Below are 922,746 nucleotides of genomic sequence, written 5' to 3'. Positions count from 1 at the left end.
GAATGCTTAACATTGGCGCACATCAATACGGGAATTTTTATTATTCAGCTAAGAAATTAGCTATATTTTGGTTTCCAAAAAATTTTCTATCGATTAGAAGAACATGTTTCTTTGCAACAAGCTTCTCCAATGGAATATTGGAGAATATCGCATAATCAATCGCGAATCTTTCAAATTTTTCCCCATGCGCCCCCAAAAAATTATAAAACAACATCAAAAATCCATAAGTCCCTTAACTGCCCCATTTCTTCTCTCGTTTATCCATTAAATGGAAATAACCGAGAAAAAACAATCACAGAATATATACCACAGAAGATAATTACACTTAAAATTGCTGTTTTATAAGCCATGTAACACCCATATTACATTACTTATTTTAACCATAGAATTATCGTATAAATCATACTGGCATCGATTTTCACTTCAAACCCTCCTGATGGTTATAATATATTCTTTTCAATATTCTGACTCCAGAATATACAATATTGAAATTATAAAATTTATATACCTTTTGTCTGGCGTTGTAGAATATCCCTGGATTTTCATATGACATAATTCGGGTTTATAAAAAAACACTACAATATGAAATCAGCCAGAAACTGAACTTTTACGATCACCATAAGAAGTGACTTTCCAGAAAAATTCATGATTGAGGTTAAGGTCATTACATTTTACAACCGGTTTTGGCGGAGAGTTTTGGGAAAAGGCCTTAAAACACATCAGGCCAGCCAGAAGTTCCCCCCTGACCGGCCTGATACTGATCAAGCTGAATTACATATGCTTAATCATTGCATCGCCAAACTCTGATGATTTCAGCAGCTTAGCGCCGTCCATCAGACGTTCGAAATCGTAAGTCACGGTTTTCGCTGCGATAGCGCCTTCCATCCCTTTGACGATCAGATCGGCGGCTTCGAACCATTCCATATGACGCAGCATCATTTCTGCCGACAGGATCACTGAACCAGGGTTCACTTTATCCTGACCAGCATACTTCGGTGCCGTACCGTGGGTAGCTTCGAACAGCGCGCACTCGTCACCAATGTTAGCACCCGGAGCAATACCGATACCGCCAACCTGTGCCGCGAGGGCATCAGAAATGTAGTCACCGTTCAGGTTCATACAGGCAATAACGTCATACTCAGCCGGACGCAGCAGGATCTGCTGCAGGAACGCATCGGCGATCACGTCTTTTACCACGATCTCTTTGCCGGTGTTCGGGTTCTTGATTTTCAGCCACGGGCCGCCATCAATCAGTTCACCACCAAACTCTTCACGAGCCAGCTGGTATCCCCAATCTTTAAACGCACCTTCGGTGAATTTCATGATGTTGCCTTTATGTACCAGCGTCACAGAGTCACGATCGTTAGTGATCGCATACTCGATGGCTGCACGAACCAGGCGCTTAGTGCCCTCTTCTGAACACGGCTTGATACCGATACCGCACTGCTCAGAGAAACGGATTTTCTTCACACCCATTTCTTCTTTCAGGAACTTAATCACTTTGTCTGCTTCCGCAGAGCCCGCTTTCCATTCGATACCCGCATAGATATCTTCAGAGTTTTCGCGGAAGATCACCATATCGGTCTCTTCCGGACGTTTTACCGGGCTTGGGGTGCCCTGATAGTAACGGACCGGACGCAGACAGATATAGAGATCGAGTTGCTGACGCAGGGCAACGTTCAGAGAACGAATACCGCCACCGACCGGGGTGGTCAGCGGGCCTTTGATGGCAACGCGATATTCTTTAATCAGATCGAGGGTTTCTTCTGGCAGCCAGACATCCGGGCCATACAGTTCGGTGGACTTCTCACCGGTATAGATCTCCATCCAGGAGATTTTTCGCTCGCCGTTATAGGCTTTCTGTACTGCGGCATCAACCACTTTGATCATCACTGGGGAAACATCAATCCCGATACCATCGCCTTCGATAAAAGGAATGATAGGGTTATTCGGAACAACCAGTTTTCCCTGATCCAGGGTGATTTTTTGACCTTCAGCCGGAACAACTACTTTGCTTTCCATTAACCTCTCCTTCGAGCGCTTTTTTTGTTAATGACTTGTAAGATGCGCGTCAATACTACTCGAATATTAACTCCGCGCCAATCACCTCGGGTTTGCGTTATAATGCGCTTATTGTCACAAACTGCAAAGACCATGCCGAAAACTCCTGTTAAAAATCACCGCGTTAAACGATTCAGCCAGAGTGCTGACGCCCGCCGTGCGCCAAAAGGCCCGCGTCGGGTGCTTGTTTTTAATAAACCTTTTGATGTCCTGCCGCAGTTTACCGATGAAGCGGGACGCGCAACGCTCAAAGATTTTGTCCCGGTAACCGATGTCTACGCCGCGGGTCGTCTTGATCGTGACAGTGAAGGACTGATGGTGCTGACCAACGATGGCGCACTCCAGGCGAAGCTGACGCAACCAGGTAAAAACACCGGAAAGATCTACTATGTTCAGGTGGAAGGCGTGCCGGAAGAGCAGCAACTACAGCCGCTGCGCACTGGGGTTAATCTGAAAGATGGCCCAACCCTGCCAGCAGGCATCGAACGGGTGACCGAACCCGCCTGGTTATGGCCGCGTAATCCGCCGATTCGTGAGCGTAAAGCGATTCCCACCAGCTGGCTGAAAGTCACTTTATACGAAGGCCGTAATCGCCAGGTGCGCCGCATGACGGCGCATATTGGCTTCCCGACGCTGCGGCTGATTCGTTTCGCCATGGGCTCTTTACAGCTGGGCGATCTGCAACCCGGTGAATGGCGCGATATCAGCGCCGACATAAGCAGCTGAAATCGATAACCACAGGTTAACTATCACGGAGAGCACCATGTTTAAACCCCATGTTACCGTCGCCTGTGTGGTGCAGGCCGAAGGACAGCTGCTGGTGGTGGAAGAGACCATTAACGGCGTCGCCACCTGGAATCAGCCTGCGGGCCATCTGGAAGCGGATGAAACCCTGATTCAGGCCGCTGAGCGCGAACTGCTGGAAGAGACCGGCATTCAGGCGTCGCCACAGTGGTTGCTGCGCATTCATCAGTGGATCGCGCCGGATAATACGCCGTTTCTGCGCGTACTGTTCGCCCTCGATTTGCCTTCATGCCTGCCAACGACGCCGCAGGATAGCGATATTGACCGCTGCTGGTGGCTGCCACCGCAACAGATTCTGCAGGCCAGTAATTTGCGTTCGCCGCTGGTAGCGGAAAGCGTACGTATCTGGCAACGCGCAGAGCGCTATCCGCTGGCGCTTTTACAGGCGTTTCAGTGGCCGTTTTGCGAGGGTGCGCCCGCCCGCGACGCGTGATAGAATACGCCGCTTGTTTTATTCCTTATTTCCTTATCGTGAGTGTGTCATGTCTGACAACAGCCAGAAAAAAGTGATCGTCGGTATGTCCGGCGGCGTCGACTCTTCCGTTTCCGCCTGGTTACTGCAACAGCAGGGCTACCAGGTAGAAGGCCTGTTTATGAAAAACTGGGAAGAAGATGACGGTGAGGAGTATTGCACCGCCGCTGAAGATCTGGCTGATGCGCAAGCGGTCTGCGATAAACTGGGCATGCGCCTGCATAAAGTCAACTTTGCCGCCGAGTACTGGGATAATGTGTTTGAACATTTTCTCGAAGAGTATAAAGCCGGTCGCACGCCAAACCCGGATATTCTGTGTAATAAAGAGATCAAATTCAAAGCCTTCCTTGAATTCGCCGCAGAAGATCTTGGCGCGGACTTTATTGCTACCGGCCACTATGTGCGCCGCCAGGATGTCGATGGTAAAAGCCGCCTGCTGCGCGGATTCGACGACAATAAAGATCAGAGCTACTTCCTCTATACCTTAAGCCATCAGCAAATTGCCCAGAGCCTGTTCCCGGTTGGCGAACTGGCGAAACCGGAAGTGCGTCGCATTGCTGAAGAGCTGGATCTGATCACCGCGAAGAAAAAAGACTCCACCGGTATCTGTTTTATCGGCGAGCGTAAATTCCGCGATTTCCTGGGCCGCTATCTGCCTGCGCAGCCCGGCGCGATTGTCACTGTCGATGGTCAGACCGTCGGCGAACATCAGGGTCTGATGTACCATACCCTCGGTCAGCGTAAAGGACTGGGTATTGGCGGCATGAAAGAGAGCAACGACGACCCATGGTATGTAGTGGACAAAGATGTCGCCAGTAACCTGCTGGTTGTCGCCCAGGGCGGCGAGCATCCGCGCCTGATGTCGGTTGGCCTGATTGCCCGTCAGCTGGACTGGGTCGACCGTGAAAATCTGCGCGAACCGCTACGCTGCGTGGTTAAAACCCGCTATCGTCAGGCGGATATTCCTTGTGTGATCACCCCGCTGGATGACGATACGATTGAAGTGCGTTTTGACCAACCGGTTGCCGCGGTTACTCCCGGTCAGTCAGCGGTCTTTTATCTGGATGATGTCTGCCTTGGTGGCGGCATCATTGAACAGCGTTTACCGCTACTGTAGGCCGGGGCGGCGTTCTCACCGCCCGTGCCGATGAATTGCACAGCATCAAATGCGCGCGACGCGTAAACAGGAGTAACCGTGGCTAAGAACTATTACGATATCACGTTAGCGATGGCTGGCATCTGTCAGTCGGCGCATCTGGTGCAACAGCTGGCGCATCAGGGGCATTGCGACAGCGAAATTCTGAAGGTTTCGCTGCAAAGTTTACTGGATTTAAATCCGTCATCCACGCTGGCGGTATATGGTAATAACGAAGCTAATCTGCGCTTTGGCCTCGAAAGCATGCTGGCGATCCTGAATACCAGCAACCGTCAGGGGCTGGGAGCCGAACTGACGCGTTACACGCTGAGCCTGATGGTGCTGGAGCGTAAGCTCAACAGCAATAAGTCGGCGCTGAATGAGCTGGCCAGCCGCATCTCCCAGCTTGATCGCCAGCTGGCGCATTATGAGCTGGAATCCGAAACGCTGATGAGCGCGATGGCGGCGATTTACGTCGATGTTATCAGCCCGCTCGGACCGCGCATTCAGGTCACCGGTTCGCCGGCAGTGTTACAGAACTCACAGATCCAGAGCAAAGTGCGCGCCACTCTGCTGGCGGGTATTCGTTCTGCGGTGCTGTGGCAGCAGGTTGGCGGTGGCCGCCTGCAGTTAATGTTTTCCCGCAATCGCCTTGCGAATGAAGCAAAAAGAATTTTAGCCAATATCACCCCGGCAGATATCCCGGCCGAATAGCGCCGGGTATTCAGCCCAATACCTTGTTAACGATCCAGGAGTTGCACTGATGGAATTATCCTCTCTGACCGCCGTCTCACCTGTCGATGGTCGTTACGGCGACAAAGTCAGCCCGCTGCGCGCTATTTTCAGCGAATACGGTTTGCTGAAGTTCCGCGTTGAGGTTGAAGTTCGCTGGTTACAGAAACTGGCCGCGACCGCAGAGATCAAGGAAGTTCCTGCATTTGACGCCGACGCAAACGCTTACCTTGACGCTATTGTCGCTAATTTCAATGAAGATGACGCCGCGCGCATTAAAACCATTGAGCGCACCACCAACCACGATGTCAAAGCGGTTGAGTATTTTCTGAAAGAGAAAGTGGAGTCAGTGCCTGCGCTGCATGCGGTTTCTGAGTTTATTCACTTCGCCTGCACCTCTGAAGATATCAATAACCTGTCGCACGCGCTGATGCTGGAAACCGCACGCCGTGATGTTATCACGCCGTACTGGCAGAAGCTGATTGCCGCCGTGAAAGATCTGGCGTTGCAATATCGCGATATTCCCCTGCTCTCCCGCACCCATGGTCAGCCTGCTACGCCTTCAACCTTAGGCAAAGAGATGGCTAATGTGGCTTACCGTATGGAACGCCAGCTGCGCCAGCTGGAGCGGGTTGAAGTGCTGGGTAAAATCAACGGCGCGGTAGGCAACTATAACGCCCATATCGCCGCCTACCCGGAAGTGGACTGGCATCAGCTGAGTGAAGCGTTTGTCACTTCACTGGGCATTACCTGGAACCCGTACACCACCCAGATTGAGCCGCACGACTATATTGCTGAGCTGTTTGACTGCATGGCGCGCTTTAACACCATCCTGATCGATTTTGATCGCGATGTGTGGGGCTACATTGCGCTGAATCACTTTAAACAGAAAACCATTGCCGGTGAGATTGGTTCTTCCACCATGCCGCATAAAGTTAACCCGATTGACTTCGAAAACTCCGAAGGCAACCTGGGGCTGGCGAATGCGGTAATGCAGCATCTGGCCAGCAAACTGCCAGTCTCCCGCTGGCAGCGCGATCTGACGGACTCCACCGTGCTGCGTAACCTTGGTGTGGGTGTCGGCTACGCGCTGATCGCCTATCAGGCCACACTAAAAGGCATCTCCAAGCTGGAAGTGAACCGCGACCGTCTGCTGGACGAGCTGGATCATAACTGGGAAGTGCTGGCTGAGCCGATTCAGACTGTGATGCGCCGTTACGGCATTGAAAAACCTTATGAGAAGCTGAAAGAGCTGACGCGCGGCAAACGCGTGGATGCGGCGGGCATGCAGACCTTTATCGACAGCCTGGCGCTGCCGGAAGAGGAGAAAACCCGCCTGAAACAGATGACACCGGCAAATTATATCGGTCGGGCTATTCAGATGGTTGATGATCTGAAATAATGTCCGGTGGGCTGGCGCAAGTCAGCCCATGTTAACCTGTTGTTTAGCTGCTTTAACCTATACTCGGCATATATTATTAGTGTTTTCATAAAGGAAAGGCTTATGCGCGTGTTGGTTGTAGAAGACAATGCCCTGCTGCGTCATCACCTGGCAGTACAGCTGCGGGATATGGGACATCAGGTTGATGCCGCTGAAGATGCCAAAGAAGCGGATTATTTTCTCAATGAACATACCCCGGATATCACACTGGTGGATTTGGGTCTGCCCGATGAAGATGGCATGACGCTGATACGCCGCTGGCGCACGCAGGAAGTGAAGCAGCCAATCCTGGTGCTGACCGCCCGTGATGGCTGGCAGGCCAAAGTGGCTGCGCTGGAAGCTGGCGCCGATGACTATGTCACCAAACCTTTTCATATTGAAGAAGTGGTTGCGCGTATGCAGGCGCTGATGCGCCGCAACAGCGGGCTCGCCTCGCAGATTATTACGCTGCCCCCCTTCCAGGTCGATCTGTCACGTCGTGAACTGACCATCAATGAGCAGCAAATTAAGCTGACCGCCTTTGAATACACCATTATTGAAACGCTTATCCGTAATAACGGTAAAGTCGTCAGCAAAGATTCGCTGATGCTGCAACTCTATCCGGATGCTGAACTGCGTGAAAGCCACACCATTGACGTGTTAATGGGGCGTCTGCGAAAGAAAATCCTCGCGGAATACCCGCAAGACGTGATCACCACTGTCCGCGGTCAGGGCTACCGCTTCGACCTCTGAGCAATGTCACTACTGCGACGCTTTATCCCTTACTCCCTGCGCGCCCGATTCCTGCTGGCAACCGCCGCGGTAGTGCTGGTTCTTTCACTCTCCTACGGCATGGTGGCAGTTGTTGGGTATGTGGTCAGTTTTGATAAAAATACCTATCGGGTGATGCGGGGTGAAAGCAATCTGTTCTTTACCCTCGCACAGTGGCAGGATGGCAAACTATCCATCGCTCAGCCGGAGCGTATGACGCTTAACTTTCCGACGCTGGTGTTTATCTATGACGAACGCGGTCGCCTGCTGTGGCAACAGCGTGATGTGCCGGAAATCAGCAATAAGATAAAGCCAGAATGGTTGCGTAAGCCTGACTTCTACGAAATCGATACCAACAGCAGCACCAGCCGCGAAGCGCTGGGCAATAACAAAGATGCGCAAAGCAAACTGCATGCCTACGACGATGACGGCAGCAGCTCCTTTACCCACTCGGTGGCTGTCAACCGCTACGATGCCACTACCAACCTGCCCGCGCTGACCATTGTTGTAGTGGATTCGATTCCGCAAGAGCTGCAGCAGTCGGATATGGTCTGGGTGTGGTTTAACTATGTGCTGCTGGTAAATCTGCTGCTGGTGATCCCCTTGCTGTGGCTGGCGGCGCACTGGAGTTTGCGACCGATTGGCGAACTGGCCAGCCAGGTGCGCGAACTGGAAACCGGCATCCGTGAAACGCTTGATCCTTATCCACCTCAGGAACTGCGCAGTCTGGTACGCAACCTCAACCTGCTGCTGGATAACGAGCGCCAGCGCTATACCCGCTACCGCACCACCCTTTCCGATCTGGCACACAGCCTGAAAACGCCCCTGTCGGTGCTGCAAAGTACTCTGCGATCGCTGCGCGGCAGCAAAACGTATTCGATTGAGCAAGCCGAGCCGCTAATGCTGGAGCAAATCAGCCGTATTTCACAGCAAATTGGCTACTATCTGCATCGCGCCAGTATGCAGGCGGATCACAATCCGCTGAAGCGCGAGCTGCATTCAGTCTCCGCGTTGCTCGACAGCCTCTGTTCGGCACTCAATAAAGTCTACCAGCGTAAAGGGGTCTCGCTGACGCTGGATCTGTCGCCGGAAATCACTTTTGTCGGCGACCCGACCGACTTTATGGAAGTGATGGGTAACGTGCTCGATAACGCCTGCAAATATTGCCTGGAATTTGTTGAGATCTCCGCCCGCCAGACTGATAACGCGCTTTACCTTATCGTTGAGGATGACGGGCCGGGCATTCCGGAAAGCAAACGCGACCTGATTTTTCTGCGCGGTCAGCGCGCCGATACCATGCGTCCCGGTCAGGGCTTAGGTTTAGCAGTAGCGCGCGATATTCTGGAACAATATGATGGCGATATTCTCACCGGCGTCAGTGAACTGGGCGGCGCACGCATGGAGGTGGTGTTCCAGCGTCAGGAAGTGGTGCACAGCGGCGAATAACGAAAGCCGCACTGCAACTTAAGATGCGAAGGTATATACTTCCAGCAAATTACCGCCTGAACTGGAACGTTATTATGGATTATCAGCTTGATCTTAACTGGCCCGATTTTATTCAACGCTACTGGCAGAAACGCCCGGTAGTGCTTAAGCGCGGCTTTAAAAATTTTGTCGATCCTATCTCTCCCGATGAACTGGCCGGTCTGGCGATGGAAAATGAAGTCGACAGCCGCTTAGTCAGCCATCAGGATGGCAAATGGCAGGTCAGCCATGGCCCGTTTGAGAGCTATGACCACCTCGGCGAGAATAACTGGTCGCTGCTGGTGCAGGCGGTGGATCACTGGCACGAACCTTCGGCAGCGCTGATGCGCCCTTTCCGCTTTCTGCCTGACTGGCGTACCGACGATCTGATGATCTCTTTCTCTGTGCCGGGCGGCGGCGTCGGTCCTCATTTCGATCAGTATGACGTGTTTATTGTGCAGGGCACCGGCCGCCGTCGCTGGCGTGTCGGCGAGAAGCAGCCACTGAAACAGCACTGCCCGCATCCGGACCTGCTACAGGTCGAGCCATTTGACGCCATTATCGATGAAGAGCTGGAACCGGGCGATATTCTCTATATTCCACCGGGTTTCCCGCATGAAGGCTACTCGCTGGAAAACGCCATTAACTATTCCGTGGGTTTCCGCGCCCCAAGCGGACGTGAACTGATCAGCGGCTTCGCGGATTATGTACTGGCGCATGAACTGGGCAGTTATCGCTTTAGCGATCCGGATGTTGCCACGCGCGATCGTCCGGCCGATATCCTGCCGCAGGAGATCGACGGCATCCGCCAGATGATGCTGGATGTGATTAATCAGCCAGAACACTTTAACCAGTGGTTTGGCGAGTTTATTTCGCAATCCCGTCATGAACTGGATGTGGCGCCGCCGGAACCGCCTTACCAGCCGGATGAGATTTACGACGCCTTGCAGCAGGGCGATACCCTGACGCGCCTCGGAGGCCTGCGCGTGCTGTGCATTGGCAATGCGGTGTTTATCAATGGCGAACCGCTGGAGAGCGCACATACGGAAGCACTGGCCGCGCTGGCCAACCAGTTAACACTCGGACTGGATGCGTTTGGCGACGCGCTGGACGATCCGTCATTCCTCGCCCAGCTGGCGGCGCTGGTAAACAGCGGCTACTGGTATTTCGGCGACGAATAAACTACCAGGGCGGCGCTAATGCCGCCCTGACTTATTTCCGCACTGCCGCCAGTTGCGCTATGCGCATAATCACCGCCACGGTCTTTTCCATATTATCCAGTGAGGCGAACTCATGTTTGCCATGATAGTTATAGCCACCGGTAAAGATATTCGGGCAAGGTAGCCCTTTAAACGACAGACTGGCGCCGTCCGTGCCGCCACGAATCGGTTTCACTTCCGGCTCAATATCACAATCACGCATCGCCTGTAGCGCCAGCTCGATAATATGCGGATGGGCTTCCACCTTCGTGCGCATATTGTAATAACTGTCTTCCAGCGTGACTTCAATCGCGCAATTCGCCGTTAAACCGCGGCTCAGACGTTTACCAATATCCTGCAGCGTTTTTTTGCGCGCGGCAAAATTATCCGCATCGAAATCGCGCACTATATAGTGCAGTTCGGCACGTTCGACGCTGCCCTTTATCTGATGCAGATGATAAAAACCTTCGTACCCGGCGGTGTGTTCCGGTGTTTCCTGCGCCGGAACTTCGTGATGAAAACGCATCGCCAGCTCCAGCGCATTGACCATCACCCCTTTGGCAGAACCCGGATGGACATTATTGCCGGTAATCCTGATGGTAGCTGAAGCGGCATTAAAATTTTCAAATTCAAATTCGCCGACACCACCACCATCAATGGTGTAAGCCCAGTCAGCGCCAAACGCCGCCACGTCGAAATGGGCGGTGCCCTTGCCAATCTCTTCATCCGGGGTAAACGCCACACAGATCTTGCCGTGCGGGATATCGCCCTGCATCAGCCGCGCCATGGCGGTCATAATTTCGGCGACACCGGCTTTATCATCCGCGCCGAGCAGCGTTTTGCCGTCGGTGGTAATCAGCGTATGACCAGTCAGCTGGTGCAGCACCGGAAACATCACCGGCGACAGGATCTCTTCACCGCTGCCCAGCGCGATATCGCCGCCGCGGTAGTTCTCCACAATCTGCGGATTAACGTTTTTCGCGGTGAAATCGGGCGAGGTATCCATATGCGCGATAAAACCGATCGCTGGCGTTGGCCACGCCACATTGGCTGGCATACTGGCCATCACGCAGCCATATTCACTCAGCGTGACATCCTGAAAACCCAGTTGCCGTAACTCGTTCTGTAGTACTTCCGCCAGCCGCCACTGGCCGTCAGTACTGGGAACCTGGCGGGCATGACTTTTTGATTGCGTATCGTAAGAAACGTAGTGTAAAAAGCGATCGAGTAATCTGTCCATCTGTCGTCCCTCTGAGTGCCTGCCGATTATTATGCTGAGCCTTGCCAGTGAAAGTATTGCGTAAAGTCATAAGCGGCTAACGTTAATATGGATTTATTAGCATAACGTTAGTCCAGATTAGCACTGCGTGGAGTGACTGCGATTCGCATCATTATTTTATTGTCAGCAATTAGCTATAACTAACCATCGCGATCAGATGGCTAAAATTGCCGCAAAAGCCACGAATCAGGCAACATTGGCTTCGCCCGCAGGCTTTACTCAGGCGGGCTGCGACTTTTTCAGGTATCATCGCACCCCCAAATTTTAAACCTGGCAGCGAAGATGATGAAAACCCACGCGCGCAAGCCACTGGTCACGCTTTCCTCGATTGGCAAAGCGTTTGACGGCAAAGAAATTATCGCCGACTTCAACCTCACCATTAATCATGGCGAGTTTATTACGCTGCTTGGTCCGTCAGGCTGCGGCAAAACCACCATTCTGCGTCTGATTGCCGGACTGGAAAACGCCGATCGCGGCGACATAGTGCTGGACAACGAAACCATCACCGACACCCCGGCGGAACACCGCCATATCAATACCGTATTTCAGAGTTATGCGCTGTTTCCGCATATGACAGTATTTGAAAACGTCGCCTTTGGTCTGCGTATGCAGAAAACGCCGGCGGCAGAGATTATCAGCCGGGTTAATGACGCGCTGGCAATGGTGCAGCTGGATCAGTTTGCCCAACGCCGCCCGCATCAGCTCTCCGGCGGCCAGCAGCAACGTGTGGCCATCGCCCGTGCGGTGGTCAACCGGCCAAAAGTGTTGCTGCTTGATGAGTCCCTGTCGGCGCTCGACTATAAGCTGCGTAAGCAGATGCAGAACGAACTGAAAGCATTGCAGCGCAAACTGGGCATCACCTTTATTTTTGTCACCCACGATCAGGAAGAGGCGCTGACCATGTCAGATCGCATCGTGGTGATGCGTGACGGACGTATTGAGCAGGACGGCACGCCGCGTGAAATCTATGAAGAGCCGCGCAACCTGTTTGTCGCCCGCTTTATTGGCGAAATTAACGTCTTTGACGCCGAGGTGATCGCCGATCTCGGTCATCAGCGCGTGCGTGCGCGCGTCGAAGGACGTGAGTGCGATATTCAGGTGCCTTTCGCGGTGCAACCCGGCGAGCGACTGCATGTGTTGTTGCGTCCGGAAGATCTGCGGGTGGAAGAGATCAATGATGACAATACCATTGACGGCCTGATTGGCTACGTGCGTGAGCGTAACTACAAAGGCATGACGCTGGAATCGACCGTCGAGCTGGAAAATGGCAAGCTGGTCACCGTCAGTGAATTTTTTAACGAAGATGATCCCGATTTCGACCACTCGCTGAATCAGAAGATGGCGGTGAACTGGGTTGAAAGCTGGGAAGTGGTGTTGAAAGATGAAAACGACGCGTAATCGCTTACAGAAAGGGGTGATTCTGACCGTAGTCAGCTGGCTGGTGCTGTTTGTCTTTCTGCCCAATCTGATGATTTTCGCCACCAGCTTTCTCACCCGTGATGACAGCAGTTTTGTGAAGCTGGTTTTTACCCTTGATAATTACAGCCGCCTCGCCGATCCGCTCTACGCCTCGGTGTTGCTGCACTCGCTGAATATGGCGCTTATCGCCACCCTCTGCTGTCTGCTGCTCGGCTACCCTTTCGCCTGGTGTCTGACCCGTCTGCCCGCACGTCTGCGCCCGCTGATGCTGTTTCTGCTGATTGTGCCATTCTGGACGAACTCGCTGATCCGCATTTACGGTCTGAAAATATTTCTCAGCACCCGCGGCTGGCTGAACGATTTTCTGTTATGGCTGGGTGTGATCGATAAACCTTTCAGCATTATGTACAGCTCGGAAGCGGTAGTGCTGGGGCTGGTCTATATTCTGCTGCCGTTTATGGTTATGCCGCTCTATTCCAGCCTGGAAAAGCTGGATAAACCGCTGCTCGAAGCGGCGCGCGATCTCGGCGCCAGCAAACTGCAGACCTTTATTCGCATTATTCTGCCGCTGACGATGCCGGGGATTGTCGCCGGTTGTCTGCTGGTGCTGCTACCGGCGATGGGGCTGTTTTTTGTCTCGGATCTGATGGGCGGCGCGAAAAACCTGCTAATCGGCAATGTGATTAAAAGTCAGTTCCTTAATATCCGCGACTGGCCGTTCGGTGCCGCCACCAGCGTGGTGCTGACGCTGATTATGGGACTGATGTTGCTGATTTACTGGCGGGCTGCACGTCTGCTGAATAATAAGGTGGTGCCAGAATGATCGCGCGCTGGTTACGCGGCGGCTTTATGGCCGTTATTTACGCCTGGTTATATATCCCGATTGGCATTCTGATTATTAACTCGTTTAATCAATCCCGCTTCGGTATCAACTGGCAGGGTTTCAGCACCCGGTGGTATAGCCTGCTGCTGAATAACGACAGTCTGATTGAAGCGGCAAAACATTCGCTGACCATGGGCGTCCTCTCCGCCACGTTCGCCACGCTGATTGGCTCGCTGACGGCGGTGGCGCTCTATCGCTACCGTTTCCGCGGTAAGCCTTTTGTCGGCGGTATGCTGTTTGTGGTGATGATGTCACCGGATATTGTAATGGCGATCTCCCTGCTGGTGCTGTTTATGCTGCTGGGCATTTCCCTCGGCTTCTGGTCGCTGCTGTTTTCCCATATCACCTTCTGCCTGCCGTTTGTGGTGATCACCGTGTTCTCGCGGCTGAAAGGCTTTGATGTGCGGATGCTGGAAGCGGCGAAAGATCTGGGTGCCAGCGAACTGACAATTCTGCGTAAAATCATTCTGCCGCTGGCGCTGCCGGCGGTGGCGGCGGGCTGGTTGCTGAGCTTTACGCTGTCGATGGATGATGTGGTGGTTTCATCATTTGTCACCGGCCCCAGCTACGAGATTTTACCGCTGAAGATCTATTCAATGGTCAAAGTGGGCGTCTCGCCAGAGGTTAATGCGCTGGCCACCATTCTGATGCTGCTGTCACTGCTGATGGTTGCCGCCAGCCAGCTGTTGCTGCGTGATAAAACCCGTCGGGTGGTTGCGCCTTGACCCCTCAGCCCGCTGGCATATAATCGCGGCGATAATAAATCGGGGCTGCGACGGCGTGCAGTCCCAACCTTTGGGAGAAATGATAATGAAAAGATGGTCACACTGGCTGATGGCCGGGGCGCTGGCGTTAGGTTTACAGAGCGCACAGGCGGACGACAGTAAAACTCTCTATTTCTACAACTGGACGGAATATGTGCCGCCCGGACTGCTGGAGCAGTTTACCAAAGAGACCGGTATCAAGGTGATCTACTCCACCTATGAATCCAACGAAAGTATGTACGCCAAGCTGAAGACCTATAAAGACGGCGCCTACGATCTGGTGGTGCCGTCAACCTACTTTGTGGCCAAAATGCGCAACGAAGGCATGATCCAGAAGATTGATAAAAGTAAGCTTAGCAACTTCCATAACCTCGATCCGCTGCTGCTGAATAAGTCTTTTGATCCCAATAACGACTATTCAATCCCCTATATCTGGGGCGCCACGGCTATCGGCCTGAACAGCGATGTGATTGATCCCAAAAGCGTTACCCGCTGGGCCGACCTGTGGAAACCGGAATATAAACAGAGCCTGCTGCTGACCGATGATGCGCGTGAAGTGTTCCAGATCGCGCTGCGTAAGCTGGGCTACTCGGGCAACAGTAAAGACCCTGAGCAGATTGAAGCCGCTTATACCGAGCTGAAAAAACTGATGCCGAATGTGCTGACTTTTAACTCGGACAACCCGGGTAATCCTTATATGGAAGGTGAAGTGAATCTCGGCATGGTATGGAATGGGTCGGCTTATGTCGCCCGGCAGGCAGGCACGCCATTGCAAATCATCTGGCCGGAAGAAGGCGGTATTTTCTGGATGGACAGCCTGTCGATCCCGGCGAATGCGAAAAACGTCGACGGCGCGCTGAAGCTGATTAACTTCCTGCTGCGCCCGGATGTGGCGGCTCAGGTCGCAGAAACCATCGGTTATCCGACGCCAAACCTGGCGGCGAAGAAGCTGCTGCCAAAAGAGGTTTCCGGCGATCCGTCACTCTATCCCGGCGATGAGGTGATTAAAAAAGGCGAATGGCAGGATGATGTCGGCGACGCCAGCATTCAGTACGAGACGCTGTTCCAGAAGTTAAAAGCAGGACGCTAATTGCAAGGGGAGCCAGCACGGCTCCCCTTTAATTTATTTATACAGCCCCAGTAAAAACGTCCGCACATACAGCGGCACCACTTCGCTGGCTAAACCGTATTTTTTCTCTTCAAACTCACTACCCACCTGGCTTGGCTCCAGATTCAGCTCAACGGTATGCGCACCCTGTAAGCGAGCTTCATGGACGAAGCCGGCCGCCGGATAGACATGGCCTGAGGTGCCAATGGCAATAAAGTAGTTCGCCTTTTCAATCGCCTGATAGATCTCTTCCATCTCCAGCGGCATCTCGCCAAACCACACCACATGCGGGCGTAACCGGTTGGGGAACTGACAGCAGTGGCAGCGATCGCCAGGATTAACATCTTCAAGCCACTCAAAAATCTGCCCGCTGCCCGGGCAGCGCACTTTCAGCAGCTCGCCGTGCATATGAATCACCCGTTCGCTACCGGCGCGTTCATGCAGGTTATCGATATTCTGCGTCACCAGCAGAAAGTTATCGCCCAGCGCCGCTTCCAGTTCCGCCAGCGCCTGATGGGCGGCATTGGGCTGGATTTCCGACTGTTGCAGCTGGCGGCGACGTGCATTGTAAAATGCCTGCACCCTCTCCGGATCGCGCGCAAAGCCTTCCGGCGTGGCGATATCTTCCACCCGATGCTCTTCCCACAAACCATCATCGGCGCGGAAAGTGCGAATCCCGGATTCAGCGGAAATACCCGCACCGGTCAGGATCACCACACGTGGCAGCGGATGGGCCAGCAGTTCCGCAGTGCGATCGCGCTCAAAAATGCGCTGGCGAAAACGTTGATGGATCTGGCGCTTAGTCTTCTTGTAGCGTGCGAGTCGCAGTCGGCGACGGGGTGTGCGCATAAAAGCTCCTTTAGTTACCTGAGGTGGAGGAAAGCGGCGCCGCGCATTCCTCCGGCATCTCCATGACGGGCTTTGGCGAAACGAGGCGTTCTGGCAACCGGTAACAGGTACTTCGCCACACGCTGTTCCAGCCCTTCATAGAGTGCATCAAAATTAGAAAGTCCTCCACCCAGCACCACCAGATGCGGATCGATCAGCGTCAGCAGATTGCCAAGGCAAACCGCTAACAGCTCGCGATAACGCTCGGTGTGGGCCAGCGCCTGCCGATCACCCTGATAATAACGGGTGATGATATCAGGCGCACTGAGAGTCTGCTGATACTGCTGCTGCCAGAGCCAGGCAAAGCCGGTTCCGGAGAGATAAGATTCAATACAGCCGCGCTTGCCGCAGCCACACTGTTGCAACGGGATATCACGCCCCAGCACTTCAAGGGCATCGACCGGCAGACGCAGATGACCAAATTCGCCGGTGATAAAATTGCGTCCGGTGACCGGTTTGCCCTCGACAATTAAGCCGCCGCCGACGCCGGTGCCGAGGATCAGGCCAAACACCACCGGATAAACCTGGAATTCATCGTCCCAGGCTTCGGAGAGGGCAAAACAGTTGGCGTCGTTATCGATACGCACTTCACGCTGCAGACGCTGCGACAGGTCGGCGCCCAGCGTTTTACCGCGCGCGGCGGGCACATTAGCGGTAAACAGCGTGCCATCATCCGGCACCGGCAACCCCGGTACACCAATACCGACACTGCCCTGCCCGCCGCTACGTTTATCGGCCTCGCGCACCAGCTGCTCCAGTACCGCCAGCAGTTGCGGATAATCATCACGCGGGGTTGGCACGCGCGTGCTCCATACCTGCCGCCGCTGCGCGTCGTACACACCGAGGGCGATTTTGCTGCCGCCCATATCGAGGCCATAGTACATGTGCTTACCCGTTTCCCTTACCTGTCGTATAAATCATCGGCACAGGCGGCGAGAACGCCGCCACTACGACAAATCCGTAGGGGAGCCGTTAACGGCTCCCGGAGTTACTGCCCGCTAAGCACGCGTGCCGGATCGATACGGCTGGCGCGCCGCGCCGGATACCAGCTTGCTACCAGGCTAAGGACAATCGCCGTCGCCAGCACCGAAATCACATCCAGCCAGTGCAATTCTGACGGCAGGAAGTCAATAAAGTAGATATCGCCGGACAGAAACTGATGACCGAGCAGGGTTTCAATGCCACGAATTAGCGGCGTCAGATTTAACGCCGCCAGCACACCGACCACCACGCCGCTAACGCTGCCAAGCAGACCCGCCATCAGTCCGTACCAGACAAAGATAGCGCGGATCAGCCCATCTTTCGCCCCGAGGGTACGCAGCACGGCAATATCACTGCTCTTGTCTTTGACCGCCATCACTAACGTTGAAACGATATTGAAACAGGCCACGCCGATCACCAGCACCATCGCCAGATACATAATCGCGCGGATCATCTGAATATCGCGATACATATAGCCGTAAGTGCCGACCCAGCTGCGGATATAGACATAGGATTGCGTTACCTGACCGGCATCGCGAACCAGCTTATTGGCGCTAAAGGGATCGTTAACTTTAATCGCAATGCCGGTGACATTATCATCCATATTCAGATACTGCTGCGCATCGGCCAGCGGCACCATCGCCAGACTGTGATCGAGCATGCCGCTAAGCTGCAGAATCCCGCTAACCTGCAGGCGCACGCGCTTTGGCTGTAACAGTTTATGCCCGGTGTCGCTGTTGGGGATCATAATCGTCAGCCAGTCGCCCTGCTGCAGATTGAGCGATTTCGCCACGCCGCTGCCGATAATCACCTGCTGCTTGCCCGGCGTAAAACTCGACCAGGCGTTGTTCTGCACAAATTTCGGCAGCGCGCTTAGCCGCGTTTCCAGCTGCGGATCAACCCCTTTCACCTGAATCGCCTGCAGTTTAGCGCCGCTTTCAATCAGGCCGGTAAAGTTAATATAGGGCGCGGCGGCGGCAATACCTGGCACCTTTTCAATACGTGGCAACATCGCCTGCCAGCCGGTCATTGGCTGATTGACCGGCTCAATCTCGCCATGAGGCACCACTGCCAGAATGCGGTTATTCAGCTCGCGTTCGAAGCCGTTCATTGCGCTCAGGCCGACAATCAGCACCGCCACACCGAGCGCGATACCGACGGTAGAGATTACCGAAATCAGCGAAACCATACCGCCACGGCGACGGCCGCGACTGAAACGTAATCCCAGTAACAGGGATAAAGAAGATGCCATTACAGCGCTCCTGCCAGCGTCAGTTCACCACTCAGCTGACCATCACGCATCTCCATCTGGCGCTTCAGGCGTTTTGCCAGATGCATATCATGGGTCACCACCAGAAACGCGGTGCCCTGGCGCACATTGAGTTCACCCAGCAGATCAAAAATGGCGTCAGCGTTGCGTGCATCAAGGTTACCGGTCGGTTCATCCGCCAGCACCAGCCGCGGATTATTAACCAGCGCACGGGCGATCGCCACGCGCTGACGCTCACCGCCGGAAAGCTCAGAGGGACGATGGGTCGCACGCTTCTCCAGCCCGACCGCCGCTAACATGGCGCGCGCTTTTTCCTGCGCTTCGGTTTTATGCACTTTGCCAATCAGCAGCGGCATCGCCACATTTTCCAGCGCGGTGAAGTCCGGCAGCAGATGGTGGAACTGATAGATAAAGCCCAGCTCGCGATTACGCAGTTCGGCTTTCGCCGATGAAGATAAACTGTTCAGCGACTTGCCGTTAAACACCACCTCACCGGAGGTCGGTGAATCCAGTCCGCCCAGCAGATGCATCAGGGTACTTTTGCCGGAGCCGGAGCTGCCGACAATCGCCATCATTTCACCCGGCTCAATGCTGAAAGAGACATTGCGCAATACATCTGTCTGCACGCTGCCTTCCTGATAGCGTTTGCACAGATCATTACACTGCAACAGGATCGAATTACTCATAGCGTAAAGCCTCAGCGGGTTGTACGGCGGCAGCGCGCCAGGAAGGATAAAGCGTCGACAGCAGCGCCACCGCCATCGCGGTAACGGCAATTGCCACCACCTGCCACGGCGAAATCGCCACCGGCAGTGCAGCGCCATCAAGGAACAGGCCAATCACTGGCATCAGATTATTGAGCTGGCTGGCCAGCAGCACGCCGAGTAAGGCGCCGAGCAGCGCACCGATAATGCCCGCGCTGGCGCCCTGCACCATAAACACCAGCATTACCTGGCGTCGCGTCAGGCCCTGGGTTTGCAGAATCGCCACTTCACCCTGCTTCTCCATAATCAGCAGGCCAAGTGAGGTGATAATATTAAATGCCGCGACCGCCACAATCAGACTCAGCAGCAGGCCCATCATATTTTTTTCCATACGTACTGCCTGGAAAAGTTCGCCTTTGCGTTCGCGCCAGTCTTTCCACACCATCCCTTGCGGCAGCGTTTGCTGGCTCAGAGTGTCAACGCTCAGCGGCTCATTCAGCCACAAGCGCCAGCCGGTGATATTGCCTGCCGGATAGCGCATCAGGCGTGACGCATCCTGCTGGTTAACCAGAATCTGGTAGCCATCGACTTCGCTGTTAGCAGCAAAAGTACCGATAACATTAAACAGGCGCTGACTCGGCACGCGTCCCATCGGGGTAAACTGGCTGGCGGAAGGCACCATCAGGCGCAGGGAGTCACCGCGCTTAACCCCCAGCTGTCCGGCCAGCTGCTCGCCGAGGATAACGTTATATTTCCCGCTTTGCAGATCGGACTGCTTCACGTTAACCAGATACGGTGACAGCGGATCCTGCTCTTGTGGCTCCACGCCGAGCATTACCCCGACCGCCACGCTGCGCGCGCTCTGCAGCACCACATCGCCGGTGGTCAGCGGCGCAACGCGGCTCACGCCCTGCAATTGCAGGCTGTCGGCGCTAATCTGCTGCGGATTAATCGATCCTTTGTCGCTGGTGACCAGCGCTTGCGGCATCAGACCAAGAATATTGTTTTCCAGCTCGCGCTCAAAACCGTTCATTACCGACAGTACGGTAACCAGCGCCAGCACCCCCAGCGTAATGCCGATAGTGGAGAGCCAGGAGACAAACCGGCCAAAGCGGTCTGAGGCGCGTCCGCGCATGTAGCGCAGACCAATAAATAGGGCAACAGGTTGATACATGTAATCCGTCTTGTGGCGCTTGCTGAGGCAAAGTGATCAAGGATGATAAAGGAGCGGCTCGCTTTATGGAACCTCTAAGCCTCTGAGTCTGCGGCAAAGGCTGTAAAGATCGTGCTGACAGAAGCCTGAATGCGTAAAAAAGCAGCAACAATACGGCCTTATCAGGCGAATGGGTCTGCCCGCAAAGCGCATAAACTATAATGACAGTATGTGGCCTGAGTATTACTGCCGTTTTAACGGCGCTGGAGTGGTACGATGTTCAAATATCCAAAAGGCAGTATCGTTAAACATAAATCCGGTGAAATCAAAGGCGAAGTGGTGAATGTGTTCGAACAGGGAGACTCACCAACCGGTTATTACGTTAAATGGGATGACGGCAATCACAGCTATCATGTTGAGCACGAGTTGTGCTGGGCCAATATCGATCGGCCAAAAATGCATTACACTCATCAATCGACCAAGTGAGCTTGCCATCCGCGCGATTCCCACCCTCTGCCGATAATCTCCGTGGCTGACGCTTGATTGATCAGAACAAAATTCCGTTCGCGATCAGGTGACCCCTGGCGCGTTCTGTGAAATCATTACGCCATATGGATAATTAAGAGAACGTCGAACCGACTATGCCAGAACAGACTCGTTATTCCCTGCCTGTGAAAGCCGGCGATCGCTCCCTGCTTGGGCAGCTGACCGGTGCGGCTTGTGCCGTTGAGTGCGCTGAAATCATTGAACGTCATCGCGGGCCGGTGATGTTAATTGCACCTGATATGCAAAATGCCCTGCGCTTGCAGGATGAGATCCAGCAGTTTACCGACCAGCCGGTCACCAGCCTTGCCGACTGGGAAACGCTGCCGTTTGACAGCTTTTCACCGCACCAGGAAATTATCTCCTCGCGCCTGTCGACCCTGTATCAGCTGCCGACACTGCAACGCGGCGTACTGATCCTGCCGGTTAACACCCTGATGCAGCGCGTCTGCCCGCACAGCTTTTTGCACGGTCACGCGCTGGTGATGCAGAAAGGTCAGCATCTGTCGCGCGATACCCTACGCAGTCAGCTGGAACAGGCCGGTTATCGCAGTGTCGACCAGGTGATGGCCCACGGCGAATACGCCACCCGCGGCGCCCTGCTCGATCTCTACCCGATGGGCAGCGAACAGCCGTACCGTATCGATTTCTTTGATGATGAAATCGACAGCCTGCGCCTGTTTGATGTCGATACTCAGCGTACGCTGGAGGAAGTGGCGGCGATCAATTTACTGCCCGCCCACGAATTCCCTACCGATAAAGGCGCCATCGAACTGTTTCGCAGCCAGTGGCGCGAACAGTTCGACGTCAAACGTGAAGCCGAGCATATTTATCAGCAGGTCAGCAAAGGTACGCTGCCTGCCGGCATCGAATACTGGCAGCCGCTGTTTTTCGATCAGCCGCTCCCGGCGCTGTTCAGCTATCTGCCGGATAATACACTGGTGGTGAATACCGGCGATCTGGAAAGCAGCGCCGACCGCTTCTGGCTGGATGTCACTTCGCGCTATGAAAACCGCCGGGTCGATCCGATGCGCCCACTACTGGCACCGGAAAAACTGTGGCTGCGTACCGACGAGCTGTTTAGCGAGCTGAAAAAGTGGCCACGCGTGCAGCTCAGCAGCGAACGACTGGCGGATAAAGCCGCCAGTACCAATCTCAACTATCAGCCACTGCCGGACCTGGCGGTACAGGCGCAGGCCAAAGCGCCGCTGGATAATCTGCGCCGCTTTCTCGAAAGCTTTAACGGTGCAGTCATCTTCTCCGTGGAGAGTGAAGGCCGCCGTGAAACCCTGCAGGAGCTGCTGGCGCGCATCAAAGTGCTGCCAAAAACCATTTCGCGCCTCGATCAGGCCAGCGAACCCGGCCATTATCTGATTGTCGGCGCCAGCGAACGCGGTTTTATTGATGGCCTGCGCCAGCGCGCGCTGATTTGCGAAAGCGATTTGCTTGGTGAGCGCGTGACCCGCCGCCGTCAGGACAGCCGCCGCACCATTAATCCGGACGTACTGATCCGCAACCTTGCCGAGCTGCATCCCGGACAACCGGTGGTGCATCTGGAGCACGGCGTCGGTCGCTATATTGGCCTGACCACGCTGGAAACCGGTGGCATCACCGCTGAATATCTGATGCTGGCCTATGCCAACGACGCAAAACTCTATGTTCCGGTCTCTTCCCTGCATCTGATTAGCCGCTATGCCGGTGGCGCCGACGAAAATGCGCCGCTGCATAAACTGGGCAGTGACGCCTGGTCACGCGCGCGGCAGAAAGCCGCGGAGAAAGTGCGCGATGTCGCGGCTGAGCTGCTGGATATCTACGCTCAGCGTGCCGCCAAAACCGGTTTTGCCTTTAAACATAACCGCGAACAGTATCAGCTGTTCTGTGAAAGCTTCCCGTTTGATACCACGCCAGACCAGGCGCAGGCGATTAATGCGGTACTCAGTGATATGTGCCAGCCGCTGGCAATGGATCGCCTGGTATGCGGTGATGTCGGCTTTGGTAAAACCGAAGTGGCGATGCGCGCCGCCTTCCTTGCGGTCGAGAACCATAAGCAGGTCGCGGTGCTGGTGCCGACCACCCTGCTGGCGCAGCAGCACTTTGATAACTTCCGTGACCGCTTTGCCAACTGGCCGGTGCGGATTGAAATGCTGTCCCGCTTCCGCACCGCGAAAGAACAGGCGCAGATCCTTGAGCAGGCCGCCGAAGGCAAGATTGATATTCTGATTGGTACCCATAAGCTGCTGCAGACCGAAATTAAATGGCGCGATTTGGGGCTGCTGATTGTCGATGAAGAGCACCGCTTTGGGGTGCGCCATAAAGAGCGCATCAAGGCGATGCGCGCCGATGTCGATATTCTGACGCTGACCGCGACGCCAATCCCGCGTACGCTGAATATGGCGATGAGCGGTATGCGCGATCTGTCGATTATTGCCACGCCTCCGGCGCGTCGCCTGGCGGTAAAAACCTTTGTGCGTCAGTATGACGACCTGGTGGTGCGCGAAGCGATTCTGCGTGAGGTACTGCGTGGTGGTCAGGTTTACTACCTGTATAACGATGTGGAAAATATCGAAAAAGCCGCGCAGCGCCTGGCGGAACTGGTTCCGGAAGCCCGCGTCGCCATCGGCCATGGCCAGATGCGCGAGCGCGAGCTGGAACGGGTGATGAATGATTTCCACCATCAGCGTTTTAATGTGCTGGTCTGTACCACCATCATTGAAACCGGTATCGATATTGCCACCGCCAATACGATTATTATTGAACGTGCTGACCACTTTGGTCTGGCGCAGCTGCACCAGCTACGTGGCCGGGTTGGTCGTTCGCATCATCAGGCTTATGCCTGGCTGCTGACGCCGCATCCAAAAGCGATGACCACCGATGCGCATAAACGTCTGGAAGCGATAGCCTCGCTGGAAGATCTCGGCGCAGGTTTTGCGCTGGCAACTCACGATCTGGAAATTCGTGGCGCCGGTGAACTGCTGGGCGAAGATCAGAGCGGACAGATGGAAACCATCGGTTTCTCACTGTATATGGAACTGCTGGAAAATGCCGTCGAGGCGCTGAAAGAGGGTCGCGAACCGTCGCTGGAGGATCTGACCAGCAATCAGACCGATATTGAATTGCGTATGCCTGCGCTGCTGCCGGATGACTTTATTCCTGACGTGAATACCCGCCTGTCGTTCTACAAGCGCATCGCCAGTGCGCAGAGTGAAGGCGAGCTGGATGAGTTAAAAGTTGAGCTGATTGATCGCTTTGGTTTGCTGCCGGATGCGGCTCGCAATCTGCTGGATATTGCCGCGCTGCGTCTGGTGGCGCAGAAACTGGGCGTACGTCGCATCGATGGCAGTGAAAAAGGCGGATTTATCGAGTTCGCCGAAAAAAACCGCGTCGATCCCGGCTGGCTGATTGGCCTGCTGCAAAAAGAGCCACAGCACTGGCGTCTGGATGGGCCAACACGTCTGAAGTTTATTCGCGATTTGGGCGACCGTAAGGTACGTATGAAGTGGGTACGCGACTTTATGGGTCAGCTGCTGGAGAATGCGGCCTGATATTTTCTCCTGCTGGAGAAAGTTTGCAGGGGAAGCAACAATGTGTTTCGCTGATTGTTGCTTCCTGCTGAAATTGACTTTCCCGCTGGCGGGCGTTAATGATCTACCTGCATCACGGGAATATATTCTCTGGCGCAGATATCACATTTAAACACTATCCTTTCAGCGGGATTCCGCATCGCCTGCCGGCGTATTTCCTCCTGTTGGGTGGCGCGATTACATTCCGGCACTTGTTAGAGTGTTGCCGGAACCATTTTCCCTGATATACGCGCCTCGTGGATAAGACGCATCCTTGCTCCAGCTTTGTCTGTTGCTGCCTGCATTTCTGCAGGACGTTCCTGTATAGCTTTGCGGCGTGCGTAAGACATTTCCTCTCCTTTAGGGTTCAAGACCGATTTCTGACGTAATTCCTTTTCCCAATCTTTTTCTGACCAATCGCCGCGCCTCATTTTAAAAGCGGCGAATAGCGTGAATAATAAAATTTGTCATATGGAAAACCCAAATTGATTTTTAACTACCCTGTTGCTATTTCTGTGCCGATAATATCTGATCTTTATTTTGTAATACTGCCATTTTTTGTAAATACCCTGTGATCCACGCTGACTTTTATCAATGCAAAAAAAAATCCGTTTGCATATCGATGCAAACGGATTTTTTTTTAATATAGATTCCTGTAACAGGATAATCTTATTACTTTTCTAATCAGGCCTGATTATTCAGCACCAGCTGACCTTTATTATCCAGCGGAATGCGCGTGCCGGGATCATTCTCCATACGGATTTTGCCCTGCTGATCGCCGATTTTATAGGTTACGTCGTAACCCAGCATTTTTTCCTGCTTATCGTAGACCGTTTTACAGCGCTGTTCGCTGGTGGTGTAGGTATCCCGCTCCTGCATGGCGCCCTGCACCTGGTTGCCGCCGTAGCCGCCTGCCAGTGCGCCAGCAACGGTCGCTACATCCTTACCGCGTCCGCCACCAAACTGGTGACCCAATACTCCACCTGCGACCGCACCCAGTACGGAACCGGTAATGCGGTTCTCATCCTGTACCGGACGGCGATGGGTCAGCGTGACATTACGACACTCCTGACGCGGATTTTTAATGGTTTCTTTAATCGGTGTTGCGGAGAGCACCTGAGCATATTGCGGGCTGCTGCTAAAGACGTTCATACCTGCAACGGCGGCTACACCTAATGCCGCTGCCACGCCAATACCTACACCCGCTAACATTGATTTATTCACAGGAAATCCTCCTGAATTGTTACCGCGCATCTATTCCCACTGCCATTTCCCTGGCAGCTTTGGCATTCCCGGCGTGCGCGACGCGCCGTGGTCATTAACCTGAAGTTTGCAGAAAGTAACCAAACGCGACAATCAGACAACCGGACGAAAGCAATAAGAAAATCCTTTTCAGAGTGTTCTTATCGGGGAGTTTGCACGACGTTTCAGAGGATAAAGTGATGGTGACCGGGTAACAAATTGCGGTTAACAGACTGAAATGGCGGGGATAACCCCGCCACTGGCGCTTAGTGCAGTTTCAGACGCGGGCGGATAACCCGGTTGATACTTCCCACCAGCATCATCAGGCCGGTTTTAAAGTAGCCATGCAACGCGATCTGGTGCATGCGATATAAGGAGATATAGACAAAGCGGGCAATGCGCCCTTCCACCATCATCGAGCCGCGCATCAGGTTGCCCATCAGGCTACCGACAGTACTGAAGCGTGACAACGAAACCAGTGAACCGTGATCTTTATAGACGTAAGGTTTCAGCGGCTGGCCTTTGATCTGCGCCAGAATATTGCCCAGCACCCGGGAGGCCATCTGGTGCGCTGACTGCGCGCGTGGCGGCACAAAACCGCCACCCGGCAATGCACAGGAAGCACAGTCGCCGATGGCGAAGATATTCTCATCGCGGGTGGTCTGTAAGTTTTCGCTCACCACCAGCTGATTAATGCGGTTGGTTTCCAGTCCACCCAGCTCTTTCATAAAATCTGGCGCTTTAATACCGGCAGCCCATACCATCAGATCGGCTTCAATAAACTCACCAGATTTGGTATTCAGCCCCTTCGCATCAGCACTGGTCACCATGGTTTGGGTTAACACCCGCACGCCCAGCTTGGTCAGTTCCTGATGCGCGGCCGCGGAGATGCGCGGCGGTAGCGCTGGCAGGATACGCTCACCGGCTTCCACCAGCGTCACGTTCAGGGCAGAGTTATCCAGCCCTTTGTAGCCATAGCTGTGTAGCTGCTTCACTGCGTTATGCAGTTCAGCGGACAGCTCGACGCCGGTGGCGCCGCCGCCGACAATAGCGATATTGACCGTTTCACGCGCGCCTTCATTCGAAGAGAATTTCAGGAACAGATTCAGCATCTCGTTATGGAAACGACGCGCCTGGCTCGGGTTGTCGAGGAAGATACAGTGATCTTTTACGCCCGGCGTACCGAAGTCATTGGAGGTGCTGCCCAGCGCCATCACCAGCGTGTCATACGCCAGTTCACGCTCGGGCACCAGCAATTCGCCCTGCGCATCACGGATTTCAGCCAGCAGCAGACGTTTGGATTCACGATCGAGGTTGGTCACCGTCCCCAGCTGGAACTGGAAATGGTGATTACGGGCATGCGCCAGATAGCTTAGCGCATCAATACCTTCATCCAGAGAACCGGTCGCCACTTCATGCAGCAACGGTTTCCATAAATGACTATGATTACGGTCAACCAGCGTAATTTCCGCTTTATTCTTACGGCCCAGTTTGTGACCCAGCTGGGTAGCCAGCTCAAGTCCTCCTGCGCCGCCACCTACGATGACAATTTTCTTTAGTGGTGTAGTCAAAAGACCCCCTCAAATGTGAACCAATCGTTAACTAAAGGTTAAAATAATATCCTTAGTAAACATAGGGTTGGCGAACTTAAATCGCTATCTGAAGGCAGGATAACATGGCGGGGTAAGCAGGTCATACCAAAATTGATCAGGGTCAATTTTAAAGCGTAAAACTCAGATTAATACGCATTTTGCAGGCGATGGCCGGCGCACTCCGGCCACGTTAAACACCGTCAGCCGAGGGTCTTAAAAGCTTTAATACGTTGTAAATGCGGGGAAATATTTTTGAACTTATGCCCCTCGACCTCATCCCAGATGATCTCATAATAATCATGCAAGGTACTGGCGCTACGCTGATTATCCAGCGCTTCATCATGACGGGAGAGAATGGTCAGACAGCGATCACGGTTCTTTTCACGGAAATTACTGACGCATTTTGTGGCGATATCCAGGTACTCTTCCGGCCGGTCGATTTTGCCGCTCATATTCTCGAAGGGGAAAAGATTAGGATTAAACATCACCTGGCGAATATCACAGAGAAAACCGATACGTTCTGCCCAGTAGCCGCCAAGGCCTACGCCACAAATCAGCGGCCGCTCATCGACGTTGAGTTGCAGCATTTTGTCAGTCTCTTTTAACAAATGCTGCATATCATGTTTCGGATGCAACGTGCTGTAACTTAACAAACGTACATCGGGATCAATAAACTGCAGCTGCAGCACCTTTTCATGATTCCCCGGACTGTTTGAATCAAAACCGTGCAGATAGATGATCATCGTTATCCTCAGCGTTGGTTACGGTAAAACCCACACTAAAGATAGAGCTTATTTAGCGGCGCTGCTTTGATCGATGACAGATTATCCACCTCAACAGCGCCGCGGCGTGATTAGCGCAGCGCGTTATGCGCCAGCCAGCGCTCATGCAACTGCGTCAGCTGGTAATTTGCACTCTTCCAGCGCTCTGACTGCAACAGCTGCTGACGGCTGAACGAACCCTGGTGATACAACTGGCTGACGCGTTCGGCTCTCACCGGCGACAGATTATCCAGTACGCTCACCGCTCCGGCGCGGTTATTACACACCAGAATCATATCGCAACCGGCATCGAGCGAAGCCTGGCCGCGCTCAGCATAGCTGCCCATAATCGCCGCCCCTTCCATCGACAGATCATCAGAGAAGATCACGCCATCAAAGCCCAGTTCAGTGCGCAATACCTGCTTCAGCCAGTGCGGCGAACCGCTGGCCGGACGCGGATCAACGTCGCTGTAGATCACATGCGCAGGCATAATCGCATCCAGCGCCCGCTCGTCAATCAGCTGGCGGAAGATCTGCATATCATGCTCGCGGATCAGCGCTTCGTCGCGTTCATCGCGCGGCGTCTCTTTGTGCGAATCCGCGCTGACGGCGCCATGTCCCGGGAAGTGCTTACCGGTGGTTTTCATACCGGCTTCATGCATCCCGGCGATAAAACGACGTGCTACCGCCAGCGCAATCGCCGGATCCTGATGGAAAGAGCGCTCGCCAATCGCCGCGCTGATATGGCCGATATCCAGCACCGGGGCAAAACTGATATCGATATCCATGGCGATCATCTCTGATGCCATCAGCCAGCCCGCCTGCTGCGCCAGTTCACCGGCGCTGGCGCTGTCATTCAGCGCGGCGAATGACTGCATTGCCGGTAAACGGGTAAATCCCTCGCGGAAGCGCTGCACGCGCCCGCCCTCCTGATCCACCGCTACCACTAAACGATTGCGCGAAGCCGCACGGATCTGGCGTACCAGCTCGCGCAACTGGGCAGGATCGTGATAGTTGCGGGTAAACAGAATCAGACCGCCCACCAGCGGATGCTGTAAAATTTCGCGCTCTTCAGCATCCAGTTCATAGCTCTGGACATCCAGCATTACCGGGCCAGGCGTGGTCAACTCCATCATAGATAGTATTCCTGTTGCAAAGCAGGCGCTCATCATAGGCGATTGTTACGTAATTTGCAGGAGGGGAAACGGGAAAAAACGTGGTTTACAGCGCCCGCCAGGCGGCGGCGGCCAGCTGCTGCAGATGATGGTCACCACTCTGCTCGGCACGCAGCTGATACCAGCTGGCCATCAGCAGGCGCAGCCAGGGCTGCCAGTGGGCAATGTGCTGCGTCAGCTTGCGGCCATCAAGCTGGTTCCGGTGCGCATAATCCGCCACCAGCTGGCCGCTGAGCGCAGCGGAGAGATCACTGGCATTAATAATGGCCGCCAGTTCTAACGCAATATCGCCGTCACCGGCATATTCCCAGTCAATCAGCCGTAGCCGATCGCTACACTGCAAAATATTGCCGGCATGGATATCCATATGCAGCGGCGCCAGACGCAACGGTTGCGGTTCACCGCGGCGCGCCAGTTGCTGCAAGGCGCGTAACCAGTGGATATTGTGCTGGCGGCACTGCTGCCAGTAACGCTGCAACAGCGGCAACATCTGTAAGCGGTAACCACTGAGGGGGTGGTGATGCAGCTGGCTGACCACCGTCACCAGTTCATCCAGATGCCGCGGGATCTGACTGGCGTCCAGCACCTCACCCGGCAGCCATTCCAGCAGCAGCCACTGCTGATGTTGCCCATACACCTGCGGCGTCAGACCACTGCTGGCGAGACGCTTTAACAGACGATATTCACGCCGACGGCTGACAAACGGGATTGGTTGCGGCGCTTCGCGGCGCGCCAGCATCGGTTGCTGGCCGACGGTCACTTTCGCGGTAAGACCAGTCAGCCCGGCTAACGGCGAAAAGCAACCGGCGGCCTGAGCCGCCGGAAACTGTCTGACAATTAGCTGTTGCAGCGCCGGATCAATGCTGTACGTCACCGTTACCCGACCAGATGATTTCGCCAGTCTGCACCAGCATCAGCTGCATTTGCAGTTCAGGGGCTTTCACATCGCCCTGCGCATTGGTGTAAACCACATACTGCGCGCCAACATAACGTGCCAGACCGATCGCTTTGCTGCGCGAGGTCAGGCTGTCTTCCGGCGACAGGCCGAGGGTCTGTCTGGCGACATTCAGCTGCTGGCTGGTCACCAGGGTGAATTTACCGTTATTCGCCAGTGCATTTTGCAGTGCGGCAGTGGCCTTGGCAGTCTGCAGATTGCCATTGGTGCTGTTCTTAATCCGATCGACTAACAGCACACTGCCCTGCGTTACGCCATCAGCCTGCAACATTTTCGCCACTAACGGCTGAACGCTGGCATCCCAGTCAATGGAGACCAGTTTTGGCGGCTGCGGAACCGGCACACCCGGTTGCGGCGTTGGTGGCGCCGGTTGCGCTGGCTGGGCCGGTTCGACCGGAGCTGGCTGCTGTGGCTGCTGCTGTTCGCGAACACAACCGCTAAGGATTAGCGCCAGTAACATCACGCCGGAAAGTTTATAGATACTGCTGGTCACAAATGTTCCCCTTAGAGATAGAGATAAAGTCGCACTTTGCTGGCGGTAAGATTGCCCAGCTGCGAAGCGATTTCGACTTTAGCATGTGCAGGCACCACCACTTTACGCGGACGTTCAAAAGGCTGAATCTCCAGGCCCTTATCGTCATACCAGTAAAAGCGATAGTTCACCTCCACCGGTTTTTCCTGCTGATTATCCAGCACGCTGGCGGCGCGTTGTTGCCCGTCGCGTTCGCCGATAGTCGGTTCATCCGTGGTGATGCCCGCGGATAACACTGAGGACTCCATGACCAGAGACTGCGAGGTATTGATCTTTGGCGGCTTGCTGTTGCAAGCGCTGAGGGCCAGCAGCACGGCAATACCGGTAAACAGAGCGCGCATAGGGGGAGTCCGCTGAGTTATCAATGAGAAAGCAGAGGCCCGAGAGGACGGCCGCCAACCAGGTGCATATGAATATGGTACACCACCTGACCGGCATGTTGATTACAATTCATGATCAAACGGTAACCGTCTTCAGCAATGCCCTCGGCTTTGGCAATCTTCGCCGCCACGGTAATCATACGCCCCAGCGCCTGCTCATGCGCTTCTGTCGTATCGTTAGTGGTGGCAATCAGCACGTTGGGAATAATCAGCACATGGGTCGGCGCCTGCGGGGCGATATCACGAAACGCGGTCACCAGCTCATCCTGATAGACAATGTCAGCCGGAATTTCGCGGCGAATGATTTTACTGAAAATAGTTTCTTCAGCCATGGTGCAGATCCTTAGCGGAGAGAGAAGTTATGGCAGTATGAGCGAGAAATTTGTTTTGTTTCAACCTTCAGGTGACTTTTCTTTTGCCAGATGGCTAGCTTTACGCCAATTCCGCCTCTGATCACCCGCTCCCGCTCACCTCGACTTACAGCAACAGCAGTGACACCACAATAAATACCATGTCATAGCTATGCGGCAAAAATTGAATACAGCAATGAAGATCAATGCCTTGTGGGACATGTAGCTGGCATTTGGGATGTTATTGGCTTTCATGCCAATAATGTTGTCCATCTGCGTAAAGCATTTGAAGAAGCGGTTGATGATTGTCTGGTCTATTGCGCAGAACGCGGCCATCAACCTCTGCGTCCCGCCAGTGGAAAAATTAGCCTGCGGATCCCGCCGGAGATTCATTCTGCCGCTGAAGTCTCAGGAAAAAGCGTTAATCAGTGGATCAGCGACGCACTGATGAAAGCCTCATACTGTTAAGTTGTCGTTTTTAAACGTCAAAAAGGGAGCTTAGGCTCCCTTTTTATCACCGGCTAAAGACTAAGAATGATTACGAATATAGTCGTCCATTTCAGTTTTCAGGTTATCAGACTTGGTGCCGAAAATAGCCTGCACGCCAGAGCCTGCAACCACTACGCCCGCAGCGCCCAGTTTCTTCAGGCCAGCCTGATCCACTTTCGCCACATCCGCCACACTGACACGCAGACGGGTAATACAGGCATCAAGGTTAGTGATGTTCTCTTTGCCACCAAAAGCGTTGACCAGGTTAGCGGCCATCTCATTTGAAGTACCGGTAGTCTGCTCAGAGATAGTCTCTTCACGGCCCGGTGTTTTCAGGTCCAGTTTGGCAATCAGCACACGGAATACGGTGTAGTAAATCAGGCCGTAAATAATACCGATGATAGGGAACAGCCAGATTTTGCTGCTGTTGCCGCTCAGAACGATAAAGTCGATCAGGCCATGTGAGAAGCTGGTGCCATCACGCATACCCAACAGGATACAGATTGGGAATGCCAGACCGGCCAGAATCGCATGGATGCCGTACAGAATCGGCGCCACGAACATAAAGGAGAATTCGATAGGCTCGGTGATACCGGTCAGGAAAGAGGTCAGCGCAGCGGAGATCATAATACCGCCCACTTTGGCGCGGTTTTCCGGCTTCGCCGAGTGCCAGATAGCGATCGCCGCAGCTGGCAGACCGTACATTTTAAACAGGAAGCCGCCAGACAGTTTACCTGCGGTTGGGTCACCCGCCATATAGCGTGGGATATCACCGTGGAATACCTGACCTGCCGCATTGGTAAACTCACCAATCTGCATCTGGAAAGGAACGTTCCAGATATGGTGCAGACCAAAGGGCACCAGCGAACGCTCAACCACACCGTAAATGCCGAAAGCGACCACCGGGTTCTGATACGCCGCCCACTGGGAGAATTCCTGAATTGCCGCACCGACCGGAGGCCAGATAAAGGAGAGCACCACACCCAGAATAATCGCCGTCATACCGGAGATAATCGGCACAAAACGTTTACCGGCAAAGAAGCCAAGGTATTCAGGCAGCTTAATACGGTAGAAGCGGTTAAACATATAGGCCGCGATGGAACCGGCGATAATCCCGCCCAGCACACCAGTATCGGCAAGATGCTTCGCTTCAATCTCTGCGGCTGGCAGATGCAGAACCAGCGGCGCGACCACCGCCATGGTTTTCACCATAATGCCATAGGCCACCACGGCAGCCAGTGCCGAAACACCGTCGTTATTGGTAAAGCCTAACGCCACGCCGATAGCAAAAATCAGCGGCATATTGGCAAACACCGATCCACCTGCCTCTGCCATAACATGGGAGACAACAGCCGGCAACCAGCTAAAGTTTGCTGAACCAACGCCCAGCAGAATACCGGCAATCGGCAGCACCGATACCGGCAACATTAGCGATTTACCGACCTTTTGCAGGTTTGCAAATGCATTCTTAAACATATTGTGAAGCTCCTGAGTATGATTGCTTTTTTACCGCGCAGTGCGCGTTGTAAAGGGGGGAGGATCCCTTTACGGGTGGAGCGTTTTAGCGCTCTCGGTATTTATTACGGAGAGTAAAATAATTCCAGCTTATTTTATTTGATGGCTATCACGTTTCCTTGAAGCTATAGCTTAAAATCTTAAAAAATGTTTAATTATTGCCAGTTTTTTAAACAAAAAAAGTGCGCGCCCCTTTCAGGGCGCAGCACTTTACGACTTTTGTTTATTAATTACGAGCTCTAAAAAAATCAGACCAGCGGCGCAGCGCCAAGGCGCGACAGGGGAATATGGAACAGGTCTGAGAAGTTTTGCGTGGTCGCCGCCGCCAGCGTTTCTGTATCGACGCCTTTCAGCACCGCCATATAATCGGCAACATCACGGGTATAAGCCGGCTGATTCTCTTTGCCACGATAAGGCACTGGCGCCAGATAAGGTGAATCGGTCTCAACCAGCATGCGGTCCAGCGGCACAAAGCGCGCCGCCTCACGCAGCGCTTCCGCATTGCGGAAAGTGACAATACCGGAAAACGAAATATAGAAGCCCATATCCAGCAGCTTGCCTGCGGTGTCGCGATCTTCAGTAAAGCAGTGCAACACGCCGCCACAGCCTTCAACCTGCTCTTCGCGCAGAATCGCCAGCGTATCTTCACGCGCATCGCGGGTATGTACAATCACCGGCTTATTCAGATCGCGTCCAACGCGGATATGTTCGCGGAAAGAGGCCTGCTGACGCGCTTTGGTTTCCGGCTGGTAGTAATAATCCAGACCGGTTTCGCCCAGAGCCACCACACGTGGGTCCGCCGCCAGCTGACGCAGTTCGGCGAAGTCATACTCTTCAGCCTGATTTAACGGATGGACGCCGCAGGAGTAAGCCACATTGTGGCGATCGCCAATCAGCTGCTGCATCGCCTTATAACCTGGCAAGGTGGTCGCGACGGCCAGCATAAATTTCACATCACGCGCGGCGGCTTTCGCCAGCACATCATCCAGATCTTTGTGCAGATTTTCGTAATCCAGGCCATCAAGATGGCAATGGGAATCAACTAAAAACATAAGGTTACATCCATCGGTTCGGGCGAGGTTACCGGCTCCCGCTTATCGGTAAAAAAATCTGTTCCCAGCTTAACAGCTGTTCAGTCAGAAGCAGCTCGCGGTTAACCGCCACCACATGGCGCAGCCGATCGCGGCAGGTCATCCAGCTGCGCAGGCTGCTGTCCAGCGCAGATGACGGCAGCTGCTGCGCGATTTGCCCGACCAGCGTTTGCTGATCGACATTGGCAATAAACTGTCCGCCGCCCTGCTGCCACTTCATGGCATCAATCAGTAAGGCACACAGCCAGCCGATACGCGCAGCGGCGTCATCATGGTTAAGCACCGGCAGCAGACTCAACAGATCCTGCTGCAATGCCGTCGCCAGTGTGCTGCACAGCTGCTGGCGCTGCGCCCACAGTTTCTCATCCAGCAACGCCAGCGCAGCGGCCGGTGCGCCACTGCTCAGGCGCAGCGCACTGGTGCAGTCATGCTGGACCGCCTGGCTCTGTTTTTGCAGCCAGCGCAGGCACTGCGCCTCGTCCGGCGGTGCAAGATGCCAGTTAAAACAGCGGCTACGCAGCGTGGCTAACAGGCGCTGCGGTTCGCGGCTGCTGAGGAAAAACCAGGTATTTTTCGGCGGCTCTTCCAGCGTTTTTAGCAAAGCATTGGCGGCAGCTTCAGTAAGCTGGGCGCTGTCCGGTAGCCAGACCACTTTCGCGCCACCCTGCTGGGCATGATGATAGAGCTTTTCTGTTACACCACGCACCGCATCAATTCCCAGCGAGCTTTTACCCTTTTCCGCTTCCAGCTTATACCAGTCCGGATGGTTGCCCGCCTGCATCAGCTGACAGCCATGGCATTCACCGCAACTTTTTATGTCGTCGCGGCGCTGACACATCAGCCAGCGACTCAGCGCCCAGACCAGCGCGTCGTCGCCCATCCCCGGCAAAGCCTGAATCAGTAACGCGTGATGACCGCGGTCAGCCTGATGCTGCCCGACAATTTGCCGGTAAGGCTGATTCAGCCACGGATACCAGTTCATTACGCCTGCCCCGCCAGCCACTGCTGCAACACCGCTTTAAGTGACAGTGTCACATCTTCGATTTTTTGTGTCGCATCGATGGTTTTAATCCGCGGATCGGCGGCGGCAAGTTCCAGATAACGCTGGCGGGTGCGGATAAAGAAGTTCAGTGACTCCTGTTCGATACGGTCCAGCTCGCCGCGCGCACGCGCACGCTGCAAACCAATTTCCGGCGTCACATCGAGGTAAAGCGTTAAATCCGGCGTAAAGTCACCCAATGCCGTAGTACGCAGCGTCTCCATCAGCTGACGATCGAGGCCGCGTCCGCCACCCTGATAAGCTTGTGACGAGAGATCGTGACGATCGCCCACCACCCACGCGCCACGCGCCAGCGCCGGTTTGATCACCGTGTCCACCAGCTGCACGCGTGCGGCATACAGCATCAGCAGTTCTGCTTTATCCGTAACTTTTTCGCCTTCAATGCCCTGCTTAATCAGGTCACGCAGTTTTTCCGCCAGTGGCGTGCCGCCAGGTTCACGGGTAAAAACCAGCTCACCGATGCCATGCTGTTGCAGCACTTCAACAATCGCATCCCGGGCGGTGGTTTTCCCCGCCCCTTCAAGGCCTTCAATAACAATGAATTTACTGTTCATTCTTTTCCTTCAGCGCCTGACGATAAACAGCAACCGCGCGGTTATGACTGGCAAGGTTGGTGGTAAAGGTATGTCCACCTTTGCCATCGGCAACAAAATAGAGATAACTGGTTTTCAGCGGATGCGCTGCGGCCTCCAGCGACGCCTTGCCCGGCATCGCAATCGGCCCTGGCGGCAATCCGCTGATGGTATAGGTATTATACGCGGTTGGCGTCTCAAGATCTTTGCGCGTCAGGCTGCCGTTATATTTTTCGCCCATGCCGTAAATGACCGTCGGGTCGGTCTGCAGACGCATCCCCAGTCGCAGCCGGTTGATAAATACCGAAGCCACTTTACTGCGCTCATCGTTTACTGCGGTCTCTTTCTCAATAATCGAGGCCATAGTCAGCAGATCGGTCGGCGTTTTATACGGCAGATCGGCCATTTTTTCCTGCCAGACACTGTCGACCAGCGTTGCCATACGCTGATGTGCCCGCTTCAGCAGCGAGATATCAGTGGTGTTGGCGGTATAGAGATAGGTATCCGGATAGAACCAGCCCTCAACGCCGTCAGCGCTGTCCAGCTTCAGCGCCTGCGCCAGGGTGGAGAACTGGTCATCAGCCAGAGTATGTCTGATATAAGGCGCGGCGCGCATCGCGGCCAGCCACTCCTGCAGCCGGGTGCCTTCGACAAAGCGAATCGGAAACTGCGCCTCTTTACCACTGGCCAGCAGCGCCAGCATCTCGCGCACCGTCATTCCCTGCGTCAGACGATAGGTGCCCGCTTTAAATTTCGCCAGATCCGGCTCCAGTTTCAGCAGCGCGCCAAACCAGACCGTTTGCGGTACGATCTTATCGCGCACCAGCTGCGCTTCCAGCGCCACCCGGCCAGTGCCGGCAGGCAGTGTAAAGATGGTTTCCTGGTCAATCGTCAAAGGTGAAGCGGCAAACTGGCGAATCTGCCAGTAACAGGTGGCGATAATCAGCGCCAGAATGACTATCGCTGCGGCGATAACTTTGCGCGTTTTTGTCATGCAATATCCATTTAATTAGCAATGTGGGCTGATCAGATCAAACAGCTGGCGGGAAGCATAACGCCACTCTTCAATCTGATAAACCGGCAAAACAGGCATCAGTGCGTTGCAAATCAGCACTTCATCGGCACGGGAGAGCACACTCATCTCCACGCTGACTTCCTGACAGTGATATCCCTTTTGTTCCAGCAAACTGATAATGCGCTGGCGCATAATGCCGTCGACCCCGGAGTGCGTCAGCAGCGGCGTAAATACCTGCTGGTCGACGCGCCAGAACAAATTGGCCGCACAGCATTCCACCAGCTTACCCGCAGTGTCAAGCACCAGCGCCTCATCTGCGCCAGTCTGCTCAAGTTGCGTACGGATTAATACCTGCTCAAGACGATTCAGGTGTTTGATGCCTGCCAGCAGCGGATTCAGCCCCAGGCGTATCGGACTAAGCGCCAGACGCGCGCCACTGTCACGCAGGCGGTGATAATGCGCCGGATAAGGCGCCAGTGAGACAATCCGCGTTGGCGACGAGCAGCCTGCTGCACTGTAACCGCGTCCGCCGCTGCCACGGCTGATGACCGCTTTCAGCACCCCGTCCCCCTGCTGCTGTGCCGCTGCCTTTATTTCAGCTTCCAGCGCCAGCCAGTCAACGCCTTCAATCAGCAGCCGGCGCGCGCCCAGCTGTAAGCGCTGCAAATGGGCAGTCAGCCAGTCAACTTCGCCGTCCCGCACCCGGGCGGTCGTAAAACAGCCGTCGCCAAACTGCACCGCACGATCACTGACCGCCAGCCGATCCTGCACCTCACCATTGATCCAAACCATGCCTTGCCCTTTTTCAATTCGCCTGCGCTGTCAGATTACCTGAGTGCCCGTCTGAAGCCAAATAGCAGCAATTTTGCTGCGCTATTATTTTTGTGCAGCGGAAAAATGTCCCACTGACTATTTGCAGTTAATTATTTTTGATTGTTATCACAAAAACTAACACTGTATTGCATCACCGCTTGTTTTAACGCTGCTCTGTGGCAGAATCCGCCAATATTATTTAGGATTGTTACTGTTCTCAGGCAAAACCTAAACCCGGCGGGCTGGCATTTTTATTAATGCAGCCCGCCGGGTTTAGGTTTTTTTTTGGTCTGAATCCGGTACCCCCCCATGCCAATAAGGAGGATTTATGCGTTATACCTGAGCATGCCAGCGGAGAACCCCTGTACAGCGGCTGAAGCAGCACACGCCATTATCAGATGATGATGACGAATTTCTGTTGCCTGAAAAAAATATAACCAAATAAAAAGTGCCACCACAGCCTGAGCTGAAATTAATAAAAATTTAACCCTTAACCAGAACAGGTTTATCTGTTAATGACAGGATGCTCATTATGACCTCATATCCTCTGAAATTAATTGCCGTACTGCTCGCGACAATATTAGCGCCGCAATATGCCACTGCAGCAAAACTCACGGTTGAACAGCGACTGGAATTGCTGGAAAAAGAGCTGGCCAGCAATAAACAGGCGTTACAACAAACCAGAGCGGAATTTGTCGCTTACAAACAGCGAACCGAACAACAGCAGGCCGCCGCCAGCAGTGCGCCGGTTTCTCCACAGCCAGCGAGCAGTCCAGTGACGCCGGACATCAGCAACAGCAGAAACCAGCCAACGCTGAAAGAGATCAGTCAGTATGTTAAGGATGATATTGGTTTTACCTATTCCGGTTATTTCCGCAGTGGCTGGGGCACCAGTAGTAACGGCTCTCCCAAATCCTATGCCATTGGTTCACTGGGTCGTTTCGGCAATGAATACAGCAGCTGGTTTGATCTCTGGCTGAAGCAGCGGGTTTACAATGAAAACGGTAAAAGCGCGCAGGCTGTGATTCAGCTGGATGGCAATGTTGGCCAGCAGTACTCCTCCGGCTGGTTTGGCGAAAATAGCGGTAATGAAAATATTCTGCAATTCTCTGATATCTATCTGACCACCAAAGGCTTCCTGCCATTTGCGCCGGAAGCAGATTTCTGGGTGGGTAAACATCATCTGCCAAACTATGAAATTCAGATGCTCGACTGGAAAGGTTATCGCCAGGACTCCGGCGCCGGTGTCGGCATTGAAAATATGCAGCTGGGTCCGGGCCTGCTGGATATGTCGCTGACGCGTGAAGATCTGGACGTTTATAATCGCGACCTGACGGCAACCACCCAAATGAATACTAATTCGATTGATATTCGTTACCGCGATATTCCGTTATGGGAAGGAGGTTCGTTAACCCTGATGGGCAAATACGCGATGGCGAACAAAACCGACACGCAGAAAGAGAATGAAGATAATAACAGTTACTACGCGTTAAAAGATGCCTGGCTGGCCTCGGCTTCACTACGTCAGGCTCTCAGCCGTAAAGGATTTAATGAGTTAACCCTGCAAGGGGCGAATAACTCCATTGCCAGTAACTTCTCCAACTATTCAGAAGCCAATCCGTCACTGGGCGTCAACGGCTATTACTACGGCGACCACACCAATGGCACCGCATTCCGCGCTTATTCGCAAGGCGAAATGTATCTGAGCGACCGCATTATTATGGCCAACGCGCTGGTTTACTCACGTGGTAGTGACGTTTACAGCTATCAGAGCGGCGCCCACAGTGACTTTGAAAGCCTGCGTACCGTGGTGCGTCCGGCATGGATATGGGACCAGTTTAATCAGACCGGTGTTGAACTTGGCTGGTTTACCCAGACCAATAAAACGCAGAATGGCACAAACCTGAAAGAGTCTGCCTGGAAATCCACCCTTTATCATGCATTTAAGGTGGATACCAGTATCCTCAACTCACGCCCGGAAATTCGGTTCTACGGCACTTATATCCATTTACTGGATAACGAGTTATCCCGCTACAGCTTTGCGGACGAGAAAAACGACCAGTTTACCGTCGGCGTACAGGCAGAGGTGTGGTGGTAATGCTTTGTCTTACTAATATGTCTGAAGGAAAAAAGTGATGAATAAGAGCGCCTTAACACTGCTGGTGACCAGTGTACTCCTGACGTCGGCGGCTGCGGTGAATGCCGCTTCGCTACCGGCAGATTTTCCGACGCTGCCGCCACAGGATCGCGCGGTAAAAGACTATGTTACCGGCGTTAATGCCGATAACAGCGTCACTTTCCGCCTGTTTGCCCCAACAGCAACAAAGGTCACGCTGTTTACCGGCGCCACGCCGGAAAGCTATATCTCGCACCCGATGAGCAGGGATGTTGCTGGCATCTGGACTTACCGCTCGGCGGTGCTGCCCCCGAACCTGTATGAGTACTTTTTTAATGTAGATGGCTTCCGTAGCATCGATACCGGCAGCGCGATCACCAAACCACAGCGGCAAGTGAATACCAGTCAGGTGCTGGTGCCAGGCAGTCTGCTGGATGTGACCGCAGTGCCGCATGGCGAGGTGCGCACCCTCACCTATCATTCGCGTGAACTGGACGGAGAACGCCAGCTGATAGTATGGACACCGCCGGGCTATGAGGCGATTAAGCAGCCACTGCCGGTGCTCTATTTCTATCACGGCTTTGGTGACAGCGGGCGCTCGGCTGTCGATCAGGGAAGGATTCCGCAGATAATGGACAATCTGCTGGCAGCAGGGAAAATCAAGCCGATGCTGGTGGTCATTCCTGATACCGAAACCGATACCGCCAGCACCACGCCGGAGCACTTTGTACCGCAGGATCGACGCAACGTGTTTTACCCGGCCAATGCGCGTGCTGCCGACCGTGAGCTTATTCACGATATTATTCCGCTAATCACTCAACGTTTTAATACGCGTAGCGATGCAGGTGGCCGTGCTCTCGCCGGTCTGTCGCAGGGAGGTTATCAGGCGCTGGTGTCGGGCTTGTCCCATCTCGACTATTTTACGGCGCTGGCCACCTTTAGTGGCGTCAGCACCACCACCGTGCCCAATGCCGACGTTGCCGCCCAGCTGGCGAAACCACAGGAAATTAATCGTCAGTTAACGAATTTCACCGTGGTGGTGGGTGAAACTGACAATATTACCGGCAAGGATATCGCCGGACTGAAACAGACGCTGGAGCAGAAAGGAATCAAATTCGACTATCAGGCTTATCCGCAGCTTGGTCATGAAATGGATGTCTGGCGTCCGGCGTATGCCAGTTTTGTGCAGAAGCTGTTCCGCTGATGCTTTACGAACTGTCCCGGTTGTAATCGCCAGGACAGTGTATCAGTAACAAACGATACGCCGGCAGCGCTGCAGATAGTCGATACTGCTGGTGGTCAGACTCTGTTTCACGTCGTGCGGTTCAGCTGGCGCTTAAACCGCTTAAAGAAAAACGGCCTCCTGTAAAGGAAGCCGTTTCAGTACGATCAATAGCCACAGAGTTACACTTTGCGGAAAATCAGGGAACCGTTGGTGCCGCCGAAACCGAAAGAGTTACACAGGGTGTATTCCAGGTTACTCACCTGACGCGCTGTATGTGGTACAAAGTCGAGATCGCAACCTTCATCCGGGTTATCCAGGTTGATGGTTGGCGGTACAACCTGGTCGCGTAAGGCAAGAATTGAGTAAATAGACTCAACGGCGCCCGCCGCACCCAACAGGTGACCGGTCATAGATTTGGTGGAGCTCACCATCACGCTACGCGACGCGGCGCCAAATACCGTTTTCACGGCCTGGGCTTCCGCTTTATCACCTGCCGGCGTTGAAGTGCCGTGGGCGTTAACATAGCCGATCTGCTCCGGAGACAGTTGCGCATCTTTTAGTGCGTTTTCCATCGCCAGCGCTGCGCCCGCACCATCTTCAGGTGGTGAGGTCATATGATAAGCATCGCTGCTCATGCCGAAACCCACCACTTCTGCATAGATTTTTGCGCCGCGCTTTTTCGCGTGTTCATACTCTTCGAGCACGACCATGCCAGCGCCATCGCCCAGCACAAAGCCATCGCGATCTTTATCCCACGGACGGCTCGCCGCCTGCGGATTATCGTTACGCGTTGATAACGCTCGTGCTGCGCCAAAGCCACCCATACCCAGCGGGGTACTGGCTTTCTCTGCGCCACCAGCGACCATCACATCAGCATCGTTGTACGCAATAATACGCGCAGCGTGACCAATGTTATGCACGCCGGAAGTACAGGCAGTGGCAATCGAAATACTTGGACCTTTCAGGCCGAACATAATTGTCAGATGACCGGCAATCATGTTAACAATGGTAGAAGGAACAAAAAACGGACTGATTTTGCGCGGGCCACCGTTAACCAGTGAGGTGTGATTCTCTTCGATCAAACCTAAACCGCCAATACCAGAACCGATTGCTGCGCCAATACGGCCAGCGTTCTCTTCTGTTACTTCCAGGCCGGAATCCTGCATGGCCTGAATGCCAGCGACAATTCCATATTGAATGAAGGCATCCATCTTGCGCTGATCTTTGCGCGAGATAAATTCTTCACAATTAAAATCCTTTACTAAGCCAGCAAAACGCGTTGCGTAGGCACTAGTATCAAAATGGTCGATCAGGCTGATGCCACTCTGACCGGCAAGGAGAGCACTCCAGGTGGACTCTACGGTATTGCCGACAGGAGACAACATGCCAAGACCGGTCACAACTACACGACGCTTAGACACGTTCGTCCTCCAGGGAGGGAAAATATTGACACTGTGTGGGACGTACAATAAAACTCAGGCGGTCAAATGACCGCCTGATGATGTTCAATTAAGCCTGATGATTATTGATATAATCAATTGCGGCCTGAACAGTCGTGATTTTCTCGGCTTCTTCATCCGGAATCTCAGTGTCGAACTCTTCTTCCAGAGCCATTACCAGCTCAACGGTATCAAGAGAATCAGCGCCCAGATCTTCTACAAAAGAGGCAGTGTTAACAACTTCTTCCTGCTTAACGCCAAGCTGCTCGCCAATGATTTTCTTAACGCGTTCTTCGATAGTGCTCATACTATTAAATTTCCTATCAAAACTCGCTTTCGCGATGGTTTTCGTAGTGTATAAAATGTTGAAAAAGATGCAACTAAATCCCGGCTGGTCAAACCACGATTTTACGCTATTTTGCGGCTTTTACCGCAAATAACGCAAATAATTTTCGTGATTATCAGACCATGTACATTCCGCCATTGACGTGCAGCGTCTCACCAGTGATGTACGCGGCCTCGTCAGAGGCTAAAAATGCAACGGCATTGGCGATTTCCTGAGCGTCACCGAGGCGACCCGCAGGCACTTCCGCCAAAATACCCGTACGCTGATCTTCACTCAGCGCACGCGTCATGTCCGTCTCTATAAAGCCCGGAGCCACAACGTTAACAGTAATGCCACGTGACGCGATTTCACGCGCCAGTGACTTGCTGAAGCCGATCAAACCCGCTTTTGCTGCAGCGTAGTTTGCCTGGCCCGCATTACCCATGGTTCCAACTACAGACCCGATGGTAATGATACGGCCCACGCGTTTTTTCATCATCGCGCGCATTACCGCCTTAGAAAGACGGAATACCGAAGTCAGATTTGTGTCCAGAATATCCTGCCACTCATCATCCTTCATACGCATCAGAAGATTATCACGCGTAATGCCAGCATTATTGACTAAAATGTCCACTTCGCCAAATTCAGCACGAATATTTTCCAACACGCTCTCAATTGAGGCCGCATCGGTGACGTTAAGGAGCATGCCCTTACCGTTATCACCCAGGTAAGTGCTGATCGCGTCAGCACCATTCTGGCTGGTCGCCGTACCTACTACTTTAGCACCGCGTGCTACCAGCGTTTCCGCGATAGCACGGCCAATGCCGCGACTTGCACCAGTTACCAGTGCGACTTTGCCTTCGAAGCTCATGTTTATCCTCGTGTTATTGTTCAATAGCCGCTGACAGTGAGGCCTGGTCATTAACCGCCGCCGCTGTCAGGGTGTCAACAATACGTTTGGTCAGTCCGGTCAATACTTTGCCCGGACCCACTTCCAGCAGCGAAGTCACGCCCTGCGCTGCCATAAATTCGACGCAACCGGTCCAGCGCACCGGGTTGTACAGCTGACGCACTAAAGCACTGCGAATCGCTTCTGGCGAGGTTTCGCATTTTACGTCAACGTTATTCACCACCGGGAAGGCGGGCGCATTAAACGTAATGTTTTCCAGCGCCAGCGCCAGTTTATCCGCAGCAGGCTTCATTAACGCACAGTGTGAAGGCACGCTTACCGGTAATGGCAGCGCACGCTTGGCGCCCGCGGCTTTACAGGCAGCACCTGCACGTTCAACAGCTTCTTTATTGCCAGCAATCACGACTTGTCCCGGCGAGTTAAAGTTCACCGGCGAAACCACCTGACCTTGCGCAGAGGCTTCACACGCCTGCTGAATAGCGGCATCGTCGAGGCCGATAATCGCCTGCATCGCGCCAGTCCCTTCCGGAACCGCTTCCTGCATCAGCTTACCACGCAGTTCGACCAGTTTGATTGCTTCCGCAAAATCCAGCACGCCTGCACAGACTAAAGCAGAGTATTCGCCCAGACTGTGACCAGCCATCATTACTGGCGCTTTACCGCCTTTTTCCTGCCATACGCGATAAATTGCGACCGAAGCGGCCAGCAGCGCTGGCTGGGTTTGCCAGGTTTTATTCAGCTCTTCGGCAGGACCCTGCTGGGTCAGCTGCCACAGGTCATAACCCAGCGCAGCGGAAGCTTCACGGAAGGTGTTCTCAACCGCTGGATTTTCCACAGCGAGGTCGGCCAGCATGCCGACAGTCTGAGAACCCTGTCCCGGGAATACCATTGCAAATTGCGTCATCATCAATTCCTGTTAATCAAAAACGAACCAGCGCCGAACCCCAGGTGAAGCCGCCACCGAAGGCTTCCAGCAGAATCAGCTGACCGCGTTGAATACGACCATCACGCACCGCTTCGTCCAGCGCCGCTGGCACGGAAGCCGCAGAGGTGTTGCCATGACGATCAAGGGTCACCACCACTTTATCCATGTCCATACCCAGTTTACGGGCAGTCGCACTGATAATGCGCAAGTTGGCCTGATGCGGCACCAGCCAGTCAAGGGCTTCACGATCCAGATTATTCGACTGCAGGGTCTCATCAACGATATGGGCCAGTTCAGTGACCGCCACTTTAAATACTTCGTTGCCCGCCATCGACAGATAAGGCACATCCTGCTGATTAGCGCGATCCTGATACGGCAGCTTTAACAGTTCGCCATAACGGCCATCAGCATGCAGATGCGTAGAGATAATGCCCTGCTCTTCGCTGGCGCCGAGAACAACCGCACCGGCGCCGTCGCCAAACAGGATAATGGTGCCGCGATCGTCAGGATCCAGCGTACGCGCCAGCGTATCTGCGCCGATCACCAGCGCATGCTTAACCGCACCATTTTTAATATATTGATCGGCCACGCTCAGCGCATAGGTAAACCCTGCGCAGGCTGCGGCGAGGTCGAATGCTGGCGCATCATTAATACCCAGCATTTGCTGAATCATACAGGCCGAACTGGGGAAAGCATGGCTTGACGATGTGGTCGCGACGATAATCAGTCCGATCTCATTTTTATCAATGCCAGCCATCTCCAGCGCGCGCTCAGCGGCGTGGAAGCCCATCGTGGCGACGGTCTCATCCGGACCGGCAATGCGGCGTTCACGAATCCCGGTGCGAGTGACAATCCACTCATCCGACGTATCCACCATTTTTTCCAGATCGGCGTTAGTCCGCACCTGTTCGGGTAAATAGCTACCCGTACCGATAATCTTCGTATACATGTACGCTCAGTCACTCTTAGGTAATACAGCCTCAAGGCGGGCGGCAATTCGCTCAGGAACTTGCCGCCGCACCGCCTGCTCTGCCTGTTGGATCGCCACAGCAAATGCGCGTTGATTCGCTGCGCCGTGGCTCTTAATTACGGTGCCCCGTAATCCTAACAGACAAGCGCCATTGTACTGGTCGGGGTTGAGGTGACCAAAGCGTTTCGCCAGACGTTTTTTAATCCAGCGTCCGAGCAATGTCATCCACCACGCCCTTTTGTTACCTTCGCCCGGTGATTGCAACAGCGAAAGGAACATTCTCACCACGCCTTCCATCGTTTTCAGCGTGACGTTGCCCACGAAACCATCGCAGACTAAGACATCCGTTTTACCGGTCAGAAGGTCATTGCCTTCAACGTAACCAATATAGTTGATATCTGGCGATGCCCGCAGAATTGCTGCAGCATCGCGAATACTGTCGAGACCTTTCGTCTCTTCCTGACCGATATTGAGCAGCGCCACGCGCGGGTTAGCGATATCGAGCACCTGCTCCGCCATCACCGCGCCCATTATGGCAAACTGCACCAGCAGAGCGCTGTCACACTCAACGTTGGCGCCAAGATCCAGCACCACCGTCCTGCCCTGCTGCTGATTCGGCAACACGGTCATCAGCGCCGGACGTTCAATCCCGTCCAGCGGCTTTAACAATAATTTTGCCAGCCCCATCAATGCGCCGGTATTACCGGCACTGATACAGGCCTGTGCCTTGCCCTCTTTCACCAGCTCCAGCGCCACGCGCATCGAACTGCCGCGACTGTTGCGGATCGCCTGAGAAGGCCTGGCATCACTGGCAATAACCGATTCTGCAGGAATGACCTGCACACGCCCCTGTAAAGCGGAATCAGCTTTGGCAAGTGATGTCGAGATTTTGTCGGGGTCACCGACCAGAAGAAGATGCAGTTGCGAATTAGAGGCCAGTGCCTGCATTGCGGCAGGCACTGTCACGCAGGGACCGAAGTCCCCGCCCATGGCATCTATCGCCAGGGTCAAACGTGTCAAAGTATCGCCTTGCGTGACCGCAAGATATTACTTAGCGATGACCTTGCGACCGCGGTAGTAACCATCCGCAGTGATGTGGTGACGCAGATGAGTTTCGCCAGAAACTTTATCTACGGAAAGAGCGGCGGTGGTCAGAGCGTCATGTGAACGACGCATGCCACGCTTGGAACGGGTTGGTTTATTCTGTTGTACGGCCATGGACCTTACTCCTATTACTTACGCTTTAAACTGGCTAATACGGCAAATGGATTTGGTTTCTCCGCCTCTTCAGGCAGTTTGCCAAACACCATGTCCGCCTCGGACACTTCACAGTGTTCAGAATCATGAACCGGAACGACAGGCAAAGCGAGGATGATTTCATCTTCGACTAATGCCAGCAGATCAATTTCGCCAAACTCGTTGACGTTGATCGGCTCGTACGCTTCCGGCAGTGCTTCAGCCTGATCGTCATTGACCACCGGACTAAAACAATACGTTACGTGGACGGCGTGAGGGAATGATTTACCACAACGCTGACACGACAGAGTGACCGCCAGCTCAGCAGTGCCATTCAGCACCGCGAGACGTTGGTTGTCGATCGCGAACGACATAGTACATTCAATATCACTGTCCACACTGACGACCGACTCGGCGACGCGCTCCACCTGTTCAGGTGTATAGACGCCCTGATAATCCAGGCGTTTTTGAGCCGTACGTACCGGGTCAAGAGTCAGGGGTAATTTTACCTTTTGCATAGGGCGCGCATATTATCTTTGTAACGACGTAGAGTCAAAGAAAAAGGCCGTTAAACAGCATCTTTCACCCATTATTCGCATCCAGTGCGGCGCATAGTTTAAAATGCCTTTATCCGATTCGCTATATATTCCGCAAAAAATTATGACTAATTTGGTTTTAGCCTCAACTTCACCCTTTCGCCAGGCGCTGTTAAATAAACTTGGCCTGCCATTTATCACCGCTGCGCCCCAGGTGGATGAGACGCCACTCGCGCAGGAAACCGCGCCACAGCTGGTCTCGCGCCTGGCGGCAGCCAAAGCGCAGGCGCTTGCGCGGCACTATCCTGATCATCTGATAATAGGCAGCGATCAGGTTTGCGTATTAAACGGACAAATAACCGGAAAACCGCATACCGTTGAAAATGCCTGTACACAATTACGCCAGGCAAGCGGCCAGTCTGTTATTTTTTATACCGGACTGGCTCTTTACGCCAGCGGTCGGGCGCAGATACAAACCCTGTGTGAAACCTTTACTGTCCATTTTCGTCACTTAAGTGACGCGGAAATTGCTGCTTATGTCGCCAGAGAGCAGCCGCTGAACTGTGCGGGCAGCTTTAAAAGCGAAGGTCTGGGGATTACTTTATTTGAGCGCTTAGAGGGGCGTGATCCCAATACATTAGTTGGATTGCCGCTGATTGCCTTGTGCGCCATGCTGCGTGAGGCGGGGATGGATCCGTTGCTGTCGCAGAGGCTGCAGAACGATTAGCACCGCGCCCGCCATTCAGACGGGAGCCGTTAACGGCTCCCCTACGGTGTTGCAGATGCCCAGGCGCTTATACATTCTCGCCGCCCAGCAGCTTATTTATTACGCTTTTTTATTACGAAGAAAAGCCAGACAGCGTTTTAAACCGTCATCAAGTGGCGCTTCCACCCGCATCACTTCACCGGTGTTGGGATGAGTAAAACGCAGCGCCGCCGCATGCAGAAACAGACGATTCAGTCCGCTTCCCGCCAGCTGGCGATCGAAATCACGATCGCCGTAGCGATCATCAAAAGCGATCGGATGGCCGCCATGCAGGGTATGTACGCGAATCTGATGGGTACGTCCGGTCACCGGGCTGGCTTTTACCAGCGTTGCCATGTCATAACGTTCTTCCACTTTAAAGCGCGTTTCTGAAGCTTTACCTTCACTACTGACGCGCACAACACGCTCGCCGCTTTGCAGAATATTTTTCAGCAACGGCGCCTGCACGACTTTCAGATGCGACGGCCACTGGCCACGCACCAGCGCCAGATAATCCTTCTGCATCCCTTTTTCACGCAGTTGTTCATGCAGCGAACGTAGCGCTGAGCGTTTTTTAGCCACCAGTAAAATACCGGAGGTATCGCGATCAAGACGGTGCACCAGCTCAAGGAAGCGAGCTTCCGGCCGCAGTGCGCGTAATCCCTCTATCACGCCGAAGCTCAGGCCGCTGCCACCATGCACTGCAGTGCCGGAAGGCTTATTCATCACCAGAATATGCTCATCCTCATACAGGATGGCATCAGCAAGAGAGGCGACTTTCGCCAGCTTCGGCGAAACCGCATCTTCATCACGCTCCGCCACGCGGACCGGCGGAATGCGCACCTCATCATTCTCTTCCAGCTTGTACTCAGGTTTAATGCGTTTTTTATTCACCCGCACCTCACCTTTACGCACAATGCGGTAAATCATGCTTTTAGGCACACCTTTTAAATGGGTGCGTAAAAAATTGTCGATACGTTGCCCCGCTTCATCAGCGGAGATGGTAATCATTTTGACGGATGGCGTATTGGTTTTCATGGTCGGCGATTCTAATTAGTGAGGGATAATAGCGCCACCTCTTTTTCTGTGCTTAACTGAAAGTCTGTCGGGTTAAGTACGCTATATGAGCGCTTTTTATACGGTTTTCTTGTAACTCCGGAAAAACACGCAATAAAGCTGGAATAAACTTCTCAAGGCGGTAAAAGTAACCTTGCTATAACAAGGTTAGCAATGGAATAATGTTAGCGTTTTTTCACGCTGTACCTTGTTAAAACAAGCAAATATCTACCCAAAGTAATTGAAGTTGCAGCAAGGCAGCAAGGGAACGAATCCCGGCGAGCTGACTCAGGTCAGTGATTCGGGTGAGTGAGCGCAGCTAACGCCGCTGCGGCTTCAAGAACGAAGGGTATAAAGGAATTTTGCCGGATAGCACACACACGCAGCAATGGCGTAAGACGTATTGTGAAATCAGGCATTTAGCGGGCTGCGGGTTGCAGCCTGGACGATAAGACGGGATTGACTCTTTCTGGTAATTCAGTAGTGGTTCCCCTCGTAAAAGCGCTGTTTTTTCCGTATGAAAAACAGGCTGCCGAGATTTTGCGCCCCTTAGCAGGCGACAACCGTGAGGTTGACGACTTTGCGAACAGACACGGGGCCATCGGTTGTTCATTGTCCAGCGTTACCATGCCCGTAGCTTTGTCACTAATGTAAGAATAATGAGTAAGTTACGATGAAAAGAATGTTGATAAACGCAACTCAACAGGAGGAGTTGCGTGTTGCCCTGGTTGATGGACAGCGACTGTACGATCTGGATATCGAAAGCCCAGGACACGAACAGAAAAAAGCCAACATCTATAAAGGAAAGATCACCCGCATTGAACCGAGTCTTGAAGCTGCATTTGTCGATTACGGTGCCGAAAGACATGGTTTCCTACCTCTGAAAGAAATCTCCCGCGAATATTTCCCTGCGAATTACAATTCTCATGGCCGTCCAAATATTAAAGACGTGCTGCGTGAAGGCCAGGAAGTAATTGTTCAGATTGATAAAGAAGAACGTGGTAACAAAGGCGCAGCCTTAACCACCTTTATCAGCCTGGCGGGCAGCTATCTGGTACTGATGCCGAATAACCCGCGTGCGGGCGGCATCTCGCGCCGTATCGAAGGCGACGACCGTACCGAGCTGAAAGAAGCGCTCTCTTCACTGGAACTGCCGGATGGCATGGGTCTGATCGTGCGCACCGCAGGCGTAGGCAAATCTGCCGAAGCCCTGCAGTGGGATCTCAGCTTCCGTATGAAACACTGGGAAGCGATTAAGAAAGCCGCCGACAGCCGCCCTGCTCCATTCCTGATCCATCAGGAAAGCAATGTTATCGTCCGTGCTTTCCGTGACTATCTGCGCCAGGACATCGGTGAAATCCTGATCGACAATCCGAAAGTGCTGGAGCTGGCGCGTCAGCATATCGCCGCCCTTGGTCGTCCGGATTTCAGCAGCAAAATTAAACTGTACACCGGTGAAATCCCGTTGTTCAGCCACTACCAGATTGAATCGCAGATTGAGTCCGCCTTCCAGCGTGAAGTGCGCCTGCCGTCAGGCGGTTCTATCGTTATCGACAGCACCGAAGCACTCACCGCTATCGATATCAACTCCGCACGCGCCACCCGCGGCGGCGACATCGAAGAGACCGCATTCAACACCAACCTGGAAGCGGCCGATGAGATCGCCCGCCAGCTGCGTCTGCGTGACCTGGGTGGCCTGATCGTTATCGACTTTATCGATATGACCCCGGTACGCCACCAGCGCGCGGTAGAAAACCGTCTGCGTGAAGCGGTACGTCAGGATCGTGCGCGCATCCAGATCAGCCATATTTCACGCTTCGGCCTGCTGGAGATGTCGCGTCAGCGCCTCAGCCCGTCACTGGGTGAGTCCAGCCATCACGTCTGCCCACGCTGTAGCGGCACCGGCACTATTCGTGATAACGAGTCGCTGTCACTCTCCATTCTGCGTCTGATTGAAGAAGAGTCGCTGAAAGAGAACACCAAAGAAGTGCATGCCATTGTTCCGGTGCAAATCGCCTCTTACCTGCTGAACGAAAAACGTGATGCAGTGAGTGCGATTGAAAAACGCCAGGGCGGTGTGCGCGCGATCATCGTGCCGAACGATCAGATGGAAACGCCGCACTACTCAGTCCTGCGTGTACGCATTGGTGAAGAGACGCAAACCCTCAGCTACCACCTGCCGAAGCTGCATGAAGCTGAAATGGCGCTGCCTTCTGAAGAAGAGCATGCCGAGCGTAAACGTCCTGAGCAACCTGCCCTTGCCGCCTTTGTCATGCCAGATGCGCCACCTGCACCGCAGGAAAGCACTGCGCCGGCCAAAGAACCGCAACCAGCGCCAGCCGTACAACATGCAGCCGCCGCCGCCGCGCCACAGCCGGGCCTGTTCAGCCGTCTGATGGGTGGTCTGAAGAAACTGTTTGCTTCTGAAGAAACCAGCAGCAGCGCCCAGCCGCAGCAGGAAGTCAGCGAGCCAGCAGTTGCGACTGAAGCGACGCCTCAGCGTAACGACCGTCGCAACAATCGCCGCAATAACAACAACCGTCGCGATCGTAGTGGCGAACGTGGTGGTGAGCGCAACAACCGCGAACGTAATAGCGAAAGCCGTGACAACCGCGACAATCGTGACAATCGTGACAATCGTGACAACCGCGATAATCGTGATTCCCGCGATAATCGCGAAAGTCGTGAAGGCCGCGAAGATAATCGTCGTAACAGACGCCCTGCCGCCGCAGTCGCAGCAGCAGAGCCGCGTGACGATCTGCAACCGGCGCAGAGTGACGAAGCCCGCGCGCAACAGCGTGACGAGCAACAGCAGCAGCGTCGCGAGCAACGTGCGGAACGCCAGCGTCGTCGTCAGGACGAGAAGCGTCAGCAACAGCAGGAAGCGAAGAGCGAGCAGCCGGTAGTTGAAGAACCCGCCGCTGTCGCCGCGATTGCGCCTGAAGCAGATAACGAAGAGAACGTGCAGGTGATGCCGCGTCGTAAGCCGCGCCAGCTGAGCCAGAAAATTCGTTTCGAATCAGCTCCGGCTGCCAGCGTTGCTGAAGAGCCAGAAGCCGCGCCAGCGCCGCTGCTGGCAGACGAGCGCGAATTCCCTGTGGTGCAGCCTGCGCCAGTGGAGACCGGTGCCGAAGAAGATGACGCAGAAAACCGTGACAGCATGCCACGTCGTTCACGTCGTTCGCCGCGCCATCTGCGTGTCAGTGGTCAGCGTCGTCGCCGTTACCGTGACGAGCGTTACCCGTCACAGTCACCGATGCCGCTTGGCTTCGCCGCGGCGTCGCCAGAAATGGCATCCGGCAAAGTGTGGATCACCTACCCGGTGGCACAGAGTGCGGACGAGCAGACCGTGGTTGATAGCGCACCAGAAGCCGTAGCTGAAGAGCAGCAGCCGCAACTGAGCGCCGCAGCTGTCGCGCTGCCTGAGAGCGATACCGTCGCCGCTGCTGCGGAAAGCATCAATGCTGAGCAGCCGGTAGCGGAAGTTGAGCCACAGCAGTTGCCAGAACCGGAAGTCACCCTGGTGGAGACTGAAGAGACCGCAGCGATTGAAGCGCCGGTAAACGAAGAACCTGCCGTGATTGCCGCCGCAGATGAAGCGGTTGCTGAACAGACTGCCGCCGCCGCTGAGCCCGCCGATGACGCCAGCAAAGCAGTAGCCGAAGCACTGGAAGCCGCTGAAGAAGCGCCAAAAGTGACTGAGGACGCGCCACAGCCGGTAGCTGAAATCATCAGTGAGATCGCCAGCGACAACGTTGCGGATGTCAGTGAAGAAGTTGCCGCCGAAGTGGAAGAAGTGACTGCCGCAGCAGACGTGGTTGCCGAAGAGCCGGCAGTGGAAACTGAAGCACCGGCTACCGCAGTCAGCGCGCCACAAGCGCCAGCTATCGCCGTCAGTGAGCCACATGCACCGGTTGCTGCACGTGATACCGCTATCGCGCCAGTAGTGGCTGCATCGGTTAACTTTAAGCATCACGCAACCGCGCCGATGACCAAAGCACCTGCGCCAGAGTGGCAGCAGGAGCCTGCACGTCACAGCGACTGGGTACGTCCGGACTACGCCTTTGAGGGTAAAGGCTCCGCAGGCGGCCATGCGGCAACGCATCAGGCCACGGCGCCGGCGACCAAGCCTTAACTTGTTGGCAGTAACAGCCCATCTCACCGATGGGCGTTACCCGTAAAAATCCCCTGCCAGCGCATGCTGTCAGGGGATTTTTTTATCTCTGCAAGTCTGCATCTCCCCGCCAGCAAAAGATCGCATCCACTGACTGACAGATTACCGGCAAAAAAAATCCCGTTAACCGCTGGTGAGCGAGTAACGGGACAAAAAAAACGTACCCGGTTTAAGCACGTTCAAATTTGGATGATCATTTACGAGTTAAGCTGGAACAGCGACATCTTGGACATACTGCTAAAGGTGGAATAAGACGCCTGCAACGCTGACTGCAGCATGGTGTAAGAGGAAATAGAGCTGGTGTAATCGGCATCCACCAGATTACTCATCTGGGTGGTATAGCTCAGATCGCGATCAGCACTCAGGTCATCCAGTTTTTCCAGCTCATCCAGCTGCGTACCGGTCTCAGAACGCACTTTAAGCACATTATTCAGTGAATTGGCTAAACCACGAGTCGCTTTACCCAGCGCCGCGGTATAAGCATCTGTGGTCGTCTCATCAGCGCCATCTTGTGGCACTTTCAACGCAGCAATCGCATCGTCCAGCATTTTGAACAGATCGGTTTCGCTGGCGCTGCCATCCGGCTCTGCTTCTGCAGTACTGGTCAGCGTTTGAAAAATTTCTTTGCCGGTATGACTGATGGTCATAGAGCGGGAAGCGTCAACCTGCTGGGTGATAGCCTGATCGCCGCCGTTGTAGACCATGGTGCCGGTGCTGTCATCAAATGGCGCAGCATCGGTCTTATAGCCGGCAAACAGATAACGTCCGTTGCCATCTGTGCTGTTCGCCAGGTTCATCAGCTGTCCACGCACACCTTCGAGCTGTGTCGCCAGCGAGGCGCGGTCATCGTCACTCAGCGTGCCGTTGCCAGCGTTAACCACCAGACTCTGCGCCGAGATAATGCTGCTGGTGACGTTTTGCAGCGTACTCTCTTCCAGCGACAGGTTCTGGGTCGCGAAGTCACGTGCCAGACCGAACTGCTTGCTTTGCGCCTGAGTTTGCGCCAGCAGCACCGCATTCGCCGAGGCGATAGGGTCATCGGACGGGTTAACCACACGTTTACCGGAGGAGAGTTGCTCCCCCGCTTTCAGCCAGGATGACTGCGCGTCAATGATCGCTTTGGTCTGCTGGCTATACATCATGCTGGTACTAATACGCATAGCGTTAAATCCTTATTTCTGATTCATTAACGGATGTTGATCAACGCGTCAAAGATAGTCGATGCCGCCTGCAGCACCTGGGCGTTCGCCAGGTAATACTGCTGGAATTGCGTCAGGTTGACATACTCTTCATCGAGGCTGACACCCGAGATCGCCTGCTGGCGGGTAGTCAGCTGCGTTACCACGCTATCCTGAGTGGTACTGGCGGTTTCCAGCGAACTGGTTTTGTTACCGACAACACTGACCATTGTGGCGTAAGCCTGGCTGTAAGTACTTTTGCCATTGACCAGAGTGCTGGTTTGCAGGTTCAGTAACTTCTGCGCATTGGTGTTATCACTTACGCCGCTACCGGCGGCCGATCCGGCGGCAATCTGTCCTTCATCGGTAATAGCGACCGACATATTGACAATTGCATCAGTGACCGGCTTAACCACAAAACTGTCTTTGGCGGCGGCGCCCGTGCTGCCAGAGATACTGACTTCCAGACCATCAAACACCAGCGTCGGATCACCGGTAGTGCTGTTGGTGCCGGTGGTGTAGCTGACCGAGGTATTATCCGATGAACGGGTCACCTTCCAGCTGGAGCCATCATAAGAGACGTTATAGTCCGTCGCCTGCACCGCACTGGAGTCGGTGATAGTGGCGGACAGACTGGCGGTGCCGCTGTTTTTACTGTTGGCGACCGTAGATGGCGAACCAACAGTAAAGAAATCGATACCGGTGTCGCCATCGGTGTCATAGCCCGCACTGTGCTGGGCGTTAAAGGAGTCCGCGAACACCAGCGCCAGCTGATTAAGCTGGTTGCGTGCAGTGGAGAGATCCTCGCGACGGAATGCCAGCGTGCCACCCAGCGAACCGGTGGTCAGCTGTTTTTCCGGGATCTCAACATTGCCTGCGGTATTATCGACATAACCCACCGTCAGCTTTGTCGGATCGCTGCTGGAAGCCATCGCCACCAGCTGCTTTGAGGTGTTGCCGCTGACCAGCTGGGTGCCATTGCCAATCGAAATATTGTAGCTACCGTCCTGTTCAGAAACGGTCACACCGATAATGTCGTTCAGCTGGCTGACTAACTGGTCGCGCTGATCCAGCAGGTTATTCGGGCTTGCGCCAGTGCCTGCAGCAGTCAGTTTGGTGATCTGCTTATTCAGGTTGGCAATCTGCGTGGAATAGGTATTGATTTGCTCAACGCTGGAAGTGATGGTGGTATTGACCCCGCTTTCCAGATTGCGCAGATATTCATCGGTGCTTTTGAACTGGCTGACCAGTCCCTGCCCCTGGCTCAGCATACTCTGGCGCGCGGAAGCGTCATCCGCACTGCTCACCACGTTTTGCACGGCAGTAAAGAAACTTTGCATCGAGGTTGACAAACTGGTCGTCGAACTGGCGAACAGATCATCAATGTTGGAAATCTGGCTGTACTGCGCACTGAGCGCGCTGCTTGAGGCGCTGGCGCCGCGCAGCTGGGTGGTGATAAAGCTATCATACTCACGATTGACGCCGACAACATTGACACCGTTACCATAGTAACTGCCGCCAACCTGGGTGCTGGCCGCCTGACTCAGCGCCAGAGTCTGACGCGTATAGCCGCTAACCGTGTAGTTACTGATATTGTTACTGGTGGTATTAAGCGCAGCCTGGGCGGCTGTTAAACCGCTCATTGCGGAGTTAATTAAGCTGGACATGTCGGTTCCTCGTTTTCCCGCACAATGTTCGGGCCGGCATTAGTGCTAACAGTTGCCGGAGAAGTGTCATCTCACCTCCGGCCTGTAATGGTTATCGGCGTTTTTAAGTGAAACTTGAGAAAAATAATCAGAACAATTTACTGAGATCGCTGCTGTAAGCCTTCACCACTTTTTCGCCCATATTCTTGAATTGCTGGATCATTCCCATCAATTTTTGTGCATACTTAGGATCGGTGGCATAACCTGCGGCCTGCAGCGCCATCGCACCCTGCTCGGGGGTACTGGCATTGGCAACCGCGGCATAACGTGGGTTATTGCTGATCAGCTTGACGTAGTCGGTTAAGGCTTCGGTATAGGAACCATACACGCGGAAACTGGCCTGCACTTTTTTCGCCACGCCATTTTCATATTCGGTAGTGGTAATCTCGGTCTTCTCACCCTGCCAGCTGCTGTTAGCTTTAATCCCGAACAGGTTATAGCTCGGCTTGCCGTCGCGGGTCATAATCTGCCGCTGGCCCCAGCCGGACTCCAGCGCCGCCTGCGCCAGAATCAGGTGATGCGGAATACCGCTTGCGGCGCTGGCCGCCTGCGCTGGTTGCGCCAGCGTGGCGAGAAAGTCGCTGCTGTCGCCGCTCAGCGTCATGCTGCCGGTTCCAGCCGCGGGCAGTTTCGGCATCGCACGGCGCACCATCTGCTCCAGCTCGATCGGCGGCAAGGTATTAATAAACTTCTTATCCAGCAGCATCGGCAGAGTACCGGCGGTCTCATCCGGCGCCACCGACGGCGCCATCTGTTTCACAATGGTATCCGCCAGTCCCAGCCCTTTATTGCCAATCTCCTGCGCAACCTGCTGATCGTACATTGAGGTAAACATACGCGTCTGTTCAGTGCTCAGCAGACCGTTCTGCGGCAGCGCCTGACGCATGCTTTTCAGCATCATCTGTACAAACATACCTTCAACCTGTTTCGCTACCTGCAGCGCTTTCCCTTTCGGGTCGCTACCGGCTTCACGTTTCAGATCGTTAAGCGACTGGCTGTCAAACGCCGCGCTGGTCAGCGATTGCGAAGAGTTAGCATTCATCAGATAATTTCCAGTTTGGCGCGTAAACAACCGGCACTCTGCATCGACTGCAGAATCGACATCAGATCCATCGGCGTTGCACCCAGTGCATTCAGCGCACGCACCACACTGTTGAGGTTGGCACTGGCGTTCACCCGCTGCAGCGCGCCGCCTTCCTGACGTAAGTCGATCTGCGTCTGTGGCGTCACCACCGTCTGACCTCCGCCCAGCGGCGTGGTCGGCTGACTGACGTTCTGCGACTGGTTGACGGTAACCGAGAGATTACCCTGCGCCACAGCACAGCTATCCAGCATCACTTCGCGGTTCATCACCACCGAACCGGTACGTGAGTTGATAATCACTTTCGCGTCCTGCAACGGCACGGAGACATCGATATTCTGAATATCGGCCAGCAGACGCACCTGCGCGCTACTGTTAGCGCTGGTACGAATCTGCACGGTGCGTGCATCCAGCGCCTGCGCCGAGCCATAACCGCTGCGGCTGTTAATCGCGTCGCTGATCCGCTGCGCCATGGAGAAATCTTCGTCGTTCAGCTGCAAATTAATCACATTCGCCGTGCCGAAGTTAGTCGAGAGTTCGCGTTCAATGGTGGCGCCACCGGTGATACGCCCCCCATTCAGCTGGTTAACCTGCACGCTGCTGCCACCTGCAGAAGCTCCGGCACCGCCGACCAGAATATTGCCCTGCGCCAGCGCATACACCTGGTTGTCGACACCTTTCAGTGGCGTCATCAGCAGCGTACCGCCACGCAGGCTTTTGGCGTTACCCATTGAGGAGACCACCACATCGATCTGCTGCCCCTGACGACCAAAGGCGGGCAGTCTGGCGGTGATCATCACCGCCGCCACATTTTTCAGCTGCATATTGGTGCCGGCCGGCACGGTAATTCCCAGCTGCGATAACATGTTGCTCAGCGACTGGGTAGTAAAAGGCGTCTGCGTCGTCTGGTCACCGGTGCCGTCAAGGCCAACCACCAGGCCGTAGCCGATCAGCGAGTTACCGCGTACGCCTTGTACGCTGGTCAGATCGCGAATGCGATCGGCGGAAGCCAGTGAACTGACGCCAAGCAGCAGACAAAATGCTGCGCGAAGAATAGATAGTTTACGCATTGTTACCTCTTACAGCGGTGCGACGTTCAGGAAGAAACGCTGCAGCCAGCCCATGTTCTGTGCTTCGTTGATATAGCCGTTGCCGACGTACTCAATGCGTGCGTCTGCCACCTGGCTGGAGACAACCGCGTTGCTACCGCTAATCGTGCGCGGGTTAACCACACCGGAGAAACGAATAAATTCGGTGCCCTGGTTAATCGCAATCTGTTTCTCACCCACCACTTTCAGGTTGCCATTCGGCAATAGCTGATTAACGGTAACGGTAATGGTGCCGGTAAAGGTGTTATTAGCGGATGCGCCGCCTTTACCAGCGAAATCATTTTTGCCCGTGCCTTCAACCGCGGTTTTATCGCCACCCAGCAGACCATTCAGTGCGCTTGGCACTGAAGTCAGGCCGACGCTGGTGCTGCCATCGCGGCTGGCATTAGCTGAAGAGCTTTTACTGGCACTGACGTTTTCCTGCAGCGTAATCGTCAGGGTATCGCCAATATTGCGCGGACGACGATCCTCGAACAGCGGCTGATAGCCGTAGTTCATCGGCATCACGCCCTGAAAAATTGAACCGTTAACCACCGGCGGCGAAGCTGGCAGCGGCTGAGCCGTTGTCGAGCCTTCCACTAAAGGGGTACGCGGAACTAAGGCACAACCGTTAAGGGTCAGGAGCAAACCTGCTACTAACCAACGTCCAGGCTTGAGATGTAATTGCTTCGCCACGGATTCACTACCTTCTAAAAGTCTGTTATGAGGGCGAGAGTAGCCCCGCCCTTACTGCAAAATCAGCGGCTTAAAGCTGCGACAGCTTCTGTAGCATCTCGTCGGAGGTGCTGACCGCTTTACTGTTGATTTCATATGCACGCTGGGTCTGGATCATGTTGACCAGCTCTTCCGCCACATTGACGTTAGAGGATTCCACATAACCCTGATACAGCAGGCCAGCGCCGTTCAGCCCCGGCGTACTGTCGGTTGGCGCACCGGATGACTGCGTTTCCTGGTACAGGTTTTCACCCATACTTTCGAGGCCCGCATCGTTGATAAAGGTGCTCAGCGTTAACTGCCCTACCTGCACTGGCGTGGTCTGTCCCTGCTGAGTGACGCTGACGGTACCGTCACGCGCCACGGTCATGCTCAGGGAGTTCGCCGGAATGGTAATCGCCGGCTGCACCGGGAAACCAGCGTTGGTCACCAGCTGACCGTTCTGGTCGGTCTGGAACGAACCGTCACGGGTATAAGCCACGGTGCCGTCTGGCATCTGTACCTGGAAGAAACCCTGGCCATTGATCGCCACGTCTTTCGACGAGTTGGTCTGCGACAGGTTACCCTGGCTGTGCAGACGCTCAGTGGCCACCGGACGCACACCAGTACCGATCTGTAAGCCAGTCGGTAAGGTGGTCTGTTCGGATGACTGGGCGCCCGGCTGACGGATGGTCTGATACATCAGATCTTCAAACACCGCACGCTGGCGTTTAAAGCCGTTGGTACTGACGTTGGCCAGGTTGTTGGCGATAACGTCCATATTGGTTTGCTGAGCGTCAAGACCGGTTTTAGCTATATATAAAGAACGAATCATATTGTTTTCCTGTGTCCTTAACTGGACATGTTAAGGATCTGGTTCGCGCGTTGTTCGTTTTCATCGACAGCCGAGATCACTTTCATCTGCATCTCAAAACGTCGCGCGTTAGCGATCATATCGACCATCGTGGCCACCGGTTTCACGTTGCTGCCTTCGAGCACGCCAGGCATCACCTTTATCGTCGGATCGGCCTGCAATACCGCACCACGTTGCTGCTGAGCACTGGCGGTCAGACGAAACATACCGTCATCACCGCGCGTCAGTTCCTTGCCTTCAGCCTTAACCAGTTTTAAACGCCCCAGCTGCACGGTGGCATTGGCAGCCTCGCCTGGATTCAGCGCGGTAATCGAACCGTCAGCAGCAATGGTCAGTTCCGAACCTTGCGGCACCGCAATCGGACCACCGTCACCCATCACCAGGTTGCCCTGCACGGTGAGCTGCCCGGTGGCATTGATCTGGATGTTACCGTTGCGGGTATAAGCTTCACTGCCATCCGCGGTCTGCACCGCCAGCCAGCCATCCTGCTGTAATCCCACGTCCAGCGGACGAGAGGTATAATCCATCGCGCCCTGAGTCATATCAGCGCCCGGAGTGGAAGCGGTGACCAGCGTACGGGTCGGCAGTGACAGTCCTTCAACCGGCACCGCGCGTAAGGCATTCAGCTGCGCACGGAAACCTGGCGTTGAGGCGTTAGCCAGGTTACTGGCGGTCACTGCCTGCTGATTGAGCGTCTGCGTGGCAGCGCCCATAGCGGTATATATCGCGTGATCCATAATCTAAACCTGCTGTCAGAGAATCTGGCGAACGTCGTCAAGCGTGGCGGTTCCCAGGGTTCCGAGATCCAGCACTGCGCTATCCGTGTTTGTGGTTACACCATTAACCAGCCCATAATTCAGTGGCTGCGCCACCAGCTGGGTGCTGCCACTGCTGGCGGCAACGGTGAAGCTGTATTTGCCGTCTGGCGCTGTCGAACCATCTTCCAGGGTGCCATCCCATGTATAGCTATGGACGCCAGCGGTCACGGCCCCCAGATCGATGGTGCGAACCACTGCGCCAGTGGAATCTTTAATGGTGACTGTGGCGGCGGTCGCGGCGCTTTCCAGCTCAACGCCAAACGGCGTGGTCACACCGCTGCCAGCCAGAATCTGCGAACCATCAACCATTACGCCCTGACCAATCAGCGACGAGGCCTGTAACGCCTGATTGCTGTTAATCTGGCCAGAGATCGAAGACAAGGTAGTGTTCAGCTTCTCAATCCCGCTTACGGTGTTGATCTGCGCCAGCTGAGTGGTCAGCTCGCTGTTTTCCATCGGGTTGGTCGGGTCCTGATTTTTTAACTGCGTCACCAGCAGCGTCAGAAAGTTACTCTGTAAGTCGCTGGCGGTGGAGCTGGCAGAACTGGTGCTGGTACTGGTGCTGGTCAGTGCTGTTGATTCGTTGACGTTAACCGATACGCTCATTATTTTTCTCCGTTATTGACCCATGGTCAGGGTTTTCATCATCATTGATTTCACGGTGTTGAGAACTTCAACGTTTGCCTGGTAGCTGCGTGATGCGGACATGGTATTAACCGTTTCACTGACCACATCGACGTTAGGCATCTTGACGTAACCCTTCTCATCGGCCATCGGATTACCTGGTTCGTAAACCAGTTTGGCGGGCGTCGGATCGTCAACCACTTGCGCGACTTTCACCCCGCCAGTCGCCGCGCCTGGCGCGGCATCAACCTGAAACACCACCTGCTTAGCGACATAGGGCTGACCATCCGGCCCGGTGACGCTGTCGGCGTTGGCCAGGTTACTGGCGCTGACGTTCATTCGCTGTGACTGTGCAGTCATCGCCGAACCGGCGATATCAAAAATATTTAAAAGTGCCATAACTTATTGCCCCTGAAGGACGCTCATCATGCCTTTAATCTGACTGCTGATAAGTGTCAGATCCGTTTGGTATTTCAGGCTGTTATCCGCAAACTGCGTACGTTCGCGATCCATATCTACCGTGTTGCCATCCATCGCTGGCTGGTCAGGAACGCGATACATCAGATCGAGATCCGGCGCCTGCGCATTGGATACAGGAATGTGGCGTGCCGACGTTAACGCCAGCGACAGCCCTGAACCCTGCGCACGACCCTGTTCCACCGCGCGTTTCAGTTCGCTGGAAAAGTCGATATCACGCGCCTGGTAACCCGGCGTGTCGGCGTTGGCGATATTGGACGCCAGGATCTCCTGACGCTGAGCCCGCAGGTTTAGCGCTTCAGTGCCAAAATTGAGTGCTGCGTCCAGTTTGTCGAGCATGCTTCCTCCGCAAAGTGAGAATTTCGAGCGGACAGGATAAGCGGGAGGGGGGAAGAACTATCGAATGAATAGCGCTAAAAACCGGCGCTATTTTCCGCATTGACTTGTGGCATTCGCGCGTAAAATCTCCGCCATACTGCTACAGGGGGAGATGACAATGCGTGGGGTAATACCTTTACTGGCGGGGCTGTTCGGCTTATTCAGCCTGCAACTACAGGCCGCTGATCTGACCGCTCAGTTAACGCAATTTTTTCAGGCGCGTGATGCCGCCCATGCGAAAGGCATGCAGGTTGTGCTCCGCACGCCGACGGCGCAATGGCCACAGTGTGAGACGCCACAGTTCTCGCTGCCGGGCAACAGCCGCCTGTGGGGCAATATCAGTGTCGCAGCTAACTGCGGTCAGGAACGCCGCTATCTGCAGGTGCAGGTACAGGTCACTGGCGATTATGTGGTGGCGGCGCGTCAGATAACCCGTGGCAGTGCAGTCAGCGCCGCAGATCTGACGATTAAACGTGGACGCCTCGATACGCTGCCTTCACGCGCGGTGGTTGATCCACTGGAAGCAACAGATGCCATCACTGTGCGTGATATTCTGCCAGGCCAGCCGATTACCCTGTCGATGGTGCGTCAGCCGTGGCGTGTAAAAGCCGGTCAGAACGTGATGGTGATTGCGCAAGGGGATGGCTTTAACGCCAGCGGCGAAGGGCGCGCAATGAATAACGCCACTGCTGCGCAGGCGGTAAGAGTACGGATGGGTAACGGTCAGATAGTCAGTGGCAAGGTGGATGCGGATGGGAATATTCTTATATCGCTATAAAGCACTAAAGCTGCCTGCTTTTCTGCCGATAGTGGAATTAAGCAATATATTACTATTTGATCATTCATCGCTCGAACTTGCAGGAGCCAGATTATGAGTATCGACAGAACCCAGCCAATGAAACCCGTTGCCACTGTCCAGCAACGTGAAAACAATGACGCTTCCGGCAGCAAAGTGCGCCAGAGCGAAACGACTGCCACTACCGCAGCCAGCACTACCGCCACTCAGGTAAAACTGAGCAGCGCACAGTCACAGCTGATGCAACCGGGCAGTCAGGACATTAATACCGCACGCGTTGAACAACTGAAAACCGCCATCCGTAACGGCGAACTGAAAATGGACAGCGGCAAAATTGCCGATGCACTGATTCAGGAAACGAAAGACTACTTACAGGGTAATTAATTGCAATGAATAGCTTACTGACCGCGCTGGATAAAATGCAGGAAGTGCTTTCGTCGCTGACGGAAGTCATGGATGCCGAGCAGCAGCAACTCTCTGCCGGTCGGATCAACAGTAACTTACTCCAGCGAATTACTGAAGATAAAAGCTCGTTGCTGAATACTGTCAACTATCTTGATGGTATGCGTAATCAGGCGGAAAAACGTCTGGGCCTGCAGGCGCCCTACCCGACTCAGCCGGATCTGGCGCGTCGTTGGGAAATGATTCAGAAACAGACCGCCAGGCTGCACAACACCAATCGCCACAGTGGCATGCTGCTCAACCTGCAAATTGAATATAATGAGCAGGCGCTCTCGGTGCTGAAACCGCAGGTCAGTCAGCCATTCTATGGCCCGGACGGACAGACTAAATCAGGCGCATTCGCCAGCCGTAAAGTCTGATATTGAGGCGGGTGGCGAAAACGCCGCCCCTGTGGTTTTGCAGGCGTAGGGGCGGCGTTCTCGCCGCCCTTTCTCATGCACAACATCAATAATCTATGCCACGGTACGACGGGCGAAATCACGCGGACGAAAGCCCATAATGCCCAGCATCAGGAAATAAGTGCCGCCGCCAACCGCACAAACCCCGGCCAGACGCAGCAGGCGATATGCCATATTGCCGACATCCCAGTCCGGCATCACCATATTCATTGCCACCAGCGCCGCCGCCATCACTATCACCGCAATAAACAGACGCAACAGGAAACTAAACCAACCCGGCAGCGGCTGGAAGATTTTCTGTTTACGTAACTGCCAGTAAAGCAGCGCCGCATTAAGACAGGCCGCCAGGCCAATCGACAGCGCCAGTCCGGCATGCTTTAGCGGACCAATAAACGCCAGGTTCATGAGCTGGGTCATAATCAGACAAACAATGGCGATTTTCACTGGCGTTTTAATATCCTGACGCGAGTAAAAACCTGGTGCCAGCACCTTCACCACAATCAAGCCCATCAGCCCGACCGAATAAGCCACCAGCGCACGCTGCGTCATGGCGGCGTCAAAAGCGGTGAATTTACCGTACTGAAACAGCGCCACCGTCAGCGGTTTGGCCAGAATGCCCAGCGCCACAGCGCTCGGCAGAGCCAGTAAGAAACAGAGGCGCAGCCCCCAGTCCATCAGACGTGAATACTCATCATGGTTGCCACTGGAAAAACTTTTCGCCAGCGACGGCAGCAGGATAGTGCCCAGCGCCACGCCTAATACTCCCGACGGAAACTCCATCAGACGGTCGGCATAATACATCCATGACACCGAACCGGAGACCAGAAACGAGGCAAAAATCGTGTTGATAATCAGCGAGATCTGGCTGACAGAAACCCCAAGGATTGCTGGCCCCATCTGACGCATCACGCGCCAGACCCCCGCATCTTTCAGATTCAGGCGCGGCATCACCAGCATGCCGATTTTCTTCAGGTGCGGCAGCTGATATCCGAGCTGCAACACCCCGCCGACCACCACCGCCCAGGCCAGTGCCAGCACCGGTGGATTAAAGTGCGGTGCGGCAAACAGCGCAAAACCGATCATACTGACATTCAGTAAGGTCGGCGCAAACGCCGGTACTGAAAAGCGGTTCCAGGTATTAAGGATCGCCCCGGCCAGTGACGCCACCGAAATCAGCAAAATATAGGGAAAGGTGATGCGCAGCAGCGAAGAGGTTAAGGCAAACTTGTCGGCGGTATCCGCAAAGCCCGGCGCAGTCACCATAATCACCCAGGGTGCGGCGATCATGCCGATAAAGGTGACAATCGCCAGTACCAGCGTCAGTAACCCGGAAACATAGGCGACAAACACCTTTGTCGCCTCTTCGCCCTGCTTACTTTTATATTCCGCCAGAATTGGCACAAATGCCTGCGAAAATGCGCCTTCGGCAAAGATGCGACGCAGCAAATTAGGCAGCTTAAAGGCGACAAAAAAGGCGTCAGTCGCCATTCCGGCGCCAAATACGCGCGCCACGATGGCATCGCGGGCAAAGCCCAGCACACGCGAAAACAGGGTCATCGAGCTGACCGCAGCCAGAGATTTCAACAAATTCATGGTTTACTGCGCTTCCTGAAATAAGAGAGTCCGTGGAGTGATCCCGGGGGGCGAGAGCACGCTCGCCGGATAAACAGCGGGTAGTCTACGGATATAGCGGGAAATAACCACAACGCTTTGTTACAACAGATTATTCCTTATCCGCGTCGCGCCACATTTTTTCCACCACACGCTGCGCCAGCAGCGCCTGCTCGCCCGAGGTTTGCGGCGCAGTCTGATTTTGCACGCAGGCGATAAAATGGTGCGCCGCGCCTTCGAATCCGCGCTGCGCCAGCGTAGTCTGCCAGCCCGGAATCGGATCCATCAGCAGCTTCCCGGCGGTTTCCTGCTGCCAGTCGCGCATATCATTAATCTGATAAACACTGCTGTCACACACCGCGATCACCGATTCACGCTGGCTACCTGCGCGCCGGTGCATACTGGTGGTCACCTGGGTCTGGCCGACAGTGAAATGGTGCTCGGCATACAGCATCTCGCCCGCCTCATTGGTTTGTAAACTGCCGTGGCGCAGACTGCCCGCACCGCCGCCCAGCCACAGCGCGGTGTCAACCACATGCAAATAGTCGTCCAGCAGCGTAAAGCGTAAATCGTGCGGGCCAACGCTGTCGCTGCGGTGCTTATCCATGCGGATCGACGCGGGATTTACCATACTGTCGCGCAGTTGCAGATAGCGAGGTGCAAAGCGCCGGTTAAACGCCACCATCAGCTTGCGTCCACGTTTATGCGCCAGTTCGACCAGTTGTTCAGCTTCACTCAGCGTGGCGGCCAGCGGTTTATCCACACAGACATCGACACCGGCGCGCAGCAGTTCACCGACGATCGCAAAGTGTGTTGCAGTGCTGCTGTGGACAAATACCGCATCACACTGTTCAGCCAGTGGTTGCAGAGCGGAAAAACAGGGCATGCGATAGCTGTCACAAATGATCTGTGCTTTTTGCTGGTTCGGCGAGAATGCCCCGGCTAATATCCAGCCGTCGGTTTTACTGACAACGGGCAGCCAGGCTTTCTGCGCAATGCCGCCTAAACCCACTACGCCAATCCGCAATGGTCTGGTCATCTCAGGCTCCTTTTTCGGCTGACAGCGTCGCAAGCTGCTGTTTCAGGCTGGCCACTTCCGCTTCCAGCAGCGTTACCCGCTGCTCCAGTTCGCTGTTGTCGCTGGCAGATGGTGCAGAATCGGCAAAATCAAGCTCATTCACTTCGCCGCTAAACAGATGCATAAAACGGCTTTCGCGTTTGCCCGGCTCACGCGCCAGCCGCACCACAAATGGACCATCTTCACGGTTTTGCAGATTTTCCAGCGCCTGCTCCACTTCAGCCATCTCGCTAAACTCATGCATACGGCCACTGCGGGTACGTAATTCGCCCGGCGTTTGCGGTCCGCGCAGCAGCAGGCTGGTCACCAGCGCCACCTCGGCGCTGCTGAGTTTCAGGTTACCGAATGCTGAATTACAAAAACGCTGCTCATATTTCACCACCCGATTACCAAAGCCGCTCAGGGTACTGAGCTGATGCTTCCGCACCAGCAGATCGAGCGACTCCTGCACGGCGCTTTCACTCAGCGACATAACCGGATCACGGTTGGATTTTTGATTACAGGCGGAGACCACGCCATTGAGCGACATCGGATACTGGTCGGGAGTCGTAACCTGCTTCTCAAGCAGGCAGCCAACAACGCGCGCCTCGACAGGTGTGAAGATAATTCCCCTAAAACCTTTTGAAAACATAGAGTTGACTCTTTGAGTTAGTGTAATTATATCTGGTATAAAATCCATTATCACGGTATGTTTTACACCATGTTTTACCAATAATCGATGTAAAAAAGCCCCGCAAAAATGCGAGGCTAACTTTACTAAGTTCTCGGCAATTAAATCTCAACCTTTCACACAAAGCGTAAATACCGACTCAGCAATATGATTTTGTACACCAGGCTAATGGTTATATTTTTTTTCGTGACCATATAAAATACACAAAAACCGTCAACAATGCCGATAAAACAAATGAAATCATTAAATTAAAATAAATCAAGAAATCATAGATTTTCTCATCGCCATTAATGCCAAAAAACTTAGCAGCAGCGTATGTAAAATCAACAGGTACAATCACAGCAACAGATTTAATTATACAAAAAAACAGCCCCGCAAAAAAAAACATCAAGATAATTATTTTTTTCATTAGTATACCTTTATTGTTCCATAAGCTTTCAGCTGGCTACCGGGAATATTTAAATTAGCACCATCTCTCAAAAGTCTGTCTTTCATAATGCTATATTGCGCAGATGAGGCAAAGGTAATACAGCCTTCCGATATCCCAAGGGGGCCAATAGGGTGTAGTCGAAAGTTGCCACGTTTTATACCTTGTAGCCAGGTGTAATCGTCAATTTTCCCATCATCGCGATACAAACCAAACCACTCAGAACGATCTGTACCATAGACACGCTTCAGAAATGACTCTTTAATTGGGCCAAGCCTGCCCCCTACTGGTCTTTCAACAATGAAATACCGACCTCTTGGGATTGGGCCAATATCTGGCACGCCCATTTTATCAGGATTATTTCTGCCCTCCTTTTGACCAGTAAAAACCCGAAAACTTCCCAGCGAGGGGCAGTCTAACTGAGCAAATTCACGCCTGGTCAGCAAAAGACGGCAAGATAAAGCACTCATAACAATATCCATATAGTTAAGGGTTTCTTATGCTAACAAAATGAACCTGCCATTCAAAGTGCCGTTATCACAAAACCTCTTTTACTGTTGTCCGCGGCGATCCGGCGTCCAATCCTGGGTGGTTAAAGCGGTTAACACATGATCCTGCCAGCGACCGTCAATTAACAGGTAATCTTTGGCATAGCCCTCTTTCTCAAAACCGAGACGCTGCAACAGGCCGCCGCTGCGGGCATTGTGCGGCATATAGTTGGCCATAATGCGATGTATCCGTTGCTGTCGCTGCATATAGCGAATCGCCGCCTGCAACGCTTCAAACATCATGCCCTGCCCCTGCCATTTTTCCCCTAACGAATAGCCAAGATAGCAGGCATGGAAAGAGCCACGCAGTACATTGCTGAAGTTAGCCACGCCACGCACTTCAGTCTCTTCCGGATCCATAATAATGAAATAGAACGCGCTGCCTTGCTTATGCATATCGGCAATCAGACCCAGCCGCGCCTGCCAGCCGGAAGGATAGCAGTGACTTTCGTCACGAACCGGCTCCCAGGGTTTTAAAAAGGCACGGTTTTGTGCGTAATAATCAGCCAGCCGCCAGGCGTCACGTTCGTGGACAAGACGTACCACTAATCTGTCGGTTGTCAGGCGCACTTTCGGTGCAGCAGAACGATAGCCAAACATCTTCTCTCCTGAATTCCATCGCCGATAAAAGAAATTGATTGAACATCAGACGACGGCGTTTCCGGGCTACAACACCGGCGCCAGCGGCCATTTCGCGCCAACCAGCATTTACTATAACCGTCATCTCCTCTCTGGGTAAAACACCACATTACAGGCCGGCGCTTTTTCTGCCTGCGGCAGTCATAAAAGCGCACTTATTGCACCATGATGATAAAAAAATATCATACGGTATTTGCTGTGAAAACCAGCAACTTAGGAGGAAAATAGACCAACTGGAAGGTTTTCCCTCTCTCTTTATGCAGGAACAAGCATGTCTCGGGTCGCGCGGGCACGATGCCTCGGTAAATATTTTCTGTTATTAGACAACATGCTGGTGGTGTTGGGTTTTTTTGTCGTCTTTCCTTTGATCTCGATCCATTTTGTCGACCAGCTGGGCTGGGCCGCACTGCTGGTGGGGATTGCCCTTGGCCTGCGACAGCTGGTGCAGCAGGGACTCGGCATTTTTGGCGGTGCTATCGCCGACCGTTTTGGCGCGAAACCGATGATTATCACCGGTATGCTGCTGCGCGCCGCCGGTTTCTCCAGTATGGCGCTGGCCCATGATCCCTGGGTGCTGTGGCTCTCGTGTTTACTCTCAGGACTGGGCGGCACGCTGTTTGATCCGCCGCGCACCGCGCTGGTGGTTAAACTGATTCGGCCGCAACAGCGTGGGCGCTTTTTCTCGCTGCTGATGATGCAGGACAGCGCTGGTGCAGTGACTGGCGCGCTGATCGGCAGCTGGCTGCTGGCATATGATTTCCGTCTGGTGTGCTGGGCTGGCGCGGCAGTATTTGTGCTGGCGGCGCTGTTTAATGCGTTGCTGCTGCCGGCATGGCGTATCTCGACGGTACGCACCCCGATGCGTGAAGGCATGGCGCGGGTGCTGAAAGATCGGCGCTTTTGTATCTATGTACTGACGCTGACCGGTTACTATGCGCTGGCGGTACAGGTGATGCTGATGCTGCCGATTGTGGTCAATCAGATCGCCGGCGCGCCGCAGGCGGTGAAATGGATGTATGCAATAGAGGCAACGCTGTCGCTTACCTTGCTTTATCCGCTGGCGCGCTGGAGCGAAAAGCACTTTCGCCTGGAGCAGCGCCTGATGGCCGGATTGCTGATAATGACCTTGAGCCTGATCCCGGTCGGGCTGGCCAGCACCCTGCAGCAGGTATTTATGCTGATCTGCACATTCTATATCGGCTCAATTATTGCCGAACCGGCGCGTGAAACCCTGAGCGCGTCACTGGCGAACGCGCGTGCCCGCGGCAGCTATATGGGCTTCAGTCGCTTAGGTCTGGCGCTGGGTGGCGCGCTGGGCTACAGCGGCGGCGGCTGGATGTTTGATATCGGCCAGGATTTAGCCATGCCAGCACTGCCATGGTTACTGCTCGGCGTCATTGGTTTCATTACACTTATTGCGCTTTGGTGGCAGTTCAACCCTCGCAGCGTAGCGCCGGTGATCCTCAGCGGCAGTTAACCGTTGGTTTGCCCTCTCCCCTAATCTGACCCATACTTCTTTAATACATTCAAAACATTGCTGGCAGCATTAGCCGCCAGCGGTGCTTAAGGAGAAAGTCCGATGAAACTGTATATCTATGAACACTGCCCATTCTGCGTCAAAGCACGCATGATTTTCGGCCTGAAAAACTTACCAATCGAACTGGTGGTGATGCTCAACGATGATGAGGAGACGCCAAAGCGACTGATTGGTCAGAAGATGGCGCCAATCCTGCAGAAAGAAGATGGCAGCTGCATGCCGGAAAGCATGGACATCGTGTACTTTATCGATAAAAAAGATCGTGAACCGCTGCTGACCGGCCAGACCAATCCCGCCATCAGCACCTGGCTGCGCCACGTTAACGAATACGTTAATAAGCTGCTGTTGCCGCGCATGGCAAAAGCGCCTTTTGCTGAATTCGCCACTCCGCAGGCACGTAGTTATTTTAAAAATAAAAAAGAGGCCAGCATCGGCAGCTTTGATGAGCTGGAACAGCACTCCGCCGGACTGATTAAAAAGGTCAGCGATGATTTGCGCCAGCTGGATAAACTGATTGTGAAGCCCAATGCAGTAAATGGTGAGCTGTCGGAAGATGACATTCATCTGTTCCCGCTGTTGCGCTCGCTGTCACTGGTCGCCGGCATTGACTACCCGACGCGGGTTGCGGAGTACCGCGACAATATGGCCAAACAGACGCAGGTTAACCTGCTCTCATCTGTCGCTATCTGATTCCCTGCCTCCACAGCTGAATCTGACCGGTTCAGCTGTTCCCCCGCACATTTCCTTGCCCATTTCTTCACGGCTTTCGGTGAACTCCTGGTGACTCTGGCGCCCGGCTGGGGCAAGCTATGCACGAGTTTGCGTGATGACAAAAACCGAGGACAGTAATGAAAAAGGTATTTCCCGGGCTGATTGCCCTGATTTTCGTCGGCCTGCTTGCCGGCTGTAATCAATTGACGCAGTACAGCATCAGTGAGCAGGAAGTCAATGACGCCCTGCAAAAGCATAATAATTATGAGAAACAGATTGGCGTCGCCGGCCTGGCGGATGCGCATATCGTGCTGACCGATCTCAGCAGCCAGATAGGCCGTGAAGAACCGAATAAAGTTACCCTTACCGGCACGGCGAAAGTCGATATCACCTCACTATTTGGCCCACAAAAAGCAGATATGAAGCTGACGATGAAAGCCCAGCCAGTATTTGACCAGCAGCAGGGCGCGATCTTCCTGAAGGATTTGCAAATTGTTGATGCCCAGGTGCAGCCGGAAAAAATGCAGTCAGTACTGAAAACCCTGACGCCGTATCTGGATCAGTCGCTGAAAAGCTATTTTGATCAGAAACCGGCTTATGTGCTGAGCAGCGACCGCAGCAAAGCTGAGTCGCTGGCGAAGAAGTTTGCCAAAGGTTTAGAGGTCAAACCCGGCGAACTGGTGATCCCGTTTACCGACTAAGCTGCCGCCCTCGTGAGAACGGGGGCTTTTTTTAATCTGGCGTCATAAAGCAAGTGCAATCGGTTGCTTTTATCCCTATCCTTAGTACCCGGCTAAAACCACCCGATAAATTCCCTTCCAAGCCGGAGCATAACTGATGACTGCACAACCCCAGCAATTACTCATTCGCCGCCCTGACGACTGGCATATCCATCTGCGTGATGATGAGATGCTACAGGCCGTGCTGCCCTTTACCAGCGCGGTGTGCGGTCGCGCGATTGTTATGCCGAATCTGGTGCCGCCGGTCACCAGCGTCACCAGCGCTATTGCCTATCGCCAGCGTATTCTGGCAGCGCTGCCAGCCGGACATGATTTCCAGCCGCTGATGACCTGCTACCTGACCGACTCGCTGGACCCTGATGAAGTAGAAAAAGGTTTCGCCGAAGGGGTATTTACCGCCGCCAAACTCTACCCGGCGCACGCCACCACCAACTCCAGCCATGGCGTCACCAATATTGCCGCTATCGCGACAGTGCTGGAACGCATGCAGAAAATCGGCATGCCATTGCTGATCCACGGCGAAGTGACTGACGCCCATATCGATATTTTTGATCGAGAAGCGCGCTTTATCGAAAACGTGATGGATCCGCTGCGTCAGCAGTTCCCGGAGCTGAAAGTGGTGTTTGAACATATCACCACCAAAGAAGCCGCCGCCTATGTCAGCGAAGGGAATAACTACCTTGGCGCCACCATTACGCCGCAGCATCTGATGTTTAACCGTAACCATATGCTGGTGGGCGGCGTCCGTCCCCATCTCTACTGCCTGCCGATTCTGAAACGCAATGTGCATCAGGATGCGCTGCGCCAGGTTATCGCCAGCGGTAACCCGCGCTTTTTCCTCGGCACCGACACCGCGCCACACAGCCGTCAGCGTAAAGAAGCCAGCTGTGGCTGCGCCGGAGTGTTTAATGCGCCAACTGCGCTGCCAGCCTACGCCACCGTATTCGAAGAGATGAATGCGCTGCAACACCTGGAAGCTTTCTGCTCAGAAAACGGTCCGCGTTTCTATGGCCTGCCGCTGAATGAAGGTAAAATTAAACTGGTGCGTAAACCTTATACCGTTAGCGAAAACATCCCGCTTGGCGACGATACGCTGGTGCCTTTCCTTGCCGGTGAAACGCTGAACTGGTCAGTCGAACTCTGATTTCACGCCGGAAAGCGTCAACTTTTCCATTTTTATGTTGCTTCCGTTAACGCATAACTGTATAAATATACAGTATACTTATCGGAGGCTCTCATGCGTGTAGAAGTCACTGTTGCAAAAACCACTACCCTTCCCGCTGGTGCGCTTGAAGCGCTGACGCAGGAACTCACTAAACGTATCGATAAGCAGTTTCCGGAATCGGACAACCGCGTATCGGTGCGCTATGCCAGCGCGAATAATCTCAGCGTGCTGGGCAGCGGAAAAGAACAAAAAGATCTCATCAGCGATATTCTGCAAGAGACATGGGAAAGCGCAGACGACTGGTTTATCACCGATTAAACGGGCGCCATTAATGGCTTCCCTGCATGTGCAGGGCGGTTATTTATGCCGCCCGTGCTGCGAACTTTATGGATGAAGGGTTTATTGCCGGGTGTCGCCATCCGGTTTTTTTATTTTCTCTCGCCCCAACGCCCGCTTTACCGCGATTTATGCCATAACCCCCTCTGCAGTCAGCATAACCCTGCAATTTTGTTCATTTAGCACGCAAAACGCGGTGAGTTGTGCTGCATCCCCGCTGAGCGGGTATAGACTGTTATCTGATGATGGCATATTCTTGCGCCTGTCATGCTTTACAGGAGGTGTTACCCATGACTGCAGAGAAACCAGAAGAGGCGATGACCTTTGGTGAGTTGCTGGCGTTGATCAGCGATCAACAGCGCCGCTTATCGGTACTGGAAAATGCCTTTTCCTATCTGTCTTTTTGTCTGGACGAAAAATCGAACCAGTTGCTGATTCATAGTTTGCGTCTGGAAGCACAAAACCAGAACCATGATGAGGGAATGCAGCAGCATTTCGACCGCCTCGCCGGGGAGCTGGAAAAGCGCAACGGACTGGTAAAAGCCCAGCCGGACGCAACAGCCTGATAAAATTCTCCCGCAATGGCGGGAGTTTTTATTTCTTGTGCTGATAAACATAATTAACCCTTCCCGCTGAATATTTTCCGACCAACACTCATTTTACTATTTGCACACTTTTCACCCCATCAATGCTAAATAAGCTGTTATAATTAACTCGCTCTATGAAAAAAAAGCCGCATTGGAACCTCGATAAATCACTTCGTTTTCGCGAGTAATAAGGGGGTTATAATGGACAGAAACAAAGATGTAATCCAAACACATCCCCTGGTTGGATGGGATATCAGCACTGTAGACAGCTATGACGCCATGATGCTGCGTCTGCATTCGCTTTCATCGGGTGAGCAACCCGCCGATGAAGCTGAAGTGGGACAGACCTATTGGTTAACCACTGATGTTGCCAGACAGTTTATTTCCATTTTAGAAGCTGGCATCGCGAAGATAGAAGCAACTGAATACCAGGATCGTGATTACAAAAAGCATTAATTTTATGCTATGTATCCTTTGAGGCACCCAATGCGGGTGCCTTTTTATTGCCGCCAGGTTTTTGCTATTCTGATGAAATCGATTACAGCTGTAAGGAGTGCCGGATAGATGGTTTACGATTTAATCGTTGTGGGCAGTGGTTCCGTAGGCGCCGCCGCAGGTTTTTATGCCACGCAGGCGGGTCTGAAGGTATTGATGATCGACGGCGCACATCCGCCACATACGCAGGGCAGCCATCATGGTGAAAGCCGCTTAATCCGCCACGCTTACGGTGAAGGGGCGCGCTATGTGCCGCTGGTGCTGCGCGCGCAAAAACTGTGGGACCAGCTGGAAACACTGAGTGGCGAACGCATTATGCAGCGTAGCGGCGTGCTGAATCTTGCCCCGATGGCCTCTGAATTTATTAATAATGTGATCGACAGCGCCCGGGAATTTTCGCTGGATATTCAGGTATTGCAGGCAGATGAAGTCCGCAAACGCTGGCCGCTGTTTACCGTACCGGACGGCTACCTCGGCGTATTTGAACCGCATTCCGGTTACCTGAAGTCTGAAGTGGCGGTTCGCAGCTGGATAGCGCTGGCGGAAAAAGCAGGATGTGCGCAGTTGTTTAACTGTGCGGTGCATAGCATTGAAAAAGAAGGCGGTTTTGATATCGTCAATACCGCTGATGGCCGTTTCCGCGGACGCAAAATGCTGATCAGCGCCGGAACCTGGGTTAAAGCGCTGTGTCCGGAACTGCCGGTAACACCGGTACGTAAAGTGTTCTCCTGGCATCAGGCCGATGGCCGTTATAGTGAAAACAATAAGTTTCCGGCCTTTACCGTTGAAATGAGCGATGGCCTGCAATACTACGGCTTTCCTGCCGATAACAATGCGCTAAAGGTGGGTAAACATCAGGGCGGACAAGCGATTGACCGTCCCGAACAGCGCCTGCCGTTTGGCAGCTGTGCGGAAGATGGTAGTGAAGTATTTAATTTTATGCGCAGTTTCCTGCCGGGCGTTGGCGTCTGCCTGCATGGCGCCGCCTGCACTTATGATAACTCGCCGGATGAAGATTTTATTATTGATACCCTGCCCGGTCAGCCCACCCGGTTAGTGATTAGCGGATTAAGTGGCCATGGATTTAAATTTGCCAGCGTTTTAGGGGAAATTGCCGCACAGTTTGCTTGTGGCAAGCCATCTGAATTCGATTTAACGCCTTTTGCCCTATCGCGTTTTAAATAATATTCCCCTCAGGCTATTTTACGGGTTTAGGCACAATAAAATTGTGGTTTAAACCCTCAGGCAGGTGATAATTCCACGGATAATATTTCCCTGACTAAACCATAAGCCGACTGTGCGCGAATTGCTGCACAAACAATAAGACGGTAATTAATTATCATTTCATCCCTCGCCCAGGTTTATTGATTAATAATGCCGCCTGCCTTCGGGCTGGCGGCATTATTACCGCTATGACTTCGTGACCGCGGCCGCTTCTTTCTCTTTCTGCCGACGACGCTTAAGTTTGTTAATCAGGCTATGCGCTTCCGCTGCCGAACCGACCGCCGGAGCAGAACCATGCAGCGGTTTACTGGCGGTTTCCCGCATAAAGAATACGGTGATCAGGCCAATCACCGCCGCGCCCATCAGATAGTAAGCCGGCATCATCAGGTTATGTGAACGCTCTACCAGCCAGGTGGTGATCAGTGGCGTGGTGCCGCCAAACAGCGAGACCGACAGGTTAAAACCAATCGCCAGTGCGCTGTAACGGATATCCGTGGCAAACAGCGCCGGCAGCGCGGAAGGCATGGTGCCGCTAAAGCAGGTATGCACCACACCCAGAATCAGCAAGCCAAGGAACACCAGCACCAGATTACCGGTACCGATCAGCATCAGACACGGGATCGCCAGCACCAGAATACCAATCGCCCCCATTGCAATCACCGGACGATGGCCGAGACGGTCATTCCAGTGGCCGGAGAACAGCGTCAGCGGCATCATCACAAACATCACCACCATAATCAGCATCAGGCCACTGAGTTCGCTCAGGCCAAGGATACCGGTCAGGTAGCTGGGCATATAGGACGTCAGCATATAGTTGGATACGTTAAACAGCAGCACCAGACCAATACACTTCAGCATCTGGCCGCGATACTTTTTCAGCATCTGCCAGATACCCATTTGCGGCTTGCTGTGCTCCAGCTGTTCCTGTTTTTCCATATGCTTCTGGAACGCGGGAGTCTCTTCCAGTTTCAGACGGATATAGAGGCCAAACAGACCCAGTGGTGCGGCAATAAAGAACGGAATACGCCAGCCCCAGTTAAGCAGATCCTCGGTCGACATCGCCGCCGTCAGGCCGGTGACCAGGCCAGCGCCAAGCAGATAGCCGCCAAGCGTACCGAACTCCAGCCAGCTGCCCATAAAACCACGCCGCTTATCAGTGGAATACTCTGCGATAAAGGTTGCCGCCCCGCCGTACTCACCGCCAGTCGAGAAGCCCTGCAACAGACGTGCCGCCAGCAGCAGCACCGGCGCCATAATGCCGATGGTGGCATAGCCGGGAATAATGCCGATACAGAAGGTGCCAATCGACATCATAATCATGGTGATCGCCAGCACTTTCTGACGGCCGATACGGTCACCGAGCGGTCCAAATACCAGTCCACCAATCGGTCGCACCAGGAAGGCGGCCGCAAAGGCGCCAAAGGTCGCCAGCAGCTGTGCAGCCGGGCTGCCACCGGGGAAGAAGACTTTACCCAGTGTCACGGCGAGAAAGCTGTACACGCCGAAATCGAACCACTCCATGGCGTTACCCAGTGCTGCGGCACCCACGGCGCGCTTCAGCATATCCTTGTCAACGATAGTGATATCGTCATAGGTAAGCTCTTTTTTGCCTTTTTTGTTCCAGAAATGCTTCTTCTGGCCATCTTTAGCTGATGAATCGTTCATATCGTTCTCTCAAAGATAACGTGACCAATTTCACAGCATCATAGCTTTCGTCGCCTGTCGCGATGAACTGGGTAAGCTAAGGGGAAGAAAGCTATAACGCAGCGGTGATATGCAGATTCTTTATGCTGAACACATAAAGTGAGTTTGATTTACATTTCTTTAATTTATACAAAATAGGGGATTTTTTCAAATTTCTGGCGTCATTCGCTGGATATTTACACAATCACAGCCAATCTACCCTCCCCCCACTGAGGGTGAAAACAGAGTGTGAAATTTACATTAAATAACACTCCGCTGACATTAACTGAATGTTCATTCAAATATTTAGAAATAAGTAATAATCAAAGAGACTGCTCATAAGGCATCTCACAGCGTAACGCTAAGCTTACTAACGGAAACCAGGACAGCAGTTTTACGATAATTCTGAACTCAACAACGGCTTGTTATTCAAATTAAATCAACAAGATTAGCTAATTTGTTCCTGCGGTAAACAAACTGTTGATTTTTGATTTCCAGTTGTTCAGTCTCGTTGCTAATTGTGAATTTTGGGAAGCTGAATCATGCCATTCAGAAATACGCCGACCCGCTTTGGCTGGCTCTCGATTACCTTGCACTGGCTGGTGGCGCTGGCCGTTTACGGCATGTTTGCGCTGGGGCTGTGGATGGTTACGCTCGGCTACTACGACAACTGGTACCACCAGGCGCCGGAACTGCATAAAAGCATCGGTATGGTGCTGTTTGCAGTGATGATTTTGCGGCTAATCTGGCGTTTTGTCTCGCCACCCCCCAAACCCCTTAGCAGCTACTCGCGTCTGGTGCGTATCAGCGCCATCGCCGCACACTTGCTGCTTTATCTGCTGCTGTTCGCCATTCTGTTTACCGGCTACCTGATCTCTACCGCCGAGGGCAAACCGATTGAGGTGTTCGGTTTGATCGCCGTGCCGGCAACCTTCGCCGGGAATGCGCAGCAGGCGGATCTGGCTGGCGATATTCATCTTTATCTGGCATGGAGCGTGGTGATTATCTCCGTACTTCATGGCCTTGCTGCACTGAAACACCACTTTATCGACCGTGATATCACATTGAAACGGATGCTGGGTCATCGCATCGATTAACCTTTGTAAATGGAGAACTACCATGTTGAAGAAGAGCATAGCAGGATTAGCGGCGGCACTGATTTTAAGTACCGGTACCGCCGTCGCGGCTGACTACAAAATTGATAAACAGGGTCAGCATGCTTTTGTCCAGTTCCGCATTCAGCATCTGGGTTACAGCTGGCTGTACGGCACCTTTAAGGACTTTGACGGCGCTTTCACTTTTGATGAAGCCAATCCGGCTGCCGATAAAGTGAATGTCACCATCAATACCAACAGCGTCGATACCAACCACGCCGAGCGTGACAAGCATCTGCGTAGCGCAGAATTCCTTAATGTGGCGAAATTCCCGCAGGCGACTTTTGTCTCTACCGGCGTGAAAAAAGAGGGCGATGAGCTGGATATTACCGGCAATCTGACGCTGAATGGTGTGACCAAACCGGTAACGCTGGAAGCGAAACTGATGGGTCAGGGTAAAGATCCATGGGGTGGCGTGCGTGCAGGTTTTGAAGCGGAAGGCAAGATTGCGTTAAAAGACTTTAATATCACTACCGACCTGGGTCCGGCTTCACAGGAAGTTCAGCTGATGATCTCCGTCGAAGGTATTCGCCAGTAATCGGCTTCTGCTAACTACGGGCGGCAAAAACGCCGCCCCTGCAGAATATCTGACACACTGTAGGGGAGCCGTTATCGGCTCCCGTTCAAACGCCCCCCCTATTCCGGTGAAGGAATTTTCAGGGTGGTGTTTAATGCGCCACGAGACTTATTAAATATCTTATTGCCGTTTTCGCGTCCGGCACGACGCGCGCGCTGCTCTTCCGGCGACAGCGCCAGCTCTTCCATACAGATCGGACTACAACAATCTTTAAACTTCTCAGCACAGCTCGGGCACTGAATAAACAGCAGATGACAGCCGTCATTTTTACAATTGACGTGCGTATCACAGGCCGCGCCGCACTGATGGCAATGCGCAATCACATCGTCGGAAATACGCTCACCCATTCGCTCATCAAAGACAAAGTTTTTACCTTTAAACCGTACCGGTAAACCCTGCTCACGCGCACGACGGGCATACTCAATAATGCCGCCTTCAATATGATAAACATTTTCAAAGCCGTTATGCCGCATCCAGGCGCTGGCTTTCTCACAACGGATCCCGCCGGTGCAGTACATGACGATTTTTTTATCTTTTTCGCTCTGCAACATATCCACCGCCATCGGCAGCTGATCGCGGAACGTATCGGCCGGAATCTCCAGCGCCTGGTCGAAATGGCCCACTTCATATTCATAGTGGTTACGCATATCGACAAACAGTGCATCGGGATCGTCAAGCATGGCGTTGACTTCCGCCGCTTTCAGATAAGCGCCAACATCACTGGCATCAAAACTGTCATCCGTAATCCCGTCCGCCACAATCCGATCGCGCACTTTCAGACGCAGCACCCAGAAGGATTTACCGTCATCGTCGAGGGCGATATTCATCCGCAGATTGTTCAGCGCCGGATCAAAGGCATACAGCATCTCTTTCATTTGCGGGTAAAGACTTTGCGGCACACTGATTTGCGCGTTAATCCCTTCCGCAGCAACGTAGACGCGGCCAAATACTTTCAGGCGGGTAAATGCCAGATAAAGCGCATCACGGAACGCTTTTGCATCGGCAATATGGAAATATTTATAAAAAGAGACTGTGGTGCGCGGTTCGCTTTCGGCCAGCATGCGCGCCTTCAGCTCTTCATTGGAAACGAGGTTATGTAACACTGGCATGGTGTACGTTCCTGTAAGCAACAGAGAGAAATTTTAGCGGCGATATCATACCTGATTCAGCGCAAATTGCTAACGCCCGGCGGACTTTGTTACCTGGCGCAACAGTGGCTATCCTTTCACCACCGCACTTCCTGACTTGACCGGCAATCACTTAGCGTGCTTACTTTCACTAACGTGAATAAGATGGAGAAACCTGATGAGTCTGCTGTTTACCCCGATGAAAATAGGCCAGTTAGCGCTGGAGAACCGCATCGTGATTGCACCGATGTGCCAGTATTCTGCTGAACAGGGCAACGCGACCGCCTGGCACCGTATCCATTTAGGTCACCTCGCGCTATCGGGCGCCGGGCTGTTGATTCTGGAAGCGGCCGCGGTCGAAGCTGCGGGGCGTATTACCGCGCAGGATTTGGGGTTGTGGGACGATGCTACCGAGCAGGCGCTGGCGGCAGTGATTGAGGATGTAAAAAAATACAGCGCGATGCCGATCGGCATTCAGCTCGGTCATGCCGGGCGTAAGGCTTCGACTGAGGTTCCATGGCGTGGCGGTCACTTTGTGCCTGCCGATCAGGGCGGCTGGCAAACCCACGCCCCCTCAGCGCTTCCATTTAACAGCAGCGATAATCCGCCTGAAGCGCTCTCGCAAAGCGGTATCGCTGCGGTGAAACAGGCTTTTATCGACAGCGCCATCCGCGCTGACCGCCTTGGACTGGATCTGATTGAGATCCACGCGGCGCATGGATATCTGTTGCATCAGTTCCTGTCACCGCTCGCTAACCAGCGCGATGACAACTATGGTGGTTCACTGGAAAACCGTATGCGCATCGTGCTGGAGATTTTCCACGAGGTTCGCCAGGTCTTACCGGCCCACAAAGCGGTGGGCGTGCGTATTTCCGCCACGGACTGGGTGGATGGCGGCTGGGATTTGCCGCAGTCGATTGCGCTGAGTAAAGCACTGGAGGCGCTGGGTTGTGACTATATCCATGTTTCCAGCGGCGGATTGTCACCACAGCAAAAAATCAGCATCGGTGCGGGCTATCAGGTACCTTTTGCGCAGGCTATTAAACAACAGGTGGCGATACCGGTGATTGCCGTCGGTCTGATTACCCAGCCAGAACAGGCCGAGGCGATATTGCAGGAGGGCCAGGCCGACGCTATCGCGCTGGCGCGCGCCATGCTCTATGATCCACGCTGGCCATGGCATGCCGCCGCGCAGCTTGGCGCCAAAGTCAGCGCGCCGCCACAATACTGGCGTTCCGAGCCGCATGAAGTTAAAGGATTGTTTAAGTCATAACCACTCTGCCTGCGATATCTTCTCGCAGGCAATTTCTCCCGCCGATCAGCCCTGTTTTTGACCACAAAGCTTACATTAATAGCCACTTATTTCAGTTGGTCGCCAATAAATGGCACAATAGGCCATAATCAACGGAATCGATGAACGTCATAATAGTGGTTCATAAAATTTAAGCTGGAAGAATATGACTCAGTTGCCACACTTTTCTCGCGAATTATTACATCCTCGTTACTGGTTAATGTGGTTCGGCGTGGGATGGCTGTATTTAATCGTCTTACTGCCCTACCCGGTGCTGTACTATCTCGGCTGCGGCCTGGGACGCTTATCGATGCGTTTTCTTAAACAACGCGTTTATGTCGCGCGCCGTAATCTGGAACTGAGTTTTCCTGCCATGCCGAACGCGGAGCGCGAAGCAATGGTCGTGCGCAACTTTGAATCCGTCGGCATGGGGTTGCTGGAGACCGGTATGGCGTGGTTCTGGCCAGACTGGCGCATTAAACGCTGGTTTGCCGTCAGCGGTCTGGAACATATCGCCCATGCGCAGCAAAAAAACAAAGGGGTGCTGTTAATCGGCATGCACTTTCTGACGCTGGAGCTGGGCGCGCGTATTTTTGGCATCCATAATCCGGGTATTGGCGTTTACCGACCTAACAACAATAAATTGATCGACTGGCTGCAAACCTGGGGACGTATGCGTTCCAATAAAGGCATGCTGGATCGCCGCGATCTGAAAGGGATGATCCGCGCACTGAAAAATGGCGATATTATCTGGTATGCGCCCGATCACGACTATGGCCCGCGCAGCAGCGTGTTTGTGCCGTTTTTCGGCGTGGATAAAGCGGCCACCACCAAAGGCAGCTATCTGCTGATCCGCAGCGGTAAACCGGCGGTGATCCCGTTTGTGCCGCGTCGTTTGCCGCACGGCAAAGGTTATGAGCTGATCATTTTACCGGACGTAACCGATATGCCACTGGAAGATGAAGCTGCCACCGCCGCACGCATGAATCAGGTAGTAGAAGAAGGGGTGCTGATGGCGCCGGAGCAATATATGTGGCTCCATCGCCGCTTTAAAACGCGCCCGGAAGGGGAAGCGCCACTTTATTAGTAGGGGAGCCGTTATCGGCTCCCACCCGCACAAATGCCGCCAGGCAAATTTGTTAACATAAAAATAACAGTTGTATCTAACCGCCTGAACGCTAATATGATTATCTTGCTAACTATTTAGCCATCCTGAGGGAAGACAGGTCTATGTCTGCGGACGAAGTACCGATTAACTGGAAGCGCAATCTGTATGTTGCCTGGCTGGGATGTTTTCTGACCGGCATGGCGTTTAGTCTGGTTATGCCCTTTCTTCCCCTGTATGTCGAGCTGCTTGGCGTCACCGACCCGCAACAACTTAATATGTGGTCGGGCCTGGTCTTCAGTATCACGTTTCTGTTTTCGGCGATTGCCTCACCTTTCTGGGGCGGGCTGGCCGATCGTAAAGGACGCAAAATCATGCTGCTGCGCTCAGCGCTTGGCATGTCGGTGGTGATGATACTGATGGGACTGGCCACTAATATCTGGCAGTTTCTGGCGCTGCGTGCGGTGCTGGGGCTGCTCGGTGGTTTTGTGCCAAACGCCAATGCGCTGATTGCCACCCAGGTGCCACGCAATAAGAGCGGCTGGGCGCTGGGCACCCTGTCGACCGGTGCGGTGAGCGGCGCGCTGATCGGGCCACTGATTGGCGGCCTGCTGGCGGATAATTTTGGCTTACGTCCGGTATTTTATATTACTGCTGGCCTGCTGTTTCTCTGCTTTATTATCACCCAGTACTGCATCCGCGAATCCTTTACCCCGGTACAGAAAAAGGATTTACTGCACCTGCGTCAGGTATTTTCCTCGCTAAAAAATCCCCGTCTGGTACTGGCGCTGTTTATCACCACCATGATTATCCAGGTCGCCACCGGCTCGATCGCGCCGATTCTGACGCTCTATGTGCGTGAACTGGCCGGACATACTCAGAATCTGGCATTTATCAGTGGACTGATTGCGTCGGTTCCCGGCGTGGCGGCACTGATAAGCGCCCCGCGGCTGGGGCAGCTGGGCGACCGTATCGGTCCGGAGCGGATTCTGATTTTTATGCTGATCGTTTCAGTGCTGATTTTAATCCCGATGTCATTTGTGCAGTCACCGTTACAGCTGGGCATATTGCGTTTTATGCTCGGCGCAGCGGACGGCGCGCTGCTCCCCGCAGTGCAAACCCTGCTGATCTATAACTCCAGCAACCAGATTGCCGGCAGGATCTTCAGTTATAACCAGTCTTTTCGTGATATCGGCAATGTCAGCGGCCCGCTGATGGGTGCAGCCGTCTCCGCCAGCTGGGGATTTCGCGCGGTATTTCTGGTTACCGCCGCGGTGGTACTGTTTAACGCAATTTACTCATGGGTGATCTGGCGTCAGCGCCGCAGACCGGGCGCGCCATAGCACACGGCGCCGGGGGCAGACCGCCCCCTGGAACTATTTCAGGATAATCACCTTGTCATAGCTGCCGCTTTCGCTGTCGATATGGGTGATAGCATCAAGGTGTTCAGCCAGTACCTGCTCAACGATTTTCTTAAAATGCTCACAACCTGTCCCCTGCTTGCGGGTAATGGTCACGGTTGACTGAGTCTCTTCAACATGGTGGTAAGCAGATTCCTTCATATAGTCCATCGTTAATACCCTCAACAATTTTGTTTAATAATAATATCATCACTTATTGTATGGGAAGATCGCTTAGGTAAAAATCCGAAAGTGCAATAGTATCAGTTGATTAAGCAGCTCATGGCTGCTGCGGGTCGCGCAGGCAGCTGATGCGTGACCGCGCCAGTACCGGGCAACGACCCGTCATAACCTGTAAGAAAAAATGACTGATAACGCACTGATCGATCAACACTAATTTTTTTACCTCGCCGCCTTTTACCTTGGCAATCTTCGACTATCCTTGTCTAAAAACAACGTTTCTCAGGTAAGGAGTGAAGTATGTCATTGTTCTCAACACTGGAAGAGGCTATCGAAAACGCGCGTGAAGTGTATCTGGCGGATAACCCGGACATCAGTGAAGACGAAGCGGCGGTAAGCCAGTTCAATCTGCAAAAGTATGTGATGCGCGATGGCGATATTATGTGGCAGGCTGAGTTTTTCACCGATGAAGGCGATAGCGGTGAATGCCTGCCGGTCAGTAGCGGCGAAGCGGCGCAGGCGATTTTTGATGGCGATTTTGATGAGATTGAATTGCGTCAGGAGTGGCAGTCAGAAAACACGCTGCATGAATGGGATGAAGGTGAATTCCAGCTGGAGCCGCCACTGGACAGCGAAGAAGGTCAGGCCGCTGCCGATGAGTGGGAAGATGATAACACTGACTCCGATAACCAGTATGGTGCTGACGAGCGTTAATTACTCGTATGGCCCATGATTGATATCCACCGGCAACAGCAGCGTATCGACCACCAGCGAAAGCGGCAGGTCGATAATCGTCAGAAAGCGCCATGGGGTGTCACGCACATCCCATTGCACGCCAGGATAGTACTGATTACCATGCCCCTGCCCTGATACTGTTCTGCTGATAATACTGCCGCAGCCGGTTAAACAGAGCATACAGCCAGCAAGCAGCAGCAGTCGGCCAGATTTAGCGATCATTTTATTCTCGTATGATAAATGGGCGCTTATTCTAATGCGCATTGAGCATCAACGTCCGGTGTGATATGCAAATTATCTGTAAATTAAGCGTAAAACAAAAAAGGCGGCATTTCTGCCGCCTTTCGCTTTATTTCACTGACTGTATCGCCAGTGGATTAAGCTGTAATTTCTGATACTGCTCAACCCAGTCATGATACTTATCGGCGTTCTGCCACAGTCTGTAGTGCAGACGCGCCAGCGTCACCGGATCGCTCAGCAAGTTCAGACGCTGATCGCGGCTGAGTTTAGCAGGCGAATCACTCAGCGCCTGCTCTACACGACGATCGCGCGCATATTCCAGAATATCGCTCTTCAGGTGACGTGATGTCGCCAGCGCGCTGGCCAGCGCATTGAACGATGGATGGAACAGTGCATGCATAAAGCCGTGCTTCAGCGCGCGTTCGCGATTCAGTTGCAGATAAGCCTCAGTGTCCAGCAGCTCTTTCGGCGGATCATACTCTTCCGGGATCAGGAACAGTCTGGCGCGTTTCGAGCCAAGTCCCAGCGTAGCGCGACTGGAGAACACCGAGACAAACGGTGACAGAATCAGTGAGAACACAATCGGCGCTAACCACCACAGGAAGTTCAGATCCAGCCAGCCCATGCCGACGGCCCACACCACACCCAGCAGCAGCTGCGAACCGTGACGGGCGAAGGCTTCGCTCCATGGCGTCGCATCATCATCACGTTGTGGTGAGTTCCATACCACTTCCCAGCCAAGGAATGCGCTGACCACAAACACGGTGTGGAACAGCATACGCACCGGTGCCAGCAGCACTGAGAACAGCATCTCCAGCAGCAGCGAGCAGAACAGGCGAATCGCACCGCCGTACGCTTTGGCCCCTTTGCAGATGATCAATATCACACTCAGCAGCTTCGGCAGGAACAGCAGGATCAGCGTGGTGGAGAACAGCGCAATCGCCAGTTCAGGACGCCACTGCGGCCAGACCGGGAACAGCTGTCGCGGCTGCAGGAAGTATTGCGGTTCCATCAGCGTATGCACTACCTGCAATGCAGTGGAGAGCGCAAGGAACATAAACCACAACGGCGCAGAGAGATAGGACATTACGCCTGTCAGGAACACCGCACGGTGAACCGGATGCATCCCTTTAACCAGGAACAGACGGAAGTTCATCAGGTTACCGTGACACCAGCGACGGTCGCGTTTCAGCTCATCCAGCAGGTTTGGCGGCAGCTCTTCATAAGAACCCGGCAGATCGTAGGCAATCCACACGCCCCAACCCGCACGACGCATCAGCGCCGCTTCAACGAAGTCATGCGACAGGATAGAACCGGCGAACGAGCCTTCGCCTGGCAGCGGCGCCAGCGCACAGTGCTCGATAAACGGCTTCACACGGATGATGGCGTTATGCCCCCAGTAGTGTGACTCACCCAGCTGCCAGAAGTGCAGACCCGCGGTAAACAGCGGCCCGTAAACCCGGGTGGCAAACTGCTGACAACGCGCATACAGCGTATCCATACCGGATGCTTTCGGCGAAGACTGGATAATACCGGCGTTAGGGTTAGCTTCCATCATGCGCACCAGACCGGTAAGACATTCACCGCTCATCACGCTGTCCGCATCCAGCACCACCATATAGCTGTACTGACTGCCCCAACGGCGACAGAAGTCATCGATGTTACCGCTTTTACGTTTCACACGGCGGCGACGGCGACGATAGAAAATCTTGCCCTCACCACCGACATCACGCACCAGCTCCATCCAGGCTTTCTGCTCCGCCATGGCGATATCCGCATCATAGCTGTCGCTCAGCACGTAAACGTCAAAGTTAGCCTGTTCACCGGTACGCACCACCGATTCCCAGGTAGCGCGCAGACCGGCAAACACCCGTTCAACGTCTTCGTTACAGATCGGCATAATCAGCGCGGTGCGATGCTCGGGATTAATCTCGATCGGTTCGTCCCGGTGACTCAGATAAGAAATACTGTACTTATCGCGGCCAATCAGCAGCTGCAGGAAGCCCATCAGCGCGGTCCAGAAACCGGCCGAGACCCAACAGAACAGAATCGCGAACAGGAACAGGATCCCGGTCTGCAATACATACGGCAGAATCTGCAGTACCGACTGCTGCCAGTTCTGGTTGATCATCTCCATCGGATCGATCAGCGCCCAGCCCTGATACGGCAGGATGGTTTTCATATACCAGGTGGCGACCACCGTCTGCGCTAAAGTTAACAGCAGCAGGATATAACGGCGAATCGAACCCACATGACGCCATTTATCCTCGGTTTTCTGCTCTTCCGCACTGGCATAGCGATGAGTGGTTTTACGGCCACGCAACGAATCCCATGCACGGGCGACCGGGTTGGTGCGCCAGGCTTCAGGAAACATCAGCGAGCGCTTAACCGGCGGCGTCGCTTTCAGCGTGGTGCGATCTAAATAATCTTTATCGAATTGTTCACCACCGGCAACAGAGTCAGGCCACGCCATTTCAATACGGGCTTTTACCGACTCCAGCGGCGCGTCATCAGGACGCGTTTCAACCGGGCCATCCCCGCCCAGTTGGTGATGAAGCTTGCTGTAAACTTCTTCATTCTCGCCCGCAGCGGGCAGAGCATGCTGAAGCGCCTCTTTCCGCTCAGCGGAAAGAGGCAGCAAGTCGATGTAATCAGCAGGGGTTACGGTAGACTTATTCATTGGCAGGCAACTGATAGCTCCAGGTTTCCGTCAGCGGCTTATCACCATTCACCAGTGCAGCACGCATTTCGGTTGGCTGTTTGTTATCTTTCACACGCAGACGCAACACTAAACGCCAGCCTTTGGTGACGGTGTTATAACGCACGCTCTGTTCGACCACTTCACCGTTTTCACCCACGCTAACCTGCGGGGTAACTGCGGAATCAGCCGGCATCTTGCTCATATCCGGGCCGACAAAGTCCACCACAAAGGCGACGGTGCCGTCCGGCTGACGCACCAGATTCGACTGTTTCACATCGCCGGTAGAACGCAGCGTGCTCTTCACATAAGCCGTTTCCGGCGAGTGCAGCTTGCTTTCGTCACGGGTAAAGTGCAGACGGTAGTTGAAATTCATCTCTTTACCCGGCTCCGGCAGCGATTCCGGGGTCCAGAAAGCGACGATATTATCGTTGGTTTCATCCGCAGTAGGAATTTCTACCAGCTCGACACGGCCTTTACCCCAGTTACCCTGGGTTTCGATCCAGCCACTTGGGCGCTGATCGTAGCGGTCATCCAGATCCTGATACTGCGCGAAGTCACGGCCACGTTGCAGCAGGCCAAAGCCTTTCGGATTCTCGACGGTAAAGGTACTGACCGCGAGGTGCTTCGGATTATTCAACGGACGCCAGATCCACTCACCGTTACCGGCGTGAATCGACAGACCGTTAGAATCATGCAGTGCCGGACGGTAATTCACCATCGGAGAAGGCTGATTCGGTCCAAACAGGAACATACTGGTCAGCGGTGCCACGCCCAGCTTGCCGACTTTGTCGCGCAGATAAATCTTCGACTGCACGTCAACCACCGACTCTTTACCCGGAGTGATGACAAAACGGTAAGCACCGGCCGCGCGTGGAGAATCCAGCAGCGCATAGATTACCAAACGCTTGTCCTGCGGTTTTGGTCGCTCAATCCAGTACTCTTTAAAGCGCGGGAACTCTTCACCGGACGGTAAGGCGGTATCGATCGCCAGACCACGGGCAGAGAGACCATAAACCTGATCGCCACCGATCACCCGGAAATAGCTGGCGCCTAAGAAGCTGCTGATTTCGTCGTTTTTATCTTTGCTGTTAAGCGGGTAAAGCACTTTAAAACCGGCATAACCGAGATTTTTTACGGTTTCCGGATCGTGCTTAACATTACCAAAATTAAAATAGTCGGGATTATATTTAATCTCACGAACGGTGGACGCGGTAACTTCGTTCAGTTTCACCGGCGTATCGAAATACATACCCTGATGGTAGAACTCAAGCTTGAACGGGGTTTTCAGCTTGCTCCAGTACGCTTTATCATGGTTAAACTGAATCTGCTGATAATCAGCAAATTTCATATCGCGCAACTGTGAAGGCAAATTGCTTTTGGGCGCTTCAAAGCCTTTTCCGGCTAAATCCTGCGCCTGTTTCGCCACATCATCGATGCTGAAAGCCCAGCTGGAGCTTGCATACAGCGAGAGCAAAACTGCCGCGCCGATTACGCGCATCTTCATCAGTTTCGGTTTATTTTTCATGTTAATTAGCACATCCCCCCCTTTCGGGTGCTTAATTCAATCCCATCAATCTTAATGGATAATTCAGGTTTCCGACAGCCTGAGCGGGATTATGTTCCCTTGTTGCTTTCCTCTAAGCGCCGATTTCTCAAGCGTTTAGACGATACGGATTCGGCTGATAGTATACTCTTTGTTGCTACAGTAAAGTAAGCCCATGCTTTAGGCTGATTCAGGGCGAATCAGAGGTGAAACTGATAAATAAATGGACATCTATGAGTATAAAAAAACCACAGCGCGAATATTTCCTCGATTCAATTCGAGCTTATCTGATGCTACTCGGTGTGCCCTTTCATCTGTCGCTGATCTATTCCAGTCAGCAATGGGCGGTCAACAGCGCCGAGCCGACCTTCTGGCTGACGACGCTCAATGACTTTATCCATGCCTTCCGCATGCAGGTGTTCTTTGTTATTTCCGGCTACTTCTCTTATATGCTCTACCTGCGCTACCAGCCGGGGCACTGGCTGAAGATGCGCGTCGAACGCGTGGCGATCCCGATGCTTACCGCCGTGCCGCTGCTGACCCTGCCGCAGTTCTTTTTGCTGAAACACTGGACCCCGGCCATCGGCGACTGGAACAGCTTTTCACTGTATGAAAAGTACAATGCGCTGGTGTGGAATCTGGTATCCCATTTATGGTTTTTGCTGGTGCTGGTGATCCTCACCACGCTCGGCATGCTGGCGTTCAAATTGCTGCGCGATCGCCACAGTGATAAAGGAACAAAAGCAGACTATTCCGAGCTAAACTGGCGCAAACTTACGCTGAGTTTTGTTGGTTTTGGTCTGATCTGGGGTTGTATTCGTCGCCTGGTATTTATTTTCCAGCCGAATCTGCTGATGGATGGCCTGTTTAATTTTGCCGTCATGCAGACGCTGTTCTATCTGCCGTTCTTTATGCTGGGCGCGCTGGCGTGGAAACATCCGGCGATTAAAGCGCTGTTTGTGAAGTTTAATCCATGGACACTGGTTGGCTCCTGCCTGGCGCTGGTCGCCTATATGCTGAATAAACGCTACAACGTCGGTGAGGGCTGGCTGTATGAGATTGAGACGCTGGTCAGCATGCTGATGGGGATCTGGATGGTGAATGTGGTGTTTTCCTTCGGCTATAAGCTGCTGAACTCACATTCACCGCGCATTACCTATCTGGTTAATGCGTCACTGTTTATCTATCTGGTGCACCATCCTTTAACGCTACTGTATGGCATCTTTATTACGCCGTTGATTAGCAATAATACCCTGGGCTTCTTTATTGGCCTGATCGCGGTCTTCGGCATCGCCTTTATACTGTATGAGATTCATCTGCGTATTCCGTTGCTGCGCTTCCTGTTCTCCGGTAAGCCGCAACGGGCGGCCAAAGCGCCGCAGGCGGCGAAATCCTGATTCACTCCGGCGAGGGATCACCCTCGCCGTTTTGATTACAACAACCACTCCACCGGCAGTCGCCATACCAGCCGCACCAGCAGCCGCTGTATAAAGCGGGTGCGTGGCTCGTGCTTATGCACCACCTCCCCCGCTTCGCCTTCGAACTCGATCCAGTTAACCCGCCCCCATTTATCGAGCCGCAGCTTCCACGCTTTATCATGCAGGCGGCTGACAAAACGCTGATGCACCGAGATCGCCAGCTGCTCGCTTTCGATCACAAATCCCATTTCAGTATTCAGCACCGCCGAACGCGGATCAAAATTAAACGAGCCAATAAACACCTTCTTATTGTCGACACTAAAGGTTTTGGCATGCAGGCTGGAGCCGGAATTCCCGGTCAGGCCGCGATCGTGCGGCGCATCACGGTTATCGTTGTGCGGTTTTAACTCATACAACTCAATGCCACGGCGTAATAACTTTTTGCGCCATTTGGCATAACCGGCATGCACCACCGAGACATCGTTAGCCGCCAGCGAATTGGTCAGAATGGCGATTCTCACCCCGCGTCGTTTTAATGCCAGTAACTGCGCCACCCCGGCGCGCGTCGGCACAAAATAGGCCGAGATTATATCGAACTGCTGCTGTGGCACGCCGATCACTTCCAGCATCCGCTGCGGCAACAGGGAGGAGGCGCGGGCGCGGCCCAGACCTTTACGCGGATCGTCACTGAGCAAACGGGTATTTGCCCAGGTTAACTTCAGGTCGCCGCTTTCCAGCTGCGCAGCGAAAGAGGAATTATCCAGCCGTTGCAGATATTGCTGCACCTGCGGACTGTCGCGCCAGGCTTCCGGCAGACGCACCGCCGAATGACGATCGTCGCCGTCCGGCTCCACCACCGACCGCAGTGACGAGACGGCGCGGCTACGCCAGTAACGCTCAAAATCCGCGCTGACCTCCGCCACCACCGGGCCGACGGCTAATACATCAAGATCGGAAAACAGCGGTTCATCACCGACCGCGAAATATTCATCGCCGATATTGCGGCCGCCGACAATCGAGGCGATACCATCAACGGTAAAACTCTTGTTATGCATGCGGCGGTTAAGGCGAGCGAAATCGGTGAGATAACCCAGCGCACGCAGGGTGCGAAACGAGAACGGATTAAACAGCCGCACCTCGATATCAGGATGGCGGTTTAACGCACTCAGGGTCTGGTCCAGCCCCATGGTGTTGTTATCATCCAGCAGCAGGCGCACCTTTACGCCGCGCTCCGCCGCATCCAGCAAGGCGCTGAACAGCAAACGGCCAGACATATCGTTTTGCCAGATATAGTACTGCACGTCGAGGGTACGTTCCGCCATCGAAATCAGCAGATAACGCGCGGCAAAAGCATCCAGTCCCTCACCCAGCGGATAGATGCCGCTCTGGTGCGGATGGCGCGCCACCCGCGGCGTAATCGCACGCGCCAGCCGGGTGGCGTGGCGCGGATCCTCCCGATCAGCATCGGCGGCAAAAGCTTCGGACATGATGATTCCTTGTCGTGAGTCGCGGCCTGTCGACCCGCATCCGGCAACAAGCATCCACAGTATTAGAGTCTTCCCGCAAAAAAAACCAAATGGCGTCAACAACTATAAAAAAACCAAAAAACGCAAAATAACACTATACAAACATGATTTATCTGGTCAAAAAAACCATAAAAAAGCATCACGCAATATAAAACCACCAAAAAATCATTTTACTAACAAACTGAAATCACTCAAATACGCAACGGCAACACTTTGTTTGCTAATGGATAACCCCTCAGTACTGGCAAATAATTCTCTCAAAATGCTCCCAGCACCGCGAAGAGATCCGCGTCAGACTGCTGGGGGGCTGGCAACCTGATAAAACCACGAAGAGGGTCAGCCAAATGTATCGTACCGATGAGGTTCTGGAAAAACTTAACAGTCAGCTTCAACGCCAGAGTAAGCCCAAAGTCACCCTGCCCGATATTATGATCCGTTCGTTGCCGGAGGTGGACGCGCTGGCTGGTGATACTCTGGCCTGGAGCGAAGAAAATTTCCTATACCAGCAGGCGCAGGAAGCCCTTAAACAGAACACCTTCAGCGAAGCACGAATTTTAAGCCACGCCAACCCGCAACTGGCGCACGCGGTTCGCCTCGCTATCCAGCAGAACGCCGAACAGCTGGGCTATGATGAACTGTTTGGCGGCCGCGCCAGTAAATATGTCAAACCAGGCGTAGTGGCCTCCATGTTTTCGCCCGCCTGCTACCTTACCGAGCTCTATCGCGAAGGGATCAATCTGCATCCAGAAAACGCGGAATACCGGCTGACTACCCGTCGCCCGGACCTGGCTGGCCTGGTGCTGTCACAGCGCAATATGGATGATGAAGTCTCAACGCTGACGCTCAGCAACCAGCTGACGCTGGATGTTATCAGTAAAAAAATCAGCAAAACGGCGGAAGAGGTACGCAAACTGCTCGCCAGCTGGCGTTTTTCCGGCGCGACGCCCTTTCATTTGCCGTTTACCACCGCCCATTACAGTCTGTTGTTGCGCGATAAAACGCTGGATCTGTCATCGCGTAATGCCGGGGTGATCAAGCCTGCAGGCGCCGAAGCTCTGTTGCGCGTTGCCGCAGGTCTCTCACCTGAGTTATACAGCATCCTGACTGAAACGCTGAGTTCGGGATCATCAGCTCAGCAGTTTAAAGATAACTTTGGCGCCATCACCATAGAGACCCTGCGTAACCCCGTGTTTCTGGCACGTTATTATCAACTCACTGAAGAGCAACTGACGACATACTATGCGGTTATGCGCCAGTATGATAATAACTTCGACCCGTTGCAGATCACCGCCCTCGCTATGCTGCAACTCAACAAGCTTATCCGCTTCAGTAAAGCTGGCGGCATGGCGGCGGCAGATATCTGGCGCGTGATTGCCAGTAACAACAATCAATTCAATATCACCGATGCGATAGTCAGCCAGTTACTGTGGATACAATACTATTGCCAGTATTACGCAATTGATGTCTCTGACGCCTGGATCCTCTCTGGCGCCGCCATCAGCAAAATCAGTGTGGGTGAACTGCCCAGTCAGTTTGACCAGCTGTTTAACCGGCCACTGCTGGACAATCAGACATTTTCAGATGACAACGCTGATGTGGTGCTGACCCCTGGCAAAATCACTGACACATTTCGCACCGGCGTGCTGAAACGCGCCTTGCAAGTCAGCGACAGTGCGCTTTATCTGTTATGGGCGCTGGTGGATGGCAAAGCCAGCCCGGCGGCATTCAAAAACACGCTGTCCAGCCTCTCCGCGTTGTACCGGGCGCGGCTGCTGGCCAGCAGCCATGGTCTCAGTATTATTGAGCTGAGCGTGCTGTTATCACTCTCCCCCAGCTGGTCAGGCCGCGCGCTGGGCAGCCTGAGCGCCGGGGATCTGGTCAGTCTGGTTAGCTTCCTTAGCCAGTACAGCCGCTGGCTACAAGCGGCCTCGCTGTCCGTCAGCGATCTGCTGTTGATGGCCACCGCCAGTAGCAACAGTACGCTGACGCCAGAGTTCAGTAATCTTATCGCTACCCTGCAAAATGGCCTTGCCGGTCAGCAATTAACCAGCGATAACGCACTGACGCTGGCCGCCCCCTATATTGCCGCCGCGATGCAACTGGATTCCGCAGAGACCGCCCACGCCATTCTGTACTGGCTAAACGGGCTGAAACCACAAAGCCTCGATGTGCTGGCGTTTCTTAATCTGCTGCTTACCAACCCACAGTCTGCCAGACTGGCGCCCTATTGCCATGTACTGGCGCAACTGGCGCTGATCGCACGTACGCTGAAACTATCCGCCAGCGAGCTGTCACTGGCAGTGACGCAGCCAACATTCTTTCAGAGCGCAGAGGTGCTGCCACATACTATCGTCACGGTATATAGCCTGGCGCGCTTTCATTACTGGCTGCAGCAGTGCCAGACCCTCGCGAGCGAAGTGCTGGGCGCCTTAAGCGGCAAAACGCTGACGCCAGTACTGCTGGCGCAGGCGCTCAACGTTGATGAACAGTGGGTAATACAGGGGCTAAACCAGGTCAGAAAAAACGCTACAACCTTTAACAGCTGGATTGAGGTGGACGAGACGCTACAGTGGTTAAATATCGCCACCAGCCTGGCTATCGCTCCGGAAGATGTCGCCCGACTGCTGGCCAGCTCCGCCCCGGTACCGGCGTATGACGACTGGAAAAAGATCGCCACAGCGTTGCAGGCCGGACTCAACAGCCAGCAAGGCGTGCAGTTACAGCATCAGCTGGATGAAAGCAGCAGCGCCGCGTTCAGCGCCTATGCTATCCAGAATAAAAACATTACCCCCAGCTGGGTGATTGACCGCAATCAACTGTATAACTACCTGTTGCTCGATAACCAGGTCTCCGCGCAGGTAAAAACCACCCCACTGGCGGCAGCGATTGCCAGTATGCAGCTGTATATCAACCGGGCACTAACCGGCCTGGAGGAGGGGGTGGTCAGCACGGTACGTTCACGTAACTTCTTCCAGTTCTGGGACAGTTACAACAAACGTTACAGCAGCTGGGCAGGGGTTTCACGGCTGGTTTACTACCCCGAAAACTACCTTGACCCCACGGTGCGCCACGGCCAGACCGCGATGATGGATGAGATGCTGCAATCCATCAGCCAGAGTCAGCTGACCAGCGATACGGTAGAAGACGCCTTTAAAACCTATATGACCCGTTTTGAACAGGTGGCGAATCTGGAGGTGGTGAGCGGTTTTCACGATAACAACAGTATTAATAGCGGCATAACTTATCTGGTGGGGAAATCCGTTAACGATGAAAATTATTACTGGCGCACACTTAATCAAAACCTGTTCGACGCAGGAAAATATCCCGCCAACGCATGGAGTGAATGGAAAGAGATCACCACCGGCATGCAGGCGAAAAATAATCTGGTGCGTCCGGTGGTATTTAATTCGCGACTCTATTCGGTCTGGCTGGAAGAAAAAGAGATCGCCGATGCCGATGACAGCAACAGCAGTAAACGTATCGCCAGCCATGAGCTGAAATATACATTTATTCGCCATGATGGCACCTGGAATATTATCACCACGGTTAAACTCTCTGATTACTTTAAAGCTGACGAGTTGACTAAAATCAATGCGATGGGCATGTACTGCTCCCGTGATGAAACCAGTGGCTCGCTGATTGTTCTTTTCTATGAGCTAAAAGCCAAAGACGAGGAGAATAAATCGACGCCCACCATTGGCTTGCTGATTAATCCCGACCATCTCACCACCCTTCTCAGCAATCCTGGCGCTTACCGGACCGCCGTGTGGCAACAGTTTGACACCACCGTACAAAAAAAGATCAATCAGCCCTATATCATAAATTACTCGGCGCCAGCCACTGTGACACTGAGTAGCGCCACCCTCGAGCCAGGCTTTCTGGCCACCCTTTCTCAAAGCCGGTTATATAACTGTAAGATCGCCCCTGCCAGCCAGGATAATAACTTAACCCTGTCATTTGACTGTGATCTCAGGGTGGTCTTCCAGAGTATGGCTGGCAGGTATGATATCGCCTGCAACATATTGAAAAACCTCGCCAATAATAATATGGGCGATAGCTTCTATATTTACGAAAATTTTGCGCTGGACAGTGGCAACAGTTCCGGCAAGCGCATTTTTCCCGTGTACCACCTGAAACAGAACAGTATGACCAGCGGCAGGATCCTGGTGTATCGCGAGGCGTCCGCATCAGGTCTGGAAGTAAAGTGGCCGGCATTAACCCCGGCTCACACTTTCACCTCAACCAGCACGGCACTTTACGTCGCGCTTAATCAGGATAAGTATCCTGATAATGATGCCCTGATGAATGCGAGTATGTATCTTAATGATAATAATAAGTCTGCCACCGTGGCATTCGGCGGCTGGAAGCTAAAAACCGGCTTTGCAGCCTCGGAAATTAAAATCCGGGCAACGGTCGGCAATACAATAAAATTTTTTGATGCAAAACAGGATATTCAGGATAAAGGGCAGACACTGCCAGCACAGCAATTTTCCGGCACTATCTATCCCTTCCGGGGAGTGAAACTGGACATTCCCCTCGCGGAGTTTGTTGATGGCAAAGCCGAGGTCAGTTTCAGACTCACCATTGAAATGAGCGAGTATCACAATGTCGCCATTGCGCTGCAATGGGGTTCACTGACGATTAGTCAGCAATTAGACCTTCCCCCTTTCCTGATTATTAAAGGCGAGAAAGGTGAGCAATATCTGCAAAATGGCCCCTGGCGCACCCGCATAAATACCCTGTTTGCCCGTCAGTTAGTGGCGAGAGCCAGTCGCGGGTTAAATGCAGTGCTCTCCATGGAGACCCAGTATTTAGCCGAACCGCAACTGGGGCCAGGCAGTTATGTCCAGGTAGATTTTGGCCGCTACAGCAGTTCGCTGCATGGCAATGGCAGCTATCAGCTTTACTATGTTGGCGGCGCAGATAACATCGGCTCCGGGCGGCCTTTACATCTTTGCGCAGCAGGCAAATTATCTGCCGATCGTAGCAACAGCCTGACTCTGTTTCTGCCGTATAACACCGCGAAAACCGGTAGTGAGAAGGATATTCTTTATCTCGGCGTAATCTATTCAGATGCCAATCTCACCAGCAGCTACACGACCATGCAGCAGTTTAAATACAATGCTGATGCCACTAAGTTTGTCGCCGACAGCGAAAATGCCAGCCGGACCAGAGGACTGACCACCCGGCTGTTTGAGACGATGGATAGCGAACCGATGGATTTTAGCGGCGCCAATGCGCTCTATTTCTGGGAAATGTTTTATTACGCGCCAATGATGGTGTTTCAGCGCCTGTTGCAGGAGCAACGTTATGATGAAGCAACGCGCTGGATAAAATTTATCTGGAGCCCCGAAGGTTACGTGGTGAATGGCCAGCCTGCCGCTTATAAGTGGAATGTACGCCCGCTGGAAGAAGACACTACCTGGAATAGCGATCCGCTGGATTCGGTTGATCCGGATGCCGTTGCGCAGGCGGATCCGATGCACTATAAAGTCGCCACCTTTATGCGCACGCTGGATCTGCTGATTGCGCGCGGCGACACGGCCTATCGCCAGCTGGAGCCAGACACGCTGCATGAAGCACAAATGTGGTATATGCAGGCGCTGGCGATTATGGGTGACGAGCCCTTCCTGGCGGAGAGTACCCGCTGGTCAAATCCGACCCTGCAAGCCGCTGCAGCGCAGACCCTGCAACTTCTTGCCCTGCAGGCAATGCTGGTGGTGCGCGCAGAGACATTACCGGCGGCCTCAGCCTCCAGTAGCAGCCTTAGTACACTGTTTTTACCGCAGCTAAATGAAAAACTGCAGCTTTACTGGCGTACGCTGGAACAGCGGCTGTTCAACCTGCGCCATCATCTCTCGATTGATGGCCAGCCGCTGTCGCTACCCCTCTACGCCACACCGCTGGAACCCGCAGCACTGCTCAGCGCGGCGGTTCACGCCGCCCAGGGAGGCGCAACCCTGCCGGCGGCGCAAATGCCGGTATACCGTTTTCCGGAAATCCTTGAACGCGCCAGAAGCCTGGTCAACCAGCTCAGCCAGTTTGGCGGCGCCCTGCTGTCGATGATTGAACGCCAGGATGCAGAAGCGCTGGCCGAGTTGCTGCAAAACCAGGGCAGCGAACTGGCCCGACAGAATATCGCCATGCAGGACAGCGCAATTGCTGAAATCGCGGCCGATCGTCAGGCGCTGCAACAGAGCCGCGCGGGTGCGCAGTCGCGCTTCGAAAGTTACACCCGGCTGTATGAGGAGGACGTCAACCGCATGGAGAAAGAGGCGATGGATCTGTTTGCTGATTCCGCCTGGTTCTCAATGAGTTCCAGCAGCACCTATACCGCAGCCGCTATCGCCGATGCCCTGCCTAATATCTTCGGTCTGGCGAATGGCGGTGGCAGCTGGGGCGCAATCCCGCGCGGCGTCGGTATCGGGCTGGAAATTACCGCCACGGTAAAACGCATTAGCGCCGAGAAAGCCAGCCAGTCCGAAACCTATCGCCGCCGCCGTGAGGAGTGGGAGATCCAGCGTAACAATGCCGAAGCGGAAGTGAAGCAGATTGATGCGCAGCTGGAAACGCTGGCAGTGCGGCGCGAAGGCGCGCTGTTACAGAAAACCTGGCTGGAAACCCAGCAGGTGCAGACCCAGGCTCAGCTGCAATTTTTGCAGAATAAGTTCAGCAACCGGGCGTTGTATAACTGGTTGCGCGGCAGGCTGGCGGCAATTTACTACCAGTTCTATGACTTATCTGTCTCCCGCTGTCTGATGGCACAGGAGAGTTATAAATGGGCATTAAATGTCAGTGATGCGGAAGCCAGCTTTATTAAACCCGGCGCATGGCAAGGCGCCTGGGCGGGGCTGCTGGCGGGTGAAACCCTGATGCTAAATCTGTTGCAGATGGAGCAGAGTTACCTGCAAAAAGAGGAGCGGGAAAAAGAGGTGGTACGCACGGTCTGCCTGACGACGCTTGATGACAAACTGGCGGATAAAATCAGGGCGCTGATTACTGCGGATAAAGAGGACAACAGCGGTAATCCGTCGATGACCAACGACAAACGGTTGCAGGTCGCGCTGAAACTGGCTGATTTGCAGATCCAGAACGATTATCCGGATGCACTGGTGGGTAAAACCCGGCGGATTAAACAAATCGGCGTCACTCTGCCCGCGCTGGTAGGCCCTTACCAGGATATTCGCGCCGTGCTCAGCTATAGCGGCGGTCGCGCCAGTATGCTGCCGCGTGGCTGTAATGCGCTGGCGGTCTCACAAGGGTTGGATGACAGCGGTCAGTTCCTGCTTAACTTTAACGACAGCCGCTGGCTGCCGTTTGAAGGGATCCCGGTCAATGACACCGGTACCTTTACCCTGAGCTTCCCTGACGCCACCAGTAAGCAGAAAGATCTGCTACTGAGCCTGAACGATATCATTCTGCATATTCGCTACACCATTATCAGCTAAACGCGTCTGTCTGCGGCCCGCAGGGAGGAGATAATGCAAACCACTGAAGCGTTACGCCTTAACCCACCCTCATTGCCCTCCGGCGGCGGAGCGATTAGCGGGTTGAAAAGCGATACCCCGGTCGCCGCTCCTGACGGCGCCGCCAGCCTGAGTATTGCCTTGCCCGTCAGCAGCGGGCGCGGTTACGCCCCGGCGCTGGCGCTTAGCTACCATAGCCAGCGCGGCAACGGTCCTTTTGGTATTGGCTGGGATCTGGATCTGCCGTCAGTACGGCGGCGCAGCGATAAAGGCGTGCCGCTGTATGATGTTAGCGATGAGTTTATCGGGCCAGATGGCGAAGTGCTGGTTGCGGTACAGACCAGCAGCGGAGAAGAGAAGCGTACCGCCAGCAGTTTACTGGAAGGTGGCGACACGCTGGGGAAATTCACCGTACGCAGTTACCGCTCGCGCAGCGAAAGCGATTTCAGTCGTCTGGAGTACTGGACGCCAGACGGTGGTTCCGGACTGGACTTCTGGGTACTGTACCTCCCGGATGGCCAGGTACACATGCTGGGACGAAACCCGCAGGCACGCATCTGGGATCCGCAGAACCATGCGCACACCGCCGCCTGGTTACTGGAATCCTCCGTCTCAGCCAGCGGCGAACAAATTTATTATCAGTATCGCGGCGAAGATAACAAAGGCTGTGACGCTGCAGAACTCAAAGCCCATCCTGATGCCGGCAGCGCCGCAGAAATCGACACCGACAGCCGAGCCTATGATGGTGCACAGCGCTATCTGGTCGCCGCTTACTACGGTAATAAAAAAGCCGCACGCAGTTTACCCGCGCTAACCACCCAAGTGCGCGAGTATGACTGGATATTTGTGGTAAAAATTGACTACGGCGTGCGGGTTACCAGCAAAGAAAGCCCCCCTTCCTGGCAACGGCCTACCTACGGCGACTGGGCATATCGCAGAGACGTATTTTCCCGTTATCAGTACGGCTTTAATCTGCGCACACGCCGCCTGGCGCGCCAGGTGCTGCTGTTTCACCGTCTTAATACGCTGAAAGGCTCCAAAAATGAAGGTGAGCCGCTGGAGCTTATTTCACGCCTGTTGCTGGATTATAATGAAAATGCCTCGTTAACCACCCTCAACTGGCTGCAGCAGATGGCTTATGAGCAAGGTACGCGGACCCTGCGCCAGTTGCCGCAGCATGAGTTCTACTGGCACTCCTTTGACACTCCCACTAATGTGAGCTGGCAACCGCAGGCGCTGGGCGGCCTGAATCCGCTGCAACCCTGGCAACTGGTGGATCTGAATGGCGAAGGCATGGCGGGGATTCTGTACCAGGACAGCGGCGGCTGGTGGTATCGCGCACCCGAGCGGCAAGCGGGTAATGTTTCTGATGCCGTCAGCTGGGGCAACGCCACGCCGGTGCCGGTTATCCCTGCAGCGCGCGCCGGTGGTACGCTCGCTGATCTCAATGGCGACGGTTATCTGGAATGGGTGATCACCGCCCCTGGCATTGCCGGTCGCTATCAGCGCACGCCTGAAAGCGGATGGCTGCACTTTACACCCTTAGCGGCGCTGCCGACGGAATACCGCCATCCGCGCGCGCAGCTGGCGGATATCCTCGGCGCCGGTCTGAGCGATATGCTGTTAATAGGACCACGCAGCGTGCGGCTCTATGCCGCACAAGGTGACGGCTGGGCGCGTGGCAAAACCGTGGTGCAGTCTGAAGATATCACCCTGCCCGTGCCCGGTGCAGATGCCCGGGCGCTGGTCGCCTTTAGTGATATGGCAGGCAGCGGACAGCAGCAACTGGTGGAAATCCGTCAAGAGGGGGTACGTTACTGGCCAAACCTGGGACACGGCCGTTTCGGCCAGCCCATCGCGATGCCTGGCTTTACCGTCAGCGATTTTAACCCTGACCAGCTCTACCTCGCGGATATTGATGGCACCGGCACCACCGACCTGATTTATCTCCGCAGCGATCAGCTGCAAATCTGGCGTAATCAGTGCGGCAACCGCTTTGCCGCCCCTTTTACTGTCCGGCTGCCAGCCGGTGTGCGCTATGACCGCACCTGTTATCTCTATCTGGCGGATCTTCAGGGGCTGGGCGTCGCCAGTCTGCTGCTAACCGTTCCCCACCCCACCCCGCGCCACTGGCTATGCAACCTGTCCACGGCCAAATCCGGGCTGTTAAGCGGTATGAATAACAATATGGGCGCGCGCCATCGCTTCTTTTACCGCAGCTCCGCGCAGTTCTGGCTGGATGAGAAAGCGGCGGCGCAGGCGACCAGCGTCCCGATTCCCTCCTGTTATCTGCCGTTTGCCGTGCACTGTCTGCAACGCGTGGAAGTGCAGGATGAAATCACCGGCAATCTGCTGGTGAGCAGCATCCGCTATCGTCACGGCGCCTGGGATCGAAAAGCGCGCGAGCTGCGCGGCTTTGGCTGGGTGGAGGTGAGTGATACCGATACCGTTGCCGCCGCAGGATCAGCCAAAGAGATCAGTATGCCTGCAGTACAGCGCAGCTGGTACGCCACCGGTTTGCCTGAGCTGGATAAACAGCTGACAAACGAGTACTGGCAGGGCGATAAGGCGGCGTTTGCCGGTTTCACGCCGCGTTTCACCGCGGATAGCGGCGACAACGAACAGGCGCTCGAAGCCGATAATCCCGGCCTATACTGGCTTCAGCGCGGGCTGAGAGGCCTGTTGCTGCGCAGTGAACTCTATGGTCATGATGGCAGCAGCCAGGCCACTGTGCCTTACAGCGTGACGGAGAATCGTCCGCAGGTACGGCTGGTGCAAAGTAAAGGCAACTATCCGGTAGTGTGGTCATCGGTTGCGGTAAGCCGCACTTATCTCTATGAACGCGTCAGCAGCGATCCACAGTGCAGTGAGCAGATTGTCTTAACCAGTGATGAGTATGGCCAGCCCCTGCGCCAGCTGACTGTCAATTATCCGCGGCGCGCACGTCCGGCGACCAGTCCGTGGCCGGATAGTTTACCGGCATCGCTGTTCGCCGACAGCTACGACGATCAGCAACAGTGGTTGCGGCTCCAGCTGCAACAGAGCAGCCAGCACCATCTCAGCAATCTGCCCAACGGCATCTGGCGGCTGGGACTGGCCGATCGCAGCCGTGGTGATATCTATACTTATGCCGCCAGTTCAGTACCCACCGGCGGGCTTACTCTGGAGCATCTGCTGAAAAGCGACAGTCTGGTGGCGCCGCAACAGCCCTCTGTCCTGACGGGGCAACAACAGATCTGGTATCTCAATGCGCAGTCACAACCCTCTACCCGCGCGCCCGCTTTTCCGCCGCGCGTCGCCTTTATTGAGAGCGCCGAACTGGATCAGGAGATGGTCAGCCAGCTGGCAGGGAGCGTGACGGAAAGCCATTTAACCCAGGCGGGCTGGCAACAGGCAGATTATTTATTTCCCCGTGACAGCGAGAAAGACAAAAAACTATGGGTCGCGCGCCAGGGTTATCTCAGTTATGCCTCAAAAGATAACTTCTGGCTGCCGGTGTCATATCAGGAGACCCAGCTGACCGGCAAGGTGACCGTCACCCGTACGGACTATGACTGCGCGATTAAACAGCTTACCGATGCCAGTGGTTTAACGATCTCCGCCGACTATAACTGGCTCTTTCTGCAGCCTTACCGAATAACGGATGCCAATAATAACCAGTACTCGGTGACCTTTGATGCGCTGGGGCGGGTGACCACCATGCGGTTTAGCGGCACCGAGAACGGCCAGCAGAGTGGTTACAGTAACGCCAGCGTAACGATCCCCGTCAGCGCCAGCGATGCCTTTGAACTGGTAAAAAAAGGTTCGCTACCGGTGGCGCAATGCGTTGCTTATATCGCCGACAGCTGGTGGTCAACCACGCGGCAGGCCGGAGCTAAAATGCCGCCGCATGTGGTGATCCTGACCACGGATCGCTATGACAGCGATCCGGCGCAGCAAATCCGTCAGCAGATAGTGTTTAACGATGGCTTTGGCCGGGTTTTGCAGGTCTCGGTTCGTCAGGAGAATGGCGCGGCATGGCAACAAAATGACGATAACTCGCTCAGCACGGACAGTCATGGCCAGCTGGTGGAGGTGAACACGACTCACCGTTGGGCCATCAGCGGACGGGCAGAATATGACAATAAAGGCCAGCTGGTGCGCCAGTATCAGCCGTTTTTCCTTGATGGCTGGAAATATGTGCGTGACGACAGCGCGCGCGAAGATCTCTACGCCGACACCCATTATTACGACCCGATTGGGCGCGAAACTGAAGTAAAAACGGCAAAAGGCTGGCTGCGCCGTCGGCTGTATACGCCATGGTTTGTGGTGAGCGAGGATGAAAATGACACCGCTGCGGAAATCGAACAGGAGACGTCGTGATGAGCAGCCCGGATTACACCCTTTACCGTGGCACGCCCGCGGTTGCCGTGCAGGACAACCGGGGGCTGATCGTGCGCGAAATAGCGTACCACCGCCATCCGGATCAATCCGGCGAGACGGACACCCGCATCACCCGCTATCAGTTCAGTGCGCGCGGTTTTCTTACGCAGAGTATCGATCCGCGTCTGTATGCCTTACAGCAGAGCAACAGCAGCGTAAAAGCCAGCTTCAGTTATCTGAGCGCCCTGAGCGGCGAAGTACTGAAAACCAGCAGTGTCGATGCCGGGGATCAGCTGGCTTTAGCGGATATCAACGATCGACCCCATCTCGCCGTCAGCGCCGGCGGTGTGGTGCGCAGCTGGCAGTACGAAGGCAATACCCTGCCCGGCCGCCTGCTGAGTATCACCGAACAACCGGCCGGTGCGGCTGCGCTGATTACCGAGCGCTTTGTCTGGGCGGGCAAAACGGATGACGAGAAAAAATATAACCTCGCCGGTAAGTGCGTACGCCACTACGACACCGCCGGTCTGGAGCAGGTCACCAGCATTGCCCTGAGCGGCACGCCGCTGTCAGTTACCCGCCAGCTGCTGCCGGATAACAAAGAGGCCGACTGGCAGGGAGCGGATGAAAGCGCATGGAAAGATCTGCTGGCGGCAGAGTCTTATACCAGCCGGAATACCACTGACGCCAGCGGCGCGCCGCTGACCAGCAACGATGCCCGCGGCAATATCCAGCGGCTGGAATATGATGTGGCGGGACGCCTGAGCGGCAGCTGGCTGAAGCTGAAAGGCGACAACGAGCAGGCTATCGTTAAATCCCTCAGCTGGTCCGCCGCCGGGCAGAAGCTGCGCGAGGAGCATGCCAACGGCGTGGTAACAACCTGGAGCTACGACCCGCAGAATCAGTGGCTGGCCGCCATCAAAACCGAGCGCCCCGCCGGACACCGCGCCGGGGCGAAGGTGCTGCAGGATCTGCACTACGCCTACGACCCGGTGGGCAATGTGCTGCAGGTAACCAACGCGGCGGAAGCCACCCGCTTCTGGCGCAACCAGAAAGTGGTGGCGGAAAACAGCTACCGCTATGACACACTGTACCAGCTGGTTACCGCCACCGGGCGCGAGATGGCTGACCGCGGCCAGCAGTCCTTTCCCCTGCCCGCGGCAAAAATTCCGCTTCCGGTTAATGATAACGCCTTTGCCGCCTGGACACGCGGCTATACCTATGACCGCGGCGGCAACCTGGCGCAGATACGCCATCATGCGCCGGCCAGCAGCAACAGCTATACCACCACCCTGACCGTCGCCAGCCGCAGCAACCGCGCGGTACTCAGCACCCTGACGGAAGATGCGGCGAAGGTGGACGCGCTGTTCAGCGCTGGCGGGCAGCAGAAGCAGCTGCAGCCGGGCCAGAGCCTCAGCTGGACGCTGCGCGATGAACTGCGCAAAGTCACCCCGGTCAGCCGCGACGGCCAGGCATCCGACAGCGAAGTGTATCGTTACGATGCCGGCAGCCTGCGGCTGGTCAAAACCACCACCCGGCTGACCGGCAACAGCAGCAACACGCGTCGGGTGGTATATCTGCCGGGGCTGGAGCTGCACACCCTGAAAAGCGGCGATACGCTGAAGGAGAATCTGCAGGTGATCACCGTCGGTGAAGCCGGCCGGGCGCAGGTGCGGGTGCTGAACTGGGAAAGCGGCCTGCCGGCCGGCATCACCGACAACCAGCTGCGCTACAGCTACGATAATCTGCTGGGCAGCAGCGAACTGGAACTGGATGGCGACGGACAGATTATCAGCCTGGAGGAGTACTACCCCTATGGCGGCACCGCAGTCTGGACCGCGCGCAGTAAGGTGGAGGCGGATTATAAAACACTCCGTTACTCCGGCAAAGAACGGGATGCCACAGGACTGTACTACTTTGGCTATCGCTATTATCAGCCGTGGGTGGGAAGGTGGTTATCTGCCGACCCGGCAAGTGCTCTGGACGGGCTAAATCTGTTCCGGATGGTGAGGAATAGTCCGGTGACCTGGTTTGATGGTGATGGATTGATTCCTGTTACGGTCAATGACGGGACTGAAAAACAAGGATATCTTTATAGCCCACTTAGATCATCCGATATGGTAACTCAAGCATTAGGGGTTAATTTAACCCGATATAATAAAGGCAAGTCGTTATATCCAGTTATCGTTACTGATACGAATGCATTGCTGGAATTCGAAAAAAACACTCTCAGCGAAATGTTTAGTTTAAATGAAAGAATCAGCGAATTACGAAAACCCATCCAAAATATAGAGTCGAAACTCAGGCAGTTTGATCTATTGACTCAGGAACGATTAATAGAGTTTGTCACCCCTAAAATATACAGCGAGACTATGCAGCAGATTGACAGATTATCCAATCAACGAAATGTTCTGAGCAAAATGAAAGTTATAAGCAACAATGCAGGAAAAGCCTTAAGAAAGCTTTTATCAGAAAAGGACAAACTTTATATCCTGGGGCATGGGTTGAGTGGTATGGATTTTCTTGGTGCTGATGAAAACCTCACGCATGGGCTGATCACATCGGAGTCTCTTGCAATGCAGTTAACTGCAGGTCACTTACCTTCTGATTTCAAAGATATACGTGTTATAGCCTGCTACAGTGCGAACGCTACTGCTCCGATCTCCTTCACTGAGGAAGAGTTACTCAGAACAACCACTGTTTTTAAAGAGAGAACGGTAGGATGGCGTAGCCTGTTTGGTCTGTTAACCACAGAAACTGCACCATTTGCGCTTTCATTAAGCAGGGCGCTCAAACGCAAAGGTTATTCACAAGTAACAGTTACCGGCTACTCTGGCGCAGGTGTCACTTTTAGTCAGCATCAATATCAAACTCGCAGAATTCAGGGTGTTGCTAATGACCAGCGTAGTTCCGATAAAACGGTGAGATTAAAATTTTAGAATTCCAGAAAAATTATTCCCAATGTCTTTAGCATTAGGTAACAATCTATTTGTTAATATAACATAAAGCAGAAGTACGAAATTATCGTTTAAGTAGCCACACTCAACAACGTTATCCCGATGGTACAACAAAAATATGCCATTACAGAACTGGCGCGCGTCAGCAAACAAAATCTGCTGCTGATTTTCGCGCACCGCCACCAGCCATCGATTGACGCTGATCCTCCCGCCCTCAGCCATACCGGCGGGAGGACATCACAAGCCTTCAGTGCAATTTCGTCTAAACTTAGCGAAGCAATCCGCTACCGGAGGAGCGTCCGATGTCCTTACCACCACAAAATTCGCCACCGCAGCGCCATCAGCCTCAGCTGTTTAGTAGCTTTTTCCAGGGCAGCTTTGCCTGCTCCACCGCCTGCCGCAGTGAAGGCAAGCGGGTCGATCTGGTCAGCAATAGCGGTCACGATATGCTGCTGGATAAAGACTATGCGGCGCTGGTCGCTCACCATCTGCTGACCGCCCGCGACGGCGCGCGCTGGTATCTGATTGAACAACAACCCGGTGTCTACGACTGGTCAACCTTTACCCCGATGCTGCATGCCGCCGAGCAGCACGATATCGAAATGATCTGGGAACTGGCGCATTTTGGCTACCCCGCGCATCTCGATATCTGGCAACCCGCTTTTATCGACAGTTTTGCCCGCTTTGCCCGGACAATGGCGGAAGTGATGCGCGATGAGGGGTTCAGTCAGCCCTTTTTTACCCCGGTCAATCAGATCTCCTTCTGGTCATGGGCCGGCGCCGATGTTGCCTGGCTTAACCCGAATGCCAGCGGACGTGGCAAAGAACTGAAAAAGCAGCTGGTGCGCGCCAGCATTGCGGCGATGGATGCAATTCGCGAAGTGCTGCCACAGGCGCGTTTTGTGCTGACCGATCCGCTGGTGCATGTTGCCGCCGCCGATAACTCCGCGGCCAGCCAGCAGGAAGCAGAGCATCAGCATCTGGCGCAATTTGAAGCCTGGGATATGCTCAGCGGCCGTCTGCATCCGGAACTGGGTGGCAATATGCGCTATCTGGATATTATCGGCGTTAACTACTATCCCGATAACCAGTGGTTTATTAATGGCGATCTGCTGCCGCCAGAACATGCGGCTTATCGTCCGCTGCATCAGCTGCTGGCGGAAGTCTGGCAACGCTATCAGCGTCCCCTGTTGCTGGCGGAAACCGGCGCCGAGGGTGAAGCGCGTACCGGCTGGCTGCACACGGTAATGGAGCAGGTCAATATTGCGCTGGAGAATGGCGTCGGAGTGGAAGGCGTATCGATCTACCCGGTGGTGGAGTATCCGGCATGGGCTGATGATCGTCGTTCACCAGGAGCGTTACTGGGTCTGCCGGATCCAAATGGCAATCGCACCGTCTACGAACCGCTGGCATTAGAGCTGCGCAGTCAGCAAATCAAAATGAGCGGCGGCGCTCAGGGACGTACCGTCTGACCCGGCTTTGCATAGCAGGATTGCGTATCGACAAGTTGTTCAGGCGGACGACGAACATCGGAAAGCCAGGTCATGGCGAACAGGAAGATCACGCTAATCAGGCAGGCAGAGAGTAAACCAATCAGGGCAATTAGCTTGTCATCTCTGTTTTCCATTATTCTGATCTCCTTGCATAACTGTAATCATGTTGCTGACAGGCCTATGTCATCCACAACGTGATCATCAGGACGAAGATTATAAGTGTAAAAGAGGTCACTGCAAGTACCACGATCGCAAACTGCGCATCATCAAGGGGTACCCGCGGCTCTTTTTCTGGCTCAGGTGGTGTAATATTTTTCATTTTTTCGTAGCAAGTAACAAGCGCATAATTTAACAAGCGACTTCAGTTGCCATAACCTTAAGTCGGGTAGATCTCTGATGCGAAGAAGCAAACAGTAAACTGCATCTTTTTTGTGCAGCTAACAAATAAGAAACATTAATATTTTTATCACGTCTGGCCACAATTTGCGGCAAATTATCGCCTGATTTTTCCGGCACACTTTAACATATCGCCATCAGAAAATAACCTGCAAATTGATTTTGCAGGATTACTGCTGCGCGATAGCGATTTGTTGGCTGAAAAGGGTGTATCAAGCGCGCTTAACTATCACGCCGCGCAGCAGATTGATGCGTCAGTCTGATATATTGCCTGAAATGATGTGATAAACGCAGGATTAGCAGGCACAAAATAGTGCGTTTAACTATTTGTGGGCCAGCTCATGCTGTAATCTGCAGCACGCATAGACTAAATCTGAAAAAATCCTGATAATAGCGCGAAAAAACAATGAACATTTTCTCTCCGCCCTCCCCGGTAACCATGGTTTAACATGCATCGATACCGCATACCTGAAGATAGCTTGCTTATTTTCGAACAGATTATTGAACACAGCACCAATGCTATTTTTCTGGTTGACGGTAATCTTCATCTCTCTTTTGCTAATCGTCATGGTGAAATCCTGTTTCATCGTCTGATCCGCAACGGACAGCTGGAAGCCGCGCTAACCGGCGACCAGCAGGTGCTGGATATCAATGATCAAAACAAGCCACGCTTTATCCGCTCGCATTGCGTGATCAGTGATGGTCCCGGTAAACCTCCGCATCATCTGTTTATTGGCACCGATATCAGTGCTGAATTGCTTGCACAACGGGAAGAGTTCCATCTGCGTCGCCGCCTGGAACAGACGCTGGAAATTACCGAAGAAGGCTTCTGGTTATGGAATATTGCTGATGGCGAAGTGTCGCATAACCATTTTTTCAGTCGCATTTTCGGCTTGCAGGATGGCGCGCTACAACATCATGAGCGCGATATCACCTGTCTGATTCATCCTGAAGATATCGGGCGTTTCTCCAGCACTTTGCAGCAGCATTTACGCGGCGAAACAGCGATGTTTAACTGTGAATATCGACTGCTCAATGCTCAGCAGCAGCAACTCTGGGTACAGAACCATGGCAAAGTGGTACGCCACGATGACAGCGGCAAACCGGTTGAGATGCTCGGTAAGGTTAAAGATATCACCGAGAAAAAACAGCGTGAGCAGGAGATGCATAATCTCGCCTGGCACGATCCGCTGACTCAACTGGATAACCGGCCACGTTTTTACGACAAGCTGGAGCAGGCGCGCCAGCAAAGTATCGACAGTGGCGAGTATCTCGCCCTGCTCTATCTCGATCTCAATCGCTTTAAAGAGGTGAATGATGCCCTCGGCCACGGCGCAGGCGACACCCTGCTAAAAGAAGTCGCGCTGCGTCTGCGCAATACGGTGCGCAGTGATGATGCGCTTGCCCGTCTGGGCGGCGATGAATTTGCCCTGCTGATTGGGAACCTGGGTACCAGTCTGCAGCAAGCGAAAACGCGGATGAGCATCCTGGTTGATCGTCTGCTGGAAAATATCAGCCGCGATATGGCGCTGGATAATACGGTGGTCAATGTCACTACCAGTATGGGTATCTACCTGTTTAATCAGGACCGCAGTCCGGTGGCCGAACTGCTGCATAAAGCAGATATGGCGCAGTATTTTTCTAAAAAGAACCAGCGCAAATGGATGTTCTGGTCACCGCAGCTGCATGAAGAACAGAGTCAGCGCGATGCCATTGAAACCGGGTTGCGCCGCGCGCTGGATAACGGTGAGTTCTATCTTGAGTACCAGCCGCAATATTCGCGCGGCGGTGAAGCCACCAGCCTGGAAGCGTTATTGCGCTGGCAGACACCGGACGGCAGGATTATCTCCCCCTCGACCTTTATTCCGATCGCCGAAAACTCGGGCCTGATCCTGAATATCAGCGAATGGGTGCTGGAACAGACCTGCGCGCAACTGCGCAACTGGCAGAATCAGCCGCAGCTCGACAAGCTGGGCGTTGCGGTGAATATCAGCCCTCGGCAGCTTAAGCGTGCTGACTTTCTGAAAACTGTCGAACGCATCGTGCTGCAAAGCGGGATTGATGCCAGTCAGCTCAGTTTTGAACTCTCTGAAAATGCGCTTACCGAAAATTTGCCGGATACCCAGCGTAAGCTCAGTGCGCTGCGTGAGATGAATATTAATATTGCCGTGGATAATTTTGGCACCGGCATGGCGTCGCTGACCGGGCTACGTAAGCTGGCAATCACCGAGGTAAAAATTGATCGCTCGTTTGTGTTACAGATGGCGCAGAACAGTGATTTTATGCTGACCATCCGCGGTATCGTGGCGATGTGCCAGGCGTTGAATATCAATATTGTTGCGGAAGGGGTGGAGAATTCACAGCAGTTCAGCACCCTGTCGGAGATGGGTTGCCACCGCTTTCAGGGCTGGCTGTTTTCACGTTCGCTGGCGCCGGAACTGCTGCATGCGGTCTTGCAGCACCGACAGCGCTAAAAAAACAGCGGAAGGTTAGCCCCCGTCCGCTGTTGTTTTGCTGCCTGAAAATATTTAGAAGTCGTAAGACATCGACACTTTCAGCGTACGTGGTTCGCCCTGGTAGATATAGGTGCCGCTGGAATCAACATTCGACCAGTAAGACTTGTTGGTGACGTTATCCACGCCAACACGCCAGACCATATCGTTGTCCTGTACCTTGGTGGTATAACGCACGCCCAGATCCAGCGTGGTGTAGCTATCCAGCTTTTTGGTGTTAGCCGCATTGGCATATTGCGCGCCGTTATGATTCACCAGCGCGGTAGCGGTCAGACCTTCAACCGGCTGAATATCATATTCTGCGCCAAGCACCATATTATAACTTGGTACACCGACCGCCGTGTTGCCATCGTTGGCGCCATTGGCGGTTTTGGTCAGCTGGGCGTCAATCCAGGTGGCGCTGCCGTTCAGACGCAGGCCCAGTACCGGTTCGCCGAACAGATTCAGCTCGATACCACGGTTACGCTGCTCGCCATCCAGTGCATAAACATTGCTGGCGTTGGTTACGGCTGAAGGCTGTTTGATTTCAAACAGCGCCAGTGAACCACCGAGGCGCTGATAATCAACTTTTACGCCAACTTCATTCTGTTTGGAATGCAGCACACCGGTGCTTTCGCCGTAGTTGGCGGTGCCGATTGGCGCAGAGGATCCAGGCTGCAATGACTCAATATGGTTAGCATACAGAGAGATATGTTCCCAGGGCTTCACCATCACACCGACTGCCGGCGTCCAGCGACTGTCTTCGAAACTCGAATCACCGATTTCAGCGCCAGTATTGTAGTCATATTCACGCGTAACCACTTTCTGATAACGCGTGCCCAGCGTCAGTTCAACTTTATCATCCAGCACACCGAGGGTATCGGTCAGCAAAATGCCCTGGGTACGGGTACGTCCACGTACACCAGGCTCATCCATATCACCGCCTGAGAAGTTAAGGGTTGGCGAGCTGATATCCGGCGTGTCATAAATATTGCTCGGCACCCCGGTTAGCGCCATATTATAGGCGGCTTTCGAGCGTGACGTGGTCGCCGAGTAACCCACATTCACTTTATGGCTGACAAACGCAGTATCGAATGCGCCGCGCAGACCAAACATGCCACTGTAAGAATCTTTGATATTGGTCACATCCATACGGCCCATGGTCGCTGAACCATCAGTGCTGGTTACCGTCGGTGAACCATACGCGCCGCTCTCATGGGAGTGCTGTAAACCCACCCCGCCATACAGGGTCCAGTCCTGGGCAACATCATATTCGCCGCGCAACATCGCGAACTGGCTTTCCAGATCGCTGTACACCCATTTCTGGCTGGTATTGTGAGTCGCTGAAGGTGAGGCCGGAATAAAATCGGCACCGCTGACATTCACGCCAATACGGCCACCATGGAAAGTCTGTTTCTGATAACCCATATCCAGTGAGGTACGCAGGTTATCCTGGCGGTAATCCAGTCCGATGGACGCGACCGTAGTACGACGTTTTTCATCATCGACCGCCGTCTCACCTTCGCGCTGCAGCAGGTTAACGCGCACGCCAAACTGATCGTCATCGCCGAAACGACGGCCAGCGTCGACGGAGGTGCCAATCTGCGAAGAGGAGGTGTAATCAATACCCACACGCGCCATAGGAAGATCACCGGCGTGTTTTGGCTCGAGGTTAATCATGCCGCCCACCGCAGTGGTCGCCGCACCGTTCATCAGCGCGTTTGCGCCTTTAAACACTTCAACGCGATCCACCATCGCGGTGGAGATCACCTGACGCGGCATAATTCCCGCCAGACCGCCAAGGGTCATATCATCGCCATCGAGCTGGAAACCACGAATACGGTAGCTTTCACCGAAGTTGCCATAGCCCTGCACGTTCTGCACGGCGGCGTCGTTACGCACCACATCCGCAATGGTTTTCGCCTGCTGATCTTCGATCAGTTTGCTGGTAAAACCAATCACGTTAAACGGCACATCCATCGCGTTTTGCTGGCCAAGCATACCCATACGGCCACCGTTCGCCACCTGACCATCAAGATAAGCGGGCACCAGCTCATCGCCACCGGCTTTAAAGCTATCTTCCGGCGCGGCCACCACGGTCATGGTCGATTCAGTTTTTTTGCTGGTGTCAGTATCGGTCGCGGCCAGTGCCGGGAAAGTCACGGAGCCGATTAAAACCGCCAGTAGTGTCGGCTTAAAACCTCTGGTGGCAAACAGTGTGCTATGCATCTGTGTATTCCTGGAAAAAAGTAGTAGTGAGAATCATTATTATTGAGATTTGCGATTATCCTTAGCGCCCTCACAATTGCAAGAAAAAATTACCGAATATGTCGCTATAATTTTCGCCGCTAGATAACTCGCTGTTTCTTAACCGCGACGCAATAACCAGATAAACCATGGCGCGCCCAAAAATGTTGCCAGCAGCCCGGCCGGGATCTGATAGGGGAAGATAATCATCCGTCCCAGCGCATCCGCCAGCAGCATTAATCCTGCCCCGGCAAGGATCGCCACCAGCAGTTGTGGCAGCGCGCGGCGGAAACCGGCCAGCCGCGCCAGATGCGGCGCCATCAGGCCGACAAAACTTAGCGGCCCGACGCACAGGGTCGCTGCGGCAATCATCGCTGACGCCAGCAGCAGAATCAGCATTCTTGAACGCTTTAGCGGCATGCCAAGGCCCTGCGCGGTAAAACTGCCGAGCGGCAAAATAGTCAGCCAGCGCGCCATTAATGGCGTCAGCAGCAATAGCGCCAGCGCCAGTGCGGCAGTCCAGAGCGCCTGACTGGCGGTCACCCGGTAGGTGGAACCGGCCAGCCAGCTGAGTACCGAGCTGATACGCGGATCGCCACTGACCAGAAACAGCGTCAGGATAGTGCCATACACCGTACTCAGCACCACGCCGGTCAGCAGCATCCGCGTCGGCGACAGGCCACCACGCTGCGCCAGCAACATAATCACCAGCATGGTCAGCGCTGCGCCGAGACAACCGGCGGGAAACTGCCAGACGGAATTATCACCCGGCACGATAAACATCAGCAGCACCATGGCGCAGGCGGCGCCAGCACTGACGCCCAGCACTTCCGGACTGGCCATCGCATTACCGGTCATCCGCTGGATCAGGGTGCCTGCCGCCGCCAGCATCGCTCCGGCCGCCAGCGCCGCCAGCACGCGCGGCCAGCGGAATTGCCACACCGCCTGACTGTCCACCCAGCTGCTGAGACCATCGCCGCTGAACAGCGCCAGCAGCACCATCAACGCCAGCAGCAGAAAAATCATGCCGGCCATCAGCGGCGTCAGCGCCCTTTCCGCACGCTGCTGATGACCACGTTCGTTGCTGCTGATCTGCTGATGCCGCAGACGCGTCAGCAGCCATAACATCAGCGGCGCGCCCGCCATCGCCGTTGCCGCGCCGGTGGGGATCTCCAGCCAGACACGCGCCAGCAATATCACCGCCTGATCGCTCAGCAACAGCAATAGCGCGCCAATCAATGCCGACAGCGCCAGCCGTGGCCCCAGCCGCCGGGCGCCAAACAGTCTGGCCATTAACGGCGCAAACAGGCCGATAAAACCGATAACCCCGGCCACGCTGACCAGCACCGCACTCAGCACTACCGCCACCATCAGACCGCTAAAACGCACCAGCGCCAGACGCATACCGAGATTGCGCACCACCCCGTCGTCGAGGCCGAGCAGATTCAGCGGGCGGATCATCACCAGCACCAGCAGCAGCGCCAGCAGCATGCGCGGCCAGAGAAAGCTGACGCTGTTCCAGTCATTCTGGTTCAGCATGCCGCTGCTCCAGATAAACAGACTCGTCAGCCGTTCATGATTGAACAGCGCCAGTAAATTTTTGACCGCACCGCAATACAGCCCGACCATCAGGCCAGCGAGGATCAGCGTCACCGGCGACATCCGTTTGCCGCTGGCCACTATCAGCACCAGCCCGCCAACCACAACCGCCCCTGCCAGCGCAGAAAGCTGCTGACCGGATTCGCCCCAGCTGGCGGCATACAGCGTCGCCAGCGTCAGACCCAGCTGCGCACCGGCGGCCACGCCAAGGGTTGAGGGTTCGGCCAGCGGATTGCGCAGGATCTGCTGGAACAACACCCCGACCACGCCCAGCCCGGCGCCCACCAGCAGCGACAGCACGGTGCGCGGCAGCATGCTGTAATGAAACAGCATCTGATTAATATCCCGTTCATCCGGCGTAAACAGCGCACCGCGCCATAACGGCAGCGCCAGTTGCTGCTGAAAATTGCTGAGGGTCAGCAGCAGCGCCAGCAGTAATAACAGCGGCAGAATCAGGATTTTCATGCTTTCTCCAGCAGCGTCTGCTCAAGCAACTGACAGAAACGCAATACCGAAAAGCTGGCGCCGTAGAACCATACCGCCTGAATCAGATGGAGTTTCTGTTCCCGGACAAAGGGGATGCTGCGCCACAGCGGTGATTGCGCAATCTGCCCTAACGGATCGTCGTCACCATGGGTCAGACCAATCGCGCGCACATTTTTGACCTGCGCCAGGGTTTCGATGCCCACAATGGTGCTGCCCCAGAAGCTGCTGGCGCCATGCCAGCCATTTTGCAGCCCGAGCCGTGACAACGCATCGGCAAACAGGCTGTTATGACCGAACACCATCACCCGGCGGCTGTCGAGAAAGGAGAAGATTAACAGTGGCTGATCGGCGAAGGCGGCCAGGCTCTGGCGGTAGTGGCTGAAACGCTCATCGATCAGTTGCAGATGTGCGTCAGCCTGCTGCTGACGATTAAGTCGTGCGCCAAGACGGATAATATCGCGGCGCATCAGTTCGATCGCCCGCGTTTTACCATCGGTAAAATCCCCGCCCCACAGCGGCGCAATTGGCGCCAGCGCTTCTGCGCTGGGGCCATAGCCATTGGATCGCAGGATCAGCGAGGGTCGCAGCCGCAGTATCATTTCGAGATTGGGTTCGGTGCGTAAGCCGACATCCAGCACGCTATCCGGCAGCGCAGGCTCCACCAGCCAGCGGCGGTAGTTGGGAATATCCGCAATCGCCAGCGGCGTCACGCCCAGCGCCATTAACAGTTCCACCGGCCGCCATTCAAGTACGATAATGCGCGACAGATCGAGATCATTTGCCCGGGTCAGTGAGGAAAATATCAGCGGAGACAGCGCCATCCACTTAAGAAACTGGCGTCGGTCCGCCGCGTTTTCAGCAATAGTCATGGAATAGAAATGATTATTATTGTGATTTGAAGGGCGCAGTATGCCGCAAGAACGCAGTGAAGCCAATGCAGACGGGAGCCGAAAACGGCTTTCCTGCCGTGTTGCAGTTACTCCAGCGTACGGGCGGCGTTATCGCCGCCCGTGCCAGCAGTTAACGCCAGCGGCGGAAAATCAGCGAGGTATTAATGCCGCCAAAAGCGAAGTTATTTGACTGGATATAGTCAGTCTCAATCTGCCGCGCTTCGCCGATAATATAATCCAGATCGCCGCAATCTTCGGCAGGCTGAGTCAGATTCAGCGTTGGCGCAAACCAGCCTTCGCGCATCATCTCAATACTCATCCAGGCTTCCAGCGCGCCACAGGCGCCGAGCGTATGACCAAAATAGCTCTTCAGCGAGGAAATCGGCGTATTGCGGCCAAAGATGGCGGCAGTCGCCAGGCTCTCGGCGACATCACCGCGATCGGTGGCGGTGCCGTGCGCACTCAGATAGCCGATATCCTGCGGGCTGAGCCCGGCGCTGCGTAGCGCCCCCTCAATACAGATTTGCATGGTCTCACGCTGCGGCTGGGTGATATGCGCCGCATCGCAGTTGGTATGGAAACCGACAATCTCCGCATAGATAGTCGCACCGCGCGCCTGCGCATGCTCCAGCTCTTCCAGCACTAAACTGCCCGCCCCTTCGCCAATCACCAGGCCATCACGCTGGCGGTCAAAAGGCGATGGCGTGGTTTTCGGCGCATCGTTGCGCTGACTGGTGGCAAACAGAGTATCAAATACCGCCGCTTCCGACGGACACAGCTCCTCTGCGCCACCGGCCACCATCACCGTCTGATAGCCGTGGCGAATCGCTTCCCAGGCATAGCCAATCGCCTGACTGCCGGAAGTGCAGGCGCTGGAGGTCGGGATCACCCGGCCACGCAGACCAAAGAACAGCCCGGCATTCACTGCGGTGGTATGTGGCATCATCTGCACATAGGTGGTGCCGGTAATATTGCTGGTATGCTTCTCGGTCAGCATGGTGGCGAATTCGCTCACCGGCCCGGTACTGCCGGTGGAGGAGCCATAGGCAATGCCGGTTTCACCGTTGGTCAGCACCGCTTCGCCGATCAGGCCCGCCTGCTCCAGCGCCAGTTCCGTGGCGCGCGTCGCCATCAGCGAAACCCGCCCCATCGAACGAATACGTTTACGCGTATAGTGTTCCGGCACGCTGAAGTTATCAACCGGCGCGCCCAGCAGGGTATGCAGGCCGTCATAGACCTGCCACTCCGGCATTTTGCGCACTGCATTCTGACCGGCGCGCAGTCCGGCGGAAACGCTTTCCCAGCTCTCGCCGAAAGCGGTGACGCCGCCCATTCCGGTTACCACTACCCGGCGGTTCACAGCATACCCCCGTTAACTGAAATCACCTGACGCGTGACGTAACCAGCGATATCCGACATCAGATAACTGGCCAGTCCGGCCACCTCTGCGGCGGCTCCCATCCGTTTCATCGGGATCATTTTCAGCGCCTCGTCAAGCGCCGTCGGCTCCATCTGAATCATGCCGGTATCGATCAGGCCGGGAGCAATGCAGTTAACAGTGATTTTGCGTTTCGCCAGCTCGATGGCCAGCGCTTTGCTGGCGCCGATAATCCCGGCTTTCGCCGCGCTGTAGTTAGCCTGGCCCCGGTTGCCCATGATGCCGGACACCGACGACAGGGTAATAATCCGTCCGCCCTGCCGCAGGCCAATCATCGGCATCACACAGGGATGGATCACGTTATAAAAGCTGTCGAGATTGGTATGGATCACGCTGTCCCAGTCATCTTCACTCAGCGCCGGGAAAGCGCCGTCGCGGGTGATACCGGCATTGCTGACCACGCCGTAATATGCGCCATGCTGCGCCATATCCTGCTCCAGCTGCGCGCGACACTGTTGGCGATCGGCGATATCAAAGCCCAGCACGCGCGCGCTGCCGCCCGCCTGCATAATGTCGGCGACGGTCTGTTCCGCGCCGGCGCGGTCACTGTGGTAATGCACAATAATGCTAAAACCGTCGCTGCCGAGCTGGCGCGCAATCGCAGCGCCAATGCCTTTACTGGCGCCGGTGACTAATACTGAACGCGTCATCAGTTGCTGTCCTGTTGCATCATTTTATTAAATTCCTCTTCATCCGGCTGATAAGTATTCAGCCTGCCGCTGGCGTAAAGCTCGCCGTTAATGGTGATCTCACCGTCAAAGCTGGCAATTTTGTCGTCGTGCATCAGCAGGGTTACGCGCACATCAAGCTGCGCCCCCGCCGGAAACTGCGGCGCACTACAGCGATAGCCGCGCCCGCCCAGCAGCATGCCGGGGCGCGGTTTGCGGTCATTGCGCTGACGTGCATGCCAGCCCGACCAGACACCAATGGTCTGGGCGATAATTTCCACGCCAAACCATGCCGGTAATGCACCCTCGGCCGTCAGAAACGGCGCCAGTACGCTGTCGGCGGTGATATGCACCTGACAGTCGGCGCTTTCATCATCCACCTGCAACACGTGTTCCAGCAATACCATCGGCGTGGCATGGGGTAAATAGTGCTCAGCGCTCAGTAACTCAGCCATGTGGCGCTCCTAAAATCAGGCAGGCGTTATTGCCGCCAAAAGCAAAAGAATTGGACAGGATGCGCGGTTTTTCCAGCTGGCCGGAGTGCGTCAGCAGCCCGCAGTCAGGCAAACTGCTATCCTGGTCGCAATCGGTGAAATCCTGGGGCGGCAGCGGCAACCGACGCGTTAACAGCAACCAGCTGATCGCCGCTTCACAGATCCCGGCAGCGCCAAGCGTATGCCCGGTCAGATGTTTGGTTGAACTGCAAGGCACCCGATTGCCAAACAGCTGATGGATCACCGCCGCTTCAATCTGATCGTTAAGCCGCGTGGCGGTGCCATGCAGATTGATATAGCCAATATCCTGCGGTTGCAGTCCGGCGCTGTTAAGCGCCATGGTGATGGCGCGTATCGCCCCTTCGCCCTGCGGATGCGGCGCTGACATATGCCAGGCATCTGACGACTCGCCCACCCCCAGCAGCGCCACTGCTTGCGCTTCGCGTGTCAGCAGCATCAGCGCCGCCCCTTCCCCAATCGAGATGCCGTCACGCTGTGCGCTAAACGGCGCGCAGCGCTCTGCGGAGAGCGATTCCAGGCTGTCGAAACCGTTGATCGGCATCCGGCTCAGGGTATCAGCGCCGCCGACAATCGCCACATCCACCACACCAGCTTCAATCAGCCGCTGACCGCTAATCAGTGCGCGCGCACTGGAAGAACAGGCGGTCGACAGGGTATAAGCCGGGCCGTTCAGTTCGAGATAAGCCGCCAGAAAGCGTGACGGATCGCCCAGCTCCTGCTGTGCATAGTGATAGTCCGCCAGCTCACCGCTGACAAAGCGATCCGCCTCATCGACACCCGCTGTGCTGGTGCCAAGGATCACCGCCACGCGGTCAGCGCCAAAACGCGCAATTGCGGCGTCCACGTCAGGACGGATCTGCGCCAGCGCGGCCAGCAGCAGGCGGTTGTTACGGCTGTTATGGCATGCCAGCGACGGCGGAACCGGCGGTAATTCGCCATCCACATGACCAATCCAGCAGCGGCGTCCGGCCAGCAGCCAGCTGTCGGCGGGGCGCATGCCCGGCGCCTCGCCGCTCACCAGATTAGCGCTAATCTCGTCAGGCGAGTTGCCCAGCGCATTAAGCATGCCAACGGCAGAGATATAGATCATGAGGCATCCAGTTGTTGAATAAGGATCTGATAACCAAACGCAAACTGCTGCACGCTGATCGGCTGTCGCTGGTTGCCGCGCTGCAGATAACGGATTTCGGTAATCAGCCTGCCATCATTATCCCGCAGCTGACGCGCATCGCCGTGATCCTGCAACGTCCAGCCCGCGGGCAGCTGCTTCTGCCAGACGGCAAGCGGCCAGTGACTGAGCATAATATCGGCCAGTACCTGACTGGCGGGCGGCATTTCCGGTAAAGCGATCGACTGCTCGCTATGTATGCCGCTGCGGTCATAACTGACACGGAACAGGCGAATGCCCAGCGATGACAGCCCGGCCAGCGTCAGCTGCTGTTGATCCGCGCTCAGCAATACCAGCAGCGACTGCTGCTTGCCCTTAAAGCTGCCGGTTAACAGCTGCTGCTGATTAAACGCCGGTGTAATGCCCGGCGGCGGCAACGTCACTTTCACCCCGGGCTTCAGCCACGCCTCGGGCCGCGTCGGATCGCTATGGCTGGCGCAACCGCTCAGCAGCAACGCCATCAGCGCTGCCCTCCACCATGATTTCATCGTCTGCTCCTTTTCGGTTGCGGTAACGCCAGCGGCGCCAGCAGAAAGGCGGTGAAAATACCGCTGCACAACACAATGCCAAAACTGCTGATCGCCTGAGTGGTGCTGAACACCAGCATGCCTAAGGTCAGCAGCGTGGTGGCCATCGCCAGCGACACCGCCAGTAACGAGGTTATCGGCGTGCCACGCGGATTACTGAAGAACAGGGTGTAATTAATCCCAATTCCCAGCACCAGAATCAGCGCCAGCAGTGAAAACAGATTCAGCGAGTGACCGCTAAACGCCAGCGCCGCCAGTCCGCCACCCAGTGACAGCACCGAGGGCAATACACTGACCAGACCACGTTTTACGCCGAGACGCAGCATATAGCTGATGGCGATCACCACCACCGCCGCCAGCAACAGCCAGCCAAGCATCACGCGATAGAAGCTGAACAGCGTATCGAAAGTGCTCTTGCGGTCAATCCACGCCACACCGGGTTGCGCCTGCGCCAGCTGCGCCAGTTTTGCGCTGTTATGCACGCCGCTGACTGGCACCAGCGCCGCGCTGCGGCCATCTGGCAGGCTGAGCCATAGCAGCCGCCAGCCTTCGCTGTTCGGGCTGTTTAGCCAGCGTTCTGGCGTCACCGGCATGGCGCGCAGATCCGGCGCAGCCAGCCCGATCCCCGCCTGGTGAAGCTTCTCAACTACCGCCGGTGCCGCACGCTGCAACAGCGCCAGATCACGTTGTTGCTGTGCCTGCGATGAAAGCGGCAGCTGACGCCAGCTATCCAGCCATTTTTGCTGCTGCGCCTGCTGCAGTTGCGGCGTCAGCGCTTCCAGTCGTTGCAGCGTCTGTTCGGCGCTGTCGCCCCAGACGATAAACCAGGTCTGATCCGCGCCCTGCCCGGTCAGCGCGGTAAGTTGTGCATCCTGTTGCAGCAGTTTCGGCGGCAGCGTCTGCAACTGCGAAATATCGTCATCCACCTTCAGCATCGCCAGGCCGCTAACGGAAATCAGCGCCACCAGCAGCGGCAATCCCACTTTCAGCCAGCGCTGACGACGCCAGGCCGCCAGCCAGCGCGCCAGCAGAATCATCGCTGGCACCGGACGCACCGGCAATCCTTTGACCAGCCACGGATACCAGCAGATCACCGTCAGACAGGAAGCGGTTAAACCACTGGCGGCAAATACCGCCAGCTGACGCAGGCCCGGAAACGGCGCCAGCAGCATAATCAGATAAGCCACCACCGCCGTCGCCAGCGCCAGCAATAACGCCGGCATCACTTTTTGCAGACTCTGCTGGGGGGTGGCTTCGGCGCCATGCACCATCCGTTCGCTAAGGTAGTAGAGCGTATAGTCAGCGGAGATACCGATAATGCTGATACTCATCACCAGCGTCATCAAATGCAGCTCACCAAAACAGAGCAGCGTCAGAGTCGTGCCAGCCAGCGCGCCAGTTGACACTGATAACGCGCATAACAGCAACGGACGCGGTGAACGAAACACCGAGAACACCAGCAGCAGCACGCCAGTGATGGTGGCGACGCCAAGCGTTGAGACATCATGCCGCGCCTGCTGGCTGGCAAAATCGCTGTACAGCACCGTACCGCGCGTCAGTATTTGCGCCTGCGGGTAGTGCTGTTTAATCTGCTGTTCCAGCTGCTGTAAACGCAGCACCACCTGGTGGCTCTGCTGCATATCAAATGAATGATTCGCCAGTTCGCCGTGGATAAAATACCACTGCCGACCCTGTTTATCGCGGGTGGTCAGCCAGCCATCACGCAGCGCCAGCTGGCTGGCGCTCTGCTGCATCGCCAGCTGCGAACCGCGTACCAGCATCAGCGAATCGTGGCTCAGCTCCTGACCGCTCACCCCGGCAAATGCGGAGTAGAGCTGGGCGAGGATCCAGTCAGCCTGCGCGCCACCACCGTCAGCCAGTCGTGCGCGGGTAGCGGGATCGATCAGACCATTACGCTGCTGCCAGGCAAACTGGCCCCACTGCTGCTGCTGAGCCGCATCCACCGGCCCTTTAACATTTTTCAGTTCCGGCAGCGCCTGCAACGCGCGCAGGAAACGGGCGGCCAGCGCCGGATCGGCCTGCTGGCCGGGGCTGATAAGCCATACCATCTGCTGATCGAGACGCTGTATAAAACCCTGCTGTAAATCGTCGGGAACCGCTCCCATCGCCTGTTTCGGCAACAGCGCTAACACGCTGCTGTTTACCGTGGCGCGTGGCAGCAACAGCGCCAGCGTCACCAGCAACAGCAGACAGACCGCCAGCCAGCCCGCGGCGGCCAGGCGCAGACGCTTAGAAAACAAAGCGCTGCTTCTCTTCATCACTCAGGGTCCGCGGCTCCAGGCGCTGATTGCTCAGGCTGATATGGGTGACATCGCCCTGTTTATCATTTAACTCAATCACATCGAGGTACGTCTTACCCTGCAGGGTAATCGTATTAAACAGCTTATCCAGCGGGCTGGTTTTCGGCGTCAGTACCATGCGCCAGCTGTCGCTGCCGAGGTCGCGGAAATCAATAGCAAAATTCTGCTCCAGCACCGCGCGGTCGGCCTCGAACAGCGCACGCAGCAGATGGTTAAACTGGAACATCTGCGGATTGCTGTCGGCGGTGACAATTTGCGGCGGCTGATTATTCATCACCTGCACCATGCGTTTGTCATCCAGCACCAGCGTCAGCGGAAACGGCTTCGCCTGATGCCACCACAGGCCCTGCTGCTGAGCAATCAACAGCTCGCCGCTCGATTTCAGTGGCTGCGCCATCCCTTTAATCGACCGCTGCTGGCTGAAATCGGCGCGCACCACCGGCTGGCTGGCAAAGCGCTGTTGCAGATCTTCCAGCGTCACCGCCTGCGCACTCAGGCAGAACAGCGCCAGCGCGGCCACTAACAGCGCTTTCATAGCGTCACTCCCAGACGTTCAAACAGCACCGCAGGCGAAACAAAGTTCATCTCCTGCGACTCAATGCCGACCGCCACCTGAATGGTGTAACCACTGGTGGTGCGTTTGCCGCTGGCGATATCAAAAATCTGATAGGCGATACGCAGACGATTTTCATACTCTTCAATAGTGGCGCGTACGCGGATGCGTTGTTCAAAAGTCAGCGTGCCACGATATTTCACATGGGTATCCACCACCGGCCAGACGTAGCCGGAGGCCTTCATTTCGCGATAGCCGTAGTTAAACTGCGCCAGCAATGCTTCGCGCGCCACCTCGAAATAGCGGAAGTAGTTGCCGTGCCACACCACGCCCATCGCGTCGACATCATGGAACGGCACCGTCAGTTCAATCTCGATGGAAAATCGTCGATCGTTATTCACGCTTACTCCTTGTTCTCCGGCTCCGCTGCGGGCAGCGTCCAGAAATCGAAAAAATTAAACCAGTCGAGCGGCGAAATCAGCGCGTGATGCGCCAGCCGTTCGGCATAGCGGTCGACGGTCTGCTGCAATGCCTGCTGGCGCGTGGCGCGCGGCAACAGCAGCGGATCGGCAAAAGATTCGCAGTAAATGCGCAGTTTGCCCTGCTGTTTCAGAGCAAACATCAGTAATACCGGGCAGCGCAGAGCGGCAGCCAGCACAAACGGCCCCTGCGGAAACGGCGCCGGTCGGCCAAGAAAATCGCTCCAGATCACCCGCCGCACGCCGCCGCGCTGGCGGTTAACCGCGGTGCGATCGCCAACAATCGCTACCCACTCACCGGCCTGCAATTTATCGTGCAGCATCATCGCGGTTTCCGGGCCGATATCGCTGACCGGAATCAGATTGACGCCAGCCTGCGGCGCCAGCTCTTCGGTAAGCTGACGGAATCGTTGCGCATTATCGGTAAATACCAGCGCATTAATCACCAGACCGCTGACCTGCTGCGCCAGTGCGCGGCAGGCTTCGATATCGCCGAGATGCGAAGCCAGAATCAGCCGTCCACCGGGCTGAGCGGCATTAATCGCTGCCTCGGCTCCCGGGGCGAAATCAATCTCCCTGCCCCAGCGCAAATCGCCGCGCCAGCTGGCGATTTTATCCAGCATCGCGTCGCCGAAACGCAAAAAATGGTGATAGCTGTTCAGCGGTCGCGGCAACGGCACCTGCTGCTGACGGGCATACTGTTTAATCCGGCTAATCCACTGCTGCGAAGCCTGGCGTTGCTGGCGTCCGCTCAGCCAGTAAACGGCAGTTACCGGCCACAACAGCAGGGTAAACAGGCCGCGACCAGCCAGGCGATAGACCGCCAGCATAATACGCATGCCCATCAGCCCCTTGCGTTCGCTGACGCCCGCCCAGTGCGTCGTCTGCCGCTTACGTCGCAGCAGCGACGGGATGCGCGGCAACATGCCGAAAAACAGCCGGGTATGCATCCATGAGATACGTAAATTGTCATGCAGTGCGTCAAAGTGCGAGATGCCATCCTGCGGATAGGTAACGCGCGTCGGCAGAAAACGGCTCGGCGTACCCGCCCAGCAGAGGCGCACCATAATCTCCGTATCGAAATCCATCCGCTGGCCGATGGCGCGCTGCCGCATCAGCGCCAGCGTTGGCGTCAGCGGATAGACGCGGAAGCCACACATGCTGTCTTTCAGCGACAGCGACAGCGTCTCAATCCAGACCCAGAAATGCGTGATGTAGCGGCCATACAGACGCGCTTTCGGCACGGAATCGTCATAGACCGGCTGCCCGGAGATCAGACAATCAGGATAATTGCGCGCTTCCGCCAGCATCTGCGGCGCATCTTCAATCTGATGCTGCCCATCGGCATCCAGCTGCAAGGCATGGCTGTAACCCTGCTGCTGCGCCGCCTGTAAACCGTGGAATACCGCCGCGCCTTTGCCGCGATTATTATCCAGCCGCAGCAGCGTGACACCGTCACAAACCAGCGCGTTAAGCTGATTTTGCGTCGCGGCATCGCTGCCGTCATCGACGATAAACACCGGCAACGCAAAGGGCGCTAACCGGGCCAGCACCGCCGCCATGGTGGCGCCATGGTTATAACAGGGGATCACCACGCAGGGTTTAAAATCGCCGCCTAACACAGGTTAATCTTCCCGCTGCTGGCCACCGATTCGCTTTCCCCCTGCTGTAGCAGATAGCGGAAACTCAGCTGATTCTTCAGCGCATTCCACGTCAGCACCAGTTTCAGTGTGCTGTCGGGCAGCACCGGCTGCTGAAATTTGATGTTCTCAATCGAAGAGAACTGTTTGCCGCTGGCCAGCAGCAGCGTGCCGTAGTGCATCACCCAGTCGAGTTGCGCGACCCCCGGCAGCAAAGGCTGCTGCGGGAAATGGCCGCGGAACCAGAACAGATCGGCATCCACACGCAGCAATAACTCGGCTTGTGCCGCTTGCTGGCTGGATGACAGTTCAACCGGCAGCATAAAACAGCTCCTGTATTTGTGGCCAGGCACGTTTGCTCTGGCTGTTATGCGGAATCACCTTAACCACCCGCCAGAAACGCGGCATCGCTACCGGTTCCAGCCAGCGCTGTAACTCCTGTTTCCACTGACGTTTTAACTGCGTCAGCTGCGCGGCATCCGGCTCCCCCGCCAGCACCAGCACCACCCCGATCGCGCTGCGGCCATGACGCGCAACCTGCAACGCCACCGCATCGGTGATTTCAGGGATCGCCAGCAGGCGTCGCTCAATATCACTGAGCGAGATGCGCTTATCTTCAATTTTCACCACCCGATCATGACGACCGCACAGCTGAAAGTTGCCGTCTGCATCGAACGCCAGCTTATCATCCAGCATCAGCCCTTCGCGCTGCGGGATCAGCGCCGAACAGGCGTGCCAGCGCTGCTGCGCATCACGGCTGAAACGCACGCCGTTAAACGGATGCCACGACGGCGCAGCGTCACGCCGCGAGCGCCAGGCCAGGACGCCGGTTTCGGTGCTGCCATAGATCTCATCAATCACCTGACCAAACCAGCTGCCTGCGCCATCGGCAGCTTCCGCAGGCAGCGCTCCGCCGGCGGAAACAATCAGTTTGCAGCTGGGTGGCGTAAGGGAAAAATCGAGGCGGCGTAAAAATGCCGGACTGCTGATAAAAGCGTAATGGCGATCAACGGGCTGCGCCGTCAGCTGTTCGCTGTACAGAACCAGCGTGCTGGCAAACGGCAGGCCAAGCGCCATCGGCAGAATAATGCGGAACGCCAGACCGTACATATGCTGATGAGTGACCGACGCCAGCAGCCAGCAGCCCTGTAAGCGTTCCCCCCACAGCGCAGCCAGCCACTGCGCTTCATGGTCGAGGCAGGCCAGCGGTTTGTGCACCTGACGCGGCTTACCGGTGGAACCGGACGTAAACAGCACCACTTCGGCATCGGCTTTGATCGCGGGCAGCGGCGGCCAGTCGCCCTGCTGCGGCGCTTCAACCTGTAATTGCGCACAGGCAACGGAGAGATCGAGATCGCTCAGCACGCCATCAAAACTCTCCGACTGCTCCTGCAACAGCGACGGACGGCAGTGACCGGGAATAATCACCGTTTTACCGGCATGCAGCGCCGCCAGCAACCCGGCGGTAAACAGATAGCTGTCTTCAAAACAGAGCGCCCAGCGCTGCTCACTGCGTCCACGCAATGCACTGCACAGCGCCTGCACCTGCTGGCGCAGCACCGACAGCGACATCGGCTGACCGCCGCAGCAGGAGACGATATAATCCGCGCGTGACGGGTTGAGCCAGTCAGCGATGGCTAAAGCGCGTTGCATACTCAGGCTTGCCTTCTTATCCGTTGACGCAGCAACCACTCGCCCGCCATCAATAATCCCATCAGCAGATAGCTGATGATTCCATTCCACAATGTCCACCAGTGCAGATTACCCGCCAGGCAGGTGGCGGTAGCCACGCTACCGTTAAAGATAAAAAACAGACACCAGATTTGCGTCACCCGGCGCGTCCAGCGAATGGCGGGCGGTGGCAGCTGTGGCTCACGAATCCGCGCCAGCCGTTCAACCATCGGCATCGCACTGAACAGCGAGCCGCCAAACAGCAGCAGCATCACCGCGCTGACCGCCACCGGATACCACAGCAACAGCTGATGGCTGCGCAGCAGATAACTGGCGAGGCATAAGGCTACCCCTGCCAGCGCCAGCAGCTGAGCAGCGCGGGAAAACGCCCCGCCGCTGCGCCGCAATCCCAGCAAGCGCAGCAGGAACAGCAGCGCCAGCAGCGGTATCAGCCAGTGCAGCTGCGGATGGGTGATCGCCAGCCAGACCAGAAACGGCCAGCCAAGGGTTATCAGCCACCACAGAATTCGCATCACGGCGGGCGCGGGTGCTTAACCTTCGCGGATCAGCTGATCAACAGCGTCTACCACATCCTGCACGGTGCGCACCGTCTTAAACGTTTCCGGCTTAATTTTGCGGCCAATACGCTTTTGCAGATGGACCACCATATCGACCGCATCAATGCTGTCCAGCTCCAGATCTTCATACAGGCGCGACTCAGGCTGAATATCATCAGCCTCCACTTCAAACAGGGAGACCAGCAGTCCGCTCACTTCCTGATAGATTTCTTGCTTATTCATAAATCACACTCGTCGGGTAGATTATCAGGCGCTCTGCGCTGTGCGCTGGGCAGCAATAAAAGCCGCCAGCGAGGCAACAGAGTAGAAATGCTGACGCATCGCTTCACTTTCGGCGGAAAGCACCACACCGTAGCGATTTTTCACCGCCAGGCCTAATTCGAGTGCATCAATTGAATCGAGGCCCAGTCCGTCACCAAATAACGGGGCATCGCTTTCGATGTCATCGCTGCTGATATCTTCAAGATTCAGCGTATCAATAATCATCTGTTTAATTTCGAGGATGAGTTGTTTCATACGTTCTTTCCACGTCACTAAGACTGTTCTGGTGTTAAAGCTTGCTGCAAATGACGTGTTAAACGACGTGCCGCCAGCGGCTGCGCGTCCTCGTCCTGCGCCATAAATTGTTGACTGTCGATCCGTGTTTTTACACTCACCGTAAACACCGGTTTTTCCGCCGGGATCTGGTACCAGCGGCTCTGCTTATCCAGCATACGTTGCGTGCAGGTAATATGCACAATGCGCAGGTCACAGCCGCAACGCACCGCGATATTGGCCGCGCCGCGTTGCAGTTGTAAGGGTTCGCCGTAGCGCGTACGCGTGCCTTCCGGGAAAATCAGCAGCGCATCACCGCGCTGTAAGCAGCGACGGCTTTCCGGCAACAGGGTAGCGGCCTGGCTGTTAATCAGATAATCAGCCGCACGGATCACGCCACGGAAAAAGATATTGTGTTGCAGCTCGGCTTTGACCAGGCAGTTAACCTCCGGCATCACCGAAGCAATCAGCACATAATCGATTAATGAAGGGTGGTTAGCGACCACCAGACAGCCGCGATCGGCACGCAGTATCTCCGCCCCTTCAATATGGTAGTCGTAGACGCCCATTGCGCGGCAAAAGCGCAGGAAGCAGCGGAAGCTGAAAGAGATGCTTTTGCGCGCCAGCTGACGGCGGCGATCGCCGTCGCGCTGCACCAGCAGCAGCAGGTTAAACCAGATCAGCGACAGCAGCAGACCACCGACGCTAAACAGCGTAAAGCTGCAGGCGGTCACCAGCAGACGCCAGAGATAGTTAAACCGTGAAGTGTGCGGCATACGCAACAGCGAGTCAGACATCATTGCGCTCCCACAGCCAGTTAATACGCCCGCCGCCAATCGTAAAGCGGCGCTGCTGCGCCTGCCAGGCGTGCAGAAATTGCAGGCTCTGCGGCCAGTGGCTTTCCGTGGCGCACGCCGCCGGTTGTGACCTGCAGCGCAGCTGTTCACCGCTGGCCAGCACCAGCGCCACCGCATAAGGGATATGCAGCGTTTCACCGCTCAGCCAGGGTTGATAAGGTTCCGGCACCGGGCCATCAAAATCGACCAGCAGCACCTGCTGATAACCGGCGGCATGCAGCGCCGTCACTTCCACCAGCCCCTGCTGGAAGGTATCCACACCCGCGGCCAGCGAGGTCGAGACCACCGGCGCAGCGGCGGCAATGGTCAGGCTGCCGACCGCCGAATTATGCACTGACATGGCGAAATCGGTGGGTGACAGACTCTGTCGGGCAGCGAGCGCGTTGAGAATACGCAGATTACGCTCCAGCTCGCCGTGACGGCTGGTAAACACAATGGCATCAATCTGCTGACGGCGCAGCAGCGCCAGACCACAATCAACCGCCGCGCGGCTGCCGCTGCTCAGACGACGCGCAGTCATCATCGGCAGCTGGCTGCATTTAGCCAGCGGCTGGTCAGCATCCAGCGCCGCCTCGCGCTGCGCCCAGCTGAGCCAGTCAGCAGCGGTCGACAAACCGGGCGCGCTGGCCTGCCAGTCGATTAGATTGTAAAGCAGATTCATAACCTGGTTCTTCTTCAGACATTACTGATTGCCGCATAGCCCAGCATGACGCCGCGCCCACCTGAATGCGATAAGATTTAACCGCATTTGCGATAATTCCCACACTCCATCGCCGCAGCAAATGCGCAGGGTTATTAGCGGTTGTCGACTGTAATACGAAAATCTTTAACGGAAATAACTTATTAACTGATGATTGTCAGGTTTAAGCCAGTAAACCTGACCATCAGGGTTATTTCAGGGCCTGCGCGGAGAGGCGAAGCTGGATGTCCTGATCGAGGTTATTTACCCAGTTATTATAATTGCGATGAATCTGGCCGCCACCGGCTTTCAGGTTCTGGCTGCTGACATAATTAATGCTGTAACTGGTCGCACTGTAATTCACGCGAATATCCGCGGAGAAATTACGCTGCGCGTAACGGCCATTAATCACGCCCGGACCCGCCGGGGTCATCAGCCATTTACGGGCCAGGCCTGCTTCGAGAATCGCAGTCTTAACCTGCTCCGGGCTGTATTGGGCGCTGGTATTGATAGTGCGTTCAACATTCTGTACTGGTGCAGTACGCGAGGCACAGCCGCTCAGCGTAGCGAGCGCTACGACGATGGCAAAAAAATGATGCTTATTCATAATTTCCCTGAGAATTATTCAACATTTATGGTCAATAAAGCGCGGGGATAATAGCATTAAATGTAAAGAAATGTGAAGCCCATTGCAGGTTCTGTTGGCGCTAAAAGAGTAAACCTCGCGCCAACAGAATCGGTTAATTGCGGTTAACTGCCGGGTTATTCGCCAGGTGTTGCACCTGCTGCCAGACGTTATCATCGACCGGAATACCGAGGCGCAAATTTTCTTCCCGCGTGGTGCGCTGGCGCTGACCGGGCCAGGTGACCGTCGACACCCCTTCCGCAGGTTCGGAACTGTTAACATAATCGCCGATGCTCTGCGTCATCCGCTCGGTAAAATCACCACCGCCCAGTTGCTCAGGATCGAACACCATAAAGATCTGGCTGGCGCCGGTGCAGCTGCCGCGTCCGACTTTGTCAATCTGCGGCGTAGCGTTACCAGCTGATAACAGCGCAGCCATCGCATCAAGCAGAATGGCAAAGCCAGACCCTTTCCAGTAACCGGTGGGTAAAATACGTTTCGACGCTTCAATCGGCCCCGGATCGCTGGTAAGGTTCCCCTGCTGATCGAAACCTCCGGCATACGGCAGCTGCTCGCCTTTCAGCCGTGTCACTTCCAGCTTGCCATATGAGTATTGCGACATCGCCATATCCAGCACCATCGGTCCTGGCTTGCCCGGCACCGCCATCACAAACGGATTGTTGCCGATACGCGCATCTTTACCGCCCCAGGCGGGCATACAGGCTTCGGTATTGGTCCAGCAGATTGCTGCCATGCCCTGCTGCGCGGCGCGCCAGCCGTAAGTTCCGCCTCGCATCCAGTGGCTGCTGTTACGCATCGCCACCAGACCTATGCCGTGCTGTTTCGCCAGCGCCATTGCGCGATCCACCGCCAGCAATCCGTTAATAATGCCAGGACCCTGCTGACCGTCCCAGATCTCCATCACCGACAACGCTTTCACCTGCTGCGCACAGGCATCGGCGTTAACCCACCCTTTTTGCAGATAATCGACAAAACGTGCCACGCGGTTCAGCCCGTGTGAGTAAATCCCGTCACAACTGGATTCGGTATGCACCTGCGCGCAGATTGCCGCCTGCTCCGCCGCCATACCGGCCTTTAGCAAGGCTTGCTCAATGGTGAATTTCATCTGCTCAAAGGCTATTCGCGTCATGTTTGATCTCCCGTTGAATGTCAGGTGTGCGTCGCATCGGGTTGATGGTGCGCATAATATCGTTATTTCCCCACAGCTGCTGATAAGGCCAGCCAGTCAGTTTCTCCGCCACCGCCTGCGCTTCCGGCGTAACTGCCGCCGCGCCGCCGCCCTGTTTACGGCGCTGGATCTCGCCAATTAACAGCGCATGATTATGACGATTGAGGCTGAATTTCAGTGAGCTGAACACGCCGATACTGAGGAAAACCACCGCGCCGACAGCAAACACCAGCGCGATGCCATGTACCGCTTCGGGAGGCTGTACCGCCGCCCCTTTTCCGGCAAAGCCATAAGCCTGCAACACCATACCGACGATAAACAACGCCACCGCCTGTACCGCCTTGCGCACAAAGGTCATCACCCCGGCAAAGATCCCTTCACGCCGTTCGCCGGTCAGCATTTCATCAACGTCAGGTATAAAGCTGTAGATATTCCAGCAGACATACTGCGTGCCAGAGCGCCCCATGCCCATAATCAGTGCCGCCAGCCACACCAGCCACAGCGCAGATGGCAGTTCAAAGGCATAGATACTAATAAACAGCGCCACACTCGCCAGCATAAAGAACTGGGCCAGTTTGTACGCCGCCCCGTTGCCAATGCGGATCGAGAGCGGGATCCATGCGGCAATACAGAAGAACTGCACCACCGACATAAAAGTCATGCCATTGGCGGCATCAACAGTGCTGTGGCCCAGCACAAAAATAATGTAATACGCCAGCACCGCGCCCAGCACATCAAGCGCCACATAGGCGCCGAGATACATGCCGACATGCTGACGGAAGGTACGCACTTTAAAGGTCGATAACAGTGAGCGGAACAGCGCCGCCATATCGCGTTTAAACGCCACCGGCTGCGGCTTGCGTTCCAGCACGATCGGCCGTTCCCAGGTCCAGAGATAGAGGCAGACAATCACAATGGCGAACAGCGTGGCAAAGATAATGCCCATATACAGGAAGGAGGCTGAAGAGTCCTCACCCAGCAGTGCAATAATCGCCCCCGGCAGCCAGGCGGCAAGGATCCCGGCGCCCATTGAGAAGAACATCCGCACACCGGTAAGCTTTGAACGCACGCGGAAATCATGGGTCATTTCCGCCGCCAGCGTTTCGTAGGGGACGATCACCAACGTATAGGCAGCATAAAACAGGATATAGGTGGCGAGGTAATAGCCGAAGCCCATATCGCTGATCCACATCACCACATAGCTGATAAACACCAGTGGGGCGCCGAGCAAAAAGAAGAAGCCGCGACGGCCAAAGCGCTGACCGAGTCGGGTACGATAGAAATTATCGGTAACGTAGCCCATCAGTGGATCGAAAAACGCATCCAGCAGACGGGCAACGGCGATGACCGCGCCCGCTTCGGCAGGGCTTAAGCCGCCGTAAGTGGTATAAAAGAACATTAACCAGAGACCGAGAACGGCAAAACTGCCGCCACCGAATACGTCCCCGCCGCCATACGCCAACATATTTTTCAGCCCGATGGGCTTTTCCTGCGCACGATTAATCATGGCAACCTCGTAGTTACGCCGCTCAATGGCGACATTTTTATGGGTACAGGAAAAAACTAGCTATCGGGTTACTACCATACAAGTTCTGCTGGCGTCTTTATCAGCAGCGATCACATTTTGAACAATATAAGAGGTGAGAAGTGTGATGCAAACGGGTTAACGATAAAGAAAAGTCTGTCTTTTGGGAGCCGTTTTCGGCTCCCGTTCAAATGGCGGGCTCATTGCAAACCTTCGGCACGAGCGGCGAGAACGCCGCCCCTACAAAACACGCACGCCCCTCCTGCCGATCATTTACTGCTGATTCCAGCCACCGCCCAGCGCGCGATAAAGATCAATCTGCGCCAGCAACAGGCTGTTTTTCAGCTGCACCACACTCAGCTGGGTACTGAACAGCGTGCGCTGCGCATCCAGCTCATCAAGATAGGAAGCATAACCATTCTGATAACGATTACGCGCAATGCGCAGCGCTTCGCTGACAATCTCCTGCTGCTTCTCCAGCTCCGTCAGCTGCTGCTGCGTACGCTGAATAGCGTCGACATCATTGTTCACTTCACTGAATGCGCTGCGCACCACTTTTTCGTAGTTATACAACGCCTGGTTGCGCTCAGCCATCGACACATCCACCTGCGCCGTCAGGGCTTCGCGGTTCAGCAGCGGCGCCAGTACACTGCCACCGACGCTCCACAAGCGGAACGGATTATCCACCAGCTGATGCAGCACCGAGCTTTGCAGCGTACCGGTGGAGGTCAGATTCAGTGATGGCAGCAGCTGAGCCTGCGACGATTGCAGTGTCTTATCGGCGGCCAGCAGCTGGCGCTGAGCCTGCACGATATCCGGCCGCCGCTGTAACAGTTCCGATGGCAATACCGTCGGCAATGGCTGCGGCTTAATCTGGTTAAAGCCCGACGCCCGCGCAATCTCCCGCGGATTCATCCCCACCAGAATACTCAGCGCATTCTCCTGCTCGCTGATTTGATGCTGCAGCTGCGGGATCTGCGCTTTCGCGGTCTGATATTCCGATGCCGCCTGCACCCACTCCAGCCGCGAGGTATAACCGGTCTCATACTGGCGCTTTGCCAGATTCAATGAGTTTTCACGCGTGGCCAGCGTCGATTCGGTGACGCGCAGCTGCTCATCCAGCGCACAGAGCGTCAGGTAACCGGAAGCGACCGAACTGGCCACCGTCAGCTCCGCCGCCGAAGCCGCCGCCTGCTGGGCCGCCAGCGAGTACTGCGCCGCACCGATGCTGCTGCTGCGTGCGCCCCAGATATCGACCTCATAGTTAGCCTGCAACACCCCCTGGAAAGTGGTGCTCTGAATCGGCTGACCAGTGACCGAAGAAAGGGTGCGCGCACGGCTGACGTTGACCCCGGCGTCCAGCGTCGGGAAATTATCCCCCTGCGTCGCGCGCAGCTGCGCCCGATATTGATCGACACGCGAGCGCGCGGTAAGAATATCCGGGTTATTACGCAGCGCCTGCTCCACCAGGCTGTTCATCTGCGGATCGCCAAAGGCGCGCCACCAGTGCGCCTCCAGCGGCGAAGCTGGCCCCACCTGATTGCGCCACTGTGGCGGAATCAACAGCGACGCTGGCGCTTTGCTTACTTCGGTTGAGCAGGCCGTCAGCGTCAGCGGGATCAGCAACGCCAGCAGCACCGGTTGCCAGCGCATTACGGCTTCTCCTTATCAGCTGCAGCGGTATCGATGGTCAGTTCCACCGACATCCCCGGCCGCAGATGCGCCGAGTTTTCACTGGTGATTTTGATACGTACCGGAATACGCTGGGCGATTTTGACAAAGTTGCCGGTGGCATTATCGGCGGCGATAGCGCTGAACTCTGAACCCGCCGCCGGTGAGATATACTCCACTTCACCGCTAAAGCGCTCACCGTCCAGCGCATCGACGCTAAAGGTTACCGGCAGGCCCGGCCTGACGCGCGCCATCTGCGTCTCTTTCATATTGGCGATCACCCACATCTGCTCCGGCACCAGCGAGGTAAGACGCGTACCGGCGGTCACATACGCGCCCTGACGTACCGAAATCTGTCCCAGCTGACCGTCGCGCGGCGCGATAATCCGGGTGTTATCCAGATCGATTTGCGCCAGTTCCAGCGCCGCCTGCGCACTGGCGACATCGGCTTCCATTGCGGCGCGATTAACGATCACCGTCTGCAGATCCTGATGCGAAACGTCAAGGGTGGCTTTCGCCTGCTGCACATCGGCATCGGTCTGGCTGTGGCTGGCGCGTGAAGCATCGCGCTCGCGCACTGACAGCGAACCGTCCGCCACCAGATTTTCCACCCGCTTCAGATCCAGAGCGCTTTTGACCGCCTGCGCTTTAGCATTGGTCAGCGCCGCCTGATTACGCGCAATCACCGCCTCGGCGCTGCGACGCTGTTGCAGATTATTCGCCAGCGCGGCTTTTTTCATCTCCAGCTGCGCCTGCGCCTGATGCACGCGCTGCTGATAGATGCGGTCATCAATGGTCATCAGCACATCGCCTTTATGCACCGGCTGGAAATCCAGCACATCCACCGCCGTGATATAGCCGCTGACCTGTGGGCTGATAAAGGTGATCTGCCCGCGTACATAGGCATTTTCGGTGCTCTGCGCGCTGCTGGTAAACGGCCATAACTGCCAGGCGTATAAAATCACCAGTACACCAACAATGGCGATACCACTGCCGACAGCAATCGACAAAATGCGCAGCTTATTATTTCTCTCACGTTCAGAGGCTTGCGCGTGTTCCTGTTGACTCATTATTTCTCCGTGCCTGAATCAGTTATGGCGGGGGTAAGTTGTGCGGCCTGCGCGTCACGCTGCGCCTGGCGCCAGTTGAGATAACGCAGACGAGTTAAGCGCCACAGCACCCACATCAGAGTGCAGAGCGCCATCGCGGCGGTCAGTAAATAGGTATCGTTATACGCCAGTACATTGGCCTGCAGGGTGGCGACCGTCTGCAACTGCACCACGCCCTCGGCATTGCGCAGGATGCCATCCCCGAGCAGACTGTTGTACAACGCGCTGTACTGGCTAAGGCGTTCGGTGACGTTGGGATCCAGCAGCGACAGCTGATCGCCCAGCAGGCTGGAGTGATATTTTTCGCGCCATGTCTGGAAAGTGCCAAGGATCGCCGAGCCAATCAAGCCGCCGAGGTTCTGGCTCATGCCAAACAGCACCACAAAGCTCACCAGGTTTTTCGGTTGCGTCACCACGCTGCCGACCCCCAGCAACATCGCTGGCGCAAGGAAGAAAGCGCTGCTAAAGCCGAGCAGAAACTGGCTGAGATACATATTGTCCGCGCGCGTCAGCGGATTGGAATTCGCATCCATCAGCGAGGCAATCATCATAATCAGCAGCGAGGTGACAATCGGCCAGCTGAGATGTCCCGGTTTGATCGTCAGCGCGCTGGCAATAATGCCGACGATCACCCCGGCGATAATTACCAGCGCCAGTCCGCGCATCTGGTCATTCTGCAGGCCGATCTGCTGGAGAAAACCGATAGCGCCTGTATTCTGCTCCGCCAGCACAATACGCATCATAATCATCACAATGCCGAGGCGCACAATCGCCCCACTCCCCAGCCAGCGGGTATTGATCAGCGGATTGGTGCGGTTATGTTCCACCAGTACCGCAGCAACGATCAGCACCAGCGCCAGCGCCAGGCAGATCCCCAGCCACGGCGTTTCCAGCCACCATTCAATCCGCCCCAGCGACAGCACGCCGCAAATCAGCGCCATACCGGGCGCCAGCAAAATAAAGGTGAGAAAATCAGTTTTCTCAAACACTTTATTGCGGTCGCCGGGCGGCAGTTTCAGCAGAAAGACGCAGCCCAGCGCAATCAGCGCCAGACCCAGCTCAAACAGATAGAGGCCGCGCCACTCATCCAGTTGCAGTAATTCGGTGGAGAACAGTCGCGCCAGCGGGATCGCCAGCTGCGAGGCGCAGATGCCGATGGTCAGCGCTTTCAGCCGATGCTTCGCCGGCCACGCCTGGATTTGATAGTAGATCCCCAGCGAACTGAGCGCGGCGCCGACCATGCCGTGCGCGGCGCGCACGATAATCGCTGAGCTGAGATCGTTGGCAAACAGATGGAAGAACGCCACCAGCACGTACAGCACCAGAAAGGCTTCGGTAAAAATGCGCAGGCCAAACTGCTGACGAAACTTCACCAGCAGTAAGTTAATGGAGATATTGCCCATCACATACACCGCCGGTAACCAGGCGATCTCATTAGAGTAAGCGCCAAAGGTGCCCTGCAGATTGGTCAGATTGGCAGTGACCAGCGCATTACTCAGTGCGCCGGTAATCGAAATCAGCAGACCAATCAGGCCAAAAGCGATGCGCTTATGCCCTGGATGCAGCGGCGTTGACGGTGAACCCGGCAGCATCGGTTTTTCATGGGGCTGCCATTCACGCACCACGTAAGGACTGTTCTTCGCCACTTCAGCTTGCTCCGGTTGCGGTTAATAGCTGCTGCAACACTCGTTCGGTGATCACCAGTTCCTGCTGGTCGATATCAGCCAGCAGCTCGCTGCGCAGGGCATCGGCCTCAATTTTCACTTTGCGAAACAGCTCCATGCCCTGATCCGTCACCAGCAGCAGGCGCTTACGCCGATCTTCCGCGGGCTGGATGCGCTGCACCAGCTGTTGCCTGACCAGCCGATCAATCAGCGGCACCACGCTGGCATCTTCGAGGCCCAGCACCTGCGCCAGCGCCTTCTGCGTCATCGGTTCCGCTTCACTGGCAATAGTGGCCACCGCCAGCCAGCTGCTCATACCGAGGCCGTTATCTTTTAACCTTCGATCGATCGCCAGCCGCCACTGATGGGCAGTAAGATGAAGCAGACGGGAGAAGTTGCGATGCTGAGAATCCAAAATGTAGAGGCCTGATGATTAGAGTTCTAACTAATTAATGGCGCTGATTATACGCAACGCCAAAAGCCACTGGGAAGAGCATATCCCCACTATTTTTGTGCAAAACGTTGCATATTTCTCTGCTTGCCTGGCAGAGTATAGCCGCTATACCCTTAAGCATCGTTTAACCGGGAGAGGAGTGACAGATGAAACAGGCAGCGCAGAGCTGGGTGCAAATCTCCCGTGACAGTGACACGCAGATTGAAGCGATACGCGCCCACTTTACCGGCCACGCCTACGATCCGCACTGGCATGACAGCTATCTGGTGGGGGTTACCGAACAGGGCGTACAGCAGTTTCACTCGCGGCGGCAGAAACATCAGAGTCGCCCGGGCAATGTATTTTTGCTGGAGCCCGGTGAACTGCACGATGGCGATGCCATTGATGACCGCGGCTTTACCTACCGCATGCTGTATATCGATCCGGCGCTGATGCAGCAACAGCTGGGCGATCTCTACAGCCATCTGCCGCAGCATTTCGAACTGAATTTCGCCGCCACGCTGACCCAGGATACACAACTGGCGCACGCCACTTTTGATGCTTATCAGGCATTGCAGGATAATGAGCCGAAAATGGTTAAAGAAGCGGCGCTGCAGGATCTGTTTGCCGCACTGACCCGTCATCATCACTGGCAGCAAGCCCGCAGCGCCTCCCCTGCCGACAGCCTGCTGGCGCAGCAGGCACGCGACTATCTGCACAGCTGCTTTACGGAAAATATTGGTCTGAGCGAGATGGCCGCCGCATTAGGCGTCGATCGTTTTCGTCTGTCGCGCGAATTTCAGGCCAGATATGGCCTGCCGCCGCACGCCTGGCTGATTCAGCTGCGCCTGACCGAGGCGCGTCGCCTGCTGGCCAGCGGCATCGCGCCGGTCGCGGTGGCGGCGCGGCTGGGCTTTGCCGATCAAAGCCACCTCGGACGCTGGTTTAAACGCGCTTATCAGTTAACCCCGGCACACTATCAGCGCCACTGCAGCACCAGCCTTTAGCGCGTTATCGGGGCAAACACCTGTACCGCATGCTGACGAACCGAGAAGTGCGCCGGGGTTTTGCCGACAATCTCACCGTCGGCATTAATATCGTGCGGACGGCGGGTGGTAATGGTTAAGGCGGTAGCGGGAAACGCCCGCACCTTACGCCATTTGCCATGGGTGCCACGTCGCAGCCAGGGCGCCAGCGCCAGCATCTCCCACCAGTGATCCAGTTCAAGGCTGTAGACATCCAGCTGACCATCATCCGGCGCGGCACTCTGCTCCACAGTCATACCACCGCCGTAATAGCGGCCATTGCCAACCGAAATCTGAATAGTTTTCACCGTTTCGCAGACGCCATCATGCTCAATCTGCACGCTGAACGGGCGGCTTTGCCGGAACAGTTTACTGGCGGCAAAGGCATAGCCCAGCACGCCCCAGCGTTTTTTAGATTCAGCGGTAAGGCTTTTCGCCAGCGCGGCGGAAAAACCAATACTGGCGACGTTGAAGAAAGGCCGGTCATTGACCATACCGACATCGACAGGACGCCGTTCACCGGCAGCAATCACTGCCGCCGCCCGCGTCAGATCTTTCGGGATATTCAGGGTGCGCGCCAGATCGTTGGCGGTGCCAAGCGGCAAAATCCCCAGCGGCAAACCGGTGGCGATTAGCGCTCCGGCCACGCTATTCAGTGAACCATCGCCCCCGCCGACAATCACGCAGTCCACCCGATCAGCGCAGGCATGTACCGCATCATGAAGCGATAATCCGGCATCGGGTTCAATAACCGCAATATCATGACGGCGCAATGCATCAATCGCCAGCGCGGCGGAATCGGCGCCATTGCGGGCATTTCGATTAATTAACAGCAATGCGCGACGCGACATAATTGGTTACCTTTGTTACAAAACCGCCATTAGACCCCGCCCGCCCGTGGCGCTCAAGCTGCCTGACAATTCATTACGTTACGATAAGTGCTTGCCAGCAAGATGGTGATGGCTACTATTGCATAATTGAATATTGTTTCCTTCAGCAGTGGAAAAATGAATCGCTATCCGATGTTCAGCCCGCAGCAATTACTGAGTTTTGTCGCCGTCTGTGAGAGCGGCAGTTTTACCCGCGCCGCCGAACGGGTATTTCTCTCACAGTCAACGGTCAGTCAGCAGGTACGCCGTCTGGAGGAGATGCTGGGCAAAGCGCTGCTGGAACGATCCTCCCATCAGGTGCAGCTGACGGAAGAAGGTGAAAAACTGCTGGGCTACGCCAGGCGCATTATTGCGCTGAATGGCGAAGCCCATGATGCGTTAACCGATATCTGGCGCGACGGCGTTGTCAGGCTGGGAATGCCGGAGGATTTTGCCGCACCCACCACCGCCCTGCTGGCGGAATTCAGCCGCAGCCATCCACAGCTGCGGCTCGATGTCTCCAGTGGCCTGAGCAATGAACTGCGCCACGCCTGGCAGCGCGAAGAGCTGGATATTATTCTGATAAAACAGGCCAGAGGCGATAAACCGAAGGCCGCACGCAGCGAGCCGCTGCTGTGGCTGGACAGCGCGGCCTGGCCCACCTTTGAACAGACCCCGGTGCCACTGGTGCTGTTTCCGCTTAATGGCTTATACCGCGATGAATTATGTCAGGCGCTGGATGCGATTGACCGCCGCTGGCGCATCAGTTACAGCAGCGCCAGCCTGGCGGCGCTGGTGGCCGCCAGTGCCGCAGGATTAGGGGTGACGCTGCTGCCCGCCAGCTGCCGCCTGCCGCAACACCGGGTACTGGGCGTGGAGCACGGATTGCCGCCAAGTGATAATTTTGAGCTGGCGCTGTTTTATCGTGATAACGCCTCTGCGGCACAGCTGGCGCTGGCGGAAAAACTGCGGCAATTCTGCCAGCTGAGTTAGCAGTGCGTTTGCCACTGCCAGCCAGTGGGAAATATCACAGCCATTCGCCGTCACTTCTTTTATGGTGAAACCTCTTCCGTTGGTCAGTTTAAAGGAAATCGATGTGCAAACCCCTCAACAACAGAGTCGCCGCAACTTTCTTACTAAAAGCGCACTGGTCACCGCTGGCAGCGCGATGCTGGCCAGTGGTATAAGCGCAGCAGCCACCACCACACCGGTTACAGCTGCATGCGCCGACAGCGCTGCCAGCGTAAAGGCGTTAAACGCCACGCATTACCGGTTGATTAATGTGCGTCTGGAGGAGGGCTTCGAACGCGAAGGCGACACGGTGATTGCCACGCGTACCGGACTGTATCACCTCGAAATTCATCACGGTAAAATCATCGCGCTGCAACCGGCGTCAACCGCCAGCAATTCCGCCCTGCCGACTTTTGACGCGCAGGGATTACTGCTGCTGCCCGCCACGCGCGATATGCATATTCATCTTGATAAGACCTTTTATGGCGGCGCCTGGCAGGCGCCGCGTCCGCGCAAAGGCAAAACCATTATGGATATGATTGCGCGTGAACAGCAGCTGATCCCGCAACTGCTGCCCACCTCGGTGGCGCGCGCCGAAGCGATTATCGCGCTGTTGCAGTCCCGCGGCACCACGGTCGCACGCAGTCACTGCAATATTGACCCGGTTAGTGGTCTGAAAAGTCTCGAACATCTGCAACTGGCGCTGGAAAAGCATCAGCAGGACTTTAGCTGTGAAATTGTCGCCTTCCCGCAGCACGGCTTGCTGCATTCAAAAGTGGATGGCCTGATGCGCGAAGCGATGCAGATGGGCGTGCAGTTTGTCGGTGGGCTGGATCCGACCAATGTCGATGGCGCAATGGAGAACTCCCTTGATGCGATGTTCCGCATTGCACTCGACAACGATAAAGGCGTTGATATTCATCTGCATGAAACCACACCGGCCGGGGTGGCGGCAATTAACTATATGATCCGGACGGTGAAAGAGAATCCGGCGCTCAAAGGCAAAGTCACCCTGAGCCACGGCTTTGCGCTGGCGACCTTAAGCGGTAATGAACTGGATACGGTGATTGCCGGTCTGGCTGAGCAGCAGTTTACGGTTGCCTCGACGGTGCCGCTGGGAAAACTGACCATGCCGTTGCCACAGCTTAGCGCGCAAGGCGTGCGGGTAGTGACCGGCACCGACAGCGTTATCGATCACTGGTCGCCGTTTGGCAGCGGCAGCATGCTGGATAAAGCCTCGCTGTATGCCCAGCTGTATGGTAATTCCGACGAATTTGGCCTGACCCGTTCGCTGGCGATTGCCACCGGCGATATCCTGCCACTGAATCATCAGGGCCAGCGGCAGTGGCCAGCCGTTGATGATCCGGCAGAAATGATGCTGGTCGAAGCCAGCTGCTCAGCGGAAGCTGTAGCACGGGTCTCACCGGTAAAAGCCACCTTCCATCAGGGAAAACTGGTATCTGGCAGCGTCAAATCCGTCTGATCTGATACAGGTCATCACCCGCAACGGGTGATGTCCTGCCCCCGCATTACTGGCCCGACCACCACTCATAACAAAGCATTAACATATCCCGTTGTTTTCAAATCATAAAAAATCGCATAATTACACGCCACACTGAACAAAAAGTGACTTGGATCACAAAAAACACATACAGCACGTTAACCGCATGATGCGTTCTTTTAGCGCATAAGCTTTTGATGTAATTAATTAGCTAACAATTAATTAATATGATTATTAAATCCATCCAACAAATAAGGACTAAGCTTATGAGCAGATTCATTTTTTCGTCACCGGGAAAATATGTTCAGGGTGCTGGCGTTCTCAGTGAACTGGGTAAATATATTCAAACCAGCGGCAAACAGGCGTTACTGATCGCCGATGATATTGTCTGGAAAATCGTTGGTGAGACGGCTGGCCGCTCACTGAAGGACGCCGCAGTGGCGTTTAACTATCAGGCGTTTAATGGCGAAGCGTCACGCAATGAAATTGTACGTCTGACCGAAGCGGCGCGCAGCCTGGGCGCCGATATGGTGGTCGGCCTCGGCGGCGGTAAAACGCTGGATACGGTTAAAGCGGTTGCCGATGAGCTAAAAGTGCCGGTGATTATCGTGCCAACTACCGCCTCTACTGATGCGCCTTGTAGCGCGCTGTCGGTGATCTACACCGATGAAGGGGTGTTTGAAAGCTATCGTTTCTACGATAAAAATCCTGATTTAGTGCTGGTTGACACCTGGGTATGCGCGCAGGCTCCGGCCCGTCTGTTTGCTTCCGGTATTGCTGATGGCCTCGCGACATATGTGGAAGCGCAGGCGGTGTTACGCACCCACAGTTTATCAATGGTCAGCGGCACTCCGACCATCGCCGGGATGGCGATTGCCCGCGCCTGCGAAGAGACACTGCTGACCTGGGGCTTTAGCGCTTATCAGGCAGTGCAGCAAAAACGCGTGACCCCTGCAGTGGAAGCGGTGGTGGAAGCCAATACCCTGTTATCGGGACTCGGCTTTGAGAATGGCGGTCTGGCAGGTGCGCATGCGATTCACAACGGCTTTACCGCCATCAGTGGCGATATTCATCATCTGACCCACGGTGAGAAAGTGACCTACGGCACCCTGACGCAAATGGTGCTGGAGCAGCGTCCGGATGAGGAAATCGAGCAATATATCCGTTTCTACCGCAGCATCGGCATGCCGACGACGCTGGCGGAAATGCATCTCGATAAAGAGCCATGGGAAAATCTGGTCAAAATCGGCGCACTGGCGAACAGTGATGGCGATACGCTGAAGAATCTCGACTCGTCTCTGAGTGCGGAACAGGTCGCCAGCGCACTGATCGGTGTTGATGCGTTCAGCAAAACTATTAAGTAAGTCGCAACCACACAATGCTGGCGCCCTCACGCCAGCATTTTTTTTGCTCAGCTATCCGCCAGTGGGGCCGGGCTGCGCGCGCTGTCCAGCGATTTTGACCAGAAGAACAGGCCAAAACCGGCCACCGCCAGAATAAAACCGACCATCCCGGTGGAAGACCAGCCGAAGCCCAGCGCCACACTCATTCCTCCCAGCCATGCACCCAGCGCATTCGCCAGATTCAGCGCCGAGTGGTTAAGCGAAGCCGCCAGCGTCTGGGCATCATCGGCCACATCCATCAGTCGGGTTTGCAACGCCGGAACCAGCGCAAAACTGCCGCCAATCGCTAATACCAGCGGCACGGCGATCCACGCAATATCAGCGAAAAAGAAGAAGGCCAGCTGCATCACCATCACCCAACCGAGCGACCAGGCGATAGTGTTCATCACCGATTTATCGGTCATCCGTGAACCAACGATATTGCCAAGGATCATGCCGACACCAAATATGCCCATCACAAAAGGCACGCCCGCCTGCGGAATACCGGTCAGCTGCGTCATAGTTGGCGCGATATAACTAAACACCGAGAACAGCCCGCCGGTGCCGACGGCTGCAATACCCAGCGCCAGCCACACCTGTTTCTTTTTCAGCGCGCCCAGTTCCGCCAGCGGATTTGACACCTGAGCCTGTTTTTGTCCCGGCATCCACAGCAGCAGCAACACAATGGTCACCAGGCCACAGACGCCAATCAGCAGATACGTGCTGCGCCAGCCCGCCAGCTGCCCCAGCCAGGTCGCCAGCGGCGAACCGAGCAGCGTCGAAATAGTCAGCCCCATCATCACCCGCCCCACCGCTTTGGCGCGCTGACCGACACCGGCCATTGAGGCGGCAACCACGGAAGCGACGCCGAAAAAGGCGCCGTGCGGCAGACCGCTGATAAAGCGCGCCACCATCAGTGAACTGAACCCCTGGCTGAATGCACTGGCCAGACTGCCAGCGGTAAACAGCGCCATCAGCAGTAACAGCAATACCTTACGGTTCAGACTGGCCGATAGTACGGCAATCACCGGTGCGCCAACCACCACACCTAAGGCATAGCTGCTGATGGTATAGCCGGCGACCGGAATGGTGATCGACAGGGTATGCGCCACATCGGGCAATACGCCCATACTGGCGAATTCACCGGTGCCGAGGCCAAATCCACCGACGGCTAATGCCAGCTCGACCCGACGCTGTTGCTTTGTTGAATGACGCGAAATTAAAGACATATCCCTTCCAGATAGATAACAACATCAGCTCTGCGTCTGATGTGGGTGAAAATGCAGGTGGTGGTGGATTTCAGACGTAAAAAAACCGCCTTGCGGCGGTTACGACATTACTACATATTGCTTTGATTTATTCTTTTAACGGCTGTCGCGATTGTCGCCATGCTTTGGTAGCCGGTCTTGCAAATCACTGCCGCTTACTGTTGTACAACACCACAGTTGCAGTGTGCCTTTAACAATGGCGCGAATCCTAACATGCAGTTTTCGCAGTTTCAAATCTTTTTGCCGCACGCTGGATTGTCATCCTGAATGGAACAATGTTACGCAAAAAGCACTGATTATCTTTTGCGCACAATCAATCATGCTGTATCTACACCAACTGAAAAACGAAGGGGCAAATATCATGACAACAGCAAATAACCGGGTCGCTATCGTTACTGGCGCATCACGCGGTATTGGCGCAGAAATCGCCCGGCGTCTGGCGACCGGTGGTTTTAACGTGGTAGTCAACTATGCCAGCAGTACGGCTGAAGCCGAAGCGGTAGTGGCAGAGCTGAAAGGCCTCGGCGTCGATGCGCTGGCGGTCAAAGGTGATATCGCGCAGGCCGATCAGGTCAGCGCACTGTTTGACGCCACGCAGCAGGCGTTTGGACGGATTGATGTGCTGGTCAACAACGCCGGGATCCTGCAGACGCTGCCACTGGTTGAGCACTCCGATGAACTCTTTGCCCGTACCTTTGCAATTAACGTGCAGGGAACCTTTAATACCCTGCGCGAAGCCGGTAAGCGTCTGAGCGCTGGCGGCCGCATTATTAACCTCTCCAGCACCACGCTGGCGCTGAATATGCCGGGTTATGCAATCTATAACGGCACCAAAGCCGCGGTTGAAGCCTTTACCCATGTGTTCGCTAAAGAGCTGCGTGGCCGCGCGATCACCGTTAATGCCGTCGCCCCCGGCCCGGTCGCCACCGACCTGTTTCTCAATGGCAAAAGTGAAGAGCAGGTGCAGACCATGGCCAATATGGCGCCACTGCAACGTCTCGGTCAGCCCGACGATATCGCTGCGGTGGTCGCCTTTCTCGCCAGTGAACAAAGCGGCTGGATTAACGGACAGGTGATCCGCGCCAATGGCGGGCTGGCTTAAGGACGCTGACCAAATTCCGCCTTCAGCGTGGTCCATTTGCGCGCCTGCTCGCTCAGGGTAAAGCCGAGGCCATGGCGGTCTGAAATCCACATGCGGCCATCGCGTAACTCCAGCTGCTCATTGAATAGCGGATTCAGCCATTCGAAATGCTCCAGCCAGGGTTCAATCGGATAGGCGGCAGCGAGATGGATATGCACTTCCATCGCAAAGTGCGGCGCCAGCTTACGACCATGGCGCGCCGCCAGATCCATAATTTTCAGGAACGGCGTAATGCCGCCAACGCGTGGCGCATCGGGTTGCACAAAATCACTGGCATTGCCGAGGATCAACTGCTCATGCTCGCGGAAGCTGGTCAGCATCTCTCCGGTGGCGATGGGGGTATCTAATGCCGCCGTCAGTGCGGCATGACCTTCGACATCATAAGCATCCAGCGGCTCCTCAATCCATACCAGATTGAACTGCTCCATTTTGCGTCCCATGCGGATAGCGGTTTCACGGTCCCACTGCTGATTGGCATCCACCATCAGCGGGAAATCATCACCCAGCGCCTGACGCACTGCCGTCAGGCGACGCAGATCTTCTGCGGTATTGGGCTGACCGACTTTAAGTTTAATGCCGCCGATACCGCTTTCGCGCGAAATCACCACATTTTTCAGTACCTGATCCAGCGGCGTATGCAGGAAACCACCGGAGGTGTTGTAACACTGTACCGCGTCGCGATGGGCACCAAATAGTTTGGCCAGCGGCAGACCGGCGCGGCGCGCTTTCATATCCCATAGCGCAATATCAAACGGCGAGATCGCCTGTACCGCCATACCGCTTCGTCCTGTTGAAGCGCCCGCCCACAGCAGCTTAGTGTAAATTTTATCAATATCATTCGGATCTTCACCCAGCAGATTATCCGCCAGCTCGCACGCATGGGCATAGATACCCTGCCCACCGGCACGTTTCGAGTAGCTGAATCCCACTCCCTCAAAACCATCACGGGTACAAATTTCGGCAAAGATAATGGCGACTTCGGTTAACGGCTTCTGCCGCCCGGTCAGCACCTTGGCATCACTGACCGGCTGCGCCAGCGGCAGAAAAGCCAGCGAGACCTGCACCCATGCGATACGATCGCCGCTGTCAGCAGCGGTGCGCGCACCCGTGGTTTTGGCATAAGTTACGGCATCTGAATTAGCGCTAAGCATTGCGGTTCTCCTGCGGTTAATGTTTGCGCTAACATTATTGAGTTAATATAATTTCTGCAGCTATAAGCATCGCTTAAAAATCCGTCAACGATCACATTTATCGCGTTCTGACAGGCATAAAGCGGCAGGCGATCACAGTTTCGGTTTCTTCAGGTATTTGCCCATAATGTTTGCGATAACATTAGCCATCCGCCATAAAACTCACCTTAAAAAGACATATAAAAATGGGTAAACATTTGCGTCAAAGCAGTGCTCGTGCGCCGACTCTCGATGATGTCGCACGTGCAGCAGGTCTCTCTGCAATGACCGTCAGTCGGGCGCTTAATACGCCGCAGCGGGTCCGTCCCGCCACGGTGACAAAAGTGCTGGCGGCGGTGACCGCTACCGGTTATATCCCTAATGCGCTGGCTGGCGGACTGGCCAGCAGTAAAAGCCGGCTGATCGCGCTGGTGGTGCCGCAAATTAACAACCCGATGTTTGTCGATACCATTCAGGCACTGAATGACGCGTTAGCGCAACGTGGTTATACCCTGCTGCTGTGTGTCACCGGATACAGCGAAACTACCGAAGCCGATAGTGTCGCCACTATCCTTGCACGCCGTCCGGATGGCATTGTGTTAACCGGGATTCACCATACCCAGGCGCTGAAGCGCGTGATTATGCAGGCGGCGGTACCGGTGGTAGAGATCTGGGATATGACGCCGACGCCGCTGGATATGCTGGTCGGTTTTTCTCATGAGAAGGCCGGTCACTGCCTTGGTAACTTTCTGGCGCAAAAAGGCTACTCCCGCCCGGCGCTGATCTGGACCGACGATCGTCGTGGCAGGCTGCGTAAACAGGGGGTGATTGAATCTTTTTATCAGCACGGGATCACCATCAGCGCGGAGATAAGCGTGCCGCTGCCCGCCTCGCTACAGCTGGGACGCGAGGCGCTGGCAGCCTTGCTGGATAACCAAACAGGCTGCGATGTGATTGTCTGCAGTTCCGACACCCTCGCGCAGGGGGCGATAATGGAAACGCAGGCGCGTCAGCTTAGCGTTCCGCAACAGCTGGCGGTCAGCGGCTTTGGCGATCTGGCGTTTGCAGCGTGGAATCAACCGGCAATCACCACTGTGCATATTGATCGTGCGGCAATAGGGCGGACAGCGGCGACGCTGCTGGCGGACCGCATTGCCGGTCTGGAGATCGCGGCACCGATTATTGATATCGGCTTTACGATGGTTGAACGTGATTCGGCTTAATAAAACAGGGAGCATGGGCAGCATGAATATATCCGTCACCATTTGTGAAAAAGATGACTGGGATAAAATGGTCGGCATTTTCACCGCCATGGAGGAGCATTACTACGGCAAAGGGATTATCGCCGAAGAGAAAATGGCGACATACCTCTCTTCTCGCGTCTTCGCCTCGGCATCTGGCGTTACCGTTATCCGCGTGCAGCAAGGCCCAACGGTGATTGGCTTTGCCTGCGTAAGCATTCTTTATCCTTCACCCAGATACTCAGGGCAGATGTTTATTAAAGAGCTGTTTATTGCTGAAACTCATCGCGGAAAAGGCATCGGGCGAAAACTGATGCAATTTATCGCCAGAATGGCGACAGAACGCGACTGTCTGACGCTCGACTGGATGTCAGAGAAAAATAATCAGGGTTCAAAGCAGTTCTATACCTCGCTGGGAGGCGAGATCCTCGACGGTATGTTCCATTTTCGTCTTTATGGTGAGGCATTAGGTAATCTGGCTAAGCAGTGAACAAAGAAGTTGGCTGCAAGCTAGTCTGATATCTGGATTTTGTCATTCAATTGAATTACATTAACTAAGTTGCATTCAACTCTACAGGTGACTTATGGCCGCTAATAGTCTGGTTCAGACACGCATCGACACCGAGGTGAAAGAAAAAGCCACGGCAGTATTGGAACGATTAGGACTTACCGTTTCTGATGCCGTACGTATTCTTCTCACTCGTGTAGCTTGTGAAGGTGGATTACCCCCCGGCTTCACCACGGATGCTGAAACTTATGATCTCTGGTTTCGCGCCAAAGTGCAGGAAGCACTAGACGATCCGCGTCCTGCACTCGCAGATGGTGAAGTAAAACAACATTTCTCGGAGCGCAAAGCCCTGCTTCGTAAACGGTGAGGCCAATGAGATTAAAATGGAGCGCGCAATCTGTCGCAGACAGAAGCGCAATAATGGACTATATCGCCAAAGATAACCCCGGCGCGGCTGCCGAACTGGATGACCGTTTCGAAGCTGCCGCTGATTTAGCCTGCCAGTACCCCGAAATTCATAAGCAGGCAGAGTTAGCGGCACAAGAGAAATCGTTGTTCATCCGCATTATATTATGGTTTATCGAATCCATCTAAAAAAATAATTATTTTACGTATACTTCATACAGCACAATGCTGGCCCTAAAATAAATTGATAAAGGCCGAAGGGGTTTCTTCTGGCCTTTTTATTTTTAAGAATAGCTGGTTGCTGTAGTTTTCAATATTTCACTGAAATCATAGATATCGTTAAGTGACGCGATTGGATGTCGAGTTTCAACTTTTTGAGGATCAAAAACCCCAATATACATTTGGCTGCGATTGAAATGTAGTCGACAAATAGGTTTTCTGTTATTGTCATCAATTAAAATACCAAAATAGCTTTTGGTATCACGATGAGAAATTCTTTCCGGGTTGATTTCTTTTCTAATTATTGACTTAACGATATGATACCCTTCAATTTCTTGCTCTGTGGTAAATACACCATCATCATCCGCTTCGCTCTTTTCAGCTTTAACAACCTCTGTACTTTCACTGATCAGTACAGGCTGAACCGTTCCACTAATTGCAGATTTAAGTCTTTCATTAACTTGATCATTTAACCATTGATTGGCCGCTTTCCTCGTCAGCGTCAGAAAAAGCTCTCTCACTTTCTGCGTGATAATACCGTCATAAACTCTTGAAGCAAAAAATTTAACAAAATCATCTTCAGGGTTACTGAACTGAGAGGAAATTACTTTCTTTATTTGACTGACATATTTAAGTTCACCAGCAGCATTGACGATCGACTCAACATCAAAAGCACTCTTAGTTAACTTGACCAGTTCTGGAACTACATGCTCATCAATATCAAGAAGGTCTAATTCAAGAAAAGGTTTCTCATCCATTTTATTTGGAGCATCAAGATCCGTGTAAAATCTATATACCTGACCATTAGTAAGAATCGATATGCGTGCACTAGTCACATGGAAGTATCTAAAAAGTTGCGAGGCGTGATTTATATTTAGCGCTTCTCCAATCTTTTTGCACTCAATAAGAATTTGTATTTCGCCATTTTTTAAAATAGCGTAGTCAATTTTCTCTCCTTTCTTCGTCCCAACATCACAAATAAATTCAGGGATAACTTCAGTGGGATCAAAAACATCATACCCTAAAATCTTATTAATAAATGGCATAACAAATGCGCTTTTCGTCGCTTCTTCGGTTTGAATAATAGCAGCTTGTTGCTTTATTTTGCTGGAAAGCGAATTCAACTCATCTAAGATATCCATAATTCACCATTAAATATTTTTTATATTATTTTCAAAGCTAAAATCAATTGTAAAAAATGATTTTTCGCCAATATGGTTATTACAATAAAATCAGAGTGTTAATCAATAATTCTTCGCCATTAACTGCTCCGCATACTCCATCAGTGCCAAAATGAAAAGTGCCAAACCTGCTATGAAAAATGCGGGTACGTCATTAGCATACACGGGCAAAAGACTGCCATGCTGTGATTCTTAACTGATACAAGACTGAAATTGGTTAGAAAACCTTAATTTATAAGACATAATATTGAATACTAATTTTACTTTGTCAATACCAGTGATTTGTTGAGTTTACAGCAAAAAACTGACATAAAAGCGTGATGACAGTACCTCTTAAATCCGGCCGAGGCGAGAAAAGAGGATGCTTCGCTTTTTGGCTGAATAAATGATCTCATTAATACCTGAAATTTTTTACTTTATCCTCCCATTACCGCGCGCAACTGTACCAGCAGCCATTGCAGCGCCGGATCGTTATCGCGGCGTTTATGCCATAGCAGCGACAGATTAAATGCCGTAAGCGTTACCGGCGTCTCAGTGCTGTTTAGCCCGTAATGGTTAATCCATCCTGCCGCTACCCCTTGTGGCACCGTCGCCAGCGCCGGAACCTGCGACAGTATTAATGGCAGCGAGGAGAAATGAGGTGTGACATAACGAACTCGGCGTTCGCGCCCCTGCAACGCCAGCTGCTCATCCAGCATACTCTGGCTGGAGCCCCGGTAAGAAACCAGCAGATGATCATGGGCGACAAACTGATCGATGCTTATCGGCGTGCTTAACCTGAGCTGACCGGGATGCCAGAGCGTGCAGAAACGCATCTGCGTAACACTCTCTCTGATCAGGCCCGCAGCGCCACTCTCGCCCACCGAAATCGCCACATCGACCTTATCCTCCTGCACCTGATCGACATCCTTAAAGGGATCGGTAGCGCTGACCTGCAAATTTACCCCCGGCGCGGCCCTGGCAATACGCGCCAGTAAATCCGGCATCAGCCAGCTCTCCAGCCAGTCACTCATGCCAAGACGAAATAAGTGACGATCCTGCACCGGAGAAAATGATGGCGCCTGGAAAAGTAGCTGTTGCATCTGCTCCATCATCGGTAACAACGATGCCACCAGCGATTCCGCGCGTGGCGTCGGCGTCATTCCTCTGGCGGTGCGCACAAACAACGGGTCATGAAACATTTCGCGCAAACGCGCCAGTGCGCCACTGACTGCGGGCTGACCAAGGTGCAATTTTTCTGCCGCGCGCGATACGCTGCCTTCGCGGTGCAACACCAGCAACACCGTCAGAAGATTGAGATCAATACGACTAAAATCATTTTCCCTGATATTGCTCATTATTTTAATCAATTTGAATGATGTGAATTGCATCAGGATACTGGCGACTCCCCAGCAATAACAACAGTTAGTGAGGATATGATGAAATTACTGATGACTTTAGTCACCACGCTGATGATTTCCGGCGCAGCCATGGCTGCAGAAGCGCAGACGCCACCTGATAAACAGGCTCCGGGATATTACCGTATGATGCTGGGCAAGCTGCGTATCACCGCTGTCTCTGACGGCACGGTGACCGTGCCACTGGAGCAGCTGCTGACGCATATATCCGCAGAAAAATTACGTCAGCGTATGGCCGACGATGCCATGACGCCGCAGGCGGAAACCTCAATCAATGCTTTTGTGATCGATAACGGACAGCAGCGTATTCTGGTTGATGCAGGCGCTGGCGATCTGTTTGGTCATAACGGCGGCCATTTGCTGGGGAATCTGGCGGCCGCAGGCTACCCGGCGGAAACCATCAATGCGGTGCTGCTGACACATATCCATGCCGACCATTCTGGCGGCGTTTCGCGTAGCGGAAAACTGGCATTCCCCAATGCACGGGTGTATGTGGAGCAAAAGGACCGGGATTTCTGGTTAAATCGCGCCAATATCAGCAAAGTCGAGGCCAGCCAGAAACATACTTTTGCCGAGTCGGAACAGACTCTGGGGCCGGTGCTCAGTGCCGGCCGCTTAGCCACGTTTAACGCGCCTGCCACGCTGCTGGCCGGGATCAAGGCCATTCCGGCCGCTGGCCATACACCAGGCAGCGTGCTGTATCGGGTCGAGAGTGACGGTCAGGTGCTGGTGCTATGGGGCGATATCATTCATGCAAAAGCGGTGCAGATGCCCGATCCGCATGTCGCAATTCATTTTGATGTTAATCAGAAGCAGGCAGTAGAGACCCGCAAAAAAGTCCTGGCGCAGGCAGCGCAACAGGGTTACTGGGTGGCGGCGGCCCATATTGCATTCCCCGGGCTGGGACAGGTGAAAAAAGAGGCCAGCGGCTACCGCTGGGTGGCAACCAATTACACCACGCAGCTGGCCCATTAAGTTTTCACCGGCTGTCTGCTTTAGCATAATCACCGGGGAATAAACGGTTATTTCCCGCTGTTTAATGAAACGCACTGCAATGTAAATGCAATGTTAATTAGCCGTGGAATATCATGATGACGCGTTATCTGTTGCGCCTTAATGTGCTAAATAACGTGAAAAAGCGCCCACTAATATAAATAAACTTTTAACATCGCTATTAAAAGCCGTTAGACTGGCTGCCATCTGTTTATTGTTATCCTGGATTACCGAATTTGGTTACCCTGTTTCGCCTGTCGCAACGTCGGATACCAGCACTGATTGCCATCCTGGCCATTCTGCTGCTGTTTATCGCCCCGGAGATTTCAAAGACTCTGGAATATCGACGTATGCCCGACATGGCAATGGGAGGGATGACCATGGATCATACCCCGATGCTCACCACGCCGCCGTCCGCACATCACGGCAGCACCGCTGATACTACGCCTGTGGTCAGCAGTGATAACAGCCTGGCCGATTATTTTGCCTGTGGCTACTGCCAGCTACTGGTGCATTTCCCGCTTTTGTTGTGGGTATTCGTTGCCTTAATCTGGCTGATATTGCTGATCTCACCGCCACCGCCATGGCATAAAATAACCTTTTATCCCCTCTCTCTTTTTCCCGGCGTTGCGCAGCCGCGCGCCCCACCCGCCTTTTCTCCTCAGGTTTAAATAACCTTATTATTTTATTATCTGTTTAATTTACGGATACAAGTCATGCCGTTTTTTAATATGTGCCCGGCACAGGATTAACTGCATGCGAAATAAATCAACGCGAAGCTTTCGTCATTATATGCAAGGAATCATCACCATGTTAAATCGAATCAAACAGCTTATCGCCGCTACAGCAATAGTTAGCGCCATGCTGGCATCACAATCCGCACTGGCGCATGCGCATCTGGCTACCGCTACACCGGCGGATAAGGCAGAAGTGAGTGAATCACCCGCAGAATTAACGCTGAAATTTACCGAAGGCATCGAACCGGCGTTCAGTGGAGTAAAAGTGCTCAGCAGCAGTGGCAAAGCGATTGCCAGCGGTAAAGCCGCTGTCGACAGCAGTGATAACACCGTGTTGCATATTCCGCTTGACGCTCAGCTGCCGTCAGGCCAGTACAAGGTAGCCTGGCATGTCCTCTCCACCGATGGTCATAAAACCAAAGGCAACTACAGTTTTACTGTCAGATAAACCCGCTGGCGGGCGACTCATCATGATATCGCCCGCACCCTGCTTTGGTCTGACAGATCATCTCAAGAAGGGCGCCCGCAGGCGCCCTTCTGTTTGCCGTAATGCGATTCAGTTAGCTTTGATGCTCAATTGCCTGCGTGACATGTTCAATCGGGATTTTACGTGGCTTATCACTGTCAGGGACTTCCTGATACAGCTCCACGGAGAGAATACCCTCAGCCAGCTTCGCAGCGGTGACTTTCACATGTTCCGGCACCGCATAACTCAGGCGGAAATCGGAACGGCTGATACCGCGATGGATCCAGCCACTTGCTTCATCAGTTGCATCGCTTTTTTCCTCGCGTTTACCGGAAATAACCAGCTGACCGCCGGATATTTCAATCTCCAGTTCACTCTCTTTCCAGCCGGGCACGCTGACGGTCAGTGCGTAACGGTCGTTATCCACGCGGCGGATATCATAGGCTGGCGTCACCGCCATCGGGGTGTCGCCGGTCAGCTGGCTGAACAGCCGGTCAATCCGGTTGAAACGGTCAGAAAAGAGGGCGTCGGCGACAGCAGGGAAAACGGAAAAGTTGTGGATTGACATAATTATAACCTCCTGAATAGTGATTTATTCAAAAGCTCATAGGGCGAACGGCCTTTTATGCCCGGATATTATCTATAGCCATCGCTGCCATTTTCAAGAGTTAACAGATTATTTTTTGCGCGAAATCAAATCAGCCATCTGCCTGCCGTTCATGTGAAGTAAGCGGAAGTCTGCACAATAAAATGTCGCAGAGCTTGACGATAAGGCGTCAAATACCCTAAAACTGAAACTGTCAGGGGAGTCTCGCCAGAGAGACTGAGAGGCTAATAGCGATTTATCGCGGTGTAGCGACCCTTCGAACCTGACCCAGTTGATACTGGCGTAGGAAGACGGAGCGTTTGCCATCCCTTTGCCAGCGCCACTGATCGCGCAGGCGTTACGCCACCGATACTCTCCCTTCTCACTGTCACGGGTCGCGAAATTTTTTTTGCGAGGCCAATATGCATAATTTTTTCCTGCTGCTGCGTCAACCGGCTAAGGCTCTGCCATGAGCCAGTGGTCAGTCATCGGCAGCGGCGTCAGCGGGCTTTGTGTCGCGACACTGTTAGCCGAACGCGGGGAGTCGCTGGAAGTCATCACCTCTGATCAACATTGCCCTGCATCACACTGGGCGGGCGGTATGCTGGCGCCCTGGTGCGAAGGCGAAAGCGCGCCAGAGCAAGTGGTGAATGAGGGCCAGCAATCTGCTGACTGGTGGCAGGCGCGCGTTAGCGGCGTCGAGCGGCAGGGAACGCTGGTGCTGGCGCCGCCGCGCGACAGCATGGAGCTGACTCGCTTTGCCAGTATGACCCGCGCCCACCAGTGGGTGACACCCGGTGATATTGAACCACGTCTGGCCGGGCGTTTTGCCCGTGGACTCTGGTTTGCCGACGAAGCCCACCTTGATCCGCGCCAGGCTCTGCAACAGTTGCGACAAAAACTGTTGCAGGCGGGCGTCAGTTTCCATAGCGGTAAACCTTCCGGCAGAGTGATCGATTGCCGGGGTATTCATGCCGCCGATACGCTGCCAGATCTGCGCGCCGTACGCGGTGAGATGATGATTTTACACAGTAACGATATTCAGTTGTCGCGCCCCATCAGGCTACTGCATCCGCGTTTTCCCTGCTATCTGGTTCCGCGTGCTGCAGGGCGATTTATGCTGGGCGCAACCATGGTGGAGAGCGATGACAGCAGCCCGGTCAGTGCGCGAGCGATGATGGAACTGCTTAGTGCGGCTTATGCCATCGATCCCGCGTTCGCCGAAGCGCGGGTCATTGAAACCGGCAGCGGTTTACGTCCGGCCTATCGCCATAACCTGCCGGAAATCCGCTATCAGAATGGCGTGTTTTATCTTAATGGCATGTACCGCCACGGCTTTTTACTGGCACCGGTGATGGCGGAAAAACTGATGCACCAACTGGCGCAGGAGACACTGTGATGAAAATTGAACTGAATGGTCAGGCGATTGTTACCGGGGCCACCACTCTGGCCGAGTTACTGCGTGACCAGCAGATGGATATCAGCTGCGTGGCCTGTGCCGTAAACGGCGATTTTGTTCCGCGCGGCCGTTACGACAGCAGCCAGATTGCAGAAGGCTGTAAGGTCGAAGTGCTGTCACCGATGCAAGGGGGTTAATATGCAATTTTATGATTTCCTGCCAGCCTCACCTTTTTTATTAGGCACCGCCGGTTACCCGTCGCCAGATATTTTACAGCAGGCGATTGCTGCTTCGGGCACGGAGATTATCACCGTCAGCTTACGGCGTGAGGGCGCCGCAGGCGGGGCTTTCCGCGAACTGTTGCAACAGCTGAATGCGCGCATATTACCCAATACCGCTGGCTGCCACACGGTGAAAGAGGCGGTGACCACCGCCCATATGGCGCGAGAACTGTTTAATACCCGCTGGATCAAACTTGAGGTCATTGGACATGCCGATACCCTGCAACCCGACCCTTTTGCGCTGGTTGAAGCGGCGCGCATTCTCTCTGATGACGGTTTCCAGGTCTTCCCTTACACCACCGAAGATCTGGTAATTGGTGAAAAATTACTGGAAGCGGGTTGTCAGCTGCTGATGCCATGGGGAGCGCCGATTGGCTCCGGCCAGGGGCTGCGCAATATCGAAGGTTTGCGCACCATGCGCGCCTGGTTTAACCATATTCCGCTGATTATCGATGCCGGTATTGGCGCGCCCAGTCAGGCGGCGCAGGCCATGGAGATGGGCTTTGACGGTATTTTGTTAAATACCGCCGTCGCCAAAGCGCGCGATCCGGTTCAAATGGCCTCCGCGTTTCAGCATGCCATCCGCGCCGGTCAGCAGGCATGGCAGGCTGGTCTGATGGAAAAACGCGATATGGCGGTGGCCTCCACGCCAGTTTTCGGCCTTGCGGAGTTCGGGCAATGACGCGCTATCAACGACAAACCATGCTGCCGGAAATGGGTTCGCAGGGGCAGCAACGGCTGGCGCAAGCGCGGGTGCTGGTGGTCGGCGCCGGTGGCCTGGCCAGCAGTTTACTGCCACTGCTGGCGGGTGCGGGGGTTGGCTATCTGCGTATCTATGATGCCGATCGGGTTGAGGTGCATAACCTGCATCGCCAGACCCTGTATGACATGAACGATATCCAGTTGCCGAAAGTGTTTTGCGCCAGCCGTGCATTACAGCAGCTGAATCCTGACTGTCAGATTGATGCGGTGCAACAGCGGCTCTCGCTGCATAACCTGGCGGAAGCACTGACAGATATCGATTTGGTGATCGACGCGGCGGATAACTTTGCGGTGACTTACCCGCTATCCGATGGCTGCCAGCCACGCGCTATCCCGCTGATCAGCGCTTCGGTACTTGGCCGGCGCGGCTATGTCGGCGGATTTTGCGCCAGCGCCCCGAGTTATCGCGCCATTTTCCCCAGCCTGCCCGCCACAGCGGCAAACTGTAATACCGCTGGGGTAATGGGACCCGCAGTCGCCACACTGGGAGCGATTCAGGCGCAGATGGCGTTAAGTGTACTGCTTAATCTTTCCCCTTCGCCGCTGGGGTGTATGGTGAATTGCGATTTTGCCCGCTGGCATTTCAGTCAGTTCCGTTTCGACGACGCGCCGGAGCCGGTCGGCCCGCAGATCCCCTTTATTGATACGCAGCGGTTAACCGCCGAAGATTGTGTTGTTGAGCTGCGCAGCCCTGAAGAAGCGCCGGTGAGTGTTGCTGAGCATGCCATCAGGCTGCTTCCTCAGCAGATAGCGGAGTGGCAGCCTCCTGCCGATCAACGCATTGTGCTGGTTTGCGCCAGCGGACTACGCGCCGCGCGCGCTGCCGCCGAGCTGGAACAGCGCGGTTATCTCAGGCTGGCGATTCTGGCGGCCGGGTAATCAGGTCCGCTGGCACCGCTGACAAGCAGCAGCAAAAGAGACTCAGGGCTGTATCATTACGGCCCTGAAATCATTGATGCCTTCCTGACCGGGGGGACCGCAGTCGCCATCGGAGTACGCCACTGAATCACACCGGGGGAGAGGCTGAGTTCAAACTGATGATGCGGGCAGGCGCGGTTAAGAATGCGCGCGGATCGCCATGCCATCAGACTCAGCTGCGGCTCTGCAATGCCTGAATTGTGCATTCCGCCGTTGACGGCAAACAGGCAGTTATTATCAGGTCCCTGCCAGTCGAGGGTAAAATCAGTATCAATGCGATAGTCGCCGTTTTCATCGGTCTGCAAACACTCCGCCAGCGGATTAAGAAATGCCGGTTTCATCGCCTGATAGCCGGTAGCGAAAATCACCACATCACACTCCAGCTGCTCTTTGCCATAATCAAGATGGTGGCGCGTGGTAAGGCGATACCCTTGTCCAAGGGTGATGATGCGGGTAACAGAGCGGCTCGGTTGCAGAGTGACCCACGGCGTTTCGCCCAGCACATCAAAGCGGTAATACAACGAGCGGTAAATGGTCAGCAGCGATTCACTGCTGATGCCGTCCGCCGTCATTTTCTGCTGATCCTGCATCTGACGTTTAACCTCGTCATTTAACGTGGCAAAGCTGGTTACGTATTCAGGTGTGAAGTACTCGTTGGCGAACGCCGCTTCATCCAGCGCATAGTAGTTATTGCGCCGCGAGATCCAGTTCAGCTGCCGGGGCTGCCCCCACTCTGCGCGCAAGATATTGAGAAACAGGTCGGCGGCGCTCTGGCTGCCGCCCACCACCACCACCCGCTTGCCGCGCAGATCCGGATTGCGCAACACCATCTCACTGGCATGAAAGCAGTTGTCGCTGCGCTCCTTGACACAGGCAGGCAGACGCGTCTGTTTGCCAATCCCGAGGCAGACATGGCGCGCCTGATAGCGGCGATTCTGGGTGAGAATGGTGAACAAGCGCTGGTGATGGTCAAAAGTGATGTGCTTTACCTGCTGACCGAACATCAGACAGTCGAGACGCTCAGCGGCCCAGCGCAGGTAATCAGCAAACTCTTCACGACTGACGCTGCGCTGTTCGGTGTGCAGAAAACGGTAGAATTTCTTACGATCCACCAGATAGCTGATAAAGCTGTAGGGACTGGTCGGTGCAACGGCGCTTACCAGATCTTTCAGAAAACTGGTCTGCATCTGGCAGTCCGGCACTCTTATCCCCGGATGCCACGAGAACTGCGGCTTTTGTTCAAGAAACAGGCAGGAGAAGTCAGAAATTTGCTGGCTTAATGCCGCGATACTGAGATTAAACGGGCCGATGCCGATGCCGATAAAATCGTAAGGCTGAGTCATTGCGTTAACTCCCGGATAGCCAGATACGGCGGGTTGGAGAGATATTGCGAATCTGACTGACGCCCATAGCGCAGCGTGAAACGGCGCTCAGTCGCGTTAGTCAGCGGGATCAGGAAGCAGAGAAGCCAGGCTGCAGGTTGTGCATCAGGAACCCGCCAGCGGCGGGTTGCAGGCAATAAGACAGTAAGAGAGCACAGTGCGGTCATATCCGTTGCCGCGCGTTCAGGCTGATAAATCATAAAGTAATCTTATCCATCCATTGATAATGATTATCGTCATGATAAAAGTCTGATTTGATTTTGCAATAATTATTACACTATTTCGTTGCATTACGTGATAGTAAATAACAAATACTGATCAATATAATTGCATAATAGTCCAAAATCACTGCTGCGGAAGCATCCCTGCCCTGCGCCGCTAACTAGCGCTGGCCGATACTGTTGAGTTTCTCCAGCGCTTCCGCCGGCAGCAGCAGCTGTGCACTGGCCAGGTTTTCCTGCAAATGTTGCGGGGATGAAGTGCCGGGGATCAGCATAATATTCGGCGCACGTTGTAACAACCATGCCAGCGCCACCTGCATCGGCGTCGCCCCCAGCGATTGTGCGACCTCACTAAGTTCAGCGGACTGCAAAGGTGAGAAACCGCCAAGTGGGAAAAACGGCACCCAGGCAATACCCTGCGCATCCAGCTGATCGATAAGCGCTTCGTCCTGCCGGTTCGCCAGGTTATAGAGATTCTGTACGCAGGCAACAGGCGTCATCTTTTGCGCATCGGTAATCTGTTTTGCCGTCACATTGCTGAGGCCAATATGACGAATCAGACCACGCTGCTGCAGCTGCACCAGCGCCTCCAGCGGCGCTTCCAGTGAACCTTCAGCTGGCTGATGGGTATTCAGCATACTGCGCAGATTCACCACCGCCAGCGTATCCAGCCCCAGATTACGCAGATTATCCTCCACCGCCCGCGTCAGATCTCCGGCGTCAGACGCTGGCAGCCAGCTCCCCTGCTGGTCACGCCGCGCGCCGATTTTAGTGACAATACACAAATCATCCGGGTAAGGATAAAGCGCCTTTTTTATCAGCTGATTAGTAATATGCGGACCATAAAAGTCGCTGGTATCAATATGACGAACGCCTGCGTCAATCGCATCGCGCAATACCCGGATGGCGCGCGCTTCGTCGGCGGGTGGCCCAAAGACACCGGGGCCGGCCAGTTGCATCGCACCGTAGCCGATACGGCCAGGCTGGTAATCGCCAAGTGGGTAGGTGAGTGTGGGCTGAGACATTCAATACCTCCTGAGTCAGTGAGCATTGATTGTATCAGTCCGATCGCTGTGCAATTATCTGGCTAAATCAGGACAAACTGTACGAGGTGGCGGACAATGAAACTCGATATCGCTCTGCTGCACGCCGTGGTGGCGGTGGCAAAAGCCGGTGGTTTTCGTCAGGCGGCGCGCGCCACCGGCAGTAACCCTTCGCGGCTCAGCGACGCAGTGCGGCGTGCCGAGCAGCAGTTAGGCATACGCCTGTTTCACCGCACGACCCGCACGGTGGTGCTGACCGAAGCTGGCAGAACCTTAATGGAGCGGCTGCTGCCAGCAATGAACGAAATAGATGCGGCGCTGGATGATATCAATCGCTATCGCGCGACGCCAGGCGGCACGCTGCGGCTGAATGTCCCGGTCAGCGCGGCACGGCTGGTTTTACCGGCCATCGTTCCTGCCTTTCTCCAGCGTTACCCGGATATTAAGCTGGAAGTGGTGGCGGAGAGTAATGTGCAGGATGTGTTCCGCGAGGGTTGTGATGCGGGTATCCGCTACGATGAGTGTCTGGAACAGGATGTCATCGCGCTACCGATTGGTCCGCGTCAGCAACGCTTTGCCGTTGCCGCCGCACCGGCCTATCTGGACCTGCATGGCCGCCCTGAGCATCCGCGTGATCTGATGCAACATCGCTGTATTCGCGGACGTTACGCCAGCGGCGTGGTGCCGGAGTGGGAATTCGAGCATGCGGGTGAAACGGTTCGCGTTCAGACCAGCGGACCGTTGCTGGTCAGTATTGGCGGCGCGATGGATCTGGCGCTGGCAACCGCCATCGCCGGTGGCGGCGTGATCTATCTGTTTGAAGAGTGGCTGCGCCCGGCCATTGACAGTGGCGAGCTGGAAGCAATCTTAACCCGCTGGTGGCCGCAGTTTTCCGGGCCATATCTCTACTACCCGGATCGCCGCCTGATCCCGTCGCCACTGCGGGCATTTATCGATTTTATCAGACAGCCATCAGCTCATCCTGAAGGTTGACGGCTGTTTATTTAGCAAGGATCTTATTTACCGCCAGCTGATGCGCGGCTTGATTGCTGGCGCCAGAAATGATCTGGATAACCGTAATTTTATCATCGCCAGCCGCCAGCAGCGTGGTCTGAACGACATGATTGCCTCCCATCACATTGGTGGCTTCAATATGATAGACATCCAGTCCTTTAACCTTCTCGGTCTTTTCGCTAATCACCTTATAGTCAGGTGAAACCTGCTTTTGTTTATCCCTGATAACCTTCATACCTTCGAGGAAATCAGCATCGCTACCACCACGCGCAATCAGCGGAACGGGCTCTTCCCCAATAATCAGTACGCGTTTGTCCTGCTTATTGACATACATTTTTCCCGGCGCGTCGCCAGGGACAGCTTGCACTTCATAGCCTGGCAAATCGAAAGCTAATTTGCCGTTCAGCAGCGAGATCTTCTGCACCGCAGGGACACTGGCGACAGGCATCGCAGTCTGCGCGGCAGCAGCCATCGTGCTGGCGCCGCATAATGCTGCAAGCAGGCTCAGCATGCCCACTGTTTTTTTAATTGCCATAATATTGGTATCTCCATTTTTAACAGCATTGCAGGCGACAACAGTGCCGGCAAGACAGGTCTGATTATGGTTTCAGGTCGTAAATACAGAGTCCCAATCCCAGTAAAAACAGGATTATTGACCAGTAAGCGATGGGAATAAAAAAGAATGAATGATTTTGCAGCGGTTGCTGCATCGACTGAGCGCCAGAAAAGCGGGATATAAACAGCTGCGTGGACGGCAGCGTCAGCCACCAGACAAATAGCGCCGATAACAGAGACGCCAGCAACATAGTGACGCCGATAGTCCAGTGATGCGCCGAATAGTAGTCAGCCTGCCAGAGAGTGTTAAACAGCCATTTGCAAAACAGGTAAGCCAGAGAGATAAATACCGCTATAAAAAAACCGAAGCCATTCCAGACGATCATCAACACTATCCTTGCATTTTATCCATACTGAGTCTTAAGCCGATCGCTAAAATACCGTTTTTTTGCCTGTGAGACCAGGCGTTAACCGACCACAGCTTTCAGTTCCGGTCTTTTGACGCATCCTGCATAACGTAGCGTCTGGCCAGCAGATAGATATTCTTCAGCCGCTCACTGGAGGCCTGCGCTCCCTGCAGCTGTAACACCAGAATGATATTACGCACCTCAAGCGCCTGACCCGTTTTAATCAGGTCAAACACCGCTTTGCCGATCACGGCACAAATTTCCTGCTGGTCTTCCCGATATCTGTCAGGCACTGCACCTCCTTTCTATGGCTATATACACAGTATAACAGCTATCAGAAATTTGGCCGTCCGGGTGCCGGCATCGCTCCACAATTCGGAACATGTTGATTTATTGCATAAGAATTCAGCTTTCCAGCTAAGCGAATAGCATTTTTTGCCAAAAAAAACCTGCGTATCAGCAGCAATATCCTGTACATGTTTTCAAAAACTGTATAACTTGGTCCCGCAGAATCATTGGGTACATATTAATCTTTCACCGCTGAGGGCAGTAATATGCATCAGGATGGATATAACACTAAGTCAGATTCAGATATCGCCCACTATTTTAATGAGGCCACGCTGCCGTCTCAGCAGGAGACGCTGGGTCAGATTGTTGTGGAGATCCTGCGTTCGGGTAAGAGTATCAATCGTAAGGCGATTTGCGCCAAATTGCTGACCCGCCTTGAGCTGTCCGCAAGTAAAGAGCAGGAAAAGCATTATCAGCAGCTGATTGGCATGTTGTTTGGACGCAGAGACTAAGTCATACGCCTGATTCAGAGAAGCTGTTATGACCAGAAGTGACGAAGAAAAATTAATCGATATTATGATGGGTGAAGCCGTCCTTGCGCTGATTAATGCAGGCGGAGCAATCAATAATGCTTCGCTGATTAAGCAACTGCAGACCATGGCGAAAATGGAGAGTGACCCGGTAAAGTACCGTGCCTGTAAGCGCGCAATTCATGAAGTGATCGGCAATATGCCAGAAAACCGTAAACGGGTAACGCGGGAGATCCGTGACACCGATAACGTGGTGCATATTTTCACCAATGAAGGGCCAGCGGATGGTTCGAGAAAACACTGAGCAGCAACGATAATTCTCTTCTATGCTTTACTCGCAAACAGGGCCAGCTATGCAGCTGCCAGAGCCATTAAGAGGATAGAACCATGCAGGAGTTGTCGACGGAATCTCAGCTTTCTCAATATCTGAATGAAGCCGGTGAGATTTATGCGTCTGAAGCGGAAGTTATCGGCGCCGTCATTAAGGAAATCGTTGCCTCCGGCAATCATGTTACCCATAAAGGTATTATTCTGAAGCTGATTGAAAAGTTAGAAACCACCGCTGATGTGGTCACCCAGGATATTTACCGCCTTGCGCTTGAGTTGATTGTCAGCCGCACGCCTGATGATCCTGATTACTGACCGTGCCTCCCTCGATGCTGACCAGACAGTTGTCTGGTCAGATAAATTTCTCGCCGGTCAGTGCAACGGTTAAAGTTTAGCCCTGTCGGTTTTTCCATACGGTCTGAATATTACAGAACTCATGCAAGCCATACACTGACAGCTCACGTCCGTAACCACTCTTCTTCACCCCACCAAAAGCCACACGCGGGTCGCTGGCGCTGTAGCCATTGATAAACACACCTCCACACTCCAGTCGGGATGCAATCTCATTAGCCAGCGCTTCATCGCCACTGTAGATCGTGGCCGACAGGCCAAAATCACTGTCGTTGGCCAGCGCCACGGCATGATCGGCGTCACGCGCCACGCTCACCGCCGCTACCGGACCAAAAAGCTCCTGGCGGAAAGCCGTCATATGCGGCTGGACGTTACCCAGAACCGTCGGCGCATAGAAGTTACCTTTGCCGGGTACTTTGTAGCCACCGCTCAGCAGCACAGCGCCTTCGGCCAGAGTCGCTTCTACCTGGGCATGCAGTTCATCACGCAGATCGAAGCGGGCCATTGGACCGACATAGTTATCTTCATCATCAGGGGTGCCGGTTTTCAGCGCCTCAACCGCCGCGACAAACTTCGCGGTGAACGCTTCGGCAATCGCTTCTTCAATAATAAAGCGTTTTGCTGCGGCGCAGACTTGCCCGCTATTCTGATAACGACCTGCGACTGCCGCTTTAACCGCCTGATCCAGATCGGCATCTTTCAGCACGATAAAGGGATCGGAACCGCCCAGTTCCAGCACCGATTTTTTCAGTGCCGCACCAGCCTGAGCACCAATGGCGGCCCCTGCCCTGACGCTACCAGTAAAGGTAACGGCCGCCACGCGGCTATCCGTAATCGCCTGGCTGACCCCGTCATTGCTGGCGTTGATCACGGTAAATACACCCTGCGGGAAACCTGCAGCAGTAACAATGCGCTGGATCAGATAAGCACTGCCCATTACATTCGGCGCATGCTTCAGCAGGTAGCTGTTACCGGCCAGCATCACCGGCACCGCGCTACGCATCACCTGCCACAGCGGAAAATTCCACGGCATCACCGCCAGCACGGTGCCTAAAGGACGAAATTCGGTGACGGCCTGATTGTCCGGAACCAGGGTGGGCTTTGTCGCCAGCATTGCCGGCCCGTGTTCGGCATACCAGTCGCAAAGGCTGGCGCTCTTCGCCACTTCACCGCGCGCCTGCTTAATCGGTTTACCCATCTCCTGGCTGATCAATTGTGCCAGTTGTTCGAGGTTTTCACGTAAAGCATTGCCAAGATCGCGCAATTTATCAGCACGTTGCGCCACCTGCAGCGCGCCCCACTGCTTGCCCGCGCTGAAACAAGCGGCAATCGCCTGGTCAACCTGCGTGCTGGTATCAAAGGGGTATTCAGCCAGTTTTTCCGCACTGGCCGGATTGAGCGAAATGGCATGAGTCAGATTGGTAATGGTCATTGTGATGTCCGTGGTTAATTAGCGTTGTGATGATTCTGAACTTGTGAGGGCCATTTAAAAAGTGAATAATTAAGCTACTACCTTTCACTAAATGAGAACGGCATGAACCTTTCCCAGCTCGAGATGTTTTCTGCAGTGGCTGAAACTGGCAGCGTTTCGGAAGCGGCACGCAGGGTGCATCGCGTACCGTCCAATGTCACCACACGCATCCGCCAGCTGGAGGCTGATCTGGGGGTGGAACTGTTTATCCGCGAAAACCAGCGGCTGCGGCTGTCACCCGCGGGCCACAGCTTGTTGCAGTACAGTAGCCAGATTCTCGCGCTGGTTGCCGAAGCCCGCCAGACGGTGACCGGACAGCAGCCACAGGGGATCTTTACCCTGGGTTCACTGGAGAGCACCGCAGCAGTACGGATCCCCGCTATTCTCGGCCAGTACCACCAGCGTTATCCGATGATACAACTGGATTTGAGCACCGGCCCGTCCGGAACCATGCTGGATGCGGTACTTGCAGGTGATCTGTCCGCGGCCTTTATTGACGGACCGGTGATGCATCCGGCAATTGAAGGGATGCCGGTTTTTATGGAGGAGATGGTAATTATTACACCCGCCGGTTCTGCGCCGGTCAGCCGTGCGCGCGATGTAAGCGGTCATAACATTTATGCCTTCCGTGAGAACTGCTCTTATCGTCGCCACTTTGAGAACTGGTTTCTGGGCGATCAGGCCACGCCAGGTAAGATTTACGAGATGGAGTCTTATCACGGCATGCTGGCCTGCGTGATCGCTGGCGCGGGCATGGCGATGCTGCCGCGCAGCATGCTGGAGAGTATGCCGGGACATGAACAGGTGATGATATGCGTTCCTGATGAGAACTGGCGCTGGCTGAATACCTGGCTAATCTGGCGACGCGGGGCCAAAACGCCACAGCTGGAGGCATTAATCAGGCTGTTGCCTGGCGCAGGGGGATAGCGGACAGTAAAGATAACGGTTTATATGCCGATTTATACACACCCGTTATCAGTCCAGGGAAAACCCCCTCCCTGGACTTTGCTGCAGATTATTTATAAATAACCGCAACGCCATAAAGCATATTTTCACCGCCTGCGGAGATAATGCGGTAAGCACTGGCGCCGCGCTCATCCGCCTTCAGCGCCAGTTTATTTTCCAGATCAGAAAGCGTGGTCTCTCCCGATGCGGAAATAGTCCCTATTTTTGTCAGTCCCTCATCAGAAGTAACTGGTCTTGCGGCAAAAGAATTTACGGTATAACTTCCTAAGATTAATAGTGGCAGGATAATTTTTATCGATCGCATATTTTTCCCTCGTTAAGTTAAACACGTCAGGCAATATTGCCGACCGGGCTACCTTAAGAGAGGAAAACTTACACCCGCCTTACCCTATGATCCGATAATAAATACAATCACCTCAGGAGTAAACCAGCACAACTTCATTGTATTTATTAACGTTTCATCTGATTTTAAGATTATAAATAAGTGCAGATCACAAATTTTAATTTTGGGAAAAAAGAAATATTTAACCCCGTTACGCTTGCGACGTAACGGGGTTAAATTGCCGTAAAAAAAACAAGAGTATTTTCAATAGCTAGCGGTTGTTACCGCCACTCTGGCCGCCTTTTTTACCTGCTTCGGAGGCTTTATCGCGATCATTTTTAAATGAACCACTATTTTGCTGACCGCCTTTTTTGCCAGCTTCTGATGCTTTCTCACGATCTTCGCTAAAGTTACCTGATCCACCACGATGTTCAGTCATAACATTTCCTCTTCGTGCTTGCTATTTTCACTAAGAATCATTTCTCAGTGGGCGTTTTGCAATAATAATTCTGGCAGCAAAGTTAATATCTGCAAGTTTTAGTATAAAATAGAGTTTACTATTACATAGCAATCACAACGTATTGATATATCAGTTTATATTAGCGCCGCCCGGTTACTGTAAATAAAATATTACACAAAACTCGCTATTTATACGTGACTTCAGCAAAACAAAACCCATGTATTTAATTAAGAGACAAGTCTCAATTTAATACTTTGGTTTATATTATCTCTGTCCATTTCGTTGCGCGAAAAGCCCCTCTGCATAACAGAGGGGGGGAGCACTAGCTTAATGTTTTCAGCTGGGCCTGCGCATTATAGAAGCGACGGTAAGCCAGATAACCGGCGATGATGGTCGACAGGCTGGCGGTTCCCAGCAGCATAAATGTCACCATAATTTGATATTTAATCGCCTTTACCGGATCAATACCGGCAAAAATCAGCCCCGACATCATGCCAGGCAGACTGACCAGCCCAACGGTTTTCGCTGCATCCACGGTTGGGATCATTGCGGCACGAATACTGTCACGGATTAGCGTGGCGGATGCCATTTTAACCGACGCGCCGAGACTCAGCATCTCCATGATTTTCTGTCGGTTATCGGCAAAGCGCTGGTTAAGATTGCTGTAGCATAACCCGACGGCAACCATTGCATTACCGGCGATCATGCCGGAAATCGGGATCACCTGCATTGGCATAAATTCGATTGAACCACTCAGCACCAGGATCGCCAGCGTCAGAGTGGTGCCAATGGTGATGGCGATAAATGAAATGATAAAGGCGTTATCAATATTGCGACTGCGCTTGCGGGCATTAAGCGATGCATTGACGCAGATAAACAGCACCATCAGAACCGTCAGCCAGCTATTGTCCAGACTGAAAATGGTCTTTAGTACATAGCCAACGATTATCAGCTGGACAACGGCGCGCGATACGCTCCAGATAATATCCTTGCCCAGACCCAGCTTCTCTTTCTGGCTGATTAACAGCGCGATAACCACCAGAATCAGCGCCAGCCCCAGCGATTCATTGGTTATATTATGCTGGTTCATCATGACTCCCGGTAGCCGGAGCCGTCAGCGTCAAAACCCGCTGCGCCTGGCTAATTTCGGCGCTGTCATGACTAATCCACACCACGGCGATCCCCTCTTCCTTCACCAGCCCGGCGATCAGCTGGTTAACCAGCTGCTTATTTTCTTCATCCAGCGCACTGGTAATCTCATCCAGCAGCAATATCTGTGGTAAAAACTGCAGGTTACGTAACAGCGCTACTCGCTGTTTTTCACCACCGGATAACTGCGACGCTTTCTTGTCCAGTATCTCCGCAGGCAGATTTACCCGCTGTAGCCAGCTTTTCAGCTCATCGCGCTCAACTTTTTTCTGGCGAATTTGCCACGGAAAAGCAAGGTTGTCATACACCGTATCGCCAAACAGTGCTGGCGTCTGGAAACAATATGAGACCTGCTGGCGATAACTTTCCGCTTTCAGCTGAGCAATCGGTGCGCCTTTAAAGCGGATTTCACCAGCGGAAGGCGTCAGCAGCGAAGCCATAATTTTCAGCAGGGTGCTTTTTCCGCTGCCGGAGGGGCCGGTCAGCAGAACAAAATCACCCGCATTCAGCGTCAGTGAAACCGGCGCCAGTAGCTGGCGCCCTTCGGTGGCAAAGCTCGCTTCCTGCACATCCAGCAGAGGAGAAACGGTCGACATAATACGTTACCTGTAAAAAATTTATCAGCAAAATCATAACGCTAAAAGGCGACTTAATGTCGCCTTTTTTGCTGGAAAAACGTAGCTGTGTAAAAAGTTCTGGTTGCCTGCTAGCGGCGATATCCAGCCCCGCGCCCCTCTGTTTCAATCATAACGCGGGCGGGTTACGGTTTTTTGCCGGCGGCAGGCCAGCAAATCAGCAGCAGGCCACTCACTATCAGCAGCACCCCGGCGAGTTTGCCCCAGCTGAAGTGCTCATTAAGCGCCGGGAACCACAGCGCCGCCGCCCATACCAGCACATAACTCAGGCTAAGCAACGGGTACGCCTTGCTGATCGCTATCCGCTGTAAAGCCAGAAACCAGCACAGCATCGACAGTCCATAGGCGGCAAGACCCGCGAGCAATCCCAGCACGGGCGCAGAGAAGGTCAGTAGCACCGGCAGGAAGGCTGCGAGATCGCTGGCTGCAGGCAGATTGACCATCGACCAGCGCAACAGCAGTTGCGCGCAACTGACCAGCAGTACGCTGCACAGCGCCAGCAGAGTCCCCATCAGGCCCAGACTCCCATTACCATCACGCCAGCCACAATCAACCCGATACCCAGCCAGTGACGACCCGAGACCGGTTCACGCCACAGCCAGCGGGCGGCCAGCACAATAAAGATAAAATTCAGGCTCAGCATCGGATAGGCCACACCCACCGGCACTTTTTGCAGCACCACCAGCCAGACCAGCATCGCACAGCCGAGCAGCAGCACGCTTAGCCCCAGCCAGAACAGCAAATGCCAGCGCCCTTTATGCACTCCGCGATGCGCGGCCTGTTTCTGGCACAGCTGACCAGCGCAGCTCAGCAGACTGGCAAAGGCAATAAACAGAATATTCATGGCTGCTGATTATACTGCAACATCACCAGTCTCCCTTGCCGGTAGCAAAAGTCGGCTTCGGGCAATCCGGCGGCAGGATCCGGCTGGTTGCGGGACAGCAACATCACCAATGAGACTTTGCCCTCGCGGCGATGACGTGTTAACCATTGTGCAAAGTCGTCACCGGCAACAAATTTGTCCCGGGCATCCGCATAACTCAGACCGTATTGCAATTCGCCCTGCTGATCGAAAAGAGTGATATCGCTGCGCTGCAATTCCCACGCCAGTCCGGAAGCAATACCCGGCGTGTTCGCCAGCACGTAGCGGCTTGATGCCATCTCATTTTTAATGCCATGCAAAAACTGCTGCGGCTGTTTGGCGTTTACTACGCTGTCAGGCATTGCTTTTCCTGCCACCAGCACCAGCACCAGCGGGCAGAACGCCGCCCACGCCCAGCGTCGCGCGGGGGCTTTCTGCGTCACCCACCCTATCAGCGCCCATAGCAGGAAAGCCATTGCAGCCAGTAGTACTTTCAGTACTTCGATATGGCTGTAGAGCGGATGAGAAGCCACTCCCCAGGGCGCCAGAAAACCGATTACCGCCGCGCTACAGGTCAGGCCGAACAGCAGATTAATCCAGCCGTTTACTTTCAGCGTCCGGCTATCGCCTGCGACCAGCTGCATCGCCTGTTTAGCCATCAGGATCGCCAGCGGGGCAAAACAAGGCAGGATATAGGTCGGCAACTTACCTTTGGCAATGCTGAAAAACAGCAGCGGCAACAGCACCCAGCTCAACAGATACAGGCCACCGCGATTCTCCTTACGCGCCTGCCAGCCAGTGCGCAATGCACCCGGCAGCAGCGCCAGCCACGGCAGACACCCCAGCGCTAATACCGGCAGATAATACCAGAACGGCGCTTTGTGCTGAGCGTTGGACTCGGCGAAGCGCTGAATATGCTCAACCCAGAAAAAGTAGTGCCAGAAATCAGGTTCGGCGCGGGCAATGGCAATGGCCCAGGGGGCACTGATGGCCACTGCACCGAGTAGCGCCAGCGGACCATAGATCAGCAGTTCGCGCAGGCGTCGCTGATGCAGCGCCCAGGGAACAATCGCCACCACCGGCACCGCCAGCGCCAGAAAGCCTTTGGTCATAAAGCCCATACCACAGGCCAGCCCGAGCAGCAGCCAGCAAAGCGCTCTTCTTGTGGTTGTCGGCGCTTCTACTGCCTGCCAGTAACTGCACATCGCCGCAACCAGCCACAGAGTGATCATCGGATCGAGCGCCGCATAGCTGCCGACGCTATATACCAGCAGTGTGGTGAGGAAAATCACGCTGGCCATCAGCGCAGTATCGCGTTCACGCCAGATGCGCAACGCCAGCCAGTAAACCAGCAGCGCCGTCAGCGTGATGGAAAACACCGAGCCGAAACGTACGGCAAAATTGGTATGACCGAATAGCATCTGGCTAAGATTGTTAATCCAGTAGCCAGCAGCTGGTTTTTCAAAATAGCGCAGATCAAAAAAGTGCGGCACCACCCAGTCGCCACTGACCAGCATCTCACGACTAATTTCCGCATAGCGGATTTCATCCGGTTGCCACAGAGGGCGAAACTCCAGTGGAATAAGGTAATACAGGGCAAACAGCACCAGCAGCAATAAGCCATTTTTCATCAATTTCATACCGGTTACTCAGATAATTGCTGGCATCCCAGCCAGCCTTCACGTCCGGGAAGCGTGCCCCGGACAATTTTTCCCGTCGGCAATGCGGACAGATCATCAGGCAGCAGCTCGCTCAGCGGGCAGAACTGGATACCTTCCCGTTCCGCCAGCCTGAGGAGTTCACTGAACTGCTGATGCATTACAATGCCTTCGACTTCGGCATGAATGGTGTAAACCGGCGTGCCGCGATCCTGTCTGATCTGTTCAAGGATAAAGCTGTTGTACTGCGATTTGCTGACGCGTGTGCCGACGACTTCATCCCAGGTGGGTAGCGTCACCGGCACCTGCACGGTTCCTGGCGCGCCATTGCGCAGAATCGGTAAAAAAGGCGTGGTGCCACGGCAGTCACTGTTGTAATGGAAACCAGCGGCTTCTTTCGCTTCCACTACACGCCCGTCGGCACGCCAGCCCGCCACCGCCGAGCAGGTCACCGGTTGTCCGATGATCGCCGCCAGCGCATCTCTGCCGCGACGGATCTGTTCTTCAAGCTTTTCCGCTGGCCAGACGCCCGCCCAGGTCTGCCAGGCGAAATGGTCCCAGGCGTGCAGCCCGACTTCATGGTGGTCAGCGGTAGCGTTAATCATTTCCGCCAGCCCCTGACCAATATCGCGTCCCGGCCACGCAGTGCCAGCCAGCAGAATGTCCCAGCCGTACAGCGACGCGGCATCTGAACGCAGCATTTTCCACAGAAATGCTGGCTTCATCAGGCGCCAGAGATGACGCCCCATATTGTCCGGCCCGACACTAAAGAAAAAAGTTGCCTGAATGCAATGCAGGCTGAGCATTTCCAGCAGGCGCGGCACGCCGTCTCGTGTCCCGCGCCAGGTATCGACATCGATACGAAGGCCGACTTTTTTCATTGTTTATGTTCCACGCCATCAACCGTCCGCAGGAAAAAATCCAGTGTGGCATCGATAGTCTTATCCATCTTTACCTCCGGCACCCAGTTCAGCAAACGACGCGCGTTACGAATGGCTGGCTTACGGTGCTCCACATCCTGATAGCCTTTACCGTAATAACTGCTGCTTTCCACCTCACGAAAGCCGGCAAACGGAGGAAACTGACTGCGCAGCGGATGGCGGTTAAAGCTTTCCAGCAGCTGTAGCGCCAGCTCTTTGATGCTGGCCTCATTTTCCGGGTTGCCAATATTGATAATCTGGCCGTCGCAGTTACTGTTTTTATTTTCAATAATACGGAACAGCGCCTCGACACCATCACTGATATCGGTAAAACAGCGTTTCTGCCTGCCACCGTCGATTAATTTTACCGGCGACCCCTCCACCAGATTAAGAATTAGCTGGGTGATCGCACGCGAGCTACCGATACGCGCCGCATTGAGGTTGTCCAGCCGTGGCCCCATCCAGTTGAACGGCCGGAACAGGGTAAAACGCAGCCCCTCTTTGTCGCCATAAGCCCAGATCACCCGGTCAAGCAGCTGCTTGGAAACCGAATAAATCCAGCGCTGTTTATTAATCGGCCCCACCACCAGGTTGGAGTGATCCTCGTCGAAATTCGCGTCGGTACACATGCCATAAACTTCAGAGGTGGACGGAAAAATGATGCGTTTTTTATACCTGACGCAATCACGAATAATTTTCAGATTCTCTTCAAAATCCAGCTCAAATACCCGCAGAGGATTGCGCGTGTACTCGATCGGCGTGGCGATGGCCACCAGCGGCAGGATAACGTCGCATTTCTTAATGTGATACTCGATCCACTCGGAGTGAATGCTGATATCCCCCTCGACAAACTGAAAGCGCGGATGACCAATAAAACGACTGATGGCATCTGAACCAATATCCAGGCCGTAAATATCGAAATTATCATCCTGCAGTAAGCGTTCAGTCAGGTGGTTGCCGATAAAGCCATTCACCCCGAGGATCAGCACACGGGTACGACGCCGGATCGCCGCTAGCGGCTGACTGCTGAGCAGCGCGCCGGTCACCAGCCCCAGGGTTTGCGCCAGCTGGGAACCCCGCATATAAACGCCGTTTTCACTCTGTCCGGTTATCACTTCCAGCGCGCCAGCGCCGCAGGCAATCAGCAGCGGACTGACCGACAATACGGTTCCTGCTTTTTGCGCAAGCTGGCCGTGATGCACTTTGCTCTTCCAGACAATAAACTTCGCCGCACCGACATAACCGAATGCCCCCGGCCATGGATCGGTCACCGCACGCACCAGATTATTAATCTGCTGCGCCGGCTGCGCCCAGTCGATACGCCCATCCTCCGCACAACGGCGTCCGACAGTTGTCGCCTGACTATCGTCCTGAGCCCGTTCGCTGGCCCGATGATGTTTGATGGCTGGCAGCGCGTTCATCAGCAGACTCTCCGCTGCGCTGATCAGCTTGCGGTGCAGGGTCAGGGCATTGTCATCCGCGGCAATGGCAACAGGTTCCTGTGCAACAATCGCACCGGCATCGGCCCGGCTCACCATCCGGTGCAGCGTCACGCCAGTTTCTGTTTCGCCATTCACCAGCACCCAGTTCAGCGGCGCACGCCCGCGGTATTTTGGCAGCAGTGAACCATGCAGATTAAAAGCGCCAACGCTGGCGCTATTCAGAATGTCGTCACACAGCAGGTTGCGGTAATAGAACGAGAAAATAACGTCCGGCGCCATGGTTTTAATGCGATCGACCCACAGCGGATGGTTAGCGTCCTCCGGCGCAAACACCGGGATCCCCAGCTCCGCCGCCACGCGCGCCACGGAGGCAAAAAAAGGGTTTTCGTTCACGGAAACGGTATGGGTGAAGATGGCTTCAATCTGGTAGTCAGCCTTAACCAGCGCATTGATACCGATGCATCCCATATCGTGGTAGGCAAAAACGACCGTTTTCATTATTGAATATCCTCTGAGGACAGGGGGACAGAAACCGAAGGTTTGACAACACGCTGGATAAAGTAACGGGGACGAGCACGTACATCGTTATAAATACGACCAATATATTCGCCCAGTAGCCCGAGGCCGACAAACTGTGCGCCGATAAAAATAAACAGCACAGCGAACAGCATAAACACGCCATCTGCGGACCATTGCGGACCAAAAAACAGGCGCAAAAAGATCAGTAATAACGAAAATGCAAACCCGGCCAGCGCAATCAGACTGCCTAAGATGCTGAGCATACGTAGCGGCGTGGTGGTCAGGCAGGTTATCAGGTCATACATCAGGTTAATCAGACGCATCAGGCTGTATTTTGAATCGCCAAACTCCCGTTCCGCATGCAACACCGGAATTTCTATTGCCCGGCGGGCAAAGGTATTGGCCAGAATCGGAATAAAGGTGCTGCGCTCATGGCAGTGCAACATCGCATCAACAATATGGCGACGGTAAGCCCGCAGCATGCAGCCATAGTCACCCATCGCCTTGCCGGTGGTGCGCTGAATAAGATGGTTTATCAGCCGCGAAGCGCGCCTGCGAAACCAGCTATCCTGACGGTTTTGCCGCACAGTGCCAACGACGTCGTAGCCCCCGGCGGCCACCGCCACCAGCCGGGGGATCTCTTCCGGGGGATTCTGCAGATCGGCATCGAGGGTAATAATCAGATCGCCGCTGATATGACTGAAACCGGCCATAATCGCCGAGTGCTGACCGTAATTACGGTTCAGCAACACCGCTACAATATGGCTGCCCGGCTGCTCTGCGGCAGCCACCAGTATATCCGCGGAGTCGTCGCTACTGCCGTCATCCACCAGCAGCAGTTCATAGTCCATGGGCAGGGTGTTGCAGACCTCAGTGGTGCGACGGATCAGTTCCGGCAGACTTTCCTGCTCGTTGAATACCGGAATGACAACCGAAATTTTTTTAATGGGCTGATCGGTAGTCATATTATTTCTCAGCAATATCGCGCAGCGCGGCAATCACGCGGCTGGCATCGTCATCAGTCATGCCAGGAAACAGCGGAATGGAGCAGATGCGTTGCGCATTCCACTCGGTTTCAGGCAGGGAGAGCGCGGGAAACCGCTCGCGGTAATATTTCTGGCTATGCGCGGCAAGGAAATGCAGGCCGGTGCCGATCTTGCGGTCGTTTAACGCCTGCATCAGTTCATCACGCGTCAGACCACAGCGCTGTGGATCAACGCGAATAATAAACAGATGCCATGCATGCTGATGATCCCACGCTGGCTGCGCCAGCGGCAGGAATGGCGTATCCCGCAGTTCCTGCAGATAGCGGTTGGCAATTTGCGCACGGCGGGCATTAAGCTGGGGAAGTTTGGCCAGTTGCACCAGCGCAATGGCGGCATTGATATCGGGCAGATTGTATTTGTAGCCCGGGCTGATCACTTCAGCCTGCGGTGCGCGCCCGAGCGTCTGACGGTCAAAGGCATCTACAGCCAGACCGTGAAATTTCAGGCTACGGATACGATTTGCCAGTTTTTCATCATCGGTCACCACCAGACCGCCTTCGGCGCAGGTCATATTTTTAATTGCATGAAAGGAGAAAATTGCCGTACCGGTGGCGCCAACGTGGCGGCCTTTATACCAGGTGCCAGCGGCGTGGGCCGCATCATCAATCACCGGAATGCCGTAGCGCTGCCCCAGCCGGTGGATCGCATCGATATCCGCCGGTGCGCCCGCATAGTGAACCGGCACAATCGCTTTTGTTCGCGGGGTGATCGCCGCTTCAATCAGCTCCGGGGTAATCATCAGCGTGTGACGATCGACATCAATCATCACCGGTTCAGCCCCTGACAGCACAATCATATTCAGCGTGGAAACCCAGGTCAGCGAAGGGGTAATCACTTCATCGCCGGCGCCAATGCCCAATGCCATCAGCGTGACATGCATCCCGGCGGTTGCAGAACTTACAGCAATCGCATGCTGATTGCCGGTTAACTGACAAAAGGCCTTTTCAAGCTGCTGATTTTTGGGACCAGTGGTGATCCAGCCGGAATTCAGCACATCGCCAACGGCAGCCAGCTCAGCTTCACCTGTTGCCGGTCGGGAAAAGGGAAGAAAGTCAGACATAGTTAAGTTTCTCTTATTAATAACCAGGTGAAAATGTAGCAGAACGTGCGATTTGCAATTTGAAAAAATCCGCCAACAGCTTGGAAATGTGCGTTCAGTCAGATTCCCGCCGTTTTTTTACTGACGAAGATCCTTAACCGAATTTCACCCCGAACCTACGCAAGTCGGAGTTAAATCACTTTAGCGCGGGACAAACCGCCATAATTCGACATTTCCCACAAAATACAGGAGATTTCTTAGCTGAAAATTAAGATGACATAAGGAAGGAAGTTGCAGTAAAGCTGAGGAGTTAAATTTAACCACCGTTTACTCAGCATTGAATAAATCGGCACAGTGGCGACGTAACGGTAACAGGAAGATTTATTTTAACGTTAAGATTAGCTTCACAATATTGTCACAAGTCCGTTCCGTGAGCCGAGATACCAGCCGGTAAGATTGATCCGGGGGCGTCAGCCCCCTTCAGCTGCGGTACACAAAGCGCAAACGTCACAGCAATTAAATGATTTTGCGCGCCTTTGTCGTATGCAATGTCATAGCAATAGTGGATAAAGCCACCAGCACCAGCACCAGGCCCAGCGGGATCATCGCTCTGAAGCCAAAGGATGAAAATAACAGGAACCCGGCGATACACCCGGTCAGAAAAGAGGCAATGGTCGTCAGATGGGTATGCAGCTGTTTTTGGTAGAAATGCCGCTCGCCAGCTTTAACAGCGCTGACAAACGAGGAGAGATATGAACCGAACGCGATTCCGGCATCAGTCAGGGTGCCGGTGACATGAGTTGAGCGCACCCGTCCGTTGGAAAGCTGAGTGGAGGTAGAGTTATGGATGCCCATCAGGAACCCGAGCAATACCAGCACTTCACCGTTATTTTTTGACGAGTAAAAGACGGTTTCAAAGAGTGAAGTCAGCGTTAATATCACGCCTTCTGCCAGAAGTATCAGACAGAAAATCGTCCTCAGATTGCGCTTCAGGCCGGTAATCACCAGCAAACGCGCGGTGGTTGAGCCGACAATAAATGCCGTGATCAGCACCGCAAGAAACAGCAGATCATGATATTCCGCGCCGGGTACTTCGGTCGAAATTTGCGAAGCGTTACCGGTCATATGCGATGGAAAAAAACCAAAGGCGCCAAAGGCCATCGCATTCAGTACTCCCGCACTGGTGGCTAAGAATAACGCCAGCGAGCGATCTTCTGTATGTGAGCGAGTTTTCTTCTTTTTTATCAGCAAATTATGCCCCTGTATTTCTGTTGCAGTAGGTGGAATGAACCGTGGCGACTGTCAGCTCCGACGATAAAAATTTTTCATAACAACGTTATATCTTAGCCAAAAATGCGACATAGATCACATTCGGGTTGAATTCTGCACACAGGTATCTAGACTCTTGCGCTTTCTTCTTTATCACCAGAGCGGATTGCCTATGTCTGATATCAACGCTGTTGCACGTAAAACCGCATGGTCACGCGTAATGACACTCGCTGTGGCCGCATTTATTTTTAACACCACTGAGTATATCCCGGTGGGGTTACTCTCAGATATTGGTAGCAGCTTCGGCATGGAGTCAGCACAGACCGGCATCATGCTGACCGTTTACGCGTGGATAGTGGCGCTGATGTCACTGCCACTGATGCTGATGACCAGCCAGGTCAATCGCCGTACCCTGCTGATCACTATTTTCGGCTTATTTATGTGCAGCCATCTGCTGTCATTTTTTGCGTGGAATTTTGACGTGTTACTGATCAGCCGCGCCGGTGTCGCGCTGGCGCACGCCCTGTTCTGGTCGATTACTGCCTCGCTGGCGATACGGCTGGCGCCAGTGGGTAACCGCGCGCGCGCACTCAGTCTGATTGCTACCGCCACCGCTCTGGCATCGGTACTGGGTCTGCCGCTGGGCAGAATCATTGGCCAGGGTTTCGGCTGGCGCGCAACGTTTCTGGTGATCGCAGCGGTAGCCTTTATTCTGCTGTGGCTGATTGTCAAAATCATCCCGAACGTTTCTTCAGAACAAGCGGGATCGATAAGAAATCTTCCGGAGCTGCTGAGCCGTCCGGCGCTGCTCGGCCTTTACGCCCTGGCCGTAGCGGTGGTGACTGCGCATTTCACCGCATTTACCTATATCGAGCCTTTTGTGCAAAAAGTTGCGGGGTTCAGCCAGAATTTTGCCACTCTGCTGTTGCTGGTTCTGGGTGTCGCCGGGATTATCGGTAGCATTATTTTCAGTAAATATGGCGAAGCCCACCTTAACGTCGTGCTGGCCAGCGCCATTGCCTTGTTATCTCTGTGCCTGCTGTTGCTGACCACTGCTGCAGTGAGTGAACTGGCGATGATTGCGCTCTGTTCGCTGTGGGGCATCGCGTTTATGATGATTGGTATGGGTATGCAGATGAAAGTCCTGACGCTGGCGCCGGATGCAACCGATGTGGCGATGGCGATGTTTTCAGGTATTTTCAATATTGGCATTGGCGCCGGCGCGCTGCTGGGTAATAAAGTCAGTGCAGAATTCTCCATGTCATCGGTAGGCTATATCGGCGCCGTTCCGGCAGTGATGGCCCTGATCTATGCGGTATGGATGTTGCGCAAAGGTAGCGGCCAGCCGGTTCAGGAAGAGCATCCACTGGTGACAGAAGTGGAATAACAGCAGATACGGCTTTGTAAGTTTAAGCGCCTGATAATGACATCAGGCGTTTTGCATTTTGTCTGCCGTACAATAACAATAGATCAACGTATCATCTGTATGGCCCAGACTGTCTGTACGTTCATTGCGCAACATAGCTTCTAGTTTAAACCCACATTTCACCGCAACAGCCTGACTGCGCTGGTTACGCCCGGCGACACGAATTTCCACTCTTTTTGCCCTGAAGAAATCGCAAGCAATATGGGTCACCATTTTGCAGGCTTGATGCATGATACCCTTCCCCATCGCTTTGGTGGCCAGCCAGTAGCCAATTTCATAGCTGGGAATACGGGCATTGCGGATAAAGAGACTGATGCATCCCAGTAATCCGCCATTATCATTGCTGATAATCAGAAATTTATACTCTTCCTGATTTTGCTGAAAATTATGAATTGCTATCCTCATATTTTCCCGCACCGATTCAGGCGAATGGATCCCGGGTGACCAGAGCAAAAATTCGTGGTGTGCGGCGTCAAAGTCATTCAGAGTCAGTCGCATTTCCTCAACCCACGCCATATCCGGCGCGATAAGTTGAAAATGCTGATGATGAAGAAAACTGGCAGGTAGTTGATTGATATCCATCGTAAAACGATCCTCTTAGCCATATCATTTACTTGCTAATAAATAGCATAACTCTATGGTCGCGGCATCGTAAAACGCTGGCACATCGTGAAGAAAAACAAAATCTCAGATTCAACTTCGCCCTTCGCGCCATTTTTTATGATGCGCTACGGGCATTTACTTTTCTTTACTCTGCCATCACCAGTCAAACAGAGCCTTCAACTTCACATCCAGACCTTTAGCCAGCACATTAATAACTAACAAAGTTGGATTACGCACTCCGCGCTCAATACCGCTGATATAGGTGCGATCAAGCCCGCACTTGTCGGCAAAAACTTCTTGTGACATGCCTGATTGTGTGCGAAGCGATCGGATGCGCTCACCAAAGCGAGCCTGAATAGTTTCTGTATTATGCATCCGGGTAACATGACTCACTGATGCTTATCAGTCCACGGACTATGAGTCACAAAAAAAGTGTGTTATTTTACGTGATGTGACTTATAGACAACAAAAAGGAAAATTTGCTGTGAAAAATAAAGAGTGGAAATCTGCTCAAATTCAAAAAGAGTTAAGAATCCGGGGAGTAACGATGTCAGAGCTTTCCAGAGCAGCAGGGCTGGCTCCCTCGACACTGAGGAACACCCTGATGCGCCCATGGCCTAAGGGGGAGCGGCTTATTGCTGATGTATTGTCAAAACATCCCTCTGATATATGGCCCAGCCGTTACCCCACGGCCTCAGGGCTATAAGTTAAATTGCAGTTTCTAAGGCCGACACCAGGATTTTTTTAAACTTATAATAACTCTCTGCTGGTCTCAGTGACGAATCTCGTCCAGCTCAGCTTCCGTCAGCCCGGTCATTTTCAGCACGGCAGAGGGCTTCAGTCCCTCTGCCAGCATCTTGAGAGCAATTTCTAATTTTGTTTCCTGACCCCCTTCCTGCGCGAGTTTTTCTGCCATCGTCATCATAAACTCCTTATGTTGGCCTGCACGCTGTCCCTGTTTAACCTGCGCGAAATCCAGCACAAGGGATTTGCCAAACAAAAGAGTAATGGCGGTGTCTGTTTTAGCCATTTTATTTCATTGCCTGATTATTATTTTGTTGATGCATTAGTGAGAAAAGGATTTGTCATCTACACTTCCCGCGCGCCTCACCGCAGAACTCTGTGATTTTAAATTTAAATGTGAGATGCCTTATTATTATTTCACTTAATTCAGGGACACTATGAACTCAACAACAACTGATTCATCTGCTTCAGATGAATCTCCATCCGCAGTTACCGTCAGGCAAAGAATTTTTTTTGTAGTGCTGGTGGCGACCATGGGGGCGCTGGCATTTGGCTATGATACGGGCATTATTTCAGGCGCCTTACCTTATATGTCCTCACCGGTGGATCAGGGTGGGCTGGGGTTAACTTCGTTTACTGAGGGTCTGGTGGCATCATCGCTGGTGTTTGGCGCCGCGCTGGGTTCGTTTCTTAGCGGATTTTTCTCCGACAAGTTTGGCCGCCGTATCACCCTGCGAAGCCTCGCCGTGCTGTTTGTGCTTGGATCACTGGGAACCGCGCTGGCACCATCCGTGCCGGTGATGGTGGCGATGCGTTTTCTGCTGGGGATAGCAGTGGGTGGCGGTTCGGCCACCGTGCCGGTATTTATCGCTGAAATCGCCGGCCCCAAACTGCGAGCGCCGCTGGTCAGCCGTAATGAGTTAATGATTGTCACCGGACAACTTGTGGCTTATGTGGCGAGTACTTTACTCAGTTACCTGCTGCACGATGAACATCTCTGGCGTTATATGCTGGCCATCGCAATGATCCCAGGCCTGCTGTTATTTATTGGCACCTTTTTTGTTCCGGCTTCGCCGCACTGGCTGGTGGCTGAAGGGCGGCTGAAAGAAGCCAAAAAAACGCTGAAATACCTGCGGGAAACCCCGCGCGAGGTGCGTAAAGAACTCGATCAGATGAAAAAACAGGCCCGAAAAGCGGAACGCGGACCGGATGTTTATACCCTGCTCAAAGAAAAGTGGGTATTGCGCCTGCTGCTGATTGGAACCGGCCTTGGTTTCGTGATTCAGTTTACCGGGGTGAACGGCTTTATGTATTACACCCCGATTATCCTGAAGACGACCGGACTCGGCACCAGCGCAGCCATTGCGGCGACCATTGGTAACGGCGTGGTTTCGGTGATCGCCACCTGTGTCGGCATCTGGGCGGTAAGTCGTTTCCCGCGACGCAAAATGTTGATGACCGGTCTGTTTTTCGTTATCGCCAGCCAGATATTGCTGGGACTGGTTCTGACCCTGATGCCTGCAGGAATGACGCAAAGTTATATGGCGCTGGCGCTGATCCTGCTCTTCCTGTTCTTTATGCAGATGTGTATCTCACCGGTCTACTGGTTGCTGATGTCGGAGCTCTTCCCGATGCAACTGCGCGGCGCACTGACCGGTACAGCAGTATCGATGCAGTGGATCTTTAATGCCCTGGTGGCGTTTAGTTTCCCGCCGCTGATGGCCTATGCCGGCAGCAAAACCTTCTTTATCTTTGCTGTCCTCAACGTGGGGTCACTCATTTTTATCGCCTTTATGCTGCCGGAAACGCGTGGTAAAAGCCTGGAGGAAATCGAGCAGCATATGCGTGAAGAATTTGGCGAAAAGACAGCCAGCACCAGCGTAAACGTAAGCTAAAAGCGGAATTTTTTGCTCTGCTCACCACGGCGGATGGCAGCAGGGCGAGCTTAAGATCAGGCACTCGCATCTGGCTAAAGCCGTGCACGGCGAAATGCGGCTGCGCCAGTCGTCACTGAAAAAACATTGCTATTGAGGGGCCGATGTCGTTGATAACCGGCCCCCACGCCCTTCCCTTACTGTCGCGCCAGCCCCGCCGCATTACGGCCAGCCAGAATGCCGAAGATAATAATATCCGCCACCGCATTGCCGCCGATACGATTCGCACCGTGAATGCCGCCAACCACTTCCCCCGCTGCCCACGCGCCTTTAATCACCTGTTTATGGCTATCCAGCACTGCGGTATCGGTGTTGATGGTGACGCCGCCCATCGTGTGATGCACCCCAGGAGCTACGCGGATAGCATAGAATGGCCCCTGATTTAGCGGATGACGCAGCGCGGTCTGACGACCAAAGTCTTCATCATTCTGCTGCCCGACAAACAGGTTATACCGTTCAAGCGTCGCCAGCAGGGCGTGATAATCCATATTCAGTTTCACCGCCAGCGCCTGTGGGGAAGAGGCGCTGACCACAAAGCCCTTGGCGATATACTCATCAGCGGCTTTATTATTCAGTCGCACCTGCTCATCAAAGATGACCCAGGCGCTTTTCTCCGGCAACGCAATAATCTCCGCCGAAACTTTGTCACGGGTTTCCATCTCGTTATAGAAACGCTTACCGGCCTGACTGACCAGAATCGCGCCGCCGCCGCGAATCGCTTCAGAGATCAGGTATGAAGTGGTTTGTTCCACCGTCGGGTGAATCTGGATTTCGCCCATATCTACGGTATCCGCGCCAATCTGTTGCAGAATCGCGATACCGCTGCCGGTGGCGCCCTTATGGTTGGTAGTGACAAAACCATCCAGTTCCGGGCGATACTTCACCACCATCTCTCGGTTGGCGCTAAAACCACCGGTCGCGACGATGACGCTTTTGGCATTCAGAATCCGGCTGTCATTATACTCATCCACCACCTTCACGCCGCTAACCGCGCCGTTCTCCGTCAGAATTTCAGCGACCGAGGTTTCCAGCAGCACTTCAATATTGCGCTGATTTATATTTCTCACCAGACCGCTAATCAGGAAACCGCCTACCGCAGAACGATCGGCCGGACGATGGGTACGGTCAATGCTCATCCCACCGGTGATGGTGATATCGTTCAGTTCAATGCCGTGCGCTGCCAGCCATTCAACCGCTTCCGGCGCCAGCTCGACAAACTCACGCAGTAACAGCGGATTGTTTTTAAATTTGCCGCCCTTCAGCGTTTCGTCATAAAACAGATCTTTGCTGTCTTTTATCCCCTTTAATTGCTGAAAACGGGTTTCTGCGGCGTTCATTCCTACCGAGGCTTTGATGGTGTTGCCACCGATGGTGGGCATCTTCTCAATAATCACCACATGGGCGCCTTCATCAAAGGCCTGGATGGCAGCAGCCAGACCGGCGCCGCCGCTGCCAACCACCACCACATCGTAATTTTGCGGGGCCTGCGGATTTCCCCCCTCCTCAATTACATGCTCTTTCGTGGAGGTCGCCAGCGCACGGGAGACCGCTTTCTTTAGCGCCTCACTCTGAGTCGTCGCACCACTAATTGCATCGACATGCGGGCTGTTAGCCACCAGAATACGTGAGCGCAGACTTTCGAAGGTGGTGGTGAAATCGACGTCCAGCGTATCATCCGGCACCAGCGTAATATCGGTGATGCGGTCAGTATCGAGGACGACGTTGATTTGCAGCTTCAGCGCCTCAGCTTCTACTTTCTCCTGATAGACTCCGGCTTTATATTTACGACCGCTGCTGCTCATATCGCGGATCATGGCGTCGACCAGCGAGAAGCGCCACAGCGGTTCCGGGATATTCAGCGCTTCGCGTTTGGTGCTGTCGATAAACAGCTCCAGATGTTCATTATTAATAATGCGGTCGGCCCAGTCCGGATACGCGATACAGGCTTTCCCCACCGCCACCAGATCAAAACCGTGCTCCAGTGCGCTCTCGGCATCGGCCTTATTCAGCACGCCACCGACACCGATTACCGGAATTTTCGCCAGCGTTGCTGAGCGCATGGCGAGAAATTTAGTGATCAGCGGTGTTGGATCGCTGGTGTCGACGATGGAAGGACGCAGCACCTGCCCCATCGAGAAATGCACATAATCCAGCCCGCGCGCGGCGAGTTTCTCCAGCAGGTACAGGGTATCGTCAAAGCGGATGCCCGGCACTTCAAGCTCTTCCGGCGAGAAGCGGTAACCGATAATAAAGTCGGGGGCGGCAAAACGCGCCGCCATTTTATGGGTGATTTCCAGCACTTCCAGCGGAAAGCGCGCGCGATTATCGCGGCTGCCGCCCCATTTGTCGTCACGCTGATTGGAGTTGGGTGAGTAGAACTGCTGAATCAGATAAGTGTTAGCGCCATGGAGTTCAACGCCATCAAATCCGGCCTTGATCGCACGGTTTACCGCATCACCAAATTTGGTGATCATTACATCGACGTCTTCAGCGCTCAGCGCCTGCGGCGTCGTCGCGCCCTCACGCGGCGCTGCCAGGGCGCTGGGAGCGACTGGGGTTCTGCCGCCAATCAGCTCTGGCTCCACCATCCTGCCACCGTGGTAAATCTGCAGAATGGCTTTCGATCCTCTGGACTTAATGGCGTTAGCAATTTTCGTCAGACCCGCGATCTTATTATCGCTGTCAATGCCGATTGCCCCCGGAAAAGCCGGGCCTTTAGGATCAATAAAACAGCATTCAACAATCACGGTGCCAATGCTGCCTGCGCGGTCGCGATAGTATTCCACCAGCTCGCTGGTAACCGTGCCGTCATAAAAACCGGTGCAGGTGGTCATCGGCGCCATTAATAGCCGATTTTTAAGTACCGCGCCGCGCGGCAGGGTTAGCGGGTTGAGTATCGGGGTGAGCGTATGCATGTTGATCAACTCCAAAATTGAAAAGTCTTTATTGCTTGCGCGGGCGCGTAAATACCATTGAGTAAAGAGGCCGGGATTATTCTACTAATACCTCGAACTTTTCACTTGCATAATGACATTATTTATTGATTGATTTTAACAAATGGTGAGTTTTATTATTGAATAAATCAAGAATCTCATAAATTGTTAATCAAGATACAACAAAAAGCAACCCTTCATTTACATGAAAAATAAATATATATTTATCATATAGTTAAAAATATTATTGGCTTTTTTAAGCAAAAAAACTACTATCATCAAAGATTAAAAAAGGCTTCAGATAAAAATCGCCTGCAGCTTTATTGTCGCTGGGTAAATACAGAAAAGTGCGCTCCTTAACAGTAAGAAAAATATTTCAGATGTTATGGTTAAACAGTCAGAGAAATAATCAAATGCGTTTCCAGAACAGCGGAGCGTCAAACATATCCTCCATCATTTACAGACAAATACTATGAAACAAATATCAACGATTAGTGAACCCGCTAAGGCCGCGACCGCCGCTGCGGGGCAAAAAAAACGCCTGATATTGCTGTTCCTGCCCGTATTGGTGGCCGTACTGTTACTGCTGGTTCCGGTGCCTGATGGACTGGAGCCCTATGCCTGGCATTTCTTCGCCATCTTTGCTGGCGTGATTATCGGGTTGATCTTCGAACCCCTGCCCGGCGCGGTGATTGGCCTGACCGGCGTGGTAGTGATTGCGCTATTCAGCCAGTGGTTACTCTTCAGTCCGGCAGAACTGGCCAACCCCAAATTTAAGGCTGCCACCGAGGCATTCAAATGGGCGGTAAGTGGATTTGGCAACTCGACAGTGTGGCTGATCTTCGGTGCCTTTATGTTTGCTGCCGGTTATGACAAAACACAGTTCGGCCGCCGTCTGGCGCTGATTCTGGTGAAATATCTTGGCCGTCGTAGCCTGACGCTGGGCTATGCCATTACCTTCGCCGATCTGTTGCTGGCTCCCTTCACACCGTCCAACACGGCGCGCAGCGGGGGCACCATCTACCCGATCATTGCCAACCTGCCGCCGCTGTATGACTCCAAACCTAACGATCCCAGCGCACGCAGAATTGGCTCTTACCTGATGTGGGTGGCGATCACCGCGGCCTGTATCACCAGTTCCATGTTTCTATCGGCGCTGGCGCCAAACCTGCTGGCGCTGGCGCTGGTTAAAAGCATCATTGGTTTTGAGATCTCCTGGGGAGCCTGGTTTCTCGCCTTCCTGCCGCTTGGTGTGCTGTTAATCCTCACCATGCCTCTGCTGGCATACTGGTTCTATCCGCCGGAAGTGAAAATTAATGACGAAGTGCCACGCTGGGCCAGTAGTGAACTTGAAAAACTGGGTAAGCTGTCGCGTCACGAAATCCTGCTGCTGCTGTTTGTCTGTTGTGCGCTGATGATGTGGATTTTTGCCACCGCATGGATCGAACCGGCAATGGCGGCTCTGCTGGTGGTGGTACTGATGCTGTGGACCGGAGTGCTGAACTGGAATGACATTACCAGTAATAAACCCGCCTGGAACACCTTCGCCTGGTTTGCGACGCTGGTAGCGCTGGCTGATGGTCTGGCGCGCGTCGGCTTTATCGCCTGGTTGGGTAAACAGGGCGGCGTACTGCTGCAGGGTTACGACCCGCAAGTTTCGGCGGTGGTGTTGATGATCGCCTTCTTCCTGTTGCACTATCTGTTTGCCAGTACCACCGCGCATACCACCGCGCTGTTGCCAGCCATGCTGACCATTGCCGCGTCCATACCGGGCATCAATATGCCGGTGTTTTGCCTGATGATGGTCACTTCACTGGGGGTGATGGGGATTATTACCCCTTACGGCACTGGTCCCAGCCCGATTTACTACGGCAGTGGCTACCTGCCGACGAAAGACTACTGGCGACTGGGCACCATCTTCGGCGCTATCTTCCTGTGCTCAATGATGCTGATTGCTTATCCATGGATGGTGATGATGTTCTGATTCCTCAGCTAATCTCCCGGCGGGCTTCCCGCCGGTGTTTTCCCTCCCCTGCACGCCAGCCGTCATAAGATCCACCTGAAAGCCGAGATTGAAAGGAAACAGCTATCAAATCTGTAGATTAATTCAGGTATGAGTTATTAAGGCAGAGGCTTATCGTTAATCGAGAAACAAATAAACGGAGCCTAAAATGAGCACGCCAACTGATACCCACAATACCTTATCTGCTGGATCATGCCCCTTTCATCAGGGTAACCAAAGCGCCGGCGGCGGCACCAGTAGTCGTGACTGGTGGCCTAATCAGCTACGCGTTGATCTGCTGAACCAGCACTCAAACCGCTCAAACCCGCTGGGCGAGGATTTCGATTACCGTAAAGAATTCAGCAAATTAGATTATTTCGCCCTCAAAGCCGATCTCAGAGCGCTGCTGACTGACTCGCAGCCATGGTGGCCCGCCGACTGGGGCAGCTATATCGGCCTCTTTATCCGCATGGCATGGCACAGTGCGGGTACCTATCGTTCAGCGGATGGTCGTGGCGGTTCCGGGCGTGGTCAGCAGCGCTTCGCGCCATTAAACTCCTGGCCGGATAACGTCAGCCTTGATAAAGCTCGCCGCCTGCTATGGCCGGTTAAACAAAAATATGGCCAACAAATATCCTGGGCCGACCTCTATATTCTGGCCGGTAATGTCGCGCTGGAAAACGCGGGTTTCCGCACCTTTGGTTTTGGTGCCGGGCGCGAGGATGTCTGGGAACCCGATATTGATGTTAACTGGGGCGACGAGAAAACCTGGCTGGAGCACCGTCATCCGGAATCTCTGGCCCAGGCGCCGATCGGCGCGACCGAGATGGGTCTGATTTACGTTAACCCTGAAGGTCCGAATCACAGTGGCGATCCGGCCTCAGCCGCTCCGGCCATTCGCGCCACATTTGGCAATATGGGGATGAATGACGAGGAAACCGTTGCGCTGATTGCCGGTGGTCATACGCTGGGCAAAACCCATGGTGCAGCAGCCGCCAGCCATGTGGGTGTTGATCCTGAAGCTGCTCCGATTGAAGCTCAGGGCCTTGGCTGGTTCAGCAGTCACGGCAGCGGTGCAGGCGTTGACGCCATTACCTCCGGCCTGGAAGTGGCCTGGTCGCAAACCCCTACGCAGTGGAGCCACTACTTCTTCGAAAACCTGTTTAAATATGAGTGGGTGCAGACACGCAGCCCTGCTGGCGCGATTCAGTTTGAAGCCACTAACGCGCCTGAAATTATTCCTGACCCGTTTGACCCGTTGAAAAAACGCAAACCGACGATGCTGGTCACCGACCTGACGCTGCGGTTCGATGCGGAATTTGAGAAAATATCGCGTCGTTTCCTCAATGACCCGCAGGCATTTAATGAAGCTTTCGCCCGCGCCTGGTTCAAACTGACTCACCGGGATATGGGACCCAAAGCGCGCTATATTGGCCCGGAAGTCCCTGCAGAAGAGTTAATCTGGCAGGATCCGCTGCCACAGCCGCTGTTTTATCCCTCAGCGGCCGATATTGATACGCTTAAAACCGAGATTGCCCATTCAGGTCTTACGGTGGGTGAACTGGTTTCCGTTGCCTGGGCCTCGGCGTCGACTTTCCGTGGCGGCGATAAGCGTGGCGGCGCCAATGGTGGCCGACTGGCTCTCGCGCCGCAACGAGGCTGGGAAGTTAACGCGATAGCTGCCCGTGCGCTGCCGGTACTGGAGGCTATTCAGCAGGCATCCGGCAAAGCTTCGCTGGCCGATATAATCGTGCTGGCTGGCGTGGTCGGTGTTGAACAGGCGGCCAGAGCAGCGGGAACAGCGATTACCGTTCCCTTTGCCGCTGGCCGTGTCGATGCGCGTCAGGACCAGACCGATATTGAGCTCTTCGAACTGCTTAAACCGGCTGCCGATGGCCTGCGCAATTATCGCGGCGTACGCAATGGCACCTCCACTGAGGCGCTGGTGATTGATAAAGCGCAACAGCTGACGCTGACGGTTCCCGAGCTGACGGTGCTGCTGGGGGGCCTGCGCGTACTTGGCGCCAATTTTGATGGCAGCCAGCATGGCGTTTTCACCGATCATGTGGGTACGCTCAGCAATGACTTTTTTGTCAATCTGCTGGATATGCGCACCGAGTGGAAAGCCGTCGATGCTTCGGCTGAACTGTTTGAGGGACGTGACCGCCTGAGCGGAGCGGTGAAATTCACCGCCACCCGCGCAGATCTGGTCTGTGGCTCCAATGCGATATTACGTTCAGTGGCGGAGGTTTACGCCAGCAGCGATGCCAGAGAGAAATTCGTTAAAGACTTTGTGGCGGCATGGACCAAAGTGATGAATCTGGACCGCTTCGATTTAGCTTAATGCGATCTCCGGGGAAGGGTTGCTCTCTTCCCCGCTTCACTGCTGCAGCAGAAGTCAGTAACCTACGCCGCGCACGCCGCCTGACACCCGCAGAGATTCTCCGGTTACCCAATGTGCATCGTCGGAGGCTAAAAATACCACAACCGGGGCAATATCCTCTGGTTCACCAAAACGCCCCAGAGGGGTGCCAGCGATAAGTTTCTCTCCCAGCTCCCCGGCAAAATTACCGTCAGTGCCTGGCGTATTGGTGTGGCCGGGCAGTACAGAGTTAACTCGGATTCCGCGTGGCCCAAGTTCTCTGGCCAATGCGAAAGTCAGCGTATCCACCGCACCTTTGGTCGCCGAATACACACTCGATGCCAGATATGGGTCGGTGCTGAGGATCGAGCTGATGTTAATGATGCTACCCTGTGGGCCAAACAGTTTTACTGCTTCACGGGTCGCCAGCAGATACCCCAGCACATTGACATTAAATTGCTGATGAAATGCTTCCTCAGTAAGCGCTTCAATCATCTGAAATATTGCGACACCCGCATTGTTTACCAGAATATCCAGCGTCCCGAAGTCTCTCCTGACCGTGTCAAACAGGCGTGTAACATCAGCGGCCTGACTCATATCGGCCTGAATGCTGGTAGCTTTTCCGCCCTGTGCGTGGATCTGCGCAACAACCGCTCCGGCGTCATCTTTGCCTGATACATAATTCACTATCACTATGGCACCCGCCGCACCTAATGCCCGGGCGATACCAGCGCCGATGCCTTTGGAGGCGCCAGTGACCAGCGCAATTTTTCCATCTAATTTCATTTTGTTACCCTTAATGGCATTGAGAATGTTTTATGCAGAATGACATGTCATCAGCAAAGCTGATTTCCCTGTTCCGCCTGCAAACAGTATCCGGGCAACAGCGTCCCGCACACGTACCCATTCTTCTCTAATCCTTGCCTGTTCTTCTCACCCTGCTTGTTTTGCCATCGGTTCAGACTTATGCTCGATGGCATGAATACTGCTATGAATGAGTTGCGCTCTCTCGTGATGCGCGCTGATAACCGCTGGACTGAAACCGGAATTCCACGCGTGACGATGGTCAGAGCCGAAGCCTGTGCGAACCAGGTTTATCAGCCAATGCTGCATCTGGTGCTACAGGGCAGAAAGACCCTGTCGATTGGCGAGCAGTTTTTTGACTATGCCGCAGCGAGTTACTTCGTGGTGCCGGTTGACGTGCCCGCAACCGGGGAGATTTATCCCGCGGGGACAGATCTGCCTTTTCTGGCTATCAGTCTGGCTCTGGATCCAGGCATGATTACCTCGTTGCTGGCTGGAGATATTGGGTTTAAACAGCGGCAAAACAGCTGTTGTTTTTCCGCCGCTGACGCGACGCCTGAACTGCTCGACGCCTGGTTGCGCATGATGAGGCTGATGGAGCGGCCAGCAGAAGTCGCAGTGCTGGCGCCGATGATTGAACGCGAAATTCTGTTCAGGGTTCTGCAGGGGCCGTCTGGCGATATGCTGCGTGAGATCGCGCGTCCGGACGGGCATTTGTCACAGATACGCCGCGCCATCTACTGGATCCGCGAGCATTACACCGAGCCCTTTCGCGTTGAGCAACTTGCGGCCATGGCAGATATGAGCGTCGCCACCTTCTATCGCCACTTCAAATCCATCACCACCATGACGCCGATTCAATACCAGAAGCAATTGCGCCTGATAAGGGCGCGCTGGTTACTGCTGTTCGAACCGAGAGATGCTGCCTCCATCGCCTTTTCGGTGGGTTATGAAAGCGCATCACAGTTCAGTCGTGAATATGCCCGTTTGTATGGTATGCCGCCGGTGCGGGATGCGGCCAGATTCAGAATGCCTGGCGAGTCGCGGGGAATACCTTAAAACGTAATGCGTGAAACACGACTCGCCTGTCAGGCCTCACTGGTCTTCAGCCTCCCTTTATCAGCGCCCCCCACCAGAACGCGCCAGACACTTTCAGAATCATCCCAATAAATACTCCAATCCGGTTAATTTATTGACATGTTGCTATGTTAAATTTTACTAATGTGTGTGGGCTATATCAATTCGCATCTCTCTCATAAAGAAAAACCGGGAATCAGGCCATGGCGACAGATATGTTTTTGAAAGTTGAGGGTATCGAGGGTGAATCGCAAAACGCGAATCATAAAAAATGGATCGATGTCTACTCGTTCAGCTGGAGTGCGCAGCAACCTGGTAATATGGCCGTTGGCGGCGGAGGCGGCGCAGGTAAAGTAAACTTCGGCGATCTCAGCGTGCAGGCGCTCATCGACAAGACCACCCCAACATTACTGCAATACTGTTCGGCCGGTAAACATCTGCCAAAAGTTCAGTTGTCGGTATGCAAAGCAGGCGGTCAGGAAGTGGAGTACACCCTTATCACCCTGGAAGATGTGCTGGTGACACATACTGATTTTATCGGGGTTAAACACGGATCCACGCTCGGTATGGAGTATTCCTTTCAGGCAGCTAAAGTATCGACGGAATACTGGGAGCAATCAGATAAGGGCAACAGAGGTGCTTCCGTACAGATGGGCTGGGATATAAAACAGAACAAAGCAAGCTAACCCTGGTACGCAGCGTATCTTAATGATGAGGACTTTATGGCATTTCCTAAATCACATGAAATCGCAGGGCTTACCACACAACCCGAATTGAATCCCAGTGTGTCAGCCTGCTTTTTACCGCAACAGGTTCTGAATGAAGCGCTGATTCTTGTCAGAACCATGTCGCCCGGCGATCTCTCCGCGCTGTCGCAAATGGAAACCAGCCAGATCGCGTTAACGCTGAATAAATACAAGGATGAAAACAACCGCAACTATGCTTCAACAGATCCTGAGCTGGGGAGAAGACGTCCGACAGGAAGAATTGAACAGATAGATAACCGCATTTCGGCCACTGTCCCCGGCACCAACTGGCGACAAGGCGTTCGTGTTCAGTATCTGGATAATATGTCGAAACTCGTAACCGGTTTCATTGGTGGATCCCTTTTCACGGGAGTCCTGGCGGGAGCGCCAGCCGGTGCAGGTAGCGTTGTTGGCAGAGGTCTGGCGCAGCTGGGCGCACTTGTTGCCTCTGGCCTGGGAACACACTATGTCACCACCCGCGCAGCTTCAGTAAATCAGATGGCGGCGCATATCAAAAAACTGGCTGAGACGTTTAATACCACCTATAACGCTTTTGGCGAGTTCCGCAATGACGTTTTTAAAAAACTGATGAATTTTAAGCCTGACTTAGAAAGCAATAACCCGGTTTCTTTTGAACAAAAAACCACCATTGAGAATGGTATTCCAGCCAACGATGCCACGCAAATTCAGCAAATATTACGCCAGTTAGCCTACAGTAATCAGATTGACCGTATTGATATTGTCGGTCAAGGAGATAACTTTATCGGCGTTTATTTCAACCAGACTCAGCTCAATCTGACACGCATCCAATATGATTATTTAACTAATTTGAAACTGCCATAACTGGCAAATTGGCTGGCGCAGGGTGTTCCATATTTTTTATCCAGGAACCAGGATGAACTCAGCGCCAGCCATTCATCAGCATCTGATAAACGTTATTGCGCCGCTACTCTGCCCGGCATGAGTAATCATGCACTGGCGGCAATCACGTCCGCTCACGCACTAATGGTGAAGAAGATTCAGCTCTTCTGCCGTCAGGCCAGTCATTTTCATAATACTCGCGGGTTCCAGACCTTCAGAAAGCATTTTACGGGCAACCTCAATGATCCCTTCCATTCGCCCTTTCTCCAGACCTTTTTCCAGACCTTCCTGCTTAAGCTTTTCTGCAGCTGTCATCATCAGTTCCTCATATTGACCCGTGCGCTGTGCCAGCGCGCGCATAAATGATTGCGGATCGGCTGTTTCCCCAACCTGCAGCATGTAATTTACGGCCGCAATCAGTTGATCCTTTGTAGTGTAATTGCCATTAATCATCGTTGCCAGTGGCTCCAGCATTAGCATCAGATCGCGCTGGCGGCTGTGTTTATGCAAATATTCCAGCAGCGCCACGCTGCGATGCGTCATGATCTCCTCGTCGGGGATCACCGTGATATCCACCAGCGGGAAATCACTGCCATAAATCCGGGCGGCCCGTTCAGGATCGTCGAAGGCCTGCAGCCAATTCATGGAATATGGGTAAGGGCTGGTCACGCCATGATAAAAAACAGCGGGAAGATTATAATACAATCAGCGCCGTTAACTTTTAACCGCTATTTTGCACGCTATATGACGAGGGAGTTAACATTTCCCCTCATTCCGAACCTGAATCTGTCAGGTCTGTGGCCCCGGCTGGGAGCTTGTTCCCTTCATCACAGACACTTCCTGACATTAAGCCAGTTGAACCTGCCGTGATGACGGTGCAATAATGAAATTTAATTTATGCTCTGAAGCGAGGAAAAGTTGCCGTTATGAAACATATTATTGAAGGTTTTTTAAACTTCCAGAAAGACATCTTCCCCCAGCAAAAAGAGCTATTTCGTAGTCTGGCTTCCAGCCAAAATCCAAAAGCCTTATTTATCTCCTGTTCAGACAGTCGCCTCGTCCCGGAACTTGTTACGCAACAGGATCCGGGTCAGCTGTTTGTTATTCGCAACGCCGGCAATATCGTGCCTTCTTTCGGTCCGGAACCAGGTGGTGTATCCGCGACCATCGAATATGCCGTTGTAGCATTAGGGGTAACCGACATTGTGATATGCGGCCACTCTAACTGTGGCGCGATGAAAGCGATTGCTTCCTGCCAGTGTCTTGACCCTATGCCCGCAGTGGCTCACTGGTTGCACTATGCTGATGCGGCTAAAGCCGTGGTTGAAAAGAAAACCTATGCCAGTGAAGACGAAAAAGTTAATGCGATGGTGCAGGAGAATGTCATTGCACAGTTAAACAATATCAAAACCCACCCTTCTGTCGCCGTCGGATTGCGGAATAATGCCCTGCGCCTGCATGGCTGGGTGTACGACATTGAAAGCGGCGGGGTTCGTGCGCTCGATAAAAATAGCAAACAGTTTGTCTCCCTGTCCGAAAACCCGGATGTCTGCTTCGAGTAAACATGAAAACAACTTATCTGCTGGTCCCGGGTTATACCAATTCGGGACCAGAACACTGGCAGTCTTACCTCGAACGGAAATACACCAATGTCACTCGCGTTGTGCAAGATGACTGGCATCACCCCTGCCGCCAGGCATGGACTGAACGTCTGAATAGTGCGATTGCCCATACCGCAGGTGATATCGTGCTGCTCGGTCATAGTTGCGGAGCGGTGACCGTCGCGCAATGGGCGGCATCCTGCAGCAGTGAAAAGGTCAAGGCCGCAGTGATGGTCGCCCCGGCCGACGTTGACGCACAGACAGCGCTGCAGGAAATCCAGCAGCAGAGGCCACTGCCTGATGGAAATATCCCGCTCGCTTCTCTGCTGATTTGCAGTGACAACGATGAGCACCTCTCATTAATAAGAGCACATAAACTGGCCTCTGTATGGGGAAGTGAAATAGAGGTAATTCCAGGCGCAGGTCATATTCATACCGCTGCAGGCTACGGTGAATGGCTGGCAGGAGAGCAGTTAATTGAAAGTTTCACCGGGAGGAGATTTATCACTAAAGCATCGGGAAATTTGCCAATATGATGTTCCGCCGCCAGCCGGGTACAATGGCGAAGCAACAGAGTGCTGATTTCAAAAAGTGTCTCGATTATGAGGCACTTATGATTTAGCTTTCAGGCAATCATCATTTCCCTATATCGACCCGCCATCTTCGTCAGATCCATCATGCGGCTTTGTACCATCAGTCATAGCCAGCAAGCGCAGATAGTCGGCTTCCACCATATCCTCCTGAAAGCCGCCAGCGCACGCCAGTGAGTACCAGACATCTCTGGTCGTATGCGCCCTCTCCATCCAAAGATGCGGATCCGGCTGCCCGGTCCTTATCTGGTCAAGACAGTCCAGTATCATATCTTCCATTAAGAAGATCAGCTCATTGTAACTGAGGTTAAAAGTCACTTTATCTGCCATCATTCACATCCTGTGTTAACGGTATATTAGCTAAAACTTCCCTCGTGAACGGCCTTATGACGGTCAGTCCCATAAATCTGCCACTCAATCCGCCGGGTATTCAGGGTGAACACCGCGGTTGCCAGCGTATTTTCATCGTCCGGATCTTCCGGGGATAGGCGATAAATGGGCAGTGCCTCATTACTCTGATCGGATAAAATGGTTTTAGCCGCTTCAGTACTTAATCGCTGATGGCTGGTCAGTAATGTTTCCAGTTTTGCCTGCCGCGAAGCAGAACTGCCTGTCACCACCTGCTGCACATCGGCCATCGCCGGATGAATAAGATGATTGGCATGGCCCATGGTGGCCTTTACCTCAACCACAGAACAGCCTGAACCGGTGGCTTCCACACTGAACAGACGGTTGTCGCCTGTTTGCCCCAGCGTATGGTGAAAAGCACCAGCGCGCGCGTGGTTCTTCAATTGCAGCACTGCTTCGTCCAGCGTACTGGCATTGAGCGCGGCACGGGCCAGTACCTGGCGAGGAAAGCCTGCCGGGCGGTGCAGCGCACGAATGTTATTCACGGTATTAACGATCCCCTTCTCATTGACGGCAAAGGTATGACCGGGTATCGAGCCAGGATAGACGAAGCTGGTAAAGCCCACGCCTTCGTCCTGCATAATGCTGACCAGTGCGCAATCATCACGCAGCTGCGGAAAGCCATCTTCGTTATGGGCGATAATTAATTCGCCTGTCACGGTGCTGCCCGCGACCGTGGTGCAACCATCCGAGGTGGAACGCAGCAAATCGCCACGGCAGTTCCAGGCAAAGACTTCGTTAACCGGGGCTTCCAGACCCAGCGCCATTCCCTCCAGCTCCTGCCAGATCAGCGGATATTGCGCGATAACCGCCGCGCGCATCGTCTGCAACTGTTCAGATGCCTGCATGGCGACCACGGTTTGCCACAAGCGGGTTTTCGTCAGCTTCTGATGCCAGGCATCGCGGCCAAACTCACCCAGACGCTGGCCGATGGCAAAAGCGGAACCATTGATTGTGATTTTTTTCATGGAGTTATTATTCACTTGTGCTCAGGAAACATGCTGTAAAAACGCTTTCAGACGCGGATTGCTGCTGGCATTGAGCAGAATATCAGGTTGGCCATCTTCAGCAATAGTGCCGCCATCAATAAAAATCAGTCGCGATGCAACGTCACGGGCAAAGCCAATCTCATGAGTAACGATCACCATCGTCATCCCTTCCTCCGCCAGCGAGCGCATCACCTTTAACACTTCATGACGCAACTCTGGATCGAGCGCCGAAGTTGGCTCATCAAACAACATCATTTTCGGCTTCACGGCCAACGCGCGGGCAATGGCAACGCGCTGCTGCTGTCCGCCAGAAAGCGCCGCAGGATAGTAATTAGCGCCTTCACGCAGGCCAACACGCTCCAGCAGCACCAGCGCCTGCTCACGCGCTGCCGCTTTGCTCTGCTTGCGTACGCGAATCGGGCCGAACATCACATTTTCCAGCGCCGTCAGGTGCGGGAACAGATGAAACTGCTGAAACACCATACCTGCTTCGCGACGGATATCGCATTCATTGGCGTGTGGATCGGTGATATGCATTCCAGCGACCAGCAGAGTGCCTGATGAAATCTCTTCCAGCTTATTAATACAGCGTAACAGCGTAGATTTTCCCGATCCCGACGGACCAATAATCACGACCACTTCGCCAGCATCAATTTTCAAATTAATATTATGCAGCACCTGGGTGGCGCCAAAATGCTTAGAAACCGCATTAAATTCAACCATGCTCATAAAATATGGATCCTTTTTTCCAGTTGCTTCAGCAGGAAGCTCAGGCACAGCGTTACCAGCAGGTAAATCAGCGCCACTGCGGTCCACACTTCCAGCGCACGGAAGTTTCCGGCGATAATTTCCTGCCCCTGACGCGTTAATTCAGCCACGCCTATCACGATAAACAGTGAGGTGTCTTTAATGCTGATGATCCATTGGTTGCCCAGTGCCGGGATCATCCGGCGTAGCGCCAGCGGCATTATGACGAACCACAGCGTACTGCGCTGGGACAAGCCCATCGCCAGGCTCGCTTCTTTAAAGCCTTTATTGATTGACAGAATGGCGCCACGGGTGATTTCTGCAATATAGGCGCCTGAGTTGATAATAATGGTAACAATTGCTGCGGTAACCGGATCAATACGAATCGGCAGCACCATGGGTAAAGCGAAGTAAATAAACATCACCTGTACCATAATTGGCGTACCACGGATAAGTTCAACGAAAATAAGCGATATCGTCTTCGTTATCTTGCCGCCAAGTGCGCGGCAGGTGCCTGCCAGCAGGCCAATGGTAAAGCCGCCCAACAAACCTGCCAGTGAGATGATTAGCGTCAGTTGCAACCCCTGTAATAATAGTGGCAGGGATTCCCATATATATTTTGTTTCGAAATTCATATATCGACCAGATTGCCTTAATTCAGGCCGGTTTTCACCGGCCTGAAGGGATTATTTAGGTTGCTTATCAAACCATTTCACATAAAGTTTGTTATAAGTACCATCGGCACGTAATGCTTTCAGCGCAGCATCGACTTTCGGCGTCCAGCTGCTGTTTTTCTGCAGGGCAAAGCCATACTGCTGTGGCAAAATGCTGTCGGTTTCACCGGTAGATTTCACTTTGCCATCTCCCGCAATTTTCACGTAGTACAGCACGTTTGGCGAATCATGTACCACAGCATCCAGATTACCCGCCTGCAGATCGAGATAGGCATTATCGATATTCGGGAACTCAATGTAGTCTGCTTTATATTTTGCTTTCATAAAGCTGGCGGCAGCAGTGCCCTGCTTCAGCCCTACTTTTTTACCGGCAAGATCGCTAAATTTGGTAATGGTGTTATCACCGTTTTTCACCGCCATTAACAGGTCAGCATTGTAATACCCATCGCTGAAATCGACCGCCTGCTTTCTGGCATCGGTGATAGTAATTCCTGCCATCGCCACATCCAGATTGCGTGATTGCAGGCCTGGAATTAAACCACCAAAATCCATCGGACGTAATTCATAGCTGACATCCATTTTCTGCGCAATGGCATCCCATAAGTCGATATCAAAACCGACATATTTATCACCTTGTTTAAATTCAAACGGTACAAATGCGGTATCAACGCCAACCACTAATTTATCCTGGGCCATAGCGACAAAACTCGCCGAACAGGCAACCAGCGCCAGTGTAACTTTTAATTTAGAAAAAAATGCAGACATAACAACCCTCAGCGTCAGTGAAATAGCAGGCAGTAGCATTCGCGCAGCACAATAAATAATTGGCCGCTATTTAAAATAAATGATATTCAGCACGAAAAATATGCGCATAGCAAAGGTGGCATCTGCCTGCGCTTATTTTTTAGCGAACTGCTTATGCAGGGATAATAAAATCCCGGGTTTCGGGTACCGGCGTCTGCGCACCGTTCATTATCATTGAAAGAAAGCTGTAATAACCATTAATACCCATCAGATCGACCACACCTTTTTCGCCCCATAGCGTAATGGCCTGTTGCCAGGTGTCGTCATTCACTTTTTTCTGCTGATGCAGCTGCTGGCAGAAGTGATAAACCACCCACTCATCATCCTGCAAATCTTCGGGCCGGCGCTGTTCATTGATTGCCTGCACCGCGCTGGCAGAGATCCCTTTTTCACGCGCGACAGAGGCGTGAATCGCCCATTCCACTGGCTGCGACCAGTGTCGGGCGGTGAGCAGAATCGCCAGTTCCGACAGACGTTGCCCCAGGGCGCTACGATAGCGCAGATATTCTCCCATACGCTGTGCATGAGCCATCAGCTCCGGGCTGCGCAGCAGTGGTTCAAAAGGCGGCAACAATGCGCCGCGTGGCCCATTAATGATCTCTTCTGCCAGCTGGCGTTGTTCATCGCTCCATTGATGTTCTGCAAGCGGCGGTAAACGGTTCATGGCTGATGCCCCGCCAGCTTACGCGTTTCGGTGTTGATCACCTGATGCAGGGTATCCACCACAAAATCGAGTTGCGGACGGGTGACGATAAACGGCGGTGCAATCAGAATATGATCGCCATATTGCCCGTCTACGGTGCCGCCCATTGGATAGACCATCAGCCCGCGTTCCATACATTGCGCTTTAATCGCGGCATGTAACTTCAGTGCGGGATCGAACGGTGTTTTGCTGGCTTTGTCCTGCACTAACTCTACGCCGGCGAACAAGCCGCGCCCTCGCGTGTCGCCCACATGTGGCAGTTCTCCCAGCACGTCATTCAGCATCTGATGCAGATACGCTCCCTGCTGCTGTACCTGCTCCAGCAGGTTATCGCGCGCAATAATTTGCTGCACCGCCAGTGCCGCCGCCGCCGCCGTAGCATGGCAGATATAGGTGTGCCCGTGCTGGAACAGGCCACTGCCCGCCTGTAACGCCGCCACGATCTTTTCGCTCGCCAGCACCGCGCCAATCGGCTGATAACCGCCGCCTAAGCCTTTGGCGATAGTAACAATATCCGGCACTACGCCATCCTGCTCAAATGCATGCAGGGTGCCGGTGCGCCCCATACCGCACATCACCTCATCCGCGATATACAGGATGCCGTATTTGTCACACAAATGGCGCACGCCCTGAAAGTACCCCGGTGTTGGCGGCGTGGCGCCAGTGGTGGCGCCGACCACGGTTTCAGCACAAAAGCCGATGATTGTCTCCGGGCCTGCCGACAGAATGGCCTCTTCCAGTTCGTTCAGCAGGCGCTGGGTATATTGCTGCTGGCTTTCATCGTCGCGGCGATCGCGATACTCATTACACGCCGATACGCGCACCACATCCATCAGCAACGGAGCAAACTGACGGCGACGCCATTCATTGCCCCCCACTGCCAGTGCGCCAAGGGTGTTGCCGTGATAACTCTGCTTGCGGGCAATAAAAGTGGTGCGCTCCGGTTGTCCAGTCTCAACAAAATACTGGCGCGCCAGTTTCAGAGCGGTTTCGACCGCTTCGGAACCACCGGAGACGAAGTAGGCATAATTCAGATCGCCAGGTGCGGTACGGGTCAGTTGCGCGGCGAGCTGTTCCACGGTTTCACTGGTAAAAAAGCTGCTATGCGCATAGGCCAGTTGATCAATCTGACGATGCATGGCTGCCAGCACCTCGGGATGACCATGCCCAAGGCAAGAGACGGCAGCTCCCCCGCAGGCATCAAGATAACGCTTACCGCTGACATCCGTGATGTAAGCTGCCTGCGCGCTCACCGCCACAACTGGCGTGGAACGAAGGCTGCGGTGAATGATCTGACTCATGCTCTTTTCCTGCTCCTGAAAACGCTAACGCGATCGATTGGGAGCATCTTGCATGATTCATTTGAATGACGTCAACGCAAATATGATTCAAATGCATTTCATTTTCTTATGATGGAAGCAAATGAATCATCTTTCATGATTTTCCAGGGATAACATATGCGCCTGAATCAATCAGATAACGCTCCGCATTCTCAATTTTGCTGACCGCTTCGCGTCCATGGCGCGCCACCAGCATCGCCATCAGACACTCCGCTAACCCCATACCGGAAACCACCGAAGGGAAAAATGAAGGGCTGTCAATCGAGAACAGCAAAGTGCAATCCGCCGTCTGCGCCAGCGGTGAAACCGGGGAATCGGTAATGGCGATAATACGTGTGCCAGCCTGAGCTGCCGCATTCAGCACATCCAGTGATTCGCGCGAATAAGGGGCGAAGCTGGTCAGCAATACGCAATCTTTGCCAGTTAACTCACGGGTAAAGACTTCAATATTACTGGCCAGGCCATCAATCAACGAAACCTGACGATTGAATAGCCGGTAGACATAAAACAGTGACCAGGCAATAGGAAAGCTGGCGCGAAAACCGCAGATATAGACGTTGTCAGCCTCATCCAGCAGTGTTACTGCCTGATGCATCGCCTGCTGATTTTCCGCCTGGGTAAACGCCAGGTTGGCCTGGTGCGCCCGAAAGACTTCTTCGTACAGCTCAGGCTGTGTCTTTTTAGCAATCAATTTTTCCGCTTTAGATACATATGTATCATTTCGCAGGCCAATATCGTCAATCATGGCGCTTTTTAATTCCCCCCAGCCGTTATAGCCAAGGCGCTGCGCCAGTCGCAGCAGCGTGGCAGGCTTAACGCCGCCTTCTGCGGCAAATGCCCGCATTGACAGTACGACCAGTTGATTGGCGTGCTGCAGTGAAAACTCAGCGGCACGCTGTAACTCTGGCGACAACAGGCTGAACTGGCTGACAATTTTTTCTCGAATATTCATATCATTTTCAGTATGTTTGGCGGCTTATATATGATGCCGATGCAGCATTCTCAGTAGCCAGATATAACCATAAAACGTGCACAGTTGCTGGAAAATAGCTAAGCGCCATTCTGCTGAGAAAAGAAAGATTCAGGCGTTCTGGTATAAGTCCCAGCGATTTCCGTACAGGTCTTCGAAAACCACCACCTTACCGTACTCTTCATCCCTGGGGTCCTCGCAAAAATGCACGCCGGCAGACTTCATGGCTTCATAATCTCGCCAGAAATCGTCAGTTTGCAGGAAGAGAAACACCCGCCCTCCGCACTGATTGCCGATAAACGTTTGTTGTGTTTCGTTTGACGCCCGTGCTAACAGAAGATTGCAGTCACTGTCCGGATTTGGCGATACTACCACCCATCTTTTCCCCGGCTGCGGGGTATCTTCAATAAGGGTGAAACCGAGTTTTTGCGTGTAATATTCAATCGCCCGGTCGTAATCATCAACAACAATAGCAACGTATCCCATACACCTTTTCTGCGTTCTCAAAATCTGCTCCGATTTCAGCTTAATTGTGCCAGTTCTCTTTTTATCATGAATTATTCGTCACTCTGAGTGATGGTAACGCGGTTTATGGAGGGCGCTGTGTATGAACTGGTAAGAATATGGGAAGCAACACTACGTACTTGTCAGGGGCAGACGATGTGTGACCTTCGCGGAACCAGTGAACGGAATAAAACCAGCCCGTTGGTAGAAGATAAAAGCTGAAGGCGGTGCATTGGTATTAAGAAAATCAAACCAAAGCGCTGAATCCTTTACCACTTCGCTTAAAAGCAGGCTGCCAGCCTGCATACGCCTCCACTGATTGCTTATATACAGATGCCTTATTCTTCCTGCACGGGCGTTAATCATAAATGGATCACGGTTCAGTCCACAGACACCCACGAGCAGACCTTCGGATAACACCCCAAGCAGTTTTTCACCCGGTTTATCAAAGCGGTTTTTATTCGTCAGCCAGTTATCCTCCAGTCTGCTTAGCATATTAAACCCGGATGCAATGCTTTCCGACTTTAATGTCTGAAATCCGGTACTGTCTGGGCGAATGTTGCCGATAGTGAATTCCATAAGCATTCCGTTGGTAGCAGTTAACCGAGTATCGATAGCATGCCTGAAACATCAAGGGGCGGGAACTCAAAATCAGCTTAACAGCTCTCTGACTCAGCTTGAGGAACAACGCAGTGAGCTAAAGACAATGCTCACCCACGATGTCTGAACTGTTCAGCGTGTATGTATACCAGCAACATTAATTCAATGTCTGTGCTTGCCAGATTTTCTCGAAACTGATCTATACAACGGGCGCTCAGCACTGCAGTCGCGCCTTTTGCATTTAAGGTACATACGACTCACTGCTGGCACCGGTGATCACAACGACGTTGCCGGTGATGTTATGACTCATTCAGTCTCTCCATATTGCTCGTCAGAGACTTTCTCCAGCCATTCAACAACACTGCCATCTTGTGCTTCCTGAATGGCAATATGCGTCATTGCGGTAGTCGCGCTGGCGCCATGCCAGTGCTTTTCATCGGCCGGGATGCAGACCACATCGCCAGCACGAATTTCGCGTGCCGGCTCCCCCCAGGTTTGTACGTAACCAAAGCCGGACGTTACAATCAGGCGCTGGCCCAGTGGGTGTGTATGCCATGCTGTGCGGGCTCCGGGTTCAAAAGTGACATGGCCAGCACTGGCTCGCGCGTTTTTATCGGCAGCAAACATGGGATCAATACGAACAGTGCCAGTGAACCACTCTTCAGGACCCACCATTGACGCTTGTGATCCGGCTTTATTGATTGTAGTCATCTTATTTCCTCAAAACTGTCTGGATAGATTGGTCCTAATCAGCAGGTGATTCAGGCCAGTCGCGCCTGTACCGAAACGCTTCTTCAGTAAATGCCGTCAGCTGCAGAGCGGACTTCCAGTATGCATCATGGATTGATTAGCATTAACCCGGCAAAACTGAATGCATATATGAGAGAATTTCATTAATGCGGGCCCGTGTCCCACTCCCTTTCGCCTGTTCCTGACCCAGTGTGATATCTAATTTTTTGAATTTCATAACAAATTCAATTCAGGATGTCTCCCTGCGCTGGTAGTTTTAAGTGAATACTGGCATGACCATTTCCGTTATCCACTGAATATCTACATAGCAGAAAGCAACTACGTGGATGCAAAGAGTAAATTGATATAATCATTAAACACATTCAGTATTCAGGCAATTATTTTATCAATATGGAGAAATGTGTTAAATGATGAGAGCATCGAACCAGATCTATTTCTCAACCTGGTACGTATTGACCTGCGTTCAGAGTTTATTGATTCAATGGCCGAGGGGCAATCAGAAGAAGATTTGGCTACCGGCGCATATGGCAGCTTTTGCGACGGGAAGGTCTTGGCGTTAATTACAAGCGGGTTCCGCTTCAGCGCCATGATGCTCCGAGCCTGACGTGGTCGATGGATTTTGTCATGAATGTCCATCGTTTAAAAAATGGACTGAATGTCTCAGAGCCTGAAGCGGACATTGACACAATATTACCTGGCTTTAATAAACTTATATACGTAGCGCTTGTGCCATGAGTAACCTCCCAGCGGTTCTCGTTGATTGCATTTACAAGAGAAAAAAGCCTTACGGCCAGTAAGTTCTCAAGAACCGGGTTTATCGTCTGACGCTGGCTGCGCCAGTGCCACGTATCGCCCACGCACGCCACCCAGTTCAAGCTTTTTCAGACAATCGGGAATTTCATCAAAGGTGATGGGCAGGACATCGGACTTGATATTTCCAGATGCCATAAGCGCCAGCACTGCTTCAGCCTCAGACTTATCACCATTAGCTGCGCCGATATAGGTTATCTCTTTCATTGTGATCTTCTGCGCCGAAATTGTCGCCATTTCCCTGGCTAGACCCACCTGCACGACGCGCCCCTGGGGCCGCACAGCGTCGATAGCTGCCGCAGTCGTGGTGCCATAACCGGCGAAGTCGACGATAACATCCAGCCCCTTATCCTCAAATTCCCGAATATCGGCGGCAACATCACGCGCACCCTGCTTGCGGGCTTCGTCCCATGCGGCTTCATTGACCTCCGCGACATAAATAATGGCACCGATCTCATGGGCAATCTGTACTGCCAGCGAACCCAGCCCACCGAAGCCGATGATCCCTACCGTCATGCCAGCAACAACATGACCCGCAGTGACCAGCCCGCGATAAGCAGTACGGGCGGCGTCCATTGCCGGTGCCGCCTGCTCAAAGGCGACCGCGTCGGGCAGGTGAACACATTGCCCGGCAACAGCCACGACTTTATCCGCAAATCCACCGTTACGTGCCGTGCCGGGCGAATCAACGGTAGCTGGTATACCAACGCGCTGCCCGACACTGAAATCCGTAACCCCGCTACCGACCGCCGAGACAATGCCTGCGATCTCATGCCCCAGCACGATTGGGATGTGCGCCAACAGGGAGGTAAGGGTGCCATCGATATAACTGACATCACTGTGGCATAAGCCAGCTGCTTTGATGTCGATTACGATCTCTCCCTGACCGGCCTCTGGATCGGGTAATTCGTTCCTTATCAGGGGTTCGTTAACCCCAACAAACTGCCATGCTTTCATCAGTGTTCCTGTTAGTTAACCAGTGAGTGCCGGACGAGATCATTAAAGTCGCCGGCCCAGACTGAGGTTGTGTTCAGTGTTCCATGACCGGTGTGACGCCGCCCGAAACCGATAAACCACCGTCGATGACTTGCGAGGTGCCCGTGGTGAACCATGACTCATCGCTCGCCAGGTACAGCACCAGATAAGCGACATCGATCGGGCGGCCCATGCGACGCAGCGGCTGTGCTGCGGCGGCCGCCTCCATCGATGCCTGATCAGGAAAAGCTTCTTCCACCATTGCAGTGCTGATAACGCCGGGATTCACCGAATTAACACGAATATTCATTGGCGCCAGCTCAATTGCCGCAGCGCGGGATACTGCGTCAACGGCACCCTTACTGGCGGTGTATGCGGTAAAACGTCCACAGGCATTGACGACCGCGAGTGAAGCGATGTTGACGATGGCACCGACCCCCGCCTCCTTCATTTGCGGGATCACTGCCTGCATGCCGGCAAACTGGCTCCATGCATTGACATCCATCGTCCGGCGCCAATGTTCATAGGTGACCAGATCATAGGGGGCCGGAGCCAGGATGCCAGCGTTGTTGACAAGAATGGTAATCGGCCCAAATGCCGTCTTGCCCTCCGCTACAACCCTCTCCCAATCCGTGGATAATGCGACATCATGCTGAAGCGCGAGTGCGGCGCCCGGACGTTCTGCGTTGATCTCCTCGACAACCTTTTTAACCGCTTCGAAATTAATATCGGTAGCAATAACGTGTGCCCCTTCACTGGCCAGCAGCCGAGCCTCGGCTTCGCCTTGCCCGCCGCCAGCGCCCGTAACCAGCGCGATCTTGCCTGATACCCTTCCCATGTTGCCCCCTCATTTATTAGTAATTTTTTAACATTAAATCAACGAGCAATTAACCTTAGCATAAAGTGGTCACTAATGACCACTTTATGCAAGGGCATGATCGCACTATCAATCAAAGATAACTTTGCGTTAAGATGTTGTGATTATGCGCCCCGACTCAAACACCAAAAAACCGCTCAGGCCTGATGCCGCCAAACGACGACAGGCAGTTCTTGCTGTCGCACGCCGTATCTACGCCGAGGAGGGCGTGGACGTCCCCATCCAGCGCATTGCCACTGCTGCAGGTGTCGGACGCGCGACTGTCCACAGAAACTTTTTTGATCGCAAGGGTTTGCTGCTGGCACTGCTTGATGAAGAAATTGATGAGTTCGACAGGGATCTGGCGGCTGTTGACTTACGACGGCAGCCGTTTGCCCTGTTTGACGCCTTTGCCAAATTGTCTTTGACCAATGCCGCTCTGTTACCGCAGTGGCAGGCGATGGACGCGCATGAGCGAGAGTTTGCAGAGGTGCGGAAAAAGTTTGTACGTATCGTCGAACGAGTATTGCCGGATGTTGTTGCTTCCGGGCTAGTTCGTACCGACTTGAGTGTGCAGGATGTCGAACTGATTGCAGGTATGTTGGGTGCCGCGCTCAGAGGTGAGAATGCAGCGGCGCGCGCGGCATTGACAGGCCGCGCACTTGATATTATTAAAACGGGCATCGGACTGCCATTAATCTGAATACCTTCATCCTGGATTATTTTTTCCAGCTTCATCTTTTCTGGGCAACTGAACGTTTTTTTCTTCTTTTTATTTCTCGGAATTGAATAAGAAAGACTCTCTGAATGATTTTATTGTCATCAAGGTCGATATAATATTCTAATTTATTAAAACCGCTTTTAATTCCTTTTGGCTTTCCTGATAAAAAACAAAACACATTGTCATTAATTATATTACTAGCCTACTCAATCCACATTGTAACTATTGAAGATGCAAGAAGTAATCCTAACAACGTATTGAAGATGTGCCATTGCCTGTTGGTTTTTAATATTCTGGCAAGTAATAACCCTGCAGCGCACCATAATGATAACGAAATCATCGCTGCAATAGCAAAAGAAGCACCAAGAAGAAAACTGAGATGAGTTGGTACATCTGATAGTGATGCAAAAGAAGCAGATGCGCCGAGGGTCATCGCCCAACCTTTAGGGTTATGCCAGACCAGCCAGATGGCTCCAATAAAGCCTACGGGTTTTGAGATATTTGCATGTAGATTCGGAGGGCCAGCAAGCGCCATCTTGCATGCGAGCCAGATCAGATACAGTGATCCCACAATTTTCATTATTAACTGAAGTACGGGAAAAGAGATGATGATGCTTCCCAAACCAACCGCAGCAACCGCTGCCATGGTTGCAAGACCGATTGCAATACCACACATGAATGGCAATGAGCGCTGAAATCCAAAATGAGCACCTGAAGCTGTTGCAACGGTGGTTGCACCACCCGGAGTAACTGTCGATACAAAAACGAATAAAATCAGCGGTGAAATTTCAATTAATGACATTCTTTCCTCCATATCCTGGAAAGAACTCTATCTTAGCAGTGTACATAATTACATCTTATATATTGCATGCTTAGCATTATGAATCATAATGCTAAGCATGAAACGAAATCTTGATATTACTTTACTGCGAACCTTTGTTGCAGTTGCGGAACATGCCAGCATGACCGTAGCAGGAAATGCTCTTCATCTTACTCAAAGTGCCATTAGCCAGCAGATTGCAAGGCTTGAGGACGTAAGCGGTGAATTGTTCATACGTGAACGTAAGGCGCTTCGTTTAACCCATATTGGAGAACGCTTTCTGATCGGGGCAAAACAAATTGTTGCTTTGAATGATGAACTTTGGGAAAAAATGTCCTGTTCGCCCTTTGAAGGCGAAGTTCGTATGGGCGCACCACTTGATTTAATTGGAGCCTGGTTACCTCCCATTTTAAAGGCTTTTTCTGATGCTCATCCGGATGCAAACGTTAAGCTGGTCTGTTTACCTTCGCCAGACTTAATAAAGGCTGTTGAAGACGGCACCTTAGAGCTGGCGATAGTTGAAGAACCCGTAGGGCAGAATAGCCATGAGTGTCTGAATGTAGAACGTCTTGTATGGGTTGGCGCGAAAGGAGGTACAGCTCACCTCAAATCACCTCTTCCATTATCAATGGTGGCGGAAACTTGTGCTTTTCGTCCTGTTGTTCTGGATGCATTAAGCAGGTCAGGAGTTAACTGGCGTACTAAGTTTGAAAGTGGAAACATCGAAGCTACTTGCGCGATGGTCAGGGCTGACCTGGCTATAACTGTCTGGCTCGAATCGACTGTACCGAACGATTTGGAGATCATATCAGGAATTAGCAATCTGCCGGATCTTCCCTTCTTTGCAATAAATTTGCATCTGGCTAAAGGAGAACCATCCAATGTTACTCACGAACTTATCAGGCACATAAAGCAGGATGTCTGCAGTAGCACCTTTAATCTGGCCACAGGAATATAGCGGTGATTACCACCGAATTCGCTACCGTAATCACGCCGAGCCTGAGACCAGTGTCAGTTTATGGAAGAAGGCATACTGATCAAGCGAAGCAAAACCAGCGTTGCGCAAATAAAGAGCTGGAGTCCTCGGCTTGAAGCCGCAGTCAAATTAGCCAGCGACCTGCCTCTTAGCAAAGGCATGAGCACTATTTACGTGATGCACCAACAATCAGGCTCGAAGTATACAAGGGATGGCTTTAACCGTCGTTGGATGAAAGCGAAGCAAGATGCAGGAACAATTCCTGGATACAGACTTTAACTTCACGTTCCATGACCTGAAAGCATTACTGGAACGATATACGGCAAGCAGACTGCCTCTGGACATAAGAATGTTGTGCAAACCGCCAGATACAATCGAAAAATCGCTGTAGTGCCGGTCGTAGGCGAACAGAAAAGAGCCTGAAGATATTATGAAAGCACCTTAAAAGCACAAAGCCACCCGCTGGGTGGCTCTGCTAAACCAACATAACACATTGATTTAGTTCTGCTTTTATATGGTGCCGGGGCGGGACTTGAACTTCATTATAATTATCTGATTTATATAATTTATTTTTGGACGACTCTCTTAAAAGCCCCCATTTTTGCCCCAAATTTTTTTGTTTTGATTAATGAAATTATCTTTTGCTGAATTGAAAGCTGATATCTGCTGTAACAGTTAAATCCAGTCTTCTATTCTCAAGCCGGAGACTCGCTCAAACTCACGGGTATTATTGGTAACAACTATCAACCCGCAGCTACGGGCATGACCAGCAATCATCTGGTCATAAGGCCCGATTGGACGCCCCTGCCTGGCTTGTTCAGCCCTGATTTGCCCGGTATGTGCAGCAGCCTGAGGGCCGTAAGTTAAGACTTCAAGTCGTGCAGTTAGCCCCTCAATGACCGCAAGATTACGTTCGGGAGCATCACTTTTCTCTGCACCATAAATCAGTTCCATCAGCGTTACCGAACTGATGCATAACTGTTGTTTGTGAAGATTAAATTTCTCACGGACGGATGCAGGTTTGTTTTTGATGGTGAAAATACAGATATTGGTATCCAGCATGTACTTTATCATCAGAACCCCTCACGTTCCTGGGGCTGGGGCTGTTCCCGATCTGACATGAAATCCGCACTGACCGTCTCGCCATCGAACCAGCTGTCCCATGACTCCTCCGCCGGTGAGATTATCCGGGTTCGGCCAACGGCAATAATTTCGACGCGCTTGACGTCATCGGGTAACGCAACAGCTTTCGGCAGACGCACCGCCTGGCTTCTGTTACTCAAAAAAACGGTTGTTTCCACAGAGACCTCCACTGGGATATACACGATGTATATCCAGTATAATTTTTCAGCGGAAATTGTCAAAGAGATAAGATTTTATTCACCAGAAAAAGAGGAGTGCCGCTCTGAGCCTACTCAATATCTGCATGCCGCAGTTTCATTGTCTGGCCACTTTCTCCCCCGATTTTCCACTAATGACAACAAAATTCTGTCGTACACCAACAACAATAAAGCGCTTAAAGCATTGCAGGGTGGACAGGCACTCACCGGTAAAAACGGCATTCTGACACCGCTCATCAAATAACTCAACGAAGCCACACTGGCCACTGAGCCAGGTTCTAATCTGCCTCAGGATGTTCAAGAATGGTTCCACAGCTAAAACAGTTAAACCACCACAGGCTGCTTTGGACTCAACACTCCGCGTGACCGCAACGGTACCCGGTCAGAATGATCAATTGCTGAACCTGAATTTAACTGGAGCTGACTGTTATCGAAAGAATTAAGTCGGTTTGATCACGGTTTTGCATTCTTCTCTGGCAGGAGCTTACGCCAACGTTGACTCACACATGCGAACCGGATATTTTGCCTGTATTGCATAAAGCAGCTTGTTACCGTTCGGCGGGCAAAACGTAAATGCAGCTACTGGGTTAATTCCCTGGCTGTGCTTATGTTTTGCCCGTTTTTGTTTTCTGGAGTTGGCGATGCTTATAAAACAGATTCTGAACAACAACGTCGTCAGCGTTTCCGATGCCAATGGGGGGGAGTACATTCTGACCGGGCGGGGACTGGGTTTTAACGCCTCGGCAGGAGATATCGTTGATGCTGATAAGGTTGAAAAGACCTTCAGGCTGAGCAGCCATACCGTCTCGGACCGCTTCAAAGTGTTGCTGAACGAAGTGCCTGTGGAAATCATTCAGCTCACGGACGACATCATTACTCAGGCACAAAATTCGCTGAGCCATCAACTAAGCGAAACACTGTACGTCTCACTAGCTGACCATCTGCATTTTGCGCTTAAACGCCACCAGGATGGCCAGGAGATCCACAATCCGCTGGAATGGGAAGTCCGGCATTTTTACCGCAAAGAATATCTGATTGGTCGTCAGGCTCTGGCGTTGATTGCTTCACGTACCGGGCAGCTTTTACCCGATGCGGAGGCGTCCAGTATCGCGCTGCATCTCGTCAATGCAGCAATGAATGCGCCAGACGGTCAGGTGATGGAAATCACCCGGTTGATTTTTCAGATACAGAACATCGTTAAATACTGGTTCACAATTTCCATTGATGACCAGAGCCTGAATTATCAGCGTTTTGTGACGCACCTGAAGTTTTTTGCCCAGCGCGTGATGACCGGGGAAATCCTCGATAATGACGATGCTGAACTGTTTGATCAGATGCCGAAGCGGTATGAGAAAACAATGAACTGCGTTCAGGCGATCGGCGATTTTGTGGCGAAAAATTACCGCCATAACATGAGTAATTCAGAGAAGTTATACCTGACGGTGCATATCGGAAACGTTATCAGTCGTCAGAACAATTCCATTTAGGCTTGTTACTGTTAAATCAGGCAAACCCCAGAGGAAGCAAGGTGTCCGGTTAATACCGGCGATTGTTTACGGGCATCTTTTGCCCAGAATCTGGAGAATCAATCAGTGGATTATCAACAAACAGCACGCCGTATTATTGAGCATCTCGGCGGTGCAACCAATATCAGTTCCGTTTTTCACTGCATTACGCGGTTGCGCTTTAGCCTGAAGGACAACAACAGAGCAGACCGAAACGCGCTTGCAGACCTCGACGGCGTGATGGGCGTTAACCTGTCTGGCGATCAGTTCCAGGTAATCATCGGAAATAAGGTGACGCAGGTATACCGGGCGATTCAGGATGAAGTGCCCGCGCTGGCCGCCGCTGAAAAACAGGAAAGTGTGGATACAACACAGAAAAAGCGCCGTAACCCTGTATCGCTGGCGTTTGAAATCATTTCAGGCATTTTTTCTCCGATCATTCCGGCTATTGCCGGTGCAGGTATTCTGAAAGGGATTCTGTCACTGTTTCTCACACTGGGATGGGTGGAAGCGACAAATCAGACCTACCAGATAATGGTCGCCATCAGTGATGCTGTTTTCTATTTTATGCCGATGGTGCTGGCCTTCAGTGCGGGCCTGAAGTTCGGGGCTAACCCGTATCTATCCGTTGCGCTGGCCGCTACGCTTTTCCATCCGACAATATCTGCCCTCTTCCGCGCCGGTGATCCGGTTTCCTTTGCTGGTCTGAGCGTTTCGCCAGTGTCATATGCCAACTCAGTCATTCCTATCGTGCTGTCGGTATGGGTGCTGAGTTACGTTGAGCGCTTCTTTAATCGCATTATTCCTGCGGCTGTCAGAACAATGTTTTCACCCCTGCTCAGCCTGATGGTTGTTGCGCCGCTGATGCTGATTGTTATTGGCCCGGCGGGTATCTCGGTAGGTAATGCGCTGTCTGGCGGGATTATCTGGCTGGTGAATAACATGGGACCGTTTGCCGGAATTATTGTCGGCGGCACACTCTCGCTAATGATCATAACCGGCATGCACTATGTGCTCGTGCCCATCATCATCAACAATATTACCCGCCTGGGTTACGATCCTATTAAGCCCATCATGTTTGCAGCCAACTTTGGTCAGGCCGGAGCTGCATTCGGTGTGTTCCTGCGCTCCCGCAGTAAAAAGACCAAATCACTCGCACTTTCCACGTCATTCAGCGCCCTGATGGGGGTAACTGAACCAGCCATGTACGGCATTAATATCCGCTTCAAGAAGCCATTCGCCGCTGCTCTGATTGGAGGGGCTGCTGGGGGATGCCTGGCTATGACGATGGGTGCCAAGGCTTATGCCTATGCACTGGCAGGGTTGTCCGGATTGCCGTCACTGGCAGGAGAAGGATTCGTCTGGGCACTGGCGAGTATGGCCCTTGCCTTTGCGGTTGCAGCCGGACTCACTGTGGTGCTGGGATTCGAGGAAAAACCTGAGCAGTCAGCACCCGAAGCATCATTGTCTTCTCAGGCAGCTACGACAGCAATGCCACTGAACAATGCTGTCGCCTTTTCAGCTAACGAAACATTACATGCTGGGGTCAGTCCTGTCAGCGCCAGCCCTTCTGAGCGGCTGTTTGCACCATGTTCAGGCCAGCTTACGCCACTTAGCGAATTAAGCGATCCGGTATTCGCTGATGAAGTTTTCGGCAAGGGAATTGCCATCGTCCCGCTGAATGGAGAACTGGTGTCGCCGGTTAACGGTCGTGTGGGTTCAGTCTTTGCTACGAATCATGCAATTACGCTGGAGAGTCATTCGGGGGCGGAGGTGTTAATCCACATCGGCATCGACACGGTCAAATTGAATGGGCGACACTTCACAAGGCTTGTCGAGGACGGTCAGGAAGTCACTATCGGGCAGCCTCTCATCAACTTTAATCTTGATGCACTCATCGCAGAAAACATTGATCCCAGCGTCATTGTCATCGTGACGAATACCGACAACTACGGCGATATCAGCCTGATTTCTAACGGGCATGTGGATACGCGCGACGAATTTTTAAAACTGGCAGCGACGGCTGCATAAGGGGAGAGTAAATGACTTTTACAAAATCGTTTCCGGAGAATTTTTTGTGGGGTGGTGCCACTGCGGCTAACCAGCTTGAAGGGGCTTTTGACGCTGACGGTAAAGGATTATCTGCGTCTGACGTGTTTATCTTTGACAGCCAGGCACCCAAAGAACGTTGGCTCGATCAGTGGGCTGGCATGACGCACGCGCAAGTAGCTGAAGCGCAGGATCCTCACAGTAAAAAATACTATCCTAAACGCCGGGGTAACGATTTCTATCATCATTATGAAGAAGACATCGCAATGTTCGCGGAGATGGGATTTAAATGCTTCCGCATGTCAATTGCATGGACGCGCATCTACCCGCGCGGAGATGAAACCAAACCTAATGAAGCGGGTCTGGCATTTTACGACCGCGTGTTTGATACGTTGCGCCGTCACAACATAGAACCCGTTGTTTCTCTTTCCCATTATGAGATGCCACTGACGCTGGTTACCGAATACGGTGGCTGGACCAACCGCCAGGTAATCGATTTCTATCTGCAGTTTGCCACAACGGTTTTCCAGCGATATCGCAGCAAGGTGAAATACTGGATGACGTTCAACGAAATCAACTGCGTCAAGCACCATCCGTACGTCAGTGTTGGCGTCATAGAAGAGAATCATCCCGACCTTGAACAAGCAAAATATCAGGGAGCGCATCACCAGTTTGTTGCCAGCGCACTGGCAACCAAAGCCTGCCACGAAACCATTCCGGGCTCGCAGGTAGGTTGCATGATCAGCTATCAGATACTTTATCCGCATACCTGCCATCCTGACGACCTCCAGGCCTGTGAAGAAGCGCAGCGAGTATCGTTATTCTTCAGTGATATTCAGGCGCGTGGAGCTTATCCGGCATGGAGCGATCGTATGTTCGCTGCTAAAGGAGTGAAGCTGATAAAAGAGCGAGGTGATGATGAAATCCTGCGCCAGTATCCGGTCGATTTCGTGTCATTCAGCTATTACATGTCTAGCACCATCAGTGCTCATCCTGAGAAGCTGGAAGGCGTTCAGGGTAATCTTATTACTGGTGGTATCCGTAATCCGCATCTGCCGGAAAGCGACTGGGGCTGGCAAATCGATCCTAAAGGGCTTCGTCTTGCGCTAAACCAGCTCTACGATCGCTATCAGAAGCCGCTGTTCGTTGCCGAAAACGGTCTGGGTGCAATGGACATCCCGGATGAGAATGGCATTGTGCAGGATGATTACCGCATCGACTATCTGCGCCTGCACATCAAACAGATGAATGAAGCCATCAGCGATGGGGTCGACCTGTTTGGTTATACCTGGTGGGGACCGATTGATATGATTAGCGCCAGTACGTCGCAGATGTCCAAGCGCTACGGCTTTATTTATGTTGATCAGGATGATGTGGGTAATGGAACGCTTAAACGTTCCCGTAAGAAGAGTTTTAGTTGGTATCAGAAAGTCATTGCTTCTAACGGACGCGACCTCAGTTAATCCAGTCTGTAACAGGGCAGCGATTTGCTGCCCTGTTACAGACCATTGACCTAATTTAAAGCGAGGCCTTTAAAGCTCTGAGTCTCTGAGTATAGTCTGGCGGGTTGTACTGAATTCAGGGGCTACAGCACCTTACCAGCCAGCCCCCCAATTGCTCCCTAAATGACGCGGATTTCAACGCATATTCAGACAGAAATTATTGCCAGATCGGCTGAGCTGGAATACCCCCCAGGGGGGTATTGCCCGGATATTGTCCCGGTCATATCGTGACAGGCTGTCATCGGCTCCAGTCTTCCAGCTTCAGGCCCGGTACGCGCGCAAACTCCCTCACATTATTTGTCACCAGAACGGCGCAGGCGGCAACGGCATGTCCGGCAATGGGCGTGTCGTTCGGGCCACCAGGCGTGCCGGCAGCGGTCAGTGCGGCTTTGATTTCTGTGGTCGCGTCCACCGCGGCCCGATCCCAGGGCAGGACGGCGTCAAGTCGGGCGCGGAACGCGTCACCCAGCTGCGCGTGACGCGGGGAGGCTTTTTTTGATCGCCCCGAAACGCATCCCGGCGCAGGTGATAGCCGACACAACGATGCGGTGGTTAAGCAGCACCGCCTGCTCCAGACGGTTCAGGACAGCTTCCGGCTGCTCACGCATGATGTAGAAGCAGATACAGGTCTCCAGCATGTACGTTTTGTTCACAGGTCAAATCTTCCTTCATCACTGACAACATCCCCGCGCTCTGCCATAAAGTCCGCGTCGGCTCTTTCCAGCTGGCTGAACGAGCGCCAGGTGGGCCGGACTGGGCGCAGGATGATGGTGTCACCTTCGCGGACGATCTCCAGCGCGCTGACACCGCTAAAGTCCAGATCGCGGGGCAGACGGATGGCGCGGTTATTGCCGTATTTGAATACAGATACGGTTCGCATGGTTTTACCTCATGTCGGGGATATCCTTACAGATATGCTAAGTATATGCAGATGCCTGGCATATTTATTTATCGGGCATATGCTGAATTTATGTGTATTTCTTTCTTTTCCGCGTGAAAGTGACCGGAAAGTGATCATCATCCGTTGACGAGGTAAGAGGTATTTCTTTGCAGCACAGTAAAGCGTTTCAAAATGGAGTGCGCTGGCTGATCCAGCGCCATACAATCACAATTGCCAGCTGGCACATAAAGGCATCCAGAGTTCCATGAAGGCCGCACGCAAAGGGCTGTTTAAATCCTGAGCTGGAAGTTTGTACAACCAGCTAATAGCTCGTCTGAGTGGGATCCTTCCCTCATGCGCTACCGGTCAGGCCCGCCGCAGAGAGCTGCCGGGCGGGCGGTGTGGGAAGAATGTGAATATAAAATATGTAAGCGGCCCGGTAAAATACTGAGTTTACCGGGCCTGCCTCCTGGTAATACAGGGGGTTTATCACCCGAAGATGACCCTTTGCGGATCCAGATATCTTCTGGGAAGATAACGGTCAAGGTTTTTGCCCTCACAGTAGTGGGTAAAATCCTCATAATTACTGACACCCATTTTGTCATAGATGCTTTGCAACCTGTTTTCGATTGTCCGGCGTGAGCGGTTCAGCATATTTGCCATTTGTCTGCACGTGATCCCCTGGAGCTTAAGAAATATAATTTCACATTCTTTCTCATTGAAATCGTTATCGGGAATAGTAAGCAATAACGAACCGGGTTTTCTGCCTCTAATGAAATCATTGGGCTTTAAAACCTCCACGTACCTGTTATGATGTATAAGCCCCACTACTTTGTTATCTTCAAATAAAGGTATTTTCTCAACGGTGAAAGGTGATATTGCCGCTTCAGGATGTATTTCCAGCATTTTTAATGACTTTTCCGGATTGTTAATAACCTGTTTGTCCTGCTCCCACCATGCATTGAGTGATTTTTCATTATCAAATATTCTGGCCTGAACTTCAGAATAGAGCTTACCTATCAGACCATCAGGGGTGTTAAACCCGACAAGCCTGGCGAGTGCCAGATTAGCGTAAATATATCGGGACTCGCAATTGACGACCGAGTAAGGTTCAGACATCCGGTCGAAACTGTTCCTCATAATATCCGGTACATTGATTTCAGGAATAATATTTTTACCGCTAATGATTGTGTGTGATTTGTTTTCCGGCGTATCCATAACGTTCCCTCATTTAACGTAGGTTATTTTGCATCATACAGTGGCTAAAATAAGTGCAGGCAGGGCCCCGGAACAGTGTATTTTTTACCCGAATCATAAGGGTGACTTAATAGAGGTATGCCAGGACTGCCTTTTAAAGCAGGAACAGGGTACTGCACTTTGGTATAGGTTAGAATAGCGCAGCGTTATTTTCTGACTGGTAAGAAATTATGCAGTGCTTTTGCTGTCTCACCCCGGGAGCGCAGCAAGTGCCCGGTGACAGATGAGGCATGCATCTTAAAGTAAAGGTAATTCAGGTGACCTGAACAAGTTGAAGAATAAAGGCAAACTCCAGTGGATATGACTGTACGGAAGAATAAAAATCCGCTTAACGAGTGGCCGTCAGCCTTCACAGGAGCCACGTTACAGGGAGGACGGGTTCCGTAACATCATTAATTACAATAATATAAGCGTGACCATCAGGACCGGGGCAATGCCCGATTAAATTTATACGCCCTGCGGGAGACTCAGATATCCACGGACTACTGTAGTCAGTGGATATAATATTGATTTTAATGAGTGTAACAAGTCTGGTGCCGGGTTCTGAGCGTTAATTGATTATACGGAATCCCTGTATAAAACGCTCGCGTAATCCCGGCACGAATCTTTACTGAAATCCGTGCGCCGTAAAAAGAAATCGATAATTCCGTCGTAGTCGATTCCTGGTTTCGAAACTTTAACCTCCGATTTTCTCCAGTCGATTCTCTTTAAAGTTTCAAGGGCTTTCACTTTTTTACCTTCCGCTGCCAGCCTGCATGACTGCGTAAGCTCTTCCGTGATTTGAAGTTCTGCCCGCATATAACCGAGAAATTTTTCATGTTCCGACGTCAGACTGCTGTCTGAAACAACAGTCTCCTGAGAAACAGGATTCTGAACCACGGGCCGGGATGTCTTATCAGATAAAGCACATCCGGAAGTTATTATTATATTGATAAAAAGACAAACTTCTTTCATTGGCGTTTCCGTATGGTAATAGTGGATTAAACGGCCGCTTGTCTGCGGTTGATTACGCCGTTACGGAATACGACATCAGTGTCGCAGGTTGGTTCTTCCGAACTGACAACCTTCATCATCATTATCACCCGCGCCGCGAAATACCATTAAATTTTATAAAAGTATTGCCGGTGTGCAATTTCGCGCCAGCCGTAAAACAGAACGCCCGGTGCAACGGATGTATTGAAACCCGGAAGTAACCATCAAAAATAATTTATGGTTTTTTGAATAAAATATTTTTACCGGCATCTTCCGCAGAGTATTATGATGAAAACCAGCCCGGCTTTAAAAAACGACGATGCTGATTAGTTCATTGATTTTTTTCTTATTGCAATGTTGCAGTACTGGGCATGTTTTTCATTCCGCCCGCTGATGCTCATTTTCAGGTAAAAATTACCTGTATTAATTGGTAATTTTTACCTATGCACCTCAGTAAATCTTGCTATTATTTATCCTGTTTTTTGGGTATCTGTTTTAGGTTGATTTTCTCTGGGTTTAAGAAGCATGCACGGGATTTATATTTTGCTGATGACGGTTCTGATCTGTTTTGCCGGTTTTCTTTCCGGCACACTCAAATCTAATGAAAAGCTGAATCGGGTCTCTGTTATGAGAGATGCCGGCTGCGCCGTGACTCTGGGCTCGGTGCTGTTTGTAGGGGCCCTGTTTGCTGACTTGCGCGTTTCAGAGTTAATCATGGCGGCCGGAATATCGTCCCTGTTCTTCCCTTTTATTATACGATTTACAAAGGTCGCTTCATGATCCCTTCTGTGACGCCGGAATAACCGGCCTGATTTAGATGAATTTTAAGCCATGACGCCAGCAACAGGGGAATAATATAACAACAAACAAAAATGAGTGACTGCATTCCGGCAATCCGGATTTTCCCGTATTTCCGAGAGTCATATTAATATTTTTTCATTTCAGTATTTGCGGAGCCTGATATCCCTGTAACTGGGCTTTTCTGAATCTGATGGCCGCAGCTCTGCGGCTCTTTTTTTAAACCGGGCCGGGAATATTTTACATGTCCGGGCAGTTAAAAATCACGGATCTGATTATAAAAGGGTGCGTGTAATGAAAGGGATTTTTTCCATAGTGCTCATGGTCTTGGTTCTGTAGTGGTCAAGTAAAACTGGCCACGGTTTTATGTGTTATCCAGTATCTTCTCTCTGACTCATCAGGCGTCAGCCCGCCATTGTACTGATGAGGCCTGAATACGTTGTAGTAACCCGTTATATATCGACTGACTTCGCGTTGTGCTGTCATTGGATCGCTGTATCCACCTTCCGGTATTTGAAAGTATATTAGAATGAGTATCCCAGCAGTTTCCTTTCCGGCTGACGCTTTGCTTTATCTGCCTTTTCCACAGCAGCTGCCGGAACTTCAGGCTTGTATATTGGCTTCCCTGATCCGAATGGAACATCACTCCGGCTGGCTTATTCCGGCTTTCCCAGGCCATTTCCAGTGCTTTGATGACCAGGCCCGTATCCGCAACCGCTGACATTACCCAGCCAACAGGTTTACGGGCAAACAGATCCATCACAACTGCCAGATAGCGCCAGTTCTGACTTGTCCAGATATAAGTGATGTCGCCGCACCAGACCTGATCAGGCTCCGTTACGGTAAACTGACGGGCCAGCGTATTTGGCAGGTTTATATGTTCCTGAGCGACTTTCCTGTATGCGTGTTTCCCCGGCTGACAACTGCTCAGCCCCAGTATTTTCATTATCCTGCTGGCCCGATAACGGCTTAATGGCAGCCCCCCGAGGGTGATGATGCCCGCGAGTGTTCTGGCTCCGGCAGAACCGTTGCTGAGGCGGTGAACACGACGAACTTCGCTATAAAGTCTGACCCGCTCCGGGTTGATGATATGCCGTTTTTTTGCCCAGTATTTGTAACTACTGCGGTGTATTTCGAACACGTCACAGAGGCGGCTAACGGTATGACTTTTCCTGAGTTTTTCAACTAGCGAGAACTGTTCAGGGAGTCTGACATCAAGAGAGCGGTAGCCTTTTTTAATATAGTATTATGTTCCTCCAGGAGACGGACTTGTTTTTCCAGCTCACGAATACGCTGCTGCTCAGCGGTGAGCGGTGAGGCTTTTGGTGTGAGGCCTTCACGCTCCTGCCGAAGTTGTTTTGCCCATGATTCGAGAGCAGATGAGCTGACAATCATTGCTTCACTTGCTGCACGGTATGTATAGCCCTGATCGACGATGAGCTGAGCGCATTCAAGTTTAAATTCCGCAGAGAAAGTCCGCTTTATTTTCGTTGTCATTCTGTCACCTGTTTAATGGTTAGGGTGAGAATATCACCTTTAATCAGGTGGCCAAATTTACTGTGCCACTACACCCCGGCTGTCGGGATAATGGGTGGTGAGACCCGCGGCTGCGGGGTTATCTGTACGGGCAAAAGAGCGGGAGATGCAGCTTTCCGGTACTTGCGTCGCGGCCGCGATATCCGACCTTCGCTCTGCCAGAGGCGCATCCATTTAAAGAGCAGATTGTCATTAATGCCGTATTCACGTGCAAGTCCGGCCACACTTCTGCCTTCTTCGCTGGCTTTCAGTGCCATTTTGACCAGTTTAAGCTTCAGTTCAGGGGAATAATGCTGACGGGAACGTCGTTCTTCAGTACTCACGGAGGTGTCCACCTGCAAAAAAATAAGTGGACGCCTAAACTACAGAGCCTGACGAAGTAAACCAGACGGTGCTGAGCTGACGCTTACCGAATAATATCACTTCAGATTACAGTTAATTACGTTAGGTATGTTTTAAAGGGGCTAAGGTAACATTCAATCTGTACGTTTTGATATAGGTGCCAGAACTCGACTACCTCTAATCGAACATCGAAGTCGTAGGCTTGTCAGTATTATCGGGAAAACCCACCCTGACAAAAGGACTGCCATGGCTGCGCTACTTTTTAATCAGTTTGCCTACATATTTAACACGAATTACCTGTTCAGCAATGTGTCTGACAAACTCTGATCGCTTAATTTCCGGATCGCTGTTTACTGTACGGTGAAGGTGCGTGTGCTACTTCCGCTCTTGGCACCAAACTACCTCAGACATTAACTACCGCCGATAAGGTGCTTACAACGGTTTGTGGCATCCCAGTTTGGCTCCACTGGCGTTTTAAATTCAGAAAATAATTTAGCCGGTTCCGTATAGACGGTTACGGTATAGTCAGATGGGATTTCTCTCACACCATAGTAAGGGTCAAGAAAATAGTGTTTTCCAGGTTGCGGGATGAATGAAACCCACCTCGATTCTATATATCCCTCTCTGTTGTACTCCTGTGTTCCGTCACCCAACGATCCTGTGGTAGTGAGTCGCTGAAAAGCCATTAGACGTCCTGGCTGAACTTTCCCTGTCAGAACTCGCCCTTCTGAGGGAAGTATATTTGAATCCAGTTCGTAACGTTCAGCTCTGTCAAAGCACGCACCTTTCTTTTCATAGATAGAGAGATAGAAAGTACCAACAAAACCTTTTGGATTTTTTATGACAACTGTAGCGGCATCCTTGCCTTCATAATCTCTGTAATCCAGGGGCAGCAAGGTAGAGCATCCTGTCAGTAAAATAACAGTGAAGAGTGCAGTAAGTCGATGATAAGTTGAATCTAAAAGCATGGGCTTTCTGTTCCAGATTGAAAATATATCGGATGATATCGGCAGAGCCAGGCACAAACTTTATAGTTGTTGTCTGATTTTGTCACTAACGGTGCGAAAGTGATCCATATCCGACGCCTGAAATCTGATCCAGGGGTTAATCTGCTCTCCTGAACAGGGAGAGCTTATGGTCACTTTTGAGACAGTTATGGAAATTAAAATCCTGCACAAGCAGGGTCTGAGCAGTCGGGCGATCGCCAGGGAACTGGGCATCTCCCGTAACACCGTAAAACGTTATCTGCGGGCGCAGTCTGAGATACCAAAATATACGCCACGTCCCGTCGTCACCTCACTTCTGGATGAATACCGGAATTACATTCGTCAGCGTATCGCTGATGCCCATCCTTATAAAATTCCTGCGACGGTTATCGCCCGCGAGATCACGGAGCAGGGCTATCGTGGCGGCATGACTATCCTGAGGGAGTTCATACGCTCACTGTCCACACCGCAGGAGCCAGAACCTGTGGTTCGCTTCGAAACAGAGCCCGGACGGCAGATGCAGGTCGACTGGGGCGCCATGCGTAACGGCAAATCACCGCTTCATGCGTTCGTTGCCGTTCTGGGGTACAGCAGAATGCTGTACATCGAGTTCACCGACAATATGAACTATGACACGCTGGAAAAGTGTCACCGTAATGCGTTCAGCCTCTTCGGTGGTGTACCGCGTGAAGTGCTGTACGACAATATGAAAACGGTGGTTCTCCAGCGTGATGCGTACCAGACCGGCCAGCACCGGTTCAATCCGTCCCTGTGGCAGTTCGGCAAAGAGATGGGCTTCTAACCCCGGCTGTGTCGTCCCTTCAGGGCACAGACAAAAGGCAAAGTGGAGCGAATGGTGCAGTACACCCGCAACAGCTTCTACATCCCGTTAATGACGCGCCTGCGTCCGATGGGGATCACCGTTGACGTTGAAACAGCAAACCGCTATAGCCTGCGATGGCTCTACGATGTGGCCAATCAACGGAAGCAGAAACCATCAAGGCTCGTCCCTGTGATCGCTGGGTGGAGGAACAGCAGTCTATGCTGGCCCTGCCGCCTGAGAAAAAACAGTATGACGTGCAGGTTGACGAAAGCCTGGTAACCTTCGACAGGCAGCCATTGCATCATCCACTGTCTGTCTATGATACGTTCTGCAGAGGAGCCGCATGATGGTCGGGCTGCAACATCAACGGCTGATGGTGCTTGCCGAACAGCTCCAGCTGGACAGTCTTATCAGCGCAGCGCCAGCCCTGTCGCAACAGGCAGTGGACCAGGAATGGAGCTATATGGACTTCCTGGAGCATCTGCTGCATGAGGAGAAACTGGCCCGTCATCAGCGTAAACAGGCGATGTATACCCGAATGGCGGCCTTCCCGGCGGTGAAAACGTTCGAAGAGTATGACTTCACCTTCGCGACAGGTGCTCCGCAGAAGCAAATCCAGTCACTGCGTTCCCTGAGCTTCATTGAACGCAACGAAAACATCGTGTTGCTGGGGCCATCCGGCGTGGGGAAAACGCATCTGGCAATAGCAATGGGCTACGAAGCGGTACGTGCGGGTATCAAGGTTCGCTTTACAACGGCGGCGGATCTGTTGCTTCAGTTGTCCACCGCGCAACGGCAGGGCCGCTATAAAACAACGCTCCACCGTGGCGTAATGGCACCGAAGCTGCTCATCATCGATGAAATAGGTTATCTGCCGTTCAGCCAGGAAGAGGCAAAGCTGTTCTTCCAGGTTATAGCCAAACGTTACGAAAAGAGCGCGATGATCCTGACATCCAACCTGCCGTTCGGACAGTGGGATCAGACGTTCGCCGGGGATGCAGCACTGACATCCGCAATGCTGGACCGAATCTTACATCACTCACACGTTGTTCAAATAAAAGGAGAGAGCTATCGACTGAAACAAAAACGAAAAGCCGGGGTTATCGCTGAAGCTAATCCTGAGTAAAACGGTGGATCAATATTAGACCGTCGGTGGAGATGTAGATGGATCACTTTTTACCCGTCGTTGACAGTTATAAAATCCCCTCAAAGCAATGCTCAAGCCTTCGCGATGCGGGAATATTCTTTATAACTCGCCGGGATGGTCGCCCACGAACAACATGGGGCCACTTCAATAACCCGCTCTCATTCAGGAAAATGATTGTGGCTGACTGTCCCGAGCCAAACTTCGGAGCTTTAGATAACTAATGGCACGTAATCGGTCGAATAAAGAAGATGTCTGGATGCCTCCGCGCGTTTATCGCGGAAGGTCTGCATTTGAATTTAAGCCAAAGAACGGTGGAGCAATCCGCCTATGTGGCTTTGAATCCAGCCAGTCGCAAGTATGGGCGGCATACGAAGCGCTGATTAACGATCGTAAGAATGAAGATGCTTTCGAAGGATTAGCAGAAAAGTTCTTTAGCTCTGCTGACTTCTTCGAATTGTCAGTTGAAACGCAAAAGGACTATCGAAAATATTCGTTAAAAGTTCTTTCTGTGTTTGGGAAAATGCACCCTGACTCAATAAAGCCAGAACACATTCGCAAATATATGGATAAACGCGGAGTGAAAAGTCGAACCCAGGCTAACAGGGAGAAGGCATTCATTTCCCGTGTGTACCGCTGGGGCTATGAAAGAGGCATGGTGAAGGGGAATCCATCGAAGGGGGTAAAGCAGTTTAAAGAAGTGGCACGCGATCGGTACGTAACAAATGCTGAGTATAATGCCCTGTTTAGTATCGCCCCGCCTATAGTGCAAATTGCGATGGAATTGGCTTACCTTTGCTGCGCCCGCCAGGCTGACGTATTGGAAATGAAAAAAAGTCAGTTCATGGAAGAAGGCATACTGATCAAGCAAAGCAAAACCAGCGTTGCGCAGATAAAGGGCTGGAGTCCTCGACTTGAAGCCGCCATCAAATTGGCCAGCGCCCTGCCTCTTAACAAAGGCACGAGTACTATTTACGTGATGCACCAACAATCAGGCTCGAAGTATACAAGGGATGGCTTTAACAGTCGTTGGATGAAAGCGAAGCAAGATGCCAAGGAACAATTCCCGGATATAGACTTTAACTTCACGTTCCATGACCTCAAAGCAAAAGGCATATCTGATCTTACTGGAACGATATACGACAAGCAGGCTATATCTGGACATAAGAATGTTGAACAAACTGCCAGATACAATCGAAAAATCGCTGTAGTTCCGGTTGTTGGGGGGCAGTAATAGCCTGAAGATATTATGAAGGGATATTATGAAAGCACCTTAAAAGCACAAAGCCACCCGCTGGGTGGCTCTGCTAAACCAACATAACACATTGATTTAGTTCTGCTTTTATATGGTGCCCGGGGCGGGACTTTAATCGTTATGCAGTAGATTGAAATAAAAAGCATTTATTTATCCATGCGACAAAAAAGCCCCCAAATTTGCCCCCACAGTAGCTGAGTTACAGTTTACCTAGTCTTCTATTTTCAGGCTGGATTCACCTTTTCCAGCAACCACCTAGCTGTCACTTGCAATAAGTGCATGAGACCTTGCCGGATAACTCCACTCTCCGACGCATACTAACAGCTGGCAACAGATGCCTTCACATGCCCCGCCATCCCATCGCTTACCCAGCACTGTATCCATCAAAACAATTAAGGCTGCTTCCAGACGAAAAATGTATTGAGCGATAGTTTCTGTTGTTTTCTGAGGAGCTCGTTATGGCTGACGCTTTTGCCTTGCGCTTCCTTTCAATAAGGCATGAATATTAACCCACTAAATTTGATGTCTATTTTTGAGTTAATTTTTCCTGTGATTCAGGATAGCGTTCACCCACGATATCTAATCTGTTCAGCGTGTTACGTATATCAGCAAGCTCATCTGTAGTTAATTCAACGTCTGTGCTTGCCAGATTCTCTTTAAGTCGTCCAATCTGTTTGGTGCCAGGAATCGGAACAATGCCATCATATTGAGCAAGCAACCAGCTCAGGGCAATTTGGGCGGGGGGGCTATTTTTTTTAACAGCCAGCAGTTTGAGGTAGTCGACCAACTGCAGATTCTGGCGGAGATTATCCGGAGAGAAGCGCGCAATCTGGCTTCTGAAATCACTGGCATCAAAGGTGGCTTTTGCGTCAAAACGTCCGGTGAGAATGGCTTTACCTAACGGGCTAAAAGGTACGAAACCAATCCCTAACTCCCTCAAAGCAGGTAAAATTTTCTCTTCAGGCTGCCGATACCACATTGAATACTCACTTTGTACTGCGGCCAGCGGTTGTACTGCATGTGCACGCCGTATGGTCTCTTCTGATGCCTCAGAAAGCCCCCAGTGAATCACTTTTCCTTCAGTAATCAAATCCCCCAGGGTTCCCGCTACGTCTTCAATCGGCACAGCAGGATCAACACGATGCTGATAGTAAAGATCGATATGATCGGTGCCAAGGCGCTGCAGAGAACCTTCGACGGCTTTACGAATTGATTCAGGACGACTTGAAAGGCCGATTGCACGACCATTTGGTCCATCCGCATCATTACCTTGCGATAAATCAAAACCAAACTTTGTCGCTATCACCACATCATCACGGAACGGGGCTAATGCTTTACCTAATAACAATTCATTGGTACAGGGCCCGTAAACTTCCGCAGTGTCAAATAAGGTCACCCCCATCTCGAATGCGAGGCGAATAACTTTGATAGCTTCATCGTCAGATATATAAGGTGGGTAGCTTTGTGTGAAACCCATACATCCAAGCCCAAGGGCTGATACCTTTAACCTGGCATTGCCTAAGTAGCGAGTATTCATCAACATGGCCCTGTAATTAATTGACAAATCAGAAAATTTTAAATAGCCAGCAACCTGCCGGATCTGAATCGAGAAATAAGCCTGAGCCATATATCAGTCAGGCTTATTAACATTAAGCCTGAGCCATATATCACTCAGGCTTATTAACATTAAGCTACATCTCCTGGCTGGTTGGCCTGAAGAGGATTTCATTAATATCTACATTTTCAGGTTGAGTGATGGCAAATTCTACCGCGCTGGCAAAAGAGGATGGCGGAATCGCATGTTCGTCATAAAATTGCCTGATTTGCCCGGCAACACCCTCTTCAGTGATGTGATGGGTAAGCTCAGTGTCTACAGCACCTGGCGAGATGATCGTGGTGCGCAGATTATAAGGTTTCACCTCAGCGCGCAGCCCTTCACTGATAACGCGAACGGCATGCTTGGTTGCACAATAGATGACTCCAGCAGGTGTCACCTTGTGGCCCGCGATGGAGGATACATTGATGATATGACCAAATTTCTGTTCTTTCATAATGGGAAGTGCGGCGGCAATCCCATACAGAGTGCCTTTGATATTGATATCAATCATATTATCCCACTCATCAACTTTCAGGCTTTCCAGCATCGACTGCTGCATCAGCCCGGCATTATTAATGAGAACATCAATGCGCCCAAAGGAATCTACTGCTGCCTTCATCAGCTTTTCAACCTGAGCTTTCTCAGTCATATCAGTTGCAAGCGCCAGCGCCTTGCCGCCCTCACGTTCAATGTCCTGAACCAGTTTCTGAAGTCGGTCAATACGACGAGCGCCCAGCACCACTATCGCGCCTTTTGCACTTAATGTACGCGCGGTGCATTCACCCAGCCCGCTGCTGGCACCAGTGATCACTACGACTTTGCCAGTGATGTTATTACTCATTCAGTATCTCCATATTGCTGGTCAGAGACTTTTTCCAGCCATTCAACAACACTGCCATCATGTGCTTCCTGAATGGCAATATGCGTCATTGCGGTAGTCGCGCTGGCGCCATGCCAGTGCTTTTCATCGGCCGGGATGCAGACCACATCGCCAGCACGAATTTCGCGTGCCGGCTCCCCCCAGGTTTGTACGTAACCAAAGCCGGACGTTACAATCAGGCGCTGACCCAGTGGGTGCGTATGCCAGGCAGTGCGGGCTCCGGGCTCAAAAGTGACATGGCCAGCGCTGGCTCGCGCGTTTTCATCGGCTGCAAACATGGGATCAATGCGAACCGTGCCGGTAAACCAGTCTTCAGGACCCACCATTGACGCTTGTGATCCGGCTTTATTGATTGTAGTCATCTCATTTCCTTAAAACTGTCTGGATAAATTTGTATTAATCAGCAGGTGACTCAGGCCAGTCAGACTTAAACGCCTGTACCGAAACGCTTCTTCAGTAAATGCTGTCAGCTGCATATTGGACTTCCAGTATGCACCATGAATTAATTAGCATTAACCCTGAAAAATTGAATGCATATATGAGTAAATTTCATCAGTGTGGATTTAATTCGCCACCCTATCCGCCTATTTCAGCCAGAAAATCTTTGCCTGGCCACCAGAGCAACAGGCACTGCCATCATCACTAGTAGCGCACTCCAGAGAAATGCCATGCCCATCTGATCCACCGGAACCACCAATCCTAATAGCGGACTGGCCAGGCCGATGGCCAGGTCGGGAAATGCTGAGTATGTCGCCATTGCCACCCCCTTGTTCGCCCCACCCAGTCGGCGTACCGCTTCAGCACCAAAGGCTGGATAAACCATCGCCCACCCGGCGCCAGTTAATCCAGCGCCTGCTGCGGCAATCCAGGGTGATGGGGCCGCCCATAGAAGTGCCTGACCGGCTGCTGTCACCAGCGAAAACCCAATGCCCACTCGTATGCCACCAGATTGATCGATTAACTGGCCGAGGAACAACCGTGCTGCGATTAACGCGGCAGCAAATGCGGTCACCGGCAACCAGCCCATTCCCCAGCCTTTTTCTGCATACAGTAATACCGAAAAGGAGAGCAACGCAGCGTAGCCGACACCATTAAAAGCCGCACCCAATCCAGGTAGCCAGACCGAGGAGAGAGCCTGTGAAAGCGTTCCCTTTTGCTTCGCAGGTTCGACGCGTTCTGGCAGAATACGTACCACGGCCATTACCGCGAGTGGCAATAGCGCGGTAGTAATCGCGATGGACTCAAAGCCTGAATGATCAAAAATAAAAGTGCCAAACGGTGCACCAACGGCGAAAGCGGCAAACATTGCGGTTCCTACCCAGGCGATAACCCGTCCTGTTTGTTTTCCTCCCGCCAGTGACAGCCCAAGCGTCATGCCACCGGTGATAATGAAGCTTTCCGCACCACCAACAATAGCTCTGCCAGCCAATACCAGAACGATGGCAACCATCGGCTGAGCGGCAAAGGGTATCGAGATCAGGTAAAATACGCCGCCAGCAATCGCCAGTAATAACCCAAGATAAATAGCCCGCCGCCCGCCAGATTGATCCGCATAACGACCGGCAATAAAGCGAGATGCCAGAGACGCGGCAAACTGCACACCCGTCACCAATCCGACGGTAAAGGTGCCAAATCCCAGCTGCTGATGAACGTAACGTGGAAGCACTGGCAGCGCGATGCCAATAATTAAAAATCCGGACAAAACAACCAGCATTAATGTCAGCAACATCCGCATAAAACTCATTGATTCGTCAGACTGAACCGACTCACTCTGCATAACCCATTTCTCTTAAAATAATAGATCGGCCCGCCAGATAGCGGGCTATCAGACTCACTGCTCAGACTGCGGCAGCGCAAAAGCAATGATGTAGTCGCCTCTGATCGGCGTGGTGCGGTTTCCTCCGGCAGTTATCACCACATACTGGCGACCATTCTGCGCGGTATAAGTCATCGGCGTAGTCTCTCCGCCGACCGGTAAACGTCCTTTCCAGAGTTCACGACCCGTTTTGATATCGATAGCGCGGATATAGTAATCCTGGGTTCCCGCCATAAAGACCAGCCCTGACGCCGTAGTGATCGGCCCACCCAGAGTGGGTAAACCTACCGGTACAGGCAAGTGCATGGCGATACCTAACGGCCCGGTATCTTCAACCGTCCCCATCGGCACGGACCAGACAATTTTTTTGGTCGCAAGATCAATGGCGGTCAGGGTTCCATAAGGGGGTTCCTGGCATGGAATACCTAATGGCGAAAGAAAGCGCGACTGCTCAACACCCCATGGAGTGCCATACTGCGGAGCACCGCCATCATGCGTGCCGTCACCACTAACGTTGGTATCATACTGCTGACGACGAACCAGACGATTCAGAACCCCCATGCGCGAATCATTAACCAATAAATACCCGATATTTTCAGCAATTGATGAAGATCCCCAGTTCATACCGCCCGCCCAGCCCGGAAAGAAGATTGAGGTCTTTTCCGAAGGGGGAGTGAACACACCGTCATAACGCGCCTGACGGAACTCAATGCGACAAACGAGCTGATCAAGCGGCGTCATGCCCCACATGCGAGATTCTTTCAACGGTTCAGTGCCAATTGAAGGCATTTCAACGGAGAAAGGTTGCGTCGGCGAAGTGCGGTCATCACTGACTCCGCCTTGTGGCACGACACGCTCTTCAACCTTAGTGACAGGGACACCGGTGCGACGGTCTAGCATGAAAATTTCACCGCGCTTAGTCGTCTGAATCAGTGCCGGTATCATGCCGCCTTTGCCGTCCGGAACATCATAAAGCGCCGGCTGCGACGGCACATCGTAATCCCAACGGTCGTGATGAACCGTCTGGAAATGCCAGCGCTCGCGACCGGTCGCGATATCAAGAGCCACAACCGAAGACGAGTATTTATCGGCTGCTGGCGATCGGTGCCCGCCCCAGAAATCTGGCGTGGCATTACCGGTAGGGAGATAGATCAAACCAAGCTGGTCATCATAAGCTGGCGTAGACCAGACATTCGGAGTGCCAGGCGTGTAGCCTTCACCCTTAGGAGGAAGCGCTGTTATCGCCGGATTGCCTAAATCCCATGCCCATACAAGGGCGCCAGAATGCACATCAAAAGCGCGAATCACGCCGGACGGCTCACCCGTTTCATGGTTATCCTGCACCAGACCACCGACCACAATCAGGTTACGTACCACTGTGGGGGCTGCGGTAGGAAAATAGAATCCCGGTTTGAAAGTCCCCATTCCTGTATGAAGGTCAACAATGCCGTGTTTACCAAAGTCTTCACAGGGCTTGCCTGTTTGCGCATCCAGCGCCACCAGCCGTGCATCGACTGTGGTAGAGATAACGCGACGGCGACAAACGACGGAAGGATCACTGACCTGGGGCGGGCTGCCGGAATCGGTTGAGGCATCATAGAAGGCAACCCCCCGACAACGCGGGAAAAAATTACCGCTGGCATGCGGATTGTAATGCCATATTTGCTGACCGGTTTCTGCATTGAGGGCAAAAATCTGGCTGGAATGCGTGCAACCATAAAGCATACCGTTGGCAAATAAGGGGGTAACGACATGCGCTTGCGGACCTTCTGGCACTTCACCTGTACGGTATGTCCATGCCACGTCCAGGTTTGCTACATTTTCCGGAGTAATCTGTTCGGCTGTAGCATAGCGGGTGCCTGCCGGCGTGCGCCCATAATGGCGCCATTCAGGACCGGAGTTCGCGCCAGATGCCTTCCCGGCGACAGGCGCTGGAGGATGCCTGTCAGCCACAAGTGTTTGCGGTTCGAAGGCTTTCCAGCCTGTCGCTATTAAGGCAATAAAAATAATACCCGCAACGCTGTAAGCGGTTTTCCTGGGAGCCAGACGCTGCCTGAAATTAAGAAAAGGAACAATTAACAGAATAAGTAATGCCAATACTGATAAAGCAAAAAGACGCGATACAAGTGGCCAGAATATCAATCCGACATCCCATATTGACCAGACAACACTGGCTGCAAGGGCGATAAGGTATAGTGCAGCACCTGTTGGACGACGCAATCCCAGCAATATTCCGGCAATGGCGATAACTAAGCCTGCTGGCGCAAAGTACCAGGATCCACCGAGACTGATAAGGTAAATACCGCCAGCCAGCATAAACAAACCAACAGCCGCCACAATAATGGCGAGAATGATGATAATTGTTTTTACTGCCCCAGGTTTATTAAACGTAACCATTATTTAATGTCCTTTTATTAATGTTACAAACAGATGTTTAGTTGAACCATTCGCCTCCAGCACGCGAAGACTCTTCTCAAAGAGCAAAAAAAAGGCTCGTTTCGAAACCGAAACGAGCCTGAGGGTATTTAACGAACGGTATAGCCACCATCAACCGGCAGCGCGTGACCAATAATGAAACTGGATGCCGGGCTGCATAACCAAAGCACCGCATCGGCAATTTCTTCAGCGCGTCCCAAACGTTTAATCGGAACCTCTTTCATCATCTCAGCCATTGCTTCAGGCTGGCTTTCCAGCATGCCTGACACCATCGGTGTTTCAATAATGCCAGGGCAGATGGCATTAACACGGATATTTTGCGGTGCGTATTCCAGACCGGCGCTCTTAGTCAGACCAACCACGCCATGTTTTGAGGCATGATAAATGCCACGCTCCGCAATACCGACTAAGCCACCGAGCGAAGAATTATTGACGATGGCGCCACTACCCTGCTTCTTCATCTGAATCAATTCATATTTCATGCAGTTCCAGATGCCACGCAGATTCACATCCATAACAAAGTCGTAATCTTCCGGCTCTGCAAGGGCTGTTTCAGCAACCGGGCTTTGTACACCAGCATTATTAAATGCAACGTCGATACGGCCAAAGGTCGCAACGGCTTGATCCACCATAGCTTTGACTTCATCAATCTTTGCCACATCACAGCGAATGCCTGACGCTTTGTATCCTGCAGCGTTTAGCTCAGCAGCGGCTACACAGACAGCTTCCTCACTGATATCGGCCATCACCACGGCAGCACCGGCCGCCGCAAACGCTTTTGCTGTTGCCAGTCCCATTCCGGAGGCAGCCCCGGTAATCAGTGCCACCTGACCATTAAATGAAAAACTCATATTGATTTCCTTTTTTTAACGCAACGATGATCAGCAACACAGCTCGCCATCAATACGCTTTAGCAATTTGAAATGAATTAAATTCTCAGCGTGCCATGATAAAAATGACGTATTACTGATTAATCAGTGTGGGTTGTAACCGGGTTTTTTATACAGACTCGCTGGTTTCGCCAGAATGTCAGGCTGATAAACATCTGCAACCCAATTTTCTTTTTGAATGTCTTCAACGGAGACGGAAATAAATTGTTCATCGATCCCAAGAGAATCAGCGAGAGTTTGTGTTAATTTGCAGGCAATCAGCGTTTTATTTTCTTCAGACTGACCAACAATTTTAACAATGATATGGGGCATAAATGACTCCCTGATTAATATCTGTACATATGGATTGAGTGATGAAGATTGCTTATAACTAAAAGCTCACACTGTTCAGGAGAAAATTATTGCTTTAACGTCAGCTTAATAAGACGGTCGGCAGACGGGCCTTCAGCTCGTGGAGAACGGTTGGTGGTAATAACGTAAATATCGTTTCCCGCCGTTATAACATCGCGCAGGCGATCACCTGAGCTAAATATTTGTCTCAGGTTCTTCTTCGTCTTATCAAACATATACAATCCTTTCGCCCCGAGTGCGGCCACTAAAAGATTGTCCCCAGCGAACGTTGCACCGGAAGGCGCCCAGGTTTGCGATCCTGAATTAAGCCAGGCTGTTTTCATGCCAGCCCGCTCTTCGTCACCCTGTATCTCTGGCCAGCCGTAATTCGAGCGGGGTGTGACAAGGTTAATCTCATCATGAGCATTTTGGCCGTGTTCTGTGATAAACAGCTCACCACGCTGATTCCATGCCAGCCCCTGAGGATTGCGATGGCCCAACGAGTAAACCAGCGATCCGGGAATGGGATTGTCTTGCGGTTGCTTACCATCAAGGGTCATGCGCAGCACTTTCCCAGCCAGGTTTTGTATATCCTGCGGTCGCTGTTCATCCTCAGTCCATCCTGTTGTTACATAGAGAAAGCCATCCGGACCGATAGCGATGCGCCCACCGTTATACAGACGATGGCCGGGAATACCAGCCAGAAGCACGCCCGTCTCCTGCCACTGTCTGCCATCAAAGTGCACCTTAATGACTTTATTGGTTAGCCCGGAATCTGAGCGGTACGTGTGATAAAGCCATGCGACACCGCTCTTAGTGAAATCCTTTGCCAGCGCCATTCCCAGCAAGCCACTGCCACCTTCATTCACCACAGGATCAGACGTTTTAACGACATAGCGCTGAAGCTCCCCCTGATGCAGCATCACAATATTACCCGCCGCTTCAGTGAGTATCAGCTGGTCTCCCGCGGCCTCGATATCCCACGGATAATTAAGGCTGTCGCTGATAATCTCCACTTTCCAGTCATCCCCACTGACTGACTGAAGACGATCCTCATCCGTTTTATCTTCCGCCACGCTCTCAGACACCGGTGCCAGCGTCGCGCAGACAGATATCGATAAAGCAATTAATAGTGCTTTCATTCAGATTCCCTATATGAATTTGCAGCCGCCTGGAGCGCTTAAAAATAAATAATGCCGTAATAAAAATAGCGCGAATCACCGATTCTGATTAGCAGAGACTTATGAATAGAGTCATGAGCAATTATCATGAATAGTTTTTTTTGGTGCCTTTAATTCATAGACACGTTTAGAAATATAGCGTTAAATCAGTGGCAACTAGTGCAGGAGTGAGAGAAATGGCCCGGGACAACCTCAATGATTTAGTAGCATTTGTTACTGTCGCCCGTGAACAAAGTTTTACGCGAGCAGCCGCGCAGCTGGGTGTATCTCAGTCTGCACTGAGTCATACCATGCGATCACTCGAAGCGAAGATGGGGGTGCGTTTGCTGACCCGAACCACACGCAGCGTCTCGCCTACCGAAATCGGAGAACAACTGCTTGTCAGCCTGGCGCCAAAGTTCGATGACATTTACAGTGAACTGGCGGCACTTCACGATCAACGAGAGCAGCCAGCAGGCACCATACGCATCTCAGCGACAGACTTTGCGATTGAAACCATTCTGTGGCCAAAGCTGTCCCCTCTGATGCGAGCTTATCCGGATATCAATATTGAGTTCGTCAATGATTACGGCCTCACCGATATTGTGGAAAAACGCTATGATGCCGGTGTTCGACTGGGTGGTCAGCTGGCAAACGGGATGATTTCGGCGAAAATCGGCCCTGATATGCGTTTTCTGGTCGTGGGTTCACCCACGTATTTTGCTGAAAATCCCCTCCCTGCATCGCCTCAGGATTTACTCAGGCATCGATGTATCAATCTGCGCCTGCCCACGCATGGCGGCTTCTATGTCTGGGAATTTGAGAAAGATGGCCGCGAAGTTACTGCCCGGGTTGAAGGGCAGATCATTTTTCACAGCATTTTTCAGATCGTGAAAGCCGCAGTCGCCGGGTTTGGTTTGGGCCATGTGCCAGAGGAACTGGCTGCGCCATATATTAAATCCGGGCAGTTAATCAGCGTAATGGAAGAATGGACGCCTTACTGGGAAGGATTACATATTTACTATCCCAATCGCCGTGGCTCTTCAAAGGCTTTCTCATTAGTGGTTGAAGCATTGCGCTATCGAAATTAGTCAGGCAGACCACACTGAATGCAAGGCCTGCCCACCGGCTAACTGTTACGCGCCTCAAAGACTTTTTTAACCACCGGCAAAGCAGAGAACACTCGCGGCCATCCGGCGTAAAATGCCAGTTGAGTCAGCATTTCTGATGCCTGGCTCTGCGTCAGGCCATTATTCATCGCCCGGTTGAGATGGTAGCCGATTTGCTCCACCTGACCACTGGCGATCAAGGCACTGACGGTCACCAGGCTGCGATCCCTGGGACTGAGATCGGGGCGTCGCCAGAGATCGCCGAATACCGCTTTCTCGGTAAAATCCACCGTCCCTGAAGAAACATGACTAAAACTACTGGCGACCTGCGTTGATCTTGCCTCTTCGACCTTTTCATCCACCGCAAGTAAAGTGACATCTGGCGGCGGCAATTGAGCCTGAGTTATGCCGTGCCGGGCAAAGACGCCACGGGTAATTTCAGCTGCTGATGTTGCATCTGGCCAGCCACTATAAAACGCAAGATGGGCAATAATTTCAGCAATCTCGCCGGGCTTCACCCCATTTTTGAGTGCAAGATTAAGATGGTAAGGCAGTTCAACGCGGTCATTGCGCGCGATAAGCGCAGCAACGGTGATAATGCTGCGATCGCGCGGGCTGAGCTGAGGCCTTTTCCATAAATCATTATTCACATACTTTTGCGTATAATTCTCAAGAGCTGGCGATGCGTCACCCAGATCGGCTAAAGAAGGCGATGCAGGAACCGATTGATTTTTTAAGGCTGGCTGAACACAGCCGCTGAGCAGTAAAGTTAACGAAATCAGTGATAAAGAATAAACTCGCATAACAATATCCTTATAGTTCACGGTTATATTGTTGATCTGAAACTTTTTCCATCCATTCCACATTCTTGCCTTCAGGCGTACCTTCCTGAATCGCTAAATGCGACATGCCGGTAGTTGCAGTGGCTCCATGCCAGTGTTTAACGCCGGGCGGGCAATGAATGATATCGCCCGCGTGGACGGTTTTTCTCTCACCACCCCATTCCTGAGTCCATCCAGAGCCTGAAGTAATCACCAATGTCTGACCGAGCGGATGCGTATGCCAGGCACTTCGTGCAGCCGGCTCAAAATTTACATGCCCAACGGTAGTCCGAACGGGAGATTGAGGCTGAGTAAAAAGCGGCTCAACACGAACGGTACCGGTAAAGTTTGCCTCAGGACCTTGTAGCCAGGGGCGACTGCCATTTTTACTGATGATCACCTTCTCTTTTGCAGCCACGGCAGAGGTAGCCTGAGAAGGGGCGGTATTGTCGGCCAGCACCGAAAAACTGGCCGTAATAGTGATTAAAAATGCCGCAGAGGTCATTCGGAACATTATTATCTCCTGATTATTAATTTTATAAAAACGCGGAGCCGCGCAATATATGCAACAACACAATTCAAACTTCAGACTTAATCGAAGTCATATCAATAACGTAACGGTATCGCACTTTCTTATCGATGACATCGCGCCATGCACGATTAATTTGCTGAACGGGAATTAAGGTAATCTGCGGACTGATATTATGTAGTGAACAAAAATCGATAACATCTTGCGTTTCCCGGATACTACCAATTAATGATCCGGCAAATGAATTTCTTGCCAGAATATTGGTAATGGGGGCCAGTTGATTAGGTTCATCCGCTTTACCTACCCCCACCAGACAAAGTGTTGCATCGCGCTTAAGCAACCCAATCAGTGGATCCATCTCATGCTTATAGGGCACCGTGTCTAAAATAAAGTCCAGGCTGCGAGCATATTTTTCCATCTGCAATTTATCGTGATTAACGATGACATCGCTGGCACCAAATTTCTTCGCATCAACAACTTTGTCCGGGGAAGTCGTCATCACGATAACTTCTGCGCCCATGGCCTTCGCCAGTTTGACCGCAATATGTCCCAGGCCACCTAATCCAACGATGCCAATTCTGCTGTTGGGGCGAACATCCCAATGTCGCAGAGGGGAATACACCGTGACGGCTGAACACATAATGGGTCCTGCGGCGGACAGCTCGACATTATCCGGGATTGAGATAACAAAGTGTTCTTTCACCACGGCAACGTTGGAATATCCGCCCTGGGTGACACCTGTTGGGTCAGCTGTAGGGCTGCCATAAGTCCAGCTGGTTCCTTTAGTGCAAAACTGTTCAAAACCGGCTGTACACTCTGAACAAATGCCGCAGGAGTCCACCATGCAGCCAACACCAACCCGATCGCCAACGCGGTAACGGCTGACGGAACCCCCCGTAGCCACCACCACGCCAGCCAGCTCATGCCCGGTAACCAGAGGAAGCGTCTGTGGCCCCCAATGACCAAGCCCGGTATGAATATCCGAATGGCATACGCCGCAATATTGAATTTCAATGGCGACATCATTCGGGCCAACCGCACGTCGCTGGAATTTAAATGCTCGCATCGGCTGATCGCTGGCGTAAACCGCATAACCAACAGCAGGAATAATGTTGTTGACCGATACAGAACCAACAATATCCTTCAACGGCGCAGGTGTACTGACCGCCGCTACAGAACGCGTCATCAGTAATGGGGCAGTGCTAACGATTGCGGCGGTCATTGCGCCTTTAATCAGATTGCGTCGCCTGGGATTAACTAATTGCTGGTCTACAGATTTTGCTGAATTTACCTCATCGGTATGATTGTTCATTTCGCTTTCTCCATAACGTAAATTGATTCAGTCATGCCATATTGGTAGTGCAAATACTTTATTAACGGGAGCTATTGAGATCGAGAGGGATAATTCTAATCGTGGCGTTTCTCGAGCCGTCACTGATCATATGGTTAAGGTAGCTGCTACCCTGATATTTAGTTTTATAGGCATTGTCGATTTGGGTATTAATATCCCCCTGCACCGGTTCAAATCTGACTTCTTTAGTGATACCAGCCGCAATAACTTTTCCCGCTTTTTCACGCAACGCAGCCTGATACCAGCTTGAACGCTGCCCGTTGTAAGCACGCACATAGAGATTGCCATCAACTTCAACACACCAGATCCACGTCGGTGTTCCATAGGTCACGCCATCTTCACGAAAGGGGGCAATATGGAGATCATCAGCTTTAATGATTTGGTTCAGTTCGTTCTGCGGCCATGAAATTGCCGTCAGGCTTGCATCACGTGCACTAAGTGTTTTAGCTGCATCTGTTGCTGCCGCATTGCTCATTGGTGAAAAAACCAATGCGTTAAGCAGAAAAATGGGAAGTGTGATAGTTTGTTTAGTAAATCGCATATTCTCTCCGTTAATAATGCCATTAGCCTTAACTTAATAATGCGCATCGTATTCATATCGAATTTAAATCAATGCTACTGAATGATAATTTAATATTTAATTCAGACAGAAATAATATGTGATGGTATAGCAGGTTAGTTAACAGCACTATGCTGAAAAACTAAATACAAACATGAGAGGATTTCATTAATCAGGCTGGAGAGGCTCTTTACGTTTAATGACATAAAAAGACAAATTATGAAATTATAATACTGCTAACTTTCTCTCAACAGACCTGTTTACCTGCTGAGTGATTACCTGACCTCATCCATAAGAAGTGTGTATCTTCTTCCCGATTAATGAAATTCACTCATATCAGCATGCAATGAATCGTTATTGTAGCGGCACAAATTAATACGTAGCGTGAAGGATAATCACAAGGTTTGAAATGGGGTCATACCATTTCCTCGAGGGAAACATGAAATCTTCATCTAATAACGACAATGCGATCTGGCAATTTATTCAGTTTGTAAACCACGCATTGAATTTCAGCCATGTTAGTAAAGCTGAACTGCGATTATTAGTATGGGCCTGGATGTATATCTTTGTTCTTTTCCTCTGTTACTATATTCTGCGTCCCATTCGTGATGAACTCGGCGTAGCTGGCGGGGTTAAAAATCTTCCCTGGCTGTTTACCGGCACTCTGCTTGCTATGCTGCTGGTCAATCCGCTCTTTGCGTATTTAGTTAAACGTTGCAGCCGTGAGCGATTTATCAAACTGACTTATCGCTTTTTTTCACTCAACTTACTCGCCTTTCTCATCGCACTAAAATTCTCATCAGCAGAACAGAATATCTGGATCGGTCGGATGTTTTTTATCTGGGTTTCGGTGTTTAACCTTTTCGTCGTCTCCGTGTTTTGGTCTTTCATCGTTGATATCTTCAATTCAGAACAGGGCAAACGGCTGTTCGGATTTTTAGCCGCTGGCGCGACGCTGGGTGGTATAGCGGGCTCATCTTTGACATCCGGCATGGTTGAAGACATTGGACAGAATGGCCTGTTGTTTATCGCCATGATATTGATTGAGTGCTCGGTTTTTGCTTCGCAGCGCCTGGCTAAAGCTCACCATCGTCAAAACGCGGCTGCCGAACAGGCGATTGATGATCAGCAGCCAATTGGCGGCGGGATTTTTACCGGTATGGCGCATACCTTTCGCTCTCCATACCTGTTCGCCATAGCACTGTTTATTTTCTTTTATTCGACGACCTCAACCATCTTATATTTCCATCAAGCCAGTATTGCCGAATCGGTTTTCAGTGATCGAAATAGCAGAACGGCCTTTTTTGCCAATATCGATTTCTGGGTCAATGTTTTTACACTTGTATTTCAGTTGCTGCTAACCGGCAGAATTCTGGGATGGTTGGGGGTTGCCTGTACGCTTTGCGCCCTGCCGTTGATTAGCGTGTTGGGATTTGCCGCATTGATTGGTTACCCCTCGATAGGGTTATTTGTCGCGGTGCAGGTAGCAAGGCGCGTCAGCAATTTTGCTCTGGCCCGTCCGGCGCGCGAGATATTGTTTACCTCAGTCACCCGGGAAGATCGTTACAAAACCAAAAATTTTATCGACACCTTTGTCTATCGCGCGGGCGATCAACTCGCCAGCTGGACCTACGCCGGGTTTGTTGCTGCGGGCTTAAGCATCAGCGGCATTGCGATTGTTGCCGTTCCTGTTAGTTGCCTGTGGTTAATACTGAGTATCTGGCTTGGGCGTAAGCACGAAAAATGGGCGACCATTACCCGTCAACAACACGGAATCATTCCCCTCTCAGTCAAAGGAGATTAATAATGCGAACTGATTTCTCTGCCGTTGTCGCTCAACTATTAGTGAATCAATCACTCAGTCGTCGTCAGATAATGATTCGACTGCTGTCATTGAGCATGCTTTCCAGCATATTTCCACTTAATGTACTGGCTGCTATAGCATCGGACGCCATAATTCCAACCCAAAACAAAAAACGTGTTTTGATCACAGGCTCTTCAGGCGGGCTGGGGTTTATGGCTGCAACTATGCTGGCCAGACAAGGCCACAAGGTGGTGGTTCACGGTCGCTCTGCGCAACGGACCCAAGAAACTTTAGAGAAAATCCCTGAAGCTGAAGCCGGTGTACATGGTGACTTTTCCAGCCTGCAACAAGTGAAGGATTTAGCCGATCAGGCGAATAAGCTTGGCCGGTTCGACGCCGTGATTCACAACGCGGCGATTGGCACGCGAGAGTCCAGGCTCATCAAGAGTGAAGATGGCTATCCCCAGGTTTTGGCCATCAATACGCTTGCACCCTATGTGTTAACGGCATTAATGCAAAAGCCTGAGCGACTTATTTATATGAGTTCCAGCATGCAGTTTGGTGTCGATGGCAACGAAGCCCTTAACGATTTGCTCTGGCAGCAGCGGGAATGGCAGGGCTATACGGCTTATAGCGAAAGTAAATTTCTGGACGCAATGCTAGCGTTTAGCATTGCCAGATTATGGCCCGGGGTATATGCAAACACAGTAGATCCTGGCTGGGTACCGACCCGAATGGGTGGTAGCGGCGCCCCCGATGATTTGCATCAGGGGCACCTGACCCAAGGCTGGCTGGCGGTCAGCGACGAACCTGCGGCAAAAGTGTCCGGGCGCCATTTCCACCATATGCAGCAGCAGAAAACTAACCCGGATACGCTTAATCTTGCACTGCAGGATCGATTCCTGATGCAATGCGAACAATTAACCAGTGTAAAACTAGCTGGCTGAAGGCGCTAGCCGGTTGGTAAACGTAGTGCATCGAGAACCAGCTGAAACGCAGGTAATGAATGGCGACGGCTGGGGTAATACAGGTGGTAGCCAGGAACCTGTGGGCTCCACTCTTCGAGCACCGTAACCAGCTGCCCGGCATCAACATAGGGTTGCACCACATCCTCAGGGGCAAATGCCAGTGCATACCCTTCGATCGCCGCGGTTAGCAGTTGCGGGGAAGTATTGAAAATCATCTGACCTGAAACCTGAACGTTAAGGCTTTTGCCTTCCCTGGCAAACTCCCAGGCATATAAACCGCCATGGGTAGCAAGCCGCAGATTTGCACAGTTATGCGCGATCAATTCATCAGGTGTTTGTGGCGCGGGATATCGCGCGAAGTAGCCCGGCGATCCAACCACTAACATGCGAAAATCAGGTGAAATACGCATGGCAATCATATCATTTGCTATTTGGCTACCATTGCGGACTCCGGCATCAAAACGTTCAGCAACAATATCGATCAACCCATATTCAATATTTATCTCAATCGTAATATCAGGATAATCGCGCAACAGCGGGGCAAGTTTTGGCCAGAGAATCGTCGTAGCAGCATGGTCATGCGCACTAATGCGCACCGTACCTGACGGCTTTTCGCGTAACTCAGTCAAGGCTGCGAGTTCGGCCTGAATTCCGGAATAATAAGGCGCCAGGTTAGATAACAGCCGTTCCCCGGCCTCCGTTGGGGCGGCTCCGCGCGTGGTGCGGGTTAACAATCGTATCCCCAGATTTTCTTCCAGCGAATTAATGCTGTGACTGACGGCAGATTGCGATATGCCTAAATGTGCCGCTGCGCGGGTAAAACTTCTCTCGCGTGCAACAACGATGAAAACCGACAATCCGTTGTAATTTATCGTGCTCATCATGAATTTACCTCATACCAGTAATCTTAGTATGACACTTCTTAGATAGCAGCGCATTGCTTAAACTCTCTTCTGATGTCCAACATTTTCAGCTCCACCTGTTGTTGCTGAAATCACCAGAGAAGTTACGCATGAGTCAAAGCTCAATCATCAATGAAGAGATGAAAGCCCCATCAAAAGCGCAATGGAGCGCGGTATTTTCACTATCGTTCAGCGTGGTATGCCTGGTTACAGCAGAATTACTGCCAGTCAGCCTTCTGACCCCGATAGCCTCTGCACTTGATGTTACCGAGGGAATGGCTGGCCAGGCCGTCACTGCAACTTCCGTTATGGGAGTGATTGCCAGTCTGTTTATGGCAGCAGCAACGCGGCGGCTTGACCGCCGACACGTGTTGCTAATATTTAGCCTGTTTTTTATCGCCTCCAACACTTTGGTTAGCTTTGCGTCAGGTTACGGCACCTTGATTGCCGGACGCATACTGCTGGGTGTATCGCTGGGGGGCTTTTGGTCAATGGCAGCTGCCGTCTCGATGCGCTTAGTACCCGTAGCAAGCATTCCGCGTGCCCTTTCCATTATCTTTGGTGGTGTTTCAATAGCCATGGCAATTGCTGCCCCGCTGGGCACCTGGCTGGGAGGCCTGATTGGCTGGCGCGGCGTATTTGCTGCGGCAGCTGTCATGGGGCTGGTCGGGCTGGCCTGGCAGTGGCGTGTGCTGCCAGCAATGAAGCCCAACAGCCAGTCAAGTTTGGCAACGCTGTTTAGTTTACTTAAAAGGCCACAAATTGGCGCAGGAATGCTTGGCATGGCACTGGTGTTCGGTGGACACTTTGCCTTCTTTACCTATTTACGTCCTTTCCTGGAGCACGTTGCTGGCTTTGACGTCAATGGTGTGTCGATGCTGCTGTTTTGTTTCGGCGTCGCCAACATAGCCGGGACCTCTTTCGCCGGGTTGATGCTAAGTCGCAGTTTGCGCTGGACCTTGGCGCTGGTGCCCTTATTAATGTCAGTACTGGCGGTTGCACTGGTGTATATCGGGCAGTCAACCCTCACGGTATCGGTATTGGTCATGCTTTGGGGGTTTCTGTTTGGCGCCGTGCCTGTCGCCTGGACGACATGGCTGACACGCGCCATTCCGGATGAGACAGAAAGCGGCGGTGGATTACAGGTTGCGGCCATTCAATTAGCCGTTACAGCAGGAGCCGGGCTCGGCGGCATTCTGTTCGACCACTCAGGCGCATATGGCGCGATCACCGGAAGCGCGATCACCCTGGTGGTCGCGGCGATATTGATACTTATCCGCATTCGCCCCCAGTCCATTAGCTAACAGTCAGTCACTGAGTGCTTAACCACCCTTAAACAATTCGTCAGGAGTATTTATGCATAACAATATCAGCGGAAAAATTATCGTTATCACCGGCGCCAGCAGTGGGCTCGGTGAAGCGACGGCCCGCCTTTTGGCCAGCCAGGGGGCCAGAATCGTACTGGCAGCACGTCGGGCAGAACGAATCAACGCGTTAGCTGAAGAGTTAGTTGAATCTGGCGCGCAGGCCATTGCCGTGACAACCGATGTCGCCAGACGGGATGATGTATCTAATCTGGTCGACATCGCGGTCAAAACCTTTGGCCAGATTGATGCGATGATCAATAACGCCGGTGTCATGCCCCTTTCTCTGGTTGAAAAGCGTCAGGTGGAAGAGTGGGAGCAGATGGTTGATATCAACATTAAAGGCGTTCTGTATGGCGTGGCCGCTGCTTTACCGCATATGCAGGCCAGAAAGAGCGGTCATTTCATTAACGTTGCATCGACGGCCGGGCATCGAGTGATGCCAACGTCCTCTGTTTACTCTGCCACCAAATATGCCGTACGCGCTTTTTCAGAGGGACTGCGGCAGGAAGTGACTCCGCATAATATCCGCGTCACCATTATCTCTCCAGGCGCATCGGCCACTGAGCTGATGAGTCATGTCAGTGACGAGGAGCTGGCAAACAATCTGAAAGCCAGTACTGAATACGCCCTGCCCGCCAGCGCTTTCGCCAATATGGTCTCCTTTGCTATCAGCCAGCCCGAAGAAGTAGATGTTAACGAAATTTTATTCAGACCGACGAGACAAGAGAAATAAGCGCTCCCGCCTTACACATTTTGACAGAGGTTTGATAATGAAAACCAGAAAACTGAGAGAGTTAAATGTTTCTGCGATTGGCCTCGGCTGTATGGGATTCAGCCACGGATACGGTCCGGCACCAGAGCGTAACGAATCCATCAGACTTATCCGTCGCGCCTTCGAAATGGGCTGCAATTTTTTTGATACCGCTGAAGGTTATGGCGCGGGTGACAATGAGTCGATTGTCGGCGAAGCACTCAAACCGTTACGGCAGAAAGTCATTGTTGCGACAAAATTGCATATCCCTGATGACAGTGATAAGTCCCTTAAGATGGTGATCAGCGAGCACCTTGAGGCATCGCTTAAGCGTCTGCACACCGACTGTATCGATTTGTATTATCAGCACCGGGTGAATAAAAATATTCCGGTTGAAGAGGTCGCGCAATGCATGGGGGAGCTGATCAGGGAGGGCAAAATCCGTGGTTGGGGCCAGTCTCAGGCAACTGAGCAGGAATTAAGACGAGCACATGCGGTAACACCTTTAACCGCGATTCAAAGTGAATACTCCATGATGGAAAGGATGTTCGAAAAAGATGTCATTCCAGCATGTGGTGAACTGAATATTGGCTTCGTCCCCTTCTCTCCTCTGGCAAGTGGTTTTCTGAGCGGCAAACATCATGCACAAAGCCAGTTTACCGGCGACGATGTACGCAAAGGTATCACCCGTTATACGAAAGAAAATATTCAGGCCAATCAGCCCCTGCTTGATTTGCTGAATCAATTTGCCGGTCAGAAACAGGCCACGGCTGCCCAGATATCCCTGGCGTGGATGCTGCATAATAACGATTTTATTGTGCCCATTCCGGGCATGCGCAGTGAAGCGCGGTTTAGCGAGAACTTTGCTTCAGCTGGAATTGAGTTATCTGAAGCTGAGTTTCAGCGTATTGAGGATGCGTTGTCTCAGGTCGAAATCCATGGCAATCGCACCGATGAAGATATTGCGAAATTGTACAAATAAACGGCTTTAGCATGCTTCAGCGCGAGAAGAGACGATGAAAGAGACAGGACAATTCTGGCAAAACGAAACTTCAGGTGTCAGCACCTTACTTCAGCGCGAGGAGGTATTATTTATTTTTGCCGACCTTCATCCAGGACTCGTGCAACAAAGCAAAACTATTTCTCCAGAATCTCTGGCCGTCAATTCAGGCAATCTGGCCAAAGTTGCTAAAATGCTCAGTCTGCCCTCACTTTTTCTGACGGTCCCACAAGGGAATGCCGGTAATGAACTTATTGATGAGCTTAGAGATTTCGCGGATCAAGCCACAACGTTTCATCGTATCAACGCCGACCCATTTGGGGTAAAGCCAATACGAGAAGCCATTAGAAGCAGCGGAAAAAAAACATTGATTGTCTCGGGCTTCAGCGCTGAAGTGGCCGTTTTGCTGACAACGTTGAGTGCCTTGCGTCATGGTTACTCTGTACAGATCCCTGTTGATTCTATTGGCAGCCGCTCATCGCGGACAGAAGAGGCAGTGATGCGACAGGCTGAACGTGCTGGTGCAATTCTGACATCAGCGACAAGCGTGGTTGCTCAACTCTCTCCGGATTTTTCACAGGAACCAGGCAAAAGTGTATTAACCGTTATATCCGGCTTCCGTACCTGAGGTTTTAAGCGCCAGAGGTTGTCATTTATTCTGGCCATCCGTGGCATCTGAATAGCTACGCGACTTATCCGGCTAAAGGGCGACGGGTCAGGGTCAAGGGTTCATCAGAGAGCGGTGGAATAACACCATCCACCACATGTGGAATATATGGCGCTTCAAGCTGGACAATTTCTTCGCGGCTCAATGTGAAATTGAGCGCTTCGATAGCCGTTGTCAGATGTTGAGACTGCGTGGCGCCAACGATGGGGGCGGTAACACTCGATTTTGATAACAACCAGGCCAGAGCAACGTGCGCTTCAGGAACGCCATGTTCAGAGGCAATGTGCTGAACAACCTGCACAACGGCTTTATCCTGCTCCGCAGCACGTTGATACATGCCAAGAGCAAATGCGTCATTTTGCGCTCGATGCGTGGTTTCGCTCCAGGCACGAGTTAATCTTCCGCGAGCCATTGGACTCCACGGAATAACGCCAACGCCCAGATCCTCACACAGCGGCAGCATCTCACGTTCCTCTTCACGGTAGAGAAGATTGTATTGTGGTTGCATTGAGACAAAACGTGTCCAGCCGTTACGTTCAGCAGCGAACTGCATTTTTGCAAAGCGCCAGGCTTCCATAGAGGAAGCGCCGATATAACGAACCTTACCCGATTTAACGATGTCATGCAGGGCTTCCATCGTTTCCTCAACTGGCGTGCCATGGTCGAAGCGGTGAATCTGGTAGAGATCAATATAATCCATATTGAGACGCGTCAGACTGTCATCAATGGCTTTAAACAGTGCCTTGCGTGACAGAAACCCACTGTTTGGCGAGTTTTTCCACGGGAAGAAAGCTTTAGACGCCACCACAATTTCATCACGCAGTGCCATATCGTTAAGCGCCCGCCCAACGATTTCTTCGGAACTACCGCCAGAATAGATATTCGCAGTATCGAAAAAGTTGATACCGGCTTCCAGTGCCTGGCGAATAAATGGCCGTGAAGTTTGCTCGTCCAGCGACCAGGGTTGCGGCGAACGAGAGGGTTCGCCAAAGCTCATACAGCCAAGACATAAGCGGGAAACTTTTAAACCTGTGCGCCCTAAATTGACATACTGCATGCTGGCTCCGTAAGCGACCTCAATAATTCATGTCCAGAAATCTTAGAAGCACACCAAGAGATTCACTACAGCCATTTAGTTAATGCAGTCATGAGCAAATTTCACCAATCGATGTAATATTAATTATTGTCTGGCAGCACTTTCAAGCCAATAAACAAACCTGCCTTGGCCGAATACGGAGGCACGCCAGGTAGTTTCTTTGCCCGCGACTCCATCAGGTAGGATTTAATCCTATTTTTCAATACTATCAGCGATCTTCCGCCTGTGTTGTTCCACCACCTGCTTCATTCGTAAAAATTTTAACCAGCAGCAAACAAGCATCATCAGATGCATTTGCGAGCGAACATGATGATGCTTAAATCGTGTCAGACGTTCCAGACTTCGAATTCGTATACCCCGCTAATACTCTCAACCATAATCGCGCAGTGTATTATTACATCCTGATCTGCAACACCATACTTTTTCAGAATGGGAATAAATGCATCACAGACATTCTCTTTAGCGTTCGACTTTTTATCACTGTCGGTTGAACCAGTGATGTCCATTGTGCCGAAAAATGTGGTCTCCACACTCCTTAATTTTTCCCAGCAAGTAAGAGCGGCGATATCCCGTCGCACTCTATCTGCTTTATCCTTCATGATGATATCTGTAGTTTCACAATTATTTGTTACTGAATAAGTTAATAAAAAATCCTTTTCCATCTTTTAATTCCTGATTAATTAAACCGGATTTACACCTCTCACTGAAAAACGAGAAATGTTCCGATCGAGTGCCTCAAAGATTTGAACGCCACGCAAGCAGTAATTCGGCCTGAGTACTTTAATAAGACGGCTAATCATGACGGTACTTTATATCCTGTAATGCCCGATATTGCGCAACGTGCCATCCATCTTATATCAAGTACAACAAAAAGGTAGCCCCTCGATGGATGAAATAAGTGACTCAAATCCTGAAACCATCGCATCAGAAAATGGCTGCCATCAGTTCCCGGATGAGTTTATGCATCACCCGCCCAGCCCGGTATGTTCTATCTCCTGAAATTTCAGCTAAAGCTGGCACACTGACAAAAGATGAAATGGGTTATAAGTAAGTAGGATCGCCACTAATTGATAAGATAGATAACCCAATGCTATGGCCACAAGATTCGCACCTGATTTGAGTTAAAAACATTTATTTCCCCTTCCCCGACCTCCAGGCAAGACTAAAATCTCTTTGCCATCATAGCCTTCACAAATTATCTTCAAAAGCAGCTTGATCGATCCACGCGATCAATAATACTGTAATTACATACAGTAGTTGTTGAGAAAATCCATATGCAGTTCTTAAAGCCCGTTGAAGTCCACGCAATCATGCAGTTACCGCTTTTCATTGACCGCGTACCCTGCGGTTTCCCTTCACCGGCAGATGATTATGTTGAGCAGCGAATTGATCTTAATAAATTGATGGTGCAGCACCCTTCCGCAACTTATTTCGTCAGAGTCAGCGGTGATTCCATGATTGATGCCGGGATCAGTGATGGTGATATGCTGGTTGTGGACAGTGCCCTGCACGCTGAACATGGCAACATTGTGATCGCCGCAGTTGAGGGAGAGTTCACTGTAAAAAAGTTGCAACTGCGCCCTGCCGTTCAGCTTGTTCCCATGAACGCAAACTACTCGCCAATTGTGATTGGTGCTGAGGAAGCGCTGGATATATTTGGCGTCGTGACCTTTGTCATTAAAGCGACTGACTGACATGTTCGCGCTGGTTGATGTAAATAGCTTTTATGCATCCTGCGAAACAGTATTCAGACCCGATCTGCAGGGGTTGCCGGTAGTCGTTTTATCCAATAATGATGGGTGCGTTATTGCTCGTAGCGCCGAAGCAAAGAGATTGGGCATTAAAATGGGTGACCCGTTTTTCAAAATGAAAGACGACCTGCGCCGCCATAATGTGAAAGTGTTTAGCTCAAATTATGCCCTCTACGCGGATATGTCTAACCGCGTAATGACCACTCTGGAAGAAATGGCGCCATCAGTAGAAATTTACTCGATTGATGAAGCGTTTATGAATGTCTCGGGCATCAGTAACTGCATGTCTCTGGATCAGTTTGGCCGGGATGTGCGGCGCCGGGTTTTCAGGGAAACCCATCTTACAGTTGGCGTGGGTATAGCACCGACCAAGACCCTGTCCAAGCTTGCAAATCATGCAGCCAAAAAATGGAGCAAGACAGGCGGCGTGCTCGACCTTTCATGCAAAGACCGTCAGCGGAAGCTGATGAACATTGTTGCTGTCGAAGATGTCTGGGGAGTCGGAAGGCGCATCAGCAAAAAACTCAATCTGATGGGTATCGAAACGGCTCTTCACCTGGCGGAATGCTCGCCATGGTTCATTCGAAAAAACTTTAACGTGGTACTCGAACGAACCGTCCGTGAACTAAACGGCGAACAGTGTCTGGAGCTTGAGGAATTTGCCCCTACCAAGCAGCAGATTGTCTGCTCACGATCCTTCGGCAGTCGCATCACGGATTACGAAGAGATGCGTCAGGCAGTTTGCTCATATGCAGAACGGGCATCTGAAAAACTACGTGGCGAAAAACAGTTTTGCCGGCAGATATCTGTTTTCCTGCGCACCAGCCCGCATGCCCTCACCGAACAATTCTATGGAAATCAGGCTGGCGGAAAGCTGCTAACCCCCTCTAACGATACCAGGGACATCATTCGCGTTGCGATGGAATCTCTCGATCGGATATGGATCGACGGTCACCGGTATATGAAAGCAGGTGTGATGCTGGGAGACTTTTTCAGCCAGGGTATTGCCCAGCTCAATCTGTTCGATGAGTTTAAACCTCAGCCTGACAGCGAGGCACTAATGCGTGTTGTTGACGGGCTCAATCAAAGCGGGAAGGGAAGAATATGGTTTGCCGGACAAGGGATCAGCAAGTCGTGGTCAATGAAACGGGAGATGCTTTCTCCAGCATACACCACAAGGATCGCGGATTTGCTCGTCGTGAAGTGACGTTTATGATGAAGAGTCTGGACGAGCTGCTATCAAACAATGGCAATAAACAGGTATATGAGATTAACGGGCAACAGGTAGTTGTTGATCTGTATCGAAAAGCCAGCCAGAGCGATATTATTGGTTACGAGCTCTACGGGCTGATGGGGCTGGGTATGCTGTGCGGACAGTCAATTATCACACCGGATGGTGATGCATATGATGATTTTGATGCGGATGAATTACGCGTGCTCGGAGTCGTAACTGCCATTATCACACCTGTGTATGAGGCAGCCCGGCCAGCAATTTAGTTGAAAAAAAGGTGCGCACCCGGTCCTGACAATTGCGCGAAGGAGATTCGCAGTTGGAAATTTACAGGGTATAGCCATACCAAAAAAGAATATATTTTTATTTCTGGAATGCATATCTCAGAAATTTATCGCATTTCATTGAACCCTGTGATTGAATAACTTACCAGGCAATTTAATAATGAAAAAATGATTGCCGAATAAAAGCATTCCTACCTCGCCAATAAATTATTGGTATCATAATTTACTGGGTTATAATCAAAAAAATAAATATAACCCCATGACTTATGGCGTCGCAATATAATGTAGTGTGAATAACAGAAACTTTATCGATGTCACCACCAATATTACCAATGGCGTCTGCACAGGTTAACAATTCTGCTTATCGAGCTCTGGCCCACCGTAGAGTGCGTCGCCGTAAATTAATTATCCAGGACATATACAGAATTAGAGGATGCCAGCCTCAGGTGCAAATGCAAATACTTCCGGGAGAAGTTGTACCTGCCTACACGTACTTATCAGGAGAAGGAGCAACGAAAATGGACAGTTTCAGGTTAATACGACTACCTCAGGTTGAAGAAAAAACCGGTTTCGGTAAGTCATGGATTTATCAGCAAATCCGCTGCAAACAATTCCCCACAGCTATTCGCATAGGTACTAACAGCGTCGCATGGCTTGAAAGCGACATCGACGAATGGATTAACAGACAAATCAGTCTGAGCCGCAACCGTCCACTTCGGTAATTGCCAAGAGAGTTAGCCATGAATGCCATACTTCAGCAGAATGGCGATGCACCTCAGCTTGCCGAAACAGGCCATTCCGGAGTCGTGGCCTCGCTTGAGCAGATTAAGCCATTCGCATTAAATCCAAGGCTGAGCCGGAATCCCTGTTACGACGAACTGAAAGCGTCGATCAGGCAGCGGGGTTTAGATAATCCACCGTTGCTGACCCGCTCTCCCAACGATCAGTTATTTACGCTGGCGAGCGGAGGCAATACGCGGTTGGCCATTCTCAATGAGCTATGGCAGGAGACCGGTGAAGAACGTTTCCACACCCTTTTCTTTCCCTTTCTCCCCTGGCCGGATGAGAGCGGAGAATTGCGGTGCCTGATAGGCCATCTGGCAGAAAATGACCTGCACGGTAAACTGACATTTATTGAGCGCGCCCAAGGTATCGACAGCGCAAGAAAGCTTATTCAGCAACAGCATGGCATAACCCTCTCGCAACGTGAATTAGCAGAACGACTGACCCTGCAGGGTTACCCCATTTCCCAGTCCCATATCAGTAAAATGGAACAGACGCTGACATGGCTTTTACCCTGCATTCCCGATCTGCTTTATCAGGGGCTAGGCAGATCGACGATTGAAAAACTGCTGGCACTGCGTTCATCTGTTATGCACTTACAGGAGAAACATCCGCCAACTAGCGACCTGGATCAGATTTTCGGCCAGGTACTTAGCACCTTCAATCATGGTGAGGATGGTCTGGTTATCCACCATTTCCAGGATGAACTGCTCGGGCAGCTCAGTGGACGGTTAGATGTAGATTTTAACCTTCTGCTGCTCGAAATGGATGAGGCCACTCAAAAGCGCCAGGCTTTGCTCGGAAAGCCAGAAGAACCTCCCCCGTGGAAACCGCCTGAACACGCTGATACCAAACCACGCAGTAAGGAACCCACAAGGGAAAAGCCAACACCCACCCCATCGCTGCATGAAAATGAGCCAGTAAATGATATCTGGAAGATTGAACCTCTGTTTGATTCACCAGAATCATTACGGCCAATGGCCGATCGTCTGGCCTGGGATATCGCGACTATCAGCGGCCTGGAGAATTATGTCACTCCGGTCCCGGAAAATGGTGTGGGATTCAGTCTGCTATCACCACCCGTCAACGGTGACAGAGCATGCTATCAGTTGCTCTCATTTCTTACCGGCGAGCGTGGTATTGCCATGCCGGCACTGGAGATGTTGATTTCGCCAGAGCGCGACGATCAGCAGATACTGAAAATACTCCGTCTGATCCGCATCAGCCGCCGTATTTTCCAGCTTGAGAAAAAGGAGGAAAGATCATGATCCCCTCCATCAACCAGGCAGTACTGACACAAGTACTGCAGGAACTGAAAGAAGGGAATGTGCGTTATTGTGAGTCAATGGGGTTCGACCAATATGAGCTTGCACACCTTAGTTCTTTAAGCGTGGAAGAAGTTCTCTACCTGAGCAATAGTGCCGCTCATTTTTTGAAGATTTCAGTTAATCATGACGTACTGCGCCAGATGCTGGTACAGGTTCATCAGACACAGCAACAGCAAAAACTGGTTGATCAGTCGCTGGCTCTGGGTGCTTCAATTGCCCTGCTCCATCACTATTTTGGCATGTCAACGGTAGAGGTCAGCGCCCGTCGTCGGCTACTGGGAATTTGTGTGCGCGCCGGAAGAAATGAGAATCCCGATGAAGCAGCGGAACATCAGGTCTGGCACCGATGGCAGGAAATCAAACCGGATAAGCTGGATTCACTGGAAGGCTTGCAGGCCATGCTGTGCGTTGCTGAGGAGCTGTCACTTTCACTGACCGTGGTGTGGAACCTTGTGCAACAGTGGGAGGTCCCCATTTCACAGGAAGAAAAAGAATGACCGATGCTTTCAGTACTTTGCTGAAATCATTACAGGACAGACCACAGCAACAGCCGGATTCCCGGAGTTTGCTGCAATCAGACAGCCTGTTGTTTATGGGTAATCCGCAGGAAACGGTGCCACGGCTTTTGTTGCTCGACCAAAACCTGTCACCGCGAGATAAATTTACCTGGCAACTGATCCGTCTGCATGCCAGCACAAATCAAAGTGCTGCGTTCCCGCAATATGATGAGCTTCGTGTGATGCTGGCAACCTGTCCTGCTTCCGAGCGCGCCTCGCGGAGTACTGTCAGTCATTGTCTGATGATGTTGCGCCTCACCCGCTGGTTAAGCCTTTGCCAGCGGGTACGCAACCGTCACAATGGGCGCGTCGTCGGAAATATCTACGCCCTGCATGATGAGCCTTTAACTTTGCTGGACGCCCAGCGACTGGATAATACCTATCTGAAACTGCTTAATGAGTGCAGCAACCGCACTAATAAGCTTTTAAATCTAACAGCTCATGCCATTCTGCAAAGCCTGCTCGATGACCCGGAACAAAAGTATCTGGCCTCCCGCTTTGAATTTTTCAACCAACGCGCCGCCAGCATTCTGCTGCTTGCAAAGTCCTCTGATAAGACTCAGCAGAATTCACTAAGTCCTGTATCAGGACCCGGTACTTCCGCACCTGCCGAGAAGTGTGAATCAGCTGAAAATTCAGAGGTGTTCTACAGAGTCCCGAATCAGGACTCAGCTTACGTACTTAATAAAGTAAAAAGAAAAAGAAGTAGTACGTCCGTTTGCTGGCCAGAAACATTATCACTCACCTCTGCAGAACGTGGCGCCATCTGGCGGGCTATGGAAGCCTTGCCCGCCCCTCTCTGCCAGGAAGTACTGGATAACTGTGCATGCCGGATTGCATCGGGAGGTATTGAGAAACCACTCGGCTACATTCTGGCGACGCTGCGCAAGGCGCGTCAGGGAGAGTTCAATTTGTTTAAGCGGCAAAAATCTGCACGCAATCGGACACAATCTGCCGAACCCGAGCCTCGGGTACAGGCGATGTTTGACCATCTGCACGCGATATGTCTGGCAAGGCCAAATAAGTCTTAGTTATCTACTGATGTTTGATTCCAGTGGAATCATTTTTGACTTACCAGATAATTCCTTCGTACCAGTAAATAATAGTCACTTAAACCTCCGCAGAAAATCCGTTTTGCTGATCCTGTATCAATGCTGTGTTACACAGCGCCCGCCATTTGGCTCCCTGAATCGTGATGCATGCTGAAAACACAAACGCCAAGGCGTGAATGTTTTTCTAATTTTCTTTAAAGGAATTAATCGCATCGCTGACACAGAAGAAGGAGATTCATCATGACTGAGCAGAGCTGGTTTAATTTAAATATCAATGGAATAGGTTATGTTAACCGTATCCGTGAAGTTACACCGAAAAGAGGTGATCCTTTCTTATGCTGTGATATCGCCGCGCTGGAAGGGCCCTCTGATGACGTTGAATACCTGCGTTTTGATTGCCGGGTCACTGGTAAAGATGCGCAGCAACTTATCCGCCGCTGTACGCAGGCCTGTGAGGATAAACGTAAGATCCTGATTCAGTTCCGGCTTGGTGATCTTTATACCGATACCTTTGTATACAGCAAAGGTGATCGCAAGGGGCAGACAGGCGTCAGCCTGAAAGCACATTTGCTGTTTATCGGTTTGATTCGCATCGATGGTGAAGAGGTTTACCGGGCGGAACGCCCTGCTGCGGTTGAAGTTCCTGATGCTACAGAGCCGCCTGCTGAGAAAGTTAATAATGCAGAAAGTGATAGTAAGTTGGCTTGTTTCTGATGTGAATAAGTGCCTCTGGTACAGAGGCACTTATTCAGGAATCTATCCGCTGATCCTGGTCCGGGGCAGTGTTAAAATCCATATGCTATAGCCAAGGACATGGAGGAAAGTCCGATGCAGATAAATATCCATACGTATCAACCAGCTGAAGCTCTTCCCGGTTACTTTTACTTAGTTGATGTCACCAAAGCGTCTGGTGAAAAAAATCAGTACGTAGTCCAGATTCATCATCTGCCGCCGAAGTTACAGGAAATGTTCACCGATCAATATCATGCTCATGATATTAAAAATAACTTTTATCTGACTGATTTTTTCCCTTTACGTAAACTTCACGATGATATTGACCGGTTTGGCAAAGATAAATCGATGGGATATAACTTGGATGAGCTGCATGAGTTTCTGCTTGTTGGGATTGGGGGCGCCGTGCAGCATTTTGTTCAAAACCTACATCCGCATGCCATTGTTGCAATTCCCACCCGGCCCGGTCTTGGCTGGCTATACGATGAAATTATGCGCGATTATTCTGCGTGCATGGGGTATAATTATAACGAATCATACAAGGAGTTTTCTATCTATGTCCTTGAAACCTAAAAAATCTGCTATCCAGACTGTTAACGGGTTGACCCGTGCAGACATCCTTCGCATAGCGCTGAGTGACCGCGCAGAGTGCGCCAAAGCACTTTCGGACGCAGTTAAAACGGGCGGTGATGGCTATATCGGCGAAAGCATATCAACCGTTACTGTTCGTAGCGTTCTGCAGCGACGTACGCACCACCATTCTTAATTTTTGAGGCCGCAGACGCGGCCTTTCGAACCAGAAAGATGGCTGCATGAACTATCGAATATTATTCAGGTAGTTTTTCATTTCTGAGCTGTCGAATTTCTGCCTCTTCAAATGCATCGCGTAACATCCCGAGCTGGTCAGCCAGAATCAACAGCAAAACATAATTCGGCCCTACATCATCATGTTCGATCATCACTTTGACTAAAACCCGAGATCGGTCAACCAGGTCTCTGGCCGATGGATGTTCATGTTTCAGATTCATACACACCTCCAGCGGAGGCAATTGCAATTCTGGATAAGCAGATAAGATACATAGCGCAAGCTAAAAAGGTTAAATCATGGCAGTTATCCTAAAGAAAGAAGAAAAGATTCAGACTACCTGCGATTCTCTTCAGTCTGGTTTCACCTTTGAAGAATTCTTGGAATCCTTCATATCGCTGTATCCAAAAGACTGGGAAAAACTGGGTAAAGAATATGCAAAACATGAACGTAAAACGAAGCCCGGCAAAAGCCACCCAATGCCAGAGCCGGTGCAGTACATGAAAAATGCTTTAAATGTGCATCAGAAGAAATAATAAATTCACGCGCTGCTTATGGCCTGCACCTAGGGATCCAAAAGGACACGTTATGAAGAGTTTTGACCACCTGAAACACACCGGCGATGAAAACCTCGACCCGCGACTGCTGATCACCTGCTTTAACGGCCATGACTATCGTGATGCAATGACCATCCTTGCCGGGCAGGGTTGCCGTCTAGCGTCAGAGGCGGTGACGTCAAAAACGCAAACTGGTTTTGCCGATCGGGACACAGTGGCCGTTGAGCTTGAGGCTTGCCGATACACAGGGGAATACCTGGCGTTCGCTGGCGGCGCAGAGGCCATGCTGGAAACGCTGGAGCGCATTACGCGGGCAGTGCAGGAGTTAATGAAGCGCCAGTGACGGGATTCAGCCCTTCTTTCCTCCTCCAACTGGACACAACCGTAATTCTGTCCACGACTGCTGGCATTCCTGGGACCGCAGCTGCTTGGCTAATTGATGTTCTGATGGCAAAGCAGTGTGGCGCCAGCTGGTACTGGTCGCTGGAAAGCTGGCAAAACTTCCCTTCGTCAGTAATCCCCGCCAGAAGTGGAGACTCCGGGCATTCTGCCTATGCGGTCATTACCGCATAGGCAACATAGAGTCGATGCTAACGAGCCAAACGGGAGCGCACTGACTGCATAACTAACTGGTTGTGCGTGTTCCGGTTGCGATGGAGCCGCAGCCCCATAGCCCAAGATTCATCAGCCAATTTTTCCGCATCATTTACTGTCCGGCTATCCTTATCCCTTAGAGTCCAAATTCTGTAAATCTCATCTGCATTACTCATATTCATGTTCCTTCTGTGTTTGAAGGAATCACTTTGTAGTCACGACCATTTCGCAGCAAGCGTTCCCGCGCCACTTAGACAGACAGCCAATTCCGTACAGCTCCAGAAAAACGGCATCAATACGCCGCAAAGGTCGGAGAAACGCTGGCAGATAATGCCCTAGTACTTAAGCACTGGAAGTTAACGTATCCCAAAGTTATATTGGTGACTTACATACAAAAAAGGAGTAGGGAAAGTGGAACATATCGTCGTAAAAGGATTAGGTCATGGGTTAAAGGACGCAGCTAAACGCGTCGTTTTATCGGTTGATTCATCTGAAATGGAAACATTGGCGTTTTCTGTACATGTAAGCACAGATAATGACCTCAGTATTACTGAGTATGAAAATATCGATACATTATATAGTTTAATAGTATTCATGTTTGAAATTGCTATCAAAGAAGAGATTAGCCGTGAGGTTGATATTAAACGGGTAATGAATAATTCACAAAACTACCTCTTTGAAATATCGAAAAAAACCTCATAATGTTTGAGCGGACTTTTCATAATTACTTCGGTAATGCACTTTGGCAAACCGTTCATTCTCCCCAGACCTGATGCTAGAGTGGGGTTTAAACTGATATTTTTCTGCTAATAAACTTTAAAACATTGGGATTTAATTATTATGTATGAAGATTTTTCACATCAATCGTTACCGTCTAAAAAATACAGAGAGCTTGTTGGCACTGCACTTTGTGTTTTTAATTCCAATAATGGATTCATCATTGAAAATATCATAAGGGAAGACACTGATAAACGTTACAACTGGTATGAATTAACAGATAGAACTTCTGGACAACTTAAAGCGCCCATAAAAGAAACAATTACAAAAGCAACAGATAGTATTATTGCAAGCCTTTTCGAAGAAATTGTCAACATACGCAATAGAATAATGCATAGTTTTAGGATTACCGCTCCGGAAGGAATAACATCTGATAATGATAATCAGATGTTAGCTACCAAGTATAAGGATGGAACACAAGTAATAGTAACTGAAGAATATCTAATGGATTTCATAAAAAAGAATGACGAGCTATCTTCAAAGTTGCATGACTTTAGAGGCTACTGAAAATTAAGGTTCACCCTTTTCCTTCTAGCACACCTCATTTATAAGAGGTTACGGGTGAACCTGGACGTTCCGGTTATTCTGTCCAATATGGCAGGAACTGCCATATCAGCGCTTTGAAAACAGCACTTCGGTCACGCATTCACTGACAAATCCTTTTTTCGGATGGCTAACGGTCATGTGCATTGACTTGTTCTCCATTCTGAAAGGAATCACTGTTCCGTCTTCAGTTTTGAAGCCGGTCTGATCTTCCGGATAAAACAAGGCCAGCCGATACTCCGCTTCATGGCTAAAAGCTGAGGGCTTATAAAAAACAAGTTCATCTGGCGTGAATGTATTAGGTGGTGATCCGGGGTGGTAGTAGGTTACATCTCTACCCTGAAACTTCATACCTGAAAATTTTACTGAAATAATTTCAAGGTGTTCCCTGAGTTTTTCAACATCAAATCCGATACAAATGTCCGCTTTAAACTCTTTATACAGTTCCGATTCATCCCTCCTGCTTGAAAAGCAAAGACAAAAGCAATGTCTGGGAGTGAGATTGAAAATTGTATCAGCAGTCATTTCATCCGAATTTATAATATCCCCACCCAAAAAAATATTAAATTTAGTCCTATCTACAGTAAATAGCTTTTCCATTTCATTATCTTGCATATTCTCATTTTCCATGCGAGAGTAATGTGTTAAATCGCTAAGACGCAATCCTGCCTTGTCATTAATAACCGGAGTTAAAATGTTTTTACGCCCGTATAAATACCGTATAGTCATATAGTTCCCCCTACATTATTCGTTTTTTAACTCAATTAATTAACTCATCAAGAATGACTTGTGAAACCCATGCAATACGCTATTTTAATCAATAACCGGCACTGCATGTGTAAATGCATCAAAAAACTACTCTACCAGTTCACCATGTTCTTCAAGTGCGTACTCAAAATCGGCAACAAGCAAGAAATTTTCTGTCCTGTAGTCCTGCAATAGCTGAATTCGCTGATATCTATCGTTCAACAAACGCCATGCGGTTTTTCTGAGTTCCATCGGTACGGACTCATCTTTCAAAGTACGCATGAGCACAGAGCAAGTAGTCAGGAAAGCAGCGTCCTTACGTTTCCGGTAATAAGCATTATTCGAACAAAAAACAATGATTTCAATTGATTCAGGGTGCTGACAGATAGCATTAACCGTTATTTGCTCAGATATTTGTGCCTTGAGCTCAGCCTGGATTTTTGATTGATGGTACATAGCTTTAAGATAGTTAAACATGGTTTCCCCGGCAGATTGAGTCGCCCCCGATAGTCTGTGAGCTGGTTACTATTGTTCAGACATCTTAATTCCCGCCCGGACTGGACGTACAGCGCTTTCTGTCCATTACCCACGTCCTTATCCCCCCGCTTCTATGGATAAACCACATCCAGTTCCCCTATGCCAGTCTCTGCCGTGTTGATTGCACTCGCTCCGTGCAAATCGTGCTTTTCAACCTGGACGAAAGAGCACATTCGGAAATAATGTCCAGTGACGAAGTCAGTCAGATCGGAATTAATTATCTTTACTTTATTGCGTAACTGCAAATCACGCGGTTTCTAAACATCATATGTCCGCTGCTCGCTCTTTGCTACTCTCTAGGTCTTGCCTGCGACACCTTAGTGCCAGAAGCGGATGTTTTACACATGGCTGCTAAATGATTTAGGTTAACCCTTAATGGGGGCTGGTTATAAGGAGTGACCTGCTTGCATATCATTCAAAATGCTGGTATTGAATAAACCTTAAGAGGTTGATAACCTTAGGAAGTTATCATCACGGAGAAGTACTTGCTTAGCATGATTGGCATCTTTTTTATATTAGAACTGGGTGTTCTTCTTAAGGAGATAAATTAAATATGATAATCGATGATATCATTTCAGAAATTGATGAGGGCGGACCAAAGAGTTATTATTCTTTCGAAACATTTGTCTTGCACCTTTTTAAGCATCATCTTGAGAGCCAAAAAAAGGAGTTTCAAATTTCTCGAGACTCTTTAAACTTTGGAGATGCTTTTGCTCCGAATGGTTTCGACCAATTTCAAGGGCCAACATTAATTGAAATAAAGTTTAGTTTAACAAAAGTTCCATTTCGTATGTTCTTTGAGAGATACATTCTAAGGCTCACTAATGAATTCACGGAAAACAAAATCATAAATGTATTAGTTGTTTCTGCTAAACCAATTCCAGAAAGATTGTTGCTGCGTTTCAATAATGAGATTGAAAATAGCCAACTTCCTTTTAATGTGATTTTTTGGGGGCCGAATGAATTAAATAAAATAGTATCAAAGAATAAAAAAGTAGTAAATGAAATAACTAAAAACCTCTTTTCCTTAAGGCTTTCATCTGCTATATCTAAGCCAGTTAGAGATTGGAAAATAGAACGAGATGAAATACTGGAAAGGTTAAAGCATTGCTATAGCAAAGGTCAGTTTTCATTATTTTTGGGCGCTGGAGTTTCAAGTAGTGCTGGAATGCCAGATTGGAACACATTATTGAATTCATTGTTTGTAACTTACCTTACCCAAGAATTCAATGGTGATATTGCAATGAGTGACAAAGATCTTAACGATATTGTTGGCAGGTTAAATGGTATTAACGAACCGTCAGCACTGATGGCTGCAAGATACCTTCGCAAGGGATTTTCAAAAACTGATGGGGAAGCAAAAGAATTCATAGGAGCTGTTACTAAAAATCTGTATAAGCTGCGAAACCATAATTACCGCATGGATTCTGAACTAATAAAATCAATTGCTTCGATGTGCCTTCCTCGGCGAACTGGCGCCAAAGTCAAATCCGTTATTACTTATAATTTTGATGACCTACTTGAAAGAGAATTAATTAGTAACTCAATCCTACATAGATGTATTTATACCAATAATGAAAGCCTCGACCCTGATGAACTTCCGGTCTACCATGTTCATGGATTCTTGCCAGAAGATAGAAAATACTATGATGGGTTAGATAAATCAACTTTAGTTTTCTCAGAGGAAGGCTACCACCATATTTATTCTGACTCCTACCACTGGTCAAATCTTGTTCAGCTAAATTCATTTAGAGAAAATAATTGCTTAATGGTTGGGTTATCAATGACAGACCCAAACCTTAGACGGTTATTAGATATTTCTTCGAAAAACATTGAACGCAGCAAGCATTTTACATTTATGAAAAGAATTTCATCAAGTGAATTCTGCTATGAGGAGAACAATGGGAAAAAACTAAAAGTAATTGAAAACATCGAATCTGCTGAAAAATTCCTTGAACGTCACCACACTTTGAATGAAGAATTAATGAAAGAATTAGGTGTGACAATTATATGGTATGAAGAATACGATGATATCCCAAAATTCATTAGGGAAGTGACGAAACATTAAAGAAATAAATTATTATAGCGAATGGTTGAAAAATAAATCATTGATTGCCCGCTCCTCGTTCACTGCTGCCCAAAGAAACCCATGCAGGCAGTTTAGTCCTAGGAGCGGACACTGTCAGTACCTATTTTCCTTAAATATAGGGATTAGGTCAGTTAATGGGTGAAAGTTTTCATAAGCAGATGAATTAAACTAAACATGCGATGATATAGGTATTCAATATGATCGCTCTCTTGAATTTTTACCTGGTTCATTTCCGCGTGACGTATAAAATATTCGTTACCAATATCGGTCAAATATTTAGCTTCAACCTCCAAAATATTTCGAAATTCAGGTGTCGCAGCAGCGTCATCAAGCAATTGTTTAGTTGATGTTCTCTTATTTGATGGATTGTGTACACTTTTCAGCCTCTCCCAGAAGTCCCAGAGTTCTTTCACTGCGTCATAGCGAACCTGAACATCAAAATTTACGATTTTAGCATTTGCGCGAACAAGTAAATTCTTTAACTCAACTTCCGAAGGAACATTCACGCTGAACATCATTTGGACTAATTCAGGACTAAGAAGCCGGATGATTTCACCTGAGTTTTGAAGTTCATAGGCCATACCATTTCGGGCAAAAATGACGTTAACATTTTCGAGAAATTCATTTCTGCCGGCAACGATATCAAAATCATGAATATGAGTGTGGCGGTAGTACGAGTGGTAATCATTACCTTCTATAGGAGCTGCAACATGTTTATAGCAAAATTGAAGTAAATCCATGACGACTAGATAGTCAGGAATGAACGTAACTTGTGTTCTTGACCTGTAGGCATATCGATCTACATCTTCAGGAGCTACTCCCAATGGCCATCCTATATTTGGTATCTCCGCCTGTAATGCAGCTTTGAAAGTATCTTCATTTGTACCAATGCACCCTTGTCCGTCAGGGCATTCTTCTGGAAAATTTTTCCCAAAATAGCCCTTATTTATCAGTATGTTAATATAAGAAACAAGCCCAATCCAGACTATCATAGAGACATCATTTTTCGTTCTCGCTACAGAGCCTTTCTCTTTATCGCTAAAATATTCCACGTTCCCCCCCGGAAGTTTATGACTTTCTGAAAATCTATGGCTGAATCAATTGTTGAGCAAGCATAATTGAGTAAATGTGCTGAGATTGACGAAAAAACTACCCCGCACCAATTTCCGCTCCTCGCTCATAACTGCCTGACAGATTTGATTCCCACGCAGCCCGATCACCTATTAATTTCTTGTTGCCCCACCTTAAAATATTTCTAGCGCCTAAAGGTTTTCACCTTGCCCTTCCCCACCACCAAAAACACACTCCCCTCCATCACAGGAAGCGGAGAATCACTCATGAACACCCCTCAACCGTTGAAACCTCTCAGCACCACAGTCAAAATCGCGCTCCACACCCGAGATGCAGTTAATCTCTGGACAGGCACACCGCCAAACGCCCACGAATCACGCCGCAATATTGGCATGCAGTTTTATATGTTAAGACTGAAACGTATCGAATGGGCTGCCGCGCATGATGATCCCTGGGCTGACTACTGGCAAAGTAAGCTCAAACAAAAGCTGAACACCGCCACCCAGTTAATCACCAGCCTTCGCCAGCAAACCGCAAGGTTGTTTCACTCCGTGCCCGACGCACTGACCACCAGCCAGTGCCGTAACCCTGATCCCGCGCGCTTCACACTTTCACTTTCACTGATTTCTCCTCTGGGTATGCAAACGCTTTATCTGTTGGTGAATTTCGATTTGCTGATATGCGAGCTCATTCAGGCACAACAGTTCGCCCTGATATCACGTCGCAGAAAAAGCCAGTTACGCTTGCAGGGTGCCAGTGCTATCCAAAGCATTTACCAACTGGCGCAGGAATTCCACTTTACCGGCGTAACCCGGCAGGATGTCCGGGAAGGTAATCTACTGGCGCTGCACGCTACAAAACTGATGAGCAACTTGCCAGATGAATTACTGACCAGCACGCAGGACGTTAAACAGACGCCGGAATCAGATCAATCAAAGGAGTAGCGATGATCAGCTGGCTGCCGTTAACCGATAGTGATTACGATCTCACTGCCCGCAAAAGCTCGCTAAAGGGCCTTTTAATGGCCTTTAAGGGTAAGGGAGAGGTTGCGGCATTAATTGAAGAAATAAACCAGACCAGAGACCAGCTCTGCACCATGCAAAACCGCCTGGTGCAGAGCGTCTATACCCTGCCCGTTCGTTATCTGCCGCTGATATTAACGCGTAATCCTGCTCGCTCTGGCGCAACTTTTTTACGCTGGCGCAATCTTGCTAACAACCGATCCGGAACGCCTGCCCTGCAGGAAATATTGCAGCAACCAGAGACTACATCAGCGCTTAAAAACGGCCTGATGACTATAGAATATGAAAGGCAGATAATTAACAGTCAGGTTTCAGTAATGACCTTTATCCTGCGGCAACTCAGGTCGATAAACTCCCCCGTTATTCTTCTGCAGCCATAAACAATTGATTCTGGCTGCGCCAGTCATTCCCCGCCATCCTGCCAGCAGAATTCAACTGTTCAGGGTTTTCAGTAATGAGAAATATCATTCTGGTTGGGATAGTAATGTTAATGGCTGGCTGTAATACAGAGCCTGAGGCCATCCCGGCGACGTCATCTTCCCGCGCCACCCAGTTAGCACCCACCTCCCAAACGCCACCAGCAGTCATACATGGCGATCGTTACCTGATGATCAATACTGAACCCGCCGCTGAACAACGCGACCCACTTAATCAGATTATTGATGTATCAATTCCTGCTGATGTTAAACCCACCGTCAGTGAAGCTATCCGCTACCTGCTGCGTGATAGCGGCTACTCGCTCTGTTTCGCCAGTCAGCAAAGACAACTGCTCTATCAGCAGCCACTGCCGCTGGCGCAAACCCATCTTGGGCCGATACCGCTCCATGAAGCACTTCAGGTGCTGGCAGGCCCGGTATGGCGGCTTACTGTTGATCGCTTGTATCGCATCGTTTGCTTCCGTCTTCAGCCATACCCGCTAAAAACAGGAGCGAGCTATGCCGGATAAGCTTCGACATTGCGACCTGATCTTGCTGGTACTGATTAGCGGCCTCAGCACACTCCTGCTGCTGTGCTATCACAACCTCAGCAAAATCAGAACGCAGACAGATCATTTGTTGGCAGAAATGCAGCAGCGTATTAATCAGCTGGAAAATCGCCCTCAGCCAGATCTTCAGACGTTCAACCAGCGTATTAATGCGCTGCGGGTCTATCAGCCCAAAGAAATCCTGAACCATACGAAAATGCTTAACGAACTGAAGAACAGCAATCAGGCGCTGCAATCTTCACTGGCTGAAGTGCAGAAAGAAGTTGCTGCATTGAAGCCACCGACTCCTCCACAGGCGGCAGTTATTCCCCTTCGCCGCCCTCCCGCCACCACTCCCCGTCGGGCCGCAATGGCCCCTTTTACTCTTGAGGGAGTCGAGTACCGCGCGGGTATAGCGCTGGCAGTCATTATGCCGTTACACGGCAGGAACATTGATCAGACAATTTTACTGCGTATTGGTGAGCACTGGCATAAATGGCAACTAATCAATATCAATGGCCAGTGGGCCACCTTTGTGACGGGAAAAGTGCATCTGAAGCTGCATGCACCTGTTACAGGGAGCTGACGATGACTGAATTATCCTGGCTTTTACCGATGATATTGTCACCAGTTTGGGCAACAGATTCACCATTGCAGGCGCAGCCTCTGGTTCTGCAACCTCTTACCATAAAACAGCAATCCAGCCGCTGGGGGCTGACTACGGCGGAATGGCTGCGATACCAGCAGCTAAAACTGGAAGAACGCGGAATCTGGTCACCTGGATTGGATCCCTTAACCACACTGGGAGTTGAAGCGACAAGCGAAGAGGAACGCCGCCACTTTGCCGAACTGCTGGTAAAAAAAGAGTACCTGCGTGTGGAACGAGAATTGTCGTTTCAGCGTGCCTATGATGCTGCGTGGAAGCGGCTTTATCCCGATCTAACGCCCATTCGTACGGCTGGCATGATAACCAATGGCTCCCAACGGCTGGCGCTATTCGTTCGTGAAAATTGCCCGGATTGTGATAACAAGCTGCGCGAGCTGCTGGCAGAACGCCGTCCGCTAGATATCTATCTGGTGGACAGCCAGGGCGATGACAATCGTATTGAACACTGGGCGCAGGCACACGGCATTGATGCCCGGCAGGTGCAGCAACGAAATATCACCCTGAATCATGATGCAGGTCGCTGGCAAAAGTATGGTCAGCAGATGATGCCTGCCGTGCTGCAGCAACAAGGGGCGACGTGGCAAATCGTCTCACCCTGATGCTGTTGTTATTTCCGCTGCTTGCCTGCGCCAGTGCCATACCCGAAGGATACCGTCGTATTGCCGGGCAATATCAGGTGCCAGCAGAAATTTTGTATGCCATCGCGCTGACGGAAAGTGCCACACGGGTTGGGCTGGCTGTTCGCCCCTGGCCGTGGACGCTTAACGTACGCGGGAAAGGATACCGATATCGCCGTCAGCATGACGCCTGTCTTGCTCTGCAAAATTTCAGCCGCCATGTTGACCCAAAGCATATTGATATTGGCCTCGGGCAGATCAACCTCGGCTGGCATGCAAAGCAGTTTTCTTCTCCCTGTGCCGCCCTCAGCCCCTATCTGAATCTGGCGGTTGCCGCAGAACTGTTAAGGCAACGCTATGATGAACAGCCGGGAAGCTGGCTGAATGCCGCAGGCCGTTATCACCATCCTGCGGGAGGCATCAGAATGCATCAGTATCAGCGTGTTATTCAACATCACCTGCAAACGCTAAACGGAGGTACCAGATGAAGCTGATAATATCTCTCCTGATGCTGGTTCATCTGCAAGTGAACGCCGCATTTAAGCTGGATGCCGAACCGGGCGATGAACCGGCAGCACCGTTGGATACCCAATGAAGCAAAAATATCCGCTGGAGGTAAAGCTGCGCCCGGCAGTGGAGTTCTACAGCATGTGGACGGCCCTCTGTTCTGCTCTAATCTGCTTTCTCTTCCCTGAGTGGATAATGCTGCAGCCACAGTCAGCACAACTGCTGATAACCGCCTTCGGTTTGCTGGCGCTACGAAGAGGCTGGCAGGGCCTGGAAGTACTACGCTATCGCCGAAATCTGCGCCGTCTGCCCCGCTATCAACTACGCAGTACACAGATACCGGTGAGCAAACACCGCCTGTTTTTAGGCAAAGGGTTTCGCTGGCAGGCGATCCATACGCAGCGGCTGCATGACTGCTTGCGACCGGAAGTTCAGCACTATCTTTCACGCGGATTAATCCCGAGAAAAAAGCCCTGCTGAAAAGTGATTCCAGCTGGAATCAGCGGAAAACTGCTCAACAAGTTGGTGGAAGTTCGTTACTGCATGGTGTGGAACGCCGGGAACAGAATGTCACTATGCCGCTGGCAGACCGTGTCGGCCATACCCTGGTGATGGGCACCACCCGGGTTGGCAAAACCCGGCTGGCTGAACTGCTGATCACTCAGGATATCCGGCGCGGCGACGTAGTTATTATCTTCGATCCAAAAGGCGATGCCGATTTGCTTAAGCGAGCCTGGTCCGAGGCGGTGCGCGCCGGACGCGAGAATGAGTTTTACCTGTTTCACCTCGGCTGGCCGGAACTGAGCGCGCGGTACAATGCCATCGGTCGCTTTGGTCGCATCTCAGAAGTGGCATCACGTATTGCAGGACAGCTCAGCAATGAAGGCAACAGTGCGGCGTTTCGCGAGTTTGCCTGGCGCTTTGTGAATATTATTACCCGCGCTCTGGTGGCGTTAGGTAAAAGGCCGGACTACCAGCTAATCGCCCGCCACGTAGTGAATATCGACGGGTTATTTATCGATTATGCCCGTCATGCCCTGACGGCAATCGATCGTAAAGCCTGGGAGGTGGTTGCTCAGCTGGCCAGCAATATTAACGACAAAAACACGCCGCGTAATCTGCTGGGGCGCGATCGCCATGTCGTGGCTTTAGAGCAATATATTAACCAGTCCGGCATCTATGACCCCATCCTTGACGGTCTTCGCTCTGCGGTTCGTTATGACCGCACCTACTTTGATAAAATCGTTGCCTCACTGCTACCGTTACTGGAAAAACTCACCACCGGCAGCATTGCACAGTTGCTGGCGCCGGATTACAGCGATCTTAACGATCCTCGCCCAATTTTCGACTGGCCTCAGCTGATCCGCAAGCGCGGCATTGCCTATGTAGCGTTTGATGCCCTCTCTGATAGCGAAGTATCCGGCGCAGTGGGTAACTCCATGTTTGCCGACCTGGTCAGTGTCGCCGGACATATTTATAAGTTCGGTATCAATGATGGTTTACCGGGGAATTCTTCGGAACGAGTGCCGATTAATTTGCACTGCGATGAATTCAGCGAACTGATGGGAGAAGAATTTATTCCGCTTATTAATAAAGGTGGCGGCACCGGCATTCAGGTTACGGCCTACACCCAGACCTTGTCGGATATTCAGGCCGGGATCGGCAGCGTCGCCAAAGCCGGACAGGTTGTCGGCAATTTCAATAATCTGATTATGCTACGGGTACGTGAAACCGCGACGGCGGAGTTGTTAACCGGCCAGTTACCAGAGGTGGAGATCCGCAGCAGCAGCGTCACTTCTGGCGTGACCGACGCTTCAGTACCAGCCGGGCAAAGTGATTTTACCAGCCATACCAGCGAGCAAATCAATCTTACCCGCGTACCCATGCTGGATAGCTCAGCGCTGGTGCAGCTTCCTAAAGGGCAGGCGTTTGCACTGCTGGAAGGCGGACAGCTGTGGAAGATTCGCCTGCCATTGCCCGTTCATGATCGACGTGTTCCCTTACCCGCCTCAATCCAGCAGATTGCCGAGGCGATGCAGAAAAACTACCGAAGTGAAGAACGATGGTGGAACAACAACCCGTAGCTTCTCAGCCTGCAAAACCCAGAGGGCCATTTGGCATATTTTTGTCATGGGTAAGCCGGGTGCTGACAATGCTTATTGCGGCTCTGCTGTTGCGCATGGTTATTGAATTGCTCGGACTGGTATTTCTCTGGCCGCAGCAGGGTTCTGCTCATAGTTGTGAAGTGTTCAGGAATGAATGGCGGTGGTTAGCTGAAGATATAAGGATCCGGCCTGTTATTTACTCAATTGAGTTAAAAGTAACCCAGGGGCTGACGCTGGGTATTCATTACATCACTCTGATTATGGAACGACTGCTTCCCTACCCGCTTTACGCCGCTTTAAACAGCGTTTCTGAAACCCTGATTTGCAGCATTAACTCGGTGGTGATACGCGTGCTAAGGCTGTATCTGGCGCTGCCACTCTTTCTGCTGTGCGTAGTCGTGGGTTTTGTCGAAGGGCTGGTTCAGCGCGATTTGAGGCGCTTAGGCGCCGGATATGAGTCCGGGTTTATTCATCACCGGATACGCTATTCATTCAGCACTGTAAGTTTTACCTGTGGGCTGATTTATCTGGTATCCCCCTGGAACGTCACCAATGGATGGCTGCTACTGATGGCGATAGCCAGTGGCATCAGCATATCGTTAATCATTGGCTCGTTTAAAAAATATATATGAGCGTTTTCTGTTTTCCTGACCCTCTATTCCATGACGGACAGGATGATTGCGGCTATGAACAGTCAGGTATGAGTTATGGTCACCTTCGAGCGACATGCAGCCCATGCAACGGAGCCAGCGTCATCCCGGATTCCATCAATGTTTGAATGGTATCAGCACTCGACGTCCTAGCAGCCAGTTCTGCTCACTATGAGTCTGTCATGTAAACCAAAACGTGACATCATAGCAATCATGGTGGGTTAGATGGTTTACTGTATCGGCTGAAAGTCTATGATAAATTTGGAGTAAAACCTACCATACAGATTTGGTAAAACAAAAATAGATACTCAGGAACCTATAGAATGCTAACCAGGCAAGTCAGGCAAATCTATCCTCAACAGGATAAAGGTACCCAAACGGTGGTATTTAGTGATTATTCTCACTTTCCAAACATTGTTCTGCTTGGTGATCCTGGTGCTGGAAAAACGCACCTCTTCAAACAGTTTGCGGCATTGCAAGAGGCAAAATATCTGACAGTACGTCACTTCTTAAGTGGCGTACCTATTGATAATCAGAAAACGTTATTCATCGATGCATTAGATGAGAAGAGGAGTGCCAGTAACAGTAGTGACGTTGTAGATGACATCGTCCGTAGGCTTTTTTCCCAAACGCCACAAAATGTCAGAATTTCTTGTCGCTCTCAGGATTGGTTAGGCGAATCAGACTTGTCAGCATTTTTACCCTATTTTGAGCAGACGGGAGGCTATGTTGTTTTACATTTGCAGCCGCTCTCAAAAGAAGAGCAAACTGCAATTCTACAAGCGAATGGTGTAGAACACCCCGAAGCGTTTCTGGCTGAAGCAGAAAAACATGACGCCAGCGAATTTCTTTACAACCCACAAAATCTAATAATGCTGGCTGAAGCCGTTAAAGAAGGAAACTGGCCCCGTACAAGATCTGAACTTTTCCACTCTGCGACACAGTTCCTTTTAACTGAACATAGCCAAGAACATACGCGGCTAACTTCAGGAATTTATACCTGCGACGAGTTAGAGTATCCTGCAGGATCAATTTGCGCGTTGCGCATATTGAGTAATGTTTCCGGGGTTTCTCTGCTTCTGAACGATATCCGACCAGAATACCCCAGTTACAGAACCATCTCGTTCTTCTCACATGAAATAATTAGAGCGGCGTTATCGAGGCGGGTTTTTTCTGCCGGAGATGAGCTTGAGACTGTTGAGTACAGCCACAGGACAATTGCTGAGTATTTAGCGGCAAAATGGTTAGCCGGGATCGTTGACAAAGGGCTACCCATGGGACGTTTGAGAAGTATGCTGGGATTTGAGGGTTATCCGTCTTCAGAATTGAGAGGTTTACACGCATGGCTAGCGGTCTTTTTACCGCAATACGCCCAGGTATTCATTGAAGCCGATCCTTACGGCGTTCTGACCTATGGCGATGCAGCTTCATTACCGACAGCGGAAAAACAAAATCTACTGGTGGCGCTGTCAAAACTATCAGAACGTGATCCCTGGTTTAGAAATCACGGTCTCAATTCATATCTGAATGGCTTCGCGACGGTAGAAATGGAAGCTCTATTGCGACAGATAGTCCGCGATCCTCATTCGTCATTTTCTCTGCGGATGATCGTTTTGGAATCCTTATCGGTGGCAACACCGATAGTCGCACTGAGTGATGACTTAATTAAAATTGCCAAATCGGAGGATTCATCGTATGCGGAAAAAGAGGAAGCAATAACGGCATTAATCCATTTTGGAGCGTCTGGCCAGAAATTTTCGGTACGTTTTTTTGCGGAGTTAAAAGACAAAAATCACGATAGCATCCGGTTGCGTAACCATATCATTCAGTTGCTTTATAAAGATTACTTTACACCGCAGGATATAGCACAACTGCTGATTGATACATTAAACATAACCAGTGAGCGATTACCGATAGGCGCGTTATGGCGGCTGAATACTATTGTACCGGCAGCTGATCTACTCGCTATCTTTGAGCATCTCGATCGGTACCACACCGCTCACAGTAAAGACTGGTATTCTTCAGCTAAAAATCATTATGAGATTGTGCATTTTCTGGAAGCTGGATTATTGCAGATACTGGGCGAGAAGAATGGTTACAGCGCATCTCAGATATGGTTGTGCCTAAAAACGTTCTATAGCTACTCCCATAATCACCACTATCGCGGTTATGACAATGTGCAGAAATCTATCGTTCAGGAGATAAAAAATCGCAGCTGGAAATATGAAGATATTATAGACGCCGCCATTCTTTCATTTACACGCTATGATACTCATTACTTGTTCTTACATGAATTTGGTGGAAGCACCTTCTATCTTATTCCTGATGAGATTTTGCTGGCACGTTTTATCCACTATTTATCCCATGCTGAAGCTAGTTCACATAAAACTGAATGTATTTATCGACTGACATTTGCGGTCCTTTACCGATGTGCCAAGCAATCCCAAGAGACGTTTGAATTTCTTTCCGCGTACTGCCATTTAAATGTAAAGTTGACTACTGTATTTGAGACTTCCATCTTCTGCGAGATTGACGATTGGCGAGTAAAACATAATCTTAGCCAAATAGCGTATGAGAAAGAACGAAACGCGGCGCGTTATGAAGATAGGCACAGTTTCGAGTTATATCGTCAGGAAATTGTATCGGGCCAACATTTGGAGTGGCTCAAACACATTTCCTATATTTACTATTCGAAATACAGCGATGTTGATGACAAATTGACGCCAGTGCAGCGCTGTGCAGACATATTAGGTGCCGAAAACGTCACTGATGCGATATCCGGTCTTTTAGCGATTTTAAATCGTTCAGATCTGCCCACAATTGACGAGGTGAATTGTGCTTTGCTGAAGAGGGAGTATTACAAATGGTGGTATGCGGTACTGGCAGGAAGTGATGAGTTATTTAAAAAACATCCTGATGTTACACAATGGAACGAAGATTTATTAACAACGCTATTGGCTCTGGATGTTATATTAGCACTTTTCACCAAAGACAGTAATGTTGTAAGTGATTATTCATTACCGTGGAAAAGGGATGTGATACTTAACAAAACAGCATTTTTCATCAAAACCTATTACCACATTATCAATTTCTGCATTAATAATCAGTTGCATGATATCCGTGCACTTAACTATCTGTTAAATGATACCTGCATTCCAATCGACTATACCGTTCCTTTAGTTATGAGACTAGCTAAAGAGCACCCTGATGATGTTCTCCACTTACAAAACCTGGTGGGGTGGTTGTTAGCGCACCCTGAGAGTCATGCAAAGTTGTTGCAGTTATCTGAGTTGATGATAGCGCAACCCTCAAAACTTAAAAAGCCAAGTTATCAAATTTGGCTGGTATGTACTTATTTATTCGCTCCAGACCAGCGTCAGGATCTATTTTTATCTGAATCAAAATCCGCGCCGGAAATGATAGCACTTATTCGTCAACTATCAGGTAAGGCGAAAAGAGGTCGTGGGAGTAGTGAGCTACGTTTATCACTAACACAATTGGAAGCGATCATCACTGTCTCTGCTACTCATTTTCCTAATGCAGACCGCGTTGCAAGTAACGACTCTAACTCAGCAAACAATTGGGAGTATGCTGATTTTATCAAAAGATTGATTGATGACGTTTCTTCTTTTTCCTTATACGATGCCGGTGAAGTATTTGAACGTTTATTATTACTGCCAGAATGTACAAGTTACCGGGATTATCTCTTACACGCCCAAAGCAACCAGAAGGTGCGGTATCGGGAATCACAGTTTCAACACACTAACTGGAAGAAAGCGTTGAATACGCTGAAAAATCAGACCCCAGCTAATGTAATGGATCTCTATGCGTTATTGTTAGATCATTTGCGGGATATCGCTAACCGAATTACTTATGAAAATACCGATATTTATAAACAGTTCTGGAATGAGAATGGCAATGGTCAAATTTTAGTGCCTAAGCCTGAAGAGAGCTGTCGGAATTTTTTTCTGGAGCTGCTTAGAGCACGACTCCATCCGTTACAAATAATCTGTGAGCCAGAAGGCCACATGGTTTCGGGTAAAAGGGCTGATATCATCATTTCACTTCCAGGAATAAAGATCCCCATTGAGATAAAGCGTGATTATCACCGGGACGTTTGGAGCGCGCTTAACGAGCAACTGGACCAACTTTATACTACCAATCCCGATGCCGCAGGCTACGGCATCTATCTGGTCTTCTGGTTTGGTGCTTCTCGACCAAACGCTATCCCTCGCGCGGCGAAAGACACGCCACCCCCAGTAAACGCCGCGACAATGGAGGGCATTCTTAATGAAGCTGTGCCAATGGTTAAGCGAGGCCGCCTGTCCGCGATAGTAATTGACGTATCAGGTGAGGCTAATTCGACTGTTGAAACGCAAAAATCATCTAAGTAAGGAAAGTGAATCATGATTACAAAAGAACTTGTAGATGAAAGTCTCAATATTCACCGACTGGTTGATTGTGGTGATTTTGATCTGGCATATCAGCAATCCGTTGTATTTCTCGAAAAACTGGAAAAGATAAAGGTCAAAGGCGATAATTATTTTATAGTGCTGGGGAATGTGGCTGGTGGTCTTGTAGATATTGGGCAAATGAGCAAGCATAAAAATGCAGCAGAGCTTGGTATTAAGCTGATGGATAATAATAAGGAAGCATTAGCGCTTGTACAAGGAGAGAGCCATTTTTATTATAATTATGCTAATGCCTTGTCTAATAAGATAAGTGTCGATAATCCTCACGACCACACATTCCAGTCAATAGAAGAACTTGTTTCGTTAAAAAACATCTACTGGCGAGCCTTTATGTTCTGCTCGCAAGAGAGCGAAGAGTTTCAGGCGGAACTGTCCGTTAATCTGGCCAATTCGTTAAGAAGTCAATTTAGGCTGAGTGAGGCACTTAGATATTATGATCTCACTAATCGCAAGGGATTAGATATACCACAGTCTTGGGTCAATCGTTCTGCCGCGCTCATTGAGCTAAACCTTGTTTCATCTTCATACTCCATTATGCAATTGAAGGAAATACGAAAAGGTTATATTAATGCATCTGTTTCCAAAAAAATTCCTCCACAATGGGAATCATTCTATCTTGGGCGTATAGCACAAACAAACGATAAAATACAAAAATGTGTATCAGCAGAAGGCGAAACGGACGAGCATGATGACATGCTCACACAACAGGAGTTTGGCGCATTGAGTGCATATAGGCAATTCTGCCTTGTAAATCATCTGACACTGTCCGAGCACGGTCTTTATTGCCCCTGCGTGGGGAGTGCCACCGATAATCTTGTCATCTCTTCCTCCGGTGGTGTAACCGGTGATTTTATTGTTCCTATGGAGATGGCGCTAAACCGCTTTAAATCGGAGTTTTCACTCGCCCGCCATCTCTATTTTGATTACCTTTATCCTCAGGATACGGATGCTATAAAAGAAGAATGCCATTTTCTGGAGTTACATAATGACGAGATCTTAGGCATTGATATTGAGAAGATCAGAACGGCATTTCGTCTTTGCTTTGGTATTCTCGATAAGATTGCGGTGTGTATCTGTGAACTTCACAAAGTTTATCCACCTGCAAAGAAGGGCGGGTTACAGAAAAATATCTATTTTCAAAGCTTCTGGCAGTTAGACGTTGATAACAGAAGACAACGGTTTGAAGATATAAAGTCACCTGGACTTTTAGCATTGTACAGCATTGCTACTGACCTGAATAAAAATAAAGGTGGCGAATTGGCTTTTTATAAAGAGTGGCGCAATGGTCTAGAACATAAATTTTTGGTAGTACACAAAAGTGATAAAGCAGAAGATCTTTACCAGTCTTATAAATTGATTAAAGATATTCTTTTTATCAAAGAGGATGAGTTTATTCACCATTTCGGTCAGTTGATTCAGATCACCCGTTCAGCAATATTTTCATTTGCTTTTATGGTTAGACATGAAGGTAAGAAACAAAAAAAAGACAATATTCCTTATATTACCAATGAACTGCATATGAAAAAGTATTCGTCAGAACCTAAGTAAAAGGCAGCAAGCGAAGCGCTATGTAAACACCCCTGCAAAATTACCCATCCACTATTAGAGAGTCTTTGGCACTCCAGCTTCCGCTTTTGGCACAAAGCCGACTGTCAAATCAGGTTTAGCTCAAAGTGGGACCAGGTGAAGGCGTTCAATCCCCCCCTAATAAATTCTCCCACCCCGACAACGAATTTCCTGCTGCCAAAATCCCGATCAACTCCCATGCTAACCCCCTGTTCGGGCTCAGTGGGGTAAGGTTATGCGTATCAGGATATTGATGTGGGTATTACTAAGCCACTCCTGCCTGTCGTCTGCCGCCGACAGCACTGAGTCCGAACAGCTTGCCCTTGCCCTCAGGCAGCTGGACCATATTGAAAACACCCTTGAGCGCGCTGAACAGGGAGCCGACAGCGCACCGGAAGCCAGATATTTCTTCGATTATCGTAAAGCACATCGGGATATTGGCATTATCCGTCAGGGTATACAGCATTACCTGATACCGGCACGCGCACAGCCACGAACACCGCAAGAACTGAACGCCCAATTCCGTCTGGAGCACACGTCTCATGAGTGATGAGCAAATTAACGCGTTCAGGGCCGGAAGCCTTACAGATCCGCAGGCCGTTAATCTGCTGATGCTGAGCTTGTTCTGCGCCACGCTATTGCTATGGAGTAGCTGGGCACTGATAAGTGCTTACCGGGGGGTTGCCAGCCATCGGCTGAGCTGGCGTGAGCTTGGTGGAATGGCGGCCAGAACGCTGCTGCTGTTGCTGGTGAGTTTCTTGCTGGTGCTGAGTTAACGAGGTGGTAAATGCGCCTGTCACGATTCACGTCTTACCCAATCTGGCTTCATACCGCCTTCGCATATGCCGATTTGCCACATATGGAAGATCCTTCCCGGGGTAAAGGCAGAGGCACTATCGAAACTATCCGCAACTATGGCTATGACATCGTTATTCTGCTGGCGCTGGGTATTTGCGCCGTTGGTTTTCTGGTAGTGGCAAATAACTGTGTTGCCACCTACTCCGAGATCCAGCACGGCAAAAAGCAGTGGAAAGATCTGGGTGCCATGGCAGGTGTCGGCACCATGCTGCTGGTGATTATCATCTGGCTACTGAATGAGGCTACGGAAATTCTCTGATATGGCTACCATCAACTTTCTTCCTGACCGCCTCAACCGCGAACCCACTGTGTTCCGCGGGCTGACCGTTACCGAACTGATGATGGCACTTGCGGCTGGGCTGATGGCAGGTGCAGTGGCGGGTACGCTGCTGACACTGTTTAGCGGGCACTGGCCGCTAATTCCCACATCTATGCTGGCCTGCGCCGCGCTCTGTGTTCAGTCGGGAGGAAGATGGCTGGCGCGGCTTAAACGCGGACGCCCCGACAGCTGGCTCTACCAGGCCCTCGCCGCCTGGCTGGCACAGCACGGGCTGGGGGACCGGCAGTTAATGATTAACAGCGATGTCTGGGTTATCCGCCGGAGCCTGAAATGAGCCAGTTCCGTCATGCGCTGGCAGAGCGCGATTCCCATCTGAAGTCCCTTAAAATCGCGCTGATGGTGCAGAGCATAATTATTGCCGGGATGGGATACGGCTGGTACTCCGCTCCGCAACACCTCACCGTTTACCTCCCTCCCGATCTGCGTAGCGGCAGCACCCAGCCATGGTGGCTAATCCCGCCCGCCAGCGTTTATGCCTTCACTGTGTACCTGTTCCAGCAGCTTAATCGCTGGCCTGCCAATGGCGAAGCTGACTATGCCCGCAATATTCACCGCTTGCAGGCCTATATCACACCGTCCTGCCTGGCATGGCTGAATAAGGACTATCAGTTGCGTAAAGAGGGTGGCGAGTTACGTGATCGGGTACGTGGAGTGTATGAAATTCCCGATCACGGGTTTGGCGACAGCATTCGCACCGCACAGGGAAAGACGGTAAACCGCGTTCAGGTTCTCAGCCGGGACAGCTGGCGCGTAATGCTTGATGTTGCCGTCGATGAATATCTGCATAACGAGCCGGTGAAGCGGGTTCTGGTGCGTTATCCGTTAAAGGTAGTGCGCTATGCCATCGATGCGGAAAAGAATCCGTGGGGACTGGCGATAGACTGCTTTGCGGGCGCGCCGCAGCATCTGGTGGCGGATACACCGCTGGAGCCGTTATGAAAATAGTCATTCTGTTCGCGCTGTTAATCAGCACACCAGTATTCGCCACCGAAATCCTGCAATGGGAGCGAGTGCCGATTCCGGTGGCGCTGGTAACCGGTCAGGAAAGATTAATACAGACCGACAGACAGTTTAAGGTGGGTTATCCCGCTTCGCTCGACGGCAAGCTGCGCATTCAGAGCGCTGACGGCATGCTGTATCTGCTCGCCTCTAAAAGTTTCCCGTCAGCTCGCCTGCAACTGCGTGATATTAATAACGGCGAACTGGTACTGCTGGATATCAGTGCCAGTGATAAACAGCAGTCACTGGAGCCTTTGCGTCTGGTATTTACCTCTACTGCTGGATCAACAGCGTCGCCACCATCATCCAGCTCTTCGGCTGAACCGCTGGTGGTGTTATTAGTGCGATATGCCGCGCAAAGCCTCTATGCTCCGCTACGCACGGTGGAGAGTTTACCGGGCGTCAGCATGATACCGCCCCATCTGCCGCACACTGTTACTACCCTTTTGCCGAATATGCCGGTGCGCACCTCACCGCTGATGGCATGGCGCGTTGATTCAACTACTGTTACCGCCGTCCTGCTCAAAAACCAGAGCGTGTGCCGTCTGGTTGTTGATCCACGCGATCTGCAGGGCCAGTTCTATGCTGCTGCTTTCCAGCATGACACGCTGGAACCTGCGGGGAGTGACGGCGATACCACCGTGGTTTATCTGGTGACGCAGCATGGTGACCTTTCTCAGGCGATTCTTCCTGAGCCCACCGGCACCAGGGAGGTTAAGCCATAATGCGTATCAGCGGACTGTTAAAAATTGGGGTGCCACTGCTGATACTGCTGACCACGCTGTTGGTTGTGCGGCACTTCAACCGGCAGTCAGCCACACATAGCAGCTCAAATAGCGTCGCGGATCTGACTCCTCAGCAGTTACACGATCTTGGCATCGATGGAGATTCTCCTGCCGATACGCTTGCCACACTGGTGGCCCAGATGAAGCAATATCGTCAGGCATTGCAGCAGATCGCCAGCGCCAGTCAGTCTCAGCAGGAAGAAAACCGGCGTCTGCGTGAACAGCAACAGACGCTGGAAACACGCTTAAATAACACCGTGCATGATAATCAGGTCGAACTGAAAACCGAGCTGGACAGACACCAGCAGGGTTTGCTGGATAAACTTGAAGATGAGATCCACGGTTTATCCGCGACCAAAAGCAAAAATAATGATAGCGATATCCCCGCGGATCTTGGCCTGCCCCCCGGTGAACTGCCTTCCGGCGTGGAAGATGAAGTGCGCTGGGTCGCCCCCCTGGACGCGCCAGCGGATAAAACTACACGCGTAAATCTGCCGGTTGAGTTTGGTCATGCCACAGAGATTAATTCGGCAACAAACAGGCACAGTGATCTTCTCCCTGCCGACAAACCCGTTTATACCCTGCCCGAAAATGCCACGCTGATAGGTTCAGTGGCGATGACCGCCCTGATCGGTCGTATTCCGGTAAACGGTAGCGTCAGCGATCCCTACCCGTTCAAAATTCTGATTGGCAGCAGCAACCTGACGGCCAATGGCATCGAATTGCCGGATGTGACCGGTGCGGTTATCTCCGGCACCGCGTCCGGTGACTGGACGCTGTCATGCGTACGCGGGCAGATACACTCGGTCACCTTTGTGTTTAATGACGGCACCATACGTACCGTTCCGGACCGCAAAAATAGCAGCGACTCAGCCAGTGATATTGGCTGGCTGTCAGATGAACAGGGACTTCCCTGCGTTCCCGGCGCGCGGAAGAGTAATACCGCGCAGTATCTCAGCTCACAGTTTTTGCTGTCAGGATCCAGCGCTGCCGCGCAGGCTTTTGCCAACAGCCAGAACACCACCGCCGTTGAAGGCGGCAATCTTGTCAGCGCGGTAACCGGTAATAACGGCAAGTACGTGCTGGGGCAGGCACTGGGTGGCGGCCTGAAAGATACCGCTGACTGGATGAAGCAGCACTTTGGGCAGAGTTTTGATGCCATCTATGTGCCGCCCGGCCACCGGGTTGCGGTGCATATCAGTCAGCCGCTGGCCATTGATTACGCACCAGCGGGGCGTAAGGTGAAATACGCCACCGCAGATAAGCAAGGTGGAGAACTCGACTGATGAAAAGATTAACAATTCTCCCACTGGTGTTGCTCAGCGCCTGTAGTACCTCACAACAACAGATGATGCCGGTCGACAAGGACACCACCATGCTAAAACTGTGGCAACAGCAAAGCGGCGGCACGCAGTTACTGCTGGATAGCCGTTCTCTGTTGCGCCGCACACCGGCGCAAGTATCCGACCAGCGAAGCTACAGCCGTAACGCCACTAATGAAATCCACCAGCTATTTCCCCGTCTGCCAGACCCGGATATGGTGCTGTATATCTTCCCGCATCTGGCAGGGAACCGCACTACACCGGTACCCGGCTACAGCACCGTATTCCCCTTCTATTCCCATACCCAGTATGCCTTACCGGGGGAGCGCGAGGCGCCGTTGTGAATGCGCTACGTCGAACGCACCGGACGCTACAGCGAGCGGCTCCGCAGGCAAGACGAGATCAGAGGTCCCTCGTTTGTCGATCATCTGCCATGGGTGGAATTCTTACCGGAAAGCCAGGCGCTTTTGCTGGAAGATGGCCGTTCAGTCGGAGCCGTCTATGAACTGATACCGGTGGCAACTGAAGGACGCTCAGTTGCCTGGCTGGAGAATGTCAGAGACCGGATAGCCGATGCTTTGCAGGACAGTTTTGATGAAGACGATAAAGCGCCTTGGGTAGTACAGTTTTTCTGTCAGGATGAAGATGATGCAGATAGCTGGCTGGCACAACTCAGTGAGTATGCTGTCGCTGAAGCTAAAAACACTGACTTCACCCGCGAGTGGCTGGCGCAGATGCAGCGCCATCTTAATAATCTTAGCCGACCAGAGGGTCTGTTTTTAGATAACACCGTCACCCGTACCCGCTGGCGAGCAAGGTGGCGACGCACCCGAATGGTGATTTATCGCTGGTTGCCTTCAGCACCTTCGTCATCACTCCCGCCCGAGATGGCACTCAATCATATCTGTGAGCGCATTATCAGCGTATTGAAAAGCGCCGGCATCACGGCTTTACGCCAGAACGAGCAGGATATTCATCGCTGGCTGCTTAAATGGTTTAACCCCGCCCCCGTTTTGCTGCCAGATAAAAAGCAGGTCTACCGAACGCTGGATTTAGCCGACGCAACGGTATTAACAGATTTTGCTGAGCGATTATTGCTTAGTGAACCCCGTTCAGACAGTTCAGCTGGCGTATGGTGGCTGGATAGTCAGCCGCATAAAGTGGTTGTCGTCGACCGCCTGCGTCGCGTGCCTCAGCCCAGCTTACTGACCGGTGAAACGTCGCGCGGCGAAGGAACCAATGCCCTGTTTGATCTGTTGCCGCCGGGTTCAATATTGAGTATGACGGTGGTCATCCATCCACAGGATTTGCTGGAGGATCATCTTAACCTGCTGGCAAACCGTGCGATCGGTGAAAACATCGATTCTGAATACACCCGGCGCGACTGTCAGGAAGTAAAACACTATCTGCATCAGGGCCATAAGCTTTATCGCAGTGCTCTGGCGTTTTATCTTACCGCCAGCGACTTACCCACCCTGCGCCAGAATCAGTATCAACTCAACAGCACATTACTTAACGCCGGGCTGGTGCCGGTGCAGGAAAACCATGAGGTGGCACCACTCAGCGCCTGGCTGCGCTGGTTACCGATGTGCTTCGATCCCTCCCGCGATAAGCGCGCCCTGTATACCCGTTTTAACTTTGTGCAACATCTTGCCAGCCTGGCGCCGCTATGGGGGCGTGAGACCGGCACTGGCAATCCGGGCATCAGCTACTTTAATCGAGGTGGCGCACCACTGTGCTTCGACCCGTTAAACAAACTGGACCGCGCTAAAAATGGTCATCTGCTGCTGCTCGGCCCCACCGGTGCCGGTAAATCAGCCACCCTGAATGCAAAAATCGCCCAGCTGTTAGCGCTGCATCGTCCACGGCTGTTTATTGTCGAAGCTGGCAACTCATTTGGTCTGATCGCACAGTACGCCGGGCGCTATGGGCTAAGCGTCAACAGAATCAGCCTGCATCCAGGCAGTGGCGTTACCCTCCCTCTGTTTGCTGATGCCTGGCGACTGGTGGCAGAAAATATCGTTAGCGGCGAGCTGCCTGACAGTGATGAACAGGATGATAATGACGAGCAGCGGGATATCCTCGGAGAAATGGAGATTACCGCAAGGCTGATGATTACCGGTGGTGAGCACAAGGAAGACGCACGGCTGACCCGCCCTGACCGGGCAATGATCCGGCAGGCCATTATCGCGGCGGCAAATATCTGCCACCAGCAGCAGCGACAGACGCTGACGCAGGACGTCCGCGAGGCTTTATTTGTCATCGCTAAGGATGAAACACTCCCTGCCCCACGCCGCAACCGGGCTTATGAGATGGCAGAATCCATTAACCTGTTTTGTTCGGGGTTTGAAGGTGAGCTGTTTAACCGCGAAGGACAAATCTGGCCGGAAGCGGATATCACGCTGGTAGACCTGGCGACCTTTGCGCGTGAAGGCTATGAAGCGCAGTTAGCCATTGCCTATATTTCACTGATTAACCATATTAATAATCTGGGCGAACGGGATCAGCATCTGGCACGTGCCATCGTTAATATCACCGATGAGGCGCATATCATTACCGTTAACCCGTTGCTGGCTAAGTTCCTGGCTAAAGGCTCCAAGATGTGGCGCAAGCTGGGCATCTGGCTGTGGCTGGCTACCCAGAATCTGGCAGATTTTCCGGATGAAGCTAAGAAGCTGCTGAATATGATCGAGTGGTGGGAACTGCTGGTGATGCCGGAAGAGGAAATTGCGCAGGTTTGCCGCTTTAAAGCGCTGACTGAAGAACAGCGGTTGCTGCTGCAATCCGCACGTAAATCGCCGGGGCAATATACCGAGGGTGTCGTGCTGTCATCTAAAACAGAAGGCCTGTTTCGGGTAGTGCCCCCTCCTTTGTACCTTGCACTGGCGATGACCGAGAAGCATGAAAAGGCCGAGCGTTATGCACTGATGCAGGCGCTGGGGATTAGTGAACTGGATGCAGCGATAATCATTGCTGAAAAGATTGAACAGTCCTATTGAGGCAAGATCACAATCCCGGCGCCAGGATTATTTTTTTTGTAACGATGGTATTGAAGTATCATCGCGGCGAGATCTTCATCAACCGCATAAAACCAGGCTTCCGGAACATCCAGCACCACTGCGAACTTGCAGACAAGCTTGAAATCGGGAGCGTGAGTTCCCCTTTCATACTGGCTTATCCGGGTACTTGCGGACTCACCATCCATACCTGCGCGACGTCCCAGTTCACTCTGCGTCAGGTTTGCATTTACTCTTGCCAGCCTGAGTCGTTTACCAATCATTGTTCAGCCTTCCATGCTTATATGACAGTGCATGTGATTATCAGCTAAATGGCATAATTATTTTAAATATTTTTTAAGAATTTATGTTACTCATCACGTAAGGCTCCACTGTCTATATGAAAAATAATGGCTTGGCCAGATCTACCTGGGAATCAACATAACAAAGCTTTCGGGTCTCTCTTTTTTGAACCGGTGATATTGCAGGATCAATGAAGCCAGATCGTCATCCTCTGCATAGAAGTAAGCCCCGGGGACATCTAAAACCAGTGCAAATTGACGGACAATGGCAAAACTTGGCTCGCTGATTTCCCTTTCATATTGGCTGACCCGGGAGCTGGCAGTTTCCTCATCTATTCCAGCTTTGCTTCCCAATTCAGCTTGCGTCAACTTCATATTGACTCTGGCCAGTTTCAAACGTTTTCCAATCACTTAACCACCTTATTGAAGGACATATCTTTATTTTATTATCAATCCAGAGTGGCAAGAATATCTTAAATAAAATATTTAATAAAAGAAGTAAAACTTCAAATTTATCTTTTTATTCGCCGATTTTAGATTTAATATTTACCTGTTGAAGTTAAACTTAACAGGAGATAATTATGAGAAGAGTTAAATATTATCAGAGCAAGGATTGGCATCCAGCAGACATAGTGGCAGCGATAAAAAAAAGTGGAACAACACTAAGTGCAATATCAAGGGGCGCCGGGCTTGCATCACCTACATTATACAACGCGCTTACGCGCCCCTGGCCCAGAGGGGAGTGGCTGATTGCAAACGCCCTGGCAATACATCCCTCTGAGATCTGGCCCAGCCGCTACGCTAAGGCTTCGGAACCGAGGGTACCCAGAGTTCCATTTTTGCCCATAATTAAAAAACCGGCAGATAAACAATGAGCAGGTTTTGGTTAATAAGAGATACATTCTCTTTTTGTGTATCTCTTATCCCCAATCAATATTCAGATAAATCATCTCAGGGCATAAACAATTTTTAAATGTCATTGATATTTAATTGGGTTAGATCTTATAGCAGTTTTTCTATGAGATTATTTGTTATGTCCTTCTCATTTAAGTTCTTACGATACCTGCTATCTATGGTGTCAGTGATATTGAGCTGGCTGGCAAGAAACTGTCTGCATTTCGGGTGAAAAGATGATGCGCCGGAGTATTCTTTATTTGCTGATGATGCCTTGTTTAGCCAGTGCCATATCTACACCGCAGATTATCAACTCCTCACTGTCGCCAGATTGCCTGGAATATCGCGTTACCGGGATTTGTTACTGGCTCTTTTGCACGCCTTTTGGCTGCTCGGTCAGAACTTCGGTAAAAGTCAGATATTACCGTCCCGATCATGTGATATCCGCCTATAGCTGCACCGGGCATAACCCGTGGTCTGAAATGGCCCCTCTGTCACCACCACTCCCTCCGGATGCCTCCGATGGCGGTGATACCCATCCCCGCTCGGCTTATCAGCACAGCAAATTGCGATTTAAAAACGCCGATGCCATCGGTCATCCGGGTGGAGAAGTGTTTAACCAATTTTTGGAGACGTTCGGTACAAGCTGCCCGGGATCATCCCGCCCATTTCAGCCTTATTTCCTCAGCCAGCTGGACACCCTTGCGTGGCGCCATGGCATACCGGAGAAGTTCTATCCTGAATCTCTGACGCCAGGAGTAAGAGAATTAGGCGCTGATGGCGCTGTCTGGGGAAATATCTATCCGCGTACCGGTGCGGTGGTTCAGACCTGTGACTATAAAGCGGCGGCGGTGGTCGCACAGCGCGTCGCCGATATCATCACTCGCGATGGTCAGCCTCATGTTTATCTGCCCGCTACCGCAGAGCCTCATGATGGTTACTGGCCACCCGCACCCGTTCAGGAAGGAAAGCACGGCAATCATAAATGGCAGATGCTGGTTCCTCAACTAAGCAGCCAGTGCGCTATTTTCCCCAATGGCTCACCTGCAGACTCCTTTGCCGACCAGCTTGCCAGTGACGGTGGTTATGCCTGGGCACTGTGGCGCCCTTATAGCTGCTGCAAAAAGCGCGGGCAGATATTCCTTGGCAGCACAGGAGAATAATTATGCTGCGTTGCGCAGGTGCCATAGCCTTTATGCTTTCACTCCCAATAGCTTTCGCCGATAACGCTCCACCTTATGCACTGCAAACTCAGGGCAGTATAGCGGACTCCGTCTATTACCAAATCGGCGGTGGTTCAGTGATATCGCCGATGTTTACCGAACACAGCCCGGACGCCATCGCGGTAGGCGCTGGCTGGAACAGTGACCTGATGTGCGGCAATTTTGATATCCGCACCACTATTAAAAATCAGCTTAATGGCATCACCCAGGGATTTCACGACCTGATGGGAGAAGTGATCAGTAGCGCCACTGGAGCAGTAGCCAGCCTGCCAGCAATGGTTATTCAGCGCTCAGATCCTCAGCTATATGATTTACTGACCAACGGCATCCTGCAGGGACGGCTGGACTTTGATCGCTCCCTGCTAAGTTGCGAGAAAATGTCGAAAAAGCTCGGAGACCTGGCTTTTAACTCGACCTGGACCGACAGCGCCAAAGCGGAAAATTACCAGACGGTAGCCAGTGCCAATACCGACGCAGTCAGAGCAGATTTAGAAGCTAAACGCGAAGCCGCAGAAAAAGGTAAACGCTGGGTCGGCGGCCAGCGCCGGGGCGGCAGAGGACAGCCACCAATCAGGCTGGTGCATGATGCTGCCGCCGCTGGCTATAACCTGCTAAATAACCGCTCCGCAACCGACAGCTCCTCAATCCCCACATCAGACTGCCGCAATCAGCTTTGTACCCTGTGGCAATCACCCGAACAGTCCGCCCGCTGGCTCACCAGAGTGGTCGGCGAACAGACCGTCAACGTTTGCCGGGACTGTAATACCGGTACCGCGGACACCAATAAAACCAGCAGTCAGGCGGGTATCGGACTTAATCCGCTTATTCAGCAGGAGCAGCAACAGATACGTCAGACAATTATTGAGCTGGTTAAAGGTTCACTGAGGCCTACTGAGGAGAACCTGGCGAAAGGCAGCGGAGGCAGTCTGTTGCTGACGCGCGGCGTGGTGGAGGCACTGCGTGACGATCCTGATGCCACAATTTTAATCGAGCGTTTATCGGGCGAAATGGCGCTGGCCAGAGTAATGGAGCAGGCGCTTGCCGCCCGCAGAACCCTGTTAGCCGGAATGCGCGAGCCCAATATCGCGGATGAGAAAACTGCTCAATATCAGCTCAACGGTACGCTGACTCAGCTTGATGAAGAACTGAGTCAGCTTAAACTGGAACTCGATGTTCGCCATGAACTGGCCGATAACGCCGCCAGCAAAATTCTTGAGCGCCAGCAGTTACGCACCACGCTGAAAGGAAAAGCGGTGGCTGTCGGTGATGACGTGGATAAACGCGTCAATGATTTGCAGCATCAGGTAAATCAGGAGGTACCGTGATGCAAAAGCTTCGTTTTATATTGATTGCAATAGTAGTAGCAGCCATTAGCTGGGTGCTACTACTGTCATCACCACCCCAGCCATTGCACAGGCTGGACGAGCTTAAATTTGGTCTTTTCCCCTGGCGGCTGGCGCTGTATTCACTGATTTTCTGGTTCTGGTCGAAGCTCCGGGAACGCGGCCCGGTAACCCGAATGGAAGTTATCGTGGCGCTATTTTTTATAACCAGTGAGCTAACTAACTGGTTAGCGTCATGACCACGAATAGCTATCTTGAATACTTTCTCACTCTGCTGGGCTGGCTGGTTAATAACGGTATCTGGGCCATTATCAGCAGCACCGGTCTTTTTGCCTTCCCTTTGCTACTCAGGCTGATATCACTGTGGCTGAAAGTCCGCGCCCAGGGCATTGATGAGGGTAATAAAGGGTCACTTTCTCTGCTGTGGATGGAAAACCATATCTATACCTCTTTAGTGGTCATCTTGTTTACCTGCATTCCCTTTCTCAATATCGACCTGAACACCATTAAATTTGATACCAGCCGCACCCGCCAGTGCGGTTATTCTGTGCCACAGCCCGCTGATACCGGCTATCACAGCCTGATAAATCAGATTGGTGGACAAACCGCTTCGGTGCCGGTGTGGTGGTATCTGATACATGCGCTGGCAAAAGGGGTAACTGACGCTGCCGTGGCGACACTTCCCTGTCAGCCAGACCTGCGACAAATTCGTTTTGAAGTTCAGCATACTCATATTGCCGATCCGGCATTGAACCAGGAGATCCTCGACTTCGCACAGGAGTGCTACTCCCCTTCACTGGCACGATTAAAAGCGCGTGAGGCTCATTTAAGTGATGAACAGAGTGAGAGTACCCGCTGGATAGGGTCGAGCTATTTTTTGCGGACGCCGGGGTTTTATGACAGCGACCATGCTCATTCCCCTCACCAGAGCTGGCCATATAACAGCAGTCGCGATGCAGGACTGTTCAACAGCGGTAATGGCGGCTATCCAACCTGTAAACAATGGTGGGAGGATAAAGAGATCGGTATTCGCGATCGGGTTTTGAAACCAATTCCTGCCACACTCTGGAATCTGATCCAGCGTTCGCGCGAGACCAGGGAGGTGTATGAAGAATCAGTACTGCGGTCGCTGGTAAGCCAGGACAATATGCAGCTATCTCAGGATGGACGTGTCTACCCCGGCTTTGGCGGTAACACCAGTGGCTCATTAAGCAATGCTGCGACTCGCACCCTGTCCACTGTTGGCGAGTTAATTGGCAGTATCTCCGCCTTTCCGGCATTTGATAGCGTGCGGCAGGCGCTGCCCATGATTCAGGCGATATTAATTATGGCACTGATTATCTGTTTTCCATTAATCACGTTGTTTTCAGCCTACGAGCTTAAAACCATCATCATGCTTTCCCTGGTACAATTTGCGCTGGTCTTTCTGACATTCTGGTGGGAACTAGCCCGCTGGCTCGACAGCTGGCTGCTATATGCATTGTATAGCAGTGATGCGCATAGCAGCTGGAATTTTGCCGGACTACAGAACAGCCAGGATGACATCATTATTAATCTGGTGATGGGCACTATGTTTGTGGTGCTGCCTGTGCTCTGGCTTGGCGCCATCAGCTGGGCGGGTGTCCATATAGGGGCGGCACTAAGTGGGGTTGCGGCGAGTGGGACTGCTGATGTTAAGGGTGCGGGTGGTAAAGGCTCTTTATTAATAAAAATGTAATGGCCTATATTCGGTCTGACATCTTCGCTGAACTGAGCGCTGTCTAATCTGACCATCGGTTATGTGAAGCGGGCATTGCGAACGTCACAATAATTGCTAATGAATTGCTGAAGCGGCGGCGGCAAAGGTATAATGTTGATCCCGAGCTAACTTGTTTTGATTTTTTTAGATTTAAAAAAGGGATTAGTACAATGAGCAAACCGTTGGATTTAAAGCCGCATGATGAAGGCGAAAGGAAAATCGTCACGCTAGCAAAGGGGTCTTCCATGAATAAGATGGTGGATGAACTAGCCGCCATTATCGCGCGTAAAATCCCAGGGGTTAGCTTAGCGGCTGAGGTGCTCCAGTGTTACAGCAAAATGCGGGATGACCAGCTTCAGAACCGTTTCCTCGATTTCGTAATGGGCATTCGGGATGCTGAATTGAACATTGAACTCGACGATTTAACAGCTGAGTGCTTCGACGCCATCGTGACAAAATTATTGCGCGATGATGAGAAAAGGAAAACAAAATACTATACCAGGCTTGCTATCGGGTTGGCCAAAAGCGGGTTGGGTGCAGACGATAAAATATATTATATCAATACATTAAGCGAGTTAACTGGAGCTGATATTGATTTCGCGAAGAAGTTATACATCAGCCAGACAATCCCACTTTGCGGATATACTTCTCTGCGAGAAGCAGAGGGAAAATTAACGTCCAGTAAGCAAGGGATCATTAAGAAATCTTTGCGCCAGCTGATCAACTACGGCCTGCTTGAAGAAGATAGAAGTGGCGAAATAAAAAAGAATTCGTATTACAATATGACAGATGAACTTGCTAATCTGGTTTCATTCATTTTTTCGCATGAAGAATTAGATCCGCAAAATGTTGGCGAAATACAGAAAGAAGCTTTCGACGTTATTATTGTTGATCACATGCATTCTGTTGATAATTTATACATTGAATATGTTAAGGATTTTCTGACCCAAAAAAAATTCTCAGTTGGCGTGGTTAAACCCAGGGATGATTTCAAACTGCAAAAAACAGCAAAACTTTATATTAACAATGTTATTGCGAGAGCAACCGTAGCTCACACCGAGAAAGAGTTTATACAGATTTGGGTGGCCCGCGACCCGGATACAAGCTCAACCAAGCTAGTTTCTCCTGATCGAGCTTTATCAAAAATAGAGATGGAAATTTTCTGCGCTTTGAAAAACTCCCCTTCTAATGCTAAGACGTCATTGCTCAAGTCGTTAACTGAAGTTGCAGAATATACAAGTATGCTACTGAGAAAACCTGAGCAATAATTCTTATGCAAAAGAGTACCTGGTGTTGGGAGTGCTAAAGTTATTGTAGTGATTTCGGGCGGTGAACTCATTCCACACCTGTTAAATACTTTACAACTATTCATGTAACCAGAAACACAATTTTTATAAATTGCTATTTGTCTGTGATTTTCGATTTTCGCTCATAGTTGTCAGCCAGATTTTGCTGTGTTTTTTTGAAAGCTGCCAGGTTAAGTGGCGGCTAATCCAAAAGTAACCATTGGTTAATACGCTGAAAAGACATATGAATATCGTCTGGTTGAATTAACAAGATTTCGCAGTACCGCCCCTCAATCAAACTTATTAATAACGAATATCTCACACGCTGCATGAGATATTTGTTGTTTTAATTCCTGTGTGATAAATCATCTTCCCCCTCTTAATTTTTAGTTTTTCTAAACCAATTCCCCCTTCATTTCTCCTCTTACAAATACAACACTTAATCCGTTACTGCTGCCTTGTCAGCGCCCTGCAACCAGAGCTGAGGTTGCCACCATTCCGGTGTAGCTCGCCCGGGTTTACCGGTATCCGCCTGTAATAACGATGTTCCGTGTTGGATATCTGTTTACTCATTCTCAGGGAAAATACCCACTGTAGTGGTGTATATCCCTGTCAATCAAAAGGAGAAATACCATGTGTGAAAATGGAGTTGCTAAAAGCGTTTTGCCTGTTGTTATCTCCCCTGAAGTCTGGGAAAAAACAGTCAGGTATCCTCAACAGCCTGACCTGGAACATCAGCGGTTAGGTAAACTATTAATGACCACGTTAATGTATTTCTGCAATGTGGAATCTGGATCCTACCCGGTAAAGTACGGTATCTGGTGTCTGCCCTCTGACAGCAATAGTAAAGTCGCTGAACTGGTCAAACTACAGCTGAATTACTCCATGGAATTTATATCAGTTTACTTATGCAGCTAGTCTCCTGACTTAATATTTTCATCTCCTGGCGGAGGACTTTTCCGCTCAGGGAGAGCTCCTCTGCCATTTTTCAGAGGAACAGAAAATGGAAATAATCACAGATATTTATCAGAAAGTTACCGATGAGATTATTGCTGCAGTTGAAGAAGGTTGCATTCCCTGGATACGCCCCTGGCGCGACGGGGAACCCGTTTTCCCGATCAACGCTGCACTTAACCGAGCCTATAACGGTATTAATATTCCGCTACTGTGGCACAGTGCCAACCGAAACGGATATGAGCATGACCGATGGCTGACTTACCGACAGGCATTAAATGCGGGTGGTTACGTCCGAATGGGTGAGAAGTCAACGCTTGCTGTACTTTATCTTCCGCAGGAAAGGACAGATAAAGATGAGAATGGCAATCCGATTATTGATAAAAACGGGCAGCCGAAGATTAAGCACTTCGCTCTGTTGCGTGAGTTCCGGCTATTTAATATCGCGCAATGTGAAGGGCTGCCGCTGTCGTATATGCAGCCTGTGATTCAGGTCAGCGCGCCAGTTGAATCAGCCGACGCCATAATCAGTCATAGCGGTGTACCGGTGATCCACAGACGCCAGCAGCGAGCATATTACTACCCGCTGCGCGATGTCATCATTATGCCGCATCCCGAGCAGTTTAATGAGGTGACTGATTATTACGGCACTCTTTTGCATGAAATTACCCACGCCAGCGGCCATGTATCCAGGCTAGCTCGCGAAGGTATCACCTCTACCAGCAAAACCTTCGGCGATCCGGTTTATGCTTTCGAGGAACTGATTGTGCGCCGTAGAGGCGTGAATACTGGAGTGGATATGATTATTCTGGATAGCTGGGAAAATCCATGCGAGCCTGACTTACCGGTGTCGGTGATGAACCGGCTGAAATCCCGAAAGGGGAACGGAACCATAGCATGTCAGGAAAAGGCCCAAACTGCCGAAGCCATCGTAGGCCGGGCGGGTCATCGCAAGATGCGTATGGTGAAAGCTAAACTGCCTGAACCTCAGTCCTCAGAGTTTTATCCTCAACAACGGCGTAGCGGTGGCTGCAACGTCGTGCCGTGCCGATACCGGGATGCCATGAGGCCCGGTCTGAAGAAGATGGTGCGATTAAACATCTTCGGCCCAGCCTGCACGGTCTGCCCCCTGTCAGGGGGATCAAAAGGACGAACGGGGCATCTGTCCGCATCGTATCTCCATATTCGCGTAACTACGGGATCGCCTAAATGGGCGCGAGTTTTGCGACCCACATGGCGACAGAGCTGCCATATTAGCCAAATGCCTGAGGTAATGCTCAGGACAGCCATCTCAGGGTGGATGATCGGGAACGAAAGGTTCCGGGTGACCGGGCCGGGAGTATCCGCTGATCAGGTGAAGGGCAGCAGTGTTTGCGATTCGGGTCTGCCTACAGAGGGGATGTGCTGATGCTGTCCGATACTCTGCAAAGGCGACTGGAATCAATTCCCGTCCTGTCGAAACAGGAGAAGAGAATCAATGGGTTGTCACGGATTATGACTGCGCCGAAGCTCTGGTTGCAGGCGTATGAAGATATTGCACCTAACCGTGGGGCGACGACCCCGGGAGTCACCAGCGACACACTGGATGGTTTCTCTCTGGCGCGTTTAACCAAAATTATCGGTCAGGTCAGTAACAGCACCTACAGGTTCTCCCCTGTCCGCCGGGTACTCATTCCTAAAGCCAATGGAAAGACCCGCCCTCTGGGCATTCCAACGGCGAGTGACAAACTGGTGCAGTCAGTGGTGAAAATTATTCTTGAGCGCATCTATGAACCAGTGTTTTCGCCAAAATCATACGGTTTCCGGCGGGGATGTTCGTGCCATGATGCACTTCTGGATATTAAACATCACTGGACCGGAGTTAAGTGGTTGATCGACGTAGATGTGGTCAGCTTTTTTGACAACATTGATCACCGTGTACTGCTGGCACTGTTATCCAGGAAAATTGAGGACAAACGGTTCCTCATGCTGATAAACAATATGCTGAAAGCAGGTTATATGGAGGACTGGAAGTTCAGCGCCACCTACAGTGGAACGCCACAGGGCGGCGTTGTTTCACCCATCCTTGCCAATATTTACCTGCATGAGCTGGATCAGTTTCTGATACAGAAAAAATCACAGTTCAATAAGGGTGAGCGCCGTGCGGAAAACCCGCAATACCGGCGTCTTACACAGCGTATATATCAGAGGAGACGCAGGGCTGAGAAATTACTGAGTGAAGGCCGTGAAGGCGATGCTCAGGAAATCCTCACCTCGGTCCGTTGTCTTGAAGAGGAACGATCCGTCATGCCATCAAAAGACGGCATGGATCCGGGCTATAAACGGTTAATGTTCTGCCGGTATGCTGATGATTTTTTGATTGGCGTTATCGGTTCCAGAGACGAAGCACGGGAAATAATGCGCGAAGTCACAGCATTTCTTTCTGAAAGTCTCCATCTGGAGGCGTCTCCGGAAAAGAGCAAAATCAGTAAGGCAACGGATGGAACTATTTTCCTTGGTTACACAGTGAGAGCGATCACAGACAGTCGGATCAGAAGAACGAAACTGGGCAGGCGCGTAGTTCGTTCAAGGGATCCGGCGGGTCGGATCCATCTTCTTGTTCCGCCTGAAAGGCTGGTCCGGTTTAATCAGCGTAATGGCTATGGTGATCTCGGTCGTCTGAAAGCGATACACCGGCGTCATCTGGTGGACAGCAGCCTGCTGGAAATCGTTTTAGCCTATAACGCGGAAATGAGGGGGCTGGCCAATTATTACCGTCTGGCTTACTGTGCGAAGTTCAGCCTGCGCAAGCTGTGGTTCCTCTGGGAAACCAGCCTGCTCAAAACGCTGGCCTTCAAATTACGCCTTTCCGTAAATCAGGTAGCTCATCGCCTTAAAACAAGAAATGGTCTCGTGGTTCGCTTTTGTATACATGGCAAAGAGCGGGCTGTTGCCGTGTTCAGTCTGAAACACCTGAACCAGCTTCCGAATCTCGGAAACAAAGTTGATATGCTGGCAGTTCCCTGGTTTACCAGCGGACGTTCTGATGTTATGGACAGGCTTTTAGCCCGACAGTGTGAATACTGCGGAGCAACAGGCGTTCCATGTGAAATCCATCACAGCCGTAAGCTTGCGGATATGAAGGATACACCACTCTGGAAACAGGTGGCGGCGGCAAGACGGCGCAAGCGAATCGTTCTGTGCCTGACATGCCATAAGGCTCTGCATGCAGGAACACTGAAACCACTTAACGGGAATGGGAACAGGCAAACATGGAGAGCCGGATGATGGGAAACTATCACGTCCGGTTCGGTGGGCGGGAGAGGCATGTTCTCTCTGAGACATGATCCTCCCGACCCAATGCGGAAATGGGGTCAGCATTTCTCTGTGCTCATGTTGGCATCCAGGCGAAACTACAGCACGCCGGATATGGATATATTGAAAGCTGGCTGCGGGTATTAAAAAATGACAAACGCGCTATTATCCGTGCCAGCGGCTTCGCCCGCAATGCCTGCGAATGGCTGCTGGAAAGGGTTAATCAGCCGGCGCAAATTACTGCATAACCTTTGCCCCCTTCGTTGTCAGGAGGGGGACTAAAGGGTAAATGGTAAAAAGGAGAAAGGCTATTTAACGGAAGGGAGTTAATGGCAAGGGGCCTGCCCTGAAAGGATAAAAAATGCTGAAATGGCTGAGACGTAAAACTGCTCCTGCGCCAGACGCAGAGCTATCTGATGGCTGGTTTAAACCTGCGTCAGCTGAAAAACTTCTTACCACACCGCAGCGGCAACGTCTGCTTAATCAGCTCTGGCAATGCACCGCTGTTCCCCGCACGCTGTTTGACCAGCTTTACCTGACGCCGGTTAATCGTCTGGCCGAGCTGGTCCAGCTATTTCCTGCCTCCGAAAATCACCACCATTCAGCGCCGGGCGGCATGCTGGACCACTGTCTGGAAGTTGCCTGCTTCGCAGCACGGCTGCGCCAGAATTATTTACTCCCCCCTTCTGCACCAGCGGAAGAACAGTCCCGTCAAACGGAAGTCTGGACAGCAGCGGTGATTTACGCGGCATTGCTGCATGATGTGGGAAAAGTCGCTGTCGACATCACTGTCGAACTTATTGATGGCAGCAACTGGCATCCGTGGCTGGGACCGGTCAGGCAACCATGGCGGTTACGCTATCCGGCGCAAGACAAAGATTATCGTCTTCATCCCGCTGCTGGCGCACTGTTATGTACGCAGATTCTGCCACCGCAAGCACTCAGCTGGTTAACGGATTATCGGGAAGCGTTTACCGCGCTGGTTTATTGCATATCAGGACATTATGAATATGCAGGTGTTCTGGGTGAGCTGGTGCAGAAGGCTGACCGCGCGTCGGTGGCGCAGAATCTTGGGGGAGATGCGGTTAAAGCTTTCCGGCAGCCGGTGACGTCATTTGCTCAGCAGATGGTCGGCGCCCTTCGCTATCTGGTGCAGAATGAATTCAAACTCAGTAATCCAGACAGCGGTTCCGATGGCTGGCTGACAGAGGACGCGCTGTGGTTAATCAGCAAAACCACTGCTGACCGGATTCGCGCATATTTATTAGGGGTGGGGATTACTGGCGTACCTGACAGTAATATCCGCCTGTTTGATGAGATGCTGGCGCACAAGATTGCGGTGCCGAATGGGGATAAGGTGATCTGGTCCTGCACGGTGGCGTCTGAGAGTGGCTGGGAGGCCGGCGTTCCACTGACACTGCTTCAGATTCCCCCTGCATTAATCTGGGAAACAGGTCAGCAACGGCCTGCGATTTTTAGCGGAAGTGTTGAACCTGTGGTCAATAAACAACAGGTTGAATCTGTTCCCGAACCTGCTGAGCAACAAAAAAATGCAAAAAACCTCTCCTGCGCTGACCGATCTGGCTTTTCAGTTGGTGAACATTTTATCAACTGGCTGAAAACGGGCATCGGTTCAGGACATCTGCCGGTGAATGCACCCGCAGCCCTGCTCCATATTGTTGAGAACCAGCTGTTCCTTGTCTCGCCAGGGATCTTTAAACATTACGTAAAAGAAACATCTGGCACCACGGGCGATGAGTGGAAGCAGGTGCAGAAAGATTTCCAGAAGTTGCAGCTGCATCGCCGTGGCCATGACGGCGTCAATATTTGGACTTGTGAGGTCAAAGGGCCACGAGGGGGGAGTAAGATCACGGGGTATTTGTTGATTAACTCATCACCAGTTCTCGGTAACCAAGTGTTGAGTAATAATCCATGGCTAAGACTCAAGGTTAGCATATCGCCTGAATCGTATTGATTACTTCTCAGAAGGGATAACGATATTCCACGGCAACAGTTTACGCATCCGGGTAACTGGATAGTTGGCGATAACCATCAGTATATGCCGCAGGTAACACTCAGGATCCACTCCATACAGTTTGCACGTTCCTGCCAGGCAGTACACCTCATCAGTGATCTGACCCGAAGAACAGGCCCGGTATTCCTCTTCAAATTGCCCGGCAGCAGCACTGACTCTGGGGTATCGTCGGCATGTATCGCGAGTTCACTCAACCCGGTTATAACCAAATGGCCTGCCAACGCCTATTTCTTCGTCGTTTTATAGTTAAAAATCAATTCTGCCAGATCATCTTCTACTGTATAGAAATAACAGGCCGGAACACCCAGCACCGCCGCCAGTCTACATGCCAGATCAAAATCAGGCGTATGAACTCCGCGCTCATACTGATTCATTCTGGCGCTGGCTGTGGCTTCATCAATCCCGGCTAAAACACCCAGCCGTTGTTGCGACAAACCCGCTTTCAATCTGGCTTCCTTCAAACGATATGGCAGCATGGTCATCCCGACTTTACCCAATGTGTAAGCCGTAATTTTCATGCCTGTCTGTTAAAAATGTGCTAAGTATTACTTAGCATTTCCGGTAATAAAAACCGATGAAACTAATACTCATCAGCGACGAAAGCATATAATAAATGACGTTATTTTCCTGAGAGAGGGTAATTAAGGACGACTTGAGCCAATTCATCCTCAAGGGTATAGAAGTAACTGGCTGAAATTTCCAGCACTTCCCCTACCCTGCATAGCAGCTCAAAATCGGGCGTATGGACACCGCGCTCATATTGATTCATCCGTGCACTGGCCGTCGCCTCGTCAATACCGGCGAGCACTCCAAGTTGCTGCTGGGACAACCCAGCTCTTAGTCTGGCTTCCTTCAAACGATATGGCAGCATGATAATCTCAACAAACCCTATACCCAGCGATGATTTTCATGGCTGCTTGTTGAAATAATACTAAGTATTACTTAGCATTGATACTTCTAATACTGATGAATCTTCGAGAAAGGAGGATACATGCGCAGCAAAATTGATATGCACCGGGCGGACATTATCGCCTTATTGCGTAAGAGGAATACCACCATGGCGGCGTTATCACGACAGGCAGGAATGAGCTCGGCAACCCTGGCTAATGTGCTTATCCGCCCATGGCCCAAAGCAGAATTTCTGATTGCTGAAGCATTAGGTATTCATCCGGCCGAAATCTGGCCAAGCCGCTACTATGATACCGAAGGAAAACTGATAGAACGTCACAAGCGAATCAGGAAGAAATAAGCATAAGAAAGGGAACGAATCTTTGCCGTTCAACCCTATACTCACTGCACATACATCAGCGCCCTAAATTTATTAATATCACCGCATAAGCTTTCTCATTTGCTGAGCCCCTGTTATTGGCTGCATACTGCCCTAAGGGTAGCTGGAGTCATGTGCGTACTGGCAAGCTGAATTTTGCTGCCTAAACAGAGGTGATATCATTACTTCATACAATACCAGGTTACTTATAAAGAATTTGGCAAAGAAGAGCTTCTGCGACTTTTTCATATTTCCAGAACAGATAATATACCTGATCCTGGCAGTATACTGGTGAGCCAAATTAATGAGGCATTAGCCTTATTTCAGCGCACCTTCCCAAAATCATACGGGCTCACCCACCCCACACGATTCGCATCAAGATAATCCGCCCACCACTGCATCATCTTCTGACGCTCATCCATGTGTTCGGCCTTATGAATATACGCCGCGCGAACCCCACTACGCTCCTGATGGCTCATCTGACGCTCCACTGCATCTCGAGACCATAGACCCGACTCAACCAGCGCACTACAAGCCATTGTACGAAAGCCATGCCCGCAAATTTCAGTTTTACTGTTGTACCCCATTATGCGCAACGCTTTGTTGGTTGTACCCTCGCTGATAGTCTTATTACAGTTATGTTCTGATGGGAAAACCAGATCCAAATCTGGCACATTAATGCTCAAAATCTGCCTGAATAATAATATAGCCTGACGGGATAATGGGACCAGATGGGGAGTACGCATTTTAGCTCCGCGCCCGGAGAATTTTGCTCCTTCAATAGGTTCACGTGTCGCCGGGATAGTCCAGAGCGCTTTTTTAAGATTGATTTCATTCCAGCGAGCAAATCGCAATTCGCTTGAGCGAACAAAAAGTAAAAGATTTAGCTGCACTGCCAGTCGTGTTAACACCCGCCCTTTGTAGTGATCTATTCGCGACAGTAGTTCAGGCAATCGTTCCAATGGCAATGCAGGATGATGACGTGTTTTGGCGGTGGCTACAGCTCCCCTCAGGTCAAGGGCCGGATTCGAGTCTATCAAACCGTTCTGAGCTGCATAACGCATAACGCCAGCTATGCGCTGCTGTAGTCTGGTAGCTACATCAATTTTACCTGCCAATTCAACTGTCTTGACTGGCTTAAGCAAATCACGCAATTTCAGTTCTCTGATATCCCGCGAACCGATAACAGGAAAAACATATAACTCAAAATAGCGTTCTACCCTACGAGTGTGCTCTTCTGACCAGCTACGATTGCTGGCAGCCCATTCGAGTGCCACAGATGAAAAAGTTAGTAACGCTGCTCCCCCGCGCTTTTCTTCTTTACGATTCTCCGACGGGTTAATTCCCTGAGCCAGCATTGCACGTGCTTTTGTCTGCAATTCCCTGGCATCACTTAAAGTAACAGTAGGATAAGCGCCAAAAGAAATTCTATTCTCTTTACCCTGGTATCTAAATTTCAGATACCAGTGTTTGGAACCTGTGGGGTAAATGATCAGATAGAGGCCATGGCTGTCACCCAGCTTATAAGGTTTCTCACGAGGCGCAGCTTTGCGAGCTTTAAAGTCTGTTAGGGGCATTGGGGGTTACTCCTTAACCTGACTATCAAGCCCCCAATTCAACCCCCAAATGCCGCGGCTGTCAACGCACAGAAACGCACCAGCACGCACTGAATGCGTTCTGTTGAAAAATGGTTTACTTGGGGATATTCGTATAAAGAACAGCGTATTAAGCACCGCTGCGGAAGGATACGGACGAAAAAAAAGTCACCCGCGGGGTGACTTTTTTCTGAAGCATGGTGCCCGGGGCGGGACTTGAACCCGCACAGCCATAAGCCGAGGGATTTTAAATCCCTTGTGTCTACCGATTTCACCACCCGGGCAGGGTGTAAATTGGAGGCGCGTCCCGGAGTCGAACCGAGGTAGGCGGATTTGCAATCCGCAGCATGGCCACTCTGCCAACGCGCCTTAATTCTGCTGCCTTTTCAGGCTGTTACCAGATGGTTTCTGATAACCTGATTTGGAGCGGGAAACGAGACTCGAACTCGCGACCCCGACCTTGGCAAGGTCGTGCTCTACCAACTGAGCTATTCCCGCAATTATCAGCTAACTCACTAAGAAACTCTTCCGAACTTGCTGATTTAATTTATCTTCTGGCGCTTAGCTGCCGTTCGATGCGTTGCATTCTACTGACCTGAGGAAATGAGTCAACAGAATTATCCTCACTCCGTGTCCGTTTGCTGCTTTTTAAATCGTATCGATCAGCGTTCAAACAAATCGCCGCGCGCGGCGCTTAAATACTGGAACATTGACCAGAAAGTCAGCACCGCCGCAATATACAGTGCAGCCACGCCAACCCCTTCGACCATCGCGTCCGGACGCCATAGCAACGCAAACAGCGCCAGCATCTGTGCCGTGGTTTTGACTTTACCAATCCAGGAAACCGCCACACTGCTGCGCTTACCAATTTCCGCCATCCACTCGCGCAGCGCAGAAATAATAATTTCACGGGCAATCATAGTCGCTGCCGGCAGGGTAATCCACCAGGCGTGAAAGTGTTCGGCAACCAGTACCATCGCCATCACGACCATCACTTTATCGGCGACGGGATCCAGGAAAGCGCCAAAACGCGTGGTTTGCTTCCAGCGACGGGCAAGAAAGCCGTCAAACCAGTCGGTAACCGCAGCGAAGATGAAAATCAGCGCGCAAGCCAGAGGAGCCCAATGAAATGGCAGATAGAATGCCAGCACAAAGAACGGGATCAGGATGACACGAAACAGGGTGAGCCACGTCGGTATATTAAATTGCATATGCTACGGTAACTGTCTGGCCGGAGTAGGATTTACCTGTATGTTGCAACATTGCTCCCCGCTATTCAATGCTAGTGTTTCAGTGAATGGAAGATTTTTTCCGCAAGAGCATGGGAAATACCCGGCACATTGGCTATTTCCTCGACAGTTGCCGCCATCAAAGGCTGCAGCCCCCCCATGTACTTAAGCAGCTGCTGGCGGCGCTTCGGCCCGATTCCTTCAATTAATTCCAGCGCGCTGGTGTTCTTCACTTTAGCGCGTTTATTACGATGTCCTGTAATTGCATGATTGTGAGAATCGTCACGAATATGTTGAATTACATGCAACGCAGGCGAGTCCGGCGGCAGAGAAAAACCTTCACCGTGCGGTTCAAGAAACAGTGTTTCCAGACCGGCCTTACGATCGCTACCCTTTGCTACCCCTAATAACAACGGATGGTGTTTGTCCCAGGGGACATCCAGTTCGGCGAAAACGGTTTTGGCCTGCGCCAGCTGCCCTTTACCGCCATCGATCAGGATAACATCAGGAATTTTACTCTCTTCCAGCGCTTTACCGTAACGACGACGCAGAACCTGATCCATCGCCGCATAGTCATCGCCCGGCGTGATGCCGCTGATATTATAGCGACGATACTCGGCGCGCAGCGGCCCATTGCTGTCAAACACCACACACGAAGCGATGGTTTGCTCCCCCATGGTGTGACTGATGTCGAAACACTCCATCCGCCGGATAGCAGGCAGTTTAAGCGTTTCCGCCAGCGCCGACAGGCGCTGATGAATGGTCGAGTGCTGCGCCAGGCGGGTGACCAGCGCGGTAGCGGCGTTGGTGCGCGCCAGTTTCAGGTAACGCGCACGGTCGCCACGCGGTTTGCTCTGGATATTAACGCGCCGACCAGCCAGCTCGGTTAAAGAATCGGATAATAATTCGCGTTCCGGCAGCGTGAAATCAAGCAATATCTCCGACGGCAGGCTACGCGCTTCACTGCCCTGCAGATAAAACTGACCGACAAAGGTTTGCACCACTTCCGCCAGTTCGGTGCCGCCTGGCACTTTCGGGAAATAGCTGCGGCTACCCAGTACTTTACCCTGACGGATAAACAGCACATGCAGGCAGGCCATACCGGAATCAAAGGCCACGCCGATCACGTCGAGGTCATCACCCTGATTAGAAACAAACTGCTTCTCAGTCACGCGACGTACAGCCTGAATCTGATCGCGCAACCGCGCCGCTTCTTCAAACTTCAGCGCCATGCTGGCTTGCTCCATGCGGCTGACCAGCAGATTCAGCACCTGATCATCTTTCCCGGAGAGAAACAGACGCACATACTCTATCTGCTGCGCATACTCCTCTTCGCTGACCAGTCCGCTAACGCAGGGGCCAAGACAGCGGCCAATCTGATATTGCAGACAGGGACGAGAACGGTTGCGATAGACACTGTTTTCACACTGCCGCACCGGAAAGATCTTCTGCAGCAGTGCTAAGGTTTCGCGCACCGCGTAGCCATTGGGAAACGGGCCAAAGTACTCCCCTTTCGCATGTTTGGCGCCACGATGGGATGCCAGACGCGGATGAGCATCCGAACTGAGAAAAATATAGGGATAGGATTTGTCGTCACGCAGCAGCACGTTATAACGCGGCTGATACAACTTGATATAGTTGTGCTCCAGCAGCAGCGCTTCGGTTTCCGTATGGGTAACGGTGACATCAATCTGGCAGATATTCCCGACCAGCGCCTCTGTTTTGCGGCTGCCGGGGTTTACGCGAAAATAGCTTGAGAGACGCTTTTTCAGATCTTTGGCTTTACCAACATAGATAACCGTACCACCAGCATCGTACATCCGGTAAACGCCCGGCTGGCTGGTAACGGTCTTCAGAAAGGATTTTGCTTCAAACGCTTCATTCACTGCTAATCAACGACTCCGCATTAAACATGCCATGACGAATGGCTAAATGCGTTAACTCAACGTCGCCACTGATATTCAGTTTACTGAACATACGGTAGCGATAGCTGTTAACTGTCTTTGGGCTGAGACTTAACTGCTCGGAAATCTCGGTGACTTTCTGCCCTTTGGTGATCATCAGCATAATCTGTAACTCACGCTCCGACAAACAGCTGAAAGGTGATTCCGCTTTTTGCGGTTCAATCTGGCTAAGCGCCATCTGCTGAGCGATATCGGAAGCAATGTAACGCTGCCCGGCATTGACCGACCGAATCGCGCTGATTACTTCCTGCGGCGCAGCACCTTTGCTGAGATATCCAGCGGCGCCTGCCTGCATCACTTTTGCCGGTAGCGGATTTTCCGTGTGGATGGTAAGCATAATAATTTTGATATCGGGATTAAAGCGCACGATTTTACGCGTGGCTTCCAGACCGCCGATACCCGGCATATTCATATCCATCAACACCACATCAACGTTGTTGGCGCGACACCATTTGACCGCATCTTCGCCGCAGTTCGCTTCACCGGCAACCAGAATGCCTTTGATATCTTCCAGTATGCGACGAATCCCTGCGCGTACCAGTTCGTGGTCATCAACAAGAAGAACGCTGATCAAAAGAGATCTCTCCAGAATGGTCGAAGGTGTAAGTAGAGAAAACAGGAATATTTAACCGCCAATGTTACTCTTTTTTCGGCGAGGAATGAACATAAATCACCGTTTATACTGTAATGATTTATGCTAATTAGAAGATGAAATAATTATCTTGATCAACAAGTGTTTTTTAACGCCATTGCCTCGCGAATATAACCAGAGTTAATTACATCAACATTCAATATATTGTAATAAAATAAAATATATAAAAATCATACAGTTAAAAAAGTAACTTAAGTTATCATTTTTGCATCAATTAATAACTGTTTACTTTCGGTTAAATTCCCCGCGCTCAGCGGGGTTAGCCAGTAGCCGATTTGTGGTATACTTCGAACAGTGTTTATTTACATAACATCATGGTTATAAGCGAAATACATGTCCAGGGAGATAGCAATGAGCCAGATCGACTTTACCACTTCACAACATACTCAGGCGCTGGCCGATGAGGTTGCCTGCCTTAAAGCGATGGTGACTCTGATGCTGAAAGGCATGGGCCAGGCAGACGCGGGCAAGGTCATCATTAATATGGAGAGATTTATCGCGCAGCTGGAAGATCAGAATCAGGCTGAGGTGTTCAGCAACACCATCAAACAGATTAAATTCGCCTATCGCCAGTAACGCTTTTCCGGGAAAGCCCATTGATTTTGCGCCGTAATTAGCCCATTTTAACCTTTTGGGTCTGACAGAGCGGAACAATGGGCTTACTTATCAAAGCGATGCTGGGTGCGGCAGTAGTAGTGTTAATCGGTTTTCTGGCAAAAACGCGCAATTACTATATTGCCGGCTTGCTCCCGCTGTTTCCTACCTTTGCACTCATTGCCCATTATGTCGTGGTGACAGAGCGCGGTGTTGAAGCGCTACGCACCACCATTGTGTTTGGTATGTGGGCGATCCTGCCCTACTTCGCGTACTTATTATCCTTATGGTATTTCGTTGGCATGATGCGTCTGCCTTTTGCCTTTGGCGGCGCGCTGCTGTGCTGGGTCATCGTCGCCTGGCTGCTGATTACTTTATGGTCGCGCTGGGCCTGATTAACGACCACGCGCATGCCAGTTCACGGAAACCCCCAGCGAAGGCAGTACTTCTTCCGGGCTAAAACGGCGTGCGCCATGATATTTATCCGCCAGCGTCGGCTGTTTAACCGGGATCTTAACCGCAAATAAATTATCCTCAGAGTGAATCAGCCCAGGGGTTAATGGCTCATAATTTACCTGATACTGCTCAAACATTTTTTCCAGCATCGGGGTTGCTGCGCTGACCACATGTTCAATACCGACATTTTCCGCCATCTGTAGCGCATGCCACAAAATATTCAGTGGTAACTCTTTATCGATTTCCAGCCGGGCAGAGAAACGCGACATCTCCCAGGTCATATCAGCATTAAAGGGCACAGTGATCCCCTCGCTGACTTCCGTATCCTGCCACTTCATCAGGCGCGCACAGCCACTGATGCCATGTTTTGCACTCCATGCAATTAACCAGCTGACATCCGAACGGTCAAAGCGATCATATTCCTGACCGGGCGTCCGCAATCGCGATGGAATAGACCAGCCTTCTCCACGGGCAAAAACGTTGTAGCGGTAACTACCTAATTCCGCCAACAACGAAGATGGCATATCCTTTAGCTGGGTTTGAATAATCTTCATCACTGTCCCCTGTCGCATCCCTCGTAAACGCCGCGAGGTCGCGGCATCAGCAGATTTGTTACCCTGGGCGCAGGGTAGACAACCGATTCGCGAGATGTAACTACCAATATTGGTAGTTGCTTTTTTTTAAATTAGGCCTGTGGCGGCGGCATAACAGGCAAGCTGAGTTTTGTTCGCCGCATTAAACCGTTTCTGCATATTTTTTTGATGGAAATTGACGGTATGCTGCGAAATCCCCAGAATCAGCGAAATCTCTGCGGCGGTTTTTCCTTCAGCGGTCCATTTTACGATTTCCAGCTCGCGCTCAGTAAACACCATATCGAGCACCAACATAGAACGGTCTCCAAGACGCATCAGCGCCGTCAGATACAGCTCCGTCAGATGCTGGAATTTCATCTGAAAGGTCGGATCGACATCAATGGTTTTTAAAGAAATGCGTGATGACACAGACAATATGCCGGTGGCACGGTTAGTTGCCATTATAGAACAGGAAAACCCGGCACGCAGGCCAAAATCATTTGCTTCACGCCAGAGCCTTCCGCAATCGACAAAAATGTCCTCTTTCCACTGCACTATTTTTCCTGGCGAGTGGCGCATTCGCACAATAGGGTCTACTTCGACATATTTCTTCTGCCGATAATGGCTGACCCAGCGGGCAGGAAAGGTGGTGAACAGATGCGTCTCAGGTCGCGTAAAAGGCACGGGGTGCCAGATATTTAAGGCGAAATAGTCAAAGCCCAGCTGTTCAATCTGCTGCTGGACGATAGAGATCAGCTGACCAGTTTCAGACGCATTATGGAAAAGAACCCCGACTTCACCACACCAGCTGAAATAGTTTTCGGACGTCATTAATGCCTCATCGATACGCAGTGTCATTCGCGCCGCGCTTATAATTGTGCTGGTAAATGCCGGAGTAAAAAAAAGATCTTATACGCAAAAATGGCGTATTATCTGCAATAATCAACAGAAAAACCTGCCGTATTTGCACCGCGTAGTAATGAAAATTATTCATGGCAGAAGGAGAAGTTCGATTCATTTAAAACAAAAATAAACAGCGGGCGCCATCAATCAACGGCATTAGTTGTCGCCGGTACTGCCGCGCATCCACGATTTTCATTTATCACGATCTCAGAGAATAAGATTTTTCTTATCAAGATTCAATATTTTTGACCGGTTTATTATTAATGGCTCATATTTAGATATAAGTTAAATTAGCCGCTCTGTAAGAAAAGTCATAAACCACATAACTAATTGTATTTAAATAAATTTAATCTAAAAGACATTATCCGGACACGACAACAGGAATAGCATCATGCTCAACCAGTTTGCCATGCTGTGTTTAATTCTCGGGATCTGTACTGCGCTGATGATTGCCAGGGATCTCATCAGGTCGCCGCATCATTTGGCAGTTATGAGCATTGTCTGGCCAATCACTGGCCTGTATATGCCATTCTTCGGCTGGCTGGCGTGGTGGTACCTTGGTCGTAATCACTTCCATAAACGAGCACCGGCGTTGCGTATCCCACAGCATGCGGGCGGTCACCTGCTGCTATGGCAGCGGGTATTTACCTCCACCTCCCTGTGCGCCGCGGCATGCGTGCTGGGTACCAGCGCGACAGTGCCGCTGCTGATACTGTTACAGCACCTTGCGATTGTCACCCCACTGTGGCTGGAAGGGGTTTATTGTCTGCTACTCTCGCTGTTGCTTGGCGTGTTGTTTCAGTTTCTGATCATCCGTCAGACCCGTTCGTTGCGCGTAATCCCTGCCCTGCTGCTTGCCTGCCGATCACAAACCTTTCCGTTAGTGATTTATCAGCTGGGCATTCTGTTTACCATGTCACTGGCGCTGAAATTTGTTCTTCACGATCAGGTCAATCCAATGCTGTTATTGTTCTGGTTTATGTTGCAGGTTGCGATGATCGCAGGATTTCTTTTTTCATGGCCCGCCAGCACTTTTTTGCTGAAGCACGGCAAAAAAGCGGCGCTGTAAGCGGCTACCGGCAAATGCCAAAACCGCGCATTCCGAGATGAAAATGGTTGGCATGAGCGGCGTTATAATCCGGGCCGAGTGAGTTGCCAAAGTAGCTGCAGCTTTGCTGAAAGGTCTGATGCAGCCATGCCGCCTTCTCTGGCGGCTGTTGCCAGTGATTTAATACGCTGATGCGCTGACCATTTTTTAACTGAAAGCCGGCGATATCCCAGGCATCCGCTGTAGCATGTTCACTTAGCCGCCCCTGCGCACGATGATAAATATTGCGGCAGGCGTAGCTGCCAAGGTGGTCGATGCGCGCCAGCGGCGAAGCGAATGGGCCGCTGCCGCGTTTTTCCTGTACACGTAAGACAAACATCACGCTACTCACCGCCAGCGGGCAACTGGCGAGAAAACGGCTGCTCAGCTGCACGTCGCCATAGCGCTGAATGCTTAACGCATTCTCCAGCGGGCACTGGCCGCTTATCGTCCCAGGACGGCTAAACGAGACCAGTCCGGCGTCGCGCGCGCGCTCCATCACTGCCAGACAAGCCTGCGGATCCTTTGCCAGCTGGCGCAGTTTATAGCGGGTAATCAGATTAGGGGGATCGGTCACCGCCAGCGGGGTAAATGGATTATATTCGGCGGGCAGATGCTGTTTTATCCACGGCATTGCCAGCGTTACGCCCAGAATAATAATGACTATCGCGGCCAAAAATTTCACTGATGACTATTTCCTCAACCGACAGGTTTTACTCGCATGCATACGCACCCCGTATCAACAATAGCCCGGTTGCGAAAATTCAGAACGGTCAGACGACTATTTATACCGAACTTTACCTGCACACCGCGGATAAAAGCGCCAATATTGCCTGCCTGCGTTCTGCCGCAGCATATCCGGTCAAAATAAGCGCAAAACTGCTCATTGAAGACAAAAAAAATTACCTGTTAACCGGCTTATTACACTATCTTATGCCAACTTATCTGGTTATTAACCGGATTAAATAACAGCCAGCAGAGCTGACACATCATCACTGACAGGAACAGAATTGTTATGGTTGACCAATCTAAAGAGACAGAGCTGACATCCGCAGAGCCGGATAAGCTACAGCGTAATCTTCACAATCGTCATATTCAGCTTATTGCTATCGGCGGCGCCATCGGTACTGGCTTATTTATGGGTTCCGGCAAAACCATCAGCCTCGCCGGACCTTCGATCATTTTTGTTTATATGATTATCGGCTTTATGCTGTTTTTCGTGATGCGGGCCATGGGCGAACTGCTGCTCTCCAACCTCGAATATAAATCATTTAGCGATTTCGCCGCAGATCTGCTTGGTCCCTGGGCAGGTTACTTTACCGGCTGGACCTACTGGTTCTGTTGGGTGGTCACCGGTATTGCCGACGTGGTGGCCATCAGCTCCTATTTCCAGCTATGGTTGCCTGATTTCTCGATCTGGATGAGTGCGCTGCTCTGCGTGGTGGTGTTCCTGGCGCTGAATATTGCGACGGTAAAGCTGTTTGGTGAATTGGAGTTCTGGTTCGCGATTATTAAGATCGTCGCCATCGTGGCGCTGATTGTCACCGGTATTGTGCTGGTGGCGATTCACTATCCTTCCTCCGCAGGCAGCACCGCATCGTTGTCCAATATCTGGGATCACGGCGGTATGTTCCCGAAAGGATTGAGCGGCTTCTTTGCCGGCTTCCAGATCGCGGTATTTGCCTTTGTGGGGATTGAACTGGTGGGAACCGCCGCGGCAGAAACCCACGATCCAAAAACCGTGCTGCCACGCGCGATTAACGCCATTCCGATTCGTATTATCTTCTTCTACGTGCTGGCGCTGATGGTGATTATGGCGGTGACGCCCTGGAACCAGGTGATGCCTGACCGCAGCCCGTTTGTCGAGATGTTTGTGCTGATCGGTCTGCCTGCGGCGGCCAGTATTGTTAACTTTGTGGTGCTGACCTCGGCGGCCTCTTCAGCAAACAGCGGTATCTTCTCCACCAGCCGTATGCTGTATGGCTTAGCGCAACAGGGTGTGGCGCATCGTGGCTTTGGTCGTCTGTCACGTCGTGCGGTGCCGACTAACGGTCTGTTCTTCTCCTGTCTCTGCCTGCTGGGCGGTGTGGCGCTGATTTACCTGATCCCGGATGTAATGACAGTATTCACCATGGTAACGACTGTCTCCGCGATTCTGTTTATGTTTGTCTGGACCATTATTCTCTGCTCGTATCTGGTGTACCGCAAAAAGCGTCCCCAGCTGCATGCCGAGTCAGTGTATAAAATGCCGCTGGGCAAATTTATGTGCTGGGCCTGTATGGCGTTCTTTGTGTTTGTACTGGTGCTGCTGACGCTGCAAGAGGATACCCGTCAGGCGCTGATGGTCACGCCACTGTGGTTCGTATTACTGGCGATTGGCTGGTTTTTACGTAAACGTAAAGCGGGATAATCAGTCAGCGGGCGGCATGAGTTAATGCCGCCCGTTCAACGGCTATAAACGCCGCCACCACAGACTGAATGAGCTGGCTAACGACGGACGCGGCATCTCCTGACGTGACGCCGCAACCGCCTGCTGTTGCGCCGGTTTCCCGAGGTCAAAGGTAAAGGTGTAATGCGGATCCTCGCCCATGCGCAGATCGGTAATCAGCAGATGTCCACGCTGTTCGCGCATGGCAAAAAAGCCGTGACTAAACCAGGCGACACGCTCCACGTACCAGTTAGCTTTATAGCGCTGATACAATGCCGCACCGCGCTCGTGATGGCTCAACTGCAACGGGCGCTGTGGCGACAGCAGTGACCAGAAACCCTCGGCATATCCCTCCGGTGTCATCACCAGCACGCGCCACACCAGCGTATTAAATGCGGTTGGCGTCACCAGTAACTGATCTGCCGTCAGATGCTGCCGCGCCATTTCCGCTTTAATCTGATGAGTGGCATAACTTTGCGCCAGCACACTCCAGCCGAGATAAAGCGTACTTAGCGTCAGCCCCAGCGTATTCCACCACAAACCACGTTTGCCACGCAGGCAGAGCGCCACCACCAGACAGATCAGTAACGGCAGGGTATACAGCGGATCGACAATATAGATGCTGCTGATGGCAAACGGAAAATTCGTAAACGGCAGGCCAAGCTGGGTGCCATATACCGTCATTAAATCCAGCAGTGGATGGGTAATAAGCGCCAGCCAGACCGCCCCCCACCAGCGCAGCCACTGCTGCCGCTGACCTGTCAGGATAGCAATCAGCCACGCCAGTATTGGCGACAGCAGCGTCAGCCAGAACAGCGAATGGCTCTCGGTACGGTGCAGCGTCATATTGCGGATCGCATCACCGTGGTCAACAAACACATCCATATCCGGCAGCGTGCCGCAAATCGCGCCGGTTAATGCCGCCTGCCATAACGGCGCTTTGCGCCCCATCACCGCCATCGATACCGAGGCGCCGAGAACCAATTGCGAGACCGAATCCATAGTGACTCCCGGTGGGTTAACGAACGCGAATACCTTCAATCACCATGCGCTGCACATTCTCAACCGTCTGATTGAAGAAACTGTCATCGCTAAGGGTTTGTCCGGTAATAGCTTCGACCTGAGTAGCGAAATCAGCGTAGTGCTGGGTAGTGGCCCACAGCATAAAGATCAGATGGTGCGGCTCCACTGGCGCCAGTCGTCCCTGGTCGATCCAGCCTTCAATCACCGCGGACTTTTCATCCACCAGCGCTTTTAGCGCCCCTTCCAGTTCACCTTTCAGCAGCGGCGCGCCCTGCAACATTTCCAGGCAGAACAGCCGTGATGCCTGCGGATGATCGCGGGAAACCACCAGCTTCATGCGAATATATTCGCGAATCGCTTCCAGTGGTTGCAGATCGTCGCTAAACGCGCGCAGCGGCGCCAGCCAGACATCCAGAATATTTTTCAGCACCGCGATATACAGCTCCTCTTTCGACGGAAAATAGTAGAGGAGATTGGTTTTCGAAACATCGGCGCGCTCCGCTACTTTATCCAGACTGGTGCCGTGGATGCCAAACTGAGAAAAAAACTCCAGTGCAGCGCCGAGGATCGCCTCACGTTTTGCGGCAACGGCGCGCGAACGGCGCGTAGGTGCTTTTTCTGAAGACTTCACTGTGATTCCTTCTCCATTATTCGTCGGCCCATGATAGCAAAGTGGTTTGCTCATCACTAATACGTCGCGATGCACTCAAATGAGACATCTGTGCATGTTTATTGTGCAGTTATTTTTTACCAGATGGTCTGTTTTGGACCGCTTGCTCTGCAACAATATGGTGATTTTAAACCAACACTCTGTTTACAAACATCTTTTAATTTCTGGCACAGCGTTTGCAATTCTTTTGGTGAATAATTTTGTGAATGGTTTCTGAGCGCCGCCTTGAGGGAAATTGCAGGATGCACCGCAGCGCGTGAACCACGTCCATCGCTAAACAGAGGGTTTCACATGAAAATTGGTGTTTTTATCCCTATCGGCAATAACGGCTGGTTGATCTCAACCAATTCGCCGCAATATATGCCGACCTTCGAGCTTAACAAGGCCATCGTGCAGAAAGCTGAGCATTATCATTTCGATTTTGCCCTTTCGATGATCAAACTACGCGGCTTTGGTGGTAAAACCGAGTTCTGGGATCACAATCTCGAATCTTTCACTCTGATGGCCGGCCTTGCCGCCGTCACCTCACGCATCCAAATCTATGCCACCGCGGCTACCCTGACGCTGCCGCCAGCCATTGTTGCACGCATGGCATCGACGATCGATTCGATTTCCAATGGCCGCTTTGGCGTCAATCTGGTTACCGGCTGGCAGAAACCCGAGTATGACCAGATGGGCATCTGGCCGGGGGATGAGTACTTCTCACGCCGTTACGACTATCTGACCGAATATGTGCAGGTGCTGCGCGATCTGTGGGGCACCGGCAAATCCGATTTAAAAGGTGAATTCCTCACCATGAACGACTGCCGCCTCAGTCCGCAGCCGCAGAAACCGATGAAAGTGATCTGCGCCGGTCAGAGCGACGCCGGGATGGCATTCTCCGCCAGATATGCTGATTACAACTTCTGCTTTGGCAAAGGCGTCAATACGCCAACTGCTTTTGCACCCACCGCCAGCCGCATGAAAGCCGCTGCCGAAACCACTGGCCGCGATGTCGGCACCTATGTGCTGTTTATGATTATTGCCGATGAAAGCGATGAAGCCGCGCGCGCCAAATGGGAACACTATAAAGCGGGCGCCGATGAAGAAGCGCTGGCGTGGCTGACCACCCAGAGCCAGCAGGATAAGCGATCCGGCAGCGATACCAATGTGCGTCAGATGGCGGATCCGACTTCCGCAGTCAATATCAATATGGGCACGCTGGTCGGCTCTTACGCCACGGTGGCGCGCATGCTGGATGAAGTCGCTACGGTAGACGGCACCCAGGGTGTACTGCTGACCTTTGATGATTTCCTGCAGGGTATCGAAGCCTTTGGCGAACGTATCCAGCCACTGATGACCAGCCGCATTGACGTCATTGACGCCGCAAAAGAGGTAGCCTGATGAATACTGCTGACACCGTCGTTTGCTCCACCGCTGCGGCGGAAAACAACCTGACGCTGCCTGCGCGCCCGGAAGCGATCGCTTTTCCGCCGCAGCAGACGGCGCTAATTGTGGTCGATATGCAAAATGCCTATGCCACCGAGGGCGGTTATCTCGACCTCGCAGGCTTTGATGTTTCCGCCACCAAACCGGTAATTGAGAAAATCAATATTGCGGTCAACGCAGCACGCGCCGCTGGCATTCAGATTATCTGGTTCCAGAACGGCTGGGATGACCAGTATGTGGACGCAGGTGGCGCCGGCTCGCCAAACTTTCATAAATCCAATGCGCTGAAAACCATGCGCAAAAATCCCGAATTACAGGGCACGCTGCTGGCGAAAGGCAGCTGGGATTACCAGCTGGTTGACGAGCTGCAACCGCAGGCAGGCGATATTGTACTGCCGAAACCGCGCTACAGTGGCTTTTTCAATACGCCGCTGGACAGCATGCTGCGTAGCCGCGGTATTCGTCATCTGATTTTCACTGGTATCGCCACCAATGTCTGCGTCGAGTCGACGCTGCGCGATGGCTTTTTCCTTGAATATTTTGGCGTGGTGCTGGAAGACGCGACTTATCAGGCCGGTCCGGCCTTCGCCCAGCAGGCGGCCATTTTTAATATCGAAACCTTCTTCGGCTGGGTTTCCGATGTCGACAGCTTTTGCAGCACCCTGCAATCCCCTGCCATGCCGCTTAAGCGCCAGGCCTGACCCCATTAAGGAGACGTTGCTATGCCAAAAACCGTGATCACGCCGCCAGGCACGACAGTTCCCATCGCCCCGTTTGTTCCCGGCACCCTTGCTGATGGCGTGGTATATGTCTCGGGCACTCTGCCGTTCGATAAGCAGAACAATGTGGTGCATATCGGCGATGCGGCGGCGCAAACCCGTCACGTGCTGGAGACAATTAAAAGTGTGATTGAAACTGCTGGCGGCACCATGGATGACGTCACCTTTAACTCGATTTTTATCACTGACTGGAGCAACTATGCGGCAGTCAATCAGGTGTATGCCGAGTACTTTCCCGGCGAGAAACCGGCGCGCTTCTGTATTCAGTGCGGTCTGGTGAAACCGGACGCACTTATCGAGATCGCCAGCGTGGCGCATATTGGCAAATAGGGGCAGCGATATGTATATCGAGCTATCAGGTCAGCAACATCCGCAGGCAAAAACCGTGGTGCTCTCGGCCGGTCTGGGCGGCTCGGGCAACTTCTGGCTCCCGCAGTTAAACGCGCTGCGTGAGCAGTATCGTGTGGTGGTTTATGACCAGCGTGGCACCGGACGCAGCCCGGATACGCTGCCTGATGGTTACAGCATGCAGGATATGGCCGCCGAACTGGCGATGGTGCTGGCGAAAAACGACATCACCCAGTGTGATGTGGTGGGCCATGCGCTGGGTGGTCTGATCGGCCTGCAGATGGCGCTGGATTATCCCGAACGGGTAGCGCGCGTGGTGGTGATCAACGGCTGGTTAACGCTTGATGCCCATACCCGGCGCTGCTTTCATGTCCGTCGCGACCTGCTGCTGAATGTGGGCATCGAAGCCTTTGTGCGCGCCCAGCCGCTGTTTCTCTATCCCGCTGACTGGTTGTCCGATAATCAGGTGCGTATTGAAGCGGAAGATACGCTGAATGTCGCTCACTTCCAGGGGATGGAAAACCTGTTGCGCCGTCTGCATGCATTAATGGAGACAGATTTCAGCATCACGGCGGCGAATATTACGCAGCCAGTGCTGTTGATCTGTTCACAGGACGATCTTCTGGTGCCCTGGACCTGCTCGGAAACGCTGCTTAATGCCCTGCCCAATGCGACGCTCAAAAAGATGCAATGGGGAGGCCATGCGATGAGCGTCACCGACAGCCAGACTTTTAACGCAATGCTGCTGGAGTGGCTGAACAGCCCACACCCGGCAGCGATCACCCCCACTTTAATGGAGCCATCATGGCAGAACCACTAACCCGCGAAGCCCTCGCCACCCTGTTTACTGCGGCGCGCACCCACAATGGCTGGCAGGATAAACCCGTTACGGACGCGCAGCTGGCGGACATTTATCAGCTGCTGCGTATGGGACCGACCTCGGCTAACTGTAGTCCGGCGCGCTTCGTGTTTGTGCGCAGTGCGGAAGGCAAAGAGAAACTGCGCCCCACACTCTCCAGCGGCAATCTTGAGAAAACCATGAGCGCGCCGGTTACCGCCATCGTCGCCTGGGATCCGCAATTTTATGATGCGCTGCCAACCCTGTTTCCTCATGGCGACGCGCGCTCGTGGTTTACCTCCAGCGCGGAACTGGCGGAAGAGACCGCTTTCCGTAACAGCTCGCTCCAGGCGGCTTATCTGATTATCGCCTGCCGTGCACTCGGCCTCGACACCGGTCCGATGTCCGGTTTTGATCGCGCCAAAGTGGATGCCGCCTTTTTTGCCGATAGCGGCTGGAAAAGCAATCTGTTGGTTAATATCGGCTACGGCGATGCCAGTAAAGTGTATGGCCGTCTGCCGCGCCTCGATTTTGCCGACGCCTGCGTGCTCGGATAAGGAGTAAAGCATGTCGCTGCATACCCTGCCACTGGCTGCGTCCGGTGTTGAAAAACAGGAATTCCGTAATGCCATGTCACGTCTTGGCGCGGCGGTTAATATTATCACCACCGACGGTCCCGGCGGTCGCGCGGGTTTTACCGCCTCGGCGGTATGCAGCGTCACCGACAGTCCGCCGACGCTGCTGGTCTGTCTGAACCGCTCAGCCTCGGTGCATCCGGCGTTCACTGAAAACCAGGCCCTGTGCGTCAATACGCTGGCCGCCGGTCATGAATCGCTCTCTAACCTGTTTGGCGGTAAAACCACAATGGCGGAGCGTTTTATTGCCGCCGAATGGTCAACGCTGGTGACCGGATCGCCAATCCTCGCGGGCGCGGTGGCCTCTTTTGACTGCAAAGTCACTCAGGTGGTCAGCGTGGGCACCCATGACATTCTGTTCTGTGAAGCACAGGCGCTGGTGTGTAACGACGATACGCACGGCCTGATCTATTTTGATCGTGGATATCATCATCTGATGCGGCAGGAAGCCAGTTAATCCGCCATCTGACGGCCTCTGTTAATGCTTAGGGTAGGGAGAAAACGATGTCTGGTTCCTGGTTTCCACAATGGCGTAAAAAATCGGCGGTCACTGACAATGGTTTAGTCGCCCCTGATGAAACTCTGCCCGCCGGGCAGACCATTATTATGGGCCTGCAACATGCGGTCGCGATGTTTGGCGCAACGGTGCTGATGCCACTGCTGATGGGGCTTGATCCCAATCTGTCGATTCTGATGTCCGGCATCGGCACCCTGCTGTTCTTCCTGATCACCGGTGGCCGGGTGCCAAGTTATCTCGGTTCCAGCGCGGCTTTCGTTGGCGTGGTGATCGCGGTAACCGGCTTTAATGGCCAGGGACTGAATCCAAACCTCAGCGTGGCGCTGGGCGGCATTATCGCCTGCGGTCTGCTGTATACACTGGTGGGGCTGGTGGTAATGAAAGCGGGCACCCGCTGGATCGAGCGTCTGATGCCGCCGGTGGTCACTGGCGCGGTGGTGATGGCTATCGGCCTCAATCTGGCGCCGATTGCGGTACGCAGCGTGTCAGCTTCAATGTTTGACAGCTGGATGGCGGTGATGACGGTGCTGTGTATCGGCGTCGTCGCGGTATTTACCCGTGGCATGGTGCAGCGTCTGCTGATCCTCGTCGGGCTGATGCTGGCCTGGGCGGTGTATGCGCTGTTTACCAACGGGCTGGGCTTTGGCAAACCGGTAGACTTCAGCCTGCTGGCCAGCGCGCCATGGTTTGGCATGCCGCAAACCACCGCGCCAGCCTTCAACATGCAGGCGATGTTTATGATTGCGCCGGTGGCGGTGATTCTGGTGGCGGAGAACCTCGGACACCTCAAAGCGGTAGCCGGCATGACCGGGCGCAATCTTGATCCTTATATGGGCCGCGCCTTTGTCGGTGATGGCCTGGCGACCATGCTCTCCGGCGCAACAGGCGGCAGCGGCGTCACCACCTATGCGGAAAATATTGGCGTGATGGCGGTGACCAAAGTCTACTCGACACTGGTGTTTGTCGCCGCAGCGGTGATCGCGATGCTGCTCGGCTTCTCTCCGAAGTTTGGCGCGCTGATCCACACCATCCCGTCAGCGGTGATTGGCGGCGCATCAATTGTGGTGTTTGGCCTGATTGCCGTTGCCGGCGCCCGCATCTGGGTGCAGAACAATGTTGATCTCAGCCTGAACGGCAACCTGATTATGGTCGCCGTCACCCTGGTACTGGGCGCCGGTGATTTTGCCCTCAATATTGGCGGCTTCACCCTCGGCGGCATCGGCACCGCCACCTTCGGCGCGATTATTCTTAATGCGATTCTCAGCCATCGCCGGGCGACAACGCTCAGCGACAGCAAGGCATTGCCACAGGACAGCTAAAGGTTTTGCGTAACCTGCTCAGGCGAAGGTTTATCCTTCGCCTTTTTATTGCGTTTTAAACGCAGCTCACTGATCAGTACGCCCAGCACGATCAACGCACCGCCAAGCAGCGCGACGCCCGGCAGCCGTTCACCGGCAATACGTCCGACAATCCCCGCCCACACCGGCTCACCAGCATAAATCACCGTGGCGCGGGTCGGTGAAACGCTGCGCTGCGCCCAGTTCATGGTGACCTGAATCAGCGCGCTGGCGACGCCGAGACCGATAGCGCTGTACAACAGATACGGTGAGAACGCCGGAACCGACTCGCCGTTGGGCAGCATAAAGGCAAATGCACATAGCGAGGCCACCGCCAGTTGCACGATGGTGACGCGCCGCACGTCCACTTTCCCGGCACAGGCGCTAATCAGGATAATTTCGGCGGCAATCGCCAGCGTACTGAGCAGCGTGGCGATCTCGCCAGCACTAAACGCCAGCGTGTCACCTTCCGGCCCGGCCAGCAGCAACAGACCGCTAAACGCGAGGATTACGCCAGTCCACGCCATTATCCCCGGCATGCGGCGCAAAAACAGCCATTGCAGCAGCGGCACCAGCGGCACATACATAGCGGTAATAAAGGCGGATTTACTGCTGGAGATGGTCTGCATTCCCCAGGTTTGCAGGCCATAGCCACCGGCAATCGCCAGCCCTATCCACGCACCGGCCTTCACTTCCTGCCAGCGTAATCCACGCAGGGTTTTCCACGATACCAGCGCCAGCAGCAGCGCAGCAGTGGCGAAACGCAGGCCGACAAAGAAGAACGGGCCACTGACGGTCATCGCATGGTGCACCACCAGGAAAGTGCCACCCCATAACACAGTAATCAGGATTAACACCACTTCCGGCAGGTTGATGCTGAATTTATAACGCGAGAGAAATGCCGACATAGCCCGATCCACTTAATAAATTGGGCGTCAGTGTGCGTTGAGGAGGTAAACAGGTCAATGGGGATAAATCATTTATCAGGCAAACCGCCGGGCATCACCCGGCGGCTGGGGGAAATACTCAGACAACAGACAGCAGGCAGTTATTTCTTGCCGCTGCTCCGTCCCCCTTTTTCACCTGCTTTGGAGGCGCGCTGCGGGTCATTCTTAAAGTTTCCCCCGCTGCTTTTACCTCCTTTACGGCCAGCTTCTGATGCTCTCTCACGGTCTTCAGCGAAATTACCAGAGCCTCCACGATGTTCTGCCATTTCTTACCTCCGAATAGTTAAGACATCATATTGCTAAAGCCCCCTTCGCTGTTGGCGAAAGGAGGTGGCGGAATCGGGCACCAGAAGGAAGCCCGCTTGTCATCACCACCACTTTCAGTTTAGACGAAACGACCTGTTTTCTGGCGCTCATTTATATTTAGAAACAAACAATCGGCTATAAAATTCATTTAATTCCGCAGACTTCACTTAAACCGTTATAAGCACTATCGAAATAGCCGCCGTGTCCATCGACGTTGCTGCCGCCTCCCTTCAATAACCGTCGCATCCGGCAAAATGTGACTTTCTCTTCTATACTTTAGTTATCGCCTCATCAATCGCATTACTATGCAGGAGAAATATGATGGCAAAACCACAGCCCCGTCCGGCTAAAGACGATCCAAAAAATGCGCCTGAATCAGGCGACAAAATGCCGCAAAAACCCCGAAAAAAACTCTGACGCACTCGCTGGCCCGTTCCGGGCCAGCGAGTTTTTTAATCTGCAATCACCCATCCACCACGGAGATAATCAATGGCGAAGATTCTTGTGCTCTACTATTCGATGTACGGACATATTGAAACCATGGCCAAAGCGGTAGCTGAAGGCGCCAGTAAAGTTCCGGGTGCTGAAGTGACCATCAAACGCGTTCCAGAAACCATGGACGCAGAACGCTTTGCGCAGGTGGGCGGCAAAACCCAGCAGGCGGCAGAGGAAGCTACCGCGGATGAATTACCGCAGTACGACGCCATTATCTTCGGCACGCCAACGCGCTTTGGCAATATGGCAGGTCAGATGCGCACCTTTCTCGATCGTACCGGTGGGCTCTGGGCTTCAGGCGCGCTGTACGGCAAGCTGGCCAGCGTATTCGCCTCAACCGGCACCGGCGGCGGTCAGGAACAAACCATCACATCGACCTGGACCACTTTAGCGCATCACGGCATGGTGATTGTGCCGATCGGTTACGGCACCAAAGAGCTGTTTGATATCAGCGAGGTACGTGGCGGCACCCCGTATGGCGCCACCACTATCGCTGGCGGTGACGGCTCACGTCAGCCCAGTGAAGAAGAACTCACTATCGCCCGCTATCAGGGCGAACATGTCGCCACACTGGCGGCAAAACTAAACGGTTAATCTCACCTTTCAGGAGGCAAACATGGCAACGCAACAGTCGAAAGCACATCGTGTAGGAGAATGGGCAAGCCTGCGTCATACCTCGCCGGAAATCGCTGAAGCGATTTTTGAAGTCGCAGCGTATGACGAAATAGTCGCTGAAAAAATCTGGGAGCAACAAGGCAGCGATGATGTCTTGCTGCGCGCCTTTGAGAAAACCGATAAAGACGTACTGACCTGGGATGACAAAGTGGTCAATCGTAAAAATGTCTGAATCGGTACTGTCCGGGCGGGAAATTGCCTGCCCGGAATAAATATTTTGTCCCCGGCCATCACTGGCTGGAGAGTAATCAGGGAGTAAATCAATGTCTGCATATCAAACCATCAATCCGGCGAATAATAAGCTGATTAAATCATGGCCGGACCATAGCCCGCAGCAAGTGGAGCAAGCGCTGGATACCGCAGCAAAACTGTATAAATCATCCTGGTCGAAGGGTGACATCCAGCCGCGCCTGCAGGTGCTAAAAAAGCTGGCCGATATTATTGACAGCCGTGTTGATGAACTGGCGAAAATCGCCAGCGTAGAGATGGGTAAACTGATTAATCAGAGCCGTGGCGAAGTAAAGCTTTGCGCACAAATCGCCCGCTATTATGCGGAAAATGCTGAGCGTTTTCTGCAACCAACCCGTTATCCTACCGACCTCGGCGAAGCCTGGGTTGAGAACCACCCGATTGGCGTGCTGATGGCGGTGGAGCCGTGGAACTTCCCTTATTACCAGCTGATGCGCGTGCTGGCGCCAAACCTTGCCGCCGGTAATCCGGTGCTGGCCAAACATGCTGGCATCGTGCCGCACTGCGCCAGCATCTTTGAGCAGATGGTGCTGGATGCCGGTGCACCAAAAGGCGCCTGGACCAATATGTTTATTTCGAATGATCAGGTAGCGGAGCTGATTGCTGACGATCGCATTCAGGGCGCCGCGCTGACCGGTTCAGAAAAAGCGGGCAGCATTGTCGCCGCACAGGCGGCAAAATACCTGAAAAAATCGACGCTGGAACTGGGCGGTAACGATGTGTTTGTCGTGCTGGATGACTGCGACCTCGATGAAGCCGTAAAACAGGGCGCACAGGCGCGACTTAATAATGCGGGTCAGGTCTGTACTGCCGCTAAACGTTTTATCGTCCATCAGAAAGTGGCTGACGCCTTCCTTGAGAAATTCACCGCGGCATTTAAAGCGGCGAAGCTGGGCGATCCGCTGGATGAGAGCACCACTTTAGGCCCGCTCTCTTCCGCCGGCGCACGCGATACGCTGGTAAAACAGGTGAAAGCGGCAGTGGATAATGGCGCGAAACTGCACTTTGGCGGCAACGTTCCGCAAGGCGAAGGTTGTTTCTATCAGCCGACGATTCTTACCGGCATCACGCGCGACAACCCGGCATATTTCGAAGAGTTCTTCGGTCCGGTGGCGCAAGTTTACGTGGTCAAAGATGATGAAGAAGTGGTGCAGCTGGCCAACGATTCTCACTACGGCCTCGGTGGATCAGTATTTACCAGCAATATCGAGCGCGGTAAAAAACTGGCGTCACAGATCGAAACCGGCATGGTGTATATCAATTCCATGACCGATACCGCTGCTGAGCTGCCTTTCGGTGGCGTGAAACGCTCCGGCTTTGGTCGTGAGCTGTCCGATCTCGGTATCAAAGAGTTTGTGAATCAGAAACTGGTGGTAGTGGCGAAAGCGTAAAACGTTATTCGCTGCCAGAAACAGTAAGGGCCGACAATTGTCGGCCCTTTTTTTATCTATCACGGGCGGCGAGAACGCCGCCCCTATGGTCATGCGGGTGCAGGGGCGGCGTTCTCGCCGCCCGTAGATTTACTGAGGCTTAGCCGCTGCGGCTTTATCAGCAGCAGCTTTATCAGCAGCAGCTTTATCAGCTGCAGCTTTATCGGCGGCGGCTTTATCAGTTGCCGCTTTCTCAGATGCCGCTTTGTCTGCGGCGGCTTTATCCGCAGCAGCCTGGGCAGCAGCAGCTTTATCTGCCGCCAGCTTCTCTTCAGCGGCTTTCTCCTGCGCGGCTTTATCTGCGGCGGCCTTGTCGGCAGTCGCTTTCTCAGCTGCTGCTTTGGCGGCAGCGGCTTTATCTGCGGCCACTTTCGCTGCATCCTGTCCGGCAGCTGGCGCGGCGGCAGGCTGAGCAGCCGGCGCCGCACGCTGCATGGCAGTACCCTGCACCGCAGTATTCAGCACCTGGGTGAACTGCTCCCATGAACAAAAGCCATTCGCATCGGTTTCACAGCCTTTCATCTGCAGCGTTACACGCTGTGGCGGATTCTTCAGCGTCAGTGGTTCGGCATTACGCAGCTGCTCAGAACTCTGGTAAACGTACTCTACTTTCACCAGGTCTTTATCGCTCTTAGGATCATGCCAGCGTTCAAATACCACCTGACCACCAATTGGCGTGCGCTCATTCTGGCCTGGCAAGTCATAAGGTTTGAAATCCAGCGCGGTCAGCAGTGAAGCGATATTAGAGTCATGACCAACCATCAGTGTGACTTTTGGCGCTGATGCCTTGTCCTGATCGATTAGCTGACTGCGGATATAGTCCACCAGCGGCGCAGCGACATTGCGCGCAACATCCGCTGAAGTGAACAGCGCATCCTGATAGCCATTTTTAATTGCTGACAGTTCCTTCCACTGCTCAGCGGTTTTGATCTGTCCCCAGGCTACCTGCTCCATCGGGAAACCTTCGTAATATTGCAGAGTGAAAGCATCAACCAGCGAATTGCCCACGCGCAGCGGGCCGGCAACGCCCGGCTCTTCACCATTATTCGCTTTAAATTTATTCTGATTATCGCCGCTCAGGCTGCACTGTTTATTATCTTTACAGGCCGGGGCATTTTTATAATCGATGATCTTTTCCAGGCGCTGGTAAGCAGGTTTCAGGCTCAGCTTCTCACCGGCGGCATTGATGGCCGTCAGCGCCTTCTTATTAAACTCTTCACTGCTATTGGTGATCACCGGATTAAAGATCGGGTCCATGCTGCCCATCTCATCCTGATGGGTAACAGCAATATCACAGCCCGGGAAAGCACCGGTAATAAAGAACTGGGCAGTCGCCACAGTGCGTTGCAGGCTGTTGGCATAGGCAAATACCTGATCTGACGCCGGACATTCGCCATTTTTCACCAGGCCCTGCTGCGCCAGCCACTCACGGGTGTAATGGCCCATGTAAACTTCCAGCACGCCGCCTTTGGTGGTCAGCTGACCGCCGGGAACATCCCACTGCGGCCAGGTTTTTTTCGTTGATTGCTCTAATACACTGCCATTATCCGCCAGCGGGGCACGCAGGTTGTGGCGACTCATCATCAATACTTGCTGTAACTGCAAATCGCCATCCGCGGCAATGGCGGAGAACCCGACAGGTAACGCGGCCAGTACGGATAACGCGCAGAGAGTATATTTTTTGATCATTGTGCTTATTCCATTGATTCAGATGATAAACATCCCGGCTATCAAACACGCTGCCCGCGACCGGACAACGAAAAATATCGGAACATCATAACCTGCCCAGTACCGAAAAGCCCCGGACGTTTGCAGTGACGTAGATTGTGTTAGCAATATAGCAGACTCTGGCAGCAACGGTTTAGTGCCAATAGCAGATTGAAAAGCAACAGGATGTTTTTCAGAATCAGTGAAGTGACAACCGGACGTTAAAGTCGCGCACAGACAAAGTATTGAGGGAGTATAACAAAGAGAGTCTGAACAGAAATGTTCATGGCACAAGCGGGAATAAAGATGGCGGAGGAGGAGAGATTCGAACTCTCGAACGGTTTCCCGTCGCCGGTTTTCAAGACCGGTGCCTTCAGCCACTCGGCCACCCCTCCGCAGACTTTATTACTAAAGTCATCTCAAAGCACTGTAATGTCTGGCTCAGCTCTTCAAGATGCGTAGCAGTGTAGTAGTTTGATTGTATGAGAGCAACAGGCAATTAGCGCTATTGTTGCTGACCGTCGAAAATATGCGCTAATTGCTTGTCTTTTAAGTTGTTAAGCTGAAATTCTGTACTTTTATGGCGCCAGTTATTTACCGGCGATCAGCGTTCTGCCAGTTTTTGTCTTTTCAGCCTGAAATTTATTAACCAGAAACAGCGGCAAAACCGATGCCGCAACATAGAGACCAGCATAGAGAAAACCAGAAGGGATAATCGTATTAACGATTACCGGCGTTAAACCGCCAAAAATGGACAGGGCAAGATTATAGCCAAGGCTCAGCGCCAAATCCTGACCGCCGGCCTGTTGCCATAACACGGCGGCCATATTGGCGAGAATCAGAGCAGTAATAAATGACAGCGAGAGCGCAGCCAGCGCTATCACCAGCAGTGACAGGCTATCCATTAGCCAGTAGAGCGGTGGTGCCAGCATCAGCAGTAACAGCGCGCCGCGGTTAAAGATTTTTAACGGACTGGAGAACTTATCCACCCAGATGCCGACGGCGATCACCATCATCATTAATAACAGTGAGTTGAAAATGGGATAAAACGCTTTTATCTCGCCGATCAGCAACGCGTTACCCATCAGCGTGCTGGCCATATTTTGGATATAGAACACCACTGCGCCAGGAATAGCGATTAAGAAGATCAACAGGGTGTGTTTATTGAGTAAACGGTTTTTCTGTTCTGCCCTCGCCTCGGGCGCCTGAAAAGGCAGGCGGGCGCGGAACCAGAAGCTGAGGACAATATTCAGGCCGCCAATCACCAGTGGTATGCGCCAGCCATAATCAAGCATCTGTTCATCACTCAGGATGGCGCTAAGCACCAGCACAATGCTGACTGAAGCAACCACACCGACCATTGAGCTGGCGACAATCATGGCGCTGATTCTGCCAAACTGATTACTTTTCGCATCCCTCAGTAAATAGTTAATTACCGTGGGATATTCGCCGCCGAAGGAGAAAGCCTGCAGCATTTGCAACAGCAAAAAGGCGGCAATGACCGTGTGTCCGAGCAGCGACACTGGCAGAAAGGCCATGGCGAATGTCGCTACGCCGGTTAAAGTACTGGTAAAGATCAATGCTGCTTTCCTGCCGCGTTTCTCTGCATAGCGGGCGATAACGATGCCGCCCAGTGGTCGGATAAGAAAACGCAGAGCAAATATCCCCCAGACAATTGCAGCGCCATGCCCTACTCCCTGCTGTTCAAACAGCAACGACAGCCATCCTGAGATGGCGGCGTACACTGCAATATCATAAAACTCCATCGCATTCCCTGCGACAACACCAATCCTTTGTCTCCATCTCATATTAAGGCTCCTCAATAATCTCAACTAAATTGCCATCCGGATCGGCAGTAAAGAAGTAACGAAAATTACTCACTCTGGCATTATGAACTTCCTGACAGATATGCCCCCTTTGCTCCAGCAAATGACGTTTGGTGGCCAGACAACCGGTTTTTAATGCCAGATGGGTCAAACCAATATTTTCCAGACGCTTTGCCTGAATAACAGGATTGGTTAAGCGCTTAAAGTGGAACAACTCAATAAACAGACTCTCATCTTTAAGGAACAAAATAACCACATCATCATCTTCATATTTTTGAACGGCGACAAAACCAAACTGCTGGTAAAATAGTTGAGAGGCAAGTAAATCGCGACAGGTTAACGAGATATGGTGAAGTTTTCCAGGCATGCCTGAGTCACTCCATTGCGATTTAATATATCAAATAATGATGAGTTAGGATGGTGCGGGCAACCGGCTTTCATTTTGATATTATTGAGGCGGTTATGTTCTGTTTTAACACTGCATTGATGGGCCCAGGCAATTTCTTTCATCGACCGGCACATCAGTAACTGACGAATGCTATCCATTTCCAGTCGGGTAAAAGTAAGATGGCCAAATTGCCATATATCATGATTAATCAGTGAAATAGCAGCTACCTTTTCAACAACTCGCCCCGTTTCACGACTGCGTAACGGCAGTGACAGCTCATCCTGTTTTTTTCTGCAGAGATTTCTTGCCATTGCGCTAATGGCGGGCTTGAGTCTCATCAGGCTGATGATCTGAGTAAATTCCATTTCGTTGCTGCTGCTGACTGACATAATTTCAAAGCAGGCGCCATGCCGGGTACAGATATCTATTTTTGTGTTTCTCTCCGGCAAGCATTTTGCAAAAACAGTCGCATGGCTGAGATCATAATTATTCCAGGTTCGCACACCCGTAATTAGCCGCTGGTTTAATTCTTTATCGAGATCATACCCCCAGTAACAGAGATGCCATTCATAGTTTGAGGTTACCGCAACCACGCGCAATGATTGAGTATCAATGACTGAGAATGAAATATCATAATAAGATAAATCGAGGTTACTGCTCACGGCATTGCTAAATGATCGCGATGCGCTGGCTTGCTGGCATGTATGAATATCCATTGTTTTCCCCATCCTTAGAGAGTTAATTAATAGTTAAGATATAATATTAATAAACACAACCACGCGGCACAGACAGAACATTTAATTATCACATCCGCGAAAATACTTAAACATTTTTTATGCTTTTCTCACCGTTATTCTTGCCATAACAGATTAAGTCCGCACTGAAAAGGGGGTAATTACCCCATATGCGCTTTTTGACCAGGTGTTGTATCTTGATTTTATACAGCGCAGCCCGTGGTATTCTGTCGCCAGCACCTGGGGAATTTGATCTGACAATGAAGGGTTTTATTGCCAACGCAGAACATTATACGTTGAGATGTCGAGCAGTAATTTAGGTAATTTACACATTTAGCAGGACGCTAAGAGAAGATGGCGGAGGAGGAGAGATTCGAACTCTCGAACGGTTTCCCGTCGCCGGTTTTCAAGACCGGTGCCTTCAGCCACTCGGCCACCCCTCCGCAATGAGGCGCACTATAAACATGTGCCCCAGTGTTGTAAAGCCTGTTTTGATTCGTTCGCCTGAAAAATCGCCAACCGTGGTGTTTTTGCCGTAATTATCGCCAGCGCGCGCGAATTATCAGCGGTTTAACGCGTAAAGAAGGGTAAAACGACTTTCTTTGTCTGGCCTGAATCCCTATTGTCACAGCTATATTTGTGACCTGATAAGAGGCTCTTTATATGGATCGCATTGTTACTTCCACCCGCGAAAGCTCGCTAATAAGTACCAACAAAGTCCTGCGCAATACCTACTTCCTGTTGGGCATGACGCTGACCTTCTCGGCCATTACGGCCACCGCCAGCACCGTGTTTGCGCTGCCCTCACCGGGTTTGATCCTGATGCTGGTTGGCTTCTACGGCTTAATGTTCCTGACCCATAAACTGGCTGACAGCCCAATGGGTATTCTGGCTGCCTTTGCCTTTACCGGCTTCCTTGGCTACTGCCTCGGCCCGATTCTTAACAGCTACCTCAGTGCCGGAATGGGCGATACCATTGCCCTGGCGTTAGGCGGAACCGCGCTGGTGTTCTTCTGCTGTTCAGCCTATGTGCTGACCACGCGCAAAGATATGTCGTTCCTTGGCGGCATGATGATGGCTGGCTTTGTGGTGCTGCTGGTGGCCGTGGTGGCTAACCTGTTCCTGCAAATCCCGGCGCTGCATCTGGCGATTAGTGCGATGTTTATTCTGTTCTCCGCCGGCGCCATCTTGTGGGAAACCAGCAATATTATCCATGGCGGTGAAACCAACTATATCCGCGCCACCGTCAGCCTGTATGTCTCGCTGTATAATATCTTTATCAGTCTGTTAAGCATCCTCGGCTTCGCCCGTAGCAACTAATTCAGTCTGACAGACAGATAAAGCCCCGCAAATGCGGGGCTTTATTTTTGCCTGCGGAAAAGTTTGCTAAACTGCGCGACGTAAATGGTTAATGAGGCAATAGCGTGTTATTTGAAGGTAAAGAGGTTGAGCGCGACGCGCAGGGTTATCTGAAACATCTCAGCGACTGGAGCGAAGCGCTGGCGCTGCAGATCGCCGCAGAAGAAGCGATCGTCATGACTGACGCTCACTGGGAAGTGGTGCGCTTTGTGCGTCAATTCTATCTCGAGTTCAACACCTCGCCGGCGGTGCGAATGCTGGTCAAAGCGATGGCAAACAAGTTTGGTGAACAGAAAGGCAACAGCCGTTATCTGTTCCGCCTGTTTCCGGAAGGTCCGGCAAAGCAGGCAACCAAAATTGCTGGCCTGCCTAAACCGGTAAAATGTCTCTGAGTTACCCGGTGGTAAAGCTACGCGGCAATTCAGCGAGCTGATGCGGCTCGGTCAGCACTTTATCGACCCGTGCGCTGCGTGGTCCGCCCGCTTTCAGCCAGGCCACCAGTTCATCAACCCGCTGTTCCGCGCCGCATGCCAGCACCTCGACACTGCCATCATCCAGGTTACGCGCATAGCCGGTTAACCCCAGCGTTTTTGCCTGCACCTGAGTGGAATAACGAAAGCCGACGCCCTGCACCATGCCATGTACCCATACTTTTATGCACTTATTGTCTGCTGAAGACATCCTGACCTCCGGTTATGCGATTCAATACCGTAAACTGACGCCCTCCCCGCCGGAGACAGTCCCCCATTAGCAGCAATTACAATTTTTCGTGCAATTTTGCGGCCAGCACCGGACAATGGCGCCAAATTTTCTCCAGGTAAGCATAGCAAAATATGACCGTTCGTTTGATTCTCGCTAAGGGCCGTGAAAAGTCCCTGTTACGTCGTCACCCATGGGTATTCTCCGGCGCGGTGGCGCGTCTGGAAGGCAAAGCATCCAGTGGCGAAACCATTGATGTTTGCGACAGCCAGGGTAAATGGCTGGCACGCGCCGCTTATTCGCCGCAATCTCAGATCCGCGCGCGCGTCTGGAGCTGGGAACAGGACGAGTCTGTTGATATCGATTTCTTTGTCCGACGTCTGCAGGCGGCGCAGCTGCTGCGCGACTGGCTGGCCCGGCGTGACGATCTCGACAGCTATCGCCTGATTGCCGGTGAATCTGACGGTATGCCTGGCGTCACTATTGACCGCTTTGGCAATTTCCTGGTACTGCAACTGCTCTCCGCTGGCGCTGAGTACCAGCGCGCACCGCTGATTGCCGCCCTGACACAATGTTATCCGGACTGCGCCATCTATGATCGCTCTGATGTTTCGGTGCGTAAGAAAGAGGGACTGGAGCTGACGCAGGGCGTGGTTTGCGGTGAGCTGCCACCGCCACTGCTGCCGATTACCGAACATGGCATGAAGCTGCTGGTGGATATTCAGGGCGGCCATAAAACCGGTTACTATCTGGATCAGCGCGACAGTCGTCTGGCGACACGTCGTTATGCCAAAGATCGCCGCGTGCTTAACTGCTTCTCCTATACCGGTGGTTTTGCTGTCTCTGCGCTGATGGGCGGCTGCAGTGAAGTGATTAGCGTCGACACCTCGCAGGCGGCGCTTGATATCGCCCGACAGAACGTCGAGCTGAATGGCCTCGATCTGTCAAAAGCGCAATTCCTGCGCGACGATGTTTTTAAACTGCTGCGCACCTACCGCGACAGCGGCGAGAAGTTCGACCTGATTGTGATGGATCCACCAAAATTTGTTGAAAACAAAAATCAGCTGGCAGGCGCCTGCCGCGGCTACAAAGACATCAATATGCTGGCGATGCAGCTGCTGAATCCAGGCGGCATGTTGCTGACCTTCTCCTGTTCTGGCTTAATGGCAACTGATTTATTTCAAAAAATCATCGCGGATGCCGCCCTCGATGCGCGCCGTGATGTACAATTTATAGAGCAGTTCCGTCAGGCCGCTGATCACCCGGTTATCGCCAGCTATCCGGAAGGTATGTATCTGAAGGGCTTTGCCTGCCGCGTTCTGTGACTTGAAAACAAAGTCCCTGTCCCCATATTGGAGGCAGGGCAATGTTTCTCAGGAGGTCACAATGATTGCCAGTAAATTTGGTATCGGCCAACAAGTCCGCCACCGGCTGCTTGGTTATCTCGGGGTGGTGGTTGATGTCGATCCGGAATACTCATTAGCGGATTTAGACAGTGATGAGCTGGCGGATAGCGAAGCGCTGCGCGCCGCTCCCTGGTATCATGTGATTATGGAAGATGACAACGGACAGCCAATCCATACCTATCTTGCTGAATCGCAGTTATCCTGGGAAACACAGGGGGAGCACCCGGAACAACCCTCTCTTGATGCGCTGGCGGCCTCCATCCGTCGACAGCTGCAGGCACCACGTCTGCGCCATTAAATAAAAACCCCGCCGCTGCGGGGTTTTGTTTATCAGCTTCTGGCTAAACCTAAACGCGGTATCTCAATTTTTGGACAGCGATCCATCACCACGGTCAGCCCTGCCTCACCGGCCAGTACTGCAGCCTGCTCGTTAATCACCCCGATTTGCAGCCACAGTGTTTTCGCGCCGATGGCAATCGCCTCCTGCGCGACTTCCCAGGCGGCCTCAGCGTTGCGAAACACATCGACCATATCGATCGGATACGGGATCTCCGCCAGCGTGCCATACACCTGTTGTCCCTGCAGCTGCTGCCCGGCCAGTTTCGGACTGACAGGCGTTACCTCGTACCCCTGTGACAACAGATACGCCATCACGCCATAACTGGGACGCGACGGATTATCGCTGGCGCCCACCAGCGCAATACGCTTCGTTGACCTCAACACATCCGCAATTGTTTGATCGTTCATATCCCACTCCTGTTGCGATGAATGCAAACATTTTAGGTTATCTGTGGTCGGAAGAAGAGGAATAAACCGGCGAGTCGCTTTTTATGGATTGATAGCACGAATAAATATGTTCAAATGTTAATATGCTGCCATAATGTAAGAATTTGATACATTCGTAACCTAATCAGCCGTCCTCGTGTTCCCTGGAGTAATAATGAAACTGCGTCTGGTGCTTTCAGGTTTAATCGCCCTGCTGGTTGCTGCATCCTGCCATGCGACCACGCTTAAACTGGCGCCTGAAATCGATCTGCTGGTGCTGGATGGACGTAAAATTTCCGGTTCTCTGCTAAAAGGCGCTGAAGGGCTTGAGCTGGAGCGTGGCGAACACCAGTTTCTGTTTCGCGTCGAAAAAACGGTTACCCACGACCGGCAATATCTCTCCGTGCCGCTGATTGCCACCTTTAATGCCCAGGCAAAATCAATCACTATCCGTTTGCCAGCGTTGCAAACGCCGAGCGAAAGAAAAAAGTTCGATGCCACACCTGATTTCCAGCTGGTTGATGAGCAGGGTAAAGAAATTGCCAGCAAACGCGATCGCCTGCTGACCAGCCATAACAGCGATCTGGAAAAAGCGATGATCGCCTATAACCGTAATGGCCAGGTGGCTTCAGTACCGCGTTTTGCCGAGCCGCAGGCCACCACCAGCATTACCCAGCAGCCGCCTGCCGATCTGGCGCTGAATGATACAGCAGCAGAACGCCTGCTTAATCTGTGGTATCACCAGGTTGATTCCGCTACCCGTCAGCGTCTGGTGTTGTGGATGAAAGCACTGCGCGCAAGTTGATGTTTTAGCGTAAGCAGCGGTAAACTCACTGCTGTATAAGCCCTTATTTCATCACCCTACGCAAAACCAGGATGCATTAATGGAGCAGACCAGCCGTACCATTCCCGTGTCAAAACATATTGCTTTAGTAGCGCACGATCACTGTAAATCGTCGTTGCTGGAGTGGGTCAATACCCATAAAGCACTGCTGGGTGAACACACTCTGTACGCCACCGGCACCACCGGTAACCTTATTCAGCGTGAGACCGGTTTAGAAGTGAATGCCATGCTGAGTGGCCCGATGGGCGGCGATCAGCAGGTTGGCGCACTGATTGCGGAAGGCAAAATCGACCTGCTGATTTTCTTCTGGGATCCGCTGAATGCGGTGCCACATGATCCCGATGTCAAAGCGCTGCTACGGCTGGCCACGGTATGGAATATCCCGGTAGCGACCAACCGTTCCACCGCCGATTTTATTATCCACTCTCCGCTGTTTGCTCAGGCGGTTGCGATCCAGATCCCCGATTACCAGCGCTATCTGCAACAGCGTTTACAGTAAGTCATCGAGGCCAGCGCTAAGCTGGCCTGATAGTTCAGGGCTTACGTAATGTGGGTACGCCCAGACGCTTAAACTGTTCAACAAACACCGACGGCTGTTCCCGGTCATACAGCATCCATACCTGCTGTTTGGCACGGGTGATTGCCACATAAGCCAGACGGCGCTCTTCTGCATCCGGAAAATCCTCCGGCTGTGGCAACAGTCCCTGCTCCATCACCGATTCACGCGCGGCGGCAGGGAAACCATCTTTCCCCTGTTGCAGGCCGAGGATAATCACAAAATCCGCCTGCTGGCCTTTGCTGGCATGAATGGTCATAAAGTCGATATGCAGCTTCGGCCAGCGGGTTTTCGCTTTCTCCAGCGTTTCCGGGCGCAGATGGTGATAGCGCGCCAGCAACAGTACCCGCTCTTCAGGTTTCGCGTAGCCGCTGATTTTATTCAGCAACGCCTCCAGCTGCTCTTCCGGCAATAGCGAAATAGCTTTTTTATTGCCTTTCGTCAGGCTGTTAAGTGGCTTTGCCAGCTGGTGCGGATTCTCCTGCACAAACTTATTGGCGATCTCGCCAATACGATCGTTAAAGCGATAAGTGGTATCCAGCACACAGCGATCACCGTCACCAAAGTGATGATGAAACGCAGTGGTCAGCGCCATCTCCGCACCGCTAAAGCGGTAAATCGCCTGCCAGTCATCACCGACGGCAAATAGCGTAGTTTGTTTGTTCTGCTTACGCAGCGCTGCCAGCAACGCAGCACGCTGCGGCGAGATATCCTGAAACTCATCGACCAGAATGTGTTTCCACGGGCTGATAAAGCGGCCTTTATCGAGAATATTCACCGCCTGATGAATCAGTCCGGAGAAATCGACCGCCCCCTCTTCCTTTAGCGCGCTCTTCCAGGCTTTCAGAATCGGCGCCATCAGTTTGACGCGCTTAGCAAACAGCTCCCGTACCTCTTCCGGCGCCGACTCGATCATCGCCGCCTGCGCGCCGCCATGCATCCGCATTAAGCCCAGCCAGCGTTCAAGCCGGCTGGCCAGACGTTTTGCCAGCCGGTCGTTTTGCCAGAAATCACCCTCTTCGACTTCCCACTCCAGCTCATCATTCAGCCACTGCCGCCAGCCATTGGCGTGCGCTTTTTTCTCGCTGCACTGCTGACGCCAGCTGGCTACCAGTAATTTCTGGCGATGACTGCTGTCAGTTTCCAGTTTGCTGATAGCCGGTGATTTATTGCTTCCCTGCTGGATAATATGCAGCGCCAGCGAATGGAAGGTGCGCGCCTGAATGCCGTCACTCTGTAAGCGGGTCTGAATGCGATCGTTCATCTCCTCCGCCGCCTGCCGTCCAAAAGCCAGCAGCAGAATTTGTGGCGGCGTGGCCTGCTTGCGCATCAGTAACCAGCCCGCACGCGCCACCAGCACCGAAGTTTTGCCGCTGCCCGCGCCCGCCAGCACCAGCAAGGCGTCCTCGCCGTTAACCACTGCCCGCGCCTGTGAAGGGTTAAGTGGTGAAGTTTCGACACTGTCAAAGAAATCGGCATACTGCGTCAGCATGCGGCGGGTCCACTCGCTATTGCGCTGCGCCAGCTGCTTTTCGCCGCTCTGCAACCATTGCAGGCAGAACTGATACAGCTCGCGGCAGTTATCGAATTCATTCAATCGTTCGACCGGCAACGGCAGCGCATCGAAAGCTTTATTGATGGCGTCGCCCAGTTCACTCAGCTCACTGCGCTTCAGCCAGCGGTCCTGTTGCGTAAAATGCTGCAGTGTATCCACTCTCTCCTGCAACACCTGCGCGCTGACCTCGCTCATCTCAGCGCCCCAGCTCTGCCAGGCTTTAGTCAGATAGTGATAAAAACGCTGGGTCTCCTGCCATTCGGTGCCATGCAGACGCACCACCTTGTCATCCGGCAGGCTAAACTCAAGTTCACCCCATACCATTCCGCGCTTGCAGTGAATAGCCAGCAACTGATTGAAAGGGATAAGATACTCATGCTTTTCACCGCTGACTTCGACGCCGGCCGTCAGCAGCCGCACCCGGTTGTAAGGATGTTGCGCCAGGTGTTTACCCAGCGACGTTGATTTAAGTTCCATGCAGATTGACCATGTCGCGGTTTTATTCAGTTTAACTGGCGGGAGTGTACCGCTCCACCGTTAAAACACGTTACAATCAACGAATTGTCTGATTGCTGATGCAGCGCACTGCTTTAGGGAACAACTTCTATGCGTACCGTCCTCAATATTCTTAATTTTGTACTTGGTGGTTTCTTTACTACGCTGGCCTGGCTGCTGGCGACGCTGGTAAGCATTGTATTGATCTTTACTCTGCCGTTAACCCGCTCATGCTGGGAAATTACCAAACTGTCACTGCTGCCTTACGGCAATGAAGCCGTGCATGTGGATGAACTCAATCCCGGCAGTAAAAATGTGCTGTTAAACTCTGCCGGCAGCCTGCTGAATATTTTGTGGTTTATCTTCTTCGGCTGGTGGCTCTGCATTTCCCATATTATGGTCGGAATTGCCCAGTGCCTGACGATTATCGGTATTCCGGTCGGTATCGCTAATTTTAAAATTGCCGCCATTGCTCTGTGGCCGGTAGGCCGGCGTGTGGTATCGGTTGAAGTGGCGCAAGCCGCGCGTGAAGCCAATGCGCGCAACCGTTTTAACTAAACCGCGGATAACAGACTATGTTTGCCATTAAACCGGGCCTGCGCCGCTATGCCTTTAACAGCGCCTGGTTGTACAACCTGCGCATTCTGCTGGCGCTGGCCGGTGCGGCGGCGGTGCCATGGTGGTTGCATCAGATTATCTGGACCATCCCGCTGACGCTTGGCGTGGTCGCCGCCGCGCTGACCGATCTTGATGACCGCCTGAGCGGCCGTCTGCGTAATCTGCTGATTACACTTGTGTGCTTCTGCATTGCCTCGGTATCCATTGAGCTGCTGTTTCCGTATCCGTGGCTGTTTATTGTCGGACTGGCGATCTCAACCTGTGGCTTTATTCTGCTGGGGGCGCTGGGCCAGCGTTACGCCACCATCGCTTTTGGTGCGCTGCTGATCGCTATTTACACCATGCTGGGGATTGGACTGTTTCCGCAATGGTATCTGCAACCGTTGCTGCTGCTGACCGGGGCGATTTGGTACAACCTGCTTACCCTCTGCGGCCACCTGCTGTTTCCGGTGCGGCCATTGCAGGAGAACCTGGCGCGCAGTTTTGATCAGCTGGCCAACTACCTGGAAGCCAAAGCCAGTCTGTTCGATCCCGATATTGAAGAGAATGATGACAGCCCGTTAATCGACGTGGCAATGGCCAACAGCCAGCTGGTAGCGGTACTGAACCAGACGAAAACATCGATTCAGACGCGCTTACGCGGCGACCGTGGCCAGCGCAGCACGCGCCGCACCCTGCACTACTACTTTGTCGCCCAGGACATCCACGAGCGTGCCAGCTCGTCTCACGTGCAGTATCATCAGCTGCGAAAAGAGTATCGCTACAGTGAAATCCTGTTCCGTTTTCAGCGCCTGCTGAATATGCAGGCTAAGGCCTGCCAGCAGCTGGCCAATTCGATTCTGATGCGCGAAACTTATCAGCATAATGCCCGCTTCGAAAGCGCCTTTGTTCATCTGCAGGCGGCTCTGACGCGTCTGCAAAACGATCAGCCGCAATCGGACAAGATCAAGGCAATGCACTATTTGCTGAGCAATTTAAAAGCCATTGATGCACAGCTGGCGACGATTGAGTCAGAGCAGGCAATTGCGCAGGCGCATGCCAGTCACGATAACAGCCTCTCCAGTGAAGGACTGACCGGCTGGAGCGATATCCGCCTGCGCATCAGCCGTCATCTGACGCCGGAATCCGCCCTGTTCCGCCATGCGGTGCGTATGTCGCTGGTGCTGTGTGTTGGTTACGCCTTTATCAAGATCACGGGTCTGCAACATGGTTACTGGATTCTGCTGACCAGTTTGTTTGTGTGTCAGCCTAATTACAATGCGACGCGGCGACGTCTGGCGCTGCGAATTTTAGGGACGCTTGCCGGTATTGCGGTTGGGTTGCCGGTGCTGTGGCTGGTGCCTTCAACCGACGGGCAGCTGATTTTGATCGTACTTACCGGAGTGCTGTTTTTTGCCTTTCGCAATGTGCGCTATGCGCATGCCACCCTGTTTATCACCCTGCTGGTGCTGTTGTGCTTTAATCTGCTGGGTGAAGGATTTGAAGTGGCGGTGCCGCGGATTATCGACACTCTGCTGGGTTGTGGTATCGCCTGGCTGGCGGTGAGTTATATCTGGCCCGACTGGAAATTCCGCCGCCTGCCCGCAGTGACCGAACGCACCTTAAACGCCAGCTGCCGTTACCTGGACGCTATTCTGGTGCAGTATCACCAGGGCAAAGATAACCGGCTGGATTACCGTATTGCGCGCCGTGACGCCCATAACAGTGACGCAGAGCTGGCATCGGTGGTCTCGAATATGGCAACAGAAGCACACCGCAATCCGGCATTACTGGAATCAGCGTTTCGTCTGCTGTACCTCAATCACTCTTTCCTCAGTTACATTTCGGCACTGGGCGCACACCGTGAGAAGCTGACCCGTCCTGAGATGCTGCAGTTGCTGGATGATGCCGTATGCTATGCCGACGATGTGTTGCAGGTTGAGAGCGTCAGCGAGCAGCAGGCCAGACAAATGCTGGATAATCTCACCGCGCGCATGGCCGCCATTGAACCGGCAGCGGAAACCAAAGAGCCACTGGTACTACAGCAAGTGGGGCTGCTGGTGGCTCTTTTACCGGAACTCGCTGCGCTTAAAAAACAGATGTCTCTTGCGCCCTGAGCCTGCAACCACTACTCAGGACGCAGATCCACAGTGTAATTAAACCAGTCACGTAGTTCTTGCTGTACGGCATCAGGCAACGCCGCCTGATGCCGCCCGGTAATTGCCCCTTCCAGCGCAAACAGCGTATTAATGCCCAGATTTTTATGCGCCGCCTTGAGTTTCAGCCAGCACTGTTTTGAACCTTCCTCACGCAATGACTGCACAGTGCAGATGCCTACTGCGCGCAGCATCATTTCCAGTCGCAATCCCATATTCGGCAAATCTTTGACCCGCAGATTGTCTGCCTTCTCCTGTAGTTGCTGCTGCGCATGCTTCAGTGCCGAACGCGATAACGCCAGCAGGGTTTCCGGCTGCGCCCACAGGGCTTCATCAACCTGAAAATAGTTCAGTGACACCGGCATCCCGCGTTTGTGAAAGACCAGCCGTGGCATACGTCCGGCGCCAATATAGGGCTGTATCTGTTCACAAGCGCGCAGATAAAGTTCCCCTTGCGCCACTACCGCAAAGACAATTTTCTCTACGGCGAGGCTATAACCACCAAACTGCGTGCGCGCATTAATTTCCCCTAAAGGGGCAAGACAATGTTTTGACTGCGCAATCCGTTGTTTAGAATTATTCATGCAATTCTCCTTCAGCATGATTATCAGATGCAAAAAAAGCGTGTTTTTACATGAAATTAGAAAATATTCAATTCGAGTAACCGGTTCAATCAATAAATGCTTTTGCAGTGGGATTTCATTTTATTCTGCGAGATGTTTTCCGAAATTGAGGTTGATCTTTGCCCACAACGCAGTTACTGTATATCCATACAGTAACACTGCGAGCGAACAACCTATGCGTACTCATTTACTGAAAACTCAATCTGCTAATGCTGTGGTTCACCCTTCCCGGCACGCCACAGCGGCAACCACTGCTTCTGGCGGCTGGATTAGTGAGCTGACCTACAGTGAAGATCAACCAGGCATGACCCAAATGCTCTTGTTGCCCCTGCTGCAACAGCTGGGAACGCAGTCTCGCTGGCAGCTCTGGTTAACACCGCCGCAAAAATTAAGCCGTCGCTGGCTGCAACAATCGGGTTTGCCACTGGATAAGGTGATGCAAATTCCCCAGAGCGCAGAGATCAGCACCGTCGACGCAATGATCAAAGCATTGCAGACGGGAAACTACAGTGTGGTTTTGGGCTGGCTACCGGAAGAGATCGATCGTGATGACCGCCGTCGCCTGGATGAAGCTGCGGCAATGGGCCAGGCTTTGGGTCTGATTATGCGACCGCAATATCGTATTTCTGCTTCCACCAGACCAGAAAGTGGGTTAAAAATTCATTCAACTTTGTATCATTAAGTAAAAATGAGATTTTTCTCAGGATTTTCTTCGTCTCATACTTAGATAACACACTGATTCTACTCTGGCGCGGCTGGACAATGGTTTAGCCGCAGCTGGGACACCATTTTCTTGCACAGATTCCCCCTTCAAATGTTAAAAATTGTGTAGGAAACGCTGTTTTTTTGCTGCACGACATCACATCCTACTTGTAAGTTTGCTGGTACGTTGTAGACTTTATCTCGCCAGGGTGCTCAATAACCTCCGTTTTTCGGTAGAGTAATAATCGAGCTTCATAACCCGGCGAAGGATTTAACCAAGGGCTTAATTTAAAGCTCATTGCCTATTTGGATGATAACGAGGCGCAAAAATGAAAAAGACAGCTATCGCAATTGCAGTGGCACTGGCTGGCTTCGCTACCGTAGCGCAGGCCGCTCCGAAAGATGACACCTGGTACACCGGTGCTAAACTGGGCTGGTCTCAGTACCATGACAAAGGTTACTACGGTAACGGTTATGAAGATAATGACGGCCCATCTCACGAAAGTCAGCTGGGTGCGGGTGCCTTCCTGGGTTATCAGGCGAACCCATATCTGGGCTTCGAGCTGGGTTATGACTGGCTGGGCCGTATGCCTAACAAAGGCAACACTACTAACGGTGCTTTCAAAGCTCAGGGCGTTCAGCTGGCAGCTAAATTAAGCTACCCAGTAGCAGACGATCTGGACGTTTATACCCGTCTGGGTGGTATGGTATGGCGTGCTGATTCTACTCAGACCAACCCAACCACTGGTCGCATCAGCGATCACGACACTGGCGTTTCTCCGCTGGCTGCTGTTGGTGTTGAATACGCACTGACCAAAAACTGGGCTACTCGCCTGGACTACCAGTGGGTTAACAACATCGGTGATGCATCTACCGTTGGCGCACGTCCGGACAACTCAATGCTGAGCGTTGGCGTTTCTTACCGTTTCGGTCAGGACGAAGCTGCTGCTCCAGCACCGGCTCCAGCTCCAGCACCAGCTCCGGTAGTTGAAACCAAGCGTTTCACTCTGAAGTCTGACGTTCTGTTCACCTTCAACAAGTCTTCTCTGAAGCCAGAAGGTCAGCAGGCGCTGGATCAGCTGTACACTCAGCTGAGCTCAATGGATCCTAAAGATGGTTCTGTAGTGGTTCTGGGTTACACCGACCGTATCGGTTCTGACCAGTACAACCAGAAACTGTCCGAGCAGCGCGCTCAGTCCGTTGTTGATTACCTGGTATCTAAAGGTATCCCAGCTGACAAGATCTCTGCACGTGGCCAGGGTGAATCTAACCCAGTTACTGGCAACACCTGTGACAGCGTGAAAGGCCGTAATGCCCTGATCGACTGCCTGGCGCCAGACCGTCGCGTAGAAATCGAAGTTAAAGGCATCAAAGACGTTGTAACTCAGCCACAGGCTTAAGTTACCAGCGTAAAAAAACCCCGCCAAGGCGGGGTTTTTTATTGCCCGAAATCAGTGAAATCGGACGAACAGAGACTTAATCTTCCGGTTTTTCAGGTTTACCAAGGATATCCTGTAGCCCCTGCTTCAGTGATGACATCTGGCTGGCGTACTTCTCTTTACGTTCAGCATCTTCAATCAGTTGCACTATCGTTTCCGACAATGTGCAATGACGGCGTTGCGCCAGACCGGCCAGGCGCTGCCAGACCAGATACTCCAGATCGATCGATTTCTTACGGGTATGTTGGTGCTCGGCATTAAAGTGGCGTTTGCGACGAGCGCGAATCGTCTGTTTCATACGATTCTCCAGCGCCGGATTGATATGCTCATCAATCCACTTCAGTACTTCTACCGGACGGTTCTCCATCGCCAGTAACGCATCCACTGCTTCCTGCGCCGCGCTGAATTCGATATAACGCGTGATCAACTCCCCTTCCCGGTGTTTCTTAACCAGGTAGGTCCATTTCCATCCGCTTTCAAGGTTTTCGAGTTGCTGATATTTCATCGGGATCTCATCGTGACCACGTAACAAGCTAAGAATAACAGCTTTTTTCTGGCTTGCGGCAGAGAAAACCAGATGATTAAACAACATGGGAGACATCGCAGGGGCAAAATGCATCTCTACGGTGCTTAACCGGCTGAAATCTTGTATAATCGCGCTTTTCCTTAATTCAGATAAATTCGATAACTTTGACCAATAACCGACTTGAATGGCGCGCCCTACAGCCCGACACAGACAGCCTGCAGCCCCTTTTCTCCCAGGCATTTGATGACGATACTGACAGTCTGGCTGCGGTACAACCACGTCTAATCAATGCGTTAGGTTTACTGCAGCAGTCTTCAGTAGCCTTCCCTTTGCTGCTGGTGAAATGTGCGGAAAACCCTGAATACTTACCCTTACTGACCAGCGCAGCGCAGAGCGTCAGTACGCAAAGCGAAACCGTGTTTGGTGGGCACTATGTTATCAGCGGCCAGACGGTCAGCTGGCAGCCCGCCAGCAGCGCGGATGAACTGTTCGCCACCCGTGGAGAAATTTGTTTCGCTGACTGGATCGAACCAGAGCAGTTATTTGGTTGCGTACGTGTGCATCAGCACAACATTCAGCTGGAACCTGGTCTGCTGCATCGTATTAACGGCGGTACGCTGGTGCTGTCGTTACGCAGCCTGCTGGCTCAGCCGTTGATGTGGCTGCGACTTAAGCAGGTGATTACGCGCCAGCGTTTCGACTGGTTATCGCCGGATGAAACCCGTCCGCTGCCGGTTTCAATTCCTTCGATGCCGATGCAGTTCCGCCTGGTGCTGAGTGGCGAGCGCGATGCGCTGGCGGATTTCCAGGAGATGGAGCCAGAACTGGCATCGCTGTGCATCTATAGCGAATTTGAAGAAAACCTGCAAATTGCCGATCAGGATGACGTCAGCCTGTGGTGCCAGTGGACCACTCAGCTGGCCAAAAGCCAGATGTTACCGGCGATTGAAGCCGATTTCTGGCCAGTGCTGATGCGTGAAAGCGTACGCCATACCGGCGATCAGGAAGCCCTGCCGCTCTGTCCGGCATGGCTTGGCCGCCAGCTGCGTGAAGCTGCGCTCTATAGTGAACAACCGCTGATCAGTGGCGAAAGCCTGACTGCTGCGCTGGAAGCGCGCGAATGGCGTGAGGGATACCTGGCGGAACGCGTGCGTGATGAGATCCTGCTTGATCAGATTTTAATCGAAACCGAAGGTGAAGCCATCGGCCAGATTAACGCGCTGTCAGTGATTGAATTCCCCGGCCACCCGCGCGCCTTTGGTGAGCCTTCTCGTATCAGCTGTGTCGTACAGCCCGGTGATGGCGAGTTTACCGATGTCGAGCGTAAAGCAGAGTTAGGCGGCAATATCCATGCTAAAGGCATGATGATTATGCAGGCCTATCTGATTGCCGAACTGCAGCTTGATCAGCAACTGCCGTTCTCCGCTTCGCTGGTATTTGAGCAATCGTATTCAGAAGTTGACGGTGACAGCGCCTCGCTGGCAGAACTGTGCGCGTTAGTCAGCGCGCTGGCCAGCCAGCCGATTAACCAGCAAATTGCTGTCACTGGATCGGTCGATCAATTTGGCAATGTGCAGCCGGTTGGTGGATTGAACGAGAAGGTTGAAGGCTTCTTTGAAATTTGCCGCCAGCGTAATCTGAGCGGTAAACAAGGCGTGATTATTCCCGCCAGTAATGTGCGCCACCTCTGTTTACAGCAGGATGTGGTCGATGCGGTACGCGATGGCCAGTTCCATATCTGGGCAGTCAGTAGCGCTGACGAAGCATTGCCTCTGCTGACCGGTGTAGAATGGGACAAAGAGAATGCTCCCTGTCTGCTACGATCTATTCAGGAACGCATTGCACAAATTCACCTGCAGGACGCACGCCAGCGTCCATGGCCGCTGCGTTGGCTTAACTGGTTTAACCACAGCTGATCGGAGTTGTTCAGCTTACACCTGTTAGCTAACCTTCGTGATTCACTAAAATAAGGCTTATTAAAAACATGGTAGATAAACGCGAATCCTATACAAAAGAAGACCTGATTGCTTCTGGTCGCGGTGAACTGTTTGGCGCTGGTGGCCCACCATTGCCAGCCGGTAATATGTTGATGATGGACCGCGTCGTTAAAATGACTGAAGACGGCGGTAACTATGGCAAAGGTTTCGTTGAAGCTGAGCTGGATATCAATCCGGACCTGTGGTTCTTTGGTTGCCACTTTATCAACGATCCGGTAATGCCTGGCTGTTTAGGCCTTGATGCCATGTGGCAGCTGGTAGGCTTCTATCTGGGCTGGTTGGGTGCGGAAGGTAAAGGCCGCGCACTGGGCGTGGGTGAAGTAAAATTCACCGGTCAGGTTCTGCCGACTGCGAAGAAAGTGACTTATCGTATCCACTTTAAGCGTGTAATCAACCGTAAACTGGTGATGGGCGTCGCTGATGGCGAAGTGCTGGTTGATGGCCATGTTATTTATAACGCCACCGATCTGAAAGTGGGTCTGTTTAAAGATACGACTGCTTTCTAAGCAAGCTGCCAGAGGTCCTGATAAATGCTATCAGGACCTTTAAAATCCCCGGTTCTGAACCTTAATCACTCTGCGCTCCGCCTCCCTGTTTAGCTGCCATCCTCGCAATACTATTATTATTAACTAACTGAGTTATCTGAATAATTTACTGTTTGTAAAAAAAAGATCATTCTATTGCTCTCCGCTCTGGTCTGGATAATATAGGCGTCAGCAAACCGTACTCAATCGCAGCAACGGTGATAATTTTTCTGTACGCCCTGTTTTTCAGCGGAGAGATAACGATGACAAGAAATGAAGCGGCGAGTAAAAAATGCGCAGTAATCAGACGATATCAACAGTAAGTAACTGGAAGGCCCCAAAACATAACGGGGGTGGCGGAGGGTATAGCATGGAATCCAGAGTGACAAGGCTTGAGTCAGACGTCAGACATATCAATATCACGCTAACGGATATGAAACAGGATATCCGTGTACTTCGTTCTGATGTAAAAACATTGGAAGAAAAGATGGATAACAAGCTTGACGCAATGGACGCCAAATTCAGCGCCAGATTTGATGCAATGGACACGAAATTCAGCGCCAGATTTGATGCAATAAATATACGCTTTGATTCATTCCAGAGATGGTTAGTGGGTATCCTGATAACCTCTTTAATTATCCCGGTAGTTGTCGCATTTATTACGCCGCTAATCACAAAGTAATCATTTTTGCCTGCACTGTTTCATGCCGCCCTGAAACGAAAACCTCCGCGCATAGCGGAGGTTAACTTCCTTTAAAAGAGTGGACAGCCAGTTACGCTGCAGTAACCGCCCTGTCCTCCATGGCTTGTCGCCAACCTCCCAACCAGTGAGATCGTTGATCAATCAACTGATAGGGACACATCTCTTTTGAGCGTCCGGAGATTCCCGCTTGATAACCCCGTGAATGCGCGCGATCCAGGCGATCACGTTTCTGTCTCTTCATCATGCCTCGTTTCCCTCATTTTAGGTCTGCTGGAATTTGGTATCAAAGAAAACAGTGGTTACAGAATGTGCAGCCACACTTAAGTTCTACATTCTAAAACTGGAAAGATCAATGCGCAATATTCACGCCAATGTCATAAATGTGAGCTAAAATTATAAATTCCGCCAGGCTGTTGAATCACAAATACTCTTTCTATCCCGCTGAAAAACAAAATAAAAAGTCCCTGACCCTCAGACAACTTCGCTATCTGACAATCAAGGACTTAGCACTAAAGAAAAATTACTTCTGATTTAAGCGTGATAATTCATTAGCGATCTGCTGTGCTTCCTGCTGCCACCCTTTAGCCAGCGTTCTTACTAACGCATCGTAACCATCTTCACTTTGCGGCAGAGAAATCTGGAACGGACGCTTAATCAACTGGTTGTTGTGCTGCAAAATCCACTCGCCACTGACGATCACATTACCATCGTAGCGGCCGTGAAAACCGCTAACATTAACGTTTAGCGTGTCATGCTGCTCGCCAAGGGGAGAAGCGGAAACAATCCACTGCGGCAATGCGGCGCTGAGATTGCTCACCAGCGTCTGCTGTAACTGTTGATCCAGCGGACTGGCCCACAGATTATTCGCGGCAATAACATACTGCACATCGCTGGTCTGATAGACCACGCCATTACCAGCCAGATAATCCGGTACCGAGACATGCTCCACCCACAGCACTGCCTGTGGGCTGGCGCTGCTGGTGCTGGCAGACTGCCCGGCGGAAACCGCCGGCAGTTGATAGTAAGTGGTCTCTGGCGTACTGCTACAGGCGCTTAACGCCAGCGCCATCGCCAGCGGGATCCATTTCATCATTATTTCGCCCTCTTTGGCTGTGGGTCCTGACCGGGTTTCGCTTCAAACACCAGCGCATTACTCTTACTGTTCAGGGTTTTCAGTACCGGTTGCAGTTCACGCATTACCTGATCAAGTCGCTGCATATCACCCACCATTTTGCTGTAAGCCGGTGAACCAGGCTGGAAGCCCTTCATACTACGATTCAGTTCACGCAGTGTCTGCTGCATATCCTGCGGCAGATCCTTCATCGACTGGCTGGAGGTAATCTGATTCAGGTTATCCAGCGTTTTCTGCAGCTCACGCAACGTGCGCTGGCTTTCAGCCAGTGTACTGGTCGCTTCATTGATCATCGGGTTCAACGGCAGTGCGTTGACCTTATCCAGTGCCGCCATCAGTTTCTGCTGAATCTGGCTCAGGCCACCGCTGGTGGTCGGGATAATTTCATAGCCGCCAATTTTATTCGGCCCGGCATAAGGTTTCAGCCCATCATAGAAGTCGAGATCGATATACAGTGAACCGGTCAGCAGGTTAGCGGACTTCAGCGATGCACGCAGGCCGCGCTGCTTACCTTCCTGCAGATGCTGCTCAAGATTGAAATCCTTGCCCAAACGGTCGAGGAAGCGCTCAGGTTCAATGCGGATCAGCACCGGAATACGGTAGTCATTATTCAACGCCTGATTGGTACCCGGCACCAGGAACGGTACCTGCGCCACAGTACCAAGGCGGATGCCGCGGAATTCTACCGGTGCGCCCGGCTGCAGGCCGCGAATCGAGTCACTAAAGAACATCACAAAATCAACATGGTCGGTGTAAAGCGAATCCTGAATGCTGCGCTGATCGTCGAACAGCTGATACTCAGCATTGTTTTCCGCTGGCACACCCAGTTCACGGCCATCCGGTATATCAAAACTGACGCCGCCACTAAACAGCGTGGTCAGAGAGCCCATCTCCACCCGCATGCCAGATGCCGACATATCGACGGCAATACCGCTGTCTTTCCAGAAGCGTACGTTGCTGGTGATAAGGCGATCGTAAGGGGCGGCGATAAATAACTGGTAGCGCATCGCACGTTTATCCGCGTCGAAGTTGCTGGTCTCCACCGAGCCGACACGATAACCACGGAACAGCACCGGATCGCCGGCATTGAGCTGACCGGCTTTGTTACTGTCCAGAGTAATACGGATGCCTTTAGCATCAGGTGGCGCCAGTGGCGGCGCGTCCAGCAGGTCATAGCGTTCCGGCTTATCACCTTTATTGCCAGGCTGCAGTTCGATATAGGCGCCGGAAAGCAAGGTTCCCAGCCCGGTTACCCCTTCGCGACCAATTTGCGGCTTCACTACCCAAAAGGCGCTATCGCCATGCAGCAGCTTTTCCATGCCGGAATTCATCCGCGCCTTGATTTCCACATGATGCAGATCGTCGCTCAGTACTGCACTCTCGACGATACCGACATTCACGCTTCGACTTTTAATCGCAGTTTTGCCACCTTCAATACCTTCGGCATTGGTAGTGATTAAGGTGACTTCAGGTCCCTGATGGCTGAAGTGATAAAACAGGATCCATGCACCAATCAGAATGGTGACAATGGGAATGATCCAGACGGGCGACCAGCGTTTGATCTGCTCGACTTTGGCGACGCCGTGATTATTTTCCGTCAACGCTCGGCTCCTTTATACTTTTTTCACGTACTCGATCCCAGGTTAAGCGCGGATCAAACGTCATTGCTGCGAACATAGTCAGAATCACCACCATCGCAAACAACAATGCGCCCACTGCGGGATAAATACTCATTAACCGCCCCATGCGCACCAGCGCAGAGAGTACGGCAATCACAAACACGTCGATCATCGACCAACGTCCGACAAATTCAACCACTTCATAGATCAGATGCATCTTTTCACCGTCGCGGCGGCCATAGCCCTGCGCATCCCAGCACAACCAGGCGATGGCAATCATCTTCAGCGTTGGCACCATAATACTGGCGATAAAAATCACCAGCGCGACCGGATAAGAGCCGTCACTCCAGAGTAAAATCACCCCGGCCATAATGGTGGAGCTAATCTGGTTACCCAGCGCTTCAGTAACCATAATCGGCAGCAAGTTGGCGGGGAAATAGAGCACAATTGAGGTAATCAACAGCGCCAGCGTCCATTGCAGGCTGTGTTTACGCCGGGCGTGACCGGCAGTGCCGCAGCGCGGACAGTGAAGCTGATCGACAGGCAGAATCGCCGTACAGCAGCTACAGGAACGTACGCCCTGACGCAGGCCGCTGATACCCGCCAGCGGTTTTAGCGGCAGCGCCGGCATTGGCGCCACACGCTGCCACAACCAGCGCCGATCGACACACTGGAAGGCGCGCAGCTGTAACAGACAAAACAGGCACCAGGGCACAAAGCTGCTGCCGATGCCAATATCGCCGTACGCCATGAGTTTTACAAAGCTCACCAGCACACCAGCGAGGAAGATCTCCGCCATTCCCCAGCTCTTTAGCTGGAACAGAATACGCGCCATCCAGCGGCGCAATCCTTCGGGCATCCGCACCTGATTAACCAGCAGCAAAATCGCTACCATGCAGAACGCCGGAACGCCCTGCACAAACAGCAGAAACAGGGTAGCCAGGCTGCTGTAGTCTTCAGACACCATCACCCGCGGGATCTGCATCAGGGTGATCTGACTACTCAGGCCGGCAACCTGCATATTGATAAAGGGAAAGAGATTGGCGAGCAGCAGCATAAACAGCGCGGCGATGCCGTAAGCCGTTGGCCGCTTACGCGGCTCAACCCAGCTTGAGACTAATGTGGTATGACAGCGTGGACAGCTCGCTTTGCTGCCGGGCTGTAGCACCGGCAGCTGTGTCATCAGGTCACATTGGGGACATAGCATCCAGTGATGCGCGTGGTCCGACGAACACATACCCTTTTTCTCCCGTAGTATCAGGCGCCATTTTTCAGGGATTCAAGGTATTCCCAACGCTCAAAGGCGGTTTCCAGCTCCTGCTCGGTGTTTGCCAGCGCATCCAGCACCGGCTGGGTCTTGTCATGTGGCTGGTTAAAGAAACTGGCATCGCCCATCTGCGCCTGAAGATCGGCAATCTTCTTCTCCAGCGTTTCCAGCTGTTGTGGCAACAGTTCCAGCTCACGCTGGAGGTTATAGCTTAGTTTGCTTGCCGGACGTTTAACAGTTTCGTTTTTTGGCGTATCGGCTTTTGGCGCGCTAACCGGTTTGCTGGCCGCACGGGTCTGCTTGTAAGCCGCACGCTGCAACTGCGCATCGTGATAGCCACCGACAAAACAGCCGATCTCGCCATTGCCTTCAAAGATCCAGCAGTCGGTTACGGTGTTATCGACGAACTGACGATCGTGACTGACCAGCAGCACGGTGCCCTGATAGCCATCGATCAACTCTTCCAGCAGCTCAAGCGTTTCCACATCGAGGTCATTGGTTGGTTCATCAAGGATCAGCAGGTTGCTGGGCTTCAGGAACAGACGCGCCAGCAACAGGCGGTTACGCTCCCCGCCAGACAGTGCGCGCACCGGAGTCATCGCGCGTTTTGGATGGAACAGGAAATCCTGCAGATAGCCGAGCACATGGCGCGGTTTACCATTAACCAGCACTTCCTGTTTACCTTCAGCGAGGTTATCCATCACCGTACGATCCGGATCCAGTTCAGCGCGATGCTGATCAAAATAGGCCACTTCCAGTTTGGTGCCGATATGCACACGACCACTGTCGGCTTTCAGCTGATCCAGCATCAGACGCAGCAGCGTAGTTTTGCCGCAACCATTTGGCCCCACCAGCGCGATTTTATCGCCACGCTGTACCTGTGCGGAGAAATCTTTCACCAGCTGCTTGCCGGAGACGCTGTAGTTAACGTTCTCCAGCTCAAAGACAATTTTGCCTGAGCGGGTCGCTTCTCCCACCGACATATTGGCTTTGCCCATCACTTCACGGCGCTCAGAGCGCTCGCGACGTAAGGCTTTTAAGGCGCGCACACGGCCTTCGTTACGCGTACGGCGCGCTTTAATGCCCTGGCGGATCCACACCTCTTCCTGCGCCAGTTTGCGATCGAACTCAGCATTTTGCATCTCTTCGACGCGCAACGCTTCCTCTTTGCCCAGCAGGAACTGATCGTAATCGCCCGGCCATGAGACCAGCTTGCCGCGATCAAGGTCAACAATACGGGTCGCCATATTGCGAATAAATGAGCGGTCATGGGAAATAAACACGATGCTGCCCTGGAAGGTTTTCAGAAAGCCTTCCAGCCAGTCAATGGTTTCGATATCAAGGTGGTTGGTTGGCTCATCGAGCATCAGCACCCGTGGGTTACTGACCAGCGCACGGCCCAGCGCCGCTTTACGCAGCCAGCCGCCGGAGAGTGAAGAGAGTGGCGCATCGGCTTCGAGGCCAATCTGCTCCAGCACATCATTGATACGTCCTTCCAGCTGCCACAGATTCTGATGGTCAAGAATGGTTTGCAGACGCGCCATCTCATTAAGATTTTTATCGCTGGGATCTTCCATCACCACATGAGAGATGGCGTGATACGCCTTCAGATGTTCAGCCTGCTCTGCTACGCCTTCGGCGACAAAGTCATACACCGTGCCCTGCACATTCCGCGGCGGATCCTGTTGCAGACGCGCCACCACCAGATCCTGTTCGTAAATAATACGACCATCGTCCAGCGGCTGCTCACCGTTGATAATCTTCATCAGCGTCGATTTACCGGCGCCGTTACGGCCTACCAGACAGACGCGCTCATTCTCTTCGATATGAAGCTCAGTGTTATCCAACAGCGGCGCATCGCTGAATGACAGGTAAGCGCCATGAATACTGATCAGTGACATAAAACTTATTCCTTACCAGCGTGAGTAATCAGCCAGCAGTTATGAATTTGACGGTTACGGGCAAAATCCTGTGACTGGGTTTTCGCCGTGATTTCCTGCGCCTGAAGACCGAGGTCAGAGAGACCCTGATGATCCATTTTAAATCCGCGCTTGTTATTGGAGAACATAATGGTGCCGCCTTTACGCAACAGACGTTTCAGGTCGGTCATCAGCGCGAGATGATCGCGCTGCACATCAAAGCTCTCTTCCATTCGTTTTGAATTGGAGAAGGTCGGCGGATCGATAAAGATCAGGTCGAACTGCTCATTACTTTCACGCAACCAGCTCAGGCAGTCGGCCTGCATCAGGCGGTGCTGACGTCCGGTCAGTCCGTTGAGGCGTAAGTTACGTTCCGCCCACTCCAGATAGGTACGTGACATATCAACGGTGGTGGTGCTGCGCGCGCCGCCCAGTCCGGCATGCACACTGGCGCTGCCGGTGTAAGCAAACAGATTGAGGAAGTCTTTGCCTTTACTCATCTGGCCCAGCATTTTTCGGGCAACACGGTGGTCGAGGAACAGACCGGTATCGAGATAGTCGGTCAGATTGACCCACAATCTGGCATTAAATTCGGAAACTTCGAAGAAATCGCCTTTCTGATCCAGCTTCTGATACTGGCTTTTGCCCTTCTGCTTTTCGCGCGTTTTCATTACCAGCTTATTGGCTGGCAGATCGAGCACACTCAGCGTCGCGGCGATAACATCAAACAGGCGCTGACGGGCTTTGTTGGGATCGATGGTTTTCGGCGCAGCATACTCCTGAATCACCACCCAGTCACCGTAACGATCAACCGCCACGTTGTAATCCGGCAGGTCGGCGTCATAAATTCGGTAACACTCGATACCTTCCTGTTTCGCCCATTTCTCCAGTTTCTTCAGATTTTTGCGCAGACGGTTAGCATAATCTTCGGCAATCTGCCCCACGCCATTCGGTGAGGTGCTGGCCACCAGCTGATAGTTTTTCTGCACGCAATCCAGCGGGCCATTTTTCGCTTTAAACTGGCGTTCAGCACGCAGCGACAGACAGCTTAACAGCTCCGGCGAGGCGCTAAACAGCGACAGGTTCCAGCCGCCAAAGTGGCTCTTCATAATGCGGCCCAGCTGACTGTGCAGCGCGATTAGCGCCGGTTCACTCTCCAGACGTTCACCGTATGGCGGGTTACTTATTACCGTACCTGTCGGACCGTCCGGCAGTGGATTGGTCAGCTTGAGTACATCCTGCACTTTAAAGCTGATCAGATCGGCCAGCCCGGCGCGGCGCGCATTGGCGCGCGCATGTTCTGTCACGCGTGAGTCGTTGTCATAACCGTAAAAGCGCGAGGTCGTCTCCTGCACGCCACGACGCGCACGGACCTGCGCTTCGCTGGTCACTTCACGCCACAGCGCATCGTTATGCTTGTTCCAGCCGAGGAAACCCCAGTGCTCACGATGCAGGCCTGGTGCGCGATCGCAGGCGATCATCGCCGCTTCGATCAGCAAGGTACCGGAACCACACATCGGGTCGATCAGCGGCGTGCCCGCCTGCCAGCCGGAGCGCATAACAATCGCTGCCGCCAGCGTCTCTTTTAATGGCGCCTGACCCGCCTGCTGACGATAGCCACGCAGATGCAGGCCATCGCCGCTTAAATCCAGCGCGATGCTGGCGGTATCTTTATGCAACCAGACGTTAACGCGGATATCTGGCTGTTCGCGATCGACATTCGGACGCGGCAGATTTTTGCGCGTAAAGCTGTCAACAATCGCGTCTTTTACTTTCAGCGCGCCATACTGGCTGTTATTGATTACCTCATTGGTGCCGCTGAAATGCACTGCGAAGGTACGGTCACTGTCAAACATCCCGGTCCAGTCGATAGCCTGGGCGCCAAGATAGAGATCCAGGTCGCTGTAAACGCCGCATTCAGTCAAAGGCAGCAGAATGCGCGACGCCAGGCGGCTCCACATCAGGCTCTGATAGAGTAAACGATCGTCTCCCTGAAAATGCACGCCGCCCTGGACGACCTGACAGTCTTGCGCACCCAGCGCTTCCAGTTCACTTTTTAACAGCTCTTCGAGCCCACGTGCCGTACTGGCAAACAGAGAATTCATATCGTCACTTACTGTCCTGAGAAAATTGTTGCGCATTATAGCTAATCACAGACGCATGTCATAAAGTTAGCTTCTTTTCATCCGACAATTTGTCGCGATTTCGTCCGAGTGATGTCCAGAATGGTTTGTCACAGCATGGAGAGCCCCCATGATTAGCTTGTCGCGCCTGTTTATTCATCCGGTTAAGTCGATGCGTGGACTGCAACTTTCCCACGCACAGGTACTGGAGAGCGGTCTGGCGTTTGATCGTATTTTTATGATCACCGAAGCGGATGGTAAATTTATTACTGCCCGCCAGTTTCCGGAAATGGTGCTGTTTACCCCGGCGCTGACAGTTGATGGTCTGTTTCTCAGCGCGCCAGACGGCAGCAGCGCCACCATCCGCTTTGCTGATTTCGCCCACGAAGCCTCGCCCACGGAAGTATGGGGCACGCACTTTACCGCCATGATCGCCCCCGAGACGATTAATCGCTGGCTAAGCGACTTCTTCCCACGTCCGGTGCAGTTGCGCTGGGTCGGAGCGGAAATGACGCGACGGGTAAAGAAAAAACCGGCGGTGCCGCTCGGTTTTGCCGACGGCTATCCGTTTCTGCTGGTTAACGAAGCCTCGCTGCTCGATCTGCAACAGCGCTGTCCTGCCAGCGTCAAAATGGAGCAGTTTCGCCCCAATCTGGTGGTCACCGGCGCCGCGCCATGGGCGGAAGATAGCTGGTCGGTGCTGCGCATCGGCGATATCACCTTTGAAGTACCGAAGCCCTGCAGCCGCTGCATCTTTACCACCGTCAGCCCGGAACGCGGACGTAAACACCCAAGCGGCGAGCCGCTGGCGACCCTGCAAACCTTCCGCAGCGCGCTGGATGACAGCGGTGATATCGACTTCGGTCTGAATCTTATTGCCCGCAACAGCGGGGTAATCCGCGTTGGCGATACGCTGGAAGTGCTGAAAAGCAAACCTCCGCGTCCCTACGGCGCCGGACAAGTGGTGGAAACCCTGCAGGTTAAAGCGCAGACGGCCGGTAAAGTCACCATTGGCTATCAGGGCGGCAGTTTCAGCGGTAATAATCAGCAGGTGTTGCTGGAGCAGTTAGAGATGCAGGGACATAATATCCCCTACTCCTGCCGCGCCGGCATCTGTGGCAGTTGCAAAATGACGCTGGTATCCGGAGAGGTCAAAGCAATGAAGCAGAGCGCCATTCGCAGCGACGGCACTATTCTGACATGTAGTTGTATTCCGGCTGGCGATATCGAGCTGGCCTGAGGCTTCGCGCCTTCGCGCCGGGGCAACCCGGCGTTATACTGCCCGATCGTAGCGCAGTGACTCTTTGTTCGTTTGCGGCAGCAGTCGATCATGCATAATTTTGATCGCATCACCCAGCACCATATTACGTCCCGCCAGCGTTAACTGACTCTGCGCCAGCAGACAGAGCGCCGCACTGTCACCACTTTCAACCACCAGCAGACGCGCCTGCTCACCATTTTCGCACAGCTGCACTTTCACCATATCGCCCTCACCCGGACGCCATGCAGCGTGGTGATGGCTTTCGAAATGCCAGCTTTTTGGCATCAGTGGTTTCAGAAAGCGAGTGGCCACCAGCGCATTCAGCACCAGCTCAGCGCGCTGATCGGCATTCAGATCCGCCAGGCGGCACTTTTCATCAAAGGTGAAAAACAGCGCCGCATCATCAACACAAAAACCTGAAACGGCAAAGGCGTCAGGGGTTAACATTTTACGCGGGAAGCGAGAACGGAATAGCATACCATCCGCCAGATCGAGCATCATTCGATCGTGCTCTGCGTCAAAAAACCAACGCCAGTTGTCGTCAGGTTTAATTCTCATGGTACGCCCTTTAGGAAATAAATTGTTACTGTTACCTGAAGTCTGTTCTGCAAAATGGTGACTGAAGTCGTAACAAACGCAGCGGCAAAATGAATAATAGACTAAATAATGACACAATGGGATAAAATATAAACGAGCCAGAGGCAGAAATAAAGCCCCTGGCTAATTTAGCGCGGAAATGAATCAGAGGCGGGTCACAATTGCGTCACGATTTCTTTAATAAGCGGCGGACCTTTATAGATAAAGCCGGAATATATTTGCACCAGCGTGGCGCCAGCGGCAATTTTTTCACGCGCTGAAACCAGGGAATCAATCCCGCCAACACCGATAATCGGAATGCGGCCCTGTAGCTCCTGCGCCAGGCGGCGAATCACTTCCGTGCTGCGTAACTGTACCGGACGACCACTTAAGCCTCCCGCTTCGTCACAATGTTTTAAACCGGCAACCAGCGATCGATCGAGGGTGGTATTGGTGGCGATAACACCATCAATATTATGACGCAGCAGACTTTCCGCTATTTGGATCAACTCTTCTTCAGAAAGATCCGGCGCGATCTTTACCGCCACCGGCACATATTTATGATGGATCCTTTCCAGATCCTTCTGCTTTAATTTAATCGCAGCGAGAAGATCGTCCAGTGCTTCGCCATATTGCAGCGTGCGTAATCCCGGAGTGTTCGGCGAAGAGATATTGATGGCGATATAACCGGCATAGGGATAGACCTTCTCCATACAAATTAAATAATCGTCTTTGCCCTGCTCAACCGGCGTGTCTTTATTTTTGCCGATATTAATGCCGAGAATGCCGCTGAAATGCGCTTTTTTTACGTTTTCGACTAAATGATCGACGCCAAGGTTATTGAACCCCATGCGGTTGATGATCCCTTCCGCGGCAACAATGCGGAACATACGTGGCTTGTCATTGCCGGGCTGCGGACGCGGCGTGACGGTGCCCACTTCAATATGACCGAAACCCATAGCGCCCAGCGCATCTATGCACTCACCGTTCTTATCCAGTCCTGCGGCAAGTCCTAAAGCATTTTTAAATGTCAGCCCCATGCATTTTACCGGCCTGGACGGTAATTTCTGCCGGATTAAGGCTGCAAAAGGGGTGCCGGAAAGGCGACGTAACTGCTGAAAAGTCAGTTCATGCGCCCGCTCTGGATCGAGCTGAAACAGCGCCTTACGAACAAAAGGATAGTACATGCATGCTCCTGAATTCCCGATGGCAAATCGGGGCGGTATTATCCGGGATAAACAGAAGAAAAAACAGGATCTGAGACAAATCAGGCAAAATAAACGCAAACGATTACCCGCCGCTTAGCGTTAATCGCCCTTCTTATCTGAATTCTGGCTTAGATTTGCCGGATAAATCATTTAAACCCCTCCCGCGCCTCTGTCAGGATAACGCCATCAGTTCTGAAGTAAGATTAATCAATAACTTTTAGTTATAAGGAGTGTTTAATGCGCGTTATTACTCTGGCGGGAAGCCCTCGCTATCCATCACGCTCCACGGCGCTATTGACCCTCTGCCAGGCGGCGCTGGAAAAGCGTGGCGTCGAAGTCATTCCATGGAATCTGCACAACTTCCAGCCTGAGGACTTACTTTACGCGCGTTTTGACTCTCCGGCGCTGCTGGCGCTGAAACAGGATCTGGAAAGCGCCGACGGGGTTATCGTCGCCACGCCAGTCTATAAAGCCTCTTTCTCGGGTGCGCTGAAAACGCTGCTGGATCTGCTGCCGGAACGCGCACTGGAACATAAAGTGGTGCTGCCGCTGGCGACCGGCGGCACCGTCGCCCATATGCTGGCGGTGGATTACGCCCTGAAGCCGGTGCTGAACGCACTGAAAGCGCAGGAAGTACTGCACGGCGTGTTTGCCGACGATACGCAAATCACCCATTACGACCGTCATCCGGAAGTCAGCCCGTTGCTGGCTTCACGCCTGGATGAATCGCTGGAAACCTTCTGGCACGCGTTATCACGCCGTCATCATGCACTGGCCACCGCCGTATAAGGAAGCAAAATAATGAAAGGACTACGTACTCTGTTGTCCGCCGCCGCACTGACCGCCCTGCTGACGATTAGCAGTCAGGCCAGCGCCGACGAAGCTGCGCCTGCGCAGTTCCGTATTGGCTACCAGAAAGGTTCGGTGAGCATGGTGCTGGCGAAATCGCATCAGCTGCTGGAGAAGAAATTCCCGCAAACGCAGATCAAATGGGTGGAGTTCCCGGCCGGGCCGCAAATGCTGGAAGCGCTGAATGTCGGCAGTATTGATCTGGGTAGCACCGGCGATATTCCGCCGATTTTTGCCCAGGCTGCCGGCGCCGACCTGCTGTATGTCGGCTCCGAACCGCCAAAACCGCAGGCGGAAGTGATTCTGGTGGCGAAGAACAGCCCGCTGAAAACTGTCGCCGACCTGAAAGGGCATAAAGTGGCCTTCCAGAAAGGCTCCAGCTCGCACAATCTGCTGCTGCGCGCCCTGCAACAGGCCGGTCTGAGCTTTAACGACATTCAGGCCACTTATCTCACCCCGGCCGATGCGCGCGCCGCTTTCCAGCAAGGCGATGTTGATGCCTGGGCGATCTGGGATCCCTACTACTCCGCCGCGTTATTGCAGGGTGATGTACGGGTATTAAAGGATGGCAGCGATCTGACGCGCACCGGCTCTTTTTACCTCGCCACCCGCAGCTTTACCAATGCGAATGGCGGCTTTATCCGTCAGGTACTGGATACCTTTACCGAAGCGGATGCGCTGACCCGTTCGCATACCGCAGAGAGCATCGATTTACTGGCAAAAGCGATGGGATTACCTAAACCGGTGCTGGCCAGCTATCTCAGCCACCGTCCGCCTACCACCATTGCGCCGGTCAGCGAACAGACCGCGAAAGCCCAGCAGGAAACTGCCGATCTGTTCTATCAAAACCATTTAATGCCGGTGAAAGTCAATATTGCCGATCGTATCTGGCACGACGCGCCGGTCACTCAATAAAGGAGCACATCATGAGTCTTTCTGTTTTCTGGTTTCTGCCTACTCACGGTGATGGCCGCTATCTGGGCACCGATGAAGGCGCACGTCCGGTCGATCACGGCTATCTGCAGCAGATAGCGCAGGCAGCGGATCGTCTTGGTTTTAGTGGCGTCCTGATCCCCACCGGCCGCTCCTGTGAAGACGCATGGCTGGTGGCCGCTTCACTGATCCCGGTGACGCAGCGCCTGCGTTTCCTGGTGGCGCTGCGTCCGGGGGTTATTTCACCTACCCAGGCTGCACGCCAGGCGGCGACGCTCGATCGCCTTTCCAATGGCCGTACCCTGTTTAATCTGGTGACCGGTGGCGATCCGGAAGAGCTGGCAGGCGATGGCGTATTCCTCGACCATCGCGAGCGCTATGAAGAGTCAGCGGAATTTACCCGTGTCTGGCGTCGGGTGCTGGAGGGCGAAACCGTCGATTATGAAGGCAAACATGTCCACGTCCGCGGCGCCCGACTGATGTTTAAACCGGTACAGCAACCGCGTCCGCCGCTATGGTTTGGCGGATCCTCCGATGTCGCGCAGGATCTGGCCGCCGAACAGGTCGATGTCTATCTCACATGGGGCGAGCCACCGGAACTGGTTAAAGAGAAAATTGAAACCGTGCGCGCTAAAGCGGCGGCACAGGGCCGCACCGTGCGTTTCGGTATCCGCCTGCATGTGATTGTGCGTGAAACCAATGAAGAGGCGTGGCAGGCGGCGGATCGACTGATCTCCCATCTTGACGACGCCACTATCGCCAGAGCACAGCAGGCCTTTGCCCGCACAGACTCGGTGGGTCAGCAACGCATGGCCTCCCTGCATGGCGGACAGCGTGACAAGCTGGAAATCAGCCCGAATCTGTGGGCCGGTGTCGGTCTGGTGCGCGGTGGCGCCGGTACTGCGCTGGTGGGGGATGGCGAAACCGTCGCAGCACGGATGCAGGAGTATGCCGACCTCGGCATTGAGACCTTTATTCTCTCCGGCTATCCGCATCTGGAAGAGGCTTACCGGGTTGGCGAACTGCTGTTCCCGCATCTTGATCTGAACGTGCCGCAGATCCCGCAACCGGGCAAAATCTCTGCCCATGGTGAAGCGGTGGCCCACGGCTTTGCACCACAGAAAGTTTCGCAGAGTTAAGAGGTCACGATGAGGAATAAACGCACCCGCCTGGCACACCAGCTCGCCCCCTGGGCGCTGCCGGTGTTATTAGTGGTGATATGGCAAATAGCCTCGCAAACCGGGCTGCTGTCGACGCGCATTCTGCCGTCACCGGAAAATATCGTTATTACCTTCTGGCGTTTATCCGCCAGCGGTGAATTGTGGCAACACCTGGCGATCAGCGGCTGGCGTGCGGTCATTGGCTTCAGCATCGGCGGCTCGATTGGCCTGCTGCTGGGGCTGATTACCGGTATGTCGCGCTGGGGCGAACGTCTGCTGGATACTTCAGTGCAGATGCTGCGCAATGTGCCGCATCTGGCGCTGATCCCGCTGGTAATTTTGTGGTTTGGCATCGATGAAGCGGCGAAGATCTTTCTGGTGGCGCTCGGTACGCTGTTCCCGATCTACCTGAACACTTACCACGGCATCCGCAATATTGATCGCGGTCTGGTGGAAATGGCGCGCAGCTATGGTCTGTCGGGCTGGAGCCTGTTTGTGCAGGTGATCCTGCCGGGCGCGCTGCCGTCGATTATGGTCGGCGTCCGCTTTGGTCTTGGCCTGATGTGGCTGACGTTGATTGTGGCTGAAACCATCTCCGCTAACTCCGGTATCGGCTATCTGGCGATGAACGCCCGTGAGTTTTTACAAACTGACGTGGTAGTGGTAGCCATTATTCTCTATGCCCTGCTGGGTAAACTGGCGGATGTCAGTGCGCTGCTGCTTGAGCGCGTCTGGCTGCGCTGGCATCCGGCGTATCAACTGAAGGAGGAAAACGCATGAGTGAGTTACAAGCTTCTCCGGCACGTCTGAATAGTGGTACGCCGCTGGTGATCAATGGCGTCAGTAAGCAATACAGCGGACGTTGCATTCTGAATAATATCAATCTGCATATTCCCTCCGGCCAGTTTGTGGCGGTGGTTGGTCGCAGCGGTTGTGGCAAAAGCACCCTGCTGCGCCTGCTGGCCGGGCTGGAAACCACCAGCGCCGGTGAACTGCTGGCTGGCAGCGCGCCGCTGAAAAACGCACGCGACGATACACGTCTGATGTTCCAGGATGCCAGACTGCTGCCATGGAAAAGCGTGATTGATAATGTCGGACTGGGATTACGCGGCAAAGCCTGGCGCAGTTCGGCGCTGGAAGCGCTGGAGGCGGTTGGTCTGGCCGATCGTGCTAAGGAGTGGCCTGCGGCCCTTTCCGGCGGTCAGAAGCAGCGCGTGGCGCTGGCGCGCGCACTGATTCATCGTCCGGGACTGCTGCTGCTGGATGAGCCCTTAGGGGCGCTGGATGCGCTGACGCGTATTGAGATGCAGGAGCTGATCGAATCGCTCTGGCAACAGCATCATTTTACCGTGCTGCTGGTGACCCATGATGTCAGCGAAGCGGTGGCAATGGCCGATCGGGTGCTGCTGATTGAGGAAGGGAATGTCGGGCTGGATTTACTGGTTGACCTGCCACGTCCGCGACGTCGCGGCTCGGCGAAGCTGGCGGAACTGGAAGCGGAAGTGCTGGATCGGGTGATGAAGCGCCCACCGGCTGAGCCGGAAAAGCGCTATGCACAGCGGTAAAAATATAGAGGGCGGCGAGAACGCCGCCCCTACCTGTAGGGGAGCCGTTAACGGCTCCATTTCTGCGTTACGCTAACGCCTTACTAATCTTCTCGTAAAGATCCCCGGACAGTTTATCCAGTGCTTTCAGCTGTTCCAGCGCCTGACGCATTAAGCCCTGACGAGTCGCATCGTAGCGTTTAAGACGAATCAGTGGCTCAATCATCCGCGCCGCAACCTGTGGGTTACGGGTGTTAAGATCGCTGAGGATCTCCACCAGGAACTGATAGCCACTGCCGTCAATGGCATGGAACGCTGACGGATTCGCCGAAGCAAAAGCGCCAATCAGTGAACGAATGCGGTTTGGATTGCTGAGGCTGAATGAACGGTGGTGCAGCAGTTCACGCACCCGTGACAGCACATCCGCCGCCGGGCTGGTGGCCTGCAAAATAAACCACTTATCCATCACCAGACCATCCTGATGCCAGCGCTCGTCAAAGGCGCTCAGCAGCGCTTCACGGCACGGCAGCTGGGCGGCAACGGCGGCTGACATCGCGGCCAGCGCATCAGTCATATTGTTCGCCTGCTGATATTGTGCAGTCACCAGTTTTTCCGCCAGCGTGGCATCGCCCAGCGCCAGATAGCTCAGGCAGAGGTTTTTCAGCGCACGTTTACCAATCTCCGCATGCTCAACCCGGTACTCACTGCTGTGATTAGCGTTATATACCGCCAGCAGTTCGTCAGCCAGTTCGGTGGCCAGCGTACGCATCAGCGCACTCCGCACCGCAGCAATGGCTGTTGGATCGATGGTTTCAAACAGTTCAGCGATTTCGTTTTCGCCCGGCAGCGTCAGGATCAGCGCCATCAGTGCCGGATCGCTATGCTCATCCAGCAGCACCGCGCGGAAAGCATCTGCAACATGCAGCGGCAGTGACAGCGGTTGCCCCTGCTGCTGACGCGCCACATTCAGCTTAATATAAGTCGCCAGCAGGCTCTGTGCGGCATCCCAGCGTGAGAAATCATTGCTGGCGTGACGCATCAGGAAGGTCAGCTGCGCATCGCTCCATTTATAGTCGAGCTTCACTGGCGCGGAGAACTCGCGCAGCAGCGAAGGCACCGGCTGGAAGTAAACATTATCGAAAACAAAAGTCTGGAACTCTTCGGTAATATTCAGCACGTTATTAACCGCATGACCATTATGCTGCAGCGGGATCACTTTGCCTTCGCCATCGTACAGCTCAATATCCAGCGGAATATGCAGCGGCAGCTTCTCTTTTTGATCGGCGGTTGGCGGCGTCATCTGGGTAACATGCAACGTGTACTGCTCCAGCTCCGGATTGTAGTCGTCACGTACTGACAGCACTGGCGTGCCGGACTGGCTGTACCAGCGACGGAACTGCGACAGATCGATATTGGAAGCATCTTCCATCGCCTGCACAAAATCATCACAGGTCGCGGCGCTGCCATCGTGGCGTTCAAAGTAGAGCTGCATGCCTTTCTGGAAGTTCGCTTCGCCCAGCAGCGTATGCAGCATGCGAATCACTTCCGAACCCTTTTCATACACCGTCAGGGTATAGAAGTTATTCATCTCGATAACCTGATCGGGACGAATCGGATGCGCCATCGGGCTGGCATCTTCGGCAAACTGGGAACCGCGCATAATACGCACATTATCGATACGGTTAACCGCACGCGAACCGAGATCGGAGCTGAACTCCTGATCACGGAATACCGTCAGCCCCTCTTTCAGACTAAGCTGGAACCAGTCGCGGCAGGTGACACGGTTGCCGGTCCAGTTATGGAAATACTCATGGCCGATTACCGCTTCAATGCCGAGGTAATCTTTGTCGGTAGCGGTTTCCGCTTTCGCCAGCACATATTTGGAGTTAAAGACGTTCAGGCCTTTATTCTCCATCGCCCCCATATTGAAGAAGTCCACCGCGACGATCATAAAGATATCCAGATCGTATTCGAGGCCAAAACGATCCTCATCCCATTTCATACTGTTTTTCAGCGAGGTCATCGCCCAGTCGGCGCGATCGAGATTACCGCGATCGACATAGATCTCCAGTGCCACTTCACGGCTGGAACGGGTGGTAAAGCTGTCGCGCAGCACATCGAAATCACCCGCCACCAGCGCAAACAGATAGCATGGTTTCGGGAACGGGTCTTCCCACTTCATCCAGTGGCGGCCATCTTCCATTTTGCCGCTGTCGAGGCGGTTGCCGTTGGATAACAGGAACGGATACAGCGCCTGGTCGGCAATAATCGTGGTAGTAAAACGCGCCAGCACATCCGGGCGATCCAGATACCAGGTGATATGACGGAAACCTTCTGCTTCACACTGCGTACAGAGTGCTTCGCCGGACTTATACAGTCCTTCCAGCGCAGTGTTTTTATCCGGGTGAATATCGTTAACAATTTTTAGCGTAAAGGTTTCAGGCAGCTGTTCAATCACCAGCACACCCTCTTCCAGCTGATAGTGACTCCACGGCTGGCCATCAATCTCCAGCGAAATCAGCGTCAGGTCTTCGCCATCCAGGCGCAAGGCGGTATCGCTGGCGCCCAGACGCTTGATGCGGCTCACCGCCGTCACCTGAGTGGTCGCGGCATCAAGGTTAAATGTCAGATCGATATCTGTAATAGTGTAATCAGGCGCACGATAATCATGGCGATATTTAGCTTGAGGCTGTTGCGTCATAGAATCCTTCTCACGTCATAAAAAGTTAATCCATTCAAGTCTATTCCTGTTGCGCGCATGTTGCCACGCAGAATAGGTTCAATCGCAATAATTGATACATTTCATTAACAATGGCACTTTTTAACCTCGACCCGGTAGTCCGAATTGTGCTGAGATGAGGTTCATTAAATATAATATCCGGTTATACTTCGCCTCTTGATTGAGACATATTACTTATTACCAGGGATAACGCTCTGCGCGAGAGGATGCTGAAACGCACCATGACACGACACGCTTCCCCGATTTTGACGACCTTGCTCGATACGGATGCCTACAAGCTCCATATGCAGCAAGCCGTGTTTCATCGCTATCACAACGTTACCGTTGCCGCTGAGTTCCGCTGCCGGGGTGACGATCTGCTGGGCATTTATGCTGATGAGATTTCTCAGCAAATTGCGCTGATGGCTTCACTGACGCTGAACGACGAGGAGTATGCTTACCTCGCTGGTCTGCCATTCTTTAAACAGGACTATCTCGACTGGCTGCGTGACTTCCGCTACGACCCTGCCCAGGTGCAGGTACGTAATCATCAGGGCAAGCTGGATATCCGCATTAGCGGCCCATGGCGCGAAGTGATTATGTGGGAAGTTCCGCTACTGGCGCTGATCAGTGAAGTAGTGCATCGTCACCGCTCGCCGCAGGTGACCACCGAAATGGCGGTCGAACACCTGCAGACAAAGCTGGCGGCGTTTAATGCGCTGACCACCGATCTCGATATGTCACGCTTTAAACTGATGGATTTCGGCACCCGCCGCCGCTTCTCCGGCGACGTGCAGCTGGCGATTGTCAGCACGTTGCAACAGCAGTTCCCGTGGCTGGTCGGTTCCAGCAACTACGATATCGCCCGTAAACTCGGCATCGCGCCAGTGGGTACTCAGGCGCATGAGTGGTTCCAGGCGCATCAGCAGATCAGTCCGGTGCTGGCCAACAGCCAGCGGGCGGCGTTGCAGGCGTGGCTGGATGAGTATGACGATCAGCTCAGTATTGCTTTAACTGATTGTATTACCATGGATGCTTTTCTGCGTGATTTCGGTGCGGGCTTTGCCGGCCGCTATCAGGGCCTGCGCCATGACTCCGGCGATCCGCTGGAGTGGGGAGAGAAAGCGATTGCCCATTATCAACGGCTGGATATCGACCCGCTCAGCAAAACGCTGGTGTTCTCCGACAATCTCGACCTGGATAAAGCGGTCAGCCTGTATCGCCACTTCGGCCAGCGCGTCAATGTCATCTTTGGGATTGGCACACGCCTGACTTGTGATATTCCGCAGGTAACGCCGCTGAATATCGTTATCAAGCTGGTGGAATGCAACGGCAAGCCGGTAGCGAAACTCTCCGACAGCCCGGGGAAAACCATCTGCCAGGATCCGGCCTTTGTGCGTGCCCTGCGCAAAGCCTTTGATCTGCCGCTGGTGAAAAAAGCCAGTTAAGCCCGCCGGGGGCAACCAGTCTTGCCCCCTGCACCGCCTATCCCCTTAAGAAATCTTATCTTCTGCCGCTAATTCTGCTTGTGTCCTGTCTGACGGCAAGTAACATAGCAATAGTCCCAAATCCGGGACGATTAATTTTCGAATCAGATCAATTAAAGAGAGAAATTTATGAGCGTAGCGCCTGTAGCGGATGTACTGCATGGCCGGGTCGCGGTTGACAGCGAAGTCACCGTACGCGGCTGGGTACGTACCCGAAGAGATTCAAAAGCCGGTATTTCATTTGTCGCCGTGTATGACGGCTCCTGCTTTAATCCCGTTCAGGCTGTTATAAATAATTCTCTGAATAATTATCAGGATGAAGTTTTACGTCTGACCACCGGTTGTTCGGTGATTATCACCGGTAAAGTGGTGGCTTCGCCGGGTGAAGGCCAGCAGTTTGAAATCCAGGCCAGCGCGGTAGAAGTGGTTGGCTGGGTGGACGATCCGGATACTTATCCGATGGCGGCCAAACGCCACAGCATCGAATATCTGCGTGAAGTGGCTCACCTGCGCCCGCGTACTAACCTTATCGGTGCGGTAACCCGCGTACGCCATACTCTGGCGCAGGCGCTGCATCGCTTCTTCCATGAAAATGGCTACTTCTGGGTGTCGACGCCGCTGATCACCGCTTCCGATACGGAAGGCGCCGGTGAAATGTTCCGTGTCTCGACGCTCGATCTGGAAAACCTGCCGCGTGACCCGCAGGGTAAAGTGGACTTCAATGAAGACTTCTTTGGCAGAGAGGCTTTCCTGACGGTTTCAGGTCAGCTGAACGGCGAAACCTACGCCAGTGCTTTGTCAAAAATCTACACCTTCGGCCCGACCTTCCGTGCGGAAAACTCCAATACCAGCCGTCATCTGGCGGAATTCTGGATGCTGGAGCCGGAAATTGCTTTTGCTTCACTTGATGATGCGGCGGCGCTGGCTGAAGCGATGCTGAAATATGTCTTTAAAGCGGTGCTGGACGAGCGCGCCGATGATATGGCCTTCTTTGCCGAGCGCGTAGACAAAGATGCGATTTCTCGCCTGGAACGTTTTGTAACCGCTGATTTTGCCCAGGTCGATTACACCGATGCGGTCAATATCTTGATTGCCTCGGGTCAGAAATTTGAAAACGATGTCTCATGGGGTATCGATCTCTCTTCTGAACACGAACGCTATCTGGCGGAGAAACACTTTAAAGCACCGGTGGTCGTTAAAAACTATCCAAAAGACATCAAAGCTTTCTATATGCGTATGAATGACGATGGCAAAACTGTCGCCGCAATGGATGTTTTAGCACCAGGCATTGGTGAAATTATTGGTGGTTCGCAGCGTGAAGAGCGTCTGGATGTGCTGGATGCCCGCCTTGCTGAGATGGGTCTGAATAAAGAAGATTACTGGTGGTATCGTGATCTGCGTCGCTACGGCACAGTGCCACACTCAGGCTTTGGATTAGGTTTCGAACGATTAATCGCCTATGTCACCGGCGTACAAAATGTAAGAGATGTTATCCCCTTCCCACGTACGCCAAGGAATGCGAGTTTCTAAATTCCGGGATTAAACATAAGAAATTCATATATATATTAAGGTCAGCCTCGCTGACCTTTTTTTATTTTTGTAAATTTAGAGATGTCTCACAAAGTTCCGTATTTTTTACATTTTGTAATACATATTTTCCCACTGAAACAAGATTGCGAGATTTGTAGCATTTTCGGGGTAGATTAAGCGAGCCCGGAATGGAAAGATGCGTTCAGACACAGGAAGACACCAAACTATCTTCAGAGTTCTGTAAAGAATTGTTGACGGCAGTGGCAGGTGTCCGAATAAACTCCAATGAGGGTAATAAATAAATGATGAAGCGCAACATTCTTGCAGTAGTTATCCCAGCTCTGTTAGCTGCTGGTGCGGCCAACGCTGCAGAAGTTTATAACAAAGATGGCAACAAGCTGGATCTGTACGGTAAAGCGGTTGCTCTGCACTACTTCTCTGATGAAGATGATGGCTATGCACCAGATGGCGATCAGTCTTATGTTCGTCTGGGCTTCAAAGGTGAAACTCAGATTAATGAATTCCTGACCGGTTTCGGCCAGTGGGAATACCAGTTCAACGCTAACAACTCAGAAAGCGACGTTGATGCACAGGCTGGCAACAAAACCCGTCTGGGCTTTGCTGGTCTGAAATTTGGCGACGCGGGTTCATTCGACTATGGTCGTAACTACGCTGTAGCTTATGACGTGCTGGGCTGGACCGATATGCTGCCAGAATTCGGTGGCGACTCAGCGCAGACCGACTCCCTGACCGGCCGTACCGGTGGCGTAGCGACTTACCGTAACTCCAACTTCTTTGGTCTGGTTGATGGCTGGGACTTCGCAGCTCAGTACCAGGGCAAAAACGAGCGTGACGAACTGGGCCGCTCTAACGGTGACGGCTACGGCTTCTCAACCTCTTATGTTTCACCAATCGGTGTGGGTATCGTAGGTTCATACAGCTCGCAGGATCGTACTAACGACCAGAACGATGCTCAGTTTGGCAAAGGCGACCGTGCTGAATTCTGGGGCGCAGGTCTGAAATATGACGCGAACAACATCTATCTGGCAGCAACCTATGCTGAAGGCCGTAATGCTACCCGTATCGGTGGAACTTCTGGCTTCGCTAACAAAACTCAGATTACTGAAGTTGTAGCTCAGTACCAGTTCGACTTCGGTCTGCGTCCATCTATCGCCTATGTGCAGAACAAGGCTAAAGATGTTGAAGGTATCGGTGACGTTGACCTGACCAAATACTTCGAAGTGGGCGCGACTTACTACTTCAACAAAAACATGTCTACCTATGTTGATTACATTATCAACCAGCTCGACAGCGACAACGCCCTGGGCCTTGGCTCTGATGACACTGTAGCAGTTGGTCTGGTTTACCAGTTCTAATTGGCTGGCGTGACGCGCGAGTAATCGCCCCTCACCGCCGCATAAAAACGGAGCCGCAAGGCTCCGTTTTTATTTATGCGATACAGGCTTTTCTTTTTGTCGCAAACGGTTGGCATTTGTCCATTCTGGCGTTAACCTGAGGTCTCAATTCGCTTTAGATTAAGCTTACGGACCCTCTTCTATGTTTGAAAACATTGCAGCTGCACCCGCCGACCCTATTCTTGGTTTAGCCGATCTTTTCCGCGCCGATGACCGCCCAAACAAAATCAATCTCGGCATTGGTGTGTATAAAGATGAAACCGGCAAAACCCCGGTTCTGACCAGCGTGAAAAAAGCGGAACAGTTTCTGCTGGAAAACGAAACCACCAAAAACTACCTGAGCATCGATGGCCTGGCCGATTTCGCGCACTGCACGCAGGAACTGCTGTTTGGTAAAGGCAATGCGATTATTGCCAGCAAACGCGCCCGTACGGCGCAGACTCCCGGCGGTACCGGAGCGCTGCGTGTGGCTGCCGATTTTCTTGCTGGCCAGACGTCAGTAAAACGTATCTGGGTCAGCAACCCAAGCTGGCCAAACCATAAAAACGTCTTCGAATCTGCCGGTCTGGAAGTGTGCGAATACGATTATTATGACGCTGAAAATCATCAGCTGAATTTCGACGGTATGATCGCCAGCCTGGCGCAAGCGCAAGCCGGTGATGTGGTGCTGTTCCATGGCTGCTGCCATAACCCAACCGGTATCGACCCGACCACCGAACAGTGGGCGCAACTGGCAGAGTTATCACTGAAGAGTGGCTGGTTGCCACTGTTTGATTTCGCCTATCAGGGCTTTGCCCGTGGTCTCGAAGAGGACGCTGAAGGCCTGCGTATCTTTGCTGGCAGCCATAAAGAACTGCTGGTGGCGAGTTCCTACTCAAAAAACTTTGGCCTCTACAATGAGCGCGTAGGCGCCTTTACGCTGGTTGCCACCGAAGCCACGGTTGCTGATATCTCTTTCAGTCAGGTAAAAGCCACCATTCGTGCTAATTACTCTAACCCACCGGCACATGGTGCGGCAGTGGTTGCCACTATTCTGGGTAATGACGCGCTGCGGGCTATCTGGGAGCAGGAACTGACCGATATGCGTCAACGTATTCAGCGTATGCGTCAGCTGTTTGTGAATACTCTGCAGGAGAAAGGCGCCAAAGGTGATTTCGGTTTTATTATCAACCAGAACGGTATGTTCTCATTCAGCGGTCTGACGAAAGATCAGGTTATCCGTCTGCGTGAAGAGTTTGGCGTTTATGCGGTAAATTCAGGACGCGTCAATGTCGCGGGGATGACGCCGGATAATATGGCGCCACTGTGCGAAGCGATTGTCGCAGTGCTGTAATATTTAAACGGGTGCCGAAAACGCCGCCCCTACAAAAGATCCCATGCTGTAGGGGCGGCGTTTTCGCCGCCCGTAAATATATTATTATTGCAGAAAGGGGTTACTCACCCGTTCATGACCGAGTGTCGACATCGGTCCGTGACCCGGAATAAAGGTGACATCATCACCCAGCGGCAGCAATTTGGTGATAATCGCGTCAATTAATGCCTGATGATCACCCTGCGGGAAATCACTGCGGCCGACACCACCGTTAAAAATCACATCGCCAGAAACCAGCAGACGTCCAGCGCGGTCGAAAAATACAATATGTCCCGGCGTATGTCCCGGACAATGCAGCACCTCGAGGGTGATATTGCCAAGCTGAACGCTTTCCCCCTCTTCCAGCCAGCGATCCGGGTTTACCGGCGCGCACTCCGCTAAACCAAACATCCGGCTTTGTGCAGGCAGTCCTTCCAGCCAGAAGGCATCCAGTTTCTGCGGGCCGATAATCTGCACCGCATAATGCGCCGCCAGCTCTGCCGCAGCGCCAACATGGTCGAGGTGACCATGGGTCAGCAGAATTTGCGTTACGTTAACGCCCTGTTCTGTGACCGCGCGGATAATCTTTTCGGCATCGCCACCCGGATCAACAATCGCGGCTTGCTGCGTTTCCGCACACCAAATTAACGAACAATTCTGCGCGAATGCCGTCACGGGAATAATGTGATAATCCATAACACTCCGTTACCGGCTAACACGGGGCTGCCGGAATTTCTCCTGATTACCAGGTCCTTAGCGGGCCGGTATCTATGTGTACAAAGTCACTGCTGGGGTAATATCCTACACCACCTGCGCGCATTTTTAATGCGGCTTTGCGTACATTGCTCAGAGAAACGCCTTCGATATGGAAATCCATTGCCTGGCCGAGAGTATGGTAGCTATGTTTCGCCACCCCTCTGCTGTGTGCGCGCAGTTCATTGTTGGTGGCACGTGAACGGTAACCAGAAATAAGCTGCACCGGTTTACGCGTTTCCAGCATCGCCTGCAGGCGATAAAGCTGATCGAAAAGTTTAGGATCGATACTCTTCACTTTATTTGCCCGGTAATCACGGAAAAAGTGATTAAGACGCGATAACTCATCCTTGTCATAGCTGGTACCGTTAAAAAACTCGGTTTTCAGGGTCTCACCGGTATGCAGATTATTAAGAGTCAGGACGCGAGGGCGGGGAGTAGAAAGTGTAGCGAAAGCCTGGCCCGGCAGAAGCGACAAACCAAGCGCCGCTCCGCCAAATGCCAGTAACTTACGGCGATGAGAGTCGAATTTATCCATCAAATACTGTTACCTGAGAAAAAGATGTCTGAATGAGCAAAAAGTGCACAAGGTCGAACCATAACTGCCATATTGCTATCCGTCAACCCATTGAGGGGAAAACTGGAAGCGCGCGCGCAGCAGCAGCGGGCAGGCAAAAAAATGCCGGGACTCTGCCCGGCACAGTTTCTTGCTGAATTTTCAATAATTAGAGAAGCAACTGTCCGGCTTGTGTCAGCACCTGAGAGCCGGAGCGGGCGGTAGCATCATAATTGTAAATATCTGTACGAAATTGCGGTTTGCCGTCATCTGCCACCCAGGCAGTCAGATAATAGAGGTTGACCGGGATGCGCTGACGAATCGGCACATAGCGAGTGTTGCCCTCTTTCAGCGTGCTGGAGATACGCGTATCGTTCCAGCCCGCATCCTGCAGCAGCAGATTGGCTAAATCCGATGCCTTATTCACTCGCACACAACCGGAACTTAGCGCCCGTATATCCTTCTGGAACAGATTATGGTTCGGCGTATCGTGCAGATAGATCGCATCAGAACTCGGCATATTAAATTTATAGCGTCCCAGCGAGTTAGCGCTGCCTGGCGCCTGACGTATGCGATACGGGAATGAGGCAGCCGAGACCATACTCCAGTCAATCATCGTCGGATCGATCACCGCAGCATCATCACTCCAGCCGGACAACAGGGTGTAATTATGCTTATACAGATAGGTCGGATCCTGCTTCACCTTCGGAATAATATCCTGACGCACCAGCGTGGTTGGCACATTCCATGGCGGGTTTAACACCACATTATTTAGCGCGCTGCGCATTAATGGCGTCTTACGATCGGGTCGGCCAACAATCACCCGTGAGGAGAGGATCTCATTGCCGCCGACATAGTAAACCAGCGAGTAATTGGGAATATTCACCATAATGCCATTATGCATATCATCCGGCAGCAGTCGCAGGCGTTGAATATTGAGCGCCAGCAGCGAAGCACGCAACTGCGGAGAGACATTCAGCCACTGGCGGGTACGCGCGCCAATCGCGCCATCGGATTCCAGACCCTGCCATTGCTGGAAGCGTTTCAATCCCGCCACCAGCTCTGGGGTATAGACGTTATCACCGCTGGCGACCGTAGCGGGCTGCACATTGCCGGCATTTTCCGGCGTCTGCACCGGCAGATCGGCAACACTGGTAGCCGATGGGCTGACCGCAATGGTAGCCGATGGACTTACCGCCACCGACACATCGCTTTCCTCTACCGGTACTGGCGCCGTTGGCACTGCATCCTGATGCGGTTGTGGTGTCAGAGAGAGATCATTAAGCATCCCGGTGCGCTGCAGGATTTCACGCAGCGCCGGAACATCCTGACTTACCTGACCCGGGCGTAACGTCTGTTTGTCTGTCAGTTGCGGCCATGGGCGATTATCCGCCTGCAGGGTTTTCAGCGCCTGATGCATACGCATATATTGCGGATGCTGTGGCGTCAGCGAGACAACAAAGGTGTTCAAACCGCCCGCATCGACTGCCGTTTGCCACTGATTAATCACCGAGATTGGTGGCAAGGCCATTTTATATGGCACGCTACTGTACAACCAGGTTTCCCCCTGCGTCGGTACGCTGGAGACAAACTGTAAGTAACCCAGCATTGCATCTGACAATACAATATCGCGCGCCAGTCCGGTGATTGCCGGATCGGTTAATTGCTGCACCCATTGGGTGAACTGCGGCTGTACGCCAGAGATCGCCACTTCCGCCAGCTGCTGCTGAAATTGTTGCACCGCATCACGATCCTGCCATAGCGGACGCATATCACGTGCAGCGTAGATTGAGGCCAGCGAAGACAGATAGAAAGGTTTTACCGTATGAGGAAGGGTCGCAATAATTTGCGACTGGCTCTCGGCGACACTCATCACTCCCGCTGGCGCCGTGGCTGGCATGGGTGAATTTATGGCGGCGGAAGCGTTATACACTTGGGCGAGGAGAAGTACGATACAACACCCTAACGTCGTTTTCTTCAACGTAACAAAATTTGCCAGCAACATCCCTTGCCCCCTGTGTATTTAATTAGCCGTAACAGACAAAGAAACTTTCACCCGCTGGGCTATTACTCTTTGTTCTAAGTATAGAAACTAAAAACGGCATTTGCCTGAACTGCAGCAAATGCCGTTACCAGATTAATCCGTGGGCAAATGTTTTACTACATCTGCGCCTGCGATTTTTCTGTTTCAGCATCCGATGGATCTGCATTACTCGCCGGAGAGGGTTCCGCAGAGAAACCTCGCAGGCCAACTACATGCACATGCTCGGTGTTCTGGAATACTTTACGCACCAGTTTGTACGTGGTGCCTTTTTCCGGACTGATATTTTCTGGCGCCGCAATAATCAGCTGCATCTCCAGACGGTCGCACAATTCGAACAAGGTAGCGATCGATTTCGCATCAAGACGTGCAGCTTCATCGAGGAACAGTAAGCGGCAAGGTGAAATATCTTTACCTCGCAGACGACGTGACTCCTCTTCCCAGCTCTGTACCACCATAACCAGAATCGACATACCGGTACCGATCGCCTCACCGGTCGAGAGCGCGCCACTTTCCGCACGCAGCCAGCCATCAGAACCACGGTTCACTTCCACTTCCATCTCCAGATAGTTGCGGTAGTCCAGCAACTCTTCACCGATGGTTTGCGGCGTACGCTGGCCCATATCGATTTGCGGGTTCAGACGTTGATAAAGTTTTGCCAGTGCTTCCGAGAAGGTCAGACGATTGCTGTTAAACAGATCCTGATGCTGCTCATGCTGCTCCGATAACACGTCCAGCAGGGTGGCATGCGCTTCACGTACGTTGACGTTAAGGCGAACACTGCGCACCTGGCCAAAGCTGACGCTGTTCAGCCCCTGGTTCAGCTGACGAATACGGTTCTGCTCACGCTGTATGGTCTTACGAATAATGTTCGACACACTGCGTGAACTGATGGCCAGCATCTGTTCGCGCGCCGTCAGCTCTTCCGTCAGACGGTTCAGTTCAATCTCCATCTGTTCGATGGCTTCAACCGGATCATCAGTACGAATAATATCCTGACGAATACGTTCACGCAGATGCTGGTAAACCGCGATAAAGAACTGAATCTTACGTTCCGGCCGTTTCGGGTCTTCAGACAGACGCAGCACATCGCGCAGATGTTCATTATCGGCGACGGCCAGACGCAGCGCACCCAGCGCCTTATCCGACATCGAACGCAATTCATCGCCGCCAAGGTATGCCAGTTCACGACGGTGCAGACGGCGTTCGACGCCATTATCTTTCACCATCCGCATCACTGCACACCAGCCTGCTTTCGCCGACACCACCTGCTCACGATTCTGGTAGTAATCACGCTCCAGACGACGCAATTTCTTCTGCAAAGCGTCCATTTCCGCTTCACAGAAGGTCAGCTGTTTCTCCAGCTGGTTTCGACGCGCGCGGTTATTGCTTAATGCGCTGTATAGCTCGTCACGGCGAATACGTGCGCGCTCCTCAGCGCTGGCATCAGCCTGCACACCGATATCCTGCATCTCCTGATTCAGCTCTTTCAGCATGTCGCGCTTGGCGTCAAACGAGCTTTTCAGCGAAGCCAGCACTTGTGAATACTGGGTCAGCTGTGCCTGATGCTGACGCAACTGGTCACGCGCACGGGCACGTTCTGACTCCGCCTGTTCGAGACGGCGGCGCAGCTTCTCATTAAGATCGCTGTTGCCGTTTAACATGCCGGCAGAATCGGTGTAACCAAAGTGGGCACGACGCTGCGTCACTTCGGTTAAGGCAAATGCCTGCTGACGAGCATCGCGCTGCGTTTGTTGCGCCTGCTGATAATCGGTCTTCAGCTGTTCATGCTGCTCCGGGTCACTCTGCAATACCGAGACAATCGGTTCCAGGCGCGTCAGGCTGTTGCCATGCTGCTGGATAAAGCGCGATGCTTCGTGCGCTTCGTCCAGACGTTCGCGAATCTCTTCACAGCGATCCGGCAGGGTTTCGTCCGTCAGCAAGGTGACGCGTGGCAGCAGGCGGTTAAGCTGCGCTACGCCCTCTTTCGCCAGATCGTACTGCTGACGCTGCTGCAGATTGTCATTTTCATGACTGCTTTGTCCGCGCTCAATCTCAGTACGACGGGCATTCAGCTGACGGATCTGCGCCTCCGGATCGTCTTCAAACGCCACCGCCAGATGGCTGCCGATAAAGCGGCTGAACGACTGGTGAAGACGTTGGGTTTTCTGCACATCAAACGACAGCGTGGCGTAGGTTTCCGCCAGCTGTTCGCGCTCGTTATGCAGCAGTTCCAGCTGGTTTTCACGTGCGGCACGGCCGAACAGCGGGATTTTCGGGAAGCGGGAATAGCGCCACTGACGATCGGCAACTTTTACCACCACCGCTTTTTCCAGTTCTTCAACACCAAACACGCTGTCATCGAAGGATTGCGGATCCCCTTCAATCAGATAGAGATCTTCCGGACAATCTTCAAGACCGTCGAGCTGCTCGCGCACCAGCGACAGATCCGGCACCACAATGGCATGGCGCGACGGACCATAGAGCGCCGAGAAGTAAGGCGCATCATCAATGGTGACGTCATCATAGATTTCAGATAACAGTACACCGCCAAAACGTTCGGCGAGATTATTCAGGCGCGCATCTTCGGCACCGCCCGGCTGGCTGAGCCTTTCGATCTGCTTTTCGATATCACGTTTACGCCCGGCGACTTCATCACGCTCAACGGTTGTTTCACGCTCACGCTCCAGCAGCTGCTGCATAAACTCGGTAACCTGCTGGCTGTTCTCCAGCGGCTGTCCGGTCTGTTCGCTAAGCTGCGTCAGGATCTCCTGTGCCGCCAGCCAGTGCGGAGCACGGGCGGTCAGGGCAGTAATCCGCTCACGCAGCTGATCCAGCTCCTGGCGCATCATCATACGGCGTTCACCGGCATCGGCAACGCTCTGCGAAAGCTGCTCAATCTGCGCTTCCAGCTCACGTTGCAGTGATTCCAGCTCCTGCGGTTCGTACTGCTGGCCCTGACGTTTGCAGAACTCATTCAGCAGGCGTTCTGCTTCCTGCTGTTCGCGCAGACGTTGTTCCATCTCGCTCAGGCGCAGGCGCAGCGACGGCAACTGTTCCGCGTGATGGCGCTGATTGGCGGCTTCGCGCAGTAAATCACGACCGGTTTGCCAGGCTTCACTACGGGTGACAGGACCGGCAATCTTGTTGACCAGATCAAATGCCTGTTCGAACTGACTGTGCGCGGCGTCCGCGACACTCATTTTCTGTTCCAGCATTAATAAGCGGTCGGTGGCTTCCTGCTCTTTCGCCTGGAAGGTTTCCAGCCACTCTTCTGCATTGTCTACAGCAAGGTCTGGCAGACCACAGATCTCCTGCGCACGTTGCAGCGCCTGCAATGCCTGCTGATACTGAATGGCGCGGGTTTGCTGCACGTCGAGCGCCTGCTGGTAATCGGCCAGCTGGCTTTTTAATTCATCCACTTCCAGCTCGGCGGCTTCAGCGCGGGCTTCATTCTCTTCCTGCACTTCGCGTGCTTCGGCCACCACCTCATTCTGCTCTTCCAGACGGTAGGTCAGCTCATCAAGATCGCCTTCATAGCGCTCGATTTTCTCCTGCTGACGCATCGCGGTTTGCACCAGATTCAGGTGGTCGCTGGCGCCCTGATAATCGGTTTCCAGATCGCTTTCTGCGCCATTATGTTCCGCCAGTTCGCGTGCCATTTCAATATGGCGGAACTGCTCGGCCGCCAGCTGTTTACGGCTGGTAAACAGATCGTTGCGCAGCACCAGCGCGCCATCGAGATGAATGCGGCGCTCGTTGGCGTGACGCATATAGTCGGCGGCGACGTAACTGGTGGCTTCTGAGATCAGATGCTTAAACAGATCGCGATCCGACTGGGTAACGCGAATCGCTTCCAGCGTCATGCGGTTTTCACGCAGCGCCGCTTCCATATCCTGGAAAGCTTTACGCACGCCGCTGTTTTCCGGTAACAGATAGTCACGCAACGAGCGGGTAATGGCGCTGGAGATACCGCCATACAGCGAGGCTTCAATCAGGCGATAATATTTACTGCGATCGCCCGCCGAGCGCAGACGACGCGCCACAATGCCCAGATCGAACATCAGCGAGTGATAATCGGTAATCGAGTTAAACTGCTTGAACTGCACGCCTTCAATCGCTTCAAGGCGATCTTTTAATTCGCTCAGCGGCAATACGCGCGCCTGACGATCGTTCAGCGTCTCGGTGAGAATTTCCGTCGGGTTCATCGCCGACGGTAAACCATGAATGCTGAACGGCTTAATATCGACTTTTTTGTCGCGTCCGGCCACCTGTTGCAGGCGCACGCCGACAATCACGCGCTGATGGCGCGAGTTCACCACATCCAGCGTCGAGTAACAGACCCCGGCGCGTAACTTACCGTGCAGGCCTTTATCGCGTGAGCCTGAGGTGGCGCCAGCTTCAGTGGTGTTACGGAAGTGCAACAGCGTCAGATCGGGGATCAGCGCGGTAATAAATGCCGCCATGGTGGTGGATTTACCGGCGCCGTTGCCGCCCGACAGCGTAGTGACCAGCTCATCGAGATCAAAAGTGCGCGCAAAGAAACCGTTCCAGTTAATCAGCGTCAGCGAGCGAAATTTTCCGCGTTCAATCATGCCTGTTCATCCTCCGCATTGTCTGACGTAATGCCGTCACTGTCGTTCTCGTTTTCATCGGCTTCATCATTTAGCGCCAGACCGGTTTCAATCGCCATCGCTTCACCATCACGGATCATGCGCAGCTGCGCTTCGCGCGGATCGTCACCACTACGCACATCAGCGCCGAAACGGAACACTGAGCCGTTAATGCGAAACTTGCTGCTGTCGTTGCCCATAAACCACAACATGCCTAAACGGCGCAGGCGGTTTAATGAGGCGCGCATCTTCTCCTGCAACTTCTGTCGATCGAGGTCAGAACCGGTGGAACGCTGGTTTACCAGCTTCAGCAGCTTGTTTTCATCCGCGAGGCTCAGCAGCTCGTCATACAGCTCCTGCTGAGTGAAAATACCTTCGTTGGCCAGACGTTCCGGGCTGAGATAGAGATAACAGAGGATTTTCCCTACCATCATATCCAGCTCAGAGAGCACCGAACGCGGGATCAGCGTGGTGGAGCGCGGACGCAAATAGAAGAAACCTTCCGGCGCACGGATTAACTCGACGTTGTAGCGCGCATAGAACTCTTCCAGAAACTCCTGATAATCCATCAGGAAAGCATGATTATCTAACTCTTCGATGCCAATATGGCGTCCGGCGCGTAACTGGCTATCCAGCGCCGGAAACAGCGAATTGGCCAGCGCCTGGGCCATTTTAACTGGCATCACTTGCTCAATATTTGTCGATGACATGTGCCTGCACCTTGGCTCCGTAATCATTAATGACCTGCCATTCTGCTGACAGGCCGGAGAAATCTGCTTCGGCCACACCTAAACGCACAGCCTGATCGACGACAATACGCGCCACGTCAAAATGACGCGCACGCGGATATTGCGCCAGATAATCGCGCATGACCGTTCCTAAGTTGAGCGGTTTTTGCTGCGCTTTGTAAATCTGCAAAGCTTCTTCAATCATTGCTGCAAGCTGTTCACGGATTTCATTAAATTCTTCGTATTCCAGCTCAGAAGGCAGTTCGCCGGTCACCTCTTCACTACGCAGCGTCAGTTCTTCATCGCGCATATCGTAAAGACGCTCGGCATTGGCATGGGTTAACGCCCATGGATGGTCGAAATAGTTCTGTACCGACTGACGTAAACGCTGGGCAAATACGCGGTTTTTATCCATATCGATCGCGGTACGGATAAATTTATGCACGTGGCGGTCGTAACCGATCCACAGGTCAATCGCCTGCTGACCCCAGCTGATAATACGGTCGAGTTTGTTTTGCAGGTCGAACACCAGCTTATCGACAAAGCCGAGATCCGGGCTGTTCATCGTCGCATCCTGGATGCGCAGCAGATTCGCCTGTAGCTTGTCGCCCGCCGCCTCCAGCGTATCCTGCAATTCACGCAGCGTGCCTGAGGTTTCCGACAGCAACAGCTCACAGCTGGAGATCGCCGCACGCCAGTCCTGATTCAGCAACTTGGCGATATCATCTTTTACCGCCTGCTGTTGCTCATCCATAATGCGCTGCGTCATATCGATGCTGTCGAATATCTCCGCCACTGAATACTTTAGCGGCGCAAACACATTGCGATGCCAGTGGAACTCGTCGCCATCTTCATCCGCCGCATCCGCCGCACGCTTCAGCTCCCCTGCCACAATCGACAGCTGCATCGACAGACGTAAGGTCGAAAACTCGCGCTGGCGAATATAATAATCGGTAATGCCGATCGCCAGCGGCGTCAGGCGATAGATTGAATTGCCTTCGGTTATTTCACTGGTAAAACGGTTGAGCAGGCGCTGACGCACCATATCATTGATGGCGTTATTGGCACGAACCAGCACGGTTTCATTGGTTTGATCGAAGGCTTTACTGACATGACGAAAGGCATCAATCAGCTCGCCTTCACTCATTTCACCGTCCATCCGCTCGCCGTTAAGGGTGGCGATGGCCAGCAAAAAGGCCAGACGTTCGGTCGGTAAAGAGACGGAAAAATCATTCTTCCGCGCCCAGGCAACCAGTTCCGGTACAGTCTGGGAAAATTCACTCATAGCTCGTCCTTCTGAATGGGTTTCCGCGCTGTGACGTGGATGTAACGCCCTAAACTTAAAAATGGTTCCTGCCGGCAATAACGTTGTTCCATTGCCAGCACTTCCTCGAATCTTTCGCTCTGCTTCTCTTTATCGCGCATATAGTCATGGAATACACGGATCCCGGCGCGCTGCTCGATAACAAAGCCCAGCTCGCTCAACCAGCCATAAACCTGCTGCGGATCGCGCGGGTAGTCTGGTGATAAAGTCTTACGCTTACGCTTACGTAAATCAGCCTGCAGATAGCCAAAATTGCCCAGGGTCAGCGTGCGCATGGTTAAACCATGCAGGTTGTAAAACATCAGCGATAACACGCCGCCTGGTGCCAGCGTATCCCACAGTGCCGCCAGAACCTCTTGCGGATGCGCTACCCACTCCAGCACAGCGTGAAACAATACCAGATCAACCGGCTTATCCAAATGTTGACCGACCTGCTGAGCGCTAATTTGTTTGAATTGCATGTTATCGCTCACACCTTTTTCTTCAGCATGAGCGCGTGCGCGCTGTAACATCTCGCCGGAAAGATCGCATAACAGCACCTGATGACCACGCGCCGCCAGACCACAGCCGGTTTGTCCTTCGCCACCACCAGCGTCAAGAACTGAGAGCGGCCGCGCAGGTAAGGTTGTTAACAGTGCATCCAGCTCCTGCCACAGGATAGCCTGACGGATACGCCCTTTGGTGGTACCGTAAATGTTTTGCGAGAATTTCTCGGCGATATCATCAAAGTTGCGATCCTGCATAACCTCGGCTCCGGAGTTAATGCCGTTAATAAAGCGGCTATTTTGGCATACACTGGCGGAGAATGAACCTTTCACTCATCGCTTCGCTTTTAGATGATGTTTTTTCAGACAAAAGGAGACCTTTTTGCTACTTTTCACCGTTAAAAAAGTCATTGGCGGCCTGCTGCTCCCCCTGCCTTTCCTGCTTATTGTGATGGCAACCGGCATTTTACTGCTGTGGTTTAGCTGCTGGCAGAAAACCGGCAAAATTATACTCTCTTCCGCCTGGTTAATCCTGCTGTTAATCAGCCTGCAGCCGGTGGCCGACAGACTGTTAAAACCGATTGAACAGCACTATCCGACCTGGAACGGCGGCAAGAAAGTGGATTATATCGTGGTGCTCGGTGGAGGCTATACCTGGAATCCGGAATGGGCGCCGGGATCCAACCTGACCAATAACAGTCTGCCGCGACTGGTGGAAGGTGTACGTCAGTGGCGTGAAAATCCGGGTTCCAAAATGATCTTTACCGGTTATGCCGCCAACGGCAACCCGGTCAGTACCGCCGAAGCCGGGGCGCGCGTGGCGCAAACCCTCGGCGTGCCGCCAGAGGCGATTATCACCCTGAGCAAACCGCGCGATACGGAAGAAGAAGCGTTTGAAGTGAAACAGGTGGTAGGCAACCAGCCGCTGCTGCTGGTGACTTCCGCCAGCCATATGCAGCGGGCGATGAACTTTTTCCATGCGCAGGGACTGACGCCAATTGCCGCTCCTGCCAATCAGATGGCGATTGACTCACCGTTAAACTGGTGGGAGAAAGCGATTCCCGCCGCGCTCTATTTAGGCCACAGTGAGCGCGTCTGGTATGAGTCCTTAGGTCTGGCGTGGCAATGGCTAAAGGGTGAACAGCCCTCAGTAGAGCCAGGGCAGTAGCCCGGCGGAAGCCGTGCTGAACTGGGTGCGGTCGAACTTACCGCTATCAACCATGGTGGCGACCGCTTCCCAGAGCTGATAAAGCCAGCGCCGGCCAATAAAGGCTTCCGCCACCGGCGCGTGCTCCAGATAGCGATAGAGCAGTGACTCAGCGGCACCGCCAGTCGCCAGACGGAACAGCTCATATTCGCGCGGCGCCCAGAGCATGGTACCGGGATTGATCATCGCCAGCAGCTGGTCGCTGCGTGCATCTTTCAGCATATTGCGCAGCGTCAGATTGCCATGCACCAGCACACAATTATCATCAAAGTCGTGGAACAGTTGTGGTAACTGTTCGCGACTGCGATAAAGAATACGCCGATCATCGGGCGTGAGATCCGGCGGCGTCAGGTTGCTTAACGTCGCCCATAGCACTTCCACCCGCTGCTTATACCAGGCTGCCCAGTGATTTTCCTGCGTACTGTCGACGCTTCCCACCAGCCCGTGGCTGTCGATACGATGCCAGGCCAGCATACTTTCGACAATCTGCTGTTGCAGCTCGGCCCAGCGTTGCGGGGTACGCGTCGGGGCTTCAGCGGAGACACCGCCCATACGCTCAATCAGTAATACCTCATGCTGCGGCTTCTGCTGGCTGAGCACCACGCCATACACCGTCGGCAGTCTGACGGCGCCTTCGCGCGCCAGCATCGATAGCTTATAAGCTTCCTGTGCCGCCATACCGCTATTGCGATAGCATTTCGCCACCAGCGACATCGCATGGCCGGATTTGTCGTACAGCGCAAACAGCGTGGCGTTCGGTTGTTCGGAAACCGGCACCAGTCGGCTGATCTTCTCACCCAGAACCAGCGCCAGCTCAGCGCGCAGCAGCTCCATGGCCTCTCCTGTTTTCGTAAGCACGATGACTATCATGGGCGACGTCGCGCCTGGTTTCACCGTTACAGATCAAATATGGGGCAAAAAAATCGCTGGCAGGAAAATAAATGAGGCGAGCAAAGCAATCACGGGGCCAGAATGGCCCCGCAGAATTTACTGCATGGCAGCGCGTACGCGCTGCAAATCTTCCGGGGTATCCACACCGACACTGGGAATCGCTTTCGCCACATCGACATGAATTTTTTCGCCGTACCACAGCACCCGCAACTGCTCTAACAGTTCGATCTGCTCCAGCTGACTGGGCTCCCAACGCACATAGCGACGGATAAAACCGGCACGATAGGCATAGAGACCAATGTGGCGCAGGAAAGTATCGCCAACAGTTTCGCGAGAACGGGCAAAACGTTCACGATCCCACGGGATAGCCGCGCGCGAGAAATAGAGCGCATAACCCTGCGCATCCATCACCACTTTGACAGCATTGGGATTAAACGCCTCTTCTGCGCTGTCAATCGGTACCGCCAGCGTGGCCATACCGGCAACAGAACGCGTCAGATTTTCCGCCACCTGACGAATAATCACCGGCGGGATCAGTGGCTCATCGCCCTGCACATTAACGATTATGGTCTCATCCGAAAACTGGTAGTGATCGATCACTTCCGCCAGCCGCTCGGTGCCCGACTGATGATCAGCGCGGGTCATACAGACTTCGCCACCCGCCGCAGTTACCGCTGCCGCGACATCTGGATGATCGGTAGCCACAATCACCCGATCGGCGCCCGATTCCAGCGCCCGCTCCATCACATGCACCACCATCGGCTTGCCGTGAATATCCACCAGCGGCTTACCGGGTAAACGCGTCGACGCAAAGCGCGCCGGAATAATGGCAACAAAACTCATGGATTAGTCTCTTCCAGCGTCATTGTGCGGGCTTCGGTCTCCAGCAGTACCGGAATACCATCGCGCACCGGGAAGGCCAGACCATCTGGCTTGCAGATCAGCTCTTGCTGCTCTTTGTTATAATAAAGTTTGCCGTTACAGACCGGGCAAGCCACTATTTCGAGTAAACGATGATCCATGGTTCCTCCGTAATGAACCTGGGTAATATCAGAATTTAAAGCATATCACAGCGCCAGCCCTCTCCCCAACTGGCCCTTAACGCATCTGGCGCCTGATCGATCACAATCTGCGTCGCTCCCTGCCAGCGGGCGAAATCGTTTAATGCCCGGGTCAGATCCCTGATCAGCGTGGCGCTGACTTTTATACCCTGCTCCAGCCAGATTCCTTTAATTTGCAGCACCTGCTCTTTACGCAGCATTTTGGCGTCGAGACGGCCTTTCAGCGCACCGCGGTGCAAAACCGGCAGCACAAAATAGCCAAACTTACGTTTCGCTTCCGGGGTATAGCACTCAATACGGTAGTCAAAATCAAACAGCTCCAGTGCACGTCGCCGATCCCAGACTATCGGATCAAATGGCGATAATAGCGTGCTGTGGCTGGCGTGCAGCGGTTTTTCCAGCAGCGCCAGCAGGGAGTGGTGCAGATACATTTCTCCCAGTTTTTCCACCTGCACCGCAACAATGTCGCCACGCTCCAGCGCCTGTGACAGCACCGGCTTCACCGGTGCGCGTTTCAGCCGGTAGTAGTCGGCCAGCCATTCAGCGCGAAAAATGCCAAGGCTGCGCATACTGTTATGCAACATCTGCTGCACCGCCTGTTGCTCAGTCAGCATATGCAGGTCGTCATCCCAGTGCGGTAATACCCGTGTGCGCAAATCATACACCCGCTGAAAATTGCGGCGCTCAATCACCATCAGTTCACCTGCGGTAAACAGATTCTCCAGATGGCGTTTGTGCGGCTTCCATGACCACCAGCCCGGTTTATGATCGGCGGCAGTGGCGAAATCGGCGGAGCGCACCGGACCATTCTGTTCAATATGACGCAACAGCTCGTCGATATCCTGCGCATACTGCTGCACCCAGTCGGCATTGTATTTCCAGCCAAGATTCACCGGATCGAGCATGCGATGGCGCAGCAATTTATAGTCTTCGGCAGGAATAAAGCAGGCTTCATGCGCCCAGTATTCAAACAGTTTGCCTTCGGCCAGCGTCTGTTCCAGCCAGGATTGCGGATAATGGCCCAGACGACTGAACAGCACCAGATAAGGACTGCGTGCCACTACATTGATGGTATCGATTTGCAGCAGCGACATCTCACGGATAGCGGTCAGCACATCGGGATATTGCGCTTTACGCCCCGGTGGCTTAAGCAGTTTTTGCGCCGCAAGATGCAGTTTTCGGGCAGTGCTGAGGGAGAGTTCAATCGCGGGCATCATGACATCCTGAGTAATAAGATGCCTTTAGTTTAGCGGCAGGAAAGATGCCGCCGAAGATTTTTATTTACACAGCATCTTAATTTTAGCCAGCAAATCTGCCGCCGGTCCCGCCGTTAACTCCGCATCGACCGGCAGATACCACCAGTTTTCCGCCGCAAAGGCGCGACATTTAACCGCATCCTTTTCCGTCATCATCAGCACCTGACTGGCGGTGGTCAGCGCGCGCAGTTCCGCTTCGCTGTATGCCTGATGATCCGCAAACGCCTGCTCTTTCACCGGGATAATCCCCTGCTGTTTCAGCGTGGTGAAAAAACGCGGTGGATGACCGATACCCGCCATGGCGACGACCTGATCAAAGGCCGTCAGCGGTTTTCTCTCACCGGTTTTCAGATTGATGGCATCCGCAGGTTTTAACTGCATAGCAATCTCATGGTCGCGCGCGATGCCGCCATTAACGATTACCGCGTCGACGCTGGCAAGGCGCGCCGGGCGTTCACGCATCGGTCCGGCAGGCAACCACCAGCCGTTACCAAAGCGACGCACACCGTCAATCACCACAATTTCAAAATCGCGCGCCAGCGCATAATGCTGTAAACCGTCATCGGTGACGATCAGATCAAGATTGCCCGCATCCTGCAGCGCTTGTACCGCCTCACGGCGCAGCGGCGAAACCGCCACCGGTGCACGGGTGCGCTGATAAATTAATACCGGCTCATCACCCGCTTCCGCCGTGGTCGTCTCCGCATTCAGCAACAATGGATAGTGCGCGGCTTTGCCGCCATAACCACGGGATACCACACCAACACGCAATCCCTGGCGCTGCAACGCTTCGACCAGCCAGATGACCACCGGGGTTTTGCCGTTGCCGCCCGCAGTAAGATTGCCCACCACCACAACCGGTAATGATGCCCGCCACACCTTGCGCCAGCCAAGCTGATAGCTCAGGCGAATGCCATTGCTTATCAGCCCGTACAGCCAGCTCAGTGGCAGCAGCAGGATATACAGGAGCGAACGTCCGCTCCAGATACGTTCAATCATTGGCCAAACTGCATTTTATGCAGCTGAGCATAAGCGCCTTTCTCACTCAGCAGCTGGTCATGTGAACCGCGTTCAACAATACGGCCATCTTCCACCACCACAATCTCATCCGCTTTTTCGATGGTCGACAAGCGGTGTGCAATCACCAGTGAAGTACGGTTTTTCTGCAACTCGTCCAGCGCCGACTGAATCGCACGTTCAGATTCGGTATCCAGCGCGGAGGTGGCCTCGTCGAGGATCAGAATCGGACAGTCGCGCAGCAGGGCACGGGCAATCGCGATACGCTGGCGCTGACCACCGGAAAGCAGCACGCCGTTTTCACCAATCACCGTATCCAGGCCATTATCCATTTTGTTGATAAAGTCCATTGCATAGGCCATCACTGCGGCTTTCTCAATCTCTTCACGGCTGTACTTTTCACTACGGGCATAGGCGATGTTATTGGCAATAGTGTCGTTAAACAGATGCACATTTTGCGATACCAGCGCCACCTGATTACGCAGCGAACTCAGGGTGTACTCACGCAGATCGTGACCATCCATCAGGATTTCGCCCTGCTGAATATCATAAAAGCGCGTGAGCAGACTGGCGATGGTCGATTTCCCGGAACCGGAACGCCCGACCAGCGCCACGGTTTTACCGGCAGGGATTGCCAGATTGATATTGTGCAGCGCAGGTGTTTCACGTCCCGGATAGGCAAACGTCACCCCGCGGAATTCGATGTCGCCTTTCGCGCGTTCAACTTCGCGCTTACCGGTATCGATTTCCTGCTCACTGTCGAGAATCGAGAACAGAGTCTGACATGCCGCCATACCGCGCTGGAACTGGGCGTTGACGTTGGTCAGTGATTTCAGCGGGCGCATCAGCGCTACCATTGAGGAGAACACCACGGTAATGGTACCGGCGGTTAAGGTCGCCATTACACTCGGGAAGCTGGCGGCATACAGTACAAATGCCAGCGCCATTGAGGCGATTAACTGAATAATTGGATCGGAAATCGATGAAGCCGATACCAGTTTCATGCCCTGCTGACGCATTTTATTGCTGACAGAAGCGAAACGCTTACTTTCAATTTCCTGACCACCGAAGATCAGCACTTCTTTATGGCCTTTCAGCATCTGCTCAGCACTGGTGGTCACTTCACCCATGGTGTTTTGCATATTTTTGCTGATATTACGGAAGCGTTTGGAAACCTGACGAATCGCAATCGACACAATCGGCGCCAGTACAATCAGAATCAACGACAGCTGCCAGCTGTAGTAGAACATCATGATAAACAGACCAATGATCGACGCGCCTTCGCGCACTACGGTGACCAGCGCGCTGGAAGAGGATGAAGCAACCTGCTCAGAGTCATAGGTGATACGCGACAGCAAGGTACCGGTCGACTGCTGATCGAAAAAGGCAACCGGCATGCCCATCATATGGCTGAACAAACGGCGGCGCATATTCATCACCACGTTGCCAGAGACCCAGGAGATGCAATAACTGGAAATAAAACCAGAGATTCCGCGCATTAACATCAGGCCAATCACTGCCAGCGGCATCCACAGCAGAACCGAACTGTCTGCCTTACCAAAACCATCATCGAGTAAAGGTTTCAGCAGTGACAGCATCAGAGTATCGCCAGCCGCATTAATGATTAGTGCAACCGCAGCCGCGATCAAACCTGCTTTGTGCGGCGCGATCATCGGCCAGAGGCGACGGAATGTCTGCCATGTTGAGAGATCTTTATCCAGATGCATTATATAACCAGCTTGAGATGAAGTAGCCGCTCATTCTACCTGGATTCCCTGGGTACGCCAAACCACTGATGGTACCAACGGGGCAATATTTGCTCTCTTAACCCTGTTACCTGCCAGTTTTCGCTGCTAAATTGTACACTCAGCTGTCCGGAAAGCGCGGTGTCATGCCATTGATAGCCATTATCCTGATAGCGCTGAATAATTTGTTTTGCAGGTAAACGCCAGCTGTTAAAACGCGCCACCGAAGCCAGCGCCGCCGTTCCCTGCACATGACGTAACAGCAGCGCGGTCGACGAGGTGCTGCTGCCATGATGCGGCACCTGAATAATATCGGCGCGTAAGGCTGCCTGATAGCGCGCCACTAACGCTCTTTCAGACGGGGCTTCGAGGTCACCGGTCAGCAATACGCGATAACGGCCATCATCGACCATCACTACGCAGGAATCGTTATTAGCGCCGCGCTGATTGCCTGCTGCAGGCCATAACACCTGAAAATTGAGCTGCTGCCATTGCCAGCGTTCCCCCTGATAACAGGGCAAATGCCCGCTCATCGCCAGCGCACTTCTTACCGTCAGTTGCGGCCAGGCTCGCTGTAAACTCTCCAGTCCGCCAATATGGTCAAGATGGGCGTGGCTGATAATAATCTGCTGCGGTTCAATCCCCTGCCAGCGCAGCCAGGGGGCAATTATCCTCTCCCCTGTATCACCGCCGGGCCAGCGATTACCGGTATCATAAATCACCGCTTTGCCCTCACGCGAAATCACCACCGCTAAACCATGACCAACATCAAGCATATCGATTCGCCAGTCGGGCGCAGGCAGGCTTTGTCGCCAGTAAACCAGCGTCACCACCAGGCTGATAACCGTCACCGGTGAGGAGCGCCACCAGTCAAAACGCCATACCAGCAGCAGCAGCCAGCACAACAGACAACTTAGCGCCCCCGCTTCGCTGAGCATCAGCCAGCCATCCGGTAGTAACTGTAAGCTGTTGATCACCAGCGCCAGTGACCGGTCCACCAGCCACCACAGTGGCTGACTGAGAAAACTGACGGGGATCAGCAGGCTGAGCAGGATTAAGGGCACGCTGACCAGTGAGACCACCGGCACCGCAATCAGGTTGGCCACTAACGCGCTGACACTGACGCCATGAAACATATATGCCTGTACCGGCATTAACAACAACATCATACCGAGCTGCAAATGGAGTAACTGCAACAGCAACCAGCGCCGCTGTGTGCTGAAACGCGCAGGCAACGGAAACCAGTGATACCAGAGTAACAGCGCCGCTACCGCCAGTGCGGAAAGCCAGAAACTGTCGGAGAGAATGGTCAGTGGATCAAAAAACAGGATCACCGCAACGCACAGGCTCCATACCTGCCAGCCACTACAGCGCAATCCTGACAGACGCAGCAAGCCCCACAGCGTTAACGCCAGCATGGCGCGAACGGCAGGCGGATTGGCGCCGGACAGCCAGCCATACAATAGCGCCACCAGCAGGCTGATAAACAAAGGAAAGCGATACCCTATCCAGTGAGCCGGGAAAAAGAACTGCACGCCGCGCGCCAGCAGCCAGCCGAACAGCGCCGCCAGACCGATATGCATACCGGAGATCGCCATCAGATGCGCTGTGCCGGTCTGACGGAGCAACAAAGTAATATCTGCTGGCATCCCGCCACGTTCACCAAAAGCCAGCGCACTGATTACTGCCTGCCAGGGGAGTTGCTGATATTCAGGCTGTTTAACGGCGATAATTTGTTGCCGCCAGCTGCAATTCTGCTCCAGTGGCTCGGCAGCTAAAATTCGGCCATTGAGCGGGCTATGATTTGCCAGCGCCTGGCGTTGCAGATCGAAATCGCCCTGATTAAGCCTGGCATGGACTGGCCTTAAGTTCAGCGTCATCTGCCAGCGCTGTCCGGCACAGGCGCCGTCTGCCCAGCCCGCGCCATTAAGCGTGACGTATAACGGCGGAAACACTGGCCGCTGTTCCACAGCCAGTAACCGCACTCTGAGCCGCTGCCCTTCTCCGCTGACCTGTTCAATCAGCACTTCGGCTGCCACCGGGATCGTGCTGAGGCGGGTGATTTGATTAAGCGTCTGCTGCCCGGCAAAGCAACACCAGATAAACAGCAGCAATAACAGCGCCAGAGACTTAGCGTGACGCCAGCGGGCCATCAGCAAAATTAGCGCCAGTATGCCCAGCAAGGACAGCTGCTGCTGACTGGGTAAAGCTGGCAGAAAACAGAGAGGTAATGCCGCGCAGATGATCATCCATGAGAGCTGTGTAACAGAGGTTGCCATAACCACTCCTTGTTAGCCTTGGCAACAAGTGTGGCGTAAGTGAATGCCTGGCGCAGCAGCAGATCAGACGAAATGGGAACTGGCTTCCGCGCAATACATCAGGGGTGCAGAGAACAACAAAAGGTTGTGCGCAAGTGCGCAGAATACGGCAAAAAAAAAACGACACCCGAAAGTGTCGTTTTATGGTTTCCGCTTCGCGGCTGCTTAACCGTAGATATTTGCGCGATCGCGCAACTCTTTACCTGGCTTGAAGTGAGGAACGTATTTACCTTCCAGATCCACTTTGTCACCCGTTTTCGGGTTACGGCCAGTACGAGGTGCACGGTAGTGCAAAGAAAAGCTGCCGAATCCCCGGATTTCGATGCGCTCGCCTTCAGCCAGTGTAGTGGCCATATGCTCAAGCATCTCTTTAACCGCATCCTCAACGACTTTCGCCGGAATATGAGACTGTTGGCCTGCAAGTCTTTCGATCAGTTCTGACTTGGTCATAAATCCTCCGGTTAATCCCTAATGGAAAAGGTTTTGACAGCTTACTACAGAATTCGGGTAACTTGCGCTACCCGAATTCACAGGACGATTACTCGCCTTTAGCAGCTTTGAACGCTTCAGCCATAGCGTTAGAGAAGTTACCTTCTTCCTGTTTGGTGTTAACAGTAGCGATAGCTTCTTTCTCGTCAGCCTGGTCTTTCGCACGAACAGACAGGCTAACAACGCGGTTTTTACGGTCAACACCGGTGAATTTAGCTTCAACATCGTCGCCAACATTCAGAACCAGAGTTGCGTCTTCTACGCGGTCAACTGAAGCTTCAGAAGCACGCAGGTAGCCTTCAACGCCGTCTGCTAATTCAACTGTAGCACCTTTAGCGTCAACTGCAGTCACTTTACCGTTAACAATAGTACCTTTCTTATTCAGAGAGATATAGTTGTTGAACGGGTCTTCTGCCAGCTGCTTAACGCCCAGGGAGATACGCTCGCGCTCTGCGTCAACCTGCAGAACCACAGCAGCGATTTCGTCGCCTTTCTTGTATTCACGAACGGCTTCTTCTCCGGTAGCGTTCCAGGAGATGTCAGACAGGTGAACCAGGCCGTCGATGCCGCCGTCCAGGCCGATGAAGATACCGAAGTCAGTGATTGACTTGATTTTACCTTCAACACGGTCGCCCTTGTTGTGGGTTTCCGCAAACAGCTGCCATGGGTTAGATTTACACTGCTTCAGACCCAGGGAGATACGACGACGTTCTTCGTCGATATCCAGAACCATAACTTCCACAACATCACCAACGTTAACAACTTTGGATGGGTGGATGTTTTTGTTGGTCCAGTCCATTTCTGAAACGTGAACCAGACCTTCAACGCCTTCTTCGATCTCAACGAAGCAGCCGTAGTCAGTCAGGTTGGTCACGCGACCAGTCAGCTTAGTGCCTTCCGGATAACGCTTAGCGATAGCAACCCATGGATCTTCGCCCAGCTGCTTCAGACCCAGAGAAACACGGGTACGCTCGCGGTCGAATTTCAGTACTTTGACATTGATTTCATCGCCAACATTGACGATTTCGCTTGGATGCTTAACGCGTTTCCATGCCATGTCAGTGATGTGCAGCAGGCCGTCAACGCCGCCCAGATCAACGAATGCACCGTAGTCAGTGAGGTTCTTAACGATACCTTTAACTTCCATGCCTTCCTGCAGGTTTTCCAGCAGCTGATCGCGCTCTGCGCTGTTTTCGGATTCGATAACCGCACGACGTGAAACCACCACGTTATTACGTTTCTGATCCAGCTTGATTACTTTGAATTCAAGCTCTTTGCCTTCCAGGTGCAGCGTATCGCGCACTGGACGAACATCAACCAGTGAACCTGGCAGGAACGCACGAATACCGTTCAGCTCAACTGTGAAGCCACCTTTCACTTTGCCGTTGATAACACCGGTAACAGTTTCAGCATCTTCGTAAGCTTTTTCCAGCGTGATCCATGCTTCGTGACGTTTAGCTTTCTCACGAGACAGCAGGGTTTCACCGAAGCCGTCTTCTACTGCGTCCAGCGCAACGTCAACTTCGTCACCCACCTGGATTTCCAGTTCGCCGGCTGCGTTCTTGAACTGCTCTGCAGGAATTGCAGATTCAGATTTCAGACCCGCATCAACCAGCACGATGTCTTTGTCGATAGAGACAACAACACCACGAACGATGGAACCCGGACGGGTTTCGATTTCTTTCAGGGATTCTTCAAATAGTTGAGCAAAAGATTCAGTCATATTGATAATCTTATGGATTCTTCAATTTAACGTCCATCTGACGTCCTGCCGGATGGGGTTGTTTCACATGCCCCATGACGTCCATATCACAGGGTTAAGGGATCTTGTTCTGCGCGATTAACCGAATCAGTTATCGGGTAACGCCAGTTTTTCGCGGGCATAGTGTAACGCTTTTTCAATCACTTGCTCAATGGTCATACTGGTGGAATCCAGTACCAGAGCATCTTTAGCCGGGACTAAAGGCGCAATTGCCCGGTTACGATCGCGATCGTCACGCTCTTTTATCTCAGATAAAAGGCGCTCAAAGTTAACACTAAAGCCCTTCTCCTGCAACTGTAGCATACGGCGGTGCGCGCGCTCTTCAGAGCTGGCGTCGAGAAAAATTTTCACCGGCGCATCAACAAATACCACCGTGCCCATATCGCGTCCGTCAGCGATTAAACCTGGCGCTTCCCGGAAGGCGCGCTGGCGGCGCAACAGCGCTTCACGCACGCGTGGAAACGCGGCGACTTTTGAAGCGGTGTTACTGACATCCTGCGTACGGATCTCCGAAGTAACATCTTCGCCTTCAAGGATCACTTCAAGTTCACCATCGGTGGAAATGAAGCGCACATCCAGATGGGCGGCAATCGGAACCAGCGCTTCTTCAGACGCAATATCAACCTGATGATGCAGTGCCGCTAGCGCGAGTACGCGATAAATTGCGCCAGAATCCAGCAGATGCCACTGCAGTGCTTCAGCCATCGCTTTACAAAGCGTGCCTTTACCCGCACCACTTGGCCCATCAATGGTGATAACCGGGGCTAATGCCGTCATCTCTCTCTCCTGTTGCTGGAATTTCCGTGGCTGTCTGCACGTCAGACAAATATCGCCGCGCATTATACGCTGCAATAACCGCGATCGTTACCCCAAAGCATAGACTTGAGCAAAATAAACAGCAGATTCAGAACAGTCAGTGCAACGGTAGCGGCAAAACGGAGAGAAAATTCCCTCATCGCCGATCAGGACGACGAGGTTTTTATCTTTCAGACTATCGTTGAGTTTAGGCCAGCTGGCTGATGCGCGCCAGCTGCTCAAAGTAATCAGGGAAGGTTTTAGCTGTGCATTTTGGATCGAGGATGGTCACTGCGGTAGAGGACAACGCCACCAGCGAGAAACACATCGCCATGCGGTGATCGTTATATGTACCAATCTCGGCATAATTAATGGATGCAGGCGGCGTAATACGAATATAGTCATGCCCCTCTTCCACTTCCGCACCGACTTTACGCAGCTCAGTCGCCATCGCCGCCAGACGGTCAGTCTCTTTAACGCGCCAGTTGTAGATATTACGCATCACCGTGGTGCCCTGCGCGAACAGTGCCGTAGTGGCAATGGTCATCGCAGCGTCGGGAATATGGTTCATATCGAGATCGATGGCGTTCAGTTCGCCACGCGTACAAGCGATAAAATCATCGCCCCACTCAACAGTTGCCCCCATCTTCTCCAGCACATCAGCAAAACGGATATCGCCCTGCATGCTGTTGCGGCCAATACCGGTCACCCGCACGGTGCCGCCTTTGATCGCCGCAGCGGCGAGGAAATAGGAGGCGGAAGAAGCATCGCCTTCGACCAGGTAGTCACCCGGCGACTGGTACTGCTGGCTGCCACGAATATCGAAGCTGGCATAGCCATTGTTTTCCACCACGACGCCAAAGGTTTTCATCAGATTGAGGGTGATATCGATATAGGGTTTCGATACCAGCTCCCCTTTGATCACAATGCGCGTATCCTGGCTTGCCAGCGGCGCAGTCATCAACAGCGCGGTCAGAAACTGGCTGGAGACGCTACCATCCACCGCCACTTCGCCCCCCACAAAACCGCCTTTGATATGCACTGGCGGGTAATCCTGCAGCTCCAGATAGTCAACCTGAGCGCCGCCCTGACGCAGGGCATCCACCAGATGACCAATCGGACGCTCTTTCATCCGCGGTTCGCCGGTCAGCACGATATCGTTACTGCCCAGACAGAGAGCGGCGGCCAGCGGACGCATCGCGGTGCCGGCGTTACCGAGGAACAGCTCAAGCGCTTTATCCGCATGCAGTGGCCCGCCACGACCGACAACTTCACACTGGGTACGATCGGCAGAAAGCGTATAGCTGACACCTAACGCGCTCAGAGCATTAAGCATATGTTTAACGTCATCGCTATCCAGCAGATTGGTTAAACGCGTGGTGCCGTTGGCCAGCGCAGCCAGTAACAGCGCGCGGTTAGAGACGCTTTTTGAGCCCGGTAAATTAACGGTGCCGTCGACGCGAGCGATGGGTTGTAACGTCAGGGATTCCAGCATGCGAAACCTATTCTCCATAAAACAATTGCAATGAAACCCCACCGGCTGGTGAGGTTTCAGTATTAAGTAATGACGGAATAATTACCCTAAATAATTCGAGTCGCAGGAAGGCGGCAAGCCCGTGAATCCCCGGGAGCATAGATAACTATGTGACCGGGGTGAACGGGCGCAGCCAACGCATCTGCGGGTCGAAGTATGACGGGTAATTAACCGTGGCGGCGCTCGAAGTCGACCATAAAGTCGGTCAGGGCCTTCACCCCTTCAAGTGGCATCGCATTGTAGATGGAAGCACGCATGCCGCCAACCACACGATGGCCTTTCAGCGCATGCAGACCGGCAGCGAATGACGCTTCCAGGAAGGCTTTATCCAGTGCTGAATCCGCTAACTGGAACGGCACATTCATACGGGAACGGTTCGCCAGCGCCACGCCATTGCGGTAGAAATCGCTGCTGTCGATCACGCCATACAGCAGATCGGCTTTCGCCTGGTTCAGTTTATCGATTTCGCTGACGCCGCCTTGCTCTTTCAGCCACTTAAACACCAGACCAGAAAGGTACCAGGCAAAGGTCGGTGGCGTATTGAACATTGAGTCATTTTCCGCCAGCACTTTGTAATCGAGAATCGAAGGCAGTTCCTGACGCGCTTTGCCGAGCAGATCGTCACGCACAATCACCAGCGTCAGGCCGGCCGGACCGACGTTTTTCTGCGCGCCGGCGTAAATCACGCCGTAGCGGCTGACGTCAATCGGTCGGGAAAGGATGGTGGAAGATAAATCGGCTACCACCACTCTGTCGCCAAAGTCCGGCTCTTCATTGATCGCCAGGCCATCAATGGTTTCATTCGGGCAGAAGTGAACATAGGCCGCATCATCACTGAGCGCCCAGCTGCTCATTGGCGTAATGGCGCTTAACCCATCAATGGTGGTTTTGGCATCAATCACATTAGGGGTGCAATATTTTTGCGCCTCTTTAACTGCACTATGCGCCCAGTAGCCGCCATCAACATAATCAGCGGTTTTAGCCTGTCCCAGCAGATTTAACGGCACCGCCGCAAATTGCGCGCGCGCGCCGCCGTGACAGAATAAAACTTTATAGTTGGAGGGGATTTTCAGCAGATCGCGCAGATCCTGTTCCGCATCCTCTGCGACCTTAATAAACTCTTTACTACGATGACTAATCTCCATTACGGAGGTGCCCAGGCCCTGCCAGTTACACAGTTCCTGCTCTGCACGACGAAGCACTTCTACCGGCAACATTGCCGGGCCGGAGCTAAAATTGAAAACCTGAGTCATTTCCCCTCACCACTGTCATATCTATCGGTTATGAATCTGCTATCGGTTTTATCACTGCGTCCCTGATGCTGCAATCATTTATCCGACGCTGGTGCAGATTTCAGGGGATGCACCGCAACAGCTTGTAGGGTAATTGCAAACAACCACGCTATTTTGTGAGGCGCTTTCCCGCTTCATCTTTTTGTCACGCAACATGATCACAAATAATGGCAGGATACAGCGCAGGAAATTATCGCCGCCGCATAGCGATTAGGGGACAAAACCCGTATCATTGCGCGCTTTACGCACAATCAATAAATAGTGGGCAACATGACTCAAACTTATATTCCTGGCAAAGACGCCGCGCTGGAAGATTCCATCGCACGCTTTCAGCAAAAACTACAGGATCTGGGCTTCAATATTGAAGAAGCGTCCTGGCTGAATCCTGTCCCGCACGTCTGGTCAGTACACATTCGCGACCGCGATTGCCCACTCTGCTTCACCAACGGTAAAGGCGCCAGCAAAAAAGCGGCGCTGGCTTCTGCGCTGGGCGAATACTTTGAACGTCTGTCGACCAACTATTTCTTCGCCGATTTCTGGTTAGGCGACACCATCGGCAATGGTGATTTTGTCCACTATCCTGATGAAAAATGGTTCCCGCTGCCGGAAGATGAGAGCCTGCCGGAAGGGATTCTCGACGCCCGGCTGCGTAAATTCTACGATCCGGAAAATGAGCTGAGCGCCAGCGAACTGATTGATCTGCAGTCCGGCAATGCCGAACGCGGAATCTGCGCCCTGCCGTTTACCCGCCAGTCAGACAATCAAACCGTCTATATCCCGATGAATATTATCGGTAACCTGTATGTTTCCAACGGCATGTCAGCGGGCAACACCGCTAACGAAGCGCGTGTGCAGGGCTTGTCGGAAGTGTTCGAGCGTTACATTAAAAACCGCATTATCGCTGAATCGATCAGTCTGCCGGAAATCCCGCAAGAGGTGCTGAACCGTTACCCTGGCGTGGTTGAAGCCATCGCGCGTCTGGAAGCGGAAGGTTTCCCGATCCTCTCTTACGATGCCTCACTGGGGGGTAAATACCCGGTAATCTGCGTAGTACTGTTCAACCCGGCAAACGGCACCTGCTTCGCCTCTTTCGGCGCGCATCCTGATTTCGGTGTCGCCCTTGAGCGTACCGTTACCGAGCTGCTGCAGGGCCGCGGTCTGAAAGATCTCGATGTCTTTACGCCGCCGACCTTCGATGACGAAGAAGTGGCGGAGCACGCCAACCTCGAAACCCACTTTATCGATTCCAGCGGTCTGATCTCATGGGATATGTTTAAAGATGACGCAGACTATCCGTTTGCCGACTGGCGTTTTGAAGGCACCACCGAAGAGGAGTTCGCGACCCTGATGGCGATCTTCCAGGCGGAAGATAAAGAAGTTTATATCGCCGACTATCAGCATCTCGACGTCTATGCCTGCCGCATCCTGGTGCCTGGCATGTCCGATATCTATCCGGCGGAAGATCTGCTGCTGGCCAACAACAGCATGGGCGCTTATCTGCGTGAAACCGTGCTGTCGTTACCGGGCAGCCAGTGGGACAAAGAAGATTATCTGGCAATGATCGCTCAGCTGGACGAAGACGGCCATGATGACTTTACTCGCGTGCGTGAGCTGCTGGGTATTGCAACCGGCAAAGATAACGGCTGGTATACGTTACGTATTGGCGAGCTGAAAGCGATGCTGGCGCTGGCCGGTGGCGATCTTGATCAGGCGCTGATCTGGACCGAGTGGACCATGGAATTCAACAGTTCCGTCGTCAGCGCAGAGCGCGCCAACTACTACCGCTGCCTGCAAACCCTGCTGTTGCTGGCGCAGGAAGAGGGCCGCGATCCACTGCAATATCACAACGCCTTTGTGCGTATGTACGGCAGCGATGCAGTTGAAGCGGCTTCTGCCGCCATCAGCGGTGAGTCACCGTTCTACGGTCTGCAAGCCTCAGACAGCGATCTGGCGGCGTTCCCGGCGCATCAGTCACTGCTGGCCGCTTACGAGAAATTGCAGCGCGCTAAACGCCAGTACTGGAAATAATCTGGCCGGGCTATTTCAGCCAGTATTCTGGTCTGAAATAGCCTTTTTCCCACGTGGAATCCGTTAAATTTACTGGTTTAAAACTACATCTGAAAATTAAAAGTGAATAAATAGTCATCATCTGACGCCTGATTTCCTGAAAGATGCAATTTTATATAAATTCCTGCCTGTAATACCCTCTGCTGACTTTAACAAAACGTGTGTTTTTAAACTTTTATTGTACATTTTAAAATATTTTTTCTTAATTAAAAACAACAACATAAACAAAAAGACCTTGTCTGTTATCAGGTTAAAGGCCTCTGCCTTCAGTCCTAATATGATCCATATCAATTTGTCCCCTATACTCCTTTGTTAGTATTCAGTTGCTGACAAATTTCAGGAGAACGTTAGTGAAAGCTGACAATCCATTCGATCTATTATTACCGGCCGCGATGGCGAAAGTCGCTGAAGAGGCTGGTGTATATAAAGCAACAAAACATCCCTTAACCACATTCTTTCTGGCGATCACTGCTGGTGTGTTTATTTCCATCGCCTTTGTCTTCTATATCACCGCCACCACCGGCACTGGCGCAGTACCTTATGGTCTGGCCAAACTGGTTGGCGGCATCTGCTTCTCGCTCGGTTTAATGCTGGTTGTGGTCTGCGGCGCTGACCTGTTTACCTCTACCGTATTGATCGTGGTAGCCAAAGCCAGCGGTCGTATCACCTGGGGGCAGCTGGCGCGCAACTGGATTAACGTCTATTTCGGTAACCTGATTGGCGCCCTGTTCTTTGTCGGTCTGATCTGGTTCTCCGGCGAACATATGGTGGCAAACGGCGCATGGGGGCTGAATGTATTACAAACCGCCGACCATAAAATGCACCATAGCTTTATTGAAGCCGTCTGCCTCGGTACGCTGGCAAATCTGATGGTATGTATGGCGGTCTGGATGAGTTACTCCGGCCGCACACTGACCGACAAAATGCTGGCAATGGTTCTGCCGGTCGCCATGTTCGTTGCCAGCGGCTTTGAACACAGCATCGCTAATATGTTTATGATTCCGATGGCTATTGTTATCCGCGATTTCGCCTCGGCTGAATTCTGGCAGGCGGCTGGCACCACCGCTGAACACTTCTCCAGCCTGAGCGTCAGCAACTTTATTGTTGATAATCTGATTCCGGTGACCATCGGCAATATCATCGGCGGCGGTGTGATGGTCGGCTTAACCTATTGGGTAATTTATCTGCGCAGCGGTGACCAGCATCAGAACTAGTTATCGCTGCTGAATACGAATTTTGAACCGGTCGCGTATTGACCCGATCGGATCCGAGAAAGAACTCCACAAATAAGGTAGGTATCAAATGACCGAGCTTAATAACAAACTGGCCGCAGGCTGGGAAACCTTCGCCGCAGGCGAATGGCAGAATAGCGTTAACGTCCGCGACTTTATCCAGAAAAACTATACGCCGTATGAAGGTGACGAGTCTTTCCTGGCTGGTGCGACCGACGCGACAACCGCTCTGTGGGACAATGTTCTGGAAGGCATCAAAATCGAAAACCGCACGCATGCGCCGGTTGATTTTGATACCGACCTTGCTTCAACCATCACTTCTCACGATGCCGGTTATATTAATAAAAACCTGGAAAAAATCGTTGGTCTGCAAACTGAAGCGCCACTGAAACGCGCACTGATTCCGTTTGGCGGCATCAAAATGGTGGAAAGCTCCTGTAAAGTTTATGGCCGTGAGCTGGATCCATCACTGAAAAAAGTGTTTACCGAATACCGCAAAACGCATAACCAGGGTGTATTTGATGTTTATACCCCGGATATTCTGCGCTGCCGTAAATCCGGTATCCTGACCGGTTTACCGGATGCTTATGGTCGTGGTCGTATTATCGGTGACTATCGTCGTGTTGCCCTGTACGGCATCGACTTCCTGATGAAAGATAAGTTTGCGCAGTTCACTTCACTGCAAAACGATCTGGAAAATGGCGTTAACCTCGAAGCCACTATCCGTCTGCGTGAAGAGATTGCCGATCAGCATCATGCGCTGGCGCAGATTAAAGAGATGGCGGCTAAATATGGCTGCGATATCTCTGGGCCGGCCACCAGCGCACAGGAAGCAGTACAGTGGACCTACTTCGGCTATCTGGCGGCGGTAAAATCACAGAACGGTGCGGCAATGTCCTTCGGACGCGTCTCCACCTTCCTTGATATCTATTTCGAACGTGACCTGAAAGCGGGCAAAATCACCGAGCAGGACGCACAGGAACTGATCGATCACCTGGTAATGAAACTGCGTATGGTGCGCTTCCTGCGTACCCCTGAGTATGATGAGCTGTTCTCTGGCGACCCAATCTGGGCTACCGAGTCTCTGGCGGGCATGGGTGTGGATGGTCGTACGCTGGTATCAAAAAGCAGCTTCCGCTTCCTGAATACTCTGTACACCATGGGTCCATCACCTGAACCCAATATGACCATTCTGTGGTCGGAAAAACTGCCGCTGAATTTCAAAAAATATGCGGCGAAAGTCTCTATCGATACCTCATCTCTGCAGTATGAGAATGATGACCTGATGCGTCCGGACTTCGATAACGATGACTACGCCATTGCCTGCTGCGTCAGCCCAATGCTGGTCGGTAAGCAAATGCAGTTCTTCGGCGCGCGTGCTAACCTGGCGAAAACCATGCTGTATGCGATTAACGGCGGCATGGATGAAAAAATGAAAATTCAGGTTGGCCCGAAAGAAGCGCCAATTATGGATGACGTGCTGGACTTCGATACCGTGATGAGCCGTATGGATCACTTTATGGACTGGCTGGCAAAACAGTATGTGACCGCGCTGAACGTGATCCATTACATGCACGATAAATACAGCTACGAAGCTTCACTGATGGCACTGCATGACCGTGATGTGTATCGCACCATGGCCTGTGGTATCGCCGGTCTCTCCGTGGCGGCTGACTCACTGTCAGCGATTAAATACGCTAAAGTGAAACCAGTGCGTGATGCGGATGGTATGGCGATTGATTTCGAAATCGAAGGTGAATATCCGCAGTTCGGTAACAATGACGCACGTGTTGATGACCTGGCCTGTGATCTGGTTGAACGCTTTATGAAGAAAATTCAGAAGCTGCAAACCTACCGTGATGCGGTGCCAACTCAGTCTGTGCTGACCATTACCTCGAATGTGGTATATGGTAAGAAAACCGGTAACACCCCAGATGGCCGCCGTGCTGGTGCACCATTCGGACCTGGTGCTAACCCAATGCATGGCCGTGACCAGAAAGGCGCTGTCGCTTCACTGACTTCAGTGGCGAAACTGCCGTTTGCCTACGCGAAAGATGGTATCTCTTACACCTTCTCTATCGTGCCAAACGCTTTAGGTAAAGATGACGATGTGCGTAAAACCAACCTTGCCGGTCTGATGGATGGTTATTTCCATCATGAATCGAGCATCGAAGGTGGTCAGCACCTCAACGTCAACGTCATGAACCGTGAAATGTTGCTGGATGCGATGGATCATCCGGAAAAATATCCGCAGCTGACCATCCGTGTCTCTGGCTATGCGGTACGTTTCAACTCGCTGACTAAAGAACAGCAGCAGGACGTGATTACACGTACCTTTACCAAATCGCTGTAAGTTAATCTGCACCCGCAAAAGGCTCCGTCGCAGGAGCCTTTTCACCACCAGCCTGCTTTGCCAGCGATCTACAGTTAAGGTATCTGGCAAAACAGACTTATCTAACGCAGCAATATAAAGACTGCGTCACCTGCAACCAGCAGGTTTACCATGGAGAACTCATCGCAATGTCAGCTATCGGACGTATCCACTCATTCGAATCCTGCGGAACCGTTGACGGTCCCGGCATCCGTTTTATCACCTTTTTCCAGGGCTGCCTGATGCGCTGCCTTTACTGCCATAATCGCGATACCTGGGACACGCATGCCGGTAAACAGATTACGGTGGAAGAGCTGATGGCCGACGTGGTTTCCTACCGCCACTTTATGAATGCATCCGGCGGCGGCGTGACCGCTTCCGGTGGCGAAGCGATTCTGCAGGCCGAGTTTGTGCGTGACTGGTTCCGCGCCTGCCATGCCGAAGGCATCCACACCTGCCTTGATACCAACGGTTTTGTGCGTCGCTACGATCCGGTGATCGATGAACTGCTGGATGTAACGGATTTAGTGATGCTGGATCTGAAACAGATGAATGATGATATTCATCAGAATCTGGTTGGCGTCTCGAATCACCGTACGCTGGACTTTGCACGTTATCTGGCGAAGCGCGGCATCCGTACCTGGATCCGTTATGTGGTGGTGCCAGGCTATTCCGATGATGATGATTCAGCGCATAAGCTGGGTGAATTTACCCGCGATATGGGCAACGTCGAGAAGATTGAACTGCTGCCTTACCATGAGCTGGGCAAGCATAAATGGATTGCGATGGGTGAAGAGTACAAACTGGATGGGGTAAAACCGCCGAAAGCCGACACCATGGATCGGGTCAAACATATTCTTGAAGGCTACGGTCATAAGGTGATGTATTAAGCCAGGCGGCGTTTTCGCCGCCTGCGCTATCAGGCATGTGCAATTGGCGTTGCATGCTGATCGGCTTTGCGCAACAGCATTACCAGATACACCAGCGCCACCACTGCAATCATCACAAACAGCAAATTATCTGAGTAGTGCTGCATCAGCAATGAAGTCATACTTGGCCCCGCCAGACTACCGATGGTATAGCTCAGCAGCAGAGCCTGATTCATCGCCACTAACTCATGGTGCGAAACGGTTTCACAAGCCCACGACATCGCCACAGGGTACAACGTAAAACCAGCACAGCCCAGCACAAATAGCGCCGGCGCCATGGCCGCATCGCTAAGCATAGCGATGGAGCCAACAATCATCACAAATACCTGCACACGTAACACCAGCAGACGGCCAAAACGATCCGCAAGACGCCCTACCGGCCACTGTCCGACAATACCGGCACTCACCAGCAGCGCCATCCAGTAGCCCACCGAAGCATCACTCATTCCCTGATGGGAAAGGTATAGCGGCATCAGGCCGTACAACGAGCCCAGCACCACGCCGGAGATAATACAACCGTGAATACCCAGACGTGCATTACGACGGCGCAGCATCGGCCACATACGGCCTGGCGCTGCCTCTTCATCATTACCCTGTGCCGTAACTTTGGTAAATACCAGTGGCAGAATGCCGGCCATTACCACCGCCGTTACCCACGGCAGAACGCTCATCAGTTCGGTGGAGACTTTACTGACCAGCAGTTGACCGATCACGGTACCGAGGTAATAAACCATCATATAGGCGGCCAGCAGTTGTCCACGATTGCGGACGGTGCCGCTGCACATCAGCGCACTCTCCACTACCACCCAAATCAGCGCGCAGCCCATTCCGGCGGCGAAACGTCCCAGGCTCCAGGCGAAGAATCCACTGCTCATCCCCAGCCAGACGGTCGCCAGCGCAAATACCAGCGTCGCCAGATAGTAGGTGTAGTTAAAGCCGAGACGTTTAATCAGCCAGCCCGCCAGCAGGGTGCCAAGCAGATTGCCAGTGAAATAGGATGAACTGACCAGTCCCACCTGCCAGGTAGGCAATCGATCGTGCGTTAACCATAGCGGAACTAAGGTATTGAGCACGGCAATTGAAACCGTCAATAACAGTAAGCCGCAGAGCAGCAAAATGACAGGGCGAGACCAGGTGGACATAGGGGCGAGTGCCAAAATAACAGAGAGATTTTGCGCGCATATTGCCATTACCAATATTAATGTCAACGCGCAAAAATCGACCGCCGCACGATTTGCCAGTGTCCGATTTATTTTTTTTATCTACAACAGCTTAGCGTGAAATGCGAAACCGTTCACAAATTGATTATCACTATGATTTTAATCATTTTTATAAATATTCCCCGCCAGAAGAACCATAATATTTTTTACTGGATATCCGGTGGCAAAAACGAAAAAAAACCGCCGAATGTTAATCGACGGTTTTTGTGGTTCAGTTCGAAGTATAAAGGGGATCAGCCGATAAATTCCAGTCCGCGCATATAAGGACGCAACACTTCCGGCACCTGAATACGACCATCAGCCTGCTGATAGTTTTCCAGCACCGCGACCAGCGCACGACCGACCGCCAGACCGGAACCGTTCAGCGTATGCACCAGACGGGTTTTCTTTTCGGTTTTGCTGCGGCAGCGTGCCTGCATGCGGCGCGCCTGGAAATCCCACATATTGGAGCAGGATGAAATTTCGCGATAGGTGTTCTGCGCCGGTAACCACACTTCCAGATCGTAAGTTTTGGTCGCGCCAAAGCCCATATCGCCACTGCACAGCAGCACTTTACGATATGGCAGATTCAGCAGCTGCAACACTTTTTCAGCGTGACCTACCAGCTCTTCCAGTGCCTGCATCGACTCTTCCGGACGGACAATATGCACCATCTCAACTTTATCGAACTGATGCTGACGGATCAGGCCACGGGTATCACGACCGTAAGATCCGGCTTCAGAGCGGAAACATGGCGTATGCGCGGTCAGCTTGATTGGCAGCGATTCTTCTTCCAGAATCTCATCACGCACCAGGTTAGTCAGTGGCACTTCAGAAGTAGGGATCAGCGCATAGCTGCTGCTGTCGGCTTCTTCTTCCAGCGGACGCGTATGGAACAGATCTTCGCCAAATTTCGGCAGCTGACCCGTTCCGTACAGAGACGCGTGGTTCACCAGATAAGGCACCACCGTTTCCTGATAGCCATGATGCTCAGTGTGCAGATCAAGCATAAACTGGCTTAACGCACGATGCAGATGGGCGATCTGCCCTTTCATCACCACAAAGCGTGAACCGGTCAGCTTAGCGCCCGCAGCAAAATCCAGCCCCTGCGCCAGTTCACCCAGATCGACATGGTCGCGCACCGGGAAATCGAACTGACGGGGCTCACCCCAGCGGCTGATCTCCTGGTTTTCAGTCTCATCTTTACCCAGTGGAACTTCATCCGCGGGCAGATTTGGCATGGTCAGCGCGTAATCGCGAATCTGATTCTGCAGTGCATCCAGCTCAGCGCTGGCTGCTGCCAGGCGTTCGCCAAGGAGGTTAACTTCCTGACGCAACGGCTCGATATCTTCCCCACGCGCTTTAGCCTGGCCGATGGATTTGGATCGGGAGTTACGCTCAGCCTGCAGAGTTTCAGTTTCGACCTGCAAGACTTTACGACGCTCTTCTAAGGCGCGCAGCGTGTCCACATCCAGGGCAAATCCCCGGCGTGCCAGTTTTTCAGCGACTGCGTCTGGCTCGTTACGCAGCAGATTGGGATCGAGCATGCTTATCCTGTGCTTATAGTGAGTGAGTTAATTATTGGAAAGACGTAGCCGCAGCTTCGGCGAATACGTTGAAATCATTACTAACCTTACCGCAACGTCTGAATTAGCGGTAGCGTTTTGTCGGGCTATTTTGATCCTGTTCAGTCAACCAGGCGAGCTTTTCAGCAATTTTGCCTTCGAGACCACGGGAAGTGGGCTGATAATAGCGTGTTTGTGCCATTTGTTGCGGGAAATAGTTCTCACCGGCGGCATAAGCATGGGCTTCATCGTGGGCATAACGATACTCGGCGCCCAGTCCCATCTCTTTCATCAGCTTAGTCGGCGCGTTACGCAGATGTTCCGGCACATCATAGTCAGGATTTTCGCGCGCATCACGCATCGCAGCTTTAAAGGCAGTATAGACCGCGTTACTTTTTGGCGCACAGGCCAGATAGACAATCGCCTGCGCAATGGCGCGTTCACCTTCCGCCGGGCCAACGCGGGTAAAACAGTCCCAGGCGGCAATCGCCACCTGCATACCGCGTGGATCGGCATTGCCAACATCCTCAGAAGCAATCGCCAGTAAACGGCGCGCCACATACAGCGGATCGCCACCGGCGGTAATAATGCGTGCATACCAGTAGAGCGCCGCATCGGGCGCGGATCCGCGCACCGATTTATGCAGCGCGGAGATCAAATCGTAATAACGATCGCCCTTATTATCGAAACGGGCGCTGCGCTCGCCGGAGACTTCACTCAGTAACTGCGGCGTCAGCTCGCGTTTACCCTGAGCGTTGGTCTCAGCCATATCGGCCATCATCTCAAGGGTATTCAACGCACGACGCGCATCGCCATTGACCAGTTCAGCGATCATATTGCGGGTGTTATCCGGCAGCACGATATTTTGCTGGCCATAGCCACGCTGGTCATCGTTCATCGCCTGATCCAGCACCTGCGCAATATCATCAGTGGTCAGCGATTTCAGCAGATAGACGCGGGCGCGCGACAACAGTGCGGAGTTAAGTTCAAACGACGGGTTTTCGGTGGTGGCGCCAATAAAGGTAATGGTGCCATCTTCAATATGCGGCAGGAACGCATCCTGCTGGCTTTTATTAAAGCGATGCACCTCATCGACAAACAGAATGGTGCGGCGACCGGCGTTACGGTTCTGACGCGCACGTTCAATGGCCTCGCGGATCTCTTTCACCCCGGAAGTCACGGCGGAAATACGCTCAACATCCGCATTACCGTAGTGCCCGATAATTTCCGCCAGTGTGGTTTTGCCTGTCCCCGGCGGTCCCCATAAAATCATCGAGTGCAGATGACCGGCCTCAATCGCCCGCGGCAACGGTTTTCCCGCCGCCAGCAGATGCTGCTGACCAATATATTGCGCCAGCGTCGCAGGCCGCATCCGCGCGGCCAGTGGCTGAAACTCGTTATGGGAAAAATCCAGAGACAGATTACTCACTCAGACCTCACTGACGCTGATCGTCAACCGTCACACCCTGAGGCGGTGTAAATGTAAATTTATCGGCGCTGATCGCCCCATTTTGCTGGCTTTTCAGGGTGTAGGCGCTGCGCTGGTCATCCTGTTCAATGGCGCTGAACTGATTGATGGTGCCATTCCCGGAGACGTTAATGGTGAACTGCTTCAGGTTACCGGCGGCGCTTTTCGGCGTCAGCTCAAAGGTATCGCCCTTCTGCTTAATATTGTATTGCTGCCAGTCGCTGGACTGGTTACGCGCAATCAGCATAAATGGCGTATTACTGGTGGCATCTTTCAGCCAGCTGGCGCTGACCTGCTCGACAAACGGGTTGTAGAACCACAGCGTTTTGCCGTCGGAGATCAGTACGCTTTCGTCCGGTGCGGTCATATGCCAGTTAAACAGGTCAGGACGCTGCACCCACAGTTCACCCTCACCGTCCTGCACCGAGGAGCCGGTGGCATCGGTCACTTTCTGGGTAAAGCTGGCGTGGAAGCTTTTAACTTTATCCAGACGTTGCTGCAAATCACTGGAAGCATCAGCCATTACACCCGCTGAAGTCAGTGCGGTCATCAGGCAGCAAGAGAGTAATAATTTTTTCATTAATAAGTTCCGTTATTACGTATCGGGGAAACCATCCGCACGGGCGGCGATAACGCCACCCCTACAGTTAAGTATCTGAGGCACTGTAGGGGAGCCGCTATCGGCTCCCGGGGATTAGGACAACAAAACCGGCGGTTTATTACATCTCATGTGATGGCGGCGCCAGCACTTCGCGGTTTCCGTTATGACCAGGCGAAGAGACAATGCCCTGCGCTTCCATCTGTTCAATAATACGCGCCGCGCGGTTGTAGCCAATACGGAACTGACGCTGCACACCAGAAATCGATGCACGACGCTTGTCGACGATAAACGCCACCGCCTGATCAAACAGCGGATCCAGTTCCTCATCGCCATCCAGCCCCAGACCACCGCCTTCGCTCTCTTCACCGGCAGTGATGCTGTCGATATATTGTGGACGACCACGCGCTTTCCAGTCCTGCACCACCGCATGCACCTCTTCATCACGTACAAAGGCGCCATGCACACGGATCGGCACTGAGGAGTTTGGCGCCATATACAACATGTCACCCATGCCCAGCAGCGATTCCGCACCGGCCTGATCGAGGATGGTACGCGAGTCGATTTTACTCGATACGGTAAAGGCGATACGCGTCGGGATATTGGCCTTAATCAGACCGGTAATCACATCCACCGATGGACGCTGGGTAGCCAGCACCAGATGAATACCCGCCGCACGCGCTTTTTGCGCCAGACGCGCAATCAGCTCTTCGACTTTTTTACCCACCGCCATCATCAGATCGGCGAACTCATCAACCATCACCACGATATAAGGCAGTTTTTCCAGCACCGGTGGCGTGGTTTCCATGCTGTCGCCCGGCTTCCAGAACGGATCGGGAATCGGGCGTCCCATTGCCGCGGCTTGCTCAATTTTCTCGTTATAGCCGGCGAGGTTACGCACGCCAAGCGCTGACATCAGCTTATAACGACGCTCCATTTCACCCACACTCCAGCGCAGCGCATTGGCCGCATCTTTCATATCGGTTACCACTTCGGTCAGCAGATGCGGGATACCTTCGTATACTGACAGCTCAAGCATTTTCGGGTCGATCATAATAAAGCGCACTTCTTCCGGCGTGGCTTTATACAGCATGCTAATAATCATGGCATTAACGCCAACCGATTTACCGGAACCCGTGGTACCGGCCACCAGCAGATGCGGCATCTTACCGAGATCGGCCACTACCGGCTGACCGGCAATATCTTTACCCAGCACGATCGAAAGCGGTGATGGATTGTCACGGAACTTGGCGCAATCCAGCACTTCACGCAGATAAACGGTCTGACGATGCTTGTTTGGCAGTTCCAGACCGACATAAGGTTTACCCGGAATCACTTCCACCACACGTACCGCTACCGCTGACAATGAACGCGCAAGATCGCGCGACAGGTTAGAGATACGCGCCGCTTTTACCCCCGGCGCCAGATCCAGCTCGTAGCGGGTAATCACCGGACCCGGTGAGATACCCACCACCTCCGCTTTCACCCGGTAATCCGCCAGACGGGCTTCAACCAGACGGGCAGTCTGCTCAAGAGCAAACATATCGACCGGTTCCTCCTCTGCTGGCGGTGAAGTCAGCAGATCGAGCGTTGGCAATGGCGTCAGCGGTTTGTGCATCGGCTGCTCGTGACGCATCAGGAACGGGTGAATCAGGCTGTCGGCTGCCGGTGGTTGCGGCCTTGCCACTGCGGCGACTGGCTGAACCGGCGGCTGTTGCGGCGCAGGCTGCTGCCACGCTGGCTGGGCAGCGGGTTGTGGTGGCGTCGCCTGAGATGGCGCGGCTTCCGCCTGATGGCTGGCATCAAGCGTAAACAGCGGCTCAGACGGGCCATCATCGACCAGATCATCCATCGGTGAGAAGTCGAAGGCATTAGAAGTATCCAGCGTAAACGTGGACCTTTGCTCTGCTTCCGGCTCATAGCGCTGCTGCTGTTGCTCGGCAAACTGACGCGCCAGCATCGCCTGTTGCAACGCTTCCTCATCCTCGGGTTCCGCTGCAAACTCCTCGCCATAACGCTGTTGCTGCTGCGTCATAAAGGCTTCGCGGAGCTGTGATTCCTGCATCTGCGCCTGTTCATCTTCATCAACCTGCTCAAATTCAGCGGCTGAAGATGGCGGTGTCAGTTGCAGATCTTCCTCTTTTGCTTTCTCTTCCGCCATCCGTTGCGATGGCAGCTTAATACCGTAAGAGGCCAGTTCACGCCGCGTCGGTAATTTAACCGGGTTTGGACGTGGCAGTTCCGGACCTATTCCCTGCTTCACCTGCGGATTGGAATCACCGCTGGTGGCGCTAAAGCCCGGCATAAATGGCGTGGCGGCGGCGACAGCGGCGTTTTTGGCCGCATCGCTAAAGCCGCTACCCTGCGGCGCATTGACCGGAATAGCGCCCGGATCATGTTGCGGCGTGGAGAAATCAAATGGCGAAGAGGCTGATGACGGCGTCTCGCGCCAGTTGCCCATACGCGGCCCCTCATCCGCATCCGGCTGCACCGGCTGCGATGGCGTCGGGGTCTCTTCCGGCATCTCAAAACGGTATACCGGTGGTGCTTCAGGCTGAGGCGCTGGCGTTGCTGCCGGGCTGACCGCAGCCGGCGTCGTTGCCGGAGAAGTCACAGCCGCTGCACTACGTTCCGCAGCAACCGCCGATGCCGCCAGCGCTGCGGTGGTTGCCGCCGCAGCTTTCGCTAACAATGGATCCTGCTCTTCGTCATCGTCCGCCAGTTCATCATTAAGGTGATTCGGCGCAGCCAGCAGAACATCATCTTCATCGCTCTCACGGGACAGCACTTTCACTGGCGCAGCGTCATGTTGCTCATCATCCTCTTCACGCCACTGATCTTCATGACGCGAACGGTTGCTGGCAAACGTCAGCACGCCCATTACCGCACCGCCGATCTTCTCAGCGATAGTTAACCATGACCAGCCGGTATATAGCGTTAAGCCCGCAGCCCAGATGCATAACAGGGTTAATGTGCCGCCTGCGCCATTAAAATATGGCGCCATGGCGTTGCTCACCAGGCTGCCAATAACGCCGCCAGAAGCAAAGTACCAGATATCATCAGCGTTAATCGCCGCCAGACCGCAGGTGGTAATAATCAGCGCCAGCACCCCGATCAGGCGCAAAGCGACCGCAAAGTAGTCGATATAATCCTGATGATCGCGCTGACGGAAAGTAATCCAGCACAAACCGAGGATCACCGGAGGAATGGCGTACGCCATCACGCCAAAAATGAACAGCAGTGTGTCGGCCAGCCACGCACCGACACCGCCGCCGAGATTGTGAATCGGCTCGTGCCAGGCGGTCTGTGACCAGCTGGGATCGGAAGGATTGAAGCTCAACAAAGCCACCATCAAATAGACGGCGAAAAGAGCAACAATGATCAACAGCGCTTCGAGCAGACGACGTCCACTACTCAGCGGCTGCAGGGAAACTTCTTTATCTTCTGTATATTCCTGGCTCAAGAGTACTCTCCAGGTGCCTGTAAAATAAGAAGGCAACAGCGCCGGGCAAGCCCGACGCTGAACCTGTATGAATTCACAGGAGTGTACCGAAATCTATCAGGTTTTGCACCTGCCCTGTGTTACCGCGTTTTAATCACTAAGCGGTTACTTTGTTTCACTTCTTCCATGACCACATAGGTACGCGTATCGTTCACACCAGGCAGTCGCAGCAAGGTTTCACCCAGCAGTTTGCGATAGGCTGACATGTCCGGCACGCGCGTTTTCAACAGATAGTCGAAATCGCCGGAAACGAGGTGACACTCTTGAGTTTCCTCAAGTTTTTGTACTGCGGCGTTAAATTGCTCAAACACATCGGGCGCGCCACGATTCAGAGTAATCTCAACGAAAACCAGCAGTGAGGCATCAAGATAATGCGGATTCAGCTGCGCAGTATAGCCAAGAATAAAACCCTGACGTTCCAGACGACGAACGCGCTCAAGACACGGCGTTGGTGATAAGCCAACCCGTTTGGAAAGCTCGACGTTAGAAATACGTCCATCCTTCTGCAGCTCATTCAGGATATTACGGTCAATTCTGTCGAGATCTTTACCGGGGCGTTTTTTATTGTCTACCATTATTATTGTCTCTCTTAATTCCTTCCCTTTGCCTGCCACACCCTGCACAACATCACTGTGCAGGGTTGTTCGAAGTGAAGACATCGAGTCTGTTGCCTTTCAGCGCCATCTGTATGACGCATGTTGTCTGTCCACACCATGCGTCATGACCAATGCCAGACTGAGTTTATGCGGCCAAATACTCTCAGCATGGTATGAAACCCTGCAAAGCTGGCCTGAAAACCCTCTGCTTCCTACAATGTTTTCGCAAAAGCACAGCTGATTGTCAAAGTAAAACACACAAAATCAGTACAACATGCCAAAAGGCCCGCTGCGTTACTGTTTTTTACCGGTTTTTTTTGCTTTGATCACCACCCATTAGCGGTTATTTTGCGGAAAAAAGCAGCGCAACGGCGATCCATCGATAAAATCTCTTGCACCGATTGCTAACAAAATTGCAGAACGCTTTTTTTGCGGCGTTAAATTCCCTACAATCCCAGCTCATGTTTGCCAGTTAACAAATGAGGGTCTCATGAGCACGGCCAAACACAGTAAATTATTAATTCTGGGCTCTGGTCCGGCAGGTTATACCGCGGCGGTATATGCAGCGCGCGCTAACCTGAATCCGGTGCTGATTACCGGTCTGGAAAAAGGCGGTCAGCTGACCACCACCACTGACGTTGAAAACTGGCCCGGCGATCCCAGCGAGTTAACCGGTCCGTTGCTGATGGAACGTATGCATGAGCACGCGGTGAAGTTCAATACCGAAATTATTTTTGACCATATCCATACGGTGGATTTGCAGACACGTCCGTTCCGTCTGGTCGGTGACAGCGATGAGTACACCGCCGATGCGCTGATTATCGCCACCGGCGCTTCAGCACGTTATCTCGGTCTGGAGTCAGAAGAAGCGTTTAAAGGCAAAGGTGTCTCTGCCTGCGCCACCTGCGATGGTTTTTTCTATCGTCAGCAGAAAGTCGCGGTCATCGGTGGCGGTAATACCGCCGTGGAAGAGGCGCTTTACCTGGCGAATATCGCCGCTGAAGTGCATCTGATCCACCGTCGTGACAGCTTCCGCGCTGAAAAGATCCTGATCGACCGGCTGATGGAAAAGGTGCGCAACGGTAATATCGTGCTGCATACCGACCGCACGCTGGAAGAAGTGGTTGGCGATCAGATGGGCGTCACCGGTGTACGCCTGCGCGCGGTCTCCGGTAGCCAGCAGATTGAACAACTGGATGTCGCTGGTCTGTTTGTCGCCATCGGCCACAGCCCAAATACCGGCATCTTCAATGGCCAGCTGGAGCTGGAAAACGGCTACATCAAAGTGCAGTCCGGTATTCATGGCAACGCGACCCAGACCAGTATCCCGGGTGTGTTTGCTGCTGGTGATGTGATGGATCATATTTATCGCCAGGCGATCACCTCTGCCGGCACCGGCTGTATGGCGGCGCTGGACGCAGAACGTTATCTCGACGGTCTGGTTAAAAACGATAAGTAAGTTGTTAAAAAGCTGATCGAATCTTCTTAAGGCGACTGCTCATCAGTCGCCTTTTTTGCCTCTGCCATGTAACATTGCCAGCGACTTCTCGTTGGGTCATCCATATGGCGCTGCCAGACGGCTGCCAGTTTCGTTTTTCTGCAAGAACGGCAACTGATGAACAAGACACGTCAACAACAACTTACCCAATGGCTGAAGCAACAGAGCGTGCATGCGCGCCGTTGGTTACGTCTCTCTTTTCTGCTCGGTCTCGCCAGCGCCCTGCTGATTATTGCGCAAGCCTGGCTGCTGGCTTCGCTGCTACATGATCTGATTGCCCTGCAACTGCCGCGCAACGCGCTGATCGCCGATTTTCTGCTGCTGCTGGGCTGTTTTGTCGCCCGCGCGCTGATTAGCTGGCTGCGTGAACGCGTCGGTTTTTATTGCGGCCAGGCGATTCGCCATACGCTGCGTAAAACAGTACTGGACCGCCTTGATGCACTGGGTCCGGCGTGGATTCAGGGTAAACCCGCAGGCAGCTGGGCCACCCTGCTGCTGGAACAGATTGAGGATATGCAGGATTACTATGCACGCTATCTGCCGCAGATGTCGCTGGCGGTGCTGATCCCCTGTTTTATTCTGATCGCCATTTTCCCGATTAACTGGGCGGCGGGCGTGATCCTGCTGGCCACTGCGCCGCTGATCCCGCTGTTTATGGCGCTGGTCGGTATGGGCGCCGCCGATGCCAACCGCCGTAACTTTCTTGCCCTTTCGCGTCTGAGCGGCCATTTCCTTGACCGTCTGCGTGGGATGGAAACTTTGCGCCTGTTCCATCGCGCCAGCGCGGAAACCGAAAATATCCGCGTCGCCTCGGAGAGTTTTCGTCGTCGCACCATGGAAGTACTGCGCATGGCGTTTCTCTCCTCAGCAGTGCTGGAGTTCTTTGCCTCGCTGTCGATTGCCATCGTGGCGGTTTACTTCGGTTTCTCCTATTTAGGCGAACTGAATTTTGGCCATTACGGTGCAGGCGTGACCCTGTTCGCCGGTTTTCTGGTGCTGATTCTGGCGCCGGAGTTCTTCCAGCCGCTACGCGACCTCGGCGCTTTCTACCATGCCAAAGCGCAGGCGGTTGGCGCGGCCGATGCGCTGCATACCTTTCTCAGCCACAGCGATGAATTCACCCACGCGCAGGGCGATCGCCTGCTGGACAGCAATGCGCCGCTGACGCTGGTAGCCGATAAGCTGGTGATTACTGCGCCTGACGGCACGGTACTGGCCGGGCCGCTGTCGTTTACTCTGCAACCGGGACAGCGGGTGGCGCTGGTAGGACAGAGCGGTGCCGGTAAAAGCTCGTTACTGAATCTGCTCTCCGGTTTTCTGCCTTACCAGGGGTCGCTGACGGTAAATGGTATTGAAATGCGCGAGCTGCAAGCCGAAAGCTGGCAACAGCAGCTGGCGTGGGTCGGGCAGCATCCGCAGCTACCGGCTAACACGATTCGTGAGAATCTGCTGTCAGATAGCCATGCCGGGGAATCGCAACTGAATGATGTCCTGCAACGGGCGGGGGTAAATGAGTTTTTAGCCCGACTGCCGCAGGGACTGGACACCGAGCTGGGCGACCAGGCCGCACGTCTGTCGGTCGGCCAGGCGCAGCGTATTGCGGTGGCGCGCGCGCTGCTGAAACCGTCCAGACTGCTGCTGCTGGATGAACCGGCGGCCAGCCTTGACAGTGACAGCGAACAGCATGTGATGCGCGCGCTGGAACAGGCTTCGCGTCAGCAAACCACGTTGCTGGTCACTCACCAGTTAAACCAGCTGGCGCAGTGGGATGAAATCTGGGTGATGCGCGATGGTCAGCTGATCCAGCAAGGCAGTCATGCCGAACTGCTGTCGCAGGCAGGTCCTTTTGCCGGGCTGTTAGCGCAGCGCCAGGGAGAGATTGCATAATGAGAGCACTTCTGCCGTTTCTGAAACTTTACCGCCGTCATTTTCTGCTGCTGACGCTGGGTGTAATCCTGGCAATTATTACGCTGCTGGCCAGCATTGGCCTGCTGACTCTGTCCGGCTGGTTTTTAGCCGCCTCGTCGCTGGCGGGCTTTGCGGGTCTGTACAGTTTTAACTATATGCTGCCCGCCGCCGGTGTCCGTGGTGCAGCCATCTCACGCACCGCTGCGCGCTACTTTGAGCGCCTGGTGAGTCACGACGGTACTTTCCGCGTGCTGCAACATCTGCGGGTATTTACCTTCAGTAAGCTGCTGCCGCTCTCACCTGCCGGTATCGCCCGTTTTCGTCAGGGTGAATTGCTTAACCGCCTGGTAGCCGATGTCGACACGCTTGATCATCTCTACCTGCGGGTGATTTCCCCGCTGGTCGGCGCTCTGATGGTGATCCTGGTGGTGACCTTTGCTCTGAGTTTTGTCGATATGCAGCTTGCCCTGACCCTCGGGCTGATTATGCTGTTGACACTGCTGCTGTTGCCGCCGCTGTTCTATCGCGCCGGTCGTCCGGCCGGCGAAGCGATTACCCGGTTACGCGGCGACTACCGTCAGCAGCTGACCAGCTGGCTGCAGGGTAGCGCCGAGCTGAAAATTTATGGCGCCGCTGCGGCGTTCCGCGCGCGACTGGATCATACCGAACAACAATGGCAGCAGGCGCAACGTCGTCAGGCGAGCCTGAGCGGGCTGTCACAGGCACTGATGCTGCTGATCAGCGGTGCTACCGTCACCCTGCTGCTGTGGCTGAGCGCCGCAGGCGTCGGTGAGATGGCCCAGCCCGGCGCGCTGATCGCACTGTTTGTCTTCTGCGCCCTCGCCGCTTTCGAAGCACTGGCACCGGTTGCTGGTGCTTTTCAGCATCTGGGCCAGGTTGTCGCTTCGGCGCTGCGCGTTAATCAGATTATCGAACAGCCTGCTGCGGTTCAGTTTAATACCCAGCCGATCGAGGCTGGCGCAGGCGCCGCCCTCGAACTGCGCGATGTCAGTTTCAGTTATCCGCAGAGCAGTCGTCCGGCGATCAATGCGCTGTCACTGACGGTGAAGCGCGGCGAAAAAATTGCCCTGCTGGGGCGCACCGGTTGCGGTAAATCGACGCTGCTACAGTTACTGACCCGCGCCTGGGATCCCCAGAGCGGCGCTATTCAGCTGAATGGCCGCGCACTGAACGACTGGGATGAAGCCTCGCTGCGCGCCACTACCAGCGTGGTCAGTCAACGTGTGCATCTGTTCAGCCAGACGCTGCGTGATAATCTGCTGCTGGCCTCGCCGCAGCGCGATGATGACGCGTTGCGCGCGGTATTATTGCAGGTTGGACTCGGCAAACTGCTGGAGCATGAAGAAGGGCTGAATGCCTGGCTGGGTGAAGGAGGCCGCCAGCTGTCGGGTGGTGAATTGCGCCGTCTCGGTATTGCCCGCGCGCTGCTGCACGATGGCGATCTGCTGTTACTGGATGAACCGACCGAAGGGCTGGATGCGGAAACCGAACGTCAGATCCTCGCACTGTTGTGGCAGGTGAGCCGCGACAAAACCATGATTATGGTGACCCATCGCCTGCAGGGACTGGAACAGCTCGACCGCATCTGTGTGATGGATCAGGGGCAGATGATTGAGCAGGGAAATCATCCCGAATTAATCTCAAAACGCGGTCGATACTGGCATTTTCAGCAACGCTTTGCGCTATAGTCTTAGCTTTGTAGCCCAGTGAGAATCCAACAGACCATGAGACTGATCCAACTCTCACGCGAATCACTGAATTTCCCGCCGCCGGAAATGGCGCTGCGCGAGCCGAATGGCCTGCTGGCGATGGGCGGCGATCTCAGCCCTGCGCGCCTGCTCAACGCGTATCATCGCGGCATCTTTCCGTGGTTTTCGCCGGGCGATCCGATTCTCTGGTGGTCGCCGGATCCACGTGCAGTATTACTGCCGGAGCAGTTTCACCTCAGCCGCAGTATGAAACGTTTTCATCGCCACTCACCCTATCGCGTTACGCTGAATCAGGCGTTTTATGCGGTGATTGAAGGCTGCGCCAGCGAACGCGAGGAAGGCACCTGGATTACGCCGGAAGTAAAACGTGCCTGGCTGAAGCTGTTTGAGATGGGTCATGCGCAGTCGGTTGAAGTGTGGCGCGAAGATGAACTGGTTGGCGGCATGTACGGTATGGCGCTGGGCCAGATATTCTGCGGTGAGTCAATGTTCAGCCGCAGCGAAAATGCCTCCAAAACCGCGCTGCTGGTCTTCAGTCAGCACTTTCATCAGCATGGCGGCAAGCTGATCGACTGTCAGGTGTTAAATCCCCATACCGCCTCGTTGGGCGCCGAAGAGGTCCCGCGCATTTCATGGCTGGCGTGGCTGCATACGCTGTCGCAACAGCCGGTTAGCGAGCAGTGCTGGCAGGGTCAGCGGCTTTTTTAATGGCTGAAAACGAGGTTTTCCACGCATTTTCTTATAACAGTGCTATAATATGCGCGTTTGGTATGTCGTCCGCTGTTCGCTGCACTAACAGTGAGCCGGAATTACCAGGCTGGGAATCTTAACGCACCGTTTCAGAACTGTTTTAATTGTGCGACTGATGCAGACTTAAAACAGATTCTTAGCCCGCTATTCCCCCGCTGACGTCATCACACCCAAAATTATTCACCTGCTGCTCGCTGCGTCATGTGCGTACAGAGCGGTAAGTGCTGGTGATATCACCGACAATTGTTTACATAATACCTGAAATTCGGCATTATCTTGCCGGTTAAAATAAAGGTAGTCATACCCAGAGGATTCGATGGCCAAAGAAGACAATATTGAAATGCAGGGTACCGTACTGGATACGCTACCTAACACCATGTTCCGCGTTGAATTGGAAAACGGGCACGTGGTCACCGCACATATCTCCGGTAAAATGCGCAAAAACTATATCCGCATCCTGACGGGCGACAAAGTCACTGTAGAGCTGACCCCGTACGACCTGAGCAAAGGCCGCATTGTCTTCCGTAGTCGCTGATTTGCCCCACCCCGTGTTGCCGCGTTAAGCCAGCGACACGCATAAAAAAAGGCCGGATAATTTAATTATCCGGCCTTTATTGTTTGGGCGGTACAGGCGACGAAAACGCCGCCCCGGCTAATTAATGCGCCGCCCCTTCCGTCTTACGCTTCTCGGCGCTGACAAACTCATAAGTGAGCTGGTTATTCTCTTTATCCAGCGCGACAGACACTGAGCCACCATCCACCAGCGAACCAAACAGCAGCTCGTTAGCCAGTGGTTTCTTCAGGCTCTCCTGCACGGTACGCGCCATCGGACGCGCGCCCATGGCTTTGTCGTAGCCTTTCTCCGCCAGCCATGCGCGTGCATCGTCACTGACTTCCAGCGACACGCCTTTCGGATCCAGCTGCGCCTGCAGCTCAACAATAAACTTGTCGACTACCTGATGAATAACCTCTGCCGACAGATGTTTGAACCAGATAATATTGTCGAGACGGTTGCGGAATTCCGGCGAGAACATTTTCTTGATCTCTTCCATCGCATCGGTGCTGTTATCCTGATGGATCAGGCCGATAGATTTACGCTCGGTTTCACGCACCCCGGCGTTGGTCGTCATCACCACGATCACATTGCGGAAGTCCGCTTTACGGCCGTTGTTATCGGTCAGCATGCCGTTATCCATCACCTGCAACAGCAGGTTAAACACGTCCGGATGCGCTTTCTCAATCTCATCCAGCAGCAGCACTGCGTGCGGATGTTTAATAACCGCATCGGTTAACAGACCGCCCTGATCGAAGCCAACATAGCCTGGAGGCGCACCGATTAAACGGCTCACGGTGTGACGCTCCATATACTCGGACATATCGAAACGCAGCAGTTCGATACCCAGTGCTTTGGCCAGCTGCACGGTGACTTCGGTTTTACCGACACCGGTTGGACCAGCAAACAGGAACGAACCAACAGGTTTGCGATCCTGACCCAGACCGGCGCGACTCATTTTAATCGCTTCGGTTAAGGCTTCGATGGCGTTGTCCTGACCGAATACCAGCATTTTCAGACGGTCGCCAAGGGTTTTCAGCGTATCACGGTCGGTAGCTGAAACACTCTTCTCAGGAATACGCGCAATACGCGCCACCACAGTCTCGATATCCGACACGTTGACGGTTTTCTTACGCTTGCTGACTGGCATCAGTCGGCTGCGCGCGCCTGCTTCATCGATAACATCAATCGCTTTATCCGGCAGATGACGGTCATTAATATATTTCACCGCCAGCTCCACCGCCGCACGCACCGCTTTTGCGGTATAACGCACATCGTGATGCGCTTCGTACTTCGGCTTCAGGCCGTTGATAATCTGCACCGTTTCGTCAATTGACGGCTCGGTAATGTCGATTTTCTGGAAACGGCGCGCCAGCGCACGATCTTTCTCAAAGATGTTGCTGAATTCCTGATAAGTAGTGGAACCCATTACGCGAATTTTGCCGGAAGAAAGCAGCGGTTTGATCAGATTTGCCGCGTCCACCTGGCCACCTGAAGCCGCGCCCGCACCGATAATGGTGTGGATTTCATCGATAAACAGAATGCTGCTGGTATCCTGCTCCAGCTGCTTCAGCAGCGCTTTAAAGCGTTTTTCAAAGTCGCCGCGATACTTGGTGCCGGCCAGCAGTGAACCGATATCCAGCGAGTAGATGGTGCAATCTTTGATCACTTCCGGCACGTCGCCCTGCACGATACGCCAGGCAAGACCTTCAGCAATCGCGGTTTTACCGACGCCGGATTCCCCCACCAGCAGCGGGTTATTCTTACGGCGGCGGCACAATACCTGAATAGCACGTTCCAGCTCTTTATCGCGCCCAATCAGCGGGTCGATGCCGCCTACGCGAGCAAGCTGATTAAGATTGGTGGTGAAGTTTTCCATACGTTCCTCCCCGCCTGCTTGCTCTTCGTTTACCGGATTTTCTGAACCTGGCGCCTGGCCCGGCTCATCTTTACGCGTACCGTGGGAGATAAAGTTCACCACATCCAGACGACTCACTTCGTGCTTACGCAACAGATAAGCCGCCTGCGATTCCTGTTCGCTGAAAATCGCCACCAGCACGTTCGCGCCCGAGACTTCACTGCGTCCCGATGACTGAACATGGAATACCGCGCGCTGCAATACGCGCTGGAAGCTGAGCGTGGGTTGTGTGTCACGCTCCTCTTCACTGGCTGGCAGCACCGGAGTGGTCTGTTCGATGAAGGCTTCGAGTTCAAGACGCAGGGCAACAATATCTACCGTGCAGGCTTCCAATGCCTCTCTGGCCGACGGGTTGCTGAGCAAAGCCAGCAACAGATGCTCGACGGTCATAAACTCATGACGGTGCTCGCGCGCTCTGGCGAAAGCCATATTTAAACTGAGTTCCAGTTCTTGATTGAGCATTAGGCACCTCCCCCAATTACGGCCTGACGGACCACTCCCGAATAGAGCGGAAAACCGATCACGCCTTTTCCAGCGTACATAGCAACGGATGCTCGTTTTCTTTCGCGTACTGGTTCACATGAGCGACTTTCGTCTCAGCCACTTCGGCGGTAAAAACGCCGCAGATAGCCTTACCGCGATAGTGAACCGTAAGCATCAGTTGCGTTGCACGTTCAACATCATAAGAAAAGAACTTTTGCAGTACGTCAATAACAAATTCCATAGGCGTATAATCGTCATTATTGAGGATAACTTTATACATAGAAGGCGGCTTGAGCGCCTCCCGCAGCTTATCTTCTGCAAGATGTTCAAAGTTAAGCCAATCATTATTGTGTGCCATAGTGACCCGTCATCATTGTACGTTACGTGCTGGCATAACATTATCATGCCATCGCTTAAGTTTAACACGCCCGACCATTTGTCCAGCGTGGATGAAATTTTATCCGAATAACCTTATGCGCGACCTTCATCACAAAATTCGCAATAGCGTTAACTGCCTCAAATTTTGAGGATTTGATCCCCGTCTCACAGGGCCATATGCTTGACGCTAAGTCCATTTTCTCTACATTGTACAGGCAGAAGCTGATTGAGTTTTAAACAGCCTGGCCTGAAAGCCAGATCACCTCACCTATAAAATGCCTTGCGAGGGATGTAGAAACATGGAGACGGGTACTGTTAAATGGTTCAATAACGCCAAAGGCTTCGGTTTTATCTGTCCTGTCAGTGGCGGCGACGATATCTTCGCGCACTACTCAACGATTCAGATGGACGGTTACAGAACGCTGAAAGCCGGGCAACAAGTCCAGTTTGATGTGCATGAAGGGCCAAAAGGCAACCATGCCAGCCTTATCGTTCCGGTAGAAATGGCGGCAACAGTCAGTGCCTGACCACTTTCTTACTCATTCTGTACAACCCTACCGAAAAATGCCAGCCACAGAAGCTGGCATTTTTTTGCCGTAATTTACGCCCTGAGAATAGAGTTGGGGCAGTTTTACGCATTTCAAGCCTGTCGTCTAATCTGCCTGACCCCGTGCCAGCCACAGCACGCGACTAAACATCTGACGCAGGATCGGCGGAATCGAAGCGGTGCCCCGCTCGGCAGCGTCCATCGCCACGGCAATGGCTAATTCCGGTTTCGACGAGCGCTGAATCGCTTTGGCGATAATCCGGCGCAGATTCATCGGCACATTGTCAGGCAGATGTGCGATACGATGATAGACCTGATTAAAACCCTGCCTGTACAGAAAATGCTCCATATCCAGTGCGGGTAACTGGGTAAGATGATCACTCTCCACCTCATGCTGCGCACCAAACATGCTGCGCGCGGTGGCGGCGTACTTTTTCCCGGCCTCATCACCGTCGGTCAGCACATGCCACTCAATCCCCATGCGCTGCGCAAATTTCAGCAGCGGACGTAAGCCGGACTGGGCAAACTCAATCACCTTCACCCCCTCGGCGGCAAAATGGTGGCCACACTGACGCGCCAGCTCGTTCATGATCCAGACCTCGGTTTCCCCCTCCACCAGCAACCAGCAGCGGGCAAACAGTGACGACGGACGGCTGAAACGGATATGAAAGGCAATGCGCCGGCTGTCTTCCGCACTCATTATCCCCGGCGCCAGACGCCATGCCGCCACCCGCGTGGGTTCGCGCACCAGGCGACAGACCTGCTCCACCGGCACCTGCGACAGCAGTTCGGAAGAGTTGGTGGTGGTGATTTTCTGTAATGGCAGCAGCTCCAGCAAACCCCAGGCGACCGCCAGCATCGTCGGATGCAGCCGCGTTTCCGGATCCTCCACCAGCAGCAGTGGCCGCGCATCAGCATCCAGCCGGTAAGCGCCACGCGCCTGCGCCAGCAAGGCAAACATCTGCAGCACGATCAGTTGCCGGCTACGGCTGTCGGCATCGGCGATCAGCTGGTTAAGGTAGTTGAGGTAACGCCAGCCCTGCGGGGTTTCACGCGCATGATATGACACCCGCCCTCGCGGCGAACTCTGTTCCGGCGACTGCACGCTAAAGTAGTGCTCCAGCAACTGTTGCATGGTTTTCAGCCCCTCGCGCAACGCATGGTCACTGAGATGCTCAGGACGTGATACCAGATCGCGCGTCAGGGTATCAATTTGTCGTGCCAGTGCATCGAGATCGGAGGCATTCTGCGTGGCATCGGTCGCATGGCGCAGGCGACGGGTAAAGCGGGCATCGCGCAGGCGCAGCACCGGATGCAGCGCAATCAGCGCATGGACCTGCTGCTGATTGTCGGCGATGGGCTGCTGATTATGGTCGAGAAACTGGTGGCGGGTGGTTACCTGCTGCTGGTGATCAAGCTCGCCGGAAACCCGATACACAATATGCTGTAAACCGTCTGTACCCTGCTGCCACAGCGAATTCAGCGCCTGATAGCGTGGCGCCTGATGATGGCCAGCCTCACCTTCGCGAAAGCTGAAGGTTATCTGCAGATGACGCTCACGCTGATTAAGATTGCCTGGCGGGAAGTGAAAATCATTCGCCGTAAACTGATACAGCCCGGGCTGCGGAGCGAGTAACAGCGTCAGGGCATCAAGCAGACTCGATTTACCCCAGGCATTTTCACCAATCAGCACATTATTATTTTCCAGTATCAGCGCCAGTCGGTTAAGGCCGCGGAATCCCGTTATTTCGATGCTTTCCAGAATCATAGACGCATTTCCCCCCGCTTTTACTTGAGAATGGCTGCAACCTCTGAGCAGGTCAAGACTGGCTGCCGAACATTACTTTACTCTGCGAACTATTTTGGATAGCGTGTTGCCACTTTTGTATCTGACAAGGACGACCCGGCGCTATGTATTCGGGATTACTGATTATTCTTCTGCCACTGATTATTGGCTATCTGCTGCCGTTCAGGCGCCCCGCGTTATTACGGATGGTTAACCGTCTGCTGAGCTGGATGGTGTATGTGATTCTGTTTTTTATGGGTATCAGCCTCGCGTTTCTCGATAACCTGAGCAGTAATCTGCTGGCGATTTTTCATTATGCGGCGGTCAGCGTCATCTGCATCATCATCTGCAACCTGCTGGCCTTGTGGCTGCTTGAGCGCCGCGCGCCCTGGGCACATCAGCATAAACAGCAAACCCTGCCATCGCGTCTGCATATGGCGCTGGAGTCACTGAAGCTGTGTGGCGTAGTGATTATTGGTTTTGTGCTGGGACTGAGCGAATGGACGCCGCTGCACTATGCCTCGCAGGCCAGTGAATACGCGCTGATCCTGCTGCTGTTTCTGGTCGGCATGCAGCTGCGCGGCAGCGGTATGACCCTGCGCCAGATTGTGCTGAACCGCCGTGGCATGATGGTGGCGGTGGTGGTGGCGCTGAGTGCGTTGCTGGGTGGCCTGATTGCGGCGCTGCTGCTGGGACTGCCGCTAAAAACCGGGCTGGCGATGGCATCAGGTTATGGCTGGTATTCGCTCTCCGGCATTCTGATGACGGAAGCCTTTGGGCCGGTGATTGGCAGCGCGGCATTCTTTAACGACCTGCTGCGTGAACTGCTGGCGATTATGCTGATTCCGGGTCTGATCCGTCAGCATCGCAGCACCGCACTCGGCTTGTGCGGCGCCACTTCAATGGACTTTACCCTGCCGGTGCTGCAACGCAGTGGCGGTATTGAGATCGTTCCGGCGGCGATTGTGCATGGTTTTGTACTTAGCCTGCTGGCACCGGTCCTGATCGCCCTGTTCTCGTCATAATCCGCCGTCGTTGCGGGGCCAGCTGGCTCCGCAGCGACAATATCCCTTCACACTTTTCCCTTTCAGACGCCAGTCCCGTTTTGCTCCTGTCGACTATGCTTTTTCGAGCATTGCAAATAATCAGGAGATAAGGGATGAAACAAACCGTAGCGGCATTAGTGGCCAAAACCCTCGAAAGCGCGGGCGTTAAACGCATCTGGGGCGTCACCGGGGACTCACTGAATGGCCTGAGCGACAGCCTGAACCGTATGGGCACCATTGAATGGATGCCAACCCGCCATGAAGAGGTCGCCGCCTTTGCCGCTGGCGCTGAAGCACATATCAGCGGTGAACTGGCGGTCTGCGCCGGATCCTGTGGCCCCGGCAACCTGCATCTGATAAATGGCCTGTTTGACTGTCATCGCAACCGCGTGCCGGTACTGGCAATCGCAGCGCATATTCCCTCCAGTGAAATCGGCAGCGGCTATTTCCAGGAGACGCATCCGCAGGAGCTGTTCCGCGAATGCAGCCATTACTGTGAACTGGTATCCAATCCCGAGCAGCTGCCGCAGGTGCTGGCGATTGCGATGCGCAAAGCGATCCTTAACCGGGGCGTATCGGTAGTGGTATTGCCTGGCGATGTGGCATTGCAGGCCGCACCGGAAGACGCCAGTGCGGACTGGTATCCATTGCAGCCAGCAAAAGTCCTGCCGCCGGCGAAGCAGCTGGCGGAACTGGCGGCGGCGCTGAACGGCGCCGGTAATATCACGCTGATGTGCGGTAACGGCTGCGCCGACGCGCATGACGAGGTAGTGCAGCTGGCGCAAACCTTAAAAGCGCCGGTGGTGCATGCGTTGCGTGGCAAAGAACATATTGAGTACGACAACCCATACAGCGTAGGCATGACCGGGCTGATTGGTTTCTCCTCCGGTTTCCACGCGATGATGAATGCCGATACGCTGGTGCTGCTCGGCACCCGCTTCCCGTACCGTGCTTTCTATCCGGAGAAAGCCAAAATCATTCAGATTGATATCGATCCCGGCAGCCTCGGCGCCCATAGCCGCGTCGATATGGCGCTGGTCGGTGATATCAAATCCACGCTTACCGCCCTGCTGCCACAGCTGGAAAATAAACCCGACCGTGATTTCCTTGATAAGGCGCTGGAACATTATGTCGATGCGCGTAAAGGGCTGGACGATCTGGCTACGGCCAATGATAAACGGGCGATTCACCCACAATATCTGGCGCAACAAATTAGCCTGCATGCCAGTGACGACGCCATTTTTACCTGCGACGTCGGCACGCCGACCGTCTGGGCGGCGCGTTACCTGAAGATGAATGGCAAGCGCCGCCTGATCGGCTCCTTTAATCATGGCTCGATGGCCAATGCCATGCCGCAGGCGCTCGGCGCACAGTCGCTGGATCGCAACCGTCAGGTGGTGGCGATGTGTGGCGATGGCGGATTCAGTATGCTGATGGGCGACTTTCTCACCATCGCCCAGTTGCAACTGCCGGTAAAAATTGTGGTGTTTAATAACAGCTCGCTGGGATTTGTGGCGATGGAGATGAAGTCTGGCGGCTATCTTACCGACGGCACTGAGCTGAAAAACCCTGACTTTGCCGCGATTGCCGCCGCCTGCGGAGTTAAAGGCATCCGGGTGGAAAAAGCCTCAGAGGTTGATGCCGCGCTGGAACAAGCCTTTGCCCACGACGGACCGGTGCTGGTGGATGTCATCACCGCCAGTGAAGAGCTGGCAATGCCGCCGCAGATTAAAATGGAGCAGGCCAAAGGCTTTAGCCTGTATATGCTGCGCGCGATTATCAGCGGTCGCGGTGATGAAGTGGTGGAACTGGCGAAAACTAACTGGCTGCGGTAAAACATTGTTGAGTATCTGTTACGGACGCAGCGGCGTCCGTTTTTATTAAGGAGAGCAACAGTGGTCGATTTACGCAGTGATACGGTGACCCGTCCGGGCGCCGCCATGCTGGCTGCGATGATGTCTGCAGAAACCGGTGATGATGTTTACGGTGATGATCCAACAGTGAATGCGCTGGAAGCCGAAGCCGCACGACTGAGCGGCAAACAGGCCGCGCTGTTTCTGCCAACGGGTACCCAGGCCAACCTGGTGGCGTTGCTCAGCCACTGTGAGCGCGGCGAAGAATATATCGTCGGACAGCTGGCGCATAACTACAAATATGAAGCAGGCGGCGCGGCGGTGCTGGGCAGTATCCAGCCACAGCCAATCCTCGCCGCTGCCGATGGCACTCTGCCGCTGGATGTGGTCGCTTCAGTCATCAAACCCGATGACGCCCACTTTGCCCGTACCAAACTACTGAGCCTGGAAAATACCCATAATGGCAAAGTACTGCCATTAGCGTATCTGCAACAGGCGTGGGAGTTTACCCGTCAGCATCAGCTGGCGTTGCATATTGATGGCGCGCGTATTTTTAACGCAGTGGTGGAACAGAATGTCACGCTGGAAGAGATTGCCCGCTATTGCGATACCCTGACTATCTGCCTCTCCAAAGGTCTGGGGACGCCGGTAGGCTCACTGCTGTGTGGCGATGCCGCTTATATCAAACGCGCGCGCCGCTGGCGCAAAATGACCGGCGGCGGTATGCGCCAGTCCGGAATTCTGGCGGCGGCAGGACTCTATGCCCTTGAGCATAATGTCGCGCGTTTGCAGCAGGATCACGACAATGCCCGCTGGCTGGCCAGCCAGTTAACCGCCATTGGCGTCGATGTCCGCCGCCAGGATACCAATATGGTCTTTGTGCGACTGCCTGCGGAGCAGGTGCAACCGCTGCAAAGCTATCTGCTGGCGCGCGGGATTATGATCAGTGCTGGTCCGGTGACCCGGCTGGTCACGCATCTTGATGTTGATCGTCATGCGCTGGAGCAACTGGTGGCGCACTGGAAGGCATTTTTAGCTGGCTGATAATGCCACGGGCGGCAAGAACGCCGCCCGTATCAATGGTTTTCACCCTCACCGTCGCTATCAATCCCGCGGATACTTCTCAATCAGCGCTTGCGCAATTGCCTCGGTTTCTGCATCCGCCAGGCCACGATAATCCGTCTGACGGAAATGCATCTGGAAAGCAGCAATCACTCGCTGCTGCTGCTGTTCACTCATTCCCTCGGTCACCTGATAGCCATAGCGCGCCAGCAGTCCCAGCAACTTATCAACCGGCACGGGCTGTTGCGCATCGCGGCCATTCAGCCAGAAATGCACACGCGCCGCATCAGGCCAGGCGCCTAAACCCTGCTGTGCCAGCATCGCCCACGGAAACAGCGGGCCCGGATCCTGTTTGCGCTGTGGAGCAATATCACTGTGACCGACAATATTTTCCGCTGGGATCTGGTAGCGCTGCACAATATCGCGCATCAGCGGTTGCAGCACGGCGATCTGTTGCGCAGTAAACGGCGTCCACACCGGGCCGGTAAGATGCCGCTGCCAGCCGGCATTCACCAGTTCAATGCCAATTGAAGTGTCATTGATACGCGTCGCGCCGCGCCAGAAGCTGATGCCCGCATGCCACGCCAGTTGTGATTCCGGCACCAGTTGCCAGATTAGCGGCTCGCCTTGTTTCAGTGGTGGACGGTCCGGGATCAGATAATGGACGCTGACCTCGCGGTCAGTCAGGGTTGCCAGCGAACGGGGGAAATCTTCCGCCGTATAGTGAAGAACCAGCACTTTAATGCGTGGACGCGCGCCCAGCGCCGCATGGCGTGTATCCACCTGGTAACCGTCGCGTTGCTCGATACCGGGCGTCGAACAGGCGCTAAGCCACAATACCATCAGCAGCATCCAGTAGCGCATTAGCGGGTCTTAACTGCCGTACCACTGACGCTGACCATCAGCATACTGCTGTCTTTACCGACGGTTTCATAATCGATATCAATGCCGACGATAGCATCTGCGCCCAGTGCCTGCGCCTGCTCTTCCATCTCCTGAAAAGCCAGCTGGCGCGCCTTGCGCAGCTCTTTCTCATAAGCGCCAGAGCGTCCGCCAACGATATCGCGGATACCGGCGAAGAAGTCGCGGAAAATATTGGCGCCCAGAATCGCCTCACCGGTCACGACACCGCAATACTCAGTAATCGGTTGTCCTTCCAGCGTTGGGGTAGTGGAAAATTTCATCGTACTCTCCTTTTGTGCTTCATGGCCCGTAGGGTGAAAAACCGTGGCTATACTTTATGCTAAAAATAATGACTTGCCAGTTAACAATAAGGAAATAGAAATGAAAAACAGAGCCTTCGCCGTACTTTTACCGGCTGCGCTATTGCTGAGCGCCTGCACCACGGTTGAACCGGTTTATAAAGATAATGGCAGTCGCCTCGGCGCCTGCATCGATGGCGGGCCGGATACGGTGGCGCAAAAATTTTATGACTTGCGAACCCAGCAACCCACGCAGGGATTACTCAATGCGCAACAGCTGGCGCAGTACCGCCCTTATCTGAGCGATGCTCTGTATCAGAAGTTGCTGCAGGCGAATGCGAAAAGTGATAAACCGGCGGGCGATCTGTTCTCCAGCCTGCCAGCCGGCCCCACCTCCGCCAGCGTGGCCGATGCCTCCACTATTCCTAACCGTGATGCGCGCAATATTCCGCTACGCGTCAGTCTGAGCCGTGAAGGCGACAAAACGGTGCAGTGGCAGGATGAAGTGCTGATGGTGCAGGAAGGCAGCTGCTGGGCGGTGGATGATGTGCGTTATGTCGCTAACTGGCAGCATCCGGCGGGTGGCAGTCTGAGTCAGATTCTTGAAAAATAATGCATTATTAAGCGCGCCGCGATCCTGCGGCGCGTCAGGTTCATTCCCCCACGAAAAATCATCCCTTCCAGCCCGCCTCAGCGTTGCATTGCGCTATCTTGTGCTACGCTTTATTAACATCACTTATCATAAATAAATTTCAACGCACGAAGATTGCATAACTATGCTGTCGACGTTAAGATTCACGACATCAATTGCTATTCACTATTTGCGCATGAGTATTCAACTAAACGGTATTAACTGCTTTTACGGCGCCCATCAGGCGCTGTTCGATATTCAACTGGAATGTCCTGAAGGTGAAACTCTGGTTCTGCTCGGCCCAAGCGGCGCTGGCAAGAGCTCGCTGCTGCGCGTGCTGAATTTACTTGAGATGCCGCGTTCCGGCACCCTGAGTATTGCAGGCAATAACTTCGACTTCAGTAAAACCCCTGGCGACAGCGCCATTCGCGAATTGCGCCAGAATGTCGGCATGGTATTCCAGCAATATAATCTCTGGCCTCATCTGACCGTGATGCAGAATCTGATTGAAGCGCCCTGCCGCGTACTGGGTCTGAGTAAAGATCAGGCGCGCGCCCGCGCCGATAAGCTGCTCGATCGTCTGCGTCTGACTAAGTTTGTTGATCGTTTTCCACTGCATCTTTCCGGTGGCCAGCAGCAGCGCGTGGCGATTGCCCGCGCGCTGATGATGGAACCGGCGGTATTGCTGTTTGATGAGCCGACCGCTGCGCTGGACCCGGAAATCACTGCCCAGATTGTGACGATTATTCGCGAACTGGCGCAGACCAATATCACTCAGGTTATCGTCACCCACGAAGTCGAAGTTGCCCGTAAGACCGCCAGCCGGGTGGTGTATATGGAAAACGGCTATGTGGTGGAACAAGGCGATGCCAGCCGCTTTACACAGCCGCAAACCGATGCGTTTGCCAACTATCTTTCGCACTGATTCAGGACATAATGATGAAAAAAGTGGTACTTGCCGCGCTGTTAGCCGGATTAAGCCTGAGCGCGACCGCTGCGCAGACAATTCGTTTCGCCACCGAAGCCTCTTACCCGCCGTTTGAGTTCGTTGATTCTGACAACAAAATTCAGGGTTTCGATGTTGATCTGGCGAATGCGCTCTGTAAAGAGATCGACGCTGACTGTACCTTTACCAATCAGGCGTTTGACAGCCTGATCCCCAGCCTGAAATTCCGTCGTTTTGACGCGGTGATGGCCGGCATGGATATCACCCCGGAACGTGAAAAGCAGGTGCTGTTCACCAAAGCGTATTACGATAACTCCGCGACCTTTATCGTACAGAAAGGCAAAGTGACGGACGCCGCGGCGCTGAAAGGCAAGCGTGTGGGCGTGCAGAACGGCACCACGCACCAGAAATACCTGTCAGAAAAACAGACCGGCGTCACTACCGTGCCTTATGACAGCTATCAGAATGCGATTCTCGATCTGAAAAATGGTCGTATCGATGCGGTATTTGGTGATACTGCGGTGGTGAACGAGTGGCTGAAACAGAATCCAAACCTCGCGGCACTCGGTGATAAAGTTACCGATAAAGCTTACTTCGGCACCGGTCTCGGCATTGCGCTGCGTCAGGGCAACACCGATCTGCAAGGCAAATTTAATGCCGCGCTGGACAAAGTGAAAGCTGACGGTACTTACAAAACGATCTACGAAAAATGGTTTCAGCAGTAATTAGATGAGCGAACTCACTCCTCTGGCAAGCGCCGCGGCGATGACCGTCGGCCTTGCCGTTTGTGCTTTAATTGTCGGGCTGATTCTGGCGATGGTTTTCGCCGTGTGGGAATCGGCCCGCTGGCGTCCGTTAGCCTGGCTCGGCACCGGTCTGGTGATGCTGTTTCGCGGCCTGCCGGAAATTCTGGTGGTGCTGTTTATCTATTTCGGCGCCTCGCAGCTGCTGCTGACTCTGTCGGACGGTTTTACGCTTAATTTCGGTCTGTTCCAGCTGCCAGTGCAGATGCAAATCGAAAACTTCGATGTCAGTCCGTTTCTTTGCGGAGTGATTGCCCTGTCGCTGCTCTACGCCTCCTATGCCTCGCAAACCCTGCGCGGTGCGCTGAAAGCGGTGCCGGTGGGACAGTGGGAGTCGGGACAGGCGCTGGGCATGAAAAAGGCGGCGATATTTTTCCGCCTGATTATGCCGCAGATGTGGCGTCATGCATTGCCGGGGCTGGGTAATCAGTGGCTGGTGCTGCTGAAAGATACCGCGCTGGTATCACTGATCAGCGTCAACGATATTATGTTGCAGACCAAAAGCATCGCCACCCGCACGCAGGAGCCTTTTACCTGGTATATGATGGCGGCAGTGATCTATCTGCTGATTACGCTGTTCAGTCAGTTTGTGCTGAAACGCATTGAGCTGCGCACCACGCGCTTTGAACAGGGAAATAGCTGATGCTTGAGTATTTACCTGAGTTACTCAAAGGCCTGCATACCAGCCTGACGCTGACCGTCACCTCGCTGATTCTGGCGCTGGTATTGTCGTTAATCTTTACCGTGGTGCTGGCGCTGAAAGTGCCGCTGGTCAGCCAGCTGGTGAAAGGCTATATCACGCTATTTACCGGTACGCCGCTGCTGGTACAGATCTTCCTGATCTACTACGGTCCGGGACAGTTTCCGTCAATCCAGCAGATACCGTGGTTATGGCATTTTCTCTCGCAGCCGTGGCTGTGTGCGCTGCTGGCGCTGTCGCTAAACAGCGCCGCTTACACCACGCTGTTGTTCCATGGCGCGGTGCGCGCGATTCCGTCCGGTCAGTGGCAATCCTGTGCCGCGCTGGGAATGAATCGCAAAGATACACTGCGTATTTTGCTGCCCTATGCCTTTAAACGCGCTCTCTCCTCTTATTCTAATGAGGTGGTGCTGGTATTTAAAAGCACCTCGCTGGCCTACACCATTACCCTGATGGAAGTGATGGGCCACGGACAGCTGCTGTATGGCCGCACCTATGATGTAACAGTGTTTGCCGCCGCCGGTTTAATCTATCTGGTGGTCAATGGTTTGCTGACGCTGATGATGAGGTTGATCGAACGGCGGGCATTAGCTTTCGAGCATAGAAACTGATGAAAAGGCGCGTATATCGCGCCTTTTTCATTATTTATACACAAATATTGCATATTAATGCATTTAATGGCATCTTGTTGCTCGCCTCAGGGCAGAAAAATGATAATGAGAACAGGAGCCTGACCGATGAAAAAAGTGTTACTCGCCGCTTTACTTGCCAGTGTCGCCTTTAGCGCCAGCGCAGCGGAAAAAATTCGCTTTGCGGCTTCCGCTACCTATCCACCGTTTGAATCGCTGGATAGTAACAACCAGATCGTCGGTTTTGATATCGATCTTGCCAAAGCGCTGTGTCAGCAGATGCAAGCCGAGTGTAGCTTTACCAATAATCCGTTTGACAGCCTGATCCCGGCGCTGAAATTCCGCCGCTACGACGCGGTGATCTCCGGCATGGATATCACCCCCGAGCGCAGCAAGCAGGTGGCCTTTACTCAGCCCTACTACGCCAACTCGGCGGTGGTGATTGCGCAGAAAGGCAAATTCAGCAGCATTGAGGATCTGAAAGGCAAACGCGTGGGGATGGAAAACGGCACTACCCATCAGAAATTCCTGCAGGATAAGCATCCGGACGTCACAGCGGTGGCCTATGACAGCTACCAGAATGCGATTCTCGATCTGAAAAATGGTCGCCTGGATGGCGTATTTGGCGATACGGCCGTGGTTAATGAGTGGCTGAAAAGCAATCCAAATCTTGCTACCGTCGGCAATCATGTCACCGATGCGCAATACTTTGGCGCTGGTTTAGGGATTGCGGTGCGCCCGGACAATAAAGCGCTGCTGGAGAAACTGAACAGTGCGCTGACGGCGATTAAAGCTGACGGTACTTACCAGAAAATCAGCGATCGCTGGTTCCCGCAGTAATTTGCGTGGGCGGCGCTAACGTCGCCCCTGAGCCATTCGCTTCAGTAACGTCAGCACTTCGTAATGCGCGGTATGCGGAAACATATCAAACAGCTGTACCCGCTCAATACGATAGTTTGGCAGCCGCGCAATATCTGTCGCCATGGTCTGCGCATTACAGCTGGAATAGAGAATATGCTGCGGCGCCATCCGGCTTAAATAGTCACATAGCTCCGCGCCAATGCCGCGACGCGGCGGATTGACCAGCACCAGTTCCGGCACCGCGCCATTAGCGGTAGCAAACTGCGTTGAATCCAGCGCGGCAAACTGCACTTTCTCCAGTCCCATCATTTCCGCCGAACGGCGGGCGCAGGCGATAGCTTCGGCGCTGATCTCAATGCCGGTTAAGCTCATCTGCGGCGTGGCGCAATGCAGACCAAAACCGCCGACGCCACAGAACAGATCCCACATCTGCGTCACCGCCAGTTCGCTGGTCCAGGCGCGCGCGCTGGCATACAGTTCAGCAGCCACCAGCGGGTTAGTCTGGAAAAAGCTTTGCGGACGAATAAACAGCGGCACATGGTTTAACTGCTCCGCCAGCGCCTGATTATCGCTCAGCGCAATTTCTTCATCGCCTTCCATTATCGCCATATGCACCGGCTGGATATTGGCGGAGATCACGCTAAGTTGCGGTAGCTGCTGCTGTAACCACGGCAGCGCCGCTTTCAGCTGTGCCAGCTTATTGTGGGAACGCAGCACAAAACGCAGCATCAGCGCCCCCTGCTGGCTGCTTTGCGTCAGCAGGATATATTTCAGCTCACCGCGTTTGCGCGCCACATTGTAAGGCGTCAGACCCGCACGGGCGATAAATGGCTTCAGTTGCGCAAAAACGGCGTTAAACGATGCCGGATAGAGCGGACAGGCGGTCAGATCGACCGGTGTTCCATCACGATGCAGCATCCCGAGCAGCGGGCGTTCGACGCTGCCGCTCACCACCATTTTGGCTTTATTGCGGAATCCCTGCTGCGCCGAGATTACCGGCTCACGCCACTCAGCGGGCGCATGCTCAGCCAGCAGCTGTTCAAGATGGGACTGTTTTACGGAGAGCTGTTGTGGATAAGGGGTTTCCAGCCACTGGCAGGATCGACAACGATCCGCCTGATAAAGCGCGCAGTGCATGATAAAGCCTGTGTAGTAGTCATCACCTGAAAAACGGCGGGAATTATAGCATTATTTCTTGCGAAAAAACGCCCGACTGCTGGCAGGGGCAAACAGCAGTATCAGCACCACCAGATCGGGGATTTTTTGCAGTATCAGGGTATGGATAATTTCCGTATTGGTCGCGCCGCTGATACTGAAAATTTCCGGATAGACCCAGCCCAGCGACGCCACCAGCATATACAACATCACCACCAACTGGGTAATGGCATAGCCCCAGCGTCCCCAGTTGGCGCCGCGCATCAGTACGATGGCGCAACGCAACTCAATAAAGAAGATCAGCTGGCTGGCAATAAAGATCAACGTAGAGTCCCAGGCCTGCGCACTGCGGTGCACAAAATCAGCAATCTCTTCGTAGCCCAGCTCATTCGCCAGCAGCAGCACGCTCAGGCAGCGGGTGGCGATAATTGCACTACCGGCGATCAATACCGGTACAGGAATCGCGGAGCGCGGTTCAGTCATACTTTGCCCCGCTCTGAACAGATCCGACATCCACTTTCTCTCCTGCAGGCCCGGCGCTGGCGGACCAATGATCAACAAGAGCGGCCAGAAAGGCCGCTCTTTAAGGTTTATCCCTTTCGCTAATCATTATTTTGGCAAAATATTGTGCTTTCAGCCACGTCTTGCTTTCTGAATATCGCGAACCCGCTGCTTTTCTTCATGGGCCATAAAGCGCCAGGCGATAAAGCCGACAATACCGACCACAAACAGAATCAGCGACGCCAGTGCGTTGATTTCCGGATTCACCCCACGGCGTACCGTAGCAAAGATCTGCATTGGCAGTGTGGTTGCGCCCGGGCCGGTAACAAAACTGGAGATCACCAGGTCATCCAGTGACAGGGTAAAGGCCAGCAGCCAGCCGGTAACAATCGCCGGCGCAATCATCGGTACGGTAATGACAAAGAACACTTTTAACGGTGTGGCGCCCAGATCCATCGCCGCTTCTTCGATGGAACGATCCAGCTCACGCAGACGCGAGTTAATCACCACCGCCACATAGGCGGTACAGAACGTGACATGCGCCAGCCAGATGGTCAGCATGCCGCGATCGCTCGGCCAGCCGATAGCGTGTCCCATCGCCACAAACAGCAGCAGCAGCGACAAACCAGTGATCACATCCGGCATCACCAGTGGCGCGGTCAGCATGAAGGCAAAGCCGGTTGAACCGCGAAAACGGCCAAAGCGTACGATCACCACCGCCGCGATGGTTCCCAGCACCACCGCAGCGGTCGCGGCCAGCGCCGCAATCGACAGGCTGAGGGTCACCGCGCTGATCATCGCGTCATCCTGGAACAATACCTTGTACCAGTGGAAGGAGAAGCTCTCCCACACAGTGACCAGCTGAGAACGGTTAAACGAGTAGACCACCAGCAACAGCATTGGCGCATACAGCAGGCTGAAACACACCAGCAGAATCGCGGTGCGCCACGGCGAACGCACCGCAGGAAGATTATTCATGCTTTGTCTCCCATCTCTTTATTCTGATGCTTATGGAACCAGATAATCGGCAGGATCAGGATCAACAGAATAATCACCGCCAGCGCCGACGCCACTGGCCAGTCGCGGTTATTAAAGAACTCCTGCCAGATAATACGGCCAATCATAATACTGTCCGGGCCGCCGAGCAGTTCCGGGATCACGTACTCGCCGACCGCCGGGATAAACACCAGCATCGAACCGGCAATAATGCCGCCTTTCGTCAGCGGGACAATCACCTTAAAGAACGTTTTCAGCGGTCCGGCGCCGAGATCCAGCGACGCTTCCACCAGCGAATAGTCGATACGCGTCAGCGCGGTATAGATCGGCAGCACCATAAACGGCAGATAGCAGTAAACAATACCGATATACACCGCAATATTGGTGTAGAGGATTTCCAGCGGGTGATCGATAACCCCCGCCCACATCAGAAAATGGTTGAGAACACCGTTGTTATTCAGCAGCCCCATCAGCGCGTAAACGCGCACCAGGAATGAGGTCCATGACGGCAGAATCACCAGCAACAGCAGGATATTGCGCACCGACGGTTTACTCTGCGCCACCGCCCACGCCAGTGGATAGCCGATCAGCAGACAGATAATGGTCGAAATCCCTGCCAGCTTCAGCGACTGCAGGTAAGCATCGGCATAGAGTGGATCATCGGTCAGCTGCAAATAGTTGGCGAGATTCAGGATCAGGCTAAACTGATCGTCGGCCCAGCTAATCAGATCGGTATACGGCGGAATGGCGCGCGCCACTTCGGCGAAACTGATTTTCAGCACAATTAAAAATGGCAGCAAAAACAGCAGGATCAGCCACAGATAAGGCAGTGCGATCACCAGCTTGCGCCCATGTCGCAGCAACAAACGTCCGGGCAGGCCATGGACTGCCTGCGCGCTGACGGCCGCTGGTTCAGTGGATGTTTCGTGATATTGGCTCATACTTCCCTCAACTCAGACCGTCAGCACCACACAGCTGTCAGTATCCCAACAGAGATGGACTTCATCACCCCAGGTTGGCGCACCTTTGCGGAAGCGATGCGCATTCTGCAACTGGGCAGAGATCATCTGGCCGCTGCGTAAGCGCACATGATAAATCGACAAGTCACCGAGATAGGCAATATGCACCACTTCACCGACGGCAAAGTTACAGCCATCGGCCGGAGGCTGATCGCACAGCATCACCTTTTCCGGGCGCAGGGCGATAAACACCGGCACGTTATCGGTAACCGAGGCGTCAGAATCGACCTTCAGTGGGTTAATCAGCCCCGGGCTGTCAATCACCAGACCATCTTCCTGACGGTCACGCAGCAACCCTTCAAACACGTTAACTGAGCCGATAAATTCGGCGCTGTACCGGCTGGTTGGATGTTCATAAATCTCTTCCGGCTCACCAATCTGCTCAAACTTACCGCGATTCATAATCGCAATCCGTCCCGCCATGGTCATCGCCTCTTCCTGATCGTGGGTCACCATTACACAGGTGGCGCCAACACGCTCAAGAATATCGACCACTTCCAGCTGCATGCGGTCACGCAGTTTTTTATCCAGCGCGCCCATCGGTTCATCCAGCAACAGCAGCTTTGGCCGTTTGGCGAGGCTGCGCGCCAGCGCTACACGCTGACGCTGACCGCCAGAGAGCTGGTGAGGTTTACGTCTGGCATACTCCTGCATATGCACCAGCGCCAGCATCTCCTCCACCCGACTGGCGATCTCGCCGCGCGCCAGTTTGTCCTGCTTCAGGCCAAAGGCGATATTCTGCTCCACCGTCATATGCGGAAACAGGGCATAGGACTGGAACATCATATTAATCGGCCGCTGATACGGCGGAACATGCGACAAATCTTGTCCGTCCAGCCAGATAGTGCCCTGCGTTGGCGGCTCAAAACCGGCCAGCATGCGCAATAAGGTCGACTTGCCACAACCCGACGGGCCAAGCAGAGCAAAGATTTCGCCTTTATAGATGGTCAGGCTGACATCATCAACAGCGTGCTGACCATCAAAGGATTTGGTCAGATTGCGGATTTCCAGCAGCGGCGTTAACGCCTTTGCGGTTTTATTTTGCGGACGAGGGATCGCGTCGTTCACTAACATTACTCTCCGGTGCGAAGCGGGAATAAACGGCAAGGCCGTTAAATGACACAACAGAGGCCAGTACAGAGCCTCTGTTGTTTTATCTGTTATCTTTCTGACGAGCGGCGATAACGCCGCCCCTACAGAGGGTATCTGAATCATCGTAGGGGCGGCGTTATCGCCGCCCACTGTTAACGATTATTTACCACTTTTAACTTTAGTCCATGCACGGGTGCGCACACGGTCAAGTTTTGGATCCTGCACTTTCAGGATAAACAGTTTGGCCATCGCCGCCTCGGTTGGATAGATCCCCGGGTTGTTACGGACATCGGCTTCAACCAGTGGCACAGAGGCTTTATTGCCGCTGGCATAAAACATCTTATTAGAGATTTCAGCGATAACTTTCGGCTCCATCAGATAGTTGATGAACTGATAAGCTTCATCGACATTTTTCGCATCTTTTGGAATTGCCAGCATATCGAAGAACGCCAGTGCGCCCTCTTTTGGAATGCTGTAAGCAATATCGACGCCATTTTTGGCTTCGATGGCACGGTCTTTCGCCTGCAGAATATCCCCTGCCCAGCCGATGGCCACACAGGTATTACCGTTAGCCAGATCGTTAATATACTGCGAAGAGTGGAAATAACGGATGCTCGGACGCAGTTTCAACAACAGATCAGTGGCCGCGCCAGAGTAATCTTTCGCGTCGCTGCTGTTAGGATCTTTACCCAGATAGTTCAGCACGGTAGCAAAAATCTCTTCCGGTGCATCAAGGAAGGAGACGCCACAGCTTTTCAGTTTTTCGAGGTTTTCCGGTTTCAGCACCAGATCCCAGCTGTTGACTGGCGCATCTTTACCCAGTGCCGCTTTCACCTTCTCGACGTTATAGCCGATACCGGTGGTCGCCCACAGATACGGGATAGCGTATTTGTTGCCCGGATCGTGCTGCTCTAATTTCTTCATCAGCTCAGGATCGAGGTTTTTGTAGTTTGGCAGTTTGCTCCTGTCCAGCGGCTGAAACACGCCGGATTCCAGCTGACGCGCAAGGAAGCTGGAGGAAGGCACCACCACATCATAACCGGTGCTACCGGCCATCAGTTTGCCTTCCAGCACTTCATTGGAGTCGAAGACGTCATAAACGACTTTAATGCCGCTCTGTTTTTCGAAATTCGCCACCGTATCCGGCGCGATATAGTCTGACCAGTTATAGACGTGCAGCGTCTTTTGTTCTGCCATTGTGCCAGCGGAAACCGCCATCAACGCCCCGGCAACCACGGCTGACAACCATTTTTTACGTTGGTTGAACATGTTTTACTTCCTCCTGAACAGGCCAAACGGTTATGCAGAACAAGCGACTGATAAACATCCTATCGCTGATCATTTAAGTTAAAAAATACCGGCTTACAATGAATCAATATTCACGCGCTGTTTAATAGAAAAAACCTATACCTGCGCGGGTGTTGCACGCGAAATGCAGCCCCGCAAGAATAGCCCCGCAAGCAGGTACAGGCCAGCCCTCAGCGTAAAAAACGCCTTTTATCGATTTTTTATGCATGTTTCTTCTATGTGATACGCCAGTTATGGCATAAGCCACGCGAAATATCTGGCAATTAAGGGCAAAATGCAGAATAAAAAGTGGTGAGGTAAAAATGAAAAATGCCGCAAAAAGCGGCATTTAAACAGCGGGGAACCGCTTTAGTGCAACATTGACTGCCGCGTGACAATCGACGTGCGATCGTCATCCTCGCCAACCACTAATAAATTGTTGGCAAACGCCTCGAGGATCACCATCGAAATCTGCTCTTCGCTCTGTTTCATAAAGTGCGAAAACTGACCGATGGTGACACCTGCGGTGATCGCTATCGACTGGCAGACAATCAGTTTTGGCAGATTATCATCCTGAATATCGAGGAACGCTTTAACCGTCAGCGAACTGGCATTGATCTGCGACAGATCGGCCACCAGTGGGATCAGCGCGGTGGGCTTCACCTCAGCCAGCGCGGAAAACAGAATAACGTCATCGACCAGATCGAGCTTGGCATCGAAAACGCCATCAAAATTTTGCATATGCGGCAGATGAAGCGCCTGGCAGGCATCGCACTCAAACCAGGTGATACTTTGCTGATCCAGCCAACGTCGTAACACGTCAATATCTGGAACGACGAGTGAATCCATAACCTACTGCCTCATGCCGCCAATTAAAGAGCGCACAGCTTACGGAAAAAGTGTCGCAAACACTACGCCGATGAGTGAAATATGGCACTTAACCGCCGGTTTTCAGACTGAAGCCAGGGCAGGCATGGCGCTCAATCCACTCAATCATCAGGCTGGCAATATCCAGCGCGGTAATATTTTCAATCCCTTCCAGACCCGGCGACGCGTTGACTTCCATCACTAACGGCCCGCGTGCAGCACGTAAAATATCGACGCCAGCCACATCCAGACCCAGCGTGGTAGCGGCTTTAACCGCCATTTCCCGTTCGCGCTGGCTGATCTCCACCCGCCGCGCAGTGCCGCCGCGATGCAGATTGGAGCGGAAATCCCCCTCCTTCGCCTGCCGCTCAATGGCGCCCACTACCTGATCGCCAATCACCAGGCAACGGATATCGCAACCCCGGGCTTCCTTAATATACTCCTGCACAAGGATATGGGCATTAAGGCCGCGAAAGGCTTCAATCACGCTCTCCGCCGCCTGCCGGGTTTCCGCCAGCACCACGCCAATCCCCTGCGTTCCTTCCACCAGTTTAACCACCAGCGGCGCACCGCCCACCATATCGATTAAATCGCGGCTGTCATCCGGCGAATGGGAAAAGCCGGTGACCGGCATATCAATCCCCTGCCGCGCCAGCAGCTGCAACGAGCGCAACTTGTCACGGGCGCGGGTAATCGCCACCGACTCATTCAGCGGATAACTGCCGCACATTTCAAACTGGCGTAGCACCGCCATGCCATAGAATGTGGTGGCCGGGCCAATCCGTGGGATCACCGCATCAAAGTGGCCAAGCGGCTGACCACGATAGTGCAGTGCCGCTGAGGCCGGATTGATATTCATATAGCAGGAGAGCGGGTCGATAATCTCGATCTGATGCCCGCGCGCCAGCGCAGCTTCGCGCAGGCGTTTGCAGGAGTAGAGATTACCGTCGCGGGATAGAATCGCAATTTTCACCAGCAAGCCTCACAGACAATTTTAACGTGTTGCCCAGCCCTGTTTATGCAGGAAATCGAGAATAAACGGGCGGCTCTCTTTAATCATGGTGCGCTGAATATGCGCGCTCCAGGTATCAGTACGCTGATGGCTGTCACGCTGCTGATAGTAATCCAGCAACTGCTGGTCATACTCATCCAGCACGCTGGTATCCATCGGCTGATAACGGTTTTCATGCACCAGCATTTTAGCCGGCATGCGTGGCTTCACATCCGGTTGCTGATCCGGCCAGCCGAGACACATGCCAAACAGCGGCAGCACATGTTTTGGCACGTCAAGCAACTCACTGACCGCCGCGATATTATTGCGGATGCCGCCGATAAATACCCCGCCCAGCCCTAACGACTCGGCGGCGACCAGCGCGTTTTGCGCCATCAGGGCAGTATCGACACAACCCAGCAGCAGTTGCTCCGCCAGCCCCAGCTGTGCATCCGGACACATCTGCAGGTGGCGATGAAAATCAGCGCAGAATACCCAGAACTCCGCCGCCTGCGCGACATACTTCTGGCCACCGCTCAGCTCAACCAGCTGCTGACGCAGTTCAGGATCGGTAATGCGAATAATTGACGAGCACTGTAAAAAACTTGAGGTCGAAGCCGACTGCGCGGCGGCAATAATCGCCTCGCGTTGTGCATCGGTAATCGGCTGTTCGTTAAAAGCACGAATCGAGCGATGTGAACGCAATAAATCAATGGTCGGCGTCATCAGAATCTCCGGTTTTGGTGGTTTTGTTTTGGTGCCTGCCGCTGCCCAGCAGCTGAGGCGCCAGCGCCTGCGCAGTACGCCACATCAGAGTGACGGCTGCGGGCAGCATTAACAGCACACCGGCAAAAAACATCAGCGTGGCGGCAGCTTTGCCGCTCAGCCAGTCGGGCAGCGTCAGCCACTGGTTTACCGACAGCATCGCCAGCACCAGCAGTAAAATGCCCAGCACTTCCAGTACCAGCACCGCTTTAGGTAATTGAGCAAATGCACGCATGTTAACCTCCGCTGCGCGGGAGTCGATAACGACTCCCCTACGATGTTTCAGATACCCTAAAGTAGGGGCGGCGTTCTCGCCGCCCGCCTGCCAGATGCGTCGGCAGCCACATATTAAAGCCTAATCAGCGGTCTTCTGCATAGTCTGTGCAAATCAGATTAACAGGCAATTCCTTCTTCCTTTCAGCAAACGAAGCGGGCATCATAAGCCCATTAAGCGATAAAATGTGATGTTAATCACAGAACAGAATCTAACCTTTGAGGAGTTACCTATGTTTGCAGTGATCTTTGGACGTCCGGGCTGCCCTTACTGTGTGCGCGCGAAAGAGCTGGCTGAAAAACTGACCGAAGAGCGTGAAGATTTTAACTTCCGTTATATTGATATCCACGCAGAAGGCATCAGCAAAGCTGACCTGGAGAAAACTGTGGGTAAACCGGTTGAAACTGTGCCGCAAATCTTCCTCGATCAGAAACATATCGGCGGTTGCACTGATTTTGAAGCTTACGCCAAAGAGAACCTGAACCTGTTCCAGTAATTCCAGCGTAAGAAAAAAAACCGGGTAGCGATACCCGGTTTTTTTATGGCTGTTATTTGCCTACGAGCGCGGTCGCGAGCCAAACATCGCCCGCCACAGCATCACTACCAGCGCGCCGGATCCACACCAGAACAGCGCACTGGCATACCACGCCAGCTCCTGCCAGAAACTTGCCGCAACAATAAAACGCGTATGCGACAACAGCAGACAAAGTGGAATTGACAGCAACGCGCCGCCAAGTGCCACGCTGAGCGGCGCCTCACGGGCAGTGACCCCGGCCAGTACACCGGGAAGGATAAACAGCAGCATGCCTGGCTGAACCCGGATTTCGCCGGGGCTATCAACGGCCATACCGAAACGTACGATGATAAACACCGCACAAAACAACATGACACAAGTCAATACGCCCGATAAACGGACGCCCTGTAACAACATAGCGGGTCCTCAGCTGATTCTGTTCGATAGCCTGCCGTTGAATTAACCACGGTGTTAATTCAAGAAAAGATAATGCCAAAAATTTAAAAACGCGTTGTTTTTACTGGCTGAAAAATAAATAAGTGATTAAAATATTCTCGCTTTAATTTATCCCTGCATAAATTCCGCTACCGGGCGCTAAAAACAGCGTCGCGTCCGCTTACAGTCAGATAAACGTTAGCGCATAAATTTATTTCTATCAACAACTTGCTGGTAAACAAGAAGTTAACCTGTGAACATAAACGTCGCCGAATTGTTAAGCGGGAATTACATCCTGTTATTATTTGTAGTACTGGCTTTAGGACTGTGCTTAGGAAAATTACGCTTAGGTTCTGTACAACTGGGTAATTCCATTGGCGTTTTAGTGGTCTCTCTGCTGCTGGGGCAACAACACTTCGTAATAAATACTGAGGCGCTAAATCTCGGGTTTATGTTATTTATTTTTTGTGTCGGCGTGGAAGCCGGGCCTAACTTTTTTTCAATCTTCTTCCGCGACGGTAAAAATTACCTGATGCTGGCGGTGGTGATGGTGCTCAGCGCGATGATAATGGCGCTCGGCCTCGGTAAACTGCTGGGCTGGGATATCGGTTTAACCGCCGGCATGCTGGCAGGTTCGATGACCTCCACTCCGGTGCTGGTGGGCGCTGGCGACACCCTGCGCCAGACCATCAGCGACCCGCAAGCCCTGAGCCGTATGCAGGATAATCTCAGCCTCGGCTACGCCCTCACCTACCTCGTCGGACTGGTCAGCCTGATCTTTGGCGCGCGCTATCTGCCAAAACTGCAACATCAGGATCTGCCTACCTGCGCGCAACAGATTGCGCGCGAGCGCGGGCTGGATACTGACAGCATCCGCAAAGTCTACCTGCCGGTGATCCGCGCCTACCGCGTCGGCCCGGAGCTGGTGGCCTGGGCTGACGGCAAAAATCTGCGCGAGCTGGGCATCTATCGCGCCACCGGCTGCTATATTGAGCGAATTCGGCGTAACGGTATTCTGGCCAGCCCGGATGGTGATGCAGTGCTGCAGCCAGGCGATGAGATCTCGCTGGTCGGCTATCCGGATGCACACTCACGGCTGGATACCAGTTTCCGTAACGGTAAAGAGGTGTTCGATCGCGATTTGCTGGATATGCGCATCGTCACCGAAGAGATTGTGGTCAAAAATAATAATGCGGTGAATAAGCGGCTGAGCCAGTTAAAACTGACCGACCATGGCTGCTTCCTTAATCGGGTGATCCGCAGTCAGATAGAAATGCCGATCGACGACAGCATTATGCTGAATAAGGGCGATGTACTGCAGGTTAGCGGCGAAGCGCGCCGGGTAAAAACCGTCGCGGATCGCATCGGCTTTATCTCCATTCACAGTCAGCTTACCGATCTGCTGGCATTCTGCTCTTTCTTTATTATTGGTTTGATGATTGGCATGATCACCTTCCAGTTTAGCGGTTTCAGTTTTGGTATTGGTAATGCCGCAGGTCTGCTGTTTGCCGGTATTATGCTTGGCTTCTTGCGCGCCAACCATCCGACCTTTGGTTATATTCCGCAGGGTGCGCTGACCATGGTGAAAGAGTTTGGCCTGATGGTGTTTATGGCTGGCGTCGGGCTGAGCGCCGGTAGCGGCATTACTCACGGCCTCGGCAGCGCGGGCTGGCAGATGCTGGTCGCCGGGCTGGCGGTAAGCCTGGTGCCGGTGGTGATCTGCTTCCTGTTTGGCGCCTGGGTGCTGCGAATGAACCGCGCGCTGCTGTTTGGCGCCATTATGGGCGCGCGTACCTGCGCACCGGCGATGGAGATTATCAGTGATACTGCGCGCAGCAATATTCCGGCGCTGGGCTATGCCGGAACCTATGCTATTGCCAATGTGTTGCTGACCCTCGCGGGCACCCTGATTGTGATTATCTGGCCGATTTTACATAGTTAAAAAATAATTGTTAATTGATCAGAACTTTTATTCAGGGCCACAGTCTTAATTAATGCCACTGCTTTTCTTTGAAATCCCCCAATTGTGGAGCCCGTTAATCTTATGATTAGCGGGTTTTTTTATGCTTTTTATGCGGCAGACAATCGATTTTTTCCTCTCGCTTTTATATAAACGTCATTTTTCCGTCATCAAACTTAAACCAAACTGAAACATCGATAGTGATTAGGAAAATTTCCATTTACCTGCGACGACGGCGCTTCCAGGCTATGCACTTATTTTGACTGATTTTTCCGTAGCTCCCTGAGCGGAACGGTCGGCTTTGGTTTTGGTATCTGCTTAACAGGAAGAGGAAAATTGATAATGGAAACGCTTAATCGCGCACTGTTTCTCTGGATTAACGCCACCCCGGCGTCACCACAGTGGCTGATTTCACTGGCTACCTTTCTGGCTAAGGATCTGATCGCCATTGTCCCGTTACTGATTGTTGCACTGTGGCTGTGGGGGCCAAAAGATCGTGTCCATTCGCAACGTGAACTGGTCCTGAAAACCGGCATTGCGCTGCTATATGCGCTGGCTATCTCCTTCTGCCTTGGCGCGCTGTTTCCGCATCCGCGTCCGTTTACCCTTAGTTTCGGCTATCAGTTCCTTGCGCATGCGCCGGACTACTCTTATCCAAGCGATCATGGCACCACCATCTTCACCTTTGCGCTGGCGTTTTTACTCTGGCACCGTCGCTGGTCCGGGGCGGTACTGATGCTTACCGGCATCGCCATTGCCTGGTCACGCGTCTATCTTGGCGTTCACTGGCCTATGGATATGCTCGGCGGTCTGCTGGTCGGAATGCTGGGTTGCCTGTTCTCGCAGGTAGCGTGGCAGTTCTACGGTACCGCGCTGATGCAGTTGCTGAGCAAGCTGTACCGTACGCTGTTTGCTTTCCCTATCCGTAAAGGCTGGGTGCGTAATTAATCTTTCCGGCCCGCCATTATGCGGGCCGATTATTTTCATCTTATTAAATTCTCTCTGTTAATTAATATCCTTTCGCACAACTGTTAATACTTGCGCAATAAATCCCTTACACGAACGGTTATTAATCTCCTGTTGCGCAAATTGATTACTCTCTAAACACCCATAACTTTATCCTATAATAATACATTGATTTTCATCAATTTAAATTTCATGCTGAATAAAAAATCACCAATCACAACGCTATGTAATCATTCGTTAGCGATGAAAATACAGTAGTTACCACTATCAGATAAAACATTAGCAGCATATACAACAGACAAAAAACCATTAAGGCAGGTTAATGGTCTGATTTTATTAGCGCAGTTGTGATCATGATCACCCGGGATGGCGAAACTTACGCTGCTATCTGCTTATTCCGATGGTAGAGTGTGCGCCATAAAAAATAGTTATGGTTAATCACTGCCGTTCCAGGCGATTAATTCTGCAAGAGCCAGTCAGAATAAATCGTCGGTGGTTAATTAATTGTTCTTCTATTACGGGCAACACTGGAGAAGGTCATGAACTCGTCTCAAACCGCTGTTCTAACGGATGATAAACAGCAAAGCGTGATGACGTGGCGCAAAAGCGACACCATGTGGATGTTGGGTTTATACGGCACGGCGATTGGCGCCGGAGTGCTGTTTCTGCCGATTAATGCCGGTATTGGCGGACTGATTCCGCTGGTGATTATGGCGCTGCTGGCTTTCCCGATGACCTTTTTCGCTCACCGTGGCTTATGTCGTTTTGTGCTTTCTGGCAGCAAGCCCGGCGCGGATATCACTGAAGTAGTGGAAGAACACTTCGGCGTTGGCGCCGGTAAGCTGATTACCCTGCTCTACTTCCTGGCGATCTACCCAATCCTGCTGGTCTACAGCGTGGCGATTACCAATACCGTCGACAGCTTTATTACCCATCAGCTGCATCTGCAGGCACCGCCACGCGCATTGCTGGCGTTGGTACTGCTGCTTGGTCTGATGACTATCGTACGTTTTGGTAAAGAGATGATTGTGAAAACCATGAGTATGCTGGTGTTTCCCTTTGTCGCGGTGCTGATGCTGCTGGCGTTGTGGTTGATCCCGAACTGGAGTAGCGCGATTTTTCATCATGTGTCGCTGGCCGGAAGTGGTCACGGACTGCTGATGACGCTGTGGCTGGCCATCCCGGTAATGGTATTCTCCTTTAACCACTCGCCGATTATTTCTGCTTTTGCGGTCGCCAAACGTGAAGAGTACGGGGATGCCGCTGACAGCAAATGCTCGCGCATTCTGGCCTTCAGCCATCTGATGATGGTGATCACCGTGATGTTCTTTGTCTTCAGCTGCGTACTCAGCCTGACGCCAGAAAACCTGGCGGAAGCGAAAGCACAGAACATCTCAATTCTCTCTTACCTCGCTAACCACTTTGATACGCCGATGATGGCGTGGCTGGCGCCGGTTATCGCCATTGTCGCGATTACCAAATCCTTTCTCGGCCACTATCTGGGCGCGCGCGAAGGCTTTAATGGTCTGGTGGTGAAATCACTGCGTAGTCGTGGCAAGCAGATTGCTGAAGCTAAACTGAATCGCTATACCGCGCTGTTTATGCTGGTCAGCACCTGGATTGTCGCCAGTCTGAATCCAAGTATCCTTGGGATGATTGAGACGCTGGGCGGCCCGATTATCGCCGTACTGCTGTTCCTGATGCCGATGTACGCGATTAATAAGGTGCCGGCGATGCGCAAATACAGCGGCGCAGCCAGCAACCTGTTTGTGGTGCTGGTTGGCCTGGTCGCCATCTCCGGCATTATGTTTAATCTGGTCGGTTAACACCAAAGCAGGGCGGCAAAAACGTCGCCCTGCTGATTACGAGAACCACTTACCAAATAAGCCATCAATCTTCATCATCACAAAATCCCAGATGCGGCTAAAGAAGCCCCCCTCCGGCACGTCGTCAAGCACCACCAGCGGCCGCTGCTCAATGACCTTACCGTTTAGCTGGAAATCAATGGTGCCTACTGGCTGATATTTCTTTAACGGCGCCTGCAACTGCGGCGACGTCAGCGTAAAGCTGGCCTTCAGGTTCTTCATCTGCCCTTTCGGAATGGTGATGGCCGCATCTTTTTCCACACCCAGATTAACCTGCTGCCGGTCGCCAAACCACACACGCTGGGTGGAAAAGGCGGTATTGGCTTTAATTGGCGTCACGGTTTCATAAAAGCGGAAACCCCAGGTCAGTAACTTTTCACTTTCGCGAAAACGAATGCCGTCAGTTGCCGCGCCCAGCACTACCGAAATCAGGCGCATATCCCCTTCCGTAGCGGAGGCCACCAGGTTATTGCCCGCGCCAGAAGTGTGGCCGGTTTTAATGCCATCCACCTTCAGGTTGCTGCTCCATAACAGACGGTTGCGGTTATGCTGGCGGATATTATTGAAGGTGAACTCTTTTTCTTTATGCAGCGCGTACTCTTCCGGCACATCGCGGATCAGCGCCTGACCAATAAGCGCCATATCACGCGCGGTACTATACTGACCTTCAGAGTCGAGGCCATGAACCGTTTTAAAGTGGGTATTCTGTAAGCCCAGCGCTTTAACATAGTTATTCATCAGGCCGACAAACGAGTCCTGACTGCCGGCGACATAGTCCGCCAGCGCAATGCTGGCATCGTTACCGGACTGGATAACAATACCTTTATTCAGCTCAGAAACCGGAATGCGGTCGCCCGGTTTCAGAAACATCAGCGACGAGCCTTGCAGAATCGGATTACCAGTGGCCCATGCGTCTTTGCCCACGGTGACCATATCGTCGTTAGTGATTTTGCCCGACTTAATCGCCTGCCCGGTAACATAGCTGGCCATCATTTTGGTCAGGCTGGCGGGATCGAGACGATCATCGGCTTTTGATTCGGCCAGCACTTTGCCGCTGGCGAAATCCATTAAAACCCAGGCTTTGGCGTCAATTTGCGGCGCTGCCGGGGCCTCTTCGGCGATGGCGGCGGAAGAGGTCACCAGGAGTAAGGTGGTGCTGGCAGCCAGTGCCCGGACACTGACAGAGAGGCGAGTTTTATTCATGGCGAGACCAGAGTATCCATATAAAAAATAAAGGTTTCAAGGCGTTATCAAACAGCACTTAACCCAATACGCTAACCTTTTGGCTGGGTAAAAAAAACAGTATGAGGGTAAAGTTTTTTAGAGTTTATTAGATAATTCTGGGCTTTGCCGCCCCATGCCGCTGATTTTTCTGCCTCGCAATGCCGTCAGCAGAACTGGGTGAAATTCCGATTTTTCGCAGAAAAGTTAAGTCCGTCACAAAAATCCGCTAACCTGATTTCAGTTTGTCACAGGAGAACCACCATGGATTTAGCCCTTTTCGACCTTGATGAAACCCTGATTTGTGAAGACAGCACCGGTCTGTGGCTGCGCTGGCTGGTATCCCAGGGCTTCGCGCCAGAAGCATTGATCGAACAGGAGCGGGCATTAATGGCGCAGTACTACCAGGGTGCGCTGTCGATGGAAGAGTATATGAGCACCACCCTCGCGCCGTTAACCGGCATGGCGACGCTTACCGTCTCCGGCTGGATACGCCGCTTTATTCAGCGCGATATTCTGCCGCGCGTTTATCCCTCAGCACGCGAACGCATGGCATGGCATCAGCAACGCGGTGATACGGTTATGGTGATCTCCGCCAGCGGCGAACACCTGGTAGTGCCGATTGCTCAACAGCTGGGTGCGCACGGTGCGCTGGCGATTGGCGTGGAAATTGTTGATGACCGCTACAGTGGCGCCACCTACGGCACCATGACCTACAAAGAGGGCAAAGTCAGCCGTCTTAGCGACTGGAAAGCGCTGCAAACCGACCAGGCTTTTGCATGCACCTGGGCGTACAGTGACTCAATGAATGATATGCCAATGCTGGAACATGCCGATCATGCGCATGTGATCAACCCGGATGAGCGGCTGCACCAGGAAGCACTTAAGCGCGGCTGGGAAGTTTGTCGCTGGGTGAGATAAGCGTGCAGGTGGCCAGCTGCGCTGGCCACCACCGAAACTATTCGGCAGCCAGCTTCAGTAATTTGCCATTACTTTCATCCGTAAGCACATACAGATAGCCATCCGGCCCGGCGCGCACATCACGGATACGCGCGTTGCGGTCTGCCAGCAGTCGCTCCTGCTCAGTCACTTTGTCACCATTTACCGTCAGCCTGATCAGGCTCTGCTGTTTTAGTGCGCCGATAAATAGCGCGTTCTGCCACTGCGGAAAACGGGCGTGGTTATAAAACGCCATACCGCTAATCGCAGGTGATACTTTCCAGTAAAACGCCGGTTGCTCAGTGCCTGCCACCTTACTGCCTTTGGACTCCGGCACTTTCGCGCCACTGTAGTCAATGCCCCAGGTGGCCAGCGGCCAGCCGTAGTTTTTACCCTTCGCAATAATATTCACTTCATCCCCACCGCGCGGGCCATGTTCGCTTTCCCAGATCTGCTGAGTCCAGGGATTAAGCGCCACTCCTTGCGGATTACGTAAGCCCGAGGCCCAGATCTCGGCGCGGACGTTCGGCTGGCCGACAAACGGATTATCTGGCGGGATAGCGCCATCCGCCGTCAGCCGCACAATTTTACCCTGCAGCTTATTCAGATCCTGTGCAGTGGAACTGTTAAAGTTGTCGCCAAAGACGATATACAGATAGCCGTCGGCATCAAATGCCATGCGCGTGCCAAGGTTAGCGCCGCCGGAGAGCGGTTGCTGACCCAGCACCTTTTTAAAGTTCTGCAACTGGCGATTATCGGCGCTTAATACACCGTAACCCACCGAAGCGCCGCCTGTACCCTGCTCACCGCCCTCGGTATAGCTTAACCAGACGCGACGACTGTGGGCAAAATCCGGCGCCAGAACCACATCAAGCAGCCCGCCCTGCCTCTGCGCCCATACTTCTGGCACACCACTAATCGGCGGCGATAAACCGTTCTGCTGGCTCCACAGGCGCAGCTGTCCAGAACGTTCAGTGATCAGCAGATGCTGGTTATCGGGCAGAAAAGCCAGCGACCAGGGATGCTCCAGTCCGTCCTGGAGCTGTTCAACCTTGACCCCGGCAGCCAGCAGCGGCGCGGAACTAAGCAGTGACAGGCTGACAAGCAGCGTCGATAACAGGCGTGACATAGAATCCCCCGATAATTAAGTGCAGCTATAAACATAGCGCCAGGCGGGTCTGACCGGACGCCTGTTTACAAAAATTTAATCAGGGCGTGGCACTAAAATTAACCGTATCTTCAACCATCAGGTTGATCGGCGTTTTCAGATCGTCAAAGTTAATTGGCGCATTGCTGTTGGCGACGTTTTTGCCAATACCTTTACGCACCACTTCAATCACTGGTTTTCCGGTCTGGGAGTCAATCAGCTGTACCTCAAGAAACAGGGCACTCTCTTGCGTACGATGGCCCGAAGCGGCCATGGTTCCGGCAATGACTGCCGCCACCGGCACCACTTCATAGAACTGTACGCCCTGATTTTCCGCTGAGACCGCCGTAATCGCGGTTTTCATCACTAATACGCCAGGGCCAGGCTGAGTAACCAGCGGTTTACGTTTGGCCACCGCGGCCTTCATTTGCTGGTCGGTATAGGTTCTGATTTGATCCAGCGTCTGCTGACTGACACGCGCATTGGGCGATGCACGGGGATAGTAGATCACCGGGGGATAGACAATACCGCGATAGTCAGACGATTTGTAATCCGGTGAAACCCAGCGCAGGGTCTGATTGCCGCTGGCTGACTGCTCTGGTCGCAGCTTGCTGTAGTCGGGGAGAAAACCGGAATAATGGGTACTATCGGCTACTTTTGAGGTACAACCAGAAAGAGCCACACTTACAACCACAACACTTGCCAGAAGCAATTTGCAGCGAATGGACATATCAGTTTCCTTAGTGATCAACGAGCATTTGAGGGGCAGTCCGTAACGCTTTTAGCATAGGAAACATGGCGGAAATTAACCAGTTAGCAGGAACGCTTTTGCGCTGTAGCGCGACAGAAAATCTGGGAAGGTTAAGTGTTTTATTACTGGATAATTCAAGCGCCAAAATAATACCGTACGGGAATATGCGTGCCTGTGCTGATTTTACGCTCCGGCCTCACCAGTCGGGGCAGAGTATTAACTGGTACCACACTCTGTTTTAAGCGTATTTTAGAATTCATTAATGGTGGCATTATTTACCTTCTCTATCAGGCTTATTAAAACCGAAAGGAGTCACCCATATGGACGCTATAAATTCAAATATCATCATCAACAACTCAGAACTCTCTAAAGGAGTATCATCTGAATATGCTAAGATTTACAATGAAAACACATCAACAATTCTTCACCGCATGCTACCTGCTTCAGACCCAACAACCGATAAAATCGATAAACTGTTTGTGGGGGATGCAGAACAACACCAGGGCTTCCATTGCATTACCTTTCTAGGTTATTCCGGCCTGGGCTACAAAGACCTGGAAAAATTAAAAGAAGCATTAAAATCTGAGCTGGATAGCTGCCTGGCTGCTCATGCGGATAAACAGATAGTTTTAGTATGTGGCGGAACCAGTGCAGGCATCGGTGTTGTCTATGATGTTGTTAATGAATATGCCTCGCTTAAGGAAAAAATAAAACTTATTGGCATTGTTTCTGAAGTGGCCCCCGAAAACGATCTGGCTAAAAATGATGTCAGCATTATCAGGGTTCCTGATCCTGATAATACTTGGGAGACTAAAAAAGTTGATGGTAATAATATACATTATTATATGCTTTATCCTGTACTCAAGTATGATGGAGAAGTACAAGTCTGGGGAGGTGGAAAGATTGCATATGACGAAGCAGAAGCAGCAATAAAACTGGGCATTAAGACAACATTCTTTCGGTTTGAACCTGATAGTTCTGCGTTACAAAAAAAACTTGATGCCGGAAAAACATATCAAGAGTTGTGCCCGGTGATATATCATGAGTTTATGCGTTAAAGCGTAAATGCCAGAAAAAAATGTAGATCCTTTTTTTTATGGCGCGATGACTCGCGGTAAGCTGCAATTTAACGCTGCGCTGGAAATATGATATCAATCCCGATGCAGATTCACGCTAAAACATATTGATATCCTTCGCCCCTCCAGGGCGAAGGATAAATAACCGCAATCTACTCCTGAATTGAAGTCAGTAATGCATTCTGCACAATACGTTGCGCTGCCAGCGGATTTTGTTCCGCCTGCGCAGCCTGCAACGCAGCAATATCCAGTTTATCCAGCGCGCGATAAATATGCTTCAGAAAGCGAATCGATAAATTCGCGGCGTCAATATGGTCTTCACGGAACGGAAACTGATCCAGCTGCCAGACGCCATCCCAGTTATTGATTTTCAGCACATAGAAGAATTCAAAAATTTCCGTCATATGCACCGTACCGACGACCAGGTCATCATCCCAGCCGCGCAGATTATCGTTAACATCCATGCCGAACAGACGACCGCGATCGATAATCAGCTGTGCGGAGTCCGCTGGCGATTCACCGGCAAACAGCGCATGACCAAAGTCGAGCAGGACCCCGACGTTATCGAGGCCAATATCATCAATACCCAGTAAGGTGCGCGCGGCAGAATCCCAGGTCATTTTAACCCGTGGTTCACGCGGTTTATATTCAATGGCAAATTTCACATCCGGATTAGCGCCAGCCAGATCGCGCATGCCATCGACCGCCAGTTTCCATAAATTCTTATGGTCAACCTGGAACGGATAGTCCCAGCCATCCTGACCCGGCCAGACTTTCACATAATTCGCCCCGACTTCGCGCACCACGGTAGCCGCTTCATTCATTAAGGCAAACGCCTCGGCGCGCGCACGCGGATCCGGATTGGTAAAAGCGCCGCGCGAGAATTTACGCAGATAGATTTCCGGGGTGATGCCGATGGCCTTTAATCCGGCCTGTTGCAGCGCGTCTTTGACTTCGCTGAGGCTGACGCCCGGCGTAAACGGATAAGGCAAATCGACATAGGATAAATCTTCCACCTGTTTCGCCTGCATAATCTGATCGATAGTGCTGAGCGCCGGACCATAACCATCAACTGCATAACGATCGATATAGTTGGCGAAGTGCCATAAACCGGCACCGAACTTGGGATAATTGTAGGTACTCATAGTGAGATGTTCTCCAGATCAGCCTGTTATCATTGAAGAATATGGTTGCAACGAAAGATGATCGAAAAATCGGCTGACCATCTGTCAGTGCCACCTGAATATATATTCACTAAAGATTATTTATTCAGTGATAATGGCTGATATTGTTTCTGACATCCATCTCAGGGTGAGCAAAAAGTGATAACTCTCACATAATTTTCATGCTAACTAACCGCTGCGCACAGCAGTATTGGATCAAGGGATATTGGCGTGACGGAACCTGAAGTGGGTAAAACGGATTAACGGCCCTTAGCCATAGCGGGCCTGATGCTGTTTTTTACGCGTTAAATAGTCATTATCGGCGCGAATCTGGTCCCAGTGGGCTTTAAAAATCGCCGCCGCGCGGGCTTTCTCTTCATTAAGCTGATAAGGCAAAACCTGACGATCCGCATCGTATTTGCGGCCACCTTTATGGTTGGCGTAGCGGCGGGCGCGGGTATAGCCCATCTGAATAAATTTACGCGCCATATCCATGCCGACAAAATCATCCTGCGCGCGATACGCTTCATACAGCTGCATTATTTTGTTTGCCGAGATTTCTGCAACTGCGGCAGTTTTAAAGCGCCAGTGCGGCAAAATTTCGCTTTTGTAGGGTTCCACCATCAGCACCCCCTGCTCACCCCGTCCCACCTGGTAGCGTTCGGGGTGCTGACGAAAATCGATACGTTTAAAATCCTGCTGGTAATCAAATTCCTTCATGGCCTGCTCCCGACGGAAAATAACAAGCCTGGCACAGCAGCAGAGGCATCAGGTTTTTAATTTTGGGTCCAGTGCATCGCGCAAGCCATCGCCTAACAAATTAAACGCCAGTACCGTCAGGAAAATCGCCAGACTGGGGAAAATCGCCACATGCGGCGCCATCACCATATCGGCGCGCGCTTCATTCAGCATCGCCCCCCACTCCGGCGTCGGCGGTTGCGCGCCCAGACCAAGGAACGAGAGGCTGGCGGCGGTAATAATTGAGGTGCCGATTCGCATGGTGAAATAGACCACAATCGACGACACGGTGCCCGGCAGGATATGCCGCAGAATAATGGTGATATCGGATGCGCCAATACTGCGCGCCGATTCAATAAAGGTCTGGTGCTTCAGCACCAGCGTATTACCACGCACCAGGCGGGCAAAGGCAGGAATACTGAAGATCGCCACCGCGACAATCACGTTGGACATACCGCTGCCCATAATCGCTACCACCGCAATCGCCAGCAGAATGCCAGGAAAGGCAAACAGCACGTCGCAGATGCGCATAATTATCCGGTCCCACCAGCCTTCATAATAACCAGCCAGCAAGCCGAGCAGCGTGCCAATAAGCGCGCCAATCGCCACCGAGAAGAAACCGGCAATCAGCGAAATGCGCGTGCCGACCAGCACCCGGCTGAAAATATCACGCCCCAGCGAATCAACCCCCAGCCAGTGCATCATCGACGGCCCTTCATTCAGCCGGTCGTAATCAAAATAGTTTTCCGCATCAAACGGAGCAATCCACGGCGCGACAAACGCCAGTATCAGTAACAGCAGAACAAACAGCCCGGCAATCATCGCCACATGCTGACGGCGAAAACGCCGCCAGAACTCCCGCCACGGCGTGCGTACGCGATTGGCCTGTAGTGCTGGCATCGCCTTAAGCGCCGCTTCACGTCGCCAGTTTTTCATTGCGATTCCTTATTTGTAGCGAATAGCCGGATTGATTGCGGCATACAACATATCGACGATCAAATTGATCAGAATAAACTCCAGCGAAAACAGCAGCACTTCTGCCTGAATCACCGGATAGTCACGCATCGCCACCGAATCCACCAGCAGGCGCCCAAGACCCGGCCAGTTAAATACCACTTCAACCACAATCGAACCGCCGAGCAGAAAGCCGAACTGCAGGCCCATCATGGTGACCACCGGGATCATCGCATTGCGCAGGCCATGTTTGACCACCACCAGCGTTTCACTGACCCCTTTGGCGCGCGCGGTACGCATATAATCTTCCTGCATCACCTCAACAAAGGAGGCGCGGGTAAAGCGTGCCATCACCGCCGCTACCGCCGCGCCAAGGGTGATAGAGGGTAAAATATAGTGTTTCCAGCTATCGGCGCCAATGGTCGGCAACCAGCCCAGCTCGACCGAGAACACCTGCATCAGCAACATGCCGAGCGCAAACGCGGGAAAGGAGATACCGGAAACCGCCAGCGTCATGCCGAGACGGTCCGGCCAGCGGTTGCGCCATACCGCGGAAACCACGCCAATCGCCATCCCAAAAATCACTGCCCACACCATGCTGGTGAGCGTCAGCCATAATGTTGGCATAAAGCGCGAGGCAATCTCATCGACCACTGGCCGCTTTGACACCATCGAGTGGCCAAAATCGCCCTGCAGCACATTGAGGATAAAATGCCAGAACTGCTGCGGTAACGGCTGATCCAGCCCCAGTTGCTGACGCACCATCGCCACCACCGTCGCATCCGCATCCTGCCCGGCAATCAGCCGCGCCGGATCGCCCGGTAGCATATGGACAAACAGGAACACCAGCACCGCCACAATCAGCAGCGTGGGAATCAGTCCCAGTAAGCGTTTAATAAAATAGTTAAGCATGCATCATCCTGCGCGTTGCCCTGCCAGCCGCTGACGACTGGCAGGGTGCGGCATTACTTCAGATCGGCTTCATCGAAGCTAAATGAGGTATCCGGCATCACATAGAAGCCGGTCAGCGTTTTGCTGTTGGCCGAGACTAACTGTTCAACCACCAGCGGCGCCCAGGCGTGATCATTCCAGATACGATCCTGTGCATCTTTATACAGTCTGGCTTTCTCAGCACGATCGGTGGTTTGCAGCGCACCGGCCAGATCTTTATCCACCTGCGGATTACTGTAGAAGGCGGTATTAAAGATCGCTGGCGGCCAGGAGGCGGTGGCAAACAGCGGCGTCAGCGCCCAGTCAGCTTCGCCGGTAGAGGCGGACCAGCCGGTGTAGAACATGCGCACGCCACTCTCTTTCTGGCCTTTACCTTCCACTTCGGCCGCTCGCTGACCGGCATCCATCGCCGTCACCTGCACTTTAATGCCCACCTGCGCCAGCTGCTGCTGGGTAAACTGCAGCACTTTCTGCGCGGTGCTGTGGTTATGCGAGGACCACAGGGTGGTGGTAAAGCCATCTGGATAGCCCGCTTCTTTTAACAGTTCGCGCGCTTTGGCCGGATTATATTCAATCTTCGGATAGGTTTGCGCAAAGTCGATCGAGGGCGGCACGATACCGGTGGCTGGCGTGGCGTAACCGCTAAACGCTACTTTCACCAGCGCCTGACGGTTAATCGCGTAGTTAATCGCCTCACGCACTTTCGGATTATCAAAGGGCTTCTGCGTCACGTTAAAACTGATATAGCGCTGCATAATCGATGGCGAGGTCACCAGATCCAGCTTGCTGTTGCCCTGCAACACTTTCGCCTGCTCAAACGGGATCGGGAAGGCGAAATTCGCTTCACCGGTCTGCATCATCGCCGCACGGGTATTGTTATCGACGACCGGACGCCAGGTAATGCTGTCGAGTTTTGGATAACCCTTTTTCCAGTAACCGTCCCACTTCTTCACTTTGACAAAGTCAGTCTGGTTCCAGGTGACAAACTGATACGGGCCGGTGCCAACCGGATGGAAACCAATATCCTTGCCATATTGTTTCAGCGCGGCAGGCGAGATCATCGCCGCCGCAGGATGCGCCAGGTTATTGATAAAAGCCGAGAACGGCTGTTTCAGGGTAATTTTAACCGTTGTCGCATCCACGGCGTCAGTAGAGGCGATATATTTAAACAGGTTATAGCGCTTCAGATGATTGTCGGGATTACTGGCGCGATCGAGATTGGCTTTTACCGCGTCGGCGTTAAAGTCGCTGCCATCCTGGAACTTCACGCCAGGGCGCAGTTTAATGGTGTAAGTCAGGCCATCGGCGCTGGCCTGGTAGCTTTCCGCCAGCACGTTGGTCAGTTTCATATCCTTATCAAAACCAAACAGTCCCTGATAGAAAGACTTGGCCACCGCCTGCGACAGCGTGTCGTTGGCATCATAAGGATCGAGAGTAGTGAAGTTGGAGGCGACAGCAATCACCGCATCCTTTGCCGCCCAGGCCGGAACTGCAGCGAAACTGCCGATCAGGCCCGCGGTAACCAGCCATTTACGCGTGTGTGAAATCGTCATGTTGCATTTATCTCCTGTAGTCCCTTGTTAAGGTATTTTGGCAAAACACAGATTCAGGCGCCGCTAATTGCATGGCGCGCGACAAAATGTCCGACGCCGACTTCCACCAGCGGTGCGACATCCGGCTCATCACCCAGCTCGCGAATCGGGCTGGGCATTTCATCGACCAGTAAGGCGCGCTCACGGCGGCGATGGCCGGGATCGGCCACCGGCACCGCCGACATCAGTTTACGGGTATAGGGGTGCTGCGGGTGCTCAAAGACCGCCTGTCGCGGACCAATCTCGACAATCTGCCCGAGATACATCACCGCCACGCGATGGCTGATACGCTCCACCACCGCCATATCATGAGAAATAAACAGAAACGCGATGCCGAACTCACGCTGTAAATCGAGCATCAGATTGATAATCTGCGCCTGAATCGACACATCCAGCGCCGATACCGACTCATCGGCAATCACCACTTTCGGATTCAGCGCCAGCGCGCGCGCAATGCAGATACGCTGGCGCTGACCGCCAGAAAACTCGTGCGGATAGCGCCGGGCATGTTCCGGCAGCAACCCGACTTTCTCCAGCAGCCAGCCGACGCGCGCTTCCGCTTCGCGCCCCTTCATCACGCCATGCACCAGTAGCGGCTCCATAATCGAGAAACCGACCGTCAGGCGCGGATCGAGTGAGGCATAGGGATCCTGAAAAATAAACTGAATATCACGACGTAAATGCGACAGCTCGCTGTTTTTCAGCTGATCGATGCGTTTACCGGCAAAGGTAATGGTGCCGCTCTGGCTCTCCACCAGCCGCAACAGCGAACGCCCGGTGGTCGATTTGCCGCAGCCCGACTCTCCCACCAGCGCCAGCGTTTCACCCGGCCGCAGATCAAAGCTGACCTTCTCCACCGCATGCACCCGGCGTCGGACACGATTAAAAATGCCGCTGCGAATATCAAAGCGCGTCACCAGATCGCGCACCTGCAAAATCGGCTCCGCCTGCGGCGACACGGTATCCTGCGGCAACTGGGGCTGCGGATCCTGCGCGTTAACCAGCGGGAATTTCGCCGGGAACGGCTGACCGCTCATCGATCCCAGTTTCGGCACCGCCGCCAGCAGCGCACGGGTATACGCCTGCTGCGGCTGACGGAAGATATCGTTGACCGGCGCGGTTTCCACCACTTCACCGCGATACATCACCTGCACACGATCGGCCATTTCCGCCACCACGCCCATATCGTGGGTGATAAAGATCACCGCCATTTCCATCTCTTTTTGCAGCACGCGGATCAGCTGCAAAATCTGCGCCTGAATGGTGACATCCAGCGCGGTAGTCGGCTCGTCGGCAATCAGCAGCGCCGGTTTACAGCAGAGCGCCATCGCAATCATCACCCGCTGGCGCATACCGCCGGAAAGCTGATGCGGATAGCGCGTCAGCACATTTTTCGCTTCCGGAATGCGCACTAAATCGAGCATCCGCTGTGCTTCCGCCAGCGCCTGACGATGATTGAGTCCCTGATGCAGGCGAATCGACTCGGCAATCTGCTCACCCACCGGAAACACCGGATTGAGCGAAGTCATCGGCTCCTGAAAAATCATCGCCATATCGGCGCCGCGAATGCCGCGCATCTGCGACTGACGCATGTTCGCCACATCGATCACCGCGCCATTGCGGCGACGCAGCCAGATTTCGCCGCTGTCCATCCTGCCGCCGCCCTGCTCAATCAGGCGCATCAGCGCCAGCGAGGTCACCGACTTACCGGACCCGGATTCACCGACAATCGCCAGCGTTTCGCCACGCTTTACTTCCAGTGACAGCTTGCGCACCGCCTGGGTGGTCACCCCTTCCTGGGTAAAACTGACGCTAAGATTACGTACCGCAAGCACCTGCTCTGGCGACAGCTGCATCTCTGCTGGTGATCCGGTCATGCCCTCTCCTTATTCTGCGCGATAAATACCCACTACCGCATCGTCACCGACATAGCCGTAGCCGCGATACATGCCTTCACTGTTAAACGGCAGCGCGACATTGCCATCACGATCAACCGCCACAATGCCGCCGCTGCCGCCCAGTACCGGAATTTTCTCCATAACTACCCGGTCGCTGGCCTGTTTCAGCGATAAACCACCGTACTCCATCAGCGCCGCAATATCGTAAGCCGCCAGCGTGCGCATAAATACTTCACCGGTGCCGGTACAGGAGACCGCCACATTGGCGTTATTAGCGTAGCAACCCGCGCCGACCAGCGGCGAATCGCCAACGCGTCCGGCCTGTTTATTGGTCATACCGCCGGTCGAAGTGGCGGCGGCCAGATTGCCATGCAGATCGAGCGCCACCGCGCCCACGGTGCCAAATTTACGATCGTTATCCAGCGGATCGTCGCCGCCGCTCTGCGCAGCGCCATCATGGTCGAGCAGCGTCTGGTTACTGGCTAACGCACGTTGCAGCTGTTCCCAGCGCTCAGGGGTGGAGAAAAAGTCAGGTTCCACCGCTTCCAGCTGATGTTGCGCGGCAAAAGCTTCGGCGCCAGCGCCAATAAACAGCACATGCGGGCTGTTTTCCAGCACTGCGCGCGCCGCCAGCACCGGATTACGAATCCGGGTGACACCGGCCACCGCGCCGGCTTCCAGCGAGCGGCCATCCATCACGCAGGCATCCAGCTCATGGGTACCCTGATGGGTAAACACCGAGCCTTTACCGGCGTTAAACAGCGGACACTCTTCCAGCAGGCGCACTGCTTCGGTGACCGCATCCAGCGCGCTGCCGCCCGCCGCCAGAATCGCCTGGCCGCTGGTCACAATCTGCGAAAGCGCCTGGATATAATATTGTTCTTTTTCTGCACTCATTGCCGCGCGTGTAATCGCGCCAGCGCCGCCATGAATGGCGATTACTGCTCTGCTCATAATCCCGTTGCCCTGTGCGTTAAATCAGCATGAAAAACACTGAGTTAGCTGAGGTATAGCAAAATTTCAGCGATTTTCGACTATAGGTAGCCTGTAAAGCGATGTAAAGCGGAAAGTTTGTTGACTGATAATAACGTTATGTTCTATCTGAGTCGCCGCAGCGTTAAGCGGGCGTGACCCACCTGTTAATTCGCGCCATAATAGCCGCTATCTGAGTCGTTACCGGGCAGCAGGCTGGCCCGATCTGGAGACATAATGGAACTCTTTACTGCGGGACTGATCTCCCTTGAAGACGCACGCCGCGCCATGCTGGCGCAGGTTTCCCCGCTGAGCGACAGCGAAACGGTGGCGATTACCGCTGCCGCCGGGCGCATTACCGCCGAAGCGCTGATCTCCCCGCTGAATGTGCCTCCGTTCGCCAACTCGGCAATGGACGGTTATGCCCTGCGCGAGGCGGATTTCGCCAGTGGCGCGCCACTGACTGTCGCAGGAAAAGCCTTTGCGGGTGCGCCGTACCAGGGCGAATGGTCAGCGGGTAGTTGTATTCGGATTATGACCGGCGCGCCGATTCCGCCAGGTGCCGATGCAGTGGTGATGCAGGAGCAGACGGAAAGCAGCGATCAGGGAGTACGTATCCTTGCGCCGGTCAGCAAAGGACAGAATATTCGCCTGGCGGGTGAAGATATTCGTCAGGGCGACAGCGTGCTGGCGGCCGGGGTAAAACTTGGCGTCGGCGAGCTGCCGCTGCTGGCGTCACTCGGTATTGGCCAGGTCAGAGTTGTGCGTAAGCTGCGGGTGGCGGTGTTCTCCACCGGCGATGAACTGCAACCGGTCGGCGAACCACTGGCCGCCGGGCAAATCTATGACACCAACCGCTTTGCCGTGCATCTGATGCTGGATGCGCTGGGTTGCGAAGTGCTCGATCTTGGCATTATTAAAGATGACCCTGCCGCCTTACGCGCCGCTTTTCAGCAGGCTGACGCCCGGGCCGATGTGGTGATTAGCAGCGGCGGCGTGTCGGTCGGCGAAGCGGATTACACCAAACAGATGCTGGATGAACTGGGCGAAATCAGCTTCTGGAAACTGGCGATGAAACCGGGTAAACCTTTTGCCTTTGGCCGCCTGCCGGGCAGCTGGTTCTGTGGCCTGCCAGGTAATCCGGTTTCCGCCGCCGTGACTTTTTATCAGCTGGTGCAGCCGTTACTGGCGCATCTTAGCGGCCAGCAGGCCGACGCTCTGCCACCACGGCTGCGCGCGCGTGCCAGCGAAGTGCTGAAAAAGGCCCCCGGTCGTCTTGATTTCCAGCGCGGCGTATTTAGCCGCGACGCCGCAGGCGATTTACAGGTGCGCAGCACCGGACATCAGGGTTCTCATGTTTTTAGCTCTTTCAGCCAGGCCAACTGCTTTATCGTGCTGGAGCGCGAGCGGGCAACGGTACAGACGGGTGAATGGGTAGAGATCGAACCGTTTAACGCACTGCTGGGAGGCTGAGATGCAGAGTGCACTGAGCGACGAGGAGACCCTGCGCTATAACCGTCAGATTGTGCTGCGCGACTTTGATTTTGATGGTCAGGAGAAACTAAAAGCCTCGCGTGTGCTGATTGTCGGTCTGGGTGGTCTCGGTTGCGCGGCTGCGCAGTATCTGGCGTCGGCGGGCGTCGGCTCGCTGACGCTGCTCGATTTCGACAGCGTGTCGCGCTCCAACCTGCAACGCCAGATTTTGCATACCGATGCCGAAGTCGGCATGGCAAAAGTTGCATCGGCGCGCCAGCGGCTGGCGGCGATCAATCCGCTGATTGCTATCGAAGCGGTGAATGCGCGCCTTGATGACGCCGCGCTGAAAAAACGGCTGAAAGCCTGCGATCTGGTGCTCGACTGTAGTGATAATCTTGATACCCGTGAACAGCTTAATCGCCTCTGTTATGCCGCGAAGATCCCACTGGTGTCGGGCGCAGCGATCCGCATGGAAGGCCAAATCAGTGTATTTAGCTGGCAGCAGGATGAGCCTTGCTATCGCTGTATCAGTCGCCTGTTTGGCGCCAGCGCGCTAACCTGCGTCGAAGCAGGGGTGATGGCGCCGCTGGTCGGGGTGATTGGCGGCTTGCAGGCGATGGAAGCGATTCGCGCCCTGACCGCCTACGGCAGCAGCGTAGCGGGTAAGCTACTGATGTACGATGCGATGACGCTGGAGTTTCGCCAGCTGAAGGTGGCGCAGGATCCCGAATGTGAAGTGTGTGGCCAGGGGCATAAATAAACGGAGGGCGGCGAAAACGCCGCCCGTATTGAGAATTTTCACCTGCCGTAATGACGGCGTTGCCGCCGGTTAATCAGGCAATGTTCTGTTGCAACTGATACCCGCCACTCGCCAGCGGAGTTAACCGCGGCAAACAGGAGAGCAGCCGCCGGGTATAGTCATGCTGCGGCTGATCCAGCACATCGTCACTCCAGCCACTTTCGACCAGCACCCCCTGCTCCATCACCATAATCCGATCGGCGATTTGCTCTACCGCTCCCAGATCGTGCGTAATAAACAGGCAGGCGAAACCGTAGGTCTGCTGCAACTTTTTCAACAGCAGGATGATCTGCTTCTGCACCGTCATATCCAGCGCAGAGGTCGGTTCATCAGCGATAATAAAAGCCGGGCGGCGAATAATCGCACGGGCAATCGCCACCCGCTGACGCTGGCCACCGGACAGCTGGTGCGGATAACGCGACAGGAACATCGCATCCAGCCCGACCTCCGCCAGTACCTGCGTAATCCGCTCCAGCCGCGCGCGCCGGTTCATCTGCGCCACCAGCAGCAGCGGCTCTTCCAGCAGTCGTGCGACCTTCATCCGTGGATTCAGCGAAGAGTAAGGATCCTGCTGAATCATCTGACAGGCCATGCGCCAGTTCTGGCGTTGCGCTTTGCTGGCGTTTTCCAGCGGCTGGCCCATAAACGCCAGCGATCCGGCGCTGGCCTGTAACATACCGGCAATCAGTTTACCGATAGTGGTCTTACCGGAACCACTGGCGCCCACCAGCGCTACCGTCTCACCGGCGCGCACATTAAAACTGACGCCATTCACCGCCCGCGTCAGCGTGCGCGGCTTGAACCAGCCTTGACGTCCCTGATAGTCGATAACAATATCCTGCAGGGTAATCACCGGTTGCGCGGCAAACAGCGTCTGACGATCCGGCGCGGCTTTGCGGGTTGGCAACGCATCCAGCAGACGACGGGTGTAAGGATGTTGCGGGCTGGCCAGCAGTGTATCGCTGCTGTTCTGCTCCACCAGTTCGCCCTGCTCCATCACCATAATGCGCGAGGCATAGTTGGCCACCATCGACAGATCGTGGCTAATCAGAATCACCGCGCTGCCCTTTTCCGCCGTCAGCGCCAGCATCAGCTCCATCACCTCATGCTGTACCAGCACATCCAGTGCGGTGGTAGGCTCATCGGCGATAATCAGCTTCGGCTCCAGCAGCATAACGGAGGCGATCATCACCCGCTGGCGCATGCCACCGGAAAATTCGTGCGGAAAGCGCGTTAACAGCGAGGCGGCATTACTCAGTCCGACGCGCTCCAGCATGGCGACAATTTTGGCTTTACGCTGCGGCGCCGTCAGCGTCGTGTGCAACACCAGCCCTTCATCGAGCTGGTGACCAATACTCATTGCCGGATTCAGCGATGTCATTGGCTCCTGAAACACCATGCCAATCCCGGCGCCGCGCACTTCACGCAGCTCTCCGGCGCTAAGATTGAGCAGGCTGTCAGTGGCAAACTGCATCGCATCGGCACGCCAGCTGATATTCGCCGGCAGCAGACCGATAAGCGCGCGCATCGCCAGGGTTTTACCGCTGCCGGATTCCCCCACCACCGCCAGCACTTCGCGTTCAGCCAGCGAAAATGAGATACCTTTTACGACCTGACGATCGCCGACACTGACCTGCAGGTTGCGCACCTCCAGTAACGATTTGGCTTGCGGATTCATTAATGCATCCTCGGGTCGAGATAATCACGGAGTGCGTCGCCTACCAGGTTAACGCCAAGTAACGCAAGCGAAATGCAGGCGCCGGGCAGCAGCGCCAGGTATGGCGCCTGCGACAGATAAGTCCGGCTGGCGGCCAGCATATTGCCCCAGGTCGGCTCCGGCGGCGGGACGCCAAGACCGAGAAACGACAGCGCGCTTTCCGAAATCAGCACCCAGCCAAGCATTGAAGTAGCCAGCACCGTTAACGGCGCAATACAGTTGGGCAACACATGGTGCGTCAGTATATAGCGTTCGTGATGGCCCATAACGCGCGAGGCTTCAACAAAATCCGCCTCACGTAATCCAAGCACCGTGCCACGCACAATGCGCACCACCGCCGGGGTATAGGCCAGGCCAAGCGCCAGAATAATGCCGTAGCGGTTATTGCCGAGGATACTGAGCAGACCCAGCGCCAGCAGAATGCCGGGGAATGCCAGCAGGGTATCGGTCACCATCATAATCAGCCGGTCAACAATGCCACGCAGATAGCCGCTAATCAGTCCAAGCATCACGCCACACAACAGGGCAAATGTGACGGTAGTCAGTGAGATGGTCAGGCTGGCGCTGGCCCCCAGCAGCAGGCGGCTAAGCACGTCGCGGCCATACTCATCGGTGCCAAACCAGTGGGCGGCATCCGGCCCCTGCAAGCGCGCCAGAATATTAATGCGTGACGGATCGTAAGGGGTCCAGAAAAAGCCGATTAATCCGGCGGCAACAATCACGCCAATTAAAATCAGCCCCAATAGTGCATTCGGCGCTAACGCCATACGTGGTTTCATGATGCGGCGACCCTCGGATTAAACAGCGGATAAAGTGCATCGATCAGCAAATTGGTCAGCACGTAGATCGCCGCAATAAAGATCATACAGCCCTGAATCACCGGATAGTCACGTGCATAGATGGCGTCCACCAGCAGGCGCCCCAGACCCGGCAGGCTGAATACCGTTTCGGTTACCGCCACGCCGCTCAGCAGATTACCCAGCGTCAGGCCAATCAGCGTCCAGGTGGGGCCAAAGGCGTTGGGAAAGACATGGCGCGACAGCACCCTGTGCTCCTTCAGCCCTTTGGCCCGGGCATGCGCGACATAATCCAGCCGCAGCACCTCCAGCGTGCTGGCGCGCATCATCCGCACCAGCGCCCCCACTTCCACCAGTACCAGCGTCAGCACCGGCATCAGCAGATAGATCAGCCCCTGTTGCAGATTGTCGCCGACCGAAACATAGCCCACCACCGGCAACCAGCCGAGATTAAGGCCAAAGGCGAGCAGAATCAGCAGCCCCATCCAGAAACTGGGAATCGACAGTAAAAAGGTGGAAAACATCACCAGCCCGACATCCAGCTTCGAGTTCTGTTTCCACGCCGCCAGCATGCCGAAAGGCACCGCCAGCAGCGAAGCGATAATAATCGCTGCCAGCACCACGCTCAGGGTGACGCCAAAACGGGTAACGATCAGCGGCAGCACCTGCTGGCCACTCTGAATCGACTGACCGAAATCGCCCTGAATCATCTGGCTGAACCAGATAATAAACTGTTCAGGCAGACTCTTATCCAGCCCCATACTGTGCCGCAGGTCGGCGAGGCTCGTCTCGTTAGCCAGATCGCCGAGCATCAGCAATGCCGGATCCCCCGGCACCAGCCGTGTCAGCAGAAACACCAGCACCGTCACCAGAAACAGCGTGGGGATCGCCGACAGCACACGTTTAATCAGAAACTGCAACATAGCGGCTCCTTAGCATCAGGCTTTCAGCGAGACGTTCCATAAACGGGCCGATGCCGCCAGCCAGGCTCTGTAACCCTCAATCGCTTTGCGGTGCGCGACGATATCCAGTCCCGGATAGAAGAACATCAGCGGCACCTGCTCGATCATCATCTGATGCAGCCGATCGACGGTTTTCTGGATCTCAGCCTGATCGTCAAGATAGCCAAGGCTGTCAGTTAACTTAATCGCCTCGGGATCGCCCCATACCTTACGTTTCTCTTTACTCTTGTCGCCGACGATCTGCTCAAAAGCCAGCGCCGGGTTAAAGCGCGCCGAGTAGGTGAAAGCCATCATCTGGTAGCGACCAGCCTGATAACGCTCCAGCTGGGTCGCCCACTCCATGGTGGTGACTTTGGCGTTGATACCCGCTGCCTGTAGCATCGCCTGGGCGATAATCGCCATATCAAAACTCGGCACCGTCGAACGCTTATTGGCGATAATTTCGATGGTTTCACCTTTATAACCAGCCTCTTTCAGCAGGCGGGCGGTGCGCGCCGGATCGTACTGGAAGCCCCGCTTTTCGACGTCACCATAGAATGCGGATGAGGTAGAAATATTGGCATTACTCGGTGTCGCCAGCCCCTGGCTGGTGCCCAGCGCAATCTGCTGTGTATCCATCGCCGAGGCAATCGCCTGGCGCAGTTTGATGTTTTTCAGCAGCGGGTCATCAGTCTGAATCAGAATGCCGTGACGCTGCGCGTTCGCCGCCACCTCCACTGCAATATTCGGATCTTTCTTCAAATCGGCGGCGTCAATCGGGCTGACCTGCGCCAGGTCCACCGCGCCGGAACTCAGTCCGGCTTTCACCGTAGCGGCATCCGGCACGGCCATAAAGCGCACCTCATCCACCAGCGCCTGTTTACCGCCGACAAAACCATCCGGTTTACCTGGCAACGAGGCATAAGCGGCAAAGCGCTTCAGCGAGACATATTCGCCATGTTTCCAGTTATCAAAGCTAAACGGGCCGGTGCCAATCGGTTTCAGCCATTTGCCGTCGGCATCCAGCGAATCAGGGCTGATTACCGCCGCTGCGCCGCAGTCGGTGCGCGCCAGGGTATCAAGGAACAGCGCCACCGGTTTTGCCAGCTGCATCACTACGGTATGATCATCCGGCGCGCTGACCGAAGTGACATCAATCAGCCCGCTGCCGTCAAACTCACGCACGCAGCGCCACTGGGTTTTTGGGTCATTCCAGTGCTGCCAGCTCCAGACCACATCTTTTGCCGTCACCGGCTTGCCATTATGAAACCTCACCCCGTCGCGCAGATGGAAGGTATAGGTTTTGCCGCCATCGCTGAGCTGCCACGACGAGGCCAGCATCGGCCCGACGGTGCCATCTTCGCGATAGCCCACCAGCCCTTCCACCACATGCATCAAAACATCATCGGTATTGCCATCGCGGTTAACGCCTGGCTGGCTGCTGCGGATATCCTGGTTTAACGCGAAGCGAATCACGCTGCTGTCGGCCGCATGACCTGACAGGGCGACAATCATCGGCAGAACATATGCGGCACCTGTTATACGTTTTTTCATACCGTCCTCAGAGTGGGTTAATCGAGCGTGTAGCGCGTAAAGGTCTGGTTAATCGCCGGCAGCGGCGCCACATCCATCACGCCATCGGCAGGCGTCATCACAATCATCGCCACCGTAGCGGAGAGATCGCTGTTAAAGCCGGGACGTGGCGGACGGCAAACGGAGTAAGGCGTACCAAAGTTGTCGAAAAAGGCGGCTTTCATATCTTCTTCATTCAGCAGGGGTTTGCCCGCCAGCAACTGGCTGACACGCCAGCTGCGATACAGCGAATCCGGCGAGGTGCCAATGCCCTCTTCGCGCACTTTCACCTTCGCCGTTTCACTCTCCCAGTGGTTGGCATGCACCAGCACCCCCTGTTGCGGGTAGAGAGCAAAAGCTTCATCGGGTGCGCACTCAAAATCGATGGCAAAGCCTTCCGCCGTGCTGAGGATCATATTGTTGGAGCAGGATTTGGCAGTGGTGGCGACCACCCGCATCGCCAGCGCCATATGTTGCTGTTCCAGCGCTTTACGGCGGATCAGCGAGATCGGCACGCCGAATTTACGATAGTCGCGTTCGCAGCGCAGATAGTTGGCGGTGATCGCCAGCCCGGCGCTGTTCAGGCCGCTGCGCGCCAGGCCACCAGCCTCGACAAAGGTCAGCACATCCGGCCCGTTATCACGGCGGATCTTCACCACCACCGAGGTGTCGGCGCATTCGGCGCGCCAGTCCCAGTTCTGGCCGTGGATCAGTTTGCCGTGCGCGCTGCGCTGCGGCAGGATGACCGCGCCACTGCAACCATCTTCTATGCTGTCATCATGGATTTCGCGCTGCTCGCTAAGTAACCGTGCCTTGGCAACCACTTCGGTTCGCGCGTTGATCATCACAATGGCTTCCAGCGGCACACTGGCGCCAGCGGCAATGCCTTCCATTTCCGCCAGATAGTCGGGGTCAAACTGACGCACAATGGCGGAAAAATCCTCGAGGATGCGGCTTTTCTCCTGCGGGCTGAGCAGTTCACTAAGCTGATCGCCGTAGATCGCCACGCCAGCATGAATCCTTTCGCGTGCGGCTTCACCATACTGGCGGCCACGTTGCTGTGGGGAACCGGAGATTTCAATCAGTGGAAAGGGTATGACGTTTTTCACAATGGCTCCCGGGCTTCAGCGCGTGTGGTTAAGAATCTGTACAAAGAAATCTTTCACTTCATCAAGCACTTTCATGCCGTCATGACCGACATTTGGCACAATATCCTGGGTAGCGCTGACGCCATTCGCCCGCAGGCTGTTAAGCAGCGAAGTGTTGCGCGCCACGCGCGTCTCACCGCTATCGTTGCATCCCGGCTGATAATATTTCCCGCCTGGCTGATGGGTGATCTCCCAGGTTTCGATATCCACTTTGCCGACCACCAGATGCACCGGCACCTTGCGCAGCGCGGCATAATTAAGCGGTTTACCAAACAGGGATTCGAAATTTTTCACTCCCACCCACCACTCTTTATCGTTATCCAGCAGGGTTACCGAGCCTGGCGCGCCGATGGAAACGCCCAGCAGCTTTTCCGGGTGAATAAACAGAAAACGATGCACAAAATGACCGCCGCCGGAGTAACCAAACAGCAAAAACTTCGCGAAATCCGCCTGCAGCGAGGCGCTGACCTCGGCGATCATCTCCAGCAGCAGCAGGTCGTAACGGATATCCTGCTCAATAATGTATTTAAAGCCATGCGAGTTGCCGTCGCCCAGTGGTCCCACGGCAAACAGCGGCGCCAGCACCACGCAGCGGTTATAACGGGCGAACTCGGTAAAGGCATCGCGATACTGGGTCATCGATCGCCCGGTGCCGTGCATAACCACCACCAGCTTGTGCCCCTGTGGATCGGCATCAAAGCTGGGTGGCACATACATGCAGTACTGAAAACGGCTGTCGAAACGGCAGGAAAATATGGTGGTGCTGCCGCGATAGTAGAGGGCCTGACTGCGCTGCGCAGCGGACTGAACTTCGGCTGTGGTCATCTTCTGTTCCGGTTGGCTAAGTAACGTTCGAATTTGATTCAATCACAGAACCAAAATTGGCGCCAATTTTTATGACAATTTATTCACAAAACCTATGGCTTGTGTCACAATTCTGTTAATTCAGCAGCAGGAAGCGGTGAGCGTTTCGGGGTAGTATTCTGTTTTTAAAAGGGAATGACCGGAAAATGCCTCGCCTGAAGGCAGATCGTTTTGCAATGACAGCAATGTAACTCTTGCCTGGCGGCACTAAAATACGCACTGTTTTCCCTGCGGGTTAAGGAAAGGAACCGACAATGAAACATCGTAAAAGCGTGCTACTGGTGGATGTCGCCAACAGCCTGGCGACGGACATCAATACCGGCGAATTTACTGCCGGTATGTGGCTTAAGCAGGTTGAGCTGGCGGAACGCTATAACTGTACCCGCAGCGAAGTGCGACGCGCACTGGATCAGCTGGTGATCGAGCGCCTGGTGCAACATGTACCGAATCGGGGCTATCACGTTTATGCGCCCAATGTGCAGCAACGTCGCAATATCTCGGCGATCCGCGCGATTCTGGAGAGCGCTTCAGCCAAAGATATTATCGCCAACACCAGCGCCGAAGATCTGGCAATGCTGCAAGCCTGTGCCGATAAATTTGAACATTTCACCCTGCACGGCAATATTTTGCAGCAGTACGAAGCGAATATGGCTTTTCATCGTGCCCTGCTCGCCCCCTGCGCCAATCAGGAGATGGTGGAATTAATCTTTGATCTGCGCAGCCGGGTGCCATCCGCGGCCCTCGGGCAGTGGAGCTCGCATGCGCGTATTGTGCAGTCGTCACAGGAACATTTTGCGATGGTAGAGGCGATTGCGCAGAAAGATGAACAGCGGTTAGCCACATTGATTACGCAGCATATTTTGCAGGAAAACGATAAAACGCAGTAACCATCGTCAGCACGGGCGGCGACAGAATTAAGCCGTAGGGGCGGCGTTATCGCCGCCCGCAACAACACACCGCTTAGCTATCAACACCTTTGCTACGCAGATAATCTTCGTAGTTGCCGGTAAAGTCGATCAGACGCGTCGGGGTGATTTCGATCACGCGGCTGGCCAGTGAGCTGACAAATTCACGGTCATGGGAAACGAATACCAGCGTCCCTTCGTACATCTCCAGCGCCATATTCAGCGCTTCGATCGATTCCATATCGAGGTGGTTGGTCGGCTCATCCATAATCAGGATATTCGGACGCTCCATCATCAGCTTACCAAACATCATGCGGCCTTTTTCACCACCGGACAGCACCTTGGCTGGCTTCTTGATATCGTCCTGGCTGAACAGCAGACGGCCAAGAATACCGCGCACCACCTGCTCGTCATCGTTGCCCTGCATCCACTGGCTCATCCAGTCGAAGACATTCAGGTTGTTATCAAAGTCATGAGTGTGTTCCTGCGCGAAATAGCCAATGCGCGCATTCTCAGACCATTTTACCGTACCGGTATCCGGCACCGCTTCGCCGATCAGGGTTTTCAGTAAAGTAGTTTTACCGATACCGTTCGGACCGATAATCGCCACTTTCTCGCCCACTTCCAGCAACAGGTTGACGTTTTTGAACAGCGGACCGTTATCGAAGCCTTTGGTCAGAGTCGCCAGCTCCAGCGCGTTACGGAACAGCTTCTTATCCTGCTCGAAACGGATAAACGGATTCTGGCGGCTGGACGCTTTTACTTCGTCCAGTTTGATCTTATCGATCTGCTTGGCGCGGGAAGTCGCCTGACGCGATTTCGAGGCGTTGGCGCTAAAGCGGCTGACAAACGACTGCAATTCGTTAATCTGCGCTTTCTTCTTGGCGTTATCCGACAGCAGGCGATCGCGCGCCTGGGTGGCGGCAGTCATATATTCGTCGTAGTTACCCGGATAAACGCGCAGCTCGCCGTAATCCAGATCCGCCATATGCGTACACACCATATTCAGGAAGTGACGGTCATGCGAAATGATAATCATGGTGCTGTTACGTTCGTTCAGCACCTGCTCCAGCCAGCGAATCGTATCGATGTCGAGGTTGTTGGTTGGTTCGTCGAGCAGCAAAATTTCCGGATTCGAGAACAGCGCCTGCGCCAGCAGCACACGCAGTTTCCAGCCTGGCGCCACTTCGCTCATCGGGCCGTAATGCTGTTCCAGCGGAATACCCACGCCAAGCAGCAGCTCACCGGCACGCGCTTCGGCGGTATAACCATCCATCTCGCCATACTTTACTTCCAGATCGGCCACTTTGTAGCCATCTGCTTCGCTCATTTCCGGCAGTGCATAGATACGGTCGCGCTCTTCCTTCACTTCCCACAGTTCGTGGTGCCCCATGATCACCGTGTCGAGCACGCTGTATTTTTCAAAGGCGAACTGATCCTGGCGCAGCTTACCGATGCGTTCATTAGGATCGAGGGAAACATTACCGGCGGATGGCACCAGATCGCCACCGAGGATTTTCATAAAGGTTGATTTGCCGCTGCCGTTAGCGCCAATCAGGCCGTAGCGGTTACCGCCGCCAAATTTGACAGAGATGTTTTCGAACAGCGGCTTACTGCCAAACTGCATGGTGACGTTGCTGGAAACTAGCACAGAGATTGCCTTACGGTTGGTAAACTGGAATGTGATTTAGCGCAGATTATGCCATAAAAAGCCGTGCGGCGGATACCGCCATTCAGCAGATAACGCGTCCGGTAATGACCAGCCATTACCGGACGCAATGCAATAAAGATCAACATATCGCCCGGCACTCACTCCCAGTTGTCCATATCTGCCGTCGGAATATCATCCCACACCGCCAGCCGGTTGCCATCGGTGGTAGTAACATAGCGACCAGTAAGACGCTGCACGCGCGCCAGCCGGCCATGTGCCAGCCCCGGAAACCAGATACTGGGATCAATACGTACTTTCATGCTGACCGCTTTTAAGCCTTGCGGAAAACTCCTGGTCAGCCACGGCGTCTCGCCATCTGCGGGCAACTGCGTTGAGGTGCCGCGATATTTTAACGTTGTGCTGTCTGGCTCCGTATATTCGCCAAAGCTTAAGTCCGAATAAAGTACCAGGCGGAATCCACGTGGCAGAGTAAAGTCATAACCGATCCACTCCGTCTCGGTTTCACCGGCTTTATTGCGCGTGGTTAAATCGACGTAATCGCCGGGGCCATACCATCTCAGCCCCTGGTTAGTTCTGATGGTGACAAAAAAATCATTGCGGGCAAACTGCTGGCCACCGACGGTATAGCTCTGCTGCAAGCCAGGCAACAGAAGATTGAAATAGGTGCCGCCATTACTATAGGGATTGTGCGACTGGTGATAATTCATATGAGCGGCATAATGCAAATCGCCAATACTTCGGTCAACCAGCGTACCGACAAGGTTAGCCTGGTGCGAGGTTTGCCAGGTGGCGTTAAATGCTTTAACCGTATCATCATAAATTTGCGCTAACTGGCGCAGCTGCGTATTAGCGGTAAGATACATGCGAATACGCCCTTTCAGCATATCCATTGGATCTGCCATTCGGTCGAATTTATCATATCCGCTTAAATTATATTGTATGATAAGGCCACCGAGACGTTTCTCTGAATAGAGGTCGACAAGATAGTATTGGCTGGGCAGCCCCCTGACACGATCAACATTATCCCAGTCAATTCTGTTGACATCCCACCAGGCCATATCAGACATCTGCTGCATATAATGATACCAGCCATTAAAAAACCGCTCAAAATAACTCATAATGACAGTAAATTTATCGCCGGGTTTATAGGTAATCATCGTGGCATTCAGCACACCAACATACAGAGTCGCAAAAAGAACAAATAACGGACTCACCTGATACTGCACGCGAAATTGATCGGTAAAAAAATAGGTACTGAGTTCATTAAAATTATTCAGCACCGATTCCCATTCTGAGGTTTTCCCCATATCCCATTTAGTTTTATCCGGTTCATTGCGGTTAGCATTTTCTACAACTTCCATGCGCAGTTCGTAAGCCTGCATTACGGTCTGAAAGCGGATTTTAAGATTAGTAATATGTTGTTGCGTTAATACTTCCGTTAAGCGCTTATCAATCTCGGCCCTGACATCCTCAATGGTGATGGCCTTTGGTTTGGGCCAAAAAAGATCAAGCAACAAATGAACGACTGGGGCAAGCGCGCCAAGAAACGACGCCCCCAGAATAGTTTTAGCAAACTTAGGCCCAAAGTTTATGTTAAACAGTCGTTTTAACTGCTCTGCAATCTGAGAACGAACAATCTCCTCGCCATTGCCCGGGAAGACGCGAATACTATCAAAAGGCTGAGACTGGCTGAGGTTGATATCACTGTATTGCACGCCGGGTAAATAACGCGCGCGCACCTGGGGCAAAATCAGGCCGTAAACCACTTTCATATCCACCCCAGCCGTAGCAGACTCATTCTCAAGCGCGGCAGCAGCCGGCTGTGGCTGATTAAGGTACTTCTCCAGATAAATAATTTGCTCACGCCGGACAGTCCACGACGCCAGCTGATGCTGAGGCAGGGAAATTTGCGCCAGAACCGCCTGCATTTGTTCAATATTAAGGCTTTCGACAAAATCATCAGCAATACGATCGCGCAACACATCCCGCACCACCAGCATATTATGGGATAACTCACCCGCTAGTGGCACCCAGTAAGTCAGTGACTCCTGATTGTGTCGATCGATAATATAAACCTGATCGAGGTTCGCCCCGCTTTGATTCCAGCGAATTTGTCTGCGCCGCTCATCAAACGCACTGTTCATGGCCGCAGAAAGATACTCTTCAGCATGGGAATAGTAATCATCCACCACCTCATCATCTTCTTCCAGAGCGCCAAGCCGTACGCCCTCCTGCAATATTTCGGTTAACAGATAGAGATAACGCGGGAAATCCGGCAAGGTTTTATAACTGGCTTCACCCTCAGGATGGTGTAACACCATTTCGGCTTCACGTAATTGCTCAAGAGTATGATTAACCGATGCCACCGCTCCCCTCTGCTTAACGCCACCCGCACCCTGATCGGCCACTTTTCTGCGCAGTTGCAGAAAGGTTTTCTCCAGTTTATCCAGTTGTCTGCTGACCTGCTGATGCGCTTTATTTTCGCCAGTGGACTCACTGGATAAACTGCCGTTAAGGATATGGTTTAGTTTTTCGGCCGCGCTCTGCCATGCTTTAGCGGGCTGAAAAAGAGTGCTTCCATCGCGTTGCCCCCGCATATCCAGCCAGCGGCTAAACAGATTGTTAAGGGATTCTTGCGATATTTCGGTATTAACTGAAAATTCCCCGCCATAATCTGTCGGCTCTTCATCATTATTGCCATGACAGCAACACTCTTCAGTGCGATGTTTTTTCTGAGGATAATTTTCAGTAGTACGAAATGGTGAGTCATTAGATTTTTTCTTCATAATATGCTCCAGCCTGGTCATCAGATTGATTAACACTCAGACATTAACCTTTACTCCACAATTACCGCTTATTAATTGTTGTCAGCAGGATTTTATAACGGCACCTCACTAAAAAGGAAAACGAGATATAATCCTGGTTTAGTTATCGGTATTTGCAAGTCTGGCAAAACACCCTTCAAGCCAATGTAAGCTTATAATTACATTATAAATAAAGTGCGGCGCGACAAATACCCAAAAGATAATTACAACCTCCATCTGAAACACAGCACAAAAATACCTTATTTTTACAAAAAAATGCTTACTGGCTCTCATTTTAAATATTGCTTGATATAAAGAATCAGAGAGGGGACCGCGCACTCAATAGAACTTGATTATGCTCACACCTGTATTTTCCGCTCACAGGTAGGTCAGAGTAATCGTTGCCTCTCCCACCAGCCAGCTAATATCACCTGATGCCAGGGTTTGCCCCGGTGCGATAATCGCCATTATCCGCAGCGGCACCGTGACGCGGCTAAAGGCCAGTGGCTGGTTATTATATGTCGGTGTAAAAAAGTGTCTGCCCGGTTGGGTAAGCATATCTCCGCCGGTTCCCTGCCAGTGCTGCTCCCCTTTTGTCGCCGTCATCCAGGACCAGCTGGCAGGCTGACCATCAACCTGCGATCGGGCAAAGCGCGCCTCAACACTGTACGCCCCCAATGGCCTGCCAGTACGCGTTAATCCAAGCCCATACAGACTATCCTGCGCAACAATCCTCTGGCCGCGGCTGCTGAACGACAGCGAATGATCGCGGGTTTCAGCCCTTTCATCAAAAATGCTCCATGCGACTTGTCGCGGTGATTCGCACTGTATATGCAGATTGATATCACGGCTTCCCAGCAGGCTGGGGAGATTGCTGTTCAACCTGTCAAGCGCATACTGACCAAAATTCACCACGCCACCATTATCCAAAAACACCTGGCAAGCCGATGGCTGCACTTCCGCAGAGATCAGCAGCCGGATAGTTGTGTCGGCCATGAGCGGCTGAACAAACAACCAGAAACAGCATAAACCATTGTATTTTAATGACATGGCAATAATCCTGGCTCAGGGATAAAGGGAGATATCAAGTGGGGTGGCCGTCGATGTTTTATCGCGAACCTGAAAATCCTGCTGGTGAAGTCGAGGCTGAATTGCCATCAGCAGCGTGAAGTGACGGGCAGACGCCGGATTCTGGGCATCATAAAACTGCACAATATCGCCGTTACTTACATCATTTAACTGCGAGCTAATTACTGCATCTGTCCCACTTTGCACATTGCGACGCTGTAACTGCAATGCTTTCCCCGCATGCTGCGCATGCAACAGGCTAATCCTTAGCGCGCCGTGTCGGGCAAAACGGAATGTTGCATCATGTGGCATCCCCGCACGGAACAGGAGGGTAACAGGCTGGGAAGTGCTGCAATTCACACTCAGGGTGACAAACCTTTCGGTCAACAGGTAGCCATCGGCAGAAGGCCTCGCTGATAACGCACGTACCACACCGTAATCCAAGGATGTCGGGGCTGAGCTAAGATTGCATTGCGCTTTAACACTGCTGGTTGTGAGCAGCAGGGCAACCAACACCCCTCCCCCCCGCGTTTTCCTGCCGGTATTGCAGCGGCTCATCGACACTCTCCGTTAATATCCTGATAAAGCACATCGAACACTGCATGCAGGGGTAACTGATAAAACAACTGGCAAAGTGGGCTACCATCATCATTGATTACCGACAGCGTGCCGCCCATTTCTGCCTGCTGCAAAAAGACCTGGCCGTTTTCCAGCGTGTTAGTGACATACTGATTTTGTTGATTCATAACCGCATAGCCTGCAGGCAGAGGTGCGCCATCCGGCATACGGATATGCAGCAACACCCGCAGTGACGAGGCGACCTTTAACTGCATAAAAGACACGGCGCCACGCCCTGCCCGCACGACCCGGGTGCCGTTGGTTAACTCAAGGTTCTGTGGCAGAGAGTTCACATTGACTTCAAGGTGTGATGCTCCCCAGGGTTGTAATCCAGGTATCAGCGCCTTACCACGAAAATCGGTCCATACGCCCCCCTGAGGCGTGGCAATGTTAACGCCAGCAATCGGCTCATCAAGCGCCATCACCCCATAGGTGTCCTGAATCGCGTAGGGAGCAAACAGCATCCCTTCTTTATTTATCGCCATACTGCCGTTCAGACCGAAGCCATAGCCGGTAGTCAGGGCGGCACGACTGACAAAAGTATCCAGCTGCGTGTAGTGCAGGTTGTTATGCAGCGAGCCACTAAAACTGTTCTCTGCAGAATGCATCGCCCGCCCAGCAGACAGGCTGTAGGTGATATCTTCATTTAATGCGCCGCCAACTTGCTGGCTTCCCCAGCGGCGCTTTCCCTGATTACGCACGGTTGTGCTGAAACTTTGCCTGCCAAAAGGGACGCTCAGCTGACAAAAGATCACATCCTCAATTGCACTGGCGCTGGTTTCGCCAGTCATCACCGGGCGCTGACGCTGCCAGTACGCGGATAACTTAAGCTGTTGGTTGCTCAGCCACTGTACAGACTTACTCCAGCTAAGATTAAACGCCGCTGGCTGCGGCTGGCGGTCTAATGAAACGCTGAGCGCCAGGCTACCCATCACCGGATGCGCAACACTGCCCGCCAGACGGTAACTCCTGCTGCCAGTGGTAACTGATGGTTGCGCCGCCTCGGTTATCTCCCGATATCCGGAACGGCTCTCCGCTATTGCGGCATTAAATTGCATACGCTCACTGGGATTAACATTCGCGGCGATGCTAAGCCGCACGCCCCGGCGTCCATAGTATTGCTCGCTGGCGGCATTGCCTTGTAACGACAGCGCCATATGTCGAAGCGGCGAGTAGCCGGTTGACCAGGCGGCGGACTGATAGTGGGAAGAGACCAGTGCACTGCTTTCCAGCGAACTGCGTGGCGTGAGCCGCCAGCCGCGGCTGGCGGTCAGTAATGCAGGCCGATGTCCGCCATCTGCCAGTTGATTACGCATCTGCCCGGCCCCAAACGACCAGCCTGCAGGCTGGCTAACTGGAGCGATTAACTCAGTGGCAGGAATGTCAAAAACGGACGCCTCCCCATCCAGCCCGGTTAGCGTAACCCGCAAAGGTATTGTACGGCTAACCACCGGCAGGTCTGCAAAAACAAAAGGCCCGGCAGGTACGATGGTAGAGAATATCCGCTGCCCCGCCTGATCGATCTCAACCCGCGTCTGCTCAAACTGCGCCACACCACGAACCTCGACGCCACTGCCCTGAACAGACAGCCCGCTATCAGCGTACAACTGAGCGCCCAGTAAGGGGGGAACCGCCAGCAGAGAATGGCGGGTATGGATTTCGCCAAGCTGCAATGTCCGGCGCATAGCAATAATGCTGTGCTGAAGATAGCTGTGAAGCACATTGTACGTTCGCCGGCCACCATAGTCGGAAAAAATATGGCGGCTGCGAAATAGCCAGTCATGCATATTCGCACCCGTTTCCATCGTTGCGATGGCTGACGCATGCTCATTGCCCGAATGGCGGCTGACGGCAGTCTGTAACTGATAGTTAACAGAAGCGGAGGTTCCGCCCCTTACCAGGCCACGCCGATCGAAGTTATCACGCGGCGCCAGTGCAGAGTGCGGCGCCACAATTATGACCCGCTGTTGCCCGGGCAACAACATGACCTGGGTACCCGTATAATAATGCCGATAGTCCGTACAGCTGTTATCCGTTTTATCCGGTGCAGGTTGCAACCCTGCCATCTGCAAAAAAGTCGCATCAAAGCAGAGTTCGCTTTGCGGGCTAAAGCGGGCATCCATTATGCCGAGATTCTCCCCGTTCACCATCAGCTCTACCTGGTGGATCCCCGGCGTAAAACGCGCCGCGCGGGAAAAAAAGTGGCTAAGTCCCTCATTCAGCCCCCGGTTTTTCAGGCGCGTTTCATCAAATATGATCTCTGTGGTTGCCTGCACGGGGTAAGAACAGAACGGCACAGACACCTTCAACAGCAGTAAAAAAATCCCTTTTTTATGGCATATCATAACAATAAGCGTTTTCAGGCTGCGGCCGGTTAATTGAGCGGCGCGACATATTCAGGCATCGCCACCCCATAACGGCTGACGGGCGCTATTCGCACCTGGCGGTCGGCAGCTGACGGTTTATTCATCTCCATCGTCAGGGTCTGACCCGGCAGGATATAGCTTTTACCAAGATCGGCCTGCGCACGGGAAGGCAACGTCATCACCTGGCTCGCCAGCCGCACGACATAAGGGCTGGGGTTATGTACCTGCAGGCGAGCGTTATCCCACCGCCACTGCAGACGCGTCCAGGTATCCTGAACTTCCGGCAGCGCTGCGGGATGAATCAGCACCGGCAAATCCTGACGAATGGTGATGCCCACTTTATGACTACCGGGCGTTTTCGGCGGAATGCCTTCGAACGTGACGCGCATAAGGTGCTGTTGCACCACCGGCGCCACTGTCTTCAGAATAAAGCGTACCTGCTGGGTATGCCCCGCTTCCACCCGCATCACCGGTTGAGTGACCAGCAGCGTTACACCGGCCTCTTCATCCGGCAGATTCCGGACACGTGTGTAGAGTAATGCCGGATAATTATCAGTATTTTTTACATTTATCACGCCACCCTGCTCAGCAGCGTTAATTAATAACAGCGAGGTTTCGGGTTGCATACCGGTCGCCATAATGCGAGCAGAAAACAGCAGGTAAGTAAAAAACAAAACACCACGCAGGAAAAATAAACCATCAGAGAAAAGTTTTGTTATTAACATAATTTTTTAAAATAGTGACGTAAAGAAAATAAAAAAGCTGACGGCGCAAATTACTGCAATCAAGCATCTCTCACCGCCAGGCGGACAATTATTATCACCAATTAAGATAATTTAAATAACGTATAATATTAGTGATAGCTCAGAGATAGACCAGGCTCAATGTGGCGCGACCCGTCAGCTGAATATCATCAGCGATAGTGCTGCCATCCAGCTTCTGCAACAAAGCGCTGATACGCAGCGGGAACGTCGCCATTCTGAAAGCGGCGGGCTGTCGGGTACTTTGATCAATAATGGTCTGCCAGCGCACCTCATCCCGGCCATTAAACATCAGACCGTTGCTGAATACCCAGTCGCCTTCCTGACGTAAATGCCCCACAGCGGTGTCACCTGCAGCATCAGACTGAATGCCGGACGGAATTGAGGCGATGGTAAAAGCACCAAGTTTGCTGGTTTGCGCGCTATCCGCCCAGCCAAGACCAAACATCCCTCGTTTTTCTACGACTGGGGCACCATTCTCCGTTGCATTTTCAACCCGTCCAACATACAGGGAGCTAAAACTTTCATCCTGAGCAGCCCAGGCTATATGAGTTGGCGCACCGCAGGAGATGGTCATGGTAAGATTTTTACTCCCCAGCTGACGATCTTCTGTCGGATCCGGAATAACATCATCGAATGTCACCAGCCCGGCATCGCTTAAGCTAATCCCACAGGCACTGGGTATGATTCGGCCCTGAACTTGCAGCGTAGCGGTTTGCTGAGCAGCGACAAATCCAGGCATCATTATCGTGAGTAATATAGCCAGAATCGATTTTGTTATCGCCCCATTACAATCCTTTGTCATAATAAATCACCCTCAGAATAATTAATTAATATTTGTAATAAAGGATATTAATAAATACCTTCACCTTAATTACAATATCAATAAATCAGGGCTATCAAAAGTAAAAGAGATCAATGAAATTGAAAACAGACAAATACACCACGACAGACCAGGTATGCAGCCAGCGACAATAACAACCAGCCTCAGAAAACAAAATAAATATTGATAGCGGCAATCCCTGCGATATAAAACACCGAGGTATTTTTAGAAAAATAGATTAAACAAATTAAAATTACCCTTTTAAATAAATGATAATATAATAAAAATATAAATTGCACCTTATTTAATAAGGTGCAATTTATTAGTTTAGATAAATATTACGCTTTCTGCTTGACCGGCGCCGCCATTGGCTTCGTTTCCACATCATCACTCAGCCAGTCATGAAGATAGTGCTCGATCTGCTCCAGACTGCGGTTGCGCGTTTCCGGAATGCATTTCACCACAAATATCGCGCCAGCTATGCCAATGATGCCGAAGATAAAGAAAGTGCCCGCCAGCCCGACACTGGCCAGCAGCAGCGGAAACGCCATCGAAATGGCAAAGTTAGCGATCCACATGGCAAATACCGCGCCACCCATCAAGATGCCGCGCATACGGGTCGGGAAAATCTCCGACAGCAACAGCCAGGTAACGGGCGACAGTGCGCCCTGCTGGAAACTGAGAAACATCAGCATGCCAAGCAGCACCATATAACCACGCAGCACATCAGGCTGGCCGTTAACCGTTTCCGGCATCAGAAAACTGACTGCGCCAATAAAGAACAGACAGGCGGTACAACCAAACTGACCGATTTTCACCATCGTCCGGCGGCCAGTTTTGCCTAACAGCCAGATACCGACAAAGGTCATCAGCACGGAAATCACGCCGTTAGCAATGGTGGCGGTCAGCGCGGCATCGGTACTCATCCCCACCGCCGTCAGCATGGTTGGCGCATAATACATAATGGTATTGACGCCGGTCAGCTGCTGGATAACCGCCACCCCGATGCCAATCAGAAACAGTTTAAACAGCCACGGGGTTTTCAAATCGCGCAGTCCCGGCTTACCCAGATCGCGCTGTTCTTCCAGCGTCTCTTCAATCTCGGTCAGTTCCCACTCTACATCCTCTTTGGCGCGTGTACGTTCCAGCACCGCACGCGCTTCCGCCAGCCGCCCTTTCATCGCATACCAGCGCGGCGTATCCGGCATAAACATCATGCCAAACCACAGCAGCACCGCCGGCACGGTGGCAATCGCCAGCATCCAGCGCCAGGTCTGCTCGCCGCCCCAGATTTCATGGAAACCGGCGTTGGAGATATAGGCCAGCATCTGGCCGGAGACAATCATCAGCTCCTGCAAGGTCACCAGCTGACCGCGTTTATTGGCAGGGGCAATCTCCGCAATATAGACCGGCACGGTCGCAGCGGCTCCACCCACGGCAACACCCAGTACCAGACGGAAGAAAATCATCCAGTTCACATCCGGCGCCAGTGCGGTGCCGAGCGCGCCGGTGGCAAAGATAACTGCCAGGATCACGATGATTTTTTTTCGTCCGGCAGCCGCCGCAAAATGGCCTGAAGCCAGTGCGCCGAAAGCTGCGCCGAACAGTAATGAGCTGGTCACCAGCCCGGTGGTAAACGGGGTGAGATGCAGTTCATCCCCCATAAACAGTAATGCACCTGAAATAACGCCGGTATCATACCCGAACAGCAAACCGCCCAGCGTGGCGATGGCGGCGATAACCTTCACAAAAGGTTCAGTGCGCGCGCTGCTGTTCGGGCCAGACGCTCTGCTTTGCGAGAGATATTGTTCTTTTGCCATGGTGGCTCAGTCTCCGGTACCTGGTTAAAAGGAACCATCAGTACGATGCAAAATGTTAAAAATCGCCTGATGCCTGCCTTAATTTAGACTGATAGTTTCATTATTATTAACATTGAAAGTTAAATTCTGTGGCAGGCGTCATGCTCCATAGCTTAATTTGTGACCATGGACACAGTATTAGCTTTACAGGGTTGTTTCCTGAAGCAATCATTGCTCCGGTAGATCTGTTTTTTATTTCATAAAAATACTTGTGGGGAATTTTTATTTCACTTTAGCGAGCACAGCGGGGGAATGAAGGCGGAATGGTTTGATAGTCATGGGCAGCCGCCGCGCTGCCCATGGTAAAAAGATCAGGGCTGGCGTGACGTATCGGCGCGGGTGGCAGGGCCAAATACCGGATATTGCGGCAGGCTGGCTTGCTGATACGGTTCCCAGCCGCCGCCCAGCGCTTTATACAGCGCCACCAGATCGAGACTGGTCTGCACCCGCGACTGCTCCGCCTGCTGTTTCGCCTGCGCCAGCTGCCGTTGGGTATCCAGCACATCGATAAAAGTGGAAATACCCTGACGATAGCTGTCATTGGCCAGGTCAAAGGCATTTTGCAATGACGACACCGTTTCATCGAGGTGGCCAGACTGCTGCTGATCGGTACGGTAACTCACCAGCGCATTTTCCACATCCTGCAACGCCGTCAGCACCGTCTGACGATAACCGAGCGCCGCGCTGGCCTGTTGCGCCCGCGCCAGTTTAACCCCGGAGACTAAACGGCCGCCCTGGAAAATAGGAATCGAAATCCCCGGACCAAAGCTGTAGAAATTGCTGCCCCAGTTATCCAGATAGCCGGGATGCGTATTGCGCATGCCAATCTCACCAGTCAGCGAGAAGCTGGGGAACAGCTGCGCCACCGAGACGCCAATATTGGCGGTAGCAGCATGCAGTGAGGCTTCCGCCTGACGTACATCCGGACGCCGACGCGCCAGTGTCGACGGCACGCCAACCGGCACCAGCGCTGGCAGTAGCGGCAGCGCTTTGCTGGCATGCAATTCAGCATCCAGCGCGCCCGGTGGTTTGCCGATCAATACCGACAGGCCATTGATAGCCTGTTGCGCCTGCGCCTGGTATTGCGGCAGCTGCGCCTGCAAAGAACTCAGCTGGGCGCGGGCATTTTCCACATCCATTTGCGCGGCGAGGCCGTTACGCTGCTGGCTTTCGGTCAGCTCCAGCGTCTGTTGCGCCACATCAATCTGGGTTTGTAACGTCTGGCTGATGGACTGCGCGCCGCGCAATTGCAGATAGGCGCGCGCCACTTCGGCCTGCAAGGAAACCAGCGCGTCGTTGCGGCTCTCAATCGACTCCTGCTGCTGCGCATCGGCCATTTCGACCTGTCGCCGTACTTTGCCCCATAAATCCAGTTCCCACGAGGCGTCAAAACTGCCCTGATATAACGTCACCGGTTTGGTCAGTCCATCCAGTGCGGAACGCAGCTCCGGATCGACCTCACCGGCGCTGTCATACACGCCGTTTGACTCCAGCTCCCCTTTCAGCCCCAGCTGCTGACGTGTAACGCCCGCTTTGGCATTAAGCGAAGGAAACCAGCCGCCACGCGCCTGACCAAGCTGCTCACGCGCCCCGGCAATACGCAACACCGCCTGCTGTAGCGATAAATTACCGGCGATGGCTCGTTCAATCAGGCTATCCAGCTGCGGATCCTTAAACGATTTCCACCACTGTGGCTGAATAGCGGCGGCCTGCGGCGTGGACTTTTCGCCCGCTTTCATCGCCTGATAGCTGGCGGCAGTATCACTTTTTGGCGCCTGCCAGTCGGGGCCGACCGAGCAGGCCGCGATCGCCGCGCTCAATGCCATCACTCCCCCTGCGCGCGCCAGCGAAAAAACGTTCATATCAGTGTGCTCCTGCACTGCCTTCGCTCTTAATCGGCGAAAGCAGCAAACAAAATGGAATCAAAATCAGCGCCACAATCCCCAGCCCGATAAACACATCGACATACGCCAGGATGCGCGCCTGCGCCACCATCTCTTTATACAACTGGCCGGTGGCAAGGGTGACAGGATCACCCACGGCGGTAGTAAAATCGCGGATCGCCTGCGCCCAGCGCCCGACGGTAAGATTAAACTGCTCATTAAGCGGCGACATATTATGGACCATGCTGGCGCTGCGCACCTGCGCACGATCGGTAATCGCCGCGGTGGAGAGCGAGATGCCAATCGAGCCAGCCACATTACGAAACATGGTAAACAGCGCGGCGGCATCGGCATTTAACCGTTGCGGTATCGAGACAAACGCAATGGTGGTCAGCGGCACAAACAGGAAACCCAGCCCAAGCGACTGCGCGCTGCGCATAATACACAGGGTGGCGAAATCCACATCCGGCGTCAGCCGCGCCGAATAGAACATCGATACGCACAGGCAGGTAAAGCCAAAGGCGATAATCCAGCGCGTCTGCACGATCGGCATCAGTTTCAGCACCAGCGGAATGGTCATTACCACCAGCACCGCACCGGGCGACAGCACCAGTCCCGACCAGGTGGCGGTATAACCTAAATCCTGCTGCGCCAGCTGCGGCAGAACCACCGAACTGCCGTACAGAATCATCGCCATGCCCGCCATTAACAGACAGGAGATGGCAAAGTTACGATCTTTCAGGCAATGGATATCCACCACCGGCTTCTTCGCATACATCAGCCAGTAAATCGCCCCGACCAGCCCAATGGCGGTCAGCACGGCAAACAGCTGGATAAAGCCGGAGGAGAACCAGTCATCATCTTCACCGCGGTCAAGCATCACCTGCAGACAGCCCAGACCCAGCGTAATCAGACTGATGCCAATATAGTCGATGCGCAGTTTGCCCTTCGCCCATTTGCGTTCCCATGGCGGATCTTCCAGCAGCTGGTAGATCGCCAGCACCGTCAGGATGCCGACCGGAATATTAATAAAGAACACCCAGCGCCAGCTGTAGTTATCGGTGATCCAGCCGCCCAGCGTCGGGCCAACAATCGGCGCGACAATAATCGCAATCGACGACAGCCCAAAGGCCTTACCGCGATCTTCCGCTTTAAAATAGTCCAGCAGTACCGACTGTTGCACCGGTTGCAGACCGCCGCCAAAAAACCCCTGCAACACGCGAAACAGGATGATTTGCCACAGCTCGGTAGCAATACCGCACAGGAAGGAGCAGAGGGTAAACATCACGATGCAGATCAGAAAGAACTGCTTGCGGCCAAACACCCGGCTGAGAAATGCCGAGATCGGCAGCACAATGCCGTTCGCCACCAGATAGGAGGTCAGCACCCAGGTCGATTCGCTGTAGCTGGAAGAGAGCGAGCCAGCCACATGCGGCAGCGCCACATTAACAATGGTGGTATCGAGGATCTCCATAAATACCGCCAGGGTAACGGTAATCGCAACCAGCCAGGGGTTACTGGCCGGTTTCCAGCTTTCGCTCTGGCTCATTCCAGATGAACCTTCGGCTCAACGGAGAGACCCAGCGGCAGCGGTCGGTTACTGTCCAGGCCTTTGTCGATAACGATTTTCACCGGTACACGCTGCACAATCTTCACAAAGTTGCCGGTGGCGTTCTCTGCCGGAAAGGTGGAGAAACGCGAGCCGGAACCCATCTGCACACTGTCGACATGCCCTTCCAGTTTCATATCCGGCCAGGCGTCAATGGTGATCTCGACTTTATTGCCTGGTCGCATCCGTTCCAGCTGCGACTCTTTAAAGTTGGCGTTCACCCAGACATCAGTAGACACCAGCGAGAACAGCGCGCTGCCCGCCTGCACCAGCGTGCCGAGCTGCACATTACGTTTGGTGACAAAGCCGTCATAGGGTGCGCGCACATCACTCCAGGAGAGATTCAGTTCAGCAGTCGCCAGCTGCGCCCGCGCCTGCTCAACCTGCTGCTGACGTGCTTCAACATTGGTCTCCTGCTGACGAACCTGCAACTGCACCTGCGAGGCCACTTCCACCTGCGCTTTAGCACTCTGCAACTGCGCCTGTGCGGCGCGCAGCTGCGCATTGGCGCTGTCAATATTACGTTGCGAGGTGGCGCGTGGATCGACGCCGCGTAAACGACGATATTCCGACTGGGCATTCAGCAGACTGGCTTCGGCTTTCGCCTGGTCAGCCAGCGCCTGATCGCGCTGCGCCGGATACTGCACCCGCGACAGCGCCAGCTGCGCCTGCGACTGATGCAGTTGCGCAGTGGCCAGCCCTAACTGCGCTTTCGCCTGGTCGCGTTGCGCCGCGTTGTCGCGTGGGTCAATCTGCGCCAGCAGGTCGCCTTTCTTCACCCGCTGGTTATCATTGACCAGCAATTTGACCACATAACCGGAAGCTTTCGGTGCGATGGTCACGGCATTGCCTTCAGTAAAGGCGTCATCGGTGGTTTCGATATTGCGATTAGCCAGCCAGTACCACAGCGCGATAATCAGCATCACCACTACCACGATGGCCAGAATAATCAGTGGCTTTTTGCCTGGGCGCTTGCGCGCTGGCTCATTATCTTGCGTATCGGAGGGGGAATGCTGACTGTCATCCGGCTGACGCGCGTCATTCTCTGACGGATTGTTCTCTGAAGTTGTCATAGTTCTCACAGTTTACCGCAGGCTCAACCCGAGCCCGTTAAGACCAAACTGCTACTAACAATAGAAAGAAAACTGACAAATGCCAGGATTTATTGACACTTCCGGATTAGCCTGAGACTAAATCGCATTGATAAGCAAAAAAAGTCCCCACCCCAGCAGTGCGGACCACAATAACATCGGCACCGAGAACAGATGGAAGCGCCACCAGATCCTGCGGTCTTTCGCCATACGCAGCGCAATCAGGTTGGCCAGCGAACCGGGCAACAAGCCAAAACCACCAATGTTTACCGCCCAGGCAAACAGCGTGCTGGCAGGTAAAGTATTCAGCAACAGAATAGTCGCCGGAACATTACTGATCACCTGCGACAAACCGATAGCCAGCAGATAAGTCCCGCCCTCGCCCAGCTGTGCAATATGGTGCAACGGCGCCTGGAGCAACGGCAGGCGGGTAATCAGAAACACATCGATAAACATGGCGATAAATACCGCCAGTAAGCTCCAGTCGATAGTCAGCAATACCCGGCGGGCGAGCAACAGAAATACCACCAGCACCAGCAATAATCCCCAGATAGCCAGCTTCAGCTCCAGTGCCACGATAAACAGCACGTACAACGCCAGCGCGCTAAACAGCAATCGACGCTGCCAGCCGTTGATCTGATCTTCAGCATGGCGCTGGATCTTCTTTTTGCTAAAACTGAACCAGGTCAGCAGTAATAAGCTGCCGGTTAACAGCAGCGCCAGCGGCAACATCTGCAGGATAAAACTGGCAAAACTGGCCTCGCCATGACTCCATAACAGGATATTTTGCGGATTGCCGATCGGCGTCAATAACGAACCGGCATTCACCGCCAGCGCCTCAAAGATAATCAGGCGCGAAACCGGCAGGCTGGAGAATTTACGTAACGTCAGGGTCAGCGGCACGAGGATAAACAGCGCCACATCATTGGTCAGAAAGGTCGACAACAGCGCCGCGCCCGCCACCATAAACAACGCCAGCGTGCGCTCATGCTGAAAGCGGTGGATCAGACGACGACCCAGCACCTCAAAATAGCCGCTGGCTTCGATGCCTTTGGTCAGCATCAGCAAGCCACACAGCGTGATAATAGTATTCCAGTCCACCGCCTGCGGCAGCTGATGCAGTTTAAACGGGGCGAAACAGGCTAAAACCGCCCCAAGAACCACTAACAGATGAAGAAAACGGTCATGCAGAAACGGCTTCAGCAATGTTGCCATGGTGGCTCACAGTTCAGGGATAACGGGAATTAACCACGGTTTTGGTAAAATTGCTGAAAAATAGCCAGCGTTTCATCGCTGACATGATGTTCAATACCTTCGGCATCCCGGCGCGCGGTATCGGGACTGATACCCAGCGCCAGCAAAAAGGTTTCGACAATATGGTGACGCTGGCGGCTCTCTTCCGCCAGCTTCTCGCCTTCAGCGGTAAGAAATACGCCGCGATAAGGCACCTGCTCCACCAGCCCGCCGGTAGCCAGACGCTTCAGCATTTTCGCCACCGTCGGCTGCGATACGCCGAGACGCGCCGCCATATCTACCTGGCGTGCTTCGCCAAACTCGCGGATCAGGTCGGAGATCAATTCAACATAGTCATCAATCAGCTCGCGGCGATGCGCCTCGCGAACCTGACGAAAGCCTTCGACATGTTCTTCGATATCTTTCAGCGGCCCATTAAGGGTGGCAACTGTGGGTTTGGCGCGACGACTCATTAAACTTCCTCTTCTTATTAACCTGCGTTTTTGACTGCCGTGCAGGTCTGTTGGTGCCACATTGTAAACGAAGCTCAAAGAAGCACAAATATTCCGATAAATAGCACTGGCTATGGGGTATAGCCTGTGCTATACCTGTCTATAAAGCAACCATGTCATCAGCTCACTGTGGAGGTCAATATCATGAATGAACCCTTCCTGCTGTTAATGATGTTTCTGCTGTTCGTCGCTGGACTCTGTCTGCTGTTCAGCCGCCGTTAAGCATAAGGAAACCGGTATGCATATCAGTAATAAAGTGATGCAAGTCTGGCCGTCACAGGAGGTCACCACCATGAAAGCACCCTTACTTTTACGGCTGTTTTGTCGTTCGCCGTTTACGCTGCGCCTGATGCTGCTGGAGATGCTGACTACGCCACAGAAGCCGGAAAACAAGGCTTCCTGATCCTGCCTGCATACCGCTGGTCAAAATTATCCCCTGTCTGACAGCAATACCACTCACTACTGAGCGTCTTTTGGCAAAGCGAGGATCTCCTTGCGCTGCTGAGTTGCGCCCATAAAAAAATCCGCCACAGGGGCGGATTTTTTTGCAGTCCGGTCAGAGCCGGAAGGGTTCAGCTCGATTAGAAGCTGTAACCTGCACCAACGATCCAGGTGCCAACGTCTACACTGCGGATACGGCTCTGCTCGTAACCTACATCCAGAGCAACGTTCTGGATTGGGTTGAACTGCAGACCAGCACCGTAGGAGAAGCCGTAATCGCTGCCGTCAGCGGTATTACGAGTGGTTTTGTCGTTAACGTTTACTTTACCGTAACCAACACCAACCACACCGTAGATGCTTGCCCAGTCATTCAGACGGAATGCAGGACCTGCAGTCACACCGTAGTAATGACCTTTGTTATAGAAACCATCAGTAGTGGTATCTTTTTCGGTATAGGTGAAAGAACCGATCCAACCCAGAGCGTCGCTGCCGTTTTCGTAGCGATATTTCAGGTTGAAACCGTTGGCCTTGTTAGCCACACCCTGGTAGTCGCTCTGTGCGTAACCACCGGTAACAGTGCTCTGCGCCATGGCAGAACCTGCGGATACAGCCAGTACACAAGCCAGTGCTGAAAGACATGCAATTTTTTTCATAACCACCTCAAATGTGAAAGTACTTCTCTCCTGACAACGCTGAAAATATAACAAAAAACAGAGAGAAACTCTGCCTGATAATTGTTGTCTAACAGAATGTTTGCTGTAACAGAAAGTTAATGGGTGTTCGTATGTCATTCTTTTTGCTTATATTAATCACAGTATAACCCGAATAAATCCCATGTGTAAAAAAAGGTTCATTGAGATAAATCTTAATTAAACCTGACACTTCTTTACTGAAATGGCCCTGTTTCGGTGCTGCAGCCAACATTTTTTTCGCCGCCAACGCATTTTTTATCTGTCTGCTCTATTACACTGACGCTCTTATTTGCTTAAACCAATGGATTTAAAGGTAGGTTTTCAGGATGTCGTCACCTCAACCGCAGACGCAGTCACCCGTCTGGCTCCCCATTTTAGTTTTGCTTATCGCCATGACCTCTATTCAGGGCGGTGCAGCGCTGGCGAAAACCCTGTTTCCGCTGGTGGGCGCGCCGGGCATTACCGCGCTGCGCCTCGGGCTGGGCACGGTGATTTTGTGCATTATCTTTAAACCCTGGCGTCTGCGCTTTAGCCGCCAGCAGATGGGCCCGCTGATTATTTACGGTCTGGCGCTGGGGGCGATGAATTATCTGTTCTATCTGGCGTTACGTACCGTGCCGTTAGGCATTGCGGTCGCACTGGAGTTTACCGGCCCGTTAACGCTGGCACTGCTCGGTTCACGCCGGGCGCTGGATTTTGTCTGGGTAGTGCTGGCGGTGCTGGGTTTATGGTTTTTGTTGCCACTGGGTCATGATATCTCCAGCGTCGATCCGCAAGGCGCGGCGCTGGCGGTCGGCGCAGGCGCCTGCTGGGCGCTCTATATTCTTGCCGGACAAAAAGCTGGCGCTGAGCATGGCCCGGCAACCGTCGCGATGGGTTCAGTTATCGCCTCCATCGTATTTGTGCCGATTGGTCTGAGTTTTGCTGCCAGCGGTATCTGGCAGCTGTCGCTGATTCCGCTGGCGCTGGCGATTGCAGTGCTGTCGAGTGCGTTGCCCTATTCGCTGGAGATGGTGGCGCTGACGCGTCTGCCAGCGCGCACCTTTGGCACCATGATGAGTCTGGAACCGGCCATGGCCGCCGTCTCTGGCATGCTGTTCCTTGGTGAAGTGCTGACGCTGGTGCAGTGGCTGGCGCTGCTGGCGATTATTGGCGCATCAATTGGCTCGACTCTCACCATGCGCCCGCAAAAAACGCAGATCGACCCGGTAAGCGATATTCGTGAGTAATTTTTTCTGAGAGTATTCCGACACAGCCTCTGTTATGGGGCTGAATAATCAGCGGTTGTACGTTAAAAATGAATAATAATTTATAATCAGGTTAAATAATGGTGACAGTCATATTTTGTCACCGTTACACATTAAATAAATCACCTTCCGTCACCTGCGTAGTTTGTAAAATAACAAATCAATTAAAATCAATACTTTAAAAAACCAATCACGAATGATAAATATTATCAGCGCCATTAGCATTGCTATTTATCACCCCAGATAATCCTGTTATAAAGCAACAGGCTTTGACTATCGAACTAACAGGCAGCAACTTTCCTGCAAGTTTAATAACCGGTGCTATACTTATTGCCATACGATTCAGGACAAACCCATCAAGAGGATATTAATGATGAGTACCGCAAAACTGGTTAAAGCAAAATCTTCAGATCTTATTTATACCCGTAATGACGTGGCCGAGAATGACAAAAAAGCCACCATCGAGGTGCTTAATCGTCTGGTTACAGAGTTTATCGATCTTTCACTGATTACCAAACAGGCGCACTGGAACATGCGTGGCGCGAACTTTATCGGTGTGCATGAAATGCTGGATGGTTTCCGCACCGCGATTACCGATCACCAGGATACGATTGCTGAACGTGTTGTACAGCTGGGTGGTGTGGCGCTGGGTACGACGCAGATTGTTAATGACCGCACTCCGCTGAAAAGCTACCCGCTGAATATTCACAGCGTGCAGGATCATCTGAAAGCGCTGGCTGATCGTTACGCAGTAGTGGCAAATGATACGCGTAAAGCGATCACCGAAGTTGAAGACGAAGATACCGCGGATATCTTTACCGCCGCATCACGCGATCTCGATAAATTCCTGTGGTTTATCGAATCCAATATTGAATAACAGCTAATCCAGGCGGCAGTTCTGCCGCAATCTGAATAGCCCTGAAAGCGGATGACTCTGAGTCATTCGCTTTTTGCATTGTGGAGATGAAGAAAATGGCAAGCGGATGGGCATCTGACGATGCTGTTCAACAGCAAATTGATTCCACCATTGATGATGCAGTGCAGCGGGCGCGCAAACAGTTGCATGCTGGCGCCAGCGCAGAATTTTGTCACGAATGTGACGAGCCAATTCCCGAAGCACGGCGTCTCGCCCTGCCCGGCGTGCAATATTGTGTTAAATGTCAGCAGTTGCACGATAATAAACAGGGCGCGGCGTTGTTTAACCGTCGTGGCAGTAAAGATAGCCAGCTACGCTAATTTCAATTATTAATACAGAAATATGAGCCTGTTAACATATTTCTAACTATCCTGTTCATTGAATACCCGATTTAATGTTTTAGTAAAGCGCCTGCTGCTGCACCACAATGATCTCAATGCACCATTATGGTGACTCATTATGGTGCACAGCACGCAAAGCTAAAGAATTGTTGTCCATCGGATGGATTAACCTGCTGTTTTTAAACAATATGAAAAGTTGGCATAGATTTTTCATATGGCAGCGGGCATCACAACAACGGGGAGCTCCCCGATTCAATGATAAGGATAAGATGATGAAGTCGATTTTTAAGGTCTCCCTTGCCGCGCTGGCGCTGGCATTTGCTGTCTCTTCCACGGCTGCTGAAAAGAAACTGATCGTCGCCACTGATACTGCGTTCGTCCCGTTTGAATTTAAACAGGGTGATAAGTATGTCGGTTTTGATATCGATCTGTGGGATGCCATCGCTAAACAGCTGAACATTGAATATACCCTGAAGCCAATGGACTTCAGCGGCATCATTCCTGCACTGCAGACTCGCAATATCGACCTCGCACTGGCGGGTATCACCATTACCGAAGAGCGTAAAAAAGCGATTGAATTCTCCGACGGCTATTACAAAAGCGGCCTGCTGGTGATGGTAAAAGCGAATAACAATGAAGTAAAAAGCATTGATGATCTGAACGGTAAAGTGGTGGCAGTCAAAAGCGGCACCGGTTCTGTTGATTATGCGAAACAGCACATCAAAACCAAAGACCTGCGTCAGTTCCCGAATATCGACAACGCCTATATGGAGTTAGGCACTAACCGTGCTGACGCTGTGCTGCATGACACGCCAAATATTCTCTACTTTATCCACACCGCCGGTAAAGGCCAGTTTAAAGCGGTTGGCGAATCGATTTCAGCCCAGCAGTACGGTATCGCCTTCCCGAAAGGCAGCGATGACCTGCGTGGCAAAGTAAACGGCGCGCTGAAAACCCTGCATGATAACGGTACTTACAACACAATTTATAAAAAATGGTTCGGCAGCGAACCTAAATAATACACTCCGGTTAATCAGTGGTTCTCCATACCGTAGCGGCGGCGTTCTCGCCGCCCGCTACCATGCAGAGTCATTAACGTCAGCGACGGCTTTGCGTCTCTGCGTTTTTCCATTTCAACAAAAAGTGTTTTCGTTCGGGAGAAAGTATTATGCAGTTCGACTGGAGCGCCATCTGGCCAGCTCTTCCTATTCTGCTTGAAGGCGCCAAAATGACGCTGTGGATTTCGGTCCTCGGTCTGGTTGGCGGCCTGATAATCGGCCTGATTGCCGGTTTTGCCCGCGCCTATGGCGGCTGGCTTTCCAGCAATATCGCGCTGGTGTTTATTGAGCTGATTCGCGGTACGCCGATTGTGGTGCAGGTGATGTTTATCTACTTCGCCCTGCCGATGGCCTTTACCGATCTGCGCATCGATCCGTTTAGCGCGGCGGTGGTAACCATTATCATCAACTCCGGCGCCTATATCGCTGAGATCACCCGTGGTGCGGTACTGTCAATTCATAACGGTTTCCGTGAAGCAGGACTGGCGCTGGGCCTGTCACGCCGTGAAACTCTGCGTTACGTGATTATGCCGCTGGCGCTGCGCCGTATGCTGCCGCCATTGGGTAACCAGTGGATTGTCAGCATCAAGGATACCTCGCTGTTTATCGTGATTGGCGTGGCGGAACTGACGCGTCAGGGACAGGAAATTATTGCTGGTAACTTCCGCGCGCTGGAGATCTGGAGTGCGGTTGCGGTTATCTATCTGTTTATTACGCTGGTGCTGAGTTTCGTTCTGCGTCGCATTGAGAAAAGGATGAAAATCCTGTGATTGAATTTAAAAACGTCTCCAAACATTTTGGTCAGACCCAGGTGCTGCACAATATTGACCTGAGCATTAAACAGGGCGAAGTGGTGGTGATTATCGGGCCAAGCGGCTCCGGCAAATCCACTCTGCTGCGTTGCATCAATAAGCTGGAAGAGATTACCAGCGGTGAGCTGATAGTTGATGGTCTGAAAGTTAACGATCCGAAAGTTGATGAGCGCCTGATCCGTCAGGAAGCCGGCATGGTATTCCAGCAGTTCCATCTGTTCCCGCAGATGAACGCGCTGGATAACGTCGCCTTTGGTCCGATTCGCGTGCGTGGCGCGAAGAAAGCGGATGCGCATAAACTGGCGAAAGAGCTGCTGGGCAAAGTCGGCCTTGCCGAACGTGCGCACCACTTCCCGTCTGAACTCTCCGGTGGTCAGCAGCAGCGCGTGGCAATTGCCCGTGCGCTGGCGGTGAAGCCGAAACTGATGCTGTTTGATGAGCCAACTTCTGCACTGGATCCGGAGCTGCGTCACGAAGTACTGAAAGTGATGCAGGATCTGGCCGAAGAAGGCATGACCATGGTGATCGTGACCCATGAAGTCGGCTTCGCGCAGAAAGTGGCGTCGCGCCTGATCTTTATCGATAAAGGCCGCATTGCCGAAGATGGTGACCCGGATACGCTGATTAGCCATCCGCCAAGCGCCCGTCTGCAAGAGTTTTTACAACACGTTTCATAATCTTAAGGGCGGCCTGATGCCGCCCTCCTCCTTTCTCAGCCTAATCCCAAAACCGCCAGCTTTACCTTACACTGACCTCAGGCCCGCTATACTTGCTGATCGACGCTGCTTTGGCGACGCTACAGGAGAATGTGATGCTGGCTTTTGCCCCGCCCCGACGATTTCTGCTTCGGTGGTTATTGCTGTTTATTTTCATCGCCGGATTCGGCCGTCAGGCAGTAGCTGTCTCACTGCCTGCCGCTGCGGTAGCGGCTCAGCAGACGCAAAAGCAGGGAGAGGCCGCCAGCGAGCAACCTGATGTTGAAGATAAAAAAGCGGCTTATGCGGCGCTGGCGAATATTTTGCAGAATGACCAGTCACGCGGCGAATTAATCGAACAGCTGCGCAATGCTGCTGCCACCCCGGCGGAAAATGGCCAACCGGTGCTGACGCCGCCAGCTGAAGAGCAGGATGATAAGACGGTATTACAGGGTCTGACCGATGTCAGCCGTCAGTTTGGCGGCGCCTTTGCTGAGCGATTTTCCACGCTGCAACATAATATTTTCTCCGCGCCGCATAAAACCTTTAACCCGGACACCTTTTACAATGCCGTCAGCCATTTCATGATGCTGGCGGCGGCGCTGTTTGCCTTCTGGTGGCTGGTCCGCTGGCTGGCAAGACCGCTGTATCGCCGCATGGGACGCTGGGGACGCAGCAAAAACCGCGACCGCTCCAGCTGGCTGCATCTGCCAGCGATGATTATGGCCGCTTTTGTTATTGATCTGGCGCTACTGGCGCTGGCGCTGTTTACCGGCCAGATTATGAGTGACTACCTGAATGCTGGTAGTCGTACCATCGCACGCCAGCAGGGGCTGTTTCTTAATGCGTTTGCGCTAATCGAGTTTTTTAAAGCGATTTTACGCCTGATTTTCTGCCCCAATGTGCCGGATTTACGCCCGTTCCGCATTGCCGATAACCGCGCCCGCTACTGGAATACCCGCCTTAGCTGGCTGAGCGGCCTGATTGGTTATGGATTACTGGTGATCGTGCCGATTGTCAGTAATCAGGTAAATTTACAGGTCGGCGCACTGGTTAATGTGGTGGTGATGGGGCTGATTACCCTGTGGGCGCTGTATCTGATTTTCCATAACAAGCGCAATATCCAGCAGGAGCTGGTGAGGCTTGCCGATCGCAGCATGTCGTTTTTCGCCCTGTTTATCCGCGGCTTTGCGCTGATCTGGCACTGGCTGGCCAGCACCTATTTTATCGTGCTGTTCTTCTTCTCAATATTTAATCCCGGCGACAGCCTGCAATTTATGATGTCAGCAACGGTGCGCAGCCTGGCGATTATCGGTATCGGCGCGCTGGTATCCGGCACCCTGAGCCGCTGGATTGCAAAAACTATTGTGCTATCGCCGGAGCTACGCAGTCACTATCCGGAGCTGCAAAAACGGGTCAATGCCTGGGTTTCCGCTTTGCTGAAACTGGCGCGTATTATCACCGTCTTCGCCGTTACCCTGCTGTTGCTTAACGCCTGGCATCTGTTTGATCTGTGGCACTGGCTGACGGTTGGCGCTGGCGAGAAGATGGTGGATGTGCTGATTCGCATCCTGATGATCCTGCTGTTCTCGGCGGCGGGCTGGACGCTGCTGGCCAGCCTGATTGAGAGCCGGCTCGCTTCGGATTCCCATGGCCGACCGATGCCAGGCGCGCGAACCCGTACCCTGCTGACCCTGTTTCGCAATGCGCTGGCGGTGGTGATCAGCACCATTACCATTATGATTCTGCTGTCGGAAATTGGCGTTAATATCGCGCCGCTGCTGGCTGGCGCCGGGGCGCTGGGACTGGCGGTCTCCTTTGGTTCACAGACGCTGGTAAAGGATATTATTACCGGCGTGTTTATTCAGTTTGAAAACGGTATGAATACCGGCGACCTGGTGACCATTGGCCCGATTACCGGCACCGTGGAACGGATGTCGATTCGCTCAGTCGGGGTGCGCCAGGATACCGGCGCTTACCATATTATTCCGTGGTCATCGATCACTACCTTCGCCAACTTTGTGCGCGGCATCGGCTCGTTTGTCGCCAACTATGATGTTGATCGCAATGAAGAGAGTGAAAAGGTTAATGCGACTTTACAGGCGGCGGTGAAAGAGCTGATGGAGAACAAAGAGATCCGCGGCATGGTGATCGGCGAGCCGTCCTTTGCCGGGCTGGTCGGCCTGACCAGCCAGTCATTTACCGTGCGCGTCTCCTTTACCACGCAACCGCTTAAGCAGTGGACGGTACGCTTTGCGCTGGATGATATGGTGAAGAAACATTTTGATGCGGCCGGTATTAAACCACCGCGCCAGACGGTGCAGGTGTTACAAACCGGCAGTGATATAGAGGGCGCGGCTGGCATGCAGGCATTAGCCGCTCCGGAATAAGTTACCTGGTTAGCAGACGGCTGCGCGCTGGTTTATCGTAAAAGCTCCAGGCGATAAACCGGCTCTGTTTCTGCCCCTGCGCCATATCAACAATCCGCACCTGCGCTGCGCCAGCCTCTTCCAGTGCCTCACGCAGCGCTGGCAGGTTCTCTTTGCGCGACACCAGTGAGGTAAACCAGACAAACTGACGGGCGAAATCGATACTCTCGTTAACCATCTGGCTGATAAAGGCCGTCTCGCCGCCTTCACACCATAACTCATCCTGCTGACCACCAAAGTTCAGCGGTCCATTACGATCGAGGCCAAGATTACGCAGTTTACGCTGGCTGCCCTGACGCGCATCGCTGGCGGAGGCGTGGAACGGTGGATTGCAGATACTGACATGGTAGAAATCATTTTTATGCACCACACCACGGAAGATGGCTGTGCTCTCTTTCTGGCGACGCAAGCGGATGCCGCGGTTCAGGCCCGGGTTGGAGTCGATAATCGCGTTAGCGGCCTTTATAGCCTGCTCATTGCTCTCGGTGCCGGTAAAGCGCCACTCATATTCACGATGGCCAATCAGCGGATAGATGCAGTTTGCGCCGCAGCCAATATCCAGCACGTTAATATTGCTGCGCGGGATAACCGACTGATGGTCTTCGGCCAGCAGATCGGCCAGATGGTGCAGATAATCCGCCCGACCCGGTACCGGCGGCGTCAGAAAACCGTCCGGGATCGCCCAGTGTTCAATCTGGTAGTAGTGATGCAGCAGCGCCTGGTTTAGCATTTTCACTGCGGCCGGATCGGCAAAATTAACCGACTCATCGCCATACTGATTCACCTGCACGAAAGGCGCCAGCGCGGGGTGGCACGCTTTCAGCGCATCAAAGTCGTAGCGTCCGCGATGGCGGTTGCGCGGGTGAAGAACGTTTTTTTCAGCAGGCTTTTTCATCGGCGTCTCTTAAGTTTTAGCCAAAGTAACTGGAGTTGCAGCAAGGCAGCAAGTAAACGAATCCCGGTGTCAGTGAATCGGGTGAGTGCGCGCCGCTAACGCAGCGGCAACTTCAAGTACGAAGGGTATAGTCGGCGCGTAAGATACCCGCTTTGGCAAAACGCGTAAACCATTTATCTCGTGTGCCGTCAAATCCCGTCCTTCAGGGCAGGGATATGCTGATCAAATATTTTTCGTCGATATCTGGGACAGAGACCTGGTGAACATGTATCAGGAAGGTCATTGTCTGACGCAGCTAATATTAGTTACATTTGCCACAAACAAAAATATAATTGGGAGTATGAAACGATGGCAAGCCTTCAAATTCCAGTTGCGACCAGATGATCAGCAGGAGCGTGAAATGAGACGCTTCGCTGGTGCCTGTCGTTTCGTTTTCAACCGTGCGCTGGCGCTTCAGAACGAGAACCAGGAGGCGGGAAATAAATATATCCCTTATACAAAAATGACCTCATGGCTGACTGAGTGGAAAGCAGCAGTAAATACCCGGTGGCTTAGAGACTCCCCCTCCCAGCCTTTGCAGCAGGGATCCTCGCCCTTTAGGGCTGGGAGGATGTCAAGATAAAGAAATTATCTCTGAATCAAGGAATACTATGTCTCGACAACGTCATTCGTACCAACCCCGAGCCGGTCACGGACTACCGCATGACCCGCTGAATGCGATTATCGGCCCCCGCCCGATTGGCTGGATCAGCTCGGTCAGTGAAGCTGGTGAGCGCAATCTGGCGCCGTACAGTTTTTTTAACTGCTTTAACTATCATCCGCCAATTATTGGCTTTGCCAGCAGCGGCTGGAAGGATAGCGTGCAAAATATTACGCAAACCGGCGAGTTTGTCTGGAACCTCGCCACCCGCCCGCTGGCTGAGGCGATGAATGAAAGTTCTGCCTCGCTGCCCCATGGTGAAGATGAGTTTAGCCTTGCCGGACTGACGCCGCTGGCCGCCAGCTATGTCAAAGCCAGTATGGTGGCGGAAAGCCCGGTTAACTTTGAGTGCAAACTGACGCAGTGTATTCAATTACTGGATGCCGACGGCGGTGAGATTCCCACCTGGCTGGTATTGGGCGAAGTCGTGGCGATCCATATCGACAGCGCACTGCTGGAAAATGGCATCTATCAGACCGCCAGAGCGCAGCCGATTTTACGCGCCGGTGGGCCGAGCGCTTATTACGCGATAAATGAAGATCTGCGCTTTGATATGGTACGCCCGGATGCTCGTTCGCGTTAATGCTCAGTCAGATGTAATAGATGCGGCCTGAGCCTGTCGGCATTTCCACATTCAGGCTCAGTTTGCCGCCCAGCGCCTCAATATATTTTTTCAGGCTGGACAGTTTTATCTCCTCACCGCGCGCTTCGATAGCGGCAATCGCGGGCTGACTGATCCCCATGATCCCCGCCAGCTCGGTCTGCGACAGCGCCAGTTCTTCACGTAGCTGACGCAGGCGAACGTCAAGGATCATCGCGTCCGCTTTTTGCTGAATACGCGCCTGCGAGGCAGGCGAACGTTTTGCGATCAGTTCGTTAAGTTTACTCATTTTTTAACCCCTTCCAGATGTTGTCTGTATTCCGCATCAGCCTTTTTAATCATCTCAGCATAAAATCGCTTTTGCTTGCGGCCGGTTTTATCGGCGGCGCATAATACGATGGCCTGCCTTTCAGGATCGAATGCAAAGAAAGCTCTCACCGGCCGCCCATTGCTTTGCACTCTCAGTTCCTTCATATGATGAAATTCCGAACCTTTTACCTGATCAACATCGGGTCTTCCCAGCATCGGCCCACACTGCTCAAGCACTTTCAGGCTTGCCAGCACATCATCAATCATGTCGTCATCCTGCTTATCCAGCCACCGATCAAAATGTTCAGTGGTATCTACTTTCCATGTATCCACGACATTCTCCATAAACTGTAGTTTATACCATGCAAGTTATAAACTACAGTTTATATTTTCAAGCGGCGCGAGGGGTGAAAATGTCATTTATGGAAGGAAGATCGGCAATTGCGCGACTGGGAGCCATTGTCGGCTCCCGCGGGTTTGATCCTTTAGCCAAACTGGCCGCCGCTGTGGCATGGGGATTAGCCAGCAACATCACTTATCAGTTAACCCACTGAAATTGAAAATCGCGGCCATTGCATAGCCGTCAGGAATTGCTGTTACGTAGCAAACCGGCCAGCAGCGCAGCTTATTCAGCTTTGCACTGCTGCGCCCCCTGCTCCAGCATCACCTCAATCAGCTGTTTTAACAGCGGTTGCAGTTCTGCCGCCCGATCGCCACGCCAGCCAAACGGCGGCTGCTCATCCATATAGTTGCCCTGCGCCAGCTCCAGTTGCAGCGCATACTGCTGCTGCGTCGGTTGGCCATAAGCACGGGTAATATAGCCGCCCTTAAAGCGCCCGTTCATTATCCAGCTAAACCGTGACTGCGCTTCACAAACCTGCTGTAGCGCGGCGCTCATCACTGGCGGACAGCTTTCACCACTATTAGTGCCAAGATTAAGATCCGGCAGACGGCCATCAAACAGACGCGGGATCACCGAGGCGATGGAGTGGGCATCAAACAGTAGCACATAGCCAAACTGCTGCTTCAGGCGCGCCAGCTCCTGCTGTAGCTTCTGATGATACGGCGTCCAGAGATCCTGAAGATAACCCTGACGTTGCGCGTCGGTTGGCGTCATCCCCGGTTTAAAGGTTGGCGTGCCGTCAAACAGGGTTTCCGGATACAGCCCGGTTGTGGCGGTGGTATACAGCGGCTGATTATCCGCCGGACGGTTAAGATCGATGACAAAGCGCGAGTAGTTGCCCACCAGCACGCTGGCGCCCATTGTGTTAACAAAATCATACAGCTGCGGAATATGCCAGTCGGTATCCGGCAGGCCGCGCGCGGCATCGCTGAGCCCGGCTTCAACTTCCGGCGTCAGCGCGGTTCCGGCATGGGGAATACTGATCAGCAGCGGCAGCGTGCCGGCTGAGAACTGATAAGGGGTCATTGCGCTTCTCCTCGATAGATAACCTGACAAGGCAGCTGTCCGCCCAGCCAGTAAACTAACTCCGCCGGACGCGCCAGCGGCCAGTGAACAAAATTAGCGACTTTGCCGCTTTCCAGCGTACCGTGTGTTTTCTCCAGCCCCAGCGCTTTTGCGCCATGCAGTGTGACACCCGCCAGCGCCTCTTCCGGGGTAAAGCCAAACAGCGTGCAGGCCATATTCAGCATTAAACGCAGCGACAGAGCCGGTGAGGTGCCGGGATTAGCATCGCTGGCCAGCGCCATCGGCACCTGATACTGACGGAACAGCCTGACCGGTGGCCGCTGCGTTTCGCGCAACAGATAAAATGCCCCCGGCAGCAGCACCGCTACCGTGCCATGCTGCGCCATCGCCTGCACGTCACTTTCGGTGGCGTACTCCAGATGGTCGGCAGAGAGCGCATTAAAATGCGCCGCCAGCGCGCCGCCGCCCAGCGATGAAAGCTGTTCAGCGTGCAGTTTTACCGGCAGACCCAGCTGCTGCGCCCGTTCAAAAACACGGCTAACCTGCGCCGGCGAGAAGGCCAGATGTTCACAAAACGCATCGACCGCATCCGCCAGCTGCCGGGCTTTTACTTCCGGCAACAGCCGCTGGCAGATAATATCGACCCAACCGTCAGGGTTCTGTTTAAACTCCGGCGGGAAGGCGTGCGCCGCCAGACAGGTAGCCAGCACATCAGCGGGAACCTGCTGCGCCAGCAGACGAATGGCCTGCAGCATGCGCAGTTCACTCTCTTCATCAAGGCCGTAACCGGATTTAATCTCCAGCGTTGTGACACCCTCCGCCAGCAGTCGATCGATGCGCCAGCGCGCACTGCTGACCAGTTCATCCAGCGGCGCGGCGCGCGTGGCGCGCACCGTGGAGAGAATGCCGCCCCCCTGCGCGGCAATCTCCGCATAGCTGACGCCATTCAGACGCTGTTCAAACTCCGCGCTGCGATCGCCACCAAATACCAGATGGGTATGGCAGTCGATCAGTCCGGGCGTAATGATACCACCGCCAAAATCGGTGCGCTGCTGCGCCTGAATATCCGCCGCCTCACTGCGCGTACCGATCCAGACAATCTGCCCGTCCGCCACCGCAATGGCGCCATCGGCAATCAGGTTATACTGGCCGTCGCGCATGGTGACCAGGTCGGCCCCGTACCATAAACTGTCACACGCTATTCTGGCTGCCATCTGTTCTCCCCGCGGGTCGCGCCATTTACAGAAACCGTCAAAGTATGTATATGTATATACAACCACATAGCCTGAGGATCAACCATGTCGAGTTATTTTGCGTCGCGCGCACTGCTGGCAGACGGCTGGCAACACGCGGTACGTATTGAAGTCGATACCCGGGGAGTGATTACCCGTATCAGTGCCAACAGCGACGCCGACGGCGCCATTATCCTGCCCGGCGCAGTGGTGCCGGCGATAGCCAATCTGCACTCGCATGCCTTCCAGCGCGCAATGGCCGGACTGGCCGAAGTAGCTGGCGATCCGCAGGACAGTTTCTGGACCTGGCGCGACCTGATGTATCGTATGGTGCAACGGCTCTCGCCCGAACAGGTCGGGGATATCGCCCGCCATCTCTATATCGATATGCTGAAGGGCGGCTATAGCCAGGTGGCAGAATTCCACTATCTGCATCATGACCTGAATGGCACTCCTTACCCCCAGGATGAGATGTTGCAGCAGCTGGTCGCGGCGGCGGAACAGGCTGGCATCGGCCAGACGCTGTTGCCGGTGCTCTACAGCTACGCCGGTTTTGGCGCCCAGCCACCGCAGGCAGGCCAGAAACGCTTTATTCAGGATACTGGGCAATATCTGCGCCAGCAGGAAAATCTCAGCACGCTACTGCGCAATAAGCCGCTGCATAATCAGGGACTCTGTTTCCATTCGCTACGCGCGGTTTCACAGCGGCAGATGGAGGAGGTGCTGGCCGCCAGTTCCACAACTCTGTCGGTACATATCCATATTGCCGAACAGGAGAAAGAGGTTAATGACTCGCTGGCCTGGAGCGGCGAACGCCCGGTTAACTGGCTGCTGGATCGCTTTGAGGTCAATCAGCGCTGGTGTCTGATCCATGCCACGCATCTTGATCAGGGTGAAATCCGTCGTCTTGCCAGTAGCGCGGCGGTGGCCGGTCTCTGTCCGACTACCGAAGCCAATCTTGGCGACGGTATCTTCCCCGCCACCGACTATATCGCCGCAGGCGGCCGCTGGGGTATTGGTTCCGACAGCCATGTATCGCTGGATGTGGTCGAAGAGCTGCGCTGGCTGGAGTATGCCCAGCGTCTGCGCGACCGTCGTCGCAACCGTATCGTCACGCCACACCAGCACTCGGTGGGCGACCTGCTGTATCGTCAGGCGGCGGCGGGCGGCGCGCAGGCTTGTGGCGTTAATAGCGGTTCGCTGGCCGTCGGTCAGCGCGCCGACTGGCTGGTGCTGGCGCAGGACGCCTGGCTGGGCAGTTGTCCGGATCACGCCCTGCTTAACCGCTGGCTGTTTGCCGGTAACCGCTCGCAGATCCGCGATGTCTGGGTGGCAGGCAAGCAGCTGATTGCCGAGGGCCGCCATGCGCTACAGGAAGAGAGCGATCGCCGCTTTGCGGCGGTAATGGCGGCACTATTGTGATGCATTTCTATCAGACCCAAAAACTGCCGGCCAGTAAATGGCGCAATGGTGGCGGTGAAACGCGGGAAATCGTCAGTTTCCCGCCGGAGCACAGCGAGTTTGGCTGGCGCGCCAGTATCGCGACGATCGCCGCCAGCGGTGATTTCTCGCGTTTTCCCGACGTGGACCGGGTGATTACCCTGATTGAAGGGGAAAAAGTTGAACTGTATGGGCCGGAGCAACCCTCCCATGCGCTGTTGCTGAATCAGCCGTTCTGTTTCCCTGGCGAACTGGCGATCAGTGCGAAGCTGTTCGGCGACGCCAGTCTCGACTTTAATATTATGACGCGGCGTGAACAATTTAGCGCGCAAGTGGTGATCAGCAGTACCGCGCAGCGCAGCGAGATGGGCGTTTGTTGGGTCATCGCCGGTGAGTGGCGATCTGGTGCGCAACGGCTGTCGCGCGGTGAAGGCGCCTGGTGGACGCAGTCGGGTGAAACCTTAACCCCGCTTGCGGATGATGCGTTAATACTGTTTGCGGCGATAACCCCGAATATCAGCCGTGACCCTTAAACCGCCCTAACAGCTTATAACGCGAACCAGGATAAAGCAGTCTGGCATAGGTGACAATTTTCGCGTCGCTCCAGGTCTGGCGACGGATAAGCAAACAGGGTTCATGCTCGTCCAGCGCCAGATGCTTACGCTGACGCATATCCGGCAATACCGCTTCCACAATATGCTCACCCGCCGTCAGCGGCGCCACGCGCATCAGATAGGTGTAGGGCGTCTGCCTGGCGTAATCCTGCTGCAGATAGTCCGGCGCCATTTGCGGGTTCACCAGACGATCTTCCAGCTGAACCGGCAACTCATTCTCGTAATGGATAATCAGCGAATGGAAAATTGACTGACCGGTAGCCAGTCCCAGTACCGCCGCCTGCTCCGGGTCAGCTTTCATCTCGCTGAGGGCGAGAATCTTGCTGCTGTGTCTATGGCCGCGCTGCGCAATCTCTTCCGCGATATTATGCACTTCCAGCATCGCGGTATAGCCTTTGCTCTCGGCGACAAAAGTGCCAACGCCCTGCATACGAATCAGATAACCTTCGCTGGTCAGCTCGCGTAGCGCACGGTTGATCGTCATGCGGCTGACGCCTAACCGGTTAACCAGTTCACTTTCCGATGGCACACGCTGGTTAGCTTTCCACACCCCTTCACTGATCTGACTGACGATCGCCTGTTTAACACGCTGATAGATCGGCGCAGGCTGATCACTCATTGCGGCTGCGAGTTGCGAAATGGCAGTCTGCTCGACCATATTTTGTATCCTTATAAAGCTAATAACCTGAGTTTACTGGTTGGTAGCGCAAATGTATAGACATCTGCAAATGTCCACCCTCGCATACGGAGAATACCTCCCCCCTGAGTCAGGCCATCTGTAATCAATGCATGCTGGAGGAAACCAGCGATGCCCCACCAGGATACGCTTTTTATATAAATGCATTAGCAATGTTCCATTACGCTTAACAAGTATCGCGCAGTTCAGAACCGTTGCCTCTTACTGAAAGGAAGCCGACTTATGCCTGATATTAACCTGCCTGTTTCTTCATCAATAACAAAACCAGGATCCTTTCCCGGCGGTATATTTACGGGTTATGCTGGCTCATGGTGGCATAGTATAAAAAATGTCACTAATATTTCCTGTCTGTTTGTTAAAAGCTTGCTTCCAGGCGAAAATGATATTCTCGCTTTAAATGAGAAGGATTTAATGATTGCCTGTCAACAAGCGCAGGGGTTATTAACGCCCTCGCTATCATCTCCTCAGGTGCTGATTCATCTGGTGCGCAACAAACTGCAGTTGCCTGCAACGCAGGAAATAATCATACAAAGCATCTGTCAGCAAAATACGCATAACGGGCTGCAAACCTGGCTACCGTCAATGCCTGTCCCTTTTGTGGTTTTTACCGCAATACAATTAAAAAGTATCATTTCCCAGTTATGCACCTGCCCGCAGCAACAGATAAATGACATCTGCGAAAAAAAAGAACTTTATATATTTTTAATCAGTGAGATTTACCGTGCCGCCATACCTCACCTGGCAGAAAAATCAACACCGCCGGAAGTTTTTCAACAAATATGTCTGTGCCTGATTGCCAGCTATCTCCCCCTGTCACTCTCAATGCCCGACAATGCCCATAAAATATGGACCAGTAAAATCATGCAATTTTTATCGCTATTTCCCGGACAGGGTCCGATCGATATTAAAAGGCAGGCATTTTCTTTCTATTCGCTACTGATGGTATTAATCAATTTATCCGACAAGGCGCAACAATTGTGGCAGTACGCCATCCAGCCCGCGCAACCCACCTTAAATAGCGACAATATCCCGGCGCCAGCGGAGAAACATATCCGGTTACCTGGGTTTGCCCTGTCCGGCCAGAATATGCCTGCTCCCCCTTTTGAACGTTACCAGCTGCCACCTTACAGCTGTGCGCTACTCAAATCGCAGCAACGACAACAGATCACTTGTTGCCCGCCGGAAAAAAATCCCCCTTTCCCGGACAACCAGACAGCCCCCTTCTCAGCGGCGCTTGATGCCACATTGCTGATAAGTGAAAACCGGCAACAGGCGTTGCTGGCCGTGCAAAATTATGCGCAGCCAGTGACACTTAAACTGGCATCTCAATTACCTGCAACACACTCGCTCTGCTGGCCCGAGTCCAGAACAGGGCGTTTTCCGCAGATTAGCGGCAGAGCAGCAACAGATAGTCAGCCTGTACCGCAAGCCGTCACCGCTGGTGCCCCTTCATACTCGCACTCTCTCGCTGCCCCCATCGTGACGACTGCGGACTATCTCACCACCCAAATCAGCAGCGTGCTATCGCAACTCTATAGTCTGATTACTGGCTACACCACCGGCCAGGATCTGCGTAGCGTGACAAATCCCGCAGCGTCCGGGCATCTGTTTGCCCAGGCTTTGCCGGTGAGTACATTCTCTGCTGCTCGCTTCTGGTCGGAACAGATAACTACTCCCTTAGAAACCAGTACGGAAGATATGCCTGAAGACAACACCGATGCCCTGCCAAATACCACTGACATGCCAGAGCAGGAGATTCTGATAAGCCATACTTCGTACTCACCACAAGATAGCCCCGAGCAGCTATACCAGCTATTGAATAATTTCTGTACCCGCTTGCACTTTTCACTGTCCCGGACCGAAAAAAACAATCTGGCCACGCTGCTGGAGGATAAGCTGGTATTCACTTATCAGACCACCAGAGCGAAACGCGCACTTGAGGGGCATGAAAAAAGGACATGTCTGCTCAATGAAGCCATAAAACTGGAACAGGCGAATGGATCCAATGACACGCTTTCAGGCCGGATGTTCAGCTTTGGCAATCAGCAATATCAGAACAGCCTGGTATTTTTTAACTATTCAGCGAAGAAATTCGATCCCAGCGCCGTAGTGATAGGCATCGGTCAACATATATTGGCTTATTTAGCCACTACAACGGGGCGGATCCTCAATGGCGATATTTTCAAACCGGAAGCCTGCGAATCAGGCGGTGAATTTGTGCTCAAAATAGGCAGCTCGGTTGTACTGCTGCCTGAGGCACAAGGCGCCAGCGCATTCAGGTCAAAAATGCCCAACAGGCCCATGGCTTCGATCAATAATGTCGCCAGATTGCCGCCCCCCCCGCGTGCTAATCAGCCGCAAACAGCAGCGAAAAATATCCTGCCGGTAAAAAAATTAAACGGCAGTATATTAAGCCACTCCGATAGCGGGTTAACGTTGAATCCACCGCTGGTGGGTGAGATAGGCGGCAACCGCTGGTATATTTATCCACAGGGTACTCGCGGTGAAGCCATGCTGGCTGAGACCAGCGGAAAACCACATCAGGCAAAATATAATTCACAGAATGGCAAATGGAGTATAAACGATCAGCCCGGCGAAGCTTTCTTCGTGTATGACGATCCCGCCAACCATGCCTGGATTAAACTCAATGACGCATTTTATTGGGTCAAGAGCCAGAATAAGGACCATACTTTCACCCTTGGCAATGGTCAGAAGATATATTTCGATAGTGCGGAGAAACAGTGGCATCCCTACCCGAGCGGTAATCATCATATTGACGGCAGAACATTATCCGCCATTCCCGCGGAATTACTCAGCGCATATCCTGGCGATAGCGTGGTGCTGACGCCAGTAAGATTTCCGGCAGCAGAGAGTAAGTTGTGGCGTATTCCGGCAACAAGCGAGCTGTATTACCTTGAAGTACAGATTGCGGACAGCATCATCCCTGGCAAAGTTCAGGTACAGTATGCCCCGGGTATCCTGAACGGTGACTTTTTCACTTTTTTGCAGGCTCGCCCTCTCTCACAGCAGCGCGTATTAAAATGGGATTATCAAACCCAACGCTGGGAAGTCGCGACCCCCTTTAGCGCACTGCAGGCAGCAGAAAAAGAGATCACCGCCAGCATGTTAGTCACCAGTGCTGGCGATCCAGATAACCCGCTGCTGCCACAAAATATTCCAGGGCTATATCAGTCTGGCGCTCGCCATTTTCTGCACTGGACAACAACCGCATCCGCTGAAAATCGCTATATCCCCCTTAGCGCCACCGCCGCACTGGGGATTTATCGCCTGGCCGTAAAAAAAACGCTGGATAGCGAAAAATTTCAGCTATTCAAATTGCGCTATGACAGTGTTGAAGAAAAGTGGACTTTCCATCAGGTTACCTCGACGACATTTATCAATTTACCCCATGAGGTAAAAAAAATACAATTAACTCAGCCGTTCTCCGAAAAATATGCCCTGCCTGGCTATAAAAATATTTATCATGATGAACAGGGAAATCTGTATATCATGAGCGGCATTGACAAAGAAGGGGTCACAGAATATATCAAAGTGACGCAGCATGAACGAAAAAGAGATCATTTTATTTTGCATATACCCGCTGGTGATGGCCCTGAGAGGCTATGGGTTATGCATTATGATGAGGGGGAATTTTCATTTGAAGTAGAAGTGAGCTGCGCCGGTGGAAAAATAGTTAAACGCGCAGGTGATGAGTTCTGCGCCGGAACCTCCGGCGTCAATCGACCACAACTTCCGGGTGCAATTGCAACAGAAAAAGAGGCAAACAGAGCTATTGATTTTATGAAGATTAATGTATTAAAAGAGTTGAACCTGGATTACCTCACCGACCTGGAACCAGAAACGACCCAATACTTAAAGCAACTTGGCAAAGCAAAGGATTATATATTTTGCAAACAGGGCGAAGAAGTCCTTGAGTATCCTGCAATTAACAGCTTTATCCCGGTAGATAGCTTTTTTACGCGTAGCAAATCTATACTGGATACTATTCTGTCGCAGGTTAGCAAAAAGAAACTCGCCATCTTTATCCGTAAACATTTTGGCGAACACAATTTAGCCAGAAAAACAGCAATATTTCAAAAAACATTAAAATCAGCATCAGGGAATTTAAAAGAATATTCCGCTAACGGAAAAAACATCGACAGATTGTTTCTTGCTAAATCCACTGACTCAGCCTTACCCATCGTGCAAAATACTGCGGCTCTCACCATTGGTGCGGACTACGTTAAAAAACCGATTATGTTACTCCTGGCAGAACCCTTTACCCTTACTCATTCAGCGGGAAACCATCCGTATCGCTATCTTAAACGTTTAAATACTATTATCCATGAGGTAAGCCATATCGGTAAATTTAAAAAAGAGAGCAGATCAGGCGTTATACGCCGCTATCGTACCAGCGATTTCTTTTACAATCAGAATGATATTTTTCATCCCTACTCTCGCAGACAATATTTTTACTCTACCCGGCAAAAATATGACATAACAGTAGCAAATGAAAAAAAACTAGCCACTAAAACAGTGTCAGAAATCATGCTTAAAGAAGATTCACATGCATTTAACAGCGATCCAGCCAGCGATAGCGATATTTTTTTCAGATTAATTGAGAAGCGACTGGAAGAAAGTATGCAAGATGACGTTATTGATCCGCGAGCCACTGCCCATGATATCGAACAAGTGGCGGGGAAAGGGCCGATAAAAACCGGTAAACAAAAAACCAGCCAACAACTTCAACTGGAATATTATTTTGAAGATTGTAATTATGCTCTAAAACAACTCGAATTACCGGAAATTAAATATAAGGATGTTATCAATGGGTTATTCATCATGGAAAATGCCAGATTAGTGATTAATCCACTAAAAATGGCACATGTAAAGTCATTGCTGAGAAGCATGGCCAGTAACCCGGAGGCGCGGGCGGCCATTGTGCTCAATAATGCTGACAGTATTGCCTATTACAGTTTTTTGCTGCTGGCTGAAGAAGGTTTACTGGATCAGTTTCTTCCCGATCCCAGGCTTCCCGTTCCTTCAAGACTACTGCCATGGTAATTGCCTTGCCCTGAGATGGTGCGAATTTAGCGCGATCACAGTGCAACAGCAGTTACCCGCTCACAACCAACTGGCCGCGACGCTGCGGATCTCTGATTTTGTTCGGTCTGGCACAGCTCTTGCTTACTTGTATAGACAAGACTATACACTTATGCTTCACTCAGTATAGTCAACCCTTACTTGACCCGTTGCTCTTTATAGCAGCAGGTGCTACCCGGCAGCGTCCGGGTTTTCTCTTCACCGAACTTGTATAGACAGGAGTATACTATGTCGCTCTCTACGCAAGAATGTCGTCTGATCCCCGGTGCGGTGGATTTGGCGATGCTCAAGACCATTTATCATGGTGGCGTAACCCTGACACTGGATGAAAGCGCACGTGAAGCAGTGCTGAAAGCGCACGACACCGTGACCGCCATCGTCAGCTCGGGCAAAGTTACCTACGGCATTAATACCGGCTTTGGCAAACTGGCGCAGACCTCCATTCCGGCGCAGCGTCTGGCTGAATTGCAACGCAATCTGGTGTTATCACACAGCGTGGGTCTTGGCGATCTGCTGCCCGATGATGTGGTGCGGCTGGTGATGGCAACCAAAGTGATCAGCCTGGCGCGCGGTCATTCCGGGGTGCGTATCGCGCTGATTGATGCGCTGATTACCCTGTTTAATGCCGGTATTATGCCCTGCATCCCGGAAAAAGGTTCCGTCGGCGCATCCGGCGATCTGGCGCCGTTAGCGCATCTCTCCCTGATGCTGCTGGGCGAAGGTCAGGTACGCGTTGAAGGTAAACTGATCGATGCGGTTGACGGTCTGAAACTGGCCGGGCTGCAACCTTTTGTGCTGGGTCCGAAAGAGGGTCTGGCGCTGCTGAACGGCACCCAGGTTTCTACTGCGCTGGCGCTGCGCGGTCTGTTTGAAGCGGAAAAAGTGTTTGCTGCCGGTCTGGTGGCGGGAGCACTGTCGCTGGAAGCGATTAAAGGCTCGATTAAACCTTACGATTCGCGTATTCATCAGGCACGCGGTCAGAGCGGGCAAATTGCGGTGGCTGCGGCGGTATCGACGCTGCTGGCAGGCAGTGACATCCTCACCTCCCACGCCAACTGTGGACGCGTGCAGGACCCCTATTCAATTCGCTGCGTCCCTCAGGTGATGGGCGCCTGCCTCGATAACCTGAGTCACTCCGCACGCGTCTTGCAGATTGAAGCCAATGCCGCTTCCGATAACCCACTGGTGTTTTCAGAAACCGGTGATGTGATCTCCGGCGGCAATTTCCACGCCGAACCGGTCGCTTTTGCCGCCGATATTATCGCGCTGGCGGTAGCGGAAATCGGCGCGATCTCCGAACGCCGTATGGCGCTACTGCTGGATACCGGCCTCTCTGGCCTGCCGCCGTTCCTGGTTAACGATGGCGGCGTCAACTCCGGCTTTATGATTGCCCAGGTAACCGCCGCGGCGCTGGCTTCTGAAAACAAATCCCTCGCCCATCCCGGCAGCGTCGACAGCCTGCCCACCTCCGCCAATCAGGAAGATCATGTCTCGATGGCCACTTACGCCGCACGCCGTTTAGGCGCCATGTGCTTTAACACCGCCGCGGTGGTAGGAATTGAAGCGATGGCCGCAGCGCAGGGAATTGACTTTCATCGTCCGCTACAAAGCTCGGCGATGCTGGAACAGGAGCTGGCGCAGCTGCGTCAGCGCGTCGCCTTCCTCGATAAAGATCGTCTGATGGCCCCCGATATCGAACAGATGCGCCTGTGGGCAAGCAGCGACAGCTGGCCCGCGCATATTGCCGCCCTGCTGCCAAGTCACGCCCGCGACGCCCACTAATTGAGGAGAAGGATACAATGAGCGAATCCCTGAGCAAAGCGGTAGCCCGCGAAATCCGCGCCCCGCACGGCAGTGAGCTGCACTGTGCCAACTGGCTGATCGAAGCCGCCTACCGCATGATCCAGAATAACCTCGATCCTGATGTCGCTGAACGCCCGGAAGATTTAGTGGTGTACGGCGGGATTGGTAAAGCGGCGCGTAACTGGGAGTGCTTTGAGCAGATCCTGCGCTCGCTGCGCGCCCTGCAACCAGAAGAGACCCTGCTGGTGCAGTCCGGCAAGCCGGTTGGCGTGTTCCGCACCCATGCCGATGCGCCGCGCGTGCTGATTGCCAACTCTAACCTGGTGCCGCACTGGGCGACCTGGGACCACTTCCATGAGCTGGATAAAGCCGGACTGATGATGTACGGCCAGATGACCGCCGGCTCCTGGATCTATATCGGTGCACAGGGCATTGTGCAGGGCACCTTTGAAACCTTCGTCGAAGCGGGACGCCAGCACTATAACGGCGATCTGAGCGGCAAGTGGATTCTGACCGCCGGACTCGGCGGTATGGGCGGCGCGCAACCGCTGGCCGGGGTACTGGCCGGGGCTTCGGTGCTGGCGGTGGAGTGTCAGGAGTCGCGTATCGATTTCCGTCTGCGCACCCGCTATCTCGATTACAAAGCCTTCAGCATTGATGAAGCACTGAAAATGATTGCTGACGCCAATAGTGAAAAACGCGCTATCTCGGTGGGTCTGCTGGGCAATGCGGCGGAAATTCTGCCAGAGCTGGTGAAACGCGCGCAGGCGGGCGGCATGAAGCCGGATATCGTCACTGACCAGACTTCCGCGCACGACCCGATTAACGGCTATCTGCCGCTGGGTTGGGATCTCGATCGCTGGGCCAGCGTACGCGCCAGCGACCCGAAAGCAGTGGAGAAAGCCGCACGCGCCTCGATGGCGGTGCATGTGCAGGCGATGCTCGACTTCTGCCATATGGGAATTCCCACCGTCGACTACGGCAACAATATCCGTCAGGTAGCGCTGGAAGAAGGGGTGAAAAATGCTTTTGATTTCCCGGGCTTTGTTCCGGCCTATATCCGCCCGCTGTTTTGCGAAGGTAAAGGACCGTTCCGCTGGGTGGCGCTGTCCGGCGATCCTGAAGATATCTATAAAACCGATGCCAGACTGAAAGAGCTGTTCCCGCACCACACCAACCTGCACCGCTGGCTGGATATGGCACAGGAGCGTATCGCCTTCCAGGGTTTACCGGCGCGGATCTGCTGGCTCGGCCTTGGCGAACGCCATCTGGCCGGACTGGCCTTTAACGAAATGGTGCGTAATGGCGAGCTGAAAGCGCCGGTGGTGATTGGCCGTGACCATCTTGACTGCGGGTCCGTGGCCTCGCCAAACCGTGAAACCGAAGCGATGAAAGATGGTTCCGATGCGGTATCCGACTGGCCGCTGCTGAACGCCCTGCTGAATACTGCTGGCGGCGCCACCTGGGTCAGTCTGCATCATGGCGGCGGGGTCGGTATGGGCTTTTCGCAACATGCTGGCATGGTTATCGTCTGTGATGGCAGTAAAGAAGCCGACGCGCGACTGTCACGGGTACTGTGGAATGACCCGGCGACCGGCGTGATGCGTCACGCGGATGCCGGTTATGAGCTGGCGCAATCCTGCGCGCAGCAGCATCAGCTCAATCTGCCGATGGTGAAATAAATCTCCCGACCGCCCCTTCCCCCGCCCTGTGGGGGAAGGCTGGGGGGGAGCAGGCAATGCAGAACTTCGGGGGTTTTATGCTCAGCAATACGCTCCACGCTCTGGCGCGCAAGGATGTGCTGCAACTCGGCGTATATAACGCCGGGCTTTCTGATGAAGCAGTAAGAAGCACCTGGCAGGTCGAGACCATTTCACGGCTGGCCAGCAATGAGAACCCGTTAGGCGCCAGCCCGAGAGTAGCGGCGGCGCTGGACAGCAGCAGTCAGCGCAGCGCCATCTATCCTGATGCCGCCAGCAGCGCGTTACGTGATGCGCTGGCGGTGAAAACCGGCATCGCCGCCGACTGTATCGCCATCGGCAACGGCTCAGAAGAGTTACTGAAACTATTGTGCCTCGCCTTTGTTAACAGCGGCGATCGCGTGGTTACCCTGCTGCCCTCTTTCGGTCTGCATCAGCTCTATCCGCAGCTGATGGGCGCGCAGGTTGATCTGGTGGCGGTTAACCAGCAGATGGAGTATGACCTGCCGGCCTGGGAAGCTGCGCTGACCACCCCGGCTAAACTGGTCATCTTCAGCAATCCTTCGAATCCGGTAGGCTGCATGCTCGATCAGCGCGGATTTCAGCGCCTGATTGACGCCGCGCCGCAGGATGCGTTGCTGGTGGTCGACGAAGCTTATTTTGAGTACTGCGCCCATCTGGCAGCGTATCCCGACAGCCTGACGTTGCTGCGCCAGCAGTCACGGCCGTGGATAGTGCTGCGCACCTTCTCTAAAGCTTATGGTCTTGCTGGTTTGCGCGTCGGCTACGGTCTGGCCAGCGATCCGCTGCTGGTGGATCTGCTGAATCGCGTGCGGACGCCATTTAATATCAATCGCAGCGCGCAAGCCGCCGCGCTGGTGGCGCTGGACGATCAGCAACATGTGCGCGACAGCGCCGCCTGGGTGGTGCAACAACGCCAGTGGCTGGCAGCAGAGTTACAACCTCTGGTGCGGCAAGTCGCCCCTTCTGAAGCCAATTTTCTGTTTTTCCGCATCAATGGCGACGGCGCTGAACTGGCGAAAAAATTGTTAGCGTTCGGCATTATTATTAAACCCTGGCTGGAACCCGGCTACCGCGACTGGTTACGCGTGTCGATCGGCAGCGCGGCCGATAACCAGCGCTTTATCGCCGCGCTCAGGCAGGTGCTATGATCCTCAATCTTAACGATTTTCGCCAGCAGGCCAGACGCACGCTGCCCGCATTCGCCTTTCACTACGTGGATGGCGGCGCGGAAGATGAAATCACCCTGCGCCATAACCGTGCGGTATTTGATCGCTGGCAGTTTGTCCCGCCAGTGCTGAAAAACGCCAGCCAGCGCGATCTCAGCCTGCAGCTGGGCAACGAAAAACTCAGTGCACCGCTGCTGATTGCCCCCACCGGCTATAACGGCATGTTGCGCTATCAGGCCGATCTGATGCTGGCGCGCGCTGCACGCGCCGCCAATATCGCGTATATCCAGAGTACCGTATCAACGGCGGCGATGGAGGAGATTGCCGCCGACGGCTATGGCAATCACTGGTTTCAGCTGTATGTGTTAAAAGATCGTCAGGTCACCATTGACCTGCTGAAACGGGCGCGTAAGGCCGGTTGCAGTACGCTGGTGGTGTCGGTGGATGCGGTGCATTTTGGCAATCGTGAGCGCGATAAACGCCATTATCGCCGCCCGATGAAACTCTCGCTCAGCAGCCTGCTGAATGTCGCCAGTAAACCCGGCTGGGTATGGCGCACGCTGAAGCCGCAGGGCATGCCGGGCTTTGGTAATCTGCAGCCCTATATTCCACCGCAGTATCAGCGCGGCGTCGGCGGCGCAGCTTATTTTGCTGAGCAGATGGAGACGCAGCTCGACTGGCAGACTATCCGCTGGCTGCGCGAGCAGTGGCCGGGGCAATTACTGATTAAAGGCATTCTGACGGTAGAAGACGCGCAGCAGGCAATGGCCAGCGGCGCCGATGGCATGGTGCTGTCAAATCATGGTGGGCGTCAGCTGGATGGCGCCGTCAGTCCAATGCTGATGCTGGCGGAAATTCGTCAGGCAGTGGGCGCAGAAGCCACCATTCTCATCGACAGTGGTTTCCGTCGCGGCACCGATGTGGTGAAAGCGCTGGCGCTGGGTGCTGATGCGGTGCTGATTGGCCGCCCGCTGCTGTATGCCGTCGCGGTGCAAGGTCAGGCCGGGGTCGAACAGGCATTAACCCTGCTGCGTAACGAGATTGACCGCACGCTGGCGCAGCTGGGTTGCAGCAATCTGGCGCAGCTCGGGCCATATTTGCTGCGCCCAATGCCCCCTCCGCCATAAAATGCTGTATCTCTTCTTTGATTGCTTTAGTCTGGGCAGTACCCAACAGTGGCTTCCTGGTGTTAGCATGGATAATATCAGGTACAGCCCAGGCTAAATAAAAAGAGATGACTCCCTGATAAAAGCACTATAAAAACATTCATCCTGACCGTCAATTTCTGAAAAAATAAAACCTCCGAAGTTTTGGAGGTTTTATTTGTAATTGATAATAACCGGAGAAGGGATAAGATGATGAAAGCCACGTTGATAGCATTGCCATATTAAATCATCGATACTGTTTGCGCTGAATTTTAGTCTTAAGTTTTTCAGGTGGAAATCATAAGCATTTAATGAGACCCGCGCCAGTTCACTATCATTTAGTCCAATCAGTAACTCAGGCGATACGCCTGAGTACTGGGAAAAATTGACATTGGATGCGACAAATCTGTGATCTTTGTCCTTAACTAACATAATGCCGACACCCCATGGAATAATCGGGTTTTGATAATACCATTCAATATTTTTTTGATTGCTTGTGTTGTTTGTTATTTTTCCCTACGATATAAATCAACCATACTTTCATCCTAGGCTAACTATTATTTAGCTATATATAGCACCATCAACATAAATGCAGATAACTTATGGAAAAGTTATGAATGATAAACAGAAAGACAAACGGATAAAAACAAAAAACTTACCCAATCAAAAAGGTCCGTTATCAGGCTACTGGGTCGCCATTTTCGAAGGTAATATTGAAGGTGCAGAAATGGAGCAAGAAGCCATACAAAAGATCCTCAATAAACGAAAAGATTTAAATTAATTTACAGTTAATCATTACAATTAATTTTGTTGTCTGGTTGGAGCAATAACCAGTTCGCGAACACATACGCTTTGTGGGAGTGAGTAGGCGAAAATCACCGATTTTGCTACCTCTTCTGCGCTCATTACGCCGCCGATATCACTTTTCCACTGGCGGTATTCGTCAACAATCGATTCGCTGGAGATATGGTCAAGTAATTCTGTTTCAGCAGCCCCCGGTGCAATGGTTATCACCCGAATATTATAAGGCGCCATTTCCCATCTGACCGTTTCCGAAATACCATGAACCGCAAACTTCGTCCCCGAATAGGCAGCATGGTGCTCATAGGTTTTGCGGCCTGCCAGCGAACTGATATTGATGATGGTGCCTCGTTGGTTTTTCTTCATACTCTCCAGCACAATGCTAATACCGTTGAGTAAGCCCAATACGTTAGTTTCAAACATTTTGCGCCATTCAGCGTCGGCCTGTTGCTCAATATTACCCAACAGCATAATACCTGCATTATTGACGATACAGTCGACCGGCCCATACGCCTCTTCCGCCTCATCAATAGCATCAATGAAGCTTTGAAGATCGTTAACATCAATAGTGCGGCACAAGCTGTGCGGTAAGTTAAGTGCAAACAGACGCTATGTGCGCCGGGCTAACAATAATAACGGGTGTCCAAGCGCGCTAAATTGTCTGGCGATTTCTGCACCAAATCCAGAACTGGCGCCGGTAATCACTATGAGTTTTTTATCCATTTTCGCACATCCATTTGCGGTAAAATTTGCAGGCTACATCGGGGTGAGAGCGGAATCGCCCTTTGATATAGTTTATTCCTGCATCTCTGAGTAATGGGTTTTGCGGATCGGTATCGACACCTTTGCAGTCTTTGCGCAGATGTTCTGGCAACGGAAAAACCGGCACCGTCGCATCCAGGCTGGCACCTAAGAACCACGCAACAGAGAGCCGTTCCGCGCCCGCGGGCGGTGCAACCACCCGATGCATGGTCGCACGCAGATAACCATTGGTCGCCAGTTCTAATAATTCGCCGATATTCACCACAAACAAACCATCTATTGGCTGGACATCAATCCAGCGCCGCTCGCTGATTTCGACCTGTAACCCCGGCTGTTCATCCTGCATAATAAAAGTTAGCAGTCCCGAATCCTTATGCGCGCCAACACCCTGGCTGGTAGAGGCGCAGTCTCGTCCCGGATAGCGGATAAGCTTCATATGTTCATTCGGCTGGTTGCCATAAAGGATATCGAAACAGGAGGCGGGTAATTCCAGTGCCAGAGCTAACAAACGCAGCAGTTTTAACGCCACGACAGTCATCGCTTGCTGATATCGCAGCGTGACTGATTTTAAATCGGGTAAATTCTCTGGCCACTGATTCGGCCCATGCATGCAGTGCCATACTGGGCTATCCGCCGACATATTAACTGCAACTCTTTCAGCACCAATATCAAACTGCTCTCGCCAGTCTGGCTGTCCCCGCGTTAACTCAGCCGCCGCGCGATTATAGCCGCGAAAGTGCGGGGAATTAATCATAGAAACGGCCAGTTTTTCTTCGTCAGATAATAAAAAGAAAGCGCGAGTCACTCTCTTTATATCATTTAATAACGCGCTATCGACACCATGTCCGGTTAAATAGAAAAAACCGACATCATGGGCGGTCTGCCTTAATGTCGACAAACATTTTTTTTGCCCGGCATCCGATTCCTGCACTGGCGAAATATCAATAATGGGGATGCTTTCTGACATACGTAATCGTTCCTTTTCCATCGGAGTGAATCAAACCCTGTAAAGATTTTTCGCTCCGACGCAAACGACTTTGGTGAGTATTTTCTACGCTGAATAATAGATATATTTAAAATTATTATTTAATTAATCGCACCTGAAGTCTCTCGATAAGCAGATCTGATCAAGAGACATTTTGGTATAGAGGAACAAGTGGTTTAAATCGAGGCTAAATAGCCGCCATCCACATACAGCACCTGGCCGGTGATATAGCGGGCGGCATCGGAGCAAAGGAAAATCGCCGCGCCGACAAGGTCGTCCAGCTCACCAAAGCGGCCAAGGGGAATTTTCGCCAGCATCGCGGCGCACCAGGCGCTGTCCTGATAAAACACCTCTGTCATATCAGTACTGAAATAGCCCGGCCCGATGCCATTCACCCGAATGCCCAGTGACGCCCACTCACTGCTCAGGGTATGCGTCAGCCCTACCAGCCCGGACTTTGATGCGCCATAAGCCGCAGCACCCGGCACGCCCACTTTGCTGGTCAGCGAACAGAGATTGACTATCGCCCCGCCGCCATTCTCCGTCATCAGACGCGCCGCCGCCTGCGCACAGAAAAACGCCCCTTTCAGATTGGTATCGACAATGCGCTGCCACAGCGCTTCATCGACATCCAGCGACGGGCACAGCTGCTCGGTTCCGGCGTTATTAATCAAAATATCCGGCGCATCCAGCGTGGCAAATGCGGCGCTGATCTGTTGCGGTTGCGTCACATCCAGCAGCAGGCCGCTGGCGGTGACATCAAGCTGCTGCAGCTGCGCCACTGCCGCGTCGAGCGTGGTCTGCTGGCGCCCGCTAATAATCACCTGCGCACCGGCCTGCGCCAGTCCCGCCGCCAGCGTAAAGCCAATGCCGCGCGTGCCGCCGGTGATCAGCGCGCGCTTACCGGATAATGAAAAACGTTGCATCGTTGCATTCATGGTTGTACCCACGACTTTAACCAGCGGCTGTTGCCGGCAATCAGATCAAGATAGGTTTGTGGCACCGCATCCAGCGCGATCGGTGGCGCGGTCAGCGTCGCCAGTTTATCCGCCAGTTGCGGCAACAACGCCAGCGCCTGACGTTGCTCATCAGCAAATACGCTACAGCCCACCAGATCGATTTCACGCTCCACCAGACGATTAAAATCAAAGTCCGCGCGATGATGAAACAGCCCGACCAGCGCGATACGGCCACCGGCGCTAATCTCATCGACCAGCTGTTGCAGCACAGCGGTAATACCGGTGGCTTCCACCGCATAGTCAAACTCACCGTCCGGCTGCAGCGGGATGATCTGCGCCAGCAACTGATAACGTGCGACATTGGGTTCTGACAGCTGCACCTGGCACTGCGCGACTTCATGCAACAGCAGCGCCACCAGGCCGCCGATGGTGCCGCCTCCGGCCACGCGCACCCGCGCACCCGCCGGAATACGCAGCTGATTCACCACCCGCAGCGCCACGCCCAGCGGTTCGCTAAGCACCGCCACCGCCGCTGGCATATCCGCTGGTACCTTAAGCAATCCTTCCGGCGGTAATACCGTCTGTTCAGCAAAACCGCCATCACAGACTTCACCGACAAAACCCAGCGCGGTACAGAGATTAAAGCTGCGCCGCTGACAGGCAGGGCACTCACCACACCAGACGCGGGAATCGGCCACCACCCGGTCGCCAGGCTGGAAGCCGCGCACATCAGCGCCCACTTCCAGCACTTCGCCACAAATTTCATGGCCCGGCGTCACCGGCAGCTGCGCAAGCCACTTGCCGGTGCGATAGTTATGCAGATCTGAACCGCAAATCCCCGCCGCCAGCACTTTCAGCCGTAGCTGATTCGCGGCCATCTCCGGCAGATCAAGCGTGTTAACCCGCAAATCACCGACGCCATATAAACGTACCGCTTTCATCGCCCTCTCCTCACACCAGCTGTTGCAGCCAGCGATCAAATTCATCATCACCTTCACTGCCAAGCATCACCGCGATGGCCAGCCCCAGCGCTGAACTGGTCGGCGTATGACCACTGCCGCCTGCGGCGCGCAGATCGAGCACCAGCGTCGGACAGCAAAACAGCGCCAGTCGCATAATCCGCTGCCAGTTGCCCGGCAATAGTCCGCGCGATCGCAGCTCATTCAGCAATGGTCGCCAGTAGAGATCGCCTTTACTGCGCAGAAATGCCGCGCGCAGCGAGGTCAGCTGCCAGTTATGGCTGACCTGCAGGGTGTCGCCGGTGCGCGTCACTGCAACCTGATACAGATCGGCGGCCAGCGCCGGTTCATATAACCAGCAGGGATGGGCAAAGATATTGTGGAAAGTGGCTTTGATCTCCGCCAGCAGCGCCGGGATATGGCTACCGGCAAAAGCCGGATCAAAACTCACCAGCTGCGCCACGTTATCGTGGGTTTCAAACCACACATTGGCGTTATGCGCATCGCCATGCGCCACCACTACCCCATGCTGCGCCAGTGCTGCGGGCGCCAGCGTGGTCGCGGCTTCCAGGAACAACTGACGCAGCGTGTGGTGGTAACGTACGCCGTTAATTTCCCACTGCAGATTGCTCAGGGTCTGCCAGCTCAGCTGCTGGTCGCCGAGCTGAAAGTTTTTATCAACATAAAACTGCTTTACCCGCCCGCCCAGCCCCGGCTGTTCGCCGGGGGTGATCAGCCGGTGATAAAACAGCTGATGAATGGGTTCGGCGGCCACCTCCGTGGCGCGCCCGGCCTGTAATGTCGGCAGGGTTTGCTGCAGGATTTCCGCATCGGCGCGACGCTGTGCTTCGATCACCTGCTGTTCCGCCACCGCTGACGGTTGCAGTTCAATATCACGGCAGACATCCGCCAGCCGCCGATCGTCACGCAGGCGATAAAGCAGGATCTGCCGCCCCGGCTCACCACAGGCATACAGCGGCACATCGACGCGAAAACCATGCTCACGCAACAGCTCCGCGCGGTAGTACTCTTCGATGGTGTGATCTTCACCCTCTTCATGGTGATATTTAAAAAACAGCGTGCGGTCGTCGGCCAGCGTTACCCGGCCATTCAGCGAGTTAAGACTGTACTGATCGCGGTTAATCTGCAAAGTCAGCGCCTGTACGCCAGTCACCTCGCCGATTAACTGACAAAGCTTCTCACTGGCCTGCTGCCACTCCCCGGCGCGCGCCAGCGTGCGTGCTTCAGCAGCGAGGGGCTGACGGGAATCTTCAGCCATGCTTATCCCCTTCCAGCAGGGTATTACGCAGCCCGGAAACCGCCAGCGCATGACCAGGAAAACCTTCGTATTCGGCAAAGCGTCTGGCTTTATCGGCCAGTGGCTGGTAGCCCGCCGCCGTGACATAACCGACCGAGATACGTTTCATATAGTCGAATACCGACAGCGGTCCGGCGGTTTTTGCCGCGCCATTGGTTGGCAGCACCGCATTGGGTCCGAGCACAAAGTTACCCAGCGTAATCGGGGTATATTTCCCCAGCAGAATCTCACCGGCATTACGGATTTGCGTCATCACCGCCATCGGTTCTGCCGTCAGAATCTCCAGATGCTCCGGCGCATACTGATTAACAAACTCCACCGCAGTGGCGAAATCTTTAGTCAGCACCACCCCGCCATGATCGCCGCACAGCACTTGCTGCGAGAACCCGGCGCGCTGCTCGGTTTGCTGCGCCCAGTAGCCCGGCAGCGCTGCAATCGCCTGTTCCGCCACCCGGCGGCTGGAGGTCACCAGATACGCCGAGGAATCCGGACCATGTTCTGATTCAATCAGCAGATCGAGCGCCGCCAGCGCGCCATCAACACTGTCATCGGCCAGAATCAGACTTTCGCTCGGACCGGCCGGGACCCCCGGATCCAGCAGATGGGTCAGCTGGCGTTTTGCCGCTACCACCCACGGGCTGCCTGGCCCGACAATTTTCAGGCATTTTGGTACCGTTTCGGTGCCGTAAGCCACCGCCGCCACGCCCTGCGCGCCGCCGCATTTATAGATCTCAGTGATCCCCACCAGCCGCGCCGCAACCAGCGTCGCATCATCCACTTTGCCATCCGGTCCTGGCGGCGTAATCACAATCGCGCGCGGTACCCCGGCCACCACCGCCGGTACTGCGGTCATAATCAGCACGCTGGGGAAGGAACCTTTACCGCGCGGCACATAGCAGGCCACCGCATCGATCGGCACATGGCGATCGCCGGCAAATGCCCCTGGCTGCATCTCTTTCAGCCACATCTCTTCCGGCTTCTGCGCTTCATGGAAGGCGCGCACGTTTTCCACCGAGAAGCGAATCGAGGCAATCACTTCCGGATCCATGCGGGCAAAGGCTTCGTCAAATTCGCTCTCTTCCGCGCGCAGGGAAAAATGTTCCGGCTGCACGCCATCAAACTCACGGCCAAAACGGATCAACGCCGCGTCGCCTTGCGCCTGAACGGCGGCAATAATTGGCGTCACGCGTTCGCTGAAAAAAGAGAGGTCCGATTCAGTACGTTTAAACAGCTGGGTCGGCAACTGGTCGGCGGCCGAGAGATCGTGAAAAGTTACAGACATCTTCTATTCCTTCATTAGTTAGCGAGCGCAGGCTGGCGAATGCGATCCAGCACGCGATGTTGCAGGTCAATAAATTCAGGCTCACGGTTCATGGTTTCCAGACGCGGGCGTGGCAGATTGACGTCAAAGGTTGAGTCAATTACCCCAGGCCCCATCACCACAATGCGATCCGACAGCCATACCGCCTCTTCAATATCATGGGTAACAAACATCACCGTCAGACGGTGTTTCTCCCAGATTTCAATCAGCAACTGTTGCATCTGATGGCGCGTCATGGCGTCAAGCGCGCCAAAAGGCTCATCCATCAGCAGGATCTTTGGCCGGTATGAGAGCGCGCGTGCAATGGCGACGCGCTGCTTCATACCGCCGGAAAGCTCGCCCGGCCAGCGGTCACCGGAGCTGCCCAGCTTCACCAGTTCCAGATGCTGCTGGGCAATATCGCGGCACTGATTCGCCGGAATCCCCGCCGCTTTCAGCGCAAATTCAATATTCTGCCGCGCAGTCAGCCACGGCAGCAGCGTGTAGGACTGAAACACCACGCCACGGTCGATGCCGGGGCCGGTAATCGAACGGCCATCCACCAGCACATCGCCGCTGTCGAACTCTTCCAGCCCGGCGGCAATCGACAACAGAGTGCTTTTGCCGCAGCCGGACGAACCGACAATCGAGACAAATTCGTTATCATTCAGGGTTAAATCGATACCGTGCAGCACCTGACGCCGCGTTTTCCCCAGAGAGAAGCTCTTATCCAGATTTTTTAAGGTCAATGTCGCCATCAGGAACGTCTCCGGTTGTAGCGGAACAGCACACGCTCGGCGGCGCGCATCAGCTGGTCGGTGATTAATCCCAGCAGACCCAGCAGCAGAATGTAGCCAATAATGGTGTCAGTCTGGAAATAGCGTTGTGATACCACAATGCGATAGCCGAGGCCGGAGGTTGAGGCCACCAGCTCCGCCAGCACCAGCCAGGTCCACGCCCAGCCAAGGCTGATACGCAGTGCATCCCAGATGGCCGGAAACGCCGCCGGCAACACAATACGGAACAGGATTTTGCGGTCCGGCATACCCAGCGTGCGGCCCAGACCGATAAAATCGATCGGTACGCGTTTTACTGCATCAATCATCATCAGCACCTGCTGGAAAAAGGTGCCAATCCAGATCACCAGAAACTTCTGGAAGTCGTCGGTGCCGGTCCACAAAATGGTCAGCGGCACAAAAGCCACCACCGGCATATAGCGGATAAAATCCACCAGCGGTTCAACAATCGCTTTAAACAGCCCGTAGCAACCGGCCAGCACGCCAATCACAATCGCCATCAGCGATGAAATGGCAAAGGCGATAACAATACGGTACAGACTGCTCTGCACATCGCTCCACAGCGTGCCGTTAACCGCCAGCGCCAGCATGCGCTGCCAGACGCGATCCAGTCCTGGCAGAAACAGCGGCGGGATCGCACCGCTTCTCGTCGCCAGCCACCAGCTGCCAGTCAGCACCACAAACACGATAATGGCGATCGTCAGAAACTGACTCTGGGTTGGCGCTTTGCCGATCGTCATCAGGCTCCAGCGACGACGACGCGGTTTTGACGGAGGGCTGGCGCCCTCCAGTTTTAACGAACTCATAGCACCTCCGACCTTAATCGGCATTAACAAAACTGGCGTCAATCACCTGCGCCGGCGTCACCGGTTGCTGGATAATGCCGGCTTCCGTGGCGGCTTTCAGAATATGCGGGAAGGTTTTGCTGGAGTAGTCATGGCTCAGCAACTGTTTGTTCTCTGCCAGCGTGTAGTACTTCACACCATCAAAGGCGGTTTTCAGCTCATCCGGCGTCGCGCCAACCGCTTTGGCAATCACGGCGCGGTCGGCAACCGTGTTGGCCTGGTAGTGCGCCAGCGCCGCATCCCAGGTTTTAATCAGGGCGGCAATCTGGCCGGGTTTGTTTTTAATCGCGTCATCACGCACCACCAGCACGTCACTGATCAGGCCCGGATCGGAGTGGCCGCTGTAGAGCATTTTCAGGCTGGCATCGCCCTGCATCGCCACTGACAGATAGGGTTCATAAGTGACAGCCGCCGGAACACGTTTGGCAATCAACGCACTACCGGCAGAAGCCGCAGGCATCGGCACCGGCTTGATATCACTGAAGGCCATGCCTGCCGACGCCAGCGCGCTGCGCAGCAGAATGTCGCTGGTGGTGCCCTCTTCATAGGCGACCTGCTTGCCTTGCAAATCTTTTAACGAGCCGATCTCTTTCGACACCAGCATCGCATCGGCGGTGTTGCTTTGATCGAGCAGCAGCACCACTTTCACCGGCAGGCCAGCGGAGATCATGCCCATCGCCGTGTGGGAAGCGATATTTGCCGCATCAATTTGCCCACTGGCCAGCGCCGCGTTAATATCTTTATCTTCGGCGAAGTTAATCACCTCGACCTTTTCAAACCCCTGTTTTTTAAACAGGTCATGCGCAACGGCAACATGCCACTGGCCGTAGCCAAGCCAGGGTTCAACCCCCATCTTCAGGGTTCCTGCTTCCGGAGCCGCCACAGATGAGGTGGAAGCCAGCAGACCAAAACAGCAGGCAGCGGCGAGAGTGTTTTTCAACGCACGGAGAGAAAGCATGTTGGTTTCCTTCTGGTGAATTTAACGGTGAGCTGTTATAGCTCTGTCCGCTCATGTATATACAAGTTCATGCAAGAGCAATGCCAATCAGCAAAGCCTGACCGACTGGCTTCTCCCTTTTCCTGATGCCCTTTTTTGGCGCAAATTGCCGCTGTTCGCGCACCATCATTGCGCAGAAAAAGCACACTAATGGGTTATGTTTAAGACAACTGGCGGCAACTGCAAAAAAGCATCGATAATTATTCAGTCTGGCTCACAAAGTTTCGTTGCCCGGGCAACGCGGTCTGGATAAAAAGGATTTTCTGCTGTGACTGATGGACGACGCACCTCTGTTGCAACTAAAGTGAAAGTCGAATCAGTTCGCGGTAATGCTGGGGATATACGGCAATAACATGGAGAAAAATGCATTTATGACCATTCCTGTTTCGTTAATTGAAGAAGCAATTAACTGGCGACGCCAGCTACATGCACGGCCCGAACTGGGCTATCAGGAACATCAGACATCGCGAATGGTCGCCGAACAGCTGCGGGCCTTTGGTCTGCAGGTGCATACAGGGCTGGCGGGCACCGGTGTGGTCGGCACGCTGGAAAACGGGCCGGGTCCGGTCATTGGTCTGCGTGCGGATATGGATGCGCTGCCAATGACTGAACTGGGTAATCCCCCCCATAAATCAAACCATCCCGGCGTGATGCATGCCTGTGGGCATGACGGCCATACCGCGATCCTGCTGGCGACCGCTAAGCTGCTTAGCCAGACGCGGCGCTTTAGCGGCACCCTGCACTTTGTCTTCCAGCCCGCTGAAGAAAATCTTGGCGGCGCGCGCAAAATGGTCGAAGACGGCTTATTTACTCTGTTTCCGATGGATGCCATTTACGGTCTGCATAACTGGCCGGGACTGCCAATCGGTGCTGTTGCGGTCAACAGCGGCGTTATGATGGCGTCACTGGATTCATTTGAAATCACCCTGACCGGTAAAAGCTGCCACGCCGCAATGCCCGAAAGCGGCGCCGACCCGATAGTGACCGCCGCTGAACTGATTATGGCGCTGCAGACTATTCCGGCGCGCCGCCTGTCGCCGCTCGCCTCAGCCGTCGTCAGCATCACCCAGATTAATGGCGGCGAAGCCATTAATGTGATCCCGGAACAGGTGAAACTGCGCGGTACGGTGCGTTGTTTACAAAGCGAAGTGCGCACTAAAGTTCGCGGATTGATTGATGAGTTTGTGACTACTTTACCGACACCATTTGACGTCGAGGGAACGATTAACTGGTATCCCGGCTACCCGGTAACCAAAAATCATCCGCAGCCGGCAATCAATGTGCGCGAGGCGGCGATTAGCGCGTTGGGCGAAGATGCTTTGCGCTGGGAAGTGAATCCATCAATGGCATCAGAAGATTTTGGCTGCATGCTGGAAGCCTGTCCGGGCGCTTATTTCTGGATTGGCGCCGACGGCGACACCCCTTCACGCCCGCTGCATAATGCCTGGTATGATTTTAACGATGCGATCATTGAGCAGGGAATTGGCATCTGGCTGCGGCTGGTGGAACGCCTGCTGGCGTTAAAATAGTGCGGCGATAATAAAACAAGCGAACCACCAGAATGGGGTTCGCTTGTGGGTTAACAGTCATGGTTTTCAGGGTGCAACCTGCACAGGTCAGGTTACTGATACAGCGTCCATGCGTCTTTCCAGTTCAGGCCCATGCCGGGTTCATAATGCAACATTTGTGCTGCAGTTTTCACCGTACACCAGCCAGTGTACGGCCATGGCTTGCACTGATAGAGCTTGCCATCGCGTGATTTCACAATATCGCCGGCGTGATAAACCATATTATCACTGAAAGCAGGATAGCCAGGCTGCGGTTCCGGTTGTGGTTCCGGCTGTGGTTCCGGCTGCGGTTCCGGCTGCGGTTCCGGCTGCGGTTCCGGCTGCGGTTCCGGCTGCGGTTCCGGCTGCGGTTCCGGCTGCGGTTCCGGCTGCGGTTCCGGCTGCGGTTCCGGCTGCGGTTCCGGCTGCGGTTCCGGCTGCGGTTCCGGCTGCGGTTCCGGCTGCGGTTCCGGCTGCGGTTCCGGTTCGCTAATTACCTCATCAGGCGCCGGCAGGCGCAGACTGACGATTTCAGCGGCGGCGGCAGAGCTATAACCCAGTCCCCACTTATCAAAGAAGCTGCGCAAATCATGGCCAGAGAAACGGCTGGCATTAATCACAAACCAGTCTTTGGTTTTCTGCACGGTGTTAAACTGCCCCGCATTATCACCATAGTGATAAGCCGCGCGCCATGCTTTGCCCAGTTGCGGATACAGGTTGTCATAGCTGGACAACAGCTGGCAGAACATCACCATCCGCGCAAATTCCGTGCCGCTGCCACCCTGATCAAACTGATAAGGCTCACCGGATTTCAGAAAGTTTACGACCGCATCAGGATCGCGCGAGACTACGCCATCTTTGTCGCTTTTATTCTGAAAACAGGCTTTAGCATTCACTTTGCCGGTTAACAAATGCTGAATCGCCACCGAGTAAATATTGACACTCACCTCGCCCAGCCCCGACCAGTTCACGCCGCCAAACTGATACTGATGACCGTATTCATGCCATTCGCCCCAGGCGGTCGGTCTGAGTTTGTTACTGAAACCAATCCGTACCAACCCCTGGCCACCCGCCGCAGAACAGCAACCTTCGTAGGAGGCGTTAATCAGCCCCTGCGTCGGCAGGTTTAACGCACTTTGCGTGCTGTCAAAACCGTTGACCTTATCGCTTTCGATGGTCATCAGCAGGTGCTCACGCATTAAGCTGATGATATTGTCCTTCGCGGAGGCTTGCGCTTTAGCCGCTGGCGCATAGAGGCGTGAACGCCCGCTAAACAGCAGCACCTGGCCCAGCGGATTAGGCGTCTGACTGATCTGCGTTTCCCATTCCTGCTGCGACGAACGGCCAAAAATAAACATCGGATAGGTTTTACCGCCAGACCCAATAGTTACTGGCACCATGGTTTCATAATGCTGCATATCACGAGTTTTATCGAAACACGCCAGCATTAAGGTACCCTGTTGTCTGGCCTGATATTCAACGCTACTGTTTTTAACCAGTTTGATGACATCAAAAATATGGTTTTCATCATTAAATTTGACACCCGTTGAAACGCTACAGTCGATTTGATTATCGCTATAATCACCTGCACTGACCTTAATTTTATCGCCAGCCTGCATAAATATCGGCGTAATAAAATGCCCGGTTCTGCCGCCCGCATGGGTGCGCGCACGGCCATTAGCATGCACTTCAGTAACAGGGATGTTAAATGCACGACCATTCTCCGCCGGATAGATCGCCAGCGTGCGTTTGATCCAGTACAACGGATCATTTCGGTCCTGCGAGCGCGCCAGTGCGCTTTGCGGATCGGATGTTAACTGCTGCGGCGTCAGATCAAATTGCTTTAGCGCCTCCTGAAAACCCGTGTTTTGCGCTTCGCTGCTCCACCAGTAATTCTCCTGTGGGCCAGCATCCGCAGCGGCTGCTACCAGCGGAGTCATAACAACACCGGTTAACAGTAAATAAACCGACTTCTTCATTCTTACCTCATTATTACTTATCTTTCCCTGGGAAAATAAAGTCTCAGTCAGTAATACTTGCGATTGAAAATCAGCATGACCGAGACTTCTCCGCGCAGGGTAAAATGAAATAAGTGAGTATTCGATAAGAAAGAGCGGGAATATATTTTCCCAAAGTTGCGCGGTTATTAAGAAATATCCAGACAGGAAACGGTTAATTCTTTTTTTAACTGATAGAGTTAATTTGGTGCGGGCGGCACTGCCGCCCGTAACGTTTAACTGGCGTTAATAACCCGCGGCATCCAGTTCAGCAAGACCGCTGGCGATATCCGCCGTTTGCCCGCTGGCGACAAAGCAGCAGGCCAGCTGTAACCGCAATGAGTGCGGCACCGGTAGATCTTTATTGACCACCCGCTGGATCCAGCCAGCCGTCCCGGCGGCTTCTTTGGATAACGGCAGCGCATCACGCGCGATAGCCACCTCCTCCTGACGCGCCAGCAGTAGCTGCGGTTCCGTCTGCTGACCACCGATCAGCGTGATTGCCGGACAACGTTGCAGATTAGCGTAGACTTCACCTTCCGTGCCATTCATCAGCAAAGCGGCGCCGCCAATGGCAGTAAAGAACTTCGCCACCCGCGCAATATATTCCGGATGTGAAACGCTGGAGAGGCGCAGCGCAGCGGCTTCCGCAAATGGCGTAGCCAGCTTCGCCAGCGTATGCGCGCTGTTACGCACCCCCATGCGCCAGCGCAGGGAGAGTTGTGTTGCCAGCGGCGGACAGAGCGTAGCTACCGACATCAAAACCAGCTCACCGGCATCCAGCTGTTGCTGGGCGGATCGCGCATCCATCACCGGCGTAATGCCCAGCGCGCTAAACACCGCTTCACTGGTCACGCGAGTGGGATCGTCACTGACCGCATGCACCACCACCGGAAAGCCAAGTTTTGACAGCAGCAGCGCCAGTAAAGGCGTCAGATTGGCCTGCTTACGCGCGCCGTTATAGCTGGGGATCACAACCGGCAGCGGTTTACCGGCAGGCGGCGTCAGCTGCAGCACCTGCTCCTGCATCGCCTGGTAAAAACCCAGCATCTCCTCTTCGCCTTCCCCCTTAATACGCAAGGCGATTAACAGGCCACCCAGCTCCAGTTCCGGCACTTCCCCCGCCAGCATGCTGCGATAGAGCGCACGCGCCGTATCAATATCGATATCACGCGCATGGTTTTTGCCACGCCCCACTTCTTTAATAATTTTGCTGTATTCCATCGCTCTGTTTTTTCCTGATCGGATAGTGCAAAAACGGACGTCATGCACAACATTGACACGGTTTACGGACAAATCAGCGCCGCCGTCTGGTTTTTTTGGCGCTTTTTTCTTTTAGCGCTGGCGGTGGGTCCCCTGCCGGCATCGCGGGCTGTTCAATCGGAAACACCGGCAGCGCAGCCAGCAGACGTGGGCCATAACGTTTGCTGATTAAGCGTCGATCGTAAATCACAATCTCACCGAAACATTCGTGACTACGAATCAGACGACCCACCTGTTGAATCAGATTAAACGACGCGCTGGGTAAACTCTGTACCTCAAACGGATAACGTTTCAGGCTTTTCAGCCACTCCCCTTCGGTCAAAATTACCGGACTGTCGATCGGGGGAAAAGCAATTTTATGGATATGTACCTGCGTCAGCAGCTCGCCTTTCAGATCCAGCCCCTCGGCGAACGATTGCAGGCCTACCAGAATGCTGGTTTCACCCTGCTCCACCCGCTGACGATGCAGCGCCACCAGGCGACTACGTGGTTTATCGCCCTGCACCAGCATCATCAGCCGCAAATCGGTAACATGCGTCAGAAACAGCTGCATGGCGCGGCCACTGGCAAACAGCACCAGAATCCCTTTATGCTGCGCTTGCGTCATTTGCTGACGGAAAAAATGCGCCATTTCCGCAATATGTTGCGGCTCGCTGGCCATTACCGGCTCATGGCGCATCTGCGGAATGACCAGTTTTCCCTGCTCAATATGATTAAAAGGAGAATCCAGCGCGACAAAGCGGTCACCGGGCTTTTCACTGAGGCCAGACATCTCCTGCAGGCGGTTAAAACTGCTCAGCGAACGCAACGTCGCGGAGGTCACCACCACATGTGGCACTTTGCGCCACAGCAGTTTCTCCAGCTGCTCACTGACGCGAATGCCGGCGCAGTGAAACAGCAGGTGCGCATTGCCTTCGCGGTTTTCACGCGTCACCCATTTTGATACTGGTGCGCCCGAGGCTTGCTCCATCGCCGCCAGACGCCATAGCTTGCTGATCGACTCGAACCACGCAAAGGCCCGATTCATCTGTAACAGTGTGCGGTGCAGGCGCACCACATCATACTGGCCGGTTTTGTCGCTCAGATCGTTAAGCAACGCCTCTGACAGACCACGCAGGGCATCGCTCAGCTTAAACAGACGCGCGCACAGGGTAAGGATCTCTTCCGGCAGTTGCCCCATCTCAAAGCGGTATTCACCAGCGATCTCATCTTTTGGCAGCCACAGCGCCAGCATCGCCGACAGCATCTGCAACTGCTCACGCATCTCTTCGCAGTGCCCCTTCAGCCGTTCAATATTGGCCAGCGGCGGCGGTGTTTTTGGCCGGAACTGCGCCATACACAGCTCCACCAGACGCACAAACAGATCGAGTTGCACACTGGTCCAGCCCGGGGTGATTTCCGCGCTCATCTCCAGCGCATCGCGCGCCACCTCAGGTAAATGATGGCCTTCATCCAGCACCAGCAACAGATTTTTTGCCGGTGGCAATACCGACTCATTTTCCAGCGCGGCCATCACCAGTGCATGGTTAGCCACTACCACATCAGCATTCTCAATTTCGCGGCGCGCCACAAAGAACGGGCACTCGCGATACCAGTGGCAGTTATGTCCCAGACAGTTGGCTTTATCGGTACTCAGGCGCTGCCACAGAGAGTCTTCAATCGCTTCCTCGCTGTGATCGCGCAGACCATCCCACTGGTAGCGGTCGAGGGATTTTTGCAGGACCGCGCACTGGGCACGCTCATCTTTGCTGGCGGTAAGTTCGTCATCGAGAAACAGCAACAGATCGCCCTGCTGATCTTTGTCAGCCGCCAGCGCCGACAGATTACGCGGACACACATAACGCCCGCGACCAAAGGCAGCCGTAAATTTAAGATCGGGGATAATTTTTTTCAGCAGCGGCAAATCTTTACTGAAGATTTGATCCTGCAGGGCCACATTGGCGGTGCTGACCACCAGCGGTTTCTCCTGCGCACGACCAACCGCAATGCCAGGGATCAGATAGGACAGCGTTTTTCCGACGCCGGTGGGCGCTTCAATCGCCAGATGTCGTCCCGCGTCGCCCGCCAGCGTTTTCGCCACTTCGGCGATCATCTGGCGCTGCGGTGTACGCGGGATAAAATCGGGAACCTGTTGTTGCAGGGCCTTGTACCACTGGCCGATTTGCGCTTTTAGCGCGGAGGTAAGCATTTATTTAGGTTCTGTTTTATTTCAGTTAGTTGTCGAAAAATCAGCTTATATTATGCACAACATATCATCATAAAACACAACAGTGCTCTACAGAGAATTGCAGCTATTCAGCCCTGGTTTGCGGCGGAGTTTACCATATGCGTGACGCATTCCAAATTTCGTTAGTGGTGATTTTCATTCTTGCTGGCTCATGATTGAATCAGCTAACCGAGTGTCATCTGCGGCAAAAAATTGACAAAAAACTCAGGACAACCAAAAGGATATTGGATAAAATATGCACAATGCAAAACAGACTAAAATCGCCCGGGGAAACTGTCGGTTCTCCGACGGTAATCACAAAGGAGGTGATAATATGCAACCGAGACTGGAAAAACTCGAATATGATGTGAGCAAGCTGCAAACCGATGTGAGCAAGCTGCAAACCGATGTGAGCAAGCTGCAAACCGATGTGAGCAAGCTGCAAACCGATGTGGGTAAGCTGCAAACCGATGTGGGTAAGCTGCAAACCGATGTTGAAGTCCTGAAAACCGATGTTGCAGAGCTGAAAATTGATGTCGCGGTGATTAAATCAAACTATGCCACTAAAGCGGATATCAGCGCCATCAGAAGTGAAATCAGCGAGGCGAAGAGCCAAATCATTATGTGGGTGATGGGTGCCGTGTTTCTGGCGCAATTTATTCCTGCCATCATCAAGGCGTTTACCGGCTAAAGCTGCGGAATTATTCCAGCACCTTACCGAAACAAACAGCCTCCGGATTACCACTATAGCGGCCATAATTGTCAATTAACTGATAACCATGGCGCAGATAAAATCTGACCGCCTGTTGATTGACCCGCCGCGTTTCCAGCCAGATTTCCCGATATCCCAACTGACACGCTTCCTGCTCCAGAAATGCGAGCAGTGCATAGCCAATTCCCAGAGCAGGCTCTGCCGCATACATACGCTTTAATTCGGCAATCCCGGCGCTAAGCGGCCGCAAAGCGCCACAGCCAATGGCGCCACCGGCCTGATTGCGCGCAACAGCAAAACAGGCGCCAGCATGCTGTAAATCCTGCGGATTAAACGAGCTAAGGCCACTGTCACCGGTAATGTCATGCAAAGCGGCGGATAGCTGCATCATCAGCAACTGCGCATCAGCAGAAGTGACCGGCTCACGGGCAATGACCAGTCCGCTATGATCGATCACTGTTTTGTCCGGTCAGCTTATACATCACGGTGGTGGCATCAAACTCACCTGCCGTTGACCGCGCATAACAGGGAATGCTGCCAGCTACCTGCCAGCCAAGCGACAGGTAAAGCTGTTCCGCCACATCACCACTGCGCGTATCCAGCACCAGCAGCGTGCGCTGCGCCTGCACGGCAATCTGCTCGGCCTGAAGCATCAACTGGCGCGCAATCCCCTGTCGCCGCGCCCGCGGATGCACCAGCAGTTTGCTGATCTCCGCCCGGTGTGAACCATTTGGCATCATGCCCAGCACCACAATAATAGTGCCGACAATCCTGCCCTGCTCACGCGCCACCAGCAGCTGCTTATCACCACTGGCAAGACTGTAAACCACATCCTGCCAGAAGCGGGTGACTGATAATTGATCGGCAGCATCAATAAAACCGATACTCGCCCCTTGTGCTACACAGCGGGTGAGCACTTCGCACAGCGCGGGATGCTCCTGCTGCGCCTGTGCGGCATCCAGTATTTCGTAATCAATCATGGTCGGCATACCACCAGAGCGTAGTGCGCCATAGTGTCCGGCGCGTGAAAAGAGGAGCGGCCAAAAAGATGAAAGCGCAGACAATCTCCGGCGACCAGCCGCCAGTGCTGCTCATTCATCCTGATTTCCAGCACACCATCCAGTATCCAGATATGTTGCTCCAGGCCCGGCAGCGGCGGCGTATCGTATTCAATGCGCGCCCCGGCACGCAGCCGTGCCTCAACCAGCTCAGCGCGAAAGGCAGTGGCGGGCGGTGACAGACTGCGCCGCTCAAAACCATTCTCTTTATCAACCCATACCAGCTGCTGTTCCGCACGCAGGTGCTGGGCAATATTCTCTTCCACATCACTCAGTAAGCGCGACATGGTCAGACCATAAGCTGCACACAGCTTATTCAGCAGGGACGCCGTCGGACTGGTTTCCGCGCGCTCAATCCGTGACAGCGATGCGCGACTGATACCGGTGTTCTCCGCCAGTTCTTCCAGCGACCAGCCTTTCTCCAGCCGCAATTCAGCCAGCCTGAAAGCCAGTCGTTGTTCAGTGCCATCCTGTCGGGTCATATATTCATCTCAAATAAGGGATTAAATCTCAAATATGAGAAATACTCCTGAAATTGCGCCAGGTCAACCTGTACAATGTAAAAATAGTTGTACAAGTTAACCGTGTCGGGCTAACGTTGAGGTAGAGATGGTCGCATAAAGAGGAAAAACATGGCCGTTTATAGTATCGGTGAAGTCGCTGAACGTTGTGGGATCAACCCGGTAACGCTACGTGCATGGCAGCGTCGTTATGGTTTGTTAAAACCCCAGCGCTCGGAGGGAGGTCATCGTCAGTTTGATGATGAGGATATCCGCCGTATTGAAGAAATCATGCGCTGGGTGGAAAGCGGCGTACCGGTGGGCAAAGTGAAGGCCCTGCTCGAGGGTGAAAACGTCCATGCCCATGACGGCTGGATGACCCTGCAGGATGAGCTGATGGCGGTGCTGCGAAGCGTACGCCCATCCAAATTACGGGTAAAAATTGCCACAATGGGTCGCGAAAACCCATCAGATGCGCTAATAGATAATGTGATTATACCGGTTCGTCAGCGGCTGGGATTGGATCAGGCTACGGCAAAAGCCATGAGCAGCCTGCTGGATGGCGCACTTATCGACTATGTCGCATTCTGTCTGACAGGATCGCGTAAGAAGGCCGGTAAAGATGCGTTACTGCTCGGCTGGGGAACAGAGGATCGCACCCGACTCTGGCTGGAGGCATGGCGCTTATCACAGCATGGCTGGCGCATTGACGTATTAGCAGAACCACTGGATACCCTGCGACCAGAGCTTTTCCCTGGTCAGCATCTTTTCCTGTGGACCGGTAAAAAACTCACGCGGGGTCAGCAGGAACAGATCGCGCACTGGCAGGAGCAAGGGTTCTCCATTAAACCCCTTAGCGGTTAAAGCAGTTTAGGGATAACTATGCAGCATGCACAACAGGTCACACTGAATAGCCTGGTGGCGTTTTACCAGAATATGCAGGCCGGACAACTTAGCCAGCTCGCTGAGATTTACCATCAGGATATGTTGCTGGTGGATCCTGTAGGTCAGCATCACGGACTCGAAGCGCTGGAACGCTATTTTGCTTCACTACTGAAAAACTTGCGCTATTGCCGTTTTGAAGTGACGCACAAGCACTATTTTGACCAGTGTGCATTGCTGTTATGGCGGATGGAATATGCGCATCCGGCGCTGCAAAAAGGCGCGCCACAGTCGCTGGAAGGCAGCAGTTATCTGACCTTTCGCCAGGAGCGTATCCATTTTCAGCGCGATTATTATGACCTCGGCGAAATGCTGTATGAAAAAGTACCGTTGCTGGGACGCGTGATCGCCGCCCTGAAAAGGAGGCTGAAATCATGAAACGCGTACTGATTACCGGTGCAAGTTCAGGAATTGGCTTTCAGCTGGCATGCGATTATGCCGCTGACGGCTGGGCGGTGATCGCCTGCGGACGTAACCGCGACAAACTGCAACAGCTGCACAGCCATGCCCCTGACATTACCCTCTGTGTATTCGATATCACCGATTTAGCTGACACGCGCGCGGCGCTGAACGGTAAAAGCGCCGAGCTGGTGATCCTCTGCGCCGGCACCTGTGAATATCTCGATAATGGCGTGGTCGACGCCGAAAAAGTCCATCGGGTGATGAGCACCAATTTCAGCGGCCCGGTCAATTGCCTTGATGCTCTGCTACCGCAACTGCCGCCACAGAGCCGGGTGGCGCTGGTCGGCTCTACCGCCAGCCTGGTGCCACTGCCGCGCGCGGAAGCTTATGGCGCATCCAAAGCGGCGCTCGCTTACTTCGCCCGCAGTCTGGCGCAGGATCTGACCCGGCGGCAGATCCATATTTCGCTGGTATTACCGGGATTTGTTGATACGCCACTCACTGCGCGCAACGATTTTACTATGCCGATGAAAATTAACGTGGCACAGGCTTCAGGCTTTATTCGTCGTGGTCTGGCGCGGGGCAAACGGGAAGTGGTTTTTCCGCCCCTGTTTGCTCTGCTGCTGCGCCTGATTTCGCGTTTACCCCAGTCGTGGCAGCGACTTTTAACTCAGCAGATAGCGAGGTAGTTTTGTGAAGATTGCCATTATCGGCAGCGGCATTGCCGGGCTTAGTTGCGCCTGGAAACTGGCTGAACGCGCCGATGTGCAGCTGTTTGAGGCTTCAGCCACGCCGGGCGGCCATACCGCTACTATCGACGTCGAGCTGGAGGGTAAAACCTGGGCGATCGACACCGGTTTTATTGTTTATAACGACCGCACCTACCCGCGATTTCTCTCGCTGCTGGCTGAGCTGGGCATGGAAAGCCAGAAAACAGAAATGAGCTTTTCCGTCAGCAACCACCGCAGTGGACTCGAATATAACGGCCACTCGCTGAACAGTCTGTTTGCCCAGCGCAGCAACCTGTTCAGGCCGAAATTTCTGCGTTTTATCGGCGAAATTATGCGTTTTAATCAGCGCGGAAAACTGTGGTTACAGCAACAAAACGATGATGAAACGCTGGATGACTTTCTCAATAGTCAGGGCTTCAGCAACTTTTTTGCCCAGCACTATATCCTGCCGATGGGGGCCGCGATCTGGTCAACCTCACTGGCTGAAATGCGCAATATGCCACTGTCGCTGTTTCTGCACTTTTTCAACCACCACGGCTTACTGGATGTGGTTAACCGGCCGCAGTGGTATGTGATCCCGGGTGGCTCGCGTCAATATGTTAGCCGCTTGCTGGCGCTGCTGGATAATAAACTGCAACTGCATCTGAATACCCCGGTGCTTGCCGTGCAGCGCGATGCGGAGGGGGTGACATTACGCACCGCTAACGGCAGTCAGCGCTTTGATCAGGTGATTTTTGCCAGCCACTGCGATCAGACGCTTCAGATGCTGCAGGACGCCACGCCGGAAGAACAGACCATGCTGTCGGGCGTGCCTTACAGCGTCAATGAGGTGGTGCTGCATACCGACACCGCCATGCTTCCCACCAATCGTCGCACATGGGCCAGCTGGAATTACCACCTTGATGATACGCAAAACGGCGATGAGCTGTTGGGCGCCAGTGTGACCTACAATATGAATATGTTGCAGGGCATTGATGCTCCGCATACGTTCTGCGTTTCGCTTAATCCGACGCGACCGATTGACGCCAGCAAAGTGCTGGGAAAATATTGCTATCATCATCCGCAATTCAGCGCACAAAGCCTGATGACTCAGCAGCAGCGTCTGCTGCTGAACGGCCAGCGCCGCAGCTGGTTTTGCGGCGCCTGGAGTTATAACGGCTTTCATGAAGACGGCATCCGCAGTGCGCTGGACGTGGTCGCCGCGATGGAACAGGCGGCGCTGTTATGAACAGCACCCTCTACAGCGGCCATGTGCGCCACCGGCGTTTTACGCCCATCGATCATCAGTTCAGCTATCGCATTTTCATGCCGCTGATTGACCTTGATGAGCTGCCGCTGTTGTCACAAGTGGGGATCCGCCTCGGACGCTTCTCCCCTGCCTCATTTTATCCTGAGGATTATCTCGGCGGTGGAGATATCAAAACGCGCGCCCAGCAGCGCATTGCCGAACTGACCGGCGAGACGCTGACCGGCCGCGTGATGCTGCTGTGTCAGCTGCGCTATCTTGGCTGCTCATTTAATCCGGTCAATTTTTACTACCTCTATGATCAGCACGACCAGCTGCGCTGGATGCTGGCGGAGGTGCGTAATACGCCGTGGAATGAGCGCCATACCTATGCGGTCAATCCCGACGGCAGTGAAACCACGGAAAAAGCCTTTCATGTCTCGCCGTTTAATCCGATGGATATGGTTTATCACTGGCGGCTGTCGCGGCCTGCAAAATCGCTCTCCGTCCATATTGAAAACCACCGTATCGGGCGGGAATTCGACGCGACACTGTATCTGCGTCAGCAGCCATTAACAGGTCGCAACCTGCGCCACCATTTGTGGCGTTTTCCCCTGATTACCCTGCGCACGGCGCTGGCCATTTACTGGCAGGCTTTCAGGTTATGGCGCAAAGGCGCGCCGCTGTATAACCATCCGAAGTCGGAGAAATAGACCATGTGCATCTCTGAAGTGAGCTTTACGCACGGCAATAAACCCGGCAAGCGCGTCTCAGCCTCGCGTCGTGTGATTTTTGCGCTGTTAAACCACATTAGTGGCGCCGGATTACGCATTATTGATCCGCATCTGGGGGAGCAGTTTTTTGGTGATCCACAGGCAGCCTTGCAGGCGGAAGTGCAGGTCAAACATACCCGGGCATATCGCCGCGTATTGCTCGGCGGCAGCATTGCGGCGGCGGAAAGCTATATGGACGATGACTGGGACACGCCGGATCTGACGGCCGTGATCCAGACGCTGGCGCTGAATATGGCGGTAATGGATAAACTGGAAACGCGCTTAAGCTGGCTCACCATCCCGGTTAACAAACTGATTCACGCCCTGCGGCGTAACAGCGTACGCCAGGCGAAACGCAATATCGCCGCGCACTACGATCTGGGCAACGACTTCTATCGCGCCTTTCTCGATCAATCGATGCAGTATTCCAGCGCCTGGTTTCGCGATCACAGCACCACACTGGAACAGGCGCAGGAAGCGAAGCTACGCCGGCTTTGCGTCAAGCTGGCGCTGCGTCCCGGCGATCATTTGCTGGAGATCGGCACCGGCTGGGGCGCGCTGGCGGAGTTTGCCGCTCGTGAATATGGTTGTCGGGTGACTACCACCACCATTTCGCGCGAACAGTATCAGTTTGCCCGTCAGCGTATTGAACAGGCCGGACTGAGCGATCGGGTCACGGTGCTGTGCGAGGACTACCGCAACCTGCAAGGCCAGTATGACAAGCTGGTATCGGTCGAGATGATTGAAGCCGTGGGTCGCCGCTATATCCCGCTGTTTGTCCAGCGCTGTCAGGAGCTGGTAAAACCCGGTGGTCGGATGGTGTTGCAGGCGATCACCATCAGCGAAGCACGCTACGGCAGCTATGCCAAAGGCGTTGATTTTATTCAACGCTATATCTTTCCCGGTGGTTTTTTACCTTCCGTCACCCTGCTGCAGCAGACAATGAGCGACGTCAGCGACTACGTGGTGCAGGATGTTTTTGAGATGGGCCACGACTACGCCAGAACGCTGCGTGAATGGCGTCAGCGTTTTGATCGCGCCTGGCCGCAGCTGGAAAACAGCCAGTTTGATGAGCGTTTTCGCCGTATGTGGCTGTTCTATCTCTGCTACTGCGAGGCAGGCTTTATGGCGCGCACCATTGGCACCGTGCAGCTGACTGCCGCTCGCGCATGAAAAACTGGCGCTTCTGGCTGCTGACCCTCGGCTTCGATGCTTACTGGGCACTGGCCGTGGGCCTGCGCGAACGTGGCGAACTGGCCGCCGCGGCGATTGCTTTGCTGGCGCTATGGCTGTCTCCCCATGGCAGCCGCTGGTCGTTGTTAGCGCTGGCGATGATCGGCATCGCCCTCGACAGCCTGTGGCTGGCGCTGGATCTGTTGCACTTTAGTGGCAGCCAGTGGCTGCCATTGTGGATGTTGTCGTTATGGCTGACCTTTGCCTGCTGGTGGCGAACGCTGATAGCGACGCTGAAGTTACCCCTTAGCTGGCTGATTGCACTGGGTGCTATCGGTGGCCCGTTAAGTTATCTGACTGGCGCCCAGCTCGGCGCGATGCAACTGCAACACAGCGCCGCGCTGGTTTACCCCCTGCTGGGCTGCGGCTGGGCGTTCTATCTGCCGGTGACACGCAGGATACTGAGGAACACATAGCATGAAAAGATGGCTGTCAGCAAAAACCGAATACCCTGAAATCCGTCAGGGTCTGACCGGAGGAATCTGAAATGTGGAAAGCACTCTGTCTGGGGCTATGCCTGGTAATCAGCGGCTGTGGCAGCACTATTGATGACTATCAGTCAGCCACGCCAAAAATTGATATTTTCCGCTATTTTGACGGTCAGTCGCGCGCCTGGGGGATGGTGCAGGATTTCAGTGGCAAACAGATTCGACGCTTTGAAGTCACCATTCGCGGTGAGGTGCTGGGTGAAACCCTGACCCTGCATGAGCAGTTTGTCTATGACGATGGCGAGAAGCAGACGCGCGTCTGGCAGATTCGTCGTCTGCAGGATGGCAGCTATGTCGGCACGGCAAACGATATTATTGGTCGCGCGATTGGTCATACGGCGGGCAATGCCTTTAACTGGCGCTATCAGATGGAGGTGAAAACGGACGACTCCAGTTACCGTCTGAACTTTGATGACTGGATCTGGCAGCAGGATGAACATCATTTGCTGAACGTCACTTCACTGAAAAAACTGGGTATTGAAGTGGCGCGCGTGACAATATTTTTCAACAAAGAAGCGAATGGCGTGCAATAAAAACGCTTTAATCGCCTATGCTGAGAGGACGGATCGCGTTATGATCCGCCCTCTTTTTTTTGTTAAAAGGCACGGCAATGAACCTGCAAAAAGTTGCGATTATCTCTGGCTTCCTGGTTTTGGCTATCGGCGGCGTTGGCGGTCTGATGCTGGTGGGCTACGCCATTATTCTGCATGCTTCTTAAGCCGCTGCAATAGTCGTTCAAACACTCTGTCAGTGACAATCGCCAGCAGGGCCACCAGTACCGCGCCCTGAATAATATAAGCGGTATTAAAGCCGCTCAGGCCGATAATCACCGGTGAGCCAAGGGTTTTCGCGCCGACCGTTGAGGCGATGGCCGCGGTACCGATATTGATGATCACCGAGGTGCGCACACCTGCAAGGATCACCGGCGCCGCCAGTGGCAGCTCCACTTTGGTTAAAATCTGCCATGCGCTCATGCCTGTACCTTCGGCAATCTCCCGCGCGCTGGCGGGTACCGCGCTGATCCCGGCCAGCGTGGCCTGCAAAATCGGCAACAGTCCGTACAGCAACAGCGCAATGATCGCCGGTCGATCGCCAAACCCCATCACCGGCACCGCAATCGCCAGCACCGCCACCGGCGGGAAGGTTTGTCCGGCCGCCACCAGCGTCTCCACCAGCGAACGAAACTCACGTCCGGCGCCACGCGTAACCAGTATCCCTGCGCCCACCCCCAGCAGTGTCGCCAGCAGGCTGGAGATTGCCACCAGCTCGATATGCGCCAGTGCCAGCCGGGCAAAGCTATCCTGCTGATACAGCGGCCGCTCCAGTTGCGGAAACCAGTAAGCAAACAGCGCACCACTGTGTGGCAACGCCAGCAGCAGCGCGATAAATAACATCAGCAGCCACAGCAACGGATCGCGCAGCCAGCGCATCATATTGCCTCCCGCTGACGCAACAGATCGATAAAATGCAGCACGCCGAGCGGCTTCTGCTGCTGATCCACTACCGGCAATTTATCGGTCTGCCGGCCAATAAACAGCGAAAGCGCCTCGCGTAAGGTGATATCGGATGCCACCGGTTCCGCGTCCAGCCACTCGCCACGCCTGGCGGTAGCGCCAGCATTGCCCAGCGACAGCAGACGTACGCCCAGCTCGCTGCGACCAAAAAAATCTCGCACAAAAGCCGTGGCCGGACGGGTTAACAGCTCAACTGGCGTACCCTGCTGAATGACACGCCCGCCATCCATCAGCACAATTTTATCCGCCAGCGCCAGGGCTTCATCAATATCGTGCGTAACCAGTACGATGGTACGCCCCGACAGCTGATGAATACGGATAATCTCCTGCTGTAGCGCGGCGCGAGTCACCGGATCGAGCGCACCGAAAGGTTCGTCCATCAGCAGTACTTCCGGATCGGCCGCCAGTGCGCGCGCCACCCCAACCCGCTGCTGCTGACCACCGGACAGCTGATGCGGATAGCGCTGGCGAAATGCGTTATCCAGATTCAGCAAGGCCAGCAGCTCGCTTACCCGCTCATCAATACGCGCTTTCGGCCAGTTAAGCAGCGACGGCACGGTGGCGATATTCTTCTCCACCGTCCAGTGCGGAAACAGACCGATCGACTGAATCGCATACCCCATGCGACGCCGCAAAGTCTGCGGATTAAAACTGCGGATCTCTTCTCCGGCAAAACGAATGGCGCCGGCATCATGCTCAATCAGCCGGTTAATCATTTTCAGGGTGGTGGACTTGCCCGAGCCGGAGGTGCCAATCAGCACGGTAAATTCGCCTTCAGCTATATTCAGGGTTAAGTCACTGACCGCCGCATTGCCATTAAAATACTTACTCACCTGGTCAAAGTGGATCATCGGCGTTCCGCCTCCAGCAGTGAAATCACAAATTTAAACAGCGCATCGACCACCACCGCCATGGCAATCACCGGGATCACCCCGAGCAGCACCAGCTCCAGCGCACTACTCAGTAAGCCCTGAAAGATAATTGCGCCAAATCCACCGGCACCGATCAGCGCGGCTATCACCGCCATGCCGACGGTTTGCACCGCCACCACCCGCAGACCACTCAGCATCACCGGCAACGCCAGTGGCGCTTCCGCATGCCAGAATACCTGCATCCGCGTCATGCCCATGCCTCTGGCCGTCTCAATCACCCCGGCAGGCACCTGCTGCAATCCGGCAACCACGCTGCGCACCAGCGGCAACAACGCATACAGCACCAAAGCAATCAGCGCTGGCGCCATACCGATGCCGCTGATGCCAAGACCCGCCAGTAGCGGAAAGCTCCTGGCGAGTCCCGCCAGTGGCGCAATCAGCAGGCCAAACAGCGCCACCGATGGCACGGTCTGAATAATATTCAGCAGCGCAAACACTGATGACTGCCAGCGCGGCTGGCGGTAACAGAGCAGGCCCAGTGGCAGTCCCAGCAACAGTGTCGGCAGCAGAGTACTGACCAGCAGCAACAGATGACGTGACAGCGCCTGATCAAACACTTCATGGCGGTTAACGTACTCTTTTAACAGCGCCAGCTGATCGAGCTGACCCAGCAGCAGCAGCGCAATCACCGGCAGCCACATCTGAGCATTGAGCAACAGCCGCCAGAAGGCGCTGTGCGTGGCGCGCGTCAGCGCATCTGCGGCGATCAACAGGCACAGCGCCGCCGCCAGCCACAGACCGCTGCCGAAGGCGGTGCGCGCCAGCGGACTGCCCTGCTGCGCCAGCGTTGTCGCCTGGTGGCCACTAAACGCCACCAGCAGAGTAAGCAGGATTTCACTGAGGATCACCACCAGCGTCAGATTGCCACGCGTCACCGGACGCCAGGCCAGCAGAAACAGCAACAGCACCGGCAACAGCAGCAAGCCATTGACGCCGTCCAGCAGCGACCACAGCATTAGCGGCTGACCAGAGACCAGACGATTAGCAGCATAAGTCAGGAAAGGCAGCGTACTGATGGCAATCAGCATCAGCAGCATCAAAACCAGCAACACGCGGTTATACAGTGTGATTCGCAAAATGACTCCGTTCAGCCAGCGGATCGGCATCCACCTGGCGCAGATTACGGACGTGCAGACGCCGCGATAATCGCGTCTGCACGGCGACTTACAGCAGTTTTTTCTGTTTCAGATAGTCGGCCGCCACGCTTTTCGCGTCCTGCCCTTCCACCGCGATTTTGGCATTCAGCTGTTGCAGCGTTTTTTCATCCAGTGAGCTAAATACCGGCTGCAACCATTTTGCGATATCCGGATACTGCTTCAGCACCGCGGCGCGCACCACCGGAGCAGGCGCATAGATTGGCTGTACGCCTTTCGGATCGCTCAGGGTTTGCAGGCCCAGCGCCGCCACCGGACCATCGGTGCCATAAGCCATCGCGGCATTGACGCCGGAGGTTTGCTGCGCGGCAGCTTTAATTGTTACCGCGGTATCACCACCGGCCAGCGACAGCAGCTGATCCTGCTTTAGCTGGAAGCCGTAGGCTTTCTGAAACGCCGGCAGCGCATCAGCACGTTCAATAAACTCCGCCGACGCCGCCAGTTTGAACTCACCACCCGACTTCAGATAACGGCTGAGATCGTCAAGCGAGTGCAGCTGATTCTTCTGTGCCACATCGCTGCGTACCGCGATGGTCCAGGTGTTATTGGCTGGCGCCGGGGTTAACCACGTCAGCTGATTTTTCTGCTGGTCGAGGGTTTTCACCTTCTCAAACCCGGCTTTGGCATTTTTCCACGCCGCATCCTTCTCATCATTAAAGAAAAACGCGCCGTTGCCGGTATATTCAGGGTAGATATCCAGCTCACCGGCGGTAATGGCGCCGCGCACCACCTGCGTATTACCGAGCTGAATTTTATTCACGGTTTTCACCCCGTGTTTATCCAGCACCTGCAGAATGATATTGCCCAGCAATGAGCCTTCAGTATCAATTTTTGAACCGACACGCACCGGATCGGCCGCCGACGCCGTCCCGGCCAGCGTCATCAGTGCGGCAAATCCCAGTAACCCGCTACGCAATGCGTTGAAAGTCATCTTTTTTTATCCTTATCATTGATTAAACATGCCCTTAAGCAAGCTCTTTCAGCGTAGCGCAAATCTTGCGGTCGCTGGGCACAAAGCAGGAAAAACGTGCTTCTCTCCACAACTGACGTCGATAACAGCTTTCCGCTCGCCTTATCAACCACCAAACGGTTGTAACTTATAACCAGAAAGAATTTAACGCCCGGCCGGGGCTGAGTATGCTGCTGGTTCCATTCTAATAATGTGTTCACAACATCATGTCTGAAATTACATCTTCGGCGCACGTCGCGCTGGCAGGGGAAGCGCCGTCTGGCAAGGCGGAAATGATTCGCAGCGCGGCTGACGTCTCGCAACTGGTTAACCATAGCAGTCAGTCACGCAGCAATGCGCGCATCGTCATCGGCATCGCGCTCGGTGGCGTATTTCTTGACGCCTACGATCTCGGCTCGCTGGCGTTTGGTATTAAAGATATTACGCGCGAATTTAATCTGACACCGGCCGGTACCGGTATGGTCGCCTCAGCGATCACTTTTGGCGCGATTGTCGGTGCGCTGATTGGCGGCTATCTCACCGATAAAATTGGCCGCTATCGCGTATTTATGGCCGATATGCTGTTTTTTGTCTTTGCTGCGCTGGCCTGCGCCTTTGCGCCAAATGAGTATGTGCTGGCTGCCGCCCGTTTTGTGATGGGTATGGGGGTCGGGATTGACCTGCCGGTGGCGATGGCGTTTCTCGCTGAGTTCTCAAAGCTGAAGGGGCGCGGCAATAAAGCCGCCAGTATTGCTATGTGGTGTCCGACCTGGTACGCGGCGATCAGCACCTCTTATCTGCTGGTGCTGCTGCTGTATGCGGTGTTGCCGGAGAGCCATACCGACTGGCTGTGGCGTCTGATCCTTGGCTTTGGCGCGGTGCCTGCGTTGATCATTATTGCGATTCGTAGTCGCTATATGAGTGAATCGCCGGTCTGGGCGGCCAATCAGGGCGATCTTAAGGGGGCGGCCCATATTCTGCGCAATTCCTATGGCATCAATGCGCATGTTGCCGAGGACGCTGACCTCACGCCAGCCAAACCCACGCGGCGCGCCAGCTGGAGTAACTACGGTGAATTGCTGAAAGGGATCTATCTGAAACGTACTGTGCTGGCGACCATTATCTCCACTGTCTCACCGTTTGCCTATAACGCGGTGGCCTTTGGCCTGCCGGTCATTATCTCCAGTTTCCTCGCGCAGTCATTGCTGACCACCATTCTGATCTCGCTGGCGCTGAATCTGCTGTTTGCTTTTGTTGGTGGGATACTCGCAGTTCGCCTGGTGCCGCGCTTTGGCGCGTGGAAAATGACCGTACTCGGTTACAGTTTCCAGCTGGTCGCGCTGCTTGGACTGGCGCTGACCGGACGCCCGGATGGCGCCGGAGAAGCGGCATTCGCCATCGCCATGCTGGCGCTGTTCCTGCTGGGCCAGGGCTTTGGTCCCGGCGCGCACACCATGACTTACGCCTCTTTAAGCTACCCGACCTCACTGCGTGGCGTCGGCGTTGGCTTTAATCAGACAGTGGTACGCGCCAGCTCAACCCTGTCGCTGTTCCTGTTCCCGGTACTGGCGGCAATGCTGGATACCGGCGTGTTCTGGGTGATTGCTTTCGCGCCGGTGATTGGCTTACTGGCGATGGTATTGATGCGCTGGGAGCCATCTGGCTACGACGTTGATGCCGAGGACTTTGCGCACTAATTAAAAGGCCGGGGTGACCCGGCCTTTATATTTTGCGGGTAAAGTATGTCAGCTGCTGCGGAATACGTGCGAAGGTATGCAAAAACCATGGCGTAAACGCCTCGGGATCCTGCTTAATCTGCTGCGCGACCTCCTCAACGGAGGCATAACGCCAGCTATCCGCTTCCTGCGGGTTAAGCCTTGGCAGATCGTCACTGACCGCAAAAAAGACGTGACCATACTCGTGCTCAGTCAGTCCGTTGCTCATTGGCAGGTTGTAACTTAATTCAAACATCGGCGTCAGGGTCAGACGCATGCCCATCTCTTCGAACAGGCGACGTTCCGCCGCGTGCTGCGTCGATTCCAGCGGGTAAGGATGGCCACAGCAGGTATTGCTCCACAAGCCGCCGCAGTGATATTTATCACTGGCGCGCTGCTGCAGCAGCAACTGATGTTGTGAGTTAAACACGTAGACCGTCACAGCGCGATGCAGCAACCCTTTCTCGTGTACTTCCAGCTTTTCCATACGGCCGGTCGGACGATCAAGATGGTCGACCAGGATGACTTCTATCGCGGACATGACAGCTCCTTAGGACTAATCTCACTATTCTGACATATCCCTGGCCAGATTTACCGTATGAAATCGTGCGAATTGATGACAAATGTGACAAAAAAAACTCAGGCGGGGTAAATTCCGCCTGATAACCATTCTCAGTTAAGGGCCATTACAGACGGAAACTGTTAACCACCAGCTCCAGCTGCACGCTCTGCTCTTCCATCGCCTGGGCAGCAGAAGAGACCTGCTCCACCAGCGCGGCGTTTTGCTGGGTGGTGCTATCAAGCTGGTTAATCGCGATATTAACCTGATCGATCCCCATACTCTGTTCACGGCTGGCAGACATAATCTCGCTCATCAGCGTCGTGACACTGCTGACCCCCTGCATCAGTTCATCCATGGTACTACCCGCCTGTTCAACCAGCTGACTCCCGGTGTCGATATTGGCTACCGACTCTTCAATCAGCTTTTTGATTTCACGCGCCGAGTTAGCGGAACGCTGCGCAAGGTTGCGGACTTCAGACGCCACCACCGCAAAACCACGACCCTGCTCACCGGCGCGCGCCGCTTCTACCGCAGCGTTAAGCGCCAGGATATTGGTCTGGAAGGCGATACTGTCAATCACGCTGATAATATCCACCACTTTGCGCGACGAGGAGTTAATCGCTCCCATAGTCGACACCACCTGACGCACCACTTCGGTACCGCGTGCCGCCACCTGTGAGGCATCACCGGCCAGCTGATTGGCATGGGTGGCGTTATCGGCGTTCTGACGCACAGTGCCAGTTAACTGCTCCATTGACGCCGCGGTTTCAACAATCGAACTGGCCTGCTCTTCGGTGCGGGATGAAAGATCGGCATTGCCGCTGGCAATCTCACGTGAAGCGGCAGTAATCGCCAGCGCGCTGTCGCCCACCTGGCGCATCAGCCCCTGCAGGTACTCAATAAAATTGTTAAAGCTCTGCGCCACGGCATTAAATTCCGGGCTTTTGCTCTCTGGCAGACGCTGGGTTAAATCCGCACCACCGGTGGAGAGCGCAAGAATATTGTCATTCAGTCCGCCCAGGCGCTTCATCATATTGCGGATAAAGCCGAGCAGCACTAACAGCAGGATCACCGCCAGCGGGATCTGCACCAGGCCCAGACGGGTTAACATTGAATTGGTCTGCTGCACCAGCAGGCTGGAAGGGACATCGCTGGCAAGATACCACGGACTCCCGGCAATCGGCTGCACCAGTAACGTGTGGTCGCCATCATCGCTGCTGTATTCCAGCTGAGTCGGTTCGCCATTGGCTGTGGCTAACAGTTTATGCAGCGGCGCCGCCATCGGCAGTGACAGATCGTTAAGGTTTTGCAGTTTGGCGCTGCCGTCAGCCAGTGCGGCATCGCCGACCACTTTGCCATCGGCTTCCACAATCAGCACCCGGCCCTGAATTGCTTCACCCATCTGTCTGGCCAGATGGTTAAAGAAGCCAAGAGTGACGTCGATGGTGGCCACGCCCCATGCGGTGCCGTCCCGATAAATCGCCATGGCGCAGTTGGTACGCGGCTGAGGACTGGCGGCATCCTGATAGGCTTTTGCCCAGGCGCACTGCCCTTTTGGCGCGGCGATGCCATCCTTGTACCAGGGCTGTTCATAATATTTTGGCGCTTCAGCGGAGTTCCAGAAGGTATTCACCTTCAGCTGGTTGCTGCTGTCGCGGGCAAAAAAGCTGCTGAATTTTTCCCGCGCGGGATCACGCCGGTTTGGCAGTGGCCAGATACCGCCACCGAATACGTTTACGTCCTGATACTGGTTAACCAGCACCGGCAGCAGGGTATCAATGGTACTGCTGTCCATCACACCGGCGGCTTCTGTGATACTGCGCTGCTGCGCCTGCACCCGGTTCATCTGTTCGACGATATTCGCCGCCAGCGCATCTACCTGATAGCGTACGCGCTGACTCTCATTAGCCGTCAGTTGCGGTGCGACAAATTGTTTTATTACCACCACCGTCACCAGCAGTAACAGCAGAAAAAAGCTGATGAGTATTACGGTAAAGCGGGATTGTGTTGTTTTTAGCATATGCACACCACTTGACTCGAAAAAGGCACGATTACCTGATCGAGTTAACGGCGTACACGGCGACAACTTGAGGCGATCCACGTCACATTCCGCGTAAAGATTTGTGCGACGCGATCAAGGGTTAAGCTGAATGGATTTAGCTTTCGATCTCCACCACCTGCTGACGTGGACGGAAGATATGACCAGAACCATATTGCAGCAGACGCGCGACCAGCTGATAGCCGCCATTCTCATCGGCCTGGGCAAATTCGCGCTCAGCGGTGGTCACCGGACTGGCCCACAACAGATTAACCTTCTCCCCTTCGCGCTTCGGCAGCGGGAACTGTCCCTCTTCGCGCGCCAGCGCCCCAGAGAGAATAAAGCCTTCAAAACCGACCGGCGCAACGGCTGATTCCAGCGTATGGCCTTCACCGATCCAGCTTAAACGGCCCCAGGGAAGATGGGCAAAGCCCGCCAGCGCACTGGCCATCTGCACCGCGTTATCTTCGGTCATTACTTCGGCATCAATCGCCATCGCCAGTTCAGTACGGCGATATTGCGGCGCCAGATCTTCATACAGGAAATCGACCCACGGCATTGGACGGATGCTCATCCCCAGCGTCAGGAAATACCAGACGCCCTGATGATAGTGCTGGGAAATCGCCATCGGTGGCCAGTTGCCCTGATCGATAGCGTAATACTTTAGTGACTCGCCATACTGTGCTTCGTAGCACTTCAGCATCTCACGCTGCATCGGTTCCCACAGATGACCATCATGCCAGTCGCGCCAGAACAGGCGATGTTTACCAGCCTGCGCATAATGTTCATTGGTTGAGGCGGAACCGAGCGGTGCGGTCAGGCGATTTTCTTTGATGCACCCGGCGGAGAAACTGACCTGCTGCTGCTGATACAGACTCCAGCCGGGGATCACCGCCAGCAGTTGTCCCTGATACCAGACGGCAGCGCCATCGTCGGCTGGCTCCCAGATAATCTGGATACCGGCAGGATCGAGGGGGGGTTCGGCTTCCAGCGTGCGGCAGTATTCGGCGCTCAGCAACGGTGCAATCCCCTGCGCCATGGCTTCACGATCTTCCTGTTGGGGAGCAGGTAACAGATTACGCAGCCAGCAGCCACGCACCGCAAACTGCGTGCGAAACGGCTCAGCAGGCCAGATATAGAAGTAGGCGGCACGCTCATCCTGTTCGATGACGGCGGTGAGCGTTTGTTGCTGATTAGCTACTTCAGCAATCAGATGCGACTGTGTCATAAAGCCTCTACGTAGCGTGGAGGGATCCTTTTCCCCGAGAATAGAGCAGGATCCTCCTTCACGCCACGTCAGGACAAGGGTAAAACTCTCAAAAATTGCGTTTAGCGGTTTTAATCACCACGCTGACCAGCAGGGCGATAAGTGAGGCAATCAGCAGAATGCAGGCGATACCGGTGAAAAAACTCGCCCAGTCATTGCCCCACTCCTGCGCATGATCGATCAGGCCGAGCCCTTCAGGTGACAGCAGATGGTACGATTTATCCTGCAAGCGACCGACCAGATTACCCAGCGGATAGACATAGCGGATTAATAGCATCGCCAGCACGATATAGATTACCGCGCGAGCGGTTTTAAACATCACATTTCGCATAATCTGGCGTCCCTTTAACTGTGACTTTGCCATAGGCCTGCAGTCCATTGCGCGACCCCGCAACGCTGCTTTGCTCAGTACGCAGCAGCGCCTGTCTGACGATCTGAAATTCCTGCACATTGAAAAAAGTGATACAGCCCCAGGACTCTCCCGATCCGTCCGGTCGTAACGGATGAAGGCGAAACGAACCGCGCTGAACTTCATTGACCAGTACATGATCGGACATGGTTTTGGTACTGAACAGGCCAAACCATTCATCGTGATTAGTACGATTAACCAGATCTTTTACTTCACGCAACACGCTATTGGCAAAACTGCCGGAAGGTAACGCCACGATCCAATATTCACCCACCGGGATCGAACCATAGTCGGTGACAAACGAGCAGTTGGCATTGTTAATAAACTTATCGCGCCCGGAGAGCACCGCGTATGTCCCCACGCCGTACACCGTTAATTGCGCGCGCCCGGTCTTACGGGCCGCATCGTCATAAACCATCTGCATCTGGATCATCCAGGTATCCTGCTATCAGAAAAATTAAAATGACATCGAATCAAGTGGGTAGTAATTATCCGGCCAGTTATATGCAGCATCACTTTAGTCACCGTACAGAGCAAGAGGTAAAATTCTCAAATTTCCCGCCCCATACGCCGCATCGCCCGCTGATAAGCGCCATTCTGCACTGCCCAGCGTAATCCGGCGGCGATAATGCCAATCTTGCTGTCGAGAGTAAAACGCTGCAAACGCGAGAAGCGAAAACCCGACTGCTGCTGCGCCCACTCCGGTAGTAAAGCGATCCCCGCCAGCATCATGGTTTTCATCACCGGCTTCGCCTGCCAGCTGGGCGCAGGCGCATTCAGCAGCAGCCGGGTGACTTCACGGGTGCGATCGTCACAGCGCAGCTGCGGGCGCATATCATGCAGATAATCACTAACCTCATGCTGACTTTTTGGCACTCCAGCAGCGCCAAGCGCTTCCGCCACCACGGCGGCTTCGGCATAGTAACGATCCTGCTCCGCCAGACTAAGATGCGGATTTTTGTAGCGCAGATGCGCAGCCAGAAAGCGGCTGGATTCCGCCACATGCACCCAGGTAAGCAGCGCCGGATCGCTGGCGGCATAAGCACGTCCTTGCGCATCAACGCCGTTAACCCGCAGATGAATACGTTTAACGCGCTCAATCAGCGTGCTGGCATCGGTGCTGTTGCCAAAGGTGGTGACCGCAATAAACTGGCTGGTGCGACGTAAACGCCCCAGCATATCATCGCGAAAAGTGGAGTGGTCCCAGACACCCGCCAGCGCCAGCGGATGCAACATTTGCATCAGCAGCGCGCTAATGCCGCCACATAACATCGAAGTAAAATCGCCATGCACCCGCCAGATAACGCTATCCGGGCCATACAGTCCCGCATCGCCTGCCGGCTGAGAAATATCAAACTCATTCAACGACAGGCCGTTCAGACGAAACACCTGTTGCTGAATCTTTGCGCGCAACCCGTTCATCCTGCCTCTGCTGATTATACTTTACGACAAACTCAGGGGCCTGCGCCCCTGAGTCCACTGACGGTTACAGATAAGTAAACCCGGCGTCTTGCGTGCTGGCGGAGTCCAGTCCAATCATTACGCTGAATTTACCCGGCTCGGCAACCTGCTGCATACGCGCATTCCAGAACTTCAGCGCTTCGACATCAATCGGGAAGCTCACGGTTTGTGATTCGCCGGCCTTCAGCATAATGCGTTTAAAGCCTTTCAGCTCCTTCACCGGACGGCTGATACTGGCCACCTGATCACGCAGATACATCTGCACCACCGTTGCGCCATCGCGATCGCCGGTATTGGTGACCGTGACGCTGGCGGTGACCTTGCCATTACGCGGCATGGTGGTCGCCGACATTTTTACCGGCGACACCTCAAAACGGGTGTAACTGAGGCCGTAACCAAACGGGAACAGCGGACCATTTGCCGCATCATAGTAATGTGACGTGTATTTATTCGGTTTTTCGGCATTATACGGACGGCCGGTATTCAGATGGTTGTAGTAAATCGGAATCTGTCCCACTGAACGCGGGAAGGACATCGGCAATTTACCCGACGGATTGTAATCGCCAAACAGTACATCGGCGATCGCATTGCCCCCTTCCGTACCGCTAAACCAGGTCTCCAGCAGCGCATCAGCCTGCTGATGCTCTTTCACCAGCGCCAGCGGACGCCCATTCATCAGCACGATCACCAGCGGCTTACCGGTGGCTTTAAGGGCATCCAGCAGCTTCAGCTGGCTCGGGGGAATGGTGATATCGCTGCGGCTGGAGGCTTCATGGGCCATGCCGCGCGCTTCACCCACCGCCGCCACCACTACATCGGCTTTCTGCGCGGCCGCTACCGCTTCATCCAGCATCTGCTGCGCGCTGCGCGACTCATTCTGCACCGCATTTTCATACAGATTAAGGAAATCTTTAATTCCCTTGTTGTCGGTGACATTCGCGCCTTTGGCGTACAGCAGCGTCGCCTTACCGGCCATGGCATTTTCCATCCCCTGACGTAGCGTAACGGCCTGGGCCGCGACCGCCGCCGCCGACCAGCTGCCGATCATATCGAGCTGACTGTCCGCCAGTGGACCAATCAGCGCAATGGTGCCCGATTTTTTCAGCGGCAGCGTTTCCAGACGGTTTTTCAGCAGCACGATGCCTTTGCGCGCCACATCACGCGCTTCACTGCGATGCAGGCGGCTTTCGGCATTGGTATCCGCCGGATCGCTGCCCTTCGGCCCTAAATGGCTGTAGGGATCGTTAAACAGTCCCATATCGTACTTAACATTCAGCACATGGCGGGTCGCATCATCAATTTCCTGCTCGCTGACCTCACCACTTTTCACCAGGCCTGGCAGATATTTGCTGTAATACTCGTCGCTCATGCTCATATTGACGCCGGACTTAATCGCCACCCGCACCGCATCGCGTGGATCGCTGGCGACCCCGTGATTAATCAGCTCTTTGATTGCGCCATGATCGCTGATGGTAATGCCTTTAAATTTCCAGTCATCACGCAAAACATCTTTCAGCAGCCAGCTGTCGGAGGTCGCGGGCACGCCATTAACTGAATTCAGCGCCACCATCACCCCGCCACTGCCGGCATCCAGCGCCGCTTTATATGGCGGCAGATAATCCTGGAACAGGCGCTGCGGACTCATATCCACCGTGTTGTATTCACGACCGCCTTCCACTGCGCCATAGGCCGCGAAGTGTTTCACGCTGGTCATCACCGAGTAGCGATCCGCCGGGCTTTTCCCCTGCATCGATTCGACCAGGGTGCGTCCCATCGCAGAAGTGAGGAAAGTATCTTCGCCAAAACCTTCCGATACCCTGCCCCAGCGCGGCTCGCGGGTGACATCCACCATCGGCGCCCAGGTCATATTCAGGCCATCATCCGCCGCCTCATACGCTGAAATCCGTCCGACCTGCGCCACTGCATCCAGATCCCAGCTGGCGGCCAGCCCTAACGGAATCGGGAAAGCGGTGCGCTGACCATGTATCACATCGTAAGCAAAAAACAGGGGGATTTTCAGGCGGCTGAGCTGCATCACCTGATCCTGCATAACGCGAATATCCTGCCGGGTCACGGTATTAAAGATGGCGCCCACCTGCTCATGCTGAATCATGTCGCGGATGACATCTTTGGTGACCACCGGGCCGACGGTAATCAGTCGCAGCTGACCAATCTTTTCATCGAGGGTCATTTTTTTCAGCAAATCAGTGACAAAGGCGTCACGTGCTTCAGGGGTTAACGGATGCTGGCCAGAGAGTTCATCGGCAAAAGCTGGCTGCATCGCCAGCGTGACAGCAAGGCTGACAGAGTAAATCCATTTCATCAGATTGGCTTCTCTTAAGTAACTGCGCAATAACGATTTATTTTTTCACTTAACTGTAGTGATCGTTGCAGTGTGCCATAAGTCGCCGCTCTGCACCCGTTAACAAATCACCACGATGGGCAAAAATCGCCTGAAAATTCATGGCTTACTCCAATGCTAGCGGCAGAATCTTTATTTGGCGATAGCTTAACCATGATTAAACCACCCGCCAGCTCACAATTTACAGCCTGAAAATTTACGCTTATAGTCCCGGCAAATTTTTATGGAGAAGATCATTGGACACGCAAAGTCGACATTACATCTCCACGGCAATCTGACGTCTCTCCTGTTTCGTTGCTTGCCGTATCCCACGGCGGGCAATGCTATCACCCCGATTATTTCGCTGATGCTACCCGTTAATTAATCATTGCCTGGCGCTCTGCGCCGGGAAAATAAGGGTCGTTATCATGGCATGGTCTCCTTTTATCGTGCATCTGGCGCTGGCCGTTCTGCTCGGCGCCGTAATTGGTGCAGAACGGCAGTGGCGGCAACGGATGGCAGGTCTGCGCACCAATGCGCTGGTCGCTACCGGCGCGGCAATTTTTATTTTAAGTTCCGCCAGCACCTCACCGGACAGCCCTGGCCGCATTGCCGCGCAGGTTGTTTCCGGCATTGGCTTTCTCGGCGCGGGCGTGATTATGCGTCAGGGTATGAGCATCACGGGACTGAATACCGCGGCAACCCTGTGGTGTTCCGCCGCCGTTGGCGTACTGTGCGGGCTGGGACAATTTGCCAATGCAGCCGCCGCTACGCTGGTGCTGCTGTGCGCGAATATTCTGCTGCGTGAAGCGGCGCAGCGCATTAACCTGCAACCGAAGGCGCCGGAGGTCGACATCGAGCAGTGCTATCGCATTCAGATCACCTGTGGCGCCGAGGATGAAATTCTGGTGCGCACGCTGATCTTACAGGCGATTAACGGGATGGCTTTGCGCCTGCAATCACTGTGCAGCGCGGATATCGCCCGCCCCGGCCAGCTGGAAGTCTGCGCCAATATTCTGGCGTTTCCCCATGCCCAGCGCGAACTGGAAAATATTGTTTGCCGCATCAGCCTGGAGAAAAGTGTCAGCGCAGTGCACTGGCAAGTGGCGGAGACGCCGGCTTAACATCACGGTCTGCTACAGTATTGTCGTGTGATAAAACAGGACAATGGATATGCAACCCTCTGTAACCGACACCAATAAGACCCTGCTTGCCGAGTTTGCCCGTATCGTCGGCCGTGACCATCTGTTAACCGAGCCGGCTAAAACCGAACGTTATCGCAAAGGCTTCCGCTCGGGCGGAGGCGAGGCGCTGGCGGTGATTTTCCCCGGTTCGTTATCCGGGCTGTGGCGCGTACTGAAAATCGCTGTCGCCGCCGATAAAATTATTCTGATGCAGGCGGCAAATACCGGACTTACCGAAGGTTCAACACCAGACGGTAACGACTATCAGCGCGAAATTATCATTATCAGCACGCTGCGGATGGATAAGATTCAGTTAATCGACAACGGTAAACAGGTGCTGGCCTTTCCGGGCAGCACCCTTTACCAGCTGGAGAAGCTGCTGAAACCACTGGGACGTGAACCCCATTCGGTGATTGGCTCCTCCTGCATTGGCGCTTCAGTCATGGGCGGCATCTGTAATAACTCCGGCGGTTCACTGGTTAAACGCGGCCCGGCGTATACCGAGATGGCGCTGTATGCGCAGATCACCCCACAAGGTGAACTACAGCTGGTCAATCATCTGGGGATCGATCTTGGCGTCACGCCAGAGCAGATCCTCGGTCGCCTTGATGATGAAAACTGGCGCGCCAGCGATGTACTGCACGACCAGCGTCACGCTTCAGACAATGAGTATGCTGAGCGGGTGCGCGATGTGGACGCCGATACGCCGTCGCGCTTTAACGCCGATGCACGCCGCTTGTTCGAAGCCTCTGGCTGCGCCGGCAAACTGGCGGTGTTTGCGGTACGTCTCGATACCTTTGTCGCCGACAGCGCACAGCAGGTGTTCTATATCGGTACTGACCATACGGAAGTGCTCGACGATTTGCGCCGCCATATGCTGGCGAACTTCACTCACTTGCCGGTGGCCGGTGAGTATATGCATCGCGATATTTTCGATATCGCCGAAGTGTATGGCAAAGATACCTTTGTGATGATCGACAAGCTGGGCACCGACAAAATGCCGCTGTTCTTCACCCTGAAGGGACGCGCTGACGCCCTGCTCAGTCGCCTGTCATTTATTAAGCCCAACGCCATCGATCGTCTGCTGCAAAAAGTCAGTTCGCTGCTGCCATCCCATCTGCCGCAACGTCTGAAGCAGTATCGCGACCGTTTCGAGCATCATCTGATGCTTAAAATGTCTGGTGAAGGCATCCAGGAAGCGCGCGATTTTTTACAGCACTACTTTCAGCAGGCCGATGGCGACTTCTTTGAGTGCGATGCGCAGGAAGGCGGCAAAGCGTTTCTGCATCGTTTTGCCGCTGCTGGCGCCGCGGTACGCTATCACGCGGTACATCATCAGGATGTGGAAGATATTCTGGCGCTGGATATTGCGCTGCGGCGAAACGATCGTCACTGGTTTGAGCAACTGCCGGCGGAATTTGATGATGCGCTGGTGCATCGGCTCTATTACGGCCACTTCATGTGCCATGTCTTCCATCAGGATTACATTGTGAAAAAAGGCGTGGATGTGCATGCGCTGAAGGAGAAGATGCTGGCGCTGCTGGCGGCGCGTGGTGCGGAATATCCGGCGGAACATAATGTCGGCCATTTGTATCAGGCGAAACCACAGCTAAAAGCTTTTTATCGCCAGCTGGATCCCACCAACAGTTTTAACCCCGGTATTGGTAAAACCAGCAAACTGAAAAACTGGGCGGATTGCGGCTGCGACAAATCGCATCCGCATTGATCTTGATTCTGGTAAAACCCAGCCGACAATGAGTAACATAGGTTACACAAAAAGCATAAAAATCACGTAATGAGTATTATCAGTTACAATAATTGAGACTGCACTGTTTAACGTGTAGTATATCACTCATAAATCACCGGGGGTTTGATATGGAATCTTTAACACTGCAAGCTTTCCTGAGTAATCAATGGGTAGATATTGCTGATATCACTTTTCCCGATAGTAATACTAACTCTTATCAGGTTAGCGAATTAGAGTATCAATCTGATTATGCGCTTGAAAATCTTGATCGCGATGATAATCATGCCGTGTCACTTAATCATCCCGTATCGCTGTTCTTTGACAATAACGGTCAGCCCGGCTGGATGAGGTTCCTTGATGACATTATTCCCAGCGGTGCCAGCAAACGCTACTGGGAAAATTATCTGGATCTTGCCGGGTTAACCGCAGACCAAAAAAACTTTGTGTTGCTAAAACATGGCACCATTTCCCCGGTCGGCAATTTGCGTATCAAAGAGTCTTTACCTGAATACCATCCCCTGGCTGAAACGCTGTTTTTTACTGTAAATGACGTTAAAAACAGAGCCGGTGACTTTCTGGATTATGCTCAGCAGCGAGGCGCAGCTGCAGGTGGGGCAACGGGTGCCGGCGGGGAAGCACCGAAGCTGCTGCTGCGTTGCAGCAAGGATCAACGTATCTGGATCGACACCTGGCAAAATGATTTAGCCAATCGCGATATCCACTATTTAGTGAAATATCCACGCGGTGCAAAAAGCGAAGTCGACTGTAATATTTTAAGGGCTGAATTCCATTACTACCATGAACTGGAAGCCATGGGATTTGATACCATCCCAACCCGCCATATGCGCCTTGAAGAAGGTTTACATTACCCTTCATTGTGGCTGCCCAGATTCGATATCGCTTTTGTGGATCAAAACCAGGTTAAACGGTTTGGCATGGAGTCCGTCTATTCGCTGTTGAAAAAATCCCCCGGCGTCACCCTGTACCATGAGGAGACGATCAGGGCGCTGATCGATAAAATCAATCACAGCAATATGGTGACAGAACAGGGCTTTTATTTTGATAGTGCGTTATTTGTTATTGAGTGGGTACGTCGTGATTTACTGAATATTATTTTCGGCAACAGCGATAACCATGGACGAAACACGTCGTTTATTAAAGACGATAAAAGTATCAGGCTCGCGCCAATCTACGACTTCGCACCGATGAAGGCCGATCCGGAAGGGATTGCCAGAACCACTAAATGGGCGCCACCGTTAGAAATTGGGGGGGAGTATGATTTTGTCGGTATAGCTGCGGCGCTTTACGACCTGGTCCCTGCTGATAAATTATTGCAGGCACTGCAAGAGACCGCTCAGCAATTAGTTACGCTCAAGCAGCGGCTGCAGGCCAGAGGCGTTCCTGAGCAAATTCTTGAAATGCCCGCGATAAATTTCAATTTTATTGCTGATAAACTAGCCCGATGGAGTTTGCTATGAAAGATCACGCCGCCGACTCTGCAAGAGAAACCATTAATAGAATCAGAGCAAAACAAAACCGTGTAAAACAGAGTGCCAGCACAGTGAGCACAACAGCATCCAGAGCGGATATCCCCGCTGCTGAAAAACGCGTTTCACGCCAGAGAGTGTCTGGACTTTCACAGGCGATGGGGGTTGATGGCAGAAATGCCGCCAGGCTGGCGATCATTAAAGCGCTACTACTTGGGGAGATAACCCAGGGAGTGGCATTAAAAACCCTGAGAATTGATGTGCTGGGATTAAAGCAGGATACGTTTGCCAGACTGGTGTCGGTGTCACGTAAAACGCTCTCTGAAGTCGAAAACGATAAAGGGAATTATACGTCAGACATCATTAACAAACTGTTTAAACCCTTTGGCTTGCAGGTGGGATTAGTGCCAACTTCCCGCCATATACTGGCCACGCTGTTTACCGACCAGGGGGCATATTGATGCCCCCTCTTCACAAGGCTTACTGTTCAGGCGCCTCTTTCAGCATCACATTGCCAGACTTACTGCGCTCAATCACCATGGTCTGCGGCGTTGACAGCATCACGCCCTCTTTACGTAAACGGGTCAGCATATCAAACAGCAGATCGCTTTTCGCCCCGCTCACCTGACGCGGACTGGCGACATTGCCGGTCACGCTCAGCACGATACCGGCTGGCGTCAGATCCTTAAAGGAGACCGACGGTTCCGGCGTCTCAAGAATGCGCTCGTTATCGTTATACACATCCAGCAGCAGCTGGCGCACCAGCACCGGATCGATATCCAGCGGGAAGGTCAGCGTAATGGTCGCCACCCCTTGCGCATTGCCCATGGTGGCGTTACGTACATTCTGCGAAATCAGCTGCGAGTTCGGCACAATCACCGTCGATTTATCGCCCAGCTGAATCTCAGTGGCGCGCACGTTAATACGACGAATATCCCCTTCAATGCCGCTGATGCTCACCAGATCGCCGACTTTAACCGGCCGTTCGGTTAGCAGAATCAGACCGGAGATAAAGTTCTTCACAATCTCCTGTAAACCAAAACCGATACCGACCGACAGCGCACTGACAATCCATGCCAGCTTGTTCCACTGCAGCCCCATAATCGACAGGGTCAGCAGGATAATCAGCACATAGCCGATATTACTGAACAGCGTCACCAGCGAGACGCGCATCCCGACGTCCATGGTGGTTTTCGGCAGGAAATCTTTGTCCAGCCAGCGCTTCACCGAGCGCAGTACATAAATCCCGATCACCAGACACAACAGCGCGTTAACCATATGCGCCGGGACAATATTCAGTGACTCCAGCCCCTTGCCGCCCCAAAACTCCACCGCTTTTTGCAGCAGTTCAATCGGCGTCGAGCTGCCGAGCGTGCCATTCAGCAGTGACATGGCGGCAAACAGAATCAGGATGGTCTTGCCCAGCGCGGAGAGCAGCGCCGCCGCCTGCGCCAGATGACGTTCGTCGATATTTAACGAACTTTGCAGGCGTTTACCGGTGGTATTGCTGGTGGAGAGCAGGCTTTCACAGGCATCGGTTACCAGATGGCTGAGCAGATAGAACGAGCCAATAACGATGCCCATCCAGATCAATTCATAACTGAGGAAGCGGCCGAGAGTGACATAACCAATCACCAGCGACGCGAGGATCGCGCCGCCGGTCAGGGTGATCGCCATCTGAACCAGCCCGACCAGCGTGGAGCGCGCTTCCGGCTGATTGCCTTCCTGTATCATTTTGCGGCGCGCACGGCTGGTGCGGAAACTGATCGACAGCGCGGTGGCGCCAATCAGCAACGCCGTCAGGCCGTTGGCCCAGATGGTGGTGCCTACGCTGGTGCCGGCGCTGCTGTTAAAGGATTCCAGCGCCTGGAACACAAATACCAGGGAGGCGGTCAGCGGAGGGAAAGGTTTCAGCGCGGTCGCCACTTCATTGGAGATAGCGGGCAGTCGCCATGATGGCCGACGCGTAGAGAGAAATGCGCGTCCCAGTCCGGCAATCAGGCCGCAGAACACGCTGAGCTGCACCAGTTTATCGACAAAGCTCTGCACGTCGTCAGAAACCTCTTCGCGACGGGTAAAAGCGAGGTCGATAAAGTTAAACGCCAGCACGATTGCCGCCAGGGTGCTGAGCGCAATTGTCGCTGCAAGGAAACTGCGACGCAGACGTCCTTCCGGCATTTTATGGATGCTGATCCAGGCGAAAAACTCTTCGGAATAGCGACGGCCCAGCGTGGCAATCAGCAGCGCCGACAGCACCCAGGCGACAGTGCCAAAACGCCAGCCCGGCTCCCATGACAGCGCTGCGGTGGCGGCCAGTTCGTCGGCAAAGCCGCTGATTTTTTCGGCGTCGAGATTTTGGTCGCCAAACAACGGCGCCCAGAAACGTGCGCCAAAAATACTGCCGGAATTCAGCGCCAGCTGGGTTTTCATCGCATCGCGACGCAGGTTAATAATCTGCGCCGAAAGATTCTGCGCGCTGTTTTTAATCGCGTCAGCCTGCTTGATTTGATCGTCAAGCTTGCTCTTCTGATTCTCCAGCGTGGTGCGCTTGCGCGTCACTTCCGGCGTCTCTTTTACCCCGCTTTCCGCCGTTGGCGCCGGACCCAGCACCGCCAGCTGCGAAATCAGCTGCACGCGCTGTGGGATCAGCGCCTGACCCAGCGTATCCGCGTTAGCAGAAAGTTCGAGCGCCATATCGTTAAGCTGCACCAGCTTACCGTCGTTATTTTCGCCGGAAACCTGCCCTTTGATCTTGTCGAGGATCTTCTGCATTTTCGGCAATTCCACCGACGCATTGACCTTAGGTGCCGCATCACCTTCTGCGACCGGAGGAGTGTTCACCTCCGCAGCCATGCTCACCACTGGCGTCAGGGTGATCAGCGCCAGTAAAAAAATTCGACAATAAGTTAACAACGTAGACATAAGAAGGGCGATCCATACGGTTATCGATGGCTGGCACGGCATCAGGCCGCGGCAATTCAGCGCGTTAGTTTATGCTTTTGCAGCAGCCTTAACTATAGGATTTATGGTCAAATCGGGGCGCTGTCACGATAAGCTTTTTTGCTGACCGCCGCCGCAGGGGCGCATCAGTATCGGTTGCAGAGCACAGACCCTGCGCCAGCAGGGCCGGAAAATCACTACTCGGTTACGCTGTCGTCGCTGGCGCGGTTACTGGCGGTTTGCGCGGCTTTCTGCTTTTTATAGCTTAGCGCAGCCGCCGGAACCGGCGCAGCCTTGCCGGTTTCCATCCACGTGCGCAGACGGCTGGCGTCGGCAAAATGGGTATACTTGCCAAAAGCATCCAGCACCACCAGCGCCACCGGACGCTGTTTAATGGTGGTGCGCATCACCAGACAGTGTCCGGCCTGATTGGTAAAACCGGTTTTCGTCAGCTGAATATTCCAGTCCTGCTTATAAACCAGATGGTTAGTATTACGGAATGGCAGCGTGTAGTTCGGGCTGCTGAAGTTCGCCATATCCTCATGGGTGGTGCTTAACTGGCCGATTAAAGGATAGTTTTTGCTGGCAATCAGCAATTTGGTTAAGTCACGCGCGGTCGATACATTATGAATCGACAAACCGGTTGGCTCCACGTAGCGCGTATTGGTCATACCAAGGGCGCGCGCTTTGGCATTCATCGCGCGGATAAAAGCATCGTAGCCGCCGGGATAATGGTGCGCCAGACTGGCTGCTGCGCGGTTTTCCGATGACATCAGCGCCAGCAGCAACATATTTTTGCGGCTGATTTCACTGTTCAGACGTACGCGAGAATAGATACCGCGCATTTCCGCAGTATGACTGATATCGACCTTTAACTTCTCGTCCAGTGGCAGATGCGCATCCAGCACCACCATCGCGGTCATCAGCTTGGTGATCGAGGCAATCGGTCGCACCAGATCGGGATGGCTGGCGTAAATCACTTTATTGGTATTTAAATCAATCACCATGGCGCTGCCAGAGGCAATCTCAGGCTGTGACTGCGCCACGATTGCGGAACTGGCAACCGCCGGGTTCAGCAGTGCCTGACCAGAAAAAAGAATAGCTAAACTCAATAGTGAATAACGGATTTTTGCAGGCATCGTGTGAAAACTTAAGCGGGTGGATGTTTAACAGTGCAAAACGCACAGGCCGCCATCCGCGAAAGTAACGCTACACGGGGGCTGGCCGCAGCATCATACTCCGGCGATTAAGTAAATTCCTACAGGAGATTCGTTTCCGGGCGTAAACAAACGGCGAGAATGTTGCAGCGGCGCAGGCGCCACTGCAACCTGAGAAGCCCGCACTCAGAACATCAGATAGCCATAGCCCCAGATCACCACGGTCAGGGCCAGCAACACTTCAAATACCAGAATACCGATCGCCAGCGTCGAACCGGAAAAACGCAGGCTCTCCTCGCGGTCAATATTCAGGAACATCGGGATGCCGACATACAGCAGATAGCCGGTATACACCATCGCCAGCGATCCCACCAGTAAACAGAGCCATACCAGCGGATAGAGCGCCACCAGTCCGCTGAGGAATAGCGGCGTGGCGACATAACCGGCGAACACCGTACAGCGTTGCAGACTGGGGCGCTGCGGATAGTTACGCGCCATCCAGTGGATCACCCGGCCCATTACCGCCACACCGCCAAGAATCAGCAGATAAAACAAAATGCCAAGCGCAATGCCGGTAAACATACTGAGTTGAATTGTCCGCTCCGCGCCCAGATCCCACCCCAGCTGCGTAGTACCAATAAATGCGCAGATCACCGGGATCGCCGCCATTATCAGTACGTGGTGCGTGTAGTGGTGCGAGACGCTCTCGTTTTCTTGCTTAATATTGCGCATTTCACGGTTGGGATGCGCCATCAGTCCCCAGACATGATTCATAAAATCACTCCTCTGACACGACTAACCGCCAGCGATCGCCTGCGGCGTATTCATAAGCAAGTATAATTGCCGCTGGCGCTTTTAGCTGGCGGATTGCACATTTTTCCATCAATAAAGCCATGCGACGGCGGAAAAGACCGAAATTTAGCGTTTTCCGCGCAGCCAGGGCGTATCCGGGTATAAAATCAGATCCTCAAACGTCATAACGGGAAGGTAAGTTTTGCCGATCGATATAAATGGGCTGATCACACAATATGGTTACTGGGCGCTGTTAGTGGGTTGTCTGGCCGAGGGGGAGACCTTTACGCTACTTGGCGGCGTAGCGGCCCACGAAGGACTGTTACATTACGGTTGGGTGGTGCTGGTCGCGGCGCTGGGCGGAACGCTCGGCGATCAGATTCTGTTCTTTATTGGCCGCTATTATGGCGCCAGCATTTTGCAACGGTTTCGCAAGCATCAGGGCAAAATCACAAAAGCGAATAAGATGATCCGCCGCCGCCCGGTACTGTTTGTGGTCGGCGTGCGCTTTATGTACGGCTTGCGACTGATCGGCCCGATTATTATCGGCTCCAGCCGCTTAAACCCATTGAAATTTTTTCTGCTGAATGTGACCGGCGCCCTGCTCTGGTCACTGATTTTTGTCAGCCTGGGGTATGTCGGGGGTGAGGTGATCGCGCCATGGCTGCATAAGCTTGATCAGCACCTGAAACATCTGTTGTGGGTAGTCGCCGCACTGGCGCTGGCGTGGGGACTGCGGCTGGCGTTCCGCCACTGGTCAAATAAGCGCGAAGAGTAAATGCTTCCCCCGCCGGGCGGGGGACTAGATTATTTCTGCATAAAGAATTGCGGATTAGCCAGACTAAATCCGCCATCAATAATAAACGACTGGCCGGTGGTATAGGTCGACCATTGTGAGCAGAGCCAGGCGACCATACTGGCGATCTCACGCGTGTCGCCCGGTCGTCCGGCGGGGATCTCCGGCATCGACACCTGATGCGCATCGCTGTTGCTCATATGATTCATTGGCGTGGCAATCGCACCTGGCGCGACAGCATTAACCAGAATCTTATGCGGCAACAGGCTAAGCGCCATCGACTGAGTCAGCCCCCCGAGGGCATGCTTGCTGGCGCTATAGGCGACGGAGCCGGGCAGCGGCGTATGTTCATGCACTGAAGTGATATTAATAATTCGCCCCCCTTCCCCCTGCTGCACCATCTGGCGCGCGGCGATTTGCGCGCAAATAAACGCGCCGTCGACATTCACGGTAAACACCTTGCGCCAGTCAGCAAAAGTGGTCTCAAGGAAATCGGCTTTGATATTGACGCCCGCATTATTGACCAGCACATCAATCCGCCCCAGCGTCTCGATCAGTTTTAGCAGTGACTGGCCGCCTTGCTCGGGATCGGCGAGATCCAGCTGCGCAATTTCGGCGCGCCTGCCCAGCGCTCTGACCTGCTGTGCGGTCTGCTGCGCCCCGTCCTGATCCGATCGCCAGGTAATGCCAATATCAAATCCCTGCTCCGCCAGCATAATCGCCGAAGCCTGACCGATACCGGAATCCGATGCAGTGACAATGGCGACTTTGTTCGTCGGCTTACTCATGGTTTCCTCCTGAACTCAGTAATGGCTGACTTGCAAGTATAGACGCCATCAGCAACGCGCCATTTTTCTCAAACGCCCGGTACGCTGATTTACACTTCGTTGCGCTTACTGCGCCCGCCGCTCCAGTTGATTGACTATAGTCACTTAAAGCTGATGAATAAAAACGGGAGCGTTATGAACCACGTAAAAAGAGAGATTGGCGATCATGGTGTAATTGGCGACCTGCGAACCTGCGCGCTAATCGCCAGTGATGGCGCGATTGATTACTTCTGCTGGCCAAATCTCGACAGCCCTTCGGTATTTACTGCGCTGCTCGACAACGATGAATCGGGATTATTCAGCATTGCTCCCGACTGGCCACAGGCACGTCGCCAGCAGCTCTACCTGCCCGATACGAATATTCTGCAAACCCGCTGGCTGGCGACCGAAGGCGTGGCCGAAATTACTGACTATATGCCGCTGTGTAACGGTCAGGACAAGCAGCCGCGTATTGTGCGTCGGGTAAAAATGGTACATGGCGAAGCACGTTTTCAACTGCGCTGCGCGCCGGTGCACGATTATGCCCGCGCCAATACGCAGGCCAGTCTGAAAGCAGGTTTAGTCGAGTTTTCCGCCGCCGGACAACCGACGCTGTGTCTGGCAGGCAGTCGCCAGCTGGCAATCGAAGGCGGCGCCGCGGTGGCCAGTTTTACGCTAAAAAGCGGCGAGTATGCTGAGTTTATGTTTGGCAGCGCCGACGATGAACATCTGGATAAACTGGAAACCGATTACTGTTTTCAGGAAACCCTGAGTTTCTGGCGTCGCTGGTCGGGTAAAAGCCAGTATCACGGCCGCTGGCAGGAGATGGTCAACCGCTCTGCGCTGGTGCTGAAACTGCTTACCTCATGGCAACATGGCTCGATTGCTGCCGCGGCTACCTTTGGCCTGCCGGAAGAGCCAGGTGGCGAGCGGAACTGGGATTATCGCGCCTCCTGGATCCGTGACGCCTCATTCAGTATGTATGCGCTGATGCGCCTCGGCTATGTCTCGGAAGCCAAACGCTTTACCAAATGGGTTGCGCGCTGCGTCGAAAACAGCCACCACGACGAAGAGAAGTTGCAGGTGATGTATCGCCTCGATAGCGGGACGGAACTGCATGAAATCGAACTGCTTAATCTCGCCGGTTATGCTGGCTCGACGCCGGTGCGCATCGGTAATGACGCCTGGCAGCAGACACAGCTGGATATTTACGGCGAGCTGATGGATGCCATCTATCTGGCGAACAAATATGGCGAGGCGATCTCCCATCGCGGCTGGGAAAATGTGCAGCGGATGATCGATTACGTCTGCGAAAACTGGAATCAGCCGGATGCCGGGATCTGGGAGATGCGCGGCGAACCGCAGCACTTTCTGCATTCACGCCTGATGTGCTGGGTGGCGCTGGATCGCGCACTGCGGCTGGGAATGAAACGCTCGCTATCCATGCCTTATGCGCGCTGGGAAAAAGTCCGTGCTGAGATCCGCGCCGATATCTGGAACCATTTCTGGAATAAAGAGCTGGGCCACTTTACCGCCACCCGCCATGGCGATGCGCTGGATGCCTCAATGCTGCTGATGCCGCTGGTGCGTTTTGTTGGCGCCACCGATCCGGAGTGGCTCTCTACCCTTGATGCGATTAAAGAGAATCTGGTCAGCGATGGACTGGTGCGGCGCTATAACGTTGCTGAAACGCCAGCCGATGGTTTGCGTGGCGGCGAAGGCGCATTTGCCGCCTGTTCATTCTGGTATGTGGAATGTCTGGCGCGGGCCGGTCGCGTGGAGGAAGCCCATTTTGAATTTGAAAAGCTGCTGAGTTACGCCAATCCACTCGGCCTGTATGCCGAAGAATTTGACGCCCGCGGCTATCCGCTGGGCAACACGCCGCAGGCGCTGAGCCACCTGGCGCTAATCAGTACCGCCTTCTTTCTTAACCGTAAACTCAGCGGCGAAGTGCCGTTATGGCAGCCTTAAGCGCAAAAAAATTGTCACTGCCAGTAAATATCGACGCTCTGACAGACAATTTTACGTAAAGTTAGTTCAACTGCGAAAAATCCTGGTTCCTTCTGGCGCCATTATGCACATATAATGTGCACCCGGTCACAATCCGGAAATGGGTCGATTCTCTAACAGCCTGCTAAGGCGCTAACACCTGAAGAACTATGAAAAAGAGCATGCGCGCGATCGTCACACTGGCACTGGTAGTTGCGGCTTTTAGCCAATCTGCTTTTGCTGTGGTTTATCCTCTTCCGGCCAAAAACAGCCGGTTAACGGGAGAAAACCTGGAAATTACTGTTCCACAAGACAGCAAATTGCCGCTGGAGGCTTTTGCTGCGCAATATCAAATGGGTCTCAGCAATCTGCTGGAAGCTAACCCGGGTGTGGATGTCTACCTGCCGAAGGCTGGCAGTAAATTGATTATTCCTCAGCAGCTGCTGTTGCCGGACGCGCCACGTGAAGGCATTGTGATTAACAGCGCTGAAATGCGTCTGTATTACTATCCAAAAGGCACCAATACCGTGGTGGTTCTGCCAATTGGTATCGGTGAGTTAGGCAAAGATACGCCGATGGACTGGGTAACCAGCGTACAGCGTAAGAAAGACGGCCCAACCTGGACACCGACCAAAAAGATGCATGAAGAGTATGCCGCCCGCGGTGAGAAACTGCTGGATGTGTTCCCTGCCGGTCCGGACAACCCAATGGGTCTTTACGCGCTCTATATTGGCCGCCTGTATGCCATCCACGGCACCAATGCCAACTTCGGTATCGGCCTGCGTGTAAGCCATGGCTGTGTCCGTCTGCGTGCTGACGATATCAAATGGCTGTTCGACAACGTGCCGGTTGGCACGCGCGTGCAGTTTATTAACCAGCCGGTAAAAGCCAGCGTGGAACCAGATGGTTCGCGCTATGTGGAAATCCACAATCCGCTGTCGCAGACCGAAGAGCAGTTTAACTCGCGTGAGCCAATGCCAATCACTATTACCCCAGCGGTAAGCAAAGTGGTGATTGATGCGACGGTTAATCAGACGGAAATGGATGCGGCGCTGAAAGCCCGTAGCGGTATGCCGACAAAGATTACCGGTCTGGCCGAAAATGGTGAATCTGCACCTGTCGCGGTGCCGGAAACTGCCGGCGCACAGCCGCAGGAACATGCGCTGACGCCAGCCACTACCGAGGGCGCGAATGTCGCCACCCCGGAAGCGGCACCGCAGAGCAGTGACAACAGCGCTGAAGCCCCTGCCCCGGCAGAAGATCAGCCCGTTGACACCACCACAGAACAGCCAGCCGCACCAGCTGCCAGCAGCAACTTCTAAGTTTTACTACTGCCAGAATCAGCGGGCCGCAATGGCCCGCTTTTTTTATGCTTAAATATAATCACGGATAATGGAGATAAGTGATGAAGATCAACGTGATTGGTACCAGCGGCAGCGGCAAATCGACGGTTGCCCGGGCGATTGCGCGCCAGCTGGCACTGCCCTGTATCGAAATGGATGCGCTATTCTGGCAGCGCGACTGGGGGGAAAGCAGTGACGAGCAGCTATTTGCCCGTCTTGAGCTGGCGCTGCAACAGCCGGGCTGGGTGCTGGATGGCAACTATAAACGCAGCCAGCCGATTAAATGGCGCGATGTCGATACCATTATCTGGGTCGATTACGGTTTTCTGCGTACCCTCTGTCAGGCGATTCGTCGCGCTGTCAGCCGCGCATGGCGGCAACAGGAGATCTGGCCAGGCACTAATTGCCGGGAAACCTTCCGCAGAAGCTTCTTTAGCCGCGACTCGATTATCCTGTGGACGATCAAAACCTGGCGCACCAACCGTCAGCGCTACGAGGCGATGCTGAATGACCGCCGCTATCAGCATCTGCACTTTGTACGTCTCACCTCACCACAAATGAGCCGCGAATTTATTGCCGGACTGAAAAAGTAGTTCACTGAGCGATCATTTTTCTGTCACAGAAACCGCGTAATACAGCTCAGATACCGCGCAATTGCGGCCCTCAGACTGAGAAGGTGTGTGATGAGCCAACATAACGCAATCGCTCCGTATCGCCAGCCTGCCAGCGGACGCCCGAATATTTACGCTAAAAACAGCCGTGGTTCGATGCTGCTGTTTATCCTGCTGCTGGTACTGGGCATCGCCTTTGCCGGGGTGAATCTGTTCCAGGATGTGCAGGATGCGGGGGTCAGCGACATCAGCTATATTCCCTTTTTGCTGCTGGGACTCGCGCTGTTAATCGCGCTAGGTTTTGAATTCGTTAACGGTTTTCACGATACCGCCAACGCGGTGGCCACAGTCATCTATACCCATTCACTTCCCCCTACTTTTGCGGTGATCTGGTCAGGCTTTTTTAACTTTCTTGGTGTCATGCTCTCCAGTGGCGTGGTGGCGTTTGGCATTATTTCGCTGCTGCCGGTCGAGCTGATTCTGCAGGCGGGCAGCGGCAAAGGTTTTGCCATGATTTATGCGCTGCTGTTTTCGGCAATTATCTGGAACCTTGGCACCTGGTGGCTGGGCCTGCCCTCTTCCTCATCGCATACGCTGATTGGATCGATTATTGGCGTCGGTATCGCGAATGCCCTGATCCATGGCCGCAGCGGTACCAGCGGCGTTGACTGGGATCAGGCGCTGACGGTGGGCTACGCGCTATTGCTGTCGCCGCTGACTGGCTTTATCGCCGCCGGATTACTGCTGCTGCTGATGAAGCTGTTTATCCGCAATCGTCAGCTGTACCGTGCGCCGGACGGCAACCATCCACCACCGCTGTGGATCCGTGGCATGCTGATCCTGACCTGCACCGGCGTCTCCTTTGCCCATGGCTCCAATGACGGACAAAAAGGGATGGGGCTGATTATGCTGATTCTGGTGGGCAGTATGCCGATTGCCTGGGCGCTGAATCGCTCGATTCCACCACATGAGATCCCGCGCGTGGTGGTGCTGGCAAACCAGGCCGAACAGCAATTGCTGCAACAGTTTCCTCCCCGGGCGCTGATGGATGCGCCGCGATCGGTACTTACCGCCTGTGTAGAAAATGGTGAAGTGCTGCCACAGGTAATGCCGGCGCTGGGACAACTGATAGGATCGATTGGCGATGAAATTGGCCACTATGGCAATCTGGATAATATCCCGGCGCAGGCAGTGGCAAATACCCGTAATGATATGTATCTGGCATCGGAGAGCATTAAGCTGCTGCAATCCAGCGAGCTAAAATTGCCTGCCGCCACGCAACAGAGCCTGACGGCAATAAAAAAAGAGCTGGATCGCGCTACGCGCTATATCCCGTTCTGGGTCAAAGTGGTGGTGGCGATTGCACTGGGTCTTGGCACCATGGTGGGCTGGCGACGGATTGTGGTGACCGTCGGTGAGAAGATTGGTAAAAGCCATCTTAGCTATGCTCAGGGCGCCAGCGCGGAACTGGTGGCGATGGCCACCATTGGCGCCGCTGATGGCTTTGGTCTGCCAGTGTCCACTACCCATGTCCTCTCCTCCGGGGTCGCAGGCACCATGGCGGCGAATCGCTCCGGACTGCAAATCGCCACCTTACGTAATCTGGCCTGCGCCTGGTTGCTCACCCTGCCGGTGTCAGTCCTGCTGTCAGCGCTGCTCTACTGGCTGTTCAGCCAGATTTAGACCGGGGTTTTCTGCGGCAGACTTAGCATGCGGACGGTAATTGCCGCCGCCAGCAGTACCACCAGCGCCGCCGCCAGGTAGATGGATTGCATGCCCCAGAAGCCGATTAAAACCCCGGCGACCGGGCCGCTCAGCCCTAATCCCAGATCAAGAAAGGCTGAATAGGTGCCCAGTGCGCTGCCCTGACTTTGCGGCAGCACCTGCTTCACTGCCTCGACGCCGAGCGCCGGGAATACCAGCGAGAAACCGGCGCCGGTAAGAAACGCGCCGAAATCCACCAGCAGTGGCGAGCTGGCCTGCCAGATAATCAACAAACCAACACACTCGATCAGCAGCGAGAACAGCGATACTTTCAGCCCGCCAAAACGGGTAATGTAGCTGCTGAAGACGATGCGCATCATAATAAAGCCGAGACTGAACAGCGTCAGCGCCAGCGCTGCCCCGCTCCAGTCACGACTGGCGTAATAGAGGGTAATAAACGAAGCAATGACGCCAAAACCGATGGTGCCCAGTCCCAGCGCGAAACCATACAGCCAGACGCGGGAAAAAACCTGACGAAACGGCGTGCGGCTGCTGACACTGACTTTGATCGCCGGTTTTCTGCTCGCCATCCAGAAGCCCACCACACCCATCAGCACAATCAGTGAAGCAAAGCCAGCGAGACCAGACAGCTGATTCAGCATCACCCCCAGCGGCGCACCGACCGCCATCGCCAGATAGGTTGCGACACCGTTCCACGAAATCACCCGCGCGGTCTGCGTCGTACCGACCACATTGATGCCCCACAGGGTTGAACCGGTGCTGGTAAAGCTCTCGCCGACGCCAAGAAACAGCCGTCCGACCGCCAGCAGCAGCAGGCTTAGCCACGGCAGGTGCTGCGCCAGCATCGCCACAATTGTCAGGACGCCGCTCATGCCGCAACAGACCAGTCCCAGCATTACCACGCGTTTCGGGCCAAGCATATCAGCCAGTCGCCCCGACTGCGGACGACTCACCAGGGTGGCGAAATACTGAATACTGATAATTAAACCAGCCAGCAATGAGCTGTAACCGAGCTGGTTATGCACAAAACCCGGCAGCACTGCCAGCGGCAGACCCACCGAGAGATAACAGAAAAAGGTAAAAACAATTACCGAGAAAATACGCTTATTAAGCTGGGTATTGCTGAGTGCTGCGGTCGTGGACATCGTAAAGCCGTTAACGGTATATAATTAGCATCCTATCATACGCATTTACCCTAAATAATTCGAGTTGCAGGAAGGCGGCAAGCCCGCTCATCTCCGGGAGCATAGATAACTATGTGACCGGAGTGGGCGGGCGCAGCCAACGCATCTGCAACTTGAAGTATGACGGGTATAGCGTGCTAAGAGATCTTGCTAAGATTGTTGCGAAATGCCCGGCGCATTTAACGGAGGCTTATGAGCCAGATAAAATGTGTCATCCTGGATGATTATCAAAATGTCGCATTAAGCCTCGCTGACTGGCGCAGCATCAGCGATCGCGTCAGTGTCACGGCGATCAATCAGCACCTGTCCGATCGCGCGCAACTGGCCGCACGGCTTAAAGAGGCCGCGATTGTGATCGTGATGCGTGAAAGAACGCCAATCGATCGTCCGCTGCTTGATCTGCTGCCCAATCTGAAACTGCTGATTACTTCCGGGATGCGCAATGCGGCTATCGATATCGCCGCGGCGCGCGCGAAAGGCGTGGTGGTTTGCGGCACCGCCAGCGGTGCGGATGCGCCCCTGGAACTGACCTGGGCGCTGATTCTCGGGCTGGCGCGTCATCTGGTCACCGAAAATAACGCCTTTACCCGCGGCGATGTCTGGCAGCAAACGCTGGGCACCACGCTTGCCGGCAAACGACTGGGTATTATCGGGCTGGGAAAAATCGGCAGCAGAGTCGCCACTGTCGCACAGGCTTTTGGCATGCAGGTTTGCGCCTGGAGCCCGGGTCTGACGCAGGCCAGAGCGGAAGCGGCCGGGGTAGCGTTCTGCGCACAGAAACGCACGCTGTTAGCGCAAAGTGATATTGTCACCCTGCATATGGTGTTGTCTGCAAAAAGCGCCAGTCTGATCGACAGCGAAGATATTGCGGTGATGAAACCCACGGCCTGCCTGATCAATACCGCGAGGGCCGGATTAATCGCGCCAGGCGCATTAGTAAATGCATTAAAAAACCAGCTAATTGCTGGCGCGGCTATTGATGTGTTTGAGCAGGAGCCGGTGGCAAAGGATGATGAGTATCGTCAGTTGCCCAATCTGCTGGCCACGCCGCATCTGGGCTATGTCAGCGACAGCAATTATCAGCGCTATTTTAGCGAAGCGCTGGAAAATATCCGCGCCTGGCTCGATCAGCAGCCAATCCGCGAGATAAATTAACCGGCAACCTGCTGGATAACGCTGGCAATCTCCGCTGAGCGCTTCAGGGTGCGAATCTGACTAAACAGCTCGCTGGCCTCGGCATACTCTTTACGCAGATAACCCAGCCACTGTTTGATCCGCGCCACATGATACAGACCGGTGTCGCCCTGCTTTTCCAGCTGGGTATACTTCTGCAACAGCTGCACCACATCTGGCCATGGCATACGCGGCTCGTTGTATTTTATCACCCGGCTCAGGTTGGGCACATTCAGCGCGCCGCGGCCAATCATCACCGCATTACAACCGGTGACGGCCAGACAATCCTGCGCACTCTGCCAGTCCCAGATTTCACCATTAGCAATCACCGGAATGGTCAGCCGCTGACGGATATCCGCTATCGCCTGCCAGTTAATACGCTCAGCTTTATAGCCATCCTCTTTGGTGCGGCCATGCACCGCCAGCTCCGTCGCTCCGGCCTGCTGCACCGCATCGGCAATTTCAAACTGACGCGCGCCGGAATCCCAGCCAAGACGGATTTTTACTGTCACCGGCAGATGGTCCGGCACCGCTTCACGCATCGCTTTCGCGCCGCGATAGATCAGCTCCGGATCTTTCAACAAGGTCGCGCCGCCACCGCTGCCATTAACCAGTTTCGAAGGACAGCCGCAGTTAAGATCGACGCCCCAGGAGCCGAGCGCGACCGCACGGGCGGCGTTTTCCGCCAGCCATTGCGGATACTGACCCAACAGTTGCAGACGCACACGGGTACCCGATGGCGTATGACTGGCATGCCGCAGTTCAGGACAGAGACGATAGAAAGATTTTTCCGGCAATAGCTGATCGACCACCCGCAAAAACTCGGTGATACAGAGATCGTAGTCATTAACCTCGGTAAGCAGTTCACGTACCAGAGAGTCGAGAACGCCTTCCATTGGAGCCAGTAAAACCCGCATGCTGATTACACTCATAAAAATTGACGCGCAAGTTTAAGGGTTTTCGCGAAGATGTGAAACGGGGATAAAGCGCAGGGGAAGAAAAAATCAGGGGCCGCCAGTGCGGCCCGCTGTGACGGTGATTAACCGTTATTGCCTGGATTCGAACGGCGCTGACGCGTCACGTTGGTGCGTGGCGCGCCGCTACCAGCCGGTTTGCTGCCACGTGCGGCAGGCGCTGCGCCCTGACGACGCTGACCATTGCCCTGGCTACGCTCACCGTTGCTCGCGCTGCGATCGCCGCTGTTCTGACCACCACGCTGGCCCTGCGCCGGACCACGGCCACGGCCGCCGCCATTGCCGCCACGACCACCGCCGCCACCTGAACCACGACCGTTCTGAATCGGCTCAGCTTTGATGTTCGGGTCTGGCTCGTAGCCTTCGATTGCGCTACGTGGCACTTCACGCTTCAGCACACGCTCGATATCACGCAGCAGTTTATGCTCGTCAACGCACACCAGTGACAGCGCGGCGCCGGTTGCCGCAGCACGGCCGGTACGGCCGATACGGTGAACGTAATCTTCCGGTACGTTAGGCAGCTCATAGTTGACCACATGCGGCAGCTCTTCGATATCAAGACCACGCGCCGCGATATCAGTGGCGACCAGCACACGGATGCCGCCATCTTTAAAATCACTCAGTGCGCGGGTACGAGCGCCCTGGCTTTTATTACCGTGGATCGCCGCCGCAGTGATGCCATCTTTATTCAGCTGTTCCGCCAGATGGTTAGCACCGTGTTTGGTACGGGTAAACACCAGCACCTGCTGCCAGTTATCGCGGCCAATCAGGAAGGAGAGCAGTTCACGTTTGCGCTTCTTATCAACAAACATTACATGCTGAGTAACCTGCTCAGAAGCGGTATTACGACGCGCCACTTCTACCTGCTCAGGATTGGTCAGCAGTTTTTCCGCCAGGCCTTTAATCTCATCAGAGAAAGTCGCGGAGAACAGCAGGTTCTGACGCTTCGCGGGCAGTTTAGACAGCACACGACGGATATCGTGGATAAAGCCCATATCCAGCATACGGTCAGCTTCGTCCAGCACAAGGATTTCAACGTGGGACAGATCCACGGCATTCTGATGTTCCAGATCCAGCAGACGACCTGGGGTCGCCACCAGCACATCAACGCCACCGCGCAGTTTCATCATCTGCGGGTTAATACTGACGCCGCCAAACACCACCATCGAACGGATATTCAGATGTTTGCTGTATTCGCTGACGTTTTCGCCCACCTGCGCCGCCAGTTCACGGGTCGGTGTCAGGATCAGCGCGCGCACCGGGCGACGGCCTTTAGGGTGCGGGTTGTTGCTGCTTAACAGCTGCAACAGCGGCAGGGTGAAGCCTGCGGTTTTACCGGTACCGGTTTGCGCACTGGCCATCAGGTCACGGCCTGCCAGCACTACCGGGATCGCCTGACGCTGGATTGGCGTTGGCTCAGTATAGCCCTGCTCTTCAACAGCGCGCAGAATGTCGGCACTCAGGCCGAGAGAATCAAATGACATAAATTAGAGTAACTCCGGATCCGCCCTGACCGTGTTCGACGGCGTAGTTTCCAGGGGGATAACTTGACGCCAGGCGAGCCTGACGTTTGAAAGGGGGGCACAAACTACGGTGCGTAAGTTTGGGATTGTAACATCTCTGTCGCTAACTCCCTAATGCTACCTGAAGAGCAATAAAAAAAGAGGCTGATTGCTCAGCCTCTTTTTCTTTCGCGCCGCCTTTAGCCGCGTTTTTTCTCTATATTGCGTGCTGGCTCTTTCGCCAGCAGCGAGACCACGGCCGGACCAGCCACCATCAATACACCAATACCGCCGAGCAACAGGTTATTGTGGATCACCCGCGACAGCAGCAACAGCACCAGCATCGCGGCGCCGAAGTAGTAAGTGGTGGTGACGTCTTCGAGGAAGTCCCCGAGGTTACGCAGGCGCGGAACGCGCTGTGTCAGCATCATAGCAACGAACACGCTGCTATACATCGCCAGTAAAACCATGCTGACCTGGACCAGCGCCTGATGCTTCCAGCCCCACACCAGGGCGGCGATAAGCAACAGATGCAGTGAAATATGTACACAGGTTTGTCCGGTGACAATCTGAATACGGTTCGACCATTTCATCATTTTCTCCTGGCAGACCCAAGTAAAGGTCGCCCAAGCTGTTACCGACAGGTGTCGGTGACGAATTTCCTCAGACTAACGCAATTTTCGGATTTTGCCGCAAATTACCGCTCATATCGGCACTCTTTTGTGACAAAGACTACACTTTATCCTTAACAAAACGAAAAGGAGAGCGCACACAGTATGTCACAAAAGGCGCAAGGATTTTCATTTAAAGTCCTGACGATTAACACTCACAAGGGTTTTAGCGCTTCAAACCGGCGCTTTATTCTGCCAGAACTGCGTGAAGCAGTGCGTGCAACCAGTGCAGATATTGTCTTGTTACAGGAGGTGATGGGCACCCACGAAACGCATCTGTTAAACGTGGAGAACTGGCCTGAAACACCCCATTACGAATTTCTTGCCGATACCATGTGGAATGATTATGCCTATGGCCGAAATGCGGTCTATCCCGAAGGACACCATGGCAACGCGGTACTGTCGCGTTTTCCTATCGTCAGTTACGAAAATCTTGATATTTCGGTGCCCGATAGTGAAAAGCGCGGCATGTTGCACTGCAAAGTGCAGGTGCCGGATCGGGATATCACTCTGCATGTTATCTGCGTTCACCTTGGATTGCGCGACGCGCACCGCAACGCGCAGATGGAGATGATGTGCCAGCTACTGCAATCGCTACCCGCCGATGCGCCGGTAGTGGTCGCCGGGGATTTCAATGACTGGCAACAGCGCGCTAATCAGCTGCTGGCAGAGGGCGCAGGGTTGGAAGAGGTGTTCAGCCGTGAAAATGGACGGCCAGCACGCACTTTCCCTGCCCGCTTCCCGCTGCTGCGCCTCGATCGTATCTATGTGCGCAATGCCAGCGCCAGTCATCCACAGAAACTCCCGCGCAAACCCTGGTCACATCTCTCCGATCATGCGCCGCTGGCCGTGGAGATTCATCTATGAATATGCAATGGCGCGATGGCAACCGCATCCGTTTGCTGGAAAATGGCGAAGCGTTTTTCCCGCGGGTCTATGGCGCGATTCGTCGCGCGCAACACAGCCTGCTACTGGAAACGTTTATTCTGTTTGAGGACCAGGTTGGCAAAGATCTGCACGCCGAGCTGCTGGCCGCCGCCAGACGCGGCGTAAAGATTGAAATGATGGTCGATGGTTACGGCTCACCGGATCTGTCGGATGAGTATGTGCACAGTCTGACCGCCGAGGGGGTGCGTTTTATCTATTACGATCCGCGCCCGCTGATATTTGGTATGCGTACCAATGTGTTCCGCCGTCTGCATCGCAAAATCGTGGTGGCAGATGGCGAAATCGCCTTTGTGGGTGGGATTAACTTCTCCGAAGAGCATAACTCCAGCTATGGCCCGCAGGCTAAACAGGACTATGCGGTGGAAGTCAAAGGGCCGATTGTTGAGGATATTGCGCGCTATGTGCAGCAGGAGATCGGTAGCGAGCAAGTGACGCGCCGCTGGTGGGGCTATCGCTCTCACCGCCCGGTGCATAACAGTACCCCGGGCGATGCGCAGGCGCTGTTTGTGTTTCGCGATAACGATCAGCACCGTGACGATATTGAGCAGCACTACATGGATATGCTGCGCAGCGCGCAACAGGAGGTGATTATTGCCAATGCCTACTTCTTCCCGGGCTATCGCCTGCTGCGCGAGATGCGCGAGGCGGCAAAACGCGGCGTCAGGGTGAAGCTGATAGTACAGGGCGAACCGGATATGCCGATCGTTAAGGTCGGGGCGGAGCTGCTGTATAACTATCTGCTGGAAGCCGGGGTCGAGATCTATGAGTACATTCGCCGTCCGTTGCACGGCAAAATCGCCGTGCAGGATCAGCAGTGGGCGACCGTCGGCTCCAGCAATCTCGATCCGCTGAGTCTGTCGCTGAACCTGGAGGCCAATCTGATTATCCACGACCGCCAGTTTAACCAGCTGCTGCGTGACAACCTCGAAGGATTGATCGCACGCGACTGCCAGCGCGTTGATGGCAGCAAGCTGCCGAAGCGCAGCTGGTGGCAGATCAGCAAGAGCGTGCTGGTGTTCCACTTTTTACGCCACTTCCCGGCGATTGCTGGCTGGCTGCCCGCCCATACGCCAAAACTGGCGCTGGTGGCGCCGCCGGTACAGCCGGAGATGGAAACACAGGATCGTGTCGAAACAGATAACCCGGGGGCAAAATCCTGATGTCAAAAGCGCATCCAGCCTGGGCACGGGTGAAAAAAGTGCTGACGTGGCTGTTTTTTATCGCCGTTATCGCGCTGCTGGTGGTCTACGCCAAAAAGGTTAACTGGCAGGACGTCTGGGACGTGATTATTAACTACAACCGTACCGCCATTCTGACGGCGGTAGCGCTGGTGGTAGTCAGCTATGCAACCTATGGCCTGTACGATCTGATTGGCCGCGCCTACTGCGGCCATAAACTGGCGAAGCGTCAGGTGATGCTGGTGTCGTTTATCTGCTACGCCTTCAATCTGACGCTCAGCACCTGGGTCGGCGGCGTAGCGATGCGCTATCGACTCTACTCCCGTCTGGGCCTCTCCGGCAGCACGATTACGCGCATCTTCTCGCTAAGTATCGCCACTAACTGGCTGGGTTATATTTTGCTGGCCGGGGTGGTGTTTAGCTGGGGAATGGTGCCGATTCCTGCTGGCTGGTTTATCGGCGAAGGCACCCTGCGCATTATTGGCGTAGTGCTGCTGGCGGTGGTGGTGTTTTATCTTGGCCTGTGCGCCTTCTCAAAACGCCGCCGCTGGACGGTAAAAGGCCAGAAGCTGGCATTGCCGTCACTGCGTATGGCGCTGTTTCAGTTTGCCGTCTCCTGCGCTAACTGGATGGTAATGGGCACCATTATCTGGCTGCTGCTGGCGCAGAAAGTAGATTATCCGGTGGTGCTGGGAGTACTGCTGATCAGCAGTATTGCCGGGGTGATTATTCATATTCCGGCGGGAATTGGTGTACTGGAAGCGGTATTCCTGGCGCTGCTGAGCGGGCAACACGCCTCACATGGCGCGATTATCGCCGCGTTGCTGGCCTACCGGGTGATCTACTTTATCGCCCCACTGCTGCTGGCGCTGGTGCTCTATCTGTGGCTGGAGGGACGCGCCAGTACGCTACGAAAAAAGAATGAAATGGAACGCGAGCCTTCGGCGTAATACTGCAAGGTACGGCATACGCCGTACCTTGTTTTACCCTCAGCGGCGATTACCGAAAATACGCAGCAACATCAGGAACAGGTTAATAAAGTCGAGATAGAGGGTCAGCGCGCCCATAATTGAGAAACGACGCATATTCTCTTTATCATCAACATTGATGCCTTCACCGATATTTTTCAGCTTCTGAGTGTCATACGCGGTTAAACCGACAAACACCACCACGCCGATATAGGTCACAGCCCACATCAGCGCCGTGCTTTTCAGCCAGATATTCACCAGCGACGCCAGCACAATACCGATCAGCGCCATAAACAGCATACTGCCCATTCCGCTTAAATCACGCTTGGTGGTGTAGCCCCAGAAACTCATGGCGCCAAACATCCCGGCAGTAATAAAAAAGGTACTGGCGATCGAAGAGTAGGTATAAACGAGGAAAATACTGGCCATAGTCAGGCCGGTCAGCGCCGAATAGAGCATAAACAGCCCGGTGGCGACCGCCCCGCTCATCTTATGCACCATCCCCGACAGCACAAACACCAGCGCCAGCTGGGCAATAATCAGACCAAAAAAGGTGATGCGGTTGGCGAACACCAGCTCCATTACCGCCGGAGTATTTGCCGCAAACCAGGAGACAAATGCCGTCAGCAACAGGCCACAGGTCATCCAGCCATACACCTGCGCCATATAGGTTTGTATTCCGGTGCTCGTCTGTTGAACAATTGAACCGTTCGACCGTGGAAATCGATCCATGATGCGCTCCTTAGCGTTAAGTAAAAGTGACCTCTTTGAAGTGTGGCACAAGCCGCAGCAAATTGGCATCGCTACAGTTTTACCATTCATTTCGCCAGTGATGCACGATAACTATCAAGATTGTCGCCACCAGGCCGATAGTGAGGCAGACAGGAGTTCGCCTGACAGGAAGTTATCACCGTTTTTACTGCAATAACTTCACTGTTGACCGGGGAATTCAAATTCTATGTCCAGCCTCTCGCTGCGAAAAAATAAAATGAGCACTCGCACCCTGATGCTGATTACAGGTGTGCTGACTATTGGCCTGGGTTTCACTGTGACGATTGGTCTGCTGAGCTGGCAGTCCAGTCAGCAGCAGCGCAATCTGGCAAAAGATTATCTGGCGCAGATTGCTCGCTCTAACACCCTTGTCGTGCAGCAAAAACTCGATGCTGCGCTGTATGCCGCGCGCGCCCTCGGGCAGAGCGCTTACAGCCTGAAGCAGGCAAATCTTGCCCAGCGTTCGGGCGCCGATGTTCTGCTGAAAAACAGCCTCGCGGCCCACGACGATTTTCTCTCGATGTCGCTGGCATTTGAAGCCAACGCCTTTGATGGCAAAGACAGCGAGTTCGCCACGCAGGCGGACCAGGATCCGGCTGGACGCTATGTGCGTTATGTCGATCGCGATACCGCCGGGCAGCCCGCGGTGCATAACCTCACCGATTACGACGTCGCCGGTAGCGGCAATTACTATCTGCTGCCCCGTCAGCGACAGAAAGAGGTCATCCTCGAACCCTATATCTATCCCTATAACGGTGTGGATGTGATGCTGACGTCGATTGCCGCCCCAATCATGGTGGACGGCAAGTTTATCGGCTCGGCCACCGCTGATTTCTCACTGGAAACCCTGCAAAAAACCATTGATGCGATTAAACCGTGGCAGGGCAGCGGCTACGCATTACTGCTGTCGCACGATGGCAAAGTGGTCTCCAGCCCGGATAAAAGTACCGTCGGTAAAACGTACAATGCCAACGGCAGTCATACCGACGCCGGCATCAGCGAGACCTTTGATGCAGTTTTGCAACAGGATGCCTTTGTGGTGTGGCAACCGATCACCATCGGTAACAGCGCCACCCCCTGGCGGCTGGCGATTGTCGCCCCGGTCAGCAACGTGATGGCTGAAGCCAACCGTCAGCTGCACTACGCGCTGGTCATGATGCTGCTCAGTATTGTTATTGTCTGTGCGGTACTCGGCGCTATCTTCAGCCGTAAAGTAGTGAAGCCAATTGGCGGTGAACCGTCGCAGGCGGCGGAAATCGCGCTGGCGATCGCCGACGGTAACCTCACCGGCGAAGTCCCCGTCAGCCGCAACGATCGCCAGAGCATCTTCTTTGCCATGTACACCATGCAGCAACAATTACGCCATATTGTCAGCGATATTTTGGCCGCCAGCAGTTCGGTCCGCGACGGCGCCAGTGAAATTGCCAGTGGCAACCTCGATCTGGCTTCCCGCACCGAGCAGCAGGCCGCTGCGCTGGAACAGACCGCCGCCAGTATGGAGCAGCTTACCGCAACGGTGAAACATAACGCCGATAACGCGCATCAGGCCACCGCCCTGACCGGACAGGCAACCGATATTGCCCGCCGCGGCGAGCTGCTGGTAAGCCAGGTGGTGGCGATTATGGAGCAAATCGACGAAAGTTCGCGCAAAATTGGCGATATTACCAGCCTGATTAACGGCATTGCCTTCCAGACCAATATTCTGGCGCTGAACGCCGCAGTGGAAGCGGCGCGCGCCGGTGAACAGGGGCGTGGTTTTGCGGTGGTGGCGGCGGAGGTTCGCAGTCTGGCGCAACGCAGTGCTGGCGCGGTAAAAGAGATCTCCGCACTTATTGAAGAATCGACTCAGCGCGTCACCAGCGGCGTCACACTGGTGCGTGACGCCGGAAAAACCATGCAGGAGATGACCCATGCTGTGGGATCGGTACAAAGTATTATCGGCGAAATCGTTCACGCCTCCGACGAACAGTCACAGGGCATCAGCCAGGTGACGATCGCCGTCAACGAGATGGATGGCGTCACCCAGCAGAACTCTGCGCTGGTGCAGCAGATGTCCGCCGCCGCCGCATCGCTGGAAGATCAGGCTAAACATCTGGCGCAAACGGTCGAGAAATTCCAGCTGGATCAGGCTTAATCGCTGTTGTATGGCGCTTAGCGCGCCATACAGGCCTGATAGCGACTGTCCACCCGCTGGGCAAACCAGGCGGTGGTCAGGTTGCGGGTAATTTTCGGGCTTTCCAGTTTAATGCCGGGCAACATTTCGCGCGCCACGGGTTTGCCCGCCATCTTATCGGCAAGCGTAAACAGATCGCGGTACAGGTCGGTATCGGCAAATTCTGCGCTATCGCCCTTCTCCAGCGCCCGACGAATCGCCCGCTCGCTGAGATCCAGCCGCTTGCTCAGGGTGCGCACCGCCAGTTCTGTCGAGCTGGGCTGATCGGAACCATAGATGATCAGGTCGCCATCCAGCGCCAGTTTCATCCCGGTAGTGCGCGTCACCGCTGCCTGAAACGCGGCGTTACGGCTGGCGTACCAGCCAGCGTTAAAGTCAGCAAAACGGTATAGCGGCCGACTGTAACTGGCCGGATAGCCCAGCAGATGTCTGGTGCCAAACCAGATGCCGCCACGACGGCTAAACACCTCATGGCGGATGCTGTCCTCAATCGGGTAAGGGTAGCCTTTGGCATTGGCTTCGGCGAAGGCGATACTCACCTGCATCGGGCCGCCGGTGTGAATCGGATTAAGATTACCAAACAGCTTCTGCCCCATTGGCACCATATCTATAAAGTCATCGAAAATAGCGCTCAGCTCTTTTTCGCTGCGCACGTTGTCGAGGCGTTCACTGTAGCTTTTGCCGTTGGGCGATTTAATCAGCAGCGCGGTGCGCACCACAAATGCCGGCACATGCACTTTAGCGGCACGGCGTTCAATCTCGCCCCAGGCGATTTTTGGCAGGCCGGGAACCGCCGAATCGGCATTGAAGGTCGATTCCTGGTCGATAACGGCAATCACCGCGCAGATATTGCTGGCGCTCGGCGCAATCTCCTGGGTACGCAACGCGGTAGCGATATCCGTTGCCCACCCCGCTTTATTGCTGACCTTCGCCGGTATCAGTCTGACTATATCGGCTTTGACATCGGCCGGGCTTCTGGCCGGTGCCTCAATGGTTTTTTTACTGCTACATCCCGCCAGCACCAGCAGTGCAAGCAGCACGACGCCGCGCGGGGAAAATGGAGATAACATGCAGATCCTCAGGAATTTTTATGCTGCAGGCACCTTAACCAACCTGTAGCCGTGAATCCATCAGATTAGGCCAGTTTTCCCGATCAGGACTGCCAGGCCGGATAGGTGAAAAACAGCAGATGCAGCAGATTAAGGGCAAAATGAAACAGGGTCGCCACCCACAGGCGGCCAGTCCACATCCATGCCAGCCCGTAAATTATCCCGGCCAGCGTGGCAAACAGCACCAGCAGCACACCGCCCGCCAGATGACAGATGCCAAACAGCAACGCACTGATCAGCAGGCCCGCCAGCGGCCCGATAAACTGACTGAGACGCCGCTGCAGATAGCCGCGGAACAATGCTTCTTCCGCCAGGCTGACAAAAAACAGGTTGGCGAGGAAAAACTGGCCAATCCATTGCGGCGCATGGGGTTCAATTTTTAAACCGCCAAATGCGGTCGCCATTAACAACAGCAGCGGCAGACTCAGGATTAGCGGCAACCAGTAAATCGCCGCCGGTTGACGCAGGGGTCGGGTGCGAAACAGCGTCGGTATAATCGCCAGAAAAACAAAAGGTAGCAGCGCCTTATCGAAGTTATAGTACATCGAAAACGGCGCACTCATCTCACCGGCGCGTACCTGATCCAGCACCCTGACGTTATTAAAACCGGGGGTAAAATGGCTGAGCAAATTGATCGCAATAAACAGCAGCAGTAACTCCGCGCTAATCGCCAGCGCGCTGATATGACGATAGCGATGCAACAGTAGTGCAATCACCGCCACCACCATCATCACCCCTACACCGGCAAGCGTCAGCACGCCGCTGTATGTGGCCCAGACGGTGGTCAGCAGCAGCAGTAATGCGCCGGTATAACGGTTAAAGCTGGCAGCCAGCAGCGAGAAGGCAAGTAAGATCCACATATAAAAGTCCCTTTTATGACGTGTGAAAAAACGAGGTTTTGCCCGAAACGCTAATCTTAACGTTACAGGGACTATTTAGCACCTGTTGCTATGCGGTCTGCTACTTACTCCCAGCGGCGGGCGGCCTGCTTATCGCTGTCACGCGCATCGACCCAGCGGTCGCCCTGCGGTGTGGCTTCGCGCTTCCAGAACGGCGCGCGGGTTTTCAGATAATCCATCATAAATTCAGCGGCGGCGAAGGCGGCGCTGCGATGCGCGCCGGTCACCCCCACCATCACGATTTCATCGCCGGGAAACAGTTCGCCAATACGATGAATCAGAGTCACACGTTGCAGCGGCCAGCGCTGACGGGCTTCGGCGACGATCTCTTCCAGCGCTTTTTCGGTCATCCCCGGATAGTGCTCCAGCGTCAGCGCCGAAACATCATCACCGAGATTGTGATTGCGCACTTTGCCGGTAAAGGTCACCACGGCGCCATCTTCATCGCAGGCGGCCAGCCACTGGTACTCCTCGGCCATACTAAATGGCTGATGACCGACACGAATACGGGTTTCCATATCAGCCTCCGGTAACCGGTGGGAAGAACGCCACTTCATCACCATCTTTCAGCGGATGCTGCAACGCCACCAGCGTCTGATTGACCGCCGCCAGCAGCTTGCCAGACTCCAGCGCCAGCGACCAGCGGTTGCTCTGTGCGGCCAGCGCTACGCGCAGCGCTTCAACATCGCTAAACTCTGCCGCCATCTCCAGCTGGTTAACGCCCACCAGCTCACGCACCTGAGCAAAAAACAGCACCTTAATCATGGCTTACCGCCTGAAAATCGCCGGACTTACCGCCGCTTTTGCTTAACAGGCGCAGATTATCGATGGTGATATCCTTTTGCACCGCTTTACACATATCGTAAATGGTCAGCGCCGCCACTGATGCGGCGGTCAGTGCTTCCATCTCCACACCCGTTTTGCCGGTTAAACGGCAGCAGGATTCAATGCGTACCCGATGATGTTGTGGCTCGGCGCTGAGGGTCACTTCCACTTTGCTCAGCATCAGCGGATGGCAGAGCGGGATCAGTTCCCAGGTGCGTTTCGCCGCCTGAATGCCGGCAATCCGTGCGGTGGCGAACACATCACCTTTGTGGTGGCTGCCATCGATAATCATTTGCAGGGTGTCAGGGTGCATCACCACAAAAGCTTCAGCACGCGCCTCGCGCACCGTTTCGGTCTTGGCGGAAACGTCCACCATATGGGCCTCACCTGAGGCGTTGATATGGGTCAATTGCGACATACTTATGGCTTCTTTAAATGCGAAATAAAATTACAGGGACGGGTGCGGGCATCCAGCTGGTCAGCAATAATGCGTTCCCAGGCGCTGCGACAGGCGTTGCCGGAACCGGGGATTGCAAAGATCAGCGTCTGATTCGCCATCCCCGCCAGCGCACGCGATTGCAGGGTGGCGCTGCCAATGTCTTCATACGAGACCATGCGGAACAGTTCGCCAAAACCGTCAATCTGACGATCAAACAGCGGTTGCAGCGCTTCCGGCGTGCTGTTGCTGGCGCTGAAACCGGTGCCGCCATTGATCAGGATCACCTGCACGTCGTCACTGGCGATCCAGCTGGAGACGATGGCGCGAATACGGTACTTATTATCTTTCACGATGGCGTGATCAATTACTTCATGACCCGCTTCACTGGCCGCTTCACGCAGATAGTCGCCGGAACTGTCGTTCGTGGCGTCACGTTTGTCGGAAACGGTCAGTACCGCAATCGCCGCGGCTTTAAATTCTGATTCGGGTTTGTCCATTACGCTTCTCCAGGCCGGTTAGCCACCAATAAATGACAGATTCTGAGTAATGCCGGTATTGCCCTGATGCAGGAAATGGGTCTGTTTTTTGCTGTTCAGGCTGGCGGCAATCCGTGCCTGTAGCTCCTGCTGCTGATCGTCGCGGGCCAGCAGGTCGCGCAGCGGCACGCCACCCTCGCCAAACAGGCACAGATGCAGGTTGCCGACGGCGGAGACGCGCAGGCGGTTACAGCTGGCGCAGAAATCTTTTTCATACGGCATAATCAGGCCGATTTCGCCCTGATAATCCGCATGGCGGAACACCTGCGCCGGACCATCACTGCGCTCCCGCGCCTGCCGTTGCCAGCCGCGCGCCAGCAGCCGATCGCGGATCACTTCCCCGGAGATATGGTGCTGGCGAAACAGCGCGCTGCTGTCGCCGGTTTCCATCAGTTCGATAAAGCGCAGCTGAATCGGACGGTCACGGATCCAGTCAAGAAAGGTCTCCAGACTGTGATGATTCACATCACGCATCAGCACCGCATTGACTTTGACTTTACTGAAACCGGCCGTAAACGCCGCATCAATACCGCGCATCACCTGATGGAATTTATCCTGGCCGGTGATGGCGTGAAACTGGCGGGCATCGAGGCTGTCGACGCTGACATTCAGCGCGGTCAGTCCGGCGTCGCGCCAGGCGGCGACATCGCGCTCAAGCCGATAGCCATTGGTGGTGACCGCCAGCTGGCGAATCCCCGGGTTTTCGCGCACGGCGGCGATAATCTCGCAGAAATCACGGCGCAGCGAGGGTTCGCCGCCGGTCAGGCGCACCTTCTCGGTACCCGACGCGGCGAAGGCACGGGTAATCCGCCGGATCTCATCCAGTGACAAAAAGCTTTTATTGGTGACGCCTTGCGGTTTATAACCGTCGGGCAGGCAATAGGTACAACGAAAGTTGCATACGTCTGTGATCGACAAGCGCAAGTAATAAAACTTGCGCTCAAAATTATCAGTAAATTGTGACACCAGAACACCTTTCCAAATACGGGAGATGCAGTCATTTCTTTCTGCACCCTGGCAGCTCAAAGGCTACGGCCAGTACACCCTATCGCGAGGACTTAGGTATAAAGGCTAGAGTGTGATCGGCAGCGGGGCTGTCAATCGCGGTGAAATAATTCTAACGCTAACAGCAAGGCGATACCACTAACACTTTTCGCTATATATTATGATATATAACGAATTTACACGCATTTTCGCTGCGCGATCGGGTAAAATGCGTCAACATTTATATTTATTAACAAGCGTTATTAACGAAGGCCAGGCCCAAACTGGCAAGTAAGATCGCTTATTCAGGAGAGATATGCGTAATCGCACCTTAGCGGATTTAGACCGCGTCGTCGCCATTGGTGGGGGACATGGATTAGGTCGCGTAATGTCGGCGCTTTCGCCGCTGGGTTCACGGCTGACAGGCATCGTGACTACCACGGATAATGGCGGTTCTACCGGGCGCATTCGCCGTTCCGAAGGGGGGATTGCCTGGGGCGATATGCGCAACTGCCTGAATCAGCTGATTACCGAACCCAGCGTGGCGTCAGCAATGTTTGAGTACCGTTTTAGCGGTAATGGTGAGCTCTCCGGCCATAACCTCGGCAACCTGATGCTGAAAGCGCTCGATCATCTTAGCGTACGGCCAATCGAGGCGATAAACCTGATCCGCAACCTGCTAAAGGTCGATGCTTTTCTGATCCCGATGTCAGAACAACCGGTGGATCTGGTAGCGCTGGACAGTGAGGGCCATCTTATTTATGGCGAAACCGATATCGACCAGATGAAACTGCCACCGCAGGAGCTGATGCTGTCTCCGTCGGTCAGCGCCACGCGCGAAGCGGTTGAGGCGATTGGTGAAGCTGATTTAATTTTAATTGGCCCTGGCAGTTTCTATACCAGTCTGATGCCGGTGTTGCTGATTGATGAAATGGCGCAGGCGCTGCGGCGCACTCCGGCCACTATGGTGTTTATTGGCAACCTGGGACGCGAACTCAGCCCGGCGGCGGCCAGCCTGACGCTGGCTGATAAGCTGGCGCTGATGGAAAAATATATCGGTAAGAAGGTCATTGATGCTGTAGTGGTAAGTCCGCATAGCGATATTACGGGCGTGGAAGATCGGCTGGTGATCCGTGAACCGCTGGAGGCCGCCGATATTAAATATCGTCACGACCGCCGGTTACTGCATGCGGCGCTGGAACACGCCATTCAGGCGATTGGCTGACATGTTTAGCGGTAATCGCTGATGGCAGCGACTGCCGCCATCAGCACGACAAACTCCCTCCTCCCGCTGTAACGTTTCAGTTCTTACTAAAAAGCAGAGCTCTCTGCACAGCAGATCAGAACGTTCTGTGCGATCCCATAAGCGAAGCTGATTAGAATTTAATAACTAAACCAAAGTACAGTACCCACCTGAACTTTAGTCTATCGCCAGGCCTGTGCGGCGCGATAACGGATAAGGTGGAGCCAAAATTAAGCGGCTGTTTTCACTTGATTTTAAACTTTGGCACATCAATTTTTTGACAGGTCACAGGATATTAAATGAGTCATTTTTTTGCTACCCGAACTTTCCATTAACACTATTACGGAACCCGGCGCTGAGTATTCATTATGCTGGGACAAACTGAGGTATGGTCGCGATGAGCACTATTTTTATTGAATACTCCGGACTCTGGCTGGTTGTCGGTATTCTTTCCGCTGGCGTGATTTCCAGTCAGTTACTTTCCAGTCAGCCTGTGGTTATTCGCAGGCTGGCAGGTGATTTGCTGCGGGGAGGGATAGTTGCAATTATTATATGGGCTTATTTTTCATCAGAAAATTGTTCTCTATATTATATGATTATCATGGCGGGGTTTTCCGCAGTGGCATGGCCGCATATTATTGGTGAGTTTATAGCGATCGTAGTCACAAGTTTTAAACGATTTTTACCCGCTGACAGAAAAGAGTAATAAATACGTTTATTACTGCCATGAATGGCTCTTCACATATGCCCGACAACTTAATAATTTCAGATCACTGAAGAGAAGCCATAGCCAGTTTGGTCGCCATGTCGATGACATCAGCGATGATTTAGTGCGAGCATACCATAGACAAGAGGAATAAATTGATGCATAAAGGTTTTTTCTTTAATAATGAAAAGAACAATTATATAAAAGAATATCTTGAAGAAAAGTTATTGGAATATGGGAAGATGAATTATGCTTATCTCGTGATAAATAAAAGTAATTTAGATGAAATAATGGTTATCAGCGACTTAAATGACTATTTCAAAAACACTTATTTAAGAAAAAAATTTCAAAATGTAGATCCTGTCATTATCAATGCCCTCAATCGGTTTTCACTGCTTGCCTGGGATGAAAAGCTGGTGGTTAACTCTCAATGGAATAATTCTAAATGCTGCCAGAAATCGTGGGGGTATATCTTAAAATCAGTAACACCTTATAATATAATCAGTGGGCAGACTTTTGTTTTACATGATAATAATGGCAATCTGGCATTGTTATCGTTATATATTAACAAATTTTTAATGGCGGATATTTATGACAACGTTAAAAAAAACAAAGACCAGCTTCAGGGACTTTTAATCAATATCCATGAAATGTAGCTTTGTCTCTACCGTAAAGACCAAAAAACTGACCATATCATAATTGATAAAAATATTTTCTCTTGCCGTGAGACTGAAATACTTTACTGGTGCAGCACAGGTAAAACCTACTCGGAAATTGCCCATATGCTTAACATCTCCGTTAGTACAGTGAAATTCCATATGGGGAATACTGTGAGAAAACTGGGGGTTAATAATGCAAAACATGCCATCAGACTGGGCATCGAACTGAATATTTTTTCTGCTTATCCTGAGAGATAAGTGAAATCTGCTTTACTCTCACCAATCGGTTGAACCATGCAGCTTAGCCTGACAGAGCAGATCTATCCTTGTGATAATTCGGCATTTATTCTTGTTTACATTAAACTGAGACGCTGTGCCAGCAAAAGCCATCTTGCTGGCATCTGAGTTATGCTCTGCTCATTAAATTAAATGCGATAAACAGCAGCCTTTGCATCCCCTGTTATTACGAAGCCGCAATAAACAGCTCGCGCGCCTCATGCAGGCGATCGCGCACCGCCGCCGCCTCTTCAAACTCCAGATTCTGTGCATGTTGCTGCATCTGCACTTCCAGCTCATGAATTTTCTTCTGTAGCGCCTGCGGCGTCAGTGCCAGGTAGCCTTCGTCAGCCTCTTCCACCACCCGTGAAGATTTACCGCGTCCGCGGGTTTTGTTTTTGCCATAGCCCTGGCCCAGCTGCAGAATATCGGCGATCTTTTTGTTCAGCCCCTGCGGCACAATGCCGTTATCGAGGTTGTACTGATGCTGCTTCTCGCGACGGCGCTCGGTTTCGCTGATAGCTTTAGCCATCGACGCGGTGATGCGATCGCCATACAGAATCGCTTTACCATTAATATTACGCGCCGCGCGCCCGATAGTCTGGATCAGCGAGCGTTCAGAACGCAGGAAGCCCTCTTTATCGGCATCGAGGATCGCCACCAGCGACACTTCCGGCATATCCAGCCCTTCACGCAACAGGTTGATGCCGACCAGCACATCAAACTCTCCCAGACGCAGGTCGCGGATAATCTCGACACGCTCCACGGTGTCGATATCCGAGTGCAGATAGCGCACACGCTCACCATGTTCTTCAAGGTACTCCGTCAGATCTTCGGCCATGCGCTTGGTCAGCGTGGTCACCAGCACGCGTTCGTTAATCGCCACGCGCTTACGGATTTCCGACAGCAGATCATCGACCTGGGTGCCCACCGGGCGCACTTCAATTAACGGGTCGAGCAGACCGGTCGGACGCACCACCTGATCGATAATCTCTTCACCGGATTTTTCCAGTTCATAGTTGCCCGGCGTCGCCGAAACATAGATGGTTTGCGGCGCCAGCGCCTCAAACTCTTCAAACTTCATCGGGCGGTTATCCAGCGCCGACGGCAGACGGAAGCCATACTCCACCAGCGTCTCTTTGCGCGCGCGGTCGCCGCGATACATGCCGCCAATTTGCGGAATAGTGACATGCGACTCATCCACTACCAGCAAACCATCGGCTGGCAGATAGTCAAACAGCGTCGGCGGCGCTTCGCCCGGTCCGCGTCCGGAGAGATAGCGCGAGTAGTTTTCAATGCCGGAGCAGTAACCCAGCTCATTCATCATCTCTAAATCAAACTGGGTGCGCTGCGACAGACGCTGCTCTTCCAGCAACTTGTTGTTCGCCAGCAGCACCTGACGGCGATCGGCCAGCTCGACTTTAATCTCTTCCATCGCGGTCAGAATACGTTCGCGCGGCGTCACGTAGTGCGTTTTTGGATAGATGGTATAGCGCGGCAATACTTCCAGCACCTGACCGGTCAGCGGGTCCAGCAGCGACAGGCGCTCGACTTCCTGGTCAAACAGTTCCACACGCAGCGCAATCTCATCGGATTCCGCCGGGAAGATATCGATTACCTCACCGCGCACGCGGAAGGTGCCGCGCTGGAACGCCTGGTCATTGCGGGTGTATTGCAGCTCAGTCAGACGGCGCAGTATCGCGCGCTGATCGATAATCATGCCGCGCGTCAGATGCAGCATCATTTTCAGATAGAGATCGGGATCGCCAAGGCCATAGATCGCTGATACCGACGCCACCACAATCACATCACGGCGTTCCAGCAGCGCTTTGGTCGCCGACAGACGCATCTGCTCAATATGTTCGTTAACCGAGGCGTCCTTTTCAATAAAGGTATCTGAACTCGGTACATAGGCTTCCGGCTGATAGTAGTCGTAGTAAGAGACGAAATACTCCACCGCGTTATCAGGGAAAAACTCTTTCATTTCACCATACAGCTGCGCGGCGAGGGTTTTATTCGGCGCCAGCACCATGGTGGGGCGATTCAGATCGGCAATCACATTGGCAATGGTAAAGGTCTTACCCGATCCGGTCACCCCCAGCAGTGTCTGATGGGCAAGACCATCCTCCAGCCCTTCCTCAAGACGACGAATGGCCTCAGGCTGATCGCCTGCTGGTTGAAATGCAGAATTGAGTTTAAAAACTTTGCTCATTGATGGGCTACCTGATGAAGAAACGCGCGAACCGGAGTGTAATTCTACTCGTCCCTGACGATTTTTCCAGAAAATTATACTGGATATAATGACAGTTATTTTGCATGATGCTTCGCCAGAAAGCAAAGCGTCACTTTCACTCGCCATAATTGGGCAGAAGCCCGAGGATCGACGTGCAAGGTTATCCCCAGAAGTTTCTATCGTTTAACATTTGTCAAGCATACTGTAGTGAAACCGTCATCTGAAAAAAGCCGGAAAAGCCTCAGGCTTGATTTTCATCAACGTGTTGATTTTTAACTAATTGATTCCTGAGTCGAGTTTAGCAGCAGTTAAAGGCCAGGCCGCGTCCGCTCTCGTCTGCCACATGTTGTCAGAATCTAATACACAAGGTTATCCACAGGAATAGTGGATAACTGATTACAACGCCCGAAACGTCTGGTGTGTATAAAACCGTGCTGCACTCTAATTGCACGCTGAATTATTTTTTTTTCGCTTTTTTTCATCTTATCTTAGCGCCAGACAGCTTAAGCAATGCATAACTTATGCCGGGATGCCACTGCTTTTTACCCCCTATTTCTGGTGTCACAACTGGTACGGCGCTGCCTTGTCGCGGACCATTTGCACCAGCGGATGAAGGTATAAAGCACCGCCTCAGTGCAGAGCCAAATTGACCTTTGCGCCATTGTTTAGCAACGTTCACCTATTCGCACCGGTAATTACTTTATCTGTGCGATGAAAACCCCCACTACTCCCCCTTTCTGGCCTGATAATTGCAACACTTATCCACCACCTCGCGCTTTCATTACACCAGAGCGATCGCACGAAGCCGTGGCAACAACGTTTTCCGCCCTGAGGCCATGCGCCAGCGGACGGGAATAATCAGTGCCAGCGGAAAATTGTCTGGAAGGAGAGTGTCAGATGTTAAGCTTACGCGCAGTGAATCAGTTTTACGGACAGAATCATATTCTGTGGGATGTTGACCTTGATCTGCCACCAGGCACCTGTACCGGCATACTCGGCAGCCCCGGCATGGGAAAAACCACGCTGGTTAACTGCATCATGGGTAATTTACCGGTTAACAGCGGCAGCATGACCTGGCAGGAAGATGACTCGCCGCCTAAAAATCTGCTGTTACAGCCAATGGAGACGCGTGCGCGCATGGGAATCGGTTATGTGCCGCAGGGCCGCCAGATTTTCTCCCAGCTCAGCGTCGAGGATAACCTGCTGATTGCGTTGCTGGCGGGTCAGGACGATCGCCATCGCGCCATTCCGCCGATGGTTTATGAACTGTTTCCCCACCTCTACTCACTGCGTCATCAGCGTAGTGGCGAGTTGCCGGCCGACCAGCAGCAACAGCTGGCGCTGGCGCGCGCGCTGGTGCTGCAACCGAAGCTGCTAATCCTGGATGAGCCGACGGAAGGCATGTCGCCGTGGCTGGAGGAGGAGATGGGCAATCTGATCCATCGTCTGAATCATGATTTTGGTCTGACCATCCTGCTGCTGGAACAGCGCCTGTCGTTTATCCGCCGCGTGGCCGACTACTTTCTGTTACTGCACCGCGGACGGAATGTGGCGCAGGGCAAAGTCGCCCAGCTGGATGACAGCATGGTCAATATGTGGATGACCGTATCCTGATGCTGCGGGACGCAACCGGTCCCGCAACCTTAAGGTTATTCAGGCAGGCGCAGATAGCCGCCCAGCTGGTTAAAGGCCGCACTGTTGGTCAGATATGGGATCTCGCCTAAAAACGGTGCAGAGAGTCGCTGACGCAGGCTGGCGAGGTATTCCTGATGGCGTCGCCCCGCTGGCTGCACATCGTTGGCAATCCAGCCGGCAAAAGGCAGACCCGCAGCGGCTATTGCCTGCGCCGTCAGTAACGCATGATTGATACAACCGAGTTTGATTCCCACCACCAGAATCACCGGTAACTGCTCGGTCACGACCCAGTCGGCAAAGGTCTGATGTTCAGAGAGGGGGGTAAACCAGCCGCCCGCGCCTTCGGTCAGTACCCAGTCAGCCTGCGCACTGATGGTTGCCAGCCCCGCTGATAGCTGGCTAAATTCAATCGGCCTGCCCTCTTCAGCGCTGATAATATGCGGCGAGGTGGGTTCCATAAACACCAGCGGATTCACCTGTTCATAAGGCAGCGTCAGCGAACTGTACTTTTGCAGCGCCAGCGCGTCGCTATTGCGTACCCCGTCTGCGGTTAACTCGCTACCTGAAGCCACCGGCTTATAGCCGACCGCGCAATACCCTGCCTGTACTGCCGCCTGCAATAACGCCGTACTGGCGACGGTTTTTCCCACTTCTGTATCGGTTCCGGTTACAAACCAGCGCTTAATCACAACGAAATCACTCCAAAAATTAAATGGTAACTGAGCAGACAGCCGCGCTGATCGCGCGACCAGCACCGCTCCAGCTGTTGCAGACGCTGACGGGTCATCAGTCCCGCACTGCGCCCCTGATGCAGGTGGGTCGCGCCAATGCCTTTCAGTGAACGCATCGCCGCCAGCACATCAGGAAACGCCAGCGTCAGACGCTGCTCGCTAAGTTGCAGATGTTTACCGGCAGCGGCGGCGGTAATCTGCCCGACGCTGAGAAAATTATTAACATGGCTGGCGCCATCCAGCTGGCGCCAGGCGTCACGCACCTCATTTAACGAATCGGCGGCAAGAGTGGAGAACATCACCTTGCCACCAACTCGCGTCACCCGGCACAGCTGATTCAGCGCATGCTGTAAATCATCACACCATTGCACCGCCAGATTGCTCCAGCACAGGTCGACAGCACCATCAGGCAGCGGCAAATCGTCAATATCGCCTGCCAGATAGTGGTGCGCCGCCGCGCGGCTTTGCGCCTCGGCCAGCATCGCTGGCGACAGATCGAGCGCGGTGACCTGAAAACCACGATCGCGCCAGCGCTGACTAAACCAGCCGGTGCCGCAACCGGCATCCAGCACGCTGCGATAACCGGAAACTTCGGTGAGAGACATTAATCTGTCGCCACATATGCGTTGCAGTTCCGCATGATGGTTATAGGTTTGCGCCGCACGACCAAAGGCCTGCGCCACAGCCTGTTTATTCACCTTTGGCGTCATACAACCTCTCCAGTAAACCATCGATATCCTGTGGCTGATGGCTGGCATTCAGCGTGATACGCAGCCGCGCGGTGCCGGGCGGCACGGTTGGCGGACGAATGGCGCTGACCCAGCAGCCGCGTGCGCGCAGTTCTGTCGCCAGATCCAGCGCCGGCTGGTTTTCACCCACAATCAGCGGCTGAATGGCAGTGTGCGATTCAGTGAGACGCCATGGCAGATCGCCTGCACCGCGGCGGAAGTGGGCGATATTTTCCGCCAGTTGCTGACGCAGATCATCCCCCTGCTGCACCGCCTGTAAAGCCGCCTGCAAAGCACAGGCCTGCGCCGGTGGCATCGAGGTGCTGTAGATCAGATGGCGGGCAAACTGCAGCAGGTAGTCGGCAGTATCGTTATCACACAATACCGCTGCGCCGCTGACGCCAAAGGCTTTACCAAAAGTGACCACCAGCAGTTCAGGCCGCACCTGCTGTTGCTGGCAGCTACCGCGCCCCTGCTCGCCCAGCACGCCAATACCATGGGCATCATCAACCATCAGCCAGCTGTTATGCTGCCGCGCCAGCTGCTGCAAATCGGCCAGCGGCGCGCTGTCACCGTCCATGCTGAACACGCCTTCGGTCACCACCAGCGTTTCGCCAGCCGTGTGTGGCGTGAGCAGTTTTTGCAGGCTGGCGGGCTGATTATGGGCAAAGCGCCGTAGCGTCGCCGGGCTATGGCTGGCGGCTTCCAGCAGTGACGCATGGGACAGCTTATCGGCGAAGATACGATCATCTTTGCCGGTTAACGCGGCAATTAGCGCCTGATTGGCGGCAAAACCGGAAATAAACAGCAGCGCACGCGGATAGCCCAGCCAGTCGGCCAGTTCATCCTCCAGCTCCGCATGCGGACGGCAATAGCCGGTTACATGACCGGAGCCGCCCGAGCCGACGCCGTAGCGTTCTGCGCCCTGTTGCCAGGCGCGGATCACCCGTAAATCGTGGCTGAGCCCGAGATAGTCATTGCCGGAGAAGTTGCGATAACGCTGCCCCGCCACCTCAATCCAGCGCGCATCGCCCTGTTGATTTAGCGTGCGCTGACGCAGGCGTCCACTCTCCTGCCGCTGCGCCAGCGCTGAGGTGATTCGATGTTGCCAGCTCATCAGACTGCCGCGTTATAGAACTGCTCGGTATCGGCGTTCAGCAGCTGGCCCGCCAGCACCTGTTGCTGTTCATTATCACCCGATTCAGTGGTGGTATGTTCAGGGTTCAGCCCCAGCTTGCGGAACAGCTGCAGGTCTTTATCCTCTTCCGGATTAGGTGTGGTCAGCAGTTTGCAGCCGTAGAAAATCGAGTTAGCACCCGCCATAAAACACATCGCCTGGGTCTGCTCACTCATCTGTTCACGGCCCGCCGACAGCCGCACATGCGAGGCAGGCATCATAATGCGCGCCACGGCGATGGTGCGGATAAAATCAAAAGGTTCCACATCGTCGTTATCCGCCATTGGCGTGCCTTTCACTTTGACCAGCATATTGATCGGCACACTTTCCGGCGGTACCGGCAGATTCGCCAGCTGCACCAGCAACCCGGCGCGATCTTTAACGGTTTCGCCAAGACCGACAATCCCGCCGGAGCAGACTTTAATGCCCGCATCACGCACTTTGCCCAGCGTGTCCAGGCGCTCCTGGTAGCTGCGGGTAGTGATAATGCTGCCGTAGAATTCCGGCGAGGTATCGAGGTTGTGGTTGTAGTAATCAAGACCGGCATCAGCAAGACGGTTAGCCTGGCTCTCATCCAGCGTACCCAGCGTCATACAGGTTTCCATCCCCATCGCTTTTACGCCTTTTACCATCTGCTCAAGATAAGGTAAGTCGCGGTTATGCGGGTTTTTCCATGCCGCACCCATACAGAAACGACTGGAACCGGCAGCTTTCGCTTTGCGCGCCGAAGCCAGCACTTCCTCAACTTCCATCAGGCGCTCCGACTCCAGACCGGTTTTATAGCGCGCGCTCTGCGGGCAGTACTTACAGTCTTCCGGACAGGCGCCAGTTTTGATCGATAACAGGGTGCTGACCTGCACCTGACGCGGGTCAAAATGCTGACGATGGATCTGTTGCGCTTCAAACATCAGTTCAAGAAAGGGTTTATCAAACAGGTCTTGCGCCTGTGATACTGTCCAGCGTTGTGCCATTGCATGCTCCAAAAAGGTCGGTCGTTTTATCTGTACTGCTGAGTTATACTTGTAAACTAAATCTTTTTATTTTGGTTTACAAGTTTCGCTATGACCCCATCAGACCTCGCTTTTGACCGCCAGCATATCTGGCACCCCTACACTTCAATGACCGATCCCCTGCCCTGCTATCCGGTGGTGGCCGCCAGCGGCATCCGCCTGCAATTGAGTGACGGACGGCAGCTGGTGGATGGTATGTCCTCATGGTGGGCGGCGATCCACGGTTACAACCATCCGCGGCTGAATCAGGCGTTGCAGACGCAGATTGGCCAGATGTCACATGTGATGTTTGGCGGTATTACCCATCCGGCAGCGGTCGCACTCTGCCGGCAGCTGGTCGCCATGACACCAGAACCGCTTGAGTGCGTATTCCTTGCTGATTCCGGTTCGGTGGCGGTGGAAGTGGCGATGAAAATGGCGCTGCAATACTGGCAGGCGCGCGGGGCGAAGCGACAGCAGTTCCTGACGCTGCGCAATGGCTATCACGGTGATACCTTTGCGGCGATGTCGGTCTGCGACCCGCAAAACTCAATGCACAGCCTGTATCAGGGCTATCTGCCGAGCCACCACTTTGCCGACGCGCCGCAGTGCCGCTTTGATGACAACTGGCAGCCGGATGATGCCGGCTCTTTCACCCGCCTGATTGAGCAGCATAAAAACTCGCTGGCGGCCGTGATCCTCGAACCTATTGTGCAAGGTGCGGGCGGCATGCGTTTTTACCATCCCGGCTATCTGCAACGGGTGCGCGAACTCTGCGACCAGCATGACGTGCTGCTGATTGCCGATGAGATCGCCACCGGCTTTGGCCGTACCGGCAAACTGTTCGCCTGCGACCATGCGGCAATTGCACCCGATATTCTCTGCGTCGGCAAAGCCCTGACCGGCGGTACCATGACGCTTTCCGCCACCCTGACTACCCGCGCGGTGGCGGAGACCATCAGCAACGGTGCGGCGGGCTGCTTTATGCACGGCCCCACCTTTATGGGCAATCCGCTGGCCTGTGCTGTCGCCAGTGAAAGCCTGGCAATGCTGGCGGAAAATCACTGGCCAGCCCAGGTTGCGGCGATTGAACAGCAACTGCGCGCCGCCCTGCTGCCACTGCGCGATCATCCGCAGGTCGCCGACGCGCGGGTACTGGGGGCGATTGGCGTAATTGAGTGTCGCCACCCGGTCAATATGGCGGCAATTCAGCAATTTTTTGTCGACCAGGGGGTGTGGATCCGCCCGTTTGGCCGCTTAATCTATCTGATGCCGCCGTATGTGATTGACCCGCAGGCGCTTCAGCAGCTGACCGATGCCATTAACGCCGCGCTGGATCGGCCAGCGCTGTTTCAGTACCAGTAATTCCCGGAGCGACAAGCACTGGTGGTTGTGATGCGCTACGCTTTTATCATTCACAACCCCAGAGGAGCCGATTATGTCGCAGCAAAAAGACACAAACCGTCGTGTGGTGTTAGCGTCGCGTCCACACGGCGCACCTGTTGAAGCCAATTTCCGCACTGAGCATCAGCACATTCCGCAGCCGGGTGACGGTGAAGTTTTACTCCGCACCATCTGGCTGTCGCTGGATCCCTATATGCGTGGTCGCATGAGCGATGCCCCCTCCTATGTTCCACCGATTGGCATCAATGAAGTGATGGGTGCGGGTACTGTTGCAATAGTCGAGCAATCTAATCATCCCGATTATGCGCCGGGTGACTGGGTGGTCAGCCAGAACGGCTGGCAGGATTACGCGCTGTCGCGTGGCAATGGGTTGTTTAAATTAACCGGTCCGGTGCTGAAGCATCCTTCATGGGCGCTGGGCATGCTGGGGATGACCGGTTTTACCGCCTATATGGGGCTGCTTGATATTGGTCAGCCGCAGGCGGGCGAAACCGTGGTGGTCGCCGCCGCCACCGGCGCGGTGGGGTCAATTGTCGGGCAAATCGCTAAACTGAAAGGGTGTCATGTGGTCGGTATCGCCGGTGGCGCCGAGAAGTGCCGCTATGCCGAAGAGGTGCTGGGCTTCGATACCTGCCTTGATCACCAGAATGACGATCTGGCGGAGAAGCTGAAACGCTACTGCCCGGACGGCATTGATGTCTATTTCGAAAATGTTGGCGGCAAGGTATTCAATGCCGTATTGCCGCTGATGAACAGCAAAGGCCGCATCCCGATATGCGGATTGATCGCCGATTACAACGCCACTGAAGCGGCCCCCGGCCCTGATCGTCTGCCGCATTTTCAGGACGTCATCTTACGCAAGCGTATGCGGGTACAGGGTTTTATTATCTCCCAGGATTATGCCCATCGCTTTGAGGAGTTTTTCCGCCAGATGAGCCAGTGGGTGGCTGAAGAACGTTTTGTCTTCCGCGAAGATGTGATTGACGGTCTGGATAACGCAGCAGAAGCTTTTACCGGCATGCTGGAGGGGAAAAACTTCGGCAAGGTGCTGGTACGGGTGGCGGCAGATAAACCTGGAGGTAAATGATGAAAGTGCTGATGGTATTAACCTCGCACGATAAACTGGGTGATACCGGTAAAAAAACCGGTTTCTGGCTGGAAGAGTTTGTCGCGCCATATTATGTGTTTAAAGATGCCGGCATCAATGTGGTACTGGCTTCGCCGCTGGGCGGCCAGCCACCGCTGGATCCGGTAAGTGATGAACCCGATGCGCAAACCACCGATACTGAGCGTTTCCGCCATGACTCCGCCGCGCAACAGGCGCTGGCCAATACGCTGCGCCTCGATACCATCGACAGCAGCAAATACGACGCGGTATTTTATCCTGGCGGCCATGGTCCGCTGTGGGATCTGGCGGAAGATAAATCGAGCATCGCGCTGATCGAAAACCTGTTTGCCAGCGGTAAACCGGTGGGTGCAGTATGCCATGCACCGGGTGTACTGCGTCATGTTAAAAAACCAGACGGCACGCCGCTGGTGGCCGGTAAGCGGGTAACAGGATTTACCAACAGTGAAGAGCAGGCAGTCGGCCTGACCGACGTGGTGCCTTTCCTGGTGGAAGACGAACTGAAGCAGCTGGGCGCGCACTTCGAGCATACCGACAACTGGGGAGTGTACACTCTGACCGACGGTCATCTGGTCACCGGACAGAATCCCGCCTCTTCCGCTGCCGCCGCTGAGGAGTTGCTGAAGTTGCTTCATTTATAACCAAACTCACTTACAGAGGAGTGTTGATGAGAATTTTCAGTCAGGATTTTAACGACGGGGAAAAACTGCCTGAGCGCCATGTGTTTAATGGCATGGGCTACGAGGGCGATAACCTTTCCCCGCAGCTGGCGTGGGATGAGGTTCCTGCTGGAACCAAAAGTTTTGTCGTCACCTGCTATGATCCCGATGCGCCGACCGGTTCCGGCTGGTGGCACTGGGGAGTGGCGAATATTCCTGCCAGCGTCACGGTATTACCGCAAGGCGCCGGTTCCGGCATTGCTGATTTGCCGGAAGAAGCGGTGCAGACGCGTACCGATTTTGGTAAAGCGGGCTATGGCGGCGCGGCGCCACCGAAAGGTGAATCCCATCGCTATATCTTTAGCGTCTATGCGCTGGATGTGGAGAAGCTGGAGGTGGATGAGCACGCCAGTGGCGCGATGCTGGGCTTTAATGTGCATTTTCACAGTTTAGCCAGCGCGTCGATTACGGCGATGTATAGCTGAGATGATAACTCCCGCATAGTTCACAACATTAAAACCTTTCTTACAACATCAGGGGTGAATAATAATCGCCCCTTTCTGATCAATCTGACGTTTACAAACGTCATTCCAACGATAATATAATCAAAAACACCCTTAGCATTAATAATCAATTAATTATTAATCATTAAATAAAAAAAATAACAACTAAAATATCATTATAAATATAAAGTTTTTAAACCCCACCAGGCTGAGCTTTTAAATGAAAACTGAAAATCCATCAGGGCAAATTAACAACATTCCACAACTGGATAAAATATATAAACATGAACATTCATTAAAAAATATTGTAAATATAAAAAAAATCACCAATATCAACATCAAAACTGACACCAAGGTTAAATCAAATTCAAAAAACAATGAAGCTGAAGTTAAAATTCCTAAATTCATATTTGACCACAATGTCGTGATCGGTCCTACCACAGATAATAAAAAGTGGGCACTGGGTAAAAAACCTGCATTTTATCTTAATCAAGGTCAGCAGCAAACAATTTACAGACAAGAAATCAACCCTACCAAAGATAAAGCATATACTGGAATAAACAGGGTATCTCAAATCCTTCGTCATATTGCGACGGCTATCCATGATAAAATGAATGTGGAGCTAAAAACAAACCCTATAGAGGTCCAGGTCAGTGTTTTTGGTGAAAAAATTCATATATCAGCAAATTATAACACTGATAAAATAGAACAAGCACTATATTTATCACTAAATGATGAAACATCTCAACCGGACATCAAAAGACCGGTGGACAAAAACGATTGGTTCCAGGTTTCAGCTTCCCGTAACTACAGACATCAGATAAAGTTAAGAGCATTTCTTTCCACAGAGAAGTTAATCTTAACATTGGTGAGAATGGAAAAGGAAATTGACAGCATATTAAACGGGAAATCCGTGGGAGATTACCAAAAAATGCTGAATGCAGGGCTGAGTATTACCGATATAAAAAAACAGTGCAAGCACATGGTAAATGTGTTGTTCAAGGTTTTATCTGAAGCAAAAAAAAATAATTTCAACAATATTATGATTCATGCACCGGTGCATGATGATAATTTAGCGAAATACTTATCAAAAAGGATTACTCAAACAAGACATGCAGAACAAAACATTGAGAACTTTTTAGCTGAAAATAAAGATGAAATATATAAAAACCACAATAAAAATAAAGCATCCAAGCCGATAATCATTCCAATAGATGGCAAATTTGTCGCATGTGGCACTTGTCACGAGCTTGAGACAATGCTTCAGCAAGAAGGCTCTGGTGGTTTGTTCGATCCGCATATTAACCAATTTACCCTCTATCGTTCCAGCCAACGTATCGGCATGGTGTTTGCTGGTGAAATACAGCATTTAGCACTCAATGCCCTCGCTCCTGGTAACGATGAAAAAGCAATTGAAAGAGGCATCGAATTAAGAACGCGTTTCACTGAAAAACCTGAAGAATTACAGGCTTTCAGCAGCAAGGTTTTCCCTGGTAATAGTTTCAATACCAGTAGTGAAGACGAAATAGAGAGCCCTTGAGATATCCCGGTTCATTAAGGCCAAGTCGCATTTCTGAAAATAGACTGTTTCGCTCACCCTAAAGGCGAGCGAAACAGCGTTCAGGCCATCCGATACAGCCTTCGCAGTAGCAAAAACCTACAACTGGTGAATCACCACCCACATCGGGCCCTGACCGACCGCATAACGCGCCAGCGGCTGCAACTGTCCGTGCGCACCATCGATTTTATACACTTCAATATGATGCGACTTCTGACCTGCGGCAATCAGATACTGCCCGCTGTGGTCGATATTAAAGCCACGCGGCTGCGCTTCGGTTGGCTGATAACCCGCCAGCTCAATCAGCGCACCGTCTTCACTGACACTAAAGGCGGTAACAATGCTGGCCGTGCGGTCACAGGCATACAGATGACGGCCGTCCGGCGTCAGATGGATATCCGCCGCCCAGCGCGTACCACTGAAATCAGCAGGCATCATATCCAGCGTCTGTACCCGCGCCACTTCACCATCAGCATTGCTCAGCTGCCAGACGTCAACCGTGCTGTCCAGCTCATTAATACAGTAAGCGAACTGCTGATTAGGGTGGAATGCCATATGCCGCGGACCGGCGCCGGCGACGCTGGTGACCTGCGCCTGCGGACGCGGTTCGGCTTTACCCTCATCGGTCAGCTGATAGAGACAGATACGATCCTGCAGCAGCGCGGGCACAAACAGATTGCGGTTGCTGATATCGATATTTACCGAGTGACAACCTTCCAGCCCTTCGATGACCTGGCTCGGCGCCAGCGGCAGACCATCAAAACCAATCGGGCTGATGCTGAATGAGGCATTGTTATACGAGGCACTGAACAGGAGGCGACCGCTACGGTCGGTAGAGATATGGCTCGGGCTGCCCGGTAGCGGCGCCTGTCCGGCTTCAGTCAGGCTGCCATCAGCGGCGATACTGTAGGCAATCACACGAAAATCAGGACGAGCACCCACATAGAGAAAACCCTGCGCTGGATTAACCACCATCGGCTGGACCTGGCCTGCCACATCAACCACCTGCAACAGTGTCAGCTCACCCTGATCGTTTAGCTGCCAGACGTGAATTTGCTGGCTCTCGGGGCTGGCGGTGTAGACAACTTGTTTCATGAATGCTCCTTGTTCAATGCCTGAAAGTAAGACCTGCCGCAAAGCGTAGCCTGTTTTACGGCAGCCCGTCAGATGATTAGGTTGCTGCCGGTTTGGTCGAAACCGCAGCAAGGTGTAGTATCATTGGTTTGATAATAATTACCACCGGAATGACTTATGAGCTATCGCGTTATCGCCCTTGATCTTGACGGCACACTGCTGACACCGAATAAGACCATACTCCCGGAGTCACTGGAAGCACTGGCAAAAGCCCAACAGGCTGGCGTAAAAGTGCTGATCGTCACCGGTCGCCATCACGTTGCTATTCACCCTTTTTATCAGGCACTGGCATTAGATACACCTGCAATTTGCTGTAACGGGACTTATTTGTATGATTATCATGCAAAAAAGGTACTGAGTTCCGACCCGCTGCCACTGGATCAGGCGCAGCAGGTGATTAAAATGCTGGACCAGCAGGCAATTCATGGTCTGCTGTATGTTGATAACGCCATGCTTTATCAGACCGCTACCGGCCACGTCACGCGCACCATTAACTGGGCGGAGTCGCTGCCGGAACATCAGCGCCCAACCTTCCTGCAGGTGGACAGCCTGAGTGCGGCGGCCAATGAAGCCGGGTCGATCTGGAAGTTTGCCCTCTCCCACCCGGATACCCGTGCGCTGCAACAATTTGCCGATAAAGTGGAACATGAGATGGGACTGGCCTGCGAATGGTCATGGCACGATCAGGTTGATATCGCCCGCGCCGGTAACAGCAAAGGCAAGCGTCTGGCGCAGTGGGTGGCGTCAGCGGGTTATCAGATGAGTGAAGTGCTGGCGTTTGGTGATAACTATAACGATCTCAGCATGCTGGAAAGCGTCGGTTTAGGCGTGGCGATGGGCAATGCCGATGAGGCGATCAAAGCGCGCGCCCACCGGGTGACTGGCACCAACCTTGAGCCTGGCATCGCCGAAACCATCTACCGTGAAGTGCTGTAATCAGGGCGTGATTGACACGCTCTTAATCTGCGCGTAAAGCCACATCCCCGGCTTAATCGCCAGTTCATCGCGAGCCCAGGGCGTAATCCGCGCCCACAGCTCGCGATGCCCCACCTGTAGCCTGACCTCAATCTGATCGTCGATCTCCAGCAGCTCCGCCACCTGTACCGGCAGAATATTGCGGATAGTGGTGTTTTGCGGCGGCTGCAATGCCAGCGAAACATCGGCGGCGCGGATGCGGATCCGCAATGGCGTTTTCGGCGGCGCATCGACGCGACTGACCCAGATATGCTGATCGCCCAGCGACAGCGCGGTCATCGCGTAGTAAGGATGCTGCTCCAGCACCTGAACGCGCAATACGCTGCTCTGGTCAGCATGCGGCAGCCACGGACGCATCGCGCTGCTGCTCCACACCTGCTCCAGCGCGCCAAAGGCTTTGACCTTACCCTGATCCAGCACCAGCACGTTATCGGCCAGATGCAGGATCTCATCAAGACTGTGTGACACATACAGCATCGGCGTATCCACCTGCTTCGCCAGCTTTTGCAGATAAGGCAACAACTCGCGCTTGCGCGGCAGATCCAGTGAAGCCAGCGGTTCATCCAGCAGTAAAATTTCCGGCGCGGTCAGCAGGGCGCGACCAATCGCCACCCGCTGTTTCTCACCGCCGGACAGTGACCAGGGAAAGCGTGTCAGCAAGGGTTCAATCCCCAGCAGCTGCACCAGCGTATCAAACTGCGGCTTCATGCTTTTCGCCATACCATATTGCAGGTTGCCGCGTACCCGGTAGTGCGGGAACAGGCGCGCATCCTGGAACACATAACCGACACGACGCTGCTCCGGCGGCAGAAACTCCCCGCTCTGCGCATCACTCAGCACCCGGCCATTGAGGCGAATCACGCCCTGCTGTGGTCGGGTTAAACCGCTGATGGCATTAATCAGTGAGGTTTTACCGGCGCCGGAAACGCCAAAAATCGCGGTAATGCCCTGCGCGGGCAGAGTCTGGTCAATGGTCAGCTGATGATCGCCCAGCTGCTGGCTGAAGTTAAGTTCCAGCATTACGCCCCCAGCCGTTTACGGCCCCAGCGGGCCAGCCATTCCGATAACAACAGCGACATCAGCGCCAGCACAATAGCAATCACACAGAGGCGCGCCGCCGCGCCTTCGGCGCCGGGGGTTTCAATCAGGGTATACATCGCGAGGGGAAGCGTGCGGGTTTCGCCAGGAATATTAGAGACAAAGGTAATCGTGGCGCCAAACTCACCGAGCGAGCGGGCAAAGCCCAGCACGGTGCCGACAATAATGCCCGGCAGCGTCAGCGGCAGCGTAATGGTGAAAAACACCCGCCAGCGTCCGGCGCCCAGCGTACGCGCCGCCTGCTCCAGCTTGCTGTCCACCGCTTCCAGCGCCAGGCGGATAGCGCGCACCATCAGCGGAAAAGCCACCACCGCCGAGGCCAGCGCCGCACCGCGCCAGCTAAAAGCAAAACTAAAGCCGAACCAGTTATACAGCCATTCGCCGATAAAGCCGCGCCGCCCGAGGGCAATCAGTAACAGATAGCCCACCACCACTGGCGGCAGCACCAGTGGCAGATGGACAACACTGTCCAGCAGCGCTTTACCGGGAAACTGGCAGCGCACCAGTACCCATGCGACCAGGATCCCCAATGGCAAACTGCATATCACCGCAACGGTGGAGACTTTCAGGCTAAGTTCAACCGCCTGCCATTCGAGATCGCTGAGTATCATGTGCGTGGCGCAAATCCGTAACGTTTAAAGATCGCCGCTGCTTCCGCACCTTTCAGGTACTGATAAAAAGCCGTGACGGCGGCTGAGTTATGTTGTCTGACGATCGCCATCGGATATTCCACCGGCTTATGGCTGTCAGCAGGGAATGTGCCGACCACCGTCACTTTTTTACTGGCAATGGCATCCGAGCCATAGACGATACCGTAGGGCGTTTCATCACGCTCTACCAGCGCCAGTGCTGCACGCACGCTGTTGCTGCGCGCCATTACCGGTGACAGCGTATCCCATGCACCCAGATTTTGTAATGCCTCTTTGGCATAAATCCCGGCCGGTACATGATCCGGATCGCCAACCGCCAGGCGCTGACCATTTAGCAGGCTTTTCCAGTCGGTGGTTTTGCTGATGGCAACCGGCTGCGGTTTCGCGGCGGTGGGCGCCACCAGCACCAGATCGTTGCCTAACAGGGTGTAACGGCTGCTGTCATCGATGGTTTTTTTATCGATGGCATAATCCATCCACTGCTGGTCGGCGGAGATAAACAGGTCGGCTGGCGCGCCCTGTTCAATCTGACGCGCCAGCGTTGAGGACGAAGCGAAAGAAGAGACAATTTTCACCTCTTTGCCCTGCTGATATTGCGTGGCGATCTCTTCCAGCGCATTGGTCAGCGAAGCCGCAGCGAACACCGTGATTTTATCGGCCGCGACCGCATGAGCGGCAACAGATAGCGTTAAAGCGGCACCGGTAAACCAGTGGTGTAATTTGACAGACATAGCAATCTCCAGGTTACGTTATATATTTCATAATATAACGACTACGCAAAAACTGTCATGTGCTATATCGGCGGAAATTAGCGGAAGTTTAGATGTGATAACAGACTGCAGGGGCGGCGTTAACGCCGCCCCTGCCAATGGCTTGTACCGGCCCTGGATTTTTACTGGCGGTTTTTTGCTGGCTGGTCTTCGCGGCGGTGACCAATTTTGGAGATGACGTTAAAGATTTCACCGAGGCCATAAATTGCGCCAAGGATTAGCGCCATCACTACCGGCACCATAATAATGGCGAATGCCAGACTTTTTAATAACTCAAACATCGGAGCCTCATCTGCACTGAGCAAAAAAACCATTGTAACGGCAGGAGAAAAAAGTGCACTGACCTTTTGTGCGCTTTACAATCGACTGACTGATTCACCCGGGGAGAGACCATGCAGGCCAGTATTTCACTCATTATCAGACTGCAACAGAAACTGTTCGCCGATCCGCGCCGGATAGAACTGCTGAAACAGATTCAGCATACCGGCTCCATCAGCCAGGGCGCAAAGCTGGCGGGGATCAGCTATAAAAGCGCCTGGGATGCCATCAATGAAATGAACCAGATGGCCGACCGCTTGCTGGTGGAGCGCGCCACCGGCGGCAAAGGCGGCGGCGGCGCGGTGCTGACGCTGTACGGTGAGCGGCTGATCCAGCTGTTTCAGTTACTGGAGCAGATTCAGCAGAAAGCGTTTGATGTGTTACAGGATGATCAGCTGCCGCTGGACAGCCTGCTGGCGGCCATCTCCCGTTTCTCGCTGCAAACCAGCGCGCGTAACCAGCTGTTTGGCACCATCACTGAGCGCGATAACCTGCAGGTGCAGCAGCATGTAGAGGTGTTGCTCGCCGATGGCGTGACCCGCTTAAAAGCGGCGCTTACCGAACAAAGCGCCGATCGTCTGCAACTGAGCACTGGCAAAGAGGTACTGGTGCTGATTAAAGCGCCATGGGTCAGCGTCACGCGCGAGGCGACTGACGCCGACAATCAGCTTGCCGCCACCGTCAGCCAGATTGAACGCGGCGAGCAGCAGAGCGAAGTGTTGCTGGCGCTGGGCAGTGGCGAAACCCTGTGCGCCACCCTGCCAAATAAGCTGGTCGATCAGCAGCAGCTGCAACCCGGCGTCAATGTCAGCGCCTCTTTCAATGCCGATCAGGTGATCATTGCCACGCTGCTGTAAAGCGCATGGCAGGGTTTGACATTATTGCCCACAGTGGTTACAACCGTTAAGACAATGCATAAAGTGGGATAAATAATGACTACGTTGCAAATTACGCAAGGCACGTTTCGTCTTAGCGATACCCGAATACTGACCCTGAACGATTTAACGCTGAACAGTGGCGAAAGCTGGGCGTTTGTCGGCGCTAACGGCAGCGGTAAATCATCACTGGCGCGCGCGCTGTCCGGCGAGTTAACGCTGTTGCAGGGCGCACGTCGCTGTGACTTTCAGCGCCCTGCCCGGTTGTCGCTGGAGCAGCTGCAAAAGCTGGTCAGTGAAGAGTGGGAGCGCAATAACACCGATTTACTTAGCCCGGGTGAAGAAGATACCGGCTACACCATGGCGGAGATTATCCAGCAAGAGGTAAAGGATGCCGCGCGCTGTCAGCAGCTGGCCGCGCAGTTTGGCATTACCCATCTGCTGGATCGCCGCTTTAAATACCTCTCCACCGGCGAAACGCGCAAAACCCTGCTGTGTCAGGCGCTGATGGCGCAACCGGACCTGCTGATCCTTGATGAACCTTTTGATGGTCTTGATGTACAGTCGCGCGCTGGTCTGGCGACGCTGCTGGGCGAGTTACATCAGCAGGGACTGACGCTGGTGCTGGTGCTTAACCGTTTTGATGATATTCCCGACGCTATCGCTAACGTCGGGGTGCTGGCGGAGTGCACCCTCACCCACACTGGCGCACGCGCTGAGATCCTCGCTGAAGCACTGGTGGCGCAGCTGGCGCACAGTGAGAAGCTGGCCGGGATGGCGTTACCGGAAGCGGATACGCCCGACAGCCAGCCACAGATGGCGCCGGATGCGGCGCGGATTGTGCTTAATAACGGCGTGGTGTCGTATAACGATCGGGCGATTTTGCATAATCTGAGCTGGCAGGTAAAGGCCGGTGAGCACTGGCAAATTGTCGGCCCGAATGGCGCCGGGAAATCAACGCTGCTCAGCCTGGTGACCGGCGATCATCCGCAGGGTTACAGCAACGATCTGACCCTGTTTGGCATCCGTCGCGGCAGCGGTGAAACCATCTGGGATATCAAACAGCATATTGGCTATGTCAGCAGCAGTCTGCACCTTGACTACCGGGTCAGCACCAGCGTGCGGAATGTGGTGCTCTCCGGCTATTTTGATTCAATTGGACTCTATCAGGCGGTGTCAGATCGTCAGCACCATCTGGCCAACAGCTGGCTGGCGCTGCTGGGGATGAATCATGCCATTGCCGACGCCCCCTTCCACAGTCTCTCCTGGGGACAGCAGCGGCTGGTATTGATTGCCCGTGCGCTGGTTAAACATCCCACGCTGTTAATCCTCGATGAACCGCTACAGGGGCTGGACCCGATAAACCGGCTGCTGGTGCGTCGCTTTATTGATGTGCTGATTGGCGAAGGACAGACCCAGCTGCTGTTTGTTTCGCATCACGCCGAAGATGCGCCGCGGTGCATTACGCATCGCTTAACCTTTGTGCCTGATGGCGAGATCTATCGCTATCAGCAGGATACGCTAAGCTGAGCGCTGTCAGGCTGGTCGACAGATTATTGGCCAGCCATCTTCCCCACTCTCCGCAAGCTTAAGTACGCTTGCGCAATAATGTAACCGCTACCACTTTTAAACCCATTTTGTGTTGGGTTATATTCATCCACCGCCACCTGGTCTGATAAGTAAGAATATTCAGCTTGTGTAAACGATTCCATTTATTCAGACTCGATCACGCTTTCGTGGCCGCCATTGTGCTACTTTTTATCCAGACTCTCTTTGCTTTAAAAGGTTATCAGGACTGAACATGGAAAAATTTAATCCGGTTGATCATCCGCATCGCCGTTACAACCCGCTGTCCGATCAGTGGGTACTGGTTTCTCCGCATCGCGCCAAACGCCCATGGCAAGGCGCGCAGGAAACCCCGGCGCAGGAACAGTTACCGGCGCACGATCCTGACTGCTTTTTATGTCCGGGCAATACCCGGGTAACCGGTGATAAAAATCCGGACTATACCCATACTTATGTGTTTACCAACGACTTCGCCGCGCTGATGACCGATACGCCGGATGCGCCGCAGAGTGACGATCTGCTGATGCGTTGTGAGAGCGCACGCGGCACCAGCCGGGTGATCTGCTTCTCACCGGATCACAGCAAAACGTTGCCGGAGCTGTCGCTGTCGGCGCTGGAGCAGGTGGTGCGCACCTGGCAGGAACAGACCGCCGACCTCGGTCAGCACTATCCGTGGGTGCAGGTGTTTGAGAATAAAGGGGCGGCGATGGGCTGCTCGAATCCACATCCGCACGGCCAGGTGTGGGCTAACAGCTTCCTGCCGAATGAAATTAAACGCGAAGACGATTTGCAACGTCGTTACTGGCAGCAGCATGGCTCCGCGATGCTGGTGGATTACACCGCGCGTGAGCTAAAAGATGGCAGCCGTACGGTCGTGGAAACCGAACACTGGCTGGCGGTGGTGCCCTGGTGGGCAGCATGGCCATTTGAAACCCTGCTGCTGCCAAAAGCAGCGGTTAAACGCCTGGTCGATCTGACCGATGCGCAACGTCAGGATCTGGCGCTGGCGCTAAAAAAACTCACCAGTCGCTACGACAACCTGTTCCAGTGCTCTTTCCCCTACTCGATGGGCTGGCACGGCGCGCCGTTTAATGGCGAAGAGAACGAACACTGGCAGTTACATGCCCACTTCTATCCCCCGCTGCTGCGTTCGGCGACCGTACGTAAATTTATGGTCGGTTATGAAATGCTGGCAGAAACCCAGCGGGACTTAACGGCGGAACAGGCGGCTGAACGTCTGCGTTCTGTCAGCGATATTCATTTCCGCCAGAACGGAGCATCACAATGAGCTTAAAGACCCATACCCAACAGATCTTCAGTCAGGCGTTTGGCTATCAGCCAACCCATGCGATTCAGGCGCCTGGCCGCGTTAATCTGATTGGCGAGCATACCGATTACAACGACGGCTTTGTGCTGCCGTGCGCCATTGATTATCAGACGGTAATCAGCTGCGCCAGACGCGACGATCGTCAGGTGCGCGTGGTGGCGGTCGATTACGATAACCAGCAGGATATCTTCTCGCTGGATCAGCCGATTGACAGCCTGCAGGACAAGATGTGGGCCAACTACGTGCGTGGCGTGGTGAAACATCTGCAGCAGCGCAACAGCGACTTTGGCGGCGTGGATATGGTGATCAGCGGCAATGTGCCGCAGGGCGCCGGTCTCAGTTCGTCGGCGTCGCTGGAAGTGGCGGTCGGCACGGTGATCCAGCAGCTCTATCAGCTGCCGCTGGACGGCGCCGCAATTGCCCTTAACGGTCAGGAAGCAGAGAACCAGTTTGTCGGCTGTAACTGCGGCATTATGGATCAGCTGATCTCCGCGCTGGGCAAGCAGGATCATGCGATGCTGCTGGATTGCCGTACGCTGGGCACCCGTCCGGTGCCAATGCCGGAAGAGATTGCGGTGGTGATCATTAACTCCAACTTCCGCCGCAGCCTGGTCGGCAGCGAATACAATACCCGTCGCCAGCAGTGTGAAGCCGGTGCGCGCTTCTTCAGCAAAAGCTCACTGCGTGACGTTGAGCTGGCCGAGTTTAACGCGCGTGAGCAGCAGCTGGAGCCGGAAGTGGCAAAACGCGTGCGCCACGTACTGAGCGAAAACGCCCGTACTCTGGAAGCCGCCGATGCGCTCAGTAAAGGCGATCTGGCGCGGATGGGCGTGCTGATGGCGGAATCCCATGCCTCAATGCGCGATGACTTTGAAATCACCGTACCGCCGATTGATACGCTGGTTGAGATCGTAAAAGCCGTTATCGGCGATCAGGGCGGCGTGCGGATGACCGGCGGCGGCTTTGGCGGCTGTATCGTCGCGCTGATGCCATTTGATCTGGTCGACAGCGTCAAAGCGGCGGTGGCTGAGCAGTATGAAGCCAAATCCGGCATTAAAGAGACCTTCTATGTCTGTAAAGCTTCAGAGGGGGCAGGCCTGTGCTAAACCAACCTCAATCCCATGCCCCTGATGGTCAGCCGTGGCGCGTTACCGTGCTGCGCAATCAGCACGGTATGGTGGTGACCTTTATGGACTGGGGCGCCACCTGGCTTTCGGCACGCGTGCCAATGAAAGACGGCAGCGTACGCGAAGCGCTGCTGGGCTGCGCCACGCCGTCAGATTATCTCCATCAGACCGCCTATCTGGGCGCCACCGTCGGACGTTACGCTAATCGTATCGCCAATGCCCGGCTGCAACAGGGCGATATCCAGCTGGTGGCCAATCAGGGCGATCATCAGCTGCACGGCGGCCCGGAAGGCTTTGATAAACGCCGCTGGCAGATTGTCAGCCAGAGCGAAAGCGAAGTGCATTATCAGATTAACTCGCCAGACGGTGACCAGGGTTTCCCCGGCAATCTGCTGGCTTCGGTGCGCTACCGCCTGGATGATAACAACTGCCTGTCGATTGAGTACCATGCGCAGGTTGATCAGCCCTGCCCGGTCAATCTCACCAACCACGCCTATTTTAATCTGGATGCAGAGCATGGCGATGCGCGTCAGCATCGCCTGCAACTGCTGGCGGATTACTATCTGCCGGTGGACAGTAACGGCATCCCGTACTCAGGAAAAAATGGTGCAGATTTAAAACCGGTGACCGGGAACAGTTTTGATTTTCGCCAGCCGAAAGTGGTGGCCGACGAGTTCCTGCAGGATGACGATCAGCGCGCGGTGAAAGGCTACGACCACGCCTTTTTACTCAATACAAAGGGCGATGTCAGCCAGCCTGCCGCGCAGCTGTGGTCTGCGGATGGCAAACTGCAGCTCACAGTGCAGACCGCCGCACCGGCCTTGCAGTTCTATTCGGGCAACTATCTGGATGGCACGCCCGCCCGCGAACAGGGCAGCTATACTGCCTTTCAGGGCATCGCGCTGGAAAGTGAGTTCCTGCCGGACTCACCGAACCATGCGGAATGGCCACAGGTTAACTGCTGGTTACAGCCTGGTGAAACGTATCAGTCAGTTACGCGCTATACGCTGACCGCCTGTTAACATCAGCCTGAAAAACGCGCACTGCGTACGTCCCAGGCTTACGCCGTGCCCAGATTTCCGCTATGGTAGAGGGATATCAGATTGTCGAAGCGGGCAATTTTCGGCAATATCATGATAATCGATATCATAGAACTGTCAGATTATTAAGGAGTTAAGCTATGGCTGTAACTAAGCTGGTTCTGGTGCGTCACGGCGAAAGCCAGTGGAACAACGAAAACCGCTTCACCGGATGGTACGATGTTGATCTGTCCGATAAAGGTCGTACTGAAGCCAAAGCAGCAGGCGAACTGCTGAAAAAAGAAGGCTTTGCTTTCGATTTTGCTTACACCTCCGTGCTGAAACGTGCCATCCACACCCTGTGGAACGTTCTCGACGAACTGGATCAGGCCTGGCTGCCAACTGAAAAATCATGGAAGCTGAATGAGCGTCACTACGGTGCGCTGCAGGGTCTGAATAAAGCTGAAACCGCTGAGAAATACGGCGACGAGCAGGTTAAGCAGTGGCGTCGTGGCTTTGCCATCACCCCACCAGAGCTGACCCGTGAAGATGAGCGTTTCCCTGGACACGATCCACGTTACGCAAAACTGACCGACGCTGAGCTGCCGCTGACCGAAAGTCTGGCGCTGACCATCGATCGCGTTATCCCTTACTGGAACGAAAGCATTCTGCCACGCATTAAAAGCGGCGAGCGTGTCATCGTTGCTGCGCACGGTAACTCTCTGCGCGCGCTGGTAAAATACCTGGATAACCTGAGCGAAGATGAAATTCTTGAGCTGAATATCCCTACCGGTGTTCCGCTGGTGTATGAGTTCGACGAGAACTTTAAACCGCTGAAACGCTACTATCTGGGTGATGCTGATGAGATTGCTGCGAAAGCGGCAGCCGTAGCAAACCAGGGTAAAGCGAAGTAATAAATTTCGTCTGATAACATGCCCGCTAAAGTCTGGTTCGCCAGTGCGTTAGCGGGTATTTTTTTGCCTGCAATGTTGAGCTTCCATAACCCTCCCCTTAGCCTCGTGATGTAATACAGATGCCTGCTTATTATTTTATTTATTCTGATTAAAACAACACGTCAGAAAACATTAATATCTTTTTAAACGCTATCCAAACCAGGTATTAAGAAAAAGAGACTCACACTGGAAAAGCGTTATTACCTGGGTAATATATGCCAGTTCGGGCTGGCTGAGGTCTGATGCCGGGTTAATTTATCTCGCCAAAGGCATTCACCACCTGAAATAAAAAACTGAAAAGATATCACTAGTTAATATCATTAATCATTTAATTAATAACCTGCATTAATTTCACCTGCCGTGGCTACGCCCTGCGGGTGTCTGTTCACTTTATTAATAAGAAGGTTTTATGTGGTTTTATCGATTGCGGCAAATATTTACTGCCTTATTATTACCCTGGCTTTTAGCTGTCGTTATCCAGGCTTTGGGAAGGATTTATCTGCTATTCACCTATGGAACATCAGAAACGCTGGCTGATGTTTCTCAGGATATAAAAAGAATGTTCTGGACGGGAACCCTGTTCGATATTCGTATCGCCAGTTTGCTGTTCGTTCCTTGTTTATTGATCGCTGCCGTTGTTGCCATAAACAACCGTGGGTTTTATCTCTGGCAACGTTTTTGGCCCTGGCTGGCGACGTTTCTGAGCCTGGTTATCGCCACTCTGACCGTGGTGAACGTTTTCTACTATGCCACCTTTGATCGTTTTATTGATATCTTTATCTTCGGTTTAGTTGAAGATGATACTGTTGCTGTATTAAGCACCATATGGGCAGACTATCCGGTGATTCGCGCGCTGCTCTCCCTCGGAATATTCGCGGTTATGGCATTCTTTGGTTATCGTTACTGGCAACATTGGCTTAACAGCCGACAAGTGCGTAACAGTAATCTGCCAGTATCGATCATCTCTACGTTAATAATACTTTTTACCTGTTTTGCCGGCATGCGTGGTTCCCTCGGCACTTTTCCTTTACGCCAGGATGATGCTCAGGTCTCCGAAATAAAACTGCTTAATATGCTGACACCTAATGGCCTGATTGCACTTGACTGGGCTTTCAAGGCCCATGCAAAAAGCAACCATTTTGCGGAAGCGACGGATGAAGAAGGCGCGAAACTTTTAAGCCGTTTTCTGCAACAACCTACACCGGCCAGCCTGCTACCGTTTATGGCTAAAACCGATCTAAACCCGACGGCGAAAAACAATCCTCCCCATGTGGTACTGGCGGTAATGGAAAGTATGGGGTATGACCTTGCAAGCTATGATCGAAGCGATCGGGATCTCTTCGGAGCTCTGCGGCAACACTGGCAGTCAGACTGGCACTTTGACCGGTTTATTTCCGAAGGGGATGGCACCATTGATACCCTGAGCCGATTCTTTGTGCGAAGCCCGATGAGCAGCATTGGCCAGTCCAGCGCCCAGACTACTGACTTTGCCAGCAATATGTTTAAACCTTTCCTCGCTAACGGTTATAAAATTATATATGTTACTTCCGGCAATGGTGCGTGGCATAATATTAATCAGTTCCTTCCTCAGCTGGGCGTCAGTGAGTTTATCGAGCAAAACGGACTAAAAAAGCGCTACCCTTCCGCTCAGATAGCAACATGGGGAGTGCCGGATGAATATATGTTCCGTTATATAGAAGAGCGTCTGCAGGAAGCGGATAAAAAAGGCGAACATGTGTTTATTATGGCGATGTCGACCACTCATCACCCGCCTTACAGAACGCCTGCTGGTTATAATAAAACGACTTTTTATTTAACCGATAAAGAGAAAAATCGTTTAAAAAATCTGGCGTCCGGCGATGAACTGCAAGAAGTGATGAATACCTTACGCTACAGTAACGATTATTTAGGCCAGTTTATCAGCAACGTGAAAGAGAATAATTCGTTAGGATCAAAGACGATTATCGTTGCCACTGGCGACCATAATATTCGCAGTATTGGTTATCCTGATCCCGAGGAACTGGTTCTGGGCCACGCTGTACCATTTTATATTTATGTTCCACCAACCTATCGTCATAACAGTTTTTTTGATGCTAACAGGCTGGGCAGTCATAAAGATATTCTGCCAACACTTTATCAGCTCAGTCTGTCAGATACGGTATATTATCGTACCGGCTGCAACTTACTGGCCAGGACGCTGGATAGTACCTGGTGCCAGGGTTATAACCCCGAGGTGGCAATTACCGCTGAAGGCGCGTGTTTACTGAAAGGGAAAACCGAATTCCGCCCCTGGAAAACGCAGAGTGGTTTACTGCTTGGTGATCCTGAACCTATGAATGCAACACAGCAAGAGCTGTGTCATCGCTGGGGTGCCTTTACCGATCTGTTGTGGTGGCAGTTAAATCGCCAGGTTCTGGGCAAAAGTAACAATCTGACCGATCCCCGACCGACTGGTCAGCAGTCAAACGGCTAAATACTACCCCCTCCTGTAACCGGGAGGGGGTATGGATATTTATCCGCGACGGGCTTTCACCGCTGCCGCCAGCTGGCGCAGTACGGTTTCAGTATCTTCCCAGCCAATACAGGCATCGGTAACACTTTTGCCGTACACCAGTGGTTCGCCACTATCCAGATTCTGATTACCCTCTACCAGATGGCTCTCGATCATCACGCCAACGATCGCCTGTTCACCACCGGCAATCTGCTGCGCCACATCATCAGATACCACCAGCTGCTTCTGGAACTGTTTGCTGCTGTTGGCATGGCTGAAGTCAATCATCACCTGTGGCGCCAGACCGGCTTTTTCCAGGCCCGCTTTTACCGCGCTCACATGATGTGCGCTGTAATTCGGCTCTTTACCGCCACGCAGAATAATATGGCAGTCGCCGTTACCGCTGGTTTCGACAATCGCCGAATGACCATATTTGGTGACAGACAGGAAGCAGTGCGGCGCGCTGGCGGCATTAATCGCGTCAATCGCCACTTTAATCGTGCCATCCGTGCCGTTTTTAAAACCAACCGGGCAGGATAAACCGGATGACAGTTCACGATGCACCTGTGATTCAGTGGTGCGCGCGCCAATTGCGCCCCAGCTCATCAGATCCGCCATATATTGTGGCGTAATCATATCAAGGAACTCACCGGCAGCAGGCAGACCACTGTCGTTGATATCCAGTAACAGCTTACGCGCAATACGCAGACCATCATTAATCTGGAAGCTACTGTCCATATACGGGTCGTTGATCAACCCTTTCCAGCCGACAGTAGTACGCGGCTTTTCAAAATAGACGCGCATCACCACTTCCAGCGAATCACTCAGCTCTTCACGCAGCTTTAACAGACGTGCGCCGTACTCCTTTGCCGCTTCGGTATCATGAATGGAGCAAGGTCCAATCACCACCAGCAAACGGTCATCCTTATTTTTAAGAATATTATGAATCGCCTGACGGGCGAGGGAGACGGTTTCAGCCGCTTTATCGGTAGCCGGGAATTTTTCAAGCAGTGCAACGGGAGGTAAAAGTTCTTTTATCTCTTTGATTCTTAAGTCATCGTTCTGGTAATTCATAATCTGTCCATTAAATTCATTGCCCGGTGCGCACCGGGCACAACCTGACCAATTTAGCCTGTGTACGTTGTGCTGTAAATCGACTTTCTCCCTGTGGACGACATCACAAGTTTGCGTTTTCGGGGTTGTTTACTACACTTTTAAACGTTACCGCTTAAAAAATTGATATTTACGCCATATCTGTTTGGCTTGCATTTCTTAACCGATATTTTATTTCGGTTTTATTACATTTAGTACTGTAATCGCCGTTTCAGGTTGAGTCAGACAATTAATTAATAATTAACAGGAGCATTACGATGAAAAAGTTTGCAATCGTTCTTTTCACCGCCGCAATGACGCTTGGTAGTGGTGCAGCAATGGCTGCATCAGGTAACAACGGTACTGCTAACCAGGCGGCTGATGCTGGCGCTAAAGCTGGTGGTGCTAATGAGAATCTGGCGCCAAATAAAGTTGATAACTCAAAAATCAACACCGGTGATACTTCCGGCTCTGCCACCGATCACAACAAAATGTCGGCAGATGAAATGCATAAAAATTCCCAGTGTAAAGACGGGAAGTGTCCGGATGTTAACAAAAAAGTTGAGACCGGCACGGGTACTGATGTCAATACCAAAACTGATGGTACTACGCAGTAATCCGCTAATGGGAGAGCTACGGCTCTCCTTTGATTTTGTTGCATCCCTGCCCCGCTTCGCTATGCTGAACATCCTGAATAGTGACGGAAATCATCATGGCCACTCTGCTGTTAATCGACGATCATCCTCTGGTTCAGGTTGCACTGGAAGCCGCTCTTAGTCGCTCACCGATTCCCCTCCATCTTTACGCCGTCAGTAATGAACAGCAGGCGCGCGATTATCTGCGTCACCATCAGGTGGATTTGATTATCCTTGATATTGGTCTGCCGGACAGCGATGGTCTGCAGCTGCTAAAACAACTGAAAAATCGGTATCCGCAGCAGGCAGTCGTAATCTATTCGGCTCAGGAAGAGAAGATGTATCTGCGCATGGCCGAAGCCGCAGGTGCAGCAGGCTATATCGTTAAGCGTCAGCCGATGGAACAGTTACTGGCCGCAATCCTTGCGGTTTTGGGTGGCCAACGGGCGTTTCCGGTGCTGAGTATCGCAGAAGCGCCAGCAGGCGGAAACCTGACCAGTAAAGAGCAGCAGATCCTCGCGCTGCTGGCGCGTGGCTTATCGAATCTGCAAATTGCCGAACAGCTGCATATCAGCAATAAAACCGTCAGTACCCATAAAAAGAATATTCTCGATAAAACCGGCGCCACTTCCGTGCTGGATCTCGCCGCAGTATGGAAAGCGCAACAATGACACGCCTGCTGCTGCTATGGTTTCTGCTAAGTATCAGCCTGAGTGCCGCCGCCGCTTATCGCGCGGTCAGCAGTATTGCGCTGCCGCAGGAGATGATGCCCAACAGTGTGATGCGCCCCTGGCATGACAAACCGCTGCGCGTCGGCGTGCTGCGCGATAACAGCTCGCCATGGAATATTGTGGTGGGTGGCGATCTGTATGGCATTAATGCCGACTACCTGGCGCTGTTAAGCCACAACGCAGGCTTGCAGTTTGATATTGCTGGCTATCCCTCTTATGACGCTATGTTACAGGCGCTCCGGCAGGGGCAGCTTGATCTGCTGTTTGGCGTTCCGCAGCACGCACTGCCCGCAGGTTTGTATGCCACTCAGCCGTGGTACAGCACGCCGCTGCGCATCTATCGCAACCGCAACAACCAGCGCCAGGTGATGTTTAATTCTGGTGACGCCCGCATTGCGATTAGCCGGCAGACGCGCGCGCTGGTGAGTGCCGATTTTGCCCGGCAGCATCAGTGGCTCACCCTCGACAGCGATCTGCAGGCACTTTATACCCTGCTAAATCAGCAAAGCGATTATGTTGTCGCCGACGAGATCAGCGCCGGCTTTCTGCTGACCCAGTTGCAGCAGGGACAGATTTATCAGCTGGAATCCGCGCTCGAACCCGGCCAGCTCAATTTACAGGCGGTTACCGGTGATGCACCACTGGCCACCGCGCTGGATACCACCCTGCGCCAGTTGCCAATGGATGTGGTAAACGAGATTCAGGGACGCTGGAGCAGTCAGCTGCCGCGCTACTTCGATACCAATACCGCACGCCTGACCAGCATGGAGCGCCAGTGGATTACGCAGCACCCGACGATTGACTATGCCGCGCTGAGTGACGACTATCCGTGGAGCTATCGCGGCGCTAACGGTGAAGCCAGCGGATACAGCGTCGAGTTACTGAATGCCATCGGCCAGAACACCGGTTTGCGTTTTCGGCCACGCTGGGTGGAGAACGCGCAACAGGCGGGGAGCCTGTTAAGTCAGACGCGTCCGATGCTGCAACTGATGCTGCCACTGACCGGTAATGACAATATGCAGGGCAATACGATGCCGGTCTGGCGTGCGCTCTGGGGTGTCTATATCGGTAATATGTCTGAACCGGTGGTCAGCTGGCAGGATTTGCAGGGCATGCGCATCGGCGTACGACGCGGCGATCTGGGCATTCATCTGATCCCGGCGACGCTGAATGTCAGCCAGTATGATAATGGTAAAGCCCTGTATGACGCGCTGGCCAATGGTCAGCTGGATGCGGTAGTGGATAATGTGCTGTCGGCGCGCTGGCTGATGCAGACACGTTATAACGACCTTATTCATCTGGCGTTTGCCGCCAGCGATACGGCCTGGCCAATTGCGATGGGCGTCAGCAGCGGTCAGCCACTGTTGCGTTCGATCCTGAATAAAGGATTACAGCAGATCCCACCGGATACCCAGCAGCGCATGCGTGAAAACTGGAGTAATAGTCCACAGCTGGCGAGTCGCGACGAGGGTAATATGCGGCCGATTTCGCTGTTTATGTTTATCGCCGCGCTGTTTGCCATCGCCTTTCTGCTGATTCTGCTGATCCGTCGCTATATGCAACAGCGCCGGGATCTGCGCCAGCGACGTCAGCTGGAACGGCAACGTGAAGAAGCGGAACGCGCCAATCAGATGAAGAGCCAGTTTCTCGCCACCGTCAGCCATGAATTGCGCACGCCGATGCAGGCGATCCTGGGCCTGCTGGAAATTGAGGTCGCCCGTCAGCCACAGCCAGGAAATTTAGCAGTGATCCACAGCAGCGCCGCCTCACTGCTGACGCTGTTAAACGATCTGCAGGATCACGCCCGTATCGAGAGCAACACCTTTACCCTGCGTCCGCATGCAGTTGATCTGCATCAGTGGCTGATGCGTCTGGCCGATTTCTATCATCCTTTAATGCGCGCCGATGGCCCCGACTTTCAGGTCAGCGCTGTTTCGCCACTGCCCGCGTGCGTAATGCTCGACAGCGAACGGCTGCAGCAGATTGCCAATAACTTAATTGCGAATGCGATTAAATTTACCCGCTCAGGCGAAATTCGCCTGACGCTGGCGCAACACGATCAGCAGCTCTGTATGCAGGTCAGTGATAGCGGGAGCGGCATTGCCGCTGATGAGCAGGCGCGGCTGTTTGAACCCTGGTATCAGACGCCATCGGGTAAATCGCTGTCGGTGCAGGGCAGCGGACTGGGTTTATCTATCTGCCGCGAAATCGTCACCCGTATGGGCGGCACGATTGAACTGCAATCGACTGCCGGTCGCGGCACCCGGGTGACAGTTATGCTGCCATTAATCCCCGCCGCGAGCACCGGGCCTGCCGTGGAGACGCAACCAGCAGCTGATCGAGTGTCACTGAGCACGCTGCGAGTGGCGATAGTCGATGACCATCCCACTAATCTGCTGGTGATGCAGCAACAGCTGGCTTATTCAGGGATTGAAGCCGCCACCTTTGATCACGGGCGTGCCCTGCTGCGTGCGGCCGCGCAACAACCATTCGATGTGATATTTATTGATTACTCCATGCCGCATCCGGACGGCATTACGGTAGCGCGCATTCTGCGCCGCCGTCAGCGCCAGCAGAGCATGCCGCAGACACTGGTGCTCTGTTCTGCCGACAACCAGTCTCACCAGCCCTGCGCCGACGTTTTCCTGTTAAAACCCGTGGCGCTCAGCGCGATTCAGGCGGTGTTGCAGGGCCATCAACAGGCGTTGTTCAGCGATCTGGATAAACGCATTCAGCGTCTTGCCAGTTTTCAGCCTGACTATATTATGCGGATTGTCAGCACCCTGACCGGGGCGCTGCATAGTGATATGGCGGCGCTGACGCTGGCCCGGCAGCAGCAGCAGTGGCTGCAGGTGGAACAGATTGCCCATCGCTGCAAAGGCAGCTGGCTGTTGCTGGCGTATCAGCAGGGTGAAGTTCTGTGCCAGGCGATAATTGAGCAGGCCAGACTGCACAACGACAGCCCGGCAGAATGGCATTTACTGGTATCATTAACCGAGAAACTATTAAAAAACCTGGAAAATTATGGCCCATCAACACAATCACACTGAAGGCAATAGCAACCACAAACGTCTGCTGGCGGCATTTAGCGTTACCGCGGTGTTTATGCTGGCCGAAGTGGCTGGCGGTATCCTGTCAGGCTCACTGGCGTTACTGGCCGATGCCGGGCATATGCTGACCGATGCCGCCGCCCTGCTGATGGCGTTGCTGGCGGTACAGTTTTCCCGGCGTAAGCCCAATGGCCGCCATACCTTTGGCCTGCTGCGTCTCACCACGTTAGCGGCTTTTGTTAATGCGCTGGCGCTGCTGGTGATTACCGCGCTGATTGTCTGGGAGGCGATCCGTCGTTTCTGGCAGCCACAGCCGGTAGCCGGAGGACTGATGCTGGGGATTGCCATCGCGGGTCTGCTGGCGAATGTGCTGTCGTTCTGGCTGTTACATCGCGGCAGTGAGGAGAAAAACCTTAACGTCCGTGCGGCGGCGCTGCATGTGATGGGGGATCTGCTGGGTTCGGTAGGGGCAATTATCGCCGCGCTGATTATTCTGTTTACCGGCTGGACGCCAGTCGACCCGATACTCTCAATGCTGGTATCGATTCTGGTGTTACGCAGCGGCTGGGCGCTGATGCGTGAGAGTTTTCATGAGCTGCTTGAGGGCACACCCGGTTCGGTAAACGTCGAGAAGCTGACGCGCGATTTAACCCTGAGTATTGCCGAAGTGCGCAATGTGCATCACGTTCACGTCTGGCAGGTGGGCGAGAAGCCGGTGATGACCCTGCATGTGCAGGTTGTCCCGCCCTATGACCATGACGGACTGCTGCACCGCATTCACGACCACCTGCACCAGCGCTATCAGATCGCCCATGCGACGGTACAGATGGAGTATCAGCGTTGCGATGATGGTGACTGCGAGCTGGGCATCGCCAGCCAGCAGCATCACCATCATCACCACTAACGCTTAAGAGAGCGCGCGTGAACCCTGTTCGCGCGCGCTTTTAATCCATAACCAGCAACCATTCAGCGCAATTAACGTCAACAGCATATATTCCAGCGACATCGCATAAACGCCCTGGCGGGCAAAGATGGTGACGCTAATAACATTAATAATCACCCAAAGCAGCCAGTTCTCAACGTATTTACGCGTCATCAGAATCATCGCCACAATCGACAGCACCATCATGCACGAATCCCAGAACGGAAACGCATCCGGTTGCAGTTCCGGCATCGCCACGGTAAAGCCGATCGCCTGCATCAGCGACACCGCAATCTTAGTCAGGAAAGCAAATACCGGATCGATAAACAGGGTCATTAACGCAATCGCCACTACACTGCCTGCACCCCAGCCAATAGCCTTTGGCAGCGGTAGCCAGCGGATCTTAAGCTGCGCCTGATGGTCGGCAGTCTGCCGGCTCCAGGCATACCAGCCGTAAATATTGGCGACAAAGAAGAACAGCTGCAACAACAGGCTGGCATACAGCTGGATCTGGAAAAAAATCACCGCAAACAGCGAGACATTAATCAGACCAAACAGGTAGTTAATAATCTTCTCTTTACTCGCCAGCCAGATACATAACAGGCCAGCAACGGTGCCGATAGCTTCAATCCATGACAGATCATAACCACCTGCGCCGATCGGAATATGAACCAGGATATTACTTGTACTAAAGAAATCCATATCAGCACCTTGTAGTAAGGAAAGCGTCAGGCATTGCCTTTGACGTTAAGTTTAAGCTCAGCTGCAAAAGATAGCATACGATTCAAAGGGATCAATGCAGCCTGGCGTAAACTCTCCTCGACATGGATCTCATGCTGCTCGCCACCCCGCTCCAGCCCGTCGGCAATCGCTTTTAACCCGTTCATCGCCATCCACGGGCAGTGCGCACAACTACGACAGGTGGCGCCTTCACCGGCAGTTGGCGCTTCCAGTAACTCTTTATCCGGGCAGGCCTGCTGCATTTTGTAGAAGATACCGCGATCGGTAGCGACAATCATTTGTGGATGCGGCAGGGTTTTCGCCGCCTGAATCAGCTGGCTGGTAGAACCCACGGCATCGGCAAGATCAACAATCGCCTGCGGCGACTCCGGATGCACCAGTACCGCCGCCTGCGGATAGAGCGCTTTCATCCGTTGCAGCGCCTGGGTTTTAAACTCGTCATGCACGATGCAGGCTGCCTGCCAGCAAATCACGTCAGCGCGGGTCTGCCGGGTGACATAGCGCCCAAGATGACGGTCCGGCGCCCAGATAATCTTCTCACCCAGGCTGTCGAGGTGTTCAATCAGCTCCACGGCGATACTGGACGTGACTACCCAGTCGGCACGCGCTTTTACCGCCGCCGAGGTATTGGCATATACCACCACTGTGCGATCCGGATGCTGATCGCAGAACTGATTGAACTCTTCAATCGGGCAGCCAAGATCCAGTGAACACTCCGCCTGTAGCGTCGGCATCAGGACGGTTTTTTCCGGGCTGAGGATCTTCGCCGTCTCGCCCATAAACCGCACTCCAGCCACCAGCAGCGTGCTGGCCGGATGGTTGCTGCCGAAGCGCGCCATCTCCAGCGAATCGGAGACACAGCCGCCGGTCTCTTCCGCCAGCGACTGGATTTCCGGATCGGTGTAATAGTGGGCCACCATCACCGCGTCACGCTCTTTCAGAAGACGTTTGATCTTCTCCCGGTAGAACTGTTTTTCATCAACAGAAAGCCGGGCGGGTTTCGGCGGGAACGGATAAACAGCAGTTTCGGGATCGAACATCAGGCTCATAGCGGCAGTCTCGTTTCTTCGACTTAACGTATCTGGCAAAATATGACTATTTCATCCGCTATATGGCTGCGGATGTTTTATATGCTAAACACGATAGCGAAAATGTTTCCGGCTGTCGCTGATTTTTTATTATTAAGCACAGGATGTGATGCAGATCATTTAACCTGCTGCGCTTTCCCCGCTTCGATATCCAGTAAAAAGGCTTTGGTCGCCAGTCCACCGGCAAAACCGGTGAGTTTGCCATTGGCGCCGATCACCCGATGACAGGGCGCGACAATCGAGATCGGATTCTTACCGTTAGCCGCGCCGACGGCGCGTACCGCAGCTGGATGACCAATCTGCCGGGCAATTTCGCCGTAGCTGCGGGTTTCACCGAAAGGAATCGCCACCAGCGCCGTCCAGACCTTCTTCTGGAACTCGGTGCCGACAAAATCCAGCGGCAGATCGAAACGCTGCAATGTGCCGGCGAAATAGCGTTGCAGCTGGCGTTCGGTTTCCAGCAGGATCGGATGCTGGTTATCTTCAGTCAGCAGCGGCAGACGCACACGCCGCGGATTGTCATTTTCCCACAGAATCGCCGCCAGCCCCTTATCGCTGGCGATCAGCGTCAGTACACCGACCGGTGAAGTAAATAATTTACAGTAGTAAGACATGATTTAGCCTCCGTTATAACCCATCACTATCAGAGCCATTATCGCTGATTGATCGCCAGTGACTGGCTGTTTTCGGACATCAGGTTAAAATAGTTTCATGTCCGATAATAGCCAGTTCGTCAGCTCGCACAGGCATAGACTGGTTACTTCACCTGATCACCTGGAAACCTGCATCATGGATAATAATGCCGCTTATCAGGCGCTCACCTCGCGTGATGCGCGTTTCGACGGCGTATTTTTTGTCGGCGTCACCTCCACCGGCATCTACTGCCGACCAATCTGCCCGGTGAAAGCGCCACAACAGAAAAACTGCCGGTTTTTTGACAGTGCGGAAGCCGCCGAGAAAGCGTCATTTCGCCCCTGTTTGCGCTGCCGTCCGGAGCTGGCTCCGGGTAATGCGCCGGTAGACAGCGCGCACCGTATTGCCGATCTGCTGGTGCAGCGTATTGATGAAGGGCTGACCTCCGAGGCGGAAAGTCTGGAGCAGATCGCCAGCCAGTTTGGCATCAGTTCACGTCAGCTACGGCGCATTGTGCAGAAAGAGCTGGGCGTATCGCCGGTGGAGATCAGACAGACCCGCCGACTGCTGCTGGCGAAACAGTTGCTGACGGAGACACGGCTGCCGGTCACCGAGATTGCTTTTGCCAGCGGTTTTAGCAGCCTGCGTCGCTTTAATGATGCTTTTAATGCGCAATATCGCCTCTCTCCCAGCCGTCTGCGCAAAGAGGCGGCGGATAACAGGCACCCGTTTTTGGCAGGCGAAACCTCGACTTTACAGCTGAGCTACCGTCCGCCCTATGACTGGCAGGCGATGCTGGCGTTTCTCAGCATGCGGGCGATTAAAGACGTGGAACATATCAGCGAGAATAGTTATGCCCGTACAGTGCGTCTGGGTAGCTGTACGGGCTGGGTACGTGTCACACATGCCGCGGCAAAATCGGCGCTGATGGCTGAGTTCAGCCATTCACTGACGCCGGTATTGCCGGTACTGCTGCGCCGTCTGCGCAATTTGTTCGATCTCAGCGCGCGACCGGATCTGATTGCCAGCCACCTGCAACAGGACGAACTTTTTCACCGCAGCCTCAGCGCCAATCCGGGACTGCGTGTTGCTGGCGCCTTTGATGGCTTTGAAATGGCGGTACGCGCCATTCTCGGCCAGCAAATCACCGTTAAAGCGGCTACCACCATTGCCTGTCGTTTTGCGGCGGCCTTTGGCGAGCCAATTGCCACGCCTTTTGCCGAGCTAACCCGCCTGTCGCCGCTGGCAACGCGTGTCTGTGAAGCCAGCATTGATGATATTGCCAGCCTGGGCATTGTCAGCGCGCGATCGCGCTGCATTCTGGCGATGGCGCAGGCCTGTGCTTCAGGAGAGTTGCGGCTGGAGGCGGGCAGTGAGCCAGAAAAAGTGATTAACCAACTGGTGATGTTGCCGGGTATCGGCCCGTGGACGGCCAACTATATTGCAATGCGTGCGCTGCGCTGGCCGGATGCTTTCCCGAAAGAAGATATTGCGGTGCGTAATAACCTTGGTGGCGTCAGCGCGAAACAGGCGGAGTTAATGTCGCAGGCGTGGCGTCCGTGGCGCAGTTATGCGGTGATGCATATCTGGAAGAATATGTCTTAATGGGGCGGGCGGCGAAAACGCTGGCCCAGAAACAACTAAAGCGCCAGAAGGCGCTTTAGTTTTGAATTGGTGGGTCGTGCAGGATGACTCGGCCTGTGGCCTCGCCCTTCGGGCCGTTGCCGCAGGCAACGTTGTCTCGCTTGCGCTCGACCCGAACCTGCAGCAGGTTCGAACCCCACACGAATTAAGTTGCGATGCCCAGAAACAACTAAAGCGCCAGAAGGCGCTTTAGTTTTGAATTGGTGGGTCGTGCAGGATGACTCGGCCTGTGGCCTCGCCCTTCGGGCCGTTGCCGCAGGCAACGTTGTCTCGCTTGCGCTCGACCCGAACCTGCAGCAGGTTCGAACCCCACACGAATTAAGTTGCGATGCCCAGAAACAACTAAAGCGCCAGAAGGCGCTTTAGTTTTGAATTGGTGGGTCGTGCAGGATTCGAACCTGCGACCAATTGATTAAAAGTCAACTGCTCTACCAACTGAGCTAACGACCCGCTGATGCGGTTAAAACATTTTACTCTTCGAAGTGGTGGGTCGTGCAGGATAACTCGGCCTGTGGCCTCGCCCTTCGGGCCGTTGCCGGAGGCAACGTTGTCTCGCTTACGCTCGACCCGAACCTTTACGGTTCTTATCCTTTACGATTTAACACCGTGTACTGCTAAAAAGTGGTGGGTCGTGCAGGATTCGAACCTGCGACCAATTGATTAAAAGTCAACTGCTCTACCAACTGAGCTAACGACCCGCTGATGCGGTTAAAACATTTTATTCTTCGAAGTGGTGGGTCGTGCAGGATAACTCGGCCTGTGGCCTCGCCCTTCGGGCCGTTGCCGGAGGCAACGTTGTCTCGCTTACGCTCGACCCGAACCTTTACGGTTCTTATCCTTCACGATTTAACACCGGGTACTACTTAAAAGTGGTGGGTCGTGCAGGATTCGAACCTGCGACCAATTGATTAAAAGTCAACTGCTCTACCAACTGAGCTAACGACCCACTTTCAGGCTGTCAGAGCGCATTCACTAATGCCCTGTCAACGGCGGCATATATTACTGATTTGAATTTTCAGCGCAACCACTATTTACCAATAAGTTGTTCAACTGCTTACCTTTCACGCGGCAAGACCAGAAATCACACGATATCTGGTCAAACCGCGACTATTACAGCCCCGCCGCGCGTTTTTGCGCCAGCTTTGCCGCTTCGCTATTTGGGTATTGTTTTACAACTTGTTGATACACCGCTTTGGCTTTTGCGGTGTCGCCTTTGTCCTGCATGATCACCCCAACCTTATAAAGCGCTTCCGGGCTTTTTGGTGATTTTGGGTAATTTTTCACTACAGTGGCAAAATAGTAGGCGGCGTCGTCCTTCTTACCCTTGTTGTAATTCAACTGACCGAGCCAGTAATTAGCATTCGGCTGGTAAGTTGAATCCGGATATTTTTTCACAAAGGCCTGAAAGGCAGTGATCGCCTGATCATACTGCTTCTTCTCCAGCACCAGCGCCGCCGCCGCATTGTAATCCGTATTGGCATCACCGCTTTGCGTTGGCGCAGCAGCAGCGTTGTCAGCGCCTGTAGCAGGTGCATCGTTTGCCGCTGCTGCACCGGCGCCTGCGGCCGCTGCGTCGCCGCCTGATGCGCCCTGAGCGCCTCCATTGCTGCTGAGACTGTCGATTTGCTGATAGATCTGTTTCTGCCGCTCGACGACCTGATTCAACTGGTAGGTATTTTCCTGAATCTGTCCGCGTAAGGCGTCGATATCACGCTGACTGTCGCTGAGTTGCTGCTGAAGTTGTTGAAGGAGTTGTCCCTGAGCATTAGAAATACGCTCAAGGGTGGTGACACGGTCTTCGACCGAGCCGGAGCCAACGTTACTGATTGCTGCCTGGGCATTAGCGGCCCAGGGGGCCGCTACGCCAATCAGTAACGACAGACTCAACAGGTGAGTTCTGAAGCTACTAATCATGTGATTCTCTTAGTATACCAGTACGGCACGACGGTTTTTGGCGTAAGCCGCTTCGTCATGACCCAGTACAGCTGGCTTCTCTTTACCGTAAGAAACGATAGAGATCTGATCAGCAGAAACGCCTTTACCCTGCAGGTACATTTTCACGGAGCTTGCACGACGCTCGCCCAGAGAGATGTTGTACTCAGGCGTACCACGCTCATCCGCATGACCTTCTACGGTGACTTTGTAAGACGGGTTGCTGCGCAGGAATGCTGCGTGCTGATCCAACATCTGAGCGAAGTCAGAAGCGATATCGTACTTGTCCAGACCGAAGTAAACGATATTGTTTTTCTGCAGTTCTTGCATCTGCAGACGTGCCTGCTCTTCAGAAGACATGTTACCGCTGTTCATGCCGCTGTTAGAACCGTCAGCACCCATACCGGTCTGGTCGTTGTTGTTGTTTTTGTGTGAGCTACATGCAGCCACTGCGATCACTGGCAGTGCCAGCAGTAAACCCTTCAGCACTTTGTTCAGTTGCATTTCTAAAATCCTATTATAGTTTGCTATACATTTTTACATGCATCACAGATACGGCGACCAGGCAGGTGATTTTACCTGTCCATCAGTTGCCGGAAGACGCGCTTTGAAACGCCCATCTGTCGAAACCAACTGCAACACGGAACCCATACCCTGAGTAGAGCTGTAGATTACCATTGTGCCGTTAGGTGCGAGACTTGGCGTCTCATCCAGGAACGTGTCCGTTAATTGTTGAACGGCTCCCGTTTCCAGATCTTGTCTGGCGATATGTTGCGCACCGCCATTGGTGCTAACCATCACCAAAGATTTACCGTCGGCGCTCACATCAGAGTTCTGATTCTGGGAGCCTTCCCAGGTCAGACGTTGTGGCGCGCCACCGTTGATATTCATTTTATAAATCTGTGGACGACCAGCCTGATCCGAGGTGTAGGCGATAGTCTGGCTATCCGGGAACCAGGTCGGCTCAGTGTTGTTGCTGCGACCATCGGTCACCTGACGAATCTGGCCAGAGCCGATATCCATCACATAAATATTCAGGCTACCGGTTTTCGACAGGGCAAACGCCAGTTTGCTGCCATCAGGAGAGAAGGATGGTGCGCCGTTATGGCGTGGGAATGACGCCACCTGTTTAATCGCACCATTAGCCAGCGTCTGGATAACCAGCGCGGAACGTCCGCTTTCAAAGGTCACATACGCCACTTTGCTGCCGTCTGGCGACCAGGCTGGCGACATCAGCGGTTGCGGTGAACGATGCACCACAAACTGATTGTAACCATCGTAATCAGAGACGCGCAACTCATACGGATACTGACCGCCGTTGGTCGTCACCACATAAGCGATACGAGTACGGAACGCACCTTTAATACCACTCAGTTTTTCAAACGCTTCGTCACTGGCAGTATGCGCCGCATAACGCAGCCACTGCTTAGTCACTTTAAACGAGTTCTGCGCCAGAACGGTACCTGGTGAACCGGCAGTATCGACTAACTGGTAAGAGACAGTGTAGCTGCCATCGGCGCCAGGTTGCACCTGACCCACCACCACCGCATCAATACCCAGCGCGCTCCACGCCGCAGGCTGAACCTCAGCAGCAGAAGTCGGCTGCTGTGGCAGACGTGCGCGATCCAGTGGGTTAAATTTACCACTGTTACGTAAGTCAGCGGCAACAATCCCGCCAACGTCTTCCGGAGCTGCACCCGGGCCGTCCCATTTGAACGGCACCACGCCGATTGGGCGTGCGGTGTTTACCCCCTGGGTAATCTCAATGCGAACTTCCGCATGCAGCACGGCTGCCCACAGAAATAAAAAACTTAACGCTACACGCAGTGCCTGCTTCATCTTTTCTCCCTTATCTGAACCCTAAGTCCACGATAATTAGCAGTGTTACAACGAACCAATAATGCAAAGCCATTTAGAGTACGACATACAGAACATAGTTCAACATGCCGCCGGGTACGCAATTCTTAAGGTTTAAAGCCTAATGTCGCATTCTTCACAGCTTCATACACGTCCTGCGTTGGTGGCTTAGGTAACCGCGCCTGTCTGGCTGCCGCAACCGCTGCCTGGCATAACGCCGGGTCGCCACCTTTTGGCTGTACTGAGATCAACAGGCCATCAGGCGCCAGTTTAATCGCCAGGTCACAGGTTTTACCCTTATACAGGTCAGAATCATAAAACTTACTTTCAATTGCGCCTTTAACCTGACCAAGATAGCTGTCGATCGCCGCGCCAGAAGCACCGGCTTTTTTCTGATTGCCCTGCCCTGCAGCAGCACCGCCAGATTTACCCTCTTTTGGCGAATTTTTACCAGAAGAGAGGCCACCGAGTAAATCGTCCACATCACTGGATTCTTTAGCCGCTTCGGCAGCAGCTTTTTTCTTCGCATCCGCAGCCGCTTTGGCTTTGGCCGCCGCATCGGCTTTCGCCTTCGCCGCAGTGGCCGCTTTGGCTTTCGCCTCTTCAGCAGCCTTTTCCTTCGCTGCCTGCGCGGCTTCGGCCTGCGCCTGTCTGGCTTCTTCCGCCGCTTTGGCTTTCGCATCGGCGGTGGCTTTCGCTTTGGCGTCAGCAGCGGCTTTTACTTTCGCCGCTTCAGCCGCCGCGGCAGCCTCTTTAGCTGCAGCCTCTTTCGCCTGCTCTTCCGCTTTTTTCTTCGCGTCCGCAGCGGCTTTTTTCACCTCTTCGTCCGCTTTTTTCTTCGCATCCGCGGCGGCTTTCGCCTGTGCATCTGCTTCAGCTTTGGCATCGGCTTTCGCCTTCGCCGCAGCGGCTTCCGCCTGTTTCTGCTGCTCCTGCGCCTGCTTTGCCGCTTCCTGCGCCTGTTTCTGCTGCTCAGCCTGCGCCTTAGCCTGCTCTTTCGCCTCTTCCTGCGACTGCAGACGCTCTTTCTCCAGCTCTTTCAGACGCTGCTGTTCGGCGGCCTGCTTTTGCTGCAGCTCTTCAGCCTGCTGCTCAGCCTGTTTTTTACGCTGCTGTTCAGCGCGTTTGCTGTCGCTCTGTTGATTCTGCTGACGATTGTACTGTTCCACTACCGCACCAGGATCGACCATGACAGCATTGATATCGCCACCGCCGCCGCCAGCGCTGGCGTCGATATTTTCGTTAAACGAGCTCCAAATCAGCGCTGCAATCAAAAAGATATGCAGTATCACCGAGATGATAATCGCGCGTTTTAACTTATCGTTCTGCTCGGTTGCCTTCGACACTCTCGGTTCCCAAAAAACGGTTCGAATTAATTAGATCGGCTGCGTCATCAGACCAACGGACTTCACGCCCGCCTGGTGTAGCAAATTCAGCGCTTTGATAATCTCGTCATAGGGCACGTCTTTCGCGCCGCCAATCAGGAACACCGTTTTCGGGTTCGCTTCAATACGGCGCTGCGCTTCGGCGACGACCTGTTCTGACGGCAGCTGCTCCATACGATCATGATCGACTACCAGGCTGTACTGTCCGACACCTGATACTTCTACAATTACCGGTGGATTATCATCGCTGGAAACTGTTTTTGAATCTGTCGCATCCGGCAGATCAACTTCCACGCTCTGCGTAATGATCGGTGCTGTCGCCATAAAAATCAGCAGCAGCACCAGCAAGACGTCCAGCAGCGGGACAATGTTGATCTCAGATTTTACGTCGCGACGAGCGCGACGACCACGCGTTCTGGCCATGCGTAACCTCCGATTACTTGCTGCTCTCGCTGGAGAACGCCTGACGATGCAGGATAGCCGTGAACTCTTCGGTAAAGTTGTCGTAGTTCTGTTCCAGCTTGTTCACACGCTGGGTCAGGCGGTTGTACGCCATAACAGCCGGAATAGCGGCAAACAGACCAATCGCGGTGGCGATCAGCGCTTCGGCAATACCCGGAGCGACCATCTGCAACGTCGCCTGTTTCACCGCGCCCAGCGCGATAAAGGCGTGCATAATCCCCCACACCGTACCAAACAGACCGATATACGGACTGATGGAACCGACGGTGCCAAGGAAAGGAATATGATTTTCCAGACTTTCCAGCTCACGGTTCATTGAAATACGCATCGCACGGCTGGCACCTTCCACTACCGCTTCCGGTGCGTGGTTGTTGGCCCGGTGCAGACGCGCAAACTCTTTAAAGCCGGCGTAGAAAATCTGCTCAGAACCGCCGAGCTCGTCACGGCGCGCCTGGCTCTCCTGATAAAGACGGGAGAGTTCGATACCCGACCAGAACTTATCTTCAAAGGCTTCGGCATCGCGCCCTGCGGCGTTCAGAATACGGGTACGCTGGATAATAATTGCCCATGAGGCAATAGAAAACCCAATCAAAATCAACATGATAAGTTTGACCAGAAGGCTCGCCTTCAGGAACAAATCAAGAATGTTCATGTCAGTCACTGCTTGAACTCCGCGACAATAGACTTGGGAAGCGCTATCGGCTTCATTAGATGTGGGTTGATGCAGGCGATCAGGACTTCCGCTTCATTGAGAACCTTGCCTTCTGCATTAACGATACGTTGTGCGAATGTCATAGTCGTCCTGCGCATAGAAACCACCTCGCTTTGCACTTCCAGCAAATCATCAAGGCGTGCAGCGGCAAGATAGTCGACTGTGATTCGACGCACGACAAAAGCGATCTGCTGATCCAGCAGCGCCTGTTGATTGAAATGGTGCTGGCGCAGCATTTCAGTCCGTGCTCGTTCATAGAAAGCCACATAGCTGGCATGGTAAACCACGCCACCGGCATCCGTGTCTTCGTAATAGACGCGTACCGGCCATCGAAACAGCGTTGTACTCACTCTACATCCCGGTAATGCTTTAAACGTTGCTACTATACGCAGAAGAAATGGCCTTGGGAATGGGTTGCCAGAGGGGAACGAAAATAATTATCCGGAGGAAACAATTGATTAGATTTTCGGGACAAATCTTAGACAAATCCTCACACAAACAGAGATAAATCTACTTAACAAACGGCCGTCAATTGCCCGGCCGTGATTGGTACGCTCAAAGGAAGAAGAAGCCGAGGCCAGCTAACAGAATAATCTGCGCCGGAAGCGGTGAGAAAAACGCGCGCCAGCGTAGCCGACGTGGGCGAAAACCGACACCGTGTATCACCCCGCTGCAGACCGCCCACATCATCACAAATCCCTGCCAGATGCTGAGCGGTCCGGTTTTCGCCGCGAAACGTGACGGTTCCCAGAAGATGCACCCCGCCAGCAGCAACGCCAGCAGCAGAGAAAGCGCCCTCAACGGGCGCTTATCCATTACGCCATACAATCGGCTAATCAGTGCGGCCATTACTTCTGCTCTTTGGACGCGTTTTCTTCCACGTGCTCAAGCGCCAGCGCCGTCATGATACCTAATGAGCAGGCCAGCAAGGTGCCGAGAATCCAGGCAAAATACCACATTGTTCTGCTCCTTGATTAATAAAGAGAATGGTTGTTGTCTTCAATATGCTCTTTGGTGATGCGGCCGAACATCTTGTAATAACACCAGCTGGTGTACAGCAGGATAATCGGTACAAACACCATCGCTACAAAGGTCATCAGTTTTAGCGTCAGCAGGCTGGAAGTGGCGTCCCACATAGTCAGACTGACGTTCGGCACGGTGCTGGATGGCATAATGAACGGGAACATCGCCACACCGGCAGTGAGGATCACACAGGCCAGCGTCAGCGAGGAGAAGATAAACGCCCAGGCGCCCTTCTCCAGACGCGAACAGAGGATCGTCAGCAGTGGCAACGCCACGCCCAGCGCCGGGATCAGCCACAGGATCGGGGCTTTATTGAAGTTGATCATCCAGGCGCCCGCTTCACGCGCCACCTCTTTGGTCAGTGGATTGGAGGCTGCCGCATGATCCAGCACCGAAGTGACGACATAACCATCGATGCCATACATCACCCAGACACCCGCCAGCGCAAAGGTGATCATCATCACCAGCGCGGAGATCTGAGCGGTCAGGCGTGCACGCAGGTGAATTTCACCGGCCGTACGCATCTGCAGATAGGTGGCGCCCTGCGTCAGAATCATCGTCAGGCTGACAACCCCCGCCAGCAGACCAAACGGATTCAACAGCTGGAAGAAGTTACCGGTATAGAACAGGCGCAGATACTCATCGGCATGGAAAGGCACGCCCTGCAACAGGTTACCGAACGCCACACCAATCACCAGCGGCGGCACAAAGCTGCCGATAAAAATGCCCCAGTCCCACATGCCGCGCCAGCGCATATCTTCAATCTTCGAGCGGTAGTCAAAGCCAACCGGACGGAAGAACAGTGAGGCCAGCACCAGAATCATCGCCACATAGAAGCCGGAAAAGGCAGCGGCGTAAACCATCGGCCAGGCGGCAAACAGCGCGCCACCGGCGGTGATCAGCCATACCTGGTTACCGTCCCAGTGCGGAGCAATGGCGTTAATCATAATACGGCGTTCAGTGTCGGTACGGCCAAGGATGCGCGACAGCATCCCTACGCCCATATCGAAACCGTCGGTGACGGCAAAACCAATCAGTAAGATGCCGATCAGCAGCCACCAGATAAAACGCAAACTTTCGTAATCTAACATTTATCGACTCCTGTTTAACGCAGTGGCTGTGACGAAAGCGTTGACTGTTCGAAGTGATAACGCCCGGTTTTCAGACTGCTGGGGCCAAGGCGAGCAAACTTAAACATCAGGAACATTTCCGCGACCAGGAACAGCGTATACAGACCGCAAATCAGGCCCATGGAGAACAGCAGATCGCCAGCAGTCAGAGACGAGTTGGCGACCGCAGTCGGCAGCACCTCACCGATGGCCCATGGCTGACGGCCATATTCGGCGACAAACCAGCCGGACTCGATGGCAATCCACGGCAACGGGATGCCGTACAGCGCCACTTTCAGCAGCAGAGGACTTTTACCGATGCGGTTGCGGATAACACTCCAGAAGCTGAGGCCGATAATCAGCAGCATCAGCACGCCACAACCGACCATAATACGGAAGGCGAAATAGAGCGGCGCAACGCGTGGAATCGAATCTTTGGTCGCCTGCTGGATCTGCGCTTCAGAGGCGTCAGCGACATTTGGCGTATAGCGTTTCAGCAGCATACCGTAGCCGAGATCTTTTTTATGCTGATCAAATTCAGCACGCACGCCGGGATCGCTATTGCCGGATCGCAACTCTTCCAGCAGCTGATAAGCTTTCATGCCGTTACGGATACGCACTTCATGTTGCTGCATCAGTTCTTTCAGACCGGTAACCGGCTTATCCACCGAACGGGTGGCGATCAGGCCAAGCAGATACGGGATCTGAATCGCATACTTGTTCTGCTGGGTCTCCTGATCCGGAATACCAAACAGGGTAAAGGATGCCGGAGCCGGTTGGGTTTCCCATTCTGCTTCAATCGCCGCCAGTTTGGTTTTCTGCACGTCACCCATTTCATAACCGGATTCATCACCCAGCACGATAACCGAGAGGATCGCAGCCATACCGAAGCTGGCGGCAATCGCGAATGAACGTTTGGCGAAAGCCACATCGCGTCCGCGCAGCAGATAGTAAGAGCTGATACCGAGGACAAACATCGCGCCACAGGTATAGCCCGCCGCTACGGTATGCACGAATTTCACCTGCGCAACCGGGTTCAGCACCAGCTCGGAGAAGCTCACCATCTCCATACGCATGGTTTCGAAGTTAAAGTCGGAGGCGATAGGGTTTTGCATCCAGCCATTGGCGACCAGAATCCACAGCGCGGAAAGGTTGGACCCCAGCGCTACCAGCCAGGTGACGGCCATATGCTGAACTTTGCCGAGACGATCCCAGCCAAAGAAGAATAAGCCAACGAAGGTGGATTCGAGGAAGAATGCCATTAATCCTTCGATTGCCAGCGGCGCGCCGAAGATATCGCCGACATAGTGCGAAAAGTATGACCAGTTAGTCCCGAACTGGAACTCCATAGTCAGGCCGGTGGCCACGCCCAGCGCAAAGTTAATGGCGAATAACTTGCCCCAGAACTTGGTCATATCTTTATAGATTTGTTTGCCAGACAGCACATATACGGTTTCCATAATCGCCAGCAAAAACGCCATACCCAGCGTTAGCGGAACGAACAGAAAATGGTACATCGCAGTCAGGGCAAACTGTAAACGCGACAGTTCGACGATATCAAACATTTTGACCCCTTGCTCCTCGCGAATGGTTCCGACTAACAGCGTGGTCACTGACCGGTAACAGTCACTGATGGCTATTGTCATTGCCGTTACAGACGGATGATATTCTTCCAGTAATACTGTGTGGCGCAGCCGGGAACAGGCGGCGCATAGCCACAGCTGATAATGAAAACAAAAGTAACCACAAAATGAGACAGGAATATAATACGCCGCTTCTCGCTAACCACAAATAGTTATTAGCGTGTTGCGAACCCTGTTTTAGTAGTCAGATCGCATTTCGCTGAGAGACATGAATCTCGCGAAATTGATGTAGCGCAATTTAAAGAAAAAACCACAATTAATCCAGCGCTAAAGCTTGATATATCGTACCTTTTTTTGATCCAGGTTAATAACGCCTTGCCTGAAATAGCACTAAGTAAAAGTGATGTTAAATAATTTCGCTGTGCTGGTAATAAAATCCAGCGGAAAGATAAAATAGCCGTCAGTTTTTTAACTTTAGCGTAGCAATACGCTAAAAGTTTTTCCGCGCTATTAGTTTATTCTTTTAAAAACGGTTATCGGCATTGTTATTCTGTTCTGGATATTAACGTTCGTTTATTTCACAAATATTTTACCCGTACAGTGAACTGATTTAACCTTGTACTGAGTAAGGATAGCTTGTGGTCGGCATAAATGCCGCTTTCGCAGCAAAAAAAAACCACCCATCTGATGGGTGGCTTGATTATTACGAAACGGTTTGCGCGCGAGATTATTACGCTGGCAGTACCGCTTTTACCGCATCACCGATATCCGCCAGGCTGCGGACGGTTTTCACACCGGCCGCTTCCAGCGCAGCAAACTTCTCGTCTGCGGTGCCTTTACCACCGGCGATAATCGCACCGGCATGGCCCATACGCTTACCTTTCGGCGCGGTTACACCAGCGATATAGCCGACGACCGGCTTGGTCACGTGTTGCTTGATAAATGCCGCCGCTTCTTCTTCCGCGCTGCCACCGATCTCACCGATCATCACGATCGCTTCAGTCTGTGGATCGTCCTGGAACAGCTGCAGAATATCGATAAAGTTAGAGCCTGGAATTGGGTCACCGCCGATACCGACGCAGGTTGACTGGCCATAGCCGATATCAGTGGTCTGCTTAACGGCTTCATAGGTCAGGGTGCCGGAACGTGAAACGATACCGATACGGCCAGGTTTATGAATGTGACCTGGCATAATACCAATCTTACAGGCGCCAGGGGTGATCACACCCGGGCAGTTTGGCCCGATCATGCGCACACCGGCTTCATCCAGCTTCACTTTGACGGTCAGCATATCGAGGGTAGGAATCCCTTCGGTAATGGTGATAATCAGCTTGATGCCAGCTTCAATCGCTTCGAGGATACCGTCTTTGCAGAATGGCGCCGGAACGTAGATTACCGATGCGGTTGCGCCAGTGGCTTCAACGGCTTCACGCACGGTATTAAAGACCGGCAGACCCAGATGCTCAGTACCGCCTTTACCTGGGGTAACACCGCCAACCAGCTGCGTGCCATACGCCAGCGCCTGCTCGGAGTGGAAAGTACCCTGACCGCCGGTGAAACCCTGGCAGATCACTTTGGTGTTTTTGTCGATCAAAATAGACATTATTTACCCTCCGCTGCAGCAACAACGCGCTGCGCCGCGTCGCTGAGGCTGGTTGCTGCAATAATATTCAGACCGCTGTCCGCCAGTTTCTGCGCGCCCAGCTCGGCATTGTTACCTTCCAGACGTACCACTACCGGTACGTTGACACCCACTTCCGCCACCGCGCCGATGATGCCATCCGCAATCAGGTCGCAGCGCACGATGCCGCCGAAAATGTTAACGAATACCGCTTTAACCGCGTCATCAGACAGGATGATCTTAAAGGCTTCGGTGACACGTTCTTTGGTCGCGCCGCCGCCAACGTCAAGGAAGTTAGCTGGCTGGCCGCCGCTCAGTTTGACGATGTCCATCGTGCCCATTGCCAGACCTGCGCCGTTGACCATACAGCCGATATTGCCTTCCAGCGCCACGTAGTTCAGTTCCCACTGCGCTGCGTGCGCTTCACGGGAGTCTTCCTGGCTTGGATCACGCATTTCACGCAGTTCCGGCTGACGGAACAGCGCGTTGCCATCGGCAGTCAGTTTGCCATCAAGGCACACCAGATCGCCCTGTTTGGTGATGACCAGCGGGTTGATCTCTACCAGCGCCAGATCGCGCTCAAGGAACAGCGTCGCCAGCCCCATAAAGATCTTGGTGAACTGACCAACTTGCTTACCGGTAAGCCCCAGTTTAAACGCCAGTTCACGGCCCTGATACGGCTGTGGGCCAGTCAACGGATCGAGCGCCATTTTATGGATCAGGTGCGGGGTCTCTTCCGCCACTTTCTCAATTTCCACGCCGCCTTCGGTGGACGCCATAAACACCACGCGACGGGTGCCACGGTCCACTACTGCGCCGAGATACAGTTCCTGATCAATATCGGTCGCGGATTCAACCAGAATCTGGTTTACCGGCTGGCCATGGGCGTCAGTCTGATAGGTCACCAGACGCTTGCCTAACCAGTTTTCCGCAAACGTACGGATCTCTTCTTTACTGTTAACCACTTTCACACCGCCCGCTTTACCGCGGCCACCGGCATGAACCTGACATTTAACCACCCACGGACCTGCGCCAATCTTTGAGGCTGCTTCTTCCGCTTCACGTGGCGTGGTGCAGGCGTAACCGGTAGGTGCCGGCAGGCCATACCGTGCAAACAGCTGTTTCGCCTGGTATTCGTGTAAGTTCATGATGTTCTATCCATTCAGAGCTGAAAAGATTTGGCCGAATTCGCATTGTCACCCTGCCCTTTCAGGCGGTAACAACGCGGATATGCGGCCACACATAGGGTTGGGCACGATCATCGCCGTGCCCGACGGGGTCAGACATCCAGCAGCAGGCGCGTCGGATCTTCCAACAACTCCTTGATCGCCACCAGATAACCAACGGATTCACGACCGTCGATCAAACGGTGATCGTAAGAAAGCGCCAGATACATCATTGGCTGGATCACCACCTGACCATTGACCGCCATTGGACGATCTTTGATCGCATGCATACCCAGAATCGCGCTCTGCGGCGGGTTGATAATCGGGGTCGACATCAGTGAACCAAACACACCACCATTGGTGATGGTGAAGTTACCGCCGGTCAGTTCTTCAACGGTCAGTTTGCCGTCGCGACCTTTCACCGCCAGTTCTTTGATTTTTTTCTCGATATCGGCCATGCCCAGCGCATCGACATCACGCAGTACCGGCGTAACCAGACCACGTGGCGTGGAAACGGCGATGCTGACGTCGAAGTAGTTGTGGTACACCACCTCTTCACCATCAATTGAGGCATTCACTTCCGGATAGCGTTTCAGCGCTTCAACCACCGCTTTGATGTAGAAGGACATAAAGCCCAGACGCACACCGTGGCGTTTCTCGAACGCGTCGCCATACTGCTTACGCAGATCCATAATTGGCTTCATGTTCACTTCGTTGAAGGTGGTCAGCATTGCGGTGCTGTTTTTCGCTTCCAGCAGACGCTCGGCGACACGCTTACGCAGACGCGTCATTGGCACGCGTTTTTCACTGCGACCAGCCAGTGCTGGCGCAGGCGCGGCAGCGGCAGGTTTCGCTTCTGCTTTATTCGGCGCCGCTTTGCTGTTGGCCAGATGTTTTTCCACATCTTCACGCGTCAGACGACCACCAACACCGCTGCCTTTAATCGCAGAAGCATCCAGATCGTGCTCGGCAATCAGGCGACGGATCGCCGGGCTAAGCGCATCGTTGCTCTCTTCTTCCAGCCCGGCAGTATGACGCTGCGCTGGGGTTGACTCTTTGGTGTCAGATTTTGCTGAAGTCTCTTTACCACCGCTGTTGCCCTCTTTCAGACGACCCAGCGCCTGACGAGACGTTACGGTAGCGCCCTCATCTTCCAGAATGGCTTCAAGGATACCGTCGACAGCAGCCGGAACTTCCAGCACCACTTTATCCGTTTCAATTTCAACCAGCACTTCATCGCGCTGGACGCTGTCGCCCGGTTTTTTGTGCCAGGTTGCCACAGAGGCATCGGCAACAGATTCAGGCAGGTCGGGAACGAGAATATCTACGCTACTCATTATCTATCCTTTATTTAATCAACGTTCAGCGCGTCATTAACCAGGTCTTGCTGCTGTTTCTGGTGAACGTACATGTAGCCAACGGCCGGCGAAGCGGATGCTGGACGCCCGGCGTAACGTAATGAAGCTGCAAAAGGCACAACTTCACGGAAGTGATGCTGACTGCAATACCAGGCGCCCTGGTTTAGCGGCTCTTCCTGACACCAGACGAAATCATGTACATGTGAATAAGGCTGCAACGCTTCCTGTACCGCTTTATGCGGGAATGGATACAGCTGCTCAATACGTACAATAGCCACGTCAGTTTGTTCGTTTTTGCGACGCTGCTCTAGCAGGTCATAGTAAACCTTACCAGAACATAGCACGACGCGTTTAACCCCTTGCGGATCAAGGTCATCAATCTCGCCGATTGCCGGTTTAAAGCCACCGGTCGCCAGTTCTTCCAGCGTGGAAATCGCCAGCGGATGGCGCAGCAGAGATTTTGGCGACATGACCACCAGCGGGCGACGCATGCCGCGCAGCGCCTGACGGCGCAACATGTGATATACCTGCGCCGGGGTTGAAGGCACGCAAACCTGCATATTCTGCTCGGCGCACAATTGCAGATAACGTTCCAGACGCGCGGAGGAGTGCTCCGGCCCCTGGCCTTCGTAGCCGTGCGGCAGCAACATCACCAGGCCACACATCCGGCCCCATTTCTGTTCACCGGAGCTGATAAACTGGTCGATAACCACCTGTGCGCCGTTGGCGAAATCACCAAACTGCGCTTCCCAGATGGTGAGGGTGCGCGGCTCAGCGGTGGCATAACCATACTCAAACGCCAGTACCGCTTCTTCCGACAACACCGAGTCCCACACCTTAAATACACCCTGCCCGTTATGGATATGTTGCAGCGGGGTATAGGTCGAGCCGTTGGCCTGGTTGTGGATCACCGCATGACGGTGGAAGAAAGTGCCGCGCGCCATATCTTCACCGGAGAGACGGCACGGAATGCCTTCATCAACCAGCGTGGCGTAGGCGAGGTTTTCCGCCGCGCCCCAGTCAAATGCTTTCTCACCGGCGGCCATCGACGCGCGATCGTTGTAGATTTTCGCCACACGCGACTGCATTTCGACATTCTCCGGCACATGGCTGATACGTTTAGCCAGTTCCTGCAGACGTTTCAGATCCATCGATGCCGGGTAAGCTTCGTCCCAGTCATGATTCAGATACGGCGACCAGGTGAAGGAGTGCAGGCTCATCGGACGCCATTCTGGCACCACACATTCGCCCTCATCGAGCGCATCGCGGTACAGGTTGACCATTTCCGTGGCATCTTCCAGGCTGGCGACTTTTTCGCTTTCCAGCTTGTCAGCATACAACTTACGCGGCGTCGGGTGCTTTTTGATCTTCTGGTACATAAGTGGCTGGGTGGCGCTTGGCTCATCCGCTTCGTTATGACCATGACGACGGTAGCAGACCAGATCGATAAATACGTCGCGTTTGAAGGTGTTACGGAAATCCAACGCCAGACGGGTAACAAAGGCCACCGCTTCAGGATCGTCAGCATTCACGTGGAAAATCGGCGCCAGCACCATTTTACCGATATCGGTACAGTACTGCGTGGAACGGGCGTCTTTCGGGTTAGAGGTAGTGAATCCCACCTGGTTGTTAATCACGATACGAACGGTACCGCCAACTTCATAACCGCGCGCCTGTGACATGTTCAGGGTTTCCTGCACCACGCCCTGGCCGGTGACGGCGGCATCACCATGAATGGTGATTGGCAATACTTTATTGCTGCTCGGTTCGTCGAGACGATCGAGACGGGCGCGTACCGAGCCCATCACCACCGGGCTGACGATCTCCAGGTGCGACGGGTTAAACGCCAGCGCCAGATGCACCATACCGCCTTCGGTTTCCACGTCGGAAGAGAAGCCCATATGGTACTTAACGTCACCGGTGCCGAGCGTCTCTTTATGCTTACCGGAGAATTCGTCGAACAGATCCTGCGGCTTTTTACCGAGCACGTTAATCAGGACATTCAGACGACCACGGTGCGCCATACCTAATACCACTTCACGGGTTCCGCTCTTACCGGCATGACGAATCATTTCGTTAAGCATCGGCACCAGTGCGTCACCGCCTTCAAGCGAGAAGCGTTTAGCGCCGGGGAATTTCGCCCCGAGATAACGCTCCAGACCTTCCGCAGCGGTCAGCTGTTTCAGAAAGCCTTTCTTCTCTTCATTGGTGAAACTGGCGTGCCCCACTACCGATTCGATACGCTGCTGGATCCAGCGTTTCTCTTCAGTATTGGTGATGTGCATATACTCTGCACCGATCGATCCACAATAGGTCTGCTCAAGCGCCTCGAAGAGATCGGCGAGCTTCATGGTCTCTTTACCGATGGCAAAGGAGCCAACGTTAAAGGTCTCCTGGAAATCCGCGTCAGTCAGATCGTGGAAAGCCGGATCGAGATCCGGCACCGCTTCCTGTTTCCACAGGCCCAGCGGATCAAGTCTGGCACTCTGATGGCCGCGAAAACGAAACGCGTTAATCAGCTGCAGAACTTTAACCTGCTTGGAGTTGGTTTCCGGATCGGTAACAGAGGAGGTGTAACGCGAAGCATCTTTCGCCAGACGACGGAAATAGTCACGCGTTGCAGAGTGGAATTGCTCAGGTCTAACCCCAGTGCCAGGAAGCTGCTGGAATAACGACTGCCATGCAGCATCAACAGAGTCAGGATCGGTTAGAAAATCCTCATAGAGCTGCTCTATGTAGGACTGGTTCGCGCCGGCCAGCCAGGAGGAGTCCAGCCAGGGCTTCATCGCGCTGTTCTGCATTGTGATCCCTTAAGCATTTTATGCTTTTTTTCGAGGTTTCATTTTTTGCCGGGTTAACGGCTTGCCGTAGTACAAGTTCGATACGAGCACTGTGCGCGATCGGCGCCCGGCCCGTAAGGGAACCTTTAAAAACGATCGCCGCGCGCGCAAACGTTTATAAAGGCTTCCTGAATATCCGGGAACCCTGAGGTTCCCGGAAAACTCGCTGTTAAGCGCCTCTCTGCAACAACATCGACTTGATATGGCCGATGGCGCGCGTCGGATTGAGTCCCTTCGGACATACGCTCACACAGTTCATAATGCTGTGACAGCGGAATACGCTGAAAGCATCGTTCAGGTCGTCAAGACGCGCATCGGTTTCCGTATCACGACTGTCAATCAGGAAACGGTACGCCGCCAGTAACCCTGCCGGACCGATAAACTTGTCCGGGTTCCACCAGAATGACGGGCATGAGGTTGAACAGCACGCACAAAGAATACATTCGTACAGGCCATCCAGCTTTTCACGTTGCTCCGGTTCCTGCAGATGTTCGCGTGCAGGCGGATTCTCTCCATTATTCAACAGGTAAGGTTTAATCTTCTCATATTGAGTGTAGAACTGGCTCATGTCTACTACCAGATCGCGAATGACAGGCAATCCCGGCAGCGGACGGATAACAATTTTCTTTGTGCCATTGCCCAGCGCCGACACCGGCGTGATACAGGCAAGGCCATTCTTGCCGTTCATATTCAGACCGTCGGAGCCGCACACCCCTTCACGGCAGGAGCGGCGGAACGCCAGCGTCGGATCCTTCTCTTTCAGACGCATTAGCGCGTCCAGCAACATCATGTCGCGTCCTTCATCACTCTCCAGCGTGTATTCCTGCATGCGCGGAGCGTTATCAACATCCGGGTTGTAACGATAAATAGAAAATTCGAGTCTCATCGTCTTATCTCCGCAACTAGTAAGTACGCGCTTTCGGCGGGAAGGCTTCACGCAGCTTCGGCGCCATATTCACTTCACGGCGCGTCATGCTCTCGCTATCAGGCAGATACAAGCTGTGGCACAACCAGTTGGCATCATCACGATCCGGGAAGTCGAAGCGGCTATGAGCGCCACGGCTTTCGGTACGATAGTTAGCGGAGACTGCTGTGGCATATGCCGTTTCCATCAGGTTATCCAGCTCCAGGCACTCAACGCGCTGGGTGTTAAAGTCGCTGGAACGGTCATCCAGACGCGCATTTTTCAGGCGCTCGCGCAGCAGTTTCAGCTCCTGCAGACCTTTGGCCATCGCATCGCCTTCACGGAATACCGAGAAGTTGTTCTGCATACAGGCCTGCAACGCTTTGCGCAGCTCCGCCGGATCTTCGCCAGTAACATTATTGTTCCAGCGATTGAGGCGCGCCAGTGAAGCGTCGATTTCCGCTTCGCTGGCATCACGCAGTTCACCCTGCTGCTCAATCGATTCCTGCAGATGCAGACCCGCAGCACGACCAAACACCACCAGATCCAGCAGCGAGTTGCCGCCCAGACGGTTAGCGCCATGTACTGATACGCAGGCGATTTCACCGACGGCAAACAGACCCGGCACCACCACATCGTCGCCCTGCTCATTGACCGTCAGCGCCTGACCGGTCACACGGGTCGGAATGCCGCCCATCATATAGTGACAGGTCGGGATCACCGGAATCGGCTCTTTCACCGGATCGACGTGCGCAAAAGTACGCGACAGCTCCAGAATGCCCGGCAGACGCGATTCCAGCACCTCTTTACCTAAATGATCGAGTTTCAGTTTCGCGTGCGGACCCCATGGGCCATCACAGCCACGCCCTTCACGGATTTCGATCATAATCGAACGCGCCACCACGTCACGACCGGCAAGATCTTTGGCATTCGGGGCGTAACGCTCCATAAAGCGCTCGCCATGCTTATTCAGCAGGTAACCCCCTTCACCACGACAACCTTCCGTGACCAGCACCCCCGCGCCGGCGATACCGGTTGGGTGGAACTGCCACATTTCCATATCCTGCACCGGCACGCCAGCGCGCAGCGCCATACCGACACCGTCACCGGTATTGATATGCGCATTGGTAGTGGACTGATAAATACGACCGGCGCCGCCGGTGGCCAGCACTGTGGCGCGCGCTTTAAAATAGACCACTTCGCCATCTTCGATATTCAGCGCGGTGCAACCGACCACTGCGCCATCGGCGTTTTTCACCAGATCCAGCGCATACCATTCGGAGAAGATAGTGGTTTTGTTTTTCAGGTTCTGCTGATACAGAGTGTGCAGCAAGGCGTGACCGGTACGGTCAGCCGCAGCGGCGGTACGCGCCGCCTGCTCGCCGCCAAAGTTCAGCGACTGGCCGCCGAACGGACGCTGATAAATGCGGCCATCGTCGAGACGGGAAAACGGCAGCCCCATATGCTCCAGTTCCAGAATCGCTTCCGGGCCGGTATTACACATATATTCAATCGCGTCCTGGTCACCGATATAGTCGGAACCTTTGACGGTATCGTACATATGCCATTCCCAGTTATCTTCATGGGTGTTACCCAGCGCAACGGTAATCCCCCCCTGCGCAGACACGGTATGGGAACGGGTAGGAAAAACTTTTGACAACAGGGCACAGGTTTTGCCCGATTGGGAAATCTGCAGCGCAGCACGCATGCCTGCACCGCCAGCGCCGATCACAACGGCGTCAAATTCTCTGACTGGCAATTTCATTAAGCACCCCACACCACAACAGTTCCATAAAATGCATACACCAACAACGCCAGCACCACCACCAGCTGCAACATCAGTCGCAAGCCAACCGGTTTAACGTAGTCAGTCAGCACCTGCCACATCCCAATCCAGCCATGCACCAGAATGGATAACAGCGTCAGAAGGGTGAACACTTTGGTAAAGGAGGAGGCAAAAAATCCACGCCAGATATCGTAGGTCAGGGTATCTGACACCACGAGGAAACCGAGGATATAAAGCACATAGAGAGTAATAACCATGGCTGCGGCACGTAGCAGCAGCCAGTCATGTATACCATTACGCCCCAGAGCAGAAGCATTGCTTACCATACGAGGACTCCTGCCAGAATTGAAAGCACGACGGTGAGACCAAAAGTTATCTGAGCGGAACGCGTACCAATTTGCAGCGTTTCACCAAGAAAACCAAAATCCATCAGCATATGGCGAATGCCACCGGCAATATGATAAGCCAGTGCAGTTAAAATGCCCCATACGATGAATTTAACAAAAAAGCTGTCCATAACGGCAGATGCCTGCAGGAAGCCTTCGGGTGAGGAGAGAGAGAGACCCAGTAGCCAGAGCAGAATACCGACAGCCACAAAAGTGATCACGCCGGAGACGCGGTGGAGAATGGACGCTATCGCAGTAACGGGAAACCGGATCGTAGTGAGATCCAAGTTGACAGGTCTTTGTTTTTTCACGGTTTTGCCCACACAGCCTTTCTTATTTTGCTTCCTCCGGTCCTGAAGGGGGTCAGACAGCGTTAACAATCGAAAGCACAGCGCCAGGCACTAAAACTGCAACGTCCAGTGTCAAAACGACGCGTATGAAACGCTGGGTGGCTCCTACAGCAGGGTATTCCGGAGACCTGGCCGAAGTATAGGGGGATCACATTCTTATTACAATTCCCCTACAAACTGTTTGGGAACATTTAGGTTGAACAGTGATCAACCTCACGATTTTCACAATTTATACAAATTTAATTATCTGATTTGACAAAAGTTCAACATTCCTGTTACAAACGAACAATTGAAAACCCTATGATGCACAAAAGTTATGGGGATACACTTTCCCCTAAGCGTAAGTTATGTAACATTGATTGGGTGAGCCACCCGAAAGCATCAGGAAATGGTTACGAGAACAATAATGTCCAGACCGGATCTTTAACAACCGTGTAACGCAGCATGTCATGCCTGACGGACCCTCGCTTGTAAGCGCCCATCGCTCTGTACCCTGCAAGATTTACCATGCCACAGAGTCGATAGACTGCATCTCTACGCAAGCAATCCGGGTATGATAGCCAGTCAAGGTGTCAAAGATCCCTACAAATAAGGCGCTAAGGAGACTGTAATGGCTGATAAAAAAGCGACGCTAACCCGAGATGGCGAAGCTCCTATTGAGCTAGACGTGCTGCAAGGTACGCTTGGAGAAGACGAAATTGATATCCGGACCCTGGGTTCGCATGGTCTGTTTACGTTTGACCCGGGCTTTACCTCGACGGCGTCCTGCGAATCCAAAATCACCTTTATTGATGGCGATGAAGGCATTCTGCTGCACCGCGGTTTTCCAATTGACCAACTCGCCCTGCACTCTAATTACCTGGAAGTGTGCTATATCCTGCTGAACGGCGAAGCGCCGACGCAGGCGCAGTTTGATGAATTCCGTACCACCGTCACCCGCCACACCATGATTCATGAGCAGATTAACCGTCTGTTTATGGGCTTCCGTCGCGACTCACACCCAATGGCGGTGATGTGCGGCGTCACCGGCGCGCTGGCGGCATTTTACCACGACTCATTAGATGTCAACATTGAACGCCACCGCGAAATCGCCGCATTCCGTCTGCTGTCGAAAATGCCGACGGTCGCCGCGATGTGTTACAAATATTCGATTGGCCAGCCGTTTGTCTATCCACGTAATGACCTCTCCTACGCGGGTAACTTCCTGAATATGATGTTCTCTACCCCGTGCGAAGAGTACGTGGTCAATCCGGTGCTGGAACGCGCCATGGACCGTATTCTGGTACTGCATGCCGATCACGAACAGAACGCCTCGACCTCAACCGTGCGTACCGCCGGTTCCTCTGGCGCCAATCCTTTTGCCTGTATCGCGGCGGGCATCGCCTCGCTGTGGGGACCGGCGCATGGCGGCGCCAACGAAGCCTGTCTGCGTATGCTGGAAGAGATCAGCAGCGTCGATCATATCCCTGAATTTGTGAAACGTGCGAAAGACAAAAATGACTCTTTCCGTCTGATGGGCTTTGGCCATCGCGTTTACAAAAACTATGATCCGCGCGCCACCGTCATGCGTGAAACCTGCCATGAAGTGCTGAACGAGCTGGGTATGAAAGATGACCTGCTGGAAGTGGCCATGGAGCTGGAGCACATCGCGCTGAACGACCCGTACTTTATCGAGCGTAAACTCTATCCAAACGTCGATTTCTACTCTGGTATTATTCTGAAAGCGATGGGTATTCCGTCGTCGATGTTTACCGTGATCTTCGCTATGGCGCGTACCGTCGGCTGGATTGCACACTGGAAAGAGATGCATGACGACGGCATTAAAATTGCCCGTCCGCGTCAGCTTTATACCGGTTACGATAAGCGTGAATTCGCTTCGCAGCTGAAGCAGGACAACTAATACGGTGATGCAGGGGCAGCGAGAACGCTGCCATCAGGTCAGGGATCAATCCGTAATACGGGCGGCGAGAACGCCGCCCCTACAGATCGGGTGTAGGGGCGGCGTTTTCGTCGCCCTTTTGTATTACACCGCCGGGGTTAAAAACAGCGTCTCGCACTGGCGCGCAATATCCCACAGCTTCTGGCGGATTACCTGCTTCAGCTGCAATACAGACTGCGATTGTGGCCGATCGCGACGACTAATCAGCATGACTTCAAATGGCAACGGCTGCGCAATCGGCAGAATTTTCAGCTGTCCGACATAGCGACAGGCGGTAAACAGATCGACAATCCCCACGCCGCCACCCGCCAGCGTCATATCAGCAATCACCGAATAGGTTTTAATCGACAGCGACACCGCCGGTTGCAGCGCTTTGTCACGCAGCGCGCGATGCAACACACGCCCCAGCGGATCCTGCTGCTGCATCATTAACAGGTTGTTCTGACACAGCCACTCCAGCGTCACCGCGCCGTTTTGCGGGCTGTTCAGCGGCAATAATGCCACCATCGACGACTGAAACAGTGGCTCCGCCAGTAAATCAGCGTGCACCTGCTGACCAAAGGCCAGCGCAAAATCGAGCTCGTCGTTTAGCAGACTGTGGCACAAGGCGCTGAAATGCTCGGTCACCAGTTCCACATTTACCGACGAAGCCTGCTGACGATAAGCTACCAGCGCCGGCGCCAGCACCATCTGGCCAAAGGCGTGCGCAGCGCCGAGACGCACGATCTGCCCTTCGCCGCGCCGTAGCTGATCGGTAAGCTGACTGATAACTTGCAGACGCTGATACAGCTCATCCACTTCCGGCAGCAGCCGGCGTCCTTCGGCAGTAACCACCATCCCCTGCACACGGCGCTCAAACAGCGCAAAGCCCAGCTGCTGCTCAGCGTGATTCAGCACGCGACTGACATTCGGTTGTGACACATTTAACAAGCGCGCCGCGCCGCTGATGGTGCCGCTCTGCACAATGGCCTGAAAAACTTCGATATGACGCAATCGCATGAGTTTATGGCTCGCTTAACTAATCCTGAGCATAAGCAATGCAAGGATAGTGCCGAACCCGCATCCGTCTGGTGTTTATTCCCCCCAGCTGGCTTCCAGCACTCTTATCCAGTTGCGGTAACAGATCTTCTCCAGCAACGCGCGGTCGTAACCACGTTGCGCCAGCGCCTTCACTAACAGCGGCAGACCGGCGACATCTTTCATATCCGGTGGAATCGTGGTGCCGTCGAAATCGGAACCAAAGCCGACGCCATCTTCGCCCACTTTTTCCAGCAGATAATCGACATGGCGTACGATCTCATTAACGGTGGCATCAGGACTCTTTTTGCCATCTTCACGCAGGAACATGGTGCCAAAATTCACCCCGACAAAGCCGTTGCTCTCGCGGATAGCCGCCAGCTGCTTATCGGTAAGATTGCGCGACTGCGCGCAGAGCGCATGGGCATTGGAGTGGCTGGCCACCAGCGGCGCGTCGGAGATGGCGGCGGTTTGCCAGAAGCCCTTCTCATCCATATGCGACAGATCAACCATAATGCGCAGCTGGTTGCAGGCGCGCACCAGACGTAATCCGGCCTCCGTCAGACCCGCGCCAATATCGGGTGATGAGGGGAAGCGGAACGGCACGCCATCGCCAAAAATATTCGGACGGCTCCACAACGGGCCAAGGGTGCGCAGCCCGGCAGCGTATAACACCTCCAGCAACTCAAGATCGGCATCCAGCGCCTCTGCACCTTCAATGTGCATCACCATCGCCAGGACTTTGTTCTCAATACTGTGACGAATATCCGCAGCGGTGCGGCAGATTTTCGCCTGGCCATTAGAATTTTTTTCAATGCGAATTAAGGTATTGAGCAGCGAAAAAGTGATATTGCGCGCTTCTTCAATTGAAGGCGTTTCAGGCACATCGCTGAAATTTAACTTGCCTGGCACACTTCTTGCCTTAACTCCCCCCGTTGGGACATAAGTCGCAAAAAGACCACCGGCCATACCGCCCTGTCTGATACGCGGTAAATCCATCTGACCCGCGGCAGGACCATTAAGAAAAGCACCAACCGGATCGGCAGCGTGTGAGCGCCACAGGCGCAGCAGCACATCATTGTGACCGTCAAAAACCGGCACAAGGTCGGCGTCAGAAAATAGCGTATCAGACATAAATTGAAGTCCCGTAAACGGATAAGCGGTAGAAGACGATGCATCATAAAAGCGCAGACGCACAGGCGCTTGCACTGAAAAGAGGCATCTTTTTGTCGCCGGAGAAAATAAGTTGCTCCTGACAATATTAACCACCGCCTTTTAACAGAAGTCAAGGCGAAAACAACACTTAAACTTAAAAATAATATTAAATATCAACCAGTTGGAGAAATCATGGTTACCAGAAGACGTTTTCTTGCAGGATGCTCAGCGGTTCCGTTTCTTTCTTATCTTAGCCTGAACAGCAGCAGCGCCTTTGCCGCCACCCCGGCCAGCATGCTGGTGATGGCGATGCAGATCGACAATATGACCAGTCTGGATCCGGCAGAAAGCTTTGAGGCGATTGGCTCTGAAGTGACGGGCAACCTCTATCAACGGCTGGTAATGCCAAACCCGGAAAAACCCAGTGAAATCCGCGGCGAGCTGGCAAAAAGCTGGGAAGTCAGCAGCGACGGCAAGACCTTTACTTTCCATCTCGACCCGTCGGTGAAATTCTCCGATGGCAGCCCGCTGACCGCTGAAGATGCCGCCTTCTCTTTGCAGCGCGTCGTTAAACTGGATAAAAGCCCGGCGTTTATTATCAACCAGTTCGGTTTTACCAAAGATAACGTTGAGCAGATGATTGTGGCGAAAGACGCCCAAACGCTGGTGCTGAACCTCGCCGAACCGGCAGCAGAAACCTTCCTGCTGTATTGCCTGTCGGCGCCGGTAGGTAGCATCGTGCAGAAAAAAGCGGCGCTAGCCAATCAGCAAACCGGCGATCTGGGTAATGGCTGGATGAAACAGCAGAGCGCCGGTTCCGGCCCGTTCACCCTGCGCGCATGGAAAGCCAGTGAAAGCATTATTCTCGAGAAAAACCCGCATAACCCGTCGAAAACCAGCACCAAACGCGTAATTATCAAACATATCGTCGATCCTTCCGCTCAGCTGCTGATGCTGCAGAAAGGCGATGTCGATATCGCGCGCGATCTGACCACCGAACAGCTGAAACCGTTGCAGGGTGATAAAAACTTCAACGTCTATAAGACGGATGTTTCCACCATCATGCTGATGTCATGCAATACCACTAATGAGCATCTGCAAAAGCCACAGGTGTGGCAGGCGCTGAAGTGGGCTATCGACTACAACAGCATCCAGCAAAATATTCTGCCGCTGACGCATAAAGTGCATCAGAGCTTCCTGCCTTCCGGCTTCCCGGCGGCGCTGGACGATCAGCCGTTTAAAGTCGATGTCGCCAAAGCCAAGGCGCTGCTGGCGGAAGCGGGCTATGCGGATGGCTTTGAAATCACCCTCGATCACTACTCGGCGCAGCCTTACCCGGATATCGCGCAGGCGCTGCAAACCCAGCTGGGCGCAGTGGGCATCAAAGTGTCGCTGATCTCTTCTGAAAACCGTCAGGTGCTGACCAAAATGCGCGCCCGTACCCATCAGCTGGCGCTGACTGCCTGGGGCGCGGACTATTTCGATCCTAACTCCAACACCGAAGCGTTCTGCGTTAATACCGACAACAGCAGCGGTGCGCGTAACCGTACGCTCGCCTGGCGTTGCGGCTGGTCTGACGATGCATTTAACAAAATGACCGTCGCCGCGTTGCATGAAGCCGATCCGGCGAAGCGTATCGCTTTGTATGAGCAGATTCAGCGCGAACACCGTGAAAAAAGTCCGTTTATTGAGATGATGCAGGATATGAAAAACATCGCCTGCGGTAAAAACATCACCGGCGTGCATATGACTGTACTGCGCGACAACCCGTTTGAGCAGGTGAAAAAAGCGTAATGTCGTCGTTTAAACGTTTACTCAGCACGCTGAGCAGCCTGGTGCTGACGCTGTTTGGTTTGTCAGTGTTAACGTTCTTTATTGGTCGGGTCATGCCGACCGATCCGGTACTGGCTGCGGTGGGTGATAACGCACCGCAGTCGGTCGTAGAACGTGTCAGACAAGAAATGGGGCTGGATCAGCCCCTGTACATGCAATTTGGCCACTATCTCAATCAACTGCTGCACGGCGATTTAGGTCGTTCAGTGCTGACCCATAACGAAGTGACCACTGATATCGCCCGTTTCTTCCCGGCGACGCTGGAACTGGCGACGGCGGCGATTATTATTGCGGCGATTGTTGGCATTCCACTCGGCGTCTGGGCGGCGGTGCGTCAGGGCAAAACCCTCGATCAGGTTATCCGCGTGGTCTGTCTTGCCGGACACTCACTGCCGGTCTTTGTGCTGGCGCTGCTGAGCCTGCTGATCTTCTATGCGGTACTCGGCATCGCCCCAGGTCCGGGACGTCAGGATATTATCTTCCAGGATATGGTGCCGCAGGTCACTGGCCTGCTGACCGTCGATTCACTGCTGGCCGGGGATTATGACGCTTTCCGCGATGCGCTGGCGCATATGGCGCAGCCAGTATTGATCCTTGCCTACTTCAGCATGGCCTATATCACGCGTATGACGCGCACCTTTATGCTGAATGCCCTGAGCGGCGAATTTGTGATTACCGCACGGGCGAAAGGGCTGTCATCGCGACGGGTGATCTGGCGTCACGCCTTCCCTACCGTGGCGGTGCAGCTGGTCACGGTGCTGGCGCTGACTTACGCCGGGCTACTGGAAGGCGCGGTGGTAACGGAAAATGTCTTTGCCTGGCCGGGGCTCGGTCAATACCTCACCACTTCACTGATGAATGCTGATATGAATCCGGTGGTTGGCGCTACGCTGCTGGTCGGGGCGACCTACGTCCTGCTGAACCAGCTCGCCGACCTCCTCTACCGACTTTGGGATCCGCGCGTAAAATGAAATCTCTGACAAGAGCATGGTTGCTCGATGAAACTCCCGCCACCCGCCGTCAGGCGGTGTGGGGCCGACGCTATCGTTTATGGCTTGGCCTGCGCGAAAACCCGCTGGCGATGTCCGGGCTGCTGGTGATTCTGGCGGTGCTGCTGCTGTCGCTGCTCGCCCCGCTGCTGACGCCTTACACGCCAGGCAGCCAGGATCTGACCAACCGCCTTGCCGCACCCTCTCTGCAGCACTGGCTGGGCACCGATGAGCTGGGACGCGACGTCTGGACGCGGATTATCTTTGGCGGACGCACCACGCTGGGCATGGTAATTGCCGTGGTGCTGCTGACCGCGCCGCTGGGCCTGCTGATTGGCTGTATTGCCGGTTATGTCGGCGGCTGGTTAGACAAAACCCTGATGCGTCTGACCGATATTTTCCTCGCCTTCCCGCGACTGATTCTGGCGCTGGCGTTTGTCGCCGCGCTGAAACCGGGCGTGGAAAGTGCGGTGCTGGCGATTGCGCTGACAGCCTGGCCGCCCTACGCCCGGCTGGCGCGCGCCGAAACCCTGCAGTTTCGAAACAGTGATTTTATCGCCGCCAGCCGTATCACCGGCGCGTCACCGCTGCGTATTATTTTGCGCCATGTGATGCCACTGTGTGTGCCGAGCCTGATTGTGCGCGTCACGCTGGATATGAGCTCAATTATTATTACCGCCGCCAGCCTTGGCTTCCTCGGCATGGGCGCGCAGCCACCGTCACCGGAATGGGGCACCATGATTGCCACCGCCCGTCGCTTCCTGTTTAGCGAATGGTGGGTGCCACTGATGCCCTGTATCGCGATATTCCTCACTTCACTGGCGTTCAACTTCCTTGGCGATGGCCTGCGGGACGTCCTCGATCCTAAGGAGCGCTAGATGCTGGTCGAAATTGAAAACCTGCGCATTACCTTTACCAGCCGCACCGAGAGTTTCGAGGCTGTTCGCGGTGTCTCCATCAGCGTCGGCAAAGAGAAGTTCGCCATTGTCGGCGAAAGTGGCTCCGGCAAATCACTGACCGCGCGTAGTCTGATGCAGTTGCTACCCGGCAACGCCCGGGTGCAGGCCGACAAGCTAAGCTTTGACGGCATCGATTTACGCGGCGCCAGCGAGAAAACCCTGCGCAAAATTCGTGGCAAACGCGTCGGCTTTATTTTGCAGGATCCGAAATACTCACTTAATCCGGTAATGACCATCGGCCAGCAGATTGCCGAAGCCTGGCGCGAGCATAAAGGCGGCAGCAAAAAAGCGGCGATGGCGGCGGCGATTGATCTGCTTCAGCAGGTGAAAATCCGCGATCCGGAACGGGTGGCAAAACGCTATCCACATGAAGTCTCCGGCGGCATGGGTCAGCGTGTGATGATCGCCATGATGCTGGCGCCGGATCCGGAACTGCTGATTGCCGATGAACCGACCAGTGCGCTGGATGCCACCGTGCAGGCGGAAATCCTGAAGCTGATTGATGAACTGGTGTCACAGCGCGGTATGGGACTGATTTTGATCAGCCACGATCTGCCACTGGTTTCCCACTTCTGCGACCGTGTGGCGGTGATGTATGCCGGACGGATTGTCGAAATGCTGGACGCGGGCCAGCTGCAACAGGCGCAACATCCTTACACCAAAGGTTTACTTGCCTGCCTGCCCTCACTGCGCCATCCACGCGATCGGCTGCCGGTGATGAAACGTGAAGCTGCATGGCGGGAAGAAATATGATTGATATCGATAAATTACATATCGCCTTTGGCTCGCATAAAGTGGTTAAAGGCGTCAGTTTTCAGGTTGGTAATGGCGAAAGCTTCGGCATCGTCGGCGAGAGCGGATCGGGCAAATCCACTATTCTGCGCGTACTGGCCGGGCTGAATAATGAGTGGCAGGGCAAGGTGGAATTTGGCGGTACGCAGCTCACCGCCCATCGTGGCCGCAACTTCTTCCGTCAGGTGCAGATGGTATTCCAGGATCCCTATGGCTCGCTGCATCCACGCCAGACTATCGACCGCATTTTGCATGAGCCGCTGCTGGTGCACCGCCTCGATCGCGCCGAACAGCGCATCGCGACAGCATTACAGGAAGTCGGTCTGCCTGCCGCGGTACGTTTTCGTTATCCGCATCAGCTTTCCGGTGGACAGCGTCAGCGCGTGGCGATTGCGCGCGCGATGATTGCCGAACCGGAAGTATTATTGCTGGATGAACCGACCTCGGCGCTGGACGTTTCGGTACAGGCGGAAATTCTGAATTTGCTTAGCGATCTGCGGGAAGAGCGTAAGCTCACCTATATTATGGTGACCCATAATCTGGCGGTAGTGACCCATCTCTGCCAGCGCATCGGCGTCATGCAGCATGGACAGATGGTGGAGCAGCTCAGCTCTGACGATCTGCGTGCGCGGCGCATTCAGCATCCGCACACCGCAGAACTGTTCGACTTAAGTATCACTCTTGAGGAACCCGCATGAAGCTAAACTGGCAACATGCCAGCGATATTGCCGCCCAACTGGCCGCCAGCTGGAACCAGCCCGGCGCACCGGGTGGCGCTGTCACCCTGTTTGATGGTGAAAAGATCCACGCCACCCACGCCGGTGGCCTCGCGGATCTCGCGCAGCAGACGCCCTTCAGCGCCGACAGCGTGGTGCGTTTCGCCTCAGTGACTAAACATCTGTTCGCCACCATGGTCACCGGTCCGGCCAGCGACCGGCTGAATTTGCAGGACAGTCTGGCGCAGCATCTGCCGCAGCTGACTGGCGATGCAGGCAAGGTCACCGTCGGCCAGGCGCTGGATATGACCTCTGGTCTGCCGGACGTACGTGAAACCCTGTCGCTGCTCGGTTTGTCGGTGTATAACGCCACCAGCGCCGCCTCATTACTGGATTTTGTCGCCAGCAATGGCGACCTGAGCTATCCCTGCGGCAGCGAAGTCTCCTACTCCAATACCGGCTATCGCCTGGTGGAAGAGGCGCTGAAAGCCAAAGGGGTACTGTTTAACGATCTGCTGCAACAGCATATCTGCCAGCCGCTGGATATTCGCCTGATTGCGCCGGAAAGCTGGTTTGATATTGTGCCGGGCCTGGTCCCAGGTTACTGGCGCCAGGGCAGTCAGTGGCAGCTGGCCAGCGCCGGACTGCATCTCTCAGCATCCGGTAGCGTCACCGGCAGCGCTAACCATCTCAGCCGCTGGTTACAGTCGGTACTGGCGGATCAGGGACCGGGCGCAGGCGTACTGGCGCGCCTGAGTGCACCGCGCTACTTAGCCGATGGCCGTGAAAGCGGTTATGGCCTTGGTGTGGCGCATTCGCAGATTGGCGCCCACCGGCTGGTGGGTCACGGCGGTTCCCATGCCGGTTACAAAAGCTATTTCCTGCTGCATCCTGAACTGAAGGTCGGACTGGCGCTGGTTGCTAACCGCGAAGATGTCACCACCTTTGAAAACGCCTTAAAAATCATGGCGGCGCTGCTGGATGAATCCCTGCCGGAAAAAGGTCATGATCTGCAACCCGGGCTGTATGCGGCGGAAGAAGGCAGCGACTGGCTGGAGATTAACGGGGTGACCGCCACCTGGCTGGGCGCCGGTGAAACCCTGTACCGCAGTAATATACCGGGTGAAGCGGTTTCGTTATCGTCAACTTTTCCGATACGTCTGGCGCATGACGGCGCGGCGATTGCCGGTGAAATTGGTCTGGCGGCACGGCGCTTTGTGCCGGTGGTGGCGGATAACACACTGCAACAGCTGCAGGGCCGCTGGCAGCTGGCGGCATATCGCAGCGTGATTGATATCGACGGCGACAGCTTGCTGATGGGGATTGGTCCGGCATCGATTACCGCCAGCCTGGTATCTCTGGGCAAAGGCCGGGTGCTGGCCACTGCGCAGGATGGTCCATGGGAAAAACGCTTTGTGATCCAGCTGGAAGAGGATGGCATTCGCTTACTGCTGAATCGCAGCCGGATAGTGAAGTATGTGCGTTAGCCCGGATAATGTAGGGGAGCCGTTATCGGCTCCCGCTGCAACCATCGGCACGGGCGGCGAGAACGCCGCCCCTACCAAGCAGAGCGATCTTAGTTCTGCGTTGTCGCCAGATACGAGAACGCGCTAAGCAGACTGACCATCGTCGCCATATTATCCGCGCGATAACCCACCGTAATGGCATCAATCCGCTCTGTGCCGGGTATCAAACAGAACAGATCTCCCAGTACCGGTTTCGCTACCATCAATTCCAGCTGATAAGGCGCCGAAATCCGCGTCGTCGCCACCTGACTTGCCTGACGCACCGCGCTGGCAGCCGCTTCGCGAATTGCCTCGCGCGCCGCCACCGGGCTTAACGATTCGGCGCAAGTCTGGGAAATTGCCCGCTTAACGCCGACGTAATTGACCGACGGATAGTACTGATTGATCCACGTCTGCAAGGTATCGTCACCGCTGACCAGCCACAATGGCGAGCCCTGCTCAGCACCGGCGGCGGCGTAGATATCACTCTCGCCCATCACCTGACCGTTGATTTTTACCCGGTAAAACGCACGCCCGTTGATGGTATGCGCCAGCACGCCAGACTCGCCCGCCGCACTGTGATAACCGATAAACATCATGCCGTCATACTGCTGCTGTTCCAGGCCTTCCACCATCGATAAACCGCGTGGTTTGCCCTGCACCAGTCGCGCACGACTATCAATATTTTCGGCACGCAGATTGGTCATCGCCGCATGACTGTCGGCCACCACCACTTCGCTGGCGCCGCCAGCAAAAGCGCCGTCAATCGCGGCATTCACTTCCTGTTCCATCAGCGCGCGCGCCAGCTGGTACTCGGCGGTGCCCGGGCTGCACTGCTCCGGACGCATTACACCCGCAATGCCTTCAATATCGGCAGAGATAAAAATTTTCATGGTTACTTCCTTCAGCAAAGGCTATCGAGAATCTCGCGTAACGCCGGACGGGAATGCCCCCGGAAACCGGTCACCGCTTCCGCGCTCAATAAGGCATCCAGCACCGCGTGTTCCGTGGCGTCGGCCGCTGCCGCCAGCAGCGGTTCCAGTGCCGCATCCGCCAGCGATGCTGGCTGCGGCTGAGTGGAAAACGCCACGGCGATATCACCGGAACCGTGACCCCAGTAGCTACCCAGACGCCCTAATCCGGCGCCAGCGCGTTTCGCAATACGCTTTAACTGACGCGCATCCAGTGCGGCATCGGTGGCCATAATGATGATGATTGAACCGGCATCACGCTGCGGCGTCAGCTCCGGCAGCAGCGGCTCAATCGCTTCGCCAACGCGCACGCCATCCAGCGTCAGCGCATTTAACGCGCCAAAGTTCGCCAGTACCAGCACGCCGAGGGTGGCATTCAGGGCAGGGATCAGCCGTGAAGCCGTACCAATTCCGCCCTTCAGGCTGAAGCAGCTCATGCCGCGTCCGGCGCCGACGCTGCCGCGGGCAAACTCCGCGTATGCGGTATACAAGGCCTGCTGCGCCATCTCATCGGTGATCGCCAGCGCCTGAATATCATTCAGCCAGCCGTCATTGCACTCCAGCGCCAGCGGATTGACGGTCGGCAAACTGCGGCCCAGTTCCGGATTGCGGCTGATGGCATCACGCACCAGCGCGGTAAACAGCGTGCCGACCGCCAGCGTATTGCTCAGCAGAATCGGCGTCTGCAGCACGCCCAGCTCTTCCAGCTGCACCAGCCCCACTGGTTTGGCAAAACCATTCAGCACCGCCGCAGCACAGGGCAACGGCTGAGTAAACAGGTTATCGCCCGGCGGCACAATCGCGGTCACGCCAGTCTGAATTTCACCGGCATCAAGGGTGCTGTGCCCGACGCGTACCCCCGGCACATCGGCCAGCGTATTACGTGGCCCGCAGGCCATCCGCGGCTGCCCGAGGCTGCGCGTGGCGCGCCAGCGTTGCAGCAGCAAATCGCGCTGCATCTGTTGAAAATCCATCACTTTTCTCAGCTTTTCAGTTTCGGATCGAGTGTATCACGCAGTGCATCACCCAACAGGTTGAAGGCCAGCACCGTAATAAAAATCGCCAGGCCAGGAAACACACTAACGTGCCACAGACCAGCCATCATCATATTGCGGCTCATCGCCAGGATATTGCCCCACTCCGGCACATCCGGCTCCGGCCCGAGACCGATAAAGCTCAGTCCCGCCGCGGTCAGAATGCTGGTGCCGATACGCATGGTGAAATAGACAATCACACTCGACAGGGTGCCTGGCAGAATATGGCGCAGCAGAATCACGCGATCCGGCGCACCGGCGCAGCGTACCGCTTCAACATAGGCCGCCTGTTTCAGCGACAGCGTGGACGCACGCACAATACGGGCGAACACCGGCACGCTAAATACCGCCACCGCAATAATCACGTTATTCAGCCCCGGACCGAGGATCGCCACCACTGCAATCGCCAGCAACATGCCCGGAAAGGCGAACAGCACGTCGGAAGCGCGCATAATCAGCATATCGACCCAGCGGCCGTAATAGCCCGCCAGCAGGCCGAGAACGATCCCCACCAGCATACCCATCGTTACCGACAGCACGCCGATATACAGCGAGATACGCGCACCATAAATAATCCGGCTCAGCACATCACGTCCAAGGTCATCCGTTCCCATCCAGTGGGCGGCGGAAGGTGGCGACGACAGCGCCATCCAGTCCGGCTCCATCGGATTCCACGGCGCCAGCCACGGGGCAAAAATCGCCACCAGCAGCAGTAACAGCACAAAACCACCGGAGACCAGCGCCAGCGGGTTGCGCACCAGAGCGTGCAGAAAATCGCGACCCGGCGAGCGGATAGTGTTTTTCTCTGTCACCACCGGGATCACCGGTTCAGTTGGCAAAGTCATCATCAGCTCCTAACGCAGACGAATCGCCGGGTTGACCACCGCGTACAGCAGATCCACCAGCAGGTTAATCACAATAAATTCAAACACAAACAGCATCACCAGCGCCTGAATCACCGGCTGGTCCTGCGATTTGATCGATTCAATCAGCAACCAGCCGAGGCCGGGCCAGTTAAATACGCTCTCCACCACAATCGAGCCTCCGAGCAAAAAGCCAAATTGCAGGCCGAGCATGGTGATCACCGGGATCAGCGCATTACGCATCACATGTTTCCACGTAACCAGCCGGCTGCGCAGCCCTTTGGCTTTGGCGGTGCGCACATAGTCCTCCTGCGCCACTTCGAGGAACGCCGAGCGGGTAAAGCGCGCCATTACCGCCGCCACCGAGGCGCCGAGGGTTAACGCGGGCAGAATAATATCGCTGGGTTGATTAAAGCCGCTGACCGAGAACAGGCCAAACGGCATGGCGACAAACTGTACCAGCAGCAGACCGAGCCAGAATGGCGGCATTGAGATACCGCCGACAGCGAAGCTCATCAGCGTCCAGTCCTGCCATTTACCCCGTTTGAGCGCCGCAATCACGCCGATAATCAGCCCGAGGATCACTGACCAGGCAAAACCGGCCAGCGCCAGCAGCATGGTGGGCATAAAGCCCTGGGCAATCACTTCGGTCACCGGCTGCTGGGTGCGGAAAGTGACGCCTAAGTCGCCTTTAAACAGGCCACCAAGCCAGTGAATATATTGTTGCGGCAGCGGATCGTTAAGCCCGAGGTGCAGGCGCGCCGCTTCTATTGCTTCAATGGTGGCGTCCGGACCGGCGTAAATACGCGCCGGATCGCCCGGTAATAATTTGATAAAACCAAATACTAATAGCGAGACCACCAGCAGTACCGGGATCATTTCCAACAGACGTCGGACAATATAAGCAAACATGGTGATTTCTCGTCGGTTAAAAATTTTATCACTGTAGGGGTGGCGTTATCGCCGCCCGTGCCAATGGTTTGCACCGTAGCCGTCATCCAGACGGGAGCCGAAAACGGCTCCCCTACGATAGCGATGGTTTATTTAAACTCGGCCTGGGTAAACAGCAGGTTGCCATCCGCCAGCATCGATACGCCTTCCAGCTTTTTGGTTTTACCCACCAGATTATCCGGCGTGCCAAGGAAAGCGATTGGAGCATCTTTCCACAACAGCTTCTGTGCTTCGGCATAAGCCTGCGCACGTTTCGCCGGATCGGCGGTTTCCAGACCGCCCGCTATCGCTTTATCGACCGCCGGATTGCTGTAGTAAGAGACGTTATACGAGGTTGGCACCCAGGATTCGGTGGCAAACAGCGGACGCAGCGCCCAGTCAGCATCACCGGTAGAGGTAGACCAGCCGCCGTAATAGAGATCGTATTCCGCCTGCTTCGGATCCTTCACGCCCCACAGTTTGGCGTTACGCGAACCGGAATCCATTGGCGTAACGGTGACACGAATACCGACCGCGCCCAGCTGCTGTTTCAGGAACTGCGCCACACGCACCGCGACGGTGGTATTGGTGCTCCACAGTTTCAGATCCAGGCCATTGCCATAACCGGCCTCTTTCAGCAGCGCTTTGGCTTTTTCCGGGTTGTAGCTGTAATCAACATCGGTCTGTTTCTGATAGAACTGCACGCCTGACGGCATTGCCGATGTCGCGGGTTTACCCATACCGCCAAAACCCACTTTCAGGAACAGATCGCGATTAATCGCGTAGTTCAGCGCCTGACGGACACGCACATCAGCCAGCGGCTTATGCTGGGTATTCAGTGACATATAATAGAGATAAATACTCGGGTCACGCTGTACCGCCAGTTTGCTGTCGTTCTGTACGGTAGCCAGCAGATCGGCAGGCAGCGGATAGATGGCATCCACCTGACCCGATTTCAGAGCCGCGACGCGGGTGGCATCTTCCGGACTTGGCGTAAAGGTCACGCTGTCCACTTTTGGCCAGCCCTGCTTCCAGTATTTGTCGTTTTTAATCAGCTTCACCAGTTTGCCTGGCTGCCACTCAACAAATTTAAACGGACCGGTACCGACCGGGTGCAGACGCAGCTGCGTCTCTTCCGGATATTGCGCCAGCACCGCCGGGCTCCACATCACCGCCGAAGGATGCGCCAGGGTGTTAATAAAGGCGCCAAACGACTGGTTAAGCTCCACTTTCACCTGCGTTGGCGATACCACGGTGACGGTTTTAATCATTTTATACAGGCTGTTACGCTTCAGACCTTTGCTCTGATCGGCCAGCCGTTCAAGGTTGGTTTTCACCGCTGCCGCATCAAACGGCGTGCCATCCTGGAAGCTCACACCGCTGCGCAGATTAATCACAAACTCGGTGGCATTTTCATTGCTGGTGTAATCGGTCGCCAGCCATGGCGTCAGTTTCATCTGGCTGTCGAACTGGAACAGACGCTCAAACACCCCGCTCTGCACCGAATAACTGGCGTTGTCGGAAGTATCGTGCGGGTCCATCCCGGTAATATCGACATAGGCCGAAATACGTAAATCCTGTGCCTGGGCAACAGCCGCCAGACACAATGACAGCCCGAGGGCGACGGCAGAACGGCGAAGTATGGCTTTCATGGTGTCTCTCCTGATGAAAAGTTATGCTTGCGAAAATGCGCCTTCGGCAACCCAGTGCTGCCCGGCCACCTGGCGATAACGGGTTTTCTCCACCTCTGTGCCAGCTTTGCGCAGCGGTGAAGGGATTTCGCTGTCATCGAAGGTGCGCAGCGCACGATTCAGCGGATCGGCCACCGGCACCGATGACAGCAGACGTCGGGTATAAGGATGTTGTGGATTATTAAATACCGACTGACGTGGGCCGATTTCGACAATCTGCCCGAGGTACATCACCGCCACACGATTAGCGATACGTTCAACCACCGCCATATCATGGGAGATAAAGATCCATGCCACACCGGTGCTCTTCTGCAGATCCATCATCAGATTGACCACCTGCGCCTGAATCGACACATCCAGTGCCGAGACCGCCTCATCGGCGATAATCACCTGCGGCTGCAACGACATCGCGCGGGCGATGGCGATACGCTGGCGCTGACCGCCAGAAAACTCATGGGGATAGCGGCTGGCATGCTCCGGCAACAGACCAACGCTTTTAAGCAGTTCTTCTACTTGCGGCGTCGCTTCTTCCAGCGATTTCACCAGTCCATGCAGCAACAGCGGTTCGGCAATGGTAAAGCCGACGGTTAAGCGTGGATTCAGTGAGGCATAGGGATCCTGAAACACCATCTGCATTTCACGCCGCAGCGGCTGAAATGCCTGCTCTTTCAGATGGGAGATTTCCTCGCCGTGGAACAGAATACTTTCGGCCTGACTGTCGATCAGCCGCAGCAGTGCGCGGCCGGTGGTGGATTTGCCGCAGCCGCTCTCACCGACAATCGCCAGCGTTTCACCGGGCCACAGGCTGAAATCAATCTGCTCCACCGCATGCACGCGATGGGTCAGCGCAGAGAATACGCCGCTGCGCACCGGGTAGTAGACGCGCAGTCCACGCACATCCAGCAGCGGTTTCTCTTCGTAGCGGGCGGTGATCTGCTGGTCACCGGCGTTTTCGCTCTGCTGGCCCAGCAGCGGAAAGCGTTTCGGCCAGCGGCTGTCGCGCATATCACCGAGGCGCGGCACCGCCGCCAGCAGCGACTGGGTGTAAGCATGTTGTGGCGCGGTAAAAATTTGTTCGACACTGCCCTGCTCCACCACCTCGCCGCGATACATCACCACCACACGGTCAGCGACTTCCGCCACCACACCCATATCGTGGGTGATAAACATCACCGCCATATTGGTTTGCTGTTGCAGGTCGCGCAAAATTTGCAGAATGCGCGCCTGTACGGTGACATCCAGCGCCGTGGTCGGCTCATCGGCAATCAGTAATTGCGGATCGCAGGCCAGCGCCTGCGCAATCATTACACGCTGGCGCATACCGCCGGACAGCGAATGGGGGTAGCTTTTCATAACGCGATCGACATCAGCAATGCGCACCTGGCGCAGCAATTCACGCGCTTTAATATCGGCGGCTTGTTTATCGCACAGCTGATGATCGCGCAGCGCTTCAGTCAGCTGATCGCCAACTTTCAGCACCGGGTTCAGCGAAGTCATCGGCTCCTGAAAAATCATCGCCATATCGCGCCCGCGCAGCTGGCGGCGCTGTTCGCCGTTCAGGCTCAGCAGATCGCGGGTATTACCGTCGCGGCCAGTAAACTGCACGCCACCGCGCTCGATAGTGGCGGAGTTTGCCAGCAGTCCCATAACCGCCAGCGAGGTCACCGATTTGCCGGAGCCGCTTTCGCCGACTACGGCGACAATTTCACCTTTATTTACCGTAAAAGAGACGCCTTTCAGCGCCAGATTGCGGCCGCTGCGTCCGTGGAAACTGACGCTCAGATCGTTCACGGCCAGTACTGGCGTCGTGAAAGAACCGGAGGGCGCGGCGGTGTCAGGAGAAGTTAGCGTGATATCCGTCATCGTCACTCCGGGATAGGGTTAGAGCCAGATATGGCCGTTGTGATAAGAGAGGAATGGTGAACTGTCGGCCGCCAGCCAGATCGGGCCGTCAAGATCGACATGCTCCGCGGTCAGGGTCACCGGCAGCGCCGCTTCCATCGCCAGCGAAGAGCCGAGCATACAGCCGACCATTACGCGCATATCCTGCTGCTGCGCCTCGGTCACCATCGCCAGCGCTTCGGTCAGACCTCCGCATTTATCGAGCTTGATATTGATCATCTCGTAGCGATTACGCAGACCGGCAATATCGCCGCGCTGGTGACAGCTTTCGTCGGCGCAGACCGGGATCACATGCGGGAAACGCTGCAGATCGCCATCGCTGCCTGCCGGTAACGGCTGCTCGATCATCGCGATGTTGTAGTGCGTCAGCGCATCGAACAGGCTGCCAAGATCGATGCCCGACCAGGCTTCATTGGCATCAATAATCAGCGTGGCTTTTGGCGCGGCCTGACGGATGGCGGCGACCTTTTCCAGAATCGCATCGCGGTCCAGTTTGATTTTCAGCAGGATGGCGCCGCGTGATACCGCGTCCGCCGCTGCGTTAGCCATATTTTCTACGCTATCGAGACTCAGGGTTTCAGCGGTAATCACCGACTCCGGCGCGCGCAGATCGAGCAGCTGCCACAGACTTTTTTGGCTTAATGCCGCCTCAAGCCGCCACAGCGCACAGTCCAGCGCATTACGCGCGGAACCGGCTGGCAGCAGACTTTGCAGCGCCTCACGGCTCAGACCGGCTTCGACCTGCGCCTGCAGCGCGCTAAGTTGCGCGGTGACACTTTCCGCGCTTTCGTTGTAATGCGGCGTTGGCGTACATTCGCCAAGGCCGATAAACCCCTGCTCTTCCAGCGTGACACGCACTACGGTGACCGCAGTACGTGTGCCGCGTGCAATGGCGAAGGGCCGCGCCAGCGGCAGTTCCACCGCTTCAAAATGCATGCGACGCATGTTAGCCCCGCTCTTTCAGCAACGCGGCGATATCATTGATACCAAAACGCACCGGATCGGTGGCTGGCACGCCAAACTCTGCGCTGACCTGCTGGCAATAAGCACGCGCTTCTTCTTCGCTGTAATTGGAGGTATTGATGGCAAAACCGGCCAGCTGGACGTTGTCGCTGGTGACATGCGCGGCACGGATATTAGCTTCCACGCAATCCGCCAGGCTGACCATCGGTGAGTGCGGCAGATGACGCATATGCGGACGCCCCATTTCATGACACATCACCAGCCAGTGTGGCTGCGCACCGTGGATCAGACCCATGCTGACACCGGCGTAGGACGGGTGGAACAGTGAACCCTGACCTTCTACGATATCCCAGTGATCGTCTTCGTTAGCCGGTGAAAGCGCTTCAGCGGCGCCAGCAATAAAGTCAGCGATCACTGCATCGATGGCGATACCTTCACCCGCGACCAGGATGCCGGTCTGGCCGGTGGCGCGGAAATCAGCTTTCAGGCCAATCTCCCGCATCGCCGCTTCCAGCGCCAGCGAGGTGTACATTTTGCCGACCGAACAGTCGGTGCCGACGGTCAGGATGCGCTTGCCGCTGCGTTTTTTGCCGCTGCCAACCGACAGTTTCGGACGCATATGACGAATATCGAATAGCTCAACGTTATGGGCCGCAGCCAGCGCCACCAGCTCCGGCTCATCCGCCAGACGATGATGCAGACCGCTGGCGACGTTCATGCCTGCGCTAATTGCGTCGCGTACCGTCCCCAGCCAGTGCTGCGGCAGAAAACCACCGGCATTGGCGGTGCCCAGCACCAGGGTTTTCGCGCCGCGCGCGACGGCGGTGGCGATATCCAGCTCTTCAAGACCAAGGGAGACGGTGCAGCCCGGCAGGCGCAGCTCGCCGACACACTGCTCCGGACGCCATACCTGAATGCCGCGCGCGGTTTTCGCTGCCAGCGGGTCGGTTACGTCGCCAAGGAATAATAAATAGGGTTGTGGGATCAGCATGATGTTTCTCCAGATTTAGGCTGATCTGACTATTTCATCTGGGGAGGGGGTTGGCGAATGCTTGTTTGGTGGGGGGGTATAGCCTGAGGTTATAAGCGGGTTACGGGGAGCGGCTTACATGAGGCAGGGAAATCGCTCAGTCCGGTGGGTAATTGGGGAGTTTTGGCGATTGATCAGCTCGCTTAACCCGGACTGAGTTCCCTGCACATGATCGACTCTCTGGCGAGGTTATTTAGCCAGCAGTTCTCTGCGGACAATTTCTGCGCCTGCACTTAACGCCTGGAGCTTGCCGTTGGCTACCCGACGGGATAACGGGGTCATGCCACAGTTAGTAGAAGGATAGAGCTTGTCAGCATCGACAAACTGCAGTGCTTTGCGTAGCGTACTGGCGACTTCCTCTGGTGTCTCAATGGTATTGGTTGCCACATCAATAGCCCCTACCATGACTTTTTTACCGCGGATGAGTTCAATAAGATCCATCGGCACACGCGAGTTCTGACATTCCAGTGAGATGATATCGATACCAGATGTTTGCAGTTTAGGGAAAATTTCCTCATATTGCCGCCATTCTGATCCCAGCGTCTTTTTCCAGTCTGTATTGGCTTTGATGCCGTAGCCATAACAAATATGGACAGCCGTTTCGCACTTAAGCCCTTCAATGGCTCTTTCTAAAGCGGCAATCCCCCAGTCATTCACCTCATCAAAGAAAACATTAAATGCGGGCTCATCAAACTGGATAATATCGACACCAGCAGCCTCTAATTCTCTGGCTTCCTGATTAAGAATTTTGGCGAATTCCCAGGCCAGTTTTTCGCGACTTTTATAGTGGCTGTCATAGAGCGTATCGATCATCGTCATCGGGCCTGGCAGCGCCCATTTAATCGGCTGGCTGGTTTGCTGACGTAAAAACTTCGCATCTTCAACAAAAACCGGCTTCTGGCGACTCACCGCACCAACAACTGTCGGTACACTCGCATCATAACGATTGCGAATTCTTACGACCTCACGTTTCTCGAAATCAACGCCGCTAAGGTGCTCAATAAATGTCGTAACAAAATGCTGACGTGTTTGCTCGCCATCACTGACAATATCAATACCTGCCTGTTGTTGATCTTGCAGGCACAAACGCAGCGCATCCTGTTTGCCCTCAATTAACGTCTTATCCTGCAATTTCCAGGGTGACCAGAGAGTCTCCGGTTGTGCAAGCCAGGAGGGTTTAGGCAAACTGCCCGCCGTTGAAGTAGGTAATAATATTTTCATAACAGATAACCTTGTGTATAGATTCATCAAAGAACGTAATTAGCGGACCATTGCTCGAGAACAGTTCGGTAGGGTTTGATAAAGTGCTCCTCAGTAAACCTTCCCTGTTCAATAGCCAGCTGGCTGCGCTCTTCTCGATCATAAACAATTTGCGTTAATGCATAATCCTGATGATTCAGGTCTGGCTGATACTCTTTTCCAGCGGCAGAGTTAGCATTGTAAATCTCAGGCCGGTAAATCTTTTGAAAAGTCTCCATCGTGCTGATGGTGCTGATCAGTTCAAGATGGGTATAATCGCCAGTTAAATCACCCGCAAAATAAAACGCCAAAGGCGCAACACTCCCTTGCGGCATAAAATAACGCGCCTGTAATCCCATTTTTTTGAAATAGTGATCCGTCATCGAAGATTCATTTTGCTGGTATTCGATGCCCAGAACAGGATGCTGATACTCAGTCCGATGATAGATATTTTTACTTGAAACACTCAGGCATATAACTGGCGGCTTAGTAAAATTCGCTTTGTAATCAGCTGAATTAACGAAGCATTTAAATAACTTTCCATGCAGGTCGCCAAAATTATCCGGCGTGCTGAATTCGGTTTTATTCTTGTTGTGCTCGGACAATAATACGCTAAAGTCATAATCTCGCACGTAAGAGGAAAAATTATTCCCCACAATACCTTCAATGCGCTCGTTGGTTTTTTGATCAATAATATTTGTTTTCAATATTTCAATCACTGGAAAGCTAACGCTCTTGCCTTCAACATCCATCGCAACGGAAATGATTTCAAGTTCAACGGCGTAACGATCCCCTTCCGGATTATCACCATGCGCCAGAGTATTGAAACGATCGTCAATCATCGTTAACGCATTGCGCAAGTTCTGCTGGCGTTTCTCGCCTCTGGCCAGATTAGCGAAGTTGGTAGTGATACGCGTATTTTCGGAAGGGTTATAATTTTCATCGAAAGAAATGCTTTTAATGGTAAATGTAAATTCATTATTCATCGCGATTTGGCATCCTGATTTCTGATATAAAAAAACTGAATTTACTTCTTGCTTTCCCAGTATCTTAACGTTTTCTTTTCTGGTTTTTTTATTCAGTTTTCTTCATATTGTCTAAAGCGAATAGCAGTGCATACTTTATGCCAGACTCATTGATTGAGTAAAAGTGATTTAATTTCACCCGAACATGAGTCATATTCATGATCGGATGAAGTTGCTTGCCAGCGGATATCTGCGCGTCAGCGTGCAGTCAAAACTGACACCCCGGACACCAGTAAAAAGGTCGCGATGAGAGTGTGCTTTTCTCAATCAGCGTGCCGCAGCGTTCACAGGGTTTACCACTGCGATGAAACACCTTAAAGCGAAACGCCGCGCCGTGATGACGCTTCTCATCCATGGTGCCGCGCATCTGGTAGGAGTGACGCGGGATCGCCAGCAGCGCATCGGCAAAGATTGCCAGCTGCTGGGGTGAAAGATCCTGCGCTTTATGCTGTGGCAGCAGCTGCGCCTGCCAGAGAATCTCCGCCCGCAGATAGTTACCCAGCCCGGCGAGAAATGCCTGATCGAGTAACAGGCCACTAAATTGCCGTCGGCGAAAACGTGCGGACAACAGGCGCTCGCGCACCTGTTGCGCTGTCAGAGTGATATCCAGCACATCGGGGCCGACACGCTGCAGAAAGGGGTGGCTTGCCAGCGTCTCGCTGTTCAGCAGCATGATATCGGAAGCGCTGTAGAGCAAAATTGCCCGCTCGTCCGTCGCCAGCCGTACCCGCAACACGCGATTGGTTTGCGGCGTCTCGCCACTGTTTACCACGCGCCAGACGCCGTACAGCTGGTTATGACTGTAGAGCGTCAGGCCGTTGGAAAAGTGTGTCAGCAGCGCTTTGCCGCGCGTTTCAATCGCTGTCACTGTCTCACCCAGCAGCGCCGGTTCGTACGTTTTCAATTCGGGGAAGGCAAACCAGACGTCGGTTAGCGTCTTCCCCAGAATCGCCTGCTCCAGCTGATCTGCCGCCCGCCGAATCTCGGGACCTTCTGGCATAGTAACTCCCGGTAGTTAATGCGTCGCGCCGCCCACCAGACGCAAATCCTGCTCCGTGCGCAGGGCGATAGAGATGGCCATCTCCAGCGCCAGGATCACGGTCTGTGCTGACATGCTCGGCGCAACCGGCAGTTTCGCCGCCTGCTCCGGCAGATACGGAATATGAATAAAGCCGCCGCGCACTTCCCCGCCCTGCTCTGCCAGCCGGTGCAGCAGGCCGTACATCACATGGTTACAGACAAAGGTGCCCGCCGTTTGCGAAACCGTTGCGGGAATGCCTGCTTCGCGGATGCCTTCAACCAGCGCTTTAATCGGTAAGGTGGAGAAGTAAGCCGCCGGGCCGCCAGCCACGACTGGCTCATCAATCGGCTGCTTGCCCTGGTTATCCGGGATACGCGCATCATCAACATTGATCGCAATACGCTCAATACTGATATCCGCACGCCCACCGGCCTGGCCGACCGCAATCACCAGCTCAGGTTGCAGCGCATCCATCGCCGCATACAGGGTGGTCAGCGCTTCGCCAAACACCGTCGGCAGCTGGCGGGCGACCACTTTCGCCCCGCCGATAATATGCTCATTTAGCTGACGTACCGCTTCCCATGATGGGTTTACCTGTTCGCCACCAAAGGGGTCAAAGGCGGTGATCAATACCGTTTTCATTAAAACCTCACAGGAACATCAGGAAGTAGAGAAGAAACACGTTAACCATTAACAATAGCACGCCGGTCGGCACCTGAGCTTTAATCACTGCGTTACGATCCGGCAGCTCCAGCAGTGCGGCAGGCACAATATTGAAGTTCGCCGCCATCGGCGTCATCAGCGTACCGCAATAACCGGAGAACATGCCAATCGCCGCCATTACCGCCGGATTACCGCCGTGTTGCAGAACGAGAATCGGAATACCGATACCGGCAGTCACAATCGGGAAGGCAGCAAAGGCATTGCCCATCACCATGGTCAGCAACGCCATACCGATGGTATAGGTTGCCACCGCGACAAGACGGTTATCCACCGCCAGATAGGTTTCAGTCAGATGCGAAATAGCGACACCGACACCGGCGGTGGTAAACAGCAGGCCGAGGGTGGCGAGGATTTGCGGCAGAATAAATGCCCAGCCAATTGAATCCAGCAGGCGACGCGTCTCCTGTAACGATTGTGCCGGTGCTTCACGCGTCAGTTTCAGCGCCACCAGCCAGCCGACCAGACAGCCGACCGTCATCGAGAACAGGGTGATCAGAGTCGAATGATTACCGGCGCCAAATACCGCCTGTTGCAGCGCCGGGATATTATTAAACGCCAGTACGCCCACCACGGTGACTACCGGAATCGATAACGCGGGCAGAAACAGTTTGTTGCCCAGACGGGTGGCGCTCTCTTTACGCTGCTCTTCGGTGCGCTGATGATAGCTGCCGAGTTTAACTCCGCCCAGACCGGCTACCAGCGCCATCACCACCACCAGCACGCCGACCACAATATGCAGGCTGCGCTGCCCTTCGGCGTCGGAACCGGCAAACTGACTCATCAGTGAGTAAGTCCAGTCGCCGACCAGGAATACCAGGCCATACAGCGCCCAGAACAGACCGGTGGTTAAACGACGTGGGTTAGCTTTATCACGCCAGGACATCACCCCGACAATCAGCAGGATGACGCCTGCCAGCCAGAACAGATATTGTTGTTGAAACATTACTTTGCTCCCTTCGCCTGCAACGCCTGCGCATTAATGGATGCCAGTTCAGCGGCAAGGGTTTTATCCAGACGGTGTAATCGCACCGCATGAATGATAAAGGCGCAAATTGCGGTCGGAATGCCCCACAACGCAATATGCAGCGGCTCAGTCTGAATACCACCGGACTCGAGCATAAAGTTATGCATAAAGATAATCGCGCCAAAGGCGACAAAGATATCTTCGCCAAAGAACAGCCCGACGTTATCGGTGGCGGCCGACATAGCGCGCAGACGGTAACGTACCTGCGGCGGCAACTCGCCATAACGACTTTCCGCCGCCCCTTCCGCCATTGGCGCCAGCAGCGGACGCACCATTTGCGGATGACCGCCGAGACTGGTTAAACCCAGCGCCGCCGTCGCTTCGCGCACAAACAGATAGACAATCAGCAGACGTCCGGCCGTGGCGCTTTTAATATGAGCAATCCAGCCCTGCGCACGCTCTTTCAGACCGTGACGTTCCACCAGACCAATCACCGCCAGCGGCAGTAACAGAATTAACGCCAGGTTACGGGTATTGAGGAAGCCGGAACCGAGTTTTTCCAGAATCGACTCGATCGGCATATTGGCGGCAATGCCGGTAATAATACCGGAGGCGATCACCACCAGCACCGGGTTAAAACGCAGTAAGAAGCCGATAATAATCGCCGCGATACCAATAAGCGGCCAGAGATTGACAGCGTTGTCCATGGTGACTCTCCAGGAGTAATAAAAAAATCTCCGGCCCTGACGGCCGGAGAGAATAAACAGGGGATGTTACTGGCTGGTGACGTTAATCTGCTGCGCGGCGAAAGCTTCACGCAGCCGGCTGGCGAATTGCAGCGCATGCGCGCCGTCGCCATGCAGACAGACGCTGTCCGCGCGCACTGCCACCTCTTCACCGCTGACAGCGCGCACTTTACCGTGCTGCACCATGCTCAGCGTCTGCTCAATCGCCTGCTGGTCACTTTCAATCATCGCCGCAGGCTGGCTGCGCGGCACCAGCGTGCCATCCGCCTGATAACCGCGGTCGGCGAAGACTTCCTGACGGCTGGCCAGGCCGAGGCGTTCAGCGGCGCGAATCAGTTCGCTGTTAGCCAGACCCACCAGTATCAGCGTCGGATCCACCGCTTTTACCGCGCGGGCGATCGCCTCTGCCAGTTCGGTATCCAGCGCCGCCTGGTTATACAGCATGCCGTGCGGTTTTACATGTACCAGCCTGCCGCCTTCGCTTTCAGTTATCGCCTTCAGCGCGCCGATCTGGTAAATCACCTGCGCATAAACGGTTTCCGGCGGCAACTGCATCGCAGTACGACCAAAGTTCTCACGATCCGGGAAGCCTGGATGGGCGCCAATAGCGACACCAGATTCCATTGCCCAGCGCACTGACTGCAGCATGGTTTGCGCATCACCGGCGTGAAAACCGCAGGCAATATTGGCGGAAGTCACCAGCTGCAACAACTGACGATCACTGCCACCGCCTTCGCCGAGATCGGCGTTGAGATCAACTTTCATTTTCTAATCCCCATACCATTTGATCGATACTACGTTGCTGCTGCTGTCTGGCCTGCAATGCCTCATCCAGCGTGCAGTGAACAAAGTGCATCGGCTCCCCCAGACGAATCTGCGCCAGATGGTAGAGATCCGCTTCAATCACACAGGCAATGCGCGGATAGCCGCCGGTGGTTTGCGCATCGGACATCAGCACAATCGGCTGGCCATTTGGCGGTACCTGCACCACGCCCGGCAGCAGGCCGTGTGACAGCATATCGCGGCTGCTGTTGCGGGTTAAGGTACGCCCGTGCAGGCGATAGCCCATACGGTTACTTTGCGGGCTCAGCTTCCATGAACTGCGCCAGAAAGCTTCCTGCGATTCACGGCTGAATTCATGATACTCCGGGCCAGGCAAGGCGCGAATACGGTTGCCCCATAGCAGCTGACGAACGCCCGCGGGCTTAGTGAACTGACGCGTCGCAGGTAGTAATGGCAGCTGGTCGCCATCCTCAATCCGGCGGCCGTGCTGACCGCCAAATCCGGCTTTCAGATCGGTGCTTAACGAACCGAGCAGCGACGGCAGATCGAAACCGCCATCCAGCGCCAGGTAGCTGCGCATGCCGCGCTGCGGCATCGCCAGCGTCAGCCGTTGTCCGGCTTTAACCGCAGTACGCCAGCCGGTCCACACCGCTTTGCCGTCAATCTCAGCATGACAGCCTGCACCGGTCAGCGCGATCCAGCCGTCACGGCCAAATTCAGCGCTAAACTGGCCAAGCGTAATTTCCAGTACCGCACTCTCCTGTGGATTACCCACCAGCAGATTAGCGGTTTTCATCGCCGGAATATCCAGCGCGCCACTGAGGCCGATACCGTACTGACGCCAGCCAAAGCGGCCTGCGTCCTGAATTGAGGTGCTCATTCCGGCACGAATAATCGTCAGCACACGCCCTCCTTCTGTGGCACAAAACGGATGCTGTCGCCCGGGCGCAGCAAGGTAGGCGGTTGATGCTGGGGATTAAACAGCGTGAGATCGCTGCGGCCAATCAGCTGCCAGCCGCCTGGGGTGGCTAACGGATAGATACCGGTCTGGCTGCCGCCAATCGCCACCGACCCGGCCGGCACCAGCAGGCGCGGTTCAGCGCGGCGCGGCGTATGCAGGCGCTCATCCAGGCCACCGAGGTAAGGGAAACCGGGCTGGAAACCAATAAAATAGACCACGTAATTAACCGAGGCGTGCAGCTCCACCACCTGCTGTGGCGTCAGCTGGCTGTGACGCGCCACTTCATCAAGATCGGGGCCGGCTTCACCGCCGTAAATCACCGGGATCTCCACCTGGCGCGATTCGGGCAGCAGCGCCTCACTCTCTTCCCACCAGCGTTGTAAACGCTCAATGGCATCCAGCGCAGTATGCTGCGGATCGGCTAATACCAGGGTCAGATTGTTCATCCCCGGAATGGTTTCAACGACTTGCGGATTGCTTTTCAGGCGCTCACTCAGTCCCCAAATCCGCTGCTGGCTGGCGAGGGAAACCGGGGGATCCAACTCAAGCACTACAGCGCGTTCCCCTAACAGGTAACAGCGTGCTCGTTGCAATATGCACCTCCTGACAGACTAAAAGGCAAATATCCTGTATCGCCGGGCAGAGGGTAACGCCAGCGACATCAGGTATCTGCTTATTCATTTAAGGCAGACAGTTATGCTTAACAATGGGTTGAGTGTCAATCACTTTGCTCCCCCGACCGTGTGGGGGAGCAGGCAGGAAGGTCAGGCAGGATTATCGATATCGACAAAGGTCACATCTAAGCCATAGCTTTCCGCTAACCAGTCGCCTAAGGCACGGATCCCGGCGCGTTCGGTGGCATGGTGACCGGCGGCAAAAAAGTGCACGCCGTTTTCACGCGCGCTGTGGATGGTTTTTTCTGACACTTCGCCGGAGATAAACGCATCCACGCCAAATTCCGCCGCTTCATCAATATAGCTCTGTCCGCCACCGCTACACCAGGCGACGCGGCGAATCAGTTTTGGCGCATTATCACCACAGTGCAGTGGCGTGCGTCCCAGTTTATCCGTGATACGTTGCGCCAGCGCTTCGCCGGTCAGGGCATCATCCAGCTCACCCCAGGGCAGTAACAGGGCGATTTCACCGCGCACCTCTATCCCCAGGTCTTTCGCCAGCAGCGCGTTATTACCGAGCTGCGGATGACCGTCGAGCGGCAGATGCCAGCCATACAGATTGATATCGTTGGCCAGCAGGGTTTTTAGCCGGTTGCGCTTCATCCCCTTGACCACCGGAGACTCGCTTTTCCAGAAGTAGCCATGGTGTACCAGTACCGCATCGGCCTGCAAACGCACCGCCTCATCCAGCAGCGCCTGGCAGGCAGTAACGCCGGTAACGATTTTCTTCACTTCAGCGCGCCCTTCCACCTGCAAGCCATTCGGTGCGTAGTCACTAAAGCTCGCGGTGTTGAGTTGCTGGTTAACAATATGTTCCAGTTCAAAATTGCGCATGGTTTTCCCCGACTATTTTCGTGCGGCCTCAAAGGCTTCCAGTGTCCTCTTACGTGCTTCCTTATGGTCTACCATTGGCTGCGGATAATCGAGTGTTTGCTGATTTTTCTTTGCCCACAACTGGGGCTGATGGATGTCGGCGTCCGGTACATCGCGTAATTCCGGCAGCCAGTGACGAATAAATTTGCCCTGCGCGTCAAAGCGTTCGCCCTGGGTGGTCGGATTAAAGATGCGGAAATAGGGCGCGGCGTCGGTGCCGGTAGACGCGGCCCACTGCCAGCCGCCGTTATTCGCCGCCAGATCGCCATCGATAAGCTGCGACATAAAATATCGCTCGCCCGCGCGCCAGTCGATCAGCAGGTCTTTCACCAGGAAACTGGCGGTGATCATCCGCAGGCGATTGTGCATCCAGCCAAGGCTGTTCAGCTGGCGCATCGCCGCATCAACAATCGGATAGCCGGTTTTACCCTGCTGCCAGGCTTGCAGCTGTTGATCATCCACCTGCCACTGCACATTGCGCGTCCAGCGGGTAAACGGCTGATGACGGCATAGCGCCGGCCAGGCCACCAGCAGATGACGATAAAACTCGCGCCAGATCAGCTCATTCAGCCAGATAAAACTGTCGTCACCCGCCAGTGCATTGGGATGATCTTTAAGCAAACGGTGCAGGCACTGACGCGGCGACAGCACACCGGTCGCCAGATAGACCGACAGCCGGCTGGTGCCGTCCAGCGCCGGAATATCGCGCTGGCTGGGGTAATCCATTACCGGTTGTTTACTGAAGTGGCGCAGCTGCTTAATCGCCGCCTGCTCACCGGCGGGAAACAGCTGCTGGTCGAATGGCTGGCGCGGATAGTCGAAAGGTTCCAGCGCTGGCAGTTTTTGCAGCGGCGCGCCGTCACGCGCGGCGGGCGCCGGCACACATTCCGGTAAACCGAGTTGCAGACGTTTAACAAAGGCTTTGCTAAATGGCGTAAACACTTTATACATTTCGCGATTGCCGGTCTGCACGCTGCCTGGCGGCAACAGCAAACTGTCATCAAAACCCTGCACCACAATATCCTGCCAGAACAGCGCTTTTTCCACTAAGGCATCACGCTGTAACTCATTCACTTCATACTGATAATTGTAGAACAGCTGATCCACCTGCTGCTGCTGACAGAACCCGGTGATAAAGGCCACCGAGGCGGTAAAATCGTCACACTGATGGTAGTGCAGCGGGATGCCGCGCTCTGCCAGCGCCTGTTGCAGCAATTGCAGATTGTCATAAATAAACGCCGCCTGACGCGGTGCCATCTGATGCTGTTGCCACTGTTGCGGCGTGGCGATAAACAGGGCAATGACCTTCGCCTGCTTATCACGGCAGGCGGCATATAAAGCAGTATTATCATTGACGCGCAAATCATTGCGCAGCCATACCAAATGGGTGGCCATAAAACTCCTGAAAAATTAGTAACCGTAGCGCAGACGCAGCGCTTCCGGGTATGGCTCGAAATAGCGTTGTTGCGTCAGATACGCATCCGGATATTCAGCCATATAGTGTTTGAGCAGGGTGATTGGTGCCAGCAGCGGCTGGATCCCCTGACGATAGCGATCAATCAGAGCCGCCAGCTCCTGGCGCTGTGCTGAGGTCAGCTGACGGCGGAAATAGCCCTGCACATGCATCAGCACATTGGTGTGATTGCTGCGGGTGGCGGGTTGCGACAGCAGATTCATCAGGCGCTGGCGATACTCCACGGCATAGGCTTCCAGCGAATCCCACTGGTCCATGGCGGCGACAAAGCGCCCCAGCTCGCGATATTGCGGCTGTGAATGGGCCAGCAGCAGCAGTTTGTAGCGGCTGTGAAACGCCATCAGACTGAAGCGGCTAAGGCCCGCTTTACACATCTGATTAAATTCATACAGGGTATAGACGCGGGCGACAAAATTCTCACGGATCGCGTCATCATGCAGACGTCCGTCCTCTTCCACCGGCAGCCAGGGGATCTCGCGCATCAGTTCACGGGTAAATATACCGACGCCCGCCTTGCGATTGTTATTGGTAGCAGATTCATAGATACGCACCCGCTCCATGCCGCAGCTGGGGGATTTGGCGCAGACGATATAGCCGCAGAGATGATGCATATGGGTAACTTTTTCTGCGGAGTAACTCTGCATCAGCTGCGTCACATCCTCACCCCCCTCTTTACTGAAGCAGAGCGCAACCTGATCTTCAGCTTCAGTATCTTTTACCAGCCGCAATGCCGGACGCGGCGTCGCCAGACCAATCGCCATCTCCGGGCAGACCGGTTCAAAGCGTACAAAAGGAGCGAGTTCGTTAGTCGCAAAGGCAAAGCGTTTATGGCCGCCGTCGAAGCGGACGTTATCCCCGAGCAGACAGGCACTGATTCCAACCGGAATTTTCTCGCTCATAGTTGTACAGCCTCTTAAATTCTGTATAGGTTTTAAGTGTAGCTGAAACTGATATGATTGGCGCTAAAAAGGATCGTGATGGCGTGAAATTCAGGCAAAAAAAATCCCGCTAAGCGCGGGATTTTTCAAATTGATGATTACCAGAAATCGCCACCGGCGGCTTCAGACTGCGCCAGCCATACTGGCTGCGTACTGGTTTTGCTCCAGTATCGATGCAGATAGCTGTAAAAACGCGCCCGGTCCGCGCGAAATAACATCACTGGCAACGCCAGTAAGCCAACCACCATCGCCGCTGTGCGACGCAGGATGATTTTAAGCAATGAATAGTTTTGATACATGGCCCACGCCCTCCGTTAGTCAGTTCGATACAGATCACATTAAAATGGGTGCTGTGTGTAATCTGACCACTATCTTACGCCGCGTTTGGTAATTTTACTACTCATCCGACCACTTTCTGACGAAAAAAATCGCAGTTTTTACCAATTACTGTAATTGGGTTACATATTTGTTAATTCAAGTAATCAGGTTTGTTAATCACCATTTTTATACTTTCTTTATACCGCGTCCTGCTTTCTATACACCTTCTTTGCACACTAATGATTACCCTGCACTTATCTGAATAACCCCCTCTGGAGGTGTAGTGTGAGTGTTGCGATTGTCGCTGGCGTACTGCTGGTTGCGTTGCTGACGGGCTATCTGATTTATGCCCTGCTTTATGCGGAGGCCTTCTGATGGCTGCGTCAGCAAGCATGTTACTGTTTAGCTTTGTGGTGCTGTTGCTGATTCTGGCGCAGCCGTTAGGCAAAAGCATGGCGAAACTGGTGGATGGCGATCCCGGTCCGCTGCGCGCCGGATTTGAGCGGCGTCTGTGGTGGCTGTGCGGGATCCGTCAGCAGGAGATGGGCTGGCTGAGTTATTTTTGGGCGATAATGGCCATCAACCTGCTCGGCGTGCTGGTGCTGTTCGCCATCCTGATGCTGCAGGATCGTCTGCCGCTTAATCCGCAACATTTTGCCCCGATGAGCTGGCACCTGGCGCTGAATACCGCCATCAGTTTTGTCACCAACACTAACTGGCAGGCTTACAGCGGCGAAAATACCCTTAGCTACTTTAGCCAGATGGCTGGCCTGACGGTGCAAAATTTCCTCTCCGCCGCCAGCGGCATTGCCGTCGCTTTTGCGCTGATCCGCGCTTTTTCCCGCCATAGCGTACAGACGCTCGGCAACGCCTGGCAGGATCTGCTGCGCATTACCCTCTATCTGTTACTGCCGCTGTCACTGCTGCTGGCATTGTTTTTTGTCAGTCAGGGCGTGCTGCAAAACCTTAATGACTATCAAAGCGTGTTGACACTGGCGGGTCACAGTCAGACGTTACCGATGGGGCCGATCGCCTCACAGGAATCGATCAAGCTGCTGGGCACCAATGGCGGCGGCTTTCTCGGCGTTAACTCGGCGCATCCCTTTGAAAACCCCAACGCGCTGACCAACGTTGTGCAGATGCTGGCGATTCTGCTGATCCCGGCCGCCCTCTGTTTCACCTTTGGTGAAGCGGTGCGCGATCGCCGTCAGGGACATGCGCTGCTGGCCGCGATGACGCTGATGTTTATTCTCGCCGCCATTGTGGTGATCTGGGCCGAGTTTAACGGTAATCCGCATCTGCTCTCAGCTGGCGCCGCCTCACCATTGAATATGGAAGGCAAAGAGACGCGCTTCGGCATTCTGAATTCTGCGCTGTATGCGGTAGTGACCACTGCCGCCTCCTGTGGCGCGGTTAATGCGATGCACGACTCCTTTACCGCACTCGGCGGCATGGTGCCAATGCTGCTGATGCAGATTGGTGAAGTGATTTTTGGCGGTGTCGGTTCGGGTCTGTACGGCATGATTCTGTTTGTGCTGCTGGCGGTGTTTATCGCCGGACTGATGATTGGTCGCTCACCGGAGTATCTCGGTAAAAAGATCGAAATCCGCGAAATAAAAATGACCGCGCTGGCGATTCTGGTTACACCGACGCTGGTGCTGATCGGCACTGCGCTGGCGATTACCACCGATGCAGGACGCGCGGGGATTCTTAATCCGGGAGCGCACGGTTTTAGCGAGGTGCTGTATGCCCTCTCCTCCGCCGCCAATAACAATGGCAGTGCCTTTGCCGGACTCAGCGTCAACACGCCGTTCTGGAACCTGCTGCTGGCGCTGGCGATGTTTGTCGGCCGCTTTGCCATCATTCTGCCGGTGCTGGCGATTGCCGGTTCACTGGTGGTGAAAAAAGCGCAACCGGCAAGTGCAGGCACCCTGCCCAGCTATGGTCCGCTGTTTATCGGCCTGCTGATCGGCACTGTGCTGCTGGTGGCCGCCCTGACCTTTGTACCGGTGCTGGCGATCGGACCGGTCGCTGAACACCTTCAATTACTGAATCATTAAGTGCCGGAGTAGATAATGACTCGCAAGCAACAACCTCTATTTGATGCGGCCATCACGCAACAGGCGTTAGCCGGTGCGCTGAAAAAATGCGATCCGCGCGTACAGTGGCGTAATCCGGTGATGTTCGTGGTGTATCTCGGCTCAATTCTCACCAGCGGCATCGCGCTGGCGATGGCCCTCGGTTACAGCAGCGGCAGCGCCGGTTTTACCGCCGCCATCGCTGTCTGGCTGTGGTTTACCGTGCTGTTTGCCAACTTCGCGGAGGCAATTGCTGAAGGGCGCAGTAAGGCGCAGGCCAGCTCACTGAAAGGGATGAAAAAAACCAGCTGGGCAAACAAGCTCGCCGCGCCGCATCATGATGCCGCCATCGACAGCGTTCCGGCAGAGTCGCTACGCAAAGGCGATATTGTGCTGGCGTCGGCTGGCGACATTATTCCCTGTGACGGCGAAGTGATTGAGGGGGGCGCCTCGGTTGATGAAAGCGCGATTACCGGTGAGTCAGCGCCGGTGATCCGTGAATCGGGTGGTGACTTCGCTTCAGTGACCGGTGGTACGCGCGTGTTATCGGACTGGCTGGTGATTCAGTGCAGCGCCAACCCGGGCGAAACCTTTCTCGACCGGATGATCGCCATGGTGGAAGGCGCTAAGCGCCGCAAAACACCAAGCGAAATCTCCCTTACCATTCTGCTGGTGGCGCTGACGCTGGTATTTCTGTTTGCCACCGCCACGCTTTATCCGTTTGCGCTGTATGGCGGCGAGGCGATTAGCGTCACGGTGCTGGTGGCGCTGCTGGTCTGTCTGATCCCCACCACCATTGGCGGCCTGCTGTCGGCAATTGGCGTCGCCGGGATGAGCCGCATGCTGGCGGCCAATGTAATCGCCACCAGCGGTCGCGCGGTGGAAGCCGCCGGTGATATCAATGTGCTGCTGCTGGATAAAACCGGCACCATCACCCTGGGTAACCGGCAGGCGTCAGAATTCCTGCCAGCGCCAGGCGTGAATGAACAGCAGCTGGCGGATGCCGCCCAGCTGGCTTCCCTGGCGGATGAAACCCCGGAAGGCCGCAGCATTGTGGTGCTGGCGAAGCAACGCTTTAATCTGCGCGAACGTGATTTGCATGCGCTAAACGCCACCTTTGTGCCGTTCTCAGCGCAAACCCGCATGAGCGGGGTCAATATTCAGCAGCGAATGATTCGCAAAGGGGCGGTGGATGCGATTAAGCGTCATGTTGAAGCCAACGGCGGTCAGTTGCAGCCAGAAGTCATGGCGCTGGTGGAACAGGTGGCGCGCACCGGCGGAACACCGCTGGTGGTGGCGGAAGGCAGTGTGGCGCTGGGGGTGGTAGCGTTAAAAGATATCGTTAAAGGCGGCATAAAAGAACGTTTTGCCGAGCTGCGCACCATGGGGATTAAAACCGTGATGATCACCGGTGATAACCCGTTAACCGCCGCAGCGATTGCCGCCGAAGCCGGTGTCGACGACTTTCTTTCTGAAGCCACGCCGGAAGCCAAGCTGGCGCTGATTCGCCAGTACCAGTCAGAAGGCCGGCTGGTGGCGATGACCGGTGACGGCACTAACGATGCCCCGGCGCTGGCGCAGGCCGATGTGGCGGTGGCGATGAACTCCGGCACCCAGGCGGCAAAAGAAGCGGGCAATATGGTCGATCTCGACTCCAATCCTACCAAACTGATTGAAGTGGTGCATATCGGCAAACAGATGCTGATGACCCGTGGCTCGCTGACCACCTTCAGTATCGCCAACGATGTGGCGAAATACTTCGCCATTATTCCGGCGGCGTTTGCCGTCACCTGGCCGCAGCTGAATGCGCTGAATATTATGCAGCTGCATTCACCAGCGTCGGCGATTCTGTCAGCGGTGATATTTAACGCGCTGATTATCGTGTTTCTGATCCCACTGGCGTTAAAAGGCGTCAGTTACCGGCCATTAAGCGCCGCCGCCCTGCTGCGTCGCAACCTGTGGATTTATGGCGCTGGCGGCATTGTGGTGCCGTTTATCGGCATTAAAGTTATCGACCTGTTGTTAACCGTTACCGGTCTGGTTTAAGGAACTGTTATGTCCATTTTACGTCCGGCGTTGCTGGTATTTATCCTGTTATCGCTGATTACTGGCGCAGCCTATCCGCTGTTAGTCACCGGCCTGTCGCAGGCGATATTTCCGTGGCAGGCCAACGGTTCGCTGATTAGCGTCGCCGGTAAAGTCCGCGGTTCTGAGCTGATCGGTCAGGCGTTTGACGGCCCGGCCGATTTTCATGGCCGTCCGTCGGCCACCGCCGAGTCACCTTATAACGCGCTGGCGTCAGCGGGCAGTAATCTGGCGGCCAGTAATCCGGCGCTGGATAAGCTGATTGCGCAGCGGGTGGCGGCTCTGCGCGCCGCCAATCCGTTGTCCACCGGGCCAGTTCCACTGGATCTGGTGACCGCCTCCGCCAGCGGCCTTGATCCGCAGATCTCGCCAGCCGCCGCTTACTGGCAGGCGCCACGGGTGGCGGAAGCCCGTGGTATTCCGCTGCAGCAGCTTAACCAGCTGATTGCCAGCCAGATTAATACGCCATTAATCAAATTTACTGGCGAAGCAACGGTAAATGTCCTTATGCTGAATCTGGCGTTGGACGGGAGCCGATAACGGCTCCCCTGCCGTAGGGGCGGCGTTATCGCCGCCGGTGTTAAAAGGATAACCAATGAACGATGAGCTACAGCGTCCGTCACCGGAGAAGCTGTTGCAGCAGCTTGCCGCTGCGCCGCGCGGCAAACTGAAGATCTTTTTCGGCGCCTGCGCGGGCGTCGGTAAAACCTATGCCATGTTGCAGGCGGGACGCCGCCTGCGCGAACAGGGGCTGGATGTGCTGATTGGCGTGGTGGAGACGCATGGACGGCGCGAAACCGCAGCGCTGCTTGATGGGCTGAATGTGTTGCCGATGAAGCGCTACACACAACAGGGCCGTCAGTATCAGGAGTTTGATCTCGACGCCGCTCTCGCCCGTGCGCCGGCGATTATCCTGATCGATGAACTGGCGCACAGCAATATCAGCGGCGCGCGTCACCCAAAACGCTGGCAGGATGTCGAGGAGCTGCTGAATGCCGGTATCGATGTGCTGACCACCGTGAATGTGCAGCACCTGGAAAGCCTGAACGATGTGGTCAGCAGCATCACCGGGATTCAGGTGCGCGAAACGGTGCCGGATCCGATTTTCGACATGGCTGATGAGATCGTGCTGGTCGATCTGACACCTGACGATCTGCGGCAACGGCTGGCCGAAGGCAAAGTGTATATCGCCGGACAGGCGGAGCGCGCCATTGAACACTTTTTCCGTAAAGGTAACCTGATTGCCCTGCGTGAACTGGCGCTGCGCCGCACCGCCGACCGGGTTGACGATCAGATGCGCGCCTGGCGCGACCATAAAGGGCGGGAAAAAGTCTGGCATACCCGCGATGCGATTCTGCTGTGTATCGGCGCGGGTAGCGGCAATGAGAAGCTGGTGCGCACCGCCGCACGTCTGGCCGCCAGGCTCGACGCGCCCTGGCACGCGGTATATGTCGAAACGCCACGGCTGCATAAATTACCGGGGGAACAGCGGCGGCGTATTCTGCAGGCACTGAAACTGGCGCAGGATCTCGGCGCGGAAACCGCCACCCTCTCCGACACCGATGAAGAGCAGTCGGTACTGCGTTATGCGCGCGAACATGATCTCGGCAAAATTGTGATTGGCCGCCGCGCCGCACAGCGCTGGAAGCGCGACGGTTTCGCCAACCGGCTGGGCAAGCTGGGGCCGGATCTTGATCTGATTATTGTCGCACGCGATGAGGCGGATACTGCCCTGCCCGCCCGTCCGCTGAGCGCGAAAAGCAGCGCGGAAAAATGGCGTAAGCCGCTGGAAGGCTGCGCGCTGGCGGTGGCGCTCTGCGCGCTGACTACCCTCGGCGCCAGCTGGCTGTTCCCACAGGTGGCCGATGCCAACCTGGTGATGCTCTATCTGCTCGGCGTAGTGATTGTCGCCTTGCTGTATGGCCGCTGGCCGTCGGTGCTGGCTTCGGTGATCAACGTCGCCAGCTTTGACCTGTTTTTTATTGCCCCGCGCGGCACCCTCGCGGTATCCGACCTCGAGTATCTGCTGACCTTCGGCATTATGCTGGCAGTGGGTATTATTATTGGTAACCTGACCGCCAGTATGCGCTATCAGGCGCGGGTGGCGCACTACCGTGAAGGGCGTGTGCGCCAGCTGTATGAAATGTCGAAAGCGCTGAGCCGCACGCGTAATTCGCAGGATATTATCAGCGTCAGCCAGCACTTTATCGATAACAGCTTCCGCGCCAACAGCGAGCTGCTGCTGCCCGATGCACAGGGCCAGCTGCCGCTGCCGCGCCAGGCGGATCCGGCTATCGCCCGCTGGAGCTTTGATAACCGCCAGCCAGCCGGCGCGGGTACCGATACCCTGCCCGGCGTGCCCTATCAGATTCTGCCGTTAGTGATGCAGGAGAAAAGCTGGGGCCTGCTGATTATCCAGCCCTCCAGCCTGCGTCAGTTAATGATCCCCGAACAGCAGCGGCTGATTGAAACCTTTATGGTGCTGATTGCCACCGCCCTTGAGCGGCTGGCGCTGACGCAATCGGAAGAGCAGGCGCGCTTCGCGGCGGAAAGCGAGCAGCTGCGTAACTCGCTGCTGGCGGCGCTGTCCCATGATTTGCGCACCCCGCTGACGGTGCTGTTTGGCATGGCGGAAATTCTGACGCTGGATTTAGCCGCCGCCAGCTCGCCCCATGCACCGCAGGCGAATCAGATCCGCCAGCATATTATTAATACCACCCGGCTGGTGAATAATCTGCTGGATATGGCGCGCATTCAGTCCGGCGGTTTTGTGCTGCGCAGAGAGTGGCTGACGCTGGAAGAGATTATTGGCAGTACGCTGAACGCGATGGCCCCGCTGCTAAATGAGCGGCGTATTGATCTCGATTTACCTGATGGGCTACTGCTGGTGCAGGTTGACGGTCCGCTGATCGAACGGGTGCTGACCAATCTGCTGGAGAATGCGCTGAAGTATGCCGGTCCGCAGGCGCAAATCGGTATTCGCGCACGGCGTCAGGAGAATATTCTCGATATTGAAGTGTGGGACAGCGGCCCGGGTATTTTACCCGGGCAGGAACAGCAGATATTTGATAAATTTACCCGCGGTAGCAAAGAGTCAGCGATTCCCGGTGTCGGCCTGGGTCTGGCGATCTGCCAGGCGATAGTCACTCTGCATCAGGGCGAAATCGTGGCGACAAACCGGCCATCCGGTGGCGCCAGCTTCCATCTGCGACTGCCGCAGGATGAGCTGCCCGCGTGGGATCCCGAACAGATTGAGGAAATGTGACCACTGTCCTGATTGTTGAAGATGAAAAAGAGATCCGCCGCTTCCTGCGCATTGCGCTGGAGGGTGAGTCTTTACGCGTATTTGACAGTGAAACGCTGCAGCGCGGTCTGATTGAAGCCGCGACGCGCAAACCCGATCTGGTGATCCTCGATCTCGGGCTGCCCGATGGTGACGGCATTGATTTTATCCGCGAAGTGCGCCAGTGGAGTGCGATGCCGATTGTGGTGCTCTCCGCGCGTAGCGACGAGCAGGATAAAATTGATGCGCTGGATGCCGGCGCTGATGACTTTCTGGCGAAACCTTTTGGCGTGGGCGAGTTACTGGCGCGAGTCCGTGTCGCCCTGCGCCGTCACGGCGCAACGCAGCCACAGGCTTCGGTGATCACCTTTTCCGGCGTAACGGTGGATATCGCCGCCCGCCGCGTCACGCGTGACGATCAGCCGCTGCATCTGACGCCGATTGAATTTCGCCTGCTGGTGATTTTGCTGAATAATCCGGGGAAAGTGCTGACTCAACGCCAGTTACTTAATCAGGTGTGGGGACCGAACGCGGTGGAACACAGCCACTATCTGCGTATCTATATGGGGCATTTACGCCAGAAGCTGGAAGCGGAACCGGCGCAACCAAAGCATCTGATTACCGAAACCGGGATTGGTTATCGCTTTATGCCGTAGCCGGGGTGTAAAAAGGGCGGCGCTAACGCCGCCCGTGTCACATCGTTACGCGTTCTTCAGTACTTCGCTGACAATTTCTACCGCTTCTTTTTCAATCTTTTCACGGTGCTCAGCACCGAGGAAGCTTTCACAGTAGATTTTATAGGCGTCTTCCGTACCTGACGGACGCGCGGCAAACCAGCCGTTCTCTGTCATCACTTTCAGACCGCCAATCGACGCACCGTTGCCCGGCGCGGCAGTCAGACGTGCGGTGATCGGATCACCCGCCAGCGTATCGGCGCTGACCATCTCTGGTGACAGCTTAGACAGCGCCGCTTTCTGCGCCGAGGTAGCCGAAGCCTGCAAACGGTTATAACTTGGCGCGCCAAAGCGCTCAGCCAGCTCATCATAGTGCTGCTGCGGGTTCTTACCGGTTACAGCAGTAATTTCCGCCGCCAGCAGACACATAATGATGCCATCTTTGTCAGTAGACCATGGAGTGCCGTCAAAGCGCAGGAAGGAGGCGCCAGCGCTCTCTTCACCACCGAAACCAAAGCTGCCGTCAAACAGGCCGTCAACGAACCACTTAAAGCCCACCGGCACTTCCACCAGCTTACGGCCAATATCGTTCACCACCCGGTCGATCATCGCGCTGGAAACCAGCGTTTTGCCGACAGCAACATCTTTGCCCCACTGCGGACGATGCTGGAACAGATAGTTAATCGCCACCGCCAGATAGTGGTTTGGATTCATCAGACCCGCAGGGGTAACGATGCCGTGACGGTCATAATCCGGATCGTTGGCAAAGGCCAGATCGAACTTATCACGCAGCGCCAGCAGACCCGCCATCGCCGGTTCAGACGAGCAATCCATCCGGATCACGCCATCTTTATCCAGATGCATAAAGCGGAAGGTCTGATCGACCGCATCATTAACAATGGTCAGATCGAGATGATAGAACTCAGCAATACGCTGCCAGTAAGCAATACCGGAGCCGCCAAGCGGATCAACGCCAATCTTCAGACCGGCTTTCTGAATCGCCGCAATGTCCACCACCTGCGCCAGACCTTCAATATAAGGCTGGATCAGATCCTGTTCCTGAATATGGCCTGTCGCCCAGGCTTTATCCAGCGCCAGACGTTTGACCTCTTGCAGGCCGCCCTGAATCAGCTGGTTGGCGCGATCTTCCACCACTTTGGTGACATTGGTGTCTGCCGGACCGCCGTTCGGTGGATTATATTTAATGCCACCATCTTCCGGCGGGTTATGTGATGGCGTAATCACAATGCCGTCAGCCAGCGCGCCGCCGTTTTTGTTGTGCTCAAGGATTGCGTTAGAGATCGCTGGCGTTGGCGTATAGCCATTGTCCTGCTGCACGATCACATCCACACCGTTGGCCGCCAGCACTTCCAGCACCGAAATAATCGCCGGTTCGGAGAGGGCATGGGTGTCTTTACCAACATAGCACGGGCCGGTGATGCCATTCTTTTTGCGCTCTTCGGCAATCGCCTGCGCAATCGCCAGAATATGTGATTCATTAAAGCTGTGACGCGCTGAGCTGCCACGATGGCCGGAGGTGCCAAATTTCACCGCATGTTCTGCATTAGCCAGATCCGGCTGCAGCACATAATACTGGGATGTTAATTGTGCAACGTTAATCAAATCGCTCTGCTGGGCTGGCTGCCCGGCACGGGGGTGACTGGCCATTGGCGCTTCTCCCTGACGCTTCAGTTAGATGGTGCCGCAAACCTTCTCAGTCAGTTCCGCCGGGAACTGCATCGACAACATAATGTGTTCAATCATGCTGCATTTGCGACCTGTATTAGTATTGGTTATCACCCAATACGGCGTGCCGGGCACATGCTTCGGCTTGGTATGGGTGCCATTCTGGATCAGGACTTGCTGGTTACCCGCAAAGTAGACGCGGGTGCGGCCATGAAGTGACTCAGTCGCATCGGCAAACGCTTTCGGATCCAGTGTATATAAGGTCGACAGAATCAACATAAAGCGATTAACCGCCCGCTTCTGCTCCGCATACTCATCGGAAAGCAGCAGCTCACGCACCGCGCGTACACGGTCTTGCGGACGTGATTCGGTTTTCACCGCCACCGCTTCTTTCGCTGGCGATGCCTGCGGCGTCGCAGGCGCACTCTGACCGGCGGTAAACTTCAGCATACGCCGCAAAATATCAGATGCGCTTTCACCAATGTGTTGAGTATGGCTGGCAATATAGCGGTAGAGCTCTTCGTCGACTTCAATCGTTTTCATCTTTATCCGTACGGTTATTGCATGTTGCAGAGCCGGGGAGGTTTAAAATATGACCCGGATCTGACATTAAGGATTATAAAGTTAAATCTTGCCGCAGTGTAGCGCCACCACCTTTTGCAGGCAAAAGTCAGAATAAGCCGCAAAAAGTGCGTGAACCACAATGTGCTTTCATCCGGCAGCTTTTGCCCGGCAAGAATGCAGAAATCCATGATAACCTAAGCTTTGGTTTCCACTGTAAGAACTTTGCCATGAATTTGAATGCTCGCCTGCAAACTGAACAATCTGTCGCTGCCGCTAACCCGATTCTGCTAATCCATGGCCTGTTTGGCAGTCTCGATAATCTGGGAGGGCTGGCGCGCGGACTGAAAACCGACCGTCCGGTTTTGCAGGTAGATGTACGTAATCATGGCCTTTCGGCGCGCAGCGAGCAGATGAACTACCGCGTGATGGCGCAGGATATGCTGGATACGCTGGATGCGCAGGGCATCGATAAGGTGTCGGTGGTGGGCCATTCGATGGGCGGCAAAATCGCCATGACGCTGGCTGCGCTGGCGCCGCAACGCGTCGAACAGTTAGTGATGATCGATATTGCCCCGGTGGATTATCAGACGCGTCGCCATGACGCCATTTTTGCCGCCATCAATGCAGTCACTGCGGCGGGCGTTACCCTGCGATCCCAGGCGGCGGAAGTGATGCGCGGCCATGTCGATGAAGAGGGCGTGATTCAATTTCTGCTGAAATCGTTCCACGAAGGTGAGTGGCGCTTTAATGTGCCGGTGCTGTGGGACAACTACACCACCATTTCCGGCTGGGAAGTGCTGCCCGCCTGGCCGCATCCGGCGCTGTTTATTCGCGGTGAATTGTCGCCTTATCTCGATGATATCCATCGTCAGGCGGTGATCAGCCAGTTCCCGCAGGCGCGCGCGCATGTGATTGCTGGTGCCGGACACTGGGTGCATGCCGAAAAACCTGATGCGGTTTTGCGCGCAATCCGCCGCTTTTTTGCGCTTTAAAAGCAAATAGTTGCTGGTGTGGGGAAATGATTGTCGTGACGACTTTCACTGGGGTATGATGGCGCGCTAAAATTTTGGCGCTGTTCACCACGCCGACCATTGGCTGTAACAGGTGAAATATTCAGCCTGAGGGGCGCGGTGTTATTGTTAACGGCATACCGGCCCATTAAGTCAGAACCCCTGGCGTTGCAAACGCGGACGCTCATTCAGTATCACGATTCTATGGCAAAAGAAAACACCGACCGCACAACGATCGATCTGTTCGCAGACGAACGTCGCCCGGGACGACCAAAAACCAATCCGCTAACGCGTGATGAACAGCTGCGCATTAATAAACGCAATCAGTTAAAACGCGACAAAAGTCGTGGGTTGCGCCGTGTCGAACTGAAAATCGGCAGCGACGCGGTTGATGCACTCAATCAGATGGCTGAAGAGCGTAATATGAGCCGCAGCGAGCTGATTGAAGAGATGATTCTGGCGCAGCTTAACGCTAACGGCTGATCGCCCACCTGCTAAAAGCCGCGCTAATCCGCGGCTTTGAACGCACAATGCGACAAATCCGGCGGCATTTGAAGTTCCTCGCCCCGGTACTGTCTGCTATCATTGCCAGTAACTGTGTATCTGTAGCATTCACCATATCATTAAGTTTCAAGAGGTTATTAAGCTCATGGCAATCGTAGGCATTTTCTTTGGCAGCGATACTGGCAATACGGAAAACATTGCAAAGATGATCCAAAAGCAACTGGGTACAGAGGTTGCTGAGGTTCATGATATCGCCAAGTGCGCTAAAGAAGATCTTGAGGCTTTTGATATTCTGCTGCTCGGCATCCCGACCTGGTACTATGGCGAAGCGCAGTGCGACTGGGATGACTTCTTCCCGACGCTGGAAGAGATCGACTTTAACGGTAAACTGGTTGCGCTGTTTGGTTGTGGCGATCAGGAAGATTACGCGGAGTACTTCTGTGATGCGATGGGCACCATCCGCGATATCATTGAGCCAAATGGCGCGATTATCGTTGGTCACTGGCCGGTCGCAGGTTATAACTTCGAAGCATCAAAAGGTCTGGCGGACGATGACCACTTCCTCGGCCTGGCGATTGATGAAGATCGTCAACCAGAGCTGACCAATGAGCGCGTTGATCGCTGGGTTAAGCAAATTTTTGATGAACTTCATTTGAAAGAAATCATCGAAGCCTAGGATGAAAAACTCAATGTGAGCGCAATCTCACATTGAGTAAGTGGTTTTTCCTATAGAAATAATAGATACATGTTTGTAACTTTTACCTGCAAATCTGTACAATACCCCCATCGGTCACACTGCTATTGAAGTTTTATAAGTAAAGTGAAGGGTTTAGCACAGTATCTGTAATGGGACAGGCTCCGGGTCATGGACTTCTCAGGGACGTACCTCATTACAACCTGCAGTTGTTTCACGCTCTCCTTGCGGTTTTCATTTCGAAGTACGAGTTCTATAATGAGACGCACTAAGATTTCGCGTTGACCGATGTTCAGGGCTTTTCAGCCACTCAGCCACATTGTGACTAGCAAAGTAACAGGACAATATCCGCATGACTGACAATAACACCGCATTAAAGAAGGCCGGCCTGAAAGTCACGCTTCCCCGACTGAAAATTCTGGAAGTGCTTCAGGAACCAGAGGGCCATCACGTCAGTGCGGAAGACTTGTATAAGCGCCTGATTGATATGGGCGAAGAGATTGGTCTGGCGACGGTTTACCGCGTCCTGAACCAGTTTGATGATGCGGGGATCGTTACCCGTCATAATTTCGAGGGCGGCAAATCTGTCTTCGAACTTACGCAACAGCATCATCACGATCACCTGATTTGCCTCGATTGTGGCAAAGTGATCGAATTTAGTGATGAATCAATTGAGACGCGTCAGCGTGAGATTGCCACTCGCCACGGTATTAAGCTTACCAACCACAGCCTGTACCTTTACGGTCACTGTGCATTGGGCGATTGCCGCGAAGACGACACGCTGCACGACAAATAAATTTTGCTATGCAGTAAAACAAAACCGGTGATTTTTCACCGGTTTTTTTATGCCTGCTTAATCTGCGGAAAGCGGCGCCTGCAGATGCTCTGCCCGGCTAAAGCGCTTGCCATCGGCACTGACGGTACGCACCCAGACTTCACTCGTGATGCGTGGTCGCGCCTGATCGTTATAAGCCTGCCACTGCCTGCCATCGGTGGAAAACTGAATATCAATCCCCGGTAGCGCGCTGTTCGCCTCCAGCATGCCGTGATGGATACGCGCGCCTGCTGGCGGCAGACGCCAGGCAATTCCCTGTTTATCCATTTTGGCTAACTCACGCTGACCCAGCAGATTGGCAAAACGCTGCCAGTCCCGGCGCAACACTTCGGTATCCACCCAGTGGGTTTTGCCCTGCTGATATTCGCGGCCGGCCTGATAGTCCAGCTCCCATCCGGCACGGTGCCAGCCACGCTCGGCAACCGACAGCAGGCGCGGGAAAATCATCTCCTCCATCTGCTGATCGCTACGTACCGTTTCGCTCCATAGCTGTGCTGAAATACCGCTCGCCCCTGGCCAGGGTTTGTCGGATTTGGCGCTAAAACTGTTGCCATCGCGATCAACCGAGGTTTCGGCATTTTGCGGCAAGTTATCCGGCGCAAAGCTAAACATTTTGCGCTCATCATTATAGCGCGTGCCCCAGTAATAGCCGCGCTCCAGCGGATTGACTTCATAGGGGAAGTCCATATACAGATAGTCCGGATTAGAGACCACCACCTCGTAACCTTTGCTGGCCCAGTCGGTCACGCTGGCGAAACCGCCCCAGTAGAGAGTGTCCCAGAAATTCACCGCCACGCGACCGGTGGCGAAAGCGCTGGCACTGTCGACCGCCTTCAGCCCATCCTCCCATGCCTGCATCTGATCAATCCCCTGGGCCTTTGCCAGTCGGCTTACCTCGACGGCAAACCAGCCCGGCAGATGGCTGATATCCGCCACGGCGCCCTGCTGCACCCTACGCTGACAGGCTGGGGATTTCGCCCACGGCTGGTCCTCCCGCTGACGATTGATAACCCCCTTCCCGGCTTCCGGTTGACGGCTGTCGGTGTACCCGGCTCCCAGACGGATATTCTTCGCTTCATCGCCACCAAAATGCCAGCGGGTAAGCGGCTGCCCCGCATCCTGATGCATCAGGCGGAACTCAGTGATCACCTTGTCGACAAAGCGTTTTGAGGAGTCCAGACAGGGATTAAGATAACTGGTGCGGTCATAAAACTGCACCGAAGTGGTGTTTGAGTTATCGTCCGGATCCAGCAAGCGGTAGCGGCTGGCCTCGGTCGCGTTCCCCTGCTGCATTAAACGCTGATAGCGCGCTTCCATAGCGATTACCGCCGCGCGCGCATGGGCGGGCATATCCACTTCCGGGATCACTTCAATGGCCCGCGCGCCTGCGTATTTCAGGATCTCAATATAGTCCGCGCGACTAAAGTAGCCACTGCCATGATTGTCGCTGTCCGGCCCCGATCCCAGCTGCGGCATCAGGCAGGTTTGCTCGTCCGGATCGTGGCAACGTCGGCCACCGACGCGGGTTAACTCTGGCAAACCGGGAATTTCAATGCGCCAGCCCTCGTCATCCGTCAGATGGAAATGCAGCTTATTCATCTTCCACACCGCCATCTGATCGAGCAGGCGTTTTATCGCGTCTTTACTGTGAAAATTACGCGCCACATCAACGGCGACGCCACGGTACGCAAAACGGGGGGCATCACTGACATCAAGGGTGGCAATCTTTTTATCCCCCTCAGAGGGCACCAGCGAAAGGATCGACATCAGGCCATAAAACACCCCAGTTGCATCGAAACCGCTAATTTCCGCTCCCTGCTCGCCAATGATTAAACGGTAAGCACCGGAATGCGCCTGCTCGCCATCAAAATCGCTGCGCGCAATACGGGTCGTGATCGGATAGCCATCCTGCTGCTCGCTAATGCCCGCGCGGGCAAAATGCTCGCGGATAACCTCAGCTTTATCTTGCGGCAGCGACAGCAGATCGAGTTTTACCCCCGGCTGCAAATCGACATCCTGCGGGTGCAGCCTCAGCGTCAGCGGCGTCGGGGTGATCTGCCCGCGCAAACTGGCGGTGGTCATTTTTTTGATATCACGATTTTTTTCAAAGCGGGTTTGTGCGGTCATCAGCACATTTTTATCATCGGGGGTGCGCTTCCACTGCTTATCCAGCGGTGCGACAAACTGCGACAGATCTTCAGTATCGGTACTGCTGATCACTCTGGCGTGCGCATCACCGGCGGTGACATACCAGCGTGGCATCACATCACTTAGCGCCAGCTGCCAGTATTCGTTAATAATCGGGATGCTGACGTTCTCTCCGGCAGCAAAACCGCTAAATTTTTCCGTCGGCTGCAGTTTATGCAGATCGCCAATAATATGCGTAATCCGGAACTGGTCACTGTCGACCTTTAATATCTGGCGGATACTGCTGATATAGATTGCCCAGTTCTGCCCGCTTAATGCCGGGCCGGGATTGCTTAGCGTAATCACCGCGCGATTACAGGAGGCCCAGTCGGCCCCCAGCGCCGCGCAGTCAACGCCATGCTGCGCCGCATGATTATCTGTCACCTGATACTTTACGCCAAACTGGCTGATTTGATCGACCAGCTGTTGATCGCTCGCCATACTACTGCCACATGTCAGTAGCCCGCTTAGTGCTGCCACCATCATCCCTGATTTACGTCGTTTCACGTCGTTACCTCCTGTCATTGCCTGCGGTTAAGATTGGCACTGGTTAAAAAATGGTAAAAGGCGCGGTTACGATAAACTTCACATCTTTCTCATCCTGGAACATATTGCCGTAGCCGCCGCTGTAGCTGGGCAGCGAACTGTGGTTGTTATACTGGGTGTAATGCAGTTTGAACATCGTACCTTCCGCACGCCCCTGCTGAATGGTATAGAGCAGATCCATACTCCATGCCGACTCCTTCAGCCGCTGGCTTTGGTCCCATTGCGGATTGCTGGCGGGTTTAGCATCCCAGCCCCAGGCATATGAGGTTCCCATCTGCCATCCCGGCAGCTGCCACTCTTTCAGGTCATACATTACACCGGCAAACAGCGCCTTTTCGCCATTGGCGTTCCAGTCAGAACGTGCATCCCACCAGATATCAAGGCGGCCATTAGAGCTGGCGTAGCCGGGTGTCATGCGCTGCAGAAAATAGCCCTGGTTACCTTCGGCTTTTACCCAGCTGCCTTCAAGGCGAAAATCAAACGGGCCGCTGGTATACCCAAAGGTTAATGCCTGCAACCAGGCCAGCCCATCATAGATATCATTGCTATTCGCCGCGCCGCCGCGCTCTTTATCGCGCGCGCCATAGAACTGGTAGCTGGCGCGCAGATCGTTACTGGCAAGCGGAAAAGCATATGATGCTTTGGCAAAGTACTGGTCAACATAGTGCGCTGCCTGACCAACCGCAGCTTCCAGCGTCAGGTTATTTTTAAAGTCATATTTAGCGCCAAACGAGTGCAGATAAGGCACTTCTGTTAGCCCATCAGCTTTACGGAAGCGGTAAAGATGCTGATACCAGGGCGCTTTATACGCGTCAGCCCACATATAGGAGAGTGAGATAGCGCCGCTGTCGCCATAATCCTGCGTTACACCGGCTTCGGCACCGCGATAAGTGCCCGGCAGAAAACTCCAGTGCGGAGTCATTAGCGTCTGGCCGGTCGGCTGCAGATAGCCGCCGCGCAGCCAGTAATCATCAAGCTTCAGTTTCATCGCCGCCTGATAAAAACTGATGCCGCCCTTATCACCAGCCCACTGCTCATCCCAGCGCGTTCGCGCCTTACTGAAGCCGATTTCATCGGGTGCGGCCGGGCCGCTGTTAGCCATTTCAACTGCGCCATAGATGCCAAGATCGACACCCACCACCTCGCCAGCATAGCCGGAACTGAAATCCAGACTGCCGTTAAAGGTTGAGTGGTGCAGGTTGTTCTGATACTGGCCATAGTGGTCGCTGACGGGTTCAAGGTTTTTGCGATCTCGCTGGCGCTGCCAGTAATAGAGGCCACCGGTTAATGATGAGTCCTCAATAAAGCCTTCGGCTCTGGCTTCTGCAGATATCACCATTACCGGCGAAGCAGTAATACAGGCGGTAGCAAAGGCCACCGCTTTGCGCATTCCATTAGTTGCAGACATAAAATTCCCTTTTATATTCAGGCGATAATAATTAGCGATAAGTACGGCTTAATCGCGTCCGGTGATTAAGACGTCATACTATTTTTGCGACAGGAAATTATCAATATAAAGTCAAATAAATATGATCGTCGCCGCAGCGATATTTCAACAATAACAAACACGAAGATTAAAATAATTAATAATGAATTAAATATAATGCTAATCTAAAATAGATGATGATATTAAAATAGCTAATCATTATAACATCAGCAGTGAATAGAATTTAATCAGCGATTATTTATAGAGCATTAAGCAATATAACAATATCATTGACTTACATCAATTATTTACAAAAAATGCATTCAACATTTATAGCGCAAGGTGCTGTTATTGTTAATCATAAAAATTGATTTAAGGACAGAAAATGGATCCGACACAAAAAAGAGATATAGTTCAGGTTACCACAAGCGGGGCGTCAACGTTGACAACATCAATAAAAACGACATCAAAGTCACTAATGCCGCCCCCTGGCGCGGTCGGAAATACTTCTTTAGCCAAAGATATAAGTGTCCGGCCAGAAACCCCCTCAGCACATACTGCAGCGGCGCCTTTCATATCGTATACACAATCTGCCGATATCCACGCTAAACCAGACAAGTTATCTGAGCTACAAGCTTTTGCTTCACAATCAGCTCAACTTCAGCAGCCGCAACTGCCCGAGGAGATAAAAAGTATCTCCAATATTGATCAACAACAACAAACTCCGTTACGCAGTGTCACGAGTGAACCGAAAAAAAACGTGCAAGATTACGTGAAAAATACGCCAGCTGCTAAGACATTGCAGGACGCCAATGGCAAGCTCGCCGAGGCATTGAAAATGGGCTTACAAAAGGGTTCAGTTTCTGAGGTAGCTGTCAGTCAGCGAATCTCTGCCAGCACCTCAGAAGCCAGGAAAATACCCGTTTCCCCTCAGAGTGATTTTAACCAGTTAACACTGAGTCAGCAGCAGGAAAATGCGATTAACATGGCAAAAGTATATTTAGCCAGTACTGTTTCCTGTCTCATCAAATTGCCGGTAATTTACCAGAGCGTTGCCGGACTTCAGGTGTTTTCCTCGGGGCTTGAATTGGGTAATCAAGACAATCGAGAAATTTTCCCGGATGCGCTGCTGATCCGGAAGGAAGAATCAAAAATTATAGTTGGTTTGCGCACCGCAGGGACAGATAGTGACTACACCACGGTTACCAATAACCCCGCCGAACTGCTAAAGAGAATCCCACAACATATACTGGGAGTAAAAGATGGAGAGGAAATTTGCGCGATTTTTCAACCTGCAACCACCAACTATATTGAAGCTGGTATGAAAAGTTATGCTGGTCTGGTGAAATCGGAGCTAAAACATGCGAAGGCAGCAAGAGAAAATCCGTCCTGGGCAAAGACATATTGGGCAATATTAGATAGTTCATATAAAACCTGTAACGAATTAGCTGCAAAGTTTGCGAAGCCGGGCACCGCAGGCATGATTTTCAGAAAAAGTTTATTCAGGACTATGGAAAAACATTTGCAACAACAACCGGAATCTTGTTTCAATATAACAGCGCTGGTGCTTGAAATTTTTGGTTTACCTGAGCCAGAGCTGTTACATGCACTTAACGACAATATGTTGGGCCTTTTCTGCAGCGACTCCGGAGCAGCAAATCGTCTCGGTTGCATCGGCGAATGGTTATATTCCCTGGCCACCTGGCTACCAGACGATCAAATATTTATACTGGATAAGGCAGTCAAGGATGTATTGTCAATACTGGAGCCTAAAAAATCGTTGCAAGAGGGTCTGACAGAGGAAGAAAAATATAAGCATCAGGTTGAACAGAAAAAAGAAATACCAGATTTCGCCCGGGAAGTATTTAAAATGGTCAGAAAACATATTTCCAGAGGGATGGAAGAAGAGTCAATTACCAGGGACGAAACTCGCAATAAGATAATAACCTTATGCAACCGCTTTGATGAGGCACTAAAAAAATCGAATTTTAGCAGTGAGGTACAATACCATGCCAGAGAAAACTTATTACCCTTTATTATTATCACTAAGTCGACAGATGATTTTATTAAAGAATCACTTCCTGTATTAAAATCAAATTATAACAAAACCATTCACAGCCTGAAAAACCCCACCTACAAAAACGAGTATGGCATCACTGATAGTCTGCTGGCGTTATTTATCTCCAGCAGCCTCCCCTTCCCTGACCAATGGTCAGAATATATCACTAATTTTTACTTTACAGTTATCAATGAATTAGGTCAAACAGGGGATCTGCCTTTTGCCTGTATAGAGCTTATCGAGTATACCAATATCAGGTTTTCACCTGAACGTGCGAAAGAAATATTAACTTCTTTCATTGGAAAGTATATTAAAGCAAATAACACAATCAGAACTCTCTCGGCACTAATGGTCAAAACACTATCTGACGATGAATTGGCTAATACTATCTATAAGGCAAAAAGTGATAAGCTGGCGATTGAAAACTTTATAAATATTTGGCAGAAAATTGAATACTTCAACTCAACTAATAAAAATATTTCGGAAGAAACATGTTTTATACATAATCAGTCTGGTATATTCCCTGTCCATAAAAATAAAATTAATAACGTAGCGGGTACTAAGCTGGACCATAAAGATGGGATACGGACTATCGAAAAAATAAACAACATTGTAAAAATAGTCATTACCAATAAAGATTGCACACCTATTCTTGTTGAGAGGTTGTGCTCACTATCTCAGGCTATACAAAAAGAGGAGTTGATAAAATCAATTGTTAATATCAGCTTACAGGCTGAAGGTAATAAGGCAGGTAATATTACCAGCCTGAATAATCGCTTACAGGAAAACGTTGATAGTAGGCTAGCCATATTAACAAGGAAAAAAAATCACACTGCCTGCAACCAGTTACTTCGCAACCTGTCATTAATTCAGATCAGGTTATTGGAACACACCGTCAGTTCTTACGCAATTATACTACGAGAAAATCTTATCAGAAACCTTTCGGCAATAGGTGAGCTTAAAGAAATAACCATGCCACTGGTAAAATTAAAAATATGGCTAACAGACAATCGCACAGCGCAAACTGAAGTTGAGACAGAAGAGAAAAACCGCACATTCCTTGAAATTATTGCTCAGGTAGTAGAAAAATCTAAAATCGACGCGATTCGGGAAACGCTGCTTAAAACCGCATTCGGAAGCATCCCCATAGATCTTTTATTGCGCCGCTTAGCTGAATCATCGAAAAAGAAGATCAACCTGAGCAGATTTGAATTGTTTACCGACATCGTGAACCGGCAAATGCTGATGACGCCCGATAGCGGCAATCCCGGCACGTCGAAAATGCCCGAACCTTTAAATGACAAACAACTGCAGGCATTAACAACTTTTTTGACGAGCAGCCCAGATGCCTGGAAAATATTTGTGAATGCTTATAATAAATCCCCTGGTAAAACAGAGTGGATAATGGAACCAAAATGCTTTCTTAATGCTTCACCTGAAGTACAGGAAGTGATGCTAGGCTTCTTAGTTGACAAAGTTAGCACAGAAACCGTTGGCTGGATTAATCAGTACCTGGACAAGATTGAAAGCTGGTTAATACCTCCACTAAAAAATGCCCCGATGTTAAATTTAGAAAGCTCACTTTTTCGCATCTGCAACTGCATGCAAAAAATAAGTCACCATGAACTACCTGAATTGGTTATCAGGATTTTTAAACTTAGCAATACCATTATGGCAGGTAAGGTAAAACCGACTATCAGTGTTTCGCTTAATGGATCACTTCATATGATACTGAAGCGTATTGAAACTACATCCGTTGAAATCCACGAACAGCTATCGATGCAGTATGAAACGCTATTGAAGCCAGATCAGTCATTAGCACAAGAATTTCGAACTACCCCCGATAATACGCCGAGGTCGAATTACAGAATGGAACAAATGGAACAAATTCAACAGAATCCCAACACCACTACGGTCAAAGAAACGCAGATATTGAATGATGGGCAGGAAAAACCACGCATTACAAGAACAATCTATGTTGATAAAATGTGGGAGAGATATATTAGCAATAAAGACTTAACAGAACCGTTAAATAAAGCAATAAGTAAACTGGAGACAGGTGAAAATGATCACGAATTAAACACCCATAAATACAACAAAGGAGTATTTAGTTTTGATGTATGTCTGGGCTGGGGAGGTAGGGGGGTTACCCGAGGTGTTGCATTTATTGGCCCGCGTAATGATATATACATAATTAAAATTGGCAACCACAGAGAGGTTGAAATCGAAGCCAATAAATATAGTCACATGGAAAAAAGTTATATCTATACACTAATCAATAAGCCAGAATTAAACTCAAGGATACTTAGTTATGACAAGGAAAAAGAACAATATATCCCCATCAGTAAAGAAGAGTACTTTAAGCAAAAATAGCACAGCGGTCAGTTTCGCCTGACCTTTAGATCTTATCGTTTGATCCTATCAGTCATATTTAAAGGATAATAAGCATGGATCCTACTCACAGCAAGCTGGTACCCTTTGTTAAACCTACTTGTCTCGCCACTGACTCACAACCGGCCAAAAGCAACCCTATGTCGGTGCCGACGGCATATAATGTACCGAATACTCTCGAAACTCTAAAATCAGTGGTAACGTTGAATCAGCAATCTGAATCTGACAGAAGCCTGCAGAAATATATGCCTAATCCCCCCAGCTTACCGCAGTTACCTGCTGACTTCCACAGCCCTCAATTGCCGCAGTTTATCCAGATAGCTGACCACGACAGCAAAAAAATTCAGCAGTTTTCCTCTACTGCTGACGCCAGCACCAGCCGTGCGCAATTGACGCAAAATTTAACCATGGTTTACAACACTGACAGCGCCAGCCTCCCTCTCCCCTCGAGGAAAAGTCCTGACGCTGGCATACCTTCCAGCACTTCACATTTAAATCAGGCGAACGCCCGTTTGCTAGCGCTTGTGCAGCACGATACCGATCAGCCATCGACGTCACGTGGTGCAGAGGCATCTGGTAGTGCAGAGGCGTCAGAACTCTGTCCGCCATCAACCCGTCCCAAATCCGGCAATGACATAAGCAAGATGACACGTGATACGCCGCCGATTACAGGACCTCTGCAATTCACTGAAGAGCAGAAAGGGGAAATAAACAGTTGTGAGCCCAAGCATTTAATGCGTTTGCTGTCTTGCACTACCAGGCTGCCGGTGCTGTTTATCACATGTGAAGGCAAGACAATTTATCAGAACGGCGAAGCCGAGAAAATTGAAGAGAAAAATCTTAATAAATTTCCAAATGCGATTATAATTTCCAAACAACAAAACAACGTCCAGGTGAATATCAAACAGTCTGGTCAGAAGGAAATAAATAATATACTGGATTTTTTTGATGTGGTAACCCTTCTGAAAACTATCCCGACAGAGCTTTATCGGGCAACAAGTAGCAACACGCTTTATAAAACCTTTATCAGTCACCCAGATAATCTACAGGAAAGTGGCGTAAAACACTACTCCGATTTTAATTCTCTTTTTAAAGAGAAAAATTATGACAATATAAAAAATCAGTTAAATATAGAAGCTAAGTTAAAGATAAAAGATAAGTTAAATGCCACCAACCTTTTTTTTAATGAACTCCCTGGCAATGAAATTGCAAAAATTGAATTTTTCCTGGCACTACTATTGGATATTGAATTCACTCTATTACCAGCAGAAAAGAGAATAATTCAGAAAAACAAAAATGAAAACAAAACCAGTCTGGGCGCAATCGCTGCCGCAGCGACAAGAGAGCGTGTCACTCCAACACAAGTACACTTTATCGCCAGTAAAATTGAGGATCCCCCGCCGTGGGCTTTCAGCGCCATGACCGCAATGGTAATCCAGGACAAATCAGATAGTGACGCATTGGCTAACTATCTTTATATAATTGCTAAAAAACCCTCACATAACAAAAATCACGAATTCAACAGCGCCTTTAATATTGTCATGAAGGCTTTTAAAAATGATAACCCTAATGCCATCCTTTATGTAATGCAAGAAATGGTCAAGCAGGTTTATCATGAACTGGAAGAAAAACCTTTAGAAAATAAAGAAACACAAAATCGTCTGCAATACTACTTCTCTCTGTTTATGCAGGCAGCAGATGGTTATATCCCCTATATACAAAAATCAGAAAAAACAATTACAGACAGGGATATTGGCTATGAGAGATTCGTAAGAAAAGCATTCTGGCCTTTAATTACTCTCTGTGAGGATGGTTTTAAAAACCATTTTTCTAAAATCAGAGAGTGGATATCCTTTAATTCGCCAAACTCAGAAACATATATTATCGAAGACCGCGCGATGTCAGTGATAATAACTGCTGCTTTCGAGCAACCACCAGCCTGGAGTGAAGCTATTGCCAGACAGGTCGAGAAAATATTACCTCTGGGCCTTGACGGCAACAGACCATTAGCCACTATCTATTTTATCGCCTTTTGCTATGAACGTTTACCCAGAGAGTATAGCGAGGAAATGTTTCACACTTTCTTTGGCGTTAATATAAAAAAAGATGATCAAATTAATGCAATTGTAATGTTACTACTTATTGACGTTTACCAGCCAGATAAAGTCCTCGATCTATATACTGAAAAAAAAGAGACGGTAATCAATATATTATTTAATTACCTGAAAAAGATCAAACCATTTCAAACTAAAACGCTTGACGCAGAGGAGTGTCTGGTTATTGGTAAGGCTGGCGCCAGCATTGAAGAATACCAGAAATGGGAAAAACATGTTGAAGAAGGAAAAAGAGAACCGTTAGTACTTCCAGAAAATAAAGCCAACCCTTTTGTACAAAAATTTAACTTCCTGGTTAATGCAATATTTACCCAACAACATACCACAGAAATTGTCGCCAGCATTCTGAAATCTCTATCGTCAACAGCCGATAGAGATATCATTAAAGAAATAGCCATCGCCAATATTAACTCTAAGGGATTCAATCTCTATCAAACCGCTAACCGTTTCCAGGAAATGCTCAAAGACACGTTATCGGCCATCAATAAAAACATGCTAACCACAGAGGAAATACGTAAGAATCAGTGTAGTAACTTAATTGGCTGGGTATTATTCCTTCAGCTTAACCTGGTAAAAGAGGGCAACCACAGTATCACTAACAATTTAACAGAAATTATTAGTGATAATTTTTCAAAAATAACAAAACCAGCAGACATTTCCAAGTCAGTTAAAATTCTTGAAGATATTTTTAATATTAATAAAATTAGCGAGAATCTCTATGTTACTATAACCACTTCGACATTGGCAAAATCATTTAACCGAAAACTGGAGGCTAAAACAGGAAGTATCATCAGAACCATGACATTAAACAGTGCGTTACACACCATTAAAAATCGCGACAAACTGTTTAGTGCCCTCGCTGTAATTAATAACAACCTGACCAGCGAAGAATCAGGATATAACGCCTTTATGTATATTATTCAAAGGGAGATGGGCTACAGTCTTACCCCCAAGGATCCTCCACCAGTATTAAATAACCAGGAGCGGCAGGCACTTATCACCCTTATCACCTCTAATCCTGTTGGCTGGGATATATTCGAGCGTGCATATATGAAAATGAAAGAAAACAGCGCTACTGCAGGCATCAACATAAATACCAAATGGATAATCAACCCACCCTGTTTCCTGCAACTGACTTCGGCAACTAAAAATTTAATGATGAAATTTATTTCTGTATTAAATGAGAATCCTGCTAACTTTATTTTGCAGTGCTTACGCAACATTGAGCAGCAATTAACGGAGAAAGTAAGTTCTGTCGAGGGTTTAGAACATATGCTAAAAAACCTCTGTAACTACCTGCTGAAAGAGCAATTCAGCTTGCTGGTCGCCAGGTCTGCGAACACAACAGAAAATATTGTAGAGAGGATTTTCGCTGTGGCGGATAAAATTAATAATGAAAAGTCGATTCAATGTCTCCATCGTTCATTACAGGAAGCATTAATCACCCTTATCAGCAACGTTGAACAAGCGGATAGCCAGCTGGCCGTCACATATCATTCACTGATAACGATTAAACCCGAGGAAGTCCATTGCCTGCCGGTTAACAATACCTTTCCTTCTAACCGGCTTATCAACGAAAAAGCATCGGATCATTACCTCCTTCCCCTATCTGATAGACCTGCTGCCGAGACGGCAGCGGAAAAGGCTCCGATGATCATCTGTATTGGTAAGGAGTGGCATAATGCCATGCTTGACTCTACATACAGTATTACCCTGCCAGAAGCTACTGAGTCACTGCTGTCTGGTGATTTTAAACGCGTGAATTTTCACCGTTACACCGACAGTCAGGTCTTTTTTTCTTTTGATGTGGGAGTAGGGAAATCAGTTCAAGGCTTTAAAGGCAGGGGCCCTGGCCGGGCGTGGGTATTCAAGGGCAGTGGCAACTATTGGTTCTTTGGCGGGGTTGGCAGCCATAAAGACGCGTTAGCGGCGTACGCGCGGTCTCAGCAATATTCGGAGGACAGGGTCAATGAACTGATCAGTAATACAGAAACCCTCGACCAGGAACTGTATTACAATACAAAAACCGGCGAATTAACTTTCGAAAAGCGTACTAAAAGCTAAAAAAGGCCGCAACATGTTGCGGCCTCTGTTTTGCTGCGGCTACGGCCTATGCACCGATTTTGGTCCAGGTATCACGCAGACCGACGGTACGGTTAAATACCAGGTTTGTCGCGCTGGAGTAACGGCTGTCGGCGCAGAAATAGCCTTCGCGCTCGAACTGATAAGGGCTGCTGGCTTCAGCGGCCTGCAAACCAGGCTCAACAAAGCCCTGGCGAATCACCAGTGATTCCGGATTAATGGTGGTAAGGAAATCCTCAGCCGCCCCCGGGTTGGCGACGCTAAACAGACGATCGTAGAGGCGGAATTCTGCCGGTAATGCATGTACCGCGGAAACCCAGTGAATCACCCCTTTCACTTTACGTCCGTCCGCCGGATCCTTGCTTAAGGTATCGGTATCGCAGGTGCAGTACAGGCAGGTGATATTGCCCGCTTCATCTTTCGCCACACGCTCGGCTTTGATCACGTAAGCATTACGCAGACGCACTTCTTTACCCAGCACCAGCCGCTTGTACTGCTTGTTGGCTTCTTCACGGAAGTCAGCACGGTCAATCCACACTTCGCGGCTGAACGGCACTTCACGGCTGCCCATTTCCGGTTTATTCGGATGGCAAGGCATAGTGAGCACCTCTTCATATCCGGCCGGTAAGTTCTCTATTACGATTTTAACCGGGTCAAGCACCGCCATCGCGCGTGGCGCATTTTCGTTGAGGTCATCACGAATGCAGGACTCCAGCGAGGCCATCTCCACGATATTGTCCTGTTTGGTCACGCCGATACGGCGGCAGAACTCGCGAATCGAAGCGGCGCTATAGCCACGACGACGCAGACCGGAAACGGTCAGCATGCGCGGATCGTCCCAGCCTTCCACCACTTTCTCAGTCACCAGCTGGTTCAGCTTGCGCTTCGACATAATGGCGTATTCGAGATTCAGACGTGAGAACTCATACTGACGCGGATGGGCAGGAATAGTGATGTTATCCAGCACCCAGTCATACAGGCGACGGTTATCCTGGAACTCCAGCGTGCAGAGCGAGTGGGTAATGCCTTCCAGCGCATCGGAAATGCAGTGGGTAAAGTCGTACATCGGATAGATGCACCACTTATTGCCGGTCTGATGGTGTTCGGCAAACTTAATGCGGTACAGCACCGGATCGCGCAGCACAATAAAGCTGGAAGCCATATCGATTTTGGCGCGCAGGCAGGCCGTTCCCTCGGCAAATTCGCCGTTACGCATTTTTTCAAACAGTGCGAGGTTCTCTGCTGGCGTGCGGTCACGGTACGGGCTGTTTTTGCCCGGCGCGGTCAGCGTGCCGCGATATTCACGGATCTGCTCCGGTGACAGCTCATCTACAAAGGCAAGACCTTTGTTAATCAGCTCAACCGCGTAGTTGTACAGTTGATCGAAATAGTCAGAGGAATAACAGACGTCGCCACTCCACTGGAAACCGAGCCATTGCACGTCATGCTTGATAGATTCAACGAACTCCAGATCTTCTTTAACCGGGTTGGTGTCGTCGAAACGCAAGTTACATTGACCCTGATAATCTTGCGCGATGCCAAAATTCAGGCAGATCGATTTTGCATGACCGATGTGCAAATAGCCATTCGGCTCCGGTGGAAAACGGGTATGCACGCTGGTGTGCTTACCGTTCGCCAAATCTTCGTCGATAATCTGACGAATAAAGTTAGTTGGGCGGGCTTCTGCCTCACTCATCTCAATTTCCTCAACACTAATATGGCTGGTGATTTGAACCACGAAATAACGGAGTATGATCCACAAAGCGGAGAAGGGAAACAACCGTTTGTTAGACTAATTACACAAAAAAGGGCGGGAATCGCTCCCCGCCCAGTTTATAACATTACATTCGGGCGCCGATAACGGCCCCCCTACAGATAAATGCCGATTTCGTAGCGGCGGCGTTCTCGCCGCCGTGCGCATTTAGCTTTTGATTTCGAACAGTTTGGTTTCACCGGCAATCACTGCGCCGCTGGCCAGCAGATTCACCCCGGCGAAATCATCAATATTGCTGACCACTACCGGACTGATCATCGAACGGGCATGCTGATTCAGGTAATCGAGGTCCATTTCCAGCACCGGCTGACCGGCAGTGACGCTGGTGCCCTCTTCAACCAGGCGGGTAAAGCCTTTACCTTCCAGCGCCACGGTATCGAGGCCCATATGCACCACGATCTCAACGCCATTATCGGTTTCCAGACAAAAGGCATGGTTGGTATTAAAGATCTTCACCACTGTTCCGGCAATCGGCGCGACCACGGTTTTGCTGTCAGGAATAATCGCCAGCCCCTCACCCACCGCTTTGCTGGCAAAAGCTTCGTCCGGCACCTGATCAAGAGCCACCACCTGACCGCTTACCGGCGCCACCAGCGTGGCGATAATCCCTTTTGAGGCGTTGGTTACCGCTTGTGGCTGAACCGCCACCGCTGGCGCAGTGGTGGCGCTGGCGCCTGCCGCCGCAGCAATCGGGCCTTTCGCCAGTACGATTTTCATCGCCGAAGCAATGGTCTCGGCACGGGTACCAACAATAATCTGTACGCTCTGCTTGTTAAGACGGATCACGCCGGAAGCTCCGAGGCGCTTAGCCACCGACTCACTTACGTCACCAGAATCTTTCACATTCAGACGCAGACGAGTAATACAGGCATCAATGCCGGTCAGATTTTCAGAACCGCCCACCGCGCCAATATAACGACGCGCCAGAGTTTCAGTTTCCGACTCACCGCTGCCGCTGTGATCAACACTAGTGTCGTAACCATCACTTTCATCGCCATCCACTGACAGTTCACGGCCTGGCGTCATCAGATTGAATTTCTTGATAGTGAAACGGAACACCACATAGTAGATAACAAAGAACACCAGCCCCTGCGGGATCAGCATATACCAGTGTGTCGCCAGCGGATTGCGCGTTGACAGGAACATATCCACCAGACCGGCGCTAAAGCCAAAACCGGCAATCCAGTGCATGCTGGCGGCGATAAATACTGACACACCAGTCAGGAAGGCGTGGATCACATACAGTACCGGCGCCACGAACATAAAGGAGAATTCCAGCGGCTCGGTAATCCCGGTAAAGAAGGAAGCAAACGCCGCCGCCAGCATAATGCCGGCGACTTTGGCGCGGTTTTCCGGACGGGCGCAGTGATAGATTGCCAGCGCCGCACCCGGCAGACCAAACATCATAATCGGGAAGAAGCCCGCCTGATAACGTCCGGTAATCCCGACAATGCCTTTGCCGCTTTCGATGGACTGGCCACCGCCGAGGAAATTAGGAATATCATTGATGCCGGCCACGTCGAACCAGAATACCGAGTTCAGCGCGTGGTGCAGGCCCACCGGGATCAGCAGACGGTTAAAGAAGGCGTAAATACCCGCGCCAGCCGATCCGAGTTTCTGAATATGTTCACCGAAGTTGACCAGGCCACCGAAAATCATTGGCCACAGGTACATCAGGACAAACGCCACCAGAATCATCAGGAAAGAGACCAGGATCGGCACCAGACGGCGCCCGCTGAAAAACGACAGCGCTTTCGGCAGTTCCACATGGCTGAAGCGGTTATACACTTCCGCCGAGATAATCCCCACCAGGATACCGACAAACTGGTTATTGATTTTACCAAAGGCGGCAGGCACCTGGTCTAACGGGATCTTCTGAATCATCGACACCGCTGCAGGTGAGCAGAGTGTGGTGACCACCAGGAAACCCACAAAGCCGGTCAGCGCGGCGGCGCCGTCTTTATCTTTAGACATGCCGTACGCCACACCAATTGCGAACAGTACGGACATATTTTCGATAATGGCGGAACCCGACTTGATTAACAGGGCCGCCAGCGCATTGCCCGCTCCCCATGTATCAGGGTCGAGCCAGTAACCCACACCCATTAAAATGGCTGCTGCCGGCAGTGTTGCCACCGGCACCATCAGTGCCCGGCCTACTTTTTGTAAGTAACTTAAAATATTCACCTTTTCCCCCTCCGAAAGCCGACAAGGCCACTGAAACTGTTTGGTTTTATTTTCACAATTTTCAGTTAACCTGATGACAGTACACACCACGATGCGAAGTGTAAAAAAAAATTAATTCGCTTCGCAAATTAAACCTGCGCATCTGTGACTGATATCACCAAATACCGCAGTTTTTTACATACGCGACTGGCTATAGTTGCAAACTTATTTTATGATCCGAATTATCAACACGGATTTTTCCTCGGTAGTTATGCCACGGCAGGTTACGCTAAGTGATAACGGCCGTAATACCGTGTTAAATCTGATTCAATTTTGCTTAATATGAGGTGAAACATGAGACTGATTCCCCTGTCGACCGCTACCCAGGTGGGTAAATGGGCCGCCCGCCATATCGTTAACCGCATCAACACGTTTAAACCGACCGCAGAACGTCCATTCGTTTTAGGTTTGCCAACCGGTGGAACACCGCTGGAAGCCTATAAACATTTAATCGAGATGCATAAAGCGGGCCAGGTCAGCTTTAAACATGTTGTCACCTTCAATATGGATGAATACGTTGGCCTGCCGAAAGAGCATCCGGAAAGCTACCATAGCTTTATGTTCCGTAACTTTTTTGATCACATTGATATTCCTCGTGAAAACATCAATCTTCTGAATGGTAATGCAGCGGATATTGACGCAGAATGTCGTCAGTATGAGGAAAAGATCCGCGCTTACGGCAAGATCCATCTGTTTATGGGCGGTGTCGGCAATGACGGGCATATCGCTTTTAACGAACCGGCATCTTCTCTGGCATCCCGCACCCGTATTAAAACGCTGACGCATGAAACCCGCCTTGCGAACTCACGCTTCTTTGATGGCGATGTTGATCAGGTGCCAAAATACGCCCTGACCGTGGGTGTTGGCACCCTGCTGGATGCAGAAGAAGTGATGATTCTGGTTATCGGCCACGTGAAAGCGCAGGCGTTACAGGCGGCGGTTGAAGGCAATGTTAATCATATGTGGACCATCAGCTGCCTGCAGCTGCATGCTAAATCCGTCGTGGTTTGTGATGAGCCTTCCACAATGGAACTGAAAGTGAAAACAGTGAAATATTTCCGCGAAATGGAAGCGGAAAATATGAAAGGCCTGTAATCAGCCTGGAGGTAACAGATATGTACGCATTAACCCACGGCCGCATTTTCACCGGCCATGAAATCCTTGACGATCATGCCGTTGTTATTGCTGATGGCCTGATTGAGCGCGTCTGCCCGCTGGCGGAACTGCCTGCCGGCGTCGCCACCCGCGATGTGGCTGGCGCGATGATTGCTCCCGGTTTTATCGATGTGCAACTGAATGGCTGCGGCGGCGTGCAGTTTAATGACGATATCAGCGCGATTAGCGTTGATACGCTGAATATCATGCAATCAGCCAATCAGAAATCGGGCTGCACCAGCTTTTTACCGACGCTGATCACCAGCAGCGATGAGCTGATGAAACGTGCCGTTGAAGTAATGCGTGCTTATCTGGCGCAGAACGCCCACCAGACGCTGGGCCTGCATCTGGAAGGGCCGTGGCTGAATGTCGCGAAAAAAGGCACTCACAACCCGAACTTAATTCGCAAGCCGAATCCTGAACTGGTTAATTTTCTCTGCGAAAATGCCGATGTGATTACCAAAGTAACGCTGGCGCCAGAAATGGCGGGCGTTGAAGTGATTCGTCAGTTACGCGATGCCGGCATTATTGTCTCGGCAGGCCACTCGCATGCGACGTATCAGGAAGCGAAGAGCGGTATCAGCGCCGGTATTGGTTTCGCCACTCACCTGTATAACGCCATGCCAACCATTACCGGCCGCGAACCTGGTCTGATTGGTGCGTTGTTTGATTCACCAGAGGTATACTGCGGCATTATTGCAGATGGTTTACATGTCCATTACGCTAATGTCCGTAATGCCAAACGCATCAAAGGTGACAAACTGGTGCTGGTGACCGACGCCACCGCTCCGGCGGGCGCTGCTATTGATCAGTTCATTTTTGCAGGCAAAACAATATACTATCGTAACGGGCTGTGCGTAGACGATAAGGGGACGTTAAGTGGTTCTGCACTTACTATGATTGAAGCAGTGGCGAACTGCGTCGAACATGCAGGCATCGCGCTTGATGAAACCTTACGAATGGCAACCCTCTATCCAGCACGTGCAATGGGCGTGGACAAGCAGTTGGGCTCAGTTGAAGCAGGTAAAGTCGCTAATCTGACTGTTTTCACCCGCGATTATAAAATTATCCAGACTATCGTTAATGGTGACGAAGTCCTAAGCGAGTAATCACTGAATGACCAACGGCGGCCAGGCACAAATAGGAAATGTCGATCTCGTAAAGCAACTGAATAGCGCAGCCGTTTACCGGTTGATTGACCAGCAGGGTCCTATCTCGCGCATTCAAATCGCCGATATCAGCCAGCTTGCTCCCGCCAGCGTCACCAAAATTACCCGCCAGCTGATTGAGCGCGGACTGATTAAAGAGGTCGATCAACAGGCCTCTACCGGTGGTCGTCGCGCCATCTCGATTGTCACCGAGACGCGCGGCTTTAATACTATCGGCGTGCGCCTTGGCCGTAACGACGCCACGCTGACGCTGTATGAACTGAGTGGCAAATCCCTCGCCGAAGAGCATTATCCGCTGCCGGAACGTACCCAGGAAACGCTGGAAAACGCCCTGTTCCTTGCCATCGAAAACTTTAGCGAATTGCACCAGCGCAAGCTGCGTGAACTGATTGCCATTTCGGTGATTCTGCCCGGTCTGGTGGATCCGAATAACGGTGTTATCCGTTATATGCCGCATATTAATGTGAACAACTGGTCACTGGTGTCGCACCTTGAAGCGCGCTTTAACGTCACCAGTTTTGTCGGTCATGATATCCGCAGCCTGGCGCTGGCCGAGCACTATTTTGGTGCGTCCCGCGACTGCGCCGACTCCATTTTGGTGCGTTTGCATCGGGGCACCGGCGCGGGAATTATCACTAACGGCCAGATTTTTCTCGGCAGCAATGGTAATGTCGGTGAAATTGGTCATATCCAGGTCGACCCGCTGGGCGAGCGCTGCCATTGCGGCAACTTTGGCTGTCTGGAAACTATCGCCGCCAATGGCGCCATCGAAAATCGTGTCCGCCACCTGCTGACCCAGGGCTATCCCAGCTCACTGACCATCGACAACTGCCAGATCCAGTTGATCTGCAAAGCCGCCAACCGGGGCGATCCGCTGGCCTGTGAAGTGATTGAATATGTTGGCCGCTATTTAGGTAAGGCGATTGCTATTGCGATTAACCTGTTTAATCCGCAGAAGGTGGTGATTGCCGGTGAAATTATTGAAGCTGAAAAGGTGTTACTGCCGGCGATTGAAGGCTGCATTAACACTCAGGTACTGAAAGCCTTCCGTAAAAATTTACCGGTGGTGCGATCTGAAATCGATCACCGTTCCGCTATCGGCGCTTTCGCGCTGGCCAAACGCGCAATGCTTAACGGCATTCTGCTGCAACGTCTTCTGGAAGCGTGATGACCTTAAAAAATGTAATTTGTGATATTGATGGCGTGCTGATGCACGACAACACCGCGGTGCCTGGCGCGGACGAATTTATCCATCGCGTCATGGATAACGGCATGCCGTTGGTGGTGCTGACAAACTATCCGTCTCAGACCGCGCAGGATCTTGCCAACCGCTTTGCATCAGCAGGCATTGAGGTGCCCGACAGTGTGTTTTACACCTCAGCAATGGCGACCGCCGATTTTCTGCGCCGTCAGGAAGGGAAAAAAGCCTATGTGGTTGGCGAAGGCGCGCTGATTCATGAGCTGTATAAAGCCGGATTCACCATTACCGATATCAATCCCGACTTTGTAATTGTCGGTGAGACGCGCTCCTTTAACTGGGACATGATGCATAAAGCGGCCTTTTTCGTCGCCAGTGGCGCCCGCTTTATTGCCACCAATCCGGACAGTCATGGCCGCGGCTTTACGCCAGGTTGTGGTGCGCTTTGCGCCGGTATCGAAAAAATATCAGGCCGCAAACCCTTCTATGTCGGCAAGCCCAGCCCGTGGATTATCCGCGCGGCGCTGAATAAAATGCAGGGACACTCAGAAGATACGGTGATTGTCGGTGATAATCTGCGTACTGATATTCTCGCCGGTTTTCAGGCCGGTCTGGCCACCATCCTGGTGCTCTCCGGTGTCTCCACCCTGAGTGATATTGATGCCATGCCTTTCCGCCCGACATGGATTTATCCGTCGGTGGCGGAGATAGATATTATCTGATTGCACAAGCCTGGCGCCGCCGGGCTTTTTATTCGCCCCTGACTGTCTGCTTTTTCGCCACTCTTACCACTTTATTATCGATCCACTAATAAAAACCCGCAAAAACTGATAAACCATCAAAGATTAAGCCAGGTCAACAGACTATTTTTCAGAGATTAGCTAAATCGCTTGATCGGGCTGCTGATATAGAGCATTTTCTTATGCATCGGGCAGCAGATGTGCTGCTGAACTGTAATCATTAACTGGCCAGAGCGAGTCGTTAGGGAGCGTTGCTATGTGTTCTATTTTTGGTGTGCTGGATCTGAAAACCGATCCTGTTGAGTTGCGTAAAAAAGCGCTGGAGCTTTCCCGCCTGATGCGTCATCGCGGACCGGACTGGTCTGGCGTCTATGCGGATGATCATGCCATTCTGGCTCATGAGCGCCTCTCAATTGTCGACGTCAACAATGGCGCACAGCCGCTATACAACGCCGATCACACCCACGTGCTGGCGGTTAACGGTGAGATCTACAACCATCAGGCGCTGCGCGCTGAGCTGAGTGACCGTTACCAGTTCCAGACCGATTCCGACTGTGAAGTGATTCTGGCGTTGTATCAGGAAAAAGGCATCGACTTCCTCGACGAGTTGCAGGGTATGTTCGCCTTTATTCTGTATGACAGCGTGAAAAAAACCTGGCTGATTGGCCGTGACCATATCGGTATTATCCCGCTGTATATGGGTAACGATGAGCACGGTAACCTGTATGTTGCTTCCGAAATGAAAGCGCTGGTGCCGGTATGCCGCAGCATCAAAGAGTTCGCGCCTGGCAGCTACCTGTCGAGCGAAGATGGCGAAATTCGTCGTTACTGGCAGCGTGACTGGTTTGACTATGAAGCCGTCGAGCACAACGTCACCGATGCCGCCGCACTGAAAAACGCACTGGAAGAGTCAGTGAAAAGTCACCTGATGTCTGACGTGCCTTACGGCGTGCTGCTGTCTGGTGGTCTCGACTCTTCTATTATCTCCGCGGTGACTAAACGCTTTGCGGCGAAGCGCGTGGAAGATCAGGATAAGAGCGAAGCCTGGTGGCCACAGCTGCACTCCTTTGCTGTCGGCCTCGAAGGATCGCCGGATCTGACTGCGGCAAAAGCGGTGGCAGAACATCTGGGCACCGTACACCATGAAATTCATTTCACCGTGCAGGAAGGTCTGGATGCGATTCGCGATGTGATCTATCACATTGAAACTTACGACGTCACCACCATTCGCGCCTCGACGCCAATGTATCTGATGTCACGTAAGATTAAAGCGATGGGCATTAAAATGGTGCTGTCCGGCGAAGGCGCTGACGAAGTATTTGGTGGTTACCTCTACTTCCATAAAGCGCCAGACGCGAAAGAGTTCCATGAAGAAAACGTGCGTAAGCTGCTGGCGCTACATATGTTTGACTGTGCGCGTGCTAACAAAGCGATGTCGGCGTGGGGCGTGGAAGCGCGCGTACCTTTCCTCGACAAGAAATTCCTCGATGTGGCGATGCGCATTAACCCGGCCGACAAGATGTGCGGACCAAACGGGAAAATGGAAAAACATATCCTGCGCGAATGCTTTGAGTCTTACCTGCCGGCAAGCGTGGCGTGGCGTCAGAAAGAGCAGTTCTCTGACGGCGTCGGCTACAGCTGGATTGATACGCTGAAAGAGGTCGCGGCAAAACAGATTAGCGATCAGCAACTGGAAACTGCGCACTTCCGTTTCCCATACAACACGCCATCGTCAAAAGAAGCGTATTTGTACCGTGAAATCTTTGAAGAGCTGTTCCCGGTGCCAAGTGCAGCTGAATGCGTGCCTGGAGGCCCTTCAGTGGCCTGTTCTTCAGCGAAAGCCATCGAATGGGATGAATCATTCAAAAACATGAATGACCCGTCTGGTCGTGCTGTAGGCGTACACGCATCCGCTTATAAATAAGCATCTGTTTATCTGATAAAAATGGGCCTGCACCGGCCCGTTTTTATTTGGTTTTTTCCGCGTTCAGCATTGAAAATCGCTGCTTTTATCGTCATGCTGGTTATAAGCCAGACAAACAAAACGTTTGACGGCAAAAACGGTAAAAAATTTGTTGACGCTTCCAGGTCACTTACGCATAATGCGCCCCGCAACGCCGATGAAGGTTACGCAGAAAAAAGATGGCTACTTAGCTCAGCTGGTTAGAGCACAGCACTCATAATGCTGGGGTCACAGGTTCGATTCCCGTAGTAGCCACCATCTTTTTCTTTCGGCGGGAGTGGCGAAATTGGTAGACGCACCAGATTTAGGTTCTGGCGCCGCAAGGTGTGCGAGTTCAAGTCTCGCCTCCCGCACCATTTCCCTAAACGGTGTTGCACGGATGGGATATCGCCAAGCGGTAAGGCACCGGTTTTTGATACCGGCATTCCCTGGTTCGAATCCAGGTATCCCAGCCAAATTTTTTGATTTATCACGGATATGTGGTAACGGATATTGGGATATCGCCAAGCGGTAAGGCACCGGTTTTTGATACCGGCATTCCCTGGTTCGAATCCAGGTATCCCAGCCAAATCAGGAAATGCAGTAAGTAAACGAAAATGCAGTACAATGGCTACTTAGCTCAGCTGGTTAGAGCACAGCACTCATAATGCTGGGGTCACAGGTTCGATTCCCGTAGTAGCCACCATTTTTTTTGTAGTACCATTAGTACCATTGGGGTGTCGCCAAGCGGTAAGGCTCTGGTTTCTGATACCAGCATCTGGGGTTCGAATCCCTGCACCCCAGCCAAAAAAAGACGATTTGCATTGCAGATCGCACCATTGGGGTGTCGCCAAGCGGTAAGGCTCTGGTTTCTGATACCAGCATCTGGGGTTCGAATCCCTGCACCCCAGCCAAACAAAGACGATTTGCATTGCAGATCGCAATATTGGGGTGTCGCCAAGTGGTAAGGCTCTGGTTTCTGATACCAGCATTCCGGGGTTCGAATCCCTGCACCCCAGCCAATTAAGTAAAAAAGCCCGCTTCTGCGGGCTTTTTTACGTCATTAATAAGAAGGGCGCCGAGAACGGCTCCCCTACAAACCCTGTAGGGGCGGCGTTCTCGTCGCCCGTTGCTTTCTCGCCGCCGATCAGGCTACAGTCCCAGCGCGTAACGCAACGCCTGCCGTTTTAACACCCCGGAGTGCTGCGCCACCAGCAGTCCCAGATTGCGCACCACCTTTAACGGCGCCAGCTGGTTACTGAAGGTGAAGTAGAACAGATCCATGCCGCTCTGCATCAGCAGATTATCCGTATGGCGCTTGCGCTGATAACGCTGCAACACGGCGGCAGAACTCCAGGGTTCGGCATTGTCACGCGCCTCCGTCAGGACATCAATTAACGCATCAATATCGCGATAGCCCAGATTCCCCCCCTGCCCGGCCAGCGGATTGATGGTATGCGCCGCATCGCCCACCAGCGCTAAACCATCCTGCACATAGCGCGTGGCATGGCGACGCACCAGCGGGAAGGAACCGGCAGCAACCGCGCTGAAACGGCCAAGGCGCGCCGGAAAGTGAGCGGCAATCTCTTTTTGCAACTGCGGTAGCGGCATCGCCTGTAGCTGGCGGATACGCGCAGGCGCGTCATACCACACCAGCGAGGCCCAGTTATCAAACAACGGCAGAAAGGCGCGCGGCCCGTGCGGCGTAAACTGTTGCCAGGTAGTATCACCCGCCGGATGCTCACAACGCACCGTGATCAGCATACATGACTGGCTATAGTTCCAGCCGTGAATGCCGATGCCCGCCAGTTGCCGCACCTGTGAATTGGCGCCATCGGCCCCTACTACCAGTCGCGTTTGCAGCTGGCGACCATCCGCCAGCGTCACCGTCCAGCCGCGATTGTCGCGACTGAGGGTTTTCAGCGCCGCCGGACAGTACAGCGTCACCGCCTGCTGTTGCAGGCGCTGCCACAGTGCGCGTTGCAGCACGCGGTTTTCCACCATATATCCCAGCTCCGGCAATCCCAGCGAAGCGGCATCAAACTTCACACAGGCGGTTTGCCACTCCCAGGTTTCCAGCTGACGATACGGGGCGGTGCGCATCTGCTGAATATCAGGCCACACCTGCAACTGCTTCAGCAACGCCACCGAAGCGCTGCCAATTGCCGAAATACGCAAATCCGGGTTGCTGGCCGGATCAAAATCAGGCGCTTCTTCCTGCTCGACCACCGCCAGCGAAAATCCCTGCTGCGCCAGACCGCTGGCCAGTGCGGCTCCCACCATGCCACCACCTATCACCACCACATCAAATTCAGTATCGCGCATCGTATTATCCTTAAATGGCCGGGGCTGGCGGCCAGTACCGCAAAAATTACCTTATGCCGAATTGTACCGGAATTTGCGCTGATCGACAGAAAACGCTAATCAACCCATAACGGAAGTCATTAATGATACCCCTGCGCTGGTCATGGTCGCATTCAGGCATTACACTATTCGCCCTGCACTCCCTTCTGCACTGAGTAATGGCATGTCGATGACAAAAAAACTGCATATAAAAACCTGGGGTTGCCAGATGAACGAATACGATTCATCGAAAATGGCTGACCTGCTGGAAACGACTCACGGCTACACGCTGACTGATGTCGCTGAAGAGGCGGATATTCTGCTGCTTAATACCTGTTCCATTCGTGAAAAAGCGCAGGAAAAGGTATTTCATCAACTGGGCCGTTGGAAAACGCTGAAAGAGCGTAATCCCGAGCTGATTATCGGTGTCGGCGGCTGCGTGGCGTCGCAGGAAGGGGATCATATCCGTCAGCGTGCGCATTACGTTGATATCGTGTTTGGTCCGCAAACACTGCATCGCCTGCCGGAAATGATCAACACCGTACGCGGCTCGAAAAGCCCGGTGGTGGATATTAGCTTCCCGGAGATTGAGAAATTCGATCGCCTGCCGGAACCGAAAGCCGATGGCCCCACCGCCTTTGTATCGATTATGGAAGGCTGCAACAAATATTGTACTTTCTGCGTGGTGCCTTACACCCGCGGTGAGGAAGTCAGCCGTCCGTGTGACGATATCCTGTTTGAAATTGCCCAGCTGGCGGCACAGGGCGTGCGCGAAGTTAACCTGTTAGGCCAGAACGTTAACGCTTATCGCGGCACCACTTATGACAATGAGATCTGTAGCTTCGCCGATCTGCTGCGTCTGGTGGCGGCCATTGACGGTATCGACCGCATTCGTTTTACCACCAGCCATCCGATTGAATTTACTGATGATATTATCGAGGTCTATCGCGACACACCGGAGCTGGTCAGCTTCCTGCACCTGCCGGTACAGAGCGGCGCCGATCGTATTCTGACGCTGATGAAGCGCGCGCATACCGGCCTCGAATATAAAGCCATCATCCGCAAACTGATTGCCGCCCGACCGGATATTCAGATCAGCTCCGACTTTATTATCGGCTTCCCTGGCGAAACCCAGGCGGATTTCGAACAGACCATGAAGCTGATTGCCGATGTGAACTTTGATGTCAGCTTCAGCTTTATCTACTCCGCACGTCCGGGTACGCCAGCGGCGGATCTGCCGGATGATGTGCCGGAGGAGGAGAAAAAGCAGCGTCTGTATATTCTGCAGGATCGTATCCAGCAGCAGGCAATGGCGTGGAGCCGTCGTATGCTGGGCACCGTACAGCGTATTCTGGTGGAAGGCACCTCACGTAAAAACGTGATGGAGCTGTCAGGCCGTACCGAGAACAACCGGGTGGTAAACTTTGAAGGCAACCCGGAGATGATCGGTAAATTTGTCGATGTGGAGATTGTCGATGTCTATACCAACTCGCTGCGTGGCAAATTAGTGCGCACCGAAGATCAGATGGGTCTGCGTGTGGCAGAGAGCCCGGCTTCGGTGATTGCGCGTACGCGTAAGGAAAACGAGTTGGGTGTGGCTACCTTCCAGCCTTGATCTGCGGTTTTGCGGCGGGCGTTACAGCTCGCCGCGCAATTTCATTCCTTTGCGCTTGCTTTCTGAAAGCAGCGCCCAAATATCTGTTCACTCACTTGCGACATTTTGCACTGACATAAATAATTGGCTAAAAGGCACGGCTGGTTATCAGCCTGAAATAGCCTGTTGCTCATAACTGGCCCTCAGTGACCCAAAGGATTAGTTTGAATATCGAAACTCGCGAAATAGTATTAGAACCCGCGGACAATCGCCGGTTACTCAGCCTGTGCGGTCCTTTTGACGATAACATTAAGCAGCTTGAGCGCCGCCTGGGTATCGAGATTAACCGTCGCGACAACGCGTTTAAGCTGTCAGGCCGCGCGCTCAGTGTTAACGCGGCGGCAGATATCCTGAAAGATCTGTATGTCGATACCGCCCCGCTGCGCGGCAATACCACCGATATCGATCCTGAGCAGATCCATCTGGCGATTAAAGAGAGCCGCGTGCTGGAGCAAACGGCAGAGAGCGTGCCGGAGTTCGGCAAAGCAATCCATATCAAAACCAAACGTGGCGTGATTAAGCCGCGTACGCCGAATCAGGCGCAGTATATCGCCAATATCCTTGACCATGATATTACCTTTGGCATCGGCCCGGCCGGTACCGGTAAAACCTATCTGGCGGTGGCGGCGGCGGTGGATGCGCTGGAGCGGCAGGAAGTTCGCCGCATTCTGCTGACCCGTCCGGCGGTCGAAGCCGGTGAAAAGCTGGGCTTCCTGCCAGGCGACCTCAGCCAGAAAGTCGATCCTTATCTGCGCCCGCTGTACGACGCGCTGTATGAAATGCTCGGTTTTGAACGCGTCGAGAAGCTGATGGAGCGTAATGTGATTGAAGTTGCGCCGCTGGCTTACATGCGTGGCCGCACCTTAAATGACGCCTTTATCATTCTTGATGAGAGTCAGAACACCACCATCGAACAGATGAAGATGTTCCTGACACGTATTGGCTTTAACTCAAAAGCGGTCATCACCGGCGACGTGACGCAGATCGATCTGCCGCGCAACCTGAAATCAGGCCTGCGCCATGCGATTGAAGTACTGTCGGAGGTTGACGAACTGAGCTTTAACTTCTTCCACAGCGAAGATGTGGTGCGCCATCCGATAGTGGCCCGCATCGTGGTTGCTTATGAAGCCTGGGAAGAAGCTGACCAGAAACGCCGCGATAAGCAGGCGGAAGAGCGCAAGCGCGAAGCCCTTGCGGCACAAACTGCCCAGGAGCAGAAATGAGTGAAGTGATTCTGGACCTGCAAATTGCCAGCGAATCGCAAGCGGCCTTACCGCAGGAAGCTGAATTTCAGCAGTGGCTGGAGGCGGTATTGCCGCAGTTCCAGCCCGTCAGTGAAGTGACCATCCGCATCGTTGATGAAGCGGAAAGTCATGAGCTGAATATGACTTATCGCGGTAAAGATAAGCCGACCAATGTGCTGTCATTTCCGTTTGAAGCGCCACCCGGTATCGAACTGCCACTGTTAGGCGATCTGATTATCTGTCGTCAGGTGGTGGAGCAGGAAGCGGCTGAGCAGCAGAAGGCGCTTAAGGCGCACTGGGCGCATATGGTGATCCATGGCAGCCTGCATTTACTCGGCTATGATCACATTGAAGATGACGAAGCCGAAGAGATGGAATCGCTGGAAACCGAGATAATGCTTGCTCTTGGCTACCCCGATCCGTACATTTCGGAGAAAGAAGATTTATAATCACCCACGGCGGCAGTTTACTGCTGCCGTCTTCTGCAGAAGTACTCAGCTGTCAGCCGTCTGCTGACAGACCGATTCCAGATCAAGAGAGACCTTAACTAAAACGCCATGAGCGACGACCATTCACAAAACAGCGACAGTCCCAGTAGTAAAAAGGGATTCTTCACCCTAATCCTCAATCAGCTTTTTCACGGCGAGCCCAAAAACCGTGATGATTTGCTGGAACTGATCCGCGATTCTGAACAGAACGAACTGATCGACCCTGATACCCGTGACATGCTGGAAGGCGTGATGGATATTGCGGAGCAGCGCGTTCGCGACATTATGATCCCCCGCTCGCAGATGGTGACCTTAAAACGTAACCAGACGCTGGAAGAGTGTCTGGCGGTGATTATCGACTCTGCGCACTCCCGTTTTCCGGTGATCAGCGAAGACAAAGATCATATTGAAGGGATTCTGATGGCGAAAGACCTGCTGCCGTTTATGAGCAGTGGCTCCGAACCTTTCAGTATGGAAAAAGTACTGCGCCAGGCGGTGGTGGTGCCGGAAAGTAAGCGTGTTGACCGCATGCTGAAAGAGTTCCGCTCCCAGCGCTACCATATGGCGATTGTGATTGATGAATTCGGCGGCGTGTCCGGTCTGGTCACCATCGAAGATATCCTCGAACTGATCGTCGGCGAGATTGAAGATGAGTATGACGATGAAGAAGATCGTGATATCCGTCAGCTTAGCCGTCACACCTACACCATCCGCGCACTGACGCCGATTGAAGATTTCAATGAAACCTTCGCCACTAACTTCAGCGATGACGAAGTGGATACTATTGGCGGTCTGGTGATGCAGGGATTCGGTCATCTGCCGGCCCGGGGTGAAAGCATTGAGATTGATGGTTATCAATTCAAAGTGGCGATGGCTGACAGCCGCCGCATCATTCAGGTCCACGTAAGAATTCCGGAAAACTCGCCGCAACCTATACTGGAAGAATAATTAATTTATGGCTATCGCCTCACTTTACCAGCGCCAGCGGGTTCGCCTGTTACTGGCGCTGATAACAGGTGCCTGTGGCACGCTGGCATTTTCGCCTTATGATTTCTGGCCCGCCGCACTGGTTTCACTCTGTGGTTTGCTGGCCCTGACGCTAAACCGCACCACCTCTCAGGCGACCGCCATTGGCTTTGTCTGGGGCATGGGACTGTTTGGCAGTGGTATCAACTGGGTTTATGTCAGCATCGCCACCTTTGGCGGTATGCCTGGTCCGGTTAACGTCTTTCTGGTGGTACTGCTGGCGGCCTATCTGTCGCTGTATACCATGCTGTTTACGGCGTTGCTGGCCCGATTCTTCCCCCGTACCTCGCTGCTACGCCTGGCGGTGGCGGCGCCGGTGCTCTGGCAGATCAGCGAATTCTTGCGCGGCTGGGTACTGACCGGCTTTCCGTGGCTGCAATTTGGTTACAGCCAGATCAACGGCCCGTTAAAAGGGCTGGCGCCGCTGCTTGGCGTGGAGTCCATCACCTTTGTGCTGATGATGATTGCCGGTCTGGCGGTGTATGCAATGGTTCAGCGTCGCCTGGCGGCGGCGGTTGGCGCCGTTGCGCTACTGCTGCTGCCATGGCCGCTGCGCCAGATCAGCTGGTATCAGCCGTTACCTGAACGCGCAGTCGATGTGGCGCTGGTTCAGGGCAATATTCCGCAGTCAATGAAGTGGGATCCCAACGAACTACGCCGCACCTTAGAGGTGTATAGCCAGCTTTCGCGGCCGTTTAACGGTAAAGCGCCGATTATTATCTGGCCGGAATCCGCTATTCCCGATCTGGAGGTCAATCAGCAGCCTTTCCTGCGCTCGCTGGATGAACAACTGCGCGCCTCTGGCAGCGGCCTGATTACCGGTATTGTTGATTCTCGTCTGGAAGGCAATCGCTACCACGATTACAACTCGATAATCGTACTGGGCGGTAAACAGCCTTATGATTATCGCAGTGGTAATCGCTACCAGAAAAACCATCTGGTGCCGTTTGGCGAGTTTGTGCCGCTGGAAACGTTACTGCGTCCGCTGGCGCCGTTCTTTGACCTGCCGATGTCTTCGTTCAGCCGCGGTGATTATATTCAGCCGCAGCTGGAAGTGGCGGGCTATAACCTGACTGCCGCCATTTGCTATGAAATTGTGCTCGGTCAGCAGGTGCGCGATAACTTCCGTCCGGATACCAACTTCCTGCTTACCATCTCGAATGACGCATGGTTTGGTCATTCGATTGGTCCGTGGCAGCATTTCCAGATGGCGCGCATGCGTGCGCTGGAGCTGGGACGTCCACTGCTGCGCGGTACCAATAATGGTGTTACCGGTGTGATTACCGCCGATGGCGAGGTGCAGAAAATGATTCCGCAGTTTACCCGCGCGGTGCTGGAAGCCAGAGTGACGCCAGCCACCGGCCTGACGCCGTACGCGCGTTTTGGCAACTGGCCGGTCTGGATCGTTACCCTGCTGTTTGGTTTTGCCGCTGCAGTACTGGGTTTACGCCAGAAACGATAATGCTTAAAACAGCGTGAAAGTTGCAACGCAAAAAGGGGAGCCATTGATGGCTCCCCTTTTTTTGGCATGATGTTTGCTATTTATTATGGTGAAAATTCAGTGAAAGTGCTGCAGATAAGCTGATGTAACAAGATGAAATACTGGCTTGCACCATGGTGGCTCACAACACGCCCCATGGCGGAGCATGGTCAAAAGAATTGCCTCTGATTGGTGCGGGTGACATCGCAAAAAAGAAACTTTTTTGTTTCATGACGTTAACATTCAGCTATTTTAATAACTAAACAAAGCACCTTCTGGCCGGTGGCCAGCTGAACGCAGCGACACATCAACACAACATCATAATCGGCGCAGTTTTATCCTGGCGTCAAAACGACAAAGGAGTTGGAACATGAAATTACGGAAACTGGGGCTTAGCCTTGCACTGGCTGGATTAGCCTCCGGTGTCGCTTACGCAGAAGATCCGGCTGCCCAGCAGCAGATGTCCACCCTCGATAAAGTGGCTAAAAATGGCGTTATCGTGGTCGGGCATCGCGAATCATCTGTTCCTTTCTCGTATTACGATAATCAGCAAAAAGTCGTGGGCTACTCGCAGGACTATTCCAATGCGATTGTTGAAGCGGTGAAAAAGAAGCTGAACAAACCTGATCTGCAGGTGAAGTTACTGCCAATCACCTCACAGAATCGTATTCCGCTGCTGCAAAACGGCACCTTCGATTTCGAGTGCGGCTCAACCACCAACAATCTTGAGCGCCAGAAACAAGCGGCATTTTCTGACACCATTTTTGTCGTAGGCACGCGCCTGCTGGTGAAAAAAGGCGGTCCGATTAAAGACTTCGCCGATCTGAAAGGCAAAACCGTGGTTGTCACCTCAGGCACCACCTCAGAAGTTCTGCTGAACAAGCTGAACGATGAGAAGAAAATGGAAATGCGTATTATCAGCGCCAAAGACCATGGTGACTCCTTCCGTACGCTGGAAACCGGTCGTGCTGTCGCCTTTATGATGGATGACGCCCTGCTGGCCGGTGAGCGCGCGAAAGCGAAGAAACAGGACAACTGGGAAATCCTTGGCACGCCGCAGTCGAAAGAAGCTTACGGCTGTATGCTGCGCAAAAACGATCCCGAGTTTAAAAAGCTGATGGATGACACCATTGCGCAGGCGCAGACTTCCGGTGAAGCGGCCAAATGGTTTGATAAATGGTTTAAAAACCCAATTCCACCGAAAAATATGAACCTGAACTTTGATCTTTCAGATGATATGAAAGCGCTGTTCAAAGAACCGAACGATAAAGCACTGAACTAACAATGACAATAAAGGGCAGCTGGTCTGCCCTCTCGATTGCTGATTACCGGCCCGGACAGACAATATGGCCCACACCCTCTAAAGTTAAAGCTTCGGCGACAACTGGCAAGCGTGATGGGTAACAAATGCAGGATGGTCGTTCCCCAGACTGCATTTTCGGGGGCCACTCACCAATCTTCAGGGTAGCTTCGCTACCCTTTTTTACCGGAGTTATTTATGTCTATCGATTGGAACTGGGGGATTTTTCTTGAGTCCGCCCCATTCGGCAATACCACCTACCTTGGCTGGTTATGGTCTGGCTTCCAGACCACCATTCTGGTTTCGGTTACCGCCTGGATTATTGCCTTCTTTGTTGGCTCGCTGTTTGGCATTCTGCGCACCGTGCCCAACCGCCTGCTCTCCACTATCGGCACCTGCTACGTTGAACTGTTCCGTAATATTCCGCTGATTGTGCAGTTCTTTTTCTGGTATCTGGTCGCGCCGGAACTGGTTGGCGCCGATCTCGGCATGTGGTTTAAGTCCGAGCTGGATCCCAATATTCAGTTCTTTATCTCCTCGGTTATCTGCCTTGGTCTGTTTACCGCTGCCCGCGTCTGCGAGCAGGTGCGCGCGGCGATTCAGTCGCTGCCGAGCGGCCAGAAAAATGCCGGACTGGCAATGGGCCTGACGCTGCCACAAACTTACCGTTACGTTCTGCTGCCCAACGCTTACCGCGTCATCGTGCCGCCGATGACCTCGGAAATGCTTAATCTGGTAAAAAACTCCGCGATCGCCTCAACTATCGGTCTGGTGGATATGGCGGCGCAAGCCGGTAAGCTGCTGGATTACTCCGCCCATGCCTATGAGTCCTTTACCGCCATCACCCTGGCGTATGTGGCCATCAACCTGGTGATTATGCTGATTATGAGTCTGGTGGAACGTAAGGTTCGCGTACCGGGAAATATGGGGAGTAAATGATGTACGAGTTTGACTGGAGTTCAATTCTTCCCAGTATGCCCTATCTGCTTAACGGTCTGGTTATCACCCTGAAGATCACCGTGACAGCGATAGTGTTTGGCATTATCTGGGGCACGCTGCTGGCGGTCATGCGTCTGTCGACCTTTAAGCCGATCAGCTGGTTCGCACGCCTGTACGTCAACCTGTTCCGCTCGGTGCCATTAGTGATGGTGCTGCTGTGGTTCTATCTGGTGGTGCCAAGCTTCCTGCAGCAGGTGCTGGGATTATCACCGAAAACCGATATTCGTCTGATCTCGGCAATGATCGCCTTCTCACTGTTTGAAGCCGCCTATTATTCCGAAATCATTCGCGCCGGTATCCTCAGTATCTCCCGCGGTCAGGGAAATGCCGCCCTGGCGCTGGGCATGACGCAGTGGCAGTCGATGAAACTCATTGTGCTGCCGCAGGCGTTTCGCGCCATGGTGCCGCTGCTGCTGACTCAGGGCATCGTGCTGTTCCAGGATACCTCGCTGGTGTATGTGCTGAGCCTCGCGGACTTCTTCCGCACCGCCTCCTCGATTGGCGAACGCGATGGCACCCAGGTAGAGATGATTCTGTTTGCCGGTCTGGTCTATTTTGTTATCAGTATTTCCGCTTCGATGCTGGTCAGCTATTTAAAGAAAAGGACAGTTTAAATGATTACCCTGAAAAATATTTCCAAGTGGTATGGTCACTTTCAGGTGCTGACCGACTGCTCAACCGAAGTTAAAAAAGGTGAAGTGGTAGTGGTTTGCGGCCCGTCGGGTTCAGGAAAATCGACACTGATTAAAACCGTCAATGGTCTGGAGCCGATTCAGAAGGGCATCATCGAAGTGAACGGTATCCAGGTTAACGATAAGAAAACCAACCTGGCGCAGCTGCGTTCCAAAGTCGGTATGGTGTTCCAGCATTTTGAACTGTTCCCTCATCTGTCGATTGTCGAAAATCTGACGCTGGCGCAGGTCAAGGTACTGAAGCGCAACAAAGAAGAGGCGCGCCAGAAAGGGCTGAAATTACTGGAACGTGTTGGCTTAGCGGCGCATGCCAATAAGCATCCGGGTCAGCTCTCCGGCGGTCAGCAGCAGCGTGTGGCGATTGCCCGCGCGCTCTGTATGGATCCGGTGGCGATGCTGTTCGATGAACCGACTTCCGCGCTAGACCCGGAAATGATCAACGAAGTGCTGGACGTGATGGTCGAACTGGCCAATGAAGGCATGACCATGATGGTGGTAACCCACGAAATGGGCTTTGCGCGCAAAGTGGCCAATCGCGTGATCTTTATGGATGAAGGAAAAATCGTCGAAGATCGTTCGAAAGATGAGTTCTTCAATAATCCGCAATCAGAACGTGCAAAAGACTTCCTCGCAAAAATTCTGCACTAATGCTGGTGGCGGGCGGCGAGAACGCCGCCGCTACAAAAAAATCATAATCCGTAGGGGCGGCGTTCTCGCCGCCCGTTTCAATCATATCACGGTGAAAAAGGTAAACGCTGAAACTGGTCGTGACCGCACTCCGGGCAACGGGTTAAGGTTTCCGGGGTATAAATGGCGCGGATAAAATGGCACTTTTCGCACACCAGATTGCCTAAACCCACCACTTCACCGCTCTGATAGACGCCGTGGTGATTAAGATCCTGAAATACCTCACGCCACTCCAGCTGGCTTTTATCGGTAATATCCGCCAGCTCTTTCCATACGCTTTCACGGATCACGCGCATAAAGACGCTATCGTTAAGATCTTCTTCATTCTCGCCGTAGCTGCGGGCAAACTCCTCCAGATCGCGCCTCACCGCACGCAATACCTCGTCCACTTCATGACGGGTCAACTCTCCGCTGGCAGTCAGACGCTGACGCGCATTATCCACCAGCGCGTCGATATCGCGATCGCCACGATTTAGCCGCTCGGTTAACGATGCCACTAACTCACGATAGTACTGAGCAAGCTTGTTCATTTTCTCTCCTTTGCTGTGCTGACAGATAATCCCTCTTTAATTCTAGCGCTTATCAGCGTTTTGCCGGGTTAACCGCACCACATTCGTCCAATTCTGCAAGCGGGATTCCGCCTTACAGAGAAAAGCAGCTTAGCGGGACGCTAACTATTGTTGCTGCGAAGGCTTATCAGCTATGCTATGCGGATCTGATGTCGATTAATCAAAATAGTAAATTAGTTAATAATTGAGCTATTCACTAAGGACCACTGGCAGCCATGCAAGAGCAATACCGCCCGGAAGAGATAGAATCCCACGTTCAGCTTCACTGGCACGAGAAGCAGACTTTTAAAGTGACTGAAGAGGAAGGCAAAGAGAAGTACTACTGCCTCTCCATGCTGCCCTATCCTTCTGGTCGCCTACATATGGGCCACGTGCGTAACTACACCATTGGCGATGTTATCGCTCGCTACCAGCGTATGCTGGGCAAAAACGTGCTGCAGCCGATTGGCTGGGACGCATTTGGTCTGCCGGCCGAAGGCGCCGCGGTAAAAAACAATACCGCGCCAGCACCCTGGACCTACGACAATATCGACTATATGAAGAACCAGCTGAAGCTGCTGGGTTTTGGTTATGACTGGAGCCGCGAGCTGGCTACCTGTCAGCCAGAGTACTATCGCTGGGAACAGTGGTTCTTCACTGAGCTGTATAAAAAAGGCCTGGTTTATAAGAAAACCTCGGCGGTTAACTGGTGCCCGCATGATATGACGGTACTGGCTAACGAACAGGTGATCGACGGCTGTTGCTGGCGCTGCGATACCAAAGTTGAGCGCAAAGCGATCCCACAGTGGTTTGTTAAAATCACTGACTACGCTGATGAACTGCTGAACGACCTCGACAAGCTGGAAGACTGGCCAGAGCAGGTCAAAACCATGCAGCGTAACTGGATTGGCCGTTCTGAAGGGGTGGAGATCACCTTTAATGTGGTCGACAGCGAAGAGAAGCTGACCGTTTATACCACGCGTCCGGACACCTTTATCGGCGCCACCTATCTGGCGGTCGCGGCGGGTCACCCACTGGCGGCGCAGGCGGCGGCCAGCAACCCGGCGCTGGCAGACTTTATAGCAGAATGCCGTAATACCAAAGTTGCCGAAGCCGAGATGGCGACCATGGAGAAAAAGGGCATGGCCACCGGCCTGTTCGCGCTCCATCCGCTGACTGGCGAAAAAGTGCCGGTATGGGTCGCTAACTTTGTGCTGATGGAATACGGTACTGGCGCAGTGATGGCGGTACCGGCGCACGACCAGCGCGACTGGGAGTTCGCCACCAAATATCACCTGACGATTAAACCGGTGATCCTCAATCTGGATGGCAGCGAGCCGGACGTCAGCTTAGCGGCGATGACCGACAAAGGTACGCTGTTTAACTCCGGTGAGTTTAGCGGCCTGTCGCACGAAGAAGGCTTTAACGCGATTGCCAGCCAGCTGGCAGAGAAAGGCGTTGGCGAGCGTAAAGTGAACTACCGTCTGCGCGACTGGGGGGTTTCCCGTCAGCGTTACTGGGGCGCGCCAATCCCAATGGTGACGCTGGAAGATGGCACCGTCATGCCCACGCCAGAAGACCAGCTGCCGGTGATCCTGCCGGAAGATGTGGTGATGGACGGCATTACCAGCCCGATTAAAGCTGACCCGGAGTGGGCGAAAACCACCGTTAACGGCCAGCCAGCGCTGCGTGAAACCGATACCTTTGACACCTTTATGGAGTCATCCTGGTACTACGCGCGTTACACCTGCCCGGATTACGATAAAGGCATGCTGGACCCGGCAGCGGCCAACTACTGGCTGCCGGTCGATCAGTATGTGGGTGGTATTGAACACGCCATCATGCACCTGATGTATTTCCGCTTCTATCACAAACTGCTGCGTGATGCTGGCCTGGTCAACTCTGACGAGCCGGCCAAACGCCTGCTGTGCCAGGGCATGGTACTGGCCGATGCATTTTACTTCCTTGGCGTTAACGGCGAGCGTAACTGGGTTTCTCCGGTTGACGTTACGGTTGAGCGCGACGAGAAAGGTCGTATCGTTAAAGCCAGCGATGAAGCCGGTCACGAGCTGGTGTATGCCGGTATGAGCAAAATGTCGAAGTCGAAAAACAACGGCATTGATCCGCAGGTGATGGTTGAGCGTTACGGCGCGGATACCGTACGTCTGTTTATGATGTTCGCTTCACCAGCAGAGATGACGCTGGAGTGGCAGGAATCTGGCGTGGAAGGCGCTAACCGTTTCCTGAAACGCGTCTGGAAACTGGTGTTTGATCATACCGAAAAAGGCGCGGTGGCCGCTCTGGATATCGCCAGCCTGGATGACGATCAGAAAGCGCTGCGTCGCGATCTGCATAAAACCATCGCCAAAGTTTCCGATGATATTGGCCGTCGTCAGACCTTCAATACCGCCATCGCGGCGATTATGGAACTGATGAACAAACTGGCTCGTGCGCCGCAGGAGAGCGAGCAGGATCGCGCGCTGATGCAGGAAGCGCTGCAGGCAGTGGTGCGTATGCTCTATCCGTTCACGCCGCACGCCAGCTTTACCCTGTGGCAGGCGCTGGGCGGTACGCAGGATGTTGACAATGCGCCATGGCCACAGGCCGAAGACGCTGCAATGGTGGAGGATTCTCTGCTGGTGGTGGTGCAGGTTAATGGCAAAGTACGTGGTAAAATTACGGTTCCGGCAGATGCAACGCAGGAGCAGGTACAGGCACGGGCTGCGCAGGAGCATCTGGTGGCGAAATATCTGGACGGCGTGACCATTCGTAAAGTGATTTACGTCCCGGGCAAACTGCTTAACCTCGTCGTAGGTTAAGTTCAGGAGGAAGTGTGCGACATCCGATTTTAACTCTGTTATTAGGCTTTGCGGTGCTGGTCACCGCAGGTTGTGGTTTTCATCTGAGCGGCACCACCCAGGTGCCGTCAGAAATGAAAACACTGATCCTCGACAGCAACGATCCTTATGGCCCGCTGACGCGCACAGTGCGTGAACAGTTACGTCTGAACAACGTTGAGATTGTTGATAATCCGGGGCTGCGCACCGATGTGCCGTCACTGCGTCTGCTGGGTGAAAGCAGTGGCCGTGATACCGCGTCCGTGTTCCGCAATGGCGTTACCGCCGAATATTCAATGATGATGACCGTACGCGCTCAGGTGCTGTTGCCAAATAAAGGCATCTATCCAATCAGCGCCACCGTCTATCGTTCATTCTTCGATAACCCGCAGGCCGCGCTGGCAAAAGACTCCGAACAGGAGATTATTCGCCAGGAAATGCGTGAAAAAGGCGCTCAGCAGCTGGTGCGTAAGCTGTTAAGCGTGCATGCGGCGCAGGAAAACCTTGATGCCTCAGCCACTGATGCCGATTCCGCGACGCCAGCCGTCAGCGGTACCGAACCGGCAGCTCTGCCGACATCGGGCAGCGCCTCCGTCCAATGATCAGGATCTATCCTGAGCAACTCAGCGCGCAGCTTCGAGAGGGGCTGCGCGCCTGTTATCTGCTCTGTGGCAATGAACCGCTGTTACTGCAGGAAAGTCAGGACGTGGTGCGCGCCGCAGCGCAACAGCAGCAGTTTAGCGAACACTTCAGCGTTACCCTTGATGCCAGCACCGACTGGGATGCCATCTTCAGTACCTGCCAGGAACTCAGCCTGTTTGCCAGTCGTCAGACGTTACTGTTAATCCTGCCGGAAAATGGCCCCAATGCGGCAATGGGCGAACAGCTGGTCAAACTCGCCACGTTACTGCATAGCGATATTCTGCTGATGCTGCGCAGCAACAAGCTGACCAAAGCGCAGGAGAACAGCGCCTGGTTTAAAGCGTTAAGCAGCAACGCGGTGCTGGTTCCCTGTGTGACGCCGGAACAGGCGCAACTGCCGCGCTGGGTGGTCAATCGGGCGAAAGCGATGAAGCTGACCCTCGACGATGCCGCTAATCAGCTGCTCTGCTACTGCTATGAGGGTAATCTGCTGGCGCTGTCACAGGCGCTGGAACGTCTCTCGCTGCTGTGGCCGGATGGCAAGCTGACGCTGCCGCGCGTGGAACAGGCGGTGAATGATGCGGCGCACTTTACGCCGTTTCACTGGGTTGACGCGCTGCTGGCCGGTAAAAGCAAACGTGCATTGCATATTTTGCGGCAGATGCAGGCGGAAGAGAGCGAGCCGGTGATTATGATCCGCACCCTGCAACGCGATATGATGATGTTGCTGACCCTGCAGCGTCAGATGCGCAGCACACCGCTGCGGACGCTGTTCGATCAGCACCGCGTCTGGCAGAACCGCCGTCCGCTGTTTAGCGATGCGCTGCAACGTATCGATGCCCGCCAGTTATTGCAGGCAATTCGACTGTTAACCCGTATCGAACTGACCCTGAAACAGGATTACGGCCAGACGCTATGGGCTGAGCTGGAAACCCTGTCACTGCTACTCTGTAATAAATCGTTTCCTGAGAGCTTCTGTGATGTCTGAAACGACTGCGCTGCACGCCCTGTTTGGCGGCACTTTTGATCCAATCCATTTCGGCCATTTACGCCCGGTTGAAGCGCTGGCGCGCCAGGTGGGTTTGCAGCAGGTGACGCTGCTGCCCAACAATGTGCCGCCGCATCGTCCACAACCTGAAGCTTCCCCGGCGCAGCGCGTGGCGATGGTCAGACTGGCGATTGCCGATCTGCCGCTGTTCCGCCTTGATGAGCGCGAGCTGCAACGCAGTACCCCCTCGTGGACAGCAGACACGCTGGCGGAACTGCGCCAGGAGCGCGGCAATCAACAGCCGCTGGCGTTTATCATCGGTCAGGATTCACTGCTGAGCCTGCATAAGTGGCATCGCTGGCAGGATCTGCTGTCGCTCTGTCATCTGCTGGTATGCAAACGTCCGGGCTATGCGACCCGGATGGAAAACGACCAGCAGCAGCAGTGGCTCGATGCCCATCTGACGCAGGATGCCAGCGCACTACAGCGCCAGCCTGCGGGCTTTATCTTCCTCGCCGACACGCCGCTGGTGGCCATCTCAGCGACAGAGATCCGTCAGCGCCGCCAGCACGGGCAGTCCTGCGATGACCTGTTGCCTGCCGCAGTAACCGCATATATCAATCGTGAAGGGTTATACTCTCAGTGATGGGGGCATGCTATACTTCGCCGCTAATTTTCAGGGCTATGGCCCGCAGATAAATCCTGTAACGGTTATCCGCGCCAGTAAACGCGTAATTATGAGATAACCCGTCACACACAACTACCCGAGGGGAACCTTTTGCAAGGTAAAGCACTCCAAGACTTCGTTATTGATAAGATTGATGATCTTAAAGGTCAGGATATCCTTTCTCTGGATGTTCAGGGCAAGTCCAGTATTACCGACTGCATGATCATCTGTACCGGCACCTCAACCCGTCATGTGATGTCAATCGCTGACCATGTGGTGCAGGAATCGCGTGCCGCAGGCATGATCCCTCTGGGCGTTGAAGGCCAGACCCTCGCGGACTGGGTGGTCGTCGACCTGGGTGAAGTGATTGTTCATGTGATGCAGGAAGAGAGTCGTCGCCTGTACGAGCTGGAAAAACTCTGGGGTTAATGCGTGAAGCTGCAGCTTGTCGCCGTAGGCACCAAAATGCCCGACTGGGTACAAACCGGCTTTATGGAATACCTGCGCCGTTTTCCCCGGGATATGCCACTGGAGCTGACGGAAGTGAGCGCCGGTAAGCGTGGCAAAAATGCCGACATCACCCGCATCCTCGATAAAGAGGGTGAGGCGATGCTGGCGGCGGTCGGCAAAGGCAACCGCATCGTCACCCTGGATATTCCTGGCCATCCGTGGGAAACCCCGCAGCTGGCCGCCCAGCTTGAACGCTGGAAGCTCGACGGAAGAGATGTCAGCCTGTTAATTGGCGGCCCGGAAGGGCTGTCTCCCGCCTGCAAAGCTGCTGCTGAGCAGAGCTGGTCGCTCTCGGCACTGACCCTGCCCCATCCGCTGGTTCGCGTTTTGGTTGCTGAGAGTCTGTATCGCGCATGGAGTATTACCGCGAATCATCCTTATCATCGTGAATAACCGAAAGATCTGACCGGATATCAATAAGCAGCGGATGAAATTACAACGTAACTCTTTTCGTGACTACTCTGCCGAACAATCGCTTTTTGTGCGGCGTGCGCTGGTCGCTTTTTTTGGCATTCTGATTCTCTCCAGCATTCTGGTGGTCAATTTGTACCACCTGCAGATTCTGCGTTTTGACGATTACAGCACCCGCTCCAATCAAAACCGTATCAAACTGGTTCCTGTCGCCCCCAGCCGCGGCATTATTTACGATCGTAACGGCATTCCGCTGGCGCTGAACCGCACCATCTATCAGGTCGAACTGGTGCCGGAAAAAGTCGATAACCTCAAGCAGGTACTGCAAGATTTGCGTCCGGTGGTCGATCTTACCGATGACGATATCGACGCCTTTGAAAAAGAGCGTAAACGCTCGCGGCGTTTCACCTCCATTGCGGTAAAAACCGGTCTGAATGATGTGCAGGTGGCGCGTTTTGCGGTGAACCAGTACCGTTTCCCGGGCGTGGAAGTAAAAGGCTATCAGCGCCGTTACTACCCGTACGGCTCCGCCCTCACCCATGTCATCGGCTACGTCTCCAAAATCAACGACCGCGATGTCGAGCGCCTCGATAGCGAGGGCAAATGGCCGAACTATGCCGCGACCCACGATATCGGCAAGCTGGGCGTTGAGCGCTATTACGAAGATCTGCTGCATGGCAAAACCGGCTACGAAGAGGTGGAAGTCAATAACCGTGGCCGCGTGATTCGTCAGCTGCATGAGCAGTCGCCGCAGGCTGGCCGAGATATCACGCTGACCATCGACCTGCACCTGCAGCAGTATATTGAAACCCTGCTGGCGGGCAGCCGCGCGGCGGTTGTGGTCAGCGATCCGCGCACCGGCGAGCTGCTGGCGCTGGTGTCGATGCCAAGCTATGACCCGAATCTGTTTGTTGACGGTATCTCCAGCGGCGATTACAACCGCCTGCTGCACGATGAAAATCGTCCGTTAATCAACCGTGCGACCCAGGGTACTTACCCGCCGGCGTCCACCGTCAAACCTTATGTGGCGGTGTCGGCGCTTAGCGCCGGGGTGATTAACCGCAGCACCAGTCTGTTTGACCCCGGCTGGTGGCAGTTACCGGGATCGGAAAAGCGCTATCGTGACTGGAAACGCTGGGGTCATGGTCGCCTGAACGTCACCAAATCGCTGGAAGAGTCAGCGGATACCTTCTTCTATCAGGTGGCTTACGATATGGGTATCGACCGCCTGGCCGAATGGATGAGTAAATTTGGTTACGGCCATCTGACCGGTATCGATCTGTCCGAAGAGTACGCCGGAATTATGCCGACCCGCGACTGGAAGATGAAACGCTTTAAAAAGCCGTGGTATCAGGGCGACACTATTCCGGTCGGCATTGGTCAGGGCTACTGGACCGCCACGCCGGTACAGATGAATAAAGCGATGATGACGCTGATTAATGACGGCATCGTTAAAGTCCCGCATTTGCTGCGCTCAACCCGTGAAAACAACGTGCAGGTGCCTTATAAACAGGCAGATCATCCACCGATTGGCGATATTCATTCCGGCTACTGGGAAATTGCCAAAGATGGGATGTATGGCGTCGCTAACCGGCCAAACGGCACCGCGCATAAAAGCTTTGCCGATGCGCCGTATAAAATCGCCGCCAAATCCGGTACTGCCCAGGTCTATGGCCTGAAAGCCAATGAAACCTATAACGCGCATAAAATTGCTGAACGTTTACGTGACCATAAACTGATGACAGCTTTTGCGCCTTACGATAAACCACGCGTCGCGGTGACCATTATTCTGGAAAACGGCGGCGCCGGTCCGGCAGTGGGCACTATTATGCGTCAGATCCTCGACCACATTATGCTGGGCGATAACAATACCGTACTGCCTGATGCGCCTCCGGTGCCATCCGGCTATGAGGGCGAGTAATCATGTCAATGAACGATAGCCCGCAAAAGCGCACCATCTGGACAAAACTGCATATCGACCCGATCTTCCTGGTGATTATCACCGGTCTGCTGGCTTACAGTGCGTTAGTGATGTGGAGCGCCAGCGGCCAGGATCCTGGCATGATGGAGCGCAAGATCGGTCAGATTGTGATGGGCCTGATCATTATGATTGTGATGGCGCAGGTGCCGCCGCGGGTCTATGAAGGCTGGGCGCCCTACCTGTATATCGTCTGTGTGCTGTTGCTGGTGGCGGTCGATGTCTTTGGTCAGATCAGTAAAGGAGCGCAGCGCTGGCTCGATCTCGGTTTTGTGCGTTTTCAGCCATCAGAGATTGCCAAAATTGCCGTACCGCTGATGGTGGCGCGCTTTATTAACCGCGATGTGTGTCCGCCCTCACTGAAAAATACCGGCATCGCGTTAATCCTGATCTTTATGCCGACCCTGCTGGTGGCGGCACAGCCCGATCTCGGCACGTCAATTCTGATTGCCGCCTCAGGTCTGTTTGTGCTGTTCCTGTCAGGGATGAGCTGGAAGCTGATTGGCGTCGCGGTGCTGCTGGTGGCGGCCTTTATTCCGATCCTGTGGTTCTTCCTGATGCACGACTATCAGCGCGACCGTGTAATGATGCTGCTTGATCCGGAAAGCGATCCGCTCGGCGCGGGCTACCATATTATTCAGTCGAAGATCGCCATTGGTTCCGGCGGCCTGCGCGGCAAAGGCTGGCTGCATGGCACCCAGTCACAGCTGGAGTTTCTGCCCGAACGCCACACCGACTTTATCTTTGCGGTGCTGGCGGAGGAGCTGGGACTGGTCGGGGTGCTGATTCTGCTGGTGCTGTATCTGGTGCTGATTATGCGCGGGCTGATGATCGCCGCACGTGCGCAAACTACCTTTGGCCGCGTGATGGCCGGTGGCTTAATGCTGATTCTGTTTGTCTATGTTTTTGTTAACATTGGCATGGTTAGTGGTATCTTACCGGTAGTTGGCGTACCTTTGCCGCTGGTCAGTTACGGTGGCTCCGCCCTGATAGTACTTATGGCCGGATTTGGCATTGTGATGTCGATCCATACTCATCGAAAAATGTTGTCAAAAAGCGTTTAAGAGGCTTCACATGCGTAAGGATTGGCTTTGGATTGGCGCGGTATCACTGCTTCTGGCGGCCTGTACCACTGAGCAACAGCAGTCACCCGCCCCCCAGCAACCGGCGTATAGCGGTCCGGTGGTGGAAATTGGCGGCGTCGAACCGCGCTATGAACCGATCAATCCCGGCACCAGTCAGGATTACGCGGTCAATGGCAAGACTTACCGCATCGTAAAAGATCCGTCGAACTTCAGCGAAACCGGGCTGGCCACCTGGTATGGCGATGAAGCGGGCGGCAATCAGACGGCGATCGGTGAAACCTTTGATCCCAATGCCCTGACCGCCGCGCATCCCACCCTGCCGCTACCGAGTTATGTGCGCGTCACCAATATGGCCAATGGTCGCCAGATTGTGGTGCGGGTTAACGATCGCGGCCCCTACACGCCAGGACGGATTATCGATCTGTCACGCGCGGCGGGTGAACGTCTGAATATTTCCAATAATACCAAAGTCCGCGTCGATTATATTAAGGTCGCGCCGGATGGTTCGCTGTCTGGTCCGGGCACCGTTGGCACCACGGTAGCCAAACAGAGCTACGCTCTGCCTTCCCGCCCGGATATTGCTGGTGGCATGACGGTAATGGGTGGCGCTGCCGCGACGGCTGCCAGCCAGCCGCAGTCACAACCGGTAGCCCAGCCAGAAGATAACAGCCTGCCGGTGGACAACCAGACATTGAGCAGCGATGACACGATGGGCGCGCCGGTCCGTAGCGGCGGATTCCTTGGCGCACCGACGCCACTGCGTTCTGGCGTGCTGGAAGGCAATGAGCCGCAACCGGCGGTAAGCCAGCCGACGCCAGCCGCCGCGGCCGCTGCGCCGGTCGCTCACTCTGGCGCCCGAGCCATTGCTTCAGGTTCCGGTTATGTGGTGCAGGTCGGCGCACTCAGCGATGGCGCACGTGCACGCACCTGGGCGCAGTCGCTGAGCCAGCGCTTTAGCGTACCCGCTAACGTTGCCGCCAGCGGCAATGTGTATCGCGTACAGTTAGGTCCATTCAGTAATCGCCAACAGGCCGCTGCGCTGCAGCAACGCCTGTCCGCCGAAGCTCAGCAGCAATCATTTATCACAGTCGCACCTGGCGGAATGTAATGCTGCGCGTGCCCGACCCGCTGGTTAACAGACGGTAATGTAACGTCTGTTAACAAGTGAGGCGCAAAGTCGGGTGCCTGTAAAATATGCATTTGCTATAGTGAGTCACTTTTTTAACTTAACTCCACGGATGTTGTTGTCCCAAACATGAACACTCAGACACCTTCTCGTTTTCTCAAACGCCTGACAGTGGGTTCACTGATCGCGCTCAGCATCACCACCTTCGCCCATGCCGAAGATGTTAATCTGAAAACCATGATTCCTGGCGTGCCGGATATCGATGCGGAAGCCTATGTCCTGATCGACTTCAACTCAGGTAAGGTGCTGGCGGAAAAAAATGCTGACGCCCGTCGTGACCCGGCCAGTCTGACCAAAATGATGACCAGTTATGTGATCGGTCAGGCGGTAAAGGCAGGCAAAATCCATCAGGAAGATATGGTCACCGTGGGTCAGGATGCCTGGGCAACGGGCAACCCGGTGTTCAAAGGCTCCTCGCTGATGTTCCTGAAGCCAGGCGATCGGGTGCCGGTTTCCCAGCTGACGCGCGGTATCGTGCTGCAATCGGGTAACGATGCCTGTGTGGCGATGGCCGATTATGTCGCCGGCAGCCAGGACGCGTTTGTTGGCCTGATGAACAACTATGTTAAAGCGCTGGGCCTGCAAAATACTCACTTCCAGACGGTGCATGGTCTCGATGCGGAAGGCCAGTTCAGTTCAGCGCGCGATATGGCGTTGATCGGTCAGGCGCTGATCCGTGATGTGCCGGAAGAGTACGCGGTCTATAAAGAGAAAGAGTTTACCTTTAACAATATCCGTCAGATGAACCGTAACGGCCTGCTGTGGGACACCAGCCTGACCGTAGATGGCATCAAAACCGGCCACACCAATGCGGCAGGTTACAATCTGGTGGCGTCGGCGACTGAAGGTCAGATGCGTTTGATCTCGGCGGTAATGGGCGGCCATACCTATAAAGGTCGCGAAACCGAGAGCAAAAAACTGCTGACCTGGGGCTTCCGTTTCTTTGAAACCGTCGCGCCACTGAAAGCCGGTAAAGAGTTTGCTTCTGAGCCAGTCTGGTTTGGTAACAGCGATCGCGTCATGCTGGGCGTGGAGAAAGATGCTTATCTGACCATTCCACGTGGCCGCATGAAAGATCTGAAAGCCAGCTATGTGCTGACCAACACCGAACTGCACGCCCCACTGCAGAAAAACCAGGTGGTTGGCAGCATCAACTTCCAGCTGGATGGCAAAACCATTGACCAGCGCCCGCTGGTGGTGCTGAACGAAGTGCAGGAAGGCAACTTCTTTGGCCGCATCGTGGATTACATCAAACTGATGTTCCATCACTGGTTTGGCTAATATGACGGTTTTGGGCGGCGAGAACGCCGCCCCTACAAAACATTATCATCATCCGTAGAGGCGGCGTTTACGCCGCCTCTACAAAACACCATCATCATCCGTAGGGGCGGCGTTTACGCCGCCCGCGCTGATTATTTCATCGGTACTTGATAATTCCTGCCAGAAACCCCATATAATAACTATCAGTAAGCTCCCGCTGCGGCGGGAGCCTTCGTTTTAGCGCACCGGAGCATTTATGAAAACCAATCTGAAAGAACTACTTGAATTCCCCTGCATCTTCCCGTTTAAAGTAATGGGATTGGCGCAGCCAGAGTTGGTAGATCAAGTGGTTGAAGTGGTGCAGCGTCATGCACCAGGCGATTACACCCCGGAAGTTAAACCGAGCAGCAAAGGTAACTACCACTCCGTGTCGATCACCATTAATGCCACCCATATCGAACAGATTGAAATTCTTTACGAAGAATTAGGTAAAATCGAAATCGTTCGTATGGTGCTGTAAGCGCACCTGACGGTAAAGGGTGGGTAGCCCTCGCCCTTTACCGACGTTATACTGCCCTTCTGTTTGTCAGCCGGACTTACGTTTTGCCTCAAAACACCATCATCGTACGCCAGCTGGGACTACGCCCCTGGCAATCCGTTTCGCAAGCCATGCATCAGTTTACCGATCGGCGCAACGCTGACACGCCTGATGAACTCTGGCTGGTCGAGCATCCGGCACTCTTTACCCAGGGCCAGGCGGGTAAAACTGAACATCTGCTGATGACCGGCGATATTCCGGTGGTACAGAGCGATCGCGGCGGCCAGGTAACCTATCACGGTCCGGGCCAGCAGGTGATGTATGTATTAATCGATCTGAAGCGCCGTAAGCTTGGCGTCCGCCAGCTGGTCACCGCCATTGAACAAACCGTGATCGATACACTGGCGCACTTTGGCGTCACTGCCAGTGCGCGCGCTGATGCCCCCGGCGTCTATGTCGACGGCAAAAAAATCTGCTCCCTTGGCCTGCGTATTCGTCAGGGTTGCTCATTTCATGGCCTGGCGCTCAATATCCGTATGGATCTGACGCCTTTTCTGCGTATTAATCCCTGTGGCTATGCCGGACTGGAGATGACTCAGCTGAGCGCCTTCCAGCCCGGGATTACGCTGGCAGAAGTGCAGCCGGTGCTGGTGGATAAATTTGTCACGCTGCTGGCCATCGGTGGCGCGGAATATCGTGATACGCAGGAATTAAGCCAGCTGTAATCTGTAGCCATCTGTGCTGCTTTACAATTATGCAACGTTTTCCCTTCTTCCCGTGCTGCTTGTCAGGCGGTGAGATGATATAATTTTTGCGCTTTTATCAAAAAAAGTTGAAATGCATAGCAACCCTTTGAGTTGTATAGTGATTTCAGAACGCAATCCAAATTGGAACCTGCAAGCTTATGAGTAAACCTATACTGATGGAACGCGGCGTTAAGTATCGCGACGCAGACAAAATGGCACTGATCCCGGTAAAAACCGTGGTGACTGAACGGCCTGAGATGTTAAGAAAGCCGGAGTGGATGAAAATCAAACTGCCTGCTGACTCAACCCGTATTCAGGGCATCAAAGCCGCAATGCGTAAAAACGGTCTGCACTCCGTCTGTGAGGAAGCCTCCTGCCCTAACCTTTCCGAGTGTTTTAACCACGGCACCGCCACGTTTATGATCCTCGGCGCCATCTGCACCCGCCGCTGCCCGTTCTGCGATGTGGCGCATGGTCGTCCGCTGACGCCTGATGCGAACGAGCCAGGCAAACTGGCGCAGACTATCGCCGATATGGCGCTGCGCTATGTGGTTATCACCTCCGTAGATCGTGATGATTTACGTGATGGCGGCGCACAGCATTTTGTTGACTGCATCAGCGCCATCCGCGAAAAAAGTCCAGACATTAAAATTGAAACCCTGGTGCCTGACTTCCGTGGTCGTATGGATCGCGCGCTGGAGATTCTGGTGCAAACGCCGCCAGATGTGTTTAACCACAACCTGGAAAACGTGCCGCGCGTTTACCGTCAGGTACGTCCGGGCGCAAACTACGACTGGTCGCTGAAACTGCTGGAACGCTTTAAAGAAGCGCACCCGCAGATCCCGACGAAGTCTGGCCTGATGGTTGGCCTTGGCGAAACCAATGCCGAAATCGTTGAAGTGATGCGCGACCTGCGTCGTCATGGTGTCACCATGCTGACGCTGGGCCAGTATCTGCAGCCAAGTCGCCACCATCTTCCGGTGCAGCGCTACGTCAGTCCGGCTGAGTTTGATGAGATGAAAGAAGAAGCGCTGGCGATGGGCTTTACTCATGCCGCCTGCGGTCCCTTTGTCCGCTCTTCCTACCATGCTGATTTGCAGGCGAAAGGGATGGAAGTGAAATAATCGATTCCCCCCAAAAAAAAAGAACCGGTCGCCTGTGGGCTGCCGGTTCTTTTATCTGAATAGCTGTAACCAGAAGTTACATTTGTCCCGCCGTTAACTTACTCTTTATGAGTAACGCGATCGGTAGTGGCATCTTCAGGGGTAGTTTTCTTAGCAGAGTCATCATCACTCATGGCTTTTTTGAAGCCTTTAATGGCTGAGCCCAGATCACCACCAAGAGAACGTAACTTATTAGTGCCAAATAACAGTACGATTAACGCACCGATAATCAGCAGTTTGGCAATACTGATACCTTCCATAACACCTTCTTATTAACCATAGCAATCACCTGTTTGTGCTATTAACGCGCAGTTACGCGCGCAATACAATAGCAATCTGTAACAGAGTAAGATCGGGCGCGTGTCCGCCAATAATCAGATGAAACGGCTGAGAAACGCCTGTGTACGAGGATGTTGTGGGTTACCCAACACCTGCTCAGCCGTCCCCTGCTCAACCACCACGCCGCCATCCATAAACACCACCCGGTCCGCCGCCTCGCGGGCAAAGCCGATTTCATGGGTGACCACCACCATCGTCAGTCCCTGACTGGCCAGCGTGCGCATGGTCGCCAGCACTTCGCCCACCAGCTCAGGATCGAGCGCCGACGTTGGCTCATCAAACAGCATCAGTTTTGGCCGGATCGCCAGAGCGCGCGCAATTGCCACTCGCTGCTGCTGGCCGCCGGAGAGGTGACGCGGCCAGGCGTCCGCTTTATCACTTAAGCCCACCGTCGCCAGCAGCTCTCTGGCGAAGCGCACCGCTTCATCACGCGGATGTTTATGCACGCCAATCGGCGCCTCAATAATATTCTGCAGCACAGTCATATGCGGGTAGAGATTAAACTGCTGAAACACCATGCCGATCTCCTGCCGCTGGCGCGCAATATTGCGTGCGCTCAGACGATGCAGGATGCCTTTTTTCAACTCATAACCTATCTGCCGGTCGCCGACCATAATTGAACCGGCATTCATATCTTCCAGATGATTAATACAGCGCAAAAACGTCGATTTACCCGATCCCGAAGGGCCAAGGATCACCACCACTTCACCGGGAAACACATCGAGATCGATGCCTTTCAGCACTTCATTATCACCAAAACTCTTCTGTACATTACGCGCCTGCACCAGCGGCTGAAGCTGACTCATAGATCCTCCTTACGCACCAGCGGACGTGTGGCCATCGCCGCCACCTCAGGCACCGCCGAGGTCGGTTTGCGCGCAGCCGATGGCGAACGACGCGTGCCACGGGCGTAATACCGTTCAATCGCTGACTGACCGAGATTCAGCACCGATGTAATCAGCAGATACCAGATCACCGCCACCATCAGCATCGGTACAATTTCAAAGGTGCGGTTATACACCGCCTGAACGGAGTAGAGCAGATCACCCATCGCAATTACGCTGACCAGCGAGGTGGCTTTGATCATGCTGATTAACTGGTTACCGGTTGGCGGAATAATCGAACGCATCGCCTGCGGAATAATAATCCGGCGCAGCGCCCGACTGCGGCTCATACCAAACGCCTGGGTAGTTTCCACCTGACCGTTATCCACCGACAGCAGACCAGCACGAATAATCTCCGCCATATAGGCAGCCTCATTCAGTGCCAGGCCGGCAATCGCTGCGGTTAACGGCGTAATCAGATCGTTGGTATTCCAGCTGGCCAGTACCGTATCGCTAAACGGCAGCGACAGGGAAATCATCGGGAACAGCGTCGACATGTTGTACCAGAAGATCAGCTGCACCAGCAGCGGCGTGCCGCGAAAGAACCAGATATAGAGGCTGGAGAGGCCACGCAGTAAACGGTTATCCGACAAACGCGCCACCGCCAGCAATAATCCCAGCGCCACGCCGAGGATCATCGCCACCACGGTCAGGCCAAGGGTCACCTTCAGCCCCTGCAATACGGTGCCTTCAGTAAACCACTCCAGCACCACATGCCACTCAAAGTTGGGGTTGTTGGCTACCAGCCAGAGAAAATTGCCGCCAACCACCAGCACCACTATCCATGAGACCACGCGTCCATACTTCGGTGCGCTGCGGGCGAAGGCCACATCGCGCTGTTGCACGTCAGCCCTTTCCCTGGCTCGTGAATCGGTGGTGTTTACTGTCATTTCGGCATTCCTTTCGCAAGGTTACGGCCAGGCTCAGCAATCATATTGCCTTCAAGTTTCCACTTTTTCATGATCGCGGCGTAGGTGCCATTTTTGAACAGCTCTTTATAGGCATCGAGCAGTACATCGCCCAGCTCGGAACCTTTCGGCACCACGGAACCCTGGAAGATATCGCCAAAGCCATTTTTCTGGCCTTTGCCGGTCAGCTCCAGCTGGCCTTCAGCCTGCTCGACAAAATAAGTCAGCGGCGCCTGCGATGAGAAGAAGGCATCAGAACGCTTCGAACGCACCGCCAGAATCGAAGAAGGCTGATCGGTAAACGATTGCACCGTCACCGCCGCTTTACCGGCATCGGTACAGGCGGTCGACTGTTTACGGATCACCTGCTCAGCTGAACCACCGGCCATCACCGCAATACGTTTGCCGCAGGTATCATCGAGGCCGTTAATCTTCGCCGGATTGCCCTTCTGCACGCCGAACACCACAAACTCCTGCACGAAGTCGATAAAGTCGTTCTTCGCCTGACGATCCGGGTAATCTCCGACCGGGCCAACCGCTAACTGATAGCGACCAGATTTAATCCCCGCCAGCAGACCCGGCAAACCACTTACTGTCGCATGCTCAATCTTCACACCCAGCAGTTGCGCCAGCGCATGGGTCAGATCGGCAGTCGCGCCATCCATGCTGTTCGGGCCACTGACAATCTCATAAGGAGGGAATGAGCCGTTATTCACCGCGATCATTTTACCGGCCTTTTTCACCGCATCCGGTAAGCGGTCATGCAGCGCCTGATCGACACTTTGCGTCGGCAGAGTTTCTGCGGCCTGAGCCAGGGTAACGGTCAGGCCTAAAGCCAGTGCCATGGCGTATGCAATTTTTTTCATCTTAGTGAATTCCCCAGTACGGTCTCAGTTATTTTAGTTCCGGACGCGCAAAGCGACGGTTTTCCAGCACCGGCAATACGTTACGGGCATGGGCAATACGTGCCGGATCGAGGTCGGCAAACACCAGTGCCGGCCCTTCTGCGGCTTTGGCAATCGCCACGCCAAGCGGATCGACCACCAGACTGTTGCCGATATTGCGTGGACCACACTCGCCGACCGCCACCAGATAACAGGTATTTTCCAGCGCACGGGCGGTAACCAGCACCTCCCAGTGCATCTCTTTCAGTGGTCCTTTTACCCATGCCGCTGGCAGCACCAGCACATCCGCGCCATCCAGCACCAGGCGGCGCGCCAGCTCAGGGAAACGCACGTCATAACAGGTCATCAGCCCCACTTTCATCCCGGCGACCTCCACCAGCGGCGGCACCCGATCACCAGCGGTGACATTGCGCGACTCCTGCATAGCGAAGGCGTCATACAGATGCAGCTTGTCGTAATGGGCAATAATTTCGCCGTCACGAATGGCAATCAGCACATTCAGCGCACGCGCATCCGCGGTCGGCACATGCACACTCATCATGGTGGTCATGTTATTTTCACGGCTGGCGGCCAGCGCCAGGCTAAGGAACGGACCATCCAGCGGCTGAGCGGCTTTCAGCACCAGATCGGGATCGGCAATATCGCGCGCCAGCACACCTTCCGGTAACACCAGCAGATCGGCGCCCGCCTCGGCGGCCTGCGTCATCAGCGTAATGCAGGTTTTCGCGTTATCCTGCCACTCGCGGCTCACCGCGAACTGTCCCATTGCAACTTTCATTATTTCTCCCCCTGCGCTTCAGCCGGAAACAGTGCTTCAGGTGTCAGACGCTCCTTAGTCAGCCCCTGCTGATAAAGCTCATCAGCAAAATCAGCAATCATCTTCTTGTTAACCGCAAAACCGTTATCATTCCAGTTTGCCGGTAAATCCTGCGTGGTACGTCGCAAATCGTCGAGCAGCCACGGCGTGGTATCCGCATACTTTTCGCGTTTCTGATTCCATACTCGCGCCGACTGCTCAATCACCGCGCTTAATGCCTGCGGGATCGCCGGATGTTCGGCGGCAATTGCCGGTTTCATCGCCAGCAGATGCATGCCCGGGACATAACCAACGCGATTAAAATACTCCAGCTCCGCCTGGCGGAAGTCGGTCTGTAACTGGCGCAAGCCGGAGCCAGGTAAGAAGAATCCTTCCGGCATAAACGGCGTAAACACCGCATCCAGCTCCCCGGCTTTCAGTAATTCAATCAGTGGACGTTCGCCAGGCGCCGCTTCGATGCGCCCTTCACGACCAAAACCGCTCAGACGGTCGACAATCGGGTGATCGGCGGTCAGGCGGCCAGCAAACCAGTACGCATCATCGATTTCCACCCCCGCTTCGCGCAACACGGTGCGCGTCCAGGTGTTGCCGGAATCCTGCCAGCCGGTCAGGCCAATCTTTTTGCCTTTCAGTTGTGCAGGCGAGGTTAACGGGCTGTCGGTAGTGGTGATAATGCAGCGCTGACGAAAACCACGCATCAGGAAATGCGGCAGCGCCAGCAGCGAGGTATCGCCATTAGCGCGTCCCTGAGCGTAGCGGCTGAAGGAGACTTCACCGGCATCGTAATCTTTACTGGTGGCCAAATCGCCCACCAGAGTGCCAACGCGATGGACTTCGACGTTAAATCCCTGTGGCTTCACATCGCCTAAGGCCAGTGGCGTGAAATAGTCCCAGTCCCGAACAGCCAGTCTGATGGTTATCATATTTTGTTCTCACTTTTCCCGGCTTAACGATCACGCCGATGTATCGGTTATTTTTTAAGCAATCAATGCTTGAATTTGATACTAGATCGATAATATTATCTGTACAATAATTACTTTGTTACTGAACAAATGGATTTCTTATGACCTCAACTCTGGATCTGAACTGGCTGGCGGAACGCATCACGGAACCCTCGCTAAAAGGGATTGCGCTGACGGTGGCGACCTTAATTCGCGAAGGTGCGATCCCGATTGGTGCCCATCTGCCCGCAGTGCGCGATCTGGCGGAAAAGCTCGGTGTCAGTCCGGCGACGGTGTCAGCGGCCTGGGGTCAGTTAAAACGACAGAAAGTGCTGGCGGGAAAAGGGCGCAGTGGCGTATGGGTGTGCGGCGACACAATGACGCCACGGCCGGTCAGATTTGAGAAGATCGGCAATTATGGCAACACAGTTAAAGCCGATCTGATCCTTTCGGCCCCGGATGCGCAACTGCTGCCGGATCTGCGCGCCGCGATGCTGCACGGTATTGAAGTGGCAAATCTCAACAGCTATCAGCGTGAGCCGATAGTGCCAGCACTGGTGAATGCGCTTAAACCTGGCTGGCCGCTGCCCGCCGAAGCTTTTCTGGCGACCGATGGCGGTTTTGATGCGATGAATTTGATTTTACAGACGCTGGTTTCACCTGGTGAAAAGGTAGTGATCGAAGATCCTACCGCTACCCGCCTGCTGGATATGCTGGATAATGTCGGCGCGGAAGTGCTGCCGCTGCCCTGCGATGACCAGGGGCCACTGCCCGATGCGCTGGCGCGATTAATGCAGAAATCGCCGGCGATGTTTATCTACCAGCCACGCACCCACTCGACCACCGGCAACACGGTGACGGAAGCGCGCAGCCAGGCGCTGGCGCAGGTTTTAGTCGGCTCCACGACTCTGATTGTGGAAGATGACGGCATCGGCGAGCTCTCCGCCTGGCCAGTATGGAGTCTCGGCAACTTCTTTCCTGAACGCACACTGCATGTGCGCTCGTTCTCGAAAGCCTACGGCCCGGATCTGCGGCTGGCGGTGCTCTCGGCGTCGCAAAATCTGGTGCAGCGCATTCAGTCTTATCGTAACTTTGGCGCCAGCTGGACCAGCCGTATTCTGCAGGGCGCGGTGGCCTGGATGCTGCATGATCAACAGACGCAGCAGAGCATTATCCGCGCGCGCGCAATATACGCCAGACGGCGACAGATGCTGATTGATGCGCTGGCGCAGCGTGGTATGCCACTGCCGACACGAGACGGGCTGTGTATTTATATTCCGGTGGAGTCAGAACAATTTGCCATGATTACCCTCGCCGCCCACGGTATTGCAGTCTATCCGGGCGAGCGCTTTCGCTGCGGCAGCGAGCAGTTTATTCGACTGAGTACCTCAATCATGCCAGAAGATCAGATTGACGCCATCGCCGATGCACTGATCCTCGCCTGCGGCAGCGGCCCTTCGCTGCTTAGCGCAAATGTTTAATCAGGTACTTCGGTGACTCGCGATACTCTTCGCGCTGATAAAAGCTATTGGCTTTAATACGATGTTCATGACAATGCACTTCCATCCGGTCACAGCCGCGCTGCAGCGCCATTCTTTCGGCGTATTGCAGCAGCTGCTGGCCCGCGCCTTTGCTGCGCTCACCTTCGGCAATACAGAAGTAACTGACCCGGGCGAAATCACCGGCCAGCGCCAGCTGTGGAATAAAATGCAGGGAAAGAAACCCCAATACCGTCTGCCCGTGTTCAGCGACGAGTAACATCTCATCAGCATCGGCAATCAGCTGCGCCAGCCGTTTATCAATAAAGCTTTCCGTACCGCCATAGCCTAACTCAGCCAGCAAGGCGCTGAGTGCAAAACTATCTTTGATTTGTGCCGGGCGAATATTCATGGTTTCTCCCTCAGTTTGAGCTGTGCATAAGTTATATAGCGAGCGGAAGTAAAAGCGAAGCCGGTGCAGAGAGTTGAGTGTTACAAATGATTTAACCATTACAGCGAATACTATTCAGGTTAATGTTTTCTTAATCTTGCCCTGCGACACTCAAAACAGGTCTGACAATGGGTAAATAAAATGCAACAACATATCTCGCAGAAGTGGAGTGAAGGGTTTGCCGTCGCGATCAGCTGCCTCTCCGCAATCCTGTTCGTGGCGATTTATCTCTGGCGATAAGCAAAAACAGCATAAAAAAAAACCCGCCAGTGGCGGGTTTTTAGAATTCTGTCTGATAACTAACTTAAATAGCAGCAACGTTAGCAGCAGATGGGCCTTTAGCGCCGTCAGTGATTTCAAACTCTACACGCTGACCTTCAGCCAGGGTTTTGAAACCGTTGCTCTGGATAGCGGAAAAGTGTACGAATACATCTTTGCTACCATCTTCAGGAGTAATGAAACCGAATCCTTTGGACTCATTAAACCACTTAACGCTACCTTTAATCTTAGACATCAATATTACCTTTACATGAAAAATGGACACTAAACTGTGTCGGGGGTTAGTACAGCAATTGCTAACGCTTTTGTCCAGTGCGTGATGACGAAAAAGTGATAAATATCGCTATTTCCTGCAATCAAAGTCACTTAGCGCTCAAATTACCGACTAAAAAGCCCAACGGAACCATGCAAAGAAAACATTACCATTATTGTATGTACCGGGAATATAAGTCATCTGGAAGCTTGCTGGCCCATACCCTACCGACGCCAGTGGCAGCACCACCGGTATCGGAATGTATTTCCAGTTGTCGCGCGCGGTGGCGCCTACGGTATAGCCCGCTCCGAGGCGGAAATTCTGATCGTTTAACGGGCGCCAGGTCTTTTCCCAGCCATAACCGCTGATCGGCTCCCATTTGTTATAAGAGTCTTTAAACGCCATCAGATAGATGCCATGCCAGTTACCGTACTCATCATAACGCGAGATACCGCCACCTGCGCCCCATGGCCGCTCGTTGTAGCGGTCGGTTTTCTCTTTGTCATAGGTCCAGCGATTGTGCCAGGTAATCGCCGGCAGATAGAGATCATGCGTCTCTGGCGCGTCCCATGTTTGCTGCACATTGCCGGTAAAGGTTTGCCACCATCCCTGTTCGCTGTTGCTAACAGATGCATCAGCGGCAGAAACCAGCGGGCTGACCAGAAAATAGCTGCTGAATGCCAGCAGCGGCAGAGAATAATTGGAAACTTTCACTTCATTGCTACCTGGATTAAAAAACGATAAATTTTAACAACCATTGGTTCAACATTGTTTAAATCAATGCAACGGGTATGGCGTGGAATATAGAGACTTAAGTATTAAATGCATAAAAGGCTTATTAAGGCTCGAAATTTTACCGGACTTTCCGCATTTGTACCCGAACGTTCTGCCAGCTTTTCATTTGTTCGCAAATGTAATCACAACTTTACATTATATTGCAACTCCTTGATTCTGATAACTGCACGGATAAGAAAGATTTCCGCAACGTAATCAGAAATTTCGCAAAAAGATCGCCTTACGCTGTTTTGGCGGATAAAAGATAAAAAAGGCTTTTAGTCGCGATATATCATCGTTAATGCTTATCAATAACATGCGGCATAAGAAAAAATGTTATTTACTTTCAGTCAAATAACATATACCCCTGCGCAAAAATCATTTGCGGCGTTTATTTAATCGAATTCACGGCAAACTTTTGTTAAGATAATTCTTATCTCAGCTGACAAGGATAAACGTCATGGTTATGAAAGTGAGATGTACTTCCTGCGGAAGTAAAAAATTCATCTATACCGATAAAGGAGGGAAAGGAGAGGAGCATCATGGTGCAGTCTGCGCCCAGTGTAGTAAGCCGATCACCCTGGAAGACTTGCTGCCATTAACCCCGATGGATCCGATTATTAAGTGCCTGATAGGTAAGAAAGATTCCGGGTAAAAAACCAGCCTGTCGCCACAAATGGCAGCGACAGAGGTTTCTGTTTGCAATTAAAAAATCAGCTTGAACACGCCAGTCAGCGTCAGCAGGCCGACGATAAAAATAATTGCGATGATCCAGAGAATAATTTTCATTCCATTTTCCTCGCCAGTAAAAGATAAAAACCACATTTCATAGCAACTTAAGTATAGAAGAAGATTTCTGTACCGCCTGGCTATGGTGCGTTTTTAGCTGGATCAGCGCTGAAGCCGTTACCCATCCGCATCACGCAGATCAGCAAATAAATCGTCAGATTATGGTCCAGCAGAGCCAGACAATGGCAAATCCCGCCAGCCCCATCACCGTGGTCAATACCGTCCAGGTTCTCAGCCCATCAGCGACCGACAGGCCTAAATAACGCGTCACCACCCAGAATCCGGCATCATTGACATGCGATAAACCCAGCGCGCCAAAACAGGCCGACAACGCGACCAGCACCAGCTGAATCCCCTGTAATTCTGCCACTGCGCTGGTTAACAGGCCACAGGTGGTGACAATCGCTACGGTGGCGGAACCCTGCGAGGCGCGCAGCGCAAGAGACAGCACAAACGCCGCCGGAATCAGCGGCAGATGAATATTCTCCAGCAGTAACGCCAGCGCTTTGCCGACGCCGGACTCCACCAGCACCTTACCAAACGCCCCACCCGCACCGGCAACCAGCAGTACGCCAGCCGCGCCAGGGATCGCACTGTTGATAATGGTATCCAGTTTTTCTCTGCCCCAGCCACGGCGGAAGCCCAGCAGCCATGCGGCCAGCAGCAGCGCAATTAACAGGGCGATGGCCGGGGTGCTAATCAGGGCGACAAAACCGTGTAATGCACCGGTTTCTGGCAACCACGGCGTTAACAGCGTGCCCAGCATAATCAGCACCACCGGAATAACGATCAGCGAGGAGATGAGCAGCGCGCCTGGCGGTTTCTGAGAGGGCTGGCTTTTCTTCTTTTTGCCCTCTTTATCCGCCAGCTGCAGCTGTTCCAGCACCTCCAGCGAAAGATGAAAGTTTTTACGGTTCATCAGTTTGGCAACATAATAACCAAAGATTGCCGCAGGCACCGAGATAGCGATGCCCAGCATCATCACCCAACCAATATCAGCCTTCAGCAAACCCGCCGCCGCCGCGGGTCCCGGATGCGTCGGCACCGAAACATGCACCAGCAACATCACTCCCGCCATTGGCAGGCCATATTTCAGCGGCGATACCCGCGCGACTTTGGCAAAGCCATAGATCAGCGGCACCACGATAATAAAGCCCACCTCAAAAAATACCGGCAGACCCAGAATAAACGCCACCAGTGTCAGTGCGGCAACCGAGCGTTTAATGCCCAGGCTGTGGGTAAAGCGTGCGGCCAGCGAATCTGCGCCACCGGAGGCTTCAATTACTGCCCCCAGCATCGCGCCCAGCACAATAATAATCGCAATATGCCCCAGTAGTCCGCCCATCCCTGACATAATCACTTCCATGATCTGCTTAGCCGGAATATCGGTACTGATCGCCACAAACAAGCTGGAAATTAATAAGGCGACAAAGGGATGCACTTTCGCTTTGATAACCAACAGCAGCAGTAAAATAACGCTGATGGCGGCAATAGATAATAGCAGGGTGGTAGACATAATAAAAAATACCTCAGCAACGGGGACTATTATAGTTGTGCGTTTATTGCTTGTTACTTACCTGATGTTAAAAGCTATTTTAGGCATAAGCATGCCCGCGCCGGGCGTAATGCATCCGACGCAGAACCATAATTTCACGCTATCTTTTGCTAACGAAAGGCATCAAACCATTTCAGGCCAGCCGTTGTATCACCACGCGGGAAATATTCACAACCAATCCAGCCGGAATAACCGATTTCGTCCAGCAGAGCAAACAGCCACGGATAATTCACTTCGCCTTCATCCGGCTCATGACGATGCGGTGCAGACGCGATCTGAATATGCTGATAATGACCGGCATATTCACGAATTAAATAACTCAGATTACCGTCCACCAGCTGCGCATGGAACAGATCAAGCTGGGTAAAAATATTATCGCGATCGATGCGTTTTACCATCTCCAGCGTCTGATACTGGCTGGCGTAGAGATAATGAGGTTTGGTCGTCGGATTTAACGCTTCAATCAGAATACGAATCCCGTGCGGGGCAAACCGCTCAGCGGCATACCGCATATTAGCGATAAATGTCTGGCAATACGCTTCACGACTGGCGCCCGGCGGCAGCGTCGCCGCCATGATATGCACCTGCGGACAGTCGAGCGCAATGGCGTACTCCAGCGCCAGATCGATATCACGGCGCGCTTCCTCTTCACGTCCGGGAATGGCGACTACGCCCCACTCCCCTGCCGCCACATTGCCCGGCGCGGTATTAAACAACACCAGTTGCAGCTGATTTTGTTGCAGTCTGGCTTTGAGCTGGTCTGCCGGATAGTCATACGGGAAGAGAAACTCAACCCCTTTAAAGCCGGCCGCCGCTGCCGCGTCAAAGCGGTCGAGGAACGGCAGTTCGGTAAACATGGTGGATAAATTCGCCGCAAACTTAGGCATGCTTAGCTCCTTAACTCAGCCACTTCGTCATCATTAAGATAACGAATCGGGCGATCGCCGAGGGTAAATATCAGACGAGCCGTCTCTTCCAGCTCTTCGGTATTGTCCGCCGCCTCACGCAGGCTTTTCCCCACCACCACCGGACCATGGTTGGCCAGCAGGAAAGCGTTGTAATACGGCGCCAGTTTCGCCAGGTCTTCGCCCAGACGATCGTCGCCCGGACGATAGTAAGGCACCACCGGCACATCACCGACGCGCATCACCACATAAGGGGTAAAAGGTTTAATACAGTTTTTGCTGTCCAGCCCTTCCAGGCAGGAGAGTGCGGTCAGATAGAGGCTGTGCAGATGCACGATAGCCTTACACTGCGGCTTATTCAGGTATATCGCACGGTGGAAGCTGATCTCTTTTGACGGTTTATCGCCGGAGACCCACTCGCCATCCAGCGTCACCTTTGACAGGGTGTCAGCCGTCAGTTCGCCGAGACAGGAGCCGGTTGGCGTCGCCAGCAGGCTGCCATCTTCCAGCAGCATCGACAGATTACCGGCGGAACCGGTGGCGTAGCCGCGCTGAAAAAATGACGCGCCCAGTTTTACCATCTCTTCGCGAGCTTGTTGTTCAGTCATAGTGGAAACTCCGTTTGTGCGCGGGCAAAGAAATTCTCATCGCCAAAGTTGCCTGATTTCAGCGCCAGCGAGATCGGCTGTTCGGTATCGCGTACCCATGGCACCCCTGGTGAGATAACCGGACCGATACAGAAGGCGCGCACGCCCAGCGTCTGCGCCACTACACCGGAGGTCTCACCGCCCGCAACAATAAAGCGGCGGAAATCACGCGCTTGCAGTTCGCGGACGACTGCGGCAAAGCACTGTTCAACCGCTTCGCTGCTGCGTGCCGCGCCATACTGCTGCTGGATCTGCTGTAACTGCTGCGCATCAGAAGTGGCATACAGCAGCGGCGCCAGTACGCCTTCGGCGTGCTTTTCGACCCAGTCACACAGCTGCAAAGCATAGGCCTGCGGATCCTGCAGACAGGCTTCCACCTCCACCACCTGCGCTGGCGCCTGCTGACGATAGATCGCCACCTGACGGTTGGTCATGGTGGAGCAGGAGCCGGAAATCACCACCGCACGCTTGCCCTGTGGCGCGCCCGCGGCCTGCGCCTGCTGTTTATCATGCGCGCCCGAAGCCAGCTGCCGCGCCAGGCCAATTGCCAGCCCGGAGCCGCCAGTCACCAGTTTCATCTGCTGCACGGCGGCACCCTGGGTTAACAGATGCTGCTCATGCAACGCGTCCAGCACCACATAGCGCACGCCGTCCGCTTTCAGCTTATCGAGCTGCTGACGCACCGCTTCAGGCCCCTGATCCAGCAGTGCACTGGCAATCAGACCCGCTTTGCCTTGCGCCTGGGCTTCCATCAGGCGTAGCAAATTGCTGTCGGTCATCGGCGTCACCGGATGATGGCGCATACCCGATTCACTCAGCAGCTGATCCATAACAAACAGGTAACCCTGGTAGACGGTGCGGCCGTTTACCGGCAGCGCTGGCGAGATAACGGTTTGCGTTTCTCCCAGCGCCTCCAGCAGCGCATCGGTGACCGGGCCAATATTGCCCGCCGCGGTGCTGTCGAAGGTGGAGCAATATTTAAAATAGAAGCGCTCACAGCCCTGCTGCTGTAACCAGCGCAGCGCGGCCAGCGAGTCACTGACCGCCTGTGCTGCCGGGCAGGAGCGTGACTTCAGGCTGACCACAATCGCTTCCGCGTCAATGCTCTCGTCGCCCGTTGGCACGCCATTCAGCTGTACCGTCGCCATCCCGTTCTGCACCAGAAAGCTGGCAATATCGGTGGCGCCGGTAAAATCATCGGCAATCACTCCAAGGCGCATTATGGTTGCTCCTTTTTTTCCGGCAGCGTGATGCCGCTAAAAATCTTGATTACCGCACTGTCATCCTGTTTGCCAAAACCGGCATTGCTGGCGGAAGTAAACATATTGAAGGCGGTGGAAGCCAGTGGCAGCGGGAAATGCAGCGCTTTAGCGGTATCCGCCACCAGTCCGAGATCTTTGACAAAAATATCGACCGCCGACTTCGGCGAGTAGTCACCGTCGACCACATGACGCATGCGGTTTTCAAACATCCATGAATTGCCGGCGGCATGGGTTACCACCTCATACATGGTATCGAGCGGAATGCCGGCGCGCGCCGCCAGCGCCATCGCTTCCGCCCCGGCGGCAATATGCACGCCCGCCAGCAGCTGATGGATAATTTTTACCGTAGAGCCGAGGCCTATTTCGCTGCCAATACGGTAAACCTTACCCGCAACTGCATCGAGCACCGGCTGTAGCTGATTAAATGCCGCCTCACTGCCGGAAGCCATTACCGTCATCTCACCAAGTGCCGCTTTCGCAGCGCCACCGGACACCGGCGCATCCAGCATCAGCAGCTGATACTCCGCCAGCAGCTGTTCAATCAGTTGCGCATCCTGCGATGATATTGTTGAAGAGACCATCACCACGGTGCCGGGTTTCAGCTTGCTGGCGACGCCATCTTCGCCAAACAGAATGGCTTTCACCTGGGCAGCGTTCACCACCAGTAACAGAACCGCGTCCAGTTGCGCAGCAAATGCCGTTGCGCTGGTTTCCGCCGCCTGCGCGCCGCTGCGACGCAATGTCTCCAGCGCCTGCGGGTTGAGATCGACGCCGAAGGTATTCAGACCGGCTTTAATACAGGATTGCGCGGCGCCCATGCCCATCGATCCCAGGCCAATCACGCCGACGTTAAGTGCTGATGTCTGTGCCATAGGTTCCTCGTGTTAATTTTGGTGATTATTTGTTTTGTTGTGTTAAGTATAAGCAGTCTGCTGCCACTTTGACGTGATATCACTCACATTTTTTAACGTCACACTCGCCTTATATTCACAGGAATTAACATTAATAATGGCATCATCGACAGAATAATTGCTTTTAATCAGACAGTTATCGCTAAACCTTAACAAATCACCAGTGGTAATTTTTTCGTCAGTCGGCTGAGCTGGCATGGGAATGTTAAAAAATGATAAAATTGCCGCCGCAGCAGCGCTATACTCGTAGCTATGGTGCTTTCAGTGAGAAAGGAGTCGCAGTGATACCAATACAACGTCATCAACAAATTTTAGCGCTGATAGCAGAACGCGGCGTGATTAGCATAAACGAGCTGACCGAACGCCTGGGCGTCTCGCATATGACCATTCGCCGTGATGTGCAGAAACTGGAAGAGCAAGGCGCGCTGTTGTCAGTATCGGGTGGCGTGCGATCCACCGAACGGCTGGCGGCTGAGCCATCGCATCTGGATAAAACCGCGATGTTCAGCAATGAAAAGTTTCTGATTGGTCAGGCCGCCGCGCGACATATTCCACGTAACAGCTGCATCTATCTGGATGCCGGCACCACCACGCTGGCGCTGGCGCGTGAGCTGGGCGATCGTGATGACCTGCTGATCGTCACCAACGATTTTGTGATTGCCAGTTTTATTATTGAATCCAGCCTGTGCCGTATGATCCACACCGGCGGAACTCTGTGTCGCGAAAACCGCTCCTGCGTCGGTGAAGCCGCTGCGCGTGCGCTGCAGAATCTGTCGATTGATATCGCTTTTATCTCCGCCACCTGCTGGGGTACGCGCGGGATTTTCACGCCGGATGAAGATAAAGTGATCGTCAAACGCACGGTAGCCAACGTCAGCAGCAAACGCGTGCTGCTGAGCGACAGTTCGAAATACAATAAAATCGCCACGTTTCTCGCCTTACCGCTGGATCAGTTTGATGCGGTGATCACCGACAGCAAACTGCCTGAAGGCGCGCAGCAGGCGCTGGCCGCCAAAGCACTGGAATTAACTCTGGCGCGCTAAATTCTGTTATTGCGAACAGGATCACGACTTGTGATTTTCCGCCGCAGTGCCGCTTCGCTGCTGTTATCCGTACGGCTAAACTTAAATCGTGGCTCAGGGCCTCAGTCGTTATCTGTTCCGTTAACAGCTACAGAGGAGATGTTATGAGCGCAATTGATACGCATATGGGCAGATATTGTTTAAAAGCACGCGATGCCGGCAATCATATCAAAGGCTCAATAGCGATTAATGATGAAGGCGGTAGCATGCTCTCCATGCAGGAGTTTGATGAGCACTACCTTGATGATGTGGTTAATAATGTGATTTACCCGGTAACCGGTGGCAATCGTGATATCACTCTGGTGTTACGCGATCAGATGGTGAAGGCTGGCTTCGAACAGCCACATTAAAAAAACAATTTCCTCGGGTCACACGCTGTGGCCCGAATTGTTTTACCGACGGGCGGCGTTATCGCCGCCCGTGTTCACGCTACTTCCCTCCCTGCGCATATGCTATAACTTGCTGATTACCACTTAACGCATTGATCTCAATAAACCTGATCAACCATCCCGGGGAGGTGTAGTGAACACTGAACAGCGTGTTAATAGTGAGCGCCTGCGGCAATTTGTGCAGGCTATCTGGATTTATGCCGGCAGCAGCCAGTCTGAAGCGGAAAAAGTGGCGGAACACCTGGTGGGCGCCAACCTTGCAGGGCATGACTCACACGGCGTCGGTATGATCCCCAGCTATATGCAGTCGCTGGCGGAAGGCCATCTGCAACTAAATCAGCATGCCAGAGTGGTAAAAGATGTCGGGGCGGTATTAACCCTCGACGGCAGCCAGGGGTTTGGTCAGGTGGTTGCCAGTGAGGCGATGGCGCAGGGTATTGAACGCGCGCGCCAGTTTGGTCTGGCGGCGGTCGGTTTGCATAATGCGCACCATATTGGCCGTATCGGCCACTGGGCCGAACAGTGTGCGCGCGCCGGTTTTATCTCTTTTCACTTCGTCAATGTGGTTGGCGATCCAATGGTTGCGCCCTTTGGCGGCAGCGACCGGCGCTTTGGCACCAATCCGTTTTGCGCCATCTTCCCGCGCGATGGCCAGCAACCTTTACTGCTCGATTACGCCACCAGCGGCATCGCCTTTGGTAAAACTCGCGTCGCGTACAACAAAGGTCACGCCGTCGCACCGGGTTATCTGATTGATCACCATGGCCAGCCGACCGAAGATCCGTCGGTGATGCATCAGCAGCCTTTTGGCTCTCTGCTGGCGTTTGGCGGGCATAAAGGTTATGCACTGGCTACGCTGTGTGAAATTCTTGGCGGCGCACTCTCCGGTGGACGCACCACCCACGATCAGACACTCAGCACCAGCACCAATGCCATCTTTAACTGCATGACGACCATTATTCTCAATCCCGAGGCGTTCGACGCACCAGCGATGCAGCAGGAAGCCGAAGCTTTTCTGCACTGGGTTAAGCAGTCGCCGCAAAGTGGCGATCAGGCGATTCAGATTCCGGGAGAGTGGGAAGCGGCGAATCGTGCCGCGCGGCTGGCGCAGGGGATTCCGATCGATACCACCAGCTGGCAGCAGATTTGCGCGGCTGCGCGCCATGCAGGTATGCCGGAAGAGGAGTTAGCGGCCTTTAACGCATTGATGCACTGAGATCAAAACGGAGAGGTCGCCCTCTCCGTTACGCTGTTAAATCACATTCGATAGCAGCAGACAACCCACCAGACCGCAGACCGAAATAATCGTCTCCAGCACCGACCAGGAACGAATGGTCTCGCCGATCGTCAGGTTAAAATACTCTTTAAACAGCCAGAAGCCCGGGTCATTGACGTGAGAGAAGATCACGCTGCCGGAACCGACCGCAATCACCATCAGTTCAGGGCTGGCGCCGGAGGTCACAATCAGTGGCGCGACAATGCCGCCCGCAGTAATCGCCGCCACAGTTGCTGATCCCAGTGCGATACGCAGTACGGCGGCAATTGACCACGCCATCAGAATTGGCGACAGGTTGCTGGCATGCATCATGCTGGCGATATATTTATCCACGCCGCTGTCCACCAGCACCTGTTTAAACGCGCCGCCGCCACCGATAATTAACAGCATCATGGCGATAATTTTAATCGAATCGGCGATGGTGCCCATCACCTCATCCATACTGCGGCCACGGTTCAGACCAAAGGTGAAGATAGCAATCAGCACCGCAATCAGCGTCGCCATAATCGGATCGCCGAAGAATTCCGCGTACGGCAGCAGCAGATGCCCTTTTGGCAACACCATCTCCGCCACGGCGCGCAGCGCCATCAGGATCACCGGCACCAGCGAAGTCCAGACGCTGACAGCAAAGCCCGGCATCTCGGCTTCAGTGAAGGTTTTCGGGTTATACAGCCCTTTTGGAATCGGCTTATCAATCCCTTTCAGAAAACGCGCATAGACCGGACCGGCGAGAATCACCGTCGGGATCCCCAGCAAGGTGCCAAACAGCAGGGTCTTGCCCATATCGGCATTAAACAGCGTGGCGATAGCGGTTGGACCAGGATGCGGCGGCAGAAAGCCATGGGTAACAGACAGCGCGGCGGCCATCGGCACGCCGACAAACAGCAGCGGCACGCGCGCCGAGGCGGCGATGGAAAATACCAGCGGCAGCAGCAGCACAAAACCCACCTCATAGAACAGCGCGAAACCAACGGTAAAGCCGGTTAACACCACCGCCCACTGAATATGCTTCTCACCAAATTTTTCGATTAAGGTTGTGGCGATACGCTGCGCGCCGCCGCAATCCGCCAGCAGTTTACCGAGCATGGCGCCAAAGCCCATAATCAGCGCCAGGCTACCGAGGGTACCGCCGACACCGTTTTTAATTGATTTGATCACGGTATCGACCGGCATTCCCTGCATCATACCGACCGCCAGCGCGACCAGGATCAGGGCAATAAATCCATTCAGCTTAAAGCGAATCATCAGCAATAGCAGCAATACTACCCCGACGGCAACGATGACTAATGGCATAAATTCTTCTCCGCGGCATACTCACCGTCAGCGATGCAGACGGCGGCATATTTATCATTATGGTCCACCGCTACAGGTGACAGGACAGCAAGCGGTTGGCAGGGAAACAAGTTACAACCCGGACGTTAGCAGGTTGTTACCGATAACATGTTAAGCGTAACATTTGCGCTGTGATATCCCCTGGACGGGCATAATTTACATTCTGCGAGGGCGATCAAAGTTTTGTGCTGTGCGCTGCTGCTGATTTTTTCCCCCATATCAGCTCGCAGGCGGTAAACTGTCGGCCTGGTTGTAAGCAGAAAAGAGGGAATACCCAATGAATTTCAGTCAGATGCTGGCCAACAGACAGACTATCTTCGGCAATGGCAGTCTCAGTGAACTTATCCCGCTGCTGAGCGCCACTCCCGTCCCTACCCTGCTGTTCTGTGGCCGTTCATTTTTAAACAGTGAAGGTTACGCCACGATTAAAACGCAGCTGGATGGTCTGATTATTGATCATGAGATCGTCAGCCATGAGGCGTCGCCGGATGAGATTGACGGCTGGGTCGCGCGCTGGCGCGGAAAGGTCGCCCGCGTGGTCGCCATCGGTGGCGGCAGCGTGCTGGATGCAGCGAAAGCCTTTGCCGCCCTGTGCGAACATCCGCTTAATACCCTGCGCTATCTGGAGAAAGTCGGTGACAGTAAACTCAGTGGCAACACCCTGCCGCTGATCGCCATTCCGACCACCGCTGGCACCGGCAGCGAAGTCACGCAAAATGCGGTGGTGACCGAGAAAACGCATATCCGGGTCAAAGCGTCACTGCGCCATGCTAACTTTGTGCCGCAGATTGCCATCCTCGATCCGCAGCTGTTGAAAGGCACGCCGGACGCGGTTCTCACCTGCTGCGCCATTGATGCGTTTACCCATCTGTTTGAAGCTTACCTGTCAGCGAAAGGCAATGCTTTTACCCGTCACACCGCCATCAGCGGCATGCAGGCGTTTATCGCTGGCTGGCCAGCGCTGAATGACACTGGCACGCGCGGCGATGCGGCACGCGAACAGATGATGATGGCTTCCTGGCTGGGGGGCGTGAGTCTGAGTATGGCGGGTCTTGGCGTGATCCACGGTATTGCCGGTGAGCTGGGCGCGATTAAAGATTATCATCACGGCGAAGTCTGTGGCCGTCTGCTGCTGCCGTTTCTGACCCTGCTTAATCAGAGCGAACATCCCCAGCAACGCCAGTTAATGGCGGAACTGGCGGACAAGCTGTTTGCTGAATCCAGCGCCACACCCGCGTTACAGCTGGTCGAATGGCTGAAAAGCCATGCCATCAGCCCGTTCTGGCTACAGCCGCAACCGCTAAGTGAAGCCGATAAACAGTGGATTCTGGCACGATCCAACAGCAAAAATTCACTGGTCACTTATACGGAACAGCAGCAGCGTCAACTGCTGGATGCTGCCTGGCCGAAAGAATAATCCGTCTGAGCACTGAAAAAATGCTGTTATCCACCATAAATTCAGTGCTCAGGTTAACTATTTCATAACGAAACTAAATATGTGATTTGTGACAAACATAACTCGGCAATTCGACAGCCTGATTTTATAACAAACAAAAAGCACATTTCCTCGATTGGGGATAATAGATCTTCGCCGTCATTAAGGCATTGTGTGAATTATAAAAACTGCCAAGGAAAACTCTTTTCTCCATCTCCGGTATCAACTTACAACCTTTAATATGCACTGCATGAAACCCGTTTCTTTGCGGCGTCCTGGTCACGTAATAATATGCGAACACTGTTCAGCCCCCCACGGTTTGTTTAGTTTTATTAAAGCGATTGAATTATACGCTTGCTACTGAACACAGCTGACCAGACTGTCGCATTTCTGTAACTTTAGGATTTTTTGCTGGCGCCTGGCGCGTAAAAAGTGAATTCCATTTACCGGTAGCGCGGCCTGTCCTGCCGGGGCAGTGGGAAGTGCTGGCAGCATTTTTTGCAAAATGCTTTAGCGGTGGCAAAAAAAAATGGAAATTGGTGCTATAGGTAGCAACAGACCAGGTGAGCGAATTAACAGGTGAACCCCATGAGCTACGATGTGCAATCCGGCGTTATCGAACAAGAGGTGGGTGAAGCGGTGCTGGCGATGATAGCCACACGTGAGCCTATCAGCCGTTCAGGCATTATCAATTACTTGCATAAAAAGCGCGAAGAGACCGGCAACGCGGCCTATAAAGAGATGTTACGCCACGTCGCCGATCAGATGCGTCAGGCACGATAGCGACACGGGCGGCGAGAACGCCGCCCCTACAGTAGGGGAGCCGTTTTCGGCTCCCGGGGTGTTAAATTTTCTCGCCATTACTGGCAATCACCGCTTTATACCAGGCAAAACTCTTCTTACGTGAGCGCGCCAGGCTACCGCTGCCATCATCATGCTTATCCACATAGATAAAGCCGTAGCGTTTACTGTACTGACCGGTGGTAAAGGAGACGCAGTCAATACAGCCCCACGGGGTGTAACCCATCAGATCAACTCCATCTTCAATCACCGCTTTTTTCATCTGTGCAATATGCGCCTGCAGATAAGCGATACGATAATCGTCGTTGATCTCGCCGTTAGCCTCCACGCGATCCACCGCGCCGAAACCGTTCTCAACGATAAACATCGGCTTCTGATAGCGCTCATAAAAGGCATTCAGCGTATAACGCAAACCTACCGGGTCTATCTGCCAGCCCCACTCCGATGCCTGCACATGCGGATTCTTTACGCTGCCGTTAAAACCGGCAATTGCATCCCCCGTGGCGTTGTCTCTGGCCGCAGCCTGCACCGCATTACTCATGTAGTAGCTAAAGCCCAGATAGTCGGCGCAGCCTTCCAGCAGCGTCTGCTGATCGTCGGCTTCCATCTCAATCTGATAACCTTTACGCGCCCATTCGCTCAGAATATAAGAGGGGTAATAGCCGCGCAGCTGCACATCGCCAAACAGATGGCGTTCACGCATCGCCTCTTGCGCAAACATCACATCATCCGGATGGCAGGACCACGGGTAGAGTGGCACCAGCGCCAGCATACAACCGATCTTAAACTGCGGATTAATCTGATGACCCAGCTTCACCACTTTGGCGCTGGCGACAAACTGATGATGCAGTGTCTGATACATCGCCTGTTCCGGATTGGGGTGCTGATTAAAAATCACCCCGGAACAGCAGTAACCAAACAGCGGATATTGCCAGTTACGCTGGTTGTTAATTTCGTTAAAGGTCATCCAGTATTTTACTTTCGCCTGGTAACGCTTCATCACCACTTCACTGTAATGGACAAAGAAATCAACCACCTTACGGTTTAACCAGCCGCCATACTCCTTCACCAGATGGTACGGCATCTCAAAGTGCGACAGGGTAATGACCGGCTCGATATTGTATTTAAGCAGTTCATCAAACAGATCGTCGTAAAACTGTAAACCCGCCTCATTTGGCTGCTGTTCGTCGCCATCAGGGAAAATCCGCGTCCAGGCAATTGAGGTACGGAAACACTTAAATCCCATCTCGGCGAACAGCGCAATATCCTGCTTATAATTCGAGTAAAAATCGACTGCCTGGTGATTCGGATAGCTGTATCCTGGCAGAACACCGTCGGTAATCACCCGGTCGACGCCATGCGCGCCGCCGGAAAGCACATCACAAATGCTGATGCCCTTGCCCCCCTGATCCCAACCACCTTCAACCTGATGCGCTGCTACCGCGCCGCCCCACAGAAAGTCTTGCGGTAATTGTTGTTCAGACATCTTATTTCCTTTTAAAGAACCGTTAATATTCGACGCTATTCGCCAGATTCTGACCATTGCTCTGAATGACGCGCTGATACCAGGCAAAACTTTTCTTCTTAAAACGCGCGAGATCTTTCAGATCGTGTTCGTCACGATTAACGTAGATAAAGCCGTAACGTTTACGGATCCCCTGGTGGGTGCTGACCAGATCGATCGCTGACCACGGGCAGTAGCCAAACAGCTCCACACCATCGGAGATCGCCAGCTGCAGCTGTTCGATATGCGCGCTCAGGTAATCAATGCGGTAGTCGTCATAGATCTTGTTGCCCGCCGCCAGTTCGTCAAAAGCGCCGAGGCCGTTTTCAGTCACGATTAACGGCAGATGGTAGCGGTCATAAATTTCACGCGCGGTGATGCGGAAACCCACCGGATCGATATACCAGTTAAACTGATTCTTCTTCAGCCAGCGGTTTTCAGTGCCGACATAGACGGTTTTGTCGATGCCAGCCAGCTGCTGATCGACCAGCTGATCGGGCGTCTGCTCATCTTCCTGCGGCAGATCGGCGCCGACGGTCGCGGAAGCGTAATAGTTAAAGGCGATAAAATCAGGTTTGCCCTGCCGCAGAATCGCCATCTCCTCATCGGTTATGGCTGGCAGATAGCCCTTCTCCGCCATAAAACTCCAGGCCACGGCGTTATAGCGTCCGAAACAGGCCAGATCGAGATACAGCCAGTTGCGAATCGAGGTGAAGTTATTGGCTGCCAGCACATCTTCCGGCCGTGAAGTGGCGGGATAGACGCAGGAGATATTCGGCGCCGGACCGATTTTGGCCTGCGGCAGCAGCTGATGGCAGGCGATCATCGCTTTCGCCTGCGCCAGCATCATATGGTGATTCTGCTGATACAGCGTTTTTTGCGGATCCGGGGTGCCGGGCGGCAACGTGCCGATCACCTCCCCTTTCAGGATCATCATATTTTGTTCGTTGATCGTCAGCCAGTAATTGACCCGGTCGCCATACAGTTCAAAGGCGGTGCGGGCGAAATGCTCAAAGGCGTCAATGGTCGCCGGATTTGACCAGCCGCCCTGCTCCTGTAACGCCCACGGCAGATCGAAGTGATACAGCGTTACCAGCGGTTCAATATCGTGCTGACGCAGTTCATCAATCAGCTGCTGATAAAACGCCACGCCTTCCGCATTCAGCTCACCGCTGCCCTGAGGAAACAGACGGCTCCAGGCAATCGAGAAACGGTAAGTTTTCAGCCCCAGTTCGGCAAACAGCGCCACATCCTGTTTAAAGCGATGGTAGTGGTCGCTGGTGACGGTAAAGTCGCTAATCTGATCGCTAAAGATGGCTTTATCGATCACCGAGGGGCCTTTCCCCCCCTCGTTCCATGCGCCTTCCACCTGATAGGCTGATGTTGATGCGCCCCACAGAAAGCCCGCAGGAAATGGTTTTAACTGCTGGTGTCTCATCCTCTTCTCCTGAAATTAACGCTGTTTAAGTGCCGCAATCTCGCGATGTAAGCCAATGATCTCTTCCGCCAGTTCGCGGCACAGCATGGCGTTCATCAAATGGTCCTGTGCATGCACCAGAATCAGATTGACCGGGATCTTGCCGCAGCCTTCATCGGCGCCAATCAGCGCGGTTTGAATTTTATGCGCCTCTTTAGCCGCAGCAGTGGCGCCGCTCAGCAGCTCATCAGCTGTCGCCCACTCATATTTACGCGCGGCGCGCAGTGCTTCCATCGACAGCGATCGTGCTTCGCCCGCATGGATAATCAGCTCCATCACCGTTGTTTCATCAAGTTCCATTAGTGGCTCTCCGCAGGTTGCAATGTCTCTTCTTCTTGCGCCAGCAGCTGACGCTCATACATTTTGAAGAACGGGTAGTAAATCAGGGTCGATACGCCAATCAGCACCGCAACCAGGATAATCGCGCGGAAATCCCAGCCGGTAGACCAGGCGGCGCCAATCGGTCCCGGGGTGGTCCAGGGCGCCAGCGACACCACATGATTCACCAGGTCGGTACGGGTGGCGATCCAGGCAATAATGGCGTTGACCAGCGGCGCGGTAATAAACGGAATAAACAGCAGCGGATTCATCACCACCGGCGAACCGAAGATAATCGGCTCGTTGATATTGAACATGCTTGGCACCAGGCCCAGCTTGCCAATCGAACGCAGATGCGCCGCACTGCTGCGCAGATAGAGGAACACCAGCCCCATGGTGGAACCGGAACCGCCGACAACGATAAAGAATTGCCAGAATGGCTCGATAAAAATCTGAGTAATCGGCGCGCCGGTATTCAGCGCCTGCTGGTTAATTCCGAGGTTGGTCAGCCAGAACGCCTGCAAGATACCGCCAACAATCACCGCGCCGTGAATACCGGCAAACCACAGCAGATGACAGAGCAGCACGGCAATTAATACCGCAGGCAGTGAATCGGATGCCGAGATAATCGGCGCAAAGATCGCCATAATCGCCTGTGGCAGCAGCATGCCAAAATGGCTCTGCATAAACAGACTTAGCGGGAACAGCGTCAGGAAGATCGCCAGAATCGGGATCAGCAGATCAAAGGACTGGCGGATCTTCGGCGGCACCTGCTCGGGTAATTTAATGCCGATATGGTGTTTCTGCAGAAAGTGCATCAGCTCGGTGGTATACAGCGCCACCAGAATGGCGGTGAATATGCCTTCGCCGCCCAGCGAACCCACCGGCAGGCTGCCATTGCTTTGTGGCGCGGCCACCAGCAGAAATGACATCAGCGACAGACAGGCGGCCATAAAGCCGTTCATTTTGTAGCTCTGCGCCAGGTTATAGGAGATAGCACTGGCGATATACACCGCCATAATGCCCATCGTCATATTATACGGCATCATAATCTGGTCAGAATAACGCGCCACCATCCCCAGCCACCATTTGGCGATCAGCCACTGGCTGTCAGCACTGAACGGCGGATGGGCGAACAGCAGCATAAATGAGCCCACAATCAGGAATGGCATCGACGAGATAAAACCATCTTTAATCGCCACCACATGCCGCTGGTTGGAAAGTTTTGCTGCTACCGGGCTGATTTTATTTTCGATAATGCCAAATAATGACTCACTGATTGTGCTCATTATTATTCTCCGTGAGACTGAATTAATGCCAGCGCATCATGCAGCACTTTCTTGCCATTCATCATGCCGTAATCCATGGTATTAATGACCGCAACCGGTTTCTGCTTCTCAGCGGCAATCGCCTGGAACTCGACTAATTTATACTTAATCTGCGGCCCCAACAGGCAGCAGTCCCAGGCCGCAATCTGATCAGCGAATTCATCAAAACCCACCGCCTGCATCTCAACGGCAATGCCCTGTTCTTTCGCCTCTTTTTCCATTCTCTGCATCAGCATACTGGTAGACATCCCGCCGGCGCAGCACAGTAATATTTTATTCATCCCGATCTCCTTACCTGTTGTTTACCCAAATTTAGGCAAATCAAGCAACAATCTGCAACCGGTTTCATATTACTTTTCACATTTTGTGATTCGGATCGCAAACGACCAGCAAGGGATAAATTCATGATTAAGATCGGGGGGTTTGATCACAGAGCAAAATAATTACTACGCCGCTATGATTTATTTTTAACGAAAAAAAAGAAGCCTTATAAAGTATTTATTTCATCGTTAACCCTTACCCTTTACTATAACTATACGGTAAACTCTCTGACTAATCGGGCGGCGAAAACGCCGCCCCTACAATGTTTCAGAGATCCGGTTGCAGGGGCGGCTTTTCGCCGCCCCTGCAATGTTCAGAGATCTGGTTGCAGGGGCGGCGTTTTCGCCGCCCGCCTGGAATCCATTCAAGGAACTTCGTATGACAACGATGCTTGACGTGGCCAACAAAGCCGGTGTTTCCAAGGCAACGGTTTCACGCGTACTGGCCGGAAATAGCTATGTCAGCAAAACCACCAAAGACCGCGTGTTTAAAGCGATTGAAGAGACCGGTTACCGCCCTAATCTGCTGGCGCGCAACCTGGCGACGCGCAAATCGCAAAGCATTGGTCTGGTGGTCACCAATACTCTGTACCATGGCCCCTACTTCAGCGAATTGCTGTTTCAGACCGCGACCCTGACGGAAAACCATGGCCGCCAGCTGATCCTTGCCGATGGTAAACACAGTGCGGAAGAGGAGCGCCAGGCGATTCAGTTCTTACTGGATCTGCGTTGCGACGCGATTATTATTTATCCGCGCTTTCTGACGCCGGCAGAAATGGATGAGATCATTGAGCAGCATCAGCAGCCGATTATGGTGGTTAACCGCAAGCTGGAACGCCATCCGGATAACTGTGTTTACGCCGAACATCAGCAGGACAGCGTCAGCGCGATCAATTATCTGATTACGCAGGGGCATCGTGAGATTGCTTTTATCAGCGGTTCGCAGGGGTCGCCGACCAGTGAAAGCCGCTATGCTGGCTATCAGCAGGCGTTGCAGGAAAACGGTATTGGCTGGGAGGCTGCACGGGTGGTGCATGGCGACTGGACACCCGACAGCGGGCGCGTCGCCGCTGAAACCCTGCTGGCGCGCGGCGTCAGCTTTAGCGCCCTGGTCGCCAGCAATGATGATATGGCGACCGGCGCCGCGCGGGCGTTCTACCAGGCGGGCATTGCGGTGCCGCAACAAATATCGCTGCTCAGTTTCGATGATATTCCGATGGCGTCGTTTTATATTCCGACATTAACCACCGTGCATGTGCCGGTAGCGGAAATGATTAAAGATACGCTGGACCGGCTGGTTAATTTGCTGGAGGGTAAGCCGAATCCACCGCTTACCCCCTTCCGCGGCCAGCTGATTATTCGCGAATCGGTCACGCCAGCGATTAATTAAATGGCGGCTGGCGATCAATAATCTGCTGAATCACATTTAACACACCTTCGTCATTATTACTGTCGGTCTGGTAATTTGCCGCGTCCTTCACTCTCTGCGGCGCATTGGCCATCGCAAAACCATAGCCCGCCTGCGTCAGCATCTCCAGATCGTTACCGCCGTCGCCAAACGCCACCACCTGATGATCTTCGATGCCCCACTTTTTCTGTAACAGCGCCAGTCCGTGCGCTTTATGTAAACCAGGAATAATCAGATCGACCGAACCATGTCCGCTGGTGACCGGTGTGGTCACGCCATTGTGGGCAATATCGATATTACGCATAAAATCCGCCACATAATCGTCCGACAGATTGAGGGCAAATTTGAAAATGGTGTCGTCCACCTCGTCAATGCTGTCGATCTCTTGCAGGCGATGACAGTAGTGCGTCATTTTCTGATAATAGTCCGGGCTTTGACCGCGCGGAATATAAGCACTGTTTTTGCCGCAAATCACATAGTTCAGGTCACTGATCTGCGCCAGGGTGGCGAGAATCGCGCGGACATTTTCATTACTGAACTCACCGACAAAAATATCCTCCTGCTGGTCGACAATATAAGCGCCATTTTCGGCGACAAAAGCGATTTCCCGTTCAATATCCGGAAAGAAAGATTTTAACTGGAAATACTGATTGCCGCTGGCGACCACAAAGCGAATATCGCGCGCTTTCAGTTGCTGATATTGCCGCGCGAAACGCGCCCGGTTGTACTGTTTGTGACTGTCGAGAAATGTACCATCCATATCCACCGCGATCAGCTTAACCTCAGACATACTCTCTCCCGTTATTTTCCCGGTTAACATGATTAAACAGGCTAAAGCTTAGGGTATTTCTCACTATCAACAGCAATAAAATTGCGCATAAGTGACCAAAAACAGATTAATCCCGTGATGACACAATGTGATACAGAGTGGCGGCGATCTGCGGCTGAATCGTGTCTACACTGAATAACATCCTTAGTTATCGCTGATTTGCACAGGAGAAGATAATGAACATTGATTTAACCGGCAAAACCGCCGTAGTGACGGGTTCAACCAAGGGGATTGGTAAAGGGATCGCGCAGGGTCTGGCGGCGGCCGGCGCCACAGTGGTGGTGACCGGCCGGACCCAGGCGCAGATTGATCAGCTGGTCAGTTCGCTGGGCAATAACGCGCGTGGCCATCTGGTGGATTTAGGCACCGAAGCAGGCTGTAGCGCACTGGTTAAGGCCGAGCCGCACTGCGATATTCTGGTCAATAATGTCGGTATTTTCCCGCAAAGCGACTTCTTTGCCACCGACGATCGGGTCTGGCAAAACATTTTTGATATCAATGTGATGTCCGCAGTACGCCTGAGCCGCGCGTGGATGCCGCAGATGCTGAAAAATAACTGGGGCCGGGTGGTATTTCTCTCTTCAGAATCGGCGATCAATATTCCTGCCGATATGATCCACTACGGTTTCAGTAAAACCGCCCTGCTGGCGCTGTCGCGCGGACTGGCGAAAGCCGCTGCGGGCAGCGGCGTCACCGTAAATTCGGTGCTGCCTGGCCCGACGCTGTCGGATGGCTTTGCCGATTTCTTTAAACAGGAGCTGGAGCAAGGCGCTGATCTTGAGCAACTGGGCGTGGAGTTTGTGAAAGCGAACCGCCCGACGTCAATTATCCAGCGAGCCGCCAGTGTCGAAGAGGTCAGTAATATGGTGGTGTATGTCTGTTCACCGCAGGCGTCAGCCACTACCGGTGCAGCATTACGCGTTGATGGCGGCGTGGTGGAAACGCCATTCTGAAACCCGCTACCCGCCGTCTGGCGGGTAGCGCGCTTTATCAGTGAGTCTTCAGCTTCTCACGTACATCTTTAACCTGATCGGCGGTCACCGCCGGGGCTTTATTGCTCCATCCCTGACGGATAAAGGTCGCCAGCTGCGCCACTTCATCATCATTCAGACGCTGCGCAAAACCAGGCATCACCAGCGTTGACGGTGCACGCGCGGTGGATGGCTGCTGCGCGCCAGCCAGAATGGTATGAATCAACCCACCCGGATCCTGCGCATTAACAATCGTCGCCTGATCCAGTTCAGGGAAGATCCCCGCTGCGCCTTTGCCGCTAACAAAGTGACAGGCGCCGCAGTTATCCAGATAGAGACGTTCCCCCAGATTCAGGTTTTTCGCCGCCGTCAGTTTTGCTTCCGTCGCCTGCGCCGCTGACGCATCTCCGGTCGCCAGCGCCGGATTGCCGCCAAGGAACTTCAGATAAGAAGCGATCGCCTGCAGATCGGCATCGGTCATATATGAGCTGCTATGCTCGACCACCGACGTCATTTCACCGCCAACCGCCGCTTTATCATTACGGCCGGTAGCCAGATAATCGACAATCTCTTTCTCGCTCCAGCGTGGCAGACCACGCAGTGAAGGCACTTCCCAGCCGTTAAGATTGCCACCGGCGAGGAACTGCTCGTCGCTGCTGTCGAGCGCTTTCTCATTCATGCCAATACCACGCGGCGTATGGCAGCTGCCACAGTGACCGAGGCTCTCCACCAGATAAGCGCCGCGATTAATCTCGGCTGACGCGCCGCCAATTGGCTGGAAAGGCTTATCGCTGGCAAACGCCCAGTTCCAGAAACGCATCCCCCAGCGCTGGCTAAACGGGAAGCTGAGATCGGTTTCCGGCGGCTGCTCAGCGCTTGGTTTCACACCCTGCATAAAGTATGTGTACAGCGCATGCATATCTTCATCGCTGATTTTGGCGTAATCCGGATAGGGCATCGCCGGATAGAGGCGAGTGCCGTCCGGCAGCACGCCTTTCCGCACCGCATCATTAAACTGCTGCTCGCTGTAATTGCCGATGCCATGCTGTTTATCCGGCGTGATATTGGTCGACCAGATGGTGCCCAGATTGGACTCAATCGCCAGACCACCGGCAAACTCCGCTTTACCCGGAATGGAGTGGCAGGCGCTACAGTCGCCGAGGCGGGAAACATACTCGCCCTGCTTAATTAACTGAGCATCATCCGCCTGCGCGTTAGCAACCAAACCCAGTGCGGCCACCAGCGCATTTGCGATAAAAAAACGTTTAGCATTCATCATTTTCATCTCACTTATGCCTGAACCAGTGGACCAGGATTTTTCAGATACTGATCTTTAATCGCCTGCGCCGCCATTAAGGTGATCGCCCCGATGGTATCAGTCGGGTTAGCCTGGAAGTTCTGCGGGAACGCATTACCGCCTGGCACAAACACGTTATGCACGTCCCAGCTCTGCAGATAACGGTTCAGCGCAGAGGTATCCGGCGACTCACCCATCACCGCGCCGCCGACGTTATGGGTAGAGACATATTTGGTCAGATCGAAATGCGCATCCATACCGAGGAAGCTTTCGCTGTAACTGTCAGGGTTCAGCTCTTTGGTGATATCGCCAACAATGCCGCGCAGATGCTGCTGCAGTTTCAGTTCGTTCGCTTTCCAGTCGAAGGTCATACGCAGCAGCGGATAACCGTACTCATCCTTGTAGTTAGGATCGAGATCGAGATAGATATCGCGATAGGACATACAGGTGGTGGTGATGCTGATCTTCATCGAATGGCCGTACCACTCTTCCATGCCATCTTTCCAGCCTGCGCCCCAGCCCGGCGTCCCTTTCGGTAACGCGGTGCTGATTGGCGTACCGGTCGCCTGCGAACTGTGGATCTTCGCGCCGCCGATAAAGCCCAGTGACGGACCATCAAAGTTACCTGGCGAGATATCATTAAACATCTGGCCGGTAGCGCCTGCGGTGGCGAACGGATTGAAGTTTTTATCTTTAAAGAACAGCGTGGAACCGCCGTTACTCAGGAACGCGTAGTTACGTCCCACCACACCTTCATTGGTAATCGGGTTATATGGCTTACCGATGCCGGACAGCAGCATCAGGCGCACGTTGGCGAACTGGAAGCTGCTTAGCACCACGATCTTCGCTGGCTGGAAGCACTCATTGCCCTGCTCATCGATATACACCACCCCTTTGGCAGTTTTCTTATCGTCGTGCAGCACCACTTTCATTACGTTGGCGTTAACTTCATAGGAGAAGTTATCCATACGTTTCAGCGCATCCATCACCGCGGTTTGCGGCGAAGCTTTGGAGTAGTTCAGACAAGGATATTTGCTGCAGTAACCGCAATAGTTACATGGCGCAATCTGGTTGCCATACGGGTTAGTCCAGGCGCGCGATACGCAGGCGGAAGGGTTCGGGAACGGATGGTAACCGAGCTTCTTCGCGGCTTTGACAAACATGGTGTTGTTCAGCGTGTCATCCAGCGCCGGCAGCGGCATTGGATTGGCGCGTGGCCCTTCAAACGGGTCGCCGCCTTCGAGAATCTGACCGCGCAGGTTGCCGGTGTTGCCGGACTGACCGCAAATCATCTCAAATTTTTCGTAATAAGGTTCGATCTCTTCCCAGCTAAAAGGGAAATCACCGATCTCCATCTCTTCCTGCAGAATGCCCGGCTTATAAGCCTGCTCAGCGTAGGTTTTCAGTTTCAGATCGATCGGTGTTGGACGAATTAATACTGCCGTCCAGTGCAGGCCGGAACCGCCGACACCATTACCGGGACAGAAAGCGCCCCATTTACGCGTCGGCAACGCGGTCTGACTCATATTGTGACGCACGGTTACCGCGGCTTCCGCCGGGGTCGCCATCACTTTATTACGCACCGCATAGGCGTATTCATCAGCCGGTTTCGGATATGCAAATGCGTCGTAACCACGGTCCGGTCCACGCTCCAGCGCGCGAACTTTTAATCCCGCCATTGCCAGCTCGATACTCATCAGCGAACCAGCCCAACCCAGGCCGACTACGACGACGTCGACTTCTTCTTTATTCACCTGTGCCATTGTTAAACCCTGTCAATTCTCAAAAACGAAAAAGTGCTCAAACCGTTCAGGCGCGTTCGCCTTTGACACTGACCGGCCCTAATGGATATGGAATGTTGTGCTGCTTTACCCATTCCAGATAGCTGGCGCGCGCGCCCGGAAAGCCAATGGCAATCCATGCTTTCATGCCTTTATTGCCACCGTACATCGGGTCGGAGAGATAGCCGTGTTTGGTTTCGGACAGCAGTTCACTGAAAAACTGGGACGCTTTCAGATCGTCAGTACCCATGCTGGCGAAATCGACGCCGTTTTTCTGTAATTGCGTCAGCACTGCATCTTTGTCCTGTTCGGACAACTGACTGAAAGGTTTCTGGTATTGCTGCTGGCACCAGCGATTAGTGAGCTCGATTCCAGTTTTGAAAATCTGCTGTGGACGATAAGGGATCTGATACCCCATAGTCGCATCTGCATGTGGCTCGAACGGCCCCTGCATATAGATTTCATCGCCCATTTCGGTGTGCAACTGCTGGTCGATAAAGATCGGCACATTGGTTTCCAGCGCGCCTGGCGCTTTACCTTTACCACCTGCGGGGATCAAACGATCGCAGGCGGCCATCACAAACTGCCACTGTTCAGCGTTAAAGAAGATCGGTTTATAGTCGAGCAATTCCGGGGCGGCCATTTCTGCAGCCTGGGCAGCAGTCAGACCTTTAAAGATCATGTCGCTGACTGGCAAAGCCATTAGCGACCCGATTAAAAACTTACGACGGGTAGTTTCTTTTTGAAGGAGCATAGCATTACGACTCTCACATGCTTAAAGGTAACAAGGAAGTTAATAGTTAGTTATCGGCCTGGATTCTGAGAATAATATAGACACACATATTTCAAAGTGTAAAAAAGATATAAATTATATGTTTAGTTTAATTTTCTGTACAAACACATAATTTCGCTGATGCCACTAACCTGTTGTAAGCCAGCAGAAATCCATAAAAACAGTAATGATATGCTGAATAAGACGCAAATTGCCTTAGGGTTGACCGGAAATAATTCCCTTCAGTGACTGTCATTAAAATGAACTTATAAAAATAATTATATTTGATAATGATTATTATTTAATTTAATTGCGTATATTTTAAGCAAAAATGAGATAATGATTACTATTCAATAATAAAGACATTCCATCTTTAATTATTGTTAGCCATTTAGTTTGCCGGGGGCGGCTTCTGAAGAGGGTAAGGCGGTTAACGGATGGGATATGTCAGCGGCGGACAGCACCGCGCAGCGTTTACTCGCTAAAGGCCGCGCTGCGCTACCCGCCGCAAAAAAGGATTTAACGCCCTACCCGGTTCTGCAACTCTACCGGATAACGTGCACCCTGCACCTCAATACCCGCGAGCGCACTTTCAATAATGCTCAGTTCATCACGACTCAGGTGCAGTTGCGCCGCGCCGATATTCTCTTCCAGCCGGTGCAACTTAGTGGTGCCAGGAATCGGCGCAATCCACGGCTTTTGCGCCAGCAGCCAGGCGAGAGCAATCTGCGCCGGAGTGGCATCCTTCTGCCGGGCGATATTCGCCAGTTCATCAACCAGCAGCTGATTCGCTTTGCGTGCCTCAGCGCTAAAGCGCGGCACTTTATTGCGGAAATCGCTGCTGTCGAAGGTGGTATTTTGATTAATCGCGCCGGTGAGAAAACCTTTACCCAGCGGACTAAACGGCACAAAACCAATGCCCAGCTCTTCAAGCGTCGGGATAATTTCCTGCTCTGGTTCGCGCCACCACAACGAATATTCACTTTGCAACGCCGTCACCGGCTGCACCGCATGGGCGCGGCGGATAGTCTGCGCACCCGCTTCCGACAGGCCAAAATGTTTCACCTTACCTTCGGCAATCAGCTGCTTAACAGTACCGGCAACCTCTTCGATCGGCACATTGGGATCGACACGATGCTGGTAAAGCAGATCGATAGTGTCAGTATTCAGCCGTTTTAGTGAGCCTTCCACTGCTTTACGGATCTGCTGCGGGTGACTGTTAAGCACCTGACTGTTATCGGGTTGCGGCAGATCGAAGCCAAACTTAGTGGCAACCACCACCTGGTCACGAAACGGCGCTAAAGCTTCGCCCAGCAGCGCTTCATTAGCAAAGGGGCCATAGACTTCAGCGGTATCGAAAAAGGTCACGCCGCGCTCGAAGGCGGTACGAATTAACGTGATCGCCTGCTGCTTGTCGGTTGCCGGACCATAGCCGAAGCTTAATCCCATACAACCGAGTCCCAGAGCGGAAACTTCCAGACCATCGCTACCCAGTTTACGTTGTTGCATATTGTCCTCCGACATTATTGCTGCCAAAGGAGATAAATTATCCCCCGGCTGCCAATACTTTAGGAAGCCAGAGCAAAAAAAACTATGGGGGATTCTGAGCTAGAGGTTATGAACGGGATTCATCAATCGGGCGGCAGGAGGATTAAGCGTGGCTGTGAGCGGGCAAAACCTTATTATTAGCGACCTGAGAGCTGGCTGTCATACCAGATTTGCAAAAGATACACACTGCACCATGAGGATTCTTAGAATTGACATCGAACAGGGAGAGGCGGTACTGCTGACCGTGACAGCACGGACATTTAAATTTAATAGTAATGATAAAAACCTTTCTTTTATTAATTGAGATTTAACTCTAGCACGCCCTCAGAAATCTGTCTGATTTATTTTCATTACTTTGCTTTCCGCCATTCTTTTCCGTGGTGAAAGCGCGCCGGCGCAGGCCCGGCGGGCCTGACGCGCACGGTTACAGGTGGTTTTCAGCGGTAATTAATCTGAAATCGACTTTCCCGCTCAGATAGACATCCGGCGCTTCATCTTTTTCCAGTTTACGCAGCACAATATCCAGCGCCAGCTGCGCATGCTGGCGGGCATGCTGATCAAGCACAAAACTGACAGCATCCTCGGTTAATAACCGCCGGGTTACTGTATAAAGCTCATGGGTAATATAAATACATTTCCCCAGCAAATGCTGGCGCGCTAATATTTCGCTGATTCCGCTATTTCCGGATCCGGTATTATATATCCCCACCACATTTTCGCTGCTCTGCAGATATTTATTTAACAGCTGCTGAATTTTTTCACGCTGGTCCTGCCCAACTAATACCTCGCGTAAAATAACGGCGAAAAAACGCTCTTGAATAACCTGCCTGAACCCCTCAATACGCTGACGATGCGCAGTGTAATCAATATTACCGCTGACCATAATGACCTCGCCAGGTTGTTGCAACGTTTTGCCCATTAGCAAACCGGCGGTACGACCCGCCTGCAACACTTTGCGCGCCGTCTCCGGTGAGACGCCGCCGCTCGGCGAAATTTATCGAGGAGAAAAGCGTTGAAATCGGTAAAGCGATGGGGGCGAAAATCGTCATCGGCACCAACTCCGCCGCCGGTAAATACTCGCCGTATAATTTCGCCAGCGACCACACCATTGGCGGCGCGGTAATGGGCGTCGATCCGGCCACCAGCGTACTTAACCGCTACCAGCAGAGCTGGGATATGCGTAACCTGTTTGTGCTTGGCGCATCGTCGTTTCCGAATAATGCCGGATATAACCCGACAGGCACCATTGGCGCGCTAAGCCTGTGGACAGCAAAAGCGATTATTGAGCAGTACGTGAAAAACCCTGGCCCACTGGTGAAGGTGTGAAATGAATAAACTCTCTATAGCCGGTGGTGTCGCTATCGTCGCTGCCCCTGGTGGCGGGCGTGCTGCTGTATCAGAACGGTAATACTGCAGCAGATAATGTCGCCGACAACCATATTCTGATGAGTCAGCCGCTGACTGCCGCCGATGCAGATGCGGTAAAACGCGGTCACTATATTGCGGTTGCCGGGGACTGCGTCGCCTGTCATACCGCACCAGAAAGCAAAAACGCCTTCGCCGGCGGCTACGCGATCAGCACGCCATTTGGCGGCATTTACGCCAGCAATATCACCCCGGACAGTGAAACCGGGATTGGTAACTGGACAGAGCGCGACTTCTATCGCGCGGTGCGCCACGGCAAAGGCAAACAGGGTGAAAATCTCTATCCGGCCATGCCGTATAACGCCTATATCAAAGTCAGCGACGAGGATATGCACGATCTGTGGATGTATATGCGTTCGGTAAAACCAGTGCGTTCCGCGGTGCCGGAAACCAGCCTGCCGTTCCCGTATAATATCCGTCTGGCGATGATGGGCTGGAACCTGCTGTTCTTTGATAACCAGGGTTTCACTGCCGGTGCAGCCAAATCAGCGGAGTGGAATCGCGGCGCTTACCTGGTCGAGGGGCTTGAGCACTGCGCCGCCTGCCATAACAGCGACGGCAAAGGCATTCCAAATCTCGCCGCCAGTCTGGCGGATAATCCGGCGATTATGGCGCCCGATGCCTCCTCGCTGATCACGACGGTATTACAAGGCGGCAGAGGTGCGGTCACTCACGGCAACCCAACCAGTGGCGCAATGCCTGGCTTTGCGTGGAAATTATCGGATCAGCAGGCAGCAGCGGTCGCGACATATATCCGCAATTCATGGGGTAACGCAGCACCGGCGGTAACCGCCGAACAGGTGGCGGAGAAACGCAAATTGCTGAAACTCCCTGCCCGGATGCCGGAGGATGCAGCACCGTAAAATCAGTGTGCCGGTCATCCTGCGGGATGGCTGGCATCGCTTACCGTATCTATTCTCCCCTGCCCTCTGCGCCACTCGCCCGGCGACATCTGCCAGATCTGGTAAAACCCACGATAAAACCAATAAAAAACAATAAATTAATCGATAGCCTCTGCATTACAGCCCCCCTGTCATTAATACAAACCACGTCGTTAAGCGCAAAGAGTCATGCATAAATAAATGGGTGAAAATGTCTCTTTGGTTAACTTCGCCATCGGCTGAAATTGCCAGTCCAGATGCCGGAGAACACACCACCGTCAATATTTTCATGCCTGTGATTCTGTAGATTGGTTGTTACGGTGGCGATTGCGGCAGAACACTAAATGCAATTACGTTAAGCGTTTTATTATTGTCGACTTAGGAATTAATTATTATTATCAACCATGCTTAAAACATTTAAAACAATCACCCACATAAATATTTTGCTGTTATAAAATCAGCACATAACCAAAAAATTAAATCATCAGAGGTTTATATGAAAATAGAAGCACCCTCACAATGCAATCAGGGGATACATAACTCAAATCAAATTAATTATGACCTAAATTTATTACGTGCATCCATCCCACCCGACGCCTCTTTAGATACAAAAAATGACACCCTCAAAAGTAAACGTGAAGCCCTGGATAGATTATTAAAGACCCATAGTCAATCTGACCCATTAAACTTGTCAAAGTGTCAACTGGATTATATGAATCTTAAGGATATTATTTTGGATGGTGTTATTATGAATGGGGCATCCATGATAAAAACCAATCTTGAGAATGCTTCTTTGCAAGAAACTGAACTTGAGGGAGCAAAATTTACAGGAGCTAATTTAATAAATACCAGGTTTAATAAGGCCAATATGGAGGATGCCGAGCTGAATTCAGCTATAATGGAAAACACTGTATTTGACGGTGCCAATATTCTACTTGTGTCCATGAGAAACGCAACATTAAAAAATGTGTCGATGAAAGGCACTGAGTTAAATGGAGTGAAGTTCGGAGGTGCGATGATTGAAAAAATAGACTTCAGCCGAGGCTTCATGAATAACACTGCTCTGGATATGCTGAATCTAAGTGAATGTGATTTCACTGGTGCTAACCTTGTATATTCAACAGTAAAACAAACCAATTTCGAGGGTGCGAATTTTACAGACGCTCATGTCACAGGGGTTGACTTGACAGATGCTAAAATTAAAGACACAAGAATGTCAGGCGTAAAATTAGATCGTAAACAATTAATTGATACCCTCAAAAATGGCGCAAATTTGCATGGTGTGGATTTAAGCGGGCAAGATTTAAGCAACGTAAATTTAAGTAACGGTAATTTTGCCGGCGCTAATTTCACCAAGGCAAATCTGGAGGGAACTCTCTTCCATAATGCTGACCTGAGAGAAGCAATTTTTACTGGCGCTAATATGAATAAGGCGGAATTTTTCCGTGCGCATATGACAGGAGCCCATCTGCACAACCTCAATCTGGGTAGTCTTAAATTTGAAGGCGCTGATATGCGCAAGGCAATCCTGACTGGCGCCAGTATGAACGATATTAACCTTATCGATGCTGATTTATCCGGTCTCGATTTACGCGCCAACAGTATGAAAGGAGCAAACTGGGAGGGTGCCATTGTGGATGGCACTCAATTCCCTTAACCTGTAATCTGACCAGGATATAGAGCTGTGCGTCAACAGCGTTGCCCTTAGCAATATGATCGGCAACGACAACAATACATATCTGCAAAGCGACAATTCCGGTGAATGGTATACGCCGGAATTACCCGCCCCCCTGCCGACGCCACTCGCCCGGCGACATCTGCCAGATCTGGCGAAACACCCGCGAAAACTGCATCTGATCGCGATAACCCACTGAGAAAGCAATGACCTTAATCGGTAAACGCGCATCAACCAGCAGTGACGTCGCGACATTCATCCGCAGTAAAATCAGATAGTGCTTCGGGCCATAGCCAAAACGCGCTTTAAACAGGCGGCTAAGATAGCTGCGATCCACCCGGCAGCAGGCGGCAATATCGCTGATAGTGATATTTTCATGATAATTACGCTCCATCCAGTGAATCGCCTTCTCCAGCGGATCGTCTGCGGCTGGCCGGGTGACAACCGGGCAGGCAGCATTAGCCTGCAATGCATCAAGAAACAGACAGGTCAGCCCGGCAATACGCAGCGACTGCGCGGTCTCCTGCGCCAGAATTTGTTGCAGATAGTGGAACGCTTCAGGTTGCCCACCGTCAGCGGCGGCGCTATACACCGGATTATCACGACTTAATCCGCACGACTCAAAGGTACGTGCGACAATTAAACCGTCAAATTCAATCCACATATATTCCCACGGCTGACGTTTATCCGCGCTGTAGGTGGTAATTTCATGAGGGTAAATAAGAAATGCTTCGCCGGGGTTAATTTGATAGCTGCCGCGCTCGGTAAAAAAACGCCCGGTTCCGTTAATCACATAATGCAGCAAATAGTGCTGACGCACCGCCGGACCAAAACTGTGTCCGGAATGGCAGACTTCATGGCCGAACTGAAAAATATTAAGGCCAAAATGCGATATCTCTTCCGGTTTAAGATCTTTTTGTACCACTCGCTTTTACCTCAGCGCTGCCTGGCAACATCACATAATCACATAGGTGAGTTTGTTTTTAGTGTGAAACACCGTAGCAGGCAAGCGCTAATGGCCTGAAACCCGGCTATTTGCGATTTACCTCACAGATTTATGGCGCTTTCATTTTTCGCCATACTGATGTCACAAAACGACATATACATTATTTCCGCTGCTGCCTAGAGTCAAGCCAACGCAATATTCACTGGCAAAGGAAGAAACAATGAAAATCACCTTTATTGGTGCGGGCAGCACCGTATTTGCAAAAAATGTACTTGGCGACATTATGGCGACCGCGTCATTAAGTGAGGTGCAGATTGCACTTTACGATATTGATGAAAACCGTCTGCAAGACTCATGGAATATGCTGAATAATATTAATCAGAATATTAACCGGGGGCGGGCCAGCATTGAAAAATATGTCGGCGTGGAGCAGCGCCGGGCGGCGTTAAAAGGGGCGAAGTATGTGATTAACGCCATTCAGGTCGGCGGCTATCAGCCCTGCACGGTCACTGACTTTGAGATCCCGAAACAGTTTGGCCTGCGCCAGACCATTGCCGATACGCTGGGAATTGGCGGCCTGTTCCGCGCACTGCGCACCCTGCCGGTGCTGTTTGATATTGCCCGCGAAATGGAGCAGGAGTGCCCGGATGCCTGGTTCCTTAACTATACCAATCCAATGGCCGCCCTGACCGGCGCGATGTTGCGCCATACCGGGATTAAAACCGTCGGACTGTGCCATAGCGTGCAGGTATGCGCCGACACCTTGCTGAAAGCGGTGGATATGCCAACCGATGGCGTCACCTGGCAGATTGCCGGTATCAATCATATGGCGTGGTTACTGGATATTAAGCGCCATGGTGAAGATATCTATCCGGAAATTAAGCGCCGCGCCGCCGCGCTGACACACAAGCATGACGATATGGTACGGCATGAAATTATGCGGGTATTTGGCTACTACGTGACCGAATCCTCAGAGCATAACGCCGAATATATGCCTTACTGGATTAAGCGCAATTATCCGCAACTTATCGAACGTTTTAATATTCCGCTGGATGAGTATCCGCGCCGCTGCATTGAGCAGATCAATAACTGGCAGCTGCAACGGGAGCAACTGACCCGTGACGAAGCACTGAGTCACTGCCGCAGCCATGAGTACGCATCCTGGATCATCGAAGCGATGGAAACCGATCAGCCGTACAAAATCGGCGGCAATGTGCTTAACCGTGGCCTGATCACTAATCTGCCGTCAGAGGCCTGTGTTGAAGTGCCCTGTCTGGTCGACGCTCAGGGGATTACGCCAACCATTGTCGGCGATCTTCCGCCGCAGCTGGCGGCGTTAAACCGCACCAATATCAACACCCAGCTACTGACCATTGAAGCCGCCGTTACCCTGAAAAAAGAGCATATCTATCATGCCGCCCTGCTTGATCCGCACACTTCGGCAGAGCTGTCGATTGATGACACCATTCGCCTGTGCGATGCGTTAATCGAAGCGCACGGTAACTGGTTGCCTGCCTACCGTTAACCCCTGACTCACCCTACATATAAGCCGCATTGAAAGGAGGCCGACGCTGTTTTTATAGCTGTCAGCGCTGGCTCCGGGGAGATGCGGAAATCACCATGAGCGTTTCACTAAAAACTAAAATCAGCTATGGATTCGGCGCCTTTGGCAAAGATTTTGCCATCGGCATTATTTATATGTACCTGATGTATTACTACACCGATGTGGTGGGGATCTCCGTCAGTATGGTGGCGTCGCTGTTTCTGGTAGCACGTATTCTTGATGCGCTGCTCGATCCGGTAATGGGCTGGATTGTCGAGCGCACCCGCACGCGCTGGGGAAAATTTAAACCCTGGATCCTGATCGGCACGCTGGTGAATTCCGTGGTGCTGATTAGCGTATTCTGCGCACACAATTTCACCGGCGGCGCTCTGATTGCGTATATCTGGGTCACCTATATCCTGTGGGGCTTTACCTACACCATTATGGATGTGCCCTTCTGGTCACTGGTGCCCTGCATCACCGTCGATAAACGCGAGCGTGAAGCGCTGATCCCCTGGCCACGTTTCTTCGCCAGCAGCGCCGGTTATCTCACCGGGGTGATTGGTTTGCCGCTGATTAATCTGCTCGGTCAGGGCAGCCAGGGTGACGGTTTTATGCGCTTCACTTTTATCCTGGTGTTCTTCTTTGTGCTATCCACCCTCGTCACGCTGGTTAATGTGCAGGAGAAGTACTCCTCTTCACATCAGGGCGGCGAGCAGGTGCAGCACGGTCTCAAAAGCGTGCTGATGATGATCGTGCGCAATAAGCCGCTATTTGCCCTGCTGGTGATGGCGCTGTCGTGGAATTTGGCGCATAACGTCATTCAGTCATTTGCCATCTACTACTTCAAATATGTGGTGGGCCGCGAAGAACTGTTCCCCTGGTATATGATGTATGCCGGTATTGCTAATCTGGCGACTATCGCGCTGTTTCCACTGCTGGCAAAACGCTTTTCACGACGAATTCTGTGGATTAGCGCGTCGGTTTTACCGGTATTAAGCTGCCTGTTGCTGCTGATTGTTGGCTTATATGCGCCGCAAAGCGCCACCTTAATTGCCCTGTCCGGCATTATGGCCAACTGCGGCGGCGCTTTCTTCTGGGTATTGCTGGTGATTATGGTGGCGGATACCGTCGATTACGGCGATTACGCGCTGGGGATGCGCATCGAGAGTATTGCCTTTGCGGTGCAAACCATGGTGGTTAAAGCGGGTTCCGCTTTCGCCGGTCTGGTGATTGGCGTGCTGCTGGGTGCGGTGGGTTATCAGGCGGGTGTGCCACAAAGCGCCAGCACGGTAATGGGGATGCAGGGGATTATGATTGTGGTGCCGATGCTGTTTTTCGGCCTGACGCTATGGGTCTATCTGCGCCATTACGCGCTGGATGGCGCATTACTGCAACAGGTACAAAATCATCTGAAGCGTAAATATGATGAACCGGTGGATGCCGAATCGCGTGCTGCGGCGCTGCCAGCCCGCGCTAAACCTGCGGTAACGGTAGTAGATACGGCTACGGTTAAATCCTGAAGGCTGGTTTAGCAGCAATATATTTATACGCTGCTAAACCAATATTTCTGGCATTACGATAAAATATTCCATCATCCGCTTTATATTTCTTAATAATAAAATCAATAATAATTAAAATCACAAAAACCTTTAATTATTTTATCAAACAATTATTGACAGGATTTAATAATGCAGATAAATTACCTGCTAATAAATAGTTTTACATCCCCGATCAAATTAAAGCCTTTGAATTAATTTCCATCCAGATATAATCATTATTGCATTCAACAAATATCAGCATGATAACAATATCAACAGATATCAATTCTTATAAAAATATAAATTCAGAAAAAAGCCATCTTTAAACAGACAATAAAGAAAAAGGAAATAAACCTCACTACGTTACGCGAACCGCTGACAACAATACCGAAAGTTGTGGGATAAATACGACCAAGGATGCAATAGCATCATCTATTTTAACCGTGATAAGGCACGGCTAAATGTAAACGGACGGTTGCGCAGTAGTTGCGCGCTAATCACAAGGAATTGTGACCATGAAACATTCTCTGTATCATGCTCCACGCGTTTTTCGTTTTTCCGGTTCAGTCGGTGTATGTGGCACTAATAACCTGGGCGAGGTGAAAGAAGTGCAGCGCATCATCATACATGCCGGATACCATCTGGCCACTGGCCGCACCCTGACTGTCAATGGGCAGTGTGGTGCTGAAACCGCTGAAGCCATCCGCTGGTATCAACGCCTGCTGAATATGTCACCGACCGGGCTGGTGCACCCTGCAGACAGTTGGTTTATACAAGCGTTGCAGAACGCGACCGGTACGCACTGGCGCCCACGCCATACTGCAGGATCACTTCATGTCAGTGAAGGACAGGTCACCTTTGACGCTGAGGGGCTGGATTATATCACCGCCGTAGAGCCGTTCAGGCAACCACACAGCACTCCGCAATTTTCACGCATTTTACAATCGCCTCCCACAAGTTCCTCAGGTGTAACACTGGGACGTGGCTATGATATGGGAGGACGGAGTGCCGGGGAGATATTTTCTACGGTCAGACTGGCTGGAATTGAGGAGTACAAGGCTGTTATCTGCTCAAAAGCTGAATATCTGAAAGGTCATCAGGCCGGAGCATTTGTCAAAGCATACAGTCCGTTAGTGGGAGAAATAACCCATCAGCAGCAGATTAAGCTATTTGAAATCTCTTACAAAGAAAAACGTGATTATGTCAGAGACGTGTATATACGACAGTCCGGACATATCAAAGATCCTGTAAAATGGGAATTTATTGATATAGCAGTAAAAAATGTTTTCGTTGATATCCTCTACCAGGGTAGCAGAACAACAAAAGGGCTGGTTGAGATAATTGCGGCTGGGCAAGGGGCGCCAGCAGTAGCCCATTATATAGAGAACGACCCTGATGAAAAAAGAGACTTAAGAAGAATGAGAATCAGACTGGAGAGCCTGAAATGAAAACTTTAACACTTATGTTATTGATAGCAATCCCATTATCATCAATTGCAGCGAAACCTAATAGTATGGTGATGAGTAAAGCAGTAAATTTTTGCACAGACAAATATGGAGACGAAAACAGTGAATGCCTTGAGAGTGAAAGTAATAAGTCAGAAGCGAAATTAAAAAATGCCTTTGAAAGAAAACTCAAAGAAATAGATAGCTTTGACTACACAAAGTGGTGGGGAGGTGATAAAGAACAAAAAAATAATATGATAATCGCCTTCAAAAAGACCCAGGCTGAATGGAAAAAATACCGGGATGATTATTGCGGAGTTGCGGTGACAGGTGCCCAGGGAACTCACGATCTGGCAAATAGTATAACCAGCTGTACTATAAATATGAACGACAGAAGAATAGCAGAAATAGAATTCATTCATCCTGAGCTTTCAGATGAATGATTCCCTTAACCAAAAGACTTAACATTCTGATACCAGGCTGGCGCAGCAGCGCCAGCCCGTGGTTTATCGGCGGCTAAAACGGCGGGCAATAAATTCCGCCGCTTTACGCGCACCGCTGGCGGTAATGGTATGCGGCACGCCAGCTTCAAACGCGCTTTCCACCGCCACACCCAGCGCGCTAAGCTGCTGCGCGGCCTTTTCACTTTCATGCCAGCCAATCACCGGATCATCCTGGCCATGCACCAGCAATAACGCCGCATTATCCGCAGGCTGGTAAGGCACTGGCGAAGCCAGGCGACCGGAAAACGCCACCACACCGGCCAGCGGCAGGCGGTTGCTGACCAGCATATCCAGCGCCATAATCGCCCCCTGCGAAAAACCGGCCAGCATAATATTGTCTTCACTGGCGCTTAGCTGATGCTGCGCCAGAATCCCCTGCAAGGTCGCGTCAAAGGCGTTGCGCGCCGCCAGAATACGTGCCGGACGCGACTGGTCGGTAACGCCGTTAACGCTGAACCATTGATATCCCACGCCCATATCAAATTGTTGCGGGCCATTCGGCGTCGCGACGATCACACCGGGAATGTCCTGCGACCACAGCTGCGCTACACCGCGCAGATCATCGCCGCGACTGCCGACGCCATGCAGCAGAATCACGATATCTTTTGCCATTATTTGTCTCTCAGAGTCCGTATGCGCTCAGATCCGGGCCTTCAGGCACAATGCCATTCGGATTCAGCGCCTTAATTGAGTAGTAGCCCTGCTTTATATGATCAATATTTACCGTCTCACGTACACCAGGCACCGCAAGCAGCCGCCGGGTATAGCGATGCAGCTGGAGATACTCTTTCAGCTGACGCCGGTTACATTTGAAAATGCCATGGTAAGCGGCATCAAAACGGATCAGGGTAACAAACAGACGGATATCGGCCTCAGTCAGCGCTTCGCCGCAAAGAAAACTGCGCCCGTCGCTTAGCCGCTGCTCCAGCTTATCCAGCATGCTGAAAACATCGTTACAGGCTTCCAGATAACTCAGCTGGGTGGTGGCAAAACCGGCGCGATAGACGCCATTATTTAAACTGGGGTAGATCTCCGCATTCAGCTGGTCAATTTCATGACGTAACGGCAACGGATAAAGATCGATATCAGCACGAGCCAGCTCAGCAAAACCGCTGTTAAACATCCGCACGATATCGGCCGATTCATTATTGACGATAGTGCCGGTCTGTTTGTCCCATAGTACCGGCACCGTGGCACGGCCGGTAAAGGTCGCATCCGCCTGGGTGTAGAGCTGATGGATCCACTCGGCGTGATTCAGATGATCCACACTGGCACCGGGATAATCGCCAAAATGCCATCCCTGATCCAGCAGCCACGGCTCCACCACCGATACGCTGACCACCTTTTCCAGCCCCTTCATTTTGCGCGCCATCAGCGTGCGTGAAGCCCACGGGCAGATCAGCGCGACATACAGATGGTAGCGGCCCGCTTCCGCTTTAAAGCCACCTTCCCCGGTGATTCCGGCTGCGCCATCAGGTGTCACCCAGTGGCGAAAACTTGATGTCTGACGGACAAAACCACCTTTGCTATCGGTCGCCTGTACCGGATGCCATTCGGCTGTCCATTGACCATTTACCAGCATAGAGCCTCCGTTTAGCCTTTAACTGGCGTGGGTTTCAGGGCGTATTTACCGTCGCCGGTCAGCGCCAGCACCACCAGACCAATAATCCAGAACGCCGGGAACTCCCAGCCACCGTTGGTATTGGTAAAGAAGAAGCCAGCCGGGCCATGCACGGTAAAAATAGCGCCGAGTAAAATCGGGATCAGCACAATCGCCACAATACGTGTATAGATCCCGAGGATCAGGGCAATCGCCCCCAGCAGTTCAACCGCCATGGTGATATACGCCAGTCCACCGGGAAGGCCGAGCGAGGCGAAAAATTTCGCGGTGCCCGCAGGCGTAAAGACGAAAAACTTCAGGCCAAAGTGCGCCAGAAACAGCACGCCGAGCGCCAGGCGCATAATCAGAGCAGCATAAGGAGTCGTACGATTGTCAGACATGGTATTTTCCTCTCAGTAAGTTAATAAGAGGAAAGGTACTCTGTTTCCATAGCGATGATTATCCCCGCTAAAAGAGGATATTTATTTCCATAATGGAATAAATTACCAACCCTGTTCCCACTCCGGATCACCAGCAAAGGCTTCAACCAGAAAGTCGATCACCGTACGCGATTTATGCGCCAGATATTTGGCCGGTGGGTAGAGCGCAAACAGGCCAAGCGGCGGCACTTCGCAGGCAGCCAGCAGCGGAACGATCTGCTGGTTACGCAGCGCCTCACCGGCGACAAACGCGGGCAGACGGGCAATCCCCAGCCCGGCGCAGGCGGCCTGCAGACAGACCTCGGCATTGGAGAACTTCAGCCGCCCGTTAACCGCCTGCTCCTGCATCTGCTGCTGCGCGCCGCAGAATGGCCAGTGAAAGGGATCGCGAAAATTGGTATCGATAATACAGTCATGGTCAGATAACTGTTGCCAGTGCTGCGGTGTGCCGCGACGTGCAAGGTAATCGGGGGAAGCCACCAGAATAATGCGGATATCGCAGAGTTTACGCGCCATCAGGCTACTGTCAGCCAGCTGGCCAATACGCAGCGCCAGGTCAAAACCTTCATCAACCACATTGACCATGCGGTCGGCAAAGCTGACATCCAGCTCAATGCCGGCATACTGGCGGGCAAACTGAATCAGATGCGGCGTAAGCTGAGTTGAACCAAAGGTCACCGGCGCGGAAATTCGCACCCGGCCAGCAGGCGATGCCGAAGAATTGCGTACGGAATCATCCAGCGCATCATACTCTTTTAGCAGAATACGGATCCGCTCATAGTAGGCAGTGCCGACATCGGTGGCGGTCAGCGAACGGGTGCTACGCCGGAACAGCTGCACACCCAGTAGCTGCTCAAGGCGTGAAATCAGTTTTGAAGCCTGGCCATGACTGGTGCCCAGACGTTGTGCGGCGCGGGTAAAGCTGCCAGTCTCGATAACCGCCACAAACATCCGATCGCAATCCACTCTTTCCACGTCACCCCCGGCAACCGTTGTTATCTGGGGGGTAACATAGCGTTATTTATGGGGTTATGGCAATTAACCGCACGGGCGGCGCTGACGCCGCCCGAACACATTAACGCGCCAGCCAGCCGCCATCAACCGCAAGGGTGTAGCCATTAACGTAATCCGATGCCGGGGAGGCGAGAAACACCGCCGGTCCCATCAGATCCTGTGGTAAACCCCAGCGTCCGGCAGGAATACGCTCAACTATCGCGTCATGACGCGCCGGGTCAGCACGCAGCTGCTGCGTATTGTTGGTCGCCATATAGCCCGGCGCAATGGCATTCACATTAATACCGTACTGCGCCCATTCGTTGGCCAGCAGACGGGTTACGCCCATTACAGCGCTTTTGGATGCCGTATAAGAAGGCACCCGGATCCCGCCCTGGAACGACAGCATGGAGGCGATATTGATAATCTTGCCGCCCTGCCCCTGGCTGATAAACTGACGGGCCACCGCCTGCGACATAAAGAACACGGTTTTAATATTCAGGTTCATTACGTCATCCCAGTCTTTTTCGCTAAACTCCAGCGCGTCCTGACGACGGATAATTCCGGCGTTATTCACCAGAATATCGATATGACCAAACTCCGCCAGCGCGCGCTCCAGCAGCGCAGGCACCGCTTCCAGTTGGCTCAAATCGGCTTTCAGACTTAAAAAACGTCGGCCCAGCGCGGTCACTTGCGCCGCAGTCTCTTCCGGCTCCACCACATTAATGCCGACGATGTCGCAGCCCGCTTGCGCCAGACCCACCGCCATACCCTGTCCTAAACCGGTGTCGCAACCGGTCACGATGGCAACTTTACCCTGCAATGAAAAACTCTCGAGAATCATCATATTTTCCTTAGCGCATGGGGCGGCATTCGCCCGGATGAAAATCAGCAAACAATCGCTCAGCGTGGTGCGCTTTCCCGCCGGGGAAACCGCATTCGCCTCCAGCCTGTGCGGATTCTAGCGCTAAACGCTCAGTCATACAATAAAATTAAAACACTGTTTTATTTTTAATAAAACCACAACATAAAAACATCAAATCGTAAACGTCCACGCTTAACGTTGTGGCAGCTGCTGCGCAACCGCAGGAGGCAGGGCGCCATCGCTGACATTCATTTTGCGGGCGATATCGCTGTTGCCCCAGCACTGCTCGTAAGGGAAACCGACCAGCTCTTCAATTACCGCCCGCGCTTCTGGTTTGATCGCGCTTAGTTCACCACCGGCTTTGATGCGTGCCACTTCCTCGAGGACGATAAAGTGAGTTTTGCGGTTCAGGGTCATCTGGCGGCTAAAGATAATTGCGGTCAGCGCCAGCACAATCACCCCGGCAAAGAATACCCATGAGATGGCATTAATTGCGCTTTCCGGCTGTACATGGGATTTCGACTGGAAGCCGTAATAGCTAAGAATCGCCCCCATCACAAACACAATCACCGAACGGACAATTTTTCCGGAGAAGGTCATGGCACCGGCATAAATGCCTTCGCGACGGCGGCCGGTAAATACCTCGTCAACATCGGCAAGGAAGGTATAGACCGTCCACGGAATGTAGTAAACGCCGCCAGTCCCTAAACCAAACACCACCGTGACGCCAATAATCGCCACGGTAGCGATAGCTGGCGGCAGATGCAGAAAGTGCAGCAGGGAATAGCAGCAGACGGCGAAGATAACGATCGACAGCGCCCAGGTATAAGGCTTGCTGAAGCCGCGTTTAACGCAGATAGCGATAAAGATCGCCGTAGAACAGAGCTGTAAGATCGCATTCAGGCTGTTTAGCCCGGCAAGAATTGCCGGATCGTATTGCAGCACAAAAATCACATAGTAAGTAAATACGGAAGCGAATAACCATTCAGCGCCAAAGCCAAACAGATACATCCCCAGATGCTTGCGGAACACGCGTAAATAGAAGGTGGATTGCATATCGCGCACCAGCGCCACCAGCGTTTGCCATAACGATTTTTTCTGTCTGACAGCACGGATGCCAACATCTTTACGCTCCCATGAGAACCAGTAAAGCATGCCGATGGCGATAAACAGAATCAGGCCGTAAGTGATGCCGGTATACAGAAATGGCTGCGCCGACTCTTTACCGTACAGCAGGATAAATTGCCCGGGAATAATCGCCGCCAGAAAGTTAGCCATTTTGCCGAAGATCGCTTTATAGCCGGTCAGCTTCGAACGCACGGCGAAATCATCGGTCATTTCGGTAGCCAGGGTTTCATAGGGCACCATCACTGAGGTATAGATCAGTTCGAAAATGACGTAAGTGCAGAGGTAATACCAGAAGCCAAATCCTTCCACCCACAGTAACGGGTAGAACATCATTAATGGCGCGCCGATAAGTAAAAAGAAACGCCGACGGCCAAAGCGTTTACCTAACCAGGTGTTGCCAAAATTATCGGTTAAATACCCCATTAACGGATTACTGATGGCATCGATAACGCTGGCGACGGAGAAGATAAACGAAGCCTCCAGCAGCGTCAGACCGCAGAAGGTGGTATAAAAATAGAGTAACCACGCGCCGGCAATCGCCAGAGCGCCACTGCCCAGCAAGTTGCCCCCACCATAAGCCAGCTGATGGCCCAGGTTGACCCTGCGTCCTTCGCCCAAAGGTAGCCTGTTTTTTAACATGGCGTATCGCCCCTTATTTAAATGAACCACTGTTTCATTTTTATTGGATTGTGGTTTTATATATTTAAGAGGCCGCACATGTTGTGATCAATATCACGCTAAATCATAAGCATACTTATTTATTGCGCTTTTGCGATGCAGATAACATTCGCCAACCGGGGGAGTGGATTACAGAAGCAGTAAAATAGTGAATCAAGACGAGTAAAAACGATTGTGGTGAACCCTCAGAAGCCGTCTATCTTAGCCTCAGGAACTTTGCTGGTTCCTTTTATGGTACAGATTATACCGCCCGGCACACTGCCGGGCTTTTTTATGCCGTGCAGAAATCGGCCAATATGTGCGGCAACGAAATTTTCCTTAAGTCTGTTACATCGGTATTACAGCTATTTTTTCTGCGGCGAATGGCATTCTGTGCAGATGCACAAATCAGGTGCTGAGAGATATCGTATCTTATTTAAAACCTGCTGGATAATCTCCGGTCATAAACAGAACATTCAGGAGATAATATTTTTTTATTATTAACTTTGGTAATGTTGTTTGGGATTTATCCTAATAAACATTAACATCGGCGTTCCAATACTCACGATGACCAACGAGTTTTTATGGCTAATTCTATATTATCAGGTCTGGCAGGTTGTATTCTGTTAATCGCATCACCCTTTACCCATGCGCAAACTAAAATCCCTGCGCCGCAGGAAGGTAACTGGATTGCCCCTGAGTTTAGTTTTAATAACGGTGAAAAACTCAAAAATCTCAAGATCCACTATTATACCTTAGGGGATCGCAGTAAGCCGGCTATTTTATTACTACATGGCACCAACCAGCCGATTAAAGCGCTGCTGGCGAACAATTTTGGCGGCGAATTATTTGGCCCGGGTCAGGCGCTGGACAGCAGTAAATATTTTATTATTATGCCGGAAAGCATTGGCTCGGGACAATCATCCCGGCCCTCCGATGGCTTACGCATGAAGTTCCCGCAATATGACTATAACGATATGGTACTGGCGCAATATCGCCTGTTAAAAGAGGGCTTAGGCATCAACCATCTGCGGCTGGTGATGGGATATTCGATGGGAGGCATGCAGACCTGGCTGTGGGGTGAGAAATATCCGCAGATGATGGATGCGCTGGTGCCAATGGCATCACAACCTGATGAATTATCAGGCCGTAACTGGATGATGCGCCGGATGCTGATTGAGTCGATTAAAAACGATCCGGCATGGAATCAGGGAAATTATAGCCAGCAACCACCGGTACTGAAGAGCGCCAGCATTATGTTCAGCATTGCCACCACCGGCGGCACCCTCGCGTATCAGCATAAAGCTCCTACCCGTGCAATGGCCGATAAACTGATCGATGAACGGCTGGCCGCCCCTGTCACCAGCGACGCCAATGACTTTATTTATATCTGGGGATCTTCAGCGAATTATAATGCGCTGACGGAATTAAACAGAATTAAAGCCCCGATGCTGATCATTAATTCAGAAGATGATGAGCGTAACCCGGTAGAAACCGGCATTCTGGCTGGCGAACTCGATAAAATAAAGCAGGCTGAACTGCTGCTTATTCCTGCCAGTAAAGAAACCAGCGGACATGGCACCATGATGTCGGCGAAATTTTATCAGGATAAGTTAAAAACGTTTTTAGCGAAGTCTGAATAACCGCACACCATTGATCATTATTTACCCGGCAAAAATGCGTTTTTTGCCGGGTAACACCTTTTCTATACTGTTTTAAATAATTTTATAAACACGCTCCGCCGTATGGCTCCAGATGGAGAGTCAGCACTCACTTTTCTTTATTAACCGGCAACAGGGAATAAGCTATGTTTCGTAAGATTAAGATCCGTACCGCACTTAGCATGATGGTTTTTTCACTGGCGGCATTATTACTTTTTGTCGGCGTACTTGGACTCGTCGCCGTGCAGTCGGGCAATAAATCCTTTGCCCGCGTCGATAATGAAGTATTGCCAGGGCTGGTGGCGCTGAATGACAGCTCTGAGTTATTGCTGCGTGCCCGTCTGGATTTACGTCTGTATGAATCATTAATGGGGAAAGGCGATGCCGCCGCGGGCGCTATCGCGCTTGAACGCGCTAAAGGCAAGATCGATGGCGCCAACGCAAAATGGCAGGAATATCTGAAGTATCCGCAGTCAGCAGAGGAAGAAGTGATTTCCGGCGAAATGGCCGCCCGACGTGGCACGCTGATGAAAGAGTTTATTCAGCCTGCGCTGACGGCGCTGGCGGCGGGCAATCTCGATGAGTATCGTCAGCGGGCCGGACAGTCCACGAAGTTGTATGCCGCGTTTGATAAATCGTCCAAAGCGCTGGTGGCCTTTAAACTGCAAGGTATTGATGAAGCCTGGGACGATTCCAATAACCGGGTGGAACGGATGGCGTTTATTCTTTACTGCGCGCTAGCCTGCGCACTGCTGCTGGCGGCTCTGGCCTGGATGGGCATGACCAGACTGATTGTGAAACCAATGAATCAGGCGATTGCCGTATTTGACCGTATTGCCGAGGGCGATCTGCGCGCCAGAATCGATATTAACGGTAAAAATGAAATGGCCCAGCTGTTTGCTGCGGTTCAGCGTATGCGTGATGGTCTGGAGAATATGGTGCTGGTGGTGCGTCACGGTACGGATGCGATTAGCAGCGGTGTGGAAGAGATTGCCACCGGTAATATCGATCTCTCTGCCCGTACCGAACAGCAGGCTGCTTCGCTGGATGAAACCGCGTCAAGCATGGAGCAGATTATGGCAACAGTGATTAACAACGAGGACAATACGCGTAAAGCCAACGATCTGGCGCTAAAGGCTTCTGACTCCGCGACGCGCGGCGGCAACGTGGTATCCGAAGTGATTGATACCATGCGCTCAATTAAGCAGAGTTCCGCGAAGATCTCTGACATCGTCGGCGTTATTGATGGCATCGCATTTCAGACCAACCTGCTGGCACTGAATGCGGCAGTCGAATCAGCACGCGCCGGTCAGTACGGCCGTGGATTTGCGGTAGTGGCGTCAGAAGTCAGAACCCTTGCCCAGCGTAGCGCCACAGCGGCAAAAGAGATCGGCACCATGATTAATGATTCACTTGGCCGTATTGAGCAAGGCGCCGGACTGGTGGAAGTGGCGGGCAATACCATGAATGAAGTGTTATCCGATGTGAAAAAGGTGGTGGATATTATGGATGAAGTGATGCTGGCTTCCGGTGAACAGAGTCGTGGCATTTCGCAGATTAATATCGCCATTAATCAGATGGACACCGTCACGCAGCAGAATGCCACGCTGGTCTCTGAAGTTGCCACCTCCGCCAGCTCGCTACAATTGCAGGTGGCTAACCTGCAACAGTCAGTCACGCGCTTCCAGACTGCCCGCGCAGAGATGACGGCGGAGAACGATCTGTTTACGCTACAGCAAAATATCGCCCTGCCCGCAGTCCGCTAAATTGTCATTAACCTCAATAACCCGTTTCCGGTGTGATTGCGCCGGACACGGGTCAGAAATTATCTTCCTCAGCAGTTTGCATAAAAAAGATTCAGCGGCTTAACTACTGAGATAAAAAAAGCTTTCTCTCGCTGAAATTCTGATCCCCTTTTGCCAGCCCACCCGGGTAAAAAATTAAAAACCACTAATCCATACAATAAGTAATTGAATTGTAGCAAAAATGCTACCGCCCGGTAAGCACTACGTTATCGGCGTTCTTTTTTTATGAATCAAATGGTACAATCCTGCCGCCGTGTGGCGGGGAGGTTTTCTCAGGGTTACACGAATCGCAGACCAGGCTTTGTTCTGCGTTATCAGCACGCAAAAAAGCCATTACAAAACAGTTTCCAGCCGCAGGCATGGTGTTTTTCTGTGGCAGCAAGGTATGAATTTGTGGCCGGGAACGATTATTTTTTATAGGAGAGTTTGTGTTATGGCAGAAAATTCCGCTCGTCCCGGAAAAGGATTGAGCATCTGGTCAGTACTGCTCGGCGTGATACTGCTGGCAGTCGGACTGTTCTTTGTTATCGGTGGCGGCAAGCTGGTCGCCCTGGGCGGCAGCTGGTACTTCCTGATTGCCGGTGTCGTTACCCTGCTGTCTGCGATTCAGTTTTTCCGTCGCAAATCATCGGCGGTAGTGCTGTTTATTGTTACCTTTGTCGGCACCTTAATCTGGGCGTTATTTGATGCGGGCTGGGATTTCTGGCCGCTGGTATCGCGCCTGATGGTACCGGCAGGTCTGCTGCTGCTGGCATTCCTCATCTGGCCTGCGCTGCGTAAGCGTGAAGGTAAGTCCTCACTGGCTAAACCCGCTTACACGCTGGCGGCCCTGTTTGCGGTCGGGATGATCGTCGCCTTTGTGCAGATGTTCCTGCCGCATCCAACCGTGGCATTTAATGGCCAGCAGCTGCCGCTGGTGCCGGTTGATAAAAGCAAAGCGCAGAAAGACTGGGATAACTACGGTAATACGCCGGAAGGCAGCCGCTTTGTCGCACTCGATCAAATTACCCGCGACAACGTAAAAGATTTAAAAGTCGCCTGGACTTTCCATACCGGCGATACCCCGCTTAGCCCGACCGGTAGCGGTGCTGAAGATCAGCAGACGCCACTGCAGGTTGGCAACACCCTGTTCCTCTGTACCCCGCATAACAATGTGATTGCGGTAGCCGCCGACAGCGGTAAACAGCTGTGGAAACGTGAAGTCAACGCCCAGACTCAGGTCTGGAACCGCTGCCGTGGTCTGGCGTATTTTGACGCCAGCAAGCCGCTGACGCAGCCTGATGTCCCGGGATCCACCCCGGTCACGCCAGTGAACCTGCCAGCAGGTGATACCTGTCAGCGCCGGATTCTGATGAACACCATTGATGCGCGTCTGATTGCGATCAACGCGGATAACGGTGAGTTCTGTGAAAGCTTTGGCGACAAAGGCACCGTTGATCTGAAAGCCGGTCTGGGTGATGCGCAGGATCCGAAATATCAGCTGACCAGCGCGCCGACGCTGGCGGGAACCACGGTGGTGGTGGGTGGTCGTGTCGCTGATAACGTACAGACCGATATGCCTGGTGGCGTACTGCGTGGTTTTGATGTGATCACCGGCCAGATGCGCTGGGCATTCGACCCGGGCAATGCGGATCCGAATGCGGTGCTGATGCCGGGCAAAGAGTTTGCCCGCAGCACGCCAAACTCCTGGGCGCCGATGTCCTATGACCCGAAAATGAACACCGTGTTTATTCCGATGGGCAGCTCGTCGGTTGACCTGTGGGGCGCGAATCGTACTCAGCTCGATCATAAATATGGCGCATCCGTACTGGCGCTCGACGCCACCAGCGGTAAAGAGAAGTGGGTTTATCAGACCGTGCACAACGATCTGTGGGACTTTGACTTGCCGATGCAGCCGAGCCTGATCGACTTCCCGCAGAAAGATGGCACCAGCAAACCGGCGGTGGTGATTGGCGGCAAAACCGGCATGATCTTTGTGCTTGATCGCCTGACCGGTAAGCCACTGACCAAAGTCGAAGAGCGCGCGGTTAAAACTGCGGGCATCCCGAACGAGCAGTACTCTAAAACTCAGCCCTTCTCCACTGGCATGCCGTCAATCGGCAACCAGACGCTGACAGAGTCTGATATGTGGGGCGCCACGCCGTTTGACCAGCTGGCCTGCCGTATCGACTTTAAATCCATGCGTAACGACGGCCTGTTTACTGCGCCAGGTACTGACCGCTCCCTGAGCTTCCCGGGATCGCTGGGGGGGATGAACTGGGGCAGCATGTCGACCGATCCGAATAACCACTACATCTTCGTTAATGATATGCGTCTGGGTCTGTGGGTACAGATGATCCTCGCGGATACCAAAAAAGCGAAGGCCAGTGATGGTGGTGAAGCGGTTAACGCCGGTATGGGCGCGGTGCCGCTGAAAGGTACGCCGTATGAAGTGAATAAAAACCGCTTCCTGTCCGCTGTGGGCATTCCATGTCAGAAACCGCCGTTTGGTACGCTTTCGGCAATTGATATGAAAACCCAGAAAATCGTCTGGCAGGTGCCGGTCGGTACAGTGCAGGATACCGGTCCGTTTGGTATTAAGATGGGCGTGAAAATGCCAATCGGCATGCCAACGCTGGGCGGTACGCTGGCGACTCAGGGTGGCCTGGTGTTTATCGCCGGCACCCAGGACTACTACCTGCGCGCCTTTGATGCGTCCACCGGTAAGGAAGTGTGGAAAGCGCGTCTGCCGGTTGGCAGTCAGGGTGGACCAATGAGCTATGTGTCACCGAAAGATGGTAAGCAGTACATCCTGATTTCAGCGGGCGGCGGACGTCAGTCACCGGATCGTGGTGATTATGTAATTGCTTACGCTCTGCCGTAACCTGTTATCACGTTAACAAGGCCAGCTGATGCTGGCCTTTTTTTGGCTTAACCCCAGCGGGTTTCGCGCCAGCAGGCATAGCTACAGGCCATAATGGTCAGCACGCTAACCACCATCGCGGATGCCCAGTGGAGATTCAGCATCCGGCGCAGCGCCGTCACAAATCCTTCCGCATACGGCGGGATATTACCGCTCTTCACTGCCACAAAATAGAAAACTGCCGCGATAATAAGCTGGATGGCAAACCATGCCACCACCGGCGCAATCAGCGCCAGCCAGAGGCCAGTGGAAAGATGCCGCACCAGCCATACAAAGCAGGCCAGCGGCGTCAGCGCGGGTAACAACTGAGTTAAGCCATTTAATAGCAGGCTCGATAACGGGACATTATATTGCTGCGATATCTGCCAGGACATAATCATATCGGCAGGCAACGTGCGATACAGCAGCAGAAAACAGACAATGCCCCAGACCAGCGGCGCTCTTAACGCATTTTTCATTACCACATCTCCCTCGGGTACGGTTTATCAGGTCACTGTGCCGGCATCCTGCTACCATACTCACCTCTCCTTCCCACTGCGGCAATTAAGGTTATGTATGTACAACTATCCGGCGCGCGTTAGCTTTGACGAAGAAAACGACGAATATGTTATCAGCTTTCGCGATTTTGAAAATCTCCACTCCGTAGCATTAACCGAAGATGATATCGAGCTGGCGGCGCAAGAGAGCTTAACCGCCGCTATCGGCGACAGCATTGCCGACCGCCTGCCACTGCCGCAGCCCTCAGCAGCAACCGACGATGAAATTGTGCTGCATCTGCCGGTGCTGACCTGCCTGAAAGCCGCGCTGCATGGTGCGATGATCGCCAGCGGTACGCGCAAGGCGGATTTAGCCAGAAAGCTCAATCTGAACAGTGCGCAGACCGACCGGCTACTGGATGTCGGTTATGCTTCTAAAGTAGAGACCTTAGAGCAGGCTCTGTATCTGCTGGGCTATGAAGTTAAAGTGCAGATACAGGCAATCTGACACAGAGCGGCGACAAAATAGCCATATCTCTGATGCTGGTCATCACTCCGCGGTTTATTTATCCGGTTGTCGCTTCTCGGCATCCGATTCATCAGGGATAATGATGGTTCTGGATTTATCTCGCCGGGAACTCAATGAGCGATATGCAGCAATCACGCGCGGTGCGCAAGCAGCCGATTAAACTCAGTACCTCCATCACCCTGATGGTGAGCGTTGTGCTCGCCTCACTGCTACTGGTGGTCCATCTGCTCTACTTCTTTCAGATCAGCGACATCGTACGTCAGGGTCAGGAGGATAAAGCCTTCGCGGTAGCCAGGACGCTGGCAGCCTCTCCGGCATTGCAGCAGGCGATGCTGAATAACGACAGCGACCAGATCCAGCCGCTGGCCAGTGCGGTGCAAACCCGCAATGACCTGCTGTTTGTGGTGGTGACCAATATGGATGGCATCCGCTATTCACATCCTAATCCGGATGTTATTGGTCACCATTTTATCGGCGACGATATTAATATTGCTCTGCTCGGCAAGGAAAATTCTTCAGTTAATCGTGGCGTACTGGCCGAGGCACTGCGCGTATTTACCCCGGTCTACGGCCCACAGCACCGGCAAATCGGCGTGGTGGCGATCGGTATTCCACTGACCAGCGTCGCCAGCCTGGTGAATGAAAACCGCTGGAACATTTTATGGACGGTACTGTTTGGCACGCTGTTCGGTTCACTGGGCATCTGGTGCCTGGTGAAAATGTTAAAACGGATTATGTTTGGCTATGAGCCCTATGAGATTTCCCGGCTGTTTGAACAACGCCAGGCGATGCTGCAATCGATTAAGGAAGGGGTGATTGCCGTTGACGATCAGGCGCATGTGACGCTGATCAATCAGGCGGCGCGCCAGATGTTCCGCGAAAGCGGCAGCCTGGAAAATATGGTTATCGGCAATGCGGCCCAGTCATTGCCGATGCTGACCAATCTGCGCGAAGTGTTGCGCACCGGCGTCGCGCGCCGTGATGAAGAGATCAATTTTAAAGGGCGCATGCTGCTGAGTAATACCGTACCGGTACGCAGCAACGAGGTGATTATTGGCGCAATCTGCACCTTCCGCGATAAGACCGAGATCCACCAGCTGATGCAACGCCTGAGCGGCATGGTAAATTATGCTGACGCCTTGCGCGTTCGCTCTCATGAGTTTATGAACAAGCTGCATGTCATTCTCGGCTTGTTGCATATGAAGAGCTATATGCAGCTGGAAGATTACATTCTGAAAAGCGCCAATAATTATCAGACGGAAATTGGTTCGCTGTTGCTGAAAATCAAATCGCCGGTGATTGCCGGATTTTTACTGGGCAAGATTAACCGCGCTGGCGATAGTGGTCACGTCCTGACCCTCAGCGAGGAGAGTCAGGTGCCGGATAATGAAAATGAGCAGCAGACCACCGCGCTGATTACCGTGCTGGGCAATCTGATTGAGAACGCGCTGGACGCCATGCACCAGCAGCCTGAAGGTGAAGTCAATGTGTTACTGCATTACCAGCAGAACTGGCTCACCTGTGAAGTCAGTGACGACGGTCCCGGTATACAGCCAGAACATATTGAGGCCATTTTCGCCAAAGGCTTCTCATCGAAAGGCGAGGATCGCGGCGTCGGACTATTCCTCGCGAAACAGCAAGTTGAAAGCCTCGGCGGCACTATTATGGTAGAGTCCGAACCTGGGGTGTATACCCAATTTTTAGTCCAGCTGCCCTGGGATGGTGAGAGGATGCGCAGATGATTAATGTTTTAGTGGTGGATGATGACGCCATGGTTGCGGAGCTTAACCGTTGCTATATTGGCCAGATCCCCGGATTTACCTGCTGCGGCACCGCCTCAACCCTGCAGCAGGCGAAAAATATGGTGTTAAATCCCCCGGCGCCGATCGATCTGATCCTGCTGGATGTGTATATGCAGGGGGATAACGGACTGGATTTACTGCCGGAGCTGCGCAATGCTGGCAAAGCAATTGATGTGATTGTGATCTCTTCTGCGGCGGACGCCATCACCATTAAGAAATCATTGCAGTATGGGGTGGTGGATTATCTGATCAAACCCTTCCAGTTCCCGCGCTTTGAAGAGGCGCTGACCGGCTGGAGCAAGAAAAAAAGCATGATGGACAGCCATCAGTATTACGAACAATCGGATGTCGACCAGCTGATTCATGGTAATCACCCGATTGTCGCCGACAGCAAGCGGTTGCCGAAAGGATTAACCGTGCAGACATTGCGCACCATCTGCCAGTGGATCGACAGCCATCCCGACAGTGAGTTCTCGACCGATCAGCTGGCGACGGCGGTAAATATTTCCCGCGTCTCCTGCCGCAAATATCTAATCTATCTGGCGCAAATCAATATTCTGTTTACCAGCATCCACTATGGCGTCACCGGTCGCCCGGTCTATCTCTATCGCCTGCAGGCTGAACAGCATGAGTTATTAAAGCAGTATTGCCAGTAAGCGGTTTACCGCAGCTGATAGTCGTTATCCAGTAAGGTAAAGCTGAACTGCCGTTGCGAAGAGAGGATCACCTCCTTCGCTCTGGTCACCAGAATCGCCTCAATCTGCGGAGTCGCTGCCAGAAAAGCCAGCCCTGCGCTGACGCCCATACCGTAAACCAGCGTGGTGTAGATATCGCCATCCAGCGAGTCGTCGGAAATTATCGTTACGCTGAGCAGCTCGTTATCAAGCGGATAACCGGTTTGCGGATCGAGAATATGGTGATAACAGCGCCCATTATGCGCGAAATAGCGCTCATAAATGCCGGAAGTGACCACCGACTTATCGGCAACCTCTATCACGCCGATCAGCTCCTGCGGGTCGCCAAACGGTTTTTTTAATCCCACAGACCAGCCCGCCCCCAGCGTATGCACATTGCCGCCGAGATTAATCAGCGCCCGATCGACCTGCTGCTGTTGCAGATAATGCTTAATCACATCGGCAATATAGCCCTTGGCAATTGCACCGAGATCGATCTCCATCGCGGCCTTTTCCAGTAATACCGAACAGTTCTGCTCATCCAGAATCACATGGCGTGGATCGGTCAGCGCCAGCAACGCCTGCAGCTCGCTGGCGGGTGGCACCGTATCGCCGTGGAAACCGATTTTCCAGCGCTTAACCAGCGGACCGATAGTGAAATTAAAACAACTGCCCGGCAGCAGACTTACCGCCCGGGCGCGTTTAATCAGACTGAATACCGGGCGGCTGACCACCACCGCATGGCTGCCGGCTGCATGATTGATGGCCATCACTTCCGAGTCGCCCCGGTTAACGGTCAGCAGATCTTCCAGCCGCTTAATGCGGCCAAATACCTGTTTAGCCAGCGCTTCATCGTGGTTAAACAGCTTAAGCAGAATCGGCGATCCCATTAATACTGCAGAGTAACTACAGATGCGTTGTTCCGCTGGCATAGTGATACTCCTTAATGGTCGTGGTTACCGGCCCTGCCGGTGCGCTTAGCGCCGGGCGTATTTTGCCGCGTGGCTGCCTGCCTGAATACCAAAAATAATAATATCAGCAACCGCATTACCGCCAATACGGTTACTGCCATGCAGTCCGCCGACCACTTCACCGGCGGCAAAGGCTCCCGGGATCAGCTGATTTTGCGCATCGAGCACCGCACTATCTTCATTGGTCACTACGCCGCCCATCGTATGGTGTACACCCGGGGCAATGCGAATGGCGTAAAACGGCCCCTGGCTGATCGGCTGGCGCAGCGCTGTTTTGCGGCCAAAATCGGTGTCGCACTGGTCGGCAACAAAACCATTGTAGCGCGCCAGCGTCTGTTGCAGGGTAGCGGCATCAATATTCAGTTCACCGGCCAGGCCCGCTGCTGAATCCGCGCTGACCACAAACCCACGCGCCAGATACTCATCCGCCGCCTTGTTTTTCAGCCTTACCTGCTCATCAAACACGATATATGCGTATTTTTCCGCCAGACCGATAATCGCCGCCGACACTTTATCGCGCGTTTCCATCTCATTAAAGAAACGTTCGCCCTGCTGATTGACCAGAATTGCGCCGCCGCCACGAATGGATTCAGAAATCAGGTAGGAGGTTTGCTGTTCTACCGTTGGATGGATCTGGATTTCACCCATATCCACCGTGGCGGCGCCAATCGCTTCCAGCAGGGCAATGCCGCCACCGGTAGCGCCCTGATGATTAGTGGTAACAAATCCCGCCAGCTCCGGACGGTATTTCACCACCATCGCGCTGTTGGCGCTGAATCCCCCGCTGGCGACAATGACGCTTTTGCTGATAATAGTCTGCTGTTCCTGATCGTCGTTGATTACCCGCACACCACTTACCGCGCCATCGGTATACAGGATTTCACTGACAGAAGTATCAAGCATCAGATCGATACTGCGTTTATTGATATTTTTCACCAGACCGCTGATCAGGAAGCCACCCACCGCTGAGCCATCCGCCGGGCGATGGGTGCGGTCGATGCTCATGCCGCCAGTGATGGTAATATCGTTCAGCTCAATTCCGCGCTCTGCCAGCCACTCTACCGCCTGCGGCGCCTGCTGGACGAATCGATTCAGCAATTGGGTATTATTTTTGAAGTTACCGCCTTTCAGGGTTTCCTGATAGAACTGCGCTTTACTGTCGACAATTCCTTTCAGTTTCTGGAAACGGGTTTCCGCCGCATTCATCCCCACTGAGGCTTTAATCGTGTTACCGCCAATGGTTGGCATCTTCTCAATAATCAGCACGCTGGCGCCGTCATCGCTGGCCTGAATCGCCGCCGCCAGACCTGCGCCGCCGCTGCCGATCACCACCACATCATAACGTTGCGCTTCTGTCGGGTTTCCGCCCTCTGCCACAATCTGCGCCTTGCAGGATATCGCCAGCGCTTTCGCTACGGCTTTTTTTACCGCTTCGCTCTGGGTGGTTGCGCCGCTTACCGCATCAACATGCGGGCTGTTAGCGTCCAGAATGCGGCTGCGGATCGTGTCAAAACTGGTGACAAAGGCGACATCGGCGCTGGCGTCCGGCTCCAGCGTAATATCGGTAATGCGGTCGGTCTCAAGGCTGACGTTAATCATCAGCTGAGTATCTGCATCCTGCACTTTTTGCCGGAACACACCGGGTTTAAATTTCTTCGCGGACAGACTCATATCGCGGATCATCGCGTCGACCAGCGAGAAGCGCCACAGCGGTTCCGGGATGGTCAGCGCTTCGCGTTGGGTGCTGTCAATAAACAGCTCAAGGATCTGCTGGCTGGCGATTCGATCGGTCCAGTCCGGATAAGCAATACAGGCTTTGCCAACCGCCACCAGATCATAGCCATGTTCGAGGGCTAAATCGGTATCGCTTTTATTTACCACGCCGCCAACGCCCATAACCGGCACCTGCGCCAGCTTCACGGAACGCATGGCGATATATTTCTCAATCAGTGGACGGCTGTCGCCGGTATCAACAATCGACGGACGCAGGAAATAGCCCATGGAGAAGTGCAGATAATGCAGGCCGCGATCCGCCAGTTTTTCCAGCAGATACATCGTATCGTCAAAACGGATGCCCGGTTCTTCCAGCTCTTCCGGTGAGAAGCGATAACCGATAATAAAAGCGTCGTCCGCATACTCACGCGCCATACGGTGGGTAATATCCAGTACCGCCAGCGGGAAGCGGGTACGTTTATCGCGGCTGCCGCCCCAGCGGTCACTGCGCTGATTGGAGTGTGGTGAATAAAACTGCTGAATCAGGTAAGTGTTAGCGCCATGGATCTCCACACCATCAAAGCCTGCGGCGATGGCGCGGCGCACGCCGTCGCCGAACTGGCTGATGGTGTACTCCACCTGTTCAGCGGTCAGCGCCAGCGGTTTAGCCGCACCTTCGCGCGGCGCGGCGATCGCACTTGGCGCCACCGGCGAACGACCACCGATCAGCTCCGGCTCCACCATCCGGCCGCCATGGTAGATCTGCAGAATCGCTTTCGATCCCTGACTTTTAATCGCACGGGCGATCTGTGCCAGACCGGCAATTTTATCGTCATCGTCAATACCGATGGCTCCCGGAAACGCCAGCCCTTTATTGTCGATAAAACAGCACTCAACAATAACCGTACCAATACTGCCGGCACGTACCCGGTAATATTCCACCAGTTCAGCACTTACCATCCCATTATTAATGCCGGTACAGGTAGTCATTGGCGCCATTAGCAGGCGGTTTTTAAGCTCTACCCCATTAGGTAAAGTAAACGGCATTAATATCCGATCGCTGATGCTCATAATAAGCCTCTCCATAATTTAGAATGTTGCATATACTTTAAATTTGTTATCGGCTTATGGTTTTATTAATTGTCGTTATTGGCCGATGTCATAATGCCAATATAATATTTTTTATCTGGTCAGAGGAGTAACATTAGTTAATTAACTAATTATAGTTTTGCCACTCACCGCGCTTTTTCGCTTATTTAATGATTAAAATCAAAAAACAGATTTACCCTGTTCTGCCGCGCAGTCCACCGCCGGTTGCCAGCAGGGCCTGACTGCCTGGAATGCCCTGATACTGCTGCCCGCCGACGCAGAAGCATTTCTTTAAAAAGCTGCCTGTCAGGATATTTTCTTGATCAGGATCAACAGCAATTAATATGGAAGTCGCATCATATAAATATATCAACAGCGTTAATAACGCCTCAGCAAATCAGAACCGGATAATGGTGCAGAGATCAGTGTCGCCGCCACCATTAATTAACTTTAAAAAGTTAATTAACTAAAGAAAGCAATCTGTATTTCTGCACGCTAAAAAATTATTAACTCTTAAAGACGATTGAAATATGACAAACGTTCCCTTATCCACCCCGTTAACACCAGCAGGTCATTCTGCCAGTGGGAAAATAAAAAAACTGATCCCGATGTTATTGCCCGCGCTGGTCGCCATTATATTATTGCTGGTGCCGGTGCCTGCCGGACTGGAGCCCTATGCATGGCATTTCTTCGCCATTTTTGTTGGGGTGATTGTCGGCCTGATTATCGAACCTTTACCCGGCGCGGTAATTGGCCTTACCGCCGTGGTGATTATCGCCCTCGGCGGCCAGTGGCTGTTGTTCAGTCCGGAGCAGATGGCGGCGCCAAATTTCAAACTCGCCAGCCAGTCGTTTAAATGGGCGGTAAGCGGTTTTGGTAACTCAACGGTCTGGCTGATTTTCGGCGCATTTATGTTTGCCGCCGGCTATGATAAAACCCGCTTTGGCCGCCGCCTGGCGCTGATCCTGGTGAAATACCTCGGTCGCCGCAGTCTGACGCTGGGCTACGCCATTACCTTGGCCGATCTGCTGCTGGCGCCTTTTACCCCCTCCAATACCGCGCGCAGTGGCGGCACTATCTATCCGATTATTGCCAACCTGCCGCCGCTGTATGGCTCCAAACCCAATGATCCCAGCGCCCGTAAGATCGGCTCCTATCTGATGTGGGTGGCGATTACCGCAACCTGTATCAACAGCTCGCTGTTTCTCTCCGCACTGGCGCCCAACCTGCTGGCGCTGGCGCTGGTAAAAAGCACCGTCGGCATCAATATTGCGTGGGGCAGCTGGTTTATCGCCTTCCTGCCGGTTGGCGCACTGCTGCTGCTGACCATGCCGCTGCTGGCTTACTGGTTCTACCCACCGCAGGTTAAAGTTAACGACGAGGTGCCGCGCTGGGCGCAGCAGGAACTGGAGAAACTGGGCAAGCTGTCACGCAATGAAATTCTGCTGCTGCTGTTTGTCTGCTGTGCGCTGATAATGTGGATTTTCGCCGCCAGCTGGATTGAGCCAGCCCTCGCGGCGGTGCTGGTGATCACCCTGATGCTGTGGACCGGCGTGCTGGAATGGAATGACATCACCAGTAATAAACCGGCATGGAATACCTTTGTCTGGTTCGCCACCCTGGTGGCGCTGGCGGATGGTCTCTCTTCAACCGGATTTATCAGCTGGCTGGGTAAAGAGGGCGGCGTGCTGATGAGCGGCATCTCCCCGGGCGAAGCAACCATCATTCTGTTACTGGCCTATTACCTGCTGCACTATCTGTTCGCCAGCACCACCGCCCATACCACCGCGCTGCTGCCGGCGATGCTGACTATCGCCGCCACCATTCCGGGCATGAATATGATGGTGTTCTGTCTGATGCTGGTGACTTCGCAGGGCGTGATGGGCATTATTACACCTTATGGTACCGGCCCAAGTCCGATTTATTACGGCAGTGGTTATCTGCCGACCGCCGATTACTGGCGGCTGGGCAGCATTTTCGGCGCCATCTTCCTTGCCGCGCTAATCGCTATCGGTTACCCGTGGATGACCATGATGTTCGGATAACCGACGGGGCGGGCAGATGCCCGCTCAATAAATGGCTGGAAGATTTGAATTTATTGCTTATTAAGTGAGAAAAAAATGTCGAATAAACCTTTCCATTATCAGGCGCCTTTTCCGCTGGCGGCGGATGAGACCGAGTACCGGCTAATCAGCCGCGACTATGTTTCTGTCTCCGAGTTTGCCGGTCAGGAGGTGCTGAGCGTTGATCCCCAGGCTCTGACTCTGCTGGCGCAACAGGCCTTTCACGATGCCGCATTTATGTTGCGTCCTGCCCACCAGCAGCAAGTCGCGGCGATTCTTGATGACCCGCAAGCCAGTGAAAATGATAAATATGTGGCGCTGCAATTCCTCAGAAATTCAGAAATTGCCGCCAAAGGCATTCTGCCAACCTGCCAGGATACCGGCACCGCCATTATCGTCGGCAAAAAAGGCCAGCGCGTCTGGACCGGTGGCGGCGATGAAGAGGCGTTGTCGCGTGGGGTGTATAACACCTATATCGACAACAACCTGCGCTATTCGCAGAACGCCGCGCTGGATATGTATAACGAAGTAAACACCGGCACCAATCTGCCGGCGCAAATTGACCTCTACAGCGTGGATGGCGCGGAGTATAAGTTCCTCTGCATGGCGAAAGGCGGCGGTTCAGCGAATAAAACCTATCTGTATCAGGAAACCAAAGCGCTGCTCAGTCCGGGTAAACTAAAAGAGTATCTGATCGACAAGATGCGCAGCCTCGGCACCGCCGCCTGCCCGCCCTACCATGTGGCGTTTGTGATTGGCGGCACCTCCGCAGAAGCGACGCTGAAGACCGTTAAACTGGCCTCCACGCACTACTATGATGAGCTTCCGCATCAGGGTAATGAGCATGGTCAGGCATTCCGCGATCTGGCGCTGGAGCAGGAACTGCTGGAGGCCGCGCAGAACTTTGGTCTGGGCGCGCAATTTGGCGGCAAATACTTTGTGCATGATGTTCGCGTGATCCGCCTGCCGCGTCACGGCGCATCCTGCCCGGTCGGCATGGGTGTCTCCTGTTCCGCCGACCGCAATATCAAAGGCAAAATTAACCGCGACGGCATCTGGCTGGAGAAGCTGGAACATAATCCTGGTCAGTATATCCCGCAGGCCTTACGTGAAGCGGGTGAAGGCGAAACGGTAAACGTTGACCTCAATCGCCCGATGGCTGAGATCCTGCAACAGCTTAGCCGCTACCCGGTGGCGACCCGCCTCTCGCTCAGCGGCACCATCGTGGTGGCGCGTGATATTGCCCATGCCAGACTGAAAGAGTGCCTTGAACGCGGCGAAGCACTGCCGCAGTACGTGAAAGATCATCCGATCTATTATGCCGGACCGGCCAAAACGCCGGAGGGCTATGCTTCCGGTTCGCTGGGCCCGACCACCGCAGGACGGATGGACTCGTATGTTGATTTGCTGCAGTCGCAGGGCGCGAGCATGGTTATGCTGGCGAAAGGTAACCGCAGTCAGCAGGTGACCGATGCGTGCCATAAACATGGCGGCTTTTATCTTGGCAGTATCGGTGGACCAGCGGCGGTACTGGCTCAGCAGAGTATTAAGCGTCTGGAGTGCATTGCCTTCCCCGAACTGGGAATGGAAGCGATTTGGAAAATCGAGGTGGAAAACTTCCCTGCTTTTATCCTTGTCGATGATAAAGGGAATGATTTCTATCAGCAGATTACCTGCCGCCAGCAGTGTTCTGCCTGTATAAAATAATTCTCACCAGGTAATCCCGGGGCTGCTGCTGGCGACAGCAGCCCCGGTGACCGACAACGCAATATGCTTAGTGTAGCGGTGACTGCTTGCTTAACCAGTAATCGTGCAAGCTAAGCGCCGCAGGTGGGATATTCTCAATGCTGCCAAGAAACTCTTCCGGCGACATATTATCGATTTGCGCAAAGTTTTCCTCGCGACCATGCAGGGCAATCGCTGCCAGTGAAGGCTGCAGAGATTCCGGCAGGGATGACCAGTCATCGAGATCGACGCCCTTCATATAGCCAAAGCACCACTCTTCCACAATGGTATATTCCTGATCATCCAGATGGCTGGTGCCGAAAATCGGTTCAAACTGATCCGGATAGTCATTAAGTCGCTCTGTGATATCGTTCATATGCTGGAAGGTGAGATCGAGGAAACGCTGCAGTTCCTCTTCTGACTCCCACTCCGGCACACTGTTCTCCCCCCCCCAAAGCGCCACCAGCCACTCGCCCGGCTCCAGCTTGTTCGGGCCAGAAACGATAGCAGTCAGGAAGCCGTCCAGCTCCGAAACGTCCAGCATCGCATTGTCGTTGCCGTACTTCATCAGTACATCTTCCAGCCATTCCAGCTCTTCGAGCTCAAGTGGTCCTTGTTTCATGCTGTTGTCTCCTGCGGATACACGTTTCCCGCCGGGGATGACGCAAAGCGCCTGGCTTAGCAGGCACTGAACGGTCAAAAAACCCCCGGGGTTATTCAGATGGACCCAATCTTCCAGCATTTGAGGGGCAATTGATAGCAGCGATGGTTATTCACTGACTTTAGTCGGCTTTAAACGGGTCTTTATTGTCGTCTTCACTGTCATCGCGCTTACGTGGGATCTCACCATGCTTATTGGGCTGATCTTTTGCCGGGTGTTCGTCATCTTTGCCAGCACGCTGCATCGTTGGATTTTTCTCAGACATCGCTCTCTCCTTTTACTTCCAGTGAGTTAAGTCTAGTCGATAGTTATCAGCCGGGTTTAAAAAACGCCGGTTTAAACGGCTACCCATAAGCAAATAAAAAGATAAGCGGATCTTGTCATGTGTGTATATGTGTGTATTATTTATTCAGGGCCAGGAGGGCAAATGAAATCTACTGACCTGATAAAGGAGCTGGCAGAGGCCGGATGCGAACTCAAACGGCATAACCGCGGTAGCCACCAGATATGGTGGTCACCCATCACCGGGAAAACCTTCCCGGTGCCGCATCCGAAAAAGGACTTGCCTCTCGGCACTGTCAAATCCATTAAAAAAATGGCGGGGATTTAGGTCCCCGCCTTTTTCGGAGGTTATTATGTTTTTTTCCGTGGGCATAGAGACGCCAAAAGATGAAAACACCGCTTACGGTATGATTGTTCCTGCGTTTTCAGCTTATGACTACGGGTGCTTCTCCGCCGCTGACTCGCAGGACAAGATCGCCCCCATGGTGCGTGAAGCGATCCTGTTAACCGTTGAAGATATGCTGTTAAGCGGAAAATATTCAGTTGAGCAGATAAAGGATGCCGGTCATCTTGCCTATGCTGGCGATCGGGAATATGCGGATTATGATTGCTGGTTGGTTATCGATATTGATTTATCGCGGTTTGATGGTAAACAACAGCGTATTAATATCGCACTGCCTGATACTCTGATCAGTCGCATCGATAATCGCGTGCGAGAACAACCGGCGATATATCGCGATCGTAGCCACTTTATCGCCGAAGCCGCCCGCCATGAGCTGTCTGCCGGGTGACAGATCCCCTGCTATTCAGGCCATGACTTCCGGATAATATCGCGGTCCGGAAGTCATAATTGATCGTGTTATTGCTCGTAAAAAAACCAGTAACCCTGATTAATCAGCCCGGTGAGCTCAGCAACGAAAGCCGGACTGTGGAGCGCTTTACCCAGCTGCTGTTTACCGATAAGCGTGTAACGACACAGCGCATCAGCCGCGTCCGGATCAACCGTTTTCCACCCGTCGCTGTTGATAAAAAAGCTGTCACCAACCCGCAGCACCCGCAGCCCACTGAGGCGCGTCAGCACTTCACCGTCCATCAGCGCGTCGACAATCTCATTCTGCTGATAAGGCGGTTGTGCGGCGGCGATATCCAGCTCGTGGCGCGGCGTTGTCACAAAGCGACCAAACCACTGTTTAAAATCTCCCGGCTGATTAATCATATCGATCATCATCGTGCGCAGACGATCAAGCTCATAATCCTCCACCCGCCCGGCATGTTCGCGGCAGGTTAAATCAGGATCGCTGTAGTGTTCGCCACCCAGATCCTGTTCCAGCGCATAGTCCGCGAAACTGCTGATTAAATCCCGGCCATTGGGTCCGCGAAAACCAACGGAGTAGTTTAGCGCGGTCTGATGGGTGAAACCGTCGTGCGGGAAGCCAGGTGGGATATAGAGAATGTCGCCCGGCGCCAGATCTTCATCAATAATGGGCGTAAAAGGCTCAACATGCAGCAGCGCCGGATGCGGGCAAAACTGCTTCAGTGGGAGTTTATCACCCACGCGCCAGCGGCGGCTGCCCATTCCCTGGATAATAAACACATCATACTGATCGATATGCGGTCCGACACCGCCGCCCGGCACCGAAAAAGAGATCATCAAATCGTCTAAACGCCAGTCCGGCAATACGCGAAACGGGCGCACCAGCTCCGCAGAGGGCGCATGCCAGTGGTTAACCGCCTGTGCCAGTAATGACCAGCCGGTTTCACCCAAATCATCAAAATGCGCAAAGGGTCCGTTGCTGGCCTGCCACTGACCATTGGCATGGCTGACCAGACGGCTGTCGACTTCCGCTTCCATCGCCAGCCCCGCCAGTTCGTCCGGCGTAATCGGATCAATAAACCCCGGCAAGGCATTTTTTAATACCACCGGCTGCTTTTGCCAGTACTTTTCCAGAAATTCGGGCCAGTTAATATCAAGCTGATAAGCCATACTTTCGCACCAGTTAGAAGATAAACGGGTGTGATTATAGGAAGGCTAATCGCGGGCCGGATTGTCGTGGGTCAAGGCTGTGTTGATGATATGAAAATAGGGGGTTGCTAACGCCGAACGGTCAGCGAATATAGCTGCGAATCACATCGGCAATACCTTTATTTGCTTCACGCCCATCGCGATGTTCAACATCATCGGCAACTTTCTCGAGGTACTTGTTCAGCTTGCCGCCGGTGGGTACATTGCCGTAGGCAATCAGCATCTGCACAATATTTCGCAGGGCAAGAACCTCAAGGGAGAGGCGTTCAATAACGGAATCTTTGTCTGGCATCGGGTGCTCCGGGGCGGGCGAATAATGATATTTTCACCAGAATAGCGGTGAAAGCCGGGAAGCAATCCGTGGAATACCGCTGCTTTTTGGCGCAATTATTGGCTGCAACCAATGCGGATGGTGGTGTGAAGAGCTGATAGCAAAGCGGCTGACACAGGGCGTGCCAGCCGCGCAGGAACTTAGTGGAAAGCGTTATTTAACAGGATAGAGGTAATTACCCCTGTCGCCGCCGCAATCAACACATAGTTACCGTCGATATACGCCCAGTGCTCACCGCGTGGTGGTTCACGCAGGCCACGCTGATGCCAGTCGCTTACGCGGTAGTCATCGCCACGGAAGTGTGGCGGCATCGGCTGGCCACGACGAAAGTCATGTCCCTGCCATGCAAAGCGGTCACGAGACTCGTAATGATGATCCGGGCCGCGGCCACGATCGTCATGACGATCATCGCGTCCATGATCCGGACCACGACCTGGGCCATCATGCCCTTCAGGGCCGCCGCGTCCATCATGGCCACCCTGCTGATGCCACTGCTGTCCCGGAGGGCCTTCGGCCTGGGTCACAGTGGAGAACAAAGTGCTGGCTGTGAAGACGGTCATTAAAAGTGCCAGAGTCGTTTTTTTCATGGTTGTATCCTCGATTTTCACACGGCCTGAGTTGCGCCGTTGAGAGATACTATCCGCGAAGTCATCCGATAAAAATATCTCCGAATGTCTTAAAAACCAGAAGCTTACTGTACTTTACCCCTCCTTAGCGCTTTCTTAACACTATGAATGAATTGTGTGCCTTACAAACGCGAATGATTTGTGTTAGGTGAGCCTGCGGCGACAGTTACGCCTCTGCGGATGTCATCTCTGGCGTTTCCAGTAGCCAGGCCTGCACATGCTCAGCCTGTTGGGCAAAGCGCTCTACCAGCACTTTCATTGATTGCGTATCCATCACCACAAACGGCTGACGCGTCCAGAGGATCACCTTTTTCTGTTCGATCAGCAGGCCGGTAATGATCGGTGGGTGCTCCAGCCCCAGCAGATTGCTTTGCAGTAAGATGGCCAGCGTTTCCCACTCATCATAGCGCTCTGGCGGAATGTCGAGCAGGCAACTGACGGTCAGAAATTCCTGCGGGGTTTCACTCAGCTCCAGCATCAGATCCTGACTGAGCGACAGGGTATAGCTGTCTGAATCGTCCAGCACCGGGGCCGCTTCACCTGCGGCTTGCAGCAGCGGTATCAATAAATTTTTCAGGGTATCAGAACCAGCCATCGTAGCCTCTCAAGGGTTATCAGCGGAAGAAAAATGATGCAAAGCGGGCGCTGCGACTGTTCAGTTCGCCCTCACGTTCGCGATCGCGGTGACGACGTGAACGGCGCGAGGATTCTGGCTGCGGGTCGCGCACTTCCACCCGGGCGGAACGGGAGGGTTGCGTTGAATAACGCGGCTCCCTTTCGCCGGCAAATGACTGACGGCGTGACGTGGATGGCCGCTCCGCCGCAAAGGACTGACGTCGGGGGCGTGGTTCTTCAGACATCGACATACGCCGCAGGCGCTCAGAGACCTCTGCTGCCGGTTCATAAACGGAAGCACGACGAGTACGGGTGCTGGCGCTACGCTGCGGTGCGCCGGAACTGCCGCCAGCAGTGGGCGGGTAATAGCGTGCAGGCCGGGGCTCCGCAGCGGAGGGACGTGGGCCGCTATAAATTTCCTGATATTCTGCTTTGGTCATATTCTGATCCACATAGCGTTTATCGCGGCCTGAACCATAACGGTAAGACTCGCCGAGGTTATCAGAGGCGTGAAACTGATCGTAAACCCAGCGTTTAGATACTGCCTTCTGAATCAACTCTTCGTTGCTGGGGTTGCCCAGTGCATCGTTTAATTCCGCAAACTCCCGCTCCACTTCGGCACGACTGACCATACCGCCACTGGTGAACGCCGCTTTCATAGTGGGATCGTATTGTGGAGTAAATTGATGTACCACTCTTGAGCTGGCGCTGGCGTAATGAAAGTTTTTCTCCAGCATCGCGCGGCTAAACAGCGCCCAGGGATCGGCGATCACTTTCTCATCAGGTGAGTTCGGATCACCGATAACCACATAGGTATGATCGGTTCTGCCGCGTGTTTCCACCACGGAGACGGGCTGGTTTAACCCGGAGCTGGCGATCAGCTGTGCGCAGACCATCGCCATCTCACCGCAGTTACCGACGCGAAAACGTTTTGCTTCCCACATGCTGTTAAGTGGCGTGATGCCCTGCTCTTTAATCCGCTTACGCATCACCAGCTGACGTTTTAAGGTTTCGCCGTTGGTGCTGACAGAGTGAAAACGCTGATCGCCGACGCCCATCGATAGAATACGGTGGGTATCCTGAATCGCCTGGTTGGCGACCCGCAACGCATCAAACTGCTGGCGGTTAACCTTTACCTCGCAGTCGCGGTGCGCGCGATTGCCCGGCTCCAGCGCCAGCCGGATATTAACTTTATCGCCGGGTCGCAGATCGCGCAGTTCACGGCTGGCAGGTGCAACGGGAATTCTCCCGGAAATCGGTGACGGCACAATAATCCCTCTTAACCATAACGGATGAAAAGGCACGACGGGCGCGCCACGTTATTTTGCTAACAGGGTGAGTGTGGGATATGGGGGGGAAGTTCCATTGGGCTGATAACTGACTATAAGCGGATGCTTACCAGACAGTATTTAGCCATCGCATTAAGATACCTCAGTTTTCAGCAAATTTGCTCTCAATAGTTCAAGAACAATATCCATCTGGGAGTTATGTGTTTTATTAGCACCAGCGACTGCTTTCCACAGTTCGTTCTTATCAGTAATACCCCCGGTAGCCCGCTGTACAGCATCAACCGCATAGCGCTTGTTTACATTCTCCGGCTTTAAACCGTAACTGCCCGCTGGAATACCCACTATCAGCCCCGCCTCACAAAGTCCCAAAAATGCATTTTTAGGGCAACTTTTTTTCCGCGAAGTCTCTTGAGTGGGGAAATATTCAGCCATCGTTTTTTCCCACTCCTGACGCATATCGGGCGACTGCTTTCCCTGATTTTTTCTCACCGTTACAACTGCTGCCTGAGCATATTTGGACATAGCGAATCTCTTTATCTGATGAAGTTATTTTCGTCGTTCTGCCCGCCGGGCCAGACCTTGTGCTTTACAAAGACCATTTGCAGGGCCGGAAGGAGTGCGTGAAATGACCTGTATCCTGTATAAGGACAAGCTTGAATATTTTCGTGTCGATTTCCTGCCAGTGGTGGTAACAGGCTCCTTATTTCCTGGTGAATCTGGTCTATATACGTCGATTTCGATGGTCTCGCGACGCTCAAATTCCGGCAGTGACGCATTAATATGTGAAGCGTTCGTCGGATTGCTAAACAGGTACAGCGTTTCGATCATGGCGTCGCACTCGTTGGCGTCAACATTACCACAACTGGCGCATCGCGCCGCAGGATGTATACCGGCTCGACGTTATCGCTGACTTGCTACATTGTCTCGCTAAGTACTTATGCGTATCTGTGAATGTTCATAAATGCATATTTGCCTGCTTGTAACGTTATGGTGCGGAAATTATGTCTGGTGCGGTGTTAAACACACACCAGCAGCGCGAGGAATTTCGATTAGATTTTTGACAGTCAGGTTGCCTTTAGCAGATAACGTCCGTAAATGTTCTGACGGGCAAGACCCGAGCCGTTGCTTTGGCGATAGCAGATAAAAAAAACACAATACGACGTGTAAAATTCTTTTATAACAGTCATATAGGGCAATTCATCAGGAACCTGAAAACGGATTGGATGCCAGCTAACAGCTATGCTAATTTTAACGAATCCAGCACTGCCACAACAAATTACATCACTGAATATTACAGATTACAGCGACGTTAGACGGACTCTGTCACAGAAGTGCCAGCAACTGTCGCCAGCTTACATTATCCCCGAGCAGTCACGGGCACTTCGGGCTGAGCCAAGGGAGGGTGGCGAAACAGGCGGTCGGCTTTTGCCTGTTGGTAATGATGGCTATAAAACGATAAAAAATGAAAGGAATCTATCATGCGCAGTAACGCAGAAATTGCCAGGCGTATTGCAAAAATCATCGTCTCGCCGGAGACGGCCATAGGACTGACGCACGGTATTTTGTCGGTTCCAACTGATATCGGATATCTTGCCTATGGGTTTATAGATACTGATACTCGCTCCCAGCGGGAGACAGAAACAATAAGAATGATTTCGGCCATAAAGCACGGCATTCTTGAAAATCATAACTTCATCAGGACTATTGAGACAGTTCTCAACATCTTCAACAAAAGCGTGCCCGAATCTAAGCAGAACGCCATTTACGGTAAGATTATTGCTTCTGTAGCTGGCCGGACGCTGACAAACTCCCTGATAGCTGGCAAGCTGGCTACGACGATTGCACAACGCAGTTCGTTTTTAATTACAATTCGTGGTGCCGCTATCGGAAATATTCTTTTGATAGGAGGAATGACTGAAAGGTGTATCTACACTTCATCGCGCCTCCAGCTGTACAATCCAGAGGTATACAACGCCCTGCGACATCGCGATCTTGATTTGCTTTACTTCCTTGTTGAACCGGCGCTTAACCCCTTTATCGAAGCCCTTGAGGTAAAACGGATGCAAGGACAACCGGCATTTGAAAGGATCATTGATATGGTGGAAAGTGAGATCAATGCGAGACGATAAAACGCCCAAACTGAGCCTGGGTAAACGTATCATGTATACCCTGATTGAAACCTCCGGTTCGATTATCGGTGGGTTATTGGTATTTGTGTGTTGTTACTGGTTCTTTCACTATGACACCTGGTTCGAACGCTTCGTGGCCATTGGTCTGTCGATATTAACTGTATATATCATTGGCAAGCTGTTACCAGAAAGGCCCGACCAATAAGCCATGCCCCGCATGGGCTTATCTTACTTTGTCGCGCCTCTATATAGCTCCTGGACTATCTGTAAGCGCACCCGTTTTAGTTCCACGCACTTTTTGAGATTTTTGGGGTTTCAGCCATCAGCCGGTACTCTTCCGGTGTCAGATTATTCAGGGATTCGTGGGGGCGCTCGCCATTATATTCAGCCAGCCAGCACTCTGTAATTTCACGTGCTTCATTCAGGGTTCTGAACAGATAAAAATCCAGTATCTCCGTCCGGTATGTCCGGTTGAACCGTTCGATAAAGGCATTCTGCGTCGGCTTTCCCGGCTTGATAAATTCCAGCAACACACCATGTTCTTCGGCCCATTGCGCCAGTGCCACTACAAACGCCGTCGGCCACAACGGAAGAAGCCCTGGTGCGCATCGGCAGGTGTATACCGTTGAGACCGATATCCGTGGCCAGCCAGCGGAGCACCGGCTGGCGGAAAGGCAAAAACAGACGAAACCGCTGCTGAAAGAGCTGGAAAGCTGGCTGCGCGAAAAGGTGAAGACGCTGTCGCACCACTCGGAAACGGCAAAGGCGTTCAGCTATGCGCTTAACCAGTGGGGTACACTGGCGTATTACAGTGACGACGGCTGGGCCGAACCTGACAACAACATCGCGGAAAACGCGCTGCGGATGGTGAGTCTGGGGCGAAAAAACTGGCTGTTCTTCGGCTCAGACCATGGCGGAGAGCGGGGTGCGCTGCTGTACAGCCTGATCGGGACGTGCAGACTGAATGGCATGGATCCTGAAAGTTACCTGCGGCATGTGCTGACGGTTATCGCGGACTGGCCGGTCACCCGGGTGCATGAACTGCTGCCGTGGAATATCGTTATCCCTTCTGATAAATAATCAATACGGCTCAGGCTGGACGCTTACTTTTGATCGAATATTTTGCTCATAAAAAAACCTCGCCGGAGCGAGGTGTGGTTACAAAATTTTATAAGCGTTTATATATCAACATAGAGAAGAAGGTTTATAACGAGCTTTTCTTGGCGTCTTCAATCTCCGCGTTGCAAGCATCTATGCTGTTGAAGTCATACTGAAGAAAAACATACCCCTTGCTGGAGCCATTAGCCCTTGCTTCCATAGAGACCGATGTAAGATTGTTTTTAAAAGGTGTTGCAGATGTTTCTTTCCATTGAGCTGACAGGAAGCGCTCTTTTTTGTTCAAGGCCATCATCCAGTCCTGAGGGTCTTTCCAGATTGAACCTGATAGCAAGAAATCAGTTTTTTCAGGATTTCCATAAATCGAAGACAAGGAGCTTAGCAGCTCTTTGTATTTTGATTGAAGAGCGAGACCATAGCTGTCCGTATCAACGCTTTTTCCCAATGCTCTGATTTCACATAGGCCGGATTTTGGAGAGATGAGAAGACCATAAACCGCAAAATCAGCGTTATTTTTCGGTAGAGATTGTGACGTATAGAGGTTGGGTACATTTTCAACAGGTTTTAACTCTTCACCAGTCATATCTTCGATATTCTTTTTGGTCAAACCTGACTCTAAACCAAACGGCCCCTCACCCGGTGGGAGTAATGGCTGAATGTTACTAGCCTGCGCTGACTTCTGAATTTGCTTAGCTTCCGCAGTGTTGTCTTGCTTCAAGTCAGATGGCATAGCGTTAGCAAGTCCATACCTGGCTGAAAGGTAGCGTTGTTGAAGCATCGCCATGGTTTGTTCCTGAGTTGCGATTGCTGCCAGTTTTATCGCAAGAACCAAGCCACCGCTATATTGATTGGCCTCTGCTTTAGCCTGAGAAATCTGATCATTTAACGCATCTATTTCGCTCTTAATTGACTCAGATGCCGCCTCATCAGACTTTGCGCCGGGAACATCCATTGTTATTTTTGCGCCTGACTCAATAGCATTAATACGCTGCTTAATTAGCGCTTGGTTTGTCTTGAGAATTTCCACTCTGGCGCTTATTAAAGTCTTTATCAACCCGCCAGAGTAGTTCTGATTGGCCGCATTCGCAGACGAAATCTCACTTTCTGTCTGTGATAACTCCACCTTGAGTTGCTCAACTTTTTGTTTCTCTTCGGGAGAAAGCTCCTTTGGCCCACATCCTGTCAAAATGAACACAGATATAAAACATGCCAGAATAGACTTTTTCATTTCCTTGCCCCATAGAAAAAAGCCACCCGAAGGTGGCTTAGTATCAGATGTGGTTTTCACATCCCATCTGTGATTTGTCGATGATTTGCGTTCCTTCAACACGGAATCCGTAAGTGCCGAAGAGGAATGCGTGGTTTAACTGGTAGATAACCACATCACTCAGGCCCACCGCACACTTATCTTTCTCAATAGCATGATCCATCGCTGTTTTGACGTTAGGAATACCTAAAGGGAAAATAACGATTGGGGCTTTATCTTCGCCAGTAACGCGCGCACCTTTTTCAAACTTAGCTGCGTTTAGATTATAATTTTTAGTGCTCGCAACAGTCATGTCAGCTACGCGAACGGTACACCCTGAAAGTAAAAGCGCTCCGAGCGCCAATGCCAAAACCTTTTTCATTTAATGCTTCCTTTGATTGCAATCGGAAACATCCTATCAATAATTATTAACATTGCAATTGTTGTTGTCTCCTCTGTTCTCCCAACTTTCCTCGATAGATAACTCACTTCTTTTTCAATCTGAACGCCTCGCCGCCCGGTCTGACTAAGCCCATACGGTGTTGTGTATCGGCTGCGGCTTTGGTCACGTCGCCAAAGGTGTCGATTAGCACTGGTGGTCTCACCCGCTTCGCCAGGCATTCGTTGCGGCGGTTTCTGAGCCATTCGCGTCCTGCTTCGGTAGCCGATCCATAAAGCACCTTCTTTTCACCCTGTGGCGTGATGGTCTGCGCTGCGACCACATTGCCGGACTCATCAACCAGCGAGAGAAGAATGGATCCATCGGGCAGGCAAGGCAGGTTGAAGCCATCTAGCCCTTTGGCGATTAGGTATTCGCTTTCAATTCGTGTGGTTTGTTCTGCCAACCTCTGGTTGTGGCTCACAAAACTATCGCGCCGCTGCTCCGCTTCTGTTATTTCTTTCAGCTGGCGTTCCTGCGAAAGCAAAAGGACTAATTATGAGTACAGCCCTCTTCCTGAAAATTGACGGTATCACTGGCGAATCGCAGGACAGTAATCATAAAGGCTGGATTGCCATCGATTCATTATATGGAGAGCCAGTCAGGGGGATATGAGCGCAGCTGACGAAGATGGGGCTGAAAGGTTTAGTACGGTGATCTGACTCTACAGATGCTATCTCTGCCATTATGCGATATGTCTCCAATGGTAAGCATCCAGGCAAAATTGAACTCTCCGTATGCCAAGCAGGCGGCAGCCAGATTGAGTATTGCCGTATAACACTTGAAGACGAGTTGAACACCAAAGTGACCTTTATTGGTACGACTAATTGATATTTAATCAGTCTGTCTTATCAGTTGCTGACTTTTAAGGTCAAAACACAGTATTGGGAACAGGCTTCAACTGCTGGCAAAGGTGCGGAGTCTTAGTCTGGCCGGGATATTAAAGGCAACAAAGAAGCTTAATTAGTTATCTGTAAATGTACGTGTTCTATGCATTGGATAGGAGTCAATCGAAATGGTGCGCCGTTATGCTCACCTGGCGCCAAACCACCTGACCGAACATGCGTGCAAAATTGACGCACTTTTGGCGGTTAACGACACAAATATGACACAAGGGGATAATCAGGCTGGATTGAGAATTTTGTAACTACTTGATTTGTAATGGTACGCCCTACAGGATTCGAACCTGTGACCTACGGCTTAGAAGGCCGGTGCTCTATCCAACTGAGCTAAGGGCGCATGGTGATTGCGTCGGATTATACGGCGCGCACATGGTGAGTCAACGTTTTTACCGTGTTGTGCGCACTGTTGCTGCACTATTGAGCAGTCACCCTGCCCTGAGAGCAAAATGGCGTAATTTTAGTGGCGGTTCAGGCGGGAATGAATGGAATAGATATTGCCATACTCCTCGCCACTCATCTCATCCGCTGGCGCAAAGCGCGCGTTATAGCGCAAGCGGAAAGCATGCATCTCCTGCGCGTCGGGTTCAATTTCCCGCAGAAAACTGAGCGCCAGCCGAACATGCTCCGCGCTTAGATCGGTTGGCAGATAAGCCTTACGCAACACGCCGCGCCAGAACTCAAGGTTAGCGTCGGATTCATCAACAATAAACACCTGCCAGATAAACAGCACGCTGGCAGCATTAGCAACATGAGACTCATTATCTCGTGCCAGATAATCGACAAATTCTTCTCCGGCGGTTTTTCCCATCAGGCTAATCAGCGATTCAACGTAGACGGGATCAAGGTTCAGCCGTTTGCTCAGCGCTTTGGTTGCACGGCGCGAACGTGAGTTCAGTACTCTGAAGCCAATGGCAAACACCACGACCAGGGTTACAAGCATCAGCCAGATCATTTACTATCCTGCCCAAAGGCGCTTTATTCGGGGAAATCCGCGGCGACAGAGTAACAGCCAGCCCCAGGTCAGACAACCGGCGGCAGTTATCCGCATTCACAGAGTATTCTGTGCCTGACAGCGGCGCTCGCTTCTGCCAGAATAGGCGCATTCCCCGATTTAACTCAAAACAGATGGATTTCCTCTCTGATGGTAGCAAAAATTATTGACGGTAAAACGATTGCGCAGCAGGTGCGCCTTGAGGTTGCGGAAAAAGTTAAGCAACGTCTGGCAGCCGGTAAACGCGCACCTGGCCTTGCTGTAGTATTAGTCGGGGAAAACCCGGCGTCACAGATCTATGTCGGCAGCAAACGTCGCGCTTGCGAAGAAGTCGGTTTTATCTCCCGTTCTTACGATCTGCCCGCCACCACCAGCGAAGCCGAGTTACTGGCGCTGATTGAAACGCTGAATAATGACCAGCAAATCGATGGCATTCTGGTGCAGCTGCCGCTACCGGCAGGTATCGACAATGTTAAAGTGCTGGAACATATCTCGCCGGATAAAGATGTCGATGGCTTCCATCCGTATAACGTTGGTCGCCTGTGTCAGCGCGCACCGAAACTGCGTCCCTGCACCCCTCGTGGGATTGTGACGCTGCTGGAACGTTATAATATCGAGACTTATGGTCTGAATGCGGTCGTGGTCGGCGCGTCGAATATTGTTGGCCGTCCAATGAGCATGGAGCTGCTGCTGGCTGGCTGCACCACCACCGTCACCCACCGTTTTACCAAAGATCTGCGCCATCATATTGAGCATGCGGATCTGCTGGTGGTTGCAGTGGGTAAACCTGGCTTTATTCCGGGCGACTGGATTAAACCAGGCGCGATCGTTATTGATGTCGGGATTAACCGTCTGGAAAGTGGCAAAGTCGTCGGTGATGTGGCCTTTGAAGCTGCCGCCGAACGCGCGGCATGGATTACCCCGGTGCCTGGCGGTGTCGGGCCGATGACGGTGGCAACCCTGATTCAGAACACCCTGCAGGCATGCGAAGAATATCACGATGGAGCAGCAAAATAATGGCGACCTTTTCTCTGGGTAAACACCCACACGTTGATTTATGCGATCTGCTGAAGCTGGAAGGCTGGGTGGAGAGTGGTGCGATGGCGAAATCGCTGATTGCCGAAGGCCATGTCACGGTAAATGGCGCAGTGGAACTTCGCAAGCGCTGCAAAATTGTCGCCGGACAAGTGGTAGAGTTTGATGGCAATCAGGTGACGGTTACCGCCTGATAACGGCAGCTGAAGCTGCCGGGGCGGCGTTTTCGCCGCCCGTGACGGTGATTAACACCGTTCTCACATTAAGCCGGGAGCCGAAAACGGCTCCCCTACGTTAGTGCAGATAATCCCGGGCAATCCTGAATTACTTACGACGCCAGCGGGTTCCCTGCGGGCCATCTTCCAGTACAATTCCCAGTTCATTCAGCTTGTCACGCGCGATATCCGCCTGCGCCCAGTCTTTCGCCTGACGCGCATCAATGCGCATTTTGACCAGCGCTTCAATTTCCGCCACTTGCTGATCGTTGCTGTTTGCGCCACTTTGCAGGAACTGCTCAGGATCCTGTTCCAGCAGCCCCAGCACGCCAGCCAGCTGACGCAGACGCGCTGCCAGACCATTCGCTGCAGTCATATCTTCCGCTTTCAGACGGTTAACTTCACGCGCCAGATCAAACAGCGCGGAGTAAGCTTCTGGCGTATTGAAATCGTCATCCATCGCTTCACGGAAACGCACGTCAAACACTTCACCACCGGCGATATCAGCACTGGCGTCAGTATTGCGTAGCGCGATATACAGACGCTCAAGCGCAGCACGCGCCTGCTTCAGATTATCTTCACCGTAGTTCAGCTGACTGCGATAGTGGCCGGACATCAGGAAATAACGCACGGTTTCTGCGTCGTAGTGCGCCAGCACGTCGCGCACGGTAAAGAAGTTATTCAGTGATTTCGACATTTTTTCACGGTCGATCATCACCATACCGGAGTGCATCCAGTAGTTAACATACGGACCGTCATGCGCACAGGTCGACTGCGCAATTTCGTTTTCATGGTGCGGGAACATCAGATCGGACCCGCCGCCATGAATATCAAAGTGATCGCCAAGCTGTTTGCAGTTCATCGCCGAACATTCGATATGCCAGCCCGGACGGCCTGCGCCCCATGGCGATGGCCAGCTTGGCTCGTCAACTTTTGACATTTTCCACAGCACGAAATCCATTGGATTACGTTTCACATCTTCAGCAACTTCGACGCGTGCGCCAGCCTGCAGCTGCTCAAGATCCTGGCGGGATAATTTTCCGTAATCCGCATCGCTCTCAACGGAGAACATCACATCGCCATTACTGGCGACATAAGCATGTTCGCGTGCAATCAGCTTGCTGACCAGTTCGATAATCTCACTGATATGCCGGGTGGCGCGTGGTTCCTGGTCCGGCGGCAGAATATTCAGCGCAGCGAAATCCTTATGCATCTCCGCAATCATACGGTTAGTCAGGGTTTCAACACTTTCGCGGTTTTCATTGGCGCGTTTAATGATTTTATCGTCAATATCGGTAATATTGCGTACATAATTCAGCTGATAACCGCTATAACGCAGATAACGCGCCACTACATCAAATGCGACAAATGTCCGTCCATGGCCGATATGGCACAGGTCGTAAACGGTAATTCCGCACACGTACATGCCAATCTGACCAGCATGGATAGGTTTAAATTCCTCTTTTTGACGACTCAGGGTGTTGTAGATCTTTAGCATTGAGACATTCCGTATTACGTGTGCGGGTTAACGAAACTGATTATCCCCTGCGTACTTGACGTTGCAGCGGCGTCAGCGGCGGTCATTCACCCGAATCACTGAGTTTAATCAGCTCATCGGGATTCATGCCCTTGCTGCCTTGCCGCAACGACAATTACCTGGGTATATAAAGGGTTATTTTGACGTATTGTTAACGTAAGCGCGATGCATTGCAAGGAGATGGCTGCAACTACGACTTTCTCACCTGCTGACGCGTCATCACAATTTGTGATATAAGAGGCGTCTATTTAAACTGGCCCGGCATTTTTACAACTCTGCCGTGGGTACAGTCGTTTAAAACTCCCACCTTAACAGGACGAGATTATGGTTACTTTCCAGACTAATCATGGCGATATCGTTATCAAAACTTTCGACGATAAAGCTCCCGCTACCGTGCAGAACTTCCTGGATTACTGTCGTGAAGGTTTCTACGACAACACCATTTTCCACCGTGTCATCAACGGCTTTATGATTCAGGGCGGCGGCTTTGAACCTGGCATGAAGCAGAAAGATACCAAAGAAGAGATCCGTAACGAAGCGAACAACGGCCTGAAGAATACCAAGGGCACACTGGCAATGGCGCGTACTTCCGCACCACACTCAGCCACCGCTCAGTTCTTTATCAACGTTGCGGATAATGACTTCCTGAACTTCAGCGGCGAAAACCTGCAGGGCTGGGGCTATTGTGTGTTTGCTGAAGTGGTTGAAGGTATGGACGTGGTTGAGAAAATCAAAGGCGTTTCTACCGGCCGCAGCGGCATGCACCAGGATGTGCCAAAAGAAGACGTGCTGATCCAGAAAGTGACCATTAGCGAGTAATGTCACGCACGCTTTTTATCGCAGATCTGCATCTGTGTCATGAAGAACCGGCAATTACTGCCGGTTTTCTGCGTTTTTTGCAGCGCGAGGCGCTGAATGCTGACGCGCTGTATATTCTTGGCGATCTGTTTGAAGCCTGGATTGGTGATGACGATCCTCAACCACTGCATGCTGAAATCGCCGCCGCACTGCTGGCCGTGAAACAGCATGGCGTCCCCTGCTACTTTATCCATGGCAACCGCGATTTTCTGCTCGGCCACCGCTTTGCGCGCGCCAGCGGCATAACACTGCTACCGGAAGAAAAGGTGCTCGATCTGTATGGCAAACGCGTGCTGATCCTGCATGGCGACACCCTGTGTACTGATGATGAAGGCTATCAGCGTTTTCGCCGTAAGGTGCATCAGCGCTGGCTGCAGAAGCTGTTTCTGGCTCTGCCGTTGTTTATTCGTCAGCGCATTGCCGCACGCATGCGTGCCGGCAGTAAAAATGCCAATAGCAGCAAATCCGCAACCATTATGGACGTCAATCAGCAGGCAGTTATCGACGCCATACAGCGCCATCAGGTGCAGTGGATGATTCACGGCCATACCCACCGACCGGCAGTGCATCAGGTGCAAACCGGTGATATCAGCGCCGAACGTGTTGTACTGGGCGCCTGGCATCATGAAGGCTCAATGATTACAGTTGATGCCGACGCAGTGACCCTCAGCACTTTCCCTTTCTGAATTACACTTTAAAAAAGCTGGCTTTTGCCGCCGGATACGGCGACGCAACCGTTTTCCTTGCTGGCGAGTCATGCTATTCTCTTTGCCCTTCCCACCCGCCCTGTTAAAGTCGCGCGGGTGAAGTTTGTACAATCACAGGAGTCAGACTCGCATGTCATCCAACGCCGCCCCAGCCCGCATTGCCATTGTTATGGGTTCGAAAAGTGACTGGGCTACTATGGAATTTGCCGCAGAAATCCTTACCAGCCTTGCGGTTCCTTTCGACGTTGAAGTGGTCTCAGCCCACCGTACCCCGGACAAACTGTTCAGCTTTGCGGAAAATGCTGCGGGCAATGGCTATCAGGTGATTATCGCAGGCGCCGGCGGCGCAGCGCATTTGCCAGGTATGCTGGCAGCGAAAACGCTACTGCCAGTGCTGGGTGTGCCGGTGCAGAGCGCAGCATTAAGCGGCGTCGACAGCCTCTACTCGATCGTGCAGATGCCACGCGGTATTCCGGTCGGCACGCTGGCGATTGGTAAAGCAGGTGCGGCAAACGCTGCTCTGCTGGCTTCGCAGATTCTGGCCATCCATGATACAGAGCTGGCGGTACGTCTGGCTGACTGGCGTCAGAGCCAGACCGACGAGGTGCTGAACAATCCGGATCCACGGGGTAATGCATGAAACCGGTTTGCGTATTAGGTAACGGTCAGCTTGGACGCATGCTGCGCCAGGCTGGTGAGCCGCTGGGTATTGCGGTCTATCCGGTGGGCCTCGATGCCGAGCCGGAAACGCTGCCGATCCAGCAAAGTGTGATTACCGCCGAGATTGAACGCTGGCCGGAAACCGCATTAACCCGTGAGCTGGCGCGTCACCCGGCGTTTGTAAACCGCGATATCTTCCCACAGCTGGCGGACCGCCTGACGCAAAAACAGCTGCTCGATCAGCTGGGTCTGGCCACCGCGCCATGGCAACTGCTGGCGTCTGCTGAAGAGTGGCCGCAGGTGTTCGCGTCGCTCGGTGAACTGGCGATCGTTAAGCGCCGTACCGGTGGCTACGATGGCCGCGGTCAGTGGCGCTTACGCGCCAGCCAGACCAGCGAGTTACCGCAGGATTGTTATGGTGAGTGCATTGTTGAGCAGGGTATTAACTTTTCCGGTGAAGTTTCGCTGGTTGGCGCCCGTGGTCACAATGGCGAAACGGTGTTCTATCCGCTGACCCATAACCTGCATCAGGAAGGCATTCTGCGTACCAGCGTGGTACTGCCACAACCCGATGCCGCACAGCAGCAGCAGGCTGAGCAGATGCTGGGCGCAATTATGAACCAGCTGCAATATGTTGGCGTGATGGCGATGGAGTGTTTCGTGGTTCCGCAAGGTCTGCTGATTAACGAACTGGCGCCGCGTGTGCACAATAGCGGCCACTGGACGCAAAATGGCGCGTCCATCAGTCAGTTCGAACTGCATCTGCGCGCGATCCTCGACCTGCCGCTGCCGAAACCGGTGGTCAGCACGCCGTCGGTGATGGTGAATCTGATCGGCACCGATCTCAACCTGCAATGGTTACAGCAACCGCTGGTCAATTTGCACTGGTATGAGAAAGAAGTGCGTCCGGGTCGTAAAGTGGGCCACCTGAATCTGAATGACGTTCAGCCAGGCGAACTGAGCAAAGCGTTAACCGCGCTGACGCCAATGTTACCGCCGGAGTATGCCAGCGGTATCGCCTGGGCCTGCGAGAAACTGGGTTAATCAGATGGGAGGCATCGCTGCCTCCCTTTTTTATCCAGCGTAATAACTTCTGAACAATGCCTTACCCTTCAGCAACCGCACGCCCATCCAGCCACCACAGACCGACAGCAACAACGCGCCGGTAAATGGCAGTACTACCCACAGCGTAAAATCAGGCTGCCACGGGAAATCAAACACCTTACGTTGTAATCCCCATAACGCGGCCTCAGCCCCAATCGCAGCGGCAACCCCGGAAACCAGCCCCAGAATGGCAAACTCACTCCATAACGTGCCGCGCAGCAACTTTTTACTGGCGCCTAACGTGCGGTAAACTACCAGTTCCTGACGCCGCTGACGCATTCCCACCTGGATTTGGGCCAGCAGCAGCAGTACGCCACAGGCGGTAACCAGCACCACCATAATCTCCAGCGCCTGACTGACCTGCGTCAGCACCTGCCCGACCTGGCGCAAAATACTGCCAATATCCAGCAGGCTGAGCGTCGGGAACGCGCGGTTTAACTGCGCCAGCAGCGCCGGATTATTGTCCATACGGAAACTGGTCAGCCAGGTTTGCGGCTGCTGATCGAGCGCGCCTGGCGGGAAGATAAAGAAGAAGAATGGCCGCAGACTCTCCTGATCGATCGAACGCAGGCTGGTAATTTTGACCGAGAAGTTCTGTGTATCACCGGTAAAAGTCAGCGTATCACCCAGTTTAAGTCCCAGCCGCTCCGTCAGCTCTTCCGCCATCGACACTTCGCCCTGTTTCGGCGGCCAGCTGCCAGCCACCACCGGACTGTTATCCGGTGGCTGCGCCATCCACGTAAGATTGATTTCGCGGTTGTAGGTATTATCCTGCGCCGGATCCACTGGCTTATCGTTAGTCTCAGTAAGACGCACGCGTGCAATCGGGTAAAAGGTTTCGGTTTTAACCTGATGCTGTTGCAGGAACGCTTTGACCTGCGGCACCTGCTCAGTGGCAATATTCAGCAGATAATAGTTAGGACTGTCCGGCGGCAACTGTTTCTGCCAGCGATCCAGCAGATCGCCACGCATCACCAGCAGCAGCGCCAGCAGCATAAATGACAGGGAAAACGCCGCCAGCTGACTCAGCGTGGTCAGCGGCTGGCGTAGCAGGCGATTAATTGCCAGGCGAAACGCCAGATTACGCACCGACAGTTTACGCAGCAGCAATAAGCCGCCCCAACCCACCGCCCCCAATAGCAGCGCCAGCAAAACAATCCCGGCCACCAGCGCCCACAGCAGTTTGCTGCCGCCAACCAGCAACGCCAGTAAACCAGTCACCACCAGCGCCATCACCGGCAGATAAAACTTCAGCGGCCAGATATTGGCAATTGCATCGCGTCGTAGTACCCGTAGCGGTTGTGTCGCCAGCAGCAAGCGATAAGGGCGCAGCCCCACCAGCAATGAAATAACAAATAGCGAACCGATGGCCCATAACCATGGCCAGATACTGGATGGCGGTAGCGCCGCTGGCAGCACAGGTTTCAGCATCTGCAATAGCAGCGCCTCAAATCCTAACCCTAATACACTCCCGCCCACTGCGGCCAGTAATAATACCGCCAGCCACTGCCCGACAATCAGCTTACGCAGCGCCGCACGGTTGGCGCCGAGGGTTTTCAGCACCGCCACTAAATCGTAGCGGCTGCGGCAATAGTGACTCATCGCCACGGCGACCGCAGAGATCGCCAGCATCAGCGTCAGCAGCGCGGAAAGCAGCAAAAATTGCTGCGCGCGCTGCATCGAGCGGCCAAGCGCATCCTCGGAGTTATCAACGCTAATCCAGCGCTGATTAGCCTTCAGCTGCGGCTCAATCCAGCTGTCGTAGCGGCTGAGCTGTGGCGCCTCGCCGGAAAATTTGTAGCGCCAGGTCAGGCGACTGCCCGGCTGAATAGCGCCGGTTTTCGCCACATCCGCCAGGTTCATCAGCAGGCGCGGTGCGGTCTGGAAAGGGTTAAAACCCGCGTCCGGCTCCTGAATAACCACTCCGGCAATACGCAGCGATGTATCGCCGACATCCAGCATATCGCCGGTTTTCAAATTCAGCAGCGCCAGCAAACGCGGAGCCGCCAGCACCGTACCGGCCTGCGGCTTCAGATTCGCCGGTTCCGTCGTCAGCTGACCAAACATCGGATAAGCATTGTCCACCGCTTTTACCGATGCCAGTTGCGGCGTATTCTCCGCAAACGTCATGGTCATAAAACTCAGCTGGCTGCTGACCTGCAGTCCCTCACGCCGTGCCTGCGCCAGCCACTCCGTCGGCACTTCACCGGAACTGCTTAACGTACGGTCACCGGCCATAAAATCACGGCTCTGCTGGCTCAGTCCTTTTTCCATACGGTCGCTAAGCGAACCCAGCGCCAGTACGCAGGCAACCGCCAGTGTCAGCGCCAGCCAGACAATCAGCAGTGAGGGCGAGCGCCACTCACGCCAGAACCAGCGCCAAATCATGCTTCCTCCCACAATTTTCCGTCGCGCAGACGCAGGCGGCGATCGCAGCGCGCCGCCAGCTGCTCATCGTGCGTAACCAGAATCAGGGTGGTGGCAAGATCGCGATTGAGGGAAAACAGCAGGTCGGCAATGCGATCGCCGGTTTTGCGATCGAGATTACCGGTCGGTTCATCGGCAAACAGCAGATCGGGACGACCATTAAAGGCGCGCGCCAGCGCCACACGCTGCTGCTCGCCACCGGAAAGCTGCGCCGGAAGATGGTTCAGGCGTTCCGCTAATCCCAGCTGGGATAACAGCGCTCTTGCCTGTTCGCGGCTCTGGTTTTCGCTATCGCCGCGCAACAATGCCGGGAGTTGCACGTTCTCCAGCGCATTCAGGGTTGGCACCAGCATAAAAGACTGGAACACAAAGCCGACATGCCGGGCGCGTAATTCAGCCCGCTGCTCTTCGTCACGCTGATGCAACGGCTCGCCACACAGGAAGACTTCTCCCTCACTGCCATCATCCAGCCCGGCAAGAATGCCTAACAGGGTGGATTTCCCCGATCCTGATTCACCAATCAGGGCGATCGTTTCAGCCGGTTTGACAACCAGCTCAACTCCGGTGAGGATATTGAGCTGATGCTCACCCTGACCGACGGACTTACTAAGACGATGAACTTCAAGAATGTTTTCCGCTGGCATTACCCTTTCCTGTTATTATTGTTACTCATTTCGCGCGTGGCGTCGGCAGATACACTGCTGGTTCTCGGCGACAGTTTAAGCGCCGGATATCGCATGTCCGCCAGCGCCGCATGGCCTGCGCTGCTCAATGATAAATGGCAAAAACAACCTGACGTTATTAACGGTAGCATCAGTGGTGACACCGCAACCCAGGGCCTGAGCCGCTTGCCCGCTCTGCTGAAACAACATCAACCACGCTGGGTATTGATCGAACTGGGTGGAAATGATGGTTTACGTGGCTTCCCGCCACAAAATGTGGAGCAGGATCTGCGTAAAATCATCGGCGACATTCAGGCAGCCAAAGCCCAGCCGTTGTTGATGCAAATCCGTTTGCCAGCGAACTATGGTCGCCGCTATAACGAGGCGTTTAGCGGGATCTATCCGAAGCTGGCGCAAGAGTACAACATCCCATTAGTCTCCTTTTTTATGGAGCAGGTCTATCTGAAACCTGAATGGATGCAGCAGGATGGCATTCATCCCAATCCCGATGCGCAACCCTTTATCGCCGACCTGATGGCCAGAGAACTGGCTCCTTTAGTTAAGCATGAGTAGCGGCAAAACGTGACGGCTGTCAGGTAAAGTTATGCAAAAATCCGCAGCCGGATTTATAAAAATCAAAAGATTAAGTGTCACAATGGCGGAGTCACTTCGGGACGGGTGCTCGGGGATCTCTGCCAGACAACCAACCGGCGGGAGTTCCCTCCCGCCGCTGGGTTGCCTTAACCTCTGGATTCGTAAGCCAGAGTCGCCACAACCTCTGTATTACTATGTCTGATATATAATTCGCAAAGTGAATTACGAATTATCCACGCAACAATAAGTATTGTCGCACAGATAATTATCAGACTCAGTAATCGCAGTTTTAATGGCGTCATTGCCTTATCTCCTTATTGCCTTGCGGCAGGTAAAAGGCTACCATCATGCTGTCTGGGCATGAGAGCGGCCTCACTTTGACTTTATCGTCGGGTGGGGCCTTTCTCTTTTTGTCCCTTGCCAATGCTCAGGACAAAAAAGATCCAGAGCACCCGCCGCAGAGTTTATATTTCACGCCATCGTTTACGCAATATAAAATACAGATAAGGCGCAGTTAATTTAAGCCCGCCATCAAAAATTTCAATCCTGATATTTAAAACTAAAAATAATTATCGCAGGAATAATTAAGGGCGGGTGCTCGGGGATCTCTGCCAGACAACCAACAGGCGGGAGTATTCTCCCGCCGTTGGGTTGCCTTAACCTCTGGATTCGTAAGCCAGAGTCGCCACAACCTCTGTATTACTATGTCTGATATATAATTCGCAAAGTGAATTGCGAATTATCCATGCAACAATAAGTATTGTCACACAGATAATAACCAGACTCAGTAATCGCAGTTTTAATGGCGTCATTGCCTTATCTCCTTATTGCCTTGCGGCAGGTAAAAGGCTACCATCATGTTGTCATGCATGAGAGCGGCCTCACTTTGACTTAATCGTCGGGTGGGGCCTTTCTCTTTTTGTCCCTTGCCAATGCTCAGGACAAAAAAGATCCAGAGCACCCGCCGCAGAGTTTACACTCATCGTTTTTTATTTAGCAATATAAAATCACCTTAAGTTACTGTAAAATATAATCTTTAATTTGCATGCTTTTAATTTATCCAATTGCATTTTTATATCCAAAAATTCTAATCAGATGAGCACGCTTTATTTCAACCAACTAATGCCACTGCAGCGATATAACGTGTAGACTGATGGCAGGAAAACAGGATATTGTTAAAGCAACGCACCATCCTGACAGATAAATAACATCTTTAGCGCAGAGGATTATGCAAAAATCGATATTAATTACCGGCTGCTCAAGCGGCATTGGTCTGGTGGCAGCTAATGATTTACTGCATCGTGGTTATCGGGTGTTTGCCGCCTGCCGTAAAGCCGACGATGTGGCGCGTATGGATCAACTCGGTTTTACCGGCATTGAACTCGACCTTGATGATGCGCATAGCGTTGAACGCGCGGCGCGACAGGTGATAGAGCTGACCGGTAATAATCTCTACGCGCTGTTTAACAATGGTGGTTATGGCGTCTATGGCGCACTGGATACGCTGTCGCGTCAGCAGCTGGAGCAGCAATTCTCCACCAACTTTTTTGGCGTCCATCAGCTAACCATATTGCTGTTACCGGCGCTGCTGGCCAGTGGCGCAGGCCGCATTATTAATACCAGTTCGGTGATGGGATTAGTGTCAACGCCGCGTCGTGGCGCTTATGCTGCGAGCAAATATGCACTGGAAGCCTGGTCAGATGCGCTACGCATGGAGCTGCATGGCACTGGGGTGCGCGTCAGCCTGATTGAGCCAGGTCCGATTCACACCCGCTTTACCGATAATGTAAACCAGACCAGGCAGGATCAACCCGTCACCAACCCGGGTATCGCCGCACGTTTTACTCTGCCGCCTGAAGCAATCCTGCCTGAATTGCGCCATGCTTTAGAGAGTCGTCGGCCCAAAATACGTTATCCGGTGACCCTGGTGGCGCACGCTATGACTATTTTGCGCCGCCTGTTGCCGGGCTGGATGCTGGATCGCATTTTGCGCAGTAACCAGTCGTGTAATAATAATTCCGCTTGAAGCCAGGGGTTACGCCCCAATATCGTTACAAAGTCATCAGCAAAAGAGACGAATTTATGTCACCACAAGCTTCGATTATCAATATCAATGAATCCAACCTGCACCAGACGCTGGAGCAGTCGACGTCCATACCGGTGCTGTTCTACTTCTGGTCTGAACGCAGCCAGCACTGTCAGCAGCTGACGCCGGTTCTGGATCGCCTGGCGCAGGAGTATGCCGGGCAGTTTATTCTGGCCAAACTGGATTGCGATACCGAACAGGCGGTGGCGTCTCAGTTTGGGCTGCGCTCAATCCCGACGGTCTATCTGTTCCAGGATGGCCAGCCGGTTGACGGCTTCCAGGGGCCGCAACCTGAAGAAGCTGTCCGCGCCCTGCTGGAAAAGGTATTGCCACGTCCGGAACAGCTGAAGGCGCAGGAAGCGATGGCGCTGATGCAGGAAGGTAAAATGATCGACGCGCTGCCGTTGCTGAAAGATGCCTGGCAGTTAAGCAACCAGTCGAGTGATATCGGTTTTCTGCTGGCCGAAGTGCTGATCGCGTTGAGTCGCAGCGATGAAGCAGAAACCATTCTTAAAGTCGTACCGATACAGGATCAGGATACCCGCTATCAGGGGCTGCTGGCGCAGATTGAGCTGCTGAAGCAGGCTGCTGACACGCCGGAGATCCAGCAGTTGCAACAGCAGCTGGAAGCGGAACCCGAGAATGCTGCGCTGGCGGCGAAGCTCGCCCTCCAGCTGCATCAGGTTGGGCGTAATGAAGAAGCGCTGGAGTTACTGCTTACCCACCTGAAAAAAGATATGAACGCGGCAGATGGCCAGGTGCGTAAAATGCTGCAGGAGATCCTTGCGGCGCTTGGCACAGGCGATGCACTTGCGGCAAAATACCGTCGTCAGCTCTACTCTTTGCTCTACTAATTCCGGATCCAAGCGGGCCGAAGCGACTCGGCCCGTCAATTTAACAGTCAGGAGGTTTATCTATGCTAGCCATTATCCCGGTACTCATCATACTGGCGCTTATTGTTGTCTGGTCTGGTGTCAAAATTGTTCCACAGGGTTATCAGTGGACTGTTGAACGCTTTGGTCGTTATACCAAAACCCTCTCTCCCGGACTTAACCTGATTGTTCCTTTTATGGATCGTGTAGGTCGTAAGATCAATATGATGGAACAGGTGCTGGATATCCCCTCGCAGGAGATCATCTCTAAAGACAACGCCAATGTGACTATTGATGCTGTCTGCTTTATCCAGGTGATTGACGCTTCGCGTGCCGCGTATGAAGTCAGCAACCTTGAGCTGTCGATCCTTAATCTCACCATGACTAACATCCGTACGGTACTCGGCTCCATGGAGCTGGATGAGATGCTGTCACAGCGTGATAATATTAATACCCGCCTGCTGCATATTGTCGATGAAGCCACCAACCCCTGGGGCATTAAAGTGACGCGAATTGAGATTCGCGACGTGCGCCCACCCGCCGAGCTGATTGCCTCAATGAATGCGCAGATGAAAGCGGAGCGTACTAAACGCGCCGATATCCTTGAAGCGGAAGGGGTACGCCAGGCCGCCATTCTGCGCGCAGAGGGCGATAAGCAGTCACAAATTCTGAAAGCCGAAGGTGAACGCCAGTCAGCATTCTTACAGGCTGAAGCGCGTGAACGCGCTGCCGAAGCCGAAGCGCGCGCCACGCAGATGGTTTCTGAGGCCATTGCCGCTGGCGACCTGCAGGCGATTAACTACTTTGTCGCCCAGAAATATACCGATGCACTGCAAAAAATTGGTTCGGCTAATAACAGCAAAGTGGTGCTGATGCCGCTGGAAGCCACCAGTCTGATGGGCTCCATCGCCGGAATCAGCGAGTTATTAAACGAGAGCAAACAGGATCGGAGTAAAAACTGATGCTGGCTGAAATAATTGCTCATCCGCACTGGTTCTGGCTGACATTAGGCGGACTACTTCTGGCCGCTGAAATGCTGGGAACCAGCGGCTATCTGCTATGGAGTGGTATCTCGGCGGTGCTGGTTGGGCTGCTGGTCTGGCTGCTGCCACTGTCGTGGGAGTGGCAGGGAGGCATCTTTGCGCTGCTGATTATGGTATCGGCCCTGTTGTGGTTCCGCTGGATGCAGCGACGTGACCGGCAACAGGTGCCGAGTACGCTGAACAAGCGCGGCAGCCAGATGATTGGCCTGCACCTGAAGCTGCAAACTTCTCTGGTTGACGGGTTGGGTCATGTGAAAATCGGCGACAGCAGCTGGCGCGTTCAGGCTGACACCGATCTGCCCGCAGGTAGTGAAGTGGTGGTGGTCGCCGTTGAGGGCATTACCCTGCGTATCAGGCCCCGCATTTAACCACTTTCCCGCTGTGACAACATCCCGCAAGGTTATTGATAATTGGGCAATCAGCGCTGTCATCGCCCGGGCAGGCCTCCGCCAGCTCCAGCAGGCGCTGGCGCATAATGGTTAATTCATGAATATGCGCTTCAATTTCCGCCACTTTATCCAGCGTACGCGCTTTAACATCGGCACTATGGCGTTGCGGATTATTGAACAGCGCCACCATCTCGCGACACTCATCCAGATTAAACCCAACCTGCCGTGACTGGCGCAGCAGCATCAGTTCTTCGATATGCTTGCTGGTGTAGCTGCGATAGCCATTTTCGCTGCGCAGAGGTGGCGTCACCAGTCCCTTTTCCTCATAAAAACGAATGGCTTTACTGGTCAGTCCGGTTTTTTTTGCCACATCGCTGATATTCATCTTTGCCCCTTTTTTAACCATCCTTATGCCTGCGGATCTTAACAGATGCGACCCGAAGAGATGCTAAAACGCACTAGCTGCCCCTTTTGCTATTGCTACTATAGCAACACCAATGGCAACAACGATAGCGACGGTCACAGCGGTACCGCCAGCTAAAACGGAGGTTTTTGTTTTAGAGAGATCTTTTCGTTCAATCGATACTATCTGCGCAAAAGGGATGACCTGACCATTATTAGCAATAATAGAATTTGGCTCTATTTTCTCTATGGTAATTTGACCGCTGCCACCCTCTTTTAATTTGTATTTAATTATATCGCCTGTATACAGTGGTGGCTCGGTTTTATAATAACTGTATTGGCTGCCAATTTGTTCCTGTCTTAGCTGCACTGAGTTATAGGAAGTACAGCCCCCTAATAAAAATATTGATAGCATGATAGTCGATATGATTTTCATAACCCCTCCAACCTCTTTTATTTCAGCGACCTGCAACGAGTGAAAAAATCATCCGGTCTGACGCCAGAGGCTGTTGTTTTGATTACCAGGATAACCACTTGACCTTCCCCTTGATGGAAGGTTTAACCTTGAGTTCAATCCAGCTTGATATTAAGTCAGTATGGATAATCAGGAGCGATAACCATGTCACAAACTACGTTACTGGCGCTGGACGGTTTGTCCTGCGGCCACTGTGTCAAAAGAGTCAAAGAAGCGCTGGAGCAGCGTGCCGATGTTGAACAGGCGGATGTCACCCTCACCGAAGCGCGGGTGAGCGGCGGCGCGGCGGGCGCTGAGTTAATTGCCACTGTTGAGCAGGCCGGTTATCACGCCAGCCTGCAACCTGGTGACATTCACCCAAAGCCTGACCCGTTGCCAGATTCAGATATTCAGCCGGAAGCGCTGACAGCGGATACTCTACAGCTTCCGGCACCCTCTTCCACCGACAGCCATCAGTTACTGATCGATGGTATGAGTTGCGCCAGTTGCGTGAGCCGGGTGCAGAATGCACTGCAACAGGTGCCAGGTGTAGCCCAGGCACGGGTGAATCTGGCAGATCGCAGCGCACTGGTGTTGGGGTCTGCGACGCCCGAAGCGCTGGTTCAGGCGGTCAGCGATGCCGGTTATGGCGCGGAAGTTATCGAGGATGATCAGCTGCGGCGGGAAAAACAGCAGTATAACGCCCGCCAGGCGATGCGCCGCTTTAGCTGGCAGTCCGCACTGGCGTTAACGCTGGGTATCCCGCTGATGATATGGGGCATGTTCGGCGATAATATGATGCTGACCGCCACCAACCGCAGCGGCTGGCTGGTGGTCGGTGTGCTGACCTTGCTGGTGATGGTGACTGCCGGTGGTCATTTCTATCGCAGTGCGTGGCGCAGCCTGCTAAAAGGCGCCGCCACCATGGATACGCTGGTGGCGCTGGGCACGGCGGCCGCCTGGCTCTACTCGATTAGCGTTAATCTCTGGCCTGACTTTTTCCCGATGGCGGCACGCCATCTCTATTACGAAGCCAGTGCAATGATTATTGGCCTGATTAATCTTGGCCATGCGCTGGAGCAGCGGGCGCGTCAGCGCTCCTCAAAAGCACTGGAACGTCTGCTCGATCTGACGCCTCCTTCCGCGCGAGTAGTGACCGCACAGGGCGAACAAACCGTGCCTTTAAGCGCCGTCACCCCGGGTATGACTTTACGTCTGACTACCGGCGATCGCGTGCCGGTTGATGGCGAGATTAGCCAGGGAGAAGCCTGGCTGGATGAGGCGATGCTGACCGGTGAGCCGCTGCCACAGCAGAAATCAGTCGGTGACGCGTTGCATGCCGGAACCCTGCTGCAGGATGGCAGCGTGCTGTTTACCGCGCGCGCCATCGGCAAAAACACCACCCTGGCGCGGATTATCCAGATGGTCCGTCAGGCGCAAAGCAGCAAACCGGAAATCGGCAAGCTGGCCGATCGTATTTCGGCAGTCTTTGTGCCAGCGGTGGTGGCTATCGCCGTTGTCAGCGCCGTCATCTGGTATTTCGTCGGACCACCGCCGCAGCTGGTTTACACGCTGGTCATTGCCACTACGGTGCTGATTATTGCCTGCCCATGCGCGCTGGGGCTGGCGACGCCGATGTCGATTATTTCCGGCGTCGGTCGCGCTGCCGAATTTGGCGTACTGGTACGCGATGCCGATGCCCTGCAACGCGCCAGTACCCTTGATACGCTGGTATTTGATAAAACCGGTACGCTGACGGAAGGTGTCCCGCGCGTAACCGATATTTTCACCTTTAATCAGGTCGATACAACGCAGGCATTACTGTGGGCTGCGGCACTTGAGCAGGGTTCCAGCCATCCGCTGGCGCGGGCGATAACCGAACGCGCCAAAGATCAAACGCTGCCGGTAACTGAGCAATTTCGTACAATACGCGGCCTTGGGGTGAGCGGCACAATTGACGGCGTTGCCATGCTGCTGGGCAACCACGCACTGATGCAGCAGCATCAGATTGATACCGCTGCGGTGGAAAGCGTGGTTCGCACGCAGGCAGAGAGCGGCGCCACACCGGTAATGCTGGCGGCGAATGGCCAGGTGGTCGCAGTGATGGCGATCCGTGATCCGCTGCGGACTGGCAGCCGCGAAGCGCTGCAACGCCTGCATCAGCTGGGCTATCGCCTGGTGATGCTGACCGGTGATAATCCGGCGACCGCCAGTGCCATTGCGCGCCAGGCAGGTCTGGATCAGGTGATTGCTGGCGTACTGCCCGCAGGCAAAGCGCAGGCGATTATTCAGCTGCAACAGCAGGGCCATCAGGTGGCGATGATTGGCGACGGCATTAACGATGCACCCGCGCTGGCGCAGGCAGATGTCGGCATTGCGATGGGCAGTGGTAGTGATGTGGCGATCGAAACCGCGGCCATCACCCTGATGCGTCACGATTTGAACAGCGTTGCCGATGCGCTGGCGATTGCCAAAGCCACGTTACGCAATATGAAGCAAAACCTGTTGGGCGCGTTTATTTATAACTCACTGGGGATTCCGATTGCTGCGGGCGTACTCTATCCGCTAACCGGCACCCTGCTGAGTCCGGTAGTGGCAGGGGCGGCGATGGCACTGTCATCGATTACCGTGGTCAGCAATGCCAATCGTCTGCTGCGTTATCAGCCGCCAAAGCATTGATATACCGGGGTTACACCGCCTTGTGATGAAGGCATTACAGAGCTTTCCTCTGTTAATCAGTAAAGTTAACCGCTAGCATAAATCGTTTTCTACCATAAGGCGGCATAATGGGTAATTTACTGCACAGAGTCAGCTCACTGTTCAGAGAACTCTCTCCGGTGAAGTATGCTTATCCGGCGCTGGATATGTTTCTGCCCGCTAAGCGCCAGCTTCATCTGGTTGGCAGTATCCATATGGGTACCCGCGATATGATGCCGCTGCCAGCGACGCTGTTGCAGCGTCTTAATCGCGCCGATGCGCTGGTTGTTGAGGCGGATATTACTGGCGGCGCATCGCCTTTCGCCCACAGCGAAACCCACGCGCCGCTGGAGCAACGCCTGTCGGCGCAGAATATGCAGACGTTGCTGCGCCTCTGTGACGAACTGGCGATTAATGCGGAGATGATCGCCGCGCTGCCAGGCTGGCAGGTGGCGCTGATGTTACAGGCGCAACAGGCGCAACGGCTGGGACTGCGACCTGATTACGGCATCGACTACCAGCTGTTACAGGCAGCCAGACTGCGCAAGCTGAAAATTATCGAACTGGAAGGGCCGGACGAGCAGCTGGAACTCCTGAAAGCACTGCCAGATAATGGCATGCCATTGCTGGAAGATACACTGCAGCACTGGCACACCAATGCGCGCATGTTGCAAACCATGGTGAGCTGGTGGCTTGAAGCGCCACCGGGCCAGCGTCAGGTCGAACTGCCGAGCACCTTTAGCAGTGAGCTGAATGATGTATTGATGCACCAGCGCAATCAGCGCTGGGCAGATGCGTTACTGAGCATGCCGGCAGGCCGCTATGTGGTGGCGGTAGGCGCACTGCATCTGTATGGCGATGGCAATTTGCCGGAGTTGCTGAAGGGCAGGTAAAAAAAAAGGCCAATATTAAAATTGGCCCGTCAAAGAGGAATTTATTTATGATTTTGGTTATCCATAGCAAGTGACTTGCTGATGGGATGGCGATTGTCGCTCAAAGCCTGGATTTTCGCCAGTACTTTTCTTCACCATCTTTATAAGATTATTCTGACCAAGGACAGACCATGACCCCGGCGGTTAAACTTCTGGAAAAACATAAAGTCGCCTTTACCCTGCATTCTTACCAGCATGACAGCGACGAGACCCACTTTGGCGATGAGGCAGTACGTAAGCTGAATCTGAATGCTGATCAGGTATATAAAACGCTGCTGGTTGCATTAAATGGCGACCCTAAAAATCTGGCGGTGGCGGTCACACCGGTGTCGGGTCAGCTCGATTTAAAGAAAGTGGCGAAAGCACTGGGGGCGAAAAAAGCGGATATGGCCGATCCGCTGCTGGCCCAGCGCATCACCGGCTATCTGATTGGCGGTATCAGTCCGTTAGGACAGAAAAAACGCCTGCCAACGGTGATAGATCATCTGGCGACGCAGTGGCCGGTCATCTATATTTCCGGCGGTAAACGCGGGCTGGATATTGAGCTGGCGGCCAGCGATCTGACAACACTGCTTGATGCCACGCTGGCCGATATCGCGCGCCGCGACTAATCAGGCCGCTGCGCGCAGAGCTGATCGATCATCCAGCGTCCGGCCGGGCCGGGCGGCGAGCGTTTTGACCATAACGCATCGACCGCAATATTCTGCGGCCAGCCGTTAACCGGCAGTTCCGTCAGTACCTGATGACCAAACTGCCTGACCAGCCAGCGCGGCAAAATACTCCAGCCAAATCCCTGTTCCGCCATCTCCAGCAGCAGCAGATACGACGGTGCCGACCACACCTTGCCCACCGGACGGTCGCTGTCATTCTGCGTCCAGGTGTTCAGCCGCAACTGGCGTTCGGGAGTGAGCTGACTCCAGTTAACCTTGCTCTGCTGCGCCAGCGGATGATCCTGATGGATATAGATCGCCATCTGCGCCTGCACCTGTAAACGTGAGCAGGCAATATCCGGCGGCAGATGCGGCTGTGCCCGCACCACACCAATATGCGCACGCCCCATTTGCAGCGCGTCAATCACATCGGCGTCTTCGGCAATCATACAGTCAAATTCAATAAGCGGATAACGGGCCGCCAGGCGTTTCAGCAGCGATTCATGATGATCTGTCTGCCAGAAATCGGAGATTGCCATACTAAGAAATGGCTCCTCTTCACCCGCCAGCCGCACCGCCAGCTCCTCCAGCCGCTCACTGGCGGCAAGAATTTCCTTCACCTGCGCCAGTGCGCGCCGTCCCTCTTCCGTCAGTACCGGTTGCCAGGCATCGCGGTTAAACAGCGCGAAGCCGAGATCGGCTTCTAAATTTGCCACGGCGGTGCTGATGGTGGACTGGCTTTTACGTAACGCACGAGCGGCGGCGGAAAATGAGCCGCTCTCCACAGTCTGAACAAAGGCTTCCAGTGATTCAGGTGAATAACGCATGGCACTCTATCGCTTTTATCGATGGATACTCATTTTATCTTATCAGTAAAAACGATGAAAATAGCGGCCAGAACTGATTAAGGAGCAAATATGCGTACCAGAACACTGAAAGAACGTTTTTTACATGCTGCAGGCTTTGAGGTGCTGGCGATCCTTATCGTTGCGCCAACGGCGGCCTGGATTATGGATAAACCGCTGTTTCAGATGGGCGCACTGGCGATCATGCTGTCGACTGTCGCCATGGTGTGGAACATGATCTATAACAGCGTTTTTGATCGCTTTTATCCACCGGGCAAAGCTAAGCGAGGTCCTGTCCTGCGCGTGGCGCATGCGCTGGGTTTTGAAGGGGGCTTTATTGTTATGGGTCTGCCGCTGGCGGCGTGGATGCTGGGGATCAGTTTACTGCAGGCGTTTATGATTGAGATGGCCTTCTTCCTGTTCTTCCTGCCATACACCGTATTTTACAACTGGATGTGGGATACCTTACGGCAGAAGCTGATGGCGCGGCGGGCATGTGAGGCTTGATAAGCTGGCGGGTGCCGCTACTGCATATCTTCGAAACGGGCGGCGAGAACGCCGCCCCTACGTTCGTAATGGTGCAGGGGCGGCGTTCTCGCCGCCCTTGTTCACAGAAAACACCAATATTATAACGACGCGGTATCCATTTTCGGATACTTCGGCGCACGCAGTTTTTTTGGCTCAGCCGCTTTCTCTTTTTCTTTTGCCTGCTTCTGTTCCGCGCTGAGATAAACAATTTCACCCTGTGGGGCAAATTTTGTCGCATCCAGCGGCGAGTTCTGCTGAATAAACTGTTTCAGCACTTCCGCATCAACAAAACCGGTATTCACGTAGCCAGGCAGATTACTGACTACCGGGTAACCATCGCCGCCGGTGGCATTAAAGCTCAGCAGCGCCATGCGGTAGGTTTTATCCATTTGCAACGGCTCACCTTTGATTTTGACCTCGCTGACCCCTTCACCATCCGCCACCAGACTGACGTTGGCAAACTGTGCGTAAGCACCGGAATCCACCTGTTTATTAGCAACGACCGCCAGATACTTCGCCACGTCGCTGCCTTTCATATCGACATAGGTCAGGGTGTTGCCAAACGGCTGCACTTTCAGCACATCTTTATACGTGATATCGCCTTTCTCGATAGAGTCACGCACTCCGCCGCCACTCATCACTGCAAAATCCGCCTTAGTGCGATCCATCTGACCGCTAAGGATCAAACGCGCGAGATTGGTTTGTACAAAGCGGACTTTACTGCGATCGCCTTCCAGATGATCGTTGACGCTGCCGATCTTCACATTTAGCTGCGCTTCACCTTTATTCTGGAAGGGTGTCAGCAATTTCATCATCGCCGGATTTTTTTCAATTTGCTGGGTGTAGTTAACCCAGCTTTCCGAGCCGTCGCTGTTTTTCACTTTATGTTTCAGGTTAACCGGCAGCAGCGCATAGTGCTCCAGCGTCAGCTTGCCGTTCAGGAAGGTGAAATCCGCGCGGCCGACATATTTGCCCCACTCGTGGGCCTGCACAATCCAGGTGCCATTCTGCCGATCAGGCGCACACGGGGTGCCCGGCACATAATCGACCTGTTTTACATTGTCGCTGGCCATACAGACCGGATCCTGCGAGTGACCACCGACAATCATATCGAGATAACCCGCTGGCAGCTCGCGTGCCATCTCCACGTCACCCGGCGCATTGGAGCCATGTTTGCCATTATCGTAGTGGCCCATATGGGTCGCGGCGATAATCACATCCGGCTTCTCTTTCGCGCGTAGCGCCTCAACCACCGCTTTCGCTTCGGTGGCGGGTTTACGGAACTCCATATCGGTAAAGTATTCCGGATTGCCGATTTTTGCCGTGTCATCGGTGGTTAAGCCAATAACCGCGATTTTCAGGCCCATACGGTTAAACAGCGCATAGGGCTGGAACAGACGCTTTCCGGTGCTTTTTTGATAGATATTGGCGGAAAGCAGCGGGAATTTAGCCCACTTTTGCTGCTGACGTAATACAGAGAGCGGATTATCAAATTCATGGTTTCCGAGCGCCATCGCATCGTAACCAATCAGATTCATTCCACGGAAATCGGGTTCGGCGTCCTGCAAATCAGACTCCGGCACACCGGTATTAATATCTCCGCCGGAGAGCACCAGCACCTGACCGCCATGCGCCTGCACATCATAGCGAATACTGTCCACCAGCGTTTTTTGCGCGGCCAGACCATATTCATCGTGATCGTTATTCCAGAAGCGTCCGTGATGATCATTGGTATGCAACACGGTAAATTTATAAGTACGGCCTTTTTCCCATGCCTGAACCTGTAATGATGCGGCCATTAATGACAGCAAAAGAGTTCCCAGCACCGTTTTTTTGGTAAAACGCAAAATCGATCTCCTTGTCAGCAACGCTTTCTGATTATTTCGCCAGTGTAGAACGCCTGTGAAGATAACATCAACGCTTTCAATTTTTTGAGACTGCGCCCCGATTATGCCGCAGCTTTATGACCGTACCCAGTCAGCATTGTTATGGATATGTTAGCAATCGCACGCAGAGCCATTGTAATAGCCGCAACAACCCGCTTGAATAGCCTTAGCGCTATCGTCCGGCGCCATAACAATACTCAATATTCAGGTTAATTAATGGCAAGCGAACAAACCCTCTCGGCATCTCCGGCGGCGCCAAGGCGTACCGCTTTCGGCGTACTGGGCGCAATCAGCCTGGCGCATCTGTTAAACGATATGATTCAGTCGCTGATCCTGGCGATCTATCCGTTATTGCGCAGCGAGTTTTCCCTTAGTTTTGTGCAGATCGGCCTGATCACCCTGACCTTCCAGGTCACCGCCTCACTGCTGCAACCGCTTATCGGCCACTATACCGATAAACATCCACAGCCATGGTCACTGCCGATTGGTATGGGTTTTACCCTTTCCGGCCTGCTGCTGCTGGCGGTCGCGCAGACTTTCCCGCTGATCCTGCTGGCCGCCGCGCTGGTGGGCACCGGTTCTTCCGTATTCCATCCTGAATCTTCACGCGTAGCGCGTATGGCATCCGGCGGCCGCCACGGTCTGGCGCAGTCACTGTTTCAGGTCGGCGGCAATCTCGGCGCTTCTTTGGGCCCGCTGCTGGCGGCGATCATTATTGCGCCCTACGGGAAAGGGAATGTGGCCTGGTTTACCCTCGCGGCGCTGCTGGCGATTGTGCTGCTGCTGCAAATTAGCCGCTGGTATCAGGCTCAGCATCGCGTGGCGAAAAGCGGCGCGGCAACGGCGGTGAAAAATCCGCTGCCGCGCAAAAAAGTGGCGCTGGCTATCAGCATTCTGCTGTTGCTGATTTTTTCCAAATATTTTTATCTCACCAGCCTCAGCAGCTACTACACCTTTTATTTGATCCACAAATTTGGTCTGTCGGTGCAGGATGCGCAGCTGCATCTGTTTGCTTTTCTGTTTGCCGTCGCCGCCGGTACGGTGATTGGCGGACCGCTGGGCGATAAGATTGGCCGCAAGTATGTAATCTGGGGATCGATCCTCGGTGTTGCGCCCTTTACCCTGCTGCTGCCCCATGCTTCGCTGGCGTGGACCGGAGTGCTGAGTGTGATTATCGGCCTGATCCTCGCCTCAGCTTTTTCCGCAATTCTGGTGTATGCTCAGGAGCTGATGCCGGGCCGCATTGGCATGGTTTCGGGACTGTTTTTCGGTTTTGCTTTTGGCATGGGAGGCATCGGCGCGGCGATTTTAGGTCTGGTGGCAGATCGCACCAGTATTGAGCTGGTCTACCAAATCTGCGCTTACCTGCCGCTTCTCGGCATTCTCACCGCTTTCCTGCCAGATAATCGGCAAAAATAGCCCCTTTAAGCGGCGGATACTTGCGAATCATGCCGCACCTTTCTGCGATAAAATAGCGTCCGCTGTATGATGAGTGGGAGAAATCCCGCTCATCTGCCTAAGTCGCTGCCATTTACATATTTTTTGCACTTATCACCATTATTGACAAGCATGCGCCAGAAATATGCCATAAACTGAACACTTACAACCGGACACATTTGCTTACCCTCAAAGTTGCTGGTGTTAGCTGTAATGCCAGGTATGAAGAGGGACACAAGGAGACAGGCATGCACCACACCACGCCGCTTATCACGACAATTGTCGGAGGCCTTGTTCTCGCCTTCCTCTTTGGCATGCTGGCTAACCGGCTACGCATTTCCCCCTTAGTAGGTTATCTGTTAGCTGGCGTATTAGCTGGCCCTTTTACCCCCGGTTTCGTGGCTGATACGAACCTCGCCCCGGAACTTGCTGAACTCGGTGTGATCCTGTTGATGTTCGGTGTCGGTTTGCACTTCTCCCTGAAAGATTTGATGTCGGTTAAATCCATTGCCATCCCTGGCGCTATTGCGCAGATTGCCGTCGCCACGCTATTGGGTATGGGGCTGTCATGGGCGATGGGCTGGTCGCTGATTACCGGTTTAGTATTTGGTCTCTGCCTCTCCACCGCCAGTACCGTGGTGCTGCTGCGTGCGCTGGAAGAGCGTCAGTTAATTGACAGTCAGCGTGGACAGATTGCCATTGGCTGGTTGATTGTTGAAGATCTGGTGATGGTGCTGACGCTGGTGCTGTTGCCGGCAATTGCCGCCATGCTGGAACAAGGCAACGCCAGCTTCTCGATGCTCGCCTGGGATATGGTGTGGACTATCGGTAAAGTGGTGGCGTTTATGGTGCTGATGATGGTGGTTGGCCGCCGCGTGGTGCCGTGGATTCTGGCGAAAAGCGCCGCCACCGGTTCGCGTGAGCTGTTTACCCTTGCGGTGCTGGCGCTGGCGCTGGGTATCGCCTTTGGTGCTGTCGAGTTCTTCGATGTCTCCTTTGCGCTCGGCGCCTTCTTTGCCGGTATGGTGCTGAACGAGTCGGAACTCAGCCATCGCGCCGCGCACGATACGCTGCCGCTGCGCGATGCTTTTGCCGTGCTGTTCTTTGTTTCGGTCGGCATGCTGTTTGACCCGATGATTCTGGTGCAAAAACCGCTGGCAGTACTTGGCGCGCTGGCGATTATCGTGCTGGGTAAATCCATTGTCGCCTATTTGCTGGTAACGCTGTTTGGCCATTCACGCCGTACCGCGCTGACCATTTCTGCCAGTCTGGCGCAAATCGGTGAATTCGCCTTTATTCTGGCCGGTCTGGGTATTTCCCTCGGTGTTCTGTCCGATGAAGGACGCAATCTGGTACTGGCGGCGGCGATCCTGTCGATTATGCTGAACCCGATTCTGTTTACTCTGCTGGAACGGTATCTGGAAAAAACCGAGACCATCGAAGAGCAGACGATGGAAGAGGCGATTGAAGAAGAGAAGCAGATCCCGGTTGATCTCTGTAATCATGCGCTGGTAGTGGGTTATGGCCGCGTCGGCAGCCTGCTTGGTTCGCGCTTAATTGCCGCCGGGGTGCCGATTGTGGTGGTGGAAAACTCGCGACCACGCGTTGAAGCGCTGCGTGAGCAGGGCATCAAAGCGGTGCTGGGTAATGCCGCACGCGCCGATACCATGGAGCTGGCGCGGCTCGATTGCGCACGCTGGCTGCTGCTGACCATCCCCAACGGCTACGAGGCGGGTGAGATAGTCACTGCGGCGCGCGAGAAGCGGCCTAATATTGAAATTATTGCCCGCGCGCATTATGACGATGAGGTGGAATATATTATGGAGCGTGGCGCCGATCGCGTGGTGATGGGCGAACGTGAAATCGCCAATAGTATGCTAAATATGTTGCAGCTGGAGCTGGAAAAAGAGCCGCAGGAGTGTCCGATTTAGCAGCAACAGGGAGGCGAGAACGCCTCCCCTACGGAATTTGCAGGGACGGCGTTCTCACCGCCCGTTGCCCAATTACCTTTCCCAGTACGCCTCTTCCAGACTGTCTTCACGCTCCGGCAGCCCACGGGTTAAACGGGGCGAATGCTGGTTTAATACCTGATAGCTGACGCGGTTGGCGTATTTGCACACCTGCGCCAGTGACGAATAGGTCAGATAACTGCGTCCATGCTTGCTGGAGTTCGGCACATTACTGCGATGGTAATTATTCGCGGTAATATCATGCAGCAGCGCCGCCAGCGCGCCATCACCGGCGCCGTTGGTATTCATAATTTTCTCCGGTCCACCCATATAAGGAGCGATATGCGAGAAAATACGTAGCGGCTGCTGACAATCCTGATGACGCATGGCGCGGCTGAATTCGTACAGGTTAAATTCCGCGATCACCCCCGGCAGCAGCGGATGATTGGTCTTACGCTTGCCCTCCTCCTCGGTAAAACCGGCCATATACAGACCATTTGGCCCGGCGGTACACAGCACCAGATCGACCCAGTCCAGCGCCTTATCGGCCGCCTGCAACGGATCGCTAAATCCGGTCAGCTCCTGCGCTTCATCTTCATTCATCGCCACAATCGACACATGGTCGCGCAGAAAATCGCGCCAGAACTGCGGATTATCGGCAATCACATATTTGGTGCCCAGCGTCAGCACCACCGGCACATTGTGTTTTTTCGCCAGTTCAATGGCTTTCATCGTCGCCTGTGGCATCGGCTCGCCCGGCTTACAGCGCACCAGATAGGAAGTCAGCACCAGCGCTGAAGCGCCGGCAATCACCGCTTCAGGAATACTCTCTTCACGCAGCTGATTCATCATGCCCGGACTGATGGCGAAAGTACGCTCGCCGTTATCGCCAATCAGGGTAAAACAGCGGCCAATGGCACCATCAACGCCCTGCAGATAGTTAAGATCGGTACGGCTGGAGGTATTGCACAGATAACGATAGGCGTAGCCGCCAATCTGCACATTGTTGCACATCACGCCGAGCAGTACCGAGCGGTCATCCGCCAGTACCGAGTAGTTGTGCAGCGTATTACCGATGGTGCCGCCAGCAAACTGATGACTGATCAGCTGGTCGCGCATCAGCTCGTTGTACAGCGCTTCCGCCACATCATCATCAATCACCAGCGAATGGCCAGCGCTCAGGCCATAGCGCGCCACAAACGCATCATCCACTTTGGCTTCGATATCCACCAGCGTCTGATCGATACCCACCACCCAGCTGCTGACGTTTTCTGGCGGAAGTTGGGTTTGCAGTAAGGGATCGCGGGCGCTGACGGGGAAGTAGTGTTTGGATTTGCGTTTGCCGGGAAATTTCATGATCGATAGCTTCAGAAGAATTCAGGCCGTAAATAGTATCATATTCACGGCCCGCGCGGTCAGCGCTGGCGGTTAACCAGTTCCACCATCATCTCAATATGTCCGGCATCATCATTCAGCGCCGGGATATATTCAAATTTGCTGCCACCGGCATGCATAAAGAATTCACGGTTCTGCTCGCTGATCTCCTCAAGGGTTTCCAGGCAATCAGCGGAGAAGCCGGGGCTCATAATCTGAATATGCTTAACGCCTTTAGCCGGCAGACTTTTCAGCGTCTCATCGGTATAAGGCGTCAGCCATGGCTCGCGGCCAAAGCGCGACTGGAAGGTCAGCATCACCTCCCCTGCCCCCAGACCCAGCGCCGCCGTCAGTGCAGCGCAGGTATCGTGACAGCGTTGTGGATAGTCGTCACCTTCATCAGCGAAGCGTTGCGGAATGCCGTGGAACGACATCACCAGCAGATCGGGCTTGCCATGCACCGCGAAAGATCGCTCAACTGAAGCCTTCAACGCGGCAATATACGCCGGATGTTCGGCGTAATCGCGAATAAACTGCACATCCGGCAGCGAGCGATAGCCGGAGAACACGGCGGTTAAGCCGTCCCATACCGCCGCCACCGTCGAGCAGGAGAATTGCGGATAAAGCGGTAACACGATCAGACGGGTCACGCCCTGCGCCATCAGGCTGTCTGTCGCGCTTTTCAGGCTGGGGTTACCGTAACTCATCCCCAGTTCCACCGGCATATCAAGCCGGGCCGCCAGCGCGTTACGCTGGCGCTGGCTGTAGACCAGCAGCGGAGAACCTTCGTCCATCCATACTGAAGCATACAGTTTAGCCACCCGCGGTGAGCGGATCGGCAGGATCGCGCCATTCAGGATCGGCCACCATAACCAACGTGGAGTATCCACAACCCGTGGATCGCTGAGAAATTGTTTCAGATAACGTTTTACTGCTGGCGTGGTGGGCGCATCAGGCGTCCCTAAATTCACCAGCAATACGCCGGGCTTATCTTGCCTCATTGTTATTCCTTTGATTGGCATAAAGGGGGTCTAAATGAAAACGAGAATGATTGTAGCGAAAAAACGCGGGGGATAAACCGATTGCTGTAAAAGGGCCAGCGATAAGCTGGCCCGAAAAGCGATTAACCGAGGATTTTTGCCAGTTCGGCACTGACTTCAGACACTTTGCGCGTGCCGTCAATTTTGTGGTACGCGGTGTTACCGGCTGCGGCTTCTTTGCTGTAGTAGGCAATCAGCGGCGCGGTCATCTGATGGTATTCCACCAGGCGCTTACGCACGGTCTCTTCCTGATCATCTTTACGCGTGGTCAGCTCTTCGCCGGTCAGGTCATCTTTACCTTCCACTTTCGGCGGATTGTAAGTGACATGGTAAACACGGCCTGATGGCGCATGTACACGACGGCCGACGATACGGTCAACAATCAGTTCGTCAGGAACCGCGAACTCCAGCACGTTATCGACTTTGATGCCCGCTTCTTTCATCGCATCAGCCTGAGGGATGGTGCGCGGAAAGCCGTCTAACAGAAAACCATTGCGGCAATCTTCTTGCGCAATTCGCTCTTTTACCAGCGCGATGACCAGTTCATCGGTAACCAGTTTGCCAGCATCCATAATTTCTTTGGCTTGTTTACCCAGCTCACTGCCCGCTTTAACCGCGGCACGTAACATATCACCGGTGGAGATTTGCGGAATACCGTATTTCTCCATAATGAACTGAGCCTGAGTACCTTTACCTGCGCCCGGAGCGCCGAGCAGAATAATACGCATTGCGTAAATCCCCTTGCGAATCGCATTGATCTAACGAATAAGGGCAAGAACATACCATTAAGACCCGATATCCACAAGAAAACGGGCGGTTAATCAACCGCAACATTCTGGTTACATAACAGCAAGAAAATCCAGATAAGCGGATGAGATACAGGGAGTTAACGCACGGAACCCGGCGGAAACAGCGGCGTTCTTTCAGACTAGCGGCATAGCGTGGCCGCAATATGAGTGCCGGCAACCGGCGCCATTTTGAAAGGCTGCCAGTAACCGTTATTGATAATTGCCAGTGATTTCTCCAGCGGGTTCGCCACCGAGGTCGCCGCTTCAAACAGGCGTAACTCGCTACGCAGCAGCGTACTGAATTCCGCAGTACGCAGGGCAATCATCGTCAGTGCGGGTGAAAGTCCGGCGTGCAGGTGTAATGGCGTAACGAAAATCGCACTATTACGCACCAGCTCTTCATGGCGCCGGGTGGCAAAACTGTGCGATCCATCCACCACCCCTTTGCCCTCACAACCACGTAAATCGTTTACTTCGCCACTGCAAGGATCGACATGGGTGATCAGCGCAATATGGCCCGGTTCGCCGATTTGCATCGCCGGACGCTGTAATAACTCACTGACCGGCTGATTTAGCGCCTGCCGGGCGTGACAGCGCGCCACTTCCTGCTTGTAAAACTGATGGGATAAGATCACCCGGGCAATACGCAGCGACTTCACAAAAAAAATGTCGTGGTTTTCCAGCTTATACAGGCGGGAAAGGGTCTGACGCAGTTCGTTGCGTAGCGCGTTAATCTGCTGTTGTGATGGTTCCATGAAATGATTAACTCTTGCTGATAAAGCCATGCCACAGATGGGGGGTGTTATTTTTTTTATGATTTTTTTAGCGAAGTAATAGTGATGCACGGTTCCCTGGTGCTGGCGGGAAAATCAACGCGCACAGAGCGTTACCCCGGCGGACCGCTATTTTCCGTGGCTAAGAGTATGAAAATGCGGCTGGACTTTAAAATGATATAAACAGACAATTCCTGTTAGTTTTTCTCACAGGGGTTGAATCAATGGCTGGCCTTCCTCCACTGCGCGCCCTGCGCTATTTCCAGCAGGCGGCGCTGCATAACAGCTTCAGCCTGGCGGCGCAGTCACTTAACGTAACCCACAGCGCCATCAGCCATCAGATTAAGCAGCTGGAAGAGTGGCTGGGTAAGCCGCTGTTTATTCGCGCCAATGGCCGGGTGCAGCTGACGGCGGATGGTGAGCGCCTGAAGGTGACCTGCGCACGGGCGTTTAGCGATATCGAAACGACCTGTGAAAAAATTAGCCTGCGCCATAACAGCAGTCTCACGGTTTCTTCTGCGCCCAGTTTTCTGTCGCAATGGCTTATTCCACGTATCAGCGACTTTAGTCAGCTTCATCCCGCCATTACCCTGAATTTTCAGACCCATATGGATGTGGATAAAGTGCGTGGCGACCAGACCGATATTCTGATCCTCAGTCATGAGCAGTCTTCCCACGAGGATATTGCCGCGACGCTAATCACCGTCGACTATATCGGCCCGGTCTGCTCAGCGAATTTTGCGCAGCCAGTCAGCTATGACACTGATTTCACCACTCTGCCGCTGCTGCATGCTGATACCAAACGGCACGCCTGGGCGGAATGGGCGGAAAAAACCGGCGCACGCGGTGATTTCTGGGCGGGAAGATATTTCGATAATCTGACACTGGGGATTCAGGCGGCGCGCAATGGTCTGGGCCTGATGATTACGCCGCAGATTCTGGTGAAACGAGAGCTGGAGGAAGGCACGCTGGTGGCGCCTGTCGGCTTCGCGGCTATGGATCGTGCAACCTGGATGATGGTGAAGCAGAGCAGAAAAGATGAGCCGGAGATTGCGCTGTTTCGGCAATGGTTATTAGCTGAGGCGGCCGGGGAATAAGATGAAAAAGGGCAGCGAAAACGCCGCCCCTACAAAAGAGCGCAGACTACTACTGTAGGGGCGGCGTTCTCGCCGCCCACTATCAGGCAATCAACAGCTGATTCATACGACGAATAAACTGGTTAGGATCTTCCAGCGTGCCGCGCTCGGCGAACAGCGCCTGCTCCAGCAACAGCTCGATCCACTCGGCAAACTGCGTTTCATCCTGAGTATCGGCGGCACGTTTCACCAGCGCGTGATCCGGGTTGATCTCAAACAGATACTTCACTTCCGGCACCGCCTGACCCGCAGCGGCGAACAGCTTCGCCATCTGGGTGGTCATATCGTTGGCTTCAGTGGTAACGATCGCCGGCGTATCGGTTAAGCGATGCGTCAGACGCACTTCTTTCACCCGATCGCCCAGCAGGGTTTTCACCCGCTCGATAAACGGCTCCAGCGCTTTTTCCGCTTCTTTCTGCTCGTCGCTCTCTTCATCCGCCAGTTTGCTTAACGCATCATCCGCTTTGCTGGCCGACTGGAAGGACTTACCGTCAAACTCGGTCAGGTAGCTCATCATCCACTCGTCGATGCGATCGGAGAGCAGCAGTACTTCAATACCTTTCTTGCGGAACACTTCCAGCTGCGGGCTGCTTTTCGCCGCCGCATAGCTGTCAGCAGTGATGTAGTAGATCTTATCCTGACCTTCCACCATACGACTGATGTAATCTTCCAGCGAGACGGTCTGCGTCGCGCCTTCGCTGCTGGTAGAGGCAAAGCGCAGCAGTTTCGCGATAGTTTCCGCGTTGCTGGTATCTTCCGCCGGGCCTTCTTTCAGCACCAGACCAAACTGCTGCCAGAACTGCTGATATTTTTCCGCGTCATCCTTCGCCATTTTCTCCAGCATCTGCAACACACGCTTGCTTAACGCGCTGCGCAGGCTCTGGGTAATACGGCTGTCCTGCAGAATTTCACGCGATACGTTCAGCGGCAGATCGTTGGAGTCGATCAGACCACGGACGAAACGCAGGTAATTCGGCATAAACTGCTCGGCGTCATCCATAATAAACACGCGCTGCACATAGAGTTTCAGCCCATGTTTATGCTCGCGATTCCACATATCAAACGGCGCCTGCGCCGGGATATACAGCAGGCTGGTGTACTCCTGCTTGCCCTCGACGCGATTGTGGCTCCAGGCCGCAGGGTCGCTAAAATCATGGGCGATATGCTTGTAGAACTCTTTGTATTCGTCTTCGCTGATCTCAGACTTATTACGCGTCCACAGCGCCTGGGCTTTATTGATCTTTTCCCAGTGGGTGGTGTCATCTTCTTCGTTATGCGACTCAATCTCGACCGGTAAGGCAATATGGTCGGAGTATTTGCCGATAATGCCACGCACGCGCCAGGCATCAAGGAACTCATCTTCGCCTTCACGCAGATGCAGGGTAATTTCGGTACCGCGATCGGCTTTCTCGATATCAGCAATGGTGTAATCACCTTCGCCTGCTGATTCCCAGTAAACCCCTTCATCTGCGCCAGCACCGGCGGCACGGGTGCGTACCGAAACTTTATCGGCGACGATAAAGGCGGAGTAGAAACCAACGCCAAACTGCCCAATCAGCTGGCTGTCTTTCGCCTGGTCGGAACCCAGCGATTCAAGGAAGGATTTGGTGCCAGATTTGGCAATGGTGCCCAGGTTTTCAATGACTTCATCACGGCGCATACCGATACCGTTATCGCTCAGCGTGATGGTGCGTTGTTCCTTGTTCACCGAAACCCGTACCCGCAGATCGCCATCCCCTTCATACAGTTCAGGGCTGGAGAGCGCACGGAAACGCAGCTTGTCCGCGGCATCGGAGGCGTTGGAAATAAGCTCGCGCAGGAAGATTTCTTTATTTGAATAGAGCGAATGGATCATCAGATGCAGAAGCTGTTTCACTTCTGACTGGAAGCCACGGGTCTCTTGTCCTTTCATGGTCATTGATACCTCAACAAATCAGGTTTATTGAATGATGAGGAGGAGATGGGGATGAAAAAAAACTTTTCAAGCAGGTACGGCAGCACCGTACCTGTGAATGCTTAAAATTTGATCTTTTGCCGTCCTGCCAGCGAATGCGACAGGGTGGTGCCATCGACCATTTCCAGTTCGCCGCCCATCGGCACGCCATGCGCGATACGACTGGCGTCGACACCATATTGCCCGCACAGCTCAGCAATATAGTTGGCGGTGGCCTCCCCTTCTACCGTTGGGTTGGTCGCGAGGATCACTTCGACAATGGTTTCACGTTCCAGACGCTGCTCCAGACGATCCAGCCCAATATCATTGGGGCCGATACCGTCCAGCGGCGAAAGATGGCCCATCAGCACAAAGTAGCGACCGGCAAATTGCCCGGTCTGCTCAATGGCATGAATATCGGCCGGGCTCTCCACCACGCAAATCTGGCCATTCTGCTGACGACGCGGATTGGCGCAGATGGTGCAGATATCCTGTTCGGTAAAAGTATGACAATCCTTACAGTGACCGATTTCAGACATCGCCCGCGTCAGCGCCTGCGCCAGACGCATACCGCCGCTGCGATCGCGTTGCAGCAGCTGAAAAGCCATGCGCTGCGCCGATTTAGGCCCGACTCCGGGTAAACAGCGCAGCGACTCCATCAATGTTTCGAGGAGTGGGCTGGTTTGCATCAGAATGGCATCTTAAAGCCCGGCGGCAACTGCATGCCGCTGGAAACTGCCGCCATTTTCTCTTTCTGCGTTTCAGCAACACGGCGCGCCGCATCGTTAAATGCCGCAGCAACCAGGTCTTCCAGCATATCTTTATCATCTTCCAACAGGCTTGGATCGACTTCCACACGACGGCAGTTATGCGCGCCGTTAATGGTGACTTTTACCAGACCTGCGCCGGACTCACCGGTCACTTCCATTGCAGCAATCTCTTCCTGCACCTGGGCCATTTTGTCCTGCATTTGCTGGGCCTGCTTCATCAGGTTGCCCAAACCGGCTTTACCAAACATAGTCTTCTCTCTCAGCTCAGGCCGCGTAATCGTCGTATACGCTTAGGCGGCGGTTCAAACGGGGCGAATACTCTCTTCATCCAGGTCGGCGTCAAAAAACCGGCGCAGAGTCTGAATATGAGTATCCGCGATTATCGACTGGCGCGCCTGCGCCAGCTTCTCTTCATAAATGGCCTGTCGCCACTCCAGCGGCGTTAACACCGCCGGATTATCGTCTTCCACGATAGTCAGTTCAACCGGCTGTCCGGCCGCCTGACTTAATGCTTCAGCCAGCACCTTCTGTGCGGAAGGCGAGTTAAGATGTCGCTGACCGGCGCGCAGATGCAAACATACGCCCTGTTCAGTCTGTTCTTTCCACGCATTTAATGCCAGCTGCTGCACCAGTTTCGGAATGTTCATGGCGGCGATTTCCGCCGCCCAGCCATCGCGCTGCTGTGACTCTTCCGTCAGCTTGCCCGCCAGCTCCGGCGTTTTTTCATGCTCTAACGCCGAACGCAGCGCTTTCGGCGTCGCCACCACTTCCGCCTTCACTTCCTGCGGGTTTTGCGCCGTCCAGCGGTACGCCTCTTTTTTTACCGCCGCGACAGATTCGGCAACAGCAGCTTGCTGTCGCTTCTGACCGCGTTCGGTAACTGAAGCCAACCGCTCCAGTGCCGAACTCGCCGGCCGCGCACCAGGCGCCGCCGGCTCACTCTTTTTTAGTTTGGTCGCTCCCTGCTGGCGCATCAGTTGTGTGCGCGCCTGCAGAAGCTGGCTGGTAGCATCCGGTAAATTGCCGCTGACTTCCGGCGCACTGTGCGCCGCCGGCGGTTGCGATGGCGGGGTTGCAGGAACTTCCGGCTGTGGCTGCGCCTGCGGCGTCATCGCCGGACGTGCGGCCGGTTCAGCAATCACCTGCCGCGGATGAAAGGCCAGCGCGCGCAGCAGGGTCATTTCAACGCCCATGCGACGATCCGGCGCCAGCGCCAGCTCTTTGCGCCCCACCAGTAAGGTCTGGTAATAGAGTTGTACATCCGCTGGCGGCAGCACCCGCGCCAGTTCACGCAGACGCTGCTCAATCGCCGCCTGCTCGTCGCCCATCGCTGACGGCAGCAGCTGCACCATCGCGATACGGTGCAGCAGACGCAGCATCTCAACCAGCAACGCTTCCCACTCCACACCGCGTGACGCCGCCTGGTTCAGCAGCGTCATCACCTGCTGACCTTCTGCATTCACCAGCGCTTCGATTAACGCCAGTGGCTGCTCATCATCCAGCGTGCCGAGCATCGCGTTAACGGTATCAGTGGTAATTTGCCCCTGCCCCATCGCGATCGCCTGATCGGTCAGGCTCAGCGCGTCACGCATACTGCCGTCGGCGGCGCGCGCCATCAGCTGTAATGCGCGGGTTTCCGCACTGATATTCTCTTCTTTAAGCACATGCTCAAGCTGGCCGCGGATCTGCTCAACATCCAGTGCTTTCAGATGGAATTGCAGGCAGCGCGACAGAATGGTCACCGGCAGCTTTTGCGGATCGGTGGTGGCCAGCAGGAATTTGACGTGCGATGGCGGCTCTTCCAGCGTTTTCAACAGGGCGTTGAAGCTGTGGCGCGACAGCATATGCACTTCATCAATCAGATAGACTTTGAAACGACCGCGCGCCGGTGCGTACTGCACGTTATCCAGCAGGTCACGGGTGTCTTCAACTTTGGTGCGCGAGGCGGCATCAATCTCAATCAGATCGACAAAGCGCCCCTGCTCGATTTCACGGCAGTTATCGCACTGACCGCACGGCGTCGCCGTAATGCCGGTTTCGCAGTTCAGCCCTTTCGCCAGCAGACGCGCAATGGTGGTCTTGCCGACACCGCGGGTGCCGGAAAAAAGATAAGCGTGATGAATGCGGCCGAGCGACAGGCCATTCGCCAGCGCTGTCAGGACATGCTCCTGACCGACAACATCAGTAAACGCTTGTGGACGCCACTTGCGGGCAAGTACCTGATAGCTCATTAATTCGCGGAATTTTTCAGTGAAACAGAGGGTAATGCTAACACAGCCCTACCTTTACGGCGAGGCTGAAGAATATGAGGATCTGGAAGAACCCGGGCGGCGATAACGCCGCCCCTACCCAGATCTCTTGTAGGGGCGGCGTTATCGCCGCCCGCTGGAATCAATGACCCGGAAAAGCAACCAGGCTATAGCTGTTAACGCCCATCGCTTTCAGACGCGCTTCGCCGGTCAAATCGAACAGATTGATCACAAAAGCGGCGTCTTTCACTTCCCCACCGGCGCGGCGGATCAGTTTGACCGTGGCTTCAATGGTGCCGCCGGTTGCCAGCAGGTCGTCAACCACCAGCACCACATCACCGGCGCCAATTGCGTCACAGTGCAGTTCGAGGCTGTCGGTGCCGTACTCTAATTCATAGCTTTCGCTGAACGTTTTGCGCGGCAGTTTGCCTGGCTTACGCACCGGGACAAAGCCGACGCCCAGCGCCAGCGCCACCGGCGCACCGAACAGGAAGCCACGCGCTTCCGTGCCGACGACTTTGGTAATGCCACTATTGCGATAGCGATCAACTAACAGTTCAATGGCAGTGGCATACGCTTTCGGATCTTCCAGCAGGCTGGTTACGTCACGAAACAGAATGCCCGGCTTTGGATAATCCGGGATGCTTTTGATACTGTCTTTAAGGAATTCAAGCTGCTGCGCAGTCGCGGTCATAATATTATGCCTGGTAAAAACGAATCTGACTCACGCAGCTTCGCTCCATACTGACAGTCAAAAACTGCAGACGGAGGCGATAAATCGGGGAAGCCGCGCACGAAAACGACCAAATCTAAGCAAAGTGTCTGGCAAATGCAACCTTGAAGCAGGGAAATCAGCGCTTTTGTTGTTCTTTCTCAACCACCGGCAGACGCAACATAAAGATCACCAGTACACAGAGCATGCATATCAGTAGAATACGTAACCAGACTATTTTTACCAGCCATAGCGAGACGGCGAAAGTGATAATAATAAAAACTATCGCCCGCCCTTTGGCTTTCGGCGGCAAAGCACGATGTTGCTGCCAGTGGCGGATATAACTGCCAAACCAGGAGCGATAAAGCAACCAGTGGTGAAAGCGCGGCGACGAGCGCGCAAAGCACCAGGCCGCCAGCAGGATAAATGGTGTGGTGGGCAACAGCGGCAGAACCACGCCCAGCGTGCCAAGGGCAATCGCCAGCCAGCCAACAACTAATAATAATATGCGCTGCATAGTGCGACCTGAATTAATCATGCTGTGGCTACTTTAACACAGCGCCGGAGAAGCAAAATGAGAAGCTCGCTATTACTGCAACAGCTGGACAGCCGCGTGGAAGAGCTGGCAAAGCATGTTGCGCCGCTGGCTGGCAGACGCGCCCGCCGGGCACGCTTTGATAACCAGCTATTTCATTGTCAGAGCCTGCGTCTCGGCGACTATCTGCTGGAAATCCGCGAAACGATGCTGCAACTGCGGCACGCGGTTGATGACAGTCATGCTGAACGCCTCGCCTGGCTGGCGGAGCGTGTGGTGCTGCAAATCGGCGCGTTACAGCGTGAAATCGCCACTCTGCCGTTGCGCGGTCAGGAAGGTGGCGGCAGCAAACGCGCCGAGACGCTCTATCAAAAGCTGGCCGACCACCAGGAGTTTGAGCGCCGCCTGCTGCAGATGATTGCCGGGCGTGAAAGCCTGCTCGGCCAGCAGGAGACGCTGGTTCAGCAGCAAAAAATGCAGCAGGAGCTGGAGGCGCTGGAGGCCCGTCTGCAACGCTGCCGCGCGGCGTTAAAAGAGATCGAACTGGAGATAGCCCGCCGCGAAGAGCAGCAGTAAGCGCCGTGCGGCTGCCACTTCAGCGGATGGCGGGCTATACTGGACAGGCAATTTTAACCGCGGGGTGACGGAATGGGACTTCTCTCCTGGATTGTGATCGGCTTAATCGCTGGCTTAGTGGTACGCAGGTTTTTCCCGGGCCGTCAGGGGGGATCGATTCCCACTCTGATTCTGGCGCTGGTCGGTGCGCTGGTCGGCGGCTATATCAGCAGCTATTTCAGCTGGGGAACGCTGGCCACCATTGAACCGCGCGCCCTGCTGCTGGCGCTGCTGGGCGCGCTGGTGATGATGCTGGTAGCGAAAATACTACGTTTATAATCACGCATTGAATGGAGTTGCACGATGTCATTAGAGAAAGCCCCCGATGAGGTCAAACTGGCAGTGGATTTGATTATGCTGCTGGAAGAGAATCAGGTGGCGCCGCAAACGGTGCTGGCGGCGCTGGAGATTATTAAGCGGGATTATGAAAAAAAACTGGCGGCTTCAGGGCCGGCGCAGCGTCGGGCTGGTGATTAGCATATCGATCAGGGTTTCTACTAATAATGGCGCGTCGGCCGCCAAATCGAAGCTATCCGGCATAAACAACCAGTTTTCCATGATTCCGCTGACATAACCGCGCATTATCACTGCCGCGCGACGCGTATTAAGTTCAGCAGGGAGTTGTCCCTGGTCAATGCAACTGCGCAGGACTTCTTCTATTTTTTCGTAACACTCAAGATATAAATTTTGCTGCATCATTTGCAGAGTTGTCATTTCACCGACAAACTCACACTTATGGAAAATAATTTCCATAAGTGACCTTCTCCGCTGGTCGCGCGCCGTGGACTCAAATACATAGTTAAGCATCGCACGCATAACGGAAAGTGGATCGTCAGGGTATTTTATTTGATACTCAGTCTCTAAGTCGTCCATACCGGACTCAGACTGTGACCAAATCTCGTTCAGCAAGTCGGCTTTATTTTTGAAATGCCAGTAAATCGCACCACGCGTCACACCAGCGGCTTGAGCAATATCCGCCAGTGATGTCGCGGAGACACCATCTTCAGAAAACCGGGTTATCGCTGCATCAATAATTTGATTCCGCGTTTCAAGGGCTTGCTGTTTGGTTTTTCGTGCCATAAGGGTGTTTTTTACAAAAGGGTAGATTTACATACATTTGCGAATGTATGTAACATAGCACGACCATAATTTAAACGCAGCAATGGGTTTAACGGTTTGTGATCCATTGAACAATCGATATCGGACACTCGAGGTTTATTTATGAACAAAAACAGAGGGTTAACGCCTCTGGCGGCCGTCCTGATGCTTTCAGGCAGCTTAGTGCTAACAGGATGTGATGAAAATAAATCCCAAGAAGCCGGCCAGCAACAAGCACCCGAGGTTGGCATTGTCACCTTAAAAAGCGCACCACTTAAAATGACCACCGAGCTACCGGGCAGAACCTCTTCCTTCCGCGTTGCAGAAGTGCGCCCACAAGTTTCGGGCATTATTTTGAAGCGGAATTTCGTTGAGGGAAGCGATATCAAAGCAGGGGAATCCCTGTATCAGATCGACCCGGCCACCTATCAGGCTGCCTGGGACAGCGCTAAAGGCGATTTGGCTCAGGCTAACGCTAACGCGCAGATCGCCGCATTGACGGTGAAACGTTATAAGCCGCTGCTGGGCACCAAATATATCAGTCAGCAGGATTATGACCAGGCAATGGCCACCGCCAGCCAGACCGCAGCAGCGGTACAGGCAGCAAAAGCAAATGTCGAAACGGCGCGTATTAACCTCGCCTACACTAAAGTCACGTCACCAATCAGCGGACGTATTGGTAAATCGTCGGTCACTGAAGGGGCTTTAGTGCAGAGCGCGCAAACCACCGCCCTCGCCACCGTGCAGCAACTTGACCCTATCTATGTTGACGTTACGCAATCCAGTGAAGAATTTCTGCGTCTGCGTCAGGAACTGGAGTCAGGCAAGCTGAAGCAGGATGACGGCAAAGCCAGCGTCACCCTGTTAATGCAGGATGGTAGCGCCTATGCCCGTACCGGAACATTAGAATTCTCTGATGTCACCGTCGACGAGACCACCGGCTCCATTACCCTGCGCGCCATGTTCCCGAATCCGGATCAGCGTCTGCTGCCAGGGATGTTTGTCCGTGCCCGTCTGGACGAAGGCACCAACCCGAATGCGCTGCTGGTTCCGCAACAGGCGGTGACCCGTACGCCAACCGGTGAAGCTACCGCGATGGTGATTGGTCAGGATAATAAAGTGGAAGTACGCAAGCTGACCGCCGAACAGGCGATTGGTGATAAGTGGCTGGTTTCAGCAGGTCTGAAGGATGGCGATAAAGTTATCGTTACCGGTATTCAGCGTGCGAAACCTGGCGCTCAGGTGACTCCGCAGGAAGTGAGTGCAGACGACGCGAAGAAACAAGATGCGTCGGCTGAACAAACCAAGTCATAAACAGGAGCCGCTGATACATGGCTAAGTTCTTTATCGATCGCCCCATTTTTGCCTGGGTTATCGCCATCATTATTATGCTGGCGGGTGCGCTGTCGATTCTTAAACTGCCGATCGAGCAATATCCTAACGTTGCTCCACCGGCGATTGAGATCACCGCGACTTATCCGGGTGCTGATGCGAAAACCTTGCAGGACTCCGTCACGCAGGTCATCGAACAGAATATGAATGGTATCGATGGCCAGATGTACATGAGTTCCAGCAGTGACTCCTCTGGTACCGTGACGCTGACCATTACCTTTGAATCGGGTACTGACCCGGATATCGCGCAGGTTCAGGTGCAGAACAAACTGCAGCTGGCGATGCCGTTACTGCCACAGGAAGTTCAGCAACAGGGGATTAAGGTTCAGAAATCCTCCAGCAGCTTCCTGATGGTGGCCGGTTTTATCAACGATACCGGCAGCATGACGCAGAATGATATTGCGGACTATGTTGGCTCGAATATCAAAGACCCGATCAGCCGCGTCAGCGGTGTCGGTGATACCCAGCTGTTTGGCGCCCAGTACGCGATGCGTATCTGGATGGATCCGCATAAGCTGAATAACTATCAGCTGACGCCGGTGGATGTGATCACCGCCATTACCAATCAGAATGCCCAGGTCGCAGCCGGTCAGCTTGGTGGTACGCCACCAGTGAAAGGCCAGCAGCTGAACGCCTCGATTATTGCGCAGACACGTCTTACCTCTACCGATGAGTTCGGCAAAATTTTGCTGAAGGTCAACGCGGATGGTTCGCAGGTGCGCCTGCGCGACGTAGCGAAAATTGAACTGGGTGGGGAAAACTACGAGATTGTTGCCCGTTATAATGGCCAGCCGGCATCCGGTCTGGGGATTAAACTGGCAACTGGCGCTAACGCACTGGATACCGCCGCAGCGGTAAAAGCGGAACTGGCAAAACTGGAACCGTTCTTCCCTGCAGGTCTGAAAGTGGTTTATCCATATGACACCACGCCGTTCGTTAAAATCTCCATCTTCGAAGTGGTGAAAACCCTCGTTGAAGCGATCGTGCTGGTGTTCCTGGTGATGTACCTGTTCCTGCAAAACTTCCGCGCTACCCTGATCCCAACGATCGCGGTGCCGGTGGTGTTGTTAGGGACATTTGCCATTATCAACGCCTTTGGTTATTCGATAAACACCCTGACGATGTTCGGGCTGGTGCTCGCCATCGGGCTATTGGTGGATGACGCCATCGTGGTGGTGGAGAACGTCGAGCGTGTGATGGCGGAGGATGGATTACCGCCCAAAGAAGCCACGCGTAAATCGATGGATCAGATCCAGGGCGCACTGGTCGGTATCGCGCTGGTGCTGTCAGCGGTATTTATTCCGATGGCATTCTTCGGCGGTTCTACCGGGGTTATCTATCGTCAGTTCTCGATCACCATCGTTTCCGCGATGGTTCTGTCGGTGATTGTGGCGCTGGTGCTGACCCCGGCGCTCTGCGCCACCATGCTGAAACCCATCAAGAAAGGTGAACACGGCAAAACCACTGGTTTCTTCGGCTGGTTTAACCGGATGTTTGATAAGAGCACCCATCACTATACCGACAGTGTGGGCCATATCATTCGCAGCACCGGCCGCTACCTGATTATCTATCTGCTGATCGTGGTGGGCATGGCAGTACTGTTCCTGCGCTTACCCAGCTCGTTCCTGCCGGAAGAGGACCAGGGTGTCTTCCTGACCATGGCGCAGCTGCCTGCTGGCGCGACGCAAGAGCGTACGCAGAAAGTGCTCGATCAGGTGACGGATTACTATCTGACCAAAGAGAAAGACACGGTCAGCTCGGTGTTTACCGTTAACGGCTTTGGTTTTGCCGGCCGTGGCCAGAACACCGGTATCGCCTTCGTCAGTCTGAAACCATGGGATGAGCGTCCGGGTACGGAGAGCAAAGTTCCGGCGATTACCGCACGTGCGATGGGTGCGCTGTCGGTGATTAAAGATGCGATGGTGATTCCGTTTAACCTGCCAGCGATTGTTGAACTGGGTACCGCAACCGGCTTTGACTTCCAGCTGATCGACCAGGCTAACCTGGGTCACGAGAAGCTGACGCAGGCGCGTAACCAGCTGTTTGGTCTGATTGCTCAGCACAGCGATACGCTGGTGGGTGTGCGTCCAAATGGTCTGGAAGATACGCCGCAGTACAAACTGGATATTGATCAGGAGAAAGCGGAAGCGCTGGGTGTCTCTATCTCTGATATCAATACCACGCTGCGTGCTTCGTGGGGCGGGACTTACGTCAACGACTTTATCGATCGCGGTCGTGTGAAGAAAGTCTACGTGATGGGTGATGCGCCTTACCGTATGCTGCCAAGTGATATCAATAACTGGTATGTGCGTAACAGTAGTGGCGGCATGGTCTCGTTTAACGCCTTTGCATCGGCGAAATGGGAATATGGTTCACCTCGTCTGGAACGCTATAACGGCTTGCCTTCGATGGAAATCCTCGGCCAGGCCGCTCCGGGTAAAAGCTCCGGTTCCGCAATGGAGCTGATGGAAAATCTGGCGTCGCAGCTGCCAACCGGTATTGGCTACGACTGGACCGGTATGTCCTATCAGGAACGTCTGTCCGGTAACCAGGCCCCTGCCCTGTATGCCATCTCGCTGATAGTGGTATTCCTCTGTCTGGCGGCATTGTATGAGAGCTGGTCGATACCTTTCGCGGTTATGCTGGTGGTGCCGCTGGGTGTGATTGGTGCGCTGTTGTTTACCACTCTGCGTGGTCTGAACAATGACGTCTACTTTGTGGTGGGCCTGCTGACAACCATTGGCTTGTCGGCGAAGAACGCGATATTAATCGTCGAATTCGCCAAAGATCTGATGGAAAAAGAGGGCAAAGGGCTGGTCGAGTCCACGCTGGAAGCGGTGCGTATGCGTTTACGCCCGATTCTGATGACCTCGCTGGCCTTTATCCTCGGGGTACTGCCACTGGCCATCAGTACCGGCGCGGGCTCCGGTTCCCAGAACGCCGTAGGTACCGGTGTAATGGGCGGGATGGTCACGGCGACCGTACTGGCAATCTTCTTCGTTCCGGTGTTCTTCGTGGTGGTACGCCGCCGCTTTAGCAAACACAAAGAAGAGATTGAACAGGGACATTCTGAACAGCAATCGCATCACTAAGCTTTACTGACAGTGATCAACAGAGGCCGCTAATGCGGCCTCTTTTTTTTGCCCGTTTTCTGCGATTAAGTTGGGTTGCAATTCTCATCTGCCCGGCGCATAATAATTGTTATGTTATAACATACAAATTCCGGAGCAACGATGAAAGCTGATATCCATCCCCACTATCGTACGGTGGTGTTTCATGACACCAGCGCTGATCACTACTTTAAAGTCGGTTCCACCATTAAAACCGACCGCACCGTAGAATTTGAAGGGGCGACTTACCCGTACGTTACCCTCGATGTCTCTTCTGCCTCGCACGCTTACTACACCGGCAAGCAGAAAGAATTTAACAAAGAAGGCAGTGCGGCGCGCTTTAATCAGCGTTATGGCAACTTCTTCAATAAAAGCAAATAAGTCAGGGGCCGTTATGCAGGTACTGAGTTCACTGGCTTCGGCCAAAAAGCGTCACAAAGATTGCATCGTGGTGCGCCGTAAAGGCCGTATCTACGTCATTTGTAAGAGTAACCCGCGCTTTAAGGCGGTTCAGGGAAGAAAGAAAAAACGTTAGTGTCGTATCGTTTATCCCTTTGGGCCGGAAGCACGCTTCCGGCCCTTTTTTTATTACTTCATACTGCCGGCAATACTCTCAACATTATGTTTAAACGCCGCAATATAACTGGCTGCGGGTCCATCCTGTGTGGATAACGCTTCCGGATAAAGCTCACCGCCTGGCTGCGCGCCGGTCGCCGCTGCGATCTGTTTTACCAGACGCGGATCGGTTTGATTCTCAATAAAGTAGCTGTGAATTTTCTCTGTTTTCAGCTGCTTAATTAAGCTGGCCACATCGCTGGCGCTGGCTTCTGACTCGGTGGAAAATCCGACTGGCGCCAGGAAGCGCACGCCATAGCGCTGACCGAAATAGCCAAAGGCATCATGGCTGGTCAGCACCTGACGCTTCGCATCCGGAATCCCGTTAAAGGTCTGCTGCGCCCAGCTGTCGAGCTGCTTAAGCTGGCTGATATAGGCGGCGCCATGCTGGCGGAAATAGTCAGCATCGTCAGGATCGGCGGCAATCAGCGCGTTCATCACATTGGTGGCATACACCACGCCATTTTGCATACTGTTCCACGCATGTGGATCGGTAATGGTTTCGCCATCCTCTTCCATTTTGCGTGTGTTGACGCCGCTTGAAGCGACAATCACTTTGCCTTTGTAACCGGAAGCGATCACCAGGCGATCCATCCAGCCTTCCATTCCCAGTCCGCTGACAAACACCACATCCGCCTGCGACAGCGCCTGGCTATCCTGCGGCGTAGGTTCAAAGCTGTGCGGGTCGCCATCAGGCCCCACCAGACTTTTAACCTTCACATGTTCCCCGCCGACCTGCTGCACGATATCCGCCAGCACGGTAAAACTGGCGACGGTTTCTACCGTTTTGGCCAGTGCCAGCGGGCTGCCGATCAACGCAGCTAATGCCAGCGCTATGGGTAACTTCTTCATACGTTCTCCTTACCTGTCAAAATAAAACGGCGGCGCGTTAACAGACCACCGTGCGGCCCGACTAAAATCGAGATAAAAAACAGAATGGCAGCACTCAGCACCACCGCCGGACCGGCTGGCAGCGCGAGATAAAATGAGGCGAACAGGCCACTGAAGCTGGCAATCACGGCAAGGGTGATCGCGGCGGCGAGCATGCCAGGCAGACGCAAGCTCCAGAAGCGTGAACTGGTGGCTGGCAGCATCATCAGTCCTACCGACATCAGCGTGCCCAGCACCTGGAAACCGGCCACCAGATTGATCACCACCAGCACCAGAAACAGGCCATTCACCAGCGGTGAACTCCAGCGGCTCTGCGCGCGTAAGAAGGTGGGGTCAAAAGCGTCAATCACTAATGGCCGGTAGATCAGCGCCAGCAGCAGCAGCGTCATCGCCGCGATACTGCCAACCAGCATGATCGACAGGTTGTCGACCGCCAGCAGCGAGCCAAACAGCACATGCAGCAGATCAACGCTGGATCCGCGCAATGACACCAGCGTCACGCCCAGCGCCAGCGAGCCGAGGTAAAAACCGGCAAAACTGGCATCTTCACGTAACGGGGTAAAGCGGCTGACGGCGCCGGAAAGCAAGGCTACGGTCAGACCGGCAATAAATCCGCCGATCCCCATCGCCACCAGCGACAGACCAGAGATTAAATAGCCAATCGCCGCGCCTGGCAGCACCGCATGGGACAGCGCATCGCCTACCAGGCTCATGCGCCGCAGCTGGAGAAATACGCCGAGCGGTGTGGCGCTGACTGATAACGCCACACAAGCCACCAGCGCGCGACGCATAAAGCCGAACTCAATAAACGGGTGCAACAGGCTAACCATCATCACTGCACGCCTCCAGCCTGCCGTAGCGGCGCTCTGGCGAGCACGCGCGTCTGCCACTCGCTCTTATCCGGATGCAACCGTAAAACCTGCGGGAACCACGCATCCACCATACTGAGGTCATGCAGCACCACAATCAGTGTGCAACCCTGGCGATGACGTTCCGCCAGCAAATCCAGCAGCAGCTCGATGGTCGGGCTGTCGATGCCGGTAAATGGCTCGTCGAGCAACAGCAGAGAAGCCTGCTGCATCAGCAGACGGGCAAACAGCACGCGCTGCAACTGTCCGCCGGAGAGCGTGCCTGGCTGGGCATCGGCGAAATCAGCCATTCTTACCCGCTGCAGATTTTGCATAATCTCCTGACGCAACTGACGGCCAATAGCACCGAACCAGCCACTGCGCTGCCAGCAGCCCATTGCCACCAGATCAAATACGGTAATCGGGAACTGTCGTTCAATTTCAGACTGCTGCGGTAACCAACCCGCTGCCGCAGATGGCTGAGATAACTGATAGCTTCCCGCCACCGGCGGCAGTAAACCGGCAAGGGTTTTGAGCAGCGTGGATTTTCCTGAACCGTTGGAGCCGACCAGCGCTGTCATCGATCCCCGGGTAAAGCGGCCATTGATTACCGGCGTAACCGGCTGACGCCGGTAGCCGGCCTGCAAATTTTGCAAGCAAATCATTGCGCAGTCGCCCACCATACCGCAGCAGCCAGCAACGCTACGGGCGATAAGCTCAGCAACAGCCTGGCGGGGGCAGAGAGCGTAAACAGAGTCGATTGGGGAGGAAGAGAAGCAGGCATTACGGTGGTTCCGCTATTAATATATATGTTATAACATAACACTAAATATCAGCGATTCGTCACGTGCCTCACGGGAAAAATGTATCCAGGTGTTACCCGGCGTGCCCACATAAGCGCCAGGGGCTTAGATAAACAAAACTCATCAGCAAGTTGTGCGCTATCGCAGAAAACAGCACAAAGCTTCAAAATAAAAACCATTAAAATCATATGCATGGCAATATGACCTTTTTTGCCACTTGCTTTATTTAACACTAAACACAATGATCAATATTAGTAGCAGTTAACACAGTGATGGAAAAATGCGCACATTAATTCCCTGCAATAATTTGCAGGACGAAGTTGACCCGCTAATATTGAAGGAAATAATTCAACAGAATATTCCCAAATTAGAACCGCAACTGGTGGGAGATTTAGCATGGTATTCTCAAAATGCGCGATTCGTTCCCGACAGTGTGAAAATTATTTCAATAGCTCCTGCCGGTAGTTTACGTTATAAAATGAGCTATCAGTTTGAATGGACGATATTCAATGCATGTCTGGATATTGATGCCAGCGAGACCGCGGTGGAAACGGTTCAGTTCCGGATAATTCCCGGCTTTCTCGCCTTTGAACTGATCGACAATCAATACCCATCAACCGCTAATGAATTGTAATCTTTGGTAATGAACTCAGGCGCTATTAATTAATCTGCGTTATATTCAGGAAGTCCGTTTAATAAACTATTTTTTATAATCACTTCCAGGCCGCATACCTTTTAGCTTAGCCCGTGTACCGGCTTGTATCACTCGCTATGGAGGGGAAAGAGATGGACGAATACTCACCAAAAAGGCATGATATTGCCCAGTTGAAATTCTTGTGTGAAAGTCTGTACGATGAAAGTATGTCAACCCTCGGTGACAGTCATCACGGTTGGGTCAATGATCCTACTTCTGCGGTAAATTTGCAGCTTAACGAATTGATTGAACATATCGCCTCTTTCACCATGAATTACAAAATCAAACATGTTGAGGATGCGGATCTGATTGCGCAAATCGATGAATATCTCGATGACACATTTATGCTGTTCAGTAACTACGGTATTAATGCTCAGGATCTTCAGCGCTGGCAGAAATCAGCCAAACGACTTTTTAACATTTTCGCCGAAGAGTGCGCGCAACGGCCTTTGCATGCCAGCCACTCAGTTTAGCAACCCATTATTTTTACTACGGTTTAACAATGACAGACAAAATTCTTACTAAAACTGATTACCTGATGCGTTTAAGACGCTGTCGTTCAATCGATACCCTTGAGCGAGTAATTGAAAAAAACAAATACGAATTATCTGACGACGAATTAGAAGTGTTTAATTCTGCTGCCGATCACCGCCTGGCGGAATTGACTATGAATAAACTCTACGACAAAGTTCCGGTGTCCGTCTGGAAATATGTAAGGTAAAAGCATCTTCAGAATATTGTAAGATTTGACAGGATAAAACTGAGGATAATGCGAGGGGCTGAAATGGTGGAGGCCCTGCCAGCGACATCCCGGCACACGCGTCACCTGCTGCGGCTGCTTCCTTCCGGATCTGACCGAGTTCACAAGTTAGCATTGCGGGAGCACCAACAGGGCCTCCATTGACTGGCTCTAACCTTCAGAGCGCAGGCATTATCAATGATGCCCCCGCCAATTGCAAGCGCCCCTCCTGCGACCGTTGTTTTCTTGAACAGGTCACGTTTTTTAGTTGAATGTCCAGTTTTTAAAACCCTCGGTATTCTCCTAAATATTATCCTTCAACGCGCGAATTTACTGCGAAAAATGGCTAATATTACCGCAACCTGATGGCCTGCAACGGCAGGTGTGATTAAATTTACTTTAGTATCGCCAGGCTATCGATTAAGGTTTTATTATTATTTACCTGAGTATTCCTATGTTCGATAACGACAACTTTCAGCAACGTGTCTGGCAAATTATCGCCGCCATTCCCAGCGGCTGCGTCACCACCTATGGCGACATCGCCCGCCTGGCTGGCTCGCCACGGGCTGCGCGTCAGGTTGGCGGTATCCTGCGCCGCTTACCCGAAGGCAGCAAGATCCCATGGCATCGTGTGATTAACCGTAAAGGCGAAATTTCATTAATTGGTGATGATCTCGAGCGCCAGCGTACGGCGCTGGAAGCGGAAGGTGTTGAAGTCAGCAATGACGGCAAAATTTCTCTGCCGCGCTATCGCTGGCAGCCCTGAAACCGATGATGCCGGCAAGGGATTAGCCCTGCCAGCAATCGCCAGTCAGAGGCTGGTTGGCGCCGGTACTGATGCGGCCGGCGTCACCTGCGTTGGCGAGGTTGACGGCACAGTGGTTGCCGCTCCGCTTTGCGCCGGCATGGCTACCGACGGCACGGGCACCAGCACCAGTTCGGCTTTAGTGCCACCACCGTTAATCACCGGTTTCACCGTCTCAGTGATAAACGCCATTTTGCCATCAATCGTAATCGCGGCACTCAGCAGAATGCGTGCATTGGGCTGAATATCGGCCGGATTAAACGGCAGTACAAAGCTGAATGGCGCCTGTTTGCCTTCGGTACGCACTGCGCGCTGCGACAACACTTTCGATGGCGCATCCGCCAGCGACGCATCCGATAAAGTTACCGTTAACACTGCATCCGGCGGTAACGCAATGCGCTGACGAATATAGACCGAGCCACTAACATTTGGCTGCGCTATCGCCGCCTGCTGCCCTGCTGTCTGCGCGCCCAGCGTCGGGGTGGGTATATCTGCACTTTTATCTGCACAACCTGCCAGAGCCACCGCCAGCGCGGCGCCACTCATAAGATGCCAAAATTTCATTGATTTATTCTCCTTCCTTATTATCAATGTGTTCCGCCAGTAACCGGCAGAACCGCGCTGTCAGCCAGCGTCACAAGCTTAAGCCTGGCACAAGTTACTGCTTTTTTCCTGTTAGCAACTTTTCATCATCCCTGCGGGAAAAAAGAAGAAGATTCCGCTTTAACCCAGTTGACGATAACTGGTCGGATCTCGCAAACTGATCGCTGAACTATTTTCGAGGAGGCTGCTATGAGCCAGGCACTGCAAAACCTGCTAAACCTGCTTAATTTAGAAAAGTTAGAAGAGGGCCTGTTTCGTGGCCAGAGCGAAGACTTAGGACTCCGCCAGGTATTTGGCGGTCAGGTTGTTGGCCAGGCGCTGTATGCAGCCAAACAGACTGTCCCTGCCGAACGAATTATTCACTCGTTTCATAGCTACTTCCTGCGTCCCGGCGACAGTCAGAAAGCGATTATCTACGATGTCGAAACCCTGCGTGACGGCAATAGCTTTAGCGCCCGTCGCGTCAGCGCCATCCAGAACGGCCAGCCGATTTTCTATATGACCGCCTCCTTCCAGGCGCCGGAAAGTGGCTATGAGCATCAGAACATGATGCCAGTGGTGCCAGGCCCGGAGACGCTGCCTTCTGAAACCGACATTGCCCATCAGCTGGCGGAGTTTATTCCGGAAAAAGCGCGCGAGAAATTTCTGGCGGAAAAACCGCTGGAAATGCGCCCGGTTAAGTTTCATAACCCGTTGCAGGGACATGTTGATGAACCGCAGCGCCAGGTGTGGTTCCGCGCTAATGGCCAGATGCCTGCCGATCCCGGTATTCATCAATATCTGCTCGGCTACGCGTCCGATTTCAACTTTTTACCGGTCGCGCTGCAACCACATGGCAAAGGGTTCCTGGAACCAGGTATGCAGGTGGCGACAATCGATCACTCAATGTGGTTCCACCGTCCGTTCGATTTGAATCAGTGGCTACTGTATAGCGTGGAGAGCACCTCAGCATCCGGTGCGCGCGGATTTGTCCGTGGCCAGTTCTACACTCAGGATGGCACGCTGGTGGCTTCAACGGTGCAGGAAGGGGTAATGCGTCTGCGCAGTTAAGCGGGAGGTCATAAAAAAGGGCGATATCATCAATATCGCCCTTTTTCTGTTTATCGTTTTATTTTTTTAGCGCACTGCTCTCTTTGAGCGGTTTCTCTGTTACTGGTTGTAAGCGTTTTCGCCGTGGCTGTTGACGTCCAGACCTTCACGTTCCTGATCTTCCGGAACACGCAGACCAACAATCATATCCGCCAGTTTGAAACCGATAAAGGCCACCACACCGGTCCAGACGATGGTCACGCCAACGCTGAACAGCTGGATCATAACCTGATGGCCCATGGTCACGCCTTCTGCGTAGCCAACACCACCCAGTGAAGGCGCCGCGAACACACCGGTCAGGATACAACCGACGATACCGCACACACCGTGGACACCGAACACATCACAAGGGTCATCAACGCGCAGCCATTTTTTCAGGATGGTAACGCCCCACAGACCGGCGATGCCGCCTGCGATACCGATAATCAACGCACCGCCCACACCGACGTAACCACATGCCGGGGTGATAGCAACCAGACCGGCAATCACACCTGAACTGGCGCCCAGCAGTGATGGCTTACCGCGGAACATCCACTCACCGAAGGTCCAGGCCAGTACCGCACCCGCTGTCGCCATCACGGTATTCAGGAAGGCCAGCGCAGCGATTTCATTCGCTGCACTTGCAGAACCGGCGTTAAAGCCGAACCAGCCCACATACAGAATCGCGGTACCGGTGAATACCATCGGCAGGTTGTGTGGTTTAAAGGCTTCTTTACCGAAACCAGCACGTTTGCCCAGCAGGTAAGCACCGACCAGACCCGCTACCGCGGCGTTAATATGCACCACAGTACCGCCAGCGAAGTCCATCGCGCCATCCTGAGCCAGGAAGCCGCCTGCCCACACCATATGTGCGATAGGCAGATACGCCAGCGTCAGCCATACCACCACGAAAATCAGCACCGCGGAGAAGCGAATACGCTCTGCGATAGAGCCGACAATCAGACCCACAGTGATACAGGCAAACGAGCACTGGAACGCTACGTGAATATACTGATAGAAAGTACCGGTTAATGCCGTCAGTTCGATACCTTTCAGCATTGCCATGCTGAAGCCGCCGAAGAAGGCATTACCTTCGCTGAAAGCCAGCGAGTAGCCATACAGCATCCAGAGTACGCAGACCATTGAGAAGGTCACCGCGACCTGAGTCAGCATGGAGAGAACGTTTTTGCCACGAAGCAGACCGCCGTAGAACAGCGCGATGCCTGGTATAGACATAAAAAGCACCAGCGCGGTGCAAATCATCATAAATGCGTTATCAGCTTTATCTGCAACGGCAGGTGCAGCCATCGCGAGCGATGGTAACAATGCCAGGCCTGCCAGACCCAACTTAGTCAGTACTTTATTCATTTTATTCCATCCCTTCACAATTCAGAGCCCGAAATTACAGCGCGGCTTCGTCTGTTTCGCCGGTACGTATACGGATAACACGCTGCAGTTCTGCAACGAAGATCTTACCGTCGCCAATTTTGCCCGTGTAGGCAGCTTTGCTAATCACATCAATAACTTCATCGAGCTGATCGTCAGCAATAGCAATGTCGATTTTAACTTTTGGCAGGAAATTCACGCTGTACTCTGCACCGCGATAAAGTTCTGCATGACCTTTCTGGCGACCAAACCCCTTCACCTCGGTGACGGTCAGCCCCTGAATGCCGATTGAAGATAATGCTTCACGCACATCTTCCAGTTTGAACGGTTTGATTACCACGGTAACCAGCTTCATAGAATCCCCTCCAGGTAGATAATTTGTTTGCCACACCCGACTCGGATTGATTAAAGCAAAGCCTGTGCCACAAATTAAAAACACGAAAATTTCAGAGGATTAGCCAGACAGCGACTGATGCCAGGCTGTGACAGCGATCTTAATCCCTGCCGGAACGCCAGTGAGCGGGCAGAAAAAACGCACCATAAAGGTGCGTTACGCGTTAACAGAGTGCATCAATATAGACGTTTCCGAAAAAACTGTGCAAAAAAGGTGCAAACGGAGTTTATGCCTCGGCCGCCATGCCCGACGTGAGTTCATCGCCCGCCAGCTGTAACTGATACATCTGCCAGTAGCGCCCCTGTTCGGCCAGCAGTTCACGATGGTTACCCTGCTCAACAGCCTGGCCGCGATGCAGCACCAGAATGCTGTCTGCTTCGGTAATAGTCGACAGTCGATGGGCAATCACCACCAGCGTGGTTTGCTGACGAATGGCGCGCAGGGCGCGCTGAATCGCCTGTTCAGTGCCGGAATCGATATTGGCGGTGGCTTCATCAAGGATCAGGATTTGTGGCGACGCCACCAGCACGCGCGCCATCGCCAGCAGCTGCTTCTGCCCTACCGACAGATTGTTGCCCTGCTCACCCAGGCGGGTATGGATGCCCTCGGCAAGGCCAGCCGCCAGTTCCGCCAGCTGTACCGTCTCCAGCGCCTGCCACACCTGCTGTTCACTGATATCGCGCCCAAGCGTGACATTGGCGAAGAAGCTGTCGGCCAGTACCACCGGATCCTGCTGCACCATCGCCACCCCCTGACGCAGTACCTGATGACTGAGGCTGCTGAGTGGACGACCATCGAGATTAATTTCCCCCTGCTTTAGCGGGTAGTAACCCATTAGCAAGTTCGCCAGCGTACTTTTGCCACTGCCAGTATGCCCCACCAGCGCCACAAAATGACGCGATGGCACCTGCAGATTAATATTGCTCAGGACATTACGGTCATCACGATAGGCGAAGCTAAGGTTACGCACCTCAATGCTACCGCTGGCCAGTGGCCGCTTATCGTCGCCATATTGCTGACGTGGGGCGTCCATCAGTTCGAAAATACGCTCACCGGCCACCACTGCCTGCTGTAACATCGACTGCTGGGTAGTAAGTTCAATCAGCGGTTCATTCAGGCGACCAAGATAGTTGATAAAGGCATACAGCACGCCGACTTCAATGCTGCCAGCCGAAGAGAAACCAAACAACAACATCAGTCCACACAGGATCATTGCCGAGAACAGGCTGAGCAGCGGACGCAGCAGAAAGCCATCCAGCCGCAGCGTCTGCATCCGCGCCAGATAGTGGGAGCGGCTGGCCTCTCCCATTCGCTCGCCAAAGCGTGCCTGCTGGCGGAACTGCTGGATCACGCTCATGCCGTTAATCACTTCGTTAAAGCCGTTATTGATATCCGCCAGATAGCTGCGCACCCGACGCACAATCGGCGTGCTGTAACGCTGATAGATCAGCATCACCGTGATCACCGCCGGGAAAATGGTGATCGCCACCAGCGCCATCCGCCAGTCAAGGCTGAACATCGCCACCAGCATCGCGCCAATCAGGGCGGCGCTGCGCAATACCGTCGCCACTACCGTCACATAAAGATCGCGCACCACTTCGGTATCGTTGGTCACCCGCGAGATAATCTGCCCTACCGGCTGGGTATCAAACGCACTCAGCGGCTGACGCAGCGCCGCATCCATCACATCGCTGCGCAGGCGCTGCACCACGCCTACCGCCGCCTGATTAAACAGCAGCGCCTGGATATAGTGCAGCGTTGCCGCCAGCGCCTGCAGCAGAATATATCCCACCACCAGACCGGCCACGATCCCCAGCGGCATCTGATGCTTCGCCACCATATTATCGATAAAATAGCTCACCAGAACCGGCCCCAGCACTTCTGCCGCCGCCGCAACCCACAGCAGCGCCACCGCGATAGCGAGTGATTTACGCCACGGTTTGCCGTAAGCCAGCAGGCGTTTAATAGTTGGCCACAGCTGCGCCAGGCTAGTCATGGGGCACTCCCTTTTCGTTCTCATCTTCGTCCAGCGCCGCTTCCAGTTGCTGATAGCGATACATATCGCTGTACCAGCCAGGCTGTCCGGCTAACAGCTCATGACTGCCGCGTTGCGCGACCACGCCATGCTGCATAACCAGAATTTCATTCGCCTCGGTCAGTGCCGACAGGCGATGGGCGCTGATAATCACCGTGCGCCCTTCACCCCAGTTGCGTAAATTGTGCAGGATCTGATGCTCCGTGCGGCCATCAACCGCCGAAAGCGCATCATCCAGCAGCAGAATCTCGGCATTTAACAGCAGCGCACGGGCAATCGAAATACGCTGTTTCTGTCCACCAGAGAGCATCACGCCGCGCTCGCCCACTTCGGTGTCATAACCCTGCGGCAGCCGCAGGATATCCTCATGCACGCAGGCCAGTCGCGCGACCTGTTCAATATCGCTCTGGGTGGCATTGGGGCGACCCAGTGCAATATTGTTAGCGACACTATCGGAGAACAGAAAAGGAGTCTGACTCACGACCGCCAGCCGGCTGCGCCAGCCATCGATGCGTAGCTGGGTCAGCGGGACGCCATGATAACGAATATCCCCCTGATCACAGTCGAAATGGCGCTGAATCAGGCTTAGCAGACTGCTTTTACCGGAACCGGTCGGGCCACACAGCCCCAGCATCTGCCCCGGCTTCAGATTGACATTGATATTGCGCAGCGAAGGTTGCTTACTGCCCGGATAGGTAAATTCGCGAATCGCCACCTGCAACAGGCCACGTCCTTCCGGCAGCATTTTATCGCCATCCGTCACCGTCGGCACTTCGGTCAGCAGAGCACGGATACGGCTCCAGGCCGCGCTGCCGCGTTCGACAATATTAAACATCCATGCCAGCGCCAGCATCGGCCAGATCATCAGACCAAGGTACATAATAAAACTGGTCAGCTGGCCGAGCGTCATCTGACCATGCCACACCAGCCAGCTGCCGCCGCCGATCGCCAGCAGGTTCGACATGCCAATCGCAATATAGATCGTGGGGTCGAAACGCGCGTCCACGCGCGCCACGCGCATATTTTTCTCGCCGGTGTCACGGGCAATCGCCGAGAACTGCGCAGACTGATGATCTTCGAGGCCAAAGGCTTTGATCATACGGATGCTGGTCAGGCTCTCCTGAGTTTGATCGTTAAGCGAGGAGAAAGCCGCCTGCGCCAGTTTGAAACGGTTATGCAGCTGATCGCCATAGCGTTTAATCACCAGCGCCATTACCGGCATCGGCAACAGCGCCAGCAGCGTTAACTGCCAGCTAATCTGGGTGCTCATCACAATCAGCACCACCAGCCCCATTACCAGCGAATCCACCAGCGTCAGCACGCCTTCCCCGGCGGCGAACACCACGCGGTCCACATCGTTGGTGGCGCGGGCAATCAGATCGCCAGTACGGTGGCGCAGATAGAATTCGGGATGCTGACGGCTGAGCTGACGATAAAAGTCTTCGCGCAATTCAACCGCCAGTTGATAAGACGCGCCAAACAGCAATACACGCCAGACATAGCGCAACAGGTATACCACCACCGCCGTCACCAGCATGGCGCCAATCCACATCAGGATCTCACCCGCGCCCATATGTCGCTGGGTGACACCATCAACGATCTCGCCTACTACCTTCGGCGGCAGCAGTTGCAAGATCGCTATTACTATCAATAAAGAAACCGCGCCAAGATACCGACGCCACTCCCGGGCAAAATACCAACTTAATTGGCTAAACAATCGCACGCAATATGTCCTGAACTGGGAAAAGGAGGCAAAAAACCTCCATTAAATTAAGGATTCACTGGCAAAGCCGTGGTGTATTTTATCTCTTCCATGGCAAAACTCGAAGTGACATCGATTAATCCCGGAACGCCGTTCACTAATCGTTTGTAGAACGCGTCATAGCATTTCATATCCGCCACCTGAATACGCATCAGATAGTCGTATTCGCCCGCCATACGATAAAAAGCCATCACCTCCGGCAGGCTTTGCACCACTTCAACAAACTGCTGATACCAGGCACTGCTGTGCTGCTGGGTCTTGATCAGCATAAAGGCGGTTAATGACAGACCGATTTTATCACCATCCAGTAGCGCCACTTTGCCACGAATTATGCCGTCATCTTCCAGCTTTTTCAGCCGTTTCCAGCATGGCGTGGTGGTCAGATTAACCGCATCGGCCAGCGCCTGCAGCGAAAGCGTGCAATCCTGCTGCAGCAACGCCAGCAGTTTACGGTCAGTTTTATCTAACATACGCCGACTCCGGAGAATTTTTTTCTCTAATTACGCCATTATACAGTAAAGAAGATAAACCTTTTTTCCCGTGAATGCCTTACTCTTGCTGCACGATTATCAGGAGCCCGATCATGACCAGCCAGTGGGTAAAACACGCAATCAACGAAATAAATGCCGACTTTCAGCGTTCCGCCGATACGCATCTGATCCGTCTGGCTTTACCCGACTTTCCCGGCATCTGGCTCTATTTAAAAGATGAGAGCACCCATCCTACCGGAAGCCTGAAGCACCGTCTGGCCCGCTCGCTGTTTTTATATGGCTTAAGCAATGGCTGGATCAAACAGAATCGGCCAATTATTGAAGCGTCATCGGGCAGTACCGCAGTGTCGGAAGCCTATTTTGCCCGCCTGATCGGCCTGCCATTTATTGCGGTAATGCCCGCCAGTACCGCCAGACGCAAGGTCGAACAGATCACTTTTTATGGTGGTCAGTGTCACTTTGTCAGCGATCCCTGCCAGCTGTATGCCGAATCCGAGCGCCTGGCGCGCGAGCTTAACGGCCACTTTATGGATCAGTTTACCTATGCCGAGCGCGCCACCGACTGGCGTGGCAATAATAATATCGCCGAGAGCATTTTCCGCCAGATGAGCAGCGAGCCGTTTCCGATTCCGGACACTATTGTAATGAGTGCTGGCACCGGTGGCACCTCAGCCACCATTGGCCGCTATCTGCGCTATCAGGGACATGATACCCGGCTGCTGGTGGTGGATCCGCAAAACTCGGTGTTCTTTGATTACTGGCAGCAGCGGGATCCGGCTTTAATCAGCGCCACTGGCAGCCGCATTGAAGGTATTGGCCGCCCGCGCGTCGAACCGTCGTTTATTCCGGATGTCATTGATGCGATGCTGAAAGTGCCGGATGGCGCCAGCATTGCAGCGATGCTGTGGCTGGAAAAACAGCTGGGCCGTAAAGCGGGCGCTTCGACCGGCACCAATATCTGGGGCGCGCTGCAGGTTGCCAGAGAGATGCGCGAGCAGGGCCGCCAGGGGGCGATTGTCACCCTGCTGTGTGACAGCGGCGATCGCTATCTCGACAGCTATTATCATGCCGACTGGGTGCGGGAACATATTGGCGATATCAGTCCGTGGCAGCAGGCGCTGGCATAAAAAAGCCGGACACTCCCGTCCGGCTGGCTGAAGAACCTTAGAATTCGGGGGAATAGGTAAGGTGTGGTGTGGTCAGCCAGTGATTAAGATAATGTGACACTCCCTGTGTCGCGCAATGTCCGATAACCGGCAGATGCGGCAGTGCATTTTTCAGCTGATGCATGGCGTTGCCCATAATAAAACCCCGCCCCACTGCCGCCAGCATTTCACGATCGTTCATCGCATCGCCAAAGGCCATGCAATCGGCCATCGTCAGCCCGAGATGGTTGCTGAGAAAGTTCAGCGCAGTCCCTTTATTGCAGTTAACCGGCAGCACTTCCAGACACTCCCAGGCCGAGAAGCAGAGATGCGCGCGGTCACCGAGCGCTTCGCTAAGCTGGATTTCCAGCCGGCACAGCTCCTCATGTTCAGCAATAAAACAGATTTTCGTCACCTGGTCCGCCGGGATCTGGCGGACATCCGCAAGCTGATAAGTAAAGCCGCTGATCAGATGCGCCTGCAATATTTCCGGCAGCTCATTGCCGGTAAACCAGCCATCATCGTTAAACACATGCATGGTGGCCGTGGTGTCCCACTGCGTATCGGTGACCTGGCGGGCGATATCCGGCGGCAGATCGTTGCCAGATAGCCGCTCGCCATTCACCGCATTGACGCGGGTGCCATTGCCGGTAATCAGCCAGGCATCCAGTTCCAGTTCCGCTGCCAGAATTTTCATTTCCAGCAGATGCCTGCCAGTGGCAAAGGCCAGAATCACCTGCTTTTCCTGTAATGCGCGTAGTGCCGCTATCGTCTCTTTCCCCAACTGGTGATTAGGCAGTAACAGGGTGCCATCCATATCAAAAGCAGCTAAACGCGACATCTTATCTCCTGGCAGTGATGAAAGTATGAGAGTCGAGTATCACCTGGTAATTGCGGAACTAATAGTGAATACTTTGTGAAAACCATTCCGGGTTTAACTATGCGCCAGCTTAATCGCCTTAACCAGTTTGCCCGCCTGTGGCAGCACAGTGGCGGTGTTCCACAACAAACCAGCGTCGCCGAAATGGCCGAACGCTGCTTCTGTAGTGAGCGCCATATGCGTACTCTGCTTGGTCAGTGGCAACAGGCGCAATGGCTCGACTGGCGCGCAGAGTCCGGACGTGGCAAGCGCGGCGCTCTGCGCTTTTTACAAACGCCGGATCATCTGCGCAGCGAGCTGTTGCAGCAGCAACTTGATCGCGGACAGCCGCAGCATGCTCTGCAACTGGTGCAGCTGGCGCCAGAGCAGCTAAGCCAGCTGTTGCAGCCCTTTATGGGCGGACAGTGGCTGAATAACGCCCCAACCCTGCGTATTCCTTACTATCGCACGCTGGATGCCTTACAGCCGCTGACCCTGAGTGGCCGCGCGGAGCAGCATCTCTGCCACCATGTGTATGCCGGTCTGACCCGTTTTCAGCACAATCAGGTGGTTGCCGATCTGGCGCATCATTGGGTATGCAGTGATAACCAGCTGGAGTGGTTCTTCTTTTTGCGTCCGCAGCTGCACTGGCACAATGGCGAAGCGATTACTGCGGTTCAGCTGCAACAGCGGCTGCAAAAGATTCTTGCCAGCACCATCGGCAGCAAACTGCTGGCCAGCGTCAAGTCGGTGTCACTGGCGCACGCGCTCTGTCTGCGCTTTGAATTGCATACCGCCGACAACTGGCTGGCACATCGTCTGGCCACTGTATTTTGCCTGCTGCCGCATCCGCTGGATGAAAAACTGGGGGCGGGTCCTTACAGGTTAAGCCACTTTAGCCCGACGCTGGTGCGGATTGAGAGCCACGGCTGGTATCATCTGCAACACCCGCTGATGCAGGCAATTGAATACTGGATCACACCGCAACTGTTTGACAGCCAGCTGGGAACCAGCTGTAGCCATCCGGTACAGATTGCGATTGGCGCGCTGGATGAGCTGCCGCTGCTGCGGCCGGTCAGTAAAAGCACCAGCCTTGGCTTCTGTTATCTGGCGATTAATCAGCAGCGCGCGCTCAATGCGGCGCAGGCGGCAAAACTGATGAAGCTGATTCAGCAGGCGGAAATTATCGCGCAGTTGCCGATCGAAGAGGGACTGATTACTCCGAGTCGCGAGATGCTGCCCGGCTGGCCACTGCCCGACTGGTCTGCCGGGGATGATATCGCCCTGCCCGACCGGCTCAGTCTGCACTATCATTTACCGGTAGAGCTGGATGCGATGGCGCACAAGCTGCAGGAGCTGCTGGCCAGCCATAACTGCCAGCTGCAACTGCATTTTCATCACGCCAAAAACTGGCAGGATTATGCCGGTCTGGCGCAGGCTGATTTAGTAATGGGTGACCGGCTGATTGGTGACGCGCCGGAATTTATCCTCGAAAGCTGGCTGCGCCTTGATCCTCTGTGGTCCACCCTTCTTTCTGCCGCAGGCTATCAGCGGCTTATGGCCGATCTGCGCCAGATTCAGGCTGAGCCACAGGAGCAGGTACGTTTTGTCGGCTTGCAGCAGTGTTTCCGGCAACTGATGAACGATGCGGTGATTACTCCGCTGTTTAATTATCGCTATCAGATTAGCGCGCCGCCTGGCGTGGAAGGTATATACCTGAATGCGTCGGGCTGGTTTGATTTTACCCGCGCCTGGGTGCCGCCTCCGGTGGTGATTGAGTGAAGCGGTCGTAAACAGTAGTATAGGCCCCCCCGGACGTAGGGGAGCCGTTAACGGCTTCCGTATTGCAGCAGGCACGGCGGCAAACCATTGGCGCGGGCAGCGTGAACGCCGCCCCTGCAGGGTGATATCTGAAACATTAAGGAAGGCGATATATGAAACGTGCAGTGGTGGTTTTTAGCGGTGGACAGGACTCTACAACCTGTTTGATTCAGGCTCTTCAGCAGTATGACGAAGTACACTGCGTCACTTTCGATTACGGCCAGCGCCATCGCGAAGAGATCGACGTTGCACAAGCACTGTCACAACAGCTGGGCGCCCGCGCGCATAAGGTGCTGGATGTGACCCTGCTAAATGAGCTGGCAGTCAGCAGCCTGACGCGCGATAACATTCCGGTACCAGCTTTCGATGCCAGCGCCAGCGGTTTACCCAGCACCTTTGTCCCGGGGCGCAATATCCTGTTTCTGACGCTGGCGTCGATTTATGCTTATCAGGTCGAAGCGGAAGCGGTGATCACCGGCGTCTGTGAAACTGACTTCTCCGGCTACCCGGACTGCCGCGATGAGTTTGTTAAAGCGCTGAATCACGCCATTGAGCTGGGCATGGCGCGCAAGGTGCGTTTTGAAACGCCGCTGATGTGGCTGAATAAAGCGGAAACCTGGGCGCTGGCCGATTACTGGCAGCAGCTGCCGCTGATACGTCAGCAGACCCTGACCTGCTATAACGGTATTAAAGGTGACGGCTGTGGCGAATGTGCCGCCTGCCATCTGCGCGCCCGTGGATTAAGTGATTATCAGGATCATGCCGCCAGCGTGATGGCCAGCATGCTGGCGAAAACTGGTCTGGCGTAAGCGTTGCCCTGCGCCGTGCAGCAGCATGGCTTAAAGCAGCGATTCCAGTTGCTGCTTTAATTCCCCCTCCAGCGGCAGAACTTTTTGCGATGGCAGGTGAACACAAACAAAGGTCAGCAGCGCATCCGCGACTACTGTGCCATCTGCCAGTAACACATTCTGACTCAGTACGCCGCTTTTGCCACTCAGCTGCTGTAACTGACTATCGATGGTCAGCACGTCGCCCAGCACCGCCGGACGGCGATAGTTAATATTGACATTAACCACCACAAATCCCATCTGTTGATCTGCCATCCATGCAAATGCCTGTTTTCGTTCCAGCCAGTCCCAGCGCGCCTCTTCAAGGAATTCGAGATAGCGGGCATTATTCACATGTTGATAAACATCCAGATGGTAGCCACGAACCTTAATTGTTGTCTGCACAGGCTGGTTTCCTCAATCATGTTTGCGTGAAAGACGAAAAGGCCATACCCACTGGTATGACCTGAACAGGTTAGCAGCCTGCCAGCACGCGACCACTGGCAAAAAGCCTGCTTGCGATTGCGATCACAGTTTCAGGCGCGCGGCGTTACGCTCCACCAGCGCGCTGCCGATCCCCGGTACTTCCTTCAGCTGCTCGACGTCGCTAAACGGACCATACTTTTCGCGATAACTGACTATCGACTCGGCTTTCTTAAGGCCTACGCCATTCATCGCCGCAGCCAGCTCTTCCGCACTGGCGCGGTTAATACTGACTGTCCCCTGTTCACTGGCTGCATCAGCGTTATTATCAGTCAGCGTTTTGGGTTCGGCCAGCGCACTCTGAGACTCGGCGGCAAAAGTGGGCGACAGTGCGCCTGCTCCCAGTATCAGCGCGAGAATCATAGCGTTACGTCGTTTTTTAATCATGCTGTTGTTCCTCCATGTTGTGACAGCACGGATAACTTACGCGCGTTGGGGCGGGAGAAACAAATGGCAAAAGACAAAAATGGAAAAGGCCGCGTAAGCGGCCTTCAGAGTTGCATCAGATTGCAGATTAATTGCGAGACAGATTACTGCTGCGCCGCGTTGCCATACTTGATTTTGGCCTCTTTACGCAGGTTGCTCAGCAATGCTTCAAACGCAATTTGCGCATTGTTCTGGGTAATCCCCTTCACCATCGCCTGCTTCTGCTGCTCTGGCATGGTGCCCGCCTGCACTTTATCCAGTGACAGCAGCACTACATTGCCCTGCATATCCTCACTGACACCGTAAACGGCTTTATCTTTCGCCGGTTGTGGCAAGGCAAACGCCGCCTGTGTGATCGCATCCTGACCATTACGCGTCAGCGTTTTCACCTCACCAAAGCTCAGACCCGCGGCTTTAAATGCGTCCTCTTTGCCTGCTTTCAGCTCGGCAATGATTTTATCCGCATCGGCTTTCGCCTGTTTTTCCGCTTTGTTGTGCTTAATGGTATCGACGATCTGCGCCTGAACCTCAGCATAAGGCTTCACTGCTTCAGCTTTATGCGCGCTGACGCGCACGATAAAGGCACGGTCACCCTCGACGGTAATAATATCGGAGTTGCTGCCCGGCGCGCCGTTTTCACCGATTAAACCACCGTTGAAAATCGCGTCCTGTACCGGCTTAAAGTTCAGCTCAGCGGGCAGGTTGTCACGGCTGAACCAGCCGGTTTCAACCGCTTTTACGCCTGCAGCCTCTTCAGCGCTGGCCAGCGATTCGTTGTCATTACTCGCCGCATCACTGACTTTCTGCTGCAGTTTGTAATAAGCATCGATGCCTTTTTCCTGCTTCACTTTATCAGCGATAGCATCACGCACTTCCGTCAACGGCTTAACCTGATCTGGCTGGATATCGTCAAGACGCACCACCAGGAAACCAACGGAAGATTTGATCACGCCGGAAAGCTGGCCTTTGCTGGTCAGATTAGCCTCTTTCAGTTCATCAGGCGTAGTAGAAGGTTCCAGCCAGCCCATATCACCGCCCTTGCGTGCAGAGATAGGATCAGCAGATTTCGCTTTTGCCAGCGCGGCAAAGTCGCCGCCTTTTTTCAGCTCATCAACAATCGCCTGCGCTTCCGCTTCGGTTTTAGTCTGAATGATGCTGTAACGGTTACGCTGCGGCTGACCGTAGTCGGCTTTGTGCTCGTCATACCAGCTCTGGATCTCGCTGTCGCTGGCCGATTCCTGCATGTTTGCCGCATCCAGCTTGATATAGCTGACACGGAACTGCTCCGGCGCCATAAAGCTGTTTTGATTCTGCTGGTAGTAGTTTTTGCTCTCTTCGTCGCTCACCTGCTGCTTTGCTGCCAGCTGATTAACATCGATAGTTGCAGTGCGAACTAAACGTTGCTGCGAAACCAGCGCCGCTAACGAGTCCGATTCGCTGCCCAGCATAAAATCAGTACCGGCAATTGCGGTGACCAGCTGTTGGGTGGTCAGCTGCTTACGCAGCGCTTCAGCGTACTGATCGGCAGAGAAGCCCATATTGCCAATCAGGCTCAGGTATTTTGTATTGTCGAATTTGCCGTCGGTCTGGAACGCCGGCTGGGTGAAGATCGCCTGTTTGATCTGCTCGTCGCTGATGCCCAGCTTCAGCTCTTTCGCGTACTGATCGAGTAATACTTCATCCACCAGCTGTGACAGCGCCTGCTGACGCATCTGCTGCAGGTAACCTTCGTTACCGGCCAGTTGCGAGAACTGATCGCCCAGCATCTGCTGCTGGCGGCCACGCTCACTGGCGAACGCACGCTCTAATTGCGCCCGGCTGATTTCCTGTCCGTTAACCTTGGCGGCGTAATCGCCGTTTCCACCAATTAAAAAGTCGCCGACACCGGTCAGCACGAATGACAGGATAATCAAACCCAAAATAATTTTGAGCACGACATGGTTCGACGCCGCGCGTAAATTGTCCATCATGGTATGCCAACACTCCGCTGTATGTAGTGTGAATGTAAACCTTACGCTTGCGCCCGCATCCTCGCGGCCGTGTTACGCAGCTGCATTTCAGGCCCGCAGCTTCGGCCTTTTTTTTGACACGCGCATACGGCGTTTGTCACCAGTAACGATAAAAAAAGGCACATCATTTGCCTGATGTGCCCGGTATGTTACATGAGAACGCTTTGTCAGTCCTCAATCCACCGAAGAAAATGCTTCAGTGGAGGCTTAACCACTCTTAGTTTACCGCGTCTTTCAGCGCTTTACCGGCGCGGAAACCAGGTACTTTACCCGCTGGAATGGTAATTTCTTTACCAGTCTGTGGGTTACGGCCAGTACGCTCAGAACGCTCACGTACGGAGAAAGTACCAAAACCAACCAGCGCAACTTCATCACCTGCTTTCAGAGAATCGGAAACTGAAACCATAAAAGCATCTAATACACGTCCAGCCGCTGCTTTAGAAATATCAGCATTCGCAGCAATTTTGTCGATCAACTGTGACTTATTCACTCTATTCATCCCCTCTTTATTATTCACATCGTACCCGAGCATCCGGGCCCTGTACGAACGCGCAGCAAGTTATATCAAGCCTGATGGGCCGAAACAACGTTTAATCGTTAACGTCGCACCCTCGGCCAGCCCTCTAAATTAGCGACACAAAAAAAAGCTGGCAAGTCCCATTTGACTTGCCAGCCGCACTTTTTAACTATTTTTGCCAAAAATCACTATTTTGCGGTGGCAACCTGCATGCCGTAAGGGGCATTTTGCAGCGCCAGCGCCAGAACTTCCTCAATGCGCTTCACCGGATGAATCTTCAGATCGGCAATCACGTTGTCAGGAATCTCTTCCAGATCACGTTTATTTTCATCAGGAATTAACACCGTTTTGATACCACCACGGTGTGCTGCCAGCAGTTTTTCTTTTAAACCACCGATTGGCAGAACCTGGCCACGCAAGGTGATTTCACCGGTCATCGCCACATCGGCGCGCACCGGGTTACCGGTCAGACAGGAGACCAGCGCGGTACACATTGCAATACCGGCGCTCGGACCATCTTTCGGCGTCGCGCCTTCCGGCACATGCACATGAATATCACGCTTTTCGTAGAAGTCAGCATTGATGCCCAGCTTCTCCGCGCGCGCGCGCACCACGGTTAACGCCGCCTGGATGGATTCCTGCATCACTTCACCCAGAGAACCGGTGTAGGTCAGCTTGCCTTTACCCGGCACACAGGCGGTTTCAATGGTCAGCAGCTCGCCGCCCACTTCAGTCCACGCCAGACCGGTAACCTGACCGACACGGTTTTCGTTTTCCGCACGACCATAGTCAAAGCGCTGAACGCCGAGGAAATCCTTCAGGTTGTCGCCATTAATCGCGATATGTTTGACGGTTTTATCCATCAACAGCGATTTCACCGCCTTGCGGCACAGCTTAGACAGTTCACGTTCCAGACTACGCACACCCGCTTCACGCGTGTAGTAGCGGATAATGCCAATAATCGCGCTATCCTCTACCGAAATTTCATGCGGCTTCAGCGCGTTACGCTCAATTTGCTTCTGCAGCAGGTGCTGTTTGGCGATATTCAGTTTTTCATCTTCGGTATAACCGGAAAGACGAATCACTTCCATACGATCCAGCAGCGGCGCCGGGATGTTCATCGAGTTAGACGTCGCGACAAACATCACATCCGAAAGATCGTAATCCACTTCCAGATAGTGATCGTTAAACGCGATATTCTGTTCCGGATCCAGCACTTCCAGTAATGCCGAAGCCGGATCGCCACGCATATCGGATGACATTTTGTCGATCTCATCCAGCAGGAACAGCGGGTTTTTTACGCCAACTTTCGCCATTTTCTGGATCAGCTTGCCCGGCATTGAGCCGATATAGGTGCGACGGTGACCACGGATTTCCGCTTCATCACGCACGCCGCCCAGCGCCATACGCACATATTTGCGTCCGGTGGCTTTGGCGATTGACTGACCGAGTGAAGTTTTACCCACCCCCGGAGGTCCCACCAGGCACAGAATCGGGCCTTTGATTTTGCTGACGCGGCTCTGTACGGCTAAATATTCCAGGATGCGGTCTTTGACGCGCTCCAGACCAAAGTGGTCGGTATCCAGCGTCTCCTGCGCTTTCACAAGGTCTTTTTTCACCTTGCTGCGCGCATTCCACGGCACCTGCACCATCCAGTCGATATAACCGCGCACCACCGTGGCTTCTGCTGACATCGGCGACATCATTTTCAGCTTCTGCAGTTCCGCTTCGGTTTTTTCACGCGCTTCTTTCGGCATTTTCGCCGCATCGATTTTACGCTTCAGCGCTTCATTTTCGTCCGGCGCATCGTCCATTTCGCCCAGTTCTTTCTGAATCGCTTTCATTTGCTCATTCAGATAGTACTCGCGCTGGCTCTTTTCCATCTGCTTTTTGACGCGGTTGCGAATGCGTTTTTCCACCTGCAACAGGTCAATTTCAGACTCCATCATCGCCATCAGATATTCCAGACGCTCATTGACGTCGGACATCTCCAGCACTGACTGCTTATCAGCCAGCTTCAATGGCATATGCGCCGCCACGGTATCGGCCAGCCGTGCGGCGTCGTCAATACTGTTCAGCGACGTCAGCACTTCCGGTGGAATCTTTTTGTTCAGTTTGATGTAGCCTTCAAACTGATTGATTGCCGTACGCACCAGCACTTCCTGCTCGCGCTCTTCGATTTCCGGAGAAACCAGATATTCCGCCTGCGCAGTAAAGTGGTCGCCGTTATCTGCCAGCGTAGTGATATGCGCACGTTGTAAGCCTTCGACCAGCACTTTTACCGTGCCATCAGGCAATTTCAGCATTTGCAGGATTGATGCAACAGTCCCTACCGAGAAGAGATCGTTGATGCCAGGTTCATCCGTTGAAGCCTCTTTCTGTGCAACCAGCATGATCTTTTTATCATGATCCATGGCGGCTTCTAAGCACCGAATCGATTTTTCCCGACCAACAAACAACGGAATTACCATGTGCGGATAAACCACTACGTCACGCAACGGCAACACAGGGATTTCAATGCGTTCAGAACGCTCAGGATTCATAGAGCTCTCTCTTTGTTTAATGTCCGCCAGGGTGATGGGAACCGCATAGTGCAGTGAAAGTGCAGTCGACCCACAGGTATCTGAGTATATGGGGATGAATGTCTGACATTCAATGTAAAGCGCGAGAGAAAAACAAAAGGGGAAAGAATTTTCCCCTTTTTATATAACTGACTGGATTGACTTGGTTATTTATTCGCCAGAAGCCTGTTGCGCTTCGTGCTTACCATAAATCAACATTGGATCGGTTTGTTCATCGATTACCGACTCATCAATCACAACTTTCTCAACGTCGTCCATTGAAGGCAGATCGTACATGGTGTTCAGCAACGCACCTTCGACGATCGAACGCAGTCCGCGCGCACCGGTTTTACGCGACATCGCTTTTTTGGCAATTGCCGTTAACGCTTCGTCACGGAACTCCAGCTCCACACCTTCCAGATTGAACAGCGCCTGATACTGCTTGGTCAGGGCGTTCTTCGGCTCACGCAGAATCTGAATCAGCGCTTCTTCGCTTAACTCATTCAGCGTCGCCACCACGGGCAGACGACCAATAAATTCAGGAATCAGACCGAACTTGATCAAATCTTCCGGTTCCACCTGCTCTAACAGCTGGCCTTCGCTGGCTTTCTGCGACTTGCCTTTCACTGTGGCGCCAAAACCAATACCGGAGCCAGTTTCCACACGCTGCGAGATCACTTTATCCAGGCCAGCGAATGCACCGCCACAGATAAACAGAATCTTCGAGGTATCCACTTGCAGGAACTCCTGCTGTGGATGTTTGCGACCGCCCTGTGGCGGCACTGCGGCAACCGTGCCTTCAATCAGTTTCAGTAACGCCTGCTGCACGCCTTCACCGGAAACATCGCGCGTAATCGACGGGTTGTCGGATTTACGTGAGATTTTATCAATTTCATCAATGTAGACGATGCCGCGCTGGGCTTTCTGCACGTCATAATCACATTTCTGCAACAGTTTCTGGATAATGTTTTCAACGTCTTCACCCACATAACCGGCTTCAGTCAGGGTAGTGGCGTCGGCCATGGTAAATGGCACATCTAACAGACGCGCTAAGGTTTCAGCCAGCAGCGTTTTACCGCTACCGGTCGGACCGATCAGCAGGATATTACTTTTGCCCAGCTCAATACCGTTGCTGGTATCGCCATTGCGCAGGCGCTTGTAGTGGTTATAGACCGCAACCGCCAGCACCTTTTTCGCCTTCTCCTGACCGATAACATAATCGTCAAGGTGATGGCGGATTTCGTGCGGCGTAGGCAGAGCACTGCGCTCGCGATGCGGGGCCACTTCTTTAATCTCTTCGCGAATGATGTCGTTACACAGATCGACACACTCATCGCAGATATACACTGACGGCCCGGCAATCAGCTTACGCACTTCATGCTGGCTTTTGCCGCAAAAAGAGCAGTACAGCAGCTTTCCTGAACCGTCTTTGCGCTTATCTGTCATCAGTTAACCTCTTCTCTTTATCCTGGTCCGCAGGTTTTGCGGCGATGGCAGCGCCTTGCACTGCCCTCGTTTATTGCAACTCTTGACCAGCGTCTCACTAACTATAGCTTATCGACCACTGGCCTTAAGCCTTATTCGCGATGCGTCAGTACGGAATCGACTAAACCATACTCTACAGCTTCGCTCGCGGAGAGGAAACGATCGCGTTCCGTGTCTCTTTCTATTTCTTCAAGAGTTTTGCCCGTATGGAAAGCCATCAGTTCGTTCATACGCCCTTTCACTTTCAGGATCTCACGCGCATGAATTTCAATATCGGTCGCCTGACCCTGATAACCGCCCAATGGCTGGTGAATCATCACACGGGAATTAGGCAGACAGTAACGCTTGCCTTTCGCGCCAGCGGTCAGCAGGAACGCCCCCATTGAACAGGCCTGGCCCATACAGATGGTGCTGACGTCCGGCTTGATAAATTTCATGGTGTCGTAAATCGACATACCCGCCGTAATCACGCCACCAGGAGAGTTAATATAAAGATGAATGTCTTTTTCCGGATTCTCCGCTTCCAGAAACAGCATCTGCGCCACAATCAGGTTCGCCATATGATCCTCAACCTGACCGGTAAGGAAAATAATGCGCTCTTTCAGCAGGCGCGAAAAGATGTCGTAAGAACGCTCTCCGCGCGAAGTTTGTTCAACCACCATTGGCACTAACGCCATATGAGGTGCAGTTTGTTCACGTTCGCCACTGTATGACATTACCGTCTCCTGGATAAATTTCATTTGGCAACACTTCTGTACCGATTCTACTTGAGTGAGCCGGGGAACTCTATGCTCCCTTGTCTCACTCGCCGACGCCATCCGGACGGTCAATCAGCCAGCGTAAAAATTGCGGGTTACTCAGAAAAGGATCTGGGGATGTTGCCCCACTCTTTCAAGCATAACAACGTTTTCATCAATCGCTAACCAGGAAAAACAGCATAGACGATAATTCGTTGGTTAATTAAGCGAATAACAGCCAAAAGGTGATATTTGGTGAAAAATAAAAAACAAAAAGGCCCACAATCTTACGATTGCGGGCCTGAGCACTCACTGTCAGATGTCAATCAGGCAGAAGCTGTCTGATTCATCAGATCCTGGAAGCCAGTGGCTTTTTCAGTCACTTTCGCTTTTTCCAGTACCGCTTCAACAGCCTGTTCTTCCAGAGCAACATTACGCATGTTGTTCATCAGCTCGTTGTTTTTGCTGTAGAACTCGATCACTTCCTGCGGATCTTCATACGCAGAAGCCATCTCTTCGATCAGCGTTTTAACGCGCTCTTCGTCAGCTTTCAGCTCATGGGTACGAATCACTTCGCCCAGCAGCAAACCAACCACTACGCGACGTTTAGCCTGCTCTTCGAACAGTTCACGCGGCAGCTCCAGGGCTTGTTTCTCATCGCCACCGAAACGCTGTGCAGCCTGACGGCGCAGAACGTCGATTTCACTGTCAACCAGTGCAGCCGGCACTTCGATTTCGTTCGCGCTGATCAGACCGTCGATAGCCTGAGTTTTCACACGGTTACGCACCGCGCCTTTCAGCTCGCGCTGCATGTTTTTACGCACTTCAGCACGCAGGCCTTCAACCGAACCATCTTCAACGCCGAAACGTTTGATAAACTCTTCGGTGAATTCTGGCAGCTCACGCTCTTCAACTTTCTTCAGCACGATTTCAAACTTCGCTGCTTTCCCTTTCAGGTTTTCAGCGTGGTAATCTTCCGGGAAGTTAACGTCGATAGTGAAGGTTTCGCCCGCTTTGTGGCCAACCACGCCCTCTTCGAAGCCCGGGATCATACGACCCTGGCCCATTGCCAGTACGAAGTCAGACGCTTTGCCGCCTTCGAACTCTTCACCGTCTACAGAACCGCTGAAATCAACGGTAACGCGATCTTCAGCGGTTGCCGCTGCGTCGGTCTCTTTCCAGGTCGCCTGCTGCTTGCGCAGGGTGTCCAGCATGGTATCAACGTCGGCATCGGTCACTTCAACAACCGGCTTCTCAACTTCGATCGCTTCCAGACCTTTCAGTTCGACTTCTGGATACACTTCGAACTCAACGGTGAAGGTGAAGTCTTCACCGACTTTGTAGTCGCCTGGCACATACTTCGGCGCGCCAGCCGGGCTGATTTTTTCTTTAATGATGGCGTCAACAAAGTTGCGCTGCATCAGATCGCCCAGTACGTCCTGGCGAACAGAAGCACCGTAACGCTGTGCAACGACGCTCATTGGTACTTTGCCTTTACGGAAGCCATCGATACGTACTTTTTTAGCCACGTCGACCAGCTCTTTTTTAACAGCGCTCTCGATGCTGTCAGCAGCGACAGTAATCGTAACGCGACGGCCCAGGCCCTGAGTGGTTTCTACTGAAACTTGCATCTTGTTACCTCAAAAAAATCACGTGCTCGGTCAACTTCAGACAAGGCATCCATCGCCAGTGACGATCTGATGCCCTCTCCGACAACCGGGACGGCCTCTGTTGTAAGAACCGCATTCCCTGTTACCAGAAGCGTCCCGAAGACATTCCGGAAAAATAGACGCAGCATTATAGCGGCATCACCGTACTGAGTCGAGAACGCAAACTCCTTCAGATGCGGTGCTTTTTGACAAATTCCGACTTAACTCGCAAATTACCGACGACAAAGGGTGGGGTGAACACTAAAAACGACAAAACGGCCCGCAGGCCGTTTTGATTGTTACCGCATCTGACCGTCAGGCCAGCGTACCGGCGCCGCGACAATTTGGCGAGGCGGGTACGGTATCCTGTAACCCTTCCCACTCTTTCACAGTATAGGTGTGCAGCGCCAGCGCATGCACACTGCCCGCCAGTTCATCGGCCAGCACGCCATAAATGGCGCGATGTCGCATCAGGAAGCGTTGATTCGTGAAACTGTCACTGACGATAATCACTTTAAAGTGACTCTCGGAGCCTGCTGGCACATTGTGACGGTAGCTTTCGTCATGCACTTCCAGATGTACCGGACTGAACGCCGTGCGTAACTTTTCTTCTATTTGTCCGCGAATCATAACTGCACTCCTCTACGGCAGCGAGCTGCGCCCCATCTCTTTCAATAATAGCCGGTTTTTTCCCCGACCCGCGGCTTAGCAATGAAAATTTCTTAAGCTGTTCTTTTCTCAGGTCGCAATTCCCGCGCTGCGCTTTGCCGTTGCGCTGCTGGCGTCACCCTTCAGTCAGTCCGAAAAAAACGCAAGGTGATGAATTTACGCGCCATCAGGGCTTCCCTCCACGCCAGCCAATGATATGATGGCCGGAGTTTTGTCAGCAACACAACTTAGGCGAACGAGAAAATAAGCATGTTAAAAAAATTATTATTTCCGCTGCTGGCCGTCTTTATTCTGGCTGGCTGTGCAAGCAACAGCAATACATTAAACGTTTCACCAAAAATTCAGTTGCCACAACAGGACCCGGGTCTGATGGGCGTCACCGTGAGTATCAACGGTGCCGACCAGCGCAGTGACCAGGCGCTGGCCAAAGTTAATCGCGATGGCCAGCTGGTTACCCTGACCCCTTCACGTGACCTGCGCTTTCTGCTGCAGGAAGTGCTGGAGAAACAGATGGGCGCACGTGGTTATATGATTGGCCCGGATGGCGCCGTCGATCTGCAGATCGTAGTTAACAATCTGTATGCCGATGTGACCCAGGGTAATGTGCGTTACAGCATTACCACCAAAGCAGACATCTCGATTATTGCCACCGCGAAAAACGGCAATAAGCAGGTGAAAAACTATCGTCAGACCTACAGTGTTGAAGGTGCTTTTGCCGCTAACAACACCAAAATCACCAACGCGGTTAACGCTACGTTGAGTGACGTGATTGCCGATATGGCGCAAGATACCAGCGTCAGCGCCTTTATCAAACAGAACGCGCGTTAATCTGTTCGGCGGGAGCCGAAAACGGCGCCCCTACGATGCCTGTAGGGGCGCCGTTCTCGCCGCCCGTGCCGATAATGTACATCGCCACAAGGAACCTATGGCCAATAATTACCTGCGCATTTTCGCTCAACGTAACGCCCTCCTCCTGCTTCTACTCGGTTTCGCCTCTGGATTACCCCTTGCTTTAACCTCCGGCACGCTGCAGGCGTGGATGACGGTGGAAAACGTTGATCTGAAAACCATCGGTTTCTTTTCACTGGTTGGCCAGGCTTACGTGTTTAAGTTTCTCTGGGCGCCGATGATGGATCGCTACACGCCGCCGTTGTTTGGCCGTCGTCGTGGCTGGCTATTGATATCGCAACTGCTGCTAATCGCCGGCATTGTGGCGATGGGTTTTATGGAGCCGTCGCGCAATCTGACGCTGCTGGCGGCGCTGGCGGTACTGGTGGCATTTTGCTCGGCATCGCAGGATATTGTCTTTGATGCGTGGAAAACCGATGTGCTGCCACCGGAAGAACGAGGCAGCGGCGCAGCGATCACCGTATTAGGCTACCGGCTGGCGATGCTGGTTTCCGGCGGACTGGCGCTGTGGCTGGCCGATCGCTATCTCGGCTGGCAGGCCACCTACTGGCTGATGGCGGCGATGATGGTACCGGGGGTAATCGCCACCCTGTGCGCCAGAGAACCGACCGACGCCATTCCCAAGCCACGCAATCTGGAGCAGGCGGTAATGGAGCCACTGCGTGACTTCTTTAACCGCAATAATGCGTGGCTGATTCTCTCGCTAATTGTGCTGTATAAGCTGGGCGATGCCTTTGCCGCCAGCCTGACCACCACTTTTTTGATTCGCGGCGTCGGCTTTGATGCCGGCGAAGTCGGTCTGATTAACAAAACCTTCGGCCTGATTGCGACTATCGTCGGTGCGCTGCTGGGCGGCCTGTTAATGCAGCGCATGACCTTGTTCCGCGCCCTGATGCTGTTTGGCCTGCTGCAGGCGATATCGAACCTCGGTTACTGGATACTGTCAGTCACCGACAAGCAGATGCTCAGTATGGCCAGCGCGGTGTTTGTTGAAAACCTGTGTGGCGGAATGGGCACCGCAGCCTTTGTTGCGCTGCTGATGACGCTATGTAACAAATCGTTCTCCGCCACCCAGTTCGCCCTGCTCTCCGCGCTGTCAGCCGTCGGTCGCGTCTATGTCGGTCCGGCGGCAGGCTGGTTTGTTGAGTTGTGGGGCTGGCCGACGTTTTATGCGTTTTCGGTGGTGGCTGCACTGCCGGGGCTGCTGCTGCTGGCGGGCTGTAAACGCACGCTGGAATATACCCAGAACACCGACAGCTTTATGCCGCGCACCGCCTGGGCAGGCGGTTACCGCTGGGCGCTGCGTGCATTGACTGCAGGTTGTGCACTGCTCGGCGTCTGGCTGCTGATGCTGGCTATCAGTAGTCTGGGCTGGATCAACAGCGGCGGTTTGCTGACGCCGCTGTTTGAACTGGGTATGGCGCTGGCGCTGTGTGGCATCGTGGTCGGATCGCTGCTCGACTACCTCGCGCTGCGCAAATCAGCGCTATAACATGTTTATCTGGCGATAAATTGCGCAAACCGCGATTTATCGCTAGTCTGATTTACGGCAAAGCGCAAATTTTCCCCGATTCAGGTTAAATTAAAAAAAAATAGCACAATAAAGTATCCTGCCTGTTGGTCGATATTACAAACCGGTGAGTAATTAATTTTGTATAATTAATATCTCTCAAATGATGCAGAGTTGTTAAATATTTGGGTCCGGTATTCGCTGTTTATATCAGCGGCGATTTTTCCTCAGAAAAACCAGGTCAATTCTGTTATATTAATGTCAACTCATTGTGCTCGTTAATATTTTGTCATTTTGAGTAACATCTGTGACACCCTTAGCAAAAGGTGTCAACACCGGCCTGACACAACCTTAAGCTGGTTTACAGTGCCGAAACCTTCCCGTAAAATGCCGCCACACTTAAACGACAATAGAGCCCTTGTCATTGAGGTCGTTAAATGAGACTCAGGAAATACAATAAAAGTTTGGGGATTTTGTCATTAATTGCAGGCACTTTATTAGTAAGTGGCTGTGATAGTGCATTGTTAAGTCCCAAAGGACAGGTTGCATTGGAGCAACGTTCGTTGATACTGACCGCTTTCGGTTTGATGATGATCGTCGTTATTCCGGCAGTCTTGATGGCTGTGGTGTTCGCCTGGAAATATCGGGCATCCAACACCAAGGCAAAATACAGCCCTAACTGGTCACACTCGAATAAAGTGGAAGCCGTCGTCTGGACTGTACCGGTTCTGATCATCGTGTTCCTTGGCATTCTGACGTGGAAATCAACCCACGCGCTGGATCCTGCCAAGCCAATTGCTTCTGATGTGAAGCCAATTGAGATCGATGTGGTGGCGCTGGATTGGAAATGGCTGTTTATCTACCCTGAACAGGGTATTGCAACTGTTAACCAGATCGCTTTCCCGGCTAACACGCCGGTGAACTTTAAGATCACCTCCAATTCTGTCATGAACTCCTTCTTCATTCCTACCCTTGGTAGCCAGATTTACGCTATGGCGGGTATGCAGACTAAACTGCACTTAATTGCGAATGAACCTGGCACGTTTGACGGCATCTCTTCCAACTTTAGTGGTAAAGGCTTCTCAGGCATGAAGTTTAAAGCCATCGCCACCGCTAACCAGGCTGACTTTGAGCAGTGGGTAGCGAAAGCGAAACAGTCGCCGAACACATTAACCACGATGGATGAATTTGAAAAAATCGCTGCACCTAGCGAAAACCATCCAGTTGAGTTCTTCTCTACCGCTGATCCGGAATTGTTCAAGCAAGTTATTGGCAAATTCAAGATGAGCCACGGGAAGATGGACATGTCTGAGCACGAAGGCATGGACATGAGCGAAGCATCCCATGCTGGAGCCGAGGAATAAAACGATGTTGGGAAAATTAACCCTGGACGCAGTACCGTTACACGAGCCAATTATCGTGATTACGGTTGCCGCCATCATTCTTGGTGGTCTGGCAGTCGCTGGCGCAATCACTTACTTCGGTAAGTGGAAATACCTGTGGACCGAATGGCTGACTTCTGTTGACCATAAACGCCTCGGTATCATGTATATCATTATGGCTTTCGTCATGTTGCTGCGCGGCTTTGCCGATGCGGTAATGATGCGTAGCCAGCAGGTGCTTGCTTCGGCAGGCGAGGCCGGATTCCTGCCGCCTCATCACTACGACCAGATCTTTACCGCCCACGGCGTGATTATGATCTTCTTCGTAGCGATGCCGTTTGTTGTCGGTCTGATGAACATCGCTGTTCCTCTGCAGATTGGCGCACGCGACGTGGCCTTCCCGTTCCTGAACAACCTCAGCTTCTGGTTTACTGCTGTCGGTGTGGTTCTGGTTAACCTGTCACTGGGTGTGGGCGAATTCGCACAGACCGGCTGGCTGGCGTACCCACCACTCTCCGGGGCGGAATACAGTCCGGGGGTCGGGGTCGATTACTGGATATGGAGTCTGCAGTTATCCGGTATTGGTACGACATTAACCGGGATTAACTTCTTCGTTACTATCCTGAAGATGCGTGCCCCGGGCATGACCATGTTCAAGATGCCTGTCTTTACCTGGGCATCACTCTGTACCAACGTTCTGATTATCGCTTCCTTCCCGGTTCTGACCGTGACGCTGGCGTTGCTGACCCTTGACCGTTATCTGGGCTTCCATTTCTTTACCAATGATATGGGCGGCAACATGATGATGTACGTCAACCTGATTTGGGTTTGGGGTCATCCGGAAGTGTATATTCTGGTTCTGCCGGTCTTTGGGGTGTTCTCCGAAGTGGTTGCAACCTTCTCTAAAAAACGTCTGTTTGGTTACACCTCGCTGGTATGGGCGACAATAGTTATTACTGTGCTGTCCTTTATCGTCTGGCTGCACCACTTCTTCACCATGGGTGCAGGCGCGAACGTTAACGCCTTCTTCGGTATTATGACGATGATTATCGCCATCCCGACCGGTGTTAAAATCTTTAACTGGCTGTTTACCATGTACCAGGGCCGCATTCAGATGCACTCTGCTATGTTGTGGACTGTTGGCTTCCTGGTCACCTTCTCTGTGGGTGGTATGACCGGTGTTCTGCTGGCGGTTCCAGGTGCTGACTTCGTTCTGCACAACAGTCTGTTCCTGATTGCGCACTTCCATAACGTTATTATCGGTGGTGTGGTCTTCGGTTGTTTCGCTGGTGTGACTTACTGGTTCCCGAAAGCATTCGGCTTTACCCTGAATGAAACCTGGGGTATCCGTGCATTCTGGTTCTGGATCATCGGCTTCTTCACCGCCTTTATGCCACTGTACGTACTGGGCTTTATGGGTATGACCCGTCGCCTGAGCCAGGATATCGATCCTCAGTTCCACCCAATGCTGGTTGTTGCAGCCTTCGGTGCGGCGCTGATTGCATGTGGTGTGGTTTGTCAGATTATTCAGTTCTACGTCTCGGTACGTGACCGTGAGCAGCTGCGTGATGTGACCGGTGACCCGTGGGGTGGCCGTACGCTGGAGTGGGCAACCTCTTCTCCACCGCCATTCTATAACTTTGCGGTTATTCCTGAAGTTCATGAACGTGATGCTTTCTGGGAGATCAAAGAGAAAGGTGAAGCGTACAAGCAGCCAGCACATTACGAAGAGATCCACATGCCGAAGAACAGCGGCGCGGGTGTCGTAATTGGTTTCTTTGCTCTGGTCTTTGGTTTCGCCGCAATCTGGCACATCTGGTGGTTAGTCGGTCTGTCGTTCCTCGGTATGATCCTGAGCTGGGTTATTAAGAGCTTCGACGAAGACGTTGATTACTATGTACCGGTTGCAGAAGTCGAGAAAATCGAGAATCAGCACTTTGACGAAATTACCAAAGCAGGCCTGAAATAATGTCAACTGAAACTCTGAAACACCACGACGCCCATGCGGAGCATGGGCATCACGATGCAGGAGCCAATAAAGTCTTTGGCTTCTGGATCTACCTGATGAGTGACTGCATTATCTTCGCAACCTTGTTTGCGACCTATGCAGTAATGGTTAACAGCACCGCGGGCGGCCCGGCTGGCAAGGATATTTTTGAACTGCCATTCGTGCTGGTTGAAACCGCCCTGCTGTTACTGAGCTCGATTACCTACGGCTTTGCCGTGATCAGCATGGGTAAAGGCAGCAAATCAACCGTTATCGGTTGGCTGGCGCTGACTTTCCTGTTCGGTCTTGGCTTTATCGGCATGGAAATCTATGAATTCCATCACCTGATTGTTGAAGGTTTTGGTCCACAGCGCAGCGGCTTCCTGTCAGCGTTCTTTACGCTGGTCGGCACCCATGGTCTGCACGTGACCTCAGGTCTGATCTGGATGCTGGTACTGATGTATCAGATTTCCCGTCGCGGCCTGACCGACACCAACCGTACACGCATCATGTGTCTGAGCATGTTCTGGCACTTCCTTGACGTGGTATGGATCTGTGTATTTACCATTGTCTATCTGATGGGAGCCATGTAATGAGTCATTCTGTTAACGACCATGGTGCAGCTCACGGTAGCGTGAAGTCTTATATGATCGGCTTTGTACTGTCGATCATTCTGACCGGCATCCCGTTCTGGATGGTAATGGATGGTGGGGCGACCCACAGTACTATCCTCGCTGTGGTTCTGATTTGTGCTGTGGTTCAGGTGCTGGTGCACCTGGGTTACTTCCTGCATCTGAACACAAAAACTGAAGATGGATGGAATATGGTTGCCATTGTGTTTGCGGCACTCATTATCCTGATCGTTGTTGTTGGCTCGATATGGATTATGTGGAACCTCAACTACAATATGATGGTTCACTAAAGAGTCGCCTGTGATGATTAAGCAATACCTGCAAGTAACGAAACCAGGAATTATTTTCGGAAATTTAATTTCTGTCATCGGGGGATTCCTGCTCGCCTCAAAAGGCAGCATCGATTATTCCCTGTTTCTCACCACCCTGGTCGGTGTTTCGCTGGTGGTCGCATCGGGTTGTGTTTACAACAACTTTATCGACCGTGACATCGACAAAAAAATGGAGAGAACGAAAAACCGAGTGATGGTCAAAGGACTTATCTCTCCGACCGTAATCCTGGTGTATGCAACCGTTCTGGGTATTGCTGGCTTTGCGTTGCTGTACCTTGGCGCTAATCCACTGGCCATGTGGCTGGCGGTGATGGGCTTTGTGATTTACGTGGGCGTATACAGCCTGTATATGAAGCGTAACTCAGTGTATGGCACGTTGATCGGTAGCCTTTCCGGCGCAGCGCCGCCGGTTATTGGCTACTGCGCAGTAACCAATGAGTTTGATGCCGGTGCATTGATCCTGCTGGCGATCTTTAGCCTGTGGCAGATGCCGCACTCCTATGCGATTGCCATCTTCCGCTTTAAAGATTACCAGGCAGCCAATATTCCGGTACTGCCGGTAGTGAAAGGCATCTCAGTGGCAAAACACCATATCACGGTGTATATCATCGCGTTTATGGTGGCCACTCTGATGCTGACGCTGAGCGGTTATGCCGGTTACAAATATCTGGTGGTTGCTGCGGCAGTCAGCGTGTGGTGGTTGGGAATGGCATTACGCGGTTACAAGACATCGAACGATGGCGTCTGGGCGCGTAAACTGTTTGTCTTCTCAATTGTCGCCATCACGGCTCTTAGCGTGATGATGTCAGTCGATTTTATGGCTCCGGCCTCGAAAGATTTACTGACTTACGTCTGGTAACGACGGAAAGACATCACTAAGGGCGCGCATTACCCCCGGGTATATCGCGCCCTTTCTTTTTGTTACCTCTTAATGTTTTACCCGCCCTGCACAGGACCTTAAAATACGGTCGGCAAATGAAGAACCTATACCAACAGGTCATTTTGTAATGCCTGTTGGTATAGACTCTCACTGAGGTTGTAATGAACGATAATAAAATGACTCCGGTCGAGCTACGCGCGACATGGGGTTTGGGAACGGTTTTTTCCCTGCGAATGCTGGGAATGTTTATGGTGCTGCCGGTTCTGACCACTTATGGCATGGCGTTGCAGGGAGCCAGCGAAACGCTGATTGGCCTGGCGATTGGCATCTATGGTCTGGCGCAGGCGCTGTTTCAGATCCCGTTTGGTCTGCTCTCCGATCGTATCGGGCGTAAGCCACTGATTGTCGCTGGCTTGTTAGTGTTTGTGCTGGGCAGTGTGATCGCCGCCAGTACCACCTCGATTTGGGGCGTGATTCTTGGCCGCGCATTGCAAGGTTCCGGTGCGATTGCCGCTGCGGTGATGGCGCTGCTGTCTGACTTAACCCGCGAACAGAACCGCACCAAGGCGATGGCGTTTATTGGCATCAGTTTCGGCGTGACCTTTGCTATCGCCATGGTCATCGGGCCGATTGTCACCCATTCTTTTGGACTGCATGCGCTGTTCTGGATGATTGCGCTGCTGGCGACGCTGGGCATTGTGATTACCCTGCTGGTAGTGCCCTCCTCCCCGCATCATGTATTAAACCGTGAATCCGGTATGGTCAAAGCCAGTATTCGCGAAGTGCTGGCCAATCCGCGCCTGCTGAAACTTAACTTCGGCATCCTCTGTCTGCATATCCTGCTGATGTCGAGCTTTGTCGCCCTGCCCGGCCAGTTTGAACAGGCCGGCTTTCCGGCGGAGCAGCACTGGAAGGTCTATTTGCTGACCATGCTGGTAGCCTTTGCCGGTGTGATCCCGTTTATTATCTACGCCGAAGTAAAGCGCCGCATGAAGCGGGTATTTATCAGCTGCGTGGCGCTGATTCTGATTGCTGAAATTGTGCTGTGGGGCGCAGGCGGTCATTTCTGGACTTTAGTGGTGGGTCTGCAACTGTTCTTTATCGCCTTTAATCTGATGGAAGCGATTCTGCCTTCCCTGATCAGTAAAGAGTCACCTGCCGGTTATAAAGGCACCGCGATGGGGGTGTACTCCACCAGCCAGTTTATTGGCGTGGCGATTGGCGGCAGTCTTGGTGGCTGGGTGTACGGTAACTTCGATGGACAGAGCGTGTTTCTGCTTGGCGCGGTGCTGGCGACGGTGTGGTTATTTGTCAGCTTCAGTATGAAAGAGCCGCCCTATGTCAGCAGTCTGCGGATTACATTGCAGGAAGCACAGGGCAGCTTTGAAAAAGTTGAGCAACGGCTGCGCGCTCAGCCTGGCGTGAGTGCGGTGTTTATCGTGCCGGAAGAGAAAAGCGCTTATGTGAAGATTGACAGCAAGGTGACCAATCGCGTGGAGTTAGAGGCGCTGGTGGCCTCGGCGTAATCCTGAAGGAGGGCGGCAATATTATTATTGCCGCCCTTTGCCTTAATCGCGGAAATTTTTAAACTGGAACGGCTGCCCCAACTCTCCCTTCTTCACCAGTGCCATCGCACTCTGCAAGTCATCGCGTGACTTACCATTTACCCTTACTTCCTCGCCCTGAATCTGCGGCTGCACTTTAATTTTGCTATCTTTAATCAGCTTAACGATTTTTTTCGCCATTTCGGGTTCGATGCCCTGCTTCATTTTGGCTTCGACGCTCCAGGTTTTACCGCTATGCTCAATCTGTTCCGCGACGTCAAGTGATGCGCCTTCGATGCCACGCTTCAGCAGCTTTTCACGCAGAATATCCACCAGCTGTTTAACCTGGAAATCCGATTCGCTGATAACTTTGATTGATTCGTTTTTCTCATTCAGCTCATAGCTGGCGGTAACATTACGAAAATCGAAGCGAGTGGACAGCTCACGGTTGGCATTTTCCACCGCATTGCGTACTTCTTGCATGTCGATTTCAGAAACGATATCGAAAGATGGCATGATTTCTTCTCCAGATTCTAAAGTGACATGCATAATACTCGCTTGTGGCGGTCAAATAAAACCGCCAGCGGAGAAAGCTATAATTAAAGCTGTGTGCTGCTAAATGGCACAGCAAAAACCCGCACGCGGGGAGGAAGAATGAAAATTACCGTTCTGGGTTGCGGTGCGTTAGGGCAGATCTGGTTGTCCGCTCTGGATCAACAGGGACATGAGGTGCAGGGATGGCTACGCGTTCCACAGCCTTACTGCTCAGTGAACGTTATCGATCTCAACGGTCAGGTAATTAATAAGACCTATATTGCCAACGATCCGCTGTTTCTGGCTGAGAGCGAACTGCTGCTGGTAACGCTGAAAGCCTGGCAGGTCTCGGAAGCGGTACGCAATCTGCAAACATTGCTGCGGCCGCACTGCCCGATACTGCTGCTGCACAACGGTATGGGGACCATTGATGAGCTTAAGAGCCTGACGCAGCCGATTTTGCAGGGTATTACCACCCATGCGGCAAAACGTGATGGCACGGTAATTATTCATGTTGCGAATGGCGTCACCCATATTGGCCCCGGCACTCCGGAGAGCGCCAGCCTGAGTGAGCTGGCCGATACCCTGCATCATGCGCTGCCGGATGTCGCCTGGCATAACCATATGGCCTCCACCAGCTGGCAGAAACTGGCGGTTAACTGCGTGATCAACCCGCTAACGGTGATCTATGACTGCCGCAATGGTGATTTACTGCCGTATCGCGATGAGATCAGCCGTTTGTGTGACGAGATTGCCACGGTGATGGAACGTGAAGGCCAGCATACCTCGCGCGACAGTCTGATGGACTATGTGTTTGCGATTATCGACAGTACTGCCGCCAATACCTCGTCGATGCTGCAGGATATTCGTAGCCAGCGCCGCACTGAAATTGAATATATTACCGGTTACCTGCTGCGCCGCGCGCGCGCGCAGGGCATTGCCACGCCGGAAAACAGTCGTCTGTATGAATTGGTTAAGCGAAAGGAGCAAGATTATGAACGCGAGCGCATCGGTGCTGGTTTGCCTGGCACATGGAACTGAAGAGAGCGAAGCGGTCACCACCATCGATTTACTGGTGCGTGGCGGACTGAAGGTCACTACCGCCAGCGTGGAGAGCAACGGCGAACGCGAAATTGTCTGTTCCCGTGGCGTACGCCTGCTGGCGGATGCGCCGCTGGTAGAAGTGGCGGATAACGATTTTGCCGCTATTGTATTGCCCGGCGGTCTGAAAGGCGCAGAGACCTTTCGCGACAGTCCGCTGCTGGTCGAAAGCGTGCGCCAGTTCCATCTCTCCGGACGGATTGTCGCCGCTATCTGCGCGGCCGCCGGTACCGTATTAGTGCCCCACAATCTGTTTCCGGTCGGCAATATGACCGGTTATCCAGGACTGAAAGAGACGATTCCGGAAGGCAAGTGGATGGATAAGCGTGTGGTGTGGGATCCGCGCGTTAATTTACTTACCAGTCAGGGACCGGGCACCGCTATCGACTTCGCTCTGAAGCTTATCGACCTGATTGTCGGCAAAGAGAAAGCCCATGAAGTGGCATCACAACTGGTGCTGGCGGCGGGGATTTTTGATTATCGGGAATGGGTGGAATAACGGGCAATGGGCGGCCGAAGCCGCCCCTGCTTTTACGGGCGATAAACTTTAACGTTATTGAAGCCCTGCTCATGCAGATACAGCGCCTGCAAGCGGCTCATCACGCCACGGTCGCAGTAGAGCAACCAGGTTTTACTCTGATCGAGGTCGCCAAACTGGGTGCTGAGCTTATAGAACGGTAGTGATTTCACTTCCATCCCTTCAATATTCAGCGGCTTGTCGTCCTGCTCGTCAATCGAACGAATATCCAGCACCACGTCATTACCACCGAACGAAGCGACAGTTTCGACTTCAACCACCTCTTCCTGCGCTTTCTCAGCGATTTCGCGAATATCGACATTGTTCGCCTGCTCAATCACCTGATCGAGAATGGTAAAATCGAAATTCAGCTCTTCCGCTTCGATTCTGGCTTTCACCGCTTTGACCGTTGGGCTTTTCGAAATCACACCACAATATTCCGGAATAGTACGGGCAAAATCTTCAGTGCCGATCTGACGCGCCAGGTTGATAATGTGCTCTTTATCATGCGAAATCAGTGGACGCAGAATCAGGGTATCGCTGGCGTTATCAATCAGGCGCAGGTTAGTCAGTGTCTGACTGGAAACCTGCCCCAGCGCTTCGCCAGTGACCAGCGCCTGCACGCCATAACGTTCGGCAACGCGTGAAGCTGCGCGCACCATCATACGTTTCAGCACCACGCCCATCTGGCCATCGTCGATTTTTTCGAGGATCTCGCCAACGACCGGCTCAAAGTTGATGGCGACAAAACGCACGCGATGCGAACTGCCAAAGCGGTTCCACAGATAGTGCGCAACCTGGCGTACACCAATTTCATGGGCGGCGCCGCCAAGATTAAAGAAGCAGTAGTGTACACGGCAGCCGCGACGCATCAGCATATAGCTCGATACGCCGGAGTCGAAACCACCGGAGATCAGCGACAGCACATCTTCCTGGGTGCCAATCGGGAAACCGCCAATACCTTCGTGGCGTGCGGTCACCAGAATCAGCCGATCGTCTTCGATTTCGAGGTTAACCGTCACTTCCGGTTTATTCAGCTTCACCTGCGCCGTGGCGACATGCTGATTCAGACCGCCGCCGACATAGCGCTCGACATCCTGTGAGCTAAACTCATGCTTTCCACGACGTTTAACGCGTACGCAGAAGGTTTTGCCTTCAATACGCTCACGGTTCATTTCCAGCGTCTGCTCGAAGATATTGTGCACGTCGGTGTATTCGCGGTCTTCTACCGCCAGAATATGGTGAATACCAGGAATACGCGTGAGCAGATCGACAATAGTGGCACGACGCTCTTCATGTTTGGAGCGCACTTCAATATGATCCCAGTGGCGTACAACGGCGAGGGAGTCATCATGGTTTTTAAGAACGTTACGAATATTCCCCGTCAGAATTTTGATAAAGCGCAAACGTACAGACTGGCTTTTGATCGTGATTTCAGGGAACAATTTAATGATAAACTTCATGGCGGCAAGGGTTCGTTGGGCAATTAAGTGCTAAAAATCGAAGCACTTAGCTGTTAAAATCAAGAGTATTGCAAAATGGCCTCAGCCCTTTGCATCCGAGGCGCAAAAGTATATCACCTTTGACAGGCGACTGCTTCAGCAACCGCCGCCCATATCATTATTTTGCTAATTAATTTTAGTCGGCTACCATAACCGATTGCATGATGATGAAAAACCACTGAGCAGATACGTATTATGCCGAAAAAAGCCGAACAGCCCGCCAGCTTCGAAACTTCACTGCAGCAGCTTGAACAGATTGTTACCCGTCTGGAAAGTGGCGATCTGCCGCTGGAAGAGGCGCTTAATGAATTCGAACGTGGTGTCCAGCTGGCGCGTAGCGGCCAGCAGAAATTGCAACAGGCCGAACAACGCGTACAAATCTTACTGAGTGACGATAAAGACGCAGAACTGACCCCTTTTACCCCGGACAGTGAATAATGGATTTCTCCAGGTTACTCAACGCTTATCACGATCGCGTTAATGCCGCGCTGAGCCGACTATTAGGCCCACTCCCTTTTCAGAGTTCTCCTCTGGTTAATGCCATGGAATATGGGGCATTATTAGGGGGTAAAAGATTACGTCCGTTTCTGGTTTACGCTACTGGCGAAATGTTAAAGGCCGACCCGGCCAGCCTTGATGCGCCTGCTGCTGCGGTGGAGTGTATTCACGCCTATTCTCTGATTCACGACGACTTACCGGCGATGGATAATGACAGCCTGCGTCGTGGCCAGCCCACCTGCCATATTAAATTTGGTGAAGACACCGCGATTCTGGCGGGAGACGCCCTGCAGACGCTGGCGTTTTCGATTCTGGCCGATCAACCGATGCCCGGCGTCAGCGCGCAGCACCGTATCGCGATGATTTCCGAACTGGCGCAGGCCAGCGGTGTCGCTGGTATGTGCGGTGGCCAGGCGCTGGATCTGGCGGCGGAAGGCAAGCAGATTGATTTAGCGGCGCTGGAGCAGATCCATCGCCATAAAACCGGCGCCCTGATCCGCGCCGCCGTGCGTTTAGGCGCACTGACCGCCGGTGAACGCGGACTTCAGGCGCTGCCGGCGCTCGATCGCTACGCCAGCGCCATCGGTTTAGCTTTCCAGGTGCAGGACGATATTCTGGATGTTGTCGGTGATACCGCGGTGCTGGGCAAACGCCAGGGCGCCGATCAGGACTTAGGTAAAAGCACCTATCCAGCGTTAATGGGGCTGGAAAATGCCCGGGCAAAAGCCTGGGAGCTGTATCAGGAATCCCTGAGTGCTTTAGAGACGCTTGCTGCGCAATCTTTAAATACAACGTCATTACAAACGTTAGCAAGCTTCATAATTGAACGCGATAAATAACAGCCACGATGAGTCTCTGATGAGTTTTGATATTGCAAAATACCCAACATTAGCCCTGGCAAATTCGGTACAAGAGCTACGCTTATTACCGAAAGAGAGCCTGCCAAAGCTGTGTGATGAGCTGCGACAATATTTGCTCGCCAGCGTAAGCCGCTCCAGCGGACATTTTGCTTCCGGGCTTGGCGTGGTCGAGCTGACGGTTGCCCTGCACTACGTCTATAACACGCCTTTCGATCATCTGGTGTGGGACGTTGGTCACCAGGCTTATCCGCACAAAATTCTTACTGGCCGCCGTGAACGCATCGGCACCATTCGCCAGAAAAACGGTTTGCACCCTTTCCCGTGGCGTGAAGAGAGTGAATATGACGTACTGAACGTCGGTCACTCTTCGACATCGATCAGCGCCGGACTGGGTATGGCGGTAGCGGCAGAAAAAGAGGCCAAAGGCCGCCGCACTGCCTGCGTGATTGGCGATGGCGCGATCACTGCCGGTATGGCGTTTGAGGCGATGAACCACGCGGGCGATATCAAACCCGATCTGCTGGTGGTGCTGAACGACAACGAGATGTCGATCTCAGAAAACGTTGGCGCACTGAATAATCGCCTTGCGCAGATCCTTTCTGGTAAAACCTATGCGCGCCTGCGTGAAGGCGGCAAAAAAGTACTGACTGGCTTGCCACCGATTAAAGAGCTGGTGAAACGCACCGAAGAACACCTGAAAGGCATGGTAGTACCGGGCACGCTGTTTGAAGAGCTGGGCTTTAACTATATCGGCCCGGTTGATGGCCATGATGTGCTGGCGCTGGTACAGACGCTGAAGAATATGCGCAGCCTGAAAGGGCCGCAATTCCTGCATGTGATGACCAAAAAAGGCAAAGGTTACGCTCCTGCCGAGAAAGATCCGATTAGCTGGCACGCGGTGCCGAAATTCGATCCTGCCAGCGGCCTGCTGCCCAAAAGCGTGGAAGGCCTGCCAAGCTACTCAAAAATTTTCGGTAACTGGCTGAGCGAAACCGCCGCCGATGACAGCAAATTAATGGCCGTCACCCCGGCCATGCGCGAAGGTTCCGGCATGGTGGCGTTTTCGCGCGACTATCCGGCGCAATACTTTGATGTGGCGATTGCTGAGCAGCATGCGGTCACTTTTGCCGCCGGTCTGGCGATTGGTGGTTATAAGCCGGTGGTGGCGATTTACTCCACCTTCCTGCAGCGTGGCTACGACCAGCTGATCCACGATGTGGCGATCCAGAAACTACCGGTGCTGTTTGCTATCGATCGCGGTGGCATTGTCGGTGCCGACGGTCAGACCCACCAGGGGGCGTTTGATATCGCCTTCCTGCGCTGCATTCCGGGTATGGTGATTATGACGCCAAGCGATGAAAATGAATGTCGCCAGATGCTGTATACCGGTTATCACTACGCCGATGGCCCAAGTGCGGTACGTTACCCACGCGGCACCGGCACCGGCGCTACGCTGGAGCCGCTGGCGGCGCTGCCGCTCGGTAAAGGCGTGAAAAAGCGCGCCGGTGAAAAACTGGCAATCCTTAACTTTGGCACTCTGTTGCCGGAAGCGGCGGCAGCTGCCGAAGCGCTGAACGCCACGCTGGTTGATATGCGTTTTGTAAAACCGCTCGACGAAGCGCTGATTCTGGAACTGGCAGCCAGCCATGAATCGCTGGTGACGCTGGAAGAAGGCGCCATCATGGGCGGCGCTGGCAGCGGCGTCAATGAGCTGCTGATGGCTAAACGTCGTCCGGTGCCGGTGCTGAATATTGGTCTGCCGGATCAGTTTATTCCACAGGGCACTCAGGACGAAGTTCGTCATGATTTTCAGCTGGATGCCGAAGGAATTCGTGCACAGATTAACAACTGGCTGGCGTTGTAGGGGAGCCGTTTTCGGCTCCCGAGCCTATACTTTGCACCACCGGGCGGCGTGAACGCCACCCCTACGCAAACAGCGGAGCCATAATGAAAACGATCCAATTAGGCAGTACCAACCTGCAGGTTTCCCGTCTCTGCTTAGGTTGCATGACCTTTGGCGAACCCGATCGCGGCAACCACGCCTGGACACTACCGGAAGAGAGCAGTAAACCGCTGATCAAGCAGGCGCTGGACGCCGGCATCAACTTCTTCGACACCGCGAACAGCTACTCCGATGGCAGCAGCGAAGAGATCGTTGGCCGGGCGCTACGCGAATACGCACGACGCGATGAAATTGTGGTCGCCACCAAAGTCTATTTCCCGCTGAGCAATCTGGCCGGTGGCCTGTCGCGCAAAAATATTCTGCAATCGATTGATGACAGCCTTGGGCGGCTGGGGATGGAACACGTCGATTTGCTACAGATCCATCGCTGGGATTATGACACGCCACTGGAGGAGACGCTGGAAGCGCTGCACGATGTGGTGAAATCCGGCAAGGCACGTTATATCGGCGCTTCTTCAATGCACGCCTGGCAATTTGCTAAAGCGCTCTACACCGCCGACCTGCATGGCTGGACGCGCTTTGTCAGCATGCAGGATCAGTACAATCTGATTCAGCGCGAAGAAGAGCGCGAGATGCATCCGCTCTGCCTGGCGGAGAATATTGCGGTATTGCCGTGGAGCCCGTTAGCACGAGGGCGTCTGACCCGCCCGTGGGGCGAAACCACTGCGCGCTCAGTATCCGATGAATTTGGCAAAACCTTGTACAGCCAGAGTGAAGAGAATGATGCGGCTATCGCACAACGGGTCGCGACTATTGCTGACGACAGAGGCGTCAGTCGCGCGCAGGTGGCGCTGGCATGGATGCTGAGCAAACCTGCTGTAACCGCACCGATTATTGGCGCATCGCGTGCCGAACAGCTGGACGATTTAGTGAAAGCAGTAGAGGTTGAACTGAGCAGCGAGGAGATCGCCGAACTGGAAACGGTGTATCAACCGCACCACGTCGTGGGATTCGAATAATCAATTCGGGCGGTAAAGCTTTACCGCCCATCTGCAGGCCCGTGAATTAAAAACGGTAACCGAGGCCGACCGTCCACATATTTAAATCAACGCGTTCTTCTTTGGCATCATATCCTTTCTTTTGCGCCAGGCTACCACGCTCATAGCCCGCATCGATGACGAAATTCTTCGCCAGATGCAGCTGGGCGCCTACTCCCCCGCTGAAACCATAAAGCTTTTCTTTAGCGGTAAAATCTCCCCAGGTGTACTTGACCCCGCCACGGCTAACGCCAACCAGCGCGTACAGCGTGACTAAATCGGCCACAGTGACAGTCGGGCCGGTCGTCAGGGAGTAATAACTGTAATCATTTTTCGCCCCAAATCCGAGGTCTTGATCTTTGTTGGTGGTGGTAAAAGATGCCGCCCATCCGATGGGGAATTCGCTGTTGCTATAAAGATATTTGGCGTTAATACCTTTAGATTTTAAGAAGTCACTTTGAACATAACCTGCTGAAAATGTATGGTTACTTTCCGCTTTAGCTGCTGTAGTAAAAGCCATCAAGGCGACTAAGGGCAGAATGAGTGAAGTTTTGCGCATATTTTGTCCTTTTATTAAACGATCCATGAGTCACAGAAAAGACGATGATCTTTTTGTGCAGCGCATAGTAACCAGATCTAGTAACGCAAGGCAATAGTACCGCAAGTAAACCAATGCAAAATTTAAGGCAGGTAAACGGGGAACAGACAGCAGAAAACAGTGGTTATTCCCCCGCCTGGCAGCGGGGGATAAAAAATCACAACGGCCAGTGATGTCCAAGATAATAGAGGATCCCGGCGGAAATTATCCCGGCGATAATATCGTCGACCATAATTCCCATGCCGCCATGCACATTACGGTCAAACCAGCGAATCGGCCATGGCTTCCACATATCGAGAATACGGAAAATCACAAAGCCAGCGGCCACCCACTGCCACTCCATCACCGGCAGCGCCATCAGGGTGATCCACATACCGATAAACTCATCCCAGACGATACTGCCGTGATCGTGGACGCCCATATCTTTGGCGGTGCGATGGCAGATATACACCCCGAGCGAGATACCGAGCATCACCACTAGCGAATAGATCTGCAGTGGTAAAAAAGTCATGGCCCACCAGAACGGGATCGCCGCCAGCGAGCCCCAGGTGCCCGGAACCCAGGGGAACAGGCCGCTACCAAAACCGGTTGCCAGCAGATGCCAGGGATTACTCATTTTCAGACGGCTTTTGGCTACGTCTTTATCGCGCGTCAAAATGGTCAAATCCTTTCAGGTTAAATTCCACCGGCTTGCCCTGCTCCATCAGCGTCAGCCCTTCCGACGCTGGCGCCATCTGACCGATACAGGTATAAGGCACGCCAAGGTGGCCGAGCGCAACATCCAGCGCGCCACGGTTAATTTCCGGTACGGTAAAGCACAGCTCGTAATCTTCACCGCCGGCTAATGCCCAGCGCAGCGCCTGTTCGCGTTCGCTATGCTCCGTCAGGGTTGCGGACAGCGGCAACGCATCAAGATTGATACGCGCGCCGCAGTCGCTGGCCTTCAGCACATGACCAATATCAGAGATCAGGCCATCGGAAATATCGATAGCAGAGCTGGCCAGATCACGCAGTGCCTGCCCTTGCAAAATACGCGGCATCGGTCGTAAATGACGTTTAATCAGCGCTTCGCAGGCTGCCGGATCGGCAATGCGGATAGCATGCTGCAATAACGCCAGGCCGGCTGCGCTGTCGCCCAGCGTGCCGGTAACAAAAATCCAGTCGCCCGGGCGGGCGCCCGAACGTTTTAACGCTCGTCCGGTCGGTACCAGACCATGAATGCCTAACGTCAGGCTGCGCGGGCCGCGCGTAGTATCACCGCCAATCAGCTGCATATCGTAGTAATCCAGCAGCTCAAACAGGCTGTCGCTAAACGCCTTCAGCCAGCTTTCATCGATATCAGGCAGAGTGATCGCCAGTGTTAACCATGCCGGATCGGCACCCATGGCCGCCAGATCGCTGAGATTTACCGCCAGCGCTTTGTAGCCTAAGTCGGCCGGATGGATATCACGTAAGAAGTGGACGCCTTCAACCAGCGTGTCGGTACTGATCGCCAGAGTCTTTTTTTCCGGCACATTCAGTAACGCGCAGTCGTCGCCAATGCCTTTTTCCACATCGCGACGAGAGCTTGTCACACGGTTAAAGTAACGCGCGATAAGTTCGAATTCGCCACATGCCATAAATGCGTTCCGCTAAGACGTAAAGAAAAGGCCGGAGAACCGGCCTGAGGTGATTATTTTTTATTCGGGCGAATATAAGGACCGGCTTTATCCAGTACACCATTGACGAATTTGTGGCTGTCATCAGCACCAAATACTTTCGCCAGTTCGATACCTTCATTGATGGCCACTTTATACGGCACATCAGCACGCTTGCTCAGTTCAAACAATGAAATGCGCAGGATGGCTCTTTCAATCTGGCCCAGCTCTTCCAGCTGACGCGACAGATAAGGCTTCATCAGACCGTCGAGGTATGCGCTGTTGGTCGCAACGCCGCCCACTAACTCACGGAAATAGTTAATATCAACGTCTTTGACGTCTTGTTCCGCCAGAAACTGGTATTCAACATCAGCGATGTCGTTTTTCGACAGCTGCCAGGAGTAAATCGCCTGGACAGCGCACTCACGGGCACGACGACGTGCAGCAGGTTTCACAAAATTCCCCTTACAAAAAAAATCAGGCTTTGATGGCTTTCAATACATTAATCATTTCGAGTGCAGTCAGCGCCGCTTCTGCGCCTTTGTTACCCGCTTTGGTGCCCGCTCGCTCAATGGCCTGCTCGATGTTTTCGGTCGTCAGCACGCCGAACGCCACCGGAATATCGCTGTTCATTGCAACATTCGCCAGACCAGAACTTGCTTCACCAGCAACATATTCGAAGTGCGCAGTGCCGCCACGAATCACTGTGCCCAGGGCAATAACTGTGTCGTGTTTACCGGCTTTGGCCAGCGCACGCGCAGTTAAAGGTAACTCGTAAGCACCCGGAACCCAGACAACAGTGATGTTTTCATCTTTTACCTGGCCGATACGCTTCAGCGCGTCGATGGCGCCGCTCAGCAGGCTTTCGTTGATGAAGTTGTTAAAACGCGCAATAACAATAGCAACGCGCGCATCAGGAGTGGCAACTGCAGCTTCAATAATCTTCATATTCGTCCTTTCAGGGTTCTGTTTGGCCCCGCAGGGGGGCGGATTCTATCATACTCTTTGTCGGTCTGCTTCCGCTTTTCCGCAGGCCACTAGCGAGGAGTCAGCGTCAGACGTAAGTCTGGCCCAACCTGACGGACGTCGCTAAAAGAAAACTCTGGCGCATCAGCCAGTTGCGTTAATCCCGGCAGCTGGCAAAGGCCACGGGCGTTGTCACCCAATAATTTCGGCGCAAGGTAAACAATCACCTCATCGACCACCCCGGCGCGCAGCAGAGCGCCCGCCAGGCTGGCGCCGGCTTCCACCCACAGGGTATTCAGCTGGCGCTTGCCCAGCAGCATCAGCAGCAGCACCAGATCCAGTTGCTGATCGACTGCCGGTACTTTTAGCTGTTCGACGCCTTCCGGCCAGCTCAATCCATCCGCCTGCAGGCGCGCCAGAATAGTGCTGCCCGGCTGGCCAATCAGACGATGCTGTGGTGTGACGCGGTTCTGACTGTCGATAATCACCCGCGTTGGCTGGCGCAAATCCGTCTGCGCATACGCCGCCTGGCTGGCGCTGTCCAGCTCCGTCCAGCGCACGGTAAGCGCAGGATCATCCGCCAGCACCGTCGCGCTGCTGCTGAGAATTGCCGAGCTTTGCGCACGCAGGCGCTGTACATCGCGCCGCGCCTGCGGCGAGGTTATCCACTGGCTTTCGCCGCTGGCCATCGCGGTGCGGCCATCAAGCGAAGCGCCCAGTTTCAGCTGCACCCAGGGAAAGCCGGTGCGCATCCGTTTTAAAAAGCCGCGATTAATCGCTTCGGCTTCATTTGCCATCAGGCCATGACTGACCTCAATTCCAGCCTGCTGCAAACGGTATAAACCGCGTCCGGCAACTTCAGGATTGGGATCCTGCATCGCGGCCACTACCCGCGTCACGCCAGCGTGAATCAGCGCATCGCAACAGGGCGGCGTGCGGCCAAAATGGCTGCACGGCTCCAGCGTAACATAGGCAGTAGCGCCCTTCGCGCGTTCACCTGCCATCCGCAGCGCATGCACTTCCGCGTGCGGTTCGCCGGCACGCTGATGCCAGCCTTCGCCAACGATAATACCGTCATGCACAATTACGCAGCCGACATTCGGATTCGGCGTGGTGGTAAACATCCCTCGACGCGCCAGCTCCAGCGCCCGGGCCATATAAAATTCATCGCGCATGCTCTAATCCTGTAACCGGGCGATCTCTTCGCCAAATTCGCGGATATCTTCGAAACTGCGATAAACCGAGGCAAAGCGAATATAGGCCACTTTATCCAGTTTCTTCAGCTCGTCCATCACCAGGTTGCCGATCATTTTGCTCGGCACTTCGCGTTCACCGGTGGCGCGCAGCTGGGTTTTGATATGGCTAATCGCATTTTCCACGTCGTCGGAATTTACCGGACGTTTCTCCAGCGCCTTCATCAGGCCGCTGGTCAGCTTATCTTCGTTAAAAGGTTCACGGATATCATTGCTTTTCACCACTCGCGGCATCACCAGCTCTGCCACTTCGAAAGTGGTAAAACGCTCATGACAGACCAGACACTGGCGGCGGCGGCGCACCGAGGTGCCCTCACCAACCAGACGGGAGTCAATCACTTTGGTATCCACTGCAGAACAGAATGGGCAATGCATAACGCTTCCTGATATTCACCAAATTGGGCAACAGTGTAGCGCGAAGTGCCGGTTAACAAAATAACCGCCAGTGGCATTCCCGATGTTTCACTGAAGTTAGCCACAAATAGCCATTACGCGACAGGCTTCAACGGCTTAGCGATAATTTACGCTATGCTTAACGCTATAAGGCAGTCACACTGTTGATACCTCAGTGCAGGGAGCTAACTACATGAAAATGACCAACGTTTTATCCTTCAGCATGCTGTCATCGATGCTGCTGCTGGCGGGTTGCGCCGCACCAGAGCCGACAGCAGTAAATCAGCTGCATAACGAAGTCGGCAAATTAAATCAGCAGATGCGTCAGCTAACCGATCAGGCCACGGTGCTGGAACAACAAAATCAACTGAACAGCGGCGCAGCGCAGGGAGCCTGGCTGCTGCCGAATGCTAATACCGCCGTGCTGCTGCAAAGCAATGTCGGTGAACTGCGCTTATCATTAAGCCATGTCGAAGCGGAAGCCAATGGCACTCGTGCGCTGCTGCATATTCGTGCCGCCGGGGAACAGCCGCTGGTGCCGCTGACGGCGCTGGTTGAGTGGGGTGAGCTGGATCCGATTACCGGTAAGCCACTGGCTGCTGACCGTCAGTCGCAGAGCATTGAGCTGCCCTCCTCACTGCTGCCAAAAGCCGAAACCACGGTGTCCCTGCGTTTAAGCGGTATCCAGCCGGAGCAACTGGGTTATGTGCGCGTACATGATCTTGTGCCGCTCCAGAGTGCTGGCAGATAAAAAAAGGGCGGCGTAAACGCCGCCCCTACGTAGGGGAGCCGTTATCGGCTCCCGCTGTCAATGGCTTAAGGCAGAATCGACGGCTGATCCGCACCCTCTTTTTCCACTTTCTGCTGCAGCATGTGCTCGCGCTTCATGCCCAGTTTCAACGCCAGCGCAGAGGCGACGTAGATGGAAGAGATAGTACCGATCGAAACACCAATCAGCATGGTCAGCGCAAAGCCTTCCAGCAGTGCGCCACCGAAGATAAACAGCATCAGCACCACCACCAGCGTTGTCGCCGAGGTCATGATGGTTCGGCTCAACGTCTGCGTCAGCGAGACGTTGACGATATCGTAAGGCGTGCCGCGACGAATCTTGCGGAAGTTCTCACGAATACGGTCCGATACCACGATACTGTCGTTCAGCGAGTAGCCGATAACCGACATCAGGGAGGCAATAATGGTCAGGTCAATCTCGATATGGAACAGCGAGAGAATACCCATGGTGATCACCACGTCATGCGCCAGCGCCAGCACGGCGCCCAGCGCCAGTCGCCACTCAAAGCGGAAACCGACGTAAATCAGAATCGCAATCAGTGCTGACAGCAGCGCCATACCACCGGCTTGCGCCAGATCGCTACCGACACTCGGCCCGACAAACTCAATGCGTTTTACGGTCGCATTTTGTTGTGTCGCCTGATTAACAATGTTCACCACCTTACTGCCCAGCTCCTGGCCCGCATTGCCTTCGTGTGGTGACATACGCACCAGCACATCACGGCTGCTACCAAAGTTCTGCACCTGCGGTTCAGCAAAACCTGACTTCTCCAGCGCGCCACGCAGGGTGTCCAGTTCAGCCGGTTTCTCAAGGGTAATTTCAATGACGGTACCGCCGGTGAAATCCAGCCCCCAGTTAAATCCGCGCACGCCCATAATGATCACTGACGCAATCAACAGCAGCCCGGAAAGGGTGAAAGCCAGTTTATCCCAGCGCATAAAGTCATGAACTTTACGCCCGTAGTTTAGTTGTTCAACGCTATAGTCCTGTGCCACAACGCACTCCTCAAATAGACAGCTTGTTGATGCGTTTGCCGCCGTACAACAGGTTGACGATGGCACGTGTACCGACGATCGCCGTAAACATTGAGGTTACTACACCAATGGCGGTAGTAATCGCAAAGCCTTTAATCGAACCGGTACCCACAGCGTACAGAATGATGGCGGTAATCAGCGTCGTAACGTTAGCATCGATGATACTGGAGAACGCGCCTTTATAACCTTCATGGATCGACTGTTGAATGGAACGTCCATTCTTCAGCTCTTCCTTAATACGCTCATTGATCAGTACGTTAGCATCGACTGCTACCGCCAGCGTCAGTACGATACCGGCAATACCCGGCATGGTAAGCGTGGCGCCCGGAAGCAAGGACATAATGCCGACGATCAACACCAGGTTGGCAATCAGCGCAGAAGTCGCAATCACACCGAATTTGCGGTAGTAAACCACCATAAAGACGATAGACGCCACCAGGCCCCATAAGCAGGCTTCCAGACCCTGAGTGATGTTCTGCGCCCCCATGGTTGGACCGATGGTGCGTTCTTCAACGATCTGAATTGGCGCAATCAACGCACCGGCACGCAGCAGCAACGACAGTTGACGTGCTTCGTTCGGATTGCTGATACCGGTAATACGGAAGCTGTTACCCAGACGCGACTGGATATTAGCGACGTTAATCACCTCTTCCTGTTTCGCCAGAATCGCACGACCGTTGGCATCTTTCTTGCCGCTGTCTTTATACTCAACAAACAGCGTCGCCATCGGTTTACCAATATTGTCCTTGGTGAAATTGGACATGATGTTACCACCCGCGCCATCCAGTGAAATATTCACCTGCGCCTGGTTGTACTCATCGGTACTGGAAGTGGAATCGGTAATATGGTCGCCGGTCAGAATCACACGCTTGTACAGCACAACAGGCTGGCCTTCACGGGTGTTTTTCACTTCCGAATCGCCCGGCACACGGCCACTGGCCGCCGCAGACTGATCGACAGTGGTATTGACCAGACGGAACTCCAGCGTGGCGGTTGCCCCCAGAATCTCTTTCGCACGCGCCGTATCCTGGATACCTGGCAGCTCAACCACGATACGGTCAGAACCCTGACGCTGCACCAGTGGCTCGGCCACACCCAGTTGGTTAACACGGTTACGTAAGATAGTGATGTTCTGCTGAACCGCATACTCACGCGCTTCACGCAGACGCTCGTCGCTCATCACCGCGCGCAGAGCATTGCTGCCGCTGCTGTTGATAACCAGATCGCGATGGCGGCTGGACAGATAGCTCACCGCATCGTCACGGGCAGAAGCGTCACGGAAGCGCACTTCAACACCGTAGTTATCAATTTTACGAACGTTAGTGTAAGGAATAGATTTGTCACGCAGGTCGCTACGCAGGCTATCGGTATTCTGCTCTTGCAGTTTACCCAGCGCGGTATCCATGTCGACTTCCATCAGGAAGTGAACACCACCACGCAGGTCGAGACCGAGTTTCATCGGTTCGGCCGCCAGCATGCTCAACCAGGTTGGCGTTGCTGGTGCGAGGTTAAGTGCGACAACGTAATTCTCGCCAAGAACCTTCATAATTGCTTCACGGGCGCGCAGCTGCACATCACCGTTGGCAAAACGCGCCATAATGGCACCATTTTCCAGCGCAATGGACTTGCTCTGGATATTGTCTTGTTTTAATGCTTCCTGGATCTGACCCAGCGTTTGTTCACTGGCGGCGCCACCGCGCGCACCAGTGATCTGAACAGCCGGATCCTCACCATAAAGGTTGGGAAGTGCGTACAACAGGCCGACAAGAATGACGACGACCAGCATGATGTACTTCCACAAAGGATAACGGTTTAACACGGCAGTTCCCTTAGGGAAAAACTAAAATTACAGCGCCTTCATCGTACCTTTCGGCAGAACGGCAGCCACGAAATCACGTTTGACCACAACTTCCGTCGTATCGTTCAGCGCAATTGCTACATAACCGGTTTCAGCGACTTTGGTCACACGACCAACCAGACCACCGGTGGTCAGCACTTCATCACCTTTGGCGATGGAATCCATCAGCTTCTTGTGCTCTTTCGCACGCTTCTGCTGCGGGCGCAGGATCATAAAGTAGAAAATCAGGCCAAACACCACCAGCATAATCACCAGGGAGTAAGGACTTGACTGAGACGGCGCGCCAGCTGCTGCTACTGCGTCAGAAATGAAAAAGCTCATTAAATTTCCCTCATTATTTAATTATCAGACGGTTAAAGGCGGAACTGCCTTGCCCTTCTGTTCATAGAACTCGGTAACAAAGTGCTCTAATTTACCCTCTTCGATAGCCTGGCGTAAACCAGCCATCAGACGCTGGTAATAGCGCAGGTTATGAATGGTATTCAGACGTGCGCCTAATATTTCGTTACAACGGTCAAGATGATGCAAGTAAGCACGGCTGTAATTGCGACAGGTGTAACAATCACATTGCGCATCCAGTGACGAGGTGTCCGCTTTATACTTCGCATTGCGGATTTTTACGATGCCGTCGGTCACAAACAGATGGCCGTTACGCGCGTTACGCGTCGGCATCACGCAGTCAAACATATCTACGCCGCGACGCACACCTTCCACCAGATCTTCTGGCTTGCCGACACCCATCAGATAACGTGGCTTATCTGCCGGGATCTGCGGACAAACATGCTCCAGAATGCGGTGCATATCCTCTTTCGGCTCACCGACCGCCAGGCCGCCCACAGCGTACCCATCAAAGCCGATCTCTACCAGTCCTTTGACCGAGACATCACGTAAATCTTCGTAAACGCTGCCCTGAATAATGCCGAACAGTGCGTTTTTATTTCCCAGCGAATCAAAGCGATCGCGACTACGGCGCGCCCAGCGTAGTGACATCTCCATCGAACGCTTCGCATAATCCCAGTCGGCCGGGTATGGCGTACATTCGTCAAAGATCATCACGATATCGGAGCCGAGATCGTACTGAATCTCCATTGATTTTTCCGGATCGAGGAAGATCGCATCGCCATTGATTGGGTTGCGGAAATGCACACCGGCTTCGGTGATCTTACTCATCGCGCCAAGGCTGAACACCTGGAAGCCGCCGGAATCGGTAAGTATCGGCCCTTTCCACTGCATAAAATCATGCAGATCGCCGTGCAGCTTCATAATCTCCTGACCCGGACGCAGCCAGAGGTGGAAGGTGTTGCCAAGAATAATCTGCGCACCGGTCTCCTGCACTTCTTCCGGCGTCATGCCTTTAACCGTGCCGTAAGTACCGACGGGCATAAAAGCAGGCGTCTCGACCACGCCACGATCAAACACCAGACGGCCACGGCGTGCGCGTCCGTCGGTAGTATCAAGTTCAAACTTCACATTGCTCTCCGAACCAGCAGAGAAACAGTCTGCTGGCGCTAAACATCGCGCTGTGCGCGATTAACCCTGCCGCCAGGCGTATCCCGGCGACGTACAATTAGTTGCCGACCACTTCCTGTTCGGCCTGCGGGTTACGGCTGATAAACATAGCATCGCCATAACTAAAGAAACGGTACTGCTCCGCCACCGCCTGCTGATAGGCATGCATGGTATGGCGGTAACCGGCAAACGCGGAAACCAGCATAATCAGCGTCGATTCTGGTAGGTGGAAATTGGTCACCAGCGCGTCAATCACCTGATAGTGATAACCTGGGTAGATAAAGATTTTGGTGTCATCGAAGAACGGCGCAATCAGCGCATCCTGACAGGCCTGCGCCGCGCTCTCCAGCGAACGCACCGAGGTCGTGCCGACCGCCACCACGCGATTACCGCGCGCTTTACAGGCCAGTACCGCATCAACCACCTCTTGCGGCACTTCGGCGTACTCGGCATGCATAATATGGTCTTCGATGCTGTCGACACGCACCGGCTGGAAGGTGCCAGCACCGACGTGCAGGGTGACAAACGCCATCTCCACGCCCTTCTGACGCAGCGCCTCCAGCAGCGGTTCGTCAAAGTGCAGACCGGCGGTTGGCGCGGCTACCGCTCCCGGACGCTGGCTGTAGACCGTCTGATACAGCTCGCGGTCGGCGTCTTCATCAGGGCGATCGATATACGGCGGCAGCGGCATATGGCCCACGGCGTTCAGGATATCCAGCACCGCACGCTCATCGTCAAACGCAATCTCAAACAGCGCATCGTGGCGCGCCACCATGGTGGCTTTTACGCTTTCATCTTCACCCAGCAGCAGCTCGGCGCCGGGCTTCGGCGCTTTGGAGGCGCGTACATGGGCCAGCACACGCTTGTCATCGAGCATACGTTCAACCAGCACTTCGATTTTGCCGCCGCTGGCCTTACGGCCGAAAACACGCGCCGGGATCACCCGGGTATTATTAAATACCAGCAGGTCGCCCGTATTGAGTTTGCTCAGTAAATCGGTGAACACGCCATGGCTCAGTTCGCCGCTCGGCCCGTCAAGGGAGAGCAGACGACAGCCGCTACGCTGTGGCTGCGGGTAATGGGCAATCAAAGATTCAGGTAACTCAAAAGAAAAATCGGCAACGCGCATGGTAAACATCTTCAGGTGTGAAACAGGCGGCATAGTTTAGCCGAAAAGCCCTGAATTCTAAACAACTGCTTACAGGCGGCGTTTTCACCGCCCGTGACCGATCTTTTGTAGGGGCGGCGTTTTCGCCGCCCGTGTTAATGGTTATACTGCCCGGCATGAACTTTCTTGCACACCTTCACCTCGCCTCACTGGCCGACAGTTCGCTACTGGGCAACCTGATGGCGGATTTTGTTCGCGGCAATCCACACAATGAGTGGCCGCTGGCGGTGGCCAATGGCATCGCACTGCATCGCCGTATCGACGTGATGACCGACTCGCTGCCTGAAGTGCGCGCCGCCCGGCAATTTTTCCGCCCTGAAACCTACCGCGTAGCGCCGATTACCCTCGATGTTATCTGGGATCATTTCCTTGCCAGACACTGGCAACAGGTGCAGCCGGAAATTTCCTTGCCAGCTTTTTTGGCCGAGGCGCATTCTGTGATCCAGCCCGAATTACCCTCAACACCGGAGCGGTTCCAGAACCTTAACCGTTACTTATGGAGCGAGCGCTGGATGGAGAAGTACGCCGAAGCGCACTACTTAGAAAATGTATTGCACGGCATGGCGGCGCGTCG

Annotated in this window: 862 protein-coding genes, 17 tRNA genes, 5 other RNA genes, 17 pseudogenes, 2 riboswitches and 1 other annotated feature (1 of these 904 running past the window's edge); of the genes and pseudogenes, 409 read left to right on the top strand and 492 right to left on the bottom strand. The window is 53.3% G+C overall.

Annotated features, from left to right (window positions below; translation table 11 throughout):
• Nucleotides 1–771: 771 nt before the first annotated feature.
• The gene (gene icd, locus J2125_RS21295; RefSeq protein ID WP_017801917.1) at nucleotides 772–2,022 is read right to left on the bottom strand and encodes an NADP-dependent isocitrate dehydrogenase; all 1,251 of its coding nucleotides are present in this window, start codon (nucleotides 2,020–2,022) and stop codon (nucleotides 772–774) included.
• 132 nt (nucleotides 2,023–2,154) lie between these two features.
• Between icd and rluE the strand changes: the two genes are divergently transcribed.
• From rluE to J2125_RS21255, 8 genes are all read left to right on the top strand, one after another.
• Nucleotides 2,155–2,787 (top strand): 23S rRNA pseudouridine(2457) synthase RluE, encoded by a 633-nt coding sequence (gene rluE / locus J2125_RS21290; protein ID WP_017801916.1) that lies wholly within the window; start codon nucleotides 2,155–2,157, stop codon nucleotides 2,785–2,787.
• 37 nt (nucleotides 2,788–2,824) lie between these two features.
• Nucleotides 2,825–3,298, top strand: a complete 474-nt coding sequence (locus tag J2125_RS21285; RefSeq protein ID WP_017801915.1) for an NUDIX domain-containing protein — start codon at nucleotides 2,825–2,827, stop codon at nucleotides 3,296–3,298.
• 49 nt (nucleotides 3,299–3,347) lie between these two features.
• Nucleotides 3,348–4,454, top strand: coding sequence for a tRNA 2-thiouridine(34) synthase MnmA (mnmA, locus tag J2125_RS21280; RefSeq protein ID WP_017801914.1), 1,107 nt, complete (start codon nucleotides 3,348–3,350; stop codon nucleotides 4,452–4,454).
• 78 nt (nucleotides 4,455–4,532) lie between these two features.
• Nucleotides 4,533–5,186 carry a high frequency lysogenization protein HflD gene (gene hflD, locus J2125_RS21275; RefSeq protein WP_017801913.1) on the top strand — a complete coding sequence of 218 codons (654 nt, stop codon included), beginning with the start codon at nucleotides 4,533–4,535 and terminating at the stop codon, nucleotides 5,184–5,186.
• Nucleotides 5,187–5,235: 49 nt separating this feature from the next.
• The gene (gene purB, locus J2125_RS21270) at nucleotides 5,236–6,606 is read left to right on the top strand and encodes an adenylosuccinate lyase (protein ID WP_017801912.1); all 1,371 of its coding nucleotides are present in this window, start codon (nucleotides 5,236–5,238) and stop codon (nucleotides 6,604–6,606) included.
• Between the two features lie 102 nt (nucleotides 6,607–6,708).
• Nucleotides 6,709–7,377, top strand: coding sequence for a two-component system response regulator PhoP (phoP, locus tag J2125_RS21265; RefSeq protein ID WP_017801911.1), 669 nt, complete (start codon nucleotides 6,709–6,711; stop codon nucleotides 7,375–7,377).
• A 3-nt stretch (nucleotides 7,378–7,380) separates the two neighbouring features.
• Entirely contained in the window at nucleotides 7,381–8,841 is a 1,461-nt protein-coding gene (gene phoQ, locus J2125_RS21260; protein WP_017801910.1) for a two-component system sensor histidine kinase PhoQ, read from the top strand.
• Between the two features lie 74 nt (nucleotides 8,842–8,915).
• A complete protein-coding gene (locus J2125_RS21255) occupies nucleotides 8,916–10,040 on the top strand; it encodes a ribosomal protein uL16 3-hydroxylase (RefSeq protein WP_017801909.1) in 1,125 nt (374 codons plus the stop codon).
• A 31-nt stretch (nucleotides 10,041–10,071) separates the two neighbouring features.
• Here J2125_RS21255 and pepT read toward each other — a convergent pair whose 3' ends face one another.
• Nucleotides 10,072–11,298 carry a peptidase T gene (gene pepT / locus J2125_RS21250; protein WP_017801908.1) on the bottom strand — a complete coding sequence of 409 codons (1,227 nt, stop codon included), beginning with the start codon at nucleotides 11,296–11,298 and terminating at the stop codon, nucleotides 10,072–10,074.
• 321 nt (nucleotides 11,299–11,619) lie between these two features.
• Between pepT and potA the strand changes: the two genes are divergently transcribed.
• From potA to potD, 4 genes are all read left to right on the top strand, one after another.
• Nucleotides 11,620–12,735, top strand: coding sequence for a spermidine/putrescine ABC transporter ATP-binding protein PotA (gene potA, locus J2125_RS21245; protein ID WP_017801907.1), 1,116 nt, complete (start codon nucleotides 11,620–11,622; stop codon nucleotides 12,733–12,735).
• A complete protein-coding gene (potB, locus tag J2125_RS21240) occupies nucleotides 12,719–13,579 on the top strand; it encodes a spermidine/putrescine ABC transporter permease PotB (protein WP_017801906.1) in 861 nt (286 codons plus the stop codon). Before potA ends, potB begins: the two co-directional genes overlap by 17 nt.
• A complete protein-coding gene (potC, locus tag J2125_RS21235) occupies nucleotides 13,576–14,364 on the top strand; it encodes a spermidine/putrescine ABC transporter permease PotC (RefSeq protein WP_017801905.1) in 789 nt (262 codons plus the stop codon). Before potB ends, potC begins: the two co-directional genes overlap by 4 nt.
• An 85-nt stretch (nucleotides 14,365–14,449) precedes the next feature.
• Entirely contained in the window at nucleotides 14,450–15,493 is a 1,044-nt protein-coding gene (potD, locus tag J2125_RS21230) for a spermidine/putrescine ABC transporter substrate-binding protein PotD (protein ID WP_017801904.1), read from the top strand.
• A 33-nt stretch (nucleotides 15,494–15,526) separates the two neighbouring features.
• Here the strand turns inward: potD and cobB are convergent, their stop codons facing one another.
• The 5 genes from cobB to lolC all read right to left on the bottom strand — a co-directional run bounded on the left by cobB (nucleotide 15,527) and on the right by lolC (nucleotide 20,528).
• Nucleotides 15,527–16,360: a Sir2 family NAD+-dependent deacetylase gene (cobB, locus tag J2125_RS21225; protein WP_017801903.1), complete on the bottom strand. Its 834-nt coding sequence runs from the start codon at nucleotides 16,358–16,360 to the stop codon at nucleotides 15,527–15,529.
• A 14-nt stretch (nucleotides 16,361–16,374) separates the two neighbouring features.
• A complete protein-coding gene (gene nagK, locus J2125_RS21220; RefSeq protein ID WP_017801902.1) occupies nucleotides 16,375–17,283 on the bottom strand; it encodes an N-acetylglucosamine kinase in 909 nt (302 codons plus the stop codon).
• Between the two features lie 104 nt (nucleotides 17,284–17,387).
• Nucleotides 17,388–18,632: a lipoprotein-releasing ABC transporter permease subunit LolE gene (lolE, locus tag J2125_RS21215; protein WP_017801901.1), complete on the bottom strand. Its 1,245-nt coding sequence runs from the start codon at nucleotides 18,630–18,632 to the stop codon at nucleotides 17,388–17,390.
• Nucleotides 18,632–19,336: a lipoprotein-releasing ABC transporter ATP-binding protein LolD gene (gene lolD / locus J2125_RS21210; RefSeq protein ID WP_017801900.1), complete on the bottom strand. Its 705-nt coding sequence runs from the start codon at nucleotides 19,334–19,336 to the stop codon at nucleotides 18,632–18,634. Before lolD ends, lolE begins: the two co-directional genes overlap by 1 nt.
• On the bottom strand, nucleotides 19,329–20,528 hold the full coding sequence (gene lolC, locus J2125_RS21205; protein WP_017801899.1) for a lipoprotein-releasing ABC transporter permease subunit LolC: 1,200 nt from the start codon (nucleotides 20,526–20,528) through the stop codon (nucleotides 19,329–19,331). Before lolC ends, lolD begins: the two co-directional genes overlap by 8 nt.
• Before the next feature lie 255 nt (nucleotides 20,529–20,783).
• Between lolC and J2125_RS21200 the strand changes: the two genes are divergently transcribed.
• Complete coding sequence (locus J2125_RS21200) at nucleotides 20,784–20,993, top strand: hypothetical protein (protein ID WP_017801898.1); 210 nt, start codon at nucleotides 20,784–20,786, stop codon at nucleotides 20,991–20,993.
• 155 nt (nucleotides 20,994–21,148) lie between these two features.
• On the top strand, nucleotides 21,149–24,592 hold the full coding sequence (mfd, locus tag J2125_RS21195; RefSeq protein ID WP_017801897.1) for a transcription-repair coupling factor: 3,444 nt from the start codon (nucleotides 21,149–21,151) through the stop codon (nucleotides 24,590–24,592).
• 702 nt (nucleotides 24,593–25,294) lie between these two features.
• Here mfd and J2125_RS21190 read toward each other — a convergent pair.
• The 8 genes from J2125_RS21190 to hinT form a co-directional block, all read right to left on the bottom strand.
• Nucleotides 25,295–25,834 (bottom strand): glycine zipper 2TM domain-containing protein, encoded by a 540-nt coding sequence (locus J2125_RS21190; protein ID WP_017801895.1) that lies wholly within the window; start codon nucleotides 25,832–25,834, stop codon nucleotides 25,295–25,297.
• 284 nt (nucleotides 25,835–26,118) lie between these two features.
• A complete protein-coding gene (locus J2125_RS21185) occupies nucleotides 26,119–27,423 on the bottom strand; it encodes an NAD(P)/FAD-dependent oxidoreductase (protein WP_017801894.1) in 1,305 nt (434 codons plus the stop codon).
• A gap of 221 nt (nucleotides 27,424–27,644) precedes the next feature.
• Nucleotides 27,645–28,187 carry an alpha/beta hydrolase YcfP gene (gene ycfP / locus J2125_RS21180; protein ID WP_017801893.1) on the bottom strand — a complete coding sequence of 181 codons (543 nt, stop codon included), beginning with the start codon at nucleotides 28,185–28,187 and terminating at the stop codon, nucleotides 27,645–27,647.
• 110 nt (nucleotides 28,188–28,297) lie between these two features.
• Entirely contained in the window at nucleotides 28,298–29,338 is a 1,041-nt protein-coding gene (nagZ, locus tag J2125_RS21175; RefSeq protein WP_026111808.1) for a beta-N-acetylhexosaminidase, read from the bottom strand.
• An 88-nt stretch (nucleotides 29,339–29,426) separates the two neighbouring features.
• Nucleotides 29,427–30,254, bottom strand: a complete 828-nt coding sequence (gene thiK, locus J2125_RS21170; RefSeq protein ID WP_017801891.1) for a thiamine kinase — start codon at nucleotides 30,252–30,254, stop codon at nucleotides 29,427–29,429.
• Complete coding sequence (gene lpoB, locus J2125_RS21165; RefSeq protein ID WP_040462486.1) at nucleotides 30,238–30,795, bottom strand: penicillin-binding protein activator LpoB; 558 nt, start codon at nucleotides 30,793–30,795, stop codon at nucleotides 30,238–30,240. The genes thiK and lpoB overlap by 17 nt, the downstream gene beginning before the upstream one ends.
• 44 nt (nucleotides 30,796–30,839) lie before the next feature.
• On the bottom strand, nucleotides 30,840–31,208 hold the full coding sequence (locus J2125_RS21160; protein WP_017801889.1) for a YcfL family putative periplasmic lipoprotein: 369 nt from the start codon (nucleotides 31,206–31,208) through the stop codon (nucleotides 30,840–30,842).
• A gap of 20 nt (nucleotides 31,209–31,228) precedes the next feature.
• A complete protein-coding gene (gene hinT, locus J2125_RS21155; protein WP_017801888.1) occupies nucleotides 31,229–31,579 on the bottom strand; it encodes a purine nucleoside phosphoramidase in 351 nt (116 codons plus the stop codon).
• Nucleotides 31,580–31,810: 231 nt separating this feature from the next.
• Between hinT and J2125_RS25050 the strand changes: the two genes are divergently transcribed.
• A complete protein-coding gene (locus tag J2125_RS25050) occupies nucleotides 31,811–32,065 on the top strand; it encodes a type II toxin-antitoxin system HicB family antitoxin (RefSeq protein WP_017801887.1) in 255 nt (84 codons plus the stop codon).
• Between the two features lie 60 nt (nucleotides 32,066–32,125).
• Here the strand turns inward: J2125_RS25050 and ptsG are convergent, their stop codons facing one another.
• The 6 genes from ptsG to pabC all read right to left on the bottom strand — a co-directional run bounded on the left by ptsG (nucleotide 32,126) and on the right by pabC (nucleotide 38,131).
• A complete protein-coding gene (ptsG, locus tag J2125_RS21145; RefSeq protein ID WP_017801886.1) occupies nucleotides 32,126–33,562 on the bottom strand; it encodes a PTS glucose transporter subunit IIBC in 1,437 nt (478 codons plus the stop codon).
• 287 nt (nucleotides 33,563–33,849) lie between these two features.
• Nucleotides 33,850–34,653 (bottom strand): metal-dependent hydrolase, encoded by an 804-nt coding sequence (locus tag J2125_RS21140; protein WP_017801885.1) that lies wholly within the window; start codon nucleotides 34,651–34,653, stop codon nucleotides 33,850–33,852.
• A gap of 28 nt (nucleotides 34,654–34,681) precedes the next feature.
• A complete protein-coding gene (gene holB, locus J2125_RS21135; RefSeq protein WP_017801884.1) occupies nucleotides 34,682–35,674 on the bottom strand; it encodes a DNA polymerase III subunit delta' in 993 nt (330 codons plus the stop codon).
• Nucleotides 35,674–36,306: a dTMP kinase gene (tmk, locus tag J2125_RS21130; protein ID WP_017801883.1), complete on the bottom strand. Its 633-nt coding sequence runs from the start codon at nucleotides 36,304–36,306 to the stop codon at nucleotides 35,674–35,676. Before tmk ends, holB begins: the two co-directional genes overlap by 1 nt.
• Complete coding sequence (gene yceG / locus J2125_RS21125; RefSeq protein WP_017801882.1) at nucleotides 36,296–37,318, bottom strand: cell division protein YceG; 1,023 nt, start codon at nucleotides 37,316–37,318, stop codon at nucleotides 36,296–36,298. The genes tmk and yceG overlap by 11 nt, the downstream gene beginning before the upstream one ends.
• 15 nt (nucleotides 37,319–37,333) lie before the next feature.
• Nucleotides 37,334–38,131, bottom strand: a complete 798-nt coding sequence (gene pabC / locus J2125_RS21120; protein ID WP_017801881.1) for an aminodeoxychorismate lyase — start codon at nucleotides 38,129–38,131, stop codon at nucleotides 37,334–37,336.
• A 553-nt stretch (nucleotides 38,132–38,684) separates the two neighbouring features.
• Between pabC and J2125_RS21115 the strand changes: the two genes are divergently transcribed.
• Together J2125_RS21115 and J2125_RS21110 are read left to right on the top strand one after the other, a co-directional pair.
• Complete coding sequence (locus J2125_RS21115) at nucleotides 38,685–40,250, top strand: carbohydrate porin (RefSeq protein ID WP_017801880.1); 1,566 nt, start codon at nucleotides 38,685–38,687, stop codon at nucleotides 40,248–40,250.
• A 37-nt stretch (nucleotides 40,251–40,287) separates the two neighbouring features.
• Entirely contained in the window at nucleotides 40,288–41,472 is a 1,185-nt protein-coding gene (locus J2125_RS21110; protein ID WP_017801879.1) for an esterase, read from the top strand.
• A 200-nt stretch (nucleotides 41,473–41,672) separates the two neighbouring features.
• On the opposite strand, the gene fabF is transcribed toward J2125_RS21110, so the two are convergent.
• The 8 genes from fabF to yceD form a co-directional block, all read right to left on the bottom strand.
• Nucleotides 41,673–42,914: a beta-ketoacyl-ACP synthase II gene (fabF, locus tag J2125_RS21105; RefSeq protein ID WP_026111805.1), complete on the bottom strand. Its 1,242-nt coding sequence runs from the start codon at nucleotides 42,912–42,914 to the stop codon at nucleotides 41,673–41,675.
• An 88-nt stretch (nucleotides 42,915–43,002) separates the two neighbouring features.
• Nucleotides 43,003–43,239, bottom strand: coding sequence for an acyl carrier protein (gene acpP, locus J2125_RS21100; RefSeq protein ID WP_013201680.1), 237 nt, complete (start codon nucleotides 43,237–43,239; stop codon nucleotides 43,003–43,005).
• Between the two features lie 154 nt (nucleotides 43,240–43,393).
• Entirely contained in the window at nucleotides 43,394–44,128 is a 735-nt protein-coding gene (gene fabG / locus J2125_RS21095; protein WP_017801877.1) for a 3-oxoacyl-ACP reductase FabG, read from the bottom strand.
• A 13-nt stretch (nucleotides 44,129–44,141) separates the two neighbouring features.
• The gene (gene fabD, locus J2125_RS21090) at nucleotides 44,142–45,071 is read right to left on the bottom strand and encodes an ACP S-malonyltransferase (RefSeq protein WP_017801876.1); all 930 of its coding nucleotides are present in this window, start codon (nucleotides 45,069–45,071) and stop codon (nucleotides 44,142–44,144) included.
• A gap of 16 nt (nucleotides 45,072–45,087) precedes the next feature.
• On the bottom strand, nucleotides 45,088–46,041 hold the full coding sequence (locus J2125_RS21085) for a beta-ketoacyl-ACP synthase III (protein ID WP_017801875.1): 954 nt from the start codon (nucleotides 46,039–46,041) through the stop codon (nucleotides 45,088–45,090).
• 6 nt (nucleotides 46,042–46,047) lie between these two features.
• Nucleotides 46,048–47,082 (bottom strand): phosphate acyltransferase PlsX, encoded by a 1,035-nt coding sequence (gene plsX / locus J2125_RS21080; protein WP_026111804.1) that lies wholly within the window; start codon nucleotides 47,080–47,082, stop codon nucleotides 46,048–46,050.
• 27 nt (nucleotides 47,083–47,109) lie between these two features.
• Complete coding sequence (rpmF, locus tag J2125_RS21075; protein ID WP_067429617.1) at nucleotides 47,110–47,280, bottom strand: 50S ribosomal protein L32; 171 nt, start codon at nucleotides 47,278–47,280, stop codon at nucleotides 47,110–47,112.
• Between the two features lie 14 nt (nucleotides 47,281–47,294).
• Complete coding sequence (yceD, locus tag J2125_RS21070) at nucleotides 47,295–47,816, bottom strand: 23S rRNA accumulation protein YceD (protein WP_017801873.1); 522 nt, start codon at nucleotides 47,814–47,816, stop codon at nucleotides 47,295–47,297.
• Between the two features lie 142 nt (nucleotides 47,817–47,958).
• Between yceD and J2125_RS21065 the strand changes: the two genes are divergently transcribed.
• Nucleotides 47,959–48,561 carry a Maf family protein gene (locus tag J2125_RS21065; RefSeq protein ID WP_017801872.1) on the top strand — a complete coding sequence of 201 codons (603 nt, stop codon included), beginning with the start codon at nucleotides 47,959–47,961 and terminating at the stop codon, nucleotides 48,559–48,561.
• 99 nt (nucleotides 48,562–48,660) lie between these two features.
• Here the strand turns inward: J2125_RS21065 and rluC are convergent, their stop codons facing one another.
• On the bottom strand, nucleotides 48,661–49,617 hold the full coding sequence (gene rluC / locus J2125_RS21060) for a 23S rRNA pseudouridine(955/2504/2580) synthase RluC (RefSeq protein ID WP_017801871.1): 957 nt from the start codon (nucleotides 49,615–49,617) through the stop codon (nucleotides 48,661–48,663).
• A 691-nt stretch (nucleotides 49,618–50,308) separates the two neighbouring features.
• Here rluC and rne point away from each other — a divergent pair.
• Nucleotides 50,309–53,770 carry a ribonuclease E gene (rne, locus tag J2125_RS21055; RefSeq protein ID WP_026111803.1) on the top strand — a complete coding sequence of 1,154 codons (3,462 nt, stop codon included), beginning with the start codon at nucleotides 50,309–50,311 and terminating at the stop codon, nucleotides 53,768–53,770.
• A 236-nt stretch (nucleotides 53,771–54,006) separates the two neighbouring features.
• Here the strand turns inward: rne and flgL are convergent, their stop codons facing one another.
• The 10 genes from flgL to flgB form a co-directional block, all read right to left on the bottom strand.
• The gene (gene flgL / locus J2125_RS21050) at nucleotides 54,007–54,969 is read right to left on the bottom strand and encodes a flagellar hook-associated protein FlgL (RefSeq protein WP_017801869.1); all 963 of its coding nucleotides are present in this window, start codon (nucleotides 54,967–54,969) and stop codon (nucleotides 54,007–54,009) included.
• Nucleotides 54,970–54,995: 26 nt separating this feature from the next.
• Nucleotides 54,996–56,654 carry a flagellar hook-associated protein FlgK gene (gene flgK, locus J2125_RS21045; RefSeq protein WP_017801868.1) on the bottom strand — a complete coding sequence of 553 codons (1,659 nt, stop codon included), beginning with the start codon at nucleotides 56,652–56,654 and terminating at the stop codon, nucleotides 54,996–54,998.
• Nucleotides 56,655–56,781: 127 nt separating this feature from the next.
• The gene (flgJ, locus tag J2125_RS21040; RefSeq protein WP_017801867.1) at nucleotides 56,782–57,735 is read right to left on the bottom strand and encodes a flagellar assembly peptidoglycan hydrolase FlgJ; all 954 of its coding nucleotides are present in this window, start codon (nucleotides 57,733–57,735) and stop codon (nucleotides 56,782–56,784) included.
• Nucleotides 57,735–58,844 (bottom strand): flagellar basal body P-ring protein FlgI, encoded by a 1,110-nt coding sequence (locus J2125_RS21035; protein WP_017801866.1) that lies wholly within the window; start codon nucleotides 58,842–58,844, stop codon nucleotides 57,735–57,737. The genes flgJ and J2125_RS21035 overlap by 1 nt, the downstream gene beginning before the upstream one ends.
• A gap of 9 nt (nucleotides 58,845–58,853) precedes the next feature.
• Nucleotides 58,854–59,558 (bottom strand): flagellar basal body L-ring protein FlgH, encoded by a 705-nt coding sequence (locus J2125_RS21030; RefSeq protein WP_026111802.1) that lies wholly within the window; start codon nucleotides 59,556–59,558, stop codon nucleotides 58,854–58,856.
• Nucleotides 59,559–59,628: 70 nt separating this feature from the next.
• Nucleotides 59,629–60,411, bottom strand: a complete 783-nt coding sequence (gene flgG, locus J2125_RS21025) for a flagellar basal-body rod protein FlgG (RefSeq protein WP_017801864.1) — start codon at nucleotides 60,409–60,411, stop codon at nucleotides 59,629–59,631.
• A 17-nt stretch (nucleotides 60,412–60,428) separates the two neighbouring features.
• Nucleotides 60,429–61,187, bottom strand: coding sequence for a flagellar basal body rod protein FlgF (locus tag J2125_RS21020; RefSeq protein WP_017801863.1), 759 nt, complete (start codon nucleotides 61,185–61,187; stop codon nucleotides 60,429–60,431).
• A 15-nt stretch (nucleotides 61,188–61,202) separates the two neighbouring features.
• Entirely contained in the window at nucleotides 61,203–61,874 is a 672-nt protein-coding gene (gene flgD, locus J2125_RS21015; RefSeq protein WP_017801862.1) for a flagellar hook assembly protein FlgD, read from the bottom strand.
• A gap of 12 nt (nucleotides 61,875–61,886) precedes the next feature.
• Complete coding sequence (flgC, locus tag J2125_RS21010; protein ID WP_017801861.1) at nucleotides 61,887–62,291, bottom strand: flagellar basal body rod protein FlgC; 405 nt, start codon at nucleotides 62,289–62,291, stop codon at nucleotides 61,887–61,889.
• A gap of 3 nt (nucleotides 62,292–62,294) precedes the next feature.
• Entirely contained in the window at nucleotides 62,295–62,708 is a 414-nt protein-coding gene (gene flgB, locus J2125_RS21005) for a flagellar basal body rod protein FlgB (RefSeq protein ID WP_017801860.1), read from the bottom strand.
• A gap of 157 nt (nucleotides 62,709–62,865) precedes the next feature.
• Between flgB and flgA the strand changes: the two genes are divergently transcribed.
• From flgA to J2125_RS20990, 3 genes are all read left to right on the top strand, one after another.
• Nucleotides 62,866–63,525, top strand: coding sequence for a flagellar basal body P-ring formation chaperone FlgA (gene flgA, locus J2125_RS21000; RefSeq protein ID WP_017801859.1), 660 nt, complete (start codon nucleotides 62,866–62,868; stop codon nucleotides 63,523–63,525).
• Between the two features lie 93 nt (nucleotides 63,526–63,618).
• Nucleotides 63,619–63,927: a flagellar biosynthesis anti-sigma factor FlgM gene (flgM, locus tag J2125_RS20995; protein WP_017801858.1), complete on the top strand. Its 309-nt coding sequence runs from the start codon at nucleotides 63,619–63,621 to the stop codon at nucleotides 63,925–63,927.
• Between the two features lie 5 nt (nucleotides 63,928–63,932).
• Entirely contained in the window at nucleotides 63,933–64,364 is a 432-nt protein-coding gene (locus J2125_RS20990; protein ID WP_017801857.1) for a flagella synthesis protein FlgN, read from the top strand.
• Between the two features lie 93 nt (nucleotides 64,365–64,457).
• On the opposite strand, the gene murJ is transcribed toward J2125_RS20990, so the two are convergent.
• The 6 genes from murJ to rimJ form a co-directional block, all read right to left on the bottom strand.
• A complete protein-coding gene (gene murJ / locus J2125_RS20985; protein ID WP_017801856.1) occupies nucleotides 64,458–65,996 on the bottom strand; it encodes a murein biosynthesis integral membrane protein MurJ in 1,539 nt (512 codons plus the stop codon).
• Nucleotides 65,997–66,126: 130 nt separating this feature from the next.
• On the bottom strand, nucleotides 66,127–67,053 hold the full coding sequence (locus J2125_RS20980; protein ID WP_017801855.1) for a Gfo/Idh/MocA family protein: 927 nt from the start codon (nucleotides 67,051–67,053) through the stop codon (nucleotides 66,127–66,129).
• A 1-nt stretch (nucleotide 67,054) separates the two neighbouring features.
• On the bottom strand, nucleotides 67,055–67,723 hold the full coding sequence (locus J2125_RS20975) for a DUF480 domain-containing protein (RefSeq protein WP_051050831.1): 669 nt from the start codon (nucleotides 67,721–67,723) through the stop codon (nucleotides 67,055–67,057).
• A 211-nt stretch (nucleotides 67,724–67,934) separates the two neighbouring features.
• The gene (locus J2125_RS20970) at nucleotides 67,935–68,171 is read right to left on the bottom strand and encodes a hypothetical protein (protein WP_017801853.1); all 237 of its coding nucleotides are present in this window, start codon (nucleotides 68,169–68,171) and stop codon (nucleotides 67,935–67,937) included.
• A complete protein-coding gene (locus tag J2125_RS20965) occupies nucleotides 68,171–68,671 on the bottom strand; it encodes a DUF2778 domain-containing protein (protein WP_241763960.1) in 501 nt (166 codons plus the stop codon). Before J2125_RS20965 ends, J2125_RS20970 begins: the two co-directional genes overlap by 1 nt.
• A 69-nt stretch (nucleotides 68,672–68,740) precedes the next feature.
• Nucleotides 68,741–69,337 carry a ribosomal protein S5-alanine N-acetyltransferase gene (gene rimJ / locus J2125_RS20960; protein ID WP_017801851.1) on the bottom strand — a complete coding sequence of 199 codons (597 nt, stop codon included), beginning with the start codon at nucleotides 69,335–69,337 and terminating at the stop codon, nucleotides 68,741–68,743.
• A gap of 310 nt (nucleotides 69,338–69,647) precedes the next feature.
• On the opposite strand from rimJ, the gene mdtH reads away from it, so the two are divergent.
• From mdtH to solA, 8 genes are all read left to right on the top strand, one after another.
• Nucleotides 69,648–70,853 (top strand): multidrug efflux MFS transporter MdtH, encoded by a 1,206-nt coding sequence (mdtH, locus tag J2125_RS20955; RefSeq protein ID WP_017801850.1) that lies wholly within the window; start codon nucleotides 69,648–69,650, stop codon nucleotides 70,851–70,853.
• A 102-nt stretch (nucleotides 70,854–70,955) separates the two neighbouring features.
• Nucleotides 70,956–71,603 carry a glutaredoxin 2 gene (grxB, locus tag J2125_RS20950; RefSeq protein ID WP_017801849.1) on the top strand — a complete coding sequence of 216 codons (648 nt, stop codon included), beginning with the start codon at nucleotides 70,956–70,958 and terminating at the stop codon, nucleotides 71,601–71,603.
• Nucleotides 71,604–71,761: 158 nt separating this feature from the next.
• On the top strand, nucleotides 71,762–72,325 hold the full coding sequence (locus J2125_RS20945; RefSeq protein WP_017801848.1) for a lipoprotein: 564 nt from the start codon (nucleotides 71,762–71,764) through the stop codon (nucleotides 72,323–72,325).
• A gap of 136 nt (nucleotides 72,326–72,461) precedes the next feature.
• Complete coding sequence (pyrC, locus tag J2125_RS20940; RefSeq protein ID WP_017801847.1) at nucleotides 72,462–73,508, top strand: dihydroorotase; 1,047 nt, start codon at nucleotides 72,462–72,464, stop codon at nucleotides 73,506–73,508.
• 93 nt (nucleotides 73,509–73,601) lie between these two features.
• Nucleotides 73,602–73,847 carry a DNA damage-inducible protein I gene (gene dinI, locus J2125_RS20935; RefSeq protein ID WP_017801846.1) on the top strand — a complete coding sequence of 82 codons (246 nt, stop codon included), beginning with the start codon at nucleotides 73,602–73,604 and terminating at the stop codon, nucleotides 73,845–73,847.
• Nucleotides 73,848–74,155: 308 nt separating this feature from the next.
• A complete protein-coding gene (locus tag J2125_RS20930; RefSeq protein ID WP_017801845.1) occupies nucleotides 74,156–74,431 on the top strand; it encodes a hypothetical protein in 276 nt (91 codons plus the stop codon).
• A gap of 222 nt (nucleotides 74,432–74,653) precedes the next feature.
• Nucleotides 74,654–74,908, top strand: a complete 255-nt coding sequence (gene bssS, locus J2125_RS20925) for a biofilm formation regulator BssS (RefSeq protein WP_017801844.1) — start codon at nucleotides 74,654–74,656, stop codon at nucleotides 74,906–74,908.
• A gap of 108 nt (nucleotides 74,909–75,016) precedes the next feature.
• On the top strand, nucleotides 75,017–76,132 hold the full coding sequence (gene solA, locus J2125_RS20920) for an N-methyl-L-tryptophan oxidase (protein WP_017801843.1): 1,116 nt from the start codon (nucleotides 75,017–75,019) through the stop codon (nucleotides 76,130–76,132).
• A 225-nt stretch (nucleotides 76,133–76,357) separates the two neighbouring features.
• On the opposite strand, the gene proP is transcribed toward solA, so the two are convergent.
• Entirely contained in the window at nucleotides 76,358–77,836 is a 1,479-nt protein-coding gene (proP, locus tag J2125_RS20915; protein WP_017801842.1) for a glycine betaine/L-proline transporter ProP, read from the bottom strand.
• A 560-nt stretch (nucleotides 77,837–78,396) separates the two neighbouring features.
• Between proP and J2125_RS20910 the strand changes: the two genes are divergently transcribed.
• Nucleotides 78,397–78,951, top strand: coding sequence for a cytochrome b (locus tag J2125_RS20910; protein ID WP_017801841.1), 555 nt, complete (start codon nucleotides 78,397–78,399; stop codon nucleotides 78,949–78,951).
• Between the two features lie 25 nt (nucleotides 78,952–78,976).
• Entirely contained in the window at nucleotides 78,977–79,546 is a 570-nt protein-coding gene (locus tag J2125_RS20905; RefSeq protein WP_026111799.1) for a YceI family protein, read from the top strand.
• Nucleotides 79,547–79,644: 98 nt separating this feature from the next.
• Here J2125_RS20905 and trhO read toward each other — a convergent pair whose 3' ends face one another.
• Complete coding sequence (trhO, locus tag J2125_RS20900; RefSeq protein ID WP_209499536.1) at nucleotides 79,645–80,694, bottom strand: oxygen-dependent tRNA uridine(34) hydroxylase TrhO; 1,050 nt, start codon at nucleotides 80,692–80,694, stop codon at nucleotides 79,645–79,647.
• A gap of 196 nt (nucleotides 80,695–80,890) precedes the next feature.
• Between trhO and J2125_RS20895 the strand changes: the two genes are divergently transcribed.
• From J2125_RS20895 to mdtG, 3 genes are all read left to right on the top strand, one after another.
• Nucleotides 80,891–81,985: an NADH:flavin oxidoreductase/NADH oxidase gene (locus tag J2125_RS20895; RefSeq protein WP_017801838.1), complete on the top strand. Its 1,095-nt coding sequence runs from the start codon at nucleotides 80,891–80,893 to the stop codon at nucleotides 81,983–81,985.
• Nucleotides 81,986–82,169: 184 nt separating this feature from the next.
• Nucleotides 82,170–83,090, top strand: coding sequence for a Kdo(2)-lipid IV(A) acyltransferase (locus tag J2125_RS20890; protein ID WP_017801837.1), 921 nt, complete (start codon nucleotides 82,170–82,172; stop codon nucleotides 83,088–83,090).
• Between the two features lie 143 nt (nucleotides 83,091–83,233).
• Nucleotides 83,234–84,451: a multidrug efflux MFS transporter MdtG gene (mdtG, locus tag J2125_RS20885; RefSeq protein WP_017801836.1), complete on the top strand. Its 1,218-nt coding sequence runs from the start codon at nucleotides 83,234–83,236 to the stop codon at nucleotides 84,449–84,451.
• 33 nt (nucleotides 84,452–84,484) lie between these two features.
• Here the strand turns inward: mdtG and J2125_RS20880 are convergent, their stop codons facing one another.
• Nucleotides 84,485–84,679, bottom strand: a complete 195-nt coding sequence (locus J2125_RS20880; RefSeq protein ID WP_017801835.1) for a hypothetical protein — start codon at nucleotides 84,677–84,679, stop codon at nucleotides 84,485–84,487.
• Between the two features lie 309 nt (nucleotides 84,680–84,988).
• Between J2125_RS20880 and J2125_RS20875 the strand changes: the two genes are divergently transcribed.
• Complete coding sequence (locus J2125_RS20875) at nucleotides 84,989–85,402, top strand: MysB family protein (protein ID WP_017801834.1); 414 nt, start codon at nucleotides 84,989–84,991, stop codon at nucleotides 85,400–85,402.
• Here J2125_RS20875 and J2125_RS20870 read toward each other — a convergent pair whose 3' ends face one another.
• The 3 genes from J2125_RS20870 to J2125_RS20860 all read right to left on the bottom strand — a co-directional run bounded on the left by J2125_RS20870 (nucleotide 85,403) and on the right by J2125_RS20860 (nucleotide 89,871).
• Nucleotides 85,403–85,645: a YceK/YidQ family lipoprotein gene (locus J2125_RS20870; protein ID WP_017801833.1), complete on the bottom strand. Its 243-nt coding sequence runs from the start codon at nucleotides 85,643–85,645 to the stop codon at nucleotides 85,403–85,405.
• Between the two features lie 127 nt (nucleotides 85,646–85,772).
• Nucleotides 85,773–88,343: a glucans biosynthesis glucosyltransferase MdoH gene (gene mdoH / locus J2125_RS20865; protein WP_017801832.1), complete on the bottom strand. Its 2,571-nt coding sequence runs from the start codon at nucleotides 88,341–88,343 to the stop codon at nucleotides 85,773–85,775.
• On the bottom strand, nucleotides 88,336–89,871 hold the full coding sequence (locus tag J2125_RS20860) for a glucan biosynthesis protein G (RefSeq protein WP_198510898.1): 1,536 nt from the start codon (nucleotides 89,869–89,871) through the stop codon (nucleotides 88,336–88,338). Before J2125_RS20860 ends, mdoH begins: the two co-directional genes overlap by 8 nt.
• A gap of 269 nt (nucleotides 89,872–90,140) precedes the next feature.
• Between J2125_RS20860 and mdoC the strand changes: the two genes are divergently transcribed.
• Complete coding sequence (gene mdoC, locus J2125_RS20855) at nucleotides 90,141–91,304, top strand: glucans biosynthesis protein MdoC (RefSeq protein ID WP_017801830.1); 1,164 nt, start codon at nucleotides 90,141–90,143, stop codon at nucleotides 91,302–91,304.
• A gap of 35 nt (nucleotides 91,305–91,339) precedes the next feature.
• Here the strand turns inward: mdoC and J2125_RS20850 are convergent, their stop codons facing one another.
• Nucleotides 91,340–92,812 carry a phospholipase D family protein gene (locus tag J2125_RS20850; protein WP_017801829.1) on the bottom strand — a complete coding sequence of 491 codons (1,473 nt, stop codon included), beginning with the start codon at nucleotides 92,810–92,812 and terminating at the stop codon, nucleotides 91,340–91,342.
• Here J2125_RS20850 and J2125_RS20845 point away from each other — a divergent pair.
• The 5 genes from J2125_RS20845 (at nucleotide 92,811) to J2125_RS20825 (ending at nucleotide 109,108) form a co-directional block, all read left to right on the top strand.
• Nucleotides 92,811–93,170 carry a hypothetical protein gene (locus J2125_RS20845; RefSeq protein WP_157819452.1) on the top strand — a complete coding sequence of 120 codons (360 nt, stop codon included), beginning with the start codon at nucleotides 92,811–92,813 and terminating at the stop codon, nucleotides 93,168–93,170. The genes J2125_RS20850 and J2125_RS20845 overlap by 2 nt on opposite strands.
• Nucleotides 93,171–93,195: 25 nt before the next feature.
• A complete protein-coding gene (locus tag J2125_RS20840; protein ID WP_209499535.1) occupies nucleotides 93,196–100,299 on the top strand; it encodes a Tc toxin subunit A-related protein in 7,104 nt (2,367 codons plus the stop codon).
• 33 nt (nucleotides 100,300–100,332) lie between these two features.
• Entirely contained in the window at nucleotides 100,333–104,679 is a 4,347-nt protein-coding gene (locus J2125_RS20835; protein ID WP_017801827.1) for a SpvB/TcaC N-terminal domain-containing protein, read from the top strand.
• Complete coding sequence (locus J2125_RS20830; RefSeq protein ID WP_017801826.1) at nucleotides 104,679–107,618, top strand: RHS repeat domain-containing protein; 2,940 nt, start codon at nucleotides 104,679–104,681, stop codon at nucleotides 107,616–107,618. Before J2125_RS20835 ends, J2125_RS20830 begins: the two co-directional genes overlap by 1 nt.
• Before the next feature lie 320 nt (nucleotides 107,619–107,938).
• Nucleotides 107,939–109,108 (top strand): glycoside hydrolase family 1 protein, encoded by a 1,170-nt coding sequence (locus tag J2125_RS20825; RefSeq protein ID WP_017801824.1) that lies wholly within the window; start codon nucleotides 107,939–107,941, stop codon nucleotides 109,106–109,108.
• Here the strand turns inward: J2125_RS20825 and J2125_RS20820 are convergent.
• A complete protein-coding gene (locus J2125_RS20820) occupies nucleotides 109,090–109,263 on the bottom strand; it encodes a hypothetical protein (RefSeq protein WP_017801823.1) in 174 nt (57 codons plus the stop codon). The genes J2125_RS20825 and J2125_RS20820 overlap by 19 nt on opposite strands.
• Before the next feature lie 741 nt (nucleotides 109,264–110,004).
• Between J2125_RS20820 and J2125_RS20815 the strand changes: the two genes are divergently transcribed.
• Nucleotides 110,005–111,999 (top strand): putative bifunctional diguanylate cyclase/phosphodiesterase, encoded by a 1,995-nt coding sequence (locus J2125_RS20815; RefSeq protein ID WP_017801822.1) that lies wholly within the window; start codon nucleotides 110,005–110,007, stop codon nucleotides 111,997–111,999.
• Between the two features lie 54 nt (nucleotides 112,000–112,053).
• Here the strand turns inward: J2125_RS20815 and J2125_RS20810 are convergent, their stop codons facing one another.
• From J2125_RS20810 to J2125_RS20685, 26 genes are all read right to left on the bottom strand, one after another.
• A complete protein-coding gene (locus tag J2125_RS20810) occupies nucleotides 112,054–114,246 on the bottom strand; it encodes a TonB-dependent receptor (protein ID WP_017801821.1) in 2,193 nt (730 codons plus the stop codon).
• A 138-nt stretch (nucleotides 114,247–114,384) separates the two neighbouring features.
• Nucleotides 114,385–116,328, bottom strand: coding sequence for a Fe(3+)-hydroxamate ABC transporter permease FhuB (gene fhuB / locus J2125_RS20805; RefSeq protein WP_017801820.1), 1,944 nt, complete (start codon nucleotides 116,326–116,328; stop codon nucleotides 114,385–114,387).
• Nucleotides 116,325–117,218: a Fe(3+)-hydroxamate ABC transporter substrate-binding protein FhuD gene (gene fhuD / locus J2125_RS20800; protein ID WP_040462481.1), complete on the bottom strand. Its 894-nt coding sequence runs from the start codon at nucleotides 117,216–117,218 to the stop codon at nucleotides 116,325–116,327. The genes fhuB and fhuD overlap by 4 nt, the downstream gene beginning before the upstream one ends.
• Nucleotides 117,219–117,369: 151 nt before the next feature.
• A complete protein-coding gene (locus tag J2125_RS20795; RefSeq protein WP_026111796.1) occupies nucleotides 117,370–118,599 on the bottom strand; it encodes a beta-ketoacyl-ACP synthase in 1,230 nt (409 codons plus the stop codon).
• Nucleotides 118,596–119,327 (bottom strand): 3-ketoacyl-ACP reductase FabG2, encoded by a 732-nt coding sequence (locus J2125_RS20790; RefSeq protein WP_017801816.1) that lies wholly within the window; start codon nucleotides 119,325–119,327, stop codon nucleotides 118,596–118,598. Before J2125_RS20790 ends, J2125_RS20795 begins: the two co-directional genes overlap by 4 nt.
• Nucleotides 119,327–119,800 (bottom strand): hotdog family protein, encoded by a 474-nt coding sequence (locus J2125_RS20785; RefSeq protein WP_017801815.1) that lies wholly within the window; start codon nucleotides 119,798–119,800, stop codon nucleotides 119,327–119,329. The genes J2125_RS20790 and J2125_RS20785 overlap by 1 nt, the downstream gene beginning before the upstream one ends.
• Nucleotides 119,793–120,950 carry a beta-ketoacyl-[acyl-carrier-protein] synthase family protein gene (locus J2125_RS20780; RefSeq protein ID WP_017801814.1) on the bottom strand — a complete coding sequence of 386 codons (1,158 nt, stop codon included), beginning with the start codon at nucleotides 120,948–120,950 and terminating at the stop codon, nucleotides 119,793–119,795. Before J2125_RS20780 ends, J2125_RS20785 begins: the two co-directional genes overlap by 8 nt.
• A complete protein-coding gene (locus J2125_RS20775) occupies nucleotides 120,947–121,516 on the bottom strand; it encodes a DUF3261 domain-containing protein (RefSeq protein WP_017801813.1) in 570 nt (189 codons plus the stop codon). Before J2125_RS20775 ends, J2125_RS20780 begins: the two co-directional genes overlap by 4 nt.
• Entirely contained in the window at nucleotides 121,513–123,834 is a 2,322-nt protein-coding gene (locus J2125_RS20770) for an MMPL family transporter (RefSeq protein ID WP_026111795.1), read from the bottom strand. The genes J2125_RS20775 and J2125_RS20770 overlap by 4 nt, the downstream gene beginning before the upstream one ends.
• The gene (locus J2125_RS20765; protein WP_017801811.1) at nucleotides 123,806–124,411 is read right to left on the bottom strand and encodes a LolA family protein; all 606 of its coding nucleotides are present in this window, start codon (nucleotides 124,409–124,411) and stop codon (nucleotides 123,806–123,808) included. Before J2125_RS20765 ends, J2125_RS20770 begins: the two co-directional genes overlap by 29 nt.
• Nucleotides 124,408–124,830, bottom strand: coding sequence for an acyl-CoA thioesterase (locus J2125_RS20760; protein ID WP_017801810.1), 423 nt, complete (start codon nucleotides 124,828–124,830; stop codon nucleotides 124,408–124,410). Before J2125_RS20760 ends, J2125_RS20765 begins: the two co-directional genes overlap by 4 nt.
• 2 nt (nucleotides 124,831–124,832) lie before the next feature.
• Entirely contained in the window at nucleotides 124,833–126,530 is a 1,698-nt protein-coding gene (locus tag J2125_RS20755) for a glycosyltransferase family 2 protein (protein ID WP_017801809.1), read from the bottom strand.
• Nucleotides 126,524–126,871, bottom strand: coding sequence for a 3-hydroxyacyl-ACP dehydratase FabZ family protein (locus tag J2125_RS20750; protein WP_017801808.1), 348 nt, complete (start codon nucleotides 126,869–126,871; stop codon nucleotides 126,524–126,526). Before J2125_RS20750 ends, J2125_RS20755 begins: the two co-directional genes overlap by 7 nt.
• On the bottom strand, nucleotides 126,858–128,201 hold the full coding sequence (locus tag J2125_RS20745) for an AMP-binding protein (RefSeq protein ID WP_017801807.1): 1,344 nt from the start codon (nucleotides 128,199–128,201) through the stop codon (nucleotides 126,858–126,860). Before J2125_RS20745 ends, J2125_RS20750 begins: the two co-directional genes overlap by 14 nt.
• Before the next feature lie 2 nt (nucleotides 128,202–128,203).
• The gene (locus tag J2125_RS20740) at nucleotides 128,204–128,752 is read right to left on the bottom strand and encodes a COG4648 family protein (RefSeq protein ID WP_017801806.1); all 549 of its coding nucleotides are present in this window, start codon (nucleotides 128,750–128,752) and stop codon (nucleotides 128,204–128,206) included.
• Nucleotides 128,753–128,770: 18 nt separating this feature from the next.
• A complete protein-coding gene (locus J2125_RS20735; protein WP_017801805.1) occupies nucleotides 128,771–129,019 on the bottom strand; it encodes an acyl carrier protein in 249 nt (82 codons plus the stop codon).
• 24 nt (nucleotides 129,020–129,043) lie between these two features.
• Complete coding sequence (locus J2125_RS25215) at nucleotides 129,044–129,331, bottom strand: phosphopantetheine-binding protein (protein WP_267144585.1); 288 nt, start codon at nucleotides 129,329–129,331, stop codon at nucleotides 129,044–129,046.
• A complete protein-coding gene (locus J2125_RS25210) occupies nucleotides 129,331–130,128 on the bottom strand; it encodes a lysophospholipid acyltransferase family protein (RefSeq protein WP_026111794.1) in 798 nt (265 codons plus the stop codon). The genes J2125_RS25215 and J2125_RS25210 overlap by 1 nt, the downstream gene beginning before the upstream one ends.
• A complete protein-coding gene (locus J2125_RS20720) occupies nucleotides 130,121–130,849 on the bottom strand; it encodes a beta-ketoacyl synthase chain length factor (RefSeq protein ID WP_017801802.1) in 729 nt (242 codons plus the stop codon). Before J2125_RS20720 ends, J2125_RS25210 begins: the two co-directional genes overlap by 8 nt.
• Before the next feature lie 229 nt (nucleotides 130,850–131,078).
• Nucleotides 131,079–131,474 (bottom strand): hypothetical protein, encoded by a 396-nt coding sequence (locus J2125_RS20715; protein WP_017801801.1) that lies wholly within the window; start codon nucleotides 131,472–131,474, stop codon nucleotides 131,079–131,081.
• 133 nt (nucleotides 131,475–131,607) lie between these two features.
• Nucleotides 131,608–132,642: a 3-dehydro-L-gulonate 2-dehydrogenase gene (gene yiaK / locus J2125_RS20710; protein ID WP_026111793.1), complete on the bottom strand. Its 1,035-nt coding sequence runs from the start codon at nucleotides 132,640–132,642 to the stop codon at nucleotides 131,608–131,610.
• Entirely contained in the window at nucleotides 132,623–134,188 is a 1,566-nt protein-coding gene (locus tag J2125_RS20705) for an MFS transporter (RefSeq protein ID WP_017801799.1), read from the bottom strand. Before J2125_RS20705 ends, yiaK begins: the two co-directional genes overlap by 20 nt.
• Before the next feature lie 291 nt (nucleotides 134,189–134,479).
• Nucleotides 134,480–135,859, bottom strand: coding sequence for an efflux transporter outer membrane subunit (locus J2125_RS20700; RefSeq protein WP_017801798.1), 1,380 nt, complete (start codon nucleotides 135,857–135,859; stop codon nucleotides 134,480–134,482).
• Nucleotides 135,859–136,947 carry an HlyD family secretion protein gene (locus tag J2125_RS20695; protein ID WP_017801797.1) on the bottom strand — a complete coding sequence of 363 codons (1,089 nt, stop codon included), beginning with the start codon at nucleotides 136,945–136,947 and terminating at the stop codon, nucleotides 135,859–135,861. Before J2125_RS20695 ends, J2125_RS20700 begins: the two co-directional genes overlap by 1 nt.
• Nucleotides 136,947–138,578 (bottom strand): MFS transporter, encoded by a 1,632-nt coding sequence (locus J2125_RS20690; RefSeq protein WP_244987341.1) that lies wholly within the window; start codon nucleotides 138,576–138,578, stop codon nucleotides 136,947–136,949. The genes J2125_RS20695 and J2125_RS20690 overlap by 1 nt, the downstream gene beginning before the upstream one ends.
• 55 nt (nucleotides 138,579–138,633) lie before the next feature.
• On the bottom strand, nucleotides 138,634–139,065 hold the full coding sequence (locus J2125_RS20685; protein WP_026111792.1) for a MarR family winged helix-turn-helix transcriptional regulator: 432 nt from the start codon (nucleotides 139,063–139,065) through the stop codon (nucleotides 138,634–138,636).
• 185 nt (nucleotides 139,066–139,250) lie between these two features.
• Between J2125_RS20685 and J2125_RS20680 the strand changes: the two genes are divergently transcribed.
• A complete protein-coding gene (locus J2125_RS20680) occupies nucleotides 139,251–140,090 on the top strand; it encodes an AraC family transcriptional regulator (protein ID WP_017801794.1) in 840 nt (279 codons plus the stop codon).
• Here the strand turns inward: J2125_RS20680 and J2125_RS20675 are convergent.
• Nucleotides 140,087–140,959, bottom strand: a complete 873-nt coding sequence (locus J2125_RS20675) for a lipid kinase (RefSeq protein WP_017801793.1) — start codon at nucleotides 140,957–140,959, stop codon at nucleotides 140,087–140,089. The genes J2125_RS20680 and J2125_RS20675 overlap by 4 nt on opposite strands.
• A gap of 156 nt (nucleotides 140,960–141,115) precedes the next feature.
• On the opposite strand from J2125_RS20675, the gene J2125_RS20670 reads away from it, so the two are divergent.
• From J2125_RS20670 to J2125_RS20660, 3 genes are all read left to right on the top strand, one after another.
• Nucleotides 141,116–141,970 (top strand): LysR family transcriptional regulator, encoded by an 855-nt coding sequence (locus tag J2125_RS20670; protein WP_017801792.1) that lies wholly within the window; start codon nucleotides 141,116–141,118, stop codon nucleotides 141,968–141,970.
• A 103-nt stretch (nucleotides 141,971–142,073) separates the two neighbouring features.
• Complete coding sequence (locus J2125_RS20665) at nucleotides 142,074–143,471, top strand: amidohydrolase family protein (RefSeq protein WP_017801791.1); 1,398 nt, start codon at nucleotides 142,074–142,076, stop codon at nucleotides 143,469–143,471.
• Nucleotides 143,472–143,755: 284 nt separating this feature from the next.
• Nucleotides 143,756–144,853, top strand: a complete 1,098-nt coding sequence (locus J2125_RS20660; RefSeq protein WP_017801790.1) for a glycerol dehydrogenase — start codon at nucleotides 143,756–143,758, stop codon at nucleotides 144,851–144,853.
• Between the two features lie 47 nt (nucleotides 144,854–144,900).
• On the opposite strand, the gene J2125_RS20655 is transcribed toward J2125_RS20660, so the two are convergent.
• Nucleotides 144,901–146,100, bottom strand: coding sequence for an MFS transporter (locus tag J2125_RS20655; RefSeq protein WP_017801789.1), 1,200 nt, complete (start codon nucleotides 146,098–146,100; stop codon nucleotides 144,901–144,903).
• Nucleotides 146,101–146,500: 400 nt separating this feature from the next.
• Between J2125_RS20655 and J2125_RS20650 the strand changes: the two genes are divergently transcribed.
• Nucleotides 146,501–147,241, top strand: coding sequence for an SDR family oxidoreductase (locus J2125_RS20650; RefSeq protein ID WP_017801788.1), 741 nt, complete (start codon nucleotides 146,501–146,503; stop codon nucleotides 147,239–147,241).
• Here the strand turns inward: J2125_RS20650 and J2125_RS20645 are convergent.
• A complete protein-coding gene (locus J2125_RS20645; protein WP_017801787.1) occupies nucleotides 147,238–148,431 on the bottom strand; it encodes an L-talarate/galactarate dehydratase in 1,194 nt (397 codons plus the stop codon). The two genes, J2125_RS20650 and J2125_RS20645, sit on opposite strands and share 4 nt — an antisense overlap.
• Before the next feature lie 224 nt (nucleotides 148,432–148,655).
• Here J2125_RS20645 and J2125_RS20640 point away from each other — a divergent pair, with 224 nt between their 5' ends.
• The 4 genes from J2125_RS20640 to J2125_RS25045 all read left to right on the top strand — a co-directional run bounded on the left by J2125_RS20640 (nucleotide 148,656) and on the right by J2125_RS25045 (nucleotide 150,792).
• Complete coding sequence (locus J2125_RS20640) at nucleotides 148,656–149,672, top strand: LacI family DNA-binding transcriptional regulator (RefSeq protein WP_071590514.1); 1,017 nt, start codon at nucleotides 148,656–148,658, stop codon at nucleotides 149,670–149,672.
• 22 nt (nucleotides 149,673–149,694) lie between these two features.
• The gene (locus J2125_RS20635) at nucleotides 149,695–150,180 is read left to right on the top strand and encodes a GNAT family N-acetyltransferase (protein WP_100229641.1); all 486 of its coding nucleotides are present in this window, start codon (nucleotides 149,695–149,697) and stop codon (nucleotides 150,178–150,180) included.
• A 94-nt stretch (nucleotides 150,181–150,274) separates the two neighbouring features.
• Nucleotides 150,275–150,565, top strand: a complete 291-nt coding sequence (locus J2125_RS20630; RefSeq protein WP_017801784.1) for a type II toxin-antitoxin system RelB/DinJ family antitoxin — start codon at nucleotides 150,275–150,277, stop codon at nucleotides 150,563–150,565.
• A 5-nt stretch (nucleotides 150,566–150,570) separates the two neighbouring features.
• Nucleotides 150,571–150,792 (top strand): type II toxin-antitoxin system RelE/ParE family toxin, encoded by a 222-nt coding sequence (locus J2125_RS25045; RefSeq protein WP_040462409.1) that lies wholly within the window; start codon nucleotides 150,571–150,573, stop codon nucleotides 150,790–150,792.
• Nucleotides 150,793–150,887: 95 nt separating this feature from the next.
• Here the strand turns inward: J2125_RS25045 and J2125_RS20620 are convergent, their stop codons facing one another.
• Together J2125_RS20620 and J2125_RS20615 are read right to left on the bottom strand one after the other, a co-directional pair.
• On the bottom strand, nucleotides 150,888–151,964 hold the full coding sequence (locus J2125_RS20620) for a type I restriction endonuclease (RefSeq protein WP_017801782.1): 1,077 nt from the start codon (nucleotides 151,962–151,964) through the stop codon (nucleotides 150,888–150,890).
• A 455-nt stretch (nucleotides 151,965–152,419) separates the two neighbouring features.
• Nucleotides 152,420–153,340 carry a LysR family transcriptional regulator gene (locus J2125_RS20615; protein WP_017801781.1) on the bottom strand — a complete coding sequence of 307 codons (921 nt, stop codon included), beginning with the start codon at nucleotides 153,338–153,340 and terminating at the stop codon, nucleotides 152,420–152,422.
• Nucleotides 153,341–153,421: 81 nt separating this feature from the next.
• Between J2125_RS20615 and J2125_RS20610 the strand changes: the two genes are divergently transcribed.
• The 3 genes from J2125_RS20610 to copC all read left to right on the top strand — a co-directional run bounded on the left by J2125_RS20610 (nucleotide 153,422) and on the right by copC (nucleotide 155,578).
• The gene (locus tag J2125_RS20610) at nucleotides 153,422–154,375 is read left to right on the top strand and encodes an MBL fold metallo-hydrolase (RefSeq protein WP_026111788.1); all 954 of its coding nucleotides are present in this window, start codon (nucleotides 153,422–153,424) and stop codon (nucleotides 154,373–154,375) included.
• Nucleotides 154,376–154,629: 254 nt separating this feature from the next.
• Nucleotides 154,630–155,064 carry a DUF2946 domain-containing protein gene (locus J2125_RS20605; RefSeq protein WP_017801779.1) on the top strand — a complete coding sequence of 145 codons (435 nt, stop codon included), beginning with the start codon at nucleotides 154,630–154,632 and terminating at the stop codon, nucleotides 155,062–155,064.
• A gap of 139 nt (nucleotides 155,065–155,203) precedes the next feature.
• The gene (gene copC / locus J2125_RS20600) at nucleotides 155,204–155,578 is read left to right on the top strand and encodes a copper homeostasis periplasmic binding protein CopC (protein ID WP_026111786.1); all 375 of its coding nucleotides are present in this window, start codon (nucleotides 155,204–155,206) and stop codon (nucleotides 155,576–155,578) included.
• A 112-nt stretch (nucleotides 155,579–155,690) separates the two neighbouring features.
• On the opposite strand, the gene J2125_RS20595 is transcribed toward copC, so the two are convergent.
• Nucleotides 155,691–156,164, bottom strand: coding sequence for an Hsp20 family protein (locus tag J2125_RS20595; RefSeq protein WP_017801777.1), 474 nt, complete (start codon nucleotides 156,162–156,164; stop codon nucleotides 155,691–155,693).
• A gap of 224 nt (nucleotides 156,165–156,388) precedes the next feature.
• Nucleotides 156,389–156,509, top strand: a riboswitch (TPP riboswitch).
• A gap of 142 nt (nucleotides 156,510–156,651) precedes the next feature.
• Between J2125_RS20595 and J2125_RS20590 the strand changes: the two genes are divergently transcribed.
• Genes J2125_RS20590 through J2125_RS20575 form a run of 4 tightly spaced genes read left to right on the top strand, consistent with a single transcriptional unit; the run spans nucleotide 156,652 to nucleotide 159,503 of the window.
• Entirely contained in the window at nucleotides 156,652–157,581 is a 930-nt protein-coding gene (locus J2125_RS20590; RefSeq protein ID WP_017801776.1) for an FAD-dependent oxidoreductase, read from the top strand.
• Nucleotides 157,581–157,778, top strand: coding sequence for a sulfur carrier protein ThiS (gene thiS, locus J2125_RS20585; RefSeq protein ID WP_017801775.1), 198 nt, complete (start codon nucleotides 157,581–157,583; stop codon nucleotides 157,776–157,778). The genes J2125_RS20590 and thiS overlap by 1 nt, the downstream gene beginning before the upstream one ends.
• Before the next feature lies 1 nt (nucleotide 157,779).
• Entirely contained in the window at nucleotides 157,780–158,544 is a 765-nt protein-coding gene (locus J2125_RS20580; RefSeq protein ID WP_017801774.1) for a thiazole synthase, read from the top strand.
• Nucleotides 158,541–159,503, top strand: a complete 963-nt coding sequence (locus J2125_RS20575; RefSeq protein WP_017801773.1) for a ThiF family adenylyltransferase — start codon at nucleotides 158,541–158,543, stop codon at nucleotides 159,501–159,503. The genes J2125_RS20580 and J2125_RS20575 overlap by 4 nt, the downstream gene beginning before the upstream one ends.
• Before the next feature lie 56 nt (nucleotides 159,504–159,559).
• Here the strand turns inward: J2125_RS20575 and J2125_RS20570 are convergent, their stop codons facing one another.
• The 3 genes from J2125_RS20570 to J2125_RS20560 all read right to left on the bottom strand — a co-directional run bounded on the left by J2125_RS20570 (nucleotide 159,560) and on the right by J2125_RS20560 (nucleotide 162,170).
• Nucleotides 159,560–160,885, bottom strand: coding sequence for a lysine N(6)-hydroxylase/L-ornithine N(5)-oxygenase family protein (locus tag J2125_RS20570; protein WP_017801772.1), 1,326 nt, complete (start codon nucleotides 160,883–160,885; stop codon nucleotides 159,560–159,562).
• Nucleotides 160,882–161,124, bottom strand: coding sequence for a hypothetical protein (locus J2125_RS20565; RefSeq protein WP_017801771.1), 243 nt, complete (start codon nucleotides 161,122–161,124; stop codon nucleotides 160,882–160,884). The genes J2125_RS20570 and J2125_RS20565 overlap by 4 nt, the downstream gene beginning before the upstream one ends.
• A 182-nt stretch (nucleotides 161,125–161,306) precedes the next feature.
• The gene (locus J2125_RS20560; protein WP_017801770.1) at nucleotides 161,307–162,170 is read right to left on the bottom strand and encodes an oxidoreductase; all 864 of its coding nucleotides are present in this window, start codon (nucleotides 162,168–162,170) and stop codon (nucleotides 161,307–161,309) included.
• Between the two features lie 96 nt (nucleotides 162,171–162,266).
• Here J2125_RS20560 and J2125_RS20555 point away from each other — a divergent pair, with 96 nt between their 5' ends.
• Entirely contained in the window at nucleotides 162,267–163,181 is a 915-nt protein-coding gene (locus tag J2125_RS20555; protein ID WP_017801769.1) for a LysR family transcriptional regulator, read from the top strand.
• 7 nt (nucleotides 163,182–163,188) lie between these two features.
• On the opposite strand, the gene J2125_RS20550 is transcribed toward J2125_RS20555, so the two are convergent.
• The 3 genes from J2125_RS20550 to J2125_RS20540 form a co-directional block, all read right to left on the bottom strand.
• Nucleotides 163,189–163,737 (bottom strand): DcrB/PsbP domain-containing protein, encoded by a 549-nt coding sequence (locus J2125_RS20550; RefSeq protein ID WP_017801768.1) that lies wholly within the window; start codon nucleotides 163,735–163,737, stop codon nucleotides 163,189–163,191.
• A gap of 64 nt (nucleotides 163,738–163,801) precedes the next feature.
• Nucleotides 163,802–164,143 carry a hypothetical protein gene (locus J2125_RS20545; RefSeq protein ID WP_017801767.1) on the bottom strand — a complete coding sequence of 114 codons (342 nt, stop codon included), beginning with the start codon at nucleotides 164,141–164,143 and terminating at the stop codon, nucleotides 163,802–163,804.
• Between the two features lie 98 nt (nucleotides 164,144–164,241).
• On the bottom strand, nucleotides 164,242–164,457 hold the full coding sequence (locus J2125_RS20540) for a DUF2767 family protein (RefSeq protein ID WP_157819451.1): 216 nt from the start codon (nucleotides 164,455–164,457) through the stop codon (nucleotides 164,242–164,244).
• Nucleotides 164,458–164,718: 261 nt separating this feature from the next.
• On the opposite strand from J2125_RS20540, the gene ycgZ reads away from it, so the two are divergent.
• The 3 genes from ycgZ to J2125_RS20525 all read left to right on the top strand — a co-directional run bounded on the left by ycgZ (nucleotide 164,719) and on the right by J2125_RS20525 (nucleotide 165,624).
• Nucleotides 164,719–164,964 (top strand): regulatory protein YcgZ, encoded by a 246-nt coding sequence (ycgZ, locus tag J2125_RS20535; protein ID WP_017801765.1) that lies wholly within the window; start codon nucleotides 164,719–164,721, stop codon nucleotides 164,962–164,964.
• Nucleotides 164,965–164,992: 28 nt separating this feature from the next.
• The gene (locus J2125_RS20530; RefSeq protein ID WP_017801764.1) at nucleotides 164,993–165,286 is read left to right on the top strand and encodes a hypothetical protein; all 294 of its coding nucleotides are present in this window, start codon (nucleotides 164,993–164,995) and stop codon (nucleotides 165,284–165,286) included.
• Nucleotides 165,287–165,369: 83 nt separating this feature from the next.
• Nucleotides 165,370–165,624, top strand: a complete 255-nt coding sequence (locus J2125_RS20525; RefSeq protein ID WP_017801763.1) for a biofilm/acid-resistance regulator YmgB/AriR — start codon at nucleotides 165,370–165,372, stop codon at nucleotides 165,622–165,624.
• A 76-nt stretch (nucleotides 165,625–165,700) separates the two neighbouring features.
• On the opposite strand, the gene J2125_RS20520 is transcribed toward J2125_RS20525, so the two are convergent.
• Entirely contained in the window at nucleotides 165,701–167,092 is a 1,392-nt protein-coding gene (locus J2125_RS20520; protein WP_017801762.1) for an aldehyde dehydrogenase family protein, read from the bottom strand.
• A gap of 102 nt (nucleotides 167,093–167,194) precedes the next feature.
• Between J2125_RS20520 and ptrR the strand changes: the two genes are divergently transcribed.
• Entirely contained in the window at nucleotides 167,195–168,058 is an 864-nt protein-coding gene (gene ptrR, locus J2125_RS20515) for a putrescine utilization regulator PtrR (protein WP_017801761.1), read from the top strand.
• 88 nt (nucleotides 168,059–168,146) lie between these two features.
• Here ptrR and bhsA read toward each other — a convergent pair whose 3' ends face one another.
• The 12 genes from bhsA to J2125_RS20455 all read right to left on the bottom strand — a co-directional run bounded on the left by bhsA (nucleotide 168,147) and on the right by J2125_RS20455 (nucleotide 179,400).
• Nucleotides 168,147–168,401, bottom strand: coding sequence for a multiple stress resistance protein BhsA (bhsA, locus tag J2125_RS20510; RefSeq protein ID WP_017801760.1), 255 nt, complete (start codon nucleotides 168,399–168,401; stop codon nucleotides 168,147–168,149).
• A gap of 289 nt (nucleotides 168,402–168,690) precedes the next feature.
• Complete coding sequence (locus tag J2125_RS20505) at nucleotides 168,691–168,858, bottom strand: con-10 family general stress protein (protein WP_017801759.1); 168 nt, start codon at nucleotides 168,856–168,858, stop codon at nucleotides 168,691–168,693.
• A 343-nt stretch (nucleotides 168,859–169,201) separates the two neighbouring features.
• Nucleotides 169,202–169,969, bottom strand: coding sequence for an iron efflux ABC transporter permease subunit FetB (fetB, locus tag J2125_RS20500; protein ID WP_017801758.1), 768 nt, complete (start codon nucleotides 169,967–169,969; stop codon nucleotides 169,202–169,204).
• Nucleotides 169,956–170,624: an iron efflux ABC transporter ATP-binding subunit FetA gene (gene fetA / locus J2125_RS20495; protein ID WP_017801757.1), complete on the bottom strand. Its 669-nt coding sequence runs from the start codon at nucleotides 170,622–170,624 to the stop codon at nucleotides 169,956–169,958. Before fetA ends, fetB begins: the two co-directional genes overlap by 14 nt.
• 164 nt (nucleotides 170,625–170,788) lie before the next feature.
• Nucleotides 170,789–171,175 carry a 4-amino-4-deoxy-L-arabinose-phosphoundecaprenol flippase subunit ArnF gene (gene arnF / locus J2125_RS20490; protein WP_017801756.1) on the bottom strand — a complete coding sequence of 129 codons (387 nt, stop codon included), beginning with the start codon at nucleotides 171,173–171,175 and terminating at the stop codon, nucleotides 170,789–170,791.
• Nucleotides 171,175–171,507: a 4-amino-4-deoxy-L-arabinose-phosphoundecaprenol flippase subunit ArnE gene (gene arnE / locus J2125_RS20485; RefSeq protein ID WP_017801755.1), complete on the bottom strand. Its 333-nt coding sequence runs from the start codon at nucleotides 171,505–171,507 to the stop codon at nucleotides 171,175–171,177. Before arnE ends, arnF begins: the two co-directional genes overlap by 1 nt.
• Nucleotides 171,504–173,165, bottom strand: coding sequence for a lipid IV(A) 4-amino-4-deoxy-L-arabinosyltransferase (gene arnT / locus J2125_RS20480; RefSeq protein WP_209499534.1), 1,662 nt, complete (start codon nucleotides 173,163–173,165; stop codon nucleotides 171,504–171,506). The genes arnE and arnT overlap by 4 nt, the downstream gene beginning before the upstream one ends.
• A 5-nt stretch (nucleotides 173,166–173,170) precedes the next feature.
• Nucleotides 173,171–174,064, bottom strand: coding sequence for a 4-deoxy-4-formamido-L-arabinose-phosphoundecaprenol deformylase (gene arnD, locus J2125_RS20475; RefSeq protein ID WP_017801753.1), 894 nt, complete (start codon nucleotides 174,062–174,064; stop codon nucleotides 173,171–173,173).
• A complete protein-coding gene (gene arnA / locus J2125_RS20470) occupies nucleotides 174,061–176,043 on the bottom strand; it encodes a bifunctional UDP-4-amino-4-deoxy-L-arabinose formyltransferase/UDP-glucuronic acid oxidase ArnA (protein WP_017801752.1) in 1,983 nt (660 codons plus the stop codon). Before arnA ends, arnD begins: the two co-directional genes overlap by 4 nt.
• Nucleotides 176,043–177,029: an undecaprenyl-phosphate 4-deoxy-4-formamido-L-arabinose transferase gene (gene arnC, locus J2125_RS20465; RefSeq protein ID WP_017801751.1), complete on the bottom strand. Its 987-nt coding sequence runs from the start codon at nucleotides 177,027–177,029 to the stop codon at nucleotides 176,043–176,045. The genes arnA and arnC overlap by 1 nt, the downstream gene beginning before the upstream one ends.
• Before the next feature lies 1 nt (nucleotide 177,030).
• A complete protein-coding gene (gene arnB, locus J2125_RS20460) occupies nucleotides 177,031–178,170 on the bottom strand; it encodes a UDP-4-amino-4-deoxy-L-arabinose aminotransferase (protein ID WP_017801750.1) in 1,140 nt (379 codons plus the stop codon).
• 495 nt (nucleotides 178,171–178,665) lie between these two features.
• On the bottom strand, nucleotides 178,666–179,400 hold the full coding sequence (locus tag J2125_RS20455; RefSeq protein WP_017801749.1) for a YoaK family protein: 735 nt from the start codon (nucleotides 179,398–179,400) through the stop codon (nucleotides 178,666–178,668).
• Nucleotides 179,401–179,590: 190 nt separating this feature from the next.
• Here J2125_RS20455 and J2125_RS20450 point away from each other — a divergent pair, with 190 nt between their 5' ends.
• Entirely contained in the window at nucleotides 179,591–180,805 is a 1,215-nt protein-coding gene (locus tag J2125_RS20450; RefSeq protein ID WP_017801748.1) for a sugar transporter, read from the top strand.
• A 42-nt stretch (nucleotides 180,806–180,847) separates the two neighbouring features.
• Here the strand turns inward: J2125_RS20450 and J2125_RS20445 are convergent, their stop codons facing one another.
• Nucleotides 180,848–181,426: a GNAT family N-acetyltransferase gene (locus J2125_RS20445; RefSeq protein WP_017801747.1), complete on the bottom strand. Its 579-nt coding sequence runs from the start codon at nucleotides 181,424–181,426 to the stop codon at nucleotides 180,848–180,850.
• Between the two features lie 177 nt (nucleotides 181,427–181,603).
• Entirely contained in the window at nucleotides 181,604–181,753 is a 150-nt protein-coding gene (locus J2125_RS20440) for a helix-turn-helix domain-containing protein (RefSeq protein WP_017801746.1), read from the bottom strand.
• 178 nt (nucleotides 181,754–181,931) lie between these two features.
• Between J2125_RS20440 and J2125_RS20435 the strand changes: the two genes are divergently transcribed.
• Nucleotides 181,932–182,153, top strand: a complete 222-nt coding sequence (locus J2125_RS20435; RefSeq protein WP_071590513.1) for a helix-turn-helix domain-containing protein — start codon at nucleotides 181,932–181,934, stop codon at nucleotides 182,151–182,153.
• 66 nt (nucleotides 182,154–182,219) lie between these two features.
• Here the strand turns inward: J2125_RS20435 and J2125_RS20430 are convergent, their stop codons facing one another.
• On the bottom strand, nucleotides 182,220–182,477 hold the full coding sequence (locus tag J2125_RS20430; protein ID WP_017801745.1) for a hypothetical protein: 258 nt from the start codon (nucleotides 182,475–182,477) through the stop codon (nucleotides 182,220–182,222).
• 151 nt (nucleotides 182,478–182,628) lie between these two features.
• On the opposite strand from J2125_RS20430, the gene J2125_RS20425 reads away from it, so the two are divergent.
• Nucleotides 182,629–184,086, top strand: a complete 1,458-nt coding sequence (locus J2125_RS20425) for a sugar porter family MFS transporter (protein WP_026111784.1) — start codon at nucleotides 182,629–182,631, stop codon at nucleotides 184,084–184,086.
• A gap of 176 nt (nucleotides 184,087–184,262) precedes the next feature.
• Here J2125_RS20425 and J2125_RS20420 read toward each other — a convergent pair whose 3' ends face one another.
• Nucleotides 184,263–187,040 (bottom strand): flavocytochrome c, encoded by a 2,778-nt coding sequence (locus J2125_RS20420; protein WP_017801743.1) that lies wholly within the window; start codon nucleotides 187,038–187,040, stop codon nucleotides 184,263–184,265.
• Nucleotides 187,041–187,530: 490 nt separating this feature from the next.
• Between J2125_RS20420 and J2125_RS20415 the strand changes: the two genes are divergently transcribed.
• The gene (locus tag J2125_RS20415) at nucleotides 187,531–189,042 is read left to right on the top strand and encodes an anion permease (protein WP_017801742.1); all 1,512 of its coding nucleotides are present in this window, start codon (nucleotides 187,531–187,533) and stop codon (nucleotides 189,040–189,042) included.
• A gap of 187 nt (nucleotides 189,043–189,229) precedes the next feature.
• Nucleotides 189,230–191,404 (top strand): catalase/peroxidase HPI, encoded by a 2,175-nt coding sequence (katG, locus tag J2125_RS20410; RefSeq protein ID WP_017801741.1) that lies wholly within the window; start codon nucleotides 189,230–189,232, stop codon nucleotides 191,402–191,404.
• Nucleotides 191,405–191,458: 54 nt separating this feature from the next.
• Here katG and J2125_RS20405 read toward each other — a convergent pair whose 3' ends face one another.
• Nucleotides 191,459–192,208, bottom strand: coding sequence for an SDR family NAD(P)-dependent oxidoreductase (locus tag J2125_RS20405; protein WP_017801740.1), 750 nt, complete (start codon nucleotides 192,206–192,208; stop codon nucleotides 191,459–191,461).
• A 204-nt stretch (nucleotides 192,209–192,412) separates the two neighbouring features.
• Here J2125_RS20405 and J2125_RS20400 point away from each other — a divergent pair, with 204 nt between their 5' ends.
• The 3 genes from J2125_RS20400 (at nucleotide 192,413) to J2125_RS20390 (ending at nucleotide 194,892) form a co-directional block, all read left to right on the top strand.
• On the top strand, nucleotides 192,413–193,285 hold the full coding sequence (locus tag J2125_RS20400) for an AraC family transcriptional regulator (protein ID WP_017801739.1): 873 nt from the start codon (nucleotides 192,413–192,415) through the stop codon (nucleotides 193,283–193,285).
• A gap of 221 nt (nucleotides 193,286–193,506) precedes the next feature.
• Nucleotides 193,507–193,989, top strand: coding sequence for an Hcp family type VI secretion system effector (locus J2125_RS20395; protein ID WP_017801738.1), 483 nt, complete (start codon nucleotides 193,507–193,509; stop codon nucleotides 193,987–193,989).
• A gap of 36 nt (nucleotides 193,990–194,025) precedes the next feature.
• Nucleotides 194,026–194,892: a hypothetical protein gene (locus J2125_RS20390; RefSeq protein ID WP_017801737.1), complete on the top strand. Its 867-nt coding sequence runs from the start codon at nucleotides 194,026–194,028 to the stop codon at nucleotides 194,890–194,892.
• A gap of 159 nt (nucleotides 194,893–195,051) precedes the next feature.
• On the opposite strand, the gene J2125_RS20385 is transcribed toward J2125_RS20390, so the two are convergent.
• On the bottom strand, nucleotides 195,052–195,615 hold the full coding sequence (locus J2125_RS20385) for an Rpn family recombination-promoting nuclease/putative transposase (protein WP_244987162.1): 564 nt from the start codon (nucleotides 195,613–195,615) through the stop codon (nucleotides 195,052–195,054).
• A 221-nt stretch (nucleotides 195,616–195,836) separates the two neighbouring features.
• On the opposite strand from J2125_RS20385, the gene J2125_RS20380 reads away from it, so the two are divergent.
• Together J2125_RS20380 and J2125_RS20375 are read left to right on the top strand one after the other, a co-directional pair.
• On the top strand, nucleotides 195,837–196,472 hold the full coding sequence (locus tag J2125_RS20380; protein ID WP_017801735.1) for a carbonic anhydrase: 636 nt from the start codon (nucleotides 195,837–195,839) through the stop codon (nucleotides 196,470–196,472).
• A 2-nt stretch (nucleotides 196,473–196,474) separates the two neighbouring features.
• Entirely contained in the window at nucleotides 196,475–197,047 is a 573-nt protein-coding gene (locus tag J2125_RS20375; RefSeq protein ID WP_017801734.1) for an RBBP9/YdeN family alpha/beta hydrolase, read from the top strand.
• A 108-nt stretch (nucleotides 197,048–197,155) separates the two neighbouring features.
• On the opposite strand, the gene J2125_RS20370 is transcribed toward J2125_RS20375, so the two are convergent.
• The 11 genes from J2125_RS20370 to J2125_RS20320 form a co-directional block, all read right to left on the bottom strand.
• Nucleotides 197,156–197,434 carry a hypothetical protein gene (locus tag J2125_RS20370; protein ID WP_157819450.1) on the bottom strand — a complete coding sequence of 93 codons (279 nt, stop codon included), beginning with the start codon at nucleotides 197,432–197,434 and terminating at the stop codon, nucleotides 197,156–197,158.
• Nucleotides 197,435–197,457: 23 nt separating this feature from the next.
• Entirely contained in the window at nucleotides 197,458–198,477 is a 1,020-nt protein-coding gene (locus tag J2125_RS20365; protein WP_017801731.1) for an acyl-CoA--6-aminopenicillanic acid acyl-transferase, read from the bottom strand.
• A 21-nt stretch (nucleotides 198,478–198,498) separates the two neighbouring features.
• A complete protein-coding gene (gene glnQ / locus J2125_RS20360; protein WP_026111782.1) occupies nucleotides 198,499–199,221 on the bottom strand; it encodes a glutamine ABC transporter ATP-binding protein GlnQ in 723 nt (240 codons plus the stop codon).
• Nucleotides 199,222–199,223: 2 nt separating this feature from the next.
• The gene (glnP, locus tag J2125_RS20355; RefSeq protein ID WP_026111781.1) at nucleotides 199,224–199,880 is read right to left on the bottom strand and encodes a glutamine ABC transporter permease GlnP; all 657 of its coding nucleotides are present in this window, start codon (nucleotides 199,878–199,880) and stop codon (nucleotides 199,224–199,226) included.
• A 51-nt stretch (nucleotides 199,881–199,931) separates the two neighbouring features.
• On the bottom strand, nucleotides 199,932–200,684 hold the full coding sequence (glnH, locus tag J2125_RS20350) for a glutamine ABC transporter substrate-binding protein GlnH (protein WP_017801728.1): 753 nt from the start codon (nucleotides 200,682–200,684) through the stop codon (nucleotides 199,932–199,934).
• A gap of 151 nt (nucleotides 200,685–200,835) precedes the next feature.
• On the bottom strand, nucleotides 200,836–201,387 hold the full coding sequence (locus J2125_RS20345; protein ID WP_017801727.1) for a carboxymuconolactone decarboxylase family protein: 552 nt from the start codon (nucleotides 201,385–201,387) through the stop codon (nucleotides 200,836–200,838).
• Nucleotides 201,384–202,727 (bottom strand): aspartate aminotransferase family protein, encoded by a 1,344-nt coding sequence (locus J2125_RS20340; RefSeq protein WP_017801726.1) that lies wholly within the window; start codon nucleotides 202,725–202,727, stop codon nucleotides 201,384–201,386. The genes J2125_RS20345 and J2125_RS20340 overlap by 4 nt, the downstream gene beginning before the upstream one ends.
• A 133-nt stretch (nucleotides 202,728–202,860) precedes the next feature.
• Nucleotides 202,861–203,718: a MurR/RpiR family transcriptional regulator gene (locus tag J2125_RS20335; protein ID WP_017801725.1), complete on the bottom strand. Its 858-nt coding sequence runs from the start codon at nucleotides 203,716–203,718 to the stop codon at nucleotides 202,861–202,863.
• A gap of 129 nt (nucleotides 203,719–203,847) precedes the next feature.
• Entirely contained in the window at nucleotides 203,848–204,243 is a 396-nt protein-coding gene (locus J2125_RS20330; RefSeq protein ID WP_026111780.1) for a VOC family protein, read from the bottom strand.
• Nucleotides 204,244–204,372: 129 nt separating this feature from the next.
• The gene (locus J2125_RS20325; protein ID WP_017801723.1) at nucleotides 204,373–204,819 is read right to left on the bottom strand and encodes a GNAT family N-acetyltransferase; all 447 of its coding nucleotides are present in this window, start codon (nucleotides 204,817–204,819) and stop codon (nucleotides 204,373–204,375) included.
• A gap of 327 nt (nucleotides 204,820–205,146) precedes the next feature.
• Nucleotides 205,147–205,551, bottom strand: a complete 405-nt coding sequence (locus J2125_RS20320) for a (R)-mandelonitrile lyase (RefSeq protein WP_209499533.1) — start codon at nucleotides 205,549–205,551, stop codon at nucleotides 205,147–205,149.
• A 537-nt stretch (nucleotides 205,552–206,088) separates the two neighbouring features.
• On the opposite strand from J2125_RS20320, the pseudogene J2125_RS20315 reads away from it, so the two are divergent.
• Nucleotides 206,089–206,220: pseudogene (locus J2125_RS20315) on the top strand (IS3 family transposase); the annotation flags it as partial.
• A 171-nt stretch (nucleotides 206,221–206,391) separates the two neighbouring features.
• Here the strand turns inward: J2125_RS20315 and J2125_RS20310 are convergent.
• Together J2125_RS20310 and J2125_RS20305 are read right to left on the bottom strand one after the other, a co-directional pair.
• Nucleotides 206,392–207,357, bottom strand: coding sequence for an alcohol dehydrogenase catalytic domain-containing protein (locus J2125_RS20310; protein ID WP_017801720.1), 966 nt, complete (start codon nucleotides 207,355–207,357; stop codon nucleotides 206,392–206,394).
• A gap of 73 nt (nucleotides 207,358–207,430) precedes the next feature.
• On the bottom strand, nucleotides 207,431–208,213 hold the full coding sequence (locus tag J2125_RS20305; RefSeq protein WP_017801719.1) for an SDR family NAD(P)-dependent oxidoreductase: 783 nt from the start codon (nucleotides 208,211–208,213) through the stop codon (nucleotides 207,431–207,433).
• A 145-nt stretch (nucleotides 208,214–208,358) separates the two neighbouring features.
• On the opposite strand from J2125_RS20305, the gene J2125_RS20300 reads away from it, so the two are divergent.
• On the top strand, nucleotides 208,359–208,934 hold the full coding sequence (locus tag J2125_RS20300; protein ID WP_017801718.1) for a TetR/AcrR family transcriptional regulator: 576 nt from the start codon (nucleotides 208,359–208,361) through the stop codon (nucleotides 208,932–208,934).
• 220 nt (nucleotides 208,935–209,154) lie between these two features.
• Here the strand turns inward: J2125_RS20300 and J2125_RS20295 are convergent, their stop codons facing one another.
• Nucleotides 209,155–209,754 (bottom strand): LysE family translocator, encoded by a 600-nt coding sequence (locus J2125_RS20295; RefSeq protein WP_017801717.1) that lies wholly within the window; start codon nucleotides 209,752–209,754, stop codon nucleotides 209,155–209,157.
• 97 nt (nucleotides 209,755–209,851) lie between these two features.
• On the opposite strand from J2125_RS20295, the gene J2125_RS20290 reads away from it, so the two are divergent.
• Together J2125_RS20290 and J2125_RS25350 are read left to right on the top strand one after the other, a co-directional pair.
• Entirely contained in the window at nucleotides 209,852–210,730 is an 879-nt protein-coding gene (locus tag J2125_RS20290) for a LysR family transcriptional regulator (RefSeq protein WP_198510888.1), read from the top strand.
• 54 nt (nucleotides 210,731–210,784) lie between these two features.
• A pseudogene (locus tag J2125_RS25350) lies at nucleotides 210,785–211,171 on the top strand (site-specific integrase); the annotation flags it as partial.
• 252 nt (nucleotides 211,172–211,423) lie between these two features.
• On the opposite strand, the gene vapC reads toward J2125_RS25350, so the two are convergent.
• Both vapC and vapB (J2125_RS20275) read right to left on the bottom strand, forming a co-directional pair.
• Nucleotides 211,424–211,822 (bottom strand): type II toxin-antitoxin system tRNA(fMet)-specific endonuclease VapC, encoded by a 399-nt coding sequence (vapC, locus tag J2125_RS20280; RefSeq protein WP_017802932.1) that lies wholly within the window; start codon nucleotides 211,820–211,822, stop codon nucleotides 211,424–211,426.
• A complete protein-coding gene (gene vapB / locus J2125_RS20275; protein WP_026111953.1) occupies nucleotides 211,822–212,049 on the bottom strand; it encodes a toxin-antitoxin system antitoxin VapB in 228 nt (75 codons plus the stop codon). Before vapB (J2125_RS20275) ends, vapC begins: the two co-directional genes overlap by 1 nt.
• 184 nt (nucleotides 212,050–212,233) lie before the next feature.
• On the opposite strand from vapB (J2125_RS20275), the pseudogene J2125_RS25320 reads away from it, so the two are divergent.
• The 4 genes and pseudogenes from J2125_RS25320 to J2125_RS20255 form a co-directional block, all read left to right on the top strand.
• A pseudogene (locus J2125_RS25320) lies at nucleotides 212,234–212,467 on the top strand (IS256 family transposase); the annotation flags it as partial.
• Nucleotides 212,468–212,729: 262 nt separating this feature from the next.
• Nucleotides 212,730–213,575: a BglG family transcription antiterminator LicT gene (licT, locus tag J2125_RS20265; RefSeq protein WP_017802935.1), complete on the top strand. Its 846-nt coding sequence runs from the start codon at nucleotides 212,730–212,732 to the stop codon at nucleotides 213,573–213,575.
• Nucleotides 213,576–213,680: 105 nt separating this feature from the next.
• The gene (locus J2125_RS20260; protein ID WP_017802936.1) at nucleotides 213,681–215,624 is read left to right on the top strand and encodes a beta-glucoside-specific PTS transporter subunit IIABC; all 1,944 of its coding nucleotides are present in this window, start codon (nucleotides 213,681–213,683) and stop codon (nucleotides 215,622–215,624) included.
• A gap of 11 nt (nucleotides 215,625–215,635) precedes the next feature.
• Complete coding sequence (locus J2125_RS20255; RefSeq protein ID WP_017802937.1) at nucleotides 215,636–217,105, top strand: glycoside hydrolase family 1 protein; 1,470 nt, start codon at nucleotides 215,636–215,638, stop codon at nucleotides 217,103–217,105.
• Nucleotides 217,106–217,382: 277 nt separating this feature from the next.
• On the opposite strand, the pseudogene J2125_RS20250 reads toward J2125_RS20255, so the two are convergent.
• The 4 genes and pseudogenes from J2125_RS20250 to J2125_RS20235 form a co-directional block, all read right to left on the bottom strand.
• Nucleotides 217,383–217,797, bottom strand: a pseudogene (locus tag J2125_RS20250) (type II toxin-antitoxin system VapC family toxin).
• Nucleotides 217,794–218,024, bottom strand: coding sequence for a type II toxin-antitoxin system VapB family antitoxin (gene vapB, locus J2125_RS20245; RefSeq protein ID WP_017802938.1), 231 nt, complete (start codon nucleotides 218,022–218,024; stop codon nucleotides 217,794–217,796). The pseudogene J2125_RS20250 and the gene vapB (J2125_RS20245) overlap by 4 nt, the downstream one beginning before the upstream one ends.
• Nucleotides 218,025–218,513: 489 nt before the next feature.
• Nucleotides 218,514–219,242 (bottom strand): LuxR C-terminal-related transcriptional regulator, encoded by a 729-nt coding sequence (locus J2125_RS20240; RefSeq protein WP_017802939.1) that lies wholly within the window; start codon nucleotides 219,240–219,242, stop codon nucleotides 218,514–218,516.
• Nucleotides 219,243–219,839: 597 nt separating this feature from the next.
• On the bottom strand, nucleotides 219,840–220,235 hold the full coding sequence (locus J2125_RS20235) for a hypothetical protein (RefSeq protein ID WP_017802940.1): 396 nt from the start codon (nucleotides 220,233–220,235) through the stop codon (nucleotides 219,840–219,842).
• Nucleotides 220,236–220,778: 543 nt separating this feature from the next.
• Here J2125_RS20235 and J2125_RS20230 point away from each other — a divergent pair.
• Nucleotides 220,779–221,033 carry a hypothetical protein gene (locus J2125_RS20230; RefSeq protein ID WP_017802941.1) on the top strand — a complete coding sequence of 85 codons (255 nt, stop codon included), beginning with the start codon at nucleotides 220,779–220,781 and terminating at the stop codon, nucleotides 221,031–221,033.
• 360 nt (nucleotides 221,034–221,393) lie between these two features.
• Here the strand turns inward: J2125_RS20230 and J2125_RS20225 are convergent.
• From J2125_RS20225 to J2125_RS20215, 3 genes and pseudogenes are all read right to left on the bottom strand, one after another.
• Nucleotides 221,394–222,548, bottom strand: a pseudogene (locus J2125_RS20225) (IS3 family transposase).
• Between the two features lie 68 nt (nucleotides 222,549–222,616).
• On the bottom strand, nucleotides 222,617–222,910 hold the full coding sequence (locus J2125_RS20220; RefSeq protein WP_071590547.1) for a transposase: 294 nt from the start codon (nucleotides 222,908–222,910) through the stop codon (nucleotides 222,617–222,619).
• A 429-nt stretch (nucleotides 222,911–223,339) separates the two neighbouring features.
• Nucleotides 223,340–223,897 (bottom strand): hypothetical protein, encoded by a 558-nt coding sequence (locus J2125_RS20215; RefSeq protein ID WP_026111956.1) that lies wholly within the window; start codon nucleotides 223,895–223,897, stop codon nucleotides 223,340–223,342.
• 166 nt (nucleotides 223,898–224,063) lie between these two features.
• Between J2125_RS20215 and istA the strand changes: the two are divergent.
• The 4 genes and pseudogenes from istA (at nucleotide 224,064) to J2125_RS20195 (ending at nucleotide 227,116) form a co-directional block, all read left to right on the top strand.
• Nucleotides 224,064–225,085: pseudogene (gene istA / locus J2125_RS20210) on the top strand (IS21 family transposase).
• The gene (gene istB, locus J2125_RS20205; protein ID WP_040462541.1) at nucleotides 225,082–225,864 is read left to right on the top strand and encodes an IS21-like element ISSen3 family helper ATPase IstB; all 783 of its coding nucleotides are present in this window, start codon (nucleotides 225,082–225,084) and stop codon (nucleotides 225,862–225,864) included. Before istA ends, istB begins: the two are co-directional and overlap by 4 nt.
• Before the next feature lie 38 nt (nucleotides 225,865–225,902).
• The gene (locus J2125_RS20200) at nucleotides 225,903–226,106 is read left to right on the top strand and encodes a DUF4224 domain-containing protein (protein ID WP_071590548.1); all 204 of its coding nucleotides are present in this window, start codon (nucleotides 225,903–225,905) and stop codon (nucleotides 226,104–226,106) included.
• Nucleotides 226,106–227,116 (top strand): tyrosine-type recombinase/integrase, encoded by a 1,011-nt coding sequence (locus J2125_RS20195; RefSeq protein WP_026111957.1) that lies wholly within the window; start codon nucleotides 226,106–226,108, stop codon nucleotides 227,114–227,116. The genes J2125_RS20200 and J2125_RS20195 overlap by 1 nt, the downstream gene beginning before the upstream one ends.
• Before the next feature lie 547 nt (nucleotides 227,117–227,663).
• Here the strand turns inward: J2125_RS20195 and J2125_RS20190 are convergent.
• From J2125_RS20190 to J2125_RS20155, 8 genes are all read right to left on the bottom strand, one after another.
• A complete protein-coding gene (locus tag J2125_RS20190; RefSeq protein WP_026111779.1) occupies nucleotides 227,664–228,674 on the bottom strand; it encodes an aldo/keto reductase in 1,011 nt (336 codons plus the stop codon).
• A 154-nt stretch (nucleotides 228,675–228,828) separates the two neighbouring features.
• Complete coding sequence (locus J2125_RS20185) at nucleotides 228,829–229,575, bottom strand: SDR family oxidoreductase (protein WP_017801714.1); 747 nt, start codon at nucleotides 229,573–229,575, stop codon at nucleotides 228,829–228,831.
• Nucleotides 229,572–229,976, bottom strand: a complete 405-nt coding sequence (locus J2125_RS20180; protein ID WP_209499531.1) for a (R)-mandelonitrile lyase — start codon at nucleotides 229,974–229,976, stop codon at nucleotides 229,572–229,574. The genes J2125_RS20185 and J2125_RS20180 overlap by 4 nt, the downstream gene beginning before the upstream one ends.
• Nucleotides 229,977–230,203: 227 nt before the next feature.
• Nucleotides 230,204–231,391, bottom strand: coding sequence for an arabinose transporter (locus tag J2125_RS20175; protein ID WP_017801312.1), 1,188 nt, complete (start codon nucleotides 231,389–231,391; stop codon nucleotides 230,204–230,206).
• A gap of 54 nt (nucleotides 231,392–231,445) precedes the next feature.
• Nucleotides 231,446–233,827, bottom strand: a complete 2,382-nt coding sequence (locus tag J2125_RS20170; RefSeq protein WP_017801311.1) for a membrane-bound PQQ-dependent dehydrogenase, glucose/quinate/shikimate family — start codon at nucleotides 233,825–233,827, stop codon at nucleotides 231,446–231,448.
• Between the two features lie 128 nt (nucleotides 233,828–233,955).
• Complete coding sequence (locus J2125_RS20165) at nucleotides 233,956–234,717, bottom strand: SDR family NAD(P)-dependent oxidoreductase (protein WP_017801310.1); 762 nt, start codon at nucleotides 234,715–234,717, stop codon at nucleotides 233,956–233,958.
• Nucleotides 234,718–234,840: 123 nt separating this feature from the next.
• Complete coding sequence (locus J2125_RS20160) at nucleotides 234,841–235,068, bottom strand: tautomerase family protein (RefSeq protein WP_017801309.1); 228 nt, start codon at nucleotides 235,066–235,068, stop codon at nucleotides 234,841–234,843.
• Nucleotides 235,069–235,154: 86 nt separating this feature from the next.
• Nucleotides 235,155–236,228 carry a PQQ-dependent sugar dehydrogenase gene (locus J2125_RS20155; protein ID WP_017801308.1) on the bottom strand — a complete coding sequence of 358 codons (1,074 nt, stop codon included), beginning with the start codon at nucleotides 236,226–236,228 and terminating at the stop codon, nucleotides 235,155–235,157.
• Between the two features lie 215 nt (nucleotides 236,229–236,443).
• Here J2125_RS20155 and J2125_RS20150 point away from each other — a divergent pair, with 215 nt between their 5' ends.
• Nucleotides 236,444–237,337 (top strand): LysR family transcriptional regulator, encoded by an 894-nt coding sequence (locus tag J2125_RS20150; RefSeq protein WP_017801307.1) that lies wholly within the window; start codon nucleotides 236,444–236,446, stop codon nucleotides 237,335–237,337.
• 38 nt (nucleotides 237,338–237,375) lie between these two features.
• Here the strand turns inward: J2125_RS20150 and J2125_RS20145 are convergent, their stop codons facing one another.
• From J2125_RS20145 to J2125_RS20130, 4 genes are all read right to left on the bottom strand, one after another.
• Nucleotides 237,376–238,158, bottom strand: coding sequence for a carboxymuconolactone decarboxylase family protein (locus tag J2125_RS20145; RefSeq protein ID WP_017801306.1), 783 nt, complete (start codon nucleotides 238,156–238,158; stop codon nucleotides 237,376–237,378).
• Between the two features lie 10 nt (nucleotides 238,159–238,168).
• Nucleotides 238,169–238,690: a (R)-mandelonitrile lyase gene (locus J2125_RS20140; RefSeq protein ID WP_017801305.1), complete on the bottom strand. Its 522-nt coding sequence runs from the start codon at nucleotides 238,688–238,690 to the stop codon at nucleotides 238,169–238,171.
• A gap of 64 nt (nucleotides 238,691–238,754) precedes the next feature.
• Nucleotides 238,755–240,017 carry an NAD(P)-dependent alcohol dehydrogenase gene (locus J2125_RS20135; protein WP_017801304.1) on the bottom strand — a complete coding sequence of 421 codons (1,263 nt, stop codon included), beginning with the start codon at nucleotides 240,015–240,017 and terminating at the stop codon, nucleotides 238,755–238,757.
• Between the two features lie 61 nt (nucleotides 240,018–240,078).
• Nucleotides 240,079–240,597 (bottom strand): DUF2255 family protein, encoded by a 519-nt coding sequence (locus tag J2125_RS20130; protein ID WP_071590510.1) that lies wholly within the window; start codon nucleotides 240,595–240,597, stop codon nucleotides 240,079–240,081.
• 457 nt (nucleotides 240,598–241,054) lie between these two features.
• Between J2125_RS20130 and J2125_RS20125 the strand changes: the two genes are divergently transcribed.
• A complete protein-coding gene (locus tag J2125_RS20125) occupies nucleotides 241,055–242,419 on the top strand; it encodes an NTP/NDP exchange transporter (RefSeq protein ID WP_017801302.1) in 1,365 nt (454 codons plus the stop codon).
• A gap of 2 nt (nucleotides 242,420–242,421) precedes the next feature.
• Nucleotides 242,422–243,366: an SDR family NAD(P)-dependent oxidoreductase gene (locus J2125_RS20120; RefSeq protein WP_017801301.1), complete on the top strand. Its 945-nt coding sequence runs from the start codon at nucleotides 242,422–242,424 to the stop codon at nucleotides 243,364–243,366.
• Between the two features lie 5 nt (nucleotides 243,367–243,371).
• On the opposite strand, the gene J2125_RS20115 is transcribed toward J2125_RS20120, so the two are convergent.
• Entirely contained in the window at nucleotides 243,372–244,268 is an 897-nt protein-coding gene (locus J2125_RS20115; RefSeq protein WP_026111720.1) for a LysR family transcriptional regulator, read from the bottom strand.
• Nucleotides 244,269–244,399: 131 nt separating this feature from the next.
• Between J2125_RS20115 and J2125_RS20110 the strand changes: the two genes are divergently transcribed.
• From J2125_RS20110 to J2125_RS20095, 4 genes are read left to right on the top strand one after another with little or no spacing between them, the layout of a single operon-like run.
• Nucleotides 244,400–245,593 (top strand): MFS transporter, encoded by a 1,194-nt coding sequence (locus J2125_RS20110; RefSeq protein WP_017801299.1) that lies wholly within the window; start codon nucleotides 244,400–244,402, stop codon nucleotides 245,591–245,593.
• 52 nt (nucleotides 245,594–245,645) lie between these two features.
• Nucleotides 245,646–246,389 carry an SDR family oxidoreductase gene (locus tag J2125_RS20105; protein ID WP_209499530.1) on the top strand — a complete coding sequence of 248 codons (744 nt, stop codon included), beginning with the start codon at nucleotides 245,646–245,648 and terminating at the stop codon, nucleotides 246,387–246,389.
• Between the two features lie 37 nt (nucleotides 246,390–246,426).
• Nucleotides 246,427–247,389 (top strand): aldo/keto reductase, encoded by a 963-nt coding sequence (locus J2125_RS20100; RefSeq protein WP_017801297.1) that lies wholly within the window; start codon nucleotides 246,427–246,429, stop codon nucleotides 247,387–247,389.
• 34 nt (nucleotides 247,390–247,423) lie between these two features.
• On the top strand, nucleotides 247,424–248,035 hold the full coding sequence (locus tag J2125_RS20095) for an isochorismatase family protein (RefSeq protein WP_017801296.1): 612 nt from the start codon (nucleotides 247,424–247,426) through the stop codon (nucleotides 248,033–248,035).
• A 64-nt stretch (nucleotides 248,036–248,099) separates the two neighbouring features.
• Here the strand turns inward: J2125_RS20095 and J2125_RS20090 are convergent, their stop codons facing one another.
• Both J2125_RS20090 and J2125_RS20085 read right to left on the bottom strand, forming a co-directional pair.
• Nucleotides 248,100–249,131 (bottom strand): aldo/keto reductase, encoded by a 1,032-nt coding sequence (locus J2125_RS20090; protein ID WP_026111719.1) that lies wholly within the window; start codon nucleotides 249,129–249,131, stop codon nucleotides 248,100–248,102.
• Between the two features lie 365 nt (nucleotides 249,132–249,496).
• A complete protein-coding gene (locus J2125_RS20085; RefSeq protein WP_017801294.1) occupies nucleotides 249,497–249,832 on the bottom strand; it encodes a hypothetical protein in 336 nt (111 codons plus the stop codon).
• Nucleotides 249,833–250,444: 612 nt separating this feature from the next.
• Between J2125_RS20085 and J2125_RS20080 the strand changes: the two genes are divergently transcribed.
• The 9 genes from J2125_RS20080 to J2125_RS20040 all read left to right on the top strand — a co-directional run bounded on the left by J2125_RS20080 (nucleotide 250,445) and on the right by J2125_RS20040 (nucleotide 257,461).
• On the top strand, nucleotides 250,445–250,864 hold the full coding sequence (locus J2125_RS20080) for a translesion error-prone DNA polymerase V autoproteolytic subunit (protein ID WP_017801293.1): 420 nt from the start codon (nucleotides 250,445–250,447) through the stop codon (nucleotides 250,862–250,864).
• Nucleotide 250,865: 1 nt separating this feature from the next.
• Nucleotides 250,866–252,128: a translesion error-prone DNA polymerase V subunit UmuC gene (umuC, locus tag J2125_RS20075; protein WP_017801292.1), complete on the top strand. Its 1,263-nt coding sequence runs from the start codon at nucleotides 250,866–250,868 to the stop codon at nucleotides 252,126–252,128.
• Nucleotides 252,129–252,133: 5 nt separating this feature from the next.
• Entirely contained in the window at nucleotides 252,134–252,418 is a 285-nt protein-coding gene (locus J2125_RS20070; protein ID WP_017801291.1) for a hypothetical protein, read from the top strand.
• Nucleotides 252,419–252,747: 329 nt separating this feature from the next.
• The gene (locus J2125_RS25200; protein ID WP_338063265.1) at nucleotides 252,748–253,158 is read left to right on the top strand and encodes a helix-turn-helix transcriptional regulator; all 411 of its coding nucleotides are present in this window, start codon (nucleotides 252,748–252,750) and stop codon (nucleotides 253,156–253,158) included.
• An 18-nt stretch (nucleotides 253,159–253,176) separates the two neighbouring features.
• Nucleotides 253,177–254,487, top strand: a complete 1,311-nt coding sequence (locus J2125_RS20060) for a ParB family protein (protein ID WP_017801289.1) — start codon at nucleotides 253,177–253,179, stop codon at nucleotides 254,485–254,487.
• On the top strand, nucleotides 254,484–255,044 hold the full coding sequence (locus J2125_RS20055) for a DUF2857 domain-containing protein (protein ID WP_017801288.1): 561 nt from the start codon (nucleotides 254,484–254,486) through the stop codon (nucleotides 255,042–255,044). The genes J2125_RS20060 and J2125_RS20055 overlap by 4 nt, the downstream gene beginning before the upstream one ends.
• On the top strand, nucleotides 255,041–256,135 hold the full coding sequence (locus J2125_RS20050) for an STY4528 family pathogenicity island replication protein (RefSeq protein WP_017801287.1): 1,095 nt from the start codon (nucleotides 255,041–255,043) through the stop codon (nucleotides 256,133–256,135). The genes J2125_RS20055 and J2125_RS20050 overlap by 4 nt, the downstream gene beginning before the upstream one ends.
• Nucleotides 256,136–256,396: 261 nt before the next feature.
• On the top strand, nucleotides 256,397–256,870 hold the full coding sequence (locus tag J2125_RS20045) for an STY4534 family ICE replication protein (protein ID WP_017801286.1): 474 nt from the start codon (nucleotides 256,397–256,399) through the stop codon (nucleotides 256,868–256,870).
• 114 nt (nucleotides 256,871–256,984) lie between these two features.
• Entirely contained in the window at nucleotides 256,985–257,461 is a 477-nt protein-coding gene (locus tag J2125_RS20040; RefSeq protein ID WP_017801285.1) for a hypothetical protein, read from the top strand.
• Nucleotides 257,462–257,715: 254 nt separating this feature from the next.
• Here the strand turns inward: J2125_RS20040 and J2125_RS20035 are convergent, their stop codons facing one another.
• Nucleotides 257,716–257,916: a hypothetical protein gene (locus J2125_RS20035; RefSeq protein WP_017801284.1), complete on the bottom strand. Its 201-nt coding sequence runs from the start codon at nucleotides 257,914–257,916 to the stop codon at nucleotides 257,716–257,718.
• 76 nt (nucleotides 257,917–257,992) lie between these two features.
• Between J2125_RS20035 and J2125_RS20030 the strand changes: the two genes are divergently transcribed.
• The 5 genes from J2125_RS20030 (at nucleotide 257,993) to J2125_RS20015 (ending at nucleotide 260,128) form a co-directional block, all read left to right on the top strand.
• On the top strand, nucleotides 257,993–258,229 hold the full coding sequence (locus tag J2125_RS20030) for a hypothetical protein (protein WP_017801283.1): 237 nt from the start codon (nucleotides 257,993–257,995) through the stop codon (nucleotides 258,227–258,229).
• Nucleotides 258,230–258,281: 52 nt separating this feature from the next.
• Nucleotides 258,282–258,593: a hypothetical protein gene (locus J2125_RS20025; protein ID WP_017801282.1), complete on the top strand. Its 312-nt coding sequence runs from the start codon at nucleotides 258,282–258,284 to the stop codon at nucleotides 258,591–258,593.
• A 104-nt stretch (nucleotides 258,594–258,697) separates the two neighbouring features.
• On the top strand, nucleotides 258,698–258,823 hold the full coding sequence (locus J2125_RS25150) for a hypothetical protein (protein WP_276325203.1): 126 nt from the start codon (nucleotides 258,698–258,700) through the stop codon (nucleotides 258,821–258,823).
• 432 nt (nucleotides 258,824–259,255) lie between these two features.
• Entirely contained in the window at nucleotides 259,256–259,546 is a 291-nt protein-coding gene (locus J2125_RS20020) for a hypothetical protein (protein WP_017802586.1), read from the top strand.
• A 138-nt stretch (nucleotides 259,547–259,684) separates the two neighbouring features.
• Nucleotides 259,685–260,128, top strand: coding sequence for a hypothetical protein (locus J2125_RS20015; RefSeq protein WP_017802585.1), 444 nt, complete (start codon nucleotides 259,685–259,687; stop codon nucleotides 260,126–260,128).
• Between the two features lie 105 nt (nucleotides 260,129–260,233).
• Here J2125_RS20015 and J2125_RS20010 read toward each other — a convergent pair whose 3' ends face one another.
• Nucleotides 260,234–260,893 carry a hypothetical protein gene (locus J2125_RS20010; protein ID WP_071590535.1) on the bottom strand — a complete coding sequence of 220 codons (660 nt, stop codon included), beginning with the start codon at nucleotides 260,891–260,893 and terminating at the stop codon, nucleotides 260,234–260,236.
• Between the two features lie 126 nt (nucleotides 260,894–261,019).
• The gene (locus J2125_RS20005; RefSeq protein WP_017802583.1) at nucleotides 261,020–261,388 is read right to left on the bottom strand and encodes a hypothetical protein; all 369 of its coding nucleotides are present in this window, start codon (nucleotides 261,386–261,388) and stop codon (nucleotides 261,020–261,022) included.
• 613 nt (nucleotides 261,389–262,001) lie between these two features.
• Here J2125_RS20005 and J2125_RS20000 point away from each other — a divergent pair.
• Complete coding sequence (locus J2125_RS20000) at nucleotides 262,002–263,516, top strand: SIR2 family protein (protein WP_017802582.1); 1,515 nt, start codon at nucleotides 262,002–262,004, stop codon at nucleotides 263,514–263,516.
• 152 nt (nucleotides 263,517–263,668) lie between these two features.
• On the opposite strand, the gene J2125_RS19995 is transcribed toward J2125_RS20000, so the two are convergent.
• A complete protein-coding gene (locus J2125_RS19995) occupies nucleotides 263,669–264,589 on the bottom strand; it encodes an AbiJ-NTD4 domain-containing protein (protein ID WP_017802581.1) in 921 nt (306 codons plus the stop codon).
• 285 nt (nucleotides 264,590–264,874) lie between these two features.
• Here J2125_RS19995 and J2125_RS19990 point away from each other — a divergent pair, with 285 nt between their 5' ends.
• Both J2125_RS19990 and J2125_RS19985 read left to right on the top strand, forming a co-directional pair.
• On the top strand, nucleotides 264,875–265,552 hold the full coding sequence (locus J2125_RS19990; RefSeq protein ID WP_071590534.1) for a PFL_4669 family integrating conjugative element protein: 678 nt from the start codon (nucleotides 264,875–264,877) through the stop codon (nucleotides 265,550–265,552).
• Between the two features lie 2 nt (nucleotides 265,553–265,554).
• Nucleotides 265,555–266,010 carry a DUF3158 family protein gene (locus tag J2125_RS19985; protein WP_017802579.1) on the top strand — a complete coding sequence of 152 codons (456 nt, stop codon included), beginning with the start codon at nucleotides 265,555–265,557 and terminating at the stop codon, nucleotides 266,008–266,010.
• On the opposite strand, the gene J2125_RS25035 is transcribed toward J2125_RS19985, so the two are convergent.
• Nucleotides 265,991–266,218, bottom strand: a complete 228-nt coding sequence (locus tag J2125_RS25035) for a hypothetical protein (RefSeq protein ID WP_017802578.1) — start codon at nucleotides 266,216–266,218, stop codon at nucleotides 265,991–265,993. The genes J2125_RS19985 and J2125_RS25035 overlap by 20 nt on opposite strands.
• Between J2125_RS25035 and pilL2 the strand changes: the two genes are divergently transcribed.
• The 17 genes and pseudogenes from pilL2 (at nucleotide 266,115) to J2125_RS19900 (ending at nucleotide 284,481) form a co-directional block, all read left to right on the top strand.
• Nucleotides 266,115–266,576 carry a PFGI-1 class ICE element type IV pilus protein PilL2 gene (pilL2, locus tag J2125_RS19980; RefSeq protein ID WP_338063268.1) on the top strand — a complete coding sequence of 154 codons (462 nt, stop codon included), beginning with the start codon at nucleotides 266,115–266,117 and terminating at the stop codon, nucleotides 266,574–266,576. The genes J2125_RS25035 and pilL2 overlap by 104 nt on opposite strands.
• Nucleotides 266,566–267,180 (top strand): hypothetical protein, encoded by a 615-nt coding sequence (locus tag J2125_RS19975; RefSeq protein WP_017802576.1) that lies wholly within the window; start codon nucleotides 266,566–266,568, stop codon nucleotides 267,178–267,180. Before pilL2 ends, J2125_RS19975 begins: the two co-directional genes overlap by 11 nt.
• A gap of 2 nt (nucleotides 267,181–267,182) precedes the next feature.
• Complete coding sequence (locus tag J2125_RS19970) at nucleotides 267,183–267,860, top strand: TIGR03759 family integrating conjugative element protein (protein WP_017802575.1); 678 nt, start codon at nucleotides 267,183–267,185, stop codon at nucleotides 267,858–267,860.
• Nucleotides 267,860–268,366, top strand: a complete 507-nt coding sequence (locus J2125_RS19965; RefSeq protein ID WP_017802574.1) for a lysozyme family protein — start codon at nucleotides 267,860–267,862, stop codon at nucleotides 268,364–268,366. Before J2125_RS19970 ends, J2125_RS19965 begins: the two co-directional genes overlap by 1 nt.
• A gap of 103 nt (nucleotides 268,367–268,469) precedes the next feature.
• Nucleotides 268,470–270,469, top strand: a pseudogene (traD, locus tag J2125_RS19960) (type IV conjugative transfer system coupling protein TraD).
• Nucleotides 270,448–271,122: an IncC plasmid conjugative DNA transfer DtrJ family protein gene (locus J2125_RS19955; RefSeq protein WP_026111900.1), complete on the top strand. Its 675-nt coding sequence runs from the start codon at nucleotides 270,448–270,450 to the stop codon at nucleotides 271,120–271,122. The pseudogene traD and the gene J2125_RS19955 overlap by 22 nt, the downstream one beginning before the upstream one ends.
• A 341-nt stretch (nucleotides 271,123–271,463) precedes the next feature.
• Complete coding sequence (locus J2125_RS19950; RefSeq protein ID WP_209499529.1) at nucleotides 271,464–275,534, top strand: NACHT domain-containing protein; 4,071 nt, start codon at nucleotides 271,464–271,466, stop codon at nucleotides 275,532–275,534.
• A gap of 12 nt (nucleotides 275,535–275,546) precedes the next feature.
• Nucleotides 275,547–277,160, top strand: coding sequence for an LA2681 family HEPN domain-containing protein (locus J2125_RS19945; protein WP_017802568.1), 1,614 nt, complete (start codon nucleotides 275,547–275,549; stop codon nucleotides 277,158–277,160).
• 253 nt (nucleotides 277,161–277,413) lie between these two features.
• A complete protein-coding gene (locus J2125_RS19940; RefSeq protein ID WP_071590533.1) occupies nucleotides 277,414–277,728 on the top strand; it encodes an integrative conjugative element protein, RAQPRD family in 315 nt (104 codons plus the stop codon).
• Nucleotides 277,721–277,954, top strand: coding sequence for a TIGR03758 family integrating conjugative element protein (locus J2125_RS19935; RefSeq protein WP_017802565.1), 234 nt, complete (start codon nucleotides 277,721–277,723; stop codon nucleotides 277,952–277,954). Before J2125_RS19940 ends, J2125_RS19935 begins: the two co-directional genes overlap by 8 nt.
• A gap of 11 nt (nucleotides 277,955–277,965) precedes the next feature.
• Nucleotides 277,966–278,295 carry a TIGR03745 family integrating conjugative element membrane protein gene (locus J2125_RS19930; protein ID WP_026111899.1) on the top strand — a complete coding sequence of 110 codons (330 nt, stop codon included), beginning with the start codon at nucleotides 277,966–277,968 and terminating at the stop codon, nucleotides 278,293–278,295.
• 1 nt (nucleotide 278,296) lies between these two features.
• Nucleotides 278,297–278,650 (top strand): TIGR03750 family conjugal transfer protein, encoded by a 354-nt coding sequence (locus tag J2125_RS19925; RefSeq protein WP_017802563.1) that lies wholly within the window; start codon nucleotides 278,297–278,299, stop codon nucleotides 278,648–278,650.
• Nucleotides 278,647–279,315: a PFL_4703 family integrating conjugative element protein gene (locus J2125_RS19920; RefSeq protein ID WP_017802562.1), complete on the top strand. Its 669-nt coding sequence runs from the start codon at nucleotides 278,647–278,649 to the stop codon at nucleotides 279,313–279,315. The genes J2125_RS19925 and J2125_RS19920 overlap by 4 nt, the downstream gene beginning before the upstream one ends.
• Nucleotides 279,312–280,100, top strand: a complete 789-nt coding sequence (locus J2125_RS19915) for a TIGR03749 family integrating conjugative element protein (protein ID WP_017802561.1) — start codon at nucleotides 279,312–279,314, stop codon at nucleotides 280,098–280,100. The genes J2125_RS19920 and J2125_RS19915 overlap by 4 nt, the downstream gene beginning before the upstream one ends.
• Nucleotides 280,100–281,446 (top strand): TIGR03752 family integrating conjugative element protein, encoded by a 1,347-nt coding sequence (locus J2125_RS19910; RefSeq protein WP_017802560.1) that lies wholly within the window; start codon nucleotides 280,100–280,102, stop codon nucleotides 281,444–281,446. Before J2125_RS19915 ends, J2125_RS19910 begins: the two co-directional genes overlap by 1 nt.
• Nucleotides 281,446–281,826 (top strand): TIGR03751 family conjugal transfer lipoprotein, encoded by a 381-nt coding sequence (locus J2125_RS19905; protein WP_017802559.1) that lies wholly within the window; start codon nucleotides 281,446–281,448, stop codon nucleotides 281,824–281,826. The genes J2125_RS19910 and J2125_RS19905 overlap by 1 nt, the downstream gene beginning before the upstream one ends.
• Entirely contained in the window at nucleotides 281,827–284,481 is a 2,655-nt protein-coding gene (locus J2125_RS19900; protein ID WP_017802558.1) for a conjugative transfer ATPase, read from the top strand.
• On the opposite strand, the gene J2125_RS19895 is transcribed toward J2125_RS19900, so the two are convergent.
• The gene (locus tag J2125_RS19895) at nucleotides 284,475–284,762 is read right to left on the bottom strand and encodes a helix-turn-helix domain-containing protein (RefSeq protein WP_017802557.1); all 288 of its coding nucleotides are present in this window, start codon (nucleotides 284,760–284,762) and stop codon (nucleotides 284,475–284,477) included. The genes J2125_RS19900 and J2125_RS19895 overlap by 7 nt on opposite strands.
• Before the next feature lie 141 nt (nucleotides 284,763–284,903).
• Nucleotides 284,904–285,191 carry a helix-turn-helix domain-containing protein gene (locus tag J2125_RS19890; RefSeq protein ID WP_017802556.1) on the bottom strand — a complete coding sequence of 96 codons (288 nt, stop codon included), beginning with the start codon at nucleotides 285,189–285,191 and terminating at the stop codon, nucleotides 284,904–284,906.
• A gap of 170 nt (nucleotides 285,192–285,361) precedes the next feature.
• Here J2125_RS19890 and J2125_RS19885 point away from each other — a divergent pair, with 170 nt between their 5' ends.
• The 10 genes and pseudogenes from J2125_RS19885 (at nucleotide 285,362) to mobH (ending at nucleotide 297,487) form a co-directional block, all read left to right on the top strand.
• Nucleotides 285,362–285,655, top strand: a complete 294-nt coding sequence (locus J2125_RS19885) for a helix-turn-helix domain-containing protein (RefSeq protein WP_071590532.1) — start codon at nucleotides 285,362–285,364, stop codon at nucleotides 285,653–285,655.
• A gap of 255 nt (nucleotides 285,656–285,910) precedes the next feature.
• A complete protein-coding gene (locus J2125_RS19880; protein WP_026111898.1) occupies nucleotides 285,911–286,837 on the top strand; it encodes a TIGR03756 family integrating conjugative element protein in 927 nt (308 codons plus the stop codon).
• A gap of 32 nt (nucleotides 286,838–286,869) precedes the next feature.
• A complete protein-coding gene (locus J2125_RS19875) occupies nucleotides 286,870–288,222 on the top strand; it encodes an integrating conjugative element protein (protein ID WP_100229647.1) in 1,353 nt (450 codons plus the stop codon).
• Nucleotides 288,222–288,479, top strand: coding sequence for a hypothetical protein (locus J2125_RS19870; RefSeq protein WP_017802553.1), 258 nt, complete (start codon nucleotides 288,222–288,224; stop codon nucleotides 288,477–288,479). The genes J2125_RS19875 and J2125_RS19870 overlap by 1 nt, the downstream gene beginning before the upstream one ends.
• Complete coding sequence (locus J2125_RS19865) at nucleotides 288,476–289,957, top strand: conjugal transfer protein TraG N-terminal domain-containing protein (RefSeq protein ID WP_017802552.1); 1,482 nt, start codon at nucleotides 288,476–288,478, stop codon at nucleotides 289,955–289,957. The genes J2125_RS19870 and J2125_RS19865 overlap by 4 nt, the downstream gene beginning before the upstream one ends.
• Before the next feature lie 191 nt (nucleotides 289,958–290,148).
• Complete coding sequence (locus tag J2125_RS19860; protein WP_209499528.1) at nucleotides 290,149–291,246, top strand: hypothetical protein; 1,098 nt, start codon at nucleotides 290,149–290,151, stop codon at nucleotides 291,244–291,246.
• Nucleotides 291,247–292,267: 1,021 nt separating this feature from the next.
• Entirely contained in the window at nucleotides 292,268–293,626 is a 1,359-nt protein-coding gene (locus J2125_RS19855) for an ArdC family protein (RefSeq protein ID WP_017802549.1), read from the top strand.
• Nucleotides 293,626–295,485: a reverse transcriptase domain-containing protein gene (locus J2125_RS19850; RefSeq protein ID WP_017802548.1), complete on the top strand. Its 1,860-nt coding sequence runs from the start codon at nucleotides 293,626–293,628 to the stop codon at nucleotides 295,483–295,485. Before J2125_RS19855 ends, J2125_RS19850 begins: the two co-directional genes overlap by 1 nt.
• Nucleotides 295,486–295,559: 74 nt before the next feature.
• Nucleotides 295,560–295,760, top strand: a pseudogene (locus J2125_RS19845) (zincin-like metallopeptidase domain-containing protein); the annotation flags it as partial.
• 113 nt (nucleotides 295,761–295,873) lie between these two features.
• Nucleotides 295,874–297,487 carry a MobH family relaxase gene (gene mobH / locus J2125_RS19840; RefSeq protein ID WP_017802546.1) on the top strand — a complete coding sequence of 538 codons (1,614 nt, stop codon included), beginning with the start codon at nucleotides 295,874–295,876 and terminating at the stop codon, nucleotides 297,485–297,487.
• Here mobH and J2125_RS25030 read toward each other — a convergent pair.
• The 3 genes and pseudogenes from J2125_RS25030 to J2125_RS19825 form a co-directional block, all read right to left on the bottom strand.
• A pseudogene (locus J2125_RS25030) lies at nucleotides 297,488–297,662 on the bottom strand (transposase domain-containing protein); the annotation flags it as partial.
• A gap of 109 nt (nucleotides 297,663–297,771) precedes the next feature.
• Nucleotides 297,772–298,023, bottom strand: a complete 252-nt coding sequence (locus J2125_RS19830; protein WP_026111897.1) for a helix-turn-helix transcriptional regulator — start codon at nucleotides 298,021–298,023, stop codon at nucleotides 297,772–297,774.
• Between the two features lie 143 nt (nucleotides 298,024–298,166).
• Nucleotides 298,167–298,418 carry a helix-turn-helix domain-containing protein gene (locus J2125_RS19825; protein WP_017802544.1) on the bottom strand — a complete coding sequence of 84 codons (252 nt, stop codon included), beginning with the start codon at nucleotides 298,416–298,418 and terminating at the stop codon, nucleotides 298,167–298,169.
• A 120-nt stretch (nucleotides 298,419–298,538) separates the two neighbouring features.
• Between J2125_RS19825 and J2125_RS19820 the strand changes: the two genes are divergently transcribed.
• Complete coding sequence (locus tag J2125_RS19820) at nucleotides 298,539–298,796, top strand: helix-turn-helix domain-containing protein (protein ID WP_017802543.1); 258 nt, start codon at nucleotides 298,539–298,541, stop codon at nucleotides 298,794–298,796.
• 341 nt (nucleotides 298,797–299,137) lie between these two features.
• Here the strand turns inward: J2125_RS19820 and J2125_RS19815 are convergent, their stop codons facing one another.
• The 7 genes from J2125_RS19815 to uvrY all read right to left on the bottom strand — a co-directional run bounded on the left by J2125_RS19815 (nucleotide 299,138) and on the right by uvrY (nucleotide 304,176).
• Entirely contained in the window at nucleotides 299,138–300,391 is a 1,254-nt protein-coding gene (locus J2125_RS19815; protein ID WP_017802542.1) for a tyrosine-type recombinase/integrase, read from the bottom strand.
• Between the two features lie 216 nt (nucleotides 300,392–300,607).
• A tRNA-Leu gene (locus tag J2125_RS19810) sits at nucleotides 300,608–300,693 on the bottom strand.
• Nucleotides 300,694–300,704: 11 nt separating this feature from the next.
• A tRNA-Cys gene (locus J2125_RS19805) sits at nucleotides 300,705–300,778 on the bottom strand.
• A gap of 53 nt (nucleotides 300,779–300,831) precedes the next feature.
• Nucleotides 300,832–300,907, bottom strand: a tRNA-Gly gene (locus J2125_RS19800).
• A gap of 164 nt (nucleotides 300,908–301,071) precedes the next feature.
• The gene (gene pgsA, locus J2125_RS19795; RefSeq protein WP_017802541.1) at nucleotides 301,072–301,620 is read right to left on the bottom strand and encodes a CDP-diacylglycerol--glycerol-3-phosphate 3-phosphatidyltransferase; all 549 of its coding nucleotides are present in this window, start codon (nucleotides 301,618–301,620) and stop codon (nucleotides 301,072–301,074) included.
• Nucleotides 301,621–301,691: 71 nt separating this feature from the next.
• A complete protein-coding gene (uvrC, locus tag J2125_RS19790; RefSeq protein WP_017802540.1) occupies nucleotides 301,692–303,524 on the bottom strand; it encodes an excinuclease ABC subunit UvrC in 1,833 nt (610 codons plus the stop codon).
• On the bottom strand, nucleotides 303,517–304,176 hold the full coding sequence (gene uvrY / locus J2125_RS19785) for a UvrY/SirA/GacA family response regulator transcription factor (protein WP_017802539.1): 660 nt from the start codon (nucleotides 304,174–304,176) through the stop codon (nucleotides 303,517–303,519). The genes uvrC and uvrY overlap by 8 nt, the downstream gene beginning before the upstream one ends.
• Nucleotides 304,177–304,605: 429 nt before the next feature.
• Between uvrY and J2125_RS19780 the strand changes: the two genes are divergently transcribed.
• Nucleotides 304,606–304,830 carry a DUF2594 family protein gene (locus J2125_RS19780; RefSeq protein ID WP_017802538.1) on the top strand — a complete coding sequence of 75 codons (225 nt, stop codon included), beginning with the start codon at nucleotides 304,606–304,608 and terminating at the stop codon, nucleotides 304,828–304,830.
• Nucleotides 304,831–304,907: 77 nt separating this feature from the next.
• Entirely contained in the window at nucleotides 304,908–305,243 is a 336-nt protein-coding gene (locus J2125_RS19775; protein WP_017802537.1) for a GlpM family protein, read from the top strand.
• Here J2125_RS19775 and J2125_RS19770 read toward each other — a convergent pair whose 3' ends face one another.
• Together J2125_RS19770 and sdiA are read right to left on the bottom strand one after the other, a co-directional pair.
• On the bottom strand, nucleotides 305,244–305,858 hold the full coding sequence (locus J2125_RS19770) for an autoinducer synthase (RefSeq protein ID WP_017802536.1): 615 nt from the start codon (nucleotides 305,856–305,858) through the stop codon (nucleotides 305,244–305,246).
• 126 nt (nucleotides 305,859–305,984) lie between these two features.
• A complete protein-coding gene (gene sdiA / locus J2125_RS19765) occupies nucleotides 305,985–306,707 on the bottom strand; it encodes an autoinducer binding domain-containing protein (protein ID WP_026111896.1) in 723 nt (240 codons plus the stop codon).
• A gap of 463 nt (nucleotides 306,708–307,170) precedes the next feature.
• Here sdiA and J2125_RS19760 point away from each other — a divergent pair, with 463 nt between their 5' ends.
• Complete coding sequence (locus tag J2125_RS19760; protein WP_017802534.1) at nucleotides 307,171–307,848, top strand: DUF4396 domain-containing protein; 678 nt, start codon at nucleotides 307,171–307,173, stop codon at nucleotides 307,846–307,848.
• A gap of 4 nt (nucleotides 307,849–307,852) precedes the next feature.
• Here J2125_RS19760 and J2125_RS19755 read toward each other — a convergent pair whose 3' ends face one another.
• Complete coding sequence (locus tag J2125_RS19755) at nucleotides 307,853–308,551, bottom strand: extensin-like domain-containing protein (protein ID WP_017802533.1); 699 nt, start codon at nucleotides 308,549–308,551, stop codon at nucleotides 307,853–307,855.
• A 2-nt stretch (nucleotides 308,552–308,553) separates the two neighbouring features.
• On the opposite strand from J2125_RS19755, the gene J2125_RS19750 reads away from it, so the two are divergent.
• Nucleotides 308,554–308,835, top strand: a complete 282-nt coding sequence (locus J2125_RS19750; RefSeq protein WP_017802532.1) for a hypothetical protein — start codon at nucleotides 308,554–308,556, stop codon at nucleotides 308,833–308,835.
• A gap of 46 nt (nucleotides 308,836–308,881) precedes the next feature.
• Nucleotides 308,882–310,276 (top strand): D-serine/D-alanine/glycine transporter, encoded by a 1,395-nt coding sequence (gene cycA, locus J2125_RS19745; protein WP_017802531.1) that lies wholly within the window; start codon nucleotides 308,882–308,884, stop codon nucleotides 310,274–310,276.
• Nucleotides 310,277–310,318: 42 nt separating this feature from the next.
• On the opposite strand, the gene J2125_RS19740 is transcribed toward cycA, so the two are convergent.
• The gene (locus J2125_RS19740) at nucleotides 310,319–311,296 is read right to left on the bottom strand and encodes a metal-dependent hydrolase (protein ID WP_017802530.1); all 978 of its coding nucleotides are present in this window, start codon (nucleotides 311,294–311,296) and stop codon (nucleotides 310,319–310,321) included.
• A gap of 16 nt (nucleotides 311,297–311,312) precedes the next feature.
• Entirely contained in the window at nucleotides 311,313–311,948 is a 636-nt protein-coding gene (rutR, locus tag J2125_RS19735) for an HTH-type transcriptional regulator RutR (protein ID WP_017802529.1), read from the bottom strand.
• A 330-nt stretch (nucleotides 311,949–312,278) separates the two neighbouring features.
• Here rutR and rutA point away from each other — a divergent pair, with 330 nt between their 5' ends.
• From rutA to rutG, 7 genes are read left to right on the top strand one after another with little or no spacing between them, the layout of a single operon-like run.
• A complete protein-coding gene (rutA, locus tag J2125_RS19730; protein ID WP_209499527.1) occupies nucleotides 312,279–313,370 on the top strand; it encodes a pyrimidine utilization protein A in 1,092 nt (363 codons plus the stop codon).
• Nucleotides 313,370–314,116, top strand: coding sequence for a pyrimidine utilization protein B (rutB, locus tag J2125_RS19725; RefSeq protein ID WP_017802527.1), 747 nt, complete (start codon nucleotides 313,370–313,372; stop codon nucleotides 314,114–314,116). Before rutA ends, rutB begins: the two co-directional genes overlap by 1 nt.
• A gap of 21 nt (nucleotides 314,117–314,137) precedes the next feature.
• On the top strand, nucleotides 314,138–314,524 hold the full coding sequence (rutC, locus tag J2125_RS19720) for a pyrimidine utilization protein C (protein WP_017802526.1): 387 nt from the start codon (nucleotides 314,138–314,140) through the stop codon (nucleotides 314,522–314,524).
• A gap of 10 nt (nucleotides 314,525–314,534) precedes the next feature.
• Complete coding sequence (gene rutD, locus J2125_RS19715) at nucleotides 314,535–315,362, top strand: pyrimidine utilization protein D (protein ID WP_017802525.1); 828 nt, start codon at nucleotides 314,535–314,537, stop codon at nucleotides 315,360–315,362.
• Nucleotides 315,347–315,937, top strand: coding sequence for a malonic semialdehyde reductase (locus J2125_RS19710; protein ID WP_017802524.1), 591 nt, complete (start codon nucleotides 315,347–315,349; stop codon nucleotides 315,935–315,937). The genes rutD and J2125_RS19710 overlap by 16 nt, the downstream gene beginning before the upstream one ends.
• 10 nt (nucleotides 315,938–315,947) lie before the next feature.
• Nucleotides 315,948–316,472, top strand: a complete 525-nt coding sequence (rutF, locus tag J2125_RS19705) for an NADH-dependent FMN reductase RutF (RefSeq protein WP_017802523.1) — start codon at nucleotides 315,948–315,950, stop codon at nucleotides 316,470–316,472.
• Nucleotides 316,473–316,519: 47 nt separating this feature from the next.
• Entirely contained in the window at nucleotides 316,520–317,851 is a 1,332-nt protein-coding gene (gene rutG / locus J2125_RS19700) for a pyrimidine utilization transport protein G (protein ID WP_017802522.1), read from the top strand.
• Here the strand turns inward: rutG and J2125_RS19695 are convergent.
• Together J2125_RS19695 and J2125_RS19690 are read right to left on the bottom strand one after the other, a co-directional pair.
• Nucleotides 317,848–318,777, bottom strand: coding sequence for a DMT family transporter (locus tag J2125_RS19695; protein WP_017802521.1), 930 nt, complete (start codon nucleotides 318,775–318,777; stop codon nucleotides 317,848–317,850). The two genes, rutG and J2125_RS19695, sit on opposite strands and share 4 nt — an antisense overlap.
• Before the next feature lie 140 nt (nucleotides 318,778–318,917).
• On the bottom strand, nucleotides 318,918–319,082 hold the full coding sequence (locus tag J2125_RS19690) for a con-10 family general stress protein (protein WP_071590531.1): 165 nt from the start codon (nucleotides 319,080–319,082) through the stop codon (nucleotides 318,918–318,920).
• A 529-nt stretch (nucleotides 319,083–319,611) separates the two neighbouring features.
• On the opposite strand from J2125_RS19690, the gene wrbA reads away from it, so the two are divergent.
• The 3 genes from wrbA (at nucleotide 319,612) to J2125_RS19675 (ending at nucleotide 321,932) form a co-directional block, all read left to right on the top strand.
• Nucleotides 319,612–320,211: an NAD(P)H:quinone oxidoreductase gene (wrbA, locus tag J2125_RS19685; RefSeq protein WP_017802518.1), complete on the top strand. Its 600-nt coding sequence runs from the start codon at nucleotides 319,612–319,614 to the stop codon at nucleotides 320,209–320,211.
• Between the two features lie 22 nt (nucleotides 320,212–320,233).
• Nucleotides 320,234–320,464: a YccJ family protein gene (locus J2125_RS19680; protein WP_017802517.1), complete on the top strand. Its 231-nt coding sequence runs from the start codon at nucleotides 320,234–320,236 to the stop codon at nucleotides 320,462–320,464.
• 91 nt (nucleotides 320,465–320,555) lie between these two features.
• Nucleotides 320,556–321,932: an NAD-dependent succinate-semialdehyde dehydrogenase gene (locus J2125_RS19675; RefSeq protein ID WP_017802516.1), complete on the top strand. Its 1,377-nt coding sequence runs from the start codon at nucleotides 320,556–320,558 to the stop codon at nucleotides 321,930–321,932.
• 129 nt (nucleotides 321,933–322,061) lie between these two features.
• On the opposite strand, the gene agp is transcribed toward J2125_RS19675, so the two are convergent.
• The 6 genes from agp to J2125_RS19645 form a co-directional block, all read right to left on the bottom strand.
• On the bottom strand, nucleotides 322,062–323,660 hold the full coding sequence (agp, locus tag J2125_RS19670) for a bifunctional glucose-1-phosphatase/inositol phosphatase (RefSeq protein WP_017802515.1): 1,599 nt from the start codon (nucleotides 323,658–323,660) through the stop codon (nucleotides 322,062–322,064).
• Nucleotides 323,661–323,985: 325 nt separating this feature from the next.
• A tRNA-Ser gene (locus J2125_RS19665) sits at nucleotides 323,986–324,073 on the bottom strand.
• 195 nt (nucleotides 324,074–324,268) lie between these two features.
• A complete protein-coding gene (locus tag J2125_RS19660) occupies nucleotides 324,269–325,486 on the bottom strand; it encodes an MFS transporter (RefSeq protein WP_040462185.1) in 1,218 nt (405 codons plus the stop codon).
• 1 nt (nucleotide 325,487) lies between these two features.
• Nucleotides 325,488–325,871 (bottom strand): VOC family protein, encoded by a 384-nt coding sequence (locus tag J2125_RS19655; RefSeq protein ID WP_017799061.1) that lies wholly within the window; start codon nucleotides 325,869–325,871, stop codon nucleotides 325,488–325,490.
• Nucleotides 325,841–326,608: a hypothetical protein gene (locus J2125_RS19650; protein WP_017799062.1), complete on the bottom strand. Its 768-nt coding sequence runs from the start codon at nucleotides 326,606–326,608 to the stop codon at nucleotides 325,841–325,843. The genes J2125_RS19655 and J2125_RS19650 overlap by 31 nt, the downstream gene beginning before the upstream one ends.
• A 373-nt stretch (nucleotides 326,609–326,981) precedes the next feature.
• A tRNA-Ser gene (locus J2125_RS19645) sits at nucleotides 326,982–327,069 on the bottom strand.
• A gap of 220 nt (nucleotides 327,070–327,289) precedes the next feature.
• On the opposite strand from J2125_RS19645, the gene yccA reads away from it, so the two are divergent.
• Both yccA and tusE read left to right on the top strand, forming a co-directional pair.
• Nucleotides 327,290–327,946, top strand: coding sequence for an FtsH protease modulator YccA (gene yccA, locus J2125_RS19640; RefSeq protein ID WP_017802514.1), 657 nt, complete (start codon nucleotides 327,290–327,292; stop codon nucleotides 327,944–327,946).
• 104 nt (nucleotides 327,947–328,050) lie between these two features.
• Complete coding sequence (gene tusE / locus J2125_RS19635) at nucleotides 328,051–328,377, top strand: sulfurtransferase TusE (RefSeq protein WP_017802513.1); 327 nt, start codon at nucleotides 328,051–328,053, stop codon at nucleotides 328,375–328,377.
• A gap of 1 nt (nucleotide 328,378) precedes the next feature.
• Here the strand turns inward: tusE and yccX are convergent, their stop codons facing one another.
• On the bottom strand, nucleotides 328,379–328,666 hold the full coding sequence (gene yccX / locus J2125_RS19630) for an acylphosphatase (RefSeq protein ID WP_026111894.1): 288 nt from the start codon (nucleotides 328,664–328,666) through the stop codon (nucleotides 328,379–328,381).
• Between the two features lie 152 nt (nucleotides 328,667–328,818).
• Here yccX and rlmI point away from each other — a divergent pair, with 152 nt between their 5' ends.
• Nucleotides 328,819–330,009 (top strand): 23S rRNA (cytosine(1962)-C(5))-methyltransferase RlmI, encoded by a 1,191-nt coding sequence (gene rlmI, locus J2125_RS19625; RefSeq protein ID WP_017802511.1) that lies wholly within the window; start codon nucleotides 328,819–328,821, stop codon nucleotides 330,007–330,009.
• A gap of 61 nt (nucleotides 330,010–330,070) precedes the next feature.
• Complete coding sequence (hspQ, locus tag J2125_RS19620; protein WP_017802510.1) at nucleotides 330,071–330,388, top strand: heat shock protein HspQ; 318 nt, start codon at nucleotides 330,071–330,073, stop codon at nucleotides 330,386–330,388.
• 32 nt (nucleotides 330,389–330,420) lie between these two features.
• Here the strand turns inward: hspQ and J2125_RS19615 are convergent, their stop codons facing one another.
• Nucleotides 330,421–330,837, bottom strand: a complete 417-nt coding sequence (locus tag J2125_RS19615; RefSeq protein WP_017802509.1) for a CoA-binding protein — start codon at nucleotides 330,835–330,837, stop codon at nucleotides 330,421–330,423.
• A gap of 193 nt (nucleotides 330,838–331,030) precedes the next feature.
• Between J2125_RS19615 and J2125_RS19610 the strand changes: the two genes are divergently transcribed.
• Both J2125_RS19610 and J2125_RS19605 read left to right on the top strand, forming a co-directional pair.
• Nucleotides 331,031–331,660: a DUF2057 family protein gene (locus J2125_RS19610; protein ID WP_017802508.1), complete on the top strand. Its 630-nt coding sequence runs from the start codon at nucleotides 331,031–331,033 to the stop codon at nucleotides 331,658–331,660.
• Between the two features lie 79 nt (nucleotides 331,661–331,739).
• Nucleotides 331,740–332,198, top strand: a complete 459-nt coding sequence (locus J2125_RS19605; RefSeq protein ID WP_017802507.1) for a methylglyoxal synthase — start codon at nucleotides 331,740–331,742, stop codon at nucleotides 332,196–332,198.
• A gap of 34 nt (nucleotides 332,199–332,232) precedes the next feature.
• Here the strand turns inward: J2125_RS19605 and helD are convergent, their stop codons facing one another.
• On the bottom strand, nucleotides 332,233–334,287 hold the full coding sequence (helD, locus tag J2125_RS19600) for a DNA helicase IV (RefSeq protein WP_209499526.1): 2,055 nt from the start codon (nucleotides 334,285–334,287) through the stop codon (nucleotides 332,233–332,235).
• A 129-nt stretch (nucleotides 334,288–334,416) separates the two neighbouring features.
• Between helD and J2125_RS19595 the strand changes: the two genes are divergently transcribed.
• Both J2125_RS19595 and yccS read left to right on the top strand, forming a co-directional pair.
• Nucleotides 334,417–334,863, top strand: a complete 447-nt coding sequence (locus tag J2125_RS19595; protein WP_017802505.1) for a YccF domain-containing protein — start codon at nucleotides 334,417–334,419, stop codon at nucleotides 334,861–334,863.
• Between the two features lie 17 nt (nucleotides 334,864–334,880).
• Nucleotides 334,881–337,019, top strand: coding sequence for a YccS family putative transporter (yccS, locus tag J2125_RS19590; RefSeq protein ID WP_209499525.1), 2,139 nt, complete (start codon nucleotides 334,881–334,883; stop codon nucleotides 337,017–337,019).
• A gap of 11 nt (nucleotides 337,020–337,030) precedes the next feature.
• Here yccS and J2125_RS19585 read toward each other — a convergent pair whose 3' ends face one another.
• Nucleotides 337,031–337,642: a TfoX/Sxy family DNA transformation protein gene (locus J2125_RS19585; RefSeq protein ID WP_017802503.1), complete on the bottom strand. Its 612-nt coding sequence runs from the start codon at nucleotides 337,640–337,642 to the stop codon at nucleotides 337,031–337,033.
• A gap of 214 nt (nucleotides 337,643–337,856) precedes the next feature.
• Between J2125_RS19585 and sulA the strand changes: the two genes are divergently transcribed.
• Nucleotides 337,857–338,363 carry an SOS-induced cell division inhibitor SulA gene (gene sulA, locus J2125_RS19580; RefSeq protein WP_026111892.1) on the top strand — a complete coding sequence of 169 codons (507 nt, stop codon included), beginning with the start codon at nucleotides 337,857–337,859 and terminating at the stop codon, nucleotides 338,361–338,363.
• Between the two features lie 349 nt (nucleotides 338,364–338,712).
• A complete protein-coding gene (ompA, locus tag J2125_RS19575) occupies nucleotides 338,713–339,783 on the top strand; it encodes a porin OmpA (RefSeq protein WP_017802501.1) in 1,071 nt (356 codons plus the stop codon).
• A 76-nt stretch (nucleotides 339,784–339,859) separates the two neighbouring features.
• On the opposite strand, the gene matP is transcribed toward ompA, so the two are convergent.
• Complete coding sequence (matP, locus tag J2125_RS19570; protein ID WP_026111891.1) at nucleotides 339,860–340,327, bottom strand: macrodomain Ter protein MatP; 468 nt, start codon at nucleotides 340,325–340,327, stop codon at nucleotides 339,860–339,862.
• A gap of 185 nt (nucleotides 340,328–340,512) precedes the next feature.
• Here matP and J2125_RS19565 point away from each other — a divergent pair, with 185 nt between their 5' ends.
• From J2125_RS19565 to J2125_RS19555, 3 genes are all read left to right on the top strand, one after another.
• Entirely contained in the window at nucleotides 340,513–342,264 is a 1,752-nt protein-coding gene (locus tag J2125_RS19565; RefSeq protein WP_017802499.1) for an AAA family ATPase, read from the top strand.
• A gap of 68 nt (nucleotides 342,265–342,332) precedes the next feature.
• Nucleotides 342,333–342,851 carry a bifunctional 3-hydroxydecanoyl-ACP dehydratase/trans-2-decenoyl-ACP isomerase gene (fabA, locus tag J2125_RS19560; protein WP_017802498.1) on the top strand — a complete coding sequence of 173 codons (519 nt, stop codon included), beginning with the start codon at nucleotides 342,333–342,335 and terminating at the stop codon, nucleotides 342,849–342,851.
• A gap of 388 nt (nucleotides 342,852–343,239) precedes the next feature.
• Nucleotides 343,240–343,551, top strand: coding sequence for a hypothetical protein (locus J2125_RS19555; protein ID WP_017802497.1), 312 nt, complete (start codon nucleotides 343,240–343,242; stop codon nucleotides 343,549–343,551).
• 91 nt (nucleotides 343,552–343,642) lie between these two features.
• Here J2125_RS19555 and rmf read toward each other — a convergent pair whose 3' ends face one another.
• The 6 genes from rmf to rlmKL all read right to left on the bottom strand — a co-directional run bounded on the left by rmf (nucleotide 343,643) and on the right by rlmKL (nucleotide 351,614).
• Entirely contained in the window at nucleotides 343,643–343,813 is a 171-nt protein-coding gene (gene rmf / locus J2125_RS19550; protein WP_071590539.1) for a ribosome modulation factor, read from the bottom strand.
• A gap of 279 nt (nucleotides 343,814–344,092) precedes the next feature.
• Entirely contained in the window at nucleotides 344,093–344,665 is a 573-nt protein-coding gene (pqiC, locus tag J2125_RS19545; protein WP_017802496.1) for a membrane integrity-associated transporter subunit PqiC, read from the bottom strand.
• Nucleotides 344,665–346,305, bottom strand: coding sequence for an intermembrane transport protein PqiB (pqiB, locus tag J2125_RS19540; RefSeq protein WP_017802495.1), 1,641 nt, complete (start codon nucleotides 346,303–346,305; stop codon nucleotides 344,665–344,667). Before pqiB ends, pqiC begins: the two co-directional genes overlap by 1 nt.
• Nucleotides 346,292–347,560 (bottom strand): membrane integrity-associated transporter subunit PqiA, encoded by a 1,269-nt coding sequence (pqiA, locus tag J2125_RS19535; protein ID WP_026111890.1) that lies wholly within the window; start codon nucleotides 347,558–347,560, stop codon nucleotides 346,292–346,294. The genes pqiB and pqiA overlap by 14 nt, the downstream gene beginning before the upstream one ends.
• A gap of 20 nt (nucleotides 347,561–347,580) precedes the next feature.
• Nucleotides 347,581–349,491 (bottom strand): ABC transporter ATP-binding protein, encoded by a 1,911-nt coding sequence (locus tag J2125_RS19530; protein WP_017802493.1) that lies wholly within the window; start codon nucleotides 349,489–349,491, stop codon nucleotides 347,581–347,583.
• A gap of 5 nt (nucleotides 349,492–349,496) precedes the next feature.
• Complete coding sequence (gene rlmKL / locus J2125_RS19525; RefSeq protein WP_017802492.1) at nucleotides 349,497–351,614, bottom strand: bifunctional 23S rRNA (guanine(2069)-N(7))-methyltransferase RlmK/23S rRNA (guanine(2445)-N(2))-methyltransferase RlmL; 2,118 nt, start codon at nucleotides 351,612–351,614, stop codon at nucleotides 349,497–349,499.
• Between the two features lie 148 nt (nucleotides 351,615–351,762).
• Here rlmKL and J2125_RS19520 point away from each other — a divergent pair, with 148 nt between their 5' ends.
• The gene (locus J2125_RS19520) at nucleotides 351,763–352,872 is read left to right on the top strand and encodes a YcbX family protein (protein ID WP_017802491.1); all 1,110 of its coding nucleotides are present in this window, start codon (nucleotides 351,763–351,765) and stop codon (nucleotides 352,870–352,872) included.
• A gap of 33 nt (nucleotides 352,873–352,905) precedes the next feature.
• Here the strand turns inward: J2125_RS19520 and J2125_RS19515 are convergent, their stop codons facing one another.
• Complete coding sequence (locus J2125_RS19515; RefSeq protein WP_017802490.1) at nucleotides 352,906–353,451, bottom strand: cell division protein ZapC; 546 nt, start codon at nucleotides 353,449–353,451, stop codon at nucleotides 352,906–352,908.
• Nucleotides 353,452–353,645: 194 nt separating this feature from the next.
• The gene (gene pyrD / locus J2125_RS19510) at nucleotides 353,646–354,656 is read right to left on the bottom strand and encodes a quinone-dependent dihydroorotate dehydrogenase (protein WP_017802489.1); all 1,011 of its coding nucleotides are present in this window, start codon (nucleotides 354,654–354,656) and stop codon (nucleotides 353,646–353,648) included.
• A gap of 258 nt (nucleotides 354,657–354,914) precedes the next feature.
• Here pyrD and ssuE point away from each other — a divergent pair, with 258 nt between their 5' ends.
• From ssuE to ssuB, 5 genes are read left to right on the top strand one after another with little or no spacing between them, the layout of a single operon-like run.
• On the top strand, nucleotides 354,915–355,466 hold the full coding sequence (gene ssuE, locus J2125_RS19505; RefSeq protein WP_017802487.1) for an NADPH-dependent FMN reductase: 552 nt from the start codon (nucleotides 354,915–354,917) through the stop codon (nucleotides 355,464–355,466).
• Nucleotides 355,467–355,478: 12 nt separating this feature from the next.
• Nucleotides 355,479–356,441 (top strand): sulfonate ABC transporter substrate-binding protein, encoded by a 963-nt coding sequence (locus J2125_RS19500; protein ID WP_017802486.1) that lies wholly within the window; start codon nucleotides 355,479–355,481, stop codon nucleotides 356,439–356,441.
• 11 nt (nucleotides 356,442–356,452) lie between these two features.
• The gene (gene ssuD / locus J2125_RS19495; RefSeq protein WP_017802485.1) at nucleotides 356,453–357,598 is read left to right on the top strand and encodes an FMNH2-dependent alkanesulfonate monooxygenase; all 1,146 of its coding nucleotides are present in this window, start codon (nucleotides 356,453–356,455) and stop codon (nucleotides 357,596–357,598) included.
• Between the two features lie 9 nt (nucleotides 357,599–357,607).
• Complete coding sequence (gene ssuC / locus J2125_RS19490) at nucleotides 357,608–358,399, top strand: aliphatic sulfonate ABC transporter permease SsuC (protein WP_017802484.1); 792 nt, start codon at nucleotides 357,608–357,610, stop codon at nucleotides 358,397–358,399.
• On the top strand, nucleotides 358,396–359,184 hold the full coding sequence (gene ssuB / locus J2125_RS19485; RefSeq protein WP_017802483.1) for an aliphatic sulfonates ABC transporter ATP-binding protein: 789 nt from the start codon (nucleotides 358,396–358,398) through the stop codon (nucleotides 359,182–359,184). Before ssuC ends, ssuB begins: the two co-directional genes overlap by 4 nt.
• Nucleotides 359,185–359,251: 67 nt before the next feature.
• On the opposite strand, the gene pepN is transcribed toward ssuB, so the two are convergent.
• The gene (gene pepN, locus J2125_RS19480) at nucleotides 359,252–361,864 is read right to left on the bottom strand and encodes an aminopeptidase N (protein WP_017802482.1); all 2,613 of its coding nucleotides are present in this window, start codon (nucleotides 361,862–361,864) and stop codon (nucleotides 359,252–359,254) included.
• Between the two features lie 260 nt (nucleotides 361,865–362,124).
• Here pepN and pncB point away from each other — a divergent pair, with 260 nt between their 5' ends.
• The 4 genes from pncB (at nucleotide 362,125) to J2125_RS19460 (ending at nucleotide 367,647) form a co-directional block, all read left to right on the top strand.
• Nucleotides 362,125–363,330, top strand: coding sequence for a nicotinate phosphoribosyltransferase (gene pncB, locus J2125_RS19475; protein WP_026111889.1), 1,206 nt, complete (start codon nucleotides 362,125–362,127; stop codon nucleotides 363,328–363,330).
• Nucleotides 363,331–363,498: 168 nt separating this feature from the next.
• Nucleotides 363,499–364,899 (top strand): asparagine--tRNA ligase, encoded by a 1,401-nt coding sequence (gene asnS / locus J2125_RS19470; protein ID WP_017802480.1) that lies wholly within the window; start codon nucleotides 363,499–363,501, stop codon nucleotides 364,897–364,899.
• A 302-nt stretch (nucleotides 364,900–365,201) separates the two neighbouring features.
• On the top strand, nucleotides 365,202–366,275 hold the full coding sequence (gene ompF / locus J2125_RS19465; RefSeq protein ID WP_017802479.1) for a porin OmpF: 1,074 nt from the start codon (nucleotides 365,202–365,204) through the stop codon (nucleotides 366,273–366,275).
• 181 nt (nucleotides 366,276–366,456) lie between these two features.
• Nucleotides 366,457–367,647, top strand: a complete 1,191-nt coding sequence (locus tag J2125_RS19460; protein WP_017802478.1) for an amino acid aminotransferase — start codon at nucleotides 366,457–366,459, stop codon at nucleotides 367,645–367,647.
• Between the two features lie 84 nt (nucleotides 367,648–367,731).
• On the opposite strand, the gene J2125_RS19455 is transcribed toward J2125_RS19460, so the two are convergent.
• The 7 genes from J2125_RS19455 to cmoM all read right to left on the bottom strand — a co-directional run bounded on the left by J2125_RS19455 (nucleotide 367,732) and on the right by cmoM (nucleotide 378,423).
• Nucleotides 367,732–368,361 carry an MBL fold metallo-hydrolase gene (locus J2125_RS19455; RefSeq protein ID WP_017802477.1) on the bottom strand — a complete coding sequence of 210 codons (630 nt, stop codon included), beginning with the start codon at nucleotides 368,359–368,361 and terminating at the stop codon, nucleotides 367,732–367,734.
• A 46-nt stretch (nucleotides 368,362–368,407) separates the two neighbouring features.
• On the bottom strand, nucleotides 368,408–368,956 hold the full coding sequence (mepK, locus tag J2125_RS19450) for a peptidoglycan L,D-endopeptidase MepK (protein WP_017802476.1): 549 nt from the start codon (nucleotides 368,954–368,956) through the stop codon (nucleotides 368,408–368,410).
• Nucleotides 368,957–369,143: 187 nt separating this feature from the next.
• The gene (ldtD, locus tag J2125_RS19445; RefSeq protein ID WP_026111888.1) at nucleotides 369,144–370,979 is read right to left on the bottom strand and encodes a L,D-transpeptidase; all 1,836 of its coding nucleotides are present in this window, start codon (nucleotides 370,977–370,979) and stop codon (nucleotides 369,144–369,146) included.
• A 155-nt stretch (nucleotides 370,980–371,134) separates the two neighbouring features.
• Nucleotides 371,135–375,610: a chromosome partition protein MukB gene (mukB, locus tag J2125_RS19440; RefSeq protein ID WP_017802474.1), complete on the bottom strand. Its 4,476-nt coding sequence runs from the start codon at nucleotides 375,608–375,610 to the stop codon at nucleotides 371,135–371,137.
• Entirely contained in the window at nucleotides 375,607–376,338 is a 732-nt protein-coding gene (gene mukE, locus J2125_RS19435) for a chromosome partition protein MukE (protein ID WP_017802473.1), read from the bottom strand. Before mukE ends, mukB begins: the two co-directional genes overlap by 4 nt.
• The gene (mukF, locus tag J2125_RS19430; protein WP_017802472.1) at nucleotides 376,319–377,641 is read right to left on the bottom strand and encodes a chromosome partition protein MukF; all 1,323 of its coding nucleotides are present in this window, start codon (nucleotides 377,639–377,641) and stop codon (nucleotides 376,319–376,321) included. Before mukF ends, mukE begins: the two co-directional genes overlap by 20 nt.
• Nucleotides 377,638–378,423 (bottom strand): tRNA uridine 5-oxyacetic acid(34) methyltransferase CmoM, encoded by a 786-nt coding sequence (cmoM, locus tag J2125_RS19425; RefSeq protein WP_017802471.1) that lies wholly within the window; start codon nucleotides 378,421–378,423, stop codon nucleotides 377,638–377,640. The genes mukF and cmoM overlap by 4 nt, the downstream gene beginning before the upstream one ends.
• Nucleotides 378,424–378,547: 124 nt before the next feature.
• Between cmoM and elyC the strand changes: the two genes are divergently transcribed.
• A complete protein-coding gene (gene elyC / locus J2125_RS19420; protein ID WP_017802470.1) occupies nucleotides 378,548–379,333 on the top strand; it encodes an envelope biogenesis factor ElyC in 786 nt (261 codons plus the stop codon).
• Here the strand turns inward: elyC and J2125_RS19415 are convergent.
• The 12 genes from J2125_RS19415 to serC all read right to left on the bottom strand — a co-directional run bounded on the left by J2125_RS19415 (nucleotide 379,313) and on the right by serC (nucleotide 393,493).
• Nucleotides 379,313–380,206 (bottom strand): YcbJ family phosphotransferase, encoded by an 894-nt coding sequence (locus J2125_RS19415; RefSeq protein WP_017802469.1) that lies wholly within the window; start codon nucleotides 380,204–380,206, stop codon nucleotides 379,313–379,315. The two genes, elyC and J2125_RS19415, sit on opposite strands and share 21 nt — an antisense overlap.
• A gap of 153 nt (nucleotides 380,207–380,359) precedes the next feature.
• The gene (gene kdsB / locus J2125_RS19410; RefSeq protein ID WP_017802468.1) at nucleotides 380,360–381,106 is read right to left on the bottom strand and encodes a 3-deoxy-manno-octulosonate cytidylyltransferase; all 747 of its coding nucleotides are present in this window, start codon (nucleotides 381,104–381,106) and stop codon (nucleotides 380,360–380,362) included.
• Entirely contained in the window at nucleotides 381,103–381,285 is a 183-nt protein-coding gene (locus J2125_RS19405) for a Trm112 family protein (RefSeq protein WP_017802467.1), read from the bottom strand. The genes kdsB and J2125_RS19405 overlap by 4 nt, the downstream gene beginning before the upstream one ends.
• Before the next feature lie 35 nt (nucleotides 381,286–381,320).
• Nucleotides 381,321–382,538: a winged helix-turn-helix domain-containing protein gene (locus J2125_RS19400; protein ID WP_017802466.1), complete on the bottom strand. Its 1,218-nt coding sequence runs from the start codon at nucleotides 382,536–382,538 to the stop codon at nucleotides 381,321–381,323.
• Nucleotides 382,539–382,601: 63 nt separating this feature from the next.
• The gene (lpxK, locus tag J2125_RS19395) at nucleotides 382,602–383,579 is read right to left on the bottom strand and encodes a tetraacyldisaccharide 4'-kinase (protein ID WP_017802465.1); all 978 of its coding nucleotides are present in this window, start codon (nucleotides 383,577–383,579) and stop codon (nucleotides 382,602–382,604) included.
• Complete coding sequence (msbA, locus tag J2125_RS19390) at nucleotides 383,576–385,324, bottom strand: lipid A ABC transporter ATP-binding protein/permease MsbA (protein ID WP_017802464.1); 1,749 nt, start codon at nucleotides 385,322–385,324, stop codon at nucleotides 383,576–383,578. The genes lpxK and msbA overlap by 4 nt, the downstream gene beginning before the upstream one ends.
• Before the next feature lie 35 nt (nucleotides 385,325–385,359).
• Nucleotides 385,360–387,621: a ComEC family protein gene (locus tag J2125_RS19385; protein ID WP_017802463.1), complete on the bottom strand. Its 2,262-nt coding sequence runs from the start codon at nucleotides 387,619–387,621 to the stop codon at nucleotides 385,360–385,362.
• Between the two features lie 204 nt (nucleotides 387,622–387,825).
• Nucleotides 387,826–388,110 carry an integration host factor subunit beta gene (gene ihfB, locus J2125_RS19380; protein WP_017802462.1) on the bottom strand — a complete coding sequence of 95 codons (285 nt, stop codon included), beginning with the start codon at nucleotides 388,108–388,110 and terminating at the stop codon, nucleotides 387,826–387,828.
• A gap of 88 nt (nucleotides 388,111–388,198) precedes the next feature.
• Nucleotides 388,199–389,872: a 30S ribosomal protein S1 gene (rpsA, locus tag J2125_RS19375; protein ID WP_017802461.1), complete on the bottom strand. Its 1,674-nt coding sequence runs from the start codon at nucleotides 389,870–389,872 to the stop codon at nucleotides 388,199–388,201.
• Between the two features lie 126 nt (nucleotides 389,873–389,998).
• On the bottom strand, nucleotides 389,999–390,688 hold the full coding sequence (gene cmk, locus J2125_RS19370; protein ID WP_017802460.1) for a (d)CMP kinase: 690 nt from the start codon (nucleotides 390,686–390,688) through the stop codon (nucleotides 389,999–390,001).
• Nucleotides 390,689–390,914: 226 nt separating this feature from the next.
• On the bottom strand, nucleotides 390,915–392,198 hold the full coding sequence (aroA, locus tag J2125_RS19365; protein ID WP_026111887.1) for a 3-phosphoshikimate 1-carboxyvinyltransferase: 1,284 nt from the start codon (nucleotides 392,196–392,198) through the stop codon (nucleotides 390,915–390,917).
• 209 nt (nucleotides 392,199–392,407) lie between these two features.
• Entirely contained in the window at nucleotides 392,408–393,493 is a 1,086-nt protein-coding gene (gene serC / locus J2125_RS19360; RefSeq protein ID WP_017802458.1) for a 3-phosphoserine/phosphohydroxythreonine transaminase, read from the bottom strand.
• Between the two features lie 309 nt (nucleotides 393,494–393,802).
• Here serC and ycaO point away from each other — a divergent pair, with 309 nt between their 5' ends.
• From ycaO to pflA, 4 genes are all read left to right on the top strand, one after another.
• Nucleotides 393,803–395,560 (top strand): 30S ribosomal protein S12 methylthiotransferase accessory factor YcaO, encoded by a 1,758-nt coding sequence (ycaO, locus tag J2125_RS19355; protein ID WP_017802457.1) that lies wholly within the window; start codon nucleotides 393,803–393,805, stop codon nucleotides 395,558–395,560.
• A gap of 389 nt (nucleotides 395,561–395,949) precedes the next feature.
• Nucleotides 395,950–396,813, top strand: coding sequence for a formate transporter FocA (focA, locus tag J2125_RS19350; RefSeq protein ID WP_017802455.1), 864 nt, complete (start codon nucleotides 395,950–395,952; stop codon nucleotides 396,811–396,813).
• Between the two features lie 88 nt (nucleotides 396,814–396,901).
• On the top strand, nucleotides 396,902–399,184 hold the full coding sequence (pflB, locus tag J2125_RS19345) for a formate C-acetyltransferase (RefSeq protein ID WP_017802454.1): 2,283 nt from the start codon (nucleotides 396,902–396,904) through the stop codon (nucleotides 399,182–399,184).
• 167 nt (nucleotides 399,185–399,351) lie between these two features.
• Nucleotides 399,352–400,092 carry a pyruvate formate lyase 1-activating protein gene (gene pflA, locus J2125_RS19340; protein ID WP_017802453.1) on the top strand — a complete coding sequence of 247 codons (741 nt, stop codon included), beginning with the start codon at nucleotides 399,352–399,354 and terminating at the stop codon, nucleotides 400,090–400,092.
• A gap of 29 nt (nucleotides 400,093–400,121) precedes the next feature.
• Here the strand turns inward: pflA and J2125_RS19335 are convergent, their stop codons facing one another.
• The gene (locus tag J2125_RS19335) at nucleotides 400,122–401,273 is read right to left on the bottom strand and encodes an MFS transporter (RefSeq protein WP_026111886.1); all 1,152 of its coding nucleotides are present in this window, start codon (nucleotides 401,271–401,273) and stop codon (nucleotides 400,122–400,124) included.
• On the opposite strand from J2125_RS19335, the gene J2125_RS19330 reads away from it, so the two are divergent.
• Complete coding sequence (locus J2125_RS19330) at nucleotides 401,197–401,412, top strand: hypothetical protein (protein WP_198510906.1); 216 nt, start codon at nucleotides 401,197–401,199, stop codon at nucleotides 401,410–401,412. The genes J2125_RS19335 and J2125_RS19330 overlap by 77 nt on opposite strands.
• Nucleotides 401,413–401,584: 172 nt before the next feature.
• Here the strand turns inward: J2125_RS19330 and serS are convergent, their stop codons facing one another.
• From serS to lrp, 7 genes and pseudogenes are all read right to left on the bottom strand, one after another.
• Entirely contained in the window at nucleotides 401,585–402,877 is a 1,293-nt protein-coding gene (serS, locus tag J2125_RS19325) for a serine--tRNA ligase (protein ID WP_017802451.1), read from the bottom strand.
• 103 nt (nucleotides 402,878–402,980) lie between these two features.
• Nucleotides 402,981–404,324, bottom strand: a complete 1,344-nt coding sequence (locus J2125_RS19320) for a replication-associated recombination protein A (protein ID WP_017802450.1) — start codon at nucleotides 404,322–404,324, stop codon at nucleotides 402,981–402,983.
• 7 nt (nucleotides 404,325–404,331) lie between these two features.
• A complete protein-coding gene (gene lolA, locus J2125_RS19315) occupies nucleotides 404,332–404,943 on the bottom strand; it encodes an outer membrane lipoprotein periplasmic chaperone LolA (RefSeq protein ID WP_017802449.1) in 612 nt (203 codons plus the stop codon).
• A gap of 139 nt (nucleotides 404,944–405,082) precedes the next feature.
• A complete protein-coding gene (locus tag J2125_RS25315; RefSeq protein ID WP_420864407.1) occupies nucleotides 405,083–405,457 on the bottom strand; it encodes a DNA translocase FtsK in 375 nt (124 codons plus the stop codon).
• Between the two features lie 147 nt (nucleotides 405,458–405,604).
• Nucleotides 405,605–406,546 (bottom strand): annotated as a pseudogene (locus J2125_RS25310) (DNA translocase FtsK); the annotation flags it as partial.
• Nucleotides 406,547–406,758: 212 nt separating this feature from the next.
• A pseudogene (locus J2125_RS25305) lies at nucleotides 406,759–408,424 on the bottom strand (DNA translocase FtsK 4TM domain-containing protein); the annotation flags it as partial.
• 119 nt (nucleotides 408,425–408,543) lie between these two features.
• Entirely contained in the window at nucleotides 408,544–409,038 is a 495-nt protein-coding gene (lrp, locus tag J2125_RS19305; RefSeq protein WP_006118610.1) for a leucine-responsive transcriptional regulator Lrp, read from the bottom strand.
• Nucleotides 409,039–409,549: 511 nt separating this feature from the next.
• Here lrp and trxB point away from each other — a divergent pair.
• The 5 genes from trxB (at nucleotide 409,550) to infA (ending at nucleotide 415,480) form a co-directional block, all read left to right on the top strand.
• Nucleotides 409,550–410,518 carry a thioredoxin-disulfide reductase gene (gene trxB, locus J2125_RS19300; protein ID WP_017802447.1) on the top strand — a complete coding sequence of 323 codons (969 nt, stop codon included), beginning with the start codon at nucleotides 409,550–409,552 and terminating at the stop codon, nucleotides 410,516–410,518.
• Nucleotides 410,519–410,674: 156 nt separating this feature from the next.
• Nucleotides 410,675–412,444 (top strand): heme ABC transporter permease/ATP-binding protein CydD, encoded by a 1,770-nt coding sequence (cydD, locus tag J2125_RS19295; RefSeq protein WP_026111885.1) that lies wholly within the window; start codon nucleotides 410,675–410,677, stop codon nucleotides 412,442–412,444.
• Nucleotides 412,444–414,174 carry a heme ABC transporter ATP-binding protein/permease CydC gene (gene cydC, locus J2125_RS19290; protein WP_017802445.1) on the top strand — a complete coding sequence of 577 codons (1,731 nt, stop codon included), beginning with the start codon at nucleotides 412,444–412,446 and terminating at the stop codon, nucleotides 414,172–414,174. Before cydD ends, cydC begins: the two co-directional genes overlap by 1 nt.
• A 36-nt stretch (nucleotides 414,175–414,210) precedes the next feature.
• On the top strand, nucleotides 414,211–414,903 hold the full coding sequence (gene aat / locus J2125_RS19285) for a leucyl/phenylalanyl-tRNA--protein transferase (protein ID WP_017802444.1): 693 nt from the start codon (nucleotides 414,211–414,213) through the stop codon (nucleotides 414,901–414,903).
• A gap of 358 nt (nucleotides 414,904–415,261) precedes the next feature.
• Nucleotides 415,262–415,480, top strand: coding sequence for a translation initiation factor IF-1 (infA, locus tag J2125_RS19280; RefSeq protein ID WP_002211347.1), 219 nt, complete (start codon nucleotides 415,262–415,264; stop codon nucleotides 415,478–415,480).
• Between the two features lie 121 nt (nucleotides 415,481–415,601).
• On the opposite strand, the gene clpA is transcribed toward infA, so the two are convergent.
• Nucleotides 415,602–417,878 (bottom strand): ATP-dependent Clp protease ATP-binding subunit ClpA, encoded by a 2,277-nt coding sequence (gene clpA / locus J2125_RS19275; protein WP_017802443.1) that lies wholly within the window; start codon nucleotides 417,876–417,878, stop codon nucleotides 415,602–415,604.
• A 58-nt stretch (nucleotides 417,879–417,936) separates the two neighbouring features.
• Nucleotides 417,937–418,257 (bottom strand): ATP-dependent Clp protease adapter ClpS, encoded by a 321-nt coding sequence (gene clpS / locus J2125_RS19270; RefSeq protein WP_017802442.1) that lies wholly within the window; start codon nucleotides 418,255–418,257, stop codon nucleotides 417,937–417,939.
• A 319-nt stretch (nucleotides 418,258–418,576) separates the two neighbouring features.
• Here clpS and cspD point away from each other — a divergent pair, with 319 nt between their 5' ends.
• Entirely contained in the window at nucleotides 418,577–418,804 is a 228-nt protein-coding gene (gene cspD / locus J2125_RS19265; protein WP_017802441.1) for a cold shock-like protein CspD, read from the top strand.
• 126 nt (nucleotides 418,805–418,930) lie between these two features.
• Here the strand turns inward: cspD and J2125_RS19260 are convergent, their stop codons facing one another.
• The gene (locus tag J2125_RS19260) at nucleotides 418,931–420,592 is read right to left on the bottom strand and encodes an ATP-dependent nuclease (protein ID WP_017802440.1); all 1,662 of its coding nucleotides are present in this window, start codon (nucleotides 420,590–420,592) and stop codon (nucleotides 418,931–418,933) included.
• Nucleotides 420,593–420,735: 143 nt separating this feature from the next.
• On the opposite strand from J2125_RS19260, the gene J2125_RS19255 reads away from it, so the two are divergent.
• The 3 genes from J2125_RS19255 (at nucleotide 420,736) to ltaE (ending at nucleotide 424,553) form a co-directional block, all read left to right on the top strand.
• Nucleotides 420,736–421,635 (top strand): LysO family transporter, encoded by a 900-nt coding sequence (locus J2125_RS19255; RefSeq protein WP_017802439.1) that lies wholly within the window; start codon nucleotides 420,736–420,738, stop codon nucleotides 421,633–421,635.
• Nucleotides 421,636–421,769: 134 nt separating this feature from the next.
• On the top strand, nucleotides 421,770–423,491 hold the full coding sequence (gene poxB, locus J2125_RS19250) for a ubiquinone-dependent pyruvate dehydrogenase (protein ID WP_017802438.1): 1,722 nt from the start codon (nucleotides 421,770–421,772) through the stop codon (nucleotides 423,489–423,491).
• A 60-nt stretch (nucleotides 423,492–423,551) separates the two neighbouring features.
• A complete protein-coding gene (ltaE, locus tag J2125_RS19245) occupies nucleotides 423,552–424,553 on the top strand; it encodes a low-specificity L-threonine aldolase (RefSeq protein WP_017802437.1) in 1,002 nt (333 codons plus the stop codon).
• Nucleotides 424,554–424,613: 60 nt separating this feature from the next.
• On the opposite strand, the gene J2125_RS19240 is transcribed toward ltaE, so the two are convergent.
• Both J2125_RS19240 and J2125_RS19235 read right to left on the bottom strand, forming a co-directional pair.
• A complete protein-coding gene (locus tag J2125_RS19240) occupies nucleotides 424,614–425,435 on the bottom strand; it encodes an N-acetylmuramoyl-L-alanine amidase (protein WP_017802436.1) in 822 nt (273 codons plus the stop codon).
• Nucleotides 425,435–425,755, bottom strand: a complete 321-nt coding sequence (locus J2125_RS19235) for a heavy metal-binding domain-containing protein (RefSeq protein ID WP_017802435.1) — start codon at nucleotides 425,753–425,755, stop codon at nucleotides 425,435–425,437. The genes J2125_RS19240 and J2125_RS19235 overlap by 1 nt, the downstream gene beginning before the upstream one ends.
• Before the next feature lie 100 nt (nucleotides 425,756–425,855).
• Between J2125_RS19235 and J2125_RS19230 the strand changes: the two genes are divergently transcribed.
• From J2125_RS19230 to J2125_RS19205, 6 genes are all read left to right on the top strand, one after another.
• A complete protein-coding gene (locus J2125_RS19230; protein ID WP_017802434.1) occupies nucleotides 425,856–426,386 on the top strand; it encodes a lipoprotein in 531 nt (176 codons plus the stop codon).
• Between the two features lie 214 nt (nucleotides 426,387–426,600).
• On the top strand, nucleotides 426,601–427,329 hold the full coding sequence (artP, locus tag J2125_RS19225) for an arginine ABC transporter ATP-binding protein ArtP (protein ID WP_017802433.1): 729 nt from the start codon (nucleotides 426,601–426,603) through the stop codon (nucleotides 427,327–427,329).
• 14 nt (nucleotides 427,330–427,343) lie between these two features.
• Nucleotides 427,344–428,075 (top strand): arginine ABC transporter substrate-binding protein, encoded by a 732-nt coding sequence (artJ, locus tag J2125_RS19220; RefSeq protein ID WP_017802432.1) that lies wholly within the window; start codon nucleotides 427,344–427,346, stop codon nucleotides 428,073–428,075.
• A gap of 4 nt (nucleotides 428,076–428,079) precedes the next feature.
• Nucleotides 428,080–428,796: an arginine ABC transporter permease ArtQ gene (artQ, locus tag J2125_RS19215; RefSeq protein ID WP_017802431.1), complete on the top strand. Its 717-nt coding sequence runs from the start codon at nucleotides 428,080–428,082 to the stop codon at nucleotides 428,794–428,796.
• Entirely contained in the window at nucleotides 428,796–429,464 is a 669-nt protein-coding gene (artM, locus tag J2125_RS19210) for an arginine ABC transporter permease ArtM (RefSeq protein WP_017802430.1), read from the top strand. Before artQ ends, artM begins: the two co-directional genes overlap by 1 nt.
• 126 nt (nucleotides 429,465–429,590) lie before the next feature.
• The gene (locus J2125_RS19205) at nucleotides 429,591–430,322 is read left to right on the top strand and encodes an arginine ABC transporter substrate-binding protein (protein ID WP_017802429.1); all 732 of its coding nucleotides are present in this window, start codon (nucleotides 429,591–429,593) and stop codon (nucleotides 430,320–430,322) included.
• 15 nt (nucleotides 430,323–430,337) lie between these two features.
• Here J2125_RS19205 and rlmC read toward each other — a convergent pair whose 3' ends face one another.
• The 10 genes from rlmC to J2125_RS19155 form a co-directional block, all read right to left on the bottom strand.
• The gene (gene rlmC / locus J2125_RS19200) at nucleotides 430,338–431,480 is read right to left on the bottom strand and encodes a 23S rRNA (uracil(747)-C(5))-methyltransferase RlmC (protein WP_017802428.1); all 1,143 of its coding nucleotides are present in this window, start codon (nucleotides 431,478–431,480) and stop codon (nucleotides 430,338–430,340) included.
• Nucleotides 431,481–431,531: 51 nt separating this feature from the next.
• Entirely contained in the window at nucleotides 431,532–432,011 is a 480-nt protein-coding gene (locus J2125_RS19195) for a YbjO family protein (RefSeq protein ID WP_017802427.1), read from the bottom strand.
• A gap of 120 nt (nucleotides 432,012–432,131) precedes the next feature.
• The gene (gene potI / locus J2125_RS19190; RefSeq protein WP_209499524.1) at nucleotides 432,132–432,977 is read right to left on the bottom strand and encodes a putrescine ABC transporter permease PotI; all 846 of its coding nucleotides are present in this window, start codon (nucleotides 432,975–432,977) and stop codon (nucleotides 432,132–432,134) included.
• Nucleotides 432,974–433,936, bottom strand: a complete 963-nt coding sequence (potH, locus tag J2125_RS19185; protein WP_017802425.1) for a putrescine ABC transporter permease PotH — start codon at nucleotides 433,934–433,936, stop codon at nucleotides 432,974–432,976. The genes potI and potH overlap by 4 nt, the downstream gene beginning before the upstream one ends.
• A 12-nt stretch (nucleotides 433,937–433,948) precedes the next feature.
• Nucleotides 433,949–435,082: a putrescine ABC transporter ATP-binding subunit PotG gene (gene potG / locus J2125_RS19180; RefSeq protein ID WP_085939536.1), complete on the bottom strand. Its 1,134-nt coding sequence runs from the start codon at nucleotides 435,080–435,082 to the stop codon at nucleotides 433,949–433,951.
• 183 nt (nucleotides 435,083–435,265) lie between these two features.
• Nucleotides 435,266–436,375 carry a spermidine/putrescine ABC transporter substrate-binding protein PotF gene (gene potF / locus J2125_RS19175; RefSeq protein WP_017802423.1) on the bottom strand — a complete coding sequence of 370 codons (1,110 nt, stop codon included), beginning with the start codon at nucleotides 436,373–436,375 and terminating at the stop codon, nucleotides 435,266–435,268.
• Nucleotides 436,376–436,762: 387 nt separating this feature from the next.
• Nucleotides 436,763–437,242, bottom strand: coding sequence for a YbjN domain-containing protein (locus J2125_RS19170; protein ID WP_017802422.1), 480 nt, complete (start codon nucleotides 437,240–437,242; stop codon nucleotides 436,763–436,765).
• Between the two features lie 88 nt (nucleotides 437,243–437,330).
• Entirely contained in the window at nucleotides 437,331–438,233 is a 903-nt protein-coding gene (gene rimK, locus J2125_RS19165; protein ID WP_026111882.1) for a 30S ribosomal protein S6--L-glutamate ligase, read from the bottom strand.
• 21 nt (nucleotides 438,234–438,254) lie between these two features.
• Entirely contained in the window at nucleotides 438,255–438,977 is a 723-nt protein-coding gene (nfsA, locus tag J2125_RS19160) for an oxygen-insensitive NADPH nitroreductase (RefSeq protein ID WP_017802420.1), read from the bottom strand.
• Nucleotides 438,961–439,251 carry a YbjC family protein gene (locus tag J2125_RS19155; RefSeq protein ID WP_017802419.1) on the bottom strand — a complete coding sequence of 97 codons (291 nt, stop codon included), beginning with the start codon at nucleotides 439,249–439,251 and terminating at the stop codon, nucleotides 438,961–438,963. Before J2125_RS19155 ends, nfsA begins: the two co-directional genes overlap by 17 nt.
• Nucleotides 439,252–439,522: 271 nt before the next feature.
• Here J2125_RS19155 and J2125_RS19150 point away from each other — a divergent pair, with 271 nt between their 5' ends.
• Complete coding sequence (locus J2125_RS19150) at nucleotides 439,523–439,786, top strand: GrxA family glutaredoxin (protein ID WP_017802418.1); 264 nt, start codon at nucleotides 439,523–439,525, stop codon at nucleotides 439,784–439,786.
• 60 nt (nucleotides 439,787–439,846) lie between these two features.
• Here the strand turns inward: J2125_RS19150 and ybjM are convergent, their stop codons facing one another.
• On the bottom strand, nucleotides 439,847–440,221 hold the full coding sequence (gene ybjM / locus J2125_RS19145) for an inner membrane protein YbjM (protein WP_026111881.1): 375 nt from the start codon (nucleotides 440,219–440,221) through the stop codon (nucleotides 439,847–439,849).
• Nucleotides 440,222–440,492: 271 nt separating this feature from the next.
• Between ybjM and J2125_RS19140 the strand changes: the two genes are divergently transcribed.
• The 3 genes from J2125_RS19140 (at nucleotide 440,493) to J2125_RS19130 (ending at nucleotide 444,991) form a co-directional block, all read left to right on the top strand.
• Nucleotides 440,493–442,181 carry an aspartate:alanine antiporter gene (locus J2125_RS19140; RefSeq protein WP_026111880.1) on the top strand — a complete coding sequence of 563 codons (1,689 nt, stop codon included), beginning with the start codon at nucleotides 440,493–440,495 and terminating at the stop codon, nucleotides 442,179–442,181.
• Nucleotides 442,182–442,541: 360 nt separating this feature from the next.
• Nucleotides 442,542–443,147, top strand: a complete 606-nt coding sequence (ybjG, locus tag J2125_RS19135) for an undecaprenyl-diphosphate phosphatase (RefSeq protein ID WP_209499523.1) — start codon at nucleotides 442,542–442,544, stop codon at nucleotides 443,145–443,147.
• A 557-nt stretch (nucleotides 443,148–443,704) separates the two neighbouring features.
• On the top strand, nucleotides 443,705–444,991 hold the full coding sequence (locus tag J2125_RS19130; RefSeq protein WP_017802415.1) for an HAAAP family serine/threonine permease: 1,287 nt from the start codon (nucleotides 443,705–443,707) through the stop codon (nucleotides 444,989–444,991).
• Nucleotides 444,992–445,027: 36 nt separating this feature from the next.
• Here the strand turns inward: J2125_RS19130 and J2125_RS19125 are convergent, their stop codons facing one another.
• Nucleotides 445,028–446,233 (bottom strand): serine hydrolase, encoded by a 1,206-nt coding sequence (locus J2125_RS19125; RefSeq protein ID WP_017802414.1) that lies wholly within the window; start codon nucleotides 446,231–446,233, stop codon nucleotides 445,028–445,030.
• A gap of 282 nt (nucleotides 446,234–446,515) precedes the next feature.
• Here J2125_RS19125 and J2125_RS19120 point away from each other — a divergent pair, with 282 nt between their 5' ends.
• Nucleotides 446,516–447,172 carry an HAD family hydrolase gene (locus J2125_RS19120; protein WP_017802413.1) on the top strand — a complete coding sequence of 219 codons (657 nt, stop codon included), beginning with the start codon at nucleotides 446,516–446,518 and terminating at the stop codon, nucleotides 447,170–447,172.
• Between the two features lie 37 nt (nucleotides 447,173–447,209).
• On the opposite strand, the gene J2125_RS19115 is transcribed toward J2125_RS19120, so the two are convergent.
• Together J2125_RS19115 and J2125_RS19110 are read right to left on the bottom strand one after the other, a co-directional pair.
• On the bottom strand, nucleotides 447,210–448,319 hold the full coding sequence (locus J2125_RS19115; protein ID WP_017802412.1) for a PQQ-dependent sugar dehydrogenase: 1,110 nt from the start codon (nucleotides 448,317–448,319) through the stop codon (nucleotides 447,210–447,212).
• A gap of 79 nt (nucleotides 448,320–448,398) precedes the next feature.
• Nucleotides 448,399–449,067 (bottom strand): DUF3313 domain-containing protein, encoded by a 669-nt coding sequence (locus tag J2125_RS19110; protein ID WP_209499522.1) that lies wholly within the window; start codon nucleotides 449,065–449,067, stop codon nucleotides 448,399–448,401.
• 341 nt (nucleotides 449,068–449,408) lie between these two features.
• Here J2125_RS19110 and J2125_RS19105 point away from each other — a divergent pair, with 341 nt between their 5' ends.
• Entirely contained in the window at nucleotides 449,409–450,146 is a 738-nt protein-coding gene (locus tag J2125_RS19105; RefSeq protein ID WP_017802410.1) for a hypothetical protein, read from the top strand.
• Nucleotides 450,147–450,316: 170 nt separating this feature from the next.
• On the opposite strand, the gene J2125_RS19100 is transcribed toward J2125_RS19105, so the two are convergent.
• The 7 genes from J2125_RS19100 to J2125_RS19070 all read right to left on the bottom strand — a co-directional run bounded on the left by J2125_RS19100 (nucleotide 450,317) and on the right by J2125_RS19070 (nucleotide 458,414).
• Complete coding sequence (locus tag J2125_RS19100) at nucleotides 450,317–451,309, bottom strand: sugar phosphate isomerase/epimerase family protein (RefSeq protein ID WP_017802409.1); 993 nt, start codon at nucleotides 451,307–451,309, stop codon at nucleotides 450,317–450,319.
• A gap of 288 nt (nucleotides 451,310–451,597) precedes the next feature.
• A complete protein-coding gene (locus J2125_RS19095; RefSeq protein WP_017802408.1) occupies nucleotides 451,598–452,047 on the bottom strand; it encodes a DUF4385 domain-containing protein in 450 nt (149 codons plus the stop codon).
• A 48-nt stretch (nucleotides 452,048–452,095) separates the two neighbouring features.
• Complete coding sequence (gsiD, locus tag J2125_RS19090) at nucleotides 452,096–453,001, bottom strand: glutathione ABC transporter permease GsiD (protein ID WP_017802407.1); 906 nt, start codon at nucleotides 452,999–453,001, stop codon at nucleotides 452,096–452,098.
• Between the two features lie 9 nt (nucleotides 453,002–453,010).
• Complete coding sequence (gene gsiC / locus J2125_RS19085; RefSeq protein WP_017802406.1) at nucleotides 453,011–453,931, bottom strand: glutathione ABC transporter permease GsiC; 921 nt, start codon at nucleotides 453,929–453,931, stop codon at nucleotides 453,011–453,013.
• 53 nt (nucleotides 453,932–453,984) lie between these two features.
• The gene (gene gsiB, locus J2125_RS19080; protein ID WP_017802405.1) at nucleotides 453,985–455,523 is read right to left on the bottom strand and encodes a glutathione ABC transporter substrate-binding protein GsiB; all 1,539 of its coding nucleotides are present in this window, start codon (nucleotides 455,521–455,523) and stop codon (nucleotides 453,985–453,987) included.
• A 53-nt stretch (nucleotides 455,524–455,576) separates the two neighbouring features.
• On the bottom strand, nucleotides 455,577–457,439 hold the full coding sequence (gsiA, locus tag J2125_RS19075; RefSeq protein ID WP_017802404.1) for a glutathione ABC transporter ATP-binding protein GsiA: 1,863 nt from the start codon (nucleotides 457,437–457,439) through the stop codon (nucleotides 455,577–455,579).
• A gap of 9 nt (nucleotides 457,440–457,448) precedes the next feature.
• A complete protein-coding gene (locus tag J2125_RS19070) occupies nucleotides 457,449–458,414 on the bottom strand; it encodes an isoaspartyl peptidase/L-asparaginase (protein WP_017802403.1) in 966 nt (321 codons plus the stop codon).
• Nucleotides 458,415–458,669: 255 nt separating this feature from the next.
• Between J2125_RS19070 and moeA the strand changes: the two genes are divergently transcribed.
• A complete protein-coding gene (gene moeA, locus J2125_RS19065) occupies nucleotides 458,670–459,905 on the top strand; it encodes a molybdopterin molybdotransferase MoeA (protein WP_017802402.1) in 1,236 nt (411 codons plus the stop codon).
• A 1-nt stretch (nucleotide 459,906) separates the two neighbouring features.
• Nucleotides 459,907–460,668 carry a molybdopterin-synthase adenylyltransferase MoeB gene (gene moeB / locus J2125_RS19060; protein ID WP_017802401.1) on the top strand — a complete coding sequence of 254 codons (762 nt, stop codon included), beginning with the start codon at nucleotides 459,907–459,909 and terminating at the stop codon, nucleotides 460,666–460,668.
• Between the two features lie 73 nt (nucleotides 460,669–460,741).
• On the opposite strand, the gene J2125_RS19055 is transcribed toward moeB, so the two are convergent.
• Genes J2125_RS19055 through J2125_RS19030 form a run of 6 tightly spaced genes read right to left on the bottom strand, consistent with a single transcriptional unit; the run spans nucleotide 460,742 to nucleotide 467,707 of the window.
• A complete protein-coding gene (locus tag J2125_RS19055) occupies nucleotides 460,742–462,385 on the bottom strand; it encodes a dipeptide ABC transporter ATP-binding protein (RefSeq protein WP_017802400.1) in 1,644 nt (547 codons plus the stop codon).
• Nucleotides 462,385–463,203 (bottom strand): ABC transporter permease, encoded by an 819-nt coding sequence (locus J2125_RS19050; RefSeq protein WP_017802399.1) that lies wholly within the window; start codon nucleotides 463,201–463,203, stop codon nucleotides 462,385–462,387. Before J2125_RS19050 ends, J2125_RS19055 begins: the two co-directional genes overlap by 1 nt.
• The gene (locus J2125_RS19045) at nucleotides 463,200–464,144 is read right to left on the bottom strand and encodes an ABC transporter permease (RefSeq protein WP_017802398.1); all 945 of its coding nucleotides are present in this window, start codon (nucleotides 464,142–464,144) and stop codon (nucleotides 463,200–463,202) included. Before J2125_RS19045 ends, J2125_RS19050 begins: the two co-directional genes overlap by 4 nt.
• 15 nt (nucleotides 464,145–464,159) lie before the next feature.
• Entirely contained in the window at nucleotides 464,160–465,716 is a 1,557-nt protein-coding gene (locus tag J2125_RS19040) for an ABC transporter substrate-binding protein (protein WP_017802397.1), read from the bottom strand.
• Nucleotides 465,717–465,733: 17 nt separating this feature from the next.
• Nucleotides 465,734–466,843 (bottom strand): C45 family autoproteolytic acyltransferase/hydrolase, encoded by a 1,110-nt coding sequence (locus J2125_RS19035; RefSeq protein WP_017802396.1) that lies wholly within the window; start codon nucleotides 466,841–466,843, stop codon nucleotides 465,734–465,736.
• Nucleotides 466,844–466,858: 15 nt separating this feature from the next.
• Nucleotides 466,859–467,707 carry an alpha/beta hydrolase family protein gene (locus J2125_RS19030; RefSeq protein WP_017802395.1) on the bottom strand — a complete coding sequence of 283 codons (849 nt, stop codon included), beginning with the start codon at nucleotides 467,705–467,707 and terminating at the stop codon, nucleotides 466,859–466,861.
• Between the two features lie 293 nt (nucleotides 467,708–468,000).
• On the opposite strand from J2125_RS19030, the gene J2125_RS19025 reads away from it, so the two are divergent.
• Nucleotides 468,001–468,633 carry a GntR family transcriptional regulator gene (locus J2125_RS19025; protein WP_017802394.1) on the top strand — a complete coding sequence of 211 codons (633 nt, stop codon included), beginning with the start codon at nucleotides 468,001–468,003 and terminating at the stop codon, nucleotides 468,631–468,633.
• A 73-nt stretch (nucleotides 468,634–468,706) separates the two neighbouring features.
• On the opposite strand, the gene J2125_RS19020 is transcribed toward J2125_RS19025, so the two are convergent.
• From J2125_RS19020 to mntR, 13 genes are all read right to left on the bottom strand, one after another.
• Complete coding sequence (locus J2125_RS19020) at nucleotides 468,707–470,302, bottom strand: ABC-F family ATPase (RefSeq protein WP_040462510.1); 1,596 nt, start codon at nucleotides 470,300–470,302, stop codon at nucleotides 468,707–468,709.
• Between the two features lie 158 nt (nucleotides 470,303–470,460).
• Nucleotides 470,461–473,109 carry a hypothetical protein gene (locus J2125_RS19015; protein WP_157819466.1) on the bottom strand — a complete coding sequence of 883 codons (2,649 nt, stop codon included), beginning with the start codon at nucleotides 473,107–473,109 and terminating at the stop codon, nucleotides 470,461–470,463.
• A gap of 396 nt (nucleotides 473,110–473,505) precedes the next feature.
• Entirely contained in the window at nucleotides 473,506–474,177 is a 672-nt protein-coding gene (locus J2125_RS19010) for a DUF1120 domain-containing protein (protein WP_017802390.1), read from the bottom strand.
• A 15-nt stretch (nucleotides 474,178–474,192) separates the two neighbouring features.
• Nucleotides 474,193–474,753, bottom strand: coding sequence for a DUF1120 domain-containing protein (locus J2125_RS19005; RefSeq protein ID WP_157819465.1), 561 nt, complete (start codon nucleotides 474,751–474,753; stop codon nucleotides 474,193–474,195).
• The gene (locus J2125_RS19000) at nucleotides 474,750–477,110 is read right to left on the bottom strand and encodes a fimbria/pilus outer membrane usher protein (protein ID WP_198510905.1); all 2,361 of its coding nucleotides are present in this window, start codon (nucleotides 477,108–477,110) and stop codon (nucleotides 474,750–474,752) included. Before J2125_RS19000 ends, J2125_RS19005 begins: the two co-directional genes overlap by 4 nt.
• A 77-nt stretch (nucleotides 477,111–477,187) precedes the next feature.
• Nucleotides 477,188–477,904: a fimbria/pilus chaperone family protein gene (locus tag J2125_RS18995; RefSeq protein ID WP_017802387.1), complete on the bottom strand. Its 717-nt coding sequence runs from the start codon at nucleotides 477,902–477,904 to the stop codon at nucleotides 477,188–477,190.
• A 139-nt stretch (nucleotides 477,905–478,043) separates the two neighbouring features.
• On the bottom strand, nucleotides 478,044–478,745 hold the full coding sequence (locus J2125_RS18990; protein WP_083865651.1) for a DUF1120 domain-containing protein: 702 nt from the start codon (nucleotides 478,743–478,745) through the stop codon (nucleotides 478,044–478,046).
• Nucleotides 478,746–479,101: 356 nt separating this feature from the next.
• Entirely contained in the window at nucleotides 479,102–480,583 is a 1,482-nt protein-coding gene (locus J2125_RS18985) for a sugar porter family MFS transporter (RefSeq protein WP_209499521.1), read from the bottom strand.
• 350 nt (nucleotides 480,584–480,933) lie between these two features.
• Entirely contained in the window at nucleotides 480,934–482,484 is a 1,551-nt protein-coding gene (locus J2125_RS18980; protein WP_017799177.1) for an efflux transporter outer membrane subunit, read from the bottom strand.
• Between the two features lies 1 nt (nucleotide 482,485).
• The gene (locus tag J2125_RS18975) at nucleotides 482,486–484,054 is read right to left on the bottom strand and encodes a DHA2 family efflux MFS transporter permease subunit (protein WP_017799176.1); all 1,569 of its coding nucleotides are present in this window, start codon (nucleotides 484,052–484,054) and stop codon (nucleotides 482,486–482,488) included.
• Entirely contained in the window at nucleotides 484,051–485,187 is a 1,137-nt protein-coding gene (locus J2125_RS18970) for an HlyD family secretion protein (RefSeq protein WP_017799175.1), read from the bottom strand. Before J2125_RS18970 ends, J2125_RS18975 begins: the two co-directional genes overlap by 4 nt.
• A gap of 117 nt (nucleotides 485,188–485,304) precedes the next feature.
• Nucleotides 485,305–486,420, bottom strand: a complete 1,116-nt coding sequence (locus J2125_RS18965) for an SLC13 family permease (RefSeq protein ID WP_017799174.1) — start codon at nucleotides 486,418–486,420, stop codon at nucleotides 485,305–485,307.
• Nucleotides 486,421–486,449: 29 nt separating this feature from the next.
• Nucleotides 486,450–486,911, bottom strand: a complete 462-nt coding sequence (gene mntR, locus J2125_RS18960; protein ID WP_017799173.1) for a manganese-binding transcriptional regulator MntR — start codon at nucleotides 486,909–486,911, stop codon at nucleotides 486,450–486,452.
• Between the two features lie 277 nt (nucleotides 486,912–487,188).
• On the opposite strand from mntR, the gene J2125_RS18955 reads away from it, so the two are divergent.
• Entirely contained in the window at nucleotides 487,189–487,353 is a 165-nt protein-coding gene (locus J2125_RS18955) for a hypothetical protein (RefSeq protein WP_017799171.1), read from the top strand.
• 178 nt (nucleotides 487,354–487,531) lie between these two features.
• Here J2125_RS18955 and ompX read toward each other — a convergent pair whose 3' ends face one another.
• Nucleotides 487,532–488,044, bottom strand: a complete 513-nt coding sequence (gene ompX, locus J2125_RS18950) for an outer membrane protein OmpX (RefSeq protein WP_017799170.1) — start codon at nucleotides 488,042–488,044, stop codon at nucleotides 487,532–487,534.
• A 365-nt stretch (nucleotides 488,045–488,409) separates the two neighbouring features.
• On the opposite strand from ompX, the gene rhtA reads away from it, so the two are divergent.
• From rhtA to ybiO, 7 genes are all read left to right on the top strand, one after another.
• Nucleotides 488,410–489,312, top strand: a complete 903-nt coding sequence (rhtA, locus tag J2125_RS18945) for a threonine/homoserine exporter RhtA (protein ID WP_026111443.1) — start codon at nucleotides 488,410–488,412, stop codon at nucleotides 489,310–489,312.
• A 391-nt stretch (nucleotides 489,313–489,703) separates the two neighbouring features.
• Nucleotides 489,704–490,207: a DNA starvation/stationary phase protection protein Dps gene (dps, locus tag J2125_RS18940; RefSeq protein WP_017799168.1), complete on the top strand. Its 504-nt coding sequence runs from the start codon at nucleotides 489,704–489,706 to the stop codon at nucleotides 490,205–490,207.
• A 95-nt stretch (nucleotides 490,208–490,302) separates the two neighbouring features.
• Nucleotides 490,303–490,566: a DksA/TraR family C4-type zinc finger protein gene (locus tag J2125_RS18935; RefSeq protein ID WP_017799167.1), complete on the top strand. Its 264-nt coding sequence runs from the start codon at nucleotides 490,303–490,305 to the stop codon at nucleotides 490,564–490,566.
• A 293-nt stretch (nucleotides 490,567–490,859) separates the two neighbouring features.
• Nucleotides 490,860–491,606 (top strand): glutamine ABC transporter substrate-binding protein GlnH, encoded by a 747-nt coding sequence (gene glnH, locus J2125_RS18930; RefSeq protein WP_017799166.1) that lies wholly within the window; start codon nucleotides 490,860–490,862, stop codon nucleotides 491,604–491,606.
• Between the two features lie 149 nt (nucleotides 491,607–491,755).
• Nucleotides 491,756–492,415: a glutamine ABC transporter permease GlnP gene (gene glnP, locus J2125_RS18925; protein WP_017799165.1), complete on the top strand. Its 660-nt coding sequence runs from the start codon at nucleotides 491,756–491,758 to the stop codon at nucleotides 492,413–492,415.
• Entirely contained in the window at nucleotides 492,412–493,134 is a 723-nt protein-coding gene (glnQ, locus tag J2125_RS18920; RefSeq protein ID WP_017799164.1) for a glutamine ABC transporter ATP-binding protein GlnQ, read from the top strand. Before glnP (J2125_RS18925) ends, glnQ (J2125_RS18920) begins: the two co-directional genes overlap by 4 nt.
• Before the next feature lie 134 nt (nucleotides 493,135–493,268).
• A complete protein-coding gene (ybiO, locus tag J2125_RS18915) occupies nucleotides 493,269–495,542 on the top strand; it encodes a mechanosensitive channel protein (protein WP_017799163.1) in 2,274 nt (757 codons plus the stop codon).
• Between the two features lies 1 nt (nucleotide 495,543).
• Here ybiO and rlmF read toward each other — a convergent pair whose 3' ends face one another.
• Entirely contained in the window at nucleotides 495,544–496,476 is a 933-nt protein-coding gene (rlmF, locus tag J2125_RS18910) for a 23S rRNA (adenine(1618)-N(6))-methyltransferase RlmF (protein WP_017799162.1), read from the bottom strand.
• A 340-nt stretch (nucleotides 496,477–496,816) separates the two neighbouring features.
• Here rlmF and J2125_RS18905 point away from each other — a divergent pair.
• Nucleotides 496,817–497,059 (top strand): annotated as a pseudogene (locus J2125_RS18905) (helix-turn-helix domain-containing protein); the annotation flags it as partial.
• Nucleotides 497,060–497,126: 67 nt separating this feature from the next.
• A complete protein-coding gene (locus tag J2125_RS18900; protein WP_017799160.1) occupies nucleotides 497,127–497,759 on the top strand; it encodes a flavin reductase family protein in 633 nt (210 codons plus the stop codon).
• Between the two features lie 7 nt (nucleotides 497,760–497,766).
• On the opposite strand, the gene J2125_RS18895 is transcribed toward J2125_RS18900, so the two are convergent.
• Nucleotides 497,767–498,066 (bottom strand): helix-turn-helix domain-containing protein, encoded by a 300-nt coding sequence (locus J2125_RS18895; protein ID WP_017799159.1) that lies wholly within the window; start codon nucleotides 498,064–498,066, stop codon nucleotides 497,767–497,769.
• The gene (locus J2125_RS18890) at nucleotides 498,063–498,419 is read right to left on the bottom strand and encodes a type II toxin-antitoxin system RelE/ParE family toxin (protein ID WP_017799158.1); all 357 of its coding nucleotides are present in this window, start codon (nucleotides 498,417–498,419) and stop codon (nucleotides 498,063–498,065) included. The genes J2125_RS18895 and J2125_RS18890 overlap by 4 nt, the downstream gene beginning before the upstream one ends.
• Before the next feature lie 80 nt (nucleotides 498,420–498,499).
• Between J2125_RS18890 and J2125_RS18885 the strand changes: the two genes are divergently transcribed.
• Entirely contained in the window at nucleotides 498,500–498,640 is a 141-nt protein-coding gene (locus J2125_RS18885) for a hypothetical protein (RefSeq protein ID WP_017799157.1), read from the top strand.
• A gap of 71 nt (nucleotides 498,641–498,711) precedes the next feature.
• Here J2125_RS18885 and hutG read toward each other — a convergent pair whose 3' ends face one another.
• Together hutG and hutI are read right to left on the bottom strand one after the other, a co-directional pair.
• The gene (gene hutG / locus J2125_RS18880) at nucleotides 498,712–499,515 is read right to left on the bottom strand and encodes an N-formylglutamate deformylase (protein ID WP_017799156.1); all 804 of its coding nucleotides are present in this window, start codon (nucleotides 499,513–499,515) and stop codon (nucleotides 498,712–498,714) included.
• On the bottom strand, nucleotides 499,512–500,729 hold the full coding sequence (hutI, locus tag J2125_RS18875; RefSeq protein ID WP_026111442.1) for an imidazolonepropionase: 1,218 nt from the start codon (nucleotides 500,727–500,729) through the stop codon (nucleotides 499,512–499,514). The genes hutG and hutI overlap by 4 nt, the downstream gene beginning before the upstream one ends.
• 84 nt (nucleotides 500,730–500,813) lie before the next feature.
• Here hutI and J2125_RS18870 point away from each other — a divergent pair, with 84 nt between their 5' ends.
• Together J2125_RS18870 and J2125_RS18865 are read left to right on the top strand one after the other, a co-directional pair.
• Nucleotides 500,814–502,169, top strand: coding sequence for a formimidoylglutamate deiminase (locus J2125_RS18870; protein ID WP_017799154.1), 1,356 nt, complete (start codon nucleotides 500,814–500,816; stop codon nucleotides 502,167–502,169).
• Entirely contained in the window at nucleotides 502,169–502,720 is a 552-nt protein-coding gene (locus J2125_RS18865; RefSeq protein WP_017799153.1) for a HutD/Ves family protein, read from the top strand. Before J2125_RS18870 ends, J2125_RS18865 begins: the two co-directional genes overlap by 1 nt.
• On the opposite strand, the gene hutC is transcribed toward J2125_RS18865, so the two are convergent.
• The gene (gene hutC / locus J2125_RS18860) at nucleotides 502,704–503,459 is read right to left on the bottom strand and encodes a histidine utilization repressor (RefSeq protein ID WP_017799152.1); all 756 of its coding nucleotides are present in this window, start codon (nucleotides 503,457–503,459) and stop codon (nucleotides 502,704–502,706) included. The genes J2125_RS18865 and hutC overlap by 17 nt on opposite strands.
• A 261-nt stretch (nucleotides 503,460–503,720) precedes the next feature.
• Here hutC and J2125_RS18855 point away from each other — a divergent pair, with 261 nt between their 5' ends.
• The 6 genes from J2125_RS18855 to J2125_RS18830 all read left to right on the top strand — a co-directional run bounded on the left by J2125_RS18855 (nucleotide 503,721) and on the right by J2125_RS18830 (nucleotide 515,220).
• Nucleotides 503,721–508,562: a hypothetical protein gene (locus J2125_RS18855; RefSeq protein WP_017799151.1), complete on the top strand. Its 4,842-nt coding sequence runs from the start codon at nucleotides 503,721–503,723 to the stop codon at nucleotides 508,560–508,562.
• Between the two features lie 267 nt (nucleotides 508,563–508,829).
• Nucleotides 508,830–510,383: a histidine ammonia-lyase gene (hutH, locus tag J2125_RS18850; RefSeq protein WP_017799150.1), complete on the top strand. Its 1,554-nt coding sequence runs from the start codon at nucleotides 508,830–508,832 to the stop codon at nucleotides 510,381–510,383.
• A gap of 17 nt (nucleotides 510,384–510,400) precedes the next feature.
• Nucleotides 510,401–512,086, top strand: a complete 1,686-nt coding sequence (gene hutU / locus J2125_RS18845; RefSeq protein ID WP_017799149.1) for a urocanate hydratase — start codon at nucleotides 510,401–510,403, stop codon at nucleotides 512,084–512,086.
• Nucleotides 512,087–512,142: 56 nt separating this feature from the next.
• Complete coding sequence (gene hisC, locus J2125_RS18840) at nucleotides 512,143–513,276, top strand: histidinol-phosphate transaminase (RefSeq protein WP_017799148.1); 1,134 nt, start codon at nucleotides 512,143–512,145, stop codon at nucleotides 513,274–513,276.
• Nucleotides 513,273–514,421, top strand: coding sequence for an alpha-hydroxy acid oxidase (locus J2125_RS18835; RefSeq protein WP_017799147.1), 1,149 nt, complete (start codon nucleotides 513,273–513,275; stop codon nucleotides 514,419–514,421). The genes hisC and J2125_RS18835 overlap by 4 nt, the downstream gene beginning before the upstream one ends.
• Before the next feature lie 631 nt (nucleotides 514,422–515,052).
• Nucleotides 515,053–515,220: a hypothetical protein gene (locus tag J2125_RS18830; RefSeq protein ID WP_017799145.1), complete on the top strand. Its 168-nt coding sequence runs from the start codon at nucleotides 515,053–515,055 to the stop codon at nucleotides 515,218–515,220.
• Between the two features lie 20 nt (nucleotides 515,221–515,240).
• Here J2125_RS18830 and J2125_RS18825 read toward each other — a convergent pair whose 3' ends face one another.
• From J2125_RS18825 to J2125_RS18785, 9 genes are all read right to left on the bottom strand, one after another.
• Nucleotides 515,241–515,819: an SDR family oxidoreductase gene (locus J2125_RS18825; protein ID WP_017799144.1), complete on the bottom strand. Its 579-nt coding sequence runs from the start codon at nucleotides 515,817–515,819 to the stop codon at nucleotides 515,241–515,243.
• Nucleotides 515,820–515,955: 136 nt separating this feature from the next.
• Entirely contained in the window at nucleotides 515,956–516,969 is a 1,014-nt protein-coding gene (locus tag J2125_RS18820) for an isopenicillin N synthase family dioxygenase (RefSeq protein WP_017799143.1), read from the bottom strand.
• Between the two features lie 194 nt (nucleotides 516,970–517,163).
• Nucleotides 517,164–517,913 carry an SDR family NAD(P)-dependent oxidoreductase gene (locus J2125_RS18815; RefSeq protein WP_241763879.1) on the bottom strand — a complete coding sequence of 250 codons (750 nt, stop codon included), beginning with the start codon at nucleotides 517,911–517,913 and terminating at the stop codon, nucleotides 517,164–517,166.
• 8 nt (nucleotides 517,914–517,921) lie between these two features.
• A complete protein-coding gene (locus J2125_RS18810; protein ID WP_017799141.1) occupies nucleotides 517,922–518,887 on the bottom strand; it encodes a zinc-dependent alcohol dehydrogenase in 966 nt (321 codons plus the stop codon).
• Nucleotides 518,888–518,897: 10 nt separating this feature from the next.
• Nucleotides 518,898–520,184 carry a hypothetical protein gene (locus J2125_RS18805; RefSeq protein ID WP_017799140.1) on the bottom strand — a complete coding sequence of 429 codons (1,287 nt, stop codon included), beginning with the start codon at nucleotides 520,182–520,184 and terminating at the stop codon, nucleotides 518,898–518,900.
• Complete coding sequence (gene hisD / locus J2125_RS18800; protein ID WP_017799139.1) at nucleotides 520,177–521,505, bottom strand: histidinol dehydrogenase; 1,329 nt, start codon at nucleotides 521,503–521,505, stop codon at nucleotides 520,177–520,179. The genes J2125_RS18805 and hisD overlap by 8 nt, the downstream gene beginning before the upstream one ends.
• A 14-nt stretch (nucleotides 521,506–521,519) precedes the next feature.
• Nucleotides 521,520–522,281: an ABC transporter ATP-binding protein gene (locus tag J2125_RS18795; RefSeq protein ID WP_017799138.1), complete on the bottom strand. Its 762-nt coding sequence runs from the start codon at nucleotides 522,279–522,281 to the stop codon at nucleotides 521,520–521,522.
• Nucleotides 522,281–523,126 carry an ABC transporter permease gene (locus tag J2125_RS18790; protein WP_026111439.1) on the bottom strand — a complete coding sequence of 282 codons (846 nt, stop codon included), beginning with the start codon at nucleotides 523,124–523,126 and terminating at the stop codon, nucleotides 522,281–522,283. Before J2125_RS18790 ends, J2125_RS18795 begins: the two co-directional genes overlap by 1 nt.
• A gap of 13 nt (nucleotides 523,127–523,139) precedes the next feature.
• Nucleotides 523,140–524,123, bottom strand: a complete 984-nt coding sequence (locus J2125_RS18785; RefSeq protein WP_017799136.1) for an ABC transporter substrate-binding protein — start codon at nucleotides 524,121–524,123, stop codon at nucleotides 523,140–523,142.
• A gap of 410 nt (nucleotides 524,124–524,533) precedes the next feature.
• On the opposite strand from J2125_RS18785, the gene J2125_RS18780 reads away from it, so the two are divergent.
• Complete coding sequence (locus J2125_RS18780) at nucleotides 524,534–525,691, top strand: M20 aminoacylase family protein (protein ID WP_026111438.1); 1,158 nt, start codon at nucleotides 524,534–524,536, stop codon at nucleotides 525,689–525,691.
• A 92-nt stretch (nucleotides 525,692–525,783) separates the two neighbouring features.
• Here the strand turns inward: J2125_RS18780 and J2125_RS18775 are convergent, their stop codons facing one another.
• From J2125_RS18775 to dinG, 3 genes are all read right to left on the bottom strand, one after another.
• On the bottom strand, nucleotides 525,784–527,688 hold the full coding sequence (locus J2125_RS18775; RefSeq protein WP_209499520.1) for a M60 family metallopeptidase: 1,905 nt from the start codon (nucleotides 527,686–527,688) through the stop codon (nucleotides 525,784–525,786).
• Between the two features lie 264 nt (nucleotides 527,689–527,952).
• Nucleotides 527,953–528,930, bottom strand: coding sequence for a DNA-binding protein YbiB (ybiB, locus tag J2125_RS18770; RefSeq protein ID WP_209499519.1), 978 nt, complete (start codon nucleotides 528,928–528,930; stop codon nucleotides 527,953–527,955).
• 73 nt (nucleotides 528,931–529,003) lie between these two features.
• Complete coding sequence (gene dinG, locus J2125_RS18765; RefSeq protein WP_017799132.1) at nucleotides 529,004–531,157, bottom strand: ATP-dependent DNA helicase DinG; 2,154 nt, start codon at nucleotides 531,155–531,157, stop codon at nucleotides 529,004–529,006.
• Nucleotides 531,158–531,509: 352 nt separating this feature from the next.
• Here dinG and J2125_RS18760 point away from each other — a divergent pair, with 352 nt between their 5' ends.
• Complete coding sequence (locus tag J2125_RS18760) at nucleotides 531,510–531,866, top strand: DUF1640 domain-containing protein (RefSeq protein WP_209499518.1); 357 nt, start codon at nucleotides 531,510–531,512, stop codon at nucleotides 531,864–531,866.
• Between the two features lie 10 nt (nucleotides 531,867–531,876).
• Here the strand turns inward: J2125_RS18760 and J2125_RS18755 are convergent, their stop codons facing one another.
• Genes J2125_RS18755 through J2125_RS18745 form a run of 3 tightly spaced genes read right to left on the bottom strand, consistent with a single transcriptional unit; the run spans nucleotide 531,877 to nucleotide 533,427 of the window.
• Nucleotides 531,877–532,344, bottom strand: coding sequence for a GNAT family N-acetyltransferase (locus J2125_RS18755; protein ID WP_017799130.1), 468 nt, complete (start codon nucleotides 532,342–532,344; stop codon nucleotides 531,877–531,879).
• Nucleotides 532,331–532,867 carry a GNAT family N-acetyltransferase gene (locus J2125_RS18750; RefSeq protein WP_017799129.1) on the bottom strand — a complete coding sequence of 179 codons (537 nt, stop codon included), beginning with the start codon at nucleotides 532,865–532,867 and terminating at the stop codon, nucleotides 532,331–532,333. The genes J2125_RS18755 and J2125_RS18750 overlap by 14 nt, the downstream gene beginning before the upstream one ends.
• Entirely contained in the window at nucleotides 532,864–533,427 is a 564-nt protein-coding gene (locus J2125_RS18745; protein WP_017799128.1) for a helix-turn-helix domain-containing protein, read from the bottom strand. Before J2125_RS18745 ends, J2125_RS18750 begins: the two co-directional genes overlap by 4 nt.
• 150 nt (nucleotides 533,428–533,577) lie before the next feature.
• Between J2125_RS18745 and J2125_RS18740 the strand changes: the two genes are divergently transcribed.
• From J2125_RS18740 to J2125_RS25345, 9 genes are all read left to right on the top strand, one after another.
• A complete protein-coding gene (locus J2125_RS18740) occupies nucleotides 533,578–534,309 on the top strand; it encodes a MerR family transcriptional regulator (RefSeq protein ID WP_017799127.1) in 732 nt (243 codons plus the stop codon).
• An 18-nt stretch (nucleotides 534,310–534,327) separates the two neighbouring features.
• Nucleotides 534,328–534,765 carry a nuclear transport factor 2 family protein gene (locus tag J2125_RS18735; protein WP_017799126.1) on the top strand — a complete coding sequence of 146 codons (438 nt, stop codon included), beginning with the start codon at nucleotides 534,328–534,330 and terminating at the stop codon, nucleotides 534,763–534,765.
• Nucleotides 534,762–535,478 carry an SDR family NAD(P)-dependent oxidoreductase gene (locus tag J2125_RS18730; protein ID WP_017799125.1) on the top strand — a complete coding sequence of 239 codons (717 nt, stop codon included), beginning with the start codon at nucleotides 534,762–534,764 and terminating at the stop codon, nucleotides 535,476–535,478. Before J2125_RS18735 ends, J2125_RS18730 begins: the two co-directional genes overlap by 4 nt.
• A 4-nt stretch (nucleotides 535,479–535,482) precedes the next feature.
• The gene (locus J2125_RS18725; protein WP_017799124.1) at nucleotides 535,483–536,748 is read left to right on the top strand and encodes an NAD(P)/FAD-dependent oxidoreductase; all 1,266 of its coding nucleotides are present in this window, start codon (nucleotides 535,483–535,485) and stop codon (nucleotides 536,746–536,748) included.
• On the top strand, nucleotides 536,745–537,458 hold the full coding sequence (locus J2125_RS18720; protein WP_017799123.1) for a DUF1365 domain-containing protein: 714 nt from the start codon (nucleotides 536,745–536,747) through the stop codon (nucleotides 537,456–537,458). The genes J2125_RS18725 and J2125_RS18720 overlap by 4 nt, the downstream gene beginning before the upstream one ends.
• A gap of 3 nt (nucleotides 537,459–537,461) precedes the next feature.
• The gene (locus J2125_RS18715; RefSeq protein WP_017799122.1) at nucleotides 537,462–538,691 is read left to right on the top strand and encodes an SAM-dependent methyltransferase; all 1,230 of its coding nucleotides are present in this window, start codon (nucleotides 537,462–537,464) and stop codon (nucleotides 538,689–538,691) included.
• Complete coding sequence (locus tag J2125_RS18710; RefSeq protein ID WP_017799121.1) at nucleotides 538,688–539,167, top strand: DUF2878 domain-containing protein; 480 nt, start codon at nucleotides 538,688–538,690, stop codon at nucleotides 539,165–539,167. The genes J2125_RS18715 and J2125_RS18710 overlap by 4 nt, the downstream gene beginning before the upstream one ends.
• Nucleotides 539,168–539,238: 71 nt before the next feature.
• Complete coding sequence (locus J2125_RS18705) at nucleotides 539,239–539,772, top strand: DUF3833 domain-containing protein (RefSeq protein WP_017799120.1); 534 nt, start codon at nucleotides 539,239–539,241, stop codon at nucleotides 539,770–539,772.
• A gap of 77 nt (nucleotides 539,773–539,849) precedes the next feature.
• Complete coding sequence (locus J2125_RS25345) at nucleotides 539,850–539,957, top strand: hypothetical protein (protein ID WP_017799119.1); 108 nt, start codon at nucleotides 539,850–539,852, stop codon at nucleotides 539,955–539,957.
• On the opposite strand, the gene J2125_RS18700 is transcribed toward J2125_RS25345, so the two are convergent.
• The 4 genes from J2125_RS18700 to osmF form a co-directional block, all read right to left on the bottom strand.
• Entirely contained in the window at nucleotides 539,938–540,669 is a 732-nt protein-coding gene (locus J2125_RS18700) for an ABC transporter permease (protein WP_017799118.1), read from the bottom strand. The genes J2125_RS25345 and J2125_RS18700 overlap by 20 nt on opposite strands.
• Complete coding sequence (locus tag J2125_RS18695; RefSeq protein WP_017799117.1) at nucleotides 540,669–541,604, bottom strand: ABC transporter ATP-binding protein; 936 nt, start codon at nucleotides 541,602–541,604, stop codon at nucleotides 540,669–540,671. Before J2125_RS18695 ends, J2125_RS18700 begins: the two co-directional genes overlap by 1 nt.
• A complete protein-coding gene (locus J2125_RS18690; protein ID WP_026111435.1) occupies nucleotides 541,601–542,761 on the bottom strand; it encodes an ABC transporter permease in 1,161 nt (386 codons plus the stop codon). Before J2125_RS18690 ends, J2125_RS18695 begins: the two co-directional genes overlap by 4 nt.
• Nucleotides 542,762–542,849: 88 nt before the next feature.
• Complete coding sequence (osmF, locus tag J2125_RS18685) at nucleotides 542,850–543,770, bottom strand: glycine betaine ABC transporter substrate-binding protein OsmF (protein ID WP_017799114.1); 921 nt, start codon at nucleotides 543,768–543,770, stop codon at nucleotides 542,850–542,852.
• Nucleotides 543,771–544,015: 245 nt separating this feature from the next.
• Between osmF and J2125_RS18680 the strand changes: the two genes are divergently transcribed.
• Nucleotides 544,016–545,485, top strand: a complete 1,470-nt coding sequence (locus J2125_RS18680; protein ID WP_017799113.1) for an MFS transporter — start codon at nucleotides 544,016–544,018, stop codon at nucleotides 545,483–545,485.
• A gap of 25 nt (nucleotides 545,486–545,510) precedes the next feature.
• Here the strand turns inward: J2125_RS18680 and idi are convergent, their stop codons facing one another.
• The 7 genes from idi to bglX all read right to left on the bottom strand — a co-directional run bounded on the left by idi (nucleotide 545,511) and on the right by bglX (nucleotide 553,563).
• Nucleotides 545,511–546,044: an isopentenyl-diphosphate Delta-isomerase gene (idi, locus tag J2125_RS18675; protein ID WP_017799112.1), complete on the bottom strand. Its 534-nt coding sequence runs from the start codon at nucleotides 546,042–546,044 to the stop codon at nucleotides 545,511–545,513.
• Between the two features lie 145 nt (nucleotides 546,045–546,189).
• Nucleotides 546,190–548,085, bottom strand: a complete 1,896-nt coding sequence (locus tag J2125_RS18670) for a methyl-accepting chemotaxis protein (RefSeq protein WP_017799111.1) — start codon at nucleotides 548,083–548,085, stop codon at nucleotides 546,190–546,192.
• A 136-nt stretch (nucleotides 548,086–548,221) separates the two neighbouring features.
• Nucleotides 548,222–549,331, bottom strand: a complete 1,110-nt coding sequence (locus J2125_RS18665; RefSeq protein ID WP_017799110.1) for a suppressor of fused domain protein — start codon at nucleotides 549,329–549,331, stop codon at nucleotides 548,222–548,224.
• Nucleotides 549,332–549,419: 88 nt separating this feature from the next.
• Nucleotides 549,420–549,689, bottom strand: a complete 270-nt coding sequence (locus tag J2125_RS18660) for a hypothetical protein (protein ID WP_017799109.1) — start codon at nucleotides 549,687–549,689, stop codon at nucleotides 549,420–549,422.
• Nucleotides 549,682–550,212 (bottom strand): DUF2778 domain-containing protein, encoded by a 531-nt coding sequence (locus J2125_RS18655; protein ID WP_017799108.1) that lies wholly within the window; start codon nucleotides 550,210–550,212, stop codon nucleotides 549,682–549,684. Before J2125_RS18655 ends, J2125_RS18660 begins: the two co-directional genes overlap by 8 nt.
• A 116-nt stretch (nucleotides 550,213–550,328) precedes the next feature.
• The gene (locus tag J2125_RS18650) at nucleotides 550,329–551,201 is read right to left on the bottom strand and encodes an oxygenase MpaB family protein (protein ID WP_017799107.1); all 873 of its coding nucleotides are present in this window, start codon (nucleotides 551,199–551,201) and stop codon (nucleotides 550,329–550,331) included.
• Between the two features lie 64 nt (nucleotides 551,202–551,265).
• Complete coding sequence (gene bglX, locus J2125_RS18645) at nucleotides 551,266–553,563, bottom strand: beta-glucosidase BglX (protein ID WP_017799106.1); 2,298 nt, start codon at nucleotides 553,561–553,563, stop codon at nucleotides 551,266–551,268.
• Between the two features lie 446 nt (nucleotides 553,564–554,009).
• Between bglX and J2125_RS18640 the strand changes: the two genes are divergently transcribed.
• The 4 genes from J2125_RS18640 to J2125_RS18625 all read left to right on the top strand — a co-directional run bounded on the left by J2125_RS18640 (nucleotide 554,010) and on the right by J2125_RS18625 (nucleotide 558,460).
• Nucleotides 554,010–554,705 carry an MgtC family protein gene (locus J2125_RS18640; RefSeq protein ID WP_017799105.1) on the top strand — a complete coding sequence of 232 codons (696 nt, stop codon included), beginning with the start codon at nucleotides 554,010–554,012 and terminating at the stop codon, nucleotides 554,703–554,705.
• Between the two features lie 49 nt (nucleotides 554,706–554,754).
• Nucleotides 554,755–556,491, top strand: coding sequence for a D-lactate dehydrogenase (gene dld, locus J2125_RS18635; protein WP_017799104.1), 1,737 nt, complete (start codon nucleotides 554,755–554,757; stop codon nucleotides 556,489–556,491).
• A gap of 149 nt (nucleotides 556,492–556,640) precedes the next feature.
• Nucleotides 556,641–557,990 (top strand): type II toxin-antitoxin system HipA family toxin, encoded by a 1,350-nt coding sequence (locus J2125_RS18630; protein WP_017799103.1) that lies wholly within the window; start codon nucleotides 556,641–556,643, stop codon nucleotides 557,988–557,990.
• Between the two features lie 146 nt (nucleotides 557,991–558,136).
• Nucleotides 558,137–558,460, top strand: coding sequence for a helix-turn-helix transcriptional regulator (locus tag J2125_RS18625; RefSeq protein ID WP_241763878.1), 324 nt, complete (start codon nucleotides 558,137–558,139; stop codon nucleotides 558,458–558,460).
• 19 nt (nucleotides 558,461–558,479) lie between these two features.
• Here J2125_RS18625 and J2125_RS18620 read toward each other — a convergent pair whose 3' ends face one another.
• From J2125_RS18620 to J2125_RS18610, 3 genes are all read right to left on the bottom strand, one after another.
• A complete protein-coding gene (locus tag J2125_RS18620) occupies nucleotides 558,480–560,921 on the bottom strand; it encodes a DUF3772 domain-containing protein (protein ID WP_017799101.1) in 2,442 nt (813 codons plus the stop codon).
• 215 nt (nucleotides 560,922–561,136) lie between these two features.
• Nucleotides 561,137–562,078 (bottom strand): D-alanyl-D-alanine endopeptidase, encoded by a 942-nt coding sequence (pbpG, locus tag J2125_RS18615; protein ID WP_026111433.1) that lies wholly within the window; start codon nucleotides 562,076–562,078, stop codon nucleotides 561,137–561,139.
• Nucleotides 562,079–562,282: 204 nt separating this feature from the next.
• Nucleotides 562,283–562,870 carry a Yip1 family protein gene (locus tag J2125_RS18610; RefSeq protein WP_017799099.1) on the bottom strand — a complete coding sequence of 196 codons (588 nt, stop codon included), beginning with the start codon at nucleotides 562,868–562,870 and terminating at the stop codon, nucleotides 562,283–562,285.
• 220 nt (nucleotides 562,871–563,090) lie between these two features.
• Here J2125_RS18610 and J2125_RS18605 point away from each other — a divergent pair, with 220 nt between their 5' ends.
• Nucleotides 563,091–563,666: a DedA family protein gene (locus J2125_RS18605; protein WP_017799098.1), complete on the top strand. Its 576-nt coding sequence runs from the start codon at nucleotides 563,091–563,093 to the stop codon at nucleotides 563,664–563,666.
• A 29-nt stretch (nucleotides 563,667–563,695) separates the two neighbouring features.
• On the opposite strand, the gene J2125_RS18600 is transcribed toward J2125_RS18605, so the two are convergent.
• On the bottom strand, nucleotides 563,696–564,472 hold the full coding sequence (locus J2125_RS18600) for an SDR family oxidoreductase (RefSeq protein ID WP_017799097.1): 777 nt from the start codon (nucleotides 564,470–564,472) through the stop codon (nucleotides 563,696–563,698).
• Between the two features lie 174 nt (nucleotides 564,473–564,646).
• On the opposite strand from J2125_RS18600, the gene J2125_RS18595 reads away from it, so the two are divergent.
• The 4 genes from J2125_RS18595 (at nucleotide 564,647) to J2125_RS18580 (ending at nucleotide 570,116) form a co-directional block, all read left to right on the top strand.
• Nucleotides 564,647–566,461 (top strand): glycoside hydrolase family 15 protein, encoded by a 1,815-nt coding sequence (locus J2125_RS18595; RefSeq protein ID WP_026111432.1) that lies wholly within the window; start codon nucleotides 564,647–564,649, stop codon nucleotides 566,459–566,461.
• Between the two features lie 188 nt (nucleotides 566,462–566,649).
• The gene (locus J2125_RS18590) at nucleotides 566,650–567,801 is read left to right on the top strand and encodes a L,D-transpeptidase family protein (protein WP_026111431.1); all 1,152 of its coding nucleotides are present in this window, start codon (nucleotides 566,650–566,652) and stop codon (nucleotides 567,799–567,801) included.
• An 83-nt stretch (nucleotides 567,802–567,884) separates the two neighbouring features.
• The gene (locus tag J2125_RS18585; protein WP_017799094.1) at nucleotides 567,885–568,415 is read left to right on the top strand and encodes a shikimate kinase; all 531 of its coding nucleotides are present in this window, start codon (nucleotides 567,885–567,887) and stop codon (nucleotides 568,413–568,415) included.
• A 90-nt stretch (nucleotides 568,416–568,505) separates the two neighbouring features.
• Complete coding sequence (locus J2125_RS18580; protein ID WP_017799093.1) at nucleotides 568,506–570,116, top strand: inorganic phosphate transporter; 1,611 nt, start codon at nucleotides 568,506–568,508, stop codon at nucleotides 570,114–570,116.
• On the opposite strand, the gene J2125_RS18575 is transcribed toward J2125_RS18580, so the two are convergent.
• Nucleotides 570,113–571,303: an MFS transporter gene (locus J2125_RS18575; RefSeq protein WP_017799092.1), complete on the bottom strand. Its 1,191-nt coding sequence runs from the start codon at nucleotides 571,301–571,303 to the stop codon at nucleotides 570,113–570,115. The two genes, J2125_RS18580 and J2125_RS18575, sit on opposite strands and share 4 nt — an antisense overlap.
• A gap of 231 nt (nucleotides 571,304–571,534) precedes the next feature.
• Between J2125_RS18575 and J2125_RS18570 the strand changes: the two genes are divergently transcribed.
• A complete protein-coding gene (locus J2125_RS18570) occupies nucleotides 571,535–572,497 on the top strand; it encodes a D-2-hydroxyacid dehydrogenase family protein (RefSeq protein ID WP_017799091.1) in 963 nt (320 codons plus the stop codon).
• Here J2125_RS18570 and dusC read toward each other — a convergent pair.
• The 3 genes from dusC to J2125_RS18555 form a co-directional block, all read right to left on the bottom strand.
• A complete protein-coding gene (gene dusC / locus J2125_RS18565) occupies nucleotides 572,494–573,432 on the bottom strand; it encodes a tRNA dihydrouridine(16) synthase DusC (RefSeq protein WP_026111430.1) in 939 nt (312 codons plus the stop codon). The genes J2125_RS18570 and dusC overlap by 4 nt on opposite strands.
• Before the next feature lie 122 nt (nucleotides 573,433–573,554).
• Entirely contained in the window at nucleotides 573,555–574,973 is a 1,419-nt protein-coding gene (rhlE, locus tag J2125_RS18560) for an ATP-dependent RNA helicase RhlE (RefSeq protein ID WP_017799089.1), read from the bottom strand.
• 218 nt (nucleotides 574,974–575,191) lie between these two features.
• Nucleotides 575,192–575,584 carry a YbhQ family protein gene (locus J2125_RS18555; RefSeq protein WP_017799088.1) on the bottom strand — a complete coding sequence of 131 codons (393 nt, stop codon included), beginning with the start codon at nucleotides 575,582–575,584 and terminating at the stop codon, nucleotides 575,192–575,194.
• A 183-nt stretch (nucleotides 575,585–575,767) separates the two neighbouring features.
• On the opposite strand from J2125_RS18555, the gene J2125_RS18550 reads away from it, so the two are divergent.
• The 3 genes from J2125_RS18550 to J2125_RS18540 are packed head-to-tail and all read left to right on the top strand — an operon-like array spanning nucleotide 575,768 to nucleotide 578,738.
• Nucleotides 575,768–576,529, top strand: coding sequence for an endonuclease/exonuclease/phosphatase family protein (locus J2125_RS18550; protein WP_017799087.1), 762 nt, complete (start codon nucleotides 575,768–575,770; stop codon nucleotides 576,527–576,529).
• A complete protein-coding gene (gene clsB, locus J2125_RS18545) occupies nucleotides 576,526–577,770 on the top strand; it encodes a cardiolipin synthase ClsB (RefSeq protein WP_017799086.1) in 1,245 nt (414 codons plus the stop codon). Before J2125_RS18550 ends, clsB begins: the two co-directional genes overlap by 4 nt.
• Complete coding sequence (locus J2125_RS18540) at nucleotides 577,770–578,738, top strand: lysylphosphatidylglycerol synthase domain-containing protein (RefSeq protein ID WP_017799085.1); 969 nt, start codon at nucleotides 577,770–577,772, stop codon at nucleotides 578,736–578,738. Before clsB ends, J2125_RS18540 begins: the two co-directional genes overlap by 1 nt.
• A 39-nt stretch (nucleotides 578,739–578,777) precedes the next feature.
• Here J2125_RS18540 and J2125_RS18535 read toward each other — a convergent pair whose 3' ends face one another.
• Complete coding sequence (locus J2125_RS18535) at nucleotides 578,778–579,488, bottom strand: Bax inhibitor-1/YccA family protein (protein WP_026111429.1); 711 nt, start codon at nucleotides 579,486–579,488, stop codon at nucleotides 578,778–578,780.
• 226 nt (nucleotides 579,489–579,714) lie between these two features.
• On the opposite strand from J2125_RS18535, the gene J2125_RS18530 reads away from it, so the two are divergent.
• Nucleotides 579,715–581,661: a methyl-accepting chemotaxis protein gene (locus J2125_RS18530; RefSeq protein ID WP_017799083.1), complete on the top strand. Its 1,947-nt coding sequence runs from the start codon at nucleotides 579,715–579,717 to the stop codon at nucleotides 581,659–581,661.
• A 17-nt stretch (nucleotides 581,662–581,678) separates the two neighbouring features.
• Here J2125_RS18530 and J2125_RS18525 read toward each other — a convergent pair whose 3' ends face one another.
• The 7 genes from J2125_RS18525 to moaA form a co-directional block, all read right to left on the bottom strand.
• The gene (locus J2125_RS18525) at nucleotides 581,679–582,770 is read right to left on the bottom strand and encodes a DUF1615 domain-containing protein (protein WP_017799082.1); all 1,092 of its coding nucleotides are present in this window, start codon (nucleotides 582,768–582,770) and stop codon (nucleotides 581,679–581,681) included.
• An 83-nt stretch (nucleotides 582,771–582,853) separates the two neighbouring features.
• Nucleotides 582,854–583,669 (bottom strand): CPBP family intramembrane glutamic endopeptidase, encoded by an 816-nt coding sequence (locus tag J2125_RS18520; protein WP_017799081.1) that lies wholly within the window; start codon nucleotides 583,667–583,669, stop codon nucleotides 582,854–582,856.
• 104 nt (nucleotides 583,670–583,773) lie between these two features.
• Entirely contained in the window at nucleotides 583,774–584,226 is a 453-nt protein-coding gene (moaE, locus tag J2125_RS18515; RefSeq protein ID WP_017799080.1) for a molybdopterin synthase catalytic subunit MoaE, read from the bottom strand.
• 1 nt (nucleotide 584,227) lies between these two features.
• Nucleotides 584,228–584,473 (bottom strand): molybdopterin synthase sulfur carrier subunit, encoded by a 246-nt coding sequence (gene moaD / locus J2125_RS18510; protein ID WP_017799079.1) that lies wholly within the window; start codon nucleotides 584,471–584,473, stop codon nucleotides 584,228–584,230.
• On the bottom strand, nucleotides 584,466–584,951 hold the full coding sequence (gene moaC / locus J2125_RS18505; protein ID WP_017799078.1) for a cyclic pyranopterin monophosphate synthase MoaC: 486 nt from the start codon (nucleotides 584,949–584,951) through the stop codon (nucleotides 584,466–584,468). The genes moaD and moaC overlap by 8 nt, the downstream gene beginning before the upstream one ends.
• A 2-nt stretch (nucleotides 584,952–584,953) precedes the next feature.
• Nucleotides 584,954–585,469 carry a molybdenum cofactor biosynthesis protein B gene (moaB, locus tag J2125_RS18500; RefSeq protein WP_017799077.1) on the bottom strand — a complete coding sequence of 172 codons (516 nt, stop codon included), beginning with the start codon at nucleotides 585,467–585,469 and terminating at the stop codon, nucleotides 584,954–584,956.
• Between the two features lie 18 nt (nucleotides 585,470–585,487).
• The gene (gene moaA / locus J2125_RS18495) at nucleotides 585,488–586,477 is read right to left on the bottom strand and encodes a GTP 3',8-cyclase MoaA (RefSeq protein ID WP_085939515.1); all 990 of its coding nucleotides are present in this window, start codon (nucleotides 586,475–586,477) and stop codon (nucleotides 585,488–585,490) included.
• Nucleotides 586,465–586,599, bottom strand: a riboswitch (molybdenum cofactor riboswitch). It overlaps the preceding gene by 13 nt.
• A 209-nt stretch (nucleotides 586,600–586,808) precedes the next feature.
• Here moaA and J2125_RS18490 point away from each other — a divergent pair.
• The 4 genes from J2125_RS18490 (at nucleotide 586,809) to J2125_RS25195 (ending at nucleotide 589,358) form a co-directional block, all read left to right on the top strand.
• Nucleotides 586,809–587,717 (top strand): gluconeogenesis factor YvcK family protein, encoded by a 909-nt coding sequence (locus J2125_RS18490; protein ID WP_017799075.1) that lies wholly within the window; start codon nucleotides 586,809–586,811, stop codon nucleotides 587,715–587,717.
• Between the two features lie 415 nt (nucleotides 587,718–588,132).
• On the top strand, nucleotides 588,133–588,441 hold the full coding sequence (locus J2125_RS18485) for a hypothetical protein (RefSeq protein ID WP_051050816.1): 309 nt from the start codon (nucleotides 588,133–588,135) through the stop codon (nucleotides 588,439–588,441).
• 158 nt (nucleotides 588,442–588,599) lie between these two features.
• On the top strand, nucleotides 588,600–589,097 hold the full coding sequence (locus J2125_RS18480; protein WP_017799073.1) for an autoinducer binding domain-containing protein: 498 nt from the start codon (nucleotides 588,600–588,602) through the stop codon (nucleotides 589,095–589,097).
• A 36-nt stretch (nucleotides 589,098–589,133) separates the two neighbouring features.
• Nucleotides 589,134–589,358 carry a response regulator transcription factor gene (locus J2125_RS25195; protein ID WP_338063258.1) on the top strand — a complete coding sequence of 75 codons (225 nt, stop codon included), beginning with the start codon at nucleotides 589,134–589,136 and terminating at the stop codon, nucleotides 589,356–589,358.
• 205 nt (nucleotides 589,359–589,563) lie between these two features.
• Here the strand turns inward: J2125_RS25195 and uvrB are convergent, their stop codons facing one another.
• A complete protein-coding gene (uvrB, locus tag J2125_RS18475; protein WP_017799072.1) occupies nucleotides 589,564–591,588 on the bottom strand; it encodes an excinuclease ABC subunit UvrB in 2,025 nt (674 codons plus the stop codon).
• 918 nt (nucleotides 591,589–592,506) lie between these two features.
• On the opposite strand from uvrB, the gene J2125_RS18470 reads away from it, so the two are divergent.
• Entirely contained in the window at nucleotides 592,507–593,223 is a 717-nt protein-coding gene (locus J2125_RS18470; protein ID WP_017799071.1) for an ATP-binding cassette domain-containing protein, read from the top strand.
• Between the two features lie 35 nt (nucleotides 593,224–593,258).
• Here the strand turns inward: J2125_RS18470 and bioD are convergent, their stop codons facing one another.
• Genes bioD through bioB form a run of 4 tightly spaced genes read right to left on the bottom strand, consistent with a single transcriptional unit; the run spans nucleotide 593,259 to nucleotide 596,851 of the window.
• The gene (gene bioD / locus J2125_RS18465; RefSeq protein WP_017799070.1) at nucleotides 593,259–593,933 is read right to left on the bottom strand and encodes a dethiobiotin synthase; all 675 of its coding nucleotides are present in this window, start codon (nucleotides 593,931–593,933) and stop codon (nucleotides 593,259–593,261) included.
• Complete coding sequence (bioC, locus tag J2125_RS18460; RefSeq protein WP_017799069.1) at nucleotides 593,930–594,685, bottom strand: malonyl-ACP O-methyltransferase BioC; 756 nt, start codon at nucleotides 594,683–594,685, stop codon at nucleotides 593,930–593,932. The genes bioD and bioC overlap by 4 nt, the downstream gene beginning before the upstream one ends.
• Nucleotides 594,666–595,820, bottom strand: coding sequence for an 8-amino-7-oxononanoate synthase (gene bioF, locus J2125_RS18455; protein ID WP_017799068.1), 1,155 nt, complete (start codon nucleotides 595,818–595,820; stop codon nucleotides 594,666–594,668). The genes bioC and bioF overlap by 20 nt, the downstream gene beginning before the upstream one ends.
• Nucleotides 595,820–596,851 carry a biotin synthase BioB gene (gene bioB / locus J2125_RS18450; RefSeq protein WP_017799067.1) on the bottom strand — a complete coding sequence of 344 codons (1,032 nt, stop codon included), beginning with the start codon at nucleotides 596,849–596,851 and terminating at the stop codon, nucleotides 595,820–595,822. The genes bioF and bioB overlap by 1 nt, the downstream gene beginning before the upstream one ends.
• A gap of 90 nt (nucleotides 596,852–596,941) precedes the next feature.
• Here bioB and bioA point away from each other — a divergent pair, with 90 nt between their 5' ends.
• The 5 genes from bioA to J2125_RS18425 all read left to right on the top strand — a co-directional run bounded on the left by bioA (nucleotide 596,942) and on the right by J2125_RS18425 (nucleotide 602,101).
• Nucleotides 596,942–598,234 carry an adenosylmethionine--8-amino-7-oxononanoate transaminase gene (bioA, locus tag J2125_RS18445; protein ID WP_026111427.1) on the top strand — a complete coding sequence of 431 codons (1,293 nt, stop codon included), beginning with the start codon at nucleotides 596,942–596,944 and terminating at the stop codon, nucleotides 598,232–598,234.
• A 73-nt stretch (nucleotides 598,235–598,307) separates the two neighbouring features.
• The gene (locus J2125_RS18440; protein WP_017799065.1) at nucleotides 598,308–599,360 is read left to right on the top strand and encodes an NADP-dependent oxidoreductase; all 1,053 of its coding nucleotides are present in this window, start codon (nucleotides 598,308–598,310) and stop codon (nucleotides 599,358–599,360) included.
• A complete protein-coding gene (locus J2125_RS18435; protein ID WP_017799064.1) occupies nucleotides 599,360–600,040 on the top strand; it encodes a type 1 glutamine amidotransferase domain-containing protein in 681 nt (226 codons plus the stop codon). The genes J2125_RS18440 and J2125_RS18435 overlap by 1 nt, the downstream gene beginning before the upstream one ends.
• Before the next feature lie 26 nt (nucleotides 600,041–600,066).
• Nucleotides 600,067–600,543, top strand: coding sequence for a kinase inhibitor (locus J2125_RS18430; protein WP_017799063.1), 477 nt, complete (start codon nucleotides 600,067–600,069; stop codon nucleotides 600,541–600,543).
• A gap of 238 nt (nucleotides 600,544–600,781) precedes the next feature.
• Nucleotides 600,782–602,101 carry a hypothetical protein gene (locus J2125_RS18425; RefSeq protein ID WP_017798869.1) on the top strand — a complete coding sequence of 440 codons (1,320 nt, stop codon included), beginning with the start codon at nucleotides 600,782–600,784 and terminating at the stop codon, nucleotides 602,099–602,101.
• A gap of 117 nt (nucleotides 602,102–602,218) precedes the next feature.
• On the opposite strand, the gene pgl is transcribed toward J2125_RS18425, so the two are convergent.
• The gene (gene pgl / locus J2125_RS18420) at nucleotides 602,219–603,214 is read right to left on the bottom strand and encodes a 6-phosphogluconolactonase (RefSeq protein WP_017798868.1); all 996 of its coding nucleotides are present in this window, start codon (nucleotides 603,212–603,214) and stop codon (nucleotides 602,219–602,221) included.
• Nucleotides 603,215–603,370: 156 nt separating this feature from the next.
• On the opposite strand from pgl, the gene J2125_RS18415 reads away from it, so the two are divergent.
• Nucleotides 603,371–604,189: a pyridoxal phosphatase gene (locus tag J2125_RS18415; protein ID WP_017798867.1), complete on the top strand. Its 819-nt coding sequence runs from the start codon at nucleotides 603,371–603,373 to the stop codon at nucleotides 604,187–604,189.
• On the opposite strand, the gene modC is transcribed toward J2125_RS18415, so the two are convergent.
• The 4 genes from modC to J2125_RS18395 all read right to left on the bottom strand — a co-directional run bounded on the left by modC (nucleotide 604,190) and on the right by J2125_RS18395 (nucleotide 607,027).
• Nucleotides 604,190–605,248, bottom strand: a complete 1,059-nt coding sequence (gene modC, locus J2125_RS18410; RefSeq protein ID WP_017798866.1) for a molybdenum ABC transporter ATP-binding protein ModC — start codon at nucleotides 605,246–605,248, stop codon at nucleotides 604,190–604,192.
• Nucleotides 605,248–605,937, bottom strand: coding sequence for a molybdate ABC transporter permease subunit (modB, locus tag J2125_RS18405; RefSeq protein ID WP_017798865.1), 690 nt, complete (start codon nucleotides 605,935–605,937; stop codon nucleotides 605,248–605,250). The genes modC and modB overlap by 1 nt, the downstream gene beginning before the upstream one ends.
• Nucleotides 605,934–606,707, bottom strand: a complete 774-nt coding sequence (gene modA / locus J2125_RS18400; RefSeq protein ID WP_017798864.1) for a molybdate ABC transporter substrate-binding protein — start codon at nucleotides 606,705–606,707, stop codon at nucleotides 605,934–605,936. The genes modB and modA overlap by 4 nt, the downstream gene beginning before the upstream one ends.
• Before the next feature lie 161 nt (nucleotides 606,708–606,868).
• Complete coding sequence (locus J2125_RS18395; RefSeq protein WP_026111405.1) at nucleotides 606,869–607,027, bottom strand: AcrZ family multidrug efflux pump-associated protein; 159 nt, start codon at nucleotides 607,025–607,027, stop codon at nucleotides 606,869–606,871.
• A 111-nt stretch (nucleotides 607,028–607,138) separates the two neighbouring features.
• Between J2125_RS18395 and modE the strand changes: the two genes are divergently transcribed.
• From modE to J2125_RS18360, 7 genes are all read left to right on the top strand, one after another.
• Entirely contained in the window at nucleotides 607,139–607,921 is a 783-nt protein-coding gene (gene modE / locus J2125_RS18390; RefSeq protein WP_017798862.1) for a molybdenum-dependent transcriptional regulator, read from the top strand.
• Between the two features lie 75 nt (nucleotides 607,922–607,996).
• Entirely contained in the window at nucleotides 607,997–609,469 is a 1,473-nt protein-coding gene (gene modF / locus J2125_RS18385; RefSeq protein ID WP_017798861.1) for a molybdate ABC transporter ATP-binding protein ModF, read from the top strand.
• Between the two features lie 271 nt (nucleotides 609,470–609,740).
• Nucleotides 609,741–610,793, top strand: a complete 1,053-nt coding sequence (galT, locus tag J2125_RS18380; RefSeq protein WP_017798860.1) for a galactose-1-phosphate uridylyltransferase — start codon at nucleotides 609,741–609,743, stop codon at nucleotides 610,791–610,793.
• On the top strand, nucleotides 610,790–611,938 hold the full coding sequence (gene galK, locus J2125_RS18375; protein WP_017798859.1) for a galactokinase: 1,149 nt from the start codon (nucleotides 610,790–610,792) through the stop codon (nucleotides 611,936–611,938). Before galT ends, galK begins: the two co-directional genes overlap by 4 nt.
• Entirely contained in the window at nucleotides 611,932–612,981 is a 1,050-nt protein-coding gene (gene galM / locus J2125_RS18370; protein WP_026111404.1) for a galactose-1-epimerase, read from the top strand. Before galK ends, galM begins: the two co-directional genes overlap by 7 nt.
• A 158-nt stretch (nucleotides 612,982–613,139) precedes the next feature.
• Nucleotides 613,140–613,892: a 2,3-diphosphoglycerate-dependent phosphoglycerate mutase gene (gpmA, locus tag J2125_RS18365; protein ID WP_017798857.1), complete on the top strand. Its 753-nt coding sequence runs from the start codon at nucleotides 613,140–613,142 to the stop codon at nucleotides 613,890–613,892.
• Nucleotides 613,893–614,340: 448 nt separating this feature from the next.
• The gene (locus J2125_RS18360; protein ID WP_026111403.1) at nucleotides 614,341–616,404 is read left to right on the top strand and encodes an LTA synthase family protein; all 2,064 of its coding nucleotides are present in this window, start codon (nucleotides 614,341–614,343) and stop codon (nucleotides 616,402–616,404) included.
• A gap of 39 nt (nucleotides 616,405–616,443) precedes the next feature.
• Here J2125_RS18360 and aroG read toward each other — a convergent pair whose 3' ends face one another.
• Nucleotides 616,444–617,496, bottom strand: coding sequence for a 3-deoxy-7-phosphoheptulonate synthase AroG (aroG, locus tag J2125_RS18355; RefSeq protein ID WP_017798855.1), 1,053 nt, complete (start codon nucleotides 617,494–617,496; stop codon nucleotides 616,444–616,446).
• Between the two features lie 296 nt (nucleotides 617,497–617,792).
• Between aroG and J2125_RS18350 the strand changes: the two genes are divergently transcribed.
• The 4 genes from J2125_RS18350 (at nucleotide 617,793) to zitB (ending at nucleotide 622,834) form a co-directional block, all read left to right on the top strand.
• Nucleotides 617,793–618,131 (top strand): YbgS-like family protein, encoded by a 339-nt coding sequence (locus J2125_RS18350; RefSeq protein WP_017798854.1) that lies wholly within the window; start codon nucleotides 617,793–617,795, stop codon nucleotides 618,129–618,131.
• A gap of 95 nt (nucleotides 618,132–618,226) precedes the next feature.
• On the top strand, nucleotides 618,227–618,820 hold the full coding sequence (locus tag J2125_RS18345) for a response regulator transcription factor (protein ID WP_017798853.1): 594 nt from the start codon (nucleotides 618,227–618,229) through the stop codon (nucleotides 618,818–618,820).
• On the top strand, nucleotides 618,802–621,930 hold the full coding sequence (locus J2125_RS18340) for a hybrid sensor histidine kinase/response regulator (RefSeq protein WP_026111402.1): 3,129 nt from the start codon (nucleotides 618,802–618,804) through the stop codon (nucleotides 621,928–621,930). Before J2125_RS18345 ends, J2125_RS18340 begins: the two co-directional genes overlap by 19 nt.
• Nucleotides 621,905–622,834 (top strand): CDF family zinc transporter ZitB, encoded by a 930-nt coding sequence (gene zitB, locus J2125_RS18335; RefSeq protein WP_017798851.1) that lies wholly within the window; start codon nucleotides 621,905–621,907, stop codon nucleotides 622,832–622,834. Before J2125_RS18340 ends, zitB begins: the two co-directional genes overlap by 26 nt.
• Before the next feature lie 3 nt (nucleotides 622,835–622,837).
• On the opposite strand, the gene pnuC is transcribed toward zitB, so the two are convergent.
• The 3 genes from pnuC to J2125_RS18320 all read right to left on the bottom strand — a co-directional run bounded on the left by pnuC (nucleotide 622,838) and on the right by J2125_RS18320 (nucleotide 625,295).
• Entirely contained in the window at nucleotides 622,838–623,554 is a 717-nt protein-coding gene (gene pnuC, locus J2125_RS18330; RefSeq protein ID WP_017798850.1) for a nicotinamide riboside transporter PnuC, read from the bottom strand.
• Nucleotides 623,555–623,580: 26 nt separating this feature from the next.
• The gene (nadA, locus tag J2125_RS18325) at nucleotides 623,581–624,642 is read right to left on the bottom strand and encodes a quinolinate synthase NadA (RefSeq protein WP_017798849.1); all 1,062 of its coding nucleotides are present in this window, start codon (nucleotides 624,640–624,642) and stop codon (nucleotides 623,581–623,583) included.
• Between the two features lie 155 nt (nucleotides 624,643–624,797).
• Nucleotides 624,798–625,295: a methylated-DNA--[protein]-cysteine S-methyltransferase gene (locus J2125_RS18320; protein ID WP_017798848.1), complete on the bottom strand. Its 498-nt coding sequence runs from the start codon at nucleotides 625,293–625,295 to the stop codon at nucleotides 624,798–624,800.
• Between the two features lie 172 nt (nucleotides 625,296–625,467).
• Between J2125_RS18320 and J2125_RS18315 the strand changes: the two genes are divergently transcribed.
• Entirely contained in the window at nucleotides 625,468–626,919 is a 1,452-nt protein-coding gene (locus J2125_RS18315) for an AlkA N-terminal domain-containing protein (protein WP_026111401.1), read from the top strand.
• Between the two features lie 67 nt (nucleotides 626,920–626,986).
• Here J2125_RS18315 and J2125_RS18310 read toward each other — a convergent pair.
• From J2125_RS18310 to sdhC, 26 genes are all read right to left on the bottom strand, one after another.
• Nucleotides 626,987–627,114, bottom strand: a non-coding RNA gene (locus tag J2125_RS18310) — RtT sRNA.
• 45 nt (nucleotides 627,115–627,159) lie between these two features.
• Nucleotides 627,160–627,287, bottom strand: a non-coding RNA gene (locus J2125_RS18305) — RtT sRNA.
• Nucleotides 627,288–627,332: 45 nt separating this feature from the next.
• Nucleotides 627,333–627,408, bottom strand: a tRNA-Lys gene (locus tag J2125_RS18300).
• A 33-nt stretch (nucleotides 627,409–627,441) separates the two neighbouring features.
• Nucleotides 627,442–627,567, bottom strand: a non-coding RNA gene (locus J2125_RS18295) — RtT sRNA.
• Between the two features lie 13 nt (nucleotides 627,568–627,580).
• Nucleotides 627,581–627,656, bottom strand: a tRNA-Lys gene (locus tag J2125_RS18290).
• A gap of 33 nt (nucleotides 627,657–627,689) precedes the next feature.
• Nucleotides 627,690–627,815, bottom strand: a non-coding RNA gene (locus J2125_RS18285) — RtT sRNA.
• A 13-nt stretch (nucleotides 627,816–627,828) separates the two neighbouring features.
• Nucleotides 627,829–627,904: transfer RNA gene (locus tag J2125_RS18280), tRNA-Lys, on the bottom strand.
• Between the two features lie 164 nt (nucleotides 627,905–628,068).
• A complete protein-coding gene (cpoB, locus tag J2125_RS18275; protein WP_026111444.1) occupies nucleotides 628,069–628,872 on the bottom strand; it encodes a cell division protein CpoB in 804 nt (267 codons plus the stop codon).
• Between the two features lie 9 nt (nucleotides 628,873–628,881).
• Entirely contained in the window at nucleotides 628,882–629,394 is a 513-nt protein-coding gene (pal, locus tag J2125_RS18270) for a peptidoglycan-associated lipoprotein Pal (RefSeq protein ID WP_017799180.1), read from the bottom strand.
• Nucleotides 629,395–629,436: 42 nt separating this feature from the next.
• Nucleotides 629,437–630,729: a Tol-Pal system beta propeller repeat protein TolB gene (gene tolB / locus J2125_RS18265; RefSeq protein ID WP_017799181.1), complete on the bottom strand. Its 1,293-nt coding sequence runs from the start codon at nucleotides 630,727–630,729 to the stop codon at nucleotides 629,437–629,439.
• 125 nt (nucleotides 630,730–630,854) lie between these two features.
• Nucleotides 630,855–632,093, bottom strand: a complete 1,239-nt coding sequence (gene tolA, locus J2125_RS18260) for a cell envelope integrity protein TolA (RefSeq protein WP_017799182.1) — start codon at nucleotides 632,091–632,093, stop codon at nucleotides 630,855–630,857.
• A 30-nt stretch (nucleotides 632,094–632,123) separates the two neighbouring features.
• Nucleotides 632,124–632,555: a colicin uptake protein TolR gene (tolR, locus tag J2125_RS18255; RefSeq protein WP_017799183.1), complete on the bottom strand. Its 432-nt coding sequence runs from the start codon at nucleotides 632,553–632,555 to the stop codon at nucleotides 632,124–632,126.
• A 13-nt stretch (nucleotides 632,556–632,568) separates the two neighbouring features.
• A complete protein-coding gene (tolQ, locus tag J2125_RS18250; RefSeq protein WP_017799184.1) occupies nucleotides 632,569–633,246 on the bottom strand; it encodes a Tol-Pal system protein TolQ in 678 nt (225 codons plus the stop codon).
• Nucleotides 633,247–633,251: 5 nt separating this feature from the next.
• Nucleotides 633,252–633,656, bottom strand: a complete 405-nt coding sequence (ybgC, locus tag J2125_RS18245; protein WP_017799185.1) for a tol-pal system-associated acyl-CoA thioesterase — start codon at nucleotides 633,654–633,656, stop codon at nucleotides 633,252–633,254.
• 205 nt (nucleotides 633,657–633,861) lie between these two features.
• Nucleotides 633,862–634,155 (bottom strand): cyd operon protein YbgE, encoded by a 294-nt coding sequence (ybgE, locus tag J2125_RS18240; RefSeq protein ID WP_017799186.1) that lies wholly within the window; start codon nucleotides 634,153–634,155, stop codon nucleotides 633,862–633,864.
• A complete protein-coding gene (gene cydX, locus J2125_RS18235) occupies nucleotides 634,155–634,265 on the bottom strand; it encodes a cytochrome bd-I oxidase subunit CydX (RefSeq protein WP_017799187.1) in 111 nt (36 codons plus the stop codon). The genes ybgE and cydX overlap by 1 nt, the downstream gene beginning before the upstream one ends.
• A gap of 15 nt (nucleotides 634,266–634,280) precedes the next feature.
• A complete protein-coding gene (cydB, locus tag J2125_RS18230) occupies nucleotides 634,281–635,420 on the bottom strand; it encodes a cytochrome d ubiquinol oxidase subunit II (protein WP_017799188.1) in 1,140 nt (379 codons plus the stop codon).
• A 14-nt stretch (nucleotides 635,421–635,434) separates the two neighbouring features.
• Nucleotides 635,435–637,003, bottom strand: a complete 1,569-nt coding sequence (cydA, locus tag J2125_RS18225; RefSeq protein ID WP_017799189.1) for a cytochrome ubiquinol oxidase subunit I — start codon at nucleotides 637,001–637,003, stop codon at nucleotides 635,435–635,437.
• Between the two features lie 748 nt (nucleotides 637,004–637,751).
• Complete coding sequence (gene sucD, locus J2125_RS18220; protein ID WP_017799190.1) at nucleotides 637,752–638,624, bottom strand: succinate--CoA ligase subunit alpha; 873 nt, start codon at nucleotides 638,622–638,624, stop codon at nucleotides 637,752–637,754.
• A complete protein-coding gene (gene sucC / locus J2125_RS18215) occupies nucleotides 638,624–639,790 on the bottom strand; it encodes an ADP-forming succinate--CoA ligase subunit beta (protein ID WP_017799191.1) in 1,167 nt (388 codons plus the stop codon). Before sucC ends, sucD begins: the two co-directional genes overlap by 1 nt.
• 131 nt (nucleotides 639,791–639,921) lie before the next feature.
• Nucleotides 639,922–641,145, bottom strand: a complete 1,224-nt coding sequence (odhB, locus tag J2125_RS18210) for a 2-oxoglutarate dehydrogenase complex dihydrolipoyllysine-residue succinyltransferase (RefSeq protein ID WP_017799192.1) — start codon at nucleotides 641,143–641,145, stop codon at nucleotides 639,922–639,924.
• A gap of 14 nt (nucleotides 641,146–641,159) precedes the next feature.
• The gene (gene sucA, locus J2125_RS18205) at nucleotides 641,160–643,967 is read right to left on the bottom strand and encodes a 2-oxoglutarate dehydrogenase E1 component (RefSeq protein ID WP_017799193.1); all 2,808 of its coding nucleotides are present in this window, start codon (nucleotides 643,965–643,967) and stop codon (nucleotides 641,160–641,162) included.
• 208 nt (nucleotides 643,968–644,175) lie between these two features.
• Nucleotides 644,176–644,892 (bottom strand): succinate dehydrogenase iron-sulfur subunit, encoded by a 717-nt coding sequence (locus tag J2125_RS18200; RefSeq protein ID WP_017799194.1) that lies wholly within the window; start codon nucleotides 644,890–644,892, stop codon nucleotides 644,176–644,178.
• 16 nt (nucleotides 644,893–644,908) lie between these two features.
• Nucleotides 644,909–646,675, bottom strand: a complete 1,767-nt coding sequence (sdhA, locus tag J2125_RS18195; protein WP_017799195.1) for a succinate dehydrogenase flavoprotein subunit — start codon at nucleotides 646,673–646,675, stop codon at nucleotides 644,909–644,911.
• Nucleotides 646,675–647,022, bottom strand: a complete 348-nt coding sequence (sdhD, locus tag J2125_RS18190; RefSeq protein WP_017799196.1) for a succinate dehydrogenase membrane anchor subunit — start codon at nucleotides 647,020–647,022, stop codon at nucleotides 646,675–646,677. Before sdhD ends, sdhA begins: the two co-directional genes overlap by 1 nt.
• Nucleotides 647,016–647,405: a succinate dehydrogenase cytochrome b556 subunit gene (sdhC, locus tag J2125_RS18185; protein ID WP_026111445.1), complete on the bottom strand. Its 390-nt coding sequence runs from the start codon at nucleotides 647,403–647,405 to the stop codon at nucleotides 647,016–647,018. The genes sdhD and sdhC overlap by 7 nt, the downstream gene beginning before the upstream one ends.
• 637 nt (nucleotides 647,406–648,042) lie before the next feature.
• Here sdhC and J2125_RS18180 point away from each other — a divergent pair.
• Nucleotides 648,043–649,332: a citrate synthase gene (locus tag J2125_RS18180; protein ID WP_017799198.1), complete on the top strand. Its 1,290-nt coding sequence runs from the start codon at nucleotides 648,043–648,045 to the stop codon at nucleotides 649,330–649,332.
• A 123-nt stretch (nucleotides 649,333–649,455) separates the two neighbouring features.
• Here J2125_RS18180 and J2125_RS18175 read toward each other — a convergent pair whose 3' ends face one another.
• Nucleotides 649,456–650,370, bottom strand: coding sequence for a LysR family transcriptional regulator (locus J2125_RS18175; protein ID WP_017799199.1), 915 nt, complete (start codon nucleotides 650,368–650,370; stop codon nucleotides 649,456–649,458).
• A gap of 75 nt (nucleotides 650,371–650,445) precedes the next feature.
• Nucleotides 650,446–651,522 carry a dipeptidase gene (locus tag J2125_RS18170; RefSeq protein ID WP_017799200.1) on the bottom strand — a complete coding sequence of 359 codons (1,077 nt, stop codon included), beginning with the start codon at nucleotides 651,520–651,522 and terminating at the stop codon, nucleotides 650,446–650,448.
• Nucleotides 651,523–651,735: 213 nt separating this feature from the next.
• On the opposite strand from J2125_RS18170, the gene J2125_RS18165 reads away from it, so the two are divergent.
• The 6 genes from J2125_RS18165 to J2125_RS18140 are packed head-to-tail and all read left to right on the top strand — an operon-like array spanning nucleotide 651,736 to nucleotide 658,319.
• Nucleotides 651,736–653,337 (top strand): ABC transporter substrate-binding protein, encoded by a 1,602-nt coding sequence (locus J2125_RS18165; RefSeq protein ID WP_017799201.1) that lies wholly within the window; start codon nucleotides 651,736–651,738, stop codon nucleotides 653,335–653,337.
• Nucleotides 653,337–654,347, top strand: coding sequence for an ABC transporter permease (locus J2125_RS18160; RefSeq protein WP_017799202.1), 1,011 nt, complete (start codon nucleotides 653,337–653,339; stop codon nucleotides 654,345–654,347). Before J2125_RS18165 ends, J2125_RS18160 begins: the two co-directional genes overlap by 1 nt.
• On the top strand, nucleotides 654,344–655,243 hold the full coding sequence (locus J2125_RS18155; RefSeq protein ID WP_026111446.1) for an ABC transporter permease: 900 nt from the start codon (nucleotides 654,344–654,346) through the stop codon (nucleotides 655,241–655,243). The genes J2125_RS18160 and J2125_RS18155 overlap by 4 nt, the downstream gene beginning before the upstream one ends.
• Nucleotides 655,244–656,077: an ABC transporter ATP-binding protein gene (locus tag J2125_RS18150; protein WP_017799204.1), complete on the top strand. Its 834-nt coding sequence runs from the start codon at nucleotides 655,244–655,246 to the stop codon at nucleotides 656,075–656,077.
• On the top strand, nucleotides 656,074–656,814 hold the full coding sequence (locus tag J2125_RS18145; protein ID WP_017799205.1) for an ABC transporter ATP-binding protein: 741 nt from the start codon (nucleotides 656,074–656,076) through the stop codon (nucleotides 656,812–656,814). Before J2125_RS18150 ends, J2125_RS18145 begins: the two co-directional genes overlap by 4 nt.
• Nucleotides 656,811–658,319, top strand: coding sequence for a serine hydrolase domain-containing protein (locus J2125_RS18140; protein ID WP_017799206.1), 1,509 nt, complete (start codon nucleotides 656,811–656,813; stop codon nucleotides 658,317–658,319). Before J2125_RS18145 ends, J2125_RS18140 begins: the two co-directional genes overlap by 4 nt.
• 89 nt (nucleotides 658,320–658,408) lie before the next feature.
• Here the strand turns inward: J2125_RS18140 and J2125_RS18135 are convergent, their stop codons facing one another.
• From J2125_RS18135 to J2125_RS18035, 21 genes are all read right to left on the bottom strand, one after another.
• Nucleotides 658,409–659,230, bottom strand: a complete 822-nt coding sequence (locus J2125_RS18135) for a M55 family metallopeptidase (RefSeq protein ID WP_017799207.1) — start codon at nucleotides 659,228–659,230, stop codon at nucleotides 658,409–658,411.
• Between the two features lie 11 nt (nucleotides 659,231–659,241).
• On the bottom strand, nucleotides 659,242–660,282 hold the full coding sequence (locus tag J2125_RS18130) for a DmpA family aminopeptidase (protein ID WP_209499517.1): 1,041 nt from the start codon (nucleotides 660,280–660,282) through the stop codon (nucleotides 659,242–659,244).
• Between the two features lie 8 nt (nucleotides 660,283–660,290).
• Entirely contained in the window at nucleotides 660,291–661,187 is an 897-nt protein-coding gene (locus J2125_RS18125; RefSeq protein ID WP_017799209.1) for an ABC transporter permease subunit, read from the bottom strand.
• Between the two features lie 9 nt (nucleotides 661,188–661,196).
• Complete coding sequence (locus J2125_RS18120; RefSeq protein ID WP_017799210.1) at nucleotides 661,197–662,117, bottom strand: ABC transporter permease; 921 nt, start codon at nucleotides 662,115–662,117, stop codon at nucleotides 661,197–661,199.
• A 128-nt stretch (nucleotides 662,118–662,245) separates the two neighbouring features.
• On the bottom strand, nucleotides 662,246–663,787 hold the full coding sequence (locus J2125_RS18115) for a glutathione ABC transporter substrate-binding protein (RefSeq protein ID WP_017799211.1): 1,542 nt from the start codon (nucleotides 663,785–663,787) through the stop codon (nucleotides 662,246–662,248).
• 21 nt (nucleotides 663,788–663,808) lie between these two features.
• The gene (locus J2125_RS18110) at nucleotides 663,809–665,689 is read right to left on the bottom strand and encodes an ABC transporter ATP-binding protein (RefSeq protein ID WP_017799212.1); all 1,881 of its coding nucleotides are present in this window, start codon (nucleotides 665,687–665,689) and stop codon (nucleotides 663,809–663,811) included.
• A gap of 18 nt (nucleotides 665,690–665,707) precedes the next feature.
• Nucleotides 665,708–666,673: an N-acetyl-D-Glu racemase DgcA gene (gene dgcA, locus J2125_RS18105; protein ID WP_017799213.1), complete on the bottom strand. Its 966-nt coding sequence runs from the start codon at nucleotides 666,671–666,673 to the stop codon at nucleotides 665,708–665,710.
• Nucleotide 666,674: 1 nt separating this feature from the next.
• Nucleotides 666,675–667,682 carry an N-acetyltransferase DgcN gene (gene dgcN / locus J2125_RS18100; RefSeq protein WP_017799214.1) on the bottom strand — a complete coding sequence of 336 codons (1,008 nt, stop codon included), beginning with the start codon at nucleotides 667,680–667,682 and terminating at the stop codon, nucleotides 666,675–666,677.
• A gap of 228 nt (nucleotides 667,683–667,910) precedes the next feature.
• Nucleotides 667,911–668,942, bottom strand: a complete 1,032-nt coding sequence (locus tag J2125_RS18095; protein ID WP_026111447.1) for a methionine synthase — start codon at nucleotides 668,940–668,942, stop codon at nucleotides 667,911–667,913.
• A 26-nt stretch (nucleotides 668,943–668,968) separates the two neighbouring features.
• Nucleotides 668,969–669,946, bottom strand: a complete 978-nt coding sequence (locus J2125_RS18090; protein ID WP_209499516.1) for a DUF1852 domain-containing protein — start codon at nucleotides 669,944–669,946, stop codon at nucleotides 668,969–668,971.
• 247 nt (nucleotides 669,947–670,193) lie between these two features.
• The gene (gene nei / locus J2125_RS18085) at nucleotides 670,194–670,985 is read right to left on the bottom strand and encodes an endonuclease VIII (protein ID WP_017799217.1); all 792 of its coding nucleotides are present in this window, start codon (nucleotides 670,983–670,985) and stop codon (nucleotides 670,194–670,196) included.
• 15 nt (nucleotides 670,986–671,000) lie between these two features.
• Nucleotides 671,001–671,648: a pyroglutamyl-peptidase I gene (gene pcp, locus J2125_RS18080; protein WP_017799218.1), complete on the bottom strand. Its 648-nt coding sequence runs from the start codon at nucleotides 671,646–671,648 to the stop codon at nucleotides 671,001–671,003.
• Nucleotides 671,649–671,655: 7 nt separating this feature from the next.
• Nucleotides 671,656–672,672, bottom strand: coding sequence for a DUF979 domain-containing protein (locus J2125_RS18075; protein WP_209499515.1), 1,017 nt, complete (start codon nucleotides 672,670–672,672; stop codon nucleotides 671,656–671,658).
• The gene (locus J2125_RS18070; RefSeq protein ID WP_017799219.1) at nucleotides 672,672–673,400 is read right to left on the bottom strand and encodes a DUF969 domain-containing protein; all 729 of its coding nucleotides are present in this window, start codon (nucleotides 673,398–673,400) and stop codon (nucleotides 672,672–672,674) included. The genes J2125_RS18075 and J2125_RS18070 overlap by 1 nt, the downstream gene beginning before the upstream one ends.
• 66 nt (nucleotides 673,401–673,466) lie before the next feature.
• Nucleotides 673,467–674,204, bottom strand: a complete 738-nt coding sequence (pxpA, locus tag J2125_RS18065; RefSeq protein ID WP_017799220.1) for a 5-oxoprolinase subunit PxpA — start codon at nucleotides 674,202–674,204, stop codon at nucleotides 673,467–673,469.
• Nucleotides 674,194–675,126 carry a 5-oxoprolinase subunit PxpC gene (gene pxpC / locus J2125_RS18060; protein ID WP_017799221.1) on the bottom strand — a complete coding sequence of 311 codons (933 nt, stop codon included), beginning with the start codon at nucleotides 675,124–675,126 and terminating at the stop codon, nucleotides 674,194–674,196. The genes pxpA and pxpC overlap by 11 nt, the downstream gene beginning before the upstream one ends.
• A complete protein-coding gene (pxpB, locus tag J2125_RS18055; RefSeq protein ID WP_017799222.1) occupies nucleotides 675,120–675,776 on the bottom strand; it encodes a 5-oxoprolinase subunit PxpB in 657 nt (218 codons plus the stop codon). Before pxpB ends, pxpC begins: the two co-directional genes overlap by 7 nt.
• Before the next feature lie 171 nt (nucleotides 675,777–675,947).
• Nucleotides 675,948–676,691: a type 2 GTP cyclohydrolase I gene (locus J2125_RS18050; protein WP_017799223.1), complete on the bottom strand. Its 744-nt coding sequence runs from the start codon at nucleotides 676,689–676,691 to the stop codon at nucleotides 675,948–675,950.
• 12 nt (nucleotides 676,692–676,703) lie between these two features.
• Nucleotides 676,704–678,125, bottom strand: a complete 1,422-nt coding sequence (phrB, locus tag J2125_RS18045) for a deoxyribodipyrimidine photo-lyase (RefSeq protein ID WP_017799224.1) — start codon at nucleotides 678,123–678,125, stop codon at nucleotides 676,704–676,706.
• A 15-nt stretch (nucleotides 678,126–678,140) separates the two neighbouring features.
• On the bottom strand, nucleotides 678,141–679,103 hold the full coding sequence (locus J2125_RS18040; protein WP_017799225.1) for a YbgA family protein: 963 nt from the start codon (nucleotides 679,101–679,103) through the stop codon (nucleotides 678,141–678,143).
• Between the two features lie 137 nt (nucleotides 679,104–679,240).
• The gene (locus J2125_RS18035) at nucleotides 679,241–679,441 is read right to left on the bottom strand and encodes a YbfA family protein (RefSeq protein ID WP_017799226.1); all 201 of its coding nucleotides are present in this window, start codon (nucleotides 679,439–679,441) and stop codon (nucleotides 679,241–679,243) included.
• A gap of 304 nt (nucleotides 679,442–679,745) precedes the next feature.
• On the opposite strand from J2125_RS18035, the gene J2125_RS18030 reads away from it, so the two are divergent.
• Genes J2125_RS18030 through kdpE form a run of 6 tightly spaced genes read left to right on the top strand, consistent with a single transcriptional unit; the run spans nucleotide 679,746 to nucleotide 687,562 of the window.
• Nucleotides 679,746–679,835 carry a potassium-transporting ATPase subunit F gene (locus tag J2125_RS18030; protein ID WP_017799227.1) on the top strand — a complete coding sequence of 30 codons (90 nt, stop codon included), beginning with the start codon at nucleotides 679,746–679,748 and terminating at the stop codon, nucleotides 679,833–679,835.
• On the top strand, nucleotides 679,835–681,520 hold the full coding sequence (gene kdpA, locus J2125_RS18025) for a potassium-transporting ATPase subunit KdpA (protein ID WP_017799228.1): 1,686 nt from the start codon (nucleotides 679,835–679,837) through the stop codon (nucleotides 681,518–681,520). The genes J2125_RS18030 and kdpA overlap by 1 nt, the downstream gene beginning before the upstream one ends.
• A gap of 15 nt (nucleotides 681,521–681,535) precedes the next feature.
• The gene (gene kdpB, locus J2125_RS18020) at nucleotides 681,536–683,584 is read left to right on the top strand and encodes a potassium-transporting ATPase subunit KdpB (protein WP_017799229.1); all 2,049 of its coding nucleotides are present in this window, start codon (nucleotides 681,536–681,538) and stop codon (nucleotides 683,582–683,584) included.
• Nucleotides 683,585–683,593: 9 nt separating this feature from the next.
• Nucleotides 683,594–684,163: a potassium-transporting ATPase subunit KdpC gene (gene kdpC, locus J2125_RS18015; protein WP_017799230.1), complete on the top strand. Its 570-nt coding sequence runs from the start codon at nucleotides 683,594–683,596 to the stop codon at nucleotides 684,161–684,163.
• Between the two features lie 55 nt (nucleotides 684,164–684,218).
• The gene (gene kdpD, locus J2125_RS18010) at nucleotides 684,219–686,888 is read left to right on the top strand and encodes a two-component system sensor histidine kinase KdpD (protein WP_209499514.1); all 2,670 of its coding nucleotides are present in this window, start codon (nucleotides 684,219–684,221) and stop codon (nucleotides 686,886–686,888) included.
• The gene (gene kdpE, locus J2125_RS18005; RefSeq protein WP_017799232.1) at nucleotides 686,885–687,562 is read left to right on the top strand and encodes a two-component system response regulator KdpE; all 678 of its coding nucleotides are present in this window, start codon (nucleotides 686,885–686,887) and stop codon (nucleotides 687,560–687,562) included. Before kdpD ends, kdpE begins: the two co-directional genes overlap by 4 nt.
• 45 nt (nucleotides 687,563–687,607) lie before the next feature.
• Here the strand turns inward: kdpE and pgm are convergent, their stop codons facing one another.
• The gene (gene pgm / locus J2125_RS18000) at nucleotides 687,608–689,248 is read right to left on the bottom strand and encodes a phosphoglucomutase (alpha-D-glucose-1,6-bisphosphate-dependent) (RefSeq protein ID WP_017799233.1); all 1,641 of its coding nucleotides are present in this window, start codon (nucleotides 689,246–689,248) and stop codon (nucleotides 687,608–687,610) included.
• A 24-nt stretch (nucleotides 689,249–689,272) separates the two neighbouring features.
• On the bottom strand, nucleotides 689,273–689,809 hold the full coding sequence (gene seqA, locus J2125_RS17995) for a replication initiation negative regulator SeqA (RefSeq protein ID WP_017799234.1): 537 nt from the start codon (nucleotides 689,807–689,809) through the stop codon (nucleotides 689,273–689,275).
• Nucleotides 689,810–690,057: 248 nt separating this feature from the next.
• Here seqA and ybfF point away from each other — a divergent pair, with 248 nt between their 5' ends.
• The 4 genes from ybfF to fur all read left to right on the top strand — a co-directional run bounded on the left by ybfF (nucleotide 690,058) and on the right by fur (nucleotide 692,834).
• A complete protein-coding gene (gene ybfF, locus J2125_RS17990; protein ID WP_017799235.1) occupies nucleotides 690,058–690,822 on the top strand; it encodes an esterase in 765 nt (254 codons plus the stop codon).
• 222 nt (nucleotides 690,823–691,044) lie between these two features.
• Nucleotides 691,045–691,323: a LexA regulated protein gene (gene ybfE / locus J2125_RS17985; protein ID WP_017799236.1), complete on the top strand. Its 279-nt coding sequence runs from the start codon at nucleotides 691,045–691,047 to the stop codon at nucleotides 691,321–691,323.
• Between the two features lie 166 nt (nucleotides 691,324–691,489).
• Nucleotides 691,490–692,020: a flavodoxin FldA gene (gene fldA, locus J2125_RS17980; RefSeq protein ID WP_017799237.1), complete on the top strand. Its 531-nt coding sequence runs from the start codon at nucleotides 691,490–691,492 to the stop codon at nucleotides 692,018–692,020.
• Between the two features lie 370 nt (nucleotides 692,021–692,390).
• A complete protein-coding gene (fur, locus tag J2125_RS17975) occupies nucleotides 692,391–692,834 on the top strand; it encodes a ferric iron uptake transcriptional regulator (protein ID WP_017799238.1) in 444 nt (147 codons plus the stop codon).
• A gap of 57 nt (nucleotides 692,835–692,891) precedes the next feature.
• On the opposite strand, the gene J2125_RS17970 is transcribed toward fur, so the two are convergent.
• Nucleotides 692,892–695,567 (bottom strand): beta-N-acetylhexosaminidase, encoded by a 2,676-nt coding sequence (locus tag J2125_RS17970; protein ID WP_026111448.1) that lies wholly within the window; start codon nucleotides 695,565–695,567, stop codon nucleotides 692,892–692,894.
• Between the two features lie 43 nt (nucleotides 695,568–695,610).
• Nucleotides 695,611–696,996: a chitoporin ChiP gene (chiP, locus tag J2125_RS17965; protein ID WP_017799240.1), complete on the bottom strand. Its 1,386-nt coding sequence runs from the start codon at nucleotides 696,994–696,996 to the stop codon at nucleotides 695,611–695,613.
• A 421-nt stretch (nucleotides 696,997–697,417) separates the two neighbouring features.
• On the opposite strand from chiP, the gene J2125_RS17960 reads away from it, so the two are divergent.
• Together J2125_RS17960 and J2125_RS17955 are read left to right on the top strand one after the other, a co-directional pair.
• Nucleotides 697,418–701,464, top strand: a complete 4,047-nt coding sequence (locus J2125_RS17960) for a hypothetical protein (RefSeq protein ID WP_017799241.1) — start codon at nucleotides 697,418–697,420, stop codon at nucleotides 701,462–701,464.
• Between the two features lie 74 nt (nucleotides 701,465–701,538).
• Entirely contained in the window at nucleotides 701,539–705,660 is a 4,122-nt protein-coding gene (locus tag J2125_RS17955; RefSeq protein ID WP_017799242.1) for a hypothetical protein, read from the top strand.
• A gap of 46 nt (nucleotides 705,661–705,706) precedes the next feature.
• Here the strand turns inward: J2125_RS17955 and glnS are convergent, their stop codons facing one another.
• Together glnS and nagE are read right to left on the bottom strand one after the other, a co-directional pair.
• Nucleotides 705,707–707,374: a glutamine--tRNA ligase gene (gene glnS, locus J2125_RS17950; RefSeq protein ID WP_017799243.1), complete on the bottom strand. Its 1,668-nt coding sequence runs from the start codon at nucleotides 707,372–707,374 to the stop codon at nucleotides 705,707–705,709.
• 225 nt (nucleotides 707,375–707,599) lie between these two features.
• Complete coding sequence (nagE, locus tag J2125_RS17945; RefSeq protein WP_026111450.1) at nucleotides 707,600–709,633, bottom strand: N-acetylglucosamine-specific PTS transporter subunit IIBC; 2,034 nt, start codon at nucleotides 709,631–709,633, stop codon at nucleotides 707,600–707,602.
• A 339-nt stretch (nucleotides 709,634–709,972) separates the two neighbouring features.
• Here nagE and nagB point away from each other — a divergent pair, with 339 nt between their 5' ends.
• The 13 genes from nagB to J2125_RS17880 all read left to right on the top strand — a co-directional run bounded on the left by nagB (nucleotide 709,973) and on the right by J2125_RS17880 (nucleotide 716,904).
• Nucleotides 709,973–710,773: a glucosamine-6-phosphate deaminase gene (gene nagB, locus J2125_RS17940; protein ID WP_017799245.1), complete on the top strand. Its 801-nt coding sequence runs from the start codon at nucleotides 709,973–709,975 to the stop codon at nucleotides 710,771–710,773.
• 20 nt (nucleotides 710,774–710,793) lie between these two features.
• On the top strand, nucleotides 710,794–711,942 hold the full coding sequence (gene nagA, locus J2125_RS17935) for an N-acetylglucosamine-6-phosphate deacetylase (RefSeq protein WP_209499513.1): 1,149 nt from the start codon (nucleotides 710,794–710,796) through the stop codon (nucleotides 711,940–711,942).
• Between the two features lie 7 nt (nucleotides 711,943–711,949).
• Nucleotides 711,950–713,170, top strand: coding sequence for a DNA-binding transcriptional regulator NagC (nagC, locus tag J2125_RS17930; RefSeq protein ID WP_017799247.1), 1,221 nt, complete (start codon nucleotides 711,950–711,952; stop codon nucleotides 713,168–713,170).
• Nucleotides 713,170–713,922, top strand: coding sequence for an HAD-IIA family hydrolase (locus J2125_RS17925; RefSeq protein ID WP_017799248.1), 753 nt, complete (start codon nucleotides 713,170–713,172; stop codon nucleotides 713,920–713,922). The genes nagC and J2125_RS17925 overlap by 1 nt, the downstream gene beginning before the upstream one ends.
• A 274-nt stretch (nucleotides 713,923–714,196) precedes the next feature.
• The gene (asnB, locus tag J2125_RS17920; RefSeq protein WP_017799249.1) at nucleotides 714,197–715,864 is read left to right on the top strand and encodes an asparagine synthase B; all 1,668 of its coding nucleotides are present in this window, start codon (nucleotides 714,197–714,199) and stop codon (nucleotides 715,862–715,864) included.
• A gap of 220 nt (nucleotides 715,865–716,084) precedes the next feature.
• A tRNA-Met gene (locus J2125_RS17915) sits at nucleotides 716,085–716,161 on the top strand.
• A 13-nt stretch (nucleotides 716,162–716,174) separates the two neighbouring features.
• Nucleotides 716,175–716,259: transfer RNA gene (locus tag J2125_RS17910), tRNA-Leu, on the top strand.
• 24 nt (nucleotides 716,260–716,283) lie between these two features.
• Nucleotides 716,284–716,358, top strand: a tRNA-Gln gene (locus tag J2125_RS17905).
• Nucleotides 716,359–716,396: 38 nt separating this feature from the next.
• A tRNA-Gln gene (locus tag J2125_RS17900) sits at nucleotides 716,397–716,471 on the top strand.
• Between the two features lie 40 nt (nucleotides 716,472–716,511).
• Nucleotides 716,512–716,588: transfer RNA gene (locus tag J2125_RS17895), tRNA-Met, on the top strand.
• Between the two features lie 27 nt (nucleotides 716,589–716,615).
• A tRNA-Gln gene (locus J2125_RS17890) sits at nucleotides 716,616–716,689 on the top strand.
• A 33-nt stretch (nucleotides 716,690–716,722) separates the two neighbouring features.
• Nucleotides 716,723–716,796: transfer RNA gene (locus tag J2125_RS17885), tRNA-Gln, on the top strand.
• 33 nt (nucleotides 716,797–716,829) lie between these two features.
• Nucleotides 716,830–716,904 (top strand) — tRNA-Gln (locus tag J2125_RS17880).
• A gap of 130 nt (nucleotides 716,905–717,034) precedes the next feature.
• Here J2125_RS17880 and ubiF read toward each other — a convergent pair.
• Complete coding sequence (ubiF, locus tag J2125_RS17875; RefSeq protein ID WP_017799250.1) at nucleotides 717,035–718,207, bottom strand: 3-demethoxyubiquinol 3-hydroxylase; 1,173 nt, start codon at nucleotides 718,205–718,207, stop codon at nucleotides 717,035–717,037.
• Between the two features lie 208 nt (nucleotides 718,208–718,415).
• Between ubiF and miaB the strand changes: the two genes are divergently transcribed.
• The 9 genes from miaB to J2125_RS17830 all read left to right on the top strand — a co-directional run bounded on the left by miaB (nucleotide 718,416) and on the right by J2125_RS17830 (nucleotide 727,756).
• Nucleotides 718,416–719,840, top strand: coding sequence for a tRNA (N6-isopentenyl adenosine(37)-C2)-methylthiotransferase MiaB (miaB, locus tag J2125_RS17870; protein ID WP_017799251.1), 1,425 nt, complete (start codon nucleotides 718,416–718,418; stop codon nucleotides 719,838–719,840).
• 203 nt (nucleotides 719,841–720,043) lie between these two features.
• Nucleotides 720,044–721,102 carry a PhoH family protein gene (locus J2125_RS17865; protein WP_017799252.1) on the top strand — a complete coding sequence of 353 codons (1,059 nt, stop codon included), beginning with the start codon at nucleotides 720,044–720,046 and terminating at the stop codon, nucleotides 721,100–721,102.
• The gene (ybeY, locus tag J2125_RS17860; protein WP_017799253.1) at nucleotides 721,099–721,572 is read left to right on the top strand and encodes an rRNA maturation RNase YbeY; all 474 of its coding nucleotides are present in this window, start codon (nucleotides 721,099–721,101) and stop codon (nucleotides 721,570–721,572) included. Before J2125_RS17865 ends, ybeY begins: the two co-directional genes overlap by 4 nt.
• Before the next feature lie 108 nt (nucleotides 721,573–721,680).
• Complete coding sequence (gene corC, locus J2125_RS17855; protein ID WP_017799254.1) at nucleotides 721,681–722,559, top strand: CNNM family magnesium/cobalt transport protein CorC; 879 nt, start codon at nucleotides 721,681–721,683, stop codon at nucleotides 722,557–722,559.
• Nucleotides 722,560–722,566: 7 nt separating this feature from the next.
• Nucleotides 722,567–724,099: an apolipoprotein N-acyltransferase gene (gene lnt / locus J2125_RS17850; protein WP_017799255.1), complete on the top strand. Its 1,533-nt coding sequence runs from the start codon at nucleotides 722,567–722,569 to the stop codon at nucleotides 724,097–724,099.
• A gap of 388 nt (nucleotides 724,100–724,487) precedes the next feature.
• Nucleotides 724,488–725,399 carry an amino acid ABC transporter substrate-binding protein gene (locus tag J2125_RS17845; protein WP_017799256.1) on the top strand — a complete coding sequence of 304 codons (912 nt, stop codon included), beginning with the start codon at nucleotides 724,488–724,490 and terminating at the stop codon, nucleotides 725,397–725,399.
• 216 nt (nucleotides 725,400–725,615) lie between these two features.
• On the top strand, nucleotides 725,616–726,356 hold the full coding sequence (locus tag J2125_RS17840; protein WP_209499512.1) for an amino acid ABC transporter permease: 741 nt from the start codon (nucleotides 725,616–725,618) through the stop codon (nucleotides 726,354–726,356).
• The gene (gene gltK, locus J2125_RS17835) at nucleotides 726,356–727,030 is read left to right on the top strand and encodes a glutamate/aspartate ABC transporter permease GltK (RefSeq protein WP_026111452.1); all 675 of its coding nucleotides are present in this window, start codon (nucleotides 726,356–726,358) and stop codon (nucleotides 727,028–727,030) included. The genes J2125_RS17840 and gltK overlap by 1 nt, the downstream gene beginning before the upstream one ends.
• Nucleotides 727,031–727,756: an amino acid ABC transporter ATP-binding protein gene (locus J2125_RS17830; RefSeq protein ID WP_017799260.1), complete on the top strand. Its 726-nt coding sequence runs from the start codon at nucleotides 727,031–727,033 to the stop codon at nucleotides 727,754–727,756.
• A gap of 86 nt (nucleotides 727,757–727,842) precedes the next feature.
• Here the strand turns inward: J2125_RS17830 and J2125_RS17825 are convergent, their stop codons facing one another.
• Nucleotides 727,843–728,325: a zinc ribbon-containing protein gene (locus tag J2125_RS17825; protein ID WP_017799261.1), complete on the bottom strand. Its 483-nt coding sequence runs from the start codon at nucleotides 728,323–728,325 to the stop codon at nucleotides 727,843–727,845.
• Nucleotides 728,326–728,579: 254 nt separating this feature from the next.
• On the opposite strand from J2125_RS17825, the gene leuS reads away from it, so the two are divergent.
• The 13 genes from leuS (at nucleotide 728,580) to lipA (ending at nucleotide 742,315) form a co-directional block, all read left to right on the top strand.
• A complete protein-coding gene (leuS, locus tag J2125_RS17820) occupies nucleotides 728,580–731,162 on the top strand; it encodes a leucine--tRNA ligase (protein WP_026111453.1) in 2,583 nt (860 codons plus the stop codon).
• Nucleotides 731,163–731,176: 14 nt separating this feature from the next.
• Nucleotides 731,177–731,782 (top strand): LPS assembly lipoprotein LptE, encoded by a 606-nt coding sequence (lptE, locus tag J2125_RS17815; RefSeq protein WP_017799263.1) that lies wholly within the window; start codon nucleotides 731,177–731,179, stop codon nucleotides 731,780–731,782.
• A complete protein-coding gene (gene holA, locus J2125_RS17810; RefSeq protein ID WP_017799264.1) occupies nucleotides 731,779–732,810 on the top strand; it encodes a DNA polymerase III subunit delta in 1,032 nt (343 codons plus the stop codon). Before lptE ends, holA begins: the two co-directional genes overlap by 4 nt.
• Nucleotides 732,803–733,456 (top strand): nicotinate-nucleotide adenylyltransferase, encoded by a 654-nt coding sequence (nadD, locus tag J2125_RS17805; RefSeq protein ID WP_017799265.1) that lies wholly within the window; start codon nucleotides 732,803–732,805, stop codon nucleotides 733,454–733,456. The genes holA and nadD overlap by 8 nt, the downstream gene beginning before the upstream one ends.
• A gap of 132 nt (nucleotides 733,457–733,588) precedes the next feature.
• Nucleotides 733,589–733,906, top strand: coding sequence for a ribosome silencing factor (rsfS, locus tag J2125_RS17800; protein WP_017799266.1), 318 nt, complete (start codon nucleotides 733,589–733,591; stop codon nucleotides 733,904–733,906).
• Nucleotides 733,907–733,909: 3 nt separating this feature from the next.
• Nucleotides 733,910–734,380, top strand: a complete 471-nt coding sequence (gene rlmH, locus J2125_RS17795) for a 23S rRNA (pseudouridine(1915)-N(3))-methyltransferase RlmH (protein WP_017799267.1) — start codon at nucleotides 733,910–733,912, stop codon at nucleotides 734,378–734,380.
• Nucleotides 734,381–734,414: 34 nt separating this feature from the next.
• On the top strand, nucleotides 734,415–736,319 hold the full coding sequence (gene mrdA / locus J2125_RS17790; protein WP_017799268.1) for a peptidoglycan DD-transpeptidase MrdA: 1,905 nt from the start codon (nucleotides 734,415–734,417) through the stop codon (nucleotides 736,317–736,319).
• Nucleotides 736,320–736,327: 8 nt separating this feature from the next.
• Nucleotides 736,328–737,440, top strand: coding sequence for a peptidoglycan glycosyltransferase MrdB (mrdB, locus tag J2125_RS17785; protein ID WP_017799269.1), 1,113 nt, complete (start codon nucleotides 736,328–736,330; stop codon nucleotides 737,438–737,440).
• Nucleotides 737,441–737,450: 10 nt separating this feature from the next.
• Nucleotides 737,451–738,569 (top strand): endolytic peptidoglycan transglycosylase RlpA, encoded by a 1,119-nt coding sequence (gene rlpA / locus J2125_RS17780; RefSeq protein WP_017799270.1) that lies wholly within the window; start codon nucleotides 737,451–737,453, stop codon nucleotides 738,567–738,569.
• Between the two features lie 147 nt (nucleotides 738,570–738,716).
• On the top strand, nucleotides 738,717–739,928 hold the full coding sequence (gene dacA, locus J2125_RS17775) for a D-alanyl-D-alanine carboxypeptidase DacA (RefSeq protein WP_026111454.1): 1,212 nt from the start codon (nucleotides 738,717–738,719) through the stop codon (nucleotides 739,926–739,928).
• Nucleotides 739,929–740,163: 235 nt separating this feature from the next.
• Nucleotides 740,164–740,427 carry a DUF493 family protein YbeD gene (gene ybeD, locus J2125_RS17770; RefSeq protein ID WP_017799272.1) on the top strand — a complete coding sequence of 88 codons (264 nt, stop codon included), beginning with the start codon at nucleotides 740,164–740,166 and terminating at the stop codon, nucleotides 740,425–740,427.
• A gap of 83 nt (nucleotides 740,428–740,510) precedes the next feature.
• Nucleotides 740,511–741,170 (top strand): lipoyl(octanoyl) transferase LipB, encoded by a 660-nt coding sequence (lipB, locus tag J2125_RS17765; protein ID WP_026111455.1) that lies wholly within the window; start codon nucleotides 740,511–740,513, stop codon nucleotides 741,168–741,170.
• A 179-nt stretch (nucleotides 741,171–741,349) separates the two neighbouring features.
• On the top strand, nucleotides 741,350–742,315 hold the full coding sequence (lipA, locus tag J2125_RS17760) for a lipoyl synthase (RefSeq protein ID WP_017799274.1): 966 nt from the start codon (nucleotides 741,350–741,352) through the stop codon (nucleotides 742,313–742,315).
• Between the two features lie 98 nt (nucleotides 742,316–742,413).
• Here lipA and tatE read toward each other — a convergent pair whose 3' ends face one another.
• From tatE to J2125_RS17730, 6 genes are all read right to left on the bottom strand, one after another.
• Nucleotides 742,414–742,614: a twin-arginine translocase subunit TatE gene (gene tatE, locus J2125_RS17755; protein WP_017799275.1), complete on the bottom strand. Its 201-nt coding sequence runs from the start codon at nucleotides 742,612–742,614 to the stop codon at nucleotides 742,414–742,416.
• Between the two features lie 114 nt (nucleotides 742,615–742,728).
• The gene (locus tag J2125_RS17750; RefSeq protein WP_017799276.1) at nucleotides 742,729–743,499 is read right to left on the bottom strand and encodes an amino acid ABC transporter ATP-binding protein; all 771 of its coding nucleotides are present in this window, start codon (nucleotides 743,497–743,499) and stop codon (nucleotides 742,729–742,731) included.
• Nucleotides 743,496–744,467, bottom strand: a complete 972-nt coding sequence (locus J2125_RS17745) for an amino acid ABC transporter permease (protein ID WP_026111456.1) — start codon at nucleotides 744,465–744,467, stop codon at nucleotides 743,496–743,498. The genes J2125_RS17750 and J2125_RS17745 overlap by 4 nt, the downstream gene beginning before the upstream one ends.
• Nucleotides 744,464–745,351 (bottom strand): ABC transporter substrate-binding protein, encoded by an 888-nt coding sequence (locus J2125_RS17740; protein ID WP_017799278.1) that lies wholly within the window; start codon nucleotides 745,349–745,351, stop codon nucleotides 744,464–744,466. Before J2125_RS17740 ends, J2125_RS17745 begins: the two co-directional genes overlap by 4 nt.
• 28 nt (nucleotides 745,352–745,379) lie before the next feature.
• The gene (locus J2125_RS17735; protein ID WP_017799279.1) at nucleotides 745,380–746,168 is read right to left on the bottom strand and encodes a deaminated glutathione amidase; all 789 of its coding nucleotides are present in this window, start codon (nucleotides 746,166–746,168) and stop codon (nucleotides 745,380–745,382) included.
• Entirely contained in the window at nucleotides 746,168–747,130 is a 963-nt protein-coding gene (locus J2125_RS17730; protein WP_017799280.1) for an ABC transporter substrate-binding protein, read from the bottom strand. Before J2125_RS17730 ends, J2125_RS17735 begins: the two co-directional genes overlap by 1 nt.
• A gap of 140 nt (nucleotides 747,131–747,270) precedes the next feature.
• On the opposite strand from J2125_RS17730, the gene J2125_RS17725 reads away from it, so the two are divergent.
• Complete coding sequence (locus J2125_RS17725; RefSeq protein WP_017799281.1) at nucleotides 747,271–748,629, top strand: aminotransferase class I/II-fold pyridoxal phosphate-dependent enzyme; 1,359 nt, start codon at nucleotides 747,271–747,273, stop codon at nucleotides 748,627–748,629.
• On the opposite strand, the gene J2125_RS17720 is transcribed toward J2125_RS17725, so the two are convergent.
• The 3 genes from J2125_RS17720 to pagP form a co-directional block, all read right to left on the bottom strand.
• Entirely contained in the window at nucleotides 748,613–749,038 is a 426-nt protein-coding gene (locus tag J2125_RS17720) for a GNAT family N-acetyltransferase (protein ID WP_017799282.1), read from the bottom strand. The genes J2125_RS17725 and J2125_RS17720 overlap by 17 nt on opposite strands.
• A gap of 343 nt (nucleotides 749,039–749,381) precedes the next feature.
• Nucleotides 749,382–749,591 carry a transcription antiterminator/RNA stability regulator CspE gene (cspE, locus tag J2125_RS17715; protein WP_017799283.1) on the bottom strand — a complete coding sequence of 70 codons (210 nt, stop codon included), beginning with the start codon at nucleotides 749,589–749,591 and terminating at the stop codon, nucleotides 749,382–749,384.
• A 150-nt stretch (nucleotides 749,592–749,741) separates the two neighbouring features.
• On the bottom strand, nucleotides 749,742–750,272 hold the full coding sequence (gene pagP / locus J2125_RS17710; protein WP_338063259.1) for a lipid IV(A) palmitoyltransferase PagP: 531 nt from the start codon (nucleotides 750,270–750,272) through the stop codon (nucleotides 749,742–749,744).
• A gap of 571 nt (nucleotides 750,273–750,843) precedes the next feature.
• On the opposite strand from pagP, the gene J2125_RS25300 reads away from it, so the two are divergent.
• Nucleotides 750,844–751,038, top strand: a complete 195-nt coding sequence (locus J2125_RS25300; RefSeq protein ID WP_017799285.1) for an ECs_2282 family putative zinc-binding protein — start codon at nucleotides 750,844–750,846, stop codon at nucleotides 751,036–751,038.
• A 50-nt stretch (nucleotides 751,039–751,088) separates the two neighbouring features.
• Here the strand turns inward: J2125_RS25300 and J2125_RS25340 are convergent, their stop codons facing one another.
• From J2125_RS25340 to ltnD, 6 genes are all read right to left on the bottom strand, one after another.
• Entirely contained in the window at nucleotides 751,089–751,172 is an 84-nt protein-coding gene (locus J2125_RS25340) for a small membrane protein YohP (RefSeq protein ID WP_019105993.1), read from the bottom strand.
• 154 nt (nucleotides 751,173–751,326) lie between these two features.
• Nucleotides 751,327–752,688: a GntP family transporter gene (locus J2125_RS17705; protein ID WP_017799287.1), complete on the bottom strand. Its 1,362-nt coding sequence runs from the start codon at nucleotides 752,686–752,688 to the stop codon at nucleotides 751,327–751,329.
• A 149-nt stretch (nucleotides 752,689–752,837) separates the two neighbouring features.
• Entirely contained in the window at nucleotides 752,838–753,614 is a 777-nt protein-coding gene (locus J2125_RS17700) for an HPr family phosphocarrier protein (RefSeq protein WP_017799288.1), read from the bottom strand.
• A 2-nt stretch (nucleotides 753,615–753,616) separates the two neighbouring features.
• Nucleotides 753,617–754,240: a 3-oxo-tetronate 4-phosphate decarboxylase gene (otnC, locus tag J2125_RS17695; RefSeq protein WP_017799289.1), complete on the bottom strand. Its 624-nt coding sequence runs from the start codon at nucleotides 754,238–754,240 to the stop codon at nucleotides 753,617–753,619.
• Entirely contained in the window at nucleotides 754,237–755,499 is a 1,263-nt protein-coding gene (gene otnK / locus J2125_RS17690; RefSeq protein ID WP_017799290.1) for a 3-oxo-tetronate kinase, read from the bottom strand. Before otnK ends, otnC begins: the two co-directional genes overlap by 4 nt.
• Entirely contained in the window at nucleotides 755,499–756,413 is a 915-nt protein-coding gene (gene ltnD, locus J2125_RS17685; RefSeq protein ID WP_017799291.1) for an L-threonate dehydrogenase, read from the bottom strand. Before ltnD ends, otnK begins: the two co-directional genes overlap by 1 nt.
• 320 nt (nucleotides 756,414–756,733) lie before the next feature.
• Between ltnD and ygbI the strand changes: the two genes are divergently transcribed.
• The 3 genes from ygbI to J2125_RS17670 all read left to right on the top strand — a co-directional run bounded on the left by ygbI (nucleotide 756,734) and on the right by J2125_RS17670 (nucleotide 759,139).
• Nucleotides 756,734–757,495, top strand: coding sequence for a DNA-binding transcriptional repressor YgbI (gene ygbI, locus J2125_RS17680; RefSeq protein ID WP_026111458.1), 762 nt, complete (start codon nucleotides 756,734–756,736; stop codon nucleotides 757,493–757,495).
• 143 nt (nucleotides 757,496–757,638) lie between these two features.
• Nucleotides 757,639–757,884 carry a hypothetical protein gene (locus J2125_RS17675; protein WP_017799294.1) on the top strand — a complete coding sequence of 82 codons (246 nt, stop codon included), beginning with the start codon at nucleotides 757,639–757,641 and terminating at the stop codon, nucleotides 757,882–757,884.
• A 172-nt stretch (nucleotides 757,885–758,056) separates the two neighbouring features.
• Entirely contained in the window at nucleotides 758,057–759,139 is a 1,083-nt protein-coding gene (locus J2125_RS17670) for a malate/lactate/ureidoglycolate dehydrogenase (RefSeq protein WP_017799295.1), read from the top strand.
• Between the two features lie 36 nt (nucleotides 759,140–759,175).
• Here J2125_RS17670 and gntT read toward each other — a convergent pair whose 3' ends face one another.
• Nucleotides 759,176–760,492: a gluconate transporter gene (gene gntT, locus J2125_RS17665; RefSeq protein WP_017799296.1), complete on the bottom strand. Its 1,317-nt coding sequence runs from the start codon at nucleotides 760,490–760,492 to the stop codon at nucleotides 759,176–759,178.
• Nucleotides 760,493–760,808: 316 nt separating this feature from the next.
• Between gntT and J2125_RS17660 the strand changes: the two genes are divergently transcribed.
• Nucleotides 760,809–761,948, top strand: coding sequence for an iron-containing alcohol dehydrogenase (locus J2125_RS17660; RefSeq protein ID WP_017799297.1), 1,140 nt, complete (start codon nucleotides 760,809–760,811; stop codon nucleotides 761,946–761,948).
• Nucleotides 761,949–762,554: 606 nt separating this feature from the next.
• On the top strand, nucleotides 762,555–762,749 hold the full coding sequence (locus tag J2125_RS17655; protein ID WP_017799298.1) for a hypothetical protein: 195 nt from the start codon (nucleotides 762,555–762,557) through the stop codon (nucleotides 762,747–762,749).
• A gap of 61 nt (nucleotides 762,750–762,810) precedes the next feature.
• Here the strand turns inward: J2125_RS17655 and J2125_RS17650 are convergent, their stop codons facing one another.
• From J2125_RS17650 to J2125_RS17630, 5 genes are read right to left on the bottom strand one after another with little or no spacing between them, the layout of a single operon-like run.
• Complete coding sequence (locus J2125_RS17650; RefSeq protein ID WP_017799299.1) at nucleotides 762,811–764,253, bottom strand: 6-phospho-beta-glucosidase; 1,443 nt, start codon at nucleotides 764,251–764,253, stop codon at nucleotides 762,811–762,813.
• A 22-nt stretch (nucleotides 764,254–764,275) separates the two neighbouring features.
• Nucleotides 764,276–765,709, bottom strand: a complete 1,434-nt coding sequence (locus J2125_RS17645) for a glycoside hydrolase family 1 protein (protein ID WP_017799300.1) — start codon at nucleotides 765,707–765,709, stop codon at nucleotides 764,276–764,278.
• Nucleotides 765,710–765,724: 15 nt separating this feature from the next.
• A complete protein-coding gene (locus tag J2125_RS17640; protein WP_017799301.1) occupies nucleotides 765,725–766,048 on the bottom strand; it encodes a PTS lactose/cellobiose transporter subunit IIA in 324 nt (107 codons plus the stop codon).
• Entirely contained in the window at nucleotides 766,048–767,355 is a 1,308-nt protein-coding gene (locus J2125_RS17635) for a PTS cellobiose transporter subunit IIC (protein ID WP_017799302.1), read from the bottom strand. Before J2125_RS17635 ends, J2125_RS17640 begins: the two co-directional genes overlap by 1 nt.
• A 2-nt stretch (nucleotides 767,356–767,357) precedes the next feature.
• On the bottom strand, nucleotides 767,358–767,675 hold the full coding sequence (locus tag J2125_RS17630) for a PTS sugar transporter subunit IIB (protein ID WP_017799303.1): 318 nt from the start codon (nucleotides 767,673–767,675) through the stop codon (nucleotides 767,358–767,360).
• A gap of 418 nt (nucleotides 767,676–768,093) precedes the next feature.
• Here J2125_RS17630 and J2125_RS17625 point away from each other — a divergent pair, with 418 nt between their 5' ends.
• Entirely contained in the window at nucleotides 768,094–769,104 is a 1,011-nt protein-coding gene (locus J2125_RS17625) for a LacI family DNA-binding transcriptional regulator (protein ID WP_017799304.1), read from the top strand.
• Here the strand turns inward: J2125_RS17625 and J2125_RS17620 are convergent.
• Nucleotides 769,097–769,912, bottom strand: a complete 816-nt coding sequence (locus J2125_RS17620) for a Cof-type HAD-IIB family hydrolase (RefSeq protein WP_017799305.1) — start codon at nucleotides 769,910–769,912, stop codon at nucleotides 769,097–769,099. The genes J2125_RS17625 and J2125_RS17620 overlap by 8 nt on opposite strands.
• A gap of 215 nt (nucleotides 769,913–770,127) precedes the next feature.
• Here J2125_RS17620 and J2125_RS17615 point away from each other — a divergent pair, with 215 nt between their 5' ends.
• Nucleotides 770,128–770,904: an SDR family NAD(P)-dependent oxidoreductase gene (locus tag J2125_RS17615; RefSeq protein ID WP_017799306.1), complete on the top strand. Its 777-nt coding sequence runs from the start codon at nucleotides 770,128–770,130 to the stop codon at nucleotides 770,902–770,904.
• Nucleotides 770,905–770,941: 37 nt separating this feature from the next.
• Here the strand turns inward: J2125_RS17615 and J2125_RS17610 are convergent, their stop codons facing one another.
• The 6 genes from J2125_RS17610 to J2125_RS17590 form a co-directional block, all read right to left on the bottom strand.
• Nucleotides 770,942–772,207 (bottom strand): cytochrome c, encoded by a 1,266-nt coding sequence (locus J2125_RS17610; protein ID WP_017799307.1) that lies wholly within the window; start codon nucleotides 772,205–772,207, stop codon nucleotides 770,942–770,944.
• A gap of 5 nt (nucleotides 772,208–772,212) precedes the next feature.
• Entirely contained in the window at nucleotides 772,213–773,982 is a 1,770-nt protein-coding gene (locus J2125_RS17605) for a GMC family oxidoreductase (protein ID WP_017799308.1), read from the bottom strand.
• Nucleotides 773,983–774,028: 46 nt separating this feature from the next.
• Nucleotides 774,029–774,754, bottom strand: coding sequence for a gluconate 2-dehydrogenase subunit 3 family protein (locus J2125_RS17600; RefSeq protein WP_026111459.1), 726 nt, complete (start codon nucleotides 774,752–774,754; stop codon nucleotides 774,029–774,031).
• Nucleotides 774,755–775,291: 537 nt separating this feature from the next.
• Nucleotides 775,292–776,281, bottom strand: coding sequence for an aldo/keto reductase (locus J2125_RS17595; protein ID WP_026111460.1), 990 nt, complete (start codon nucleotides 776,279–776,281; stop codon nucleotides 775,292–775,294).
• A gap of 142 nt (nucleotides 776,282–776,423) precedes the next feature.
• Nucleotides 776,424–776,591 carry a cold shock small protein YmcF gene (gene ymcF / locus J2125_RS25020; RefSeq protein ID WP_420883167.1) on the bottom strand — a complete coding sequence of 56 codons (168 nt, stop codon included), beginning with the start codon at nucleotides 776,589–776,591 and terminating at the stop codon, nucleotides 776,424–776,426.
• Between the two features lie 153 nt (nucleotides 776,592–776,744).
• Nucleotides 776,745–777,272, bottom strand: coding sequence for a substrate-binding domain-containing protein (locus J2125_RS17590; RefSeq protein WP_241763880.1), 528 nt, complete (start codon nucleotides 777,270–777,272; stop codon nucleotides 776,745–776,747).
• A 26-nt stretch (nucleotides 777,273–777,298) separates the two neighbouring features.
• Here J2125_RS17590 and J2125_RS17585 point away from each other — a divergent pair.
• The 3 genes and pseudogenes from J2125_RS17585 to J2125_RS17575 all read left to right on the top strand — a co-directional run.
• Nucleotides 777,299–777,646 (top strand): annotated as a pseudogene (locus tag J2125_RS17585) (GMC oxidoreductase); the annotation flags it as partial.
• A 26-nt stretch (nucleotides 777,647–777,672) separates the two neighbouring features.
• Complete coding sequence (locus J2125_RS17580) at nucleotides 777,673–778,608, top strand: c-type cytochrome (RefSeq protein ID WP_241763882.1); 936 nt, start codon at nucleotides 777,673–777,675, stop codon at nucleotides 778,606–778,608.
• Nucleotides 778,609–779,122: 514 nt separating this feature from the next.
• Nucleotides 779,123–780,283: a pentapeptide repeat-containing protein gene (locus J2125_RS17575; protein ID WP_083865606.1), complete on the top strand. Its 1,161-nt coding sequence runs from the start codon at nucleotides 779,123–779,125 to the stop codon at nucleotides 780,281–780,283.
• 121 nt (nucleotides 780,284–780,404) lie between these two features.
• Here the strand turns inward: J2125_RS17575 and J2125_RS25190 are convergent, their stop codons facing one another.
• Complete coding sequence (locus J2125_RS25190; protein WP_017799316.1) at nucleotides 780,405–781,226, bottom strand: AraC family transcriptional regulator; 822 nt, start codon at nucleotides 781,224–781,226, stop codon at nucleotides 780,405–780,407.
• A gap of 241 nt (nucleotides 781,227–781,467) precedes the next feature.
• Between J2125_RS25190 and melA the strand changes: the two genes are divergently transcribed.
• From melA to J2125_RS17550, 4 genes are all read left to right on the top strand, one after another.
• Nucleotides 781,468–782,772: an alpha-glucosidase/alpha-galactosidase gene (melA, locus tag J2125_RS17565; RefSeq protein WP_017799317.1), complete on the top strand. Its 1,305-nt coding sequence runs from the start codon at nucleotides 781,468–781,470 to the stop codon at nucleotides 782,770–782,772.
• 95 nt (nucleotides 782,773–782,867) lie between these two features.
• Nucleotides 782,868–784,313, top strand: a complete 1,446-nt coding sequence (gene melB, locus J2125_RS17560) for a melibiose:sodium transporter MelB (protein ID WP_017799318.1) — start codon at nucleotides 782,868–782,870, stop codon at nucleotides 784,311–784,313.
• A 533-nt stretch (nucleotides 784,314–784,846) separates the two neighbouring features.
• A complete protein-coding gene (locus J2125_RS17555) occupies nucleotides 784,847–785,779 on the top strand; it encodes a peptidoglycan-binding protein (protein WP_040462225.1) in 933 nt (310 codons plus the stop codon).
• Complete coding sequence (locus J2125_RS17550) at nucleotides 785,776–786,219, top strand: lysozyme inhibitor LprI family protein (RefSeq protein ID WP_017799322.1); 444 nt, start codon at nucleotides 785,776–785,778, stop codon at nucleotides 786,217–786,219. The genes J2125_RS17555 and J2125_RS17550 overlap by 4 nt, the downstream gene beginning before the upstream one ends.
• 63 nt (nucleotides 786,220–786,282) lie before the next feature.
• On the opposite strand, the gene J2125_RS17545 is transcribed toward J2125_RS17550, so the two are convergent.
• The 6 genes from J2125_RS17545 to J2125_RS17520 form a co-directional block, all read right to left on the bottom strand.
• A complete protein-coding gene (locus J2125_RS17545) occupies nucleotides 786,283–786,891 on the bottom strand; it encodes an alpha/beta hydrolase (RefSeq protein WP_017799323.1) in 609 nt (202 codons plus the stop codon).
• Nucleotides 786,892–786,901: 10 nt separating this feature from the next.
• Nucleotides 786,902–787,861 carry a glutathione S-transferase family protein gene (locus J2125_RS17540; RefSeq protein ID WP_017799324.1) on the bottom strand — a complete coding sequence of 320 codons (960 nt, stop codon included), beginning with the start codon at nucleotides 787,859–787,861 and terminating at the stop codon, nucleotides 786,902–786,904.
• A gap of 11 nt (nucleotides 787,862–787,872) precedes the next feature.
• Nucleotides 787,873–788,280 (bottom strand): DoxX family protein, encoded by a 408-nt coding sequence (locus J2125_RS17535; RefSeq protein ID WP_017799325.1) that lies wholly within the window; start codon nucleotides 788,278–788,280, stop codon nucleotides 787,873–787,875.
• 102 nt (nucleotides 788,281–788,382) lie between these two features.
• Entirely contained in the window at nucleotides 788,383–789,294 is a 912-nt protein-coding gene (locus tag J2125_RS17530; RefSeq protein WP_026111463.1) for a LysR family transcriptional regulator, read from the bottom strand.
• A 100-nt stretch (nucleotides 789,295–789,394) separates the two neighbouring features.
• Nucleotides 789,395–790,156, bottom strand: a complete 762-nt coding sequence (gene kduD, locus J2125_RS17525) for a 2-dehydro-3-deoxy-D-gluconate 5-dehydrogenase KduD (RefSeq protein WP_017799327.1) — start codon at nucleotides 790,154–790,156, stop codon at nucleotides 789,395–789,397.
• Between the two features lie 213 nt (nucleotides 790,157–790,369).
• Nucleotides 790,370–791,944, bottom strand: a complete 1,575-nt coding sequence (locus J2125_RS17520) for an MFS transporter (protein WP_017799328.1) — start codon at nucleotides 791,942–791,944, stop codon at nucleotides 790,370–790,372.
• A 602-nt stretch (nucleotides 791,945–792,546) separates the two neighbouring features.
• Between J2125_RS17520 and J2125_RS17515 the strand changes: the two genes are divergently transcribed.
• From J2125_RS17515 to J2125_RS17505, 3 genes are all read left to right on the top strand, one after another.
• A complete protein-coding gene (locus J2125_RS17515) occupies nucleotides 792,547–793,605 on the top strand; it encodes an alpha/beta fold hydrolase (protein WP_017799330.1) in 1,059 nt (352 codons plus the stop codon).
• Between the two features lie 164 nt (nucleotides 793,606–793,769).
• Complete coding sequence (locus J2125_RS17510) at nucleotides 793,770–795,389, top strand: methyl-accepting chemotaxis protein (protein ID WP_017799331.1); 1,620 nt, start codon at nucleotides 793,770–793,772, stop codon at nucleotides 795,387–795,389.
• Between the two features lie 472 nt (nucleotides 795,390–795,861).
• Nucleotides 795,862–798,291 (top strand): glucose/quinate/shikimate family membrane-bound PQQ-dependent dehydrogenase, encoded by a 2,430-nt coding sequence (locus J2125_RS17505; RefSeq protein ID WP_026111465.1) that lies wholly within the window; start codon nucleotides 795,862–795,864, stop codon nucleotides 798,289–798,291.
• Between the two features lie 47 nt (nucleotides 798,292–798,338).
• Here J2125_RS17505 and J2125_RS17500 read toward each other — a convergent pair whose 3' ends face one another.
• Nucleotides 798,339–798,788, bottom strand: coding sequence for a hypothetical protein (locus J2125_RS17500; protein WP_017799333.1), 450 nt, complete (start codon nucleotides 798,786–798,788; stop codon nucleotides 798,339–798,341).
• A gap of 97 nt (nucleotides 798,789–798,885) precedes the next feature.
• On the opposite strand from J2125_RS17500, the gene J2125_RS17495 reads away from it, so the two are divergent.
• The 3 genes from J2125_RS17495 to dcuR all read left to right on the top strand — a co-directional run bounded on the left by J2125_RS17495 (nucleotide 798,886) and on the right by dcuR (nucleotide 801,793).
• A complete protein-coding gene (locus J2125_RS17495) occupies nucleotides 798,886–799,314 on the top strand; it encodes a type II toxin-antitoxin system HicB family antitoxin (RefSeq protein ID WP_017799334.1) in 429 nt (142 codons plus the stop codon).
• A 134-nt stretch (nucleotides 799,315–799,448) separates the two neighbouring features.
• Nucleotides 799,449–801,077, top strand: coding sequence for a sensor histidine kinase (locus J2125_RS17490; RefSeq protein ID WP_017799335.1), 1,629 nt, complete (start codon nucleotides 799,449–799,451; stop codon nucleotides 801,075–801,077).
• Complete coding sequence (dcuR, locus tag J2125_RS17485) at nucleotides 801,074–801,793, top strand: two-component system response regulator DcuR (protein ID WP_017799336.1); 720 nt, start codon at nucleotides 801,074–801,076, stop codon at nucleotides 801,791–801,793. Before J2125_RS17490 ends, dcuR begins: the two co-directional genes overlap by 4 nt.
• Before the next feature lie 5 nt (nucleotides 801,794–801,798).
• Here the strand turns inward: dcuR and J2125_RS17480 are convergent, their stop codons facing one another.
• Nucleotides 801,799–802,743 (bottom strand): FAD:protein FMN transferase, encoded by a 945-nt coding sequence (locus J2125_RS17480; RefSeq protein ID WP_017799337.1) that lies wholly within the window; start codon nucleotides 802,741–802,743, stop codon nucleotides 801,799–801,801.
• 45 nt (nucleotides 802,744–802,788) lie between these two features.
• The gene (locus tag J2125_RS17475) at nucleotides 802,789–805,566 is read right to left on the bottom strand and encodes a flavocytochrome c (protein ID WP_017799338.1); all 2,778 of its coding nucleotides are present in this window, start codon (nucleotides 805,564–805,566) and stop codon (nucleotides 802,789–802,791) included.
• A gap of 548 nt (nucleotides 805,567–806,114) precedes the next feature.
• On the opposite strand from J2125_RS17475, the gene J2125_RS17470 reads away from it, so the two are divergent.
• Nucleotides 806,115–807,629 carry a DASS family sodium-coupled anion symporter gene (locus J2125_RS17470; protein ID WP_071590483.1) on the top strand — a complete coding sequence of 505 codons (1,515 nt, stop codon included), beginning with the start codon at nucleotides 806,115–806,117 and terminating at the stop codon, nucleotides 807,627–807,629.
• Nucleotides 807,630–807,704: 75 nt separating this feature from the next.
• Nucleotides 807,705–809,354, top strand: coding sequence for a class I fumarate hydratase FumA (fumA, locus tag J2125_RS17465; RefSeq protein ID WP_017799341.1), 1,650 nt, complete (start codon nucleotides 807,705–807,707; stop codon nucleotides 809,352–809,354).
• Nucleotides 809,355–809,421: 67 nt separating this feature from the next.
• Here the strand turns inward: fumA and J2125_RS17460 are convergent, their stop codons facing one another.
• Both J2125_RS17460 and J2125_RS17455 read right to left on the bottom strand, forming a co-directional pair.
• Nucleotides 809,422–809,994, bottom strand: a complete 573-nt coding sequence (locus J2125_RS17460) for a UPF0149 family protein (protein WP_017799342.1) — start codon at nucleotides 809,992–809,994, stop codon at nucleotides 809,422–809,424.
• A gap of 160 nt (nucleotides 809,995–810,154) precedes the next feature.
• On the bottom strand, nucleotides 810,155–810,298 hold the full coding sequence (locus tag J2125_RS17455) for a hypothetical protein (RefSeq protein ID WP_017799343.1): 144 nt from the start codon (nucleotides 810,296–810,298) through the stop codon (nucleotides 810,155–810,157).
• Between the two features lie 162 nt (nucleotides 810,299–810,460).
• On the opposite strand from J2125_RS17455, the gene J2125_RS17450 reads away from it, so the two are divergent.
• Both J2125_RS17450 and J2125_RS17445 read left to right on the top strand, forming a co-directional pair.
• Nucleotides 810,461–810,643, top strand: a complete 183-nt coding sequence (locus tag J2125_RS17450; protein ID WP_017799344.1) for a type II toxin-antitoxin system HicA family toxin — start codon at nucleotides 810,461–810,463, stop codon at nucleotides 810,641–810,643.
• A gap of 25 nt (nucleotides 810,644–810,668) precedes the next feature.
• A complete protein-coding gene (locus J2125_RS17445) occupies nucleotides 810,669–811,106 on the top strand; it encodes a type II toxin-antitoxin system HicB family antitoxin (protein WP_017799345.1) in 438 nt (145 codons plus the stop codon).
• 68 nt (nucleotides 811,107–811,174) lie between these two features.
• Here J2125_RS17445 and J2125_RS17440 read toward each other — a convergent pair whose 3' ends face one another.
• The 7 genes from J2125_RS17440 to J2125_RS25005 all read right to left on the bottom strand — a co-directional run bounded on the left by J2125_RS17440 (nucleotide 811,175) and on the right by J2125_RS25005 (nucleotide 816,027).
• Nucleotides 811,175–812,299 carry a ribosomal protein uL16 3-hydroxylase gene (locus J2125_RS17440; RefSeq protein WP_017799346.1) on the bottom strand — a complete coding sequence of 375 codons (1,125 nt, stop codon included), beginning with the start codon at nucleotides 812,297–812,299 and terminating at the stop codon, nucleotides 811,175–811,177.
• Between the two features lie 121 nt (nucleotides 812,300–812,420).
• Complete coding sequence (locus tag J2125_RS17435) at nucleotides 812,421–812,630, bottom strand: hypothetical protein (RefSeq protein ID WP_017799347.1); 210 nt, start codon at nucleotides 812,628–812,630, stop codon at nucleotides 812,421–812,423.
• A 179-nt stretch (nucleotides 812,631–812,809) separates the two neighbouring features.
• Nucleotides 812,810–813,256: an RcnB family protein gene (locus tag J2125_RS17430; RefSeq protein ID WP_017799348.1), complete on the bottom strand. Its 447-nt coding sequence runs from the start codon at nucleotides 813,254–813,256 to the stop codon at nucleotides 812,810–812,812.
• 205 nt (nucleotides 813,257–813,461) lie between these two features.
• The gene (locus tag J2125_RS17425) at nucleotides 813,462–813,890 is read right to left on the bottom strand and encodes a CesT family type III secretion system chaperone (RefSeq protein ID WP_017799349.1); all 429 of its coding nucleotides are present in this window, start codon (nucleotides 813,888–813,890) and stop codon (nucleotides 813,462–813,464) included.
• 19 nt (nucleotides 813,891–813,909) lie between these two features.
• Nucleotides 813,910–815,178, bottom strand: a complete 1,269-nt coding sequence (locus J2125_RS17420) for a hypothetical protein (protein WP_017799350.1) — start codon at nucleotides 815,176–815,178, stop codon at nucleotides 813,910–813,912.
• Nucleotides 815,179–815,331: 153 nt separating this feature from the next.
• A complete protein-coding gene (locus tag J2125_RS17415; RefSeq protein ID WP_017799351.1) occupies nucleotides 815,332–815,721 on the bottom strand; it encodes a DUF6979 family protein in 390 nt (129 codons plus the stop codon).
• A 24-nt stretch (nucleotides 815,722–815,745) separates the two neighbouring features.
• On the bottom strand, nucleotides 815,746–816,027 hold the full coding sequence (locus J2125_RS25005) for a hypothetical protein (RefSeq protein ID WP_244987160.1): 282 nt from the start codon (nucleotides 816,025–816,027) through the stop codon (nucleotides 815,746–815,748).
• 650 nt (nucleotides 816,028–816,677) lie between these two features.
• On the opposite strand from J2125_RS25005, the gene J2125_RS17405 reads away from it, so the two are divergent.
• Nucleotides 816,678–817,328, top strand: coding sequence for a hypothetical protein (locus J2125_RS17405; protein ID WP_017799352.1), 651 nt, complete (start codon nucleotides 816,678–816,680; stop codon nucleotides 817,326–817,328).
• Nucleotides 817,315–817,533: a hypothetical protein gene (locus J2125_RS17400; protein WP_017799353.1), complete on the top strand. Its 219-nt coding sequence runs from the start codon at nucleotides 817,315–817,317 to the stop codon at nucleotides 817,531–817,533. The genes J2125_RS17405 and J2125_RS17400 overlap by 14 nt, the downstream gene beginning before the upstream one ends.
• Nucleotides 817,534–817,609: 76 nt before the next feature.
• Here the strand turns inward: J2125_RS17400 and J2125_RS17395 are convergent.
• Nucleotides 817,610–817,891: pseudogene (locus tag J2125_RS17395) on the bottom strand (integrase core domain-containing protein); the annotation flags it as partial.
• Nucleotides 817,892–817,896: 5 nt separating this feature from the next.
• On the opposite strand from J2125_RS17395, the pseudogene J2125_RS17390 reads away from it, so the two are divergent.
• Nucleotides 817,897–818,408, top strand: a pseudogene (locus tag J2125_RS17390) (IS66 family transposase); the annotation flags it as partial.
• 124 nt (nucleotides 818,409–818,532) lie between these two features.
• Here the strand turns inward: J2125_RS17390 and J2125_RS17385 are convergent.
• From J2125_RS17385 to J2125_RS25000, 3 genes are all read right to left on the bottom strand, one after another.
• Nucleotides 818,533–819,672 (bottom strand): hypothetical protein, encoded by a 1,140-nt coding sequence (locus J2125_RS17385; protein WP_017799356.1) that lies wholly within the window; start codon nucleotides 819,670–819,672, stop codon nucleotides 818,533–818,535.
• Between the two features lie 43 nt (nucleotides 819,673–819,715).
• Entirely contained in the window at nucleotides 819,716–820,072 is a 357-nt protein-coding gene (locus tag J2125_RS17380) for a hypothetical protein (protein WP_017799357.1), read from the bottom strand.
• A 103-nt stretch (nucleotides 820,073–820,175) separates the two neighbouring features.
• A complete protein-coding gene (locus J2125_RS25000) occupies nucleotides 820,176–820,616 on the bottom strand; it encodes a PerC family transcriptional regulator (RefSeq protein WP_026111466.1) in 441 nt (146 codons plus the stop codon).
• An 11-nt stretch (nucleotides 820,617–820,627) separates the two neighbouring features.
• On the opposite strand from J2125_RS25000, the pseudogene J2125_RS17370 reads away from it, so the two are divergent.
• Both J2125_RS17370 and J2125_RS17365 read left to right on the top strand, forming a co-directional pair.
• Nucleotides 820,628–820,960: pseudogene (locus J2125_RS17370) on the top strand (type VI secretion system tube protein Hcp).
• 172 nt (nucleotides 820,961–821,132) lie between these two features.
• Nucleotides 821,133–821,276 (top strand): annotated as a pseudogene (locus J2125_RS17365) (integrase); the annotation flags it as partial.
• 15 nt (nucleotides 821,277–821,291) lie between these two features.
• On the opposite strand, the gene J2125_RS17360 reads toward J2125_RS17365, so the two are convergent.
• Nucleotides 821,292–821,368 (bottom strand) — tRNA-Arg (locus J2125_RS17360).
• Between the two features lie 120 nt (nucleotides 821,369–821,488).
• Nucleotides 821,489–821,983, bottom strand: coding sequence for a DUF1198 family protein (locus J2125_RS17355; protein ID WP_017799358.1), 495 nt, complete (start codon nucleotides 821,981–821,983; stop codon nucleotides 821,489–821,491).
• Nucleotides 821,984–822,172: 189 nt separating this feature from the next.
• Here J2125_RS17355 and folD point away from each other — a divergent pair, with 189 nt between their 5' ends.
• Both folD and ybcJ read left to right on the top strand, forming a co-directional pair.
• Nucleotides 822,173–823,039 carry a bifunctional methylenetetrahydrofolate dehydrogenase/methenyltetrahydrofolate cyclohydrolase FolD gene (gene folD, locus J2125_RS17350; protein WP_017799359.1) on the top strand — a complete coding sequence of 289 codons (867 nt, stop codon included), beginning with the start codon at nucleotides 822,173–822,175 and terminating at the stop codon, nucleotides 823,037–823,039.
• The gene (gene ybcJ, locus J2125_RS17345) at nucleotides 823,039–823,251 is read left to right on the top strand and encodes a ribosome-associated protein YbcJ (RefSeq protein WP_017799360.1); all 213 of its coding nucleotides are present in this window, start codon (nucleotides 823,039–823,041) and stop codon (nucleotides 823,249–823,251) included. Before folD ends, ybcJ begins: the two co-directional genes overlap by 1 nt.
• Nucleotides 823,252–823,381: 130 nt before the next feature.
• On the opposite strand, the gene cysS is transcribed toward ybcJ, so the two are convergent.
• Complete coding sequence (gene cysS / locus J2125_RS17340) at nucleotides 823,382–824,770, bottom strand: cysteine--tRNA ligase (protein ID WP_017799361.1); 1,389 nt, start codon at nucleotides 824,768–824,770, stop codon at nucleotides 823,382–823,384.
• Nucleotides 824,771–825,133: 363 nt separating this feature from the next.
• Here cysS and ppiB point away from each other — a divergent pair, with 363 nt between their 5' ends.
• The 4 genes from ppiB to purK all read left to right on the top strand — a co-directional run bounded on the left by ppiB (nucleotide 825,134) and on the right by purK (nucleotide 828,078).
• On the top strand, nucleotides 825,134–825,628 hold the full coding sequence (ppiB, locus tag J2125_RS17335; protein WP_017799362.1) for a peptidylprolyl isomerase B: 495 nt from the start codon (nucleotides 825,134–825,136) through the stop codon (nucleotides 825,626–825,628).
• On the top strand, nucleotides 825,628–826,353 hold the full coding sequence (lpxH, locus tag J2125_RS17330; RefSeq protein WP_017799363.1) for a UDP-2,3-diacylglucosamine diphosphatase: 726 nt from the start codon (nucleotides 825,628–825,630) through the stop codon (nucleotides 826,351–826,353). Before ppiB ends, lpxH begins: the two co-directional genes overlap by 1 nt.
• A gap of 151 nt (nucleotides 826,354–826,504) precedes the next feature.
• Nucleotides 826,505–827,014: a 5-(carboxyamino)imidazole ribonucleotide mutase gene (gene purE, locus J2125_RS17325; protein WP_017799364.1), complete on the top strand. Its 510-nt coding sequence runs from the start codon at nucleotides 826,505–826,507 to the stop codon at nucleotides 827,012–827,014.
• Complete coding sequence (gene purK, locus J2125_RS17320; protein ID WP_017799365.1) at nucleotides 827,011–828,078, top strand: 5-(carboxyamino)imidazole ribonucleotide synthase; 1,068 nt, start codon at nucleotides 827,011–827,013, stop codon at nucleotides 828,076–828,078. The genes purE and purK overlap by 4 nt, the downstream gene beginning before the upstream one ends.
• Nucleotides 828,079–828,108: 30 nt before the next feature.
• Here the strand turns inward: purK and ybbP are convergent, their stop codons facing one another.
• Both ybbP and ybbA read right to left on the bottom strand, forming a co-directional pair.
• Entirely contained in the window at nucleotides 828,109–830,526 is a 2,418-nt protein-coding gene (gene ybbP / locus J2125_RS17315) for a putative ABC transporter permease subunit YbbP (RefSeq protein WP_017799366.1), read from the bottom strand.
• Nucleotides 830,523–831,209, bottom strand: a complete 687-nt coding sequence (ybbA, locus tag J2125_RS17310) for a putative ABC transporter ATP-binding protein YbbA (RefSeq protein WP_017799367.1) — start codon at nucleotides 831,207–831,209, stop codon at nucleotides 830,523–830,525. The genes ybbP and ybbA overlap by 4 nt, the downstream gene beginning before the upstream one ends.
• Between ybbA and tesA the strand changes: the two genes are divergently transcribed.
• Entirely contained in the window at nucleotides 831,180–831,800 is a 621-nt protein-coding gene (gene tesA, locus J2125_RS17305; RefSeq protein ID WP_026111471.1) for a multifunctional acyl-CoA thioesterase I/protease I/lysophospholipase L1, read from the top strand. The genes ybbA and tesA overlap by 30 nt on opposite strands.
• Nucleotides 831,801–831,967: 167 nt before the next feature.
• Here tesA and J2125_RS17300 read toward each other — a convergent pair whose 3' ends face one another.
• Entirely contained in the window at nucleotides 831,968–832,123 is a 156-nt protein-coding gene (locus J2125_RS17300) for a Hok/Gef family protein (protein WP_017799369.1), read from the bottom strand.
• 354 nt (nucleotides 832,124–832,477) lie between these two features.
• Nucleotides 832,478–832,633 carry a Hok/Gef family protein gene (locus tag J2125_RS17295; RefSeq protein WP_209499511.1) on the bottom strand — a complete coding sequence of 52 codons (156 nt, stop codon included), beginning with the start codon at nucleotides 832,631–832,633 and terminating at the stop codon, nucleotides 832,478–832,480.
• A gap of 416 nt (nucleotides 832,634–833,049) precedes the next feature.
• Between J2125_RS17295 and J2125_RS17290 the strand changes: the two genes are divergently transcribed.
• The 4 genes from J2125_RS17290 (at nucleotide 833,050) to J2125_RS17275 (ending at nucleotide 836,190) form a co-directional block, all read left to right on the top strand.
• Nucleotides 833,050–833,847 (top strand): SDR family oxidoreductase, encoded by a 798-nt coding sequence (locus J2125_RS17290; protein ID WP_017799370.1) that lies wholly within the window; start codon nucleotides 833,050–833,052, stop codon nucleotides 833,845–833,847.
• Between the two features lie 56 nt (nucleotides 833,848–833,903).
• Nucleotides 833,904–834,761, top strand: a complete 858-nt coding sequence (locus J2125_RS17285; RefSeq protein WP_017799371.1) for a co-chaperone YbbN — start codon at nucleotides 833,904–833,906, stop codon at nucleotides 834,759–834,761.
• Nucleotides 834,762–834,823: 62 nt separating this feature from the next.
• Entirely contained in the window at nucleotides 834,824–835,741 is a 918-nt protein-coding gene (locus tag J2125_RS17280; protein WP_017799372.1) for an SPFH domain-containing protein, read from the top strand.
• Nucleotides 835,741–836,190, top strand: coding sequence for an NfeD family protein (locus J2125_RS17275; RefSeq protein WP_017799373.1), 450 nt, complete (start codon nucleotides 835,741–835,743; stop codon nucleotides 836,188–836,190). The genes J2125_RS17280 and J2125_RS17275 overlap by 1 nt, the downstream gene beginning before the upstream one ends.
• On the opposite strand, the gene cueR is transcribed toward J2125_RS17275, so the two are convergent.
• Both cueR and J2125_RS17265 read right to left on the bottom strand, forming a co-directional pair.
• Nucleotides 836,174–836,596: a Cu(I)-responsive transcriptional regulator gene (gene cueR, locus J2125_RS17270; RefSeq protein WP_026111467.1), complete on the bottom strand. Its 423-nt coding sequence runs from the start codon at nucleotides 836,594–836,596 to the stop codon at nucleotides 836,174–836,176. The genes J2125_RS17275 and cueR overlap by 17 nt on opposite strands.
• Before the next feature lie 63 nt (nucleotides 836,597–836,659).
• A complete protein-coding gene (locus J2125_RS17265) occupies nucleotides 836,660–837,049 on the bottom strand; it encodes a hypothetical protein (protein ID WP_026111468.1) in 390 nt (129 codons plus the stop codon).
• Nucleotides 837,050–837,232: 183 nt separating this feature from the next.
• On the opposite strand from J2125_RS17265, the gene copA reads away from it, so the two are divergent.
• The 3 genes from copA (at nucleotide 837,233) to ybaK (ending at nucleotide 841,307) form a co-directional block, all read left to right on the top strand.
• Entirely contained in the window at nucleotides 837,233–839,746 is a 2,514-nt protein-coding gene (copA, locus tag J2125_RS17260) for a copper-exporting P-type ATPase CopA (RefSeq protein ID WP_017799376.1), read from the top strand.
• A 107-nt stretch (nucleotides 839,747–839,853) separates the two neighbouring features.
• Nucleotides 839,854–840,657, top strand: a complete 804-nt coding sequence (locus J2125_RS17255) for a TraB/GumN family protein (RefSeq protein ID WP_017799377.1) — start codon at nucleotides 839,854–839,856, stop codon at nucleotides 840,655–840,657.
• A gap of 170 nt (nucleotides 840,658–840,827) precedes the next feature.
• A complete protein-coding gene (gene ybaK, locus J2125_RS17250) occupies nucleotides 840,828–841,307 on the top strand; it encodes a Cys-tRNA(Pro)/Cys-tRNA(Cys) deacylase YbaK (RefSeq protein WP_017799378.1) in 480 nt (159 codons plus the stop codon).
• Here the strand turns inward: ybaK and J2125_RS17245 are convergent.
• On the bottom strand, nucleotides 841,304–842,173 hold the full coding sequence (locus J2125_RS17245) for a LysR family transcriptional regulator (protein ID WP_017799379.1): 870 nt from the start codon (nucleotides 842,171–842,173) through the stop codon (nucleotides 841,304–841,306). The two genes, ybaK and J2125_RS17245, sit on opposite strands and share 4 nt — an antisense overlap.
• Nucleotides 842,174–842,263: 90 nt before the next feature.
• On the opposite strand from J2125_RS17245, the gene J2125_RS17240 reads away from it, so the two are divergent.
• The gene (locus tag J2125_RS17240) at nucleotides 842,264–842,698 is read left to right on the top strand and encodes a multidrug/biocide efflux PACE transporter (RefSeq protein WP_017799380.1); all 435 of its coding nucleotides are present in this window, start codon (nucleotides 842,264–842,266) and stop codon (nucleotides 842,696–842,698) included.
• 119 nt (nucleotides 842,699–842,817) lie between these two features.
• Here the strand turns inward: J2125_RS17240 and ushA are convergent, their stop codons facing one another.
• Nucleotides 842,818–844,518: a bifunctional UDP-sugar hydrolase/5'-nucleotidase UshA gene (gene ushA, locus J2125_RS17235; RefSeq protein WP_051050822.1), complete on the bottom strand. Its 1,701-nt coding sequence runs from the start codon at nucleotides 844,516–844,518 to the stop codon at nucleotides 842,818–842,820.
• Nucleotides 844,519–844,821: 303 nt separating this feature from the next.
• Here ushA and J2125_RS17230 point away from each other — a divergent pair, with 303 nt between their 5' ends.
• Together J2125_RS17230 and ybaL are read left to right on the top strand one after the other, a co-directional pair.
• Nucleotides 844,822–846,024, top strand: coding sequence for an MFS transporter (locus J2125_RS17230; RefSeq protein ID WP_017799382.1), 1,203 nt, complete (start codon nucleotides 844,822–844,824; stop codon nucleotides 846,022–846,024).
• A 266-nt stretch (nucleotides 846,025–846,290) separates the two neighbouring features.
• Nucleotides 846,291–847,973, top strand: a complete 1,683-nt coding sequence (ybaL, locus tag J2125_RS17225) for a YbaL family putative K(+) efflux transporter (RefSeq protein ID WP_017799383.1) — start codon at nucleotides 846,291–846,293, stop codon at nucleotides 847,971–847,973.
• A 72-nt stretch (nucleotides 847,974–848,045) separates the two neighbouring features.
• On the opposite strand, the gene J2125_RS17220 is transcribed toward ybaL, so the two are convergent.
• The 4 genes from J2125_RS17220 to J2125_RS17205 all read right to left on the bottom strand — a co-directional run bounded on the left by J2125_RS17220 (nucleotide 848,046) and on the right by J2125_RS17205 (nucleotide 851,948).
• Nucleotides 848,046–849,347 carry an inosine/guanosine kinase gene (locus J2125_RS17220; RefSeq protein ID WP_017799384.1) on the bottom strand — a complete coding sequence of 434 codons (1,302 nt, stop codon included), beginning with the start codon at nucleotides 849,345–849,347 and terminating at the stop codon, nucleotides 848,046–848,048.
• Between the two features lie 59 nt (nucleotides 849,348–849,406).
• The gene (hemH, locus tag J2125_RS17215) at nucleotides 849,407–850,366 is read right to left on the bottom strand and encodes a ferrochelatase (protein WP_017799385.1); all 960 of its coding nucleotides are present in this window, start codon (nucleotides 850,364–850,366) and stop codon (nucleotides 849,407–849,409) included.
• Between the two features lie 122 nt (nucleotides 850,367–850,488).
• On the bottom strand, nucleotides 850,489–851,133 hold the full coding sequence (gene adk / locus J2125_RS17210) for an adenylate kinase (protein WP_017799386.1): 645 nt from the start codon (nucleotides 851,131–851,133) through the stop codon (nucleotides 850,489–850,491).
• 200 nt (nucleotides 851,134–851,333) lie between these two features.
• Entirely contained in the window at nucleotides 851,334–851,948 is a 615-nt protein-coding gene (locus tag J2125_RS17205) for a DUF6024 family protein (RefSeq protein WP_017799387.1), read from the bottom strand.
• A 242-nt stretch (nucleotides 851,949–852,190) separates the two neighbouring features.
• Here J2125_RS17205 and J2125_RS17200 point away from each other — a divergent pair, with 242 nt between their 5' ends.
• The gene (locus J2125_RS17200; RefSeq protein ID WP_017799388.1) at nucleotides 852,191–853,063 is read left to right on the top strand and encodes a LysR substrate-binding domain-containing protein; all 873 of its coding nucleotides are present in this window, start codon (nucleotides 852,191–852,193) and stop codon (nucleotides 853,061–853,063) included.
• Nucleotides 853,064–853,145: 82 nt separating this feature from the next.
• On the opposite strand, the gene htpG is transcribed toward J2125_RS17200, so the two are convergent.
• The 6 genes from htpG to J2125_RS17170 form a co-directional block, all read right to left on the bottom strand.
• Nucleotides 853,146–855,020: a molecular chaperone HtpG gene (gene htpG, locus J2125_RS17195; RefSeq protein ID WP_026111469.1), complete on the bottom strand. Its 1,875-nt coding sequence runs from the start codon at nucleotides 855,018–855,020 to the stop codon at nucleotides 853,146–853,148.
• A gap of 98 nt (nucleotides 855,021–855,118) precedes the next feature.
• Nucleotides 855,119–855,724 (bottom strand): recombination mediator RecR, encoded by a 606-nt coding sequence (gene recR, locus J2125_RS17190; protein ID WP_026111470.1) that lies wholly within the window; start codon nucleotides 855,722–855,724, stop codon nucleotides 855,119–855,121.
• The gene (locus J2125_RS17185; protein ID WP_017799391.1) at nucleotides 855,724–856,053 is read right to left on the bottom strand and encodes a YbaB/EbfC family nucleoid-associated protein; all 330 of its coding nucleotides are present in this window, start codon (nucleotides 856,051–856,053) and stop codon (nucleotides 855,724–855,726) included. Before J2125_RS17185 ends, recR begins: the two co-directional genes overlap by 1 nt.
• A 54-nt stretch (nucleotides 856,054–856,107) precedes the next feature.
• The gene (gene dnaX, locus J2125_RS17180) at nucleotides 856,108–858,036 is read right to left on the bottom strand and encodes a DNA polymerase III subunit gamma/tau (protein ID WP_017799392.1); all 1,929 of its coding nucleotides are present in this window, start codon (nucleotides 858,034–858,036) and stop codon (nucleotides 856,108–856,110) included.
• Nucleotides 856,711–856,772, bottom strand: a sequence feature (DnaX frameshifting element). Its footprint overlaps the gene before it by 62 nt.
• Nucleotides 858,037–858,196: 160 nt before the next feature.
• A complete protein-coding gene (gene apt, locus J2125_RS17175) occupies nucleotides 858,197–858,748 on the bottom strand; it encodes an adenine phosphoribosyltransferase (protein WP_017800971.1) in 552 nt (183 codons plus the stop codon).
• Nucleotides 858,749–858,905: 157 nt separating this feature from the next.
• Nucleotides 858,906–859,283: a DUF454 family protein gene (locus J2125_RS17170; RefSeq protein ID WP_017800970.1), complete on the bottom strand. Its 378-nt coding sequence runs from the start codon at nucleotides 859,281–859,283 to the stop codon at nucleotides 858,906–858,908.
• A 57-nt stretch (nucleotides 859,284–859,340) separates the two neighbouring features.
• On the opposite strand from J2125_RS17170, the gene priC reads away from it, so the two are divergent.
• The 3 genes from priC to rsmS all read left to right on the top strand — a co-directional run bounded on the left by priC (nucleotide 859,341) and on the right by rsmS (nucleotide 860,393).
• On the top strand, nucleotides 859,341–859,877 hold the full coding sequence (gene priC / locus J2125_RS17165) for a primosomal replication protein PriC (protein ID WP_017800969.1): 537 nt from the start codon (nucleotides 859,341–859,343) through the stop codon (nucleotides 859,875–859,877).
• 72 nt (nucleotides 859,878–859,949) lie between these two features.
• On the top strand, nucleotides 859,950–860,195 hold the full coding sequence (locus J2125_RS17160) for a GlsB/YeaQ/YmgE family stress response membrane protein (RefSeq protein ID WP_017800968.1): 246 nt from the start codon (nucleotides 859,950–859,952) through the stop codon (nucleotides 860,193–860,195).
• Nucleotides 860,196–860,219: 24 nt separating this feature from the next.
• Nucleotides 860,220–860,393 carry a pleiotropic regulatory protein RsmS gene (gene rsmS, locus J2125_RS17155; RefSeq protein WP_017800967.1) on the top strand — a complete coding sequence of 58 codons (174 nt, stop codon included), beginning with the start codon at nucleotides 860,220–860,222 and terminating at the stop codon, nucleotides 860,391–860,393.
• Here rsmS and acrR read toward each other — a convergent pair.
• Nucleotides 860,361–860,996, bottom strand: a complete 636-nt coding sequence (acrR, locus tag J2125_RS17150; RefSeq protein WP_017800966.1) for a multidrug efflux transporter transcriptional repressor AcrR — start codon at nucleotides 860,994–860,996, stop codon at nucleotides 860,361–860,363. The two genes, rsmS and acrR, sit on opposite strands and share 33 nt — an antisense overlap.
• 141 nt (nucleotides 860,997–861,137) lie before the next feature.
• Between acrR and J2125_RS17145 the strand changes: the two genes are divergently transcribed.
• The 4 genes from J2125_RS17145 to ykgO all read left to right on the top strand — a co-directional run bounded on the left by J2125_RS17145 (nucleotide 861,138) and on the right by ykgO (nucleotide 866,051).
• The gene (locus J2125_RS17145; protein WP_017800965.1) at nucleotides 861,138–862,328 is read left to right on the top strand and encodes an efflux RND transporter periplasmic adaptor subunit; all 1,191 of its coding nucleotides are present in this window, start codon (nucleotides 861,138–861,140) and stop codon (nucleotides 862,326–862,328) included.
• Nucleotides 862,329–862,345: 17 nt separating this feature from the next.
• Nucleotides 862,346–865,498 carry a multidrug efflux RND transporter permease subunit AcrB gene (acrB, locus tag J2125_RS17140; protein WP_017800964.1) on the top strand — a complete coding sequence of 1,051 codons (3,153 nt, stop codon included), beginning with the start codon at nucleotides 862,346–862,348 and terminating at the stop codon, nucleotides 865,496–865,498.
• Nucleotides 865,499–865,639: 141 nt separating this feature from the next.
• Entirely contained in the window at nucleotides 865,640–865,897 is a 258-nt protein-coding gene (locus J2125_RS17135) for a type B 50S ribosomal protein L31 (RefSeq protein ID WP_017800963.1), read from the top strand.
• Nucleotides 865,898–865,910: 13 nt separating this feature from the next.
• On the top strand, nucleotides 865,911–866,051 hold the full coding sequence (ykgO, locus tag J2125_RS17130; protein ID WP_017800962.1) for a type B 50S ribosomal protein L36: 141 nt from the start codon (nucleotides 865,911–865,913) through the stop codon (nucleotides 866,049–866,051).
• A gap of 53 nt (nucleotides 866,052–866,104) precedes the next feature.
• On the opposite strand, the gene J2125_RS17125 is transcribed toward ykgO, so the two are convergent.
• Genes J2125_RS17125 through J2125_RS17115 form a run of 3 tightly spaced genes read right to left on the bottom strand, consistent with a single transcriptional unit; the run spans nucleotide 866,105 to nucleotide 868,535 of the window.
• Nucleotides 866,105–866,983: a metal ABC transporter substrate-binding protein gene (locus tag J2125_RS17125; protein ID WP_017800961.1), complete on the bottom strand. Its 879-nt coding sequence runs from the start codon at nucleotides 866,981–866,983 to the stop codon at nucleotides 866,105–866,107.
• Nucleotides 866,980–867,855 (bottom strand): metal ABC transporter permease, encoded by an 876-nt coding sequence (locus J2125_RS17120; protein WP_017800960.1) that lies wholly within the window; start codon nucleotides 867,853–867,855, stop codon nucleotides 866,980–866,982. The genes J2125_RS17125 and J2125_RS17120 overlap by 4 nt, the downstream gene beginning before the upstream one ends.
• Nucleotides 867,855–868,535: a metal ABC transporter ATP-binding protein gene (locus J2125_RS17115; protein ID WP_026111675.1), complete on the bottom strand. Its 681-nt coding sequence runs from the start codon at nucleotides 868,533–868,535 to the stop codon at nucleotides 867,855–867,857. Before J2125_RS17115 ends, J2125_RS17120 begins: the two co-directional genes overlap by 1 nt.
• A gap of 418 nt (nucleotides 868,536–868,953) precedes the next feature.
• Here J2125_RS17115 and J2125_RS17110 point away from each other — a divergent pair, with 418 nt between their 5' ends.
• The 3 genes from J2125_RS17110 to J2125_RS17100 all read left to right on the top strand — a co-directional run bounded on the left by J2125_RS17110 (nucleotide 868,954) and on the right by J2125_RS17100 (nucleotide 870,088).
• On the top strand, nucleotides 868,954–869,307 hold the full coding sequence (locus J2125_RS17110) for a hypothetical protein (RefSeq protein WP_017800958.1): 354 nt from the start codon (nucleotides 868,954–868,956) through the stop codon (nucleotides 869,305–869,307).
• Between the two features lie 152 nt (nucleotides 869,308–869,459).
• Nucleotides 869,460–869,840, top strand: coding sequence for an Hha toxicity modulator TomB (gene tomB, locus J2125_RS17105; protein WP_017800957.1), 381 nt, complete (start codon nucleotides 869,460–869,462; stop codon nucleotides 869,838–869,840).
• A 29-nt stretch (nucleotides 869,841–869,869) separates the two neighbouring features.
• On the top strand, nucleotides 869,870–870,088 hold the full coding sequence (locus tag J2125_RS17100; protein ID WP_017800956.1) for an HHA domain-containing protein: 219 nt from the start codon (nucleotides 869,870–869,872) through the stop codon (nucleotides 870,086–870,088).
• A 73-nt stretch (nucleotides 870,089–870,161) separates the two neighbouring features.
• On the opposite strand, the gene ffs is transcribed toward J2125_RS17100, so the two are convergent.
• Nucleotides 870,162–870,258: signal recognition particle sRNA small type (ffs, locus tag J2125_RS17095), an RNA gene on the bottom strand.
• Between the two features lie 302 nt (nucleotides 870,259–870,560).
• Between ffs and J2125_RS17090 the strand changes: the two genes are divergently transcribed.
• A complete protein-coding gene (locus tag J2125_RS17090) occupies nucleotides 870,561–870,872 on the top strand; it encodes an MGMT family protein (protein WP_017800955.1) in 312 nt (103 codons plus the stop codon).
• A gap of 45 nt (nucleotides 870,873–870,917) precedes the next feature.
• Here J2125_RS17090 and J2125_RS17085 read toward each other — a convergent pair whose 3' ends face one another.
• Nucleotides 870,918–871,475, bottom strand: a complete 558-nt coding sequence (locus tag J2125_RS17085) for a YbaY family lipoprotein (RefSeq protein WP_017800954.1) — start codon at nucleotides 871,473–871,475, stop codon at nucleotides 870,918–870,920.
• Nucleotides 871,476–871,703: 228 nt separating this feature from the next.
• Between J2125_RS17085 and tesB the strand changes: the two genes are divergently transcribed.
• Nucleotides 871,704–872,564, top strand: a complete 861-nt coding sequence (gene tesB / locus J2125_RS17080; protein ID WP_017800953.1) for an acyl-CoA thioesterase II — start codon at nucleotides 871,704–871,706, stop codon at nucleotides 872,562–872,564.
• Between the two features lie 99 nt (nucleotides 872,565–872,663).
• Here the strand turns inward: tesB and amtB are convergent, their stop codons facing one another.
• From amtB to J2125_RS17055, 5 genes are all read right to left on the bottom strand, one after another.
• A complete protein-coding gene (gene amtB / locus J2125_RS17075) occupies nucleotides 872,664–873,950 on the bottom strand; it encodes an ammonium transporter AmtB (RefSeq protein ID WP_017800952.1) in 1,287 nt (428 codons plus the stop codon).
• Between the two features lie 34 nt (nucleotides 873,951–873,984).
• On the bottom strand, nucleotides 873,985–874,323 hold the full coding sequence (gene glnK, locus J2125_RS17070) for a P-II family nitrogen regulator (RefSeq protein WP_009114005.1): 339 nt from the start codon (nucleotides 874,321–874,323) through the stop codon (nucleotides 873,985–873,987).
• Nucleotides 874,324–874,588: 265 nt separating this feature from the next.
• The gene (locus tag J2125_RS17065) at nucleotides 874,589–876,358 is read right to left on the bottom strand and encodes a SmdB family multidrug efflux ABC transporter permease/ATP-binding protein (protein WP_017800951.1); all 1,770 of its coding nucleotides are present in this window, start codon (nucleotides 876,356–876,358) and stop codon (nucleotides 874,589–874,591) included.
• Entirely contained in the window at nucleotides 876,351–878,120 is a 1,770-nt protein-coding gene (locus J2125_RS17060) for a SmdA family multidrug ABC transporter permease/ATP-binding protein (protein ID WP_026111674.1), read from the bottom strand. The genes J2125_RS17065 and J2125_RS17060 overlap by 8 nt, the downstream gene beginning before the upstream one ends.
• 47 nt (nucleotides 878,121–878,167) lie before the next feature.
• Nucleotides 878,168–878,629: an Lrp/AsnC family transcriptional regulator gene (locus J2125_RS17055; protein WP_017800949.1), complete on the bottom strand. Its 462-nt coding sequence runs from the start codon at nucleotides 878,627–878,629 to the stop codon at nucleotides 878,168–878,170.
• A gap of 113 nt (nucleotides 878,630–878,742) precedes the next feature.
• Here J2125_RS17055 and J2125_RS17050 point away from each other — a divergent pair, with 113 nt between their 5' ends.
• Nucleotides 878,743–879,777: a PLP-dependent cysteine synthase family protein gene (locus J2125_RS17050; RefSeq protein ID WP_017800948.1), complete on the top strand. Its 1,035-nt coding sequence runs from the start codon at nucleotides 878,743–878,745 to the stop codon at nucleotides 879,775–879,777.
• A gap of 37 nt (nucleotides 879,778–879,814) precedes the next feature.
• On the opposite strand, the gene cof is transcribed toward J2125_RS17050, so the two are convergent.
• Nucleotides 879,815–880,636 carry an HMP-PP phosphatase gene (gene cof, locus J2125_RS17045; protein ID WP_017800947.1) on the bottom strand — a complete coding sequence of 274 codons (822 nt, stop codon included), beginning with the start codon at nucleotides 880,634–880,636 and terminating at the stop codon, nucleotides 879,815–879,817.
• Nucleotides 880,637–880,735: 99 nt separating this feature from the next.
• Between cof and J2125_RS17040 the strand changes: the two genes are divergently transcribed.
• A complete protein-coding gene (locus J2125_RS17040) occupies nucleotides 880,736–882,436 on the top strand; it encodes an SgrR family transcriptional regulator (protein ID WP_017800946.1) in 1,701 nt (566 codons plus the stop codon).
• A gap of 152 nt (nucleotides 882,437–882,588) precedes the next feature.
• Nucleotides 882,589–883,284, top strand: a complete 696-nt coding sequence (queC, locus tag J2125_RS17035) for a 7-cyano-7-deazaguanine synthase QueC (RefSeq protein WP_017800945.1) — start codon at nucleotides 882,589–882,591, stop codon at nucleotides 883,282–883,284.
• Nucleotides 883,285–883,314: 30 nt separating this feature from the next.
• On the opposite strand, the gene J2125_RS17030 is transcribed toward queC, so the two are convergent.
• The 9 genes from J2125_RS17030 to bolA all read right to left on the bottom strand — a co-directional run bounded on the left by J2125_RS17030 (nucleotide 883,315) and on the right by bolA (nucleotide 893,799).
• Nucleotides 883,315–883,707 (bottom strand): acyl-CoA thioesterase, encoded by a 393-nt coding sequence (locus J2125_RS17030; RefSeq protein WP_017800944.1) that lies wholly within the window; start codon nucleotides 883,705–883,707, stop codon nucleotides 883,315–883,317.
• Between the two features lie 123 nt (nucleotides 883,708–883,830).
• A complete protein-coding gene (locus tag J2125_RS17025; RefSeq protein ID WP_017800943.1) occupies nucleotides 883,831–884,172 on the bottom strand; it encodes a ComEA family DNA-binding protein in 342 nt (113 codons plus the stop codon).
• A 143-nt stretch (nucleotides 884,173–884,315) separates the two neighbouring features.
• On the bottom strand, nucleotides 884,316–886,181 hold the full coding sequence (gene ppiD / locus J2125_RS17020) for a peptidylprolyl isomerase (RefSeq protein WP_017800942.1): 1,866 nt from the start codon (nucleotides 886,179–886,181) through the stop codon (nucleotides 884,316–884,318).
• Nucleotides 886,182–886,437: 256 nt separating this feature from the next.
• Nucleotides 886,438–886,710 (bottom strand): nucleoid-associated protein HU-beta, encoded by a 273-nt coding sequence (gene hupB / locus J2125_RS17015; protein WP_026111673.1) that lies wholly within the window; start codon nucleotides 886,708–886,710, stop codon nucleotides 886,438–886,440.
• A gap of 215 nt (nucleotides 886,711–886,925) precedes the next feature.
• The gene (lon, locus tag J2125_RS17010) at nucleotides 886,926–889,280 is read right to left on the bottom strand and encodes an endopeptidase La (RefSeq protein ID WP_017800940.1); all 2,355 of its coding nucleotides are present in this window, start codon (nucleotides 889,278–889,280) and stop codon (nucleotides 886,926–886,928) included.
• Nucleotides 889,281–889,469: 189 nt separating this feature from the next.
• Nucleotides 889,470–890,744, bottom strand: a complete 1,275-nt coding sequence (gene clpX, locus J2125_RS17005; RefSeq protein ID WP_017800939.1) for an ATP-dependent protease ATP-binding subunit ClpX — start codon at nucleotides 890,742–890,744, stop codon at nucleotides 889,470–889,472.
• Nucleotides 890,745–890,875: 131 nt separating this feature from the next.
• Nucleotides 890,876–891,499, bottom strand: coding sequence for an ATP-dependent Clp endopeptidase proteolytic subunit ClpP (clpP, locus tag J2125_RS17000; RefSeq protein WP_017800938.1), 624 nt, complete (start codon nucleotides 891,497–891,499; stop codon nucleotides 890,876–890,878).
• Nucleotides 891,500–891,846: 347 nt separating this feature from the next.
• A complete protein-coding gene (tig, locus tag J2125_RS16995) occupies nucleotides 891,847–893,151 on the bottom strand; it encodes a trigger factor (protein WP_017800937.1) in 1,305 nt (434 codons plus the stop codon).
• Between the two features lie 333 nt (nucleotides 893,152–893,484).
• Complete coding sequence (gene bolA, locus J2125_RS16990; RefSeq protein ID WP_017800936.1) at nucleotides 893,485–893,799, bottom strand: transcriptional regulator BolA; 315 nt, start codon at nucleotides 893,797–893,799, stop codon at nucleotides 893,485–893,487.
• 288 nt (nucleotides 893,800–894,087) lie between these two features.
• Here bolA and J2125_RS16985 point away from each other — a divergent pair, with 288 nt between their 5' ends.
• From J2125_RS16985 to J2125_RS16950, 8 genes are all read left to right on the top strand, one after another.
• A complete protein-coding gene (locus tag J2125_RS16985) occupies nucleotides 894,088–894,666 on the top strand; it encodes a lipoprotein (protein ID WP_017800935.1) in 579 nt (192 codons plus the stop codon).
• 97 nt (nucleotides 894,667–894,763) lie between these two features.
• Nucleotides 894,764–896,239 (top strand): muropeptide MFS transporter AmpG, encoded by a 1,476-nt coding sequence (ampG, locus tag J2125_RS16980; RefSeq protein WP_209499510.1) that lies wholly within the window; start codon nucleotides 894,764–894,766, stop codon nucleotides 896,237–896,239.
• A 455-nt stretch (nucleotides 896,240–896,694) separates the two neighbouring features.
• Nucleotides 896,695–897,621, top strand: coding sequence for a cytochrome o ubiquinol oxidase subunit II (cyoA, locus tag J2125_RS16975; RefSeq protein WP_026111672.1), 927 nt, complete (start codon nucleotides 896,695–896,697; stop codon nucleotides 897,619–897,621).
• A 4-nt stretch (nucleotides 897,622–897,625) separates the two neighbouring features.
• Complete coding sequence (gene cyoB / locus J2125_RS16970) at nucleotides 897,626–899,608, top strand: cytochrome o ubiquinol oxidase subunit I (protein WP_017800932.1); 1,983 nt, start codon at nucleotides 897,626–897,628, stop codon at nucleotides 899,606–899,608.
• Complete coding sequence (locus J2125_RS16965; protein WP_017800931.1) at nucleotides 899,608–900,219, top strand: cytochrome o ubiquinol oxidase subunit III; 612 nt, start codon at nucleotides 899,608–899,610, stop codon at nucleotides 900,217–900,219. The genes cyoB and J2125_RS16965 overlap by 1 nt, the downstream gene beginning before the upstream one ends.
• The gene (locus tag J2125_RS16960) at nucleotides 900,219–900,548 is read left to right on the top strand and encodes a cytochrome o ubiquinol oxidase subunit IV (RefSeq protein WP_026111671.1); all 330 of its coding nucleotides are present in this window, start codon (nucleotides 900,219–900,221) and stop codon (nucleotides 900,546–900,548) included. Before J2125_RS16965 ends, J2125_RS16960 begins: the two co-directional genes overlap by 1 nt.
• A gap of 13 nt (nucleotides 900,549–900,561) precedes the next feature.
• Entirely contained in the window at nucleotides 900,562–901,449 is an 888-nt protein-coding gene (gene cyoE / locus J2125_RS16955; RefSeq protein ID WP_017800929.1) for a heme o synthase, read from the top strand.
• A gap of 182 nt (nucleotides 901,450–901,631) precedes the next feature.
• On the top strand, nucleotides 901,632–902,996 hold the full coding sequence (locus J2125_RS16950) for an MFS transporter (protein WP_026111670.1): 1,365 nt from the start codon (nucleotides 901,632–901,634) through the stop codon (nucleotides 902,994–902,996).
• A 42-nt stretch (nucleotides 902,997–903,038) separates the two neighbouring features.
• Here J2125_RS16950 and J2125_RS16945 read toward each other — a convergent pair whose 3' ends face one another.
• The gene (locus J2125_RS16945; RefSeq protein WP_017800927.1) at nucleotides 903,039–903,530 is read right to left on the bottom strand and encodes a YajQ family cyclic di-GMP-binding protein; all 492 of its coding nucleotides are present in this window, start codon (nucleotides 903,528–903,530) and stop codon (nucleotides 903,039–903,041) included.
• A gap of 138 nt (nucleotides 903,531–903,668) precedes the next feature.
• Between J2125_RS16945 and panE the strand changes: the two genes are divergently transcribed.
• Nucleotides 903,669–904,589 (top strand): 2-dehydropantoate 2-reductase, encoded by a 921-nt coding sequence (gene panE, locus J2125_RS16940; RefSeq protein ID WP_017800926.1) that lies wholly within the window; start codon nucleotides 903,669–903,671, stop codon nucleotides 904,587–904,589.
• Nucleotides 904,543–905,148 carry a protein deglycase YajL gene (yajL, locus tag J2125_RS16935; protein WP_017800925.1) on the top strand — a complete coding sequence of 202 codons (606 nt, stop codon included), beginning with the start codon at nucleotides 904,543–904,545 and terminating at the stop codon, nucleotides 905,146–905,148. The genes panE and yajL overlap by 47 nt, the downstream gene beginning before the upstream one ends.
• A 32-nt stretch (nucleotides 905,149–905,180) precedes the next feature.
• On the opposite strand, the gene thiI is transcribed toward yajL, so the two are convergent.
• Nucleotides 905,181–906,629 (bottom strand): tRNA uracil 4-sulfurtransferase ThiI, encoded by a 1,449-nt coding sequence (gene thiI / locus J2125_RS16930; protein ID WP_017800924.1) that lies wholly within the window; start codon nucleotides 906,627–906,629, stop codon nucleotides 905,181–905,183.
• 234 nt (nucleotides 906,630–906,863) lie between these two features.
• Between thiI and xseB the strand changes: the two genes are divergently transcribed.
• From xseB to J2125_RS16910, 4 genes are all read left to right on the top strand, one after another.
• Complete coding sequence (gene xseB / locus J2125_RS16925) at nucleotides 906,864–907,106, top strand: exodeoxyribonuclease VII small subunit (RefSeq protein WP_017800923.1); 243 nt, start codon at nucleotides 906,864–906,866, stop codon at nucleotides 907,104–907,106.
• Complete coding sequence (gene ispA, locus J2125_RS16920) at nucleotides 907,106–908,005, top strand: (2E,6E)-farnesyl diphosphate synthase (protein ID WP_026111669.1); 900 nt, start codon at nucleotides 907,106–907,108, stop codon at nucleotides 908,003–908,005. Before xseB ends, ispA begins: the two co-directional genes overlap by 1 nt.
• A 19-nt stretch (nucleotides 908,006–908,024) precedes the next feature.
• Complete coding sequence (gene dxs / locus J2125_RS16915; RefSeq protein WP_017800921.1) at nucleotides 908,025–909,890, top strand: 1-deoxy-D-xylulose-5-phosphate synthase; 1,866 nt, start codon at nucleotides 908,025–908,027, stop codon at nucleotides 909,888–909,890.
• An 83-nt stretch (nucleotides 909,891–909,973) separates the two neighbouring features.
• Nucleotides 909,974–910,948, top strand: a complete 975-nt coding sequence (locus tag J2125_RS16910) for an aldo/keto reductase (protein ID WP_017800920.1) — start codon at nucleotides 909,974–909,976, stop codon at nucleotides 910,946–910,948.
• Between the two features lie 46 nt (nucleotides 910,949–910,994).
• On the opposite strand, the gene J2125_RS16905 is transcribed toward J2125_RS16910, so the two are convergent.
• From J2125_RS16905 to nrdR, 7 genes are all read right to left on the bottom strand, one after another.
• Nucleotides 910,995–911,525 carry an Ail/Lom family outer membrane beta-barrel protein gene (locus tag J2125_RS16905; RefSeq protein WP_017800919.1) on the bottom strand — a complete coding sequence of 177 codons (531 nt, stop codon included), beginning with the start codon at nucleotides 911,523–911,525 and terminating at the stop codon, nucleotides 910,995–910,997.
• Nucleotides 911,526–911,721: 196 nt separating this feature from the next.
• The gene (gene pgpA, locus J2125_RS16900; RefSeq protein WP_026111668.1) at nucleotides 911,722–912,228 is read right to left on the bottom strand and encodes a phosphatidylglycerophosphatase A; all 507 of its coding nucleotides are present in this window, start codon (nucleotides 912,226–912,228) and stop codon (nucleotides 911,722–911,724) included.
• Nucleotides 912,206–913,183, bottom strand: a complete 978-nt coding sequence (thiL, locus tag J2125_RS16895) for a thiamine-phosphate kinase (RefSeq protein WP_017800917.1) — start codon at nucleotides 913,181–913,183, stop codon at nucleotides 912,206–912,208. The genes pgpA and thiL overlap by 23 nt, the downstream gene beginning before the upstream one ends.
• 53 nt (nucleotides 913,184–913,236) lie before the next feature.
• Nucleotides 913,237–913,656 carry a transcription antitermination factor NusB gene (nusB, locus tag J2125_RS16890; RefSeq protein WP_017800916.1) on the bottom strand — a complete coding sequence of 140 codons (420 nt, stop codon included), beginning with the start codon at nucleotides 913,654–913,656 and terminating at the stop codon, nucleotides 913,237–913,239.
• Nucleotides 913,657–913,678: 22 nt separating this feature from the next.
• Nucleotides 913,679–914,149, bottom strand: coding sequence for a 6,7-dimethyl-8-ribityllumazine synthase (ribH, locus tag J2125_RS16885; protein WP_017800915.1), 471 nt, complete (start codon nucleotides 914,147–914,149; stop codon nucleotides 913,679–913,681).
• Between the two features lie 89 nt (nucleotides 914,150–914,238).
• A complete protein-coding gene (ribD, locus tag J2125_RS16880) occupies nucleotides 914,239–915,342 on the bottom strand; it encodes a bifunctional diaminohydroxyphosphoribosylaminopyrimidine deaminase/5-amino-6-(5-phosphoribosylamino)uracil reductase RibD (RefSeq protein WP_017800914.1) in 1,104 nt (367 codons plus the stop codon).
• A 3-nt stretch (nucleotides 915,343–915,345) separates the two neighbouring features.
• Nucleotides 915,346–915,795, bottom strand: coding sequence for a transcriptional regulator NrdR (gene nrdR, locus J2125_RS16875; RefSeq protein ID WP_026111667.1), 450 nt, complete (start codon nucleotides 915,793–915,795; stop codon nucleotides 915,346–915,348).
• A 211-nt stretch (nucleotides 915,796–916,006) separates the two neighbouring features.
• On the opposite strand from nrdR, the gene J2125_RS16870 reads away from it, so the two are divergent.
• On the top strand, nucleotides 916,007–916,564 hold the full coding sequence (locus tag J2125_RS16870; RefSeq protein WP_017800912.1) for a SadB/YajI family lipoprotein: 558 nt from the start codon (nucleotides 916,007–916,009) through the stop codon (nucleotides 916,562–916,564).
• 65 nt (nucleotides 916,565–916,629) lie between these two features.
• Here J2125_RS16870 and secF read toward each other — a convergent pair whose 3' ends face one another.
• The 5 genes from secF to queA all read right to left on the bottom strand — a co-directional run bounded on the left by secF (nucleotide 916,630) and on the right by queA (nucleotide 922,133).
• The gene (gene secF, locus J2125_RS16865; protein WP_017800911.1) at nucleotides 916,630–917,598 is read right to left on the bottom strand and encodes a protein translocase subunit SecF; all 969 of its coding nucleotides are present in this window, start codon (nucleotides 917,596–917,598) and stop codon (nucleotides 916,630–916,632) included.
• A 10-nt stretch (nucleotides 917,599–917,608) separates the two neighbouring features.
• Nucleotides 917,609–919,456 carry a protein translocase subunit SecD gene (secD, locus tag J2125_RS16860; protein WP_026111666.1) on the bottom strand — a complete coding sequence of 616 codons (1,848 nt, stop codon included), beginning with the start codon at nucleotides 919,454–919,456 and terminating at the stop codon, nucleotides 917,609–917,611.
• Between the two features lie 27 nt (nucleotides 919,457–919,483).
• Nucleotides 919,484–919,816 (bottom strand): preprotein translocase subunit YajC, encoded by a 333-nt coding sequence (gene yajC / locus J2125_RS16855; protein WP_017800909.1) that lies wholly within the window; start codon nucleotides 919,814–919,816, stop codon nucleotides 919,484–919,486.
• A gap of 24 nt (nucleotides 919,817–919,840) precedes the next feature.
• The gene (gene tgt / locus J2125_RS16850; protein ID WP_017800908.1) at nucleotides 919,841–920,965 is read right to left on the bottom strand and encodes a tRNA guanosine(34) transglycosylase Tgt; all 1,125 of its coding nucleotides are present in this window, start codon (nucleotides 920,963–920,965) and stop codon (nucleotides 919,841–919,843) included.
• Between the two features lie 97 nt (nucleotides 920,966–921,062).
• Complete coding sequence (gene queA, locus J2125_RS16845) at nucleotides 921,063–922,133, bottom strand: tRNA preQ1(34) S-adenosylmethionine ribosyltransferase-isomerase QueA (protein WP_026111665.1); 1,071 nt, start codon at nucleotides 922,131–922,133, stop codon at nucleotides 921,063–921,065.
• 155 nt (nucleotides 922,134–922,288) lie between these two features.
• Here queA and J2125_RS16840 point away from each other — a divergent pair, with 155 nt between their 5' ends.
• Nucleotides 922,289–922,746 carry the 5' portion of an ACP phosphodiesterase gene (locus J2125_RS16840; RefSeq protein WP_017800906.1) on the top strand. The gene runs 124 nt beyond the window's last position, so the window shows 458 of its 582 coding nt (coding positions 1–458); the start codon lies at nucleotides 922,289–922,291; its stop codon lies off the right edge, out of view.

The sequence above is a fragment of the Winslowiella toletana genome (assembly GCF_017875465.1).
Lineage (GTDB): Bacteria > Pseudomonadota > Gammaproteobacteria > Enterobacterales > Enterobacteriaceae > Erwinia > Erwinia toletana.
This window is presented reverse-complemented; position numbering and strand designations above follow the sequence as displayed.

Coding starts and splice junctions, on each gene's coding strand:
- J2125_RS17290 (WP_017799370.1), top strand. CDS start 833,050: ATGCAAAAATCGATATTAATTACCGGCTGCTCAAGCGGCATTGGTCTG.
- J2125_RS18780 (WP_026111438.1), top strand. CDS start 524,534: ATGACCATTCCTGTTTCGTTAATTGAAGAAGCAATTAACTGGCGACGC.
- dinI (WP_017801846.1), top strand. CDS start 73,602: ATGCGTGTAGAAGTCACTGTTGCAAAAACCACTACCCTTCCCGCTGGT.
- folD (WP_017799359.1), top strand. CDS start 822,173: ATGGTAGCAAAAATTATTGACGGTAAAACGATTGCGCAGCAGGTGCGC.
- lolC (WP_017801899.1), bottom strand. CDS start 20,528: ATGTATCAACCTGTTGCCCTATTTATTGGTCTGCGCTACATGCGCGGA.
- modC (WP_017798866.1), bottom strand. CDS start 605,248: ATGCTGGAACTTAACTTCAGCCAGCAGCTGGGCGATCATCAGCTGACC.
- J2125_RS19460 (WP_017802478.1), top strand. CDS start 366,457: ATGTTTGAAAACATTGCAGCTGCACCCGCCGACCCTATTCTTGGTTTA.
- uvrB (WP_017799072.1), bottom strand. CDS start 591,588: ATGAGCAAAGTTTTTAAACTCAATTCTGCATTTCAACCAGCAGGCGAT.
- cyoB (WP_017800932.1), top strand. CDS start 897,626: ATGTTGGGAAAATTAACCCTGGACGCAGTACCGTTACACGAGCCAATT.
- glnP (WP_026111781.1), bottom strand. CDS start 199,880: ATGAATTTCGAAACAAAATATATATGGGAATCCCTGCCACTATTATTA.
- J2125_RS20655 (WP_017801789.1), bottom strand. CDS start 146,100: ATGTCTTTAATTTCGCGTCATTCAACAAAGCAACAGCGTCGGGTCGAG.
- mrdA (WP_017799268.1), top strand. CDS start 734,415: ATGAAATTACAACGTAACTCTTTTCGTGACTACTCTGCCGAACAATCG.
- J2125_RS20700 (WP_017801798.1), bottom strand. CDS start 135,859: ATGCGCTGGCAACCGGTGCTGCTGGCGTTGCTGATCCCGCTGACGCTG.
- J2125_RS19880 (WP_026111898.1), top strand. CDS start 285,911: ATGATGCGCCGGAGTATTCTTTATTTGCTGATGATGCCTTGTTTAGCC.
- J2125_RS17540 (WP_017799324.1), bottom strand. CDS start 787,861: ATGCTGGTAAATGGTCAATGGACAGCCGAATGGCATCCGGTACAGGCG.
- ldtD (WP_026111888.1), bottom strand. CDS start 370,979: ATGTTGCTGGCAAATTTTGTTACGTTGAAGAAAACGACGTTAGGGTGT.
- J2125_RS20740 (WP_017801806.1), bottom strand. CDS start 128,752: ATGCGAATTCTGTGGTGGCTGATAACCCTTGGCTGGCCGTTTCTGGTC.
- J2125_RS20015 (WP_017802585.1), top strand. CDS start 259,685: ATGTATGAAGATTTTTCACATCAATCGTTACCGTCTAAAAAATACAGA.
- J2125_RS20705 (WP_017801799.1), bottom strand. CDS start 134,188: ATGATTAATCGTGCGCAGGAAAAGCCCATCGGGCTGAAAAATATGTTG.
- J2125_RS18555 (WP_017799088.1), bottom strand. CDS start 575,584: ATGAAATGGTCGAACCGTATTCAGATTGTCACCGGACAAACCTGTGTA.
- rpmF (WP_067429617.1), bottom strand. CDS start 47,280: ATGGCCGTACAACAGAATAAACCAACCCGTTCCAAGCGTGGCATGCGT.
- rlmC (WP_017802428.1), bottom strand. CDS start 431,480: ATGCACTGCGCGCTTTATCAGGCGGATCGTTGTCGATCCTGCCAGTGG.
- amtB (WP_017800952.1), bottom strand. CDS start 873,950: ATGAATAAAGTACTGACTAAGTTGGGTCTGGCAGGCCTGGCATTGTTA.
- J2125_RS19740 (WP_017802530.1), bottom strand. CDS start 311,296: ATGGATTCGGTCTCGCAATTGGTTCTCGGCGCCTCGGTATCGATGGCG.
- idi (WP_017799112.1), bottom strand. CDS start 546,044: ATGTCCGCGATAGAAGTCATCCTGGTCGACCATCTTGATCGTCCGACC.
- yccS (WP_209499525.1), top strand. CDS start 334,881: ATGTTTGCCATTAAACCGGGCCTGCGCCGCTATGCCTTTAACAGCGCC.
- kdsB (WP_017802468.1), bottom strand. CDS start 381,106: ATGAGTTTTGTTGCCATTATTCCGGCGCGCTTTGCGTCGACGCGTTTA.
- dinG (WP_017799132.1), bottom strand. CDS start 531,157: ATGCTTACCTCCGCGCTAAAAGCGCAAATCGGCCAGTGGTACAAGGCC.
- J2125_RS18865 (WP_017799153.1), top strand. CDS start 502,169: ATGCATTTCTATCAGACCCAAAAACTGCCGGCCAGTAAATGGCGCAAT.
- dgcA (WP_017799213.1), bottom strand. CDS start 666,673: ATGCGTCGCATGCATTTTGAAGCGGTGGAACTGCCGCTGGCGCGGCCC.
- J2125_RS20375 (WP_017801734.1), top strand. CDS start 196,475: ATGAAAACAACTTATCTGCTGGTCCCGGGTTATACCAATTCGGGACCA.
- pqiA (WP_026111890.1), bottom strand. CDS start 347,560: ATGTGTTCGTCGGACCACGCGCATCACTGGATGCTATGTCCCCAATGT.
- J2125_RS19405 (WP_017802467.1), bottom strand. CDS start 381,285: ATGGATCATCGTTTACTCGAAATAGTGGCTTGCCCGGTCTGTAACGGC.
- sdiA (WP_026111896.1), bottom strand. CDS start 306,707: ATGACGTCCGAAAACTATTTCAGCTGGTGTGGTGAAGTCGGGGTTCTT.
- flgJ (WP_017801867.1), bottom strand. CDS start 57,735: ATGAATGCTAACTCTTCGCAATCGCTGACCAGCGCGGCGTTTGACAGC.
- xseB (WP_017800923.1), top strand. CDS start 906,864: ATGCCGAAAAAAGCCGAACAGCCCGCCAGCTTCGAAACTTCACTGCAG.
- J2125_RS18165 (WP_017799201.1), top strand. CDS start 651,736: ATGGTTACCAGAAGACGTTTTCTTGCAGGATGCTCAGCGGTTCCGTTT.
- J2125_RS20110 (WP_017801299.1), top strand. CDS start 244,400: ATGAGTCAAAGCTCAATCATCAATGAAGAGATGAAAGCCCCATCAAAA.
- J2125_RS18575 (WP_017799092.1), bottom strand. CDS start 571,303: ATGTCCACGACCGCAGCACTCAGCAATACCCAGCTTAATAAGCGTATT.
- J2125_RS21020 (WP_017801863.1), bottom strand. CDS start 61,187: ATGGATCACGCGATATATACCGCTATGGGCGCTGCCACGCAGACGCTC.
- J2125_RS16910 (WP_017800920.1), top strand. CDS start 909,974: ATGAAAACGATCCAATTAGGCAGTACCAACCTGCAGGTTTCCCGTCTC.
- J2125_RS18700 (WP_017799118.1), bottom strand. CDS start 540,669: ATGCGCTGGCTGCGCGATCCGTTGCTGTGGCTGCTGATGTTATTTATC.
- ybeY (WP_017799253.1), top strand. CDS start 721,099: ATGAGTGAAGTGATTCTGGACCTGCAAATTGCCAGCGAATCGCAAGCG.
- fabA (WP_017802498.1), top strand. CDS start 342,333: ATGGTAGATAAACGCGAATCCTATACAAAAGAAGACCTGATTGCTTCT.
- J2125_RS20425 (WP_026111784.1), top strand. CDS start 182,629: ATGAACTCAACAACAACTGATTCATCTGCTTCAGATGAATCTCCATCC.
- queA (WP_026111665.1), bottom strand. CDS start 922,133: ATGCGCGTTGCCGATTTTTCTTTTGAGTTACCTGAATCTTTGATTGCC.
- J2125_RS19660 (WP_040462185.1), bottom strand. CDS start 325,486: ATGAGATGGAGACAAAGGATTGGTGTTGTCGCAGGGAATGCGATGGAG.
- J2125_RS20845 (WP_157819452.1), top strand. CDS start 92,811: ATGATGATTCCTTGTCGTGAGTCGCGGCCTGTCGACCCGCATCCGGCA.
- J2125_RS17400 (WP_017799353.1), top strand. CDS start 817,315: ATGCGAGACGATAAAACGCCCAAACTGAGCCTGGGTAAACGTATCATG.
- murJ (WP_017801856.1), bottom strand. CDS start 65,996: ATGAATTTGTTGAAATCTCTGGCTGCGGTCAGCTCGATGACCCTGTTT.
- rlpA (WP_017799270.1), top strand. CDS start 737,451: ATGCGTAAGGATTGGCTTTGGATTGGCGCGGTATCACTGCTTCTGGCG.
- flgM (WP_017801858.1), top strand. CDS start 63,619: ATGAGTATCGACAGAACCCAGCCAATGAAACCCGTTGCCACTGTCCAG.
- serC (WP_017802458.1), bottom strand. CDS start 393,493: ATGACTCAGGTTTTCAATTTTAGCTCCGGCCCGGCAATGTTGCCGGTA.
- J2125_RS18050 (WP_017799223.1), bottom strand. CDS start 676,691: ATGCGCAATTTTGAACTGGAACATATTGTTAACCAGCAACTCAACACC.
- J2125_RS20420 (WP_017801743.1), bottom strand. CDS start 187,040: ATGCATACGCTCACCCCGATACTCAACCCGCTAACCCTGCCGCGCGGC.
- J2125_RS18710 (WP_017799121.1), top strand. CDS start 538,688: ATGAAAAACTGGCGCTTCTGGCTGCTGACCCTCGGCTTCGATGCTTAC.
- J2125_RS19780 (WP_017802538.1), top strand. CDS start 304,606: ATGAGCCAGATCGACTTTACCACTTCACAACATACTCAGGCGCTGGCC.
- J2125_RS20130 (WP_071590510.1), bottom strand. CDS start 240,597: ATGCGATTTACTAAACAAACTATCACACTTCCCATTTTTCTGCTTAAC.
- potC (WP_017801905.1), top strand. CDS start 13,576: ATGATCGCGCGCTGGTTACGCGGCGGCTTTATGGCCGTTATTTACGCC.
- J2125_RS19605 (WP_017802507.1), top strand. CDS start 331,740: ATGGAGCAGACCAGCCGTACCATTCCCGTGTCAAAACATATTGCTTTA.
- cydA (WP_017799189.1), bottom strand. CDS start 637,003: ATGTTTGATATCGTCGAACTGTCGCGTTTACAGTTTGCCCTGACTGCG.
- J2125_RS18070 (WP_017799219.1), bottom strand. CDS start 673,400: ATGGACAACGCTGTCAATCTCTGGCCGCTTATTGGTATCGCGGCGATT.
- J2125_RS20715 (WP_017801801.1), bottom strand. CDS start 131,474: ATGAATAAGCATCATTTTTTTGCCATCGTCGTAGCGCTCGCTACGCTG.
- rutB (WP_017802527.1), top strand. CDS start 313,370: ATGAATACTGCTGACACCGTCGTTTGCTCCACCGCTGCGGCGGAAAAC.
- J2125_RS19985 (WP_017802579.1), top strand. CDS start 265,555: ATGATCAGCTGGCTGCCGTTAACCGATAGTGATTACGATCTCACTGCC.
- dusC (WP_026111430.1), bottom strand. CDS start 573,432: ATGCGGGTTTTACTGGCTCCAATGGAAGGCGTTCTCGACTCTCTGGTA.
- J2125_RS20765 (WP_017801811.1), bottom strand. CDS start 124,411: ATGAAAGCGCTGTTAGTGGCCGCGCTGGCGCTGTTCTGCCTGAGTGCG.
- J2125_RS18620 (WP_017799101.1), bottom strand. CDS start 560,921: ATGTCTACGTTGTTAACTTATTGTCGAATTTTTTTACTGGCGCTGATC.
- lipA (WP_017799274.1), top strand. CDS start 741,350: ATGAGTAAACCTATACTGATGGAACGCGGCGTTAAGTATCGCGACGCA.
- pgm (WP_017799233.1), bottom strand. CDS start 689,248: ATGGCCAGTCACCCCCGTGCCGGGCAGCCAGCCCAGCAGAGCGATTTG.
- J2125_RS17090 (WP_017800955.1), top strand. CDS start 870,561: ATGTTCGATAACGACAACTTTCAGCAACGTGTCTGGCAAATTATCGCC.
- J2125_RS18090 (WP_209499516.1), bottom strand. CDS start 669,946: ATGAATAATGAATTTACATTTACCATTAAAAGCATTTCTTTCGATGAA.
- modF (WP_017798861.1), top strand. CDS start 607,997: ATGACTACGTTGCAAATTACGCAAGGCACGTTTCGTCTTAGCGATACC.
- J2125_RS18740 (WP_017799127.1), top strand. CDS start 533,578: ATGGCCGTTTATAGTATCGGTGAAGTCGCTGAACGTTGTGGGATCAAC.
- J2125_RS17495 (WP_017799334.1), top strand. CDS start 798,886: ATGTACAACTATCCGGCGCGCGTTAGCTTTGACGAAGAAAACGACGAA.
- J2125_RS17455 (WP_017799343.1), bottom strand. CDS start 810,298: ATGTCTGAGAAAAATCCAACGATGCAGCGTGCTGGCAAAGATGACGAA.
- J2125_RS18665 (WP_017799110.1), bottom strand. CDS start 549,331: ATGACACAGTCGCATCTGATTGCTGAAGTAGCTAATCAGCAACAAACG.
- J2125_RS19850 (WP_017802548.1), top strand. CDS start 293,626: ATGCTGTCCGATACTCTGCAAAGGCGACTGGAATCAATTCCCGTCCTG.
- J2125_RS21035 (WP_017801866.1), bottom strand. CDS start 58,844: ATGCGTAAACTATCTATTCTTCGCGCAGCATTTTGTCTGCTGCTTGGC.
- J2125_RS18820 (WP_017799143.1), bottom strand. CDS start 516,969: ATGTCAGAAAGCATCCCCATTATTGATATTTCGCCAGTGCAGGAATCG.
- ltnD (WP_017799291.1), bottom strand. CDS start 756,413: ATGGCACAGACATCAGCACTTAACGTCGGCGTGATTGGCCTGGGATCG.
- infA (WP_002211347.1), top strand. CDS start 415,262: ATGGCCAAAGAAGACAATATTGAAATGCAGGGTACCGTACTGGATACG.
- J2125_RS17275 (WP_017799373.1), top strand. CDS start 835,741: ATGCTGGCTGAAATAATTGCTCATCCGCACTGGTTCTGGCTGACATTA.
- J2125_RS20970 (WP_017801853.1), bottom strand. CDS start 68,171: ATGAAAAAAATAATTATCTTGATGTTTTTTTTTGCGGGGCTGTTTTTT.
- J2125_RS19455 (WP_017802477.1), bottom strand. CDS start 368,361: ATGGATTATCACATTATTCCCGTGACGGCATTCGCGCAGAATTGTTCG.
- J2125_RS17085 (WP_017800954.1), bottom strand. CDS start 871,475: ATGAAATTTTGGCATCTTATGAGTGGCGCCGCGCTGGCGGTGGCTCTG.
- vapC (WP_017802932.1), bottom strand. CDS start 211,822: ATGATAAAGTACATGCTGGATACCAATATCTGTATTTTCACCATCAAA.
- J2125_RS17405 (WP_017799352.1), top strand. CDS start 816,678: ATGCGCAGTAACGCAGAAATTGCCAGGCGTATTGCAAAAATCATCGTC.
- J2125_RS18730 (WP_017799125.1), top strand. CDS start 534,762: ATGAAACGCGTACTGATTACCGGTGCAAGTTCAGGAATTGGCTTTCAG.
- mdoC (WP_017801830.1), top strand. CDS start 90,141: ATGAGTATAAAAAAACCACAGCGCGAATATTTCCTCGATTCAATTCGA.
- J2125_RS20120 (WP_017801301.1), top strand. CDS start 242,422: ATGCGAACTGATTTCTCTGCCGTTGTCGCTCAACTATTAGTGAATCAA.
- J2125_RS20160 (WP_017801309.1), bottom strand. CDS start 235,068: ATGCCCCATATCATTGTTAAAATTGTTGGTCAGTCTGAAGAAAATAAA.
- miaB (WP_017799251.1), top strand. CDS start 718,416: ATGACAAAAAAACTGCATATAAAAACCTGGGGTTGCCAGATGAACGAA.
- J2125_RS18735 (WP_017799126.1), top strand. CDS start 534,328: ATGCAGCATGCACAACAGGTCACACTGAATAGCCTGGTGGCGTTTTAC.
- J2125_RS17620 (WP_017799305.1), bottom strand. CDS start 769,912: ATGTCTGAGGTTAAGCTGATCGCGGTGGATATGGATGGTACATTTCTC.
- cspE (WP_017799283.1), bottom strand. CDS start 749,591: ATGTCTAAGATTAAAGGTAGCGTTAAGTGGTTTAATGAGTCCAAAGGA.
- melA (WP_017799317.1), top strand. CDS start 781,468: ATGAAAATCACCTTTATTGGTGCGGGCAGCACCGTATTTGCAAAAAAT.
- J2125_RS20615 (WP_017801781.1), bottom strand. CDS start 153,340: ATGAGCAATATCAGGGAAAATGATTTTAGTCGTATTGATCTCAATCTT.
- J2125_RS17160 (WP_017800968.1), top strand. CDS start 859,950: ATGGGACTTCTCTCCTGGATTGTGATCGGCTTAATCGCTGGCTTAGTG.
- flgK (WP_017801868.1), bottom strand. CDS start 56,654: ATGTCCAGCTTAATTAACTCCGCAATGAGCGGTTTAACAGCCGCCCAG.
- phoQ (WP_017801910.1), top strand. CDS start 7,381: ATGTCACTACTGCGACGCTTTATCCCTTACTCCCTGCGCGCCCGATTC.
- J2125_RS19070 (WP_017802403.1), bottom strand. CDS start 458,414: ATGAGCAGAGCAGTAATCGCCATTCATGGCGGCGCTGGCGCGATTACA.
- J2125_RS18785 (WP_017799136.1), bottom strand. CDS start 524,123: ATGCTTTCTCTCCGTGCGTTGAAAAACACTCTCGCCGCTGCCTGCTGT.
- J2125_RS20910 (WP_017801841.1), top strand. CDS start 78,397: ATGCCATTCAGAAATACGCCGACCCGCTTTGGCTGGCTCTCGATTACC.
- purE (WP_017799364.1), top strand. CDS start 826,505: ATGTCATCCAACGCCGCCCCAGCCCGCATTGCCATTGTTATGGGTTCG.
- J2125_RS17845 (WP_017799256.1), top strand. CDS start 724,488: ATGAAATTACGGAAACTGGGGCTTAGCCTTGCACTGGCTGGATTAGCC.
- J2125_RS20105 (WP_209499530.1), top strand. CDS start 245,646: ATGCATAACAATATCAGCGGAAAAATTATCGTTATCACCGGCGCCAGC.
- J2125_RS17505 (WP_026111465.1), top strand. CDS start 795,862: ATGGCAGAAAATTCCGCTCGTCCCGGAAAAGGATTGAGCATCTGGTCA.
- galT (WP_017798860.1), top strand. CDS start 609,741: ATGGAAAAATTTAATCCGGTTGATCATCCGCATCGCCGTTACAACCCG.
- J2125_RS17615 (WP_017799306.1), top strand. CDS start 770,128: ATGAACATTGATTTAACCGGCAAAACCGCCGTAGTGACGGGTTCAACC.
- potA (WP_017801907.1), top strand. CDS start 11,620: ATGATGAAAACCCACGCGCGCAAGCCACTGGTCACGCTTTCCTCGATT.
- yiaK (WP_026111793.1), bottom strand. CDS start 132,642: ATGACGCGAATAGCCTTTGAGCAGATGAAATTCACCATTGAGCAAGCC.
- J2125_RS19235 (WP_017802435.1), bottom strand. CDS start 425,755: ATGAAATTTTCCACTACCCCAACGCTGGAAGGACAACCGATTACTGAG.
- J2125_RS20195 (WP_026111957.1), top strand. CDS start 226,106: ATGGCACGTAATCGGTCGAATAAAGAAGATGTCTGGATGCCTCCGCGC.
- J2125_RS19120 (WP_017802413.1), top strand. CDS start 446,516: ATGGATTTAGCCCTTTTCGACCTTGATGAAACCCTGATTTGTGAAGAC.
- J2125_RS18520 (WP_017799081.1), bottom strand. CDS start 583,669: ATGTGGATCTTACTTGCCTTCTCGCTGCTGGCTGCCAGCTTTAACCGT.
- pqiC (WP_017802496.1), bottom strand. CDS start 344,665: ATGATGAAATGGATCCCGCTGGCGATGGCGCTGGCGTTAAGCGCCTGT.
- J2125_RS17960 (WP_017799241.1), top strand. CDS start 697,418: ATGGATCCGACACAAAAAAGAGATATAGTTCAGGTTACCACAAGCGGG.
- J2125_RS19965 (WP_017802574.1), top strand. CDS start 267,860: ATGCTGTTGTTATTTCCGCTGCTTGCCTGCGCCAGTGCCATACCCGAA.
- artJ (WP_017802432.1), top strand. CDS start 427,344: ATGAAAAAAGTGGTACTTGCCGCGCTGTTAGCCGGATTAAGCCTGAGC.
- pgl (WP_017798868.1), bottom strand. CDS start 603,214: ATGAAACAAGTTGTCTACACCGCCAGCCCCGAGAGCCAGCAAATTCAC.
- ompA (WP_017802501.1), top strand. CDS start 338,713: ATGAAAAAGACAGCTATCGCAATTGCAGTGGCACTGGCTGGCTTCGCT.
- J2125_RS19955 (WP_026111900.1), top strand. CDS start 270,448: ATGGTGGAACAACAACCCGTAGCTTCTCAGCCTGCAAAACCCAGAGGG.
- J2125_RS20080 (WP_017801293.1), top strand. CDS start 250,445: ATGCAGTTCTTAAAGCCCGTTGAAGTCCACGCAATCATGCAGTTACCG.
- J2125_RS20680 (WP_017801794.1), top strand. CDS start 139,251: ATGAAACAGGCAGCGCAGAGCTGGGTGCAAATCTCCCGTGACAGTGAC.
- J2125_RS17440 (WP_017799346.1), bottom strand. CDS start 812,299: ATGGCTTATCAGCTTGATATTAACTGGCCCGAATTTCTGGAAAAGTAC.
- J2125_RS20880 (WP_017801835.1), bottom strand. CDS start 84,679: ATGGACTATATGAAGGAATCTGCTTACCACCATGTTGAAGAGACTCAG.
- kdpD (WP_209499514.1), top strand. CDS start 684,219: ATGAACGATGAGCTACAGCGTCCGTCACCGGAGAAGCTGTTGCAGCAG.
- J2125_RS19130 (WP_017802415.1), top strand. CDS start 443,705: ATGAACTCGTCTCAAACCGCTGTTCTAACGGATGATAAACAGCAAAGC.
- J2125_RS21285 (WP_017801915.1), top strand. CDS start 2,825: ATGTTTAAACCCCATGTTACCGTCGCCTGTGTGGTGCAGGCCGAAGGA.
- ribH (WP_017800915.1), bottom strand. CDS start 914,149: ATGAAGATTATTGAAGCTGCAGTTGCCACTCCTGATGCGCGCGTTGCT.
- J2125_RS20320 (WP_209499533.1), bottom strand. CDS start 205,551: ATGACTACAATCAATAAAGCCGGATCACAAGCGTCAATGGTGGGTCCT.
- J2125_RS18095 (WP_026111447.1), bottom strand. CDS start 668,942: ATGAAAATATTATTACCTACTTCAACGGCGGGCAGTTTGCCTAAACCC.
- cmoM (WP_017802471.1), bottom strand. CDS start 378,423: ATGCAGGATCGCAACTTTGATGATATCGCCGAGAAATTCTCGCAAAAC.
- yajL (WP_017800925.1), top strand. CDS start 904,543: ATGAACGCGAGCGCATCGGTGCTGGTTTGCCTGGCACATGGAACTGAA.
- J2125_RS20430 (WP_017801745.1), bottom strand. CDS start 182,477: ATGGCTAAAACAGACACCGCCATTACTCTTTTGTTTGGCAAATCCCTT.
- hinT (WP_017801888.1), bottom strand. CDS start 31,579: ATGGCTGAAGAAACTATTTTCAGTAAAATCATTCGCCGCGAAATTCCG.
- thiS (WP_017801775.1), top strand. CDS start 157,581: ATGAAAATTGAACTGAATGGTCAGGCGATTGTTACCGGGGCCACCACT.
- J2125_RS20690 (WP_244987341.1), bottom strand. CDS start 138,578: ATGCTGCCGGGTTCACCGTCAACGCCGCTGCATCCAGGGCATAAGCGC.
- asnS (WP_017802480.1), top strand. CDS start 363,499: ATGAGCGTAGCGCCTGTAGCGGATGTACTGCATGGCCGGGTCGCGGTT.
- ssuE (WP_017802487.1), top strand. CDS start 354,915: ATGCGCGTTATTACTCTGGCGGGAAGCCCTCGCTATCCATCACGCTCC.
- J2125_RS18805 (WP_017799140.1), bottom strand. CDS start 520,184: ATGGCTGAAGATTCCCGTCAGCCCCTCGCTGCTGAAGCACGCACGCTG.
- J2125_RS18630 (WP_017799103.1), top strand. CDS start 556,641: ATGGAATCTTTAACACTGCAAGCTTTCCTGAGTAATCAATGGGTAGAT.
- dxs (WP_017800921.1), top strand. CDS start 908,025: ATGAGTTTTGATATTGCAAAATACCCAACATTAGCCCTGGCAAATTCG.
- J2125_RS18885 (WP_017799157.1), top strand. CDS start 498,500: ATGTCATTTATGGAAGGAAGATCGGCAATTGCGCGACTGGGAGCCATT.
- J2125_RS20055 (WP_017801288.1), top strand. CDS start 254,484: ATGATCCCCTCCATCAACCAGGCAGTACTGACACAAGTACTGCAGGAA.
- cspD (WP_017802441.1), top strand. CDS start 418,577: ATGGAGACGGGTACTGTTAAATGGTTCAATAACGCCAAAGGCTTCGGT.
- J2125_RS19385 (WP_017802463.1), bottom strand. CDS start 387,621: ATGGCAACCTCTGTTACACAGCTCTCATGGATGATCATCTGCGCGGCA.
- J2125_RS18935 (WP_017799167.1), top strand. CDS start 490,303: ATGGCAAGCGGATGGGCATCTGACGATGCTGTTCAACAGCAAATTGAT.
- tig (WP_017800937.1), bottom strand. CDS start 893,151: ATGCAAGTTTCAGTAGAAACCACTCAGGGCCTGGGCCGTCGCGTTACG.
- J2125_RS18995 (WP_017802387.1), bottom strand. CDS start 477,904: ATGTTAATAACAAAACTTTTCTCTGATGGTTTATTTTTCCTGCGTGGT.
- J2125_RS18125 (WP_017799209.1), bottom strand. CDS start 661,187: ATGACTTTGCCAACTGAACCGGTGATCCCGGTGGTGACAGAGAAAAAC.
- hutU (WP_017799149.1), top strand. CDS start 510,401: ATGAGCGAATCCCTGAGCAAAGCGGTAGCCCGCGAAATCCGCGCCCCG.
- J2125_RS17515 (WP_017799330.1), top strand. CDS start 792,547: ATGGCTAATTCTATATTATCAGGTCTGGCAGGTTGTATTCTGTTAATC.
- J2125_RS20440 (WP_017801746.1), bottom strand. CDS start 181,753: ATGTCACAAGAAGTTTTTGCCGACAAGTGCGGGCTTGATCGCACCTAT.
- lrp (WP_006118610.1), bottom strand. CDS start 409,038: ATGGTAGACAATAAAAAACGCCCCGGTAAAGATCTCGACAGAATTGAC.
- J2125_RS18760 (WP_209499518.1), top strand. CDS start 531,510: ATGCAACCGAGACTGGAAAAACTCGAATATGATGTGAGCAAGCTGCAA.
- J2125_RS19885 (WP_071590532.1), top strand. CDS start 285,362: ATGAGAAGAGTTAAATATTATCAGAGCAAGGATTGGCATCCAGCAGAC.
- rlmF (WP_017799162.1), bottom strand. CDS start 496,476: ATGAAAAAGCCTGCTGAAAAAAACGTTCTTCACCCGCGCAACCGCCAT.
- J2125_RS20990 (WP_017801857.1), top strand. CDS start 63,933: ATGAATAGCTTACTGACCGCGCTGGATAAAATGCAGGAAGTGCTTTCG.
- J2125_RS17125 (WP_017800961.1), bottom strand. CDS start 866,983: ATGAAGAAGTTACCCATAGCGCTGGCATTAGCTGCGTTGATCGGCAGC.
- J2125_RS20640 (WP_071590514.1), top strand. CDS start 148,656: ATGGGTAAACATTTGCGTCAAAGCAGTGCTCGTGCGCCGACTCTCGAT.
- moeB (WP_017802401.1), top strand. CDS start 459,907: ATGCAGAGTGCACTGAGCGACGAGGAGACCCTGCGCTATAACCGTCAG.
- modE (WP_017798862.1), top strand. CDS start 607,139: ATGCAGGCCAGTATTTCACTCATTATCAGACTGCAACAGAAACTGTTC.
- J2125_RS19400 (WP_017802466.1), bottom strand. CDS start 382,538: ATGCCCGCGATTGAACTCTCCCTCAGCACTGCCCGAAAACTGCATCTT.
- J2125_RS18525 (WP_017799082.1), bottom strand. CDS start 582,770: ATGTTATCTCCATTTTCCCCGCGCGGCGTCGTGCTGCTTGCACTGCTG.
- clpP (WP_017800938.1), bottom strand. CDS start 891,499: ATGTCATACAGTGGCGAACGTGAACAAACTGCACCTCATATGGCGTTA.
- J2125_RS18650 (WP_017799107.1), bottom strand. CDS start 551,201: ATGAACGGGTTGCGCGCAAAGATTCAGCAACAGGTGTTTCGTCTGAAC.
- J2125_RS19025 (WP_017802394.1), top strand. CDS start 468,001: ATGAAACATCGTAAAAGCGTGCTACTGGTGGATGTCGCCAACAGCCTG.
- J2125_RS17660 (WP_017799297.1), top strand. CDS start 760,809: ATGAATTTCAGTCAGATGCTGGCCAACAGACAGACTATCTTCGGCAAT.
- cycA (WP_017802531.1), top strand. CDS start 308,882: ATGGTTGACCAATCTAAAGAGACAGAGCTGACATCCGCAGAGCCGGAT.
- J2125_RS19945 (WP_017802568.1), top strand. CDS start 275,547: ATGATTACAAAAGAACTTGTAGATGAAAGTCTCAATATTCACCGACTG.
- J2125_RS20450 (WP_017801748.1), top strand. CDS start 179,591: ATGTCTGATATCAACGCTGTTGCACGTAAAACCGCATGGTCACGCGTA.
- nagC (WP_017799247.1), top strand. CDS start 711,950: ATGACCAACGGCGGCCAGGCACAAATAGGAAATGTCGATCTCGTAAAG.
- J2125_RS19830 (WP_026111897.1), bottom strand. CDS start 298,023: ATGCTGCCATATCGTTTGAAGGAAGCCAGATTGAAAGCGGGTTTGTCG.
- kdpC (WP_017799230.1), top strand. CDS start 683,594: ATGTCCATTTTACGTCCGGCGTTGCTGGTATTTATCCTGTTATCGCTG.
- cobB (WP_017801903.1), bottom strand. CDS start 16,360: ATGCGCACACCCCGTCGCCGACTGCGACTCGCACGCTACAAGAAGACT.
- J2125_RS20090 (WP_026111719.1), bottom strand. CDS start 249,131: ATGCAGTATGTCAATTTAGGGCGCACAGGTTTAAAAGTTTCCCGCTTA.
- ppiB (WP_017799362.1), top strand. CDS start 825,134: ATGGTTACTTTCCAGACTAATCATGGCGATATCGTTATCAAAACTTTC.
- J2125_RS17535 (WP_017799325.1), bottom strand. CDS start 788,280: ATGTCTGACAATCGTACGACTCCTTATGCTGCTCTGATTATGCGCCTG.
- J2125_RS18415 (WP_017798867.1), top strand. CDS start 603,371: ATGAGCTATCGCGTTATCGCCCTTGATCTTGACGGCACACTGCTGACA.
- J2125_RS20590 (WP_017801776.1), top strand. CDS start 156,652: ATGAGCCAGTGGTCAGTCATCGGCAGCGGCGTCAGCGGGCTTTGTGTC.
- J2125_RS25210 (WP_026111794.1), bottom strand. CDS start 130,128: ATGTCTGACTCGCTGTTGCGTATGCCGCACACTTCACGGTTTAACTAT.
- J2125_RS20945 (WP_017801848.1), top strand. CDS start 71,762: ATGAAAAAGGTATTTCCCGGGCTGATTGCCCTGATTTTCGTCGGCCTG.
- J2125_RS25005 (WP_244987160.1), bottom strand. CDS start 816,027: ATGATCGAAACGCTGTACCTGTTTAGCAATCCGACGAACGCTTCACAT.
- modB (WP_017798865.1), bottom strand. CDS start 605,937: ATGATACTCAGCGATCTCGAATGGCAGGCGGTTGAACTTAGCCTGAAA.
- J2125_RS18340 (WP_026111402.1), top strand. CDS start 618,802: ATGGAAAGCGCAACAATGACACGCCTGCTGCTGCTATGGTTTCTGCTA.
- pepN (WP_017802482.1), bottom strand. CDS start 361,864: ATGACGCAACAGCCTCAAGCTAAATATCGCCATGATTATCGTGCGCCT.
- J2125_RS19055 (WP_017802400.1), bottom strand. CDS start 462,385: ATGAATCCGCAAGCCAAATCGTTACTGGAGGTGCGCAACCTGCAGGTC.
- J2125_RS18640 (WP_017799105.1), top strand. CDS start 554,010: ATGGCATGGTCTCCTTTTATCGTGCATCTGGCGCTGGCCGTTCTGCTC.
- J2125_RS17205 (WP_017799387.1), bottom strand. CDS start 851,948: ATGGAACCATCACAACAGCAGATTAACGCGCTACGCAACGAACTGCGT.
- J2125_RS25200 (WP_338063265.1), top strand. CDS start 252,748: ATGTCACCACCAATATTACCAATGGCGTCTGCACAGGTTAACAATTCT.
- J2125_RS19110 (WP_209499522.1), bottom strand. CDS start 449,067: ATGTCCATTCGCTGCAAATTGCTTCTGGCAAGTGTTGTGGTTGTAAGT.
- ybiO (WP_017799163.1), top strand. CDS start 493,269: ATGCTGGCTTTTGCCCCGCCCCGACGATTTCTGCTTCGGTGGTTATTG.
- fldA (WP_017799237.1), top strand. CDS start 691,490: ATGGCAATCGTAGGCATTTTCTTTGGCAGCGATACTGGCAATACGGAA.
- J2125_RS17120 (WP_017800960.1), bottom strand. CDS start 867,855: ATGATGGTTAGCCTGTTGCACCCGTTTATTGAGTTCGGCTTTATGCGT.
- helD (WP_209499526.1), bottom strand. CDS start 334,287: ATGGAACTTAAATCAACGTCGCTGGGTAAACACCTGGCGCAACATCCT.
- arnA (WP_017801752.1), bottom strand. CDS start 176,043: ATGAAAACGGTCGTTTTTGCCTACCACGATATGGGATGCATCGGTATC.
- mukF (WP_017802472.1), bottom strand. CDS start 377,641: ATGAGTGAATTTTCCCAGACTGTACCGGAACTGGTTGCCTGGGCGCGG.
- copC (WP_026111786.1), top strand. CDS start 155,204: ATGTTAAATCGAATCAAACAGCTTATCGCCGCTACAGCAATAGTTAGC.
- J2125_RS20965 (WP_241763960.1), bottom strand. CDS start 68,671: ATGGATATTGTTATGAGTGCTTTATCTTGCCGTCTTTTGCTGACCAGG.
- J2125_RS20115 (WP_026111720.1), bottom strand. CDS start 244,268: ATGAGCACGATAAATTACAACGGATTGTCGGTTTTCATCGTTGTTGCA.
- moeA (WP_017802402.1), top strand. CDS start 458,670: ATGGAACTCTTTACTGCGGGACTGATCTCCCTTGAAGACGCACGCCGC.
- J2125_RS17490 (WP_017799335.1), top strand. CDS start 799,449: ATGAGCGATATGCAGCAATCACGCGCGGTGCGCAAGCAGCCGATTAAA.
- J2125_RS19865 (WP_017802552.1), top strand. CDS start 288,476: ATGACCACGAATAGCTATCTTGAATACTTTCTCACTCTGCTGGGCTGG.
- htpG (WP_026111469.1), bottom strand. CDS start 855,020: ATGACCATGAAAGGACAAGAGACCCGTGGCTTCCAGTCAGAAGTGAAA.
- J2125_RS19650 (WP_017799062.1), bottom strand. CDS start 326,608: ATGGATATTCATACATGCCAGCAAGCCAGCGCATCGCGATCATTTAGC.
- pxpA (WP_017799220.1), bottom strand. CDS start 674,204: ATGAAAGTTGATCTCAACGCCGATCTCGGCGAAGGCGGTGGCAGTGAT.
- J2125_RS19530 (WP_017802493.1), bottom strand. CDS start 349,491: ATGTCACTGATCAGTATTCATGGCGCTTACCTGTCATTCAGCGATGCG.
- J2125_RS18835 (WP_017799147.1), top strand. CDS start 513,273: ATGATCCTCAATCTTAACGATTTTCGCCAGCAGGCCAGACGCACGCTG.
- J2125_RS25035 (WP_017802578.1), bottom strand. CDS start 266,218: ATGACTGCTGGTGGCGTTTGGGAGGTGGGTGCTAACTGGGTGGCGCGG.
- J2125_RS20695 (WP_017801797.1), bottom strand. CDS start 136,947: ATGAGTCAACAGGAACACGCGCAAGCCTCTGAACGTGAGAGAAATAAT.
- J2125_RS18530 (WP_017799083.1), top strand. CDS start 579,715: ATGTCCAGCCTCTCGCTGCGAAAAAATAAAATGAGCACTCGCACCCTG.
- J2125_RS20325 (WP_017801723.1), bottom strand. CDS start 204,819: ATGGAATTCACTATCGGCAACATTCGCCCAGACAGTACCGGATTTCAG.
- J2125_RS17115 (WP_026111675.1), bottom strand. CDS start 868,535: ATGATTTGCTTGCAAAATTTGCAGGCCGGCTACCGGCGTCAGCCGGTT.
- J2125_RS18610 (WP_017799099.1), bottom strand. CDS start 562,870: ATGAATCATGTCTGGGGACTGATGGCGCATCCCAACCGTGAAATGCGC.
- J2125_RS17630 (WP_017799303.1), bottom strand. CDS start 767,675: ATGAATAAAATATTACTGTGCTGCGCCGGCGGGATGTCTACCAGTATG.
- J2125_RS20890 (WP_017801837.1), top strand. CDS start 82,170: ATGACTCAGTTGCCACACTTTTCTCGCGAATTATTACATCCTCGTTAC.
- otnC (WP_017799289.1), bottom strand. CDS start 754,240: ATGACTGAACAACAAGCTCGCGAAGAGATGGTAAAACTGGGCGCGTCA.
- J2125_RS20505 (WP_017801759.1), bottom strand. CDS start 168,858: ATGACTGAACATCGTGGTGGATCAGGTAACTTTAGCGAAGATCGTGAG.
- J2125_RS20555 (WP_017801769.1), top strand. CDS start 162,267: ATGAAACTCGATATCGCTCTGCTGCACGCCGTGGTGGCGGTGGCAAAA.
- tolB (WP_017799181.1), bottom strand. CDS start 630,729: ATGAAGCAGGCACTGCGTGTAGCGTTAAGTTTTTTATTTCTGTGGGCA.
- acrB (WP_017800964.1), top strand. CDS start 862,346: ATGGCTAAGTTCTTTATCGATCGCCCCATTTTTGCCTGGGTTATCGCC.
- J2125_RS19920 (WP_017802562.1), top strand. CDS start 278,647: ATGAGCCAGTTCCGTCATGCGCTGGCAGAGCGCGATTCCCATCTGAAG.
- J2125_RS18360 (WP_026111403.1), top strand. CDS start 614,341: ATGTGGTTTTATCGATTGCGGCAAATATTTACTGCCTTATTATTACCC.
- rne (WP_026111803.1), top strand. CDS start 50,309: ATGAAAAGAATGTTGATAAACGCAACTCAACAGGAGGAGTTGCGTGTT.
- J2125_RS20835 (WP_017801827.1), top strand. CDS start 100,333: ATGCAAACCACTGAAGCGTTACGCCTTAACCCACCCTCATTGCCCTCC.
- moaD (WP_017799079.1), bottom strand. CDS start 584,473: ATGATTAAGGTGCTGTTTTTTGCTCAGGTGCGTGAGCTGGTGGGCGTT.
- J2125_RS20750 (WP_017801808.1), bottom strand. CDS start 126,871: ATGCTGCCGGTTGAACTGTCATCCAGCCAGCAAGCGGCACAAGCCGAG.
- ycaO (WP_017802457.1), top strand. CDS start 393,803: ATGACTCAAACTTATATTCCTGGCAAAGACGCCGCGCTGGAAGATTCC.
- J2125_RS18490 (WP_017799075.1), top strand. CDS start 586,809: ATGCGTAATCGCACCTTAGCGGATTTAGACCGCGTCGTCGCCATTGGT.
- J2125_RS18990 (WP_083865651.1), bottom strand. CDS start 478,745: ATGACAAAGGATTGTAATGGGGCGATAACAAAATCGATTCTGGCTATA.
- J2125_RS18590 (WP_026111431.1), top strand. CDS start 566,650: ATGAAAAAGAGCATGCGCGCGATCGTCACACTGGCACTGGTAGTTGCG.
- tesB (WP_017800953.1), top strand. CDS start 871,704: ATGAGCCAGGCACTGCAAAACCTGCTAAACCTGCTTAATTTAGAAAAG.
- mepK (WP_017802476.1), bottom strand. CDS start 368,956: ATGGATAAATTCGACTCTCATCGCCGTAAGTTACTGGCATTTGGCGGA.
- J2125_RS20000 (WP_017802582.1), top strand. CDS start 262,002: ATGATAATCGATGATATCATTTCAGAAATTGATGAGGGCGGACCAAAG.
- cydX (WP_017799187.1), bottom strand. CDS start 634,265: ATGTGGTATTTTGCCTGGATTCTCGGCACCTTGCTGGCCTGCTCATTA.
- umuC (WP_017801292.1), top strand. CDS start 250,866: ATGTTCGCGCTGGTTGATGTAAATAGCTTTTATGCATCCTGCGAAACA.
- J2125_RS20180 (WP_209499531.1), bottom strand. CDS start 229,976: ATGACTACAATCAATAAAGCCGGATCACAAGCGTCAATGGTGGGTCCT.
- J2125_RS19710 (WP_017802524.1), top strand. CDS start 315,347: ATGGCAGAACCACTAACCCGCGAAGCCCTCGCCACCCTGTTTACTGCG.
- thiI (WP_017800924.1), bottom strand. CDS start 906,629: ATGAAGTTTATCATTAAATTGTTCCCTGAAATCACGATCAAAAGCCAG.
- J2125_RS18120 (WP_017799210.1), bottom strand. CDS start 662,117: ATGTTTGCTTATATTGTCCGACGTCTGTTGGAAATGATCCCGGTACTG.
- yccX (WP_026111894.1), bottom strand. CDS start 328,666: ATGTCTTCAGCAGACAATAAGTGCATAAAAGTATGGGTACATGGCATG.
- J2125_RS17645 (WP_017799300.1), bottom strand. CDS start 765,709: ATGAGACACCAGCAGTTAAAACCATTTCCTGCGGGCTTTCTGTGGGGC.
- rlmI (WP_017802511.1), top strand. CDS start 328,819: ATGACCGTTCGTTTGATTCTCGCTAAGGGCCGTGAAAAGTCCCTGTTA.
- J2125_RS21085 (WP_017801875.1), bottom strand. CDS start 46,041: ATGTATACGAAGATTATCGGTACGGGTAGCTATTTACCCGAACAGGTG.
- matP (WP_026111891.1), bottom strand. CDS start 340,327: ATGAAATATCAGCAACTCGAAAACCTTGAAAGCGGATGGAAATGGACC.
- J2125_RS20040 (WP_017801285.1), top strand. CDS start 256,985: ATGCAGATAAATATCCATACGTATCAACCAGCTGAAGCTCTTCCCGGT.
- ybfF (WP_017799235.1), top strand. CDS start 690,058: ATGAATTTGAATGCTCGCCTGCAAACTGAACAATCTGTCGCTGCCGCT.
- clpS (WP_017802442.1), bottom strand. CDS start 418,257: ATGGCACACAATAATGATTGGCTTAACTTTGAACATCTTGCAGAAGAT.
- gsiA (WP_017802404.1), bottom strand. CDS start 457,439: ATGACCGGATCACCAGCAGAGATGCAGCTGTCGCCAGAGCAGGTGCTT.
- ybeD (WP_017799272.1), top strand. CDS start 740,164: ATGAAAACCAATCTGAAAGAACTACTTGAATTCCCCTGCATCTTCCCG.
- J2125_RS17605 (WP_017799308.1), bottom strand. CDS start 773,982: ATGGCACAGGTGAATAAAGAAGAAGTCGACGTCGTCGTAGTCGGCCTG.
- J2125_RS17600 (WP_026111459.1), bottom strand. CDS start 774,754: ATGCTCCTTCAAAAAGAAACTACCCGTCGTAAGTTTTTAATCGGGTCG.
- dnaX (WP_017799392.1), bottom strand. CDS start 858,036: ATGAGCTATCAGGTACTTGCCCGCAAGTGGCGTCCACAAGCGTTTACT.
- J2125_RS18585 (WP_017799094.1), top strand. CDS start 567,885: ATGAAGATCAACGTGATTGGTACCAGCGGCAGCGGCAAATCGACGGTT.
- J2125_RS18810 (WP_017799141.1), bottom strand. CDS start 518,887: ATGAAAGCGGTACGTTTATATGGCGTCGGTGATTTGCGGGTTAACACG.
- pal (WP_017799180.1), bottom strand. CDS start 629,394: ATGCAACTGAACAAAGTGCTGAAGGGTTTACTGCTGGCACTGCCAGTG.
- rimJ (WP_017801851.1), bottom strand. CDS start 69,337: ATGTTTGGCTATCGTTCTGCTGCACCGAAAGTGCGCCTGACAACCGAC.
- J2125_RS20200 (WP_071590548.1), top strand. CDS start 225,903: ATGGATCACTTTTTACCCGTCGTTGACAGTTATAAAATCCCCTCAAAG.
- hisC (WP_017799148.1), top strand. CDS start 512,143: ATGCAGAACTTCGGGGGTTTTATGCTCAGCAATACGCTCCACGCTCTG.
- J2125_RS19040 (WP_017802397.1), bottom strand. CDS start 465,716: ATGAAAAAACGTATAACAGGTGCCGCATATGTTCTGCCGATGATTGTC.
- J2125_RS20790 (WP_017801816.1), bottom strand. CDS start 119,327: ATGACGCGTTCAGTATTAGTCACCGGCGCCAGTAAAGGCATTGGCGCT.
- J2125_RS20070 (WP_017801291.1), top strand. CDS start 252,134: ATGATGAAGAGTCTGGACGAGCTGCTATCAAACAATGGCAATAAACAG.
- nei (WP_017799217.1), bottom strand. CDS start 670,985: ATGCCAGAAGGTCCCGAGATTCGGCGGGCGGCAGATCAGCTGGAGCAG.
- J2125_RS18775 (WP_209499520.1), bottom strand. CDS start 527,688: ATGAAGAAGTCGGTTTATTTACTGTTAACCGGTGTTGTTATGACTCCG.
- J2125_RS19775 (WP_017802537.1), top strand. CDS start 304,908: ATGGGCTTACTTATCAAAGCGATGCTGGGTGCGGCAGTAGTAGTGTTA.
- J2125_RS19760 (WP_017802534.1), top strand. CDS start 307,171: ATGCTCAACCAGTTTGCCATGCTGTGTTTAATTCTCGGGATCTGTACT.
- J2125_RS21065 (WP_017801872.1), top strand. CDS start 47,959: ATGACTAATTTGGTTTTAGCCTCAACTTCACCCTTTCGCCAGGCGCTG.
- J2125_RS18570 (WP_017799091.1), top strand. CDS start 571,535: ATGAGCCAGATAAAATGTGTCATCCTGGATGATTATCAAAATGTCGCA.
- J2125_RS20405 (WP_017801740.1), bottom strand. CDS start 192,208: ATGAAATTAGATGGAAAAATTGCGCTGGTCACTGGCGCCTCCAAAGGC.
- yajC (WP_017800909.1), bottom strand. CDS start 919,816: ATGAGCTTTTTCATTTCTGACGCAGTAGCAGCAGCTGGCGCGCCGTCT.
- pepT (WP_017801908.1), bottom strand. CDS start 11,298: ATGGACAGATTACTCGATCGCTTTTTACACTACGTTTCTTACGATACG.
- seqA (WP_017799234.1), bottom strand. CDS start 689,809: ATGAAAACGATTGAAGTCGACGAAGAGCTCTACCGCTATATTGCCAGC.
- J2125_RS19930 (WP_026111899.1), top strand. CDS start 277,966: ATGCGCCTGTCACGATTCACGTCTTACCCAATCTGGCTTCATACCGCC.
- ybbP (WP_017799366.1), bottom strand. CDS start 830,526: ATGATTTGGCGCTGGTTCTGGCGTGAGTGGCGCTCGCCCTCACTGCTG.
- J2125_RS20150 (WP_017801307.1), top strand. CDS start 236,444: ATGGCCCGGGACAACCTCAATGATTTAGTAGCATTTGTTACTGTCGCC.
- J2125_RS20370 (WP_157819450.1), bottom strand. CDS start 197,434: ATGATGGCAGATAAAGTGACTTTTAACCTCAGTTACAATGAGCTGATC.
- hutG (WP_017799156.1), bottom strand. CDS start 499,515: ATGACCCCTTATCAGTTCTCAGCCGGCACGCTGCCGCTGCTGATCAGT.
- flgG (WP_017801864.1), bottom strand. CDS start 60,411: ATGATTCGTTCTTTATATATAGCTAAAACCGGTCTTGACGCTCAGCAA.
- odhB (WP_017799192.1), bottom strand. CDS start 641,145: ATGAGTAGCGTAGATATTCTCGTTCCCGACCTGCCTGAATCTGTTGCC.
- J2125_RS19150 (WP_017802418.1), top strand. CDS start 439,523: ATGTTTGCAGTGATCTTTGGACGTCCGGGCTGCCCTTACTGTGTGCGC.
- J2125_RS20050 (WP_017801287.1), top strand. CDS start 255,041: ATGACCGATGCTTTCAGTACTTTGCTGAAATCATTACAGGACAGACCA.
- J2125_RS25300 (WP_017799285.1), top strand. CDS start 750,844: ATGGTTATGAAAGTGAGATGTACTTCCTGCGGAAGTAAAAAATTCATC.
- J2125_RS20025 (WP_017801282.1), top strand. CDS start 258,282: ATGAAGAGTTTTGACCACCTGAAACACACCGGCGATGAAAACCTCGAC.
- J2125_RS17735 (WP_017799279.1), bottom strand. CDS start 746,168: ATGAAAGTTGCAATGGGACAGTTCGCGGTGAGCCGCGAGTGGCAGGAT.
- J2125_RS17135 (WP_017800963.1), top strand. CDS start 865,640: ATGAAAGCTGATATCCATCCCCACTATCGTACGGTGGTGTTTCATGAC.
- dps (WP_017799168.1), top strand. CDS start 489,704: ATGAGTACCGCAAAACTGGTTAAAGCAAAATCTTCAGATCTTATTTAT.
- J2125_RS20340 (WP_017801726.1), bottom strand. CDS start 202,727: ATGAGTCAGATCATTCACCGCAGCCTTCGTTCCACGCCAGTTGTGGCG.
- J2125_RS19515 (WP_017802490.1), bottom strand. CDS start 353,451: ATGAGAATTAAACCTGACGACAACTGGCGTTGGTTTTTTGACGCAGAG.
- J2125_RS18350 (WP_017798854.1), top strand. CDS start 617,793: ATGAAAAAGTTTGCAATCGTTCTTTTCACCGCCGCAATGACGCTTGGT.
- nfsA (WP_017802420.1), bottom strand. CDS start 438,977: ATGACGCCGACCATTGATTTATTGCGTTCACATCGCTCGATTCGTGCT.
- J2125_RS17285 (WP_017799371.1), top strand. CDS start 833,904: ATGTCACCACAAGCTTCGATTATCAATATCAATGAATCCAACCTGCAC.
- glnK (WP_009114005.1), bottom strand. CDS start 874,323: ATGAAGCTGGTTACCGTGGTAATCAAACCGTTCAAACTGGAAGATGTG.
- ykgO (WP_017800962.1), top strand. CDS start 865,911: ATGCAGGTACTGAGTTCACTGGCTTCGGCCAAAAAGCGTCACAAAGAT.
- agp (WP_017802515.1), bottom strand. CDS start 323,660: ATGATCAAAAAATATACTCTCTGCGCGTTATCCGTACTGGCCGCGTTA.
- sucA (WP_017799193.1), bottom strand. CDS start 643,967: ATGCAGAACAGCGCGATGAAGCCCTGGCTGGACTCCTCCTGGCTGGCC.
- J2125_RS17500 (WP_017799333.1), bottom strand. CDS start 798,788: ATGAAAAATGCGTTAAGAGCGCCGCTGGTCTGGGGCATTGTCTGTTTT.
- J2125_RS17595 (WP_026111460.1), bottom strand. CDS start 776,281: ATGCAACAACGTAAACTGGGTAGCGATGGTCTGGAAGTTTCCGCTCTG.
- J2125_RS17055 (WP_017800949.1), bottom strand. CDS start 878,629: ATGTTAGATAAAACTGACCGTAAACTGCTGGCGTTGCTGCAGCAGGAT.
- artM (WP_017802430.1), top strand. CDS start 428,796: ATGCTTGAGTATTTACCTGAGTTACTCAAAGGCCTGCATACCAGCCTG.
- J2125_RS20085 (WP_017801294.1), bottom strand. CDS start 249,832: ATGGAAAAGGATTTTTTATTAACTTATTCAGTAACAAATAATTGTGAA.
- J2125_RS18435 (WP_017799064.1), top strand. CDS start 599,360: ATGAAAGTGCTGATGGTATTAACCTCGCACGATAAACTGGGTGATACC.
- J2125_RS19005 (WP_157819465.1), bottom strand. CDS start 474,753: ATGAGCCGCTGCAATACCGGCAGGAAAACGCGGGGGGGAGGGGTGTTG.
- vapB (WP_017802938.1), bottom strand. CDS start 218,024: ATGCGAACCGTATCTGTATTCAAATACGGCAATAACCGCGCCATCCGT.
- nagB (WP_017799245.1), top strand. CDS start 709,973: ATGAGACTGATTCCCCTGTCGACCGCTACCCAGGTGGGTAAATGGGCC.
- acpP (WP_013201680.1), bottom strand. CDS start 43,239: ATGAGCACTATCGAAGAACGCGTTAAGAAAATCATTGGCGAGCAGCTT.
- J2125_RS20035 (WP_017801284.1), bottom strand. CDS start 257,916: ATGAATCTGAAACATGAACATCCATCGGCCAGAGACCTGGTTGACCGA.
- J2125_RS16870 (WP_017800912.1), top strand. CDS start 916,007: ATGAAAATGACCAACGTTTTATCCTTCAGCATGCTGTCATCGATGCTG.
- J2125_RS18670 (WP_017799111.1), bottom strand. CDS start 548,085: ATGCTAAAAACAACACAATCCCGCTTTACCGTAATACTCATCAGCTTT.
- yceD (WP_017801873.1), bottom strand. CDS start 47,816: ATGCAAAAGGTAAAATTACCCCTGACTCTTGACCCGGTACGTACGGCT.
- J2125_RS17745 (WP_026111456.1), bottom strand. CDS start 744,467: ATGACAGTAAACACCACCGATTCACGAGCCAGGGAAAGGGCTGACGTG.
- J2125_RS17700 (WP_017799288.1), bottom strand. CDS start 753,614: ATGCCTAAGTTTGCGGCGAATTTATCCACCATGTTTACCGAACTGCCG.
- J2125_RS20645 (WP_017801787.1), bottom strand. CDS start 148,431: ATGCTTAGCGCTAATTCAGATGCCGTAACTTATGCCAAAACCACGGGT.
- J2125_RS20045 (WP_017801286.1), top strand. CDS start 256,397: ATGACTGAGCAGAGCTGGTTTAATTTAAATATCAATGGAATAGGTTAT.
- J2125_RS18680 (WP_017799113.1), top strand. CDS start 544,016: ATGTCTGAAATTACATCTTCGGCGCACGTCGCGCTGGCAGGGGAAGCG.
- mdtH (WP_017801850.1), top strand. CDS start 69,648: ATGTCTCGGGTCGCGCGGGCACGATGCCTCGGTAAATATTTTCTGTTA.
- J2125_RS18695 (WP_017799117.1), bottom strand. CDS start 541,604: ATGATCCACTTTGACCAGGTGAGTAAGTATTTTAATGGCAATGCGGCG.
- ybcJ (WP_017799360.1), top strand. CDS start 823,039: ATGGCGACCTTTTCTCTGGGTAAACACCCACACGTTGATTTATGCGAT.
- J2125_RS17145 (WP_017800965.1), top strand. CDS start 861,138: ATGAACAAAAACAGAGGGTTAACGCCTCTGGCGGCCGTCCTGATGCTT.
- J2125_RS20775 (WP_017801813.1), bottom strand. CDS start 121,516: ATGAAATCATGGTGGAGGGCAGCGCTGATGGCGTTGCTGCTGAGCGGT.
- J2125_RS21115 (WP_017801880.1), top strand. CDS start 38,685: ATGACCTCATATCCTCTGAAATTAATTGCCGTACTGCTCGCGACAATA.
- rutD (WP_017802525.1), top strand. CDS start 314,535: ATGTATATCGAGCTATCAGGTCAGCAACATCCGCAGGCAAAAACCGTG.
- J2125_RS19010 (WP_017802390.1), bottom strand. CDS start 474,177: ATGTCATTAAAATACAATGGTTTATGCTGTTTCTGGTTGTTTGTTCAG.
- hemH (WP_017799385.1), bottom strand. CDS start 850,366: ATGAGGCAAGATAAGCCCGGCGTATTGCTGGTGAATTTAGGGACGCCT.
- cydD (WP_026111885.1), top strand. CDS start 410,675: ATGAACAAGACACGTCAACAACAACTTACCCAATGGCTGAAGCAACAG.
- J2125_RS17475 (WP_017799338.1), bottom strand. CDS start 805,566: ATGAGCATCAGCGATCGGATATTAATGCCGTTTACTTTACCTAATGGG.
- J2125_RS18480 (WP_017799073.1), top strand. CDS start 588,600: ATGCATAAAGGTTTTTTCTTTAATAATGAAAAGAACAATTATATAAAA.
- J2125_RS18900 (WP_017799160.1), top strand. CDS start 497,127: ATGTCTCGACAACGTCATTCGTACCAACCCCGAGCCGGTCACGGACTA.
- pbpG (WP_026111433.1), bottom strand. CDS start 562,078: ATGCCTGCAAAAATCCGTTATTCACTATTGAGTTTAGCTATTCTTTTT.
- ycgZ (WP_017801765.1), top strand. CDS start 164,719: ATGCATCAGGATGGATATAACACTAAGTCAGATTCAGATATCGCCCAC.
- J2125_RS17550 (WP_017799322.1), top strand. CDS start 785,776: ATGAAAACTTTAACACTTATGTTATTGATAGCAATCCCATTATCATCA.
- J2125_RS20390 (WP_017801737.1), top strand. CDS start 194,026: ATGGCATTTCCTAAATCACATGAAATCGCAGGGCTTACCACACAACCC.
- J2125_RS19125 (WP_017802414.1), bottom strand. CDS start 446,233: ATGAATAAAACTCGCCTCTCTGTCAGTGTCCGGGCACTGGCTGCCAGC.
- nagZ (WP_026111808.1), bottom strand. CDS start 29,338: ATGGAGTTGACCACGCCTGGCCCGGTAATGCTGGATGTCCAGAGCTAT.
- J2125_RS19500 (WP_017802486.1), top strand. CDS start 355,479: ATGAAAGGACTACGTACTCTGTTGTCCGCCGCCGCACTGACCGCCCTG.
- J2125_RS18170 (WP_017799200.1), bottom strand. CDS start 651,522: ATGTCTGATACGCTATTTTCTGACGCCGACCTTGTGCCGGTTTTTGAC.
- ssuC (WP_017802484.1), top strand. CDS start 357,608: ATGAGGAATAAACGCACCCGCCTGGCACACCAGCTCGCCCCCTGGGCG.
- J2125_RS17830 (WP_017799260.1), top strand. CDS start 727,031: ATGATTACCCTGAAAAATATTTCCAAGTGGTATGGTCACTTTCAGGTG.
- dld (WP_017799104.1), top strand. CDS start 554,755: ATGCAACCCTCTGTAACCGACACCAATAAGACCCTGCTTGCCGAGTTT.
- J2125_RS20295 (WP_017801717.1), bottom strand. CDS start 209,754: ATGTCATTAATTGAAATTTCACCGCTGATTTTATTCGTTTTTGTATCG.
- J2125_RS20400 (WP_017801739.1), top strand. CDS start 192,413: ATGAATGAGTTGCGCTCTCTCGTGATGCGCGCTGATAACCGCTGGACT.
- J2125_RS18180 (WP_017799198.1), top strand. CDS start 648,043: ATGGCTGATAAAAAAGCGACGCTAACCCGAGATGGCGAAGCTCCTATT.
- J2125_RS18745 (WP_017799128.1), bottom strand. CDS start 533,427: ATGACCCGACAGGATGGCACTGAACAACGACTGGCTTTCAGGCTGGCT.
- J2125_RS21255 (WP_017801909.1), top strand. CDS start 8,916: ATGGATTATCAGCTTGATCTTAACTGGCCCGATTTTATTCAACGCTAC.
- J2125_RS20030 (WP_017801283.1), top strand. CDS start 257,993: ATGGCAGTTATCCTAAAGAAAGAAGAAAAGATTCAGACTACCTGCGAT.
- J2125_RS17435 (WP_017799347.1), bottom strand. CDS start 812,630: ATGCCAGACAAAGATTCCGTTATTGAACGCCTCTCCCTTGAGGTTCTT.
- J2125_RS18200 (WP_017799194.1), bottom strand. CDS start 644,892: ATGAGACTCGAATTTTCTATTTATCGTTACAACCCGGATGTTGATAAC.
- ssuD (WP_017802485.1), top strand. CDS start 356,453: ATGAGTCTTTCTGTTTTCTGGTTTCTGCCTACTCACGGTGATGGCCGC.
- fumA (WP_017799341.1), top strand. CDS start 807,705: ATGTCGAATAAACCTTTCCATTATCAGGCGCCTTTTCCGCTGGCGGCG.
- J2125_RS18150 (WP_017799204.1), top strand. CDS start 655,244: ATGCTGGTCGAAATTGAAAACCTGCGCATTACCTTTACCAGCCGCACC.
- J2125_RS18870 (WP_017799154.1), top strand. CDS start 500,814: ATGTCGAGTTATTTTGCGTCGCGCGCACTGCTGGCAGACGGCTGGCAA.
- trhO (WP_209499536.1), bottom strand. CDS start 80,694: ATGCCAGTGTTACATAACCTCGTTTCCAATGAAGAGCTGAAGGCGCGC.
- potD (WP_017801904.1), top strand. CDS start 14,450: ATGAAAAGATGGTCACACTGGCTGATGGCCGGGGCGCTGGCGTTAGGT.
- arnD (WP_017801753.1), bottom strand. CDS start 174,064: ATGAAAAAAGTCGGCCTTCGTATCGATGTCGATACCTGGCGCGGGACA.
- glnS (WP_017799243.1), bottom strand. CDS start 707,374: ATGAGTGAGGCAGAAGCCCGCCCAACTAACTTTATTCGTCAGATTATC.
- J2125_RS17100 (WP_017800956.1), top strand. CDS start 869,870: ATGACAGACAAAATTCTTACTAAAACTGATTACCTGATGCGTTTAAGA.
- bioA (WP_026111427.1), top strand. CDS start 596,942: ATGACCCCATCAGACCTCGCTTTTGACCGCCAGCATATCTGGCACCCC.
- J2125_RS17220 (WP_017799384.1), bottom strand. CDS start 849,347: ATGAAATTTCCCGGCAAACGCAAATCCAAACACTACTTCCCCGTCAGC.
- J2125_RS20525 (WP_017801763.1), top strand. CDS start 165,370: ATGCAGGAGTTGTCGACGGAATCTCAGCTTTCTCAATATCTGAATGAA.
- J2125_RS19675 (WP_017802516.1), top strand. CDS start 320,556: ATGTCTGCATATCAAACCATCAATCCGGCGAATAATAAGCTGATTAAA.
- J2125_RS17110 (WP_017800958.1), top strand. CDS start 868,954: ATGCGCACATTAATTCCCTGCAATAATTTGCAGGACGAAGTTGACCCG.
- pflB (WP_017802454.1), top strand. CDS start 396,902: ATGACCGAGCTTAATAACAAACTGGCCGCAGGCTGGGAAACCTTCGCC.
- cyoE (WP_017800929.1), top strand. CDS start 900,562: ATGATTAAGCAATACCTGCAAGTAACGAAACCAGGAATTATTTTCGGA.
- galK (WP_017798859.1), top strand. CDS start 610,790: ATGAGCTTAAAGACCCATACCCAACAGATCTTCAGTCAGGCGTTTGGC.
- cof (WP_017800947.1), bottom strand. CDS start 880,636: ATGTCGCGTTTAGCTGCTTTTGATATGGATGGCACCCTGTTACTGCCT.
- adk (WP_017799386.1), bottom strand. CDS start 851,133: ATGCGTATTATTCTGCTCGGCGCTCCGGGCGCAGGTAAAGGTACTCAG.
- rutC (WP_017802526.1), top strand. CDS start 314,138: ATGCCAAAAACCGTGATCACGCCGCCAGGCACGACAGTTCCCATCGCC.
- sdhA (WP_017799195.1), bottom strand. CDS start 646,675: ATGAAATTGCCAGTCAGAGAATTTGACGCCGTTGTGATCGGCGCTGGC.
- J2125_RS20620 (WP_017801782.1), bottom strand. CDS start 151,964: ATGGATATCTTAGATGAGTTGAATTCGCTTTCCAGCAAAATAAAGCAA.
- J2125_RS20670 (WP_017801792.1), top strand. CDS start 141,116: ATGAATCGCTATCCGATGTTCAGCCCGCAGCAATTACTGAGTTTTGTC.
- J2125_RS19415 (WP_017802469.1), bottom strand. CDS start 380,206: ATGGAGCTGCTGCGCGCTGAGCTGGCGCTGGTTCTGGGTGAGAAGATC.
- J2125_RS20975 (WP_051050831.1), bottom strand. CDS start 67,723: ATGTTTTCAAAAGGTTTTAGGGGAATTATCTTCACACCTGTCGAGGCG.
- J2125_RS19690 (WP_071590531.1), bottom strand. CDS start 319,082: ATGGCAGAACATCGTGGAGGCTCTGGTAATTTCGCTGAAGACCGTGAG.
- panE (WP_017800926.1), top strand. CDS start 903,669: ATGAAAATTACCGTTCTGGGTTGCGGTGCGTTAGGGCAGATCTGGTTG.
- J2125_RS18540 (WP_017799085.1), top strand. CDS start 577,770: ATGTCAAAAGCGCATCCAGCCTGGGCACGGGTGAAAAAAGTGCTGACG.
- J2125_RS20745 (WP_017801807.1), bottom strand. CDS start 128,201: ATGCAACGCGCTTTAGCCATCGCTGACTGGCTCAACCCGTCACGCGCG.
- J2125_RS17840 (WP_209499512.1), top strand. CDS start 725,616: ATGTCTATCGATTGGAACTGGGGGATTTTTCTTGAGTCCGCCCCATTC.
- J2125_RS20595 (WP_017801777.1), bottom strand. CDS start 156,164: ATGTCAATCCACAACTTTTCCGTTTTCCCTGCTGTCGCCGACGCCCTC.
- J2125_RS20290 (WP_198510888.1), top strand. CDS start 209,852: ATGAAACGAAATCTTGATATTACTTTACTGCGAACCTTTGTTGCAGTT.
- J2125_RS17470 (WP_071590483.1), top strand. CDS start 806,115: ATGACAAACGTTCCCTTATCCACCCCGTTAACACCAGCAGGTCATTCT.
- J2125_RS17655 (WP_017799298.1), top strand. CDS start 762,555: ATGAGCTACGATGTGCAATCCGGCGTTATCGAACAAGAGGTGGGTGAA.
- J2125_RS19050 (WP_017802399.1), bottom strand. CDS start 463,203: ATGAAACCACGTATGGCGTTAGCGCCGAATGCACTATTGGGGCTGATT.
- flgD (WP_017801862.1), bottom strand. CDS start 61,874: ATGAGCGTATCGGTTAACGTCAACGAATCAACAGCACTGACCAGCACC.
- J2125_RS18320 (WP_017798848.1), bottom strand. CDS start 625,295: ATGTCTTACTACTGTAAATTATTTACTTCACCGGTCGGTGTACTGACG.
- ubiF (WP_017799250.1), bottom strand. CDS start 718,207: ATGCGCGATACTGAATTTGATGTGGTGGTGATAGGTGGTGGCATGGTG.
- J2125_RS18970 (WP_017799175.1), bottom strand. CDS start 485,187: ATGACAACTTCAGAGAACAATCCGTCAGAGAATGACGCGCGTCAGCCG.
- phrB (WP_017799224.1), bottom strand. CDS start 678,125: ATGGCCACCCATTTGGTATGGCTGCGCAATGATTTGCGCGTCAATGAT.
- potI (WP_209499524.1), bottom strand. CDS start 432,977: ATGAATAATCTTCCTGCGGTGCGTTCGCCGTGGCGCACCGCGATTCTG.
- J2125_RS17200 (WP_017799388.1), top strand. CDS start 852,191: ATGGCTGGCCTTCCTCCACTGCGCGCCCTGCGCTATTTCCAGCAGGCG.
- tomB (WP_017800957.1), top strand. CDS start 869,460: ATGGACGAATACTCACCAAAAAGGCATGATATTGCCCAGTTGAAATTC.
- J2125_RS18830 (WP_017799145.1), top strand. CDS start 515,053: ATGAATGATAAACAGAAAGACAAACGGATAAAAACAAAAAACTTACCC.
- J2125_RS19855 (WP_017802549.1), top strand. CDS start 292,268: ATGGAAATAATCACAGATATTTATCAGAAAGTTACCGATGAGATTATT.
- J2125_RS17265 (WP_026111468.1), bottom strand. CDS start 837,049: ATGAAAATCATATCGACTATCATGCTATCAATATTTTTATTAGGGGGC.
- J2125_RS16985 (WP_017800935.1), top strand. CDS start 894,088: ATGTTAAAAAAATTATTATTTCCGCTGCTGGCCGTCTTTATTCTGGCT.
- J2125_RS18750 (WP_017799129.1), bottom strand. CDS start 532,867: ATGATTGATTACGAAATACTGGATGCCGCACAGGCGCAGCAGGAGCAT.
- glnH (WP_017801728.1), bottom strand. CDS start 200,684: ATGTCTGCATTTTTTTCTAAATTAAAAGTTACACTGGCGCTGGTTGCC.
- J2125_RS20135 (WP_017801304.1), bottom strand. CDS start 240,017: ATGAACAATCATACCGATGAGGTAAATTCAGCAAAATCTGTAGACCAG.
- J2125_RS18595 (WP_026111432.1), top strand. CDS start 564,647: ATGAACCACGTAAAAAGAGAGATTGGCGATCATGGTGTAATTGGCGAC.
- J2125_RS20560 (WP_017801770.1), bottom strand. CDS start 162,170: ATGTCTCAGCCCACACTCACCTACCCACTTGGCGATTACCAGCCTGGC.
- gsiC (WP_017802406.1), bottom strand. CDS start 453,931: ATGCTTAACTATTTTATTAAACGCTTACTGGGACTGATTCCCACGCTG.
- J2125_RS18135 (WP_017799207.1), bottom strand. CDS start 659,230: ATGAAAATTTTTATCTCTGCCGATATTGAAGGCATTGCGGGTGTAATG.
- fhuB (WP_017801820.1), bottom strand. CDS start 116,328: ATGAAAATCCTGATTCTGCCGCTGTTATTACTGCTGGCGCTGCTGCTG.
- J2125_RS21160 (WP_017801889.1), bottom strand. CDS start 31,208: ATGCGCGCTCTGTTTACCGGTATTGCCGTGCTGCTGGCCCTCAGCGCT.
- J2125_RS17385 (WP_017799356.1), bottom strand. CDS start 819,672: ATGAAAAAGTCTATTCTGGCATGTTTTATATCTGTGTTCATTTTGACA.
- J2125_RS21140 (WP_017801885.1), bottom strand. CDS start 34,653: ATGTTTTTAGTTGATTCCCATTGCCATCTTGATGGCCTGGATTACGAA.
- ybaK (WP_017799378.1), top strand. CDS start 840,828: ATGACCCCGGCGGTTAAACTTCTGGAAAAACATAAAGTCGCCTTTACC.
- J2125_RS20415 (WP_017801742.1), top strand. CDS start 187,531: ATGAAACAAATATCAACGATTAGTGAACCCGCTAAGGCCGCGACCGCC.
- J2125_RS19935 (WP_017802565.1), top strand. CDS start 277,721: ATGAGTGATGAGCAAATTAACGCGTTCAGGGCCGGAAGCCTTACAGAT.
- J2125_RS17675 (WP_017799294.1), top strand. CDS start 757,639: ATGAGCGCAATTGATACGCATATGGGCAGATATTGTTTAAAAGCACGC.
- nagK (WP_017801902.1), bottom strand. CDS start 17,283: ATGTACTATGGCCTCGATATGGGCGGCAGCAAAATCGCCCTCGGTGTG.
- cmk (WP_017802460.1), bottom strand. CDS start 390,688: ATGACGGCATTAGCCCCGGTTATCACCATTGATGGGCCAAGTGGTGCG.
- potB (WP_017801906.1), top strand. CDS start 12,719: ATGAAAACGACGCGTAATCGCTTACAGAAAGGGGTGATTCTGACCGTA.
- cydB (WP_017799188.1), bottom strand. CDS start 635,420: ATGTTAGATTACGAAAGTTTGCGTTTTATCTGGTGGCTGCTGATCGGC.
- J2125_RS19610 (WP_017802508.1), top strand. CDS start 331,031: ATGAAACTGCGTCTGGTGCTTTCAGGTTTAATCGCCCTGCTGGTTGCT.
- icd (WP_017801917.1), bottom strand. CDS start 2,022: ATGGAAAGCAAAGTAGTTGTTCCGGCTGAAGGTCAAAAAATCACCCTG.
- J2125_RS20395 (WP_017801738.1), top strand. CDS start 193,507: ATGGCGACAGATATGTTTTTGAAAGTTGAGGGTATCGAGGGTGAATCG.
- J2125_RS18790 (WP_026111439.1), bottom strand. CDS start 523,126: ATGAGTTCGTTAAAACTGGAGGGCGCCAGCCCTCCGTCAAAACCGCGT.
- J2125_RS17415 (WP_017799351.1), bottom strand. CDS start 815,721: ATGTCCAAATATGCTCAGGCAGCAGTTGTAACGGTGAGAAAAAATCAG.
- zitB (WP_017798851.1), top strand. CDS start 621,905: ATGGCCCATCAACACAATCACACTGAAGGCAATAGCAACCACAAACGT.
- fhuD (WP_040462481.1), bottom strand. CDS start 117,218: ATGACTATTGCTGAAAACGCGGCGGACCGACGCCAGTTTCTTAAGTGG.
- J2125_RS17460 (WP_017799342.1), bottom strand. CDS start 809,994: ATGAAACAAGGACCACTTGAGCTCGAAGAGCTGGAATGGCTGGAAGAT.
- kdpB (WP_017799229.1), top strand. CDS start 681,536: ATGACTCGCAAGCAACAACCTCTATTTGATGCGGCCATCACGCAACAG.
- arnT (WP_209499534.1), bottom strand. CDS start 173,165: ATGAAATTGATGAAAAATGGCTTATTGCTGCTGGTGCTGTTTGCCCTG.
- pabC (WP_017801881.1), bottom strand. CDS start 38,131: ATGGTTTGGATCAATGGTGAGGTGCAGGATCGGCTGGCGGTCAGTGAT.
- queC (WP_017800945.1), top strand. CDS start 882,589: ATGAAACGTGCAGTGGTGGTTTTTAGCGGTGGACAGGACTCTACAACC.
- kduD (WP_017799327.1), bottom strand. CDS start 790,156: ATGATTCTCGAGAGTTTTTCATTGCAGGGTAAAGTTGCCATCGTGACC.
- poxB (WP_017802438.1), top strand. CDS start 421,770: ATGAAACAAACCGTAGCGGCATTAGTGGCCAAAACCCTCGAAAGCGCG.
- fur (WP_017799238.1), top strand. CDS start 692,391: ATGACTGACAATAACACCGCATTAAAGAAGGCCGGCCTGAAAGTCACG.
- J2125_RS25345 (WP_017799119.1), top strand. CDS start 539,850: ATGAACCTGCAAAAAGTTGCGATTATCTCTGGCTTCCTGGTTTTGGCT.
- J2125_RS17750 (WP_017799276.1), bottom strand. CDS start 743,499: ATGAGTCAGCTTCAGCCGCTGGTGCAGGCGCGTAATGTACAGAAGAGT.
- J2125_RS18040 (WP_017799225.1), bottom strand. CDS start 679,103: ATGAGCGAGAAAATTCCGGTTGGAATCAGTGCCTGTCTGCTCGGGGAT.
- ushA (WP_051050822.1), bottom strand. CDS start 844,518: ATGGCCGCATCATTACAGGTTCAGGCATGGGAAAAAGGCCGTACTTAT.
- ssuB (WP_017802483.1), top strand. CDS start 358,396: ATGAGTGAGTTACAAGCTTCTCCGGCACGTCTGAATAGTGGTACGCCG.
- flgA (WP_017801859.1), top strand. CDS start 62,866: ATGCGTGGGGTAATACCTTTACTGGCGGGGCTGTTCGGCTTATTCAGC.
- tesA (WP_026111471.1), top strand. CDS start 831,180: ATGAACTTCAAGAATGTTTTCCGCTGGCATTACCCTTTCCTGTTATTA.
- J2125_RS20545 (WP_017801767.1), bottom strand. CDS start 164,143: ATGATCGTCTGGAATGGCTTCGGTTTTTTTATAGCGGTATTTATCTCT.
- J2125_RS20165 (WP_017801310.1), bottom strand. CDS start 234,717: ATGAGTTTTTCATTTAATGGTCAGGTGGCACTGATTACCGGGGCTGCC.
- J2125_RS17170 (WP_017800970.1), bottom strand. CDS start 859,283: ATGCAGCGCATATTATTATTAGTTGTTGGCTGGCTGGCGATTGCCCTT.
- J2125_RS20005 (WP_017802583.1), bottom strand. CDS start 261,388: ATGTTTAACTATCTTAAAGCTATGTACCATCAATCAAAAATCCAGGCT.
- trxB (WP_017802447.1), top strand. CDS start 409,550: ATGAGCACGGCCAAACACAGTAAATTATTAATTCTGGGCTCTGGTCCG.
- lpxK (WP_017802465.1), bottom strand. CDS start 383,579: ATGATTGAACGTATCTGGAGCGGACGTTCGCTCCTGTATATCCTGCTG.
- J2125_RS20830 (WP_017801826.1), top strand. CDS start 104,679: ATGAGCAGCCCGGATTACACCCTTTACCGTGGCACGCCCGCGGTTGCC.
- glnH (WP_017799166.1), top strand. CDS start 490,860: ATGAAGTCGATTTTTAAGGTCTCCCTTGCCGCGCTGGCGCTGGCATTT.
- J2125_RS20125 (WP_017801302.1), top strand. CDS start 241,055: ATGAAATCTTCATCTAATAACGACAATGCGATCTGGCAATTTATTCAG.
- J2125_RS20780 (WP_017801814.1), bottom strand. CDS start 120,950: ATGATCTATATCTCTGCCGTTGGCATGCTTAATGCGCTGGGCAACTCG.
- otnK (WP_017799290.1), bottom strand. CDS start 755,499: ATGCGCCTTGGAGTGATTGCCGATGATTTTACCGGCGCCACCGATATT.
- J2125_RS19870 (WP_017802553.1), top strand. CDS start 288,222: ATGCAAAAGCTTCGTTTTATATTGATTGCAATAGTAGTAGCAGCCATT.
- J2125_RS20335 (WP_017801725.1), bottom strand. CDS start 203,718: ATGAATATTCGAGAAAAAATTGTCAGCCAGTTCAGCCTGTTGTCGCCA.
- J2125_RS17050 (WP_017800948.1), top strand. CDS start 878,743: ATGACCAGCCAGTGGGTAAAACACGCAATCAACGAAATAAATGCCGAC.
- fetB (WP_017801758.1), bottom strand. CDS start 169,969: ATGAACCAGCATAATATAACCAATGAATCGCTGGGGCTGGCGCTGATT.
- J2125_RS20980 (WP_017801855.1), bottom strand. CDS start 67,053: ATGACCAGACCATTGCGGATTGGCGTAGTGGGTTTAGGCGGCATTGCG.
- cyoA (WP_026111672.1), top strand. CDS start 896,695: ATGAGACTCAGGAAATACAATAAAAGTTTGGGGATTTTGTCATTAATT.
- mdtG (WP_017801836.1), top strand. CDS start 83,234: ATGTCTGCGGACGAAGTACCGATTAACTGGAAGCGCAATCTGTATGTT.
- mukB (WP_017802474.1), bottom strand. CDS start 375,610: ATGATTGAACGCGGAAAATTTCGCTCGCTGACGCTGATTAACTGGAAC.
- J2125_RS17725 (WP_017799281.1), top strand. CDS start 747,271: ATGACCTCAACTCTGGATCTGAACTGGCTGGCGGAACGCATCACGGAA.
- mfd (WP_017801897.1), top strand. CDS start 21,149: ATGCCAGAACAGACTCGTTATTCCCTGCCTGTGAAAGCCGGCGATCGC.
- J2125_RS18655 (WP_017799108.1), bottom strand. CDS start 550,212: ATGATCCAGATGCAGATGGTTTATGACGATGCGGCCCGTAAGACCGGG.
- corC (WP_017799254.1), top strand. CDS start 721,681: ATGAGCGACGACCATTCACAAAACAGCGACAGTCCCAGTAGTAAAAAG.
- pilL2 (WP_338063268.1), top strand. CDS start 266,115: ATGTTAATGGCTGGCTGTAATACAGAGCCTGAGGCCATCCCGGCGACG.
- J2125_RS20575 (WP_017801773.1), top strand. CDS start 158,541: ATGACGCGCTATCAACGACAAACCATGCTGCCGGAAATGGGTTCGCAG.
- holA (WP_017799264.1), top strand. CDS start 731,779: ATGATCAGGATCTATCCTGAGCAACTCAGCGCGCAGCTTCGAGAGGGG.
- J2125_RS17245 (WP_017799379.1), bottom strand. CDS start 842,173: ATGCGTTATTCACCTGAATCACTGGAAGCCTTTGTTCAGACTGTGGAG.
- potH (WP_017802425.1), bottom strand. CDS start 433,936: ATGAGCCAATATCACGAAACATCCACTGAACCAGCGGCCGTCAGCGCG.
- J2125_RS20570 (WP_017801772.1), bottom strand. CDS start 160,885: ATGACTCAGCCTTACGATTTTATCGGCATCGGCATCGGCCCGTTTAAT.
- ompF (WP_017802479.1), top strand. CDS start 365,202: ATGATGAAGCGCAACATTCTTGCAGTAGTTATCCCAGCTCTGTTAGCT.
- J2125_RS20530 (WP_017801764.1), top strand. CDS start 164,993: ATGACCAGAAGTGACGAAGAAAAATTAATCGATATTATGATGGGTGAA.
- J2125_RS18485 (WP_051050816.1), top strand. CDS start 588,133: ATGAGCACTATTTTTATTGAATACTCCGGACTCTGGCTGGTTGTCGGT.
- lolD (WP_017801900.1), bottom strand. CDS start 19,336: ATGAGTAATTCGATCCTGTTGCAGTGTAATGATCTGTGCAAACGCTAT.
- J2125_RS19115 (WP_017802412.1), bottom strand. CDS start 448,319: ATGTCACGCCTGTTATCGACGCTGCTTGTCAGCCTGTCACTGCTTAGT.
- J2125_RS18470 (WP_017799071.1), top strand. CDS start 592,507: ATGTTAAGCTTACGCGCAGTGAATCAGTTTTACGGACAGAATCATATT.
- sulA (WP_026111892.1), top strand. CDS start 337,857: ATGCGTACTCATTTACTGAAAACTCAATCTGCTAATGCTGTGGTTCAC.
- J2125_RS17185 (WP_017799391.1), bottom strand. CDS start 856,053: ATGTTTGGTAAAGCCGGTTTGGGCAACCTGATGAAGCAGGCCCAGCAA.
- J2125_RS17575 (WP_083865606.1), top strand. CDS start 779,123: ATGAAAATAGAAGCACCCTCACAATGCAATCAGGGGATACATAACTCA.
- J2125_RS18035 (WP_017799226.1), bottom strand. CDS start 679,441: ATGTATCAAAACTATTCATTGCTTAAAATCATCCTGCGTCGCACAGCG.
- J2125_RS19095 (WP_017802408.1), bottom strand. CDS start 452,047: ATGAAGGAATTTGATTACCAGCAGGATTTTAAACGTATCGATTTTCGT.
- J2125_RS20770 (WP_026111795.1), bottom strand. CDS start 123,834: ATGAAGAGAAGCAGCGCTTTGTTTTCTAAGCGTCTGCGCCTGGCCGCC.
- ybaL (WP_017799383.1), top strand. CDS start 846,291: ATGCACCACACCACGCCGCTTATCACGACAATTGTCGGAGGCCTTGTT.
- J2125_RS17510 (WP_017799331.1), top strand. CDS start 793,770: ATGTTTCGTAAGATTAAGATCCGTACCGCACTTAGCATGATGGTTTTT.
- J2125_RS17430 (WP_017799348.1), bottom strand. CDS start 813,256: ATGAAAAAAACGACTCTGGCACTTTTAATGACCGTCTTCACAGCCAGC.
- J2125_RS19860 (WP_209499528.1), top strand. CDS start 290,149: ATGAGCAAACCGTTGGATTTAAAGCCGCATGATGAAGGCGAAAGGAAA.
- artQ (WP_017802431.1), top strand. CDS start 428,080: ATGAGCGAACTCACTCCTCTGGCAAGCGCCGCGGCGATGACCGTCGGC.
- J2125_RS20840 (WP_209499535.1), top strand. CDS start 93,196: ATGTATCGTACCGATGAGGTTCTGGAAAAACTTAACAGTCAGCTTCAA.
- J2125_RS18980 (WP_017799177.1), bottom strand. CDS start 482,484: ATGAACGTTTTTTCGCTGGCGCGCGCAGGGGGAGTGATGGCATTGAGC.
- gntT (WP_017799296.1), bottom strand. CDS start 760,492: ATGCCATTAGTCATCGTTGCCGTCGGGGTAGTATTGCTGCTATTGCTG.
- J2125_RS16950 (WP_026111670.1), top strand. CDS start 901,632: ATGAACGATAATAAAATGACTCCGGTCGAGCTACGCGCGACATGGGGT.
- lon (WP_017800940.1), bottom strand. CDS start 889,280: ATGAATCCTGAGCGTTCTGAACGCATTGAAATCCCTGTGTTGCCGTTG.
- J2125_RS19155 (WP_017802419.1), bottom strand. CDS start 439,251: ATGCGTGCATTTGCTCAATTACCTAAAGCGGTGCTGGTACTGGAAGTG.
- nrdR (WP_026111667.1), bottom strand. CDS start 915,795: ATGCATTGCCCATTCTGTTCTGCAGTGGATACCAAAGTGATTGACTCC.
- J2125_RS20930 (WP_017801845.1), top strand. CDS start 74,156: ATGACTGCAGAGAAACCAGAAGAGGCGATGACCTTTGGTGAGTTGCTG.
- J2125_RS17040 (WP_017800946.1), top strand. CDS start 880,736: ATGCGCCAGCTTAATCGCCTTAACCAGTTTGCCCGCCTGTGGCAGCAC.
- J2125_RS19555 (WP_017802497.1), top strand. CDS start 343,240: ATGGAATCCAGAGTGACAAGGCTTGAGTCAGACGTCAGACATATCAAT.
- serS (WP_017802451.1), bottom strand. CDS start 402,877: ATGCTCGATCCCAATCTGCTGCGTAACGAGCCAGACGCAGTCGCTGAA.
- recR (WP_026111470.1), bottom strand. CDS start 855,724: ATGCAAACCAGCCCACTCCTCGAAACATTGATGGAGTCGCTGCGCTGT.
- ihfB (WP_017802462.1), bottom strand. CDS start 388,110: ATGACCAAGTCAGAACTGATCGAAAGACTTGCAGGCCAACAGTCTCAT.
- J2125_RS18440 (WP_017799065.1), top strand. CDS start 598,308: ATGTCGCAGCAAAAAGACACAAACCGTCGTGTGGTGTTAGCGTCGCGT.
- J2125_RS20190 (WP_026111779.1), bottom strand. CDS start 228,674: ATGAATACTCGCTACTTAGGCAATGCCAGGTTAAAGGTATCAGCCCTT.
- J2125_RS17230 (WP_017799382.1), top strand. CDS start 844,822: ATGGCAAGCGAACAAACCCTCTCGGCATCTCCGGCGGCGCCAAGGCGT.
- J2125_RS20550 (WP_017801768.1), bottom strand. CDS start 163,737: ATGGCAATTAAAAAAACAGTGGGCATGCTGAGCCTGCTTGCAGCATTA.
- J2125_RS20145 (WP_017801306.1), bottom strand. CDS start 238,158: ATGCGAGTTTATTCTTTATCACTGATTTCGTTAACTTTACTGCTCAGC.
- J2125_RS17650 (WP_017799299.1), bottom strand. CDS start 764,253: ATGTCTGAACAACAATTACCGCAAGACTTTCTGTGGGGCGGCGCGGTA.
- J2125_RS19170 (WP_017802422.1), bottom strand. CDS start 437,242: ATGGATTCACTCGTCGTTCCAGATATTGACGTGTTACGACGTTGGCTG.
- cydC (WP_017802445.1), top strand. CDS start 412,444: ATGAGAGCACTTCTGCCGTTTCTGAAACTTTACCGCCGTCATTTTCTG.
- J2125_RS19045 (WP_017802398.1), bottom strand. CDS start 464,144: ATGTTGCAGTTTCTGATTAAACGTGTGCTGTCGGCGATCCCCACGCTG.
- J2125_RS16965 (WP_017800931.1), top strand. CDS start 899,608: ATGTCAACTGAAACTCTGAAACACCACGACGCCCATGCGGAGCATGGG.
- J2125_RS20660 (WP_017801790.1), top strand. CDS start 143,756: ATGAGCAGATTCATTTTTTCGTCACCGGGAAAATATGTTCAGGGTGCT.
- J2125_RS18075 (WP_209499515.1), bottom strand. CDS start 672,672: ATGTTTCAACAACAATATCTGTTCTGGCTGGCAGGCGTCATCCTGCTG.
- J2125_RS17425 (WP_017799349.1), bottom strand. CDS start 813,890: ATGGCTGGTTCTGATACCCTGAAAAATTTATTGATACCGCTGCTGCAA.
- J2125_RS17240 (WP_017799380.1), top strand. CDS start 842,264: ATGCGTACCAGAACACTGAAAGAACGTTTTTTACATGCTGCAGGCTTT.
- J2125_RS20610 (WP_026111788.1), top strand. CDS start 153,422: ATGAAATTACTGATGACTTTAGTCACCACGCTGATGATTTCCGGCGCA.
- J2125_RS20875 (WP_017801834.1), top strand. CDS start 84,989: ATGTCATTGTTCTCAACACTGGAAGAGGCTATCGAAAACGCGCGTGAA.
- istB (WP_040462541.1), top strand. CDS start 225,082: ATGATGGTCGGGCTGCAACATCAACGGCTGATGGTGCTTGCCGAACAG.
- J2125_RS19975 (WP_017802576.1), top strand. CDS start 266,566: ATGCCGGATAAGCTTCGACATTGCGACCTGATCTTGCTGGTACTGATT.
- J2125_RS17925 (WP_017799248.1), top strand. CDS start 713,170: ATGACCTTAAAAAATGTAATTTGTGATATTGATGGCGTGCTGATGCAC.
- J2125_RS20230 (WP_017802941.1), top strand. CDS start 220,779: ATGCACGGGATTTATATTTTGCTGATGACGGTTCTGATCTGTTTTGCC.
- fabD (WP_017801876.1), bottom strand. CDS start 45,071: ATGACGCAATTTGCAATGGTATTCCCGGGACAGGGTTCTCAGACTGTC.
- J2125_RS20140 (WP_017801305.1), bottom strand. CDS start 238,690: ATGTTCCGAATGACCTCTGCGGCATTTTTAATCACTATTACGGCCAGT.
- J2125_RS20825 (WP_017801824.1), top strand. CDS start 107,939: ATGTCCTTACCACCACAAAATTCGCCACCGCAGCGCCATCAGCCTCAG.
- J2125_RS18155 (WP_026111446.1), top strand. CDS start 654,344: ATGAAATCTCTGACAAGAGCATGGTTGCTCGATGAAACTCCCGCCACC.
- proP (WP_017801842.1), bottom strand. CDS start 77,836: ATGAACGATTCATCAGCTAAAGATGGCCAGAAGAAGCATTTCTGGAAC.
- pgsA (WP_017802541.1), bottom strand. CDS start 301,620: ATGCAATTTAATATACCGACGTGGCTCACCCTGTTTCGTGTCATCCTG.
- moaC (WP_017799078.1), bottom strand. CDS start 584,951: ATGTCGCAATTGACCCATATCAACGCCTCAGGTGAGGCCCATATGGTG.
- J2125_RS18395 (WP_026111405.1), bottom strand. CDS start 607,027: ATGTTTGAGTTATTAAAAAGTCTGGCATTCGCCATTATTATGGTGCCG.
- holB (WP_017801884.1), bottom strand. CDS start 35,674: ATGAACTGGTATCCGTGGCTGAATCAGCCTTACCGGCAAATTGTCGGG.
- chiP (WP_017799240.1), bottom strand. CDS start 696,996: ATGCGCAAAGCGGTGGCCTTTGCTACCGCCTGTATTACTGCTTCGCCG.
- pyrD (WP_017802489.1), bottom strand. CDS start 354,656: ATGTACTATCCTTTTGTTCGTAAGGCGCTGTTTCAGCTCGATCCAGAG.
- J2125_RS18425 (WP_017798869.1), top strand. CDS start 600,782: ATGAAAACTGAAAATCCATCAGGGCAAATTAACAACATTCCACAACTG.
- bioF (WP_017799068.1), bottom strand. CDS start 595,820: ATGAGCTGGCAACATCGAATCACCTCAGCGCTGGCGCAGCGGCAGGAG.
- J2125_RS17720 (WP_017799282.1), bottom strand. CDS start 749,038: ATGAATATTCGCCCGGCACAAATCAAAGATAGTTTTGCACTCAGCGCC.
- gpmA (WP_017798857.1), top strand. CDS start 613,140: ATGGCTGTAACTAAGCTGGTTCTGGTGCGTCACGGCGAAAGCCAGTGG.
- J2125_RS20720 (WP_017801802.1), bottom strand. CDS start 130,849: ATGAATCTGCTTTACAATCTAATCGACTGGCAGGCCAGCGCGCCCGGT.
- J2125_RS18115 (WP_017799211.1), bottom strand. CDS start 663,787: ATGAAAGCCATACTTCGCCGTTCTGCCGTCGCCCTCGGGCTGTCATTG.
- J2125_RS17705 (WP_017799287.1), bottom strand. CDS start 752,688: ATGTCTACCACCCTGCTATTATCTATTGCCGCCATCAGCGTTATTTTA.
- nagA (WP_209499513.1), top strand. CDS start 710,794: ATGTACGCATTAACCCACGGCCGCATTTTCACCGGCCATGAAATCCTT.
- J2125_RS19925 (WP_017802563.1), top strand. CDS start 278,297: ATGGCTACCATCAACTTTCTTCCTGACCGCCTCAACCGCGAACCCACT.
- gsiD (WP_017802407.1), bottom strand. CDS start 453,001: ATGAAAAACTGGCGACGTGAAGCGGCGCTTAAGGCGATGCCAGCACTA.
- J2125_RS20305 (WP_017801719.1), bottom strand. CDS start 208,213: ATGGGAAGGGTATCAGGCAAGATCGCGCTGGTTACGGGCGCTGGCGGC.
- J2125_RS17545 (WP_017799323.1), bottom strand. CDS start 786,891: ATGGCAAAAGATATCGTGATTCTGCTGCATGGCGTCGGCAGTCGCGGC.
- phoP (WP_017801911.1), top strand. CDS start 6,709: ATGCGCGTGTTGGTTGTAGAAGACAATGCCCTGCTGCGTCATCACCTG.
- J2125_RS19195 (WP_017802427.1), bottom strand. CDS start 432,011: ATGTCGGATCTGTTCAGAGCGGGGCAAAGTATGACTGAACCGCGCTCC.
- acrR (WP_017800966.1), bottom strand. CDS start 860,996: ATGGCACGAAAAACCAAACAGCAAGCCCTTGAAACGCGGAATCAAATT.
- rhtA (WP_026111443.1), top strand. CDS start 488,410: ATGTCGTCACCTCAACCGCAGACGCAGTCACCCGTCTGGCTCCCCATT.
- J2125_RS16905 (WP_017800919.1), bottom strand. CDS start 911,525: ATGCGCAAAACTTCACTCATTCTGCCCTTAGTCGCCTTGATGGCTTTT.
- J2125_RS20650 (WP_017801788.1), top strand. CDS start 146,501: ATGACAACAGCAAATAACCGGGTCGCTATCGTTACTGGCGCATCACGC.
- bioC (WP_017799069.1), bottom strand. CDS start 594,685: ATGACGCCAAAGGTGAATAAACAGGCTGTGGCGCAGGCCTTTGGTCGT.
- melB (WP_017799318.1), top strand. CDS start 782,868: ATGAGCGTTTCACTAAAAACTAAAATCAGCTATGGATTCGGCGCCTTT.
- J2125_RS18720 (WP_017799123.1), top strand. CDS start 536,745: ATGAACAGCACCCTCTACAGCGGCCATGTGCGCCACCGGCGTTTTACG.
- J2125_RS20850 (WP_017801829.1), bottom strand. CDS start 92,812: ATGTCCGAAGCTTTTGCCGCCGATGCTGATCGGGAGGATCCGCGCCAC.
- J2125_RS17025 (WP_017800943.1), bottom strand. CDS start 884,172: ATGATTAAAAAACGACGTAACGCTATGATTCTCGCGCTGATACTGGGA.
- J2125_RS18600 (WP_017799097.1), bottom strand. CDS start 564,472: ATGAGTAAGCCGACGAACAAAGTCGCCATTGTCACTGCATCGGATTCC.
- J2125_RS18580 (WP_017799093.1), top strand. CDS start 568,506: ATGAGCCAACATAACGCAATCGCTCCGTATCGCCAGCCTGCCAGCGGA.
- J2125_RS19255 (WP_017802439.1), top strand. CDS start 420,736: ATGTATTCGGGATTACTGATTATTCTTCTGCCACTGATTATTGGCTAT.
- J2125_RS20365 (WP_017801731.1), bottom strand. CDS start 198,477: ATGAAAAAAATCACAATCAATGGTTCCGCTTTTGCCATCGGCCAGCGT.
- tmk (WP_017801883.1), bottom strand. CDS start 36,306: ATGAACAGTAAATTCATTGTTATTGAAGGCCTTGAAGGGGCGGGGAAA.
- J2125_RS19205 (WP_017802429.1), top strand. CDS start 429,591: ATGAAAAAAGTGTTACTCGCCGCTTTACTTGCCAGTGTCGCCTTTAGC.
- J2125_RS25045 (WP_040462409.1), top strand. CDS start 150,571: ATGAGATTAAAATGGAGCGCGCAATCTGTCGCAGACAGAAGCGCAATA.
- J2125_RS18145 (WP_017799205.1), top strand. CDS start 656,074: ATGATTGATATCGATAAATTACATATCGCCTTTGGCTCGCATAAAGTG.
- J2125_RS17640 (WP_017799301.1), bottom strand. CDS start 766,048: ATGGAACTTGATGAAACAACGGTGATGGAGCTGATTATCCATGCGGGC.
- J2125_RS20520 (WP_017801762.1), bottom strand. CDS start 167,092: ATGACCATTACCAATCTGACTCATGCCATTTCGCTCAATCCGGCCAGT.
- lolE (WP_017801901.1), bottom strand. CDS start 18,632: ATGGCATCTTCTTTATCCCTGTTACTGGGATTACGTTTCAGTCGCGGC.
- J2125_RS17445 (WP_017799345.1), top strand. CDS start 810,669: ATGTTTTTTTCCGTGGGCATAGAGACGCCAAAAGATGAAAACACCGCT.
- J2125_RS17625 (WP_017799304.1), top strand. CDS start 768,094: ATGACAACGATGCTTGACGTGGCCAACAAAGCCGGTGTTTCCAAGGCA.
- gsiB (WP_017802405.1), bottom strand. CDS start 455,523: ATGACGATTTCACACACGCGTAAATGGCTGGTTACCGCGGGCCTGATC.
- arnF (WP_017801756.1), bottom strand. CDS start 171,175: ATGGGGACTCTGCTGGCGCTGTGCAGCGTACTGCTGGTCAGTTGCGCG.
- licT (WP_017802935.1), top strand. CDS start 212,730: ATGCTTATAAAACAGATTCTGAACAACAACGTCGTCAGCGTTTCCGAT.
- aroG (WP_017798855.1), bottom strand. CDS start 617,496: ATGAATTACCAGAACGATGACTTAAGAATCAAAGAGATAAAAGAACTT.
- J2125_RS18660 (WP_017799109.1), bottom strand. CDS start 549,689: ATGTTTAAAACCGCTCGCGCGGTAATCTATATCGTGCTGGCGATGCTA.
- purK (WP_017799365.1), top strand. CDS start 827,011: ATGAAACCGGTTTGCGTATTAGGTAACGGTCAGCTTGGACGCATGCTG.
- J2125_RS18175 (WP_017799199.1), bottom strand. CDS start 650,370: ATGCGATTGCGTCATATCGAAGTTTTTCAGGCCATTGTGCAGAGCGGC.
- ycfP (WP_017801893.1), bottom strand. CDS start 28,187: ATGATCATCTATCTGCACGGTTTTGATTCAAACAGTCCGGGGAATCAT.
- aat (WP_017802444.1), top strand. CDS start 414,211: ATGAGACTGATCCAACTCTCACGCGAATCACTGAATTTCCCGCCGCCG.
- solA (WP_017801843.1), top strand. CDS start 75,017: ATGGTTTACGATTTAATCGTTGTGGGCAGTGGTTCCGTAGGCGCCGCC.
- J2125_RS20300 (WP_017801718.1), top strand. CDS start 208,359: ATGCGCCCCGACTCAAACACCAAAAAACCGCTCAGGCCTGATGCCGCC.
- clpA (WP_017802443.1), bottom strand. CDS start 417,878: ATGCTCAATCAAGAACTGGAACTCAGTTTAAATATGGCTTTCGCCAGA.
- J2125_RS19335 (WP_026111886.1), bottom strand. CDS start 401,273: ATGTCCACCTGGTCTCGCCCTGTCATTTTGCTGCTCTGCGGCTTACTG.
- purB (WP_017801912.1), top strand. CDS start 5,236: ATGGAATTATCCTCTCTGACCGCCGTCTCACCTGTCGATGGTCGTTAC.
- nadD (WP_017799265.1), top strand. CDS start 732,803: ATGTCTGAAACGACTGCGCTGCACGCCCTGTTTGGCGGCACTTTTGAT.
- J2125_RS19240 (WP_017802436.1), bottom strand. CDS start 425,435: ATGCGCTACTGGATGCTGCTGATGGTATTGTGGCTTAGCGCCTGTTCG.
- J2125_RS20735 (WP_017801805.1), bottom strand. CDS start 129,019: ATGAATAAGCAAGAAATCTATCAGGAAGTGAGCGGACTGCTGGTCTCC.
- artP (WP_017802433.1), top strand. CDS start 426,601: ATGAGTATTCAACTAAACGGTATTAACTGCTTTTACGGCGCCCATCAG.
- J2125_RS20100 (WP_017801297.1), top strand. CDS start 246,427: ATGAAAACCAGAAAACTGAGAGAGTTAAATGTTTCTGCGATTGGCCTC.
- J2125_RS18140 (WP_017799206.1), top strand. CDS start 656,811: ATGAAGCTAAACTGGCAACATGCCAGCGATATTGCCGCCCAACTGGCC.
- J2125_RS20870 (WP_017801833.1), bottom strand. CDS start 85,645: ATGATCGCTAAATCTGGCCGACTGCTGCTGCTTGCTGGCTGTATGCTC.
- moaE (WP_017799080.1), bottom strand. CDS start 584,226: ATGGAAACCCGTATTCGTGTCGGTCATCAGCCATTTAGTATGGCCGAG.
- J2125_RS16960 (WP_026111671.1), top strand. CDS start 900,219: ATGAGTCATTCTGTTAACGACCATGGTGCAGCTCACGGTAGCGTGAAG.
- J2125_RS20580 (WP_017801774.1), top strand. CDS start 157,780: ATGCAATTTTATGATTTCCTGCCAGCCTCACCTTTTTTATTAGGCACC.
- J2125_RS19520 (WP_017802491.1), top strand. CDS start 351,763: ATGATTAGCTTGTCGCGCCTGTTTATTCATCCGGTTAAGTCGATGCGT.
- J2125_RS17955 (WP_017799242.1), top strand. CDS start 701,539: ATGGATCCTACTCACAGCAAGCTGGTACCCTTTGTTAAACCTACTTGT.
- J2125_RS20565 (WP_017801771.1), bottom strand. CDS start 161,124: ATGATTTATCAGCCTGAACGCGCGGCAACGGATATGACCGCACTGTGC.
- lpxH (WP_017799363.1), top strand. CDS start 825,628: ATGTCACGCACGCTTTTTATCGCAGATCTGCATCTGTGTCATGAAGAA.
- ompX (WP_017799170.1), bottom strand. CDS start 488,044: ATGAAAAAAATTGCATGTCTTTCAGCACTGGCTTGTGTACTGGCTGTA.
- sucD (WP_017799190.1), bottom strand. CDS start 638,624: ATGTCTATTTTGATCGACAAAAACACCAAAGTGATCTGCCAGGGTTTC.
- J2125_RS19680 (WP_017802517.1), top strand. CDS start 320,234: ATGGCAACGCAACAGTCGAAAGCACATCGTGTAGGAGAATGGGCAAGC.
- flgC (WP_017801861.1), bottom strand. CDS start 62,291: ATGGCACTTTTAAATATTTTTGATATCGCCGGTTCGGCGATGACTGCA.
- J2125_RS21200 (WP_017801898.1), top strand. CDS start 20,784: ATGTTCAAATATCCAAAAGGCAGTATCGTTAAACATAAATCCGGTGAA.
- ybgE (WP_017799186.1), bottom strand. CDS start 634,155: ATGGCCGCACTGATTAGCCGATTGTATGGCGTAATGGATAAGCGCCCG.
- ptsG (WP_017801886.1), bottom strand. CDS start 33,562: ATGTTTAAGAATGCATTTGCAAACCTGCAAAAGGTCGGTAAATCGCTA.
- J2125_RS20630 (WP_017801784.1), top strand. CDS start 150,275: ATGGCCGCTAATAGTCTGGTTCAGACACGCATCGACACCGAGGTGAAA.
- J2125_RS17520 (WP_017799328.1), bottom strand. CDS start 791,944: ATGTTAAAAAACAGGCTACCTTTGGGCGAAGGACGCAGGGTCAACCTG.
- sucC (WP_017799191.1), bottom strand. CDS start 639,790: ATGAACTTACACGAATACCAGGCGAAACAGCTGTTTGCACGGTATGGC.
- bolA (WP_017800936.1), bottom strand. CDS start 893,799: ATGATTCGCGGACAAATAGAAGAAAAGTTACGCACGGCGTTCAGTCCG.
- J2125_RS17740 (WP_017799278.1), bottom strand. CDS start 745,351: ATGAAAAAAATTGCATACGCCATGGCACTGGCTTTAGGCCTGACCGTT.
- J2125_RS17255 (WP_017799377.1), top strand. CDS start 839,854: ATGGGTAATTTACTGCACAGAGTCAGCTCACTGTTCAGAGAACTCTCT.
- J2125_RS18130 (WP_209499517.1), bottom strand. CDS start 660,282: ATGGATTTTCAACAGATGCAGCGCGATTTGCTGCTGCAACGCTGGCGC.
- J2125_RS20215 (WP_026111956.1), bottom strand. CDS start 223,897: ATGCTTTTAGATTCAACTTATCATCGACTTACTGCACTCTTCACTGTT.
- leuS (WP_026111453.1), top strand. CDS start 728,580: ATGCAAGAGCAATACCGCCCGGAAGAGATAGAATCCCACGTTCAGCTT.
- J2125_RS17295 (WP_209499511.1), bottom strand. CDS start 832,633: ATGACGCCATTAAAACTGCGATTACTGAGTCTGGTTATTATCTGTGTG.
- mobH (WP_017802546.1), top strand. CDS start 295,874: ATGCTGAAATGGCTGAGACGTAAAACTGCTCCTGCGCCAGACGCAGAG.
- J2125_RS18535 (WP_026111429.1), bottom strand. CDS start 579,488: ATGGATCGATTTCCACGGTCGAACGGTTCAATTGTTCAACAGACGAGC.
- mnmA (WP_017801914.1), top strand. CDS start 3,348: ATGTCTGACAACAGCCAGAAAAAAGTGATCGTCGGTATGTCCGGCGGC.
- J2125_RS19950 (WP_209499529.1), top strand. CDS start 271,464: ATGCTAACCAGGCAAGTCAGGCAAATCTATCCTCAACAGGATAAAGGT.
- osmF (WP_017799114.1), bottom strand. CDS start 543,770: ATGACTTTCAACGCATTGCGTAGCGGGTTACTGGGATTTGCCGCACTG.
- yccA (WP_017802514.1), top strand. CDS start 327,290: ATGGATCGCATTGTTACTTCCACCCGCGAAAGCTCGCTAATAAGTACC.
- J2125_RS20235 (WP_017802940.1), bottom strand. CDS start 220,235: ATGAAAGAAGTTTGTCTTTTTATCAATATAATAATAACTTCCGGATGT.
- hutI (WP_026111442.1), bottom strand. CDS start 500,729: ATGGCAGCCAGAATAGCGTGTGACAGTTTATGGTACGGGGCCGACCTG.
- cueR (WP_026111467.1), bottom strand. CDS start 836,596: ATGAATATCAGCGATGTGGCAAAAAAAACCGGACTGACCAGTAAAGCC.
- ampG (WP_209499510.1), top strand. CDS start 894,764: ATGGCCAATAATTACCTGCGCATTTTCGCTCAACGTAACGCCCTCCTC.
- J2125_RS19875 (WP_100229647.1), top strand. CDS start 286,870: ATGCTTTCACTCCCAATAGCTTTCGCCGATAACGCTCCACCTTATGCA.
- J2125_RS19100 (WP_017802409.1), bottom strand. CDS start 451,309: ATGAGTACCTACAATTATCCCAAGTTCGGTGCCGGTTTATGGCACTTC.
- ribD (WP_017800914.1), bottom strand. CDS start 915,342: ATGCGCGATGAATTTTATATGGCCCGGGCGCTGGAGCTGGCGCGTCGA.
- J2125_RS17610 (WP_017799307.1), bottom strand. CDS start 772,207: ATGAAAATGATGAATGCTAAACGTTTTTTTATCGCAAATGCGCTGGTG.
- J2125_RS19990 (WP_071590534.1), top strand. CDS start 264,875: ATGAACACCCCTCAACCGTTGAAACCTCTCAGCACCACAGTCAAAATC.
- tolQ (WP_017799184.1), bottom strand. CDS start 633,246: ATGAACATTCTTGATTTGTTCCTGAAGGCGAGCCTTCTGGTCAAACTT.
- J2125_RS20675 (WP_017801793.1), bottom strand. CDS start 140,959: ATGTCGCGTCGCGCATTGCTGTTAATTAATCGAAATGCCCGCAATGGC.
- J2125_RS19105 (WP_017802410.1), top strand. CDS start 449,409: ATGGACGCTATAAATTCAAATATCATCATCAACAACTCAGAACTCTCT.
- copA (WP_017799376.1), top strand. CDS start 837,233: ATGTCACAAACTACGTTACTGGCGCTGGACGGTTTGTCCTGCGGCCAC.
- J2125_RS20155 (WP_017801308.1), bottom strand. CDS start 236,228: ATGAAAGCACTATTAATTGCTTTATCGATATCTGTCTGCGCGACGCTG.
- J2125_RS19030 (WP_017802395.1), bottom strand. CDS start 467,707: ATGACCACAGCCGAAGTTCAGTCCGCTGCGCAGCGCAGTCAGGCCCTC.
- J2125_RS18715 (WP_017799122.1), top strand. CDS start 537,462: ATGTGCATCTCTGAAGTGAGCTTTACGCACGGCAATAAACCCGGCAAG.
- J2125_RS17355 (WP_017799358.1), bottom strand. CDS start 821,983: ATGATCTGGCTGATGCTTGTAACCCTGGTCGTGGTGTTTGCCATTGGC.
- J2125_RS17300 (WP_017799369.1), bottom strand. CDS start 832,123: ATGACGCCATTAAAACTGCGATTACTGAGTCTGATAATTATCTGTGCG.
- J2125_RS19750 (WP_017802532.1), top strand. CDS start 308,554: ATGACTATTTCCTCAACCGACAGGTTTTACTCGCATGCATACGCACCC.
- rlmKL (WP_017802492.1), bottom strand. CDS start 351,614: ATGAATTCTCTGTTTGCCAGTACGGCACGTGGGCTCGAAGAGCTGTTA.
- J2125_RS18895 (WP_017799159.1), bottom strand. CDS start 498,066: ATGAGTAAACTTAACGAACTGATCGCAAAACGTTCGCCTGCCTCGCAG.
- J2125_RS18975 (WP_017799176.1), bottom strand. CDS start 484,054: ATGAGCCAGAGCGAAAGCTGGAAACCGGCCAGTAACCCCTGGCTGGTT.
- katG (WP_017801741.1), top strand. CDS start 189,230: ATGAGCACGCCAACTGATACCCACAATACCTTATCTGCTGGATCATGC.
- J2125_RS18160 (WP_017799202.1), top strand. CDS start 653,337: ATGTCGTCGTTTAAACGTTTACTCAGCACGCTGAGCAGCCTGGTGCTG.
- J2125_RS17730 (WP_017799280.1), bottom strand. CDS start 747,130: ATGATAACCATCAGACTGGCTGTTCGGGACTGGGACTATTTCACGCCA.
- cpoB (WP_026111444.1), bottom strand. CDS start 628,872: ATGATTAGTAGCTTCAGAACTCACCTGTTGAGTCTGTCGTTACTGATT.
- asnB (WP_017799249.1), top strand. CDS start 714,197: ATGTGTTCTATTTTTGGTGTGCTGGATCTGAAAACCGATCCTGTTGAG.
- J2125_RS17635 (WP_017799302.1), bottom strand. CDS start 767,355: ATGAGCACAATCAGTGAGTCATTATTTGGCATTATCGAAAATAAAATC.
- J2125_RS20820 (WP_017801823.1), bottom strand. CDS start 109,263: ATGGAAAACAGAGATGACAAGCTAATTGCCCTGATTGGTTTACTCTCT.
- rpsA (WP_017802461.1), bottom strand. CDS start 389,872: ATGACTGAATCTTTTGCTCAACTATTTGAAGAATCCCTGAAAGAAATC.
- arnE (WP_017801755.1), bottom strand. CDS start 171,507: ATGAATATTCTGTTTATTGCCTTTGCCAGTCTGCTGAGCTGCGCTGGT.
- wrbA (WP_017802518.1), top strand. CDS start 319,612: ATGGCGAAGATTCTTGTGCTCTACTATTCGATGTACGGACATATTGAA.
- hspQ (WP_017802510.1), top strand. CDS start 330,071: ATGATTGCCAGTAAATTTGGTATCGGCCAACAAGTCCGCCACCGGCTG.
- nadA (WP_017798849.1), bottom strand. CDS start 624,642: ATGAGCCTGATGTTCGATCCCGAAACTGCTGTTTATCCGTTCCCGCCG.
- J2125_RS19695 (WP_017802521.1), bottom strand. CDS start 318,777: ATGTCGGCATTTCTCTCGCGTTATAAATTCAGCATCAACCTGCCGGAA.
- J2125_RS25315 (WP_420864407.1), bottom strand. CDS start 405,457: ATGGCGCCAAACTCCTCAGTGCCGATCCGTGTGCATGGCGCCTTTGTA.
- J2125_RS19825 (WP_017802544.1), bottom strand. CDS start 298,418: ATGCTGCCATATCGTTTGAAGGAAGCCAGACTAAGAGCTGGGTTGTCC.
- J2125_RS18985 (WP_209499521.1), bottom strand. CDS start 480,583: ATGGCAAAAGAACAATATCTCTCGCAAAGCAGAGCGTCTGGCCCGAAC.
- J2125_RS19595 (WP_017802505.1), top strand. CDS start 334,417: ATGCGTACCGTCCTCAATATTCTTAATTTTGTACTTGGTGGTTTCTTT.
- yceG (WP_017801882.1), bottom strand. CDS start 37,318: ATGACAAAAACGCGCAAAGTTATCGCCGCAGCGATAGTCATTCTGGCG.
- clpX (WP_017800939.1), bottom strand. CDS start 890,744: ATGACAGATAAGCGCAAAGACGGTTCAGGAAAGCTGCTGTACTGCTCT.
- priC (WP_017800969.1), top strand. CDS start 859,341: ATGAGAAGCTCGCTATTACTGCAACAGCTGGACAGCCGCGTGGAAGAG.
- fabG (WP_017801877.1), bottom strand. CDS start 44,128: ATGAGCTTCGAAGGCAAAGTCGCACTGGTAACTGGTGCAAGTCGCGGC.
- pyrC (WP_017801847.1), top strand. CDS start 72,462: ATGACTGCACAACCCCAGCAATTACTCATTCGCCGCCCTGACGACTGG.
- glnP (WP_017799165.1), top strand. CDS start 491,756: ATGCAGTTCGACTGGAGCGCCATCTGGCCAGCTCTTCCTATTCTGCTT.
- J2125_RS20345 (WP_017801727.1), bottom strand. CDS start 201,387: ATGAACCGTTTACCGCCGCTTGCAGAACATCAATGGAGCGATGAACAA.
- J2125_RS18815 (WP_241763879.1), bottom strand. CDS start 517,913: ATGCAACGTTTTTCATTATCCGGTAAGCGCGCGCTGATCACCGGCGGC.
- J2125_RS17480 (WP_017799337.1), bottom strand. CDS start 802,743: ATGCCAGCGGAACAACGCATCTGTAGTTACTCTGCAGTATTAATGGGA.
- grxB (WP_017801849.1), top strand. CDS start 70,956: ATGAAACTGTATATCTATGAACACTGCCCATTCTGCGTCAAAGCACGC.
- hutH (WP_017799150.1), top strand. CDS start 508,830: ATGTCGCTCTCTACGCAAGAATGTCGTCTGATCCCCGGTGCGGTGGAT.
- tolR (WP_017799183.1), bottom strand. CDS start 632,555: ATGGCCAGAACGCGTGGTCGTCGCGCTCGTCGCGACGTAAAATCTGAG.
- J2125_RS21110 (WP_017801879.1), top strand. CDS start 40,288: ATGAATAAGAGCGCCTTAACACTGCTGGTGACCAGTGTACTCCTGACG.
- J2125_RS18110 (WP_017799212.1), bottom strand. CDS start 665,689: ATGACGGATATCACGCTAACTTCTCCTGACACCGCCGCGCCCTCCGGT.
- hutC (WP_017799152.1), bottom strand. CDS start 503,459: ATGGTCGAGCAGACTGCCATTTCGCAACTCGCAGCCGCAATGAGTGAT.
- J2125_RS20240 (WP_017802939.1), bottom strand. CDS start 219,242: ATGGATACGCCGGAAAACAAATCACACACAATCATTAGCGGTAAAAAT.
- rutA (WP_209499527.1), top strand. CDS start 312,279: ATGAAAATTGGTGTTTTTATCCCTATCGGCAATAACGGCTGGTTGATC.
- J2125_RS19915 (WP_017802561.1), top strand. CDS start 279,312: ATGAAAATAGTCATTCTGTTCGCGCTGTTAATCAGCACACCAGTATTC.
- moaB (WP_017799077.1), bottom strand. CDS start 585,469: ATGGACAAACCCGAATCAGAATTTAAAGCCGCGGCGATTGCGGTACTG.
- ppiD (WP_017800942.1), bottom strand. CDS start 886,181: ATGATGGACAATTTACGCGCGGCGTCGAACCATGTCGTGCTCAAAATT.
- cysS (WP_017799361.1), bottom strand. CDS start 824,770: ATGCTAAAGATCTACAACACCCTGAGTCGTCAAAAAGAGGAATTTAAA.
- J2125_RS18795 (WP_017799138.1), bottom strand. CDS start 522,281: ATGGCGACATTGACCTTAAAAAATCTGGATAAGAGCTTCTCTCTGGGG.
- J2125_RS20095 (WP_017801296.1), top strand. CDS start 247,424: ATGAAAGAGACAGGACAATTCTGGCAAAACGAAACTTCAGGTGTCAGC.
- J2125_RS19820 (WP_017802543.1), top strand. CDS start 298,539: ATGCGCAGCAAAATTGATATGCACCGGGCGGACATTATCGCCTTATTG.
- dcuR (WP_017799336.1), top strand. CDS start 801,074: ATGATTAATGTTTTAGTGGTGGATGATGACGCCATGGTTGCGGAGCTT.
- lolA (WP_017802449.1), bottom strand. CDS start 404,943: ATGAAAAAATTATTACTCTCTTGCTGCCTGATGACCGCACTGACTTCA.
- sdhD (WP_017799196.1), bottom strand. CDS start 647,022: ATGGTAAGCAATGCTTCTGCTCTGGGGCGTAATGGTATACATGACTGG.
- J2125_RS18965 (WP_017799174.1), bottom strand. CDS start 486,420: ATGGCAACATTGCTGAAGCCGTTTCTGCATGACCGTTTTCTTCATCTG.
- J2125_RS20635 (WP_100229641.1), top strand. CDS start 149,695: ATGAATATATCCGTCACCATTTGTGAAAAAGATGACTGGGATAAAATG.
- J2125_RS19615 (WP_017802509.1), bottom strand. CDS start 330,837: ATGAACGATCAAACAATTGCGGATGTGTTGAGGTCAACGAAGCGTATT.
- clsB (WP_017799086.1), top strand. CDS start 576,526: ATGAATATGCAATGGCGCGATGGCAACCGCATCCGTTTGCTGGAAAAT.
- J2125_RS19230 (WP_017802434.1), top strand. CDS start 425,856: ATGAAAAACAGAGCCTTCGCCGTACTTTTACCGGCTGCGCTATTGCTG.
- pnuC (WP_017798850.1), bottom strand. CDS start 623,554: ATGGATTTCTTTAGTACAAGTAATATCCTGGTTCATATTCCGATCGGC.
- J2125_RS19940 (WP_071590533.1), top strand. CDS start 277,414: ATGCGTATCAGGATATTGATGTGGGTATTACTAAGCCACTCCTGCCTG.
- pflA (WP_017802453.1), top strand. CDS start 399,352: ATGTCAGCTATCGGACGTATCCACTCATTCGAATCCTGCGGAACCGTT.
- glnQ (WP_026111782.1), bottom strand. CDS start 199,221: ATGGTTGAATTTAATGCGGTTTCTAAGCATTTTGGCGCCACCCAGGTG.
- J2125_RS19015 (WP_157819466.1), bottom strand. CDS start 473,109: ATGAAGAAAAAATCTAATGACTCACCATTTCGTACTACTGAAAATTAT.
- J2125_RS20175 (WP_017801312.1), bottom strand. CDS start 231,391: ATGCAGAGTGAGTCGGTTCAGTCTGACGAATCAATGAGTTTTATGCGG.
- J2125_RS19895 (WP_017802557.1), bottom strand. CDS start 284,762: ATGATTGGTAAACGACTCAGGCTGGCAAGAGTAAATGCAAACCTGACG.
- J2125_RS18430 (WP_017799063.1), top strand. CDS start 600,067: ATGAGAATTTTCAGTCAGGATTTTAACGACGGGGAAAAACTGCCTGAG.
- J2125_RS19910 (WP_017802560.1), top strand. CDS start 280,100: ATGCGTATCAGCGGACTGTTAAAAATTGGGGTGCCACTGCTGATACTG.
- J2125_RS17450 (WP_017799344.1), top strand. CDS start 810,461: ATGAAATCTACTGACCTGATAAAGGAGCTGGCAGAGGCCGGATGCGAA.
- apt (WP_017800971.1), bottom strand. CDS start 858,748: ATGACCGCGACTGCGCAGCAGCTTGAATTCCTTAAAGACAGTATCAAA.
- modA (WP_017798864.1), bottom strand. CDS start 606,707: ATGTCTGTCAAATTACACCACTGGTTTACCGGTGCCGCTTTAACGCTA.
- J2125_RS17380 (WP_017799357.1), bottom strand. CDS start 820,072: ATGAAAAAGGTTTTGGCATTGGCGCTCGGAGCGCTTTTACTTTCAGGG.
- J2125_RS18550 (WP_017799087.1), top strand. CDS start 575,768: ATGTCACAAAAGGCGCAAGGATTTTCATTTAAAGTCCTGACGATTAAC.
- J2125_RS20310 (WP_017801720.1), bottom strand. CDS start 207,357: ATGAAAGCATGGCAGTTTGTTGGGGTTAACGAACCCCTGATAAGGAAC.
- J2125_RS18345 (WP_017798853.1), top strand. CDS start 618,227: ATGGCCACTCTGCTGTTAATCGACGATCATCCTCTGGTTCAGGTTGCA.
- rhlE (WP_017799089.1), bottom strand. CDS start 574,973: ATGTCATTTGATTCTCTCGGCCTGAGTGCCGACATTCTGCGCGCTGTT.
- J2125_RS19770 (WP_017802536.1), bottom strand. CDS start 305,858: ATGAAGATTATTCAAACCCAGCTAAAGGATATGCCATCTTCGTTGTTG.
- J2125_RS17555 (WP_040462225.1), top strand. CDS start 784,847: ATGAAACATTCTCTGTATCATGCTCCACGCGTTTTTCGTTTTTCCGGT.
- J2125_RS19655 (WP_017799061.1), bottom strand. CDS start 325,871: ATGCCTGGAAAACTTCACCATATCTCGTTAACCTGTCGCGATTTACTT.
- rutF (WP_017802523.1), top strand. CDS start 315,948: ATGTCGCTGCATACCCTGCCACTGGCTGCGTCCGGTGTTGAAAAACAG.
- J2125_RS20255 (WP_017802937.1), top strand. CDS start 215,636: ATGACTTTTACAAAATCGTTTCCGGAGAATTTTTTGTGGGGTGGTGCC.
- ptrR (WP_017801761.1), top strand. CDS start 167,195: ATGAACCTTTCCCAGCTCGAGATGTTTTCTGCAGTGGCTGAAACTGGC.
- J2125_RS19815 (WP_017802542.1), bottom strand. CDS start 300,391: ATGCCCCTAACAGACTTTAAAGCTCGCAAAGCTGCGCCTCGTGAGAAA.
- ybbA (WP_017799367.1), bottom strand. CDS start 831,209: ATGCCAGCGGAAAACATTCTTGAAGTTCATCGTCTTAGTAAGTCCGTC.
- bhsA (WP_017801760.1), bottom strand. CDS start 168,401: ATGCGATCGATAAAAATTATCCTGCCACTATTAATCTTAGGAAGTTAT.
- J2125_RS19900 (WP_017802558.1), top strand. CDS start 281,827: ATGCGCTACGTCGAACGCACCGGACGCTACAGCGAGCGGCTCCGCAGG.
- J2125_RS20895 (WP_017801838.1), top strand. CDS start 80,891: ATGAGTCTGCTGTTTACCCCGATGAAAATAGGCCAGTTAGCGCTGGAG.
- ybiB (WP_209499519.1), bottom strand. CDS start 528,930: ATGGAATACAGCAAAATTATTAAAGAAGTGGGGCGTGGCAAAAACCAT.
- mntR (WP_017799173.1), bottom strand. CDS start 486,911: ATGAGTCGTCGCGCCAAACCCACAGTTGCCACCCTTAATGGGCCGCTG.
- potF (WP_017802423.1), bottom strand. CDS start 436,375: ATGTTCAACCAACGTAAAAAATGGTTGTCAGCCGTGGTTGCCGGGGCG.
- dacA (WP_026111454.1), top strand. CDS start 738,717: ATGAACACTCAGACACCTTCTCGTTTTCTCAAACGCCTGACAGTGGGT.
- rsmS (WP_017800967.1), top strand. CDS start 860,220: ATGTCATTAGAGAAAGCCCCCGATGAGGTCAAACTGGCAGTGGATTTG.
- J2125_RS20785 (WP_017801815.1), bottom strand. CDS start 119,800: ATGGCTGAGTTACTGAGCGCTGAGCACTATTTACCCCATGCCACGCCG.
- ybjM (WP_026111881.1), bottom strand. CDS start 440,221: ATGTTGTTACAGGGCGTCCGTTTATCGGGCGTATTGACTTGTGTCATG.
- J2125_RS20380 (WP_017801735.1), top strand. CDS start 195,837: ATGAAACATATTATTGAAGGTTTTTTAAACTTCCAGAAAGACATCTTC.
- thiL (WP_017800917.1), bottom strand. CDS start 913,183: ATGGCATGTGGCGAATTCGAACTTATCGCGCGTTACTTTAACCGTGTG.
- ybjG (WP_209499523.1), top strand. CDS start 442,542: ATGGAAACGCTTAATCGCGCACTGTTTCTCTGGATTAACGCCACCCCG.
- J2125_RS20445 (WP_017801747.1), bottom strand. CDS start 181,426: ATGGATATCAATCAACTACCTGCCAGTTTTCTTCATCATCAGCATTTT.
- dgcN (WP_017799214.1), bottom strand. CDS start 667,682: ATGCTGATCCCACAACCCTATTTATTATTCCTTGGCGACGTAACCGAC.
- kdpA (WP_017799228.1), top strand. CDS start 679,835: ATGGCTGCGTCAGCAAGCATGTTACTGTTTAGCTTTGTGGTGCTGTTG.
- J2125_RS20810 (WP_017801821.1), bottom strand. CDS start 114,246: ATGCATAGCACACTGTTTGCCACCAGAGGTTTTAAGCCGACACTACTG.
- J2125_RS17280 (WP_017799372.1), top strand. CDS start 834,824: ATGCTAGCCATTATCCCGGTACTCATCATACTGGCGCTTATTGTTGTC.
- J2125_RS19585 (WP_017802503.1), bottom strand. CDS start 337,642: ATGAATAATTCTAAACAACGGATTGCGCAGTCAAAACATTGTCTTGCC.
- J2125_RS19970 (WP_017802575.1), top strand. CDS start 267,183: ATGACTGAATTATCCTGGCTTTTACCGATGATATTGTCACCAGTTTGG.
- rluE (WP_017801916.1), top strand. CDS start 2,155: ATGCCGAAAACTCCTGTTAAAAATCACCGCGTTAAACGATTCAGCCAG.
- J2125_RS20170 (WP_017801311.1), bottom strand. CDS start 233,827: ATGGTTACGTTTAATAAACCTGGGGCAGTAAAAACAATTATCATCATT.
- fetA (WP_017801757.1), bottom strand. CDS start 170,624: ATGTCGACCGTTTCTCCTCTGCTGGATGTGCAGGAAGCGAGCTTTGCC.
- J2125_RS25150 (WP_276325203.1), top strand. CDS start 258,698: ATGGCAAAGCAGTGTGGCGCCAGCTGGTACTGGTCGCTGGAAAGCTGG.
- mukE (WP_017802473.1), bottom strand. CDS start 376,338: ATGTCATCGACAAATATTGAGCAAGTGATGCCAGTTAAAATGGCCCAG.
- flgB (WP_017801860.1), bottom strand. CDS start 62,708: ATGCTCGACAAACTGGACGCAGCACTCAATTTTGGCACTGAAGCGCTA.
- pcp (WP_017799218.1), bottom strand. CDS start 671,648: ATGAAAACGGTATTGATCACCGCCTTTGACCCCTTTGGTGGCGAACAG.
- ispA (WP_026111669.1), top strand. CDS start 907,106: ATGGATTTCTCCAGGTTACTCAACGCTTATCACGATCGCGTTAATGCC.
- J2125_RS25340 (WP_019105993.1), bottom strand. CDS start 751,172: ATGAAAATTATTCTCTGGATCATCGCAATTATTTTTATCGTCGGCCTG.
- flgL (WP_017801869.1), bottom strand. CDS start 54,969: ATGCGTATTAGTACCAGCATGATGTATAGCCAGCAGACCAAAGCGATC.
- ybfE (WP_017799236.1), top strand. CDS start 691,045: ATGGCAAAAGAAAACACCGACCGCACAACGATCGATCTGTTCGCAGAC.
- mdoH (WP_017801832.1), bottom strand. CDS start 88,343: ATGAATAAGTCTACCGTAACCCCTGCTGATTACATCGACTTGCTGCCT.
- arnC (WP_017801751.1), bottom strand. CDS start 177,029: ATGACTACCGATCAGCCCATTAAAAAAATTTCGGTTGTCATTCCGGTA.
- arnB (WP_017801750.1), bottom strand. CDS start 178,170: ATGTCTGACTTTCTTCCCTTTTCCCGACCGGCAACAGGTGAAGCTGAG.
- bssS (WP_017801844.1), top strand. CDS start 74,654: ATGGACAGAAACAAAGATGTAATCCAAACACATCCCCTGGTTGGATGG.
- hisD (WP_017799139.1), bottom strand. CDS start 521,505: ATGTCTGTAACTTTTCACGATCTCTCGGCCGCCGACCAGTTGCCGACC.
- rutG (WP_017802522.1), top strand. CDS start 316,520: ATGTCTGGTTCCTGGTTTCCACAATGGCGTAAAAAATCGGCGGTCACT.
- J2125_RS20010 (WP_071590535.1), bottom strand. CDS start 260,893: ATGACTATACGGTATTTATACGGGCGTAAAAACATTTTAACTCCGGTT.
- pncB (WP_026111889.1), top strand. CDS start 362,125: ATGACACGACACGCTTCCCCGATTTTGACGACCTTGCTCGATACGGAT.
- J2125_RS19905 (WP_017802559.1), top strand. CDS start 281,446: ATGAAAAGATTAACAATTCTCCCACTGGTGTTGCTCAGCGCCTGTAGT.
- bioB (WP_017799067.1), bottom strand. CDS start 596,851: ATGGCACAACGCTGGACAGTATCACAGGCGCAAGACCTGTTTGATAAA.
- gltK (WP_026111452.1), top strand. CDS start 726,356: ATGTACGAGTTTGACTGGAGTTCAATTCTTCCCAGTATGCCCTATCTG.
- J2125_RS20060 (WP_017801289.1), top strand. CDS start 253,177: ATGAATGCCATACTTCAGCAGAATGGCGATGCACCTCAGCTTGCCGAA.
- tatE (WP_017799275.1), bottom strand. CDS start 742,614: ATGGAAGGTATCAGTATTGCCAAACTGCTGATTATCGGTGCGTTAATC.
- J2125_RS17825 (WP_017799261.1), bottom strand. CDS start 728,325: ATGAACAAGCTTGCTCAGTACTATCGTGAGTTAGTGGCATCGTTAACC.
- msbA (WP_017802464.1), bottom strand. CDS start 385,324: ATGCATCTGGATAAAGATCTCTCAACATGGCAGACATTCCGTCGCCTC.
- J2125_RS20185 (WP_017801714.1), bottom strand. CDS start 229,575: ATGAGTAATAACATCACTGGCAAAGTCGTAGTGATCACTGGTGCCAGC.
- mrdB (WP_017799269.1), top strand. CDS start 736,328: ATGAACGATAGCCCGCAAAAGCGCACCATCTGGACAAAACTGCATATC.
- J2125_RS17065 (WP_017800951.1), bottom strand. CDS start 876,358: ATGACTAGCCTGGCGCAGCTGTGGCCAACTATTAAACGCCTGCTGGCT.
- J2125_RS18705 (WP_017799120.1), top strand. CDS start 539,239: ATGTGGAAAGCACTCTGTCTGGGGCTATGCCTGGTAATCAGCGGCTGT.
- J2125_RS16945 (WP_017800927.1), bottom strand. CDS start 903,530: ATGCCATCTTTCGATATCGTTTCTGAAATCGACATGCAAGAAGTACGC.
- rluC (WP_017801871.1), bottom strand. CDS start 49,617: ATGAAAACCAATACGCCATCCGTCAAAATGATTACCATCTCCGCTGAT.
- J2125_RS18855 (WP_017799151.1), top strand. CDS start 503,721: ATGCCTGATATTAACCTGCCTGTTTCTTCATCAATAACAAAACCAGGA.
- J2125_RS19260 (WP_017802440.1), bottom strand. CDS start 420,592: ATGATTCTGGAAAGCATCGAAATAACGGGATTCCGCGGCCTTAACCGA.
- lpoB (WP_040462486.1), bottom strand. CDS start 30,795: ATGTTACTGGCGCTAATCCTTAGCGGTTGTGTTCGCGAACAGCAGCAG.
- bglX (WP_017799106.1), bottom strand. CDS start 553,563: ATGAAATGGATTTACTCTGTCAGCCTTGCTGTCACGCTGGCGATGCAG.
- rmf (WP_071590539.1), bottom strand. CDS start 343,813: ATGAAGAGACAGAAACGTGATCGCCTGGATCGCGCGCATTCACGGGGT.
- lnt (WP_017799255.1), top strand. CDS start 722,567: ATGGCTATCGCCTCACTTTACCAGCGCCAGCGGGTTCGCCTGTTACTG.
- J2125_RS18955 (WP_017799171.1), top strand. CDS start 487,189: ATGCATATCAGTAATAAAGTGATGCAAGTCTGGCCGTCACAGGAGGTC.